Source organism: Arthrobacter sp. JB02-1C (assembly GCF_057748045.1).
Map to the genome: position 1 here is coordinate 1,068,874 of NZ_CM173235.1, position 895,871 is coordinate 1,964,744.

The following is an 895,871-nucleotide window of genomic DNA, read 5'->3' on the forward strand; positions in this document are numbered from 1 at the left end:
GCGACGACCGCCAGCGGGTTTCCTCGCAGGGGTTCGGCGGAGAAGACATCGACCTGGCGAAAAGGACGACGGCGGGCGGCGGCGGCTTGTTGGCGGGTCACCGCAGCAGGCTATCACCGGCGCCCCCGGGGGCTGACTGCGCCGCCGGCGTCTGCCAGACTTCCCTCATGGCCGAAAACAAGACGCAAGCGACAGGTGCCTCCGTGGTGGACTTCCTCAACGCCGTCGGGCATCCGGTTCGGCGGCGGGACGGCCTCCGGCTTCTCGGGCTGATGGCTGAAAGCACGGGCCAGGAAGCGGAAATGTGGGGACCGACGATCGTGGGATTCGGCCGCTACCACTACCGCTACGAGACCGGTCGCGAGGGGGATGCGCCGGCGGTCGGCTTCTCGCCGCGCAAGGCCAGCATTTCGCTCTACGGGTTGAGCTCCAGCCCGGATTCGCCCGGGCTGCTGACCCGGCTGGGCAAGCACAGGACCGGCGCGGGATGCCTGTACATCAACAAGCTTGAGGACGTGGACGAGGATGTCCTCACCGAACTCATTCGACGCGGCTACCGGCACGTGACCACCGTGCTGCACCAGCCTTAATCGTCTCCGGCCGGCTGCACGCCGGTATGACGGCACGTCGGCATAACGACAGAAGGCCCCCGGAACCGGGTCCCAAAGGGATCCGGATCCGGGGGCCTCCCGGCAGTCAGTTGAAAAGACTGCCTGCGCTACTTGCGCTGCGTAGCGCCCCTAAAACCTCGCAAGCTCGGTTTCAGGGAACCCGGCGCTACTTGCTGGCGACGACGTCGAGTTCGATCACAGCAGCAACGTCGGCGTGGAGGCGGACGTTGGCCTGGTAGGAACCGGTCGACTTGATGTGAGCCGGCAGTTCAACCTTGCGCTTGTCGATGCGGCCGAGGCCGGCAGCCTCAACGGCGTCCGCGACGTCGGCCTGCTTGACGGTGCCGAACAGGCGTCCGGTCTCGCCAGCCTTGACGACGAGCTTGACCGGCTTGGCCTGCAGTGCAGCAGCCTGCTTCTGAGCGTCTTCCAAGGAAGCGTGCTCGCGGGCAACGCGGGCAGCCTTGATCGACTCAACCTGCTTCTCGCCACCCTTGGACCAGGTCAGGGCGAAGTTGCGGGGCAGCAGGAAGTTACGTGCGTAACCGTCCTTGACCTCGACAACGTCGCCAGCAGCACCGAGACCGGTGACTTCGTGGGTCAGAATGAGCTTTGCCATGTTAGTTAATCCCTTCCTTAGCCGCGGCCAGCGCCGGAGTAAGGCAGCAGAGCAACTTCGCGGGCGTTCTTGATTGCCTGTGCGATCTTGCGCTGTTCCTGCACCGTGACGCCGGTGACGCGACGGGCGCGGATCTTTCCGCGGTCGGAGATGAACTTGCGCAGCAATGCTACGTCCTTGTAGTCGATGACGGTGATGTCAGCGGCCTTCAAGGGGTTGGACTTTGGTTTGGGCTTACGGAGTTCAGCCTTAGCCATCGTGGAGCTCCTATTCGATGGAGCCCGTGGATGTCGATCCACGGGATGGTGGTGATCCGCGCCGCTTCACGCGCTGCTGCCGGAGGCTGCCGCGCGGGTCCCGACGTCGGACCTTAGATGTTGTTTAGAAGGGAGGTTCGGCGTCGGGGCCGTTGCCCCAGCCGCCGCCTGCATTGCTGACCCCGGGCGTCGCCCAGGGGTCATCCTGCTGCTGTGCGGGCTGGTTGCCGCCGCCCCAGCTTCCGCCGGAGTTGCCGCCCTGGCTTGCACCAGAGTTGCCACCGAAACCGCCGCTGTTGCCGCCGCCGAAGCCGCCCTGACCACCCTGACCGCCGGAGCGCTGGGTGCGGTTGACCTTGGCGTTGGCGTAGCGCAGGCTGGGGCCGATTTCGTCGACTTCCAGCTCGATAACGGTGCGCTTCTCGCCTTCCTTGGTTTCGTAGGAACGGCTCTTCAGCCGGCCGGAAACGATCACGCGCATGCCCTTGGTGAGGGACTCGGCGACGTTTTCGGCTGCTTCGCGCCATACCGAAGCGCGGAGGAACAGGGTTTCCCCGTCCTTCCACTCATTGGACTGGCGGTCGAAGGTGCGGGGCGTAGAAGCGATGGTGAAGTTCGCTACTGCCGAACCTGACGGTGTGAACCTCAGTTCGGGATCATTGGTGAGATTACCGATGACCGTAATAGTGGTTTCGCCTGCCATCTACTGCCTCCTTGTTCGTTCCTGCGGATTTAAAAGAATGAGGGGTGGAGCTGATTACTCAGCAACAACCTTCTGCTCTTCGGGGCGGGTGATCTTGGTGCGCATGATCGTCTCGTTGAGACCCAGCTGGCGGTCAAGTTCCTTGGCAGTAGCCGGCGCGGCGGTGAAGTTGACCACAGCGTAGATGCCTTCGGACTTCTTCTGGATCTCGTAAGCAAGCCGGCGACGGCCCCAGATGTCAACCTTTTCGATGGTGCCACCATCGGTGGTGATGACATTCAGGAACTTCTGAAGCGACGGCTCAACGGCACGCTCTTCGACCTCGGGGTCGATGATTACCATCAATTCGTAAGGACGCATATGTGAACCCACCTCCTTTGGGCTAAGCGGTTACGGCATTTCCGTAACAGGAGGTTCATTTGCGGTGCTTGTGCCGGCCGTTCCCCCGGAACGGAGGCAGGGCACAGCACAGACTTCAATAGCTTAGTGTATCCGGGCCGGTTTCAGCGACTTTCGCCCAGCCTAGACGGCAACGCCGGGCAGGGAAACCGCCTCCCGCGGCGTTGTGGATAAACGCCGGGACGGGGCGGCGGGGCGGGGGCGCGGGTCCGGGGCCGTGCCGCTGCCGGGTGGCCGGGACTGCGGGCGGGATCCTTAGGCGGTGGCCCGGAAGAAGACCTCGACGGCCCGGGCCAGCCGGTGCGGGTCCTCGACCCCGCACAATTCGCGGGCCGAATGCATCGAAAGCAGCGGGACGCCCACGTCCACGGTCCTGATCCCGAGCCTGGTGGCGGTCAGCGGTCCGATCGTCGAGCCGCAGGGCATTACATTGTTGGAGACAAATTCCTGGTAGGGGACCTCGGCGTCGGAGCAGAGCCTGGCCCAGAGGGCTGCTCCGGTGGCGTCCGTGGCGTAGCGCTGGTTGGCGTTGATCTTCAGCAGCGGTCCGCCGTTGAGCACCGGCCGGTTGGCCGGGTCGTGGCGCTCGGCATAGTTAGGGTGCACGGCGTGGCCGGCGTCGGCGGAAACGCAGAACGACCCCGCAAGGGCCTGCCGGCGCTGGCTCGCGGTGGCGCCGAGGCCATCCGAGATGCGGACCAGAATGTCTTCGAGGACCGGCCCGCAGGCACCCGACCGGGAGGCGGAGCCGATTTCCTCGTGATCGAAGGCGGCCAGGACGGCGATCGGGCCGCCGGCCGGGACCGTCCCGGCGGCGTGCGCGATAAGCGCGGTGAGCCCGGCGTGGGTGGCGGAGAGGTTGTCCAGCCGGCCGGAGGCAAAGAACTCATCCTTGGCCCCGAAGACTGCCGGCGGCTGGGTGTCAGCCACGACAATGTCGTACCCGCCGATCTGTGCGGGATCGACGTCGGCGTCCGCAACCCGCCCGGCGAGCAGACCCAGCAGGTCGGCCGCGGCGGGGTCGCCAAGGCCGAAGACCGGGTTCATGTGCTGCTGCTTGTCCAGGACCAGGCCCTCGTTGACGGCACGGTCCAGATGGATGGCCAGCTGCGGGAAGCGCAGCAGCGGCCCGGTGGCGGTCAGGTGCTGGCTGCCGTCCAGCATCACCAGCCGGCCGGCCAGTTGCAGCTCGCGGTCCAGCCAGGAGTTGAGCAGCGGGCCGCCGTAGACTTCGACGCCGGCCTGCAGCCAGCCGAATTTGCCGGTGGTGGGCCTGGGCTTCAGCTTGAACGACGGTGAGTCGGTGTGCGCGCCGAGGATGTTGAAGCCGGTGGTGGGTCCGGCTCCCTCCGGGGTGACCCAGGCGATCAGGGCGCCGTCGCGGATCACGTAAAACTTGCCGGTGGCGCCCGCGCTGCCGGCGCCGGTCCCGTTCCAGGGCTGCAGTTCGTCGAGGCCGGTGAACCCGGCCGCGACCAGGCGCCTGGCCGCGTCATGGACGGCGTGGAAGCTCGACGGGGAGGCGCTGACATATGCGCCGAGGTCCTGGATGTGGTCTGCGGCTGTGGCGGAAGGCATGGCTCTGAGTCTAGCGCCGGGGCTACAGCGTGGAGTCCGGCCCCCGGCCATGCCCTCCGCCGGCCCGCAGAACTGGACATGCCCACTTTGCGGACGCAGGAATGGACATGTCCCCTGCAGCCCCCGGACACGTCCTCCCTTGGCGGCCACGAGTGGACATATTGGCATCAAGTCCATCGCTGGTCGTCAGCGTCGGGCATGTCCGGCGGTGCGGGTGCGCGGGTAGATGCCGCGCGGCGGTGCGGGTGCGCGGTGCGGGTGCGCGGTGGCGGTGCGGGTGCGGGTGCGGACGCAGGAATGGACATGTCCCCTGCAGCCCCGGGACACGTCCTCCCTTGGCTGCGACGAGTGGACATATTGGCATCATGTCCATCGCTGGTCGTCAGCGTCGGGCATGTCCGGCGGTGCGGGCGCGGGTAGAGGCTGCGCGGCGGTGCGGCTGCGGTGGAGGTGCGGGTGCGCGGCGCGCGGTGCGGGCGCGGCGGTGCGGGCGCAGGAATGGACATGTCCCCTCCAGCCCCCGGACACGTCCTCCCTTGGCGGCCACGAGTGGACATATTGGCATCATGTCCATCGCTGGTCGTCAGCGTCGGGCATGTCCGGCGGTGCGGGCGCGCGGTGCGGACGCAGGAATGGACATGTCCCCTGCAGCCCCCGGACACGTCCTCCTCCCTTGGCTGCGACGAGTGGACATATTGGCATCAAGTCCATCGCTGGTCGTCAGCGTCGGGCATGTCCGGCGGTGCGGGCGCGCGGTGGCGGTGCGGGCGCGCGGGGGCGGTGCGGGGCGCATGTCCGGCGGTCAGTAGTCGGGGTTACTGGGCACCACAAGGCCGGTTTCGTAGGCGTACACCACGGCCTGCACCCGGTCGCGGAGGTGGAGCTTGTTCAGGATGCGCCGGACGTGGGTCTTGACGGTCGCCTCGGAAAGAAAGTACCGGTGCGCGATTTCCGCGTTGGACAGGCCCTCGGAGATGGCCTCCAGCATCTCGGTTTCACGCGGGGTGAGCTCCTCCAGCAGGGGGTCCCGGCCGGCCCCGGCGCCGGAAAGCGGCCGGGGACCGGCACCGGCGGCCGCCGCGGCCCGGCTGCCGCGCACGTACGTCTCCAGGAGCCGCTGCGTGATGCGCGGGGCCACGACGGCGTCACCGCCGGCCACCACCCGGACGGCGCTGACCAGTTCATCGGGGGCGACGTCCTTGAGCAGGAAGGCCGAGGCGCCTGCCTGCAGACCCGCGAAGGCGTACTCGTCGAGGTCGAACGTGGTCAGAATGATGATCCGGGCCGCCGATCCGGAGGACGTGATGGCCCGGGTCGCTTCAATCCCGTCAAGGATGGGCATCCGCACGTCCATCAGCACGACGTCGGGCTCCAGCTCCGCGGTGCGCCGCACGGCTTCGGTCCCCTCGGACGCCTCGCCGACGACGCACAGGTCCGGTTCGCCCTCGAGGATCAGCCGGAAACCCATCCGGAGCAGGGGCTGGTCGTCAACCAGCAGGACACGGATCGCTCCGGTCGGACTCATCGGTTCTCCTTCTCTGCGGTGCAGTGCAGCACCGCGTACACGCGCCAGCCGCCGTTCGGTGCGGGCCCCGCCTCCACGTCGCCGGCATAGATCCGGGTGCGTTCCCGCATGCCCTGCACCCCCTGGCCTGTGCCCAGCGGTCCTGTGCCCAGCGGCCCTGTGCCCAGCGGTCCTGTGGGCTCGAGGCTGCCTTTGCCGTCGTCGAGCACTTCGACGGTGACGAGGCCGCCCCGGTGGGAAATCTTTACGTCCACCCGGCCCAGCGACCGGCCGTAGCGGAGCACGTTGGTGAGCGATTCCTGCACGATCCGGTACACCGTCAGCAGGAAGGTGGTGTCCTCCGGGAGGGCAGGTCCGGTGTGGGAATAATGCAGCGGCAGACCCGCTGCGCGGAAGCCTGCGAGCAGCTTGGCCAGATCCTCGGCCGCGACGAGCGGCTCACGGGGAGCCGGCGCGTTTGCCGAGTCGTCGCGCAGCACGCCGAGCACCCGGCGCATGTCCGCCAGCGCGGTCCGGCCGGTGCGGGACAGTTCCCCGAGCACTTCCGCGGCCCGGGCCGGGTCCTTGTCCAGGACGACGGCGGCCCCGTCGGACAGGCTGACCATCACGGTGAGCGAGTGGGCAACGACGTCGTGCATCTCGCGTGCGATCCGGTTCCGTTCCGTCACGGATCCGAGCTGGGCTGTCGTCGAGGCCCACGCCGCGATTTCCTGCTCGTGTTCCCGCCGCTGCCGCACGGAGATGCCGATGCCGGCGGCGATCACGTTGGAGAGGGAGACGCCCAGCCCAGCGGCGATGCTCGCGACCAACTGGAAATCGGCCGGGTTGCTGGCGCCCAGCTGCGGAAGCCGGTCGTCCAGCGGGCTGGCCGCCAGCAGTGAGTACAACAGCGCCAGCGGCGCGGTCGACGCCACCAGGGCGGCCAGAGTGAAGCGGCGCGGGCGGGCGACGCCGACTGCGTAGAGCGCAAACCACAGCCCCGCGGAGGCGTTGGAACCCCACGGGTGCAGCGCCGCAACACCGAGTTCGAGGGCGGCCACGACGGCCAGCACCGAGACGGGACGGGACCGGCGGAAGAACAGCCCCGCTGCGACCGCGGCGAGCAGGAACACCACCGGCCAGGTGCCGACCTGCACCGACTCCACCGCCGGCGAAGCGACCAGGAGCAGGTAACAGAGCACCACCAGGACGTCCATGACCCGGGGGTGGTCGTAGAGGAAGCGGCGGAGCCGGCCTCGGCGCCGGGCCGTAATTTCGGCGAAGGACGCGCCGGCCTGACCGGCCGGCGCGTCCGCCAGGAGCACTGCTTCACTCATGCCTTGAGCCTAGATGGTTGCGGCTAGACGTCCCGCTTCTTGAGCAGGATGCCGGCCAGGAGCACCGGGATGACGACCCATGCCCCGAGGACCAGTGCTGCCTGCCAGACTTCCAGGGAGTCCTTGAGATGCTCGACGGCAGTCAGCGGCTGCACGGTGTTGCCGGGTAGGTACTTCTTGGCTTCCCTGAAGAAATCGCCGGGGATCAGCTCGAACACGATCGGCAGGACGAAGAACAACCCCACCAGGGCCATGATGGCGCCCGCCGAGTTGCGGATCAGCCCGCCCAGCGCCATGCCGATGGCGGCCACCGCGGCAACGTAGAGACTGTTGACCAGCAGGAGCTTGACCGACTGGGAGCTGGCCAGATCGAGGGGGAGGCCGTAGTTGTCCAGGATAGGCAAGGCAACCAGGCCCGCGATGTATACCGAGACGGCGGTGAGGACAAACGCGGCTACCACGACCACGAGAAGTTTCGCAGCAAACGCGGGTGTCCGCTTCGGCACGGCCGCGAACGTGGAGCGGGCCATTCCCGTGCTGAACTCGGAACTCATGAGCAGCACGCCGAGGGAGCCCAGGATCAGCTGCGCGAACGCGATGCCGGACGTAGGCGTGCTGACGGCCAGTTCGCCGCCCTGCGCGGCGAAGGCCGCGGCGGCGCCCGGATCCGTCTCCGCGGCGCGGGCGAACTGTCCCGTTCCCCAGGCCGAGAGGGCGCCGAAGCCCACCATGACCAGAACCGTGCAACCGAGCAGGATCAGGGTGGACAGCAGGCTACGGAATTTGATGAATTCGGAGTTGAGGACCCGCAGGAAGCTCGGGCCGGGGCCCTGGCTGAGTCCCTCACCGGTGCGGCTGTCAGCGGTGCCGGCGTGCGCGCCGCGGCGGGACGGAGTGGGTTCGAGAGTAGTTGAGCTCATGGCCTAGTTGCCTCCGGACTGGACAGGTGCCGGGGCGCCCGTGGTGATCAGCGAGTGGTATTCGACCTCATCCTTGGTCAGCTCCATATAGGCCTCCTCCAGGCTGGCGCGGAGCGGGGTGAGTTCGTAAATCATGATGTGGTTGTCGAGGGCGGTACGGGCGATCTGCCGCGGGTCCAGCCCGGTGACCTCGAGGAGTTCGTTCTCCGGGGCTTCAACCGAGACGTTGGCGCCCGCCAACAGGCGCATCAGCTGGTCCGGCTGGTCGGTGCGGACCCTGGTCCGGCCCTGTCCGTTGCCGCTGATGATGTCCTGGATGGGGGCGTCCGCGATGATGCGGCCGCGTCCGATCACGATCAGGTGGTCCGCGGTGACCGCCATTTCACTCATCAGGTGGCTGGAAAGGAAGACCGTGCGGCCTTCGGAGGCCAGGTATTTGACCAGGTTGCGGACCCAGACCACGCCCTCCGGGTCCAGGCCGTTCACCGGCTCGTCCAGGATCACTGTCTGCGGGTCGCCGAGCAGCGCCGCGGCGATGCCCAGCCGCTGGCCCATGCCCAGGGAGAAGCCGCCGACCTTTTTCCGTGCCACCTCGGCGAGGCCGGTCATCTCGATGACCTCGTGCACGCGCTTCTTCGGAATTCCGTGGGTCGCCGCCATGGCGAGCAGGTGGTTGTACGCCGACCGGCTCGTGTGGACGGCCTTCGCGTCCAGCAGCGCCCCGACGTCGCGCAGCGGTGCGTGATGCCGTGCGAACGGCACACCGTTGACCGTGACCGAGCCCGACGTCGGACGGTCCAGTCCCATGATCATCCGCATCGTGGTGGACTTGCCGGCCCCGTTCGGGCCCAGGAAGCCGGTGACCCGGCCGGCTTCGACGGTAAAATTGACTCCGGCGACGGCGGTCTTGTCGCCGTACACCTTGGTCAGGCCTCGTGCTTCGATCATGGAAGCGTTCCTTTGCGTTGCGTGTGGTTGTTTACGCCCCACGCTACCGGCGCCCTCCGAGGATTTCGCCGTACTCAGGGATGATTCAGGGCCGGCTCAGGGTAGTCCATGGGGATGATGACCGGGATGACCCGGTCAGTCCCGCGGCTGGGGGGTGTAGTACACCAGTGCCCGGCGCTTAATCGAGAACTCCACGGCACGGACCCCGGGCATGACTTCGCCGTCAACTGCCAGCACCATGGAGGAGTTTCCCGGTTCCACCCGTACGCGGGTGGCCTCGCTCAGGTGGGTGATGCCCGAGGTTGCCACGGTTCCGGTCAGCACCGACCACAGCAGCCGCAGGCGTGCGAAGGACTCATCCGCGGTGATCATCCGCAGGTCCAGGACACCGTCGTCCAGCACGGGCCGGACCAGGGGTGCGTGGTCACGGGGGTAGTAGCGGCCCCGTCCGACGTAGAGGATCCACAGCTTGTGCCGCACTCCGTCCACCACCAGGCTGGTGGGGGTGCCGGCGGCGAAGGTGCGGAACATGGCGATGACCCCGGCCAGCGGTTTGCCCAACGCGGGCTGGAGGTGCTCCCGGCGCCGCACCAGATTGGGGTAAAGGCCGATGCTGGCGGTGTTCAGCATCGTCAGTTCCAGCTGCTCCGGGTTTTCCGGCAGTCCCCGCTCCACCAGCACGCACCCGATGTCCGCGCGCGCTGCCTGCCCCTCGGACGCGGCATCGACGGCGGCCTGCAGGTTGGGCGTCCCGGCGTCGCGGGCGAAGTGGTTCAGGGTTCCGCCCGGCAGGACCAGCAGCGGCAGGTCGCGGGCGACGGCGGCCGCGGCGGCCGCTCCTACCGTGCCGTCGCCGCCCCAGACCCCCAGGGCCACGACTCCGGAGCGGGACGCCACCGCTGCGACTTCGGTCTCGACGTCATCGTCATGGCCGATTTCCTTTATATACGCCTTGGGGAATACCTTTTGCAGGGCCGCCGCCGTCTCTTCGGCATAGGAACCGCCAAGGGTGTTGACCGCGATCCCGAGTCCCTCGCCGTCGGGCAGTGCTGCTGCCTGGACCGGAGTGCGCTGGACGGCGGGGAACGGCGGCCGGACCGGCCACCACTTCCGGGTCGCCAGGGCTGCGCCGGCGCCGAGGGCGGAGCCCAGCACGACGTCCGAGGGCCAGTGCGCCCCGGTGTGCACCCGGGAATAGGCCACCCCGGCGGCGACGGGCGCCAGTGCAGCGCCCAGCACCGGGCGGACCAGCCCGACGCCCAGGGCGAAGGCGGCGGCCGAGGCGGAATGGCCCGAGGGCATGGACGAACTTGTGGGCTGGGGATTGACAAAGCGGAAGACCGGCAGGTGCTCGGGCAGCGGGCGCGCCCGCGGCAACAGCGACTTGAAGACCAGGTTGGTCGCGGCCGACGCCACACCTTGGGCCAATACGCCATGCAGCGCAGCCCGCCTGGTCTTGCCGGGGAAAGCAGCCATCACCGCAGCCAGGCCGAGCCAGAGTTTTCCCTGGTTGGCAGCGGCGGAGAGCCGGCGAAAGAAGTCGTCGTGGCTTCCGCCGGGGAACCGGGAGACTGACCTGACGATGCTGCGGTCCAGTTTCTCCAGCCGGCCGGGTGCTTTTCTCAGCATGCTGCGCATTGGACAACCCTACTGTGGCGCGGCGCCCCGCTGTGCCACCGGAGCCCATGCCGAGCCGGTCCACCGCGGGAGCAGGACCGCAGGCGGTTACTTGCGGGAGGCTTCGTTAGCTTCGTTCGGGTGGGCCTGTCCAGGGCGCAGCGGCCTCGCGGCTCCGGCCAGCAACAGCGCCCCCAGGATCGGCAACCCGATCGCCAGCAGAGCCAACCGGATGCCGGTCAGGTCACCGAGGTAGCCCAGCAGTGGCGGCCCGGCCAGGAACGCGATGTACCCCACCGTTGAGACCACGGATACCCGCGCCGCGGCATGCCGGGGATCGTCGGCCGCGGCGGACATGCCCATCGGGAACGCGAGGGCGGCCCCGACGCCCCACAGTGCGGCGCCGGCGGTGGCGACCCAAAGGTTGCCGGCCAGGACAAAGAGCGCCAGCCCGACGGCGGCGGCAGCCATGCTGGCCCGCAGCACGGCCACGCGGCCGTAGGCGTCGATCGCGCGGCCGCCGAAGAACCGCATGGCGGTCATGGCCAGCACGAAGGCTGCGAACAACAGCGCGCCGGTGGACTGCTCGGCACCCAGTCCGTCCACGGCAGCCTTGGCGATCCAGTCGTTGCCGGCGCCTTCGGTCAGCGTTGCGCCCAGGACGACGACGCCGATCAGCAGCGTCCGGCCGTCCCGCCACGCCGAGGCTGCGCGGGGCGCGGTGCCAGCACCGGCTGTCGGTGCTGGCGCCGGGGCGTGCGGCAGGAAGTAGCGGGGGGCGGTCAGCGTCGCCCCGACCACCACCGCAGCGATGACCAGCAGATGCAGCGGAAGGCCAACGCCGAGCTCGGAGAGGCCGGCGCCGACCAGCGCGCCAACAAAGGCGCCGCCGCTGAACCCCGCGTGGAACTTCGGCATGACCGTCCGGCCGAGCTTGTGCTCAACATCTGCGCCCTCGATATTTTGTGAGACGTCCCAGAGTCCGATGCCGATGCCGAAGAAAAAGAGCGATACCGCAGTACCCGGGATGGAAACGGCGCTGAGGGACAGGGCGATGCCCACACCGGCGGCGGCCGCCAGCAGGCCGGCGGCACGGACCGTGTTGCCGGTGCCGAGCCGGCCGACCACGCGGCCCGCCGTCGGCAGTGCAATCAGGGAACCCACCGCGACGCAGAGCAGCAGCGTGCCCATCTGACCCGACGAGATGTCCAGCGTTTGGGTCACTGCGGGAATCCGTGCGGCCCAGCTGGCAAAAACCAGCCCGTTGACGGCGAAAACCAGGAACGTGGCGACGGCGGCCGCGTTCAGCTCGGCGTCGCGGGCATGGGCCGGACGGCGGGGGTGGGAAGCCATGCCTTCCACTCTATCGGCGGGGCATGGCTTACCGGACCCGCTCCACCCGCTTTTCGTCCCACACCGGTTCTGCCGATTCGTAGACCTTCCCGTCGGAGCCGAAGACCAGGAAACGGTCGAAGGTCCGGGCAAACCAGCGGTCGTGGGTAACCGCCAGCACCGTGCCTTCGAAGTGGTCGATGGCCTTCTCCAGAGCCTCGGCGGAGTGCAGGTCCAGGTTGTCCGTCGGTTCGTCCAGGAGCAGCAGCGTTGCGCCGGAGAGCTGGAGCAGCAGGATCTGGAACCTGGCCTGCTGGCCGCCGGACAAGGATTCGTACTTCTGCTCCGACTGGCCGGCCAGGCCGTAGCCGTCCAGTGCCCCGGCGGCGGCTTCGCGGCCGAGCCCGGACCGGTGCTCGTCGCCGCGGTGCAGGATTTCCAGCAGGGTCTTGCCCAGCAGGTCGGGCCGGACGTGGGTCTGGGCGAAGAAACCGGGACGGATCCGGGCGCCGAGTTTCACGGTGCCCTCGTGCGGGACTTCGGCGATCTCGACAAGCGGCTGCGGCGAGGGCCCCTCCCCGAGCTTGCGAGGGGTGGGAGCCGCAGGCAGCGCGGATACGGGCAGGTGCTCCCGTTCCGGGTCGGTCCCGCCGGTGGCGAGCAGCCGCAGGAAGTGGCTCTTGCCGGACCCGTTGGAACCGAGGACGCCGACGCGGTCGCCGAACCAGACCTCGGTGGAGAAGGGCTTCATCAGTCCGGTCAGCTCAAGTTTTTCCGCGACGATGGCCCGCTTGGCGGTGCGGCCGCCCTTGAGCCGCATCTGGACGTTTTGTTCGATCGGCAGCGCCTCGGGCGGCCCGGCCTCGAGGAACTTCGCCAGCCGGGTCTGCGCCGCGTGGTACCGGTTGGCCATGTCGGAACGGAACGCGGCCTTGTTCTTGTACATGTTGACGAGTTCCTTGAGCTTGACGTGCTCCTCGTCCCAACGCTTGCGGAGCTCCTCGAAGCGGGCGTTGCGGTCCGCGCGGGCGTCCACGTAGGAGCCGAAGCCGCCGCCGTGGATCCACGCACCGGCGCCGTTGATGCCCGGCTCCAGGGTGACGATGCGGCCGGCGGCGTTGTTCAGCAGTTCGCGGTCGTGGCTGATGAACAGCACGGTCTTTTTGGATTCGTTCAGTTTGGCCTCGAGCCAGCGCTTGCCGGGGACGTCCAGGTAGTTGTCCGGTTCGTCGAGCAGCAGCAGTTCGTCGGGTCCGGCGAACAGCGCCTCCAGCACCAGCCGTTTTTGCTCGCCGCCGGACAGGCTCGACGCCGGCCGGTGCTGTGCCCGGTCGAAGGGCAGGCCGAGGGCGGCCATGCAGACTTCGTCCCAGACCGTCTCGACGTCGTAGCCGCCGGCGTCTCCCCAGTCCACGATCGCCTGCGCATAGGCCATCTGGGTGGGCTCGTCGTCGTGCTCGATCATGGCCAGCTCCGACTCGTCGACGGCCCGGGCGGCGGCCGCCAGGGCCGGCGGCGCTGCGGAGACCAGCAGGTCCCGGACCGTCGATTCGTCCCGGACCTGGCCGACAAACTGGCGCATGATGCCCATGTTGCCGGAGCGGCCCACCACGCCCTCATCGGGGACGAGGTCGCCGGAGATGATCCGGAACAGCGTGGTCTTGCCCGTCCCGTTCGGTCCGATCAGCGCCGTCTTGGTGCCGTCGGGGACCTTGAACGTCACCCCGTTGAGCAGCTGGGTGCCGTCGGAGAGGAAGTAGTCAATGCCGGAAACGTCAATATGGGCCACCGGGCAATCCTCCCATGACCGGCCCCGCGGCCGGGCCGCGGGCCGGCCCGCGGAACGCCTGCCTCAGCCGGCGGCGGTGAGGAACTCCTTGAGCAGCGGCCCGGACGTGGTGGCGCCCAGGCCGCCGTCCTCGACGAACACGGCCACCGCGAGGTCACCGTGCACGGCGACGATCCATGCATGGGTCTTGGGCGGATCTTCCTTGCCGAACTCCGCCGTCCCGGTTTTGGCGCCCACGGGCGCGCCGGGCACGGAGGCGAGGAAACCGGCGTGCCCGGAGGTCACCACGGCACGCATCATGTCCGCCAGAGAGGCCGCTTCCGCGGCCGTCAGGGGCGTGCCGGCAGACTTCGCGGGCGCGGGGGCCGACGACGACGGTTCCGCGGTCGGTCCGGCCGTCGGGGTGGCGCTTCCCGCCGCCGCGGCGTTGGGATTGAGCACCAGGCTGGGGGAGACGGGAGCGCCCTTGGCCACCGAGCCGGCCATGACGGCCGCCGCCAGCGGGGACATCAGCACCTTGCCCTGACCGATCATCGACGCCGCATGGTCGGTTCCGGTCGCCTCAGCCGGGACGGAGCCGAGGAAGGCGGCGGCGCCCAGGCCCGGCGCGTCCACGGCGACGCCCAGGGACGTGGCGGCGGCTTCCTGTTGGGCCTGGCTGACCTGGTCCCGGGCATTGATGAACGCGGTATTGCAGGAATGCGCGAAGGCATCCCGCAGCGTCACGGAGCCCAGCGACGACGCCGGATAGCCCTCGGCGTTCTTGAAGGTCCTGCCATCGACGGTGAGGGTGGCCGGGCAGTCCACCTTGGAATCCGGAGTCATGCCGTTGCGGAGCATGGCCAGCGAATCGACGATTTTGAAGATGGAACCCGGGGCATACTGGCCGAGCATGGCCGTGTCATACCCGTTGCTTCCCGGGCCGGACGCGGCGGCCAGCACGGCGCCGCTGGAGGGCCGAAGGGCGACGATAGCGGACGCCGGGCCGACTTTGGTCAGGACGTCCTCGGCGAGCTGCTGCAGCTTGGGGTCCAGCGTCGTCTTCAGGGCGGCGCCGGCCTTCATGGGTTCCTGGAAGAGGACGCGGCGGCCGCTGTTGGGCTGCGCCTTGCGTTGTTCTGCGGTGAGGCCTGCCGTCTGGGCAAAGATCTGGACCCCGTCAGTGCCCCGCAGCTGGGCGTCGTACTGCTGCTGCAGGCCGCCCGTGCCGGTGACATCACCGCTGGTGAGGGCGCCTGCCGACTTTTCGATCTGTTCGGCGCTGGCCTCCGTCACGGTGCCCAGGAGGGCGCGGGCGAAGGTGCGGGTTGGGGCGAGCGGGAGGCTGTCCGCGATGGCCCGGCCGCCAGGTACCGCCGCGATCTGTTCGTCTGTGACGGTCCGGCCGTCCTGCCGGAGCGTGATCGCTGCGACGAACGCTGCGGGGCCGGCGGCCTGGACCTGCCGGGTGTATTCGGCCGGATCGACGCCGACCAGCTGTGCCAGCTTGGTGGCGGAGGCGGCGGGGTCCGCCGGACCCAGCCGCGGCTTGTCGATGCCGACGTGGACTACGGGGCGGTAGGTGACGAGTTTCGCGTCGCCTGCCCCCAGGATGTCGGCCCGTTGCGGAGACTCCGACGATGTCCCGAGGACTTCGGTGTCGGCCAGGGTCGGCACCAGAGTGGCCGGGTTCCACGCCGTCAGCCACTTGTCGCCGGACTTTTTCAGCCGGGCGGTGGTGGTGTAGGTCCACTCGGCGCCGCCGATTTTCCAGCGGTAGTTCAGCGGGACGGTGGCGGTGTCCGACTCCAGCGTCAGGTCACCGCTTTCCACTGCCGGTTTGGCCGGGTCCAGTCCCTTGAACACGGCCCGGAGCTGCTCGTTCGCCGCGGCGGAGTCCTTGTTCTCGAAGGCAATGGCGCCGACGTCGAGTGACGCGACCCCTGCAGCGAGCCGCTTCGCGGCCTCCTGCGCTCCGGTGCGGCCGTCGTCACAGCCCACCAGGGAGGCGCCGAGAATTAGGCCCACCAGGCCGAGCGAGAGTTTTTGGATTTTCCGCATTTGCGTCATTATGCCCTGTGCCTCGGACTTCCCCGTGTCATGGCTGCCAGCGCGGCAAAAAAATCTGCCGCCGCGCTGCCGCCCGGGCGGGAGGCTATGGGGCCAGCGCCGGCAACGGCAGGCCGAATATGTCTCGAAGGGCATGTTTGGCCGCGAGGAAACCCGGCATCCCCGTGACCCCCGGTCCCGGCGGCGTCGAGGACGAACACAGGTACACGCCGGGAAGCGGAGTGCGCCATGGCACCGGGGAAAGCACCGGCCGCCTCAGCAGGCCGCGCAGGTCCATCGCCCCGGCGCTGAAATCGCCGCCCACGTAGTTCTCGTTATAGTCGGCGAGCTGTTGGGCCGTGGTCACCCTGTAGCCCACGACCACGTCCCGGAAGCCGGGGGCAAAGCGCTCCAGCTGCGAGATGACGGCACCGGACATGTCCACCGTTGAACCTGCCGGGACGTGGCAGTAGGTCCACAGGATGTGCCGGCCGGACGGGGCGCGTTCCGGGTCGAAGCGGGAAGGCTGCGAGACCAGGACGTACGGGTGGGTGGGGTGCCGGCCCGAGGCGACCAGGCGCTCTGATTCGGCGACCTCGGCCCGGCTGCCGCCGGCGTGCACCGTGCCGGCGTCCTTCAGTTCCGGGGCAGCCCACGGCACCGGTGCAGAGAGGATGAAGTCGACCTTGCAGGCGCCGTTGCCGAAGCGGAACGACTCGAGGGCGTGTCGGTACCGGGCAGGAAGGCGGCCCTCGGTGATCCGCAGCAGCGCCGGCGGAGCGACGTCCAGCAGGGTGGCCCGGACCGGCGGAAGTTCCCGCAACGACCCGATCCGGGTACCGGTTTCCACCACCCCGCCGTGCGCCTCGAGGTCAGCAGTCATGGCGGCGGCGATTGCCGCCGAGCCACCGACGGGAATGGGCCAGCCGCCCGCGTGGCCCAGGGCGCTCAAGAGCAGGCCGGCCGCCGCGGCGGGCAGCGTCGGAAGGGGGGCGACGGCGTGCGCCGCGACTCCGGTGAGAAGGGCGGGGGCCAGTTCCTCCCGGAACCTGGTGTTCCACGCGACAGTGCCCTGTTCCAGCGTCCGCAGCCCGAATGCGGCAGCCGCCAGCGGATGCCGCGGCACCCGCAGCAACTGGTGCAGCGCCACATCGGCAACACCGTCGAGGTGGTCCAGCAGGGGCGTCATGAGCCGGCGGTAGGCTGCCCCGTCGCGCCCCAGGGCGGCGGCGGTCTGCTCCAGCGAGCGGTAGCCCAGCGCTGCACGGCCGCCGTCGAGGGGTGCGCCGTGCGAGAGTTCCGGCACCTCAAGCCGGATGCGTCGCGAAAGCCCGAAAGCGCGGAAGAAGGGTGAGGCCAGCGCCATCGGGTGCACGGCGGAGCATACGTCGTGGAAATGGCCGGGCTCGATCAGTTCCGCCGTTCGCAGTCCGCCGCCCACAGAATCCGCTGCCTCGTAGACGTGGACCGCCAGCCCGGAACGGGCCAGCGTCACCGCCGCGGCCAATCCATTCGGCCCGGAACCAACCACGGCGACATCAGGCATCGGAATCAGCTGTCTCCGGGAGCCGCACGCCGCGGCAGCACGGACGCGGCGGGACGGCGCATATCAAGCCGAAGCCAATCCGGGGCGCCGTCGAACGGGCCGCCGTGCGGATCGTCCACCCCGTGCCGGCGGACGACGTCGTAGGCCGGGTCGTAGATGTCCCACACCACGCGCATCATCAGATATGCGGTGGCCAGCATGTGCGCCACCACCGCGAGGACGTAGTACAGCATGTCAATATTGTGCTGGGTGGGGCCACCGCTGGTCACCTGGCCAAGATACATCCAGATTGCGGCCCAGTGCAGTCCTTCGATGGCCTGCCAGACCAGGAAGTCCCGCCAGCGTGGCCGCGCCAGGGCCAGGAGCGGAACCAGCCAGATCACGAACTGCGGCGAGTAAACCTTGTTGGTGAGGATGAAGGCCGCCACGATCAGGAACACCAGCTGGGCCAGCCGCGGCCGGCGCGGCGCGGCGAGTGCCACCACCGCAATCAGTACGCAGGCCGCCAGGAACACGTTCAGGGCCAGGGCGTTAATGTCCTCCGCGTCCAGGGCGGTCCAGCCCAGCCGGCCTGCCACCAGGTTGTAGGCGAACCACGGCGAGCTGTAGCCCGCCGGCCGCGACTCGGTGAACTGGTAAAAATACTTCCAGCCGGCCGGGTCCCCCGCGGCAGCCGGCAGGTTCACGGCCAGCCAGGTCAGCGCTGCGGCGACAGCGGTGACCAGGAAGGCGCGGAACTTTCCGCTGCGGAGGGCCAGCAGCAGGACGGCGCCGAGAATCAGCACAGGGTAGAGCTTCGTGGCGGTGCCAAGGCCGATGAAGAGGCCAGCGAGGAGCAACTTGTTCCGGGAAAAGAAGTACATGCCCAGCGCCAGCAACCCGACGGCCCACATGTCCCAGTTAATGAAGCCGGCGAGCACGATGCCCGGAGCAAGTGCCACCATGGCGCCGTCCCAGGCACGGCGCCGCGCAGTCCGGGCCGTGGCCAGCACGGTGATGATCCAGACCGCTGCGATGAGCGTGGCGTTGACGTCGAAGTAGGCGAGCACCCGGGAGCTGCTGATGCCCTCGCCCGGCACCAGCAGGGCGGTCGCTCCGGCAATGAATCCCATCAGCACGGGGTACTCGAAGTAGCTGCCTTCAGTAACGAAGGGGAAAGCGCCGTCGCCGAGGCCCCGGTTCTTGAACAGTTCCGGGAAGTCCGAATAGCAGGTCGCATAGAACTGGGAGGGCGATTCCCACCCGTTGACGCGGCAGTAGCCTTTCACCACTATCCCCAGCAGCGCGGCGACGACGGTGAGCAGGATGAGCACGCGTTCGACGGTGAAGAGGCCGGGGGAGACGATCCCCGGGGCAGTCCGGCGGCCCAGCGGGCCGCCGATCAGTTCGGTGAAATTGCGCAGCAGCTGGTCACTGCGGCTGGGGACTACCAGTCGCGTGCGGTTGCGGCGGTTCGGCCGCATCGTCTGCTGCATGCCTTGAGCTTACCGGCGCCCGGGCCGCCCGCCGGTACCCCGGGATCCATGGTGCATGCCGTTAAAAGGGGGGAGCCCACGCGCTGCCGCGTGGGCTCCCGGGGGAGTTGTTCCGTCGGGTGTCATCAGTTCCTCCTGGTGGGTCGGCGGTCGAGGCAGCCAAAGCGCGCCGCTCAGCGGATGAGGCCCATCTGATGCATCGTCAGGAAGATGTCTTCGCGTCGTTGCGCAAGCAGTTGGGCATTGAACTGGGTCTTCTCCCTGCGGGTTGGCCTGGGGTTGAAGACCAGGGCGTTCTGAAGCCGTCGGATCATGGTGGTCACCTCCTTTGAGGGTGGTTTTCGCGTGTAAAACTAGTCCCGGGGCCGCACGGCGGCGGCTGGGAATGTCAGCGGGCAATTGGGCAGGGCTAATAAAGGCAATTGGGCACGGAAAATAAGCCCAATAGACCCGGGGATAAAATGCGAATCGGGCATGGAAAAGGTGTAAGGCAATTAGCCTGGGTGCAGAAGGATGTCCCCGGATGACGCGGTGCAGCCCATCAGGAAGCGTGGTTCCGAATTAGGGGCTCGCACACGCCGGCGCGCAGCCGCATGCTCCGCGGAGTTTTTGACATTGCCGGGCAGGCTGTCCCTGGCGGGAAGGCCTGCCACTGGTCCGCTCCGGCGTTAGGCCGGTGGGAAGAAAATCAGCAGGCGGTCAGCCCGCCCTGAGGGCGCGCGGCAATGGCAGAGGCCGGGGCGGCGGCGGTGTTGTTGTACATCCATCCGCTAGTCAAAGTATTCATTTTCCCAACCTCCTTTTCATTTCTGCCGCGGCTTCGGCTGACTGGCCGGGCGACGGGCGCCTCGACCCCGGCGAGTCGCTCTGGGGTCAGGAATAAAAATACACCAAACATGTGGGCGGTGGCTAGTAAATGTTAAGAATTCACGGAAAAAATTATGCGGCGGAAATTAGAGGCCCCAGCGGACCACTGCCGGAGTCTTTTTATCCCAGCCGAGGGTGCAGACTTTCGCCGTCCCCAGTACGAAATGCCGGCCCTCGCTGGCGTCCAGCCCGAGCCAGCGGGCGGTGAGGATGCGGGAGAAATGCCCATGGGCCACGATCAGGACGTTGTCCAGTCCGGATTCGAGGACTCTGGCGACGATCTTGTCTGCCCGGGCGGCAACGTCGTCGAGGGCTTCGCCGTTGGGCACGCCGTGCGTCCAGATGAGGTAGTCGGGGTTGTCCTTGCGGATCAGGTCCGAGCTGATGCCTTCGTAGTCGCCGTAATCCCATTCCACCGCGAGTGGTTCCAGCCGGGCATCCGGGAATCCTGCCAGCTCGGCCGTCCGGCGCGCACGGCGCAGCGGTGAGGTCAGCACGAGGTCGAAGTCGACGGCGTCGAGCACCTTGCGCGCCTCCACTGCCTGCTGTTCGCCTTCCACCGTCAGGGGCAGGTCGGTGAGGCCGGTGTATTGCCCGCTCTTGGACCATTCGGTTTCGCCGTGCCGCAGGATCCAAAGCTGGGGGCGGGGGCGGTTCGAAGCTGGGATCACTTAGGGCTCCTCTGTTGGGGACGGGTCGGCTGCTGGGGACTGGTCGACGGCGGCAGCTTCCGGCTGCGCCTTCCACCATTCGTACAGCCTGGCTTCGGCGAGTGCCGGTGCCAGCGGACCATGTTCCATGCGTTCTTCCAGCAGGAACTTGTAGGCCCGGCCCACCACCGGGCCCGGCCGCAGACCAAGCAGGGCCATGATCTGGCCGCCGTCGAGGTCAGGGCGGACGGCGTCGAGCGATTCCTGCTCGCGGAGCGCTGCAATACGGGCCTCGAGGTCGTCGTAGGCGAAGGCGAGCCGCTCCGCTTTGCGCTGGTTGCGGGTGGTGACGTCCGACCGGGTCAGCCGGTGCAGGCGTTCCAGCAGCGGACCGGCGTCGGTTACGTACCGGCGGACCGCCGAATCGCTCCATCCGGCCTCGCCATAGCCATAGAAGCGCATGTGCAGTTCCACCAGTCTGGCCACGGCCTTGATGGTGTCGTTGTCAAAGCGCAATGCCTTCATCCGCTTTGCGGTCAGCTTGGAGCCCACCATGTCGTGGTGCCGGAAGCTGACGGCCCCGCCGGCCTCGAAGCGGCGGGTGGCAGGCTTGCCGACGTCGTGCATGAGGGCAGCGAAACGCAGCACGAAGTCCGGGCCGGGTACGGGGCCTCCGGGACCGGACTCCAGCGCCGTCGCCTGTTCCAGGACCTGCAGTGAGTGCTGGTAGACATCCTTGTGCCGGTGGTGTTCGTCCGACTCGAGCCGCAGCGCCGAAACCTCGGGCAGCACGAAGTCGGCCAGTCCGGTCTCCACCAGCAGGTCCACGCCGGTCCGGGGCTGCGCGGCACAGATGAGCTTGACCAGTTCATCCCGCACCCGTTCGGCGGAGATGATCTTGATGCGCTCCGCCATGCTGGTCATGGCCCGATGGACGTCGGGATGCACGCTCACGCCCAGCTGGGCCGCAAAGCGGGCGGCCCGCATCATCCGCAGCGGATCATCGGAGAAGGAGTCTTCGGGTGCGCCGGGCGTGGCCAGTGTTGAGGAATGCAGGTCCCGCACGCCGCCGAACGGATCCACCAGTTCCAGGGAGGGCAACCGCAGCGCCATGGCATTGATGGTGAAGTCGCGCCGCAGCAGGTCGTCGGTGAGCGACGAGCCGAACGCAACCACCGGCTTGCGGGACTCGGGATCGTAGGCTTCGGCGCGGTACGTGGTGATCTCAATCTGAAAGCCGGCCTTGCGCATCCCGATCGTGCCGAAGGCGCGCCCGATCTCCCAGAAGGTGTCCGCCCATTTCTTGATCAGCGCCACCGTCTGATCCGGCGACGCATCGGTGGTGAAGTCAAGGTCCAGCGACGGCCGCCCCAGGAAAAGGTCCCGCACCGGTCCGCCGACCAGCGAAAGCTCATGACCGGCGTCGACAAAGCGCTGCCCAAGCTCAAGAACCACCGGGTCAACCTTGAAATCGACGGTGTGGGTTTCAGTCTGCTGATGTGGGTGCGCCATAGTCTCTTAAGCTTGTCAGAAATCCCGGCCAGCACCACACCGCTCATGGTTCGGGATCCGCTGGCTCCCGCGGCGGCGAAGGCTGTCGGCAGCGGCGCCGTTTTTCGGCCGGCCACTTTCCCGTCATGTTTAGGTCATCAAGTCCGGGCAAGTGTCGTTAGAGTGGACTTTATGGCCCATCCCGTACCGAGTGCTCCCGGCAGGAGGACGAACGCACCGTTGCCATCGGCAATCGGTGCCAATGTCGCGCCGGCGCAGCACCCGGCGCCGGCATCGCTGCCCACCGTGGAAGAAATCTCCGCCGGCGGCGTCGTGGTGGATACCTCCGATGCCGAGTTGCGGGTCGCCATCATTGCCCGCCTCAACCGCGGCGGCCGGCTGGAGTGGTGCCTGCCCAAGGGCCATCCGGAGGGCAAGGAAAGCAATGAAGAAGCAGCAGTCCGTGAAATCGCGGAGGAAACCGGGATCGAAGGCAAAATCCTGGCGCCGCTGGGCAGCATTGACTACTGGTTTACCGTCAGCGGGCACCGGGTCCACAAGACCGTGCACCACTACCTGTTGCAGGCGACCGGCGGCGAACTGACCATCGAGAACGATCCGGACCAGGAGGCGGTGGACGTCGCCTGGGTGCCGATCCACGAACTGGCCCGCAAGCTTTCCTTCCCGAATGAACGCCGGATCGCCGACCTGGCCCGGGAAGTCCTGCCCGAACACCGCTGAGAGGCACACCCGAGGATGCGAGCAACTACCGGTCCGGGTGAGACGATAAAGACAATGTCTGCAGCCACACCTTCCCCAGAAAAGCCCGCCCCGCCCGGGGCCGCTGCCGCCCCGGCGACTGCCTCCGGGGAGGCCCGTTCCAGCGCCGTGATGGCCGCCGGAACGCTGGTCTCGCGTTTCCTGGGCTTTGGGAAGACCTGGATGCTGGCCGCCACCCTGGGCCTTGGCTCCACCGTTACCGACACGTTCATCAACGCCAACAACCTGCCAAACCTGATCTTCCTGCTGGTGGCCGGCGGCGTCTTCAACGCCGTCCTGGTGCCGCAGATCATCAAGGCCAGCAAGGCTCCGGACCGCGGCGCGGACTACATCAGCCGGCTCCTGACGCTCGCCGTGGTGGTGCTGCTATCGCTGACCGTAGTAGTCACCCTGGCTGCCCCCTGGGTGATCGAGCTGACCACGCAGGGGTATTCGCCGCAGCAGAAGTCGCTGGCCGTGTCCTTTGCCTTCTGGTGCCTGCCGCAGATCTTCTTCTACGGCCTGTACGCCTTGCTGACCCAGATCCTGAACGCCAACGGCGCCTTCGGACCCGCCATGTGGGCGCCGATCCTAAACAACATCGTGGCGATCGCCGGCCTCGGCATGTTCGTCATCATCCTGGGCGTCAATGACCCCGGCAACCCGCACACGCTCGATAACTGGAGCTCCTTCCAGACCTTCCTGGTCGCAGGCTTCTCGACCATCGGCGTCGTGGCGCAGACCGCTATCCTGCTGGTGCCGGTCTTCCGGCTGCGGCTGGGCCTGCGGCCACGGTTCGGCTGGCGCGGCGTGGGCCTGGGACAGGCCGCGCGGTTGAGCGTGTGGACGCTGGCCACGGCAGCCGTCGGCCAACTGGCATTCCTGTACGTGATGCGCATCGCCACCATCCCGGGCGCCGAACGCCTCAGGCTCGAAGCTGCGGGCGATGACGCCGCGGCGTCCACCCTGCCCGGCAACGCCGTCCTTGAAGTGGCCAGCCAGCTCTACCTGCTGCCGCACTCGATCATTGCCCTTTCGCTGGCCACCGTCCTCTTCAACCGGATGACCCGGGCGTCCCAGGACGGGAACCGGGCGGAATTGCGGCGGGCGCTCTCGCACGGGCTGCGGACCATGGCCGTGGCCACGGTTTTCGGGGCCTTGGCGCTGTTCGCGCTGGCCGGACCGCTGGGCATGTTCTTTTCCGGCGGACACCGGCAGGACGGTGCCATGCTGGCCCAGACGCTGACCATCCTGGCCCTCAGCACGCCGTTCATGAGTGCGAATTTCATGATGTCCCGGGTGTTCTACGCCAACGAGGACGCCCGTACCCCGTTCTACATCCAGCTGGTGCTGGCCCTCGTCAACGTGGTGGCGGCGTTCCTGATCCAGTTCCTGCCCTTTGACCAGATCATCTTCGCCATCGCACTGCTATACACCGGCGGCAACATCCTTTCCGTGATGGTGAGTGCCTTCTTCCTCCGCCGGCTGCTTGGACATCTTGACGGCCCGCGGGTGGCCAGCTCCTATATCCGTATGGGCTACGCTGCCCTGGGCTCGGCGGTGGCCGGTGCCGGTGGCCTCTGGCTGATGGGCAGCTACCAGGCCGACGGCTTCGCCTGGAGCAGCCGGCCGGCCGCACTGGTGACGATAGCCGTCGTCGGGCCGGTCATGCTTGCCGTTTACCTGGTCCTGCTGAAGGCGCTGCGGGTCACGGAACTCCGCGACCTGGCCCAGCCGCTGCTGGGCCGGCTGCGGCGGACGGCGGCCGCCGAACCGGACCGCGCCACCACCTCGCTGGATACCGGCATCATTCCCAGGATTTCCGGGGAGTTCGACGCCGCCTCATTCCGCGCCGGGCCGGAGCTGCGCCGCGAGGACGGTGCGGGGTGGGGGACCGGCGGCGGTTACCTCCCCGAGGAGGAGGTGCCCAACACCGCGCAAGGCAGCCAGGGCCGGGCCGAAATTCCGCTGCCGGGCCGCCGCACCTATCAGGGCGAAGCCGGGCACAACCCGTACTTCCCGTTCGGGCGGCGGAAGAAAAAATAATTCCGGCTGGTCCGCCGGTTGCCGGATCACCCGGCGTGGACAGCGCATCAGTTAGGATCGAAGACTAACGAGGGCAGTTGCAGACCTGAGGTCAACCGGCTTTACCGGGGGCCCCGCAATGACCGTTGAAGTCGTTGATGCCAGCAGCTCCCGGACAGTCTAGGAGGAACCCGTGTCCCACCCGATCGATGTCGGATCAGTACTTGGCGGCCGTTACAAGGTCACCGCCACGGTGCTGACCTCGCATGACCAGGATCTGGTGCTGGACGGAGTGGACCAGGTACTCAACCGTCCGGTGAGCATCCTCGTTGCCGGCCCGGGGAATACCGACCAGGTGGCGCAAAGTGCGCGCGAGGTAGCGACCGGAGAGCGTCCCGGCCACGTCCAGATTCTCGACCTGGGGGTCAGCGACGCTGCAACCTACCTCGTCACCAACCACACCTCAGCCGCGGACCTGCTCGACCTGGCGGTCAGCTCCAACCCGCCGTACGTGGAACCGTTTTTCACCGACACGCTGGGCAGCGAACTCTTCGGTCAGCCGCGCTCGACCGAACCCGAGACCTACGACGGCCTCTACGCCGACGAGGAAGTCGACGCCGGGTACATCACCTACAGCGACCACGAGCGGCAGTCGGGGCAACGCCCCGCGTCACCGCCGGTCCCGCCGCAGCACGTGCCGGCGCCGCCGGCCGCAGCTCCGTCGACCCCCGAGCGTGGAGCTGCTGGCCGTGGAGCAGCCGGAGCCACCGCGGCCGGTACCGCGGGGGCTGCTGCCGCCGCAGTGGGTTCCGCCGCTTCCCGGCCGCCCAAGACCGCGCCGCAGCAGGCAGCTCCCCAGTCTGCGGCAGCTCCGTCCCCGCAGGCGGCTAAGAGTGACGGGCAGCCGAAGGTGTCCCTCTGGAAGAACGACGACTATGACGACGCCGTACCCGATGAACGGACGGCGACGCTCGCGGCAGCAGGCAGCGCCAACCGCGCCCCCGGCAGCTTCCCGGCCTCCGCGAAACAAAGCGTGCCGGAAGAGAGCTACGACGAATACGACGGCGAGGAAGAAGCCGACGACGAGCCGCAGCGCGAACCCCGCTCCGCCCGGTGGCTCGTCGGCGCCCTGCTTGCTGCCGTCCTGGTAATCGGCCTGATCTTTGCCGTTACGAACCTCGGCGGCCTCTTCAAGCCCAGTACGCCGGAGGCAGTGAAGACCTCACAGCAGCCTAAGAGCGCGCCAGCGCCCTCGGCTACGCCGTCCGCCAGCCCGAGCGTCCCTGCAGTTCCGCCCGCCATCGAATCGGTCACCCGCCAGGGCAACTTTGACTTTGCCGCCACCTACGACGGCGATCTGGTCAAGACATTCGACGGCAACGCCGCCAGCTACTGGTCTGACATGGAGTTTGCCACCGATACCTGGGGCGGCTTCGCCAATGAAGGCGTCCCGCTGGTCGTGAAGTTGAAGGCTCCGGCCCAGATTTCATCGGTGGCCCTGAGCCAGCTTGGCGGCTCGGGCGGCAGTATCAGCGTGTTCACCAATGACCGTCCCTCCCTGGACGGCGCTAAGCCGGTGGGTAACAACAGCTTTACCTCACCCGAACTCACCATGCCGCTCCAGGAGCCGGTCACGGCGCAGTATGTGATCGTGACTATCAAGACGCTGCCCAAACTCGCGGCCCCCAAGACACGCTACGGATATGGGCTCAGGCTGGCCGAGATCAAGGTCCAGTAAGGTCCGGGAGGCCGCCTCAACGGCCTCCCGGGGTCGGCAACCGTCTGCGGCGGACCGAAGACGCGGTCCGGCGGTGGGTGTTCTCTGCGCTGGAATATTCAGCATCAAGTATCAGTTGTGCCATGTGTCCGGGCAACCGGGCTGCGTATTCGACAAAGGAAGAGGTTCACCGTTCAGTGAGCACCGCAGAAAACACCACGTCAGAACTGCGTGATGTCATTATCGTCGGCTCCGGTCCCGCGGGCTACACCGCTGCTGTGTACACGGCCCGCGCCAACCTGAAGCCTTTGCTTTTGGCCGGATCCGTGACCGCCGGCGGTGAACTGATGAACACCACCGACGTCGAGAATTTCCCCGGCTTCCCCGACGGGATCATGGGCCCGGACCTGATGGAGAATTTCGAGAAGCAGGCCGCGCGCTTTGGCACCGACATCCAGTTTGAGGACGTCACCGAACTGGACCTCGAAGGGGACATCAAGACCGTCACCATCGCCACCGGTGAAACGTTCCGGGCACGGGCCGTCATTCTGTCCACCGGATCGGCCTACCGCGAGCTCGGTCTGCCGAACGAGAAGCGGCTGTCCGGTCACGGCGTGAGCTGGTGTGCAACCTGCGACGGTTTCTTCTTCAAGGACCAGGATATCGCCGTTATCGGCGGCGGCGATTCGGCCATGGAGGAGGCCTTGTTCCTCACCAAGTTCGCCAGGTCCGTGACCGTCGTGCACCGGCGGGACACCCTGCGGGCCTCGAAAATCATGGCGGACCGCGCCCTGGCAAACGAGAAGATCAACTTCGTCTGGAACAGCGGCGTGGAGGACGTTCTTGGCGGCGACAAGGTCACCGGACTGAGGTTGAAGAACCTCCTGGACGGTACCGAAACCGAACTCGCCGTTACCGGCGTCTTCGTGGCGATCGGCAACGATCCCCGAACCGACCTCGTCAAGGGCAAGCTGGACCTTACCCCTGAGGGGACTATCGCGGTTGAAGGCCGCACCTCCAAGACCAGCGTCGCCGGCGTCTTCGCCGCCGGAGACGTCATCGACCCGACGTACCGCCAGGCGATCACCGCCTCGGGTTCGGGTTGCGTGGCTGCCCTCGACGTCGAACACTACCTGGCCGGCCTCCCCGCCTGATCAGGGCGGGACACACCTTAGAGAGAGAAAAGGTTATGAGCAACGCAAAAGATGTAACGGATGCCAGTTTCAGCACCGACGTACTGGGCGCTGACAAGCCTGTCATTGTGGACTTCTGGGCCGAATGGTGCGGTCCGTGCCGCAAGCTCGGTCCGATCCTGGACGAGATCTCGGTCGAGTACGGTGAAAAGGTTAACGTCGTCAAGGTCAACGTTGACGACAACCCGGGGATTGCCGCCGAATACGGTATTACCTCGATTCCTGCCGTCTACCTTTTCCAGGGTGGCGAAGTAAAGAATACCGTCATTGGCGCACGGCCCAAGCAGTTCTTCGAAAAGGAATTCGCAGACGTCCTGTCCTAGCCAGGAGAAGTTTTCCGGCTGGCGCTAGCCTGCGCTCCGGCATGACGGCGGCCCTCCGCGAGGGCCGCCGTTTTGTTGTCTCTGCAGGCTGTCGCTGCAGCTCCGTGGGGGAGTACACGGTCGCAAAGTAGTGAGCGGAGATCCAGCGGAGATCCGCCATACGGTCCGTGTTCTCATAAACAAGCCAATTGGATTGATTGATGAGGCGCCTTTTCGTGGTCGGCTCTGGAGGGTCCTCGTTGCCGGTAGAGCGCCTGCATGGGCAGAGCATGGGCCGATGTGCTGCCCGTCATGCGTCAACAATCAGTCCGAACCACCCAGCCAGCCTTGTTGGGAAGTCCGGCAGTTCAAGAGTCCTGCGTGGGCGTTCGGCGTGAGCGTTCGGCCTGCGTGCTGCTGCTTCGCATGCTGAAATGGCTGGGGCCGAAGGCACTGAAGCTGTGACAAGCACATGGTTCCGGCTTCCTTCCGAATTGTCGGCCGGCTGGGAATCGCAAGACGTGGGCAGCGGCCGGGCTGAAGACCGCCTGAAGGAGACGCGCGGTGCATTAGGGAGCATACGTATTGGCGCTCCCATAGTTCCGTACATCCTGCTGCACACGGCCAAGGGTTTTGTTTCACGTGAAACGCTCCGGCGGCGGCAAGACGCCACGCAAGCCTCGATGCTACCTCCGGCGAACCGCAGTTGCCGCTTTGGGCGGTCGGACGGCCGCTTTCCTGAATCCAGGCGCCAAGCCCAAATCCGCAGGTCGCTTGTTTCACGTGAAACAAGCGGGCACAAAGGAGTGCCTTTACGGGCAGGGGCGAAGCAACCAGCTGGAGCGGGGGGAGTTGCATGGGTGGTCCGTCCCGAGCGACGTAGTCAAGCCTTCGCGGCTCGCCTCACGCCCCCGGGTACATTCCTGGGCAGCGCGTGCTCCACGCCCGCAATACGGTAGCTAACGCCAACGCCTCAGAGCTCCTTGTTTCACGTGAAACATGACGGCAGCGGGGTATCCGCGCTAACCACACACGGCCCATCCAGGGGTCCGCCACCCGCAGTACCAGCGGATCGGGGTCGGCGGTCGGCGTGCACTGACAAGCGACGGAAACGCGATCCACACCATCCCATGACATCAGAACCACAAGCGAAGGTGCATTTTGAGCACTCGGGTGGTAGCAGCAAGCCAACTAAGCGATAGCAGCATAGTGAATGCCACGTTGACACGGACAGCACACAGGACCGCGGCGAGACGGCCCGTGGTCCCGCCTGCGCGCCTGCCGCAGGCCCGCCTGCCCGCCTGCCCGCCTGCCCGCCTGCCCATCTGCCCGGAAAAGCTACCGTCTGTGTACTCTCAGTCGTTGTACTGAAGCGTCGCCGGCCACCAGGTCGTTTCACGTGAAACCATCAGTGCCCTCGGCCGGGACGATGCAGCGCCTGCAGCACTGCCAGGTTGCCCATTGCACACCAGACCTATCGCGCCATCAGCTCAACCGAATCCGTCCGCTTTCGCGCGACTCGATGGGCAAACGAGCAGCAAAAACGGCACCCATCCAACCAAAATGTCGAACAAGGGTGCTCGAAGGGATGCACCGCTGTCGGGACCGAGCCCTACACTTCCTGCGGCTCGGCCTGAACGCACCACAGCCTTCCAGCTTCCCGGCCCCACGGCTCCACGGCTCCACGGCTCCACGGCTCCACGGCTCCACGGCTGAGGATAGATGCATGGAGCTCCGCAGGCGCACCACGCACAGGCTGGCCTTCACGGGGCGTCGGTGTCGCCATGGCACACGCCACGAGGTGCGCCATGGCAACGGCGGGCAGGCGCACACGGGTGAAGCCATCGCGTCGTGTCCAGACAGAAGCCGATCGTCCGCATCGGCGCCGAGGAGCAACCGGAGACCGCCGACAGTCCGGTAGCTTCCCTGGGTACGGGACGTGACCGGTGGGCGCTGCCCACACTGTGGCTGAACCTTGCGCCCGTCAGGCCTTCACCCGCGCCGGACACGAAGCCAATCCGGCCTACGTGACTACGCCTTTCATAGCCGGTGCCAACCCTCTCCGCCCGATCGGGCTGCCGATTGCTGGGGCTGTTCAGCCCTCCGTAAGCGGCGGCCTGGGCCGACGGGCAGGCCCCGTGCGGTTTACGCGAATCGTCGAGCGTACCTGTCGAAACTTCGATCGTTGGCAACATCCGGCACTGCCAAGAGATCGGCTGCCCGCCCTGATCGCGGACGGAACTCGGGACGTGATTGAACCGCGGCGCCTCGCCGTCATCTGCCTGACCGCTTGGGGAGGACTGCCGGCGCCGTCTTGTTCAGATTCCGGCGAGCGGTTACCCACAGCGTTATCCACAGGCCCGCTCGAAGTTGTGCACAGCTTAATCCACAGTGCCGCACAGAGCGATTTATTGTGCCGGCAGTTAGATGCACCGGTGCGACGTCGCGTGAACCAGCGCGGCGGACGGAAGTTGACCATCGCGGGACGAGGTCAGTCGAGGCTGCTTTGCCTGCTCGGCTTGGTTAAATTAACCGGAAATTGTAGATTTTCCACGCCTGCGCTGTATGCCGCGCCCTGTACTGGGGCGCACCTCCGCTTGTTTCACGTGAAACGCGTGTGAAGAACCTGATGCTCACGGCGCCGACAAATGCATAGATTCGGGTCCCGCTGTCCCTCCTTCGTGGAAACGGTGGATGAATGAGCAGCACGGGACTAAGTAATCCCCAAAGTTATCCACAGGTATATCCACCGACGATTTCAGGCGTGCGACACCCGCGAGTGCCAGCTACAAAGTCCTTGGAATCGGCTTGTCGGGGCAACGCGATGGGTGCCGTGATGGATGCAAGGCGGGGAGTAGTACCCAGGCCGATTGCCGCAAACCTCCGAACCAGGGTCTTCCGTTTCGCCGGAGCATTCCGACACGAGCCCCACATGCAGCACGAATGGCAGACTCGGACCAGCCGCGGGGGCAGTCATCCCACTCGCGCCACCATGACGAATCCGGCTATATCTCGGCGCGCCAACGCACCTTAGGGCCAGGGGTCTGCAGCTGCAGCAACCAGCATGCCCACCATGAAACGCTCCGATGCCAAAAGCAGGAAGCTCAGTGACCCGGGACCATGGCTGGGCTGCAGCGCCGGGTCGGCTGGGCACCGAGTGAACAGGAGCCCGCACGGGGGCCCTTGCCGGCGCGCGGCTCGAGACCCGGCATGACTCCAGGGGAGTCTTCCTGCTGGCTTCGCCGGCAGGAACGACCAGGGGCAGACGTGCATCCTGACCCCACACAGCGGTACTGCCGGCTGCGGGGGAGACTCGGGCTGGGCAGTAGCCGGGGCAGAGGGCAGTGCAGTCGCAGTCGTCGCAGTCGGAGTAGCAGTAGCAGTAGCGGTGGCCGTGGCCCTGGCCCTGGCCCTGGCTAGAACACATCGTGTCGTCCGTGTGGTGTCATCTGTGCCCCGCATCGCTGCGTGGGACAAGGCTGACGCCTAGACACGAAGCCCGGGCGGGGAACAGCTTCTTCCTTCTGCGTCGCCGCTGTCTGGCCCCTACTGCTTCGCGCGGCGGGCAGCTCAGGGGCGCATGCGTTCTGAGCGGGCCTCGGGGACCGCTTCGGCCAGTGTGGCTGGCTGCGTTCCAGTCGCGGAGAGGAGGCACGAGCCACTGCAGCTACACGGAAGAACCGTTGGTACCCGGTATAAATGTGGGCAATAGAGACCGGGGGAGCACTGGATCTCCCTGCAGCGCACGGTGACTCCAGTCCGGCCCCTCGTCGTTTGTGGTGGGAAAACGCCTGAAAACAGCTGCAGGCGTTTTCATAGCGGCCACCTGATTCCTCCGGTGATTGCCGGGACGCAGCCACCCGAGCAACCCGCACGGCGATGCTCAAGGGGTAGGGGCGTTTCGTTTCACGTGAAACCGCACTGCGCAGGCCCGCAGCCCGTTCGCCAGCCAAACGTAGCAGACGCTTCGGAGACGTCCCATTCGTCGGCGCAGTCACCCAGGACCGAAGGAGGGAAGCGCTTGAGCGCTAGGGCGGGTACAGCACGGGCGTTTCACGTGAAACTGCTCTGGTTCGATCAGTGCGGCCGAGGCCCGGGGGTAATAGAACCGCGCCCGGCGTGCTCCACAGGGCCTGCACTCCGCAGGCCGCTGCACTCGGCCGCATCCGCGCTCCTAGGGTGAGCCGACCCTCTACGGCCGCCTGCATCACGTCTGAACGAATTCTTGGTGTCTTGCGCACCGCGTTAGTGCGGCGCGCCGACGTGTGCTCGGGTACCGTTTGTCCGACGCATACCCATCGGCATTCCACATCGAAAACCCGGGTGTGCAGCGTAAACGACTGGCCGCGCGGTTTCACGTGAAACATTCCTGGCATCGCAACGCTGGCATGCGCGTGAGCGGGTTGAACCCAACTACGAGAAGGCTTCGGCGCGGTGGACCTTCGGCGGGCCACGGACATGGTCCGCTGATCGAATGGTCGGACCTCTTTTGATGGGGGGAGGTCATACTCGGTGGGATGATGCGGCAAAATGGGCCAACGCTGCCGGACACGTGCCGCATTCTCGTAAACCCTGGGATGGGCTCATAGTCAGCTGGTCCTGCCGGCCTCGCCGTACGGGCAGCAGCCAAAACGTACCAGCGGGGTTGCCCGGCGGCGTTTGATGGCCCCACGGGCCGCTTCCGCCGGTCCCAACGCCAGTAGGCACCAGGGTGGGCAACCAAGCTCGCGCCGACCGCAGGTCCAGCGGCTGCATTGGCTGGCGCCGCTCACACGGCCGGGGGGAGCTGAAGGAACAGGAATGGGCCCGTTTCACGTGAAACGGGCCCATTCCTATAAGGGGAAATCGGCAGTTAGCTGGGGCTTCCCGGCGTTAGAACCTCCATGATGCGGTTGAGGTCCTCGACGCTGGCGAATTCAATGCTGACCCGCCCCTTGCGGGCACCGAGAGAAATCTTAACGTTGGTGTCCAACCTGTCCGAGAGGGACGATGCCAGGTAATCAAGCCGCTCGTGCCGCGCTCCGGGGCGAGGAATATTGTTCTTTGTCGGTGAGGCGGGGCTCTGATACAGCGTCACGGCTTCCTCGGTCGCCCTGACCGACATTCCTTCGGCGACGATCTTCTGCGCCATTCGTTCCATGGCGGCAGCGTCCGGCAACGCGAGCAGCGCACGCGCATGCCCTGCGGAAATCACGCCAGCCCCTACCCGGCGTTGTACCAGCGGCGGCAGCTTCAACAGCCGCAACGTGTTGGACACCTGGGGCCGCGACCGGCCGATCCGGTCGGCGAGTTGCTCGTGGGTGGTTCCGAAGTCCTCGAGGAGCTGCTGGTACGCGGCCGCCTCTTCAAGCGGATTGAGCTGGCTTCGGTGGAGGTTCTCCAACAGGGCATCGCGGAGCAGGTCATCATCGGTGGTGTCGCGGACAATCGCGGGGATGGTCTCGAGCCCGGCCGCCTGCACCGCTCGCCAGCGGCGTTCACCCATGACGAGCTCGTAGGGTTCGCCACCTTCTTCGGTTGAAGTCCGCACCACAATTGGCTGCAGGACTCCGATTTCCCGAACGGAGTGAACAAGCTCCGCCATGTCGTCCTCATCGAAGACTGACCGGGGCTGCTTGCGGTTTGGATGAATGTCCGTGACCGCGATTTCAGCAAAGCGGACACCAGGAACCTCTACCAGGTCGATTCCATTGTCCACGGCAATATTATCCGCAGCAGTATCGTTTACCCCCGGCTTGCGCTCGGGCGTGGAGCCGATCTCCGCTGCGTCGCGGGAACCGTTCCCTGACGTGGGAGTTTTTCGCGCAGGGCTCCTCTTGGCAGCTGGGCGCGCAGATTCAGCCGGAGCATCATCCGTGCCAGGTCCGGACTCCGCCACAGCATTTGTTGCCGCCGAGGCGGAAGTCCCGGTAGCTGACTCAGGGCTGGAAGACGCTGTCTTCTCTGCCTGTGGCGCCGCCTTCTCTGCCTGCGGCTGCTGAGCCTGAAGTTCGTCCGATACAAGCGACTCTTCCGTCAGCGCCGCATCCGGGGTCCGTTTCCTGGCTTCGGGAAAGAAGAGATCGACGGGCCGGGACGGGGCAGCACCATTACCGGACCCACTGGCCGAGGCGGAACTTGGAATGAGTGCGCCAAGTCCACGGCCGAGGCCGCGTCGCTTATCGCTCATAGATAAATCCCTCCATCGGAAGATCCCGGGGTGCTCCGGCTCTGGCTAGTGCAAATTTGTTGAGAAGATTCTAACGTTCAGCAATTTCCGCTGCGGCTTCCAGGTAGGAAAGGGCGCCGCTAGAGGAAGGGTCATACGTCATCACCGTCTGCTGGTAGCTCGGCGCCTCGGAGATGCGCACCGATCGCGGGACCACGGCGCCCAGCACCTGCTCGGGGAAGTGTTCCCGTACCTCGGCAGCAACCTGCGCCGCGAGGTTGGTCCGGCCGTCGTACATAGTCAAAAGAATCGTGGAGACCACCAGGTCAGCGTTCAGGTGCTTCTGGATCATCTCGATGTTTTTCAGCAGCTGACTCAACCCCTCCAGCGCATAATATTCACACTGAATCGGGATCAGGACCTCACTGGCCGCGCAAAAGGCATTCACCGTGAGGAGGCCCAGGCTGGGCGGGCAGTCGATAAAAATGTAGTCGAGCCGCTCTTCGCCGTTTTTCGCCCGTTCCTTGGCGTAGACGTCAATCGCCCGCCGCAGCCGCTGCTCACGCGCCACCAGGCTGACAAGTTCGATTTCTGCGCCGGCCAAGTGGATGGTGGCCGGAGCACAGATCAGTTTGTCGATATCCGGACATGCTGCCACCACGTCCTGCAGCGGAATATCGTTGATGAGGACGTCGTAGATACTGTCAACCTCGGCGTGATGCTCGATTCCCAGCGCCGTGGACGCGTTCCCTTGAGGATCGATGTCGATGACGAGGACATTCAGGCCGGCAGACGCCAGGGCGGCAGCGATGTTCACCGTTGTGGTTGTTTTTCCCACCCCGCCCTTTTGATTTGAGACGGTGAAGATGCGGGTCTTTTCCGGCTTCGGCAGTTCCCGTCCCAGCAACCGCTCGCGGCGCTTGTTTTCGTGGGCCAGTTCGCGGGCGATAGGACTCGAATCATCGATGGAATCCAACACGTTGCTGATCGAAGCGGTCGTGGTTTCACGTGAAACGCTAGCGGTAACGGTTGATCCAGCAACCGCCGCCGTTTTTTTCGCCGACATGTCGTGAGCGATAGCGGGTGCTGAAAACGCCCGCGCCGACCCCAGGGACACAAACGGGGGAATCCGTTGTGTGGAGGCTTCGCTACTGCTCACTGGACACTCTCACTCTCATTCGGCTTCTGCTGCCGGTTACTAGCCTAACCTCTACCCCTCGATCTCTGAGGGCACCGGGCTGGTGCTAGGCGATCTTTCGCGGCTTGTTCACAACGATACGGACCACGGTAGTTGGTTCGTCGAGGAGGTCCTCACCGACCACCACGACAGAAGTTGCCACGCCTCCAAGTTTGCGGATCACCTTGGCGGCCTTTTCGACTTCTTCTCCGGCGCTTCGACCCTTGATGGCAACGACTTCCCCCTGCCCGCCGAGGAGCGGAATGGTCAGGCCGGCCAGATTGGAGAGTGCGGAAACCGCGCGGGCCGTGACCACGTCGGCGTTGACTTGGCCGACGGCGAGTTCCGCGCGCGTGCGCAGCACGGCAACGTTGTTCAGCCCCAGATCATCCACAACCTCCTGCAACCAGATCACCCTGCGTTCCAGCGGCTCGATCAGGGTCAGTTCCAGGTCAGGACGCGCTATAGCCAGGCAAAGTCCGGGAAGCCCGGCCCCGCTGCCGACGTCGGCAACATGGCTATCGCTGGCGATTTCGCGCTCGATAATGGCGCAGTTCAGGACGTGCCTGCTCCACAGCCGGGGGACTTCGCGTGGCCCGATCAGGCCGCGCTCCGTGCCGGACGTGGCAAGGTGTTCGACATAGCGTTTAGCCAGGTCCAGTCGGTCACCAAAGATTGCTTCGGCGGCCGCAAGCTCGGCCGCAGTCATTTCCACCATTCAGCTGTCCGCGGTTCAGTCGGCGGAGACGACGATGTGCCGTTCGGCACCTTCGCCTTCGGACTCGCTGACGAACCCGAGGTCAGCGACGGCGTCGTGGACGATCTTACGTTCGTAGGCGCTCATGGGTGCCAATGCGACGGGACCGCCGGAGGCTTTGACCGTCGCGATGGCGTCCTCGGCAATTCGGTGCAAGTCGCCGGCGCGGTCGGCACGGTAACCATTGATGTCCAGCACCAGGCGGGAGCGGCTTTCCGTGGCGGAGAGCACCGCCAGCCGGGTCAATTCCTGGAGCGCCTCGAGGACTTCCCCGTCGCGGCCGACCAGGCTTTCCAGCCCGGCACCCTCATCTTCGGCAACGATGGAAATGTAGGTGCGTCCGCTGCGGACCTCGATGTCGATGTCGCCGTCGATGTCGGCGATGTCGAGGAGCTCCTCAAGGTAGTCGGCCGCCACATCGCCTTCCTCCTCCAACCGGCTCGCGGCGGCACCCTTGCCGGCGTCCGGAGCGGAATCAGCAGCGTCGTCGCGACCGGATCCGGTCCCCTCGGAAAGAACGTCGTCCTTGACGTCCTCCTCGACGGTATCGGCGGAAATAGCGTGTTCGGTGCTCTCGGCAGACATTACTTCCTCTTCCTGTTCTTGCGCTGGGGCTGGACCCGCTGGTTCTTCGTAGCCACCGCTGCTGCGGCGGCGGCGGCGTCAGCCTCGGCGTCGGCCTTCTTGGCGCCCGACAAGGGCAGGGCAGGCAGGCCGCGGGCGGCACGGCGTTCGGCAAGGGCCTTGGCAGCGGGCGAGCCCGGCGTCGGCATCCGGCGGATAACAAAGAACTGCTGCGCCATGGTCCACAGGTTGGTGGTGGTCCAGTAGATCAGGACGCCGATGGGGAAGTTGATGCCACCAACGCCGAAGACGAGCGGCAGTACGTAAAGCATCATTTTCTGCTGGCGCATGAAGGGGCTGGCCATGGCCTCTTCGGACATGTTCTTCGCCATGATTTGCTTCTGGGTGATGAATTGCGAGGCCGTCATGGCCAGGATCATCACGATGCTGAGGACGACCACTGCGGGATTGGTGGCACCGCCGTGCAGCAGCGCCGCCGAAAGCGGGGCACCGAAGATGCTGGAGGCGTCGAACTCGACCACCTGTTCGTGGCTCATGGCCCCGATGCCGGCGCCCTGGTCCTTGGCGGCAGAGATGCCGGAGAGCACCTGGAACAGCGCGAAGAAGAACGGCATCTGGATCAGCATCGGCAAGCAGGCAGAGAACGGGTTGGTGCCGTGCTTCTTGTACATGGCCATCTGTTCCTGGGCCATGGCCTGGCGGGACAGCTGGTCGGTCTTTCCCTTGTACTTTGCCTGGAGCTTCTTCAGGTCCGGCTGCAACAGCTGCATGCCGCGCTGCGCCTTGATCTGCTTGACGAAGACGGGGATCAGGGCTGCGCGGATCACGAGCACGAGTCCGATGATGGACAGCGTCCAGGTCCAGCCGCTCGCGGCGGGCATCCCGATCGAGCTCAGGCCGTCGTGGAATCCAACCATGATGATGGACACCAGCCACTTGAACGGGGCCATTATTGTTCCAAGAAAGTCCATACGATATCCCTATTCGTTAGGCCGCAAAACGGCCTTCTCCATCAGACTGAGCAGCCAGGTACTTGTCCGGGTTATTCAGCACAACAATCGTGGGGGTGCGGCCTTCGGGCCACTCCCGGTGACCGGCGGGGACGTGGTCCACACCGCCGGAATTCCATGGGTGGCAGCGGGCCAGGCGACGGACCGCGAGCCAGCTTCCCTTCACGGCGCCGTGCACCGTGATGGCTTCCAGCGCGTACGCGGAACAGCTGGGGAAGAAGCGACATACCTGCCCGTACAGCGGGGAGATAACCTTGCGGTACGCGACCAGCAAGAGGATGAGGAGATTGCGCGGCAGCTCCCAGACGGCCCGGCCGCTCCACGCTGCTGCGGCTTTCACGCGTACACGGACGGGGACGACGGCGGCAGTCGAGTTATGCACGCGGGGTCCCTTCCTGTGTCGTTTCGTTAAAAACTCTAGAAGCGGCCTGGGGGAGGCGGCTGCCCAATCGTTTCAGCGTGGTGTCTAATGCGGCGTCATAGTCCGCCAACAGATCGGCCCAACCGGCAGCAGCCGAGGCGGGCAATGCCCGGACCACGATCGCGAACCCGTTGGGATATCTCTGCAGCGACAAGGCACCGGCTTCTCTTAGTCTCCTCTTAACGAGGTTCCTGACAACAGCGTTCCCAACGCTCTTGGAAACGATGAAACCGATCCGGCTTGGTTCACCGGCAGCGAGAGCTGCCGTATATAACACTAAGTTCCGGCGTCCATTGCGGACGCCGGAACGTACAGTTGTTGAAAAATCGGTAGGGGTCCTCAGACGGTTCCGGGTGGCTAGCACCGTTCTACTCGCACAGGGATGGTGACCGACGAGTCAGTTATTAGGCCGACAGCTCGGTGCGGCCCTTGCCACGGCGGGCTGCCAGGATGGCGCGGCCGGCACGGGTACGCATACGAAGGCGGAAGCCGTGCTTCTTGGCTCGACGGCGGTTATTCGGCTGAAAAGTCCGCTTGCTCACGTTAGTTACTCCAGTGGATCAAAGGGGCGCCCACCCGAACAGTAAGGGGAAGAACTGGCCGACGCTAAGTTTTGTATGTGCCGCTTCCCTCGACTCGCACAACGCAGGCGTCGGGAGAGTTTCAATGAGGCGAAAAGCGTACACAAAGGACTTCACAACGTTAGGGGAGAAGCGGCCCCAGAGTCAAACCGGGAGCCATCCCCAGGCCTTTCCCCAGCTGTGGCTAACTCCGCCTCCCGCCTGTGGATGAAGTACGTCACGGACCCCCAAATCGAACTACAACAGTGTGATTATCCACAGGCCAGATGCCAGCTATCTTCTGGTCATTTCATCACCTAGAGTGTCCCAGTAGCCGATTATCCACGGACTGTGCACAACCCTGTGGATGAAGCCGGGACCAGGACCCTGGTTCGGGCGGAGGGCTGGAGGCAACGCAGGCAAGCAAGGTTTGAGGAACTAATTGATGACGGTAGACGAAGCCAACCACGCGAATACCGTCGGAAGTTCCTGGCGGCGGGTTGTCAGCCTGCTGGAGAAGGACCACCGGGTCTCACCCCGGCAGCGTGGTTTTGTCATCCTGGCCCAGGCGCAGGGCCTGATCGGTTCGACCCTGCTGGTGGCCGTCCCCAACGAGCTCACCCGTGAGGTCCTCCAGACCCAGGTCAAGGAAGCCCTCGACGATGCCCTGCGGGACGTCTTTTCCGACGAAATCCGCTGCGCAATCGACGTCGACACCGATTTGGTGCCCCTGCACGTGGAATCCGAATCCACCGCCGAGCTGTCCCTGGTTGCCGACTCCATGGTGGAGCTCAAGCCGCAGCCGATGCTGCCGAGCACCTCCCACGAATTCGGTCGACTCAACCCGAAGTACGTCTTTGACACCTTCGTCATCGGGTCTTCCAACCGCTTCGCCCACGCCGCGGCAGTCGCCGTCGCCGAAGCACCCGCCAAGGCCTACAACCCCCTCTTCATCTACGGTGATTCCGGCCTCGGCAAGACCCACCTGCTGCACGCCATCGGGCACTACGCCCGCCGGCTCTACAGCGGCATCCGCGTCCGCTACGTGAACTCGGAAGAGTTCACCAACGACTTCATCAACTCGATCCGCGACGACGAGGGCACCAGCTTCAAAACCACCTACCGCAATGTCGATGTCCTGCTGATCGACGACATCCAGTTTCTGGCCGGCAAGGACCGGACGCTGGAAGAGTTCTTCCACACTTTCAACGCCCTGCACAACAACAACAAGCAGGTCGTCATCACCTCCGACCAGCCGCCGAAGTTGCTTGCCGGATTCGAAGACCGCATGAAGTCACGCTTCGAGTGGGGTCTCCTGACCGATATCCAGCCGCCGGAACTGGAGACCCGCATCGCGATCTTGCGCAAAAAAGCGCTCAGTGAGGGCCTCTCCGCCCCGGACGACGCCTTGGAATACATCGCATCGAAGATCTCCAGCAACATCCGGGAACTCGAGGGTGCCCTGATCCGGGTAACGGCGTTCGCCAGCCTGAACCGGCAGCCCGTGGACGTCGCCCTGGCCGAAATGGTGCTCAAGGACCTGATCACGGACGACGGCGCCCAGGAGATCACCTCGGCCCAGATCCTCACGCAGACGGCAGACTACTTCAAACTCAGCATGGAAGAGCTCTGCAGCAAGTCCCGTACCCGCACCCTGGTTACCGCCCGCCAGATCGCCATGTACCTGTGCCGTGAACTGACCGACATGTCGTTGCCCAAGATCGGGCAGGAGCTCGGCGGCCGCGACCACACCACCGTGATCCACGCCGACCGGAAGATCCGCGAGCTGATGGCAGAGCGGCGCGTGATCTACAACCAGGTCACCGAACTGACCAACCGGATCAAGCAGCAGCAGCGCAATTCCTGAGCTGATTCCTGTCCTGACCGGCCGCGCTCTCCTACCTTATTAACAGGCGCCTGTGGACAACCCTGTGGATAGTTAAGGGGACAACCACGGTTAATGGGCTTAAAACCCTTAAGCCGCCTGTGGATTGCCGGCAGGGCCCAAAAAGTTGTCCCCATCCACACCCTGTTTAAAACCTGGCCACCCACAATCCGTGAACAGGGCTCAACCCCGGATCGGCGGCGCCAAACGGAGTTATCCACAGTTTCCACAGCAGTTATTAACACTACTAATCCCAATTAAATGAAAATCCCTCAAACAACAACTTCCGTTCGCCCCTTCGCCACTGGCCCACACCGGGCCAAAACCGGCCGGCCGACGCCTTGCAGAACCACATGGTTGTAACCCCGGGGATGGGAGAACGCCGTTCTTGGGGCTAAGCTGTCTGCAGTACGTCCGCCCCGGACACCGCCTTGTCATTCGGACCCCAAAAACGGGAGCCAGCGACAGAAGCCGGGGCTGGCCACCAACCTCATCGGCACGTCCGGCAGCATGTTCGGGAACGCCGTGGACCAGTGATGAATAGCGAACTCAGCAGCAATGAAAGGCGGCACCCTTCCGTGAAGTTCAGAGTCGAACGGGACGTCCTGGCCGAAGCCGTGACCTGGACCGCCCGGTCGTTGTCTCCGCGGCCGCCTGTCCCGGTCCTGTCCGGACTGCTCCTCAAAGCCGAGGCCGGCACCGTCAGCCTGTCGAGCTTTGACTACGAGACCTCGGCGCGGCTTGAGATCCCCGCCGACATCAGCACCGAGGGCACCATCCTGGTTTCCGGGCGGTTGCTTGCGGACATTTGCCGCAGCCTTCCATCCGCACCCGTCGACATCGAAACCGACGGCAACAAGGTGACGCTCAGCTGCCGCCGAAGCAGCTTCCACCTGGCCACCATGCCCGAGGCCGAATACCCGCCGCTGCCTGCCCTTCCCCCCATCAGCGGAACAGTGCCGGGAGACTCCTTTGCGCAGGCTGTTTCACAGGTGATTATCGCGGCCAGCAAGGACGACACCCTGCCCATCCTCACCGGGGTGCGGATGGAAATCGAAGATGACCTGATCACCCTGCTGGCAACCGACCGCTACCGCCTGGCCATGCGGGAAGTACCGTGGAAACCAGCAACCCCCGGTGTTTCCACCAGCGCACTGGTCAAGGCCAAAACCCTCAACGAGGTGGCAAAGACCCTTGGAGGCAGCGGCGACATCAACCTCGCCCTGGCGGATGACGACAGCCGGCTGATCGGCTTCGAGAGCGGCGGGCGCACCACCACCTCGCTCCTGGTTGACGGTGACTACCCGAAAATCCGCTCACTTTTCCCCGAGTCAACGCCGATCCATGCCACCGTGCAGACCCAGGAACTGGTCGACGCTGTCCGTCGCGTCTCACTGGTCGCAGAACGCAACACCCCGGTCCGGCTCGCCTTCACCCAGGGGCAGCTGAACCTGGACGCAGGTACGGGTGAGGACGCCCAGGCCTCGGAAGAACTTGAGGCCAACCTGACCGGCGACGACATCACGGTTGCCTTCAACCCGCACTACCTCATCGAGGGCCTGAGCGTGATCGAGACCAAATTCGTCCGCTTCTCCTTCACCACGGCACCCAAACCGGCGATGATTACCGCCCAGCAGGACGCCGACGGAGAAGACCAGGGTGACTACCGGTACCTCGTCATGCCGGTCCGACTGCCCAACTAACCCAGTCGCACGCACCCAAACCACCAGCGCAGAAAAGAGTTCATCCCGTGCACATCGGACTGATCGGCCTTGGAAAAATGGGTTTCAACATGCGTGAACGGATGCGCAAAGGGGGGCTCCAGGTCACCGGATTCGACCGAAACCCGGACGTTACCGACGTCGCCAGCATTGATGAGCTGATCGCAGCCGTCCCGGCGCCGCGGCTGATCTGGGTTATGGTCCCCGCAGGGGAGATCACCAGCGCCGTGATCGGCGAACTGGGCAGCAAGCTCGACGCCGGTGACCTCGTCATTGACGGCGGCAACTCGCGCTTTACCGAAGACCAGAAGCATGCAGCGGCGCTGGCTGAAAAGGGCATCCGTTTCGCAGACTGCGGTGTCTCGGGCGGCGTGTGGGGCCTGCAGAACGGCTACGGGTTGATGGCCGGCGGTGAGCCGGCCGATATTGAGCGCGCCCTGCCGGTCTTCGACGCACTCCGGCCGGAGGGCGACCGGGCGGACAGCTTCGTGCACGTCGGCGGCGCGGGCGCCGGACACTACGCCAAGATGGTGCACAACGGCATCGAATACGGTCTGATGCAGGCCTACGCGGAAGGCTACGAACTCCTCGCGGCCAAGGACATCGTTACCGACCTGCCGGGCACCTTCCGCGCCTGGCAGAAGGGCACGGTCGTGCGTTCGTGGTTGCTTGACCTGATGGTCAAGGCACTCGACGAGGATCCGGGACTCGAATCCATCGACGACTACGTCGAGGATTCCGGCGAGGGACGTTGGACCGTCGAAGAAGCGATTGCCAACGCGGTGCCGGCACCCGCCATCACCGCTGCGCTGTTTGCGCGGTTCTCCTCCCGGGAAGACAGTTCACCGGCCATGAAGATGGTTTCCGCCCTGCGGCACCAATTCGGCGGACACGCCACCCGCGCGGCCAAGTAGTTCCTGGGATCCTGAAGCCGGCGTGTATCTCGAACAACTTTCGCTGACGGACTTCCGCAGCTATGCCCAGGTCGACCTTGCGCTGACACCGGGCGTGACAGTGCTCGTCGGGTCCAATGGCATCGGTAAAACGAACCTGATGGAAGCCATCGGCTACCTTGCGACGCTCAGTTCCCACCGTGTCAGTTCGGACGGACCCCTGCTGCGGTTCGGGACCGAACGGGCCCTGATCCGGGCCAAGCTGGTCCGGGGCCAGCAGTCCACCGTGTTGGAACTGGAAATTAACGGCGGCCGGGCCAACCGCGGCCGCATCAACCGCAGCAACCCGGTCCGGGCCAGGGACATCCTTGGCATCTGCCAGACCGTGCTCTTCGCCCCGGAAGATCTGGCCCTCGTGAAGGGGGATCCGTCCAACCGCCGCCGGTTCCTGGACGAGCTGCTGGTCAGCCTGGTTCCACGGCACGCCGCAACGCGCAGCGACTACGACCGCGTCCTCAAACAACGCAATGCACTGCTGAAATCCGGGCGGGCCGGCAAGTTCACCGCAGGCCATGAAGCGACCCTCGACGTGTGGGACCAGCATATGGCCCGGGCCGGCGCGGAACTCCTGCACGCGCGCCTCGAACTGGTCGAACGGCTGCTGCCCCATCTGGCGAACGCTTACCGCCAGTTAACCGACGGGTCCAAGCCAGCCGGAGCGGTGTATCGTTCCAGCCTGCAGGGGCTGCTTGAGGACGACGGCGAAGCATCCGGCGGCGGTCCGGGCGACGGTGCGGAGGACCTGCGCAGCCTGGACGTGCCCGAACTGACGGACCGCTACGTGCGGGCCTTCGCCGCGTCGCGGCGCAAAGAGCTTGAGCGCGGCATCTCCCTGGTCGGCCCGCACCGGGACGAACTTGAATTGGTCCTGGGGCCGGCACCGGCCAAGGGGTACGCCTCGCACGGCGAAACCTGGTCCATGTGCCTGGCCCTGCGGTTGGCCTCCTACTACGTCATGCTGGACGATACGAGGACCGGAGGGTCCGCGCCCATCCTCATTCTGGACGACGTTTTTGCCGAGCTGGACGTGCACCGGCGGCGTAAACTGGCGGCAATAGTATCCGGTGCCGAACAGGTGCTGGTAACCGCTGCCGTCGACGACGACATTCCGGCGGAGCTGTCCGGGCGGCGGGTGCGGGTCATTCCGGGAGGAATTGATGAGCCGGGGAACCCATGAATAAGGACACCGACGGCGGCCTGCAGCCGGGCCGTGATCCGGACGATATCGATGCCGCGCAGGCGGCCCTGAACCGGATGCGCGATGCGGCCGCCGCGCGCGGCGAAATCCGCCGCAAGGCCCCGCCGCGCCCCGGCTCCGCCGGCAAGAAACCTGCCCGCGGATCCGGGACGCGGGGCTTCAGCCAGTTTCACGGCTCCGGGCGGGATCCCCTGGGGCTCGGCAAAGTCGTGGGACGGCTTGTAGCCGAGCGGGGCTGGAGTTCGCCGGTCGCGGTAGGGTCCGTCATGGCGCAGTGGCCAGCCCTTGTGGGCCCTGAGATATCCGCCCACTGCACGCCCGAGAGCTTCACCGACACCACCTTGCACGTGCGCTGCGATTCGACGGCCTGGGCCACCCAGCTGCGCCTGTTGAGCCTGAGCCTGCTGGAAAAATTCCGGAGTGAACTTGGCGACGGTGTTGTCACCAGCATCCAGGTGCTCGGCCCGGCGGCGCCCAGCTGGCGGAAGGGCTTGCGGACCGTGAATGGACGCGGTCCCCGGGACACCTACGGATAGTGCCCAAAGGGCCGCGCCGGTCCTGGACCTGTTGCACTTCTTCCAAAAGCATTGAAAAAACCGCAAGTGCCGTGTAGGACGCTCCGAGGCCCCGGATCGGTATAGGAACCCAGCAGGAGCACCCCTGGAGCATCAGAGGCGGAGTCAGCGGCCTCCCAGCGGCACTTTGCCTCATGTTCCGGGCCGCCAAATGCGGGGTTCAGCCCTATAACACGGTAGAATCAATATAGATAACTGGGCGCCGGTGAAACGTCGACTGAGTCCGTTTCCGACGCGATTTTTGTGTGCGGAGATCGACTCTCGCGAGTGATGCTGCCAGCGCCATCAGTGACGTGCCTGTTGGCGGAAACCGTTCCTCTCCGGATACGGCGACGGCCGGCCTTCAACGAAGTAGAGGAGTCGAAAGCGCCTGTGGCTACCGACAATACAGATTTCCCGGCAGCGGACCTAACAGTGGAGGACGGCGCGGTGGACGCACCCGCCGCGAGCCCGACCCCGCGTGAATACGGTGCCAGCGACATCACGGTGCTTGAGGGCCTCGAAGCTGTCCGAAAACGACCCGGTATGTATATCGGCTCCACGGGCCCCCGCGGCTTGCACCACCTGGTTTACGAGGTAGTGGACAACTCAGTCGATGAGGCCCTGGCCGGATACTGCACGCATATCGAGATTGTGCTGCAGGCCGACGGCGGCGTCAAGGTGGTCGACAACGGTCGCGGCATCCCGGTGGACCTGCACCCGACGGAGCACAAACCCACGGTGGAAGTGGTCATGACCATCCTGCACGCCGGCGGAAAGTTTGGCGGCGGCGGCTATGCGGTTTCCGGCGGCCTGCACGGCGTCGGTATCTCCGTGGTCAATGCGCTTTCCTCCCGGGTCGAGACCGAGGTACGCCGGCAGGGACACGTCTGGCGGATGTCCTTTGCCGACGGCGGCAAGCCCCAGGGCGGCCTGGTTGAGGGCGAAGCGACCACCGAAACCGGTACCACGCAGACGTTCTATCCGGACCCCACCATCTTTGAGTCGACGGAGTTCGATTTTGAAACGCTCCGGGCCCGCTTCCAGCAGATGGCCTTCCTGAACAAGGGACTGCGCATCACGCTGACCGACGAACGCCGCGCAGCGGCGGAACCGTCCGAGGACAGCGACCTTGACCTCGACGCCGTCGAGACTGAAGGGGAGGTCCCCGCAGACTTCCACACGGTGGTGTACCAGTACGATAACGGGCTGCTGGACTACGTGAAGCACCTGAACTCGGGCAAGAAGGTCGAGGTTGTCCACGAGGACGTCATCGCCTTCGAGACCGAAGACAAAGAACGGCGCATCGCCCTCGAAGTGGCGATGCAGTGGACCAACGCCTACTCCGAGAGCGTCCACACCTACGCCAACACCATCAACACCCATGAGGGTGGAACGCACGAAGAAGGTTTCCGTGCTGCGATGACGTCGCTCATCAACCGCTATGCGCGGGAGAAGGGCATCATCAAGGAAAAGGATGACAACCTCACCGGGGATGACATCCGCGAGGGCCTGACCGCCGTGATTTCGGTAAAGCTCGCAGACCCGCAGTTTGAGGGCCAGACCAAAACGAAACTCGGCAACTCCGAGGTCAAGGGCTTCGTCCAGCGGGTGGTGACGGACGGCCTGGGCGACTGGCTGGAACGCAACCCCAACCCGGCCCGCGATGTTATCCGAAAGGCGATTTCCGCGGCGCAGGCCCGGATGGCTGCCCGCAAGGCGCGCGATAATGCGCGCAGGAAGAGCCCGCTGGAGTCCTTCGGCATGCCCGGCAAGCTCTCCGACTGCTCCTCCAAGGACCCGCAGAAGTGTGAGGTCTACATCGTGGAGGGTGACTCGGCCGGTGGTTCTGCCAAGCGTGGCCGTAATCCCGAGACCCAAGCGATCCTCCCGCTGCGTGGCAAGATCCTCAACGTCGAACGGGCCCGCCTGGACAAGGCGCTGGGCAACGCTGAGGTCCAGTCGATGATCACGGCGTTCGGCACCGGCATCGGCGAGGACTTCGACATGGCCAAGCTCCGGTACCACAAGATTGTCCTGATGGCCGATGCGGACGTGGACGGCCAGCACATCACCACCCTGCTGATGACCTTGCTGTTCCGCTACATGCGGCCGCTGATCGAGAACGGCTACGTGTACCTGGCGCAACCCCCGCTGTACCGGATCAAGTGGTCCAATGCCCCGCATGACTATGTTTACAGCGACCGCGAACGTGACGCGAAGCTGGTTGCGGGACAGGCCGCTGGCCGCCGCATCCCGAAGGACAACGGCATCCAGCGGTACAAGGGTCTGGGCGAAATGGACTACACGGAGCTCTGGGATACCACCATGGATCCGGACCACCGCACGCTCCTGCAGGTGACCATGGACGACGCCTTGGCCGCCGACCAAGTCTTCTCCACCCTCATGGGTGAGGACGTGGAATCCCGCCGAAACTTCATTCAGCAGAACGCCAAGGACGTCCGGTTCCTCGATATCTAGCGCCTTCGCAAAATATTCTCGAACCGGTATATACCTGAAACGGAAAATAGATAATGAGTGACGAAACACCTGAAGTTCCCGCCGACAACGGCACGGAACCCGTGCTCGAAGGCGAAGTGCTGGACACCGACGTGCTGACCGACCGGGTAGAGCAGGTCGACCTGCAGACGGAGATGCAGCGCTCCTACCTCGACTACGCGATGGCCGTGATCGTGGGCCGCGCCCTTCCGGACGTCCGTGACGGGCTCAAGCCGGTGCACCGCCGCGTCCTCTACGCCATGTTCGACGGCGGCTACCGCCCGGAACGGTCATTCAACAAGTGCGCCCGCGTGGTCGGCGAGGTCATGGGCCAGTACCACCCGCACGGCGACACCGCCATCTACGATGCGCTGGTCCGTCTCATCCAGGACTGGACGATGCGCTACCCCCTGGCACTGGGCCAGGGGAACTTCGGTTCACCGGGCAACGACGGTGCCGCCGCCCCGCGGTACACCGAGACCAAGATGGCCCAACTGGCCATGGAAATGGTCCGGGATATTGACGAGGAAACCGTCGACTTCCAGGACAACTACGACGGCAAGAACCAGGAACCGACGATCCTTCCGGCGCGGTTCCCGAACCTGCTGGTGAACGGCTCCTCGGGCATCGCCGTCGGGATGGCCACCAACATTCCGCCGCATAACCTCCGCGAGGTTGCCGACGGAGTCCAGTGGTATCTGGCCAACCCCACCGCCAGCCGCGAAGAACTGCTCGAAGAGCTGATGCTGCGGATTAAGGGACCCGACTTCCCGACCGGTGCCACGATCCTCGGCCGCAAGGGCATCGAGGACGCGTACCGCACCGGCCGTGGCTCCATCACCATGCGCGCCGTGGTCAACGTCGAGGAACTTCAGGGCCGGACCTGCCTGGTGGTGACCGAACTGCCGTACCAGGCCAACCCGGACAACCTGGCCATCAAGATCGCCGAACTGGTCAAGGACGGCAAGATCTCCGGCATCGCCGACCTCCGTGACGAGACCTCCGGCCGCACCGGCCAGCGCCTCGTGATCGTGCTCAAGCGCGACGCCGTCGCCAAGGTGGTGCTGAACAACCTCTACAAGCACACCCAGCTGCAGGACAATTTCCCGGCCAACATGCTGGCCATCGTCGACGGCGTGCCGCGCACCCTGAGCCTCGATGCCTTCATCCGGCACTGGGTCACGCACCAGATGGACGTCATCGCCCGGCGGACGCGCTACCGCCTGCGCAGGGCAGAGGAGGAAGCGCACATCCTGCGTGCCCTCCTGAAGGCACTCGATGCCCTGGATGAGGTCATCGCCCTGATCCGCGCCTCCAACACAACGGAGGCGGCCCGCGACGGCCTGATCGAGCTGCTGGCCATCGATGAGCTGCAGGCCAAGGCCATCCTGGACATGCAGCTCCGCCGGCTCGCTGCCCTGGAACGCCAGAAGATCCAGGACCGCCACGCCGAGCTCGAAGCGCTGATCGCGGAGTACACCTCGATCCTGGCGTCCGAGGAACGCCAGCGCGAGATCATCAGCACCGAACTTGCCGAGATTGTCGCCAAGCACGGCGATGACCGGCGGACCAAGATCCTGATGGGCTACGACGGCGACATGTCCATCGAGGACCTGATCCCCGAAGAGGAAATGGTGGTCACGATTACCCGTGGCGGCTACGTCAAGCGCACCCGCAGCGACAACTACCGCTCGCAGCAGCGCGGCGGCAAGGGTATCAAGGGCGCCCAGCTGCGCGGGGACGACGTCGTGGAGCACTTCTTTGTCACCACGACGCACCACTGGCTGTTGTTCTTTACCAACCTGGGCAGGGTCTACCGGGCCAAGGCCTACGAACTGGTCGAGGCAGCACGCGACGCGAAGGGCCAGCACGTCGCGAACCTGCTGGCATTCCAGCCGGACGAGCGTATTGCCCAGGTGCTGGATCTGCGCGACTACCAGCACGCTCCCTACCTGGTCCTCGCCACCAAGCGCGGCCTGGTCAAGAAGACCCGACTGGAGGACTACGACACCAACCGGTCTGCCGGCGTGATCGCCATCAACCTTCGCGACAACGATGAGCTCGTCTCGGCGCAACTGGTGTCCGACACCGACGATCTCATGCTGGTTTCGCGCCGGGGCCAGTCGATCCGCTTCACCGCCACCGACGAGGCGCTGCGCCCGATGGGCCGGGCCACGTCCGGCGTGACCGGCATGAAGTTCCGCGAGGACGACGAACTGCTGGCGGCCGATGTCGTCACGGATGGATCGTTCGTCTTCATCGTGACCGAGGGCGGCTACGCGAAGCGCACCGCGGTCGAGGAATACCGCCAGCAGGGCCGTGGCGGACTGGGTATCAAAGTGGGCAAATACCAGGAGGAACGCGGCCACCTCGCCGGCGCGCTGATCGTGCAGGAAGAAGACGAGGTCCTGGTCGTGATGGAGGGCGGCAAGGTGGTGCGTTCCTCGGTAAGCGGTGTGCCCGCCAAGGGGCGCGACACCATGGGTGTCATCTTTGCCAAGCCGGACAAGAACGACCGGATCATCGCCGTTGCCCGGAACACCGAACGCGGTCTCGAAGGCGAGGAAACGGCCGCGGAAAACGACGCCGAAAATCCAGCCGAAGGGCAGGATGACGTAACGTTGGCTGGAGCTAACGGATCACAAGAGGGGTCCGGAGAGACAGAATCAGTACCGGCCCCGGAGTCAGATGAGTCATCGGACAATGCCGAGCTGGACGAAGACAACACCGGAGGTAACGCGTGAGTAATTCCGACTCATATCCCAAGTCGAGCAGCGGCCCCGGCGGCGCGCGGCAGCCGGCCGCAGCGCCGCGGGTAAACGCACCCTCCCGGCCCCAGCAGCGCCCCGGCGTCGCCACCTCCGGCCAGCGCCCTGCGATGCCGGGCCAGCGGCCCGCAACGGCCGGCACGCGGCCTGCCGCGCCCGGCCAGCGCCCAGCCCAGCCTGGTTTGGTCAAGCCGGCGCCCAAGGCGAAGGTCCGCCGGGCACGGCTGCTGGTCAGCAAAGTGGAACCCTGGTCTGTGCTCAAGATGGCGTTCCTGCTCTCCGTGGCACTGGGCATCGTCACCGTCGTCGCCGCGATCGTGCTGTGGACCGTCCTGGACCTGACCGGCATCTTCGACCAGGTGGACGGACTGCTCGGCACCCTGGCCGGAACCGAGAGCGGCGGATTCGAACTGAAGAAGGTTGCCTCGCTGGGGCAGGTTGCCTCCTTCGCGGTCATCATCGCTGTGATCAACGTCGTCCTGCTGACGGCGCTCTCCATGCTGTCCGCCGTGCTGTACAACATCGCCGCGACCCTCGTCGGCGGCATCGGAGTGACCCTTACCGATGACTAAGGCCCGTGTCTTGCCCCGGAATTCCGGGGAAAGCCCCTCGATTTGAGATCGGGCCGGGATGTGCTGTAAAGTCATATCTCGGCCCGATGAGGCATCGGGGCGTATAGCTCAGGCGGTTAGAGCGCTTCGCTGATAACGAAGAGGTCCCAGGTTCAAGTCCTGGTACGCCCACGGAACCTGTACTGGTTCTTGTAAGGGCCGGATGATTCCGGACCGGAACGGGGGTGCATGTGAAGAAGTTGCTGGTAGTCGCAGCCACGATCGCAGGCGTCCTGGTCTACAGGAAAGTACAGGAGTCCGAGGCCCGGAAAGCAGTTTGGAGCAAGGCAACCGACACGGTTGATTAGCCCGGTTCCCGGACCGGAAAGCCACTATCGGCTCGACGGCACCGGGGTATGATGGACGGGTTGCTTCTTATGGGGGCATGGCGCAATTGGTAGCGCACCTGCTTTGCAAGCAGGGGGTTCGGGGTTCGAGTCCCCGTGCCTCCACCATAGGAAAGAGGTCCCGGCCAGCGGAAACGCTGGCCGGGACCTCTTGCGTTGCCGGACCAGAAGCCCGCCGAATCTCCGCCGGCCGCACACTACTGTGGAAGCGTGAACTTTATCCTCGCCGCCCTGGGCGTGCTTGGCGTCGCCTCCTCCGGGCCGCTGATCGCCGCCACCCTGGGCGCCACCACGGTCAGCGCCCTTGCCATTGCCTTCTGGCGCAACGCGATCGGCGCGGTCGTTATGGCGGGCCCGGTGCTGGTGCGCCAGCCGCGCCAGTTCGGCAGGGTCACGCGCAGCGAGTTCGGGTGGTCCCTCGTGGCAGCACTGGCGTTGGCGTTTCATTTCGCCTGCTTCATCACCTCCCTGCAGCTGACATCGGTGGCGGCTGCGACCGCGCTGGTCTGCCTGCAGTCCGGCTGGATCGCTGTCTTTCAGCTGTTCCGTGGCGTCCGGCACCCCTGGCAGGTCCTTGCGGGCCTGGGTCTCGCCTTCGGTGGGGTCGTGGCGATCACGGGCTTCGACATGGGCAGTTCGTCCGAGGCCTTGGCCGGAGACCTCCTGGCGGTCGCCGGCGGTGTCCTGGCAGGCGCCTACACCCTGGCCGGTGGCAAGGCGCGCCAGAGCATGGGTACGGGCGTGTACACCACGCTTTGCTACGGCATGTGCGCCGTCGTGGTGGCCGGCCTGGCACTGGCCAGCGGGCAGCCACTGACCGGCTTTGATGCCGCCGGCTGGCTGGGCATCGTGGCCGTCACGGTGGCCGCCCAACTCGTAGGCCACACGGCCTTCAACCACCTGCTGGCAACCATGAGCCCGCTGGTGGTTTCGATGATCATCCTGCTGGAGATCCCTGGCGCGGCGTTGCTGGCGGCGGCGTTCCTGGCGGAGACCCTGCCGGCCGGCACGTACGCCGGTCTGGGGATGATCCTGGTGGGACTGGCCGTGGTCGTGCTGGGACAGCGGCGCGGCCGCGCCAACCGGCGCGATGCCGCCCGGCTGGCAGAGCTCGGCGCAGACTAGGCCGGTGGCGTCCTACTGGCCGCCGCGGCGGGCCGGCTGGGCGGTGTTGACGGTGTGGATGGCCCGCAGCAGCTTGGCGGGGAAGTAGACCGAGAAGAAAACCACCATGGGCGCCTTCAGGGCCATCTTCTTGACGTTGTGCGCCTTGTACGTCCGGTCAAAACGGGTGACGTAGTAACGGTAGTCCCGGGGTGAATCCTCAAGCCGGCGGGCCGACATGCCGGACACCATCTGCGGCCAGTACTGGATCCGGAGATCGTGGTCCGCGAGGTGCAGGGACAGATCGATGTCCTCATGCATCTCGTCCTTCTCGTCCCTGCAGGTCTCCAGCCGGATCGCCTCCCAGGCCGAGCGCCGCAGGGCCATATTCGAGCCGAAGAGGAAGTGGTACTGGTGTTTGGCGAGCTTGAGCATCAATTGGCGCATCTTGTCGTCGGCCTTCAGCCCGAAACGTCGCATCGGCATGTCGTAGTAGACGACCGGACCGGTGGCGGCATGCACCGAGGGATCAGCGAAAGCCTTCTGGACCTGCTCCACCCAATCCGGCTCAAGGACAGAGTCAGCGTCGATCCGGCCAAGGATGTCACCGGTGGCGTGGTCGAGCCCGTAGTTGCGCGTGGGGATAAGGCCCTGGTCCTGGCTCTGGCTGAGCAGGACGATGCGGCTTTCGGGGTACTCCAACTGCATCTGCCGGACGAAGGTCGCGGTGCGGTCCCTGGACTTGTTGTCCACCACGATGATCTCGTGGGCCGGAACGGATTGGTAGACGGCGGCGATCAGGCACTGCCGAATGACGCTTTCCTCGTTGTATGCCGGAATGACAATGGAAACCGCCGGCGTCGGCGCGGCGTCGTCTAGGGCATCCGTAGCGGATTTATCGGGTGACATCACCCCAAATTTAGCACTAGGGCTGGACCTTGGAGTCGTCGACGGGCGCAGCCGGCAGGCTGGCTGAGACCAAAGGAGGGACCCCGCCGGTGCTGGGGTCCCTCCTCGGGCTGTTCACCATGACGACCGGCGCGTTCGCCGACCGCTGGCGGGGCTACTTGGTCTTGTCTTCGCCCTTCAGCACGGCGGCGGTGTCTGCAGCGGCGGTCTTGTCGGCACCGTCAGCCTTCGTCGAGTCGGCTTCCTCGGCCACGTGCTTGGACGCCGTCGCGGTCTGGTCCTCGGCCGCGACCGTAGCAGTCCCGGTGCCAGCGGCTTCCGTCGCCGGGCCGTTCGCGTCGTTCACGGTGGCGGCCGGCACCGGGGCCGGGGTCGCCGGCGTCACGGGAGCCGGCGTTTTCCACGGGTCCTCGACCGGTTTGGAGGCCCGCCAGGCAGCGACGCCGGCGGCTGCGGCCGCAGCGATGACGCCGAAAATCAGGAAGCCGCGGTGCTTGGGCTTCTGCGGCTGGGCGATCTTTCCGGTGACGGTGCGGCTGGCTTCGGCGGCCGCGGCATTGACCTGCTTGCTGGCGGACTGCACCTGCTCCTGGAGGTTGCGGATCACGCCGGAGTCAACCAGCCGCTGCGCCACGGCGTCGACGTGGGCCGGTGCGCCTTCCAAGGTGCGGTGCACGGCCTCGGAAGCCAGACCGATCTGGTCGGAGAGCTTGGGCAGGTAATCGGCGACCACCCGGTCCCGGGCGTTGGCGATCACCGGGGTGGCCTTGTCCAGCGCGTCGTGCAGCCGGGGGGTGGCACTGTCGACAGCGTCGTGGAGTTTCGGGGCCAGTTGTGCGAGGCCGTCCTGCAGCCGCGGGGTCACCGTTGCCACGCCGTCGGCCAGATTGTGGGCCGCGGACTTCAGGCCCTCCTGGATCTTGGGGGAAGCGGTGTCCAGGCCCTGTTGCAGGCGCGGAACCGCCCAGTCAACAGCGGCCTCCACCCGGGGGGTAGCCCAGTCCTTGGCATTTTCTACTGCGCTGCTGACTGAGTTCTCCAAGTCGCGGGCAATACGATCCGTTTTCTTCACAACTACCTCCCGATTAATGTGACGGTTCTGCAGTTAGCCTACGTGTCCGGGACCTCACCGGCTATTCTTCGCCCGGATTTCCGCCTGATTTCACCCAGCGCGGAACTGACCGCGGGGCCCTGTGCCGGGGTCCCCCGCGTGGAAGAATAGGGCCCATGACTGCCATCGCAACCGCAAAAGCAACCATCCACACAAGCCTCGGCGACATTGTCGTCAACCTCTTCGGCAACCACGCGCCGAAGACCGTGAAGAACTTTGTCGGCCTGGCCACCGGCGAGCAGGCCTGGACCCACCCGGAAAGCGGTGAGGACAAGACCGGCACCCCGCTGTACAACGGCACCATCTTCCACCGCATCATCAAGGACTTTATGGTCCAGGCGGGCGACCCGCTGGGCCGCGGTACCGGCGGCCCGGGTTACAAGTTCGACGACGAGATCCACCCGGAACTGACGTTCAACGAGCCCTACAAGCTGGCCATGGCCAACGCCGGTATCCAGATGGGCCGCGGCACCAACGGATCGCAGTTCTTCATCACCACCATCCCGACCGGGTGGCTGCAGGGCAAGCACAGCATCTTCGGTGAGGTAGCGGACGAGGAATCCAAGAAGGTCGTAGACGCGATCGAGGGCGTCCGCACCGGCATGGGTGACCGTCCGGTCGAGGACGTTGTCATCAACAGCATTGACGTCGAGCAGCTCTAGCTCCTGCCATGAGCTACGGAATTCCGGCGGCAGAGCCGTCCGCGCAGATCCCGGTGTGCCCCCGGCACCCCGACCGGCCCGCCTATGTGCGGTGCCAGCGTTGCGGGCGCCCTGCGTGCCCGGACTGCCAGCGGGCGGCCGCCGTCGGATTCCAATGTGTTGACTGCGTCAACGAAACCAAACGCACGACGCCGGGCGTCCGCTCGGCTTACGGCGGCGCCGTTGCCGCCGGGAAGCCTCTGGTGACCCTCGGGATCATCGCCGCCTGTGCCCTGGTGTACGTGCTGCAGTGGATCGTCCCCGGCCGCGCCGTGGAGCAATACTTCGCTTTCGCATCCGTGTACGCCGCTCCCCAATTTGGCGAATTCGAACCCTGGCGCATGGTCACCTCGGCGTTCCTGCACTCGCAGGACTTCATTCTCCACATCGTGCTGAACATGTACATGCTGTGGATCTTCGGACAGGCACTGGAACCGCTGCTCGGGCGCCTCCGCTTCCTGGCCGTCTACCTGCTGTCGGCCGTGGGGGGCTCCGTAGGTTATCTCCTCCTGACGCCCATCCTCCCCCCTTACGGTGTTGAGGGCGCTTCCGGGGCGATCTTCGGCCTCTTCGGCGCGATGCTGGTGGTTCAGCGCCACCGCGGCGGGGATACCAGGCAACTCTGGGTCCTCATCGCCATCAACGGCGTGATCGGGTTCGTCGTGCCGCAAATCGCCTGGCAGGCACACCTTGGCGGCCTCATCACCGGCGCGCTCTGCGCCGCCGTCATCGCCTACGTTCCGCGCGGAGCACGCCGCGGCATCCTCCAGGCTGCAGGGCTCGCGGCGGTCCTGTGCCTGCTGGTCGCGGCCACCGCGCTGCGCGTCGCCGCAACAGCCCTGCCCGCCTAGGCAGCCTGCCCTTCCCGCCTAGGCACCTTGCCCTTCCCCGCCGGTGCATAGGGCTTCCCTCCGCGATGGCGTCAACCGTCGTGCGCACAGGACCACGGCGACCATGACCCCTACACCGCCGCCATGATCCACTGCGGCGACGTCCGGTCGGCCGGGATTTCGGTCAAAAAGAGTTATCCACAGGGTTTATCCACACTGTTGGTAACTTACATCCCTGTAGTTCATCAACGCTTGCCGGATCTGGGCGCCCCACCGGGCAAGTTCTGCAGATTCGGCCGTGCGTTCTCCACATTTGTGGATAACCCTGTGAGCGCTGCCTGTGGTTAAGTGGACAACCGCAGGTCCAGCTACCGGCCGGAGAATGCTGAAGACGGAGCCCGCGCGGCGCCAGGGGCGGTATGGCCCGCTCTCCTACGCTTTCTTACACAGGTTTATGCACAGCGTTAATAACTTGACGCTCCCACTTTCCAGTGGAAAATCGCCGTCAGCGCACCGGCGCACTCCCTCGATGGGTGGGCTGCCACCGACTTTTCCCCAGCTGTGGATAAGTTGTGGGTAGCGGGGTTGTTGTTAAGTGGATAACCGCCCTGCCCCGGACAAACCCGGGGTCTTTGGGCGGAGAACAGGGGTCACCGTTGCCATTTTCGGAGGACCCGCCCCCCGCGACGCCGAACGTCGGGAGGCGGACACAGTTATCCACAGGTAATCCACACTGTTAATAACTCACACCGGTGTAATCCGGGCAGCGCCGCTACCTCACGTGGTTCCGCACGGCCCCGGGCGGCGGACCGCTTGCCGGTCCCGGCTGCGGACAGCGGGGTGCTTCGTCAACACCCTGTGGATAACCGACGCCGTTTTATGCACAGCTGGGGGTCGGTCACTACGCCCGCCAGACGCCCGAGCTGCCGCGGCGGTGGCTGTCCAGCAGATGGGTGTCGACCATCCCGATGGCCTCCATCAGGGCGTACATGGTGGTAGGCCCAACAAAAACGAAGCCGCGCTTCCGCAGGCCCTTGGAGAGGGCGATCGATTCCGGCGAGGTCGTGGGGATTTGCGCCAGGGATGTCGGGTGCGGGGTGGCCTCCGGTTGGAAGCCCCAGACGAAATCCGCGAGTCCGCCGTCGTCCCTGAGCTTTATGGTGGCCCGTGCGTTGGTTATGGCCGCGCGGACCTTCAACCGGTTGCGCACAATGCCGGCGTCCTGCAGCAGGCGTTCGACGTCGTCCTCCCCGAAGGCAGCGACGGTGTCGGGATCGAAGCCTGCGAAGGCGGCGCGGAAGGCGGGCCGCTTGCGCAATATGGTGGCCCACGAGAGCCCCGCCTGGAACGCCTCGAGGCTGATGCGCTCGTACAGACCCTGTTCGTCCCGGACCGGCAACCCCCACTCCTGGTCGTAGTAGTCGCGCAACAGGGGGTCGGTGGCGGCCCAGGCCGGACGGGCGAGTCCGTCCTCACCGATGATGCAGCCGCTGGCGTCCGGTGTCATCTACATCCTTTGCTGGAGGGGGTTTCCAAGCATTATCGCCTGTCCCGGCTGTGGCCCGGCTTAACGCAGCAGGCCGGCACACGGGGTGCCGGCCTGCTGCGGAGTGGGGTGGATCTGGATCAGGAACGCCACCGGGTCGTCATCAGGAAACCAACGATGGCGATGCCGAAGCCGGCGACGATGTTCCACGAAGCCCAGTCCTTGACCGGAAGGGTGCCCTCACTGATGTAAAAAGTAATGATCCAGAGCAACCCGATGATCATCAGGCCGAACATCACCGGCTTGAACCAGACGGCGTTGGGCTTGTGGGCCTGCGTCGCAGAGGTCTGCTGCGCCGCTGACGCAGTCCTCTTTCGCGGCTTCGACTCGGGCACGGGTCCTCCTTGGCGGGCTGGATGCAAGGCGGCTGGGCCGGCTTGATATCCTGCAGGAAGAAGGAACAGCCGGTGGTCAACGCGCGCTTGGTCAAGTTGTTGAATCCTGATTCCAGCCAATTCTAGCTGTAGTTCGGAGCACGCCGGTGCCTCCGCAAAGCCCCGGAAGGAGAACCAGGTTGCGGCAGGAGAAAACGGAACCCGCAGCGGCCCGCGCCCGGCCCGGCGGTGCCCCAACCTCCCGTGCCCTGCACGTTGCCGGGGAATTGTTGCTCACTGCCGGGGTGGTCCTGCTGCTGTTCGTCGCCTGGCAATTGTGGTGGACCAACCTCGACGCCGACGCCCGGCAGCGAGAAGCCGTAAGGGAATTCGCCCGCGGCTCCGGCGCCCCGGGCGGGACGCAGCACGCCGTGCAGGCTGCAGCCGGCGCTCCTGCCGTCGGCGTCGAGCCTTCCCCCGGAAGCACCATCGGCGTCGTCTACGTGCCGCGCTTCGGCGCCGCCTACGCCCGGCCTCTCGTTCAGGGCACCTCTCCGGCGGTCCTGGACTCACTCGGATTGGGACACTACCCAGGAACCGCCATGCCGGGCGCGGCCGGGAACTTTGCGCTGGCGGGCCACCGGCAGACCCACGGCGCCGTCCTGGACAATATTGATGCACTGGTTCCCGGCGACAAGATCTACGTGCAGACCAGGGACGGCTACTACACGTACGGCTACCGCAACAGCCAGACGGTCCTGCCCACCGCGACCGAGGTGCTGCTGCCGGTCCCAACCCGTCCCGCCGCCGAGCCCCGCGAGCGGTACCTCACCATGACCAGCTGCAATCCCCGCTTTGGCTCGCAGGAACGCATCATCGCCTACTCCCTGCTGGAGGGCTGGCAACCGGCAGCCGCGGGTCCCCCGGCCGAGATAGCGGCCCGGGTGGCGCGCACCATGGAAGGCGGGTAGGCCATGTACGGATGGCTTTTCCGCCAACTGCCCGGCCCGTTGTGGCTGCGCGTTGCGACGGCATTGGTCCTGCTGGCCGGCGTGCTGGTATTGATGGTTCAGTTCCTCTTCCCCTGGATGGCGCAATTCAGCCCGTTCACAGACTCGACGATTGGCACGGCACGGCACCCATGAGCACAACCAAGATCCTCGTCGTAGACAACTACGACAGCTTTGTCTACACCCTGGTCGGCTACCTCCAGGAGCTCGGGGCGGAAACTACGGTGGTCCGCAACGACGACGTCACCCTCGCCGAGGCTGTCGAGCTGGCCGAAGCACGGGACGGAATCCTGGTCTCCCCCGGACCTGGCACCCCGGCAGAAGCCGGCATCTGCATCGATCTGATCAAGTGGTGCGGCAGCCACAACAAACCGATGCTGGGAGTTTGCCTCGGACACCAGGCGTTGGCCGAGGCCTACGGCGGCCAGGTCACCCACGCCCCGGAACTGATGCACGGCAAGACATCCCTGGTCGACCACCACGGGACCAGCGTCTTCGCCGGACTGCCCTCCCCTGTCACCGCGACGCGCTACCACTCGCTGGCTGCGGTCCGGGAAAGTATCCCGGCGGAGCTGGAAATCACCGCGGAGACCGGAAGCGGCATCGTGATGGGCCTGCAACACCGGACAGCACCCCTGTGCGGCGTGCAGTTCCACCCGGAATCGGTGTTGACCGAGGGCGGGTACCAGATGCTCGGCAACTGGCTCGAGTCCCTGGGGATGACCGGGGCCGCCGCACGGGCGGCGGTGCTGAGCCCACTCATTCAGCAGTAGGCAGCAGTACTCCCGGCCGGCTACCGGTCGCGGGTCTTACTCGGCGACGGCGACGGGGACGGGGACGGCGTGGCGGTCGGCGATGGCGGCGGCGGGGGCGGAGGGGCCTTGGCCACGGTCACCGTAATGGTCTTGCCCTGTTCGACGGCGGCGTCGGCCGGGTCGCTCTGCCCTGTGACCTTCCCCGCCTCCACCTGGGAGTTCTCGACTTCGGTGAAGTTGGGTGTCAGGCCGGCATTTTTCAGTGCAGCCTCGGCTTCTGCCTGCGGCAGGCCGACCAGCTGCGGCATCGTCACCTTGCCCGTGGAGACGACGATTTCCACCGCACTGCCCACGGGTACTTTCTGACCGGGCGCCGGGTTGGTCGTGATGACGATCCCGGACGGTACCGTGGGGCTGTTGCTCAGGGTTGTCTTGGGGTTCGCGGTCAGGCCGGTTCGCCGGAGCACATCCCGGGCGTCGGCCTCCGTCCGGCCCGCCAGATCGTCGGGAATCGTGATCACGCTGGGACCGTCGGAGATGTTGAGCATGATGTCCGAATTGCGTTCCAACGAGCTGCCGGCGGCCGGGACAGTACCGACCGCGATTCCCTTTGGGACCGTCTCGTGCTGGACGCGACGGAGCTGGGGCTTGAAGCCGGCGTTGTACAGCTTCTGCAACGCCTCGGATTCGGTCAGTGAGGTCACGGGCGGGACATCCACCTTGGCGACCGGTGCGGGTGGCTGGTTGACCATGTTGTAAAGCCACAGCCCGCCCCCCGCCAACACCAGCAGGGTGAAGATCACCAGTGTGGCGATCCAGGTGCGGCGCCGGGACTTCTGCCGCCCGCTCGGTTCGCGCTCGGCGGGGAGGCTCAGGCCGAGGCTTCCGGTATCCGCGACCGCGCTGCTGCCGAACGCCGCGGTAAGGGCGCCGGTTTCCAGTTCGTTGTCCGGCTGGAACCGGTTGACCGGCGGCTCGTCGAGGAACTTGGCACCGGTCAGGGCGAAGGCAGCCGTAGGGGGCGTGTGCCCTGACATCGGGACAGTGTTGTTGGGGTCGGTGGCGGCTTCGGAGGCCGGCAGCAGTGGAACGGATACCCCGCTGCGCGCCGCGCGGAGGGCACGCCGGAAGGCGGCGGCGTCCTGAAAGCGGTCGGCGCGGTTTTTTTGCAGCGCTTTGGCCAGGACGCCGTCCAGCGCGGCAGAGACTTCCGGGTTAAGGCTGCTGGCGGGGTCCGGAATCTCGCGCACGTGCTGGTATGCGACGGAGACCGGGCTGTCGCCGATAAAGGGCGGTCGTCCGGTCAGCATCTCGTAGAGCAGGCAGCCGGCCGAATAGAGGTCGCTGCGGGCGTCCACCGTCTCGCCCCGTGCCTGCTCCGGCGACAGGTACTGCGCAGTGCCCACCACTGCCTGGGTCTGGGTCATCGTGGCCGACGAATCCGCCATGGCCCGGGCGATCCCAAAGTCCATCACTTTAACGCTGTTGGCATCCGGGCAGAACATCACGTTGGCGGGCTTGATGTCCCGGTGCACGATCCCTGCACGGTGGCTGTAATCAAGGGCGGAGAGCACACCAAGGGTGAAATCGATCGCCTCATCGATGCTGACTTCCTTGGCCCGCACCAGATCCCGGATGGTCCTGCCCGAGACGAACTCCATCACGATGTACGGGACGCGGACGCTGTCGTCGTGGTCGCCCGGGACCGCGTGGTCCCCGGTGTCGTAGACGGCAACAATCGACGGATGGTTCAGGGCGGCGACGGCCTGCGCCTCGCGTTTGAACCTGGCTTGGAATTGTGGGTCGCGCGCCAGATCCGGACGCAGCAGCTTGATCGCCACCGTCCGCCCCAGCCGGGTGTCGAGGCCGCGGAAGACGTCCGCCATGCCGCCGCGACCGATCAGCTCACCCAGCTCATAGCGCCCGCTGAGGACACGGCGCTGCCCCGTAGGGCTATTGTCCTCCCGGTGCGAAGGAGTGCGGGGTGAAGAAGACACAGTTGCCTACTTGCCGGGGCTGCTGGAGCTGCTGGAGCTGGTGGCGCTCGGTGCGGAGGAAGGTGCTGCGGACAGGTGGTAGATGACAATGGAGCCCGCCGAAACCTGCTGGCCGGACGGCGGGTCCGAGCTCACGAAAGTCCCGGCCTGCTGGTTCTTCCGGCCTTCCACCGCGTCACCCTTCTGCCAGCGGAGCCCCGCACCCTGGATGGCCTGCTGCACGGCGCTTTCGCTGGCACCCTGCTCCAGGGGCGGGATGGCAACCATCTTGGGGCCCTTGGAGTAGGTCACCGTGATGGTGGTGCCCGGCTGGACGGGGCCGCTGGGGTCGATCTCGGTGACCGTCCCTGGCGCGGCGTTGTCAAACACTTCGGAGCCCGTGACGCCGAGTCCCAGTCCAATCAGCTTACTGCGAACATCCCTGTACTGCTGACCCAGATACTCCTCAGGAATCAGATTGATGGCGGCCGGCGTGGACTGGGTAGGCGTCGCCGAACTGCTGGTCGCGCTGGGAGTCGGGGTGTTCGACGTCGGGGGCGCCGACGTCGTGGTGCTGGCCTTGGTACTGGAGCTGGTTGCGGGGGACGACGGGAAGAGGATCCCGGCCTGCGACAGGATGACCCCCACGAGGGCAAACAACACCAGCAGGATCAAGGCGACCAACGGCCAGGTCCACGGGCTGCGGCCCCGGCGCCGCTGCGGCTCCTCCGTTTCATACCCGTCATCGTCGGGGTCTTCCTCCGGGACCCAGGTGCGTTCGGCTGCCAGGGCGTCTGCGCGAGAGAGCGCGTTCCGTGCGCCGTAACCGCTGGCAGCGGCAGCTCCGGCTGCCATGCCGGCGGCTGCACCGGCACCGGCAGCACCGAGCACGGGCAACGCCGACGTCGACTTGTCCTCCGCCGCGCTGGCGCCGATGACGCTGGTCGATGCGGTGGGCACGTCGACGGGTGCGGTGATCGGGCCGGTGGGCGCCTCGAAGAGCAGCATGCCGGGGACGGCCGCCTGGGCTGCCGGAATATCGCCGTTGCGGATGGCCTCGGCCGCCTCGGCCAGCTTGATCGCGTTGGCCGGGCGGTTCTTGGGGTCCTTGGCCAGCATCGACATCAGCAGGGCCCGGACCGGCTTGGGCAGCGTATCCGGCAACGGCGGCGGTGCATCGTTGACCTGGGCCAGCGCGATGGCGATCTGTGATTCACCCGAGAACGGGCGGTGCCCGGTCAGGCATTCGTAGCCGATCACACCGAGCGAGTAGATGTCCGAAGCGCCGGTAGCGGTCTGCCCGGTCGCCTGCTCCGGAGCCAGGTACTGGGCGGTGCCCATCACCTGTCCGGTCTGGGTCAGCGGCACCTGGTCCGCCAACCGGGCAATCCCGAAGTCCGTGACCTTGACCCGGCCCTCCGGCGTGATCAGCAGGTTGCCCGGTTTGATGTCACGGTGCACCAGTCCCTGCGCGTGCGCGACCGACAAGGCACGGGCGGTCTGCGAAATGATCGACAGCGTCCGGTCCGGGGAAAGTACCTGCTCATGCTCGATGATGCTGCTGAGCGGCTGACCGGGCACCAGTTCCATCACGAGGTAGGCGGAACCTTCCTCCTCGCCGTAGTCAAAGACGTTGGCGATGCCCACGTGGTTCAGCAGGGCGGTGTGCCTCGCCTCCGCCCGGAAGCGCTGCAGGAACCCGGGGTCGCCGGTGTATTCCTCCTTGAGGACCTTGATGGCGACGATCCGGCCGAGGATCAGGTCCTTGGCCTTCCAGACTTCCCCCATCCCGCCGATCGCAATGCGTGTGGTCAGCTGGAATCTGCCGCCGAGGGTGATTCCCGATGTAGGCCTCACTTATTCAACACCGCCTCAAAAATCTTCTTCGCGTTCGGACTGGTTAGCTGTGCACCGGTGGTGATGTCCACGTCTTGCATGACAATCGTGACAGCCACCTGCGGGTCGTTGGCCGGGGCGAACCCGGTAAACCATGAATTGTTCAGGCCAGTGCCGAGCTCCGCCGTTCCGGTCTTGCCGGCCACCGCAACATTGGGCACGGCAGCGCCGCGGGCAATGCCGTCGCTGACCACGCTGGTCATCCACTCGGTGATCTGGCGGGAAATGTCCGGGCTCGTCGAGGTCCGGAGGGTCTCCGGCTTCGGCTCGTTGATGATCCGCAGATCGGGTGAGCGCAGGGTCTTGATCAGGTTGGGCTTCATCTGGATCCCGCCGTTGGCAATCGCGGAGGTCATCTGGTTGATCTGCAGCGGCGTGGCCCTGACATCGCGCTGGCCGATGGCGGACTGCGCCAGGCCCGCGGCGTCCAGGGGCTCACTGGGGAAAAAGCTCTTGGCGGACTCGAGTTTGAGCTGGTCGCCGAAGTCCTGGCCGAAGCCGAATTTGGCGGCCTGGTCACCGATCGCCTTCTGGCCCAGGTCAAGGGCGATGCTGGCGAACGGGGTGTTGCAGGACTGCTGCAGCGCGAAGGCGAAGGTGGCCGTGTCCCGGGTGTAGCAGTTGCCGCCGGCATAGTTGGGCAGCTTGTACTGGATGCCAGGGAACGGCAGTTCGGCCGGGTTGGGCAGCACGCTGTCCTTGTTGTATTTCCCGGAACCCAGGGCGGCCGCCGTGTCGATGATCTTAAAGACCGAGCCGGGGGCCAGCAGGGCGCCCGTCGGGCCGCTGACCGACTGGTTCAGGTTGATGCCGGGGATCTTGTTCAGTGCGGTGATGTTGGCCGCCTCGGCGTCGGCGTCCTGGGTGGCCACCAGATTGGGGTCATACGACGGCTTGGACACCATGGCCAGGATCGCGCCCGTCTTGGGGTTGCTGACCACGATGGAGCCGCGCTGACCTTCCGGGATCAGGTCGTAGGCGAGCTTTTGGATTTTCGGATCCAGGGTCAGCTCCACCGAGGCGCCCTTGGGCTGGTTGCCCAGGAACAACTGGCCCACCCGGTCAAGGAAAAGCTGGTCGGAGCTGCCCGCCAACTCCTCGTTCATGGCCAGTTCCATGCCCGTGAGGCCGTAGTTTTTGGAGAAGTACCCGGTGATTCCCGCGTAAAGCTCCGGCTGCGTGTAGGTCCGCTGGAACTGGCAGCTCTCCGTGGCCGGGACGGACTGCGCGACGGGCGTGCCGCCGACGATGATGGCGCCACGGTCGTTGCAGTAGTTCTGGATCAGGGTGCGGGTGTTCCAGGCGTTGGCCTTGAGTTCGTCCGCGCCGACTACCTGTACGTAGCTCAGCGCGCCGAAGATCAGCGCAAACATCGCGATCGCGGCGAGCCAGGAATTGCGAACGGCCTGGTTCACAGGTGTTTCACCGCCTCAGTGGGAGCGTCGGTATCGGCGCTGGTGCGGCCAGGGGTGGCGGCTGGTTTCGGTGGAAGGACCGGAGCCGCTTCCCGAACCGTGGGATCCCCGCCCGGCGGGAGCGGGGTGGTGTCCACCGGTCCGCGGGCGGTGTGCGAGATCATCAGTAGCAGGCCGACGATGATCCAGTTCGCCAGCAGCGACGAGCCGCCGGCGGCGAGGAACGGCGTCGTCAATCCGGTCAGCGGGATCAGGCGGGTGACGCCGCCGATTACCACAAAGCACTGCAGCGCGATGGCGAAAGACAGCCCGGTCGCCAGCAGCTTCCCGAAGGCATCGCGGGTGCCCAGCGCCGCCCGGAAGCCGCGGGTGAAGAGCAACAGGTACATCAGCACGATGGCGAAAATGCCGATCAGGCCGAGCTCTTCGCCGAAGGAGGCGATGATCATGTCGCTGTTGGCGAAGGGGACCAGGTTGGGGCGGCCCTGACCCAGGCCGGTTCCGACCAGGCCGCCGTTGGCCATGCCGAACAGCCCCTCGACAATCTGCCGGCTGCCGCCGAACGCGCGCCCGTAGACCTCGGGCGTGAACGCGTTAATCCAGCCGTCAATCCGCAGCGCCACGTGCGAGAACACCTTGGAGGCGACGAAGCCGCCGGCGGCCATCAGGACCACGCCGATAATCACCCAGCTGATCCGGCTCGTGGCGACGTAGATCATCACGAGGAAAAGCCCGAAAAACAGGATGGACGTGCCAAGGTCGCGCTGGAAGATCAGCACGCCGATGCTGACCAGCCAGGCCGCGATCATCGGGCCGAGGTCCTTGAACCGCGGGAACTGCACGGGGCCGATCTTGCGGCCCGCGAGCAGGATCAGGTCGCGGTTGGAGGACAGGTACCCTGCGAAGAAGATCGCCAGGGTGACCTTGGCCAGTTCGCCGGGCTGGAAAGTCATCGATCCGAGCTTGATCCAGACGCTGGCGCCCAGGACTTCACCTGCCGAGACTCCCGGAACCAGCGGCAGGATCAGCAGCACCGCGCTGGCGGCCAGGGAGATGTAGGTGAAGCGGCGCAGGATCCGGTGGTCCTTGAGGAACCAGATCACCGCGATCGAGACGGCCATCGCAACCAGCGTCCAGCGGAGCTGGTTGTTTCCGGTGTCCTCACCGACGCGGTCGAGGCGGTGGATCATGGCCAGGCCGAGGCCATTGAGGGCCACCACCAGGGGAAGTATTACCGGGTCGGCATATTTCGCCCGGATCCGGAGCACCACGTGGAAAGCAAGCGCCGCCGCGGCCAGCAGGCCCGACTGGAACCAGAAGTCGGTATCAAACGCCTTCTGCCGGTCCACGCCCACCAAGGCCTGGGCACCAATGCCCACGGCAAGGGCGAGGACCAGCAGCACCAGTTCGGCGTTACGGCGGGGCTTGGGAACGGTACCGATGGCTGTCACTTTCCCCCCTCACAGGCCGTCGACGACGGCGAGGCGGAGGGGGCGGGCGACGTCGGTGCCGGCGCCTTGGCACCCGCGCCGGGACTCGCGCTTGGCGTCGGGCTCTTGCTCGGCCCGGCGCTCGGTGACGGGCTCAGGCATTCGTCTGCCGGGGCCGTGGTGCCGGTGCGCTCAAGGTTCTTGACGATCCGCTGGGCATCGTAGAGGTCCCGCGCGGGGACGGTCTGGCGTACCCGCTGCTGCGAGAATTCGGGCAAATCGGACATCCGGATATTGGTCACCGTTTCGAGGGTGGACAGGGGAATGGGACCCAGGCGCTGCGAGACGCCGTTGAAAATGGCGACGTGCTGGTCCTGCTCCCCGATGTAGTAGCGGGTCTGGGTCCACGCGTAACCGAGCCAGAGGCCAATCCCGAGCAGGGCCGCGATGGTCGCTGCGATCGAGATGGTAAGCCAGGGCCGGCGCTTAACCGGGGGCTTGAGTTCTTCGGCATCGTCCCTGGCTTGGTCCGCCTTATGCGTCAGCACAGTGGCGGCGCGGCGGGCCACCGTGCGGCCGGCGATCGACGGAATCGAGCCTGACGCCGCAGCCGCGGCTGCGGCGCCCACCAGTTCATGCGGGCGGGTCGAAAGTTCCTCGCGCAGAACCTCGGCCGAGAGATGTTCGCCCAGGTGCGGGTCGGTGGAGGGCTCAGGTTCCTGCGCCGCGGGTGTCGCCGGCTGGCCGGTGTCGTTACCCGAAGCTGCACCGGTGGCAGGGGTCGTTCCCGGTGCGGCGGAGTCGGAGTCGGAGGAGGTGCCGGCATAGGTGCTGCCGGACGGCGGGGTGTCCCCGGCGGCGGACGAGGCCGGGGCCTTCGCGGTGACTGGCGCGGGCGGGGCAACGCTGGCCGGCGGCACGACCTCGACGGCGGCCGTGTTCACGTCGTCGGGGGTCTGTTCAGCGATATCGACCATGACAACCGTGACGTTGTCCGGTGCGCCGGCTTCGAGGGTGAGATCCACGAGTGTTTCGGCGCACTCCCGCAGATCTTTGGTTTCCCGGACGGTGCGTTCCACCACGTGCCCGGCCACATAATTGAGGCCGTCGGAACACAGCAGCCAGCGTTCGCCGGGTTCGACGTCGAGGACGTCGAGGTCCAGTTCGGGGCTGGCGTCGACGTCGCCCAGGACGCGCATCAGGACGTTCTTGTGCGGATGCGTTTCGGCTTCCTCCGGACGCAGCCTGCCCTCGTCGATGAGCCGCTGAACGAAGGTATGGTCCACGCTGACCTGCTCAAACGTTCCGTTGCGGAGCCGATAGGCGCGCGAATCACCAATGTGGGCGAAGTGCAGCTTGCCGCCGGCCAGGAGCAGGGAAGTAACGGTCGTCCCCATCCCGGCCAGTTTCGGGTTCATGTGGACCAGTTCGGAGAGCAGCGAATTGGCGGTTTGGATCTCGTCGGCCAGGACGGTGTCTGCCTCGCCGGCGTCGTAATCGTCGCGGTCGAGGTGGAGCATGTCCAGCACCGTGGCCGCCGATGCGACGTCGCCGCCGGCATGGCCGCCCATGCCGTCCGCGACGACGGCAAGGTGACGGCCCACATACGCCGAGTCGTCGTTCTTCGAGCGGATGCGGCCGACGTCGGAACGAGCGGCGTAGTGCATGATCAGCGGCCGCTTTCGGGCAGCTGCTGCCTTGTCTGCGGAATTCCCGGGGGCAGCCATGGCTACGGCCTCAATTCAATGACCGTCTTGCCGATTCTCACGGGGACTCCCAGCTCCACCGGAAGTGCCCGGGTCAGCTGCTGATCGGCCAGGAAGGTGCCGTTGGTCGAACCGAGATCCTCGATGAACCAGCGGCTGCCCTGCGGGAAGAGCCGGGCATGCCGGCCGGAGGCATAGTCGTCTTCCAGCACCAGGGTGGCTTCCTGCGCGCGGCCCAGCAGGATGGGGCTGGCGGCCAGCGGAAGAGTGGTGCCCTTCAGCGGTCCCTCGGTGACGACGAGCTGCCGGGCGTGCTGCTTCACCGGCGCGGGAGCCGGTTCGGCCAACGCCGGATTCCGGCGAACCTGGCGTGCGGTGGGAGCGCCGGCGGCGGCCTTGCGGCCAATCATAAGATCGCGGCGCATGGCCGAGACGATGCTGAAAATGAGCACCCAGAGCAGGATCAGGAATCCGAAACGCAGGGCGGTGATCGTCAGTTCACTCACGGGCGGCCACCCAGGGTGGCGGGCAGAAGGCGGAAGATAATTTTGGTCCGTCCCATCGTGATCGTGGCACCGTCGGCTAGTTCCGAACTGCCCACGACCTTGTGACCGTTGACGTAGCTGCCGTTCGTCGAACCTAAATCAATGGCGTGTGCGGTCCCCTGGCCGGTCTGGATCTCCAGGTGCCGGCGGGACACGCCAGTGTCATCGATGAGGATGTCCGCCTCGGAGGAGCGGCCCAGCACAACAGAGGGGGCGTTGAGCGAATACCGCTGGCCGTCAATGTCCAGGACCGGTTGCAGGCGCGCAGGCTGGCGCGTCGGAGCGGCAGGCATCGCGTTCGCGGCGCCGGCCGGTGACGGGGCGCCGCCGGACTTCTCGGTCCGTGAGGTGATTTCAAAGTCGCCGGCGCGCCGGTCCTCGTCGCGCCGGAAGCTGATCCGCACGGGACCCTGCAGCGTGTAGCCCTGGCTGCGGACGTGGTTGATGACGACGTCGCACAGTTCTTCGGCGAGGGGCGTGCCCCATTCCTGCGCGCGTTGGAAATCGTCCCCGCTGAGCAGGACGTCGAAGACGTTGGGGGCCAGGGTGCGGCCGGCGGCGATGGTGAGCGCTTTGTTGTCCACTTCGCGGCGGAGGTGGCTGGCGATCTCGACCGGCTCAACCTGGGCGCGGGAACCGGTGGAGAAGACTCCGCGGACGGCCTTTTCGATACCGCGCTCGACTTTGTCCAGCAAGCCCATGGTCCTTCTCCTTTCCTGACGGCTGCGGGGCAGCGTGTGTTCGGGAACTCGGTTTCCAGCAATCGCGGGAGTCCGCCGTAATCGGGCACTCCTAGATCCGATACTACTGGGCAAGGCTGGGAATGGCCTTAATGAGACCCGCGGCCCGGGCGGCGCCAAGGGCCGCTGCACGGCTCTGACCTGCATGGACATTGCCCGGGCACCGGTGACGGCAAAGGCTGCGCCTGGCAGTTGATCGGGAACCGGAGTCGGGTCCGGGCGCAGCCCGGTGCTGCGCGTTTGGGCCGGCCGAGGGCCCTGACGGCCGCGTGGAAGTGCCGATTGGTGTTTTCCCGCTGTTGTCCGTTATGCTTGATCTCGCTGCTTTTACGAGGTTGGCGGGCCGGAATCCGGGCCCCAACTTGGTGAAAGAAGTTGCGCGCGAGTGGCGGAACGGCAGACGCGCTGGCTTCAGGTGCCAGTGTCCGAAAGGGCGTGGGGGTTCAAATCCCCCCTCGCGCACGCATCAGAACCCCGGGAAATCATCGATTTCCCGGGGTTCTTTTTTGTCTCCGGAGGGTCGCCGCAGCGGCCTGTTCCTGTGCTCTGTACTCTAGGTCCGGCGGCGTGCCCACGTACGCCACTGCGGGCAAGCCAGCCCCCTGACCTGGAGGAACCCTTGACGACAGACCGCCCTATCGAGGTGTCCGGGGCCAGCCGGCGCCGGCGCAGCAAACTGGCGGCCCTGGCCGCTGCCGGCCTGGCCTGCGTCGTCGCCGTTTCCGGCTGGACGGGCCCGTCGGCTGCCGCCGCGTTCGTCGGCGGAACCGTCAGTCCCGTCCCGGCGGCGACCGGCTGGCTGCACACCGATGGCGGCACGATCCGCGACTCCAACAACAATCCCTACATCATAAAAGCGACGTCATGGTTTGGACTGGAGACCCCCGACTGCGTCCCGCATGGACTCTGGGGAACCCTGACCATCGACGAAGCCCTCGCTAACATCAAGTCGATGGGCTTCAACACGGTCCGGCTGCCCTATTCCAACCAGTGCCTCGATGCAACCTCCATCAAGGGCAGCGTGAATTACTGGGCGAACCGCGCGTACAACCTGGAGGGCAAGCGGCCGCTCGATGTGCTGGACACCGTGGTAGCCCGGGCCAAGGCCAATGGCCTGCAGGTCATCCTGGACCGGCACCGTCCGTCCTCTGCCGACCAGTCAGCCCTCTGGTACACCCCGGCGGTCCCGGAGTCGAAGTGGCTTTCCGACTGGAAATTCCTGGCCGCCCGGTACAAGAATGACCCGACGGTGGTGGGGGCGGACCTGCACAACGAACCTGCCGGCGCGGCGACCTGGGGCGGAAAGGCCGCGACCGACTGGCACGCGGCAGCCACCCGCGGCGGCAATGCCGTGCTGGCCGCCAACCCCAACCTGCTGATCCTCGTCGAGGGCATCGAAAACCAGGCCTCCGCCGGTGCCACCTGGTGGGGCGGCGGCCTCGCCGACGTCGGCGCCAAACCGGTAATCCTCGACACGCCCCATCGCGTGGTCTACTCCCCGCACGACTATCCGTCCTCGCTCTTCGCGCAAAAGTGGTTCAGTGACCCTGCCTATCCGGCCAATCTGCCGGCGGTCTGGGACCGGAACTGGGGCTACCTGCAGAAGCAGGGGATCGCGCCGGTCCTGCTCGGCGAATTCGGATCCGCCCTGGCGACAGCTTCCGACCAGGCCTGGATGAAGACGATTGTGCAGTACCTGAAAACCAACGGCATGTCCTACGCCTACTGGTCCTTCAACCCGAACTCCGGTGTCACCGGCGGGCTGGTGAAGAGTGACTGGCGGACCCCGGAGCTGGAAAAGCTCGCCGCCTTGGCCCCCATTCTGACGGCCGCCCCGGGGACCACCGTTCCCCAACCGGCGCCCACCGCCACGCCGGTGCCGACCGCGACGCCGGCCCCGACCGCGACGCCGACGGCCGCACCAAAACCCACGGGGACGCCGACCGCGACGCCGACCGCGACGCCGACCGCGACGCCGACCGCGACGCCGACCGCGACGCCGGCACCGACCGCTGCTCCGCTGCCCGCCGGGGATCCGGCGGTCAGCGCGCTGTGGCGGCTCACCAGTTCCTGGAACGGCGGCTACGTCGCCAGCATCGACGTCACCGCGCTGCGGGCCGTCCCGACCTGGTCGGTCACGTGGCAGGATCCGAATGTCACGTCAATCGCCAACGCGTGGGGAGTAAAGTGCAGCGTCGTTCCAAAAACGTCCGTGACCTGCACCGGGTCTGACTGGACAACCAAGCTCGTCGCCGGGCAGAAAGCCACAGTGGGACTCCAGGTGAACTCACTGGCACCCCCCGTGAACCCGGTGCTGACGGCCCGATAATGCCGCCGGCTGGCTAACTGGTGCCGGTCAGCCGGTCACCCGGCGGCTCAGCGCGCTCCCTGAGCAGGCACACCAGGCCCGCAGCCACCGCGGACGCTGCGGCCAGGGCGAAGAGTCCCGGTATCACGCTGCCGGCCTGCTCCGTGATGAGGCCAAATCCGAACGGAGCCACGAAGCCGCCGAGGTTTCCGAGCGAATTGACCACGGCGATGGCGGGGGCCAGAGCCGCCGGATGCAGCGCCGACTGGGGAATCGTCCAGAACAACGGTGAAGCGCTTTTGAAGCCCATGGCCGCGACCGCAAGGAAGACCAGGGCCACAGCGGGGGAAGCCACGGCGGCCGCGAGGGTCCCCGCGGCCGCGACCAGGAGCGCGGCCACCAGCAAGGGCCGTTTGGAGGCCGCCTTATCCTGCCACTTGGCCGCGAAGTACATGGCGATCACCGCGCAGACCCAGGGAATGGCCGAGAGGAAACCGACGCTCAGGTCCGTGGTGCCGGGGATCCGTTTGATGATGCTTGGCAGCCAGAACGTGTTGGCATAGATGGACAGCTGGATGGAAAAGTAGATCCCGCACAACAGGAGGATCTGGCGGTTCCACAACATCTTCCACCGGCCAACAGCGGCTCCGGCGCCGGGATGCCGCGCGTCCTCGTCCGCCAAGGTTGTGAGCAAAGCGCTCTTCTCCGTACCGGTCAGCCACTTGGCGTCCTGGACCCTGGCATCAAGCAGGAAGAAGACGACGCACCCCACCACCACCGAGAGCAGGCCCTCGACGCCGAAGAGCCATTGCCAGCCGCGGAAGCCAAGGACGCCGTTCAGGCTGAGCAAAACCCCGGCCAGCGGTCCGGAGAGTGCGGCGGCAACCGACGAACCGGCAATGAAGATTGCGGTGGCCTTCCCGCGCTGGCCGGCAGGTACCCAGCGGGCAAGATAAAAGATGACGGCCGGGAAGAACCCGGCTTCCGCTGCGCCCAGCAGGAACCGGAGCAGGTAAAACATCGTCTCGTCGCGGACTCCTGCCATCCCAAAGGAAACGGCGCCCCAGCTGATCATGATGCGGGTCAGCCAGGCCTTGGCGCCGTATTTCTCCATCAGCAGGTTGCTCGGAAGTTCGAAGATGGCGTACGCGACGAAGAACAGTCCGGCGCCCAAACCGTAGGCGGCAGCGCCGATACCGGCGTCAGCTGCCAAGTGTTCCTGGGCGTAGCCGATGTTTGACCGGTTCAGCTGGTTGCAGATGAGCATGACCAGCAGGACCGGAAGGACCCGCCGGAAAAACTTCTTCGCCGCCGAAGCCGCCGCCGAAACCGGATCCGTGGCGGGGGTGTCGTCCGTGACGGCGGTGTCTGCAGACAGCATGGGGCGGGTCCTCTGAATCGGCGGAAAGGCGCGCAGCGCGCAGCCAGCCTACCGCGTGGGGCGGAGCCGCCGTCGTGAGTTCGCGAGGTGGCTGCGCATCGCCGCTGACGACGACGACGCGTCACCGTCCGCAATCGCGGCGTAGATGGATTCGTGCTCGTGCACCACGTGTTCGAAGCTCTCAGGCTCAAGCTGTTCGCTGCCGGCCATCAGGCGGGTCCGCGGCATGGCGATCATGGTTTGGCCCAGGGAAGTCAGGCAATCCGTGTAAAACGGGTTGCCCGATGCGGCGGCGACTGCCAGGTGGAACTCGTAGTCGGATTTCATCGCATGCGCCGGATGGGCCGCGCTGGCGGTGAAGTCCTTCAGGGTCTTGAGCAGCGCCCCAAGCTGCCGGTCCGTCCGGTTGCGGGCGGCGAGGGCGGCAGCCTCTGCCTCGATCCCGATCCGGAAATCGAGGAGATGCAGCCGGTCGTCCAGGCTGGTCACCGCCCGGCCAGCGGGACCTGGGTTGCCCGGAGGCGGGGTCAGCGCGAAGCTGCCCCGCCCCCGTTCCGTTTGCACCAGCCCCTCGGCCTGGAGCCGTGTCAGCGCTGCCCGGACGACCGTGCGGCTGACCCCGAACTCGTTGATCAGGGTGTTCTCACTGGGCAGCTTTCCGCCGGGCTGGATCTCGCCGTCGACGATCCGCGTCCGTAGCTCAGCGGCGAGGTCAGCAGTCAGGTTCCGGCTCATGGGTCCAAGGTTACTGTCCGAACTCTGCAGTTTCGGTGGTCCAGGCCCGGGCCTGGTCGCTCAGGGACACCCCGAGCCCGGGGCGGTCCGGGACAATCATGCGCCCGTCTTTGGTCTCGAGCCGTTCGTTGAACAGCGGATCGAGCCAATCAAAGTGCTCCACCCAGGGTTCGCGCGGGTAGGCCGCCGCAAGGTGGAGGTGGATTTCCATCGCAAAGTGCGGGGCCAGTCCGAGTCCCCGCTCGTCCGCCAGCGCCGCGAGGCGGAGGAACTGGGTGATGCCGCCGACGCGCGGCGCGTCCGGCTGGATGATGTCGCAACCGTTGGCGCTGATGAGACCCTTGTGTTCGGCGACCGAGGCGAGCATTTCGCCGGTGGCGATGGGTGTGTCGAGGACCTGGGCCAGGTGGGCGTGCCCTTCGAAGTCGTAGGCATCGAGCGGTTCTTCGATCCAGATGAGATTGAATTCCTCGAGTTGGCGGCCCATCCGCAGGGCCGTGGCACGGTCCCACTGCTGGTTGGCGTCCACCATGAGGGGCACATCCCAGCCGATGTGCTCCCGCACGCCGGTAACACGCCGCAGGTCCTCGCTTGAGTCAGGCAACCCCACCTTGATCTTGATGCCGCCGATACCCTCTTCCACCGACTGCGTTGCGCGGGCCTTGACCTCGTCGAGCGAGGCATTCAGGAAGCCGCCCGAGGTGTTGTAGGTCTGCACTGAGTCGCGGTAGGAGCCCAGGAGCTTGGCCAGCGGAAGACCTGCCCGCTTGGCCTTGAGGTCATAAAGGGCGATGTCGATCGCGGCGAGGGCCTGCGTGGCCACTCCCGAGCGGCCCACCGAGGCGCCGGCCCAGAGCAGCTTGGTGTAGAGCCTGCCAATGTCATTCGGGTCCTCGCCGATGATGCCCTGGGCGACCTCTTTCGCGTGGGCGTACTGGGCAGGTCCGCCGGCCCGTTTGGAATAGCTGAAGCCAAGACCGCTGTGGCCCTGCTCCGTGGTGATCTCGGCGAAAAGGAAGACCACCTCGGTCATCGGCTTCTGCCGTCCGGTGAAGACCTTGGCATCGCTGATGGGGACGGCCAGCGGGAGCCGGGCAGTGGACAGTTTCACGTGGCGGATCAGGTCGACGGTGCTCATGGGTCTCCTTGGGTGCAGTGGCGTCAACTCAACATACAAGTAGCAGACTTGTATTACAAGTAGCTCAGCCGATAAGCCACGCGACCGCCAGCAGCGACCCCACGCTGAGGATCGTGGTGCAGAGAATGACGTCCCTTGCCACTGTTACCCCGCGGCCGTACGGGGAGGCGAAGAGAAAGACGTTTTGGGCCGTGGGAAGCGCCCCCATGATCACACTCGCCAGCAGGTGCTGACCCTCCAGCCCGAAGACAAACCTGCCCAGCACCCAGACGACCAGTGGCATGCCGGCGACCTTCAGGAACGTGGCCACCAGTGTTTCGCCGCGGCCGCTGCCCTGCTGCAGCGGGGCCCGGCCCGCCAGCGACAGGCCGAACGCGAGCAGAACCATGGGAACGGCCGCGCCGGCGAGCATGTCGACAGGTTTGTGCAGCAGCTCAGGAACACTCCAGCCGGTCAGCGCGACGACCGCGCCGAGGCCGGAAGCGATGATCATGGGATTGGTGAAGGGCTGGAGCAGGAGCTTCTGCCAGGAGATCCTGGACCCGGAGGCAAGCCCGAGGACCGTCAGGTAGAAGGGCGCCAGCACCAGGATCTGGACCAGCAGCACCGGCGCAACATGCTGGGCCGTACCCACCGCATAGAGCGAGACAGGAATGCCAATGTTGTTGGCGTTCGCGTAGCTGCTGGCCATCGCCCCGACGGCGGTTTCCGCGGCAGGCCGCCGAAAGAACAAGAAACTGGCGAGCCAGTAGAGCAGCCCCACTACCGCCGCGGAGAGCAGGGCGAGCGGCGCGTCCGTTCCGAGCGCCGCCCGGATGTCGCTGCCGGCCACCACCGTGAAGAGCAACGCCGGGTTGGTGATGTAGAAGGCCGTCCGGGTGAGGGCCCCCTGCACCTCGGGGCCCAGCACCCGCAGCCGCGCGGCGAGATACCCCACGGCAATGACGGCGGAGACGATCAGGATTCCGGAGACCACTCCGCCCACACATGTGCCCTTCTATATACGTCTAGATACGTGAAACGCTGCCGGACACTGACGTCCTCACCGGACTGTATCTAATGTCCTCACCGGACTAGGCACGGGCGCTTCGGGTCGAAGGACCAGCCGTCGATGTAGTACTGCATGCCGATGCTATCGTCACGGGCGTCAAGACCGTGCTTGAGGTACAACTCGTGCGCGGCGTCCAGGGCGTTGCGGTCCAGTTCGATGCCGAGGCCCGGCGCGTCCGGAACCTCGATGGCGCCGTCCTTGATCTGCAGCGGATTCTTCGTCAACCCCTGGCCGTCCTGCCAGATCCAGTGCGTGTCCAGGGCAGTGATTTCGCCCGGGGCCGCGGCGCCGGTCTGGGTGAACATGGCCAGTGAAATGTCGAAGTGGTTGTTGGAATGCGATCCCCAGGTGAGCCCGAACTCATGGCACATCTGCGCCACCCGGACCGAGCCGTGCATGGTCCAGAAGTGTGGGTCTGCCAGCGGAATATCAACAGCATTGCTCCGGATGGCGTGTGACATCTCCCGCCAGTCGGTGGCGATCATGTTCGTGGCCGTCCTCAGCCCGGTGGCACGGCGGAACTCGGCCATGACCTCGCGTCCGGAGAAACGGCCCTCGGCGCCACAGGGATCTTCCGCGTAGGCCACCACGCCCTGCATGCGCTTGCCCAGGGCGATGGCTTCCTCCAGCAGCCAGCCGCCGTTCGGGTCCAGGGTAATCCGGGCCTCGGGGAACCGCCGGGCGAGGGCGGTAACGACGTCAACTTCTTCGCCGCCGGACAAAACGCCGCCCTTGAGCTTGAAATCCTGGAAGCCGTAGCGTTCCTGGGCCGCCTCGGCCAGAGCCACCACGGCGTCCGGGGTCATCGCTTCCTGGCGCCGCAGCTGCTCCCAGCGGTCCGACGGCGCCTCCTCTGCCAGGTACGGCAGGTCCGTCCTGTTCGGGTCGCCAATAAAGAACAGATAGCCGAGCATCGGCACGGAGGAACGCTGCTGCCCGTCACCGAGAAGCTCGGCCACGGGGACGCCCAGGAACTGGCCGTGCAGGTCCAGCAGAGCTGACTCCACCGCGGTGACGGCGTGCACCGTGGTGCGCAGGTCAAAGGTCTGCTGGCCCCGGCCGCCGGCGTCCCGGTCGGCGAACGCGGCAGCGACGTCCCGGAGCAGAGAACGGTAGCGGGCTACCGGTTTGCCCGTGATCAGGGCGCCGGCCTCCTCGATCGTGGTGCGGATCTTCTCGCCGCCGGGAACTTCGCCCAGCCCCGTCCGGCCATCGGAGTCAGTCACCACAACGACGTTGCGGGTGAAGAACGGGCCGTGGGCGCCGCTGAGGTTCATCAGCATGCTGTCGTGACCGGCCACCGGGACCACTTCCACCCTGGCAATGCTGGGCCGGGCGGTCATGCCTGCACCCCGGCCGGCTCGGAAGCCGCCGCGTTTTCCACGGTGCCGTCGATCCGGCGGTTCAGTCGCCAGGGATTTTCATCCTGCAGGGCCGTTGGCAGCAACTCCTTCGGGAGGTTCTGGTAGGCAACCGGCCGGAGGAAGCGGTTGATCGCCAGCGAGCCCACGGAGGTGGTCCGGGTGTCCGAGGTGGCGGGGAACGGTCCGCCATGCACCATGGCGTGGCCCACCTCGACGCCGGTCGGCCAGCCGTTGACGATGATGCGGCCCACCTTCTGCTCGAGCACCGGCACGAGGCTCGCCGCCGTCGCATAATCTTCCTCGGTCAGCTGCAGGGAAGCGGTGAGCTGCCCCTCCAGCCGCTGCGTTGCCTCGATCAGCTCAGCCACGGTGGAGTACCGGATCACGAGGCTCGCGGCGCCGAAAATCTCCGCATGCAGCACGTGGTTCGACACGAAATCGCCGATGCCGGTGCCGAAGATGGCCGGCGCCGGGGCGTTCTCGGTGGCCCCGGAGCCACCGCGTCCGACCAGGCTGACGTTATCGGCCGCGGCAAGGGCATTGGCGCCGGCCTGCCACGAGTCCGCGATGCCCGCGGTCAGCATTGTCTGGCCGGCACACGCGGACACTGCCCGGCCGACGGCGGCCGCCAGCCGGTCTCCATCCGCGCCGGCCGGGGCAAACAGCAGCCCGGGAGAGGTGCAGAGCTGGCCGGAGCTGCCCGTGACGGCGGCGACGTACTGCTGGGCCAGCAGATCGACGTCGCCCCGCAACGCGCCGGGGAAGACGAACACCGGGTTGAGCGAGGACATCTCGGCATAGACCGGGATCGGCTCCGGGCGCGCGGCGGCTGTCCGCATCAGGGCGATGCCGGCCGCCTGCGAACCGGTGAATCCCACGGCTTTGATGGCGGGATCCGCGACCAGCGCCTGGCCGATGCTGCTGCCCGGTCCATAGACCAGCGAGAAGACGCCGGGGTGCAGCCCAAAGTCCTTGACCGCCTTCACGATGGCCTGGCCAACCATTTCGCCGGTGCCCGGATGCGCGTTGTGGGCCTTGAAGACCACGGGGCAACCCGCGGCCAGGGCCGAGGCAGTATCGCCGCCTGCAGTGGAGAACGCCAGGGGAAAATTGCTGGCACCAAAGACGGCCACCGGCCCCAGCGGAATCTGCCGCTGGCGGATGTCGACCCGGGGGGCCGGCGTGCGCTCAGGCAACGCCGGATCAATCCTGACCCCGCGGAAGTCACCCTGCCCGACGACGCCGGCAAAGAGCCGGAGCTGGTTGGCGGTGCGCGTCCGTTCACCCTGCAGCCGGGCGGCGGGCAGCCCGCTCTCCAGTCCTGCACGGACAATCAGTTCGTCGCCGAGGCCTTCGATGTTCTCCGCGATGGCCTCCAGGAAGCCGGCGTGGGTTTCTGGGTCCAGGGTGCTGAAGGAGGGGTATGCGGCGGCAGCGGCGGCCGTGGCTTCCTTCAGTTGGTCGTTAGTGATCAGCGAGTAGGCCGGGTCGAGCTGCTCGTTGGTCGCGGGGTTGAAGCCGTAGGCAGCCTTGCCGTTGCCGGCGACCGGCCGGCCGGCGATCAGGGAATGTCCGGTAAGTCTCATGGGATGCTCCTAGGAAACGGTGGCGATGAGTGCTTTGAGGTCGGCCAGGTCCTGCGGTGCCAGGCTCTGAAGCGGCGGCCGGACGCCGCCGGCCGAGCGGCCGATCGCGTCGAGGCCGCCCTTGACGATGGAGACCGAGTACCCCTTCACCCGGTCGCGGATGTCCAGGTACGGGATCACAAAGTCGTTGAGCTTCTTGTTGACGGCCACGCGGTCATGGTTGCGGACGTCCTGGTAGAAATCGAGCGCGAATTGCGGAACGAAGTTGTACATGGCGCTGGAATAGGTGCTCATGCCCAGCTGCAGGAGCGGGAGCGCGAAGGTCTCCGCGGTGGGGAGTCCGCCCAGATAGAACAGCCGGTCGCCGAGTTTGGCGTAGACCCGGGCATCATGCTCCAGATCGCCCACACCGTCCTTGAATCCGATCAGGTTCTCGTGGCGGTCTGCAAGGGCTGCCACCGTGGTGTCCTTGTAGATGGCGTTGGCCCGGTTGTAGATGATCACGCCCAGCGAGGTGGCGCTGCAGACCGCACTGACGTGTTCGATCAGGCCGTCCTGGTCCGCTTCGGTCAGGTACGGCGGCAGCAGCAGGATACCTTCCGCGCCGGCCGCTTCGGCTGCGCGGGCGTTTTCGATGGCCTGGGCGGTGGAGCCTCCGGCGGAGGCGAGGACGGGCACGATGCCGCCGATTTCCTCGACCGCGGCACGGACCACTCGGGCGGACTCCGCCGGGGTCAGGGAGAACCCCTCGCCCGTCCCGCCGGCGGCAAAGAGCCCTCCGACGGGGAAGCTCGCCTGCCAGGCGAGGTGTTTGCGGTAGTTCTCCTCGTCAAATTGAAGCTGTGCGTCGAACGACGTCACCGGAAACGAAAGCAAGCCATCTTTGAGTGCGTCGGCAAGTTCCTGGGGTGCGTATTTAGCCACGATGTGGGTCCTCCATGTCGGCGCCGCAACAGCGCGGCAGATGTTGTCCGTTACCCACAGCGTAGGGACGCCAACGATGCCTGTCTAAGTGCATTTTTGAATGAATTGATACCGTCCCGGCATCAACCCCGTCCGTGGTGAGGCTCGGGGTGCTGGTCACTCTTCGCGGAATTCCAGGGACGCCAGGATGCGCGCCAGGGCAGGGTTGGTGATGTGGCGGTTCCAGATGGCGTGCAGTTCGACCGGGTCGTCCACGCTGCTGGCCAGCGGCAGGAACTGTACGCCCTGGACGCCGAGGAGTGTCGCCGAGTGCGGCACGAACGCCACGCCCCGCTTGGCCGCGACCAGCGAGACCATGGTGAGGATCTGGCTCACCGTGTGCACCACGTCGTTGTGGCGGATCGGAAACAGCCGGACCACGAGGTCGTAGAAATACCGTGCCTCGGTGGGAGAGTGCATGATCAGGGGGAGCCCGGTCAGGTCCGCCTCGGTTACCGCCCTGCCCAGTCCGGCCAGCGGGTGGCCTTCCGGCACAGCCACCACCATCGCCTCGCGGTACAGCAGATGGGAATCGAACACCGTGTTGTCGAAGGGCGGCCGGGCCAGGCCCAGATCCAGTTCGCCGGTTTGCAGCCCGTTGATCTGCTCGCCGGTGACCAGTTCGTGCAGGTCGATATCGACGTCGGGCAGCGAGGTGGCAACTTCTTCCAGCAGCGGGCCCAGGATGCTGAACCCGCTCGCCGCCGTGAAGCCGATCCGGAGCAGTCCGGAGCGGCCGGAGGCAATCCGCCGCGCGGTCACCGGCGCCCGGTCGGCCAGGGCCATGAGGCGGCGTGCCTCCGCCAGGAAGGCGTGGCCCGCGGCGGTCAGCTGGACTTTCCTGTTGTCGCGTTCGAGCAGTTCGGCGCCCACCGCCTTTTCCAACTTCTGGATCTGCCGGCTCAGCGGGGGCTGGGTCATGTTGAGGCGCTGGGCGGCGCGCCCGAAGTGCAGTTCCTCGGCCACCGCGATGAATCCGGTGAGCTGGTCAAAAGTAAACATAAGTCCGTCCGGGTATCAATCGATGCATATTTGGGCTTAGACATGCATCATAACCGCTCCCTACACTCGACCTAGCCAACCGGGTGACCCGGTTCACACCACCATCGCGGGCCCAACGCCCTGCAGTGCAACGAGGAGTCCCAATGACGTACTTCCCCAAACGCCGCACTATGCTCACGGCGGCATCAGCCATCACGCTCCTGGCCTTGACGGCCTGCGGCAACGTCGCCGGCGGTTCCACCGCCAACTCGGCCAAGTTTCCGAACGGTCCGGTCAACCTGTCCGTGGGCCAGGCGCCGGGCGGAAGCACCGACCTGATTGCCCGGGCCATCTCCGAAGGCGCCTCCAAGAGCCTGGGCGCCCCGATGCCGGTGGTCAACAAGCCGGGTGCCAACGGCGCCCTGGCCACCAAGGAAGTGGCGGGCAAGCCCGCGGACGGACAAAACCTGGTGCTGATCAACGCCTCGCTGATCACGATCACCCCGCTGGCCGTCAGCAAGGACGAAGCCGTCAACATCGATGACTTCGACATTGTTGCCGGACTTTCCCAGGACGATTACGTGCTCGTGGCCAGCCCGGCGTCGGGCTTCAAGAGCATCAAGGACGTCATCGGCGCCGGTCGCAACGTGACCTTTGGGACCGCCGGGGTGGGCACGGGCAGCCAGCTGGCGCAGGCCGTGCTCTTCAAGCAGGCCCAGGTCAAGGGCACCGACGTACCCTTCGACAGCGGCAAGCCCGCGCTGACGGCGGTCCTGGGCAACCAGGTGGAAATGGCCACGGTCCAGCTCGGCGAGGCCATGTCCCAGATCCAGGCCGGCAAGGTGGTTCCCCTCCTGGTGTTCTCCGAGGAGCGGAACTCGTTCCTTCCGGACACCCCCACCGCGAAGGAATCCGGGTATGACGTTCCGGTGGCCCAGTACCGCGCCATCGCTGCGCCCAAGGGCACGCCGAAGGAAGTCAAGGACAAGCTGCTCACGGCCGTCCAGGAGACCTTCAAGTCGGACGCGTACAAGGACTTCAACAAGAAGAACCTGCTGACCCCCAAGGAAATCTCCGGCGCGGAAGTAGTGACCCAGTGGAAGGACTACGCCGCCAAGTACAAGGCGCTGGTGGAGAAGTACGACATCAGCCTCAGCGGCAAGAAGTAACTGCCTTGAAAGAAACGTCTGTAGTGGCCGCCGGAGGGGACGCCGCAAGTGCTGTTCCCTCCGGCGGGGCCGGCCCGGAAGCCCCGGCTCCGGAGGAGGTCCTGGAGGACCTCACTCCCGAACAGCTGGCGGCGCAGTGGGAGGAGGAAAAGCCTCCCGCCGCGGGTGCCCTGGCCAATGCGGCTTCCTCCCTGGTGGTCCTTGGCGTCGGCCTCGGCGCCGTCTTCCTCTCCCTCGCCATGGGGCTGGGCACCCCGGCCGCGCCGGAACCCGGATTGTGGCCGTTCCTGATCAGCTGCGTCATGGTGCTGCTGGCCCTGTTCCAGCTGGTCGTGGGCCGGCACAACCGGGACGCGGAGAAGTTCACCAGGATGTCGACGGCGCCGGTCACCGGCCTGGTGACGCTCGCTGCCATGGTTGCCGTGATGCCGCTCATCGGCTTTGAACTGCCGTCCCTGGTTCTCTGCATCATCTGGATGAAATTCCTGGGCGGCGAAACCTGGCGCTCCACCCTGCTGGTCAGCGCGATCGTCGTCGCCGCCTTCTACGGCATCTTTGTCGCAGCGCTCGGCACCTCCATTCCCCATCTCTTCTAGGAGAACCCCGTGGATTTTCTGAATCCCGTACTCAACGGATTCGTGGTTGTCCTGGAGCCGACCAACCTCCTGTACTGCCTGATCGGCGTCGTCATCGGCATGCTGATCGGGGTGCTGCCCGGCCTCGGCCCGGCGGCCACCATCGCGATCCTGCTTCCCCTGACCTACAACGTCGAGCCGGTCACGGCCATCATCATGCTGGCCGGCATCTTCTACGGTGCCCAGTACGGCGGCACCATCACCTCGGTGCTGCTGCGCCTGCCCGGTGAGGCCTCCTCGGTGGTCACGGTCTTCGACGGCTACCAGATGGCCAAGCAAGGCAAGGCCGGCACCGCGCTGGGCCTGGCTGCCATCGGTTCCTTCATCGGCGGCACTGCCTCGATCATCGGCCTGACCTTCCTCGCGCCCATCGTGGCAAGTTTCGCCCTGGACTTCGGACCGGCCGAATACTCGGCCCTGGCCCTGCTGGGCATCCTGCTTGTCGCCACCATCAGCAACGGCGCCAAGACCAAGGCCCTCATCGCGGCGGCGGTCGGACTGCTGCTGGCCACTGTCGGCCGGGACGTCTTCACCGGCGAAAGCCGCTTCACTTTCGGCAGCCTGAACCTCGCCGACGGCATCGACTTCGTGCCGATCGCCATGGGCCTGTTCGGCCTCGGCGAGATCCTCTACAACCTCGAGGAACGGCACCGCGCTGCCAAGGCCCCGTCGAAGGTGACCAACGTGTGGCCGTCGAAGGCGGACCTGAAGCAGGCCTCCGGCGCCATCACCCGCGGCTCCCTGGTGGGCTTCTTCCTGGGCATCCTTCCCGGCGGCGGCGCGACCATCGCCTCCATGGCCTCCTACGCGATGGAGAAGAAGCGGGCCAAGCAGCCCGAACGTTTCGGCAAGGGCGCGCCGGAAGGCGTCGCCGGACCGGAAACGGCGAACAACGCCGCCGCTACCTCATCCTTCATCCCGCTGCTGACCCTCGGGATCCCGGCCAACGCGACCATGGCGCTGATGTTTGGTGCGCTGCTGATCCAGGGCGTCACCCCCGGTCCGCAGCTGGTGGAGCAGCACCCGGACCTGTTCTGGGGCGTGGTGAACTCGATGTACATCGGCAACATCCTGCTGCTGATCATGAGCCTGCCGCTGGTGGGACTGTTCGTAAAGATCCTCCGCGTGCGGGCCGCGATCCTGGCGCCCGTCACGGCGCTGATCACCCTGCTGGGTGCCTACACCATCAACAACAGCATGTTCGATGTGACGCTCGTGGTGGTGTTCGGCGTTGTCGGCTACCTGATGAAGAAGTTCGGCTTCGAGCCCGGTCCGCTGGTGTTGGCCTTCGTTCTGGGTTCGCTGCTCGAGAGCTCCCTGCGCCGGTCCCTGCTGGTATTCGGCGGCGATCCGATGGGCTTCTTCAGCCGCCCGATTTCGGCCACGCTGCTGATTGCCTTCGTCCTGGTGGCCGTGCTGCCCGGCGTCCGGCCGCTGCTGGCCAAGCGCCGGACCGCCGTCGCCGGCGCGGATGCCGGGGTCAACAACGAAACCACCATCAAGGAGAAGGTATGAGCATCATTGTCGGTTTTGTCCCCACCCCGGCCGGCGAGGCCGCGCTGACTGCAGGCATCGCCGAAGCGACGCTCCGGAAGCTCGACCTGTTCATCGTGAACTCCGCGCGCGAAGGGGCCCTGGTGGATAAGTCGGTCGCCACTTCGGCGGTGTTGGAGCAGGCGGGCCGGCGCGCCACGGACGCCGGGGTTAAGGCAACGGTGATCCAGCCGCCTTACCTTCACGACCTGGCCGACGAATTCCTCGATGTTGCCCGCGAGCTGAACGCGTCGCTGATCGTCATCGGCCTCCGGCAGCGGTCCCAGGTGGGCAAGTTCATCCTGGGCAGCCACGCCCAGCGGATCCTGATGCAGGCCGACCGGCCGGTTCTGGCCGTCAAGGCAGCCGGAGCGAAGCCCTAAAACCCGCCGTCCCCGGCCGGTCCGCAGCTCCGGATCCGGACCGGGGACCGGCTGTGGCTCTCTTCGCCTTAGGCCTATTCCGCGTCCGGCCGGTCTTCGGCGGGCACCTCAGGGGCGGGCACCCCGCCGATGTCGGGGTCTTCCTCCTGGTTGAAATTGGTTCCGTCCTCGGAGGAGGTCAGGGAGATGCCGTCGCCAGAGACGGGAATGGTTCCGTCCGGGCCGGCCCCGCCGGCCGCGGCATTCTCCGCGTTCCCGGACTCGGGGCTACTTTCGCGCTCTTTCATGGCCATTCCTTCCAACTGCCGGCGATACGCCGCCGTGAGGAGCTCCGCTCGCCCCGTCGCCTGACGGCCCGGGTGAGCGGCTATGACACGTTCCAGACTAATCCTTTCGTCGCTGCGGTCCTCTGCCATTTGCCGGTCACGTCCCGCAGAACGTCCGGTAGGGGGAGCCGGTGGGGCCGGCTGCAGCGTAACGCTCCAAGCCGGGCCGTTCATCAAAGGGCATGGACACGGCTGCCAGGAGCGTCCCCAGCGGCCCAAGGTCATCCCCGGCGGCCGCGGCCAGGGCCTCCTCGACCAGATGGTTGCGGGGTATGTACACGGGGTTGACCCGCTTCATCGTGCCGGCGTCGGGGGCCAGCGCCCGCCAGCGCGCGGCCCAAGCGTCGAACGCCGCCACATCGGAAACCATGCCCCGCGCGTGGTCGGGTTGGCCGCCGGCGGCCGTCGCCAGGCTCCGGAAGAACGAGGTGTAGTCGAGGTGTTCGGCTTGCAGGAGTGCCAGCAGCTCATCGACGAGCGGCGAGACGACGGCGTCCTCGACGTCGTCGCGCAGTCCAATTTTCGCGCGCATGCCGGCCGACCAGGCAGCACTGTACTGGTGCCGGAATCCTTCGAGGGCTTCCTCCGCCAGGGCGACCGCGGTGCCCTGGTCCTCATGGAGGAGCGGCAGGAGTGTCTCAGCGAACCGGGCCAGGTTCCACTCCGCCGCCAACGGCTGGTTGCGGTACGCGTACCGGCCGGCCTCGTCAATCGAACTGTAGGAGGCCGCCGCGTCGAAGGCGTCCATGAACGCGCACGGGCCGTAGTCGATGGTCTCCCCGGAGATGGTCATGTTGTCGGTATTCATCACGCCGTGGACGAACCCGACAAGCATCCATCGGGCCAGCAGCGATGCCTGGGCGGCGATCACGGCGTCGAGCAGGGCCAGATAGCGGTTCCCGGAATGCTCCGCCGCGGGGTGGTGCCGCCTGATCGCGTAGTCGCCGAGCCTGCGCAGGAGGCCGGCGTCGCCGGTGGCGGCGGCGAACTGGAAGCTGCCGACGCGGAGGTGGCTGCTGGCGACCCGGGTGAGGACGGCTCCGGGTAAAAGAGTCTCACGCTGGACCGGTCGCCCTGTCGCCACAACGGCGAGTGAGCGCGTAGTGGGGATGCCGAGGGCATGCATGCCCTCGCTCACAATGTATTCGCGCAGCATGGGGCCAACCGCTGCCAGGCCGTCGCCTCCGCGGGCAAAGGGGGTACGGCCGGAACCCTTGAGGTGGATATCGCGAAGCTCCCCGTCCGCATGGGCGAGCTCCCCGAGCAGCAGTGCCCGGCCATCTCCGAGCCGGGGGGAGTACCAGCCGAACTGGTGGCCGGCGTATGCCTGTGCCACCGGGGTGGCCTCGGGCGGCACTGCCGTTCCGGTGAGCAGGCCCAGTCCCGCCGGGCTACGGAGGAGGCCGGGATCCAGGCCGAGGTCGACGGCGAGGGGTTCGTTGAGCACCAGCAGCTGCGGTTTGGGGACCGGTTCGGCGCGCCACGGAATGGCCATTTCCGTGAACTCCCGGGCGAAACGGCGATGGAACGGCAGGGTGGAAAGCGTGGTGTCGCCCATCCCTTAACACTATCCGCGCAGTGCCCCGAAGCCGGCAATGAGGGCTTCCAGGCCGAGGCTGAAGGCTACATCGGCCTGCTCCGCATAGCCGCCTTCTCCCAGGCTTTCGACGGCGGCGGAGAAGTTCGGCGTCGTGGCTGCCATGCTGCCGGCGGCAAAGATATCCGCCGGGGCATTGACATCGTAGGCGGAGCCGAAGATGAAGGATTCCAGGGCCACAATGGCCGGAACGATTCGTTCCGGCGGGAAGCCGGCCCGGCGCAAGCCTGCGCTGACCGCCTCGTACATGGCCAGGGTCTTGGGCGCGTCCGCGACCGGAAGCAGCGCGATCACAGGGATGAGCGGGGTGTGCCGGGCGAAAACGGCGCGGTAGCTCCACGCCCAGTCGCGCACGGCCCGGTCCCATGGCTCGATCTCGAAGGCTGCGACGTCCACCAGCGAGGTCAGGTGGTCCTGAATGAGTACCAGCACCTCCCGTTTGGAGGACACATGGTTGTAAAGGGCAGACGGCGCCACGTTCAGGGAGCGGGCAAGGGCGGCCATGGTGAAGGAGTCGTAGCCGCCTTTGTGCACCAGCTGCAGGGCCGCAGAGGTGATGCCGTCCTGGTCAAGCACGGCAGCGGCGGGCCGGCCCGCGCGCCGCCGGGAAGAGGCATCATGGCGGCGCGGGTCGGCAGTGGTGCTGGTTGTTGCCGGCATGGGGGGCCTTTCTCACGGGCTGTCCCCATGGATTATTCCACTCCGAGCAGTAATCCCGGGGCTCTTCCCTCCCGGCCGGGTAACCGCTATAGTCATCCGAAATGAATGGCATTCATTTAGTGGCGCGCATCACTGGTGCGCCAGGGAAAGGACATCATGCTGGAATTTGACCGGGACGTCGTCATCGTTGGAGCGGGGCCGGCGGGCCTCACCGCGGCCCGCGAGCTGCAGAAGGCGGGCCTCAGCGTCGCAGTGCTGGAGGCGCGGGACCGCGTCGGCGGCAGGACCTGGACGGACACGATCGACGGGGCCATGCTGGAGATCGGCGGCCAGTGGGTCTCGCCGGACCAGACAGCGTTGCTCGAGCTTCTCGAGGAACTCGGACTGCAGACCTACAGCCGCTACCGCGAGGGAAAGTCCGTCTACGTTGGTGCCGACGGCAAGCGGCGGCTGTACTCCGGCGACTCCTTCCCGGTCGATGCTGCCACCGCCGCTGAGATGGACAAGTTGACGGCGCTGCTGGACTCGCTGGCGGCCGAAATCGGCGCCACCGCGCCTTGGTCGCACCCCAAGGCGCGTGAGCTGGATACCGTCTCCTTCCACCACTGGCTGCGCCAGAACTCGGCCGATGAGGAAGCCTGCAACAACATCGGCCTCTTCATCGCGGGCGGCATGCTGACCAAGCCCGCGCACGCCTTCTCCGCCCTGCAGGCGGTCCTCATGGCAGCCTCGGCAGGTTCCTTCACCCACCTCACGGACGAGGATTTCATCCTGGATAAGCGTGTCGTCGGCGGGATGCAGCAGGTCTCGCTGCTGCAGGCGGCGGAACTCGGCGACGACGTCGTGCTCTCCAGCCCGGTGCGCAGCATTTCCTGGGCGGGCGGCGCCGACCGGGGGGAGCGCGGAGCTGCTGCCCCCGGCCAGGTGAGAGTGGTCTCCGACCGGGCCACCGTGAAGGCCCGCTTCGTCATCATGGCAGTGCCGCCAAACCTCTACTCCAGGGTCTCCTTCGACCCGCCGCTGCCGAGGCGGCAACACCAGATGCACCAGCATCAGTCCCTCGGCCTGGTGATCAAGGTGCACGCCGTCTACGGCACGCCGTTCTGGCGCGAGGATGGCCTCTCCGGAACTTGTTTCGGCGCCGACGCACTGGTTCAGGAGGTCTACGACAACACCAACCACGAGGACCCCCGCGGCACCCTGGTGGGCTTCGTCTCCGACGAAAAAGCCGACGCCCTGTTCGAGCTCAGCGCCGAGGCCAGACGCAGCGCCATCCTGGAGTCCATCGCCGGATTCCTGGGCGAAAAAGCCCTGTCGCCGGAGGTCTACTACGAGTCCGACTGGGGCTCCGAGGAGTGGACCCGCGGCGCGTATGCGGCCAGTTACGACCTCGGCGGCCTGCACCGCTACGGCAAGGACCAGCTCGCCCCGGTGGGACCGATCCACTGGGCCTCGTCCGACCTTGCGGCCGAGGGGTACCAGCACGTGGACGGGGCAGTACGGATGGGACGCCAGGCGGCAGCCAGGATCGTGGCCGCCGCCGACCGCGCCCCGGCCGCCTAGTCCGCCGATTCCATATCACCAACCGTCAACACGACAGTAGAGAGGCCGGCCAGATGCGTTATGTAGTGGGGTATACCGCCAATGCGAGGGGCCGCGACGCCCTGAACCTGGCCGTCTCGCTGGCCCGCGGCCACGGAGCGGCCCTGCACGTGGTGATGGCCATCCCCGAGGCAGGAGTCTTCAACGCGGCCCACGCGCCCGCGGCAGGGTATGACAGCTACCTGCACGCGCAGGCGGCGGAGTGGCTCGAGGAGGCATCAGCGATGGTCCCGGGGGACGTGCCGGTCCAGGTCCACGTCCGCAGCGGTCAATCCGATGCCCAGACCCTGATCGCGGCCTGCGACGAAGTCGACGCGGACATGCTGATCATCGGTGCCTCCAGCGCCGGCCTCTTTAAACGTTTCACGGTGGGCTCCGTGGCCGGGGCTCTGCTGCACGCCGCTACCGTCCCCCTGGCGCTGGCTCCCAACGGCTACCACCGCCAGAACGCCCTGACCAGGCTCAGTTGCGGGCTGGGGGGCCGGCCGGGCGCGGAGGGGCTGCTCGGTGTCGCCGTCGCCATGGCCGCGCACCGTGAAGTGCCGCTGCGCGTGGTCTCGCTGCTCACCCTCGACGGCGATCCGGCCGCCGATGCCGCCCGCGACTACGCCGCGGAACGCGTCGCGGCCGTCCTGCCGGAACGCCCGGCTGGACACCAGGGGTCGGCCCCGGCGGACAAGACCGACGTCGTGGTCGCGCAAGGCAACAGCATCGAAGAGGCGGTGGATCGGCTGGACTGGGAAGACGGGGAGGTGCTGCTGATCGGATCGAGCCGCCTGGCCCGAAGCAACTCGATTTTCATGGGAAGCACGGCAAACCGCATCCTGCGTGCCCTGCCGGTGCCCATGATCGTGGTCCCAAGCGACTACGAATTTGCGGAAACAGACCATTCAGCGTCGAATGACTCCTCTCGAGAGGCACAAGCATGAGCACTGACCAGGCGGTCCCCACGGCCGGCACCCAGCAGCAGCACGGATTGAGCGAGAAAGGATTGAAGGCCGGATCGGTGGGGCTGATCGGGGCCGTCGTCATCGGCGTCTCCTGCATCGCACCGGCCTACACCCTCACTGCAGCTCTTGGCCCCACCGTCTCCGAGGTGGGCGTCCACCTGCCGGCCATCTTCCTGGTCGGCTTCATCCCGATGCTGCTGGTGGCCTTCGGTTACCGGGAGCTGAATAACGCCATGCCCGACGCCGGCACGTCCTTCACCTGGGCGTCCCGCGCGTTCGGACCCTGGATCGGCTGGATGGGCGGCTGGGGGCTGGTCGCGGCGACCATCATCGTGCTGTCCAACCTGGCCGCCGTCGCCGTCGACTTCTTCTACCTCATGCTGGCCCAACTGTTTGGCAATCCTGAACTGGCTGACCTGACCGCCAACCTGCCGCTGAACATCGGCACCACTCTGGTGTTCATCGCCCTGGCGTGCTGGATCTCCTACCGCGGGATGGAGACCACCAAGACCCTCCAATACATCCTCGTCGGCTTCCAGCTGCTGGTCCTGGGCTGGTTCGCCGTCGCCGCGTTCAGCCACGTGGCGAATGGAACGGCGTTCGACGCCACCGCCATCGCGCCGGACTGGTTCAACCCCTTCGCGGTGGAGTCCTTCTCCGCCTTCGCGGCGGGCGTCTCGCTGTCCATCTTCATCTACTGGGGCTGGGACGTCACCCTCACCATGAACGAGGAGACCAAGAACCCGGAGAAGACCCCGGGCCGCGCGGCCACCGTCACCGTGCTGGTGATCGTGGTCATCTACATGACAGTTGCCCTGGCCACCCTCGCCTTCGCCGGCGTCGGCACCGAAGGGCTCGGGGCGGGCAACCCGGAAAACCAAGGCAGCATCTTTGCCGTGCTGGCCGGCCCGGTGATGGGCCCGTTCGCGATCCTCATGTCGCTGGCCATTTTGAGCAGCTCCGCCGCGTCGTTGCAGTCCACCTTTGTGTCGCCGGCGCGGACGCTGCTGTCCATGGGCCACTACCGGGCGCTGTCCCCCAAATTCGGCAAGATCAGCCCAACCTACAAGTCTCCGAGCTATGCCACCGTCGCCGCCGCGATTGCCGCCGCAGGCTTCTACGTCGTAACGCGGACGCTGTCCGAAAACGCCCTGTGGGACACGATTACGGCGCTCGGCATGATGATCTGCTTCTACTACGGGATCACGGCCCTGGCCTGCGTATGGTTCTTCCGGTCGCAGGCCTTCACCGGTGCGCACTCCTTCTTCTTCAAGTTCCTGGCCCCGCTGCTGGGTGGCGTGATCCTGCTGGTGATGTTCGTCAAGACCGCCTACGACTCGATGGACCCGGGATATGGCTCCGGCTCCTCGGTGGGTGGCCTGGGCCTCGTGTTCATCCTGGGTATGGGCGTGATCCTGCTCGGTGTCGTGATCATGCTCGTCATGGTAAAACTGCGGCCGGAGTTCTTCCAGGGCAAGGTACTGTCCCGCGGGCAGTGAACAGCTGCCCGCGAGGGCAACTGATGGCAACTTCTTGACCCTTGGTAGCCCCAGCCGACTCAATGGGGCTACCGAGGGGGCTCCCAGCTTTGCACCGCCTCCTCTGTCCGATCAAAGGAGATTTGAGACATGCAAAGACGCCTCCCCAAGAGGGTTTCCGGAGCGCTTTACGCGGGAATGGCAGCAGTCCTGGCCCTGGGCTTCACGGTCCCCCCGGCCGCTGCTTCTGACCAGCGGCCCTGGATGAACAAGGCCCTGCCGGCCGAACAACGTTCCGATCTGCTGATCGGGGCGATGAGCCTTGACCAGAAGATCCAGCAGATCGCCATGAAGCCGGTGGCGAACACCAACCTGCCCGGCTGTGACTTTTCCGCCCAGGGACGGCACGTCGAAGGAATTCCGGAGTTGGCCATCCCCACGCTCCGGATGACCAACGGCCCGTTCGGCGGCGGCGACTGTGCGGTGGCGCCGACGTCGACGGGGCTGACCAGCGCCCTCACCGTCGCCTCCTCTTTCGACCCGGCAGTTTCGACGGCCTGGGGCGACATCATCGGCGAGGAAACCCGTGCCAGCGGACACAACGTGCTGCTGACCCCGGGCATCAACCTCGGCCGGGTCGCCAACGCCGGGCGCAATTTTGAGTACTTCGGCGAAGATCCCTACCTTGCCGGAGTCATGGCGGTGGCGCAGGTCAATGCGGTCCAGTCCCACGGCGTGCAGTCCGTTGCCAAGCACTTCGCGGCCAATGAACAGGAAACCGGCCGGAACACGATGGATACGATCGTGGACGACCGGACCATGCATGAGCTGTACCTGCTGCCGTTCGAGATGGCCATCCAGGAAGCCAACCTGGCGTCGGTGATGTGCTCCTACCCGCACCTGAACGGTGTCTATGCCTGCGAGAACTCCGAACTGCTCACGGACTGGCTGCGTGAGGATTTGGGCTTCAAGGGCTACGTCATGTCCGACCGCGGCGCGACCCACAGCACGGCGCCAGCCATCAAGGCTGGCCTCGATCTCGAGTTCGCCAGCCCGCGCTGGTTCACGCCCGCGCTGATCCACCAGGCGCTGGATCAGGGTGCGCTGGCCGTCTCCGACCTTGACCAGCAGCTGCGCCGGCGCTTTACCGTGATGTTCCAGCTGGGGCAGTTCGACGATCCGATCAACAGCCTGCAGCCGATCAACTTTGCCGCCAACGGCAAGCGGATCCAGGGCATCGGCGAACAGGGCAGCGTGCTGCTCAAGAACGACCACCGCGCCCTGCCGTTGCAGGCCGGGTCGCTCAAGTCGGTCGCCCTGATCGGGTCCCCGACGTTTGCCGGCGCAGCGAAGTTCAACTCGCAGGGTCCGTCGAACGCCATCGTCGTGACCTCGCCCTACACCGTGACACCGGAACAGGGTCTGAACAACGCCCTGCGCTCGAAGGGCTCGAGCGCGACCGTGACCTACAACAACGCCAGCAACGTCACCGAAGCCGCAGCGCTGGCCGCGAAGTCCGACGTCGCCGTCGTTATGGTGGGGGATATCTCCCGTGAGGGCGTCGACCGGTCCTCGCTGGCGTTGCCGGTGACCGACGGCGTCGACCAGGACGCCCTGGTGGCAGCCGTTGCCGCCGCCAACCCGAACACCGTCGTCGTCCTGAAAAACGGCGGCCCGGTGCTGCTTCCCTGGCTGGACAAGGTGCCGGCGGTGCTGGAGGCGTGGTACCCCGGACAGGAGGATGGCAACATCGTCGCCAATCTCCTGCTGGGCATCGATAACCCGTCCGGCAAGCTGCCCATCACCTTCCCGGCCAAGGAGCGGGAAGGGGCCACTGCCACGCAGGCGCAGTGGCCCGGCATCGACCCCGACGGGGCCGGCCCGCTGCCGCTGACCGCGACGTACAGCGAGGGCCTCAACATGGGCTACCGCTGGTACGACGCGAACAAGGCCAAGCCGACGTTCGCCTTCGGGCACGGACTCTCGTACACGGACTTCAAAATCTCGAAGCTGGTGGTCACCCCGAAAACCACGGACGGCACCAAGGCCATTTCCGTGTCGTTCTTCGTGGAAAATGTGGGTAGCGTCGCCGGCGCCGAAGTAGGCCAGGTCTACCTCGGGCTTCCGTCCTCGGCGAATCAGCCACCAAAGCGCCTGGTCGGATTTGAGAAGGTGTCGTTGAACCCGGGACAGAAGCAGCGGGTCACGGTCACGATCGACCCGAAGGCACCCAACCACCCCCTGTCCGTCTGGGACGAGGCCGCCGACGCGTGGTCCACGCCGAGCGGCGAGTACACCGTGTACGTCGGCAATTCCTCCGACAACGCGAACCTGCAGGACACCATCACGATCCGCACCCCGGGTCAGAAGTAGGTAACGCAGTTACCGCGTCCAGGGCCGTTCGTGCTTACGCGCCGACAGGGACGTAATATTCGTCAAAACCATTTACATTACTGGCAACCGATTGCATGATCCTGTCAACCGAATGACACTCGACGCTGAGATCAGGGGTTGGTTAGCCGTGGCGACCATCTACGACGTTGCACGGGCGGCGGCGGTGTCCGCCTCGACCGTTTCGCGGGCCTTTGCCCGGCCCGGGAGGGTCAGCCTGCACACCGCTCAGCGCGTCTTCGCCGCTGCCGCCGAGGTCGGCTACCGGCCCGCCAACGGCACCGGAGCCCGGCCCGCGGCTGCGGTGAAGACCTCACTGCTCGCACTGGTCATAGCGGACATCCGCAACCCGGTCTATGCCGAAATCGTCCACGGTGCCGAAACTGCCGCCGCAGCGAACGGCTACGTCCTGCTGCTGGTGCATACCCAGGAATCCGAGCTGAGGGAGCGCCGGGCGCTGGAACGGCTGATGCCTTCCGTGGACGGGATCATCCTCTCGAGTTCCCGGATGTCGGATCTGGGCATCCGCATGGTTGCCAAGCAGAAGCCCACCATTGTGATGAACCGCGCCGTTTCCGACGCCGCCAGCGTGGTTTCGGACATTCCCCGCGGTATCCGTCGGGCGGCCGAACACCTCAGCGGGCTCGGGCACAGCAGCATTACCTACCTGGCCGGCCCGGAAGCCTCCTGGGCGGACGGCATGCGCTGGCAGGCCCTTCGCGAAGCGGCCAACGAGCTGAATCTGCAGGTCCACCGCACCGGTCCGGGGCTGCCGAGCGTGGAAGGCGGCGAGGAGCAGGCCCGCAGCTGGGTGCGGCACCGGAGCACGGCGGCGATCGCCTACAACGACCAGATGGCCATGGGCTTCATGCGCGGCCTGCTCCAGCGCGGCATCCGGGTCCCCGAGGACGTCAGCATCGTCGGCTTCGACAACAGCTACGGGTCCGGGCTCGTGACCCCCGGCCTGACCACGGTTGAGTCGCCCTCCTACGCGCTCGGTTCGGCCGCGGTCGGCAACCTGCTGGCACTGGCCCGCGGCGCGCGGTTTGAAGCGCACGGCGCTCTGGTCTTGCCGACCCGGCTGGTCGTGCGGGGTTCCACCGGCGCTGCTCCCGCGGCCCGGGGACGGCGAAGCGGTGGCCGGCGCGGTCCCGCAGCGCGGCTGGCACGCTCTTGAAAACTAAGCAGCCTTATCAATAGGCTGGCGTGAGGAGGATGTTCCTCCGCAGACCAGGGACGAGGTGAGCACATGTCGGACGCACAGGACATCGGCAAGATAACGGAGATCATCAACCACTCGCGGATCGGAATGATGACCACGATCAATGAGCAGGGTGCGCTGGTGAGCAGGCCGCTGGCCGTCCAGGATGTTCAGGACGACGGCGACCTGTGGTTCTTCACCTCCTCGGACACATCCCAGGTGGCACACATCCGGGCCAATCCCGCGGTCAACGTGTCCTTCGGCAAGGGTACCGAATGGGTGTCGGTGGCCGGCACGGCGGCCGTGGTGACGGACCGGCAGCAGATCCGCGACCGGTGGAACCAGGCGGTCGAAGCGTGGTTCCCGGACGGCCCGGACACCCCGGAGGTGGTGTTGCTGCGCGTCGACTCGGATTCGGCCGAATACTGGACCAGCCCGGGGGGAACGGCCGCGACGGTGCTGCAGTGGGTGAAATCGAAGGTCACGAACAGCCGGATGAGCGTCGGCGAAAGCGGCACGGTGGAGCTGTAAGCCCCCGCCGGCGGGTGCTCAGCCGGGGCCGGCCCCGGTTCCGCCGCTCAGCCGACCGGCTGCCGCAGCGCCCCGGCGGCCCCTTCCGCGTCTGCGAGGGCACGTTCGAGACGGTCGACGGCGGCACTGTAGCCGGTCCCGGCCGGGCCCCCGGTTCCGCTGCCCGCCTGTTCGGCCGCCCTCATCGCCTTGAGCAGCGCCGCCGTTTCCGGCTGGGCGGGGTCGCTCATGGCTGGGAAGTCGATGCAGAGCCCGGGGTCGAGTTCGTAACGCTGCCACCTCTTGAGGGCCGCGGCATGACGCAACGCGGCGGCCGTATCGCTGGCGGCCACTTCCCGTGCTGCGCGGCGCGACGCCTGCCGGCGCAGCAGTTCCGGCGCGCAGACGTAGCCGCCGGCCGCCGTCGTGAGGGCAACGACCGCCAGGGCCAACCCGGCCGCCGGCGAGGCCAGGGACGGCACCAGCACCGCGGGGACGAGTACGGCAAGACCCGCGAACCCGTCCCAGAACACGGCGTCGGGCAATCCGCCGTCGGCGGCCCGGTGCTTGCGGACCAGGTAGCCGGACCAGGCAGCGGCGGCCGCGACGAACAAGGCCACGGCCAGGAACTGATCCAGGCCGAAAGCACCAAATCCTGACGGCGACGGCATCTTCCACCTCCCGCGGACAGCGACCAGGGCGCGCTGCTCCGCTGGTTCCATTGGAATCCCTCGGCAGCCGCCCGTCAATGGCCGGTTCCCGTCCCGGTCCGGCACGGCGTAGCCTAGGGCCCATGCGATTGAAAATGTGCAGCATCCATGTCAAGGACCCCGCCGCCGCCCACGAGTTCTATACCGGAATCCTGGGGTTCGACACCCTGATGGCCCTGCCCGAGCACAACCTGTACATCATCAAGGACCCGGAGGGCGCCAGCTCGGTGGGGCTGCTGCTGGAACCCAGCGACAACCCGATCGGCGCCGATTACATGAACGCCTGCCACGATGCAGGGTTGCCCGCGATTGTGTTCGGCGTGCCGGACGTGCGGGCCGAATACGACCGACTGACTGCCAAGGGCGTCATCTTCCAAGCCGAGCCGTCCGAGGGGCCCGGTGGGATCTCGGCGGTGCTCGACGACGGCTGCGGGAACTTCGTCCAGCTGCACCAAGACTGAGCCGGACCGTCCCGTCGAGGCGTACGGCGTCGGAGCTTCCCACTAAGCTCGATCTGTGATTACCGGTGAAATAAAGTCCCAAGTCGACAAGGTCTGGAATACGTTCTGGAGCGGTGGCATCTCCAACCCGCTGGAGGTCATCGAGCAGATCACCTATCTGCTCTTCCTCAAGAGGCTGGACGAGCGCCACACACTGCAGGAGAAGAGGGCCAATCTCTTGGGCCAGCCGATGGAGGATGCCGTTTTCCCCGCCGGGAACGACCCGATGGGCCGGCCGTACGCGGATCTTCGCTGGAGCCGCTTCAAGAACTTCGCCAAGGACGAGATGTTCACCGTGTTCTCGGAGTCCGTCTTCCCCTTCCTGCGCAACGAACTGCCCAAGCTGGCCAACGGCGAGGAATCCACCTACAGCCACCACATGAGGGAAGCCCAGTTCAAGATCCCCAACGCCGGCGTTCTGCAGCAGGTCGTGGATGTCATTGACGGCATCAACATGGACGGCCGGGATACCAAGGGCGATCTGTACGAGTACATGCTGTCCAAACTGGCATCGGCGGGCACCAACGGGCAGTTCCGCACGCCGCGACACATAATCGACCTCATGGTGGACATGACTGCGCCCAAGCCGCTGGAAGCCATCTGCGATCCGGCGTCCGGCACGTGCGGCTTCCTGGTCCAGGCGGGGGAACACCTGCGCAAGAACCATCCGAACCTGCTGACCAACGCAGAGTCGAACAAGTTCTTCCACAATGATCAGTTCCATGGCTTCGACTTCGACAACACCATGCTCCGGATCGGCTCCATGAACATGCTGCTGCATGGCGTGGAGAACCCGGACATCGCCTACCGGGATTCCCTGGCTGACCTGCACGGCAGCGAGGAAGAGAAGTACGACGTCATCCTCGCGAACCCACCGTTCGCCGGCAGCCTGGACTATGACAACGTGGCCAAGGACCTGCTGGCCTTGGTCAAGACCAAGAAGACTGAGCTACTGTTCCTGGCGCTGTTCATCCGCCTCCTGAAGAACGGCGGCCGTGCCGCGGTGGTTGTCCCCGACGGCGTGCTGTTCGGTTCCAGCAAGGCGCACAAGGAACTGCGCAAGCTGATCGTGGAGGGCCACAAGCTCGACGCCGTGGTCAAGCTCCCGTCCGGCGTGTTCAAGCCCTACGCCGGGGTGTCCACCGCCATCCTGTTTTTCACCAAGACCAATTCCGGCGGAACGGACAACGTCTGGTTCTACGACGTCCGCTCGGACGGCTTCTCGCTGGATGACAAGCGCACCCCGCTCGGCTCCTCCGACCTCCCCGACGTCCTCACCCGCTGGAAGGACCGCACGACGACGGAGCTCACCCGGGCGCGGACGGACCAGTCGTTCTGCGTGCCGCTGTCGGAGATTGCGGAGAACGATTACGACTTGTCGCTGAACCGGTACCGGGAGATCGAGTACGCCGAGGTCGACCATGCAGCTCCGGAGGAAATTCTTGCTGCCCTGGATGAGCTTGAAGGCGAGATTATCCAAGGAATGGCGGAGCTGCGGGAGCTGCTGAAGTGAGGACCCTTCCATTCGATGATGTCTTCAAAGACAGGACCGCCGGGAACACCAAGCTCCAGACGCGTGACTACAAGAATTGTGGTGAGTTCCCGATCATTGACCAGGGAATTCAGGAGGTTGCTGGCTACACGGATGACAGGACCGCCCTCGCCTCCGTTGAGTTGCCCGTTATCGTCTTTGGCGATCACACTCGCGCACTAAAGTACAGGGATCGTCCATTCGTTGTTGGAGCCGATGGAACAAAGGTCCTCTCCCCGCGCCGAGATGCCGATGCCCGATTCCTTTTCCACTACTTGCGATCAGTTGACATTCCTTCTGCGGGTTACAGTCGCCACTACAAATTCCTGAAAGCCATCACAATCCCGTTTCCACCGATCGACGAGCAGCGTCGAATCGCGGCGATCCTGGACAACGCCGACGAGCTCCGCACCAAGCGCCGCCAAGCCCTCGCCCACCTCGACACGCTCGCCCAGTCGATCTTCCACCCCATGTTCGGCAACTACCTGACGGCCACCAATGCTAGCGTCGGTGAGTTGGGGACGGTTCAGTTGGGCCGGCAACGTGCTCCCAAATACCAGACCGGCAAGTACACCCGCCCGTATATGCGGGTAGCTAACGTCAAGTTGAACTCTCTCGACCTCGACGATGTTTTGGACATGGACTTCGATCCGAAAGATTTTGAAGCTTACCGGCTCAACTACGGCGATATCTTGCTGAATGAAGGGCAAAGTACAGAGCTCGTTGGGCGCCCAGCCATGTGGCGGAACGAAATCGAAGACTGCTGCTTCCAGAACACACTCGTCCGCTACGTTGCGGACCCGGAACGGATCGTTCCTGAATTCGCCCTCGCTACATTCCTTTACTACTTCGGGCGCGGTGAATTTGCCAAGATAAGCAGCAAGACCTCCAGCATCGCCCACCTGGGCGCGGGGCGCTTCGCCCGTATGCCTATGCCCGCACCGCCCCTTGAACTTCAACAGACCTTCGCAACCCGCGCCGCCGCCGTCGAACGCTTGAAGGAAACCCACCGCAAGCACCTGGCCGAACTGGACGTCCTCTTCGCATCGCTCCAGCACCGTGCGTTCAAAGGAGAACTGTGATGACCGAAGCTCCTGAGCAGGACGGCATCCCCAAGTGGCACGGGTTCATGACGCCAATCCTTCGCGTCCTATCCGATGGACAAGCTCGCACCCGGACGGAGCTCACTAAGCAGGCGATGGACGTTCTTGGCCTGCCTGAGGAACTGCGTGCGGTTCGGCTGGGTTCCGGAGGCCTCAAGGCAAAAGGGCGTGTGGGCTGGGCAATCTCTCACCTCATCGCTGCCACCGCCCTAGCCCGACCAGATAACGCTCTCTATGTCATTACGGATGTTGGACAACAACTCCTTACGAGATACCCCGAAGGGTTGGCGCAGGCGCAGTTGCGCGAAGTGGAGGCCTACCGTCGGCATCAGGCAGAGGTGCGGGCCGCGCGTCGCGAGACATCTCCGTCGCCGGAGATCGAAATCCTGGACGAAGACGCCGACCCGACTGACGTCATTGAAGCTGCCATCGATCGAATTCACGCAGAAACGGGGTCGGCCCTGCTGAGCCGCATCCTCGGCAGCTCGCCTGACTTCTTTGAGCACGCGGTCGTGGATCTGCTGTTGAAGATCGGCTACGGGGGAGCGGAGCAGCGTGGCCGTCGCATCGGGGGCTCCGGCGATGGCGGGGTCGACGGAGTCATCGACCAGGATGCGCTTGGTCTTGACCGCGTCTACATCCAAGCCAAGCGGTACAGCGCGGAGAACACCGTCGGCAGGGAAGCCATTCAAGCCTTCGTTGGCGCTCTTCATGGCGTCTCCGCGTCCAAGGGCGTGTTCATCACCACCAGCCGGTTTTCGCAAGGTGCCAAAGACTACGCGGCCAACATCCCGACCCGCACGATTCTGATCGACAGTACGCGCCTGGTGAACCTCATGATCAAGTACCGCGTGGGCGTTCAGGTGAAACAGAGCTATGACGTGGTGGAGCTGGACGAGGACTTCTTCGGATAGCGGATGGATGATCTGAGTGATTTCGTTGATCTGAGCCGCTGGACTCCGTACCAGGACGAGCCTGCTGGTGAGAACGAGAAGACGTGGTTCCGGGATGAAGAGGGGGGACTGTGGATTTTCAAGCGGAACCGTCCGCACCGAAGTCCCAACGAGCACGCGACCGAGTTCATTGCCAGCCAAATTGCCCGGCTGCTGGGAGTGCCGACGGCCACAGTCAAGCTGGCAACGTTGGGAGACAACATCGGGTGCGTGTCCAAAGATGTTAAGTCCGGCCCACGAAACCAGTTGGATGCAGGTTCGTTGTTTATCGCGGAGATCGTCCCCGATTTTGATCCCAGAGACCGCGCGGCCCGAGGGCATTCTCTCCGGAACATCGCGTCGGTCTTGGCAGCGGTGGCCCCACCCCTTGGGCACGAAGAAACGGGCCTGACTGCAACCGGATGGTTCGCCGGCTTTCTCGTCCTGGACGCGCTCATCGGAAACCAGGACCGGCACAGCGAGAACTGGAGCATCGAAATAACCCCGGACGGGACCTACCATCTTGCGCCGTCGTACGATCACGCAACCAGCCTTGGTATTGTTCAAAGGAATCCGGAAAAACTGAATCGGCTGGTAAACGATCCGGGAGCCGTCCGAAACTTTGCCGCTAAGGCAGTCGGCGGTCGGTTTGAAGGACTGGCTAAGGTGGCGCTCGTCGATGTTGCTTCGCAATTTTGCGTGGATGCGGGACCCGCTGTCGCCTCCCATTGGGCATCCGCAATAGCGGGACTGGATATGGGTGCCACCGCCGAAATCGTGGCCAAAGGTAGAATGTCTTCCCCAAGCGATAAGTTGGCACTGGAACTTATTCGCATCAACAAGGAAAGGCTCGTGACATGTCTTCGCTCGTGACCGATCCTCGTCCCGTCGCTGTACAGAATGGAGACGCCGCCCTCCTCGTGGCCTGGCAGCATCCGGAGACGCGACGGTACCGCCTCTTGGGGCGTGCAGTTGCCTCAGAAGACGGCTATCACTTCGAGTACTTTGCATCCATGCAGTCCAAGCCCGATTTTCGTCCGATTCCCGGGTTCTCGAATCCGCACAAGACGTACACGTCGAAAGTACTGTTTCCGCTCTTGTCTGGGCGCATCATGAGCGCCAGCCGACCTGACCGCCCCGAGTGGCTGCAGCGGCTTGAGCTACCCGAAGATGCGGCTCCGTTCGAAATCCTTGGGCACTCCTTCGGAAAGCGGGTTGCTGACACCTACGAGTTTTTCGAGGAGCCCGAAATTGACCTGCTCCAGGGAAGCCTGACGTTTGTCGTACCCGTCCATGGGCTGCGGTACATGACATCTGCGGCTCAGGAGTACGTCGATCGATCGCTCACGAAGGGAGACCGCTTGGACGCTGTCGCTGAACCCCAGAACGCGGCCGACTCCCGCGCGGTTGGACTATGGTCCGGTGGCCACAAGATCGGGTTTGTCCCTGCTCCTGTACTGGACTACGTAGGCATGCTCGGAAAGTCCGGAACGTACTCGGCCCGCGTCGTGCGCCGGAATCCGAAATCGGAGGGCTCCCACACTCGAGTGGTAGCGCAACTGGTGTGGCGCCAGGAGTTCTGACCCGCCCGGAAACTGAGAGCTCAGCCCTACTACGGAGAATGCCTGCCGCCGTACGGCAACAAATGCTATAGTCGCCGTACGACGACAGGAGCCGAAATGTACACGGTCCGTGAGGCCGGACCTCTGGTCCGCGAACTCCGCGAGGAGCGCGGCCTGACACAGGCCGAACTGGCCCGCCGCGCAAACGTGTCGCGGAGCTTCGTCATCGATCTCGAGTCCGGCAAGGCCACCGTGGAGACGTCAAAATTCATGGATGTATTTCAGGCCTTGGGGTTCGAGATGGCCATACGCGACCGGGAGACCGGCAACGTCCGGTGGTGAATGGCTGCAGCCGGATGGGACGTGAACTGTCCCGCCTGCATGATTGACTGGATCAGGAACGTCAGAGACCAACGATGGGGGCCCAAGCCGTGGGGGCAGGCAACAGCAATTTCGGGTTCATGCTGGCCGATTGGCCGGAGCTGGCACAACATGCCCGGCGCGCCGAGCAATTCGCCCGGATCGACCCCCGCGCCTCCATGTTCTACTCCCGGTACACCGCCGAACGCCTGGTGGAGTGGCTGTACAAGGTGGAGCCCGCATTGGCCCTGCCCTACAAAGACGATCTCAACGCGCTCCTCAACGAACCTGCGTTCAAGAACCTGGTCGGCGGCGTCATCGGCAGCAAATTCACCATCATCCGCAAAGCCGGAAACAACGCGGTCCACAACCCGGTCAACCCCACAATCATGGGCGCTGAACTGGTCCTCAAAGAGCTGCACCACGTCTGCTACTGGCTTGCCCGAAACTACGGCAAGAACGGCAGCCAGCTGCCGCCGTCGCTAACGTTCGACGCCGGCCTCCTGGCCCCGGCACCCAAAGCGGCGGTCCCGCAGCAGTCCCCGGTCCAGCTTCAGCAGCTGGAAGCGGAGCTCAAGGCCAAAGACGAAGCCCTGGCGACTGCTGCCGCGGCGAACGAGGACCTCGCAGCGCAGCTGCTGGAACTCCAAGCACAGATCGCCGCCGCCAAGAAGCAGAACCAGGCTGTCCCGGACGATCACGACTACGACGAAGCGCTGACCCGCAAACACCTCATCGATCTGGATCTCAACGAGGCCGGCTGGCCACTCAGCAACCCCGAAGACCGCGAGTTCCCGGTGGACACCATGCCCACCGCATCGGGGGCACTCACCGGCACGGGATTCATTGACTACGTTCTGTGGGGCGACGACGGTTTGCCATTGGCCGTGGTCGAGGCCAAGCGCACCACCAAGGACCCGCACGTCGGCAAACAGCAGGCCAAGCTGTATGCCGACTGCCTGGAACGCCGCTACGGCCGCCGTCCGGTCATCTACTACACCTCAGGTTATGAGACGTGGATCTGGGACGACTCGATGTATCCCGAACGCAGGATCCAGGGATTCCACACCAAGGACCAGCTCCAACTTCTGGTGGACCGCCGGAGCAGTCGGAAACCGCTGGCCGAACAGGCCATCGACAACACGATCGTCGAGCGCGCCTACCAGCACAACGCCATCCGCGCCGTGACCGAAGCCTATGAGAACCAGCACGAGCGCAAGGCGCTCGTGGTGATGGCGACCGGCACCGGAAAGACGCGCACCGTCGTCGCGCTGGCCAAACTGCTGCAGGAGGCCAACTGGGCCAAGCGGGTGCTGTTCCTCGCTGACCGCACTGCGCTGGTCAGGCAGGCGGCCAACGCGTTCAAGACCCACCTGCCCGGTTCCGGTCCGGTCATCCTCGGCTCGGGTGAGGAGGCTGACAGCCGCATCCACGTCGCCACCTACCCGACCATGATGAACCTCCTCAACAAGACCGCGGGAACGCTGGGCCAGCGGCGTTTCGGCATCGGACACTACGACCTTATTGTCATCGACGAGGCGCACCGCTCCGTCTACCAGAAGTACCGGGCGATCTTCGAGTACTTCGACTCCCTGCTGATCGGCCTCACCGCCACGCCCCAGTCTGAAGTGGACCGCAACACCTACAGCCTCTTCGGCATCGAGGACAACGTTCCCACCTTCGCGTACGGCTTGAACGACGCTATCGACGCCGGCTTCCTGGTGCCGCCGCGGGTGGTGCCGGTTCCGCTCAAGTTCCCCTATGAGGGCATCCGTTACGACGACCTGAGCGACGCCGAAAAGGAACAATGGGACGTACTCGAGTGGAATGAGGACGGCGAGATTCCCGACGTCGTTGATCCCGCCGTCGTGAACTCCTGGCTTTTCAACACCGACACCGTGGACAAGGCACTCGAAGTGCTGATGACCCACGGGCATAAGGTGGCCGGCGGGGACCGGCTGGGTAAGACAATTATTTTTGCCAAGAACAACCAGCACGCCGAGTTCATCGCCAAACGCTTCGACCACCACTATCCGCAGTTCAAAGGCCACTTTGCCCGCGCGGTCACCTATCAGGTCAATTACGCCCAGACCCTCATTGACGATTTCTCGAAGAGCGACAGCAGCCCGCATATCGCGATCTCGGTGGACATGCTGGACACTGGCGTCGACGTCCCCGAGGCCGTAAACCTTGTGTTCTTCAAGATGGTCCGGTCCAAAACCAAGTTCTGGCAGATGGTTGGCCGCGGCACGCGTTTGTGTCCGGACCTGTTCGGCCCGGGCCAGGACAAACAGGACTTTCTAATCTTTGATCTGTGCCGTAACGCCGAGTACTTCAACGCCGGGATGCCCGGGAACGAAGGCACGGTGGCAAAGTCGCTGGCCGAAATCACCTTCGCCACCCGGGCCAAAATCCTGCGAGCGGCCGCAGATCTGTCTTGGGCTCCGGCCATCGACTACGTGGAAGGGCTCCGATCATCGCTCCGGCACACCATCGACAGGCTTCCGCGCGACAACTTTCTGGTGAAACCCGCCCGGCAATGGGTGGACCGGTTTGCCGAAGACCAAACCTGGGCCGGTCTTGCCGGTGACGACTTCGATGCCCTGGAACACGACCTGGCCCGCCTCGCCAGCATTGGTGCTCTCCCCGACACCGAAGAGGCCAAACGCTTCGACTGCACCATGTACCAGGCGCAACTGGCCGCCCTGACGGACCCGGCAAGTCTGGCCAGTTTCCGGCGGAAGATCCAGTCCGTGGCAGCAGCCCTGCAGGACCAGCCCAACGTTCCGGCCATCGCCGCGAAAATGGTCCTGCTCGAGACCGTTCTAGACGACGGCGAGTGGGACTCGGCGTCCCCGGAATGGCTGGAGTCCATCCGCGTCCAACTGCGGGACCTGGTGCACCTGATCGAGAAGCGCAAGCGCAAGGTGGTGTACACCAACTTCCAGGACGAGCTCGGAGAACTTGAGGAGATTGAGCTGGCCGGAGCCAGCACCGGCTTCATGGACTTCAGCCGGTACCGGGACAAAACGCGGCTATACCTGGCCGACTATCAGGACCACACCACCATCCAGCGGCTGAGACGGAACCGGCAGCTGACCGACCAGGACCTCGCGGAGCTGGGCCGCATTTTGGCCGAAAGCGGTGTGGGCACCCCCGTGGACCTGGAGCGGGCAGGAACGGAGGGGCTGGGCCTGTTCGTGCGCTCACTCGTGGGCCTTGACCGGGATGCCGTGGAAGAGGCCCTCGCGGAGTTCATTTCTGACACCGCACTCACCGCATCGCAGCTGGACTTCCTCCAGCTCCTGGTCAACCAGCTCACCGAGAACGGCGTGGTCAGGCCCGATGCGCTGTTCAAATCGCCCTATAGCGAGCTGGCCCCCAGCGGGCCCGACGAGCTCTTCGGCGAGGAGCGCGCAGTCCGGCTCATCCGCACGCTCCGGGCGATCGAAAGCAGCGCCCGTGTGGGTTGAGCCGGCCGCTATCAGCCCCTACTCGCCTTCGCGGCGCCCGACCGGGTGCTCGTCGCCGATGTGCCCGCTTGCGCTGGCGTCCAGGACCCGCTGGACGAACGCGCCGTACTCCTCCATGTAGTGCCGCAGGAAGTCCGCCGTGGAAGCGTCGCTGACCTCGCCGTCGTCGCCGTAAATTTCCGGGACGAAGCGGATGTAGGCCTCCGGGGCGTTGAGCTGCGGCGCATCCAGGAAGCTCAGGACCGCGCGGAACGAGGCCTGCATCACGGCCGTGCCGATGCCGCCGGGGGAGGCGCCGATGATGCCGGTGGGTTTGCGGGCGAAGGAGTTGGTTCCCCACGGCCGGGACGCCCAGTCGATGGCGTTCTTCAAAGCCCCGGGAATGGAGCGGTTGTATTCGGGCGAAACGAACAGGATGCCATCGCTGGCAGCAACCGCGTCCTTGAGTGCCTGGGCCTCGGGCGGGTACGCGGCGTCATAGTCCTGGCTGTAGAGGGGCAGGCCGCGGATGGGGATCTCGGTGAATTCCAGCTCCGGCGGCGCCAGCCGGATCAACGCCTTGGAGAGCGTGCGGTTGATGGACGTGCTGGACAGGCTTCCGACAAAGTAGCCGATCTTGTGCGTGGGCATAGCGGTGGTCCTTCCCGATACGCCGCCGGCGTGCAGGACCGTGCGGCCCGGCATCGGGAACCGGCGGCTGGCGACACCTTCGGAGCATAGCCCCGCGGCCGGACGGGGTACAGGGGGGCCGCCGAGGCTACTCTGCCTTGGCGCGGGCCTTCTTGGCGTCCTTCTTCGCGGCTTCATCCTTGACCCGCTGCGCCTCAGCGCGGACCGCGGCATGGGTCGCGCGCTCGGCGACCAGCCAGGCCGGAGGAGCCTGCAGCAACGCGGTGATCTCCGCCGTCGTGAGTGCTTCCTCGACGCCGCCGCGGGCCAAGCCGCCGATGGAAACGTTCAGTTTCTGGGCGACCACGGGGCGGGGGTGCGGGCCGGTGCGGCGCAGTTCGGCAAGCCACTCCGGCGGGTTGGCCTGCAGCTCGGCAAAATCAGCGCGGGTGATGACCGAATCCTGGAACTCCTGGGGTGTTGCGGGCAGGTAGATGCCGAGCTTCTTGGCAACGGTGGCCGGCTTCATGGACTGGGAGTTTGCACTGGTCATACTTCAAGGGTATCCGGCGGGATGCGCACGGGTCACCAAGTGGTGCGGCCGGGTCCGCTGCCGAGGGCACTGGCGGTACTGTAAACGTGTGTCCGCCGAAGAAGAAGCAACCCCGCCCCGCGACGAAGAGGTACCCGCGGCGCGGGAACTGCGGTTCGCGTACGTCCCCGGGGTCACGCCTGGAAAATGGATCCGCCGCTGGGAAGAGCGGATGCCCGGCATACCGCTGCACTCGTTCATGTCCGACGACGGCGCCCAGCTTGCGGTGCTGCGCGACGGTTCCGCTGACCTCAGTTTCGTGCGGCTGCCGGTGGAGAGCGAGGGCCTGAACCTCATCCCGCTCTACGAAGAGCAGCCTGTGGTGGTGGCGCCGAAGGGACACGAAATCTCGGTTTTCGAGGAGGTGGCGCTGGCCGACCTGGCTGCCGAGACCTTCCTGGACGTCGCTGCCCTGGGCGGACCCGCGGCGGCGCTGCAGGTGGTCGCCGCCGGCGCCGGCCTGGTGGTGCTGCCGATGTCGGTGGCCCGGCACTTTAACGTCAAGGACACCGTGGCCCGGAAACTGACCGGCGCTCCGGCCACCAGGATCGGCTTGGCCTGGCCGGGCGGCCCCACCGATGGGGTGATCGAGGAGTTCATCGGGATTGTCCGCGGCCGGACTGCCGCGAGCTCCCGGCAGCCGTCGGCGCAGCAGGAGAAGCCCAAACGCGAGCCGAAACCCGACCGCCGGGGCCCTGCCGTGAAGAAGCCCAAGGTCGCCCAGCGCTACGCGCCCAACCCGGACAAGGGCCGCGGTAAGGGCTCCCGCAAAAAGGGAAAGCGCTAACCAGTTCCCCGACTGGCTCGCAATAGTTGTCGTTTTGCGGGCCGAAAACGACAACAACTGCCAGCTAGATGGGATGCCCCGCTACTTGGTGCAGGCGTCCTGAAGCGCCTTGACGGAGTCGGCCGGCACCCGGTCACCCGAATCCGCGATCTTCTTCAGCGGTGCGGTGATCTCCTCGGGCAACCCGGCGGTCTGCGCGCCGGAGACGAGCCCGCCCAGGGCCTGCTTGTCCGAGGCGCTGACCAGTCCGTCCGCCACGAGGGAACACGCCTGCTTCTTGAGTTCGCTGCCGGCTGCCGTTGCGATCTGCGAGGCGCCGGTGTGGGCGGCCTCTTCGGCCGCCTGCTGCACCTGGCCGCAACCGGTAAGCGTGAGCATCAGGAATACGGCGCACAGGGAGGCGGCGGCGACGCGTCGTTTCATGCTTTCAGCCTAACAACCTGTTGCGGCTGATCCCGGCGAGGCGGCCCGGACGGCCGCGGACGCGCAACCCGCGGAGCCAAGGCGCGAGGCGGAGAAAACAGCCCCAGCGGTGGTTCCAACTCAGATAAAGCGCTGGCATCGCATTCTCCGCCGCTTACCCGCCGTGGACGGCGCTTTGCCTCGCTTCCGATCGGTCCAGGTAAGCCAGCAGGAGCTCCGCCGCGCGCTCCGGGTCGCCGGCTTCCAGCGCGGCGCAGATCTGTTCGTTGTCGTCGAGGTAGCCGCGGTAGAACTGTGCGTCAACGGTGGCCTTGTGGAAGAACAGCCGCATTTCGGCCAGTACCTGGGACATGATCGCGTCCAGCCGGGGGCTCCCGGCCAGCGCGACGACCGCGCGGTGGAAGTGCTGGTTCGCCGTGCCCAGGGCCTCCTCGTCCTCGGCGGCCGCCGCCGCCTTGCCCTCCTCGACCGCGGCGCGGACTGCCGCCACCTGCTCCCGGCCACCCCCGCCGCGCAGTGCCGCGACTTCGATGGCACGCCGCACCGTATAGACATCGTGGATGTCGCCCGGCGCCAGGCTGGCCACGAAGACGCCGCGGTTGGGATGCCGGACCACCAGCCGCTCCGCGGCGAGTTCGGCGAAGGCTTCGCGAACGGTGTTGCGTGAGACGCCCAGGTCCGCCGCAATCGTCGACTCGGTCAGCCGGGTGCCCGCCAGCAACAATCCATCGGCCAGCTGCAGGCGGAGTTCGGCCGCGACCCGGTCCGCCACGGACGGGACGGCGACGCGAAGCCGCGCGGCGGCCGCGAGGGCGCGGGGGGCGGCGCTCGAAGTCGTCATAGTGCCGAATCTACACGATTGTCCCCGGAAAGAATCGTCGGATTGTTGAACAATCGAAGGGGATGGTGCATCCTAAGAAGAGGCCAAGCACCGAGACGGGGATCACAGATGACAAGCGCCGGACGGAACAGCATCGACCTGAACAGCGACGTCGGCGAGTCGTTCGGGCGCTGGAGCCTCGGCGACGACACGGCGATGTTCCGCTCCGTGTCCAGCGCCAACGTGGCCTGCGGGTTCCACGCCGGGGACTCCACCGGCATCCGGTCGACCTGCCGCGATGCGGTTGCAGCCGGCGTCACGATTGGCGCCCACGTCGGCTACCGTGACTTGGCGGGCTTCGGGCGGCGCTTCCTCGACATTGAGCCGAACGACCTGGCCAATGACGTCGTCTATCAGATCGGCGCCCTGCAGGCGCTTGCCGCTGCAGAGGGCGGCCGCGTCGCCTACGTCAAACCGCACGGCGGCCTGTACAACACGATCGTCGCGCACACCGCGCAGGCAACGGCTGTCGTAGAGGCGGTGAAGTCCGTGGACCCGGACCTGCCGATCCTCGGCCTTCCGGGTTCTGAGGTGCTCCGCCTGGCGGAGGCTGCCGGGCTGCGTGCGGTCACCGAGGCCTTCGCGGACCGCGCCTACAACCCGGACGGCACGCTGGTTTCCCGGACGCTTCCGGGGGCTGTCCTACATGACATCGACGACGTCACCGAGCACGTCCTCCGGATCGTCTCGGACTCCGCCGTCCGCACCATTGACGGCTCGGTCCGGAAAATCCGGGCCGAGAGCATCTGCGTTCACGGCGACTCGCCGGGAGCCGTGGCTATGGCCGCCGCGGTCCGCGGCGCGCTCAGCGCGGCCGGCATCAGCACAGCGTCGTTTCTCTGATCCGCCACCGCTAATCCGCTCATCGTCCCGGCACGACCAACCGACAACCGGCAGCACGCGCAACTGGAAGGCAATCATGAGCACACCGCAGCAGGCGGCTCCGGCCGCTGGCAGGAGGAAGCTGCCGCCCGGCGCCCTCAAGGCTTACATCGCGAGTCTCACCGGCACCTCACTGGAGTACTACGACTTCGCCATCTACTCCGTCGCCTCCGCCCTGGTGTTCCCCAAGGTCTTCTTTCCCGGCAACGACGACGTCGTGGGGCTCCTATTGTCCTTCTCAACGTTTGCGGTGGGTTATCTCGCGCGTCCCATCGGCGGGGTAATTTTCGGCCGGCTGGGGGACAGAATCGGCCGCAAGCACGTCCTCGTAGTCACACTGCTGCTGATCGGGATCGCGACGGTGCTCATCGGAGCGCTGCCCGGATACGCGGTCATCGGTGTGGCCGCTCCCGTCATCCTCGTGTTCCTCCGCCTGGCGCAGGGTATCGGCGTGGGCGGTGAATGGGGCGGGGCCGTCCTGCTTTCGAGCGAATTCGGCGACCCCAAACGGCGGGGTTTCTGGTCCTCCGCGGCGCAGATCGGTCCCCCCGCCGGTAACCTGATGGCCAACGGCGTCCTGGCCGTACTTGCCGCGACGCTCAGCAATGCGGACTTCCTCTCCTGGGGCTGGCGGGTAGCGTTCCTCGCCTCCGCCTTCCTCGTGGGCTTCGGCCTGCTGATCAGGCTGCGGCTTGAGGAAACACCCGTGTTCAAGGCCATCCTGGCCCACGGCGAGGCACCCAAGGCACCTATCAAAGAGGTCTTAACCAAGGAACCACGTGCCCTCGTGGCAGCAGCCCTGTCCCGCGTCGGCCCGGACGTGCTGTACTCCCTGCTGACCGTCTTCATGGCCGTCTATGCCACCAAGGAACTGGGGATGAGCACCAGCAACATCCTCAGCGCCATCCTGATCGGATCCGCGTTCCAGCTGATCCTGATCCCCGCCGCAGGTGCCCTCACGGACCGGGTCAACCGCCGCCTCCTGTACGGTATTGCCGCCGTCGGAACGGCCATCTATACCCCGCTGTTCTTCCTCATGATCCAGGGCAGGTCGGTCTTCATGCTGACCGTCGGCATCGTGATAGGGCTAGCCTTCCATGCCTTCATGTACGGCCCGCAGGCCGCCTACATCACCGAGCAGTTCCCGGCCAGGCTGCGCTACGCCGGCAGCTCGCTTGCCTACACCCTGGCCGGCGTGATCGGCGGCGCCGTCGCCCCGCTGATCTTCACGGCACTGTATGCGGCGTCCGGCAGCTGGGTCCTGATCGCGGTCTACCTCGCGGTGGCCTCGATCGTGACAGTGATAGGGCTGGCGGTCGGGCGCAACCCGCAGACTGAGGAAGAAGAGCGGTTGCTGCAGAGTGCCCGTGCGTGAGCGGCGCGGACCTCTGGAAACGGCGGCCATGACGGAGAAACCAATGGCAGCGCTAACCCGACCGGCCATCCACAAAGTCCGTTCGGTGCGGCCAGTAGGCACCCGCGCGGTGCTCGCTGAACTCCCCGGCACCCGGGACGTGCTTGCCCTGCAGGCCCTGCTCCGCGAGCGGCCGTTGCCCGGGCAACTTGATGTCCTGGCCGCCGCAGAAACCGTGCTGGTCACCGCCGACTCGCCGGCTGCCGCGCACCGGATCGCAGCGCAGCTGCTGGAACTCGATCTCACCGCCACCGTGCAGGGCGCCGGCGGCCTGGTGGTCGTCGACACCGTGTACGACGGCGAGGACCTCGCCGAAGTAGCGGCGCTGACCGGCCTGGGCGTGGACGGCGTGATTGCCGCCCATTCCAGCCAGCGCTGGACCGTGGCCTTCGCCGGGTTCGCTCCGGGCTTCGGCTACCTGGTGGGGGAGAACGACGTTCTCAACGTGCCCCGCCGGAATTCACCGCGCACCGCCGTGCCTGCCGGATCCGTGGCGCTGGCCGGAAACTACTCGGCGGTGTACCCCCGCCGTTCCCCCGGCGGCTGGCAGTTGATCGGCCACACGGGCGCCCGGATGTGGGATCTGGACCGCGAGCAGCCCGCCCTTGCTGCCCCCGGCCACACCATCCAGTTCCGTCCGGTCCGGGAATCGGTGGCACTTGCCCCGGAACCGCGGGCGCAGCCTCCTGCCCCGGAGCGGACCTCCGGGCTCCGGATTGTCTCGCCCGGCCCGCAAAGCCTGATCCAGGACTTAGGCCGCCACGGCCACTCCGGGCTCGGCGTCACGGCTTCCGGGGCGCTGGACCGCGCCTCGCTGCGCCGCGCCAACCGCCTCGTCGGGAACGCGCCGTCGGCCGCGGCGATCGAGACCGTGGCGGGCGGCCTTACGGTACAGGCTGTCGGGGACCACATCGTGGCCGTGGCCGGCGCGGCGTCGCAGCTGACCGTTGCCTCGCCGGCCGGTCCGGAGGCAGAGTCCCTCCGCCGCACCGTGCCCGTGGCCGCCCCCTTTGCCCTGCTCGACGGCGAAACGCTGAACGTTGGGGCCTCGGAACGAGGCTTCCGGAGCTACCTCGCGGTCCGGGGTGGCGTGGACGTTGCCCCCGTCCTCGGCAGTCGGTCCACCGACACGATGTCCGGCATCGGCCCGGCACCGCTGGCCGCCGGCCAGCTCCTGGCCGCCGGCGACGACTTCGAGTCCGGCGTCGTCGGGCCCCCAGAACTGCAGCCGGAATTCCCCGGCACCGGGGTGACAGTGCTCGACGTCGTGCCCGGCCCGCGTGCGGACTGGTTCGACCGGGCGGCGCTGGATTCCCTCACCAGCCAGCCGTGGCAGGTGGCAGCGCAGTCCAATCGGGTGGGCATGCGCCTGCTTGGAACGCCCCTGGACCGCAGCCGTGAGGGGGAGCTGGCCAGCGAGGGGACCGTGGCCGGTGCGCTGCAGGTCCCGCCCGAGGGCCTGCCGGTATTGTTCCTGGCCGACCATCCGGTCACCGGCGGCTACCCGGTGATCGCCGTCGTCGTCGACGAACAACTGGACCGCGCCGCGCAGGTCCCGATCGGTGGCACCGTCCGCTTCCGCTGGGCGGAGAGCCGGGTCCGCGATGACGCCCGGCCGGACTCCGGGGGCCCCGCGACGCCGCCTCGGACTTAGGAGCATGTCCAACTACGCGGCTTGCGAAAAGAGTTCAGCTACCCAACGTGTCCTGCGAGTGCGGCGTCTGCACCGGCGGAGGGCAGATCGGCCCTAGCGGCCGGGCGGCAGGTCCGGCACCATCGCCGGTATCAACCCGTTCGGAAAAGGAGGCGATCGACGTGTCCGTCTATACCCTTGGAATCTGGCTGGTCCACCCCGGCCGCGAAAATGACTTCGTGCAGGCCTGGCGCGACTTTGCGAGGAAGACGCAGGAGGACTACCCCAACGCGAAGGCGGTGTTGATGCACGACCATGAGGTCGGGAACCGCTTCGTCAGCACCGGCCCGTGGGAATCGCTGGAGCAGATTGAGCAGTGGCGGGCCTCAGCCGCGTTCACCCAGGGGGTGGCGGCCATGCGGGAAATGCTGGAGCATTTCGAATCACGCACCCTCGACGAGGCAGCCAGCATCGGCTGAGGCGTCTCCGGTCGCCGTCGTCGGCCGGTCAGTCCGCCGGGAGACTGCCGGCCGCTAATGCCTCCAGCACCGCCGGCAGCAGCCTGCCCTCGCGGCCCCAGATCGGGTCGAAGACTTCGACGTACCAGGATTCGGCCAGCACCAGTGCCAGCGAGTCGTTGGCTTCGGCTGCCCAGTCCTTGAGCTGGTCCGCCTCGATCGGGCTTTCGCTGGTCCCCAGCACGGTAACGATTTCGCCGTCCTGGACGGTCACAGGAATTGAGGCCCGGCTCATTTCCCCCGGAGCATGGCCAACAGCCACGTATTCCGTCCGCGACGAGAGTTCCAGCAGCCGTGCAGCCGACTCGGGGGTGCAGAACCCCGTCACGTACGCGCGCTGGGCGCCGTCGGTCTCACGGAGCCCGGGTTGTGACTCCTTGGTGAAAAGTCCGTTCCGGTTGAGCGCTGCGAGCTCGGCGGCGATCGGCGTCGTCTCCCCGTCAATGGCGGGGGTGAACGTGCCCGGCTGGTACTGGCTCTTTCCCTCCAGCCAGCGGGCGGTCAGTTCGCCGGCGGCCGGGATCGTCGACGCCTGCCGCCAGAGCTGCCGGTCCGCCAGCAGCCTGCCGAAGCTGTCGCGTTCCGTCGTGTACTGGTCGTCCATAAGTGCTGTCCCCTTTATTCGCGCCGGAATGCTGCCGGAGCAGCGCCGCGACGACGACGATTTCCGCGGCGCCGTCCTCAACTTCATACTCGTGACTCGGGGTCACCAGGGCAAGACCCGGCCCGGCGCCGCCTGCCGCGGCGGGCCAGCTTCCGGCAAGCCGCAGCAGCGGAGCCTCCGGCCAACTCACCGGCTGCGGCAATAGCCACTTCCCGGTACCGGTGCCGCCGCGTTCGGCGAGAACGACGCCGTCCGCCGGGCCTCCGCTGGCGGTCTATCGAGCCAGATATTGTTCGTGCTGCCGGTGCGCTTCGGCGACCTGCGCGCGGATGGCGTCCACGTCCTTGGCCTTGTTGCGGAATTTCGGCTGCATCTGTTCGATCTGCCGTTCTTCGTTCCGCAGGGCGCTATAGATCCGCTCCCGCTCGGCCGGGTCCGCGGTGTACTCAAGGTCGAGGTAGCTGACAGCGTGCCGGCGGGCATTGTTGATGGCGGTCTGGGCTTTGCCGGCCTTGCTCAGCAGCGACGCCAGGACGGTGACAACCAGCACGCCGATGATGACGGTCAAGGACAGGCCGGTGGTGATTTCAAAGACCGGAACCGGCTGGCCATCGTTGATGAACGGCAGGTTGTTCTCGTGCAGGGCGTGCAGGATCAGCTTGACGCCGATGAAGGCCAGGATTGCGGCAAGGCCGTAGGAAAGATAGATCAACCGGTCCAGCAGGCCGTCGATCAGGAAATACAGCTGGCGCAGGCCCATCAGCGAGAACGCCGTGGCGGTAAAGACTACGTAAACGTTCTGGGTCAGGCCGAAGATGGCGGGAATTGAATCCAGGGCAAACAGGACGTCGGTACCGCCGATGGCCACCATGACCAGCAGCATCGGGGTCAGCACCTTTTTGCCGTTCTCGATGGTGAACAGCTTGTCGCCGTCGTAGTGATCGCTGGTGTGGAAGAACCGGCGCGCCAGCCGGATCAGGAAGTTGTCCGCCTCCCCGCCGCCGGTATCGGGTTTGAGCAGGTTGCCTGCCGTGATCAGCAGGATCAGGCCGAAGGCGTAGAAGACCCAGGCGAAGGAGTTGATCAGGGCCGCGCCCAGGAAGATGAAGCCGGTCCGGGCGATCAGGGAGAAGATGATGCCGAACAGCAGCACCTTTTGCTGGTCCTCGCGGGGAACGCGGAAACTGGCGATGATGATCAGGAAGACAAACAGGTTGTCGACCGAAAGTGCCTTTTCCGTGATGTATCCGGCAAAATATTCCGAGCCCATGGCCGGCCCGCCGTAGATCAGAACGAGGATGCCGAAGAGGATCGCGATACCCACATAGAGGGCGGACCAGGCGGCAGCTTCCTTGAGCGTGGGGACGTGGGCCTTGCGGATGTGGAAGAAGTAGTCAAAGGCCAGCAGGGCCAGGATCACCGCAATGGTGATGCCCCAAATGAGCGGAGAAACAGTCAAGGTATTCCAGCTTTCGTAAGATGGTCAGCGGAGAACTGCATAAGTCTCTCCGCCTGCCATCCGGCTGGCCGCCGAACCCGGCGAGGCAGCGGTGCCTGGCGTGCTGACGGGTGCGGCGCTTAGGAATACTCCCTTAGGCGCTGCCCAGTCTACCCGGGACCGTGGCGTGCTCCGAATCCGTGACCGTCGCCAAGGGTCGTCCGGGCTTAGCCTTCGCGCAGCGGCCGGCGGGCCAGCCAGGCCGCCACGATCGCGCCGGACACGTTGTGCCAGAGCGAGAAAACTGCCGACGGCAGCGCGGCCAGAGCGCTGAAATGCGCCGTGGCGAGGGTTGCCGCCAGGCCCGAGTTCTGCATGCCCACCTCGAAGGCCAGGGCGCGGCGGGCCTTGTCATCCAGCCGACCCAGCTTGCCCGCGAGGTAGCCCAGGCCGAGGCCGAAGCCGTTGTGCAGCACCACCGCGAGGAACACGATCCCGCCCGCGGCGACGATCTTGTTGGCACTACCGGCGACGACGATCGCCACGATCAGCGAAATGACCACCGCGGATGCCCACGGCAACGCCGGAAGCACCCGGGCGACGAGCCTTTTCAGGAAGAGTCGGGCCAGCAGGCCAGCGATCACCGGCAGCAGTACCGTCTTGACGATGTCCAGCACCATGCCGGCAGCATCGATCTGCAGGTAGGACCCGGCCAGGAACAGCACCAGCAGGGGTGTGACCAGCGGAGCAATCAGCGTGGACACGGAGGCCACCGCCACCGAGAGGGCCACGTCACCCTTCGCCAGGAACGCCATCACGTTCGAAGCGGTGCCGGACGGGGCGCAGCCGACGAGGATCAGCCCGACAGCGAGCTCGGGCTCGAGGTGAAGTGCCTGGGCAATCAGCCAGCCGGCGCCGGGCATGATGACGTAGTGTGCCACGATCCCGAGCACGACGGCCCATGGACGCTTGGCCACGGAGGCGAAATCCGGCGGAGTCAGGGTCAGGCCCATGCAGAACATGATGATCCCCAGCAGGTATGGCACGCTCGGGGCCAGTGGCTTGAAGGCGCCCGGTAGGAGGAAACCCGCGATTCTGCAGATTTGGTTGCCTCAAGCATCCAAACATGGTGCCACCGCTGCGGCCGGCGCAGCGACTTTATGACCGGAGGGCACGTGACTGTGTCAACAGGCCGTGATTGTCAACAGGCCAGCTTCAACGTGAAGGCTTCCGCTGCCCGACCCCGGATCTCCACGCCGCTGGCCCGCTAGGTCGCGGGCTTCGAGTCCTTCCCGTCGAGCCACAAGATATCCGACTGGTCACTGTGCGCCCCGGTGGTCCCGACGTGCTTGCTGCTGATGCCCGGTCCCTGCCGGATAACGTGCACCAGCGCCATGCCGTGGCCGCGGCCCAGCCCGTAGTCGGCCTTCAGCCAGTCGAGGATTTCTCCGGCCGTCACGGCGGTTCCGCCGAAGCCTTTCTCGCGGGCGATGTCGAGGAGTTGCCGCGGGGTGAGGCCGGTCTTGTCTTCGATGGTGTCGAGGTACGCCTGGAACGACATCCGTGGATTCCTTTCAGCGGTGCGGGCTCCGGGCCACTCTATGGACCGGTTTCCGTTACCGCCAGACCCCTACGGCCCTAAACCGGGCCGGAATTGCGCGGTGTCCTTCAGCAGGACGGCGGGAAAGACTACGCTCGGGGCTATGGCGCAAACGTGGGAACCGGGGCAACCGGGGGTGCTTCGCCTGCCTTCCGGGCGGCTCATCCGCGGGCGCGGTCTCTGGGCGCCGTTTCCTTCCGGACCGGAGCCGGAGTTTGCGCTGTATCTGCTGGGCAGCCGGCCGCGGCCCGTGGCCTGGGAGTCCCGCTGGGTCCGCTGGCGGGATCTGCGGGTGCCCGCCAGCGATGTTGAGGCGCTCGACGCGTTCCGTGAGGCCCTGCAGCGTGCGGAAGAGGAACGGGTTGAAGTGGCGTGTTGGGGCGGCCGGGGGCGCACGGGGACCGCCCTTGCCTGCATCGCGGTCCTGGACGGCGTCCCGGCGGCGGAAGCCGTTGATTTCGTCCGGAGGCATTACCGGCGGGGGGCGGTGGAAACTCCGTGGCAGCGGAGTTACGTGACCCGGTTCCCTATCCCGGGGTGAGGCGGTAGCGCTCGATCTGCTTGAGCCGGCGCTGCAGGCTGTCACGCCGCGGGTGCGGTACCGCATCGGCCGGTTCTGCGGTGAGATCGATGTGGGCGGTGCCGTATTGCCACAGCAGCAGGTCGTCCAGCAGCCGGTCCGGGCCGGGGGAGTAGCGGTGGTCCAGGGCCTTGCGCACCTCGGTGATCCGGTTGGCACTGAGCAGCCCGGCGAGCTGCACGGTCTGGTTCAGGCCATGCGCGGCCATCAGTTCGGCGGCCCAGCCCCAGTCGTCATCGACCTTCCGGTCCACGTGCGGCAGCAAGGTGCGCCAGACGTCCCGGATCCGGTTGGGCGTAAGCTGCGCGGCGCCTTCGCCGTCCATGTCCCAGTAGCTGCGCACCTCCTCGTAGCGTTGGTGCAGGTCGGCGAACGCACCTTCCACGGTTTCCAGCATGGCCGCCGTGGCGGTGAACTGACGGTCGAAGTGCGGAGTCCAGGCCCGCGGGTCCTCGGCCTTGAACCGGATGTCATGCTCGATTTCGCTCCACGCGTGGGCGAACACCGTCCGGATCTGGCATTCGAAGAAGTAACTGCCGTTGGGCTGCGCCTCCGGGTTGAAGACCTGCTGGTATTCCTTCACCGCCTCGTTCTGGATGGTCCGCAGGATCAGGTGCCGGCTTGAGTAGCCGTACGTCCCGGACTCGATCGAACCGATGTCCTTCTCACGGTCGCCGCGGCAGTCGAAGAGCTGGCGTTGGCGCTTAATCAGGTTGGCTACCACTGCGTTCTCGGCCGGAAGCTTGGTAATGACGCGGATTCCGACCATGTCATTGAGCGTGCGGAACGGGTCCGGGAACTTCAGCACCCGCGGTCCGCCCGGTTCCAGCGGCTCCTCCGTGCGCGAGATCTTCTCCCGGAAAGACTCCACCGTCTTGGTTCGGCCGGTCACGAACAGCGGGGTGACCTCGGTGCCCTTGAGCATGCCCCGCAGCGTCAGCAGTACCTCGCGCGTGACCAGCTTCAGGGCAGGGCGTACCCGCTCGTAGAGATCCACGTTGTCCTGCACGGATTCGCGCAGTGCGGGGTCCAGGCGCTCCCAGTTGCTAGCCATGCGCCTAGCATACGGCGCCGGCCGGACAGCCAGCTTCCGCGGCGCCGCGCGGCACCCAAGGTAGGCTCTGCACATGGCTGATCTGCGGCGTCGGGCGTCGGGCGTAGGGCGCTGCAGCGGCGGTGGCACCGGGGGCGGTCACCGTCCGTTCACCGGGGCCCCGAGGAGGACACAGTGAAGCGGCAGAAGTACCACTACGGCGAGGATCCCAGCCAGTGGGGGGAACTCTTCCTCCCGGACGCGCCCAGGCCCACGGGTGTGGCCGTGGTGATTCACGGCGGCTACTGGCGCTCACAGTACGGCGCCGAACTCGGCGAACCCCTGGCCAGGGACCTGGCCGCGCACGGTGTGGCCGCCTGGAACCTGGAATACCGCCGCGCCGGCAACGGCGGCGGCTGGCCCTACACCTTCGCCGACGTCCTGGCCGGGATCGACAAGCTTCGCGACGTCGCCGGTGAACACGATCTTGGCTTGGACCGGGTAGTCGCGCTGGGCCACTCCGCCGGCGGACACCTGGCAGTCTGGGCAGCAGGCCGGAGCCGGCTCGGCCAGCTCGGCGCTCCCGAGGCGGACCGCCAGCTGGAACGCAAGAACGGCAGCGCCGCCGTGCACCTTACCGGTGTGGTCAGCCAATCGGGGGTGCTGAACCTCGCCGAGGCCGAACGGCTGGACCTGAGCAACGGAGCCGTCAGCAACTTCCTGGGCGGCTCGTCCAATAAATACCCGAAGCGGCATAAATTTGCGGATCCGATGAGTGCCGCCCCGTTGCGGGTGCCGGTGTACGCAGTGCACACCACGGAGGACGACACCGTGCCGCTGAGCCAGTCCGAGGCCTACGCCGCGGCGGCTAAGGCGGGCGGGGCGCCGGTCCAGTTCCTGAAGCTCCCCGGCGACCACTTCGCCCTGATCGACCCGAAGGCGCCGGCCTACCGGAAGTGCCGCGAACTGGTCCAGCAACTGTTGGGATGACCCGGGAGCGCCGGCCCGGCAGCGCGTAGACTGGCAACCGGTGCGCCGGGAAGTCTGGTCGGCATGATTTCGTCGACCCCTTTTGAGGACTTCAGCATGAGCAGCACCCCGCCAGCCAAACCCGCCCACCGTAAGTCCCGCCGTACGCCCCGCGGTACGTCCCGTCCGACCATCCTGGCCCGCGGGAGCTATGCCGAGGCGCTGCGGATCGGCGAAATCCTGCGCAAGGAAACGGTCGGCGGCATCCTGCTCGTGGTGGCCGCCGCCGCCGCGCTGATCTGGGCCAACTCCGCGGCTGCGGAGAGCTATTTCGCCCTTCGCGACTACAGCATCGGCTACGCGCCCTGGCATTTGGACCTGAGCCTGGGGGCCTGGGCTGCGGACGGACTGCTTGCGATCTTTTTCTTCCTGGTTGGCCTGGAGCTGAAACGGGAGTTCGTCGCCGGAGACCTGCGGAAACCCAGCACGTCGGTGGTCCCGGTCGCAGCGGCGGCGGGCGGTGTCCTGCTCCCGGCGGTGATTTACGCCGTCGTGAACCTCGGCAGCCCGGAGACCGGTCAGGGCTGGGCCATCCCGACCGCCACGGACATTGCGTTCACCGTCGCCGTCCTGTCGATCATCGGCTCCCACCTGCCCAGCGCGTTGCGGATCTTCCTGCTCACCCTGGCCGTGGTGGATGACCTGATCGCCATCACCATCATCGCCGTCTTCTACTCCGGCGAACTGCAGCCGGCACCGCTCCTGCTGGCCCTGGTGCCGCTGGGCATTTACGCCTACCTGGCGCACCGGCACCGCCGCTTCTTCGGGCTGAAGGCACCTGCGGCCTGGCTCATCCTGCTTCCCCTGGGCGCGGCCACCTGGGCCCTGGTGCACGCGTCCGGCATCCACGCGACCGTTGCCGGCGTCCTGCTGGGCTTTGCCGTCCCGGTGCTGCGGTCCCGCGCGAGCGGCGGCCCGGAAGCCGGGCCGGGGCTCGCGGAAATCTTCGAACACCGCTTCCGGCCCATCTCCGCCGGCTTTGCCGTCCCGGTGTTCGCCTTTTTCTCGGCCGGCGTTGCGGTGGGCGGCTGGTCCGGGCTGGGACAGGCGCTGGTGGACCCGGTGGCCATGGGCATCATCCTGGCCCTGGTGCTGGGAAAGCCGGCCGGCATCCTCGGCACCACCTGGCTGCTGACCAAGCTGACCCGGGCGCGGCTGGACAGCTCCTTTAAATGGGTGGACATCTTCGGTGTTTCCATTCTGGCGGGAATCGGCTTCACCGTCTCGCTGCTCGTCGCGGAGCTCAGCTTCGGCCAGGGCAGCCTGCACGAGGCCCACGCCAAGGTGGGTATTCTGGCCGCTTCCTTGCTCGCTGCCGTGCTCGCCACCGTGGTGTTGCGGACCCGGAACCGGCAGTACCGGCGGGCGGAGGAAGCGGAGCAGCGCGATTCGAACCAGGGCGCCGGGACGGGGTAAACGCAGGGCGCCGGGCCGCGTTCTCTGGCAGAGTATGGGCATGCTCACAGTCATAGGTGAGGCGCTGGTGGATGTGGTCCAGCGGCCCTCGGGAATCCAGGTCCACGTTGGCGGCAGCCCCCTGAATGTGGCGGTGGGGCTGGCCCGGCTGGATCACCCGGTGCAGTTCATCAGCCGCTACGGCCGGGACGCCTACGGCGACTCGGTCGCGGCGTACCTGTTGGCCAGTTCGGTGCTGCTTCCGGTGGCCCCGGACGCGCTGGCAACATCGGTTGCCAACGCCCTGATCGACGACGACGGCGCCGCCAGCTACACCTTTGACCTCGCCTGGGAGCTGCCCGGCCTCACCGACCGGCTTCCGTTCATGCTGCAGGGCAGCACCCTGCTCCACACCGGGTCGATCGCCACCGCACTCCAGCCGGGCGCGGCGGAGGTGCTGGCCGCCGTCGAACATGCCCATCCTGCGGCCACGATCAGCTTCGATCCCAACTGCCGGCCCAGCATCGTCGCCGACGCCGGCTACGCCCGCGGGCAGGCCGAGAGATTCGTGGTCCTCGCGGATGTGGTCAAGGCCTCGGACGAGGACCTGGCGTGGCTGTACCCGGGTGTGGACCCGCTGGAGTCCGCCCGCCGCTGGCTCACCCTTGGTGGTTCCGAGGGCCCGGCGATGGTGGTGGTGACCCGCGGCGCGGCCGGTCCCTGGGCCGTCAATGCCGCGGGGGAGGTGCACGTCCCGGCACCGCGCGTGACGGTGGCGGACACCGTCGGCGCCGGCGACTCCTTCATGGCCGCGCTGCTGTCCGGCGTCGTGGACCGGGGCCTGGATGGAGCGCAAAACCGGCAGGACCTGCGGGAGCTGTCCGCCGAAACCCTGCGCGAACTCATCTCGCACGCCGCCGCGGCAGCCGCGGTGACGGTCTCGCGGGCAGGGGCGAACCCGCCCACCCGGGCCGAGCTGAACCGGGCCCGACCCTGAATTCCCGCCGTTTCGACGGTTCCCTGCGCCCACGACGTCCCCGCGCGTCGAACCCGCAGGGAACCATCGAAATGGCGCCGGCGCAGCCCACGTAGACTGGCAGCATGCGGCTGGTAGCAAGTGATATTGACGGAACGATCCTGGGCCACGACGGCAAAATCAGCGACCGGACCGTGCGGGCATTCCATGCCTGCCGCGATGCCGGAGTGGATCTCGTCTTTGTCACCGGACGCCCGCCGCGCTGGCTGCACCCGCTGCAGGACCAGTTGGGCCACACCGGAACCGTTATCTGCTCCAACGGCGCTGTCGTCTGGGACCTGGAAGCCGACCGCCTCATCTCCGCCCGCGCCCTGGGGCTTGAAGCCGTCTTCGAAGCCCGCCGGATCATTCAGCAGCTGCACCCCTCGGCGCTGTTCGCCGCGGAAACGCTCACCGGATTCCACCTGGAGCCCGGGTTCCTGGGCACCGGATCCAGCGCCGTGCTCGCCGAGATCACGCCGGCACCGTTGCGGGAGACGCTCACCCCGTCCGACGCCGTCGTCAAGTTCCTGGCGCTGGTGCGGGAAGGGACGGCCGACGACTTCCTGGCCGAAGTGTCGCCCGCCGTCGCCCACCTGGCGGCCGCGACGCATTCCGCCCCCAACCTGGCCATGCTCGAACTCTCCCTGCCGGACGTGAACAAAGCCGTGACCCTGGCCGAGTACGCAGCCTCCCTCGGGGTCCAGGCTCGGGACGTGGTGGCCTTCGGGGACATGCCCAACGACATCGAAATGCTGCGCTGGGCCGGGCAGGGGTACGCCATGGCCAGCGGCCACCTCGAGGCGATCCGTGCCGCCGGCCGGCAGGCGCCGCGCTTCGACGACGACGGCGTCGCCCAGGTCCTCGAAGCAAAACTCGCCGAGCTGGGCGCCCGGCTCGCCTGACCGCCCCGGCCCGCTGGCCTTTCGGGGCAGCCCTCGTCACGGGATTACCAGCTGGCGGACAACTGGCGTTCACCTTGGCCTCCTACGCTGGAAACTCCGAGCGGATCCATTGACTGAGGCGGGGCAACCATGGCCAGGAGCGGTAACAGACACACTGACGAGCAGCCGCTCCGGCGGGTAGCGCCGGATGCGCATTGGCAAGGCCTGCGCCAGGGCGACCGGGTGCGGGTTCGCCTGGCGCCAGGTTACGAAACCAGCGGATTCGTGGACGCCCTCACCCCGGACCACACCACCGTCTGGGTCGATCTCGACGGCGCCGGCCGCACGCTGCTGCACTGCAGCGACGGCGTCGAGATCCTGCCGCCGCACTCCTGAGTAAGGCGGTCCGGCTCCGGTACGCTTCAGGAGTGACCGCCCCGCACCCCTTCCTTGCAGCCGGAACCCCCGGCCGCCCCGTGGCGATGGCCCACCGCGGCTTCGCGCCCGACGGCGCCGAGAATTCCATGGCCGCCTTCCGCGACGCCGTCGCCCTGGGTTACCGGTACCTGGAAACAGACGTGCACACCACGGCCGACGGCGCCCTGCTGCTCTTCCACGACGACAGCCTGGACCGGGTCACTGACGGCAGCGGCCGGATAGCCCAACTGCCAGCCGCGGAGGTTGCGCGGGCCAGGATCGCCGGCACCGAACCGATTCCGCGGCTGGCGGAGCTCGTGGCGGAGTTCCCGGATGTCCGGCTCAACCTGGACATCAAGGACTGGAACTCGGTGGACACCCTGGCGGCGGCGATCGAGGAGTATGGCCTGCACGACCGGGTCCTGGTCGCCAGCTTCTCGGACCGGCGGCGCCGGGCGGTCCTGCGCCGGCTGAGCCGACCCGCCGCCAGCTCCGCAGGGATGGTGTCCAACGCCCTGTTCGTGCTCCTCGGGCCGCTGCTCCCGGCACCCCTGCTGCGCCTCGCCACCGCCCGGGCGCTGCGCGGTGTGCAGGCGCTGCAGGTGCCGGTCCGTTACGGACCGGTGCAGGTGGTGACCGCCGGTTTTGTCCGCCGCGCGCACCGCCACGGCCTGCACGTCCACGTTTGGACCATCAACGCTTCCGACGAGATGCGCCGGCTGCTGGATCTCGGCGTCGACGGAATCGTCACCGACCGCGCTGACCTCCTGAAGACGGTCCTGCAGGAGCGCGGTCAGTGGGAGTCCTAGGCTGGGTGCCCGGCCGCCGGTCGGGACACCGGCATCCGTCCAGAGCAGGGCAATAGTCCAGAGCAGGGCAATAGTCCAGCGCAGGGCATTAGTCCAGAGGCCGGCTAGCTGCTGAGCTCCACCATGAGGGGCGGAAGTTCGTCGCACAGTTCGCGGGCCAGGTAGCCAAGGCCGCCCAGCCGGCTGGCCAGCCGGTCGCCGGCGGCTGCGTGCAGGTGCGAGCCCCAGCAGGCGGCCTGCGCGTCGGTGGTCCCGCGCGCCCGGAGGCCAGCGATTGCACCGGCCAGCACGTCGCCGCTGCCGGAGGTACCCAGGCCACTGTGGCCGGTGGTGATCTCCCAGACTTTCCCGCCGGGCTCCGCGATCAGTCCCTGGCAGCTCACCACGGCCCGGTAGGTCTCCGCCAGCTCGGGCACGTCGCGGCGGAGATCCTCGAGTTCGCGGCCCAGCAGGATGCCGCCTTCGGTGGTGTTCGGTGTCAGGATGAGCCGGCCGGCCCAGGGCTCCAACTCCTCGGCCAGCTCCGGCAGGCAGCCCAGCGCATACGCGTCGAGAATGATGGCGGGCGGGGCCTTGCGGCTGCTGCGGCCGGCAGGCAGCAGGGCCCGCAGGAGGGCCAGTGTCTCGTCCTTATCGTCCAGCCCCGGCCCGATCAGAATCGCGTCCGCGGAGCCCAGCTCGTCGGCCAACAGCGACGCCGCTGAGCCCTTAACCGATCCGTGTGGCGTTTCCGGCAGGCCCAGGACCCCGGATTCGGGCAATCCGACGGCCAGCTGCACCGCCGTCGACTCCGCGACCGCCAACGTCAGCCGCCCGGCCCCCGAGCGCAGCGCGGCCACGCCGGCCAGCAGGGCGGCGCCAGGGGTCTTTCGCGCACCACCGACCACCAGCACGGAGCCGCGGTCATCCTTGCCAGCGCCGCCACCGGGCAACGGCCAGCCGCGCAGCAGCGTGGGGGTCAGCTGCGCCGGGGCCGGCGGTTCAGCGCGGCCGGACATCCGCGTCGCCTGCGTGTTCGGTGACGGGCACACCCTGCCCCGCCAGGTGATCGGCCTGGTTGAAGCTCTCCAGCTCCCAGCCGCCGGCACCGCCTGACCGTGTAAAGCGGCTGACCGAGGCGTTCAGCACGCTGGTGGTGGCGGCGATGTCCAGCAGTTCGGATTCCGTCAGGCCCTGCAGGATGTACCGGAACAGCAGGATGAGGGCGTCATGGCAGACCAGCAGCACATCCTCGCCCGGGTGCTCCTGGTCCAGATCTGCCAGCAGGGAACGCAGCCGAAGGACCACGTCGGCCCATGATTCGCCGCCGGGCGGCCGGTAGTAAAACTTCCCCAGCCAGCGCCGGCGCTCGGCTTCCTGCGGCAGCCGCGCTTCCACCCCGGCGGCGGTCAGCATGTCCAGGATGCCGAGTTCGCGGTCGCGGAGCCGTTCATCCAGCCGGATCCGATCCGTCCAGCCGGCCGTCCGGAGCGCCAGCTCAGCAGTCTGCCGGGCCCGGGCGTAGGGGGATGACCAGACAACGCCGCGGCCCCGTTCCGGAACGGCGGCCAGCAGCTTGCCCAGCGCCGCCGCCTGCTCCCGCCCGGTGCCGGAGAGCCCGACGTCGGCGTCCCGCGCCGGCACGTCGATGGCCTGCGCCCCCGTCTCCCGGGCCAGCGTGGCGGCCACGTTGCCTTCGCTTTCGCCATGCCGCACCAGGACAAGCCCCGTGATGCCGTGCCGGCCCCCGCCGGCCCGTCCGTTACTGCCCACCGTTACCTCCTGTGCCCGCTCCGGAGCGGGCCGACTCTGCTCCGGCCGTCCACGGGAGAGTCCCGGCGGCCCGGAAAGGCCCACGTTACTACCGTTCACCGGCGCTGTCGCGGTGCGGAAACGTCGGACCCGGCTGGCAGGATGGAGCCATGCGTATCCTGATCGCCCCGGACAAATTCAAAGGTTCCCTCACCGCCGCGGAGGCCGCCGCCGCCATCGCCGAGGGCGCCCTCCGCGTCTATCCCGACGCCCAGGCCGTGCAGTTTCCCGTGGCTGACGGCGGCGAGGGGACGCTGGAAGCCGCCGTCGCTGCCGGCTATGAGGAGCGCCTCAACGCCGTTGTCGGACCGATCCTGGCCCCAATCGGCGCGGCCTGGGCCATCCGGCGCGATGCCTTCGGAGGTGCAACCGCCGTGATCGAGACGGCGCAGGCTTCCGGGTTGGCGCACATGGAACCCACACCGCAGAACGCGTTGCGTGCCCACAGCTACGGCTGCGGGCAGCTGATCGCGGCCGCCCTGGAGGCCGGTGCCACCGAAATTGTGCTGGGCGTGGGCGGTTCCGCCATGAGCGACGGCGGCAGTGGCGCCCTGCGTGCACTCGGCCTGAAGCCGCTGGATTCCGCCGGGAACGTAGTGCCCCTGGGCGGCGGCTCGCTCGGGGACGTCGTCGCCGTCGACGTCGCCGGACTGGACCCGAGGCTGGCAGCGGTGAAGTTCCGGATCGCGGTTGACGTGCAGAACCCGCTGTACGGCCCGGACGGCGCGGCCCACGTGTTTGGCCCGCAGAAGGGGGCCGACGCGGAGGCCGTTGAGGTGCTCGACGCCGGGCTGCGCAACTGGGCGTCGGTGCTGCGCCAGGCCACCGGGCGCGACGTCGACGTGCCCGGTGCCGGCGCCGCCGGCGGCTTCCCGGCGGCGTTCCTGGCTTTCAGCAGCGCGTCCCTGGAAGGCGGATTTGAGCTGGTGGCCGGGCTGACCGGGCTGGCCGCACAGCTGGCGGACGCGGATCTGGTCATCACCGGGGAGGGGTCGCTGGACGCGCAGTCCTTGACCGGGAAGGCTCCGGTTGCATTGGCGCGGGCAGCCAAGGACCTCGGCATCCCGGTGATCATGGTCGCCGGCCGAATCCTGATCAGCCCCGAGGACCTGGCCCGTGACGGGGTGGTGGCGGCCGCCCAGCTCCTGGACGTGGCACCCAGCCCAGCCGACGCCGTCGCCCACGCGGCGAAATACCTTGCCTGGGCCACCAGCCAGGTCCTGGAAGGGGCCTGACAGCGGCGCTAGGCGCCGGTGTCGTAATGCGACTCGGCTACCGGCTTGGACTCCGGCGAGCCCTTTTCGCGCAGGTACACCGAGGCTCCCACGAGCACCGCGACGGCGAGGAACTCGCTCTGCCAGTTCTGGAACGACTCAAACCAGAACCGGCTGGTTGCAAAATAGCCCAGCACGCTGACCGGCGGCTGGCCGTGGGCCAACTGCTCTTCACTGTAATCCCGGCTGCCGCCCACCGCGTGCAGTGTCACCGACAGCAGGAACAGCAGCAGGAAAAGGATCGAGAGCGAGTGCGAGTAGAGCTTCAGCACCCAGCCGCCCCGGCGGACCGGCCACGGCATGCCGGCCTTGATCGTGGCAGTGCCGGGGTCCTCATCCTGGGGAAACTTCTCATCAATCGGTTTGGATTCGGAGGAACCGCGCTGGAAGAGGAATACCGTCAGGATGACGTACATGCCCATCTGCAAAAACTCGGACTCCCAGTTCTCGAAGGTCGCCTCTAGGAACGCCCCGGTGCCCAGGTATTCGAGGATGCTGACGGCGGCCTGGTCGTGGGCGACCTGGTCCTCGCTGTAGTCGGCTGCTCCGCTGACCACCATGCCGCCGAAGAAGACGACAAACAGGCCGATGTTGGCCAGGAGCAGTCCTCGATCTTTAGCCCATTTCCGCATCTTTTGCTCCTGACGTTCCGTGAATGCCGTGCTGTGCTGTTCCAGTCAAAATTCAGCCCCGTCCCGTCTGGCGCCGCAGCCGGCCCGGAATGACCACGAGCAGGATGAGAAGGATGGCGAGCAAGGCGCCGCCAGCGGTAAGCCCGGCCGCCCGGCCGGCCACAACATCGAAGACCAGGGCGGAAGTTCCCACGGTCAGCAGGGCGATACCCGTCAGCGCAATTTTCGCAATCCGGTCCGCGCTGGCGACGAGCGTGGCTTTGAGCCCCTGTCGGAAGAGCCTGCGGTGCGCGCTGACGGGCAGCAGGATTAACGCCGTAGTTACCGCCGCGAGGACGACGTTGGCGAGGTAGAGGCCCAGTTGAAACGGGTCCAGCTTCTCGAAGCGGGCCTGGAACGGAAGAGTCAGCAGGAAGCCGGCCAGGAGTTGCACGCCGGTCTGAAGCACGCGGAGTTCCTGAAGGAGTTCGCCCCAGTTGCGGTCCATCTTCTCGTCGAAGGTCTCGTGGCGGCCCGCATCCCGGTCCGGGCTGTGCGGTGTCTCCGCGTTAGGCATCGCCCCTCCTCGCTCCGTTCAGGTCATTACTAAGCTTACTGAGGATTTTCCGGTACGGTGGAAGCACAGGTAAACCGACACGTATGGGTAGGTGTATCAGTGAGTGACGCGCAGCAACAGGATCAACCCACGGACCCGCGGGCCGGCTACCACAGGTGCCACGGCTCCTACATCTCGGGCGCGGTGCTTCCCGTGACCGGCGGCAAGGGCCTCTGACCCCGTCCGCCCAGACCTGCCCAGCCAGTTTCGACCAGATTCGACCGGTCAGATCCGACCGGCCAAGCGCCGGATAGCAAGGAGGAATGACATGACCCAGGAAAATCAGCAGGGGCGTCCCGTTGAGGAAGAAGCGGGCGGCTACGGTACTCCGACGGCGGAACAGGAAATGCCCGGCGGAGACGGCAAGTCCTCAGCCCAGCCGCGGGACGAGGAAGCTTTTGACGCGGCCGGGCTCAACCAGGACAGCTCCGACGGCGAGACGTTCCCGGCCGGAACGCCGGACCTGAGCCAGTTCGGCGCCGAAGACCAAGACAGTGCAGGAGAACCCGGAGCTGGACGCTTCGGAGGAACGGAGGAACAAATGAACGCTGAAATCGACAGCACGGATGCCGGATTTGAACAGGGCAACGAGGCCGCGGCCGAAAAGGGCGGCGCCGTGCCTTCTTCCGAAGCGGAGATGGACGATGCTAACACCGAGGAGCCGGAGCCGGGCCGTCCGTTCTCCTCCGAGGCGGGCCAGGACGCGGCCGGCCTCCCCGACGGTTCGGGCACCGATCTGCCGGAAGAGAAGTCACCCAAGGACAAGGACCGCAGCGACTCGGATTCGTTCGACGCCGGCTAGGCCGGAAGGTTAAACCCGAGCCACGGACCTTACGAAGGCTCCCCGGCGCCGCATGGCGGCGGGGAGCCTTCGCCGTGTTCCCGCTCAGCGAGGCTAAGGCAGGCTCTGGCCGCCGGGGCCCTGCAGGCAGTGGCGGCGGTTAGCGGCGCTTCTTGGGGGTGCGCCTGGCCGCGGCGTTGACAGCGTCCCTGGCCGCTGCGACGGGTGTTGCTTCACCAGTCTCCGGTTCCGCCACGGTCCCGCGGGCTTTCGCGATGGCCTTCATGCCGTGATAAATCGCCAGGGCTGCCGCGGAGCCCAAGGCGATGCCGGTGAACTTGAGGTCGCCAATGGTCCAGGTGTAGTCGGCGATGCCGATGATCAAGGCCACGGCTGCAGTGGTGAGGTTGATCGGGTTCGAAAAATTGACCTTGTTCTGCACCCAGATTTTCACGCCCAGGACCCCGATCATGCCGTAAAGCATGGTGGCGGCGCCGCCGAGAACTCCGGCCGGCACGGTCGCGATCAGTTCGCCGAATTTCGGCGAGAAGCTCAGGACGATGGCGAACAGGCCCGCCACCCAGTAGGCCGCCGTCGAATAGACCTTGGTGGCGGCCATGACGCCGATGTTCTCGGCGTAGGTCGTGGTGCCGGAACCGCCACCAAAACCGGCCAGAACGGTGGCGGCGCCGTCCGCCAGCAGCGCGCGGCCGGAGACGCCGTCGAGGTTCTGCCCCGTCATGGCGGACACAGACTTCACGTGGCCGATGTTCTCCGCCACCAGCACCAGGACTACCGGCACGAACAGGCCGACGACGCCGAGGTGGAATTCGGGGGTCTGGAAGTGCGGCAGACCCACCCAGGCTGCGGCGTCGACTTTGGCAAAGTTGACCTCGCCCCGGATTACAGCGACCACGTACCCCACGACGACGCCGACCAGGATGCTCAGGCGGCCCAGGATGCCGCGGAAGAAGACGCTGACCACGATGATCACCACGAGCGTGGCGAGTGCGGTAATAGGGGCGGCGTCGAAGTTGTTCTTAGCGGCCGGGGCCAGGTTCAGGCCGATCAGCCCGACGATCGCACCGGTGACGATCGGCGGCATGAGCCGGTTGATCCAGCCGGCGCCGAACTTCTGCACGACGGCGCCGATAATTGCGAGGCCGACGCCGGCCAGCACCACCCCGCCCAGCGCGCCGGGAATCCCGTACTGCTGCTGCGAGGCCGTGATCGGGGCGATGAAGGCAAACGAGGAGCCAAGGTAGCTCGGAACGCGGCCCTTGGTGATCACCAGGAACAGCAGGGTGCCGATGCCGGAGAAGAACAGGGTGGTGGCCGGGGGCATGCCGGTGATGATCGGGACCAGGAAGGTGGCGCCGAACATCGCGACCACGTGCTGCATGCCCACGCCGATGGTCAGGGGCCACGCGAGCCGCTCATCGGGCCGGACCACCTCGCCGGGACGGACGGATTTGCCGTTTCCATGGATCTTCCATGTGGTGCCGAGCATGCTCATTGCAGCGGGCCTTTCAAGAATGTATGGCGGGGCCGGGAAGGAAATCTTCCGGTGCCACTTTACCGCCGGTAGCGCGGCATCCGGCGCCGCGCAGGCGCCCCGTGGGCGCAACGGCGCTGTACCGTGGAATCCAATGACTATTTCGAAGCTCCTCGCGGCGTACGACCAGCAGCTGCGAACCGACGCGGAGACTCCCAGTGCGATCGCCGTCGAGCGGCTGGGGCCCCTGCGGCTGGTGACGTTCGCGGGCGGCCGCGGGTTCGTGACCTATCAAGACCTGGCGGGAGCGGGTGCGGCTACGATCGCGGGCTGGGTGGCCGAGACCCTGGCCTTCTATCGTGCGGATCCGGCGATCGAGCGGGTCGAGTGGGAGACACGCGGACATGACCAGGCGCCGGGACTCCACGAGGCGCTGCTGGCAAACGGGTTTGAGCCGGATGAGACCGAGTCCGTGATGATCGGGGCCGCCAGCGCGGTGGATGGGCCGCTGGACCTCCCGCCCGGGGTGACGCTCCGGCGTGTGACGGAAGCAGCGGACATCCGCGCCATGACCGCCATGCAGGACGAAGTCTTCGGCAGTCCCGCCTCCGAGGGCAACGCGGAAGCAATCCTGCGCCGGATGGCACTCGATGACGGGATGCAGCTTTGGGCGGCAGAACACAACGGTTCGATCATTAGCGCTGGTCGCCTTGAGCCGGTGCCCAATTCTGACTTCGCGGGCATTTGGGGCGGGGCCACCCGCCAGGAATGGCGCGGCCGGGGGATTTACCGGGCCGTCACTGCGGCGCGGGCCCGGGCAGCGTTATCACTGGGAAAGGAACTCATCCACAGCGATTCCACCGAGTATTCAAGACCCATCCTGGAACGTCAGGGGTTCACCCGGGTGTCGACGACGACGCCGTACCGCTGGCGCCGCTAGCGATCGTCGCGCGTCTGAAACTCTTCGTCGAGCTCATAGTGCCGGAACTCCGTCTCCGGGTTCGGCTCGCCCTCCGCTACAACCTCATAATCGAGCTGGCGCTGGATCTGGCTATCAAGGACCTGCAGTTGCTGATCTGCGACGCCGCCCAGGTCCTCCGGGAAGGCATCCTCCGGGGTGAGATGCAGTTTCTCGTTCACTATGCCCTCCGGGCCGCCATGTCGGGGCTTCCACGCCGACTTCGAATGCTTCATTCTACAGGCGGCTGCAGGAAATGGCTCCCGGTCGAGCCTGACCCGCGGCGGACCGGCGGGCGGTCCGAGGGTCGGGCAAACCGGCCCTCCAAAATGGGGTGCATGCCATCTACACTGATGGCATGCACCCCCTGATATCGATCGGGTTGGTATTTTTGTCGGCGTTGCTCTGGATCGCATTTTGCCTCCTGATGCTGTCGAGGGTTAACGCCGCGGAGCGCCGGGCCCTGAGGCGGGCCCGGAAGGAAGAGCGTATGAGGAACCGCCGGAGCGCCCGCGGGGTATCCCCGGGTAGTCGGTTCCAGGCCCGCCGGCATCGCCTGAAGGTATCCAGAAATCGGCGCGCTGTCACCCGGCACTCGTTGGGGTAGTCCCGGCTGGCGGCCGGAGCGGGGCGCAGCTCAGCGCACGCTCACCGGCCTGGAGGCCGCCTAAGCCCCTGGCACCCTGCGCCGGGTGCCGCGCCGCGAGCAGGGAGAGTTATACGGGATGGTTCGCATCTCCGTGCGAATCCGGGTCCTGTTCCGCGCCGTAGTCGGTGGTGGATGCCAGACCGCCTACCTGTTGCCCGGCGTTGGTTTGGCCCGGGCTGAAGCCGTCCTGTCCGGAGGCTTCGGCGTCTTCCACAGCGGGCGCTACGTCGTCCCGAAGGTGCTTATCGGCAGGCAAGCCATCCGTTGGCCGCGTTTCGTGATCGCTCATGTTTTCAGGGAAGCACTGCAGCGGCAAAGCTGCAACGCCTCGTGCTCCCTGCCACGCAAGGGTCCCGCCTGCTGATAACCCGCCAAGGGGCCCAGAAGATCACGCGCTTTCCCACCACGATCGCAACAACACCTGAAATATAAGGCTGCTAGCTGCATCAGCCGGCACTCAGAACTTAAGCAGCTGACTTTCGGTTGCACCGTTCTTGTAAGTCATGTCAACGGGCACTCCGTTATCCGGCGCATTCTGGAATTCGGGGCCAGGCAACAAGAATGCGAATTGACCGCTCGAGAGGGCCGCGATCACTTTTCCTAGGCTTCGTTGGTGTAGATGATCGCCGCTACGCCGGTTCCGACGCGACCTGAGGCAAGACAGATGGGCTTATTGCCGATGTCTCCGGAAAGCTTCGACCCTGTCGGGGGTTCTCGATGGATGACTCATACCTCTTACCTGTGCAGCACTTGTTGCAGGTGGTCGGACAATTCTGTATTGCCGCTTCAATCGGGGGCACCCTGGTCGAAGTCTGTTTCGTTTCTGAGGTGAAGACGGCGGGCTGCTCCCTCTGGGCCCTGGACCCCGTCGCTGCGGGGTTCAGGGTGGGGTTGCCCGCAAATCGTGGACAGTTGGTCAGGCGGCTTGTGCCGGCTGAGGTTTTGTTGTGGTGAGGAATCGTTCGTGTTCCACGGGTGCGGTGTAGCCGAGTGCTGAATGGAGCCGGGCACGGTTGTAGAACTCCTCGATCCAGCGGCCGGTCGCGCGGATTGCCTCGTGTCTGGTTGCCCAGCGGCGGCGGTCGTAGAACTCGGTCTTGAGAGTGGACCAGAATGATTCCTGCATGGCGTTATCCCAGCAGACCCCGGTGCGTCCGACGGATTGGCGGATGCCCAGGCCGGCGCAGACGTCGTTGAGCTGGGTGGAAGTGAATTGGGTGCCGCGATCGGCGTGGAACACGACCCCCTCCGGGCCTCCGCCGCGCAGGATGTGGGCCATGCGGAGCGCGCGTTCGACCAGGCTGGCCGTCTGGGTCGAGTCCATCGCCCAGCCGATCACCCGCCGCGAGCAGCCGTCCCTGACCGCACACAAATACAGCCACCCCTCGCCGGTGCGAAGATACGTGATGTCCGAGATCCACACTGCGTCCAGGGTCCCTGTATCCCACTTCCTTGCCACCAGATCCGGGATCGAATGGACCCGGGCCTCACCGATCGGCGCTACCGGCCGGAACCGCCGCGGAGAGATCCCTTCCAGGCTTTGCCGGCGCAGGGACGCGGCCACGGTCTTCCGGTCAACACCGGCCCCGTTGCGGGCCAGTTCGGCGTGGATCCGCCCCGCCCCGTAGGTCCCGTACGACCTCGTGTGAGCGTCCCGGACCCTCACATCCAGCTTCGCTCGCTCCGCACTCCGCGCCGAGGGCTCTGACCGGGAACGTCGAAGCCAGGCGTAGAACCCGGACCGGGAAACCCGCAAAAGCCGGGCCATACGCTGGACGGGATAGTTAGCCTTCTCAGCCTCCATCAACTCGAAACATTCCGATTCTGCTGCTTGGAGGCGAAGAAGGCTGCGGCTTTTCCCAGGAACTCGTTGTCCATCCTCAACTGCGCGTTTTCCCGGCGCAAACGCTCCAGCTCCGATTTGTCCGTCTCGGCCGCGGCGAATTCCTCCGGGGCCGCCAGCCGGGCCCGCTCCTGCGCAACCCACCGGCCCAGTAACTGCTCTCCCAGCCCGAGTTCCCTGGCCACCGGCGCGATCGCTCTGTCGGTATCAATAACGAGCCGCGCCGCCTCCCGTCGATACTCCGGAGTGAATTTACGTCTTGTCGTGCTCACAAGAACACCTTCCCGCAGAATCCGAGGATCCCGCTACTTCAGGTGTCCACCAACAGAGGTTAACCCCAGCTCTCCCAGACCGAGCTCCCTGGCCACCGGCGCGATCGCTCTGTCGGTATCAATAACGAGCCGCGCCGCCTCCCGTCGATACTCCGGAGTGAATTTACGTCTTGTCGTGCTCACAAGAACACCTTCCCGCAGAATCCGAGGATCCCGCTACTTCAGGTGTCCACCAACAGAGGTTAACCCCACCCTAGGCGGAACCGTCACCCTGTGGTGGGGCGCCAATTGCTCTGTGGGCCCCGTCAGCGGCGACAACGCGCTCTAAGGAGACCCAAAAGCCCGGCGGCAGTAATTCTGACCGCCGGGCTTTTACTTGCCAAGAAGTTCTGAAGCAAACCAGTTTTCGAACGCGTCGCGGTCGCCGACAAGATCCGCGGAGACAGCGTACAGCCCGGGGGTCAGTTTCCACCCTGACTTCTCATCAACAGGAAGCACCGCGAAGGCTACACTCCTGAATGCCTCTCGATCCTCGCGCCGTAGCAACATTTTCACCATTTTCATGGCCAATGGGGGCCGGAAATCGGGGGATAGCGCATTGCGCCAACTGGCACTCCTGTCGACTTGTCCGGCATGCCAAGACCTGGCGTCATCAAGTACCTTCTCCGCATATTCCTTCAACTCCGGCAAAGCATTCAAAGGGGAAACATAGTCAATCGGCGCATTGGAACCACGGAAAGATGCATCGGCCAGACGCACAAGTTCTTTCCACCACTGCAGCCATTGTCCTTCCATCCCTGAAACACCGGCACTTGGAGCGGCATAGTCCTGAATTGGCGCAGGGCTCAGACGCGGAATTGGAACTGATCTGTCAACGGTCAGATCCATCGCATCGCGAACAAATAAGGCGACAACCAGCGGCTCGTACTCGGAGAATACGACATTCTGCCTTATCGATGAGTGCGGCGTCACGGTGCGACTGTACCGCTGTTAAGGCCGCATGAAAACAGCCATCCGCGGCCTCATCCCCGCATTAGCCATAGTGGCATTCCTCGTCGGCGTCCAGGGTGCAAGGACCAACTGCGGGTGGAACGCGACCGTCAGCTCGCTGGTGTTGGTCAACACCTACCGGCGCTCCGATGCCGGGTGAGCTGAGGAACATCGATAAGATCGGGCTCTCCAAAGGCCGCGAAGTAGTGGATCGAGGAGCACTCCCGATGACGATGCAGGTCGCCCGAGGCTCCGGTCATCACCGAGCCAGGTACAGGCACGCGACATGTACCGGGGCTCGATCCTAGACAAGGCGGCCGTCATTTGCTCCGACTCTGCGCGTGGAGCTTGCGCCCGGCCTCGCGCAGTTGCCCCTTGGGCGAGACGTAGCGGGTCTGGCGGGTAGCCGCAGCCCTTCCAGCTCCTTGTCCGAAACATCTGAACGACCTGATCAGAAGCCTACCCAGACATATCCGCCCGATTTTTCGGGAGTACTACGACGACCCCCACTACGGCTCCAAGGGCCTGATCGTGATGGGCATCCTGCAGTCCTGGTCACAGGGCGTCGAACTGTGGGGCGAGGCGAACATGCGCAAAATCTGGTCAGCCGCGAACGTCAAGGTCTACGGCGGCGGCGTCGCTGAAGAAGGTTTCCTCCGGGCACTCTCGGACCTGATCGGGGACTACAGCTACACCAACGTCTCCGTCTCCTCCGGCAAGTCCGGCTCCAGCCGCTCCCGCCAGGAGGGCAAGGAACGCATCTTCGACGTCTCCAACCTCGCGGAGCTGGACCGCGGCCGCGCCGTGGTCCTCGCCTCCGGTGCACCCGCCACACTGGTCCGGACCATGCCCTGGTACACCGGCCGGCACAAGGACGCCGTGGAGGCGTCCATCAAGAAGTACAGCCCCCGCCCGGAGGAACCGCACGCCGTCCTGGTGCCCTCCGCTCCGGTCGCTAATCCCTGGGTCACCGGGTAAGGAAGCAACCAGCCATGGCAGATGATTTCGGACTATTCGACACGGACACCCCCGCCCCCAACCCCGGCGCCGGCGAAGACGGGAAACCGGAGAAGGTGCCGGAGCTCGTCTACGGCACGGCCGAAGAGTTCCTTCACGAGCAGCTGCTGCCGACCTACGTCCGCAGCGTCACCGGGAAGACCGCGAAGTGGTGCATCGAGTGGTATTTCCACCCCGAAGCCGTCTCCCGCGTTGTGTTAGCGGCCATGAAAGACTGCCCATAGCGGCTGAGCGGCACTGCCGCTCCGTGCCCGTCGAAAATTGCGCGCGGGTCACTCTTGGCTTGTGGCTATGTCTGGGCTGGAGGCGAATGATGGATAGTGTCCGTCACGGTAATCGCCGGATCCGCCTTGGTGCTTTTGCCCGTCCCATAGCGTGGTGAGAAGGGCCTCCACGGGAACCGTGGAATGTTGCCTCGAGCACGAGTAATAGATTCCTGATTTATCCCTGTCCTTCCCTTGGCGGACGCTCTGGATTCGAGCCAAAGGAGGAGCATCGTGGATGTTGTGCATGAACGTGCGGTCGGCATCGACATATCTAAACGGGACGCAAAGGTTTGTGTCCGTGTGCCAGCCAAGCGTCAGGGGCAGTTCACCTCGACGGTCACGACATGGGGTTCGACGACGAACGAGATTCTAAAACTGAGTCAGTTCATCGCGGAAACCCAGGCAACGGTTGTCGTGATGGAAGCAACGAGCGATTACTGGAAGCCCTTCTTCTATCTCATGGAGGAGTCGCTGCCGGTGATGCTGGTCAATGCCAAGCACGCCAGGAACATCCCGGGCAGGAAAACGGACGTCTCTGATGCGACCTGGCTGGCCCAACTCGCGGCCCATGGCCTGCTGCGGGCATCGTTTGTCCCCCCTCCACCGATCCGTGAGCTACGGGACCTTACGCGAGCCCGGGCACTAGCCGTAGGCGACCGAACACGCGAAGTTCTACGACTCGAGAAGATGCTGGAAAGCTCTGGAATCAAGCTCTCCGGGACAGTCGCAAGCCTCACTGGAGTGTCGTCCCGGGCGATGCTGGACGCATTGATTCGGGGCGAGCGGGACCCTCTGATTCTCGCGCAATTTGCGCAGCGGCGGATGAGATCCAAGATCCCTGAACTTGTCGAAGCGCTCACGGGACGGTTCAGTGAACATCACGGGTTCTTAGCAAAGCTCTATCTGGATGAGATCGACACTCACACGCGGACAGTTGATGCGCTCACCGAAAGGATCGAGTCGGCTATCAAGCCTTTTGAATCCGCGCGTGAAGCCCTTGTCACGATCCCGGGCGTCTCGACTTTGGTTGCTGACGTAATTATCGCCGAAACCGGAGCCGACATGGCTGTCTTCTCCGATGCCGGTCACTTGGCGTCCTGGGCAGGAGTATGTCCCAGCGCGCACGAGTCCGCCGGTCGAATTAAGTCGTCCAAGACACTGCCAGGAAACAAATATCTTAAGGCGGCACTGGGCATCGCTGCTTTGGCTGCTTCTCACCATCGGAGCAGCTACCTGGCGGTAAAGTACAGGCGAATCGCTGCACGACGGGGACCGGTCAAGGCTGTCGTCGCCATAGAACATACCCTTCTGAACGCAATCTGGAACATGCTCAGCAATGGCCAGTGTTATGTGGACCTGGGCGCCGACTACGAAGCTCGATCAAATCCGGGAGCAGTGAAGGCTCGCGCACTAAAGCAGCTCCGAGAACTCGGCTACGAGGTCACCCTCACTTCTTCGATGCGGACCGCATCATCTTAATTTTCGTAATAGGCGGCCACGAAAGTGCCCACTGACGGCCAGTAGAACTGCCCGACGGTGGCCATGAGATCTGCCCACTTCCTTACTGAACCGACCGCGTCTTAAGCGGTGGGGGCCTCTCCCTGGGGTTTGATGACGGTGTCTAAGCGCACCAAAAGCGAACCAGGAAGAGGCCCTGTATGAAGTCTGACGGAGAAATCATGGAAATTCTTGCTGCCTACGATCTGACCGGATCGTTGCGCGCCACCGCGGAGCTCACGGGCTGCTCGCACCACACCGTTGCCAAACACGTCGCTGCCAGGGACGCTGGCCGGCCGATCGGGGAACCCGCGGCCCGGGGCCGGGTCACGGACGCGTTTCTGCCCAAGATCGAGGAATGGATCGAAGGATCCAAGGGCCGGATCCGGGCGGACAAGGCCCACGAGAAGGCTCCTCGCCCTGGGCTATACGGGGTCGGAACGCTCCACCCGCCGCGCGATCGCGCAGGTCAAAGCGGCGTGGCGGCTCGGCCATACCCGGGTCCACCGTCCCTGGATCACCGAGCCGGGGATTGTGGTTGCAGTACGACTTCGGCGACGGGCCCCGGATTGGCGGGGTGAAGACCATCCTGTTTGTGGCGTGGCTGGCGTTCTCCCGGTTCCGGATCGTGATCCCGCTCAAAGACCGGACCGCGCCGAGCGTGTTTGCTGCCCTGGACCGGTGCTTCCGCATCCTGGGCGGGGCACCAACGTATGTGCTCACCGACAACGAGAAGACCGTCACCACCGCCCATGTCGCCGGGGTCCCGATCAGGAACCAACAGACCCTGGACTTCGCCCGGCACTACGGTGTCACGAGGCCCTAATGCGGTCCCTGAAGATGCCTCACGCCCGGGCGCTGGCACCGGAGCTGATCGCGACAGCCCGCGCGCAGCGGTGGGAACCGGTCGAGGTCATCAAGGCCCTCTTCGCCGAGGAATCCGCCGGGCGGGCCCGGTCCATGCTCGCCTCCCGCCGCAAGGCCGCGGGCTTCCCGACCGGGAAAACCTTCGATGCCTGGGACCCGGCCGTGTCCTCCATCCCGGCCCCGACCCAGCAGGCGCTGCGGACCCTGGAATGGATCAGCCGGCGGGAGAACCTGGTCGTCTGCGGACCCTCCGGCACCGGCAAGACGTTCTTCCTCGAAGCCCTCGGCCAACAGGCCGTGGAAGCCGGGATGCGCGTGGCGTGGTTCCGGCTCGAGGACCTCGGCGTCCTGATCCGAGCGCACCGCACCGACGACAGCGTCACCCGGGCCGTGACCAGGATCCTGCGCGCCGAACTCGTGGTCATCGATGACATCGGCCTGTTGCCGGTGGCCACGGACGCCGCCGAAGGCCTCTACCGGGTCGTGGACGCCGCCTACGAAAAACGGTCAGTCGCGATCAGCTCCAACCTCCACCCGGCCGGATTCGATGAGCTCATGCCCAAGACGCTCGCCACCGCCACCGTTGACCGGCTGCTGCACCACGCCCACGTCTGCCAGACCAGCGGCGATTCCGTCCGCCTCACCCAAGCCCTCGCAGGAAAAGGAGTAACCCGACTGAACTAACCAAACCAAACGATGGCCAACCCCGCCGAACAAATCAGTGGGCAGATCTGTTGGCCATCACCGGGCAGTTCTACTGGCCACCAGCGGGCACATCAACTGGCCGCCCGTGGGCAGAAACTACTGGCCATTGACAGTTGCGGCCTTGTGGCGTTCCTGGGAGCACCTGCGCCTCGATCCGGCCACCGGGATGAGCGTCTGGTGGCGGGATCACGCGGACCACCACATGGGCGCCCTGTTGAACCCACAGGGGCCGTTCTACAACTGCGACATGAAGGAGCATCGCGACCCCGACCATCTGGAACCCAGGATGGCACCACCTGGCTGGTTCCCAGATGTCCGCGACTGAACCGGACTCGTCGTCCAACGTTGTGCTAGTACTTACGTCTGTTCTGTATTCATCTGAAGGGACGCGCCCTAAGCACGTTGCAGATCCCGACGTGACCCAGCCGCTGAGTAGGCTTTCAAGAAAGCGCAGCCTCCGTGTTCACATCAAGATGACCACCGAGCGGTTCCCCCAAAGATGCTCTCGATCTCCGTAAACCGCCAAGACGGCGGAGTAATAGTGATGCCCACCTGCAGAACTGGGGCGTCATCATCTCGTCGCAACTGGTGGTTCCTGAGACCGGAGGGTGTCTTCCTGACGAAGGAACCTATGTCAAGACACGTGCGGATAACAGGCCCAAACTTCACTATCACCGCTCCGGGATGTCGTCCCAGTCGGCCCGGCATGAAAAAAACTCACGAGCTACGCCGAAACGGGGACGCGATCGTGGTGTGGCGTATCGACCGGCTCGGCCGATGATTGCTCGATGTCCTGAATGCCGTCAACGGGGCTTCGGGACAAGGAGGTCACGGTCCGATCGGTCGCCGACGGATTTGACCCGGAAATAACCACCGGCTGGCTGATGTTGATTGTGCTCTCCACCTTGGCCGAGTACGAGCGGGAGCCAATCGTGGAGCGGGTGAATGCCGGGATCGCCGTAGCCGGTGCTGTTGGACGTCCATCGAACAACCCAGAAGTGACGGCCGAAAAGCTGAGGATCGCGGCCAATGCCCGCGCCGAAGGCAAAACAGCGCAGCAAGCCGCCGAAACTCGTCGGATGGAGCCGAGCTACGCTGTACCGGGCAATGCAGGCAAACCGGCCAAACCCGCTCTGACCCTAAAGCAGTGTATAAACCGCCAGCACCTGAGTTGTTGGTCAGGCACGCCGCGCATCCCCGCGTGCTCGCACGGGCAGGTCACTGCCGCGCGATGAACGGCCCTGCTACTGCGATGCGCCGCTACCTGCCCGGAGTCGTCGATCATGCACAGCGATTACAAATGCCGGGCGGGGGGTCGTACGTCCGGCTCAGGGTCGGGGAGCCACCGGCACCAAGGTCGCGGTACCCGTCGGATGACCCGGTCCTTTTGGACCTGCGGGCGAGTCGAAAGCGGCTCTGGCCCGCGAATTCGGCATCAGCCAGAAACCGTGTACCAATTACATCCGAAACCCCGCCCACGAAACCAAACTTGGCGGCTCACGGCACCCTCAGGAGGACCGGGCCCTTTGGCATGTCCGGAGCCTAGTACCAGGGGTTTTGATTGTCAGTGGCGATGCGGGCGACTCACCGTTGGTCGACATCGGGACCCAGGACTCGCCAACGGCCAGGCGCATCAAACGGGTGGTGCGGAATTCAGCGGAGAGGGCCTAAATGATTCATCTGACGAGATACGCAGTATCCTGGCGGATTCAGGGCCATCGGGTGTGGAAATCAGCAGGCCCACACTGCTCCCCGTTTGTGGCCCAACGTTGGACCAGTTTCCGTCCAGAAAATAGCGCGATAGGGACCATCGGCAAGTTTCGCAGGCCATGGGATCGCTGATGTTGCATGACCAAAGCTCGGCCGTATTTGGGCCGTATTTGGGCCGTTTTGGCCCCCACAGACGAGCGACACGCGCTCAGTTCTCGGTCGCGCGGCAGATCACAAGTGATTCATGCGTATGACTTGTCCGTCATCACACGTGACCGCTCCCTAACTGAGGACGCGGCGATCGCCCGCCGTAGACGTGTGGCAAGTGAGACTGCCATGTCAGTAGTTCAACCTGATACTGCGGCAGGGTGTCCGTTCAGGAAGTGGCTGCTGCAGATGACAGCGGTCGTACCGGTTTGTCACACGGACTTAGGCTGAAGCCTGCGGGCTGGAGCACTGGTTCCAGCTGCAAATAACTGGGGCCCCTCGCCTATTGACATGCCTATTCCCCGAGGCAAATGATCAGGCTGTGCCCGCTGGGGGCGCATTCGTTGCTCAATGGGGAGCACATCATATTGGGGGCGCAGCATGGCTGCTTTAGGGTCTCTTCTGTCCGGATTCGTTCTTTCCACCGTGGTGTTGACGGGCCTCGCAGCGCCCTCACATGCGGCGACGACGGCCCCCGCAGGCGTCCAGCCGCCGGACCGAATACTTTCATCGGTGGAACATCGGGCTTCGGCGCGTGTGTCCCGGCCGTTGTCGGTCCAAGCTCTGGGAATGTCGCCCATGGTGCTGCCGCCGGCGTCCGGGCCTGACGGGATCAATTCCGGTATGCGGTCCGCGGCGGCGATGGTGACCCGGCACCTGACGGACATGACGGCTCTCGCCTGGAATCCGACGAACGGGAATGTGCTCCTGACCGGACAGCTCCTGCACGTCAAGGGCGCGGGCCGGGACCTTGGTATCGGGTGGAGGTACAACTCGCTCAACGACGCCCGCCCAACCCTCTCGGTCGGGGCCAAGGAAGCCGCGGTCACGGTCGGCGCAGACAGTTCGGTGGTCTACACCGCCCCCGACGGAGGCACCTACAAGTTCGTCCCGGCGGGGCCAGGGGCATGGACGATGCCGCCGGGGTTGAACGCCACCATCACCACCTTCACGGCCAACGCGGTGACGATCCGTTTCAACGACACCGGGTTCAGCAACGAATACCAACTCGCTGGTTCTACGTTCCGGCTCGCTTACCAGAACGATCAGAATCCGACGGCGCCCAACAGGATCACTTACACCTACAACGCCGCCGGGCAACTCACTACGATCAACGACACGATTGGGGGCCGGCCCGTCACCTTCTTCTACAACGATCCGAACAACGCCGAGCAGCCCTCCCAGATTCACGATGACGCGCTGTCGCGGAACATTTACTTCGAGTACTCCGGCCCCGGCGGGGCGATGTCGAAGATCACCGACGCGACCGGCGCGGTCATGTCGTTGGGCTACGGGTCAGGCGGCCAGATCACGACGATCACCGACGACGCAGGAACGGTTGCTACCATCGCCTACAGGTTAATGGGGCTGGCCCAGATAACTTACGCCACGGGAAAACCGACCCAGAGCGTGTGGCAGTACTCGCTGGCGTCCGGGATGGTGGACGGGAGGGTGGGTTCGGTGACAGACCCGAACTCAAACCGCACCCTCTACCGGTCCTTCGCTCCGAACCAGGTCTCAGAGACCACCGATCCCTTCGGGTACCACAACACCTTCACCGTCGACGCCCACGACAACGTTACTTCCGCGGTCGCGGCGATGGGCAACACCACCACGTACGCCTACAACGCCAACAACTCCCTCACAAAGATCACGAACCCGGCAGGAGGAACCGCGGGGGCCGAAACGACCTTCGCCTACCCGTCCAACACCGGTAACCCGCTCTCGAACTACCAGCCCACCTCTTCGGTGAGCAGCGAGAACCAGACCACCGGGTACAGCTACGACGCGAACACCAACAACCGTTTCCAGACCACAACCCCCGGAGCCAGCGGCGGCGCCGGAGGGACGCCGAAGCTGAACTACCAGGGCGACGCCGCCGGAACCAGTTGCGGGGCGAAGAAGGGCCAGGTCTGCAAGTCCACTGACGGCAACGGCAACGTCACCAGCTACACCTACGGTGCCCTGGGCATGCCCACCAAGATCACCTACCCTGCACCGCTGGGCGACGTGACGAATGTGTACGACGACGCGTCCCGGCTGATCACCTCCACCGACGGAAAGGGCCAGGTCACTCACTATGACTACGACGACAACGACAGGCTCATTCAGATTGATAAAGGCATCAACTGCGCCACCAAGTGCGTCTCGTACACCTATGACACGCGCGGAAACCTGACCCAAAGCCAGGACGACACCGGGAACACCAATTTCACCTATGACGCGCAAAACCGGCCGACGTCAAAGACCATCGGCGGGACCACAACCTCTGTCACCTATGACGGCGCCTCGAACGTACTGACCTTCGTCGATCCGACCGGGACTGTGAAGTACGCCTACGACATTGCGGACCGACTCGTGACCCTGGCCGAGCCGGGCGGGTCGTGCCCGGCGACCCCGGCGTTCCCGAACTCCACCAAATGCACCGGCTTCGGTTATGACAACAACAACAGGCGCACGTCTACCAGCTACCCGAACGGGGTGAAGAACACCACCGTGTACGACGGCGCCGGCCGAATCACGTCTGTGACCGCGACCAATACCAGCTCTGCGGTCCTGGCGAAGAGGGCCTACACCTTCACCACAAACGGGACCAAAGACGGGGCGCTCCGCAAGACGATGACCACCGAGACCGGGGCCATCACCACCTACGGCTACGATCCGGTCAACCGGCTCACCTCCGCCGTCACCGGCGGCACCACCGAGACCTGGGCGTACGACAAGAACGGCAACCGGACGCTCGACACCAAGACCGGCACGGCCAACGTCTACAGTTCCTACAACGCCGCCGACCAGCTCTGCTGGTCGGGAGCCAGCGCCGGGACCTGTGCAGCGCCGCCGTCCGGTGCAACCACCTACAGCTACGATGCGAACGGCAACACCACCGTTGCCGGGGCCACCACACAGTCGTACAACATCTTCGACCAATTCACGTCCAACACCAGCGGCGGCGTGACCACCAGCTACACCTACTCTGGGCCACGCAACGAATGAACGCCTCACCGCCGGCGGGACCTCCTTCCTCAACGGCTCCCTGGGCATCAGCCGGCAAACCACCGCCGGCGCGACCACCTCGTTTATCCGGGACCCGCAGGGTAGCCTCATCAGCATGCGCACCAGCACAGGGGCGAGCTTTTACTACACGATGGACGCGCTTGGCTCGACCATCCTGCTGACTGACAGTGCGCAGGCCAAGGCGGCGACCTACGCCTACGACTCCTGGGGACTCACCACGGCCAGCACAGGCGCCCAGGCTGCCACCAACCCGTGGACCTACGCCGGCGGCTACAACGACACCGCGAGCAACCGCATCAAATTCGGCGCACGCTACTACAACCCCTACCGCGGCCGCTTCACCCAGGTCGACCCCTCCGGACAAGAACAAAACCGCTACGCCTACGTGGGGTGCAACCCGATAAACGCCACCGACCCGACGGGGCTGATGTCAGTTGAATGCTTCACCGGAAGCGTACTCACCTCTGCAGCCTTGGGTGCTGGCTCCAATGCCGTACGGGGCGCGATCGTAGGCGGCATTGCCGGATCAGGGGCGTTCGGTGTTGGTGCTGTCGCAGGGATCGCTTTAGGAGCAGCGTCCGGGTTTATTTTCGGGGGCCTCTGGGGTGCGTTTGAAGGTGCCCTCGCGAGCTTCATCAACTGCTGACGATTCAGTCGCACATAGCGAAGGGGAGAGACGATGACGTCAAATGGTAGGGCCGGTCGCAACGGAATCAAGCTGATGTCGAGGTGGATGCTCTACTCGACACCCGTTCTCGTTCTAATCCTCCTTGTCCTCGGGCGATGGATTGGCTGGGGGTACGCAGTGGTCATCGTGCTTCCGCTTATTTTGGCCATCGATGTCCCTCTGGCTCTTGCAATGAAGAAGAGACGAGGTGATATGGGCTGACTTCCCCCTCCGCCCGGGGCCAGCAACGATTTTGAAATCTCGGGGAGAGCCTCACGAGGACGCTCAGAAGAACCACGTGACCGCAGCACGGAGGAAGATATGAGCCAACCAGGCACCAGCCACCAGCGCCCATTGTTCGAACGCTGTGAAATCTGGCAGTCGCCTCTAACCGTCACTGACTTGGTGGCATCGGTGTCCAATGGCGTCAGCTCGGGGCAGAGTATTCGCTCGGGGGAAAACTGGGTGGAGATCCGCATGGGCTCGGCCGGGCAGTACCGCATTTGGGGCGAACTATTCCCGTGGGGACGCAAGAGTGTCCCGGTCATGCTTCGAATAGAGGCTGAGGCGACCACGCACGGGTCGAAAGTGCATGCCCATGCCCAAGATTGGTTCGGCACGAGGATATCAGACCGTGCCTTCTTCGGCGCAGAAAAGTCGTTCCGGGCCGCGATCGCCGTGCTTATGAAGACGGCGGAGGAAAGTGCGAGAGTCTCCTCCAAAGGCCCCGGCCCCGATAATCCCGTTCCTGAGTAAACCAAATACCCGGATATGGGGGGATAGGACTCGTGACCTTGACGAGGGGCCAGTCAACTATGGGCACTCAGCGTAATCCTCGACCCCCGCCGTCGGATAGAAGTAGGAAAGGACCAGGGAAGTATCAATGTCGATGCCACCTATGGCCCCCGAGGGGGTGGGGAATCCGCAGTTCCCTGGTGCTCAGAACGACGATGACTCTGACTATGCGCCGGCGATTCGGTATCAGGCCCAGCGCATCATTGGCCGCGTCTTGGATGAGTGCCCCGAGGACGACACTGCAGTCCTGGTCCAGTTACGGTCCTTCGTGGAGGAATTCCCGTCGCAGCCCGAACTGGCCCTCGCCTGGCATCTTCTTGCCTCGCGCCAGGGCTTGCAGACGGGCCTAGGCCGGCCGCGGTGAATGTGGACAATCCGCGGTGCCATGACTGAAGTCTCGGGGACGCTGCCTCGGTGAGGCCATGCTGTGGGTCAAAAGCGTTTTCGATCGAGGCCGTCCCCCCGATGTTGGTCTTCCTGCCGCCGTCGTCGAGTTCGCCGACAATGCACAGGATAGACTTTCGAAGTTGAGCGGCTAGTCATGCCCTGTTTTGGTATTGGGGTCGCAGATGGCCACGGTCCCCGGAAGGATCTGTGCAGAACTTATTTGACCGAGTCGCCTCGCTCGTCAACCTGCTCTGGCGAGAAGTCACCAAATTTGGATTGGTGGGCGGTGTGGGCTGGGCCATCGACAACGGCATCTATACGGTTCTGTGGCACGGCGCGATGGCTGACAGCACCATTAAGGCGCGGGTCGTCTCCACCACGTCGCCACTCTCTTCTCGTGGTTTGCTAACCGATATTGGACGTTCAGACACAGACGTTCGGATCGTCCTTGGAAAGAGTTCACTCTCTTCATAGCGATGAACGCCATAGGACTCGGGATCACGGTGCTGTGCCAAGTGGTCTCGCGGTATGTCTTGGGCTTCCAGTCGTTTACTGCTGACTTCGTTTCGGGCGGAGTGATCGGACTCATCCTGGGTACGATATTCCGCTTCCTGGCATACCGGTTCTTTGTGTTCAACGAGGAGCTTGACGAAGAGTTTCCACAAGATCGGCCGGCTTTAGCTGAGCGCTAGCTCCGTCTTAGTCGCCTTTCCAGCCCGAATTGTGCCCGACGCGACGTTCCCTATCGTGACGGGCACAATTCCTAGCTGAGGACCTTAGCAGCCACCGATGTAGTATGCGTTGGTCGGGCGATCGAGGGATGAGGACCCCGGATCCAGATACGTGATGCCTGGGCCCACACATTTAGTGCGGTTCCAAAACGGATAGTCGACTTGGATCATCACGTTGTTACTACCGCAATGGTTGTAGTAGGGACTGTTGTACGGTCCCGGATCCGTAAAGCAGTACCTTCTTCATTTTCATATCATTCCTATCGTCGATGATCCGAATAGGCATGAAAGAGACAAAACCCCCAAGATTGCTTGGCGCTGCCCCAGACTTGCCGGGGGTAGGCTAACCAACAATTTTTTAAAGGCCAGTCATACGCGTATGTCACCAAATCGCCGCTGATTGCCTGGGCCGAAGTTTGAGTCGGTGACCGCCACCTTCTGCCTGCGAGCTCACCATGAGAACGATCGAAAGTCATAAGTTGCGGGTAAATTCGACATGGTGACCCACCTCGCAGTCGAAGTTTTCCGGCTTACCGCCTAGTCTGGATTGAGGAGAATGGGGGTGCTATGAGGGACTCTGCGAAACTAGCTGTGACTGCTTTGGTGATGCTGAGCATGGCATCGTGCGCCAAGATGCCTACGTCAGCGCCCAGTTCGATGTCCGAGTCCGCCACTGCAGCGACTCCGGCGCCATCACCCGAAGTTGTGCTCAGCGCAGGGGGTAAAAAGGCGGTGGTCTACTCCGGAACGCCCGGAGGTCAGGAATACCGGACGCGCCTAGTCGGTGAGTTGAAGTCCGACGGCGCCGGTTGTCTCACGTTGCTTGCTGCGGATGGGGATGCGAGGACCCTCGTCTTTCCCCCCGGGACCAAATTCAGAGATGAGTCTGTTGTCCTTCCGGACGGATCTTCTGCAACCGAGGGAAGTCAGCTAGCTGTGGACGGAGCTGTGATTCCGGCAGACGAACGCATGAGTATTTGCCTGAACTACGCCAGGCTGTTCTCGGTTACCGCAACAGTTCAAAATCGGTAGAGCAGGGGAAACCTCACATCGGCTACCCACGGGGATAGACTCGACTCGATTCCACACGAAATGGAGTAGAGATGACAGTGACCACAAGTTCCCGCACGTATAACGGCTTTGCCATCGCGGCTGCCATCCTGGCAGTTTTAGCGGCGGTCAGCATGTTCTTAGTCAGCATCCCCGGTCTCGCAATTTTTGCGGTCGGCGCCGGCCACGTTGCGGTGAATCAAATTGCGAGGAAGGGTGAACGAGGCCGACGCTTGGCGGCTATGGCTTTGGCGGTTGGCTATGCAATAGGTCTATGGTCAATTTTCGTCGCTGCGCAGGTTGCTTTTAATTAGCGTTCCCAAGGCCGCGGCGTTTACTTCCCACTCAGGGTTGCGTTACATCACACCTGTCGGTAGCCTAAGTTTTAGTTTTCAATGATGAAAATTTAATCGAAGCATTATCTTTTGGGGGGAAGATTGAAGTTTTTCAAACGTGCTGTGCTTGCATGCGCAGTATCAGGTCTCATGTGCGCCTCGACTCTCGGGGTCGCTGCCAATGCCACCGCCGCTCCGGAGGCGAATAGCTCGATCTCTGACGCCGCAAGACAACTGTCCGAAAAGTACAAGGACACGGGAATTTTCGTTGTCGATGGCGCCGACGAAGCCGCCGGCGATGCCACGTTTTACGCCCTTCCGGACAACGCAAAGGGTGCTCTTATAATTACGCCTGCAGTCGCGAAAGAAAAAGGCCTCAAGGGTGGAAAAGTAGCCAAGGGTGAAGAATCCCGCGTTTTCGAAGCGGTCGCCGGCCCCGCTACGTCGACAGATGTCCAGCCAATGAGTTCTTACACCACGTCGTTCTGGGCTCCAATTGGGGGAGGCTGGAGCAATTCAATCCAGCGGAGGGCCGTCCATAACCACCCGACATCCAAGTACTACTACTGGGACGTCGACCCGATCGCCAGTGGTACGGTGTGCACCCAGGGAACGGGGTGGTACACCGGATATAACGGTGGGTCCTTTGGCCTCTGGAAGAATTGGTACGGCCTCGGCTGCGGAACCAGTGGCGCAGGCGTCTACGTCCCCTGGGATAACGTCATGGCATACCCCGAGTTTATGGCTAAGAGCATGCAGGTCTACTGGGGGGTCCCTGGCGCCTTCGAATAACTAAAAATCGACAGGATGAGAGGCCTCGTGCAGACGTGGCCTCTCATTTTGTTTGCGCCGGGCTGATCTCGTCAGTTCGGGGCATGCCCCGAACGACGCCGTACTGGTTTTGGCCCTGCACATCCGGCTGCGGCTCTTCACCCGGTGGCTGCATAGGATCACCCTCACCCTCCTCCTGGTTGGACTGGTCGCGATGGGGATCGCCCCGTTCTACGCCCCCGACCTTTTGACCGCACCGCCTACCGCGCCAACGTCCAACCCGCTTGGCGAAGGCCTGAGCAGAGACGTAGTCACGCCAGCCATATTCGCCCTGGAAATGGCCGCCCTGTTGATCGTTGTGGGCCTCGTTGAGCTCGCACTGCTCCGCCACCGAAGGCGGGCCTGAGCAACCGAGCCCGCTGATCTGGGCTCTCAGGGCACATGCCGCCGAATAATGCCGGTCGGCATCAGCAGCTTCCGTTCCAGGGCCCCGTACGGCAAGAGCCTCCGGAACAGGTGTTCCGGAGGTCGTCCAGGTCGTGCGTACCGGGTTCTACTCTGCCGGAGGGGCAACAAGGGGAGCAAAAGAGCAGAAGCACATCGTCTCCGCGTTGCCGTCTTGACCGCAGCTTTACGTAATCACGGATATCGGCTTTATTGGGTGGGATGCGGGGTGTGATCGGGGGATTGATCTCAGGCGGGTTTTCGTGGGACGATGAAGCATGACTGCAGTGACAGGGGCCCGCGGCGGCCTGAAGGCGCACCAGAATTCCATCCGGCTGCCCGACGATGTGCTGGTCCGGGATCTGCGGGACCTGCTGGGGGCGAAACTGGTCGCCTACATCGGATCCGTGAAGGAAACCCGGGCCGTCCGGCAGTGGGCCGACGGGGAGCGGAAACCGTCCGCTGACGTGATGCACCGGTTGCGGACCGCCTACCATGTGGCGGCCCTGCTTGCGGAGCGGGATTCCCGGGCCGTGGTGCAGGCCTGGTTCCAGGGCATGAATCCGCAGCTGGATGATGTCCCGCCGGCGCGGCTGCTCCGGGAAGGCCAGCTGGACGATGCCGGCCCGCAGGTGCTGGCCGCCGCGCGCGCGTTCGCGGCCGCAGGCTGACCGGGTGGCTTCTGCAGAACTGACCGCGGCCGCGGCCGCCGGCAGGGTCTGGCGCGTCGGATTCCGCCCGGAACCATGGGCCTGGAGCGGCTGGGAATGGGCCACCGACGGACGGTTCCCGGGCCGGTGGGATGACCTGCACGGCAACTTCCGCACCATCTACGCCGGCTCTTCGTTGCTGGCATGCCTGCTTGAGGTTCTGGCGCATTTCCGCAGGGATGCACGGCTGAGCCTGGAGCTGGACGAGATCCTCGAGGACGACGAGGATAAGGTCCTGCACCCCACGATCGCCCCGGGGCAGGTCCCCAGGGGTGGCTCGAAGTGCGGACGGCGGCGTCCGCCGAGCTGTCCGGGCGGTACTGCGCGGTGACCGCCTCGGGCAGTGTCGCGGCCCTGTACCCGCACTTCATCGGTCTGGCCCTAAGCCTGGGTCTGGCTGACTGTGACGCTGCGGCGCTGAAGGACGCCCGGCCCCGGCGCCTGACCCAGGCCGTCGCCGCGTGGCTCTACGAGATGACAGACGTCGATGGCGTCACTTTTGCCTCCCGTCACGGTGATGATCTCCAGCTCTGGGCCATTTTCGAGCGTCCGGGCGATCCACCTGTCACGCCGAAAGTACACGATGTGAGGGTTGAAGAGTCACTGCACCACGACAGCCTGGAAATCAGCACCGCCTTCGGCATCCTTGGGCTGCAATGGGAGACCGTTTAAGCTCTCTTCTTCATCCCGAGACCAAGGGAAGGGCACCGGAGCTCGCCTGCGGTACCGCCGAAGAGTTCCTCCACGAACAGCTGCTGCCCCCCAATCTCCGCAGCGTCACGGGAAAGTCCGCGAAGTGGTGCATCCAGTGGTACTTTCACCCGGAAGCTGTCTAACGGGCGGCTACGATGTGGCGGTCCTGGGAGCACCTGCGCCTCGCCCCCGCCACCGGCATGAGCGTCCGGTGGCGGGGGACCACGAAGACCACCACTTGCGAGTCCTCCTGGACCCCCCAAGGAACTCTATTCAACTGCGACATGAAGGAACACCGCGAACCGGACTACCTCGAACCCAAGAAAGCACCCGTTGGATGGTTTCGGGACGCCCGCTCTCAGAGCGCCTGAACAACAATCCACCTGAAGAAAGACATCCGAGTAGTGAACCAAAAACCACCCTCGACCGTCGAGGCTCAAACCTCTTCGCAGTCCTACGCTCTCCCCAACCCCCAATCCAAGCCCCCGCTCGACATCAAGAAGCCTTGGATCGACGGCGATCGTCTGGACAAAGCAACACTCGAATATCAAGCGCTGAAATTCCCTCCGACCGAGGATGACCTAAATGCATTTGCGGCAATCGAAGATCCCAAGGGACGGATAGTTGTTCTGGCACGACTCCGGATGTTGGAAAAAGAAGTAAACCTTAAGACACTGCCAGTAGTCGCCGCGCTCGTTACGGTGGCTGCCGCAGTGATCGGGCTCAGCCTGGCAGCTACAAAAGCCGAACAGCCCTACGTCTACGGTGCTTACCTCAACGGGATTATCGCTTTCGTCGCAGTTGCTGGCGTGATCCTTCTTTTCAGTATCAGGAACCATACGCATAAGGAAGCTTGCCTGGCGGCATGGACGGAAGCTTTTGAGGACACGCACTCTCTTCAGACAAAGCTCGAAGAAGAGCAGAGGAGGGCTGACTCCGAAGCCGCACGTGCTGCGGCGCTAGCCGACGGAGCTACGCCCACTGTTGCCCGGCCTGCGTGGGTTCAAAAAATTTTCGGCTGAGGGCCGATTGAGACAAAGGGGGCACCGGCCGGTGCCCCCTTGTTGCGCTATCGGGCAGGTCCGCTCTTGGCGCGTTCGGCGCCCGCGGCTGCCCCTGTGCGGGTCTTCCTTGCCTTCGCCGCTGCCTTGCCCATGGCGACGGCTGCGCGGGGGTGTGTGCCCTCGCTGCGTTCCGCGGCGGCGCGCCCACGGACCTGGGTTTCGTTAGCTCCGGTTCCTGCCAGTGACGCGGCGAAAGCCTCGTGGCTCTCGGCCGAGCCGTAGCCGGTAGCGGACGTGCTTTCCATTTTGAGCCCCTGGTCTTTGAGCCGGTTGCTGTGGTTGCCGGTGACGCGGTTCTCGATCTCGCGGCCGACGCTTTCCATGCGGGCGAAGAGTTCTTTTTCGGCTTGCTCGTACCGCTGCTCCACGGGCGCCCGTTCGGACCCTGTGAAGCCTCCCTCTGCCAGGAGTTTGGCTTCGTGCATGTCCTTGGCTGCCTGGACGAACGCGGGATCCTCGAAGTGTGAATCTGCGGCGCCGTTGACGTTCGAGGTGGTTTCTTTGCGCAGCTGGTCGATGTCGGGACCGTTGATGCCGTCTTTGCCAATGAGGAACAGGCGTTCCTGCACGGTGGCATCCGCGGCCGCCACTGCTGCAGGCGTCTTCGCAGTGTGCGCGGTCTGCAATGCCTGGGCAAGTTCGGGGTTGGCCAGATACTCCACGGGCACCTGGTGGCGTTCCATTTCCGGGGCCAGTGTCGCGGCCTGGGCGCGGAGTTCTTCGGCGCGGGCGGCGGCGAGCAGGCCCATGGCCTTCTCGTGTTCCGCCGCCGCTGTGCGCGTCTCTTCCTGACTGCGCTCCACTGCCCGCCGATACTGTCCCGACCGCGGGCCCCGGAGCCACTGCTGGAACCCTCGGCGGATGCCTCACGCCCGGGCCGCTGCCGACGCCACCCGCTGGCCACACCGCAGGCCACGCCTCCCGCGTCTGTGGCAGATGTCACTGCTCCCGGCGGGAAGCTCCCGTCCGCTGTGGCCGTTGAACTGTGGGACAGGATTATCGCCCGGCCGAGAAAGCAACCGGACCGGCTGCTCGATACGCAGCCCGGCCAGCCGCCGAGTACCAGCCGGGCAAGCTAGCGAGAGGTACGCGAATGACGATCGCCCACGAAGAAGCAGTAATCGACGCCGCAGCGGTGGATGCCATCTTTGCCGAGGCGCGAACCGCGAACGCCTTCACCGGCGAGGTCACGGACGAGCAGGCCCGTGCCATCTATGAGCTGACAAAGTTTGGCCCGACCGCGTTCAACTCGCAGCCGCTGCGCGTCACCTACGTGCGTTCGGCCGAGGCGCGCGCGACGCTGGTCGATGCCATGTCGAAGGGAAACCAGGCTAAAACCGCCTCCGCACCGCTGGTCGCAGTCCTCAGCGTCGACACTGCCTGGCACGAGCAGTGGGACGAGTTCCTGCCCGGGTTCAACCGGCCGAAGGCCATGTACGACGCTGCCCCGGACCTCACCGCGTCGACCGGAAACGACAACGCCCACCTCCAGGCCGGGTACTTCATCCTCGCCGTCCGCTCGCTGGGCCTTTCGGCCGGCCCCATGACGGGTGCGGACTTTGCGAAGATCGATTCCGCGTTTTTCCCCGACGGCAGCCGGAAGAGCTTCCTGGTGGTCAACATCGGTCAGGCCGCGGCGGACGCCTGGGGCGACCCCAAGCCGAAGTTCGCCTACGAGGACGTCGTCACCACCATCTGAGGACGTCCCTTCCCGCCCCCGGTGGCAGAGTGGATCCATGCGGAACCTGATCGTGGTCGCCTTCCTGGAGCCCGTCGCGGAGGGAACGGAGTTCCCCCGCGACGGCTGGCCGCTGCACATCACCTTGGTGAAGTTCGACGTCGTCGACCCCCCGGCGTCCGACAACGGCGACGCCCTGGTGGCCCGGGTGGCGCAACTCATCGAGGTGCCCGTCCATGCGGTCCTGGGGGCCACGGTCACCGTGGGTAGCGAGGCCGGCTTCGGCCGCGGCGGCAGCATCCCGGTAAGCCTGATCCGTCCCGACCCCGCGCTTCAACGCCTCCACGAATCCTTGGTTGGCGCGGTGACGGCACTCCCGGCCCGGGTTGCCACGCCGGCTTACACCTTGGCCGGCTACCGGCCGCACGTCTCGCACCGCGGAGCGAGGGGGCCCCGCGAGGGCGAGCACCTGCTGCTGGACCGGATCGCACTGGTGGACATGGCGCCCGACGGCGGCCATGCCACCCGCCGCGTGCTGCGGCTCTGGCAGGCACCGGCCGAGCCGGCCTCTTGATTCCTTGCCAAGGTGCCATACTTGGGTTCCAATTGAGATTCCGACGCCGACGGAACCGGGGTAACTGGGTGCTTGCTGGGGGAGCCACACGATGACGCTCGACACCTCGACCCTGCGTGTGGCCCTGGCCGTGGTCACCTTGACCCTGCTGTGTCTGTTCTACTTCATCACCTACCGGAGGACCCGCTCGTCCTACAGCGGTTGGTGGTGCTCCGCCCTGCTGCTCTTTCTCATCGGATCCGCGTCCTATCTGCTGGACGGTACCCCGCACCAAGGCTGGGCGAATCCGTTGGGGAACACCTTGCTGGTTGGCGGCGCCGGAGCGATGTGGGCCGGCGCTCGATCGCTCCGGCGGAAGGTCCCCACCCTTTGGTCCCTGCTGGCAGGGCCGGTGGTGACCGGCGTGGTCTCCGTCTTGGACCACCCGGCGACCAACAGCTGGGCCGGCGGCGCGGTCCTGCTGGGCATGATGGGGTTGATGCTCGGGCTCTCCTCGCGTGAACTCTTCAGGCTTGACGTTGATTACTCCCGGGTGCACCGGCCCCTCGCCTACGGGTCGGCGCTGTTGGCTATCTACTACCTCGGCCGGCTTACCGTCTTTCTCCTCGGCGGTCCGGATGGGCCGGTCTTCACCACCTACTTCGGCTCGGTGGTGACCACGCTGCTCACGGCCGTGATCCTGGTGCTCGCGTCCTTCACCATGGCCGAAGTGAGCAACGAACAACTGACCCGGGACCTGCGCGACCGGGCCACGCTCGACGGGCTCACCGGGCTGCTGAACCGCGCCGCGTTTCTTGATCTGGCCGAGAACGAACTGCGCCGGCTGAGTGGCGCACGGACCACTGCCTGCCTAGTCCTGGCGGACCTGGACCACTTCAAGGCCGTCAATGACAAATACGGGCACGCGGCCGGGGACGCCGCGCTGCAGGCATTCGCCGCCGCGTGCGCCGCGTCGGTCCGGTCGACCGACCTGGTGGGGCGCTACGGCGGCGAGGAGTTCGTCCTACTCCTTCCCGGCGTCAGCCCGGAACGAGCCGGCGAGATGGCCGCCACCATCAGCCGCCGGCTGCACGAGTCACAGCCGCACGTGGAGGCGAAGCTTCCCACCGTGAGCTACGGGATCGCGTCGACCGGCCCCGGCCGGGTCGACCTGACTGCCCTGATCGCCTCGGCCGACGCCGCCCTTTACCGTGCCAAGAAACTTGGCAGGGACCGGGCGGTGCTGGCAGCCGGCCTCCGCGAAGACCAGACCGCCTAAGCGTCGAGGATCGGCCCGCCGAGGCGCGGGACTGCGACTAGGAAATAACCCCGTCCACCAGGGCCTTGGCTTCGGCCTGGACCTGCTTCAGGTGGTCCGCGCCCTTGAAGGACTCGGCATAGATTTTGTAGACGTCCTCGGTGCCGGAAGGCCGGGCCGCGAACCAGGCGTTCTCGGTGACTACCTTGAGGCCGCCGATCGCCGCACCGTTGCCGGGCGCCTCGGTCAGCTTGGCGGTGATGGTCTCACCGGCAAGCTCCGTTGCCGTGACATCCGACGGCGACAGCTTGCCCAGGGCGGCCTTCTGCTCCCGCGTGGCTGCGGCGTCGATCCGGGCGTAAACCGGGTCGCCAAACTGGTCGGTGAGCCCCTTGTACAGCTGCGACGGCGACTTGCCGGTCACCGCGGTGATCTCCGAGGCCAGGAGTGCCAGCAGGATGCCGTCCTTGTCCGTGGTCCAGACGCTGCCGTCCATCTTGTTAAAGGAAGCACCGGCAGATTCCTCACCGCCGAAGGCGCCCTCACCGGAGAGCAAGCCCGGAACGAACCACTTGAAGCCGACGGGTACTTCCACGAGCTTCCGGCCGAGGCTCTCGGCCACCCGGTCAATGATCGAGGAGGACACCAGGGTCTTGCCGATCACTGACTGCGGGTTCCAGCCGGACCGGTTCCGGTACAGATAGTCGATCGCCACGGCGAGGTAGTGGTTCGGGTTCATCAGGCCGCCGTCTGGGGTGACGATGCCGTGCCGGTCGGCGTCGGCGTCGTTGCCGGTGGCGATGTCGAAGGCTGCGGACCCGTCCGCGGCGGTGGCCATCCGGTTGATCAGCGAGGCCATGGCCGACGGCGAGGAGCAGTCCATTCGGATCTTTTCGTCCCAGTCCAGGGTCATGAAGGCCCATTGCGGGTCCACCGTCGGGTTCACCACGGTGAGGTCGAGGTGGTGGCGCTCAGCGATCTCGCCCCAGTAGTCGACGGACGCCCCGCCCATCGGGTCGGCTCCGATGCGGACCCCGGCATCCCGGATCGCATTCAGATCCAGTACCGAGGGCAGGTCATCGACGTAGCTGGACAGGAAGTCGAACTTTCCGGTGGTGCCGGCGGACATCGCGTCCGCGATCGGCATCCGTTTGACGCCGCGCAGCCCGTTCTCGAGGAGTTCGTTGGCACGATTGGCGATCCAGCCCGTGGCATCGGTGTCTGCCGGGCCGCCGTGCGGGGGGTTGTACTTGAAGCCGCCGTCACCGGGCGGATTATGGCTCGGGGTCACCACGATCCCGTCCGCCTGCGCTGCGCCGGCGGGGGAGTTGTTGTTGTGGGTGAGGATGGCATGGCTGAGGGCCGGCGTGGGCGTGTAGCCGTGCCGGGCGTCGATCAGTACGTTGACGCCATTGGCGGCCAGGACCTCGAGGGCGGAATTCTGTGCCGGTTCGCTCAGCGCGTGCGTGTCCTTGGCGAGGTACAGCGGACCCGTGATGCCCTGCCCGGCGCGGTACTCCACGATCGCCTGCGTGATGGCAAGGATGTGCGGTTCGTTGAAGGATGCCTTCAGGCTGGAACCCCGGTGGCCGGAGGTCCCGAACACCACCCGCTGGCCCGGATCACCCAGGTCCGGTGAAACATCGTAGTACGCGTCCAGGAGCGCAGTAAGGTCGACAAGGTCTTGGGGTTGGGCAACTTTGCCCGCGCGGCTAGCCATGGCACCAGCATGCCAGACGGGCGGGGCCGGCAACATGCTTTGGCCCGAATCCGGCGGCTGTGACGTGGCACGGCGGTAGGCTGGGCGCAGCGACGTCGAAGGGGATCCATGTCCGAGCAGACCAGGTACGGGTACAACGAACACCGTGCCTCCGGCGTCGTCCCGCCAATGCCGCGGACGCCGCCGCAAACGGCGCGGCCGCCGCTTCGCCGGGCACGCGGCAGCCACGGCGCGGCCGCCGCTCCCGGGGCGCTCAGCATCGCGAGCCTGTGCTGCGGCATCGCGTCCCTCATCGGCTTCGGATTCTTCCTGCTCCCGCAACTGGCCGCCGTCGTCCTCGGCCACCTGGCGTTGAACCGGGCGTCCGCCGGCAGGGGTGCGGCCATGGCGGGCCTGGTCCTGGGCTACACCGCGCTGGCGATCACCGTGCTGGTGGTCCTCACCCTCGGCGTCGCCTTCTCGAAGGCGGATTTCATCTCCCGCTAGCCCTGGCGGCCCGGATCTACACTGGCTCCATGAGCAACCTCGAAACTGCCCCCGAAGAAGTCGTCTGCGCCGGCGAGAAAGTCTTCGGAGCCGCGGAGGTCCTGGAGCCGCGGAAAGTGCCCCTCGGCGGAATCCGGGCCATGGATGTTCGGCGGACGCTGCCGCAGAAGCGGCGCAGCCTCATCGGAGCCTGGTGCTTCCTGGATCACTACGGACCCGACCTGGTATCCGATTCCGGCGGTATGAATGTGCCCCGCCACCCCCACACCGGCCTGGCAACTGTCAGTTGGCTGTTCTCCGGCAGGATCGACCACCTTGACTCGGCCGGGCACGCCGCCGTCGTGCGCCCGGGCGAGGTTAATTTGATGATCGCGGGCCGGGGCATCTCGCATCAGGAGTTCTCGACGCCGGACACCAGGATCCTGCACGGAGCCCAGCTCTGGTTCGCCCTCCCGGATGCCACCAGGCACATGCCCCCGGCCTTCGAGCATTACACTCCGGAGCCGGTCCGCGGGGAAGGCACGGAACTGCGTGTCTTCCTTGGCTCACTGGCGGGCTCCACGTCCCCGGTGAACACCTATACGCCCGCCCTGCTGGGGGCCGAGGCGATTCTGCGCCCGGGTGCCCGGCTGGAGCTGGCACTCGACCCCGCCTTCGAGCACGGCATCCTGCTGGACACCGGCGACCTGATGCTCGACGGCGACCGGGTGCCGGTGGACCATCTGGTGTACCTGCCCACGGGACGGTCAGCCCTGGTGCTGGAAGCCGGCGAGAACCCTGTCCGGGTGCTGGTTATCGGCGGCGAGCCGCTCGGCGAGCAGATCGTCATGTGGTGGAACTTCATCGGGCGGACGCACGCGGAGGTGGCTGCCTACCGGGACGCCTGGCAGGCGGAGATCGGTGCCGAGGCGGGTTCGCCACCCGAAGGCGGAGCTTATCCGGACGGGACCCCGTACCCCCGGTTTGGCCATTATCCGGACAACACGCCGGACCCGCTGCCCGCGCCCGTCCTGCCGAACGTGCAACTGCGTCCGCGCGGCTGAGAACCCAGGAGAACCGTGGCCAACGGATCCACCATCACCGTGCGCCCGAACGATGCCCGGCACCGGGCTGACCGGCTGCCGGCCGCGTAGCCGTCGGCCTTACGGGACCTCCGGCCCTACGGGACCTCCGGCCCTACGGGACCTCCGCCCCTACGGGACCTCCGAGAGCAGCCGCCGGACCGCGTCGTCAACAGCGGCCCGGAAACCCGGGTGGTCTGCGGTCTCCGCGGGAAAAATTTCCCGGACGGCCAGCAGCCGCCCGGCGAGCCCGCCCTCGGGGCCGGCCGCGGCTTCCCGCAGGGCGTCGGCCAGCGGATCGTCCAAAACCAGCGGACGGCCGCCGACGTCGCGGCCGCGGTAAACGAACACCATCCAGGCTGCAACCAGCAGGGCGGCGGAAGAAGGGACTTCCCCTGCGGCCAGCCGGTCAGCAACCGTCCCGAGGATCCTGACCGGCAGCTTCTGGGACCCGTCCATGGCGACCTGGACCGTGGTGTGGCCGAGGTTCGGGTTGGCGAACCGGTCCAGGATCGACTCGCCGTAGTCCGCCAGGTCCAGGCCCGGTGGGGCCGCCAGGGTGGGGATCACGTCCTCGCGCTGCAGCCGGCGGGCCTCCTCGGCCAGGCCGTCCGAGGTCACCGCCTCGGCGATGGTCCGGTATCCGCGGAGCGCTCCAAGGTACGCCAGCAGCGAGTGGGTCGCGTTGAGCATCCGCAGTTTGGCGACTTCGTAGGGGCCGACGTCGGCGGTCAGGACAGCGCCCGCGCGCTCCCAGGCCGGCCGGGGACCGGGGAAGTTGTCTTCAATGACCCACTGGCCGAACGGCTCGGCCACCACAAGCCCTTCATCCCGGAGGCCCAGGATCCGTTCCGCCTCCCGGCGGTTCGCGTCTGTCGCCGCCGGGACGATCCGGTCCACCATGGTCGAGGGGAAGGTGACAGCGGTGTGGAGCCAGTCCAGCATCCGGTCCACCCCGGCCGCTTCCGCCAGGCCAAGGACAAGCCCGCGGGTGACGCCGCCGTTCGAGGCCAGGTTGTCGCAGCACACCACCGCGAACGGCGCCCCGGAGTCCGCCCAGCGCCGGGCCAGTCCGCGCACCAGCAACCCCAGCGGAGTGTGGGCCGGTCCGGCGAAGGACCTGCCGGCCAGCTCGGCCTTGAGCGCGTCGACGTCGGCAGCGACCCCGGCGTGGCTGAGGTCCAGGGCGCCCTCAACGGTTCGCGGGTATCCCTTTTCGGTGATGGTCAGGGAGGCAAGATGCACTGAGCCGGCGGCCAGCGTCCGGAGCACTTCCTCGGAATCGGTGCCGGGGAACGCGGCGCCGCGGAGCGAGCCGACGACCCGCAGCGACGTGGCGTCCCGGGCCTTGGTCAGCACCGAATAGAGGCCGTCCTGTGGTCCGAGCTGTTCCGCCACCCGCGCGGACCTGCCCGTGACGCCGAGGATCCCCCAACGGGTATCGCCCGCGGCCGCGGCCGCATCCTCGGTGTAGACCGCCTGGTGGGCGCGGTGGAACGCACCGACGCCGAAGTGGACCATCCCGGTGCTCAGGGCGCCAGGGTCGACGGCGGGGCCGGTGACACCCTGGCGCCCCGCCGCCGCGGCCACGGTGGCCCGGGACAGGCGGTCGGTGATGGTGGTGGCGGACATGGTGGCCTTTCAGTTGGTCGTACGGTGGGCGGCGCCCGGCGTCAGTCGGTTTCTTCGCGGACCTGGGACACGAGCTGGGTCGGGTTGACGTACCGGAGGGCCACCACGAGCAGCACCATCATCATGAGCATGTAGACCACGGCCATGGCGTCCACGGACTGCTGGGCGCGGATGCCGGCGCCGGTCATGGCCGTGAACAAGGCCACCACCAGGGTGTTCGAGGTTGAATCCGAGGTCAGGAAGGTCAGCTCGAACATGCCGACGGTGCGGACCAGGACCAGGACCGCGGCGGCCAGGATTCCGGGGATCAGCAGCGGCGCCAGGATCTTGGTGAAGAGCCGCAGCATGTTGGCCCCGCACATCCGCGCGGCTGATTCGATCGATGGATTGATTTGTTCGATGAACGGGGTCATGGTCAGGATGACGAACGGAATCGAGGGGACCAGGTTGGCCAGGATGACGCCGGTCAGGCCTGGCGCCAGGTGGTAATAGGTCAGCAGGGTCGCGAGCGGGATGCCGTAGGTGATCGGCGGCATCATGATGGGCAGCAGGAAGACGAGCATCAGGATGCTCTTGCCCGGGAAGTTGCGCCGGGCCAGCACGTAGGAGGCCGGCGCCCCGATCAGGACGGAGATGCCGACGACGGCGACGGCGACCGTCAGGGTGGTGCCGACGACCTGGCCGAGGTCGTATTCCTTCCACGCGGTGGCGTACCAGTTGGGGGTGTAGCCGGAAGGCAGCCAGGTGTCGAACCATTCCTTGGCGAAGGAGTTGACCACCACGGAGGAGACGACGCCGAGGAGCAGCAGCAGGAACACCGCCATGCTGCCCCAGATCAGGAAGGTGCCCGGAGACGCGGCGAGGGCGCGTTTGCTGCGCTGCGGTGCCGCGCCGGACTTTGGTTTCAGTGCCAGACTCATCAGCCCTTACCTCCGGTGGATCCTTTATACATGCGGGAGCGCCAGATCAGCACCAGGACGATGACGATCAGTTCCACGACGCCCATGACGATTGCGGCGGCGGAGGCGAGCGGGTAGTCGAACTGCTGGCCCCAGGCGTTGTAGGCCACGTAGGCGATGACCCGGGTGGAGCCGGACGGGTCGCCCACGAGGATGGCGGACGGGAAGACGCTGAAGGCCAGGACGAAGGTCAGGCAGAACGTGATGGCCAGTCCCGGCGCGAGCAGCGGAAGGGTGATCCGGCGGAAGCGCTGCTTCCAGTCCGCGCCCAGGGTACGGGCGGCCGATTCAAGCGACGGGTCGATGCCGGAGAGGTAGGACAGGATCAGCAGGAACGCGAACGGAAAACCCGAGATGATCAGCGACCACAGCACACCCCAGTAGTTCTGGACCAGCTGCAGCGGCTCGAAGCCGAGGACCCCCAGGAACCGGTTCAGCCAGCCGCGCTGGCCGAAAAAGTTCAGCAGGCCCTCGGCCGTGAGGACGGTGCCGAGCGTGATCGGGATGACCAGGACGGTGGTCAGAGCCCGTTTGCCGCGGAACTTCCCGCGCATCTTGTAGGCGAGCGGAACCGAGACCAGCACATTCAGCAGCGCCGCCGGCAGGGCCAGCTGCAGCGTCACCCAGATGGAGTCCAGGCCCCGGACCGACGGGTCCGTGAAGAACTTCACGTAGGCGCCGAACGGGCCGCCGGTCTTGGGCTGGAAGGACAGGCCCAGACCGTAGACGAACGGGTAGACGAACAGCACCAGGGCGAACAGAAACGCGGGGAGCAGCAGGAGCAGGAGTTTGTCGATGCCGCGCTCGGCCAGCCGGTGTGACAGGGCCGGCCGGCTCCCGGGCCGCTGTTCCGCCCGGGGCGGCCGCTGCCCGGTCACTGTCACGACGCCACCCCCTCTAGCTGGGGTGCCGGGTCCGGGGCCGACGCCAGCTCGGCCGGGAAGACCAGCACCCGGTCCTGCGACGCCGTGAGCGTGACCCGCTGGCCGGGTTCGACGTGCCGGGCCGTGCGCACGTGCAGCGGCTTCCCGGCGTCGGACCGGGCTTCGACAGCGAATTCGCGGCCCTGGTACTCGACGACTTCGACCGTCGCATCAATGCTGGCCAGGCCGGCCGGGGCGGTTCCCGCCGGTGCGATGTCGAAGTCCTCCGGGCGCAGGCCGACCTTCACGGCGTCGCCGGCGCGCAGCTGCTCCTTCGTGGAACCGGTAAGGGTGGTGCCGAGCACGGACACCGTCACGGCCCCGCCCTGCACCCGTTCCACCACCCCCTCCAGCAGGTTGCGGTACCCCATGAAGTCCGCAACGTGCCAGTTGACGGGATGTTCGTGCAGCTCCTGGGGCGTGCCGACCTGCTGCACCTCGCCGAGACGAAGCACCACGAGCCGGTCCGCCAGGGACAGGGCCTCCTCCTGGTCGTGCGTGACGTACAGGGTGGTGAGCCCCAGGGACTGGTGCAGCCGGCGGATCTCGGTGCGCATTTCCAGCCGCAGTTTGGCGTCCAGGTTGGACAGCGGCTCATCCATCAGGACCAGCGGCGGCCGCAGCACGACGGCGCGGGCGATCGCCACGCGCTGCTGCTGGCCGCCGGACATCTGGCCCGGGAGTTTGGACGCGTGCGGGCCGAGCTGGACGAGCTCGATCGCCTCGGCCACCCGCTTCTTGATTTCCGCCTTTGGCACGTTCCGCATTTCCAGGCCGAAGGCGATGTTCTTTGCCACGCTGAGATGCGGGAAAAGCGCATAGTTCTGGAAGACCATGCCAAAGCCCCGCTTCTCGGGCGGGAGGCGGTCGATCTGCTTCCCGTCCATCAGGATGCGTCCGCCGGTCAGCGGCAGCAGCCCGGCAAGGCAGTTCAGGGCCGTCGACTTCCCGCAGCCCGAGGGGCCGAGCAGCGCAATGAACTCACCGCTGCGGATCGAGAGGTTGAGGTCCCGCAGCGCGTTCTGGCCGCCGAACGAGCGAGCCACATTTTCGAGCTCGAGGGTCTCAAAACTCGTGGCGTGGATGCTCATTTCTTCTGCTCGACCTTTCCGGTTGCCACCTGCGTATCCCAGGTGTCGAATGCCTTCACCAGGGCGGCCGCGTCAATCGGGGTTGCCTTGGGGTTGTCCTTGATCAGGGCGTCGTATTCGGGCCGGCCGAACTTCGCGATCACGTCCTTGCTGGCCTGCGGGGCCAGGTCAACGCTGACGTCCTTGACGGCCGGGCCGGGGTAGAAGTAGCCGGTGTCAAACGTCTTGGCCTGCTGCTCCGGGGTCAGCGCGTACTGCAGCACCTGCAGGATGGCCGCCATCTTGTCCGACGAGACACCCTTGGGGACCGCCGCGTACTGCGCGTCCGTGACCCAGGTAAAGCCCTTCAGCGCCGTGGTCTTGAAGTTTTCCGGTACCTGGCCCAGGGCGCGGGGGTTGATATCCCAGCCCGTGGTGGTCATGGCCATGTCCCAGGTGCCGTTCTTCAGGTTGTTCATGGTCACGCCGGTACCGGTCGGGTAGGACGTGATGGTCTGGTTCAGCTGCTTGAGGTAATCCCAGGTCTTGCTCCAGCCTTTGACCGGGTCCTTGGGGTCCGAGTCGCCCAGGATGTACGGCAGGCCCATCAGGAAGGTACGGCCCGGGCCGGAGTTGGCCGGCCGGGCGTAGCCGAAGCGGCCCGGGTGGTCCTTGGCCCAGGCCAGCAGCTCCTCGGCAGTCTTCGGCGGGTTCGGGACCTTGTCCGGGTTGTATTCGAGCAGCGGCCCCGACGGGTAGTAGGTCACGGCAACGGCCTGGTCCTCGGCCAGCTTCTGCATTGCCGCGGCCGGTTCCTGGTAGTTGGCCATATTGCCGAGCCGGTCCTTGTAGTCCTTGGCCACCGGGGCGAACAGGCCCTCGCTGATGCCTGCGGCAAGGCCGTCGGTGCCGGTCAGGACGAGGTCGATCTTCAGGTTCCCGGCCTGCTGCTGGGCCTTGACCTTGCCCGCCATGTCGGGGGCGCCGGCGGTTTCCCAGGTGACGGACGAAATGATGTCCGGGTGGTCCTTCGTAAACTGGTCGAAGATGGCGCCGGTCAGCTGCTTGTTGCCTGCGACGTCGAGGATGTTCAGCGTGACTGCCTTGGAGGGCTTGTCCGGAACGCTGCCCGCGGAGAGTGTCGCGGAGGATGCGTTGTCGCTGCCGGGAGCGCCACACGCGGTGACCAGCAGTCCGGCGGCGCCGAGGGTTGCAGCCCACTGGACTCTTCTAGATGCTCGCATGGAATTTCCTTTCATTGCGGCCGGCAACGTCGCCGGACGGAGACTCGCGGATAAGGGAAGGAACTACGGAGGTGGACTGTCGGACAACAATTTCGATCGGAAGGGGTTCGGCCGGCCGCGGCACGCCGCGGGGGTCCAGGCTTTCGATCAGCCGGTCGACGGCGGAACTGCCGACCCGGCGCAAAGGGGCCCGCACCGTGGTCAGTGCGGGGGAGACGAGGGTCGCGGCGTTGATGTCATCGATGCCGACCACGCTCAGCTCGTCCGGGACGTTGATGCCGCGGGCGTGGAGCCGCGCAACGATGCCCAGAGCCATCAGGTCGTTATAGGCCACCACCGCGGTGAGGCCCGCGGCGACGGCAAGATCGGCGACGGGCTGGCCGCCGCCGAAAACCGGCGCGAATGACCCCAGCGAGGTGACCTCCAGCCCGGGCAGCCCCGGCAGCGCCTGCTCGACACCGAGCCGCCGCTGCTGGTCAGACCAGGACCCCACGGGGCCGCCGGCATAGCCGACCTTGCGGTGGCCCAGGGCGTGCAGGTGCTCAAGGGCCTGCCGGATAATTTCCTGGTCATTGATCGTGATGTCCCGGAGGCCCTCCAGCCGGCGGTTGACCAGCAGGACGGGGATCCCGCCGATCAGCGCGGACAGGTCCGCGTCTGACATCCGGGAGGAGCACAGGATGAGACCGTCCACCTGCGGCTTAAGCTTGTTCACCAGTTCCCGCTCCACGTGGCTGTCCTCGTCGGAGTCGGCGACGAAGACCGAGTACCCGGCGGCCAGGGCCCTGGCCTGCACGCCCTTGGTCACCGAGGCAAAATACGGGTTTTCCAGGTCCGGGACAACGAGTCCCAGCGTTCCCTTCCGGCCGGTGGACAGTCCGCGGGCGGAGTTGTTCGGGGCATACCCCAGCTCACGGGCCTTCTCGACGACCTGCTGGCGGGTGCGCGGGGCAACCAGATCCGAGGCGGACAGTGCGCGCGACACGGTCGACGGCGAGACGCCCAGGGCTTTCGCCACGTCCCGGACCGTGATGGATCCTTTCATGTCAGCTATCCCTAACGTCGTCGTCAGTTCGCAGTTTGTGCGGTCCGTCACATCCTGCAACCGATTTCATTGATCTGTCAACAGGTAACCAAAAGATTTCCTTTCTGCTCCGTGGCTGCCCCGGATAATCCCGGGAAGATATTGGATTTCCCGTTGCTTTATTCCGCACCCGGAGGCATATTGGACATAGTTCAACGGCTGAATTATGTTGCATTTTGTTTCAAAGGAGAGGCAAATTCATGACTAACTCCACGGCGTGGGCACTCGACCCGGACCGGGCCCTTCCCGCAGATCCGGCAACCCGGAGTATCGCCAGGGAGCTCTACGGCGCCGTCGCAGATCTGCCGATCGTGTCCATGCACGGCCACGTCGAGGCCGAGGTCTTCGTGGACAACGAGTTCTTCGGGAACCCGGCGGAACTCCTGGTGGTCCCGGACCACTACCTAGTCCGGATGCTGGTCTCCCAGGGCTACACGCCGGCTGAACTGGGCGTGGCGGGCCGGCACGGCACCGCCCCGGTGGAGCAGGACGCCCGCCGGATCTGGCGCCGGTTCTGCGAGAACTGGAAGCTGTTCCGCGGCACCCCCACCCGGTACTGGCTGGAACACGAACTCGCGGTGGTCTTTGAGACCCCGGTGCAGCCCTCCGCCGACAACGCTGACGAGCTTTTCGACCGGCTTGCCGGGTTGCTGCAGACCGAGGCTTTCCGTCCGCGGTCAATTCTGGAGCGCTTCAACGTTGAAATCCTCGCCACGACGGATTCGGCCCTGTCCGACCTGTCCGCGCACCGTAAGCTCAGCGACACGCTCGGTCCCGGCCGGATCGTTCCGACCTTCCGCCCGGATTCGCTGCTGCACGTGGACCACGGCCGGTGGCAGGACGAAATCCGGGTGCTCTCCGAAATCTCCGGGGTGGAGGCAGCTGACTACGGCAGCTACCTGGCCGCGCTGCGGCAACGGCGGGACGCCTTCGTTGCCGCGGGCGCCCGCGCGACGGACCACGGGCACCTGCTGGCGGACACGACCCCGCTGCCGGCGTCGGAAGCGCAGCGCATTTTTGCCGCCGCCCTGCGTGGCGAGGTCACCGCTGCGGAAGCCCAGGCCTTCGCGGGAAACATGCTGTACGAGATGGCCCGGATGTCCGTCGAGGACGGCCTGGTGATGCAGCTTCACCCCGGGGTGCTCCGCAACCATTGCCAGGGCATTTACGACTCCTACGGGCCGGACAAGGGTTTCGACATTCCGGTCAGCGTGGAGTTCACCCGGTCACTGCGGCCGCTGCTGGACAGTTTCGGCATGAACAAGGACTTCCGCTTTATCGCCTTTACGACCGATGAGACGGTCTATTCCCGCGAACTCGCACCGCTCGCCGGCTGCTATCCCGCCATGAAGCTCGGCGCGCCCTGGTGGTTCCTGGACAGCCCCGAGCAGATGCGCAGGTTCCGTGAGTCCGCCGTCGAAACGGCCGGGTTCTACAACACCAGCGGCTTCGTCGACGACACCCGCGCGCTGGCCTCCATCCCGGCCCGGCACGACCTGTCCCGGCGGATCGACGCCGGCTACCTGGCCCGGCTCGTCGCTGAGGGCCGGCTCGGCCTCGCGGAAGCCACGGAAACCGCCGTCGACCTGGCCTACAACCTGCCCTTGCAGTCGTACGCTGCCCGGAGCTAGGACCGGAAGGATCCCTTGATGACGCACGATTCAGCCGGGGCCCCGTTCGAGGGCGCCATCCTGCTGCTGGCCGCCGGCGACGACGTCGGTGTCGCGACCCGCGATCTGGCCTCCGGCAGCACGCTCACCGGGGCCGCGGACAGCGGCCCGGACGGCGGCCCGGACGGTGCCGGCGCCGGCGCGGAGCTCAGCATCCGCGCCGGCATCCCACAGGGCCATAAGGTCGCGCTCCGGGCCGTCCCCGCCGGCTCCCCGGTGCACAAATACGGACAATCGATCGGCCGGGCTCTGACCGACATCCACCCCGGCGACCACGTGCACACCCATAACCTGGGGATGGACGAGGTGCAGCAGGACTACGAGTTCGGGACGGCCAGGATCGCCCCGGCGCCGCCCGCGGGTCCCCGGCCCACGTTCCAGGGCTACCGCCGGGCTTCCGGCAAGGTCGGGACCCGCAACTACGTGGGCATCCTGACCTCCGTCAACTGCTCGGCGAGCACGGCCCGGATGATTGCCGACCAGTTCCGCGGCAGCGCGCTGGATGCCTACCCGAACGTCGACGGCGTCTTCGCCCTGACCCACGGCAGCGGCTGCGGCATGGTCCTGGGAAGCGCCGGCGCCGACGTCCTGGTCCGCACGCTCCGCGGCTACGCCGGCCACCCGAACTTCGCCGGGTTGCTGGTCCTGGGCCTGGGCTGCGAGATGCTGCAGACCGATCGGTTCCTGGACCCGGCCATGGCGCCGGAGCTGATCGAGCGGCTGACCATCCAGGACTCCGGCGGGGTCCGCTCCACGGTCAAGGCGGGGGTGGCGCTGATCGAAGGCATGCTGCCGGCCATCAACGCCCTGCAGCGCGAGCCGGTGGACGTCTCCGAGCTGGTCCTGGGCCTGAACTGCGGCGGATCGGACGGCTACTCCGGGATCACGGCCAATCCGGCCCTCGGTGTCGCCTCGGACCTGCTGGTCGCGTACGGCGGAACGTCGGCGCTGGCCGAAACACCGGAGGTCTTCGGGGCCGAGCACCTCCTGACCCGGCGGGCCGTCACGCCCGAGGTCGGGCAACGGCTGCTGGGGCAACTCGACTGGTGGCAGGAGTATGCCAGCGCGGGCGGCGGCAGCCTGGACAACAATCCGTCGCCGGGCAACAAGGCCGGCGGGCTGACGACCATCCTGGAGAAGTCCCTCGGAGCCGTCGCCAAGGCCGGCCAGGCGGAACTGTCCGCCGTCTACGCCTATGCCGAGCCGATGACCGCCCAGGGGCTCGTGTTCATGGATACCCCCGGCTATGATCCGGTGTCCGTGACCGGGCTGGTGGCAGGCGGGGCCAACGTGGTGTGCTTCACCACCGGCCGCGGCTCGGTGTTCGGCTGCAAACCGGTGCCCAGCATCAAGCTGGGCACCAACACCGAGCTCTACAACCGGATGCCCGAGGACCTGGACCTGAACTGCGGGGTGATCGTCGACGGCGGGGCGACAGTGCAGGAGATGGGGGAGCGGATCTTTGCCCGGATCCTGGCCGTGGCCTCGGGGGAACAGACAGTCAGCGAGGAACTCGATCTTGGACAGGAAGAATTTGTGCCATGGCAACTGGGAACCGTGACATGAGCGGCGGAACGCTTACGGCCGGACGCGCCGCGCCAAGTGAGATTCTTCGCGCCAATCCGGTGGTGGCAGTGCTCCGTGCCCGCCACGCCCGGGAGTACGCCCCCGTGATCGCCGCCCTGGCGGCCGGCGGGGTCCGTTCCATCGAACTGACGCTCAGCACCGCCGGTGTCTTTGAACTCCTGCCCGGGCTGATCCGGGACTTCGGTGACCAGGTGGAGATCGGCGTCGGAACCATCACGACGACGGCGGAAGCCCGCCGCGCCCTCGACGCCGGCAGCCGCTTCCTGGTGACGCCGGTGATGGATACCGCCATCGTCTCCGCCGCCGTCGAGGCCGGCACCCCCGTGTACCCGGGCGGACTGACGCCCACCGAGCTGCTGGCGGGTTGGCGGGCCGGCGCCACCGCGGTCAAGGTCTTTCCCGCTTCCACCGTCGGTCCCGGCTATCTTGGCCAGCTGCGGGGCCCGTTCCCGGAGCTCCAGGCCATCCCGTCCGGCGGGGTCGCCATCGAGGACGCCCCGGCCTGGATCGCGGCCGGGGCGCTGGCGGTCAGCCTGGGCGGCCCGCTCCTTGGCGATGCCTTCACGGGCGGCGACCTCGGCGAGCTGACCGGGCGGGCGGAACGGGTCAGCCGCCTCGTGGCCGACGCGCTGGCCGCCCGGAGCGCCGGGTGAGGCCCGGGCCGGACGCGGCCGGGACAGCTGCGCCCGTGCCGCCGGCGGCCAGCGAGGTCGTCACGCTCGGTGAGACGATGGCGCTGATGAAGGCCGCCACCCCGGGGCCGCTGGCGTTTACGGAGTCGCTGCGGCTGGGCATCGGCGGGGCAGAAAGCAACGTGGCGATCGCGCTGCGCCGGCTCGGCACCTCGGTGACCTGGGTGGGGCGGGTGGGGGCGGACAGCCTCGGAGACCTGGTCCTGCGCGAGCTGCTGGCCGAGGGGCTGGACGTCGAATGCCACCGGGACGTCCAGGCACCGACCGGGCTGATGATCAAGGAACGGCGCACCAACGAGACGGCCAGGGTCTGGTACTACCGCTCCGGCAGCGCAGGGTCGCAGCTGGCCCCGGAGCACGTGCCGGCCGCGAAGATCGCCGCCGCCCGCGTACTGCACATCACCGGTATCACCCCGGCCCTGTCCGATTCTGCCGCCGCAGCCATCCAGTACGCCGTCGACTGCGCCCAGCAGGCGGGCACCGTCGTGTCCCTTGACCTGAACTACCGGGCCGCACTGTGGTCCACGGCGGAGGCGGCAACGGTGCTGCGGGCGCTGGTCCGGCAGGCCGACGTCGTCTTCGCCGGCGACGACGAGGCGGCGATCGTGGTGGGCGCCGCCGACGATCCCCTGGAGCTGGCGCGGCGGCTCGCCGCGCTGGGCCCGGCGCAGGCGGTAATCAAGTTGGGCGTCCGGGGCTGCGCGGCGGTGGTGGACGGCCGGGAGTACCGCCAGGACGCGGTACCCGTCCGCGCCGTGGACACCGTCGGGGCGGGAGACGCGTTTGTTGGCGGCTACCTGGCCGAACTGCTCGCCGGACAACCCGTGGAGGCGCGGCTGCTGACCGCCGTGCGGACCGGGGCCTACGCGTGCCTGGTGTCCGGGGACTGGGAGGGGATGCCGCGGCGTTCCGAACTCGCCCTGCTCGACGCCGTCGAGCCCGTGATGCGCTGATCGCCGGCAGCTAGTCCGGCAACCCGTCCGTCAGCGCGGCCACGAGCCGCTGCGCCTGTGCCTCAAGCCAGTCGCGCCGGCGCAGGATGAGGCCGCCAACGCCCTCGTCCCACATCCGCGCCCACCCGCCGCCCAGGGTAGCCGCCCGGTGCCGCATCCGCTCGTGGCTGCGTTCCGCGGCGGCAATGCCCAGGGCGGGGACACGGCGTCGTTCCGCCCGGTCCCAGCCGTAGGCGTCGGCGAAGGCCCGGAGCCGCCGGGCGGGATCAAGGCCCTCCCAGCCGGGCCACAGGTCAGCGGGATCCCGCAGCGGCACCCAGTGCATGGCGGCATTGAGGGAGTCCTCGAGCGCCGTGGCGGGTCCGGCCAGGTCGAAGTCCACCAGGCCGGCGGCGAGCCCGCCGCGCACCACCACATTTTGCGGGGTGACGTCCAGATGGCAGATGAGCGGGACGTCCGCTCCGGCGTGAGCGTCCGGCCGCCCGGCCGGTTCCGGCCCGCGGGGGACACCGCGCGGCGGGAACGGGTGCACCGTGGGGACATAGCCTGCGGAGGCGTGATGGAGGCGTCGGACCAGGCGCGCCACGGAAGCCAGGAGCTCCTCGGATTGCACCCAGGTCTCGGGCACCGCGGCGGCGCAGCGGCCCGGGACGAAACTGAGTACGTCCCGGCCCGCCGAATCCCTGCCGAGGTACCGCGGCGCAGCGTCGAAGCCGTGGTCCTCCAGCCAGTCGAGGTAGCCCGCCACGGCCAGGCTCTGCGGCTGGTGCGGGCGGCGGATGGTGTCCCCGATCCGCACCACCCCGGCAGTGACATCGCCCGCCGGCATGGGTTCGACGTCGGACGCCGCGCCGGGAGCGGGGACGTAGACGCGCGCCTCAGGCGGCGGGCGGTGCAGGGGGCTCATTCAGCTCAGCGTACGCCGGCCATCAGCTTCTTGATCGCGGGCGACGCTGCCAGCAGGCCAACCGCCAGCACCATCGCGATGCCGCCGACGCCGATGAAGTACGGCAGTTCGTCCTTGGGGTTGTACAGCCCCGCGAGGACACCGGCCAGGGTCGTGCCCAGCGAGACCGACAGGAAGAACAGCGCCACCATCTGCGTGTGGAACGCCTGGGGTGCCAGCTTGGTGGTCACGGACAGGCCGATGGGGGACAGGAACAGTTCCGCCAGGGTGAACAGGAACAGGATCCCGACCAGCGCCAGGAGCGGGGTCTTGCCCTCGCCGGCAAGCGGGATGAAGGCCAGGAAGGCGAGCCCCATCACGAAGAGGCCCACGGAGAACTTCACGGCGGAGCCGGGCTGCTTGTGCCCCAGCCGGGTCCACAGGGCGGCCATCACGCCGGCGAAGATGATGATGAACACCGGGTTGATCGACTGGACCCAGGCGGCCGGCATTTCCCAGCCGAACAGGTTCCGGTCCAGCTTTTCCTGCGAGTAGACGGCAATGAAGGTGAACTGCTGCTGGAACAGCGCCCAGAAGGCGGCGGAGGCGATGTACAGCGGGATGAACGCGGTGACCCGGCCGCGCTCGACGGCGTTGACCTTCTTGCTGCTGAAGATCAGCACGAAGTACAGCACGGACGCGCCGATCGCGGCGTAGGCCATGGTCATGGCCAGGTTGCCTGCGTTGACCGCACCGGTGGCAAGCACCACGGCGATGACCGCGGCGATAACCAGGAAGATCAGGCCGTACCTGGTGCGTTCCGCCGCCGGCAGCGGATTCGGCACCCGGTGGGCTTCCGCGGGGAGCTTCTTACGGCCCAGGGCGTAGATGAATAGGCCCACGCCCATGCCGACGGCGGCCGCGGCGAAGCCCCAGTGGAATCCCTGGCTTGCCTGCAGCCAGCCGGTGACCAGCGGACCGATCAGGCCACCGACGTTGATGCCCATGTAGAAGATGGAGAACCCGGCGTCGCGGCGGTCGTCCTTTTCGCCGTACAGGGTCCCCACCAGGGCCGTCGCGTTGGCTTTCAGGCCGCCGGAACCGACCCCTACCAGGACCAGACCGGTGATCAGCCCGGGGATGCCGGGGATCAGGGCCAGCGCGAGGTGGCCTGCCATGATCATCACGGCGGCACCGAAGAGGACCCGCTCGGAACCGAAGAGCCGGTCCGCGAGCCAGGCGCCGAGGATGGTGGAGAGGTACACGCCGCCGCCATAGGCGCCGACCAGGCTGGCGGCCAGGGCCTTGTTGATTTCCAGGCCACCCTCGGCGGCCGTGAAGTACATGTAGTAGAGCAGGATGCCCTGCATTCCGTAGAAGGAGAAGCGCTCCCACATTTCCACGGAGAAGAGGTTGGCCAGCATCTTAGGGTGGCCGAAAAACGAGGTGTCGCCCGGCGTTGTAGCGGGGGGATTTGGTAGTTGGGCGGTGCTCATTTACTTAATGCTGACACCGGGGGCGCAGATTGTCACATTCACGAGGCGCCGGGGCAAGTCACGGATACAGTGTTTCGTCCCGGTCCGGCGGCCCTGCCGACGGCGCCCTGCCGCTAGTCGGCGTCGAACATGATGACCTGGCGCACCGCCTTTCCGTCCGCCAGCTGGTCCATCGCCTGATTGATGTCCGTCAGTGCAATCCGGGACGTGATCAGCTCCTCGACCGGAAGCTTCCCGTCCCGCCAGAGCTGGGCATACTTGGGGATGTCCCGGGCCGGCACGGCGGAGCCCAGGTAGCTGCCCACGATCGTGCGGGCCTCGGCCGTGATGGTCAGCGGCGAGAGCTGGGCGCGCGCCTCGGGCGAGGGCAGCCCGGCGGTGATGGTGGTGCCGCCGACGTCGGTGGCGGCGAACGCGGTCTCAAAGGCACGGGCGCTGCCGGCGCACTCGACGACGAACTTCGCCTTGACGCCTTGCTCCCCGAGCTGCTGCGGGGTGTAGGTCTCGTGCGCCCCGAGCCTGCGGGCGTGCTCGAGTTTCTCCTCGAGGGTGTCCACCGCCACGATCCGGGAGATCCCCTGCGAGACCGCGGTGATCAACGCGGCCATGCCGACGCCGCCGAGCCCGACGATCATGATGCTGTCCTCGGGCCGGGGGTTCGCGGCATTCAGGACGGCGCCGCCCCCGGTGAGCACCGCGCAGCCGAGGACGGCGGCGACGTCCGGCGGGATGTCGTCGCCGACCGGCACCGCGGAGGCCCGGTCCACGACGGCGTGGCTGGAGAAGCCGGACACGCCCAGGTGGTGGAAAACCCTTTGGCCGCCGCGGCTCAGATGCAGCGATCCGTGCAGCAGGGTGCCCTCACCGTTGCTTTTTGAGCCGGCCGTGCACGGGAGCCTGCCGTCCGCAGCGCAGTTGGCGCATTCCTCACAGCGCGGCAAAAAGGACATGACCACCCGCTGTCCGGGCTGCAGGTCGTCCACCTCGGCGCCGACCTCCACGACCCGCCCCGCGGCCTCGTGGCCCAGCAGCATCGGCACCGGGCGGACCCGGTTCCCGTCCACGACGCTGAGGTCGGAGTGGCAGATGCCGGCAGCTTCGAGGCGGACCAGGATCTCCGTCGGTCCCGGACCGGTGAGTTCAAGCTCCGCGATGCTGATGGGTTTGGATTCCGCGAACGGGCGGGGGCGGCCGATTTCTTCAAGCACTGCACCGGTGATCTTCATAGATCCCTCTCATCTTGGGTAGCGCGTGTGGCACCAGTAAACCGCACCCGGCCCCGGCCGGGAAATCCCCAGGGCGGGCGCTAGAAACCCAGCTGTGCGGCGACCTGCAGCAGCAGTGCCTCGGACCCCATCGGGCCGATCAGCTGAATGCCCATCGGCAGCCCGGCACCCGGCGCTCCGCCGGTCCAGTGGACCGGGATGCTGATGGCCGGCAGGCCGCACACGTTGACCAGCGAGGACCAGGGCGCAAACTGGCACTGCTTGCGGTAGTCGTCGTCGGCGTCGCCCGGCCACTCGGCCGCCGGCCAGTAGCCGCCCCCGTGGGCGGCGCCGGTGAACCAGCCCACCGGCCGGGCGGTCTGGGCCAGGGCCGGGCTCAGGATCAGGTCCCAGTCGGCGTATTGGGCGAGGGTGTCACGGCTGAACGTGCGCAGGAAGCGGAGGGACTCCTCCAGCGTTGCCGCGCTGCGCAGCCTGGCCCGGTGCCTGAACGTGCGGGTCAGCGGGGTCAGGCGGGCTTCGCGGTGCGGGGCGATGCGGGCGCTGCCGATGCCGGCGGTCCACGCCGTGGTGAACGCGCCGGGATAGCGGTTGTCGTAACGGATCTCCGCCTCCCCGGTCCGGTGGCCTGCGGCCCGCAGCATGCTGATGCCCGTGTGCAGGGCATCGAGTGCTTCGGGGTCCGGATCGCACGGAAACGCTGACCGCCAGGGGCTGTCCAGGCTGACGCCGATCCGCAGCCGGGGTGGATCCTGGCCTGCCAGCGTGAGGTAGTCGCCCGGGCCGGCGGATCCTCCGGACCGCGGATGCTGCCCTGGCGGGACCAGGGCATCCAGCAGCAGGGCCGCGTCGGCGGCGGTCCGGGCCAGCGGCCCGGCGACCACCAGCCTGCCCGCGTCGCCCGTGCTTTCCCCGGCCGGGATCAGGCCGCGGCCCGGCTTCAGGCCCACCAGCCCGCAGGCGGCGGCGGGAATCCGGATGGAGCCGCCACCATCGGATCCCGGGGCAAAGGGCAACAGCCGGGCAGCGACCGCGGCTGCGCTGCCGCCGGAGGATCCGCCGGAGCCGCGGCTGAGCGCGTAGGGGTTGCGCGACGGCGGAGCGATCAGGTTCTCGCTGTAGGCCGTCAGGCCGAATTCCGGGACCTGGGTCTTGCCGAGCGAGACGACCCCGGCACCCTTCAAGACGGCTGCCAGGGCACCGTCGGCCGGTGCAGGCTTGTGGTCAAGGGCGGCGCTGCCGTGGGTGGTCACGACGCCGGCGACGTCGGTCAGGTCCTTGAAGGCGACCGGCATGCCGTGCAGCGCCGGGAGGGGCTCGCTGTCAGCGCTGGCGTGGCGCCGGTCCGCGGCGCCGGCGTCCGCGAGGGCCTGTCCGGCGGTAACCGTAATGAAGGCACCCAGGCGCGGGTTCTGGTCCACGATGCGCTCCAGGAAGTGCGCCGCGGCCTCACGGGCGGAGATCTCGCCAGAGTGCAGGGCGTCACGGAGGGCAACGGCGGACAACTCATGGATCTCAGCCAAAGCAGCCTGCCCTCGTTGCCTCACTGGTCATCAACGGTCCTTCTCCTCCGCAATCCTTCTCCCCGGTGCGTGCAGCTGGACATGCCCATTCTTGGTGCCTGTGAGGGGACATGCCCAGTCTTGGTGCTTGTGAGGGGACATGCCCAGTCTTGGCGCTTGTGAGGGGACATGCCCAGTCTTGGCGGCCGCGGGTGGGCATACGGGCGAAGTGTCCACTCCAGGCGGCGCCCAATCAGCATGTCCGGTGCCGACGGCTGGGCATGTCCCGTGCTTGCGTGCACGGAGGGGCATGTCCCACTGCGGGTGTGGCGGGGCGCGGGAGGGGGCAGGTCAGTCCGTGCAGTTGCCATCGGCCTCCTTCGCGGTCCCCAGAAGCGTAACCTGCCGCGTGCGTGGGCGTTCCGGGGCCCGCTGGGGATACGCTGGTCAAAGATCTGGTGTACGCGGAAAGGACGACCATGAGCGATATTGACACCGTGACCGTGTCCGAGATCCCCGAGGCGGCTCGGATCCTGGACGTGCGGGAAGACTACGAGTGGGCGGCCGGGCACGCTGAACGGGCAGTGCACATCCCGCTGGATCAGCTCCCGGGGCGGCTCGACGAACTGGACCCGGACGAAGACCTCTACGTCATTTGCCGCACCGGCGGCCGCTCTTTCCGGGCCGCGCAGTGGCTGGTCGGCAACGGCTACACCGCTCTGAACGTCGCCGGCGGCATGGACCAGTGGCTGGAGAACGGCCTTCCCTTGGTCTCCGACAACGGGCTGAAGCCCGTCATCCTGTAAACGAAGGACCACCCTATGCCCGCCTCCCCCGGCGTCACTTACACCTTCCTCGGCCCTGAGGGCACATTCACCGAGGCGGCGCTCCTGCAGGTGCCCGGCGCGGCGGAGGCCCTCCGCGTCCCGGCGTCGAACGTCAATGCCGCGCTGGACAAGGTGCGCGACGGTTCCGCGGACGCGGCCATGGTTCCGATCGAAAACTCGGTGGAGGGCGGCGTCACGGCCACCCTCGATGCGATCGCCACCGGGCAGGAGCTCCGGATACTTCGCGAGGCCCTTGTGCCGATCAGCTTTGTCCTGGTGGCCCGGCCGGGCGTCCAGCTCAAAGACGTCCGCCGGATCTCCACCCACGGGCACGCCTGGGCGCAATGCAGGTTGTGGGTCGACAAGCATATTCCGAATGCCGAATATATCCCTGGATCCTCCACGGCGGCCGCTGCCATGGGCTTGCTGGAGGACGAGGGGCGTTACGACGCCGCGATCTGCGCGCCGATCGTTGCCGCCGCGCAGCCCGGACTCACGGTGCTGGCCGAGAACATCGGCGACAACCCGGGGGCCGTGACGCGCTTCGTGCTGGTGGGGCGGCCCGGCGTCCTGCCGGAACCCACCGGGGCGGACAAGACCACCGTGGTGGTTCCGCTGCCCGAGGACCGGCCGGGCGCACTGATGGAAATCCTGGACCAGTTCGCCACCCGGGGTGTGAACCTGAGCCGGATCGAGTCCAGGCCAACAGGCCAGTACCTGGGCCACTACTTCTTCAGCATCGACGCCGACGGGCATGTGGGGGACGCCAGGGTGGCCGACGCGTTGGCCGGCCTGCACCGGATCAGCCCCGCCACGCGCTTCCTCGGCTCGTACAGCCGCGCGGACGGGCAGCGGACCGACGTGGCCCCCCATACCTCTGACCAGGCATTCCGCGCGGCCCATGCCTGGGTCAAAGACATACTGGCCGGTGCATCTGTAGTGCAGGAATATACCGCAGGGGCTTCGCCCACAGCGTAGACAAATGCCACACCGTGCACTTCCGCCCCCCGGCAACTGTGCCTATGCTTGCCTGATCCACATTGGGGTAGTCCTCTACCGGAGGGAGCGGGTCATGTCAGGCACCAGCACAGAAAATGACGGCCAGGGAATGATCGTCAATCCCAAGCCGACCGCCGAAAACCAGGACTGGGACGGCGATGATGCGGACCGGGCGGACCGCCTGCGCTTCGAAGAGGAGCAGGCCATGATCCGTGAGCAATCCGAGGCGAGGGCCGCCAAGGCGGCCGCCGAGGCCAAGAACGCCGCCGACGCCAAGACCGGAACCGGCGGTGCAGCGCCCGAGGCCACCAAGGAAGCCAGCTAGGCCGCGGCCGGCCCGCTCCGCGGCCGGCCTCGCTCTCCCGGCGGCCTAGTTCTGAGCTGCGTGGCCGGTGGCGCCGGTCGTCAGCGGATCGCTGCCGGTGGACCCTTCCTTCACGCGGACCAGGAGCGATCCGGGGGCCACCTGCACGGCCACCCTCGTGGCCTCACCCGACGGGTCGCCGTCGACTTGGGTCGGCATCGGTTCGGCGCACCGGATCACAATTTCGCCGGAACGGTAGTAGGTCATCACCGGCAGGGTCCGTTTGTGCTTGAGCACGATCTTCCAGTACATCGCGAGCCAGCCGATGGCGCTGCGCGGGCTCATCACCACCACGTCCAGCATGCCGTCGTCGATCATTGCCTGCGGAATGAAGTCGATACCGCCGGGAATCAGGCCGCAGTTGGCGAAGAGGACGCTGCGGATCTTCCGTGACTGCTCCGGCTGCCCGTCGAGCGCGATGGCAACGCGCTTGCGGCGGCCCGGAAGGTGCCGCACCCCGGCCTCTGTGTACGCGAGCCAGCCGACGGCCTTCTTGAGCCCGTCGTTCGTGTCGCCCACCACCTCGGCATCCAGGCCGATGCCGGCGATTACCAGGAAGGCATACTCAGCGGATTCCCCCGTGAGGGCGTTCTCAATCTGCATCCGGGCCGTATCAATGAACCGCTGGTGGCCAAAAAGCGCCGTTTCCACACAGCCGCGCAAATCCCCGATGTCGAGGTGGATATTGCGCGCCAGCAGGTTGCCCGTGCCCAGCGGAAGGAGGCCCATGGCGATGTCCGTGTGGGCGAGGACGTCGGCCACCACCCGGACGGTGCCGTCGCCGCCGCCCGCCAGGACGACGTCGGCGCCGTACTCCACGGCCGCCCGGGCCTGCGAAAAGCCCGGGTCCTCGGCAGTGGTCTCAAAGAACCGGGGGGCCTCCCAGCCGGCCGCCAGGCAGGCGCCCTCAATCAGGACGCGGGCCTCCGCAGACCTGGCCTTGATCGGGTTCAGCACCACCGCGACCTTTTGCCGGGCCAGGCCTGGTTTGTGGGTCTGCTCCCGGACGGCGCTGCGCACATGCTTGGCCTTCAGGCGGCGCACACCCCACCAGCTGGAGACGGCAAACACCAAGGCCCCAGCGATGATGAGGTAGAGCAGCAAGTCGCGCATATTGGTCCAACACTATCCCGGGGGTGCGGCGCGGCAGGACTGCCGGGAGGCGGCCCCGCGATTCGATACTCTTATCTGGTGATCGACGTACGAGACCTCAGCGACAATCCGGACAAGTTCCGGGCCAGCCAGCGCGCCCGCGGCGCCGACGAGTCTGTGGTGGACGCGATCATCGCTGCCGATTCAGCCCGCCGCGCGGCGCTGATCCGCTTCGAAAACCTGCGGGCCGAGCAGAATGCCTTCGGCAAGAAGGTGGCGCAGGCCAAGGGCGAGGAAAAGCAGGCGCTGCTCGCCGAGGTCAAGACGCTCGCCGCCTCGGTCAAGGAAGCTTCCGCCGCGGCCGACGTGGCGCAGTCCGCGCACGAGGAACTCCTGCGCGGAATTCCCAACCTCATCGAGGACGGTGTTCCCGCCGGCGGCGAGGAAGACTACGTGGTGGTCAAGACGGTCGGGACGCCGCGCGAATTCACCGACTTCGAACCGCGGGACCACCTCGAAATCGGCGAACTGCTGGGCGCGATCGACATGGAGCGGGGGGCTAAGGTCTCCGGATCACGCTTCTACTTCCTGCGCGGCGTCGGCGCCCGGTTGGAGATGGCGCTGCTCCAAATGGCGATGGACCAGGCCATCGAGGCCGGCTTCGTGCCGATGATCACCCCCACGCTGGTCCGGCCGGAAACCATGCAGGGCACCGGTTTCGATGTCAAGCACGACGCCGAGATCTACCGCCTCGCGGACGACGACCTCTACCTGGTGGGAACCTCCGAGGTGGCACTTGCCGGATACCACGCGGATGAGATCCTGGACCTCAGCGCCGGGCCGATCCGCTACGCCGGACAGAGCTCCTGCTACCGGCGCGAGGCCGGTTCGCATGGCAAGGACACCCGCGGCATCATCCGGGTCCACCAGTTCAACAAGGTGGAGATGTTTATCTACACCACGGTCGAGGAAGCTGCGGGCGAACACGCCCGGCTGCTGGCCTGGGAAGAGGAGATGCTGGCCAAATGCGAGCTGCCCTACCGCGTGATCGACACCGCTGCGGGGGACCTCGGAACCTCGGCAGCCCGGAAATTCGACTGCGAAGCGTGGGTGCCCACCCAGGGCGCCTACCGTGAGCTGACCTCGACGTCGAACTGCACCACCTTCCAGGCGCGCCGGCTCAACATCCGCGAACGGGTCCTGGCCGAGGACGGGTCCTCCAAGGGCACCCGGGCCGTCGCCACCCTCAACGGCACCCTGGCCACCACGCGCTGGATCGTTGCCATCCTGGAGCACCACCAGAACCCGGACGGATCGGTCAACGTCCCCGCGGCGCTGCAGAAGTACCTTGGCGGCATGACAGTGCTCCCGGTCCTTTAAGGCTCCCGGTCCGCTAAGGCCGGCAGTTGTTCACCCAGGCTTCACCCGCCGCTGTGGTGCGCGTCCTAGCGGGTGTCCGCCGGGTCTGCTCTACTTGTTAGATGACTACATTGACTGAAGCCTCAGTCGCTGGCAACGATGACCAGCGGGAAGCAAACCAAAAACTGATGATCGCCCTCGACGTCGACGGGACCCTCGTCGACCACGACGGGCACATGTCCGCCCCGGTGCGGGACGCTGCCCGGGCGGTGGTGGCCGCCGGGCACGAGGTAATGATCGCGACCGGCCGCTCGCTCAACGCAACGCTGCCCATCATCGAGCGTCTCGGCATCGAAAACGGTTACGCCGTGTGCTCCAACGGCGGCGTCACCCTGCGGCTGGACTCCGGCCTGGCGGACGGCTACGAGGTGCTCCACAGGGCCACGTTCGACCCGGGTCCCGCCCTCCGCGCCCTCCGCAAGCGGTTGCCATCCGCGAGGTACGCGCTGGAGGATGCGGCCGGCAATTTCCTCTCCACGGAACGCTTCCAGGACGCCAGTTTCGGCGTCGAAGCAGTCGGTGTCGACTTCCAGACCATGCTCGACGCCACCGCCGTCCGGGTCGTGGTGTTCAGTTCGGAGAACACCCCGGAGGAGTTCGACGCCGCGATCCGCCACATCGGCCTGGCCGGGGTGACCTACTCCGTGGGCTGGACGGCGTGGCTGGACATCGCGGCCGCCGGCGTGACCAAGGCCAGCGCCCTCGAGGTGCTGCGCGGACGGCTCGACATCGAGGCGCACCGCACGGTGGCCATCGGTGACGGCCGCAATGACATCGAGATGCTCACCTGGGCCGGCCGCGGCGTGGCAATGGGCCAGGCTCCCGCCGAGGTGCTCGCCGCGGCGGACGAGGTCACGCACTCGGTGTACGACGACGGCGCAGCCCACGTGCTCCGCAGCCTGCTGGGTTAGGCGCCCTCGGCCGGGGCGGCTAGCGGACGTCCAGGATCAGGCCGAGCAGGCGGGCAGCCGCCGGCCGGGCGGCGTGCTCCTCGTTCCACTGGGCCCGGGCTACCGCCTTGCTCACCGCCTGGGTGGTGATGCCGAGTTCCTCCGCGACCGCCTTCTGCTGGCCGCGGACGCCGGGGGTCAGCAGGTCCAGCACCCGCCATTCCGCGGCACTGCGGTCCCGGACTATGTGGCCCAGCAGCCGCAGCACAGCCTCCGCTTCCGCCGCGAGGTCCGCGACCGGGCCCTCCACCGCCACCGGGATCCGTTCCTTGCTGTTGTGCAGCCGGTCCACGGCCCGCCGGGCATACACCAGTCCGTGGCCGGAAGCATCCTTGATCTGGTTCGGCAGCGGCTCATTGACCGGGCCGACGCCGATCCCGACATACCAGGCACCCGTACGCAACGCGATGAGCGCCGCCTCGACCGTCTGCCGCGGACAGTCCAGGATCCCCTGCACCTCGTCCTCCACCGAGCGGTCGAAATCGAGGCGCGCCGGAATGTGCCGCAGGTCCTTGAGGAGCTGCGGCACCCTGTCGCCGTCGCGCCGGCTGTCGGTTTGATTGATGGTCAGCGTGAACATACTGGATGCCACACTACAGCGTGGCAAACGGCTGGCAAGTAACCGGTGTCCATCCCGTAACAGACCCGCGAAAGCTGCCGGACGGCACGCCGCGGACCCTTGTATCCGGCGCCCGGAGATGTTGCGATGGGAGCAGATGCCGCCGCCCGGCGGCCCGGACGGAAGCGGAGCTCCACGTGATTGATGGCTTGGATGATTCGACCCGGCAGCGGCCCGGCGGCAGCGCCGGACAGGCCACCGCCTCGGAGCTTGACCTGGTGGACCGGTGGTGGCGGGCCGCGAACTACCTTTCCGTGGGCCAGATCTACTTGCGGTCCAACCCGCTGCTGCGCGACCCGCTGACTGCCGGCGATACCAAGGCCCGGCTCCTGGGCCACTGGGGAACCACGCCCGGACTGAATTTCGTCTATTCGCACCTGAACCGCGTTATTCGCCGGGACGGCCAGCAGATGCTCTTCGTTGCCGGGCCCGGGCACGGCGGCCCGGCTGTGGTGGCCAACGCCTGGCTGGAGGGAACCTATTCGGAGATCTACAGCAACGTCGGGCCCGACGCCGACGGCCTGGCCGAGTTGTTCCGGCAGTTCTCCTACCCCGGCGGCATCCCCAGCCACGCCGCTCCGGAAACCCCCGGTTCGATCAACGAAGGCGGCGAACTGGGCTACTCGCTGGCGCACGCGTACGGCACGGTCTTCGATAATCCCGGGCTGATCACCGCCGTCGTGATCGGCGACGGCGAAGCCGAGACGGGGCCGCTGGCGGCGAGCTGGCACTCGCACAACTTCCTCAACCCGGTCTCAGACGGGGCCGTGCTGCCCATCCTGCACCTGAACGGCTACAAGATCGCCAATCCGACCATCCTGGCGCGGATGCCGGAGGAGCAGCTGGAGCAGCTGCTCCGCGGCTACGGGCACAAACCGCACTTCGTGACCGTCTCGGATCCGACGGACACCGCGGCCGCGCACCGTGACTTCGCGGCCGCGCTGGACGGCTGCCTGGCAGAAATCCGCGCGATCCAGGCCGAACGCCGGGCCGGCGGATCCGCCGGCGGATCCGCCGGCGGCGACACCGGAACCGACACCGCGGCGGTCTGGCCCATGATCGTGCTGCGCTCGCCCAAGGGCTGGACGGGCCCCAAAACCGTCGACGGACTGCCGGTGGAAGGCACCTGGCGCAGCCACCAGGTGCCGCTGCCCGAGGTGCGGACCAACCCCGACCATCTGGCCCAACTGGAGCGCTGGATGGAGTCCTACGGCCCCGGTGAACTGTTCGACGTAGAGGGCAGGCTCCGCCCGGAAGTGGCAGCCAACGGCCCCGACGGCGAACTGCGGATGAGCGGCACCCCCTACGCCAACGGCGGCGTCCTGCTGCGGGACCTCAAACTGCCCAGTTACGACAAGCAGGCGGTGGAGGTCGCCGCGCCGGGCCAGCAGAAGGTCAGCGCCATGATCACGCTCGGCTCCTGGCTGCGGGACGTGATCGCGCTTAACCCGGAGACGTTCCGGCTCTTCGGCCCGGACGAGACCGCCTCCAACCGGCTGCAGAACGTCTACGAGGTCACGGACAAGGTCTGGCAATACCGGCTCGAGGCGGTGGACGAGCACCTGGCACGTGCCGGCCGCGTGATGGAAGTGCTCAGTGAGCACCTGTGCCAGGGCTGGCTCGAGGGTTACCTGCTGACCGGCCGGCACGGGGTCTTCAGCTGCTACGAGGCGTTCATCCACATTGTCGATTCGATGTTTAACCAGCACGCCAAGTGGCTGAAGGTGCACCGCCAGCTGGCCTGGCGGCAGCCTATCGGCTCGCTTAACTATGTGCTCTCCTCACACGTCTGGCAGCAGGACCACAACGGGTTTTCACACCAGGACCCCGGGTTCATCGACCATGCGGTGAACAAGAAAGCCGAGGTCATCCGGGTCTACCTGCCGCCGGATGCCAACACCCTGCTCTCCGTGATGGAGCACTGCCTCCGCTCGCGGGACTACGTGAACATCGTGGTCAGCGGCAAGCAGCCCTCACCCACCTGGCTGGGGCCGCGGGACGCGGCGCATCACTGCCAGCGCGGTCTTGGCGTCTGGGAGTTCGCCGGCTCCGAGGTCCCGGGCGAGGCGCCCGACGTCGTCCTGGCCTGCGCGGGCGACGTCCCCACCGTGGAGACCGTCGCAGCGGCCGAATTGCTCAAGACTGGCGCGCCGGGGCTGAAAATCCGGGTGGTGAACGTCGTGGACCTGATGCGGCTGCAGGACGCTGCCGAGCACCCGCACGGCCTCACGTCACGGGACTTCGACTCCATCTTCACGGCGGACAAGCCGATCATCTTCGCCTACCACGGCTATCCCGCCCTGATCCACCGGCTCACGTACCGCCGCACCAACCATGCAGGCCTGCACGTGCGCGGTTACAAGGAGGAAGGAACCACCACGACGCCGTTCGACATGGCCCTGCTGAACCAGATCGACCGCTACCAGCTGGCCATCGACGCGATCGACCGGGTGCCGGGGCTCGCCGAACGGCACTCGCTGCTGCGCCAGTCGCTGCAGGACCAGCGGATCCGGGCGCACAACTACACCCGTGCCTTCGGTGAGGACGCCCCGGAAATCAGCGGCTGGGTCCTCCGGCTCGTCTAGGCCTGCGCTGCCGGGCGGGCCCCGCTGAGCGCCTCGAGGCCGCCGACCGGCAGGTGGATCCAGCCCTCGGACCGCGCCGCCCGGGCATCGCCCGGTTCCGGGCGCAGCGTGCTGCCGAGCGCCACAGCCCGGGCGCTCAGGGCGGCGACGACGGCGTCGAACAGGTCATCGGAGCCGGTCAACGCGTGCTGGTGCCCGGCGAGGTCCAGCCACGGCGCCGCCCGCTGCAGCCCGCCCAGGAGGGCTGCCAGCCGCTGGGATTCCGGAACACCGCGGCCCTTGTAGCCGCGGGCCACCAGCCCCCAGGACTTCAGCGACGCTGCCGGGTAGACCTCGGCGAGCCGGCCGCTGCCGTCCCGGGGCTGCGCCCCGTGCTGCCGGGCAATTTTGGCCTGGATCACGGCGCAGCGCATTGCCGGGTGGGCCAACCGGTCCGCGGACACGCTGAGCGGGATCAGCCCGGTACGGGCGGTGACGAAGCGGTCCGTGTCGCGGTAGGCCAGCAGCCGGCGGCCGGCAATGCCGTCATGGTCCAGGACCGGATGCGCCGCACCGGCCAGGTGGCCGGCCAGGAAGGGCAGGAAGGCGTCCGGCCACCCCACGGGACAGTCAATCCCGGTCATCGCACTCTGGCCGAAGAGCCGGACGATCTCCTCATCCTCGACGCCGAGGGACAGCCCGGCCAGCCGGGCGGCGCCGTCCTGCCACTCGATCACCGCTACCGCCGTTTTCCTGGCGGCAGCGGCCAGATCGACGCCGAGGGTCTTCACGAGGGACGGCCGGCCAGAACTGACGCGTCCGGGCTGCCGTCTGCCCCGGAGCCGGCCCGTTCCCGGGACGCCCCGGTCTGGGCCGGCCGGCAGCGGAGCACGCCGGGGATTCCGCGGCCGTCCACGCCCTGACCGGCGGCGAAGCGTGCCCACATGGCGCGCAGTGCCCTGCCATTCGCGTCGATTTCGTCCCAGCCGGCACCGGCCACCAGGCCGGCGCCCGCCCAGGTCTTCCGGCCGCCGAAGAGCAGCGGCAGGTCTACCGTGTGGGCGGCGCCATAGACGTTTCCGCGGGCGTGCCACGTCAGCAGGTAGCGGTGCGCCGTGCCGCCGGCACTGGCATGACGCCGGGCGAACCGCCTTGCTGACCTGCCGTACACCGCTTCGGTCACGGCCCAGTTGACCGCCCTGACCGCGGCGGCGCCCACCAGCGGGATCCTCGCCAGCCGGGCGATCGCGGGATTGCGTGGCAGGAACATCCGCGCTTCCTCCGCGGTGTGGCCGATGAGCACCTCGATGTCGGGGGCTGTGGCGTTCCAGGCGGCTTCGATCGCGTCTTCCGGCGGCAGCGGGGCGTGCCCGTACTGGGTGCCGAACGGCATGGCCGCGATCAGCCCGAATTTCCGTGCTGCCTGGGACACGTGCCGCTCGAGTTCCACGACTTCCATGGCCGGGGTATCAGCGGTGACGGTTTCGGCCGCGGCGCCCATGGCGGCGCTCATCTGGTCCCGGCCCCGGGTGATGCCCAGCGGCGCGCTCTGGATGATGGCGCGCCGGAACAGCGCGGGCGCCTCCGGCAACGCCATCAGGTGCGCCACGGCGTCGCCGCCGGCGGACTGGCCGAAGGCTGTGACATTATCCGGATCACCGCCGAAGGCGCCGATGTTGCGCCGCACCCAGCGGAAGGCTTCGAGCTGGTCCAGCAGGCCGAGGTTGGCCGGGCGGCCGGTGCCGGCGGCCAGGTAGCCGAACAGCCCCAGCCGGTAGGTCACCGACACCACGATCACGCGGTTCTCCGCCACCAGGGATTTCGGGTCGAAGATCGCAAGGTCCCCGGAGCCGGAGGTATAGGAGCCGCCGTGCAGCCAGACCATGACCGGGACCCGTTCGTCGGCGCCGAGGTCGGCCGGCAGCGTGATGGAGAGCCGCTGGCAATCCTCGCTGCCGGGAAGCTCTCCGTACCGGGTGCCCAGGATGGCATCCAGGAACGGGACCGGGGCCTGCGGACAGGCGGGGGAGAGGGACGTGGCAGCGAAGACCGCGGTCCGGTCCGGCACGCCGACCGGGGGCCGGAACCGGTCCGCGGTGGCGTACGGGATACCCGTGGCCCGCAGGACGCCGCCGTCGCGCCACCCGGTGACCGGTCCGCTGGGTGGGGTAAACGTGGGCTCAGCAGTCATGATGCCACGATTCCACAGCTTCCTGACCCCCGGCTGGCAGCGGCAGCCGCGCCGGCGTCGGAGGCTTGCGAACTAGTGCGTGTGCGGGACGAAGCGCTTGATCGATGCCTCAAGTTCGGCTTCGGCGGCGGCGCGGTCGCCCCAGCCCTCGGCCTTGACCCACTTGCCCGGCTCCAGATCCTTGTAGCGGGTGAAGAAGTGCTCGATCTCCCTGATCAGGAATTCGCTGACATCACTGATTTCGTTGATGTGGTCGAACCGCGCATCGGCCGGCACGCAGAGCACCTTGGCGTCGCCGCCGCCGTCGTCGGTCATGTTGAAGACGCCGATCGGGCGGGCCTCGACGATCACGCCGGGGTGCAGGTCGAAGTCCTGCAGCAGCACCAGGGCGTCCAGCGGATCGCCGTCCTCGCCCAGGGTGTTCTCGAAGAAACCGTAGTGCGTGGGGTACTGCATGGAGGTGAACAGGACGCGGTCCAGGCGGACGCGGCCGGTCTCATGGTCGACTTCGTACTTGACGCGCGATCCCTTGGGGATCTCGATGGTCACGTCATGCTTCATGGAATGCTCCTCGGCGGATTTTCAGGGGGTGCGCGGCACTGGAAACGCCCGGAAAAGCCGTGCCGGTGCCGCCGACTATTATTGAGGATATAGCGACAGGCCCTGGTTTCAGGAACTAGTGGGGACATTTCGGGACTAAGGACCAGCAGCAGCATGACACGCACTCAAGGCCGCGACGGCGGCACGGCCGGGCCGCTGCGGGGGGTCCGCCGCCTGGTGCCGCTGCTGCTGGCACTCTTGGTCTGTGCGCTCGCCGTCCCCGCCGGCATCGCTGTCATTCCGGGCTTCGTCGGCCCGGACCGGCGGCCGGACCCGGCTGCCGCGGGTCCCTGGCAGCAGGTTCCCGCCACCCTGAGTACCGCCGCCGGCGACCGGGCCATGCGGCCGCTCAGCAGCGCCGCGCCGGTGCCCGACGCCGCCGCCCTCGCCACCCAGCTCAACGCCACCCTTAAGGCCGACGGCGCCGGCTCCTTCACCGGGGTGGTGCAGGACGCTGTCACCGGCGCTGTCCTCTTCGACCGGTCCGGCGACGAGCTCCGCGCCCCCGCCTCGAACATCAAGCTGCTGACCGCCGCCGCCGCGCTGCGCACCCTCGGGCCCGACCGGCGCTTCAGCACCCGGGTCCTGGCCGGCCCGACCCCCGGCACTGTGGTCCTAACCGCCGGCGGCGACGTGCTGCTGGGCGCGGGGGAGTCGGCCCCTGATGCGGTCCTGGGCCATGCCGGCCTCGGCAGTTTGGCGCAGGCGACCGTCCGGGCGCTGCGGCAGGACGGCGTGGCCGGGCCGGTAAGCGTGCTTCTGGACGACTCGCTTTTCACCGGGCCGGCCCTTAGCCCCGCGTGGAGCCCGGAGGATGTCGCCGCCGGCGAAATAGCCCCGGTCTTTCCGCTGGCGCTGAACTCGGCCCGGTTCGACGCCGCCGTCACCGCCGGACCGCGTCCCCAGGACGCCGCGATGACCGCGGCCGAGACCTTCGCGGCCGCACTCGCCACGGCCGGCGCCGATGCCGGGCTCACCGTTGTCCCGGGCGCGGCCCGGACAGCCGCGCCGCCGAAGGTCCTGGACGGGCCCGGCGGAATCCAGGCCGGCCGGGTGCTCGCCGCCGTCGAATCCGCCACCGTAGGCCAACAGGTGGACCTGCTGCTGCGCAGCTCGGACAACTACCTCACCGAGGTCATCGGCCGGATGGTGGCCGCGGCGGGCGGGAAGCCGGCCAGCAACGACGGCGCCGTGGCAGCCGTGCTCGAACAACTCCGGGAACTGGACATTCCCACGGCCACGCTGCGGGCCGCCGACCTGGCCGGCCTGACCCTGGACAACCACGTTTCGGCGCGGCAGCTCTCGGCCGTGGTCCGCGAAATGACCAGCGGCACCGACCTGCGGCTGCGGTCCGCACTGGCAGGCTTCCCCGTGGCCGGCCTGACCGGCACGCTCGGCAGCCGGTACACGGACACCAGCACCGTCCGCGGCGCGGGTCTGGTCCGCGCCAAGACCGGAACGCTGAACACGGTGATCGCGCTCAGCGGGTACGTGGTGGACGCCGACGGCCGGCTGCTGGTCTTCTCCTTCATCGGTAACGGGCTGACACCGGGCGCGGCCGGAAACCGGACCGCGCTGGACCGGGCGGCGTCGGTCCTGGCCGCCTGTGGCTGCCGCTGAGGTGGCGCGCCGTTTCGACGGTTCCCTGCGCAGTCGATGGTGCCAAGCGTCTACCCCGCAGGGAACCGTCTAAACGGCGGGAAGCGGCCGAATTTCAGAGCGCTCTGCGTCCACGTGTGATCTGATGGGACCATGGAGTCCACTTCGCGAGCGACGTCAGCCCAGGCCCTGATCAACTGGGAGCTGGCGGCCTCCACGGCCGCCCGCCTTACCCCGGCCGGTCCGTCGCTGGGATCCTCCGAGATCGGCGCCGCCGTCGAGAACCTCCGCCTGATGGCGGACATCTCCGTGCCGCACGTGCACGACATCACCGGCCTTGAGGCAGCCCGCGACCTCCGCGATTCGGACGTCCTGGTGGTTGACCGGGCCACCTGGGCGAAGGCGAACACGCAGGGCTTTGCCGTGATGCTTCAGCCGGCCATCGAAAAGATGCTCGAGGGCCGCCGCGGAAGCATGAGTCCCGCTGCCGCAAGCGTCGGCGGGGCCGTCACGGGCAGCCAGCTTGGTGCCATCCTGGCGTTCCTGTCCAGCAAGGTCCTGGGGCAGTACGACCCGTTCTCCGCCCTCGCCGAAAAATCCACGGCCTCGGCGGCCGGCCGGCTGCTCCTGGTGGCGCCGAACATCATCTCGGTGGAGCGCGAACTCAACGTCACCCCTGAGGACTTCCGGCTCTGGGTCTGCCTGCACGAACAGACCCACCGCGTGCAGTTCGCCGCCGCACCCTGGCTGCGGCACCACATGCTGGACCAGATCGAGGACCTCAGCGAGCACCTGCTCGGCAACGTCGACTCGATCCTGGAACGCGCCGCGGCGGCCGCCAAGGCGCTCAAGAACCGTTCCGCCCCCGGCGCCGCCCCCGGCCGCGGCGCCATCCTGGACCTCCTCCAGGACCCCGCGGAGCGTGCGGCCATCTCGCACCTCACGGCCGTCATGAGTCTGCTGGAAGGCCACGCCAACGTGGTCATGGACGCTGTGGACGCCAGCATCGTCCCCTCGGTCAAGACCATCCGGCAGCGGTTCAACGCCCGCGGCGAGGACCGCGGCGCCGTCGAGAAGTTCATCCGCAGCCTGCTCGGCCTGGACGCGAAGATGCGGCAATACAGCGACGGCGCCAAGTTTGTCCGCGAAGTGGTGGCCGCCGCCGGCATGGCAGGCTTCAACCGGGTCTGGGACTCTGCCGACCACCTGCCGACCGAGCCCGAAATCCACGACTCGAAGCTGTGGCTCGAACGGATGGGGCTCTAGTCCCCGTGCCAGTCGCTCAGCACCTGCCCGCCGCGACGGCCGGACGCGTGCCCGCCGCGACGGCCGGACGCGTGCCCGCCGCAACCGGGCGCGTGACGGCAACTTCCGCCGGGCGCCGCCGGCCGGGCCGGCTCGCGCCTGTGGTCGGCAAGGCCCGCAAAATGCTGCAGGAAGCCCTCGCGGGCGCCGGCTATCCGGAGCGGGTCCTGGTGGCCTGCAGCGGCGGACCCGACTCGCTGGCCCTTGCCGCCGCGGCCGCCTACTTCGCCCGCCGCGGCCACGTGGACGGCCGCCCGGTTTCGGTGGGCGCCGTCGTGGTGGACCACCAGCTGCAGCCGGGCTCCGCGGCGGTGGCCGCGGCGGCGGCCGCCACCTTGCGGGAGCTGGGGCTGGATCCCGTCCAGATCCGGACGGTCGAGGTCGCCGCCGCCGGCATGGGTCCCGAAGCGGCCGCCCGGGACGCGCGGCACGCCGCCCTCGAGGCCGCTGCCGGGGACACCGGCGCCGGCGCCATCCTGCTGGGGCACACGCTGGACGACCAGGCCGAGCAGGTGCTGCTGGGCCTGGCGCGTGGCTCCGGGACCCGCTCGCTGGCCGGGATGCGTCCCGTCCGGGGCCGCCTGCTCCGTCCGTTCCTGGGCCTGCGCCGGGCCGAAACCCTGGAAATCTGCGCCGTTGAGGAGCTGGACCCGTGGCACGACCCAAGCAACCTCGACCCCGCTTTTGCCCGGTCCCGGGCCCGGGCCGAAGTGCTGCCGCTGCTGGAGGACAAGCTTGGCCCCGGCGTCGCCGAAGCGCTGGCCCGGACGGCGTCCATCCTGCAGCTCGACGCCGACTACCTTGAGGGTGTGGCCAACGACACGTACCTGCGGCTGCGGGAGTTTTCCGGCGCGGAAGTCAGCCTGCCCGAGGCGGCGCTGGCCGACCTGGCCCCGGCGCTCAGGTTCCGGGTGATCGCCAAGGCCGCCGCCGACGTCGGCGGCCAACAGCCCGGATACCAGCGCCTGCGGGCCGCCGAAGCGCTGCTTCGCCGGCAGGGATCCGCCGGGCCGGTGGAGCTGCCCGGCGGGGTGAGCGTCTACCGGCTCTCCCTTGCGCAGTTGCAGGCAGCCGCCCGGTCCGCGGCGGAGCCGTCCGTGGCCGGAGTGCCCCGCGGCGCCGTGCGCTGTGGGAAGCTTGTATTTCGGCTTCAAAAACCGTCCCAAGAATAGTCGCACCCGCATCTACACAGGAGCCTTTGGTGGATTCAAACGACGTCCAGGCAGACCTCAAGCACGTTCTCTACTCCAGGGAGCAGATCCAGTCCCGGATCACCGAGCTCGCCGCCCAGATCGACAAGGACTATGAGGGCCGCGATCTGCTGATCGTCGGTGTACTCAAGGGTGCGGTCATGGTCATGGCGGACCTGGCCCGGGCGCTGCACAGCCACGTTTCGATGGACTGGATGGCGGTTTCCTCCTACGGCTCGGGCACCCAGTCCTCCGGCGTGGTCCGCATCCTGAAGGACCTCGACACCGACCTGATGGGCAAGGACGTCCTGATCGTCGAAGACATCATCGACTCTGGCCTCACGCTCTCCTGGCTGAAGACCAACCTGGAGTCCCGCGGGACCGCCTCGGTGGAGATCTGCACCGCCTTCCGCAAGCCGACCGCGGCGAAGGTCCAGATCGACGTCAAATACGTCGGCTACGACATCCCGAACGAATTCGTCGTCGGCTACGGCCTGGACTACGCCGAAAAGTACCGCAACCTCGACTTCGTCGGTACCCTGGCGCCGCACGTCTACGAGTAGGCCCTCCGCTACGCCCACAGGGAACTTTTAGGCGTGGCCGTGCGTGAGTTTAGTGCGACGGTGTATAGCTAGAACCCGACGCAGCAGCCACGCGCGCGCAGATCGTCCGCCGTGCAGCACTACCAGGAGGGACGGGGCCAGCCCCCGATCAGATGAAAGCAAAGAGTTTCTTCAAAGGCCCCGGCATCTGGATTGTCGTCGTCATCGGCATGCTCCTGCTGGCCTTTGCCACCCTTGCCCCGGGCGGCTCGAGCCGCATCGACACGGACAAGGGCCTCGCGCTGCTGACCGGCGGCGGCAAGGTTGAGCAGGCCAAGATTTTCGATGCCGAGAACCGGGTGGACCTGGTCCTGAAGGACAATTTGCAGATCGACGGCCAGGACAAGGGCAAGAACGTCCAGTTCTACTTCGTCAACGCCCGCGCCGCTGACGTCGTCAAGGCAGTGACGGACTCGAAGCCGCCGAGCGGCTTCACCGACCAGCCGGTCGAAAGCAACTGGTTCTCCGGCCTGTTCTCCCTGCTGATCCCCGTGCTGCTGCTGGGCGTGCTCTTCTGGTTCCTGCTTTCCCGGATGCAGGGCGGCGGCTCCAAGGTCATGCAGTTCGGCAAGTCCAAGGCCAAGATGGTCAACAAGGACATGCCGCAGGTGACGTTCAGCGACGTCGCCGGCGCCGACGAGGCCGTCGAGGAACTGCAGGAGATCAAGGAATTCCTGCAGGAACCCGCCAAATTCCAGGCCGTGGGCGCCAAGATCCCCAAGGGTGTGCTGCTGTACGGCCCTCCCGGTACCGGCAAGACCCTGCTGGCCCGCGCCGTGGCCGGCGAGGCCGGGGTACCGTTCTTCTCCATCTCCGGTTCGGACTTCGTCGAGATGTTCGTCGGCGTCGGCGCGTCCCGGGTCCGGGACCTGTTCGAGCAGGCCAAGCAGAATTCGCCCGCGATCATTTTCGTCGATGAGATCGACGCCGTCGGCCGGCACCGCGGCGCCGGAATCGGCGGCGGCAACGACGAACGCGAACAGACGCTGAACCAGCTGCTGGTCGAAATGGACGGCTTCGACGTCAAGACCAACGTCATCCTGATCGCCGCCACCAACCGCCCGGACGTCCTCGACCCGGCCCTGCTCCGCCCGGGCCGCTTCGACCGCCAGATCTCCGTCGAGGCGCCGGACCTGATCGGCCGCGACCAGATCCTGAAGGTCCACGCCAAGGGCAAGCCGATGGCTCCCGGCGTCGACCTGAAGGCCGTCGCGAAGAAAACCCCCGGCTACACCGGCGCGGACCTCGCGAACGTGCTGAACGAAGCGGCCCTGCTGACCGCCCGCTCCAACGCGAACCTGATCGACGACCGGGCCCTCGACGAGGCAATCGACCGCGTCATGGCGGGTCCGCAGAAACGCAGCCGGGTCATGAAGGAACACGAGCGCAAGGTCACCGCGTACCACGAAGGCGGCCACGCCCTGGTGGCGGCGGCGCTGCGCAACTCGGCCCCGGTCACCAAGATCACCATCCTGCCCCGCGGCCGCGCCCTCGGGTACACCATGGTGGTTCCGGAAAACGACAAGTATTCCGTGACCCGCAATGAGCTGCTGGACCAGATGGCCTACGCGATGGGCGGCCGGGTGGCGGAGGAACTCGTCTTCCATGACCCGTCCACCGGCGCGTCCAACGACATCGACAAGGCCACCGGGATTGCCCGCAAGATGGTGACCGAATTCGGCATGAGTGAGCGCGTCGGCGCCGTCCGGCTGGGCCAGGGCGGCGGGGAGCCCTTCCTGGGCCGGGACGCCGGCCACGAACGCAACTACTCGGACCAGATTGCCTACGTGGTGGACGAGGAAGTGCGCCGCCTGATCGAGGGCGCGCACGACGAGGCCTACGCGATCCTGACGGAGAACCGCGACGTCCTGGACCAACTGGCGCTTGAACTGCTCGAACGCGAGACCCTGAACCAGGCCGAAATCGCGGAAGTCTTCGTGAACATCCGCAAACGCGACTTCCGCGAGATCTGGCTCTCCAAGGAAAGCCGGCCCATCCAGGCCGTCGGTCCGGTGGAGTCCCGCCGGGAGAAGGCCGAGCGCGTAGCCCAGGAGGAAGCCAAGGAGGCCCGGCTCGAGGAGCCGCTTGACGCGCTCCCGCCGCACGCCCAGGGCGTCCCCGGACAGGAGCCGTTCCAGGGCGGGGTAACCGACCCGGGAACCGACGGCCATCCCGGCTAGGCTTCTGCTGTGACTTCTTATCTCGACGACGACGACGTTCCCGCCACCGCCGGCTCCTCCACCATGGGTGAGGCGGCGGTGGCACCCGGCCAGCACGCCGCAGCGGTGGACCGTCCGCGGATCCAGGCCGCGGTCCGCGAAATCCTGCTTGCGATCGGCGAGGACCCGGACCGCAGCGGCCTGCTGGACACCCCGAAGCGGGTGGCGAAAGCCTACGCGGAGATGTTCGCCGGACTGCACCACGACCCGGCCGAAATCCTCGGCACCACCTTCGACCTGGACCATGAGGAACTGGTCCTGGTTAAGGACATCCCGTTTTACTCCACCTGCGAGCACCACCTGGTGCCGTTCCACGGGGTAGCCCATGTCGGCTACATCCCCTCGCACGACGGCAAGGTCACCGGACTGAGCAAGCTGGCGCGCCTGGTGGACCTCTACGCCCGCCGCCCGCAGGTGCAGGAACGCCTCACCACCCAGATCGTCGAGGCCCTTGTCACACACCTCAAGCCGCGCGGCGCGATCGTCGTGGTCGAATGCGAGCACCTCTGCATGTCCATGCGCGGCATCCGCAAACCCGGCGCCAAAACCGTCACCAGCGCGGTCCGCGGGCAACTGCATGACCCGGCCACCCGCGCCGAAGCCATGAGCCTCATCCTCGGAAGGTAAGAAAACACAATGGATTCCCTCGCGGCCGCCCCCGGAACCGGGCCCGCCACCTCCCCGTTGCCCGTGCTGCGCAAGCCGCGCCCGGCCGCGAGCTTCACGGACCTGCCCACCGACCGGACGCTGGTGATGGGGATCCTAAACGTCACCCCCGATTCGTTCAGCGACGGCGGCCGGCACGCGACGACGGATACCGCCGTCGCCGCCGGCCTGCGGATGTACTACGCGGGGGCTGACATCGTCGACGTCGGCGGCGAATCCACCCGCCCCGGTGCCGCCGAGGTCAGCGTCGAGGAAGAGCAGCGCCGGGTCCTGCCCGTGATCGAGGCGCTGGTCAAGGCCGGCGCGCTGGTCAGCGTCGACACCACGCACGCCGCCACCGCCGAGGCCGCACTGGCCGCCGGCGCCGCCATCATCAACGACGTCTCCGGGTTGACTGTTGAACCGGAAATGATCGAACTGGTGGGCCGGAGCAAGGCACCCTACATCCTGACGCACCGCCGCGGGGATGCCGGCACGATGGATGCGCTGGCCGTGTACGGCAACGTCGCGCAGGACGTCGCCGCCGAGCTTGCCGAGGTCCGGGACCGGCTGTACGCCGCCGGCGCCACCGAAGACCAGATCATCCTGGACCCGGGCCTGGGCTTCGCCAAGAATGAGGCGCAGAACTGGGAACTGCTGCAAAACATCGATGTGCTCCAGGCCCTCGGACACAAGGTGCTGGTCGCCGGCTCGCGGAAGCGCTTCCTGGGCAGCCTCCTGACCGCCGCCGGCAAGGCCGCGCCGCCGACGGAGCGTGACGCCGCCACCGCCGCCATCACCGCAATCAGCGCCTACCGCGGCGCCTGGGCGGTGCGCGTCCACGACGTCGGTGCCAGCCTCGACGCCGTCAAGGTTGCTGCCCGGATCGCTCCGCCCCGCCGGGCCGCCGCAGCGGCCGGCACCGCCGCGCCCGCCCCGGCCGGCGACCGCTGAACCGGCACCAGATGGACCGGATCACGCTAAGCGGCGTCACCGCCGTCGGGCACCACGGCGTCTTCGACTTCGAACGCCGGGACGGCCAGCCCTTCGTCGTTGACGCCGTGCTGCACCTGGACTTCACGGCGGCCGCCGCCAGCGACGACGTGCTGGACACCGCGCACTACGGTGAGGTGGCCGCATGCATCCGCGGCTGGATCACCGGCACGCCGCTGAACCTGATCGAGGCCCTCGCGGTGCGGATCGCCGACGACGTGCTGCGCCGCTTCCCGGTGGCCGCCGTGGACATCACCGTGCACAAACCGCAGGCCCCGATCGAGGTCGATTTCGGTGACGTGTCCGTCAGCGTGCACCGGGAACAGCCATGAGCCCGCAGCCCGCGCCCTACACCCGCGCCGTGATCGCCCTGGGCAGCAACCTGGGCGCACGCAACGACACGCTGACCGCCGCCGTCGCCGACCTCGTCGACCCGCCCGAGGTGCGGCTGCTGGCCATCTCGCCGATCGTCCAGACCAAGGCCGTCGGCGGGCCGCCGGACCAGCCGGATTTCCTGAACATGGTGATCGCCGTGGAAACCTCGCTCTCCCCGGGCGAGCTGCTGCGGCACTGCCAGGCGGTGGAACAAAAGCACCTGCGCGTCCGGGAGGTGCGCTGGGGCCCGCGCACGCTCGACGTCGACATCATCACCTACGGCGACCTGGTCAGCTCGGACCCGACGCTGACCCTGCCGCATCCGCGCGCCGCGGAACGGGCCTTCGTGCTGTACCCGTGGTCCCTGATCGAGCCGGCGGCACGGCTGAACGGTGAACGTGTGGGCGAACTGGCCGCCCGGGCCGCTGACTTTCCCGACCTCGCCCCGTTCGACGGCTTCGAGGATCCCAACGGCGTGGCCGGGGCGGTGGAGGCGCCGTGAAGCTCACCAGCCCGCTCCTGCTGCTCGTGATCTGCGTCGGGCTTGCCGCCGCCGGCTGGTCCGCGACGCTGCTGGCCGCCCGCTACAGCCTTGCCACTCCGGTCCTGCCGCTGACCGGCCTGATCACCATGGGCGTGATCGTGGCGCTCACCCTGATCCTTGGCATCAGGGTCCTGCGCTGGCGGAACGGGACCAAGAAGAAGATGCTCAACCCGATCCTGGCCGCCTGGACCCTGGTCCTCGCCCAGGCCTGCGCCTACACGGGCAGCATGTTGCTGGGCTGGCACGCGGGGATCTTCCTGGACCAGCTGCGGCTCTGGAACCTCCGCAGCGGCCAGGCGATCACCGGGGAGACGCTGGCCATGGCCGGCGGCGGCCTCGTCATGGTCGTGGTGGGCCTGCTGGTCGAACGGTTCTGCCGGATCCCGCCGGAGGACGGCAACCCCGACGGCAGCACCGGGCTGCGCGGAAACCGGGGCAAACCCGAGGCTGAAGGCGAATATGCGTACCGAAGCGATTGACCCGCCGGGCGTTGACTGGCTGCGCGTCTCGCCACGCTACGTTCCCGTGCGGCTGGCCGGCTGGGCGCTGGGCAACCTGATCGTCTTCGCCGTCCTGTCCCTCCCGCTCGTGCTGGTCCTGAACGGGGTGTGGAGCTGGCCGCCGCGCTGGCTGGCCGCCGCCGTGCCCGCCGCGGCCCTCGTGCTGGCGCTCTGGCGGCTGGCCCTGATACCGCGCCAGGTCCGCTCCATCGGTTACGCCGAACGCGAGGATGACCTGTTGATCCGCCGCGGCATCTTCTTCCAGCGCACCCTGGTGGTGCCCTACGGACGGATGCAGTACGTGGACATCGGGGCCGGACCGGTGGAACGCGCCCTGGGCCTGTGCACGGTCAAGCTGCACACCGCAGCGGCCGGCACCAGCGCACAGATCCCGGGGCTGCCCGCTGCGGAGGGGGCGCGGCTCCGCGAGCAGCTCGCCGCCCGCGGCGAGGCCCGTCTGGCCGGGCTTTGACCGCCCCGGGGTCCTGGCGGCGGGTGCATCCGGCGTCGCCGTTCGTACGGGGCTGGCTGGCGATTGCCGCCGTCATGTTCTTCTTCGGCCGGGATACCTTCGAGCGCCTCCTCCGCGGCGGGCCGCTCTTCGACGAACGGTTCGCCGAGCGGGCGCCGTGGTTGCTGACCGGCGGCGGTGCCGTGCTGCTGCTTATCGTGCTCGGCTACGTCCTCAGCTGGTACTTCACCCGCTACCAGGTGGCCGGGGGCTACGTCCGGGTCAACACCGGTGTCCTGTTCAAGCAGCAACGCCAGGCGAGGCTGGACCGGGTCCAGGCCATCGACGTCGTGCAACCGCTGCTGGCCCGCATCTTCGGCCTCGCGGAGCTCAGGTTCGACGTTGCCGACGCCGGCAAGGCCGCGGTGCACCTGGCCTACCTGCCGATCGCCGAGGCGCAGGCGCTCCGCACCCTGATTCTCACGGAGGCCGCCGGCGGACGCCGGCAGCCCCACGAACAGGGCTCCCACGAACAGGGCGCCCACGAACAGGGCTCCCACGAAGCCGGCCAGCCGGAAGCTGCCGGCGGGCCGTCGCCGGCAGCGGCAGCACCGGAACGCATCGTCCTGACCGTGCCGCTGGCGCGGCTGGTGGGGTCGCTGGTGTTGAGCGAGCAGAGCGCGGGCATCATCCTCGGCGCCGCAGCGTCGGTGTGGCTTTCTGCGGTTACGGAGAACCGCGGCTTTTACCTGTACCTGATCCCGGCCGGCCTGGGCGTGCTTGCCGCGTACTGGAACACCTTCACGAAGGGCTACAACTTCACCGCCGCCATCTCCCCGGACGGCATCCGGCTGCGCTACGGATTGCTGGACACCCAGGCGCAGACGCTGCCGCCGGGGCGCGTCCAGGCGCTGCGCGTCAGCCAGCCGCCGCTCTGGCGGATCCTCGGCTGGTACCGGATGCAGGTGAATGTGGCCGGTTACGGAACGGAAGGCAGCCAGGGCCACGCCTCCTCGCGCACCACCCTGCTGCCGGTCGGGACACTGCCCGAGGTGCTGCAAATGCTGTCGCTGATCCTGCCCGACCCCGGCACCCCGGACCCGGTGGGCACCTTCACGGCCGGGCTCACCGGCCTTGCCCCTGCCACGCGTCCGGCCGCGCCTCCCGCAGGACGTCCGGCGGACGACGGCGGTTTTGTCACCACACCGCGGCGCGCCCGCCTGCTCGCTCCGCTGGGGTGGCGGCGGAACGGCTTCACCGCCACCGACACGGCGCTGCTGATCCGCTCCGGGCGCTGGTGGCGGCACCTCGTGCTGGTACCGCACCAGCGCACCCAGTCGATGGCGCTACAGCAGGGCCCGCTCGCGCGGCGGTTCGGCGTCGTTGACCTGGTGCTGCACACCACCCCCGGCCCGGTGGCACCCCGGCTGATCCAGGCAGGCCTGGACGAGGGCCGCGCGCTGCTCGACGCCCAGGCGGCCCGCGCCCGAACCGCCCGCCGGGAGCAACACAGCGAACACTGGCTCGACCGGGCCCGGCGCACCCCAGAACCCGCACCACAGGAAGGGCCACACCATGCCTAAACCGGGACGCCTCGGCGTCGGAATCATTGGAGCCGGCAAGGTCGGTGCCGTCCTGGGGGCGGCACTGCGCGCGGCCGAGCACGCCGTGGTGGGCGTCGCCGCCGTCTCGGACGCGAGCCGCGAGCGGGCCGAGACCCTGCTGCCCGGTGTCCCCATTCTTGAGGTGCAGGAAATCGTGGAACGCGCCGAACTGGTGCTGCTGGCGGTCCCGGACGACGCCCTCGGCCCGCTGGTCCAGGGCCTGGCCAAGCTCGGCGCCTGGCAACCGGGCCAACTGGTGGCCCACACGTCCGGGCGCTTCGGCGTCGGCATCCTGCACCCGGTCCGCGCCGCCGGGGCCATCCCGCTGGCGCTGCACCCGGCCATGACGTTCACCGGGATGAGCCTGGACCTGACCCGGCTGCTGGACTGCAGCTTCGGCGTGACCGCCGATCCGGCCATGCTGCCGATCGCGCAGGCCCTGGTGGTGGAGATGGGCGCCGAGCCGGTTGCCATCGCCGAGGGCGACCGGCCGCTGTACCACGCGGCGCTGGCCCACGGCTCGAACCATCTGGTCACGCTCGTGGCGCAGGCGTCCGAGTTGCTGCGCGAGGTGGGTGTGGAGGCCCCCGAGAGCGTGCTGGGACCCTTGTTGCGCGCCAGCCTGGAGAATGCCCTGGCCTCGGGCGAAGCGGCGCTCACCGGGCCGGTGGTCCGCGGCGACGTCGGCACTGTGGAGGCGCACTCCGAAGCCCTGCGCGAACTCGACGGCGGTTCCGGCGGCGATATTCTGGAGGCGTACCTGGCCATGGCCCGGGCAACGGCCCGGCGCGCGGGCAGCCGCGGGCAATTGAAGCCGGAGCAAGTCAAGGGCATCCGCCGGGCGCTTGAGGCGCCCGGCACTGACGGCCCGATTCCTGAGGAAGGACCCTGAGATGGCAATCCAGCTCGTCACCACCGCTGCCCAGCTCCGCACTGAAAGCGCCCGCCTGCTCACCAAAAAACGCGGCCGCTCGCAGGCGTTGGTCCCCACCATGGGCGCATTGCATGACGGACATGCCCGGCTGGCCCGCACCGCCGTGGAGCAGAACGACGTTGTGGTGGCCAGTATCTTCGTGAACCCCCTGCAATTCGACGAGGCGGCAGATTTGGAGCGCTACCCGCGGACCCTCGACGCGGACCTGGCCCGGCTGGAAGCCGAGGGCGTTGACCTGGCCTTCGCGCCGGCGGTGGCAGAGGTGTACCCCGGCGGGGAACCCGCGGTGCGGATCACCGCAGGGCCGCTGGCGGAAAAGTGGGAGGGCGCCTCCCGGCCCGGACACTTCGACGGCGCCCTGACGGTGGTGGCAAAGCTGCTCCACTACGGCCTGCCGGGGCTGGGGGAGGCCTCCTACCGGGCCTACTTCGGGCAGAAGGACGCGCAGCAGTTGGTCCTGGTCCGGCGGATGGTGGCGGACCTGAACTTCCCGGTGGAGATCGTGGCCGTTCCGATCGTGCGCTCCGAGGACGGGCTGGCGCTTTCCAGCCGCAACCGTTTCCTCTCCGCCGGGGAGCGGGAGGCGGCCCTGGTCTTGTCCCGGGCGCTGCGGCTGGTTGAGGACCGGGCCAACGCGCACGAACCGCTGGACCTGGACTCGGCGCGGGCGCTGGTGAAGTCCCAGCCGCTCGTGGGGCTGGACTATTTCGAAGTCGTGGACCCCCGCACCCTCGAACCGCTCGCGGAGAACTGCCGGGAAACCCCGTTCCGCGGCGAGGGGCTGGTGCTGATCGCCGCGAAAGTCGGCCCGGTGCGGCTGATCGACAACGTCCCGCTGGACTCATAGTCCCACCCTGCGCCGGGCCGGGGGGATCTGCGGGGCCGGATCGGGGGAGGCGGGAATGACCCGGCGGCGCGTAGGGTTAACGGGTGGGCGACGCTGAAGCGCCGGAACCCACCCCAAGTCCCTGAGGGAAAACCATGGCCACAGACATCTCGCCAAGCGCCCACCCCGGCCCGGCCCGGACCGCCGTCGAACCCGCTGCGGCCGCGCCGGAGAAGCTGAGCCGCGAGTCCGTCACCATCATCGCCACCCTGCTGGTGGCTACCTTCGTGGTGATCCTCAACGAGACCATCATGAACGTCGCGCTGCAGCGGCTGATGGTCGCCCTGCGGGTCGACGCACCTACCGTGCAATGGCTGTCCACCGGCTTCATGCTCACCATGGCCGTTATCATTCCGACGACCGGGTTCATCCTGCAGCGGCTCTCCACCCGGGCGGTCTTCATGCTGGCCATGGGGCTGTTCTCCGGCGGCACGCTGCTGGCCGCCCTCGCCCCGGGCTTCGAGGTCCTCCTGCTGGCCCGGATCGTCCAAGCCGGCGGCACCGCCATCATGCTGCCGCTGCTGATGACCACCATCCTGACCCTGGTACCGCTGTCCCGCCGGGGCGCCGTGATGGGCAACGTCAGCATTGCGATCTCGGTGGCCCCGGCGATGGGACCGACGGTCTCCGGCCTGATCCTGCAGCACTTTTCCTGGCGTTTCATGTTCGTGTTCGTCCTTCCGATCGCGCTGCTGGCCTTCGCGATCGGTGCCCGCTTTCTGCGGAACATCGGCGAAAACGAGAAGACCCGGCTCGATGCGCTCTCGGTACTGCTCACCGTTCCCGCCTTCGGCGGCGTCGTCTACGGCCTGAGCCAGATCGGCGGCAACGGCGGCCCCGCCGGCCCCGCGGTCGCAGCGCTCGCCGTCGGCGTGGTGGCCATGCTGGCCTTCGTGCTGCGCCAGCTCCGGCTGCAGAAGGCCGAGGCGCCGCTGCTGGACCTGCGCGCCTTCAATTACCGGATGTTCACGGTCTCCGTGCTGCTGCTCGTGGTCGCGATGATCGCCCTGTTCGGCGCGGTGATCCTGCTGCCGCTCTACCTGCAGGAAATCCGCGGCCTCCAGTCGCTCGAAACCGGGCTGGTCCTCCTGCCCGGCGGCCTCGCGATGGGGCTGCTCGGCCCGGTCATCGGGCGGCTGTTCGACCGGGTGGGCCCGCTGCCGCTGACGGTGACCGGCTCGATCCTTATGGTGCTCGCGCTGTGGCAGTTCTCCGGGCTGGACAGCCAGAGCCCGGTCGGCTGGATCATCGGGCTGCACGTCTCGCTCAGCCTGGGCCTTGCCCTGCTCTTTACCCCCGCGTTCACCACCGGGCTGAATCCGTTGCCGCCCCACCTTTACTCGCACGGGTCGGCCATCCTGAGCACCCTGCAGCAGGTCGCCGGCGCGGCCGGCACCGCCCTGCTGGTCTCGATCTTCGCGGTGGTCTCGGCCGGCTCGGGCGTCGTCGCGGGCATGCACGCCGCATTCCTGACCGCAGCCGCGATTGCGCTGGCCGCCGTCGTGCTGTCCGTGCTGATGCGCAGGACCGACGGCGCGGCGGGGCCGGCCGCGCACTGACCCGCGGCTTGCCGGGCCGGCCGCGCCCGGGCCGGATAATCTGTGCCCGAAACCTCATCCACGGCCAGAGCCCGAGGCGAGGCAACCGCATACTTTCTCCCACCACGGCGCGACAGCGGCTCTGGACCGCTAGCCGGAGAAGAAGTCGCTGAGTTCGGAGATCAGCTTGTCCGGTGCCTTGTTCACGCCGTCGTGGCCCATGCCGGGGAGGATCCGGTAGCTGGAGCCGGACAGCACGTCGTGAATCTGGCCGCAGGCGACGCCGAAGTAGGCCGGGCTCTTCTCGCCGACGATGATGAGCGTTTCCAGCGGCAGCTCAAGGAACGGCTCCGCCGGCATGTCCGCCGCGATAATCGCTTTGATTTCCCGGACGCCGGTCTGCATGAGCTCCCGGAGCTGCTTGCCCACGGGCGTGCCGGCGGTGAGCTTGTTCGCCAGGGTCAGCATGGACAACGGCATCCGGGACAACGCGCTGCCGGTCTCAAGGCCGCGGACCAGCACGGCGAGGGCGCGGTCGTCATCGCCCGCCGCGGTCAGGCGCTCATATTCCGGGGTCCACTCGGCGGTGACGCTGCCGTTCACCGAAACGGCCGGGTCGTACACGGCCAGCCGCTCCACCGGCAGGGTGCGGGCGGCGTGCAGCGCGACCGCGCCGCCGAAGCTGTGCCCGAAGACGTCGGTGCTGGCGGTGTGCTTCATCACGGTGTCAAGGTCCCGGATATCGACGTCGAGCGTGTAGTCCTCCGGCTGCGGCGAGGACGAGCCGCGCCCCCGCCGGTTAAAGCTGTGCACCGGCCTGCCCAGCGCGGCGCTGAGCTTCTGCGCGAAGCGGGTGTAGTCGGCGGCCGTCACCATCGAGGCGGGCACGACGACGACGCCGGAACCCGCCGCGGCCAGCTCAGCACCCGTGCTGAAAAGCTCAAGGGTTGCGCCGTCGGGGGTCCTGATGTTCTCGCGGGTCATGCTTCGAGCCTAGCTGAGGCGCCCGGAACCACACAGCGGGCGCAGTCAGCCGCCCAGCCGGCCGCCGGAGGCCTCAAGGTAGCAGGAGCCGCACAGCGACTCGTACCAGGCGTCCTGCCCGTCGATGGCCACCTGCTCACCGTCGAACACGACCTCGTCGCCGATCCGCCGGGTGTTGAAGATCGCCTTGCGCCCGCACCGGCAGATGGTCTTGAGTTCCTCGAGGGTGTGCGCGATCTCGAGCAGCCGGAGCGACCCCGGGAACGCGCGGGTGCGGAAGTCGGAGCGGATGCCGTAGGCCAGCACCGGCACGTTGTCCAGGACTGCAATCCGGAATAGGTCGTCCACCTGCTCCGGCTCGAGGAACTGGGCTTCGTCGACCAACAGGCAGGCCACCGGCGGCGCGTCGACATGCTGCAGCAGGGCATCGGGGTCGTCCCCGTGGGCATGCGCCGAGAACAGCTCACGCACGGACGCGCCGGCGGGAATCAGGAAGTCCACGTCGCGGGTCATCCCCAGCCGGGATACGACGCCGGCATCGCCTTTGGTGTCGATGTCCGGTTTGGCCAGCAGCACCCGCTGGCCGCGCTCCTCGTAGTTGAACGCCGCCTGCAGCAGGCCCGTCGACTTGCCGGAGTTCATCGCGCCGTAGCGGAAGTAGAGCTTGGCCAAGGGGGTCCTTTCGACATCTGTCGGACCCGATTCTAGCGCCGGCGCTGGTGCCAGGGCTCAGCGGCGCAGCCGCAGCCGCCGACGGACACCGGGCCGGGCGCGCCCGCTGCTGCCCAGCAGGAACCTCGCCGCGATCAGCGCCAGCCTGCGGTTGCCGGGACGGATCGGGCCCTCGTGCAGCTGCCCCGGCACCACGGCGAACTCGATCGAGGGGACCGCCGCGGCCAGCTGCCGGCCCGTCTCGGCGAAGTACCCCGGGCTCCAGCCGCCGGTCAGCATCAGGGTGGGGGTGCTCAGGGCGGCGAAATCCTCGAGCTCGGCGTCGGCGGCAAGCACCGCGCGCATCTCGGCGACGGCCGTGGGCAGCAGTTCCCTCATCTGTGCGCCGAGGGAGGTCCGGGCCGAGAGGATGCTGAGCATCCGCAGCGCCCCGAGCGGCAGCTTGGACACCGGTCCGGCCGTTTCCAGCCCCTGGACCAGCAGCGCCCAGGCATCGTCCAGTTCGCCGGCGGCGACCGAGCGTTCCAGCTCGGGCCGCCAGCGGCTGGTGAGGTTCCCGGCCAGGGACACGGCGGCGTCGTACGTCACCAGCCGGCGGATCGGCACCGTGCGGGCGGCCTGCAGCGCCACGAAACCGCCATAGCTGTGCGCCACCACGTCCGTGGAACCGGTCTGGCGGAGCACCGCGGCCAGGTCGGCCACCTCCGTCGCCGCCGAGTAGTCCGGCGGCTGCGGCGAGGAACCCGCGCGGCCGCGGCGGTTATAGCAGTGCACCGGGCGGCCCAGCAGCCGGCTCAGGTTCCGCGCGAATGACCGGTACAGGGCATCAGTGATCAACGTCCCATGCACCACGACGACGCCGCCCGCCGCCTCGCCCGCCGCCTCGCCCGCCGCCTCGCCCGCGGCGTCGCCGGGCCCGCCGGCCGGCTGCCCGGCTGGCGGCTCCGCCAGCTGCCCTGCCGCCGTCGCCGCGGCCGTTTCCGCGGACGGCCGGAAGGTGTGCAGCTCAAGGTGCCCCGCGCCGTCGTCCGTTCGAATCGTCCACGTCTCCATAGCTGCGAGTCTATTCCCGCACCCTCGGCACCGGCGGCGGCACAAACCCCGGTAAACTTGGGGATTGTGACTTCCCAAAACTCCTCCGCCCCGAATACCGCCGCCGAGCACTCCGACGCCAGTGAGCAGACGCTGGTCCGCATGGAGAAGCGCGCCAAGCTGATGGAGCGCGGCGTCGAGGCCTACCCGGTGGGGGTCGAACGCACGCATTCGCTGACCGAAATCCGCGAAAAATATGCCCACCTTGAGGCGGACGAGACCACCGGCGACATCGTCGGGGTGACCGGCCGCATCGTCTTTATCCGCAACACGGGCAAGCTGTGCTTCGCCACCCTGCAGGAAGGCGGCCGCGACGGCAAGGCCGTGCGGCTGCAGGTCATGCTCAGCCTGGCCAACGTCGGCGAGGAAGCGCTCGCGGACTGGAAGGCCCTGGTTGACCTCGGCGACCACGTGTTCATCAAGGGTGAGGTCATCTCCTCCCGCCGGGGCGAGCTCTCCGTCATGGCGGACTCGTGGTCCATGGCGTCCAAGGCACTGCGCCCGCTGCCGGTGCTGCACGCCGGGCTGAACGAGGAAACCCGCGTCCGCCAGCGGTACGTGGACCTGATCGTCCGCGACGAGGCGCGCGAAATGGTGTACACCCGGGCCGCGATCACCCGGTCCATCCGCGAAACCCTGCACCGGCAGGGCTACGTCGAGGTGGAAACGCCGATGCTGCAGCTGGTACACGGCGGCGCGACGGCACGCCCGTTTGAGACCCACATGAACGCCTTCGACCAGAAGATGACGCTGCGAATCGCCACCGAGCTGTACCTCAAGCGCACAGTGGTGGGCGGCATCGACCGGGTCTACGACATGGGCCGCGTCTTCCGCAACGAGGGCGTCGACTCCACCCACAGCCCCGAGTTCACCACCTTGGAGAGCTACGAGGCGTGGGCGGACCAGTTCGTCATGGCGGACCGCATCAAGGAAATCATCCTCGACGCCGCGGACGCCGTCGGCGTCGGACGCGTGCTGCAGACCGAGGCCGGAGAGATCAACCTCGACGGCGACTGGGCCTGGCTGGCCGTCTACCCGGGCCTGTCCGACTTCGTCGGCCAGGAAATCACCCCGGAGACGCCGGCCGCCGAGCTGCTGGCCCTTGCCGCCAAGCATGACGTCAAGGTCGACGCCGGCTGGGATGCGGAGAAGCTTGTCGTGGAGCTCTTCGGCGAACTGGTCGAACCGACGCTGCTCAACCCCACTTTCGTTTACAACTACCCGCCCTCGGCGCAGCCGCTGGCACGCCAGCACCGCGAGGACGACCGGCTGATCGAAGCGTGGGACCTAATCATTGGCGGCATGGAGCGGGGCACCGCGTTCTCCGAGCTGATCGATCCGGTGATCCAGCGCGAACGCCTCACCGAGCAGTCCCGCCGCTCGGCTGCCGGCGACGTCGAAGCCATGCAGCTGGACGAGGACTTCCTCCGCGCCCTCGAATACGGCGCCCCGCCGATGGGCGGCATCGGCCTCGGCATCGACCGGCTGGTCATGCTCTTCACCGGTGCCGGCATCCGCGAAACCATCCTCTTCCCCCTGCTGAAGCCCGAAGGACACTGACCATGGATTACATTGCCGTCCTGCTCCCGTCCGTGGTGGTCGGACTCATTTTCTGGTTCGCCATGAAGGCGATTTTCAATGCGGATAAATCCGAGCGCCGCGCCGAGGCGCGCGCCCAGGCGGAGGCAGCCGCGTCCGCCAAGGGGCAACGCCCTGCCCCGGCGGACGACCATTTCCCCGAGCAGCGCTAATGGCCGGCCCTATTCCTTCCTGTGAATTGTCTTGGAAGGTCATTCGTGCTTTGACTCAAGGCCATTAAAGGATGGATACTTTCTACAGATACATCCCGCTTTTCTAAATTCCCATCCATTTGAAAAGAGAACCTTTATGGCACAGAAAGTCAAAATCATCCTCGTCGATGATCTGGATGGGGGATCCGCTGACGAAACCGTCCGCTTCGGCCTGGACGGCGTCAGTTATGAAATTGACCTGTCATCCGGCAACGCTTCGGAACTCCGCACGGCACTTGAGCGGTATGTCGGCCATGCGCGTAAAACATCAAGCGGCCGGGCAACCCGGACTAAAGCGTCTGCCGGCCGTAATCAGGACTCTGCGCAGATCCGCCAGTGGGCCCGGGACAACGGCTATGCGGTAAACAGCCGCGGCCGTATCCAGGCCGAAATTCAGGAAGCCTACCAGCAGGCTAATTCGTAGCACGGCTGCCCGCGGTCCGGAACACCGGGGCCGCAGCAAACCGACGAAGCCCCCGGCACCTGGCGGGGGCTTCGTCGTGCCGGGGGTTCGGGGCTGTCCGGGTTCGGGGCTGTCCGGCGTTCCAGCCCAGTTGCCCGCCGCGCGGCCACCCGCGGGCGACGGACACGCCGTGTTCCGCCCCCGCGGGCAGCAGTAACCGGGCTGGAGCGCACTCCGGGCCGGGCCGTGGGTCCTCCCGGTTTCCCCTGTGGCGAACAAGCCACCAATCTGCAACTCCGGCACGTAGCATCAAAGTACGTCGTAGCTAGGAGTGTGGCGAAATGTTTGAGCGATTTACGGACCGTGCCCGTCGCGTAGTTGTGCTTGCCCAAGAAGAGGCACGCATGCTGAACCACAATTACATCGGTACCGAGCACATCCTCTTGGGTCTGATCCACGAGGGTGAAGGTGTTGCTGCCAAAGCCCTGGAGTCCTTGAGCATCTCGCTCGACGGCGTGCGCGAGCAGGTACAGGAGATCATCGGCCAGGGCCAGCAGGCGCCCTCCGGCCACATCCCCTTCACGCCGCGTGCCAAGAAGGTGCTGGAACTCTCGCTGCGCGAAGCCCTCCAGCTGGGCCACAACTACATCGGCACGGAGCACATCCTGCTGGGCCTCATCCGCGAGGGTGAAGGCGTGGCAGCCCAGGTGCTGGTCAAGCTCGGTGCTGACCTGAACCGTGTCCGCCAGCAGGTCATCCAGCTGCTCTCCGGCTACCAGGGCAAGGAAACGTCCGGCGCCGGCGTCGGACCCGGCCAGGCTGAAGGCACCCCCGCCGGCTCGGTCGTCCTCGACCAGTTCGGCCGGAACCTGACCCAGGCCGCCCGGGAAAACAAGCTTGACCCGGTGATCGGGCGCGAGCAGGAGATGGAACGCGTCATGCAGGTCCTCTCCCGCCGCACCAAGAACAACCCGGTGCTGATCGGCGAACCCGGCGTCGGCAAGACCGCCGTCGTGGAGGGCCTGGCCCAGGCGATCGTCCGCGGGGACGTGCCGGAGACCATCAAGGACAAGCAGCTGTACACCCTGGACCTCGGGTCCCTGGTGGCCGGTTCCCGCTACCGCGGTGACTTCGAAGAGCGGCTGAAAAAGGTCCTTAAGGAGATCCGTACCCGCGGCGACATCATCCTGTTCATCGACGAGATCCACACCCTGGTGGGTGCCGGTGCCGCCGAGGGCGCGATCGATGCGGCCTCGATCCTGAAGCCCATGCTGGCCCGCGGTGAGCTGCAGACCATCGGCGCCACCACGCTGGACGAGTACCGCAAGCACATCGAGAAGGACGCCGCCCTGGAGCGCCGGTTCCAGCCGATCCAGGTCAAGGAGCCTTCGGTCGCGGACGCGATCGAGATCCTCAAGGGCCTGCGGGACCGCTACGAGGCGCACCACCGCGTCACCATCACCGACGGCGCCCTCGCCTCGGCCGCCAGCCTCTCCGAGCGCTACATCTCGGACCGCTTCCTGCCGGACAAGGCGATCGACCTGATTGATGAAGCCGGCGCCCGCTTGCGGATCCGCCGGATGACGGCCCCGCCGGAGCTGAAGATCATGGACGAGAAGATCTCGGCGATGAAGCTTGAGAAGGAATCCGCGATCGACGCGCAGGACTTCGAAGGTGCCGCCGCGCTGCGCGACAAGGAGCAGAAGCTCATTACTGAGCGCGCCGAGAAGGAACGCCAGTGGAAGACCGGCGGCATGGACGACATCTCCGAGGTGGATGAGGACCTCATCGCCGAGGTGCTGGCGAATTCCACCGGCATTCCGGTCTTCAAGCTGACCGAGGAAGAATCCTCGCGCCTGCTGAAGATGGAAGACGAACTGCACCGGCGCGTGGTGGGCCAGAACGAGGCCATCAAGGCCCTGTCCCAGGCGATCCGCCGCACCCGTGCCGGCCTGAAGGACCCGAAGCGTCCGGGCGGCTCGTTCATCTTCGCCGGCCCCACCGGCGTCGGCAAGACCGAGCTGGCCAAGGCCCTGGCGGAGTTCCTGTTCGGCGACGAGGACGCGCTGATCACCCTCGACATGTCCGAGTACTCCGAGAAGCACACCGTCTCGCGGCTCTTCGGTGCCCCTCCGGGCTACGTCGGCTACGAGGAGGGCGGCCAGCTGACCGAGAAGGTCCGGCGTCGTCCGTTCTCCGTGGTGCTGTTCGACGAGGTGGAGAAGGCGCACGCCGATCTCTTCAACTCGCTGCTGCAGATCCTCGAAGACGGCCGCCTGACCGACTCCCAGGGCCGCGTGGTGGACTTCAAGAACACCGTGATCATCATGACCACGAACCTCGGCACCCGGGATATTTCCAAGAGCGTCGCCACCGGCTTCCAGTCGGGCACGGACACGCAGACTGGCTACAACCGGATGCGGGCCCGGGTGACGGAGGAGCTCAAGCAGCACTTCCGGCCGGAGTTCCTGAACCGTGTCGACGACGTGGTGGTGTTCCCGCAGCTGACCCAGGAAGAGATCATCGAGATCGTGGACCTGTTCGTCTCGCGGCTGGAGAAGCGCCTGAAGGACAAGGACATGGGCATCGAGCTCACGACCGCGGCCAAGGTGCTCCTGGCCACCCGTGGCTACGACCCGGCGATGGGCGCCCGGCCGCTGCGCCGCACCATTCAGCGCGAGATCGAGGACCAGCTCTCCGAGAAGATCCTGTTCGGCGAACTGCACTCCGGCGACATCGTGGTGGTGGACGTCGAAGGCGAGGGCGACACGGCCAAGTTCACCTTCGCAGGCAACTCCAAGCCCCGGATCCCGGAGATCGCGCCCAGCGTCTAACCGGACACAGGCTCTAATGACGACGGCGCCGGCCGCTTCCCTCGGGAGGCGGCCGGCGCCGTCGTCGTGTACCGGATCAGGCGCTCACCGTGATCCATTCGCCGTCGATCGCGGCCGTGAGCCTGGCCAGCGGGGCCCGCGCGGGTCCATTGAGCACGCTGCCGTCGGCACCCTTGAACGCGGAACCGTGGCAGGGGCAGTGGAAGTCGGCGCCGTCCGGGGCCACCGGGCAGCCGGCGTGCGTGCAGGTCGCGTCGTAGGCCAGCACCGTCTTCTCATCGGCCCGGAAGATCACCACGGTCTTGTCGTTGACCTTCCCGGTGGCCGTGCTGCCCACCGCCACCTCGCTGAGTTTGCCGACCCGGACCGGCGCACCGGTCGGGGCGGCCGGCGCGGCCGCGGCAGTGGACGCCGGCGCTTGGACCGGCGCCACCGAGCAGCCGGCGAGGGTCAGGGCGCCGCAACCCGCGGCGCCGGCGCCGAGCAGAACGGACCGGCGGGACAGAGGCTTCTCAGGAGTCATCCCTCCATCATGCCAACTCAGGGACGCCTTCACTGACGGCATAGCCGGCGCTGGCCGGCACCCCCCGCGGTTCGGCGGCACGTCCCGGGGCGCGAGCCGCCGGGCCGGATCGAACTGCAGTGAAAAACAAGTAGTCGATACTCGTTTGAAAAAATCGACGAAGCCCTATGCTGGGGCCGTACATCGCGCCAGCCCAGCCGGCGGGCGACTTTGCTGAAGGGGGCAGAGGATGGAGCCATTATGGGGGGACGGGTTTTTGTCCGGGCAGCGGGTGCTGGTTGTCGCCCCGCACGCCGATGACGAAACCTACGGTTGCGCCGGGACGATAGCAAGGATCAAATCTCTAGGTGGCGACGCCTACGTGCTTTTGGGGTCCGTAGGCGGCATCCAGCATTATGGCGCCGCCCGCAACGGGGAAATGATGCACCTGGTCAGCGCCCAGACCCGGCTGAAGGAATTTGGCATGGTGATGGAACTCCTGAAGGTCGATGACTGGGAAGTGTTGTTCGCCGAGGAATCCGTGCATATGGCACTGGATACCCTGCCACGCCGTGACCTCGTCAGACTGATCGAACGCGAGGCCCGCCTTTCGGTGGAGAACATCCAGCCCACCATGCTGCTCATCCCCGCGATGAGCTACAACCAGGACCATGAAGCGCTTTTCCGCGCCTGCATGACGGCCGCACGGCCCGGGCTGCGTGAAGAGCGACACTTCATACCCTTGGTTCTCAGCTATGACAACACCAGCCTGTTCTGGTCCCCGGACCACGAACGCTTCCACCCCAACCTTTACATCGACATCAGCAACTTCCTGGATCTGAAACTCAAGGCGCTCCGTACCCACGCCTCCCAGGTTCGAGGGCCCCTCTACCACGGAAGCCCCGAGGGCCTGGAACTGCAGAGCCGGCTTCGGGGCCGGGAAATCTCCGTCGAATCCGCCGAAGGTTTCTTTGTCCACCGGGCGGTGTTCTGATGGTGCTGGTCTCGGTTCACCAGCCCAACTTCATGCCATGGCAAGAACTTATGGCCAAAGTCCTGGCGAGCGACGTTTACGTCGCATACGACAGCGTCCAATTCACCAGGCAGGAATTCCACGCCCGCCAGCTCTTCCGCACCCGGGGCGGAAAACCCGAGTGGCTGACAGTGCCCGTGGTCAGCACCGGAGCCCGGCAGGTCCTCAACGCGGTCCGGCTCGTCCCCGAACCAGGGTGGCGCCGGAAGCACCTTGATTTCCTCGAGACCAATTACTCCCAGGCTCCCTATTTTGGCGAAGTTTTCCCCCTGTTCCAGTCGGTTTACGACCGCCGGTGGGAGATGCTCGTGGACCATAACCTGGACTTGCTTGAACAGTTCTGCCGGTATCTCGGCTCCGGGGTCAAAATCATCCGGGCCACCGACCTGCCGCACACCGGAACCCGCGAAGAGCGGCTGCTGGATCTCGTCCGCTACGCCGGCGGCGACGCGCACCTCACCAGCACCACTGCCACCCACTTCATCGACTGGACGGGCTTCGATGAAGCCGGAATACCCGTCTATCTCCAGGTTTTCGATCACCCCGTCTACGCGCAGGGCCAATTACCGTTCCTGCCCAACCTTGCTGCCGCAGACCTGCTTTTCCACACCGGCAGGGCCGGGGCCGAGATCCTCGCCGCCTCCTCCCGCGCTGGGCCGCGAAACGCTGCGGTGCCGGGACCACAGGCGGCCGCCAGCCGCTGATTTTACCGGGCGGGGCTCGTCCACACCGCCGACCTCCACGTGCCGCCGAGCGGCCCCACTCTGAAACTACCGTTTCACTCTGAGTGAAAAGGGTGTGATCCGGGGCACTGACAGTGTTGAATCGGGGGCATGGTTACCACCGACCCGCAGCCCCTGGGCGAACAGCCCGAGACCCCGTTCCACGACCTGGACCACTATCTGGCAATCCCGAGGGTCAGCGGGCTGGCGCTCAGCCCCGACGGCGGGAGGCTGGTCACCACGGTGGCCACGCTCAACGACAAGGGCACCGAATACCGCACCGCACTGTGGGAACTGGACCCCGAGGGCAGGCAGCAGGCACGCCGGATCACCCGCAGCGCCAAGGGTGAGGCGGGGGCGGTGTTCGCGGCGGACGGCAGCCTCTACTTCACCTCCGCGCGCCCGGACCCGGAAACTCCCGACGCGGACCCCGTCAACGCCTTGTGGTTGCTTCCGGCCGGCGGCGGCGAGGCCCGCGTGGTGCTCTCCCGGGCTGGTGGCCTCAGCTGCCTGATGGCGGCCAGGGACGCGGACGCCTTGTTCGTCACGGCCTCGGTCCTGGCCGGGTCCACCGACGAGGACGACGACGCGGACCGCCGGAAGTCCCGCCAGGACACCAAGGTGGCGGCCATCCTGCACAGCGGCTACCCGGTGCGCTACTGGGACGCGGATTTGGGCCCGCCCAGCCGCGGCTGTTCGCCGTCGAGCCCGGCGCCGAGCCGGAACCCGGGAAGCCGGTGACGGTGGACGCGGTGCCGCCGGTCAAGCTGCGCAACCTGACCCCCGACGCCGGGAACGGCCTTCGCGAAGCCGAAACCGTGGTCAGCCCGGACGGGAAGACCCTCTACAGCAGCTTTACCAGGCCGCTCGCCAACGCTGACTCACGCACCTTGCTGGTGGCCGTGGACGTGGCCACCGGTACGCGCCGCGTCCTGCTCGACACCGAGGGAATGAGCTACTTCCCCGGACCGGTCAGCCCGGACGGCCGGCTGCTGGCGGTGCTGAGCGAGTCCGACACCACCCCGGAGCAGGCACCCCGGATGGGACTGCACCTGCTGGACCTCGCGGCCGATGCCGCCGCGGAGCTGACCCCGCTCGCGGCGGACTGGGACCGCTGGCCGCGCCCTGCCGCCTGGCTGCCGGACGGCTCGGCCCTGCTGGTGACCGCCGACGACGACGGGGCGTCACCGCTGTTCCGGATCAACCTCCCCGGAGCGGACGGAACGCCGGGCGGCCCCGTCCGGATCACCGCGGACGCCGCGGCGTACACCGACGTGGCCGTGGCACCGGACGGCCGCAGCGCCTACGCACTCCGCAGCTCCTACGAATTCCCGCCCGAGGCGGTGCGGATCGACCTGGCCGACGGCGCCGTGACCCGGCTGCCGGCACCGGCGGAACGGCCCGCCTGCCGCGGCACACTCGAGCGGGTGGAGACCACGTCGGTAAGCGGCCACCGAGTCCCCGGCTACCTTGCCCTGCCCGAGGGGACTTCGGCCGGCAACCCGGCGCCGTTGCTGCTCTGGATCCACGGCGGTCCGCTGGGCTCCTGGAACGCGTGGACCTGGCGCTGGAACCCGTGGCTCCTGGTCGCCAGGGGCTACGCGGTGCTGCTCCCGGACCCGGCCCTGTCGACCGGCTACGGCCAGGAGCACATCCAGCGCGGCTGGGGCGAATGGGGCGACGCCCCGTACCGGGACCTGATGGCCATCACGGACGCTGTCGCCTCCCGCCCGGACATCGACGAGACCCGCACCGCAGCCATGGGCGGCTCGTTCGGCGGCTACATGGCGAACTGGGTCGCCGGGCACACCGACCGGTTCAAGGCGATCGTGACCCACGCCAGCCTTTGGGCCCTGGACCAGTTCGGCCCGACCACCGACGCCGCGCAGTACTGGCTCAAGGAAATGACGGCCGAGATGGCGGCCCGCAACTCCCCGCACCTGCACGTGGAAAACATCCGCACACCCATGCTGGTGATCCACGGTGACAAGGACTACCGCGTGCCGATCGGCGAGGGGCTGCGGCTCTGGTACGAGCTGCTCTCCAAATCGGAGCTGGCCGCGGACGAGAACGGCGAAACCGAGCACCGGTTCCTCTACTTCCCGGACGAGAACCACTGGATCCTGCAGCCGCAGCACGCCAAAATCTGGTACGGCGTGGTGGAGCACTTCCTGGCCCGGAACCTGCTGGACAAGGACCTGCCCGTCCCCGCGGGGCTGGGCCTCTGACCAGCGCAGGTGCCGGCGCGGGCGGGGCAGCAACCGGGCCGCGCCGTAGGATTGGGCTGTGACTGAGACGATCCGCATCCGCCCTGCCCGCACCGGCGACGTCGCCGACATCAAGGCCCTGGTGGCGCCCCTGGCCGAGCAGCGGATCCTGATGGCCAAGGAAACCGTGGCGTACTACGAGAGCCTGCAGGAGTTCCGGATTGCCGAGAACAGCGACGGCGGGATCATTGGCTGCGGGGCGCTGCACGTGATGTGGGAAGACCTCGCCGAGGTGCGCACCCTGGCCACCGCCGACGACTGGCGCGGCGTCGGCGTGGGCCACCTGCTGGTGGAGCGGCTCCTCGACGACGCCCGGGCGCTGGGGATTTCCCGGGTCTTTTGCCTGACCTTCGAGGTGGAGTTCTTCGCAAAGCATGGCTTCGAGGTGATGGCGGACCAGTCCGCGGTGGACCCCGTGGTGTACTCCGAGCTGCTGCGCTCGCACGACGAGGGCGTCGCCGAGTTCCTGGACCTCGCACGCGTCAAACCCAACACCCTGGGCAACACCCGGATGATCCGGGCCCTGTAGCGGCCCTGTAGCGGTGCTGTAGCGGCGCTGCCGGGCTGGTAGTAGGGTCTAGCCATTAGCGAGGACACCATCCAGGGAGCGCCGCCGTGAAAAAACTTATCAATGATCCCAGAGCCGTGGTCGACGAGTCGGTGGAGGGTTTCGGGCTGGCCCACGCCGACCTGGTGACCGTCCACCCGGACCCCAAATTCATCGTCCGCAAGGACGCCCCGGTGGCCGGCAAGGTGGGCATGGTCTCCGGCGGCGGCAGCGGCCACGAACCCCTGCACGGCGGCTACGTCGGCATGGGAATGCTCGACGCCGCCGTGCCGGGGGCGGTGTTCACCTCGCCCACCCCGGACCAGATCCTGCCGGCGACGCTCGCGGTGAACTCCGGCGCCGGCGTCGTACACATCGTGAAGAACTACACCGGCGACGTGCTGAACTTTGAAACCGCCGCCGAACTGGCGCAGGCCGAAGGAGTGGAGGTCCGTACGGTGCTCGTCAACGACGACGTCGCCGTCCAGGACTCGCTCTACACCGCGGGCCGCCGCGGCGTGGGCGGGACTGTCCTGGTCGAGAAGATCGCCGGGGCCGCCGCCGAACGTGGCGACAGCCTGGACGCCGTGGCGGCGCTCGGTGACCGCGTCAACCAGAACGTCCGCAGCATGGGCGTGGCCCTGACCGCATGCACCGTCCCGCACGCCGGGGTGCCCAGCTTTGACCTCGAGGACAACGAGATTGAGATCGGCATCGGCATCCACGGCGAGCCGGGACGGCACCGGATCCCGCTGGAAGGCGCCGACGGCATCACGGACCGGCTGTTGGACCCGGTGGTCAGCGACCTTGGCCTTGCCTCCGGTGACCGGGTCCTGCTGTTCGTCAACGGCATGGGCGGCACCCCCCAAAGCGAGCTGTACATCGTGTACCGCCGCGCGGCGCAGCGGCTCGCGGACCAGGGCGTCACCGTGGCGCGCTCGCTGGTGGGCAACTACATCACCTCCCTCGAGATGCAGGGCTGCTCCATCACCGTCCTGCGCCTCGACGATGAAATGACCGAACTCTGGGACGCGCCGGTCCACACGGCGGCGCTCCGCTGGGGCGTGTGAAGGTGGGGCTGGACGTCAACTGGGCGGTGCGGTGGCTGACGCTGTCCGCCGAAGCCATGGCCGAACACCGGGTGGAGCTGATCGACCTCGACCGTCCGATCGGCGACTCAGACCACGGCGAGAACATGGACCGCGGCTTCAAGGCGGTGCTGGCCAAGCTCGGCGAAACGCCGCCGGACACTGCCGCGGCAGCGCTAAAACTGACAGCCATGACGCTGATGTCGAAGGTGGGCGGCGCCGCCGGTCCGCTGTACGGCACGGCCTTCCTGCGGGCTTCCACCGCCCTGGGTGACGCCGCCGACGTCGACGCCGCCGCCCTGGCCGGCGCCCTGCAGGCAGCGCGGGACGGCATTGTGGCCCGGGGCAAGGCCGAATCCGGGGATAAGACGATGGTGGACGCCTGGACTCCCGCCGTTGAGGCGGCCACCGCGGCTGCTGGCGGCGGCGACGTGCGCAAGGTCCTGGCGGAAGCGGCCACGGCCGCGGAAGCCGGGGCAGTGGCCACCGACCCGATGCTCGCCCGCAAGGGCCGGGCCAGCTACCTGGGGGAGCGGAGCATCGGCCACCGCGACCCCGGCGCCGTTTCCAGCGCCCTGATCCTGCGCGCCGCGGCCCTGGCGGCGGGATGACCGTCGGACTCGTCGTCGTCTCGCACAGCGAAAAGATCGCCGACGGCGCCGCGGAACTCGCCGGCCAGATGGCACCGGACGTGCTGATCGTTCCCGCCGGCGGCACCGACGACGGCCGGATCGGAACCAGCCTGGAGAAAATCATGGCCGCGCTGGAACAAGCCGCCGGCGGCGACGGCGTCGTGGTCCTGACCGACCTCGGCTCCGCGGTCATGACAGCCGAATCTGCGGTGGAGTTTGCGGCCGACCCCGCAGCCGTGCACCTGGCCGACGCGCCGCTCGTCGAGGGGCTCGTCGCCGCCGCCGTCGCCGCGCAGGCAGGCGCGGACGCCGGGGCGGTGAAGTCGGCGGCAGAAGCCGTGTACCGGCCGCCGGACCACCCGCACGGCCCGGACCACGAGCGCCGGCAGCCGCCGGACGCGCAGGGGGACTTCGAACTCATTAACCAGGCCGGGATGCACGCGCGGCCGGCCGCGAAGATCGCAGGCGGCCTTGCGGGGATGGACGCCGAGGTCAGCATCAACGGCGTCGACGGGGCCTCCATGACGGAACTGATGATGCTCGGTGCCGGCAAGGGCACGGTGCTGCACGTCGAGGCCAGCGGACCCGACGCGGCCAGGGCCGTGGACTACCTCGGCGGCCTGATCCGGGCGGGCTTCGGCGAGGCGTAGCGGCTCAGCCGGGCAGCCGCAACCCGGCCGGGTGCATTTCGGCCAGTCCGTCAGTGAGCAGGCCCTCCACCGCACGGTCCAGCTGTTCGGGCGCCGTGTTCAGCCGGTGCAGCGCCGCGAGCGGCACCCCGACCCCCGGCACCCCGATCCTCGCGGCCCCGATCCCCGGCACCCCGATCCCCGCGGCCCCGCTCCCCGCGGCCCCGCTCCCCGCGGCCCCGAGGCCCAGGTCCGCCGGGGCACGTTCGAACAGCTCCCGGGGCACGGGCGACTCTGCCGCGCGCAGGACGGCCAGGACGGCCCCACGAACCTGCCGGTCCGTGCCGTGCCAGGCCTGCCCCTTGGGTGTGTAGGTGGGCGGTGGCTCGCCGGCCGCCAGCCAGGCGCAGGAGCCGCGGACCGGGCAGGCGCCGCACTTGGGGGCCCGGGCGGTGCAGACCAGCGCGCCGAGTTCCATCACGGCGGCGTTCCAGCGGACCGACGCCGCGTCGTCGTCCGGCAGCAGCTGTGCGGCGAGCCGGGTCTCGCCGGCGGTCAGAGCCGGAGCCGGCAGTGCAGCGCCGAGGAACAGCCGGGCATGGACCCGGCGGATATTGGTGTCCACCACCGTCTCCCGGCGGCCGAAAGCGAACGCCGCGACGGCGGCCGCGGTGTAGCTGCCGACGCCGGGCAGCTCCAGCAGCGCGGCGTAACTGTCCGGTACCCGGCCACGGTGCTCACTGACGATGGCGACGGCGGCAGCGTGCAGCCGCAGGGCCCGGCGGGGGTAACCCAGCCGGCCCCAGGAACGGACCGCTTCGCCGGCCGGCTCGGCTGCCAGGCCCGCCGGCGTCGGCCACCGGTGCAGCCATTGCTCCCAGACGGGAAGCACCCGCACCACCGGGGTCTGTTGCAGCATGATTTCGCTGACCAGGACACCCCAGGCCGAGCAGTCCGCGGCCCGCCACGGCAGGTCCCGGGCCGTTTCGCCAAACCAGGAATCCAGGGCGGCGTGCAGCCGGGCGAGGGGAACGGCGGGGGTCCCCGCCGGGGTCACCGCCGGGGCGGAGACAAGGGCGGAGACGAGGGCGCTGGAGCCGGGGCCGGCAAGGCGTGCAGGGGTATCGACGAAGGCATTGATCCGACCAGCTTAATAGAGATGCGTGCCATAGTGCGGATGGCGGCGTGGTGGGACGCCATATCCGGCCGCGGTCCTTAGCCTAGAAGAATGGTCAGGCAAGGCAACTCAGGAACGCGCGGCACGGGGCCGGGTGCGTCCGCCAGGGGTAAGACCAGCCGCGGACCTGCCAAAAGACCCGTCAGCGCCGTTTACCGCCGCCGCCGGCTTTTCGCCGCGGCCATCCTGCTGTTGGTGCTGGCCCTCGCGGTGGGCGGTTTCGCGGCGATCTCCGGGGCCATGAACGGCGGGGAGCCGGCGCCGACCGGCGGCGCGTCACCGCAGCAGGAACGGTCCGGCGGTACGCAGGCCAGCGCTCCGGCCAGTCCTTCTGCAGATCCATCCCCGTCTGAATCGGGGGCGGCGCCGGGCGCGGGCAGCGGCTGCGATGCGAAGCTGCTGACGGTCACCGCCGCCACCGACAAACCTGCCTACGCGGCGGGGGAGAATCCGTTGCTCACCCTTAAGGTCACCAACGGCAACCGGGTCCCCTGCGAGGTCAACATCGGCACGTCGCAGATGGAGTACCTGGTCACCAGCGGCGCTGACCGGATCTTCTCATCCACGGACTGCCAGGCGGAAAGCAGTGACCTGGTGAAGACCATTGCCCCCGGCCGGAGTGAAACGGCGAACTTCCCCTGGACCCGCAACCGGACGGCACAGGGATGCACCGCGATTGCCGCCAAGCCCGCCGCCGGAACGTATGTTTTCACCGCCCGGCTGGGGAACAAGACCAGCCCCAAGGCGGTCTTCGAGCTCGGCTGACCCCCCTCGGCTAACCCCGTCGACTGCTCCGTAGGTGCCCTTTTGAGCGCCGAAAAGGGCGTCTACGGAGCAACGGACGAGGTTTGGGCGCGGCTTTTAGAGGAACCGGTCCAGCAGACTCGCCTCGGCCATCCGGCTCAGGCCCTCCCGGACCGTCCGGGCGCGCTGGTCGCCGATGCCGTCCACGGTCATCAGGTCATCGATCGTGGCGGCCATCAGGAACTGCAGGCCGCCGAAGTGGTCCACCAGGCGGTCCGCGACTGCCCTGGGAACCGCCTTCAGGCCGGAAAGCAGCCGGTAGCCGCGTGGCTGCACGACGGCGTCGAGGTTCGCCTCGCCGCCGGCGAAGCCTACGATGCCGGCGATCTTGCCCAGGTCGATGAGTTCGGTCGGCCCCAGGCTCACGAGGGCCTTGACGGCCTTGTCGATGTCGCCGGCTGACGCGCTCGGTCCCGAGTAGTCACGGATGATCACGTCGCTGCCCGGTCCGCGGCCCACGGTCAGTTCATCGAGCTGGAGCGAGAGCAGCCGCCCGTCTTCGCCCAACTCCAGCACGTACTGGGAAATCTCCTCCGAGATGCGCCGCACCATCTCCTGGCGCTGCAGGGTCACCGCCACGTCCCGGACGGTCACCATCGCCTCGATTTCCAGGGCCGACAGCGAGCTGGTCACCTGGTCCAGCCTCGACCTGTACCGCTCCAGCGTGGCCAGGGCCTGGTTGGCGCGGGCCAGGACCTTCTCGGAACCCTCGAGGACGTGGCGCAGGCCGTTGACGTAGAGCGCGATGATCTGCATCGACTGGCTCACCGAAATGACCGGGACGCCGGTCTGGATGGCGACGCGTTCGGCGGTCCGGTGCCGGGTGCCGGTCTCCTGGGTTTCGATGCTGGAATCGGGCACCAGTTGGACGCCGGCCCGCAGGATGTTGCTCGCATCCTTGTCGCAGACGATCGCACCGTCCATCTTGGCCAGTTCCCGCAGCCGGGTCGGCGAAAAGTCGATCCCGATTTCGAAGCCGCCTGAGCAGATGGATTCGATGGTCCGGTCGATGCCCAGCACGATCAGCGCGCCGGTCCGGCCGCGGAGGATGCGTTCCAGGCCATCCCGCAGGGCCGTCCCCGGTGCCACCCTGGCCAGCGTCGCCTTGAGTGCATCTTCGGGGCTCCGAGCCATGGGGTTTCCCTTCAAAGGTGCGGGCCGTGCCCGCAAGTACGCCGGTTTCATCGTTCGCCGGCAAGAACAAAAGTGCCCGGTTTCCCGTATGCACCATCATAGAGGCACGGGCGGCCGCTTTCCGCACGGACAAGCCCCAAAGTGCACCATTTCCTGCTCGCCGCGGCGCCGGAAAAACGGCCGCCCCCGTGCCGGCCGGGCCCCCGCTTTTGAGCACCCGCGACGGCGGCAACCCGGCCGGACCGGCGGCTGCGATAAACTTGGTCCGGGTGTACCGCGGGCTCTCCGCGCCGAGACCCGTCCCAAGCCGCAGCGAAAGTAGCACCGTGTCCCAAGAAGTCCACAGCCTCGCCAGAATCCACGAGATTCACCAGCAGGCAGCCCGGCGGCGGACCTTCGCAGTGATCTCCCACCCAGACGCCGGCAAGTCCACGCTCACCGAGGCCCTTGCGCTGCATGCCAAGGTGATCGGCACCGCCGGCGCGTCCAGCGGCAAGGCCAACCGCAAGGAAACCGTTTCCGACTGGATGCAGATGGAAAAGGACCGCGGCATTTCGATCAGCTCCGCGGCGCTCCAGTTCGCCTACCGCGACACCGTGATCAACCTGCTGGACACCCCGGGCCACGCCGACTTTTCCGAGGACACCTACCGTGTGTTGGCCGCCGTGGACTGCGCCGTAATGCTGGTGGACGCCGCGAAGGGCCTGGAAACCCAGACCATGAAGCTTTTCGAGGTGTGCAAGCAGCGGAACCTGCCGATCATCACCGTGATCAACAAGTGGGACCGGCCCGGCCTGGATGCCCTGGCCCTGATGGATGAGATCACCGAACGGACCGGACTGCTGCCGATGCCGCTGACCTGGGCGGTCGGCATTTCCGGCGATTTCCGCGGCGTCTGGGACCTGCGCAACGACCGTTTCGCCCGGTTCCAGCGCAACAACGCCGGCGCCAACATCGCGCTGACCGAATATTTCACGCCCGAAGAGGCCGCCCAGAGCCAGGGGGCGGACTGGTCCAACGCCGTGGACGAGGCCGGACTCGTGATCGAGTCCAACCTCGAGTTCGACGTCGAGGCCTTCCATGCGGGCAAGGCGACGCCGATCCTGTTCAGCTCCGCCGCGCTGAACTTCGGGGTCAAGGAGATCCTCGACGCGCTCGTTGATTTCGCGCCGCCCGCGGCGCCGCGGCCCGACGTCGACGGCGCCCCCCGGCCGGTCGATGCGCCGTTCTCCGGCTTCGTCTTCAAAGTCCAGGCCGGCATGAACAAGGCCCACCGCGACCACGTGGCCTTCATCCGGGTCTGCTCGGGAGTCTTCGAGCGCGGCATGGTGGTGACCCAGAGCCGGACCGGGAAGTCCTTCGCAACGAAATATGCCCAGCAGGTGTTCGGCCGTGAACGCGAAGTGATCGACGAGGCCTTCCCCGGCGACGTCGTGGGCCTGGTGAACGCGTCCTCGCTGCGCGTCGGAGACAGCCTGTTCCTGGACCAGCCGGTGGAGTTCCCGGCCATCCCGCTGTTCGCCCCCGAGCACTTCCAGGTGGCGCGCTCCAAAGACCCCAGCCGGTTCAAGCAGTTCCGCCGCGGCATCGAGCAGCTCGAGCACGAAGGCGTCATCCAGGTCTTGCGCTCCGACATCCGCGGCGACCAGGCCCCGGTGCTGGCCGCCGTCGGCCCGATGCAGTTCGAGGTGGTCGAAGACCGGATGGCCCACGACTTCAGCGCCCCGATGCGGCTCGAACGGCTGCCCTACTCGCTGGCACGGCTCACGACGGCGGACGCCATGCCGGTGCTGGCCAACGTGACCGGCGCCGAGGTGCTGCTGCGCTCCGACGGCGAATACCTGGCCCTGTTCAACGACGTCTGGGCCCTGCGCCGGATCGAGAAGAACCACCCGGACCTGACCCTGGTGCCGATCGGCACCCACAACCCGGCCAAGTAGCCGCCACGGCGCCCCGCTGCGCCCGGAGTTTCCGGCCGCGGCGTCTTCCTGAATCCGCATTCCGCGGTACCATAAGTAACCTTGCTAACTTCGCGGGCGCTGGCCGGGCAGGCCGGCTTGAGGATTGCTCCGCCTGTTCTGTCGGCGGACCCGTACCGAGGAACACGAAAACCCGTTGACGATATCTGTGGAACCCGGCCTTCTGCTCAGCGGACGGTACCGGATCGCGTCCCTCATTGGCAGGGGAAGCCAATCAACCGTTTACCGCGCAAGCGACGAGTTGCTGCAGCGCGAGGTGGCGGTCAAACTGTTCCGCAACGATGCGGAGGATCTTGAGCGCGCCCGCCGGCAAAGCCAGGAAGTCCGGATCGTCGCAGGGATGAGCCACCACGCCCTGGTGACGCTGTTCGACGCCGGCGCCGACCTGAGCAACCCTGATTCCCGGCTCAGCTACCTCGTGATGGAACTGGTGCGCGGACAAGACCTGCGCCGCCGGACCATTCAGGGCCCGCTCTCCGCCGCGCACATGGCCCACATCGGCCATGACCTGGCGGACGGCCTGTCCTATATCCACCATCGCGGGATCGTTCACCGGGACATTAAGCCCGCGAACATTTTGCTGGTGGATTACAGCAATGACGACCGCCGGCCCCGGGCCAAACTTACCGATTTCGGCGTGGCGGCCATCCTGGGGCAGGACCGTTCCGACCACGACGGCGGCACCTCCGGGACGCCCGCCTACCTGAGCCCCGAGCAGGCAGGCGGCGAACCTGCCGGCTCCGCCAGCGACATCTACTCGCTCGGGCTCGTGCTGCTTGAGGGCCTGACCGGAAAGATGGCCTATCCGGGGGCGCCGATCCAGTCCGCCGTTGCGCGGCTGCTGCATGACCCCCAGATTCCGGAGGAACTGGCCCCCATGTGGGTGGCTTTGCTGTCCTCCATGCTGGCCCGCGACCCGGCCGCCAGGCCGGAGGCCCGGGAAGTTTCCCTCGCCCTGCGCCAGGAAGTGATCAACAGCTCGGCGCGGCACCGGCAGCCCAGTGCACCGGCGGCATCGGCCAACGACGAGGACGGCCGGATGCGTGCCGTCGAACGCTACCGGATTCTGGACACCCCCGCGGACGGCGCGTTCGACCGGATCGCGGCGCTCGCGGCCCGGGTTTTTTCGGTGCCGGTGGCGATCGTCAGCGTGGTGGACCATGACCGGATCTGGTTCAAGGCACACCACGGCACCGATGTCACCCAGATCGGCAGGGACCCGGGGCTGTGCGCCTCGGCAATCCTGCAGGACGGTCCCTGGATCGTCGAGGACGCAGCCAGGGACGCACGCACGCTTTCCAACCCGCTCGTCGCCGGCGATTTCGGCCTGCAGTTCTACGCCGGGGTTCCGCTGCGCACCCCGGACGGCTACAACCTGGGCACGTTCTGCATCCTGGACCGGGAACCGCGCGAATTCAGTCCGGAAGATACCCGGACGCTAGAGGACCTCGCGGCGATCGTCATGAACGACCTGGAAATGCGGCTGCAGAGCCGGGAAGCCGTCGGCGGCTAGCGCCGGCTACGAACCGGCCTTCGCCAGCGGCGGCAGCTAAGGACGGACCTCGTTGGATCCCTGCCCGGGCAAAGCAAGGTCGGCGATGTTAAACTGACGGCTTCGCGGAGCAAGGAGGAGACTGGTCCATGACACAAGCGGACAGCCAGTGGACACCGGAGGACCATGGGTGGGTCCGGGAGAACCTTCGGGAGGCGATCGACCATCTGGTGGAGATGGGGTACATCGTGCGCGGCGGGCAGGGCGAAGACCCCGAGCTCATCGATCCCGGCGGTTCTGCGGTGGAGACGTGGCGGGAGGACTACCCGTACGAGGAACGGATGTCCCGGGAGGAGTACGAGCTGGAGAAGTACCGGCTGCAGGTTGAGCTGCTGAAGTTCCAGTATTGGGGCCAGGACAATGACCTTCGGCACGTGATCGTTTTCGAGGGCCGGGACGCCGCCGGCAAAGGCGGGACGATCAAGCGCTTCACCGAGCACCTGAATCCCCGGACGGCCCGTGCCGTGGCATTGAACAAGCCGTCGGACCGTGAACAAGGCCAGTGGTATTTCCAGCGCTACATCCAGCACCTGCCCACGTCCGGGGAGATCGTAATGTTCGATCGCTCCTGGTACAACCGGGCGAACGTCGAGCGGGTCATGGGTTTCTGCACCGATGAGGAGTACTCCACGTTCATGGACCAGGCGCCGATGTTCGAGAAGATGCTGGTGGACTCCGGGATCCACCTGACCAAACTTTGGTTCTCGGTCACCCGCCGCGAGCAGCGCACCCGCTTCGCGATCCGCCAGATCGACCCGGTGCGGCGCTGGAAGCTTTCCCCCATGGACCTCGCCTCCCTGGACCGGTGGGAGGACTACACAGAAGCCAAGGAAGCGACGTTCCTGCGCACCGACACGGACCAGTCTCCGTGGATCACCATCAGGTCCAATGACAAGAAGCGGGGGCGGATTAACGCCATGCGCTTCTTCCTCAACCAGTTCGACTACGCGGACAAGGACACCTCGGTGGTCTACGAGGCGGACCCGCTGATCGTCCGCCGCGGACGCGACGCCGGCGGCGACTAAAAATCCAAGGTCGGCTCTGGGCTGTTCAGCCGGGGTGAAGCCGCGCCCGGGCTAGCGCCTGCCGGCGCGCAGCGCCAGCTCCAGCTCGAACCGCGCCGTCGGGTCCTCGAGGGCATCGCCGAACAGTTCGCGCAGCTGCGCCGCCCGGTAGCCCACGGTCTGCGGATGGATGCCCAGTTCGGCGGCCACCGGTGCGCGCTGGCCCCAGTGGCGCAACCAGGAGAGCAGGGTTTCGGCGAGCCGCTCGCGCTGGGCCGGGCGGAGTGCCTCCAGCGGTGCCAGGCGGCGGTTCGCGAGCTCGGCGATGGCCGAGGGTTCGGCGCCGAGGATTACGGCCGCGAGGTGTTCGTCCGCCCAGATGGGCGGGTCTTCCGGGTTGTCCCGGACCGGCAGGACGGAGGCGGCGAGGACGGCCAGCCGCAGCGACTCGGGGACCTTTTCCCAGCTCCCGGCCGGCCCCACGGAAGCGCCGCGGCCCCGGAGCGCTTTTTCGAGCTCCCTGCGCGCTGCCTTGGATTTGCGCGCCGGGACCAGCGCCACGGCGTCGGTCTCGCGTTCGATCACCAGGGTGCCGGGCCCCAGCCCCAGGCGGAGCCCGGCAGCCCGGTCCACCGGCAGCGTGACAACGGACATCCGCTGCGGCAGGGACCAATCGGCCATGGCGGCACTTTGACGCAGCGCCGCCTCGTCAGCTTGGCCCAGGAGCAGCAGATCCAGCAGTTCGGTGCGCCGCCGGTCCACGGCCCCGGCACGTTCGGACTGCTCAAAGGCGTAAGCCTCGGCGCTGACCGCGGACAGCTCGTCGATGTACGCCAGAATCGATTCGCCCAGGTCCACCACCACGTTCTGGCCCAGATGGTGTTCGACCGAGACCTTGGACATTTCCCGGAAGGTGACGCGGGCGCCCATCCGGTAGGCGCTCAGCAGCGCGTCCATGCTCCGGCCCTGACGGAACTCGCCGCTGCCGAGTCCTGCCACGAGTTCGCGGCTCTCCGCCGAAAGCGCCGGCAGCGAGGTGCCGGGAAGCTGCAGGAACCGGTCCAGGGCCGTCGCCACGCCGCGCCGGAGCCCCCGCCCGAAACGGCCTTCGATCGGCCGCGCGTAGGCAGGAACCAACTGGGGGACGGCGCCGATGATGGCCTCGACAATGCCGGGCATGGTCGGCCGCAGCATGTCGCTGACCTCCTTGGGCAACGCCAGCCAGGGCGGATCATAAGCGGGGGAGCCGGGGGTGGCAGCGGGTGAAGTATCCATGGCGGCAATCCAAAACTGTTGTGCGGAGATAGTTTTCTAGGATCGATCGTATGCCTTGGGTGAAGAATTATGACCCATGCTGACATAGGATGGAATCATGATCCGGCTCCGTAAGCTGGCGCGCGCCGCATCTCTATTGACCACCCCGCTGGCTCCAGAAGACATTCTGTCGCTGTTCAACCCCGTGTTCTCCGCCCGCCAGTTGCGCGGCGTGGTCACCCGGGTGGTCCCGGAAACGGCCGACTCCGCCACCATTTTTTTCCGTCCCGGCCGAGGCTGGCAGGCACACCGCGCCGGCCAGTGGGCCCGCATCGGCGTCGAACTCGACGGCGTCCGTCATTGGCGGTCCTACTCGCTCAGCGCACCCGCCGGTGACGATCCCGCCATCACCGTCACCGACATGGGCGCCGTTTCCGGAACCCTGGTCCGCACCACCAAGCCCGGTGACGTGCTCTTCCTGGCTCCCCCGCAGGGCGACTTCGTCCTGCCGGAGCGCCCCCGCCCGTTGCTCATGCTCACCGCGGGCAGCGGCATTACGCCGGTGATGTCGATGATCCGCACGCTCGTCCCGCACCGCCCGGACGCCGACGTCGTGCTGATCCACACAGTGCGCTCCGCCGCGGACGCGATCTTCCGCGAGGAACTGGCCGAACTTGCCGACCAGTTCCCTAACTTCACCGTCACCCACTGGGTTAGCGGGGAGCGGGGGCGGCTGGACTTCGGCAGCGCCGACGCGCTGGACCGGCTGTGCCCGGACTGGCGCACCCGCGCCGCCTACGCCTGCGGTCCCACGGCTTTCCTGGACGACGCCGAAGCGCTTTGGGAAGCCGAGGAAGCGGCGGGTCCGGGTACTCCGGCCGGGACCCTGACTATCGAACGGTTCAGCACAAGCCTGGCCGGCGGTGAAGGGCACGACGGCGGTCTGGTCACCTTCGAGGCCTCGGACCGTGAAGTCGACGCCGACGGCGATACGTCCCTGCTCGACGTCGGTGAAGACGCCGGCGTCCTGATGCCCAGCGGGTGCCGGATGGGCATCTGCCACAGCTGCCTCATCCCGCTCCGGGCCGGGCAGGTCCGCGACCTGCGCACGGGCGAAGTCCTTGGCGAGCCCGGCCAACTAATCCAGACGTGTGTCACGGCAGCCGCCGGGCCCGTTAACCTCGACCTCTGAGGAGAACCCACCAGATGACCACCCTTGCAGACAAGCCCGACCTCGCGGAAGCCGAGAGCCAGACCACCGCTGCCCCGGCCGCGAAGAAGCGCACCCGCGCGCTGGCCGAAACGGGCAGCCCGTTGGTCCGGCCCCCCGCGGCAGCACACCTGTCCGACGAGCAGGTCGCCGAGTTGGGCCGCGAGCTTGACGCCATCAAGGACGAGGTCCTGGCCAAGCGCGGCGCCACCGATGCGGCGTACATCCGCAGGGTGATCAAGGTCCAGCGCGGCCTGGAGCTCACCGGGCGCGCCACCCTTCTAGTGAGCAAGCACAAAGCCGCCTGGGTCGCCGGCACGGCGATGCTTAGCTTCGCCAAGATCCTCGAAAACATGGAGCTGGGCCACAACATCCTGCACGGCCAGTGGGACTGGATGCGCGACCCGGACATCCACTCCACCACCTGGGACTGGGACTTCGTTACGCCGGCACGCTCCTGGCAGCACACCCACAACGACCTGCACCACCGCTGGACGAACGTCATCGGCAAGGACAACGACATCGGGTATAACCTGCTGCGGATGGACCCGGCGCAGGAATGGAAGCCCGTCAACCTGGGCAACCCGCTCTACAACGCACTGCTCGCGCCGACCTTCGAGTGGGGCATCGCGATCTATGACCTTGAGCTCAACGAGTTCAAGGAAGGCAAGAAGTCCAAGGAAGCCCTGGTCAGGGACCTGAAGGCGCTTGGCCGCAAGGCCCTCAAACAGTTCACCAAGGACTACGCCGCCACCCCCGCCGTCGCCATGCTCACCGGCTCCGGCAAGCAGGCGCTCTACGGCACGCTGACGGCCAACGCGGTCCGCAACGTCTGGGCCCACGCGGTGATCTTCTGCGGCCATTTCCCGAACGGGGCGGACACCTTCACCGAGGAAATGGTGGACGGCGAGACCCGCGGTGACTGGTACGTGCGCCAGATGATCGGCTCGGCCAACATCTCAGGGTCGAAGTTCATGCACCTGATGTCCGGCAACCTCTCACACCAGATCGAGCACCACCTCTTCCCGGACCTGCCCTCCAACCGGTACGCCGAAGTGGCCGTCAAGGTGCAGGACGTCTGCCGGCGGTACGGCCTGCCCTACAACACCGGCCCGATCTGGAAGCAGGTCGGCTCCACCTGGGCCAAGATCTTCCGGCTGGCCCTGCCGCCGAAGAAGGCCTAAGCGCCAAGTCGGCCTGAGGCCGGAGCCGAGCGAGGAACGGGGCGCCTGCCAATGCGGCGGGCGCCCCGTTCCGCTCGGAGCGTCGTACGCTCCAGCCCAGTTACCTTGGCGGCGGGACCGGTCCGGCCGGGCAAGACCCGGAAGCCTGGTGCCGGCACCGGTGAGGAAGCCGGGGCAACTGGGCTGGAACGTCCGGCTGCAGCACCGGAGGACGCGGGCCGCCCGGCCGCCCGGCCCTCGGGACCGGTCCGGCCGGGCAGCCGTCAGCTGACGAGCAGGCTCAAAGCTTCCGTGAGGTGGCTGACCTCCCGGACCGAGAAGCCGGCCGGAACCGGACCCGGGCCGTTCGGGCTCGCGGGGACTACCGCGTGGGTGAACCCCAGCCGGTGGGCCTCATGGATCCGCTGGTTGATGCCGGGTACCGGGCGCACTTCGCCGGCCAGGCCCACCTCGCCGAACGCGATCAGGCGCTGCGGCAGCGGTTTCCGGGCCTTCGCGGAGGCCACGGCCAACGCCACGGCCAGGTCCGTGGCGGGCTCGCTGAGCTTCACGCCGCCGACCGTCGCCACATAGGAATCGTCCTTCTGCAGCTGGCAGCCGGCACGCTGCTGCAGCACGGCCAGCAGCATCGCGACCCGGGAACCGTCCAGGCCGCTGGTCGCCCGGCGCGGCTGCGCGTTGGCGCTTTCGGCCAGCAGGGACTGCACCTCGGCCAGCAGCGGCCGGCGGCCCTCCAGCGTCACCGTGATGCAGGTGCCGGAGACCGGTTCCTTGGTACGCGAAACGAAGAGGCCGCTGGGATCGGCCAGGCCCACGATGCCGTCTTCGTTCAGGTCGAAGCAGCCCACGTCGTCGGTGGGTCCGTACCGGTTCTTGACCGCGCGCAGCAGCCGCAGCCGGGAATGGCGTTCGCCCTCGAACTGGCACACCACGTCCACCAGGTGTTCGAGCAGCCGGGGACCGGCGATGGACCCGTCCTTGGTCACGTGCCCCACCAGCAGGGTCGTCATGTTCCGGCGCTTGGCCGCGGCGATCAGGGAGGCCGCAACTTCGCGGACCTGGGAGACACCGCCGGCGCTGCCTTCGACGTCGGCGCTGCTCAGGGTCTGGACCGAGTCCACCACCAGCAGCCGTGGTTCCAGTTTCTCCACCTGGCCCAGCGCCTGCCCGAGGTCCGTCTCGGCCGACAGGTACAGGGACTCGGCGACGGCGTCGATCCGGTCCGCGCGCAGCTTAACCTGGGCCGCCGACTCCTCGCCCGTGACATAGAGGACATCCTGGGCGGTGCGGGCGAACTTGGCGGCAACGTCAAGCAGCAGGGTCGACTTGCCCACCCCGGGTTCGCCGGCAAGCAGGATCACTGCGCCGGGGACCAGCCCGCCGCCGAGCACGCGGTCCAGCTCGTCCACGCCGGTCGGCAGGAACGCGGCGGTGGTGGCGTCCACGTCGGCGATCCGGCGGGCCGGCTCCAGCACCGTGGCCGCCGCCGTCGTCCGCGCCACGGCGCCGCCGGTTTCCTCGACCGTGCCCCAGGCCTGGCATTCCCCGCACCGGCCCACCCACTTGGCCGTGGTCCAGCCGCATTCCGCGCACTTATAGCCCGGTGCCTTGGCGGCCCGGGAAGTCTTTGTAGCCATTGCTCCACCCTATCGGCGGGCCGCGACTTTCCCGCCCGGCCCCGGGCGTTCCCGAAGGGCGGATGCTGCCCGATGCCCTTGACCCGCCGGCAGGTTCCGATCATGCTGGGTTCCTGCCTTTGCTACCCGACCGGAAGGCCGACGATGTCCGTACAAGCCCACCCTGCCCGCCGCCGGCGGATCCGAACCCTGTTCACCGTGGCGGCAGCGGCGCTCCTGACGTTTGCAGCGGTGCCGGCCCAGGCGGCCCCAACCCCTGCTCCCGGCAACGACGTCTCCTGGCCGCAATGCGGCAAGCCGCTGCCGAAAGGCCAGTCGTTCGGCGTCGTCGGCGTGAACAACGGACTGGCCAACACCACGAACCCGTGCCTGGCTACCCAGCTGACCTGGGCCGGGACATCCACCGGCGGAACCGGCCAGCCGCTGGTCGCGCTTTACGTCAACACCGGCAACCCCGGTGCTGCCGGGTCCTGGTGGCCCACCAGCAACACCTACGGCGGAACCGCGGTGGCGAATCCGTACGGGGACTGCACCGCCGGATCCTACGGCCCAGCCTGCTCCTACATGTACGGGTACGCGAAGGCCTCCGACGACGCCACCCTGCGGGGGATCAACAACCCGGCGTCCTACCTGTGGTGGCTCGATGTGGAGACCGGCAACAGCTGGTCCGCAGACACCCTGGCGAACCGTGCCGACCTGGAGGGGATGGCGGCCTACTTCACCAGCATCGGTGCCCGGACCGGCCTCTATTCCACCCGGACCCAGTGGGACCAGATCGCGGGAACGGTCCCGTCCTCCAGCAACCTCTACCGGCTGCCGAGCTGGCTCGCGGCAGCGCGGTCCCTCGCCGCGGCGAAGCGGATGTGCGGCGACACCCCGCTGACCGCCGGCGGCCGGGTCACGCTGACCCAGTATGTCTCCGGAGGCTTCGACTACGACTACTCCTGCCTGTAGCGGCGCCGGGCCCGGCGGGAGGCCTGTGGCCCGGCGGGCGGCGCCAGCCCTTACAGCGAGGGCAACATGGCGCGGGCTTCGTCATGGTCCATGCCGGTGGCCTCCAGCAGGTCCACCATGAGCGGACGGAACAGCATGACCACGGTTTCGCCCTCAAGCCGCTGCACGTCCAGCAGGCGCGGGTGCAGCCGGCCCGCTGTCTCGCTCAGTTCCACCTTGGCGGTGCGCAGGTGCGCACGCCGCACGCCGTCGTGCACCTCGGCCAGGCCCAGGCCCAGCTCGTCGACGGCAGCCGCCGTCTCCTGCAGAACCTCCGCAAGGTTCTCGGTGGCCTCGTCCGAGAGCGCGGCGTGGTTGATCGCGCTGGTCAGCCGGCGTGCGAACACGCGGCCGTTGCGCAGCGCGAGGTCGATGTAGTCCACCGACTCTGCCAGCTGGTCCAGCTCGTCGCGGTACCGCCGGTACGCCGGGGCCAGGGTGGCCACCTCCCCGGATGAGCGGAGCGTCTGGCGCATCGCGTCCACCATCGGCTGGCAGTTGCGGCCGCGGATCAACGCATGCCAGGCCTGGGTCGAATCGCTGTGGGTCAGGGCCGAGGCGCACTCCCGCAGCACTTCCGCCAGCTCGTGGAGCAGCTTCTTGACGTCGTTGCGGGGTTCGCGGCGCGGGTCCTTGGGAATCAGGAAGGTTACCGCCAGGGCGAAGACGCCGCCCACCACCGCATCGATGCTCCGGGTGAACGGGCCGCCGGCGGGCGCCGGCAACAGGACGACCAGAAGCGACTGCAGCCCCAGCTGCGTGGTGAAAATGGTTCCGCTGTCCAGGAAGCGGGCCAGCAGGATCGAGAACAGAAGCACGACGGCGGCCTGCCAGATCCCGGCGCCCAGCCAGTGCAGCAGCAAGTCGCCCACCACAATGCCGAGCGTGCAGCCGAGGCCCACCTCCACCACCCGCCGCAGCCGCGGATCCCGGGAGAAGCCCAGCGCGATCAGCGAGGAGGTGGCGGCGAACAGCGGCCCGGTGTGGCCGAGGACGGACTCGGCGAAGGCGTAGGCCCCCACCGCACAGGCCGTCATCTGCACGGCCGGCAGCAGCGATTTCCGGCTGCGGATGAATCCGGTCCGGGCCCGGCCGCGCAGGAATCGTGCGCTTGCGGTGAATCCAGTAGCGGAGGCCATGCTGACCAGTCTATTTGTAGACCACGGGCCGCTGAACTGAGCGGCCCGCCCCTTACGACTGTGACGCAGCTAACGCAACAGCAACCCGTGGGTTGTCGGGCGATGGCCGGATATCGTTAACCTTGCGTTCACCTTGGACCACAATTCCCGTCACTTGGCACGCCTAACTTCGATGAAGGTACAAACCGTATCCATCGTCTTTCTGTTCGGACGTCTCCGGTCCGGCACGCATCTGAATAACCCTGGAAGGGGTACATCTAGTGAAGGCATCACGCTTCGGCCGCAACTCGGCCATCGCTGTTATCGCAGCCGGCGCTCTCGCGCTGACCGCCTGCGGTTCCGACAACGCCACCAACACCGCGCAGTCGGCAGCACCGTCCTCCACGACCAAGGTCACCGGCACGCTGACCGGCATCGGCTCCTCCGCGCAGGGCGCGGCCATGGACGTGTGGAAGACCAACTTTGCTTCCGCCAACCAGGGCGCCAACGTGCAGTACTCCCCGGACGGCTCCGGCGCCGGCCGCAAGGCGATCATCGACGGATCCGCCCAGTTCGCCGGCTCCGACGCCTACCTGAAAGACGAAGAGATGACGGCCGCGCAGGCCAAGTGCGGCCCCGACGGCGCGCTTAACATCCCGGTCTACATCTCCCCGATCGCGGTGGCCTTCAACCTGCCCGATACCAAGGAACTCAAGCTCGACGCCGCCACCGTCGCCAAGATCTTCCGCGGCCAGATCGCCACCTGGAACGACCCGGCAATCGCCGCACTGAACCCCGACGTCAAGCTCCCCGACCTCAAGGTCACCCCGGTGAACCGCTCGGATGACTCCGGCACCACCACCAACTTCACCGACTACCTTGCCGCGGCTGCGCCCGAGGTCTGGACCGACAAGTCCTCCGGCATCTGGCCCGCATCCCTGAAGGGCGAGAACGCCAAGGGCACCTCCGGCGTCGTCAAGACCGTCACCGACACCCCCGGCGCCGTGACCTACGCCGATGACTCCGCCGTAAGCGGCAAGCTGGGCATCGCCCAGATCAAGGTCGGCGGCGCCTTCACCAAGATCTCCGCCGACGCCGCCGCCAAGGCCGTCGACGCCGGCAAGCCGGTCGAGGGCCGCAACGCCAACGACCTCTCCATCAAGCTGGACCGCAAGACCACCATCGAGGGCGCCTACCCGATCGTGCTCGTTTCCTTCCACGTCGTCTGCACCACCTACGACAGCAAGGAGACCGCCGACCTCGTCAAGGCCTTTGAAAGCTACGTAGTTTCCGACGCCGGCCAGAAGGCCGCCGCCGAGGCCGCCAAGTCCGCGCCGCTGTCCAAGACCCTGCAGGACAAGGCTCTGAAGTCGATCGAATCCATCAAGGCCAAGTCCTAGGGATCCGCATCAGCACAAGGCATAGTGGAAACACCAGCCTGACCGAGGTTCCCTGTTCCGAAAAGGCGGTTACTGACCGCCCGCCGGGGCAGGGAACCTAGGCGTTTGTCCGAAGTACCCAAGATTCGCCGCTAGAGCCCGGAGAGATCCGCCCGGCCGCCGGTGCATATCGAAGCTAAAGGATCGTGAAGTGACCACCACCTCCCTGACGAAGTCCCGGAGCGCAGGCCGCGCCGGAGATAAAGTCTTCTCCGGAGCCACCCTGGCCGCAGGGTGCCTGATCCTTGCAGTGCTCTTCGGTGTCGCGCTCTTCCTTGTCATCCAGTCGATCCCCGCCCTCGTGGCATCGCCGGACAAAATCCAGGGCGGCGAGGGCTTCTTCGCCTACATCTGGCCGATCGTCGTCGGCACCCTGATCGCGGCGGTGATCGCCCTGGTGATCGCCACCCCGATCGCGATCGGCGTCGCGCTCTTCATCTCACACTTCGCGCCGCGCGGACTGGCCTCGGGCCTTGGCTACGTCATCGACCTGCTCGCCGCCATCCCCTCGGTGGTTTACGGCGCCTGGGGTGCCGCGTTCCTGGCCAAGGAAATCTCCCCGGTCTACAACTGGCTGGCCGCCAACATGGGCTGGCTGCCGATCTTCCAGGGGCCCGCCTCGGCCACCGGCAAGACCATCCTGACCGCGGGAATCGTGCTCGCCGTGATGGTGCTGCCGATCATCACCTCGCTCTCACGCGAAATCTTCCTGCAGACCCCCAAGCTGCACGAGGAAGCCGCCCTCGCCCTCGGCGCCACCCGCTGGGAAATGATCCGGATGGCCGTGCTGCCGTTCGGCCGTGCCGGCATCGTCAGCGCCGTGATGCTGGGCCTGGGCCGCGCCCTCGGCGAGACCATGGCCGTCGCCCTGGTGCTGTCCTCCGGCGCCCTCACGGCAAGCCTGATCCAGTCCGGCAACCAGACGATCGCAGCCGAAATTGCCCTGAACTTCCCTGAGGCTGGCGGCCTGAAGGTCAGCACGCTGATCGCCGCCGGCCTGGTGCTGTTCATCATCACGCTCGGCGTGAACATGATTGCCCGGTGGATCATCACCCGGCACAAAGAATTCTCGGGAGCCAACTAAATGACCTCCACCCTGACCCCGGTCCGCAAACGCTCGGCCCTGACCAAGGGCCAGCTGCCCAAGGCCGCCCCGTACATCGTCCTGGCGCTTGCCCTGGTCATCGGCGCCGCCGTCCTGGCCCTGATCGGCTTCAACGCCTTCGGCTGGGGCGTCCTCAGCGCCGTCCTGTTCGCGGCCGGCCTGGTCGGCTGGAGCGCAGCCGTGGAAGGCTCCCGCAAAGCCAAGGACAAGCTGGCGACCTGCCTGGTGGTCGGCGCCTTCCTGATCGCCCTGCTGCCGCTGATCTCGGTGATCTGGACGGTGCTGGTCAAGGGCCTGCCCGGCCTGCTCGACCCAGGTTTCCTGGGCACCTCGATGAACGGGGTGACCGGCGCGTTCGACAACAAGAGCGTCGAAGAAGGCGCCCCCGTGATGGGCGGCATCTACCATGCGCTGGTAGGCACCGTGCAGATCACCCTGCTTGCCACCATCATCTCCGTCCCGGTCGGCCTGCTGACCGCGATCTACCTGGTCGAGTACGGCGAAGACCGCGCACTGGCCCGGGCCATCACGTTCTTCGTCGACGTCATGACCGGCATCCCCTCGATCGTGGCCGGCCTGTTCGCTGCCGCGTTCTTCTTCGCCGTCGTCGGCCCCGGCACCAAAACCGGAGCCGTCGCCGCCGTCGCGCTGTCCGTCCTGATGATCCCGGTGGTGGTCCGCTCCAGCGAGGAAATGCTCAAGATCGTTCCCAACGAACTCCGCGAAGCCGCCTACGCCCTCGGCGTGCGGAAGTGGCGGACCATCCTCAAGGTCGTCATCCCGACGGCGGTCTCCGGCATCGCGTCCGGGGTGACCCTCGCGATCGCCCGGGTGATTGGCGAGACCGCCCCGATCCTGGTCACCGCAGGCTTCGCGACCTCCATCAACAACAACGTGTTCGGCGGCTGGATGGCATCGCTGCCGACCTTTATTTACACCCAGATCCTCAACCCGACCTCGCCGTCAAACCCGGAACCCTCCGACCAGCGTGCCTGGGGAGCGGCGCTGGTGCTCATCATCCTCGTGATGCTGCTCAACCTGGGTGCCCGCCTCGTGGCGCGCATCTTCGCCCCGAAGGCCGGCCGCTAGGCCGCCGGCATCCGGACCCATCTCCACAAACTGAAGGAACAGCATGTCTAAGCGCATCGACGTCAAAGACCTGAACGTCTACTACAGCAAATTCCTGGCCGTCGAGGACGTCAACATCAGCATCGACCCCAAGTCGGTGACCGCCTTCATCGGCCCGTCGGGCTGCGGCAAGTCGACCTTCCTGCGCACCCTGAACCGGATGCACGAGGTCATTCCCGGCGCCCGCGTGGAGGGCGAGGTGCTGCTCGACGGCGACAACCTGTACGGTCCCGGCGTCGACCCGGTGACGGTCCGTTCGCAGATCGGCATGGTGTTCCAGCGGCCCAACCCGTTCCCCACCATGTCCATCCGGGACAACGTGCTGGCCGGCGTGAAGCTGAACAACCAGAAGATCTCCAAGGGCGAGGCCGATGCCCTGGTGGAGCGGTCGCTGCGCGGCGCAAACCTCTGGAACGAGGTAAAGGACCGCCTGGCCAAGCCCGGCTCGGGCCTGTCCGGCGGCCAGCAGCAGCGCCTCTGCATTGCGCGCGCCATTGCCGTGGAACCCCAGGTAATCCTGATGGATGAGCCCTGCTCCGCACTGGACCCGATTTCCACGCTCGCCATTGAGGACCTCATCAACGAGCTCAAGGACGAATACACCGTGGTGATCGTGACCCACAACATGCAGCAGGCGGCCCGGGTCTCGGACAAGACCGCATTCTTCAACATCGCCGGCACCGGCAAACCCGGCAAGCTGATCGAGTACGGCGAGACCCACACCATCTTCAGCAACCCGACCGTCAAAGCCACCGAGGACTACGTCTCCGGCCGCTTCGGGTAAGGAACAACCGGCGGAGGTCAGTTCCCGGCGAGGGGGGACAGGGCTAGTTCCAGCACGAACGCCGCGGCGGCCGTCACGAGCGGTGTCAGCGTCCAGAACGCGAGGATCCTGAGCACAACCCGCCGGTTGGCCCCCGGGTGGCTCTGGTTGGTGCCCGCCCCCAGCACGGCCGACGTCACCGTGTGGGTGGTGGAGATTGGCCAGTGCAGGCCGATCGCGCCCAACAACAGGAGGGCACTGCTGACCAGCTGGGCGACGAAGCCGCGCAACGGGTCTATCCGGATCATCCGGTAGCCGATGGTGTACGCGATCCGCCAGCCGCCGGCCAGGGTGCCGGCGGTGAGCATGGAGGCGGTCAGCAGGGCCACCCACACGGGGGTGGAGTCGCCGGCCGGGAAGCCCGCGGCCAGCATCGCCAGGATCAGCACGGCACTCGTGCGCTGGCCATCCTGCAGCCCGTGGCCAAAGGCGACGGCCCCGGCTGCGATGGCTTGGGAGAGCCTGGATCTGGTGTTGACCACGTTCGGCGGCGTGTAGCGCGCGGCCCAGGTGGCGGGCCAGACCAGCAGGTACGCGCCCGCGAAGGCGATGGCGGGCGAGAGCAGCAGGGGCAGTACCACCTGGAACAGCAGGGAGTGGTCCACCCCATCGACCGCGTTGCCGCCGACCGCGACGCTGGCAAGGGCGCCGCCTGCGAGGCCGCCCACCAGCGCGTGCGTCGAGGACGAGGGGATACCGCGCCACCACGTGTAGACACCCCAGAGCACCGCGCTCAGCAGGCCGGCGATCAGGATGGTCAGTCCGTTGCTGCCGGCGGGCAGGACCACCCAGGTCCGGCTCACCGCCAGCGCCAGACCCGCGCTGAGTCCGGCGCCGATGAAGTTGAACAGTCCGGCCAGCAGGACGGCGACCGTCGGGGTCAGGGCCCGTGTCCGGACAGCGAGGGCCACGGCCGATGAAGCGTCCCGAAAGCCGTTGAGAAAGGCAAAGGCCCCGGCGAAGACGACCACCAGGGCGAAGAAACCGAGGGTCACCTCACGATTCCTTGACGATGATGCTGCCCACGTGGGTGGCCACCCGCCGCATATCCTTGGTCACGTCAACCAGTTGGTCGGCGACGTCGCGGTGCCGGGCGTACTGCGCTGACTTCATGTCCTTGAGCATGTCCGCCACCCAGACCCGGTGGGTGCGTTCCGCCCGCTTGGTAAGACGCAGGACGTCAATCCAGTAGTCCTCCAGGTCGTCGAGGTTGTTCAACTGGCGCATCGCATCAAAGGTCAGTTCGGCCTGCCGGCTGATGATTTCGAGCTGTTCGGCGGCGCGCTTGGGCAGGCGTTCCAGCTTGTAGAGGAAGACCAGATCGGCCGCCGCGTCCAGTTTCTCCATGGCCTCGTTGAGGTAGCGCGACAGGGCGTACATGTCCTCGCGCGGCAGCGGGTTCAGGAAGCTGGTCCGCATGTGGGTCAACAGTGCGAAGTGCAGTTCGCCGGACTTCGCCTCATGGTTGTGCATGTCTTCGACGAGGCGCACGTGTTCGGCGGCGGGCGCGCCCAGGATCTCGGCGAACGTCCCCGTTCCCAGGGTGATCTGATGGGCCATCTGGGACAGCAGGTTCAGGCCAGTGGGTTCCTGGGGAAAAAGGCGCAGCTTCACGTGGGGTTACCGGTCTCCGGACGAGGCGTACACGGGTCAAATCTGCCGGCCCTGGACTGTGACAATGACCCGCGCATGTGGATTACTTTACCGTCACGGGCCGGAGGCCGGGTTTCCGGAGGCCGGGACACCAGAGGCGGATGCCAGACGGCGGCATGAAGATGGTGCCGAACCGGATACGCCTCTCGGCGGTAGGCCGCTCTAGGCGGCTAATTGTTGAAGCCCGGGGGTTTCGCGGTTCGGCACCGCTTTTAGTTTTCTACGCCGGGCGGACCAAGTCAACATTGACACTCGCGCACCGTCGTGCGTCTTGACAGCACCGGAGGGCCGCGGTAATTATGCCCGCTTTCCGGCCGCCGCGGCTCAGTCCAGCTCACCCAGCCGCCACGCATTGGCGGCGTGCTCAAGGTCCTCCGCGGTCTTCACCAGGAGATGTGAATTGCGGGTTAGTTTGCTGGCGTGGTTGGCGTTGCTGTGCTCGGCGCTGTCCGCGAGCGTCGCCTGGCCCAGCGCCACCACCCGGCAGAACGCCGCCGAGCGCTCGAGAGCGACGTCGAAATCGCCGTCGAATGCCCCGGAGAGGATGGCATCAGCCATCGTCTTCATTTCCTCTGCTCCGGGCGGTTCGGCGGCGCCGGCCACCACGTGGGAAACCTGCGCGGTGTCCTTGCCGGCCCGGAAGTAGACCGAGATCCGTTCGGGATCCCGGATCGCCACGGCGCGGAGGGCGTAGAGCCGCCAGAGGGCGCCGGGGAGGGAACGCGCCGGGCTCTCCGCCCACATTTCGGCGATGGCATCGAGGCCCTGTTCATCCGCGAGCTTGACCAGCCGCCGGGTGATCTTGGGGTCGTCGCTGTCACGGCCGCGGCGTACCAGCGCCTGCGCAGCGAGGTGTGCGGCTTCCGAGACCCGCGCCGGATCGGCGCCGCCGGCGAACGGTTCGAAGTCGAGCGGCGCGAAGGGCTTCGGCTTGTGGTGTCGGTGCGGTCCCGGGCTGCTGACTCCTGCTTGCTCGTTCATGCCACCACGCTACTCCTGTGTATTCCGGGAATCGAGGATGCGCGTTGACTCACAAATAACCTCCGCGTAGCCGGATACGTTGCCTCAGGAGAAAACCTCCGGCAGGGGCGGGCTGGGGCGGAGATCCTTGAGGGATGGGATTGACGATGGGTGAGCGCAAGGCGGTGACGAAGCATTTGGCTGAGTCTTACCGGGCCGGTGACCGTGCCAGGAAGGGGCGGATCCTGGATGAACTGGTCGAGTTGACCGGCTGGCATCGGGACCATGCGCGGGCGGTCTTGCGGCATGCGCTCGATCCGCCGCGGCCACGGCCGGTCAGGCCCGGGCGCGCCCCGGTGTACGGGGCGGACCTGCAGGCCGGGCTCGTGGTGTGCTGGGCTGTGTTGCGGGGGCCGGCGGGCAAGCTGCTGGCACCGATGCTGCCCGATCTCGTCCCGATGCTGCGGGCTGAGAAGGCCCTGGACATCACCGACGCGCAGGCGGCGCTGCTGTCCCGGATGAGCGCGGCGACCATCGACCGGCGGCTGGCGGGCCAGCGGGCGAAACTGCTGCCCCACGGCCGGTCCCATACCAAGCCCGGATCGCTGCTGAAGTCCCAGATCCCGGTCCGGACCTGGGCCCAGTGGGACGGCGCGGTGCCGGGTTTCGTGGAAATCGATCTGGTCGGCCACGACGGAGCGAACAGTTCCGGCCAGTTCTGCTTCACCCTCACGGTCACGGATATCGCGACCGGCTGGACCGTGAACCGGTCCGTGCCGAACAAGGCGCAGAAGCACGTCTTCGCAGCCCTGCAGCATGTCCTGGCGGTCTTCCCGTTTCCCGTGGCCGGGATCGATTCGGACAACGGCAGCGAGTTCATCAACAACGAGCTCTTCGAGTTCTGCCTGCAGCAGCGCATCACCTTCACCCGGTCCCGTCCGGGCAACAAGAACGACGGCGCGCACGTGGAGCAGAAGAACTGGTCCCGGGTCCGTGAGCTGGTCGGCTACCTCCGCTATGACACCGCCGCGGAACTGGATCTGCTCAACCAGATCTGGGAGCTGGACCGGATCTTCACCAACTACCTGCTGCCCCAGCAAAAACTCATCGCCAAGGTCCGCCACGGAGCCAAAGTCAGCAAAACCCATGACCGGGCAGCCACCCCGCACCGGCGCGCAGCCGCCCACCCGGCCCTGTCACGGATGCCCGTGATCCGGATGAACGCCCAGTACAAGAAGATCCGCCCCGCCGCCCTCTCCCGGCAGATCCTGGCCCTCACCGGCCGGCTCGAAACCCTCGCTACCGCCAAACAACCGGCCCCGATCAAACCCGCCGTGAACGAACGATGGAACCACCGCGACAACCGGAGGTTTTCATCTGAGGCAACGACTGCACCTTCCCGGAGGTATTGACATGAGGCAACAGGGGATGGTCCCGGCTGCCGGGAGGACACCGGAGTGCCGCCGGGACGGCTGCGGGGAGCCGGTCGACGCCGGCGTGTCGGGCCGGGTGAAAAAGCCTGCCCGGGTCTGGGGTACAGTGTTAACGTTCAGAAATGGACTGGGCCGATGTGCCCGTCTGACGGAGGAATTCTCTGCCGTTGACGGTGTCGGCTGGGGCCTTTAGCTCAGTTGGTAGAGCATCGGACTTTTAATCCGTGGGTCGTGGGTTCGATCCCCACAGGGCCCACTCTTTTAGCGAAGAGTGGAGAAACCCCGGCTTCCTGGCAACAGGAGGCCGGGGTTTTCTTGCGTCCGGGGGCCCGACGCCGGGAACGCCAAGAAAAAGCACGACGGCCTAGTAATCAGCCGGGCTAGGATTGCCGGATGAACTCGGACCCGGCGGCTGCCTCAGGATACTGGTACGGGCCGGAGGGCCGGCTCGATCCGTCCGCCGCCATTCTCCAGGCGCTCCGGAACTATCGCGCGGCCGAGGTCGCCCTGCGGCGGTCCACCCGCGACTCCATGGGCATGGGCGAGACGGACCTGCTCGCCCTGCGGTATCTGCTGGGTGCCCAGTCGGCCGGGGAGCAGGTGGGACCCAAGGATCTCAGCCGCACCCTGGGGATCACCACGGCTTCCACCACGTCGCTGATCGACCGACTGGTGGGCAGTGGGCACGTCCGCCGCGAGCCGCACCCGACGGACCGCCGATCGTTGGTGATTGTGCCCACCGCCGGCACGGACTCCGAGGTGCGTGCCACGCTGGGGGAGATGCACCGCCGGATGCTCTCGGTGGCCGAGGGGCTGACTCCGGACGAAAGCCGGGTGATCCTGCGGTTCCTGCAGCGAATGACCGAGGCCCTGGGCGAGCCGGAACAGCACGGCTGAGTCCGCCTGCGGCCCCCTCCGGAAAACCCGCGGCATGATCAGCGCACTTCAACTAGCTAGTTGGCCTAGTGATATGTATGCTTACTAAGTCGTATGTATGCTTACTAATTGACCTGAAATCTTGCTCGTGGAGGAGTCGTGGCTGAATTGTTGACGATCGCCGGAACACCGAAGGCCGGTGCGACCGCACCGGCCGCGCACGAGCTGTCGGCACAGCTGGACGCCCCGGCGTCGGGGTGGCCCTTTGACCCCACAGCGCAGGCGCCCAGTCACTGCGGGATCCCGATGGAGTGGACCGCGCCGGTCTTGGAGGCGATGGCCGTCTACTCCTTCGATGCGGGCCAGAACGCGGCCGACCTGCCCCCGGTCTGGCGCTGCTCGTGCGGATTCCAGCTCGACGGCAACGTCCAACCCTCCAACGCGCTGGCCACGCTTTCGTGAGCGCCGGCACCCTGGCCGCAGTCCCTTCCAGTGCAGTCCCTTCCAGTGCGGTCCCGCCTGCGGCAGGCGCAGCGGAGCAGGCGACGCTGACCGCTTCGGCCCCCCGCCAGGCGGGCCTCACTGCTACGGTCCTGTCCTTGCCCGACGGACCCGGTGCGAGGTTCAAGGTGCATGAGCTGCTGGGCAGGGGAGCCACCGCCACGGTGTTCCGCGGTACTGACCTGCTCGATGACCGCCCGGTCGCCATCAAGGTGGCCGAGGGCCCGCGCGAAAAGGATGCCAGCCGGATCCACGCCGAGGCCCGGGTACTCGCCGGGCTGGACCACCCTGCGGTGGTCCGCTTCATCGCCGCCGGCACGGTCCCGGCCGGCGGCCTGTGGGCCGGGAGGCCGTTCCTGGTTGAAGAATTTGCTTACGGCGGAAGCCTCGCGGAGCGGATCCGCAAGGGTGCCTCGGCTCCGCCCGAGGTGGCGGGCTGGGCGGCCGCTGCCCTCTCCGGCCTCGCGCATGTGCACGAGCGGGGCTTGGTGCACCGCGACATCAAACCGGCGAACATCTTGCTGAGTGAACTCCGGCGGTGCTCCGTGCGGCTGGCCGACTTCGGCATCGCAACTCCGGCCGGCACTGCCCCGGAGCCGGGTGAATCCTCCGGCACGGTGCACTATATGAGCCCCGAGCAGGCTTCAGGATTGCCGCTCCAGGCGGCAACGGACGTCTACGCCCTGGGGCTGGTGCTGCTCGAATGCCTGACCGGTGAAAAGGCGTACCCCGGCACCCCGGTGGAGTCGCTTGTGGCGCGCACGCTGCGGAGCCCTGAGGTTCCCGGCGGGCTGGGGGCGGGCTGGGTTGCGCTGCTCAAGGCGATGACGGCAATGGATCCGAAGGACCGGCCGAGCGCTGCTGCTGCCCGGAAGCTGGCCGCGAGGCTGGCGACGGGCCGAGACCATCCGGGGCTCCGCCTGGTCGGTTAGCCCACGGCGGCCCGGCCACAGCCCGGCGCCCTGGGACACAAACCCGGCGCCTGGTAAACCCGGTGCCGGCCCCGTCGCTTGGATAGCATGGGATTTCCAGCATCCCGACGCCGGCGGGTCCGTCGGAAAGGGCAACGACCATGCAGCCTTCCGCGCCATCTCCTCGCGCCTCATCGCGGGCACAGCTGATTGACCGGCTGCGGCGCGCCGGCTGCGTGTTCGCCGAGGACGAGGCGGCGCTCCTCCTCGCGGCCGCCTCCAATGCTGCGGAGCTCGAGGTCTTGGTCCGTCAACGCGTCTCCGGACTGCCGCTGGAGCACGTCCTCGGCTGGGCGGAATTTTGCGGTCAGCGCCTCGCCGTGGTGCCCGGGGTGTTCGTGCCGCGCCGTCGTACCGAGTACCTGGTCCGCAGGGCGGTGCGGATCCTCAGGGCGCGTGAGCCGCAACCGCAGCCGGTCGTGGTTGACCTTTGTTGCGGCTCCGGCGCGGTTGGCGCCGCGCTTGCGGCACTGGCCGGGCCGCTGGAGCTGCACGCTGCCGACGTCGATGCCGCGGCGGCCGACTGCGCGCGCCGCAACGTGGCAAAGGCGGGGGGAGAGGTTCATCTGGGCGACCTGTACGATGCGCTGCCGCGCCGGCTCCTGGGCCGGGTGGATCTGCTGGCGGTCAACGCCCCCTATGTGCCGTCGGGAATGATTGCGACGATGCCGCCGGAGGCGCGTCTGCACGAGCCGCTGGCTTCCCTGGACGGCGGGCCCGACGGCTTGGCCTTGCAGCGGCGGGTAGCCGCCTCGGCGCCGCTATGGCTGGCACCGGGCGGCTACCTCCTCATGGAAACGAGCCCCCGGCAGGCCGGGGAGACACTACGGATCCTCGCCGAGAGCGGTCTTCCCGGCCGCGTGTTCCGCTCCCGCAAGCGCGGGGCCACGGTGGCCGTTGGCCGGAGCCCGCCCGCCGGCGGGCTCCCTTGCTGAGCCGGCGGTGCCCGCTCCGGTCAGTGCTTGTCCGGGTCGACCTTGGTGGCGGGACCGGCCGGGGTAGCGCCACCCTCGTCTGACCAGTCCTGCCCGACCTCATCATTCAGGGCAGGATCGGATGCCAGGTCGGCAATCACGCCCCCGTCGGCGTCGGTGGTGGAGTCCTGGGGCGCTTTCGGGCCGCCGGACGTGCCCAGATTTGCCGTCTCGGGGTGGGTGCTGTGTGCGGGCACCGCACCCGCAGCCGGAGAACCGCCGGCCTCCGGGGATGCCGGGGTGTCCGTCGCGGATCCGGCAGTTGCATGGTTCCGGTGGACCGCGGAACCGATCACAGTTCCCGCCCGGCGCGCGGCCTCGGTCAGCTGGCTGGAAACCTCCGGAGCCTTGTCTTTAACCACTTCCGTAGCGGCGGCCACCTTGTCCTGGACAGGCTGGCTGTCCCAAAAGCCGGCCGCCCTGGTCTTTAGTTTTTCGTACGCTGCCCGCCCTGAACGGGATCCGAGGACGAAGCCTGCCGCGAGACCGGTGCCGAAAAGAAATTTGCCTTTCATGCTGTTCTCCTTCTCTTGCTGCTTTGGATGTCGGAGCGGAAAAATGTGGTCCGATGCCAAAAGCCGGTCCCGGGAAACCCCCGGAACCGGCCTTAGACAGGTTCGGCTTTAGCGGGCCGAACGCTTGGTGATCATGCCGTAAATCAGGAGGACAATGATCGCGCCGACGATGGCCAGCAGCCACGTCGTCAGCGAGAAGAACTCCTGCAGTCCGGTGCCGAAGAGCAAGCCGCCAATCCAGCCGCCCAGGAGGGCGCCCACGACGCCGAGCAGCAGGGTGATGAAAATGCCACCGCCCTGACGTCCCGGCAGGATTGCCTTAGCAATTGCACCAGCAATAAGACCCAGAATCAGAAATGCGAAAAAACCCATGGTGTTGGCCCTTCTCTTTCATTGAGGAGACACCCGGGTTGCCGGGTGCGCTTCATCCTTCTGCCTAGATACTAATCATGCTTACTATCAAAATGCCACTTGAGACGCGCGAAAGTCGAGAAAAATGCGACAGTTCACGAAGAATTTGCCGCCGTACGGGCAGTAATTAGCGCTCCCCGTGCGGGGCCAAGGGGCGTGGGCAGGGTAAACGAAGCGCGAGCGGGACAGGAGCCTGGGGCAGGGCCGGCGGCCCAGGCGCCCGGGGCTCCTCCGGCGTCAGCGCTCCAGCCGGAACCCGAGCTTTATCGTCACCTGCCAGTCGACTACCTGGCCGTTCTCGAGGTGACCGCGGATCTCCTTGACTTCGAACCAGTCGAGGTTCCGCAGCGTCTTGGCGGCTTCGGAGACGCCGTTGCGGACGGCGGCGTCCACGCCGTCGGTTGAGGTGCCGACAATTTCAGAAATGCTGTACGTGTGGTTAGGCACATTCGCTCCTCGGGATGGTCGGATGTCTTCAGGGCCGGCTGGAGGCCGTCCGGACAGGCTAGCGGAGAGGTCCCGGCCGCACTAGGGCCACAACGCATCAGGCCGGTGCAGCGCCGCCGGACGAGCCGTGCACCGGCCCTGCTTCGGGCCGCTTGGCGGCCGGCGGAAGGTCTCCGCCGCGGGGCCGGACCCGCTGAATCATCCACGGCAGCAGGTAGTGGGTTGCCCAGGCCAGGTCGCCGGCCCGTGTCTGCCGCCAGCTTCCGGCCGGCAGCGGCTTGGGTTGCAGCGGTTTCAGGCTGTGCGGAACCTGCAGCGTGTCTAGCACCATCGCCGCAATGAGTTGGTGGCCGAGCGGAGAGAAATGCAGGCGGTCCGGGGCCCACATCCGGGGGTCGCCCAACTGGCGGAGCGCCCAGAGGTCCGCGATGACGCCGTGATGCCGGACCGCGATGGTCCGGATGTTTTCGTTGAAGACGGCCACCTTGCCGCGGATGTGCCCAAAAAGCGGTGTCTCGCCCCAGTCCGGGCCGGTAAAAAGCACCACCAGCGCGCCGGTGGCGGAAAGCGCCGCCACCGCCTCGTCCAGGCCTGCCGCCAACCGGTCCGGATCGCGCCGGTGGAATACCAGGTCGTTGCCGCCTGCTGACAGCGTGACCAGGTCCGGCTTCAGGGCGATCGCGTGCGCAAGTTGCTGGTCGACGATCTGTTGCAGCACCAAGCCGCTGATGGCCAGGTTGGCATAGGAGAAGTCGGGGCGGGCTACGCTGAATTCCTCGGCAATGCGGTCCGCCCAGCCCCTCATGCCGCCCGGGCTGAGCGGGGCCGGGTCGCCGAGTCCCGCGGTGAACGAGTCGCCCAGCGCCACATAGCGCGACCACGGCACCGGCCGCCCGGCGGGGGGTCCGCCGCGGGAGATGGCCGGGTGGGTAAAGCTGGCCGGGTTCACCTTTCCAGCAATACGCCGCGGCCGGCCGCGCCGGTAGGTACTAATGTCCCGTTTCCGGCGGGATCCGGTTCTTGCGTTGGCTTGCGAAGCACCGGCCGACGCCGCCGCGCACCGTGCGCAGCCGTCGCCCGGACGGAGCCGGACGACCATTGCAACGCCCGCCGTTAAGTGCCAATGTCGAACCATGACGGAGAACGCGGTAGAAACCGGCGACGCATTCGGCACGGACGTCGCCACCACCCGCAACGATGCGCTGCACCGCTACGAGTTGCACGTCGGCGGCCAGCTTGCCGTCCAGGTGCGCTATATCGACCGGCCCGGGCATGTCGACTTCGTCCATACCGAGACGGCCGCGGCATTCCAAGGCAAAGGGTTGGCCGGGGTGCTGGTGCACTTCGCGCTGGACGACGTCGTGGCGTCGGGGAAGCGGATCATCCCGAACTGCCCCTACGTCTATCGCTATCTTCGCAAGCACGACTCCTATGGCCAGTGTGTCGACTGGCCGGAGCAGGAGCCGCCCGAAGCCTGACCGCTTGTGAGCCCGGCAACTATTCCGTATGGTTTAGCTAGAGTTATGCAGTTGGCTCACGGACTAGTTTTTGGAGTACAAGTGAACCACAAACTGCGTGTGCTTGTTCGGGTGGACATTGATCCCGCACATGTGACTCTCGAAGTCACCGGCTGTCTCACTCAGGCCAATTACCCCGCGTTGCTGCACATCATGCGGCGTGCAAGCCGTCTCGCAGCCGGCGCGGATGTCAGCATCGACCTCCACGGCGCCTCCCACCTCGACCCGGAGATTCTGCTTTATCTCCGGAATGTCGAAACCACGCAGGCCGAGAGCTTCCGGCTGCGCCTCCAGGAACCCGCCGAGCTTCCGATCTGCCTGCTCCATGTCGGGTCAAACGGAGCGGTCCTTGCCGGCCTGGCAGGTGAGCTCCCGGCAGCGGTCAACGGCCAGTTGCCCGCGGATACCGACGACATCGGCGGCGAGGACGCTCCGCCCGCCGACGCTGCCGGCGATGACGCCGGCACGTCCGAGCTGATCGACGGACTGGCGCTCTCCGAGTACTTCGAGGGGTCGCTGGACCCGGCCGCCACCGTGCAGGCGCTCTCCGACGCCGCGCTGGGCCAACTGGCCGACGCCCTGTACCGTCACCTGGACACCCCCAGTCCCTCCTTCGGCGCCCACACCTGGTACGAGCTGGCGGCCGATGAACTGCAGCACCGCTACCGGGCAGCGGAGGGTCCCGCGCAGGACGAACTCGCAGCAGGTCCGGCCCTGGCCTGAGACCACGGACCCGGCGCTAGGCTGTCCCCATGAACACGCCTGCTGCGGCTGCCCCGCCGGCCGACCAGACCGCCTTGATCACCGGCGCCACCGCGGGCCTCGGGGCAGAATTCGCCCGCCAGCTTGCCGAACAGGGATATGCCGTAATTCTCGTGGCGCGCGACACGGCCCGCCTGCAGGCGGCGGCGGCCGAACTGGAGCGGCTCTACTCGGTCAGGACCGAGGTGCTGGCCGCGGACCTGACGGACGACGGCGACGTGGCAGCCGTCGTCGAACGGCTCAGCGAGCCGGCGCGGCCAGTGGAAATCCTGGTCAACAATGCGGGCATGGGGCTGTTGCACTCCTTCACGGATAACGACATTGCCCAGGAAAAACAGCACCTCAAACTCCACGTCGAGACGGCGATGGTGTTGACGCACGCCGCCCTGCAGGGGATGCTGCGGCGGCGGTCCGGGCGGGTGGTCAACGTGGCCTCCGTGGCGGCGTTCCTGCCGCGCGGTACCTACTCGGCCGCAAAGTCGTGGCTGCTCAGCTTCAGCCGTTGGGCCAACCTTGCCTACGCCGGGCAAGGGGTGAAAGTGACAGCGGTCTGCCCAGGGCTGACGCACACCGAATTCCACGACCGGATGGGAATGGACAAAGGCGTCGCCCCGGCCTGGATGTGGTTGCGGGCGGAGCAGGTGGTCCGCGAAGGGCTGGCGGCGAACGCCAAGGGCAAGGCTTTCGTCATTCCGAGCCGGCGTTACAAAGTCCTCATCGCGGCGGCCCGGGTGCTGCCCTTCCGCCTTGTCGCCGGGCCGCCAAGGCGCCCCAAGTAGGGGCCGGCCCGGAACCGCCGAAGGCCCGCCCCGCGTTTCCTCGGGGGAAGCGCGGGACGGGCCTTTACGGGGCGGGGCGGACTGGCCATTAGGGGGCGGGCGCCGGAGTGCCGGGCCGGATTTAGGCCTGGTCCGGATTTAGGCCCGGTCCGGATTTAGGCCCGGGCCGGAACCTTACCGGCGTCGCCGTCATTCAGCTCGGCGGTCATGGGCATGTCCATGAGCTCCAGGTCGATCAGCGGGTTCTCGTCCTGGGTTGCCACCAGTTCCCGGGCCTCGGCCTGCGTGTCCACGCTCGGCATCGAGCCGGGCAGCGGCATCTTGGCCGATTCCTTGAGGAAGTAGATCGCCACGGCACCGATCGCGGAGGTGGCCATCAGGTAGTAGGCGGGCATCATGTCGTCGCCGGTGGCTGAAATGAGTGCTGCCACAATGAACGGCGTGGTGCCGCCGAAGATGGCTACCGAGAAGTTGTACGCAATGCCCATCGCACCGTAACGGCTGGCCGTCGGGAACTGGGCCGGCAGCGCGGACGCCAGGTTGGCGACATAGAACGTGACCGGGAACGCGATCAGGCCGAGGCCCACCAGCGTGGACCAGATCTCACCGATGCCGATCAGCATGAAGGCCGGGGCGGCGAGGACCACCGTGCTCAGGGCACCGATCCACAGCACCGGGCGGCGGCCGATCCGGTCGGACAGCTTGCCGGTCAGCGGAATGCAGAAGCTCATGACGACGAGCACGGGGATGGTCAGAAGCGTGCCGTGTACCGGGTCGTAGCCCTTGGATTCGGTGAGGTACGTCGGCATGTAGGACGTCAGGGCGTAGCCGGCGGTGTTGGCCGCGGCCACGAGGATCATCGCGACGATAATGGAACGCCAGTAGGCCTTGACGATGCCGACCGGGCCCTTGGAAGCGGCGGAGTCGGCGGCGGCGGCATCCTTGGCGACACCTTCCTGGGCGTCCAGGGTGGCCTGGAACTGCGGGGATTCCTCGATCTTGCTGCGGAAGTACACGGCGATCACGCCCAGCGGACCGGCCACCAGGAACGGGATCCGCCAGCCCCACTGCTCCATCGCGTCCTGGCCGAGGGTCAGCTGCAGCGCCGAGACCAGTGCGGCGCCGATCGCGAAGCCGAGGTAGCTGCCCATGTCGAGGAAGCTGGCGAAGAATCCGCGCCGCTTGTCCGGGGCGTACTCGCTCACGAAGGTGGTTGCCCCGGCGTATTCGCCGCCGGTGGAGAAGCCCTGGACGAGCTTGAACAAGACCAGCAGGACCGCGGCCCAGATGCCGATCTGGGCATAGCCCGGCAGCAGGCCAACGGCAAAGGTGCTGGCCGCCATGATCATGAGGGTTGCCGCGAGGACCTTCTGCCGGCCGACCTTGTCCCCGAGCCAGCCGAACACCACGCCGCCGAGGGGGCGGGCGATGAACGTCGCGGCGAAGGTGCCAAGCAGGAAGAGGGTCTGGACCGTCTTGTCGGCCTCGGGCAGGAAGACCGGTCCCATGGTGGTGATCAGGTAGCCGAACACGCCGACGTCGTACCACTCCATGGTGTTGCCAACGATGGTGCCGCCGAGGGCTTTCTTAAGCATGGGCTGGTCAACAACGTTGACATCGGATTCACGGAGCCGACGACGCCGCAGCTTGGTTTTCTTGGCGCCGCGGGGGGCGCCCTGGTTGGTTCCGCCGGCGCTGTAAACGCCTGCGGAAGAGTCGGTCGTGCTTCGGTCTTTGGGCATTTGCGCAACTCCTGTGGAGGTCATTTGCTTATGACGTGTAGCTGCCCCGCTCCGGGCAGGCCTTCAATTTTACGTGGTTTTTGTGGATTTTCCGATTTCGGTGCCGTATCATGCCTGTTTTTCCGGCCGAATCGGGGCGAAACCGGCTGGCTGTTTTGGCCGGTTTTGCCGCATGGTTACAGGGAAGTGGCCATGGTCCCGGTGCAGGCACCAAAATTTTTTCCGGCGCGAGCGTTTGGCGGGCCGATTTAGGCCCGAAGCGGCCCGCTACAGACAACTTTCCGGAGCCGATTTACCATGAGGGGACACTTCGTTTCACCACCATCGGCACCGTGGAAGATCGGCACCGTGGAAAATCGGCACAGCGGAAAGGAAGAGTCATGGCGGAACATCACCCCGGAGACGAAATCGAGCCGGAGGTTGCCAGCCACCTGGCCGCACACATGGACGAGGCCCCCGGCCCGGAACCTGCACGCAACCCGCCGCCCGCGGCTGCCGAGGGCCGGCAGTGGCCGGACGGCAGCGGCAAGCACCGCCACCCTAAGGAACACGATGCCACGCACGGCCGGGCTGACCGCGAAGCAGCCGTCAACGCGGTTCACCGCACCCGCAGGCCGGGCGTCCCGCATTCGTCCTAGGCGGCGGGGTCACTGGGGAGCGGACATGTCCGGCAGCTGCCGCCGAGGTGCTGAGCTGTGGGCCTGAAGCTCGAGTCGGTGCTAGGGCAGGTCCGGCCGCCCGGTGGTGGAGGCCCGCTCCATGAGGGTGCTGGCGAGGGTCAGCTGCGGCTCGGCCAGCACTCCGCCGGTCATCAGTTCCTTCAAGGCCCGGCCGGCCTGTTCCCCAAGCGCCCCGGCGGGCAAGTGCACGCTGGTCAGGGGCGGGCTGCTGGTTGCCGAGTAGGGGAGGTCGTCGAATCCCGCCACCGCCAGCCGGCCCGGGACGGCCACGCCGGCGACCCGCGCCTCCTGCAGCACGCCGTACGCGTGCGTGTCCGTGCAGCACACGACGGCGGTGATCCCGGCGTCGCGCCAGGCAGGCCAGAAGCGCTCGAACGCGGCAGCAGCCGCGCCGACGTCGATGGGGGTGCAGGCGACGGCGTCATCGGGGACGTCGATGCCGTGCACCGCGGCCTGGGCGAGGAAGGCTTCCCGCCGCACCCGGAACGTGGCCGTTCCGCTGGTGCTGTCGAGATAGGCCACCTTGCGGTGCCCCAGCGCCGCCAGGTGGCCGGCGAGTTCGCGCGCGCCGTGGCCGACGTCGAGGTTGACCGACGGCGCATAGGCCTCGACGCCGGGAGCGTCCAGCAGCACCACGGGCGCCGTGCTGTGCAGGCGCTCCAGGAAGGCCGCGTCGGGGGCGTCCACCAGCAGCCCGGCCGGCCGCAGCGACAGCAGGGCACGGACCTCCGCGCTGCTCGGCAGCCGCCCGGGGTCACTGACGGCCAGGAGCAGCTGGTAGTCCGTCCCCAGGGCGCTGCGGACCCCTGCGATCACCTTGGCGAAGAAGGGGTTGGCGATATCGGGAGCTGCCAGAATCACCAGGTTGCTGCCACCGCGGGCCAGGGAACTGCCGATACCGTCCACGACGTAGCCGAGCTCGTCGATCGCCTGGCTCACCCGGGCGGCTTTGTCCGCCGAGACGCGGCCCTCCGTCTTGCCGTTGGCCACCAGGGACACGGTGGCAATGGAAACGCCGGCCCGGGCCGCCACCATGGCCGCTGTGACCCGCACGCCGGAAGCCCTGCCGCCGGAAGCCGCGCCGCCGGAAGCCGCTGGCGTGCCGTCGTCCGCGGCGCGGGGGACGGGGGATGAGCTGTTGTCGGACCGCATGAGTCGATGCTATCCGTCCCGCGCCGTTCCGTGCAGGAAGCGGCATCAAGCGTTTGACGCCTATGTCGTTAAGCGTTTGACGTCCGGCCGCCGCGGTGCCACACTTTTTCTATCTGACTCTGCCCGTCCCGAGTAGAGGCCCCAAAGACGTGGAGTAATCATGACTGTCCCATCCGGCCCGCCGCGCAAGATCATCCTCGACTGCGATCCCGGCCACGATGACGCCGTCGCCCTCCTGCTGGCGCACGGCAACCCGAACATCGACCTGCTGGCCGTGACAACTGTGGTCGGCAATCAGACACTGGAAAAGGTCACCCGCAATGCCCTGTCCGTGGGCACCATCGCCGGCATCACCGGTGTCCCCTTCGCCGCGGGCTGCGACCGTCCGCTGGTCCGGACCATCGAAACCGCCCCGGACATCCACGGCGACTCCGGCATGGACGGCCCCGACCAGCCCGAATCAACGATCACGCTGGACCCGCGCCACGCCGTGGACCTGATCATCGAGACCATCATGGCGCACGAACCGGGCACGGTGACCCTGGTTCCCACCGCGGGCCTGACCAACATCGCCATGGCGGCGCGCAAGGAACCCCGGATTGTCGAACGCGTCCGGGAAGTTGTCCTCATGGGCGGCGGCTACCACGTGGGCAACTGGAGCGCCGTGGCCGAATTCAACATCATCATCGATCCCGAAGCCGCCCACATCGTGTTCAACGAAAAGTGGCCGGTGGTCATGGTCGGGCTGGACCTGACCCACCAGGCGCTCGCCACCCCCGAGGTGGTCGCCCAGATCGAGGCTGTGGGCACCAAGCCGGCCAAGTTCGTGATGGAACTGATGGAGTTCTTCACCAAGACCTACAAGGACGCGCAGGGCTTCGACTATCCGCCGGTGCACGACCCCTGCGCAGTCGCCTACGTGATCGACCCGACCGTCATGACCACCCGCAAGGTTCCGGTCGACATCGAACTCACCGGCACGCTCACCCTGGGCATGACCGTGGCGGACTTCCGGGCCCCGGCCCCCGACGACTGCCACACGTCGGTGGCGGTGGACCTGGACCACGCCAAGTTCTGGAACCTGGTCACCGACGCCCTCGTGCGCATTGGAGAGGTGGAGCTGTGAGCAAGTCCCTGACCGGCACCACGACCGGCACCGCAAATGTCGCCGCCCTGATGACGGCCCTGCTGGCCGCCTGCGTGGCGTTCCAGCTCAATGCCTCCATGCTGAGCCCGGCCCTGGTCACCATGGGCCGCGAGCTCAACGCGGACCAGGCCGTGATCGGGCTGTCCCAGACCTCGTTCTTCACCGCCGCCGCGTTGTTCTCGCTCTTCCTGCCCCGGCTGAGCGACATCGTTGGGCGCAAGCGGATCCTCGTCATCATGATGGTGCTGATGGCCGCCGGCTCCGTGGTTTCCGCCCTGGCGCCGGACGTGACCTGGCTCTTCGTCGGCCGCATCATCCAGGGCGTCAGTGGCCCCACGGTCCCGCTGTGCCTGATCATGCTGCGTTCGGCGGTCAGCGAGCCGAGGAAATACGGTGTGCTGATGGGCCTGATCACAGCGGTCAACGGCGGCATTGCCGGCGTCGACTCGTTTGTGGGCGGTTTCTTCGCCGAGCACTACGGCTTCCGCAGCATCTTCTGGCTGATGGTCGGCCTGGGCGTCATCGCCACGGTCCTGATCGTCTGGCTGGCCGGCGAAAGCAAGCCCGGCGCGGGCACCAGGATGGACTGGGCCGGCGTGTTCTTCATCGTCGTGGCCGTGGGCGCCCTGCTGACAGCGCTCAACCAGGGCTCCGCGCTGCTGGCGGGCTTCTCCGCGGCAACACTGGGCTGGGCGGTGGGCCTGGCCGTAGTCGCCGCCGTGGCCTTCGCGCTGTTCTGGGCCACGGAAAAGCGTTCCACGCACCCCATGGTGGAGGTGGCGCACCTGCGCCAGCGCGCCACCTGGGCGCCGCTGCTGACCACCACGCTGACCATGACCGGAATCTTCGCCGTCATCAACGGCATTGTTCCCGCGTTCGTGCAGGCCGCGGACCCCGGCTTCGGGATCGGCGCCACCGAGATGTCGCTGCTGATCCTGACCCCGTACGCCCTGCTGGGCTGGGTCTTCGGTCCGATCAGCGGCCGGCTGGCCCCCGTCCTCGGCTACACCAAGGTGCTGCGGATCGGCATGGTGGGCTCGCTCGTGGCACTGGCCATCATCGCCTTCTTCGGGCTGCACAACCTGGGCCTGATGATCGCCGGGACCGTCCTGCTCGGCATCATGTACGCCGGCACCGTGAACATCATGCTCAACGGACTGGGCGTGGTGCTCTCACCCAAGGGCAACCCGGGGTTCCTGCCGGGCATGAACGCCGGTGCCTTTAACCTCGGCGCCGGGTTGAGCTTCCTGGTGCTGCCGGCCGTGCTGGCGGCAGCCGCCCCGGTGGGCGGTGCGGGCTCCTACCTGGTCACCGTTGTCGTGGCCCTGGTGCTCACGGCGCTGGCACTGGGCGCCTCGATGCTGATCCCGAAGCCGGTCGAGGCCGAGGTGGCGCACTGACCATGGACACAGCTGCTGATGCCAAGACGCCGCGGATCGTGGTGGTGGGTTCGCTGAACGCGGACCTCACGATCTACACCGAGCGGCTGCCGCTGCCCGGCGAAACCCTGCACGGCAACGGTTTCGCCGTGAACCCGGGCGGCAAGAGCGCCAACCAGGCCGTGGCCGCCGCCCGGCTGGGCGGTTCGGTCGCACTGATCGGCGCCGTGGGCCGGGATGCGAACGGCGCCATGCTGCTGGCCTCCACGGCCGGGGCGGGCGTGGACGTCACGCGCGTCCGGGAAGCGGATGAACCCACCGGCGTCGCGGTGATTTCAGTGGACGCCGCGGGCGAGAATTCCATCATCATCGCCGCCGGCGCCAACGGGACGCTGCAACCGGCGGATCTGGACCTGGCCGCCTTCGAAGGGGCCGCCGTCGTGGGCTTGTGCCTTGAAGTGCCGCTGCAGACCGTGCAGGCCGCGGCGCAGGCCGGGCGCGACGCCGGCGCCCGGGTGCTGCTGAACCTCTCGCCGTATGCGCCGATCCCGGACGCCCTGGCCCGGCTCACCGACGTGCTGCTGGTGAACGCCCACGAGGCTTCCGAGTTTCTTGACGGCTTCCAGATGCCTTCCCCGGAGGCTCCGGAAGCCGAGTGGGAACCGGCCGTGGCGGCGTTTGCGGCGCACGGCCTCGCGCAGGTGCTGGTGACGCTCGGTTCGCAGGGTTCCGTGGTGCTGGATTCGGCAGCCGCCGCCCCGGTGGTCCGGATTGCGCCCACCCGGGTGGACGCCGTGGACACCACCGGTGCCGGCGACGCGTTCACCGGCGCCGTGGCAGCGCGGCTCGCGGCCGGGGATTCCCTGGTGGACGCTGCCCGCTACGCCTCCGTCGCAGCGGCCATGGCGGCCACCCGCAAGGGCACCCAGACGGCCTACCCGACGGCGGCAGAGGTCAGCGACTTCCGGTAGCTCCGGCAGCCTTCCGGTGAGGGTCCGCCGCGGCGGACCCTCAGCCGTGCTCGGCGACGACGTCCGCCGGGGACTTGTCCAGCCGCCAGCCGCGCCAGACCGGATGGCGGAGCTTTCCGCTGCCGGTCCATTCACCGAACGTGACCTCGCCCACCAGCCGCGCCGACACCCAGCGGGCGTCCGAGGCGTCCTCGGCCGGCACGTCCGCGAACGGCGAGGTCTTGCGGGGGATGGCATCGAGCTGCTGGCGCAGTTCCTGGAGCTCGCGGGTGCTGAAGCCGCTGCCCACCCGGCCGACGTAGCGCAGCTTCGAACCCTCCGGAATGCCCAGCAGCAGCGAACCGACCGAGTCCCGGCGCCCGCCGTTGCCCGGCCGCCAGCCGCCGACCACCACCTCCTGGGTCTTTTCGAACTTGAGCTTGAGCCAGGACCGGCTTCGCTGCCCGACGTAGCGCCCGTCGATGCGCTTGGCCATCACGCCCTCGAGCCCCAGTTCCTGGGCGCTTTCCAGGAGGTGGCCGATGTCCGCATCGATCACCCCGGACAGGTCCACCGGACAGGGCGGGCGCGGTCCGCGGGAACGGTAGAACGCTTCGAGCCGCTCGCGCCGCTGCGCCAGCGGGCGCCGCCGGAGGTCCTCACCGCCGTCGGCCAGCAGGTCGAAGAGCATCAGGCGCACCGGCGTGGCCGCCCGTGCCCGCGCCACATCGGCGGCCTTGGTGAGCTTCATCCGCCCCTGCAGCAGCCCGAAGTCGGGCCGCCCGGAGGGGCCGACGGCGACGATCTCGCCGTCGGCCGCGAAGTCCTGCGGCGGCCAGCAGGAGCGGTCCGTGAGTTCCGGGTAGCTGGCGGACATGTCCTTGCCGTTCCGGCTGACCAGCCTGATCCGGTCCGCGTCGCCGAGCACCAGGGCCCGGACGCCGTCCCATTTCAGCTCGAACTGCCAGTCCTTGCCTGCCAGGTCCGCCCGGCTGCCGGCGCTGGCCAGCATCGGTGCGAGCCCCGCCGGCTCCGGAGCCGACGCCCCGGCGCCGGCCGCCGGACCGGGTGGGTTGCCGGCCGGCGCCCGTTCCGGCGCTGCCGCGGCCCGGGCGGTCCGGGGGTCAGCAGGTTCAGGCCGGGGGTCAGCAGGTTCGGGCCGGTCCGCAGACGGGCCCGCAGGCTCGGGCGGGTCCATCAGATGGATGAGCCATTGGTCGTTGGCCTGCCCGGTGTGGATCAGCGCGAACCGCCGCACACCGTCCAGTCCGCCGCCGTCCCTGCCGGTCAGGGTGGCGATGACTTCCTTGCCGGCGACCCATTTCTCGCACTCGTAGAAGCCGCTGTCCCAGATGCTGACGGTGCCGGCGCCGTACTGGCCCTTGGGGATGGTGCCCTCGAATTGGGCGTAGTCCATCGGGTGGTCTTCGGTTTGGACCGCCAGGTGGTTCTTGGCCTTGGACGTCGGGACGCCCTTGGGCAGTGCCCAGGACACCAGCACACCGTCCCGCTCGAGGCGGAAGTCGTAGTGCAGCCGGCTCGCGTGGTGTTCCTGGATGACGAAACTCTCCCGGCGTGTGCCGCCGTCGTTCCCGCTCAGGTGCTGCTCCGCGGTGAAAGGTTCCGGGGTGGCGGAGGCGTTCCGTTTGGTCCGGTAGGCCCTCAGCCGGGGGTCGGAGTCGCCGCCGTCGTTGGCGCCGTCCGCGTCGGCAGCGGGGTGCCGGGCGCCGCCGGAAATGACGGCAAAGGGGTCCGTGCCCTCCTCCACCCGCTGGATGACCTCCCGGTAGTCGAGCTGGTGCAGCGCCGGGGAGCCCAGCTCGGCCCAGGTGCGCGGGGCGGCCACGGTGGGCCGGAGCCGGCCGCGCAACGAGTAGGGCACGATGGTAGTTTTGGCGGCGTTGTTCTGGCTCCAGTCCACCAACACCTTGCCGGTGCGCAGCGTCTTCTTCATGTCGCTGACCGCCAGGTCCGGGTGGTCCGCCTCGAGCGCCCGGGCCAGCTCGTGGGCGAACTCCGAGACCTGGTCCGAGCTCTGGGTGCCGTCCAGTGCCGCATAGAGGTGGATGCCCTTGCTGCCGCTGGTCACGGGCACGGGCTCCAGGCCCACGTCCTGCAGGATGCCGCGGGCGAGGATGGCCACCTCCACGCACTCGGCCAGGCCCGCGCCGTCGCCGGGGTCCAGATCGAGCACCAGCCGGTCCGGCGGCAGGGCGTTGCCGTGCGAATCCACCCGCCACTGCGGCACGTGGATCTCCAGGGCCGCAATTTGGGCCAGCCAGGTGAGCGTGGCCGGATCGTTGACCAGCGGGTACTGGATGGTCCGCTCCTTGTGGGTAATGGCGGCGCGCGGCACCCACCCCGGCGTGGAGTGATCGAGGTTCTTCTGGAAGAACATTTCGCCCGGCGCCCCGGCGGTCCCCACGCCGTGGACCCAGCGCTTCCGGGTCGCCGGCCGGCCGGCGCTCGCGGGAATCAGCACCGGCGCCACCGCGGCGTAGTAGGCGATGACATCGGCCTTGGTGGTCCCGGTCTCCGGGTACATCACCTTGTCCAGGTTGGTCAGGACCAGCTCCCGGCCGTCCACCCGGACCCGTGCCTTACTCTCTGCCAAAACACTTCACCTCCGCGCGGCTCTGGTGTTCACTTGAGCCATGAGAGCCATCTGGAAAGGTGCGATAGCCTTCGGCCTGGTCAACGTCCCGGTCAAGGTCTACAGCGCCACCGAGGACCACGACATCAGCCTGCATCAGGTCCATAACGCCGACGGCGGCCGCATCCGCTACCAGCGGCGCTGCGAGATCTGCGGCAAAATCGTCGACTACGAGGACATCGACAAGGCCTACGAGGACGACGGCCGGACGGTGGTCCTCAGCCGCGACGAGCTTAAATCGATCCCCGCGGAGAACAGCCACGAGATCGAGGTGGTGCAGTTTGTGCCCGCTGAGCAGCTCGACCCGATGATGTTCGAGAAGAGCTACTACCTCGAGCCGGATGCCAAGTCGCCGAAAGCCTATGTGCTGCTGCGCCGGGCGCTGGAGGACACCGACCGGGTGGCGGTGGTCCAGTTCGCGCTGCGGGATAAAACCCGGCTGGGGGCGCTGCGGATCCGCGGCGACGTCCTGGTGCTGCAGGGACTGCTGTGGGCGGACGAGGTGCGGGAGGCGAGCTTCCCCGCACTGGAAACCAGCGTGCGGATCTCCAGCCAGGAGCGCGACATGTCGGCGGCCCTGGTGGAGTCCATGGCGGCCGACTTCGATCCGGGGCAGTTCACGGACGACTACCAGCTGCAGCTGCGGCAACTGATCGACGCGAAGATCGAGCAGGGCGAGTCGTTGGACACCGAGGAGACGTTCGGAGCGCCCGCGGCGGAAGCGGGAACCGGAGAGGTCATCGACCTGATGGATGCGCTCAAGCGCAGCATCGAGCGCAAGCGCGGTGCCGCAGCCGGCGAGGGCAGTGGGTCGGGCGCCGCCAAGAGCGCTCCGAAGACCGCTCCGAAGGGCGCGGCGAAGTCCGCTCCGAAGGGCGGGGCAAAGCCGGCGGCCAAGGCTTCCACCGCCAGGACTTCCGCTGCCAAGACCACGGCCACGAAGGCTTCCGCTGCCAAGAATTCCACCACCAGGACTTCCGCTGCCGAGACCACGGCCGGCAAGGACTCGGCACCCAAGGCCCGTGCGGCCAAGGAAACCGCGGCGTCCACGGGCCCGAAACCGGCCGCCGCAAATGCTGCTCCCTCGAAGCAGGCGCGGAAGGGCGCCTGAGCCCGCATCCTGACCGGGTGCCCCCCGATTCGATGCCAGCGGTCCCGCCGTCATCGGCTCAGGAGTTTCGCAGCGCGGAGATCAGTTCGCTTTTCTTCTTGGCTGAGAAGCCCTTGAGGCCGATCTCTTTTGCCTTGGCCTTCAGCTGCGTCACTGTCCAGTCCTCGTACGTCCCGGACTTGCCGCCCTTGTGGCCCACCGACGAGCGGCCGCGCTTGGCAGCGGCGTTCGAGATGCGGGCCGCCTTCTGCCGCGAAGCGCCGTCCTCAAGCAACGCTTCATAGAGCTCGGGATCCTTGATACTCGGACTGTCCGATCCGCGGGGCGTCCCTTTCTTCTCCGGCACGGCTAGCGTGCTCCTGCGGCAAGGTTTGCCCGCCGGTCGACGGCGCTGACTTCGGGGCCCTGCTGGGCGTATGCCACGGGTGGTCTCCTTGCTGCCGGGACTACGATCGCACGGCAACCGGGAGGTGCCGAGGTGTCAAAACTATCGGCGCCCGCGCACGGTGACAAGCATTCACATGACGGCAGCCTGGTGTCGTACTTGGGCCGGGGCTGGGTCGGGCCGGGCTGCGGGGGACCTGCTGAGGGCTGCACCACGGGACATGCCCTCCGGGTCGTCCTGCCACTGGGCATAGTATCCATATGTCCCCTCGCTGCGGCCTGGACTGGGCATGTTCCAACGGGCTGGCCGCGAAAACTGGGCATGTCCCCTCGCTGCGGCCTGGGCTGGGCATGTGCCACCGGGCTGGACGCGAAAACTGGGCATGTCCCCTCGCTGCGGCCTGGGCTGGGCATGTGCCACCGGGCTGGACGCGAAAACTGGGCATGTCCCCTCGCTGCGGCCTGGACTGGGCAGGTCCCACCGGGCTGGCCGCGAAAACTGGGCATGTCCCCTCGCTGCGGCCTGGGCTGGGCATGTCCCACCGGGCCGGCGGAGCGAACCGGGCCTTAATCAGGGAAGGCCGCGCAGCACGCCCAGGGCATGTGGGACCAGCCGGTGGCAATGGTCAAAGCCAGCGCGGAACGGGCCTAGGAACGCAGCCGGCCCGCCACCCGCAAAAGCGGGTAGCGGGCCGGCTGGCGCGGAGGGCGGGGCTATTCGGCGTCGTGGTCCGTCTCGAGGATCTGCACGAGGCGGTCCAGGGCGGCGTCGGCGCCGTCCCCCTCGGCACGCAGCACCACCACCTCACCGTGGGACGCGCCCAGGCTCATCAGCGACAGGATGCTGGCGGCGTCCATGGCCTCGTCTTCGGGTTCGCCCAGCCGGGCGATGGTGATCTCGAGGTTGTCGAACTCGCCTGCAGCCTCGGCGAAAATGGCGGCCGGACGGGCGTGGAGCCCCACGCGGCTGGCGATGGTGGCGTTACGTTCGGTCATTTCTGCTCCTTGGATTCAGCTTTGGGATGATCAGCTTGGGAAGGTCCGTCGAGGATCGGCTCAGACAGTTACGGGCACCGGTTCAACCGTATCAACGGTCTTCTTGACTGCCCAGCGCTTCAGCGCGATGACCGAGAGCGCGGTAACGACGGTGCCGACCGCAATGGCCACGATGAACATCACGAAGTTGTCGATCGCGAAGAAGACGAAGACCCCGCCGTGCGGAGCTTTCGACCCGACGCCGGCCGCCATCGAAATGGCCCCGGTGACGGCGCCGCCGAGCATGCTGGCGGGGATGACGCGCAGCGGGTCGGCGGCAGCGAACGGGATGGCGCCTTCGGAGATGAAGGACGCACCCAGCAGCCAGGCGGCCTTGCCGTTCTCCTGCTCGGCCAGGCTGAACAGTTTCTTGTTCAGCACCGTCGAGGCCAGGGCCATGGCCAGCGGCGGAACCATGCCCGCGGCCATCACGGCGGCCATGATCTCCCACGGTGCCGGGTTGTCCACGGAGGCTGCGCCGAGGCCGGCGACGGCGAAGGCGTACGCGACCTTGTTAACCGGTCCGCCGAGGTCGAAGCACATCATCAGGCCCAGGATGATGCCGAGGGCGATCGCGCCGGCGCCGGTCAGCCCGGACAGGAAGGAGCTGAGGCCCGCCGTGATGCCGGCGATCAGCCGGCCGAAGATCAGGAACATCAGCCCGGAGGCAACCAGGGAGGCCAACAGCGGGATGATGACGACCGGCATCAGGCCGCGCAGCCAGCGCGCCACCTGCAGCCGGCCAATCACGTGCGCGATGTAACCGGCGAGCAGGCCGCCGACGATGCCACCGAGGAAGCCGGCGCCCATGAACCCGGCGACTGCGCCGGCGACGAAGCCCGGCGCGATGCCCGGCCGGTCGGCGATCGCGTAGGCGATGTAGCCGGCCAGGGCCGGCACCAGGAAGCCGAGCGAGAGCGCGCCGATCTTGAACAGCACGGCGCCGAGGTAGGCGCCGAACGGACCCCACGCGTTGTCTGGATACTGCGTCGGCAGGTTGAAAATACTGTTGTCGACCACGATGGCGTCCGCGTACTTGGTGATCAGGTAGCCGCCCATCAGGAAGCCGAGCGCGATCAGCAGACCGCCGCCGGCCACGAACGGGATCATGTAGCTGACACCGGTGAGCAGGGCCTTCTTCAGCTTCGTGCCGATGTGCTCGCCCTTTTCCTCGGCCTCGTGCTCCGCCTGCTCCTCGGCGCCGAAGTGCGGCACGCGCCGGGCGTGCGGATTGTCAGCCGCGGCGAGGGCCTCCTGGACCATCTTGTCCGGCTCGTCGATGCCGCGCTTGACCGGGGCATTGATGACGGGCTTGCCGGCGAACCGCTCCTTGCCGCGGACATCGACGTCGACCGCGAAAATCACGGCGTCCGCCGCGGCGATCACGGCCGGGTCAAGGGCCTTGGCGCCGGAGGAGCCCTGGGTTTCAACCTGCAGGTCGACGCCGACCTCCTTGGCTGCCGCAACCAGCGAGTCGGCGGCCATGTAGGTGTGCGCGATGCCGGTGGGGCAGGCCGTGACAGCGACGAGCCGCTTGGCCCGCGGTGCGCCGGTGTCCGCCGGGGCGGAGTCCGCCGTGCCGGCTGCTGCCGCCGGTGCGGCTGCACTGGCGCCGGCCGCGGGCTTGTCCGCCAGGGCGCCGTCCACGAGTTCCACAACCTCGGCCGGCGTGGCGGCAGCCCGGAGCCCGGCGGTGAAGTCCTTCTTGATCAGCGACCTGGCCAGTTTGGAGAGCAGTTTAAGGTGTTCCTGGTCGGCGCCTTCGGGGGCGGCAATGAAGAAGACCAGGTCCGCCGGCCCGTCCTTGGCGCCGAAGTCCACCGGCTGCGAGAGCCGCGCCATGGCCAGCGTCGGTTCCAGGACCGCCGTCGAGCGGCAATGCGGGATGGCGATGCCGCCTGGGACGCCGGTAGCGGTCTTCGACTCGCGGGCGAAGGCGTCGGCGAAGAGCCCCTCGACTTCGGTGGCACGCCCGTTGGCCGCAACTCTGCCCGCAAGATGCCGGATCACGTCTTCGGGGGAAGTCCCTAGATTCTGGTCGAGCTCGACCAGTTCGGTAGTAATGAGCTGGGTCACTGTCAATCCTTCTTCAGGGCCGTGAGAGTAACGGCATCGGGGGTGGTTTGGTGGACTGCCGGAACGGTGGAACCAGGCAGCGAAGCAGCGGCGGCACCATGGGCCACCGCCTGACGAAGGCACTCGGCCGGGGCGGCGCCCTGGCCGGAGGCGAGCAGGTAGCCGGCCAGCGAGGAATCGCCCGCGCCCACCGTGCTGACCGCTTTGACCGGCGGATGCGTGGCGAGCCACGCGCCGTCGGCCGTGACAAGGACCGCTCCCTTCGAACCGAGGGTGGCCAGTACCGCGCCCACTCCGGAACGCACGACGGCGGCGGCGGCCGCCGCGGCAGCCCCCGGATCTGCCTCGAGTTCCTCAGGGGACTTGTCCGTGGCGAATCCGGCTGCGGCAGCCAGTTCCACCAGTTCCTCGGCGTTGGGTTTGATCAGGTCCGGTTTCCCCGACGGGTCCCCGGCGATTGCCGCGGCGAGCGGTTCGCCGGAGGAGTCGACGGCGATCCGCGGCACCTCGACGCCGTCGTCGTGCTGACTCCGCAGCCGCCGGGTGATGGTGGCGTAGAAGTCGGCCGGGACCCCGGGCGGGAGCGATCCGGCCAGGACCACCCAGCTGGCGCCGCGGGCGGAGTCGAGCAGCAGGCCGATCAGGGCTTCCTGCTGCTCGGCGTCCAAAACCGGGCCGGGCTCGTTGATCTTGGTGGTAACGCCGCCGGGTTCGGTCAGGGCCACATTGCTGCGCAGCGCGACGCCGATGGGGAGGGAGGTAAACGGCACGTCAGTGTCCCGCAGGCCGGCGAGGACCGGGTCGGCGTCGCCGCCGGGCAGGACTGCGAGCGTTTTCAGGCCGGAGGCGACGAGTGCGCGGGAGACGTTCACGCCCTTGCCGCCGGATTCCTGGCGGACGGAGACGGCGCGCTGGACTTCGCCGCGGAGCAGCGGGCCAGGCAGCGCCACGGTGCGGTCCAGGCTGGGGTTGGCGGTGAGCGTGACGATCATGCGAGCACCACCTCCACGCCCGCGTCTGCAAGGGCCGCGGCGAGTTCCGGGCTGGGATTCGAGTCTGTGATCACGGTGTCCAGATCTTTCAAGGAGGCGAACTGGACCAGCGTTTCGGCGTCCAGTTTGGAGGAATCAGCCAGCACCACAATGCGGCGCGCTGAATGGACGAAGGCGGCCTTCACAGCCGCTTCTTCAGGATCGGGAGTGCTCAGCCCGAAGGCTGCGGAGATGCCGTTGGTGCCGATGAACGCGATGTCCGGCCGGATCCGCCGGGCCGCTTCCACGGTGGACTGGCCGACCGCTGCCTGGGTCAGGCCGCGGACCTTGCCGCCGAGGAAGTGCAGGGCGATGCCCGGTTCGCCGGAGAGCCTGGCCGCAATGGGCAGCGCGTGCGTAATGACCACGAGTTCGACGTCGGCACCCGCCCCGTTGCCTTGTGTCCCGTTTGCGTGCGCGCCGGGTTTCCCGTTTCCCGGAGCCCCGGGGCCCGCTGTCCGGGCGGCGAGCAGTTCCGCGAGCGCCTCGGTGCTGGAACCGGCGTCGATCAGGATGCTGCCGGCCAGGCCCCGCGGGATGAGGGCGAGGGCTGCCTCGGCAATCCGGGTCTTCTCGGACTTCCGTTGCACCGTGCGTTCCAGGATGCTCTCTTCGGTGGTGCTGAAACGCTCCGGCGAAACCGCGCCGCCGTGGACCCGGCGGACAGTGCCGGCGGTCTCGAGGGCCGCGAGGTCGCGCCGGACCGTCTCGGTGGTGATGCTGAAGCGCTCCGCGAGGTCCGTGACGCTGGCCCGGCCGCTGGCGGCGACGAGCTCCACGATTAGCTGCTGGCGTTCCTCGGCGAACACGTGCCCTCCATTGCGTCGGTTGGTTCCGGTGGTGCGGGTATCTATTGCGGGCCTCCATTTCGGAGCGGCGGAGGCGGTGACCCCCATCACATGAAGTGGAATTGATTGACTTTATCTTTGTTCTTGTGGCTTTGTCAATGAAAAAACAACAAGAACGCAGAAACGGGTTGAGCGCGGGTTCTCTCCGGGGGTGCCGCTGCGGGGGACATGTCCAGTGGTAGGCCCAGGGAATGAGCGTTTTGGGTATATGCCCACTGGGTACCGCCGGCGCTGGGCATGTCCGGCGGTTGCCGCGGCTGGTCCGGGGTGGCTGGCGATCTCTCGGAGGGTGCTGCCCGGAGGGTGCGGGGGGCATGTCCAGTGGTAGGCGCAGGGAATGAGCGTTTTGGGTATATGCCCACTGGGTACCACGGGCGCTGGGCATGTCCGGTGGTTACCGCGGCCGGTCCGGGGTGGCTGGCGATCTCTCGGAGGGTGCTGCCCGGAGGGTGCGGGGACATGTCCAGTCGTAGGGGCAAGGACTGGGCACGTTGGGTGTATGTCCACGGGTCGCCGCCGGCGCTGGGCATGTGCGGTGGTGCCGCGGCTGGTCCGGGGTGGCTGGTGATCTCTCGGGGGTGCTGCCGGAGGGTGCTGCTCGGAGGGTGCTGCTCGGAGGGTGCTGCGGGGGACATGTCCAGTCGTAGGGGCAAGGACTGGGCACCATGGGTATATGTCCACGGGTCGCCGCCGGCGCTGGGCATGTGCGGTGGCAAGAGGGAAGGCGACAGCTTAAACGGCCGACGCCGGGCCCGGCCGCAATGGTCGGGCCCGGCGTCCGGGTCAGCTGGTGGGGCATCGCTGCCCCGGGGGGATCAAATGCCGGCGTCACGGCTTTCGTTCCGGGTGATGGTCTCGCCGGTGTTCGGATCGACCACGGAGCGGCTTTCGCTGACCCGGCGGCTGCGGCCGGGGGAGGCGAGGATCAGCGAAGCAACCAATCCGATCACGCCCACCACCATCAGGATGTAGCCGATCATGGTCTGGTCGACGTTGGGGATCAACCCGGGTGCAATCGCCCAAGCCAGGATGGCGCCCAGGGCGATCAGGAAGATGGAGGAACCGATTCTCATGTCTTGCTCCTTGTGTGTCCGGTGGGACGGATAGGTATTGCTAAGCATGCTGTCCACCGTCACGCTACAGCGAGGTATATGTCGTTTCAACCATTCCGGTACCGGCTGGCCGTAAATTTGTGCCGATCCGCCGCTTTTCGCGCGGGTTTCGGACCATGGCGGCGTTTTCAGCCCCGCGCGGCCCGGATCCGGGGTGCGCCGGTCCGGAACCGCAGCGAAAAGCCGGTCCCGCTCCGGCCGGCTGGCTAGGCTGAGGTCATGGAGACTGTCCTGTGGTCAAAGCCCGAGGCTGAGCGAGCCGGTACGCCGCTGCTGGTGCTGCTTCACGGCTACGGCAGGGACGAGACCCGGATGGCGCGTTTGTTCGACAGTCTTCCCTCCGAGTTCACCTGCGCTGCGCTCCGGGGGCCGAAGGTGATTGGCGACGGCTACGGCTGGTTTGTCCTGGATTACTTCCTCACCCACGATTTCGCCGACGTCATTACTGCCACGAATGCCGTGTTCGCGTGGATCGAGGGGGTCAGGGGCCGGCACAGCAGCGTCACCCTGCTCGGCTATTCGCAGGGCATGGCCATGGCGAGCACCCTGTTGCGGCTCCGTCCTGCGGCGTTCCGGGCGGTGGTGGGCCTGTCCGGCTTCGTGCTGGACAACGAACTGCTGGCCATGAGCGAATCCTTTGACACGGAGCCTCCGTTCTTTTGGGGGCGGGACAAGCAGGACCTCGTGATCAATGACGCCGCCACGGCCCACACCGCCGAGTGGCTGGAACGGAACACGCAACTGACCGCGCGCAGCTACCCCGGCATGGGACATTCCATTTCCGCTGCCGAACTCGTGGACGTCAGTGCCTTCCTGCGGCACTACGTCCTGCGCTGAGCGGCCCGTGCGGCTCCCCTTGCGGGCCGGTTTTGTAAGCGCTTACACTTTTAGTTGGCCAAATGTGATCGGCCCACTACTGCAGGGGGAAGAAAGGTCCAGGCACGTGTTGCATGGCTAACGCTCCGCCCGCGATAAACCAATTCCACGCCGCCGCTCCCGCGGTGGCAGCATTGCCGGCCCGCACCCGGTGCGCACCCCACCGTCGACGCCGACAGCCGCCCCCGGAGAGGCCGGGCGACGCCGGCCTGACTCGCCCTGCCGCCGCCTCCGCAGGGGTACTGCATCCTGCCGTAGGGCCGGCACGGGGGCGCCAACTTCCACTGCCGCTGCGGGTCCGCGCCGCCGACAGGACTGCCGAACCGCGTCCGCGCCAGCTCAGACTGCAATCGCACCCGGCCCGCAACTGCACGCGCCCCGGCGCCGCCCAAGCCCGCGCTTCCCGGCGCCGCCCAAGCTCAGCCTTCCCGGCGCCGCCCAGCCATCGTCTTCCACGCCAATCGTCTGAAGGGACACACGATCCATGACTGCAACCTCCAACGATGCCCCCGGCACGCTGCTTGCCGGCGCCGCAGCCATCCTTTTTGACCTTGATGGCGTCCTGACCCCCACCGCGGTAGTGCATGAACGCGCCTGGCAGGAGCTCTTCGACGGGTTCCTTAAGGCGGTGCCCGAGGCGCCGGGCTACCGCGAAAGCGACTACTTCGACCATATCGACGGCAAGCCGCGGTTCGACGGTGTCCGCGACTTCCTGGCCTCCCGGAACATCACGCTGCCGGAGGGCCCCATCGACGACGATCCTGCCCAGGACACGGTCCATGGTCTGGGCAACCGCAAGAACAAAGTGTTTAACGACATCGTCGCGGCCGGCGGCGTGAAGCCCTACGAAGGTTCCCTGCGGTTCGTCGAAGCGGCGCTTAAGCACGGGCTGAAGCTGGCCGTCGTCTCATCGTCCCGCAACGCCGTACCGGTGCTGAAGGCAGCAGGACTCTCGGACTACTTTCCGGTGGTGGTGGACGGCCTTGTGGCCGCCGCCGAAGGGTTGCCCGGCAAACCAAGCCCGGCAACCTATCAGTACGCCGCCCGCCTGCTGGGAGTTCCCAGCGAGGAGTGCGTCGTCGTTGAAGACGCCGTCTCCGGTGTCCAGGCCGGAAGCGCGGGGAGCTTCCACTCGGTCATCGGCGTGGACCGCGGCGCGGGCCGCGCGACCCTCCTGGACGCCGGTGCCACCACCGTGGTCAGTGACTTGGACGAGCTGCTCTAACCGGCGCCGCTCCGCTGCCCACCCCGCACAAACCCTCACCGCCAAAGGACCCCAACCATGGCTCTCATCACCTCGGACCGTGCCAGGTTCCCCAACGATCCCTGGCAGCTCGTGGAAACCGTCCATCTCCCCGGCAACGCCGGTACCCTTGAAACCCTCTTCAGCCTCGGCAACGGACACCTCGGCATCCGCGGCGCGCACTGGGCTGCCGCCGATGCCGACCTGCCCGGCAGTTTCATCAACGGCTTCCACGAGACGTGGGACATCAAGCACGCCGAAAACGCCTTCGGCTTCGCCCGCACCGGCCAACGCATCCTCTACATTCCGGACGCCAACAACTTCGTCGTGGTGATCGACGGCGAGACGCTCAGCCTGGCCGAGTCCACGGTGCTGGACTACCGGCGGAGCGTGGACTTCTCCACCGGCGTCTACGAGTGCCGGATCGTCTGGCAGTGCAAGTCAGGTGCCACCGTCACCACCACGGAACGCCGGGCGGTGGGCTACCAGGCGCGCGGCGTCCTGGGGATCTCGCTGGAGCTCGCGGCCGACTGTGACATCTCGGCCGACGTGACTTCGTCCGTGCTGAACCGGCAGGACCAGCCGTCCTCCGACCATTCGGCGCACGACCCGCGCCGCGCCGGCCGGCACGCCGGACGCGTGCTGCTCCCGGTGCGGCTCGACGGCGGTGACGGCTCGCTCCGGCTGTCCTGGGAGGTGGCGGAATCCAAGCAGCGGCTCGGGATGGCCGTGGATCACTGGACCTCCGCAGGGGTCCAGCCGTTTGACACTCTTATCAACCAGGACGAGAGCCGCGTCCGCTACGTCCTTGCGGTTGGCGCGTCCGCACCGTTCGTGCTGGAGAAGAGCGTCAGCTATGCCGTGGGCCGGGCTCCCGACGAGGACCTTGCCGACACCGCCGAGGCCGCCCTGCTGCCGGTGGCAGCTATTTTCGACCAAAGCCGGGCGCACTACCGTGACTACTGGACCACCAACGACGTCGTGGTGGGCGGCCAGGCTGAACTGCAGCAGGCCATCCGCTGGAATCTCTTCCAGCTGGCGCAGGCCACCGCGTGCGCGGACGTCGCCGGCATCCCGGCCAAGGGCGTGACCGGCTCGGGCTACGACGGGCATTACTTCTGGGACCAGGAGGTGTATCTGCTGCCCTACCTGACCTACACCAGCCCCCACAACGCACGCCAGGTCCTCGAATTCCGGCACGCGCTGCTGCCCGAGGCCAGGGTCCGCGCCAAGGAACTCAGCGTGGACGGGGCGCTGTTTCCATGGCGCACCATCAATGGGCTGGAGGCGAGTGCCTACTACGCGGCAGGCACAGCCCAGTTCCATATCGCCGCCGCGATCGCGTTCGCCACGAACCGTTACGGCTGGGCCACCGGGGACACCGAGTTCCAGGAAAGCCTCGGCGCCGATCTGCTGATCGAGACCGCCCGGATGTGGGCCTCGCTGGGCTTCTTCGGCAAGGACGGCTCGTTCCACATCCACGGCGTCACCGGCCCGGACGAGTACACCGCCGTCGTCAATGACAACCTGTACACCAACGTCATGGCCCGCTTTAATCTGCGCGCGGCCGCGGCGCTGGAGCACCCCGGCATCGACGACGCCGAGCGGGAAGTGTGGACCCAGGCGGCCAACCGGATGCATGTGCCCTTCGACGATGACCTTGAGGTCTACTGCCAGGACAACGACTTCATGACCCTTGAACCGTGGGACTGGACCACGCCGCGGTCCAAGTACCCGTTGCTGCTGAACTTCCACCCGCTGGTGATCTACCGGCACCAGGTCCTCAAGCAAGCCGACACGGTCCTGGCGATGTTCCTCCAATGGCAGGATTTCACCGCCGTGGAGAAACGCCGGGCCTTCGACTTCTACGACCCGATCACCACCGGCGACTCCACCCTGTCCGCCTGCGTACAGGGCATCATGGCCGCCGAAGTGGGCCATCACCAGGCCGCCATAGACCACTTCATCCATGCCCTGTACATCGACCTTGACGACACCCACGGCAACACCATCGACGGCGTCCACATCGCCTCCGCCGGCGGCGTCTGGAGCTCCCTCGTCAGCGGCTTCGCCGGGCTCCGGGACCAGGGCGAAGTGACGTACTTCGATCCGCGGCTGCCGCACGACTGGGACACGCTGGAATTCCACCTGCTGATCCGCCGCGGCCTGCTGCACGTCAAGCTGGACCACGACTCGCTCCGCCTGGCCTACCAGGGTGCTGCGCCGCTCGAGGTCAACGTGCGCGGCCAACGCTGCACTGTGGGCAGTGAGCCGCTCGACCTGCCGCTGCCTCCTGTCGTCGGCCTGCCGCCCACCGTGTTCCCGGACGGGCCGCCGACGTCGTCCATTCCGGTGGTGCGCGCGGGCAGGTAGACCTGCGGGCGCCGGGTGCCCCGCCGAATCCCGCGCCGGCGGCGGGTGGCAGGCATACTGTGAACATGAAATTCACCACGACGATCCAAGGCAGCGGCACCAAGGCGGGCATCGAGGTGCCCGAGGACATCGTCAAGGCACTCGATGCCGGCCGGCGGCCCCCGGTGGTGGTGACCATTAACGGGCACGGCTACCGCAGCAGCATCGCGGTGATGGGCGGCAAGAACATGGTGGGGGTCAGTGCGGCCAACCGTGAACTGACCGGGACCTCGGCCGGCGACACCGTGGACGTTGACATCGTTGTGGACACGCAGCCGCGGACCATCGAGGTTCCCGAGGACCTCGCCGCCGCCCTGGACGCGGAGCCGCCGGCAAAGGCCTTCTATGCGACGTTGAACTACAGCAGCCAGCGCCGGTACGTCGAACCGCTGGCCGGAGCCAAAACGGAAGAAACCCGCGCCCGCCGGATCGCCAAGATCGTCAGCGACCTCAAGGCCGGCAAAAAGTAGCCTGGCCGCCGACTGGCCGGCGTTCCCGCCCGGTTACTGGCGCCGCCGTGGCGCCGCGGGGGCAGCCTCAGCGCCAAACCAGTGGTTCGGCCGGCCTGCTCCGGCCCGCAGCGGAAGTAACTGGGCCGGAACGTCCGCCAAGCGCCGGGGCCGCAGCAGCGCCCCGTGGCCTAGTGTTGCCCGTGCCCTAGTGTTAAGGGCGTGACGACGTTCAGCACCCTACGGCTCACGGAGAGGCGATGATGGCCAAGCGCACCAACCCGGCGATGAAGATTGCCCAAAAAACCGCCCACAACGCAATGTTCGATGCCAGTGGCAAACCCAAGCCCGGCGTCCACACCATGCTCCTGCGCGCCGTCGAGATCCAGCGCCCGCTGGTCCTGGCCAACCTGCGCCGGCTGCAGCGCAAGCATCCGCACGCCACCGCGGCGCAACTGGCCGCCATCCTGGAACGCAACTACCTGGCCGCGGTCACCGGGGGCGGGGCCCTCGTTGGCGGCTCCGCGGTCATCCCCGGCGTCGGGACCGTGGCCGCCCTGGGACTCTCGGCCGCCGCGACGGTGGGTTTCCTGGAAGCGACCGCCCTGTACGCCACCTCGCTCGCGGAACTTCACGGCGTCCGGCTGGTCGACCCGGAGAAGGCCAGCACCCTCGTCATGGCCATCATGCTCGGCGAGGAAGGCACCGCCCTGCTCAGTTCGCTAAGCGGCCAGGCCGCAGGGCAGGGCGCGGGACCCACCCAGGCCTGGGGGTCCTTGTTCGCGCGCCGGAGCCCGATGATAGGTTTCGGCTCGGTGCGGCAGCGGATCCAGCAGGCCTTCCTCCGCAATCTGCTCAAACGCCAGGGCACTGCCCTCCTCGGCCGGGCGCTGCCCTTCGGCGTGGGCGCCGTGGTGGGCGGAGTCGGCAACAGGATCATGGGCCGCGCCGTCGTCGCAAACGCCAAGGAGGCCTTCGGCGCGATGCCGGAGACGATCCCCGGTGAGCTGATGCCGGGCACCGGTGCCGAGACCGGCCCGGCGGACCGCTCCCTCCCGGCTCCGGCCGAGGACCCCGTACCGAAAGGCAGTACCCGTGGACCTGAACGCTGATCTGGGGGAGTCCTTCGGCTCCTGGACCATGGGCGATGACGCCGCGATGTTCCCGCTCGTCACCAGCGCCAGCGTGGCCTGCGGCATGCACGGCGGTGACCCGGTGACCATGCTCGACACCTGCCGGGCGGCGTACGACCTCGACGTCCGGGTCGGTGCGCATCTGGGCTACCCCGACCTGACCGGCTTCGGGCTGCGCGCCATGGACATGACCTTCGATGACCTCTTCGGAGCCGTGCTCTACCAGTTGGGGGCGCTCGACGGCGTCGCTCACGCGGTGGGCGCCTCGGTGGACTTCGTGAAGGTCCACGGCGGCCTTTACGACCGCACGGTGCACGACGCGGAACAGGCCTCCGCCGTGGTGGCCGCCATCCAGGCGTACGACCCGGGGCTGCCGCTCCTGGGCCTGGAGGGATCCGTCCTGATCAGGACCGCCCGCGAGTCCGGCCAGCCCGTCTTCCATGAAGCCTTCGCGGACCGGGCCTACCTGCCGGACGGCACCCTGGTGCCCCGGCTGGACCAGGAATCGGTGATCGAAGACCCGGACGAGATCGTCGAACGGGCGCTCCGGCTGGTACTCAAGGGCGAAGCCCTGGCCGTTGACGGAACCGTCGTCCGGCTCACCCCCCACTCCCTCTGCCTGCACGGGGACACCCCGGGCGCGGTAGCGGCGGCCGTCAAGGTCCGCGCGGCACTGGAGCAGGCGGGCGTCGAACTGGAGTCCTTCGCCTAGGCACAGCAACCAGCGTCGGCGGGCACAGCTGGGACACTCTGGGCACTCTCGTCACGGCAATTCACTTCTGACTCGAAGGCTTCGCCGCGGGGAACCACCCAAATCGCGCGCCTGCCCAGTGCCATAGGGCCCTATCGGGAGCCGGAATCCGGCACCTAGCTTGGGGGCATGACTGCCGGAGGCTCCGCGGGGTTGGACGGACCCGCCTCGGACGCGATGTTGAAGCTGGGCCGATTTTTCACGAAATGGGACCAGACCGAGGACGGCAGGGCGGTGTTCCGGGAAGGCGGCCGCAAGGGCGACATCTTCTACCGGGACCGCTGGAGCCACGACAAGGTGGTCCGGTCCACGCACGGGGTGAACTGCACCGGTTCCTGCTCCTGGAAGGTGTACGTCAAGGACGGCATCATCACCTGGGAATCCCAGCAGACCGACTACCCTTCCGTGGGCCCGGACAGCCCGGAATACGAGCCGCGGGGCTGCCCCCGCGGCGCGGCCTTCTCCTGGTACACCTATTCGCCCACCCGGGTCAGGTTCCCGTACGCCCGCGGTGTGCTCGTGGAGATGTACCGGGAGGCCAAAGCCCGGCTGGGTGACCCGGTGCTGGCCTTCGCCGAAATTGCGGCCGACCCGGAGAAACGCCGCCGGTACCAGCAGGCCCGCGGCAAGGGCGGCCTGGTCCGCGTCTCCTGGAAGGAGGCGATCGAGATCGCCGCCGCCGCGCACGTCAACACGATCAAGACCTACGGGCCGGACCGCTGCGCCGGGTTCTCACCGATCCCCGCGATGTCGATGGTCTCGCACGCGGTAGGGACACGTTTCATCCAGCTGATCGGCGGGGTGATGACGTCCTTCTACGACTGGTACGCGGACCTGCCGGTGGCCAGCCCGCAGGTCTTCGGCGACCAGACGGACGTCCCGGAATCCGGCGACTGGTGGGACGCGCGCTACCTGATGATGTGGGGCTCCAATGTTCCCGTGACCCGGACCCCGGATGCGCACTGGATGGCCGAGGTGCGGTACCGGGGCACCAAGGTGGTCACGGTCAGCCCGGACTACGCGGACAACACCAAGTTCGCCGACGAATGGCTGCCCGCCCAGGCGGGCACCGACGCCGCGCTCGCCATGGCGATGGGCCACGTCATGCTGAAGGAATTCTTCGTGGACCGCGAGGTCCCGTTCTTCACGGACTATGTGAAGCAGTACACGGACCTGCCGTTCCTGGTCCGGCTGGAACGGCGCGACGACGGCGCCCTCACCCCGGGGAAGTTCCTCACCGCCCAGGACCTCCCGGCCGAGTCCCTGGCCGAGGACGCGGCCTTCCGCACCGTGCTGTACGACAAGGTGGCCGGCCGGCCCGGGGTCCCCAATGGCTCGATGGGGTTCCGGTACTCCGCCAGCGGCGAGGGCAAATGGAACCTGGACCTCGAAGGAATCGAACCGGCCCTGTCGCTGCGCGAGGTCTCCGAAGACAGCGCGGAAATCCTGCTTCCCTGCTTCGAGGACGCCGGGGGCGCCGGCAGCGTGCTGCGCCGCGGCGTGCCCGTCCTCGAGGTGGAAGGCCAACTGGTCACGACCGTGTTCGACCTGATGCTGGCCCAGTACGGTGTGGGCCGCGACGGGCTGCCGGGGGACTGGGCCGCCGGCTACGACGACGCGGCGACCCCCTACACCCCGGCCTGGCAGGAGGAGATCACCTCCGTCCCGGCGCAGGCCTGCATCCGGGTGGCCCGCGAGTTTGCCCGCAACGCCGAACAGTCCAAGGGCCGATCCATGATCATCATGGGTGCCGGCATCTGTCAGTGGTTCCACGGCGACGCCACCTACCGGGCCGTACTGGCCCTGGTGATGCTGACCGGCTGCATGGGCCGCAACGGCGGCGGCTGGGCACACTACGTCGGCCAGGAAAAGACGCGTCCCGCCACCGGCTGGGTGTCGCTGGCGAACGCCCTGGACTGGGCGCGGCCGCCGCGGACCATGATCGGCACCGGCTACTGGTACATGCACACGGACCAGTGGCGGCAGGACGGCTACTCCGCGGACGCGCTGAAGTCACCGCTCTCCACCGGCGCCCTGGACGGCATGCACACCGCGGACGCGATGGCCCAGTCCGCGCGGCTCGGCTGGATGCCGTTCTACCCGCAGTTTGACCGGAATCCGCTGGACCTCGCCGATGAGGCGGAGGCCGCCGTCGCCGCCGGCACCGCATCCGACACACCGAGCTTCATCGCGGACGCCCTGAAGAACCGCACCCTGAACCCGGCGATCGAAGACGTGGACGCCCCGGAAAACTGGCCGCGGACCCTCGTGCTGTGGCGCTCCAACCTGTTCGGCTCCTCGGCCAAGGGCAACGAGTACTTCCTGCGGAACCTGCTGGGAACCCACAACAACGTCCTGGGCAAGGACCACGCCGAAGGCCTCAAGCCCCGGGACGTGAAATGGCACGAGCAGGCGCCCGAGGGGAAGCTGGACCTCCTCGTCTCCGCCGACTTCCGGATGACCTCCACCACGCTGCTCTCCGACGTGGTGTTCCCGGCAGCCACCTGGTACGAAAAGCACGACCTGTCCTCCACCGACATGCACCCCTTCGTGCACGCCTTCACTCCGGCGATCGACCCGCCCTGGGAAACCAAGACGGACTTCGATACCTTCCACCTGCTGGCCCAGGAGTTCTCCCGGATGGCGAAAACCCACCTGGGCGTCCGCCGGGACCTGGTCAGCGTGCCGCTGCAGCACGATACCCCCGGCCAGCTCGCCCAGCCCGGCGGCGTTGTCCGGGACTGGCGGGACGCGGCCATTCCCGCCGTCCCGGGGCAGAACATGCCCATTTTCTCCGTGGTGGAGCGGGACTACACCGCCATCGCGGACAAGCTGGCCGCCGTCGGGCCGCTGGCCGACAAACTGGGCTTCACGGTCAAGAACGTCACCTACAAACTCGCCGGACCGCTGCAGCGGCTCAGCCGCTCCAACGGCGTGATGCTCGGCGGCGCCGCCGACGGCCGGCCTGCCATTGATACCGACGCGAAAATGGCCGAAGCCATCCTGGCCTTTTCCGGCACCACCAACGGCGCCCTGTCCGTGCAGGGCTTCAAGGATCTGGAGGTCCGCACCGGGAAGAAACTCGCGGACCTCTCCGAGGGATCCGAGGAAAAGTTCATCACGTTCGCCCAGACCCAGGCCGGCCCGGTGCCGGTGATCACCTCACCGGAGTGGTCCGGCTCGGAGACCGGCGGCCGGCGCTACGCCCCGTTCACCATCAACATCGAACGGCTCAAGCCCTTCCACACCCTGACCGGGCGGATGCACTTCTTCCTGGACCACGACTGGATGATCGACATCGGCGAGGCCCTGCCGATCTACCGGCCGCCGCTGGACATGCACCGGCTCTTCGGCGAACCCAAACTCGGCCGGGACGGCGCCATGGAGGTGGTGGTCCGCTACCTGACGCCGCACTCCAAGTGGTCCATCCACTCCGAATACCAGGACAACCTGCTCATGCTCTCGCTCTCCCGCGGCGGCCCGACCGTCTGGATGAGCCCGGCCGACGCGGCCGCCATCGAGGTCAAGGACAACGACTGGGTGGAATGCGTCAACATCAACGGCGTCTTGGTGGCGCGGGCGATCGTCAGCCACCGGATGCCGGCCGGCGTGGTCTACGTCCACCACGCGCAGGAACGCACCATCGACGTGCCCAAGTCCGAGGCCACCGGACGGCGCGGCGGCATCCACAACTCCGTCACCCGGCTGCTGGTCAAACCCTCGCACCTGATCGGCGGTTACGCCCAGTTGGCCTACGCGTTCAACTACCTTGGCCCCACCGGAAACCAGCGCGACATGGTGGCCACCGTCCGCCGTCGTTCCCAGGAGGTGCAGTACTGATGCGTGTCATGGCTCAAATGGGCATGGTCATGAATCTGGACAAATGCATCGGCTGCCACACCTGTTCGGTGACCTGCAAGCAGGCCTGGACCAACCGTGCGGGCACCGAATACGTCTGGTTCAACAACGTCGAAACCCGCCCCGGGCAGGGGTACCCGCGCCGGTACGAAGACCAGGAGCGGTGGCGCGGCGGCTGGGAGCTGAACAAGCGCGGCAAGCTGGTGCTCAAGGCCGGCGGACGGGTCAAGAAACTCTTCGGGATCTTCGCCAGCCCGGTGCAGCCCGAACTCAAGGACTACTACGAGCCCTGGACCTACGACTACAAGACCCTCGTGGACGCGCCGCTGGGCGATGACTTCCCGGTGGCCCGGCCCAAGTCCCTGATCACCGGGGAGGACACCAAGATCACCTGGTCCGCGAACTGGGACGACGACCTGGGCGGCGCCACGGAGCACGGGCACCTGGACCCGGTCGTGGAAAAAATCCGGCGCGACTCCGAGGACAAGATCAAGTTCGCCTACGAGCAAACGTTCATGTTCTACCTGCCGCGGATCTGCGAGCACTGCCTGAACCCCTCCTGCATGGCCTCCTGCCCGTCCGGCGCGATCTACAAGCGGGTGGAGGACGGGATTGTGCTGGTGGACCAGGACCGGTGCCGCGGCTGGCGGCAGTGCGTCACCGGCTGCCCGTACAAGAAAATCTACTTCAACCACAAGACCGGCAAGGCCGAGAAATGCACCTTCTGCTACCCGCGGGTGGAGGTCGGACTCCCGACGGTCTGCTCGGAGACCTGCGTCGGGCGGCTGCGCTACCTGGGGTTGTTCCTGTACGACGCCGACGCCGTCACCGCGGCGGCCGCGGTCACGGACCCGCAGGAGCTCTACGACGCCCAGATGGATGTCCTGCTGGATCCCAACGACCCCGCCGTGCAGGCGGACGCCCGGGCCCAGGGGATCCCGGAGGACTGGATCGACGCGGCCCGGGGCTCGCCGGTCTACGCCCTGGCCAAGGTCTACAAGGTGGCGCTGCCGCTGCACCCCGAATACCGTACCATGCCGATGGTCTGGTACGTCCCGCCGCTCTCCCCGGTGGTGGACCTGCTGCGCGACCAGGGGCACGACGGCGAGGACGCCGGCAACCTGTTCGGCGCCATCGACGCGCTGCGGATCCCGGTGGAATACCTGGCCGAGCTTTTCACCGCCGGGGACACGGACCGGGTCACCGCCGTGCTGCGGAAACTCGCGGCCATGCGGTCCTTCATGCGCGGCATCAGCCTGGGCAACGATCCCGATGACTCGATCCCGGAAGCCGTGGGGATGGACAGCCAGACCATGTACGAGATGTACCGGCTGATGGCGATCGCCAAGTACGAGGAACGCTACGTGATTCCCAAGGCGCACGTGGAGCAGGCCCATGATCTGGAAGAGATGGGCTGCTCGCTGGACTTCGACGGCGGCCCCGGCATGCAGGACTCCTCCCCGTTCGGCGAGGCCAGCGGCCGGCCGGTCCCGGTGGCGGTGGAAACCTTCCACGCCCTCCGCGACCGGCAGACCACGGACGAGATGGGCTCCGGTTCCGGCCTCCACGGCCGGGTCAACCTGCTGAACTGGGACGGCCGCGGGGCGCCGCCCGGGCTCTTCCCGGGGCGGACCCCCGGTGGCGAACCGGGAACTCTCGCAGCGCCGGACCCCGGCTCTCCGGCGGAGGACCAGCCGTGAGCCGGCGCGAGCAGGTGGTCTACCTCGCCGCAGCCTGGTGCCTGTCCTACCCGGACGAGGAACTGGCCGGCAGGGTGCCACTCATGCGGGCCGCGCTCGCCGAGTTTCCCGGCGCCGGGGAGGCCTTCGCCGGGGTGCTGGAGGTGCTGGAATCCCGGCCGCTGATGGAGAACCAGGCCCGCTACGTGCGCGAGTTCGACCTCGGCAAGCGGCACGCCCTGCATCTGTCCTACTGGACCGACGGGGACACCCGGCGCCGCGGCGAAGTGCTGGGCAACTTCAAAAACACCTACCGGCAAAGCGACATCTTGGTGGACACCCACGGCGAACTGCCGGACTACCTTCCGATGGTGCTCGAATACGCCGCCCTGGTGGACCTCGCGGCCGGCCGCGGCCTGCTGCGCCGGTACCGTGCCAGCCTGGAGATGCTCCGCTTCGGCCTGCTCCGGGACACGCTCCCGCACGCCAGCATCCTGCAGGCCATCTGTGCCACCCTGCCCGGGAAATCGCCCGCGGACGAGCAGGCCGTGATGCGGATGGCCGGCTACGGGCCCCCCACCGAAGCGGTGGGCCTGGACCCGTATGATCCCCGCCTGCTGCCCGTGAAGGGGGCCTGAGAATGCTGGCACTCGAAGCCGCGGCCGGGTCCGCCGTCGAACTCTCCGCCCTGGACATTGTGCTCTGGGGCGTGCTGCCCTATGTCATGGTCGTCGTGCTGGTGGGCGGCCTCATCTGGCGCTACAAATATGACCAGTTCGGCTGGACCACCCGGTCCTCCCAGCTCTACGAGTCCAGGCTGCTCCGGATCGCCTCGCCGCTGTTCCACTTCGGGCTGCTCGCCGTGATCGCCGGGCACTTCTTCGGCCTCGTCATTCCGATGGCCTGGACCCAGGCGGCGGGCATGAGCCAGGAGTTCTACCACTTCAACGCCCTGTTGGTGGGCGGGATCGCGGGGGTGGGGACCCTCGGCGGGATCCTCCTGCTGATCTACCGCCGCCGCACCACCGGACCGGTCTTCATGGCCACCACCAAGAACGACAAAACCATGTACGTGGTGCTGACGGCCGCCATCGTGTTCGGGCTGTGGACCACCCTGGCGAGCGTTTTCGAGGGCGAGCACGGGCACAACTACCGCGAGACCGTGGCCCCGTGGTTCCGCTCGCTGTTTGTCTTCCAGCCGGATATCACGGCGATGGCGGCGGCCCCGTTCTCGTTCCACCTGCACACCCTGGTGGGCATGGCGCTGTTCGTGATCTGGCCGTTTACCCGCCTGGTCCACGCCTTCACCGCCCCGCTCCATTACCTCTTCCGGCCCTACATCGTGTACCGCTCCCGGGACCGTGACCGGCCTGTCGCCGGGCGCGGTTCCAAAGCCGGGGCAGGCGCCGCGGCGGCGCGGCCGTCCGCCGCCGCGGCCCGCCGCGGCTGGTCCGCCGTCGGCACCCGCGACCGTGACACCCGCAACCGCTGACCGCAACCGCTGACCTGAACCTGCTGACCTGAGTTGCCGAATCGAGAGGAGACCCCCGTGGCCGGAGCAGTGCCCCCGCCCGCACTCGCCCGGGGCGGCCGGATGCGCAACCTGGTGCTCGCCACCGGCGCCTCGGTGGCCGCGTTTTGGGCATGGAACTCGGTGGCCACCCTGGGGGCGTTCTACACCCAGAATCTGCACCTCAACGCTGCCACCACAGGCATCCTCGTCGCGATGCCGGTCTTCGTCGGCTCGCTGGGAAGGATCGTCGTCGGCGCCCTGACGGACAGGTACGGCGGACGGGCCCTGTTCAGCTTCGTCCTGCTGGCGGCCATCGTCCCGATCCTGCTGGTGGCCGTCGGCGGCACCATCCGCTCCTTCGCGCTCGTGCTGGGCGCCGGCCTGCTCCTGGGTGTTGCCGGAACGGTCTTCGCCGTCGGCATCCCGTTCGTCAGTGCTTGGTTCGAACCTTCACGGCGCGGCTTCGCCACCGGGGTCTTCGGCGCCGGAATGGGCGGCACCGCCCTCGCCGCCTTCCTGAACCCCCGCCTGGTCGCCTGGATCGGCTACTTCCCCACGCACCTGCTGATCGCCGGCGTCCTGGCCGTCATGGCCGCGCTGGTGTGGTTCCTGATGAAGGAAGCCCCGGGCTGGAGCCGCAACAACGCCCCGGTCCTGCCCAAGCTGCTCGACGCCGCGAAAACCCCGGTGACCTGGAAGATGTGTTTCCTCTACGCCGTCGTCTTCGGCGGCTTCGTGTCCTTTGCGACCTACCTGCCCACCTACCTCCGGGACGTCTACAGCTTCGATCCCAGCGCCGCCGGCGCCCGCACGGCAGGCTTCGCCCTGGCCGCCGTGCTGGCCCGGCCGGTGGGCGGCGTCCTCGCGGACCGGTTCGGCCCTAAACCCGTGGTGGTGGTCTCGCTCGCCGGCGTCGCCGTGCTCGCCTGGCTGGTGAACCTGCAGCCCGACGGCGATGTGCCCGCCGGCCTGACGTTTGTCGCCATGGCGGCGGCACTGGGCCTGGGCACCGGCGGCGTCTTCGCCTGGGTCGGGGTGCTCGCCCCGCCCGGCAAGGTCGGCAGCATCAGCGGGGTGGTCAGCGCCGCCGGCGGCCTCGGCGGCTACTTCCCGCCACTGGTCATGGGCGCCACCTACGACGCCGCGACCCACAGCTATTCGATCGGGTTGCTGCTCCTTGTGGTCACCGCGGTGGTGGCGCTCGCCTATACGGTGGTCGCCCTGCACGGCCGCAGACGGGCCACGGTGGCGGCCGCCTGACGGGCCAGCTGGGGCGCCGCGGGACTAGGTACCCAGGAGCCGCCGTTCGTGGGCGAAGGCCACCAACTGGAGCCTGCTGCCGAGTTCCAGCTTGTCCAGCACGCTGCGCAGGTGGGTTTTGACGGTGGCTTCGGAGACGAACAGGCTCCCCGCCATTTCGCCATTGCTGAGGCCCTTGGCGGCGAGGAGGAAAACCTCCCGTTCCCGCACGGACAGCACGTTGAGCACGGAGAGGTCCGGGCCCGCCGCGGGCACGCTGCGGGCAGCGTGCTCGAAGAGGGAATGGATGGACCCGGGCGCGATGACGGAGTACCCGGAGTGCACCGTCCGGATCGCGGCCAGCAGGAATTCCGGTTCCGCGCTCTTGAGCAGGTATCCGCTGGCTCCCGCCTGCACGGCCTGCACCACGGCCTGGTCCCTGTTGAACGTGGTGAGCGCGATAATCCTGGGCTTGTCCGTTCCGGCCGCCGTCGCGTGCTGCACGATCTGCCGGGTCGCTTCGACGCCGTCCATGGCCGGCATCCGCAGGTCCATCAGCATGACGTCCGGTCGCCGTTCAAAGGCCAGGGCCACGGCCTCACTCCCGTCACCGGCTTCCCCTGCGAGTTCCAAATCGTCCTGGCTCTCGAGCAACATGCGGATACCGGCCCGGAATAAGGGCTGGTCATCCACCAGCGCCACGGTGATGCGCGCCCCGGCATCAGCCACGGTGGCCTGCATCCGGCGAGGCGGCCGCCGGCACGGAAACCGCACCGAAGGCATCGCCGCTGTCAGCGTCGGCTGTCCCGTCAACTGCGCTGCCTGCCAGGGTTCCGTAGGGAAGGAAGACCGTCACCCGGAAGTGTTCGCCATCGGGGCCAGCCGTCAGCCAGCCGCCCGCGAGATGGGCTCGTTCACGCATGCCGGGCAGTCCCCGCCCGGCTCGCGGAGAAGCCGGACCTGCGGCTTCCTCCTTGGCCGCCGGAACAAGGGCCGAGGCGAGGTGAAGCGTCAAGCCCGGCCCGCTCCAGTCATAGTGGAGCCGCACATCCGTGCCGCGGCCGCCATGTTTTAGCGCATTAGTCAGGCACTCCTGGATGATCCGGAAGACGGCCAACTGCTGTCCGGGCGAGAGGTCCACGGGGGATCCGGACTCGCTTGTCCGGACTTTGAGGCTGCCGCGCTGCATCCCCTCGATGAGCGCGGGAATGTCCCTAAGCAAGGGCTGCGGGGTCGCCATGCCGTCTTCGCGAACCCCCTCGATCACACGCTGGGCATCCACCAGGGCGCTGCGCGCCGACCGGGCGATGGTGTCCAGGGATGTGAGCACAGCATTGGGCTGGTCCTTGCTCAGATACCGGGCCCCGTCCGCCTGGGCGGCGATGACGGCAAGCGAGTGGGCGAGGACGTCATGCAGGTCGCGGGCAATGCGTGTCCGTTCCTGCTCCACGATCAGGTCGATCTCGGCCTCCCTGAGGCTGCTCTGCGCCAGTTCACGGGACCGGAACAGGCTGCCCCGTTCCTGAAAGAGGGCCAGCAGGAGACCGGCCGCGGCGCAGGCCCCGGCGATCAGCAGGAGGAGGGCGAATAGCTGCCAGCCATAGTCCTGCAGCCTCCAGCGGTCGCCGGCATAGGCCGGGGGAAACCAGCCGACGCCGTCGCCGTACCTCCAGGACAGCATAAGGAAGCTCATAAGGGCGGCGGCGAGCACGTTGGTTGCCGCCGCGACGTAGCGCAGCCGTCGCGGGGCGGTCCACATGATGAATCCAAGAGCGACGAACGAGCCCAGATAGATGGCCCAGTGGGTGGAGTGCATCGGCGGCAGGGCGTGGGTCAGTTGACCGGCAAGCAGCGCAGCCGTGAATGCCAGCGAAACGACGGGCCGCCAGGCAGCCGTCGCGACCGCCAGCGTCATCAGTACCAGCGGCCAGTTCCCTGACCATGACAGCCAGGACCCGCCCATCCGTCCGGCCTCGCCCACACACCACAGGGAGAAAAAGACGACGGCGGCGGCGGGGGCGGCCCAGCGCCGCCCGAAACTCAGAGCAGATTCCATGCCAGTCACCATAAGCACCCCCGACCCCGCCTGAGCCCCAAATCGCGGCATTCTCCACCCAAAAGCCAGCTGATTCAGTCTTTTGGGCCAGTCCAAGGGCACGCCGCGGTGGGTCGGGACGCAACAACTGGTTGGCGGTCAGAGCGTTTTCAGGGTGAAGAGCGAGTCGCCGTGTACCTCGTCCAGGTCCACTCTGCCGGTTTCGCTGAATCCAAGTTTTGCCAGCACACGGCGTGACGGCACGTTCCAGTCACGGACGGTGGCCCAAATGCGACTGTAGCCGGACGCTTCGGCCAGTTGCAGGACGGCCCAGGCAGCTTCAGTCGCCAACCCCTGACCCCAGACCTTTCGAAGGAACTCGAACGCAAGTTCGGGCTCCCCGTCCTGGCCGTGCCGGTTGGGAATCAGCCCGCAGTAACCGATGAACTGCCCGGAACTCTTCTGCTCCGCAGCGAGCAGCCCCGGGAAGGGATGCGCCGCCTCACGACGGATCCCGTCGGCGATCTCGTCCAGGGTGGGGTGGCCGTCGGGACCGATTCGTCGATGCGGCGGGACACGAGGATCCCGCTCGGTCCAGAGCTGGCGCTGAACCGCGGCGTCGGACACGCGCCATGGCCTCAGCCGCAGCCGCACGGTTTCGAGGACGGCGTCCTGGTGGGGTGCCCGTGCCGGGTCCATCCGGGTCAGCCGAAGACCAGGCTGGCCACGGTGAAGATGGCGAGTCCGGCGAGGGCGCCCACCACGGTGCCGTTGATCCGGATGAACTGCAGGTCCTTGCCGACCTGGAGTTCGATCTTCTGCGAGGTCTCCTCGGCGTCCCAGCGGGCCACGGTGTCCGTGATGACGCCGGCGATGTCCGAACGGTAGTTGCTCACGAGGTACCCGGCGGCGTCGCCGATCCAGGTGTTGACCTTGCCGGCCAGCTCGGGGTCGACCACCAGCCGGGTACCGAAGTCGTGCACGGCAGCCTTGAACCGCACCGTCAGTTCGCTGTGCGGGTCGTCGACGGCGGCGAGCAGCGCCGCCTTGACGGTGCCCCAGGTGCGGGAGGCGAGTTCACGGACCTCCGGGTCACCGAGGACCTGGGCCTTGATCCCCTCGGCGCGGGCAATCATGACCGGATCGTGCTGCAGGTCCAGAGCAAGCTCCTTGAGGTACTTGTCGATCGACAGCCGGACCTGGTGCTGCGGATCGGATTGCACGGCCCGGGTAAACTTCAGGATCTCCACGTACACCTTGTCGCCCACCAGCCCGTCCACGAAGGTGGGAACCCAGGTGGGGGAGCGGTCCGTGACCAGCCGGTTGACGGTCTCATGGTTGTCCCGCACCCAGTCCACGGCGCGGTCCACCAGCAGGTCGACGAGCGCGTGGTGGTGGCCGTCGTCGAACACGCGCTGGGCGAGCCGGCCCACCGGCGGTCCCCACGGCGGGGCGACCAGGTGCCGCCGGACCATGCCCTCGATGACCGCCTGGACGTCGTCGTCGTTCAACACGGTGAACGCACCGCGGATGACGGCGGCGCCTTCCTTGGCCACCCGTTCGGCGCCGCCGGGGCCGGAGAGCCAGCTGCCGACCTTCCGGGCGACGTCCACGCTGGCCAGCTTCTCCTTAACCACCTGTTCGGAGAGGAAGTTGGTCTCCACGAACTCACCCAGGGACGCACCGATCTGGTCCTTCCGCCGCGGAATGATCGCGGTGTGCGGGATCTTCAGGCCCATCGGGTACTTGAACAGGGCGGTCACCGCGAACCAGTCGGCCAGGGCGCCCACCATGCCGCCCTCGGCGGCGGCGCGGACATACTCGAGCCACGGGTACTGCTTCTGCAGAGCAAAGGCCACGATGAAGATGAGCGCCATGCCGATCAGCAGCGACACGGCCAGCAGCTTCATTTTCCGCAGTGCCGCGGCCTTGTCCGCGTCAGCGGCGGAAAGCCGGTGTTCGGCGCCGGACGCAGGGACGGCGGGACGGACGGGTTGCTCAGTGTTCACCTGCATGTGCCCAGCCTAGCCCCGCATCTGCGCCCGGCGTCCGCTAACGTGTCAGCATGACCACCGAGGAGTCCGCAGCGGCCCGCCCGCTCGTCTACGCCCACCGCGGGTCCAGTGCAACCTTCGCCGAACACACCCGTGCCGCCTACCTGCAGGCGATCGCCGACGGCGCCGACGGCGTCGAGTGCGACGTCCATCTGACCCGCGACCAGCACGCGGTGCTGCTTCACGACGCCAACCTGGACCGTACTTCGGACGGGACCGGGCCGGTGGCGGACCGCACCCTTGAGGAGCTGCGGCGGCTGGACTTCAGTTCCTGGAAGGGTGCCCGGATTCCGGAGGACTACGGTGCCCGCTCCGAGCAGTTCCTGACCCTCCCCGAACTGCTGGACATCCTGCGCCTGGCCGGCCGCGAGATCGGACTCGCGATCGAACTGAAACACCCGAGCCCCTACCAGCTCAAGCTGGAAGACCGGGTTCTGGCGGTCCTGCAGGCCGAGGGCTGGGACCGCAGCACCTCGATGCTGGACAACATCCGGGTCTCCTTCATGAGCTTCAGCCCCGACTCGGTCAAGCATCTGCTGCAGTCCGTGCCGGCGGCGGCGGTCTGCCAGCTCGTGGACGACGTCGACGTGGAGGAGATCCGCGAGGAGCTGGGCCTCGGTCCCTTCACCGGCGGAGCCCTGGCCAACGTCCTGAAGGCGGCGCAGACCGAAGGGGAACGTATCCTCGACGACGGCGAAACCGGGCTCGCGGGTCCCGGCATCGACTACGTCCGCGGCCACACGGAAACTGTCCGGCGCTGGCTCGCGGCAGGCCGGCGCTTCCGGGTATGGACGGTGGACGCCGCCGACGACGTCGCGCTCTGCCGGGAACTGGGCATCCAGGAACTCACGACCAACCGGCCCGCCGAGGTCCGCTCCCAGCTACTCGCGTCACTCTAGGCTCAGCGTGGAGTGACGCCGGCGCGCCGGTGCGGACAAAGCGAGTAAAAGGCAGGTAGTCGGCCCGCACTCCTGTCCTCGGGATCACCCGTGCCGCCCCCGAACGGCCCTCCTAGCATGGGTTAAGGGCTCCGGTTGGCGGAGTCCGCAGGAAGGCCCCCGGGAGGAACAATGCGCTGGTTGAGCGGTCCACAGTACAAGTCTCCACGCCAGGTCAGCGCCACGCCGGGCCGGACCGTGCGGCCGCGGCCGGGAGGGACCACACGGTGGGGATCGGCCGTGAGTATCCTGCTGTTGACCGCGGCCTCCCTGACAGGCATGGCCCTGCCCGCGCACGCAGCACCCGCAACGATCGTGAGCCTGACCTTTGACGACGGCAACGCCGACCAGCTCGCCGCCGCGCAGGTGCTTAAAGCCCATGGACTGGCGGGCACTTTCTACATCACCACCGGCTGGATCGGCTCGGCCGGGTACCTGACCCAGGCAAACCTGCACACGTTGGCGAGCGACGGAAATGAGATCGGCGGCCACACGGTCACCCATCCGGACCTGACCACGCTCAGCCCCTCGGCGGCCGCCGCGGAGGTCTGCAACGGCAAGGCAACCCTGGAGAACTGGGGCTTCCAGGTGCATGACTTTGCCTACCCGTTCGCTGCCGAGAACGCCGCCGCCCAGACCGCAGTACGGAACTGCGGCTTCGCCAGCGCCCGCGGCCTGGGCGACATCACTTCGCCCGCGAGCTGTGCCGGATGTCCCTTCGCGGAGAGCCTGCCGCCGGAAAACCCGATGGTTACCAAGGCCCCGGACGAAGCCGACAGCACCTGGACGCTTAAGAACCTTGAGGACCTGGTGACCCACGCCGAGTCCACCGGCGGCTGGCTCCAGCTGACGTTCCATCACATCGCCGTCGGCACCGACCCGACCCTGACCGTCAGCCCCACGCTGTTCAGCAGCTTCGTTGACTGGCTCGCGGCGCGGACGGCCAACGGTTCGACGTCGGTCCGGACGGTCGCCCAGGCGTTGGGGCAGTCCACCGCCTCGGCGCCCGCACCGGCGACCGCGCGGCAGCTGTCGCGGACGCCGTAACCCGGCCGGCCTGGGCGCTACGGCCTACGGCGCCAGGTCCCGCCGTCGCCAGCCGAGGTAACCCAGCGCGGCGAGTGCGGCCGCGACGGCGGTCAGCGCCAGCAGCGCGGGTGCCGCGTCCGGACCGACCGGCAGCAGCGGCGTGTGCCGGAACGGTGAGAGGTCCATGAGCCAGCCCGGAGCATTCCACAGCACACCGAATTCCCCGAGTGCCACGAAGGCGAGCAGCACGCCCCAGACCGCGCCCGAGAGCCTGGGCGCCCAGCCGAACACGGCTAGGGCAATGCCGGCCAGGACCCAGGCGGCAGGAATCTGGGCAAGGGACGCCAGCGTGGCCCGGCCGACCAGGCCAGCGTCCTGGACGGCGAAGGCGGCGCCCACCCCGATCGACACCCCGCTCAGTACCAACAGCACCGCCACCCCGGCCAGCGCAAACACGAAGTGGCTGCTCGCCCAGCGGCCGCGGGTGGTGGCCGTCGCCAGCAGCGCCTCGGTGTGGCCGCCGGTTTCCTCGCCGCGCAGGTGGTTCGCCGCTGCCACGCCATAGACCGCGGCGAGCAGTCCCATCACGCTGATCTCTGCGGACAAGAAGGCGTCCCGCAGGGCGTCGGCGCCACCCAACAGCCTGATCAAGTCCTGGGCGTTGGCCGAACTGAGCATGTCTGCGACGTTGCCGACCAGGGAACCGACCACGGTGCCGAAGACCACGAATGCCACCGCCCACGCCAGCCAGACCCGGTACTGCAGATGCACGGCCAGGGACCAGACCCCGGTCAGTGACCCCACGGCCGGGCCGGGCCGTTCCCCGCGCAGCCCGGCGCCAAGGTCCCTGCGGCTGCGGAGCACGAACGCCGCGGGGATCAGGACGAGGCACAGCGCCAGTGGCAGAACCAGCACCCACCAGCGGTCCCCGGCGAACGCCCGGATCTGCTGGTTCCAGCCGATCGGCGAAAGCCAGGAGAGCGCCGACGGTCCCGGCTCGGCGAGGTCGCCGACCGCGCGCAGTCCGTAGCTGACGGCTATGACCCCGATGCCGAGACCGGTCGCGGTGCGGGCACTCGTGCTCAATTGGGCGGCGACTCCCGCCACCGAGCAAAAGGCCATCCCGGTGACGGCCCAGCCCAGGCCGAAGGCAAGCGACCCGGCAACCGGCAGGCCGCCGCCGGCCAGGGCCGCGGCGGACAGCAGGCCCACGGCCAGGCTGGCGGCAAAGCCGATGCCGAGCGCGGCGGCCAGCGGGGCGTCGCGGCCCAGCCGGCCACCGCCAAGCAGCTCAAGCCTGCCGCTTTCCTCGTCGGCCCGGGTGTGCCGGATGACGAGGATCACCATCAGGATGGCGAGGACCGCAGTCATGAACGCGGTGTACTTGATCAGGGAGAGGGCGCCCAGCGACGCCGGATCGTAGATGCGGCCAAACATCGCCACGATCGAGGCGGTGGCGTTCAGCGCGGTGGCCGCCTCGACGCGGCTCCGCTCATCCGGGTACAGCTGCGCCCCGGCAGCCGCCGTCGAATATGCAACGGCCGCAAAGCCCAGCACCCACAGGGGCAGCATCCACCGGTCCCGCCGCAGCCCCAGCCGGACCAGCTGCCAGGTCCCGGCGAGCGTCTCAGGCATTGCCGGACCCCGCTGGGCCGGGCCCCGCTGGGCCAGGCCCCGATGGGCCGGGCCCCGCTGGGCCGGACGCGGCGACCTGGGCGGGGAGCCCGGCCCCGCGGACCGGGACATCGGCGCCGTCGCCGGTGCCGTAGTGCCGCAGGAACAGGTCCTCCAACGTCGGCGGCTGGCTGGTCAGCCCCCGCAGCCCGGCGGCTGCCAGGAACTGCAGGAACGGACCCAGGCCGGCCGGGTCCACCTGGGCGCTGATCCGCCGGCCGGCGACGACGACGTCGTGCACGCCGGGCAACAGCTCCAGCCCCGGCGGCACCGCTTCGACGTCGGCGGAGACGGAGGTGCGGGTCAGGTGCCTTAACTGTTCCAGCGGGCCGCTCTCCACCACCCGGCCGGCCCGGATGATGCTGACCCGGTCGGACAGCGCCTCGGCCTCGCTCAGGATGTGGCTGCTCAACAGCACCGTCCGTCCCTCGGCCCGGAGCTCCCGGACGCAGCCGCGGAAGGCGTCTTCCATCAGCGGGTCCAGCCCGCTGGTGGGTTCGTCCAGCAGGAATAACTCGGCATCCGTGGCCAGCGCCGCGACCAGCGCGACCTTCTGCCGGTTGCCCTTGGAATAGGTGCGGGCCTTCTTGGATGGATCAAGTTCGAAGAGTGCAAGCAGCCGGTCCCGACGGGCGCGGTCCTGTCCGCCCTGCAGCTTGCCGAGCAGCTCGATCACCTCACCGCCGGTCAAGTTGGGCCAGAGCGAGACGTCACCTGGAACGTACGCCAGGCGCCGGTGCAGTTTGGCGACGTCGCGCCACGGATCCAAGCCGAGCACCCGGAGCGACCCTTCGTTGGCGCGCAGCATGCCCAGCAACAGCCGCAACGTCGTCGACTTGCCGGCCCCGTTGGGTCCGAGGAACCCATGCACCTCGCCGGCGGCCACCTGGAAGTTCAGGCCGTTGAGGGCCGTCACCGTTCCGAAGCGCTTGACCACCCCGGACATCTCCACTACATTGCTCATGCTCAACACGGTACTCCCGGCCGGCCGCGACGGTACCCCTGCGGAAGGTCACCTTCTCCGCTACTGTCCGGGCAGGCCATATGACGGGCCGGGTTATCGGCCCGGCCGGCGCTGTGGTTGCATGGTGGCATGCCTTTTCGCTGGTCCCCCCGGGCAACCCGGACCCATTCCGCGGCGCCCCTGACCGGGCCGCTGCAGGCCAGTGCCGCGCTCATCGCCTGGGCCCGGAGCCTGGCCAGGCCCGCTCGGAAGCGCGAGTGCCGGTGCGGCTGATGCAGTCCCCGGCAGTGCGCGTAGGAATCTCCATCAGCATCGCGACCGGCCTTTACGGGGTGTCGTTCGGTGCCCTGTCGGTGGCCTCCGGGCTGGACTTCTGGCAGACGATGGCACTGAGCCTGCTGCTGTTCAGCGGCGGCTCGCAGTTTGCCTTCATCGGGGTCGTCGCCGGCGGCGGCTCCGGCGTTGCCGCGATGAGCGCAGCCACCCTGCTGGGCATGCGCAACGGCATCTACGGCATGCAGCTGAACGCCCTGCTTCAGCCGCGCGGCTGGCGCCGGTTCGCGGCCGCGCATGTGACGATCGACGAATCCACTGCCACGAGCACCGGCCAAACCGACCCGGCAGAGCAGCGCCGCGGCTTCTGGACGGCGGGGATCGGCATCTTCGTGCTGTGGAATCTCTTCACGGCCGTCGGTGCGCTGGCCGGGGCCGCGCTCGGGGACCCGAAGCAGTGGGGGCTCGACGGTGCCGCCGTCGCGGCGTTCCTGGGGCTGCTGTGGCCACGGCTGAAAGGGCGGGAACCGGTTGCGATCGCCGTCGTCTGCGCTCTCGCCACCGTCCTGGCCGTCCCGTTCGTCCCGGCCGGCGTGCCGATCCTGGTCGCCGCGTTCGTCGCCGCGGTGGTGGGCTGGTTCAGCTCCGGCCGCAGCGATGAAGGCCTGGAGCCGGATCTGGATCCCTATCCGGAACAGCACCACGCCGGCCAGCGTCCCGGCGCCCGGGGGGAGGCCTGATGATGCTTTGGGGGTGGCTCCTGCTCTCCTGCGTGCTGGCCTACGCCTGGAAACTGGTGGGGTACCTGGTGCCCGCCAGCCTGCTGCGCAATCCCCGGATGTCCCGGATCGCGGGCACCATGACGATCGGCCTGTTGGCGTCGCTGACGGTGGTCAACACGGTAGCCTCCGGGCAGTCCTTGGCGCTGGACGCGCGGCTGGGCGCGCTGGCCGCGGCCGCCGTCGCGCTGGTCTTCCGGGCGCCCTTCCTGGTGGTGGTCCTGGCCGGCGCCGCAGCCGCGGCGGGCCTGCGGCTGCTCGGCTGGAACTGATCACCGGGGCGTGGCGGGCCGGCCCGCCACGCCCCGGTGATCAGCGGTACGTCGTTCCGTAGGTGGCCCCAAAGGAGACACCGAACGCGGTGCCGGACAGGTTGGCGGGCAGCGACGCCTGCGGTGGCAGCGGACGGTCGGGCCGTTCCGCGCGGATCGCATCCTCGAGCAGCGCGGCCGGCCGGCGCCAGGCGTCCGAGCCGGCCTCCATGGTGTCCACCACGCCGATCAGCATGGCCAGCAGCCGGATCATGTCGGTCATCGAGATGTCGCTGCGCAGGGTGCCCTGGCCCTGCCCCCGCCCCAGCAGCACGGCCACCGACTCGATCAGGTCACCCGTGATCCCGGTGAGGACACCACGCCGGCCGGCGACCGCACCGAGGAGGTTCGCCTCGTCGCTGGCCACCGCCATCAGGGCGTCAATCACCCGGAACAGCCCTTCCGCGGCGTCCTTGGCCGCCAGCGCTTCCTGCATCACGGGGTTGACCAGCAGTTTCAACTGCTGGTGCAGCGCCGCGAGGACCAGTTCTTCCTTGTCCGCAAAGTTCCGGAACAAGGTGGCCGGACCCACGCCCGCGGTGACGGCAATGGTCTGCAACGGAACTTCCGGACCGTACTGGCGGAAGCATTGACGCGCAGCGGCGATGATCTTATTCACGTTGCGTGCGGCATCCGCGCGGAGTGGCCTGCGGTCTGCTGCCCGGTTCATTTGCTCAGATTAGCAACGCGAAGGCCGGAGAATCCTGTTACCGGCGGGTACAGATTTTTGTGACGTGCCCGGAACGTCATCCGGGCACGGTGGCGGCGGAGCGGCGTGGCAGACTGGAGCCATGTTGCTTGCATTCTCAGTTGCACCGTCAGGGCGGCCCGCGGGTGCCGCCGCCGGTCCGGGAGCCGACGACGCGTCCGTCCACGACGCCGTGGCCGAAGCCGTCCGCATCGTGCGGGAATCCGGCCTGCCGAACCGCACCAGTTCGATGTTCACCGAGATCGAGGGGGAATGGGACGAGGTGTTCGACGTCGTGAAACGCGCCACCGAAGCCGTCGGGCGCTTCGGCAGCCGGGTCTCGCTCGTGATCAAGGCCGATATCCGCCCGGGCTACTCGGGTGAGATGACGGGCAAGCTGGAGCGCCTGGAAGCGGCCCTGGGCGATTAGCCCGCCCGGCCCTGGCGGCCCGGAGGGGCCGGCCCTACCGACCGGAGTCGCCGCCTGCCAGACTGGGCCACATGATCGAGCATCGGCCCACCTCCGGCTGGACGGCCGTCGAGGAGTACCTGTCCGCCGTCGTCGTTCACCCCGACGACTCGCTGCGGCGCGCGGTCGAGGCAGCTGTCGACGCCGGAATGCCGCCGATCGAAGTCGCGCCCAGCGCGGGGAAGCTGCTGAAGCTGCTGGTCAGGCTCTCGGGCGCCCGCCGCGTCCTTGAGATCGGCACGCTGGCCGGCTTCAGTACCATCTGGATGGCGCAGGGCCTGCCCGCGGGCGGCACGCTGCTGAGCTGCGAATTCCTGCCCCGGCACGCGGCGGTGGCCCGCGCCAACGTGGACCGGGCCGGACTGGGCCACCTGGTGGAGATCCGTGTCGGCGCGGCGCTCGATACGCTGCGCGCTCTGCAGGCCGACGGGGTCGAGCCCTTCGATTTCGTGTTCATCGACGCGGACAAGGAAAACAACCCGCAGTACCTGGACTGGGCCATCAGGCTGGGCCGGCCGGGCACCACGATCGTGATGGACAACGTGGTCTGGGAGGGGGCGGTCCTGGACCCCGGCCGGGACCCGGAGAACGCCCCTGGCATCGTCGCGGCGCTGCAGCAGATGGGCGAGGACCCGCGGCTCGATGCCACCGTGATCCAGACCGTGGGGTCGAAAGGCTGGGACGGGTTCGCTCTTGCCCTCGTGCGGTAGCGCGGGGGTGGGCCGGTGCGGTAGCGCGGGGGTGGGCCGGTGCGGTAGCGCGATAGCGGGGCCGGTGCGAGCGGGGCGATGGCGGCCTCCGGCCAAATGCTAAGTATGCTGAGATTCACCGGCGGCTGCCGCCCCCGGGACCGACAGCACCCGCGCGCAGCTCGCAAAGGACACCGACCAGGCTATGAACGCGACCCAAGACTCCAGCCCGCCCCAGGCCGTGCGGATCAGCTCCGCCGCAAGGGAGTCCGACGGCCTTGAGCCCGTACTGGCGGCCGCCGAGGCCGGAATCGGAGACGTCCCCGCCCTGCTGGCGCTTGCCAAAGAGGTCGGCGCCACGGCGCCCTGCCCCGGCGCCGGACAGACCGCCCAGCTCTGGGAACTCCTTGCCTCGGTCACCGCCGTCGACGTCGCGGCCGGCCGCATCCTGGAACCGCACCTCGACGCCGCCGCGATCCTCGCCCAGGCCCACGAGGAACCCCGGACAGGCACCGCCACGTTCGAGGGGACCTGGGGCGTCTTCGCCGCGGAGGCACCCGGCCTGCGGCTGACCGCCAGCGGCACGGACGGCGGGGTCGTCCTGAACGGCTCCAAGCCCTGGTGTTCCATCGCTGCGCAGCTGGACCACGCGGTGCTGACCGCCCATCTGGACGGCGGCGGCCGGGCGGCCTTCGCCGTCGACCTGCACTCCGCCGGGGTAACTTTCGCGGATCCCGGCTGGACCAGCCTCGGGCTGCGTGAAGTCCCCAGCGGCACCGTGCATTTCGATGCGGTCCCGGCTGTACCGCTGGGTAACGAGGGTTGGTACTACCGGCGCCCGGGCTTCGCGTGGGGCGGCATCGGCGTGGCCGCCTGCTGGCTGGGCGGAGCTGTGGCGGTGGCCCGCAGTTTCAAAGCCTCCCTGGCCGACGCTGCCGACCGGGGCCGGGACCCGGACCAGCTGGCGCTCGCGCACCTCGGCGAAATCGACCGGACACTGACCGGGCTGCTGCGCTACCTTGCCGGGACCGCAGCCAGGATCGACGCCGGGGAGCTCTCGGGGCCGGGCGCCTGGAGCGAGGCGCTGCGCGTCCGCGGCAACGTGGCCGCCGGCGTCGAACGCGTCCAGGCGCTGGTCAGCCAGAACCTCGGACCCGGGCCGCTGGCCTTCGACCGGCGCTACGGCAAGCGGATGGCAGACCTTTCGCTGTATGTCCGCCAGCATCACGCCATGCGCGACGACGCGCAGCTCGGCGCCCTTACGTTCCGAGGGGACCACCCATGGTGAGCTTTACGCACCACGACGCCGGAACCAGCGAAAACGCCTGGGCACGCAGCGGAGCGGCCGCTCTCCCGGAGCTGCCGCTCGACGACGCTGAGCTGGCCGCCACGGCGTTCATCGTGCTGGCGGCCCATCCCGACGACGAGTCCCTCGGCGCCGGCGGCCTGCTGGCCCGGCTGCACGGACTCGGCGCCGAGGTGCGGGTGCTGCTGTGCTCCGCCGGCGAGGCCTCGCACCCGGACTCGTCCACGACCACGCCCAGGCAGCTGGCCGCGCTCCGGTTGCAGGAGTTCTCCGCTGCGCTGGAGGGCCTGTTCCCCGGTGCGGCCTGGCGGTACCTTCGCCTGCCGGACGGCAAGCTGGCGGACCATCGGGAGCAGATCCGCGCCGCAATCCGCGAAACTGCGGCCCACAGCGGCCTGCCCGCCGGGCCCGTGGTCCTGGTGGCCCCGTACCGGAACGACGGGCACCCCGACCATGAAACCCTCGGAACCGTGGCGGCGGAAACGGCCGCTGCGTCCGGCTACGGACTGCTCGAATACCCCATCTGGTACTGGCTCTGGGCCGACCCTGCGGGCCCCGCCTGGCAGTCGTGGCTCCGCGTCCCGCTGACCCCGAAGCAGCAGCGGGCCAAGGCGCAGGCGATGGCCGCCCACGCCTCGCAGGTCCAGGCACTCTCCGGCCAGCCAGGCGACGAAGTGCTGCTCCCGCCGTCGTTCCTGACGCATTTTTCCCGCAGCTGGGAGACCTTTGCCTGGCAGTCACCGGCCACCCCGCAGGGGTCCGGGCCGGGCCATGCGGCGGCGGAGGCGGAGGCCATCTTCGATGCGGTCCACACCGACGCCGAGGACCCCTGGCAGTACGCCACCAGCTGGTATGAACAACGCAAGCGTGCCCTGACGCTGGCGGTCCTGCCGGAACGGCGCTACGCCGCGGCCCTGGAGGTCGGCTGCTCGATCGGCGTCCTCAGCGCCGAGCTCGCCGAACGCTGCGGCACCTTCCTCGGAGTCGACGCAAGCAGCGCCGCCCTGGCCCGCGCCGCACACCGGCTGGAGCATCTATCCGGCGCGCACACCCGCCAGCTCACGGTGCCGCAGGACTGGCCCGCCGGCAGCTTTGACCTGATCGTGGTGTCGGAGGTGGGCTATTTCCTGGCGCCGGACGAACTGGCGGCCCTGTTCGACCGGGTGCAAGCCTCGCTCCGGCCCGGCGGGACTTTGGTGCTGTGCCACTGGCGCCATCCCATCGACGGCTGGGAGCTCGACGGCGACACCGTGCACGCCGCCGCGCGGCAGCAGCTGCGCTGGCCCGATGCCGGGCTGTACCGGGAGCGCGATTTCGTCCTGGAAGTCTTCCGGGCCCCGGGGCCGGACACGTGAGCGGGCAGGTGGACCGGTCCGGCCCCGCGCAGGGGTCCGCACCGCGTCCCGGCATCACCGTCGTGGCCGTGGTCCTGCCGGCGCACAATGAGGAACAGCACCTGGACCGCGCGTTGCAGGCGGTCCGGCGGGCGGCCGATGAGCTTCAGCGGGCACGGCCCGGGGTGCAGGTGCGGGTGCTGGTGGTCCTGGACAGCTGCACCGACCGTTCCGCCGGCATCGCCGCCGGATATGCCGACGCCGACCCGCGGTTCAGCACGCTCGAGGTCCGGCATCGCAGCGCCGGTGCCAGCCGGGCCGCCGGGATCCGCGCCGCCGTCCTGGGTCAGCGGCGCCGTGGTCCGGGGGAGGCCGCGCCGCGTTCCGGTCCGCCGCCGTGGCCGGGGCGGATTTGGCTCGCCAACACGGATGCCGACTCGCGGGTTCCAGCGCGCTGGCTGGTCCGGCAGCTCGAATTCGCCGAGGCCGGTGCGGACGCGGTCCTTGGTTCGGTTGAGCCCGACCCGGCGGACCTGGACCCGGAACTGCTGCGCCGCTGGTTGGACCGGCACCCGTTCGAGGAGAACCACCCGCATGTCTACGGCGCAAACTTCGGGGTGCGGGCGTCCGCCTACCTCGCCGCCGGCGGGTTCTCCCACCAGGAAGCGCACGAGGACCGAACCCTGGTTGAGGATCTCCGCGGCCTGGCCTTCACGGTCGTGGCCACGGACAGCATCCGGGTGCTCACCTCCGGCCGGACGCAAGCGCGGGCACCGCACGGCTTTGCGGCCTACCTGCGGGCCCTGAGCCCGGTGCAACCAGCCCGCAGTTAACGTCGTTGCGGGCCAATGACAGCCATGGCGAGCTAGCCGGGCGGGGCCACGCGGATGACGGCGGCCCCGGTCACCCGGTCCTCGGCCAGGTCCCGCAGGGCCCGATCCGCCGCCTCGAAGGGGTAGGCCGTGGTGGTGGGCCGGAGCGGGATCTCGGCGGCCAGCCGGAGGAACTCTTCGCCGTCGGCCCGCGTGTTCGCCGTGACGCTGCGGAGCTGGCGCTCCTGGAACAGGTCGGTGGCGTAGTGCAGGGCCGGCACGTCGCTGAGGTGGATGCCGGCGACGGCGAGGGTCCCGCCGCGGTCCAGCGCCCGCAGCGCCGGCGGCACCAGGCCGCCGGCCGGCGCGAACAGGATGGCCGCATCGAGTGGCTCCGGGGGCTCGGCATCGGCCGCCCCCGCATACGTCGCACCCAGGTCCACGGCGAGGCGCCTGGCCTCCGCGGAACGCGTCATGACGTACACCCGGGCGCCCTGGTACAGCGCGAGCTGGGCGGCCAGGTGCGCGGAGGCGCCGAAGCCGTAGATGCCCAGCCGCCCGCCGACCGGCAGTTCGGCGCGGAGCAGGGCGCGGTAGCCGATGATGCCGGCACACAGCAGCGGGGCCGCTTCCTCATCCCGGAAGGTCTCCGGGATCCGGTAGGCGAAGTCTTCGGCGACCGTGATCAGCTCCGCATAGCCGCCGTCGCGGTCCCAGCCGGTGAAGGTGGGGGAGAGGCACAGGTTTTCCTGGCCCCGGAGGCAGAACCGGCACGACCCGCAGGTACCGCCGAGCCAGGCCACCCCCACCCGCTCACCGGTGCGGAACCGGGCCGCGCCCGGTCCGGCGCCGACCACGTCGCCGACCACCTCATGGCCGGGAATGACGTCGGCGCGATGAGGGGCCAGGTCGCCTTCGGCCAGGTGCAGGTCGGTGCGGCACACGCCGCAGACCCGCACCCGGACCAGGACTTCGCCCGGCCCCGGGACCGGATCGCGGCGCTCGCCGGGGACCAGCGGGCCGGTCGCTATCGGCCCGGGCTGCGCGACCCACCAGGCCCGCACCGGGCTCGCCTTTCCTGGCCGCCGGCCGCCGGCCTGGCTGCGGGAGCCGACATGGGGTCCTCCCTGGTTGGCAGACGCCCGCCCCCTCCGGCGGTGCGTCCTCCTCAGTACAGACCGTGCCGGTCGGGGCAGCTAGGGGCTTTGGTCCCCCGCACCCTTGCGCGGCTGGTCCTGGCCGCGGTGCTGTTCCCTCAGTTCCCGGCCACGGCGGACGTCCTCTTCTTCCCGGGCCTGCAGCTTGTCGCTCTGCTTCGTGTCGCGCGGCGGCAGCTGGATGGTCTCCTCCGCCGCGATGCCGGCCTGGAGTTGCCGGCCGCGCTCGGTTTCGGCGTCGAACTCGGCACCGAACAGCAGCGACATGTTCAGGATCCACAGCCAGAGCAGCGCAATGATGACGCCGCCGATCGCGCCGTAGGTCTTGTTGTAGCTGTTGGAGTTGGCCACGTAAAGGCCGAAGGCCACGGAGGCCAGCAGGAACACGACGACGGCAATCGCCGAGCCCATGCTCATCCAGCGGAATTTGGGCTGCTTGACGTTGGGGGTGGCGTAGTAGAGCACCGCGATCGCAACGATGACCAGCACCAGCATCACCGGCCACTTGGCGATGTTCCAGACCGCCAGGAAGGCGTCTCCGAGTCCGATGAGCCCGCCGACGGACTGGGCCACCGGGCCGCTGAGCACCAGCATCGTGGCGAGCGCCACCACGATCAGCAGGTTGACGACCGTCACGGCGAGCATGGTGCCGCGGAGCTTGATGAAGGGCCGCCCCTCATCGACTTCGTACACGCGGTTCATGGCCCGGCCGAACGCACCGACGTACCCGGACGCGGACCACAGCGCGGTCAGGAGGCCAAGGATGAAGGTGAATCCGGCAGCGGAGGAGCCGGTCAGCTCCTCGACGACCGGGCGCAGCGTTGTCACCGTATCGCCAGGCGCAAAACCCTGGATGATGTCGAGCAGGGCGGAGGTGGTCTTCTGGGCATCGCCGAAGAGCCCGAGCAGGGAAACCAGCGCCAGCATCGCCGGGAATATCGACAGGACCGAGTAGTACGTCAACGCCGCGGCGAGATCGGGGCACTGGTCCTTGGAGAACTCACGGAGCGTCTTCTTGGCGATGTACTTCCAGGAGGGCTTGGTGACGTCCCTGGGGCCATGGGGCTTGCGCGGGTCGTCGGGGGCGGGCGCCGTGCGGGCCTTGGCGGTGCTGCTGTCTGCGGTCTCGGCGTCGTCCACCGGGCCGGTTTCCGCGTTGGTGAGGTTCTTGGCCATCGGAATCTTCTTTCCTGGTTAAGCGCAGCGGCCGGCTGCCCAGCGCGTCAGCGAGGGCAACCGGCCGTCTTCCGGTCGGGCTAGGCCTGCTGGACGTTGTCCTTGGCGTCGGCAGCACGGTCCTTGACGTCGGCGACCGCCGCCTGGCCCTCGCCCTTGACGTTCTGGGCGGCGTCGGTGGCCGTGGCCTTGACGTTCTCCATGGCTTCCTGGGCCGGCTCCTTCAGGCCTTCGGCCACGTGCTGGGCGGCCTGGCTCAGCTCCGTCGTCAGCGGTTCCGCGGCCGACTTAAGGGCGTCCGCCGCCTCCCGCTCCTTCTGGCTGGCGGGGATCAGCGAGGACACCAGCAGGCCGGCGCCGAAGGCGATGAGCCCGGCGGCCAGCGGGTTGCCCTGCGTCTTGGCCATGGCCTGGTGCGGCGCATCGGCGACGGCGGAGCCGGCATCGCTCAGGTGCGAAGCGGCGCTGCCGCCGGTGGCGTGCATGTTGCCGCTGGTGTGGTCGGCTGCTCCCATGACTTTCTCCTTCACTCCGAAGACGGCGTCCTTGACCTTGTCGGTTTGGCGCTGGACGATGTGCGACGGGGTTACCTTGTCGGCCACGGCATCGACATTCGTGCCGAGCCGGGCGCGGGTTGCTTCAATGTCGGCGCGGATGGCATCCGGGTTTTCACTCATTGTGTTTTCCTCGCTCTAGTGGCTGGGCTTGAGGGTGGGGGGAATTTCCTGGATGGTGGCGGCGGTCTGGGGCATGCCCTTGATCGCTTTGAGTTCCTTGCGGCCCATCGAGGCCAGGATGGCACCGATGATGGCCCAGATGACTGCGACAATCACGGCGGACCAGCCCAACCCGATCAGGGTCCCCAATCCCCACCACAGCGCCAGGGAAAGGAACAATAGGACGAAGTGGCCTGCGACGCCGGCCCCGGCGAGCATGCCGCTGCCCTTGCCGGCCCGGCTGGTGGTCTGCTTCAGTTCGGCCTTCGCGAGCTCCACTTCCTGACGCATCAGGGTGGACATGTCCCGTGTCACCTCGCCGAGCAAGTCACCCAGGGAGTTGGTTTCCGCCTTGACGTGGGCCTCCGGGGGAGGCGTCGGGGAGCCCATGGGCATTTCGCTGCTCATGGACGGCCTCCGTCGAACGGATCCTTACGGTCGGGGTCGACGGCCGGATCGATGCGGTAGGGATCGGCCGCCAGCGGGTCAGCCGCCCATTCGCCGGCCTGCGTCCCGGAGCCCTCGAGCGGGTTCGGCGGGTACGTGTCGGCAAGGCCCGCCGTCGTCGTCTCCGGGTAGGTGACCGGCGGCGGGGGGACCGCGACGCCGGAGTCGGGAACCCGGGTGACGGGCGGAACCTGCTGGCCGCCTACCCCGGTGGAGGTGCCGGTGGTTGCGGTGTCCGGTGCGCCGGCACTCAGGCTCCGGCTGAGGCGGCCGGCGAGGATGCCCGCGCCCGCCGCAGCGAGCAGGAACGTTCCCGGGCGCTGCCGGGCGAAGGACTTCACTTCGTTGAGCAGCGATCCGGGGTCGCGGTTCTCCAGCCAGGTGGCAACGGACCTGGACCGCTCGGCGGCCTGGCGGATCAGGTCCGTGGCCACGCCGGGCTGTTCCGAAGCGTCAGCCATCGAGTGGAGTTCGCTGGAGATGGAGTGCAGGCCCTGGGCGGCTTTCTGCTGCTGCGTGCCGGCCTGCTCCGTGAGATCTGTCCGTGCCTGGTACAGCAGGTCCTTGGCGTTGCTCTTGACCTCGCCGGCCACGTTGGCCGCCTCGGTCTTCGCCGTCTGAGCAACATTCTGCGCCGAGTCGGCGGCCTGCCGGCTTACTTCACCGGCCTCGCCCTTCGCGGCGTCGGTCTTGCCGGACGTCCCGGTGGAAGTGGGCGGGAAGGTCGAGGGCTGCCGCAGTTCGGGCTCGCCTTCGGCCAGCCCGGGGGTGCCGTAGGTGTTGTCCTGGGGCCATTGGTTCTCTGTCATCGTCGCTCTCTTTCCTTGTAGATCTGACGGTAGATCTGGCGCCGGCGGACGAACCGCCGCACCGAACTCGAATAGTAAGCATGATTACTATCGAATAGTAAGCACGCTGTGTAATGGATTACAAGCAGATCCCGAAAATCCCCGGCCCGTGCGGCCCGCTAGGGTTGAGCCATGGGCAAAGCGGTGCACGACTGATGGCGAAGCGGGGCAGGGATTCCGGTCGCAACGCCGGAACCCCGACGCCGGGAGTGGTGCAGGTGCCGAAGGGCAGCCGTCCGGCGGGGCCAGCGGCGGGCGTGTATTACATCGACACCGGCGACTGCGAGCTGATCCCGGACCAGGACAATTCCACCGGCTGGCTGCTCCGGATCAACGGTGTGATGAGCTCGCACATCGACCTGGCCGACCCGCTGCACCTTGACTTCGAGTACATGCGCTGGATTGCCGCGCTGGTCGAATCGCACTGGAGCCCGGCGGGGCGGCCCCGGCTGCGCGCCCTGCATCTTGGCGGCGGAGCATGCTCACTGGCGCGTTACTTCCACGCCGTCTATCCGGAGGCCCGCCAGGTGGTGGTGGAGCTGGACGGCAAGCTCGCCGAATACGTCCGCGGCTGGTTCGACCTGCCCAAGGCGCCGCTGCTGCGCCTGCGGGTCGGGGAGGCCCGCGCAGTGACCGAAAGCCTCACCCCGCAAACACGGGACCTGATCATCCGGGACGTCTTCGCGGGGGCAGTCACGCCGCAGCCCCTCACCACCATGGAATTCACCGGGCATGCCAAACGGGTGCTGGCCCCGGACGGAATCTACCTGGTGAATTCCGGTGACGCGCCGGACCTGGCCAGCGCCCGGGAGGACGCCGCCACCATCGCCGCCGCGTTCGCGCACACCCTGATCATCGCCGACCCGGCCATGCTCAAGGGCCGGCGCTACGGCAACATGATCATCGCCGGCAGTGACGCCCCCCTCGGCGGCGACGCCGGTTTGGCGCGGCGGCTGCTGGGCGGCGCCGTGCCGGCCCACATCTGGGACGACGCCAAGGTCCGCTCCTTCGCCGCCGGCGCCGCCGTCCGCCGCGATCCAGCCGGCGCCACCGGCCCTCCAGCAGGCGAGCCGGCGGGCGGCCCGGCCGCCGGCCCGCCCGCAACGGCTGCTCCGTAACTGCCGTTTCGAGCCGGATGCGCCTAGGGAGCAGCCGCTGCGCTGCCGCCGCGGCCCAGGAGCATGTCGCGGTGGGCCAGCGTTTCCTGCCGCAGGGCGTTGACGACGGCGGCCACCGCGGGCCGCCGCATCGAGTCGGGCCGCAGCACCATCCAGTAGGGCAGCAGTTCGGCGAACTGCTCCGGCAGCACCCTGACCAGGTCCGGGTGCCGGTCGGCGGCGAAGCAGGGCAGGAAGCCGATGCCGGCACCGGCCCGGGTGGCCTCAACGTGGACAAACACGTTGGTGGAGCTCAGCCCGTCCCGCATGGCCGGAACCAGCCGGCGGGGGGCGTCCAGGTCGTCCACCTGAAGCATCGAGTCGACAAAGTAGACCAGGGGGTGCTCCTCCAGCTCATCGGCCGAGGACGGTGTGCCGTACTCGGCCAGGTAGCTGCGCGAGGCATACATGCCCAGCATGTACTCGCCGAGCTGTGCCGCCTCGGCCCGGTGGACCTGTGGCTCGCCCACCACCACCTCGATGTCCAGCCCGGACCGCTGTTGCAGCGCCCGCCGGGTTACCGTAATGATCTCGACGCTGAGCCCGGGATGTTGCCGCCGCAGGCTGGCCACCGCCGGGGCAGCGATGTAGGCGCTGAAGCCGTCGGTGGCTGTCATGCGCACGACGCCGGTGACCGGGTCCGGTGTCCGGCCCGCCCGTTTCAGGGAGCCCACCGCGCTTTCCACCTGCTCGGCGACGGCGACGGCCGCGGCGCCGAGCTCGGTCAGTTCCCAGCCGCCCGCCGCCCGGGATAACACCCGGCCGCCGAGGGCCTTTTCCAGCGCGGCGATCCGGCGCGAGACGGTGGTGTGGTTCAAGCCCAGGGTCTGGGCCGCCGTCGTAAACCGGGCCGAGCGGGACACTGCCAGCAGCACCAGCAGATCATCGGGGTTCGCATTCATATCTGCAATTCTGCACATGGCCGGTGCCGGTTTGGCCATTGAACCGCGGCCGACGTGCAGCAATACTCGGAAAAGCTCATTTTCAGTGCGAGTGCCACGCGCGGACCGTGTCCTGCCGATCCCGGCGGCACGGCGGCGCCGCGGCACCTGGCGCTGATGGCATGAATTTTTGAAGGAAGGCTGCGTCATGGAAAATTCGCTCAACGGCCGCAAGGCACTGGTCACCGGCGGGGCGGGCGGCATCGGTGCAGCCAGTGTCCGGGCCCTCGCCGCCAGGGGCGCGACGGTGGTGGTTGCCGACGTCGACGGTGAGGCGGCGACCGCGCTCGCCACGGAGGTCGGGGGCAGTGCCTGGGCCGTCAACCTGCTCGACGTCGAGGCGCTGCAGACGCTCAGCCTGGATTGCGACATCCTGGTCAACAACGCCGGGATCCAGCGGATCAGCCCCATCGAGGAGTTTGATCCGGCCGACTTCCGCCGGATCATCACCCTCATGCTCGAGGCGCCGTTCCTGCTGATCCGCGCCGCCCTGCCGCATATGTATGCCAACGGGTTCGGCCGGATCATCAATTTGTCCTCGGTCCATGGACTGCGCGCGTCGCCCTTCAAGAGCGCATACGTGTCGGCCAAGCACGGCCTGGAAGGCCTGAGCAAGGCGACGGCGTTGGAGGGCGGCCCGCACGGCGTCACGTCCAACTGCGTCAACCCCGGATACGTCCGCACCCCGCTGGTCGAGTCGCAGATTGCGGACCAGGCCAAGGTGCACGGCATCCCCGAAGCGGAGGTGCTGGCCAAAATCATGCTGACCGAGGCGGCCATCAAGCGGCTCGTCGAACCGGAAGAAGTCGCGTCGCTGGTGGCCTGGCTCGCCTCGGACGACGCCGGCATGGTCACCGGCGCCAGCTACACCATGGACGGCGGCTGGTCCGCCCGCTAGGTGCTTGGCGCGGGACGACCGCTCAGGCGCTGCCGCTGACCCGCCGGCGCTTCGGTCCCGGCGGTCTCGTCGCCGGGTGGCGCCGCTAGGCTGAAGGCATGCGCAAGGATTTCAGCCCGGCGGAAATGACCTCGGCGGAGTTCTACCGGCTGTTGACCGCGGTTATCGTCCCGCGGCCGATCGCATGGGTGTCCAGCACGTCTGCAAAGGGTGTGGACAACCTCGCTCCGCACTCCTTCTATACGGTCGCGTCGGTGACGCCGCCGATCATCCAGTTCACCTCGGTGGGCCGGAAGGACACGCTGCGGAGCATCAACGAGCGCGGGGAGTTCGTGGTCAACCTCGCACCGGCCGATTTTCTGGCCGAGGTCAACGCAACAGGGACCAACTTCCCGCCGGAGGTCAGCGAGTTCGACGCCGCCGGCCTCACCCGGGAGCCCGGGCTGACGGTCAGTGTGCCCCGGGTGGCGCAGTCTCCGGTCGCCCTCGAATGCCGGTTGCATTCAACCCTTGCCATGGGTGACTGTGTCCTGGTATTCGGCGAGGTCACCCACGCCGCCGTTTCCGCGCAGGTCCTGGAGGGCAGCCATCCGCGGATTGAGCTGCTTGGACCACTGGCGCGGCTCGGCCGGGACGAGTGGGGCCGCCTTGGGCCGGTCGAAGAACTCCGCCGGATCCGGAAGGCCGACTGGCCGGGGGACTTCCGCCGCAGGGATGCAGGCGGGCCGCCGCGCCCGTAAGGGCCGCCGTCGTCGTGCCTCGAAAGCGGCTGGCTGGCGGCGTCTATTCGGGATACCGGAGAGTGCGGTAGTCATAGAAGACCAGCGTGCCGGCCGGCGTCCCGGGGACGCGCAGTCCAACGTGCGGTGCCCGGATAACCTCGATCCTTCCTTCCCGCCGCCCGTGAAACGGGTCGTCGCCCACGACCACCTGGCCAATCCGGAAGGTGACCCGGGGCTCCAGCAGGCGGTGGGCGGCCTGCCCGAGCGCCCGGAGTACGCGGCGGCGGGGCCGAGGGCGGGCTCGTTGTGCTGAGGGAATGCCCATCGGACTGCTCCTTGCCTGCTCACGAAACACAGCCGCGGGGACCGGCACTACCTGGCGGGACTTCAGGCTTGCCGTCTGAGCTCCGGTACCCCGTCCTGCCACTGTAGGAACAGAACCCCATGAATCACACGAGTAACAAATACCTCACCGTCACCATCGGCTACTTGGTCGCCACAGGCGGCGTCGGGCACCGGCGGCGCAGATTCCGCCAGTGAAGCGCGACGGCGAGCACCAGCAACGGCACATGGATCGCCGGGAGGTTGTGGGCAAACCACTTCGGCAGGTAGATGTCCGTTACTGAGCCACTGGCCGCGCCCAGGCGTTCCGCCACCGCCGTCAGCGGGCAGTGGAAGCCGTTGCCGGCGAAAACCGCGGTTTCGGTAAGGACGACGGCTCCGGCCATTGCGGCTTTCCGGTCCGAGCGGCCCCGGAGGCCGGCATAGAGGACGTAGACCATCGCGGCCTCGATCGTGAACCAGGCGAAAGTGTGGAGCGTCCTGATCGTGACAAGTTTTACCCCTACCGGGTCCCGCACTGGTCCTCCGCTTCGCAGTTCCCCGCACCGCTCCTGCGGCTTGGTCCAGCGAACCACCCCTCCGGGGTCCGCGGCTAGGGGCGATGGGCCCGCGCTGTAGCAGGCAGCTTGCCCGGTATCCCAGATGCGGGGCGGACGGCGTGTGAGCTACCGGCGGTGGCCGGGCGCATGCTTAAGTACGGGATCCAAGACATACTTATGAAAGCCGGAGAGGAAAGCATGCCTGCCGTCACCAGCAACGTTGAATCAGGGACTGCCCCTGACAGCCCGCCGAAGCCGACTGCGGCCAGGGTCGGGTCCAAGGTGCCCGCCGCCGAAAATACGTTGCGGATCCTGAAACTGCTCGCGTCCAAGCGCGGGCCGATGGCGGCGTCGACCATTGCCGCCTCGCTCGGCCTGCCCCGCTCCAGCGTCTACCATCTGCTGGGGGTCATGGAGGCCAACGGCTTTGTCCTGCACCTGCACGAGGAGCAGCGGTACGGGCTGGGCATCAGCGCCTTCGAGTTGAGCTCGGCCTACTCCCGGCAGGAACCGCTGTCCCGCCTCGGCCGGCCGCTGCTGGCCTCGCTGGTGGACGCAATCGGCGAGAGCGCACACCTGGCCGTGCTGCACGGGCGGGACGTGCTGTACATCGTGGAGGAACGGGCCAAGAACCGCCCGTCACTGGTGACCGACGTCGGCGTCCGGCTGCCCAGCCACCTCACCGCCAGCGGCCGCGCCATCCTCGCGGCGCTGCCCAAATCCCAGGTCCGCGCGCTGTACCCGAATGCCGCCGCCTTCACCGCCCGGCACGAGATGGAAGGCGCGATCATGAAGTACTCCGCCCTGTCCTCGCACCTGGACCAGGTGAGGCAGCGCGGTTATGCCACCGAACACGGCGAAGTCACGCCCGGGTTCGGTTCCATCGCCGCCGTGGTGACGGACCACGCGGGCTGGCCCACGGCGGCGGTGGCGGTGACGTTCCTGGAAGACAAACTGCCGGCCGAGCAGTGGCCGGTCCTGGCCGCACGGATCACGAAGACGGCGGACGACCTCTCGCTCCGGATCCACGGCCGCCCCGGCCCGGCCGGCCCGCAGCAGCCGTCGTTTTGAGTCCGCCAAACGGCACCACCTGAGGGCCGGCTGGGTCTGGCATCCCGGACAGCTGCGGCAGCAACGCCCTTTTGGCGCGGCAGCGGAGGGGCTTTAGTTAAGCAAGGCCCGCACCACCGAAGCGGCCCGTTAACGAAGGAGCCCCCATGGCACCCGCCGACTTCAGCACCGGTGCCCGCCCGGTCAAGGCAGCCCGCGGCACGACGCTCACCGCCAAGAGCTGGCAGACCGAAGCGCCGCTGCGCATGCTGATGAACAACCTGGACCCCGAGGTCGCGGAACGCCCGGATGAGCTGGTGGTCTACGGCGGCACCGGCCGCGCCGTCCGGTCCTGGGCCGCGTTCGACGCGATCACCCGGACCCTGGAAACCATGGAGGCGGACGAGACCCTTCTGGTTCAGTCCGGCAAACCGGTCGGCGTCTTCCGCACCAACGAATGGGCCCCGCGCGTGCTGCTGGCCAACTCCAACCTGGTCGGCGACTGGGCGACCTGGCCCGAATTCCGCCGGCTCGAGGCCGAGGGCCTGATGATGTACGGCCAGATGACCGCCGGCTCCTGGATCTACATCGGCACCCAGGGCATCCTGCAGGGCACCTTCGAGACCTTCGCCGCGATCGCCCGCAAACTCACCGGCAACGACGACGGCACCCTGGCCGGCACCCTGACCCTCACCGGCGGCTGCGGCGGCATGGGCGGTGCGCAGCCGCTCGCCGTCACGCTGAACGACGGCGCCTGCCTGATCGTCGACGTCGACGAGACCCGGCTCCGCCGCCGCGCCGGCAAGCGCTACCTGGATGAGGTGGAGACCGACCTCGACGCGGCCATCGCCAAGGTGCTCAAAGCCAAGGAGGAACGCCGCGGCTGGTCCGTGGGCTACGTCGGCAACGCCGCGGAGGTCTTCCCGGAGATCCTGCGCCGCCACACCGCCGGCGAACTCACGGTCGACATCGTCACGGACCAGACCTCCGCGCACGATCCGCTGAGCTACCTGCCCGAGGGCATCTCCGTGGCCGAGTGGCACCGTGAGGCAGAAGCTGATCCGGAGGGTTTCACCAAGAAGGCGCAGGCCTCCATGGCCAGGCAGGTCCAGGCCATGGTCGAGTTCCAGGACGCCGGCGCCGAGGTCTTCGACTACGGCAACTCCATCCGCGACGAGGCGCGCAAGGGCGGCTACGGCCGGGCCTTCGAATTCCCCGGTTTCGTCCCGGCCTACATCCGGCCGCTGTTCTGCGAGGGGCTCGGTCCGTTCCGCTGGGTGGCCTTGTCCGGTGACCCCGAGGACATCCGCGTCACCGATGCAGCCATCAAGGACCTCTTCCCGGAGAACAAACACCTGCACCGCTGGCTCGATGCCGCCGCCGAACGCGTCGAATTCGAGGGCCTGCCGGCCCGGATCTGCTGGCTCGGCTACGGCGACCGTGCCAAAGCCGGTCTGCTGTTCAACCGGCTCGTGGCGGAGGGCAAGGTCCAGGCGCCCATCGTGATCGGCCGGGACCACCTCGACTCCGGCTCCGTCGCTTCGCCGTACCGCGAAACCGAGGCGATGGCCGACGGCTCGGACGCGATCGCCGACTGGCCGCTGCTCAACGCGCTGCTCAACACCGCCTCCGGCGCCACCTGGGTCTCGATTCACCACGGCGGCGGCGTAGGGATCGGCCGCTCCATCCACGCCGGTCAGGTCTCCGTCGCCGACGGCACCGACCTCGCCGCGCAGAAACTCGAACGCCTGCTCACCAACGACCCCGGCATGGGCGTCATCCGCCACGCCGACGCCGGGTATGACCGGGCCGTCGAGGTCGCCGCGGAGCGCGGGGTCCGGATCCCGATGTCCGAGTCCCGCTAACCAAGCCCGCAAATCCCCGTCGATTGCTCCGTAAACGCCGTTTTGAGCCTTCAGAAGGGCCGTTACGGAGCAATCGATCCCCACGAGCCCCCTCAGGGAACCCTGCTCGCGTGGCCCCAGAGAAGTAGGAATCATGACCGTCACCACGTACTCACCGCTCACCGTCACCCTCGGCTCCAGCGGCGTCACCCCCGAGGACGTCGTCGCCGTCGCCCGCCACGACGCCCAGGTGACCGTTGACCAGGACGCCCTCGACGCCGTCGCCAAGGTCCGCGCCCACATCGACGACCTCGCGCACAGTGAGGTGCCGGCCTACGGCATCTCCACCGGCTTCGGCGCCCTGGCGAACCGGCACATCCCCGCCGAACTCCGCACCCAGCTGCAGAAGTCCCTCATCCGTAGCCACGCTGCCGGCATGGGGCCCGCCGTGGAGCGCGAGGTGGTCCGGGGCATCATGTTCCTGCGCGCCAAGACCCTGGCCTCCGGGCGTACCGGCGTCCGGCCCGTGGTCCTGCAGACCATGGTGGATCTGCTCAACGCCGGCATCACGCCCGTGGTCCGTGAGTTCGGCTCGCTGGGCTGCTCCGGGGACCTCGCGCCGCTCTCGCACTGCGCCCTGGTGCTGATGGGCGAAGGGGAGGCGGAAGGGCCCGACGGCGTCCGCTACGGTGGCCGCGGCGAACCGCCGGTGGCAGAACTCCTCGCCGCGCACGGGATCGTGCCGGTCACCCTGGCGGAGAAGGAGGGCCTGGCGCTCGTCAACGGCACCGAAGGCATGCTGGGGATGCTGCTGATGGCCATCGCGGACCTCCGGCTGTTGCTCACGACGGCGGACATCACCGCCGCGCTCAGCGTGGAGGCGCTGCTCGGCACGGACCAGGTGTTCCGGCCGGAGCTGCACGGCGCGCTCCGGCCGCACCCGGGCCAGGCGGCCGCGGCGGAGAACATGCTCCGCGTGCTGTCCAACTCCGCGATCGTAGCCTCGCACCGGATCAACGACACCAAGGTTCAGGACGCCTACTCGCTGCGCTGCGCCCCGCAGGTGGCCGGCGCGGTCCGCGACACCGTCGACCACGCCGCCCTGGTCGCCTCCCGCGAACTGGCCGCCGCGATCGACAATCCGGTGGTCCTGCCGGATGGCAGGGTCAGTTCCAACGGCAATTTCCACGGCGCCCCGGTGGCCTACGTCCTGGACTTCCTCGCGATCGCGGTCGCGGACCTGAGCTCCATCGCCGAACGCAGGACCGACCGGATGCTGGATCCGGCCCGCTCACACGGGCTGCCGGCCTTCCTGGCCGCAGACCCGGGCGTGGACTCGGGCCTGATGATCGCGCAGTACACCCAGGCCGGCCTCGTCTCCGACAACAAGCGGCTGGCCGTACCGGCGTCGGTGGATTCCATCCCGAGCTCCGCGATGCAGGAGGACCACGTCTCGATGGGCTGGCACGCAGCGCGGAAACTGCGGCGCGCGGTGGAGAACCTGCGCCGGGTGCTGGCGATCGAACTCGTGGCCGCGGGCCGGGCCCTGGACATCCGCACGCAGCACTCCGGCGGCGAACTCACCCCGGGACCGGCCGGCGCGGCGGTCGTCGCGGCGCTGCGCACCGTCGTGGACGGGCCGGGAACGGACCGCTTCCTGTCGCCGGAACTGGAGGCAGCGGACCGTCTGGTGGCCACGGGTGAGATCCGGCTCGCGGCCGAATCCGCCGTCGGCCTGCTCGCCTGACGGCCGCCCGGACGGTACTGGACCCCGGGAACGCAAAGGGCCGGTGAGGGAATCCCCTTACCGGCCCGCGGCGCCTGCCGGCTCGTGCGCTAGGCGGCCATAACCTCGTGGGTCTCACCGAATGGCACGGTCTCGTCCAGTGCCACGGTGTACTGGCCGGGTTCGTGGCGGGTAACCCGGATACCGCAGCGGCGGTCCTGGACGGCCGAGGCGATCAGGGTGTTGACGGCGCTTTCGAGGCCGTGGTGGACTTCCTGGGCGCTGGCAAACGAGAGCTTGATCGACGTGGCCTCGGAAGCCCCGGCGGTCATAGTGTGTGTGTTCATTAACAGGTCTTTCGTAGAATCCGGCCATTTGGCCGCCCTCTATTCTAGTCTGTCCGGCGCGCCTTCCCGGACGCGGATCCGGAGTGTGCCTATCACGGCATGGGAAACGGGTATAAGAATGGGGGGATGCTCGAACCGTCCAGTGTTGTCTTCACCGCGGCCGGGATCGCCGTGTTTATCGCGGCGGTGCTGCCCAAGCTGCTGCGCAACGCGCCCCTCTCGATGCCCATGGTCTTTCTGGGCGCCGGCATGCTGACCTTCACCCTGATGCCCGAGCTGCCGGACCCGGACCCGCTGCAACACGGGGACTTCGTCACCCACCTGACCGAGGTGTGCGTCATCATCTCGCTGATGGGGGCCGGACTGGCGCTGGACCGTCCTCCCGGCCTGCGGCGGTGGTCCACGACGTGGCGGATGCTCGGCCTGGCCATGCCGCTGTGCATCCTGGGGCTGACCCTGCTGGGGCTCTGGTTCCTGGGCCTTGGGCTCGGGGCCGCACTGCTGGTCGCGTCCGCCCTCGCCCCCACCGACCCGGTGCTGGCCTCCGAAGTGCAGGTGGGGGAACCGGCCGACGAGGAAGCGGGCACGGAACGGGAGGATGAGATCCGCTTTACGCTCACCTCCGAGGCCGGCCTGAATGATGGCCTCGCCTTCCCCTTTGTCTACCTCGCGATCGCCATCAGCTCGGTCGGGGCGGCGCCGTCCGGCTGGCTGGCGCACTGGCTCGCGGTGGACGTCCTGTGGCGCATCGGCGTCGGCGTGCTGCTGGGACTGGCGATGGGGAAGCTGCTTGGCAGGCTGTTCTTCTCCGCCCGGCACGAGAGCATCCGGCTGTCCAACCACTCCGAGGGATTCGTGGCGCTGGCGGCCACCTTCCTGGCCTACGGGGTGACGCAGCTGGCGGGCGGCTACGGGTTCGTCGCGGTCTTCGTCTGCGCCGTAACGATCCGCGCGGCCGAGCGCACGCATGGCTTTCACCGGGTGCTGCATTCGTACGTGGAACAACTGGAGCGGCTGATGACGGTGGTCATCCTCGTCCTGTTGGGCGGAGCGATCGCCCGCGGCCTGCTGGCCGGGATCGGCTGGGCCGAGGTGCTGGTGGCGCTGGCCTTCCTGCTGCTGGTACGCCCGCTGGCGGGGTGGTTCGGGCTCGCGCGGGGCAAGACCGGGCCCCGGGAGCGCGGCGCGATCGCGTTCTTCGGGATCCGCGGCATCGGCTCGCTCTACTATCTTGCGTTCGCCCTCGGCCAGGGCCACTTCGGCGACCAGGCCCACGAACTCTGGGCACTCGTGGGACTCGTCGTCGCCCTGTCGATCGTGCTGCACGGCGCCACGACGGCGCCGGTGATGAACCGGCTGGACCGGCTGCGGCAGCGCCGTGCGTTGGAGCAGCACGGCGATGAGGGCCAGGCGCCGCTGACCGCGATCTGACCGCCGCCAGCTCCGGCCCGCCAGTACGCGGGCCCGGCCCGGCGGCCCCGCCCGGCAGTACGCGGGCTACCGCAGCAGGGTGCTGATCAGCCGGGCCGCCACCTTGGCGGTGCGGCCGTCGACGTCGAACGCCGGGTTCAGTTCCGCGACGTCCAGCAGCAGCAGCTTCCCGCTCGCGGCCAGCTGGCGGCAAACGGCGCTGATCACCGGCAGCGGAACGCCGTAGGCGGCCGGCGCACTCACCCCGGGAGCCACCGACGCCGGCAGCACGTCCAGGTCGATGGTCAGGTACAGCGCATCCAGCCGGGCCAGGAACGCCGCCACGAAATCCCGCACGGTGTCGGCGGCGCAGTCCTCATCCAGCAGGTACTCCACCCCCAGTTCCGTGGCAGTCCGGAACAGTGCCGGCGTGTTGTTGGGCTCGGAGATCCCGACGACGGCGTACTGCAGTTTTCGACCCGCGGCGGCTTCCGCCCGGGCCATCTGCAGGAAAGGGGTGCCGGAACTGGGCAGCGGCTCGTCACGGAGATCGAAGTGCGCGTCCAGGTTCAGGACGCCGACGCGCAGCCCGTCACGGACCCGCGCGGAACCGGCCAGCCCCAGGTAGCTGGCAAACGCAGTCTCGTGGCCGCCGCCCAGAACCACCGGCAGCGCACCGGCATCCAGCAGCCCCGCGACAGCCCGCCCGGCCCGGGCCTGCCCGTCCTCCAGCGCATCCCCGGCCACGGTGACGTCGCCGGCGTCGTGGACTTCACGGTCCAGGTGGAAGGCGAGCGGTCCCAGTGCGGCACGAAGCGCTGCCGGGGCGTCCGCGGCCCCGGTGCGGCCCTTGTTGCGGCGCACCCCGGCGTCGCAGCCGAAACCCAGGATCACCGCGGGCCGGCGGCCGCCGGCCGGAACGGGCGGCAACGGCAGCGGGCAGGGACTGACCGCCTGCCACCAGCGGCGGTGCTCGGCGCCGTCGCCGTCGAACCGCCCGGTCCAGGGCTTCGGCGGGCTGTCGACGGTGCGGTCGGTGCTGGGCATACCCAAGCTCACCGCAGCGCCGGGCGGAACACCAGCGGCACCGCCGTCGGCGTGTCCGAAATCCCGGACGCCGCTCTGAATTTAGCGCCGAGCTGGCAGCTCACGGCAATGCCGGCGAACAACACTGCCGCGATCTGCCAGCTCGGCGGACCTGCACGGGGCCGGGGCCTACTTCAGGCCCAGCGCGGCCTCAATCGGGCCGATCCCGAAGAACAGCAGGAACGCGGCCGCCACGGCCCACATCAGCGGGTGCACCTCGCGGGCACGGCCCTGGAAGAGCCGGATCAGCGCGAAGGAGATGAACCCGGCGCCGAGGCCGTTGGCGATCGAGTAGGTGAACGGCATCAGGGCGAAGGTCAGGAACGCCGGGATCGCGATGCCCCAGTCCTGCCAGTCGATCTTGCCGACCTGGGAGACCATCATGAAGCCGACGACGACGAGGGCCGGCGCCACCGCCTCGAACGGGACCAGGTTGATCAGCGGGGTGAAGAACATGGCGACCAGCAGCAGCAGGCCGGTGACGACCGAGGCCAGGCCGGTCCGGGCGCCTTCGCCGATGCCGGCGCCGGACTCGACGAAGATCTGGTTGGAGGAGACCGACGAGCCGCCGCCGGCGATGGCGCCGATCGCGTCGATCTGGAGCACGCGGTCCACGTTGGGGATGTTGCCGTCCTTGTCGATGGTGCCTGCCTCGGTGGCGAGTCCCACCATGGTGCCCATGGCGTCGAAGAAGATGCTGAGCAGGATCACGAAGACCAGCAGCGCGGCGGCAACCACACCGAGGTGCTCAAAGGCGCCGAACGGGTTGGCCTTGCCGATCAGGGACAGGTCCGGTGCGGCCCATTCGGAGAACTGCGGGGCCACCAGGGACCAGCCCTGCGGGTTGAACGGCTTGCCCGGCTGGACACTGGGACCGATGTGCAGGGTGAGCTCGAGGATCACGGACAGCGCCGTCGAAGTGATGATGCCGATCAGGATGGCGCCCTTGACCTTGCGGACCACCAGGGCGATGGTCAGGACCAGACCGAAGACGAAGACCAGGGTGGGCCAGCCCAGGAGCTTGCCGTCGAAGCCCAGCCCCACCGGTACGGTGGTGCCGGCGACGTCGGGGATGCGGCGCACGAAGCCGGCGTTGACCAGACCGATCAGCGCAATGAACAGGCCGATCCCGACGACGATGGCGGTCTTCAGCCCGTCCGGGACGGCCCTGAACACCGCGGTACGGAAACCGGTCAGCACCAGGATCAGCATGGTCACACCGGAGAGCATGATCAGGCCCATCATGTCCGGCCAGGTCAGGCCGGGGTTGGTGGCCACGGTAACGGCGGCGAAGGCGTTCACGCCCAGGCCGGTGGCCAGCGCGAAGGGGTGCTTGGCCCAGGCCCCCATCAGGATGGTGAGGATACCGGCGACGAAGGCGGTGGCGGCGGCAACGGCCGGGAAGCCGAGGGTGGCGCCGGAGGAATCGGGGCCGCCCAGGATCAGCGGGTTCAGCACCACGATGTAGCTCATTGCGAAGAAGGTCGCGAACCCGCCCCGGATCTCGCGGGAAAAGTTCGATCCCCGCTCGGAAATCTTAAAATACCGGTCGAGTGCAGAGCCCTGCTTAAGCATTGGTCCTCCGGGAGGGAAAAGGGGTGTTAGGTAGATCTTATTAGGCGTGACGGCGCCCACCCGCCAAACTCGCCTAGTCTGTAAGGAAGCCAACACTAGGAGCCTGCAGCGATGCGCATCATCAGAAAACTTCCGGGCGCCCTGCTGGGCCTGATCGCGATCGCATCAGTGCTGCTAGGGACAGCCCTGCTGGGCGCCGGGCCGGCCGCCGCGCACGACACGGTGGAGTCGACCAGCCCGGCGGCGAATGCGACGGTACCGACGCCGCCGCAGAAGGTTTCGCTCACCGTCACCAACCGCCCGTTGGTCCTCGGCACCCAGATCAAGGTCGCCGATGCTTCGGGCGTGGACTGGGCCGACGGCGCGGCGCAGGTGGTGGACAATGTGGTCTCACAGCCGCTGCGCACCGGGGCGCCGCGCGGCTCCTACACGGTGCAATGGCGCGTAGTCAGCGCCGACGGACACCCGATCGAAGGCACCTTCAGCTTCACCGCCAGCGCGGCCGCCGCAGGGGCCCCGGCGGCGTCCGGCGCTGCGCCCGGCTCGGAGTCCGTGCCCACGCTGGGCACCGCCGCCCCCGGCACCACCGTCACCCCGGCGGCTGCGCCGGACGCGTCCCAGCCGTTTCCGTGGAGCATCGTGGTTTTTGTGGCGGTGGCCGTGGGCATCCTGGTGGCGCTGGGCCTGATGGCGAAGCGCCGGCTTAGCGAGGGCGACGGCGGCGACGCCGACGGCGGCGACGAAGCCGACGTCGACGAAGCCGGGGTCGACAGCCCCGACAGCCCGGGCACGGTGGACGGCAGTCCCGAGGTCCGGTCGCCCGGGGCGGACGCCTAGGCCGGCAGGGCTAAAGGGCCGGGCAGCAGGGAAGGCGTCCCGTCGGGGTAGACCTTGGCCGAAATCGCCTGGCCTACCAGTTTCGCCTGGCGGAGCACTTCCTTGGGCGTGGGAGTGATGAGCTCGCCGACGCCCACCAGGTACATGCCGAGCGCGTGCATGGCCGCAACCAGGTTGCGGCCGGTCGCTACCCCCAGGTCCGCCAGCATCCGGCGCAGCTGGCTGTGGGCGCACCGGGTGAGGACCAGGTGGTCGGCGTACAGGATCCCGCCGGGGGTGCTGACGGCCCACTGCTGCGCCGGCCGCCCGGATTCGTGGACGCCCGCAGCGCCGGCGGGGTGGTCCGCGTCCAGGTGGTCCAACTGCAGGGCCCGGACGTTGTTGCGGACATCAAGATTGTGGTTGCTGGCGTAGTTGCGCAGATGCCGGAGGATCTCGTTGCGCTCCCTCAGGGTGGCCGCATCGGCAGCGTCACAGCGCTGCAGCGAGGAGGTGTTGGCAGGGTTCCCGGCGCCGAGCAGATCCAGGCCGTCCACCACAATGGAGCCGACGCCCCGGCGCTGCAGTTCGCTCGCCACCGCCAGCCCGGACAGGCCCGTGCCAATGACCAGGGTGTTGGTCCGTTCGATTCCGCCATAAACAGGCATGCTCGACACTGCGGGTCCTTTCTCCGATGGTGCGGTCCGGACAAGCTGCCCGGGACGCTGTTCCGAGGCCCGCCTGCCGTCCTCCGCAAGCGGCGAATCTGAAAGACGAGTCTCGGTTCAGCAACGTCTCAGAGGATACCCAACATTGCTGGTACTGGATAGGGGCAGGAGGGCCGGTATATTTCCACGTTTGAGGGAGAGCGCCGGAGCCGTAGAGTTCTGGCAGAATAGCCGCAACACGGCCAGCGACCCGAGGAGGCGGACCCCATGGCCCGAGAACAGGAGCATCCGGATCCGGCCGGGGACGCACGCGAGCAGCCCGCCCATCGGGGAATCGTGGTCGGAGTGGACGGGTCCGAGCACAGCCACTGCGCCGTGGTCTGGGCCGCGCGCGAAGCCGAGCGCCGGCACAGTCCGCTGCACCTCGTGACCGCCTACTCCGTTCCGGTGTTTGCCGCTTCCGGGCTGGACGGCGGCTACGCCACGGTGGACGACTCGGTGATCCGGGAGGGCGCCGAAGCGATCCTGCAGCAGGCCCTGGACAAGGTATCCGGCTACAACATCGACGTCGACGCCTCGGTGGAGAACGGCGACGCTTCCGGCGTGCTGCTGGAACTGAGCGCCGAGGCCGAGCTGCTCGTGTTCGGTACCCGCGGCCGGGGCGGCTTCGTCGGCCGGCTCCTCGGCTCGGTCAGCAGTGCCCTGCCCGCCCACGCCAAATGCCCCACCGTCACCGTGCCCTTGATCTGCGGCGACCGGCTGGGGGAGACCACCCAGGACAAGCATGTCCGGGCCGAGCGGGAACGGACCGGGCACCAGCCGGTCGAAAACGTCGTGGTGGTCGGCGTGGACGGGTCGGAACAGGCCCGGGTCGCCGTGCTCGACGCGGCAGCCCAGGCGGAGCGGCTCTCCGCACCGCTGCGGCTGGTCTGCGCCGTTCCGGAATACAGCGGCTCACTGGCCTGGGTTCCGGCGCCGATGGACCGGCAGGCGCTCTTCGCCGATATCCGGACGCAGCTCGACGCCGGGGTGGCATGGCTGAAGAGCCACTATCCCAGCCTCGAGGTCCAGACCCAGCTCGTTGACGGCTCCCCGGTGGACATCCTGGTCGAGGCGAGCCGGCGCGTCGAACTCGTCGTGGTCGGCACCCGCGGCCGCGGCGGCTTCGCCGAGATGCTGCTTGGCTCCACCTCGGACGGCATCCTGCACCACGCCAAGGGCCCGGTCATGGTGATCCCGGACCGTGACGATCCGCGGCTGGCCGACCGGCCCCGCTTCGGCCCGATGTCCGGCGACTCCTAAGCCGAACCCGGACCCGGCAGCTTCAGTGTCGAACGGAGGACCGCCAGGTGCAGCAGCAACCTCCGGGTGAGCCCGGCGAGCAACTCCGCCGGGAACCGCACGCGGCACCTCCGCTGGTGCTCGGCCTGGACTCGCTGGCGGCAGCGCTGCTGCCTGTCGTCGGCGGCAAGGCGGCCAACCTCGGCGAACTGCTGCGAGCCGGACTGCCCGTGCCGCCCGGTTTCTGCCTCACCACGGCGGCCTACCGGCAGGCCACCGGGACCGCCGGGCTTGGGGACCTCCACGCCGAGCTGGCTGCCACCGCCCCGGCGGACCTTGACGGTCTTGCCGCGCTGGCCGCGGCGGCGCGGACCCGGGTCCTGGCCGCGGACGTTCCGGCCGAGATCGCCGACGCTGTCCGCACGGCGTACCGGACCCTGGGTGACGACGTGCCCGTCGCTGTCAGGTCCTCCGCGACAGCAGAGGACCTGCCGTTCGCGAGTTTTGCCGGCCAGCAGGACACCATCCTGAACGTCGTGGGAGCCGACGCGGTGCTCGCCGCCGTGCGGCGCTGCTGGGCGTCGCTGTGGACCGACCGGGCGGTCAGCTACCGCGCCGCCCAGGGGATCAGCCCCTCGGACGTGGCCCTCGCCGTCGTGGTCCAGCAGATGGTGGACGCCACCGTTGCCGGTGTCCTGTTTACCGCGAATCCGGTGACCGGGCGGCGGCACGAGGCCGTGATCGACGCCAGCCCCGGGCTCGGCGAGGCGGTGGTTTCCGGCGTGGTGAACCCGGATCATTTCGTCGTCGACAGCCGCACCGGGCAGGTGCTGGAACGGCGGATCGGCAGCAAGGAGCTGGCCGTCCGCACGCTGCCGGGCGGGGGAACCGAACGCACGGCCCTGCCCGACGCCGGCGTGCAGCCCTGCATCGACGACGCCGGCCTGCGGGTGCTGGAGCGGCTGGGCCGGCGTGCGGAGGCGCACTTCGGTGCGCCGCAGGACCTGGAATGGGCCATCGACGACGCCGGAACCGCCTGGCTGACGCAGTCCCGGCCCATCACCACGCTCTTCCCGGTGCCGGAACGGCGGAACCCCGACGGCACCCGGGTTTATCTGTGCCTCAGCCTGGCCCAGGGCCTGACCCGCCCGCTGACCCCGATGGGCCTGGCCGGATTCCGCCTGATCGCCTCGTCGGTGGCCAGCGCCGCGCAGTTCGAGGTTCCCGCCCCGCACGCGGGCCCCTCGCCCTACGCCGCGGCCGGCCAGCGGATCTTTTTCGACCTGACCACGGTACTGCGCAGCGCTGTCGGCCGCGCGATCGTGCCCCGCGTCTTCGATGTGATGGAAGCCCGCTCCGCGACCGTGCTGCGCCAGCTCTTCACCGACCCCCGGTTTTCGGTCACCAGCAGGTCGCCGTGGCCGCTGTTGCGGCACGTGGTGCCGGTGGCCGTACGGGGCGGAGTCCCGGGATCGCTGCTGCGCGCCGTGGTCCGGCCGGAGGCAGCGCTGGGCCGGGCGGAGGCAACCGGTGCGCGGTTCCGCGCCGCCCTCACCGTACCCGCCGGAGCCAGCGGGGTGCAGCGGCTGGATCACGTGGAGCGGATCCTCGGCCGGGAGCTCTTCGCCGTGGTGCCCCGCATCCTGCCGCTGCCGGCCCTGGGCTTCGCGCTGCTGGCGGCGGTCGGCCGGCTGCTGGGGCCGGGCGCAGCGCAGGGTGCCCTGCAGCCGGTGCTGCGGGGGCTGCCGAACAACGTCACCACCGAGATGGATCTGGCACTCTGGCGGCTCGCATCGACGATCCGGGCCGACGCCGCAGCGGCTGCTGTGTTTTCCGGCGCGGCGGACGCCACGGGCAGTGCCGGGACGGACGGGGCGGGGACGGACGGGGCCGGCACGGACGGCCCCGGCGCCGCCGAGCTGGGCCGGCGTTACCGCGCCGGGACGCTGCCCGGCGTCGTGCAGTCCGGCGTTGCCGGGTTCCTGGCCCGCTACGGCCACCGGGCGGTCGCCGAGATCGATCTGGGGATGCCCCGCTGGTCCGAGGACCCGACCCACCTCTTCGGCGTCCTGGCCAACTACCTCCGGCTCGAGGATCCCGGCCAGGCACCGGACCTGCAGTTCGGCCGGGCGGCCCAGGCTGCCGAGGACCAGGTGGACCGGCTGGCCGAGGGGCAGCGAGGCCGGCTGCGTGCGGCGCTGGTCCGGGCCGCGCTGCGCCGCACCAGGATGTTTGCCGGGCTGCGGGAGCTGCCGAAGTACCACCTCGTGGAGGGCCTGGCCGCAGCCCGGGCGCAGCTGCAGGCCGTCGGCGCGGAGCTGGCTGCCGCCGGCCGGATCGACCAGGCAGCGGACATCTTCTTCCTGGAGCTGCTCGAGGCCCGCGCCGGCCTCAACGGGACTGACCTGCACCGGCTTGTGACGCAGCGCCGGCAGGACTACGAGAGCGAACTCGGCCGCCGGCACATCCCCCGGGTGCTGCTCTCGGACGGGACCGAGCCGGAGGCCTTGCGGCCCGGCGGTGGCGGCGCTGCGGACGGCGTGCTGACCGGCAGCCCCGCGTCGGCCGGAACGGTCACCGCCGCCGCACGGGTCATCCTCGAGCCGGAAGGGGCGCGGCTGGAACCGGGCGAGATTCTGGTGGCACCTTCCACGGATCCCGGCTGGACGCCGCTGTTCCTGACAGCCGGCGGACTGGTGATGGAAATGGGCGGCCCCAACTCGCACGGCGCCGTCGTCGCCCGGGAATACGGGATTCCTGCAGTCGTCGGCGTCCCGGATGCCACCTCCCTGCTCACCACCGGGCAGGTCATCACGGTCGACGGCGGAGCCGGCACCGTGGCCGCCGGCCCGCCGGGCCCTCCGCAGCCGGGCTCATGAGCGCCCTGGAGGGCCCGCAGACACCCCCGGCCGCCGCCGATGACCCGTGGCTGCCCGACTGGCTGGTCAGCCGTCCGCTCACCGCCGGCTGGGTCTGGGCGGCATTCTGGGCGGCGCTGATCGTTGCGGACGATTACTTCGACGTCGCGGGATGGTCCTGGTACGTCCTGGTCGGGATGGCCGCGCTGCCCACCCTGCTGGCCACCATCGCCGTGCTGCAGGCCACGCCCCGCCGGTATCTCAAGCCGACGAAGGACTCGGTGCTGGGGCACTTCTTTGTCCGGTTCCTGGCCCTGACGGCCGCGTTCCTCGTCTGGGGCGTCTCCGTGGTGATGAGCGCCTCGATCTCCACCACCATCCAGTCCGTCGTCAACGCGTCCGAGCGGGAAGTCACCGCCCTGGGATTCAACCTGCTCCTCGCCGCGGTACCGCTCGTCGTGACCGTACTGTGGCTTGCCTTCATCGCCCGCTGCGCCTGGTTCCTGCGCCGCATCCGCGGCTGGAAACAGGACCCGCCGGGCGCGCGGGTGCCGGCGAAGTTCCTGCGCGGCAGGCCGCGGCTGAGGAGGGTCGTCGTGGGGCTGGCCCATCCCGGGCTGCTCCTGGTGGCCGGACTCGGAACGTCCGTGCTGGCGCTTCTGCTCGGAGCCGTGGAACTGACGCTGACCGTGCTTACGTAGCCGCGGCGGCCCCGTGGCCAAACCGGTCCCGATCTGTGCCCGGGAGGAGATGAAGCCGGGCCGTTCCAAGCGTAGTGTTGAAGCATGAGCTGCGATGTTGGAGCGCGGTCGCAATGACCCGTCCTTGGCTGCGATGGCTGCCGGCCGTAACGGTTCCCGCCGTGATCGCGGCCGGGGTACTAACGGGTTCCCTTCCGGCCGGCGCGGGGGATCCGTTGCCGGCGAAATCACCGGAGCAGGTGCTCCAGCTGATCGCCCAGCACCGCAACAGCTCCTACTCGGGGACGCTGGAACAAGCGTCCAGCCTCGGGTTGCCGGAACTGCCGACGACCGGCCCCGGTGCATCCTCCGGGAACAGCGCGTGGTTGGAGCTTCTTACCGGGCCGCACACCGCACGGGTTTTCCGTGACGGGCCGGACAATGCACGGGTCCAGGTCATGGACCGCCTCGCCGAGCGCGACGTGATCCGGCACGGCAACGATGTCTGGTTCTACAACTCCAAAGACAACACGGCAGCCCACGCCGCCCTCCCGTCCGGATCCGCCGAGCGTCACGCGCCGGCGCAGAAAGCCCTGCCCGCTCCCGACACCCTGGCCGAGGAACTCCTGGCCAAGCTGGACCAGAACGCCGAGCTGACTGTCGGCTCCGACGTGAAGGTCGCCGGGCGCGCTGCCTACCAGCTCGTCCTCACGCCAAGGTCCACGGTCACCCTGCTGCAGTCGGTTGAGATTTCCGTCGATGGTCAGACCGGGATGCCGCTCGGCGTCGAGCTGACGGCCCGCGGCCAGTCCGCTCCGGCGTTCCAGGTTGCGTTCACCCAGCTCTCCCTCGAAGCGCCGGACCCCGCCATCTTCCGGTTCACTCCTCCTGCCGGTGCCGCCGTCAAGGAACTGCCCGTCCCGGAGCACCAGGGCCCCCGCGCAACCGAACGCCAGCAGGCGAAAGACAGCCGGCACAAGGTCAGCGGAACCGGATGGGAATCGGTCATCGAGCTTCCGGCGGGCACGTGGGCCAAGGCCGCCGGCCAGGAAAAGGGCCAGCAGCCGGGCCAGGATCCGGGCCGGGCGCCGGGCGAACAGCCGGGTGGCTCCGCCGCTTCGTTGCTGGCGCAGGCGACCGTCCCGGTGGCCGGCGGCAGGCTGCTCTCCACCGCCCTGGTGAACGTGCTCATCCTTGACGACGGCCGCGTTTTCGCCGGCTCCGTCCCGCTCGACCGGCTCCAAGCCGCGGCCTCCGCCGGGTGACCGCCGTCGCCCCGCCCGCCGAGCTGAGCATTGAAACGCGCGGCCTGAGCAAGCGCTTCGGGCGGCAACTGGCGGTCGACGGCGTCGACCTGGCGGTCCCGAAAGGTTCCGTCTTCGGATTCCTGGGCCCCAACGGCTCCGGCAAAACCACGACGATCCGGATCATGCTGGGCCTCGCTGCCGCCTCCAGCGGTTCGGTGCGCGTCCTCGGCCAGGAGATGCCCCGCCAGTTGCGCACCGTCCTGCCGCGGGTCGGTGCGCTGGTGGAAGGGCCTGCCTTCTATCCGTTCCTGTCCGGCGCGGCGAACCTGCTGCGCCTGGATGCTGCGGATCCCGAAGCGCCGGCGCGGACGCGGCGGGAACGGGTCGGGACGGCGCTGGACCGGGTGGGCCTCTCGCACGCGGCGGATAAGAAGGTCCGGGCTTATTCGCTGGGCATGAAGCAGCGGCTGGGCATCGCCAACGCCCTGCTCGGCCCGCGGGACCTACTGGTGCTGGACGAGCCGACCAACGGCCTGGATCCGCAGGGTACCCGCGAGGTACGCCACCTGGTGCGCTCGCTCGCCGCGGACGGTGCCACCGTCTTCGTCTCCAGCCACCTGCTCGCCGAGGTGGAGCAGATCTGCACCCACGCGGCCATCATGAGTGCCGGGCGCCTGGTGGCTCAGGGCGCCCTGGCGGACCTGCGCCAAGCAGGGCGGGCCAGGTTCCGGCTGCTGACCCCCGACCCCGGCGACGCTGCCCGCGTGTTGACCGGCCTGGGCTTAACGGCCGACGGCGGCGCGGCGCAGGGTGGCGGAAGCCCTGCCGGCCGCGGCGCGGCGCCGACCGTCGGGAGCAGGGATGCCGGCGAGTTGCTGTACGCGCTGCCGGCCAGCGATGGCGCGGAAGCTCCTGCCCCTGAAGCGGTGGTGGCGGCGCTGGTCGCGGGCGGTGTCCGGGTCCGTGGCTTCGCCCTGGAGCAGGGCAGCCTGGAGGACCGGTTCGTGGAATTGACCGGGGAGGGCTTCGACGTTGCCCGCTGATCAGCAGACCCCGCCGCCGGATCACGGCACCGCGGACAGCCCGGACCGGGCCTGGGTCCGGGGCTGGGCGGCCGGGTTCCGGCTGCTCGGTTCCGAACTGGGCGTGCTGTTCCGCCGCCGTCGGACCTGGGCCATGCTGCTGGCGCTGGCTGCCATCCCGGTGCTGATAGCGGTGGCCGTGCGGCTCTCCTCCGCCGTACCGCCCGGCCGGGGGCCGGCCTTCCTGGACCGGATCAGCCAAAATGGATTGTTTGTCGGTGTCACTGCCATGCTGGTGGCCGTTCCGCTGTTCCTGCCGCTGACGGTCGGGGTGGTGGCCGGGGATACCCTTGCGGGCGAGGCCGGGCTGGGCACCCTGCGGTATCTGCTGGCGGCCCCGGCGGGCCGGGGCCGGCTGGTGCTGGTGAAGTACCTTGGCGCCGTCGTTTTCGCCGTGGCCGCGCCGCTGACGGTGGCGCTGGTGGGAGCGGGCATCGGCGCGCTGCTGTTCCCGGTGGGGCCTGTGACCTTGCTGTCGGGGGACGCGATCGGCGCGGCCGATGCGGTGGGGAGGCTGCTGCTGATCGCCGCCTACCTCGCGCTCTCCCTGGCCGGGCTTTCGGCCATCGGGCTGTTCATGTCCAGCCTGACCGACGTGCCGGTCGGTGCGATGGCGGCCACGGTCGTGCTCGCCGTCGTCGCCCAGATCGCTGACGCGCTGCCGCAACTGGACTGGCTGCACCCCTGGCTGTTCAGCCACCGCTGGCTCGACTTCGCCGACCTGTTACGCCAGCCGATTGCCTGGGACTCGTTCGGCGCCAACGCCCTCCTGCAGGCCGGTTACGTGGCCGTCTTCGGCGCGCTCGCCTACGCCAGGTTCTCGACCAAGGACGTGCTCTCCTAGGGCCCCCGCCTGCGGCCGGTCAGGCGTGCTGGTGGGCCTCGTGCTCCGCGTGGCTCGCCGGTTCCAGTTGGAAGGTGCAGTGCTCGGTGTCGAAGTGCGCGCCGAGGCAGGTGACCAGTTTGTCCAGCACCCGGTCCGAGCCGCGGGCATCCAGCACGGCGTCTTCCACCACCACGTGTGCGGAGAAAACCGGGACCCCGGAGGTGATGGTCCAGATGTGGATGTCGTGGACCGATACCACGCCAGCGACCGAGAGGATGTGCTCGCGGATCATCGGGACGTCCACGCCCTTCGGAGTGGCTTCGAGGAGGACATCGACGACGTCGCGGAGCAGATGCCAGGCCCGGGGCAGGATCATCAGGGCGATCACGATCGAGGCGAAGGTATCCGCGGCCTGGTACCCGGTGGCCATGATGACGACGGCGGCAACGATCACCGCGAAGGAGCCCAGCAGGTCGCCGAGCACCTCCAGGTACGCGCCGCGCACGTTCAGGCTTTCCTTCTGCGCCCCGCGCAGGATCAGCAGCGAGACGAGGTTGGCCGCCGCGCCGAGGACGGCAGCGAAGAGCATGACGCCGGTCTGCACTTCGGGCGCGGCGCCGAGCCGGCGGATCGCCTCCGTGAAGATGACCACGGAGATGACGATCAGGACCAGCGCGTTGGCCAGCGCGGCGAGCACCTCGGCGCGCTGGTAGCCGTAGGTGCGCTGGTCGTTGGCCGGCCGGGTGGCTATCCAGGCCGCCAGCAGCGCGATGGACACCCCGGCCGCATCGGAGAGCATGTGTCCGGCGTCGGCCAGCAGCGCCAGCGACCCTGAGACCACGGCGCCCGCCACCTGCACCAGCACCACAGCAAGGGTGATGGCCAGCACGGCGACCAGGCGCTTGCGGTGCCGCGCTGTCGCCGTGCCGCCGGCCGGTAGGCCGTGCGAATGGCCGTGGTCATGTCCCATACTGCCAAGGCTAGCCGCAGAGGCCCGGCTAGCCCCAGCCGAGCTCGTGCAGCCGTGCGTCGCTGATGCCGAAGTGGTGCGCAACCTCGTGCACCACGGTGACCGTCACTTCCTCGACTACTTCCTCCCGGGTGGCGCAGAGGTCCAGGATGGGGCGGCGGTAGATGGTGATCCGGTCCGGCAGGGAGCCGGCATCCCACCAGGAGTCGCGTTCGGTCAGCGGTACGCCCTCGTAGAGTCCCAGCAGGACGGTGTCCGGGTCCTCGCCGGGCTGCGGCGTGTAGTCGTCCTCAATGAAAACGGCCACGTTGTTCATGGTTCTGGCCAGGTCCGGCGGGATCTGGTCCAGAGCGTCGTCCACCGCGGCTTCGAACTCGTCCTCGGACATCGGGAACGGCGGGGCACCGCCGGTGCCGTCGTCGTCGGGCACGATGGGAAGGCCTGGTGGCAGCGAAGGGGGCATAACTGAAGCCTATGCCTCCGGCTGCAGCGCGGGCGTGGCCCGGCGGCGGGAACCGCGCCGGGTCAGCGCCACACCGGCGAGGCAGATGACGCCGCCAACCAGGCCCCAGGCGGTGGGGATCTCGCCGAGCACCAGCCAGGAGATCAGGATGGTGGTTCCGGGCACCAGGTAGGTTGTGGCGGCGAGCCGGCCCGCGTCGATCAGGGAGAGCGCGTACGCCCAGGTGGTGAAGGCGATCGCGGTGGGAAACACGCCGAGGTAGGCCAGGCCCAGCGTCGCGGACAGCGGGGCGGCCTGCAGTTCTCCGATGAGTTGGCCGCTGAAGGGCAGGCAGCACACCGCGCCCACCAGAATGCCGAACCAGGTGGCCTGCGCGGCGGGGATCTTCCGGAGCACCGGCTTCTGGATGATGACGCTGACCGCCGCCAGTGCCGCGGCGAGCAGGCAAAGCAGGACGCCGGCCACGTCCGCCGTCGACCGCTGGCCGGAACCGAGGGCGATGACTGCCACGCCCCCGAAGGCGACCAGGCTGCCGATGATCAGCCAGCGCGGGAACCCTTCCTTCAGGACGAGCCCTGCCATCACCGCCACCAGGATGGGGTTGACGTTGATCAGCAGGGCAGCCGTGCCGGCGTCGAGCAGGTGTTCGGCGGCATTGAGCGCAACGTTGTACCCGCCGAACCACATCACGCCGTACGCGAGGATGGGCCACCACTCGCGGCCCCGGGGAAACGGCGCGGAGCGGCGGAACTGCGGCAGCACCACGAGGCCGAGGACGACGGCGGCGACGGCGAGCCGCCCCAGGGTCAGGGATCCGGGGGAGAAGCTGGGACCGACGGCGCGGATGCCAACGAACGCGGAGGCCCAGAGGACCACGGTGACGACGACGGCGGCGATCCCCAGTCCGCTGATTTGCCCGGGCCGGCGGGGTTCCCCGGGGACGGCCGGCGGGGCGGCGTGCGGCACGGGACGCGGCGGGTACCCGGCGGTGCTGTCCGGCGGGGTGTTGTCATGCTGCGGGGAGCCGGTCTCGGCGGTTGTGGCCATGGTGCCAATTTAGCTGCTGTGGCGGGATGCTGGCTGGCGGATATCGGTCAGGTCTCATCGAGTTCCTGCCAGGTTCAGCGCCGGGTGTTCCCAACACCTTCACCGAAGCACGCGTGCCGCCGCCTGGACAGCCTCCGCAACAACGCTGAGGGCCGCTGAGTCGCGCCGCCATTGCTGCCAGTAGAGGGTGACATCCACCTGCGCCCCGGGAGCGAGTGTCTGCAGCGTCCCGGCCCCGAGGTCCTCGGTGATTTCGATTTCGGGCATCATTCCCCAACCCATGCTGCGGCGGATCGCATCGCCAAACTCCTGGGCGGCCGGCACGTAGTGGCGCGGCGCTCGGCTGGGTGAGCGGCTGAAACGGCGCAGCCAGCGGTCCTGCAGGTCGTCCTTGCGGTCAAAGACCAGCACCGGGGCCTTGGAAAGCGCCGCCGCGGTGACGCCGGACCCAAACCAGCGGCGGGAGAAATCCGGGGCGCAAACGGGCAGGTAGCGCATGGTGCCGAGCCGGCGGGAGGAACATCCCGGTACTGGCGCAGCCGTCACCGTGATTGCCGCGGCCGCGGCGCCCGCCCGCAGGAGGTCCAGGGAGTGCTCCTGGTCCTCGCGGAGGATCTCCAACTGGACGCTCTCGCCGACGGCTGCCAGGCCGGCCAGGGCCCAGGTGTGCAAGGAATCGCTGTTGATCACCAGCGTCAGGCGCGTCCGCCCGTGGACGTCCGCCGGCTGTAGCTCTTCGGCGAGGTCTGCCGAGAGCAGTTCCAATTGCCGGGCAAAGCGCACCACGGCCTGGCCGGACTCCGTGAGCTCTACCGGCCGCGCCCGGGTCAGCACCGGACGGCCGACGGCGGACTCAAGCGCGCGGATCCGCTGGCTGACCGCCGAGGGCGTCACGGATAACTGGGCTGCTGCGGCGTCGAAGCTTCCGTGCGTGACGATTGCCGCCAGCGTCCGGGCCTGCTCGGGGGAAATGTCAACCATTAGCTCAGCTTATCTGCACGAAGAATCTTTAACTGGTTTCATCTTGGGCGGGGACCTACCGTGGGAGGGTGATTCTTCCCCTGTTCTCAGGCCTCTCCACCGGGCTGTCGCTCATTGTGGCCATCGGGGCGCAAAACGCCTTTGTCCTTCGCCAAGGCATCCGGCGCTCGCACGTGGCCATGGTGGTGGCGGTCTGCGCGGTGTCGGATCTGCTGCTGATCGTGTTGGGCGTCGCGGGCATCGGCGTCCTCCTGGACCGGGCACCCGCCGCGCTCGTGGTGATCCGGTGGGCCGGGGCGGCCTTCCTCCTCGCCTATGGAGCGCTCGCGGCCCGGCGTGCCGTCCGCGGGGAACAGTTGGAGGACGTGGCGGACAAGCCGGCCGTCAGCAGGGCGGCCGTATTGGGGACCTGCCTGGCCTTCACCTGGCTGAACCCGCACGTGTACTTGGACACGGTGCTGCTGCTTGGGTCCCTGGCCGCCGCCCAGGGTGAGTCCGGGCGCTGGTGGTTCGCTGCGGGGGCTGGCCTTGGAAGCATTGCCTGGTTCACCGCCCTCGGCGCGGGGGCGCGGTTCCTGACGTCCCTGTTCCGGCGCCGGACGGCGTGGCGGGTGCTCGACGCCGGAATCGCCGTCGTGATGTTGACGTTGGCCGTGCTGCTGGTCGCCTGATCGCTGCGCCGACCCTGCCGGTCGGCCCCGGGCCCTGCGCCGGCCCCGGATCGCGGGCCGGCCGGCCCTTGCCCGTTCGATGTGGCGGGTTCACGATTGCCGGTATGACAGCATCCCCGGCTTCGGCCCGCGAACGAAAGCGTGCAGCCATCGGCACGGCCGTCTTTGCGATCGTCCCTGCAACGGCCGCCGGCGTGGTGCCGTGGCTGTTGACCCGCTGGGAGGTGGAGGCCCCGGTCCCGGGTGGCATGCCTGCGCAGCTCACGGGCGCCGTACTGATCGGCGCGGGCGCGGCGGTGATCGCGAACTCCTTTGTCCACTTCGCCGTCGAGGGCATCGGGACCCCTGCGCCGTTTGCCCCTCCCGCGCGGCTGGTGGTTGGCGGGCTCTACCGGTACGTGCGGAACCCGATGTACGTGTCGATCGCCGCGGCCGTCGCCGGACAGGGACTCCTGCTGGGTCAGCCGAAGCTCTTCGCGGCACTGGGCCTCGGCGCAATCCCGGTGGTGGCCTTCGTCCGGCTGCACGAGGAGCCGGCCCTGACCCGGAAATTCGGTGCGGCCTACGACGAGTACCGCCGTAACGTTCCGCGCTGGCTGCCTCGGCTCACGCCATGGCAGGCCCAGGGGGCGGAGTCGTCCCGGGGCTAGGCCGTCCCGCTACCGGCCGCGGCCGGACCACTCCAGCAGCCGGTCGAGCGGCCAGGTGGTGATGATCCGCTCCGGTGGCACGCCGTTTCGCGCGGCCCGCTCCGCACCGTACTGCAGGAAGTCGAGCTGGCCGGGGGCGTGCGCGTCGCTGTCGATACTGAAGAGGCAGCCCGCGTCGAGGGCCACCTGGATCAGCTCGTCCGGCGGGTCCTGGCGCTCCGGCCGGGCGTTGATCTCGACGGCGACGCCGTGTTCCGCGCACGCCGCAAACACCTGTATCGCGTCGAACTCCGACGGCGGACGCGTCCCCCGTGACCCGTTCAGCAGCCGCCCGGTGCAGTGGCCGAGGATGCGGGTGTGCGGGTCTTCGATGCCGCCCAGCATCCGCCGGGTCATGGTCCGGCTGTCCGCCCGAAGCTTCGAGTGCACGCTTGCCACCACCAGGTCCAGGCGGTCCAGCAGGTCGGGCGCCTGGTCCAGCTTGCCGTCCTCCAGGATGTCGACCTCGATGCCGGCGAGCAGCCGGGTTCGCGGGCGGCCGTCGTCGGGCTGCGACGACTCAATCCCGGGAAGCAGGTCAAGTTGTTGCTGGAGCCGCTCGGCACTGAGCCCGTTGGCGATCTTCAGCGTGGGGGAGTGGTCCGTCAAGGCCAGATATTCGCGCCCCAGCGTCCGCGCCGCGTCCAGCATGGCGTCGATCGGGGAACCGCCGTCGGACCAGTTGCTGTGCGTGTGCAGGTCGCCGCGGAGCTGCGCCGCCAGCTCGTGGCCGCCCTCCGCAAGCGGACCTGCGCCGCGTTCCCGCAGGCCGGCAAGGTAGTCCGGGACGGCGCCATCCACAGCCTGCGCGATCACCTCAAAGGTCCGGTCACCGATTCCCTTCATCCGCTTCAGCCGGCCGTCCCGTCGCCGCGCCGCGAGTTCCTCGGGCGGGAGCCCGGCAATCGCATCGGCTGCCTTGCGGAAGGCTTGGACCTTGAAGGTGGTGGCGCGCTCGCGTTCGAGCCAGAAGGCGATCTCATTGAGGGCAGCGGTGGCGTCCATCTGACCATCATCCACTTGGCTGTACCGGGCTTGTCCAGAGGCAGTTCCGGTTTGGGGAAAAGGATTTTGGAGAATCCGAAAGTAGGCCCTACACTTTTATAGGTCCAGTTCGGAGGAACCTGAAGGGACGAAAACGGAAGGCTTCGGCCCTTAATTTTTGCCTTGTAACAGTGGTTTTACCGGATGGCGTCCTGGCCCCCATCGTCTAGCGGCCTAGGACACCGCCCTTTCACGGCGGCGGCACGGGTTCGAATCCCGTTGGGGGTACGCAAGGAACTGGTCAGGCCGGGTGAAAAAGTCTGGTAGGCTAGAGTCCTTGAAAAAACGCGGTAGCGATACCGCGGACAGCAAGAAACAGCAGTAAAAGCAAGGCCCTGTAGCGCAGTTGGTTAGCGCGCCGCCCTGTCACGGCGGAGGTCGCGGGTTCAAGTCCCGTCAGGGTCGCTCTGATTGCCAGAAGAAATTCCGGCCGTCATGGTGACACGTCACCTAGGCTCTGTAGCTCAGTTGGTAGAGCGTTCGACTGAAAATCGAAAGGTCACCGGATCGACGCCGGTCGGAGCCACCAGCTAGAACCCCGCAGTTCCCAGTGTTTACACCGGGACTGCGGGGTTTTTTCGTTTGGCCATCACCGTGAGAGATTCTCCTGGATCAGGCTAGCGACGTCTCCTTCTGATGCGCACCTCTGGTGGCCTCTTGGATGGGCCATCGGCGCAGCTGCCCCCAATGACGACAGCTGCGCCGATGGCCAGCCAGATCCCAGCCCGATGCCGTCAGCTGATCAGGTCGTCTGCGATATCTAGGACTTCGTCCAGGATGGAGAGCCCGGTCCGAGCGTCCTGCACCGAGGTGTTGCACGGGGGAACCACATGGATGCGGTTGAAGTTGGCGAATGGCAGAAGGCCGCGGGACTTGCACTCGGCGACAAGCTGGTTCATTTCCGGGCTTGAACTGCCATAGGCCGCCATTGGCTCGCGGGTCTCCCGGTTCTTGACCAGTTCGATGGCCCAAAAGACCCCTGTTCCGCGCACCTCTCCCACGGACGTGTGGTTGTCCGCGAAGCCGGCGAGGGCCGGTCCGATCACGGTCTTTCCAAGCCGGGCCGCGTGCTGAACGGTCTGTTCGTCCTCCATGGCGTTGATGGTGGCCACCGCGGCCGCCGTGGCCAGCGGGTGGCCGGAGTAGGTCAGGCCACCGGGGTAGACGCGCTGACCGAACGTGGCCGCGATTTCGGGGCTGATGGCGACGCCGCCCAGCGGGACATAGCCGGAATTTACCCCTTTGGCGAAGGTGAGCAGGTCCGGAACGACGTCAAAGTGCTCGATGGCAAACCACTTGCCGGTCCGTCCGAAGCCGGACATGACCTCGTCGGCGATCAGGATGATGCCGTGCCTGGTGCAGAGCTCCCGCACGCCCTGCAGGTAGCCGGGCGGGGGCATGTAGATCCCGGCGGTCCCCGGAATCGATTCAAGGATCAGCGCCGCGATGGTGGACGGGCCTTCAAAGCTGACCAGTTGCTCCAGATGTTCCAGGGCGCGCTGGCTTTCCTCTTCCTCCGTCGTGGAATGGAACGCGGTGCGGTAGAGGTAGGGCGGGAAGAAGTGGACGGTGCCGGTGCTGGCCGTGTCGCTGGCCCAGCGGCGCGGGTCCCCGGTGAGGTTCACGGCGAGCTGGGTGCCACCATGGTAGGAGCGGTAGGCCGAGAGGACCTTGTGGCGGCCGGTGTGGAGCCGTGCCATGCGGACGGCGTGCTCATTGGCGTCCGCGCCGCCGTTGGTGAAGAAGATCTTGTCCAGTTCCCCGGGGGTTCGCTCCGCGATCAGCCGGGCCGCTTCGGAGCGGGCGTCGTTGACGTAGCTCGGGGCGATGGTGCACAGTTTGGCGGCTTGGGCAGCGATCGCAGCGACGACGGCGGGGTGCTGGTGGCCGATGTTGGTGTTGACCAACTGCGAGGAGAAGTCCAGATACTTGTTGCCGTCGCCGTCCCAGACGTGGGATCCCTGCGCAGCTGTGATGACCATCGGGTCCAGGAGGTCCTGGGCGGACCAGGAGTGGAAGACGTGCTTGCGGTCCAGATCGTAGGCCCGGCGCGCTGCCTCGGGATCGTGCTGGAGCGGCAGGACGCCGCTGTCAATCGTGGAAGTCATGTTGTGTCCCTTTCTGGTGTGGGGCCGGTCAGGCGTTCTGCGGGAAACCGAGGTTGATGCCACCGTGGCTGGGGTCCAGCCACCGGGAGGTCACGGCCTTGCCCCTGGTGAAGAACCCCACGCCTTCGGTGCCGTGGGCATGGGTGTCGCCGAAGAGCGAGTTCTTCCAGCCGCCAAAGGAGTAGTAGGCCATGGGGACCGGGACGGGGACGTTAATGCCGACCATGCCCACTTCCACTTCGTTCTCGAAGCGGCGGGCCGCACCGCCGTCGTTGGTGAAGATGGCGGTGCCGTTGCCGTAGGGGTTGGTGTTGATTAGCTCCAGCGCCTGCTCGTAGCTGTCAACCCGGACTACGGACAGTACAGGTCCGAAGATCTCGTCCTGGTAGATGGACATGTCCGGAGTGACGTTGTCGAAGAGCGTGGGGCCGACGAAGAAGCCGTCCCCTTCGGAGTCGGGGGCGACGTCGCGTCCGTCGACCACCAGGGTGGCACCGGCGGCCTCGCCGGCGTCGACGTAGCCTGCGACCTTGTCGCGGTGGACTGCCGTGACGAGCGGGCCCATATCGCAGCCCCGCAGGCCGTCGCCCGTCCGGAGCGACCGCGTACGCTCCTCAATTTTCGCCACGAGCTCGTCGGCTATGCCGCCCACGGCGAGGAGCGCGGAGATGGCCATGCACCGCTCGCCCGCCGAACCGAACCCGGCGTTCACCGCGGCGTCGGCGGCCAGGTCGAGATCGGCGTCGGGCAGGACAATCATGTGGTTCTTGGCGCCGCCGAGGGCCTGCACGCGCTTCCCGTTAGCGGTTGCGGTCTGGTATACGTACTTGGCGATAGGCGTCGATCCGACGAAGGAGACGGCCTTGATGTCCGGATCACTGAGGAGCGCGTCGACAGCCACTTTGTCCCCGTGCAGGACGTTGAAGACACCGTCCGGCAGGCCGGCTTCCTTCCAGAGCTCGGCCATCCAGTTGATGGCCGTGGGGTCCTTTTCGCTGGGCTTGATCACGACCGTGTTGCCGGCGGCGATGGCGAGTGGAAAGAACCACATGGGTACCATGGCCGGGAAATTGAAGGGGCTGATGATGGCGACCGGTCCGAGTGCCTGCCGGATCGAGTGGACATCCACGTTGGTGGACGCGTTCTCCGTGTAGCTGCCCTTGAGCAGGTGCGGGATGCCGCAGGCGAATTCCACAACCTCCTGCCCCCGGGTCACTTCGCCGAGGGCGTCGTCGAGGACCTTGCCATGCTCGGAGGTGATGATGGCGGCGAGCTCGCCCTTGCGGGCATTGAGCAGTTCGCGGAACGAGAAGAGGATCTGTGTGCGGCGGGCAATGGATGTGTCCCGCCAGGCGGGGAACGCGGCTTTGGCCGCCGCGACGGCGGCGCGGCCCTCTTCCTGGGTGGCCAGGGAAACCTGGCCGGTGACCTTGCCGGTCGCCGGGTTCGTCACGGGGGCAGAACGGCTGCCGGCCGGAACGTAGCTGCCGTTGATCCAGTGCTCAATGACGTTCAAGTAATACTCCTTGTGGGGGACGGGCGGTGTCGTGCGTCCAGTCTGTCCGGCCCGGAGTTCCACCATAAGAGCAGGGGTGTAAAGAGAATCGAGATGTGCTTTACACTTTGTCAATGTTGCCCACCGTCCGTTCCATCCTGGGCCTTCCCGTGCTCCACGACGCAGGTCCGCACATCCTCGGCGGAGCTGAGGCGCTGGATCGCCCTGTCCGCTGGGTCCATGTCAGCGAAGTGCTCGATATTTCCGGGCTGCTCTCCGGCGGCGAACTGGTGCTCACCACCGGTCTGGAACTGGAGAAGACGCCGGCTCGCACGGCCTCGTTCATCCGTTCCCTGGAGGAGGCGGGAGCCGCCGGCGTGATCGTGGAGATCGTCGGCAACCGAAGCCGCAGCATGGACGCCCTGCGCGCGGCCGCACTGGACGCGGCGCTGCCTGTGATCGTCGTCGAACGGCGGGTGCGCTTCGTGCAGATTACGGAGACTGTGCACCGGATGATCGTGGCCGAGCAGTTGGAGCGCGTCGAACGGGCGCGGGACGTCCACGAAGCCTTCACCGTGCTGAGCCTGGAAAGCGCCGGGACGGATCAGGTCGTGGAACGGGCGGCCGCCATGATCGGTGCTCCGGTGGTTCTGGAGGACCTTTCGCACCTTGTCCTCGCATATTCGGCCCGCAAGCTCCAGACCACCGAGCTCCTCGATGACTGGGAACGGAGGTCGCGGACCACACCGTCCGCGTCCGGGACAACCCGGAGCGGGCCGGAGGCCTGGCTGCAAACGCCGGTGGGCGTGCGACGGCAACTCTGGGGGCGGCTCGTGGTCCCGGTGCCGCTCGAGGACGACGACGCCGCGTCCATGGTGCTGGAGCGCGCGGCGCAGACGCTCGCCATCAACCGGCTGGCCGAGGGGGACCGGCGCGAGTTGAGCCACCAGGCGCAGGCGGGGCTTCTCAACGACCTGCGCCAGCCCCGCGGGTTGAGCGAGGCCGAAGCGCAGATGCGTGCCGCCGCGCTTGGCCTCAGGCGCTCGCCATACTATGTGCCGGTGGTGTTCAGGAGCGGCGCAGACAGTACCGGCGCCCCGCCGGGCCAGCAGGGGACCGGCGGAGACCCGCTCGCCGGCCAGCAGGAGGAACGCTTCCTGCTCGAACAGCTCGCCCGTGCCCTCAAGTCCGCGTCGGGCACCGCACTGACTGCGAGTATCCGCTCAGGCTCGGTCGGCATGATCCTGGCAGTCCCGGCCAAGCAACTCGAAGACCCGATGCTGCACCGCCTCGCCGGCGCCCTCGCCGGGGACATTCTCCCGTCCGGCCCTTCCCTGACCGGCTTCCGGCCCCCCGGCCACGCGGAGGTGGCGTGGAGCATCGGCGTCGGCCGTCTCCGCGGTTCACTGCTGGAAGCGGCGGCGGGCATCGACGAGGCCTCCCACGTCGCCGAAACGGCAGCGACCCTGCCGGGGGGCCGCAAGCCGTTCTACCGGGCGACCGACGTCCGGCTGCGGGGGCTGCTGGCCCTGCTGCGCAAAGACCCCCGCGTGCAGCAGTTCGTCGAGTCCGAGCTGGCCGGTGTCCTGCACGCCGAAGCCCGGGGCGCGGAAGGCTACGTTGAGCTGCTGGGGCAGTACCTCGAGTCCGGCGGCAATAAGGCCGCCCTCGCCCGGAAGGGCTACCTCAGCCGGCCGACCCTCTACGCCCGTCTGGGCCGGCTGGAGGAGCTTCTCGCCGTCGACCTCGACGACGCCGAGTCGAGGACCTCGTTGCACGTCGCGCTCATGTTGTACCGGCTGCGGACACTGTAACCATGCGGATCCCCCAGAATGCGAGCGTTGACGAATGACGAAGCCCTTTACCCTGACCCAGCTTCGGTATTTTGCGGTGGTAGCAGAGCTCGAAAACATGACGGCCGCAGCCCAGCGGCTGCTGGTCACCCAATCCACCCTCTCCACCGCGATGGCCCAGCTTGAAGCGAGCCTGGCCACGCAGTTATTTGTGCGGCTGCGAACCCGTGGCCTGCGGCTGACACCATCCGGCCGGCAGCTGGCCCGAGACATCAAGGTGTTGCTCGAACATGCCGATTCCCTGTACGAGTCGGCCCGGGGGCTTGCGACGAGCCTGGTTGGCGAGCTCAAAGTCGGCGTCTTTTCACCGCTGGCACCGTTCAGGCTGCCGGCGATTCTTCAGACCTTCCAGGGCCAGCATCCGGGAGTCGAAGTCTCCTTCCTCGAAGCTGACCTGGCGAGCCTGCAGGCCGCCCTGCTTGAAGGGCAGTGCGATGTGGCGCTGATGTACGGCCTCGGTTTAGGCCGGGGGTTTACCAGCACCGTGCTGGAACGGGTGCCGCCGCATGTGCTGGTCCACGCCGAGCACCCCGCGGCGTCCAGCCCTGAGCGGAGCATCGCGCTGAAGGATCTCGACGGCGAACCCGCGGTGGTGCTGGACCTGCCGCACAGCCGCGAATACTACGAGCAGCTCTACGCCAGCGCCGGGGTGACACCGAACGTGCGGCACCGATTCGCCGGCTATGAAACTGTCCGGTCCTTTGTCGCGAAGGGCCACGGGTACGCGATGCTCAACCAGCGGCTCCACAGCGACCTGACGTACTCCGGGGGGCGGGTTGTGGCGCTCACCCTGACCGACGATTTCCCCCCGATCGAAGTGATGCTGGTCCGGCCGGAGGGTGTCACACCCACCCGCCGGGCGCTCGCCTTCGAACAGACGTGCGTCCGACTTTATGGCGCGGCTCGGCACTAGCCGGACCACCGGGCCGGCAAATCAACAATTTCACATCGAGAGAATCGATCGATTCGTCAAAAACTATCAATTGGACAGATGTGAAGCGGATCACACACAGTTGCTGCAGTGCGGTGATGCCGGAATCCTTCCAGCGCATAAATCCCCGCCGCGACGCCTAGGCCGAATCCTTGAGCTTGAACGCGACGCTGATCAGAGGAGAATCAATGGTTCCGATTCACGGCCCATATGTCCGCGATGTATTCGGACCGGGGCACGCCGGCAACACCGCTGCAACAACGGCCGATTTCATTTCCCGGGGCCGTAACCTGGCACAGGGCTTCGGAAACATGGCACCCCTAGCGTGGCTGTCATGACGATCAACGACGCTAAGCACCAGCCGCCGCTCTCCGGGGCCGCGCTGACCGCAATTGCCCAGGAGCAGGCCTCCGCCCCCGAAACCTTCCGCGTCACCAAGATGCAGAAGCGGGTTCTGCTCGGGGGCAGCGTCGGCCAGTTCATCGAGTTCTACGACTTCACTCTTTACGGCCTCACCGCCGTCATCTTCTCTCAGCTGTTCTTCCCGGGCAGCAATCCCGTCACCGCCATGCTGGCGACTTTCGCGACCTTCGGCGTTGCATTCGTTGTCCGCCCCATTGGCGGGTTGTTCTTTGGCGCCCTCGGTGACCGGATCGGCCGACGCCAGGTCCTAACGATCACCCTGATCGCCATCGGCGGCGCAACCGCATTGATGGGGCTGCTTCCGACCTACGCTCAGATTGGCGCCTGGGCGCCCGTTCTGTTGGTCCTCTGCCGGCTCATCCAGGGATTTTCTGCCGGCGGTGAATCTGTGGGAGCGCCGTCGTTTGTCTTCGAGCATGCACCCGTCAAGAGCCGAGGGCTCTGGCTCAACATCACCATCGCCGCCACCGCGTTGCCATCAGTTGTAGCCGGAACGATGATCCTCATCCTCAGCCAGTCCATGCCGAACGAGGCCTTCACAGCGTGGGGCTGGCGCCTGCCGTTCCTTCTGGCCCTGCCGCTGGCCCTCTTCGGCGTTTGGATCCGCAGACGCACAGTGGAAAGCGACGTGTTCACCGAGGCCAAGGCGGCCCAGACCAAAGAATTCAGCCCGGTCCGGGAGGCCTTCCGCGAAAACCGGCTCCGCATGGTGCAGGTCATCTTCGTTATGGGCCTCACCGCGATGGGCTTCTACTTCCTCTCGGCCTATTTCGTGTCCTATGTACAAACCACCGGACACCTGAGCCGCGAACAATCGCTCCTGGCCAATGCGGCAGCCATGGCCCTCTACGCTGTCCTGCTTCCCGTGGGTGGCCGGCTCAGCGACCGGTTTGGCCGTAAACCGATGCTCATTGCAGGCTCCGCCGCGTTGGCACTGTTCTCCGTGCCAAGCTTCATGCTCGTGACGAGCGGCAGCCTGCTTCTCGCACTCCTGGGTCAGGCACTCTTTGTGGCCGCGCTCTGCATCTACGGCGGCGGCTGCTACACCTTCTTCGTCGAAATCTTCACCACCCGGACCCGCTTCACCTCCGCGGCCATCAGCTATAACGGCGCCTATGCGCTCTTCGGCGGCACCGCACCGTTCATCGGCACGGCCCTCGTCGGCGGCACCGGCGTGCCCCACGCCCCGGGCTTTTACATGGCGGCCGCCGCCCTCGTTGTGCTCCTCCTGGTGCTTTTCACCAGGGTTCCCGAAACCCGCGGGCGCATGGGCTAAACCGCAGCCTGTTCCCCGCCACCGCATCACACAAAGGACTTCCCGTGAACTCAGCAGCTTTCCTCCAAGACTTCCACCATGTCGCGACCATCGGTGCCACCTCCCACAGCGGCGTGGACCGCCAGGCTGCCACCGCGGAGGACGCGCAGACGCGCGACTGGTTCTCTACGTGGGTGCACGACGCCGGATGGGAACTTCGGGTGGACGGAATCGGCAACATGTTCGGGCTGCTGGAGTGGACACCGGGAGCGCCGTATGTGCTCATCGGCTCGCACCTGGACAGCCAGCCGCTTGGCGGCCGATTCGACGGGGCATATGGTGTCATCGCCGCGATGCACGCGGCCCGGCGGCTTGAGGCTGAAGTCGCGGAGGGTGGCGCGGCGCCCCGGTTCAACCTGGCGGTCGTGAACTGGTTCAACGAGGAGGGCGGGCGCTTCGCACCGAGCATTATGGGAAGCTCCGTCTTCGCCGGCCTGCTGTCGCGGGAACGCATGCTGGACGTCGCCGACCTCCAGGGCGTCACCGTCCGCGACGCGCTGGACGCCATCGGCTACCTCGGCGCAGCCGAGGGACCCGAGGTAGCCAGCTACGCCGAAATCCACATCGAGCAGGGCCGGATCCTGGAACGGGAGGGGACCACGATCGGCCTGGTCGACAGCAGTTGGTATACGCAGAAGCTGGACATCGAAGTGCTGGGCGAACAGTCGCACACCGGAGCCACCGCAATGGCAGACCGGCACGACGCCTTGGTTGCCGCGTCCAAGATCATCCTCATGGTCCATGACGTCACCGAGGATTTCGCGGAGGAGGCCCTCGTCTCATCCGTGGGCCAGCTGACCCTCGAACCGAACTCACCCATCGTCGTGGCGCGCAGAGTGCATCTGGTCGCAGACCTCCGCTCGGGTGATCCGGACATCGTCAAGGCAGCCCGCGCCAAGCTCATCGCGGACATCGACGCACTGGCCCGCACGCACGACATCAAAGTAAACGTCAAGGACTTTGACATCCGGCCCATCCGCCGCTTCCCCGAGGCCGGCTTGGAGCTCGCAGCCAAAGTGGCCGCCGACCTGGGCCTCTCCTCGCGGCGGATCCAGACCATGGCGGGCCACGATTCTGTTGCCATGAACACCGTGGCGCCCTCCGTCATGCTTTTCATCCCCAGTGTGGACGGTGTATCCCACTGTGAGCGCGAATTCACCACCGACGACGACATGGTGACCGGGGTGGACATGCTCACCGGGGTCGCCCGCCAGCTCGTCCGCGGGGCACTTGCCGAATCCTCCACCCTGACGGCGGCGGTTGTGGCATGACGGAACTGCACTACCTCGACGCCACGACGGCACTGAGGCTCTTCCGGACCAGGGAGCTATCACCCGTCGAACTGCTGGAAGCGGTGGCCGCGAGGGCGGAAGCTGTCAACGGGGGCATCAATGCCCTGACGGAAACCCTGTTCGAGGACGCGTTCCCTGCCGCCCGGCAGGCTGCCACCAGCTACGCCCGCGGCCGCAACCTGACGCCGCTGCTCGGGTTGCCGGTGGCGGCCAAGGAGAAACACGGGCTCAAAGGCCGCACACTCTCGCAGGGGCTCATCGCGCGGAAGGGGGATCGAGCCGAGGCAGACCACCCTGTCATCGAACGAATCCGACGTGCCGGCGGAATCATTCACGCACGCACCACAACGCCGGAATACAGTTGCGCCACGGTCACCCACAGCCCCTTGTGGGGCGTCACCCGCAACCCCTGGAATCCGCGGTACTCCCCGGGCGGCTCCTCGGGTGGTTCCGGGGCGGCCCTGGCCGCCGGACTGGCGCCGCTCGCCACGGCCTCCGACATCGCCGGCTCCACCCGGCTCCCGGCATCCTTCACGGGCACTGTCGGATACAAGGCGCCCTACGGACGGATTCCTGGCCTGGCGCCGCTATCCGCTGACCACTACCGCGGGGACGGCCCCATGGCACGGACCGTGGCGGACACGGCACTGCTGGCAAACGTCATGGCCGGACGGCATCCGGGGGACCACGCGTCACTTGACGGCGGACTGGCGCTTTCCGTGCCGAATGCCGGGGCGGAGGCGGTGGCCGGCCTGCGGATCGCGCTGTGCGTCCAGTTGGGGAATTACCCGGTCGCCGCGGACGTGGAGGCCAATACGAGAGCCGTGGCGTCCGCGCTCCGCTCCGGGGGCGCTGTCGTGGAGGAGATCCTCCTGCCCTGGAAAACGGAGGACATCAGCCGGACGATGTTTACGCATTTCGGCTACCTTCTGGGCCCGGCCATGGAAGACGAGACCGCAGATGCACCCGGGCTTCTTGCTGACTACACCCGGCGTTTTATGGCCGATGCGCGCAAGGCGGCCAGCGAGAACCGATTCCTGGACGGCATACGGGCCGAAACCCGGATCCAGGCCGAGCTTGCCGCCGCGATGGCCGGCTTCGACGCCCTGATCTGCCCGGCATCCGCCGTGGCTGCCCTGGACGCCGACGGCATGTACCTTGACGGGATCGAGGCCGGGGGCGGTGTGCGCCTTGGCCACTACTGGCAGGGGCACATGACGGCTCCGTTCAACATCGCCAACCGCTGCCCGGTACTCGCTGTGCCAAGCGGCATGGCAGACTGCGGTATCCCGACCGGGGTCCAGATCGTGGGCCATCCGTTCGACGACGCGACCGTTTTTGCGGTTGGCGCTGCCGTGGAGGAACTGCGTCCATGGGCGGCGCGCCACCCCAGCCTCCTTGGCAATCCGGAGGCGTCCTACTTGGGGTCGACCACGGCGCCCAGCGCCTGAAGGCCCGTCGACCCCTCGTCGTCCAGGTACTGCTCGAAATAGGACGCGATTGCATTGCGCGCGGAATCGCCGGCTGCGGCGCTATTGCCCTCCGCGATTGCGGCAAAGATGGCCCGGTCCCGTGCCAGTGAATCCTGCATGGCCCGGCTCTTGTTCGAGGCGCGGTCCATCCGGTCGTCCATGAGCTTGAGGATGGAGCCGGAAACCGCCTGGCCGCAGATCTGCAGCAGGGCGTTGTGGCTGGCGGCCCAAATGCTCGTGTGAAAGTCGAGATCGGCACGGTTGAAGCTGTCCGAGCCGTTCGCAACCTCGGCTTCCATCCGTCCAATCGCCTCGCGCATCGCACTGAGCTGCTCGGGGGTGTGGAGCGCGGCCGCGAGCTGGCAGGCCGAGCTTTCCAGCACGATGCGGAACTGGACAAGCTCCGAGAGTGAAAGTGACGCGACGCGGGCCATCGTGGTGAACGACCGGGACAGTGTCTCGGGCGAGGGTGCCAGAACCTCCGGTCCGCCTCGGCCGCCATGCTTGGAGGCGATCAGTCCCTGGGCTTGAAGAACACGGAGGGCCTCCCGGATTGTCGGTCGGCTAACGGAGAACTGCACCATGAGCTCGCGTTCACTGGCGAGCCGCTGGCCAGGTTTAATATCGCCGGCGACGATGGCCTGTTCTATCTGTTCCACGACCCGCTCGTAAGTCAGGACCGCAACGACAGGTGTGAATGTGACGTCGTTCATTTCAAATCCTTCGGCAGAGCCACCTCGGGTGCTGGCTTGGGGAAAGCATACGGCTCGCCCGGACCCAATTTGCGTATTTAACTCGTTAACATCATTCACTGGTCAGACCAGTAAACGAGTAGTAGGGTCGATCTAGTTTCATGTTAGGCAAGTCACACCAGTCTTTCCACCGCAGATACTGCCAAAGCTGAAGGAGTGCCCCTGTGCGCAGTTCGAAGCGTTTCAAAACGGCCGCCGCCGTCCTTGCGGCGGCCTCTCTGTCCCTGACGGCCTGTTCCGCAGGCTCCAGCGCCGGGTCGCCGAACAAGGCTGAGATGAAGACCGCGCTCACGGTTGCGCTGACTGGCGAGCCCAGCAACCTGGATTTCACTAAGACGGCCGGCGCCGCAATCCCGCAGGCGCTGATGGCGAACGTATACGAAGGCCTCGTAAAGATCGACCAGGAAGGCAAGATTCAACCGTCGCTGGCCGAGTCGTGGACGTTGAGCGAGGACCGCAAGAGCTACACCTTCAAGCTGCGCAAAGGTGTGAAATTCTCGAACGGAGAGGCCTTTACGGCTGAGGACGTCAAGTTCAGCTTGGAACGGGTCAAATCCTCGTGGGTCTCCAGCCTCAAGAAGAAGATGGACGTTGTGGACGCCGTCAACGTCGTCAGCGACACGGAGGTGACGGTAGTGCTGAGCAGGCCCAGCAACGCCTGGCTCTTCGATCTTGGGACGCCGGTGGGCGCCATGTTTGATCCCTCGGGAGTGGCAGACCTGGCCAACACTGCCATCGGGACCGGCCCGTTCACGATCGAGTCGTGGAAACGGGGAGAAGCGATCAAGATGGCCGCCAGGGAGGGTTACTGGGGGGCCGCTCCGAAGCTTAAGACAGTTACCCTGCGCTACTTCGCCGACGCCACGGCCACCACCAATGCGTTGCGCTCGGGCGACGTCGATGTCGTATACAACATGCAGGCCCCCGAGCTACTTCCCACTTTCAAACAGGACAAGTCCTTCCAGATCCTGGAGGGCACGTCCAACGGCAAGGTGGAGCTCACCATGAACAACAAGGTGGCACCGTTCAATGACGTGCGAGTCCGCCAAGCTGTCATGTACGCCATCGACCGAAAAGCCGTCCTTGATACCGCTTGGAGCGGATACGGCACGTTGCTGGGTGCCCCGGTCCCGCCGACCGACCCGTACTACGAGGATCACAACGGCGCGTACCCCTATGATCCGGCCAAGGCCAAGCAGTTGCTCAAGGATGCGGGTGCTGAAAATCTGAAGATCACATTCACAGTCCCCACCCGGCCCTACGCCAATGCGGTCTCCCAGATTGTTGTGTCACAGCTGGCCGATGTTGGGATCAACGCCAAGATCGAGACAGCGGAATTCCCCGCTGTGTGGCTCGACAAGGTCTTCACCAAGCACGAATACCAGATGTCGGTGGTGTTGGCGGTTGAAAGCCGGGATCTGCTGACCGTCTTCAACAACCCGGACTACTACATCGGCTATGACAATTCCAAGATCAAGGACGTCGCCGCAGCGGCGGACGCAGCGGATCAGGCCGGATATGTGGCCGGCATGAAACAGGTGGTCCGCACGATCACCGAGGACGCCCCCGCCAATGTCCTCTTCCTTTTCCCGAACCTGATTGTGGCCAAGGCAGATGTGACGGGCATCCCTGCCAATTCAGTCACCGAGGCACTGGATCTAACCGCAACCGGCTGGAAGTAAAAGGCCAGAACGTCCGCACCACGAGGTAGAGCTCTAGAAAGGGGGCCGGGATGGTCGTACGGCTGTTAGTTAACCTGAGCAGGTTCATCGTGACCTTCTTTGTGGCCACGGCGGCAGTATTCCTGCTCATGCGCGCCATCCCGGGAGACCCCGCGCAGATCGCCCTCGGCGTCAATGCCTCGCCCGAGCTTCTCGAGGAGACACGAAGGCAGCTAGGCACCGACAGGCCCTTGCCTGTCCAGTACATCGACTGGGTTACGGGCCTGCCGCAAGGCAACTTCGGCGTCTCCCTCGTTACCAGGCAAGATATCAGTCCGATGATCGCGGACCGCGTGCAGGTCAGCCTGATCCTCGTAATGCTGTCCATGATCGTGGCCCTGCTCATCGCGATTCCGTTCGGCACTCTGGCCGCTGTGCGTCACCGCCAACCAAGCGGTGTCATCATCAGCGGAATGAGCCAGCTGGGTGTTGCCATCCCGGGCTTCCTGGCTGGCATACTTCTCGTCGTCGTATTCGCCGTCGGGCTGGGTTGGCTCCCGTCAAACGGCTGGACCCCACCCGGCGAGGACTTTGGGGACTTCCTGCGTCGCCTCGTCCTTCCCGTTGCGGCGCTGGCTTCCGTGCAGGGAGCAATCCTGACCCGGTATGTACGGTCCGCCGTGCTGGAAGTCATGAGCGAGGACTATCTGCGCACGGCCCGGGCCAAGGGCCTTGGCCCGTTGGAGTCCCTGGTGCGCCACGGCCTTCGCAACGCCTCCATTCCGGTTTTGACCGTGACAAGCGTGCAATTGGCTGCGCTAATCGTCGGGGCCGTCGTCGTGGAACGCGTTTTCGTCATTCCCGGCCTGGGCTCCATGCTGCTGGACGCTGTAGGCAATCGTGACATGCTCACCGTTCAATCGGTTGTCATGGTGCTGGTGGCGATCACACTCATCATCAACCTTGTGGTCGATCTGCTCTATACAGTCCTTGACCCGCGAATTCGGAAGAAGGCTTAATGTCCAAGTTCACCGACTTTGCATCGCCGCCCGGCGAGTTCGATGCCGCCGTCAGACGCCCCCTACGGAAGCCCTCCGCCACTCTGGCCGTAGGCGCGGCGATAGTGGTCATTGTCGTGCTTGCCGCACTGATTTCCCTGTTCTGGACCCCATACGATCCGGTCAAAGCCTTTCCCACAGAGCGGCTGCAAGGCTCGAGCGGCCCGCACCTGATGGGTACTGACAGGTTCGGTCGCGACGTCTTCTCGGGCATTCTCTTCGGCGCTCGAATCACCCTCATGGTGGGACTCATCTCCGTGGGAATCGCCGTGCTGGTCGGCACACCGCTGGGTATCCTCGCCGGAATGCGCGGCGGCGCGACGGAGGAGGTTACGATGCGAGGGGCCGACATCCTGCTGGCCTTTCCAGCACTGTTGCTTGCTATCATGTTCGGCGCCGTCTTCGGTGCGAGCACGACGACGGCGATGGTCGCGATTGGCATCGGCTCGATCCCTGGCTTCGCCAGAGTGGCCCGCAGCGGCACCCTCCAGGTGATGAGCACCGAGTACGTCCTCGCGGCCAGGGCTTCAAGCCAAAGTGCCTTCCGCATCGCCCGACGCCATGTGCTCCCCAACATCGCGGGCATGGTTGTGGTGCAATGCTCGGTAACCTTTGCTCTCGCCGTCCTGGCCGAGGCCGCGCTCTCTTTCCTCGGTCTCGGCACACCACCCCCGGTGCCATCCTGGGGGCGCATGTTGCAGGAATCGCAGCAGTTTCTGGGCACTTTCCCGATGCTTGTTGTCTGGCCGGGCGCCGCGATTGCGGTCGCCGTACTCGGATTCAACCTGCTGGGCGACGGCCTGCGGGACCGCTTTGACCCGAAGCTGAATGGAGAGCGGTAAGCGTGCCCAACTCGAAACAACTAGATACCGGACCGCTTCTGCAGGTGAGCGGACTTAATATCACCACCAAGGACCTTTCCCTGGTGCAGGACTTCAACCTCACCATGGACCGCGGCGAGCGGGTAGGGCTTATCGGAGAATCAGGTTCCGGCAAGTCCATGACCACCACGGCCCTCATGGGGCTGCTGCCACCGGGCGTTAATGCAACTGGCTCCATCCGGCTCGCCGGGCGCGAGGAGGACCTGGTCACCGCCACGGACCGGCAGATGTGCCGGATCCGCGGGAACGACATGACGATGGTCTTTCAGGAGCCGCTCACGGCCCTGAATCCACTGATGAAGGTCGGCCCTCAAGTCGCCGAGGTCATGCTTAAGCACAAGACCGTGTCCGGTCGCCGCGAGGCCCGGGAAAAGGCGGTGCAGCTGCTCGCCAGCGTGAAGTTGCCGGACCCCGCCGAGGCGGCCAAGGCCTATCCCCACCAGCTCTCCGGCGGTCAGCGCCAACGCGTGATGCTGGCCATGGCACTTGCCAACGACCCCGGGCTGCTGCTTTGCGATGAGCCGACGACCGCCCTAGATGTCACGGTCCAACGGCAGGTGCTGGATCTGATTCTTGAATCTGTGCAGCAGCGCGGCACTGGCTTGCTATTCATCACCCACGATCTGTCCGTTGTTGCCAACGTCTGTGACCGGGTACTGGTCATGAACCGTGGCATCGTGGTGGAGGAGGGCTCCACTGAGGAGGTCTTTACCCGCCCCCAGCACCCCTACACGCGCGGGCTGCTCGCGGCGTCGGACCTGGACGCCTCTGATGAGAATGGACGGCTGTTCACGGTATCGTCGGCCGCGGCCTACGTTCCGCCGACCATCCAGGACGTACTGTCCACGGTTCCGCCGAGCGTATTGCGGCTCAAGGCCTCCACCACGACGGCCGAGCCTGCGGCCGAGGAGCCAGGGACCGGCGGGGAACCAGCGCTTTCTGGGAGCGCGAAGGCGGCTATCGAGCCCATGATCAGCGTCAAGAATCTGGTACGCAATTACGAGCGCGGCCGGACGTCCCTGTTCAAAAAGCCCGGTGAGGTGAAAGCGCTGCGTAGCATTTCCTTTGACGTGCAGGCGGGACAGCGTTTCGGGGTAGTCGGGGAGTCCGGCTCCGGCAAATCCACCTTGCTCAGAATCCTGGCCGGGCTGGACCAGCCGAGCGCAGGCAGTGTCCGCGTGGCCGGAAACGAAGTAGCGGGGGCCCGCGAGAACCAGCTCATCGGGCTGCGCCGCGAGCTCCAGATAGTGTTTCAGGATCCCATGGGGTCGCTCAACCCCCGGATGCGAGTTGAAGACATCATCGCGGAGCCGCTGCTGGCCCCGGGCAAACGTGTCGACGGCGCACTCCAGCGCAGACTCGTGCGGGAAATGCTCGCGGCAGTCGACTTGCCGGCCAATGCAGCGGAGAGGTTTCCCCATCAGTTCTCCGGCGGTCAGCGCCAGCGAATCTCGATCGCACGCGCGCTGATCTGCAAACCCCGGGTACTTGTCGCGGACGAACCCGTGAGCGCTCTGGACGTCTCTGTCCGCGCCCAAGTGCTGAACCTGCTCTCCGATCTGGTGGATCAGTACCAACTGACCCTGGTCTTTGTCTCCCACGACCTGGGCGTGGTCCGGCACATCTGCGACAACGTGGTGGTCATGCAGTCCGGGGAGATTGTGGAAACCGGCAGCACCGAACAGATCTACGAGCGGCCGCAGCACGATTACACCCGGACGCTGGTTGGTGCAACCATGTCCCTGCGAGCTGAAATGGCGGCCCGTGAAGCCGCCTTGCTTCACTAGATATTCCAGCACTGGCCGGGCTGATCCGCAGCAAACACCGCGCCGCGAACGACGTAAAGGAACCTACCATGGCCGCCACGCTTTCCACCGAAATCCATTTGCTCAGCGCCCGCGAACTCGGTGCGGCCTATGCGGCCAAAGATCTTTCTCCCGTGGAAGTCTGCACCGCAGTGATAAGCCGAATTGAGGAGCGGGAGCCGGTACTCAATGCCCTCTACGTGTTCAATCCTGAGGAAGCGCTGCGTGATGCACGGGCAAGCGAACATCGCTGGAGCGCGGGCCGCCCCCTGAGCCCGCTGGATGGCGTTCCCTCCACCGTCAAGGAAAATGTTGCCCGCGTAGGGGTGCCAATGCCCAGCGGCACCGCCCTGCCCGGTCCGCGTGTGCCAACCGCTAATGCGCCGATCACGGACCGCATTATTGAAAGTGGCGGCGTCATCATGGGTTCCACCACCATGCCTGACTGGGGCATGCTTTCCTCTGGCGTGTCGAGCCTGCACGGGGTGACACGCAGCGCCTGGAACCCTGCTTGGACGACCGGCGGCTCCAGTGCCGGCGCCGGCGCGGCCGCCGCGGCGGGATATGGCCCGCTGCACGTCGGAACGGATATCGGCGGGTCCATCCGGCTGCCCGGAACCTGGCAGGGTCTGGCCACCATTAAGCCCAGCGCCGGCCTGGTACCACTGGACACCCCATACGTCGGCCGGGCCGCAGGACCAATGGCCCGTACTGCAGCCGACGCTGCGCTCTTCATGAGCGTGCTGGCCCGGCCCGACATCCGCGATTATACGGCTCGCCCATATCCCCCGATGGAGTGGCTGGCCCCTGACGACGGGGTTGCCGGGGCCGCTATCAAGGGCATGAAAGTTGCCGTTCAGACCCAAGCCGGGGCGGGCTCCGACGCGGACCCAGAAGTTCTGGCGGCAGTGGAAGCCGTTGCGGAGGTCTTCGCCCTCGCCGGTGCGTCGGTTACCCGTCTGGGCCCGTTCATCAACCAGGAAATGCTCGACGGCCTCGACAACTTCTGGCGAACCCGTTCCTGGGCGGATTACAGCGCCCTTCCGCCAGATCATCAGGAATTGGTGCTGCCTTACATAGTCCGGTGGTGCTCCCGTGGGGCCAGCTTCGATGGCGCTGCGACCATACGGCACTTCAACTGCATCGACCAGATGCAGAAGGCGACCATCGGCGCCACAGCAGCGTTCGACGTCGTGCTCTCTCCCGTAGCGCCGATGGCAGCTTTCGCCGCCGAGCAACCCATGCCGGTCGACGATCCGGACAGCACTATGGCGCACATCGCCTTCACCGTGCCGTTCAATATGTCGGGGCAGCCCGCCGCCACGGTGAACTGCGGCTTCACCTCCGACGGGCGCCCGATCGGGGTGCAGATGGCGGGCCCGGTGGGTGCAGATGCCCAGATCCTGCGCGCCGCGGCGTGGTATGAATCCGTGCGCCCGGCTTCAGCTGTGCCGATCTGGGCGGCGCTGGACTAGCCGGTTGCAGTAGACGGCGCGCCGAAGGATGCCAGCGCGGCAAGGGCCGCACGGTCATCTTCTTCGAGCAGGTCGCCGTAGTATTCGAAGAGGCTGCTGCGCGCGAGATACTCCGCGCGGTGCGCGTCTCGATCGCGGATCGCGGCGAAGACGTCCGCGTGATGGGACAGAGTGCGCAACATTAGTTCGTCGTCGTCGCCACTGCCGCGGATGGAACTTTCGATGAGCGTTTCTATGGAGTCCCGGACCGCCCCGGCGGAAACCTTGATCATGGCATTGCCGCTGGCCCACGCCACCACGTCATGGAAATCGAGGTCAGCCCGGCTAAATTGGTGCCGTCCCAGGGCCATGCTGTGGCGCATTCGGGCCATGGCCTTTTCCAGCTTGAGCAGATCGGCCTCGCTGCGGCGCGAGGCAGCCAGCGAATTGGCGGCAGACTCAAGCGTCATTCGGTAAATAAGCAAATCGGCCAGGCTGCTGCTGGATGAGACCGTCAGCCGGGTCATGAGTTTGCTGAGCGGGGCCGCGGTAGGAGCCAGGATGACCGCCCCGCGCGGGTCGCCGGGCCGGGAGGCGATGAGCCCGCCACTTTCCAACACGCGCATGGCCTCCCGCACCGAGGACCGTCCCACCTCAAAACGCGTGACCAACTCCCGTTCGCCGGGAAGTCGGTCGCCAGCCTTCAGCTCGCCGCGTAGTACTGCCTGTTCAATGTGATCGACGACCGCTTCGAAGGCACGTTTAGCGCGCGGTACAGCTGGAATAGCATCGGCCATGGTCTCTCCCCCTTAGCTGGTGCGCACAATCTCCTAGTGACATTCTAGAAGGTGGTTCCCCGGCTGCGATCATCCGTGCCGGCCCGCGGGCGGCCGGACCCGTCCGGCTACGCGCCGGGCGGATCGAAACGGCCATCGATGGCGGTCCAGCCGCCGTCGACCGTGAGAACCGAACCGGTGACGAAGCTGGAGGCGCCGGAGGCGAGGTAGACAACGGCGCCGGCCAATTCCTCGGGCCGGGACCAGCGGCCCAATGCGCTCTTGCTCGCGTAGGCGTCATACCATTCTGAGTTGTTCTTGATCTGGGCTGTCAGCGGAGTCTCAACGACCCCTGGGGAAATGGCATTTATGCGCACACCGGACCGGCCATACTCGGCTGCGGCGGTCCGCAGGAGCTGTACCAGACCGGCTTTGGTGGCTGCGTAGGCGCCCTGTCCCGGTTCCACGGTGACGGCGCGGATGGAGGCAAACCCGATGATGCTGCCGCCGCCGTTTGCGGCCATCGCGGGGGCAAATGACTGGATGACGCTGAATGAGGCCCGCAAGTTCAGATTCACTACGCGGTCAAACTCTTCCAGCGTGTAGTCCGCGATGCGCTTGCGGACATTAGTTGCCGCGGTGAAAACGAGCGCGGCGATATCACCGAACTGCAGTGCCGCCGCGCGCACGGCCTCATGGTCCAGCACGTCCAGGGTGATGGCGCTGGCGCCGTCCCCGATCATGGCCGCGGTCTCGGCCGCTGTCGTGCTGTCGCGGTCCGCGCAGATGACGGCTGCGCCGTGCGCGCCGAGCGCCAGCGCGGACTCTCGGCCGATGCCGCTGCCGCTGCCGATTACCATAACGCGGCGTCCATCAAGGTGGAAAAGCTGACTGTAGTCCAAGGCGCGGCTCTCTTCGCTGAGTTGGGTCAATTGGGACTCGCACCGTCGGCAAACCGTGTCGGCGGCCTGCCACGGCGGCTACGGGCGGATCATGGCCATTCGGGTCACGGTGAACTCCTCAATGGCGAAGCGCGGACCCTCACGGCCAATGCCTGAGTCCTTCACGCCGCCGTACGGCATGATGTCCGAGCGGAAGCCGGGGATCTCGTTGACCACGACGCCGCCGACGTCCAGCTGGTTGATAGCGTCGAACGCCAACTCAAGGGACTTGGTGTAGATGGCGGCCTGAAGCCCGTAGCGGGATCTGTTGACCTGCTCGATTGCGGACGCCACGTCGGGCACGCGCCGAAGGCAGACCACGGGGCCGAAAACTTCTTCGCACCAAAGCTCCGCGTCGTCGGGGAGTTCGGCTATCACGGTGGGGGCGATGCTGCGCCCGATGAGGATGCCGCCACTGAGCAGGCGCGCCCCGCCGGCGACGGCGTCGTCTATCCAGCCTGTAATCCGGCGGGAGGACGTTTCGTTGATGACGGGGGCGACACGGGTTCCTTCCTCCCGGGGGTCGCCGACGCGCACTTCTCCCAGCCGGGCCAGCAGTGCCTGCTCAAACTCTTCAGCGATGGTTTCAACCAGGACCACGCGCTGCACTGAGATGCACGCCTGGCCGTTGGCGTAGAAACCGCCGCGGATCACCGCATCGACGGCGTCAGCAATTACTGCGTCGTCGGCGACGATGAGAGCGGCATTGGAACCGAGCTCCAAAACGGTCTTGCGCGGTGCGGCATCGCGGGCTATCTGGTGGCCCACAGCGGCGGAGCCGGTAAATGAGACGACCGCCGTGCGCGGATCGGCGACGAGGCTGGCCCCCACCTCGACGCCGCCAGTGACAAGCTGCACCGCGGCGGCGGACACTCCGTGGGCGGTCAGGACCCCGCGTATCAGGTCCACGGCCCAGAGCGAGGCCAGCGGCGTGTTCGGGGCAGGCTTGATGATGATCGGGCAGCCAGCGGCGAGCGCGGGAGCCAGCTTGTGGCTCGCGAGCAGCAGCGGGTAGTTGAAGCCCGTGACGCCGACGACGACTCCGGCCGGCCGGCGCGTCCAGAAGCCAAACATGCCCTCGCCGAGCGGTTGCAGATCCAGCGAGACGGTTTCACCGTGTGTGTGTGCGACCTCCTCCGCGCTGGCGGCCCAGGTGGTCAGCGCCCTTGCCAGCTCCGTGTTGCAGTCGACGCGCGGCTTGCCGGTTTCCAGGATCAGCAGGTCGATGAGCTCGGGGCCGTGAGTGGCCAAGGCATCGTGGATCGCCAGCAGGAGGGCACGCCGGGCGCCGGTGCTCAACGCCGCCACTTCGCCCCGCACTGCATCGGCTGCATCCATGGCGCGCCGCGCGTGATCGACATTGCCCACGGGGGCATCCGCCACCAGGGAACCGTCATAAGGGAAAACGACCTTCTGATAGTCCGTGCAGGCGGCCCATTCATTGCCGATTGGGAGGCCGGTCGGATAGGGGGCCGTGAAGGTGGACATGGTGCCCGCTTCCCGCCGCGAGCGGCTGCTTGGTGGTCTGACCAGTAACAAACTTAGACTAGACATGGCCGGGGCTCGCGGTCAACGATTCGGACGAAAATTTGCCCGGAAGGGCCTATATTCTGGGCCACTATTGACAATCGGGGATGTTGAGCGGCAAAGTCTCAAGCACTAAACAGAACGGGATCCCAATTGATTGGGGTGTCCATTTACTGTCCGGATCGGAGGACACCACCGGTGTCGGCCGGAGCGCAATCGGTGAGCACGAAGGGAAAGGGGCTATGCAGATGGTCCAGTCGGCGCCCTGGCGAAGTGCCGTGCCGCTCGTCGAGGAAACGGCCGCCTTGCTGCGGGAGCGCATCTTCGAAGGTCGCTACACGCCGGGCGCGCGGCTACCCCAGGCGGAGCTCTCAGCAGAGCTCAGCCTGAGCCGTACACCTCTGCGGGAGGCCCTGCGATTGCTGGAAGAACAGGGGCTGGTCCATACCGACGCCCGCGGCGGAGCCCGAGTGGCGACGATGGGGCCAGAGGAGTTGCTTGCCGCCCTGGAATTTCGCGAGGCTGTGGAGGGACTGGCCGCCCGGCTCGCCTGCGCTCGCTTTGCCGCTCTACGTCGGGGCTCGTCGGCTGAGCCGCTCGCCTTGGTAGAGCTGCGCGAACTTGCCGACGCGGAGACCCGGGAACTGCTGCCAGGACGGGAGAGGCGCTTCGCGCAGCTCAGTGGAAGATTCCATGAGGGCCTGTTGCGGGCCTCGGGCAACGGCTTCGTGCAGCGGCAGAGCGGTCTCATCCGCCTGACCGAACAACTCTTCAGGTCGCCGCTGCTCTCAACACCTGGCGCCGTGGCCGCCGCCCATGCGGGGCATGCCGCCCTCGTCGTCGCGCTGGAACTTGGAAACGCGGACGACGCCGAACAGTTGGCCCGCACCCGACTGCGCGCCGCTGCAGCCCTGATCCGCCAGGGCATGACCTCATCCAAATCATCAGATCCAGGAGCCCCATGAGTCCCCACAAGATAGCCGTCATCCGCGGAGACGGAATCGGTCCGGAGGTAATCGAGGCCTCGCTGAAGGTCCTTGACGCAGCCGAATCGACCTTTGGTTTCAGCACCGAACGGATGGAAGTGGATGCCGGTGCCACGCACTACCTGCGCACCTCAGAACTGTGGACCCCCGAGCTGGAGCTGCGGCTTCGCGGCCAGGACGCAATCCTCTTCGGCGCGATGGGGGACCCTGCGGTGCCCCCAGGAATTTTGGAACGGGGTTTCATTCTGGAGATGCGCCGGACTTTCCAACAGGCGGTAAACCTGAGGCCTGTGAAGCTCTATCCAGGCGTCAAGACGCCCATCTCCGGGCTCACGCCCGAACGATGCGACATGATTATCGTGCGGGAAAATACCGAAGGCGCCTACGTGGGTCGGGGCTCCACAGTCCATGCCGGGACGCCTTACGCCGTGGCCGTGCAGGAGTCAGTCAATACGCGGGTCGGCGTGGAGCGGGTGGTGGACTTTTCCTTCCGGCTCGCCCAGAGACGACGAGGTAAGTTAACTCTCTGCCACAAGACAAACATTCTGGTCGAAGCCGGCAGGCTCTGGCAGGATACGGCCATCGATCTCAGCAAGCGGTATCCCGACGTCGAGCTGGACTATGTACACGTGGATGCCATGTGCTTCCACCTTCCACTCTCACCCGAACGCTTCGACGTCGTCGTGACCGACAATCTGTTTGGCGACATCATCACGGACCTCGGCGCCGTCGTTCAGGGCGGCCTTGGCGTTGCCTCGAGCGCGAACCTGAATCTGGATGGGTCCGCGCCCAGCATGTTCGAGGCCATTCACGGGTCCGCCCCTGATATTGCCGGTAGGGGATGGGCCAACCCGATCGGCTCCATCCTCTCCACTGCCTTAATGTTGGCACATCTTGGAGAGGCTGCAGCAGCCCTCGCTATCGAGGCCGCCGCCGTCCACGTGCTGGCCCAGCTCCCCGCACCCTCCGGCCCGGGGATGGGACGTTCCACGTCGGAATTGGGTCTGGAGATAGCGGCACTTGTGGGCGCCAAGGGATCCGTGCCAGCAGTGCCTGGGCGGTCCCTCATGTCTGACTTGGCAGGAATTCGAAATTGGAACGTCCCTCGTTTTGCTCGGGGTACCTCATCGGAGCGTCAGGCGCCCGAATTGCACTTCACGCCACTAACGGACTGAAAGCCAGGGTTTCTGGTCGCGCGGACGTCGCGTTTGGCGCCGGGAGCGGCGATAGCGAAGCGCTTCTGCTGTCCCGCGACTCACATTCCCGCGGCCGGCGCTCCTGCCGGCATTCCTGTGAGTATTCCGCAACGGCGAGACGAGTAAGGCGCTGCCCTGCCACCCTGCGGCCATAAGGCCAGGGCTTCCGTCTTGCCAATGACATAGATGAGTGTAAATATTCATGCATGTCTATGTCTTTGGAGCTGACCCCGGTACAGACGCTCGCCTGCTGTTCCCCGCTGGCCCGGGAGCCCTTGTCCGAGAACGAGGCGGCACGGATCGCTCCGCTGTTGAAGGCGCTGGCCGATCCGGTCCGGTTGCGGCTGATGTCCCTGGTCGCCTCGCACGAGGGTGGCGAGGCGTGCGTCTGCGACCTGAATGATGCCTTTGACCTGTCCCAGCCCACGATCAGCCACCACCTGAAGCTCTTGCACGAGGTCGGTTTGCTGGACCGGGAGAAGCGCGGTGTCTGGGTCTACTACCGTGCGCGAACGGAGGCGCTGCAGAACCTGGCGGCCCTGATCGGGGGACAGGGGCAGTGAGCCAACTGGCACGCCGGGCGATGGCCGAGTTCATTGGCACCGCGTTCCTGGTCATGGCCGTCGTCGGCTCAGGTGTTATGGCCTCGCGGCTGTCCCCGGACGACGTCGGGCTGCAGCTGTTGCAGAACAGCCTCGCCACCGGCGCTGCACTGGTGGCACTGATCTTGGCTTTGCAGCCGGTCTCGGCATCCTTCAATCCTGTCGTGACCCTGGTCGAGAAGGCCCTGGGCATGCTCGACACCAGGACTGCCTTGGGCCTGATCGCAAGCCAGATCTTTGGCGGACTGGCCGGTAGCGTGCTGGCGCACCTGATGTTCGGCCTGGGCGCGGTGACGTTCTCCACTCATGAGCGCACCGGGACCGGTATGTGGCTTGGGGAGGCCATTGCCACGGTCGGGCTGCTGCTCATCGTGTTCGGTGCGGTCCGCTCCGGCAGGGCGGACCGGGTGGCGTTCGCCGTCGGCGGCTACATCACCGCTGCTTACTGGTTCACGAGCTCCACCAGCTTCGCCAACCCCGCCGTGACGATCGCCCGGACCATCACGGACACGTTCGCCGGGATCGCACCGTCATCGGCTCCGGGTTTCATCTTCGCCCAGCTGGTCGGCGGCGCCGCCGGCTTCTTCCTGATCCGCTTCCTCTACCCAACCCTCATTGCTTCCGCGGACCTCGCGGCTGATCGAAAGGTGCTCTCATGAGCCAAAAACCCTCCGTCCTGTTTGTCTGCGTCCACAACGCCGGGCGCTCCCAGATGGCCGCCGCGTTCCTCACCACCCTCGGCAGGGGGGCCATCGAGGTCCGCTCCGCCGGGTCGCAGCCGGCGGAGCAGGTCAACCCGGCCGCCGTGGAGGCCATGGCCGAGGTCGGCATCGACATGTCCGCCGAGATCCCCAAAGTCCTCACCAGCGAGGCCGTGAAGGACTCCGACGTCGTGATCACCATGGGCTGCGGCGACGAGTGCCCCTACTTCCCGGGTAAACGCTACGAGGACTGGGTCCTGGAAGATCCGGCCGGCAAGGGCGTCGACTCCGTCCGGCCCATCCGGGACGAGATCAGGACCCGAGTGGAGGCCCTGATTGCCTCGCTGCTCCCGGCCAAGGCATAACCGCGCCCGCCGACGATGACTGAAATGAGGACAGCAATGGCATCGGTGGAATCCCTGCCGGTTGTGGTGATCGGCGCCGGGCCCGTCGGCCTGGCCGCGGCAGCGCACCTGCTCGAACGCGGGCTGGAGCCGCTTGTCCTCGAAGCGGGCTCCACGGTCGGTGCCGCCGTCAGGGCGTGGGGCCACGTCCGGGTGTTCTCCAGCTGGCAGTACAACCTCGACGCCGCCGCCGTCAGGTTGCTCGAACGCGCCGGCTGGGAAGCGCCCCGCCCGACCGCACTGCCCTACGGAAACCAGATCGTCGCCGACTACCTCGAGCCCCTGGCGGCAACACCCGAACTCAGGGGCAGGATCCGCACGGGGTCCCGGGTCATTGCAGTCACCCGGCAGGGCATGGACAAGGGCCGTAGCCTGGGCCGCGACCAGACCCCATTCCTGCTGCGGATCCGGCACGCCAACGGCGACATTGTTGAACTCGTGGCCCGGGCCGTCATCGACGCCTCCGGCACCTGGACCGCCCCGGCACCTGTTGGTTCATCCGGGCTGGTTGCCCCCGGAGAAGCCGAAGCGCGGGCCGCCGGGCTGATCACCGGCCCGTTGCCCGACGTATCCGACGACGGGTTCGCCGGCCGCCGCACCCTGGTCATCGGCTCCGGCCATTCCGCCGCCAACATGGTCCTGGACCTGGCCCGCCTCGCCCGGGCCAACCCCGGAACCGAAGTTCTCTGGGCAATCCGCGCCGACACCCCGTCCCGCGCCTACGGTGGCGGGGCCGCAGACCAACTGCCCGCGCGCGGCCAGCTCGGCTCCCGCCTGCGTACCGCCGTCGACACTGGAGCCGTCCGGCTCCTGACCAGCTTCCACACCACCCACATCGAAACCCACATCGAAACCGGCGGCAAAACAGTCTCGGTCCGGGCCAGTGACGGCCGCAGCGTCGAGGTTGACCGGGTCATCCCCGCCACCGGGTTCCGCCCGGACCTGGCCATCCTTTCGGAGCTTCGGCTGGACCTTGATCCCGCCGTCGATGCGCCCAAGGCCCTGGGCCCGCTGATCGATCCGGACGTCCACAGCTGCGGCACCGTCCCGGCGCACGGCGCCAGGATCCTTGCCCAGCCGGAGAAAGACTTCTATCTGGCCGGCATGAAGTCCTACGGCCGGGCGCCCACCTTCCTCATGGCTACCGGCTACGAACAGGTCCGCTCCATCGCAGCCGCCCTGGCCGGAGACACCGAAGCCGCAGACGCCGTCGAACTCGAACTCCCCGAAACCGGTGCCTGCTCGACTGTCATCCCCAACGACCCCGCGGAGCAATCCTGCTGCGGAACTCCTGCATGAGCAAACAGGAGAACTTATCGCCAGCGGATCCCGTGCGCGCTGACCTGCTTTGGATCGCCGCTGACTTCAGCAGCATCGTCTCTGGCGCCTCGGCCCTCGAGCTCGACCGCCCGTCTAACGGGACGCGTTGGACGAACCGGCAGCTGCTCTTCCACATGGTCCTTGGGCAGAACATCACGCTTTCGGCCATACCGCTCCTCGGCCTGTTCTCCCGCCTGCCCCCAGCTGCGTCACGCAACTGGGGCCGGCTGCTCGAGTCATGCGCTAAACCCTATAACTGGGTCAACTGGGCGGGCAGCGCAGCGGCCGGCCAAGTCCTCACACCGCGCAGCATGCTGCGGATGATGGACCGGAACACTCGGACAATCGTGACCTGGTATGACCGTGCAGATGGGGAAGCGCTCGGGCGGGGCATGACGATGCCGCCCTCCTGGGATCCGTACTTCGCTCCGTGGATGAGTCGACGGGACATTCTCCGCTGGGCACCGAGGCACTACCGCCACCACCGGGCACAGCTGACCCTGACAAACCTCCGGCCCTGAGAACTGTCCTTAAAAAGCACGTCGCCGTCAACGACTCGCCGGGTGGACCGACTCCTGGAGCTGTGCCCGGGCAGCCGTACGACGATGTCGTCGCACCGGGGCGGTGTTTAGTCTGTGGTATTTTTGCTGTCGGCTCCGGCCTCTCCCGAGCCGTTTCGCCCGTGGTCGCCTGTCCCGCCGTGCGCCCGGGCAGAGCTGCCGGCCGGTCCGCGAGGACTTATCTTCTCGAATGAGGAACTTCATTGCCCACACCAATCAGCACTGGCGCTGCCCGTGGCGGGCGGAAGATAAGGCTGCCGCTGGATGGCGTTCTTGAATTCCTTCCGCTCCCATCGTTCTTCCGACGCCTGGGGGAGCGCGGGCAGGTTGTTATCTGCCAGCTGCCCTTATCTGTGACCCTCATTCTGGTGATCGCACTGACGGCTGGGTTCAGCCCTTCCACCATGGAAGGAAGCCTGTTTCAGCTGACCGTTCTCGCGCATGCGGTCCTGCTCGTCCTGTGCGCTGTCATGCCATGGGAAAAGTTACCTGACGGCAGCTACGCCGTCATCCCCGTCATGGACTGCGTGGTTCTGGGCTTTGGCCGGGAGGCCGACCCGGTCGTTCTCAGCGTCCTGGGGCTGCTCGCCGTGTTTCCTGTCATCTGGCTCTCGGTCACCCGGTCTTGGGGCTTCGTCGTCTTGGCTGCCCTGGCCGCAACGATGAGCGCTGGACTACCGCCCCTGATCGTTGGCACAACAATCGGCTCATCGACCTTGATCCGAATGGTCATCTTTCCCGTCATCATGGCGGCCATCGCGACGACGGCCCACCTCGCCGGCGTCGGACTCCGGAAGCAGCGGGCAACCCTCGAACGCAAAGACGTGGAACTGGAGGGGCTGCTTCGTGAAAGCCAGCGCCAGCGTCTGGCGGAACTGGACGCCGCAGCGAAGCTGAAGCGAAGCGACGAACGTTTCAGGCTTACGTTCGAGCATGCTCCGATCGGGGTGGCACTGGTGAGCCTGCATCCGGACACAGTTGGCCAGATACTCCGGGCAAACCGTGCCTTTGGTCTCCTTCTGGGTCGGCGGGCCCGGGACCTCACCGGGTCCAGCATCCTCGGCTTTACCGCTCCGGAGGATTCGTCGGTGGCGGAAGGACGGCTGGCTCAAGCACTTTTCGGCGCTGTCTCCGAGTACGCGGAGTCGCGCCGCCTTGTGCACGCTGACGGGCATATCGTGTGGACCTCGATGACCAGCGCAGTGGTGCGTGACGACGACGGGATGCCGTCATACCTCGTCGCGCAGTACCAGGACATCACAGCACGGCGCGAAGCAGAAGAACTTTTGCAGCGCCAGGCCTTGCACGATGGGCTGACCGGGCTGCCAAACAGGGTGCTGGTCATGGACCGGATCAGGCAGGCGCTGGCCCGGGCCCATCGGCAGGAAACCAGGGTTGGCCTGTTCTTTCTCGACGTGGACCGGCTCAAGGCCGTCAACGATACGTTGGGGCATGCGGCCGGGGATGCCCTGATCACCGAAGTGTCTAGGCGCCTGGCCCGGGCCAGCAGGGCCGGCGACACGGTGGCGCGGTTGGGCGGCGACGAATTCGTGGTCCTGTGCGAGGACCTCCCGGATGTCCAGACCGCCGAACTGCTGGCCCGGAGGCTGCTGGACGAACTTACTCCGCCGCAAGAGATTCGGGGGGAGCGCCTCGTGGTGTCTGCCAGCTTGGGAATAGCTGTGTCAGCAGACCAAACGAGCCCGGACGAACTACTCCGTGACGCGGATACGGCTATGTACCATGCCAAGGCCGCCGGCGGCGGAGGCTACGAAGTGTTTAGCGAGACGATGCGCGACGATCTCGAATACGGTCTTCGTACCGAAAAGGAACTCCGCGTGGCGCTGGAAGAGGACCAACTAAGACTCTTCTTCCAGCCAGTCTTTTCCCTTGCCGAGGACCAACTCGTCGCCGTCGAAGCGCTCGTGCGGTGGGAGCACCCCGCCCGGGGGCTCCTCGCCCCTGCCGAGTTTCTAGGCATCGCGGAAAAGAGCGGCCTCATCGTTCAGATCGGGCAATGGATGGTGCGCCAGGCGTGCGCTGAATTGTCCCGATGGCAACGCACCAGCCCCCAGAGTTCGCCGGCCCAGGTGGCCGTGAATCTCAGTCCCCTCGAACTCGCGCAACCGGACCTCATGGACATTGTCAGGGATGCCCTTTTCCGGTCCGGTCTCGCGCCACAGGCACTCTGCGTGGAAATCACCGAGTCAGCGCTGCTCGATGCCAATAGCGCCAACCTCGCCATCGTCCGGGAGCTCCGGTCACTGGGAGTGGACATAGCGCTGGATGACTTCGGAACAGGCTACTCCTCCCTCACGCACCTCAAAACCTTCCCGGTGAACGTCATCAAAATAGACCGGTCATTCGTCGCCGGCCTAGGCACCGACGCCGAGGACACAGCCATCGTAGGAGCAGTCATCGCCCTCGCGAAGGCCCTTGGGCTGTCCACCATCGCAGAAGGCGTAGAAACTCAAGCGCAGCGCGACCACCTGGAAAGCCTGGGCTGCAGCTGCGTCCAGGGCAACTTCTACTCGCGCCCGCTTCCGCCCAGGGACTGCATCAAGACCTTGGGCAAGGGCCGCCTTCCCCAACGACTGGGGGCTTTCGTCCCTTCTCTGTCCGGCCCTCGGGAGCGTGGACTGGGATAGTTCGACCGGAGCGCCACCAAATTCGAGGAAGCGACTTTCCTGAAGCAGATGACCTCCTCCTCCTTCTCGCGACGGCAGGCTATGGGACCGATGAAGCAGCTTGGAAATGCCTTTTCGAAACGTGAATACGGGCCGCGTCCACCGGCAGCTGTCCATCCTGCTGCCGCGCGCTACGAGGGTTGCCGGTACCGGGTGAAGACCATTGTTGGAACTGTCATCGCCAGCGCCTTCGCACTGCTGAGCATGGCAGCCCCGGCGCAGGCCGGCTCAGGACATGGACGCGGTGACTTGTGGGTCAGCGGCGGCGGGCTCGACAGTTCCGGGAGCGGGGTGCAAGTGCACATCGGTTACAGCTGCGACGAGGGCCAGAACGCCGGCGTGGGGCTCTTCCTTACCCAAACCGGTGACCACGACGACTCCGCGCCCATCTTTGGAGGAGCCGGATCCGGGCAGCGGGCCTGCACGGGCGAGCCGGAGTCGGTGACTCTGATCATCCGGCCCGGAAGCGGCCGGTTCAATCCCGGCCGTGCCGACGCAACAGTGTCCCTCATTATCAGCGGCCCCGGGACCGCGAACAAGACCGAGCAACTGACAGAGAACATCCGACTGGGGTGCTGGTAACAGCTGCCCTGCGGGCATCCGTTGCTTGCGGTAATCCAGGTTCGCGTACCCGGTCCGCACGGCGGCTTAAGCCGGTCAGGCCCTCAACCCTGCTGGACGGGGCCCCGGATGATGCGTCGCTGCGTTGCGGCGGCGATGGCTGCCGTGCGGTTCTCCACCCCGAGTTTGCCGTAAATGTGCACGAGGTGGGTCTTCACGGTTGCCTCGGAAACATAGATCTGTTTGGCGATGGCCCGGTTGGAGAGCCCAGTGGCCAGCAATTCCAGCAGCTGGATTTCGCGCGGGGTGAGCGTGGGCGCGGGATTGTTAATTCGTCCCATGAGCAGGGCCGCGGCTCTCGGTGCCAGTGCCGTCTGGCCGGCGGCGGCGGCCATGACGGCCTGATGAATTTGCTCAGGAGGGGCGTCCTTGAGCATGTAACCGCTGGCTCCAGCTTCCACCGCGGCCAGGATGTCAGCGTCCGTGTCATACGTGGTCAGGATCAGGACCGGCGGAGGATCCTCCAGCAGCTTGATCCGCGATGTGGCAGTGACGCCGTCCATTCCCGCGCCCATTTGCAGATCCATGAGCACGACGTCGACCCGCTCGCCCAGAGCGCGCAGACGGTCCAGTTCCTTGAGTGCTGCGTCGCCGTCGGCCGCTTCCGCTGCCACCGAGATACCCTCGAAGGCGGTCAGCAGCGCCCTCAGACCGGCCCTGACAACGGGATGGTCATCCACGAGCAAAATGCGGATGCCGGTCACGGGTCTTTTCTCCCGGCGGTCTCCCCCAAGGGCAGGCGGACGGCCACTACTGTCCCCTCGCCGGGGGATGATTCCAAGGTGAGCGAACCATCGAGCGCGCTGACCCTGCGCTGCAACGACCGGATCCCGTAGCCGCTCCCGTCCGTGCGTGCCGCCGTCCGCGCTGCCGCGGCGGCGGGATCAAAGCCGACACCGTCATCATAAATGTCCAAGGTGACCTCGCTGCCCAGAAATGCGATCGTCACCACAGCGTTGCCGGCCCTGGCGTGGTCCCTGACGTTGGCGAGGCTGGCCTGGGCGGCCCGGAGCAGGGTCACCCGGTACTGTTGCGGCAGCTCTACGGGGTCACCGTCAAGTTCGAACCTGCATCGCAGCCCCAGGCCACGGGCGGCGGCGCTGGTTTCGGTGCTCTCGCAGAGCCGGCGCAGACTCTCGATCAGGGAAGCTCCCTGCAGCTGCGGGGACGACAGTCCGCGCACGAAACTCCGGGCCTCTGCCAGGTTCTCGGCCGCGGTCTGCTGAACCAGCGCAAAGCGTACAGCGGCGGTGGCGGTGTCTCCGTCCGCGAGCGACTTTTCTGCCGCGCGGGCGACCAGAACGATGCTCGAGAAGCCTTGGGCGAGGGTGTCGTGGATTTCCCGGGCCAGTCTTTCGCGCTCGGCCAGGACGCCGGCATGGTGCTGGGACGCGGCCAGCTCCGCACGGGTCCGGCGGAGTTCATCGGCTGCGCGGCGCTGGTGCTCGGCTTCCCGGTAGAGCGCCAGATAGGCAAGTCCGGTCACGACAGCGAAGGCAGCACCGAACAGCGGGCCAATGACGACGGCCGGCTGTGGGACCGGGAGCCCGCTGGCGGTCCATTGGGCGGCAATGACCGCCGCCGTCATCAACGCGATCGTCAGCAGCGCAATCCGGCGCGGCAGCAGGTGCAGGTGGAGGAAGAAGAGGGGAAACACCAGCCAGGCAAAATCGGCGCTCCCGGCGAGCAGGAGGAACCACAGCGCGGTGATGATTCCCAGCCACAGGAGGCCGTAGCGGCGGGGGTCGAATCCCGTGCCGTCCGCGGCGAAACGCTTTTCCAGGATCGTGCCGGTGAGATACACGCCGGCCAGGACAACCGCGGCCCCGGCATAGACATACCGCAGGGGGCCCGCCCCGCCGGCGAGCAGCCTCAGGACGCCCACTGCCAGCAAGGCAGCAAAACCAACGTGCAGGCAGACCCTGAGGACGCGAAGGATCGTGACCGAGGGCTGCGGGGTATCGAGGTCGCCGGGCAGGCCCGCGTCCGGTCCTAAGGGACTATCGCCGGCTGGAGCGGAACGAGGGTCTGTGGCGGGCATTGGATCAGCTTATGCGCCGCCGGTCCGGTGCGGATCAACCAAAAGGTTGACCCGGGAATCAACCATGCGTCGACCCCAGATCAACCATCTGCCCGATGGCGCGCACCCATGCCGGCGGGAGAGTGGATATAGGAGCTTTTCCGGCCACCGAATCACCCACTGAAAGAAGAGAACCGTGTTTCTTGCTATCCGCGACATCCGCTTTGCCAAGGGCAGGTTCGCCCTGATGGGCGGCGTCGTCGCCCTGATCACCCTGCTGCTCGTCATGCTCTCGGGACTGACGGCCGGGCTGGGGGACCAATCGACCTCGGCCATTGACAAACTCGGCACAATCAACGCCAGCGGAGTCCCGGTCAAAGCGGTGGACAGCATCGCCTTCGGCGCCCCCGGCACCAACGAACCCAAGGCCTCCTTCACCGAAAGCGAAGTCACCGCCGCGCAGCTCGACAGCTGGAGGAACCGCGCCGGCGTCCAGGACGCAGAGGCCCTGGGCATCAGCCAGACCCGCTTCCAGGCCGTCGCCGGGGACACCGGAGCCGGTACCGGCACCACCAACGTCGCCGTGTTCGGCGTCGCACCCGAGGGCCGGCTCGCACCGTCCCGGGTCACCGCGGACACCGTCGTCATCGGAAAGACCGTCGCCAGGGCCCTTTCCCTGAACGCCGGCGACAAAGCCACCGTCGGAGGCGCCGAACTGACCGTCAGCGCCGTCGTCGAGGACCAGTGGTACTCCCACACCAGCGTCGTCTGGACAGCCCTTCCAACCTGGTCGAAGCTGGCCCACCTGAGCGACCCGGAACAGCTGGGAACCGTCGCCGCCATCACCTACAAAGACGGCGCCGCCGTTGACGAAGCCGCCGCCAACACCGCAGCGCACACCGTCAGCGCTTCGCGGACCGGGTCCTTCCAGGCCCTCGGCTCCTACAAGAGCGAGAACGGATCCCTGACCCTGATGCAGGCCTTCCTCTACGGCATCTCCGCCCTGGTCATCGTCGCCTTCCTGACCGTCTGGACCGTCCAGCGGACCCGCGACATCGCAGTCCTCAAGGCCATGGGTGCCTCCGGCAGCTATGTCCTGCGCGACGCCATCACCCAGGCCGCCATCGTCCTGTTCGCAGGCGCCGGGCTCGGCGGCGGAATCGGCATCCTCGGCGGCTTCTTCGCAGCGAAAGCAGCGCCTTTCCTGGTCACCCCGGCAACGACACTGCTGCCGATCCTGGGAATCATCGCCCTCGGCCTGGCCGGCGCGGCCCTGGCCGTCCGACGCGTCACCAAAGTCGACGCCCTGATCGCCCTCGGCGGCAACTAAGCCCTCCCGCGGACCGGCCCCGCCCCCTCCATCCTCCCCGCGCACATCCACAAAGGAAGTACCAGCATGTCCTCCACCCCCAGCCCCCTGAACCTCGTCAACGTCAGCCTCGAATACCCGGACGGCGACGGAACCATCAAAGCCCTGGACACCGTGAATCTCACCGTCCAGGCCGGCCAGATGATCTCCCTCGTCGGCCCCTCCGGTTCCGGTAAATCCAGCCTCCTGGCCGCCGCCGCCACCCTGGTCCGCCCCACCCACGGCCTGGTGCTCATCGACGGCGTCGACGCGACCGGGCTCGGCGACAAAGAACTGACCGCGCTGCGCCGGGAAAAGATCGGCATCATCTTCCAACAGCCGAACCTGCTCGCCTCCCTGACCGCCGCAGAACAGCTCATCATCGGTGACCACCTGCGCGGAAAATCCGTCAGCGCCGCCCGCGCCAAAGCCGCGGAACTGCTCGACGTCGTCGGACTCTCCACCTGCGCGGACAAACGGCCGCACCAACTCTCCGGCGGCCAGCGCCAGCGGGTCAACATCGCCCGCGCCCTGATGGGAGATCCCAAAGTACTGCTCGTGGACGAACCAACCGCGGCCCTGGACCACGAACGCAGCGACTCCATCGTCCGGCTCCTGCGCCGCATCACCGACGAATTCCTGGTCGCCACCGTCATGGTCACGCACGACACCGAATTCGTCCCGCTGACCGACTCGGTCGCCACCATGCGCGACGGAAAACTCACCGCCGCCGCGCCCACCAACGCCTAACGGCCGACGCGGCCACCGGCTTGCCACTTCCCCGGCACCGGCCAGGACCCGCCGCCGTCCCCGTCCTACCCGCGCTCCTCGTTGCCGGTGCCAGGGGTCCCGCCGGCTCCGCGATCCGGGCGCCCGCCGCGGCGGTGCGGACGGAGGCGGTCCGGAAGGATCCTGGCGGGCGACCACGGGTCGGAGCCGGGCAGGATCCAGCCACGCCAACGGGCGAGCAGGCACAGCCCCATTCCCACGACCAGCCCGGCCAGGGAACCGGCGGTCCGGTGGCCGGCGTAAAACAGGAGGACCATGGTCCCGCTGGCCGCGGCCGCGCAGCTGGCGTAGAGCGTGTTTCCGCCCAGGACCGCGGGCACCTGACGCAGCACCACATCCCGGGTGGCGCCGCCGCCGACGGCGGTGATGGTGCCCAGCAGCACCGCGGGCAACCAGCCCAGCCCGACGCCGAGCGTCTTCTCCGCACCGGCGGCCGCCCAGCATCCCAGCGCCAGGGCATCCAGTACCGGCCAGACCCGGTCCCAGACACGACCCTCCACCCGTATCACGAAGGCCAGGGCTGCGCCGGCGAAGGCGGTGGACAGGTAGGCGTAATCCGTCAACGCCACCGGCGGGCCATGCTGCAGCAGGGTGTCCCGGATTATCCCACCGCCCAGGCCCGAGAGCACGGAGAGAACGGCGAAGCCGACCGGGTCAAGCTTCTCCCGGCGGGCGATCACCCCGCCCAGGACGGCGTTGGCGAACACCCCCGCCAGGTCCAGCACCCGGAAGAGGTCCGAGACCGGAAAACTTTCCACGACTGCCTGCCTCTCCGGGGGCGGCGTGTCCCTGACCGCTGCGGTGGCCGCCAGTCCGGACGCTACCACCGGCGTCGACACGGTGCCACCGCCGGAGGATCATGAATCCATGAGCGCGTTGGTGCTGATCTGTGATGGTGTCTTCGACGGCCATTCCGCGGACCCGGGAGGCCGGACCGAAATTGCTGTCCGCGACGGCGTGATCGCCGCGATGGGGCGGTCCGTGGACCGGCCCGACGATGCCGAGGTGGTCGATCTGACCGGGCATACGGTCTGCCCGGGTTTCATCGACACCCACGTGCACCTGACCATGGACGCCGCCGGGCTGGCCCGGCAGACCCTGGGATCCACAGCCACCAAGGCGCTCGCCGGCCTCGGCCTGGCGCTGAAATACCTGGACTACGGCTTCACAACATTGCGGGACCTGGGCACCATGGATCCGGAATTCCCGACCGTGGACCTGCGCAACGCGCTGGCCGCCGGTATCGTCCGGGGCCCGCGGCTGGTGGTCGCCGGGCACGTGCTCAGCGCAACGGGCGGCCACGGCGACATGAGCGGCTTCTACCCCTCCCGCTGGGAGCTGCCCGTTTCCGCGGTGGCCGACGGGGTGGAACGGGTCCGGCAGCTGGTCCGGCGCGAGGCGGCCCACGGCAGCGACTGGATCAAGACCGCCAACGCCGGCGGCTACTTCAGCGCGGGCGACGATCCGGCCCGCACCACCTGGTTCGACGACGAGATGGAGGCCCTGTGCTCGACCGCGGCCCTGCTGGGTCTTCCCGTCGCAGTGCATACCGGCGGCGCCGCGGCGTGCAAGCAGGCCGTCCGGGCCGGGGCGCGAAGCCTTGAGCACGCCTACCTGATCGACGAGGAGGGCGTCGAGCTTGCCCTTCGGGCCGGGGTGTTCATCGTGCCGACGATGCAGATGACCCAGGAGGACCTGGCGCAGCTGGCGGCCGGAACGCTGCCGGACCAGGCGGTGTGGAAGTTCCGCCGCGACAGCGGCCAGATCCTGGAATCCCAGCGCCTGGTTGCTGCCAGCGACGTCAAGGTCGCGTATGGCACGGACTGCGGCATGTTCGACTTCGACCACGGCATCCTCGAGTTCCAGGCCATGGTCAACGCCGGCATCAGCCCGGCGAGGGCACTGCGTGCCGCGACATCCACGGCCGCAGAACTTCTGGGCCGGACCGACATCGGGGTGCTCAGGCCTGGCGCCTGCGCCGACATTGTGGCCATGCCCGGGAACCCGCTGGAGGACATCGCAGCCACGGCCCGGGTGGACTTCGTCATGCGCGCCGGCCGGGTCCACCGCCGCTCCGGCGACAGCAGCAGCCTCGGGCGCTGACCCCGACGGCCCAGCCGACGGCGGAAACAGCCGCCGATCCGCCCCGCCGTCGCCCCCAAGGACTAGGGTGGTGTCAAAGAGAAGGGGGAGTGCCTGATGGAGTACCAAAATTCTCAGCCGGGACTTGAGACTGCGATGCCGGCCCGGATGCCGGCCCCGGTGCCGGCCGCCACCGGCCGGACAGTCATTTCGGAGACGGCGGTCGCCAAGGTGGCAGGCATCGCCGCCCGCGCGGTCCCGGGCGTGTACTCCCTGGGCACCGGGTCATCCCGGGCCCTGGGCGCCATCCGTGAAGCCGTCGGCAGTTCCGAACACGCGGCCGGGGTGCGTGCCGAGGTCGGTGAGACCCAGGTGGCTGTGGACATCGCACTGGTAGCGGTCTACGGCACGCCGCTGCACCCGCTGGCCGACCAGATCCGCGCCGCCGTTTACGCCGCGGTGGAGGAACTCGTCGGACTCCAGGTCATCGAAGTCAACATTGAAATCCACGACGTTTTCGTCCCAGGGCCGCCCAAACCGGCTGCCGCCGTCGAATCCCGGCCCGTAAGGGAGGCGCTCCAGTGAACCTCACCGTCGTCGGGATGGCCGCCGGTGCTTTCCTGGCCTTTATGTCCTTCGCCTTCGGGGCCTGGGGATTCCTCGGATCCCTGATCTTCATGGCCATCGGTGCCCTGCTGGGCCGGGCGGCCGAAGGGAAACTGGACCTCCGCAGCGTCCTCGACGCCATCACCGGCCGGCGTTCCTCCTCATGAGCGTCGCCGCCGGGCGCCTGCTGGCCGGACACAACCGGATCAGCACGCAGGCCCTCACCAGCGTGGCCCGGGCGGCCGCCGGGGAGGCGCTGGGCGTCCCCGCGCAGGACATTCGGGCCGACTGGGCCGACGACGACGGGCTGCTGGCACTGTCCCTCGTCGCGCCGATCGCCGTGCCGTCACTGAACTCCGTGCTCCGTAACCCCGCCCGCGTGGCAGCATTCGGCGGCACGATCTGGGACCGGACCGTGGCTGCGAAGGCAGCCATTCTGCACCGCGTGACGGAGCTCAGCGGTGCCCAGCTGAGCCGGGTGGACATCCGCATCAGCGGGGCCAGCGTTAGCGACGGAGGGCGGGTACGGTGAGCCACGCTGCCGAACGGCACCACCACGGCGAGGCCGCATCCCGGGACGCCGGGCAGCACCCGCACGGGCCCGGTGCCAGCACCATCTCCCCCGGCACCGGCACCGGCACCGGCACCGGCACCGGCACCGGTCCGGCGGCTGGCGGCAGCGTGGGGATGGAGAAAATCCTCGCGCGCGAGACGACCGCATCCCGGGCTGCCGCGGCCGTCGTCGCCGCAGTGCTGGCCATCGTGGTCTGTGGCTACGCCCTGCTTGAAACCGCGGTGCGGGCCGTCGGACAGCCGCCCTGGCTGATCGACCCGCAAACCGCCGCGGAGCGGCTGATTGCACTGCCCTCGGGAATCGCCCCGCTCCTGCTCGGGGTCATCGGTGCTGTGCTGATGGCGGCCGGACTGTTCTTTTTCCTCAGCGCGGTGCTGCCCGGCCGCCGCGCCCGGCACGTACTCGGCGACCCGCGCGCGGCCGTCGTGGTCGACGACGAAGTCATTGCCTCCGCCCTGGCAAGGCGCGCCCGGCTCGCGGCCAACGTCGCCCAGGAACAGGTGATGGTGGTGGTGTCACAGCGCCAAGTACTGGTCAACATCCGGCCCACCTCCGGGGTGCCGCTGCGGGAGGCCGATGTCCAGGCGGCCGTCGAGGCCGAACTCCACGACATGTCGCCGACACCCATGCCGCTGGTACGCATCAACCTGGCCTCATCCGGGGTGATCGGCGCGTGAACGGCACCCCCAGAACCCTCAATCGCATCCTGCTCGGGATCCTCGGCGTGAAGCTCTTGGTTATTGGTGCCCTGCTGCTCCTGCTGGCCACCGTGCCGGCAGTCGGAGTGTGGTGGCGTGCCTGGTCCGCGGAGATCTGGACGGGACTCCGCGGCCTCTTTGAGCGCACGCGGTTCCCCGGGCAGTCCGAGAGCTGGCTCTGGATCGTGATAGTGCTGCTGCTGGCGGTGGTCATCGCGCTCATGGTGGCGTGGCTGGCCCAGCAGGGCAAGGGCCGCGCGAACCTGCTCGTCGCCGAGGACGACGCCGGCGAAGTCCCCGGCAGCGTCCGGATCGGCGGCGGCGTGGCCGAGCAGGCGCTCAGGGCCGCGCTGGCCGACCGGCCGGACCTGGCCGGCGCCACCGTGGCGACGTACGAGTTCCGCGGCGAACCGGCGCTCCGGATCCGGGTCCAACCGCGCCAGGGCGTTGCGCCGCACACGCTGGCCGGCGAAGTGTCAGCTCTGGTCCGGGCACTCGACGCTGTCATCGGAAAACGCACGCCGGTGCTGATCCACATAAGTTCCGGCGCGCGGTCCCGGTTCGGCCGCGCCGAACGAGTCCGCTGACCCGGCGCCTGCCGGCGTGCCCCTCGGCGCGCGCCCGACGCCCCGACCCTCTGTGCCGAACCCCCTGCGAAACGCTGGCCCCACCGGTCACAGGTCTCTGGCGCGGCATTCCCCGGGCATTTCCGCGCGGCAGCGAGCGCGGCGGCGTCGCCGGTTTTGGCGAAGAGCTTTGATGTAAACGCTTGCATTCCCGCAGGCCTGATCGCTAGTGTGATGGTCACCACACCAACTGCACCACCGGTCACCCCCGGTACTCAGCGAGGAGCACCTGTATGAAAACCCCTAAGTATCTACTTCCCGTGGCCGCCGCCGGTGTCCTGGCCCTTTCCCTGTCCGCGTGCGGCGGTGGCGGCGGCGGTGGCGGCAGCACGGCCGGTGGCGGCGGCGGTGACGCCGGGGCCAACCTGGATGGCAGGGGCCCCATCACGTATGTCCAGGGCAAGGACAACAGCAACGTGGTCCGTCCGCTGGTGGAGAAGTGGAACGCGGCGCACCCGAACGAGAAGGTGACGTTCAAGGAGCAGACCGACCAGGCCGATCAGCAGCACGACGACCTCGTCCAGCACTTCCAGGCCAAGCAGTCCGACTACGACGTCGTCGATGTGGACGTGGTGTGGACGGCAGAGTTCGCCGCCAAGGGCTGGCTGCAGCCCCTCAAGGACAAGATGGCCATCGATACGAGCGCCATGCTCAAGCCGACCGTGGACAGCGCCACCTACAAGGGAACCCTGTACGCGGCGCCGCAGACCTCCGACGGCGGATTCCTGTACTACCGCAAGGACCTCGTTCCCAACGCCCCCAAGACCTGGGACGAGATGATGGGCATGTGCTCCATCGCCAAGACCAACAACATCGGCTGCTACGCCGGCCAGTTTTCGAAGTACGAAGGCCTTACCGTCAACGCCTCCGAGGCGATCAACTCCGCCGGCGGCTCCGTGCTGGACAAGGACGGCAAGCCGAGCCTGAACACGGACGAGGCCAAGGCCGGCCTCGGGAACCTGGCGAAGGCCTACGCGGACGGCAACATCCCCAAGGAGGCCATCACCTTCAAGGAAGAGGAAAGCCGCCAGGCCTTCCAGGACGGCAAGCTGCTGTTCCTGCGCAACTGGCCCTACGCCTACAACCTCATCACCACTGAAGGCTCCTCCAAGGTGAAGGACAAGCTGGGCCTGGCCCCGCTGCCGGGCAAATCCGGCCCCGGTGCCTCCTCCCTGGGCGGCCACAACGCCGCGGTGAGCGTCTACTCCAAGAACAAGGCCACCTCCCTTGATTTCCTGAAGTTCCTGACCTCGGAGGAATCCGAGAAGTTCTACGCCACGCAGGGGTCCCTCGCCCCGGTGCTGGGCAAGCTCTACGACGACAAGGACCTGGTCGCCAAGCTTCCCTACCTGCCGGTGCTGAAGACCTCGATCGAGAACGCCGTCCCGCGTCCGGTGACTCCGTTCTACCCGGCCGTCACCAAGGCCATCCAGGACAACGCATACTCGGCCATCAAGGGCGAGAAAGCAGTGGACGCAGCGCTGTCCGACATGCAGAAGTCCATCGAAACCCAGTCAAAGTAGTCCAACATGGCAACTGAATTGGGCCCGACGCCGGTCAAGAAGCCGGCGTCGGGCGGGACCGAGCTTCACCACGCTCCCAAGGGGGTGGGGGAGGACAACGTCATCGCGAGCCAGGGCAAATGGGCGTCGTGGCTGCTGGCCCCCACCATCATCGCGCTGGCCGTCGTCATCGTTTACCCGATCGTCAGCGCCATCGTGATGTCCTTCCAGGCCGACGCAGGCCTGGACCCCGCCACCGGGCTCTTCACCGAAGGCGGCCCGGCGGGCTTCTCCAACTACGTCAACTGGATTGCCCAGCAGTGCGCGTCCGCCGGCGGCGGCACCGTCCCCTGCCCGCCCGGCACGCTGGGATCCCAGTTCTGGTCCGCCACGGCCACGACCTTTTTCTTCACCATCGTGACGGTTTCGCTGGAGACCGTGCTCGGCTTCTGGATGGCGGTCATCATGGCACGCACCTTCCGGGGCCGCAGCCTGGTCCGCGCCGCCGTCCTGGTGCCGTGGGCCATCCCCACCGCTGTCACGGCCAAACTGTGGCTGTTCATTTTCGCGTTCGAGGGCATCGCCAACAAGCTTTTCAATGCCTCCATCCTTTGGACCGGCAGTGAGTGGCCGGCCAAGTGGGCCGTCATCATTGCCGACGTCTGGAAGACCACGCCCTTCATGGCGCTGCTGATCCTGGCCGGCCTCCAGATGATTCCCGCGGAGGTGTACGAGGCAGCCAAGGTTGACGGCGCCTCGGCCTGGCAGCGCTTCCGGATGATCACCCTGCCGTTGGTCAAACCGGCGCTCATGGTGGCCATCCTCTTCCGCACCCTGGACGCCCTGCGCATGTTCGACCTGCCCTACATCCTCACCGGCGGGGCGAACAACACCACCACGCTCTCCATCCTGGTAATCAACCAGATCAGGCAGGGCTTCAACGTGGCGGCGGCGCTGTCCACCATCACGTTCATCATCATTTTCCTGGTCGCTTTCATCTTCGTGCGCTTCCTCGGCGCCAACGTGGTGGAGCAGCAGACCGGCGCAAGTAAGGGGAAGAAATGACCGCCGCCGCGACCGAGCTGCGCGCGCAGCAGGACCGGGGACGCAAGAGCGCCCAGAACCGGGAGAAATGGGCGCAGGGACGCACCTACCTCAGCGCTGCCGTGATTCTCATCTGGTGCCTTGCACCTGCCTACTGGATGGTGGTGACGGCGTTCCGTGATGTCGGCTTCACCTACGACACCTCGATCCTGCCCACCCACGTGACGCTGGACAACTTCAAGACCGCCTTCGACACCTCCTTCGGAAACCACTTCGGCCAGGCCCTCCTGAACAGCGTGTTCATCGGCGTCGTGGTCACCGCGGTGTCGCTGCTGATCGGCGTGTTCGCCGCCTACGCGCTGGCGCGGTTGAACTTCCGCTTCAAGTTCCTGGTGCTGGGCTTCATCCTGGGCGCCTCGATGTTCCCCGGCGTTGCCCTCATCACCCCGCTGTTCCAGCTGTTCACCAATATCGGCTGGATGGGAACGTACCAGGCCCTGATCATCCCGAACATTTCGTTCGTGCTGCCCCTGACCGTCTACACCATGACCTCGTTCTTCCGCGAGATGCCGTGGGAGCTGGAGGAATCAGCCCGGGTGGACGGCTGCACGCAGGGTCAGGCCTTCCGGAAGGTGATCATGCCGCTGGCCGCGCCGGCCATCTTTACGACGGCCATCCTGGCGTTCATCTCCTCGTGGAACGAATTCCTGATCGCCAGCCAGCTCTCCAGCGACAGGACCCAGCCGGTCACGGTCGCCATTGCGAGCTTCGCCGGCGCCCAGCCCAACCAGATCCCCTACACGGCCATTATGGCGGCCGGGACCATCGTGACCATTCCGCTGGTGATCCTGGTGCTCGTCTTCCAGCGCAAGATCGTGGCGGGCCTGACAGCGGGTGCGGTCAAGTGAGCGCGTCGTGAAGTGCGGGTCATGACTGCCGGGCAAACCCCGGGTGAGATCCGCAAGCAGCACCGGCGGGTCCGCTCGGGCGAGGACTTCGACATCATCATTGGGTTTTTGGGTTTTTGGGCAGTGGTCCTGCTGGCGGTCACCGTCTGGATGGAGGTGACAGCCCAGCCGGCGCTCGGCTGGGCTCTTGGGCTGCTGGCCACGCTGCTGGCGCTGTACGGAATGGTTCGGCTCCGGCGTCGCCTGCCCGGCCGGACCGGCACCCGGAGGCGCTGACCGGAGGCGCGGGCGTAACGAACGGCGCCGGGACGGGGCGGACAGTAGGATGAAGCGTCGCCGCGGGCGGCGTGCCGGCCGCGCTTCCGCGGGCGGCCGATAAGGGGACACGGTGGCACGGACAACTGATAGGGCGCAGCGCGGCGGCCATTCCGGCGTCAGCATCGAAGACGTGGCGGCCGCGGCGGGCGTTTCCACCGCCACCGTTTCCCGGGCCGTCCGGGGCCTGCCCCGGGTCTCGCCGGCCACACGGGAGAAAATCCTCGACGTGGCCGAGGCCCTCGGCTACGTCGCCTCCTCGTCCGCCTCCGGCCTGGCCACCGGCCGCACCCGGACCATCGGGGTGCTGGCCCCGTTCGTCAGCCGCTGGTTCTTCTCCAAAGCCATCGAAGGCGCGGACCGGGAACTCCACGGCCGCCAGTACAACCTATCCTTGTTCAACCTGGGCGGGCACGGCAGCCCCCGTGAGCGGCTGTTCAGCAAGACGATGGTCTACAAGCAGATCGATGCGCTGCTGGTGCTGTGCATGGCCCTCACCCGCCAGGAACTGGCCCACCTGCACAAGATCGACATTCCGCTGGTGGTGGTCGGCGGCCACGTTGAGGGCTGCGCCTACATCGGAATCGACGACTACGACGCTGCCTCCACCGCGGTGCGCCACCTGATCGACCTGGGCCACCGCGACATCGCGCTGCTGCACGGCGACGACGAGACGGACCTGAACTTCGATGTGCCCCGGGTGCGGATCAAGGCGTTCCAGGATGTCATGGCCGAGGCCGCGCTGGAGGTCCGGCCGGAATGGGACCAGTGGGGGGATTTCACCGTCCGCAGCGGGCAGCAGGCATTCCAGCGGCTGTGGAGCCTGCCCGGTGCGAAGCCCACGGCGATCTTCTGCGCGTCCGACGAGATGGCCCTGGGCGTTCTCTTCGAGGCCGCCCGGGCGGGTGTCCGGATTCCCGAGGAGCTGTCGGTGGTGGGGATCGACGACCACGAATTCGCCGCCGCTGCCGGACTGACCACGGTGGCGCAGCGCCCGGACCAGCAGGCGGAGCTGCGCACCAAGATGCTGCTCGACGAGCTTGACGGGATTGCCGGCGCGGTGCGCTCCTCGGTGGCCCCGCACCGGTTGATCGTTCGGAGCACGACGGCGCCGCCGCGGCTTCCGTTGCGACTGGCCTAGGAGGCGCGGGCCAGCTGCCGGATGGGGATCCAGCGCGAGGCCAGACGCCGGTAGGCGGCGGCAGCTCCGGTCATGTCGCCCTCGGCGAGGCACTCGATGCCCAGCCGTACGTCCAGTGGTGAATCGTCCGGGTACACCTTGTCCGCCACCGCGCCGTAATCCAGCTCCACGACCGAGTCCGGGTGGAACAGCTCCAGCCATTCGGTGAGCTGGGTCAGGTCATCGAGCATGTCGATGTCCGGGGCGGCCAGGGCAAGATGGGCGACGGCGTGCCGGACCCGGGCGAGCGCGGCGGCAATGGTTGCCCGGATGCGAACCGTGACGATCCTTCCGGCGGACTCCACCACGTCGGTGGGGTCTGATTCCTGGAAGAGGCAGAACCAGCTGAACGGAATCCCCCAGGTCGAGGCCCGGGTGTGGACGCGGCGGACGCCCTCGCGGGCCTTGACCTGGTCGATGCGTTCCTGGTGCCGGTCGCGTTGCTCCTCGGGGATCAGGAGCTGTGCCAGCGGGCCGTGGATGCCCTCCATCAGGGCGTTGGCTGCCAGTCCGGCCCGAAGGACCAGCTGGCTGGGGCAGTACAGCAGTCTGGCCGGAACCACGCTCCCCGGCTCGGCGTCGTCCCCGGCGGGGCCCGCCGGTCCGTCAGCAGAGCCGCTGACGGACAGTGTCCGCACCAGGTCTGTCTGGCCGGTGGGAAAGGGGTCCCCGCCGGGCCGGGTGATGCGGCCCAGCGACGCCAGCAGTTCGGCGTTCTCCACTGCGGCCCGGGACTCCGACCGGGCGCCGGCGGTGCGCAGGCCCTCCTGCTGTTCGGCGGGGAAGGCTTCCAGCGGTTCATACACCCGCAGCGTCGAGGAGAACGGCAAGCCGGCCTGGCCCTGATACAGGTTCCCCGTCATCGTTGCCCTGCGTTTCCCCGGCGGGCGTCCATCAGCCGGCCAGCTCCACGATCACGGGCGCGTGGTCGGAGGCGCCCTTGCCCTTGCGTTCCTCGCGGTCGATCGAGGCCCCGGTCACCCGGGCGGCCAGCGCGGGGGAGGCGAGGACGAAGTCGATCCGCATCCCTTCCTTCTTGGGGAACCGGAGCTGGGTGTAGTCCCAGTAGGTGTACACCCCGGGGCCCGGCGTGTACGGCCGGACCACATCGGTGTAGCCGGCGTCTTCGAAAGCGTGGAACGCCGCGCGTTCCGGTTCGCTGACGTGGGTCATTTTCTGGGCGCGGAACAAGTCGATGTCCCACACGTCCTCGTCCCGCGGTGCGATGTTCCAGTCGCCCATCAGCGCCACCTGCGCCCCGGGGTCCGCCTGGATCAAGCCTTCCGCGTGCGACCGGAGCGAGTCCAACCATTTGAGCTTGTAGGGCATGTGCTCGTCATCGAGCGAGCGGCCGTTGGGGACGTACAGGCTCCAGATCCGGACCCCGCCGCAGGTCGCGGCGATCGCGCGGGCCTCCTGGACCTCGTCCTTGCCGTTCTTTCCGAACATGGGCTGGTCCATGAAGGTGCGTTCGACGTCGTCGAGTCCCACCCGGGAGGCGATGGCCACGCCGTTCCACTGGCTCAGGCCGAAGTGCGCGACCTCGTAGCCCATCCGCTCGAACAGTTCCCAGGGAAAGTTGTCGTCCTTGCATTTCGTTTCCTGGATGGCCAGGACATCACAGTCGGTGCGTTGAAGCCAGGCCTCGACACGGTCGGCACGGGCACGGAGCGAATTCACATTCCAGGTAGCAATCTTCACAGTTCCTAACTTACCGAACTTGGCCGCGCGGGGCTGCCGCCCCTGGGTCCGGCATTCGACTGCCCTCTACGGCCGAAAAAGCCACGACAAGACCACGGGCATTATTTGATTCCCGGAACGGCGAGTCGGAACGGGAGCGGAGATCTGAGAGCAAAACATCGGTTACGCTAAGCATGCTTAGTATGTGGGTGGAACATTTTCGTCTTCACCCCATGACCGAACGCCAGATGGCATCAACAGCCACCTGGCGGCAACCAATACGAGGAGAGTCTCATGTTGCTTTGGATAGCTATCGTTATCGCCGCCCTTTGGCTGCTCGGCCTGCTGGCGAACATCGGCGGAGGACTGATTCACATTCTTTTGGTAGTCGCCGTGATCGCCCTGATCGTCCACCTGGTCCGGGGCCGGTCCCGCGTTTGAAACCGCGGCGCATAGAACAGGAAGCCCGCCTCATTGAGGCGGGCTTCCTATTCTGCTGAAGGGGCAGTCAAGGCACTGATGTCACGATCAGTGGGTAAAGCCGGACGCGAGGCCCTCCCTGAGCAAGGCCTCCGCCGTGGCCGGTACCTGGCGGCGGGCTCTGGAGATTAGTAGGAAGTCCGAGTATATTCGGGGGCAGAGATGATCTAGGTCACATGCAAAGGAGCATTCCACCATGGTTCGTGAGCTTTCCCATTACGTCGGCGGCCAGCACGTGGAGGGCACGTCGGGGCGCTTCAGTGACGTCTACGACCCGTGCACCGGTGAAGTCCAGGCCAGGCTTCCGCTGGCCAGCGCCGAGGAAGTCCGCAACGTGATTGCCAACGCCGAGAAAGGCCAGCTGGAATGGGCTGCGATGAACCCGCAGCGCCGCGGCCGGATCCTGCTGAAGTTTGTGGATTTGGTCAACCAGAACATGGACGAGCTCGCCACCCTGCTGTCCTCCGAGCACGGCAAGACCTTCCTGGACGCCAAGGGCGACATCCAGCGCGGCATCGAGGTGGTGGAGTTTTCGGCCGGAGCCCCGCACCTGCTCAAGGGCGAATTTTCCGACAGCGCCGGCACCGGCGTCGATGTCCACTCGATGCGGCAGCCGCTCGGCGTCGTTGCCGGCATCACGCCGTTCAACTTCCCGGCCATGATTCCGCTGTGGAAGTCCGGGCCGGCCCTGGCCGCGGGCAACTCCTTCATCCTCAAGCCCTCGGAGCGGGACCCCTCGGTGCCGCTGCGGCTGGCCGAACTGTTCACCGAGGCAGGCCTGCCCGACGGGGTGTTCAACGTGGTCAACGGCGACAAGGAAGCCGTGGACGCGCTGCTGGAAGACCCCCGCGTCCAGGCCATCGGCTTCGTCGGTTCCACCCCGATCGCGCAGTACATCTACGCCACCGCAGCCGCGCACGGCAAGCGCGCCCAGTGCTTCGGCGGAGCCAAGAACCACATGGTGATCATGCCGGACGCGGACCTGGACATGGCCGCGGACGCCCTGATCGGCGCCGGCTTCGGCTCGGCCGGTGAACGCTGCATGGCCATCTCGGTCGCCGTCCCGGTGGGCCAGCAGACCGCCGACGCGCTCGTGGCAAAGCTGCAGGACCGCATCGCCGGGCTCAAGGTCGGCCCCAGCCTCGCCAAGGATTCGGACTTCGGCCCCGTCGTAGCCGCCTCCGCCAAGGAACGGATCGAGGGCTACATCGCCTCCGGCGTCGAGGAAGGCGCCAGCCTCGTCACGGACGGCCGCGGCATCACGGTGGAGGGCTACGACGGCGGCTTCTGGGTCGGTCCGACGCTGTTCGACAACGTCACCAAGGACATGAAGATCTACAAGGAAGAGATTTTCGGCCCGGTCCTCAGCGTGCTCCGCGCAGCCGACTATGACGAGGCCCTCCGGCTCTGCAGCGAGCACGAATTCGGCAACGGCGTGGCCATCTTCACCCGCGACGGCGACGCCGCCCGCGACTTCGCCAGCCGCGTCCAGGTTGGCATGGTGGGGATCAACGTGCCCATCCCGGTGCCGATCGCCTACTACACCTTCGGCGGCTGGAAGGCCTCGGGCTTCGGTGACCTGAACCAGCACGGCGCCGACGCCTTCCGCTTCTACACCAAGACCAAGACGGTCACCAGCCGCTGGCCCTCCGGCATCCGCCAGGGCGCCAGCTTCGTGATGCCGGAAGGCAGCTGATGGCGGTCCGGCCCGCCGAAATGGCAGCCGACGCGCCCGCAGAAGTCCTGTTTGAGCGGCGCGGCCGGCTCGGCGTGGTCACTCTGAACCGGCCCAAAGCCGTCAACGCGCTCACCGCGGGGATGGCGGCAGCAATGCTGGAGCGGCTCACGCTGTGGGCCGCCGACGACGACGTCGCCGCAGTGCTGGTCCGCGGCGCCGGCGACCGGGGTCTCTGCGCGGGCGGTGACATCGTGGCCATCTACCGCGACATGCTCGGCGGCGGCGGTGACGCCACGGCAGACTTCTGGGCGGTGGAGTACCGGCTGAACCTGCTGATTTCGCAGTACCCCAAACCGTATGTCGCGCTCATGGACGGACTGGTGCTCGGCGGCGGAGTGGGAATTTCCGCGCACGGCTCGGTCCGGGTCGTGACCGAGCGCACCCGGATGGGCATGCCCGAGACCACGATCGGGTTCGTCCCCGACGTGGGCGGGACTCTGCTGCTGTCCCGGGCGCCGGGCGAAACCGGCACCCACGCGGCCCTGACCGGCGCGCACCTGAGCGGAGCCGATGCGTTGTTCCTGGGGCTCGCGGACAGCTTTGTCCGGTCCGAGCAGCTGGCGGACCTGGCGGAGGCCCTGGAAACCGAGCCGGTGGACGCCGCCGTGGCCCGTTTCGCCCAGGCCGCGCCGGACTCCGCCCTCGCCGCACAGCAGGACTGGATTGACGCCTGCTACAGCGCCGATCAGGCGGAGGAGATCCTGCGCCGGCTGCGGGCGTTCGGCCAGCAGGGCGAAGCCTGGGCGCCCGACGCCGCCGACGCCGCAGCCACCATCGAGGCGAAGTCCCCGACGGCGGTCAAGGTGGCGCTGGCCTCGCTGCGCCGCGCCCGCGGGCTGGACCTGGCCGGAGCCCTGCAACAGGAATACCGCGTGGGTCTGCGCTTCCTGGCGGGCCCCGACTTCCGGGAAGGGATCCGCGCGCAGGTAGTGGATAAGGACCGCACCCCGCACTGGCGCCCGGCCAGCCTGGCGGAGGTCAGCAACGACGACGTCGAGGCGTACTTCGCGCCGCTGGGCAGCCGCGAACTGCGGCTTACCCCGCAGGAGACGAACGCAGCGGCCGACGCAGCGACAGGCGCATCGGGGAACCCAGCGCCGACCAAGGAGAAGAACCATGTCTGAGACCCCTGCGCCCGGCACTTCGGTGCCCCTGACCGGCACCATCGCGTTCCTCGGCCTGGGCCACATGGGCGGTCCGATGGCCGTCAACCTGGTCAAGGCCGGCTATACGGTGGCCGGCTTCGACGTGGTGCCGGCGGCCCTGGACGCGGCGCGGGCGCACGGAATCACCACTGTACAGACGGCCGAGGAGGCCGTGGCGGGGGCGGCCGTCGTGCTCACCATGCTGCCCAGCGGCAAGCACCTGCTCGACGCCTACCGCGGCACCGCCAGCGAACCGGGCCTGCTGGCCGTCGCGGCGCCGGGGACGATGTTCCTGGACTGCTCGACCATCAATGTGGACGAAGCCCGTGAGGCCGCGGCCCTGGCGGTCGAGGCGGGCCACCGGGCCGTGGACGCGCCGGTGTCCGGCGGCGTGGTCGGCGCCGAGGCGGGAACCCTGACGTTCATGGTGGGGGCCTCGGCCGAGGACTTCGAGGCCGTCAGGCCGCTGCTCGAAGTCATGGGCAAGCGCGTGGTTCACTGCGGTGGCCACGGTGCGGGCCAGGCGGCCAAGGTCTGCAACAACATGATCCTGGGCGTCTCGATGATCGCTGTCAGCGAGGCGTTCGTGCTCGGCGAAAGGCTCGGGCTGACGCACCAGGCCCTCTTCGACGTCGCCTCGGCCGCCTCCGGGCAGTGCTGGGCGCTGACCACCAACTGCCCGGTTCCCGGGCCGGTTCCGACCAGCCCGGCCAACCGCGACTACCAGCCGGGCTTCGCCGGCGCCCTGATGGCCAAAGACCTCAAGCTGGCGCTCAACGCCCTCGAAAGCACCGGCGTCGCCGCCCGGCTGGGGCCCCTGGCCGCCGAAATCTACGAGACGTTTGCCGCGGAAGGTGGTGCCGGCCGGGACTTCTCCGGCATCATCACCGACATCCGGGACAAATCCGAACAGCAGCCGAAGGGACAGGCATGACCGAGTACGCAAACATCCTGCTGGAGCGCCGCGGCCGGGTGGGCATCGTGACGCTCAACCGGCCCGAGGCATTAAATGCCCTGAACAAGGCCACCATGGAAGAACTGGTGGCGGCCGTGACCGCCATGGACGCCGACCCCGAGGTCGGCGCCGTCGTGCTAACCGGCTCGGCCAAAGCGTTCGCCGCCGGCGCGGACATCAAGGAGATGCAGTCCAAGGGCTACATGGAGATGTATGCCGCCGACTGGTTCCGCGGCTGGGAGGACTTCACCCGGCTGCGCATCCCGGTGGTGGCAGCGGTCTCCGGGTTTGCGCTCGGCGGCGGCTGCGAGCTGGCAATGATGTGCGACTTCATCATCGCCGGGGACAACGCGAAGTTCGGCCAGCCCGAAATCAACCTCGGTGTGCTGCCCGGCATGGGCGGGTCGCAGCGGTTGACCCGGGCGGTGGGCAAGGCCAAAGCCATGGACATGATCCTCACCGGCCGGTTCATCGACGCCGCGGAGGCCGAACGTTCCGGGCTGGTGTCCCGCGTGGTCCCGGCCGCCGACGTCGTGGCGGAAGCCGTGAAGGCAGCCGAGGTCATCGCCGCCAAGTCCAAGCCGGTGGCGATGGTGGCCAAGGAGGCGGTCAACGCCGCCTTCGAAACCGGGCTGGCCCAGGGCGTGCTGTTTGAACGCCGGGTGTTCCACTCACTGTTCGCCACCGAGGATCAGAAGGAAGGGATGGCCGCGTTCAGCGAAAAGCGGCAGCCAGACTTCACCCACCGGTAGGAACGCCCGCCGGGCCGCCGCCGCGGCACGGTTCCTGGGCGGTTCCGGGAAGGAGGCAGCGGTGAATTCCGGATTCCTGGGAGTAGGCGCGTCCCCGGCGGAGGCAGCGGCCATGGTTCCCGGTGACGGGCTGGTCCCCGCCCCGGATGTGGTCATGGACCGCGGCTTCGACCTGCCGGCACCGCCCGAAGCGGTCTGGCCGTGGCTGGTCCAGCTCGGCAAGCAGCGCTCCGGCTGGTACCTTCCCCGCCGCGTCGAGGCGCTGATCCCGGTACGGCGGCGGGCCCTCCGCCACCTGGACCCTGACCTGCAGGACCTCCGCGCCGGAGACGTCATTGCCGACTGGGGCGGGCCGGGCGCGACCTTTGAGCTCGTCAGGGTCGACCCGCCGCGGGCCCTGGTGCACCGCTCGCAGCGCGGCCGCCTCGCGATCAGCTGGGCCATCATGCTCCGGCCGGCGGCCGGCAGCGGGACCCGGGTGCACCTCCGGCTCCGCCTCGCGGGCGTCAAACGGCGCCGGCTGCTGGAAATCGGGGGCGGCCTGTTCGACCTCCTGACCATCGCCGGACTGGCAGCCGGGCTGCGGGAAAGGCTCCGCGGTGACCCCGTGCCCCCTTCTAGGCCACCGGAACCTCCCATCGCCCGGCCTTAACCCGGCCGCCGTTCCGGCGTTAAATTCGCGGCAGCCGGCGCCGCGCACAGAGCACGGCATCGTGGACCGTGACGGGCACGCCGTCGGCGCCGGTGACGGTGCGTGGACGGGCTGCGGACGCCATGATCTCCCAGTCGAGCGGATCCAGCTCCGCGGCAAGCTGTTCGGCCGTGAAGAGCAGCCCGGCGGACGATGGCCGGCGCACACTGGTTTCCAGGTCCGACGGGTGATGGCCCACGATCAGCAGCGTCCCGCCGGGAGCCACGGCCGCCGCCAGCCGCCGGTATACCGTGTCCCGGTGCGGCGGCGGCAGGTGCAGGAACTGGGCGGAGACCAGGTCGAACGGGCCGCCGGGGACCGGTGACGCGCTAAGGTCCAGGTGCAGCCAGGTGATCCGTGCGGCCGTTTCCGGGTCATCGTCGACGGCGGCCGCTGCCCGCGCCAGGGCAACGGTGGAGATGTCCACTGCGGTGACCCGCCAGCCGCGGCGCGCGAGCCAGATGGCGTCGGCACCTTCGCCGGCCCCAACATCCAGTGCGGAGCCGGGAACGAGGTCCGCCGCCTCGGCCACCAGCTGGGGGTTGGGTTGTCCGCTCCACACGGCCTGGTGCTCCCCGCGCTCGCGGTACCGTTCGTCCCAGAATGCTTCGTCAAATTCCATCCGGATCTCCTTGAGGCAGACGTGAGTGTGGCCGGTCAGCCGGCTGGAATGCCGATCAGGCCGATGATCAGGGCCATCACCGTGAGGGTTACCAGTTCGTGGGCGCAGTTCAGGACGGTCAGCCCGGCGGGGCGGCCTTCAAAGGCGTCGTGGGTGATGAAGCGGGCGGCGGTAAAGCCGGCCCACAGGATCAGGGCGGTAACCAGCGTGTTGGCCAGGAAGTTTCCGCCGTAAAAGTGCTGGGAGATGGCGGCGGCGCCGGCCAGCACCCAGGCGCTGACGAAACTGACCACCAAGGTGAGGAGGATGGGTTTAATGGCATCCCTGGCTTCCCCGCTCGGCGTCACCTTGGCCACGCGCATCCAGTAGTTGCCGAACACCTTGGGCGTGTACCAGGCGGAGCCGACCACCATGCTGGACAGCATCGCCAGCAGGACGGCCCAGATGTTGATCTCCGGAATCATTGTGCAGTTCTCCTCCGCTTGAGGCGGCCAGGGCGGCGGCCCGCCTTCGAAGTGTACGGCTCAGCCGCTGAAGTCCCCGGCATTGCGCCGGAAGTCGCCCAGGATCCGGATCAGCTGGTCCACGTCCGGTCCGTCGAATCCGGACCGGCCGAAGACCTCCGAGTTGAGCACCGCCGTCGCCCGCTTGGCGAGGGTGCGTCCCTCCGAGGTGAGCTCGATCAGGGTGGTCCGGCCGTCGGTGGGATGCGGGGACCGGCGCACCAGCCCGGCCTCCTGCAGCCGGTCGACGGCGTTGGTTACGGAGGTGGGATGCACCTGCAGCAGCGCGCTGGCCTTGTTCATCGGCAGCGCGCCGCTCCGGGCGAAACTGAGCAGGGCCAGCAGTTCGTAGCGCGCGAACGTCAGACCGAACGGCCGGAGGGCAGATTCGATCCGGGCCAGCAGGATCTGCTGGGTCCGCATGATGGCCGTGATGGCGGCCATCGGGGCAGCGACGTCGGCCCAGCCGTGCCGCTCCCAGTTCAGCCGGGCGTCGGCGATCGGATCACGCGGCAGCGGCGCGCCCATGCCTAGCCTTGGCCTCTCAAGCCGGGGAAATCGGTCTCGGAGTACTCGATGCCGAGACCCTCCGGTACCCGGCCCGGCCCGTGGCGCAGTTCCTCGCTGTGCCGCAGTTCCACGCGCCGGATCTTGCCGGAGATGGTCTTGGGCAGCTCGGCGAATTCGAGGCGCCGGATCCGTTTGAACGGTGCCAGGTGTTCGCGGCAGTAACGCAGGATGTCCTCGGCCAGCTCCGGTCCCGGCTCGTGGCCGGCGGCCAGGACAATGAACGCTTTGGGCACGGAGAGCTTGAGCGGGTCCGGCGACGGGACGACGGCGGCCTCGGCCACGGCCGGGTGTTCGATCAGGACGCTTTCGAGCTCGAACGGGGAGAGCCGGTAGTCGGAGGATTTGAACACGTCGTCGCCGCGGCCCACATAGGTGATGATGCCGCGTTCGTCCCGGCTCGCCATGTCCCCGGTGTGGTAATACCCGTCGCGGAAGGCATCCGCGGTCTTCTCCGGATCCCCGTAGTAGGCCTTCATCAGACCGACGGGCCGCGGGTCGAGGCGCAGGCAGAGTTCGCCGTCGTCGGACTCGGCGCCGGTGGCCGGATCGACCAGGACCACGTCGTAGCCCGGCAGGGGCCTGCCCATGGCGCCGATCTTGATCGGCTGGCCGGGGGTGTTGGCGATCTGGACGGTGGACTCGGTCTGGCCAAAACCGTCGCGGATGGTCTGGCCCCAGGCGCGGTTGACCTGGTCGATCACCTCGGCGTTCAGTGGTTCGCCGGCGGAGACCACTTTGGTGGGCGGGTGCTTGAGCAGGGTCAGGTCGGCCTGGATCAGCATCCGCCAGACGGTCGGCGGAGCGCAGAAACTCGTGACGCGCTCGCGGTCCATCTGCTCCATCAGCGCCCTCGCGTCGAAACGGTCGTAGTTGTAGATGAACACGCAGGCCTCGGCGATCCACGGCGTGAACACGTTGGACCAGGCGTGTTTGGCCCAGCCGGGGGAGGCGACGTTCAGGTGCACGTCGCCGGGTTCCATCCCGATCCAGAACATCGTGGACAGGTGTCCAACCGGGTAGGAGGTATGCGTGTGTTCAACGAGCTTCGCCTTCGATGTGGTGCCGGAGGTGAAGTAGAGCAACAGGGTTTCATCCGCCAGGGTGGGCCCCTCCGGTGTGAAGTCCGCCGCCGCACCGGCCGCTTCGGCATACTGCAGGGCCGCACCGGGAGCCCCGGCACCGGAACCGCCGTCGCCGATCTCAATCAGGGTATAGGCGCCCGGAACGGCGTCGAATTTCGCGAGGTTGGAACTGCCGACGGCGGCCCAGCTGGCACCGCCCCGCTCCACCCGGTCCTGCAGGTCAGCCGGTCCCATCAGGGTGGTGGTCGGGATCATCACGATGCCGAGCTTGATGCCGGCCAGCATCAGCTCCCAGAGCTCGACCTGGTTGCCGAGCATGATGATCATCCGGTCGCCGCGGCGGACGCCCTGGCTGCGGAGCCAGTTGGCCACCTGTGCCGAACGCGCGGAAAGGTCCCTGAAGCTGCGCCGCGTGGCCGTGCCGTCCTGTTCCACAATCACCAGGGCGGGCCGGTCAGCCCTGGCGGGGTCGGCCGCGAGCTGGTCGAACCAGTCCAGGGCGAAGTTGAACTCCCGGAAACGCGGCCATTCAAATTCCTGGCGGGCCGCGGCGTAATCCTCGCGCAGGGCCAGCAGCCGGTCCCGCGCGGCGCGGAACTCCTCAGTGACGGTCATGGTGCACCTTTCGGGTCCGGCCGGCCGGGGCCCTGGGCGGGTCCCTCCGGCCTAGTGATCCACATCACTGTGCAATATACTAGGACATCCAAGGGTTTGGAAGAGCCGATGCTGCCGCCCGACGCGGCGCAGGACGAAGGGATGCATGCCCGTGCAGACACCAGGAAACGCCGCCGGACAGACCGCCAGCACCGCCGGCCCAGGCAGTGCCGCCGCCGACGCCGGCCGGAGCGGGAGCCTTGAACACGAGGTCCCCGCAGGCCCGTTACCGGGGCCGGCGACGCCGCCGTTCCCGGATGCGGACCTGATGTACATAGTGGACCTGCTGCCCGCGGAGGAGCGGGCCCGCTACCAGGAAATCCGGGAGTTCCTGCAGACCAGGATCCGGGCGGCGTCGATCGACTACTGGAACCGCGAGGAGTTTCCCTTCGGCCTGCTCTCGGAGCTGGGAAAGCAGGGCCTCGGAGGGCTGCAGACGGACGGGACCTCCAAGCTCTTCAAGGGGCTGATGTACGTCGAGGTGGCCCGCGCCGACGTCTCGCTCTCGGCCCTGGTGGGGATCCACAATGAACTGATCGTCGGCATGATCGATGAACTCGGTTCAGAGGAGCAAAAGGCCCGCTGGCTCCCGGGGCTGTGCTCGTTCACCCAGCTCGGGGCGTTCGCGTTGACCGAGCCCGAGCACGGCTCGGACATCGCCGGCGGGCTGGCCACCACCGCGCGGCTGGATAACGGTGAGTGGGTGATCAGCGGCGCCAAGCGCTGGATCGGTGCGGGCACCATCGCCGATTTCGCCCTGGTCTGGGCCCGCGACGTCGCCGACCAGCAGATCAAGGGCTTCATCGTCGAAACCGACCGCCCCGGTTACACCGCCACCAAGATTTCGAACAAGATCGGCCTGCGCATCATGCAGAATGCCGACATCGTCCTGGATGAGGTGCGGATTCCTGCCTCCAACCTGCTGCCCGGCGCGACAGACTTCTCCCGGGCCAACGAACTGCTGCGCGACTCGCGTGCCTGGGTGGGCTGGCAGGGAGCCGGCATCCAACTGGCCGCCTTCGATATAGCCCGTGCCTATGCGCTGGAGCGGCGGCAGTTCGGCAAGGAACTGGCGCGCTTCCAGCTGGTCCAGCAGCAGCTGGCAGAAATCCTCGGCAACGCGACGGCATCACTGGCGCTGATGGCCCAGCTGGCACGGGTCCAGCAGGAAGGAAAGCTGGAAATGGTGCAGGCCGCCATGGCCAAGTCCACCACGACCAGGCTGGCCCGCGCCTCCGTGGCAATGGGACGCTCGCTGCTGGGCGGCAACGGAATCAGCACCGACTACGAGATGGGCAAGCTCTTTGGCGATGCCGAAATCCTGTACACCTATGAGGGCAGCTACGAGATCAATTCGTTGATCGTGGCCCGCGCGGTGACCGGCAAGTCCGCCTTCGTCTAGCCGTCAGGGCACGCGGACGATCTGTGACTCGGATGGAAGCTCAACACCTGTCGGAGTCTCAAACGCGATGGGCATGCCCCTCGCACGGGACCATTGAATGCTGTCGGTGACCTGCACATGGACATGTGGTTGAGTACTGTTTCCTGAGTTTCCACACTGACCGATTGTCTGCCCGCTCTTGACCGCTTCACCGGCCTCGACGCAGACGGAGCCCTTGCGCAAGTGGGCAATCAGCACGAACGGCCCGTGCTCAGCCAGGGCGATGACGACATGATTGCCAGCTATGGCGGCTGCCCCGCGCTGGATACGCTGCGGCTGCCCCGCCATGTAGGCGAGCAGCGTCAGTTGCGACCGTCGAGCTTCGTGATCGTCTTCGCCGTCATGAGCGACGACGACGCTGCCGGTAGCAGGTGCCATGACGTCGGCACCGAATCCGACGAAGCTGTCGGGTCGTTCCGTGGCTACAGCCGCCCTCCAGTTCCAGGCAGCGGACCGCCCGCGAAAATCCACCGGAATGAAGTCGATGGCGAAGGTGGTCCCCATCAGGTCCGTCCCATGACTTGGCACCCGCCGCGCGGGGCTATTCCGCGCACGGAAGCTGCCCGCGAGCGGGTACTGGAGCACGATCGGACCGTGCTCGTTCGGTAGCGGGGTCACGCGATCATTCTCCTGCTTGCACTCAACCAAAACTAGGCCACACCGGCCCGTAAGCGTCGGTCGTCCACCGGATGCGCCGCCGCTGGCTTTTCGGCGCTCGTCGAATCCGCCTCAGGGCAGGAAACGGTAGCCGATCCCGGCCTCCGTGAGCAGGTGCCGCGGAGCTGCGGCATCCGGCTCCAGCTTGCGGCGCAGCTGGGCCATGTACACGCGGAGGTAGTTGGTTTCCTTCGCGTAGGCCGGGCCCCAGACCTCGGACAGCAGCTGCTGCTGGGTGATGAGCTTCTCCGGGCTGCGCACCAGGACTTCCAGCATTTTCCATTCCGTCGGGGTGAGCCGGACATCCTCCCCGTCACGGGTGACCCGGCGCAGGCCGAGGTCGACGGTGAAGGTATCGGTGGTGACGAGCGGAGCGTCGGCGGCCTCGGCGCTGCGGCGCAGGAGCGCCCGGAGCCGGGCCAGCAGTTCATCCAGCCCGAACGGCTTTGTGATGTAGTCATCAGCGCCGGCATCCAGGGCCTGGACCTTGTCTGCCGAGCCGTGCCGCGCCGACAGGACCAGCACCGGCACCGGGCTCCAGCCGCGCAGCGTTGCCAGCACCGCGGTGCCGTCCATGTCCGGCAGGCCCAGGTCCAAAATAACCAGCGCCGGCGGGGTCCGGGCGGCAGCCTGCAGGGCCGTGCGGCCGTCCTCGGCGACGGTGACCTCGTAACCGTGGGCCCGCAGCGTGATCTGGAGGGCTCGCAACAGGTAAGGGTCGTCGTCGACCACCAGAACCGCGGTCATGGCGTGTCCGTCGGGGAGGAGAGGACCGGCGGCGCGTGCCGGCGGCCGACCATGACGGACTGCGGCTCCAGCGGGGCCTGTGCGTGCTTCGTCCGGACGGGGGACCCTTCGGAAAGCGGCAGGCAGACCACCATGGTCAACCCGCCGCCGGGGGTTGCTTCCGCGTTGAGCCGGCCGCCCATCGCCTCGGTGAAGCCCTTCGCGACGGCCAGGCCCAGCCCGACACCTGCACCGTTAGAGTCCACGAGCCGTTGGAAGGGCCGGAACATCTCCACTACTTTCTCCGCCGGGACACCGCTGCCGTGGTCGATGATCCGCATTTCGCCCGCGGGCCGGCCGTTCACCGCGGTTGGGCTCAGTCCGTCGGTGCCGCCGGTGAGGACGACATCTGAATCGGGGGCGTATTTGATCGCGTTTTCGACGATGTTGGCGATCACCCGTTCCAGCAGGCCCGGGTCCGCGTCGACCTCCGGCAGGTTGGCGGCTAGTTCGATCCGGACCCGGTCCGGGCTCGTGCCGTGCAGGGCGCTGCTGGCCACGTCGTACCAGCGCACCGGCCGGAGCAGGGGCTGGACCGCCTCGGACGTGATCCGGGACATGTCCAGCAGGTTGGCCACCAGGGCGTCCAGACGGTCCGAGCAGGCCTCGATGGTTTCCAGCAGGGCCTGCTCTTCGTCCCTGGAGTACCGGACGTCCGCCTGCCGCAGGGCGCCGACGGCCAGCTTGATGCCGGCCAGCGGGGTGCGCAGATCGTGCGAGACGGCCCGGAGCAGTGAGGTCCGCATGGTGTTGACCTCCGCGAGGCGGCGGACCTGGCTGCGGCTGGCCAGCAGTTGCTGGTTCTCCAGCTGGGCGAGCAGGTGCACGCCAAAAACGCTGAGCAGGCGGCGGTCGCTCGCGGGCAACACCCGGCCGGTGAGAACCAGCCGGGTGGCAGCGTTGATTTGTTCCACGTTGTCCACGCGTTCAGCGCCGCCGCCGCTTTCACCGTCGCCGTTTTCACCGTCGCCGTCGCCGGGGCCGGCGCGGGCGGGCCGGCCGCCGCCGTCGGGAGCGCCGCTCCGGGCGAAGCTGCCGACGCCGGCGAGCAGCCGCCAGCCCGGGGCACCGTCGGCCGTCCCGGACCCGGTGGCCCCGGCACGCTGTCCTGTTTCGCCGGTCGGCCCCGCGGCGTCGTCGGCCCCGGTGAGCCCGAACAGCGCAGCGCCGCGCACCCGGAAGACATCCATTGCCTGGTTCAGCAGCCCGGTGAGGGTGTCCTCGGCCCCGACCGCGCCGCGTGAGAGTTCGGCCAGGGTGGTGGCTTCGGCCCGGGCCCGGCTGGCCTCCTTGGAGCGCCGGGCGGACAGGTCCACGACGACCGCGACGGCGGCGGACACGCCGACGAAGACCAGCAGGGCGAGCACATTCTGCGCATCGCTGATGGCCAGATTGCCCACCGGCGGCGTGGAAAAGTAGTTCACCAGCAGGCTGCTCCACAGGGCCGCGAGGATTGCCGGCCAGAGTCCGCCGACCAGGGCCACGGCAACCGAACCGGTCAGCTGGACCAGCATGGAGGTAGCCAGGTTCTTATCCGGGTTGGACTGCAGCACCACCTGCAGCATTACCGGCAGCAGCACGGCCAGGCCGAAGCCAACGCCTACCCGCAGCCGTCCCAGGTCCCGTTGCCGGCCCTGGCGCCCGCGCCCGGGTGCCCCTACCTGCGGGACCAGGTGGACATCCAGCCCGGCCGCACCGCGCAGCACCCTTGCACTGGTGCCGCCGCCGCGCAGCCCGGCCAGCAGGCGGGCAGCGCCGCCGCGGGCCGGGACGCCCAGAACCAGCTGCGACGCCTGCGCGCTGCGGGCAAAGTCGAGGAGGGCGGCGGCAGGTTCCTCTCCGGTGACCAGGTGGTAGCTGCCGCCGAGGTCCTGGACCAGCTGCCGCTGCGCCTCAAGGGCGCGCGGCGACTCGGCGGCGACTCCTCCGGCGCCCCGAACGTGGACGGCCAGCAGGTTGATGCCGCTGATGCGGTTCAGCAAGCGGGCGGCGCGGCGGATCAGGACTTCGCCCTCCGGCCCGCCGGGCAGGCCCACCACAATGCGCTCACGGACCGGCAGGCCGACGTCGGCGCGGCCGTCCGCACCGGCGGTCGCCAGGTCCTCGTCCACCCGGTCGGCGAGCCAGAGCAGGGCAAGCTCGCGCAGCGCGGCCAGGTTTCCGGGACGGAAGGAGTGGGACAGTGCGGCGTCAACCCGGTCCGCCGGCACAATCTTGCCGGCGGCGAGCCGCTGCCGGAGGAGGTCGGGGGAGAGATCAACCAGCTGGAGCTGGTCCGCGCGCCGGACCACCGCGTCCGGCACGGTCTCAGCGGGGCGGTCCCCGGTAATCGCGGTGACCGCGTCGGCCAGGGAGGCGAGCTGTCGGATGTCCAGGGCGGACAGGACGTCGATTCCCGCTGCCACCAGCTCCTCGATGTCCTGCCAGCGGTACCGGTTCCGGCTGCCGGGGACGTTGGCATGGGCGTACTCATCCACGATCGCGGTGCCCGGAGACCGGCGAAGCACCGCGTCCAGGTCGAGCTCCTCGACGAGAACCCGGCCAACCGGCGTGCGCCTGGTCCCGATCGCTTGCAGGCCCGCGAACAGCTCGCGGGTGTCGCGGCGGCCGCGGTCGCGAGCCAAGGCGATCACCACGTCCTCGCCCGCGTTCTTCAGCCGGTGGCCCTCGTGGAGCAGGGCGTACGTCTTGCCGACGCCTGGTGCGGCCCCGAGAAAGATGCGCAACGTTCCACGTGCCATGCAGTCATTCTTCCATTGCCGTCCGGGTATGGCGGGGCGCCTGCCGTCAAGGATTCGTCAAGATCCCCGTCCCAGCGGCGGTCTGGCGCCCAGCCGCTGCTAGCTTCACATCAGAGGCAGAGTGCGCACCCGCCCGACCACGAAGTGGTGCCCACCGGGAAGGCTGAGATGACAACCCTGAGCAGACCACCAGCCGATCCGTCGGCGCAGCGACCAGGCCGCAAGGCGGCCCTGCGGAAGTGGCTGCTGGTGGGGCTGCAGGACAGCAAGGGCACGCACCAGGGCCCCGGCGGCGTGCCGGATGTGCACGAGAAAAAGCACAGCTGGTGGCAAGTGATGTGCCTGACCGGCGTCGACTATTTCTCCACGTTGGGTTACCAGCCGGCCATCGCCGCGCTCGCGGCCGGGGTGATTTCCCCGCTCGCAACACTGGTACTGGTGGCCATCACGCTGCTGGGAGCGCTTCCGGTCTACCGCCGGGTCGCCGGTGAGAGCCACCGCGGCGAGGGCTCCATCGCCATGCTCGAACGCCTGCTGCCGCGGTGGGGAGGAAAGCTGTTCGTGCTGGTCCTGCTCGGCTTCGCCGCGACCGACTTCATGATCACCATCACGCTGTCGGCAGCGGACGCCACGGCCCACCTGGTGCAGAACCCGATCGCGCCGGCATGGCTGCAAGGCCAAAACGTGGTGGTCACGCTGCTCCTGCTGGCCCTCCTCGGCGCGGTGTTCCTCCGGGGCTTCAAGGAGGCCATCGGTGTGGCCGTGGTGATTGTGGGGCTTTACCTGGGCCTGAACGTCGTGGTGGTTGTCTCCGCGCTGGGACAGGTGCTGACCCATCCGCTTGCCGTCGGCAACTGGTGGCAGGCCGTATCGAGCGCACACGGAAACCCGCTGCTGGCCGTGGGCTTCGCGCTCGTGGTCTTCCCGAAGCTTGCGCTGGGTCTCTCCGGCTTTGAAACCGGCGTGGCAGTGATGCCCCAAATCAAGGGCCGGCTAGACGACTCCGCAGAGTACCCCGCCGGCAGGATCGCCGGGGCCCGCAGGCTGCTGACCACCTCCGCCGCGATCATGAGCGTTTTCCTGATTCTGAGCAGTTTCACCACCGTGGTGCTGATCCCGGAGCAGGAGTTCCAGCCGGGCGGACAGGCCAACGGGCGGGCCCTGGCCTTCCTCGCCCACCAACAGCTGGGCGTGGGCTTCGGCACCGTGTATGACCTTTCGACCATCGCGATCCTCTGGTTCGCCGGGGCCTCCGCGATGGCGGGACTGCTCAACCTCGTGCCCCGCTACCTGCCCCGTTACGGTATGGCCCCGGCCTGGGCCAAGGCGGTACGTCCGCTGGTCCTGGTCTTCCTCCTCATCGGATTCCTGATCACCTGGCTCTTTGACGCCGACGTCGACGCCCAGGGCGGCGCTTACGCCACCGGCGTGCTGGTGCTGATGACGTCGGCCGCAGTGGCGGTCGCGCTGTCGGCCCGCCGCAAGCGGCAACGTAAACGCACTGTTGGCTTCGGGGTCATTGCCGTCGTCTTCATCTACACCACGGTGGCGAACATCATCGAACGGCCCGAGGGAATCCGGATCGCATCGGTCTTTATCCTCGGCATCGTTGTGATCTCCCTGCTGTCGCGGGCCGGGCGCTCCTTCCAGCTGCACGCCACGCAGGTGCACCTGGACCGCCAGGCCCTGGAATTCATGTCCGATGAGATCGACGGCCCGCTCCGGCTGATCGCCCACGAACCGCTCCGCCTCAGCGCCGAGGCGTACCAGCAGAAGCTGGAATCGGCGATCGAGGTCAGCCACTTGCCACTTGATTACCGGGCCTTGTTCCTTGAGGTCAGCGTCGACGATTCTTCCGACTTCGAGACGGAACTGGAGGTACGCGGCATCACCCGGCACGGCTACCGGATCCTGGCGGTCCAAGGCCCGGTAGTGGCCAACACGATCGCCTCCGTGTTGCTGCATATCCGGGACGTCACCGGGCTGATGCCCCACATTTATTTCCGCTGGACCGAGGGAAACCCGGTTACCAACCTGCTGCGCTTCCTGGCGTTCGGCGAGGGTGAGATCGCTCCGGTCACGCGGGAGGTACTGCGCGAAGCGGAACCGGATGTCACCCGGCGGCCCTGGGTCCACGTCGGCTGAGCCGCCGCAGAATCCCGTGCCTGCCGCATGTGCCTGGTCCCGGGCGCGGCTGGCGTGTGCCCGGAGGCCCCAAAAGCCCAACAGCCTCCCCGGACGATTCCGGGGAGGCTGCTGTGTCTTCTAGGAAAAGGTTCCGGCGGGGCCGGGCTTTCCTGAAAGCTTAGAGCGGGCGGATGTTCTCGGCCTGCGGGCCCTTCGGGCCCTGGGTGACGTCGAACTCAACCTTCTGGTTCTCGTCGAGCGAGCGGTAGCCGCTGCTGGCGATTGCCGAGTAGTGGGCGAAAACGTCGGCGGACCCGTCATCCGGGGCAATGAAGCCAAAACCCTTTTCGGCGTTGAACCATTTAACTGTGCCTGTAGCCATGCTTTATCCTTCTGAAACGCTGCTGATCTCCGGCGGCCACGGAGGCCAACGGCTGCGGAGACATTCGTCCGCTGTCCCCAACGTACGGGGCCGGACGCCCGGGTGCAAGGGTTTGGCCGCCGGAGTTCGTCCGGTGACCCCGGACCGGGGGCGGTGGAATCCGCTCCCGGACCTCAGCCGGACACGATGCGGACCGTGCCGGCTGCGCCGTCGACCGTGACCACCTGGCCGGTCTGCAGCCGGGAAGTCGCGTCAGGCACCCCCACCACGGCGGGGATACCGTATTCACGCGCCACCACCGCGCCGTGCGAGATCACCCCGCCCATCTCCATGACCAGGGCGGCAGCAGTCATGAACAGCGGCGTCCAGCCCGGGTCCGTCGACGGCGCCACCAGGATCTCACCGGGCTCCAGCCGGGCGCCCACCGGATCGAGGATCACCCGGACCGTCCCCGTGGCGGTCCCGGCCGACGCCGCCGTCCCGGCCAGGTCCGCGGACGGCGTCTGCCGGGCCATCAGGGCCGCCTCCACGTCGGTCCCGTCGGAAAGCAGCACACGTGGGATGTGCCGGCGCCGCAGTTCGGCGTCGTACACCCGCCGGCGTGCCGCCACCAGGTCCTGCAGGTTCGCTCCGCGCAGGCCCACGCGGGTTTCGTCGAAAACCAGGAAAAACACATCGTCCGCCGCCGCGAGCGCCCCAGAGCGCACCAGTTCGGTGCCCACCAGGAGCAGTTGACGGCGGACCTCGGCCAGGACCTTGATGATATGGAACTTGGGCAACTCGCGCAGCCCGGACAGTTCCCGGACCTCCCGCAGGGCGAGCCGGAGCAGCCGGGCACGCCACGTGCCGCGGGCGGCAGCCCGTTCGACCAGGTTCCGGATTCTCTCCTCGGCGTGCTCGGCAGCCCCGCGGAACTGCCGATCCGGGGCCTGCAACGGGTCCTCGACGCGCAGATAGTTTGAAATCATCCCAAGGATGTGGTCCGGCTCATCCGACCAGCGCGGCATGCCCAGGTCAATTTCGGCGACGGCGCGGTGGCCGTAACGGGCAAGGAAGTCCCGCACCCCCTGCTGCGCCGTGGCCGGCAGCGTGCCGTCCCGGTAGGCGGCAGCCAGCCGGCCCGGGTCCTGGGCCAGGAACGCTTCCCGGGCGGCCGGATCCGTTCCGACCCTCACGGACAGCTGCCAGAGCAACAGGTCCATCTCCGTGGTGACATTGTGCGGCAGGCCGCGCAGCACCGCCTCCAGCTCGCGGGGTTCAGCGATGCCGCGGAGCAGCCTGCGGGCCAGGGCGAGCATGATGTAGCCGGCAGCGGGGCCCGGAAGGGTGGCCCGGATCAGCCCGCCGACGTTCCGGTCCACGAGGTGCTCGGCGTGGTCGAGCCGTTGCGTGGCAGTGGCCGGTTCGGCCAGCACCAGCGCCCGCGCCAGGCGGTCTTCGTAGGCGTCTGCCCGGCGCAATGCCCGGGCCGGCCGGAGCGCAGCGCTGATCACGGCCGGAATCAGGCCCAGGGTCTCGCCGAGCCCGGCGCCAGCGTTCCTTCGAGCCCGGGGACCGCGCCGGCGCCGGAGGGCCAGGGGCTCGGACAGAGCCTGGCCAGGCGGTCGCTTGGCGGCGAGCCGTGGATCAGCCAGCAGCGCGGGAAGGACCGCCGCCGATCTTCCGTCGGCGAGCGGGAGGACCCGTTGCAGGTAACGCCGGCCCCAGCGGCTTTGCAGCGACGAGGTCAGGTCCACGAACATCCGCAACCCGGGGTTGAAGTAGCGCCAGGTTCCCCTTTGCTCGCCCATCTTCGCGAAGGCCGTGAGACCCATCGGGGTGATCGGCCGGGTCAGGCCTTGCAGCAGGGTGCCGCACAGGTAGACCCTGATGCCGCCCGGGTCCCCGCCGGCCGGTCCCGGCGCGGCCGGGTCGGAGGCGAGCAGGTCATCCAGCGGGTACAACGTCGTGATGGGGCGGGACTGGGTCAGCCAGGCTTTTCCGGCGCCGTCGAAGACCCACTCCACGTCCTGCGGGGCGCCGAAGAGCTCCTGGACGTCGGCGCCCAGCCGGGTGAGTTCGGTGATTTGGGCGTCGTCCAGGCTCCAGGTGCGTGCCGGATCGTCCCCGGGGCCGCGGCGCAGGACCTTGGCGGTGGCGGTGTCCACGGTGAACTGGTCGGGGTTGACGGAGCCGGAGACCACGGCCTGGCCGGGCCCGGGGCTGGCGTTGATTACGGTCTCGGTCCGTGTGCCGGTGACCGGGTTCGCGGTAAACATGACCCCCGCGGCGGAGGCGTCGACCATGACCTGGACGACGACGGCGAGCCCCGCCTCCCGGTGGTCGATCCCGTTGGCGATCCGGTAGGCCACGGCGCGGTCGTTCCACAGCGAAGCCCAGCACCGCCTGACCGCGTGAATAACCGCCTCCGCGCCCGAAACGCCGAGGTAGGAGTCCTGCTGGCCGGCGAAACTGGCGAAGGGCAGGTCCTCGGCGGTGGCCGAAGAGCGCACTGCCACCGCCGGCTCCACCCCCAAACCGGCGTAGCCGCTCCGCACGGCCGCCTCAACTTCGGGCGGAACCGCCGCGGACTCGACCAGGGCCCGGGCGCGGCCCGCCGCCTGGGCGATGCCGGCCGCTTCCGGTCCGCCCTGCGTCGCGGCTGCCTCCGGTGCTGCGGTGCCGGGGACGCGGTCCAGGTGTTCCACCAGCGCCGCGAGCCCGGGCGGTGCGGCCAGCCGGTAGGCGTCCGTGGTGAGGCAGAAGCCCCGGGGCGCCGGAAAGCCCGCCGCGGCCAGCTTGCCGAGGTTGAGGGCTTTGCCGCCCACCTGGTCCAGCGGTGCCGCGCCTGTGTGGCGAAGATCGACGATCAGATCCCGGGCTGCCCCGCCGGCCACGGGCAACCCTGCCGGCTCGACGTGCATGGCGTCCGCCTACGCGGCCGGCTGGTGTTCGGTGACCTGCATAAACCTGGCCATGACGGCTCCTCGGAGGCTGCGGGTGCTGATGCGCCTCACGGTAGACCCGCCGTCCCGGCTGTGCAAGGCCTCGCCGGGAGCCAGCCTCCGGGCGCCGGTCAGGGCGTCAGCAGCACCTTGATGGCGCGCCGTTCGTCCATCGCCCGGTACGCCTCGGGCGCCTCCTCGAGCGGCATGACGACGTCGAACACCCGGCCCGGGTTGATGGTGCCGTCGAGCACGTCGGCGAGCAACTCCGGGATGTAGGTCCGCGCCGGAGCCATCCCGCCGCCAATCGAGATGTTCGTATCGAACAGGTAGCGCAGCGGAACCTCGCCACCGCCGGTCGGCACGCCCACAAAGCCGAGCGCTCCTCCCGGACGGACGCTGTGCAGCGCCTGGTCCATGGATTCCTTGGTGCCGACACATTCGAGTACGGAGTCGGCAAGCACCCCGCCGAGCAGTTCCCGGACCTTCGCGATGCCGTCCTCGCCGCGCTCTGCCACGATGTCCGTGGCCCCGAACTCCTTGGCGATGGCCTGCCGGTCCGCATGCCGGGACATGGCAATGATGCGCTCGGCGCCGAGGCGTTTGGCGGCGAGCACGCCGCAGAGGCCGACGGCGCCGTCGCCGACCACGACGACCGTCCTGCCCGGGCCGGCTTTCGCGGCGAGGGCTGCGTGGTGGCCTGTGGCCATGACATCGGAGAGCGTGAGCAGGCTGGCGCGGAGTGCGTCGTCGGGCTCGGTGACGCCGGGGACCTTGACGAGCGTCGATTCGGCCAGCGGCACCCGGACGGCCTGGCCCTGGCCGCCGTCGACCGGCAGGCCGGCATCGTCCTTGCCGCCCCAGCCGGCCAGGTGGTCGCAGGCGACGGTGACGCCGTTGAGGCACTGCGGGCAATGTCCGCAGCTGACCACGAACGGCGCGATCACCAGGTCGCCGACGGCCAGCTCCGTCACCGCGTCACCGACGCTCTCGACCAGGCCGATGAATTCGTGCCCGATCGCGGTGGGCCTGCGGGTGGGACGCACCCCGCGGTACGGCCAGAGATCGGAGCCGCAGACGCAGGCGGCGGTGACCTTCACGACCGCGTCCGTGGGCTGCCGGACGGTGGGGTAGTCGCGGTCCTCAACCCGGATGTCACCGGGACCGTGGATGATGGTGGCGCGCATGGGGGCTCCTCGTCGGGTGGTGGTTGGGCTCGCATCGAGTGTAGACCCACGCACCGCGCCCGCTCAGCCGGGTGGGCCCTTAGACGGCTTCGAGGACGCTGACGTAGTTGGCGATACCGACGCCGCCCATGTTCTGCACCGCGGCCCGGCGCGGGGCGGCCAGCTGCATGTCCCCGGCGGTCCCGGTGAGCTGCATGGCCGCGATGACGTGCTGGGACACGCCGGTGGCGCCGACCGGATGGCCCTTGGCCTTGAGCCCGCCGGAGACGTTGATCGGCAGTTTGCCGTCCTTGAACACCCAGCCTTCCTGCAGCGCACGGGCGCCCTGGCCCGGCCCGGTCAGGCCGATGACCTCGTACATCAGCAGCTCGGCGATCGTGAAGCAGTCGTGGACCTCGGCGAAGTCCAGGTCCTCCAGCCCGACGCCGGCCATGCCCAGGGCCCGCTGCCAGGAGGCGCGGGTTGCCGCGAAGGCCGTGGGATCCCGCCGGTCGGCGGGGAAGAAGTCGTTCGCCTGGCCGAATCCGGCGAGCCGGACCGGCGCGGTGGCGCCGCCGGTGGGGGCGACGCTCAGCACGACCGCGGCCGCGCCGTCGGACACGGGGGAGCAGTCGGTGCGGCGCAACGGATCGGCGACCATGGGGTTCTTGTCCGAGACGGTCCGGCAGAACTCCTCGCCAAGGTCCTTGCGGAGCTGGGCGTACGGGTTGTCCACGCCGTTGCGGTGGTTCTTCGCCGCGATCGTGCCCAGCACGTCGGAGACGGGCCCGTAGCGTTTCTCGTAGTGCTTGGCCACGTCCGCGAAGAGCCCGGTGAAGCCGGTGGTGGACGGCTTGCCGGCCATGTCATAGTCAGCGCCGAGCAGCGCGGCGCCGACCACGTCGGCGCCGGCCTGGGTCATTTTTTCCGCCCCGATCACCAGGACCGTCTTCGCGGTTCCGGCCAGCAGCGACTTGGTGCCCTGCTGGAAGGCGGCCGAACCCGAGGCGCAGGCGTTCTCCACCCGGGTCGACGGCACATTGGCGAGCTGCTCCGAGACCTGCAGAGCCAGCGAGGACGGGAATGCCAGCGGCATCATGCCGGAGTTGAACTGGCCGAGGTAGATTTCGTCGATCTGGCCGGCTTCGATCCCGGCGTTGCCGATCGCCTCGGTGGCGACCTGGACGATCAGGGACTCGAGCGTCTCGTCGGTGAGCTTGCCGAAGCGGCTGTGGCCCCAGCCGGTGAGGAGGACGTCTTTGCCAAACTGGTCTTTGAGGCTCATGCCGTGGCTCCTTCCAAGGCGGGGGCTGCGTCGTCTTCCAGTTCGACGTCGAACTCCGCCTCGGTCTTCTCGCGGATCTCCTCCACCGTGACGCCGGGGGCGAGACGGGTCAGCGTGAGCCGGCGGGCGCCGCCTGCTTCTTCGTTCTTCACCAAGTCAAAGACCGCGAGGTCGCTGATGATCCGGTCCACGCAGCTGAGCCCGGTGAGCGGCAGGGTGCACTCGGTGACGATCTTGGCGGTGCCGTCCTTGGCGTTGTGCTCCGTGAGGACCACGACGCGCGGGGTGCCGGCGACGAGGTCCATCGCGCCGCCCATGCCCTTGACCATCTTGCCCGGGATGGTCCAGTTGGCCAGGTCGCCGTTGCCGGAGACCTGCATGGCGCCGAGGATGGCGACCTTGACGTGGCCGCCGCGGATCATGCCGAAGGAGGTGGCGGAGTCGAAGATGCTCCCGCCGGGCAGCACGGTGACGGTCTGCTTGCCGGCGTTGATCAGGTCCGCGTCCTCCTCGCCTTCGTAGGGGAACGGGCCCATGCCGAGCAGTCCGTTCTCGCTCTGCAGCACCACACGGACGCCGTCGCGCAGGTTGTTGGCGACCAGCGTGGGGATGCCGATGCCGAGGTTGACGTAGTCGCCGTCGTTGAGTTCTTCGGCCGCAATGGCGGCCATTTCATTCCGGGTCCAAGCCATGGTGATTCTCCTAAAAGAGGGTGGGGTGGGCGGCGTTCCGGCCGGGTTAGGCGCCGGCGGCGGCGCCTGCCGTTTGGGCTGCCTCCGCCCGGGGCCGGACGGTGCGCTGTTCGATGTCCTTGATCCGGTCGCTGGCCTGCACCAGGCGCTGGACGAAGACCCCGGGGGTAATGATGTGGTTGGGGTCCAGTTCGCCGGGCTCGACGATGACCTCCGCCTCGGCGACAGTGACCGCACCGGCCATAGCGACGATGGGGTTGAAGTTCTGGGCGGTGTAGCGGTAAATCAGGTTCCCGTCGGTGTCCGCGGTGTGCGCGTGGACCAGGGCGACGTCGGCGGTGATGGCGCGCTCCTGGACGTACGTTTCGCCGTCGAATTCCGCCAGCGGCTTGCCTTCGGCGACCAGGGTGCCGACGCCGGTCTTGGTGTAGAAAGCGGGGATTCCGGCGCCGCCGGCGCGGAGCCGCTCGGCGAGGGTGCCCTGCGGGGTGAACTCGACGTCGAGCTTCCCGGCCAGGTACTGCTCGGCGAAGAGCTTGTTTTCGCCGACGTAGGAGGCGATGACCTTGCGGACCTGGCCCGCCTCGATCAGCACGCCGAGGCCCTTGCCGTCGACGCCCATGTTGTTCGAGACGACGGTGAGGTCCTTGACGCCGGAATCCCGCACCGCCTCGATCAGATCCGCGGGAATTCCGCTCAGGCCAAACCCGCCGACGGCGAGGGTCATTCCGTCCCGCAGGACGTCCTGCAGCGCGGCGGCCGCATCGGATTTCAGCTTTGACATGGTGCATCTCCTCATTGAGCATCCGTCGTTATCCACGTTGTGGACTCTGTCTCTGATGCTGGAGCCTACGGGCCGTCAAAGCCACCTGTCAACGGCTGAATTCTGCAATTTTCAGCCGGTTTTTACAGTGTGGACGCTAAGCTGGTGCCTGTCCACATTGTGGATGAATAGCGGTTATTTAACCAAGGAGCAGGATGAATACGTCGCCGGTCCAGGGCGCCCAGGTGGTCAGCCGCGTCGCGGCGCTGCTGCGGATCGTCAGCCGGAAGCCCGGAGGCTCGGCCTTGGCCGAGCTGGTCCGGGAATCCGGACTCACCAGGCCCACTGCGCACCGTCTGCTGAGCTCGCTCGCTGCAGAGGGCTTGCTGGACCAGGACCCGCACAGTGGCAACTGGGTGCTGGGGCCGGAAGTGTTGCTGATGGGATCGGTGGCGTCGGCACGCTTTCCGCTGGAGGACATTGCCCGGCCCAGCCTGCGACGGCTGGCGGAGGAGACCGGGGAGAGTGCGTTCTTTTCGATCCGCCGCGGCGCCGAAACCGTGTGCCTGCTCCGGGAGGAGGGCAGCTTTCCGGTGCGCTCCTTCGTGCTCCATGAAGGTGTCCGCTTCCCGCTCGGCGTTGCCTCGGCCGGAACAGCGATCATGGCGTTCCTGCCGGCGGAGGAGCAGGAGGAGCTGCTGGCCGGCTGGACTGGCCACGCCGGCACGTTCGCCGCCGGTCACCCCGAGGCGCTGGTCCGGGCCAACCTGGAGGCCACACGGCAGGCCGGCTTTTCGGTCAACCCGGGTCTCGTGCTGGAGGGGAGTTGGGGGATGGGCGCCGCCGTCTTCGACCGGCGCGGCCGGCCGGCCTGGGCGCTGTCCCTCACCGGGATCGAGCCGCGGTTCCGGGCGGACCGCCGCGACTTCCTGGGCCGGCTGCTGATGGAAGAAGCACACCGCATCTCCGGGCAGCTTCAGGGCAAGTAGCCGGGAAATCTCGACAAACCCGAGGGGGCGGAGCACGATGATAACTGCAGCCCAAGGGCTGCATGCGCTGAGACCGCACCGCACTTCTTGTCCGGGTGGCGTGTCCGGCCCAAGCCTACTTCCAGCCTTGACACTGGGGGACCCGGAGCCGAAGCAGAGAACGGCGGACGCAGTCCAGACCGGAGCGCGCCGACGCCGCAACAGGCGGTGTCCCGCGCACATGCTGGCAGTTGCCCGGCTGTTTCCCCCCAGCTAAATAAAGGAATGAGTCTCATGACTCCTCTAGCAGAATCCCACCACGCGCGGTCCTTGCTGCGTGTCCTCATCACGTTCACCGCCGCCCTGGTGCTGCCGGTGGCCGTCAGCGGCGCCGTTGCCGCCGATGGCGGAAAATCAACCCGGACGTGGACCGTGCAGGTCGGGTCCGAATCATCGGACCAGGCCATCCAAGGCATGGCATTCCTGCCCGAAAACATCTACGTCAACGTGGGCGACAGGGTCACCTGGCGGGCCAACTCCGCGGAAATCCATACCGTGACGTTCCTCGCCGAGGGCCAGTCGTTGGAATCCACGCAGCCGTTCAACCCCGCGCTGCCTGCCAACATCTCCCAACTCGGCGGAAAGGACTATGACGGTCACTCCTATTACAACTCCGGCATCCTGACCAACGTCTCCGACAGCGGCTTCAAACAGGTCAGGAAATACACCTTGGGCTTCCCGAACGCAGGGGATTTTGTTTATTACTGCCTGGTCCACGGCATGGCCATGAAAGGCACCGTCCATGTCCGGGCTGCGGGAACCGACTACCCCTACAGCCAGTCGCAGTACGACCACCAGACGGAGAAGCAGGAACGAGCCATCCTGCGGGACGGGCACCGGCAGTGGGACATGGCCCGCGCTAAGGCCGACGCTCACACGGTAGTCGTCGGAACCGACAACGCAACCGCCATGGTGATGCGCTTCGTCCACCAAAAGATCGAGGTCCGCGTCGGGGAGACGGTGACGTTCACCAACAACGGCATGGGTGCCCCGCATACCGTCACTTTCGGAACGGAACCGGCCAATGTCTTCGCCCCGCTGGGTGACCGGACCCACTTCAGCGGCGGAGACCTGAACTCGGGAATCATCCCACCGCGGGGAAGCTACACCGTGACCTTCATGAAGGCCGGCGAGTTTGATTACATTTGCGCCCTGCACGACTACATGGGCATGGTGGGAACGGTGGAAGTGCGCGAGTAAGGGGCGCTACTGCTTCCACCAGGTGTCGAAAATGGTGACCGGGACGGTGCGCTTGTGCCGGGTCACGAGGTACTTCCGCTCGATCAGTTCGGCCGCCCCCTCGGGGATGTTCCGGCCCTCGAGGTAATCGTCGATGGTGTCGTAGCTCAGGCCGAGTTCGTCCTCGTCCGTGCGGCCTGGCTGGCCGTCCAGCAGGTCCGCCGTCGGGACTTTTTCCCAGATCCGGGCGGGCGCGCCGAGCTCGGCCAGCAGGGCCCGGTTCTGGCGCTTGTTCAGGCCGAACAGCGGGAGGATGTCCGCGCCGCCGTCGCCGTACTTGGTAAAGAAGCCGGTTACGGATTCGGCGCCGTGGTCCGTGCCGATCACCAGGTAGTTGTGCTCCCCGGCCAGGGCATACTGCGCAATCATGCGGGTGCGGGCCTTCGTGTTGCCCTTGTGGAAATCGGAGATGCCGTTGCCGACGGTTTTTTCGAACTCCTCCTCGAACCCGTCCACCGCGGCGGAGATGTTGAAGGTCCACTCCGTCTTGGCCCTGATGAAGTCCAGCGCCGCCTGGGCGTCCTCCTCATCGCGCTGCACGCCGTACGGGAGCCGGACCGCCACGAAATTGGCTTCCACTCCCTCGGCGTCGAGCTCCTCGACGGCGAGCTGCGCCAGCCGGCCCGCCAGAGAGGAATCCAGGCCGCCGGAGATGCCCAGGACGAAGCCCTTCGTGTGGCTGGCGCGCAGGTAGTCCTTGAGGAAGGCGACCCGCCGGCGGACCTCCGCTGCAGGGTCGATCCGGGGCAGCACGCCCATTTCCTCGATGATCTTTGCCTGGAGTTCGCGCATGCCCTCAGCCTAGCCAGCCCTGTCAATCGCGCTCAACTGTTGGGGCCCTCCCGCCAGGGCCCGGAGCGGCGTAGCGTGGCGGCATGGAGAAGACCGGTTGCGTGGTGGTGGGCGGCGGCCCTGCCGGCATGATGCTCGGGCTGCTGCTGGCCAGGGCAGGGGTACGGGTGACGGTGCTGGAGAAGCACCCTGACTTCCTGCGGGATTTCCGCGGCGACACGGTGCACGCCTCGACGGTCCGGCTGATTGACGAACTCGGGCTGGGCCGGGAGTTCCGCCAGCTGCCGCAAAGCCGCCTCAAGAATGTCGTTCTTCCCGTTCCCGGCGGGCCGCCGGTGACCCTGGGTGACTTTGACGCCCTCCCGGCGCCGTACAACTACGTGGCGATGATGCCGCAGTGGGACTTCCTGAACCTGCTGGCCGGCGCGGCGGCGGAGGAACCAGGGTTCACGCTGCTCATGAGCCACACCGCCACCGGACTGATCCGTGACGGAGGCCGGGTCCAGGGTGTGCGCTTCCGCAGGCCGGACGGCGGGCAGGACGAACTCCTTGCGGACCTGGTGGTGGCCACGGACGGGCGTCATTCGGTCCTCCGCGCCGCCGCCGGACTGGCGCCGAAGGAGTTCCCGGTGCCCTTCGACACCTGGTGGTTCCGGTTGCCCCGGTTTCCCGAGGAAGCCGGGGAGGTCGGCGGCCTGGTCCCGGCCTTCGCGCCAGGGGAGGCGCTGGTGGCCCTGTTCCGCAACGACTACTACCAGATGGGCTACCTCGCTCCCAAAGACGCCGGGGCCAGGATCCGGGCGGAGGGCGTCGAGGGCTTCCGACGGCGGATCGCCGGGCTCCGTCCCGACCTCGCCGACAGGGTGGATGCGATTCGTTCGCTGGACCACCTGCACTGGCTCGACGTGCGCCTGGACCGGCTGGGCTCCTGGCACATCAACGGGCTGCTCTGCATCGGCGACGCCGCGCATGCGATGTCACCGGCCGGCGGCGTCGGCATCAATCTGGCCATCCAGGATGCCGTGGCGGCCGCCGAACTCCTCGCCCCCGCACTGCTCCGCGGCCGGGTCACGACGGCGGACCTCGCGGCAGTGGAACGCCGGCGCCGGCCCCCGACGATCATTGTGCAGACCGCCCAGCGGCTCATGCACCGGGTGGTCTTCGGGCCGGTCATGGCCGGGAAGAGGACCAGGTTTCCGGCCGCGGCAATGTTCATCGCGCGGCGGATCCCTGCTGTCCGGCGGATCGCGCCACGGTTCATCGCGTTCGGGCCAAGGCCGGAGCATGCGCCGGCGTTCGCGCGCCGGGCCGAAGCCGAGCCCGGGCGGGACTAGTCCCGGACGGTCGGCGTGGGCGCGATCCGCTGGGCGCGCCGCCCGCTCGACGCCGGCCGGGGCAGCGGATCACGGTCTGGCCGTGCCACTAAACTGGGAGCCATGACTGCCACCCGTGACTTTGCGGCCGACGCTGCCGCCGCCCGTGCCCGCCTCCTGGAACTGATCAAGGAGCTCGCCGTCGTCCGCGGCAAGGTCACCCTCTCCAGTGGCGCGGAGGCCGACTACTACATCGACCTGCGCCGCATCACGCTGCACCACGAGGCGTCCAGACTCGTGGGCCAGGTCATGCTGTCGCTGATGGACGACGCCGGGATCGACTTTGACTGCGCCGGCGGCCTCACGATGGGCGCGGACCCGGTGGGCACCGCCGTCATGCACGCTGCCGTGGAGGCGGGCCGTCCGGTGGACGCATTCGTCGTCCGGAAGGCGCAGAAGTCCTACGGCATGGGCCGACAGGTTGAGGGCCCCGCCGTCGAAGGCCGGAAGGTGCTGGTCCTGGAAGACACCTCCACCACGGGCGGGTCCGCGCTGACCGCGGTGGAAGGGGTGCGTAAAGCCGGTGGAAATGTGGTGGCGGTGGCGGTCATCGTGGACCGTGACACCGGTGCGAAGGAGAAAATCGAAGCAGAAGCCGGCGTGCCCTACCTGTTCGCCTTCGGCAAGGACGAACTTGGCCTGAACTAGCGCTTCGCTGCGGAGGAGCCGTGTAGACGGCGCTGTGGGGGTGACTTATTATCTTCTCTGAAGTACTTGGCCGGCACCTCTGTGCCCCTAGGTGGAGAGATGCACCCTATGTTCCAGCCCCAGGACTACCCGAGCCCGGCGGACCTCAGCACCGTCGACCGGGTCCAGAATCTGATTCTCGACAGCGTGGACTTTGAAGATTTCCTTAACGAATTGGCCCGCTTTTCGGCCCACCAGGTAGCCGGCGAAGGCGACGATGCGCTGTGCGGGATCACCCTGCTGCGGGACCGCAAAGCCGCCACCATCGGCTGGAGCAGCGACTCCGCCCGAGAGGTGGACGAGATCCAGTACCGGCTGGCGCAGGGGCCGTGCCTGACGGCGGCCCAGGAGGAGCGCGAGGTCTACGTCCCCGATCTCTTCGAGGAAGACCGCTGGGGCCCCGACTACGCCAACGCCGTGGCCGCGCACGGGTTGCGCTCGGTCCTGTCCGTCCCGTTCCAACTCCAGGGCGAAGCGCAGGCGGCGATGAACCTGTACTCGGACGTTCCGCGCAAGTTCGACGGCGAGGTGGCCGCCCGGGCGCGGGACTACACCCGGCAGATCTCCCAGGCCCTCCGGATGGCGGTGCGCTTCTCGCTGCACACCGACAGCGCCACCAACCTGCGTGCAACGCTGGAGTCCCGCACGGTGATCGACATGGCCATCGGTATCGTCATGGCGCAGAACCGCTGCAGCCAGGAAACGGCCGTGCGTATCCTCACGGACGCGTCGAGCAACGGCAACGTGAAACTGCGCGACGTCGCCACCTCGCTGGTCGAGTCCGTAGGCGGGGCGGTGACCAGGACGCACTTCCAGGAACCGGAGCGTCAAGCCACCGGATAATCCGGCGACCCTGTTGCCTCATGTCAACACCTCCGGCTACGCGGAGGTTATTTGTGAGTCAACGCGGTGACCCTGTTGCCTCATGTCAATACCTCCGGGAAGGTGCAGTCGTTGCCTCAGATGAAAACCTCCGGTTGTCGCGGTGGTTCCATCGTTCGTTCACGGCGGGTTTGATCGGGGCCGGTTGTTTGGCGGTAGCGAGGGTTTCGAGCCGGCCGGTGAGGGCCAGGATCTGCCGGGAGAGGGCGGCGGGGCGGATCTTCTTGTACTGGGCGTTCATCCGGATCACGGGCATCCGTGACAGGGCCGGGTGGGCGGCTGCGCGCCGGTGCGGGGTGGCTGCCCGGTCATGGGTTTTGCTGACTTTGGCTCCGTGGCGGACCTTGGCGATGAGTTTTTGCTGGGGCAGCAGGTAGTTGGTGAAGATCCGGTCCAGCTCCCAGATCTGGTTGAGCAGATCCAGTTCCGCGGCGGTGTCATAGCGGAGGTAGCCGACCAGCTCACGGACCCGGGACCAGTTCTTCTGCTCCACGTGCGCGCCGTCGTTCTTGTTGCCCGGACGGGACCGGGTGAAGGTGATGCGCTGCTGCAGGCAGAACTCGAAGAGCTCGTTGTTGATGAACTCGCTGCCGTTGTCCGAATCGATCCCGGCCACGGGAAACGGGAAGACCGCCAGGACATGCTGCAGGGCTGCGAAGACGTGCTTCTGCGCCTTGTTCGGCACGGACCGGTTCACGGTCCAGCCGGTCGCGATATCCGTGACCGTGAGGGTGAAGCAGAACTGGCCGGAACTGTTCGCTCCGTCGTGGCCGACCAGATCGATTTCCACGAAACCCGGCACCGCGCCGTCCCACTGGGCCCAGGTCCGGACCGGGATCTGGGACTTCAGCAGCGATCCGGGCTTGGTATGGGACCGGCCGTGGGGCAGCAGTTTCGCCCGCTGGCCCGCCAGCCGCCGGTCGATGGTCGCCGCGCTCATCCGGGACAGCAGCGCCGCCTGCGCGTCGGTGATGTCCAGGGCCTTCTCAGCCCGCAGCATCGGGACGAGATCGGGCAGCATCGGTGCCAGCAGCTTGCCCGCCGGCCCCCGCAACACAGCCCAGCACACCACGAGCCCGGCCTGCAGGTCCGCCCCGTACACCGGGGCGCGCCCGGGCCTGACCGGCCGTGGCCGCGGCGGATCGAGCGCATGCCGCAAGACCGCCCGCGCATGGTCCCGATGCCAGCCGGTCAACTCGACCAGTTCATCCAGGATCCGCCCCTTCCTGGCACGGTCACCGGCCCGGTAAGACTCAGCCAAATGCTTCGTCACCGCCTTGCGCTCACCCATCGTCAATCCCATCCCTCAAGGATCTCCGCCCCAGCCCGCCCCTGCCGGAGGTTTTCTCCTGAGGCAACGTATCCGGCTACGCGGAGGTTATTTGTGAGTCAACGCGGTGACTTGTGCCGGCCCGACCCTGCGGGCTACGCTGAGGACTGGTTGAGCCGTCGGCCATAGACACTTTCTTTGGAGTACCTATGGACCAGTCTCTTAACGCCCACGTTAAACTCGACGTCGCCCTGGACGTCATCCGGATCGACATCCGCGGCAGCCTCAGCCAGGACACCCGCCCGGCCCTGATAGAGCTGATCCAGCGCATCCGCCGCGGCGGCATCAGCGCCCATATCCGCGTCGAATTGGCCCACGCCCAGTTCGTGGAGTCCAGCGCCCTGGCCGGATTGCGCAACGATCTCAACGCCATCGGCAACCCGGACCAGTTTGAGGTTGCCGGGGCGCCCCGCGCGGCCGGAGTATCACTGGAGCTGCAGATGCTGGCCGAGGAATTCGGCAGGGTTCTCCAGCCGCTGGACCTTCCCGCCGAGCTCATGGCCTCGGCCGGCTCACAGGGGACCCAGCCGCTGGCCGGCTACTCCTACGACGAATTGCTGGCTGCCAGCGACACGGTCTTCAGCAAGCTGGACGATCCTGCCAGCGGCGCGCCGTCGGACCTCCTGGCCACATATGAAGACCTCAGCCTGGAGATCAGCCGGCGCGAACGCGGCCGTGAGACCGAGCCTGCCTAGCCGCTCCGGCCGGGCCACGCGCTGTCTGCCGCCCTCCCCGCGCTGTTTCCGCCGACAGGCTTTTCGCTGACGGACGTCTCGCTGCGCGGGTTTTCGCTGCACGCAGACCACTGGCTACGGTAGAGGTGTGCCGCCTGACACGGAAGCGAACGACCGGCGCGGGCCAGGGGACGCTGAGGCCCGTGTGCTTCGGCACGCCGCCGTACTTGAACGGCTCTCCCGGCGCAACTTCCTGATCGGTGCGGGTGCCGCGTCCGTCCTCGCCGCCGACATGCTGCTGACCCGGCGCGTGCAGACCGAACGGCGGGTTAACAAGATCCTCGAAGTCCCCGACGACGTCGCCGAACGCTACTTCCCGCGCGCCAGCTGGATCCTCTTCCCGGGATACAAGACCAGCTGGGAAGAGGGACAGTGGATCCTGAACTCGTTGCGCGGAACGTTGAACAAACGCGGCCAGCTGGCCGCCGTCGGGTATTCCAACGTGGGCCTGGACATCGACAAGATCGTCATTGCCGTCATCGAACATGTCCGGGCACACCAGCTCGACACCCTCTACTTCTACGGCCACAGCTTCGGCGGAATGGTGGCCGTGCAGGTGGCCGCCCGGCTGCTTGAGCTGCACGGTGTCCCCGTCGCGTTCATCCTGCTCGACTCCAGCCCTGCCAGCCGGTATGACGTCCTGGACCAGAGCTGGTTCGAAGGCGTGGTGTTTCTCTACGAAAGCGGCTTCCGGTTCCCCAGCGTGCTGCGCGGCGGCTACGAACTCGGCGAGCGGGTGCTCAACAAGCACGAACGCACCTGGGGGCAGATCCTGGACCAGACCTGGGAACAGCTCTCGCCGATCGCCCCGTCCAGCGTGCTGATCCAGACCGAGTCGGCCTACATCTACCACTTCGACCCGAACCGGTTCGTCGGAAAGCTCGGAGCCGCGAAGATGGCGTTCATCGGCAACCCCGCGGACCAAACGGTGAGCTACGAGACGGCCCGGGACACCTGGATGCTCCGCTTCAAGGACAACATGGTCTCGGATTCGCTCCGCACGGACGGGGCCAGGCCGCCGCACGCCAGTCCGCAGTGGAACCCGTTCGTCTACCGGCCGCTGATCGAAACGCTCCAGAGCGACTTCCTGCCGCTGCCCTCCGGCGGCGGGAAGAAGACCGCGTTCTAGCCCTCCGCCCCGGGAGCGACTAGACCTGGTTCAACAGATCGGCCACCGAATTCAGCACCTGGTTTGGCCGGAACGGGTAGGACGAGATGTCGTTCCGGTGGGTGATGCCGCTGAGCACCAGCACGGTGTGCAGGCCCGCTTCCATGCCGGCAATGATGTCGGTGTCCATCCGGTCCCCGATCATGGCGGTCGTCTCGGAGTGCGCGTCGATCCGGTTCATTGCGGAGCGGAACATCATCGGGTTGGGTTTGCCGACAATGTACGGCTCCCGGCCCGTCGCCTTGGTGATCAGCGCCGCGATCGCACCGGTGGCCGGCGTCGGGCCGTCCTTGGAGGGGCCGGTGGCGTCCGGATTGGTGGCGATGAACCGGGCGCCGCCCAAAATCAGGCGGATGGCCGCGGTGATCGCTTCGAAGGAGTAGGTCCTGGTCTCGCCGAGCACCACGAAGTCGGGGTCCTGGTCGGTGAGGATGAAGCCTGCCTCGTGCAACGCCGTCGTCAGCCCGGCCTCGCCGATCGTGTAGGCGCGGTTGCCGGATTCGTAGCCGTGCACCTGGTCCTTGAGGAATTGGGCGGTGGCCAGGGCCGACGTCCAGATGTTCTCCTCCGGGATTTCCAGCCCGGACCCCCGAAGCCGGGCGGCCAGGTCCCGCGGGGTGAAGATCGAATTGTTGGTCAGGACCAGGAACCGTTTGGAGGTGTCCACCCAGCGCTGGATCAGGTCCGCGGCGCCGGGGACAGGCTGGTTCTCGTGGACCAGCACGCCGTCCATGTCCGTGAGCCAGCACTCGATCTCCTGGCCGCTGCGGTAGATCGACGACGGCCGTCGATCGTCGTCCGGGTCTGCCTGGTTCGCCCCGTGGTTCTGGTATTGCTCCGCCATGGTGTCCTCCGCCGCTAGTGCCGCCGATAGTGTCCCGCTTCCGAACCCAGTCTAATGTTGAGTCGTGACCGACCCCGAGACTCCCGCCGAAGCACCCGGACCCGAGACTCCCGCCGGGGTTACAACCGGGCCGGAGAACGCAGACGGCCCGGAGGACGCACGCGCGGAGGTCGGCGTTGGGCCGTGGCCCGGGCCGTGGCCGGAGGGCGACCACTGGGACCCGGACCTGCTCGCGGACGGCGACCGGCGCAACGTCCTCGACAAGTACCGCTACTGGAAGCACGAGGCGATCGTCGCGGAACTCGATTCGCGGCGGCACAACTTCCACATCGCGATCGAAAACTGGCAGCACGACATGAATATCGGCACCGTCGTGCGCAGCGCCAACGCGTTCCTGGCCAAGGAAGTCCACATCATCGGTCGACGCCGGTGGAACCGCCGCGGGGCCATGGTCACCGACCGCTACCAGCATGTCCGCCACCACCCCACCGTGGATGACTTCGTCACGTGGGCGCAAGGGGAGGGCCTGGCGATCATCGGCATCGACATCTTCCCGGACTCCGTGCCGCTGGAGACCTTCGAACTGCCCCGGGACTGCGTCCTGGTGTTTGGCCAGGAGGGGCCCGGCCTGACCCCGGAGGTCCACGAGGCGGCCGTAGCGACCCTTTCGATCGAACAGTTCGGCTCCACCCGCTCCATCAACGCCGCCTCCGCCGCCGCGATCGCGATGCACGCCTGGATCCGCCGGCACGTCTTCGACCAGCGGGTCTAGCCGTAAGTGCTGGTTCCGGTCTGCTAGTCCGTCCGCGCGAGATGGCACGTGGCGGCAGTGTTTTCGGAAAACACTGCCGCCACGTGCCATCTCGGTGCGGCGACTGCCCCGCCCCTGTGGATAACCCGGGCGGAAGCTGCGCGGAACAGCAAGAATGAGCCCATGCGTCGGGCGCCTCTTCCCCCACACCTCACCACCGGATCCTTCTCGCTGAGAGCGGCGGACAAGGCCGGCGTCACTCGGACCCGGACTCGCGCCAGCGATCTAGTCACAGTGTCGCGCGGCATCCGGATGCCGCTGGCATCCGCCGCCGCCGGCCCCGCGGCCCTGCGCGCCTACACGGAGCTCGACGACGACTCCATCCTCGCGCTCAGCTCGGCCGCCCGCCTCTGGCAAGCCCCGCTGCCGCCCTGGCAGGGTGAAGACTGGCGTATCCACCTTGCCCGCCGCCGGGGATCCAGCATGCCGCGCAGGGCCAACGTTGTGGGGCATCTTCTGACGCTCCTGCCGGATGAAGTGGTCGAGCTCGGCGGCGTCCGGCTCACCTCGCCGGCCCGGACATTTCTAGATCTCGCCAGGATTCTGCAGGCGAATGAACTTGTGGCCGTGGCCGATTCCCTGGTCTGCGAACACGGGCCGGAGCATCCCTTTCCGCGCCGGGCACTCTGCAGCATCGCGGACCTGAGGGAGATGGTTGCCCGGCACCAGGGTGCCCGCGGTGTCCGCAAAGCCAGGGCCGCCGTCGAACTTGCCCGGGTGGGCGCCGATTCGGCGCCGGAAACTCAGATGCGGCTGGCCCTGCTGAACGCGGGGTTGCCCGAGCCGGTGCTCAACCACGTGGTGTGGGGCGATGTCGCACGGGGTGGCGGCGCGGGGCCAGTCCTCTGGCCTGACGCGGCGTACCCGCGGTGGCGGCTCGCCCTGCAGTATGAGGGGGCGCACCACAACGGGGAGGAGCAGTACTTGAGGGACATCCGACGAGCCGACACCGCAGCGCGCGCCGGCTGGCGGGAACTCAGAATCTCCCGCCTGGACCTGGCCGGAAACCGTCCCGCCGTCGTCGGAAAAGTCCGGGCAGCGCTGGAGGGTCGGGGCTGGCGACCGAGATGACACGTCGTGGCAGTGTTTTCCGGAAACACTGCCGCGAAGTGCCACCTCGGCGAAGGGGCGGAGGTGAAGGAAACGATGCGGCCAACCGAGGAATGGCTAGGATGGTGCGTAGCCGACGAGGTTTACTCCAGAGTCAACCCAGCCCGCAGACGAAATTCACTTTAGGAGTCAGCATGCCCATTGCAACCCCAGAGATCTACTCCGAGATGATCGACCGCGCAAAGACGGGCGGCTTCGCGTTTCCGGCCGTCAATGTCACCTCCTCCCAGACCCTGAACGCTGCCCTGCGCGGCTTCGCCGAGGCCGAATCGGACGGGATCGTCCAGGTGTCCACCGGCGGCGCCGCGTACTGGTCCGGTGCCTCTACCAAGGACATGGTGGCAGGCTCCCTGGGCTTCGCCGCTTTTGCCCGCGAGGTCGCGAAGAACTACGGCGTGAACATCGCCCTGCACACGGACCACTGCCCCAAGGACAAGCTGGACGGCTTCGTCCTGCCGCTGCTGGCCGCCTCCGAGGCCGAGGTCAAGGCGGGCCGCAACCCGCTCTTCAACTCGCACATGTGGGACGGCTCGGCCGAGACCCTGCAGGAGAACCTCAAGATCGCCCGTGACCTGCTGGCGCGCACCGCAGCCGCCAAGATGATCCTCGAAGTCGAGATCGGCACCGTCGGCGGCGAGGAAGACGGCGTCGAGAACGCCATCAACGAGAAGCTGTACACCACCGTCGAGGATGCCCTCGCCACGATCGACGCCCTCGGCACGGGCGAGAACGGCCGCTACATCACCGCCCTGACCTTCGGCAACGTGCACGGCGTGTACAAGCCCGGCGGCGTCAAGTTGCGCCCGGAAATCCTCAAGGACATCCAGGCGCAGGTGGGCGCCAAAATCGGCAAGGCGAACCCGTTCGACCTGGTCTTCCACGGCGGCTCCGGTTCCTCCGAGAAAGAAATCGCCGACGCCGTCTCCTACGGCGTGATCAAGATGAACATCGACACCGACACCCAGTACGCCTACACCCGCGCGGTAGCGGACCACATGTTCCGCAACTACGACGGTGTCCTGAAGGTCGACGGCGAGGTGGGCAGCAAGAAGCTGTACGACCCGCGCGTCTGGGGCGCCTCCGCCGAGGCCGGCCTGGCCGCCCGCGTGGTCGAGGCGGCGCAGCAGCTGGGCTCGACCGGAAAGACCTTCTAGCCGTGTCGGATGAGTTCCGCAAGAACCTGATGGGCCCCGAGCCCACGCTGCTGCCCGCCGAAACCGAGGTCCAGGCCGGCCTGGACGCCGGCCAGGAGGCGCTGGACCTGGTGGAGAAGCACCCGACGTCCTCGCTGCTCTGGGCCGTGCTGGCCGAGGAAGCGTGGGCCGAGGGCCGCACCATCGACTCCTACGCCTACTCACGGGTGGGATACCACCGCGGCCTGGATTCGCTGCGCCGCAACGGGTGGCGCGGCGCCGGCCCGATCCCCTGGGAACACGAGCCCAACCGCGGCTTCCTGCGCGCGCTGTACTCGCTGGGCCGTGCCTCCGCGGCGATCGGTGAGGCGGAGGAACCGGAACGGATCGAAAAGTTCCTCAAGGACTCGGATCCCACGGCCAAGGGGGCCATCGAAGCAGGCCGCTGACCGCCCCTGGTTTACGCAACGACAGCTCGAAACGTCGACGGCGGCCGGTCACCTTCTGCAGAAGGTAGCCGGCCGCCGTCGTTGGGTTACGCCGCCGCTAGCTGGCTTTGGCGAGTCCCGTGCGGGCCATCGCGTCCGCGTAGACGACGCGCATTTCTTCCAGGTACTGTTCCTGCCGCGCCGGGGTGCCGGCGAACGCGCGGCCGCTGAGCGAGCGGACCTTGTAGGTCTTCAGGCCGCGGCGCCAGATCATCGGCACCTCGGTCTTGAGCAGCAGGTTCGCCAGCCGGTTGGCTTCGGTTCCGTGCGCCACGATCACCGAGGCGCGCGGGACCAGGGCCAGGAACTTGAGCAACGGCTTGAGGCCGGCCGAGATCTGGTCCGGCGTGAACTTGCCGTTGGGCTCCCCGGGCACGTGCCACGGGTGGACGTTCCAGGGCATGACAAACTCGGGGCGGAGGCCCAGTTTCCACTGGATGCCGAGCATCCGGGTGACCGCTTCGTCGTCGCCGGGGGTGATGAAGCCGGACGGGTCGGCGGTGCCGATGTTCGAGTGCAGGCTGATAATCCGGCATTCATCAATGTCGTGCCCGGGATCCACGTAGGGGACTGTGGTGCCAGCTTTGGCCGCCTGCAGGGTATCGCACAACTCGTTTACCGGCGCCACACTGGCTTCGTAACGGCGGCTGAGGAGCTGTTCGTGGAAATTTTCTGTGGCCAGGGCTGTCATGTATTGCTGGGTCTCCTGCGGGTTTGGTCAAGCTGCCGCATCGCTCGCGGGCACGCCAAAAGAAGGCGCGCTACGGCCGGTGTGGTTGAAAATGTGGTGTGGACCGATGCGTGGTCGGCCGTTACCAGTCTATCAAGCCCTGCGTCCGGCGAACCCCGGGGATATCTTCGCGCCGGTGCCCGCGCCGGTGCCCGCGCCGGTTACCAGAGCCGCCTGGTGGCCCGGCGTGCCCCTTCGCCCAGCGCCTCAAGCTTGGCGACGGCGATCTGCGGGTGGACCCGGCCGCCGAGCCCGCAGTCCGTGGAAGCGATCACGTTTTCCCGGCCCACCAGTTCGGCGAAACGGACAATCCGGTCCGCGACCAGGTCAGGGTGCTCCACGACATTGGTGGCGTGGGAGACCACGCCCGGAATGATCGACTTGCCCTCGGGAAGCTTGGTGTCCTGCCAGACCCGCCATTCGTGTTCGTGCCGGACGTTGGCCGCCTCGAAGGAGTAGGCCCCGGCGTTGATCTGCAGTACGGAGCCGAGGATGTCCGCGAACGGGATGTCCGTGGTGTGCGGTCCGTGCCAGGAACCCCAGCAGACATGCAGCCGGATCTGGTCCTGCGGCAGGTCGCGCAGGGCCCAGTTGGTCGCCTCCACGCGGAGTTGGATGAACTTCAGGTAGTCGGCCAGGCTCGGCTCCGGGTTGATTTGGTCCCAGCTCTCGGCCAGCGACGGGTCATCGAGCTGGACGGTCAGTCCGGCGGCGATGATGGCCTGGTATTCCTCGCGCATGGCGTCGGCGCAGGCGTAGAGCAGTTCCTCATCGTTTTTGTAGTACTCGTTGGCCACCCGGGCGCAGGAAGCGGGAGAGAGGGACGCGATGAACCCTTCGGCGAGGCCCGCCGCGGCCAGGCCGGCTTTGAGGTTGGCAATGTCAGAGGCCACCAGGTCCTGGCCGGTGTAGGTCAGCGGCCCGGCGATCTTGGGCTGGGTGACACTCCTGCGGTGGGAAAGGATCCCGGAGGTGGGGTCGTTGTAGGCGTCGCCGAACTTCTGCCGGTCGCGGCGGTCCGGAAAGGAGGTCAGGACGATGTGCCCGGGTGAGGAACGATGCACCTGGGAGTCGGACCAGCGGTCCACCTCGGTCGGTTCCAGGCCGCCGAGCCGGGAGAAGGAGTAGTTCCACCAGGCGCCGTAGTCCACCTGGCTGGACATGGCGTGGCCGTATTCGCCGTCGTTCGCAATGTCGATCCCCAGGTCCTTCTGGCGCTGCACCACGTCCACCACGGACGTCTCCAGCAGATCCAGGAACTCGGGGGTGACGCCGTCTTTTTCTTTGGCCTCGTTCGCCGCGATCAGCTCCGGGGTGCGCGGCAACGAGCCGGCATGGGTGACGCGGATGTGGTCGGTGTTCTGGGGCATGGCGCGGTTTCCTTCCATCGGTCCTGGCAGTAGCACCGTGGAGTCACCGCACCGCCGGAGGCAGGCCATGACCGGCCGGTTGCTGCGGCGTCAACGGTCCAGGTCCCTCGGCCGCTCGGGATGGTCAGTCCCAGTTAATTGCAGGGACCGGCGAGTGGCAAATAGCCGCCGGATTGTGTCGCGGCGATGCTCAGCGCGTTAACCGGCGCCCGGTGATGACGGCGGCCGCCGCCAGGACCGAGCACACCGCCATGGACACCGCCATCGGGGTGGCGCTGTGCTGCCCGGCCACGCCGGTCAGCGGGGAAACGAGGCCGCCGAGGAGGAACTGGACGAGCCCGAGGACCGCGGAGCCCGCCCCGGCCCGGCCGGGAACGCGGCCCTGCGCCAGCGCCGTGGCGTTGCCCATGATGAAGCCGAGACAGGACTGGGTGAGGAACAGGTGCAGCAGCGTGGTCCAGCCGGTGACGCCCGCCAGGACCAGCAGCAGCCCCGCGAGATTCACCGCGCACATCACCACGATGGCAGTCCGCAGGAGCACGGCAGGCTCCACCCGGTCCACCAACCTGGTGTTGACCAGCGCGCCGATGATCATGCCGCAGGCATTGACCGCGAAGATGACCGAGTAGCCCAGGGCGGAGAAGCCGAGCACGTTCTGCACCACAAAGGAAGACGCCGAAATGTAGGAGAACAGGGTGCCGAAGCTGAAACCGAACGCCAGCGCGTAGGCCATGAAGGAGGGGGTGCCCAGCACGGATCGGGACGCCTCAGCCACGGCCTTGAGGCCGCCGCGGCGTCGGCGGTGCGGCGGCAGGGTTTCCGGGACCACCAGCACAGAGCAGGCCAGCATCAGCCCGCCGAAGCCGGTCAACACCCAGAAGACTGCCTGCCATGGGGCCACGGTAGCGATCACCCCGCCGAGCAGGGGCGCGACGACCGGCGCCAGGGAGGTGATGGTTGCCATCATCGAATACAGCTTCGCGGCAGCCCGGCCGGCGGCCAGGTCCGAGACGACGGCCCGGGCGATCACCACGCCGGCGGCCCCGGCCACACCCTGGAGTGCGCGCAGGGCCAGGACCAGTTCGATGCTGGGTGCCAGCGCGATCGCCACCGAACTGAGCAGGAAGAGCGCATTGCCGGCCACCATCAACCGGTGCCGTCCGAGCACGTCCGAAATGGGCCCGAGCAGGAACTGGCCTACCGCCATCCCCACCATGTACGTGGTCAGGGTCAGCTGCACCGCGGAGGTCGGTGTCCGGAAGAATGCCGCCATCCCCGGCATGGAGGCGAGGTACATATCTGTCGCCATCGGGCTGACGGCGCTGAGGATCCCCAGCGCCACGACGAGCAGGAGCCGGTCCTTTCCGCCCCGGAGGTTCAGGCGGGACCGGAACTGGTCCTTGTCGTGGGGCGAATCCATGGAATTTTCTCTCAGCTGCGGTCCGGACAGTGGTCTCAAAACCCTAATTGAACACCAGCGCAGGTCCGCAGGCTAAACTTGGGTGGTAAGAGCCCCGGACTCTGGCGTTGATGGTACAGATCGTAGTGGTACCGCGCACAGCGGCAGAGTCGGGGCATTCTCATGAACGGTGTTGAGCTGCGGTGACCGCCCGGTGGAACTGACCGGTGGATCACAGCAGTCCGGCCCGAACGAATGGGGGAGGATCCCATGCCAGCAATCGTGATCGTCGGAGCCCAGTGGGGCGACGAAGGCAAAGGTAAAGCCACCGACCTGCTCGGCGGCCGAGTCGACTATGTGGTCAAGCCGAACGGCGGCAACAACGCCGGGCACACCGTCGTCGTGGGCGGTGAGAAGTATGAGCTGAAGCTCCTTCCGGCCGGCATCCTGAGCCCGAATGCGGTCCCGGTGATCGGCAACGGCTGCGTGGTGAACCTCGAGGCCCTGTTCCAGGAGATCGACGGCCTCGAGGCCCGCGGCGCGGACACCTCGAAGCTGCGCGTCTCCGCCAACGCCCACCTCGTGGCGCCTTACCACCAGGTGCTGGACAAGGTGACCGAACGCTTCCTCGGCAGCCGCGCGATCGGCACCACAGGCCGCGGCATCGGCCCGGCCTACATGGACAAGGTGGCCCGCCTCGGCATCCGGGTCCAGGACGTCTTCGACGCCTCCATCCTGCGGCAGAAGGTCGAAGGCTCGCTGCGGCAGAAGAACGAACTGCTGGTGAAGGTCTACAACCGCCGCGACATCGAGGTGGACGAGATCGTGGACTACTTCCTGTCCTTCGCCGAACGCCTCCGCCCGCTGGTTATCGACAGCACCTTTGTGCTGAACAAGGCGCTGGACGAGGGCAAGGTGGTCCTGATGGAAGGCGGCCAGGCCACGTTCCTGGACGTCGACCACGGCACCTACCCGTTCGTGACGTCCTCCAACCCGACCGCCGGCGGCGCCTGCGTGGGCTCGGGCATCGGCCCCACCCGGATTTCCCGTTCAATCGGCATCATCAAGGCCTACACCACCCGCGTCGGGGCCGGCCCGTTCCCCACCGAACTGTTCGACGAGATGGGCGTGTACCTGCAGAAGACCGGCGGCGAGTTCGGCGTCAACACCGGCCGCCCGCGCCGCTGCGGCTGGTACGACGCCGTGCTGGCGCGGCATGCCTCCCGGGTGAACGGCTTCACGGACTACTTCGTCACCAAGCTGGACGTGCTCACCGGGATCGAGCAGATCCCGGTCTGCGTCGCGTACGACGTCGACGGCGTCCGGCACGACGAGATGCCGATGACCCAGACCGAGTTCCACCACGCGAAGCCGATTTTCGAATACTTCGAAGGCTGGACCGAGGACATCACCGGTGCCCGCACCCTGGCCGACCTGCCGGAAAACGCGCGCAACTACGTCCTGGCACTCGAGAAGCTCTCCGGCACCCGGTTCTCCGCGATCGGCGTCGGCCCGGACCGCGACCAGACGATCGTGATCAACGACCTGATCAACGACTAGGGCCGGCTCCCGCTACCCACTACTCTTAACCCCCGACGACGGCGGCGGCCCACCTTGCGAGGTGGGGCGCCGCCGTCGTTTAAGCGCCGCTGTCTCCCGCCGGCTGGCTGCGGGGAAAAGAAAAAAAGAAATTTCCGGTTCCGGCGTAACCTTTCGCGTTCCCCGGGCGATTACCCCTGTGTAAGCGCCGCCCGGAACCGGGTTCCCCCACCAGCACCGGCCGGCCGCTTCAGGGAAAGATCCCGGGCGCCTGCCCCATCGGGCGCCGACGGGACCTCGACTGCAAGTGCGGGCCGGCGCCTGCCCCCATCAGGCGCCGGCCGGCCTTCAACCAACCAAAGGATGTTCGTTTTTCATGAAGAGTGTTAGCAAAACCACCAAGATTGCTGTCGGCGCCGCCATTCTCGCGGTCGGAGGATTCTCCGGGATCGGCCTGGCCAACGCGGCCCAGGTTTCCAACACCCAGCAGGCCGAAGTGAACCACGCTACGCCCGCCACCCCGGCCGTTCCCGCGACGCCTGCTGTCCCGGCGACACCGAAGCTCCCCGCCGTCCCTGCCGTGCCGGCCACCCCCGCCGTTCCCGCCGCGCCGGCTACCCCCGGCCTCGACGGCTCCGCCAAGGGAGCAGCCAACGTCAAGGGCGCCGGCGCCGCGGCTGAGGGCACCGTTGCTGCCGACGCGGATGGCGTCACCGTCGACGGTGCGGCCAACGCCAAGGGCGCCGCCCAGGCCAAGGCCCACGCCGGCGTTACCGTCGCCGTTCCGGGCGTCAAGGGCGTCCCGGCGGTACCCGCCGTTCCGGCCCAGCCGTCGGTCGAGCTGCCCAAGCTCGACAAGTAAGCACACCGCCTCCCTGCGGAGGTGACGGGGTGCGGCCGCTAGACTTAGCGGCCGCACCCCCTGCAGTAAACGGAAGGACGCCCCTTGGCAGACCCGCTGAGCGATGACGAGCTGTCAGCAGCTCTCGCCGGCGACCCGTCAGGATTCAGCGCCGTCTACACCGCGCTCGCGCCGGCGGTGCTTGGTTACTTCCGCGCGAAGGGCGTTGACGATGCCGAAGCCCTGACCCAGGACGTCTTTGTTGATGTGCTGCCGAAACTGGAGCGAATTACCGGCGGCTACCAGGGCCTGCGGACTTTTATCTTTTCGGTCGCCCACGCCCGTCTGGTCGACCACTACCGGCGTTCCGAGCGGACGCCCTACTTCGCCGAATATGACCCCCTCAATGACGCGCGGTACGCCGCGTCCGCCGAGGACGAAGCCCTGGGCGCCCTCGGCGGCCTGTCCCACACGCTTTCGGCGCTCAATGACGAGCAGCGGGAAGTCCTGGTCCTGCGGATCGTCGCGGACCTCTCCATCGATCAGGTTGCCGGAATCCTGGGCAAGACGCCCGGCGCCGTCAAGCAGCTTCAGCGACGCGGACTCAACGTCCTGCGTGAGCTGGTAACCGAAAAGGACCACGCAGCATCATGACCGGCACGCCCACACCCCAGCAGGATGCCCGCATCCAGGCGATGCTTCACGACTCCGGCCTTGAATCTTCCGTCGAGCTCCGCGGAACGCTCGAGCAGCTCCTGGCCCTGGTGCCGGACCAGGCCCCGGCCCCCCGCGCCGACCTTGCAGCGCTGCTCGCTTCCGGCTCAACCCCCGCCGCGGACCGGACGCACGTCGTAACCCTGCCGGCCGGCGTCAGCAGCCTGGCCGACCGCCGCCGCGGCCACCGCCGCCGGCTGGCCCTGGTCGGTGGAGCCGTGGTCGGTGCGATGAGCCTGGGCGCCGGGGCCGTCGCGGCCGCCAACCCGGATCTCCGCGACCAGGTGGGCCACACCATCGGCGTCATCTTCCAGTCGCCGCAGCCCGCCCCCGCGCCGCAGCCGGCGGTGCCCGCCCCGGCGCCGGCGTCGCCGGACACGGTTCCGGCCGTTCCCGTGGTGCCGTCGACCGGCCCCGCCCACCCGCCGCCCAACGCCTCGACCGCTCCGGCCGCGCCGCCGTCGTCCGCGGTCACCGGCCGGACCCCCGCGCACCCGACGCCCGCCCCGCCCGCGGTGGGGCGCGGCGGCGTCCTGCCCACGCCCCCGCAGCGGCCCGTCGTACCAGGGCTGCCGGGCCAGCGCGGCAAGGGCATTCCGGCCACCCCGCTGCCGACGGTTCCCGCGATCCCGGAACTTCCGAGCGCTTTGCCCGGCTCCTAGCCGGCCAGCCCCGGCACCACACACCTCCCCTCACGCCCGCGGCTTAACCCAGTCAGCTCGCAGCTGATGTCGTTCTGAACGGTCAAAACGACATCAGCTGCGAGCTGGTTTGGGGCGGCCGGGGACCTAGGCGAGGACCTGGCGCCTGGCCGAAATCACCCCGGTGTCGAAGCCAGCCAAGTGCAGGCCGCCGTGGAAGCGGGCGTGCTCGATCTTCACGCAGCGGTCCATCACGACGTCGAGCCCGGCGGCCTCGGCTTCCTTGGCCACGTCCTCATGCCAGGAGCCCAGCTGCAGCCAGAGCGTCTTGGCCCCGACGGCGATAGCCTCCTCCAGCACACCGGGCAGGTCGTCATGTTTGCGGAAGACATCGACGATGTCCGGGCTCTCCGGCAGGTCGGCCAGCGACGCGTAGGTCGGCTGGCCCAGGATCTCCTTGACCACCGGGTTCACGAAGTACACCGTGTACCGGGTGGAGGACAGCAGGTACGTCGCCACGAAGTAGCTGGCCCGGGACGGTTTGTCCGAGGCGCCCACAATCGCGATCGACTTCGCCTGCCGGAGCAGGGTCAGCCGCTCCGGCGCGGACGGCCCGGTCCAGGTACGCTCTTCAACAGTCATCAGTTCGCTCCGATCGTGCAGGCTACAGCCTCTGATGCGCCGCGGGCGGATACATCGGCGGCCTGCTCTGTCGCCGCGTCCAGCGCCTGGTCCAGGTCCCAGAGGATGTCTTCGATGTCCTCCAGGCCCACGGAAATCCGGACCAGGTCTTCGGGGACGCCGGCGGCGTCGAGCTGTTCCGGGCTGAGCTGCTGGTGCGTGGTGGACCCGGGGTGGATGACGAGGGTCCGGGAGTCGCCGACGTTGGCCAGGTGCGAGGCCAGCTGCAGGGACTCGATGAACTTTTGTCCCGCGGCCCGGCCGCCCTTCACGCCGAAGGAGAACACTGAACCGGGGCCCTGCGGCAGATACTTCTGCGCCCGTTCGAAATGCGGGTGCGAGGGCAGGCCCGAGTAGTTGACGTAGGCCACGCGTTCGTCCGCTTCGAGCCATTCGGCGACGGCCTGGGCGTTCGTCAGGTGCTCGTCCAGGCGCTGTGCGAGGGTCTCGACCCCCTGCAGCAGCTGGAACGCCGACTGCGGGGACAACGCCGGGCCGATGTCGCGCAGCTGCTCGCAGCGCAGCTTGGTGAGGAAGCCGTACTCGCCGAAGTTCCCCCACCAGGAGACGTTGCCGTAGGAGGCGACCGGCTCGGTCATGGTCGGGAAGTTGCCGTTGCCCCAGTTGAACCGGCCGCTCTCGACGATCACGCCGCCCAGGGTGGTGCCATGGCCGCCCAGGAACTTGGTGGCGGAATGGATGACGATGTCCGCCCCGTGTTCGATGGGCCGCACCAGGTAGGGGGTGCTCAGGGTGGCGTCCACGACCAGCGGAATGCCGGCGTCGCGGGCCACCTTTGCCAGCCCCTCGAGGTCCTGGACTTCCGAGGACGGGTTGGCCACCACCTCGACGAAGATCGCCTTGGTGTTGTCCTGGACCGCGGCGGCGTAGTCCGCCGGGTCGGTGCCGGCGACGAAGGTGGTGTCCACGCCGAAGCGCCGCAGCGTGACGTCCAGCTGGGTTACCGTGCCGCCGTAGAGCTGGGAGGCCGCGACGATGTGGTCGCCGGACTGAGTGAGCGCGGCGAACGTGATGAACTCGGCGGCCATGCCCGAGGACGTGGCCACCGCGCCGATCCCGCCCTCGAGCGAGGCGATGCGCTCTTCGAACGCGGCCACCGTGGGGTTGCCGATCCGGGAGTAGATGTTGCCGTACTTCTGCAGCGCGAAGAGGTTCGCGGCGTCCTGGGTGTCTTTGAACACGAAGGACGTGGTCTGGTAGATCGGCACGGCGCGGGCGCCGTGTTCGGCGTCGGGGGTGCCGCCGGCGTGCAGCGCGCGGGTGCGGAATCCAAACTTGCGGTCAGCCATTACGCGCTCACCAGCCCGGTGGTTGCGCTGGCCGAAGCCACCGGGGTGCCGGACAGGTCCAATTCGGTGCCGTGTTTACGTGCCAGGTCGGCCTCCAGCTCGCGGACGATCGGCAGGATGTCCTTGCCGAACGCGGCAACCTCCTCCTGGAAATGCAGGTAGCAGGTCAGCAGCAGGTTCACGCCGATCTTCTTGTACTCCACGATCCGTTCAGCGATCTGCTCGGGGGTGCCGATCAGCTGGGTCTTGAAGCCGTCGTTGTACTGGATCAGATCCTCGAAACTGGAGTCGGCCCACATGCCCTTGCCGTCATTGGTGGAGGCCCCGGCCTCCTGGACGGCGGCGCGGAAGCCTTCGACGGCAGGCTTGTGGGCCTTCGCCACGATTTCACGGAGGGTTTCCCGGGCTTCCTTTTCGGAGTCGCGGGCAATGACGAAGCCGTTGAGGCCAAACTTCGGGGCGGCCAGGGCGCCCTCGGTGCCCCGGCGAGCCTCGGCTGCGGAGGCGACGACGCCGGCGATGTTCTCCTTGAAGCCCTCCAGGTCCTTGCCGTTGGAGAAGTACCAGTCCGCCACCCGGCCGGCGGTGGCCTGCGCCGCGGTGGAGTTGCCGCCGAAGAAGATTTCCGGGTGTGCCCGGCCCGGCACGTCCACCGGGGCCGGCTGCAGCGTGAAGTCGGTGATGTTGTAGTACTTGCCGGACTGGCTGTAGTCCTGCTCGGTCCACAGGCCGCGGAGGACGCGGATGAACTCCTCGGTCCGGACGTAGCGCTCGTCGTGGTCGAGCCACTCGAGGCCAAAGTTCTCGAATTCCGCCTTGAGCCAGCCGGAAACGATGTTCACTGCGGCCCGGCCGTTGGAGATGTGGTCCGCGGTGATGATGAATTTTGCCAGCACCCCGGGGTGCCACATGCCCGGGTGCACGGCCGAGATCACCTTGAGCCGTTCGGTCGCGGCCAGCAGCGCCAGGCTGAACGAGGTGGCTTCATGCTGCTTGTCGGCGCCGTAGGAGGCTGCGTACCGGGTCTGGGTCAGGGCGTATTCGAAGCCCGCGTCCTCGGCGATCCGGGCCAGTTTCTTGTTGTAGTCGAAGTCCCAGCCGGTGCGCTGCTCGATGGTGGAGACCACCAGGCCGCCGGAAACGTTCGGGACCCAATAGGCGAACTTGAGCGGTTCGGACAGGCGAGCGACGTCACTGATGTCAGTCATGAGTGTTCCTTACTTCTGGGTGTTTCGGGACCGCAGGACATCCTGGATGTCCGCGATGGATGGTTCGTTCTGGAGCGAGGTGGTGTCCCCGAGTTCGGTTCCTTCGAACAGCTGGGTCAGCAGCCGTCGCATGATCTTGCCGCTGCGCGTCTTCGGCACATCAGGAACGACGACGACGTCGCGCGGCTTAGCAATCGGCCCGATCTTGTCGGCGACCCAAGCCCGCAAATCGGCGGTAATTTCCTCCGTAGCCGCGCATCGCGCGAGCGAGGAACGAGCGAGTGTGTCTAAGCGGCGGGAGGGAATTACTGCCGATTCGCGAAGGACCACGAACGCGACGATGGCGTGCCCGGTCTTGGGGTCCGCGACGGGGCAGACGCCGGCCTCCACCACGTCCGGATGCGAGACCAGGGCGGACTCGATTTCGATCGTCGAGAGCAGGTGGCCGGAGACGTTGAGGGTGTCATCGACCCGGCCGAGGATCCAGATGTCGCCGTCGTCGTCGTACTTTGCCCCGTCGCCGGCGAGGAACCAGCCCTGGGCCGCGTATTGCCGCCAGTACGAATCGAAGTACCGCCGCGGGTTGCCCCAGACGGTCCGGGCGATGGCCGGGCCGGGGGAGTCCACCACGATGAAACCCTGGACGCCGGGCGGAACGGTGTTGCCGGCCTCGTCCACGATCCGGGTGCCGACGCCGGGCAGCGGCCGGGCCGCGCAGCCGGGCTTGAACTCGGTGTCGGTCGGGGCGGGGGACAGGATGGTGGCGCCGGTTTCGGACTGCCACCAGGTGTCCACCACGGGGGCGGTGCCGGCGCCGACGTTGTCGCGGAACCAGCGCCACGCCTCCGGGTTGACGGCCTCGCCGACGGTGCCGAGCAGGCGGATGGAGGAAAGGTCGTAGCGGTCCGGGACGCCGTCCGGGAACCAGCCCATCAGCGAGCGGACCAGGGTGGGCGCGGTGTAGTACTGCGTGACCCGGTAGCGTTCGATGATTTCGAAGTGCCGGCCCGGGTGCGGGGTGTTGGGGGTGCCCTCGAAGATCACCTGGGTGGCGCCGTTGGAGAGCGGTCCGTACAGCTCGTAGGTGTGCGCGGTGACCCAGGCCAGGTCGGCCGTGCACCAGTGGACGTCCTGGTCCCGGAGGGCCGGGTCCGGGTTGCTGAAGAGGTGCTCGAAACTCCACGAAGCCTGCGTCAGGTACCCGCCGGACGTGTGCACCAGGCCCTTGGGCTTGCCGGTGGTGCCGGAGGTGTACATGATGAACAGCGGTGTCTCGGCGTCGAACGCCTCCGGTTGGTGGACGGCGGACGCCTGCCCGACGGCGTCGTGCCACCACACATCTCGGCCGGCGGTCATCGGCACGGTGCCCAGCTCCCCGGCCGGGGTGGTGCGGTTCACCACCAGCACATGCTCGACGGCGTTGTCCCCGGCGACGGCGGCGTCCGCGTTGCCCTTGACCGGGACTGCTACGCCGCGGCGGAACTGGCCGTCCGTGGTCACAAGCAGCTTGGCGCCGGTGTCCTCGACCCGGAACCTGAGTGCCTCCGCGGAGAAGCCGCCGAACACGAGGGAGTGGATGGCGCCGATCCTCGCCACCGCCAGCGTGATGATGACCGTTTCGGGGATCACCGGCAGGTAGATGACCACCCGGTCGCCCTTGCCAATGCCGAGGCCGAGCAGGGCGTTGGCTGCCTTGGAGACCTCGCGCTGCAGGTCTGCGTAGGTGATGGTGCGGCGGTCGCCCGGTTCGCCCTCAAAGTGCAGGGCGACCCTGTTCCCGCGTCCCGCCGCTACATGGCGGTCAACGCAGTTGTAGGCAACATTCAGTTTGCCGCCCTCGAACCAGCTGATCTGCGGGCCCGTGCCGGCGTCGACGTCGGCCGGGACGCGGCGGTAGGCGGTGTGCCACGGCTTGCCGGTGTTGCCTGCCCCGGAACTGCTGCCGGGATGCTCGGCCCAGTCCAGGCGGAGCGCTGCCTGTTCCCAGAACGCGATGCGCTCGGCTTCTGTCTGCGGAATCCGCACGGCCGGGTCCGTCAGTGTTACGCCCATCGTTTTACCGCCCATTTCTCGGCCAGGCCCAGCAGGGCGTCAGTGATTTTGCCGATCACGGCGAGCAGCACGATGGCCAGCAGGAGCCGGTCGGTGCGGCCGTTGTTCTGGGAATCGGTCAGCAGGAAGCCGAGCCCCATCGAGGAGGCGATGAGTTCGGCCGCCACCAGGAAGAGCCAGGCCTGGGCCAGCGCCAGCCGGAGCCCGGAAAAGACCGCCGGCACCACCGCCGGGAGCTGGACCGTGGTCAGCAGCTTGACGCCCTTGAGGCCGAAGGCGCGGGCGGCTTCGACCAGGTTCCGGTCCACGTGGCGCAACGCCAGTGAAACGGTGGTGAACACCGGGAAGAACGCGCCGATCAGGATCAGCGTGACCTTCGAGTCCTCGCCGATCTTCATCCACAGAATCAGCAGTGGAACCCACGCCAGGGACGGCACCGCGCGGAGGGCGCCGATGGTGGGGGCGAGCAGCGCGTCAGCGAACCGGGACAGGCCCACCAAGGATCCAAGCGCCAGCCCCAAGGCGGCGCCGGCGGCGAAGCCGATCAGCACGCGCTGGGTGGAAATCGCGATGTGCAGCCCGAGTTGACCGCGTTGGAGCAGGTCCAGGCCCGCCTCCAGCACCATGGCCGGCGGGGGAAGCTGCACCACGCTGAACAACCCGGCGGCCGTGGACAGCTGCCAGACGGCCAGCACCGCCGCCGGAATGATCAATCCAAAGAGCAGACGCGCCCAGCCGTGGGCCAGGATCCCGGCGGGGGACCATCCGTTCGCCGGAGAGCCGGCTCCGCCCTTGACGGGGGAGTTCGGCTGGGCGGCGTCTGCCGGAGTTGCGGGGACGGCTGCAGCGCGCCCGTCCGCAACATTGTTGCCGGTGAGGTAAGGATTTCCGAGGTGCGCCATCAGGAATCCTTGATGGCGGAGGCGTCCGCCTTCTTCACCAGCGAGTCATCGAGAAGGGAGGCGACGGCGTCGTCGATCTGCTTCTGCGTCTGGACGTCGCCGGTCTCCACGAAGGTCGGACCGATCTTCGCGAGGACCTTGCGCTGCGCTTCGCCCGGCGCAGGGTTGACGTTGAGGTTGCTGCGCTCCAAGACCACGGTCTTCGCAACCGCGAGGTCCAGCCCGGCGGCGTCGGCGAGGATCTGCGCGGTCTCCGCCGGGTTGGCCGCAGCCCAGGCGCGGGCCTTCTCATAGGCGTTGACGACTGCCTGCGCCTGCTTCGGCTTGTCCTTCAGAAAGGATTCCGTGGCGTTCAGGAAACCGTAGGTGTTGAACGAGAGGTTCCGGTAGAAGAGCTTGGCGCCCTTCTGCTCAGCCCCGGCCATGATCGGGTCCAGCCCGGACCAGGCCTCCACCGAGCCGTTCTCCAGTGCGGTGCGGCCGTCCGCGTGCTGCAGGTTCTGCACGGTGACGTCCTTGGCCGACAGCCCGGCCTCGGTCAGCGACTGGAGCAGGAAGAAGTACGGGTCGGTGCCCTTCGTCGCGGCCACCGACTTGCCCTTGAGGTCCGCCACGGTGTTGATGCCGGAACCGGCCTTGGTGACCAGGGCCGCCCATTCGGGCTGGGAGTAGATGTCGATGGTCTTGATCGGGGAACCGTTGGCCTTGGCCAGGAGTGCCGCCGAACCGGCCGTGGACCCGATGTCGATGGCACCGGACCGCAGGGCCTCGTTGGCCTTGTTGGAGCCGGCGGACTGGACCCATTTGACGGTGACGCCCTGGTCCTTCAGCGACGCCTCGAGCCAGCCCTTTTTCTTGATCACGAGGCTCAGCGGGTTGTAGGTGGCGAAGTCGATGTTCAGGGTGCCGCCGGCCGCGGCACCGCTCGCGGCCGGCTGTCCGCCTGAGCCCTCGCCCGCGACGCAGCCGGTGAGCGTGAGGGCGGCGGCCACGGCCACGGCGGTGAGGACGGAGCGGCGGGTTGCGGGGCGGGAGTTGGTGCGGGCGAGAGCCATGGAAGTTCCTTTGAACACGGTACGGAGGTAAAAGAAGGTAGGGCGGACTGCGGGCGCGGTGGTTGCGGCAACGTCCGGAGGGCGGCGGCAGCGGCGCTTAGTGGCCGCCGACGCCGAGGCTCGCCAGGAGCGAGGCCCGCATTCGGGCGAGTTCGGCGGACGCCCGGTCCCGGGGCCGGTCGCCCGGAACCACGACGGTGCGCACGATGGTGGCGCCGGCGGTTTCGGCGCCGGCGGCGGTGGCGGCGGCGGGTCCGGCCGGTTCCGCTGCGGGCTGGTCCGCGTCCTGGCCGAGGACGATGATGCGGTCGGCCAGTTGCAGCGCCTCGTCGACGTCGTGGGTCACCAGCAGGACGGTGGTGGGTTCGGCCCGGTGCACCTCCAGGAGCAGGTCCTGCATCTTGATCCGGGTCAGGGCGTCCAGCGCGCCGAAAGGTTCGTCGAGCAGCAGGACGCCCGGGTTGCGGGCCAGGGCGCGGGCCAGCGAAGCGCGCTGGGCCATGCCGCCGGAGACCTCGCGCGGCCGGTGCTTGGCGAAGTCCTGCAGACCCACCAGTTCGAGGAGCCGGGCCACCTTGGCCTTGCCCTCCCGGGCGCTCGCTCCGGTGGGCAGTCCGATCGCGATGTTGGCCTGCAAGGTGTGCCACGGCAGCAGCCGCGGCTCCTGGAAAGCGAAGGCGCAACGCGGGTCCACGCCCTGGACAGCTACGCCGTCAATCGCCACGCTTCCGGCGCTCGGGGCATCGAGGCCGGCGGCAGCGCGCAGCAGGGTCGACTTTCCGCAGCCGGACGCACCGAGGATCGCCAGGACTTCGCCGGCGCGGACGTCAAAGTCGACGTCGCGCAGGACGGTGTGGGCGTCGGCGCCGGAGCCAAAGGATCGGCGCAGGCCGCGGAAGGCCACCGGAAGGGCGGAAGAGGCGGTGGCCCTGCCGGCGGCGGAGTCCGTGGACGCGGCAGTGGAGAAGGGGGACAGGACAGCAGTCATAGGAGCACTCCATCGGTCCTGGCAGTAGCACCCTACGGAACCGAGCCTCCGGTCCGGGTGGTCAGTCCGGCCGTTCCCGTGGCTCGTTGCCTTGATATCGGCGGACTCCCGGGCGGAGTTCCGACGACCAGGGTTGCTGCGGCTTCATTGATCCAGGTCTCTCGGCCGCTCGGGATGGTCACTACCCACTAAAACGGAAATGCCGGTTTCGCTCAAGTTTGCCGCGTAATATTCGGACACCTGGCTTTCCGGCGGGGGTTGCCGGTCAATAGTTCGGCGCGGCCACGGGGCCGCCAGTCGGTCGCCGGCCTCCCCGCCGCGCCAGCCGCAGGCCTCCCCGGTGCGCGGGCCCGCGCCCCGGCCGGTGGACGTAGGCTGGGCAGATGAACCACGTGAACGATCCGGCAGTCATCGAACGGCTTCTGCGCAGCAGGGGCAGGTGGGCGATTGTGGGCCTGAGCACCAACGAGTGGCGCGCCGCCTATGACACGTCGCTGTTCATCCGTGACCTGCTGGGCATGGAAATCATTCCGGTGAATCTTCCCGGCGATCCGGTCCACGGCGAGCAGGGGTATGCACGGTTGGCGGACATCCCGGCGGAGCGGCCGCTCGACGTCGTGGATTGCTTCGTCAACTCTCAGCGGGTGGGGGACGTCGTGGATCAGGCGATAGCGGCCGGCGCGAAAGCGGTCTGGCTGCAGTTGGGCGTGATTGATGAGGCAGCGGCGGAGCGGGCCAAGGCCGCCGGCCTGGATGTCGTCATGAATGCCTGCCCGGCGCGCGAAGCGCCCCGCCTCGGCCTCTGACCGGACCGGCCTCTGACCAGACACGCCGCCGATCAGACCGGCCTCTGACCCTGCTCCGGCCGGCCGCTGCCGCCGTGCTTAGCTCCGGGCGAGCTGCGGGTAGTGACGCTCGGTCACGTCCGGGTGCGCCCGCATCCTGCCCTTGAGCATGTTCAGCCCGAAGGAGGCCAGCATCGGGTTGCTGGGATCATCCGAAAGCCCGCGCGCCTGCGCCTTCAGCTCGGGCGGCAGCGGCACCGGGTCAATCACCGCATCCAGCCGCGGCGACCAGAAGAACGGCACGGAATAGCGGTCCACGCCCGGCGGCGGCGCCTTGACCCGGTGAATGGTCGCGGCGAGGTAACCCTCGGTGGCGACCTCCAGCATCTCGCCGAGGTTTACCACCAACGCTCCCGGGATCGGCTGCACGGTGGCCCACTCGGTCGTCCCCGGCGGCAGCACCTCAAGGCCGCCCACTTCGTCCTGAAGCAGGAGGGTGACAAAGCCGTAGTCGGCGTGTGATCCGACGCCCTGGTCACCGGCGGCTTCCACCACCCCGCCGACGTAGTGCACCAGCTTGCCCATCCAGGCCGGCTCGTCGCCGAACGGGGCGTCGAAGTGGTCCTCCGGCAAGCCGATGGAAACCGCGATGCCGCGGAGCAGTTCCATCCCGACGCCGGACATCAGCTCTGCCCAGTTCATCGCGGCCGGCCTGAGCTCCGGCATGGCCTGGTCCGGCCAGAGGTTGGGGCCCTGCAGCAGCCAGTACGGCTGGTCCGCGGGGTAGTCGTTGACGGGTTCGCGTTCGGGCGAGTAATCAATCTGCTCCCGCGCATCGGCCCTGCCCTGGGTGATTTCGGTCCCCATCCGGGTGTAGCCGCGGAAATGCCGGGAGAGCCGGTTGTCCAGTTTCATCCGCTCCTCAAGCGGGAGCCCGAAGAATCGCCGGAGCAAGCCCAGCAGCTCCTCGGCCTGCCCCGGCGCGGCGCCGTAGCCGGTGATTTGGAAAAATCCAACGTTGTGTGCAGCGTTCCGCAGCTGGTCGATAAATTCCGGACTGAAGGAACCGTCGGGAAGGCGCGCGGTGCTCAGATCCAGAACGGGAATGGTCGCCGGTTGGTGTGACATATTCGCAGGCTAGCACCGCCCCGGCGGCCGGGGGGAGGCCGTGTTGAGCCGGGTTTCGTTGCTTTACGGCATGTGACGGGGGGCTTCCCAGACGGGGTGCGCCCGTGCAAGATTCGTCGGGTAACCATCCCGAGCGGCTGAGAGATCTGGCTCTGTGACGCCGCAGCAACCCGTGGGTGGTGGCAGGGACAATCTTCGGGAGCGCCGCCACGGAGCGGTCTGGAATGTGCTGCTGAACGCGGTGTCCACGCATAGCCCCGCCATTATGCGGACAGGATCGTGGGGGACGTCGAGGTGAACGGGAGAACACCCGAAGGGCTGCGCATCACTGGCGACATCCGCACCGCCCCCTAGACGGACCGTCGCCGGGTGGCCTTGTTGTTCTGCTAATCTGCGCGTGGCCACTTTCTCAAACCTGGGACCGAACATGTGTGAGCACCACCCCAAACCGCATCAGACACCGCTTCCGACACCGCTGCCGCGCAGGGCCGCACTGGGGTTTCTGGGCGCCTCGCTGGCGGGGCTGCTGGGGGCGTGCGCAAATCCGGTCAGCCCGGCGTCGTCGCCGGTTGGGACGGCGCCTGGGACGGCGCCGGGGCCGGCCGTGCCGCAGGGAACGCCGGCGGGCGGGCCAGGGGCAGCCACGGCGGTGCCCGCCCCACCTGCGCATGCCGTCCGGTCGCGGAGCCAGCAGGTGCCGGAGCTCCCCGAGGGCAACCCCACCCGCCGCGGCCGGGCCCGCTACACGCCGGACTTCAAGCTGCCTCCCGTGCAGAACGGACTGGCCCCGGTGCTCACGCGGATTGTGACAAAGCACCCGGTCGTGTTCCTGACCATCGACGACGGCGTCACGAAGACACCCGAGATGGTGCGGCTGATGGCGGACTACGACTACCCGGCGTCGATTTTCCTGACCCGCAACTTCGTCCAGGACGCGCCGGACTTCTTCAAGCAGTTCGCCGCCCAGGGCAGCCTGGTGGAGAACCACACGGTCAGCCACAACATCAACATGGTCAGCCAACTCGGCTACCAGCAGCAGCTCAACGAAATCACCGGCATGCAGGACTACGCCCAGCAGCAGTTTGGCCGCCGTCCCACCCTGTTCAGGCCGCCCGGAGGCGCCTACTCCACGACTATGCGGCAGGCCGTGGCGGCCGCCGGCCTGAAAGCGGTGGTCACCTGGGAAGCCAAGGCCAACGCCGGCCGCATGGACTACCAGTACGGCAACGCCCTGCGCCCCGGCGACATTGTGCTGATGCACTTCCGGCCCGAGTTCGCCGCCGACCTGGCGGCCTTCCGGGCCGCCCAGCTTGCCGCCGGGCTGGAAGTGGTGCTGCTGGAGGACTTCCTGGGCGTGGCCTGACCCGGCCGGTTGTCCTCCTTCGCGCGGGGATTCCAGCGCTTGCCCTAGCCGCCCGGACCCCGGCTACTTAGACTATCTAGGTGTGGGACGAAGTTCGGCGCACGGACAGCTTGACCTCCTGCTTGTTGGCTCGCTCAGTGCGGGCGAGGCACACGGCTACGCACTCATCGCACGTATTCACGAGCGCAGCGGCGCCCGCCTCGAGCTCCAGGAGGGCTCGGTATACCCCGCGCTGCACAAACTCGAGGCGGCAGGCTGCGTCGCCAGTCGCTGGGCGGATGTCGCCGGTGGCCGCCGGCGCGTCTATGCGCTCACCAAGGCCGGGCGCTCCGAGCTGGCCCGCAGGGCGGAGGAATGGAAAGGCTTTTCCGTGGCCGTGCAGGGCGTTCTAGGGACGACGTGATGAGCGCAGAGAATGGTGCCGGCACCGAAAAGGGTCCCATCGACGCGTATCTGGACGAACTTTTCGTGGCCGCGCACGACGGCGATCCCACCGCCGCGCGACGGCTCCTCGCCGAGACCGAGACGCACCTGCGCGAATGCGCCGCCCGGCTCCGCGGCCAGGGCCTCGACGCCGGTGACGCGGAGCGCGAGGCCGTCCGCCGCTTCGGCCCGGTGGGCACGGTGACGCAGGTCCTGCGTCCGTCACTTCGCGACGTCGCCCGGCTTCCGTTGCGTGCCTTCGTGCGCCCCGTGGTTGGCCTCGCGGCGGTCGGCGCGATCGCCGTCGGCGTGAGCGGCGCCATATCGGAGTTGTTCGGCCGGATCTGGGGTGCGGGTTTCGTTGCCGGCGACCTGCCCGGCGTCGCCTACACGGCCGCCAGGTGCGCGGTGCTCCAGGCCCCTTACCCTGGTCTGGACTGTGCCCGGGCCGCCGCCGAGCATCATTGGGGTGAGGTGGTGGAATACCGCGTGGTCCTTGGGATGCTGGGCCTGGTTCTCCTGCTCGTGTGGCGGCTCCTGCCCCGTGAAGCCGCGCTGCCGCCGGGCCTCGCACCCGCGCTCGCGGCCGTGGCCTTCCTGCTCGCCGCCGCAGGGGCTGGCTTCCAGGCCCTCAACGCTGCCGTCCAGGGCTGGTCCGGCACAGGCGCGGGGCTGAGCGCCGTCGTCGTCGCCCTGCCCCTCGCCGTCGTCTTCGCTGCAGCCGCCCTGCGCCGGATGCGCGTAAGGCCCGGTTCATAACACCGCCCATTGACGGCCTATCTGGGCGCAAACCCTCTCAATTGGGTCCTCATCTCGGGCTAGCCGCGTGCGCGGGTGTCCGGCAGGACGCCACGCTCACTCGGGTGCAGTGAGGCTGACGATATGGGCCGCCACTGCCCATCCGGTGGCCGTGTAGCTTCCCACCTGCTGCGGGTCGAGGACCGTGTACAGGGTGTCCGCGCCGTGCACGTAGGCCTCGTCGGCAAGCGCCGCCAGAACTGCCGATTCGTATCCCTTCCCGGGGCCCGGCGCTTCGGTCTTCAGATTGCCGATGAAGGCCAGACCGTCCTCGATCCTGATGCGGCCGCTGGCGACCGGATGGTCGAAAACGGATACTTCCACGAGGTCGTAAAGCTCCAGGGGTGCCTGGGCAAGTTCGGCGTTCTCGGGCAGTTCGGGCGCAGAGTTCAGCACGTCCGTGGGGGCGGTGAGCAACACGGCGTCGCCCACGGGAGTCAGGCCCTGGGTGGCGGCGTAGCTCAGGGCAGCGCCGGGCTCGCCGGTGACCAGCGTTAGGACCGCTCCGGGGTGCTGCCGGACGGTCTCCGCCGCACGGTCCGCGCCGGCGCCGGGCCAGCCGAGGATGTACTCCGGATGGGCGTGTTCCACCGCCGCCGCGGTGATCACTCCGGAGTCCTTCGGTGCTGAGGTTTGCCCGCGCACGGCGGCCCAGGCGGCGGCCCAGAGGGGGAGGGTGTCCTGCCAGTCAGCCATGATTTCGTTCTCCTTTGGATCGCTACTTTGAGGATACGGGCGAACCGGCCGGCAGGGACCGGTCCCGGCCGCAAGTGCGCGCCAGTGTCAGGGCAGTGGTGACGATCAGTGCCAGCATGACCAGGCCGAACATCACCACGGCCGAAACGAGCGCCACAGTTTGCAGGACCAGCCCCAGCAGCACAACCGGCAGGGCCATGCCCACGTAGCCGACCAGGAACAGTCCTGCCAGCGCCTCGCCGCGGGTCTCCGGGGCGGAGACGGAGATGACGGTGCCGATCGCAGACTTGAACGTCACACCTACCCCGGACCCGGCAACGATTCCGCCGGCGACCAGCAGCGGCAACGACGAGGCGGCAATGGACACGGTGACCAGAACCAGACCGGAGCCCAGCAGGACCAGGCCGACGACGAACTGCGTGGTCCGAGCCCAGCGGGAGGACAGGACCTGGAACGCCGCCGAGGAGGCAAAGACCACGAAGGCGACGGCGCCGGCCACCACGTGCGAGGTGATGCCCAGCTGCTTGGCCACGAAGGAGGGCGCCAGGGAGGTGAAGAAGCCGAACATGGCGAAGCCGACGAAGGCCATCATGGCCGCCGCCACATACTGTCCGCGTGCGGCGCGGGGGACGACGACGCGCTGCGGCCGGTAGACCCAGGTTTCGTCGACGTTGTTGACGGTCTCGGGGACGGTCACGATCAGCAACAGCCCGGCGAGCAGCAGGAACGCGAACACCACGTACGGAGTGTAGAGCGGCATCGGCACGTACTCGGCGAGGAAGCCGGTGACGAGCGGGCCCAGGCCCAGTCCGCCGATATTGGCGGCGGTGGAGATGACCTCCGCGCGCCGGGACCCGGCGCCGGGGCGTGCCGCACTGTGCAGTTCGGTCATATGGGCGGTGGCCGTTGCTGTTAACATGCCGATGCCGAGACCGGAAATGAACCGGGCCAGCACCAGGCCGGGCAGGTCCGGCCAGACCAGGAAGATCAGCGCCGCGACGACGTTGAGCAGCACGGCCGGGGCGATCACCCGGCGGCGCCCGAACCTGTCCGAAATGTGCCCGGCCAGGAACAGGCTCACCACCACACCCACGGCGTAGGCGGCGAAGATGACGGTGATGGTGAAGGCACTGAACCCACCCCGCTGCTGGTAGAGCACGTACAGCGGTGCCGGCGCGGCGGCGAACGCCATGGTGATCATGAAGACGAACGTGACGATCCAGAACCCGCGTCCATGCCGGCGCCGGTGCGCCTGGCGGGATGAATCGGCACGGAGGGAGGGGGAGGTTGAAGTCTGCGTCATTGCTTCAGTATTGGCTCCCGTTTTACATCGCGTCCAACGTTTATTGACGCTAATTACCATCGTCATCGGCGATAATAACGTTCATGCAGCTTTTTCAGGTTGAGTACTTCATCGCGGTGGCCGAGGCGCTGAGCTTTACCCGGGGAGCCCAGCGGGTCAATATTGTCCAGTCCGCCGTGTCTGCGGGGATCCGCCAGCTCGAACGCGAGCTGGGCGCTGACCTGTTCATCCGCCAGGGCCGCAGTATCCGCCTTACGCCCGCGGGGGAGGCCTTCCTCCCCCGCGCCCGTGCCATCCTGGCCGACGTGCTGGCCGCGCGGGACGCCGTCGACGCCGTCCGCGGGACGGTGCGCGGGACGGTGGCCCTGGGCACCCTGGCCCATGCCGGTTCCATCGACGTGCTGCAAATCCTCCGGACGGTCCGGCGCGACTATCCGGGCATCGTCATCAAGCTGCGCCAGACCGTCCAGGGAACCCGGACCAGCCTGGCCGATGTCCGGTCCGGAGCGCTGGACCTGGCCCTGGTGTCCGTGCCCGAAGAGGCTGCCTCCGGCCTCGAGCTGTACCCCCTGCACACCGAAGGAATCGTCTTTGCCTGCCCGGAATCCCACCCCCTGGCCGGCCGGAAACGCGTGAGTCTGGCCGAGATCGCCGAGGAGTCCTTCATTGACTTTCCCGAGGGCTGGGGCAACCGCACCACAGTGGACGCCGCCTTCGCCGCATCGGGGCTAAGCCGCACGATCCACACCGAAGTGGTGTCCTTCACCATGGCCATCGAGCTGATCCGGGAGGGTCTGGGGGTTGCCTTCCTGCCCGAGTCGGCACTGCAGCACGGCCAGGGCGCGGGCATCCGGGCGATCCACACGCCGCTCGTATGGCGCATCCAACTGGCCCGCTCCGCCGGCCGTCAGCCCACGGCCGCCGAACAGGTCGTCATCGGCGAATGCCGCCACCCAACCGGGGCTCGCCGGAAATAGCTTGCATCCTTGGCCGCCCCCGGGCGGCGCCTTTGTCAAGCCCGTCCCGCGGCATCCCGGCTTTTTCGGCTTTCCCGCTGCTGCGGGTGAGGGCTAGGATCATGCCGATGCCTGCCAAGGAGGAGACCATGGCGGAGCCGCCATAAGAGATGAACGGCAGCGGAACACCGATGACCGGCAGCAAGCCACTGACCATGGCGATGTTGATGATGGCCTGTCCGATGATCCATGTCAGGACACTGCAGGAGAGGACGCGGGCGAAAGTATCCTCGGCCCGGGGGATCGACTTGACGACGGCGACGGCCAGGACGGCGAACAGGCCGAGAACCATCAGGGTGCCGGCGAGGCCGAGTTCCTCGCCCAGAACAGTGAAGATGAAGTCGTTGTGGGCTTCGGGGATCCAGTTCCACTTCTGGCGGCTCTGCCCCAGACCAACACCGAACCAGCCCCCGGAAGCCAACGCGTACGTACCGTTCAAGGCTTGGTAACCGAGTCCTTGGGAATCTTCCTCGGAGGCCGCGCCAAGCCAGGAGGATATCCTGCCCATGCGGTTGCCGCTGGTCGCCGCCAGCACGACTGCAGCTACGGCAGACGTGGCGGCCGCGACCCCAAAGACCTTCATCGATACGCCGCCGTAGAACATGGTGGCCGCAAGGATGAGCATGAGGATCATGGCGGTGCCCAGATCGTGGCCCAGGGCCACGAGGCCCACAATGACCGCTCCCACCGGCAGCAAAGGGATGACCGCGTGCTTCCACTGGCCCAGTAATTTCTCCTTACGGGACAGCACGGAAGCGGCCCAGACGATGAACGCGAGTTTGGCGAACTCCGAGGGTTGAGCGGTGAACCCGGCCACGTACAGCCAGTTTCGGTTGCCGTTGACGGTGAGGCCCAGGGGCGTGAAGACGAGGCCCAGGGACACGACGGCGGCGATGAGCATGGGCCACGCCAGTTTCCGAATGTAAATGACCGGCAGCCTTTCCAGCATCAACATGATGAGAATGCCAGCGATGGTCCACATTCCCTGTTTCAGGGGAAGGTCATAGGGATTGACCCCGGAGGCAACGGACTCGACCGACGAGGCGGAAGCGACTTCGACCAGGCCGACCGCTGCGAGCGTCAGAACGACGGCCAGGATGACGGGCCGCTGCCGGCCGGCGGATTGGTCCGTCAGCCAATTCCAGGTACGGCCCGGTGATCGCCGGGGAAGGTTCCGGCGCCGCAGCGGTTTCTTCGTGGTTGTGGTCATCTCTTCGCTCCGTGGCTTCCGTTCTGGTGTGCACGCACCGATCATCGTATGGACGGGGGTATCCGAAGAGGCTACGTCCGTCTGCGGTCTCGACGGCCGAGCACCGGGGTCCGATGCCGTGTCGAAAGGACGACTACGGCGAAGGGTGAGCCGGCCGGATGCCGTCGGCGCTTGTTCGGCCCCCCCGTGAGGCGGGAATCGCGCATTGTGTGTGCCGCTGCCACGATGCGTCGGGCAAGGATGGTGCATTGGTCCTCGGTAAGCGAGCCGGCACTGGTCGCGGCGGTACCGCGTTCGGAGTCGTGCGCGGTGCTCATGGCGGCCTGCAGGTCCAGTTGCAGGGCGTAGACGTCCGCGGGCAGGTCGGGGCTGATGTTCACCTCATCGCCGAGGTGGCTGCGGACATACGCTTCGGCAAGTCGTTGTTGGATATGTCCGGCTCCAGTTGCGAGGGTCTCGACCGCCTTCTCGAACAGGTCCGCGATGTCGTCGGTGCTTTCGGTGTCCGGGTTCATGCGGTCTTTCCTGTCGTTTGTCCGGCCATGGCGGCGTCGGGGTGGGTGGGGAGGAGGATCCGGTCGGAGTCCGCGTCGTATTCATAGAGCTCGCCGTAGCGGCCCCAGTCGATGGCGGTGTCCAGTTGGGCCCGCGCGTCGGCGTCGCTGAAGTTCCGGCGGAGATCTGCGAGGATTGTTTCGGAGCGGATGGCGCCGTTCTCGCTGCGGCGCAGGATCCTGACGATGTTGCGCACCAGGGGGGCCTGTTCCACTGCGAGGGTCGCGAACTGTTCCTTCGCGCGCAGCAGGTCTGCGGCGGCGTAGCGGCGGCCCTGTTCACTCAAGTGCAGCCGGCCACCCCGGGGGTAAGCGAGTTTGAGCATCTGTGCGGCATCCACCAGGGGCAGCAGGTCATCGAGTTCGTAACGCAGCTCGTCGGCGATCTCGGCCAAGCCCTCATTGCCGCCGCGTGCGGCGAGGAGTTCGAGGAGGCCGCCGAGCTCGCCGGTGCTGGCAGGCGGCAGGGCGGTGTCGAATTCGGTACCTTCAGCGCCGAACGGTGAGAGGCTTTGCGCGGCCGTTAGCGGTTGGCGGGCGCCGCTGGGTTGGCCGGTGAGGATGCTGTAGACCTCGTCGACGAGGGCCTCGAATGCGGCACTGCGGCGGTCCCGGGGCTGCGGCAATGTGATGGCAAGTTCTGCTTTAATCCGTCCGGGGTTGGAGTCCAGGACGATGACCCGGTCCGCGAGCTGGATGGCTTCTTCGATGTTGTGGGTGACGATCAGGGCGCTGCGGGTAGGGATGTCGCCTTCGCTCCACAGGCGCAGGAGTTCCCCGCGGAGGTTTTCGCTGGTGAGTACGTCCAGTGCCGAGAAGGGTTCGTCCATCAGCAGCGCGTCGGGTTCGACCACGAGGGCGCGGGCGAACCCGACGCGCTGGCGCATGCCGCCGGAGAGTTCCTTGGGATAGGCGCTTTCGAAGCCGTCCAGGCCGATCAGATCAATCGCACGGAGGGCGCGTTCGCGGCGGTCCGCGGCCGGGACGGCGCGGGCTTCCAGACCGAGCTCGACGTTTTCCTGCACGGTCAGCCACGGCAGCAGCGCGAAGGACTGGAAGACCATGGCCACGCCTGGGTTCGCGCCGTTCAGGATGGTCCCCTTGTACTTCACGGTCCCATCGCTGGGGGCGGTGAGCCCGGCGATGCAGCGCAGCAGGGTCGATTTACCTGATCCGCTGCGGCCCAGCAGCGCCACGATTTCCCCCTCGTGCAGGGTCAGGGTCACGCCGTCAAGGACGGTCAGGAAGCCGCCCTCGGTCGCGAATGTCATCCCGACGTTCTCCACGGTGATCAGTTCGGTGCCGGCGGTGGTGGGTGTGGTGGTCATGGGTCCCTCCTGGGAGCTGACGGGGCGGTAATAGCCTGCGGGCGGGGTTGGTCTCAGAGGGAGAATCGGGCTTCGGCCAGCCGGTACAGGCGGCGCCAGAAGAGCCGGTTGAGGCCGACAACGAAGACGGACATGACGATTACCCCGACCAGGACCCGGCCCATGTCCCCGGAGCCGGTGGCTTCTGCGATGTAGGAGCCCAGGCCGGTCGCGGTGAGGGTCTGGTGGTTGTAGACGACTATCTCGGCCACGATAGAGGCGTTCCAGGCGCCCCCGGCGGCGGTGATACCGCCTGTGACGTAGGAGGGGAAGATGGCCGGGAGGATCAGGCGCCGCCAGCGCTGCCACCGGGTCACGCCGAAGCTGTCCATCACTTGGCGCAGGTCGGTGGGTATCGCGCTGGCGCCGGCGATGACGTTGAACAGGATGTACCACTGGGCGCCCAGGGACATCAACGCGATCCCGCCGACATCCAGGCTGATATTGGCCGCGACGAAGAACGCGATGATGAAAGGGAAGAGGAAGTTCGCCGGGAAACTGGCCAGCAGCTGCACGACGGGTTGGGCCAGACGGCTGACCCGGGGATTCATCCCGACCCACACCCCCACCGGAACCCATACAAAGGTCGCAACCGCCACGACGACGATGACCCGGGCGAAGGTGAGGGCGCCGAGGGCCAAGGCCTCCTCGAAAGCGTCCAGACCGACACCGTCGTGAAGGAACACCAGAGCATGCCAGACACCGAAGAGCACGGCCGCGCTCACGACGAGAACGAAGACAATGTCCCCGCCGCGGCGGACCAGGACCCGCGTGTGCAGGGGGTGTTCTGCCAGCCCGAACGGACGGGTTAGCGTGTCAAGGGCCCGCCCGGCCGGTGCGGTTGCCCGGGCGAAGGCGTGCGGCAGGCTTGAGCGGCGGAGCGTGTCCAGGACCAGGCTGCGCGGCTTCTCGGCGGCTGCAGTGTCTTCCTGCCGGAACTTTTCTGCCCACGCCACCAGGGGGCGCCAGAACAGAAAGTTGGTTCCCAGGACCATGATCGCCATGGCAAGTATCGCCCACCAGACCCGGCCCAGCTGGCCCTGCTGGACGGCCGCGGCCACATAGGCGCCGACGCCCGGCAGGGCGTAGTCCTGGTTGTTCACCGAGATGGCCTCGGCGGCGGCGAGGAAGAACCATCCGCCACCGAAGCTCATCATCCCGTTCCACACCAGCGGGATCATCCCGGCCGGCACGTCCAGCTTCCAGAACCGCTGCCACTTGGTCAGCCGCATCAGCCGTGCCGCCTCATCGAGTTCCTGTGGCTGGCTGATCAGGGCGTAGTAGAACGCGAACGCCATGTTCCAGGCCTGGGAGGTGAAGATCGCGAAGACCGCCGCGCATTCCAGTCCGAGCATCGAGTGCGGGAACAAGGCAATGAACCCCGTGACGGTCACGGACAGGAAGCCCAGGATCGGCACGGACTGCAGGATGTCCAGGACCGGAAGCAGCACCTTCTCCGCGCGCGGGATCCGGGCCGCGGCCGGGGCGAAAACAAAAGTAAACACGATGCTCGCCCCAAGCGCGACGAACATCCGCAGCAGGGACCGGGCCGCGTAATACGGCAGCTCGGCCGGGTCCGTCGAGACCTGGGCCGGTGCCGAACCGACGTCAAACGGGGCATTCAACGACGGGCCCAGACGCACCAGCAGGAACAGCAGTACCAGCAGGGCGCCGCCGACGAGAAGGTCAACCCAGCGCAGGGCGGGCCAGCGCAGCACACCGGTACTGGGAAAGGAACGAAACAAGGACATGATGGTCTCCGCACGGGACAGCGCCGGCGGGCCGGGACCTCACCGGTTCAGGCAGGGGAGGTTCATCCGTCGGCGGGAAGAGAGGAAGCAGGTTGAGGGGAACACGTGTCTATGCGGTCCGGGTTTCACACCCTCACCTCCCTCCGCTCGCTCCTGCGGCAACGGGCCGCAGGTAACCATCAGTTACCGTCACGGCGCAACAAGGAGAACGGTCCCCGGCTCACCGGCGGGACCTGAAACACCTCCTCGTCAGAGCTTTGGCACTGCACGGCGTGATCCCTTCCCGGCTCAACGCCGACGGGAAGCCACTTGGGGTCACCCCTTAATCCGGGGAGACCTGTCCTGACCGGGAGTGTCTTTCGACAGGAAGGGTCAGTGGCCTGTGTCCATGCAGAAGCCTCACCGAACAAGGTGTTGCGACGCTCCTGACCATAACCGCCGGCACTCACGCCGGTCAACTTCGTCGGCCGGTCCCTAATGGAACATTAACGGTGCCCGGAGATCTCACCCGGACCGGGTCCGCACCCGGGGCGAAGAACCGGCTGCGCTATCGATCGCCGGCACGGATTGCCGGCTTGAGCACTGCCCGGCCTTCGACGACGAGATCGCTGGTGACGGGGCAAACTCGAGCAAGCCTGCGTATGCTCGCAGCATGGACGCAGCAGCACTCCGCCGGATCTGCCTGGGCTTTCCAGGTGCCTTCGAGGACTACCCGTTTGGCCCGGAAACAGCTGTTTTCAAGGTGCGCTCCGCCGTGCCCGGAGGAGCCAGACACGAGGCGAAGGTATTCGCCCTGTCCGCGCTGGATGCTGTGACCTTGGTCGTGAGCTTGAAATGCGAGCCTGCCCTGGCCGAGCAGTTGCGTGCGGCGCACCCGGAAATTACCGCCGCCTGGCACCTGAACAAGCGGCACTGGAACGGGGTCCGGCTGGATGGCTCACTGCCCGATTCCATGCTCCGGGACATGGTCGAAGACTCCTACGACCTGGTGGTTGCGACCTTGAGCCGCCGGCAGCAGGAGCAATTGGGCTGGGCCCGGCTGGCCCGCGGAAACCCGCAACCGTGAGCCGGCCCAGGATCGCCGGCGGCGAGCTGAACTATGCCGGCATTGGCGCCACCGAAACCGGTATCCCGCCGGCGGGCAGTGAGTGGCTCGTCCGGCAGGCCCGCCTGGGCGAGGGGGAAGCGGCCTACCGCCGCGCCGTGCGGGGGCTGCTGACGTGGGAACTGCACCGGCGTGCCGGGCTGCGGGTCCGGGCGGAGTCCGGCGTCGTGGCCTCGGGAACACGCGTGGTGAGCGGCTTCGGCGTCGGTCCGTTCCGGATCAACGCCCCCTGCGAGGTGGTGTGGGTGCACCGTCCCGTCCCCGGCGGCGGCCCGCAGTCCGCAGGATTCGGCTACGGAACGCTGCCCGGCCACCCCGTCCGCGGCGAGGAATCCTTCGAGATTTCACTCGACCCGCACGGGGCCGTGCTGATCACGGTGACGGCCTTCGGCGGCCCGGCCAACCGGTTCTACGCAGCCGGCGGCGCCGTCACGGCCTGGGCGCCGCGGCTGGTCACTTCCCGATACCTTAGGAGTGCACAAGAACTGGCCGCAGGTGTGAACTGAGCAGGAGCAGATCAATGCTGACGCAACAGACCCTTGACCTTCTATGGGACTTCGAAAATCCCGCCCAGTCGGAGGAACGCTTCCGCGCCGCCTGTGCGGACCCGTCCTACGACGCCGACGAGCGGGCCGAGCTTGCCACCCAGCTGGGCCGGGCCATCGGACTGCAGGGCCGGTACGAGGAAGCAGACGTGCTGCTGGACTCGATCGACGGGGAGGAACCGACCGTGGCCGTGCGGGTGCTGTTGGAGCGTGGCCGGCTGCTGAACTCCGGCGGCCACGCGCAGATGGCGGTCCCGCTGTTTGAACAGGCCGCCGAACTCGCCGACCACCTCAGCGAAGAATTCCTCGCCGTGGACGCCCTGCACATGCTGGCGATCGCTGACAGTGCGCACACCGAAATCTGGACCAGGAGCGCCCTGGAATACGCGTCCACAGTGCATGACCTGCGAACCAAGCGGTGGATGGTGGCGCTGCACAACAACCTCGGCCGGACCCTGCACGACGCGGGGCGGTGCGCCGAGGCGATGGTCGAATTCCAACTGGCCGAACAGTGGGCGGAAAGGGTGGGCACCCCACAGCAGCAGGAAGCGGCCCGGACCGCCCTCGCCAGCTGCTGACGGGGCCCGCGCCGCACGGCAGGTCAGCTGCGAGAATGGACAGACTGAAACACCCAGACAGAAAGGCGCAGCCGTGATCTTCATCGTCGTCAAATTCAAGGTCAAGCCCGACTGGTCCGAGCGGTGGCTCGGCCTGGTAGAGGACTTCACCGCCGCCACCCGGCAGGAGCCCGGCAACCTGTGGTTCGAGTGGTCCCGCAGTGTGGAGGACCCCAACGAATTCGTCCTGGTCGAAGCCTTCAAGGACGACGCCGCCGGCGACCACGTCAACAGCAGCCATTTCAAGCAGGCCATGACCGATCTGCGGCAGGCACTCGTCGAAACGCCGTGGATCATCAGCCGCCAGCTCGACGGCGAGGGTTGGGACAGGATGGGCGAACTCGCCATCTGAGCCCGTATCGATACAGTGGGGCCATGTGGATCGGCTGGATCGAATGCGACGTGCTCCTGGGTGACGTTCACAGCCTGAAGGAGAAGCGGTCCCTGATCCGGCCGGTCCTGGCCGAACTCAGGCGCCGCTTCGACGTTTCCGTCACCGAGGCGGCCTACCACGACCAGTACCGGCGCACGGTGATCGGTGCCGGGCTGGTGTCAGCGGACCGGGCACACCTGATCGAGGTGCTGGCCGCCGTCGAACGCTTCGTCGCCGCGCGGCCGGAAGTCGAGCTGCTGAGCGCCCGGCAGCGCGAAATCCGCAGCGACGACTAAGCCCCCCGTCGATTGCTCCGATAACGCCCTTTTGACGCCTCAATACGGCACTTTCGGAGCAACGGATTCGGCCTGTGGATAAGATCAGCGGCTCTTTTGCGGTTCTGTTCTGATGTAGCCATGAAGACCGCCCGACCGCTGCCGGAGGATTTCCAAGAACGTCCCTTCACCGTTGTTGAAGCTGTGGGGGCCGGAGTGTCGCGCAAGCGGCTCCGACACCGCTCCCTGGCAACGCTTGGCAGGGGGATTCGTTCCGCAGGCCCGACGCCGGAGCTTCCATTGCTCCTGCGGGTCCGGCCATTCATTGAGGTCAACGAGCGATGCGCCGCGTCGCACCTCACCGCGGCGGAACTTGGTCTGCTTCCGGCGCGGCGCCAGAAGGAGGGCCCGCAGATGTACCACGTCATCAGACCCGAGGGCGCAGCCCATCTCAACCGGCCACATGTCATCGTGCACCGGATGAAGCTTTACGACGACGAAATTACGCTCCTGGACGGGGTTCCCGTCACCACCCCGGAGCGGACCTGGCTGGATCTAGCCGAAATGCTCACCGTCGATGAACTCATCGTGGTCGGTGATAGTTGCGTCCGGGAGCCCCGGCGTTCGCTGGAGGGACGGGACGTGCCGCTCTGCAGCATCGGGGACCTGCAGCGGATGATCGACCGGCACAAAGGGAAGCGCGGAATTCGGAAGGCCAGGGAAGCGATCACACTCATCCGGGTCGGCTCGGATTCTCCGCAGGAGTCCCTGCTGAGACTTGGCATCGTCCGGGCCGGCCTTCCGGAACCGGAATTGAATGTGCCGATCGTCGACGACGACGGCGCCCGGCACCACGAACCCGACCTCTCCTACCGGAAGTACCGGATCGGGATCGAGTACGAGGGCGAGCACCACGGAGACGGGGCCCAGGTTGTCCGGGACATTGCCCGGTCCGAGCGGTACGCGGCGCTCGGCTGGACCGAGGTCCGGATATCCAAACGCCACATGCACGGTGACGCCAAAGCCGCGGTGGCCAAAGTCCGGACTGCATTGGTCCAGGCCGGCTGGCGCCCGGCCCGATAACCATCGAGTGCTCTGTAGCGGCCGTTTTGAGCGTTCAAAAGGGCCGTTACGGAGCACTCGACGGGGCGCCAGGTGAGGCTACACCGGAAGCGTCAGCCGAAGTACTTCGGCAGCGTCGCCTCGTGCGCTTCGCGGAGGGCGTCCAGGTGCATCGTCTCGACGCCGCTGATCTCGAGCGTGCCGCTCTCGGCATCCACCACCCCGATCCGGGTGTGGGCGAAGCCGCGGGCGGTGCACATGTCCTTGAACCGGATCTCCTCGGAGCGGGGCACGGCCACGATGGCGCGGGCCTGGGACTCCGAGAACAGCGCGGTGAACAGGTCAACGCCGTCGCGGTCCAGGACGTCCTGCAGCGCGATCCGGGCGCCGGTGCCGTAGCGCAGCGCAGACTCCACCAGGGCCGCCGCGAGGCCGCCTTCGGACAGGTCGTGGGCCGAATCGATCATGCCGTCACGCGAGGCGTTGATCAGGATTTCACCCAGCGCGCGCTCGGCGGCGAGGTCAACCTTCGGCGGCAGTCCGCCCAGGTGGCCGCGCAGCTTGGCCCACTCGGACCCGTCCAGTTCAGCCGCGGTCGTGCCCAGCAGGTAGATGGCCTGGCCGTCCTCCCGCCAGCCCGACGGCGTACGGCGGGCGACGTCGTCGAGCTTGCCCAGCACGGCAACCACGGGGGAGGGGTGAATCGGGACGGTTCCGGTCTGGTTGTAGAGCGAGACGTTGCCGCCGGTGACCGGGATCCCTAGCACCCTGCAGGCGTCGGAGAGGCCGCGGATGGCTTCGGCAAGCTGCCACATGACGTCCGGATCCTCGGGGGAGCCGAAGTTCAGGCAGTCGCTGACGGCCATCGGCACGGCGCCCGAGGTGGACACGTTGCGGTAGGCCTCGGCGAGTGCCAGCTGCGCGCCGTGGTACGGGTCAAGGTAGGCGTACCGCCCGTTCGCGTCGGTGGCCAGGGCGACGCCCAGGCCGGTTTCCTCGTCCACCCGCACCACGCCGGCGTCGTCCGGGAACGCCATGGCGGTGTTGCCGCCGACGTAGCGGTCGTACTGGTTGGTGATCCAGGCCTTGCTGCACATGTTCGGGGACGCGACGAGTTCGGTGACCGCTGCGGCCAGCTCAGCGGGCGCGGACGGACGGCCGGCATCCTGCACGGAGCCGGTAAAGGCGTCGGCCTGGACGGCGTCCTGCCAGCCGGGCCGGGCGTAGGGCCGGTCATAGACCGGCCCGTCATGGGCCACCGTGCGGGGGTCGACGTCGACGATCACTTCGCCGTCCCAGGTGATGACCAGGCGCCCGGTGTCGGTCACCTCGCCCAGCCAGGAGTATTCCACGGCCCACTTGTCCATGACCGCCTCGAAAGCGGCGACGTTCTCCGGGGTCACCACGGCCATCATGCGTTCCTGTGACTCGGACATCAGGATCTCGCCCGGCGTGAGCGTCGGGTCGCGCAGCAGGACTGAGGTCAATTCAACCTCCATGCCGCCGTCGCCGTTGGAGGCGAGCTCGGAGGTGGCGCAGGAGATGCCGGCCGCGCCGAGGTCCTGGATGCCCTCCACCAGGGAGCCCTTGAACAGTTCCAGGCAGCACTCGATCAGGACCTTTTCGGCGAACGGGTCGCCCACCTGTACCGCCGGGCGCTTCGAGGGCTTGGTCTCATCGAACGATTCCGAGGCCAGCACGGAGGCGCCCCCGATCCCGTCGCCGCCGGTGCGGGCGCCGAACAGCACCACTTTGTTGCCCTTGCCGGAGGCGTTGGCGAGCCGGATGTCCTCGTGCCGCATGACGCCGACAGCGAGGGCGTTGACCAGCGGGTTGCCCTGGTAGACGGAGTCGAAGACCATTTCGCCGCCGATGTTCGGCAGGCCCAGGGAGTTGCCGTAGCCGCCGATGCCGGCGACGGCGCCGTGCATGACCCGGGCGGTGTCCGGGTGGTCGATGGCGCCGAAGCGGAGCGGATCCATCACGGCCACGGGCCGGGCGCCCATCGAGATGATGTCGCGGACAATCCCGCCGATGCCGGTCGCGGCACCCTGGTACGGCTCAACGTACGACGGCGAGTTGTGCGACTCGATCTTGAACGTCACGGCCCAGCCGTCGCCCAGGTTGGTGACGCCGGCGTTCTCGCCGATGCCCACCAGCATGTCCTTCTTCATCTCCTCGGTGACCTTTTCGCCGAACTGGCGCAGGTGGTTTTTGGAGGACTTGTAGGAGCAGTGCTCGCTCCACATCACCGAGTACATGGCGAGCTCGGCGCCGGTCGGGCGGCGGCCCAGGACCTTGACGACGTCGTCGAATTCGTTCTGTTTCAGGCCCAGTTCGGCCCACGGCAGCTGGGTGTCCGGAGTCTTAGCGGCGTTCGCGACCGTGTCGATGTTGAATTTCTTGGTGGTTTCCGTGGTCACTTGGCGCCTCCCACAATCTTGTTCAGGACGGAGGTGAAGAACGCGAGCCCGTCGGTGTCCGAGCCGCCGGTTCCGGCTGGGCCGGAAAGGACGGGTTCGGGGCCGAAGCCAGCCTCGGTGGCGTGTTCGGGGTGCGGCATGAGGCCCACCACGTTGCCCCCGGGATTCGAGATGCCGGCGATGCCGCGGCGGGAGCCGTTCGGGTTCCAGCCGACGTAGCGGAACACCACCCGGCCTTCGGCCTCCAGCGCGTCGAGGGTTTTCTCGTCCGCGATGTACTGGCCGTCCTGGTTCTTCAGCGGAACGGTGATTTCCTGGCCGGCCGCGTAGTCGCCGGTCCAGTCGGTGGTGTTGTTCTCCACCCGCAGGACCTGGTCCCGGCAGAGGAACTTCAGGTGGTCGTTCTTAATCATCGAGCCCGGCAGCAGGTGCGACTCGGTGAGGATCTGGAAGCCGTTGCAGATGCCCAGCACCGGCAGCTTCGCCGCGGAGTTGGCCGCGTCGATCACCTTGGCCATCAGCGGGGCGAAGCGGGAGATCGCGCCGGCCCGGAGGTAGTCGCCGTAGGAAAAGCCGCCGGGGATGATCACGGCGTCGACGTCGCCAAGGGTCGTGTCGGCGTGCCAGAGTGCCACCGGGGTGCCGCCGGCGAGGCGGACGGCGCGGGCGGCGTCCCGGTCATCCAGGGTGCCGGGGAAGGTGACGACGCCGATCTTCGCACCAGCGAGCTGGCGGGCGTCGGGCGCGTCGGCGGTGGTCCCGCCGATCAGGGGGAGTTCAGTCATGTCAGGCCTCGACGACCTCGACGTTGACGACGTCCTCGATCACCGGGTTCGAAAGCAGGGTTTCGGCGGCGTTGCGCGCCTGGGCGAGGATCTCCTCGGTCACCTCGCCGTCCACTGTCAGCTCGAAGCGCTTGCCCTGGCGGACAGAGCTGAAGGCGGTGAAGCCCAGACGGGGCAGTGCACCCACGATGGCCTTCCCCTGCGGGTCAAGAATCTCGGGCTTGGGCATGACGTCGACAACGATCCGGGGCATCCGGCAACTCCTGTGCATGAGCATTGGGTAAGGGCGCAGCGGAGTAGTGCCGTCTCACGCCGATCCGCTGTGTGAAGTAGACAGGGTGGTCCGGGCGCTCCGCGAGCTTGCATGCCCATTCTACCGGGCGCCGAGCGCCGGGGCGTATTCGGGGCGGCCAGGGGCAGCAGGGACCGGCTATGGCCTCCGCCGGGCGCGCTCAGTAGGATGTGCGCATGGCTGAGAAACCGAGATCCGTGTTGCTTCCCGTGGTTGCCGCGGCTGTCTTTGCGGGTCTGGGCCGCATGGTGCTGCAGAAGATCAGGGCGGACCGCGCCGCGAAGGCCAGCAGCAACGTTGCCGGTCCGCTGGACGACAAGACCCGGGCCTGGATCAGCGAGGTGGTCCGCACGCCCCGCCAGTAGCGCGCCCCCGGACGCATCCTGACCCAAGCCGGGACGGCCACGCCGTCCCGGCTTTGCCATGGCCAAAAACGGACCCCGCTTGTCGAGCTCTTTGACAAAGTTTGGTAAGGGACGTGTGGCCTATGTCATATTCGGCTCTCAGTCTGTACTGTATGACTCGGCTGGTAGACGCGCGGGCACGAGACTCAGCTCCTGTTCCCCGGCCTGTTTCCGCCGTCGCCCCCGGCAAGGGCGCCGGGACCGTTCCTTCTGAAAGGTTCAAATCACTCGTGAAATCACCAGGAAAGAGCTTCCTTCGAAGCGGGGGACTCCGGAGGGCAGTGGCACTGACCCTGGGCTTACCGGTTCTCCTCGCCACCGTCGCCATCACGCCAGCCACCGCAGCACCGGGTTCCACCGTCACCGAAGTGGCCCAGAAAAACACCGACCCCGCCAGCTACCCTGACGGACGCTATATCGTGCTCCTCGCCGAGCAGCCGGCCGCCACCTATGAGGGCTCCGCCGCCGATCTTCCGGCCACGAAGCCCGCAAAGGGCAAAAAACTCGACACCAACAAGGCCGAGGTCAAGAAGTACCGGGCGCACCTGGAAAAGAAGCAGGCAGACGTCGCCGGCCGGCAGAACGTCAAGATGCAGCGCCAGTACTCCGCGGCGGTCAACGGCTTCAGTGCCACCCTGACCACGGACCAGGCCGTCAAGCTCGCGAAGGATCCGGGCGTGCTGGTGGTCGCCCCCGACACCGAGAACACCCCCGACTACTCCAGCACCGATTTCCTCAAGCTCAGCGGTCCCAACGGCACCTGGAACAGCAAATTCGGCGGCCAGGACGGGGCCGGCAAGGGTGTCGTTGTCGGCGTCATTGACACGGGCTACACCCCGGACAGCGCCTTCTTCGCCGGCGAGCCGGTCAAACCGCTGGTCGGCCAGCCCGTCGTCGGCGTCCCGTACCGCACCCCGGACGGCAAGATCGCCATGCTGAAGGCCGACGGCGACACCTTCACCGGAGAGTGCCAGAAGGGCACCGGAACCGGCGCGGCCTTCGACGGGTCCGCCTGCAACTCCAAGGTCCTCAGCGCACACTACTTCGCCGACGACTTCCTGCGCTACGTCCCCGAGGACGAACGCGCCCCGGAGGAGCAGCTCTCCCCGGTCGACGTCGCCAGCCATGGCACGCACACGGCGAGCACCGCCGCCGGCAACGCGAACGTCGAAACGTTCGTCGACGGCCGGAGCTTCGGCCTCACCAGCGGCATCGCACCCGCCGCCAAGCTCTCGATCTACAAGGTGTGCTGGGAGGATACCGATCCGAACACCGGCGGCTGCTACAGCTCCTCCTCGGTGGCCGCTGTGGAGCAGGCCATCGCGGACGGCGTGGACGTCCTGAACTACTCGATCTCCGGATCCGCCACGTCCGTGGTTGACCCGGTCTCGGTGGCGTTCCTGAACGCCGCCGCCACCGGCATCTTCGTGGCCGCCTCGGCCGGCAACTCCGGTCCGACGGCCAGCACGGTGAACCACGGCGCGCCGTGGGTCACCACGGTCGCTGCCAGCAGCTTCTCCCAGGAGCTCCAGGGCACCATCGAGTTTGCCGACGGCAGCAAGTACCGCGGCGCCAGCATCATGAACCGCGAGGTCAAGGACGCCGGTGTCGTGCTCGCTGCCAATGCGGCTGCCGCCAACGCACCGTCCTCGCCCGCGCTCTGTGGACCGAACACCTTGGACCCGGCGAAGGTCGCCGGCAAGGTCGTCGTCTGCGACCGCGGAGTCGTTGACCGCGTCGCCAAGAGCGCCGAGGTCGCCCGCGGTGGCGGCGTGGGCATGATCCTGGTCAACCTGACCAACTCCTCGCTGGACACCGACCAGCACTCCGTACCGACGGTCCACGTCAACCCGCCGGCCACGCAGGCCATTAAGGACAAGGTCGCAGCCACCCCGGGCATCAAGGTCTCCCTGGTCAACAAGGACACCACCGGCCTGCCGCTGGAGGCCCAGCCGCAGATCGCCGGCTTTTCCTCCCGCGGCCCGCTGCTCGCCACCGGCTCAGACCTGCTGAAGCCCGATGTTGCCGCTCCCGGCGTTGCCGTGCTGGCCGGCGTCTCGCCGATCGGCTCCGACGGGGCCAAGTTCGGCTTCATGTCCGGCACCTCGATGGCGGCCCCGCACGTTGCCGGCTTCGGTGCGCTGCTGCTGGGCAAGAACCCGGGCTGGTCACCGGCCACGGTGAAGTCCGCCATGATGACCACCGCCTCCGACGTCAAACTCGCTGACGGCTCCAAAGACACCGACGTCCACGCTACCGGCGCGGGCGAGGTCGATCCGGCCCGCATGGTCGACCCCGGCCTCGTCTACGACGCCGGCACCGAGGACTACCTGAAGTTCATCCAGGGCACCGGCGTCGACCTGGGCCTGAAGTCCAGCACCAAGGCCCGGGACATGAACGTTCCCTCCTTCGCGCTTGGCAACCTCACCGGCAAAATCGAGGTGACCCGCACGGTGACCGCACTGACTCCCGGTGTCTACAAGGTCTCCGCCAACGTCCCGGGCATCAAGGTAAGCGTCGCTCCGGCCGCGCTGAACTTCAAGGCAGCGGGCGAACAGCGCACCTTCAAGGTCACCTTCGAAAACCAGGGTGCGGTGCTTGGCAAGTTCGCCATGGGCTCGCTGACCTGGGAGGCCGCCGGCAAGACCGTCGCTTCGCCGATTTCGGTCCGGCCGCAGGCTGTCGTGGCGCCGAAGGATGTCACTTTCACAACCCAGTCGGCGAACGGCTCCGGCGATATCACGGTGGTGTCCGGGACCAACGGTTCGACCAGCATGACGCTGGACGGACTCTCCAAGGCGGACTCCTCCGCCGTGGAGCTGGTGCCGGGTCCGTTCACGGGCCGGGCCGACGCCTCGACGTTCGTCAAGAGCGTACAGGTCCCGGCAGGAGTGCCGCTGGCGAAGTTCTCGGTGCTGTCCTCTGACCCGAACGCGGACTTCGACATGTGGGTCGTCACGCCCAGGGGCGTCGAACAGGTGGCAACCTCATCGTCGAGCGAGTCGCTGTCCATCCCGAACCCGGCCGCAGGCCAGTACACGATCTACGCGAATCTGTACTCCAGCCCGGGCGGCAAGGCAACCAAGGCGTCCGTCGAGGCGGCCGTGCTGGGCGCCAACGTGGGGAACGCGACGCTCTCGCCGAACCCGTTGAAGCTGACCAACGGCAAGGCCGGCAAGGTCACGCTGAAATGGACCGGGCTGGCCGCCGGCTCCTACATTGGCCGGGTGACCTTCGCCGGCGCGAGTGAGCCGACCTTCGTCAACGTCGTGGTGACCCCGGCCGGAACCGCCGCCGTTGCCCCGCCCGCGGAGGACCAGGCCAAAAACGCAGGCCCGGGTGACGAAGCCGGTACCGGCGACGCGGCGGCGCTCGAACAGGGCGCCAAGGTGAAGAAGGAGCAGGCGAAGGTCGTGAGCCCGGCCGTGGCGCCGGCCCCGAACAACGCCATCTAGCACCCTTGAGCTAAAACGGCAGTGGCCGGCGGGACACCCCGCCGGCCACTGCCGTTTTCGTGCCCCGGCCGGGCCGCCGGTTTCAGGCCGCGCCGGTCGACCCCGCTGTGCCGCCCAGCAGTGGCGCCATGGACCGCCAGCGCGCGATCTCGCACCCGTCCGTGCGGCTGAACCGGGTATGCACCTCGCGGCCACGGAAGTGCCCGGTCACCACTGCAACCTGCGGGCCCCCGTATTGCTGGGTACAAAGCCTCGGCGGTCCGGGCTGGGGAAAGAACGTCTCCTCGCCGTGCAACTGAAGGGCTTCAAGCGCTGCGGCGGGATCCGGCAGGGTGGACCCGGCGGTGGACCCGGCGGCGTCGGCGACCAGACGGAAACTGTACTCCGGACCTCCGGGCGCTTCCGTAAGCCGGATGGTGAGGTCGACGTCGGGCCGGTGGTCCGATCCGTCCGTTCCCTGGGGTGCGGTCATGGCCGTCCTTCCTTTGGCGCAGCGGCAGGGCCGCCGGCGGACGCCAGCAGCGGAGAGAGGGCCTGAAGCAGCCGGCCGCGCAACTCCTGCGACTCGGCGCTGAAGGCCCGCTGCTGCTCCACGTAGTCGGCCTTGCCATCGGGGGTCTCGATCCGGATCGGGGGATAGCCCCACTGGCTCAGCTCGTACGGGGACGCGCGCATGTCCATCGCGCGGATCCGCCAGGAGAGTTCGAAGCAGTCCATGACGAGCTCACCGGGCAGCGCCGGTGCGAGCTTGTAGGCCCACTTATACAGGTCCATGTTGGCGTGCAGGCAGCCCGGCTGTTCCATAGTCCGCTGGTTCTCCCGGCTGGGTTCCAGCGTGTTCAGCGGGACGGCATCCGGGGTGTAGAAACGGAACGCGTCGAAGTGCGAGCAGCGGATGCGGTTCTGCTCCACCACCCGGTCTGTCTGCTCGGGGCCCAACCGCAGCTGCAGGTACTCGTGGCGCCGTTCAAACTTATCCTGGCGGTAGACCATCGCCCATTCGTGCAGCCCGAAGCAGCCGAACTGTGCCGGCCGGGCCGCCGTCCCGGCCAGGATGATGCCGGCGAACTGGACCGCGTCGCGCCGCTCCGCGAGGAAGCGGGCGACGTCGACGGTCACCGCGTCGGTTCCCGGCGGCAGCCCGGCGGCGGCCAGTTCGCCGTCGTCGGGCACGCGGTAGTACTTCCAGTCGGAACGCGCGGCCGCCGCACGCCCGGACAGCACGACGCCGGCCCCGGGGTGCCAGCGCAGCAGCTGGCCGGGCTTCTGCGTGTAGTAGGTGAAGAGGAAGTCCTCCACCGGGTGCTTGCGGCCGGCAGAGCGGCGGGCGAGGTAGGGGTCCGAGTAGGTCCGGACGCGCTGCTGGTGGGCGGCCTCGCGCCGCTGCCAGTCGTCCTGCCGGAGATGCTGCAGTTTAGACAGCCCCGTTTGTTGAGCCGAGGACATCCTTGGCCGCCTCCCACCTGGCGATTTCACACCCGTCGCGCAGGCTGAATTTGGCGTCCACCCCGATCCCGTCCACCGAGCCGGTGACCTGCGCCTCGGCAGGCCCGCCCATCTGCTGGGTGCAGGCCTGGTTGGCGGGCCGCGGGGCGGGGCTGAGCAGGGCGGCATTGTTCTTCAGCGCGGTGCAAGCAGCGGCCGCGGCGGGGTGCTTGCTTTCTGCGGCCGGGAGGCCGTTCCGGCACACCAGCGTGTAGTTGACGGCCTGGGCGCCGGGGGCGGGCTTGATCGCGATGGCCAGCTCGGCGTTGCCCTGGCCGGGACCCGCCGTCGGGGCGGCGGCGGAGGGTGACGGTGCCGGGACAGTGGTCTGGGCGTCGGCCGACGGGGTGCCGGCGGACGGGGTGGCTGGTCCGGGCGTCGCGGAGGCGGTGGCCGATTGCGTGGCGGTCCCAGGGCCTGATCCGGGACCCGGGGAACAGGCCGCCAGGCCGGTCGCCGCCATCAGGGCGAGCATGGCAGGAAGCAGGATCTTGCGCATGGACGGTTCTCCTTGGTTTCCCTCATTCTAGTGCCGGCCGGCTCCGGTGCCGCTCGATTCTAGTGCCGGGCGCGGGCGGCAGCAGGGGCCGGCTCGTGGGACGGCGCGCCGGGCACGGGTGCGTCCATCACCCCGGTGGCGGCGATGAGCCGCATCATCGAGGTGTGCAGCTCGGCTACCTCCGCCCGGGTCAGGCCAAGCCGGGCCATCATGGTGCCGGGCACCGCTGTGGCCTGCTGCCGGAGTGCCGTGCCGGCCGGGGTTAACCGGATGGCAAGGCTGCGCTCATCGCCCTCTGCCCGTTGCCGGGTGATGAAGCCGGCCGCCTCCAGGCGCCGCAGCAGCGGGGAGATGGTGGCGGGGTCCTGGGCGAGGGCGGCGCTGATGTCCCGCACGGAACGCGGGCTCGATTCCCAGAGGCAGAGCATGACCAGGTACTGCGGGTGGGTGAGTCCCAGCGCGTCGAGGACCGGTTTGTAAGCGCCCACCACACTGCGTGAGGCGACGGTCAGGGCAAAGCACAGCTGGTGCTCCAGCAGGAGGTCGTCGGCCACGGGTGCGGTTCCGGCGGCAGTAGACATCCGGTCCTCCTCAGATAGTTAGGGCGTTAATCATTAGCGTACACTGGCAGTACGAACGGTTCGAAGGAGTAGGTAGCGATGTCCAAGGAAAACGCCGTCCAGCGGTTTATGCGGGCGACCGGCAAGCTGCGGGTCATCATCGGCCCGGCCAGCCGCACCTCACTCGGACACGAGATGACCGAACAGAACCGCCAGCTGCTGGCCCAGCGCGAAGCCGAGGCCCAGCAGTGGGAGACCCTCCGGCGGCCGGACGGCAGCACTTACGTGGTCCCGCGCAATCCTGAGGACAAGTCCCTGCGCTAAGCCGGACACTGCCCATGCCTTTTACTGCCGCGGGGCGTAAAATGGGGGCACCGGCGCGGAACGCGCGCCGTCGTTGCGCCGCTTGACCTGCCAGCAGGAAGGGGGTGGAAATGTGGCACATGCACTGAGGATCGCCACGCTGCGTCAGCACCTGCACCCGTCGTCCTGGGCATGGTTCCTGTTCGGGCCGGCTTCGAGGGGGGACTACGCCTCGCCGGTGGTGCACTCACACGATGATTACGAGCGGGCGTCCGAGTCCGAGCTGGCCGGTTTTGAAGTGGAAACCGACTCGCAGGGTCATCACTACGCCGTCCGCCGGGAAGACCTTCCAAAGGAGCAGGTCTGACCGAGCGGAAGCGTGCCAGGCAAACGTCCGGAAACAGGAAAAGGGAGCGGCAGCGCCGCTCCCTTTTCTGCCTGCTTTTCTGGCTGCCGTTCCGGCCGGGCGTTCGCTGCCCGGCATGCAGGGTTGGGCGTTAGCGGCCGGTGTGCAGCGTTGGGCGTTTGCGGCCGGTGTGCAGGGTTGAGCGTTAGCGGCCGGTGCCGCCGTAGACCGTTGCCTCATCCTCGCTGTCCAGGCCGAACGCCTTGTGAATGGCGCGGACGGCGTCGTCGAGCAGGTCGGCGTGGGTGACGACCGAGATGCGGATTTCCGAGGTGGAGATCATGTTGATGTTGATCCCGGCCTCCGAGAGCGCCGCGAAGAACCGTGCGGAGACGCCCGGGTGCGACCGCATGCCGGCACCGATCAGGGAGAGCTTGCCGATCTTTTCGTTGTATTCGATATTTTCGAAGCCGATCTCGGCTTGTGCTGCGCGAAGGGCATCCAGGGCGTCGGCACCTTCGACGATCGGCAGGGTGAAGGAGATGTCCGTCCGCCCGGTGCCGTGGGTGGAGACGTTCTGCACGATCATGTCGATGTTGGAGTGCGAGTCCGCGATGACCTTGAAAATGGCGGCGGCCTTGCCGGGGATGTCGGGAACGCCGACCACGGTGACCTTGGCTTCGGAACGGTCGTGCGCAACGCCGGAGATGATTGGCTGCTCCAAGGCAACTCCCTCTTGAATGGTGATCGGGTCGTCGGCGCTGGGCAGGACCCAGGTGCCTTCGTGGGTGGTGAACGATGAGCGGACATGCAGCGGCACTCCGAAGCGGCGGGCGTATTCCACACAGCGCAGGTGCAGGATCTTGGCGCCGGACGCGGCGAGTTCGAGCATTTCCTCGCTGGAGATCCGGTCGATCTTCCGCGCCGAGGCTACCACCCGGGGATCGGCGGTGTAGATCCCGTCGACATCGGTGAAGATCTCGCAGACGTCGGCGGTCAGGGCGGCCGCCAGGGCCACCGCCGTGGTGTCTGAGCCACCTCGCCCCAGCGTGGTGATCTCATGCGTGGTCCGGCTCATACCCTGGAATCCGGCGACGATGGCGATGTGCCCCTTGTCCAGGGCGGTCCGGATCCGGTGCGGGTCGACGTCGATAATCCGGGCTTTGCCATGGATGCCATCGGTGATCATGCCGGCCTGGGATCCGGTGAAGGACTGCGCCGAGGCGCCGTACTTGTTGATGGCCATGGCCAGCAGGGCCATCGAGATCCGCTCCCCGGCGGAAAGGAGCATGTCCATTTCCCGGGCGGGGGCCGAGTCGGTCACCTGGGCGGCGAGGTCCAGGAGTTCGTCGGTGGTGTCACCCATGGCCGACACCACAACAACCACCTCGTCGCCGGCGTTGTGCGCGTCGACCACGCGCCGGGCCACCCGCTTAATGCCTTCCGCGTCCGCCACGGAGGAACCGCCGAACTTTTTCACCACCAGGTGCTTGGTGGGGGGCGGAACGGCAGCCAGCCCTTGCGGCTGCGGTCCGGGGCGGACTTCGGTAGTGGGCAAACTCATGCGCGCACCCTCACTGGATCATCGGGGTTCTGGGCGAAGCCATCAAACGGCGCAACCAAACGGCGCGACGGCAACTTCTCAGCCAAGTTTATCGCCGCCCGGTGCCGCGCGTTGAATTGTGACCGAAAGCCCGTCCGGGCTCGGCGGACATGTCCATCCTTTGGCGCCAGGCGTGGGCATGCTCGTTGGCTCGGCGGGCATGTCCATCCTTTGGCGCCAGGCGTGGGCATATTGCCATTATGTCCACTCTTGATCGGGCCCGATGGGCATGCCCAGCCGACGCCGCCTTGGGAGCAGCTCAGGTCAGGGCGTTGCGGCGGCCCTCGAAGGCCCGTCCCAGGGTGACTTCGTCGGCGTATTCAAGGTCCCCGCCGACCGGGAGGCCCGATGCGAGCCGGGTCACGGTAATCCCGATCGACTTCAGCATCCGGGCGAGGTAGGTTGCGGTGGCCTCGCCTTCGAGGTTGGGGTCGGTCGCGATGATGATCTCTTGGATGGCACCGTCATTGAGCCGGGTGAGCAGCTCGCGGATCCGCAGCTGCTCCGGGCCGATCCCGGCGATCGGGTTGATGGCCCCGCCGAGCACGTGGTACCGGCCGCGGAACGAACGTGTCCGTTCCACAGCCAGGACGTCCTTGGACTCTTCCACCACGCAGATGACCGCTGGGTCGCGGCGCGGATCCCGGCAGATGTTGCACAGTTCCTGCTCGGTGACGTTTCCGCAGACGGTGCAGAACTTCACCCGTTCCTTGACCGTAGTGATGGCTTCAACCAGGCGCTTCATATCCTGAGGGTCTGCCTCGAGGATATGGAAGGCGAGCCGCTGCGCGGACTTGGGCCCCACGCCGGGAAGGCGTCCAAGCTCGTCGATCAGCTCCTGGACTGCACCTTCGTACACAATTTCCTCGTTCGTTTGGGGGAGCGGCGGCCGGGCAGGCCGCCGGGAGGGCTAGAAGCGGGGCGCCAGAGGGCTTCCGTGCAAGGACCGCTCTTCGAGCAGCTTTCCGCCCAGAATACGTTCGACGGCGGCGCGGCCGAAGACGCCGGATTCCTCGATGGTCTCGTCGTCGGCGCTGGGGATGTCCTGTTCGTAGCTGGTGGCGACAGCGGCGCGGGCCGGTGCCTTGGCTCGTCCGGCTTCGGCCTCCGGGCTGTTGGACAGTCGCTGATAGAGACTCTGGCGGCCCGAGGCCGCGGGGGCGGGCGCAACCGTCGGGGCGGGTGCAACGGGGGCAACGGCCGCCGCAGCCGTGGCCCCGGCGGCGCTGGACGGAGCCGGCGGGGCCGAGGGCGCGCGGTCGGCGAGTGCCACAGCGTGCCCTGGTCCGCCGCCGGCACGGACAGCGCTGGCCGGGTCAGGAACTTGGGCGGCGGCAGGTTCGTAGCGCGGGGGCGCGGACTGCGGGCTGTCGGTGGGCGCCGGAGCGGAATCCCGGCCCACGTTCAGTTCCATTCCAACGGTCCAGACGCCGGGGGACTGCTCGACGGCGCGGGCCCAGGGGTCCGCTGCCGGATCTCCAGCAGGGGGCGCCAGAGTGACGGTGGCTGTTCCCACGGCCTTGGCCGCTCCGGTCCGGTCCGGCTGTGCGCGCGGCGCCGGTGCCGCAGCCGAAGCCGGCGCTTCGGACATTGCCCTGGTAGTGGGCGGCTCTGCGGGGGCCCAGTCCAGGGGCGGCTCTTCGTCCAGGGGCGGAGCGTCCTCGTCCCGCGGCGCGCCCCAATCGTCGTCGGGGTAGGAGTAGGAGGCGCTCGCGTCACCACCCGGGACCTCCGCTGCCCCGGCGGCGCCCCGCGGGGTGTTTACCAAGGGAGCCGCGGCGGCCGGGACCCGTGACGGGGCCGGCTCTTGGAGGGCTGGACCGGCGGCGGACGGGACCCGTGACGGGGTCTCCTGCTGGGCGGCGGGACCGACCGTGGCGGGCGTGGCGGCGGGCGCGTGGGCCGCACCGTTCGCAGGTGCGTCAGTGGCTTGGATTGCTGCCGGCCGGGCCGGTGCCAGTCCCCAGGCGACATCGGCCGACGTGGCCGGGGCCTCCCGGCTAGCGGGTGCTTTTGGGTTTGGTTCAGAGCTCGCTGGACTGTTGGCGCCGCCGGCTACAGCCGTGATCTGGCAATCGATCCCGATCGTCTTATGGATCGCCTGCCGCAGGTTCTCTGCGTGGTCGGCGCGGCCGAAAGCTCCCGCCAGCCCTGGCGTGGTGAAGGACAACGTGAGGACCTGACCCTCGAAGTGACCCACCTGCGCGTTGGGCTCGACGAGCGCCCAGGTGCTGCGCTTGATCTTGGTCAGCGTCTGCAGGATTTCGGGCCAGGCACGCCGGAGCACTTCGACGTCGGCGCCGGCGGCCGGGGCGGGGCCCGGCGCGGAAGCCGGTGCCGGGCGGCCGCCGGCCGAACGGTCGGCGGCCGTGACGGGCGGTGCAGCGGCGGCAGCAGACGTCTCGGCCGGTGCCGGTGCCGGCCGGGAGGCGCCGTTGCCGGACACGCCGTCCTCGACCGGCCAATCGTTGGTGCTGACCCGAGGGGGTGTCAGCACCGGACGCGCCTCCTGCTGTTCCTGCTGTTCCTGCGGTTTTGTGGCGGCAGGTGCCGCTGCGGGGAAGCCGGTGCCGGCACTCTGCCGGCCGGAGTCGGACTCCGATGACCGGTCCGTCGCCGCCCGGGCGGGTACCGGCGGCTGGCCCGTCGGGGTGGGGACAGGCGCCGGCGCGGCCGCGGGTGTCGCTGCGGGGGCGGCGACCCCGGCGGCCGGTGCGGCCTGCGAGGTTACCGGGGCTCCGACGTCGTTCCCGGCGTAGTTCAGGCGCCGCTCCACCCGGTCGATACGGGCTGCAATGCCGCGTTCGGTCTGCTCCGCACTCGGCAGCAGGATCCGGGCGCAGAGCAGTTCCAGATGCAGCCGGGGTGAGGTCGCCCCGGTCATCTCGGTAAGTGCCGTGTTGGTAATGTCCGCGGCGCGGGACAGTTCGGCGGCGCCGAGGTTGTTGGCCTGGGTGTGCATCCGGGCGATCTGGTCTGCGGGCATGCCGCGGAGGATCGATTGGGCGCTCTCCGGCATGGCCTGGACGATGATCAGATCGCGGAAGCGTTCGAGCAGGTCTTCGACGAAGCGGCGGGGGTCGTGCCCGGTCTGGATGACACGGTCCACGGCGCGGAAGACGGTGGCCGCGTCGGACGCGGCAACGGCCTCGACGACATCGTCCAGCAGGGAGGCGTGCGTGTAGCCGAGCAGTGCGACGGCAAGTTCGTAGTCCAAACCGTTCGGGCCGGCCCCGGCCATGAGCTGGTCCAGCACGGAGAGCGAGTCGCGGACGGAGCCGCCGCCCGCGCGGATCACGAGCGAGAGCACCCCGGGCGCCACTGGGACGTTCTCCTGCTGGCAGAGCAGTTCGAGGTACGCCATCAGCGGCTCGGGCGGGACCAGCCGGAAGGGGTAATGGTGCGTGCGGGACCGGATAGTGCCGATCACCTTGTCCGGCTCAGTGGTGGCGAAGATGAACTTGATGTGCTCCGGCGGTTCCTCGACGATCTTCAGCAGGGCGTTGAACCCGGCCGACGTGACCATGTGCGCCTCGTCGATGATGAAGATTTTGTAGCGGTCCCTGACCGGGGCGTAGGTGGCGCGTTCGCGCAGGTCGCGGGCGTCATCGACACCGCCGTGGCTGGCGGCGTCGATCTCGATCACGTCGAGCGAGCCGGCCCCGCCGCGGGCCAGTTCAACGCAGCTGGGGCAGACTCCGCAGGGGGTGTCGGTGGGGCCTTCGGCGCAGTTCAGGCAGCGCGCCAGGATCCGGGCGGAGGTGGTTTTGCCGCAGCCGCGGGGGCCGGAAAACAGGTAGGCATGGTTGACGCGGTTCTTCCGCAGGGCCGTCATCAGCGGCTCGGTGACGTGTTCCTGCCCGATGACGTCCGCGAACGAATCGGGACGGTATCGACGGTAAAGGGCGGTAGTAACAGTCACAGCTAAACCCTACCAATCGGCACAGACATTAAAGACCCCCCATGCACCCGCCAGAGCCCATTTACCCTTGCTACCTTCCGGTCCTGGGGGAGTTCAACAGGATGACGCCACATGAGGGGCCGTCGACAAGCTTACCCGACGATCCGGCCCGGCTCGAATCGGGCCATTCCCTGTGGGACATGCCCGTCCGTCAGGCCGAGGAATGGACATATAGGGACTATGTCCGGTGCTCGCGCCGGCCACGGGGCATGTCCTGATGGCCTGTGGGACATGCCCGTTCGCCAGGCCCAGGGCTGGATATGTCCAGAGCTCACGCCGAACACGGGGCATGTCCGCCGGGCGGGGGGCATGCCCGTCCGTCAGGCCGAGGAGTGGACATATAGGGATTATGTCCGGTGCTCGCGCCGCCCACGGGGCATGTCCCGCCGGACCGGGGAGGTGGGCCCGGCCGGCGGTGAATTGGGCGAAGGCGGGATGTTCAGGTAGTCTAGTGTCTGCTTTTGATTCAAAAGCTACTGGAGAATTCGCCTAGCGGCCTATGGCGCACGCCTGGAACGCGTGTTGGGTTAACGCCCTCGGGGGTTCAAATCCCCCATTCTCCGCGTTTTGGCCCCGGTCCTGCAGGACCGGGGCCTTTTTGCATTCGGACCAGCTTGCCCGTCACGCGGGGGCTCCGGCGGACCCAACTACCCCCGCCTACGCGTTCCAGTCCCGTCTCAGGCGTAGCCCAGCCGACGGAGCCGTTCCCGCGCGGCGAGCTCACTGGGTCCCACCCTGCCGAGGGCAAGATGCACGACGCCGAGAGTGACCCTCGTCGCCGTTCTCACCGGAAGCGGGACGGGACCCAGCCGGGCGGTGCGCAGTCCCAGCATGTCCCGGTACCTGGGCTCCAGACTGGCCACCGCGGCAGCAAACAGCACGCGGTAACCGGGCCGCAGGACCGGGTGCAGCGGGGGATGGCGGATGAAAGCGACCGTCTCGGTGACCAGGGCGCCGCCGCTGAGGTCGCCGTCGTCGTACCAGCGGTCCAACTGGCGGCGCATCTCCGCTTCGCTGAGCGGTGGCGACTCCACTCCCATCAGGGCGCCCGCCTGCGCCCATTGCCGCACATAGGCGTCCGGGCCGCCGGGAATCGGCCGGCCCCAGATCTTGTGCGAGGACAAGAACGCGTCGGTGAAGGCGATGTGCACCCAGCGCAGCAGTTCCGGGTCGTTCGCTGCGTAGGGCCGGACGACGCCGTGCCCGTCCCGGTATTCTCCCCGCACGGATTCGTGCAGGCGCAGGACCCAACTGGACGCGGACCGGGCCGCGTCCTGCGACCCGTAGGTCACGGTGAAGATCCACCGGATGGTTCGCGCGAGCCTGCCCAGCGGATCTTCCTGGAAACGGGAGTGGTCGTGGACTCCCGCCAGGGCGCCCGGATGGAGCGCCTGCATGAGGAGCGCCCGGATGCCTGCAACGATGGTCGGCATGCCGCCGTGCACCGCCCAGACGGCGGAGCCTGGCAGGTGGTAGCCCGCGTCCTCTCCGTCCGCGAGGTGGCCCACCCATTCCGGCACTGCATCCCGTGTGCCGGTGAAGGTCTGCTTGAGTTCGGCCTGCCATTCCCTGAGGACATTGCGCATACTCCTATTCTTACCCGGGGCCACCTGAGGGCCTACGTGCTTTTCGCGGAAGCCCTACTGGGATGCCACCCCAGTCGTTGAATGGTGCCCCGGAATGCCGGGAATCCGCGGAAAATCAAGGATTCTCGAGGTTCCCAGACCCGAATGATTGTGTTCCCATAAGAGGGTGAGTCCGTCGAGATTGGGGTCTGGCGGACAGAGCCAAGCGCAGGAGTCACGTCGTGGGAAAACACTGGGGAAACTCAACGAGTGAGCAGTCCAAAAATTCAGGGGTGATTGTCCGGTCCGTTGCGGCGGCCGCGGGCGTGGCCTTGGCGGTGATGGTCTTCGGTGCCCCGGCCCCGGGCCGCCCCGCTGCGCCCGAACCGCCGCAGCAGCCGGCTGCCGGTTCGGTGGGCCCGGGCCTCCTCGACGCAGGAACCAACGCGCCCGCCGATTCCGGGAGTCCGGCGGCAGTTGATCCCGGGGCGCTGACCGCAGACCGGCGCGCATCCGTTTCCTTCGCCCGCACCACGGTGCAGACGGTGTCCAAAGACGGCAAGACTGAACTGCGCGTGGCATCGTCCGGGCTGCAACGCCCGGCCAAGGGATTCCTGATGGCTCCGCTGGAATCCCTGATGGAGACATCGCCGTTCGGGCTGCGGGTCAGCCCGCTGACCGGCACGGCAGGGGAATTCCACTGGGGCCAGGACTTCGCAGCCGCCTGCGGCACCCGGGTGTATTCGGCCGACGCCGGCGTGGTGCGCGCCGTCGGCTGGCACCCGTGGGGCGGCGGCAACCGGGTGGAGATCGACCATGGCAACGGCCTGATCACCACCTACAACCATCTGGAAGGCATCGCCGTGAAGAAGGGTGATTCGGTGGGGGTGGACGAGGTCATTGCGAAAGTGGGCACCACCGGTTCTTCCACCGGCTGCCACCTGCACTTCGAGACCATCCTTAACGGATCGCACACCAACCCGCTTGATTGGACCTTCCTGCCCACCCGGCAGGTGGACCAGCTCGATAACCTCCAGATGACCAGTTATGCACCGGGCTCCAGCACCACCGGCAGTTCGGCATCGGACTGGGCGGTCCCGGTCACCGGGGACCCGGTCCGTGAGGTGATCGGCGGGGCGCAGGAGACGCGGGCCCCCGCGGTGGCCGCCGCCAAGCCGGCACCGGCCGCCAGCGCCACGCCGACACCGAGCGCCAGCGCCACGCCAACGCCGAGCGCCACACCGACGAAACCGGCCGCCAGCGCCACGCCGACACCGAGCGCCACGTCGACGCCGAGCACACCGGCACCGACGCCGAGCACCCCGGCAAAAACTTCCACACCGACGAAGAGCGCCCCGCCGGCGCCGCCCGCCAGCATCAGTCTGACGCCGACGCCGACGCCGACAAAGACGGTTGCGCCCACCGCCACCGCCGCACCAACCCAGGCAACGCCCAGCGTCACGCCGACCGCGGTTCCGCCCGCCGGCGCTCCCACCGCGCAGGCCCCGGTGCCGGCGCCCGTCGTATTGCCTCCGACGGCCACCCCCGCACCGGCTCCCAAGACGACAGCAGCACCGCAAGAGACGGCGGCTACCAGGCAGAAAGTGACGCCGTCGCCGTCATCGGCGCCGACCACCGCCGCACCCTGATCCGAAGCCCAGCGCGGGGACCCATACGGCCGGCTTCTGGCCACGAACCACCGGGTGCAACAACCCGCACCCGAGCTCGAGGAGACCTGCCCGTGACGTCCCTGCATGCAATCCCGCTGACCCTCAATGACGGCACCGAAACGAGCTTTGGCCGGTTCCGGGGCGAGGTGGTGCTGGTGGTGAACGTGGCCTCCCAGTGCGGATTCACAACCCAATACGCCGGGCTCGAGGCTCTACACCACAAGTTCCGGGACCGCGGTTTCACGGTCCTGGGTGTGCCGTGCAACCAGTTCGCGGGGCAGGAACCGGGAACCGACGTCGAGATCGCGGAGTTTTGTGAGCGTAATTTCGGCGTGACGTTCCCGCTGACCATCAAGTCCAACGTCCGCGGCCGAAAGCAACACCCGCTCTACGGCCAACTGACCCGCTTCAAGAACGGACCGCTGCCCGGACTCGTGAAATGGAACTTCGAAAAGTTCCTGGTGAGCCGCAACGGCGTGACAGTGGCCCGGTTCGCGCCCACTGTCGAACCGGACGCGCCGGAGATCATTGCAGCGATCCGGCAGGCGTTGACCTGAGCTTCCCCGGGATAGCAAGGGTGCAACGGCCCCTATCCCTCGTCAGCCTTCCGTCCTAGACTGGCGGCACCCTCCGACATTCCGGGCCTACCCGCGTCGCCAACGCGTCCACCTGCGGGCAAAGCAGCCTGCGCGGGCCCGGCAGAGGGTGCATCAGAACACTTCATGAATCACAACTGGGCACTCAACATTGGGGTCCGTGACACCAGGAGGAAAGTGATGACAGGAAACAAGGCCGTTGCCTACAAGGGGCCAGGAAAAGTCGAACTGATCGACATCGACTATCCCACCTTCGAACTCAAGGATGGCCCCGGGGTCAACCCCGCCAACGTCGGGCGACAAGTGCGCCACGGCGTCATCCTGAAAACCGTTGCGACGAACATTTGCGGCTCGGACCAGCACATGGTCCGCGGCCGCACCACCGCCCCCGCCGACCTGGTGCTCGGCCATGAGATCACCGGCGAGGTCGTCGAAGTCGGCCCAGACGTCGAGTTCATCAAAGTGGGGGACATCTGTTCGGTCCCCTTCAACATCGCCTGCGGCCGCTGCCGGAACTGCAAGGAACGCAAGACCGGCATCTGCCTCAACGTCAACCCGGACCGGCCCGGCAGCGCCTACGGGTACGTGGACATGGGCGGCTGGGTCGGCGGCCAGGCCAACTACGTCCTGGTGCCGTACGCCGACTGGAACCTGCTGAAGTTCCCGGACAAGGACCAGGCCCTGGAGAAAATCATGGACCTGACCATGCTCTCGGACATCTTCCCGACCGGCTTCCATGGAGCCGTGACGGCGGGCGTCGGCGTGGGATCCACTGTCTACGTCGCGGGCGCCGGGCCGGTGGGCCTCGCGGCCGCAACAAGCGCCCAGCTGCTGGGCGCCGCCGTGGTGATTGTCGGCGACATGAACGAAGAACGGCTGAAGCAGGCCCGCAGCTTCGGGTGCGAGACGGTGGACCTGTCCCAGGGCGGCCCGGCGGAGCAGATTGAGCAGATCCTGGGCGTTCCGGAGGTCGACTGCGCCGTCGATGCTGTCGGCTTCGAGGCGAAGGGGCACGGCCACGACGCCAAGGAAGCACCGGCCACGGTGCTTAACTCGCTGATGGAGATCACCGCCGCCGGCGGTGCGCTGGGCATCCCCGGCCTGTACGTCACCGGCGATCCGGGCGGCGTGGACGAAGCAGCCAAGAAGGGGGCGCTGTCGCTGAGCCTTGGCACCGGCTGGGCCAAGTCGCTGAGCTTCACCACCGGGCAGTGTCCGGTGATGAAGTACAACCGGGGACTCATGATGGCCATCCTGCACGACAGGGTCAGCATTGCTAAGAACGTCAATGCGAAGTCGATCCCGCTCGAGGACGCACCGAAGGGTTACGCCGAGTTCGACGCAGGCGCGGCCACGAAGTACGTGCTTAACCCGAACGGCTACCTGAGCTAGCGGGGACCCGCCGAGTAGTCCACTATCCGGCGGGCACAGCAGGCCCACGCAGGGGCAGGTATGTGCCCGCCGGACCACCCGGTTATTGCCCCGCTTTAAACCTGCCTACGCGGGTTTGCACATTGCTGGCCAAATCTCTGGTTGGATGGGTGTTACTGAGAGGGAAGCTGGGGGCCACCGCCCCCACCCAACCAGGAAGGTAGCAATGGAGCCCATCGAGGCCGAGCATCCCCGGCCGCGTCATTTCCTACTCCACCTGAGCGATCCGCACCTGCTGGGCGGAAACGAGCAGCTGCACGGCATGGTGGATAGTGCGGCCCGGCTCAGGCAGCTCTTCGACGAGGTCCTCGCCTCCGGCGCACGGCCGGAAGCCGTGCTGTTCACCGGGGACCTCGCAGACCGCGGCGAAGCGGCGGCGTACGCGACGCTGCGGGCCATCGTGGAACCAGCCTGTAAGGCCATGGGCGCCAAAATTATCTGGGCCATGGGCAACCACGACAACCGCGCCAATTTCCGGTCCGGCCTGCTGGACCAGGCTGCCGACGACGCCCCGGTGGACCGCAGCTACTTCGTCAACGGCCTGCGGATCATCACCCTGGACACCACGGTGCCGGGCTTCCACCACGGCGAGTTGAGCCCCGAGCAGCTGGACTGGCTGGCCGCCGAGCTGTCCACTCCGGCGCCGGACGGCACCATCCTGGCCCTGCACCACCCGCCCGTTCCCTCCGTGCTGGACCTGGCCGTGCTGGTGGAACTCCGCGGCCAGCCCGCGCTCGCGGGCGTGCTGCGCAACTCCGATGTGCGGGCCATCCTGGGCGGGCATCTGCACTATTCCACGACGGCCACGTTTGCCGGCATTCCGGTGTCGGTTGCCGCAGCCAGCTGCTATACCCAGGACCTGAACGTCCCGGTCGGCGGAAGCCGCGGCAGGGACGCCGGCCAGTCATTCAACCTGGTCCACGTCTATGAGCACACGATCGTGCACTCGGTGGTCCCGCTCGGCGAGACGCTGCCCCCGGTAGGGGAGTTCGTCACGGCGGAGGAGACGCGGCGGCGCCTCGCGGCCGCGGGCATCCACATCCCCGGTCGTGCCCGGCCGGAGGATCCGGCCAGGGCCGCCGAGCACGGCAGGATCGCCACCCGGAACTAGCTGCCGCGCCGCACCGGGCCGCGCCGGACAGCGCCGGGTGGCGCAGCGCCGGCCGCTACTTCTCCCAGGGCGCCTTGATGGGGAAGTACTTCTCCAGGAAGTCCGTCACGAGCTCGGCGCGTTCCTCGGCTCCGACCTCGGGAAAGCTCCCGTCGTTCAGGCAGAAGAAGTCCATGTTCCGCTTGGACAGCAGCTTGGGCAGATAGTTCAGGCCGGCCCGGAGCGTGGTATCCACGTAGCGCACCTTGGCCGCCGTCTGGGTGACGGCCCGGCCGGTCAGCAGGGCGTAGTAGTGGTAGAACGAATTCGTCACCGAGATGTTGTCCGCTGCCCGGAAGGTGCTGGCCGCGGTCTTGGCGAACTCGGCGGGAAACTCCTGCTCCATGGTGGCCACCACGGAGCGCCGCAACGGGGCTGCCGCATGTTCCAGATGGCGCGTGGTAATCCGGCCGAACCGGTCCCAGAGCAGCTTGCGGTTGACCCTGGCCGCGTTTTCGAAGCCGCTCCGTTCGGCGTCGTTGTCGCCCAGACCAATGCGGGTCTCCGCCTCGATGAACTTGGTGATGCCACCGGGAGTGAAGAACATGTCCGGACTTACGGCACGGCCGAAAAACATGTCGTCATTGGAATAAAGGAAGTGCTCCGACAAGCCCTCAATGTGGTGCAGCTGGCTCTCCACGGCCTGGGAGTTATGGGTGGGCAGCACGGACGGGTCGGCGAAAAACTCCTCGCTGCGCACGATCGTCACGCTCGGGTGGTCCGCAAGCCAGGACGGGGCGGGGGAATCGGTCGCAATGAAGATGCGGCGGATCCACGGCGCAAACATGTAGACGGAGCGCAGCGCATACTTCAGCTCGTTGATCTGGCGGAACCGCGCCTCATGGTCATCGCCCTCGCCGACGACGACGCCGGCCATCCGGGCACGCCGGGCTGCCACGTACTCCGGCGAGCTCCCGTCCACCCAGGAAAACACCAGATCGATGTCAAAGCTGATGTCGCTGGCATGGTCCGCGAACATGTTCTCAATCGTGGGCCAGGTGTGGCCGTAGCGTTCCACCGTGCCGCGGACGGCGTCCTGCGCCAGCATGGTCCGCCTGGTCAGTGAGTTCTCGATCGGCAGGATCAGCTGGTCGCCGTCAAAGCTCCAGAGCTCCACCTGGACGCCGGCGGAGGCGCCGAACTCGAGACCGCCCTTGGGCTCAACCCGCGGCCGATACAGCCGGAAGATCCTGCCCTGCCGGTTGGGGGACAGCTCGCCGTCGGCCACCAGGACGGACGACTTTTTCTTCGCGTCCACGGTCATGGAGTAGAACGGCTCGTCCCGGCAGGCCTGGACCAGCGCGGCGCGGAGCGCCCGCCGGTTCTTCCAGTCCACCGCGATGACGGGGCGGTCATTGTTGCCTCGAACCAGGAGGTAATCCAGTTTTGCTTCGGCCAGCACGGCGCGCAGGAAAAGGAGGTCTTCCACCATGGCCTGGTACGGCGTTCGGTTCTCATTGATCAGCGCAAATCTGCCGTGCCGGCGCACCACATCGGGGCGCGTTCGGAGCCGGGCAACAGCGGCCGGCGAAGTGACCTCCGCGTGGTCCGGGGTCTCTTCCCCGGCCTGGCTGCCGTAGTAAATCTCGTCCTGGATCAATGCTTCTGTAATGTCGGTTCTCCGGGGTGTGAAGGTGCGTGGATTGATACTTGCATGATAACGTGCGGCGCAAAACGGCCCCGCGGAAGGCGCTCAGCCCGCCAGTTCCGCACGCCAGTGGTGGATAAATGCTGCCCCGGCGTCCTCGTGGATCACGTCCGCGCCCAGCCCCAGGTCGGCGGCGGTCAGGATCCCGTACGGCTTGACCGGGACGCCGTCGGCGGGGCGGACGTCAACGTGCTGGACCGGGTGCTCGTGGTGGTGCAGCCAATCCGCCATGGCGTAGTCCGTGCGCGAGTCGCCCACTGTCCGCCAGGCCCGGGGAGTGATGCCCTGGGCGGCTAGCAGTTCAACGGCCCGGCTCGCCCCCAGGTCCTTGCCCAGCCGGACGGATTCAATGTCGGTGGAGATGATGGTGGGGTCCACCCGGTAATCGATCTGGTCGTCGCTGTTGGGAGCATGCCGGTCCAGCCGCACCACACCCAAACCGTGGCGGGCCATCAGGTCCATCGCATCGGCGTCGAACAGCGCCTGCTCCTCGCGGTAGTCCGCGTTGGCCACGGCCACATGCTGCTCCACGGACACCATGGCCCGCTTGGTCTCGTCGAAGAACATGTGGGCGGCGTAATCCTCGGCGACGAGCCGGCGGATGTCATCGCCGAAGGCCCGGGGAACGGCCAGGTCATGGTCCACGTGGACCGGTCCCGCTCCGCCGGCCGTGTAGCTGAACCACACGGCGCCCTTCTCGCAGATGGCATGGATCACCAGCCCGGCCGGCATGCCGGCGTCGATCATTGGCTCCATCACCTGCTCACGGATAAAGGTGTCGGATCGGCCGGTGTTGAAGATGACCGGAATCCCGGCCGCCGCCAGCGCCACCAGGTCCGCGATGATGCCGGGCTGGACGGTCCGGGTCACCGGGCTGGCCACGGGACCGTCGACGTCGAGCAGCAGGGCCAGCGGCGGAGCGGCGGGCGGCGTGGAGAAGGGCGCGGGTGCTGTCATGGCTCTATTCTCTCAGCCGGGGCGGGACTTCGGGCGGGATGACAAATGGTCACCGTTTGGCCACAACCTGCGGCGCCGCAGCCCCGTTGATTCCCCTCGCCCGGGAACTTCCATAGGCTTGCAGAGTGATCTTCAAAGCTGTGGGCGAGGGACGCCCGTACCCCGACCATGGTTTCACCACGCCCAAGGACTGGGCGGCGCTGCCGCCGCGGCCGGTGCGCCTGGACGAACTCGTGACGACCAAGCGGACCCTCGACCTGGAGGCGCTGCTGGCCGAGGACTCCACGTTCTTCGGCGACCTTTTCCCGCACGTGGTGGAGTTCCGCGGCGTGCTGTATCTCGAAGACGGGTTGCACCGTGCAGTCCGCACCGCACTGCACCAGCGCACCGCGATCCACGCCCGCGTGCTGGTGATCAATGGCTAGGCGGCCCCAGGACCCGAACACCCTGCACGGGCACCACATCGTCACCGGCTCGGATCTGCGGGCCGCGTTTGTGGAACAGGGCGAGCATGAGGATCCGTCGCGGACCCGGCGACGCATCGTCCATGGTGTCGTCCTGGTGCTCCTGATCGCACTGCTGGCCGGCGCCGTCGTGGTGGCCCTGGCCATCATGAACGGCCAGATCAAGATCCCGACGGCGGAGCGGAGCGAGGCCGCGGCGCCGCTCTGTCCGGCTACCTCGTTTGACTACACGCCGCCGGAAAAAATCAAACTGAACGTCTACAACTCCACCGGCCGGCCGGGGCTGGCGAAATCGGTGGCGGACCAGCTCCAGGCCCGCAAGTTCGTGGTCGGCGCGGTGGGTAACACCCAGACCGGGTACCGCGGCGTCGCCTTGGTGGTTTCCGGCGCCGCCGGGCAGTCCGCGGCGTTCAGCGTCCAACGCAACCTGCCGGGTTCGGACTACGTCCAGGACGGGCGCAACGATCCGAGCGTCGACGTCATTCTCACCGCGGACTTCAAGGATTTGGCCAAACCGGAACTCGTGGACCAGACGCCGGGCCAGCTCAGTTGCCCCCGGGAAACCCGCCGGGCCGTGGACAATCCCACCGAGCCCGTGGTGCCGACGGTGGTTCCGGTCAGTCCCAACCCCTAGGCGTTGAGGCGCAGCGGACGGTCTTCCTCGTCGAACCTGGCACCCGCCCCCAGCTCGATGAACCTGACGGTCCGGGCGATCCGGGCTTCGGTCTCCGGGTCCGGGCCTGCCCCGTCGCCCCGGGCCGCGCTTGCCGAAAGCGTCCCGTGGATCAGCTGGGCCAGCTGGCTGATGTCCGCCGCGGGGAGGTAGCCCTGCGCCATCCCGTCGCGCAGGATGTCCTGCAGCAGCAGGCTGAGCTCGCCAACATGGTCGGCCAGCTTCGCGAACGACGCCGGGGAGAGGACGGCTCCCATGGCGGGGCCGGGCGGCAGATGGCGCCGGCTCAAGTCCGCCACCTGCGCGCGCACGTAGAGGGCCAGACGGTCCACCGGGTTCTCCAGCGCGGCGAGGGCCTCGCGCAGTTCGACCAGGAAACGCTCGGTTTCATCCAGCGCGTAGGCGATCAGGAGTTCTTCGATGTCCGCGTAGTAGTTGTAGACGGCGGTGCGGCCAATCCGGGCGTGCCTGGCGACGTCTGTCATGGTCAAGCCCGGCAGCCCGTGCGTGAAGAGCAACTCGCCGAAGGCGGTCAGGATCCGGCGCTGGGTCTCCGCGCGTTGGGCGGCGTTGCTGGCGGCCGAAATCCTGGGCATAGAGACACCTTAGCGCGATCTGTCAGTAAAACCCGTTCATCCGGCGGGCAGCAATTTTGGCCGGGAACCCTGCGGCGGGGCTTGTGGCCGGAGCGCCGGCGGGGCGATAGTCGAGGGTAGCAAGGTTAAGCAGTAGCTTTTTGACAGGCCGGCAAGGTTGGCTCAGTGGCCCGCCACCCGTGATGGAGGACAGGCATGCGGATAGGAATGATTGCTGCACCCTGGATTCCCGTCCCGCCAGCGGGTTACGGGGGGACCGAGCGGGTTATCGACACCCTTGCCCGGGGCTTCATGGCTGCGGGACACGACGTGCTCCTGGCGGCCGCCTCGGACAGCGGCTGTCCCGTCGAGCTGGTTCCGGCCATGCTTCCGTCCAGGCCCGACGACGTCGGGTTCACGCTCTCCGAGCTAAGCCACGTCATCAGGGCGTACCAGGCGCTGCAGGACATGGACATCATCCACGACCACACCCTGGCAGGGCCGCTGATCGGGCGGAACTGGACCAGCGCCCCGATCGTGACGACCATCCACGGCCCGCTGACCCCGGAATCCGCCGACCTTTACCGTGCCATGGCCGCCAGCACGGCCATTGTCGCGATCTCGCGGGACCAGACCTCCCATGAGCCGGACGTTCCGGTGACCCGCGTCATCCATCACGGCATCGACGTCGGGTCCGTGCCGGTCGGTTCCGGGGATGGCGGGTACGTCTGCTTCGTGGGGAGGATGTGCGCGGACAAGGGCGTGATGGAGGCCATCCAGATCGCCCGTGCGGCCGGCGTTCCGATGCGCTTCGCGGCCAAAATGCGCGAACCGCAGGAGATCGAGTACTTCCGTTCGGTGATCGAGCCCCAGCTTGGCGCCAACGAGGAATTTCTTGGCGAGCTGGGCGACGCGGACAAATACGCGCTCATGGGCGGGGCGATGGCGTTCCTGAACCCCAGCCAATGGGCCGAGCCGTTCGGCCTCGTGATGATCGAGGCGCTTGCCACCGGCACCCCCGTGGTGGGGACTCCCATCGGCTCGGCGCCGGAAATCGTGATCCACGGCAAGACCGGCTTCCTGGGCCCCACCGAGGAATTGCCTGCCATGGTTCCTGCCGCTGCGAGGCTGAACCGGGCCTACTGCCGGGACCGTGCGTTGAAGCTGTTCAGCACGGAACGGATGGTGCAGGAGCATCTGGAGCTGTTCGCCCGGCTGATCGAAGAGGCAGGTCAGGCAGGGGTTCCGCAGAGGGGCTCCGTGCAGCAGAATCGAACCCGGGGAGCCGTCACCCGGGCAGCGTGGCAGAGCCAGGTCGCTACTGGGCAACCGTGAGGGAGGGCCGCATCCATGACCGCGTGGAATGCCGACACTGAAGCCGAGATCGCCGGAGCCGATGCCGTCACCCTGGTGAACGGGTCCTCGTTCTGCATCTCCGCCGTCAGCGGGGACATCAGCCCCGACGGCGGGACCAGCGGAGCGTTCTATCGCGATACCCGGGTGGTGTCGCAGTGGATGCTGCGCATCAACGGTGCGCTGCGGGAAGCGTTGGTGGCGCAACGGCCGGACTCCTTCGAAGGGACGTTTGTCGGCCGGGCGATGTGGCCCGGCGGCCGGTTCGACAGCCCGCTGGTGGTCCGGCAGGAACGGTTCATCGGGCCCGGCCTGCGGGACGACATCACCTTGGAAAACTACTCCGGGGAACCCATTGAGTGCGACATCGAACTGCTGGCGGATGCGGACCAGGCGGATCTCTTCGATGTCAAGGGCGGCCGGGCGTCCGGTGCCGACTCGGTGGAACGGACGGTGACCGGCGAGGGGCTGCGGATCGAGGCAATCCGTCACGGCCAGCGGCGCGGTTCCGTCATCCGCGCGGCCGGCGCCGTCATCAGCGAGGAGGGCCTGCGGTTCCGGCCCACCATCCCCGCGCGCGGAAAATGGTCCGCCACCGTCATCGTCGTGCCGCTGATCAACGGGGAGCCGCCGCAGGATCCCTTCACCGAGACCGGGCTTCCGCGCCACCGTGCCGGCATCCGGCGGCGCCTGGCGTGGGAGGAGAACGGTCCGCGGATCTCCGTTGCGGATCACGAGGTCGAAGCCACCCTGCAGCGCAGCCAAAATGACCTGGGGGCGCTCCGGATCTTCAGCGCAGACCATCCCGACCGTGCGGCGGTGGCCGCGGGGGCCCCCTGGTTCATGGCGCTGTTCGGCCGCGATTCGCTGCTGTCCTCCTATATGGCGCTGTTGATCGACCCCACGCTGGCGACCGGGACCCTGCAGACCCTGGCCGGTATGCAGGGGTCGAAGGTGGACCCGGCATCCGAGGAAGAGCCCGGCCGCATCCCGCATGAGGTGCGGCTCGGCGTCGCCGCCGGACTTTCCCTCGGCGGAACCGCCTACTACGGCACCGCGGACGCCACGCCGCTGTTTGTCAGCGTGCTCGGTGAATTGAGCCGCTGGGGCCTTTCCTCCGACGTCCTCGAGTCGTTGATGCCCAACGCGGACCGCGCCCTGGCGTGGATCGAGAACTACGGCGACCGGGACGGCGACGGCTTCGTCGAGTACCTGCGTCCCAACCCGCACGGGCTGCTTAACCAGGGCTGGAAGGACTCCTGGGACGGCATCAACTTTGCGGACGGCCGGATGGCGGAGCCGCCCACGGCCCTGTGCGAGGTCCAGGCGTACGTCTTCGCCGCCTACACCGCGCGCGCCCTGCTGGCGCGCGAGGCCGGGGACTCCGCGACCGAGCATCACTGGGCCGAGCGGGCGGCCGCACTGAAGGAGTCGTTCAACAAGACCTTCTGGCTGCCCGACAAGGGGTATTTCGCCATCGCGCTGGACAAGGACAAGAACCCTGTGGACGCCTGCACGTCCAACATGGGCCACTGCCTGTGGACCGGAATCGTCGACGAGGACAAGGCCCCGGCAGTGGTGGAACGGCTCATGTCCCCGCAGATGTTCACCGGCTGGGGTATCCGGACGCTCGCCTCGGACATGGGGGCGTACAACCCGGTCAGCTACCACAACGGATCGGTGTGGCCGCACGACACGGTCCTGGTGGCGACAGGGCTGGTGCGCTATGGCTTCGTCGATGAAGCACAGCGGGTCGCCCGGGGCCTGCTCGACGCCGCGGGGCACTTCGACGGCCAGCTGCCGGAGCTGTTCTGCGGCTTCGACCGTTCCGAGTTCCACGGCCCGGTGCCGTATCCGACCGCGTGTTCACCGCAGGCGTGGGCCGCGGCGACACCGGTGCAGCTGGCCCGCATCCTGCTCAGGTTCGACCCCGACTTCACCCGCAACGTGGTCCACCTGGCGCCCATCATGCCGGAAGAATTCGGGGCGTTCCGCGCGGAGAACGTCCGGCTGGGGGACGCGCGCGTCACGCTCAGCGCAACCGGCAGGGAGGGCAGCATCGACGGCGTCCCGGCCGGACTGAAGCTGCTCCAGGAACCCCGGCCGCCGCTGGACGAGCGGCTGGGCGGCCAGGCTGGCGACTAGCCGGCCGCGGGCGCCCGCACCCCCGGGAAATACCTGCACCGATGCAATTTTGCAGTGATGCAAAGATGTGCAAAAATCCTTTCAGACCACAATCCCTTGACCGGCCCGCCCGCACCCTCCCCACGACTAAAGCAGTTGCCATGGGCAACCGCAACGCGGCCGGCACCCGGATCGTCCCGCGCAGTTTCCTCCGCAGACTAAGGACCCAAATGACGACCCACGCAGTCCCCGCCCCGGGACAGCCCGAAGAGAAGCAGCACATCGTCCTGCTGTTCGTCGGGCTGATGCTCTCGATGCTCCTCGCGTCGCTGAACCAGACCGTACTCAGCACGGCGCTGCCCACCATCGTGGGTGAACTCCATGGTGTGAACGACATGCTGTGGGTCATCACCGCGTTCATCCTCGCCTCCACCGTCACGATGCCGATCTACGGCAAGCTCGGCGACCTGATGGGACGCAAAGCGCTCCTGATGGCAGCCATCCTGTTGTTCATGGCCGGTTCCGTCGTCGGCGCCCTGGCGAACGACATGGGCATGCTGATTGTCGCGCGCGTCATCCAGGGCCTGGGCGGCGGCGGACTGATGATCCTGTCGCAGGCGGTGATTGCCGACGTCGTCCCCGCCCGGGAGCGCGGCAAGTACATGGGCATGATGGGCGGCGTCTTCGCGATCGCCTCGGTCGCCGGGCCGCTGCTGGGCGGCTGGTTCACCGAGGGGCCGGGTTGGCGCTGGGTGTTCTGGATCAACATCCCGCTGGGCCTGCTGGCGCTCGCCGGCGCGGTCTTTTTCCTCAAGCTGCCCAAGCACGCCGGCCGGCCGCGGCTGGACCTGGGCGGCATGGCGCTGCTGGCCGTCGCCACCACCTGCCTCGTGCTGTTCGCGACCTGGGGCGGCAGCAAGTACCAGTGGAGCGACCCGATCATCCTGGGGCTGATTGCCGGAGCCGTCGTCAGCGCCGCCGCATTCGTGCTCGTGGAGAACCGGACCGCGGAGCCCATCATTCCGCTGCACCTGTTCAAGGACCTCAACTTCAACCTCGCCACGATCGCCGGCCTGCTGATCGGCGTGGCCATGTTCGGCGCGATCGGTTACCTGCCGACCTATCTGCAGATGGCCTTCGGCGTGAACGCGACCGAGTCCGGCCTGCTGATGATCCCGATGATGGGCGCCCTGCTGGTGGCCTCGGTGGTGTCCGGCCAGCTGGTCAGCCGCACCGGCCGCTATAAATGGATGCCGATTGTGGGTGGCGTCCTGGTGGCCGGGGCCCTGCTGCTGCTCTCCACCCTGCAGCCGGCCGCGCCGCTGTGGGAAATCTGCGCCCACCTCGCGGTGATGGGCCTGGGCCTGGGCCTGAGCATGCAGATCATGGTGCTGATCGTGCAGAACTCGTTCCCGCTGCGCGAAGTGGGGACCGCGACGGCGTCGAACAACTTCTTCCGCCAGATCGGCGCCACGCTCGGTTCCGCCGTCGTCGGCAGCCTGTTCGCCAGCCGGCTGGCCGAACTTCTGGTCCAGCGGCTCCCGGCCGCCGCGCTGGGTGGCGGCGCGTCCGGCGGGTCGAACTCCCTGACCCCCGCCGTCGTCGGCAAGCTGCCGGCCCCGCTCAAGGAGGCCATCGTCTCCTCCTACAATGACGCACTGACGCCGATCTTCATCTGGATGGTTCCGCTGGCCCTGGTTGCCGCCGCACTGATGTGCTTCGTCAAGGAGAAGCCGCTGGCGACCAGCGTCGAGCACGACGTGCTGTCCGAGTCCATTGCGGAGGGCAACATCTTGATCACCGCGGACGACGACGACCTGGCCGCCGGCGCCGCCGCCCCGGCGGGCGGCACGCGCCGGTAGCCCGGGGCGCCTAAACCGAGCAGCCGTCCGGGCCGCAGGCGCCGCCGTCCGCGGCGTCCGGCCCGGCGTCGACCATCACCAGCGGATGGCTCTCCTGCCACGCCTGGTCCAGTGCCGCGCCGAACGTTTCGGCCGGCTGGGCACCGGAGATGCCGTACTTGCGGTCAATGACGAAGAACGGGACGCCGCTGATGCCCAGGGCGCGCGCCTCGGCAATGTCATGCCGGACGTCGTCGGCGTACTTTTCCGCGCTGAACAGCTCCTCCAGCTCCGCGGCGTCGATCGCCAGGTCGCGTCCGAGTGCGGTGAGGTATTCGCGGCTGCCGATATCCCGTCCGTGTTCGAAGTGGTCACTCAGCAGCCGTTCCTTGGCCTCGGCCTGCTTCCCGTGCGCGGCCGCGAGGTGGATCAGCCGGTGCGCGGTAAAGCTGTTGGCCACCACCACGGCGTCAAAGCGGTAGCCGAGCCCCTCCCCGCGGCCCTGCGCCGCGACGTGGTCGAACATGGCCGCGACCTGGTCGGGAGCCATGCCCTTGCGGGTGCTCAGATAGTCCAGTTCGGTGCCGTCGTAGTGGTCCGGCAGGGTGGGGTCCAGCTGGAAGCTTCGCCATTGCACCTCCACGGCGTCACGGTGCGGGAACGCCGCGAGGGCGGTTTCAAAGCGGCGCTTGCCGATGTAGCACCAGGGGCAGGCAACGTCGGACCAGATCTCTATCTTCATGCTGTGGGCAACGCCCCCGGGACCGGTGGCATTCCCGGGAGCAAGCCGGCGGACCAAACCGCCCGGGTGCCCGGTGGGGCCTAGGCGGAGGCGCCCGGTGGGGCCTAGACGATATGAAGTGTGGTGGTTGCCTGACGTAGGACTGGAACCTCGGGTTCAAAGAGGTTCGTGGGTTGCCAGTCAGGCCACTGTTCCGCGCCGAAGCGCGGGGGGTGTGGACTGGTAGAGCCACATTTGAACGTCTGGAGGTTCCAGCCATGAATAAGCGTACTTATGTCGGTTTGGATGTCCATGCGCGCAGCGTGAAGGGCTGCGCGATTAACCATGAAACGGGCGAGATCCTGAGGCAGAGCCTGGCCGCCAGCGATGCCGGGATCGCCGAGTGGGTTTCCGGATTGCCGGGGCCGGTCCTCGTTGTTTATGAGGCAGGCCCAACCGGATTCGGTTTGGCCCGGCTGTTGGTCGATGCAGGGGTCGAGTGCCTTGTGGCTGCGCCCTCGAAGCTTCAAAGGCCGTCCGGGGACCGGGTGAAGACCGACGCGCGCGATGCCGAGCATCTGGCCCGGTTGGCACTGCTCGGACAGATTACGCCCGTGCGGGTTCCTGGCCGAGCGGATGAAGCGGCGCGTGATCTGGTGCGCGCCCGCGAGGACGTCCGTGCGGACCTGATGAGGGCCAGGCACCGGATCTCGAAGCTGCTGCTCCGCCACGGGCTGGTGTATTCCGGCGGCCATGCCTGGACCGGCGCCCACCACACCTGGCTGCACCGGCAACGATTTGACGATCCGGCCCTGCAGGCCGCCTACGAGGCAAGCCTGGAGACCGCGGAACTGACGCTGGACCGCAGAAACCGTCTGGACTCCAAGATCACCGAGCTGGCGGCAACCGACCGGTATGCCCCGGTGGTGCGGGCCCTGATGTGTCTGCGCGGCATCTCGGTGCTCACCGCCGTCGGCCTCGCAGTGGAAATCGGTGACTGGAACCGCTTCACCGGCAACACCATCGGCGCCTATCTGGGCCTGGTTCCCTCGGAACATTCCTCCGGCGCTTCCCGGTCCCAAGGCGGGATCACCAAGACCGGCAACACCCATGCCCGCCGCCTGCTGGTCGAGGCCGCCTGGCACCACCGCCGGCCCTACACTCACGTCAGCCAAGAGATGCGTTCCCGCTGGGACATCGCGGATGAAGCGTCCCGGGTCCGCGGCCATCAGGGCAACCACCGGCTGCACCGCAAGTGGGAGCAGTTCGAGGCCCGGCACAAACGCCGGGTCATCGCGAACGTCGCCGTAGCCCGGGAACTGGCTGGCTGGTGCTGGTCCCTCGCCGCCCCGATCCAACAGGAACAGCCATGGACGGATGAATAGACGTGTGCCGTTCCCGACCCGGCCTGGATGGCTCGGCAGCGTGGAGGAGACCCGCGATACACCTATGGACAACCGGCCAATCACCCGGTGACGCCCGACATTGCTAGACCAGCGGCACCCCTCCAGCCGAACACCTCGTCCTGCGGTAACCAACCCGCGCATATCAGCATGACAGCGCCTCACGTCGATCACGACGCGCCAGCCAACCGGAGACCACGCAGGGAACGGACACAAAAGAGCGGTCCAGGACAAACCAGCCCTGGACCGCTCACCCTTGCCCTCTTGACAAGGAACGCCTACATATCAGGTGTATTGACCACGGACGTTAGGAACACCGGCGTGGTTGGGTGACAAAAAGAAGACCTCCGAGTGGAGTTGGGCTTGTCGAGAGTCCAGTTCACAAGGAGGTCTTCAATGTCCCATGCTAACGCGATCCTCACGCCTAAGGGCAGGCTCCGGCTGGCCAGATGCATCGTTGATGACGGATGGCCGCTGCGGCGGGCGGCTGAACGGTTCCAGGTCTCGGTCACGACCGCATCGCGGTGGGCCGGCCGCTACCGCGACCATGGTGAGGCCGGCATGCAGGATGCCTCGAGTAGGCCCCGAACCTCGCCGCGACGGACCTGCCCCCGGCGGGAACGGCGGATCATTGCGATCAGAGTCAACCGCCGGTGGGGCCCGGCGCGGATCGGTTACCTGCTGGGGATCCACCCGTCCACCGTGCACCGGGTGCTCTCGAGGTTCGGGCTGGCCAGGCTGTCCTGGCTGGACCGTGCCACCGGCCGGGTGATCCGCCGCTACGAGCACGAGGGCCCCGGGGACCTGGTCCACGTGGACATCAAGAAGCTCGGGCGGATCCCGGACGGAGGCGGTCACCGGAGCGTGGGCAGGGCCGCTGGCAGGCGGAACAAGACCGGCACGGCGGCGAACCGGAGACCTGGCTACGCGTTCTTGCACAACGCCGTTGATGACCATTCCCGGCTGGCCTATACCGAGATCCTGGCCGATGAAAAGAAGGAAACCGCGGCCGGGTTCTGGGAACGCGCCAACGCCTACTTCGAGTCCTGCGGGATTACCGTGAAACGGGTCTTGACGGACAACGGCTCCTGCTACCGCTCCTACGCGTTCAAAGACGCCCTGGGTGCGGATATCACGCACAAACGGACCCGCCCCTACCGTCCGCAGACCAACGGCAAAGTCGAGCGCTACAACCGCACCATGCTGGACGAGTGGGCCTACGCCAAACCCTACGGATCAGAATCAGAGCGTGTTGCCGCTTTCAGCGATTGGCTCCATCACTACAATCATCACCGAGGCCACACTTCACTCAAGGGTCAACCACCCGCCAGCCGCGTCACCAACCTCTCAGGTCAATACACCTGATATGTAGGCGTTCCTTGTCAAGAGGGCAAGGGTGAGCGGTCCAGGGCTGGTTTGTCCTGGACCGCTCTTTTGTGTCCGTTCCCTGCGTGGTCTCCGGTTGGCTGGCGCGTCGTGATCGACGTGAGGCGCTGTCATGCTGATATGCGCGGGTTGGTTACCGCAGGACGAGGTGTTCGGCTGGAGGGGTGCCGCTGGTCTAGCAATGTCGGGCGTCACCGGGTGATTGGCCGGTTGTCCATAGGTGTATCGCGGGTCTCCTCCACGCTGCCGAGCCATCCAGGCCGGGTCGGGAACGGCACACGTCTATTCATCCGTCCATGGCTGTTCCTGTTGGATCGGGGCGGCGAGGGACCAGCACCAGCCAGCCAGTTCCCGGGCTACGGCGACGTTCGCGATGACCCGGCGTTTGTGCCGGGCCTCGAACTGCTCCCACTTGCGGTGCAGCCGGTGGTTGCCCTGATGGCCGCGGACCCGGGACGCTTCATCCGCGATGTCCCAGCGGGAACGCATCTCTTGGCTGACGTGAGTGTAGGGCCGGCGGTGGTGCCAGGCGGCCTCGACCAGCAGGCGGCGGGCATGGGTGTTGCCGGTCTTGGTGATCCCGCCTTGGGACCGGGAAGCGCCGGAGGAATGTTCCGAGGGAACCAGGCCCAGATAGGCGCCGATGGTGTTGCCGGTGAAGCGGTTCCAGTCACCGATTTCCACTGCGAGGCCGACGGCGGTGAGCACCGAGATGCCGCGCAGACACATCAGGGCCCGCACCACCGGGGCATACCGGTCGGTTGCCGCCAGCTCGGTGATCTTGGAGTCCAGACGGTTTCTGCGGTCCAGCGTCAGTTCCGCGGTCTCCAGGCTTGCCTCGTAGGCGGCCTGCAGGGCCGGATCGTCAAATCGTTGCCGGTGCAGCCAGGTGTGGTGGGCGCCGGTCCAGGCATGGCCGCCGGAATACACCAGCCCGTGGCGGAGCAGCAGCTTCGAGATCCGGTGCCTGGCCCTCATCAGGTCCGCACGGACGTCCTCGCGGGCGCGCACCAGATCACGCGCCGCTTCATCCGCTCGGCCAGGAACCCGCACGGGCGTAATCTGTCCGAGCAGTGCCAACCGGGCCAGATGCTCGGCATCGCGCGCGTCGGTCTTCACCCGGTCCCCGGACGGCCTTTGAAGCTTCGAGGGCGCAGCCACAAGGCACTCGACCCCTGCATCGACCAACAGCCGGGCCAAACCGAATCCGGTTGGGCCTGCCTCATAAACAACGAGGACCGGCCCCGGCAATCCGGAAACCCACTCGGCGATCCCGGCATCGCTGGCGGCCAGGCTCTGCCTCAGGATCTCGCCCGTTTCATGGTTAATCGCGCAGCCCTTCACGCTGCGCGCATGGACATCCAAACCGACATAAGTACGCTTATTCATGGCTGGAACCTCCAGACGTTCAAATGTGGCTCTACCAGTCCACACCCCCCGCGCTTCGGCGCGGAACAGTGGCCTGACTGGCAACCCACGAACCTCTTTGAACCCGAGGTTCCAGTCCTACGTCAGGCAACCACCACACTTCATATCGTCTAGGCGGAGATGGAACGCGCCATCACGAAGTCATGTTCCACCGTGGTGCCCAGCCGGAACGTCTTGGTGCCGACCCTGCGGAATCCAGACTTTTCGTAGAACCTGATGGCGCGGGCGTTTTGGTTGTTCACCCCGAGCCAGAGGGTACCCGCACCCGCCTCCGCGGCGGAGGCGACGCTGGCCTGCATCAGTTCGGCCGCGGCGCCGAGTCCGTGGTGGTCCGGGTGGACGTAGCATTTGCTGAGCTCCAGGCCCGGTCTGCCGCCCAGGGCCGCGGCCACGTCGGGGTCCTCGGTCGGGCGGCCCAGCAGGAGGCTGTAGCCGCGGAGCCCGCCGTCGGCGTCAATGACCAGGACCGTGACGTCCGGGTCGGCGAGATACTCGTGGAACCTGGCCTCGCTGAGCGTGCCGGCCAGGTGCGCAGCAACGTCCTCCGGGCGGGAGCCCGGCGGACAGGCCAGCGGAAAGGTGACGGCCGCCAGTTCGGCCAGTGCACCGGCGTCCTCTGCGGTGGCCTTCCGGATGTGGTGCGTCATGCCCCAAACTTTAGTCGCCGGGACACAGCCGGGCCCCTTCGTGAACGGTTGGCCGTCATGAACGGCTGACCGTGATGTTCGGACGGGCGCCATGTACGGACGGGCGCGATGTTCGGACGGGCGCGGCGGCGTGATAGCAATGGGACTGATGAAAACATACTTCTGCCCGGTTATCCGGTCCCGGACCGCATCCCGGGCCGCGTCTTGGACCGCGTCCCGGGCCGAACAGTGAGCGCCGCGGCAAGGATCCCGCGCGCCGGGCTCCTGATGCTCGCGATCGGGCTGATCGCGCTCAACATGCGGGGTCCGTTCGTCGCGGTGGCGCCGGTGGTGGGGGAGTTGCACCGGGACCTCGGTTTTTCGCCGGTGGAGATAGGCTACCTGACCGGCATCCCGGTGCTTTGTTTCGCCCTTGCCGCGCCGGTGGCCTCGCTGGCGGCCCGGAGACTGGGGCCGGAGTTCGCGATCACGCTGACCCTCCTGGGCGTGCTGCTCGGCGTGCTGGTCCGCTCGTCCGGCGGCGGAGCGCTGGTGATGCTTGGCACCGTGATCCTGGGCGTGGCCATCACCCTCGGCAACATTGTCGTCCCGCTGATTATCCGCCGTGATTTCAGCCCGGCCCGGCAGGGCGCAGCCATGGGCACCTACACAGCCACCCTCAACGTCGGGTCCTTCGTCACGTCGATGATCACGGCTCCGCTGGCGGAGTGGCTGGGCTGGCGGCCGGCCATCGCGGCGTGTGCCGTTTTTGCCGTAGCGGCGGCAGCCATCTGGATTCCCGCCGTCGGCCGGAAGTCGGTCCGGCCCGAGGCAATCCCGGGCGCCGACCCCAGCCGGGTGGCGGCCGCCCCGGCATCCCGCTGGATTACCGTGGCGCTGACCGTCGGTTTCGCCGGCCAGTCGTTCGCCTACTACGGCGTCACGGCGTGGCTGCCGAGCATCCTCGCCGATGAACTGGGCCTGGCACCCGCGGCCGCCGGCGCCGGGTCATCCCTGTTCCAGATCATGGCGATCGCTGGCAGCCTGGGCGTCCCGCTCGCCGCACGTTTCGCCAGCACGACGACGGTTGCCCTCGTCCTCGGCGCGCTGTGGCTGGCGGTGCCGCTGGGTCTCCTGCTGGCGCCGCAGCTCTGGTGGCTGTGGTCCTCCATCGGCGGGGCGGCCCAGGGCGGCGGTATCACCCTGATCTTCCTCGCCATCATCAGGCTGGCCCGCGATCAGGCCTCCGCAGGGAAAATGTCCGCCGTCGTCCAGGGGGCCGGCTATTGCTTCGGCGCGGCCGCACCGACGCTGCTGGGCTACGTGCACAGTACGTCGGACTCCTGGACCGGGCCGCTGCTGATGACTCTGGGGGCCGCAGTCATGTTCATCGTGGGTTGTGCACTGTCGATGCGGCACGTTCCGAAGCCGCACTAGCAAGGGTTTCCGTCGCCGGGCCGCCGCCCCGGATTTCGGGGGGCCTGTTGCGAAGGGCGTGGCGGCCCGGCAAACGGAATTCTGGAAGTCCCGGGTCCGGCCGCCGGGAGCGGCGACCGGACCCGGGAAGGCCTGCTGGGCCCCGGGCAGCTAGACGGCGAGCAGGCCGGCGTCGTCGCAGATCGCCGTATCGGCGCCGCCGCGGGCTTCGTGCAGGAAGCGGTCGTACGCCGGCAGCGTCAGGAAGGCGGGGAACTCGTTGCCGAGCGTGACCTCCTCGAAGATGTCCCGGGCATCGGCGAACCGGTCGCCCTCGAAGCGCTCCAGCCGGGCGAATTCCTCGTCCAGCAGCTCGTCCACCCATTCGCGCGTGATGACTTCGCCGGTGTCCGTGATGGCGCGGGAGAAGATCCACTGCCATAGCTGCGAGCGGGAGATCTCCGCGGTGGCGGCGTCCTCCATCAGGTTGTGGATGGCCACCGCGCCGTTGCCGCGCAGCCAGGACTCGATGTACCGGATCCCGACCTCGATGTTGTTCCGCACACCCTGCTCGGTGATGGTGCCCGTGGTGGAGGACAGGTCGATCAGCGCGCGGTCATCCGGGGTGACGTCCTCCCGGAGCCGGTCCAGCTGGTTCGGGCGGTCGCCGAGGACGCCGTCGAACACCTCGCGGCACACCGGCACCAGGTCCGGGTGCGCCACCCAGGAGCCATCGAAGCCGTCGCCGGCCTCGCGGGTCTTGTCGGCACGGACCTTCTCAAAGGCCGCGGAGTTCGCCGCCTCGTCCTTCCGGTTGGGCACCGCCGCGGCCATCCCTCCGATCGCCATGGCGCCGCGCTTGTGGCAGGCCCGCACCAGCTGTTCGGTGTAGGCGCGCATGAACGGCTGGGTCATGGTGACCTGGCCGCGGTCCGGCAGGACGAACCGCGGGCCGCGGGTGCGGAAGTTCTTGATCAGCGAGAAGATGTAATCCCAGCGGCCGGCGTTCAGGCCGGCGGCGTGGTCCTTGAGTTCGTAGAGGATCTCCTCCATTTCGAACGCGGCGGTGATGGTTTCGATCAGCACGGTGGCGCGGATGGTGCCCTGCGGGATGCCCAGCAGGTCCTGGGCCTGGACGAAGATGTCGTTCCACAGCCGGGCCTCGAGGTGGCTCTCAATCTTGGGCAGGTAGAAGTACGGACCCTTGCCCTGGGCGATCAGGCGGCGCGCGTTGCGGAAGAAATACAGCCCGAAGTCCACGATGCCGCCGGCCACCGGGGTGCCGTCAATGAGCATGTGCTTCTCCGGGAGGTGCCAGCCGCGGGGCCGGACCACGATGGTGGGCAGCTCCTCGGCGGCGCGCAGCTTGTACTCCTTGCCTTCCGGGGTGCTGAAGTCGATCCGCCGTTCCAACGCGTCGGTCAGGTTCAGCTGGCCCTGGATAACGTTGCGCCACGACGGGGTGGAGGCGTCCTCCATATCAGCGAGCCAGACCTTCGCGCCGGAGTTCAGCGCATTGATGGTCATCTTCTTATCCACGGGTCCGGTGATCTCGACGCGGCGGTCTTCCAGACCCGGCGCCGGGGGAGCGACGCGCCACTCCGGGTCGTTGCGGATCGACTCGGTCTCGGCCAGGAACCGCGGATCCTGGCCCTTGCTGATCTGCTGCCGACGCTCCTGCCGCGCCCGCAACAGCTCCTGCCGGCGCTCCGCCGTCGCACGGTGCAGTGCGGCGACGAACTCCAGGGCGTCCGGAGTAAGTACCTCGCCCTGCCGGCAAATCGGCTGGGCAGTCAACGTAACCCCGTTGATAGTGAAGTTGTCAGTGAAGCTGTTCATGGGACTTTGCTCCTTGAATGTCCGCCATTGCCCTATCACTTTTGGTCTCCAAGTGAGGCCGATGGGGACCAAAAGTGATAGAGCAACGGGCGGGAAAGACGGGGGGTTTAGTGGAACTGGCCTTCTTCGGTGGATCCCACCAGGGCCAAAGTGGACGCGTTCGGGTTGAGCGCGGTGGCGATGTCGTCGAAGTAGCCGGTGCCGACTTCGCGTTGGTGCTTGGTGGCGGTGTAGCCGCGGGCTTCGGAGGCGAACTCTTTTTCCTGAAGCTCAACGTACGCGCTCATGCCTTCCCGGGCATAACCGTGGGCGAGATCGAACATCGAGTAGTTCAGGGCGTGGAAGCCGGCCAGGGTGATGAACTGGAAGGTGAAGCCCATGGCGCCGAGTTCGCGCTGGAACTTCGCGATCGTGCCGTCATCGAGGTGCTTGCGCCAGTTGAACGACGGCGAGCAGTTGTAGGAGAGCATCTGGTCCGGGAACTCGGCCTTGACCGATTCGGCGAACTTCCGGGCCAGTTCCAGGTCCGGGGTGCCGGTCTCCATCCAGATCAGGTCGGAGTACGGGGCGTAGGCCTTGGCCCGGGCGATGCAGGGTTCGATGCCGTTGCGGACCTTGTAGAAGCCCTCCGGCGTGCGGACCGGCTGGCCGCCTTCGCGGAGGATGAATTCCTGGTCCCGGGGGTCGACGTCGGAGGTGATCAGGGTGGCTGCCTCGGCGTCGGTGCGGGCGATGATGACCGACGGCGTGCCGGCGACGTCGGCGGCCAGGCGGGCCGCGTTCAGCGTGCGGACGTGCTGCTGGGTGGGGATCAGGACTTTGCCGCCGAGGTGGCCGCACTTCTTTTCCGAGGCGAGCTGGTCCTCCCAGTGCACACCCGCGGCGCCGGCCTGGATCATGGACTTCATCAGTTCGTAGGCGTTCAGGGGGCCGCCGAAACCGGCCTCTGCGTCGGCCACGATTGGGACCATCCAGTCCTCGACCGTCTGGATGCCTTCGGCGAACTCGATCTGGTCCGCCCGGAGCAGGGCATTGTTGATCCGGCGGACTACCGTAGGGACGGAGTTGGCCGGGTACAGCGACTGGTCCGGGTAGGTGTGGCCGGAGTTGTTGGCGTCGGCGGCGACCTGCCAGCCGGAGAGGTAGATGGCGCGCAGCCCGGCCTTGACCTGCTGCACGGCCTGGTTGCCGGTCAGGGCGCCGAGGGCGTGAGTGTACTGGCCTTCCTTGTGCTCCTCGGTGAGCTGCTTCCAGAGCTTCTCGGAACCGCGGCGGGCCAGCGTGTGTTCCTCGGAGACCCGGCCGCGGAGGCGGACGACGTCGGACGCCGAGTAATCCCGGGTGACGCCTTCCCAGCGCGGGTCGGCAGCCCACTCGAGCTCCAGGGCTGCGGCCTGGGCAGTTGCCGTGTCCGGCGTGGCCGGCTGCTGGTTGGGCTCAGATGCTGCGGTCATTGCTGATCTCCTCTGACGGCCGGCCGGGGGACCGCCTCTTCGCGGGGTCCCGCCGGTGTGATCCGGGGCGGTGAATCTTTCTGTGAGATCTACTTTTCTGCAGATCTGAAGGGCTTTCTAGACCAAAACTCTGGAAAGAAACGCACTTCTTCCCGTATTCTCAAGAAATGCATCCAAGCAGCTGGAATCGCCAGTCCGTAGCCGCCGCGGTCCCCGCCGAGCCCGAGGTGGACGTCATCAGTTTGGGACGGCGGGTCCGGCATCTGCGCAAGGCGGCGGGCCTGACGCTCGATGACCTGAGTGCCGCCGTCGGGACCGCTCCCAGCCAGCTGAGCCTGATCGAAAACGGCAAACGCGAACCCAAACTCGGCCTGCTCCAGCAGCTCGCTACGGCTCTTGGGGTCAGCATCGATGAGCTGCTCGGAGCGGAGCCGCCGAACCGCCGTGCGGCCCTGGAAATCGAGCTGGAACGGTACCAGCGCAGCCCCCTCTACGAATCGCTGCAGCTGCCCAAAATCCGCATCAGCTCGCGGCTGCCGATGGATGTGCTGGAGTCCATGGTGGGGCTGCAGCACGAGCTGGAGCGCCGGCTCAACGAACAGGTCGCGACCCCGGAGGAAGCCCGGCGCGCCAACGGTGAACTGCGTGCCATGATGCGGGAGCGCAACAACTACTTTCCGGAGTACGAGGTGGAGGCGCAGAAGGTGCTGGCCTCGGTGGGCCACACCTCCGGCCCGCTGTCCCACCATGTCATCGCGGACATCGCCGGGCACCTGGGGTTCAGCCTGCACCACGTCAGCGATCTGCCGCATTCCACCCGTTCGGTGACGGACCTGAAGAACCGCCGAATTTATCTGACCCAGAACGCCCGGAGCGACCATGACCCGCGTTCGGTGCTGCTGCAGGCCCTGGGCCACTACGTCCTGGGCCACCAGACGCCCACCAACTACGGGGACTTCCTGATGCAGCGGGTGGCCACGAATTACTTCGCCGCCGCACTGCTGCTGCCGGAGCAGGCCACCGTGGAGTTCCTGCAGCGGGCCAAGCAGGCCAAGGAAATTGCGGTGGAGGATATCCGGGATGCGTTCGCGGTGTCCTACGAGACCGCGGCGCACCGCTTCACCAACCTCGCCACGGAGCATCTGGACCTGCGCACGCACTTCCAGAAGACGCACAAGAGCGGCATCATTTACAAGGCCTACGAGAACGACGGCGTGACGTTCCCGCAGGACCACACGGGCGCCATTGAGGGCCAGTTCTCCTGCCGGAACTGGACCTCCCGGGTCGTGTTCGACGTGCCGGACAAGTTCAGCGCCTACAACCAGTACACCGACACGCCGGCCGGGACCTACTGGTGCACGGCGCGGACCGAGCGTTCCGCGAACGGGGAGTTCTCCCTCTCGGTGGGGGTGCCCTACGCCCAGGTGAAGTGGTTCCGCGGCCGCGACACCACCGAGCGGTCCAAGTCCACCTGCCCGGACGAGAGTTGCTGCAAGCGCCCGCCCGCCGCCCTGGCCTCGGAGTGGGCCGGCAACGCCTGGCCCTCGGCCCGCGCCCACTCACACCTGCTCGCGGCGATGCCCCCGGGCGCCTTCCCCGGCGTGGACGAGACCGAGGTCTATTCCTTCCTGCAGGCGCACTCCGGGAGCTGACCCGCCCTCAGGTTCTGCGGCTTGGCGCACGACGCCCCCGCAGTTTTCGTCGGGTGTTGCGTGACGCTCACGCACTGTTGCGGGGGACCTGATGACCGTTGTCGGCTCGATTGTGGGGCCGCCCTGCGGCGAAAAATTTCTCATTGAGTACTCCGTGGTAGAGGACGTCATGCAAAATCTGGTGGCTTTCGTCGGTGCCGGTCCAGCGGCCGGTGTCCTTCAGGAAGTGCATGTATGCAAAAAGAGAGGCACAGAAAATGGATGCAATTTCGGCATCGTGCTCATTGAGCGCGTCCACGAATTCAGCGATCAGACCGGAGTCCAATGCGGTCACTGCGGCGCCGCCAGAGATTTCGGCGTAGATCGGGAAGAACCTGGTCAGTTGCTCCAGAACGGGAACAACGTCTGGCAAGATCCCGTACTCCCGGTGCCAATGCACAAATGCGATCAGGGGATCCTGTTCCTGGTCGCCTTGGTGCGACGCAGCGGGAGCTGGTCCGGGGGCGCGTTTCCCGGTCCCGCGCCTGCTGGGGCTTCGATCTGTCGGCTGACGACGTGGTTTTTCGGCCAAAATCAATCCTCACTCTGGGTTGTGGCAAGACTCGGACCATCTACCAAAACGCTATGAGGTGGGAACGCGGGGCCTCAAGTACAGGCAGCGGTATGTGGAAAAACCGGGCCGCACAGGGCCGCCTCCCGTACGCCGACACCCGGAAGTCTGGGCCCCCGCCACGCCCGGAAGACTATATTGGCCAGTGTCAGCTCATCGATCCATCTCGCGGGAGCGTGCACTCATGGCCAAGGAACTTGCCACCCAGCTCGTCGAACAACTCCAGGCTGCCGGCGTGCAGCGGATCTACGGGATTGTCGGCGACAGCCTGAACCCGATCGTTGACGCCGTCCGTAAAACCGGCGGCGCCGCGAAAGGCGGGATCGACTGGATCCACGTCCGGCACGAGGAAGCTGCCGCCTTCGCTGCCTCGGCCGAGGCCCAGCTCACCGGCCGGCTCGCGGTCTGTGCCGGATCCTGCGGCCCGGGCAACCTGCACCTGATCAACGGGCTCTACGACGCCAACCGCTCCGGCGCCCCCGTGCTGGCCATCGCCTCGCATATTCCGAGCAAGCAGATCGGCAGCAGCTTCTTCCAGGAGACGCATCCGGACCGGCTGTTCAACGAGTGCTCGGTCTACTCCGAGCTGATCAGCACGGCGGAACAGGCACCGCGGGTGATGCACAGCGCCATCCAGCACGCCGTGGCACTGCGCGGGGTCGCCGTCGTCACCCTGCCCGGCGATATCGCCGGGGTCGAGGCGACCGCCGCCACGCCCGCGCCGGCCGCCTTCCGCCCCGCGGTGCTGGTGCCGGACCCGGCCAGTGTGCGGGAGTTGGCCGACGCCATCAACGCCGCCGGGAAGGTGGCCATCTTCGCCGGGGCCGGCGTCGAAGGCGCACACGACGAGGTGATTGCGCTGGCAGAGCTGGTTTCCGCGCCGATCGGGCACTCGCTGCGTGGCAAGGACTTCATGCAGTACGACAATCCCTACGACATCGGCATGACCGGGCTGCTGGGGTACGGGGCGGCGGCGGAGGGAATCGAGGACGCGGACCTGCTGATCCTGCTGGGCACCGATTTTCCCTACGACCAGTTCCTCCCCGGGACCCGGACCGCGCAGGTGGACCGCGCCGCCGAAAACCTGGGCCGGCGGACCGACGTCGACGTCGCGGTGCACGGCGACGTGCTTCCCACGCTCGCGGCGCTGATGCCGATGCTGAAGCCGAAGAAGAGCCGCCGCTTCCTCGACGCGATGCTGAAAAAGCACGACCGCCTGATGAACAAGGCCGTCGGCGCGTACACCCGGCGGGTGGAGAAAACCGAGCCGATCCACCCCGAATACGCGGCCTCGCTGCTGGACCAGATCGCCGCGGAGGACGCAATCTTCACCGCGGACACCGGCATGTGCAACGTCTGGACGGCCCGGTATATCAACCCGCTGGGCACCCGGCGGCTGATCGGGTCGTACCTCCACGGCTCCATGGCCAACGCGTTGCCCCAGGCAATCGGCGCCCAGCTGGCCTACCCGGGGCGGCAGGTGATTTCGGTGTCCGGCGACGGCGGCCTGTCCATGCTGCTGGGCGAGCTGATCACCGTCGCGGCGCACCGGCTGCCGGTGAAGGTGGTGGTCTTCAACAACTCGACCCTGGGCATGGTGAAGCTCGAGATGCTGGTCGACGGCCTGCCGGACTTCGGCGTGGACGTGCCTGACGCGAACTACGCCGAGGTGGCCAGGGCGCTGGGGTTCCACGCCGTCCGGGTCACCGACCCGGCCCGCATCGGGGCCGCCTACCGCGAGGCTTTTGAGTATCCCGGACCGGCCCTGGTGGAGCTCATTACCGATCCGCAGGCCCTGTCCCTACCGCCGAAGATCAAGGGCGCGCAGGTCCTGGGCTTCGCTACCGCCATGTCCAAGGTGGTGCTGAACCGGGGCGCCGGCGAGGCCGTCAGCATGGCCCGCAGCAACCTGCGCAACATCCCCCGGCGCTGACGGGCCCTCGCGGGGGCCCTCGCGGGGGCCCGCCGCCAAGGACCCGTGGCCCGCCGTTTCGACGGTTCCGTGCGGGTTCGACGTCGGGAAGCATCGAGTGGGCGGGGAACCGTCGAACTGGCCACGGGTCAGCACGGGTCAGCACGGCCCGCCGGCTTACGGCGTCCGGCCCCGCCGTTCTGCGGCCAGGGTCGCGGCCACTTTCCCGATGAGCTCGTAAGGGGCGGGCTTGCCCAGCGGAAACCTCAGCGTGCTTTTCGCGGCGCGGTACGGGGCGAGGTCCGCGCTCAGGGACTCGTCGCCGTCGGGTACCGGATAGACGGAGATGTGATGCGCCCAGCCCGCGAAATACACCACGTATTTGCCGTCGATCGTGATTGTGGGGATGCCGTAACTCATCGTCTCGCCTGATCCGGGCACCGCGGCGTGACAGCGCCGCCGAATCTCCTGCAGCATCTCCCGAACGTCGACAGGAAATGAGGCGATATAGTCCTCGACAGACTCAAAGTGCTGTGCCATTGCCGTCGCTTCCGACGATGCTCCCTGTTGATCGCTTGCCTGGGCTAGCGGGGTCCGCCCTGCCAGAGGGCGTCGAACGGTGCGCCCGAGGCTACCCGGTTCCGGATCCCCGCGGTGACGAACTCCTTGGCCGTCCGCGCGGCGTCCAGCGGCGTCGCGCCCTTGGCCAGCTCGGCGGTCACCGCGGCGGCCAGCGAGCAGCCGGCGCCGGAGACCGCCACCTCGCCCACCTTGGGGGCGGAGAGGACCTCCAGCGTGTCGCCGTCGTAGAAGACGTCGACGGCGTCGGGCCCGGACAGGCGCACGCCGCCCTTCGCCAACACCGCAGCGCCGCTAAGTTCGTGGATGCGGACCGCCGCGGCCTTGAGGGAGTCGACGTCGGTAATGGCAAGTCCGGAGAGCGATTCGGCCTCGAAATGGTTCGGCGTGACGAAGGTGGCCAGCGGCAGGATCTGGGTTTTGAGCGCCTGGTCGGTGTCCAGGGCGTGGCCCGGCTCCTGGCCTTTGCAGATCAGCACCGGATCCAGCACCACATGGCGGAAGCCGGCCTCGGCCAGCGCCGACGCCACCGTGGAGATCGTTGCCGGGCTGCCGAGCATGCCGATCTTGACCGTGTCCAGCACCGACGGTGCGCCGGACGCGGCGCCGTACGCCGCCGTCGTCGCCTCCAGCTGGTCGGCGATGACCTGCTGGTCCACCGGCACGAAGCGGTGGTTCCAGTTGTCCTTCGGATCGAAGGAGACAATGCAGGTCAGGTTGGCGATGCCGAAAACACCCAGTTCCTGGAAGGTCTTCAGGTCCGCCTGCGCGCCGGCGCCGCCGGTGGCCTCAGACCCGGCGATGGTCAGGGCGACGGCGGGATAGGCGCTCGCGTCGGAGGTGATGTTGTCCACGGCGTAAGAAGTCATGGTCCCATCCTGCCATCCGGAGAAAATCCTCCGCATCGTGCTGATGAGCAAGATGACCACAACCCGAGTGTTCGTGGGCTCGGCGCTAACAGTTCGTGGGCCCGGCTCGGGCCCGGGCCCGGCGCTAACGGTGTTACGCGGCGAGCCCGAGCTCGGCGGTGATCTCTGCGACGCGGGCCCGCTGTGGTGCCGTCAGTCCCTGGAGGGGAAGCGGCAGGCAGGACTCCGAAGCCAGCCCGAACTGTTCGGCGATGGCGGCGACCACGCGGATGCTCCCGAACTCGGCAAACACCTGCCACAGCGGCGTCAGCCGTTCGGACTCGGCGGACGCGTCCGCGGTCCGGCCCGCCAGCGCGGCCCTGGTGATCCGCTGCGCCGGGGCGGGCAGTGTGCCGGCGACGACCGAGTACCAGGCGTCACAGCCTGCGGCCAGTCCGCCGGCGGCCTTGGCATCGCCGGAAACACCGATGGTTACGTGCCCGGGGACGGCCGCCCGGATTTCCCTGACCCGTCGCGCTGCCTGCTCCGGTTCGTCCGGCACCCCGGGGATCTTGATGGAGGCGATGCCGGGCAGTTCGGCGATGCGTCCGTAGAGTTCCGTGCTGAAGCTGAAACGGGTGGTTCCGGGGTTGTCGTAGACGATCACCGGCAGTGGCGAGTTCCCGGTGACGGTTCGGAAAAGCTCGTACACGTCGTCGGCGGTGAGGGGCTGGTAGGTCATCGGGGCCAGCAGGAGACCGGAGGCGCCCGCCTGTTCGGCCGCGTCGGCGTTCGCAAGGACCTCGGAGGTCCGCAGCGCCCCCACGCCGACGAACACCGGGACCGTGCCGGCATGTTCGACGGCGAGCCGGGCGACGCGGGCTCGTTCGGCGCCGCTCAGATACGCGTAGGAGCCGGTTGACCCCAGCGCAGTGATGGAGTCGACCTGCGCGGCGGCCAGCCGCTCGACCAGGCGCCCGAAGGCGCGCTCGTCGACGGCGTCGTGGTGCAGGGGCGTCAGGGGAAAGGCACTCAGGCCGGTGAACACGGTGCGGCCTCCTTGCTCCGTTGGTCCGCGGCTGTGCCGCCTGCGGCGCGTTGACTGCCCGACGGCGGACGCCGACTCCCGCCGCGTTGGGCGGCGGCGCCGGCGAGGACCACCAGCGTGATCCCGGCGAACTGCGCGGGGGAGGGTCGCTGGTGCAGTACGAGCAGCCCGAGCAATACGCCGATGGCGGGCTCAAGGGCCATCAGGGTGCCGAACGCCGTCGGTGCCATCCGGCGCAGGGCGAGCATTTCCAGTGCGAAGGGCAGCACGGGCAGCAGCAGCGCCAGCCCCGCCGCGGCGCCCACGACGCCGGGCGTAAGATGGCCGGCGGCCTGCGGGATGCCCACGACGGCGGCCGTGACCGCGGCGACCGGTACCGTCAGCGAAAGCGTTCCGATGCCCGTGAAGCGGCCACCGATGCGCTGAGTGAGCACGATGTACGCGGCCCAGGCCAGTGCCGCGAGGGCCGCGAAGCCCACCCCGGCGGGGTTGAACCCGCTGAGCCAGGGCTCGGTGAGCAGGACGACGCCGAGCAGGGCCAGTGCCGGCCAGATAAGTGCGCGCTTGTTGTGGCTGCGGACCGCGGCGACGCTCAGCGGTCCCAGGAACTCGATGGCCACCGCGGTTCCGAGCGGGATGTGCTCGATAGCGGCGAGGAACGTGATCGACATCAGGCCGGTCGCGACGCCCAGGGCCAGCAGCGTCGGCACGTCCCGGCGTCGAATGCTGCGCAGCGGCGGCCGGACAAAGGCCAGCAGGATCAGGGCCCCCAGGCTGAGGCGGAGCCAGGCGGTACCGGCCGCGCCAACTGCCGGAATCAGTTCCAGGGACAGGGCGGACCCCAGCTGGACCGACAGCATGGCCGCGACGGCCAGCCCCCAGGGCGGCACTGGGCCGGGGGAGGGAAAGGCCTTCATCATGCCTGGCAAAGTCTGTCCAGCTTAGACATTGGATACCTCCGCATGGTGCCCGGTCCCCACGCCCGGCTCAAAAACAGCAAGGGTGAACTTCGCCGGGGCCGTACCCGGGTTGGCATAGGAGTGCGGCACGTCGCCCGGGAACGTCAGGGCATCGCCGGCGGCCAGGACGACGGACTGCCCCTCGACCTGGACTTCGACAGTCCCCTGCCGGACCTGCAACAGCTCCTTGGTGCCCGCCGTGTGGGCCTCGCTTGCATGCCGTTCGCCCGAAACCATGGTCCAGTCCCACAGCTCGACCACGTCCGGAGGCCGGGTTCCGGCCACCAGCACTCCACGGCCGCCCGCCGCACCGCTCCACAGGGCGGCGCCCTCGCCGCTGCGCGTGACCTTCACCGGCTTGGCCTGGGGCGGCTCCACCAGCGCCGGGAGCCCCACCCCCAGGGCGTCGCTGATCCGCAGCAGCGTTCCCACACTGGGATTCGCGGCACCCTGTTCCACGTTGACGACCATCCGGCGGCTTACCCCCGCAGACTCCGCCAGCTGGTCGAGCGTCCAGCCGCGCGACTGCCGCTCCTGCCTGACGCGGGCCCCGATCGCCAGCGCCAACGTTGTAGTCCCCTCATCCATCATGTTCCGCCTCATCCATAAGTGCATCATACTGCACTTCAAGTGCACTGCTTTGGGCCCACGGCGGAGTGGCCCGGCACGGGTGCGAGAATGGAACGGTCCCCGGCGCGCGCCGCCGGGGTCCCAGTGCTAATACAGCCGGCCGCCCGGGCCTTCGACAAATTCTCCGGGCCGTCGAGCGAACCACTACGAACGGAACACCCTTGACTTCTACCAAGACCCTGCCGGCTTCAGCTCCGCCGAAGTTCGCCTCGATCGGATCGCCCTACTTCGGCATCATGATGGCCGTGATGGCCGTGGTGCTGATCCTGTCCAATATCGGCGCATCCAAGGGGGTCGAGATCGGGCCGGTCGTCACCGACGGCGGCTTCTTCCTCTTCCCGCTGGCTTACATCCTGGGTGACGTCATCAGTGAGGTGTACGGCTTCAGGGTGGCGCGCCGGGCCATCCTGACGTCCTTCGCGCTGTCCGTGTTCGCGTCCCTTTGCTACTGGGTCATCATCGCGTTGCCGGGCTTCACCGACGACTACGGCGTGGCCAAGCAGTCCGCCCTGGAAACGGCCCTCGGCCCGGTGCCGCAGATCGTGCTGGCCTCGCTGCTGGCTTTCCTCGCCGGCCAGACGATCAATTCCTGGATCCTGGTGAAGATGAAGGCCCGCTCCGGGGAGAAATCCCTGTGGGCGCGGTTGATGGGGTCCTCCGGCGTCGGCGAGTTCGTTGACACCCTGATCTTCTGCAGCATCGCGGCCACGGTCATCGGCATCACTGACTTCGCCATGTTCGTGAACTACGTGGTGGTGGGCTTCGTCTACAAGACCCTCGTGGAGTACCTGTTCGTCCCGCTGACGTCCCTCGTCATCCGCTGGATCAAGAAGCGCGAACCCAGCTACGGACTGTAGGCCGGGCCCGCACCCTCAGGACCGCCCGCACCCGCCGCACCCTCAGGACCGCCATTTCGACGGTTCCCCGCCTGTTCGACGTTGGGCACCGTCTAGCCAGCAGGGAACCGTCGAAACGGGGAGGCACCGGCCGCCGTTCCTTGGTTCAAGGCCCGCAAGACCCGGTACTTGAACTCGACCTCGTTTAACAGGTCTTTCCATTCGACCCGGAGGACGGTCCAGCCCTGTTCCATGAGCGCCCTCTCGCGCTGCCGCTCGGCGAACAGGACCTCGGCAGTGGGCCGGTACTCGAAGTACTTGGTCCGCCCGTCGAATTCGAGGGCGACCCGGCGCTCTGGCCAGGCAAAGTCCAGCCGGTGTTCCCCCAGCGGACTGCGGACAACGTACTGCGGCTCCGGCGGAGTGATCCCGAGCCGGTGCAGCAGTTCCCTCGTGAGGCTCTCCCCGGCCGACTCCGAGCGCGGATCGGCAAGTTCGAGGGCCCTGCGCAGCGCGACCACGCCGTTGCGGCCGGCGAGGTCGGAACACCGGGCGCGGAGCAGGCGAAGGTCTGCCCCCATACGAACGGCGTGATCGACCAGGATCACGGCTTGTTGCACGGTGAACATCAGGCAGCAGTCAACTATCGTGCGTTCCAGCGACGTGCAGGGGAGTCCGTCCACGAAGCAGATCTCGCTGCTGCCCAGGCGGCGGGTGTGGGCCACGACATCCCGTCCGTGCGAGATCCCGGACGGGCAGCCTTCCTGGGTAAGGTGCACGCGGTCATCCACCTTCCACAGCTGCAGGCAATGGAGGCTGGCACCCGAGACGTGGCTGTAGACGAACCCTCCTGCCGACGTCGTAAGCGTCCCGAGTGAATGTGCGGAAATCAGCTGCCGACGCCGGGCGGCGGCTCAGGCCGCGCCACCACTCCCCGCGGGCGTAGCAGCCACGGCGCAGCCGGACGAGGGTTGTGCCGTGGACCAGCCGAGCGATCGCGCGGTCATTGAGTCCGGAAGCCAGGAGCTGGTCGGTGCGCCAGAGATTCGAGCCGGCCGGCAGTTTGGAGGACATGGAACCAGCCTCACCCGCATACGCCGCGCCGCCGAGACGTCCGTGCGGGTATGTGGACACCGCCCCGCATCGACGGTTCCCCGCGGTATCGACGGTTCCCGCCGTCTACCCCGCAGGGAACCGTCGAAACGGCGCGAGCGAGCCCCGGTCAGGCCTTGAGCGTGCCGTCGAGCAGTTCGCGCAGTTCGCGGAAGTGGCGCTCGGTGGCTTCAGGATGGAATGCGGAGGTGTCCGCCATCGAATAGCCATGCGAAGCGCCCGGGTAGATCTCGTTGGTGGCCTCGAGGCCGGCGGCGGCCAGCGCCTCGCCCAGGCGTTCGACGGCGGCGGGGTCCATGCTGCGGTCGTGGTCGGCGTGGCCGAACACGAACCGGGCACGGGCCTTGCCCAGTCCCAGGTGGGGGCTGTCGGCGTCGCCGGTGGCGAGTCCGCCGCCGTGGAAGCCGCCGCAGGCGGCAACGGCGTCCGGCCGCGCGGTCGCCGTGCGCAGGGCCAGCCGGGCGCCCATGCAGTAGCCGAACACGCCGACCGGGCCGGGGGCCACGCCGTCGAGCCTCCGGAGGGCGTCCAGCCAGGCGTCGATGTCCGGCAGGACCTTGTCAGTGGTGAGGCGTCCGACCCGCGGGAACGCGGCCCTGCCTGCGGCCTCGCGCCCTTCCGGGCTGGTCATGTCCGTTGCGGGCGCCAGTGCGGCTGCCGTTCCCTCCCGGTAGAACACGTTGGGGGCCAGCACGACGTAGCCCCAGTCGGCGACGCGCTGCGCCATGTCCTGGATGCGGGGGCGAAGGCCGAAGGCATCCATGTAGAGGATGACGCCGGGAAAAGGTCCCGTGCCGGCGGAGGGGCGGGCCACCAGGGCCTCGGCGGTGCCGGCCGCGGCGGGGATTTCGATCAGCATCCGGCCAGACTACAGGAGCGGGATGGGAGGCTGTCCGTCACAGTTTCGCACTGGCCGGGGCCCTGTTCGACGGCGGTGCCTGCCCGGGGCGCTGCCCGTTGCGCCGCGGCGCCGCGGCGTGCCAATTTCTTGGCGATCGTGACCCGTTGGCAGGAGGTGAGACCCATGAATGCAGGAACCACTCTGGGCGCTCCCCGCCACCCACGATCGCGGTTGAACTAGCCGCCACCGGGAGCGCCGCCCACCACATGTGTGAAAGGCGACTCCAATGAACACAACGCATCCTTCAACTGATCCCACCTCAACCAACCCCACGACGGCGCCCAGTGACGTCCCGCCGGCCGGGCAGCAGCGGCCGCAGGGCCACGCCGCCGTGCCGACACCGGTGGCGGGCGGCCGGGCGCTGGTCCTCGGCGGTGGCGGATCGACGGGCAACGCCTGGCTGATCGGCGTCGTCGCGGGCCTGTCAGACGCCGGGCTGGACGTCACCGCAGCCGATTTGACCATTGGGACGTCGGCCGGTGCAACCGCCGCTGCGCAGTTCGCCGGCGCGCGCCCGGCCGTGCTGCTGGCCGAGATCCCGGGCGCTGCCGCGCCGGACCGGACCGTTCCGGCGGGAGCCCGCCGCGGAGGTGCCCGGAACAGGCCGGTCACCGACCACCTTGACCGGATCCGCGCCATCATCGCTTCCGCCCGGGACGCCGCCGACATGCGCCGCAGGATGGGCGCCGCGGCGCTCGCGCTGGACTCCGCATCGGACGGTTCCTGGCCGGAACAGTGGCGCGCCACGGTGGCCGCGCGGCTGCCCAGCCAGCAATGGCCGCAACGACCGCTGCTGATCACCGCGGTCGATGCCCGCAGCGGTGACCCGGTGGTGTTCGACGCCGACAGCGGGGTCGACCTGGCGGACGCCGTCGCCGCCAGTTGTTCCAGCGGCCGCCCGTACCCGATCGGCGGCAAGCAGTACATCGACGGCGGCTACCGGCGCAACGAAAACGCCGACCTGGCCGCCGGCTCCGGGCGCGTTCTGGTGCTGTCACCCTTCGGCGGCCGGACACTGCATCCGCTGGGCTGGGGCATGCACCTTGCGGCGCAGGTGGACGAACTACGGTCCGGCGGCAGCAGGGTCGAGACAATCGTCCCGGACAGCAGTGCCGAGCACTTGTTTGGCCAGTGCGATGAATCCGTCGCTGCGCCCGGCAGCTGCCGAGGCCGGACAGGACCAGGGCCGTGCGCTCGCGGCCCGGCTCGCCGACTTCTGGCGCTGAAACCCAGGGCGCTGATCCCCGGGGCGCTGAAACCGGTGCCGGGGCTACGTGTAGTAGCGGCCCAGCGTCTCGGCCTTGAAGTCGAAGAAGGTGCCCGCCTCGATCGCGAGGCGGGCGTCGTCGACCATCTTCACCACGAAGCGCTCGTTGTGGATCGAGATCAGCGTGGCGGAGAGCATTTCCTTGGCCTTGAAGAGGTGGTGGATGTAGGCGCGCGAGTAGTTCCGGCAGGCATAGCAGTCGCAGCCCTCCTGCAGGGGACCGAAATCGCGCTTGTACTTGGCGCCCGACAGGTTGTACCTGCCGGTGGGGTGGTAAAAGGCAGAGTTGCGGGCCACGCGGGTCGGCGAGACGCAGTCGAAGGTATCGGCGCCGTTCTCGATCGCGGTGAAGATGTCGTCCGGTTCGGAGATGCCGAGCAGGTGCCGCGGCTTGTTCTCCGGCAACTCTTCGTTGCACCAGCGCACGATGGTGCCGAGGTTCTCCTTCTCCAACGCCCCGCCGATGCCGAAGCCGTCGAAGTTCATGGCTCCAAGATCACGGCAGGCCTTGCGCCGCAGATCCTCGTACTGGGCGCCCTGGATGACACCGAAAAGCGCCTGGTAGGGCTTCCCGGCGCGCTCGGCGGTGAGCCGGAAATGCTCCGTGAGGCAGCGTTCCGCCCAGCGCCGGGTGCGCTCGAGGGACTCCTCCTGGTAGCCGCGGGAGTTCTGCAGCGTGGTCAGCTCGTCGAAGGCAAACATGATGTCGGCGCCGATCTGGTGCTGGACGTTCATCGAGATTTCGGGGCTGAAGCGGTGCCGGTCCCCGTTGAGGTGGCTCTTGAACCACACGCCGTCCTCGTCCACATGGGCCAGGCGTTCCTTGCCGGGGGCGACGGCGTCGTCCGGGACGGCGGTGTCCGCAACCGGCGCAGTTTTCATGTCAATGACCTTCTTGAACCCGGAGCCCAGGCTCATCACCTGGAAACCACCGGAATCCGTGAACGTGGGACCGGCCCAGTTCATGAAGGCGCCCAGTCCGCCGGCCTCGTCCAGGATGTCCGCCCCGGGCTGCAGGTACAGGTGGTACGCGTTCGCCAGCACGGCCTGCGCACCAAAGTCGGCGACGGCTTCAGGCAGCACGGCTTTCACGGTGGCTTTGGTCCCGACGGCGATGAACGCAGGGGTTTGGATGTCACCATGCGGCGTGGAAATGGTGCCGGTGCGGCCCAGGAACTCGCCGCCGTTTTCCGCTACCTGCCGGTCCGACGGCGCGCAGGTTTCGCTCAGGCGTTTGCCCAGGTGGAAGGAAAAGTCGGACTGACGGGCAGGATGGGGCTCCGACGGGGCGGGACGCGGTTCTGCTGCTGCTTCGGGATTCGCTGGCACCGTTCAAGTCTGCCAGCTAACCCGCGGGAAGCCTCAGTGCAGTGGCTCCGATGTGGGGTAGTTCTCAGCGCGCCAGCGGTCCCAGTAGCCCCGGATGGTCTCCAGCTGGTGCGCCCCGAGGTCATAGGTGGAGATGATCGCCAGCGAACCGCCGTCGGGCCGGAGATCCGGAACGGCCGGCTGATCGGCCACGATCACCAGCCCGTCACCGTGCTCCGCGTAGCTGCGCACGGTGAGTCCGACCTGGTGGTTGCTCCGGAACCAGACCCTGCCGGCGATCTCCTCGCCGGTGGCGAGGGTGAGGGCATAGTCGTCGCCGGGGCCGGGACGTCGGCGACACCCAGCTTCTCGATCGCCGAGCCCTGGCTGCCCGGTACGGACAGGAAAATGGTCCGGCGTTGGCTGTTCGGGTGCCGTTCGAGGGCGAAGCGGAGCTGATGCAGGAACGTCAACCAGCCCTGGGTGACGTCCTCGTCCCACGCCGCCCACTCCGAGTTGTGGTCGACGGCGGCGCGGGTGACGCTGACCTCCGTGCCGCCCGGGACCGGCCTGAGGGTAAAAATGTCGCCGTCGTTGACCACCAGTGAGGTGTGGTCCGCGCCTTCAATGACGTCGGGGCTGAAATAGATCGCGTCGATCTCGGCGGCCAGGTCGTCCGCCTCCCAGCCGTGCCACTGGGCCACCTTCGCGGGTTCACGCAGCATCGTCCAGACCTGCTGCGCGTCGGAGTTGATCACCACGCTCAGATTGTTCGTCATGGGGGTGAATCTACAACGCCACGCCGTGCCCGGGTAGGGCCTGGCCTGCGCGGACGGGGAGCCGGTCGGTCGGCCGGCGGGTCAGCCGGCGGCGCACCCCCGGCGGTTCAGGCGCGGACAGAGTCGAGTTCGTTGCCGATCCGGCGCTCCAGTTCGGGCACGCCCAGGGTCTGCGATCCACCGTGGGCGCGCAGGAAGAGCAAGGCTTCGAGCCGCAGCAGGCGCCATTCCCGTTCCGCATCCGGATTGGAGTTGTCGATGGCGCGGAAGATTTCCTTGTCGTACAGGTTGGGCTCGTTAAGTGAGCGCTGCCGAACTTTGGCGTTGATCCGCGCCTTGAACGGGTCCGTCTCCATCGCATCGGGTGCCCGCAGGAACTTTTCGTACACCGCGGCGCGCGCGGTTTCGCCCCGCTGCCGGCAGATGTAGCTGGCCAGCGCCAGGGCGGCCTCCACGGAGGACCACCGGCCCGGGTTCCCGTCGAAGGGCAGTACGGTGAGCAGGTCCGCCACCGCGAGGGCGTTGTCCGCGTCCTTGAGCACGACAAAAAGCTCGTGGGCCAGGTCGCTGAGGTCCTTCAGGCAGCTGCCTGATTTGGTGTTGATGCCTTTGGTGAGCCGGTCACTGAGCAACAGCACACCGAGCGCGTCCGGGTGAGCCTCGGCCGCGGCCTCCACGACCGACTCCGGGGTCAGCTCGGACACGGGAATCAACGCGAGCTCCGCCTCGGTCGGGCCGCTCGCGAGCGGCGGGGCCACCGGCTGCGGAGGGACAACGACGGCGGCCGCTGCGCCGGGTTCGCCGCCGGCCTGGCCGCCCGCCGGAACGCCGGCCTGGCCGCCGGAGGCGGGTTGGACCAGTTGCAGGGCAGGTCCGCCGTCGTCCCCCTCGGCACCGCTGATGCGGGCGCCGTCGTCCGCACCGTTGAGGCGGCCGCCGTCGCGGTTCTCGTCGCTGTCCGCGGTCGGGGAGCCGGCGACGGTATCCGCAGCCGTGTCCTGGACCTGGACCACCGATCCGGCGGCGATCCGCAAGACGCCGCCGCCGGTCAGGGTGGCGCGGACGATCGCGGGGGAGCCGAAATCGTCGTTGTCGACGTCCACGTGTTGGATCTCCGCCGCGCGGGTGGCGTCGGGCAGGAGCAGCAGATCCCCGGTCTGCAGAGATCCCGCCGGCCGTTCGCTGTACGTCAGTGAGGCTGTGGGGTGGGTCATCTGGAGTCCTTAAATTCTTCTTTGGTCCGCTCAACAGTCTACAAAGAGGCCGAGCCGGGTCGGGGAGGCGGGCGCGGCCGGCCTGCCCCCGCGGTCCCGGCCGAAGGAACCGCCGCGGTCCCGGCCGGGGGAAGCCGCCTAGTTGCCCGCCTAGTTGCCTACGCCGGCAAACGCCAGGGCCTGCCGGATCAAAGCCCCGCGGCCGCCGCTGAACTCCAGCTGCACGTCCGAACCCATCACCTCGGCCGGCGTCATCCAGGTCAGTTCCAACGCGTCCTGCCGGGGCGTGCATTCGCCCGTGACCGGGATGATGTAGGCCAGTGCGACGGCGTGCTGCCGGTCGTCGGTGAATCCCGTGTGCGACGGCGAGGGGAAGTATTCGGCCACCGTGAACGGGACCGGGCTGATCGGCAGCTGGGGGAACGCCATCGGACCCAGGTCCTTTTCCATGTGGCGCAGCAAGGCGGCGCGGATCGTCTCGCGGTAGAGCACCCGGCCGGAGACCAGGGAGCGGATCATGGTGCCGTCCTCGTCGGCCTGCAGCAGCGTACCGACTTCGTTCACAAACCCGAGCGGGTCCAGCCGGACCGGCACCGCTTCGACATAGACCATGGGAAGCCGGCCGCGGGCCTCAAACAAGTCGTCGTCAGAAAGCCAGCCGGGATTAGGGTCGGGAGTGCGAACAGTCATGGTTAAGTTCTACCCCATCCGAGTTCCGCCGGTCCTGCCGGTCCCCGCGACCCGACTCAACGTGCGGCCGGGGCGGCCGAGATCCAGAGGGTACGGGGACAGTCCGCCCGAAGGCCGGCATCCGGGGAGCCGACGCGCAGCAGCGGGACAGGTCCCGCGCCAACCGGCTCGGTGCTGTGACCGGCCGCGGCGAGCCGCTGTCGCAGCGCCTCGAGATCGCCGTCGTACTCGAAGCCGAGCCCCGCATCTGCGGTTCCGGTCCGGGCGCCGACCATCAGGACGCCGCCGTTCTTCGCCGTGAACGACTCCGTCGGGTCCGACGCCGTTTCGCCCTCCGGCTCCGCTTCGCCGGCTGCTCCGGCTGCGCCGGGCATGGCGGCGGCCCCGGGCGCGGGGCGCGGGCGCGCGCCGACATCGCGGAGCGTCCTGGCGGCGGCCGCCGGATCCTCGGCGAACCACACGGCAACCACCGCCAGGCCCGGCTGTTGGGCCCCGGCTGCCGCGGCATTGCCGGTTGCGGGACCGGCCTCCGCGGGGGCAGCGGCGAGGTCGGCGAGGAATGTGAAGCCGCCAGGGGCGGTGACCCGGCAGGACGTCCCGTGGGCCACCTCGACAACTTCGGCGATCGTTCCGCCGGCCGGCCCGCTTCCCGCCGTTCCGGCCTCGTTGGTGCGGCGGGCAAATTCCGCCAGATCACCGACCTCGACGCCGAGGACTGTGGTGCCGTCCGCGGCCGATCCTGCCTCGGCCGCGTGCAGCGCCAGGCGGCCCGCGCCGGCGTCGAACTCCCGCCAGGTGGCGTCGTCGACAGTTTTGACCAGGCCCAGGTCGGTCAGCAGACGGTCCCACTGGTCCAGGCGCGAGGTGAAATGAACGGGGCGGACACGCAGCATGGCTAACTCCCTGGCGGTTCGGGGCTGGGAGCACAATGGTGCCATGGCTGCTGAGCTAATGGAACTGCTGGTGAAGGATGCTGCGCAATGGCGGGCGTGGCTCGAGGCGCATCACGCCGAAAGCCCCGGTGTGTGGCTGGTGCTGCACAAGAAGGGCGGCGCCGTCACTGAGCTGGACTATGAGGCCGCCCTGGAGGAAGCACTGTGCTTTGGCTGGATAGATGGGCAGGGCAGGCGCCGTGATGCGGAAAGCTCCTTCCAGCGGATGACCCGGCGGGGCGCCAAGAGCGTCTGGTCGGCGCGGAATGTGGACCGCATTGCGAAACTGGAGGCGGCGGGCCGAATGACCCCGGCCGGGCGTGCCGCCGTCGAAAGCGCCAAGGCGGACGGCCGCTGGGAGGCTGCCTACGCCGGGCAGGCCGCGGCCGAGGTTCCGGCCGACCTGGCCGCGGCCATCGCCGCCGAACCGCGGGCGCAGGCCATGTTTGAGGTCCTGAGCGCGGTGAACCGGTATGCCCTGATCTACCGGACCAACTCGGTCAAACAAGCCTCCACCCGGCAGCGCAAGATTGCCGGTTTTGTGGACATGCTGGCCCGGCACGAGACGCCCTACCCGCAGGCCCGGCGGCCCGGTCCGGCGGCCACCCCGCCCGCGGATCCGCCAGCCGACTCCCAGTAACCGTCCCGGAAGCAGACAGCCGGGTCTGGCATTATTGCCCAATGCAGATCCTCGTCCCCCGACCCTCCGGCGACGCCCTGCCCGGCCCCGGGTCCCAACGCAGACTGTTCTTTGCTGCGGCGGGGCTGTTGGTGGCTGGCGAAGCGGTGTTCTGGTTGATGCTGGCAGCGGTCCAGACGAACTCCGGACCCGCACTGCTTGACGGGGGCGTGCACGCGGCGCTGGTGGATGGCCGCACGGCCCCTGCGACGGCGATTCTGGCGGCGGTCAGCGCGGTCACCACACCGACGGTACTGACGCTGATTGCCGCGCTGGTCGCGCTTGGCTGGGCGGTGCGTAAACGGGAAATCTGGCGCCCGGCGCTGCTGCTGGGGGCCGTGCTCACCACGTTCGCGCTGTCCACATTCATCAACCACCAGGTATCACGCGGCCGGCCATCCGCAGCCGACATCCTGGGCGGCCAGGAGGATGCCCTGTCCTTCCCGTCGGGCCACACGTTCGGGGCCGGGGTCTTCCTGCTGGTGCTGGTGTACCTGCTGCTGGGCCGCGACGGCGCCCGCACGGCCAGGCGTTCCACCGCCGTGCTCTCGTTTGCCGCTGCCGCAGCAGGGACAGTGCTGGTGGGGTTCAGCCGGCTCTATCTGGGCTACCACTGGCTGACCGACGTCATCGCCTCGCTTGGCCTGGCTGTCGCTGTCACCGGCGCCGCGGTGCTGGCGGACGGACTGCGGTCCGCGCGCGGTGCGGCCGCGGCAGAGGACGGTGCGACGCCGGCGCCCTCGGCGGTGGCGGCGCCGGCGGGAACGGGCCCCACGGCACCTCCGGCCTGACGGGTCCCGGCCCTCAATTGCTTGCCCGCGACCGGCCGGCTGCGCTACCGTGCGGACGGGGCGGCAACTGCGGGCAGTTGAGGTTGTCCGTTTTGCGGATCGCCGCGCCAACCTGACCGCCAGCTAAGGAGCCCGATGTCACTCGTCCGCGTACATAACTTTTCTGTCTCCCTCGACGGCTTCGGTACGGGCGAGGGGCAGCGGCTCGAGGCGCCGTTCGGACACGCCGGGACGCGCCTGATGGAGTGGGCGTTCCCCACGCGTACCTTCCAGCAGATGGGATTCCGGGGCGAGGATGAGGGATCCCGCGGAATCGACGAAACTTTCGCCAGCGGCTGGGCCGCCGGCATCGGCGTCGAGATCATGGGCCGCAACAAGTTCGGACCTCAGCGGGGCCCGTGGGCCGATGAGGAGTGGCAGGGCTGGTGGGGCGACAACCCGCCCTTCCACACCCCGGTGATCGTCCTCACCCACCACCCGCGTCCGACCCTGACCATGGACGGCGGCACCACCTTCCACTTCATGGACGCCGAACCGGGCGATGCCCTCGAACAGGCGCGCGCCCTTGCGGGCGGCCTCGACGTGCGGATCGGCGGCGGTGTCAGCACCGTCCGCCAGTTTCTCGAGGCCGACCTGATCGACCAAATGCACATTGCCCTGGTCCCGATCGTTCTGGGCCGCGGTGAACGGCTGTGGGACAGCCTCGAAGGACTCGAGGAGCGCTTCCGCATCGAGGCAGCGCCCTCACCCAGCGGGATCACCCACTTGACCTTCTCGCGGCACACCCGGTCCGCCTAGCGCCGGGCCGCCTAACGCCGGCCCGCCTAACGTCAGCCGGCAGTTCCGGCGGAACCGTCCTCCATCGGGAAGGCCACGGCCTCACCCACCACGCGCAGGGTCAGTTCGGTGCCCGGCCGGGCGATGGACGCGTTCCAGTGCCGGATGGTGATGATCTCGCCGCCACCCGGGTACCGGTGGTCGGGCACGGCCCCCTCGGCGAGGACCGGAGGGATCGGCAGCTGCAGCCGGACGGTGGTTTCCGGGCCGAAGTAGTCCGTGTCCACCACGGTGCCGCGGATCGGCCCGTCCTCGGCGATCCGGATCTGCTCGGGCCGCAGCATGATCTGCACGCGGCCCTGCGCGGGCGGGCGCCGGACCGGGATGCCGCCCAGCGAGCAGGTCGCCAGCGAACCCTCCATCCAGGCGTCGAGGATGACCGCGTCGCCGAGGAACTCCGCGGTGGCCCGGTCCGCCGGGCGGGTGTAGACCACGAACGGGTTGCCGATCTGGGCGAGCTTGCCGCCGCGCATCACGGCCACCTGGTCCGCGAAGGACAGTGCCTCGGCCTGGTCGTGGGTGACCAGGATGGTGGTTACGCCGGCGTCGTGGAGCACTTTGCCGACGGTGCGGCGCGTGGCGACGCGGAGCCCGGCGTCGAGCGCGGAGAACGGTTCGTCCAGCAGCATCAATTCCGGCTCGCGGGCCAGGGCGCGCGCGAGGGCCACACGCTGCTGCTGGCCGCCGGAGAGCTGGTGGGGCCGCCGCTTGGCCATGGCCGGGTCCAGCGCAACCATCTCCAGCAGTTCGGCCACCCGCGACTTGGCGCCGCGGTGGCCGCCGGGGAGTTTGCCGGCGTCGAGCCCGAAGGCGATGTTCTGGCCGACTGTCAGGTGCGGGAACAGGGCGCCGTCCTGGGCCACATAGCCGACCTGCCGCTTGTGCGCCGGGACCCAGAGCCCGTCGCCTGCGACCTTCTTCCCGTTCAGCGCGATGCTGCCGGTGTCCGGGTGCTCGAAGCCGGCGATCAGCCGGAGCAGGGTGGTCTTTCCCGACCCGGAGGGCCCTACGATCGCGGTGGTTCCGCCCTTGGCGACGGCCAGGTTGACGCCTTTGAGGACGGCCTGGGTACCGAAGTTCTTGGTCACCGCGTCGATGTTCAGGTGGCTGTTGGTGCTGGGCGCGACGGAGGCCGCGATCCGGGGTGCCGGAAGCCGGGAGGGATGTTGTTCGGTCACTGACCCGCTGCTTTCTTGGACTGCTGGAAGAGGAGATAGGTCATCGGCGCCGAGATCAGGATCATCAGCAGGGCGTAGGGTGCCGCGCCGGCGTAGTCGATCTCGCTGCTCTTGCTCCAGAACTCGGTGGCCAGGGTGCGTGTCCCGTTCGGTGAGAGCAGCAGGGTGGCCGTCAACTCATTGACGATCCCGAGGAACACCAGCGCCGCGCCGCCTGCGGCGGCGGGTGCGGTGAGCCGTAGGGTGACCCGGATGAAGGCCAGCAACGGAGGTTTGCCGAGGGCCTGCGCGGCCTCGTCGAGTTCCTTGGGAGCCTGCGAGAGCCCGGACCTGATGTTGACCAGCGCCCGGGGCAGGAAGAGCAAAATGTATGCGGCCACCAGCAGGCCGGTGGTCTGGTACAGCGCCGGCACCATCCGGATACTGACCGTCACGAAGGCCAGGCCGACGACGATCCCGGGCAGGGAACTGGTGACGTAGTTGGAGAGTTCCAGCAGCTTGCTGAACGAACTGGGCCGGCGCACGGCGAGGTAGGCCATCGGAAAAGCGACCACGGTCGTCGCCGCGGCCCCGGCCAGGCCGTAACCGAGGGTCTGCAGCAGCGCCGGGAGGAACTCGCCGGCCGCCCAGATGTCGGCTCCGCCGGCATAAATCCAGCGCAGCACGAAGGTCAACGGCAGCCCGAAGGCCAGCGCGGTGAGGGCGAGCAGCGACAGCTGGGCCGGCCATTGGTAGGCGTGCAGCGGCAGCCGGAGCGCGCGGGCCTGGGCGCCGGAGCCCACCCGGGCGTACCGGGCCGTGCCGCGGCCGCGGGCCTCCACCACGAGCAGGATCAGGCAGAAGAACACCAGCACGCTGGCCAGCATGTTTCCGGCCGTCCCGTTGAAGGTGGACTGGTACTGGACCATGATCGCCGTGGTGAAGGTGTCGAAGCGGATCATCGCGAAGGCGCCGTACTCGGCGAGCAGGTGCAGCGAAACCAGCAGCGCGCCGCCGGTCATCGCGATCCGCAACTGCGGCAGCACCACGCGGAAGAAGGCGCGCCAGGCGCCGAGGCCCAGCGAGGCGGCGGACTGCTCGATCGCCGGATCCAACCGGCTCAGCGTGGCCGCCGCAGGGATATAGACGAGCGGGAAGTAGGACAGCGTCGCGATCAGCACCCCGGACCAGAGCCCGCCCAGGGACGGAATCGCGGAAACCCAGCCGTAGCTGTTGACGAAGGCCGGGATGGCCAGCGGGGCGGCCAGCAGCACGGCCCACCACTTGTGGCCCTTGAGGTCGGTGCGCTCCACCAGCCATGCACCGCCCACGCCCAGGACCAGGCACAGCGGAACGGTGATCAGCATCAGCAGCACGGTGTTGAGCAGCAGCTCACCCACCCGGGGCCGGACGATCAGGCTGACCGCGGTGTCCCAGCCGGTGGCAACCGTCATGAAGGCGACGTAGCCGAGCGGGACCAGCGAAAACAGGGCGATCAGGACGGCCAGGATGGCCACCACTGAGACGCCGAAAGGCGGGCGGGGGCGTGTGCCCCGGCCCGCGGCCGTCGTGCTCCCGGTGGTGCCGGAAGCCGCCAGTGTTTTGGTCACTGCCTAGAGCAGCCCTGCCTGGGTCATCAGTTCGGTGACCTTGGCAGAGTTGAGCTTGGCAGGGTCGACCTTGGGTGCCTGCAGGTCCGTCAGCGGAACCAGCTTGTCATTGGAAGGCACGTTGGAACCGACGGCGTACTCGAACGAGGTTCCCTTCTGCAGCACCTCCTGGCCCTTCTTCCCGGTGATGAACTTCAGGAAGGCCTGGGCCGCTGCCGCGTTCTTCGAGGACTTCAGCACGCCGCCCCCGGAAACCGAGACGAACGCCCCGGGGTCCTGGTTCTTGAAGTAGTACGGCGTGACGTTCTTGGAGTTCTCGCCCGTCTTCGCCTGGTCGCCGTAGTAGTAGTAGTGGTAGATCAGGGCGGCGTCCACCTCGCCGGCGTTCACGGCCTTCATGGCCGCGCTGTTGCCCTTATAGGGCTTGAAGTTCTCCTTCATGCCCTTCAGCCACGCCTGGGCGGAGGCCTCACCCTTGAGCTCGAGCAGCGCCGAGATGATCGCCTGGAAGTCCGCGCCGGACGGGGAAGCGGCCCACTTGCCCTTCCACTCCGGGTTGGCCAGGTCAAGCATCGACTTGGGCAGCTTGTCGGCGCTGACCTTGTTCTTGTCGTACACGAGGACGGTGGAGCGGGCGGCGATGCCGGTCCACTTGTTGGTGGAGGGGCGGAAGTCGGCGGGTACCTGGTCGACCGTGGCCTTGTCCACGTCCGCGAAGAGGCCGGCGTTTTCAACCTGGGCCATGGCGGGGGAGTTCTCGGTCAGGAAGACATCGGCGGGGGAGGCCGCCCCTTCCTGGACGATCTGGTTGGACATCTCCGTGTCCGAGCCTTGGCGCACGGTGACCTTGATGCCGGTTTCCGCCGTAAAAGCGTCCACCCATTCTTTGGTCAGGCTGTCGTGCTGGGCGTTGTAGACGGTAATTTCGCCGGTCGGCTTTCCGTCGGCGGCGGTGCTGCCGCCGGAAGCCGGGGTCCCGGAGCCACAGGCTGCGAGGCCGAGTGCTGCAGTCGCGGCGAGGGCAATGCCAGCCAGCGCGTTCGTGCGGATCTTCATCAGGCTACTTTCTGCAAGGAAAAGGTCGTCGGTGCCCGGCCCCCCGTGAGTCAAGGAGTTAGGGCATGCTCACTACGCAAAACTGTAGGTTAGCCAAACCTAAGCATCCAAGCCGAAAGCGGCTTAAGTGAGCAGGATCACACGAATTAGGACACTCGCGTGTGACTTAATTCGACGCCTGCGAGTCCGGGGCCGCCGCAGGGTCCTGTTCCCCCGGCACTGCCGCCGCGGCATCCGCTGTTTCGGGGCCGGTTTGGGCCGTATCGACGACGGCGGGCAGCTTGCCGGCCGTATCGACGACGGCGGGCAGCTTGCCCGCGATGGAGGCGGCAGCCTCCAGGACCATCCAGCCCTGCAGCTGGGTGGACAGGTCGACGATGGAGCCGGCCGGGTAGGTCCGGCGGGCCGGGAGCTCGGGACGGGACGAAAAGATCAGCCGGGTGCCCTTCCACGCCAGCGGCTCCTGCGCTCCCACCACCCGGCGCCCCTCCCAGAACGCTTCGGCGGTGTCGGTGACCAGCAGCGCCGCGGTCGCCCGGGTTTCCGCGCTGAGCCGCTCGTCGGCGGCCGCGAGGGCCAGGTAGCGGACCAGGATGCCGGTGAACAGGCCGCCGTCGCCGGTTCCCTCGGAACGAAGCACGGTGGTCTTGCGCCCCAGCAGCGGGGCCGGGACGGTCAGCCCGGCGGCAATGGCCGCGACCAGGGCGGCGGCGCGTTCCAGGTTCGGGGCACCGCCCAGGGTCAGCAGGGCACCCAGGACCGGTCCCTGGTTGTACGTGTAGATGGCCTCCTCAAGGAAGGTCCCGCCCTCGGGTGCGGCACGCACACCGTCCCGGTACAAGCCCTGCTCCGGGTCGTAGAGCGTGGCGTCCAGCCAGTCGAGCAGTGCCTGCGCCCTGGCCGTTTCTCCGGTCCGGGCAAAGTACAACGCGACCGGCCCGGTGGCCGCCGTGTTCTTGAAGTCCCGTTTTGTGTTCCAGAAGGTGCCGCCGCCCAGGTCCTCGGTCGAGGCCGCGTGGAACTGGAGGGTGAGTGTCTTCAGGATCCGTGCGTTCCGGTGCCGGCCGGAGGTTTTGCGGGAATCTTCGGCCAGCTTCGCCAGCCGCGCGGTGGCCAGGGCAAGCCACGCCATGTCGTCGTAGTAGTTGTTGACGACGGTCAGCAAATTCCGCAGCCGGATGCCGGTGAGCAGCCGGGAGGCGAGCCGTCCGGCGCTGGGCAGGTTGTCGCCGTCGAACTTTGCCGGCGTGTGGCCCCCGCCGCCGAGTTCGCGGCGCCCGGTGTCCACCAGGCAGTCCAGGTAATGCGCCTGCCACCAGTAGTGCCACGGCCGGGTCAGGTCCTTGAACCCGGCGGCCGGGCGGGCGACAGCGGCGAGGTGGGTGTTCGGGAGGAAGAAGAGCCGCTGGCCGAACAGCCGGGTCACCGAACGTGCGGCCTCATCGGCACGAAAGGCCCAGTTCGGGACGGGGGAATGGGCAGCTGCTGCGGTCATGGTCACAGCCTACTGGCGGAGGCCGCTGCGGCCCGGAATCCGGGCCCCGGGGTGCGCAATGTCCGCATTCCAGTTAACATGCACTAACTAATGCTCCCGAGGGGTGGTGCGCGCGCGTCCACGGCCGGAGGAAGGTTCCACATCAAGGAGGATGCATGGACGTCTTGGGTACTGTCGCACTGGTCACCGGCGGCGCCTCCGGGCTGGGGGCCGCGACGGCCCGCCGGCTCTTCGGCGCCGGCGCCTCCGTGGTGCTGGTCGACCTGCCGGGCCCGGCAGGGGCGGCGTTTGCCGCCGAGCTGAACGGACAGCAGCGTCCGGACGGCGCGGCGCGCGACGCAGTGGCGCCGGCCCGGGCAGTCTTCGTCCCCGCGGACGTCACCAACGAGGAGCAGGTGCAGGCCGCCGTCGCCGCGGCCACGGAACTCGGGCCGTTGCGGATCGTGGTGAACTGCGCCGGCGTCGGCACCCCGGGAAAGGTCCTGGGCCGCGACGGCGTGCTCCCGCTGGAGGCCTTCAGCCGGGTCATCCAGATCAACCTGGTCGGAACCTTCAACGTCATCCGGCTGGCCGCCGCCGCGATGGCCGGCACCGAGCCTGCGGCGACGGAACTGGGCGGACCGGAGCGCGGGGTCATCATCAACACCGCCTCGGTGGCCGCCTTCGACGGACAGATCGGCCAACCGGCCTACGCCGCCTCCAAGGGCGCTGTCGCCGCGATGACGCTGCCGATTGCCCGGGAGCTGGCCCGCTCGCTGATCCGGGTGGTCACGATCGCGCCCGGAATTTTCGAAACACCCATGATGGCGGGACTGCCGCAGGAGGCCCAGGATTCGCTGGGGCAGCAGGTCCCGCACCCGTCCCGGTTGGGCCGGCCGGCGGAGTACGCGAACCTGGTCGCGCACATCGTGGACAACGCGATGCTCAACGGAGAGACCATCCGGCTCGACGGCGCCATCCGGATGGGACCGAAGTGACCGCTCCGGCGGCCGGCCTGCCCGCCGCCGACTTCTTCGACTTCGAGGCGCTGCTCAGCGACGGGGAACAGGCGAAGCTGGCCGAGCTCCGGGAGTTCCTGGCCGCCGAGGTGGCGCCGTTCGCGGCCCAGTGGTGGAACGATGCTGAATTCCCGGCGCACATCCTGCCCCGGCTGGCGGCACTGCAGCTCAGCGCCCCGGCGCAGCACGGTTACAGCAACCTCTTCGCCGGCCTCGTCATCGCCGAGATGACCCGGGCGGACACGTCGCTGGCGACGTTCTTCCTGGTCCACCACGACCTCTTCGTGGAATCCCTGTACGGCTTCGGTTCCCCGGAACAGCGGGACCGCTTGCTGGCGGACGCCGAGCAGCTGCGGATCACCGGGGCTTTTGCGCTGACCGAGCCGCTGCACGGCTCCGACGTTGCCGGCGGCATGGAAACCACGGCGCGCCGGGTCCGGGGCGCCGGCGCGCCGGACCACTGGGTGCTCAACGGCGCGAAGCGCTGGATCGGCAACGGCACCTTTTGCGACTACCTGCTGGTTTGGGCACGGGATGCGGACGACGGTGCGATCCGCGGCTTCATTGTCGACGCCACCCTGCCCGGCGTGGCCCGCAGCAGGATTGAAAACAAAATTGCGCTGCGCACCGTGCAGAACGCCGACATTGTGTTCACCGACGTGGCCGTGGCCGAAGCGGACCGGTTCGCCGGAATCGACAGCTTCGAGGACACCAACGAACTGCTGCGCGGCTCGCGGATGATGGTCGCCTGGCAGGGCGTCGGGCAGCAGCTGGCCGCGTTCGACGTCGCCCGGCAGTACGTCCTCGAACGCCAGCAGTTCGGCCGCCCACTGGCCGCGTTCCAGCTGGTCCAGCAGCAGCTGGTGGGGATGCTTGGCAACGCGGTGGCCAGCATGGGCATGATGGCCCGGCTGGCGCAGTTGCAGGACCGGGGCGGCGCGGAGATGCCGCAGGTGGCGCTCGCGAAGTCTTACGTCAGCGCCCGGATGCGCGAGACCGTGGCGGCCGGCCGGTCCCTGCTGGGCGGCAACGGGATCGTCACCGACTTCGCGATGGCCAAAATCTTCGCCGACGCGGAGGCGATCTACACGTACGAGGGATCGTATGAGATCAACACGTTGATAGCGGGCCGCGCGGTGACCGGCATGTCGGCGATCGTCTAGGCCTCCGACGCCGGGAAGGGCCGCTTTTCGCCGGCCTCGATCCGGTAGTCCAGGCTGTTGTTTTTCACCGGCATGGGGCAGGTGCCGTACGGGGTGAAGGCGCTGGGGTAGTTGATGGCGCGGTTGAAATCCAGCACCACGCTGCGGTTTCCGAGGGAGTCCTGGCGCGGCCGCGCCGTTGAGACCTTGCGCCATTCGTCCGTCGAATCCCCGTTGGTCTCGTCGTGGAACGTCACGGTCAGGGCGCCGAGCTTTTCCTCCTCGGCCTGCAGCCGGCACTCGTGGGTCTGCCCGGGCAGCCGGAAGACGAGCTCGCCGACCGAACGGTGCACCCCGTCAACCAGCGGGTTGGCGGTCCCGATCGGTACGTCCACCGGTTCCGGGTACGGCGTGAACCGGGCCTCCAGCACCAGGTCGGGCCGGTAGTCGAAGGTGGGCACCCCGTCGAAGCCGGTCAACACGGGCGAGGCCGAGTCCCGGGTCCGGATGGCATACTTGTCGGCCCGCACGGCGAGCTCCACGACCACCTGCCGGCCCTCCGGCCCTCCGAACTGCACCCACATCAGGGACTCCTCATCGGCCAGGACCGCGCTGATGGTCCCGTCGACCGGCTCGCCGGTGTCCACCAGCGTCAGCCCGTCGGCCGCGGCAGCGGTGAGGAACGCCGTCGTGCCGTCAGTGGACCACAGCCCGGGAACCAGGTCGAGGGCGGACGGCCGGTCGGCCAGCCACTGGAAGGACGTCAAGGTGAGCCAGCCGTGCCTGACCGCCAGGGCCTCGTTGCGGTGTTTCCGGAAGCGCTGCCAGCGGGCAAGCTGCGCCGCGGGATCGGACTGCAGGCTGTTCATGGTTCCTCCCAAACGGTGACGTGTCGCCAAACATACAACCGCAGCCCGGCAGCGCGAATTCCTGCCCGGCCATTGCTGGCGGCAGGACCGGCTGGTACCGTCGGGCACACGCGCGGGCCGGGGTGCCGGACGCAGTCCCAGGCCGCGGGAAACCGGAGGCAACACCATGAAGATTGCAGTTTTCGGTACCGGAATGGTTGGCCCCACGCTTGCCGCCGCCTTCGCCGGGCTGGGCCATGACGTCGCCGTCGGCACCAGGGACCCGCAGGCGACGCTGGCCAGGACCGAGCCCGGGCCGATGGGCGGGACGCCGTTCCCGCAATGGCACGCGGAGCACGCCGGGATCGCCGTCGCCACCTACGCCGAGGCTGCTGCCTGGGGCGGGGTGATCGTGAACGCCACCAACGGCGGCGCCTCGCTGGCGGCGCTGACCGCTGCCGGAGCCGAAAACCTCGGCGGCAAGGTGCTGATTGACGTCGCGAACCCGCTGGACGCCTCCCGCGGGATGCCGCCGTCGCTGAACCCGGTCAACACCGACAGCCTCGCGGAGCAGATCCAGCGGGCCTTCCCGGAGGCGCGGGTGGTGAAAACGCTGAACACGATGAACGCCCGGCTGATGGTGGAGCCGGCGAGCGTGGCCGGCGGCGACCACTCGGTGTTCCTCTCCGGCAACGACGGGGCCGCCAAGACCATGGTGGCGGGCCTGCTGGCTGAACTGGGGCACCGCGACGTCATCGATCTGGGCGACATCACCACGGCCCGCGGTCCGGAAATGCTGCTGCCGATCTGGCTGCGGCTCTGGGCCGCCTTCGGCAACGCGGACTTCAATTTCAAGATTGCCCGCTGAGCCGCCGGCCGGATCGGCCAGCATCCGGGACGGGTTTTCGGCGGCCCGGGTTCCCGGCGCGACGGCGGGCCGGGTAACATCCGAGGGGTACCAGTAACCCGGCTCACAGTATCCAGTGCAGTGTACGAGCCCCGTCTCACCGCGAAAGATTTGTTTTCCATGGCTGACGCTGCAGTGCCTTCCGGTCCTGATCTTGCCTCCGAACTGCGTGCCGATGTCCGCAGGGTCTCCACCCTCCTCGGCGAATCACTGGTCCGCCAGCACGGTCCCGAACTTCTCGCCTCGGTGGAACAGGTCCGGCTGCTGACCAAGGAATCCAAGGAGGCCGCCCGGGGCGGCGCCGACGCCACCGGCCCGTGGAGTTCGTACGACGTCGTCGCCCAGGTCCGAGAGCTGCTGGGCTCGCTGCCGCTGGAACAGGCGACCGACCTGGTCCGGGCCTTCGCGTTCTACTTCCATCTGGCCAACGCCGCCGAGCAGGTCCACCGGGTCCGCGGACTGCGTACCCGGAACGAAAAGGACGGCTGGCTGGCGAAGGCCGTGCAGGACATCGTGGAGCAGGCCGGCCCGGCAGAGCTGCAGCAGGTCGTGGATGAGCTGGACGTGCGGCCGGTCTTCACCGCGCACCCGACCGAGGCTTCCCGGCGGTCCGTGCTGGACAAGATCCGCCGGCTCTCCGACGTGCTCGCCGAGCCCACCCGGGAAGGCACCTCGGCGCGCCGCCGCCAGGACCGGCAGCTGGCCGAGGTGATCGACCAGATGTGGCAGACCGACGAGCTGCGCCAGGTCCGGCCCACCCCGGTGGATGAGGCGCGGAACGCGATCTACTACCTCACCGGGATCCTCACCGATGCCATGCCGGAGATGCTCTCGGACCTGTCCGACCTCCTCGGCCAGCACGGCGTCACCCTCCCCGCCGCCAAGGCGCCGCTCCGGTTCGGCTCGTGGATCGGCGGGGACCGGGACGGCAACCCCAACGTCACGGCGGCCGTGACCCGCGAAATCCTGCAGCTGCAGAACCAGCGCGCGGTGCGGATCGGGGTCGGCCTGATCGACGGGCTCATTTCCATTCTGTCGAACTCCACGGCGCTGGCGGCCGCCGACCGGGCCCTGCTGGATTCGATCGACGTGGATCTGCGCATGCTCCCCGGGCTGGACCCCCGCGTCCTGGAGCTCAACGCGCAGGAGCCGTACCGGCTCAAGCTCACCTGCATAAAGGCCAAGCTGCTCAACACCGGCCGCCGGATCGCCGCCGGCTCGGCCCACGAACCGGGACGCGACTACGCCGCCACCGCCGAGCTCCTGGCCGAGCTGGGCCTGCTGGAGGCGTCCCTGCGGAACCACGCGGCAGGCCTCGCCGCCGACGGCGCCCTGGCCCGGGCCCGGCGTGCGATCGCCGCCTTCGGCCTGCACCTGGCCACGCTGGACATCCGCGAACACGCCGCCCGGCACCATGACGCCGTCGGGCAGCTGATGGACCGGCTCGGCGGCCCCGGCGTCCGGTACGCCGAGCTGAGCCGGGCCGAGCGGCTGGAGGTGCTCGGCGCGGAGCTTGCCTCCCGCCGGCCGCTCTCCGGCCACCCGATTAAGCTCGACGGCGCGGCGGACGGCACGTACGACGTCTTCCGCGAGATCCGCCGGGCCCTGCGCAGCTACGGCCCCGACGTGATCGAAACGTACATTGTCTCGATGACCCGCGGCGCGGATGATGTCCTGGCCGCCGCGGTGCTGGCCCGCGAGGCCGGTCTGGTAAATCTCCACGGCGCGGCTCCCTACGCCCGGATCGGCTTCGCTCCGCTGCTGGAAACGGTGGAGGAACTGCGTGCTTCCGCCGAGATTATGGACGGACTGCTCTCCGACGCCTCCTACCGTGAGCTGGTCCGGCTGCGCGGGGACGTGCAGGAAATCATGCTCGGCTATTCGGACTCGAACAAAGAGTCCGGGGTGATGACCAGCCAGTGGGAGATTTACAAGACCCAGCGCAAACTGCGCGACGTGGCCGCCAAGCACGGCGTCCGGGTGCGCCTTTTCCACGGCCGCGGCGGTTCCGTGGGGCGCGGCGGCGGCCCGACGTACGACGCGATCCTTGCCCAGCCCAACGGCGTGCTCGAGGGCGAGATCAAATTCACCGAACAGGGCGAAGTAATTTCGGACAAGTACTCGCTGCCGGAACTGGCGCGCGAAAACCTCGAACTGTCCCTCGCGGCCGTGCTGCAGGGTTCCGCGCTGCACCGCGCGCCGCGCACCTCGGAGGACCAGCGGCTCCGCTACGACCACGTCATGGAGGCCGTTTCCGACGCGGCGTTCGCCCGGTACCGGACGCTGATCGAAGATCCGGACCTGCCCGCCTACTTCCAGGCGTCCACCCCGGTGGAGCAGCTCGCCTCGCTGAACATCGGCTCCAGGCCGTCCAAGCGCCCGGATTCGGGTGAGGGGCTCGAAGGCCTTCGGGCCATTCCGTGGGTGTTCGGCTGGACCCAGTCGCGGCAGATCGTGCCCGGCTGGTTCGGCGTGGGCTCCGGGCTGCGGGCCGCCCGGGAGGCAGGCCACACCGCCCAGCTCAAGGAGATGATGGACGGCTGGCACTTCTTCCGTTCCGTGCTTTCCAACGTCGAGATGACCCTGGCCAAGACAGACATGGACATCGCCGGCTATTACGTTTCCACCCTGGTCCCGGCCGGGCTGCACCACGTTTTCCATGCCATCCGCGCGGAGTTCGAACTGACCGTCGCAGAGGTGCAGGCCCTCACCGGGGAGGACCTGCTGCTCGACGCCCAGCCCACGCTCAAACGCTCCCTGGAAATCCGGGACCAGTACCTGGACCCCATCAGCTACCTGCAGGTCGAGCTGCTGCGCCGCGTCCGCGCCGAGCAGGCGGCGGCGAAGGCCGCGGGGGCGGCGGGGAAGGCCGCGGGGGCGGCGGGGAAGGCCGCGGGGGACGGCAAGCCCGACGCCGGCATCGACGAACGGCTCCAACGCGCCATGCTGATCACCATCAACGGCGTCGCCGCCGGGCTGCGCAACACCGGCTAGGAAGAGCCGGCCGCTCGCCTAGGCTTGAACCCATGCCGTCGTTCCAGACCAGATTGAAAATCACCGGCCTCAAGCCCGGAAACCCGCCCGAAGCGGTCATGGCTGCCGCCATCGAGGCGCTGGAAACCCGGCACCACGTGGAAGCGAACCAGCTTGAGCTTGCCGGCGGGGTCCCACAACTGAACCTGCGTTTCCTGGTCGATGCCACCGCCTACGCCGCCGAGAACAGCCAGGCGCGGGAATCGGCAGCCATGATGCGTGACGCCGTCGAGCGGGTGGCGGTGACCGGCAGTCTCGTGGTGCTGCGCCGGAACCGGGGCCGCTGGGCGCCCGTCTAACTGCGGCGCGGGAACAGCGCCGCTAGAAGTCCAGCTCCTCGTCCGGATCGACCGGAGCCGCGACCGGGGAGCTGTTGCCCCGTCGGCGCGAAACCACCACCCCCACGGCGGCGCCGATGGCCAGGCCGACCCCGACGCCGATCAGCGAACTCGCCCAGAACGGCAGCCGCGTGGTGGACCCGGTGACGTAGCCGAGGGCAACCGACCAAGCCGCCCAAAGAGCCCCGCCCAGGGCCGCGCACAGGCTGAAACCGCGCGTGGACACGTTGGCAATCCCGGCCGCCGCCGTGGTTGCCAGCCGGCCGCCGGGGACGAATCGGATCCCGATGATGCCGCCGTACGTGGACGAGCGCCCGGCCCTGGCGATGGCCAGGTGCACGCCGCTGTGGAACCTGCGGCCCCAGCTCCAGCGGTCGAGGACGTGGCTGAGTCGGCGCTTGAACAGCTGGAACACCACCAGGTCCCCGAGCCAGGAGGCAACAGCGGCGATCAGGGCCACCAGGAAAATGTTGGCCCGGCCGTCAGCGGACAGGGCACCGCCGGTAATGACCAGCATTTCCGAGGGGACCGGCGGGAAGATGGCGTCGGCAAAGACCGCGGGGAGGATCCAGAAATAGATCGCGGCTCCCCAGGTGTCCGCATTGGCCAGGTCCATGGGCACAAGTTACCCCATCCGCGGCGATGCCGTGCCGTACCTGCGTCAGTTCGTCAGCGGGGCCTCGGACAGTTCGAGCCGGCTCCGGTACTCCACCGGGTTGCCGGAGATGGGATCCACGAACCGGATGCCCCGGGCCAGCAACTGCAGCGGCCGGGCGTAGTCGTCCGGAGCCTTGTCCAGCAGCTTCGGGTAGAAGGCATCGTTCACGATTCCAAGGCCCAGCGACGCCATGTGCACCCGCAGTTGGTGGGTCTTTCCAGAGTGCGGCTCCAGCCGGTACAGTGCGCGGGCCGGAGCCGTGCCGCCGGCCGCTGCACCGCTGGCCGCTGCACCGCTGGCGGGTCCGGTGCCGGCCGGCCCGGCGAAGGTGCGCAGCCGTTCGATCCGGGTCTCCGTGTTGGCCTCGCCGTCGATGACCTCCGCGAGCAGGTAGCTGCGGGACTTGGTCATCCGGTTCCGCACCACGACGGGGAAGTCGACGGCCGCGTGGCCGGCTGCCGGTTCCGCGGCTGACACACACTCATATTCCTTCTGGACCTGCCGCTTTTCGAAAAGCACCTGGTACTTCCCGCGGGTTGCCGGATTGGTGGAGAAGAGCAGAATCCCGGCCGTCATGCGGTCCAGGCGGTGCATGGGGATCAGGTCCGGCAGTTCCAGTTGGTTCCGGAGCCGCACCAGCGCCGACTCCTGGATGTAGGTGCCGCCGGGAGTAGTGGGCAGGAAGTGCGGCTTGTCCACGACCAGAAGATGATCGTCCTGGTGCAGGATGTTCAGCTCTACCGGGATCCGGGTCTCCGGCGGGAGCGAGCGGTAGTACCAGATAAAGGTATGGCGCCGCAGCGGAGTAGTGCGATCCAGCGGAACGCCGGCCTCGCCGACGATCTCCCCAGCGTCGAAGCGGTCCTCGATTCCCTGCGGGTCAAGGTGCCCCCAGCGGTGCATCATGTAGTCCATCGCCGTGTCCCACGGGCCCTCGTCCGGCAGCCGCAGGCGGGTGGCGTTCACGCCGTCGCGCACGGGCAGGGGAGATTGCATCACCGCCCTATTCTACGGCGGGCCCGGTCCCGCCCCCGCCTGCCCGCGTCCCCGCCCGGCGCCGCCCCGCGCCCCGCCCCGCGCCGCCCACCCACCCGACCCGCCCCGCGCCGCCCACCCGCCGTTTCGACGGTTCCCCGCCCACCAGACGTTTCCAAGCGTCGAACCGGCAGGGAACCGTCGAACCGGCAGGACACCGTCGGAGCGACCGACGAGAAAAAAGTTCTTGACAATAAAAACTGTCGGTGCCCAGACTGAAAGCATGGTTGAGATCGAAGTGATTGCGGACCCCGCTGCGGCTGAGGCTTCGCTGGACCCGATCCGGACCAGGATCCTGCGCGACCTGGCCGAGCCGGCGTCCGCCACCGGGCTGGCCGGAAAACTGGGGCTGCCCCGGCAGCAGGTGAACTATCATCTCAAGGCCCTCGAGCGGCACGGGCTGGTCGAACTCGTCGAGGAGCGGCGCCGCGGCAACGTCACCGAACGCATCCTGCGGGCCACCGCGTCCTCGTACCTGATCTCCCCCTCTGCGCTGGCCTCCGTGGCGCCCGACCCCAACCGCTTCTCGGACCGGTTCTCGGCGTTCTGGCTTTTGGCGCTCGCCGGCCGGATGGTCCAGGAGCTGGGCCAGCTGATCGCCGGCGCAGCCGCGGCCAGGAAGCAGCTCGCCACCTTCGCCATTGACGGCGAGATAACTTTCCGTTCTGCCGCGGACCGGGCGGCCTTCGCGGAAGACCTGGGACTCGCCGTCGCCCGGCTCGTGGACAAGTACCACGACGGCGGTGCCGCCGGAAGGGCGCACGACGACGGCGGGACGTCCAGCGGGACGTCCGGCGGGGCGTCCGGCGTGGCCGCCGGCCGAAACGCTGCGGCCACCTCGGGCGCGGGGCGCAGGCACCGGCTCGTCGTCGCCCTCCACCCCACCCTCAAGATCCCAGCCAACACAGCAAAGCCGAAGGACCAGGACCATGACTGAGCAGCGCCTATTCGAGATCATTTACGACACGGACCTGCCCGGGACGCCGGAACGCGTCTGGGAAGCCGTCACCGCAGGTACCCCGGCCTGGATGTTTCCCACCGACCAGTGGCCGGCGACCAGGACCGTGGAGGAACGCCCGGTGCACCTGGTGACCAGGATGGAAGGCCCGGACGGCTGGTTCAACCAGCTGGAACACGTGCTGGAACCGCTTGACCACGGCCGCTCCCGACTGCACTACGTGCACAGCGGCATCTTTACCGACAACTGGGACGAGCAGTACGACGGCGCCAGCAGGCACACGGCCTTCTACCTACACACCCTGGGCCAGTATCTCGAGTACTTTGACGGCAGGCCGGTCGTCTTCACCGACATTCAGGCCCCTGCGGCGTCGCAATCCCCGGACGGTTTTGACCGGCTGAAGGCCTCCCTCGGCGTGGCCGGCGCGGCGCAGGGAGACGCGGTGGAGCTCGACGTCGACGGCGTCGGAACCCTTTCCGGCCAGCTGGACTTCGTCAATGAGCACTTTCTCGGGCTGCGCACGGCGGACGCGCTGTACCGCTTCTTCGGGCGCAACGCGTTCGGGGCGCCGGTGGGGATGACGGTGCACGACTTCAGCGGCCGCGGGGACACCGACGCGACGGCGGCGGCATGGGGTGCCTTCTTCGGCAAGCTCTACGCCTAAGCACGCCCCAACCCACGTTGCGCCGTCGTAGTCGGTCTCCCGCGTCCACGCCCCAGCCCACGCTGGGCCGTTTCGACGGTTCCCTGCGTACTCGATGGTTCCAAGCGTCGAGTGCGCAGGGAACCGTCGAAACGGGCGGCGATGCCGAGGGGACGCGAGGGGACGCTGCGTGGGACGCGGCGGGGGCTGCGGCAGGGAAGTGCGGGGGACTGATCAGGCGATGGCGGCGGCGGGCGGGGCAGGAAGGCTCCGGCGCAGCTGCGGGGCACCGTCCAGCCTGTCCTGGGCTGCGCGCAGGGCCAACACCGCGGTTTCCAGCTGCTCCGGCGGCAGGGTGAAGGGAACGCGTAGGTAGTGTTCAAAGGCGCCCCCGTTGCCGAACCTTGGGCCCGCGGCCAACCGGATGCCGAAGTCCGGCGCGAGCGCGGCAAGCCCGGTGCTGATCGGCCCCGGAAGGCGGCACCAGACCGAAAGGCCGCCGCCGGGGCGCTCCGGTTCCCAGCCGGGAAGGTGCCTGCCGAGCAAGTCCAACAGCACATCACGGTTTTCGCGCAGCGCCGCAAGCCGATCCGGCAGTGGTTCGGCGAGGTCGTTGACCAGGTGCGCGGCGGCGAGCTGCTCGACCACCGGGCCACCCAGGTCCAGGGTGGTGCGGGCGGCAGCGAAGCGCCGGATCAGCGGCTCGCTGGCACGGATCCAGCCCGTCCGGAGCCCCGCCCAGTGCGACTTGCTGAGCGATCCGAGGGACACCACCGCCGGGCTGAACACGGCCATCGGCGTCGAGGGCGCGCCGTCGAGGTTCAGCTCCCGCAGCGTCTCGTCCACGACCAGCACGGTGCCGGCTGCAGCTGCCGCCCTGACAAGGCGGCGCCGCTGGGAATCGGGCAGCAGCCGGCCGGTGGGGTTGTGGAAGTCCGGCACCACGTAGGCCATCGCGGGCCGCTGCTGCGCCAGCACGGCCGCCATTGCCTCAAGGTCCCAGCCTGGCTGCGCGCGGCCTGGCTGCGCGCGGCCGGTCTGGCCGCGGCCGGTCCCGCCAGGCCCGCCGGGAGCAGCCGCGGGCATGGCGACCGTCACCAGGCGGCAGCCCGCGGCCCGGATCGCGTCGAGGGCGTTCGGATAGCTCGGGTGTTCCACGAGGACCTTTTCGGAGCGTCCGGCGAGCGTGCGGAGCACGATATTCAGGGCGTGCTGCGCCCCGGAGGTGACCAGGATCTGCGCGGCCGTGGTGGGCGCGCCGGCCGCCATGTAGCGGGCCGCGATCGCCTCCCGGAGTGGCTCGACGCCCAGCGCGTCGTAACCGAAGCCGGGCAGCAGGGCGGGCAATTCCGTGAGCGCGGCGGCGAAGGCGCGGTGCACCACCTCGCCGCTTGCCGGCAGTGAGGCGTAGGCCAGGTCGAGCACGCCGTCCGGAACCGCAAGCCCGGGAGCGCCGCTGAGCCGGGGGCCGTCCTTGCGCCGGCTGAGCTTCGGGCCGTGGCCGGGGATGCAGCTGCGGCTCCGGCTGCCCTGGCCGCTGCTGAGAAAGCCCTGTTCGCGCAGCAGGGAGTAGGCTGCGGTCACCGTGGTGCGGCTGAGGCCAAGCGCCGCCGCCAGCGACCGCTCACTGGGCATCGCCATGTCCAGTGCCACGCGCCCGTCGAGGATGAGCAGGCGCACGACGTCGGCCAACTCGCGGTAGGCGGGCGAAGCGCCGACGTTCCAGCCGCCCAGCAGCCGCACCAGGGCGATCGGGCTCAGGGAACCGGGCATAAAGCCAGTATTTCAAACTGGCTATGGATTACAAGGCCAGCAGTCGGGGAGGATGGTGGTCATGATGACGCGTCGCCTTCTCCAGCTCCTGATCGGCCTGGCCCTTTACGGGGTCTCGCTGGCCATGGTTATCCGGGCTAGCCTCGGCACGGCGCCGTGGGACGTCTTCCACCAGGGCCTCGCGGGCAGGACCGGGTTCAGCCTGGGCACCGTGGTGATTGGCGTCAGCTTCCTGGTCCTGCTGCTTTGGATCCCGCTCCGGCAGTGGCCCGGGATCGGCACCTTGTGCAACGCCGTGCTGGTGGGGGTGTTTGCCGACGTCGGACTGGCACTGATCCCGCGTTTCGAGCACCTGGGCGGCCAGATCGGGCTCCTGATCGGCGCGGTCCTGCTCAACGGCGTGGCCTCGGCGATGTATATCGGGGCGCGGCTCGGGCCGGGGGCCCGCGACGGGCTGATGACCGGGCTGTCGCGGCTGACCGGCTGGCCGGTGCGGGCCACCAGGACCAGCATCGAGGTGGTGGTGCTGGCCGCCGGCTGGCTGCTGGGCGGCTCGGTGGGCGTGGGGACCGTGCTGTACGCGCTCGCCATTGGCCCGTTGGTGCAGCTGATGCTGCCGCACTTCACCGTCCCAGAGCGAGCGGGTGCAGAGGCCGCCGCCGTTCCGCAGCAGCAGGTTCCGCAGCAGCAGGTTCCGCAGCAGCAGGTTCCACAGCAGCCGGGGGACGGCAGTTGGACCGTGGCCGGGACGTCCGCAACGGAAGCGGATGTGGCCGGTACGTCCGCGCCGGCGTCGTAAATTCCGCAGGCGGAACCGGCCGTCGTCCTCGGCCGGAACGGGGGACCGGCCGCCTGCCAGCAGCGCGCGGGCCGGTCAGGTCTGCGGCGTCGCACCGGGCGGCGTAGTACCCTGCGGCGTCGCACCGGGCGGCGGCTGGCACCGCGGGCAAAAGTAGATGTCGCGCTCTTCGGCGCCGCCTTCCTTGCCCAGAACCCCGCGCCGGATCGGCGTGCCGCATTTGAGGCAGGGCTGGTGTTCGCGCCGGTACACCCAATAGCCGGGTCTGCCTGCGCTCCGGCCCACCGGGACGCCGCTGGCGTTCAGCACGGTGGTCCGGCGTCCGGCGCCCAGGTTGGCGGTCAGCAGGACTTTCGCGTCGGTCAGCATCGCCGAAAGATCAGGGACGGCGGACACCGGCGACGCGGGATGGACGCCGGAGAGGAAGCACGCTTCGCAGCGATAGATGTTGCCGATCCCGGCCAGGTTGCGCTGGTCCAGGAGGGCGACGCCGATGGCGGCCTCGGGTGCCGCGAAGAGCCTCCGCTCCGCCTCGGCCATGTCCCAGTCCGGCCCGAGCAGGTCCGGACCGAGGTGCCCGACGACGGATGCCTCTTCGGCGGTGGGGATGACCTCCAGCAGGCCGAGGGAGAATCCGACAGCGTCGGCGGAGGCGGTGCGGAGCACGCAGCGAGCGGTGAAACCAGGCCTGCGCCAGCGGCCGCCGGGAGGATAGATCTGCCAGCTGCCTTCCATCTTCAGGTGCGAGTGGATGGTCAGCCGGTCTTTCGGCGTGGGCCCTGCGACGCGCATCAGCAGGTGCTTGCCGCGGGGAACCACTTCCCTGACAGTCCAGCCGGCGAGCTTGAGGGTGGCGAAGCGGGGCACCCTGAAGTCCGAAGCCGTCAGTTCCTTGCCGGCCAGGGCGGCGTGCAGCTGGGCTGCGGCGCGGAAGACCGAGTCGCCCTCAGGCACGGATCCTCAGTCCTTTCGGGGTGGAGTAGGCGCCGGCCTGGGCCAGCGCCGCGGCCACGGGCGTGTCCAGGATGGCGTGCCCGTTGACCTTTTCCATGATCAGCTTGTCGACGGCGCCCCGGGTCACCACACCCACGAGCGCGCTTCCGGCGGCGGCCAGGACGGCGGTGTCTGTGCTGAAGGTAAGCAGCGTCTTGCCGCCGCGTTCGACGTAGAGGACCAGGGCGCCGTCGACCAGCACCACCAGCGCCCCGGCCTTTCGTCCCGGCCGGTGGCCGGTGCCGGCGTCCTGATCAAGTGCCGGCCACGGCAGGGCGGCGCCGTATGGGTTCGCGGGATCGGTGGCGGCGAGGGCCAGCGCCGCGGGCTCGGCCGTAGCGAGCTGGGCGTCCTCGACGTAGGACCGCAGCCGGTCCACGGTGGCCGGGACCGCGAACTGGGCGGCGCCGAGGTGTTCGATGAAGTAGCCGCGGCGGCAGCGGCCGGCTTCCTCAAGCCGGGCCAGCACCTTGTACATCAGGCCGAAGCCGCCCAGGATGTTTTCGGCCATGACCGAGCCGCGGGTGATCACGCCGTAGCGGTCCAGCAGGAGCTCGGCGGTGGCGCGGGCGTGGATTGTGGCGTCGAGTTCGGGCGCCGGCAGCGCCGACCAGCGCCCGGCAGCCAGCGGCGGGGTGGCGGCGGCGCCGGAAGCGGAGCCGTAGCGGCCGCCGCCGAGCCCGGCGGAGCCGAGCGGGCCGGTGCCGTGGGCCCGGCCCAGCCGGCTGAGCCGCGGTGCGCGGGCCCGCGGCGCCCGCCCTACCTGCCGGTGCGCCGTGTGGCCGCCGGCGATCAGGGAACGGACCGGGGCGAAGGTGTCGCCGGTGATCCGGCCGGCCCAGGCCAGGTCCCACAGCGCGGACACCACCTCCTGGTCGCTGAGCACAGTGTCCATGCCCCCGGCGACCTCCGTGAGTTGCCGGAAGAAGTAGCCACCGCCGTTGTTCTGCAGGTGGTCCAGGAGCCGCTGCTGCGCGTCGCCGGGTTCAAAATCCGGGGCGGGGTTCAAGGTGAGCTCGGCGGAGTTGGCCAGATGCAGGCTGATCCAGCCGTCGTTGCCGGGCAGCGAGCCGGCTCCGGACCAGAGGATCTCTCCGGCGGCCATGAGTTCGTCGAGCATGGCCGGCTGGTAGTTGGACACCCGGCTGGCCAGCACCAGCGGTTCCCAGGCGGAAGCCGGGATCGGCACGCCGGAGAGCTGGTCAACGGCGGTGACGATGCCGTCCAGGCCGCGCAGCGCGGACTGCCCGCGGCTGCCTGGTGTGCGCACATTTTGCCAGGCTGGCAGGAAGCGGCCGTAGGCGGAGCCGTCGACGGGTTCGACTTCGGCGCGGAGCGCGGCAAGGGATCGGCGGCGGAGCTTTCGGAGCACCTCGGCGTCGCACCATTCGCTCATTGACGCCGGGACCAGGGCCGGGGCCGGCGTCGCGGGCGGGGCCGCCGGGGCCGCCGGGACCCCGGGTTCGGTCCCGGCGCTGCCCGCCGAACCGTCCGGCGCGGGACCGTGCGGCCGGAACTCGCCCTCGACGACGCGGCCGTCCGCGGCCAGCCGCTTCAGCGCGGTGCCGACGACGGCGACGCCGAGTCCCAGCCGGGCGGCGCCCTCGGCAGCGGTGAACGGGCCGTGGGTGCGGGCGTAGCGCGAGACCAGGTCGCCGAGGGGGTCCGCGACGGGTTCGATAAACGCCAGCGGCACGCCCATGGGCAGCGGTACACCGAGGGCGTCTCGCAGCCTGGCGGCGTCCTCCACCGCCGCATACCGTTCGACGCCGCCGATGTTGACCTTGATCGCGCGGTTGGCGCGCTGCAGCACTGCCAGATGGGCCGCGGCGTCAGGGGCCCCGGGCGCCCCCTCCTCGGCCGCCAGCCGGGCCGCGACTTCGTCCGGGCTGAGCGGACCGAGCAGACGCAGCAGGTCCGCCACGCCTTCCAGGCCACGCATCTTCCGGTCCGGCGCCAGGCGTTGCAGTTCCAGTTCGGTGGCTTCGATGACCTTCGCATCAAGCAGTTCGCGCAACTCCACCCGGCCCAGCAACTCGTTGAGCAGGGTTGAATCCAGGGCCAGCGCTGCGGCCCTACGCTCGGCCAGCGGCGAATCGCCCTCGTAGAGGAACTGGGCCACGTAGCCGAACAGCAGGGACTTGGCGAACGGCGAGGGCTGTTGCGTGGTGGTCTCCAGGATCCGCAGTTCGCGCCGTTCAATGGCGGCGGCGATGTCCTTCAGGGCGGGCAGGTCGTAGACGTCCTGCAGGCACTCGCGCACCGTTTCGAGCACGATCGGGAAGGCAGGGTATTTCCGGGCGACGTCCAGCAGTTGGGCCGAGCGCTGGCGCTGCTGCCAGAGTGGCTGCCGTTTTCCCGGTGTCTGCCGGGGCAGGAGCAGTGCCCGCGCCGCGCATTCCCGGAAGCGCGAGGCGAATAGTGCGCTGCCGCCGACTTCCGCGGTCACGATCTGTTCCAGTTCCCCGGGCTCGAACAGGAACAGGTCCGCGCCCGGCGGCTCATCCTCCATCATCGGCACCCGCAGTACGATGCCGTCGTCGGCGGCCATCGCGGAGCCGTCCAGTCCGTAGCGCTGCTGCAGCCGCTGCCCGACGGCCAGCGCCCAGGGCGCGTGCACCGGCATGCCGAAGGGGCTGTGCAGCACCACCCGCCAGTCACCGAGCTCGTCATGGAACCGTTCCACCACGAGCGTGGTGTCGCTGGGTACCACCTCGGTGGCGAGCTTTTGCTCGGCCAGGTACTGGATCAGGTTGTTGGCGGCGAAGTCGTCCAGGCCGGTGGCCTTGCAGCGTTCGGTGGCGGGGCCGACGTCGGAGGCCGAGAGTTCGCGCATGAAGGCACCGAGGGCGCGGCCCAGGTCCACCGGACGGCCCAGCGAGTCGCCTTTCCAGAACGGCAGCTTGCCGGGCTGGCCGAATGCCGGGGAGACCAGGACCCGGTCGTGGGTGATGTCCTCGATCTTCCAGCTGGTCGCGCCGAGGGCGAAGATGTCCCCGACCCGGGATTCGTACACCATCTCCTCGTCGAGCTCACCCACCCGGCGGCCGCCCTTGGCCGTGGACTTGGCACCGGATGAAGCCTCACCGGAGCCGCCGCTGCCCGCGCCCTCCACCTCGGTACCGATAATGAAGACGCCGAACATGCCGCGGTCCGGGATGGTGCCGCCGGAGATGACGGCCAGCCGCTGCGCGCCGGGGCGCCCCTCGATGGTGCCGGCGTTGCGGTCCCAGACGATCCGTGGCCGCAGTTCGGCGAATTCGTCGGAGGGGTAGCGCCCGGCCAGCAGGTCCAGAGTGGCCTCGAACGCGGAGCGGGGGAGTGAGGCAAAGGGCGCGGAGCGGCGGACGGTGGCGAACCATTCCTCGACGTCGATCGCCTCGAGCGCGGTCGCGGCGACGGTCTGCTGGGCAAGGATGTCCAGCGGGTTGGCCGGGACGTAGAGCCGCTCGATCTTGCCGTCCAGCATGCGCTCGACGGTGATGGCCGTGTGGACAAGGTCCGCCCGGTGTTTGGGGAAGAGCACGCCCTGGGAGATCTCGCCGACCTGGTGGCCCGCGCGGCCCACCCGTTGCAGCCCGCTGGCCACCGAGGGGGGCGACTCGACCTGCACCACCAGGTCCACGGCACCCATGTCGATGCCCAGCTCCAGCGAGGACGTGGCGACCACGCAGCGCAGCCGCCCGGATTTCAGGTCGTCTTCGATCATGGCGCGCTGGTCCTTGGAGACGGAGCCGTGGTGCGCCCGGGCCAGCACCGGGTCGGCGCCGGCGGTGCTTCCGGCCTGGGCCATCATGTGCGCGGGCGTGGAGGTTGACGCCGGAGGACCGGCCGCCCTAGCCGGCGCGGCAGCCGATTCCTCCCAGCCGCCGCCTGCAGCTACCAGCTGGCGTTCGGCGTAAATCTCGTTGAGCCGCGCGGTGAGCCGTTCGGCGAGCCGGCGGGAGTTCGCGAACACGATGGTGGACTGGTTGGCCAGCACCAGGTCGACGATCTTCTCCTCGACGTGCGGCCAGATCGACGCGTGCGGCTGCAGGCCCGACGCCGGTCCCGAGTCGAAGGCTCCGGCCGCGCCCTGCAGATCGGACATGTCCTCGACCGGGACGGAAACCGTCAGGTCCCAGGTCTTCTTGGACGGCGGCGCCACGATCTCCACCGGCGCGGAGCCGGCCAGGAACTGCGCCACGAGTTCCTTCGGCTCGACGGTGGCTGACAGCCCGATCCGCTGGGCTGGTTTGGGCAGCAGCGCATCGAGGCGTTCCAGCGAGACCGCGAGGTGCGCGCCGCGCTTGGTGCCGGCGACGGCGTGGACCTCATCAATGATGATGGTGTCCACCTCGTCCAGGGTCTCCCGCGCCTTCGAGGTGAGCATCAGGAACAGTGACTCCGGGGTGGTGATCAGGATGTCCGGCGGGTGGCTCAGCAGCGAGCGGCGCTCCGAGGCCGGGGTGTCCCCGGAGCGGACGCCCACGTTGATCAGCGGGGCGGGCAGCCCGAGCCGTTTGGCGGTCTGGGTGATGCCGATCAGCGGAGCGCGGAGGTTGCGTTCGACGTCGACGCCCAGCGCCTTCAGCGGGGAGATGTACAGCACCCGGGTTTTCCGCTTCGGGCCCTTCCGCCGGCCGTTCCGGGTGCCGGTTGCCACGGCCGGCAGGCCCGGCAGTTCCTCGGGGTCCCCGGGCGTCAGGGCCAGGAGCCGGTCGAGGGCCCACAGGAAGGCGGCCAGGGTCTTGCCGGAGCCGGTGGGAGCAACGACGAGGGCATGCGAGCCGGAGGAAATGGCCTGCCAGGCGCCGTCCTGCGCCGGGGTAGGCGTGGAGAAGGCACCCAGGAACCATTCCCGGGTCGGACGGCTGAACCGGTCCATGGCCCCGGCCGCGAGTGCTCCGCCGGCGTGCTCCTGCCCCTTCATTCCTCCATCATGCCCTACGGCACTGACAGTATCCGGCGGCGCCGAGGGCCGGGGCTGGGCGCACAGCCAGGCGTACAGCTAGGCCGCCTTGAATGCCCCGATGGTCAGCAGGTTGATGCCCGGCTCCGTGCAGGCATCCTTGGTGTCGGCGATGAACAGCGACGCCCTGTCGTCCGGCGGGTAGATGCGGAAGCCCGCGGCCGGGGTGCGGGTGCAGCCCTGGTAGTTGCCTGCCTGCGTGTAACGCAGGGTTGCAGTTCCGGCCTTGCCCGGGGCAAGCAGCACATCGGAAACCGGGGTGGAATCGTCGCGCGTCGCAGGAGCGCCGATCGGATCACCGGTGGCACCGGTGGTGAGGGACACCCCGGCGAAGCCCTTCAGCAGGCACGGTTCGGAGCCGGAGTTCGTCAGGATCAGTTGCATGTAGACGCTGCCGGCCGCTCCGCCGCCCGTCGAGTCAAGCGACGCGGTGAGGTTGGCGGCCTCGCACCGCGAAGGGCCGGCGGAAGGGCCGGCCGCGGGAGCCGAAGCGGGGGTGGACGAGGCGCCGGCGGAGGCCGTCTGGGAGGGGCTCGCGGACCCGGACGCGGTAGCAGCGGCCGACGGCGGCGTGGATGACGGGGCATTCGCGGCGCCCTGGCTTGGGCCGCAGCCGCTGAGCAGCAGCGCAGCCGCGGCCGCCGCCGTCACCGTAGTAATTACCAACCTGTGTTTCATCTGCTGAGGCCTCATGGCTCAACTTTCATGTTTCGCGGCTGGCTTAGTCAACGACGCCACGACGGCGGAGCCGGATTGATGCCCGGATTGTAATTTCCGGGCATCAACCGTCGGCTACTTCGAAGGAGCTGGCCTGCGGCTCCGGAGCAGCGCGAGGCCGCCCAGGACCAGGCCGCCGACGCCGGCAACAAGGGCCGCCCAGCTGCGCGCCTGGCCGCCGTCGTCCGCGGAGGCCGGCGCGGCGGCGGACGCGGCGCCGGACACCGCGTGGTCGCCGTGGTCGGCGGCGGCAGCCGCCGCGGTGACCGTCAGGGACGGTGCCGGCGACTTCAGCGCGTGCGCATCCTGCCCGTCCGCCGGGAGCTGCGACCAATCGGTCTGCCCCTGCTCGCAGCTCTGCAGGGTCGGGAAGTACAGGGTCTTGCCCGCGGCGTCCGGGAGCTTCACCGACAGCACCAGGACGTCCCGGAGCTCGGGGCTGAGCGGCGCCTTGGCGGTGTAGACGATCTGGCTGGTCCGCTTGGTGATCGCCGAGCCGTCAGCGAGTTTCTTCGGTTCCGGGAGCTGCTCCGTGACCTTGGCGGCCGTCCAGTTCGCGTTCACGGTGGGCTGGGCGTCGTTCAGCTCGGACGGCAGCGTGATGGTGACCCTGGTGGTGGCGGATTCCTCGCAGCCGTGCGGAATGGCGAAGCTCAGCAGGGCGGAGGAATTGGCGGCGGTGTTGTCCGGTGCGACGCCGACGTGGGCGGAAGCGGCGCTGATGCCTGCAAGCAGCAGGGCGGCGGTGCCGGCGGCCGCTGCGGTGGCGGAGATGGCGCGGCGAAGGACGGGGTGGTGCTTGATGGCGGGCATGGTTAAGGCCTTTCGGGCGTGCGCGCGGCACGGCGGCGCGCAAAGGTGGGGGAGGCGCGGCGGGCCCCGGTGGTGCGGGGCTGGCCACGGCCCGGAAAATTAGGAGCAGACGACGGCGGCGGGCGGCCCGCGGTGGCAATCGCGCCTGAGGTTGCGCCAGGGCAGCGGGGCTGCGGGCCGGGAGGGCGCGGACAGGACCGGGCGGACGGCCGGGGATGGCCGCGCCGCGGCCGGGAGCTGTGCCAGCGGCCGGAGCCAGGCAGCGAGCGTCCACAGGGCCTCTTCACCCTTGGCCAGGAGCAGGGCGCAGGCCAGCGTCGCCAGGGTGTGGCCGGCTAGCATTCCCACGGCCACGCCGGAATCGAGTTCGTGCAGCCGGAGGTGGAGCTCATGGGCGGAGACCGGGGGCGGGAGCGCGGCGTGGTGCGCCTGCACGGCCGCCCCGGCGTTGCCGCCGGGAGCCCCGGTCACGCTGAAAGCGGTGAAGGCCTCGTGCAGCACCATCTGGCCGGTTCCGAGCAGTGCCGTCATCGCCGGAAGGCGCAGCCGCAGCCGGGTGGCAGTGGTGGAAACCAGCCCGGTGAAGGCCAGGAACGCGAGCAGGACACCGGGTGGCGGGAGTTCCCCGCCGGCTATGACGTGCGCCGTTGCGGCAAGGGTCAGGATGGTCGCCGCGACCAGGGCCGAACGCAGTGCATGGAAAGGAATCCGGGCAGGCGCTGGGCGCACGGGGGACTCCTTTCGCCGGGCAGCGGACGCGGGGGGCCCGGCGGCCGGGATGGCTGCGGGCGGTCCCTCGATTCTAGCCGTGGTGGCCCTCTTCGGCCCGAAGCGGTAACCGGCGCCCGAGGCTAGCCCGGCTTGTGCCGCAGGAACTGGTCCACCCGGCGGAAGAACTCGTCGGGATCGGCCGCGGCGCCCTGCGGGAGCGCCCGCGCGGGGGCATCGACGGGAGCCAAGCCCTGGTTCACGGCGGCCTTGGACGCCCGCAGCGAAGCCTGTGACATGTGGCCCCACAGCTCGGCCAGCCGGGCCACTTCGGCGTCGCCGGTGCCGTCCGGAACCACCGTGGTTACCAGACCCAAAGCCTCGGCCTCCGGTCCGGCAAGCAGCCTCCCGCCGTACAGCAGGTCCTTGGTCCGGGACGGGCCGATCCGTGCGGATAACCGGTTGGCGAACGTGGGTGGAATGAGCATGCCGAGGCGGGCGATGGGCATGCCGATTTTCGCGCTCGACTCCAGGATCTGCAGGTCGCAGGCCAGTGCCAGCTGGCAGCCCGCGCCGGTGGCCACGCCCTGCACCAGGGCGACGGTGGGGACGGGGACGGCCTCCACCGCCTGGAGGCCAGCCTCGATCGCGGCGAACCCGGCGCTGACGTCCGCGCCGGTGGCGCCCTGCCATTCGCGCAGGTCTGAGCCGGAGCAGAAGGTGCTGCCGCGGCCGCGGATAATGACGGCACGCACGGAGGGACCGGCGGCCAGGTCCCGGGCCGTGGCTTCCAGTGCCTGCCATTGCGCGGAGTTGAGGGCATTGAACCGCTCGCCGGTCCCCACCGTCAGGACGGCCACGCCGGCGTCGGAAGCGAGGCGGCTAACGTCCATGGTGGGCTGCGTCGCCGGGCGTCACGCAACGGCTCCGCTGGAACGCAGCGCCTCGATCCGGTCGGCGCCGTAGCCCAGTTCGGCGAGGATTTGATCCGTTTCCTGGCCGAGCGTTGGCGGCGCCGTCCGGACCGACGGCGGAGTCCTGGTGAGCCGGACGGGACAGCCGACAACCTTCATCGGGCCGGCACTGGGGTGGACGAGGTCGGCGACCATGTTCCGGGCGAGGACCTGGGGGTCCTGTACGGCCTGGTCGACGGTCTGGATCGGTCCCGCCGGGACGCCGGCTGCATCCAGCGCCGCCACCCACTCGCCTGTGCTGCGGGTCCGCATGATGCCCTCGAGCAGCGGAATCAGCGTCTCCCGCAGCGCTACCCGGGAGGGGTTGCCGGCAAAGCGCTCGTCGTCGGCCAGGTCCTGCCGGCCGATGGCGGCGGCGTACCGGCGCCAGAGGCTGTCATTCCCGACGGCGACCATCACGAATCCGTCCGCCGTGGGGAACACCTGGTAGGGGGCGATGGTGGGATGCGCGGAGCCGTACCGTTTGGGGATCTCACCGCTGGCGAAGTAGCCGCTCGAGACGTAGGTCAGCAACGACACCGAGCCATCCAGCAGACTGATGTCGACCCACTGGCCCGCACCGGTCCGTTGCTTTTCGTGCAGGGCAGCGAGGATGCCGATGGTGGCCCACAGGCCGGCGACGAGGTCGGCGCTGCTGACGCCGACCCGGACGGGAGGTCCGTCCGCTTCGCCGGTGACGCTCATGATCCCCGAACGGGCCTGGGCGATCGCGTCGTAGCCGGCGCCGGACGCCTCGGGGCCAGTCTGGCCGTAGCCGCTGATGGAGGCATACACGAGGCCCGGATTTGCCGCGGCCAGCTCCGCATAACCCAGCCCAAGCCGCTCCGCGGTTCCCGGCCGGAAGTTTTCGACCACGACGTCGGCCCGGCGCGCCAGTTGCTGGACGACGTGCCGGCCCTCCGCCGTTTTTAGGTCGACGGCAAGGCTGCGCTTGTTCCGGTTCACTGCCAGGAAGTACGCGGCCTCGCCGCCCTGGAACGGCGGCCCCCACTGCCGGGTGTCATCGCCGGTGCCGGGTTGTTCGACCTTGATGACGTCGGCGCCGAGATCCGCGAGCGTCATGGTGGCGAAGGGACCGGAAAGGATCCGGGACAGGTCCAGCACCAGCAGGTCGCCGAGCGCGGGATCCGCCGGCTCTGTGCCGTGCTGGCTCATACCACGCCGGTCGCTGTTTCCGGCGCATGGACCGGAACGGTCGAGCGTTTCGGCAGCAGCACCAGCGCGAGCATGCTGATGGCGCAGCAGATGATGATGTAAATGGAGATGGACGTCGAGTCGGAGGTCGCCTGCAGCAGGGCCGCAGCGATCAGCGGCGCGGGGCCACCGGCCACCACGCTGGCGAGCTGGTAGCCCATGCCTGCGCCGGTGTAACGGATATCGGCGTCGAAACTCTCGGCAATCAGGGCGGCCTGCGGGCCGTACTGGATGTCGTGGAGCATCAGGCTGAGGACCACCGCGATTCCCACCAGCAGCCCGTCGCGGGTGTTGAGCAGGCCGAAGTAGGGGAAGGCGAATGCCGCGGTCAGCACAATGCCGATCCCGTACACCCGCCGCCTGCCGAACTTGTCCGAGAGCCGGCCAAACACCGGGATGCTGATCAGGCCCAGGGAAGCGGCAATCAGGGTGTCGTCCAGGATTGCATTGCTGTTGAGTTTGAGCTGCTTGACCGTGTAGGTAAGGACGAAGGTGATGAAGAGGTAGAACGGCGCCTGTTCCGACGTCCGGACCAGGGCGGTCAGCAGGACCTCCTTGGGCTGGCGCTTGAAGACCTCGACCAGGGGGTTCTTCACCACCCGGTCCGCCAGCCGGACCGCCTCGAACTCGGGGCTTTCGATCACCCGCAGCCGGACGAAGAGGCCGACGCCGACCAGCAGGATGCTGATGATGAACGGGATCCGCCAGCCGTAGGCGACGAAGCCTTCGGTGCCCGTCATGCCGGAGGTGATCCGGACGACGCCGGTGGAGAGGACAAGCCCGATCGGCACGCCCATCTGCGGCCAGCTCGCGGACAGGCCGCGCCGCTCGACGTGGCCCCACTCCATGCTCAGCAGGACCGAGCCGCCCCATTCGCCGCCGACGCCGATGCCCTGGATGATGCGCAGCACCACCAGGAGGATAGGCGCGGCGATGCCGATGCTTTGATAGGTCGGCAGCAGGCCGATCAGGACCGTGCCGAAGGCCATCAGGAACAACGTCGCCATCAGCGTCGTCTTGCGGCCGATCCGGTCGCCAAAGTGCCCGAAGATGGCCGCGCCGACGGGGCGGGCCACGAAGCCGACGAACTGGGTGGCGAAGGCCGCCAGGACGCCGGCGAAGGCGTTTTGTCCGGGGAAGAACAGCTGCGGAAACACCAGGGCCGCCGCCGTACCGTAAAGGAAAAAGTCGTACCACTCGATGGTGGTCCCGACCACGCTTGCCATGGTGGCGCGCCGTACTGCCTGCGCCCGGGTCACTTCCTGAACGTTCATGTTCACTCCGTTGTTCCGACCAGTTGGGGCACGGCACCCCGGTGGGATTGGCCGCCAGGGGCCGGAGGGCGGCGGGTCGCTCCCGGCACCCCTGGGACAGTGTCCGGAGAACCCACATTGTGGTTTCACAACCCATAGTGCGGACCTACTCTGGATGTGTCAACGGTTTATTGCCCCGGCACCCCACCGCGCCGGGAGGCGGGAACCGGACCACGGGAAGAAGGGCACGGCAGGTGGCAGACGGCAAGAGAACGGTGAAGGACCAGGGCGCCGGGAGGACCCCCGTGCTGGTGCTGCGCAAGGTCAGTGACATCCTGGACTGTTTCTCCATCGACGACCCGGAGCCTACCCTGCAGCAGATCGCCCGCACCACGGGCTTGCCGGCCAGCACGTGCCAGCGTTTGGTCCAGAACATGGTGCACGAAGGCTTCCTGGACCGCGACGGGGACCGCTACCGGATCGGCATGCGGATGGTCCAGTGGGCGGCGCCCGGCACGCTCGGGCTGGACCTGGTCCGGCTGGTCCGGCCCGTGCTGCAGGAACTCCGCGACGCCACCGGGGAAACGGCGTGCCTGTACCTGCGGGACGGCGCACACCGCACCGTGGTGGCGGTCGCCGAAACCCGGCACGTGGTCATGCGGCCGTTCGTGGTGGGCCAGGTCATGCCCATCCATGCGGGGGCGCCCGGCAAAATTTTTCTGACCTTCGACCCCGGCGCCCGGGAAGCGCTGCGCGGCTCCGATCTCACCCGGTTTACACCCGCCACCCCGGTCAGCTGGGCCCAGCTCGACGAGCAGGCCGAAGAGGCCCGCCGGCAAGGCTATTTCGCGGCCTTCGGTGAACGCAACAGCGACGTAGGATCGATCAGCGCGCCCGTGTTCCGGTATGACGGTGAACTTGCCGCGGCCCTGGGGGTGGGTTTTCCCATCCAGCGGGTGGGCAGTGCCGACGTGCCGCGGCTCGGGCCGCTGGTCGCGGCGGCCGGCCGGAAGGCCAGCGCCGCGCTGGGGTACCGGGGTCCCGCGCCGGTGTGAGAACCCGCGCCGCGGGGCAGGAACGGACCCTGCCCCGCGGCGCTGCGGGGTGCCTGTCAGCTAAGGGTCATGGCCTCCGGTGCTTTGGCCGGTCCGCCCGCCAGGCGGAGCCAGGTGTCCACGACGGTGTCCGGGTTCAGGGACACCGAATCGATGCCTTCGCCGACCAGCCATTCGGCGAAGTCGGGGTGGTCGCTGGGACCCTGGCCGCAGATGCCGACGTACTTGCCGCGCGCCTTGCAGGCCTTGATCGCCATGCTCAGGAGCTTTTTGACCGCGGGGTCGCGTTCGTCGAAGCCGGCGGCGACGACCGCGGAGTCGCGGTCCAGGCCGAGGGTCAGCTGGGTCATGTCGTTGGAGCCGATGGAGAACCCGTCGAAGTGGTCCAGGAATTCGTCGGCCAGGAGGGCGTTGGAGGGCAGCTCGCACATCATGACAACCTCGAGCCCGTTCTCGCCCCGGCGCAGCCCGTTTTCGGCGAGCAGGTCGATGACGCCCCGGCCCTCCCCGACGGTGCGCACGAACGGGATCATGAGTTTGACGTTGGTCAGGCCCATCTCGTTGCGGACGAAGGACATCGCCTCGCACTCGAGGTCGAAGCAGTCCCGGAACGAGGGCTCCAGGTAGCGGGAGGCGCCGCGGAAGCCGAGCATCGGGTTCTCTTCGTGCGGCTCGTAGGCGGGTCCGCCGAGCAGGTTGGCGTACTCGTTGGACTTGAAGTCGGACATCCGGACAATCACCGGCTCCGGCGCGAACGCGGCGGCGATCGTGGCCACGCCTTCGGCCAGGCGCTTGACGTAAAAGTCCCGGGGGCTCTGGTACGCGGCAATCCGCTCGCGGATTTCCGCGGCCACCTCGGCCGGCTGCTCGTCCAGGTTCAGCAGCGCCTTGGGGTGGATGCCGATCTGGCGGTTGATGATGAATTCCAGCCGGGCGAGGCCCACGCCGTGGTTGGGCAGCTGGGCGAACGTGAAGGCCTGCTCGGGCGTGCCGACGTTCATCATGACCTTGACCGGCGCCTCGGGCAGCTGGGTGATCTCGGTTTCTTCGACGTTGAAGTCCAGGATTCCCTCGTAGATGTACCCGGTTTCCCCGTCGGCGCAGGAAACGGTCACCTCGAGTCCGTCGCTGAGGACATCGGTGGCGTTGCCGGTACCGACCACGGCCGGGATGCCCAGTTCGCGGGCGATGATGGCCGCGTGGCAGGTGCGGCCGCCCCGGTTGGTCACAATGGCGGAGGCCCGCTTCATGATCGGTTCCCAGTCCGGGTCGGTCATGTCCGCGACCAGGACGTCCCCGGTCTTGAAGGCGGCCATCTGGTCGATCGAACTCAGGACGCGGACGCTGCCGGCGCCGATCCGCTGGCCGATCGCGCGGCCCTCGACGAGCACCGGGCCGGAACCGTTCAGGCGGAACCGGCTCAGGCTGCCGGAGGTCCGGCGGGACTGCACCGTCTCGGGCCGGGCCTGCAGGATGTACAGCTTGCCGTCGATCCCGTCCTTGCCCCACTCGATGTCCATCGGACGGCCGTAATGGTTTTCGATGGCGACGGCGTGCCGGGCGAGCTGCTCGACGTCGTCGTCCGTCAGGCTGAAACGGTTCCGCAGGGCAGCCTCCACCGGAACGAAGTCGATGGTGCGGCCGATTTCCCGGTTCTCCGTGTAGGTCATCTGCAGCGCCTTCTCACCGAGTCCGCGCTTGAGGATGGCGGGACGGCCCGCCTCGAGTGCCGGCTTGTAGACGTAGAACTCGTCCGGGTTGACGGCGCCCTGCACCACGGCCTCGCCGAGGCCGTAGGAGGAGGTCACGAAGACGGCGTTGTGGAACCCGGATTCGGTGTCCATCGTGAACATCACGCCGGAGGCGCCGACGTCGGAGCGGACCATGCGCTGGATGCCGGCGGACAGTGCCACCTCCGCGTGTTCGAACTTGTGGTGCACCCGGTACGCGATGGCCCGGTCGTTGTAGAGCGAGGCGAACACGTCCTTGATGGCCATCAGGATGTTCTCGATGCCGCGGACATTGAGGAAGGTCTCCTGTTGCCCGGCGAAGGAGGCGTCGGGCAGGTCTTCGGCGGTGGCGCTGGAGCGCACGGCCCAGGAGAGGTCCTCGGTGCCGCCGTGCTTGTCGACCAGTTGCTGGTACGCCGCGCGGATCTGCGCTTCGAAGTCGGGCCGGAAGGGCGTGTCACGGATCAGGGTCCGGATCTCCTGGCCGGCTGCTGCCAGGGCCGTGACGTCATCGGTGTCGAGGCCGGCAAGCCGGTCCACGATGGTCTGGTCCAGTCCGGAATCGGCCAGGAAGTTGCGGTACGCGTCGGCCGTGGTGGCGAAGCCATCCGGGACCTGGACACCGGCGGAGGTCAGATTCTGCACCATCTCGCCGAGGGAAGCGTTTTTGCCGCCTACCCGGTCCAGGTCATTGAGCCCGAGTTCCGAAAACCACAGGATTTCTGTCGTCATGATTACTGCTCCTTTGCAGAGTGCTTGCGCGCAGCGGTGCCCGCCTTCCCGCGTTGCCGCGGGCCGTTGGGCACCAGTGCTTTTACAGTGACAGGTCGGGTGCGTTCTTTTCCACTTGAGCGGCAGGCCGCCGGCCTTGTGAATTTTTTCCCTAATGCTTGAGGTGCATCTGTTGCAGGATGGTGGCAGCCATCTCCTCGACCGAAACGCTGGCCGAATTCAGGTACGGAATCCCGTGCGATACGTATAAACGCTCCGCACTGCGCAGTTCGAACCCGCATTGCCGCAGCGACGCGTAGGGTGAGCCGCGGCGGCGCTCGGTACGGACCTGGCTCAGGCGCAGGGGGTTGGTGGTCAGGCCGAAGCATTTCGAAATAAAAGGCCGCAGCGGCCGGGGCAGGCCCTCCTTCTCGAAGTCCTCGTCGACGAGCGGAAAGTTGGCGGCGAAGATGCCGTGCTGCAGTGCGAGGTACATGGTGGTGGGGGTCTTGCCGCAGCGGGAGGGGGCCACCAGGATCACCTGGGCCTTTTCCAGCGCCCGCAGGCTTTGCCCGTCGTCGTGCTCCATGGCGTACTCGACGGCGGCCATCCGGGACTGGTAGCGCGCCGCGTTGCCCAGACCGTGTGCTCGGCCCGGCTCCCCGCTGGCCTGGGTGCCCAGGGCACTTTCCAGCACGCCGACGTGCGGCCCGATCAGATCCACCACGATCCCCTTGCACTGGGCGAGGGTCTGGCGGATGTCGGTGGTGACGGCGGTGGAGAAAACAATCGGACGCAGCCCGGTCGCCGCCAGTCCGTCGATCACCTTCACCACCGCCCGCGCCTGCTCGATCGTCATGATGAACGGGACGGTGACCCGGTCAAAGTCGTTCTCGGAAAACTGCGTGAGCAGGGTGTTCCCAAGCGTTTCCGCGGTGATGCCCGTACTGTCCGAAAGGAAGTACACCGGGCGGGGATCGTCAATGGTCATGAACGCATTGTGCACCACGAAGGGCCGCCGGTTCATTCGTGACGGAGGGGACATTTTTGTTGACACATCACCAAACCGCGCCTAAGATGATTGAAACATCAACTATCCTGAACGGTGAGGCGCCATGTCCTGGTTCAAAATCTTTTCCCGCAAGCCCAAGAGTGGCCGCTCCGCTGCGGCAGCAGCGCCCGGCCTGACTGCCCCGGCCGCGCAGGCGGAGCTGGCCGCGGAGCCGGCGGCCGATCCCGCGGTGCGGAACGCGCGGCCCCGGATTGCGGTCATTACCGGCGCCAGCCGCCCGGGCAGCGTCAACAAGGCCGTCGCGGAATGGGTCCTGGCCCAGGCTGCCGGCCGGGCGGATGCCGAGTTCGAGCTGGTGGACATTGCAGACTTCGACCTTCCGCTGCTCGATGAGGCCACTCCGGCGGCCTACCAGAACTACCAGAACCCGGCCACCAAGGCCTGGTCCGCCAGGATCGCGGAGTTCGACGGCTTCGTTTTCGTGGTGCACGAGTACAACCACACGGCCGGCCCGGTCCTCACCAACGCCTTGTCGTTCCTGAACGCGGAATTCAACAACAAGGCTGCCGGCTTCGTGTCCTACGGGTCGATGGGCGGCGCCCGCGCCGTCGAGCACCTGCGCGAAACCCTGTCCGAACTGCAGGTTGCCCATGTGCGCAACCAGGTCATGTTCTCCCTGTTTGAGGACTTTGAGAACTTCTCGGTCTTCACGCCGACCGAGCAGAACGCGGGCACCCTCGCCCCGATGCTCGACCAGCTGGTCTCCTGGGCCAGGGGCTTCGCCGCCATCCGCTAAACCGCCGCGGCTAAGCCGCGCTGCTAGACCGAGCCACCCCTTCCCCGACCAGCGTCGGGGGAGGGGTGGCTTCGCTGTGCCGGGTGCATCCAGGTGCATCCGGAAGTTCCCGACGGCGGCGTGTGGCCGCGTGCGTTCGTTGCGGGGCAGTTCTTCCTTCCTGCTTGCCGCTGCTTGCCCCTGTTTGCCCCTGCTCGACCGACTCCCCGCCGGGGAGGCCCGGGTTCCGGGGTGCGGACCGCGACAGGGGCCTGGGCCGGGACGCAGGAAAGGCCCCCCGGATAGCCGGGGAGCCTTTCGTGTTGGTGCGGGAGTTGGCTTAGGCGCTCGCGACGGCCAGCTGCTCGGCGCGCACGGCCTCCATGGCGCGGGCCCAGACGGTGAGCTGGTCCACCATCGGTGCCAGGGTGCCGGCGTTCTGCTCGGTAGGCTTGAAGACGGAGAAGTTCTCGAAGTCGGTGAAGAGAGAGAACATGACCTGGTTGCGAACGTGGGCAATCTGCAGCTCGGAGAGGACGCCGCGCAGGTGCTCGACGGCGCGGGCGCCGCCCATGGAGCCGTAGGAAACAAAGCCGGCGGCCTTGTTATTGAACTCGGCGTTCAGGTAGGACAGTGCGTTGAGCAGGACAGCACCGGCGGTGTGGTTGTACTCGTGGGCCACGAAGATGAAGCCGTCGAATTCGCTGATCTTGGCAGACCAGGCCTTGGTGTGGTCATTCTGGTAGTTCTGGTACGCGGCGGGGTAGGCCTCGTCCAGCAGGGGGAGGTTGAAGTCCGCAATGTCTACCAGTTCGAAGTCGGCGTCGGTGCGGTCGGCGACCTGGGCGAGAACCCACTCGGCGACGGACTTGTTGACGCTGCCCGGACGGCTGGCGCCGGTGACGATCGCAATCTTGGTCATGCTGTGTCCCCTTAGGAAGGAAAGTTGTTGACGTGTCACTGATTATGTTGACACATCAACAACACTACGTCAAACTTGAACTATCAACTAATGGAGAGTGGCGGCAGTGGAGAACACGCGATGGCTGGACGAGCGCGAATTGGAAGTTTGGCGCCGATTCGTTGAGGCGACCGGGCTGCTGACCGCCGCCATGGACCGGCAGTTGCTGCGGGAGTCGCAGCTCTCCGGGGCCGAATATGCCGTACTGGCCCCGCTTTCGGAACATGCCGACGGCGTGGTCCGGGCCCGGGATCTGGGGAACCTCCTGGGCTGGGACCGCAGCCGGCTGTCCCACCTGCTCAAGCGGATGGAAGCCCGTGGCCTGCTGGAGCGAAAAGACTGCTCCGCCGATGCCCGCGGCCTGGACGTGAAGATTACCCCCGAAGGCCGGGCGGCCATCGAGCAGGCGGCCCCGGGCCACCTGGAATTCGTCCGCACCCACTTCTTCGACCTGCTCTCCGGCGATGAACAGGCTGCCGTGGCTTCGCTCAGCAGAAAGATCACGGCTATGCTGCAGCCGGACTGTGACTAGACGATATGAAGTGTGGTGGTTGCCTGACGTAGGACTGGAACCTCGGGTTCAAAGAGGTTCGTGGGTTGCCAGTCAGGCCACTGTTCCGCGCCGAAGCGCGGGGGGTGTGGACTGGTAGAGCCACATTTGAACGTCTGGAGGTTCCAGCCATGAATAAGCGTACTTATGTCGGTTTGGATGTCCATGCGCGCAGCGTGAAGGGCTGCGCGATTAACCATGAAACGGGCGAGATCCTGAGGCAGAGCCTGGCCGCCAGCGATGCCGGGATCGCCGAGTGGGTTTCCGGATTGCCGGGGCCGGTCCTCGTTGTTTATGAGGCAGGCCCAACCGGATTCGGTTTGGCCCGGCTGTTGGTCGATGCAGGGGTCGAGTGCCTTGTGGCTGCGCCCTCGAAGCTTCAAAGGCCGTCCGGGGACCGGGTGAAGACCGACGCGCGCGATGCCGAGCATCTGGCCCGGTTGGCACTGCTCGGACAGATTACGCCCGTGCGGGTTCCTGGCCGAGCGGATGAAGCGGCGCGTGATCTGGTGCGCGCCCGCGAGGACGTCCGTGCGGACCTGATGAGGGCCAGGCACCGGATCTCGAAGCTGCTGCTCCGCCACGGGCTGGTGTATTCCGGCGGCCATGCCTGGACCGGCGCCCACCACACCTGGCTGCACCGGCAACGATTTGACGATCCGGCCCTGCAGGCCGCCTACGAGGCAAGCCTGGAGACCGCGGAACTGACGCTGGACCGCAGAAACCGTCTGGACTCCAAGATCACCGAGCTGGCGGCAACCGACCGGTATGCCCCGGTGGTGCGGGCCCTGATGTGTCTGCGCGGCATCTCGGTGCTCACCGCCGTCGGCCTCGCAGTGGAAATCGGTGACTGGAACCGCTTCACCGGCAACACCATCGGCGCCTATCTGGGCCTGGTTCCCTCGGAACATTCCTCCGGCGCTTCCCGGTCCCAAGGCGGGATCACCAAGACCGGCAACACCCATGCCCGCCGCCTGCTGGTCGAGGCCGCCTGGCACCACCGCCGGCCCTACACTCACGTCAGCCAAGAGATGCGTTCCCGCTGGGACATCGCGGATGAAGCGTCCCGGGTCCGCGGCCATCAGGGCAACCACCGGCTGCACCGCAAGTGGGAGCAGTTCGAGGCCCGGCACAAACGCCGGGTCATCGCGAACGTCGCCGTAGCCCGGGAACTGGCTGGCTGGTGCTGGTCCCTCGCCGCCCCGATCCAACAGGAACAGCCATGGACGGATGAATAGACGTGTGCCGTTCCCGACCCGGCCTGGATGGCTCGGCAGCGTGGAGGAGACCCGCGATACACCTATGGACAACCGGCCAATCACCCGGTGACGCCCGACATTGCTAGACCAGCGGCACCCCTCCAGCCGAACACCTCGTCCTGCGGTAACCAACCCGCGCATATCAGCATGACAGCGCCTCACGTCGATCACGACGCGCCAGCCAACCGGAGACCACGCAGGGAACGGACACAAAAGAGCGGTCCAGGACAAACCAGCCCTGGACCGCTCACCCTTGCCCTCTTGACAAGGAACGCCTACATATCAGGGTGTAGTCGTCCCGGCGCCCGGTCACTCTGCGGGCCCAGTCACTCTGCGGCGCCGAAGCGCCGGAACGAGGCGGCCTGCTGGGCGAGCCGCCGCATGGCCAGCAGGACGGGCTCCATCAGCAGCGTTCCCAGTACGACGTGCCGCATCGTGGCCTCCGGCGAGTCGGTGGGGACGCTTTCGACGTCGGCCTCGGCAATGTCCTGCATGGCCAAGGCGTAGCGGTCCAGGAGCGCCTGCGGGGGTGCGAAGCCGGCGGCTGACAGCCCCTGTAGGGCCACCACCAGGGCCGCCTGGGTGTTGCGGTCGCACTCCGCTGCACCCCAGCCCCACCGGTCCAGGAGCTCCTGGGCCGCGGCGAGGTCTACGTCGGCCGGCGCCGGCCGGGTGACTGCCTGATGCGCGATGCCAAGAAAATCGTGGCCCGATTCCGGCGGGGTTTCCATGGCCAGCAGCACCTCGTGGGTGGCGCTGATGCTCAGCCCCGCGGTGCCCGTGAGGGCCCGGATGAGGTTCAGCCGGCGCACATGAGTCTCGTCGTAGCGCGCCTGGGTCGCGGCGGTCAGTTCGCCCTCGTGCAGCAGGCCTTCGCGCAGGTAGTACTTAATGGTCGCAACCGGAACCCCGGTGGCGGCCGCGAGCTGTGAAATACGCAAAAGATTCTCCTTGACTTAGATAGTGGCACTCCCCAATATTGGTGAGTAACGGTATCCAGTTAGGAGAAGCATATGGCGCGGATCAACTCCGGGCGTTACACGCACCGGCACCATGAGGGCTTAGTGGTCTTTCTGATCGGGATGCGGATCAACCGTCCGTGGCGGCCGGATCAGTGGCTGCCCGTCTTCCTTGCGATGCCGCGCATGCTGGCGGAGCTCTCCCGCGAGCCGTCGTCGGGGCTGCTGGGCTACCGGATGGCCATCGGTCCCGGCGGCCCGGTCATCATGCAGTACTGGGACTCGGCCGAGAAGCTCTACGCCTACGCCGCGCAGCCAGAGGCTGAACACCGGCCGGCGTGGTCCGCGTTCAACCGCCGCGCACGCAAGGCGCCCAACGCCGTCGGGATCTGGCATGAGACCTTCCAGACCGGCCGCACCGAGAGCATGTACGTTTCGATGCCGACCGTTGGGCTCGCCCAGGCAACCGGGCTGGTGCCGGTGGGGCCTGGGAGTCACGCCCAGGACCGGTTGTCACACCCCGGCTGACCGCGTGCCCCGGTCCGGGGGCCTACGCTGGGTGGGTGCTCGACTACACGCTGAAGCAGTTGCAGTATTTCGTCGCCATTGCGGACCATGGTTCGATTTCGGCTGCTGCTGCCGCCACCCACATTTCCCAGGCGGCCATGTCGCAGGCCCTTACCGAGCTGGAACGGATCGTGGGCTCCCAGCTGGTGGTCCGCCACCGTGCGCGCGGTGTTGTCCTGACCGCCGTGGGGTCGCACTTTTTGCGTGATGCCAAGGCCCTGGTCCGGCACGCCGAGGAGGTGCAGGGCCGGGTGCTGGAGCGGCAGGACCGCCTGGTGGGCCCGTTGGTCATCGGCTGCTACAGCGGCCTGTCGGCTTTTTGGCTGCCCGAGATTGGCCACGGCTTCATGAAGCCCAATCCCGGTCTTGAGGTGACGTTGATTGAGGGCGACGGCGGTGAGCTCCAGGAACGCATGCTGGACGGCTTCCTCGACGCCGTGTTAACGCACACCCGGCATCTGGTCCCGCGGGTGGCGTGGACCCCGGTGATGGCGGGCGTGCCGTATGTCCTCGTGTCTCAGGAGCACTGGGCCGCGGGGCGCAAAAGCATCCGGCTGGCTGAACTGGCCGACGACGATTTCGTCTCCCTGGACATGCCCTCGGTCCGCGAAAACCAGTTGGCCAATCTGCGCGAGTCCGGGCTGGATCCGAAAATTGTTTGGAAATCCAGCAGCCTGGAAGCGGTGCGGGGGATGGTGGCCAAGGGCCTCGGGTACACGGTCCTGGTCCAGCGGCCGCCCGTTGACCTGAGCTACGACGCTCTCCCGCTGTCCGTCCTTGCCATCGAAGACGAGGTGGGCCGCAGCGATATCTGTGTGGCGTACATGGAGTCCGACCGGCAGAGCCTGCGCCTGCGGGCCTTCATCGACTTCTGCGTCACGACCGGTCGGAACAAGGAACGGGAGCCGGTCGGCCGCGGCGGCTGACCGGCTCCCGCACCGGGGGGCTGCGGGACTAGATCTGGTCCGCCGTGAGGTCCTGGTCCTTGCCTTCCTTGACGGTGAGCAGGCACAGTCCGGCCAGGACGAAGGTCCCTGCCCAGACGACGCCCGTCAGCCACAATGATCCACCGGTCGCGAGCACCAGGGCGCTGACGATCATCGGGGTGAAGCCGGCTCCCAGAGTCGAGGAGAGCTGGTAGACCAGCGAAGCGCCGGTGTACCGGATGCGGGTGGGAAAGAGCTCGGCCGAAAACGCGCCGAAGGGGCCGAAGATGGCTGCCTGGATGATGCCGTTAGCAATGAAGAGCGCCAGCGCAAAGAGCCACAACTCGCCGAGTTCCAGCATCCACATGATGGGCAGCGCCATCAGTGCGCCGGCAGCGATCCCGGCAAACATCACCGGCCGGCGTCCCAGCCGGTCCGAGTGGCGCGCAGCGAACCAGATCCCCACGACGGTCAGCGCCGCACCGACCGCCTTGACGTTCAGGACGGCGGTGCGGTCCATGCCCGCACTGTCGACCACGAAGGAGATGGCCCAGACCGTCATGAGTCCCTGCACCGTGTAGGAGCTCATGCCAACCAGCGTGCCCTTGATGACGCTGATCGGGTACCGGGTGATGACCTCCAGGATGGGGATCTTTTTCTCCTTGGCCTTGTTCTCCAGGGCCAGGAAGAGAGGGGACTCGGAGACCTTGAGCCGGATGACCAGGCCAATCGCGATCAGGACGATGCTGATGAGGAAGGGGATTCGCCAGCCCCAGCTCAGGAACTGATTGTTCGGCAGGACGGAGACGGCGGAGACGGCGAGCGTGGCCAGGACCGCGCCTGCGGGGCCGCCCATGTTGGCGAAGCTCGCCGCGAAGCCGCGGCGTTCCTTGGGGGCGTGCTCCAGCGCCATGAGCATGGCGCCGCCCCACTCGCCGCCAACCGCCAGGCCCTGCACCACGCGCAGCACGATCAGGGCGACGGGGGCGAGCATGCCGATTTGGGCGGTGGTGGGGAGCAGCCCGATCAAGGTCGTGGCGATGCCCATCATGAGCATCGACGCGATCAGGACGCCCTTGCGGCCCAGCTTGTCTCCGAAGTGGCCGAAAACGATGCCGCCAATGGGGCGGGCCAGGTAGCCCACGGCCAGCGTGGCGAACGAGGCGAAGATGGCTACGGCCGGATCGAGGTTGGTGAAGAAGACCTTGTTGAAGACCAGCGAGGCGGCCGTGGCGTAGAGGATGAAGTCGTAGAACTCGATCGCACTGCCGATGAAGGAGGACGCGAGGATCCGCCGCATCTGGGGCGTGTTGAAACCGGTCTCGGTGATGTTCGCCGGGGCCGCTTCGGTCCCGGCAGGGGCAACTGCTGATGTTTTCATAGGGAGGGTGCCATTTCCGCTTCAGTGTCGGGAACCTCAAGGGCTTCATTGCCGCCGAGGGTGGAGAAAGAGATCACGTCCAAGTCGTCCGGGACGTAGAACTCGCCGGCAAACTCGTTGGCGTGGGAAAGCCAGACGGAGGTGGGGGTGGTTCCGGGAACCAGGTGGTGGAGGGCCAGCCGGGAGGCTCCCGCCTTGCTGGCCAGGGCGGCTGCATCCTTGGCCGAGGTGTGCGACCGGCGGTGGTGGTCCATGGAGGCCTGTGCCTCTTCTGTCGCCGTTCCGCCGTAGGTGCGGGAAACCCACTCGAAGTCGATGGCCTCGTGGAGCAGCAGGTCTGTTCCGCGGGCGAGCCGCACCAAGTTCTCACACGGGGCGGTGTCCCCGGAAATGGTGACGGATCCTTCCGCGGTATCGAAGCGGAAGGCGAAGGCAGGCGCGACCGGAGGGTGCTCCACCAGTGTTGCCGTCACGCTCACCAGTTCATCCCGGTAAATCTCAAACGGCTCCATGCCTGCGGGGGTCGGGTTGTCATTGGGGTCATAACCGATCCCGCCGGGCAGCTCGATATCGGAGGCTGCGAAGCGGTCCAGCGGCGAGGGCCGCAACGCGTCGATCACCCTGTCGTTAAGGTCGGCACCATAGGCGCGCATGAGGTGCTCGAACATCGCTTTCGTGCCCGGCGTCGGCTGCTCCGGGAAGAGCGGCTTCGGGGGGACCACCGCGCGCGGCGACACCGGCGGCAAGGCGCCGCGGTCGCCGGGCCCGATAATCCGAACCGGTTCCTGGTCCGGGCGCAGGGTGAAAAGCCCGAAGATGGCCAAACTTGCCAGGTCAATGCAGTGGTCCGAGTGCAGATGGGTGAGGAAGATTCCGCGCAGGTTCCCGGCCGAGTATCCGGCCTTCATCAGCTGGTTCCCTACGCCGGTGCCCGCGTCCACGAGATAGACCGCATCACCGACGACGACGGCGGTGGCTATCCCCGCGCGCCGGCCGGCGTTGACGCCGGTCCACCAGCGGGGCCCGCCGGCGGTGCCCAGGGTGACGACATGGGGGTTCAGGGAAGTGCTGCTCACAATGACCTTTCAAGTACGCCTCCGTCAACGTGACGTGAGTCTCAGGAAGCCACTCTTCCGGGAAACAAAAGCGTTGTAAAACTGTTTAAAGCAAGCATTCACCTCGGTTTTACCGGTGAAGGGATGAATTCGTGAAGCCGCCGGAGGCTGGCATAGCATGAGCGAAAACCCCGCGATCAGGAGAGCGATGACCGAGCAGGAGCAAGGACGCGGCTGGTTGGCCCGCAAGGTGCTGCCCGGCGGCAAGGAACCTGATCCGAGGTTTACGCTGGCCAATGAGCGCACCTTCCTGGCGTGGATCCGCACGTCTTTAGCTTTTCTGGCCGGTGGTCTCGCGCTGGAAGCATTCGCCATCGAGGCCTTCCCCGAGTCCTTGCGCAAAGTGCTGGCCGTCCTCTTGACGGCTATCGGGATGCTGGTCGCTGCAGGCGCGGCGGTGCGGTGGGTCTCGGTGGAGCAGAGCATGCGGCATGGCCGGCCGCTCCCGCTGCCCATTGTGGTGCCGCTTCTTGGCCTGGGCATTGCCGTGGCCGCCGCCGTCGTGATTAGCCTGATCGTGCTGAACTGATGCCGACGCAGGCCCTTCAGCCGGGCCATCAGGACCCGGGGCTGCAGCCAGAGCGGACCCTGCTCTCCTGGGGGCGGACCGCCATGGCGCTCTTCGTTGCCGCCCTGGTTTTCCTCCGCTGGCTGCCGCACTACGGTGTCAGCATTCTCATTCTGGTCGCAGCGGCTGCGGCCACCGCGGGCGGCATCTATGCCACCCAGCGCAGCCGGTATTCCGTGCGCGTTCACGGCATCGCGGCCGAACGGTTCCACCCGGACGTCAGCGCGGTGTTCTGGACCAGCGGTTCCGTCCTGCTGCTGGGCGTCCTGGCCCTGGGCATCCTGCTCAGCTCCTGAGGGGCCGAGGGCTTGGTCCGGGGAACGACAGCCCAAGAACGGAACCGGGAGCGGGCGGTGCAGGAAGGCGCAACCATCGTCACCGGACGCTGACTTTGATGCCGGCGACCGCACCCGTCCATGGGCCGGAGGGCGCGGGGCGCAGCAACACCGCACCCAGGTATCCCTCCCGCAGCTCGACGGTCTGTGTGTGGACCGCAGAGCAGTCGACCTCCACTGACGTGTGCGCCGTGCCGCCGCCGGGGAGGCGCTGTTCGAGATAGACCTGTGCGTGCTCAATCCCGACGCAGGCCCCGGTGAGGATGTGCGGCCCTGCTTTCTGCACGGTTGCATAATCCGAGAATCCTTTGCCTGGGCCGTCAGCCGGGCCAGTGGCCGAGAGCACCAGCTCACCCGGAGCCTCCGCCAGGAGTCGCTCCAGTTCGACGTAGTTGCGCTTCTCCAGGACCAGCACATCCGGGGCCTTCTCGATCCGTGCCGCGGGGCCAGGAACACCGGTTCCGGTCACAGTGGTGACTGGCTGGTCGGCAGGGCCCTCCTCATAGGTGCAGGCCGACAGTACGGCGGCGACCACCATGCCGGCGAGCACGGCAGGATAACGGGCAGGCATGATTCCCCCACGACCAGGCATGCGCTGAGTCTACGGAACCCCGACCGGAAGGCAAGCTGTTCCGTTATGCCTGACGACCCGTCCAGCCAGCCGATGGCATCACGGTTCTCTCGGGCGGACAGACATTGTGATCGACAAGCATGCGGCCGGGGCCGAATAATGAGAAGTGGGCCGGGCACTGGCCTCCCATCGCACGTGTTCGGCTGTCTATCTCGTCTGGGGCTCCTGTTCCTCAGGCTGTGATCGTCCAGGCAACGAAAGGGGCGGGTAGCAATGGGAAGCCTTCCAGTGGGGATTATCGAGTGGCTGTGTTGGATCATCGCCATCGGCTGCGCCGGTGTGGCGATGATCCGGGCGGGCGTTGTTTCGGCCGGACCAGGTCCCGGCATACGAGAGAAAAGCGGCCTGATCGCCGCTCTCTGGATCATCTGCGCTTTTTCTGCCGTAACGGGATTCGTCCTCGCAGCCGCCGCCGTCCGGGCAGGGGGCAGCTGACAGTCCGCTCCTGGGGTTGCCGGCTACCTATCCGGAGCCTGGCCAGACTCGATGGCATGGGCAACGCTGTGAGGGATGCCTATTCGCGCAGGGCGGTGGAATACGTCGAACGCTTCGCATCAATGGCTACTGTCCACCCTTCGGATTATCAATTGGTGGCGGCCTGGGCGGATGGTATCGAGGGCGCCGTGCTCGACGCGGGGTGCGGGCCGGGCCAGTGGACGAACTTGATCAACGAAGCCGGGATTCCTGTCCTCGGAGTTGACCTGGTTCCCGAGTTTATTGTGCACGCCCGCCGCACCTATCCCGGGATCCCGTTCCAGTCAGGCAGTCTTGACGCCCTCGACGTCGGCACCGGGACAATTGGGGGAGTCCTCGCCTGGTACTCGCTGATCCACCATGAGCCAGCCACGATCCGCACGCCTCTCCGCGAGCTCCGTCGGGTCCTCAGGCCCGGCGGCGCCCTGTTGATCGGCTTCTTCGAGGGCCCGGTCATCGAAAAGTTCGACCATGCGGTTGTCCCTGCATATCAATGGCCAGTGAAGGATCTCTCCATCGAGCTGGTAGCCGCGGGATTCGAGGTGTTCGAGTCGCACGCCAGGACGACCGCCGGCCAGCGGTCTCACGGCGCAATTTTCGCCCGCACGTAGTGAAGCTCGAGATGAAGAACGGGCGAGCTTTAGTTCCCGGGCTGGGCGCCGCGCCGGGAAAGCTGCGTGCCGAGTCCTGAGAGCAGAATGCTGAGTCCCTCGTCGAGTTCCGCCGCGCCGTCATAGTCGGCGAGGACCGGGGCGAGGGAGCGGAGCCGGGGAAACTCTTTTGGCGGCAGTCGGTGCAGCCCAAGGCGGAGAACCGCTTCGTGCTCATCCGGATCCACAACGTATTCCTGGAGCTCGTTGAGGATGTGGCCGTAGAGGAAGCCGTAGTACGCGCGGTAAACGTGGAGTGCGTCGCCCGGGGCGAATCCGGCGTCGATCAGCAGCGACAGGATTTGTTCCAGCGGACGCAGGGTTCCAAGGGGCCGGAGGCCCAGGGGTGTCGACAAGGGGCGGGTCACGAGCAGGGACACGACGTTGGGGTGCCGGAGCGCCAGGAGCCGCAGGTCGTGGGCGATGTGGCGGAGCTGGGCCTGCCAGTCCGGATCGTCGGGGAAGATCGTCAGCTCGTTCAGGACCAGCTCCGAGACGCCATCCAGCAAGGCTGCCCGGTTTTCGGCGTAGCGGTACAGGCTCATCGGGTCGCGGCCCAGTTCCTGCCCCAATCGGCGCATCGTAAGCGCGTCGAGCCCCTCCTCGTCAACGAGGGCAAGCGCCGCTGACAACACGAGCTCCCGGCTCAGCTTCTTCTTGCCGGCACGCCCGGCGGACGTAGTCGCTTCGGGTGGCATGTGGTCCGATCTGCAGTATCGAGGGTCGCTTCCAAGAAAGTAAGGAAGCTTGCTTATTCCGTAGTCTACGCCTAAAGTCTACGTCGTAGAGAAGTTGTTATTCCGCTATCAAATGCGGACCCTGCAACTCCGCTTGCTTCACCGCCCCGTGCAGGGCTTTGAGGCTTTAGTCGCTGTAGCCACACGGCGGCGCCATTGCACCCATCGGAACGAGCCAACCATGGCACATTCGCACTTCGACCAGTTCCTGCAGGAAGCCACCGTCCAGGATCCCGATTCCCTTGATCCCTTGGGACGGGACTGCCTCTACGGCCTCTACACCAGTTGGTGCTTCATCTCGCAGGCCGATCCGCAACCCGAGGACGTCTTCTGGGCGGTTATGAAAGAGAAACAAGTCCACCCCCAACGCACGGGGCTCCGGATCAAGGGACCTGCGGCGGCGGACTATCTGCTGGCCAGCTACCCGGGCCTTGTTTGATGGAAATTTCCGCTCCTGCCTACACCTACGTGCCGCGGGACGCGCACCAGCCCCAGGGCCGCCGTCCGTGGTGCGCCACCTGCCGCACCGACCGGCACCTGCTCGTGGCGCCCGTGACCACGCTCAATGCGCAGCAGGAAACACTGGCCGCGGCCATCAGCTGCACGGCGTGCGGCGGCTCACGGGTCGTTGCGACCACTGCTGCGTTCCTCGCCGCAATCCAGGGAGGCAATCCAGGCGGTGGCGACGTCGTGCACCTGGACGCCGGCTACATGCACTGCGGCGAACCCATGGTGCCGCCGGATACAGAGCGGGTGAGCGCCCACACGGTGATTTCTACCGAGCCTGGACCCGCAGACTTCCTGTCGGTCTATCTTCAGACCCGCGTCATGCGCTGCCGCTGCGGCTTCCAAATGGAAATACCGAGTTGAGCAGGCCAGCCCCGTTCGCCCACACCAAGGAAGCCATCGTGACCCAGCAGCATGACACCGACGCCCCCATCGAACTGCCCAGCCTGAACGACTTGGATTTGTCGCCAAACGGTCTCGCTGACGCCCCCGCGGCCCAGGTCGACGCCAGCAGCCTTGTCTACGTCGGCAACAGCTAAACAACGGCAGGCCCAGACGCCCAGCCGTGGCAAAGCAAAGGCCCCTGCTTCCCTTGTAGACAGAGGGAAGCAGGGGCCTCGCTATTTGGCGGTGACGGTGGGAATGGAAACCATTACGGATGCCAGGTGCGGTCGGGGTGTTGCCTCAAGAAACCCGTAAACTCAGCGATTTTGGCCGCTTTGCTCACAGAGACTCACGGATGCTCACAGGTACTCCTGCCGCAGCGCCGTGGCCTCCCCCCCCAACGGAGGCCTGTGTAGGCAAGGAAAAGTACAAGGTCGGGGTGCCGCGATGTGAGTGCCAGCGCCTCGAACTGGGAATGCGACAGGAACACCTCATCGGGGATTGGCTTCTTTTTGATCGTGAGGTCGCGCGCCGGGTTTTTCGTGATTCTGTTGCCTTCGACGGCGTGGTCGAGGACGCCAGCTAGGAGGTCGCGGACCCGGGCAACGGTCGTGTGAGATCGCTTCTCGCCAAGTTCATTCAGCCATGCCTGTACGTCGCGCTTGGTGATTGCCCCGACCGCGCAGCTACCACCGCAAACGCGGTCAACGCGCCCTCGGACGGCTGACACCCATCGAGTTTGAGACAATAAAAAACGCGGCCTCAGCCGCGTAGAAATTATCAACCCCAGCTGTCAACCAAACCTTCTGCTGTTCAGCCAGGGGGGCTGCAAATTCTGCCGGGAGGGCAGGCGGCGCCTCAACGTAACGGCGGCAGCGCGTGGCCTTCTTCGGTGCGGCTTTGCGCAGCAGCGAGGGGAAGACCTGGAAGATCCGCTCGTCGAAGGCCCGCTCGAAGCCGCACAGTGCGGATTGTCTGCGGGCGCATATCGGGCTTGTTGCGGCGGGTGAACCGTCCGGTCAGCACATGCCACTTGGGCTCCGTGCCCCGGAACGGTCCCTCGTGGAAGCCCATGCGGAGTCGCCAGATGTTGGCACCGGCTTTGGCCAGTTCAAGCTAAATCCCGGTCAAGCAAACGCTCATGCAGGTGATCGACTGGGCGGCCGTGGTCCGCGAACAACGTTGTCGGGGATGTCATCCAAAAGACGATGCCTTGGCCACTCCGGCCGTACTCCATGGCGATCTCCTTCAAGCTTTTCAATAGAGGGCGGACTCTCCTCGGAGCCTCACTGCCGGTTGAAGGTTCCAACAGGAATCCCGGGTACAGGTTCTCGCCGCGATACCGGAGCCCGAAGTCTGGCAAATCCGTGGCGTCCCCTTGTCCGAGGATGGTCTGGGCTTGACTCTCCGTGAGAAGCCCGAACGCTTGACCGATCTGCTTCACCACGTTGATCTTGGCCTGAACAGACCGGGCCAGTTGAGGCGAGGCGTCGCGGTCCACGCTCTCCAACGCGCGGAACAACGCTGCCCTAGTTTCTGCAGCACGCGACTGCGCATCCTCAGGACTGCCGAGCTCACGACCGTTGCTGGCCGCCGTCGGCGCAGGATCCAACCGGTAACGCGCATGTGCATTCCAGCCTGGGCAGACACTTCTATTCGCGGGTCGACACCGCTGCGCTCCCCGTTAGACGCTCAGGAAAGCCGCATGTCCGCGACGCCTCCAGGGCGCTGGCATGACGGCGGGGTCATAGGTCCGGAATTCCGGGGTGCCAGCGGATGCTTATGACCATGGTTAGAAGAGTTCCGGCCGCATCGAGAAGACCTACACGCCGAGGACCGGTCTCCGTTGACGGCGCCGGGACGGTGCCCGGCGGTAAAGTGCTGCAGCTGAGCGGGGAGAGGTGTGCCCCACCCTCCAGCTTCTCGTGGGCAGCTGGGTCGTCCAGGGACGGCCAGTCAGCAGCGCTGAGTTCATGAACATCACTTACTGGGACCACCACCGTCAGATCCTCGAGTCACCCGATGGGCGCAAGCTGAGCAAGAATCCCGAGGAAAGGGACCATGCCATCGGACAGCGCCTCGCACCGATCATGGCAACTTTTGGGCATGCGACTGCGCAGGACGGGCGGTCGCTCAGTCTTGCCCACGCAGCGGTCTCGGGATTGACCGGAGCAAGCCTCCACGTGCCGGTGCTACGGATTCCGTTAGCTGCCGTTCAGACCTGGTGGGCCACTTCGTCGGTGATCGATGTTAACCGCAGCTTTGGCGGCGGAGTCGGCGTCGGTGTCGGTTTCGCTTTCTAGCCAGTCAGCCTGGCTTAGACAGCGACTTCGAATCGTCGGCGTCCCGGGTCCCCCGTTCAGGCTTTGGCGTAGTCGGCGAATCCCTGCCAGTCGATTACGACACAAGGTTCGTCCCCGAGCACCCAGGCGTCATGTCCTGGCGCCATGGTGGCGAAATCACCTGGCCCATACTCCATTTCCTCGCCGTCGTCCATGACGACCTTCATTCGTCCGGAAACGAAATACCCCATGTGGGAGGCCTGGCAGCTTTCCGTTTTGGCGATTGGTTTTACATGCTCGGACCAGCGCCAGCCAGGAAGGAATGTGGCCCGCCCCACGGCACCTTCTTCCAGGTTGACGAGTTGAAGCTGGCCCTTACCGCCTTCGAAAGGACGTGTCTCCTCAGGCGAATCGAGGCTTTTGCGAACTAAGCTTGGCATCGTGACCTCCTATGGCCGGTGCTGCTTGTTGTTGTGAGTTTGATTCCGGCTGCTGCTCTCCGGCGAGGGCGCCAGCCGGGCCGGGCCCTCCCTGGGAGAGACCCATTTGGATGACTTGATCGTATTGCTCCAAGGTGGCACCGCTGAATTCCAGATGACTGCGACAGCCATGACTTTCTCTTTGCGGGCCGCGAGGCAACGCCGCGAAACTGGTTGATACAGCACGGTCTACGCTCACCAAACGGGTCCGTCAATCCATTGCCGGTACGGGCGTGGTACCGAAAACCGCCGACGCTGATAATAGCTACCGTCTTGATCCTGCGGAGCCCTGTGCTGGAGAACCTGGCCTGTGGCCGCATGGCCTCCCCTATTGGGGACCGCGGGCCCCCGTCCAGACGACTTTTCAACAGCTGGTGCAGCGTCCGCTCAGTGACGTGAAGCCCCTGGGCTGTTTCGGACCCCTCGGAGATGATGAATGCATCGAGCTGAGGGGGGCGAGGGAATGTCTGCTGCGGATATAGAAGCCAGAGCGTCCAGGAAGGAAGTCATTCGACGAATACACGACGATATCCTTGCGGCCGAACTCCGGGTTGCCTTGGACGAGGTCCGGGGACGACAGACGCCGGAGGCGGTGGTGCGACTGGCACAGCTAACGCCCCCGAAGCCGCCGTCACCCTTCGTCACGTTGAGAACGGCGGACGGGAAGCTCCGCAGGGATCCTGAGGCTCGGAGAAAATTATCCCTCCACGTGCGCCGCAATATTTTGGCGGCGCAGTTGCGGGTGGCCTTGGACAAGGAACGGGGCCGGGTGACTCCTGAAGCCGTGACGAGGCTGGCCCAGATGGAGCTTCCATCCCTAAGGTGAAGGATTTCGGGCCGCCGCGGAGCTAATGCACGTGCATTGGCATACCGTTCCGGCGGCGGTCCTCGAAAAATGCACCAAAAATGCACCACGAAGGTCCTTGGAATGCAGAAAACCCCCGGTTTTCCGGGGGTTTTCTTTGGCGGTGACGGTGGGATTTGAACCCACGTTGGCTTTGACACCAAACAACATTTCGAGTGTTGCACCTTCGGCCGCTCGGACACGTCACCAACCTGACTAGGGTACCGGAGCGAGGCGCCGAACCCCAAAACGGGACCGGAAAAGTGCCGCAGCAGCGCCCTCCGCCGCAGGGCCGCACCCCCGCCCCCAACAGCACCGACTCGGCCCCCGTCCGGCCCGGCAACTTCCCCCCGTCCGCCGGCGGCACTAGATTCGTAAGCAAGATGAGCAACGCGAACCAGCTACAGGCACCCACCACAGCAACCGCATACTGGACCGTCGGCCCGGAGAAGGGCGAACTCCGGCGCGAGGACCTGTCCGTGCCCGGGCCCGGCGAGGCCCTGGTCCGGGCCCTCTACTCCGGGATCAGCAAAGGCACCGAAATCGTGGTGCACAACGCCCGCGTGCCCGAATGCGTTGCCGAGGAAATGGCGGCACCGCACCAGGAAGGCAGCTTCCCGTCGCCGGTGAAGTTCGGCTACCTCTCGGTCGGCGTCGTCGATGACGGTCCGGCGGACCTGCTGGGCAAGACCGTCTTCTGCCTGCACCCGCACCAGGACCGCTACATCGTCCCGGTCGAATCCCTCACCGTGGTCCCGGACGGCGTTCCGGCCCGCCGCGCCGTCCTGACCGGCACCGTGGAAACCGCCGTCAACGCGCTCTGGGAGGCAGGTCCCCGGCTCGGCGACCGGGTGGCCGTGATCGGCGCCGGGCTGGTCGGCGGCATGGTCGCCCAACTCCTCGGCACCTTCCCGCTGGGCCGGCTGCAGCTGATCGACGTCGACCCCGCCAAGCGCGCCTTCGCCGAGACCCTCGGCGTCGACTTCAGTCATCCCGACGACGCGCTGCCGGACTGCGACATCGTGATCCACTGCTCCGCCTCCCAGTCGGGCCTGGAACGCGCCCTGCAGCTGGTCGGTGACGAGGGCGAAATCATCGAGATGTCCTGGTACGCGGACCGCAACGTCACCCTGCCGCTCGGCGAGGACTTCCACGCGCGGCGGCTGTCCATCCGCGCCAGCCAGGTGGGCGTCGTCGCCCGCGCCCGCCGGCACCGCCGGACCACCGCCGACCGGCTCAACCTTGCGGTCTCGCTGCTCCGCGACCCGGTCTTCGACACCTTCCTCACGGGCGCCTCACCCTTCAGCGAGCTGCCCGACGTCGTCCAGCGCCTCTCCGACGGGAGCCTGGACGCGCTGTGCCACGTCATCGAATACTCCGAAGATCCCGCCGCCACACCAGAAAGCACGAGGTAATCAGTGTTTAGCCTGACCGTCCGCCGGAATTTCATGATCGCCCACAGCCTGCCGCGCCCCGCCTTCGGCCCCGCACAGGGTCTGCACGGGGCCACCTTCGTCGCAGAGGTGACCTTCCGCCGTCGGGCGCTGAACCAGGACTCGATCGTGCTGGACATCGGTGAAGCAGGGGAGATCCTCGACGGCGTCGTGGCGGGCCTGAACTACAAAAACCTCGACGAGCACCCGGACTTCGCCGGAAAGCTCAGCACCACCGAAGCGCTGGCCCAGTACGTCGCAGACGCCGTGGCCGCAAAGATCCGCGGCGGCCAGGACGGGCAGGCGCTCGCCGGGATCGACGTCACGCTGCGGGAGACCCCGGACGCCTGGGCCAGCTACTCACTCGAGTTCGACGCCGCCTGACCACCGATGGACGTCACCGCCCTGCGCCTGGTGCTGCCCGGGAACGTCCGCCACAACTCGGGCGGGAACGCCTATAACGCCGCCCTGCTCCGCGCCGTCGCAGGCCTGGGCGTCGCCGCGGAAGCGTGCGCGGTCGACGGCGACTGGCCGGTCGGCAGTGCCGAGGACCGGCGGCGGCTGCGCCTGGTGCTCACCGCACCCGCCGCAGGCCAGGTCACGCTGGTGGACAGCCTCGTCGCCTGCGGGGCGCCCGAGGAACTCGAGGCAGCCGCTGCCGCGGGAGCGCCGGCCTGGATCCTGCTGCACATGCCCCTGGCCGAACACCCCGAACGCGAACGCCGTGCCCTGCAGGCCGCGGCCGGCGTGATCTGCATCAGCGACACGGCCGCTGCCGACCTGCGGGAACGGCACCGCAGGGACCGCACCGGGGGCACCGGTGCCTCCGGCGGCCCCGGTGCCCCCGGCGGCAGGCGCGGGCTCGGCGGGCTGGACCGGATCGGGATAGCCCGCCCCGGAACCGAGCGCGCCGCCGTCGCCGCCGGCTCCGAGCCGCCGCACCTGCTGGCTCTCGCCGCGCTGCTGCCCAACAAAGACCAGCTCCTGCTCCTGCGGGCGTTGTCGCGGCTGACCGATCTGGCCTGGACGGCAACCCTGGCCGGCTCGGACACGGCCGGTCCCGCCTACGCCGCCCTGCTCCGGCACGAGACGGGCCGCCTTGGCCTCACGGAGCGCGTCACGCTGCCGGGCGAGCTGCGCGGAGCCGGGCTGGCGGCGCAATGGTCGGCCACGGACCTGAGCCTGCTGATCTCCCGGGCCGAAACGTACGGCCTGGTGGTCACCGAATCGCTCGCCCACGGAGTACCCGTCGTCGTCCGGCGGGGCACCGGGGCCGTGGAAGCGCTGGGCGCCGGAACCGCAAGTCCAGCCGGAACCGCAGGCGGGACAGCGGACCTGCCGGGCGCCGTCGTCCGCCTTGACGAGGACCCGGCACCGCTGGCGGCCCTGCTGCGCCGCTGGCTCACCGAACCGGCACTGCGCGCCCGGTGGCGGGGCGCAGCGCGGGCGGCGCGGGAGCAGCTCCCCGGCTGGGACGCCACAGCGCGGTCCGTGCTGGCGATCCTCGCCCCCGACTGACGCGGGTGCCGGTGTGGGACCACAACGGCACCGAAATGCGAGCTCCTTGGCGGACGGAGGGGGGAGAATGTCCCCATGACGACCCAGCCTGTAGCCGTGCACCTGCCGCCCGCCGCGAGCCTCACCCCGGAGCGGCTCCGCGCCTGGTCCTGGCACCGGCAAGGCCTGGACGGCTCACTCACCGGCCGCACCGCCGAAGAGGTCCTGGCCCGGGCCGGCTGGGCCCGGTCCGTCGGCGGCGCCAACCCGTACCTGACGCTCTTCGCCCGCGCCGGCATCCGCCGCCCGCAGGTGGACGCGGACGTCCTGGCCCAGCGGATCCTGGAACTCCCGACGGCGCGCGGCTGCACCTACGTGCTGGGCCGGGACGACTTCGCCTGGGCCCTCCGGCTGGGACAGGCCGCCGCGGAGGCCGGCTTCCGGGTCCTCGGCCGGCTCGGCGTGGACCGCGGCGAAATCGCGCTGCTCGAGGAACAGGTGCTGCACACCCTCACCGAAGCCGGCGCCCCGCTGGACCCGCGGCAACTGAAGGACGAACTGGGTGAGTCGGTGCGCAGCCTCGGCGAGGAAGGCAAGAAGAAGGGCGCCGCCACCACGCTGCCCACCGCACTTGGCATCCTGCAGTCGGCCGGGCGGATCCGGCGCGTCCCCGTCGGCGGCCGGCTGGACCAGCAGCGCTACGCCTACGAGGCCTGGGAGCTGGCGCCCAGCGGGCTCAGCGACGCGGAAATCCAGGCCGAACTGGTCCGGCGCTACCTGGGCTGGACCGGCGGCGCCACCTTCAAACAGTCGCAATGGTTCACCGGCTTCACCGCCGCGCAAAGCAAGGCAGCGCTGGCGGCCGTGGGCGCCGTCGAAGTGCCCACCGCAGCCGCCGGCGAAGCGCCGCTCTGGATGCTGCCGGACGACGTCGAGCAGTTGGCCGCCTTCGAGCCGCCGGCGGAGGAGCAGATCCAGCTGCTCGCCGGCAGCGATTCGCTGGTGCTGCTGCGCCGGAACGCGGCCGACCTGCTCGCCGGGGAGGACCGGGGCAAGCCGGCGCTGGGCTCCCTCGCGCTGCAGGCAGACCTGCCGGACCACCCCATTCTGGACCGCGGCCGGATCATCGGCCTGTGGCAGTATGACCCGGCCCGGGAACGGATCGCTGCCTGGCTGTTCGGTGCCTCCACCCCGGCCATCAGGGCGCGGATCGCGGACGTGGAGGCATGGATCACCGAAGACCTCGGCGACTTCCGCGCCTTCAGCCTGGATTCGCCGGCGTCGCGGCAGAAGCGGATCGATGCGCTGGACGGCTCCACGACGGCGACCGCCGAGCGCTGACCCGGTCCCCGCGGCCCTTCAGCATCCTTCAGGCGCGGTGGCCGGCGAAGAAATCCCGCAGCAGGTCGCCGCACTCGGCTTCCCGGACCCCCGCGTACACCTCCACCCAGTGGTTCAGCCGGCGCTCGCGGAGGACGTCGAACACCGAGCCCGCGGCCCCGGCCTTCTCGTCCCAGGCGCCGAAGACCACCCGCGGGATCCGGGCCAGCACGACGGCGCCGGCGCACATCGCGCACGGCTCCAGCGTCACGACCAGCGTGCAGTCCGCCAGCCGCCAGCCGTCATGGTCCAGGCCTGCGGTGGCGCGGGTACCCCGTAGTCGTGCGGCCGCCTCCCGGATGGCCACCATCTCCGCGTGCGCCGTCGGGTCCCCGAGTGCCTCCCGTTCGTTACGCCCGGTGCCAAGCACCGAACCGTCCGGTCCGATCACGACGGCGCCGATCGGCACATCCGCAGTGGCCAGCGCCCGGCGGGCTTCGGCGAGGGCAAGGCCCATCCATTCCGCATGGCGTGGCTCCGGGGTGGTCATGGCTCAATGATAGTTTCGACGCTATGCATCCTCAGTACGCTGTGTACCGGGGCCGGATGCAGGAGGAAGTCAGGAGACGCCAGTGACGACGAAGACCGAGAGTTGGCTGACGCGGCGCTGGGGCAAGTGGGTGGTGCCCTACGCCGCGTTGTGGATCACGATGCTGATCGGCGGCGTCGTGGTGGTGGTGCTGGCGCTGCTTAGCGCCGAAGTCTACGACAACGTGGTGGACTCCGCCGGCCTGGCGAACCTGGACAAACCCACGCTGGCGTTCATGGAGCAGCTGCGCAGCCCCGGCCTGGACGCGTTCGTCACCGGTTTCACCAACATCGGCGGCGGGATCGGGATGCCCATCCTGGCCAGCATCCTCACGGCGTGGCTGATCTGGACTTCACGGACCTGGCGGCCGCTGATCCTGGTCGGCGGTGCCGCAGCGGTATCGGTCACCGCCACCGCCGTGGGCAAGAAGCTGATCGGCCGGACCCGGCCCGACCACGCCGACGCGGTGCCTCCCTACGAGAACTCGCCGTCCTTCCCCAGCGGCCACACCCTGAACACCACCGTGGTGATCGGGCTGGTGGTCTACCTCGCCTGCCTGCAGGTGCAACGGACCCTGGCCAGGGTTGGCCTCATCACCGCCGGGGCGCTGTTCATCTTTGCGATGGGCATGAGCCGGGTCTTCCTGGGACACCACTGGATGACCGACGTGATCATCGGCTGGGTGCTGGGCCTGGCCTGGGTGGGGATCGTGATCCTGGCCCACCGGTTGTTCCATGTCCTCCGGCACCGGGAACATGCAGGCGCCCCGCCGACGTTCGACAACGACGCGCACCCGGACGACGGCGCCGCGGGCGGCCGGGACGCCGAAGCGGCCGACGCCGATACCCGCGGTCCGGCGGGCGGGCCGCCGATGTCCGGATGATAGTTTTGACCCATGCGCACTCTCGTTGTGGACCACCCGCTGGTCGCCCATAAGCTCACCGTTCTGCGGGACAAGAACACCCCGTCGCCGGTCTTCCGGCACCTCACCGAGGAGCTCGTCACCCTCCTGGCCTATGAGGCGACCCGGGACGTCCGCACCGAGCCGGTCACCATCGAGACGCCGGTCAGCACGACGGTGGGCACGGCCTTCACCAAGCCCACCCCGCTGGTGGTTCCCATCCTGCGGGCCGGGCTCGGGATGCTGGAGGGTATGACCAAGCTGGTCCCCACCGCCGAGGTGGGCTTCCTGGGCATGGCCCGCGACGAAGAGACCTTGGACATCATCACGTACGCGGAGCGCCTGCCCGAAGACCTGACCGACCGCCAGGTCTTCGTCCTGGACCCGATGCTCGCAACCGGCGGCACCTTGCGTGAGGCAATCAAGTTCCTCTTCAAACGCGGCGCCTCCGACGTCACCTGCATCTGCCTGCTCGCCGCGCCGGAGGGCCTGGCCAAGCTGGAAGAGGAACTCGCGGACGCCAATGTCACCATTGTGCTGGCCTCGATTGACGAGAAGCTCAACGAAAAGTCCTACATTGTGCCCGGCCTGGGCGACGCCGGCGACCGGCTTTACGGCATCGCCGTCTAGCACCCGCTGCGGGGTTCCGGCGGGCGGTAACCCGGGCTAGCCTGTGCCCATGGACTGGAAACTTGAACTCGTGATTGTCCCCGTGTCCGATGTGGACCGCGCCAAGGATTTCTATGTCAACAAGGTCGGGTTCAACGCCGACTACGATGAGCGGCCCTCCGAGAGCATCCGGTTCGTCCAGCTGACCCCGCCGGGTTCCGGGTGCTCGATCGCGATCGGCGAAGGGCTCGGCGACGCAGCGCCCGGCACCGCTCCCAGCCTGCAGCTGGTGGTGGACAACATCGAGGCCGCGCACCGGCAGCTCAAGGACAACGGCGTGGACGTCAGCGACATCGACGTCCAGGACTGGGGCCACTTCCTCTACTTCGCCGATCCGGACGGCAACAAGTGGGCGGTCCAGTACATCCCCGGCCGCGCCGGCGGCTAACGGGCAGTGCCCGGCGGGGGCGTTCCGTGCCAGCGGCTGCGGCTCAGTACCAGTTGTTGGCGTAGTGGAAGTTCAGTGCACCGCAGGGGGAGCCGTACCGCTCCTGGACGTACTGCAGGCCCCAGTTGATCTGGGTCCGGTAGTTGGTCAGGTAGTCCGCGCCGGCGCTGGCCATTTTTTCGGCCGGCAGTGACTGGACCACGCCGTAGGCGCCGCTGCTGGAGTTGGTGGCTGTGGTCAGCCAATCCGATTCCTTGGTCCACAGCTTCAGCAGACACTGCATCTCGCCGGCAGCCCAGCCGTGGGCGGGCAGCTGCGCCTCGGCGTAGGCCTGGGCGCCTGCGGGGTCGTCGACGGCGACCGGTGCCGCCGCTGCGGCAGGAGCCGGTTCCGCGGCGGGTGTCGGTGCCACGGCAGCGGGGGCCGGGGGAGCGGGCGCCGCGGCGGCCGGGGTCTCTGCGGGCTTGATCTGGGAAGCCTGCGCCTCGATGCTGAGCGGCGAGGGGGACGCAGGAGTGGTGCTGGCCAGCCGTTCGAAGTCCAGCTGCTGCAGGGACACTTCCTTTGACGCATCGGCGGGCCGGGCTGCCGTGCCCGAGGCCTGGCCGGCGGCGCCGGCGCCCAGCAGGGCGGCCATCGTGGCGGCTATGAAGACGGCGCGCCTGCCTCTGGAAGGGGCGGTACCGGTGCGGGTCCGCTTGCCGTGCGCCGCGGGGCGGGACCCTGCCGGGCGTGGTGCCGGCTTGGCGCGGTGCCGCGCGGAGTCCCCGTCCGACGCCTGTTTAGCGCCTCCCGGGCGCAGTTGTGCCTTAAATTCAGTCATGATCGCCTCTCAACGCTTCGGAGCTAGCTGTTGGGTTCGGAACAAAGATCCGGCCGCATGGAATCTGGGCATGGCGGCTTAACCCACGGGGTGCATGGATGCAGAAGGTCCCGGAACTCGGGGTCCCCGTCTCTGCCTGGTCCAGCGGAATCCGGGAAGCGGCAGAGTGTGGCGTAGGCCCGGATGTGCGGCCAAATTGACGGGCGCACCTTGAAACGGTATCGGACTTTCAGGCAGAAGTCACATTTAGGTAACGAATAGTCGGCGGTCGGCGCGGCGGTTTGCCACCCCGGCGTGGGGCATCGGGCATCCGCGGTGGGCCCGTCCGAGGGCCTGCAGGGGCGCCCGGGCGGCGGGTGGCGGCTAGTGCACCCGAAGGTGTCCCGGCTGGTCCGCCTGCAGCCTACCGGTGCCGGTGAGATCGATGTGCCGGTGGTAGATCCGGCCCTTTTTCGCCTTCCCCGACGTGCCGCTGCCACCCGAGGCGATAATGCCGAAGATCCAGATCACGATCAGCACATACTGCTGCAGGCAGACCCACGCCATGCGGAAAGGACCCGGCCAACCGCCGTCGGCGTTCCGGACGAACGCGCTCCCTGCGGCCAGGCACCCCAGGGTTCGGCCTGCGAAACATGCCATCCCGTAGACCAGCGAACCGCCGATCCACGCGCCGATTGCCGCCAGGACAGGCAGGGACCCGCCGGATGACCTGCCGGCGGTCAGGAAGTACGCGGCGGCGGCAACTGCAGCCAGCACAACGACGTCAACCCCAAAGACGCCCAGCACCTTTCCCGGGCCCGCCAGCAGGATCGGATCGCCGTTGTCGAGGCGGGCAACGTACTTTTCTGCTTCTGCTTCTGTCATGTTCATGCACCCTCAAGGGGACCAACGGCGGATACTTTGGCCAGCGAGCGCAGTTGGGCCGCGTCGGCGCCATGGATTCCAGTCAAGAGTTCCCCCGAATAAGTTTGTGTGGGCCGAAGTAGCCACCTTAGTTTATGTGGGGCCGGCCCCCGCCGCGATGGGGAGAGGTAGGTACCCGCGGGTCAAGCGTGCGAAGTTGGTTGCGGCCGGTCAGCGTGTGGTCAGGATCTGCGCGGAAGTCCGCGCACAAGCGGTGCTTTGCCCAGGGCTGTGCGCTCGACACTCTCAACCAAACGGATATCCAACTGCGTCCCCACCACGCCCGATGATGTGAGGGCGGCGGCCAGTTCGGAGCGGAGACGGTCGACTGAGACGTCTTTCGCCAGGCCCGCAAGGAGCACGCGCAGCGCGGAGGGTTTCTGGATGACCTGCCACCCCGCGACGGTGGCCTCGTCCAGGACGTTGTGAAATACATTCGGGTGGACACTGACGGGCCCCTGCCGTCCTGGTAAGAGCAGGATGTCCTCCACTCGCCCCTCCACCGTCTTCAACAAAGCGAATGACCGGCCGCACGGACAGCCCCGTCCGCCGAGTCCTACCCGGTCGGACATTTCATAGCGAATGAGCGGAAGCGTTCTTGAGAACAGGACCGTCACCAGCAACCTGGTGCCGACGGTCCCGACCGGGACCGGCGCCCCGGCCTGGTCGACGGGTTCAACGATCACCAGATCCTCATACACGTGACTGCTCCGGAAAGAACACGGGGACGCGATGCCTGCAGTCTCAGTGGCCGCGTAGACATCGAACGGCCGGCTGCCCCACGCGGCTTCCATTTCAGCCGCCGCCTGAGCGCTGAGCACCTCGGACGCAGACATCACAGCCTCGGGCGCGATGGCCAGCCTGCCCGCGCGCTGTTCGGCGGCCAGGGGCCGCAGGGCCGAGGCATAGCCGACCAGGCTTCGGGGCTGGAAGCCGTGAGGGCCGCGACCGTTTCTGCCATGGGGGCGGTCACGTCGAGGCGGAGGGTCGGGACCATGCTGGAGCGCAGGGAAGCCCCGACGACGGCGGACTGGTGCGTCTGTACACGGGAGCTCACCACCGCCACTTTCAGGGGTCGGCCAAGGCCGACGGAAATTCCCGCCCAGTCATTGGCGCGGGCGTATGAGGCCAGGACGGTGCCCCATTCGGACCGGTCCCAGATGAAGGTTCCACGGCGGCCGGTCGTGCCCGCTGTTGCGGCAGCCCACCATCGCCCTTTCCACGGGATGCCCGGGTCCCCGCCCGTTTCGCTCAACGCCTGCAAATGGTCCTCCACATCCGCAAGTCTCAGCCGGGGCACAGTGACGGCCTGATCGAAGTCCGCCATCAGCTCCGCCTTGGTCACCACCGGCAAACTGCTCCAGCGGCGCATCCAACAGACCCGCGTGATGCCTTCGATAGAACGCTGAACCCGAGTAGGCGACCCGGCGCAGTTCCCCTAAAGCCTTTTCCTGGTGGTCGGCAATCTGGCCGGCATCCCACTTGTCCCTGCTGCGCCAGGCAAGCCGCAGGCCCAACAGGCGGGATAACAGTGCGATGTCCATGGGCGCGATGTCCTTGGGGCTAGTTCACCGTGAGCTGGGTGTACATGCCGGCGGCGTAATGGCCCGGGAGGTTGCAGACCAGTTCATAGCGCCCCGGCGGCAGGGTGACGGTGACCCAGCCCGACCCGCCGGGCAGGATTCCTTGTCCGGCGCCGTCGGCGCAGGTGCTGGACGGTTCCCCGAGGCTGCCGGACTCATCGATTTTGGCGTCCCCGCCGATCGGGCGGCCGCCGGGGAGCTGGTTGTCAGGAAGGGGAAGGATGACCAGTTCATGGCTGATGGTGCCCCCGTTGGTGACCAGGAAAGACACCATGCCGTGTGCCACGGCGCTTCGGTCTGCCGTCATCCGCATGGCGCCGTCCATCATCCCGTAGCCATTGGGTCGGCGCATCATGGGTCCGCCCATGTTGGTCAGCGAAACGTTGACGACCGGCCCGGGAAGAGCAGGGGCCACGCACCGGGACCGGGACGTAAAGCCTGCGCCGCCGTGAGGCAGCACAGTGCCCACGATGGCGACCGCCGCGAGGGACAGTACGGTCAGAAGGATCACGGCTGCGATCCCGAGAATGACCTGCCCGCGGCGCGAAGGGGTTTTCATTCCTGGCGCCTGAGCGCCGCCCGCCTGGCGGTAAACTCCTGTTCGTCGATTTCCCCGCGGGCGAAGCGCTCATTGAGAATACGCTCGGCGCCCTCGTGCGGCGGCCGCGGCGCGGCCGGACCTTCACCCGGATGGGGACGCCGGAGCAGGAGCACAACGACGGTCACCACTCCGCCCCAGAAGATCAGCATCATCAGAGCCATGGCCACCCATGCGCCGATGCCCCAGCCATTCCCGTCCCAGCCATCCATCATGGTCAGACCTCCTCTTCTGAAGCTAAGTTCGCGCCGCCTCTCGGAACAGGGCATAACGCCCCGGCGGACGCCCAGGCTGTAGCCTTAACCTGTCTAACGCCCGACACTGCCATCCGGAGGGAGAATGCCATGACCGCAGCTTTTATGAGCCATGCCGCAGCCGCCCTTCGCCGAGCATTCCTGCTGATGGGCCTGCTGGCCATCGTGGCCGGATTCCTGGGCATGCACATCATGACCGGAATGCATGGCTCTCATGCCATGACTGCGGTGACAGCCTCAACGGAACCTGCGGGGGCGTCCGCACGAACGGCAGTCAGCCTCCCATCTCATCCCGCCGTCCACGCCCTGCAGGCCGGCACAACGGCCCGCACCGCCATGGTTCCGCACCCACCAACCACAGCGGAGCCCTCGGTGACGGGCAACAGCACAGCGGTTTCGCCGTCGGCGTCGTGCGTGTGCCAATCGAGCTGCACCTACGCAGCGTCGATGCACTCGGCCTGTGTGCCCTCGGCGGCCGTGAGCCCCCTGGCCGCGCCCCCGCCAGGGGTAGCACCCACGTCACTGCACACCCCGGAAACCCGCGCAGACGGCAGTCTCCGGGCCTACTCCTATCTCCCCGCGAGTCCTTCGCCGGGCGATCTCTCCATCAGCCGGACGTAAGACGGGGTCCCGCCGTGTCGTTTCCGGCGCCCCACTTACCCGATACGCCCCCCGTTCTTCCCGCGGCGCGGGCGTGTCATCCGCAGGCGTGCCACAACGCCGACTTGATGATTGAAGGACTTAACACCGTGAAGAAAACCCTGACCGTTTCCGCCCTCGGCATCGCCGCCGCCATCGCCCTGGCCGGCTGCGCCGGCACCTCCGGAAGCACACCCACCAGCACCATGCCAGGCATGGGCAGCGGCGGCATGGGCATGGCATCCAGCTCGGCCCCCGCCACCGCGGACCACAACGCTGCAGACACCATGTTCACCCAGGGGATGATCCCCCACCACGCCCAGGCCGTGGAAATGAGCGACATGATGCTCAAAAAACAGGGCATGGACGCGCGGATCACCACGCTCGCGACCAAGATCAGAGACGCCCAGGCACCCGAAATCGAGAAGATGACTGGCTGGCTCAAGACCTGGAACGAACCCACCCAGATGCCGGCCGGCCATGGCATGGGCGACGGGATGATGGGTCACGAGGACCTCAAGAGGCTCGACGCCGCCGAGGGAACCGCAGCTGCCAAGCTGTTCCTGACCCAGATGATCGCCCACCACGAGGGCGCCGTGATGATGGCCAAGACCGAAATCAGCCAAGGGAAGAACCCGGACGCCATCCAGCTGGGCAAGTCGATCGTGACGTCCCAGGAAACTGAGATCCAGGAAATGAAGGCCCTGCTGGCAAGCCTCTAACCTGCAACCGGGCCCCGGTCCCTGCAGGGACCGGGGCCGTCCCCCTCGTTACTCACCACCCCTGGAGCTCACCTTGATTCACCTCTCCCACCGCCGCGCCCGGCCGCGGCTGCCGTCACGGCCGCCGGGCTCATCGTGTCCCTGGCCGCCTGTACCCCGGCCACCACCAGCCCCGCATCGCTGGCCCCCGCGAAGAGCGCCTCGGGGCTTCCCGGCAGCCACGTCCACGGCATGGCCATCGACGACCAGACCGGGCAGATCCTCCTCGCCACGCACGAGGGGCTGTTCGACATCTCCCGTACCCCAGCCGCACGAATCGGCCCGAGCAATGACCTGATGGGCTTCACCACGGTTCACGACGACGGGATCTTTTACGCCTCGGGGCATCCCGGACAAGGCTCGCCGCTGCCCAACCCGCTGGGACTGATCAGGTCCGGCGACGGCGGCAAGACCTGGGAGCCGCTCTCCCGGCAACGCGAGTCTGATTTCCATGCGCTGACGACGACGAAAAGGGGCATCGTGGGCTTCGACGGAACGCTGATGACCAGCCGCGATGGGCAAAACTGGACTACCGTAACCGCGGGGTTCACCCCGGCCGTGCTGGCCGGACACCCCCACGGCGACACGGTGCTGGCAACAACACCGCAAGGCCTGCAACGATCGACGGACGCCGGAACCACCTGGACGTTGAACAGAGCCGCCCCGATCATGCAATACGCCGCATTCGCCAGCACCAACGACGTCGTCGGCGTCCAACCCGACGGTAACGTCCACGTGTCCGCAGACGGCGGGGCCACGTGGTCCCCGAAGGGACGCATCAGCGAGGGGGTCCAGGCAATCGCAGCAGTCAAGAAACCTGACGGCACGCTCCGGATCTGGGCAGCCACGGACACCCGGGTCGAAACGTCGGCCGACGGCGGCGCCACCTTCACCCCCTACCAACCCGGATGACCCGGTGAGCGGGCCCCGCGGGGCGGGGGCCGCTGGGGGTGCCCGTGCCTGCGGCAGCGGGCTAAGCCACGCCCGGGGCGGCGGGGAGCCGGACGGCGAACTCGGTGCGGCCCGGCCGCGAGGTGACCTCCACGGTTCCTCCGTGCGCCTCCACGATGGACTGGACAATGGACAGGCCCAGGCCGCTGGTGCCCTCCGCAGTCGGTTCCGCCGTTGGCGTGAGCACCGAGGCCGGCCGATCCCCGCGGCCGTCTGCCGGGTTGGTGCGGGCGGCGTCTGCGCGCGCAAAGCGGGCAAAGACCCGGCCGATGAACTCCGGGGCGATGCCGGCGCCGTCGTCCGTCACGGTGATCACCGCGCTGCCGTCGGCCGACCGGGTCACCCCGGTCACCACCCTTGTCCCGGGATCCGTGTGTTTGCGGGCATTGGACAGCAGGTTTGCCAGCACCTGATGCAGCTGGGCGGCGTCCCCGCGAACGACGACGGGTTCGTCCGGCAGTTCCAGCTGCCAGATGCGGTCCGGCGCCATGACCTTTTCGTCGCTGACCGTTTCGACGGCCAGTTGGGTGAGATCGACGTCGGTGAGCTTAAGCGGCTGTCCCTCGTCGAGGCGCGCCAGCAGCAGCAGGTCCTCCACCAGCGTGGTCATCCGCTCGGACTGGCTTTGCACCCGGGCCAGCGACTTCTCGCCGTCGGGCGTGAAATCCTCTGTCATCCGCATCAGCTCCGTATAGCCGCGGATCGCGGTGAGCGGAGTGCGGAGTTCGTGCGAGGCGTCGGCGACAAACTGGCGGACCTTCATCTCGCTCTCCTGCCGCGCCTCCAAGGCGCTGGAGACGTTGTCCAGCATCTGGTTCAGCGCGTAGCCCACGCTGCCCACCTCTGTGCCCGGATGCGATGCCGACGCCGGGACCCGCACCCCGAGGGCCACCTCGCCGGCGTCCAGCGGAAGCTGTGAAACCTTCGTGGCCACCTCCGAGAGTTGCTCCAGCGGCTTCATCGTCCGCCGGATCACGGCCGTCCCGGCGAGGCCGATCAGCACCAGGCCGCCCGCGGACACCACCGCCAGGGTCCACACCAGCGACGCCAGGGTGTTTTCCTTCTCCGCCAGCGGAAGGCCGGTAATGATGGTATCCCCGTCGGGGGTGTGCACCGCCGTCAGCCGGTAGGCCCCGGCAGACAAACTGCGGTCGACCGGCACGCCGTTGGGCGTGAGCGCCAGGAGCACGGCGTCGTCATCGGGGGAGAGGCTCTTCCGGGTGGCGTCGCCGGCCAGGAAGCCCGCGTTGCTCACGGTGCCGTTGGCAATCCTGGCGTTGAGGGTCCCGACGCCCTGCCCGCGGGCCTCGAGCGGGTCGGGGCGGCCCTCACCGCTGCCCGGCGTCGGGCGGCCGAATTCGCTGGCACGATGGGACGCCTGGTCCAGCTGGGCGTCAAGCTGACGGGTGAGGAAGAGGTCCATCGAGGCGTAGCTGAATACCCCTACGGCGCCGCAGATGGCCACCAGCAGCGCCATTGCGACGAGCACCAGCCGGGTGCGCAAATGCCAGGTGGACGGGTTCCGCCAGTCGCGTCCATGGGAGCGCGCCACGCCGGAAAGGGTGGGCACGGGTCAATCCGCCGGTTTCAGGACATAGCCCGCGCCGCGCACAGTGTGGATCATGGGGGCGTGCTTGGCATCGATTTTCTTGCGCAGATAGGAGATGTAGAGTTCCACGATGTTCGCCTGCCCGCCGAAGTCGTAGTCCCAGACGCGGTCCAGGATCTGCGCCTTGCTGATCACCCGCTTGGGGTTTTCCATCAGATAGCGCAGCAACTCGAATTGCGTGGCCGTCAGGTGCAACTCCTCACCGGCCCGGGTGACGTCCCGGGTATCGACATTAAGCACCAGGTCACCCACCACGAGTTCGGCCGTGTCCATCGCGGCTACCCCGGAACGCTGGACCAGCCGGTGCAGCCGCAGCAGGACCTCCTCCATGCTGAAAGGCTTCGTGACATAGTCATCGCCACCGGCCGCCAGCCCGGTAATCCGGTCCTGCACGGCATCCTTGGCCGTCAGGAAGAGCGCCGGGACCTCCGGCGCAAAGGCGCGGATCCTGCCGAGGAGTTCGACGCCGTCGAACCCGGGGAGCATGACGTCCAGCACCAGGACGTCGGGACGGAAGTCTTTGGCCAGCCGCACCGCTTCGGGCCCGTCCGCCGCCACCGCTACGGACCAGCCCGCCATCCGCAGGCCCATGCTCATCAGTTCGGACAGGCTGGGCTCGTCGTCCACCACCAGCGCCCGGATCGGGGAGCCGTCCGGATGGGTCAGCTGCGGAAGGTTATTGGTCGTGGAGTGCGAGGTGGCCATGGGATGAGTGTCCGATCTGCCGTTGAGGTGCAGCTTTGGGGACCCTGTGCGGCACCTGTGAATCCCAGACTACCCAGCTGGATGCACGGCGGGGAGCGTGCGTGTTGACTGGCGGCAGCTGCCCTGGGCGTCCGGCGCTCGCCCCGCCGCGGCCGCCCCGCCTGCGGGTCGGGCCGCCCGGTCGAACGGCCGCGGCAGCGTGACCACAGGGTGGACAGTCCCTCCCGTGGAACTTGCGATCTGCGATTTCGTCGTTTCGAATCACATCGAATAATACGAACTAAAACGCGCGACCATTAGAATAATATTCGTCGAAACGGGCCTTGCCGCGCGGCGGACGCGATCGATGTTCGGGTTTGGGCATTCGGGCAGAATTGTGATTTGCGCTACAATCCCGTCTTTTGTCTCACCATGCGGACTTTAGGACCCTTTGTTACTTGCGAGTTTTCATTGTTACGTTGCACACTTCAATTGTGAACAAGGACTCAACAGCACCTGCAGCCGCAGTTTTCTGGATCAGCGCACCAGCTGGTACCGAGATGCGCTGTTGTCGAATGCACGCCTAACTTCTCCACCCCAGAACGTTTCTAGGCATTCGCCCCAGCCCAGCGTAGGGCGCCCCTCCCCGGGTTCCGATGCGGGGAAATCAGCATTCGTGCCGCGATGACGGCCATTCACATTGAGGTAAGCATTCCATGTCAGTTGCATCCGGATACGTCCACATCTCAGTCCGCAACGCCAATAAGGCCGGCCAGGCCTCCGGACTCCGGCAAGGCTTCGGCGGCCGTTCGGGCATGAGCTCCGCCGGGACCGGCTTCCCTGCCCCCGGCTACGAAGTGCAGGGCTACAACCCGAGCTCCTATGGCCAGCTGCGTGCCGTCCCAACTCCGGAGGCTGCGCCGGTCACCGCCCCCACGCCCGTGATCGCTCCGGGCGGCAGCCACGTCCGGGCCGTGCAAAGCGACAACGTAGCCCGTGGGTTCGTTCTTTACATGGGCATCGACGAGGAGACCGCAGCGGCCGCCGGGACCTCGATTGCCAAGCTGGCGCAGGACATCCGGGCGTACGCGCAGTCGCTCGTGGCCGGCGCCGAAAGCTATGCCGCCGTCGCCCTCGCGCCCGCTTCCGCCCCGGGTTCCGCCCTCGACGTCGTCCGGTCAACGTTCGGCGATCCGACTGCGGGGGCCCGCCAGCGGACGGACAACGCGCGGTTGCAGCAGCCGCAGGATCCGCGCCCGTCCGGTGTGCTGATCGACCTCGCCCGCCGTGAGGTCGCGCTCGACGGCGAATCGCTGAACCTGACGTTCAAGGAATTCGAGCTGCTGAACTACCTCGTGGAAAACGGCACCCGCACGGTCGGCCGCGACGAGCTGCTCGAGAGCCTGTGGCGAAATGCCGAGGAGGTCCCCAACGAGCGCACCATCGACGTCCACATCCGGCGCCTGCGCTCGAAGCTGGGCCGGCTAGCCAACACCGTCCGCACCGTGCGCGGCCAGGGTTACCGGTTCTATGAGCACCCGGAGGTCGTGGTCTGGGCCGCTCCGGAGTACTCCATCTAGCTTTTCCCGCCGCGAAAGCGTCCGTTCCTTATTGGGGGCGGGCGCTTTCGCGTTCGCGGCTTGAGTCAGGCTGCCGCCGTCCGCGTCACTGCCGGGCAGCGTCGGTTGCGGGCTCAGGCCGGGCTAGGCTTGGGGGATGAGCGACCACCACATCAAACGCCTGGTGCTCATGCGGCACGCCAAGGCGGACTGGCCGGGCGGAGTCGCCGATCATGAACGGCCGCTCGAAGCACGCGGCCACCGGGAGGCCCCCCTGGCCGGAAGGTGGCTGCTTAAGCACGGCGTCGTTCCCGACTTCATCCTGTGCTCCAGTGCCCTGCGTACCCGGCAGACCTGCACCTGGGTGTGCAGCGAACTGGGCGACAAGGCCCCGACGCCGAAACTTGAGGACGGCCTCTACGCGGCCTCGGCCCTGCAAATGCTCGCGGTCATCAACCACGTTCCGGATACGGTCACCACTCTCATGGTGATCTCCCACCTGCCCGGGGTGCAGGATCTGGCGATGCATCTTGCCTCCCGCGACTCCAACCATGACGCCTACATGGACGCCGCCACCCGCTATCCCACCAGCGCCCTGACGGTCCTCGAGACGGAGAAGTCGTGGGCCGAGCTCGACGGCCAGGATGCGCGGCTGACCCGCTTCAAGGTGCCGCGAGCGAAGTAGTTACCGGGCGGATTCATGGCCAGCCCGCTGATTGTGTTGTTTACTGATGCTGTTATTGCTTTTACTGATGGCGTTTTCTTGGCGACCGAAGGAAATGGTGGATCATTGTGGATTCAGGACAGCTCGTAGCGATCATCGTCGGCATCGTGGTAGTGCTCGCGATCATTGCCGTGGCAATCTATTTCAGCCGCAAGCGCAAAACCGCCGCGGACCGCAACAAGGCGGCGGAGATGCGGGAAAAGGCCGAAGCCGACCAGCTGGCCGCAAGGGACCACGAAGCGAAGGCCGCCCGGGCGGCCGCCGACGCCAAGGCCGCCGAGGTCGAAGCCGAACGCCTCCGGATGCAGGCCCGCGGCACGCAGCAGGAAGCGGAGACGGTCCGCGCCGGCGCCGAGGAGCAGTTCCGCAAAGCGGATGATGTGGACCCGGACGTGGTGACGGCCGAACGCGGTGCGGACCAGGGCCGTGACGCGCTTCCCCAGGAGGAGCTGCGGCGGGACCGCAGCGACCGGGACCGCGGCAACCCGGATGGCGTTGCAGGAAGCAGTGAGGCCGGCGGAATCCGCGAGGAGAGGCTGACCGAGCGGCGCGACTCCGACGACACGCACGAGGACCGCCCGCGCAACCTGTAAGCCGCGTCCTGCCGGGTCAGCGCCGGGTGGGCGCCTTGGGCGTGGGCCGAGCGGTCGTGGGCCGGGCCGCCGACGTCCGGGGTGCCGGAGTCCGCTGGGCTGGGGTCCGGGGTGCCGGAGTCCGCTGGGCTGGGGTCCGGGGTGCCGGAGTCCGCTGGGCTGACGCCCTCGGAGCCGGCGTGCGGCCGGCAGCCGGACGTGCGGCGGACCGGCCGGCGGGCTTGCGTGCCGCGGGCCGGCCGCTGCCGGACTGTGGCCGGCGGGCTGCCTGGCCGCGCGGCACCGGACCTCGGCCGGGCAGCACCGTGCCGGCCAGCAGCAGGAGCAGCGTCAGCGCTCCGGCGGCAGCCGAAAGATAGAAATACAGGTCGGGATATCTGGCATCCACGCGTGCGGACAGCGCTTCCGGGTCCGTCGTGAAGGCCAGGCCCCACTGCCGCAGGAAGGCAATGCCGAAGGCGATGAAAAGGGCGGTGCCAATTCCGCTCGCCAGCAGGGTCTTGTGCCGCCGTCGGCTCACCACCTCGGCCACGCAGGCCACATACGCGAGGGCGGAGGCGCCGAGGCACCAGAGCCCCACGGTCTCATGCAGTGTGACGGCGGCGAGCACGAACAAGGCCAGCGCCGCCAGGGACGCTCCGATGGCAGTCTTGCCGCTGTTACCCATGTGGCGCATGGGACTAATCATCCCCGAGCGCGGCTATTTCGTGACGTAGCCACGCATGATGGCCATGATTGCGGCCACGCTTTGGGCCCTGGTGCGCTCCGGGTGGTAGGCCTTGCGGTCCAGGCCCACGACAAAGCACGCGCCGAAGATTGCTGTCTCGAGGCTGCCCTGCGAGAGCCCGTGGTCCACCGGGTAGCGTGCTGCGACGGCCTCGATCGCGGCGCCGATCACCCCCAGGAGGCGGCCGCGGAGCTCAACGAAGGTCTCCTGCCACTCGCTGGGTGTCCGCCAGTTCTCACTCACCCACAGCACGGCGAACGAAGGGTACTCGGCCATGAAATCCATCGCCTGGCCGACCATTTCATCCATGGCCTCGAGCGGATCAGCGGACTCATCCCTGGCGCTCAGCAGCCGGGTCATCAGAATGTCCACGCCGTGCCGCAGCAGTTGTGCAATCAGATCCGATTTGCTGCCGAAGTTGTAGTAGACAGTTCCCTTGGAGACCCCGGCGGCCGCGGCGATTTCATCCACCGTCACGCCGGCGGCCCCGCGCTCGCCGATCAGTTCCATGGAGGCGTCGAACACTTTTTGCTTGGTTGCGTTGGTCCGGCCGGGCCGCAGCTTCTTCGCGCCCCCGGCCTGGGGCCCGCTGGCGGTGGTGCTCATACTGCGATCTCCGGCTTCAGGGTTTTGAGGGTCCAGAACTTGTGCTTCCGGACGGCGACGGCGGACATAGCCAGTCCCAGCAAAGTGTAGCCAACCAGCCCCAGCATGGTGGGCAGGATCCCGGCCAGGTCGGCACCGTAGATGAGGTGGCGCATGCCGCTGACCACGTATCCCATCGGCAGCAGCTGATGAACCACGTGCAACGGGGCCGGAGTGGTCTGCCAGGGAAAGGTGCCGCCGGAGGAAACCAGCTGCAGTACCAGCAGGATCAGCACCAGCAGCTTGCCCGGCGAACCCAACAGCGCCACCACGCCCTGGATGATCGCGCTGAACGCCATGGCGGCGGCGAGCATCAGAACCCACATCAGCACCGGGTGTGCCGGAGCCAGGCCCAGTGCGGTGTCCACCACGACGGTCAGCAGGCTGGCCTGTACCGCGGCGACCGTCAGGAAGGGCAGCCAGCCGCCGACGGCGATTTTCCAGGTCGGGGCGTTGGAGGCCAGGGCCCGTTGGGTCACCGGCCGCATCGCCTGGACCAGCATGAAGATGCCGATCCACAGGGACAGGGCAAGGAAGAAGGGGGCGAGCCCGGCGCCATACGAGCCCGCCTTGGCCTGGGACACGTTGCTGACAGCCACCGGGTCCGCCATTACCTTGGCCACGCTGTTCTTCTGCGCGTCGTCGGGGTTCGGCACCTGGCCGGCGCCCTTGGCCAGCTCGTCGGCGAGCGTACCGGCGCCCGCGGCCGCGGTCCCGGCGCCGCTCTCCAACTGGGCCGCGCCGTCGTCGAGCTGCTGGGCGCCGTGGGCGAATTGCTCCGTGCCGGCCAGGGCCGCCTGTTCGCCGCCGGCCAGTTCAGCGGCGCCGGCGGAAAGGTTGTCCGCACCGGAGGATGCCTGTCCGACGGCGTCAGCCAGGGCCGGGGCCGTGGCGGACAGCCGCGCTGCGCCTGCACTGACCGCAGCCGACCCCTCCGCGAGCTGCTGCACCTGCGCGGCGGCCCCCTGGAGTGCCGCTGCCCCTCCGGCGGGCGCCGCTGGGACGGCCGCGTCGTAGTCGGCCATGATCGCATCGGCCTGCTGCTGGTTGATCACTCCGGCGGCCAGCAGCCGTTGGTTGGAAGCCGCGACCCGTCCGCGTTGCGCCTGCGCGGCAGATCGGTCTGCTGCAGCCAGCTGCCCCGTCATGCCCTGCAGCCGGGTGTTCAACGCGGCATTGCCGGCCGCGACCTGCGCGGCACCGTCGGCGAGGCGCTGGGCGTCCGCGGGGAGCGTGGCCGTCTTGTCTTTGAGCTGGCCTAGTCCGGCGGCTAGTTTCCCGGCCCCGCTGTTCAGCGCGCCGGCACCGTTCGCGAGCTTGCGCTGGCCGGTGACCAGTTCGCCGGCCCCGCGGGTGAGTTCGGAGGTTCCCCGGTGCAGGGAAGCCGCGCCCTCATGCAGCGATGCCACGCCGCCTGCCAGGTCCCGGGCGCCGTCGGCGGCTTTGAGCATCTGGGAGTGGATGGTGCCAAAACCGGTGAGGAGCTGGTTGGCTGTCTCCTCGCCGACCTCCTTGGCCACGGTGGAGTGCACGGCGGTGGTGAGCTTGTCCACGATCGTGCCGAGCAGGTAGTTGTTGGCGTCGTTGGTGGTGACGTTCAGCATGGCCTGGTTGGCGGCATCGAAGTGCCCGGGGGAGGCCAGATTGGCGGAGAAGTCGCGCGGGATTTTCAAGGCGAACGAGTACTTGCCGCTGCTGACGCCCGCGTCCGCCTCCTCCGCCGTGGGGACGCTCTGCCAGTTAAAGATGTGGCCCTGCAGCAGGCTGTCAGCGACCTTGCTGCCTGCCTCCAGCCTGCTGCCGTCGGCTGCCGTGGCGCCGGTGTCCTCAACCACCAGGGCGGCATCGATCTGGTTCAATTTGCCGTACGGATCCCAGTTGGCATAGAGGTACACGGCTCCGTAGAGCAACGGCACCAGGGCCAGCGCCACAATGGTCAGCTTCGGCAGGAGTCCGCCGGTCATGCGCTTGAGTTCGGAGCGGGCCAGCCGCAGGACAGTCATCGGGCATCCTCGGTTTCGGGATCGAGCCTGAATGCGGCCGCGGGTTCCGTGGCCGGATCTGCCGGGGACGCAGGCGCCCGGTCGGGACCCGGGTCCGGTGCTTCAGGCGCCTGCACGGCGTTGCCGGCCCAGGCGACCGGTCCGGTCCAGTCCGGCGGGACGGCAGCGACGGTGGCGACGACGGCGAGTGGGCGGCCGCCGTCGTACGCCAGCTCGCAGAGCCGCGCCAGCCAGTCGGCGGGGTAGCCGCTGTGGCGGTCGGGGGAGTCGACCACCAGCAGATCGGTGTGTGGATCCGTGAGGGCCAGCGCGGTCAGGAGTTCGAGCCGCCGGTCCGCCGGCAGGTCTTCTACTTGGCTGTCCGCGATGTCCTCGAACCGGTTAACTTTGAGCCAGGGCCCGCTCAGCAGGGCTCCCCGAAAGCGGCGGGGGATCAAGGCAAGGTCTTCGGTGACCAGGTCGTGCACGCTCAGGTGCTGTTCGGGTTCGTTCACCCCGGGGGCGTCCACCACGGCGCTGGCAGCGCGAAGCTGCTTGATCCGCGTGCTCTGGTCCCACGCGACGGTGCCGCCGGTGGGACGCATCCGGCCGCTGAGGGCGAGGGCCAGTGCCGTCCGCTGGTCCTGGCGCGGACCGGTGACGAGCAGAAGCCCGCCGCGGCCCACCTGCAACGAGGTGGCCGGGAGCAGGGGGCCGCGCCGGCCCTGTACGTGAAGCTGTTGAACGCGGAGCAAGGATGCCTTTCGCAGAAATGGTCTGCTTCAAGGCTAACTGAACTGACCGGTCAGTTCAAATAGAACGGCTAGAGGCCGTATTCCTCCAGCAGCCGCAGCCACACCTCGCTGATCGTGGGATAGGACGGGACGGCGTGCCACAGCCGGTCCAGCGGTACTTCGCCGACCACCGCAATCGTGGCGGCGTGGAGCAGTTCGGACACGTCCGGCCCGGCAAAGGTCGCACCGAGCAGCACTTTCCGGTCCTCGTCGACCACCAGCTGGGCCCACCCCTTGTAGTGCTCGGAGTGCAGCGCGGAACCTGCCACCTGGATGGGCAGTTCGACGGCGGAGGCCCGGTAGCCGTCCTTTTCGGCCTGGGCCAGGCTGCGGCCCACGGTGGCCAGCTCCGGGTCGGTGAAGACAACGTTCGGCACGGCATGCTCGTTGGCGGTGTGGGCGTACCGGCTCCAGGGCGCGGGCTCGCCGGTCAGTGCACCACGGGCGCGGGCGGCAATCGCATCGCCCGTGGCCCGTGCCTCGTACTTGCCCTGATGGGTCAGCAGCACCGTGCCCGCGGCATCGCCGACTGCATAGAGCCAGGGGGAGTCGTCGTTCTCGGCGGCGCCCAGGACGAGGCCGCTCGCGTCGGTCCCGAGCCGCAGCGGCTTCCCGCCGTCGGCGGCCAGGCCCGCGTGCTCCAATCCGAGGTTGTCCACCGCCGGGCGCCGCCCGGTGGCGACCAGCAGCTTGTCGACGGTCAGCTGCCCGCCGTCTTCAAAGCTGAGCGTCAGCGACTTGTCCGCGTTTTCCTGCACACTTCGGGTGGCCGTGTGCAGGTGGACTTCGACGCCGTCGGCGCGGAGCCCCGCCCGCACCAGATCTGCGGCCGGCGCCGGGAAAGCGCCCAGGAGCTTTCCGCGGGCGACCAGCGACACGGACGCACCAAGCCGGGCGAACGCCTGCGCCAGTTCCGTGCCGGCCACGCCGCCGCCCAGCACGCCGAGCCGCTGCGGAACTTCCTGGGCCGAGGTGGCCTCCCGGGTCGTCCAGAACTCGACGCCGTCAAGGCCCTCCACGGGCGCGACGCTCGGTCGTGACCCGGTAGCCACCACGACGGCGTGGCGCGCCGAAAGCCGGTAAGTGTTGCCGTCCCGCCCGGCCGCCTCGACGCGGCGCATGCCGGTGATCCGACCGCGGCCCCGGATGAGCTCGATGCCGGTGTCCTCCACCCACTTGACCTGGCTGTCGTCCTGCCAGTTGGACGTGAAGGCATCCCGCCGCTTAAGCACGGCGGCCGCATCCAGTACGCCGGTGACGGCTTCGGCGGCGCCCGGGACGGTCTGGGCCCCGTGCAGTGCGGTGCCGGGCCGGAGCAGGGCCTTGGAGGGCATGCAGGCCCAGTAGGAGCATTCGCCGCCTACAAGTTCGGCTTCCACGAGGGCCGCGGTGAGGCCGCCCTGGACGACGCGGCCGGCTACATTTTCGCCTACTGCGCCGGCGCCGATCACTATGACATCGAAGTCTCGATCAATCTGGGGGCTCATGGCACCAGCCTAACCCTGCGGCAAACCGGCCCTGGGAGCCGTTGGGGAGCCGTTGTGGCGCGGGGCCGCGGCCGAAAAAGCCGGGAAAACAAAAGATCCGCACCGGTGGCCGGTGCGGATCTTCTGTGTTGCAGCTCTCTTACTCGCTGTGCGCCCAAAGGGATTCGAACCCCTGACCTTCTGTTCCGTAGACAGACGCTCTATCCAGCTGAGCTATGGGCGCATTCGCGGCTCTGGGAGAACTACTCGCTCCCCGAACCTCGAATTACTTTACGCGAAACGTGGGCCCAGTGCCAAATCGCGGAAGCTGTAATCTGCCCGACTAGACCGGTCTACGTGACCTTAATCACAATATACGTGTCGAGCGGACGAACGAAACCTTGAGTTTCCGCGGATTTAAGCTGGCGGCGACGTGGTCAGCCTGGCTTTGGGCCCGGAAAAGAGTCCGTTCCGACACCTAGCATTTAGGACAGACCACTGAACCCGACGAAGGGAACCATAATGGGCGATCTGGCGCGACTGCCGCTGCTTGAGCAAGCACCCACCACGCATGCTGGCCTGCTGGCATGGGTAGAAGAGGTAGCCGAACTGACCCAGCCCGACCGGATTCACTGGGTGGACGGATCGGAAGAGGAAAACACGCGGCTCACGGACGAGCTGGTCGCGGCCGGGACCTTGACCCGACTGAACGAAAAGCTGTTTCCGAACTCCTTCGCCGCGTTCTCGGACCCCGCCGATGTGGCCCGGGTCGAAGAGCAGACCTTCATCTGCTCCGAGAACGAACGCGATGCCGGCTTCACCAACAACTGGATGGCCCCGGCGGAGATGAAGGACAAGCTGCGCGGCCTGTTCAGCGGCTCCATGCGCGGCCGCACCATGTACGTCATCCCGTTTGTCATGGGCCACCTCGACGCCGAAGACCCCAAGTTCGGGGTGGAAATTACGGACAGCGCCTACGTTGTCGCGTCCATGCGGATCATGGCCACCATCGGCCGCGAGGTGCTCGACAAGATCACGGCCACCGACGCCTTCTTCGTTCCCGCGCTGCACTCCCTCGGCGCGCCGCTGGCTCCCGGCCAGGCCGACGTCCCCTGGCCCTGCAATCCGGACAAGTGGATCGTGCACTTCCCCGAGGAGCGTTCCATCTGGTCCTTTGGGTCCGGCTACGGCGGCAACGCCCTGCTGGGCAAGAAGTGCTACGCACTCCGGATCGCCTCGGTCATGGCCCGGGACGAGGGCTGGCTGGCCGAGCACATGCTCATCCTCAAGCTCACGTCACCGGAGAAGAAGAACTACTACATCTCCGCAGCCTTCCCCTCCGCCTGCGGCAAGACCAACCTTGCCCTGCTCGACCCCACGATCGAGGGCTGGAACGTTGAAACCCTGGGTGACGACATCACCTGGATGCGGATCGGCAAGGAAGGCGAGCTGCGCGCCACCAACCCGGAAGCCGGCCTCTTCGGCGTCGCCCCGGGCACCGGCTGGGGCACCAACCCCAACGCCATGCGGGCGATCGCCAAGGGCCACAGCATCTTCACGAACGTGGCCCTCACCGACGACGGCGGCGTGTGGTGGGAAGGCATGACCGACGAGGCCCCCGCGCACCTGACCGACTGGCAGGGCAACGACTGGACCCCGGCGTCGGAGACGCCGGCCGCGCACCCGAACTCCCGCTTCTGCACGCCGATCTCGCAGGTCGACATGCTCGCCGAGGAGTACTACAGCCCGGAAGGCGTAGAGCTGTCCGCGATCCTGTTCGGCGGCCGTCGCAAGACCACGGTCCCGCTGGTGACCGAGGCGCGCAGCTGGACCAACGGCATCTTCATGGGGTCGACGCTCTCCTCGGAGACCACGGCCGCGGCCGCCGGCCAAGTGGGTGTGCTCCGCCGCGATCCGATGGCCATGCTGCCCTTCATCGGCTACGACGCCGGCGACTACCTCAAGCACTGGATCAGCGTTTCCGGTAAGGCCAACCCTGAGCGGCTGCCGCGCATCTTCCTGGTCAACTGGTTCCGCCGCACGGCCGACGGCGGCTTCGCCTGGCCGGGCTTCGGCGACAATGCCCGCGTGCTCAAGTGGGCCATCGAGCGGATCGAGGGCAAGGCGGACGCCATCGAGACCCCGATCGGTTTCGTGCCGGCCGGGCACTCGCTGGACCTCGCCGGCCTGGACCTGACCCACGCCCACGTGGAGGACGCCGTCCGCGTGGACCGCGAGGAATGGGACGCTGAGCTGGCATCGATCGAGGAGTGGTACGCGAAGTTTGGCGACTCCCTGCCGGACGCGCTGCGCTCCGAGCTGGACACCTTGAAGGAACGGATGGCCGCACACTAGCGACCGATCCAAACGACGGCGGCCCCGCACCTTGCGAAAGGTGCGGGGCCGCCGTCGTTGTCTCATCGATTGCTCCGCAAGTGCCCTTTTGACCCCTGATAGGGGCTCCTGCGGAGCAATCGATGCCCAGGTCAGTTGGCGAGCCAGATGTCCGGGCCGAAGACCTCGTAGTGGATCTTGGTGGCCGGAATGCCGGCACTGATCGCTTCATTGCGGATGTTCTTCATGAACGGCAGCGGGCCGCACAGGTAGAGCGAGGCGTTGGCGGGCAGGTCCACGTCCCGAAGGCTCATGAACCCCTCCTTGGCGCCCGGCGTCGGCTGCTCCAGCCACAGCTGGAGTTCGGCGCTGTCGAGCCGTTCGACGTCGTCGGTCATCTGGGAGCGGAGGGCCCAGCTTTCCAGGGTGCTTTCAGCATGCAGAACCAGCACCTGGCGGTCGGAGCCGGTCCGGGCCAGGGAGCGCAGAATCGACGCCGACGGGGTGCAGCCGATCCCGGCCGAGGCAAGGACCACCGGGCCGTCGTTGTCCTTCAGCGTGATCTCGCCATAGGGGTTGGAAATCTCGAGGACGTCGCCGACCTCGACGTCGTTGTGCAGCACCGGGGACACCTCGCCGCCGTCGTCCAGCTTGGTGGTGAAGCTCCGGCTGGTGCCGGCGTCGCCGGAGAGCGAGTACTGGCGGACCTGGCGGAGCCCGTCCGGAAGGGTTACCTTGACGCTGACATACTGGCCCGGCAGCGCCGCGGTGACGGGGGTGTCGTCCGCCGGTTCCAGCACGAACGTCATGGACCCGGTCCCGGCCGGGGTCTTGGCAGCGACCTTCCACGGGCTCCACATTTTGCCGTTGGCCTGCGCCGCGTAGAGGCCCTTTTCGAGCTTGATCAAGGCATCGGCCATCAGCCAGTAGACCTCGGTCCAGGCCTCCGCGATCTCGGGGGTGATGACCTCGGCCAGATCGTCGGCGATGGCGGCAAAGAGGTGTTCGTAGACCACCTGGTACTGCGGTTCGGTGATTCCGAGTGAGGCGTGGCGGTGCGCGATGCGGGCCAGCACGGTTTCTGGGAGGGTCCCCGGGTTGTTGACGAGGTGGCTGGCGAAAGCGGCGATGCTCCCGGCCAGGGCCTGCTGCTGGTTGCCCGAGCGCTGGTTGGCGCGGCTGAACAGGCCGTCCAGCAGTTCCGGGTGGGCCGCGAAAAGGCGGGCGTAGAACTTGGGCGTAATCTCGCCGATCCGGGATCCGACCAGCGGCAGGGTGGCCTCGATGACGGGGAAGGACTTGTCCGAGAGCATTTGCTGACTCCTGAGCTAGAGGCCCGGTGTCTTCAGCCGGACCGTTCCGAAATACCAGCATTTGAAATGCGAGTATTTATGCCTTAGTTCTACACGCCGTAGAAATGTGGTGCAAATCGGTTTCCGGGCCGGCCGGACCGCAGGCGGTGCGCCGGCCGCCCACTACAGGCCGGGGCGCAGGCCGATCGCCTGAAAGACGGGGTTCATCTGCCGTGGACTGGGCAGGGACGCGATCACCATGTCATCAAGCTCGCGGTAAAAGGCCTCGCGGGCGCGGCCGAGGGCCCCCCGGAGCCGGCACTCGGTGATCAGCGGGCAGTTGCCGGCTGCCGCGACGCAGTCAGCGGGATCGGCGCGGGTGTCCAGGGCGCGCAACAGCTGGCCCACAGTCGCGCCGCGGCCGGCACTGCTAAGCCGGGAGCCGCCGTTGCGGCCGCGTTCGACGTCGATCAGGCCCAGTTCGCGGAGCCTGGCCATGGCCTTGCTGACGTGGTTGTAGGGGGTTCCCACGGCCTCGGCAATGCTCCGGGTGGTGAGCAGGGCGTCGGCCGGGGCGGCCGCGAGGACCATCATGGCGCGCAGGCTCACGTCGGCGAAGGCATTGATCTTCATTGCACGCTCTGGTCTAGTCCACCCAGACGGCCGGTTCGTTGGTGTCGGCGGAGAGCTCGCCGAACTCCAGCTCGTTGCTGGCCGGGTCCGGGCCGTAGGGCAGGACGGCTGCGAAGACAGAGCCGTCCCGGTGTTCGGCGGCCACGTGGATGGCGTCCGATCCTTCGTCGAGCAGGGTGATGTCGCAGACGATGGCGGCAGCGCGAAACTCGTCCCGGTGCTGGCGGAGCAGTTCGGTGAGGTCGCCGATCATGCCGTCGGCGTCGAAGTCTTCATCGCTGCCCTCTGCGGCGTCGGCGGGCGTGACGGCCACTAGGCGGACCTCGCCGTCGTTCTCCACCACGAGGGCGAACGGCAGGAAGCCGCCGTTGCGTTCGAGCTGTTCCTGGGCGGCGCCCACTCCGGTGCCGAGCAGGTTTTCCAGGTCGGTGGCGCTGCTGTCCGGGACCGTACCCCGCCAGGAGTCGCCGGCAGGGTCGGTCGGCTGAAGGACGCCGGGGTCGGCTGAATCGGCCATGCCGATCAGCCCCGGACCACGGCCAGGACCCGGTCGCGGATCCGTTCCATGGTGGCGCGGTCCGTGCCCTCGACGTTCAGGCGCAGGAAGGGCTCGGTGTTGGACGGGCGGAGGTTGAACCAGTAGCTTCCGTCCGCCGCGATGAAGGTGCTTCCGTCGAGATGGTCCACCGAGACGTCGTCGGCCTGGAAGTCGAGGCGGACGCGCTCCACTGCAGCGGCCTTGTCCTCGATCTCGGAGTTGATCTCGCCGGAGGAATGGTAGGGCTCGTACTCCCGGGCCAGTGCGGACAGCGGCCCGTCCTGCTCGCCGAGGGCTGCCAGGACGTGCATGGCGGCAAGCATGCCGGTATCGGCGTTCCAGAAGTCACGGAAGTAGAAGTGGGCAGAGTGCTCTCCGCCGAAGACCGCGCCCTCGGCCGCCATCTCGGCCTTGATGAAGGAGTGCCCCACCCGGGTGCGGACTGCGCGTCCACCGTCGTGGGCCACCAGTTCAGGGACGGCCCGCGAGGTCAGGAGGTTGTGGATGATCGTCGGGGTGTCCTCACCGTTGGCCCTGGCGCGGGCGATTTCCCGGCGTGCGACCATGGCGGTGACGGCGGACGGCGAGACCGGCTCTCCCTTTTCGTCGATCACGAAGCAGCGGTCCGCGTCGCCGTCGAAGGCCAGGCCGATGTCCGCGCCGTGCTCGACGACAGCGGCCTGCAGGTCCCGGAGGTTTTCCGGTTCCAGCGGGTTGGCCGGGTGGTTCGGGAAGGACCCGTCGAGTTCGAAGTACAGCGGGATGATCTCCAGCGGCAATTTCGGCAGCAAGGTGTCGCCGAGGACGGCCGGGGTGGTCATGCCGGCCATGCCGTTGCCGGCATCGACCACGACCTTGAGCGGACGGGACCCGCGGAGGTCGACGAGGCCGCGAAGGTACCGGGAGTAGTCCTTGAGTACGTCGCGGACGCTGATCAGGCCGCGGGTGCCGTGGGCGGGGATGGTGCCGGCGTTGAGGTAGTCCTCGGCCTGCGACTGGATCTCCTTCAGGCCGGTTTCCGAGGAGATCGGCACGGCGCCCGCCTTGGCCATCTTGATGCCGTTGTACTCGGCCGGGTTGTGGCTGGCGGTGAAGGTGGCGCCGGCTGCGTCCAGGGCGCCACAGGCGTAATACAGCTCATCGGTCGAGATCAGGTCGAGCAGCTGCACGTTGGCGCCCCGGGTGGCGGCGCCGCCGGCGAACGCCCGGCTGAATTCGGGGGAGGAGGGGCGCATGTCGCCGCCCACCAGCACAGTCTGTCCGGCCAGCCCCAGGACATCGACGAAAGCAGCGCCCACGGCCTCGACGATTTCCGCCGTGATCGATTCGCCCACAATGCCGCGCACATCGTAGGCCTTGAAGGAAGCCGAGAGGTCATAGGTCTTTGTCTGGTTGCTAGTCACCGGACCATCTTACGTGGACGCGGCGCCGCAGCAGGGGAGCCGTCCGGCCAGGTGGAGTGCGGTTCTGCACATACACGGCCGCCCGCTTCGCGGCTGTCGGAGCGGGCTGGGATACTAAAGCAATGGCCTTAAACCAGAACGCTGCAGTCATTTCCGCTTCCGACTCCCGCCCGGGCACGGACGGCGCCGCTGACTTTGCCGGGGCCGGGGCTCCGCCGTCCGGGACACGTGAACAGGCCCAGACGGTGCTGCGCGAGCTGGTCGGCCACCCGGCCGCGGAATTCCACGAGGGCCAGTTTGAGGCCATCGAGGCCCTGGTCGACGGCGGCCGGCGCGCCCTGGTGGTGCAGCGCACCGGCTGGGGGAAATCCGCTGTGTACTTCGTCGCTTCGCTATTGCTCCGCCGCCGCGGTGCCGGCCCGACCCTGATCGTCTCGCCGCTCCTGGCCCTGATGCGGGACCAGGTGGCCGCCGCCGCCAGGGCCGGTGTCCGCGCGGTCGCGATCAACTCGGCCAACCAGCTGGAGTGGGACACCGTCCGTGAGCAGCTCGCCGCCGACGAGGTGGACGTGCTGCTGGTCTCCCCGGAACGGCTGACCAACCCGTCCTTCCGGGAAAACCAGCTGCCGGTGCTGGTCCGCCGCACCGGGCTGCTCGTGATCGATGAAGCCCACTGCATCTCGGACTGGGGCCATGACTTCCGGCCGGACTACCGGCGGATTGCGGACCTGATCACCCAGCTGCCGGAGACTGTGCCGGTCCTCGCCACCACTGCCACGGCCAATTCAAGGGTGGTGCACGACATTGAGGAACAGCTCGGCGAAGGGGTCCTGACCATCCGCGGGGCCCTGGGCCGCGAGTCGCTGCGGCTGGGCGTGCTGCGGCTGCCCGACTCCCGGGAGCGGCTGGGCTGGCTGCTGACGCATTTGAAGGACCTGCCCGGCAGCGGCATCATCTACACGCTCACCGTTTCCGCAGCCGAGGACACCGCCCGGCTCCTCGCCGAGGCCGGCCACGAGGTGCTGGCCTACACCGGCCGGACCGACCCTGCGGACCGGGAACGTGCCGAGCAACTGCTCAAGGACAACCAGGTGAAGGCCCTCGTCGCCACCTCGGCCCTGGGCATGGGCTTTGACAAGCCGGACCTCGGCTTCGTGGTCCACCTTGGGGCGCCGTCGTCCCCTGTGGCCTACTACCAGCAGGTCGGTCGCGCCGGCCGCGGGGCCGCGAACGCTGACGTGCTGCTGCTGCCCGGTTCGGAGGACCGGGACATCTGGCAGTACTTTGCCACGGCCTCGATGCCCTCTGAGGAAAAGGCTTCCGCCGTGCTGTCCGCCCTTGCGGAGGCCGGCAGCGCCGTCTCCACGGTGGCGCTCGAAGCGCGGGTTGACCTGCGCCGGACGCCGCTGGAACTGCTGCTCAAGGTGCTGGCAGTGGACGGCGCCGTCGAACGCGTCGGCGGCGGCTGGCGTTCCACCGGCCGTCCCTGGACCTACGACGCCGAACGGTACCGGCGGATCGCCGAGGCCCGGGTGGACGAGCAGGATTCCATGGTGATCTACCAGGATACCGCGGGCTGCCGGATGGAGTACCTCACCTCGGTCCTGGACGATGAAACGGCCCGGGCCTGCGGCCGCTGCGACAACTGCGCGGGCCGGTGGTTCCCCGCGGACATCGCCGCCGACGCCACCGAAGCGGCGGGTGCCACCCTGAGCCGGGCCGGGATGGTGCTGGAGCCGCGGCTGCAGTGGCCCAGCGGCATGGACCGGCTCGGCGTGAATGTCAAGGGCAAGATCAAGGCCGAGGAAAGCCTCGCCGAGGGCCGCGTGCTGGCCCGGCTGACGGACCTCGGCTGGGGCGGCGCCCTGCGGGAAACCTTCGCATCCGGCGCCCCGGACCGGGCGGTGGACCCGGGGATGCTCCGGGCCTGCGTGCAGGTCCTGCGGGAGTGGAGCACGGGAGACGCGCGCACCCCGGGCTGGAGTGGAGCGGGCCGGCCGGCCGCAATCATCAGCGTCCCGTCCCGCGGCAAGCCGGAACTGGTGGACTCGCTGGCGCGTGGCATCTCCGAGATTGGCCGCATCCCGTACCTGGGCCAGCTGCAGCTCGCCCACGGCGGGCCCACCGGCAGCCGCGGCGGCAACAGCGCCTACCGGCTCGCCGGGGTTTGGGAGCGGCTGGTGGTCGGCCCCGAGCTGGCCGCCGCGCTCGGCGGCATCGAGGGCCGCAGCGTCATGCTGATCGACGACCTGGTGGACAGCCGCTGGACCGTGACCGTCGCCGGGCGCGCCCTCCGGCTGGCCGGTGCCGGGGCGGTGCTGCCGCTCGTGCTCGGCCAGGCGGGGTAGGAAACGCAAAAGGCCCCGGTCCAAAGGACCGGGGCCAAACGCGGAGACGGGGGGATTTGAACCCCATCCATTTGTGCGTCTTTTGTGCCCATCCTGCCGCGCCAATAAAGGGAAGTAGGCCGATTTGGGCCGGAATATCGAAACCGCAGAAACCGGACAATCGGGGATGATTCGACTGTGCATCCCCCCAATGGGGGGATCGTTTCGAGGCTGTCGGCGCGCTCGGCTAGGATGACATTTCATCACTCAATCAGGGGGACTCTTTGAAGCGGACCATTCTCACTCTCGCCGCGGTTGCGGCACTCTCGCTCACCGCATGCTCGGCGCCGGCCAACCAGCCCGCGGCGGGGCCCGACGTCACCGGGGTAGCTTCTACGCCGACGCCCACGCCGACGACTGTCACGGTGGATGTGACGACATCGAAGGCGGCGAAGACGGCGGACGGCATTGACGTCGGGTTCGTTGGGGCGCGCATTGCCGCGCAGTCGGAAATTGCGAGCGACCCGAAACCCGACATGGTGCCCGTCGTCTTGCAGTTCAAGTATCAGAACGCCGGAACCGCGGCCGTGCCACTCAAAGCCGTCCCGTTCACTGTTTACTACGGGGCAGACAAGTACGAGGCGACACAGCCGAGCGTGTACCAAGGCGGGACCACTCGGACCGTGATGCCGAAGCAGATAGCCCCCGGTTCCTCAGTGGACGTGACCGACACGTACTGGGCGCCGGCTGGATCGAAGGTGACCGTCGAGATCTGGCCTAGTGAGTCCGCGCCAGCCGATGCCCTGCCTGTGGTCTTCTCTGGGATCACCGCCAGGTAGCCAGCCTCACCACCAGTGCCCCTCGTCGCATCAGCGGCGGGGGGCTTTGTCGTGCCCGTAGCTCGCCGCCGCTGCCTGCGCCTCCATCACCGCGCCGTTGCTGGTGTCATGGTCGAATCGTCGCGGCGTCATCCGGGAGCAAAAAGAAATGTTGCGTAACATGCTAGGTCTAGCGCGTCTGTCAAGAGCTAAAATGCCAACTTGCATTTCTTGGCCGATTCGACGCCACGCCCGTCCAGCGCCAAACCGGCCGCAGCGCCCGCCATTACGGCACCGCCGGAGCGGACCGGGTCAGCAACGACGAAACGCCCCGCCATCCCGATGAAAGGATGGCGGGGCGGTTTGCTATTCGGTGCGGCGTTCGCGGGTGTCGTTGACCGGGGAGGGGCCGGGAGTCGCCGCACGCACCTGGTCCTGATATGCCACGGCCGCATCCCATGCGGTTAGCCTGTGGGCGGCCGGGTAGACGGGCGCCTTGGCGGAGCCGAGGACGGCGCGGGTGAGCCAGTCGGGCAGGCGGGGTTCGGCCCAGCGCCAGAGCGCGTACCAGGCGCCGATGATCACGGCGGTGATGATGGGCAGGGCGATGTCGGCGAGGCCGGCCAGATCCTGTTCGAGCGGAGCGAGGACCGGCGCGACGCCGATCAGCCAGGCGATCACACTGCCCCACAGAGCCGGGACAACGGTCCGCAGGATGGATGTCAGCAGCATCTACTTACCTCCCTCGTTGTTGATTGCTGCCGCACCCCGGGTGAGGCTATCGGCGATGGCCTGGCTGATCTGCTGGGCGATCTGCTTCGGGTCGATGGCCAGCTGGGTGCCGCTGGCCTTGGCAGACCCTGCGTTCTGGACGCCGTGGTCGAACCAGCTGATCACCGATGCCAGGTCGGTCTCGCCCGTCTGGCCGGGGCCCTGCCGCTTGAACTTGGTGAACAGGACGCCCGCGGCCGCAGCCTCCGCCGTGCGCCGGATGATCCCCTCGGTGCGCCCCGACTCGGCCCCGAGGGACCAGGCCAGGGTGTTGGTCTTGTTCGGGTCGCCACCTTCCCGGACGACCTGCTTGTTGACGACCGCTTTCGCGATCTTCTCGATGTCTTCGTCTGTAAGTGCCATGTCGTCCTCCAGTGGTGTGATGGTGCCTTGGGGTGTGATGGTGCCGAGGTCTTCGGGCCATTCGGTGAGGTATCGGTCGGGGTTGACCCGCCCCAGCATGGGGCTGTTCAGCGAATACCCGGGCGGGACAGCCTCGATGTGCAAGTGCGCACCCGTCGTCGCATAGCCGCTGTTGCCCGAGTAGGCGATGAGCTGGCCCTTGCGGACCCAGTCGCCGCGCTTGACCAGGAACCGGGACAGGTGGGCGTAGACGAAGGACGGCGCGTTTGCTCCGCAGTTGAGCACGAGGATGTTGCCGCCCATGTCCAGCAGCCACAGCAGGTTGTCGCTGTAGGTGTTGTCGAACTGCCCGGCCCAGTCGATGTAACCGTCCCCGGCCGCGTGCACTGGGGTGCCGATCGGGGCGGCTTCGTCGTTGCCGGAGTGCGGCCCGTAGATCGTGGCGTTCTCGCCGAAGTTCTGGGACCGCCACGAGGCGCCCCGCTTGAATGGTTTGCAGTAGGTGGCCATCAGTTTCCTAGTCCTGTTCGGGCGGGGGTTTCTTGAGGGTTGGCCAGGGCCGGAGTTCCTGGTCGGGGACGCCGTGTTCGGTGCAGTCGCGGCGGAGCTGGGAGGCGTATTCCTCGGTGAGTCGCCGGTTGTGGGCTTCGAGGTCGGCCCGGGCGCGTTCCCGTTCGGCGTCGGCCCACGCCTCGTTACGCTGCTCTTTCATGCCCATGTTCCGTATCCGCTGCCGTCCGGCGGTGCCGTTGAAGTATTTGACGGCGCCGTTGACGATCACGACCAGCGCGCCGCTGCTGCCGAGGATGCCGAACATCGCCGCGAGCAGCTGGACGTAATGGGGTTCTGCTGCCTGGTCCATAAGCGTTCCTACCGTTCAGGATCGAAGGCGTAGCGCCTGGTGATCACGAGCCGGGCCGCGAAGGCGAGGATGGAGAAGGCGACGAAGCAGAGGGTCGCGGCGCGGAGGCTCTGCTGTGAGACCGGCAGCGCGACGACGACCGCGCCGTAAATGGCCATCGCGAACATGCAGAGGATCGTCCCGGCCCGCTCGAGGAACCAGGCGCCCTGCAGCGCCGTCGCTGTCCCGATCCCGCCGCCGGCGACCAGCATCACAGCCCAGACGACGAGGAGGGTCTGCCCGATGGTCCCCTGGACCGCACGCGGCGGGTCCAACGCTACGAGCAGCCCGAGGATGAACACAGCCAGGTAGATCAGGAAGTAGATCACCGAGAGGGCGCGGGGCTCTTGCACGCGGAGCCACAGGCGCCGCAGCAGCGCCCTCACGCCTTGCCGCCGAACATTTTGGCGGCCACGAGCGCCCATTTCGTGCCAACCACATACTTGATGTCGTCGTCGAGGACGTCGGCGGTGTCGATGGTGCCGTTGAGGTAGGTGACCTTCGCCGCGATGGGCGGGTGGGTCGCCGCGAAGGCGGTCATCATGTCGAGGGGCTGGAGCGGGTTCTCCAGCACCCAGTCGGTGAGCTTCAAACCCTCGACCGATTGGTCCGCCGGTTTGGCTTCGTAGTTGTACTGGGCTTGGACGGTCATGGCCGCGGCGACGCGCCAGACGAGCTCCTGGCTGTCGCGGGCCCTGGCGTATTTGAGCAGGTCAAGGTCGGGCATGGTGCCTCCTATTTGGTGTAGTTGATCCGGACCACCGGGCGTTGCGCGATGCCGTAGGTCTCGTAGGTGCTGTCGCCTTCGAGGGTGAGGCCGCGGTAGGTGCCGGACTTGAAATTGGCCCAGTGCTGGGACGGGATGTCGATCCACCTCGCGCCGGGCCGCGGCCAGTTCGCAGAGGTGACCACGATGCCGTTGGAACTGAACGTCGCCGGGATCGCCTGGTGCGGGTGCAGCCCGATCCTGGCGGTGCCGCCGGCGTTGTAGTACCACGAGTCGAAGTAGAAATAGACGCGGATCCAGTTGATGGTTGCCCCGGCGAGGTCGGCGGTCATGTCCGGGATCAGCGCTATCGACTTCGTGTTGCCTATGCCGGCCGGGGAGAGTCCCTGGATCATGCGCCCGTCGGTCGGCCAGTCATATTTGGTGTTGTTCCCCTGGTAGTTTTGCGACGTCCAGGCCGGGTATTCCTTCTCATACGTGTTCTTCGCCGGCGGCGGGGTGCCGGTCCCGTCGAGCCACACACCTGTTCCGGAGAGGTTCTGGATGCTGCCGATGTCCTCCACGATGAGCGAGGCCCGGGCATCCGCTGCTGCCGACAACCAGCTGTTCGTTGAGCCTGGGTATCCGGACCACCAAACCAGGAAAGAAACCGTCCTCTCCGCCGGCCCCGACGTGTACGAAAACGTGTCGGACAACATGGCCGATTTGAGGTCGCCATCGATCATTGCGTTCGCCAGCGTCGTCTTATTCGTCATGTCCGCGATCGCGTCGAACCGGTAGGACAGCCCGAGGGTCACCTTGGAGTTGGCGCCCATCTTGGCCCGGATCGCGCTGGTGCTGATCCTGTACACCCGGTTGATTTTCAGCTTGGTCTCCAGCCGCAGGTACGGCACGCCACTGCCGCCACCCACTGCCGGCTGGGCTGCATCCGTGGTGCGGAACACCCCGTCCACGAAACCCTGCGGCATCCGGTCCAGCAGAGTCTGCAACTCAGTGCCCTTGTAATAAAGCGACTCGTTCGCGTTGAGCTGCCGGCCGGAGATGCTGCCGTCCTGGGACATCGACGAGGCGAGCTCGCCGTTCGCCTTAATGATGGACAGATAGTCGTCCGTCGCGCTGACGCCCATCCGGACGACTTCCGACACGTTCCCGGAGGCGTCCGTGGCAAACACCTTGAACCCCGCCGGGGACATCTCGGCCCGGGTGCCGTTCTCCAGGCCGGCGATGATCTTAGAGGCCAACACCAGCACAGACTCGAACTTCTTGGCGGTGACTCCGCCATCCACGATCAGCGCCGAGTCCACTACCTGGCGCAGCGACACGCTACCTGCCACCAGGTATTGCGGCCCCACCGTCCCACCGGACAGCCGGATTTCCGGCAGCAGGTTGTAGGCGTTGGCCGGGATGGTGAACTCGCTCACCACGGTAGAGTCCCCAGCGCTGAAGTTCACAGTGCTCTTAGGCACCGTGATGGTCGCCGAGCCGTCCTTGGTGCGGGCGGTCACTCGTATGTCGCCACCACCGCGGACACCCCGGAGGGTTGCCGAGAAGCGCCACACCTGCCCGGGCTCCACCACGATCCAGTCCTTCACTGTGGCCGCAGACTGGGTGACGCCCAGCGGTCGGAAATACTGGTTGTTGGTGCTGGTTGTCGTGAGCACCAGGTCGCCGCTGGCCGCGTCTGAGGTAACGGTCATGCTCGAGTTGGTGTTCCGCAGCGCAGTCATCGCCGGGTCCATAAACAGCGGGTCCGGGATCACGTTCTGCGGCGAACCGATCAGCACCTCCGTGGCGAGGATCTTGCTGGCCGCCAGCTTGCGGGTGTAGATGGCCTGCGCCACCGCGGTGTCCATTGTGGCGGCGTCGGTGACGAACAGGTTCTTGATGTCCGCCCGCTGGAACGCAGCCGTGCGGGAGGCGATGTGCTGCGAGACGACGTCGGGCAGCACCGACTGCCCAGCGACGACGAGGGAGCCGACATCGAGGGACGCGATAGCTTGGTAGCCGACTTTCTGCGACTTCCACGCGCTCCCGTCCCACGCCCATTCGCCGATGACGACCGCCCACGTGTTGTCTGCGTACTGCCACCAAATATCGCCGACGGTTTTCCCGGTCCCGGACGGGGCCTTGGTGTCCCGATAGACGGCCGTCTTGCCGTTCGCGCTGGCCAGTGCCAGGTCCGCCGTGCCCTGCGCCGCGCCCGCCGCCGCCTGCGCCGCAGTTGCCGCCGCCTGCGCAGCGGCCGCCGCAGCCGCAGCGTCCTTCGCTGCCTTGTCCGTGATTTCGGCCCAAGCGTTGCCCAGCCACCGCTTCGGGGTGTTCGCTCCGCCCGTCGTATCAATCCAGAGAGTCGTGGACTTCTGGTAGCTGCTGGCCGGGGTGCCGGACTGGATCAGGGTGTCGGCCTTCGCGTCAATCAGCGCCGGGGCACCGTAGGACGTTATCTCCTCGTTGGTCGCGGGCCGGACGTTCAGCCAGTCAACAACAACGTCCTTAATGGCCATTGGTCCGAAGCCGCCAAGGGCGTAGTTTACAAACAGGTAGCCGCCCATAGCGGTCCAGGTGCCAACGGCGGTGGCCGGACGGCGCAGCGTCTTGGTGACGGTGTACCACTTGCCGACAATGGGGTCCGGGATTTCAGCGGCGAGCGGCATGGAGGCCGTGTTGCCGCCGGTCATTCCCGTCCAGTCGAGCCTGACGCCCATCCCCGAGAGGGTGGCGCCTGATACCAGCTGGAAGGTGATTTCCACGGTCCAGTACTCAAGGTTGGGCGCCCCTGAGAAGAAGCCGGCAACGCCTGACATGCGAAGGTCCAGCCCGCGGTTGGTGGTGGTGTCCGTGCAGTTGAACCGTGCCGCGAATGGCCCGCGCCGGAACAGTGAGGTTTCCTTGGTCGGGCCTGTCCCGTAGACGTTGTAAGCTGCGGGGGCCGCCCCGGTCCAGGTATCGAATGACGGGTTTTGAGTGTACGCCTGCGCAGTGAGCGCCAGCGAATATGCATCATCCCGGGCAGTGTCCGCCTTGGTCTGGGCGTCCGATGCTGCGGCCGTAATGGCGGCGGCTTTGGCAGCGTCAGCTTTGGTTGTGGCGTCGGCCTTCGCGTCCGCGAGGGCCTTGTCCGCCTTCGCCTTGGCGTCCGCTGCGGCGTTCGCTTCGGCTTGCTCTTTCTTCGCCGTGGCGTCCAGTGCGGCGGCGGCAATGGCGGCCGCCTTCGCTGCGTCGGCTTTCGATGTGGCGTCCGCCTTAGCCGCGGCCAGGGTGGTAGCGGACGCGCCGGAGTCCTGGGCGTCAGCATAGGTTTTCGCTGCCGCGAGGGCCGCAGTCTGCGCCGCGTCAGCCTTGGCCTTGGCATCGGCCGCAGCCGCGACCGCCGCATTCGCTTCGGCCTGCTCTTTCTTCAGGGTCGCATCAGCGGCCGCGGCAGCTATAGCTGCCGCCTTGGCGGCGTCCACCTGGGACGGCACAGCGGCGACCTTGCCGAAGACGTCATCCAGCCGGGCCGCGTCCGTGTCAAGCCTGGCCTTCGCCGCCGTCAGATCAGCCTCCGCCTGTGCAAGCTTCTGATCCCGCACAGCGGCAGCAGCGTCCAGCTCCAGGCGTGCCGCCGCCAGCTTCGCCTCCACCGCCGCCCGAGCCGCAGCTTCCGCCGCGAGGGCCTCGTCGTAGCGGCGCTGCGCCTCCGCGAGATTAGACTCCGCCTCGGCTTTGTTCTCAGCGACCCGGACGGACGTCTTCGTGCTCGCGCCCCACAACGCACCGGTTCCGCGCTCCGCGAGGCGGGCCTTCTCCTCCCTGTCGCGCTTCGCGTCAGTCGGGGAAAACGGGCGGGGAATCAGTGAGTTGTCCACTATGCTCCGATCTTTGCCAAAACTGGCTTGTAAACCCCCGTTTCCGGGGTGAGGGACCAGCCCACGACGGGCCAGACTTCTTCGAGGTCAAGGGAGGGGCAGTGAATGATCGCTTTGGCGGTGTCGCCCAGGGTGAGGTCGCCGAGGCGGGTGAAGTCTTCGCCCTCGCCCGGGTTCCGGGCCGTCAGGGTCAGTACCCGCTGCCCGCCGAACAGCTGGGCGGCGACAGCTTTGGCGTGGGAGTCGATCGTTTGTTGCCGGGTGACGCTGGAGAAGGATCGGCGCTCCTCCAGCCGGGGCCAGCCGGCCGCCTCCCGGACCGTGTCAATCACCGGGGCGGACACCAGCCGCACGTCATCCTCGTTAGCGTCACCGACAGCCCGCACATGGGTTGCGGCGTCGCCCTCGCCCCACGGTTCGGACAACTCAAAGTCGGTGATGTTCTGCCCGAGCTCGAACACCTGCGCCGGGTTCGGGTCCCGGTTCCCGAGGAACGGGTAGCCGGTCCGGGCGATCTTCCGCACGAACGAATGCGCGTCGTCGCCCCACACCACGTCAATGGTCCAGCTGAAACCGTCCTGCACGGCGGCCAGCTCGTTCACCCGGTCATAGACGCGGGCGTTATCGTCGTCCTTGTACTCCCGGTCCCGGAGCACACCTGACGGCGGGCAGTCGTACTCCAAACCGATCGCAGCCCCGGCCACACCCACCAGCCACCGGAAAATCTCGGAGGTCTGATCGGCCTGGACGAAGACCTTGTCCGGGACGTACCGGCGGATCAGGTACGCCTCGAGCGTCCGGCACGGGTAGCGCGGCTGCGGCGCCAGTGTGCGGGGCCGGTCCTGCGGGATGCCATGCCACAGGATCCGGTCCTGCTCGTCCACGACCAGGATCAGCGACCGCCACGGCAACACCGCCTGCTCCCACGTATCCGAAACCAGCTCACCCCGGGAATCAAACAGGGGCAGTGACAGGGTCCCGTCCCCGTACTGTTGCAACGCCCGGGTCAGGTCCCCCTCAATGCTGAACGGCAACTCATCCAGGACGTCCCCGGTGACGAGCTCGCAGACTTTGAAACGCAGCATGACTAACCTTTCCGGGCATGGGAAAGGCGGCCACCGGATGCGGCGACCGCCTTGCTTTGGTCCAACGATGGTTCCGGGCGCGCCGACAGTAGGCTGAGGGCGTCAACAATGCAGCGCTGATCTACCAGCGCGCCCGGAAGAAATGAGAGAAAAATGAGCCAACGCCTCGGAGGGAACACTCCATTTGTCATGACCCAAGCCGCCACGCCTATTGCCTTCGCCGCAGCGGAGTTTTTCAACACGACAGATGCGCGGCTCACGGAGGGTGGCGATGGCCTGAAAGGATTTGCTGCGACAACACAGGACAACTTCCCCAGACTGCTGCGGGCAATCGCCGACCTTGAACTTGAGGTAGAGGAACTCAAGCGCTCAAGATGACAGCCCGCCAAACTTGGCGGCACTGATCGACCCATCGACCGTCACGCGGGTACCGCCGAGTTTGGATAGGTCAAGGTTCGCTATTTGCGTGTGAACCACGACCTTGCGCGGCTCTGCATCTTCGTTCTCGCCCGCTGAGCATGGGAGAAGCTGGACAGTGGCGCCGTCGTCATATGCGCCCCACACGGTGGTGCCGCTGTCCAGTTCCAGCTTGTAGCCCGCCTCCGTGTGCTGGATCGCTTCCAGAGACGCGATGATCTTGGCGTGCCCCCTCTTGCCGATCCGCTGATACTGGACCTTTCGGCCCAGGTGTTGGCGCACGAGCTCCGCCGGGGTGACGATGATCGCCGGGTTGTTTGTTGCTTCAGGCATGGTTTTTATCTCCTTTAGGGTGAATGACATTGAATGCGCCGGCTCACACTTCAGCACGGTGGTCTAGCCTTTCCGGGCGATCCTGATCCAGTGCCGCGCCGTGACCGTATCCGGGATGAGGAAGTTGAAGTTGAGTTTGCCGCCGGCCGCGAGCGTGATGTTGTTCGCCGACACGGACACATCCCCGACCGCGGCGAAGTTCGTCACCCCGTAATGAACCTGCGCGAGGCCCACCCCGTCGTCGGATACCCTCAGGAAACCGGTCGTCGCCTTGGGCGTGACGCCGTCCGTGTTGTAGAACCGGATCGTCCACGTCACGTCGTACAGGCCCTCGTCACTGACCTGAACCTGGTTGTTCACCGGGAACGTGAACCGGTCCTGGTTATTCGACTTCGACCCCACGACCGCGGCGAGCATCTGCGCCCCGCTGCCGGGCCCCCACAACGAGTTAGGCGTGGACGCGCTGGACTGGGACAGGACAATGTCAAGGTTCGTCCGCGCATCCACCCGGCCCCACACGCTGCCGTCACAGCGGACAATCGCGCCACCCTGGTCCAGCCGGGACGCGAGCTGCCCGGCGAACTTCGGGACCGTCGCCAAGTCGGCGGCATCCCGCACCGGAATCGGGGCGCCCTCCGCCGACGTGTACGGGCGCTGGTCCGTGACCACCGGGTTCCCCGCGCCGGACTTCGGCACATCCACATACGCCAGCGTGATCGACGGGGACGACGGTGCGGCCGGGTAGCCGCCACCCGACGCCGCCGTCGCCGACGGGGTGCCCGCAATCACCCGGAACTGGGCTTTCCGCCCGGCGCCGCCGCCATTGTCCGGGTCCAGCACTTCCAGGACGACACGGTCCCGGCGCGGGTTCGTGACGTCCGCCGGGGCAAGCGCGTCAATCGTCGCGGTCGCCGCCGCCCCCGTCAGGTACGCGCCCTTCCCCGTGCCGATAGCGCAGCCGCCCGGGTTGATCCGCACATTCGTACCGGACAAGGTCACGGTCAGCGCCCGGACATCCAGCACGCCCGTCCGGGACACGTCCGCCGTCGCACCACCAGCGAGCAGGAACCCAATGTCCCGGCGGAGCTCCTCCGAATCGTAGGAAGGGCCAACCCCGCCGGGCGCGTTAATCCAGGTCGGGTCAAGGGCATCGAGCGGCATGGTAAAACCTCCGGCATTGATGGGCGGGTACGCTCAAGGACGCGCACCAACCACTCAAGAAAGACATGACAAATGAATGATTTGAAACTTGTTCTGTGGAGAATCCCCGGCTCAGACGTCCCGGGCCGCCCGGGTGAAGTCCGTGTCCTGGACATCGACTTCGCCGCCAGCCCACCGGAGCTGCTCGGTCACCTCGCCGACGGCTGGGAAATCGTGAACCACACCATCAGCGGAGTCGAAGGTGACCTGCTGCTCTCACTGTTCCTGCGCAAGACCGTCGTCGTACCAGACGACACCGCAGGGCTCTAACCGGCCACGCCGCACCGCCCCGATCAACAGCGTCTTTCCCGCTGCGGTCGGGGCGGTGAGCTTCCCCCGCGTCACGGTGCCCAAGAGAATCGGCTCTGACATCACTACCTCCAGGCGTCAGACCACTGCGCCGTCATCCGGGCTGTGGCGTTGTAAGTGGTTGCGTTGAATTTCAGTTCGGTCCCGGCCGTGGGCGTGATCCAGCCGCCAGAGAGGGTGTTGCGCCGGTTCACGCCGTTCAGCTTCACCGTCTTCCGGTCCAGATCAACCTCAAGGGTTTGCCCGGACCCGACCGTCAGGGCGAAGGACATCCGCTGCCCATCCGCGGTCGTGATCGACGGGTTCACCGCGTTAGCGATCAGCACCTTCACCGGCGGAGTCGCGTCCCCGACATTCGTGACCACCACCGACCCGGAAACCGTGTCCGCCGCGACCTGGAACGGCGCCTGCAACGGGAACTGAAGTCCGCCAGTCGTGACCGGCAGACTGGTGGTGGCGCTGTAGGTGTACGGGGCTGACCCGTCACCGGAGAAGATGCGCGCATCAGGCGACACCAGCTGCAGAGAGATATCAACGTGATAGTCGCTGATCTGCTTGACGGAAGGCTTGCCCTCCTGCTTCACCATCCGGTGCTTCAGTACACCGCAATCCATCAGGACCAGCGGCGCCAACGTCCGCACAGGGATGATCGACTTGAACGCGTCCCGGGCCCGGATGCTTGCAGGCCGGTTCGGCGCCAACAGCCGCGCCTTCAATACGAGCGGCTGCGGCTCAAGGAACGTCTCACCAACCCACCCGCCGTCCGCGTAATCGTTCTGGGTCACACCGCCGGACGTTCCGGCCGGATCATCCCACCCCTCAACGTCCTTCACCAGCCAACGCACGCCGGCCGGGTCGGCCCCTGAAAGGTCAAAACCGTTCAGGGACCAACCGATGCCATGATCGAGCCGCATCAGACTCCTTCCAGCTGCCGTGCCAGCGCAACAGCCCTGGCCCGATCCGATGACATGTCCGGGATGATGATTTGCCGGGCGCTCTTCACTGCCTCGGTGAGACGGTCGAGCGCGTCAGCCTGGTACCCGCCGGATTGTGTTGCGATCCGGTGAACATCCGCCCACTGCTGCGGGTTGAGAATCGCCTCAGGTTTCCCGGTGCGGTTCACAACCTGCGAGATCCCCGGCGGCAGGATCCCGCCAAGGTCGTACAGCGCCGGATCGCCAGCCGCCGAACCCTTGCCGCCGCCCGTGATGGCGTCCGAAATGCTGTTGAACACCTTCTTGCCGACACCGATAGCAAGGTCAGCGATCATGCCCGCGGCCGGGAACGCTTCCCGGAACTTCGCCAGCAGCCCGTCGATGATCCCGGCCAACGGGTTGAACCCGCCACCGGACGGAACGCCAGCACCCGACAACACGCTGTAAGGGTTGATGTCGTTCGGCCAGCCACCCGCGAACGTGCCGAAGTGCAGGTGCGGTCCGGAGCTGATGCCCGTGTTACCGGAGCGTCCGATCTCCTGCCCGGCGCGCACCATGTCACCGACCCGAACAGCCATGCTGGACAGGTGAGCGAACCACGACTGGATGCCCGAGCCGCCATCAATGTGGACCTCGTTGCCGCCCCATACACCCGGGGCTTGGACGCCGGGCCCTGACCAGGACACGCGCCCGTTCTCCGTGGCAAACACTGGCGTCCCGACGCCAGCAGCGAAGTCAACGCCCTTGTGGATCCGGTTGTAACCCTGCGTCTCGATGAGCTGCTTCAAAGGGTTGACGATGCCGCCCTTAGCGAAGCCTTCACCGAACAGGGCCCGCGCCTCCGACGCTTTCCGGCCCATGATCGCGGCCTTATTCATCGCGTACAGGCGCGCCCGCTCGTACGGGTCCTGCATGACCTCGGAAACCAGCACGCCCTCACCACGGCGCATCGGCACGAGCTGGTCGTCACCATTCCGCCACGACGACTGTCCGGGCAGGATGCCGCCGCGGGCGAACCCGGAACCAGCCTTCAGCCAGTCAGGGACGGCGACATCCGGGAGAGTGCTAATCCCGGGAAGGATGCCGGCGATCTTGTTGAAGGTTCCGATCAGGCCCTCGTTGATGACTTTTTCCACAACGAACCGGACGGGTGTTTTGGCGACCTCCATCAAGCCGTTCCAAAACTTCTTGACGTTATCCACGCCAGTCTGGAAGGCGTTCGGAATCGTCTCCGTAATGGTCTTAGAGATGATGTCGAACACGGGCTTGATGACGTTCTCCCAAACCCACTTGATCGTGGACCCGATACCATCAAACACGGGCTTGATCGAGTTGCTGTACAGCCAGTTCAGTGCGTTCGGAATGACCACCGTGAACATGTTCACCCAGGCATCGAACATCGGCTTCAGGACCACGAGCCAAACCCAGTTCGCGACCTGGCCGATCTTGTCGAACACAGGCTTGAACACGTTGTCATGGAGCCAGTTCAACGCCGCGGGGATAACGACCGTGAAGACGTTCACCCAGGCGTCGAACGTCGGCTTGAGGACGTTCTCCCACAGCCAAGTGGCAGCCTGGCCGATAGCATCGAACACCGGCTTGATGATCGTGTCATACAGCCATGTGAACGCCGCGGAGAACACGTCACGAATGAAACCGACCGCGCCGTTGAAGATGCCGACCGCGAAATTCCACCAATCCGAAATCGTTGAACCAATCGCGCCGAACGCCTCAACAACCCGGTCCCACAAGAACTTGATGTACGGGACAATGATGTATTTGACGACCGAGGCGATGAGCTGGCCGATGCCACGGAAGAACAGGTAAAAGCCGCCGACGATCACGCCGATAGAATCGAAGACCGGCTTGATCGTGGACTCGTAGAACGCCGTGAAGACGTCGCCAACCCACTTGACCGCCGCGGCGATCCCATCGAACACGGGCTTGATGATCGACTCGTAAACCCACTTGATAGCCGCCGCAATCCCATCAAAGACCGGCTTAATAATGTCCGTGTACAGCCAGTTGAAGAAGTCACCAACCGACTTGACCGCCTGATCCCACAACGGGACCGCAGTGTTGGTAAACCAATCCACGACCGCGCCGATGGCATCCTGGATCCACTGGAAGACCGAGCCGACGACATCGCCGACCCAGCGCATGGCAGCGTCAACACCGTCCTTGAACCAACCAATGTTGTTGTACGCCAGGACGAACGCGCCCACGAGCAGCGCAATCCCGCCAATGATCCAACCGACGGGGCCCATAGCGATCAACCAGCCAGCCGCGATCTTCACCGCGTTGGCAGTAGCCTGAGCGGCCATTAGGACCCAGCCAGCGATCATGACGGTAACCGCCCATGAGTGAGTGAACGCGGCCTTGACGGCGCTACCCTTCGCCATCGCCCACGCAACCTTCTGCTGCGCAGCGGACTTGATCGCCTCCACGCCGAGCGCCACAAAATGCGGGATTAGGGAAAGGATGATGAGGCCGGAGACTACGGCGATCGGCTCCTTGAACTCCCATATCTTCTTGACCACGTCGCCCAAGACAGAGATGGATTTCTCAAACGCGTCGCGGACGCCTGCGCCCGCCTTCACCCAGCCCTCAAGCTGCCCTGTGAACTGGTCGCGGGTCGCTGAATCCATCGACAGCCCGGCAGCGAACTGCTCGACAGCGTCCTTGACTACGATGAACCCGTCGCGGACGCGGAGTAGGAAGTCGACCGGCTTAGAGTCCTCAGCCCACCCGAACGCCTCCGCAAGTTTCCCGGTGTAATCGCCCTTGACGATGAGGTCGAACAAGCCTTGCGCGCCGTCGATTGCCTTACCAAGAAACTCTCCGATCTTGGCGCCGGCAACCTTAGCGCCCTCTTCCATCGGCTTTAGCCAGTTGATCGCGCCGGCGAAGAACTGCTGAATCCTTGGGTACACGCCCGAGAGGAGCGAGGCGCCGATACGGCCTACTGCCGCGATTGTGTTTTTGTAGGCACCTTGGAGCGTTTCGCCAGACTTCAGCGCCGCGCCACCCAGGCCCTTGTTCATGGCGGACTCGAACGCCTTGAAGTCAACCTTGCCCTTACTCACCATGTCCGAAGCAGCCTCGGCGGTTACGCCGTAGTGCTTAGCCAGGAACTGCAACACCGGGATGCCACGCGACTGAAGCTGCATCAAGTCGTCGCCCTGCAACTTGCCACGCGCCGCGACAGAGCCGAAGATCGCGCCGACATCAGTCATTGACGCGCCCGCGATAGTCGCCGTGTCGGCAACGGTCTTCAGGACGCCCTCAAGCTCCTTGCCAGGCTTGATGCCCGCTGCCACTGCCGAAGCTGACACCGTGGCGGCTTCGTCAAGCCCGAACGCGGTCCCCTTGACCGACGCCATTGCATCGTTCATGATCTGCGTTACCGACTCCGCAGAGTGGCCCAGGCCTGCGAGCTTGGCTTTCGCCTCCTCAATTGCTTGGAGCCTGCCGAACCCTTTGAAGAGCGCCGTCCCGAATGCACCGCCAACCGACAAGCCGCCCGCAATACCGGCAGCCTTCATCGCGCCGCCCATGAAGCCGGTAATCGCGCCGGTCATCTTGCTACCGAAGCCCTTGCCAGCATTGTTACCGGCAGACTCGCCCACGCCGTCAAGCTCACGCCCAACGGTCTGCTGAAGACCGCGGAAGCTCGGGCGGATGAGTATGTCCGCTACGCCGATAGTGGGCATGTGGGCCTCCTGCTAGATGTCGTCGGCACCAAAGCCGAACTGGCCGACGAAAGCTTCGGCCCAGCTACGTTCCGCGGACGCTATGGCGCGGTCTATCTCGGTGTACGGGGCGGGGAATGGTTTCTCTTCGCCAGGTTTCCCACCAGCTGCAGCAATCGACACGGCGCGGAGTCCCTTGATGGCGTGGAGGATTTCGCGGAGCATCGTGGCGGTCAGGTCAAACTCTGAAATCCTTGGTGACCACGACTCAGCGTCGTCGTCAGTTTTTGCTAGCCGCAACTCCGCCAAATGCGCGGCCGTTTCTGGGTCGTTCGCTATCGCCTCGTTGAGCCTGCAAGCGGTGGGCAGGTTGTCGATTAGTTCGAGCAACCCGACCCACCGCTTACCCGCGTACCATTCCGCCAAATCCACGCCGCACTCATGAGCGAGGTCGTAGCGGATTTGCGGACGGTAACGGCGGATCAGTTCTTCGAGGCGGAATCTTCCCCCGGTGTGCCCACGGTCTGCTGGTAGTAGTTCATTACCCGCTCAATGAGCGCGCCGTGAACACGAAGCGGAAGCTTGGCGGCCTTGTATGCCGCGAAGTCTTCCTTGGACAGCCACTTCTCCATGGCGCCGAAGTCCGATGTCGCCGACTTCAGATCGGCGAGCATCAGCTCAGCCTCATCGGCGGGCATGTCGAAGATGTCCGGGAACGTGACGCGCTTGGAGTTCTTCAACGCCAGCACGAACGGTTCCGGCTTGGCAACCTCGGCCTCAAGATCGGACAGGGACAGTGTTACGTTCGGCTTATCAACAGCCATGGTGTTACCTCCGGGTGAGAGATGGGTGGGTTTGGTTACTTGGTGGACCTGGGAGCGTCAGCCTTCACGGCGCCAGCTTCGCGTACATCGGCGGTGCGGGCCGCCTGCTCGGTGTAGCCGTCGCGGCGAAGTTCAGCAGCTTCGGTGGCTACGGCGGTTTCGACGGTGTGGCTGCCGTCCTTGGAAATGAAGCGGGGCATGGTGGCTCCTAGCAATGGTTCGGGTGATTGTGAAAACGGTGCGCGCCGCCACCCGGAGAACGACGCGCACCGCGATTAGGGGGTTACGGCGCCTGGGTGAAACCGAGCGCCGTCTTGTTCTTCACGGCACCAGTGCCGCCGATGTAGTGCTTCACCGGGACGCCGATCACAGCATCCGTGAACACGTCAAACGTCAGCGGCTGCTGCACCGCGTCGCCCGTGCCCCACTTCTGGGAATCCGTCGCGGCGAGCTTTACCGAGCCGTAGCCACGGCCAAGGATCCAGTTGTCAGCAGCGGGGCCGTCGGAGCCGATGACCAGGAGCCGGTACTCCTGACCGACAGGCAGGTCCGGCTCGTCAAACACGATCTCGCCATTAGCCGCGGCCTGCTTCACGGCGGTAAGGTCCGTGCCGTAGGTCAGTTCGAGCATGTGCTTCCGGCCGGTTTCCAACGGCGTGAACTTGACCGTGCGGGCCACCGAATCAATGTCGGAACGAACCGGCCCGGCGTAACCGAGGCCTGAAACGTCCGTCTTCGACACGTCACGGCCGAACTCGTACCCGTCCGGGGTGACGATTCCGATAGGGAGGAACCCGGCAGCCTTCAAGTCGACCAGTTGCCCGCCGGCCATAAACAGCGTGGTCGGCAGCGGGACAGTGGTCGGTGCCAGGAAAGCGACGGCCTTCTGGATTTTGCGGATCAGGTTCCGGTTGTCCGAATCCTGCTGAATAGTGGCAAAAGTAGGCATGCGAATAAACCCCTTTCAAGGGCTCAGAGTTAGTTAGATCCCCGAACGGGGTTTAGAGCGGCCGTGACGTTACGAAGAACGTGGCTACGGCCTTGTTGAGCGTGTCGGACTGGAACGGAATGTCCTTGGGCACCTGGCCGCTGTCCGTGGTGATCGAATCTATGAAGCCGTGATCGGTTTCGATGTCCGTCCCGCAGATCAGCGCACGAATCGACTCAAGCGTGTTCACGGCGGCAGTACCGGGCGCATAGCACTCAAGCGTCACCCGGTCTACGCGATCCACGAACCCTTCGGACCCGTCTCCGGTGTAGACCAGAACAATCGGCCACAGGTCTTCATTGCTGAATGCGTCCGCTGGCAGGTGCCACACTGACCGGATAGGCGGCCCACCATGGGATGTGCCGTCGATCAGATCATCAATGCATGCCCGAACATCAGGGAAAACGAGTGCGTCAATCATCGGCCCCTCGCTTCCATCGACCGGGCAACACGCAACAGGATCGCGTCGCGGGTGTCCTTCCAATCCGGCCGGGACTCGCGCACCACAGCACCGGCCCGGCGCTCGTTCGCCCAACCAGCCGTGACAGTCGTGTTGGATGCCGAGTATTCGCCACGGCCCACCGCCTGAGCGTTGCCCGCCAGACGCTGCGCCGCCGCGAGGGACGCTGCGCCGACAGCTGCGGACGCGCCCAGGTCCCGCAGGCCGGAATCGTCGGCCATGTACGACCGCGAGCCTGGGACCTTACGGAGCGCCATCAGGCCGCCACCAAAGCGACTTCCCAGCCGAGAGGCCACTCGCCCGGGCGCCCGTCCACAGACCAAGTACCAGCCATGCGTTGGCCGACAGGAACCCGGATCCGGTCAGCGGGCAGGAACCGGAACGGCGCGTCGCTCCTGTCCGGGTCGCGGTACAGGACGGCCTTCGAATCGACGACGTCGGAGCGGTCCAACGGGTCAGCAGTCGCCCGCGGGCCAACGATGCAATCCGTCACCGGGATCTCTGTCGCCGGAAGCGGGTTGCCCTTCGCGTCACGGCCGCCACCGCGGAGCACCACAACATCAGTGCGCCACGACTTCGGAAACCTCGAAACAATGCCCACATCAGCCCCCCGGGTGAATGGTCCATGCCTGCTTACGCGGCCTGGACTTGCTCAGCAGCCGTTTGTCCGCGGCCGACAGGTAGACACTCCCGTCGGCGTTGTGCACCTTGCCGCCCATCGAGAACGGGCCCGTGCCGACCTGGAAGGTTTCGAGCCCGGCGGTCGGATCATCCTCGCTAACGTCCAACGCACGTTTGACCATGCGGCAGACAACCAGCTTCGGAATGTCCGGATCCATGCCGCCGTCCGCGACAGCCACGGCGATGCGCTGGTCGACGTCCGGGTAGTTGCCCCGAACCTCGATAGACGCCTCGTGCAGTTTCTGGGTGGCGTCGGCCTCATCCTCGGCCGGCAGACCTGACCAATGCTTTTTCAGGTCGGCCAGCGTCGCGTAGTCGGCGGCCATCAGGTCCTACTTCCGGGAACGGCCGCGGCGTGCCGTGGCAGGCGCGGTGAAGTCGGGCTGATCATCAGCGGCGGGAGGGGTGGGATCATCCTCGCCGTCGCTCTCAGCGTCTTCGTCGTCTCCCGCGGCATCGTCGTCCGAGCCGTCGTCGCCGTCGGCTTCGGGATCAGCGTCGGCCTCGTCGGCAGGATTCTGCTCTTCGTCGGAGTCCGGGTCGGGGAAGAGGCAATGCTCGCCCACACGGCCCTCGGCCCAACTCGGAAGGTCCTCGCCCGGCGCCAGGGTGACCAGCTCGCCAGCCTCGCCCCAGAGTGACACGTGAGTGCTCAAAGTGCGTGACATTCATTCTCCTTTTGTCAGACCGGAAGGCGGCGGGCATTGCTGCCCGCCGCCGACTGGGTTACAGGACGGTGGCGGCCAGCGTCAGGTTGGTGTTCGCCGGCACGGGCAGGGCGATGGCGGAAGCCTTGGTCCACAGACCAACCGGGTCCTTGTCCGAGTAGGAACCCACCACGACGCCCGGCGCCTCGGTGGCGTCGATGCCGTAGTCGGAGTCCAGCGCCTCGGCCGTGACACCCCACAGGGTTTCGCCGAGCTTCCGATCCGCCGGCGGCAGGAAGAGCACCTTGGCCGGGTCGATGATCGACTTCGCCGTGCCGTCATCGCCCTCCACCTGCGCCTCGTAAGTGCTCAGGGGCGGGAGGCCGAACGACTGCAGCAGCGCGTTGATCGCGTCGATCGTGACGATCTGCTGAGTCGAACCGGCGGGCAGCGTCATGGCCCGGATGGCCGCGTTGCGCATCAGCGAGGACTGAACATCCTGGCTGGTCAGCGTCGCCCCGGGGCGGACGCCGTTGGTGGCGACGTAGACCTTCTGCCACGCAAGCAGGTCGTCGATCGGGTTGGACCCGTCAACGTTCCACTTCGTGGCCGCGGTCTGCGTGTGCGTCGCCTTCCGGCCGAAGTCCGCCTCGAGGGTCAGGCCGTTCTCGGAGAGAGTGACCTTGCCCTCCGTCAGTGCCTGCCCGCGGGCGACCTCGACGCGTGCGTGAATGCTCCGGGCCAGGTCGACGGCGTCGTTCAGGATCGCGTCCACGATGCCCGAATCGAGCTTCCGCATCTTCAGCCGGTCGTACTCGGACAGGCGGCGCTTCTCCGAGATCGGGGGCAGTTCGCCACTGATCCGGTCAATGCCGCGGCGGCCGGAGATCGGGGACTCGGTGTCCCATGCCCGGTATTTGGCGACGCGGGCGAGACCGCCGCCGCCAACCGTTGCGCGGAAGTCGATGTCGTCGGTCTCCACGTCCGGCAGGAATGCGGACAGCCCGAAGGCGTTCTGCGGCAGATCGGCCAGTGCTTCCCGGACGTATCCGGTGAGCTCCGTGGGAGTGATGTACTCGCTGGAAAGAACAAGTGCCATGGTGCGCCTCCTTAGGCGAAGATGATCCGGCCAGCGGCAGATGCCTTGCCAGCGGCGTCGACGGATACGGGCAGCTTGGCGGCAATGACGCGACCATGCTCAAGCAGTGCGGCGCCGACCGGCGTCGCGGGATCGGCCGGGGCCGACACCGGGGTGAACAGGAAACCGGCCAGCGGCTTCGTGGTCGCCCACAGCCCGTACTTGCCGTTGCCGAGCTTCTGCAGGGGCAGGCCCGACTTCAGGAAGCCGCCCGGGTAGTGGTCGGCCTTGGTGAACGTCGAAACGTCCAGTGTGATGCTCTGCGCGGCGTTGGTGCCGTGCGCAGATCCAAGCCAAGACTGATCGTCCTGACCGAAAGACGCCCGCTTGATAGCGATGTCCATGGTCCCTCCTAAGGGGAAAGTAGGTTTACTTCTTCTTGTTGCGGCTTGCGTACAGGTCGCGGCCGGCGGCGATGGAACCGCCGGCAGGGTTGTTTTCGCCGGTGCGCTTACCGGATCCGGGGACCGGATCTGGCTTCGGAGCTTTCCCTTCGGCGCGGGCGTAGAGCTCGGAGATCTTCTTGGCCGAGGCAAGGTAGCTGGCCTCGTCGGTCCCGGTCACCAAGTCTTGGTATTCCTTCGGCACGGGGTGTTCCGCGAGTGCAGCGAGACGCGCGTTGGTGGCCTTGAGCTTCGCGTTCTCGGCTGCCTGATCGTCTCGTTCCTTCTGGGCGCGCTGAATGTCGGACAGCTTGGCGTCCTCAGCGGCCTGCAGCTTTGCCTCCGCGGCGTCGGCGCGGGCCTTCTCTGTAGCCCGAGCATCGCGCTCGACCTGCAGGGCAGCCTTGCCGGCGTCACCCAGCTGCGACTCGTCCGGAACTACCGGGGCAGCGACTGGGGGAACAACGGCCGGGGCGACTGGAATAACGGGAGCCGCGGGATCGACTTCCATGACGGCGTCGCCGAAGGTCTTCCGGTGGAACGCCATCAGCGCAGTGAGTCCGCCTGGGGCGGTGATGTCAATGCCGTGGGGGAACTGCTTTTTCAATGGGAAAGCTCCTTCTTGAGTGCCGCATCGCACGGCGAAAAACCCTGCCCGCATCGCACGGAAGGGAACCTAGTGAGAATGGACGCCGTCGGTGACGTGGTCCGGGAACTCGCGGCGGAAGGCCGCGGCGATTTCTTTCATGTCGCCGGAACCGGCCGCGTCACGGGCAACCGAGTACATGTCGTAGAAGTCGTCGGGGAGGTAGCCGTCTGGGTAGTCGTCGCCGGGGCGCAGTGGCACCGCCTGGCAGTCGCAGAGTCCGTGGTAGGTCTCGCCGTCGGCCCTTGTCTTCGCCGACTTCTCCGAGATGTAGACCGCGTCGCGGGAGGCGAGGATCAAGCACCACGAACACGTCTTCGCGCCTGCCGGCACCCGGGCCCAGAACGCGCCCTCACGGTCGGCGTTCCAGGCGATCGTGTCACGGCCGTGCTGCTTCACGTACTTGTCCGTCGCCGTCAGCAGGCCACCGAGCATCCCGGCGGCCTCCGGCGTCCACAACTGCTTCGCGAGGTACCTAACCTTCGACTCAACCCGATCAGCCGTGACCGACGCCGCGGCCGGGGCAGCCACCCGGAAACGACCGGCCGCCCCCGACGCAGCCCGCAACTCCTCATACCAGTCCATGGCCAGCACCTCGGCAACCTGCCCGTACTGGCCGACGAGCACGGGCAGGAACTCCAGCAGAGCGTTCCGCGCCGCCTCCGGTTTCGACAGGTCAAGCGCAGCGAAGAAGGCGGCCAACTCGCCCGCCACAAGCCCCGAAAGCTCCGACGTCGCCGACCGGTACCGCTCAATCGATGCGCGCTCAACCACCGGCAGCATCCTCACGGATCGTGATCGGGTTGCCCGGGATGAACTTCACCCCATCAAGCCCGACCTGCGCCGCGGCCGAACCGGCCTCGACACCGGCACGCCGCAGCGTACCGAGCGCCGTAGCCTTCGCGGACAGGATCTGCGCCTGCTTCAACTGCTCGTCCGCCGGCGACGCCTCAGCGTCGCTGAACACCGGAGCCGGAGACGACTTCGCCGCGGCCAGCAGAGTGTCCAGTCGGTTGCCGCCAGCCACCCGGTTCCGGTACGTGTTCATCCGCTCAATCTGGCCCTTGTCCAAGCCGTACACCTCCATAGCAACCTCAGGGTCGCCGTCCGGGAAGGTCTCCGTGAACTTCAGCCCGGCGTCAGCCTGGGCGGCCTTCGACGCGGTGCCCGGGTCCATGAAGTGCGCCCTCAAACCGCGCAGCTCCTTCTCCATCCCCGGAGTCCATTCGCCGTGCCGCACAGCAAGCACGTTGCGGGCCAGGTCGATGCGGGACATGCCGATGCTCGGGAGCTCCGCCTCGACCACGGAGACAAGGTCCGACTCATTGGCCCGGATCGCATCCGCAGACGACGGGTTGTCGTGGATGATGCCGAGGTAGCCGACCGGGATCGAGGTCTCACTGGATACCATGAGGCCGATCGTTCGGAGCATGTCGCCGTGCGGCTGCATGGTCGCCTGCGCCAGCTGCTGCAGCGTCGGCTTGACCAGGTCGCCGGTCTCTTCGTCCCGTGTCGCCGGGAGCGCCCACACGCCGCCGATGAGAGCGTCCAGCGGAGAGATGCGCTTGCCGTTGGCGTCGGTGAAGTGCTCTTCCTCAGCACCCAGCAGTGCACGCTGCGGCCCCGAGTAGAACTCAGCGTTGACTTCCTGCCGGAGCAAGGTCCGCACAGCCATGTCGGTGTAGCCCATGAGCGGGCGGCTGATCCGGGAATAGCCAAACGGCCGGTCCAAAGCCCGGCCCCAGACATACGGGGTGCAGGTGACGCGGCCCGCGACGCCGACATAGCGTTCCGTGACCGTCCATGCCTTGTTGATGTACTGGACGCGGAGGGTCTCGCCCGGCAGGTAAAGGAGGGCTTCCCACCGGCCAACAAGCTCGAGCGCCATCGTGACACGGTTCGTGCGGGCGTCGATCTCCGCCGTCGCCTCGAGGGCGGTGCGCGCCGCGACGATGACGTCCGACTCGCCCCTGCCCGTGTCGCCCGGGGTGACGAAAACGAACGACACCGAATGCTGCAGCGACGCCTCAATGGCCATGCGCTCCACCGCGGCGAAATGGTTGTCCCCGAAAACCTCCTCGAGGTCATCCAGCATCGACGACGCCCGGCCCAGCGTGAAACCATCCGGCCGGATGCGGCGGGCAGGGACCTTCACGGCCTTACTCGCCCAGCCGATCGCCACCTGGAAGTCCTGCATGTGGGGCGGGATCGAAAAGCCGATCTTATCCAAGCGCTTCTTCGAGTCGTGATACGACGTCCGCAGCCGGTTCCGCTCAGCCTTCCGGCGGATCACCGTCAACATCCGAGTGAACGCTGCAGTCTCCAACTCACTCAAGGGGCGAACCAACACCTGACCAGCCAAGCGGGCCACCTCCTAAAAAACGATTGCGCCGCGAACCTTCTTCTCAGAAGCCTTCGGGATTCGGCGTGCGAACTTCATCGCGCCATAGTGGGCGCAGGTCACGGCCACCGTAGGGGCCAGATCAACGTCGAGGCTTGTTCGGTTCCACTTGAACGAGCCAGGGCGGTTCTTTATCGGGTCCTGCGTGGTGTGCTTGATGGAGTGGTCGAGGTGTTCCTGGCCGAAGTGCGTGATAGCCGGATGCTTCTCCACAGCCTCGTGCAGCCCCGCGCAGGCCTGCGTGTACTCGTGCGCGCCGAGGATGAAGACCTTCATCTTCTTTCGCTTCAGGTGAGCTTCCAGCAGGTCCCGGGCTGGAGAGTATGCGTCGATGACCACCGGGATGCGGCGCTTACACCGCTCCCACAACCAGTCCACCAGCGCCGACGTGCCAGCCTCATCAAAGGGAGCGTCAGCCGCCAGCTCGAGGTGAATGTCATCGCCCTCACCGAAAGTGGAGACGCCGATCGACACCTTCGTCCGCTCCGGATTCATGTCGACGCCGTAGGACGCGACCTGCCACTCAGGATCCGGGTCGTCGATGGCAAGGTCATCCCACTTCGCTGCCGTGAACGCCAGCTTGCCAGCCGCCTTGGGCGTGGGCCACATGTTGAGCCGCTCGCGCGCGAACGACCGCGGGGAAAATCTGTGATGCTCAGTCTCGACCGTCCGGAGCTTGATGCGGCCGCCTAGCGCCGGGTTAGCCTCAGCCCAATTCTTCCGGTCAGCCGTGAACACCCGGAGCTCGGCCTCGGACATCTTGTCGACGTCACCGGCGGGCGAGTGCTCAACCCATGCCGAGCGCTTGTCAGCCCCCGTAACCGCGGCGTTACGCACGCGGACGAAAGGCTCACCACGTTCCTCCAAGTCCTTTGGAGGAGTGCCCATGTAGATCGTGATCGGATCACCGGACGGGGCCGCCGAGGTCGTCGGCTCCAACGCCTCCTGCTCGTCCTCCTCGTACTCCTGGCCCTCATCAACCACGAGCACATCGAACGAGCTACCGCGGCCGGCGCCGCCCGTACGGGCGCCAAGCTCGATAAGGCCGCCAGTGTGCAGCTCGATGGCTTCCTGGCCGTTGGTCTTGCGGATCTCCTTGACCAAAGCGTTGAGCTCGGGGAACTTGGCGTGAGGGTCGTTGACCTTCGTGCCGAAGAAGTGCATGAGGCGCTTGAACGCCTTGCGCGCCGAGCTCAGGAGGTGCGAGGTGTGCAGGATCTTCATGTGGAGCGCCACCATCAGGTAGAGCTCGACGACCTCCAGCGCGCCGTTCTTGCCGTTCTGCCGGGGAACACTCAGGCCCCAAGTTGAGGCCACCCAGCCGGCATCATCCGTCCGGAGCCACGCCCGCACGACCTCCGCCTGCCAAGGATCCGGAACGTAGCCGTAACCCTCAACGAGCTCCAGCGCGTTCTCTGCATGATGCATGCTGTAGCCACGCGGCGAAGGTGCCGTGTTGAAGCGTGCGACCTGCGAACCGATCAGCACGCCGCACCACCTAGCCGTTCAGTTTCTTAGCCAACCTCTGCAGCGGGGAGACATTGTCTGGCAGGTCGGCGGGTACTGGCACCGGTGGGGCCGCGGCCTTTGAATCGGCGGGGGAGAGCTTCGTCAGGATGTTGGCGAACGCCGTCGCCTGCTGCCTGGCCTCCGCCAGCACCGCGTTGAACTTGACCTCCACGTTGATGTTCACGGAGCCGTCATCGTCGACTTCGCGATCCAGGACCCGGAACTGCATCAGGTTCAGGACGCCCTTCCCCTGAATTACGTTGTCCAGCTCGTCCAGGCGGTCAGCCGTGCGAGCAGCCTCAAGCACCAGCGCATTCCGCGGGACGTCAGCGGTGGACATCGCCAGCCATATAGCTTGGCCGCGCTCGCCGAGACCTGCTGGAACGTCCACAATGGCCTCCTACAGGGTCAGCTTGTTTCCCGTCACCGCGATGTAGCGGCCGGCAGAGTAGAACTCGATGTTGCGGCCGTCGCGGATCCGGCGGCCGGGGCCCTCGGGAGCTTCGACGAAGACGTGGACACCTTCGCCGGACTGGGAAACCTCGGCGAAGATGATCGGCTGGGAAATCTCGGCGATAGCCTCCAGCACCCAGCCGGCGAGCTTGCCGTCAACGAAACAATGGTCGAAATCCCAGCACCCAACACCGTCGCCAAGAACAAAGCCCAGCCCGACGCCGGCCGACGACTTCGAGACGTGCTCGTAAGACGCCCAGGTGCGCGACTTTGTGGACGAGGCGTAACGACCAGCGCCAGTCAGCGGAACCTTGTTAGCGTCCCGACGCACCCAGCGCCGGCGGCTAGTCATGGCCTCCGGAAACGCCGGTGCGCGCTTCGCAGCCCGGTGCGCGTACACCCTGCACTTCGACGTGCAGAACTTCGCGCCCTCCCGGGGGAGGTGCATTGGTCCTCCGCAGTACCCGCACGTGGTCGATGACATGCCTCAAGTCTACCAAGTTGTAACGGATAAACCGAGTAAACATAAGGGTTTCAGCGAAGTATTGAAATGGGGCCGCGCCGCCCACGAGAGCAAATCTGACGGGGGTCAAAAAGCCCTACAAGCAAGCGGCGCGGCGGTCACAGAGGCGGTGAGCGCCGGAGAGAAGGAGCCAGCGGCCGAGCGTGAGGCACTCGGGGGGATATTTTTCGCTATGCCTGGGGGGCGAGGCGCGGGGGCAGGGGGAGGGTCATACCCCCACCCCCCGGGTTATGGGGTCTGGGATAAGGAAAAGCCTTATCTGGGGGCGCCGGCAGTCACCATTTCCGGCTGGTTTTGAGGGGTTTGGCCTTCAAAACGGTCGCGGTTTTGGGTGCTGGCCTGTTGCCTTTGGACTGGTTGCATTTTCGGCAACAGATTTTGAGGTTTTCGAGCTTGTCTTGGCCGCCGTTGGCATGGGCTTGGACGTGGTCGGGCTCGGCGCTTGCCGGCGTCCTACTGGTGACGTAGTCGAGGGCGACGCCGCAGTAGGGGCAGCGGTCAACACCTTGGGCCTGGGCGAGGTGCAGTGCGCGCTTGCGGACTTTCTTCCACTGCGACGTGCCGGTGCGTGATGTGGCCATCAAGGGTCGAGGTAGTCGTCGGGGTCGTTGGTGCCGCCCCCCGCTGCGAGCCATTCGGCTTGGATCTCTGTGAGCCCGATGGATGAGTGCATGGCGCCGCGGACTTCGTGGAAGTATCCGGTGACGTTGTCAGATGCGGGCCGGCCAAGGTTGATGAAGGCTGCCGTGAGGACGTAGTCGGTGACTACCCTGCTTGGCCCAGTCTCGTCGGTGAGGTGCTCTTGCAGGGCGGCCTCTAGCTTGGCCTTGGTTTGTTCGCTCATGCCGGCCTCCTGGAAGTCTGTGGTTGGGTCCGGTCTCGGTGTTTGCCGGCATGAGTTCTTGGCCGCGTTTCGCCCGGTTCCTAGTGGCGGTCGCCGGGGTACGTTGGGACGGCTCCCGCATCTGCCCGCTCGCATAGATGTTTGGCCGGGGTGGGGAGCTGTCAGTGGGGACGGCCCGGCTCGAACGGGTCTGCATTGCCACGACGGTTACCCGTCGCCATCTTGGCGTCTCCTGCCGGGTGAAGAGTCCGGCGGTCTTACTCATGGGAGCGGCACAGGGGCCGCCGTGGGGATGTCCGGATTCGAACCGGCGTTACAGCGAGTGTGGCCATTGCCTCTTGGGCGGGACTCGATCCCTGCTACTCGCCGGCGTGCTAGGCCTCTGCACTACATCCCCGGCGCCGACCGTTTGGGGGTTGGTCGGCGCCAGCCTTTGGGCACTAAAAAAGCCGGTCGCGTTGGCGATCCGGCTTGGTGGGGAAACACTTCTTCCCTCGATCTGACACACTATCTGATTTTGGCGTTTGCGGCGACTTTATCCGGCCCGCGTGTCGTGCCATGCGCGCAGTACTTCGTGCGGGTGGTAGGTGGGTTGTGGGTGTTGATCGACTGCCCGGAGTTTGCCGCGGCGCGCCCAGTTTCGGATGTCCATGCTGGTGACGACGATTCCGGCCTGCTTGCGTAGCCAGGGGAGGAGTTCGCGGGTTGGCATGGGTGGCGCTATGCCTTGCACTCGGGCCTTGATGGCGGCGTGGTTGACGTGTTCGGCTTCTGGCCCACTGACCAGGAGCTCCGCTTTGGTGACCCAGTCTTGGATGAGCCATGCGAGGCCCGCGGCGCGTGAGTCGTGGGCGTAGTCTTTGGCGCTTCTGCCGACGCTCCGGAGGTTCTGTTGCAGTTGGAGGGCGTCGAGGTTGATGGGTGCGGCGGATCCGGGTTTGGAGCCACCACCGCCGCCACCTCCTGCTGGCCGGACGTTGTCGAGCTTGGCGATGGTGACGTTGAGTTCGGTGACCATCACCGGGACTTTGTCGAGCCAGGCTTGTAGGTCGCGGACGCATGATGTGCAGAGGTAGGTGCTGCTGTGGTTGCGGCAGTCTTGGGTGGTGCATTCAAGGCTCACCGGCGTCCTCCGGTTTCGAGTTTCTGGATTTGCATGCGGAACCCGGTGGTGACTTTGACGGGTGTCCTTGGGTCGATTTCGTGGTTGAGTGCGTCTTGTGCGAACGCCCAGATGTCGCCGACGGTCATGCCGGTTTTCTTGTCCTCGGCGACGCGTTCGACCCTGACTGAGATGTTGCTGTTGGTGGTCATGGCTGCTCCTGGATGATGGCTATGAGGCGCTTCCCGTCGACGGTCCCGGCGGCGGCGAGTGCCCGGTTCATGACGTCCCCCAGCTCGGCGACGATGTTCCGGGATGAGTGGAGGTCTGCGGAGCCGATGACGCCGTACTCGTCCCACTCGGACGCGACCTCGGTGGTTCTGCTGTTGATGTGGATCTTGATTTCGATGCTGGCCATTTAGGTCTCCTTGGCGTGGTCGATGGTGATCATGACGCCGGGGTTGCCGTGGTAGGTCTTGGCGGCGGTGAAGCTGACGATGCGGGCGTCGTCGGTGATGACGCCGGGGATGGTGGCCTTGGTCTTTCGGTTCTTGGTGGTGCTGAGGGAGTCGAAGGCTGCCCTGGTGAGCTTGTCGAGGTCGGGTTTGACGGCGGGCAGTGACCAGCGGGGCTTCTTGGGCGGGGCGATCTGGAATACGAGGTGCACGGTGATGGGCCCGTCGAGCGGCGGACCTGAGTGTTTGGCCGTGGTCGCGGCCCGGATCTTGAGCCGCCATTCCCGGAGCTTCGGGGTGACGCCGACGATCCGGCCGCGGTAGTTGTTGACCGATCCTTGCGGGACGGGCGTGCCAGGCACGAATACGTGGATCACTCTTGACCTCGTTCCCACATGGCGCGGGTGAGGAGCGCTTCCTGCCATTGATCGAGAGTCCATCCCAGGCTGGACAACAACGGCGCGAATGATTCCCTCATCGCCGTTTCGAAAGCGTTTCCGAAGTGACCGAAGCCTTTCTCGTGCCGCTGCTGCTGTTCGGTGGCGCGGAACTGGTCGGGGTGGGTGGCGTGCACGTCGCAGGGCGCGCAGGTGTACACCCAGCGGGCTTTGCCTTCTTTGCGGATCATGGGGTCTCCTTATGGCAGGTGCATGGGCAATCGGTCATGAGCCGTACGGCACCGACCTGGGCCATTTCGACGGTTTGGCAGGTAAAGCCGAAGCAGATGCCATTGGCAGCGTGCTTGTCCCGGCATTCGTCGAAGTCGTGGGCGTAGCCGAGGTGGTCGTGGAAGTCGTTCTCGACGGCCTCTTCGAAGTCCAAAGCCCCGGCCATCAGCTCGGCATAGGCTTCGGCGGGGTCCTTGCCTTCGCTGACTTCCTGGAGTGCTCGGTAGACCGACCCGGGTTCGAGCATCTCGCTCATGGGGTCTCCTGTGGTTGGTGTTCGGCGAGTACGAGTTCGTGCGGGTAGAACCACACGGGGCCGGCGTCGAGCCCGCGGACGTGGTACTGGCCCCAGTGCTCGTCTTGGACGGTGCCGACGAGGTCGAACCAGCGGCACGGGGCGGCGATGACCCGGACGGGGTCGCCGATGCGGAACTTCACTTGCGTAGCTCCGCGAGGTTGCGGGTGAGGTCAAGGGATGCGCGGCGGAGCGCGCCGGTCTGCTTCGATCCGTAGCTGTAGTCGAAGAGGGACGGGCCGGGCGCGGGGCGTGGGCTGTCAACTCCGAGGCGTGCCCGCGTGTCGTGCCAGTCATCGCGCTGCCGTGCTTCGACATCGAGCTGGGTAAGGGCTTCGTCGGCGGCCGTGATGAACCGTCGCGCCTCGGTGATGGATGCTTCGATCTTGTTCCTGGTCATGCTCATGGTTCGTCTCCTTGAATGAGAGAAGCCGCCCCGGTTGGGACGGCTTCAGGTGTTTCGGTTTGATGGTCTGGGTCTTTTGGAACGGGAACGAGTGCGCCGGTAAAGTCTCGCCATCGGCGCCCGAACTGGTGCGCCATGCGGAATAGCCCAAGCCGCTGCGCCCAGGTCAGGCCTGGCAGGTCCGTTGACGAGTAGTAGCCGTTCGCGACCCATTCGCTCGCGCCGCCGTAATAGCCTTCGAAGTAGTAGTCATCGGCGGCGTTGATGTGCTTGCGGAATATGTTGCAGTGCGCGCATGCCTTGATCGTGAAGAAGTCGCCTTCCCAGCTGCCGGCGGTCGGGTGATAGGTCTCGCCGGGTTCGATGATCCGGCCGCACTCTTCGCAGTTGTGCGGCTTGCGGGCCTTGAGTGCCTTGGTGCTCGCGAAGTTCATGCTTCCTCGCTTTCTGGTTCGTGGTGTTTGCCGATGCGGTCGGCGGGTCGGATGCCGGCTTTGACGTCGGCGTGGCAGGAGCGGCAGGTGTTGGCGTCTTGGCCGATGTGGTCTTCGCAGGGTGGCGGCTTGGGCGGTGTCCAGTCGGCCGCTCCCGTCGTGGTCCAGTGCTTGCCTTCGCGTGGGTAGATGTCCGGGGTGCGGTACTGGTGGGCGCCGTCAGTGCCGCGGGCGGTTGCGTACATGGCTAGGGCCCGGAGCGCGTGTTCGAAGTCGCGGCCCGGGAAGCCGGCCCCGGCGTTGACGTCGGCGAGCATCTTCCCCGGGTTGTTCTTCGTCCAGTCCGGGCGCATGGCCAGCATGCATGCGGTCAGCCTTTGACCTTCCTGGGCGGTGAGCTTGAAGCCCAATTTGATTCTCCTTTCGGCGGCGGACGTCAAAAGCGGCCGCCATCACCTACGTGACGATCGCCGCTTGAATTAGCCCAACTTCTTTAGAACTGGCCCACCCCGAAAGGTGAGTATTAAGTACTTGGTCTTGGTCTTGGTCTTGGACGATTTGAGGAACGGCGTCCGGAACGCTGTTGGAACGCCGTTCCGCATGCGTTCCCTACTTGTTCTTGCTCCGCCCTTCGATAAACTTCGCTTTGCGTTCCGCGGCCTTCTCTTTGGCGGCTAGAACCTGTTCCTTGGTGCGCTGGTATTCGTCCCATGACAGGAATTGGTAGTCGTCGCCATCAGCGGCCCAGAACCCGGCCTTGATGAGCTTGGCGGCGAGTTGCTTGCCCCGGGGCCACGACTCTACAAACCAGAGCGGCACGGCCCCGTCCGTGAGGTAGTCGGTGCAGTAGGTCCCTGCGAGGGTCCAGAGGCCGATGGCTTCAAGCCCTGCCGCCCTGGATTTCGGGTGGGAGTGCATCTTGTCGTCGGCGTTGAACCATGCCATCGGTTACTCCTTTCTGAGTTGGTAGAGCCCGCCGTAGCCATTGGGGCGCGGGTACTGGATGACGGATCCGGACAGCCATGGTGTTTCGCCGGGCGCGTAGTGGGGCTCGGTGATGCCCTTGGCGGCCATGTCGGCGCACTGACCATCCCCGGCCGTGGCGTGCTCGTCGGCCAGCCTTGCCAGAACCTCTGGCTTGAGGCTGTGGCCCCAGTTGGATCGGCAGAACGGGCAGATGATCCGCGGTGGGCTGAGGGTCGGCGCACCTCCCAGCAGGTCGAGTACGTCCAGCTGGCCGGGGAGCACGTCGCTCATGCTGCTACTAGCGATTCGGCGACGATGCTGGCGAGGTCCCGGGCGGCCGGCGGAGTGACAGCGTTCCCAGCCTGTAGGGTCCGCTCCTTCATGGTGCCGAGGATGGTGTAGTCCTTCGGGAAATCCATGCCCCACATCTGTTCGTGGGGCTGGATCATCCGCAGGAGGGCGTCGTCGATTAGTGGGTCCGTGTACTCGACGAGCGTGTGGTGATTCCCGCCCCCCGTGATCGTGTCCAGCGGCTTGTCCAGGGTCTTGGCGATGCCGTGGTTGCGAAGCGGAACAATGAGTGCGTGACGATCCCGACCGGTGAAGGTTGAGAATGGGACGTCGGTGCCGCGGGATCCGCCCTGCCCGTAGTACTCGATCAGGAAGTTGTCCGATCCGTGGTTGACGCGCATCCCGTCGATCACCCGCGCCATAGTCTTGGGCGCCAGCGGCTTTGGCCGGTCGCCTATGCGCTTGCCCGTCAGTGTCCAGTCGATGGCGTCGGCCGCCGGTCGTACCTTCGGTTCAAGGATCGCGTTGCGGCATTCTGAGCGAGGGCACCTGTAGTGGTACTGGCTCTTGTACTTGCCAACGATCCGGGTAGGGTCTTTGAACGTCTGGACGGCCTGCACGCGGCCGTGTTTTTCACAGTCTGCGTAAGGCCGGAGCCGGTCGAAGTCGGGCGCTTTGTTCCCCTTGCGCCAGAACACGATGTAGACGCGGTCCCTGGACTGTGGGGCGCCGGGCCCGAACGCCTGGGCGTGCATGGAGTTGAGGCTGATGATCTTGTGCTCGTAGCCGAGGTCTCCCATGGACTGCAGCCAGCCGCGGAACGGCCGCCATGCCGTGACCTCGACGACGTTCTCGGTCATGATCGCCTCGTACTGGTGGACCTCGGCGAAGCGGGGCACGTCGTACATGGTGGCCCGGGACCGCTGCGCGGCTTCGTCTGGGAGGCCGTCGGTGAAGAGTGAGTCCTGGCCGTCCCACTGCTCACGCTTGACGCCCTTGGCCACCGTGAAGTTCGTGCACTCCGGGGATGCCCAGAGCAGGTTCGTCCGAGGCGTGTACTCCGGCCGGATGTGTGCAATGTCGGCGCAAGCATGGTCCGTGTCGGGGTGGTTGTACCCGTGGGTTTCGATGGCGCGATCCCAGTGGTTCAGGGCGAGCTTCACGTGAAGACCCGGAACCTGCATGATGCCGGTGCTGGATCCGCCGGCGCCGCAGAAAAAGTCACTAACGGTCAGGCTCATGGCTCCTCCTTTCTAGTGGTGGTAGTTGCGTGGCCGGAGTGGTTCGGCGGGTACTTCGATGAGGACGATGTGGTGGTGTCCGCCAGAGCCTTGGATGTGCCGGCCGTCGGTGATGCAGGCGCGGGGCGTGCCGGTGATGGTGGCGTGGTGGCGGCGGGCGACGTCGGGGAGGTCGCCCAGGGCTTGGAGGATGAGTTCCTGGTCGGTGGTCGCTGTGCCGGCGCCGTCGACGATGGGCCAGATGGCGCGGAAGGTGTGCGTCGGGGTGGTGGGTGGTGCCGGTTTCTTTCGGGGGCTCATCGTCGGCCCTTTCGTTCGCGGGTGATGTTGCGGATGGCGGTTTCGCCCGTGGGGTCGCGGATGGTGCGGGTGGCCCGGTGGTTGGCGTCGTCCTGGGCCTGCGCTTCGATGTGGTGCTGGCAGGTGTGCCGGGATAGGCAGATGCCGTGCGGGCCTTTGCAGAGGGCGCAGCAGGGGTCGGCGGTCATGCGGCTTCGGCGTCTGGCCGGGCTGTGATGTGGCGTTCGATCATGTCGACGTCGAACTGGGTCCAGTGCACATCGCCCTCGATGGCGGATACGTAAACGACGGGCGCGGCGGTGTAGCCGAGGGCCTTGATGAAGTCGAGGGCTGCATCGTCCGTGGTGACGTCGACCTTCGTAAAGTGGATGTCGTGCTTCCGGAGCTTCCGCTCGGTGGCGTCGCACTGGACGCAATGCTTCTTGCCGTAGAGGACGACGGCGACACCTTCGCGGGTCTGGATGTCTTGTGCGTGGTTCATGGGTTTCCTTCGGGGTGTGAGCGGCGCCCGGCCGGGGGAGTGGCCGGGCGCCGCGGGGAGCGGGGGAGCTTGCTAGTTGGTGAAGTAGCTGAAGCCGACGCGGGTGGTGTCGGCCGCCGGGTCGTAGTCGGCTGTCACGGCGCGCAGCGCTTCGCCGAGGTTGTTCGGGCCTTTGACCTCGCCGATGATGTGGGTGCAGTCGCCGGGGTAGGTGGCGAAGCGGACGGGTGCTGTTGCGGTGCTCATGGTGTTCCTTTGCTTTTGGGCATGAAAAAAGCCGCTCGGTGGCGGCTTGGTGATTGGTGGTGCGGTTGGGTTAGCCCCATCCGCCTTGGCTTGCCTGCGCCTGGTTGCCCCAGCCGCCTTGGTCGGCGGGGGTGCCGCCCCAGCCTTGGTCGGTGGTGGCCGCGGGCGCGTCGTTGGCGGCGTATGCCTGCCCGTGGAAGGTGAGGTCCTTGCCGATGGACTCGACGCGGATCTCATCCACGGAACGCTTTTCGCCTTCCTTGGTCTCGTATTCGCGGGTGACGAGTTCGCCATAGACGATGACGTTGTCGGACTTCTTGAGCAGGTTGGCGATGTTCTGGGCGCGCGTGAGCTTGCCTTGGTCCCAGGCGGCGCATCGCCAGAACTTCGTGGGCTGGTCTTTCCACTCGTTCGTCTGCTTGTCGAACTTCTGGGCGCGCACAGCGACGGTGAAGTTGGTGACCGCGGATCCTGACTGCGCGTACCTGAGTTCCGGGTCTGCGGTCAGGCGGCCCTTGACGGTGAGATAGGTTTCCTGACTCATGCCCGCACCGCCCCGTCATCGATGATGATTCCGCGGCCGTCGCCGTCACCGACCATTTCGATCCACACCTGGTAGTCGTTCTCCCGGGCGATGGCTTCCACGAGCGCGAGGTTGTCGGAGTCGAGGAGCGACCCGTCAGCGATGCGGATGACCCGGAGCTTGGGGTTGAGCGCGATGGCCATGGCGAGCGAGACGCGCAGCTGCTCCGCGCCGGATGCCTGCTTGAACGGGACGCCCTGGTAGGTCACTCCGGACTCGTCGAAGCCGAGACCATCGATTGGGAAGGTCGCCGCTTCGAGGCCCGCGGCCTTCTGAGCGTCGATCTCCTTGATCCCTTCGGCGAGGGACTCGGCCTCTTGCTGCGCGATGGCCAGGTCGGCGCGGACCTGCTCGCCGGCCTTGTGGCGGCGGACGGCGGCATTGATCTCTTCGGCGCCGTCGACCTTGGCTTCGATGGCTTCGAGGTCGACCGGGTCAGGAGCATTGGCTGAGTAGTCCGATGCTTCGTCTAGCGCGACCTGGGCTTCAGCGAGTTCAGCGGTGAGCCGATCCACCTTGGCCTGCCACGCCGTTACTGCGCGCTCGGCTGCAGCGATCTTCTCGTTGAGCGCCTGGCCTTCGCGGTACGCGCTGACGAGGTCCTTGACGCTGACCTCTTCGGCGGGCAGGTCGGCTGGCCGGCTGCTGTATTCGGCGGCGCGGGCGGTGAGTTCCTTGACCTTGCGGTTGGCGTCGGTGCGCTGTTCGAACAGGTCTTTGCGCTCGGCGGCGAGTTTGCCGAGGTCGAAGGGCAGGTCGACAAGGCCCAGCAGCGTGGAGAGCTGGTCCTTGTCGGACAGTTGCGTGAAGGCGAGCGGGTCGAGGGAGAGCTTGCCGAGCAGGTCGTCGAGCTTCGCCTGGCCTTTCGGGTACACGGCGCCGTCGGGGGACTTGACCGTGAGGGTGGACCCGGAGGCGGTGAAGCGGCGGGTGACGATCAGGTCTTCGGTTTCGAGGACGATCTGGGCTTTGTCTTCACCCTCCCGGATCGGCTTGGGCGTGGTCTTGGCGTTCACGCCGCCGAGGGCCGCGGTGATGCTGTCGAGGATGGACGTTTTGCCCTGCCCGTTCTTGCCGGCCACGATGACGAGGTTGCCGTCCGGGTCCGGGGCGATCTCCACGGCCTTCAGCCTTTTGTAGTTCGTGGATTCGAGGCGGATTATTTTGCTCATGTGGTGGGTTCCTTTGAAGTGGTCGTGACGTGGATGGCGGGGCTGTGGCGGGTCACTGCTTGCCGCCCTGCAGGTCAAACTCGGGGATGATGCCCTCAGGCTTGATGACGACGCGGGTGTGGTAGACGGACACGTCGACGGACTCCATCTGCGTTGAAACCCAGGCGACGTCGGTGGCCTGCCCGATGTAGTGCTTGCGGTACTCGTTCGGGCCCTGCTTGCACGTCACGATGAGGTCGCCGGAGCGTTCGATGGAGCAGCGGCCTTCGACGTAGAACAGGTACTCGTTGGTGCGGGTGTTTACGCCGATGATCTTGCGCTGGACCTCGAACTGGTCGGCGGCCTTGGACAGGTTGTCGGATGCAACCTTCGCGTCCGAATCGCAAGCCCCCGCGGTGAGCAGGATTGACGCGGCAATGACGGCGCCGATGATTGCGGGATTCTTCTTCATGTTCAGGATTCCTTTGCCTGGCTGCGGATGTAGGTGAGGGTGGCGTCGTCGGCGCCGGATGCTTTGGCGTCGTCCCACATGGCCCGGAGTGATGCCGGGTCGCCACCGGCAGCGTCCGCGAGGTCATGCCAGTTCAGTGGTGTCGGTGCGGTTCCGGCCTCCGGTTCAGCCGGGGGCGCGGGCTCGGCGGCCATTGCGGTCAGCGCCTGGATGCCAGCAGCAACCCGGGGCGCGGGACGTTCTCCTAGGTCCCGCAGGTCGTCGGCCTCTTCCACGGAGTAGGCCATGCCAAGAAGGACATCCGGGAAGACGGTTCGGCAGGCCTCGGTGGCGGCCTTGGCGGAGAGCATGGCGATCGGGTCCGTCTGGTACTTCGGGTTGGACTTGGTGTAGCCCGCCTTGGTGGCCCGCTGGATCGTCCAGGTGAACTCTTCCCAGTCCGCTTCGCCCTTGCGACGGACAGCCCATGTAGAGGTCGTCTCTGTCGCTTCGACGCGCTTCGCTTCGTGGCCCCGAGCGAGCACGAGGGCAACCATGGTCTTGGCGTACATGGAAGGCTGGCCGTGGACGGGGAAGATGTTTTGGACTGCTTGCATGGGGTCCATGCCCACTGACTTCCCGGCGAGGATGACCGCCGCAGCGTCGGCGGCTACTTCAGCCTCCGTCTTCCACGTGTCCTTGTTCTTCTTCAGTAGGGATTGCGGAAGGAAGCTGGACGCGGCGAGGGCCTTACCGAGTGCGTGAGCGGCGGTGAGTTCGGCCGCCCATTCGGTCAGCTGGATCACGGCGTCGGTCTGGGGGAGTGCGGGCAGCGCCTGCGTCTGCTGGGTGGCTAGTTCGTTGCTCATGCGGTTAGTTCCTCAATTTCTCGTGCGACCCAGTAGGGGAGCCGGATGGGTTCGTTGGATTCGTAGCCGGGCCAGGTGTCGGCGGCCAGGCATTCGCGGTAGATGGTTTTGGCGTGGTCGTTGAGTGCGCGGCCGGCGGCGAGCGCGTTGTCGTCGAGCTGGACAACGGACACGAGGTAGGGCGGCGACTTTTCGACGAGAACGAAGATGAACGGCAGCGTCTCACCGGTGGCGATGCGGACGCCCTCGGTGTAGTGGTCGGCGGACTGGTGGTAGCCGAGCTTGTAGGCTGTGCGCCCGAACTCGCGGGGGTCGGCGTTGATCGTGGTCTTGAGGTCCACGAGGAGGCCGGGCTTCCATGCGTCCGGGCGGCACTTGAGCATTTGGCCGTCCTCTTCCCAGAAGACGGACTGTTCGGCGCGATGGTCGGTGAATGCGGCCCGGGCGAGGGGGTGCGCCATGACGGAGTCCCGCATGGCCTTGACCTGCAACCACTCCGCGGTCTTGAGCGGAATCTTGCCGTCTTTCACCGCGGCGTCCGCGGGCTCGGTCCAAACCTTGCCGCGCTTAGCCTCGACGTCGATCACCACTACCCCGGATTCGTCGTCCTCCAGGATGAGGCTGTGAGCGACGGTGCCGAGGTCGTAGATGTCCTTGTGGACAGGATGCTCGGACTCCCACTTCCAATGCGCCGGGGTGCGGGTCGCGAGGGTCTTCAGGCTGGTCGAGCCGAGCGCCGAGTCTCGGTGGTAGGTCTCGTTCGGAATGGCATCGTAAATGCCGGGGGAGTACCCCATGTTTTCTCCCATGAAAAAAGGACCATCTCAGGTCCTTGCGGTTGGTTGCGGTTCCCCATGCAGGGGGCAGTCGGGGTTGGTCGGTCGTGGCCGTCGCGGGTCGTACACGGAGCGCGGGCAGGTGCACCCTACAGGCCGCAACGGGCGCTCATCCTTCATCCCGCACAGCAGCGGCGCGGGCACGGAGCCAGGTCTCGGTCGTCTTGGCTTCGGCTGAATAGGCGCCGTAGCGGACGATGTCTGCCAGTTCGTATTCCCGGCTGTCGGCCATGTTCTGCATCGTCTTGAATAGCGTGTCGGAGCGCTCGGCCCGTTCGTCCGCCGCTTCTTCGAGCGCCACGGCTCCTGCTTCCTTGACCGACCCGCACCCCGCAACGGTCAGGGCGTCGGCCTGGTGGGCGGTGAAGTCTCCGCCCAGTACCCTGCCGAACCACCCGCAGATGCAGTGGTCATGCAGCGTGCGCTCCTTGTGGTTCGGCTGGTGCGCCGCGAGCACTTCCGCCATCCCGCTCATGCCGGGTCCTGCTTTGCGGCGATGGCTTGGCGCCGCCTGCGGTCCTGTCGGCGGTGCTTCATCTTGACGGCCACGAGGTAACAGAGCCCTGGCGCCATGCCGGAGAACAGGCCAACCCACATCTGAGCTGTCATCACGCCCCCTCCGTTGCGGTGAGCGCGGCAATGGTCGTGCACGGCCAGGTCTCGCCATCCTCGTTGCAGTAGTACTGCCCTGGAACCGCCGTCCCCTTATAGTGCAACTGCTCCGCCCGTTCGATCCGCGCCTGTTGTTCCCGCACGAGGGCGAGGAGGTAGGGGACATCGTTTGCTGATTCCGTCAGCCGGTGAAGCTGTCGAATGGTGCCCGCATCAGTGGAGAGCGCTAGTTGCGCGAGGTCGTAGCGTGACCGTATGGCGTCGAGTGGGTCCCCGTCGCCGCCTGCCAGGGTGATTAGGTGCTCGTCGTAGCTGGTCATGGTTTCCTCTCGATACGGGTGTTGACGAAGGACAGCGTGTCGCCCCAGCAGTCGCTGCACAGGCTGACTTCGCTCCACACGTTGGACGCAACGGTCTCGGCGGATGTGACGGCCTTCTCCCAGGTGTTCATGCGGAGATAGTTGAACCTGATCCGCCACGTGTCCCGGTAGACCTTCCCGAAGACGCGGGACAGTCCGGGGCGTGGGAAGTCTCGTTCGATGCCGGCGCCGCACCGGTGGCATGGCTCGCGGGTGCTCATTGTGTTCCTTCCTGGTGGGCGGTCAGCCCGGGGGTTTCGGGGGTGGGCCGGTTGGCCAGTTCGAGCAGCACGTCCGCATGGCACGGCTTGTCCAGCGGGCACCAGCACGCGAGGTCTTTGCCGCGCAACCGCTTGATGTCGAAGCCGAAGTCATGCCACATCGGCACTGTGTACCGCTTGAAAAGACTGACGACGTTCTCGGCGCTGGCGCCACCGCGGCAATAGAACGTGGCAGTGCCGTCTGGGAGCGAAAAGCCTGCCTCCCCGACCCGGAAGGGGTTGCCCCACTTCGATCCGCGGCCGACATACACGGCGCCCTCCGGCATCCGCCAGCCCCTGGTCCGCTTCCGCTGGACACGCACCGGGCTCACGCCCGTACCCGCCATGCGCGGTGGCGGCCGGGGACGAGCTGCTCACCGAAGAAGCATGCGAGGCGGCGGCGGAACGTCCAACGCGCCGCCCTCACCGGGCCGCCTTCGGTTTGTGCAGGATGGTCACTGGCAGGAAGTTGTCAGGGTGCGTGCTCCCGGACCGGGCGCCGCGATGCCAATGCCCGTCCTCCCAGCGCTGGAACGAGATCGCCTGACCGTGATTCGAGGTGTAGACGTCGGAGAGTACGACCGAGCCATTGGGCAGATCGTCCAGCTCTTCCTCGGTGGTGATGGTGCTGGCCGCCGCTGCTTCTTTTGCAGCGACACGGTCGGCTGCCCCGATAGCACGCTTGGCGATCTTGTCGGTGTCCCAGTCGCGACCATAGGCGCGGGCGATAACGCGGGCGGCCGCATCCACGCGGGCGCTCATGCGACGCACTCCAGCTTCGCGGCGCGGTACTCGGCGGTGAGGGATTCAAGTCGGGCCCTGGCGGCCGCGGCGTCGCTCGTGGCCTGGGCGGCGTCAGCGTCGGCCCGCTCCGACGCGACCTTCGCGAGACGGACCTGCCGGTACAGCTTCGCCGCCGCCAACTCAGGGACCGGCGGGCGGGTGGTTTCGGGGGTGGTGGTCATGCGGTCCTTCTCTCAGCGGTCGCCAAAAGCTGGCGAAGATTGTTAGTGATGACGGCGGCTGCGGTGGCCAGTAGCCATGCGTCGTGCTCGAGCGGCTTGCCAGAGAGCGACGCGGCGCGGGACACGAGGGCTGCGGTGCGTGCGTCAGCGGAGGCGATGGCCTTGGCTGTTGCGGCCCGGTCAATCACGCCCGTACCTCCGCTCAAGCCGGGACTCTTCCCACTGGCCCTCCGCGTAGGCGTCAGCCTGGTCCTGTGCGATCGCGGCCAGACACTCCATGCACTCGTCGCAGTCGCCGTTCTCGCACTGCTCGACGTCGTCGGGCGGGAGCATGTTCTCGTAGGCCCGCTGCGCGGACTCAAAACCCGGGATGTGGCTCATGCTGTCCTCCTATAGGGGTATTCGCGCCGCAACGCTGCAGCTTCCCGCTCGCGGCGGGCACGCAAATAGTGATCGAGGGTTTGCTGGTTCTGTTCGACCGTGGCGCGGCCGGAAACGCTCGGCGTCGATCGGGCATAGCAGGTCATGCACCTGCCGCCGTAGCGGGCAATCGTGTCCGGGAAGTCGCTCAGCTTTGAGCGGGCCGGCCGGGTCGGTCGCTGGCAACCGCTGCACGGAATGATCTTCGGGTCGCTCACCACTGCCCCCTCTGCCAGTCTTCGGCAGCCTCGGCCGCCAACCGGTCATCCTCGATGGCCTCCAAGGCGGCCAGGTTCCGGTCGTGGGCGATGGCCCGAGGGATCATGATGGAGCCGCCGAAGACCGTGGCGACGAACACGAGGAAGAAGAACCAGCTCACGCCGTCACCTCCGGGGTGATGTAGCCGCGGCGAACCAACAGCTTGAACAGGGGGTCAACGCCGGACGGCAGGACCTTGGAAGAGTACGAAACCCCGGACGCACCAGAGTTCCGCTCAAAGCTTGTCGCCTTCACCTCGAACCAGTGCGCGAACTCCTGATACGGGCGCCGGTCACCCTGAATCACCTTCGCCGCGCGCAACCAGTCGAACAACGTCTGCCGGCCGACCTTGAACATGTTGGCGACGGCACCGATACTCAATGACCCGTCAGCCTCGATGAACTTCTCGAACGCCTCAGCCTTCGGAGTCAGCTCCTTGACCCGCGACTCCGCAGCGTTCGCCCGATCCGACTCCTCAAGAATCGCCAGGGCAAGGGTGCGCGGATCAATCGCGTTCAAATCCAGCGGCGCGTGACCATAGCTGCCCGTCTTGCGGATCGCAGGGAGAACCTCGTGCGTGATCCACCGCTTGAACGCCTTCGCCCCGTCGAGCTGGCTGCCCATCGTGGCAACGTAGAGGCCGGGCTCGCTGATGACGGTCATTTCCTGATCGCCGCCAAGGGTGTGCAGAAGTCGCACCCCCTTGTCCTCGTCATCCAGACGCCGGGTCATCGCTGCCGTTGCGCTGTACTCGAGGATGCGGGCGACGTCGGCGGCAACGAACCAAGGCTCGCCGTCGACAAGTACCGTCCGGACTTCCTGATTGCCGTAGTTGAAGAGTTGTAGAGTGGTCATTGCTACTCCTTGTTTTGGGTACGAAAAAGGCACCCGTCGTGCGTGGCGGGTGCCTTGCTTATGAGGGTCGGTTGGATATGGACTGGGCGGTCGTGATCGGGGCAGCGACGTTGCTCGTTGTTCTCTGGCAAGAGCTACGGCACTATCTGATGCGAGGCCATGTTGAGTGGCTTGGAGAAATGCGAGAGGTCGCTGGCGGGTGGCAAGTGAGAATCACGAACTACGGGGCCGAACCGGCCCGCGAGGTGCTAATCAACTTCGAAGACGCTGACCACCATGGCGCGCAGTACATGCTCATCCCCGCTGGTGGTAGCGAGGTGATTTCCATTCCCACGGCCGGTCAGGATCCGTGGGCGACAATCCTGTTCCGCTCCCCACATCACCGGAATCGGGCCTTGATGACGTGGGTTCCGCTCCGAACAGACGCTCAGGCGATGGCAGACTACCGGAAACAACGGATGTGGTCCTGGCGTCAATCCCTAGCCGCGCGCAAACGGCACGGAAAAGCAGTCGGTCCCGGCGCACAATTGACAGCCTCTCTACCCAGAGAGCTAAGGAAAATAGCCAAAATGACAGAGCGGCTTGCCAGGCGAACTCAAAAGATTTCAGAGCAACAACGGCAGTGAATACGAACGGCAGCCAGTAGGAACACCAGCTCGGGCGGCGAAGATAGACGCTCACGCGGCCACCGCCACTCGTCGGGCTGCGTTCTCGGCGTTGATGTTGCGGATCGCCAGCATCGGAGTCGGGTCGTTGTACGTGATGGTGCTGTAGAACTCCAGCATCTCGGCGTCGGTAGGCTCATTGGTCAAAGCATCGAACCGGCGCTTGGCGAGCTTGGCGACCTTCTTGATGGTGGAACGCTCGTGGCCAGCGAGGTCTTCGCGGACCCGGTTTTCCCAGAATGCGAGGGTGAAAGATGGCATGGCAATTAGACCTATCTCCGAGGGACGAACCCAAGGGTGAGGTTTGGAAAGGGTGGGGTAGTGCCCTGAGGCGGGCGAGGTGGTGCTGGGCCTGGTTAGGCGGATAGCTTGCGGAGTGCTGCGGCGATGCGGTCTTTGTCGTATCCACCTTGCTGGTGTCCGGCGACGATCTGTGCGATTTCGTCCTGCTGGTCTGGTGAGAACCTGTAGAGCCTGCCGATGCGATCGCATGGCCATTCGCCGGTCTGTGCTTTGCGGCGTACCGTGTCGTCTCCGATCCGGTACTTTGCCGCCATGTCCTGGGTTGTCGCGTAGGACTCTGAACGGCGGGCCATGGTTACGCCGCGTTCCGGCGGCCGAGGATGTCCAGGGGGAGGATGTCGGCGAGCGTGAGGCCGAGGGCTTCGGCGATGGAGCCGAGCTCGCGGAGAGTGAAGTCTCCGCCTCCGTTGATCTTGCGGTCGAAGGTAGTCATGGGGATGCCGGCTTTGCGGGCTGTGGCTGCCTTGGTGGTTTCCTGCTGGACGATCCCGAGGAGGATGTTGCGGCTTGTGGCTGTAATGACAGCGCTGTTATTTGTTTCCATACGGAAACCATAGTTCCCGATCGGGAACCAAGTCAACCCATCGACTAAGTATCGCGTGTCGCGTAAGCAAGTAGTGCGTTCGGCAATGTCGAGTACACAGTGGGAAGGTTGCTGATTGTTAACTTCCCCATATGGGAGTTACTGTATCCGTATGGGAACTTATGGACACGACATTCAGTCCGCGCTGGCCGTTCAAATCAAGGTTGAACTGGCGGAGCGAGGCTGGAAGCAGCCGGACCTGGCGGAACGCTCAGGCATACCGCGGACGACGCTCCACCGCTACCTCAACGGCGACCGGGACATACCACTCCCAGCCTTCGCGGAAATCGCCGGCGCGCTGAACATGTCCGCATACGACCTCGTGGCCCGCGCCGAAGGGCGGCTAAAGGCGGATAACGTCCAGTAGTTTCATCCCATGAAGCGCGGCGAGCGCCCCGGCCTCTTTGACGGTCATGGGGCGCTCGCCCTTTTTTATTGCCAGGACGGCGGTCGAGCCCAGCCCCCACGCCTCAGCGAGCGCCTCTGTAGGCGTGTCTCGGGCCAGTGTGGCGACGTGCTCAAACTTCATTGTCAATCCCCAAAATTCGAAAGTATGTTCGGATGAAGAGAGCCTATCGGAGGCGCCTGACAGTTGCCTACATGGCGTTGCTGGACGTCACCTGAGCGTCTTCATACGGGCAAATCTAGCGCATATGTGGCTGTCGTCCGAACCGCTGGCCGGGTTGCATTTGTCGCGCATATGGGAAGACAATGCCCATATGAAGCGTTTGCGCAGGTCAGACGCAGGTTTAGCGCATGGAGGGCTAATATGTCGGGTGTGCCATCAGGAACAGAGCCGGAGCCCGGCGCATTCGCCCGCGCCGTCAGCGACGAGGTGAGGCTAGCCATGACCAGGCACCGGACCAGTGCAGCCCAGGTGGCCGTCGCAATCGGACGTTCGCCGAGCTACATGTCCAAGCGGATGCGCAACGAGGCCAGCCTTACGGCCAACGATGTCGAGAGGATCTGCACCGTGATAGGGGAGGACCTCCTGGATCTCGTCACCCGAGCGGCTCGCTCCGTGCGGACCTGAGACGACAAAAGAGCCCCCGCCGTATTGGCGGGGGCTCATCTGCTTTGCGGGGCTCACGGGCAGATCTGCTACCTATGCTCCGATTGCCCCGGTTAGCGCGGTTTCGACCATCGCGGCGGCGCGGAAGTGAGCGTCGGGGACGAGGTGGCCGTACGTCTTCGTGGTCGTGATGATGGACTCATGCCCGAGCCGGTTGGCGAGCTCGTACAGGTTCATGCCGCCTGCGATCATCATTGAGGCATGGGAGTGCCTGATGTCATGGATCCGGGGTCGTCGCTCCAGCCCGAGGTCCGCAGCCTTGATCGCGGCGTACCATTCATCGAGCCATTGACGGTGCTGCGGGTAGACGGTGGTAGTGGGCGAGACGGTGAATATCGGCTTGCCTTGTGGCGCCGATTCGACGCGCTCCCGGATGGCTTCAACGGTGGACGGTGCGAGGGCAACGGTACGCCGCGCCTTCTTCGTCTTCGGCGCACCCACGGCCCACCCGTCTTCCATCTCCTGGTAAGCCTTCATGATGCGCACAGAGGGCGTCGTGGCGTCCAGCTGGAAGTCTGTACGGGTCAGGGCCGTAGCCTCGCCTAGACGCAGCCCTGAGCCGATCAGGAGCCGCCACATGGGGCGGTGCCATTCGTCGGCGTGGTCGATGATGGCGTTGACCTGTTCCATGGTGAGGAACATGGCTTTATCTTCGGTGGCGTCATCTTTGGGGAGTAGCCGGCCGTTGCATGGGTTGTCGGGGCGTAGTCGGCGGCGGACGGCTGAGTTCATGGATGCGTGAACGAACCCGTGCACGTTCGCGACGGTCTTGGGCGAGCATCCCTTTTTGGTCATTGCTTTGATCCAGCGGATTAGGTCGTCTTCGGTGATCTGATCCACGGGCAGATGGCCGATGCCGGCGAAGTGGTTCTTGATGTAGCCGCGGTATCGCTTGACGGTGTATTCGCGGACGTTGATGAGCCGTTCGATATGGCCGTTGGCTACTTCCTCGAATGAGGGGGACCGGGACACTTGCCGGAGTAACGCGGTTTGGGCTGCTTGGGTGTCGTGCTTGACGGCTTCAAGCAGGCCCTTCCATTGGGCGGCGGCTATCTCGGTCGGCAGTGTTTGCCGGTGCCGCTCGCCTTTGTCGTACCACTCGACACGGTAGCTCGTGATCTTCCCGGCCGCGTTCTTCCGCGCCTCAATCGTCGCCATTACGCTGCCCCGATGGCTCGCACCACGGCGCGAGCGGCGTGTTCATTCCAGGGGACTTGTATTTCATGGGTGCCGCACTCGCAGCACCAGCCGGTGTCGTGGTCGTAGCACGTAAGGGCGCCTTGGCGGTGTTCCCGCAGCACCTGCGCCGCCGCCTCTACCGCAGCTTCCGGGATCATTTCCCGTCCCCGATCCGTTCGACACTGTACGCGCCGTTTGCGCGGGCTACAGCGTTGAGCGCGTCAAACATCGTGGTGTGGCCCTTGAAGAACAAGTCCAGCGCGGCCCCGATGTCGTGCATGGCTTTCTCTGCTGCGGTCATCCCGTCCCCCTCTAAAAATGGTTCCGGGGGTTCGTGCGGGGTTTCCGCGAATCGGATGAATCCCCTAGAACTCGCCGGGACCGGCGGTTTAATGACCTGACTTTAACAGGTCTTGGGGGGATTTTCTCGGCTTGTGGGGGGATGCCCGCCAACTTCCTTGAGTTGGCGGGCTCCCACGGGCGGAGACGGGGGGATTTGAACCCCCGGTGGAGTTGTGCCCCACACTTCATTAGCAGTGAAGCCCATTCGGCCGCTCTGGCACGTCTCCAATTGCTATTCCTAGCCCACCAAGGATACGCAGAAGGGGCCACGCAGTGCAAAACGGCCGGCCCCGGACTCCGCCGGGCCTGCCGGGGCCGGTGCGGGCGAGCCGCGCAGGCGCGAAACGGCCCCGGCAGCGGTGCCAGGCCGTGCTGTCCGCGGGCCTGTCAGGCACTCCGCCCGGCCAGGGCGCGCCAGAGGAAATGCTGGCTCCGGCTCTGCAGCGCCGCGGCCTGCCGGTTGTCCGAGGCCCCCGCGTGGCCTCCCTCGAGCGACTCGTGGAACCAGACGTTGGGGATGCCCATGGCCTGCATCCGGGCGGCCATTTTGCGGGCCTGCACCGGACCGACGCGGTCGTCCGAGGTGGCCGTCCAGATGAAGGTTTCCGGGTACTCGATGCCGTCCCGGAGCAGGTGGTAGGGGGAGAAGGTCCGGATGAAGTCCCACTGTTCGGGCACGTCCGGATCGCCGTACTCGGCAATCCAGGAGTAGCCGGCGGACAGCTTGGTGTACCGGCGCATGTCCAGCAGCGGAACTCCGCAGGAGACCGCGCCGAAGAGTTCCGGGTACCGGGTCAGCATGTTGCCCACCAGCAGGCCGCCGTTGGAGCCGCCCACGCAGCCGAGCCGCTCGCGGGACGTCACGCCGCGGGAAATCAGGTCCTGCGCGACGGCCGCGAAATCCTCGTAGGCGCGGTGCCGCCGGTCCTGCAGCGCGGCCCGGTGCCAGGACGGGCCGTACTCGCCGCCGCCGCGGATGTTGGCGACGACGTAGACCCCGCCGCGGCTGTGCGGCGCCGCGCCGTCCGCGGCGTCGGCGGCGTCCGTGCGGCGCTCCAGCCAGGCCCGGCCGATGGCCCCGCTGTACGCCGGGGTCCGGGAGATCTCGAACCCGCCGTAGCCGGAGAGCTGGGTGGGGTTATGCCCGTCAAGGACCAGGTCCCGGGCGGCCACCTGGAAATAGGGGACCCTTGTGCCGTCCTTCGACACGGCGAAATGCTGCTGGACCTCGTAGGAACCCTCATCAAAGAACGACGGCGCCGTGCGGATGACCTCGTGCGTGCTGACCACGTGGTCCCCGCCGGCACGCGCCAGCCGGCCGCGGGTCAAGGTGCTGGGCGTGGTGAAGCCGGTGGCAACGAGCCAGAAGTCGTTTCCGGAGCTCGCGCCGTCGTCCGAACCGGCGTCCGAACGGGCGCCTTCCTGGCCCTCGGCGTCGTCGTCGGCTTCGTCATCGACGGCGAATGCCGAGACATCGTGCAGCGGCGGGCAGGCGTCCAGCACGCTGGCTGCCCAGGCGGCCTCGGCGCCGGGCCGCTGGGGGTCCAGGACCCGGATTTCGGAGGAAACGTCGCGCAGCAGGTTCAGCAGCAGGAAGTCCCGGGTCCAGCTCCACGACTGCAGCGAGGTGTGCTCATCCGGGGTGAAGAGCACAGACAGCTCCCGGCTGCCGGCCAGGAAGTCCTCGAATCCCGCGGCGAGCAGGGAGCCGGCCGGGTAGCTGGTGCCGTCCACCGTCCACTCGCGCTGCGGGCGGAACAGGAGCCACTCCCGGTGCGAGCTGAGGTTGACATCGTCCGGCACATCAAGCTCGATCCACTGGCCGTCCCGCAGGACTGAGGTCCGCTTCTCAAAGAAGCTGATCCAGTCCACCGCAAAGGTCCGTTCAAAGCCCGGGGTGGAGTCGTGCGCCAGGAGCGCCATCATGTGCTCTTCCGGGATTTCGAAGATCCGCTCGGCCGAGGCCAGGGATTCCCCGCGCCGCAGCACCACCCCGGTGCGGGCGTACGAGGAGGTGGTCCGCGGAAGCCCGGCGGCCGTGCTCGCAACCAGCAGCGTGTCCGCGTCCAGCCAGGAAGCGTTGCCCTTGGCGGTCGGAAGATCGAATCCGCCCGCGGCCGGGTCGACGAAGCTGCGGGTTTCGACGTCGAACTCGCGGTAGCGGTTCGCATCACCGCCGTCGGGGGAGAGGGCAACGAGGGCGAGCCGGTGCGGCTGGCCGGCCGCGGGGCGCAGGAAAACGGCACCGTGAAACACCCATTCCTCGCCTTCAGCAGCGGCGAGGGCATCGACGTCGAGCAGGATCTCCCACTCGGGCGAGCCCGCCCGGTAGCTGTCCCAGTCCGTGCGCCGCCAGAGGCCCTTCGGATTCGCGCGGTCCTTCCAGAAGTTGTAGTACCACTCGCCGTGCTTGCCGACCATGGCGATCCGGTCGGTGGAATCCAGCACCTCAAGGATCCGGCCCTCGAGCTCAACGTAGTCGGCGTCTTCCAACAGTTCCTCGGTGCGGGCGTTTTGCTCCCGGACCCACGCAAGTTGTTCCTCGCCGTAGATGTCCTCCAGCCAGATATTCTCGTCGACCGGTTCGGGGGCGGTGCCCGTATTCGGTCCGGAGGCGCCGGTGGACGCGGGCGGTTGCGCAGCTGTGGTGGTCGTCATTGGCTCATCCAAGCAACTGTGATGCCAGGCAAGCAAGTCAAGCCGCGCCCGCCAGTCCGGACCCCTGCCCGTCAGCGGATACGCTGGATGCCGTGGTCACCTCGCGAAGCATCCGGACGGCACTCATTGGCGCCGGTCCCCGGGGCACCAGTGTGCTGGAGCGGCTGCTCGCCAACTGGGCCGCGGCGGCGCCCGGTGCCACGCTGCATCTCGATGTGGTCGACCCTTACCCTGCGGGCCCGGGCCACGTCTGGCAAACCGACCAATCACGGCTGTACCTGATGAACACCCAGTCCTTCTATCCAACGCTTGTCCCGGACGTCCCGGACCTGGCGCGGCCGCTGGCCGGCCAGACGTTTGACCAGTGGCGGGAGCTGCAGCGGCAGAGCCCGCAGCAGGAACTGACCTCACCCGAACGCAGGGAACTGTCCGGTCTCGGTTCCGCGGATTTTCCGAGCCGCGCGCTGTACGGCCGCTATCTCAGGTCCACGCTCGAGGCCCTGCTGGCAAGGCTGCCCGACGGGGTTACCGTTGACTTCCACCAGAGCACCGCGACGGCGGTCCACCCTGTTGCCGGGGCTGCGGGCCGCGGATTCGACGTCACCCTCGAGAACGGGACCGTGCTCGCCGTGCAGACCGTCGTGCTGGCGCTGGGCCACGTCGAATCGCGGCTCAACCCCGAACAACGCGACCTGAAACTTGCCGCGGACGACCTCGGGCTCACCTACTTTCCGCCGGCGGCCCCGGCCGACGTCGATTGGTCCCGGATCCCGGCAGTCCGGCCGGTGCTGGTGCGTGGCATGGGCTTGAACTTCTTCGACGCGATGGGCCAGCTGACCGAGGGCCGCGGCGGCAAATTCCTGCCGCCGGCGGACGGGGCGCCCCTGACCTACCTGCCCTCGGGCCGGGAGCCGTTCATCATCGCCGCCTCTCGGCGCGGCACCCCGTATCGCGCCAAGGCCGCGCTGTCCCGCTACTACCCGGCGGCGGTCAGTCTTCGGTACTTCACCGAAGCGGCACTGGCGAAGTTTGCGGCCGCCGGAATCGTGCCGAGTTTCGACCACGACCTCTGGCCGCTCCTGCACCGCGACGCCGTGTGGGCCTACTACTCAACCCTGGCCCGAACCCGGCCGGACGCCGTCGGAAGCGACCCGGCCGCCTTCCTGGGCAGCCTCGAAGAAGCCCTGCAGCCGCACGCCCACTCCGCCGCCAAATGGGAAGCTGCCGCCCGCGCGGTGATTGTCGCGTCCGTCCGCCCGGCCCACCGGCTGGACCTGCTGGGCCTTGCGGCCCCGCTGGCCGGGCGCCACTTCGGCTCGGGCGCGGAGCTGGACGCCGCCGTCGTGGAGTACCTCCTGGATGATGCGCGGCGTTCCGCGCTTGGCGAGGATGACCCGGTGAAGATGGCGATCGGCGCCCTGCATCACGGCCGGGCGGTGTTGAAGACGGCAGTGGTCGACGGCGGCATCACCGACGAATCGTGGGTTGCGGGCCTCCGTGGCTGGTTCGAGTCCTTCGTGGAGGGGCTCGCCAGCGGGCCGCCTGCCCTCCGCGCCGAGCAGCTCGCCGCACTGGTCCGGGCCGGGGTGGTCAGCTTTGCCGGGCCCGATCCCAAATTCGGCGTCGACCGGAAGGCCGGTGTCTTCACGGTTGCCTCACCCTGGGTGGCCGGGCGCGGCCAGGGCGCTGCCAACCGGCTGGAGGCTGAGGTCATGGTCGAAGCGTTGGCGCCGGCCAACCGGGTTGCGGTGAACGCCTCCCCGCTGCTGGAACAACTGCTCGCCGACGGCCTGGTCCGGCCACGCCTCATGATGAGCGCGGAGGGAACGCCCGTGCAGGCCTCGGGCCTGGACGTCGTTCCGCACCCCTACCGTCCGCTCGGGGCAAGCGGCGCAATCACCGAGGGGCTCTACGTCCTGGGCCTGCAGCTTTCCGCAGCGCAGTGGGGCACCGCGATTGCCGCCGAGGCCCGGCCGGCGACGGGCCCGGTCTACCGCAGCGGCCAGCGCACGCTCCGCGACGCAGACGAGATCGCCCGTTCCATCCTCGGCCGTTAGGGCCAACAACGCCGGTGACGCGCCAACCAAAAATGGGCATGCCTCCGTCCGGGCCGGGCCGGGCGGAGGGCATATGGGCCATATGTCCATCCCTGGGATCTTAGGGAGGGCATGCGCAGTGCTGGAGTCCGCTACCGGGGCGCGTCGGGGTGGATGCTGCGGGTCTCGGATCGCTTGTTCCGGTTCCGGATCCAGTCCGAGGGGTGCAGCTTGGGCAGGATCTTCGCCACGGCCAAGGCCGCGTACATGACGGTGTTGATCGCGACAAAGGTGGCGAGGATGGCGAACCATTGTGTCTGGAGCAGGGCTTCTGGGAACAGGATTCCCGCGGGGACGCTGACGGTGGTGATGCTCATGAACGCTCAGCTCCTGTCGTTTCCTGGACACGGACGTGCTGGACGTGCTTCCAGCTGGCCTTCCGGCCCAGCGAAATATCGGCGACGCCCTTGAGGTAGACGACGTTGAGGAACATATCGAAAAACAGTTCCGGGAGCAGCGTGAGCGCGAGGAGCCGGGCCCGCCAGCCGCCCCGCCATACCGTGGCGACCCGTTCAATCATGAACAGGGCGCCCAGCCCCAGCCAGAACGGGAACCAGATCCAGACATCGAGCGAAAACACCATCAGGAAGATCAGCAGCAGGTAGGAGCCCAGGGCGATCACCCCGTAGCCGATTCCCAGCTGCTGCGCCCAGTAGCGCAGCGTCGGCGCAGTGATGCCGTAGGCGCCGATATTCTCGAGCGCCCCGCGCTGCCAGCGCAGCCGCTGCGACCACAGGGTGCGCCAGCCCGGCATCAGTTCGGTCACCACCGTGCACTGCGCCGGCGAGATCATCAGCGCGCCGAGGGACTTCAGGGCGATCGTCAGCTCGTTGTCTTCGGTCAGCGCGGCCGTGTCATAGACATCGCCCGGGGTGCCGGGAATCGAGGTTCCGCGCGCCGCCGCCACCGTCCGCAGGGCCCTGGAGCGGAACATCGATGCGGTGCCGGTCAGCACGAACACCCGGCCGCGCCGGCGTCCAATTTCCCGGCTGTAGCGCAGGTATTCGTTCCGCTGGAACTGGCCGATCAGTCCGTGGCCCTCTTCGCCGTAGAACAGGCCGCCAACGGCCATCAGTGCGCGGTCGTTGATGAACCGCTCCACCGCCGCGGCCAGGAAACCGTCGTCGAGCCGGGTGTCCGCGTCCATGACCATTACGACGTCGTTGTCACCGAGGCCCGGCAGCAGTTGCTGGAGGACCTGGTTGAGGGCGCCGGCCTTCTTCTTGGTGTTCCGCACCGATTCAATGACCTCGACGCCGGCCTGGCGGGCCAGGGCCACCGTGTCATCCGTGCAGTTGTCGGCCACCACGATCACTCGGTCCGGCCGGCGGGACTGCTCGAGCAGGGAAGCGATGGTCTGGGGCAGGGAAGCTTCCTCGTTGTGGGCGGGGATGAGTACCGTGACCGTGACGGGGCCGGCGTAGTCGCCGTGCGTCGCCGCCATCACCACACGCGGGGCCAGCGGGCCGGTGCTGGGGTCCAGGGAACGCCGCGAGCGGTTGGCGATCCGTCGGTCCAGTCCGGCGATGGCGGCGGCCAGCAGCAGCGCCAGGGCGACGGCGGCCAGGAGCACGCGCAGCGGCGGCGCGTCCGTGTTGTACAGGATGTTCCAGAAGCCGAGGAACAGGCCCTGGGCAGGAGTGTCGCTCAGACCCGGGCCTCCGGCGGCGACCGCGAACCAGAGCAGCGCCGCGGCGCCCCCGGCTGTCAGGGCGATCAGGATACCGACGGCCCGTTGAAACTTACCGTTGCGCATGGCCGCATGCTACCAGCGTCACAGGAACACCACCTGTCACGGGAATAACGGCGGCGTTCCGACGCTTGGTGCGCGCCGAACGCTCGAGAACGCCACATGCCCTCCGTCCGGGCCGGGCGGTGGACATATAGGCAATATGTCCACCGCTGCGGCCCGGAGGAGGGCATGCTCAGCGGGTCAGGGCCTGGAGATCAGCCCTTCGGGTCAGGGCCGGGAAATCAGCCCTTCAGGCAGTGCCGGTAGGCCGACATCTGGCTGCCGTAGTTGGCCTGGCCGACGACGTCCGACGGCCGGCTCGGCTTGACCGGCGGAACGCACTTCGGCGGGACCGGTACGGTGGCGCCGACCTTGACCTCGGTCTTGACCACGGTGCCCGACTCGGCGGCGGTGAGCACCAGGGTGCCCGTCCCGGCGGCGGCGCCCGCGGGCACCTTCACCTCCACCGTTGCCGCACCGGCAGCGACCGGCACGGTGCCGAGCGGGGTGACAACGCCCGCAGCATCCCTGAACTCGGCCAGCAGTGCGGTGTTGGCCGGGCTGCCCAGCGAGGTGAGGTCAAGCTTGGAAACCGCCAGGGTGATGGCGTCGCCGCTCTTGACCTCGGCCGCGGTGGTGTTGACGACGGCCACCGAGCGGCGGGCGAAGTCCGGCGAGACCGGGTTGTGGGTCTGCAGGTACTTGATCCACGCGTCACGGTCCACCAGCCCGGAATCCTTGGTGCCGGTCCCGGAGGTGAAGATCCGGAAGTTGTCGCCGCCGGTGGCAAGGAAGCTGAACGTGCCGATCCGGTAGGACTTCGCCGGGTCGATCAGGGCACCGTTGACGCGGATCGCGGTGATCCGGTCACCCGCGGGGCGGGCGGCGTCGTAGGTGTAGTTGACGTTCTTGGACAGGCCCAGCTGCTGGTAGGCGCGGCTGGGGACCGTGCCGTCCGGGTTGGTCTGCCACTGCTGTTCCAGCAGGGTCTTGAACTGGGCGCCCGTGAGCGAGGTGGTCCACAGGTTGTTCACGAACGGCAGGACCGCATTGGCCTCGGCGTACGTGATGGTGCCGTCGGGCGCGTAGTACAGCTCGTTGCGCAGTCCGCCGGGGTTGACGACGCCGATCTCGGCGGCTCCCAGCTCGGGTGCCCTGAGTGCGTCCACGAGCGAGTCGGCCACGAGGTTGCCCAGCGTGGATTCGCTCGAACGGTCATCACGCACGGCGGGGGACCCGGCGAACGCGGTGGTGATATCCGCTGTGACCTTGCCGACCGGCTGGTTGCCGATCACGGCGGCCTCGGCAATCGCCTTGTCCACGATGGCCTTGACCGCGGCGACCCGCGGGTAGGCGGCGACCAGGTCGGCCGCAGGATCGGTGCTGCGCTTGACGTTGGCCGCCTTGTAGCCGGTGACGGACATGGTCTTGGTGTCAATCGTCAGCTGGATCTGTCCGATGAACTCGCCGTAGTTGCCGGTCTGGACAATCGGGCGGGTCTTGCCCTCGACGCCGGGGATCGGTGCGTCCCACGCGTACTGCTTGTGCGTGTGGCCGTTGAAGATCGCGGCGACGTCGGGCGTGACTTCGTTGACCATCTTGGCGAAGGGGCCGCCGGCGGCGACTTCCTGTGCCAGGGTGGCCCCCTCGGGGGCGCCGGACCCGGCGCCGTCGTGGTTCTCCACGATGATCACGTCGGCGAGCTTATCTGCCTTGATCTTCGCGGCGACGCGGTTGATGGCGTCGACGGGGTCGCCGAATTCGAGGTCCGCGATGCCGGCCGGGGTGACCAGCGACGGAACTTCCTGGGTCACGGTGCCGATCACGGCCACCTTAATCCCGTTCATCTCCAGCACGGTGTATTCGGGCAGAACCGGTTCGGTGGTGCCCTTCTTGTAGACGTTGGCGGCCAGGTACGGGAACTTTGCGTTGGACCCGCCGGCGATGACGCGGTCACGCAGATCGGCCCAGCCGCCGTCGAACTCGTGGTTGCCCACGGCCGAGGTCCGCAGCTCCAGTGCGTTCAGCACGTCGATGGTCGGCTGGTCCTTGGCCACAGCCGAGGCGAACAGCGACGCGCCGATGTTGTCACCGGCGGAGAGGAAGGCAGTGGCGCCGGGGGCCGCAGCGGCCCGGAGCTTCTCGATGGTTCCGGCGAACTGCACGGTGTTGGAATCGATCCGGCCGTGGAAGTCGTTGATGCCCAGGAAGTTCAGGTCCACACTTGCCGGGACGGCAGGGGCGGCCTTCAGGTCCAGGCCCACCACCACCGGGTCGTGGTCGCTGGCGCGGAACTGGTTCGGCGCGTAGTAGTCCGTGACGTTGTTGTTGTACCGGCTGTACTCCAGCGCCACGGATTCGACCGAGTTGATGTTCCAGATGTCCGCGCCGGTGACGACGGCGTTGGCCGCGGGCGAGGCGAGGATGTGGTCCAGCGAGCCCACCAGGCCACCGAAGAGGTAGGAATGCTTGGCGGTACCGTCAGCGTTCTTGGCCTTTTCGTCCTGGTTCACGTACCCCGCGCCGGTGAGGACGTTGATCGGGTCCTCCTTGGCGTAGGCGTTGAAGTCGCCGATCAGGAACACCTTGTCGGTGCCCTTGGCCTTCTGCAATTCGTCGGCGAACGCCAGCAGGGACTTGGCCTGCGCGGTGCGGGCAAGGTTTGAATTGCCCTGGCCCTTGTCGGTGTCATCCGGCGTCGCCGCGGAGCCCTTGGACTTGAAGTGGTTCGCGATCGCGATGAACTTCTTGTCATCGGCGGCCCCCACAGGCTTGAAGACCTGGGCCAGCGGCTTGCGGGCACTGGCGAAGGCCGTGGTGTCGTTGTGGATGATGGACTCGCCCACCGGCTCCGCCGCGGCCTTCTTGTAGATAAAGGCGGTGCGGATCATGTCCTCGTCGGCCAGCGGGGGAGCGTTCGCGGGGGTCCGGACGTAGTCCCAGATGCCGGGCGTGGCGATGTTCAGGGCGTCAACCAGCGTGGCGAGGGCGTAGTCGCGGTTCTTGCCGAACTGGGCCGAGTTCTCGACCTCCATCAGGGTCACGACGTCGGCGCCAGACTTGGAGATGGCGGCAACGATCTTGTCCTGCTGGCGTTTGAGGTTCGCCGCGTTGGCCGCGCCGCGGACGTTGCAGCCGCCGCTGACGGTGATCGGGTTGCCCGCGCGGTCCGTGTAGAACTTGCAGCCGGAGACCTGGTCGCCGGTGGTCGGGAAGTAGTTCAGCACGTTGAACGAGGCAAGTTTGAGGCTGCCGCCCACGGCGGCCGGGGCCTCGGTGCGGGTGGCGCCGAAGCCGGCCGGCTGGACCGTGTCCGCGTTGGCGGCGGTCAGCTGGGTCAGCGGCTGGAACTTCCAGGAGTTGTTCGCGTAGCTGAGCACCACGTTGGTCTTGAACGTGACCGGCGAGCCGACCCGGACAGGATCCTGCGTGGTCAGGTACGGCAGGGTCTGCGCCTTGGTGCCGGCGTCCTTGAGGAAGTTAGTGCTGGCGCCGTCGTCGAGCTTGATGCCGCGCGCTGCGTTGGCCTCGACGGTGGCGGTGTACTCGGCGGACCCGTAGGCGCCGACGGCGGTGGGCTGTGCCAGCGGGGTGGTGCCGCCGGCCAGGCCGATCTCGCCGTACTGGTTGAGTGAGTAGTTGTCGGCGACCGTGACCGGCCCCTGCGGCGTCAGCAGCATGCCCTCGAGGGATTCGCGGAAGGCCTCATCGGCCGGGAGCGCGAAGCCGGTGGGCTTGACCTCCGGGGCGGCCTCGGTCAGCTTGGTGACTCCGGCGGCGCCGGCGACGTTGAGCTGGGTCATGCCGTAGTACTCGTCGACGTCGCCGGTGACCTCGAGGTAGTCACCGATCCGGACCGAGCCGACGGCGGACGGTGCGTAGACGAAGATGGCGTCCGACGCCGTGTGGTTGGCCGGGGTGAGGTCCCCGCCAGTGCCGGGAGTCTGCAGGTAGAAGCCGGCAAAACCACCGGTGGGGAAGGCTGCGGTGACCTTGCCCCGGGTGGTGACGGACGAACCCTTCAGCGGGCTGGCCGGGCCGGTGCCCTGGATCTCGGCGATGGTCTTCAATGCCGGCGGCGTTCCGGGCCCTGGATCAACCGGGCCGGGATCGGCGACGCCGTTGAGGGCCTTCGGCGTGATGGTCGCGTTCAGCGTGAAGTCGGCGGAGTTGTCGTTGCTGTCGGTACCGCCGCTGCGGTTCAGGCTCTTGACGTCAGAGTTGCCCGAGGGCGCCTTGGCGGCCTGGGTTTCGAAGGTGTTGGAGCTGCCGTATCCCAGCAGATCCGCGACGTTGGCAGGCTCGACGACGGAGCCGGTGGCCAGCGGGTTCAGGGTCGCGGACTGCTTGGCCAGGACGATCGTGCCGGTGCTTCCGGACGGGTTGAACCCGGCGGCGGTCGCGTCGGCGGCCGGCAGATCCAGTCCGGCGGCGCCGTTGCTGCCGCCCTGCAGCAGGTAGTAGCCCTTCGCCGCGATGGTGCCGGAGAGGGCCGCGGTGCTGCTCGGGGTGCCGGTGCCCGTGCCGGAGCGGTACTGGATGGACCAGCCCTCCAGGGAGACCGGGGCGTCGGAGCCGTTGTACAGCTCGACGAACTTGTTCTTGTAGGCTGCGCCGGCGCTGCCGCCGCTGAGGTAGACCTCGTTGATGATGACCGGCGAAGTTCCGGCCGCTGCCGGTGAGACCTCCAGTGCGGCGGCGGGCAAAGCTGTCAGCGGGGCTGCAATGAGCCCCGCGGACAGCGCTGTGCCCAGCGCCGTTTTCCAATATGTGATTTTCATCCGCTCTAACTCTCATTAGGGTGCCCGGGTAAGGGCTGGGTGCGATGTCCGGGTTGTGGCCCACGGACGGGCCGGCCTGCTCCTGGTCAAGCAGAGTCCGGCTCAGCAAAACAGGGATGAATGAACGCAAAGTGAATTTCCTGCGCATTCAGCGACGCGGCCCCCAGCGGAACGCATCGCAGCCGGCGCGGAACCCCAACAGGGCGGCCCCGGCGACGGTGTCGGTAGTGCATTCTTGTCACCCGGTCATTTCCCTTGACACGGGCAGTCAAAAGAATACCGGCCACAATCCGCTTGGAAAGCGGGTGGCCGGTATTCTTTATCGCAGTTTTTCCAAAGCTTCTATAAAGAGCCCAGTTTTAGGGGGCCGCGGTGGCGGAACCGTCCTGTGCCGTCTCGGCGACGATCTTGAACATGGCACCGGTGGGGTCGGTCAGGGTGGCGAGCCGTCCGAACGGGGTGTCCTCGGGCGCGTGGATGACAGCCGCGCCAAGCTCCACCGCACGGGCGGCAGTGGCGTCGGCGTCCTGGACAGCGAAGTAGACCTGCCAGTGGGCGGGCACCTCCTCGGGGAGGTAGCCGGAGGCGTCCACGATCCCTGCCTTGGCTGCTGGACCGACGCCGAGCGTGGTGTAGCGGAACTCCGGTGTGTCGCTCATGACATCCGTTTCCCAGCCGAACACATCCTGGTAGAACTTCACCGCCGCCTGGTAGTCCTTGGCGTGCAGTTCGTGCCACGCCGGGGCGCCGGCTTCGGCAGCCAACTCGAACCCCTTCATTTCGCGCGGCTGCCAGACGCCTACCGAAGCACCTGTGGCGTCGGCAAACATTGCCATCTTGCCCTGCTCCGGAACATCCATCGGTCCCATGTAGACCTGGCCGCCGTGGGCCTTGACTGCCTCCGCCGTCGCGTCGGCGTCATCCGCCCGCAGGTACGTGCTCCAGACGTCCGGGAAGCCGGCCTGCTCCGGCATCTTCTGCATGATCCCCGCCACGGACTTCCCGTTCTTCGATGCCATGATGTAGCCGCCGTAGGTCTCCTGGTCGCCGGCCTCAAAGGTCCAGCCGAAGAGATCGCCGTAAAACGCCTTCGCCTTCTCCGGGTCCGAAGTCATGAGGTCGATCCAGCACGGCGCGCCGGGGGTGATGTCAGGGGTAGGCATGGGGTCTCCTGGTTTTCGCGGCAGCGGTCTTGCATCCGAGGATGGCCGCCGCCTTCCGATGGGTAGGTCAGACAAGAGAGACACTAGGCCGGGGCCCAGACAGTTTCAATGGACGGCGTTCAAGGGGCCGGCGGGATCCGCGGCACCCGGCCAGGTGACAAGCATCCTTGACATGCGACGACGAGGTCCGCACACTGATCTCATGACTAGCAAACTTGACAACCAAGACCGCAGCAACGGCGACCGTACCCGGGCGCGCGCCTATAACCTCGAGTTCTGGCCGGGCATCGCGGCCTACGCGGTGGTGCTCACCGGAGTCTTACTATGGGGGGACCTTCATGGCGAAAGCCCCTGGCGTTTCGTGTGGGCGGTGCTCCCGGTCATCCCCGGACTCTGGATTGTGCGCGCCGTCCTCCGCCACGTCCGGCGAAGCGACGACTACCAGCGGCTCCTCATGCTGCGCGGACTGGCCGGCGGCTTCGCCGTGGCGATGATCGCCTCCGTGACCCTGGCATTCCTGGAAATCGCAGGACTCCAGATTCCCGGCACCGGGTGGGTCATCTACGGGGCAGGAATGCTGGGGTGGGTCTTCACCGGAGCGTTCGTGGGTAGGCGATGAACAACCACCTCAGGACACTGCGCGAGGGGCGGGGCTGGACCCAGGGAGCGCTCGCCGACCACCTCGGTGTTTCCCGGCAGACAGTGAATGCGCTCGAAACCGGCCGCTACGACCCCGCACTGCCGCTGGCTTTTCGTATCGCGCGGCTGTTCGGCCAGCCCATCGAGGCGATCTTCATCGCACCCGAAGAACCCGAAGAACCCGGCGCCCCTGCCCGCAGCTGACCGGGCGGCGGGCCTGGTAGGGGCGGACGCTTCGGTCAGCCCTGGTTGAAGCGGACCGTGTTGCCTGAAGGGTCCCGGAAGGCGCAGTCACGCGGTCCCCAGGGCTGCACGATGGGTTCCTGGAGGACCTCGCCGCCGCCTGCACGAACCGCCTCGAACGTGGCATCCAAATCGTCGGTACGGAAAACGATGATGGGCAGGACCCCCTTGGTCAGCAGCTGCTGGAGGGCGTCGCCGTCGTCCTTTGACCGGCCGGCGTGCGGGGGCGAAAGCACGATCTCAAGGTCGGGCTGGGCCCGGCTGCCGAGGGTAACCCAGCGGTGCCCGTCCGAGCCGACGTCGTTGCGCACCTCCAGACCGAGCAGGTCGCGGTAAAACGCGAGCGATTCGTCCAGGTCGTTGACGGTGATTTGTGCGTACTGAAGTGAAATGTTCATGCTTCAAACGCTACGGTGCGGGGGCTGGCGACGCTTCTTCAATCCTGCTCGGTTTTCGCGGCAGCCGGGTGCGCTGCCTCGCCACGCAGGTCGGCATCGCCTTCACGGCGTGGTGCTCACAGTTCCGGTAGGCGCTCGGCGTCATTCCGACGATCTCGGTAAACCGGGCGCTGAACGATCCCAGCGAGGTACAGCCGACTTCCATGCAGGCGTCGGTGACGCTGGTACCGGCCCGCAGCAGGGCCATGGCCCGCTCGATCCGCCGTGTCATCAGGTAGTTGTACGGCGTCTCACCGTAGGCGGCCTTGAATTGCCGGGAAAAGTGCGCGGGAGACATCAGGGCTCCGGCGGCCATCGCCGGCACGTCGAGCGGTTGGGCGTAGGCGCGGTCAATCAGGTCCCGCGCGCGGCGCAGGTTGGCAAGGTTGGCCAGCTCCTGCGGTGTCATGTCGAAATTGTAGCGCCGATCCGGGAACACCGGCCGGCTCGCCCGGCTGCAGGTTCGGCTAGCGCAGATCGGGCTGCACCGCGGCCCGGACCATCCTCAGCTCGGGCAGGGTGTGCCACTCCGGTGGGAGCACAGCGCGTTTCACCTCGGCCCGAAAACCGTGCTTCTGATAGAAGGCACGGGCCCGCGGATTGTCCTCAAGGACCCAAAGGTAGGCGGCCGAGTCGGCCAGGGCGGCGGCCAGCAGGGCGGCGCCGAGTCCGGTCCCGTAACTGCGGCTCAGCGTGTAGGTGGCGTACAGCTCCAGTTCCTGGGGTCGATCCTCGTCACGCCCCGGTCCCGCGTCGGCGAACCCAACGATTTCGTCGTCTGGATCCAGGGCGATGCCGGAAGGGCGGAAGGAACGAGCGAGGCCGGCCAAACCAATCTTTCGATTGGCCCAGCCGGCCTCAGAGCCGCGCATAGGCGGCGCACCCGCGGAAGGTAAGAGATTCGAACTCTTGGTACGGGGTTACCGCACACTGGTTTTCAAGACCAGCTCCATCGGCCGCTCGGACAACCTTCCCTAACGAGTAGTGTTCCATAGACCGGTCAGCCGCCACAAAAATTCGGCGGCGCTCGCGGACCGCGCAGGTTCGAGGTCCTAGTCTGGAACAGGGCGTTGCCGACACGGGATATCGCCAGCGCGCCGCACGCGGGAAAGTAAGGATCGGGAGTTCTCCATGAAGGCTGTCTATATCTCTGAGCCGGGCGGACCGGAAGTCCTGGAGCTTCGCGAAGTTCCAGAACCCGTGCCGGGTCCCGGCGAGGTACTGATCGATGTGGTCGCTGCCGGCCTGAACAGGGCCGACGTGCACCAGCGCCGCGGGTTCTACCCGCCGCCCCCGGGTTCCTCCGAGATCCCCGGCCTTGAGGTGTCCGGGCGGATCGCAGGCTTCGGGTCTGGAGTCACCAAGCCGTTCTCCGTCGGTGACAAAGTCGTGGCGCTGCTGGCCGGCGGCGGGTACGCCCAGCAGGTGGCAGTGCCGGCCGGTCAGGTCTTGCGGGTCCCCGACGGCGTGGACCTCGTCACGGCGGCGTCGCTGCCGGAGGTCGCAGCAACCGTCTACTCGAACCTGGTCATGACCGCCCAACTCCAGCCGGGGGAGACCGTCCTCATCCATGGGGCGACGGGCGGCATCGGCACCATGGCCATCCAGCTGGCCAAGGCCCTTGGCGCGCGGGTTGCCGCCACTGCCGGCACGGCGGAGAAGGTGGGCACCGCCAAGGCTTTCCTCGGCGCGGACATTGCCATCAACTATGCCGAGGAAGACTTTCCGGAGAGCCTCCGTGCCCAAAACGGCGGCAAGGGCGCGGACGTGATCCTCGACGTCGTCGGTGCCAAGTACCTCGGGAAGAACGTGGACGCCCTGGCCGACTACGGGCGGCTGGTGGTGATCGGCCTGCAGGGCGGGGCGCAGGCGGAACTCGACCTCGGAGTGCTGCTGCGCAAACGCGCGGCGATCATCGCCACCTCGCTTCGCCCCCGCCCCGCGGAGGAAAAAGCGGTGATCATGGCCGCCGTCCGCGATGCCGTATGGCCATTGTTGGCTGACGGCCGCATCCACCCGCTCGTTGCCAAGACTTTCCCGCTGGACCAAGTCCAGGCCGCTCACCGCTACTTCGATTCGGGCGAGCATGTGGGCAAGGTTTTGCTCGTCACCTAGCCCGTGTGACGAATCACATACGTCTTTTGGCATATTTCGGTCCCAGCCAGCCGCACACCGGGCTATGGTGATTCCATACGCGGTATACACGCGTCTTGGGGCGCGTGTATGCCGTCGTGCTGTACCCTCTGGAGCATCATGTCTATCCGCCACAGCCTTCTCGCGCTGCTGCAGGACCGCCCCCGCTACGGGTACCAGCTTCGGATCGAATTCCAGGAGCGCACCGGATCCACCTGGCCCCTCAACATCGGGCAGGTCTACACCACCCTCGAACGACTCGACCGCGATGGCCTGGTGCAAAAAGACGGGGCCGACGGCGACGGGCACGTCATCTACAGCATCACCCCTGCGGGCCGGGCGGAGGTCCGGGACTGGTTCCGCGCCCCGGTATCCCGCGCCAGTCCGCCGCGCAACGAACTCGCCATTAAGCTGGCGCTTGCGCTGACGCTGCCCGGGGCAGACGTGGGCGCGCTGATCCAGGCGCAGCGCGCCGTGTCCATCCGCGCGCTGCAGGAACACACCAAATCCCGCCGGGAGTCGGCCGTGAGCCCGCGCGCAGCCGACATGGCGAAGCTCCTGGTCCTGGACTCGCTGATCTTCCAGACCGAGGCGGAGGTCCGCTGGCTGGACCTCTGCGAAGCGCGGCTGATGCAGCTGGCCGGCCCCGGCTGACCCCGGCGCACCCCACCCCGCCCGCCTGACCCCGCCACACCGCTCGTCGCGCCCTTCACGCCGCTCGTCGAGTGGCCCGGTGCCGTACGCGCCGGCCGGCGCCGGGACCGCGGCCGCCGTTGATAAGGTGCCATGGGACAGATCTGCCTGCTGATCTGTCGGACGGGTTTTTCAAGGAGGAAAACAAACATGGGCACAACGCCAGAGGGCGGGTCAACGACCGCGCTACTCGATGATGGCATTACGCCGGTTCCGGGGCTCCCGCCCACGGCGATCGACGCGTCCGTCAACGACGCCGAAGAGCGCAAATGGACGCCCGGCAAGATCGCCCTCTGGGTGGCTATCGCACTGCTGGGCGGCGTCGCCTGGTTCATGCTCGCGATCGTGCGCGGTGAGACGGTTAACGCGATCTGGTTCGTGTTCGCCTCGGTCTGCACCTACCTGATCGGCTACCGGTTCTATTCCAAGGTGATCGAGCGGTACATCGTCAAGCCGAACGACCGCCGCGCCACCCCGGCCGAGTACAAGGCCGACGGCAAGGACTACGTCCGCACCGACCGCAACGTCCTGTTCGGCCACCACTTCGCCGCCATTGCCGGCGCCGGCCCGCTGGTGGGGCCGGTCATCGCGGCCCAGATGGGTTACCTTCCCGGCACCATCTGGATCATCATCGGCGTCGTCCTGGCCGGTGCGGTCCAGGACTACCTGGTCCTGTTCTTCTCCATGCGCCGCGGCGGCCGTTCCCTGGGCCAGATGGCGCGCGAGGAGCTCGGCGTCATCGGTGGCACCGCAGCCCTGATCGCGACCCTCCTCATCATGGTGATCATCGTCGCGATCCTGGCCCTCGTCGTCGTGAACGCGCTGGGCGACAGCCCGTGGGGCGTCTTCTCGGTCGGCATGACCATCCCGATCGCGCTGTTCATGGGCGTCTACCTTCGCTATCTCCGGCCCGGAAAAGTCATGGAGGTCTCCATCATCGGCTTTGTGCTGCTGATGGCGGCCATCATCGGCGGCGGGGCAGTCGCGAGCACCGACTGGGGCTCCGCGTTCTTCCACCTGGACAAGGTCACCATCGCCTGGGGCCTGATCATCTACGGCTTCGTCGCGGCAATCCTGCCCGTCTGGCTGCTGCTCGCCCCGCGTGACTACCTCTCCACCTTCATGAAGATCGGTGTGATCGTGATGCTGGCCCTGGCCATCATCGTGGTCCGGCCCGAGATCACCGTTCCGGCGTTCAGCGAATTCGCCTCCCGCGACAACGGCCCGGTCTTCTCCGGCGCCGTGTTCCCCTTCCTGTTCGTGACCATCGCCTGCGGCGCCTTGTCCGGATTCCACGCCCTGATTTCCTCGGGCACGACGCCGAAGCTGATCGAGAAGGAGCGTCAGACCCGCTTCATCGGCTACGGCGGCATGCTGATGGAGTCCTTCGTTGCGATCATGGCGCTCGTCGCCGCGATCTCGATCGACCGCGGCATCTACTTCGCGATGAACGCCCCGGTTGCCCTGACCGGCGGGACCGTGGAGACGGCGGCGCAGTGGGTCAACAGCCTGGGCCTGGCCGGTGTCAACATCAGCCCTGATCTCCTCGCCCAGACCGCCAAGGACGTCGGCGAGCCGAGCATCGTTTCCCGCTCCGGCGGCGCCCCGACCCTCGCCGTGGGCCTCGCGCACATCATGCAGCAGTTCATCGGCGGCACCGCGATGATGGGCTTCTGGTACCACTTCGCCATCATGTTCGAAGCGCTCTTCATCCTGACCGCTGTCGACGCCGGCACCCGGGTGGCCCGCTTCATGCTGCAGGACTCGATCGGCAACTTCGCTCCGAAGTTCAAGGACCACTCGTGGCGACCCGGGGCGTGGCTCGCCACCGCCGTCATGGTCGCCGCGTGGGGCGCCGTGCTGCTGATGGGTGTGACCGACCCGCTGGGCGGCATCAATACGCTGTTCCCGCTGTTCGGCATCGCCAACCAGCTGCTCGCTGCCATTGCCCTGTCCGTGGTGCTTGCCATCGTGGCCAAGCGGGGCAGTTTCAAGTACCTCTGGATCGTGGCGCTGCCGCTGGCCTTCGCTGCGGTCGTCACCATCAGCGCGAGCTTCTACAAGATCTTCTCGCCCGTTCCTGCCGTCGGGTACTTCGCCAACAATGCGGCGTTTGCCAAGGCTCTTGCGGATGGGAAGACCTCCTTCGGCACGGCCAAGACGCAGGCCGCGATGGAAGCCGTGGTCCGCAACACGATGATCCAGGGCTGGCTCTCGGTCATTTTCGTGGTGCTGAGCATCATCGTCATCGTCACGGCACTGATCGCCGCGGCGAAGGCGTTCCGTAATGCTTCCGCCGGTATCGTCAACGTCGAGTTCGAGGATCCGGCGCTGCCGTCGCGGGTCTTTGCGCCGGCCGGGCTGATCCCCACCGCAGCGGAGCGCGAGCTGGACGCGGAATGGAAGAAGCTGCCCGCCGAGCAGCGCCTCGAACACTCCGCCGGGCATTGAGGTGCTGCCGTGAACGCGCTGCTGGCAGGGTTCCGGGGATTCGCCGAGTACTTTGGCGGCGTCCTGGGTGCCGACGCCTACAAGAAGTACCTGGAGCATCACGGCTCCTCCGGCCATGCCGGTCCGCCGATGTCTGAGCGGGACTTCTGGCGGGACCGCACGGATCGCCAGGACAGCAATCCGCAGAGCCGCTGCTGCTAGTCAGGAGCCGCGAGGCCAGGCTGCGGTAGCGCGGCTGGCCGCGGTCGGGGCGCTGCCGGGAACATCAGTTTCCGGCAGCGCCCCGCCTTTTCCCCGGAGCCGGAACCGGGCGTCATCCGCCGCCGTCGGTGGCCCGCGCGCGTGAGAGTATGAAGCCATGAGCGACCCGATCGATACCCAGTCCGGCAATGACGCACCGATGGTGGGCACCCCAGTGGCAGGGCCCCCGACGGCGGCACCCTCGGATCCCCGCGGCCAGGACCAACACCCCCGGGGCGGCCGCCTCCAGGACCTGGTCGACGAACCCGCGAAGGTGATGCGGATCGGCACCATGCTGAAGCAGCTTCTGGATGAGGTAAAGGCGGCACCGCTCGACGCCGCGGCCCGGGCCAGGCTGGCCGAGATCCATGAACGCTCGATCAAGGAGCTCGAAGACGGGCTGGCGCCGGAGCTGGTCCAGGAACTCGAACGCATCCACCTGCCGTTCCCGGAGGACGGCGCACCCTCAGACGCCGAACTCCGGATCGCCCAGGCCCAGCTGGTCGGCTGGCTCGAGGGGCTGTTCCACGGCATCCAGACCGCCATCGCGGCCCAGCATTCCGTCCGGGAACACGCCGCCGCGCAGCTGCAGCTCCGGCAGTTGCCCCCCGGCACGATGATTGCGCCCGGCGTCGTCATCGGCGAGAACGGCGAACCCCAACGCGCCGCCGAGCCGCAGCGAGGGGCGGATCCGGCGCAGCCGGCCGACCCGGACCATGGTCCCGGCCAGTACCTCTAGGCGAACCTTGGGATTCTTCAGTGCCGCGCGGCAGGGACGCAGGGACGACGTCGAACTCGGCAGAGGCCTGTGGCGTCGCGCCCATGACCGGTTCATCCGCGGCCTCGACCGCTACCACCAGGTCCTCGAGGGAGTCGAGGATGAGGACCTCTACGCCGAACTGGTGGAGATCGCCAACGACCTGGCCGCGCTGGCCGGTCGCGTGCGGCTGATTTGCATGGAGGCGCAGCGCCGCTCGCCAAGCGACGGCCTTGACATTCCCGGGGCGCTGGCGGGCGTGCACCGATCGCTCTCGACCGCGGGCAACTCACTGGCGATGACCGCGGAAGCGGCAGCGATGCTCCGCCTCGCCGTCGGTCCGGTGCCGGTGGGCGCCGCCTCCGTGCGCCGCAGAGCCAGCACCGTCGTCGAACACATCGACGACGCGGAGCGCCAGTTGGCCGAGGCGGCACCCCGCGACTGACCCCTGGTCCGCTGCCGCGCGAAGGGCAGGGGCCCAGGGTTAAGCGCCTAGCTTAGCTTCGCCGCAATCACTCGCGTGCCGTGCCATCCGTTGGCAGGATGGACGGATGACTTTTACTCCTGAATTGACATTCAATGACGGCCACACGATCCCCCAGCTTGGCTACGGGGTCTGGCGGGTAGCGGACGACGTTGCCGAGAAGGTGGTCGGCCAAGCCTTTGCTGCGGGCTTCCGCCACATCGACACCGCCGCAATCTACGGAAACGAAGCCGGGGTGGGCCGTGCTGTCGCCAGCTCCGGACTCAAGCCGGAGGAAATCTTCATCACCACCAAGCTGTGGAATGCCGACCAGGGCTACGAGAGCGCCCTGGCTGCATTTGAAGAATCCATGGCGCGCCTGGGCCTCGAGACGCTGGACCTGTACCTGATCCACTGGATGCAGCCCAAGCAGGACAAGTACGTGGACAGCTGGAAAGCGCTGGTGGAGCTCCAAAAGCAGGGCCGCGTCAAGACGATCGGCGTCTCCAACTTCACCAAGGAGGGGCTGCAGCGGCTGATCGACGAAACCGGGGTGGTGCCCGCCATCCATCAAATCGAGCTGCACCCGTACTTCAGCCAGACCGAATTGCGCGAATTCAACGCCTCCCACGGCATCCTCACGGAGGCCTGGTCCCCGCTTGGCCAGGGTGGCGAACTACTGGAAGACCCGGTCATTGCCGACATCGCAGCGAAGCACAACGCCACGCCCGCACAGATTGTCATTGCCTGGCACCTGGCCGTCGGCAACGTGGTCATTCCAAAATCGGTGACCGAGTCACGGATCAGCGAAAACTTTGCCGCCCTGGACGTCAGCCTTGACGACGCAGACGTCCAGGCCATCAATGGACTGGACCGCAGCGCCGGGGGTGCCGGCAGAATCGGCGCGGATCCGGCTGTTTCCGACTTCGCCTAGGCGGCTGCGCGCCCTTCCCGCGGGACCACGGCGTCGATCACGGCCCAGCCGTGTTCGTCGCGGACCTGGCGGCTGGCGAAGCGTTCCGCCTCGATGGCCTGGTCGAAGGTCTCGCTGCGGACCCGTCCGCAGTCGGTGTCCAGGTAAGTGACTTCCCAGTGATCCTGTTGCTGTTCCATGGTTAAAAGTCTGCAACCGACCTCTGACAGTAGCGGGTCAGCCCCCCGGCGTGTTGCCGAGCCGCAGCACCCGTTCGCGGGCCAGGTCCTCCCGGCGGCGGTCCCTGTCGGCGGCGCGGACCGCCTGCTGGGCCGCGGCCGCAGCTAGCTCGCGGCGCCTGCGGGCCTGCCGCAGCTCGGTCTCTGCCCTGGCCAGCTCCAGCTTCAACCGCGCCGACTCTTCGGTCAAGGCGGTGGCAGCGTCCTCGGCGGTGCTGAGTTCCTGGGCCGCGGCGTCGGCCTCTTCGGTGCTGGACCGGGCCGCTTCGGCCGCTTCCGCCAGGGCCGACAGTGCCCGGGTCCTGGCCGAGGGGCTGGGAGCGGGGCGGTTCGCCCGCACAGACCGCAGCCGGGGCTGCCCTGCCGGTGGGGCAGCCGGCGGGGGAGCTTCCGCCGACGCCCCCGCGGCGGACGGCGGCCCGGGAACGTCCGGAAGGGCCACTGCCCCGGCGAGGTCCACAACATCGACGCCATCGGCAGAAAGGGCCCGGAGCAGTCGCCCGCTGCGGACCGCCGCGGCGGCGCCCTCGTCGGCCGTAGCCGCACGCAACGTCTGCTCTATTTCGTTCGCGATCGCGGTGCTGATTTTGCGGCCCTGCTCCTCCGCGGTGGCGCGTGCCGTCCCGACTGTGCCGGCCAGCAGCGTCCGCCGCTGCCGGGCCAGGCCGCGGAGAGCGCCGGCGTCGAGCGCGGACTGTGCCTCGCGCATGGCCCGCCCCAGCTGCTCCAGTTCGCGCAGGGTCTCTGGCCGCCGCCAGGCAAGCATATTGACGGCCCAGGCGCTGACCGAGGGCTTGGGCAGTGACCGCACCGCTGCCGCCTGGGCACGGAGCTCCGGTGTGGCGGTACCGCTGGCGGCCAGTTCCTTTGCCGCGGCACCGCGGGCTCCGACGAACGCGTCGAGGGGCAACGCATAAACACGCGCCGCGATGCCCGCCAGCTCATCGGTTGCCATGCAAGAATCATAGAAGCTCCGGCGGCTCATGCCGGGGGGCGCGCAGCGCACGTCCACGGCAGGAGAGCCCCGTGATTGAAATTGCCGGCCTCCCGGCCCATATCCTGTTGGTCCACGCCGTGGTGGTGCTCGGTCCGATCGCAGGCCTTGCGGCCCTTGTCTACGCGCTGGCGCCGCGCTGGCGCACCTACCTGGCCTGGCCGCTGGGCGGGCTGGCACTCGTGCTGGTCCCGGTTGCCCTCGTGACCGCTCAGGCAGGGGAGCAGTTGGAGAAATCCCTGCCGGCCACCCCGATGATCAAGGCTCACGCACAGCAGGGGGATCTGCTGAAGTTCGTCTCGGTGATCTTCTTCGCGCTTGTCGCGGCGATGCTTGCCGTGAGCTTCGAACCCATCAGCCGACGCCTCGGCGTCCTCGGTTCCGTGCGGGAAAACCGGGTCCTGCGGCTGGTCCTGCTGGTGGCGGGAGCGCTGTCCGGCGTCTTCTTTATCTACCAGAGCATCCTCGCCGGCCATTCCGGCGCTTTCGCCGTCTGGGGCCGGTAGCCCAGGCTGCTTGCGTTATGGCCGGCGAGGGTCCGGGTCAAGCGCCGCCAGCGCGGCGCCGGTCACGGCCCCGTAGGCCAAATGCGGGACGAGGTCGCTGATCCAGTCGGTACGGGACCAGGTGCGTGGATCGGTGATGCCGAGGACGGTCATGGGGCCGTTGCTGCCGGCCAGAGCCAGCGCGGCGGCGGTGGCGGAAGTGAGCACCGGCCCGGGGCGGAATCCGGCGGCGCGGGCCAGTCCCAGCGCCGCGCCGACGCCGATGCCCACCAGGAGGCCGCTCAGGGCTCCCAGCCCGGTGACGCGGTTCGTCCGTTCCTCTTCGTTTCCGGGAACGGTCACGCCGGCGACGGCTGCCAGCTTTTGCACGGTGTCCTCAGGCGTGCTGCTGGCGCCGCGTGCGCGCCAGACCATGTCCAGGTACGTGACCGTGTTCAGGGCAGTGGTGCCGGCCGCGCCGGCCGCGGCTCCCGCGGCGACAGTCCGCAAAACCCGCATGTCGGTGTCCTTGCTCATCAGAATCCCCGTCTCCTTGCCCGGGCGGCTCCGGATGGAACAGTCCTTGCTGGACGTATCATGCTCCGGCATCGCGCCCTGGGCAAGGGGCGCTCGGCGGGATGACGCCGGCGCGGCCGGGCCCTGACCACGCGTCGCCAGGGGGCCATTGCCGCAACCAGCTCTTTGTTCTATAACTAATAGAGTAAAGAGGGGTGGGAGTGGTGATCCTCAGCGTTGATCTAGCCAGTGAGGTGCCGATCTACCAACAGCTCCGTGACCGGATTACCGAGGCAATCGCGGCGGGGGTGCTGGCGGAGGGCAGTTCGCTTCCGTCCACCCGGGCGCTGGCCGCGGACTTTGGCATCAACTTCCACACGGTGAATAAGGCCTACGACCTCCTGCGCAAGCAAGGCCTCATCCGCCTCAACCGCAAGACCGGCGCGGTGGTGACTGCCTCGGCGGTGCCGTCGCCGTTCCGGGCCGAGTGGGCCGCGCGGGCGCGGACTTTGCTGGCCGAGGCAGTGGCCGTGGGCGTGCCGCCCGATGAGGTTCTCGCCACCTGCCGGTCCCTGCTCGATTCATTTAACGAAACACCGTCAGAGGACACGCCATGATTGCCACGATCGTCCTGATCTCCGGCTTACTGATGCTCGTCGTCGTGCTCGCATTGGTGTTGCCCTCCATCAACAGCCCGACCGTCCCCTTCGGGGTGCGGGTGCCGGCCGGGCATGCGGATGAGCCCGCCGTCCTCCGGCAAACCCGCCTGTACCGTCGGCGGATGCTTTTCGCGGGGGTTGGTGCGGCGGCCGCCGGTGCAGTCACCTACGGCCTGACGGGCCATGCGTTCCTGCTGCCGCTGGCCGTTCTGGTGCTTGTTGGCCTTTGGTACGGCTGCTTCTTCCTGGCCCACCACGAGATTCAGGCCGCCAAGACGGCCGGGGGATGGTTCGACGGCGTGCGGCCCGGGATCGCCGTGGACACGGAACTACGGACCGACCCGCCGGCCTTTCCTTGGCTTTGGCTGGCCCCCGCGCTGATCATCACGGTCGCCACCGTAGTGATCGGTGTGGTCAGCTACCCGTCCATGCCCGCGACGCTCGTGGTGCACTACGGCGCGGGCGGCGTTCCCGACCGGCTGGCGCTGAAGTCGTTTGGCGCCGCGTTCTCGCTGGTGTTCGTGCAGGTCGGTATGACCGCGCTGCTGGTCGGCATCGCGGTGGGCATTCACCGCAGCCGCCCTGACCTGGACCCGGCGCATCCCCTGGGGTCCTCGCACTGGCACCGCCGATACATGACTCTGGGGATCAAGGCCCTGCTCGGGCTCGTGGCGATGATCGACCTCGGAATGCTGGTTTCGTCCCTGCTGATGTGGACGGGAACCGTGACGCGGTGGGCGCCGCTGGTGGTCGGGCTTCCGATTTTAGCGGCCGTCGTTGCGAGCGTCGTCGTCCTGGCCCGCAACAACCGGGAGCCGGACTCCGGCGAGCAGGACACGGGCCTGACGCACCGCGACGACGACAAGAATTGGCGCGGCGGTCTTATTTACGTCAACCGGGACGACCCCACGCTGATGGTCCCGCGCCGATTCGGCCTGGGGTGGGCACTCAATTTCGGCAACCCGACGGCGGCCATGATTCTGGCCGGCGTGCTTGCCGTGATTGGCCTCGTGGTGGTTCTCCGCTTGGGTGGCTGATGGGCCACGAACGGCGTCGACCCACGGTGGAGAGGGACTGTCCCGCGGGGTCGGGCGCTCTAGGAGGACCCGGTTGTGTCCGTCTCCGGGAGCATCTGGTTGGCGATCAGGTCGACGCGGTCGGCTGCGGTTAGCCGGTCGTCGTTCTGGATCGCCGCTACGTCACGGCCATCGACTTGGGCGTCGCGCGACGCCTGGCGGCCGGGTTCCTCTGTCGGTGCGTGGTGCTCCTTCTTGTGACGCGCCTCATCCAGATGGTGTTCCAGCTTCTCCTCCGCTTCCCGCCGTCGTTGCCCCACGGTGCGGATCTGTTGGGTAGTCGGCGCGGTATGGGCATGCTGGTGCAGCCCATGCTCCTGCGCGGCGCCGTCGTTCTTCTCACTCATAGAGGCATCGTCCCACGCGGATTACGGGCCGGGAAGACCCCCGGGTGTGGCGGGTCTACGCTGGTGGGATGGAGTACCTGAGGGCCGCTCTGTCCTTGGGTATCGCTGCAAAAGGCCTTTCCCTGGCTGGGGTGGCGATGCTGGTTTTCGGACACGGCGGCTGGTTTGCGGCCGGCTTGGCGCTCGTCTTCGTCGCTGTTCTGCTCGGGGCATGGTCAATGGTGGTGGCGCGCGGGGTGCGCTCGCCGGAAGGGCCGGCCCGGCCCGCACCGTTCGGCGGGCTGCGCCGAAAAGAGAAAGGTTCCGACAAGGAGCCGGACGCCTGACGTCGCCGGGAGTCGTGCCGGCAGGACTGCTTAGGGTTCGTACCGGGCGTACCCGGTGCTGCCCGGGCGTTCCTTTCCGTGCCCGGCGTCCACGTGCCCGGCGTCCACGCGTCCGGCGTCGCAGACGGGAGTGTGCTTTATTGCGGCGTCTCGCAGCAGGGACCAGAAGACGGCTGCTTCCTCGGGCATGTCATGCTGCAGAACATGCTGCCTGACGAGCGTCGCAGCCCATTGCTGAACGAGGTCGTGATGGAAGATAAATTCCTCCAGTGCCGCGGCGTCGGGAAGGGCCAGAGCAGCCGGGGCCGACTGCCGGGGCAGGGCGTCTATGGCGGCAAGCACGGATTCCAGGGTGCGGCGCGTTGACTCGGGGGCGCGGGTCTGCGGCGGCAGCGTGCCGACGTCCTTCGCCCGGGCAATGTCCCGGCGCAGCAGGTTCGTAAAGTCGGCCCAGCAGCGGGCAGTGGCCGGTGGGACAACCAGCGCCCCGCATTCCCGCGTGGTCAGCGCGTCTGAGTAGAACACATAACTGGCGCGGCCGGCGAGTTTCGCCGCGTACATTGCTGCGTCGGCTTCTGCCAGGAGCCTGCCAGGATCGCTGCGGGACGAACCGACGGCGATCCCGATACTCGCCGTCACGCAGAGCCGTATCCCGCCCAGGTCCAGCGGCTCGGCCACCGCGTCCAGGACCCGCCGCGCCACGGCCGCGCCCCGTTCCCGCCCCGAGCGCGGCAGCACCAGCGTGAATTCATCCCCGCCGGTACGGGCCGCGGTGTCACCTGTCCGGATGCAGGATTCCAATTTCCGGGCAATCCCGACCAGTACCGCGTCGCCGGCGGCATGGCCGTGCGAGTCGTTCACGGGTTTGAAGCCGTCTATGTCGACGGCGAGGACGAGGATGGGTTCATCCGTGACGGATGCGTCCTGCAGCCGCTGCTGGAGCAGCGTGCGGTTGGCCAGCCCAGTCAGCGGGTCGTGCTGGGCAAGGGCGGCGAGCCGGTCGAGGAGGATGCGTTCTTCGGTCCGGGCGCGTTCGTGGATGGTCCAGTGCATGACGCTGGTGAAGCACGCAGCAAGGAACAGTCCGATGTGGACGAGAGCCTGGAGGGCAGGGCTCTGCCAGGGATCGGCGTAGGCGGCCAGTTCCTGAAGTGCCAGCACGACCAGGACGACATGGTGCACGAGCACGGTGCCGACGGCAGCAGCCATCGGCGCCCAGTCCTCATAGAGGGCAACGACCGGGATCAGGATGAAGAAAAGGAAATGGGCCTCGGCCGCGCCGGTAACTTCCTCCGCCCCTATCGCGGCGGCCATGAGTCCCGCCGCCGCGATCGACGAACGTATCCGGTGGGGGAGTGGGGACTTCGAAGCGACGGCCGCCATAGCAGCCGGGGCGCCGGCGGCGATGAGAATCGAAGCGGTCGGATACCCGCGGAAGAGGGCAATAACGCCGACGGCGGCGGACAAGACGAGCAAGGCCCAGACGATCTTTTGGTGCCGGAGCCTCCGTGCGTTTGCCGGGAGCAGAGAGCCTCGGGGGATCAGTCCGCTGGTCGACCGGAACCAGCGCTGGAGAGGCGGCAACCTTCCGACGGCGCCGCGGTACGGTGACCTCACTGTGGCTTTCCCCCCCAACGGTGGCTGGTCCGTCGAAACGAATCCTAACCGATCGCACCGACAAATCCGCAGGTCAGAGGCTTCGGGTCCGTAGCCATTGCGCTGGTCAGTGGACCGGGAGGCATATTCTGGTTGAGTAACCGATATCACGATGACGACCATGGGGGCAGCTGATGATTGAACACACGGGGGCAGCTGATGATTGAACAGAAGTCGTCCTTGCCCCGCTACGCCCTACGCGATGACGGAATCTTCCTGCGCCTGGAATGGGCGCCCGGGGTCACGATCGAAGCTGAAGACGTCCACTCGACCATCGCCGCCGTCACTGCAGCATCCCCTCAAGGGAAGCGGCCGTTACTCGTGCATGTCGGACCGGTGGAGCGAATCAGCCCGGAAGCCAAGAAGTTGCTCATCGATGACACCTGCTCCGCTCGCACCGCCGTCGTAGGCGTGGATAACGTGGGCCGGGTGATCACTGCCTTCAACGGCCAGTCCGCAACACCCAGCAGGTACTTTGCGACGGCGGCCGACGCGATCGCGTGGCTCACGGAGGACATCCATGCAGATGACGTCTCCGCCAGCAGTTAGGCCCTTCACTGAGAATGGCATTATTGCGTGACCAATAAGCACTCGCCCTGGAGTCCGGGCTTAGTCACAACATGATCATTGGTGTGACGGGCGATTTGCGGGCCTTGAGCTAACAACCGACATCCCCGGACACGGCCAAGGACAGACCGGCGGGCGGCCTATAAAGATCAACCTCGAGGTCATCCGGTGCCGTGCGACCGCCCAACGCGATCACATCCACAACGGGCAGTGCTCGAATGGTTGGAGCCGGGAAAGTCCCAAGGCGCCGAGCACGCCGGGCCAGTACCCACCATGCCCGGCGTGCCGGCCTTCGATCCGGTCGATCTGCAAATCACTGACGCCTGGGGAACCGATTATGACTTCGTGTCCGGCCAGGTATCTGGAGATGGGACAGAATGGGGTGCATCCCGGACTTACGTCCCGGAACCGCCAAGACAAGCTAAAGTCCTGAGCCTGTTTCTTTACGCTGCGCGGTTCGCCCACGGGCAAGAGCTGCAAAATCCAAATTGCCTAAAGTGGCCCTGGCTCGAACACCAGGGTGGTCGCCCGTAGCTTCGATCGTGGGCCGGGTCGCCGAAGGCATGATATGCCACGGAGATCACCAGGCTCGGCCACGGCGAAGGCTACGCAATCGCGCACATCTTCCGGGATGCCGCAAACGAACGAAGCCGGCGCTCAACAGCGGGAGGCACGAAAACGAGAAGCGAGTGAAGCCCCGGACCACCGATGCACGGAGTTACCAGCGTGCCGGCTACCACTGCTCCAGGCCGATGCTGCCGGCGAGCTGTACGGTCTTATCCGGCGACCCGGGGTCGCTGACAAAGAGCGAAACCGTTGCGGTCGCACAGCCGGGCCTGAAGTGACCGTCCACGGCTGTGATGGTCAGAGTTGTTTGCTCGGTCTTGCCCGTACACGGGCGCAGTCCTGACCCGGCGCCCGCAGAAACCGCCGGGCCACCGTCCGCTGACTGCGTCAGGAAAATACCGACGCCGGCCTTCTGGCCTTCCTTGCACCGGTAACTGACGCGCACCTGCACCTCGGTGCCGGCACCGTTCAACTGCCCGTCCCCGATCCGCAGGACTTTTGGTGCCTCGCCCGTGTAAGCCTGGGCCGGGAAACCAACGGCGAGCAGCACGGAGGCGCAGGCCATAGCTACCCCGGCCAACGTCATCAGCCGGACCACCGGCCCGTACCGAGCTCTCAGCAGCTCCGTTCCAAACAGCTTCATCGGTCCCTTTCCTCTCCGGACCGTGTGACGCCGGAGTTTCAGTTCAGTCGAGACGGGCCTCCAGACCCGGGGCTGGGGTGCGGCTTCCCGCACCCCAGCCCGAGCTTGCCCGACGTTCCTCAGCAGCGCCTCGTTACCACCGGATGGTCCTCTGGTGGCTGTTGTCGCTCTTGTGGTGGTCCTTGTTGTCGCTCCGGTGGTCGTTCTTGCTGTCGTCCCTCTTGCTGTCATCGCCCTTGTTGTGCCGGTGTCCGCTATGGTCCCACCAGCCGTCCTTGTCGTGCCGGCAGCCGTCGTTGCCCGTCCAGGACCCGTTGTTGTCGTTGTCGTCGCGCCACTTGCCGTCATCGTCCCGCCAGCCCCAGCCGTCGGAGTTGTCGTGCCACCGGCTCTCGCTGTCCCACCAGCCCTTGGAGGCCTCGTGCTTATTGCTCGTCTCGCGCTCCTGGTGCTTGCTCTGGAATGACGACTGATTCCACGAGCTGGTCGAGGTGGAGGCGCTGGCCGGCATGGCGGCAGCTCCAAGGCCCAGTGCGGCCGTTGCGGCAGTCGTGGCGATGATGCGGAGAGTCTTGTTCATGTACCTGATCCTTTGAAGAAGGCCATATCCCTGATGCCCGGGGCCCGAAGAGCCACGCCAAAGAAAGGCCGTGGTTTACCGGCGGGCACCGGAAGATATGTGTTTGATTGCCATTGGTAGGTCGCCGGGATCTTTGCCGGCTTTAGCGGTCCGTGTCTACAGGACCCTGGTTGCCCCGGAAGTGGTTGCCCGGAGGAACCACTACAGTTCACGCCCTCGCGGGAACCCGCAATAGGGACCTAAGTCCCGAGTAGGTCACCAGACTTCCGGCGCGGCAGTAGGCCAGCGGAGGCTTGGTGGCCGATGCTTGGCTTTCGGTGGACCGCCCGTAGCCTCGGCTCAAGTCCGGTCCTGGGGGAACGAGAAGAGTCTGCGGCGTTGTGATGCTCGTTGGAATGCTCGCTGCCGGCGTCCTGGCCGGCTGCACCTATGAGGACGAGGGCGGCCCGCGGCCAGCCAGCTCAGCCGGGAGAGCGGCCGCCATGCTGTCGAAGAGCCCGGACCTGTTGGCCGTGGAGACGCGAAACTATGCTGAGCTGGATCAGCACCTGGCCGGCGCGGCCAGGCCGGTGCTTCTGGCCGTCTCCGGTCCGGCCTGGCGACCGACCACCCAGGGACGGCCAGCGCCGCGTCGAGGCCCCCACCGAAGAATGCGTCCCGGACCTGCCAGACGCTTGTCGTCGTGGCCGTCTTTGAGCCCGAGGAGGGCGACGTTGCCGTCGGTGGTGATAAGAGCGAGCTCCCTTCCACCCGTCGGGTGGGTTTCGTCCACCAGAAGCGGGGTCTGCAAGTACCTGGCATGGGCTGCCGGGGTAGGGCACGGGTTCCCGTCGATAAAGACGTGGAGGTGGCCGCGCGAAGTCACGAACTCGGCGAACCGCTCCGGCGTCCAGCCGGGCGGGCTTTACCGGTGAGCCGTCCTGCGGTGGAACAAGTCGGCTCACCGGTCCCTCCGGCACTTCACGCAGAGGACGGTGCGCAGGTGATGGACGACGTCCACGAGGTCCTTCTGGGCAGTAGGGTCATAGTGCCTGTGAGTCAGGCTGCTTTCAGGGATTCAGAGGCCAGGTAGGCGGTGGCACTCTTCAGGATGACATTGGCACGCTGAACTTCGGTCAGCTGCCGCCGCAGGAAACGATGGTCACTTGGGGATCAACATCCGCTTCGCTCGCGGGAGGCTCCGTCACGATAGGCGCGTCCTCTGTCGCGGATGCGCTGAGTACGGCGACCAATATCTCCAACGCGGAGTCACCGGACGGCGAAGCCGCCGCCTGTGGGGCTGCTGCATCCGTGACCGCCTGCGCTTCGCCGGGTTCGGCGCCTGCCTTCTTGACCCAGTTGTGGATGGTGATGTTCGAAATTTCCATGGTCCTGCCCACAGCCATCATCGCAGCATAGTTTGTATCGTGCGGCTGTTCTCGCCGTGGGCCCGGTAAAGCTTGACGGCCCCGGTTTTGAATCCGTCTGAATGTTCGGGGGGTTTTGTCCGAGTCCAATCGATGCTCTCAGCCATGACTTGGCGGGCCGAGCTTGAGCCCCGAATGAAAGAGAAGAAACCCCTGACCTGTGGATTTGCCGAGATAATGCATTTAGTGAAGCAGTGGGCCTTTAGATCTCGGGTAAGGCAGTTGGATTGACTGGGCTATCCTCGGGGCGGGGTTTGAGCCATGTGGTCAGCCAGAAATTCGGCGTCCGCGCCGACACCTGAGAGCAGCCCCGACTTGAAGGTGTGCATCCAGTGCAGCCCGAGGAAGTACAGCCCGTCGACTGGGGTGACGCCGTGCTGTTGGATGGGCCGGCCGCGCTCGTCGAACACCGGGATCTTGACCCAGCCGAAATCGTAGGCGTAGCCGGTTGCCCAGATGATCGTGTTGATGTCTTCCCTGGTGAGATTCAGCGAGTGGACCTCCCTCACGGCGGGAAGGTGGATGGGTTCTTCCGGCTCTTCCTCGGCGAGATCGTATTCGGTTCCCTTGCTGATAAATTGGCGCGCTGCCGACAGGAAGTCGCTGTATGCCTTGTCGGCCTCATCGAGGACCTGGTTCGCATTGGCCTGCGCAGTGAGATTCCCGCCAGATGCGCCGACGACTCGGCCGATCACCTTGACGCCGTCCCCGGCGAGTTGCCGAACATTGACGTCGTATCCGCCGTTCACGCCGGTGACGACCGTCGAAGGTGGGTATTGACGCGAGGGGAAGCTGTCGATTGTCTGCGCGAAGCGGCCTAGAACCTCCAGCCAAAAGTAGATGTCCTTGCCCCTGAAGCGTCTCGGTGCGCGCCGGTGCCGGCTCACCGACATGTACACGCGGCGCCCGGCATGTAGCAGCTCCTCGGCGATCTGACAGCCCGAGGCGCCGCTGCCCACCACCAGCACGGCGCCTCCGGGCAACGCCTCCGGGGAGTGGTATTGCGTGGGGTCGAGCAGAAGTACCGATGGTGAGACGTCATGCGCCAGCTGGGGGACGCGGGGAAGCTGGAACGGTCCGGTTGCGATCACCACGCGGCGTGCGTGGATGGAACCTTCGGCCAGGAATACGTCGAAGCCGTCACCTGTGCCGTGTTCAGCGAGGGCGCGGACTTCAGTGTTCTCGCGCACGGGAGCCCCTGTGCTGATGGCGTAGTGCTCGATCAGACGAAGAATTTCGCTGTGATGCGCGAAACCGTCGGGATCATTTCCCGCGTATGTGTAGCCCGGTAGTTGGAGCGTCCAGTTCGGGAACTGAAAGCGCAGGGAGTCCCATCTTTCGGTACGCCAGCGTTCACCGGTTCGGTGACGCTCCAGGACGATGTGCTCGCGCCCGTGTTGCTGCAGGACGTTACTCATCGCGAGCCCGGTCTGGCCGCCCCCGATGACAACGACGTCGTGATGCTCGCGCATAGTCAGCTTCCCAAAGTGGTGACACGTCCATTTTATCGGCCGCGGTGTGCAGCCGGGAGAGGGCGATCCTATTCTCCTAGAATCCCGAGCCAAAGTTGGCCGGAAGGCATTCGTCCTCTTGAGCGCCCACCGACAATACAGCCGAACTTGATACGCAGAGGTGCCAGTAAATGGGTTGATATACGTCGTAGTCACCTCTTCAGGGCGACCACGGTGTAGGTAATGATGAAGGAAATGGTGGCCACGGCCAAGATGAAGCGCGTGGCGTCCTGTGTGTAAATCTCCAGGTACGGGCAGTAAGTCGGGGTGACAGCCAAGGGGCGTTGCGGCCGATCAAGTCATCGAACCGTGCCTAGGCAACGAGCTTTGCGTGGGCTTTGTCCGCGCGGATCCCAGTTTTTCATGGCCGCTAACACTATGGCTCGCTCGGCACCAGACATGTCGTCGCACTTCCCCACTTCAAAGACGCTGTGACGTCTAACGCCTACCGCCTATCGGAGCCGTATCCGACGGCGTACCGAACTCTACGTGAGCTTACGTGATGCCTCAGATGCACACGCCCGAATGAAGCGACGTCCCGCTTCGGGTGAACGGAGGCGGCGTGATCTCTGTGGTCGAGGTGACGAAAAAGTGACGGAGTCGCTGGGAATGACCTGCAACGCAGGGAATGCATAAGTCAAGCTCGCTGTCAAGGAAAACGACAGAACCCCCGGAAATCGCTGATTTCCGGGGGTTCTTCTCGAGCTTCCTGCCAGAATCGAACTGGCGACCTTCTCATTACGAGTGAGACGCTCTACCAACTGAGCTAAGGAAGCAACCGCATGAAGCCCGGTGAACGGGGCGGTTCATGCAAGAGTCAACTGTAATCGAGTCCCGGCGCCCGGGTCAAAATGAGGCCGGGAGAGGCAAGGGGATCAGCAAACGGTGTTGTCGGCAGGGGTCTTACCGTCCACCAAGTAGCCGTCCACGGCGTTCCCGATGCAACTGTTCGAGCGCCCGTAGGCGGTGTGGCCCTGGCCCTTCCACGTCAGCAGCGACGCGGTGCCGAGCTGTTTGCGCAGCGCACCGGCCCACTCGACCGGCGTCGCCGGGTCCCCGGTGGTGCCAATCACCACCACGTCCGCGGAACCCTTGTACTCCGCCGGCGCGGGGGTGCGGACATTCTTGTACGGCCAGTCCCGGCAGCTGGTGCCGCCATAGGCGAAGTAATAGCCCAGGGTGGGGGACAGCTGGCGCAGCCGCTGCTCCTCGGCGCGCATGGCTGCGGGGTCGGCGGACATCGGGTAGTCCAGGCAGTTGATGGCGTTGAACGCGAACGTCGAATTCGCCGAGTAGGTTCCGTTCGGTTCCCGGTCGGCGCCGAAGTCGGAGAGCCGCAGCATCGGAGTGACGTCGCCCTTGACGGCGCTGGCCAGGGCCTGGGTCAACAACGGCCAGTTGTCGTCGTTGTAGAACGGCAGGATGAAGCCGCTGACGAACATGGAGGCGTTCACCACCCTGCCGTCCTTGGCGGTCATCGGCTTGTCTTCCACGGCAGCGATCAGGTCCTGGATCTGCCTGATGGCCTGGTCCGGGGTTCCGCTGAAGGGGCAGTCGCTGCCCTGCAGGCACTTGGCCACGTATGCCCGGATCGCCTTCTCGAAGGCCTTCGCCTGGCCGCTCGTCAGCTCCTCGTAGCTCAGCGAGGGGTCCAGTGCGCCGTCCAGGACCATCCGGCCCACGTTGTCCGGGAACAGCGAAGCGTAGGTCGAGCCCAGGAAGGTGCCGTACGAGTAGCCCAGGTAGTTGAGCTTCGCATCGTTGAGGACGCCGCGGAGGACGTCGAGGTCCTTCGCCGCGCTGACCGTGTCGATGTGGCCCAGGACGGGGCCGGTCTTTTCGGCGCACTGGGCCGCGATGGCCTTGTTGTCCGCGAAAGCCTCGGCCAGGCCGGCGTCGGTGTCCAGCTTGTAAATCTTGGCCCGGTTCGCGTCGCGTTCCTGGTCGGTGAGGCAGGTCACCGGCGCGGAACGCTTCACCCCACGCGGGTCGAAGCCCACGACGTCGTAGTTGCTGCGGACCTTTTCGGAGATGTTCGAGGAGCCGGCGTCCCTGACGAAGTCGTAGCCGGAGCCGCCCGGACCGCCGGGGTTGACCAGCAGGCTGCCCTTCTTGTTGCCGCCCTTGGCCGCCAGCTTGAGGGCTGCCAGTTCGATCGTGGCTCCATCGGGCTTGCTGTAGTCCACCGGGACTTTGACCTTGGCGCACTGGAAATCGCCCTCGCAGCGCGCCCAGTTGAGCTGCTGGGAATAGAAAGTGCGCAACTCGGCGGGTGCCGCAGCGGCGATCGACGGGTCGGGCTGGGCCTGACCGTTCTTGGCGCCACCGTCGCCCGAGCCGAACATCGTGCAGGAGGAGAGCACCAGGGCAAGCGCCAGGCCGAGCGCCAGGGCGGCCGCCCGCACCGCGCCCGTCACGGATCGGCGGCCTGCGGGCCGTGGTGGTGCTGGCATCATGCGGTTCTCCTCGGGATCTAAAACTGTGCGGATCAATGGGTGGCCGACGGCTGTCAGACCAGGCTGGTGGCCATCGACTCTATGGCCAGCAGCGGTGCGACGTTGGTGGTCGTGATCCGGGCACGGGCCTTGTTGATGGCATCCATGCGGGCAAGGGTCACAGCCGCCGTGGAATGTCCGGCGAATTCCTGCAGCTCACTTCGCAACTCAATGTTGACCAACTCCACGGCGTTGCCCAGCTGGATGATCAGCACATCCCGGTAGAAGGACAGCAGGTCGGTCAACGTCCGGTCAAGGGAGTCAGTGATGGACCGCTTGGCGCGCCGTTTCTGGTCGTCTTCGAGCTGTTTGACCTGGCCGCGCATCGCGGCGGGCAGTGGCCCGCTTTCCGGGGCGCCCAGGGTGGCGAGCAGCGCGGCCTTCTCGGCGGCGTCACGTTCGTCGTTGGAGCTGTTGGCTTCCTCGGTGGCAATTTTGACCAGCTTGTCCGCCATCATCACAGCCGCAGTCACACCCCGCAGGTGCAGCGGGAACCGTACGGTTTCGAGCCGGCGTTGGCGGGCCTCGGGGTCGCGTGCCAGCCGACGGGCAACGCCGACGTGGCTTTGGGCCGCCCGGGCTGCGCTTTCGGCGAGGCCGGGGTCGACGCCGTCGCGCTTGACCAACAACGCCGCGACGTCGGCGGCCGGTGGAAGCCGCAGCGCCACCGGGCGGCAGCGGGACCGGATCGTCACCAGCACGTCCGCGGGGGACGGGGCACACAGCATCCAGATGGTGCGCGGCGTGGGTTCCTCAATGGCTTTGAGCAGCACGTTGGTGGTGCGCTCCGCCATGCGGTCCGCGTCCTCGACGACGATGATGCGCCAGCGGGCCGATGCGGGACGGTTGCCCGCGGTCGAAACCAGCTCGCGGGCCTCATCGATGGTGATGGTGACCTTTTCGGTCCTGACGAACGTCACGTCCGAGTGGGTCTCGCCGACGATGGTCTGGCAGGCCGCGCACTCGCCGCAACCCCGCCGGGAGACGTCGTCCTGGTCGCAGTTAAGCGCGGCGGCGAACGCCTTGGCGGCGTTGGACCGGCCGGAGCCGGGCGGGCCGGTAAACAACCACGCATGCGTGAGCCCGTCACCCTCGGCGGCCTGACGCAACTGCTCGACGACGGCGGGCTGGCCCTGGAGGTCGTCCCAGACACTCATGCCGAACTGCCCTGGCGCAGCGCCAGCAGCGCTTCGACCCGTTCCAGGATCCTTCCGGCCAGTTCCGGTACCGGCAGGTGCGCGGCCAGGACCAGGTACTTCTCCGGCCGGGCCGCGGCCAGTGCCAGGAACGTGGTGCGGATCAGGGCATGGAACTCGTCGGCCTCGGATTCGAGCCGGTCTTCTGCTGCTGCGCCCGCGGTCCGCCGCCGGCGGCCGTCGGCGGGGTCGACGTCGAGCAGTACGGTGAGGTCCGGTTGCAGACCGGAGGTGGCCCAGTCGCTGATCTGCCGGACCATCTCCGTGCCGAGACCGCGGCCGGCCCCCTGATACGCCACCGACGAGTCGATGTACCGGTCGCTCAGCACCACCTCGCCGCGCTCCAGCGCGGGTCGGATCACCTGGGCGGCGAGGGCGGCGCGGGAAGCGGCGAAGATCAAGGCCTCGGTCCGGGCGTCAATGTGGCCGTGGCCGTGGTCCAGCACCAGGGAGCGCAGCTTCTCGCCGATCGGCGTGCCGCCCGGCTCCCTGGTCCGCAGCACGGTCAGCCCGCGGAACTCGAGCGCCCCGGCAAGCTCCGCAGCCTGGGTTGACTTGCCGGCGCCGTCACCGCCTTCAAAGGCAATGAACAGTCCGGGGAACGCTCCGGGATTCTCGGTACTCACTGCTCTAGCCTACCGATAATGACGGACACGAGGGGCCCGGGCCGTCATGGCGTCGGGGCCGCCGCGGCGCCGAAGTACCCTGTGACCATGAGTCTTCCCGAAGAACAGGCCGCCGCGCTCTCAGCGGAAACCCTCGTGGTGGCCGCCGGCCGTCCGCCGCGTGACCGTGACGCACCGGTCAACCCGCCGATCGTGCTTTCCTCCACGTATTTCGGCACCGGGCCGCTGGGCCCCGGCGACCGCGGTTACGGCCGCTACTCGAACCCCACCTGGGACCCGTTCGCACAGGCACTGGCGCAGCTGGAGGGCGCCGCGCTGCCGGGTCTGCTGTACGCGTCCGGACTCGCCGCCGTCAGCTCCGCCCTTTCCCTGGTCCCGGCGCAGGGGGTACTGGTGATGCCGTCGCACAGCTACGCCGGCTCGCTGGTCATGGCGACGGAACTGGCGCAGAAGGGTGCGCTCGAACTGCGCACGGTGGACATCGCGGACACCGCTGCGGTGCTGGCGCAGCTGGCCCCCGCCGGCGGAAAGCCCGCCGACATGTTGTGGCTGGAAAGCCCCACCAACCCGATGCTCGGCGTCGCGGACATCCGCGCCCTGACAGCGGCGGCACACTCCGCCGGCGCCCTGGTGGTTACGGACAACACCTTCTCCACCCCGCTGGTCCAGCAGCCGCTCAGCCTGGGCTCGGACCTTGTCCTGCACTCGGTCACCAAATACCTCTCCGGACACTCCGACGTCGTACTCGGCGCCCTGGTAACTTCCGACGACGAGTTGCACGCCCGGCTGCTGCATCACCGGACCATCCACGGGGGCATCGCGGGTCCCTTCGAGGCGTGGCTGGCGCTGCGCGGGCTGCGCACCCTCGCCCTCCGGATTGAGCGCTCGCAGGCCTCGGCGGCGGTGCTGGCGCAACGGCTCAGCGTGCACCCGCGCGTTGGCCGCATCCGCTACCCGGGGCTCGCCTCGGATCCGGGCCACGAGCGGGCCAAAGCGCAGATGAAAGGTTTTGGGTCGGTGCTGTGCATCGAGATGGCACCGCTGGAGGCAGCCGGGCTGACCGGCGCGGACGCCGCCGACCGGATGATCCGGGCGCTGCAGCTGTGGCTGCCCGCGACCTCCCTGGGCGGGGTGGAATCGTTGATTGAGCGCAGGCGCCGGCACACCGCCGAACCGCTCAGCGTACCCGAGAACCTGGTCCGGCTCAGCGTCGGCATTGAACATGTCGAGGACCTGTGGGCCGACTTGGAACAGGCGTTGGCCACGCTGGACGCCTAAGGCCGCCCCGGGCGGCTAGGCTGGGGGGATGGACGGAAGAACCCTCGTTGTTTTCGCCGATTTCGGCGTGAGCGTCGTCATCTTGCTCATTTCCCTTGGCCTGGAGATCTGGGCGTTCCTCGACTGCCTGCGCCACAAGGCCAACGCTTTTGAAGCGGTCTCCAAGCGGACCAAGACCTTCTGGCTTGCCCTCACCGGCGTTGCCCTGGCCATCGGGGCGTTGGCCGTCCTGACCTACCGCGGCGGCAGCCCCGTCAACGCCCTCGGACTCTTCGGCCTCGCCGCCGTCACGGCCGCCTCCGTCTACCTCGCCGACGTCCGTCCCGCAGTGAAGGACGCCGGCCGCGGCGGAAGCAGGAACATGGGCCCCTACGGTCCCTGGTAGTCCCCGCCGGCCCACCGCCGGCCCACGGCCAGCGTCAGGCAGGCGCTACGGCGTCCCAGTCCACCGTGATTTCACCCAGCCGCCAGCGCGCCGGACCGTCCTGCACCGGCCAGCCGCCGGCACGCAGGATCCGGCACATGGCCACCCAGCGCTGCCGGTTTCCGAAGGAGGCCAGCGGCGCAGCTTCCAGCCAGCCCTGGTCGAGCGCCTGCAGGTAACCATGGATCTTCTCGCCGGGCACGTTCCGGTGGATCAGGGCCTTCGGCAGCCGTTCCGCGATTTCCGAGGGGAGCGCGAACCCGCCGAAGCGCAAGGAGAGCGAAAGACTCAGGGGCCGCGCGCCGTCGAGCGCCACCCATGTCACCCGGCGGCCAATTTCGTCACAGGTACCGTCGATGAACAGCCCGCCGGGAGCCAGCCGGTCCTGCACCAGGCGCCACACTGCGGGGACGTCGGCCTCCTCGTATTGCCGGAGCACGTTGAATGCCCGGACCAGCACCGGCCGGCCCGGCACCGGGAGCTCGAAGCCGCCCAGTTGGAAGCTCAGCCCGGGGCGTTCCAGGGCCTGGGCCAGCCGGACACGTTCCGGCTCGATTTCAATCCCAACGACGCGCACGCCGGGGCGCACGGCGCTCAGCCGCTCGAAGAGTTCGACGGCGGTAGCCGGCGAGGCGCCATAGCCCAGGTCCACCACCAGCGGATCCGCCGCGTTGCGCAGCCGCCACGCCTGTGGCCCGGCCAGCCAGCGGTCGACCCGGCGCATCCGGTTGGGGTTGGTCGTTCCCCGGGTCACGTTGCCCACCGGTCGCGCGGCCCCGGAGCCGCCACCCAAGCCGCCCGGAGCCCGGGGGGACTGCACCCGCTTCGCCTTCTGCACCACCTAGCCACCCTATCCGCCCGCCGGCACTGTCCCCGGCGCTGCCCGCTCCGGAGCCCGGGGGCGGTGCCGCTGTAACGCCGGGCACAGGAACAGGCGCTCGGTTAGGATGAAAAGCATGACTTACAAGCTGATTCTGCTGCGCCACGGCCACAGCGAATGGAACGCCAAGAACCTGTTCACCGGCTGGGTGGACGTCGACCTGAACGATCAGGGACGTGCCGAAGCGGTGCGCGGCGGCGAGTTGCTGGTCGAGAACGACGCCCTTCCGGACATCGTCTACACCTCGCGGCTGAAGCGGGCCATCAACACCGCAAACCTGACGCTGGAGAAGGCCGACCGGGGCTGGATCGACGTCAAGCGCGACTGGCGGCTCAACGAACGGCATTACGGTGCGCTGCAGGGCAAGGACAAGGCCCAGACCCTGGCCGAATACGGCGAGGAGCAGTTCATGACCTGGCGCCGGTCCTACGACACCCCGCCGCCGCCGCTCGCCGATGACTCCGAGTTCTCCCAGGTGGGGGACCCGCGCTACGCGGACCTCGGCGACGCGATGCCGCGCACCGAGTGCCTCAAAGACGTCCTGATCCGGCTGCTGCCGTACTGGGAATCCGAGATCAAGGAAGACCTCAAGGCCGGAAAGACCGTGCTGGTCACCGCGCACGGCAACTCGCTGCGGGCGCTGGTCAAGCACCTTGACGGCATCAGCGACGCGGATATCGCCGGGCTGAACATCCCCACCGGCATCCCGCTTGTCTACGAACTGGACGAGGACTTCAAGCCGCTGAACCCGGGCGGCACCTACCTCGACCCCGAGGCCGCCGCCGAGTCGATCAAGGCAGTGGCCAACCAGGGCAAGAAGTAACGCTCCCGCCCCTGGTACGACGACGGCGGCCGGTCACCTCCGAGGTGACCGGCCGCCGTTGGGCTGTCTGCTCCCGGAGGAGCAGGCAGCGTCAGCTGTGTTCGTTGCTGTTCGGCTGCCAGGCGCCGGTGACCAGGTAGGTGACCTTCTGCGTGACGGAAACTCCGTGGTCCGCGAAGCGTTCGAAGTAGCGGCTCGCCAGGGCCACGTCCACCGTGGTGGCGGCGGACTCGGACCAGTCGCTGCGCGCGATCGCCTTGAAGACGCTCAGGTGCAGGTCGTTGATGACTGTGTTGGCTTTGAGGATGTCGCGGGCCACCTCAAGGTCGCGGGTCTCCAGCAGGACGGTCAGCTTCTCTGCGATCTCCAGGTCATGCTTCGCGAAGCTCCGGAAGGTCTCCTGCAGCGACTCCGGGATGACGTTGGCCGGGTAGCGGAGCCGGGCGAGCTGGGCGATGTGCCGTGCGAGGTCGCCCATTCGCTCCAGCGAGGCGCTCATCCGCAGCGAACCCACGATCATCCGCAGGTCACTGGCGACCGGGCCCTGCAGGGCGAGGATGTCGATGGCGCGCTCATCGAGGCTGTTCTGCAGGAAGTCGATCCGCGCGTCCGCCGCAATGACGTCCTCGGCGAGGTCGATATCGGCGCCCTGGAATGCCGTCGTCGCCTTCTCGAAGGCCTCGCTGACCAACTTCGAGATTTCGATAAGCTGCTCACCAACCTGGGTGAGCTCTTCCTGAAAAACCTTGCGCACGGGTGCGTCCTTTCCTTGGAAACGTCACCGGGACACCGCAGTGGCCGGCCCGTTTCGATTCACCGTTGCGGCGTTCAACCTGCCACCCTTCCATTCTCCGGTGAACTGTTACGCCTCAATAGGTGAACGTTAGCTGAACCGGCGCTGCAATCGCACCCGTGGAGATTTCCGGCGGGCCGCAGCGCATAAGCTGGAGCCGTGGATCCAATGCTCATCGGCGTGATCGCGGGGCTGGTCGGCCTGTCGCTCGGCATCTTTGGTGTGCTCGCCTTTCGCGTCAGCGAACAGCAGCGCACGCTCAGCAACGTCGAAACCGACGATCCCTCCCTGCCCGACGGCGCCGCGGAGGTTCTGGCCGTCGTCGGCCGGGCCTTCGTCGTCGTGGACGCCGTCGACGGCGTGGTGCGCGCCAGCCCGGCGGCCTACGCGTACGGACTGGTCCGCGGTCACACGGTGGTACATCAGCAACTGCTGGAGATGACCGCCAAAGTGCGCCGCGACGGCGTGATCCTGGAAAAACAGCTCGAGCTGCCCCGCGGGCCGCTGGGCCAGGGGACCATTGTGGTGCAGGTCCGCGCGGCCGTGCTCGGCGAGGAATACATCCTGCTCCTGGCCGACGACCGCACCGAGATCACCCGCACCGAGGAGATCCGTAACGACTTCGTGGCCAACGTCTCGCATGAGCTGAAGACCCCCGTCGGCGCCATTTCGCTGCTGGCCGAGGCGCTGGAGGCCTCACCCGACGACGAGGAGGCAGTCCGCCGGTTCGCCAGGCGCATGCACAAGGAATCCACCCGGCTGGCCGCCTTGGTGCAGGACATCATTGAGCTGTCCAGGCTGCAGGGCGCGAACGTCGCGCAGCAGGCGCATCCAGTGGACATCAACACGGTGGTCGCCGAGGCTGTGGACCGGTCCCAGCTCCCCGCCGAGAGCAAGAACATCGAGATTGTGGTGGGCGGTCGGGCCGACGCCATGGTGTACGGCGAGAAGGACCTGCTGGTCACGGCGCTGCGCAACCTGATCGACAACGCCATCCGCTATTCCCCGGAGAACACCCGCGTAGGCGTTGGGGTGCGGGCCAGGGACGGCCTGGTGGCCGTCTCCGTGACGGACCAGGGGGAGGGGCTCAGCCCCGAGGACCAGGAGCGCGTCTTCGAACGCTTCTACCGGGTGGACGCCGCCCGGTCCCGCCACACCGGCGGCACCGGACTTGGCCTGAGCATCGTCAAGCACGTGATGGCGAACCACGGCGGCGAGGTCACGCTGTGGTCACAGCCCGGCCAGGGCTCCACCTTCACCATCCGCCTTCCGGAAATGGAGGGCCAGGACCAACCTGCGGCGGACCCCCGACGGACCCCGCCCAACGCACGACCAGAACGACGTGACGCCACCGGCGTCCATGAGCAAGGAGCTAGCGCTTGAGCCGGATTCTTATTGTCGAGGACGAGGAATCGTTCAGTGACCCCCTCTCCTATCTGCTGGGCAAGGAAGGGTTCGAGGTGGAGGTCGTGGACAACGGCCTCGACGCCATCACCGAGTTTGACCGCAATGGCGCAGACCTGGTCCTGCTGGACCTGCAGCTCCCCGGGCAATCGGGCACGGAGGTGTGCCGCCAGCTGCGTCAGCGGTCCTCCGTGCCGGTAATCATGCTGACCGCCAAGGACGCGGAGATTGACAAGGTGGTGGGCCTGGAGCTGGGCGCCGACGACTACGTGACCAAGCCCTACTCCTCCAGGGAGCTGGTGGCCCGGGTGCGGGCAGTGCTGCGCCGGCACGGTGAACCGGAGGAGCTCGTGTCCAGCACCGTCCAGGCCGGTCCGGTCCGGATGGACATTGAGCGGCACGTGGTCAGCGTCAAGGGCGAGCAGGTGTCGCTGCCGCTGAAGGAATTCGAGCTGCTGGAGATGCTGCTGCGCAACTCCGGCCGGGTGCTCACCCGCGGCCAGCTGATCGACCGGGTCTGGGGCTCGGACTACGTGGGCGACACGAAGACCCTGGACGTGCACGTCAAGCGGCTCCGCAGCAAAGTTGAGCCGGACCCGTCCGCGCCGCGGTACCTGATCACGGTCCGCGGCCTGGGGTACAAGTTCGAACCCTAGCCGGGGCGAGAACGCGGAAACATAAAGGAGAGGCACCCGTGCAGGGTGCCTCTCCTTTTCTGTGCCGCGAATTATGTGCCGCCAAGCGGCGCTGACGCTAGCGGCTGCTGCTCGGCGAGGGGGCCGGGGACGCGGCCGCCGTCGTGGACGACGAAGCGCCGGGACTCGCCGTACCGGAAGCGGTGCCCGAACTCGTGGGCTCGGGGGTGGGCAGGTACTGCTTGTACTCCGTGATCGTGCCGTCCAGGACCGGCATCTTGAACTTGGCCTCTGTGTTGTTGGCGTCCTCGCGGATGGTCACCTCGACGACGGATCCGGGCTTGCCGCCGGTGGAGCTCAGCACCGCGGAGTCGGAGCTGTCGTTGAGCAGCGTGTAGGAGTTCTTCTTGACCGGCACCTGGGTCTGGGAGCCGTTGGCGCCGTTAATGGTCAGCTTCACGTCCTTCGACGAGGTGTTGTACACGGCGCCGATAACCCGGCCCGGCTTGCCCTGTCCATCGGAGACGATCATCATGTTGCGGAGCTCCAGCGGGCCGAGTTCCGTGCGGGTCCCGTCCGATGCCGAGTACTGCTCTGAGGTCTGCTGAGGGTTGATGTAGCCGCAACCGGTTACGGACAGCAGGCCGATGCCAAGAGCAGCCGTTGCTAATGCCAGCTTGCCGCGCCGGCCCCGGGTCATCGCAGTGAAACGCACGTCACGCACTCCTTGAGAGTCTTGAACCATTATTCAGGCCCTAGCCTATCGGCAATAGACGTCAAACGCGGACTCGGGCGCGTAGATAACGGCGCACGCACCCGAAGCGCAACGGGGCCGGCCAGGGCTTCACCCGGGTGTCGCACAGGTGTCCGCCCCGGGGCCCCGGCAGCCGTTTGCGGCGCGAACCGGAAACCCTAGGCAGGGTGGGGCGAATGCACTATTGTTCGGGTTCGTCAAGGGGTTTGGAGGACCGATTCAGGGCATTTTCCGCGGAATTACGCGGTTTTGGGACCTATTCCATGCCAGTCGTATGCCTTAATCGTGATAAACTGATACGCGGGAAAGGGGAATGTCCACATGGTTTTTGAGGTCGGCGAGACAGTAGTTTACCCTCACCACGGTGCAGCAAAAATTGAAGAAATCAAGATGCGCACTGTCAAGGGCGAAGAGAAGATGTATCTCAAGCTCAAGGTGGCTCAGGGTGATCTGACCATTGAAGTTCCAGCAGAGAACGTTGACCTTGTTGGGGTCCGGGACGTAGTGGGCAAGGAAGGCCTGGAGCACGTGTTTGACGTGCTGCGGGCCGAGTTCACTGAAGAGCCTACCAACTGGTCACGTCGTTACAAGGCGAACCTGGAGAAGCTTGCATCCGGTGATGTTATCAAGGTGGCAGAGGTCGTCCGCGACCTGTGGCGCCGCGACCATGACCGGGGTCTCTCCGCAGGAGAGAAGCGCATGCTGGCCAAGGCCCGCCAGATTCTGATCTCAGAACTGGCGCTGGCCGAAAAGACCGATGAAGAGAAGGCTGCAAGCGTTCTCGATGAGGTCCTGGCTTCCTAGCTCAGAATCGAACCCCGGTGGCGAAACGGCCACCGGGGCTTCTTTTTGCCCGGAACCGGCTCCGCGCGGGGGCCGGGACGTAGTCTTGTCCGCATGAGTACTGCATCCACAGCACGCCCCACCGCGGTCATCCTCGTCGCCGCCGGATCAGGCCAACGCCTCGGCTACGGCATGCCGAAGGCCAAGGTTCCTTTGGGCGGTGACAGCATCCTGACCCATGCCCTGCGGGGCGTGGCCGCTGCGGGCATCGCCCGGCAAATCTGCGTTGCCATCCCGCCGGGGGACCAGGAACTCCGGGCCCAGTGCGAGGCCTTCGCAGCCGAACTGCGCGCCGACCGCGCCCGGGCCGCCGCGCCCGAGGACGGCGAACCGCTGCCCGCGCTCAACATCGTCGACGGCGGTGCCAGCCGTGCGGACTCGGTGCGGGCAGCACTCTCAACCCTGATGCCCGGAACTCTGTCCGTGCTGGTTCACGACGCGGCCCGCGCACTCACCCCCGAATCGGTATTCCACCGGGTCGCCGCCGCACTCGCGGCCGGCGCGGTCGCCGTTATCCCCGTGATACCGGTGGTGGACACCGTCAAAACGGTGGACCCGACCCAGGGCCCCGACGCCGAGATCGCACCGGAGATGGTAACCGGCACTGCACCGCGCGAAATGCTGCGCGCGGTGCAGACGCCCCAGGGTTTCGACGCCGAGACCCTGGTGCGCGCCCACGAGGCCGCCGCAACGTTCGACGCCGCCCAGCACGCGGCGGTCACCGACGATGCCATGCTGGTGGAACTGCTCGGCGTGCCGGTCCACGCCGTACGCGGGGCCAGCCAGTCGCTGAAGATCACCACCCCGCTGGATCTGATTCTCGCCGAAGGGCTCCTGGAAGGCCCGCTGGGCGCGCGCTGGGTGGAGGGCTGACCGATGGACGCGGAAAACTCCGAACCGCACCGGCTGCCGATCCCTCGAACCGGCATCGGCATCGACGTCCATGCCTACGCGCCGGCGGACGCTCCGCAGCCGCTGTGGCTCGGCGGCCTGTTCTGGGACGGCGAGCGGGGACTCGCCGGCCACTCCGACGGCGACCCGGTGGCCCACGCCGCCGCCGACGCCTTGTTCTCCGCCTGCGGGCTCGGGGACCTCGGCACACACTTCGGCACCGACCGCCCCGAATATGCCGGGGCCTCGGGCGTCACGCTGCTGGCCGAGGCGGCCAGGATCGTCCGCGCCGGGGGCTTCGAGATCGGTAACATCGCCGTGCAGTTCGTCGCCAACCGTCCCAAGTTCGGTCCGCGCCGGGAGGAATCACAGCGGGTGCTCAGTGCGGCTGCCGGCGCGGCCGTCAGCGTCTCCGCCACCACCAGTGACGGGCTGGGCTTCACCGGACGCGGCGAAGGCATCGCGGCGACGGCCACGGCACTGGTGTATCCGGCCCGCTGATTCCCGCGACCCGGCCCGCCGCGCCGATCGGGCCTACTGTTAAGGGACAACCCCTCCGGACCTTCAGGAGACCTCCCGTGAAAAAGCTGCTTCCCGCCGTCGTCCTTGCCGCCGGAGCACTGCTCGCCGGGTGCGCCGGCCCCGCGGGCCAGCCGGCCAGCACTGCGCCGCGGATGAGCGTGGACGAAACTTGCAAATTCCTCAACACCGATACGTTCGTGCCCCAAGGAAGCGACAAGGAAAAGGCCGCCCAGATCAGCCAGCACTACCAGGACGTCGCGAACAAGGTAGCCCCGGAGGTCGCGGAGCCCATCCAGCAAATGTCGGACATCATGAAGCAGGTGGCCGCGAGCTCCACCGGCACCCAGACCCCGGACCAGCTCACCCAGCTCAGGCAGCAGCTGGACAAGATCGGCCAGCACTGCAAGTAGGACCGCAGGTTCGGCCGCCGGCAATCGGCTAATCTGGACCGGTGACCCTGCGCTTTTACGACACCGCCTCCGCCGAAGTCCGCGACTTCGTCCCCCTCGTTCCAGGCAACGTGAGCCTGTACTACTGTGGCGCCACGGTGCAGGGCATGCCGCACGTCGGGCACATCCGCTCCGCAATCGCCTTCGACCAGCTCACCCGCTGGCTGGAATACCGCGGCTTCCGGGTCACGGTGGTCCGCAACGTCACCGACATCGACGACAAAATCCTGGCGAAGTCGGCCGAATCCTTCGCCGCGGACTTCGAGGACGAGCCGGGAACGGTGCGGAACGAGGAATGGTGGGCGCTGGCCTACCGTTATGAGCAGGAATTCCTCAAGGCCTACGACACCCTGGGCGTGTCCCGGCCAACGTACGAACCGCGCGCAACCGGCCACATCCCGGAGATGCACGCCCTCATTCAGCAGTTGGTCGACCGTGGCCACGCCTACCCGGCGCTGGACGGCTCCGGTGATGTCTACTTCGACGTCCGCTCCTGGTCCAAATACGGGTCCCTGACGCGCCAGAACATCGACGATATGCAGGGCGCAGCCGACGCCGACCCGCGCGGGAAGAAGGACCCCCGCGACTTCGCGCTCTGGAAGGGGCACAAGGACGGGGAACCGACGACGGCGAGCTGGGACTCCCCGTGGGGCGCCGGACGGCCCGGCTGGCATCTGGAATGCTCCGCGATGGCCGGCAAATACCTGGGCACCGAGTTCGATATCCACGGCGGCGGACTTGACCTGCGTTTCCCGCACCACGAGAACGAAATGGCGCAGTCGCAGGCGGCCGGCCAGGGCTTCGCGAACTTCTGGATGCACAACGGCATGGTCACCTACGCCGGCGAGAAGATGTCCAAGTCGATCGGCAATACGGTCAGCCCGGCGCAAATGCTCGAGCTCGCATCGCCGCGGGTGGTCCGGTACTACCTCGGGCAGGCGCAGTACCGCTCGGTGCTTGACTACCGCCCCACGTCGCTGGCGGAGGCCACCGCCGCCGTCGAACGCATTGACGGCTTTATCAGCCGGGCGGTCCGGGCACTTTCCGAGGGCGAAACCTACGGCTTCTTCACCTACGGGAAAGTCCCGGAGGCCTTCGAACGTGCCATGGACGATGACCTGAATGTGCCGCAGGCCCTGGCGGTGGTCCACGAAACGGTCCGGTCCGGCAACACCGCGCTGACCGAGGGACGCCTGGAGGATGCGCGGCAGGCCCTGCACGATGTGCATGACATGCTGCGCGTGCTCGGGCTCAATGACGTCGCCTCCGGTCCCGGCGCGGACTCGCGCGAATCGGCTGCGCTCAACGTCCTGGTGGAGGCCCAGCTCGCCGCCCGGGCGCAGGCCCGCGCCAATAAGGACTGGGCCGCTTCGGACGCCATCCGGGACACCCTCGCCGCCGCCGGCGTGGTCGTTGAGGACGGCGCGGACGGTGCCAGCTGGAGCCTGAAGCGCGACTAAGTTGTTTTGGGCCGTCGCAGGCCACCGGAGCCTGCGCCGACCCCGCCGTCGAGGATTTAACGCCGGTCAGTAGACTGGAGTTCAGACTTATCCACGAATCGCGTAATTAAAAGGGTGAAACTCATGGCCAACAACGGTCGCCGCTCGGTCAAATTGAAGAAGGGCCCCACCGTCGGGACCGGAGGCCACGGCCGCAAGGCCCTGGAAGGCAAGGGGCCCACGCCCAAGGCGGAAGACCGCCCCTACCACAAGGCGCATAAGAACAAGCAGCTCGCCGACCGTTCAGCAGCCAAACGCCCGGGCACCCGGGCCGGCAACACCGGCGCCCGCTCGGGTCCCAAGGGCCGCGCCACCGAGGAAGTGGTCACCGGCCGCAACTCCGTGGTCGAAGCCCTTCGTGCCGGCATCCCTGCCAAGGCCCTGCACGTCGCGATCCGCATCGAGATGGACGACCGCGTGAAGGAGTCCCTCAAGCTTGCGGCCGAACGCGGCATCCCGCTGCTGGAAACGGGCAAACCCGAGCTGGACCGGATGACGGACGATGCCATCCACCAGGGCCTCGTGCTGCAGATTCCGCCGTACCAATACCAGGACGCCTACGAGCTGGCCGAGGAGACCCTCGAAAGCTGGAAGAAGGGCCACGTCGCCAACGCGCCGCTCTTCGTCGCGCTCGACGGGATCACCGACCCGCGCAACCTCGGTGCAATCATCCGCTCCGTGTCCGCGTTCAGCGGCCACGGCGTGGTCGTCCCGGAACGCCGCTCCGTGGGCGTCACCGCCTCGGCGTGGAAGACCAGTGCCGGTGCCGCCGTGCGCGTACCGGTGGCCCGCGCGGCCAACCTCAACAGCACGCTGAAGGCCTTCAAGAACATGGGCATCTACGTGCTGGGCCTGGACGGCGACGGCGACGTCTCGCTGCCGGACCTCACCCTGGCCACCGAGCCGGTGTGCCTCGTGGTCGGGTCCGAAGGCAAGGGCTTGAGCCGACTGGTCCGCGAAAACTGCGACCAGATCGTCTCCATCCCGATCGACTCGGCGATGGAATCGCTCAACGCCTCGATGGCTGTGGGCATCTCGCTCTACGAGATCTCCCGCCAGCGCGCCGCCAAGTAACCTTTTCCGTGGCCGGGCTCCGCCGCAAGCGGATCTTTGCCGTCGCTTAGCGGTCAGCCCCTCCCCAAACTTCGCAAGCTCAGTTCGGGGCCCTCGGGGCTGTCCTTCCTCCCGGCGCTTTGTTCGGCCGCGGGCGGCCTCGCTCCGCTCTGGTCGGCGATGCGCTCCTTGCAAAGATCCGCTTGCGGCGACGTGCCTCTCGCCCCTTTGATTCGGGGCGTCGGCTAGAACTTCCGGCGGTTGGCCAGTACCGGCAGCTTGGCGCGGGCGTCGTCGACGACGGCGGGGTCCAGATCCGCGAACAGGAGGCCCGGGGCGCCGTCGAGTTCCTGCAGGACCTCGCCGAACGGTGAGACGACGGCGGAGTGCCCCACGCCGGTGGGAGCGGAGCCGCTGACCTCGAGGCCCTGGCTGGCGGGATCGCCCTGCCCGCAGGCCAGGACGAACGTGGTCGAGTCCACGGCGCGGGCCCGGGAGAGCAGCTTCCACTGCTCCACCTTGCCCGGGCCGGCACCCCAGGAGGCGCACACGATGTTCACCTGGGCCCCGCGGTCGGCATTTTCGGTGAACAGGTCCGGAAAGCGCACGTCATAGCAGGTGGTGAGCCCGAAGGTGACCCCGTCGACCACGAACGTCACCGGGCCGTCGCCGGCGTCCACGGTGTCCGACTCCGCGAAGCCGAAGGCGTCGTAGAGATGGATCTTGTCATAGCGGGCCTCAACGCCGGGGCCCGTCACCAGGAGGGTGTTGCGGACCTTGGACGTGCCGGCCGACGACTGCCCCGGAGTGAACATGCCGGCAACAATGACGATGCCCTCCTTTGCGGCGACCGCGCGGACGCTGGAAGCCCAAGCGCCGTCGACAGGCTCCGCGATGTCCAGCAGCGAATTGCCGAAAGCGCGCATCGTCGCTTCCGGGAAGACAACCAGGTCGGCACCGCCTGCCTTCGCCTGCCGGGCGTAGTCCCGGACCAGCTCCAGGTTCCGCTCCGGCTCGCGGCCGGTGATGATCTGAGCAAGTGCAATGCGCACAATAACCTCCAAGTCAGGGCCTGCTCCAAGTATGCCCGCCCTTGAACCTCCGTGCCCGCCTGCACTCCTGTCCGCCTGGCGGGAGTGCGGACGAGCATCCATTTGTCACCCCCGGCTAAGCTTGATGCGATGGTCAACCCGCAGATAGATCCCGCCACCACCGCGGATGCCTCGCGGCCTTTTCCGCTGGGCGTGAGCGTCCCCCGGGCCGGTTCCGAAACAATCGATGACCCGCTCGGCGCGTTCGCGAACGTCGCGGTGTACGCCCCCGGCGTGGCCGGCCTGGACGTCGTGTACCGGGCGCCCGGCGACGAGTGGCAGCTGAAGACCCTCCCCAACGTCACGGATGGCGTCCACCACGGAATCGTCGAGGGGATGCCTGCCGGGTCGCGGTACGGCCTGCGCCCCTCCCCGCAGTCCGAGGCACTTCCGGTCCCGGTGCCCACCCGGGACTTCGACGCCGACGACGGTCAGCCGCTGCTGTTGGATCCCTACGGCCGCGGCGTGGACGAACGCGGCGATTTCATTACCAACGTCCGGATGGCCGGCGCTTTCGACTGGGGAGCGGACCAGGCACCGCACACCGCGTGGCGCAACACCATCATCTACGAAGCCCACGTCCGCGGCCAGACCATGCTGCACCCGGACATTCCGGAACACCTCCAAGGCACGTACGCCGGCATGGCGCACCCGGCCATGGTGGAACACCTCCTTGCGCTCGGCGTCACCGCCGTCCAGCTCCTTCCCGTCCATTTCCATGTGGACGAGCCGCACCTGCAGGACCTGGGGCTGACCAATTACTGGGGCTACAACACTGCGGCATTCTTCGCCCCGCACCCGGGCTACGCCACCCAGGCGGCCCGGGACGCCGGCCCCCAGGCGGTGCAGGATGAATTCAAGGGGATGGTCAAGCTTCTGCATGCCGCCGGCCTCGAGGTGATTCTCGACGTCGTCTACAACCACACCGCCGAAGGCGGCCCGGACGGCCCCACGCTGAGCTTCCGCGGCCTCGGCGAGCTGCAGTACTACCGCCACGACGGCCACGGCACGTACGTGGACACGACCGGCTGCGGCAACAGCCTTAATTTCGGCGAGCCCCGGGTGGTGCAGCTGGTGCTGGACTCGCTGCGTTATTGGGTGAATGAATTCCACATCGACGGGTTCCGCTTCGACCTGGCCGTCACCCTGTGCCGCAACGCGGACAACGACTTCGACCCGCGGCACCCGTTCCTGGTGGCGATCGCCGCGGACCCGGTGCTGTCCGGCACCAAGCTGATCGCCGAACCGTGGGACGTCGGCTACGGCGGCTGGCAGACCGGCCGGTTTCCGGCCGGCTGGGTGGACTGGAACGACCACTTCCGCGACGCGGTGCGGACGTTCTGGCTGGCTGACCGGGCCGCGATCGACGCCGGCGGCCAGGGCGGTTCAGTGGCCCGGCTCGCCGACGCGCTGTCCGGTTCCGCGAGCCTGTTCGCGGCGTCCGGGCGCACGCGGCTCGCCTCCGTCAATTTTGTTGCCGCCCACGACGGCTTCACGCTCGCTGACCTGGTCTCCTACGACCGGAAGCACAATGAAGCCAACGGCGAGCAGAACCGCGACGGACATGGCGACAACCGCAGCTACAACCATGGTTTTGAGGGACCCACCGAAGACGAGGCCGTCCTGGCCCACCGCGCACAGAGCAGCCGAAACCTGATGGCTGCCCTGATGGTGTCCCAGGGCGTCCCGATGATCAGTGCCGGTGACGAAATCGGCCGCAGCCAGCAGGGCAACAACAACGCCTACTGCCAGGACAACCCCATCACCTGGATCGACTGGACCAGCACGCCGCAGTCCCACGCGATGCTGCGCAGCACCAAGCGCGTGATCCGGTTGCGCAAGGAGTTCCTCGCCGGACAGCCGCACGATTACCCGGCCCGGGACCAGCAGTCTTATTTCCACTGGTTCGACGCCGACGGCGAGGCCATGTCGGAGGAACGCTGGCACGACCCCGGCCAGCGGGTGGTGCAGCTCCTGCTCGGATCCGACGGCGGCCAGATGACCGGCCTGGTGGTCGTCAATGGGGGTGCCCATGACGTGAAAGTCACGCTTCCGCCGATTCCTGCCGGCGTCGGCGCCCCCAACCGGCTGTACGAACTCCGGCTGACCACTTCCGAGCTGCACGACCGGCGCCAAGGCGTCCGGGTTTCGTCCGGCGAGCGTGACGTCATCCAGGCGAACAGCATCAGCATCTATCGGGTCTGACGTCCTGGCACCAGGCAAGGGAGCGCGGATGAAGATGAGCCGGCTAACAGCCCTGCTCGCCCTACTGCTGGGGCTGGTGGTGCTGGCTTTTGTTTTGCTCGGCCCCCCGCTGCCCGGAACTGCCCCGCCGGAGGCAGGCCGGGCCAGCACCGCCCAGGGCGCGTGGACATCCACGCCGCCGGATGCCGGAGTCGTCAACCCCTCCCGGCTTGCCGAGATTAAGGCGACGGAGCTGCCAGCCGAGGCTCGCCGGACCTTGGCCCTGATCGCGAAGGGTGGCCCGTACCCGTACGCCCGGGACAACGTCCCGTTCGGAAATTTCGAACGAATACTGCCGCAACGATCGTCCGGGTACTACCGGGAATTCACCGTGGTGACGCCGGGGGAGTCGGACCGGGGCGCGCGCCGGATCGTAGTGGGCCAGGGCGGCGACAAGTACTACACGGCCGACCATTACGCCTCATTCAAATTCATCGCCGAAGGCAAATAGGAACCCATGAAGATCTTTTCTGCTGACACCTGGACCCTCGAGGAGCTACTGGCCCAGATGCACGACGCCGGCCGCCGTCCCGTTCTGGTCCCTGCCGCAGACTCCACGAAGGGCGTCCTGCAAGCTTTCGGGGACGCGTTGGACTTCCCCGAGCACTACGGCGTGAACCTTGACGCCCTCAACGATTCGCTGCACGACTTCGCCGACACCGCCGCGGAGGACGACGAGCCGCCCGTCACCCTGATCTGGCAGGTGTCCGCCGGCTTCCGGGCCGGCCGCGCATTCGGCGTCATCTGCGAAATCCTGCAGGACGCCGAACGATACGCCGGCAACGACCTCGCCGTCATCGCCGTCTGCTTCTAACGGCAAGAGGGCCCCAGCGCCGTCGAAAGCGGGCCCGGGAACAGCTCAGGCGTTGACGATCAGGCCCAGTTCGGCCTTGGACGCCAGTCCCTCATGCTTGGGCAGCACCCGCACGGTGTAGCCGAACGACCCGGACCGGTCGATCACCAGGGTGCCGCTGAACAGGTAGCGGCCTTTCCCCAGATCCTCCACGGACTGCAGCTCGGCCACCGTGACGTTGGTCAGCTCGTCGCTGTCCTCGGCGCGGCCGTACGCCACCTCCACCGCCACGTCCTTCGGCGTGAGGCTGTGCAGCGCCACATAGGCATTCACCTGCAGGAAATCGCCGATCTGGGGATCCTCGGAAACGCCCACCGAATCGACATGTTCCACCTGGATCTGCGGCCACGCTGCCCGGACGGTCGATGACCAGGCCGCGAGAGCCTTGGCCTCGGCGAAGCCGTGGGCCGTCGCATGCCGGCCGGAGATGGCGGCCGGCCGGTACAGGACGTTGACGTAATCCTTAAGCATCCGTTCCGCGGAGACGGCCGGGCCCAGGTGCGCCAGGGTGTGCTTGATCATCGAGACCCAGTGCGTTGGAACTTCCTGCGGCCCGGGTTCGGACGGACCAGCCGCGCCGGCACCGGCTGAAACCGTCAGCCCGTAGAACCTCGGTGCCACCTGGGTCTCCAGCAGCTCGTACAGCGCCGCCGCTTCGATGTCGTCGCGTTCCTCCGGGGACGCGTCGTTGTTCGCGGTGGGAATCGCCCAGCCGTTCTCGCCGTCGTACATCTCGTCCCACCAGCCATCCAGCACGGAGAGGTTCAACGAGCCGTTCAGCGCTGCCTTCATGCCGGACGTGCCGCACGCCTCCAGCGGGCGGAGCGGGTTGTTGAGCCAGACGTCGCAGCCGGGGAAAAGGGTCCGGGCCATCGCAATGTCGTAGTTGGGCAGGAACGCGATCCGGTGCCGAACCTCCGGGTCGTCGGTGAAGCGGACCAGGTCCTGGATCATCTTCTTGCCGGCATCGTCCGCGGGGTGTGACTTGCCAGCGATGACCAGTTGGATCGGGTGGGTCTTGTGCAGCAGCAACGCCTTGAGCCGCGCAGGGTCCCGCAGCATCAGGGTCAGGCGCTTGTACGTCGGCACCCGGCGGGCAAACCCGATGGTCAGGATGTCCGGGTCCAGCACGGCATCGGTCCAGGCCAGCTCCGCGTCGGCGGCCCCGCGCGCCTTCCAGGCCGCCCGCAGCCGCCGGCGGACATCCTCCACCAGCGAGACCCGCATTTCGCGGCGCAGCGCCCATACCGCTTCGTCACTGACGTTGTAGGCCAGGTCCCAGCGGCCCTGCGTTTCCGCGTCGGACCCGAACTGTTGGCGGGCCAGCTTCGCGACCCGGGGATCAACCCAGGTCGGCACGTGCACCCCGTTCGTGACGGAGGTGATGGGCACCTCCGCGTGGTCAAATCCGGGCCAGAGTGCAGAGAACATGCCGCGCGAGACGACGCCGTGCAGCTTGGCGACCCCGTTGGCGCGCTGCGCCAGGCGCAGCCCCATCACGGCCATGTTGAAGACGAAGGGATTTCCGTCGGTGAAGTCCTCCCGGCCCAGGTCCAGGATCTTCGCGACCGGCACATCGGGCGCCAGTCCGGCCGCGAAGAAGTGCTCGATCTGGGCGGTTTCAAAGCGGTCGATGCCGGCCGGGACCGGGGTGTGCGTGGTGAACACCGTGGAGGCACGGCCCGCGGTCAGGGCCTCGTCCCAGCTGAGCGGGGCGTCGCCGGACATCAGCTCCTGGATGCGCTCGACGCCGAGGAACCCGGCGTGGCCTTCGTTGGTGTGGAAGACCTCGGGCGCCGGCGCCCCGGTCAGCCGCTGGAAGGCGCGCAAGGCTTTGACGCCGCCCATGCCCAGCAGCAGTTCCTGCTGGAGCCGGTGGTCGCCGCCGCCGCCGTAGAGGCGGTCCGTGATGCCGCGGGCGGCGTCGTCGTTGCCGGCGACGTTGGAATCGAGCAACAGCAACGGGACACGCCCGACGTCGGCCCGCCACACGTGCGCCAGCAGCCGCCGGCCGTTGGGCAGCGGAAGCGCGATCTGGATGGGCCTGCCGTTGCCGTCCGCCGAATTTTCGCGCAGCAGGGTCAGCGGCAGCCCGTCGGGGTCCAAAACCGGATAGGTTTCCTGTTGCCAGGCGTCGCGGGAGAGCGACTGCTTGAAATAGCCCGCCTGGTAGAGCAGGCCGACGCCGATCAGCGGGACGCCGAGGTCCGAAGCAGCCTTCAGGTGGTCGCCGGCCAGGATTCCCAGGCCGCCGGAGTACTGCGGAAGAACTTCGGTGATGCCGAACTCGGGGGAAAAGTAGGCGATGCAGCGCGGCGCGTCTTCGCCCAGGCTCTGGTACCAGCGGGGCTGCTCCAGGTACTGGTCCAGGTCCGCCGCGGCGGCATGGACCCGCTGAACCACGTCCTGGTCCGCGGCGAGGCCCTGTAGCTCCTCGCGGCTGACCAGGCCCAGGAAGGTCACCGGATCCTGCTCGCTTTCGGCCCAGACCGCGGGGTTAAGTTGCTCGAAGAGCTCCCTGGTCGGCAGGTGCCAGGACCAGCGGAGGTTGGTGGCGAGCCGTGCCAGGGGCCGGATCGATTCGGGAAGAACGGTTCGGACAGTAAATCTACGGATAGCCTTCACCAGCGAAACACTAACGGAGAACCAGGAGCCCCGGAACCGCATCGGGTTTCTTTCCGGTAAATGTCGGGTGGCCTTCCGGATTCGTCCAAAAAAAGTTAGCACCCTTAGCAATCTCCGCGATTTGTAGATAACGTCGAGGCTGTGACGACTAACTCGCGAAGCAGTGCCATGTCCAAGCAAAAGCCGAAGAGCCTGATAACCGACGGGCTCAAATTCGGCAGGTTTCCGATCACCGACGTGCAGCCAGCGGTCGAGAACGGCAGGTTCCCCGCCAAGGCAATTGTCGGCGAGGGCATCGTGGTCGGTGCCACCGCTTTCCGCGAAGGCCACGACCTGCTCGGGGTTTCCGCGGTGCTGCTCGACCCCCGCGGAAAAGAGCGCCAGCGGGTCCGGCTGGCGCCACCGCGCGGTGACCGCGGCGCGGGCACCGACCGCTGGGAGGGGCTGCTGACCCCCTCGGCCACCGGCCGCTGGTCTTTCGTGATCGAGGCCTGGCACGACCGCTACGGCACCTGGCACCACAACGCGGAGGTGAAGATCGCGGCGGGCATCGACGTGGACCTCATGCTCGCCGAGGGCGCCGCCCTGCTGACCGAGGCGTCCGAGGATGCCAGCCGCCCCTCCGCCGACCGCCGGACGCTGCGGATCGCCGTCGTGGACCTGTCGGACGCGTCCAAGACCCCGGAAGAACGGCTGGCCGCCGGCTTCAGCGCCGACGTCGCGGCCGTCATCGACCGGCAGCCGATCCGCGAACTGGTAACGGTCTCCGAGCCGTACCCGCTGTTGGTGGAGCGTGAGCTCGCCGGCCGCGGCGCCTGGTATGAATTCTTCCCGCGCTCCGAGGGTGCCGTGCGCAACCACGAAACCGGTGAATGGACCTCCGGGACGTTCCGCACCGCTGCCCGCCGGCTGGACGCCGTCGCCGCGATGGGATTCGACATCGTGTACCTGCCGCCGATCCATCCGATCGGGACGCAGCACCGCAAGGGGCCGAACAACACCCTGCTGGCCGGCCCGCACGACCCCGGATCACCCTGGGCGATCGGCGCAAAGGAGGGCGGCCATGACGCCATCCACCCGGACCTGGGGACGTTCGAGGACTTCGACGCATTCGTGGCCCGCGCCGGCGAACTGGGCCTGGAGGTGGCCCTGGACCTGGCCCTGCAGGCGGCGCCCGACCACCCCTGGGTGCAAAGCCACCCCGAATGGTTCACCACCAGGGTTGACGGCAGCATTGCCTACGCCGAGAACCCGCCCAAGAAGTACCAGGACATCTTCCCGCTGAACTTCGACAACGACCCGGCCGGGCTGTCCAACGAAATCCTGCGGATTGTCCTGCTCTGGATCAGCCATGGGGTCAAGATCTTCCGCGTCGACAACCCGCACACCAAACCGGTGTGGTTCTGGGAATGGCTCATTGCCAAGGTCAACAAGAAACATCCCGACGTCGTTTTCCTCGCCGAGGCGTTCACCCGCCCGGCCATGATGCACGCACTGGGCCGGGCAGGGTTCCAGCAGTCCTACACCTACTTCACCTGGCGCAACACCAAGACCGAGTTGGAGGAATACTTCCAGGAGGTCAGCCACGAATCTCCGGCGTATTTCCGGCCCAACTTCTTCGTCAACACCCCGGACATCCTCACGGAGTACCTGCAGTTCGGCGGACCGGCTGCGTTCAGGATCCGTGCAACGCTCGCCGCCACCGCCAGCCCGAGCTGGGGCGTCTACGCCGGGTTCGAGCTCTACGAGCACGTGGCCCGGCCCGGGGCCGAGGAGTACATCGATAACGAAAAGTTCGAGTACAAGGCCCGCGACTGGGACGCCGCGGCGGAATCCGGCCGGACCCTGGCGCCGTACCTGACCCGCCTCAACGCCATCCGGCGCGCCCACCCCGCCCTCGGGGATCTGCAGAACCTGACCCTGCACACCAGCACCGACGACGCCACGATCGTCTACTCCAAGCACAAGGCCCTTCCCGACGGCACCAAGGACACCCTGATCGTCGTCGTCAACGTCGATCCGCACAGCACCCGGGAAAGCACCGTCGCCCTGGACCTCGCGGCCCTGGAGCTGGAACCGGAGGACCTGACCCACAACGGCGGCTTCACGGTCGATGACCTGCTCAGCGGCGAAAGCTGGGAATGGGGTGAATACAACTACGTCCGCCTTGACGCCCATGTTGAACCCGCCCACATCCTGAGCATCCGGAGGTCTCGCCCGTGAGTTTCAGCCCGAGCAATCCCAGCCAGTTCACCCCGAAGGCGTCGTTCGAACTGAACGCGCCCGGCCTTCAACACGACCCCCTCTGGTACCGCAAGGCCGTCTTCTACGAGGTCCTGGTCCGCGGCTTCGCGGACGGAAACGGGGACGGGTCCGGCGACTTCCACGGCCTGATCGAAAAGCTGGACTACCTGCAATGGCTCGGCGTCGACTGCCTCTGGCTGCCGCCGTTCTTCCAGTCCCCGCTGCGCGACGGCGGCTATGACATCTCGGACTACAACTCCGTGCTGGACGAATTCGGCACCATCAGCGATTTCAAGCGCCTCGTGGCCGAAGCCCACGCCCGCGGCGTCCGCGTCATCATCGACCTCCCGCTGAACCACACCTCGGACCAGCACCCGTGGTTCCAGGAATCGCGCAAGGACCCCGAGGGCCCGTTCGGAGATTTCTACGTCTGGAGTGACACCGACGAGAAGTACCAGGACGCCCGGATCATCTTCGTGGACACTGAAGAGTCCAACTGGACCTTCGACCCGATCCGCCGGCAGTTCTTCTGGCACCGGTTCTTCAGCCACCAGCCGGACCTGAACTTCGAAAACCCCAAGGTCATCGACGCGCTCTTCGACGTCGTGCGGTTCTGGCTCGACCAGGGCATCGACGGTTTCCGCGCGGACGCCATCCCTTACCTCTTCGAGGAGGAAGGCACCAACTGCGAGAACCTGCCGGCCACCCACGAGTTCCTGCGCCAGCTGCGCCGGATGGTCGACGAAAGCTACCCGGGCCGCGTCATCATCGCCGAGGCCAACCAGCCGCCGGCGGAGGTGGTGGAGTACTTCGGCACCGAAGAGGAGCCCGAATGCCACATGGCGTTCCACTTCCCGATCATGCCGCGGCTGTACTACGCGCTGCGGGACCAGAAGGCCGCGCCCATCATCGAGACGATGCAGGATACCCCGGACATTCCCGAGGGCGCCCAGTGGGGGACCTTCCTGCGCAACCACGACGAACTGACCCTGGAAATGGTCACCGCCGATGAGCGCGCCGCGATGCTGGGCTGGTATGCCCCGGACCCGCGGATGCGGGCCAACATCGGAATCCGACGCCGGCTCGCGCCGCTGCTGGACAACTCCCGCTCCGAGATCGAACTCATCAACGCTTTGCTGCTCTCGCTGCCGGGCAGCCCGTTCCTGTATTACGGTGACGAGATCGGCATGGGCGACAACATCTGGCTCGAAGACCGGGACGCGGTCCGCACCCCGATGCAATGGAACCCGGACCGCAACGCCGGATTCTCAAACGCCGACCCGGGCAAGCTGTACCTCCCGGTCATCCAGTCGCTGGTTTACAACTACAGCATGGCCAACGTCGAGGCCGAGGCGGCCCACTCCGGCTCGCTGCTGCGCTGGACCCGGCAGATCCTCAGCGTGCGCAAAAACCACCCGGCTTTCGGGCTCGGCTCGTTCCAGCACGTGGAGGCGGACCACGACGTCGTCCTGGCCTACCTGCGCAAGCTGCCGGCCGGAAACCCCGCCGGCGAGGACCCCGAAACCATCCTGTGCGCCTTCAACCTCTCCCAGCACCCCGTCGCCACCACGCTCAAGCTGCCGCAATACGCCGGCCGCGGGCTCCGCGACGTCTTCGGCGGCCAGCCGTTCCCTGCCATCGGGGACGACGGGATGCTGACGCTCACGCTGGGAAGCCACGATTTCTTCTGGCTGAGGGTCAGGTCGGCGGCCTCGAACCCGGCCTCACCCCACACCCAGGCGATGCCGATCCTTTCCATCGAAGGCTGACATGACCCTGTCCCTGTCCCCAGCGCTGGATGTCCTGCTCCGCTCCTGGCTGCCCCGCCAGCGGTGGTTCCCCGTCAAGAGCGCCACCTTCGACTACGTGCCGGTGGGAAGGGTGGACCTCGCCGCGCTCTCGGCGGACGGTGCCGCCCTCGAGGTCCTGCTCCTCGCGGTGACCTATCCGACCGCAGAGGGGAGCCGCACCGACGTCGTGCAGGTCCCCTTGAGTGTGCGCCCGCAGCCGCGCCCCGGCGCGGACGCCGCGCTGCTCGGCGAGGTCCCGGCAGGCCGGCCGGAGGCATCCCGCTGGGTGTACGACGGCGTCCACGACCCCGCCTTCATCGCCGCCTGGCTGGACCTGATGCGGGCCCGCACGAGCACCGGCGACGGTGCCGCCGGCCACCTGGTGGAATCGGACTACCCGTTGCCCCGCGCCACCGGCACGGTCAAGGTCCTCTCCGGGGAGCAATCCAATACCTCGGTGATTGTGGACGACGGCCGGTCAGCCGCGATCCTCAAATTCTTCCGCGTGCTCTCAGCCGGCCAGAATCCCGAGGTCGAGATCGGCGCCGCACTGACCGCCGCGCGCACCGCGGAAGTCCCAGCCACCCTCGGCTGGGTCACCGGCAGCTGGAACGGCCCGAACGCTGCACCTGACCAGCGCGCCAGCGGAGAACTCGCCGTGGCCCACGAATTCCTCGCCGACGGCCGGGATGCCTGGCGCCTGGCGGTGGACGCCGCCAGCACCGGCACGGATTTCACCGCCGAGGCGCACGCCCTGGGTCACGCGACGGCCACGGTGCACCGGAGGTTGGCCGAGGCGCTGGGGACTTCCGCCGAGACCGTCCCGGGCGGCGACATCGCCCCAGGCGTCGCCCGGCGGGTCCGGCAGTCCTGGACCGAAGCCCGCGCCGCCGTCGGACCCTACGACGCCGAACTGGAGGCTCTCCTGGCCCGGCTCGAAGGGACAAGTCCGGGGCCGCTGCAACGGATCCACGGGGACCTGCACCTCGGGCAGATCCTGCAGGTCCCCGGCGGCGCGCAAACGCCGGAGCGCTGGGCCATCCTGGACTTCGAGGGCGAGCCGCTGCGGCCCATCTCCGAACGCAACTTTCCCGACGTGCCCCTTCGTGACGTCGTGGGCATGCTGCGCTCGTTCGACTACGCCGCGGGCGCTGCAGTCCGTGAATACGGCAACGCCGTCGTCCCGGCAGGCTGGGTGGATGACTGCGCCGGGGCGTTCCTGGCCGGCTACGCCGAAGTCACCCCGGGCGCCATCGACCGCGGTTCAGCCCTGTTCGTGGCATTGTGGCTGGACAAGGCTCTTTATGAAGTTGTGTACGAACTACGGAACAGACCGGACTGGCTCGCCATCCCGGTGAACGCATCCCGTCGTCTCCTCGGCAGTACAGGTGCCGGCGTGTCCGCCGGCACCGAAGCGGAAGGTAACAATATGACAGGCTCAGCACGTACCGATCGACCCGGTGTCCCGATGCCCGTGGACGCGGAGACCCTCGCACGGGTTGCCGCCGGTGAGCACCACGCGCCGCATTCCGTCCTCGGCGCGCACCTCGACGACTACGGGCACGTCACCATCCGCACCGTGAAGCACCTCGCGGAAGCCGTTTCCGTCGTGACCGCGACCGGCAGCCACCCGATGACGCACGAGTCCGGCGGCGTGTGGGTGGCTGTGCTGGACCCCGCGGAGGAAGGCCACGTCCCGGACTACCGCCTCGAAGTCACCTACGAGGGCGAAGAACCCCAGCAGGCCGACGAGCCCTACCGTTACCTTCCGACCGTGGGCGAAGTGGATCTGCACCTGATCGGCGAAGGCCGGCACGAGCGTCTCTGGGATGTTCTCGGCGCCCACGTCCAGCACTACAAGTCGGCCCTGGGCGACGTCGACGGCGTGTCCTTCGCCGTGTGGGCTCCCAATGCCCAGGCCGTACGCGTCAAGGGCGACTTTAACGGGTGGGACGGCCGGGAGTTCTCGATGCGCTCCCTGGGCTCCTCGGGGGTTTGGGAACTGTTCATCCCAGGCGTTTTAGCAGGGGCGTGCTACAAGTTCGAGATCAAGACACAGCAGGGTTACTGGGTCGAGAAGGCCGACCCGCTGGCGTTCGGCACGGAGGTGCCGCCACTGACGGCATCACGCGTCGTTGAGCCCTCGTACGTGTTCAAGGACGCCGAGTGGATGGAGGCCCGGGCTTCCCGGGATCCGCACAACGCCGCCATGAGTGTCTACGAGGTCCACCTCGGCTCCTGGCGGGTGGGACTTGACTACCGCCAACTGGCCAAGGAACTGGTCGAGTACGTCAAATGGCTCGGCTTCACGCACGTGGAATTCATGCCCGTAGCGGAACACCCTTTCGGCGGCTCGTGGGGCTACCAGGTCACGTCCTACTTCGCGCCGACAGCGCGCTTCGGGCACCCGGACGAGTTCCGGTACCTCGTGGACGAACTGCACCAGGCCGGTATCGGCGTGCTGCTGGACTGGGTTCCCGCGCACTTCCCCAAGGACGAGTGGGCGCTGGCGCGTTTCGACGGCGGCCCTCTCTACGAACACTCCGACCCGAACCTGGGCGAACACCCGGACTGGGGCACCCTGATCTTCGACTTCGGCCGGCGGGAGGTCCGCAACTTCCTGGTGGCCAACGCCTTGTACTGGCTGGAGGAATTCCATATCGACGGGTTGCGGGTCGACGCGGTGGCCTCAATGCTCTACCTGGACTATTCCCGCCAGGAAGGCCAGTGGCAGCCGAACCGCTTCGGCGGCCGCGAGAACCTCGAGGCGATCTCCTTCCTGCAGGAAGTCAATGCCACCGTCTACCGCAAGAACCCCGGTGCCGTGATGATCGCCGAAGAGTCCACCGCCTTTCCGGGCGTCACCGCGCCGACAAGCCAGGGCGGGCTCGGCTTCGGGATCAAGTGGAACATGGGCTGGATGCACGACTCGCTCAAGTACATGGCCGAGGACCCCTACAACCGTAAGTGGCACCACGGCACGCTCACCTTCTCCATGGTGTACGCCTATACCGAGAACTTCCTGCTGCCGATCAGCCATGACGAGGTAGTGCATGGCAAGGGCTCGATGCTCCGCAAGATGCCGGGCGACCGGTGGCAGCAGCTCGCCAACCTGCGTGCCTTCCTGGGCTACCAGTGGGCGCACCCGGGCAAGCAGCTGATTTTCATGGGTACCGAGTTCGGGCAGGAAGCGGAATGGTCCGAGCAGTACGGCCTGGACTGGTGGCTGGCCGACATTCCGGCGCACCGCGGTCTGCAGCTCCTGACCAAGGACCTGAACGAGCTCTACAGTTCCACCCCGGCCCTCTATGAACGGGACAACCACCCGGACGGGTTCGAATGGATCAACGGCGGTGACGCGGACCGGAACGTCCTGACGTTCATCCGTCGGGACGCCGCCGGCACCCCGCTGGTCTGCGCGCTGAACTTCTCCGGCGCGCCGCACCATGACTTCGTCCTTGGGGTGCCCGCCGCCGGTTCGTGGCAGGAGGTCCTGAACACGGACGCGGCAGCCTACGGGGGATCCGGCGTCCTCAACGAGGGAACCCTGACGGCGTCCGGCGACGGCGCCGACGGGCAGCCCGCCAGCCTGAAGGTGTCCCTGCCGCCGTTGGCCGCGGCCTACTTCAAGCTGATCGACTAGGCTCCGGCGGCGGCGGCCGCCACCGTCGGTGTCCGGCCGCGTGGGGATGGCCCGGAGATGGGCTTTTGTCAGTCGGCCCCGATGGTGGTACAGTTTATTTCCGCGCCGCTCCCCGGAGTTGATCCGCTAAGACAACCAAGAGCCTCTGCCGAGGCCGGGTTTGAAACGCTGATTTGACTCGGGCGAAGCGAGCGGGTAAGTTTGAAAAGTTGCTCCGGAGCGATCCTGGACCGTTGGGTTTGGGTGGTGTCGGGTGTGTCTGTTGTTTGAGAACTCAATAGTGTGCCAAGTTTGTTGATACCAATTGTTTTATTGATTGGTTGTTTTGGCTGTGTTGTCCACCCAGTGGATGGCATGGTTTTTACAGCTGGTTTCAAATTTTGTGCATTGTGTGCATCCCGTTTTCCCGGGGGCGCATGGTGTGTCTGTTTTACTTCAACGGAGAGTTTGATCCTGGCTCAGGATGAACGCTGGCGGCGTGCTTAACACATGCAAGTCGAACGATGATCTCCAGCTTGCTGGGGGGATTAGTGGCGAACGGGTGAGTAACACGTGAGTAACCTGCCCTTAACTCTGGGATAAGCCTGGGAAACTGGGTCTAATACCGGATATGACTCCTCATCGCATGGTGGGGGGTGGAAAGCTTTTTGTGGTTTTGGATGGACTCGCGGCCTATCAGCTTGTTGGTGAGGTAATGGCTCACCAAGGCGACGACGGGTAGCCGGCCTGAGAGGGTGACCGGCCACACTGGGACTGAGACACGGCCCAGACTCCTACGGGAGGCAGCAGTGGGGAATATTGCACAATGGGCGGAAGCCTGATGCAGCGACGCCGCGTGAGGGATGACGGCCTTCGGGTTGTAAACCTCTTTCAGTAGGGAAGAAGCGTAAGTGACGGTACCTGCAGAAGAAGCGCCGGCTAACTACGTGCCAGCAGCCGCGGTAATACGTAGGGCGCAAGCGTTATCCGGAATTATTGGGCGTAAAGAGCTCGTAGGCGGTTTGTCGCGTCTGCCGTGAAAGTCCGGGGCTCAACTCCGGATCTGCGGTGGGTACGGGCAGACTAGAGTGATGTAGGGGAGACTGGAATTCCTGGTGTAGCGGTGAAATGCGCAGATATCAGGAGGAACACCGATGGCGAAGGCAGGTCTCTGGGCATTAACTGACGCTGAGGAGCGAAAGCATGGGGAGCGAACAGGATTAGATACCCTGGTAGTCCATGCCGTAAACGTTGGGCACTAGGTGTGGGGGACATTCCACGTTTTCCGCGCCGTAGCTAACGCATTAAGTGCCCCGCCTGGGGAGTACGGCCGCAAGGCTAAAACTCAAAGGAATTGACGGGGGCCCGCACAAGCGGCGGAGCATGCGGATTAATTCGATGCAACGCGAAGAACCTTACCAAGGCTTGACATGAACCGGAAAGACCTGGAAACAGGTTCCCCACTTGTGGCCGGTTTACAGGTGGTGCATGGTTGTCGTCAGCTCGTGTCGTGAGATGTTGGGTTAAGTCCCGCAACGAGCGCAACCCTCGTTCCATGTTGCCAGCGCGTTATGGCGGGGACTCATGGGAGACTGCCGGGGTCAACTCGGAGGAAGGTGGGGACGACGTCAAATCATCATGCCCCTTATGTCTTGGGCTTCACGCATGCTACAATGGCCGGTACAAAGGGTTGCGATACTGTGAGGTGGAGCTAATCCCAAAAAGCCGGTCTCAGTTCGGATTGGGGTCTGCAACTCGACCCCATGAAGTCGGAGTCGCTAGTAATCGCAGATCAGCAACGCTGCGGTGAATACGTTCCCGGGCCTTGTACACACCGCCCGTCAAGTCACGAAAGTTGGTAACACCCGAAGCCGGTGGCCTAACCCCTTGTGGGAGGGAGCTGTCGAAGGTGGGACTGGCGATTGGGACTAAGTCGTAACAAGGTAGCCGTACCGGAAGGTGCGGCTGGATCACCTCCTTTCTAAGGAGCACCTACAACAACCACGCCAGGCGTTATGTCTGTGTGGTGGTGTTGTCAGGAGTAGGCCCGTTGCGCAGGCGATTGTTCTGCGGCGGGTGCTCACGGGTGGAATATCAACAAATAGCGGCCGCTGGTTTTCTGCCGGCACCCAGTACGGTCACTTGTTCCCTTCGGGGGGCGGGTTGTCCTGGAACGGTGCGGGGAGGGGATGGGCGGTTTAGTGTTTGGCACACTGTTGGGTCCTGAGGCAACAGGACCATGGCATGGGCGGGGTTTTCCTTTCGGGGGAGGCCTGGTTGGTGCTGTGGGGCTGGTTTGTTTCTGGTTTCCTGGCTGCATCGATCACGCGCGTTGACGTGGGTGGGGTGTGTGGTACGGGGTTGTTGTTTGAGAACTACATAGTGGACGCGAGCATCTTTTATAAGAAGCAATTTCCAAGAATATGAACCTGGATCTGGTTCCATGCCCTTGTGGGTGTGGGGTTGGTTTCGTGGTTCTCTCGTGAATTACTCCTTGATCTTTTGTGGTCAAGTTTTTAAGAGCACACGGTGGATGCCTTGGCATTAGGAGCCGAAGAAGGACGTAGGAATCTGCGATAAGCCTGGGGGAGTCGATAACCGGACTGTGATCCCAGGGTGTCCGAATGGGGAAACCCCGCCAGGGGCGCGAGTTACCTGGTGACCCGCATCTGAACACATAGGGTGCGTGGGGGGAACGCGGGGAAGTGAAACATCTCAGTACCCGCAGGAAGAGAAAACAATAGTGATTCCGTTAGTAGTGGCGAGCGAACGCGGATCAGGCTAAACCGTTCCATGTGTGATAGCCGGCGGGCGTTGCATGGTCGGGGTTGTGGGACTTTCCGTTCTGTCTCTGCCGGGACAGTGGGGTGTGTTGCATGGGCATAGGTGAGCGGTCTTGAAAGGCCGGCCAGAGAGGGTGTGAGCCCCGTAACCGAAATGCTGTCATGCCGCCTGGGAGGTATCCCGAGTAGCACGGGGCCCGAGAAATCCCGTGTGAATCTGTCAGGACCACCTGATAAGCCTAAATACTCCCTAATGACCGATAGCGGACCAGTACCGTGAGGGAAAGGTGAAAAGTACCCCGGGAGGGGAGTGAAACAGTACCTGAAACCGTGTGCTTACAATCCGTCGGAGCCATCATAGCTTGCTGTGTTGTGGTGACGGCGTGCCTTTTGAAGAATGAGCCTGCGAGTTAGTGTTACGTCGCGAGGTTAACCCGTGTGGGGAAGCCGTAGCGAAAGCGAGTCTGAACAGGGCGTTGCAGTGGCGTGATCTAGACCCGAAGCGAAGTGATCTACCCATGGCCAGGTTGAAGCGACGGTAAGACGTCGTGGAGGACCGAACCCACTTCAGTTGAAAATGGAGGGGATGAGCTGTGGGTAGGGGTGAAAGGCCAATCAAACTTCGTGATAGCTGGTTCTCCCCGAAATGCATTTAGGTGCAGCGTTGCGTGTTTCTTACCGGAGGTAGAGCTACTGGATGGCTAATGGGCCCTACAAGGTTACTGACGTCAGCCAAACTCCGAATGCCGGTAAGTGAGAGCGCAGCAGTGAGACTGTGGGGGATAAGCTTCATAGTCGAGAGGGAAACAGCCCAGACCACCAACTAAGGCCCCTAAGCGTGTGCTAAGTGGGAAAGGATGTGGAGTTGCGAAGACAACCAGGAGGTTGGCTTAGAAGCAGCCATCCTTAAAAGAGTGCGTAATAGCTCACTGGTCAAGTGATTCCGCGCCGACAATGTAGCGGGGCTCAAGTACACCGCCGAAGTTGTGGCATTCAGATTTTTGCTAAGCCCTTGTGGTTCAGGCGTCTGGATGGGTAGGGGAGCGTCGTGTGGGCGGTGAAGTCGCGGTGTAAACCAGCGGTGGAGCCTACACGAGTGAGAATGCAGGCATGAGTAGCGAAAGACGGGTGAGAAACCCGTCCGCCGAATGATCAAGGGTTCCAGGGTCAAGCTAATCTGCCCTGGGTAAGTCGGGACCTAAGGCGAGGCCGACAGGCGTAGTCGATGGACAACGGGTTGATATTCCCGTACCGGCGAAAAACCGCCCATGTTGAACGGGGGATACTAACCGCCCGAAGCCTGCCCGAGCGCCCTTGTGGTGTGAGGGTTTTGGTGGAGCGCGGGACCTGATCCCGGGAGGCAAGCGTATTAACAGGTGTGACGCAGGAAGGTAGCCGGGCCGGGCGATGGTTGCCCCGGTCTAAGGATGTAGGGCGAACGGTAGGCAAATCCGCCGTTCATGATGCCTGAGACCCGATGGGACCCCCGTATGGGGGGATCCGGTGATCCTATGCTGCCGAGAAAAGCATCGACGCGAGGTTTTAGCCGCCCGTACCCCAAACCGACACAGGTGATCAGGTAGAGAATACTAAGGCGATCGAGAGAATTATGGTTAAGGAACTCGGCAAAATGCCCCCGTAACTTCGGGAGAAGGGGGGCCCCTACCGTGATGGACACTTGCTGTCCGGAGCGTGGCGGGGCCGCAGAGACCAGGGGGAAGCGACTGTTTACTAAAAACACAGGTCCGTGCGAAGTCGCAAGACGATGTATACGGACTGACTCCTGCCCGGTGCTGGAAGGTTAAGAGGACCGGTTAGCCGCAAGGCGAAGCTGAGAATTTAAGCCCCAGTAAACGGCGGTGGTAACTATAACCATCCTAAGGTAGCGAAATTCCTTGTCGGGTAAGTTCCGACCTGCACGAATGGAGTAACGACTTCCCCGCTGTCTCAACCATAAACTCGGCGAAATTGCAGTACGAGTAAAGATGCTCGTTACGCGCAGCAGGACGGAAAGACCCCGAGACCTTTACTATAGTTTGGTATTGGTGTTCGGAGTGGCTTGTGTAGGATAGGTGGGAGACGTGGAAGCCCGGACGCCAGTCCGGGTGGAGTCATCGTTGAAATACCACTCTGGTCACTTTGGACATCTAACTTCGGCCCGTAATCCGGGTCAGGGACAGTGCCTGATGGGTAGTTTAACTGGGGCGGTTGCCTCCTAAAAAGTAACGGAGGCGCCCAAAGGTTCCCTCAGCCTGGTTGGCAATCAGGTGTCGAGTGTAAGTGCACAAGGGAGCTTGACTGTGAGAGAGACATCTCGAGCAGGGACGAAAGTCGGGACTAGTGATCCGGCGGTACATTGTGGAATGGCCGTCGCTCAACGGATAAAAGGTACCTCGGGGATAACAGGCTGATCTTGCCCAAGAGTCCATATCGACGGCATGGTTTGGCACCTCGATGTCGGCTCGTCGCATCCTGGGGCTGGAGTAGGTCCCAAGGGTTGGGCTGTTCGCCCATTAAAGCGGTACGCGAGCTGGGTTTAGAACGTCGTGAGACAGTTCGGTCCCTATCCGCTGCGCGCGCAGGAAATTTGAGAAGGGCTGTCCTTAGTACGAGAGGACCGGGACGGACGAACCTCTGGTGTGTCAGTTGTACTGCCAAGTGCACCGCTGATTAGCTACGTTCGGATGGGATAACCGCTGAAAGCATCTAAGCGGGAAGCTCGCTTCGAGATGAGATTTCCATACACCTTGTGTGTGAGAGGCCCCCAGCCAGACCACTGGGTTGATAGGCCGGATGTGGAAGCGAGGACTAACGACTCGTGAAGCTGACCGGTACTAATAGGCCGATAACTTACACCACACACCACCCGGGGCAAACGGGTTCAAAAGCGTTTGCCACCAACGGGCGGTACAAAGAAACAAGACTGCTTGCGTCCACTATGTGGTTCCCAAACAACAAACCCAACACCAGGGCACGTTGCAGGAACCAACAACTACATAACAACACCACATGTTGTAACCCACAGATTTCCCACCACCACCCCCCCAGGGGCCGGAACGGTGCGGAGCACGAGTTACGGCGGTCATAGCGTGGGGGAAACGCCCGGTCCCATCCCGAACCCGGAAGCTAAGACCCACAGCGCCGATGGTACTGCACCCGGGAGGGTGTGGGAGAGTAGGTCACCGCCGGACACTAATTAGGTCGAGAGCCTCCAACCACCAGGTTGGAGGCTCTCCCCCTTTAACCACCCGACCCGCTCGCGGACAAGGGGCCTTGTAGAGTTGATGCCCATGGACAACCTCTTCAGCCATGCAGCCGCAGCGCCTGGCGCCGAACCTTCGGCGGACCTGGAACCCGTGGTGTGCACCGTCCTCGTTCCCGGTCCTGTCGCCAGGGCATTCGTGGGATTCACCGAGCACACCCACCTCTGGTGGCCGCTTGCGGAATACAGCGTCTACGGCGCCGGGTCTTATGTGGAGTTCGAGGAGAACCTCATCGTGGAAACCGCGGACGATGGCAGGACCGCCATCTGGGGCACCATCGATGACTGGCAGCCACCGCTGTCCTTCCACGCCAGCTGGCACCCCGGCGCGCAGGCCCTCTGGTCCACCGAGCTGCGCGTTGCCTTTCGTGCCGTCGAAGACGGGACCGAGTTGCGGCTCGTGCAGAGCGGCTGGGAAGGTGCCCAGGACCCGGCCGGAACCCGTAACGAGAGCGAGGCACGCTGGCCCGGCGTACTGCAGCGGTTCGTCCGCTTCATGGGAGGCGCCGGCGCCTGAAAGCGGACCGCGCCGAACACGCTACCGGCCCTCGAGTAAACGCGGACCTCGCGCCCTAGACTGAAGGCCGGATGACGCCCCCGACCAAGGAGAAGAAGGCTGTGCGGAGCATCGTGAAGGAACTGACCTCGGCCCTGGGCGCGGACAAGGTCGCAGTGGATGCCGCGACCCTGGCGGCGTGCGCAGTGGACCGGGCGCCGGTGCTGGACTACCAGCTCCCGCTGGCCGTGGTCCTGGCCGACTCCCTCGCGGATGTACAAGCCACTGTCCGGGCCTGCGCCGCCCGCCGGGTAGCACTGGTGACCCGCGGAGCCGGCACCGGCCTGTCCGGCGGCGCGCACGCGAGCGAAGGGTGCGTGGTGCTCAGCCTGGAACGGATGAACCGCATCCTGGCCCTCAACCCCGATGACGAGACCGCCGTCGTCGAGCCCGGGGTCATCAACGCGGAACTGAACGCGGCGGCTGCACCGCACGGACTGATGTACGCCCCGGACCCGGCCAGCTACAAGATCTCCACCATCGGCGGCAATGTCGCCACCAATGCGGGCGGCCTGCGCTGCGCAAAGTACGGGGTCACCCGCGATTCCGTGCTGGCGCTCGACGTCGTCCTGGCGGACGGTACCCTGATTCACACCGGGCACCAGACCTTCAAAGGGGTGGCCGGCTACGATCTCACCGGGCTGTTCGTGGGGTCCGAAGGTACTCTGGGAATCGTGGTGGGGATCACCGTCCGGCTGCGGTACCTCCCGTGTGAGGTCCACACCATCGCGGCGTTCTACCCCGATTTCCGCGGCGCGGCCGCCGGCGTCCTCGCTGTCGGCCGGGCACGCATCCAGCCGGCCATCATGGAACTGCTCGACGGCGGCTCCCTCGCCCAGCTGGACGACGTCCACGGCTCGGATCTCACCGCCCGGGGCGGCTCCTTGCTGCTGATCCAGACTGACGGCTACGGTGCGGCCGCCGAAGCGGCGGCGCTTCGTCCGGTGCTGGCCGCGGGCGGGGCAACAGTGACGATGGAGGCGAATGCCGAAGCCGAACTGCTGGTGGAGCTTCGCCGCAACAGCCGCGGCGTAGAAGTGGACGACGAGTACCGGGTGGGCGAGGACGTTGCCGTGCCCCGCTCACGGCTGGTGGACTATGTTGCCGAGCTGGAGGCGACGGCGGCGAAGTTTGCTGTGCAGCTCAAGGTGGTGGCGCATGCCGGCGACGGCAATCTCCATCCCACGTTCTGGGTGGACCGGGCCGAAGCCGGCGCGACTGAAGCCGGCGCGACCGAAGCAGGCGCCGAAGCCGGCGGGGTGCCGGCCGCCGTCGAACGTCTTGCAGCGGCGCTGGACGAATCCGTCACCGTCGCCCTGGCGATGGGCGGGACCATCACCGGCGAGCATGGTGTGGGCCAGTACAAGCTGCGCTGGCTGGGACTGGAACAGAAGGAGCCGGTGCGCGAACTGCAGCACCGGATCAAGGAACTGTTCGACCCGGCCGGCATCCTGAACCCCGGAAAGGCGATTTAGCCCGCGCCCGGCCCCGGCCCCACCGGTTCAGTCGTCGGAGTCCGGGTACTCGTCGTCGGCGCCGTAACGGGATTCCTCGGTCTCTACTTCCAGGATCTTGAGCAGCTCGGTGTCCGGGTTGAGCATGATCGCGGCCTCATCCCGCCGGTGCCGCAGTTCGGAGTCGATGTAGGACTGCACGGCCTCGGCCAGCGGGATATACCGGTTCTCTTTTTGCGACATGTACCAGCGGTGCTCCAGAATTTCGTGCACGGCCTCCGCCGGCTCCAGCTTCCCGGAGAGGTCGCGGGGGATCGCTCTGACGATCGGTTCGAAGATCTGGCTCAACCACAGGTGTGCGCTGTACTCCTCGTCCATTCCGGGGTTGTTGTCTGCCCGGAAGGTGTCCATGTCGTTCAGCAGCCGCCGTGCCTGGTTTTCCTGTACATCGAGGCCGGTGAGCCGCAGCAACCGGCGCTGATGGTGCCCGGCGTCCACGACTTTGGGCTGAAGCTGGATGGTGGAACCGTTTTGCGTGGTCTTGATGGCGTATTCCTCCACATCGAAGCCCAGCTCGTTCAGCCGCCGGATCCGCGCGGTGACCCGCCAGCGCTCCCCGATCTCGAAGGATTCCTTCTCGGTCAGCTCCGCCCAGAGCCGCCGGTAGCTCTCCATGATGAGCTCACTGGTGGCGACGGGGTCCACCTTGTCCTCGATCAGGCCGCCGTCCAACAGGTCCATCAGTTCGCCGGCGATGTTGACCCGGGCGATTTCAAGATCGTATTCCCGCTGGCCGGTGGACAGGTCCGGATACAGCTCACCCGTTTCGGCGTCCACGAGGTAGGCGGCGAAGGCGCCGGCGTCGCGGCGGAACAAGGTGTTGGAGAGGGAGACGTCGCCCCAGTAGAAACCGATCAGGTGCAGGCGGACCAGCAGCAGGGCCTGCGCGTCGATCAGCCGGGTCAACGTGTCCTTGCGGAGCATCTGGGAGAACAGGGCCCGGTACGGCATGGAGAACTTCAGGTGCCGGGTGACCAGCACCGGGTTCAGCGGCCTGCCGTCGGGGGTGGTGCGCCCGGTAATGACCGCCACCGGCTCCACGCAGGGGACATCCAACCGGGCCAGTTTGCGCAGCATGTGATACTCGTGGCGGGCAATGTGTTCGGAGGTTTCCTTGATGGCGATCACCGACCCGCCCAGATGGGCGAAGCGCACAATGTGGCGCGAAATGCCGCGGGGGAGCGCCGCGAGGTACTCCGCGGGCCAGTCCTCCAGCGCGGTATGCCACGGCAGGTCCAGCAGTTCGGGCTCGGTGGCGGCGGCCGTGATGCTCAGCGAACTCGCGACACGCCTTTCGTCATTGCTTGCGGCCGCGTAGCGGGGCAGCTTGCCGATCTGTGCGTAATCCGTGGGTTCATCATGCCACTGGGCGCCGTTCTCCTCCGTCACGCGGTTTTCCTCGCTCATGTGGCAATTCTCCCGTACATGGGCGGACGCGCCTAACGTCTGCCGGCTACCGGGCGCTTAAACCACGACGGCGGCCCTCCCGTGGGAAGACCGCCGCAGCTTGGCAGCTTGGCCGGTTAGGGGCCCGGTGCCGGTGGGGACTAGTCGCCCAGGCGCAGGCCCGTCTTGGTGTCGAACAGGTGCACGTGGCCCGACTGCGGGCGGACCCAGATGGATTCGCCCTTCATCGGGGGGCGGCGGCCGTCGACGCGGGCCACGATGTCGTGGCTCTTGCCGTCGAGCGTGGTGTGGCCGTAGACGTAAGCGTCCGCGCCGAGCTCTTCGACGACGTCGACCTCCACCTGGAGGCCCTCGCCTTGGGGGGCGTTCTCCAGGTCTTCGGGACGTGAGCCGACGGTGACGGTGGAGCCGGAGGCGTCCTCGAGGACGTCACGCGGGACCGGGTAGACGGTGCCGCCGAACTGCACGCCGCCGTCGACGACCGGGAGTTCGAGCAGGTTCATGGCGGGGGAGCCGATGAAGCCGGCGACGAAGACGTTCTTCGGCTTGTCGTAGAGGTTGCGGGGGGTGTCCACCTGCATCAGCAGGCCGTCCTTGAGGACGGCGACGCGGTCGCCCATGGTCATGGCCTCGACCTGGTCGTGGGTGACGTAGACCGTGGTGACACCGAGGCGGCGGGTCAGGGAGGCGATCTGCGTGCGGGTCTGCACGCGGAGCTTGGCGTCCAGGTTGGACAGCGGCTCATCCATCAGGAAGACCTGCGGGTTGCGCACGATGGCGCGGCCCATGGCGACGCGCTGGCGCTGGCCGCCGGAAAGCGCCTTCGGCTTGCGGTCCAGGTAGGGCTCGAGGTCCAGGAGTTTGGCGGCCTCGCGGACGCGCTCGGCACGTTCTTCCTTGCTGACGCCGGCGATCTTGAGCGCGAAGCCCATGTTGTCCGCCACGGTCATGTGCGGGTACAGCGCGTAGTTCTGGAACACCATGGCGATGTCGCGGTCTTTGGGCGGAAGGTCGGTGACGTCGCGGTCACCGATCAGGATCCGGCCGGAGTTCACATCTTCGAGGCCCGCGAGCATGCGGAGCGAGGTGGACTTGCCGCAGCCGGAGGGCCCAACGAGGACCAGGAACTCGCCGTCGGCGATTTCGATGTTGAGCTTGTCAACAGCGGGCTTCTCTGTGCCCGGATACAGACGCGTAGCGTTGTCAAAAGTAACTGTAGCCACAGTTCTCAATCCCTTCACCGGCAGGTACGTGCCGGACGATCCGTAGTGAATGGTTCTTTTTATTCAGTTGTGGATGCGCATGCTCCCCGGCCGAAGCCGAGGAGCATCCAGTGACGCCGCACGGTAGTTGTGCGCCGCATCACATACAGAGTATGTCAGATCATCGGTAAAGGGACTAAAACGTCAGGAGGCTCACAAGTGATATTGCCGACGCGTCCCTTCCGGCGGCTCCGGCCGGCCGCTCCGGACGGCTAGGCCCGGCCGGTTAGGCCCGGACGGCTGTGGACCGTGCACGCAGCAGGGCCTCCAGCAGCTCGGCGACGTGCGCCGGTGCCTCCACCCGGAATTCGGCCTGGGTGAAGTCCAGCCCCACCTTGACGCCGAGGTCCCCGGGAACGAGGCTGCCAAGCGCGTCCTCGTCCGTGGTGTCGTCGCCGGCGAAAACCACCGCGGTGGCCGCGGCGGCCTGCCGCAGGAAGGCAATGCCTTCCCCCTTGGAGGCGTGGACCACCGAGGTTTCCAGCACCCGGTTTCCGGTCTTGAGGTGGACGCCCGGAGTGTCCTTCAGCGCCGCCCTGGCGGCGGCAACCGCGTCCTCGGCGACGTCGTCGGCCGCCAGCCTGGTGTGCAGCACGACGCCGGCAGGCTTGTCCTCGAGGAGTGTCCCGGGGGCGACATGCACGATCTCGTCCAGGATCCGGCGCACGTCGGCCAGCAGCTCCCGCTGCGCGTCTTCCAGCACCAGTTCGGCCGAGCCGGGGCCCATCCAGACCTCCGCGCCGTGGCTGCCGATCAGCAGGGTCTTCTCGGGAGGCGAGGCGACGGCCCGGAGGCTGTCCAAGGCCCGGCCGGAGATGAGGGCCGTCGTCGTGCGCGGGAGGTCCGCGAGGGCGGCGAAGGCGGCCGCCGACCGGGGCAGTGCACGGGCGTCGGCCGCGTGGTCGACCAGGGGCGCCATGGTGCCGTCAAAGTCCATCGCCACCAGCAGCTGCTCCGTGCCGGCGACGCGGTGGACGGCCGCCAGCAGTTCGGGGGAGAGCGAGAGCTTGTTCCCGGTGGGGCCGGCTTCAGGAGTCATCGCGGACCACCTTTTCCTGGAGCGCGCTGAGGAAATCGGCGGACCAGAGGTCGACGTCGTGGTCCAGGATCTGCTTGCGCATCGCCCGCATCCGGCGGGCTGCCTCGGCCGGCTTCATGTTGACTGCGCGCATGATGGTGTCTTTGAGCCCGTCGATGTCGTGCGGATTCATCAGCAGGGCCTGTTTGAGCTGGTCCGCGGCTCCCGCGAATTCGCTGAGCACGAGGGCGCCGTCGTTATTTGTCCGCGCGGTGACGTATTCCTTGGCCACCAGGTTCATGCCATCCCGCAGGGCGGTGACCAGCATGACGTCGGCCGCCAGGTACAGGGCGACCATTTCCTCGATCGGGTAGCTGTGGTGCAGGTAGCGTACGGCGGTGTTTTGCATGGTGTCGTAGGTGCCGTTGATGTGGCCGACGGTGCCCTCGACCTCCTCGCGCAGCAGGCGGTACTGTTCGACCCGCTCCCGGCTGGGGCTGGCGACCTGGATCAGCGAGGCGTCCTCCACGGTGACCTTGCCGTCCTCCAGGAGTTCCTCGTAGGCCTTGAGCCGGTGCCGGATGCCCTTGGTGTAGTCCAGCCGGTCGACGCCCAGCAGGATGGTCTTGGGATTGCCGAGGTCACGGCGGATCTGCTTGGCCTTCTCGATGATCTCCGGTTTCCGCGCCAGTTCGCTGATCTGCTTGACGTCGATGGAGATGGGGAAGGCCTGGGCGCGGGCGATGTGGGTGGTTTGACCGTCGGCGCCCTTGACGTGCACCTGCTGCTGCTTGACGCTGGCGCCGAGGAAGCGGCGGGCGGACCGCATGAAGTTGCCTGCGTCGCTGCTGCGCTGGAAGCCCACCAGGTCAGCGCCGAGGAGGCCGTCGATGATGGCGCGGCGCCAGGGCAGCTGGGCAAAAATCTCCGGCGGCGGGAAGGGAATGTGGTTGAAGAACCCGATCTTCAGGTCCGGGCGCGCCTCGCGGAGCATTTTGGGTACGAGCTGGAGTTGGTAGTCCTGCACCCAGATCGTGGCCCCCTGGGCCGCGTGGCGGACGACGGCGTCGGCGAACCTTTTGTTGACCCTGCGGTAGGTGTCCCACCAGGCTCGGTGGAATTCCGGCGGGGCGATCACGTCGTGGTAGAGCGGCCACAGGGTGGCGTTGGAGAAGCCCTCGTAGTAGAGCTCGACGTCGCGGGCGCTGAGCTGGACCGGAACCAGGTCGATGCCGCGGTTGCTGAAAAGGTCCAGTTGTTCGTCCGGGGCACCGTGCCAGCCGACCCAGGCGCCGTCCGTCTTCGTCATCATGGGCGCCAGCGCGGTCACCAGGCCGCCGGGGGAGCGGCGCCAGCCGTCTTCACAGCCGGGTTCATCGGGGGCGCACCGGTCAACCGGCAGGCGGTTGGAAACGACCATGAAGTCGAAGGCAGGCGTGGACTCCGGGGCATCCGGGCGGTTTTCCGGTGCGGGCTCCCCGCCGGGTTCCGGCTCGGTCCGCTCCTGGACGGTCTGCTCGGCGCTTTTATTGGCGGACGCGTCGGCGCGCGCGTCGGCGTGCTCGGTTGCTTGCATTGGTGCCCCCTGGGATCGCATGTGGCTCCCCCCAGCCTAGCCGGGCGGAATCTTCCGGGCTATTCGACCGTTGGCCATGCTGAAGAAACTTGAAACCGCAAGCTCCCGGGTTTCTCCCCTAAAATGGTGGATGTGCCACCAAGTGGAGCATCCCAGGCCGATCAACACGAGGAATCGATGAGCCCCGCAAATGAACCCCGACAGTCCAAGGCAGACCGCACTGCCGCGGCGCGTGAGAAAGCCCGTCAAATCCGCGAGGCGCAGCTGAAGAAGGACAAGCGCAACAAGCTGCTGATCGGCTGGGGCATTGTGGTTGCCGTGGTCGCCATCATCGCAATCGTGGCGCTGGTGGTCACCTCCAACATCAAGAACAACGCGCCCATCGCGGATTCCGGTCCGACGCCGGCAAACGGGAATGTCCACGGCGGTGTCACCCTGCTGGCCAACACCGACGTGGCGAAGTCGGCCGCGGGCAGCGTCAACGTTGCAGACGTGCCCTCTCCGGCCGCCACGCCGCCGGCGACGGTGACTGCGCCCGGCGCCGAGGCTGAGGCGGGCAAGCCCGTCAAGGTGGTCCTCTACGTGGACTTCATCTGCCCGGTGTGCAAGGACTTCGAAGCGAAGTACAACCAGACCCTCACGTCACTGCGCAACGCAGGCAAGATCACCGTTGAGTACCGGGCGCTGGGTTTCCTGGACAGCCGCTCCACCACCAACTACTCCTCCCGTGCCGCCAACGCCGCCGCGTGCGTAGTGAACGAATCCCCGGAAAGGTACGCCGCATTTGTTGACGCGCTGTTCGCCAAGCAGCCGGCCGAGGGCAGCGCCGGCCTCTCCGACAACGACCTGAAGAAGCTCGCCACGGACACGGGCGCCAAGAACATCGACCAGTGCGTGGACAGCAAGACGTACCGGCCGTACGTGAAGCACACGACCCAGGAGGCCGCGTCCATCGGCGTGACCGGAACGCCGACCGTCTTTGTCGAGGGCAAGCAGTGGGGCAAGGGTGACAGCGCCCAGACCCCGTTTGACCAGTTCCTGCAGGCCGCAGTGGACGCCAAGAAGTAACCAAACGCACCGACGCAGCCCGGCCCCGGAAATGTCCGGGGCCGGGCTGCTTGCCTGTCCGTCATTGTCCGCGCGTGCTAGCGGAATTTTTTACCGTCAGGCCCCGCGTGGGCTACCCTTATCTAGCGCCCGGCGTCCGGCCCTCTTTCAGGGCACCGACGACGGCGGATTGCCTCCTTAGCTCAGTTGGCCAGAGCACCGCTCTTGTAAAGCGGGGGTCGTCGGTTCGAATCCGACAGGGGGCCCCACGAACCCCTCCGTTCGGGCGATCTTGCCCGGGGCGGAGGGGTTTTGTGTGCAAAAACGGAGCACAGCAGGCTTACAACACGTTTACCGGTCGTCATTCAGCCGCGCTGACGCCACCTGTCGCCGCGTTGGCCGCAGAGACGTCAAGATGCAGACAAGCAGCAGGCCCTTGGGCCCGCCTCCATGTCCTCCATGTCGGCCAGGCGCTGGCTTGGCGTCCGCGGACCGGGCACCGGCGCAACCGCACCGGAAACCGACGACAGGATTGTCAAAACGTCCCCGGAATGAGGGCCGCCCGTGAGTTTCAGGCGGATGCGACGAAGGCGTTGACACAAAGCCTTCTCTGCGGGTGCACTTCCCTTCGCCGCGGGCAGCCGGCCATTGTCGTCGTGAAAAGCGGCGACAGCCTTCGCAGCGTCAACATCCGCTGTCTGCGGGCGGGATTCCAGAGCGCGGGGGATCGACCGGAGTTTCATCTCATACTCGGGGAGCATGTTTTCAGCACGGGACTGCATTCACTGGACGTTGAGCCAGTTCGCGATGCGGTACTCCGTGGCGTCAGCGGAACGGCGGTTCGGCAGCCTCCTGTGCTCCCGGACTCAATCCTGCAAGTCAGCGAACCCGCGGCTCCAGCGGTCCTCCAACGGGATGACGTTCGCGACGGCGGCTTCGGCCCTGAGCTTTCGGGCGTTCAGCTTAGCGTCCAGCCGCGTCCTGACGATGGCCGCCTCGGCTTCGGTCACGCCCTCCGGCACGGCGAGGAGCAGCGCGGCGGCAGCCGCAGTGAGACGGCCCCCAGGGCGTAGCTGCGCAAGGTGTGAAAGCGGACGAGAAAGGAAGCGTCTTCCGGGTCGATGGACGGCCGCGGCCGCCGTCCGTGCGCATCCACCCAGGCTTTGAATTCGGCCTGGCGCCACGAGAGTTGCCGGGGCGTGAGCAGTCCGTCCACCGTCAGTATTTTTTGGACGTAGGCGCCAGTCAGGAGGCCGGATTTGTGGCGCATGCGCTGGTCGGCGCCCAGTCATAAATGCGGAGTTCACGCTCGTCGGAATCCTTGGTGCGCCGCGGCATGCTGCCTCGAGTGTCGAGCCAGTCCTGCAGTTCAGCGAAGCGGGCCGCCCACCGGTCGTCCAGACTGATGATCCGCTCCGAGTGGGGGACCTGGGGGCGCGGGGTGTCACAGCCAATCGGAAACATGCTGCCCCCGGCGGGCGCGGCTGCGCGCCACCTGGTACATCGCACTGGCATTCTTCCCGACGCGGATCCAATAGACCGCGCCAGTGACGGTGATGCCGACGGCCAGACCGTAGGCCGGGCCCTGGATGAACCAGTAGAAGGCTGCCGGAAGGATCGCCCAGAGGACGCCGCGGAACAAGTCGCGGCCACTGTGCTTCATCGAGCGTTTGAATGCTTCTTTTACCGTCATGCCGGCACCTGCGTCACGTTTTCCCATGAGCTGAGGATAAGCCGCCGCTCGACTGGCGGTGGCGGGCGGCGCGCCCGCGGAGGTCAGCGAGAAATTCCTCCATGCACCCCATGTGTGCGGATGCGCGATCCGTGCTCCCCGGAGCCGCGAACCATACGCTCGGTTCAGGTTTGCGCCTGTCAGACCCGGAAAATCACCATGCTGAAGAACGAGGCAAGCAGGCAGATCAGCGTCGCCGCGAAGGCGGGGAGGAAGAGCCAGAACCACGCTGTGTCAAGCGGCGCCAGATGAAAGGCACCAAAGAGGATATTGCCGACGGCAAACGTGATGACTCCGGCTGCCAAGATGCAGCCCCCTGCGAGCATGACTCGGCATGCCTGTTCACGTCGCCGGTCGCGCGTTTCTAGGAACCTCTCGTGGTAGCCGATGCCGTAGTCGGTGCTGTTGCTTATGACTTGTCTCCACGGTGATCGGTGCGGTGCAGGTGTTCCTGCTCCAAACCTGATGCGTGCGGAGTCGGCCCGCCCGCTCACCGCAGCTACGGAAAGCCGGGGCATGAGCCCGTAAATCAGAATAGGCAGCTCGTTGTTCTGATTTCCGTTGCCAAATCAGAACAACGCGTCCATAGGGGCCGGCGCCAGGCGGCTGCGGCCAGCTCGGCCGGCGCCCCGGGGGCTGGTGGCTGTCGAGTAAAGGCCCGATTCCGGAGCGGAGCCTGGCCCCCGGCCGGGACTTATTTGCGGCCCTTGATGGTGAACGTGTCGGTCGCGGACTTAAGGCCGGCCTCGCCACCCATCTTCCACTGCCCGCCGTCCTGCTCCATCGAGTAGGCGAGCATGATCTGCCGTTCCACGGTTCCGCCCTCCTGGCAGTGAGTCACAGTGTTCACACGGCCATCGAACACCGGAAGGACGGTGCCGTACGGATTGGCTGTGCGCAGTTGCAAGCCGCCGAGGGTCATCTCGTAGGGCTTTTCCTTGGAAGCGGTGCATTTCTGGCCTTCGTTGTTCTCCAACTCCCAGTTCTTCGTCTCAGGGTCGTAGGAGGTCAGCGCGTATCCCGCCTCTTTCGCCCAGGAGTCACGCATGTTCGCCCAGGCGTTAGGCATGATTAGCGGCTTGAGGGCCGGGGCGATGTTCTTGTCGAACTCGTCCAGGGTGTACTTGAACCCGTACTTGGTGTACTCCGGGTGGTCCTGCGCCACGACCTGGAGGACCTTGTAGCCGGCCTCGGTCAGTGGGCCCAACTGGCTCGCCGGCACCAATTCGGTGAAGTCGGGAGCAACGGCAGGTGTCACTTTTTTGCTCTCCGCCAGGTAATCCTGTTTTTCATGAGCCGGCGGTGTGAACGTTTTGCGGGCCTCGGCCTCTCCTGAGCTGGCGCAAGCGGACAGCGTCAGCGCTATTGATGCCAGGAGCGCGGGAAGAGCGACGGCGCGCTTGCCGCGGAAAGTCTTAGTCAATGGTCCCCCTGTTGAGAAATTCAGATGGTCGCGCGAGTCAAAACCCTTTTAGTCTAGGGGTCGATGGCGGTGGCTCATGGCATGTGTACGGAGGCCGCGGCTGCCGTCCCCAACGGGTCATGCGTCCTCCGGTATCTTGTCTTTGCATCGGCCGCAGTAGTCCGTCTTTCCGCAGTGCCCGTTGTCCACCCTGCTCCCCACGCGGCGCTCCCGCGTGCCTCCGGGATGCGGAGCGAAACCGCCGTCATCGAAGACCTCACCGCAGGAATCGCAGGTGAGGGCGACAAAGCGGTAGGCGGTCAGGGCGCCAGCGCCTTCAGCGCCGCCTTGAGCTTGCCGGACCCGCCAAACCGCTGGGTCTCGGTCGTGACCAAGGTCAGCCGGCCGTAAGTATCGGTGACGATCCGGACGGAGCGGCGCTGCCCTTCTTGAACTGGTCGACGCTTGCGTGGCGAAACGCCAAACCATCACTTCCTCCGCAGGCCGGAAGACCGGTGGTTAGCGAGGAAGCCTCGATCTCAGAAACGACCTCGGCAAGGCCCAGCGGCGGGCCAGGCGCAGCGCTTCCTTGGCGCCCCTCAGCGCCGCTGCGTCGACCGGTACCCCTCCCTGAACCGCATGACCGTGCGCCGGCGCATATTTGTGGTGTCGGCGTCGGACGAGCGGTCCAGTGCTTGCCGCTCGAAGCCGTGGACGAACTTCTGGCCGGCCTTGAGGTCGTGCGCCAGGACGTACTGGGTGGGTGCCTCGCTGCCGCGGCACGGGTTCTTCCGGTTCAGGCCGCAGCCGGGATGTCCCAGGCGCTTGATGTCCGCTCATCGGCGACCCCCGCCAGGTAGCCTTCCCGCCAGACCGGGGCTAGGGCTCCGGACGTGGGGGAGAGGGCCTGGCGCCACTGGGCTAGGAACCCAGTCAGTGACGCGCTGACGGCCGCAGTGGCGAGGATGAGGGTGCTGGTCTCCATGGTCGTCAGGCGTACGCAGCCTGCAGTCGTTCTCCCCGGACATGCAAAAGACGGGCCCGGGAAAAACCGGACCGGCCCTTCATGCGGTGCCCAGCCGACGTCCTCGGCCCGTGCCTGCTCAGCGAGGAGACGCGCCTTATTGCCGGCGCCCTGGTCGACCAGCGAGGCGAGGGCGTAGCCGTACTCGGCGACGTCGAATCTTCCGTCCGCCAGACTCTGCATCATCACCCGGAGAGGGTGGAACATGGCGACCTCGAACCGGATCTCATCGGCGATCTCAGCGGCCATTTCCGGGTCATGTCCGGCCGTCGACGCCTTCTCCAGCCGGTCCAGTGATGCCAAAGCGAACCTGGCCGCCTCGGTGACCTCCTCGGCCGGGAACTTCTCGACGGCCATCAGGCATCCTCCTCGACCTGGGCCGCGGAGGACTCGTCGATGACCTCATCTCGTTCGTGCCGGACGATCAGCTGGTTCTGCGACATGTTGCGTTCGACTTCGCTTGCCGGCGGGGTCCGTTTCCTCCGCAGGGGAGGGGCTAATGAAGTCCGTCGCGATCGGTCGTGGGGGTTGCCGAACCAGTACTCCGCGGCTTCGGGCCCAGTAAGTGGCTATGGGAGGAATGGGCCTACGCGAGGGCCTATCGCTCAGAGACTGAACGCCAAGCCTGTTACTGGGACTTCATCGACCGCTAGAATCACCACAGGCGCCACACCGCTCTCAAAGGGGCTGCACCCGCCAGCCGGGTTAGGACATTTACTTGGCCAGAGCGGCGGCGTGCCGCTCGAGGATGTCCTGCCTTACGCGCCCTCTGGGGTTCACGTCGACGCCGTTTTCCAGAACCTAGGCGCGGGCACCCTTCGGTGAGGGTCCACCTGGAACCTCGAACCTGGGCGGCCCGGCGTGCCTTTGCCGTTCCGCGGGAAGCCTTACGGGCGGCACCCACGTATTTCTCAAGGGCCCCACGCAATTCGTCTGCGTTTCGGTCGCTGAGGTCGATCGAGTATTCGGTATTGTCAAGGGCGAAATGAACGAATTGGGACGCTTCGGTCCCGTCAAGATCATCTTCCAAGAGTATCTGACTTCGTTGTGCCCTTGCTCGAGGCTATCACCGGAATATGGCCTGATCCGGCCCCGTTTGTGACAGCCTCGGAAACTGCGCATGTGATAAGAAGCTCCCCTGAGAAGCAACCCATTCCTTAGCGATCGGGTGCATGAAGAGAAACTGGTCCAAATGCCGTACCCCGAACTCGCGCAGTCCTTCCCATCAAGAATGGGTGTCCCCACCATGGCGCCCTGGGACGGGATCCCCGCTGAATTCTCGCCGCCGATAACCGCGCCGGCACCCCCTGCGCGGCGGAGGCCGGCGGCGTGGACGTTCGTCTGGCTCGCCGTGTTCAGCGCCATGGGAGGGTTCATGGCCCTCCTGCAGGAGTCCGGGATCTTGTGGGTGTGCATCGGACTGCTTCCGGTCGTGATCTCCTTCCTGCGGAAACCCAAGGCTCCCCCTCTGGCCACGGACCTCCTGCCCCTGGAGGTGCTGACGGCACGCTCGCATGGAGAACCCGGGCGCGGGCTGTCGGAGGACGTATTCGGTGAGAAGGCCGCGCTGGGGGCCGAAGGGGAGGCGAGGACGGCGCGTCTCCTCGAGGCGACCGTCCTGCCAGCCCTCCCCTCGGCCCGGCTCATCAACGGGTTGAGATGGCCCGGCACCGGGTCCTCCGACATGGATCACGCCGTCATTGCCGGCAACAGGATCGCCATCGTCGACTCCAAGCTATGGGCCGACGGGAGATACACGTGGGACAACGAGCGGTTGACGCGCGACGGCGCGGAACTGGAACCGTTCAAGCTCATCGCAGCGATCAAGACCCTGCGGAAGAGGTTCCCGGAATACAGGATCGAGGGCTGGGTGGTTCTTCACACCCGGAACGGCGCCCAGGACAGGCCGACCATTTCCCGGACCAAGTTCCCATGGCATGGCGGCAACGGTGTCGCGGTGGTGTCCGCCGCCGAACTTCCCGAGTCCGTCCACTCTTTCCTCTCGGGTGGCCCGCAGGTGCACGTCGTTGACGTCAGCCTCCTGAAGCGCTTCCTGGCAGGCATGGTCTGAAAACAGCCGTCCGTGCCGGAACGGGCATAGAAACAAGAGAACCCGCTTCCGCCCGAAAGGCATCATGACACCCCCACCCCTTACGAAGATCTTCTCGCCGACGTCCTGGAAAACGGCACGCCGCGCAGCGACCGGACCGGAACCGGCACGATCGACGTTTTCGGACGACAGATCCGCTTTACCTGGGCCAGGTTTCCCGCTCATCACCCGGGCAATCCGCCTCGACACCCTGGACCAGGCCAACTGCTGGTGGACCGGCTCGGAAACCAGCGCACGATGACGGACATGAAGCAGGGCTACCTGGAGAACTTGTGGCTGGAAAGCACCCCGCTCGTCAAAGCCATCCGCACCCTGCGGGGAGACACTGGCCAGTAGGAGCATCACAAACCACCGAGGAAAAGAGGGACACCATGACGCTCAAGCAGCGCCTGAAAGAAGACGTCGTCGCCCACATGAAGTCCGGCGACAAGACCGCGCTGACCACCGTCCGGAACGTGTTGGGCGAGATCAGCACCCGCGAGAAGTCCGGCAAAACCCCGGTCGGACTCGACGACGCCCAGGTGACGTCACTGCTGCAGAAAGAAGCAGCCAAGCGCCGCGACACCGCCCGCATCTACACCGAAGCCGACCGCGCCGGGGCGGAAATTGCTGAAGCTGAGGTCATCGAGGCGTACCTGCCCAAGGCGCTCACCCGCCTCGAAGTCGCAACGATCGTCGATGAGACTATCGCTGCCCTGAAGGCGGACGGTCAGGAGCTGTCCATGCGGTCCATCGGTGCCGTGATGAAGCCGGTCACCGCCAAGGTGGCCGGACGTTTCGACGGCAAGACGGTCAGCGAGATCGTTCGCGGCCGCCTGGGTCAGGGCTGACGGAACTCAAGACACCTGTCCCGATCGAGTTCGTCAACTTCGGTATCGCGGGTGGACCCAAGTGCCGGCTCATCTGCAAGCACCACCCGGACAACGGCTACCGGACCAAGAACCCCTGGGGCCGTTCCATCTTTGTCGAGGAGGCGGGAAAAGACTGCCCGTGCCCCGTCAACGACCTGCTCGTCACCTGCATCCCGGACGACCTGACGGATGAGCCGTTCGGCGGCCGCCACTTCGTGAAGGGATGCCGGCCGAGATCGAGCCGGAACCCGTAACGGTTCACCTCACGGTCCAGCATCAGCCCTAACCAGTCAGCGCACGGAGCCCCCGTGAAGCGCGGCCACGCGTCGCAATTCAATGACCAACAGCGTAGAAGCTATGCTCAAAATTCACTGCACATCATCTGGGGGAATCATCAAAACGCAACGCACGAAACGCATGGCTGGGGTCGTGGGACTCCTTGCCGCGCTGGCCCTCACGGCTTCCGGCTGCACCTTCGGAAACAAAGCGGACAATGCGCACATCGCTCCGTCCCCGGAGGCCACGCCCAAGGTCAAGCTCTCCACGCTTCCGGTCCGCTACGACCAGGACGCTGAGGGGTGGAACAGCATGGACGGCGAAGTGGACTTCAAGTGGAGTGTGGCCGACAAGGCGTCCATGGAGAAGAACGGCAAGGCCATCCTCCGGGTTCTGATCGAAGACCACCCCGAGTACACCGTGGAGGGCTTCAAGCCCACCCCTGAAATCTGGAAGAACGAGGTCGCGCCGAAGCTGAAACCCCTCACCCTCAGCTCCGCATGGCCGACGTTCACCACGTCCTGGACCAAAGAAGTCCCCAGCGAGAATGGGAAGATCAAGGAAGGTGACCCGGCGCCGTTCACTCCGAACGTGGTCCTCACCAACCATCCCGAGATTCTGAACGGCGACGCCTACCCTGATTACGACGTCATCCGCACGTGGAAATCCAGGTCCGGCGAGCAGTGCTCTATCTCGGATCACCCGTACGAAATCGAGGGCAGGGGAATCTCCGTCACCACTCGGCCCGAAGGAAACAGCTTCGCCTCCGCTTACCCGCTCCTCAGTGGACAGTATGAGGTCACTGTCCACTGCAAGGAGGGCGGCCAGCTGAGGTCCGTGCTGTCGACCACCATCCAGCTGAAGAAGGAAAACGGCGAGTGGGTCATGAGCGGTGCGAACACGTTCAACGGCTCTAGCCTCGGACCTGCTGACAAGATCGAAAAGTAGCCCGACGGTCCACTAGGGCCGGCCGCACAGCGGAAACACGGAGAGCCCGCACCGATCAACGGTGCGGGCTCCCTTTTGGTTGGCTACTTGCCGGACGTCGGCGGGAGGACGTTAGGGCGGGTGTACTCGACGGCATCGTCGAAGACGGCGAAGTCGCCGAGCGGGTTGTTGGCCATCGTGGCCTGGATGGCTTCGCCGTCATCCGAGACGATCTTCGTCCAGAGCCCCTCGGCGTTGGCGACGACCTTCGCCATCGTCCCGGGTTCGAAGCGGTCCGGCCAGTCCGCGGGATCCTCCCCGGTCATGATTTCGAAGTCTTCGGGTGTCAGTCTGATGCCTGGGATCATGGACGATATGTGTGCGGACGTGCCCCTGCAGGTCTCCGCGGGGCGGTGTTGTTTGGCGCCACCTGGACTATGTTGGATCCAATTGACCACCGATGCGGGAGGCCACATGGGTTTCGCTGAGGACCTTGCACGGGCACAACAGGAGAACGCCGAGGCCGAGGCCGAGAGCCGACCTCGGAGCGACCCGCTCCAGGGGTTCCATCGGCTAGTGGCAGACTTCAGCCAGGACGCCTACGAGGCTGTCGGTTTCCTGGTTGAAGCGAACGTTCCCAGCAGGAAAGTCCTCACCACCACTCCCTCCGCCGATGACAACGTCCGGCTTTTCGAACATTTCCGGCGCGGCTGGTACTTACCCGTTGGGCTGTGCCTCTTCGACGACGGCAAATGGCAGGTCGGAGCAAGCCTGGTTTTGAGGGATCTTGAGCGTCCTGCCGCCAGCATGCGCTCTCACGGCTCGATCGTACGCAAGGCTCAGGACTGGGACGTCATGGGCAAGCTCGGCGTGGCCCCGGGCGAAAGCGTCATTGAAATCTTCGAACATGACCTGGGACGGCTGCCCAAGCCGTCAGACGGCCCCTACACCGAGGACCGGAGTCAGCACCTGTGGCTGGACATTGATCCCGGAGACCCGGATGGGAGGGCGACTTGGGTTCCCCTCCGGGAGGCCTTGGTGCACGGAGTGTCTGACCTCGTCGCGGGCAGCACAGCTGAGCATATGCGGCTCGTGCGGATCGGGCAGCGCTAAGCACGAGCCGTCCGGGAACCGAGGGGCCCTCACGGCCCCGCAAAGCAGACAAAAAGGCCCCGCCCCGTTGGACGGTTCGGGGCTTTCGTTGGCTCCGCGAGGTCAGAAGCGGAACGACCAGGCTCCTGTGCCGGCGAGCCGGTACGTGGACGCGGACGCCTTCGCGGTGAACGCCACCGTCTTTCCGTTCACGGCTTTGTAGGTCCCCGCGGGGACCAGTTTGCCGTCGACGTAGAACGCGACACCCGTCTGCCTGGGAATCGTGTACCGGGCGGTGGCGCTGTTCATGGCAGGCTTCACTGGGGTGACCGCCTTGCGGAAGTCACCGGTCCAGCTTGAGCTGCCGGAGAGCTTGTATCCCGCCGCGGTCTTCACGGTGACAGCGACCAGCCGGCCGTTAGCTTTGAAGGTGCCGGACGCCACCGTGTTGCCGTCAACCGAGTAGATCAGTCCGGTCCTGGCCGGGATCGTGTAGGTGCCGGCGGCGGGGTTGAAGGCCGGTGCCACGGCAGCTACGGCCAGGGGCGCCAGGTCGTAGGTCCAGGCGGCGGTGCCGGTGAGGGAGTAGCCGGCCGCGGCCTTTGCCGTGATGGTGACCTTGGTGTTGCGGGGGTACGTCCCGGCGGTCTTCACGGCGCCGTTGACCAGGTAGGTCACGCCGGTCTTGGCGGGGATCGTGTACGTGGCTTTGGCCCGGTCGAAGGTGGGGGCGGCCGCCGCGACCCGGACCACCGCCGGCGGCGTGAAGTCATACGACCAGGAACTGGTCCCCGTCACAAAGTAGGGCGCGTTGCCTTTGGCGGTGAGGGTGACGTTGGAATTGGCTGCGTAGGTGCCGCCGGTCTTTACGACAGCGTTTACCACGTAGGTGATCAGTGAATCGTAGGGGATGGTGTAGGTCGCTTTGGCCCGGTTGAATGCCGGTGCGGTGGCGGTGACGGCGTAGCTCGAGAGGTCGTAGTTCCAGGTCGGCTTGGTCGTCAGGACGTATCCGTCCACTCCCTTGGCTGTGATGGTGAGCGTGGCGCTGCTCGGGGTGTAAGTGCCGGCACGCTTGACCGCGCCCGCGACCAGGTAGGCAACCCCGGTCTGGGCGGGGATGGTGTAGGTCCCCCTGCTCCAGTCGAAGTCCGGTTCGGCGGCCGTAACCAGCTTGCCGGAGCTGGTCGGGAGCGCCGGCAGTCCCTTGAAAAAATCGCGGGGGCTGTTGTAGGACTCTGCCGGGACGGCGTCAGCCGGATAGCTGAAGTGGTTGGCGGTCGCGTAGATGCTCCCGGCCTGGGAACTGAGTCCGATGCCCATGTAGGTGTCGGTCGGCCTGGACATGTTCGCGTTATGGCCGGGCGAGCCGATCCAACCGTTGACCAGGTCCTGGCCTCCCGTGTAGCCCATGGCGATGTTTTCGGACGCCGAGAACCATCCGGCCGGCGCACCCGAAACGTAGTCGCTGTTATGCACGAAGCTGCGCGTCGCCGCCATCTTGTTGCTCCACTGTTGCGAGACGGCGGCGATGCCGGCGTTGAACTTCAGGGGAGCCAGGTGCTTGGTTGCCCGAAAGGCGTTGATCGCGTCGAAGGTCTCGATGATCATTTGGCGGCGGCTTTCCGGAAAGAGATCCAGAGCCGCGGCCGACGCCGCTCGTGTGACCGCTGGCGCGGACGCTGCAGTGGCGGCGCAGACAGGCCCGGCCACGAGTGCGGCCGTGAGCAGCGAGGCCCCCAAGGTTTTGCTGATGTTCAATTTTCCCCCAATGAAGTTGCCGGCAGCGATTTGCCGGTCCGCAGTGGATCCTACGTTGTCGCTGGTCAGGCGGGGAAACCGCCTGGTTGGTGTGATGCGCAGGCTGGCTCTAATCCGGGCACGAAAGCGGGCTGCTCCGCACACATGAGGGCCATGACCAAGAAGAAGACCCAGCCCGCCCCGATCCGCCCCGAGCTCGTCGAGCCTCTAACCGAGATCATCCGCGACCGCGGGAACGTCATCGCCGCGGGCAGAGCTACCTGACGGCCCGGCAAAGAGCCCGGCGGCCCCAACGGACGGCCGGGCTTCGTCGTTTCCGGTCAGGCCCCTTCGGTGAGATCCACGGCGGCGGCATTCCTTTTCACGGATTCGATCCCGTGCATCGCGCTGGCCTTCGTCTTGTAGCTCTCCGGGGAGGCGATCGTTTCACCGTTGCCGGCCTTGAGGCGGAACCGGCATCCGCCGGACTTGTCCTTGTAGACCTCATACTTGCCTGCCATGATGCCCCTTTCGATCGGTGAAAGAACCGCCGGTCTATTGCCGGTGGCCACACACTACCCGAGTCAGGGCTTCTGGCCAGCAAGGACTTTCCTGGCCGCGTCACCGCGGGCGCCGGTGCAGTTCTTCGTGCGGTAAACGCTGCCGCTGATGTCGGCGCCCATCGCCGAGGCCATGCAGTCCGCCAGCTGCTCCACCCCTTGGGGAAGGCTGCCATAGATGGCGTTCATACGTTTGTTCAACTGGTCGAAGTCGGAGGCGTACAGCTTGTACGAGATGATGTGGGCGCATTCGTGCAATGACACGAACTGGAGGCTCTTTTGGTCGGTGATGCCGGTCGCCAGCTGGATCTGGTAGCTCGGGTAGCGGGCGTAACTGGTCCCGGGGCCCTTCAGGGTGATGACCTGCTTCGGGCAGTAGCGCTTCATGTAGTCGTAGGAAGCTTTCGTGTAGCCGGTGTATCGGGCGGGATCCACATGCTCGATAGCCGACGTGCTGGAGGTCCACGCCTGCTCCTGGACGCTGGCATCGATCGTGACCCGGTACTTGCGGGTTACGGTTCCGATTGTCAGCGGGGTCTTCATGGTCGCCTGGTAACCGCTGGACTTCTTGAAGGAGAGCTCCTGCAGAGTGACCCACTTGTCGCCCCTGAGCTCCTGGAAGCGTCCGGTGCGGTCCGAGAGCGCATTGTCCAGCCGGTAGGTCTGGGACCACTGCGTTCCCGCCGCGACCCGGCCCTCCGCGGTGCCGAACGGCTTCATGCCGTACTCAAAGTAGTTGATCGGCATAGACACGGACGTCGGCTGCCGCTTGTAGGAGAGTGTCCTCGTCGGCGACGTTGCGACCGTCTTGCCTGCGCTGATCAGCAGCGCCCTGAACGGCGCCGACCCTTCAGCCGGAAAGGTGTAGGCAAGGAACTGGGCCCACGGTTCGTTTGGCGCCAGCGCCGGAGACGTCCACACGGTCTTCCAGACGCCGGCGTCCTGCCGCTGGAGCGCAATGGTCGTTCCCTTGAGTCCGGAGCCCAGGCCGGAGAACCCTACGGTCTTTGCCGGGGCACTCGGGGAACCGTACTCACCGAAGTCGATTTTCGGTGTGGCCGACCCTGTCCCCGGCTGGGACCACACCGTCCAGTTCCCGCCCCAGGCGATCTCGACGCCGTTCTTCAACGCCACTGCCTGAAGCCGGACGAAGCCGGCGACCTTGACGTTGTATGGTGCGATGACCGTGTAGGTGGCCGTGGCGGCAGGCGCCGGAGCGGTCCATGCCGACTCTTTGCCGTCGGCTGTGATCTTCACCCGGGCCGTGAGGCCGATGCCATTCGTCATCGTGACAGCCGCGACGTTTCCGGCACCCGGCTCCAGCTCGATGGCCGGTTCCTTGGCTGCCTCTGTCGTCAGAACCGGCCGCGGGTCATTGGCGGCCAGGGCAGGGCTGGCCGGCACCAGTATTCCGGCAGAGACTGCCAGCACGGCGGCGGCTGCCAGTGCCCTGCGCATGACGCGCGGGCGGCTAGGCCCGCCGGAAAGTGTTCTGTTCTTCAACGTCCCCCACTTGAATAACAAATCGCAGGGGATCGGGCCGCCGGCGTCCGGCAGGTGATTTTTCCCCCGTCGCTGACTCTAGCCGCGAAGCGGGAGTCTTGTCTCTCTTTTCCGGACGATGACAGCGCCGACGGGATAGCCTGCCCTTCCAAGCCAAAAGGCCGGTTCGCCCCGGCTGCCTCCCTCTAGGCATGACTGGATGCATCCAACTCCCATCGGAGAGCGAGAAACGTGAGCACACCAACGACGGCCGTCCTCTCGGCAGGCGCCATTGCATATGGGTACCCCCGGACCCGAGGTGATCCGCGAAGCGGCCGCATTGCTGAACGACTCCTTGGGTGACGGGTTTCGGCGTGGCTGACTTGGCCGAGGTCGCCTCCGCAGGCAGCGGGATCCTGGTTAGGGCGCGCGATCAGCATGACCGGCTGCTCGGTGCCGCCACCGCTAGGATCCTCACCCCGTCGGCTGCCGCCGAACTGCACAATAAGCTTCCGGATGCGGACCGGGCCGCACTGGTTGGCCACCGGATAGGGGAACTCAAATCCGCTGCCGGCATCCCCGCAGCCCGCGGCCGCGGCGTCGGCGCCCAGATGCTCCAGGCCAGCCTGGCGTTCCTGAAAGCCGGCGGGTGCCGCCACGCCATCACGGCCTCCTGGGTCTCGGCCGACGCCGGCCATTCTTCCCTGGGGCTCCTGGACCGGGCCGGGTTCACCCGCCTGGCGGCGATCCCGGGCTACTGGGCCGATGAACAGTCCGACGCCTGCTCCGAGTGCCCCGACTGCGGTGGCCGCTGTCGGTGCACCGCACTCATCATGATCCTGGACCTTGCGGCATGAGCGCCGGCCCTGTCACGGTCGGCCTGGTCGGCTGCGCCTCGCAGAAGCTGCGCCGGCCGGCGCCCGCCCGCGAACTGTACGTCTCCCAGCTGTTCAAGAAGGCCTCCGCCTACGCCGAGGCCACCTGCGACCGCTGGTACATCCTGTCCGCCAAGCACGGCCTGGTCCACCCGGACACAGTCCTGGAGCCCTACGACATGAAGCTCGGCACGCTGCTCGGACCCCCGATCAAACACTCGGCGGCCGTGGTTCGGAACCAGCTGGCCGACGAGATCGCCGGAGTCGAGAGCCCCAGGCTTATTGCGCTGTGCGGCGGGCAGTACCTCACCGCACTCGAGGGCAGCAAGTGGACGTACGAAACCCCGATGCAGGGGATGGGCATCGGCCAGCAGCTGGTGTGGCTGACCGGGCATCTCAAAAGCTTCAGCGCGGAAGCGTGGAGAGGCCGGCCGCCCTCAGTCTCGGGGATTCCGCTTCAGGGCGCGGCGCGCGGCCCGTACCGCCAGGACGATGAACAGCGCGACGAACGCGACCGGCTGCAGCGCCAGTGGGTTCCACCCCTCAAGCCTCATCGGGGCGCTGTTCCAGCCTGGAGCGCCTGCAGGTCTGCCGCCAGGGCCTCCATCGCGAGAGTGGGTTCCTCCGGCTCACCCCCGGTAGCGCCGTAGCTGGTTCCGAACCACTTGTGCCAGACGGCGGCGACGACCTCGGGCGTGAGTGCCGGCGGCTATCAGCGCGGAGAGGTCTTCCATCTCCGGGTTGTACTCATCCCCGGGAGCCCCGTGGGGGAGAACTCCGAGCAGGTCGTGGGCGTTGAGCCGCTCGGTGATGGCGCTGCGCAGACGGGCGTGGTCCCGGATGGTGGGGCTCATGGCGGGCCAGGACGGCGACGGCCCCGGAGAAGTCGTGTTCGTGCGCTTTGCCGAGACTTTCGGCTATCCGTACGGCACGACCCCGGTCTCTGGCGGCGACAACTGGGATGCCCTGTGTGGGACGACATGGAATCGGTGGTCCTGCTGAGCCATGCTGAAGCTGATGAGCGGGCCGAGGCCGAGGAGCAGGCGAGACTCCAGCGGGCCATCGGCAGGTACCGCGAAGTGGTCAGGCAGCAGGACGAAGAGGCCGCAAAAAGCCGCCCTCTTGGCAAAGCCTTTCGGCAGCCTCCGCCTGGCTCTTCGGCGGTTCTGGGGCTGACATGGTGCCCAAGGTCGCTACGGCCTGGCCCGGCTAGCCGATGCCCATGAGGACGAGGGTGCCCCGGCACCCGTCGGGGTTCGTGCAGTGGACGTAACCGCCCTCGGGGAACTGCCCGTCAGGGTAGTCCTCGCGGGCCTCGGCCATGGAGGAGTATTCCTTGCCGTCCACCGTGGCGCAGTTCCCGCAGGTGTCCTCGTCAATGAGTTCGCTGGCGAAGATGTCTGTGAAGCCCTCCTTGGGGTCTGCGTCGGCTGCATTCTCCACCGGCATCTCGGCTGCAGGCGCTGACGTCGCGCTCCTGAAGTCATGCAGTCGTTCCCAGATGCCCATTGCCGCCCCGTTCGCTGTGTGGCCCCGCTCAGAGGGCCGGCCCGGTCGATCCTATCCGCCCCGGGCTGTGAGGGGAGGCGCCCATGCCGCACAGATAGAAGATGTTGGTGGGCGCGTAGTCGGCGTATACAGGCCGGCAGCGCGCAGGACGGCCGCAGGCCCAGGCCAGCAGCATACGCCCCGCCGTCGAGACTCGCTAAGTGTCGAGTCAGGAGAGCGGCAACACGGAACGACACGTTTACGACACGCTTTGAACGGGAACGGCAGGGAACGTCCGGGTACGATGTCGACATCAATAGACTCAACATTGCTGTTCGGAGGCCACTTCAGGGCACCACCGGGAACACCCGGGGTACCCCGCCGCGATAAGAGCGGGCGTCGGTTCGAATCCGACAGGGGGCTCCACAAACCGAGGCCTCCCGGTTGCTGCCCCGTTCCGGGGTACGTAGATCCGGGGACTAATCTGGTGACTGGGGCGGTGCGGCCCGGCGTACAGCCGGCCCGCTGCCCAACGCGCTCGAGCCGAGGACGGGAGCAGCCCACGTGATGACATCGGCCGCAGAGGGAGTGGGCTTCCGCTCCCGGCGGGGTCCCATCCTGATCGCCCTGATGCTCTCGACGGGACTGGTCGCCATCGATGCGACCATTGTCGCGACGGCGGTGCCCTCGATCGTCAACGACGTAGGCGGCTTCGCGTCGTTTCCTTGGCTCTTCTCCGCCTATCTGCTGGCGCAGGCGGTCTCCGTGCCCGTCTATGCGAAACTCTCCGATGTGCTGGGACGGAAGCCGATCATTCTGTTCGGTATCGGCCTCTTCCTGCTCGGCTCGGTCCTCTGCGGGCTGGCATGGAGCATGCCTGCGCTGATTGCGTTCCGCGTGTTGCAGGGTTTGGGCGCCGGGGCGGTGCAGCCCGTGGCGATCACGATCGTGGGCGACATTTATACCCTTGCCGAGCGGTCCAAGGTGCAGGGCTACCTCGCGGGCGTCTGGGCGGTTTCCTCCGTGGTCGGCCCGACCCTCGGCGGAGTGTTCTCCTCGCTTGGCATCTGGCGCGGCATCTTCTTCGTCAATGTCCCGCTGTGCGTCCTGGCCGGATGGATGCTGATCCGGACCCTCCACGAGCAGGTCGAACGCGCAGCACACAAGATCGACTACCTCGGCGCCGGACTACTCACAGCCGCGCTCAGCCTGCTGCTCCTGGGCGCACTCGAAGGCGGCCAGGCCTGGGCGTGGGGATCGCCGGTCAGTATCGCCGTGTTCGCTGCGGGGGCCGTCCTGTGCGCCGCCTTCGTCCTCGCGGAGCGGCACGCGGCCGAGCCCATCCTGCCGGCATGGGTCGTGTCCAGGCGACTGCTGGCGACGACGGCGATGGTGTCCTTCAGCGTGGGCGCGGTCATCCTTGGCCTCACCTCCTATGTGCCCACGTTCCTCGAAGGAGCCCTCGCGGCCTCTCCGATCGCGGCCGGACTCGCCTTGGCGGCCTTGACCATTGGCTGGCCTATCAGCGCGTCTCAGTCGGGCCGGTTCTACCTGCGCATCGGGTTCCGGAACACCGCACTGATCGGCGTCACCATCGCGGTCCTCGGCGCCGCGCTCCTGGCCGCCACGGCACCCTCGCCCAGTATCCAACTGGTCGCGCTGGCCTGCTTCATCGTCGGGCTGGGGCTGGGGCTGGTCGCCACCCCGTGCCTGATCGCAGCCCAGTCCAGCGTGGAATGGCACGAACGCGGGGTCGTCACCGGCACCAATCTTTTCGCGCGCTCGATCGGCAGTTCGCTCGGCGTCGCCGTCTTCGGCGCGATTGCCAACGCCATCTACGCGGGCACCCCCGGCGGAGAAAGCAATCCGCACACCATCGTGGCCGCCTCCGGAGCGGTCTTCCTGGCGGTTCTCGTCAGTGCTGTGCTCATCGCTGCCGCCGTGATTGCCATGCCGCTCACCGGAGGCGCCCCCGCAGGCCAGGTACCGGCGGCCGGTTCAGCGCCCGGTTCCGCCGGGGCCAAGCCGCAAGGGCCGGGGTAGGCCAGGGCCGGAGGCTCCTGCGCTAGCTGTCCTCCGCGAACAGTTCGGCCACGTACCCCAGTTGGCGGACCCAGTGGCGTTCCTGGCCGCCTTCGTGGTTGTTGAAGCGGTAGATCTCCAACGATTTCGCCGGGCCAGGTCGCCGTCCACCCGTCGCGCCGGCGCCGTAGGCGTTGTACGCGGCGAAGACCGTCGAGGGCGGGCAGATGTCGTCCATCAGCGCGACGGAGAACAGCGCCGGGGCAGTTGCCCTGCGGCCGAGATGCACGCCGTCGAAGTAATTCAGGACAGCCAAGACCGGCTCGTAACGGTCGCGGTGCCGGGAGAGGAAGCCGGCGACTTCGGTGTATGGTCCCCGTGGAGCCATGTCGACGGCGCGGGGGAAGTCCAGGAGGAAGGGGACGTCCGCGAGGGTCGCCTGGATGCCGTGCAGGCGGCCCACGGCCAGTCCCGCTGCGGCGATGGCCAGGCCGCCTCCCTGGCTCACTCCGGCCAGCACGACTTTGGCGGCGTCGACCTGCGGGTGGCTCTGCGCGGCCTCGATGGCTCGGAAAGCGTCCACGAAAACCCGTCGGTAGTAGTAGTCCTCCCGGGCGGCAATGCCGCGCGTCATCAGCCCCGCGTACGCCACGTCGCCGGCGGAGGGGTGCGGATCCGCGGTCGCGCCCACGGTGCCGCCGTAACCCTGGCCGCGCGTGTCCATGATGAAGTGCGCGTAGCCGGCCTGCGCCCACCGGGTATCCTGCCGGACCAGGCCGCGGCCGCCGGAATAGCCGACGTACTGCACGACCACCGGCAGTGTGCGCGCACGTGCCGAGTGGGCGGGCAGGTGCAGCCAGCCCTTGATCCGGGCTCCGCCGAACCCCGAAAAGGCCACGTCGTAGCTGTCAATAACAGCCAGCCGGTTTTCCACCTTGGTGAACACCACATCGAGTGGAAGGGCCCGGGCCTCGGTTATGGTCTGCTGCCAAAAGTCGTCGAAGTCGTCCGGTTCGACGGCGGCCGAGCCGTACGTCTGCAATTGGTCCAGCGGCAGGTCAAAGAGGGGCATCATGCTCTTCCGGTCGGAACTGGCTGTTGCTATGTGATCCTACGTCCCCTTTTCCGCGTGAAGGGAACGTGGACAGCGGGTATGTCGAGCTGGCCGTCGAGGTCTTCGCGATGCTCGCGGACGCGACCCGCGTGCGGCTGATCCTTGCGCTGCGGGACGGCGAAATGTCAGTCAATGAACTGGCGGAGATGGTGGGTAAACCGCAGTCCGCGGTGTCCCAGCATTTGGCCAAAATGCGGATGGGCAGGATGGTTTCCACCCGGCAGGAAGGCACTCGGGTCTACTACCGGTTGGCCAATGAGCACGCCCGCCAACTCGTGGTCGATGCGATCTTCCAGGCCCAGCATTCACTCGGCGGCACGCCAGCACACCACCGCTCCATAACGAGGACAGGCCCAGCATGAAGAACGCCGACGACGGCCTCCGGGTCACGACGCACCCCAACTGACGGACGGCCCCGGTCATCACGGGCACAGCCATGACCACGACCACGGCCACGGCCACGAGCACAGCCATGACCACGACCACGGCCATGACCACAGCCACGGCCATGAGCACCCTGGCGGTCTCAAGGGCTTCTTGTATGGCCTTTTTTGTCCCGCACAGCCATGATGCGGCGGACTCGGTGGACGAGGCCATGGAAAGCTCGGCCAAGGGCATCCGGGCGCTGAAAATTTCCCTGGCCGTGCTGGCGGTGACTGCGCTGTTACAGGCGGTGGTGTTCCTGTTCAGCGGGTCCGTCGCTTTGCTGGCCGATACAATCCACAACTTCTCCGATGCCTTGACCGCCGTGCCATTGTGGGTGGCATTCATCTTGAGCCGCCGGGCGGCCACGCGGACCTACAACTATGGGTTCGGCCGGGCAGAAGACCTCGCCGGCCTGTTTATCGTCGCTATGGTGGCCCTGTCCGCCGTCGTCGCGGCGGTCGAATCCGTCATCCGCATCTTCCAGCCGCAGCCTCTGCACAACCTGGGCTGGGTCCTGGCGGCCGGTCTGATCGGTTGCGCCGGCAACGAGATCGTTGCGGTCTACCGGATCAGGGTCGGCAGGGAAATCGGTTCCGCCGCGCTGGTAGCCGATGGGGAACGGTCCGGGACATCGGTCGCCGCCTCCTGGACGGCGTTGATCCCACCCTGCTGGCACGCGCAGAGGCGGCCATTGCGCCGGTAGCACCGGACGAGTCAACGGTCCGCCTACGGTGGAGCGGGCACCGCCTGCAGGTCGAGGTGAGCGCGCCGGCCGACCCGCACTGGTCCATGGCGCAGCTGGCGAACGTGAACCGCCGGATCGAGGAGGCAGTGCGCGCCGAGATCCGCAACGTCGGAACGGTGCTCGTCGTCGCCCGCCCGTGGGCGTGCCGGCTGCTGCCGGTCCGCACGCTTGGTTCAACGCACCTCTGAGGGATTGAGTTTTACCCTGCGCAGCAGCTGGGCGTTCAGGGCCACGACGATCGTGGACGCCGACATCAGCACGGCACCGGCCGCCGGGGACAGCACGACGCCGGCAAACGCGAGGACACCGGCGGCCAGCGGTACGGAAATGACGTTGTAGCCGGTGGCCCAGACCAGGTTCTGCCACATTTTGTGGTAGCTGGCCCGGGAGAGCTCCAGCATCGAGAGCACCGCCCGCGGATCGTTTCCGGCCAGGACCACACCCGCCGATTCCATCGCCACATCGGTGCCGGCTCCGATCGCGATGCCGACCTCGGCGCGGGCCAGCGCGGGGGAGTCGTTCACGCCGTCCCCGACCATGGCGACCTTCAGCCCGCGGGACTGAAGTTCGGCGACCTTCTTGTCCTTGTCCGCTGGGAGTACTTCGGCGAACACCTCGTCAATGTCCAGGTCGTGGGCAACTGCCTGAGCGACCTGGCGGGCGTCACCGGTGACCATGGCGACCTGCAGCCCCCGATTCTGCAGCGCCGCGACGGCCTGCCGGGACTCGGGCCGGATGCTGTCTTCGAGACTGACCGCCCCGAGGACATGGTTTCCGTCCATGACGTGCAGCACGGCAGCACCCCGGTCCATCCAGCCGCGGGTCGAGCGGCCCAACGTTTCGGGCTCGGTTGCGCCGAGTTCGCGCAGCAGGGCCGGGCCGCCGACATGGACCGTGCGGTTCCCAATCTCGGCTCGAACACCGCGCCCGGTCAGCGAGCTGAAGCCGGTGGCCTGCGGAATCGCCAGGTTACGTTCCCGCGCCGCCCGGACGATGGCCCGGGCAACAGGATGCTCGCTGTCGGCCTCGGCCGCAGCCGCGAGGGCGAGTAGCTCATCGGCGTCTATGCCGGGAACTGTCGCGACGTCCTTGAGGTCCGGCGCGCCGGTGGTGAGCGTTCCGGTCTTATCGAACAGGACGACGTCGATGGTCCGCATCCGCTCCAGGGCCATCCGGTTTTTGATCAGCACGCCGGCCTTGGCCGCCTGCTCGGTAGAAATGGCGATCACCAGGGGAATGGCAAGGCCCAAGGCGTGCGGGCACGCGATGACCAGCACCGTGACGGTGCGCGTGACAGCCTCAGGGACACTGCCCATCAGGGTCCACGCGATGAAGGTCAGGACACCTGCGCCGGCGGCGAAGTAGAACAGGAAGGCTGCGGCCCGGTCGGCCAGGGCCTGGGCCTTGGACGACGAGGCCTGCGCTTCGGCGACCAGGCGCTGGATCCCGGCCAGGGCAGTGTTGTCTCCGACCGCGGTGACGCGGACGCGGACGCTGTTGTCGGTTGCGACGGTGCCGGCGACCACTGCGTCCCCGGTACGTCGGAGAACCGTTTTGGATTCTCCGGTGATCATCGACTCGTCAACCTCGGCCTGGCCCTCCACCACGGTGCCGTCCGCCGGCATTCTGGCGCCGGAACGGACCAGGACGGTGTCACCCTCGCGGAGTTCGGCAACCGGGACGGTTTCGGTGCCGGCGTCGGTGACGCGTTCGGCCTCGTCCGGAAGGAGCGCGGCGAGGGCATCAAGGGCACCCTGGGCCGAGCCGAGGGCGCGCATCTCGATCCAGTGCCCCAGCAGCATGATCGCCACCAGCAGGGCCAGCTCCCACCAGAAATCCAAATCGAACCCGCCGATGCCCAGGGTCGTCACCCAGGACGCGGCGAACGCCACGGTGATAGCCATGGCGATCAGCAGCATCATCCCCGGCTGCCGGGCTTTCAATTCAGACCAGCCGCCGGTCAGGAACGGCTGTCCACCGTACAGGAAGATCACCGTGCCCAGCACCGGGGGGATCAAGGACGAGCCGGGGAACATTGGCGCCATGTAGCCAAGGAGATGCCCGACCATGGGGCTGAAATAAACCACCGGGAGGGACAGGGCCAAGGTCAGCCAGAACCTGTTTTTGAACATCGCCGTGCTGTGCCCGGCATGTTGGCCGTGGGTATGCACGGCGTGGTCATCCTGCCCGCCGTGAGCCCCGTGTACCCCGTGGTCGCTGTGCGGGCTCCGGGTAGCCGTGGCGCTCGCAGGCCCAGGCCGGGAGGGAGCGGACGGGCTGCCCGGTGCGCCGGGGGAGGCGTGGCCGCCGGTATGGCCGTCGTGGCCACCGTGATGGTGCGTGTGGTCTTCCATGAATTCCTCCTCAAGAGGGAAGCCCGTGTCGGGGCGGGGAAGTGAAGGGCTGGGAGTCAGTTGCTGGCCAGCGTGTAGCCGGCGGCAGCGAGGGCCGCGCCCACTGTGGCGCTGTCGGCCTTGCCGGCCACGAGCAGCCGGGAACGACCGCCGGGAATGAGCTGCACGGAGGCGGCCTCCACGCCGTCGAGCGCCGCTACGGCCTTCTCGACTGCCTGTACGCAATGCCCGCAGGTCAGGCCCTCGACGCCGAACTCGACGTCCGGGCTGGCGGCTGTGGACGTGGGTTCAGGGGCTGCGGTCGAGCAGCAGCTGCAACCCGCGGCCGATGAAATAAGGGGCAGTTGGGTACGGGGCTCAGTTCCACACATATCAGTTTCCATTCCTGCGTAAACGATCAATGGGTGCTGTGGTTGAACGGCTGTGTGAGCGGGTTCCAGATCACCCGCCGGGACATACCACGTCACTGACAACACCACGAGTATACCCCTAGGGGGTATCAAGTCAAGCCAGGCCGGCTGGCGGCTGCCGGGCGGTATCTCAGGGTTGCTCGCTGGGTCCCATGATCCGCAGGACCGGACGGCCGTTGACGTCTTCGAGGGGGAAGTAGACCCGGTGGGTTGCCGGGTCGACGGCGACGGTATGGGCGTGGTTGGCAAGCTTGGCCGATGCCACCGGGACGAGGCTGCGGCCCCGCTCTTCGAAGACACCCACGGTGCCGTCTTCCGCGGCGAGATAGAGCCGGTGCAGGCCGGCGTCGAAGGCCAGCACGTCGGGGGTGTCGCCGGTGTCCAGCTGCGCGGTGGCCTGCCTGGTGCGAAGGTCCAGGACCAGCAGCCTGGCGTTGCCTTCGCAGCCGATAAAGGCCAACTGCTGGATCCCGTCGAGGGAGAGGCCGTGGTTCCCGTCGCATCCGTCGACCTTGATCCGGTCGGTGATGGTGTCGGTGGCGGGGTCAATGACGAGCAGTTCGCTGCGGCTTTGCCCGTTGACGAAGACCTTGCCGGAGGCGGGGTCGTAGATGACGTTCCCGGTTTCGCCGCCCACGTCGATCGGCGGCTGGTCCTTGCCGCTTGCGAGGTTGATGACGGTCAGGGCGTGGTCGTGTTCGTTGGAGACGTAGGCCTTGCCGTGGACCGGGTCGTAGGCGATCCCGTCCGGGAGGTTTCCGGACTTTACGCGGCCGGTTTCCTTCAGGGTGTCTGTGTCGATGATGGCAACCTCGTTGGTCCCGGAGGCCGCGGCCAGAAGTGTGTGCCGGTCGGGGGCCACGGCCACGCCATGGACCGAAGCGGTGCCGGGGACGGTTCCGGCCACGGTGGACGTGACGAGGTCAACGGCCACGACCGTGCCGTCTCCCAGGTGCGCGAGGTAGAGCCGTTGGGCGCTCGGGTCGAGGGACTGGTAATCGAACCGTGTCGCCCCGCCGGGCAGTGCCAGGTCCTGCAGCAGTCTCAGCGGCAGGGCCGGGCCTTCCGTCGGACCGGGCCCTGAGCAGCCCGAGAGCACCAGGGCGATGAGGGTGGCCAGGGCCGTGGTGGTGAAGGTCCTGACCGAACTGACGCGGAACGACATGAGCGGCTCCTCTGCCTCTATCATCGCAAGAATCGCTGCGGAGAGCGACGCCGGGCCGCACCTCCGCATCACTTGTAACCGTCGTTACAATGATGAGTGTGACTGCAAGAATTGAATGGTTGTTGGTGTTGGTCCAGGTCCCGGCCCAGCCGTCCCGGCATCGCGTTTCGGTCTGGCGCCAACTGCGCAAGACCGGGGCCGTGCCGGTTTCTCCCGGCCTGTGGACAGTGCCGGCGGGGCCGGCGTTCGAGCCGGGAATCGAACGCGCGCGGGAACTGTGCCGCGCAGGGAACGGTACATTCGCCGTCGTCGGGGCCACCCCGCGGGACGCCGCCTCGGCCGAGCTGTTCAGGAACCTGTTCCGGGATGCCCGTGCCGAGGCATGGGTGGAGTTCATCGCCGACTGTGGAAAGTTCGAAGCGGAAATCGCCAAGGAGACCGCGAAAGAAAAGTTCACTTTCGCTGAACTTGAAGAGGAAGAGCAAAGTCTGGACCGGCTGCGGCGCTGGCACCGCGAATTGAAGAAACGCGACGTTCTGGAGCTTTCCGAGGCCCAGGACGCCGACCGGCGGCTGCGCGCCTGCGCCGGGGCCCTCGCCGGGTTCGCAGAGCAGGTCTACGGTACGGTCCACGGCCTATCCGGTGACGCTGATGACGCCGTCGCCGAGGGCGCGCGACCGGCGCCGTTGGCGGGCGGGGTGGCGCAATGAGGAGGAAGCGGACCGCCGGGATGGCCTCGGCCCCGAAGGCGGTGGCCGGGGAGAGCGTCCCGGCGCTTCGGGTTCTCGCCCCGCTGTATGGCGCCGGCTTTACCACCGCCTTCGGCGCCCACAGCATCGCAGCAGGTTTGGGTGTGGAGGGCCAGAGTCTTGGCCTGAGCCTGCTGACCTTCGGCATCCTCCTGGCCGTCTATGACATCGCGGAGGTCATCCTGAAGCCCGTCTTCGGGTCATTGAGCGACAGGATCGGCGTAAAGCCCGTGATCGTCGGCGGCCTCATCGCCTTCAGCGCCGCCTCCCTCGCTGGCGTCTTTGCCGCCGGGCCGCTGATGCTGGCTATCGCCCGGCTGGGCCAGGGCGCCGCGGCTTCAGCGTTTTCGCCCGCTTCCTCGGCCGCCGTTGCCAGACTTGCCGGCCCGGCCGCCGCGGGGCGCTACTTTGGCCGGTACGGGTCATGGAAGGGAGTGGGCTACGTTCTCGGCCCGCTGCTGGGCGCGGTGCTGATTGGCGCCGGCGGTTTTCCCGCACTATTCATCACCCTGGCGCTGTGCTCGGCAGCGGCGGCCGTGTGGACGTGGGCCGCCCTGCCCACGCTGCCGGTGCTTCCCCGTCCCCGGTACACCGTGGTTGATCTCCTGCGCCAAAGCACCGAGCGTGGGTTCTTGGTCCCCACCATGGTGCTCGCCGGAGCCACGGGAGCACTGGGGGTCGCCGTCGGTTTCCTGCCGCTCCTGGGCAACGCGCTGGAGCTGCCACTGGTGGTGAGCATGGGAGCCGTCGCCGTCCTGGCCCTGTCATCGACGCTGACCCAGCCACTCGTGGGCAAGCTTCGGGATGAAAACCGGCTGGCTCCGCGGCTGGGAATGTCCTCCGCGCTAGTGCTTATCGCGGCCGGCTTCCTCATCCTGGCACTGGCGCCGCTGCCCATCACCCTGCTCCTTGCCGCAGCCCTCACTGGCACCGGCATCGGCATCGCTACGCCGCTGGGCTTTGCCTACCTCGCCGCGGCCACTCCGCCGGAACGGATGGGCCGGACCATGGGCACAGCCGAACTTGGCCGGGAAGTCGGCGATGCCGCCGGCCCGCTGATCGTCGGCGGCATCGCTTCCGCAGCCGGCATCGCCGTCGGTCTCGGCGCGCTGGCCGGGATCCTCGCCGCGGCGGCCGCCATTTGCTACGCCGCCCTGCGCATTTCCAGCACGCCAGGAGCGGGAACGGAGCCGGCCGGCTAGGAAGCGCGGCCGGTCACCAGTGTGTCTCCGCTGCCGGCGGCAACAATTCGGCAAAACGGGACAGAGGACGTCCCATCTCCGCTTAGGATGAGGAAACAAATTACGGCGTCCCGACACCCGGTCCAAGGAGATGACGTGACAATAGCACCGCAGGGGCTGTCGTCTGCCCGACACGGCGCCCACATCCGCTCCCACGCCCTCCAGGGCCGGATCATGGACCTCATTCTTGAGCAGGGACTGGACGTGGGGGACTCCCTCCCCACCGAAAGTGAGCTTTCGGCCGTCCTGGGCGTCGGCCGCAATACCGTGCGTGAGTCCCTGAAGGTCCTCCAGGCCCTCGGGGTGATCGAGATCCGTCACGGTTTCGGGACGTTCGTGGCACCCAACAACTTCAGCGCGCTGACCGACGGCCTGGTTTTCCGCGGCCGCCTGTCCCTACGGCACCACGGCGGGGAAGCCATGGAACTCGTCGACGTGCGGCAGGCCCTGGAGTCGGGCCTGATCGGCCCTGCCATTGACCTGGTGACCGACGAGCAGCTCAGCGACCTCCGTACGGTCATGGAGGCGATGGAAGCCGCGGCCGCCGCCGGCGAGCCGTTGGCCGAGCTCGACGCCGAATTCCACCGCAAGCTCTACGCGCCGCTGAACAATGAGCTGCTGATGAACCTGATGGACGTCTTCTGGAAGGTTTACCGGCACATCTGCCAGGCCCTCGGCGCCGCCCCGACGAACCCCGCAGACCAGGTCCGGATTCACTGGGAAATTTACGAAGCTGTTGCAAACAAGGACAAGACCGTGGCGGCACAACGCCTCCAGCGGCACTTCGACGGTATCCGCCAGAAGCTCAAGGACATGGCCGCCCTTTAGGCTACGTTCAGCCCTGCAATAACCGCCCGGCGCGCAGCACTGCGACCTTGCGGAAACCGGCGTCGACCGCAACCAGGTCGGCGCGCATCCCCGCCCGCAGGCTGCCGACCTCGGCCTCCAGCCCGAGCAGTTCCGCCGGAACTGCGCTCGCGGCGCGCACGGCGTCCGCAGGGCTCACCCCGGCGTCGATCGCCAGCCGGACAACGTCCAGCAGCGTGGCCGTGCCGCCCGCGAGGGCGCCGTCGCCTTGCAGCGTGGCGACCCCGTTCTGCACCACCACGGCCGAGGGCCCCAGCTGGTAGCCGCCATCCGGCAGCCCGGTTGCCGCCATCGAGTCAGTCACGAGCACCACGTTTGCGGCTCCGGCCAGTTCGAACACCATCAGGACAGTCTCCGGGTCCAGATGCACGCCGTCGGCGATAAGTTCCACGGCCACGGTCCCGGCCCGGGCCAGCCGGAGGCAGGCGGCCGCCGGGCCCGGGCTCCGGTGGTGCAGCGGCGGCATCCCATTGAACAGGTGGGTGACCGTCGGCCGCGCGCCACGCCCCAACCCGGCCGCCCCGGTGGTGCCAGGACCGCCGGCGGAGCGCAGCAGTCCGGCTGCTGCTGCCAGTGACGCCGCCGTGGTGTGCGCGTCCGCATCCGTGTGACCCAGCGACGGGATGACACCGTGGGCTGCGAGCACGCCCAGCAGTTCGTCGGCCCCGGGCAGTTCGGGGGCATAAGTCATCGTCCTGAGGGTCCCGCGGGCGGCGTCCAGCAGCTCGCCGAGTAAGTCCGGGTCGGGGCTCCGGAGCCACTCCGGGTCCTGCGCGCCGCAGCGGGTGTGCGACAGGAAGGGACCCTCGGCGTGGACTCCGGCGATAAGACCTTCGGCGGCGAGGGGCCGCAGGACGGCCAGGGCGGCCAGCAAGTCCGCCCTCGACGCCGTGACCAGGCTCGCCAGCAGGGTGGTGGTGCCGCTGCGGTGCAGGAAGTCGACCGCGGTCCGGCACGCCCTGCTGTCGCCGGTGGGGAAGTCACCGCCGGCTGCTCCGTGGCAATGCAGGTCGATCAGCCCTGGCACGATTGAACTTCCCGGCGGCAGCCGCAGTTCTTCCGCCGCGGGGAATTCCGCCGGGCGGTATCCGGACCGCGGCCCGGCATAGCTGATCCGCCCCCCGGCGACGGCCACCACCGCGTCGGCGTGCAGCCGGCCGTCGGTGATCATGGTGCCCGACAGGACATACGCCGCCGCCGTCGTTCCGCCGGGTTCCGGAGTCAGCATCCTGGTGCCTTTCAAAGGTCGCGGTGTGCCGGGGGAGGCGGCCGGCGCTCAGGAGAGCGCAGGGCTGCCGCAAACCAGCCGGTGATGGCGGCGGGACGCCCTACCGCCAGCATAGTTTGAGGCCGCATTGCGGCAGCACCGCCTGCCTCTGCTGCCCTCAGCCGAGCGGCACGCGCTCCCAGCCATGCGCGCGGGGTTCCCAGGTGAAGTTCGCCCGCTCCCGGTTCAGGAACGCATTGATGCCGATGGCCATATCCGGCCCATCCGTCATCGCCGCCCAGGCGTCCTCCCACTCCTCATCCAGGCGCGGATTATTGGAATCCGTCAGATTCACCAAGTGCTTCATCGAGTGGGTGGAGAAGCGGGAGCGGCTCAGCAGCGACTCCAGCAGCAGCCGGCACCGTTCCTCAAACTCGCCGTCAGGAACGACTTCGGCGACCAGGCCCAGGTCCTGGGCGCGGGCTGCCGTGAACTCCTGGCCGGTGAGGAGGATGAACTTGGCGTTGGCCGGACCGACCTGGTGCACCAGCCGCTCGATGCCGGCCCGGGGGTAGATGATGCCGATCTTGGACGGGGTGATGGCGAAGGCGGAACGCTGGCTTGCGACGATGAAATCGCAAGCCGAAGCAATTTGCCAGCCTCCGCCCATGCAGGCGCCGTCGACCAGCGCGACGGTCGGCTTGGCGACCGAAGCAATCGCCTGGTCGGCCATGCTCAACTGGTCCACCGCCGTGCTTTCCTGATCCCGGTCCAGGAGGACCGAGGACAGTTCGGTGATGGCGGCGCCTGCGCTGAACGTCTCGCCGGCGCCGCGAACGGCCACCACGGTGACGGCGGGGTCCGCATCCAGCCGCGGCATCAGTTCCTGGAGTTGCAGGCACATGGCCCGGGTGAGGGCATTGCGCTGCGCGGGGTTGTCGATTTCCACCAGCGCCAGCCCGCCGGAAACCGAGACGTTGATGCTGCCGGATGTCGTGCGCTTGCTCATGGTTGGGCTCCTGCCGTTTCGCGGTAGGTCTTCAGGTGACCGTTGGCCTCGAGGCGATCGATTTCGCTCTCGGAAAGGCCGATCTCCCTGAGGACGTCGGTACTGTGTTCCCCGAGAAGGGGAGGGGGCGAGACGATCTCGCTGCGCTCGCCGTCGACCGTCAGCGGGCCCCGGAGCAACGGCAGCGCGGAGCCGTCGTGCCGCCGGACCTGCCGGACCAGTCCGAGTGCGGCAACCTGCTCGGATGCCAGAGCTTGGGAGTAGTCGTAGATCGGGCCGCACGGGATGCCCGCCCGGCTGATCTCGGCGACCCACTCCGCAGCGGTTTTCGACGATAGTGCCGATTCCACCAGCTCCGTGAGCTGGTCCCTGTTCGCAGAACGGTCCTCGCCGCGCACGAACCGGGGATCCTCGACGGCCAGCGGAATACCGAGCAGCTCGCAGAATGCCCGCCATTGTCTGTCATTGCCCACCGCGATGGTGATGGATTCCGTGGCGGTGCGGAACATCCCGTACGGCGCGATGACGGGGTGGTTGTTCCCCTGCGGTGAAGGAGTCTCGCCCAGGCTGAGGGCCCGCTGGCCCTGAAATACCGAAAGGTTGAGCGCCGTCTCCAACAAGGACGTGGACACGTTGCTGACCGGGTGCCCCTGGCTCCGGCCGAGCAAGGCAGCGACGACACCAAAGGCGCAGACCATGCCTGAGGTGATGTCCACGATCGGGACGCCCACGCGATACTCTTCCCCGGGGCCCGCCCCTGTGACGGACATCAGGCCGGACATACCCTGGATCACCTGGTCCAGGCCGGCATCATCCTTCAGCGGGCCGGTATCGCCGAATCCCGTGACGGAGCCAACAACGAGCCCCGGGTTCAGCTCGTTGAGCCGCTCCGGGGTAAGCCCCATCTTCTCCAGGGTTCCGGGTTTGAAGTTCTCCACCAGGACATCTGCGCCGGTGATGAGCCGTGCGAGGACCTCCCGACCCTCTGGTGAGTAGAAATCGATGCATACCGAAGCCTTGTTGCGGTTCACGGCGTCGAAGTAGAGGCTGTGGCCGCCTTCGAACGGTGGCCACTGGCGGGCTGTGTCGCCGCCGTTCACGCTTTCGACTTTGATGACCTTCGCTCCCATATCGGCGAGCAGCGCCGTGCAATACGGACCTGCCAGTGCTCGGCTCAGGTCGATCACGGTAATTCCGTGGAGTGGCTTGGTCATGGGGACTCCCTTGTTCATGATGCCTGGAAGACAGTTTCAGTGTTGGTCACAAGCTGGCCGGGATGACGAGCGCCCCGACCAGCATGAGTGGCCCGACGGCGACCATTGACAGGCCCCAGCGGGTCAGCAGCCTGGCCATCCGGGGCCGTTCGTCCTCGTCCACGGTCGCGACGTACGTCGCGCCCACGGTGGAGAAGGGTGAGACATCCACGATGGAGGAGCAGACGCCGAGGGCCGCGATGACCGCCCAGCCCGCGATGTCGCCGGACGCTACCAGGGGCAGGGCCAGCGGCACCAGCGCCGCGAGCATCCCGGTGGTCGATGCGAAGGCGGAAACGAGTCCGCCGATGGCACAAATCACCAGCGCTGCGAGCAGCGGTGTGCCGGCACCTGCCGCGGCCTTGCCAAGCAGGGCAACGGCCCCCATGGCCTGAAGGACGCCGACGAAGGTGATGATTCCGCCAACCAGCAGGACAGTTGACCAGTCAATCTTGGACACGGCGGTTTTACCGGTGCTCGGGTCGCACAAAGTTAGGACGGAAGCGAAGGCGAAGCAGAGGATGCCGATATCAGGATTGCCACCGAGAACCGACATGACGATGACCGTCAGCACCAGGCCGGCCATGCACAGCACGGTGATCACCTGGTTGCGGTTCATCTTTTCGACCGGGGCCGGTGCCGCGGCCTCCGGTTCGTCGAGTACCTGAACGCCGTGGGCCACCACCCGCTGGCTGCGTGCGGCATTGCCGTCGCGCTCGAAGGGGTGCGACGGCGCCGGACGGCTGGTGCTGAAGCGGGGCAGCTCGCCAACGCCGTCGGAGGTACGGGTCTGCAGCAGCTTGAAGCCGCCAAAGAGTGCGTAGGCTGCGGCAACCAGCAACAGGTTTGCGCCCAGCGCCACGCTGAAGAGCACCAGCGGGTCCAGGTCGATGCCGGCGGCCCGCGCGGTCCCGTACGTCACGATGCCGAAAAGACTGGTGGGTGCAAACGCTCCGGCGCTGAGCCCGGAGCCCATCGCGATGCCCATGAGCACGCGGTCGATGTTGTACTTCTTCGCGAGCGGCATGCCGATGGGAGCCATCACGAGTCCGGCCAGCGGTGATCCCATGGCCGAAATTCCCGCGGTAAGGGCGAAGAATGCGATGGGAAGGAAGAAGGCGCGGTCCCCGACCTTGGCGATCGCGAGGCTGATGATGCGGTCGATGGTGCCGTTGGCCTGGGCAATTGCAAAAAAGTAGGTCACCCCCACCAGCAGGACAAGAATTCCGACGGGGAAGCCGGCCACCACTTTCTCGATGGTCATGCCGGCCATCCAGACACCCACTCCCGCGGCGGCGGCGAACATGAGCACGCCGATGTGCACTTTTCGCACGCTCGCTATCGCGAAGACCGCCACAAAGATGACTAGGGCTGCAATTTGAACACCCATAGGTTCTTACTCCAATCACACATCATCGGTTCACTGGTTGAACCATTGGTTCATTTCTGCAAGCTGGCTGTAATGTAGATCACGGATACGGGCAGGTCAACCACCCGTCAGAACCGAGGAGGGCCCGTGAGCACCCAGAGCGTCGTGACGGCCATGCGGGTTCTCGAGGCCGTCTCCGACAGCCAGCCTGCGGGGCTCTCCGACTTAAGCCGCGCCGTGGACGTGCCCAAAGCCACCGTGCTGCGGATGCTCCGGACGCTCGACGAACTGGGCTGGGTGACCCAGGCGGAGGGGCGGGACGGGAAATGGGTGCTGACCAACCATGCCTTCGCGGTGGCAAGCCGGGGAAGCAGCGGGTCCGCGATCCGGGACGCTGCCATGGGGCCGCTGAACGGGCTGCAGCTGGACACCACGGAGACAGTCCACCTGACCGTGCCGGACAAACGGTTCATGTTGGTCCTGGAGCGACTCGACACCCCGCACGTCCTTCGGGCGTTCCTGCCGCTGGGCTCACGGATTCCGATGCACGCCTCCGCCACTGGTATCGCGTACTTGGCCGCCTCCGAGGCGAGCGTCGTGGACGACTACCTGTCAGCCCCGTTGGATGCCGTTACGCCCCAAACCGTGGTGGATCCGGCCTCGCTGCGCCGGGTGATCGAAGAAACCAGGGACCGGGGCTACTCGATCAACGAGGAAGGGCTGAGCACCGGCATCACCTCCATCGGGGCGGCCTTCCTGGGGCCGGGGCAGACGGCGGCCGGTTCGATTTCGATTTCCGGTCCGTCAAGCCGCATTGTCCGGAACAAATTCGAGGGATACGGCGAGGCCGCCGAGAGTGCGGCCCGGGATATCAGCCGGGCGCTTCATGCTTACGCGCCGAAGGGCTACTGACCGTCCGAGGCCCAACCGTGGGAGATTCCTCCGCACGCAAAACCGGCCGCCAGGGACCCTGGTTCCGGCCGAAACTTCAGCTCGGGACTGTTGCGCCGACTCCGGGGGGAGTAGTTTGCACGAATGGACGATTCTTATCAGGTCATAGTGGTCGGCGGCGGTTTCGCGGGCATGACGGCCGCCAGGGAACTGGGCCGCAAGGGCGTCGAGGTGCTCCTCATCGACGCCAACAGCTACCACCAGTTCCAACCGTTGCTGTACCAGGTCGCAACCTCACAGATCGGGGTTTCCGCCATCGCCCGGCCGCTTCGGGCCGTGTTCCGGCGGCTCCGGCGGGTACGGGTGCTTACCGCGGACATCACATCGTTTGACGCGGCCAATCACTCGGTGACCACCGCCGACGGCGACACTTTCCGGGCGCAGATTCTGGTCCTTGCCGTGGGTGCCGTGCCGAACTTCTTCAACACCCCCGGCGCCGATGAGCATGCGTTCCCCCTGTATTCGGTGACCGACGCGACCCGCCTGGGACGCAAGCTAACCCAGCTGCTCGACCAGGCCGACGGCGAACCCGGCGGTTCCGTGGACGTCGTCGTCGTCGGAGGCGGACCCACCGGCGTGGAGACTGCCGGTGCCATGGCGGAAAACGTCAAATTCGTGGTGCCAAAGTACTACTCGACGGACCTCGCGGCGCGCTGCAGGGTTCATTTGGTGGACATGATCCCCACCGTGCTCAACGCGTTTTCGGCCAACCTGCAGGAGTACACCAAGAAGCGCCTCACGAAAATTGGGGTTCAGCTGCACCTGGGCGTCGGCGTGGCCGAAGTCCGGGCGGACGGGGTGACCCTTGAGGATGGCACCGTGATTCCCAGCCGCGCCGTGGTGTGGGCCGGCGGCCTGAAGGCCGGTGAGATTTTTTCCGGATCCGGACTGACCCAGGGCCGCGGCGGACGCATCGACGTCCGGCCCGACCTGACCGCCCCGGATGTCGAGGGCGTCTATGTCCTCGGGGATGCGGCCAACATGACCGACGCGACCGGGACTAAACTCCCGCAACTCGGCTCGGTGGCGCAGCAAGCCGGGAAGTGGGCCGCGCGCAACATCTATGCCGACCTTAACGGCGGAACCCGGAAGCCATTCCAGTATTTCGACAAGGGGTACATGGCGATGATCGGCCGGGGCGCCGCCGTCGCCGAGCTCGGGCGCAAGCGCATCCAGCTGCAAGGCCCGCTGGCCTTCGTGTCCTGGCTGCTGGTGCACCTGGCGCTGCTTTCCGGTGTCCAACAGAAGGCCCGGGCGCTCTTTTCCTGGCTCAACGGCTACATCACCCACAGCCCTGCGCAGGTCGTCGTCGGCCGGCCCGACTAACCGGCCCGGCCGACGGCGGGGACGCTACTGCTTGCGCTCTTCTGGCTTGCCCTCCTCGGACTTGCGCTCCTCGGACGGGCGGGACTGCTCCCGGATCCGCTGTTCTTCTTCGTATTCCCGCAGGTCATTGGCCTGGTCGCCGGCATCGCCGTGCCACTCCTCGCCGCTGACCTGACGCTCGAACTCCTGGCTGGGCTGGGGGTCCTCGAGGGCATCGACCTCTTCCTCGAACTTCTTTTGCTCCGATTGATCGCTCATTGGTCCGCCTTTCGGTTCGAGGGGCTCCCGTTGTCGGTGCCGGCAACCGGCCCCCGTTTCTCCAGCTTAGGTCCGACGGCAGGAACCTACCTACCCCACCCCCGGTCGCCGCTCAGCGTTGTCGGTTGCCTGGATGGTGCCCGTGGGTGTCACAATTCAAGGGCCGCCGCTGGCTGTCCTCCCGGAACGTCCGGGCGATCCCGTGGCCTTCACCGTGGCCCAGCCGCGAGATCTCGACGGCCTGGCCCGCCTTCAACACGCGGATCGTTTCACCCGTGCTCCGCTTGCCGAGGGTCAGGCTTTCGATGGAACTCAGGCACACATCCAGGAGGACGGTCGGCGCGGGCACGCCAGCCTGCACGACGAGCAGCCGCTGCCTGGTCAGGATGACATGCCCCTTGCGGCCGGCGAACGCCCCCAGGCCCACCGCACGGACGGCTTCATTACGGCTGAGCAGACCCGCGATATTTTGCGAGTCGGCACGGGCCAGAGGTGGCAGCCCGGCGCGCACCGCGGCCTGCGCCAGGCCGTGGTCGTACAGCGTTCCGGCCGGGAGGCGCTCTTCGATGGTGTGCAGGGCTTCACTCCGGAGCTCCCGGACATGGTCCGTCAACCACCGGATCTCGGTTCCACGCTCGGCCCGGGACAGGTAGCCGGTCAACTGGGCCGGCCGTCGTCGCCGGCGCAGGGAACCGGGCACGCTGACCCGAATTTCTGTTGGGCCGGGAAAAGTCGCCGCAAAACCGGCCATTTCGGCGGCCCGGCCCACGGTTTCCAGTGCGTTCTGGAATTCCGCGAGCAGTAGCCAGCGGACTGCCTCCGCCGCCGGTGCTGCAGGCTCCCCATCCTGCGCCTGCACCCCCTGTCCGCTGGTCCGGAGTACGTCGACGAGGGTCTCAAAGTCGGCCGGCCGGCCCAGCAGGTAGCCCTGCGCCCGCTCGCAGCCGAGGTGCCGCAGGGCGTCCAGCTCGTCGGCGATTTCCACGCCTTCGGCGATCACCCGAAGGCCCAGTCCGCAGCCCAGCCCGACGATCGCGCCAACAAACGGGCCCGAAGGCTCCTGCTCGTCGGTCAGCCGGTTGGTGAAGGACCTGTCGATTTTGACTTCGGTCACCGGCAGTCGATGCAGTTGGGCAAGGGACGAATAGCCGGTGCCGAAGTCATCGATGGAGATCTCGACGCCCAGCTCCCGCAGCTCCCTCAGGTTGTTTTCGTTGGCGGAATTCTGGCAGATGGCCTGTGACTCGGTGATTTCCAAGGTGAGGGCGGTGGCAGGGAACTCGGCGCCCGCCAGGGTGTCCCGGACCAACGCCGTAAATCCTGGGCTGCCAAGCTGGACTGCTGACACATTGACCGACATCTGGAGGGCGTGGCCCCGGGCGTGGAGGTCAGCGCCGGCCCGGCAGGCCGTTTCCAGCACGTGCGCGCCGACCTCCAGGATCAGCCGGCTGTCCTCGGCAAGCGGGATGAACTCAGACGGCGGGAGCAGCCCCAGTTCCGGGTGTTGCCACCGCACCAGCGCCTCGGCTCCGACCACGGCGTTCGTGGCCACGTCGATCTGGGGCTGGTACTGCACCCGGAGTTCACCCCGGAGGGCGGCCCCGCGCAGGTCCGATTCAAGGCGCAGGGCGCTTTCCCGGGTCAGGTCAGGAGCCGCTTGGCCCCGGGCGTGGGCCCTGCTCCGGTACATTTCGACGTCGGCTTGTTCAATCAGCCTGCGGGCCTGGTCCGAGAGCTCCACGCTCCCGTCCGGGACGTCCGCAGGGAGCCATCCGCTGGTGCTGGTCCCGATAGCGACCTCAACGAAAATCTTCCGGCCGTTGACCTCGATCCCCGGGGCAAGTCCTGCCCGGATACGGTCGGCCACGTGGTTGACGTCGGCGGGGTGCTCGACATCCGGTACGAGGACGACGAACTCGTCCCCGCTGTAGCGGGCCACGGTGTCGCCGCCGCGCACTGCGGCCTTGAGCTGCGCCGCGACGTGGCGGAGGGCGGTGTCCCCGGCGGCGTGGCCGAGGCTGTCGTTGATGCGCTTGAACCGGTTCACATCGCAGAACAACAGTCCGACTCGTCGGCCGCTCCGGCCCGCGACGGCCAGTGCTGCTTCCAGCCGGTCCTCCAGGAGTGCCCTGTTGGGCAGGCCGGTCAGCGGATCGTGCAGGGCCTGGTTGCGGGTCTCCTCCAGCAGCCGGGCATTGTCCAGGGCCACCGCAGCGAGGCCCGCCAAGCCGGTAAGGCGCTCCGTCAACACGCTGTCCAGCTGTCGGGGCGGCGGCTCCTCGGCCCAGCAGGCCACGACCAAACCCCTGAGCCCCTTGGCCGCAATGATGGGTGCGGCGACGAACGCGGAAGCGTCGAATTTGTCCAAGATCGCGTTGGCCCAGCTCGACCCCCTGCGGTCCACCAGCATGGGGGCGCCTCGGGCCATGAGCTCGCTCAGTTCCGGGCTGTCCTGCACGGTGGCCGCATGAACGGCGAATTTCTCCGCCATTTCGCCGAACCAGCCGCTCATGCCGGCCACCCGGACCTTGCCGGACCCTTCATCCCAGGCCATCACGCCGGAGCGGTCAGCGCCGGAGAGAGCCGGGATCGCATCGGCGATCGACTGCGCCACGGTTCCGATGGTCGATTGCTGCGTGAGGGTCTGTGCCAGTTGCAGCAGCAGCCGCGTCGTCATCCCGTTTTCCTGCGCTTCGAGCATCGAGCTGGCGATCTCGAGCAGCGCGGCGGCGTGCCCGGCATATGCGGCAAGGGTGTCGACGTCGCCGGAGGAGAACACCTTGCCGGGGCCGGCGACGGCGGCCAGGACGCCGTAGTGCTGTTGCCCCGAGGCGACGGGGGAGCTCAGCACGCTCAAACCAAGTCTGCTCCCGGCTTCCTCGTCGAGGCTAAGGCGGTCACCGTCCAGCGCGGAGGCAAGACCGGCGCCGGTTCCCCCGGCCTGGACGTGTGGTTTGCGGGCGGGCAGCCGTACTGCCAGCAGATGACCGGACGCGTGGAGCGCCTCTGCGGCCCGCGGTGCTACCCGGTCGAGCAGGTCCTGGATGGGTGCCTTGCTGACCAGGTCCGACGCGGCGCTTTCAAGGATCCGCAGCCGGTGTTCGGCAGACCCCGCGTTGCCTGCAGCGGGCGCTGGAGAAGCAGTTCTCGGAGCGGCTGGGGGCTGTGTCATGTATAGGTGTCTTTCTCAGCAAGGGCTCATTCGCCTGCGGGCTTGCTCCGTAGCTCCGCAGCTCCGTCGCGCCGGCCGTGGCGCGCGCCGGCCGTGGCGGCGGGGGAGGGAATGCGAAGGCGATGCAGGGGAAGGCCCGCGGTAGCGATGAGCGGCAGCCGGCCGCCGGCCGGGCGGTCCGGGGCGGCCGCGTTACAGGCTTGGTCCCTGCTGCAAGAGACCCAAGTGACGGTTGGTTTGTTGGTTGACGCTAGGCCCGGGCGACGGCTCAGAGGGATCAACCCGGGTTCGGGCTGGCGCTACCTAAGCGGGTGGTGGATCAGACGCACGGCGGAAACCTTTAGCTGTTCGGTAGCCCGGCTGACCGCGTGGGCCCCGTAGCTTTGCGTCTCCGGCTCGCACCGGATTTGCCCTTATCGACGAGCGGCTGCCCGGTCAGGGGTCAGTGTAACAGGATGCCGGAAGACGGCATGCATCATGCGTTGTGCGGCGCAGGGAGCCCTGGAGTGCCGTATGCCGGGGAAACGGTGCACGGGGACGCGCCCGGGGTTAGAGGGGTTAGAGATGCGCCCGGCACACTGCCTTGAAGGCGTCGATAGCGCGGTCCAAGGCCGCCGGGTCACCTGCCGCAACGGCTGCCAACTCGGTGGTGTAGGCGTGCTTCAGGATGCTGCCGGCCAGCAGCTTGACCACCTCGACGTGCTCCTGATCGTGCCCGGGTGGGACCTCCGCCGCACTCGGGCCGGCGGCCAGCCGCTCGGCGATCAGTGGTTCAACCAGTTGCTGCACCTCGGTGACGTGCTGCTTTAGCCGGGTGGTGAGTTCGGGGACGGCGTGGAGGACTTTGCGCATGCGCGCCCCGGTCATGCTGCCCAAGCCGGCGGCACGCATGGCTGCAGCCATCAGGTGGGCGGCGTCCCCCACCGGGCCGCGGTTACCGGCGCGGAAGTCGGCAACATCGTCCGCCGCCAACACGGTCTCGCGCAGGCCCAGGATGGCGTCTTCCTTGGTGGGAAAGTAGTTGAAAAAAGTGCGGCGGGAAATACCGGCCCGCTCGGCGATGGCCTCCACGGTGGCCGAGCCGAGCCCGCCCTCCAGCGCCGCTGCTGCGGCCGCCTCATGGATGGCGGTCCACGTCTCATCCTTCTGGCGCTCGCGGAGCGACGGTCCCTGTGTTGTCATGCCGCGTCCAGTCATGTGTCAATTTTATGCACCAGTGCATATTTTGCACAAACGCAAGCAGCAAGCAGCGGCCGGCCTTGACCGTCCCCGGCCTGGAGGCGGAGGGTGTCTGTATGAGTAACGTAGATGGACGGGCTGAGACTCCGGGGCGGCCGCCGGAGATTAAATCCACCGAGCTGCAGGAGACGCCGACGGCGGTGTTGCGGGAAACGGTGCGCATGGACTCGTTACGTGAGTTCTTCCACCGCGCCTATCCGGCGGTGCTGGCGGCGGTGCAGCAGCAGGGTACGCAGTTGGCCGGGCCGCCGTTCGCCCTGTACCGGGGTACGCCCTCTGACGTCGTCGATGTTGAGGCCGGCTTTCCGCTGGCCGCACCGTACCCGGGCGGGGGTGCTGGCGGCGTGTCGGCTGGCCTGCTTCCCGGTGGCCGGGCCCTCGAAGCGGTGCACCTTGGCCCGTACGACACGCTGCCCAACACCTACCGTGCGCTGACGGCCAGGATGGAGGCGGATGGCCTGACGCCGGGTGAGTCGATGTGGGAGTCCTACCTCACCGACCCTGCCGCGGACGCCGACCCCGCCGGTTGGAGAACGTTGGTCGTCTGGCCTCTGGCCTGAGCGGGTCCCCTGGCCTGAGCGTCCCCTGGCCTGAGCGGGTTCCCGGGGCGGCGCGGGCGGCTAGTCGGCGTCGATCTCGGCCAAAAGCTTCTTGGCGGCCTCCGCGATGTCGTCATGGCCATGCTGTGCCGCCCGGCTCTCGAGCGAGACGACGGCGCAGCGGTGGATTTTTTTGAAGTCGCCGAAGGGGAAAGTCACGCTGCCCTTGGTGCCTGACGAAGCGTCCGGATCTATGCCCAGGTGCCAGCTGGCGAACTCGGCGAAACCGCTTTTCTCAATGAACTTGTTTTCCTGTTCCGCGGACGGTGCGTGCTCGCTCCAGTCGTCGCGCGTATCGCGCTCCACCTTCCCGTCCTTGACGAGCTTGCGGGCGTGGGCGAGGGCCTTGGTGTTGAGTTTCGTAGCCATGATTTCCTCCGGATTCTCTTGGTCAGGCGGCGCGGATGTCGCGTTAAACACAGTATTCTTCAACTCCTAGCTTGATACCCTAAACTGCTTCACTGAGGTGCCTGAAATGGCGCAGCGCAGCAACGAAAGTGAACCCCGCTATGGCTACCGATTACGACGCCCCACGCAAGACAGAAGAAGAGTCTCCCGCTGAATCCTTGGAGGCACTTCAGGCGTCCCGTGGCGGCGCCCAGACCGCTGTTATCGATGTCGACGAGAACGACACCGCCGAAGGCATCGACCTTCCCGGCGCTGATCTTTCCGGCGAAGAACTGACGGTCATTGTTGTTCCCGAACAGTCGGACGAATTCACCTGCTCCTCCTGCTTCCTGGTCCGCCACCGGTCCCAGGTTGCCAAAGAGAAGAACGGCTTGAAGTACTGCCGCGACTGCGAAGGCTAATCAGCTTTCACCGCGGCCGCCCGCGTCACCGGGCTTGGTTCAAAAAACTCGATTTCTTCACGCAAAAGCGCCGGATACCTGCGGGGTCCGGCGCTTTGCCATACGAGGATGGTGCAGTGTTCGTGACCTTGCGGCTTCACGGTTAACGTTTTGACGCCGATGCGGCCGCAGACCTCGTCGACGGCGTCGCGAAATCCTACGCTTGAGGTGTCTCAGTTGATTTGAACGGGTCTGCTGACCCGAGGGGGCGGTCCGCGTGCATCGATTCCGTACGACGAAACTCTTTGTGTGGCTCACGGCCGTCCTCACAACGGCGGGGCTGGGGCTCCTCGCGCCGGGGCCTGCTGTAGCTGCTCCGTACTGCGGACTCGAGTGGGGCTCGCTGGCAAGGATCGAGGCCGGAATGAGCCAGGCCCAGGTGACCGGCGTCCGGACCGGACAGCACTACTGCTTCGATCGGCTCGTGATCGATGTGAGCGGGCCGGTGGCCGGATACAGCGTGCGCTATGTACCGCAGGTGGCTCAGGGCGGCTCGGGATTGCCGCTCGCTCTGCGCGGCCAGGCGTTCCTCCAGCTCACCGTCAACGCCCCCGCCTACGATGCGGGAGGCAAAGCGACCTACAACCCCAGCGACAAGGGCGAGCTGAGCGACGTCGGCGGATATCAGACGCTCCGGCAGGTGGCCTGGGCCGGCAGCTTCGAGGGTTACACCGGCTTGGGCGTCGGTGTCCGGGGGCGGCTGCCGTTCCGCGTCATGACGCTGGCTGGCCCGGGTTCAGGCTCCCGCCTGGTTCTTGACGTGGCCCACTACTGGTAACGCCCGCCTGGTGATGTCCGCCGGCGACGGCGAAAACTATCCCCTGCCGGGCGCCCAGTCGATGGCAAATGCGTGCCGCCAGTGGGCCTAGTCGCGTCATTGAATGTCAGTGCCTGCTCGTAGTCTTTGGGTATGGAAAGCAGCGTTGCTTTGAGCGCGGAGATCAGGGAAGCGGTGGCGGCCGTTGGCGCGTCCGCCGCTGCACTTGCGGCCTTGTTCGACGTCGCTAGCGACGCCGAACCTGAGTCCGACCCGTTGCATGCCGTGGCGGATGCCTGCTTGGACGGTTTAGCCGAGGTGGCCCGTGGCGAGGCCCGGTTGGCCGCACTGAAAGTGAGACTGGCTGCCGAGTACGTGCGGGCGGCCGAGTCGCTGGCGTCGCCGGCGGCCAGCCTGCAGGAACGAACCGCCCAGGAGATGGCTGTGGTGGCCGAGGTCGCGTGTGTCCTGACGGTCAGTGAAAGAAGCGCCGCGGCCCTGATTGTCGAGTCGCTGGCATTGACGACGGTGCTGCCGTTGACCCTGGCCGCGTTGCAGGACGGGTCGATGTCCTGGCAGCACGCCCGGATCATGGTCGATGAAACTGCGAATCTGGACCCCGCCGGTGCGGCCGCACTGGAGGCGCACTTCCTGGACCCTGCCGCGCCGGACCCGGCCCGCGGCTGTCCGGCGGGGGAGCTGGTGCCGGGCCGGTTCCGGGCGAAGGCGCGGACCTGGCGGGAGCGCCACCACCCGGTCAGTATCGAGGCCCGCCACAGCAAGTGCGCGGCGGACCGGCGGGTGGAGTTCATTCCGGACCGGGACGGCATGGCCTGGCTTAACGCCTACCTGCCCGCCGATACCGCCGCGGGGATCTGGGAACGGGCCACCGCCGCGGCGCGTGCTTTGCAGGGCCCGGCCGAGGCCCGGACCCTGACCCAGCTGCGCGCCGACGTCGCCGCCACCTGGCTCCTGACCGCCGGGATGCATGACGACACAGGTGCTGTCGGTGGTGTTCCGTCGCCGCGGGCGCAGGTCCTGGTCACCGTCCCGGCCCTGTCGCTGCTCGGTGCCACGGCAGAGCCGGCGATGCTGGACGGGTACGGTCCGATCCCGCCGTCGATGGCCCGGCGCCTGGTCGCGGACGGTACCGACTCGTTCTACCGGGTCCTGACCGACCCGCGGGACGGGGCGCCGTTGGAAATCGGGCGGACCAGCTACCGTGTCCCGAAGGCGTTGCGGCAGTGGCTGCGGCTCCGGGACGGCAAATGCTCGTTCCCGGGCTGCAACAACTCATCGCTGGATAACGACGCGGACCACCTGCTGGCCTGGGCCGACGGCGGCAGCACGGGGATCGGCAACCTCGGCCAGCCCTGCCGCAAACACCACCGGCTCAAACACCGCTCCGCGTGGACACCCACCGCCGCGACCAAGGACCACCCGCCCGGCTGGAACTCCCCGGCGGGCCGGCATTACCCCAGCGAACACCAAGACTGGGAACCACCGCACTGGGTGGACGCATTTACGAACCCGGACGACGGTGCAGACGACGGGCTGCCCCCGGATCCCGGACGCGATCCCGACGCGGAACTGCCCCCGGATCCCTTCCCGGACTGGCATGAATTCATCTCTGCACCGCCAATGCTTGCTGCGTAGCGGCTGGAGCGGCCAGGAGTCCCTAAAGTGCGCCGAGCTCCGCTCGAAGCGGGTACTCCTTGCCGTCAAGCACGAGCTGGGTGCAGCGCCGGCTGCTGGGGTTGAGCACGATGGGCGCCATCAAGTTCACGGTGGTTGAGGTGGGGGAGTGGTTGATGACGACCAGCACCTGCGGAGCTTCACCGGCGCCGAGTTCCAACGCTTCGAGTGCGGCGGCCGGGAGCGGGGGAGCGTAGCTCGGGACGAAGACCGCCGCGTCGGCCAAGAACAGGCGCACCGCCACTGGTTGCTCCGCTTCCAGCGCGAACAGGCCGGGAGCGCTGTCGATATTCCGCAGCGCGAAGTCGTGGACGTTCTCCAAGCCGGGCATGGGGGCAGTGAAGGTTACCGGCGTGCTGCTAAGGACCGAGTTCATCGCAGGAAGTCCATCAGCGTGGGCTGCAGGACCCGCGCGGTGGCGGCCAGGGCCACCTGGTAGTTGGTTTCCTGTAGCTTCAGCTCCATGATCACGCTGCCGAGGTCAGCTTTTTCTATCCCGGTCCGCTGGGCGTCCAAGGAAGCCTCCATTTCGGTGTTGACGTTGCCGGCACGTTCCAGCTGTGCCTGCCGTGTTCCAATTTCAGCACGGCCGTTGACGATGTTCTTAAAAGCGGTGTCGATGTCGGCTACCTGGGTTGAGGTGGGCGACGCTCCGCCCTTCAGTGCGGCGGCAAGCGACCGGACGGCTTCGAATACCGAGGTCGTCTTGAACTCGAAGATGGCGGCGCCGTCCGCATCGACCCGGACGGTTTCGGTGGCGCTGATGCGTCTTTCCACCGGGCTGATGCCCGCACCCTGATAGGTCGGAGGAATTGCTCCGCTGAAGGCTTCGACGGCGTCGGAGTTCCCGGCGAAGATGTTTCGGCCCAGGTGTTTGGAGTTCGCGATCGAGACCAGATCCTTGTTAAGGGAGTCGAGCTCGGCGGCAATCGCATCCTTGCCCGACTGGTTGAGCGAGCCGTTGCCGGCCAGGACGGTGAGGTCCTTGACCCGGTGCATGACGTTGGTGGCCTGCTCCAGCGCGGAGTCGGCGGCCGTGAGCCAGCTGTTGCCGTCGTCGATGTTCCGGCCGTACTGGGCGTTGGCGGCCTGGAGCGAGCGGGTGGCCAGCGACTGGGCCGTGGCGGCGGGATCGTCGGAAGGGCGGGAAATCTTGTCGAGGGAGGATGCCTTGTCCTGCAACTGGGCCAGCTTGGCCTGCTGGAACTGCAGGGTTCGCTGCGCATTCGCGCTCATGGTCAGGTTCGTTACCCGGTTCAGCATGGTTCTACCTTCCCACCAATCCGGTGCGGTTGATCAGGACGTCCAGCGCCTCGTCGACGGCGGTCATCACGCGGGCCGCTGCCTGGTAGGCGTGCTGGTTGGTGAGCAGGTTGACGTTTTCTTCGTCCAGGCTCACCGACGCCTGGGAGGCGCGGCTGGTCAGTGCGGAGACCTGGGCCGCCGAGGTAAGCGATTCGTGCTGCTGCGCGCCGCGGGACTGCACACCGATGGTGGTGACGATGCCGGACCAGACCTTGTCCGGTGAGCTCGCGCCGGTGCCAAGCTGGGAGATCTTGTCGGCGATGCTGGTATCGAGGGCGCCGGATTTCTCCGCTTTCAGGGCGATGCCGTTGATGTCCGTCGGACCTTTGATGCTGAGCGCGGCTGGACCGGTGCCGGTGGTAAAGAAGGGTTGGCCCATCGCCCCATTGGGAACCTGGCCATCCTTGTGGATGTCGTTGACGGCCGTGGCCAGCTCAGTCGCGAAGCTGTTGAACGACTCGGCGGCCGTGGCGATGACGCCACCCTGGCTTGCCGGAGCCAGCACGGAGAGCGCGCCGGCAATTTCACCGCCGTCGGGCCCTGCCGGGGTCTTAGTGTCCGCCCACTGCAGCTGCACGGTAGATCCGAGGACATCCCCGGATTGGTTGCCGGAGAGTTCGAGGCCTCGCACCGAGGTGCCCATCACGAGGGCGTTTCCGCCGACGTGAACGTCCACGGTGCCGTCGGCCTGTTCGCGGACGGTGCCGCCGGCCAGGCGAGAGATGGTCTCGGTGAGTTTGGCGCGGGCATCGATCAGCTCGTTGGCGGAGCCGCCGGCGGCGAGGGTCGAGCGGATGGTGGCGTTGTAGGCCGCGACCTGGCTGGCTGCGGCGTTGACGGCGACGACGGCGTCGCTGGCCTGGGCGCGAACGCTGCTCCATTGCGCCTGCAGGGCCTGGTAGCCGGAGGAAATCTTGTCCGTGACCGAGTTGGCGGCGTTCAGCAGGAGGCCCTTGGGCCCGTCCTCGTCCGGCTGCCTCGCGGCGCCTTGCCAGGCGGACCAGAAATGCTGCAGGGCGGTGGAGATGCCGTTGTCACCTGGCTCCTGCAGGATACCTTCGATGCCTTGCAGGGCCGAGGAACGAACGCTGGCGTAGCCTGCCTGCGCGCTGGTGGACCGGACGCTGCCATCCAGGAAGCTGTTGCCGAGCCGGGCGATGGCGTCTACCGAGACTCCCTGACCGGTCTGCAGCACGCCACCGCTGAAGATGCCGCGGGCCGGCGCGGCCAGTGCGGATTGTTCCACGCGCTGCCGGGTGTAGCCCTCTGTGGCGGCGTTGGCGATATTCTGACCGGCCACGTTCATGCCCTGCTGGGCTGCAGTCAGCCCGCGGTAGGCGGTATTCAGGGCGCCGAAGGTGCTCATGGTCGCTTCCTTAGAATTGCTGGTCGAAAATACGTGAACCGGCCGATTCGCCGGTCTTGCCCCGAGCATCGTAGGTGCCGGCCGCGGCCACGGGATTGAGATCCGCCAAGGACTCCTGCGTGGAACGAACCGCGGTGCGGAGATACTGCTCGTTGGAATCGCGCAGCTCCTTGATCAGGGCCGTTTGCCGGGTCAGGGCCGCGAGATGCGCCGTAAGAACTTCTGCCCACGCGCCTTCGGGTGCCGCAGCTGCGAGTTCACCGAGCGTCGCGTCGGTGGGCAGTCCCCACGTTTCGGCGACGACGGCGGCCTCGATAGTGCGCGCCAGGCTCGCCTGGGACAGGTGCCCCAGGACCTGTTCGACTTCGCGGGTGCCGTGCGGCAGCCAGCGGGACTTGCCGGAGGTGAGCAACAGCTGCTCTTCCTCGAGCTTGAACGTCAGAACGTCCAGAAGTTCACGCTCCCGCCACAGCAAGGCGGAAAGTTCGTGGATGGCCATAGTCCGGAGGGCTCCCTCAGGTGTGAATGGTGCGGTGACAGGGCATGCTGCCGAGGCGGGGAATCATCGTGCGGACAATGCAGCCTTCAGCAGGGTTCGTACAAACTATCGGCAGGGTTTGCGCACCGGTTAGCAGGAATAGGGCCGATAACTGGCGGAAATTTGGCCGGGGGCATGCCCTGAAAAGAATTTTGGATTTCTCCTTACCTGAGCAGTCCAGGTGGCGATAGCTACTCCTGAAGGCCCACGGATGGGCCATCGCTTACAGTCCCAACTCACGGAGGAAATACCATGGGCTTCGTTATCAACAACAACCTCGCGGCGAACAACTCGTACCGCAACCTCAACGCCACGCAGACCGACCTCTCCAAGTCCTTGGAGAAGCTGTCCACCGGCCTGCGCATTAACCGCGCCGGCGATGACGCAGCAGGCCTCTCCATCTCCGAGGGCCTGAAGGCACAGGTTACCGGTTCGGCTCAGGCCGCCCGTAACGCTCAGGACGGCATCTCGGTTATCCAGACCACCGAAGGTGCCTTGACCGAGGTTCACTCGATCCTGCAGCGCATGCGTGACCTCGCTGTGCAGGGTTCCAGCGAAACGAATAACGCTGAGGCCCGTGGCGCAATTGAAAAGGAAGCGCTTGAGCTCGGCAAGGAGCTGAATCGTGTTTCGGAAGCAACGAACTTCAACGGGATCGACCTCCTGAAGGGTAACTCCCTGGCTATCCAGGTTGGTACCGGTTCCAACGTTGCCAAAGACGTTATCTCGCTTGCGCTGGGCAACGTCGAAGGCACCACGGGGGTCAATGACGGCACAACCGTGCTGTCTGATGCAGGCGGCGCAACCGGGTTCAAATTGGACACGGCAGCCAACCGCACGCTGACCATCGATGCTATCGACGCTGCCATCAAGAACGTCTCCGCTCAGCGAGCAGATCTGGGTGCAACGCAAAACCGTCTCGAGCACACGATCAAGTCCCTCAACATCGCCGGTGAGAACCTGCAGGCCGCTCAGTCCCGCATCGCCGACGTCGACATGGCTCAGGAAATGGTCAAGTTCACCAAGGCCAACATCCTGTCCCAGGCCGGCACCGCAATGCTGGCCCAGGCCAACCAGTCCAGCCAGGGCGTTCTTTCGCTTCTGCGCTAGGCCTGACCCGGCAGACCGCCAGTTCAAGCAGTAGGACTGTAGGGCTGCCACCCTGATCGGACGAAGAGACACCCCCGATCAACACGCTGCGGAAGGGCCGGACGATGCCAAAATCATCGTCCGGCCCTTACGTGCAACACCGCAACGCCTAAAGCAGCAGCAGGAACGCGTTCACTAAGACTTGGAGAGGCAGCAATGGGGATCTCACTCGACGGATTGGCCAGTGGGCTGGACACTACCGCCCTCATCGGCTCCATCATGCAGGTGGAGGCCATTCCCCAGACGCTGCTTAAGAACAAGTCCGCCGACATCCAGTCCATGGTCTCGGCGCTGCAGGGGCTCAACAGCAAGGTCGCCGCCCTAGCTACCCAGGCCACCGCCGCAGCGAAGCCCGGCGCCCTGGACCTCTATGCCGCTACCTCGAGCAGCGACAAAGTAGCCGTGACCACCACCGCGGCCGCCAAGGCCGGTTCCCTCGATTTTCAGGTCACGAAACTGGCCCAAACCCAAGTCACGGTAACGCCGAAGGTGAATGCCGTGGTGGGCTGGCCCTACACCACCATGACGATTAGGAGCGGCGGCGTCGACTACACGATCGAGCCGCTGGGCAGCAACCTCGACGATGTCGTGTCAGCCGTCAACGCCAAGGGGGCGGGAGTCACCGCCACCAAGGTGGACGTCGGCAACGGGGACTTCCGGCTCCAATTCACCGCAACAAAGTCCGGCGAAGCCGGCAAGTTCACGGTCACCGGTCCGGCGGACCCGTTCACGGATGTGACAGTTGCGCAGGACGCCGAACTGGTGCTTTGGCCAACAAATCCGGCCGTACAAACCACCATAAAATCATCGACGAACACCTTCACGAGCCTCCTGCCCGGCGTCTCCATCACGGCTAAGGAAGTCAGCGCCGCCCCGGTGACCCTCACGGTGGCCCGCGACGACGCGGGCATCACGAAGCTCGCCTCGGACCTCGTCACCGGCGTCAACGGCATCTTCTCCTACGTGTCTGCCAGGACAGCGGTCAGCACCACCACCGGCACCAGCGGCGCCAAGACCTCCGCCGGCATCTTCGCCGGCGACAGCACGGTCCGCTCCATCAACCAGAACATCCTCTCCGCCGCGTCGCTGCCGGTCGGCACCCCGCCGCGGTCGCCGTCGGAAGTCGGCATCAGCATCACCAAGACCGGCACCATGGAGTTCGACGCCACCAAGTTCGGCGCCGCCCTCGCCGCCGACCCTGCCGGCACGGCAGCCAAGGTCCAGGAGCTCGCCGGCCGCATCGCTGCCGCATCCACCGCGGCGTCCGACAAGTACGACGGGACGCTGACCAAAACGATCACCGGCCAGCAGTCCGAAGTCCGCGACCTTGCCGGCAGGATCAGCGACTGGGACACCCGGCTCGCCTCACGCCAGGCCACCCTCAAGAGCACGTACTCGGCCCTGGAAGTGGCGCTGAGCAATATGAAGGCCCAACAGTCCTGGCTCACCTCGCAGCTTGCCGGCCTGTCCAGCGGAAGTAACAAGTAATGACCTACGGAAATAGCTACGGCGGCTACGGCAACGGAGGCGGCTCCGGACATACCGCCCAGCGCAACCAGTACCTCGCCGACTCGGTCCTCTCCGCCCCACCGGCGCGGCTGCTCACCATGCTCTACGACCGGCTCCTCCTGGACCTGGGCCGCGCCGAGGCCGCTCAACAGAGCGCCAACTGGCCGGTCGCCTCCGAGAACCTGCTGCACGGCCAGGCCATCATCGCCGAGCTGATTTCCTCGCTCAAGACGGACGCCTGGGACGGCGCGGACGGCCTGCTGGGCCTCTACAACTACGCCTTCACCGCCCTGGTCAACGCCAACATCCAGCGCGACGCCGCCCTCACCCGGGAAGCCATCGAACTGCTGGAGCCGCTGCGCCAGGCCTGGCATGACGCCGCCGCGGCCATCCCCGCGGCGCGGCCGACGTCGTCCGCGGCACCCGCGGCACCCGCGGCACCCGCGGCAGCCCCGACGTCGTCCGCGTTCGCCGGCGCCGGCGCCTGGGCGACCCAGCCCGCAGCCGGCGGGAGCCTCGGTTTTGGCTGAGCAGGTCTGGGAGGAGTACCCGAACGAGCCGGACCCGGCGGCCGAGGACCCGGCACTTACCGCCTGGTCCCGAGTGCTGGACCTCCTGGAGTTGGCGGTCGACGCCGCGGAACGGACGTTGAAGGATCCGCTGGGCCCCCTGTCAGCCCCGGCGCAGCCGGTGGCGGCCCTGCCGGTAGAGCGCTGGTCCCCGCCATCGATCAACGCACAGGTGCCTCCCGCTGCCCGGCGACGTGCGTTGGCGCTGTCCGCGGCGCAGGATCGCGTGGCCCGGCGGCTCGAAGCCGCCAAACACGACGTGGCCCGGCAACTGCATGCCGTGAACTCGGTGCCCGGCGTGGGGACGCCGTCGGCAGCGGTCTACCTCGATGTGAACGGCTGACCCAGCACCAGGCAGGGCTGCCGCAAAACTACCCAGTAAATCTTTCGCATATTTCGCTAACGCGGCGCTGACCAGTGCCGATAGCAAAAGTTGGAGCACGGATCGCTCATTTACCGGCCACGGATCGGCCACCCCCCAATTCCCCAGGCAGGACCCTGTGCTCGAATCCGTGACTTCCACAGCCCTGGCCAGCGCCATGGACGGGCTGGCCCTGCGCCAACGCGCCATCGCGAACAACATCGCGAACGTCAACACGCCGAACTACCACGCCCAGCGGGTCAGCTTCGAGTCCGCCCTCGCCGCCTCGGTACAGTCCGGGGACGGCCACACCCAGGCCACGACCGCCCGGTCGCTCGAACCCACCCAGCTGAACGGCAACAACGTCAACCTGGACACCGAGACCCTGTCCAACATTGACACCGTGCTGCGCTTCCAGTTCGCGGCCCGCGCCATCGGCGGGGAATTCACCGCCGTCCGCGCTGCCATGAGGACCAACTAATGACCTTCGACGCCATCGGCATTGCGGGCTCCGCGCTGACCGTGCACCGCAAGTGGCTCGACGCCGTCTCCGACAACCTTGCCAACATGAACAACGCCTCGGCCACGTCCGGGCCGGCGTTCCGGGCCAAATACGTCGAGGCCACCGCCGGAACGGATGACACCGGCGTGTACGTCAAGAGCACCCAGCTGGGCGACGCCACCGGCCGGATCGTCTACCAGCCGGACCACCCCCTGGCCGACGCCGACGGAAACGTGAAATACCCGGACATCGACATGGCCGAGCAGATGGGCGCCCTCATCATCGCCCAGCGCGGCTACCAGGCCAACGCCCAGGTGGTCGACCGTGCCCGCGAGACCTACGTCGCCGCCCTTGAGATTGGAAGATCCTGATGCCCGTTTCCCCGATCGCACCCGTCCAGGGCGTCGTCCCCACCGACTACCTTTCCGGCGTCGGCTCCGTGCCCGGCACAGACGGCTCCGGCTTCGCTTCCTCCCTGACCGGTGCGGTGGACAACCTGCAGCAGCTGCAGTCGACGTCCAAGCAGCTTGCCGTCTCCGCCGTGACAGGCAACCTGGACGACATCCACAACGCCACCATCGCGGCGAGCCGGGCGCAGATCACGCTTGAACTCGTCGCCACCGTCCGCAACAAGGGCGTTGACGCGTTCAACGAGATCATGAGGATGCAGGCCTGATGCCTCCGCAGATTAATGTCTTCTTCCAGCGCCTCGGCGGCGGACTCAAGGGCTTCACCACCGGCCAGCGCACCCTCGCCGTGATCGGCGCTGCCCTGCTGGTGGTCGGCATCGTGGCGCTCTCCGCCTGGCTGTCCAAGCCGACCCTGACGCCGCTGTTCTCCGGCCTGAAGAACACCGACGCGAACGGCATCGTGGAGCAGCTGCGCAAGGACAACATCCCCTACGAGCTCAGCGACGGCGGCGCCACCATCCTGGTGCCGCAGGAGAAGGTCTACGACGAGCGGCTCAAGGCCGCCGCCGCCGGGCTGCCCAGCGCCGCCGCCACCGGATACTCGCTGCTGGACAAAATGGGCGTTACCTCCTCGGAGTTCCAGCAGTCCGTCACTTACAAGCGCGCCCTCGAAGGCGAGCTCGCCAGCACCATCGGCGCGATGGAAGGCGTGAAGGCCGCCGCCGTCCGGCTCGCGATCCCGGAAAAGACCGTTTTCGTGTCGAAAACGCCCGACACCACGGCCTCCGTGTTCATCGAGACCGCCCCCGGGGTGACCCTCTCCGGCGACAAGGTCCAGGCGATCGTGCACCTGACCTCCGCCGCAATTGAGAACCTCAAGCCCGCGAACGTCTCCGTGGTCGACTCCCAGGGCAACGTGTTGTCCACGGTCGGCGGCGGAGCGGCAGGATCGTCCTCCAAGCAGGCCACCGACTACCAGCAGCGCACCGGCGACGCCGTCCGCGCCGTCCTGGACCGCGTGGTGGGCCCCGGCAACTCCACCGTCGCCGTCGCCGCAGACGTCACGGGTGAGTCCGCGCAGCAGAAAAGCGAGACGTTCTCCAACACTCCCGGCGCGCTGCCGCTGAGCGAATCCTCCAAGTCGGAAAAGTACGCCGGCACCGGGGGAGGGGCCGCGGGTGTCCTCGGCCCGGACAACATCGCCGTTCCCGGCAACACCAGCGGCAACGGCAACTTCGACTCCACGACGGCCACCAAGAACAACGCCGTCAACAAGGTCACCGAGGACCGGGTGATCCCGCCGGGCGCCATCAAGCGCCAGACCATCTCGGTGGCTGTCAGCCAGTCCGCCGCGGGTGGACTGAACCTGGGCTCGCTCACCGCGCTCGTCACCTCCGCCGCCGGAGTGGACAAGGCCCGGGGCGACGTCGTCACCGTCGAAGTGATCCCCTTCAGCACCGCCGCCGCGGACCAGGCCAACGCCTCCCTCGACGCCGCCAAGGCCGAGATCGAAGCGCAAAAGCAGGCAGCGTTCTTCGCGACCTTGGTCACCGCCGGCAGCATCCTGCTGGGCCTGCTGATCCTGGCCCTGATCGTGATCGTCATCCTGCGCCGCCGGCAGAAGCGCGAACCCGTGGACCTCGGGGAGCGGCTGGACCTGCTGCCCCCGCTGCCCGCCGTCACCGCCATCGACCCCGCCCCCGCGACGTCGGCCATCCCGCTGACCGCTCTGCCGCTGCAACCGCTGCCGGCCCCGCCTCTGGAGGTCCTCGAAGCCGAGCGCCGGATGCAGGAGATCGACCAGATGGTCGCCGCCAACCCGGAGAAGGCGGCGGACTACCTCCGCGGCCTGATGGATGACAGGCAACCGGTATGAAACTTGCCGAATCGACCCTGACCGGCACCCAGCGCGCCGCCGTCGTGCTGATGCAGATGAGCCCGGCCAACGCCGCGCTGGTGATGGCCCAGCTCAATGACAGCGAGGCGGAGGAAATCGCCGCCGAGATCGTCCGGCTGCGCAAGGTGGACCCCGAGGTCGCCGAGCAGATCATGAAGGACTTCCACGAGGCTGCCCTCAGCAGCCCGCGGCAGGCACGAGGCGGGCGCGAGCTTGCCGAAGGCCTGCTCGAAGCCTCTTTCGGTTCGGAACGGGCAGCTGGTCTGATGAACCGGCTGACCGTGAACATGGCCGGCAAATCGTTCGAGTTCCTCGAAGACATCGAACCGGTGCAGATCCTCGCCTTGATCGACGGCGAATTGCCGCAGACCATCGCCCTGGTCCTGGCCCACCTCAGCCCGCGCAAGGCCTCCGCCGTGATGTCCGGACTGCCCGGATCGCTGCGGGCCGACGTCGCCCTCAGTATCGCCACGATGGGCTCCGGCGCCCCCGAGGCGATTGGCATCGTCGCGGACACGCTGAAACTGCGCGGCGGTGCCGCCGTGTCCCAGCAGGCTTCCAAGGTGGTGGGCGGCATCGCGCCGCTGCTCGAAATCATCAACCGGACCGACGCCGGCACCGAACGCTCCGTGCTGGACGGCCTGGACCTGCTCGACCCGGACCTCGCCGTGGAGATCCGGGCCCAGATGGTGACCTTCGATGACATCGTCAAACTCGAACGCCGGGACGTGCAGCTGGTCCTCCGCGGCCTGGACGCCTCGGTCCTGGCTGTTGCCATGAAGGGCGCTACGGAGCCGGTCCTGGAAACCATCACCACCAACGTCTCCGGCCGCAACCTCGAGATCCTCGAATCCGAGATGGCGGCCCTGGGTCCGCTGCGCGCCTCACAGATCGAGGAGGCGCGGGCCGCCGTCGTCCGCTCCATCCGCGAGCTCGAAGCAGAGGGTGCCATCACCATCCAGCGCGGGGACGAAGAAGACTATGTTTACTGACGGGGGACCGGGCGTCGGGGGAACCGCCGCCGCCCCGGCCAGGATCGTCTTCCCGTCGCTTCGCTCCAGCGGGCCGGCCAACGAACAAGCCGGCTACACCGAGGGCCACGCCGCCGGCTACGCCGCAGGGGTCCGCGCCGCCGCCAAGGAGCAGCGGCGCTGGCGCGACCGGATGGCCGCCGAGCAGGCTGCAGCCCTGGCCTCCGGCCAGCAGGACCTGGACCGCGCCGTCCGCGCCCTGGCCGTGGCCCGGACCGACTTCGCGCACCGCAACGTCCAGGCCCTGCAGGACGCCGAGGAGGTTCTGGCCCGCACCGCGCTGGAACTCGCCGAGGCCATCCTGGGTTACGAACTGGCCGAGGGAACCCGTACCGCCCGCGCCGCCCTGGACCGCGCCCTGACCGGCAACGACGCCGCCACCGTGCTCGCCATCCGGCTGCACCCCGCGGACATCGACGTGCTCGAAAAGGAAGGCCAGGACCGCCCGGCCGGGTTGCCGCTGCTGCCGGATCCGTCCCTGCAGCGCGGCGACGCCAAAGTGGAATACCAGCAGGGCTGGCTCGATGCCAGCCTCGGCAGCGCCCTGGCCCGGGCCAAGGCGGCCCTGCTTGGGGACCAGCAATGGACGTCCGACGGTGCCGCCGAACCCTCCGGCGTGCAGCCATGATCGCCCCCTGGCGCCCCAAAGGGGACGACTTTGCCGCAGCCCTGGCCGCAGCCGGGCCACAGCGCGTTGGCGTCGTCACCTCCGTGATGGGCTTGGGCCTGGAAGTTTCCGGCCTGGACTGTGCGCTTGGTGACCTGGTCACCGTGGGGGAGGACCCCGGGCTCGACGCCGAAGTGGTGGCCGCCCTCGACGGCGCCGTGCGCTGCATGCCGCTGGGACGCCTCGCCGGGGTCGCCGCCGGCGACCCGGTCCGCGCCAAGGGCGGCACCGTGCTGGTCCCCACCGGCGCCGGACTCTTCGGCCGTGTCCTCGACGGCCTCGGCCGGCCGATTGACGGTAAAGGACCATTGGTCAGCGGCCCCAGGGTGCCGATCGACAACGAGGCGCCGAATGCGATGAAACGCGCCCGGATCGCCACCCCGTTGCAGACCGGCGTCCGGGTGCTGGATACCATGACCACCCTGGGCAAAGGCCAGCGGATGGGGCTCTTCGCTGGTTCGGGCGTCGGCAAGTCGTCCCTGCTGTCCATGATCGCCCGCGGCACCGACGCCGAAGTCTCCGTGATCGCCCTCGTCGGGGAGCGCGGCCGTGAGGTCCGCGAATTCCTTGAAGACGACCTCGGCCCCGCCGGCCTGGCCAGGTCGGTCGTCGTCGTCGCCACCTCCGATGAACCCGCGCTGATGCGGATGCGCGCCGCCTTCACCGCCACCCGGATTGCCGAATCGTTCCGGGACCTGGGCCAAGACGTGGTCCTGATGATGGATTCGCTGACCCGCGTGGCCATGGCCCAGCGCGAGATCGGCCTCTCTGCCGGTGAGCCGCCCGCCACCCGGGGCTACCCGCCGTCGACGTTTTCCGTGCTCGCCCGGCTGCTGGAACGCGCCGGTACCGCCCAGACCGGGTCGGTGACCGGCATCTACACGGTCCTGGTGGACGGCGACGACCACAACGAACCCATCGCCGACGCCGCCCGGTCCATCCTCGACGGCCACGTCGTGCTGGACCGGAATCTCGCCGTGACCGGGCACTTCCCTTCGGTGGACGTGCTCGGGTCCATCTCGCGGGTAGCCTCCAAGGTCAACGCACGCGCCCACCTTGACGCGGCCTCCGCGCTGCGACGTGTCCTCGCGGCCCGCAAGGGCGCGCAGGACCTGATCGACGTCGGCGCCTACCAGCAGGGGACCAACCCGCTGGTGGACGCCGCCCTGGCGCATGCGGAAGCCATCAGCGGGTTCCTGCAGCAGCCAATGGACGAATCCACCCCCCACCCCGAGTCCTGGCGCCAGCTGGACCACCTCACGTCAATCCTGGGAGCCGCGGCATGAGCCGGCAATTTTCGCTGGCGGGGCTGTTGCGCCTCCGCCAAATCCAGCAGGACCAGGCCGCCACCGGGCTTGCCCGAGCCCGGTCGCGGTCCACTTCGGTGCGGGCCCGGGAAGCGTCGGCACGACGCCAGCTGGCCAACGGTGACGAGCCGATCGACGGTACGGCTTCGCTGCGCGCCGTCGCCGCGTCCCGGTCCGCGTCCCACAGCATGCTCGCCGACCTGCAAAACCTCAGCCGGCTGGCGGAGGCCGACGAGGCTGCGGCGCGCGAGGAATTCATCGCCGCCCGCACCCGCTCCGTCGGCCTGGAAAAACTGGAGGCCCGGCACCACGCCGAGGTCAGCACCGCCGAACTGCGCACCGAACAGTCCGCGCTGGACGAGATCGCCTCCACCATGTGGCACCGGGACGAACAGCAGGTCCGCTCATGAGCATGACCGAGGCCCTGGGCCGGATGCAGGGCATCCAGTCGATGATTGCCGAGCTGACGCGTACCACCAGCCCGGCCGAGACCAATGCCGCCGCGCTGAAGTCCGCCGCCGCTGCCTCGCTCGCCACCGGAACCGGTGCCGGCGAGGCCGGCTCCTTTACCGACGCGCTCACCGCTGCCCTCGGCGGAAACGGTCTCTCCGCCGGGACGGACCTGTCGTCGCTGACCGGGTCTTCCCTGAAAGGACTGGGCCTTGGCGGTACCACCGGACTCGGCGCGCTCACCGGGCTGGCTGCTCCGGGTTCCGCCAAGGCGCCGGGGCCGGCCGGCTCCGCTACGGGTACCGACGTTGTCGCGATGGCCAAGAAATACATTGGCGTGCCCTACGTGTGGGGCGGCACCAACCCTGCCACCGGGATGGACTGCTCCGGCTTCACCCAGCGCGTCTTCAAGGACCTCGGCATCGAGCTGCCCCGCGTGGTCAGCGACCAGATGAAACAGGGCACCCCGGTGGCGTCCCTCGCCCAGGCCAAGCCCGGTGACCTGCTCATCAGCTTCGGCGGCAACCACATCTCCATCTACCTGGGCAACGGCAAAGCGATCGATGCGCCGGTGCCGGGCAAGACCATCCAGATCCGCGACGCCTGGGAGCAGCAGTCCAACCTGACCTCCATCCGGCGGATCGTCCCGGCAGGAGGCTCCTGATGAAGGGCATGGCTTCGATGGACCTGGCAACCGCGCTGGCCCCCGCGCTGGCCCGCGGCGCCAACCAGGGCATCCGTTCCCGTTCCGAGGCCGGCGCGTCCAACGCCGGCGACTTTGGGTCCGCGCTGAAAGACGCCGTCAGCAACAACGCCGGGAGCAACAACACCGCCTCGGCCTCGCCGGGCTCGCCGACGCAGGCGCCGGCTTCCGCCTCGCCGGGCTCGGGCGACGCAGCTGCGAACCGAATGCGGACAACGGCCGACGCCGCCACCCCGGACGTCGTGGCCGCCCTAGACAGGAACCCCGCAACGACTCCACCCGCGTTTCCCGGCACGGAGATCCGGAGCACGGAGATCCGGGGAACAGAGGTCCGGGCCGCGGAGGCCTTGGGGGCCGACAGTGCCGCGGCGCTTACCGATGCCGGCATGGTGGCGACCGCGGCGCTTAACGATGCCGGCGTCGTGCCTGTCGCGGTCCAGGCCGCGGCCACAGCAGGGAATGGCGCGGCCCCGGCAGCAGCCCAGGTTCCGCCGGGCGTGCCCACCGGAAATCAGCCGGCCGGGAATCAGCCCGTGGCCACCCCTGCGCAGCCGGTGTCCGATCCGCGGCTGGTACCTCAGGCGGGCTCCACGGGGTTCCCGGCCGGGATCCTCGGGTCGACGCCGGCGCAGGCAGTGTCCGGCGGTGCCGTCGTGGCCGCAGAACTGCCAGCGACTGCTCCCGCGCTGGCGTCACAGGGCGCCCCCGCTTCGGGTGCTGCCGCCGGACCCGCAGCAGCCGGACAAGACGTTGGCGGACAGGGCCTCGGGAACCCGGGCAGCGGAGGCCACGACTTTGACGGTCAGGGCATCGGGGGCCAGACTGGCCTGGCAACGCCGGGCCCAAGTGCCGCCGCTGCGGCGCCTACCTTCCCCGCACAGGCCATGCCGGCTGCACCGACGCCGGCCCCTGGCCCGACTGCGGCTGCACCGACGCCGTCCCCTGGCCCGACTGCGGCCGCGCCGACGCCGTCCCCTGGCCCGACTGCGGCCGCGCCGACTGCGACCGCGCCGACGGCGACCCCTCCGGCAGGGGCTGCATCAGCGCCCACGACTCCGACCCTGACGGTACCGGGCCTGGACCCCGCCGTCGTAACCGGTCCCGGGGTTTCCGGCAAGCGGCAGGCAGGCGCCGCGGACGGGCTCCCGTCCATGCCCGGGTCCGGGGGCACTGCCCCCGCAGACGGACTGGCCGGGGCAGCGGCGCTGGGCGCCCCGCAACCGGCCGGGCCGGCCAGCACCACGGCGGCGGCCCCTCAGGCTGCCACCCCGGCTCCGGCTCCGCAGACCGCACTCCAGCCGCAGCTGGCTAAGCCGCTCTTTACCCTTGCCGGGGCACCGCACGGGCAGCACGTCATGATCTTGAAAGTGACACCCGAGGACCTCGGCCCGCTCACGGTGCAGGCGCATATCGACGCTGCCGGGGTGCGGATCGAACTGTTCGCGCCGGGCGATTCCGGCCGCGAGGCGCTCCGGAGCGTCCTGCCCGACCTGCGGAAAGAATTGGCGGATTCCGGCTTCGGGGCAAGCCTCGACGTCTCGGACCACGGCGCTCCCGACGGCGGCCAGGAAGCCGGCCGGGACGGCGGCTCGCAGGCGGGCAACGGCGCAGGCTCCGACGCCGGCAACCGAAGCGGACCCGACCCGCGTTCCGGCCACCGCTGGGACGCTTTGGCGGACCAGGCATCGCTCCGCACCGCCAGGATCCTGAACGGCCCCCAAACCACCCTCGACATTCTCGTCTGACACGAAGGAACCCGACCTATGACTATCCAGCCCATCGTCCCGCAGCCGGTCACGGCCACGGGGACGACGCAGCAGGCTGCTGCCGTCCGGGCGCCCGTGCAGTCCATGGACGCGAACGTGTTCATGACCCTTCTCGTGGCGCAGCTCAAGAACCAGAACCCGAGCGCCCCGATGGACACCAACCAGATGATGGCCCAGACCATCCAGCTGTCCATGATGGAAAAGATGACCGAACTGACTACCAACAGCACCGAGGGCTTCTCGCTTCAGATGCGCTCGGCTGCGGCCCAGCTAGTCGGTCACTCCGTCGGCTACACCCTGGCAGACGGCACCACTGGCAGCGGCATCGCCAGCTCCGTTTCGTATTCCGGAACCGTCCCGACCGTCAAGGTCGGCGACCTCTCCGTCCCCCTCGACTCCATCACCGGCCTGACCGCGCCGGCCGCCTCCTGACCCGCTTCCTCCCGTAGAAAGGCAGTTCCCATGCTCCGCTCGCTGTATTCCGGAATCTCCGGCCTCCGCGCCCACCAGACCATGCTCGACGTCACCGGCAACAACATCGCCAACGTCAACACCGCCGGCTTCAAGGCGTCCTCGACCCAGTTCCAGGACACCCTCTCGCAGATGACCCAGGGTGCCTCCGCGCCGCAGGGGGAAACCGGCGGCAGCAACCCGGCGCAGATCGGCCTCGGCGTCCGGGTCGCCGGTGTCAGCACCAACTTCGCCCAGGGCTCCTCGCAGAGCACGGGCCGCGCCACGGACATGATGATCTTCGGCGACGGCTTCTTCGTCACCAACAAGGGCGGGCAGCAGCTCTTCACCCGCGCCGGATCCATGACGTTCGACGCCGCCAGCCAGCTGGTCAGCCCCGACGGCGGCATCCTGCAGGGCTGGACCGCCGACGCGACCGGCAAGGTCAACCAGACCGGCGCCATCGGTGACATCACGCTTAGCCCCAACACGATGATCGCGACCCCCACGACGAAGGTCACGCTGGATGGCAACCTGCCCGCAGGTGCTCTCGCGACCGACCCCCCTTTGGACCGTGTCGTCAAGGTGTACGACGGGCTGGGTGCACCCCGCGATATCTCGCTGAGCTTTGCCCGGAACGTGAACGGCACTGCCTGGGACGTGACGGCCAAAGACGGGGCCACAACGTCAGTGACCAAACTGACCCCCGGTATCGGGGGAAAACTGGTGGCCACCCCTGCCCTCGCCGTCAACGGGATCGACATCGACCTTTCCCAGGTTTCCGGCTACGCCGGCATGAGTTCCCTCACCGTGGCCGGACAGAACGGTTCGGCCGCCGGCAAGCTGGAGTCCTTCACCCTCGGCAACGACGGTTCGCTCATCGGGTCCTTTAGCAATGGGGTGAAGCAGGTCCTGGCCAAGATCGCGCTGGCCAAGTTCACCAACCCGGCGGGCCTGGAGAAGGCCGGCGGCTCGTCCTATGTCGCCACCGCCAACTCCGGCAATGTCCAGCTGGGCTCTGCCGGCGAGCCGGGCATCGGTACCCTGGCCGGCGGCTCGCTGGAAATGTCCAACGTGGACCTGTCCCAGGAGTTCACCAACCTGATCGTCGCCCAGCGCGGCTTCCAGGCCAACGCCCGCATCATCACCACCTCGGACGAGGTCCTGCAGGAACTCGGCAACCTGAAGCGCTAGCAGGCAGCCGCCCGCATGCCGCCGGCGTTGCCGCCGAAGTTGCCCTATCACTCATGGCTGGTAAGAGCCGCGCAAAGCAGCCATGAGTGATAGGGCAAACGCGGGACCGGGCAGCTCAGCGGGTGCGGAGGGCGAAGCTGACCTTCCGCACCGCGGCCCTGAAGTCGTTGGCGAGATCGTCGGCGTTGAACTTGAAATACCGCCATCCCGCAGCATTAAACACCTCGTCCCGGCGGTTGTCCCGGGACTGCTGTTCGCGCGTACGGTGATGCGCGCCGTCGTACTGGATGGCGACGCGCTGTTTGCGGTACCCGAGGTCCGCGGGCGGGGAAGATGGATCCTCGGGCACCAGCCTTAGTTGCAGCTCCGGTTCCGGCAGCCCGGCGGCAATGAGCGCCAGCCGGAGGAAAGTCTCCGGTGCGGAGTCGGCGCCGGGGCGGATCAGTTCTACGGCCTGCCGGGCTTTCACGATCCCTTGAAACTTCGGGTGACGCTTGAGCATGGTCCGCAGGTCCTCGCGCGTCGCCCAGGGCTCGCTTCGGACCTCCAGACCCGGCCGGGGCTGCCGCACCAACTGGTCGCCGATGGCCACGAGATGTTCCAGTGGCAGGATGCGGGCGAGATCCAGCCAGGTCCGGGCCGGGGTGGAAATCATCATGCCATCCAGCGAAGCCACCTCCTCCGGGAAGACCAGCACAGTGTGCCCCACCACGCCCTCCCGGCGGACCGGCGGGAGCGCCTTCGGCTTGCTGAGATGTAACTGCCTGCACTCGCCAAACCAAACCGGAAGCCATAGACCGTGAATAACCGCTGCGGTCAGGTGCGAGATCCAGCCGCCCGGCGTCGCGGCGGAGAGTGCCCGCGCCAGGGCCCTCATCTCAAAGTCCCAGGCGTCGGGGAGGTAAAGCAACCGGCCTGCCGGCGCGAGGTCGGAGGCACGAAGCCGGGCCCTGCTCAGACTGGCAGCCCTCGCCTCGTGCACGGTGAACGGAGCGGCCGCTAAGTGGGAGGGCAGGGGTGCCGGAGCTCGCATGCGGAACATTGTTGCCGTAAACGCCCGATGCTGCCGAGGTTATCCACACCTGCCCGTTGCGCTATCACTTATGGCTGCCAAACCGGGGGCAAAGCAGCCATGAGTGATAGCGCAACGCCAGGGGCGGGGCCGGGGTGGGGGAGGGGTGGGTGACGGCGGTAGGACGTGAGCGGCGCCGCACCACCGGGCCAAACCTAACGAAAGCGCAGCCGCGGCCGACAGTAGGGAGTGAACACTTTCCTCCCTCCCGGCCGCAAGGCCGGGAGCCCCCAGAGCAGAATCGGCCCATGATCGTCGTCACACGCCTTAACGGAACGCGCTTCGCGGTCAATCCGGACCTGATCGAACGGATTCACGAGAGTCCGGACACCCACCTGGTCACGCTCGACGGCGCCACCTATGTGGTGCTGGAGAGCCTGGCGGAGGTGGTCGAACTGATTGCCGATTACCGCGCCTACGTGCTGAGCAAGGCACGGGACCTGCCCGCCGTCACCGGTTATCCCCTGAGCCTGGTTCCCTCGACCGGCCCGGACGACGACGCCGGCTCCTCCGCACCTGAACTACCAAGGAAGTAAGCCATGGATCCCGCAACAATCATTGGATTACTCCTGGCCTTCGGGTCCGTCATCGCCATGGTGCTCATCGAAGGCGGCAGCATCACCAGCCTGCTGCTGCCCGGGCCCATGATCCTGGTGTTTGGCGCCACGCTGGCTATCGGCCTCGCCGGGAACACGCTCAAAGACGCCATCCAGGCCTTCAAGGCCCTGCCCGGGATGTTCATCGGGAAAACCGCGAAGCCGCAGGAAAGCATCGACCAGATGGTCCGCTTCGCCGAAAAGGCGCGCGCCGAGGGGCTGCTCTCGCTCGAGGAGGAAGCCGCCAGCGTCAAGGACCCTTTCCTGGCCCGCGCCCTGCAGAACATCGCCGACGGCACCGACGCCGAGGACCTCCGCATGCAGATGGAGGACGAGATCGACACGAAGGCGCGCACCGACCACTCCAACTCCAAATTCTTCGCCACCCTCGGCGGCTACGCCCCCACCGTGGGCATCGTCGGAACCGTGGTGTCCCTGACCCACGTGCTGGAAAACCTGTCCAAACCGGACGAGCTCGGGCACATGATCGCCGCCGCCTTCGTGGCCACCCTCTGGGGCCTGCTGTCCGCCAACTTCATCTGGCTGCCCTTCAGCGGCCGCCTCGCCCGGCTGTCCGAACTTGACCTCGAACGCCGGACCCTCCTGATGGAGGGAATGCTGGCGGTGCAGGCCGGTGCGCAGCCGCTGCTGCTGGCCGAACGGCTGCGTTCCATGGTTCCGGAGCACCAGCTCAAGAGCTCCGGCCGCGGCAAGGCTGACGGCAAGGACGCGGAGAACCTGGACAAGGCCGCGTGAGCTCCCGGCGGCGTCCGCGGAAAAAACCCGAAGCGCATCACGTCGACGAACGCTGGATGGCTTCCTACATGGACATGGTCACGGTGCTGATGTGCCTGTTCATCGTCCTCTACGCGATGTCCACCGTGGACGCGAACAAGTTTGAGAAGCTGCGTAACTCCCTGGCCACCGGGTTCGGTGCCGTCGCCTCCGAGACCGTGGACACCGCGTCCGGGACGGTGGTCCCGCCCGAACTGGTGAACAAGGATCTCGAGGCGTTCGCGGCGACCCAGGCTGCCGGTGAGACCTCCTCGCAGGCATCCCTGGCCGAAGCCCTGAAGGAAGTGGACCGCCTCAAGGAGCTCGAAGCGAAGATGAAGGCCGGCCTGACAGCAGCCGGGCTCACCGACAACGTCGAGTTCCAGATTGACCAGCGCGGCCTGACCGTCAAGCTCGTCGGCTCCCAAACGTTCTTCGAAGCGGACCGGCCGGAGCTCACCACCCGGGCCACCCAGGTGCTGCGCGTCATCTCGCCGATCCTCGGCCCGGCGGCCCTGGAGATCATGGTCGAAGGCCACGCTGCCAACGGCGTCACCGCCTACCCGTCCACCTGGGAGCTGTCCTCGGCCCGTGCGGTCAACGTCCTGCGTTTCATGGTGGACCGCGGCGGGATCCACCAGGGCAGCATCGGGGCCGTCGCTTTCGGTTCGGCCCGCCAGGTCAACGACGATTCGACGCCGGAGCTGATGGAACTCAACCGCCGGGTGGACATCGTGGTCATCTCGGATAAACCCGAAGTGGTCCGGGCCCTGATTCCGCAGGCGCTGAAACTCAGCAAGAAGTAAACAGGCGGGCCGGCCGCACCTGGCCGGCCGAGCGTCTGACCCGGGATGCCGGGTGCAGCTTGGCGGATGCCCCGCATTTTGCCTCCGACGGATCGCTTACCGCGCCGGTTCCGTTGCCGATAGTGGCAACCGTGAGTGTTTTGGATGAGCGGGAAGTGGTACGGGAGCGGGCCGTCAGTGTCTATGACTTTCGCCGTCCCGCGACGCTGGCCAGGGAGCACAGCAGAGTCCTTGAGCTCGCTTTCGAAACGTTTGCGCGGCAGTGGGGAACCCAGCTGACGGCCAAGGTCCGGGTCAAGTCGGTGGTCCGGCTCGAAGACGTGGGCATGCAGAGCTACGACGAGTACGCCGCGTCGCTGCCGGCCGTGACGGCGATGGTGCTTTGCGCCATCGAAGGCCACGACTCCAAGCTGGTGGTGCAGTTCCCGGCCCCCTCCGCGCTTGGCTGGATCAACCGGATGCTCGGCGCCTCGAACGACTCGGCCATGCCGGACCGGAAATTCACCCAAATCGAGCAGGCCCTGGTCAAGGGACTCATGGACGAGGCCCTGGAGGACCTCGGCTACTCGCTGGGACCGCTGCTGAGCGAAACCATCAGGGTGGACACCGTCCAGTACAACTCCCAGTTCGCGCAGGCCGCCGCGCCGAGCGAACTGATGATCGTCGCCTCTTTCACGATCAACGTCGGCGACATCGGCGCGCCGGCCACCCTCGCCGTGCCGGCCGCCCTGCTTCTGGGCCGGCTGAAGAAAGTCAACCCCACCGACAACCGCGGCGACGCCGCCGCCCGCGTCAGCTCGCAGCTCGAGCGCGTCCCGGTGGAGCTCTCGGTCCGGCTCTCCACTTCCTACGTCACCCCCAGCCAGGTGCTCGGCCTCGCGGTCGGGGACGTCCTGACCCTCCCGCACCTGGAAAACCGGCCCTTTGACCTCACCCTGGACGGCACGAGGCTGGCCACCGCAGCCCCGGCCCGCAACGGGTCCCGGGCCGCCGCTGTCATTGTCACCATCGAGGAGAACAACTAATGAGCATGACCCTGACCAAGCATGAATCGTCGGCGGAACGGCTCGTTGAGGAGCTGCCGAGCCCGGTAGCCCTGAAGGTGGTTGCCCTGGTTCCGGCCCGCGCCGCAGCCGGCTACGCCCGGCAGGCAGTCACCGCGACGTTCGTCGGCTCCGTCACCGCGGACCTGGCGCTGATGCTGATCGACCGCACCTTCCTCGACGAGGCAGCCGGCGGCATGGCCGGCGGCCAGCTCGGCGTCGTCTCCGTCACCGACGTGCTTCGACCCGCCATGGAGGCCGCCAGCTCCGTGTTCGGCGCCGGCGTGCTCTCCGACCTGCGCGAATCCGACGCCTCCGGCCTGCTCACCGACCCGGACACCGCCATCTTCGAGCTCTCCGACGGCACCAGCCCTGCCGCCTGGTTCGCCGTCCGGCTGCGTGAGCACAGCAGCGGACAGGACCGGGGGGGAGACCTCTTCGCCGGCGACACCGTGGCGGGCCGGCTGGGCCGCATCAACAACATCGAAATGGCGCTGACTGTCGAGATCGGCCGCACCCGCATGTCCGTCCGCGATGTCCTCTCCCTCGAACCTGGCAAGATCATCGAACTGGACCGCTCCGCCGGCGCCCCGGCCGACGTCCTGCTCAACGGACGGCTGATCGCCCACGGCGAAGTCGTCGTCCTGGACCAGGACTACGCGGTCCGGATCACCCGGATCCTCGACGTGGCCGAGGGGCTCAGCTGAATGGACTCGCTGATCCTCGGGCTGCGGGTAGCCGTAGCCCTGGGCGCGGTGCTTGGCTTGATCTGGTTGCTCCAACGCCGTCTCGGCAAAAGCACGGGACGACGCCGGGCTGACGCTGCCCTGAGCATCGTCAGCCGCCAAAGCGTCGGGCAGCGGGCCTCCGTGGTCGTCGTCGACGCCGCCGGCCAGCGCTTCCTGCTCGGCGTCACCGACCACGCCGTCAACGTCCTGCACACCGGGGACATCCCGGCGGAACCCGAGGAAGACCCGGTCCCGGAGGCCCGCCGCGGCGCGGCCGGCGCCTTCGCCCAGATCCTCGCCGTGACCGGGGCCGGAACTGCGGCCGACGCCGGAACCGCCACCGACGCCGGAACCGCCACCGGCGCCGGAACCCCCGCCGACGCAGGAACCGCCAGTGCAACCCCCACCGGAACCGGCGATGCAACCGGCGCTCCGGGTGTGCCGGTGGCGCGCCGCCGCTCCGTCCACCGTGATTCCCGCACCCGGACTTCGCCGGGCCGCGGCAGCACGCCGGCCGCCGCCCACCCCCCGCTGCACGGGTCCATCCTGTCCGGTTCCACCTGGAAGCAGGCAGCCGCTGCTCTCAGGAGCGGACGCCGCAATTGATCCGCCCCCTCGCACTCCGCCGCACCAGGGTCCTGGCGCTCGGCCTGGCCGCCGTGCTCCTGGCCCTGCTGTTGCTCTGGCTCAGCGCCTCCGCCGGCCACGCGGCGCCCGTCCCGCCGGTTCCGCCCACCCCGCCGGCCAGCCCGGACAACGGCAGCGTCAACATTGAGATCAACGGCATGGACGGGAAGCCCTCCACGGCGGTCCTGACCCTGATCGGGATCACGCTGCTCTCCGTGGCGCCCGCCCTGCTGCTGATGATGACCTCGTTCACCAAGATCTTCGTCGTGCTGGCGATGACCCGCAACGCGCTGTCGCTGCCCTCGATCCCGCCCAACCAGGTGTTGGCGGGCCTGGCCCTGTTCCTGTCGATCTTCGTCATGTGGCCGGTCATCAACGAGATGAACACGATCGGTGTGCAGCCCTACCTGAACGGCACCCTCGATTTCAACGGTGCACTCAGTGCCGGCTCCGGGCCGCTGCAGCACTTCATGCTGGCGCACACCCGCGAAGAGGACATCGCGCTGATGACACGCGCGGCCGGGATGGAAAACCCCGCCACGCCCGAGGCGGTGCCGCTGCAGACCCTGATCCCGGCCTTCATGATCTCCGAGCTCCGCGCCGCCTTCATCATCGGTTTCGTCATCTTCATCCCGTTCCTGGTGATCGACCTGGTCGTGTCCGCGTCGCTGATGTCCATGGGCATGATGATGCTCCCGCCGGTCATGATCTCGCTGCCGTTCAAGATCCTGCTGTTCGTCCTCGTGGACGGCTGGGGCCTGATCATCACTTCGCTGATCCAGAGCTACGCGGGTACGGGGTGAACGCCAACGCCGTCCTGGACATCTGCCTCCAGGCCATGATGGTCGCAGCGAAGCTCGCGGCGCCGGTGCTGGTGACGGCGCTGGTGGTGGGCCTGGCCATTTCATTGCTGCAGTCCATCACCCAGCTTCAGGAAGCCACCCTGTCCTTCGTGCCGAAGCTCGCCGCCGTGGCCGTGGCCCTGCTGGTCTGCGGGCACTGGATGATCTCCGAGATGGTGGCGTTCACCAACGACCTTTTCGCCAAGATCCCGTCGCTGCTCGGAGGCCTGTGAGGTGGGCATCCCGATCGACCAGACCTGGCTGGAGGTGCTTCTGCTGGCCACCGTCCGGATGACCGCGTTCCTGATCGTCGCACCGCCTTTCGCGCACCAGGCGTTCCCCGGCCGGATCAAGGCCATGCTGGGCGTCGGCCTTGGCCTGGCCGTCTCGCAACGGCTTGCCGGCGGCTACGTTGCCCGGGACACGGCCGGGTTCCTCACCGGGGTGGTCCTGGAACTGGTCACCGGCCTGGTCCTGGGCTTCCTGGTACTGCTGGTTTTCGCCGCGGTCCAGTCCGCCGGCAGCCTGATCGACCTCTTCAGCGGTTTCCAGATGGCGCAGGGCTTCGACCCGCAGATGATGGTGAACGGCGCGCAGTTCACCCGGCTGCTGCAGATGGCCGCCCTGGCGCTGCTGTTTTCCTCGGACGGCTACCAGCTCGTTCTTGCCGGCCTGACCGGCAGCTTCACCGCGCTTCCGCTGGCCGGCGGCCTTGACCTCGCCCAGCCGGTCCAAGCCATGACGTCCGCCGTCACCGGCATGTTCCTCGCCGCCGTGCAGATCGCCGGCCCCTTGCTGGTGGTGCTGTTCCTCGCCGACGTCGGCCTCGGGCTGCTGACCCGCGTGGCCCCGGCGCTGAACGCCTTCACCCTGGGCTTCCCACTGAAGATCCTGCTGACCCTGATGCTGGCCGGGTTCCTCTTCCTTGCCCTGCCGAGGATCGTCTCCACCCTCGCCGGGCAGGCAGCCAAGACAGTGCTGGGGGTGGGCTGATGTCGGACTCACAGGAAAAGACCGAACAGGCCACCGACAAACGCATGCGGGAGGTCCGCTCGAAGGGCCAGCTGTCCCGCTCGCAGGACCTCACCGCGTGGCTCGCGGTCGGCGCCGCCGCCGTGATGATCCCGGCCACGGTGGACCGCGCGGCCAGCGCCGCCACGGACCAGGTGTTCAGCGTCAAGGGCATCATGGCCCAACCGGACCCGGCCAAGGCAGTCAAGGCCCTGGAAAACGGTCTCGGCTCGGTGGCCGGGACGCTGAGCCCGCTGCTGATCGTGGTGCTGATCGTGGTGCTGGTCGGCTCGGCACTGCAGGGCGGCATCCACCTGAAAAAGTTCCGTGTCGACTTCGCACATTTCAACCTGATCAGCGGCCTGAAACGGGTGTTCGGCACACAGGCAGTCTGGGGCGGGGTCAAGGCGCTGCTTAAGGCCAGCGTCGTCGGCCTTGTCCTCTATTTCGTCGTGCAGGGCCTGATCCCGGTGCTGCTCACCGCAGGCGGGCTCCCGGTCTCCGGTGTGGTCGCGGCCGCGGGCGGCGGGATCGCCTCGCTGGTCCAGTTCGCCGTGTTCGCCGGGATCGCGCTGGCCGCGGTGGACTTCTTCGTGGTGATGCGCCGGAACCGCAAAAAGACCCGGATGTCCAAGAAGGAAGTCCGGGACGAGAACAAAAGCAGCGACGGCGACCCGTTGATCCGCTCCCAGCGCCGCGCGCGCCAGCTGGCGATGAGCCGGAACCGGATGATCGCCGCGATCGGCGACGCCGACGTCGTCCTCGTCAACCCCACGCACGTCGCCGTCGCACTCAAATACGAGCCGGGAAAGTCCGCACCTCGGGTGGTGGCCAAGGGCGCCGGCCATGTCGCGACGCGGATCAGGCAGGAAGCCGAGGCCAAGAGCGTCCCGATGGTCCAGGACATCCCGCTCGCCCGGGCGCTGCACGGTGCCTGCGAACTGGGGCAGGAGATCCCGGTGGACTTCTACCACGCCGTCGCCGGGGTGCTGGCGTTCGTGATCTCGCTCAAGGCCCGAGGCGCGGGCGCCGGGTTGCACCGCATGGCCGGGGCCGGCCGATGAACCGCACTCAAACCAGCGTCTGTGAAAGGACCGCATCATGAACAACAGGCTTGCCCGGTTGGCCGTGCCGATCGGCATTGTGGGCATCGTGATGCTGCTGGTGGTGCCGCTGCCGGCGCCACTGCTCGACTTCCTGATCGTCTGCAACATCCTGCTGGCGCTGCTCGTGCTGCTGACCAGCATGTTCGTCAAGAAGCCGCTGGACTTCTCGGTGTTCCCGTCGCTGCTGCTGGTAGCCACGCTGTTCCGGCTGGGTCTGAACGTGGCCTCCACCCGGCTGGTGCTCGGCCAGGGGTACGCCGGCCAGGTCATTGACGCCTTCGGCAAGGTGACTGTGGGCGGCTCCATGATCATCGGCGCCGTCGTGTTCCTGATCCTGGTGGTGATCCAGTTCGTCGTCGTCACCAAGGGCGCCGAACGTGTCGCCGAGGTGGGCGCGCGGTTCACCCTGGACGCCATGCCCGGCAAGCAGATGGCGATCGACGCGGACCTGAACGCGGGCCTGATCACTGACACGCAGGCCAGGGAACGGCGCGCAGAGGTCTCGGCCGAGGCCGACTTCTACGGCGCGATGGACGGCGCCTCCAAATTCGTCAAGGGCGACGCGATCGCCGGCATCATCATTATCATCATCAACTTTGTCGGCGGCATCGCCATCGGCATGCTGCAGCGCGGCCTGGACATCGGCGACGCGCTCAACACTTACGGGCTGCTGACCATGGGCGACGGGCTGGTCACGCAGATCCCCGCCCTCCTGATGGCCGTCTCCACCGGCATGATCGTGACCCGGTCCAACGCGGAAGCGGACATGGGCCGCACCGCGTCCACCCAGCTGCTGCAGTCGCCCAACGCGCTGGTGATCGCCGGCGTCGCCGCTATCGCCATGGCGCTCATTCCGGGCATGCCGCCCATCCCGTTCATCCTGGTTGGCGCCGCCCTGATCCTGGCGTCCCGGCGCACCGCCGCAGGCCAGCGGCAGGAGGCCAAGACCCGGGACGCCGAGGCCGCGGCTTTGAGCTCCCCGGAGCTGGACCCGAACGAGAAGCTGCTTGAGGACATGCGGATCCATCCGGTTGAGATCCTCCTCGCACCGGACCTCGTGGACATGGTCTCGGGCGCGTCGGACGACCTGCTGGCCAGGGTCCGGTCGCTGCGGCACAAGATTGCCATGGAGCTCGGGTTGGTCATCCCGCCGGTCCGCACCAGGGACAGCGTGGACCTCCCGCCGGCCACCTACGCCATCCGGATCGCCGGGGTCGAATCCGGCCGGGGCACCGCCCCGGCGGGCCAGATGCTCGCCCTGGGCGACTCGCTGGACTCGCTGCCCGGCACGGCGATGGTCGAACCCGTCTTCGGCCTCGCCGGCAAATGGATCCCGGCCGAGATGCGGCACAACGCCGAAATGACCGGGGCCACGGTGATCGACCGGGTCTCGGTGCTGGTCACACACCTGTCCTCCATCGTCACCGCGAACGCCGCACGGCTGCTCTCCCGCGAAGACGTACGGGTGCTCACCGAAGGGGTCCGCAAGCAAAGCCCCTCCGCCGTCGACGAGCTCACCCCGGCACTGCTGTCGCTGGCCGAGCTGCAGCGCGTCCTCCAGGGCCTGCTCGACGAACAGGTCCCCATCAACGACCTGGCCCGCATCTACGAGGCGCTCACCCTCCGGGCCAAGGTCTCCACCGACCCCGAATCCCTCGTGGAGGCCGCACGCCAGGCACTGGGGCCGGCGCTGACCGCCAAGTTCATGGACGGGCCAATACTGAACGTGATCATGATTGACCCGCTGCTGGAGCAATCCATGCTCGAGGACATGAGACCGGCCGAGGGAGGCAGCCAGATCGTCATGAGCCAGGACCGGCTCGACGCCGTGCTCCGTTCGATGCGCAACGCCCTGGACTCGGCCGCCGCCGCCAACCGGCAGGCCGTCCTGGTTTGCGCCCCGGCCCTGCGCCCCGCCATCCACCGGCTGATCGGAGGGCAGCCCGGTTCCGTGCCGGTGCTCTCCTACCGTGAGGTCACCTCCGCCAATGTCCGCATCGAAACTGTAGGAGTCGTACGCCATGCCGAACCGCTATCGGCTTAAGGGAGCCTCGCTGGAGGAAATCCGCAGCAAGGCCGAACTCCAGTACGGCCCGGCGGCCCGCATCGTTTCCGCCGAGCGGGTCAGCAGCCCCGGGATCGCCGGGCTTTTCGCCGCGAGCCGCTACGAAGCCATCATCGAGCTGCAGCCCCGGCACGACGTCGTCACCGGCGAGGTGATCCCGGATGCGGACATTCTCGCCGAAGGGCAAATCGTGGAGCCCCCGGCAGCCGGCGCGCCCCGCGCTGCCGCCCAACCTGCCTCCCGACCTGCCTCCCGACCTGCCGCCGTTCCGGGTCCGACGCCGGGGCCGACGCCGGGCGACAGGCGTCTTGTCGCCGTTCCCGGCCACGAACTGCAGGGGGACGCGATTGCCGCACTGCTGGCTGAAGCCGACGCCGCGGAGCTGACCCTGCACCGGGAAGCCACTCCCGGTCTTTCCACCGAGTCGCCCGGCTTCGCCGAACTGCTGGACCAGCTCGGATCCGGCCTCCGCAATCCGGCGGCACCGGCGGCACCGGCGACACCGGCGGCACAGCCGGCCCAGCCGGCGCAGCCGGCGCCCGCACCCGTCCCGGCGTCGGCGGCTTCCCGGCTAGGTTCGCCGACGCGCGCCAGCGTCCCGGTCCCGCTGGGCGGCACGGGGGACCTGGTGGTGCTGGTGGGCCTCGGCGACGATGCGCTGGACCTGGCGTTGGCCATGTCCATGGCCGCGGGGGGAGCGGATGTGCGGACGGCGGGGGAGTTGAGCGCGTACGGCCACCTGCACCTGGACGGCCGCCAAAGCGCGACCGCGGCCCGGGCCCGCGCCGTGGAAACCGAGCAGACGGTGCTGGCCGCCTTCGGCCTGGGAAAGGGACGCTACACTGCGGCCCGGCTGCAGGCCATCGCGGCCCTCGCAGCGGACCAGCTCTGGGTGGTGGTTGACGCCGGACGCAAGCATGAGGACACGGCCCGCTGGGTCGGCCTGCTCCGGACCCGGCTGGATGTGGCCGCCGTAGCCGTTGTGGGCGCGGCAGATACCGCCAGCCCCGAAACCGTGGAAGCGCTGGGCCTGCCCGTGGGGTGGATCGACGACCGGCCGGCAACCCTGCTGGCGCCGTGGACCGCCGGGCACGGCAGCGAAGGGTAGATTGAAGGAATGCTGGTACTTACACGCAAGCCGGGTGAACAGATCATGATCGGCGACGGGATCGTCATCACTGTTCTGGAAGGCCGCGGCGACGGCGTCCGGATCGGCATTGAGGCCCCCCGCGGCGTGCCGATCCAGCGGCGCGAGGTTATCGAGGCAATTGCTGCGGCAAACCTGGCGGCAGCCGAAGCCGGCGCAGACGCCGGCCCCGGCACCGAGGACGCGCTGCGCGGCATGCTTCCGCCGGCAGCCCGGCTCGCCGACTAAGGCCGCTGCACCGGGAACGGCCGGGCCGTGCCAGCAGCGGCACCGTTCACCGCGACTCGCCCGGCAGGCCAGGCTCGCCGGGCAGGCCCGACTCGCCCGGCAGGCCCGACTCGCCGGGGTCGCCAAGGTACGGGGTCATCAAAGACTGCGTGGCGCGGTGCGTGATCGCCAGCGCCCGGTCGATGTTTCCTTCAAGCGCCAGCTGTTCGAGCTTCCCGGCCGGCTCATCCGGCGCCGGCGGCAGTTGCAGGCGGCGCAGCTCGGCTTCATTGGCCCGGGCAGCGGCACCGAGCCTGGACATCAGCTCACGCAGGCCGGCCAGGTGTTCCTGCAGGACGTCGGGCCAGGAACCGGGCGGCGCGGCGGCAGCCAGTTCCGCCAGGGTTGCCTGCGCGGGCAGGCCCCATTCAGCCGCGACGGTCGCGGATTCGACGGTGCGCGCCAGGGTCTCGAAGCCCAGCCGGTCCAGGACGGATTCCACCTCGGACGCGGTGAAGGCCACCCAGTGGACGTTGCCGGCGGCCACATGCAGTCGTTGGGTTTCCAGCCTGAACACGAGCAGCTCCAACTGCCGTCGTTCCTGCCACAACGCCGCCGAAAGATCCCCTGCACCCATGGGCCCCGTTCCCTTGCCAGCCGGGCCCAGAACGCGGCTTTCCGCATTTTCCGCCAAGCTTTTCCCCGAGGCTACACGCAGATTCAAAATCAGGTGATAGGTTTCGATCTGGGTGCTGCGCCCGGGGTCCAAAATACCGTCTCCCATGGGGGGGAGCACGGGATGGCCGGCCGGTGCAGCTCGCCGATTTTCGCAACTCCTGATCCGGTCTCATGGGGGGACACACTGTTGAATCGCGTGGAACGAAACGAGATGGTCACTCAGCACCTTCCGCTGGTGGGCTACCTCGTCTCAGATTTGTGCTCGAAGGCATCCCACCTCTCGCGCGATGACTTGGCGTCGGCCGGGGCCATTGCCCTGATTACCTCGGCCGATTCCTTTGACCCGGACCTCGGCGTGCCGTTCGGTGCGTACGCCCGCCGTCGTATTCTCGGCGCCTTTGCGGACGAGATGCGCGCCAGCGACTGGGCCACCCGTTCGGCCCGGCGCCGGATCAAAGAAACCATGTCGGTGCAGGAAACCCTGTCCGCTGCCCTCGGCCGCACTCCCTCGGTTGACGAGATCGCCTCCGCCTTGGGCGTGCAGCAGAGCGTCGTGGAAGCAGCCCTCGCGGATGCCTCACGCACCCTCACCCCCCTTGACGACGCCGTCGTCGACACCCTGGCCGCGGAGACCCTGTCTCCGGAGAACTCGGTGCTGGCGGACGAACGGCTCCAGTACCTGCGGGCGGCCGTGAAGTCGCTGCCGGACCGGATGCGCTACGTCGTTGAGGAAATCTACTTCGGCGGCCGGACGGTCAAGGACCTGGCCGCGGAACTCGGCTCCACGCACGCCGCCGTGTCGCAACAGCGCGCCGAAGCCATCCGCCTGATGCGCGACGGCCTCGCCGCGCACTACGCGGACGAGCCGGACCAGGGCTTCGAGCCGCAGTCGCGGATCACGCCCCGCCGCCGGAACGACTACCTCGCCCAGCTGTCAGAGGCCACGGCCGGAGGCATCACCCGGGCGATTTTCCCCAAGGGTCCCCTGCTCAACCAGGCGGTCTAGCGCGGCGGCCACACGTTTACTAAGGTCACTTAGTAAGCTGATCGTGAAATTCAGCCGCTGCCGTCGCGGCCGCATCTTTGCTGGGGTAGCGTCTGAGGCGTAACGCCGTATCAGCCGTTCCTATCAAGGAGGATGCATGAAAGCCACACCGACCCTGACGAACAACCTGCAGGCCGTGCTGGTGGACCTGATCGAACTCCACATCCAGGGCAAGCAGGCGCACTGGAACATCGTCGGCACCAACTTCCGCGACCTCCACCTGCAACTGGACGAGATCGTCGAAGCAGCGCGCGGATTCGCCGACGACACGGCGGAGCGGATGCGCTCCCTGCACGCCCTTCCGGACGGCCGCAGTTCAACCGTTTCCAAGTCCACCGCCCTCGCCGAGTTCCCTGCCGGGCTGATCAGCACGAAGGACGCGATCGACAAGATTGTCGCTGCCCTCGAAGCCGCCGTCGGCACCATGCGCAAGGTGCACGACGCAGTGGACGAGGAAGACCCCACCAGTGCCGACCTGCTGCATGAATTCATCGCCCGGCTCGAGCAGCTTGCCTGGATGGTGAACGCGGAAACCATGCGGCCCACGGCCAGCGTCACGGCCGCGGACACCAAAAAGTAACCGCGGAACGCTTCCGCGCCACAGCGTCCGACGCCGGATTCCCGGCGCCGGACGCTGCCGTTTGGGCGCGACGGACGCCGTGCGACGCCGCGGTTTGCAGAGACGCCGCCGACATAGGACAATGGAAGCTGTGACTACGGTCACGAGCAATTGAATATGCCTTTGATCTGCGGCGGGAGAGTCCTGCAAGTAGGTACAAGCAGGCGCCGTAGGAGCAAATCCTCCCCAGGAATCTCTCAGGCCCACGTACCGCCGCGGCAAGGCAACTCTGGAAAGCAGCCGGCCCGTCCACCCACGGTGCCGCGCTCACCGACGGTGCAAGCGGACGTTCGTCTGCGGAATCTCTCAGGTCCAATACAGAGCGGGGAGGAACCCGAATCAATGTGGCGTACCCTGCGCCGCCTTAGTTATGGAGTTCCTTGTGACTGTTACCTCAGCCTCCACGTCCTTTGTTGACCGGCACGTCGGTGCCCGCCGGCAGTCCGACGTCGACGCCATGTTGAAGGCTGTCGGCTACGACACCGTCGACGCGCTGGTGGACACTGCCGTCCCGAAAGACATCCGGCAGGACTCGCCGCTGGCACTTACCGAAGCCCTCAGCGAAGTCGAGGTCCTGGCGGAGCTGCGTAAGCTGGCGTCGAAGAACAAGACCGCCGTGCAGATGATCGGCCAGGGCTACTACGACACCGTTACCCCCGCCGTGATCCGCCGCAATATCCTCGAGGCACCGGCCTGGTACACCGCCTACACGCCGTACCAGCCGGAAATCTCACAGGGCCGGCTCGAGGCGCTGCTGAACTTCCAGACCATGGTCCAGGACCTGGTGGGCCTGCCGGTAGCCAACGCCTCGCTGCTGGACGAAGCCACCGCCGTCGCCGAGGCCGTGCTGATGATGCGCCGCGCCAACAAGAACAAGTCCGCGCACGACGGCAAGACCGTACTCGACGCCGACTGCCTCCCGCAGACCATCGCTATCGTCAAGGGCCGCGCCGAAGCCCTCGGCTTCGAGGTCGAGGTCGCTGACCTGTCCAAGGGCCTGCCCGAAGGGGCGATCAACGGCGTCGTGCTCCAGCAGCCGGGCGTGTCCGGCCGCGTGTTCGACCACTCCGCCGTAATCGCCGAGGCCAAGGAGCGCGGCGCGCTCGTCACGGTCGCCGCTGACCTGCTGGCCCTGACCCTGATCACCCCTCCGGGTGAGCAGGGCGCCGACATCGCCGTCGGCTCCACCCAGCGCTTCGGTGTGCCGCTGTTCTTCGGCGGCCCGCACGCCGCGTACATGGCCGTGGCCAAGGGCCTGGAACGCTCCATGCCGGGCCGGCTCGTCGGTGTTTCCAAGGACAACGCCGGGGTCCCCGCCTACCGCCTCGCCCTGCAGACCCGCGAGCAGCACATCCGCCGCGAGAAGGCGACCTCGAACATCTGCACCGCGCAGGCGCTGCTGGCCATCGTGTCCTCGTTCTACGCCGTCTACCACGGCCCGGACGGGCTCAAGGCCATCGCCGAGACCACGCACAGCCACGCGAAGACCATCGCTGCCTCCCTGCAGGCCGCCGGACTCAAGGTGCTGCACACGTCGTTCTTCGATACCGTGACTGTTTCCGTGCCGGGCAAGGCCGCGGACATCATCGCAGCGGCGGAAGCCAAGGGCATCAACCTGCGCTCCATCGACGCCGACACGGTGGGGATCTCCGCCGATGAAGCCACGACGGCGGCTATCGTCGCCGACGTCGTTGCCGCCTTTGGTGCCACGGTCGTTGATTCCGTGGAAGGCTTCGCGCTGGACGCCGCCGTCGAACGCACGTCCGACTACCTGCAGCACCCGGTCTTCAACACGCACCGCTCCGAAACCCAGCTGCTGCGCTACATCCGCCGGCTCTCGGACCGCGACCTCGCGCTGGACCGCACCATGATCCCGCTGGGCTCCTGCACCATGAAGCTGAACGCCACGGCCGAGATGGAATCCATGTCCTGGCCGGAGTTCGCCTCCATCCACCCGTTCGCCCCGGACTCCCAGACGGCGGGCTGGCGGGAACTGATCGAGGACCTCGAAGCGCAGCTGACCGAGATCACCGGCTACGACCAGGTCTCCATCCAGCCCAACGCCGGCTCCCAGGGCGAGCTCGCCGGACTGCTCGCCATCCGCGGCTACCACCACTCCCGCGGCGAAGCCCAGCGCAACGTCTGCCTGATCCCGGCCTCGGCGCACGGCACCAACGCGGCCTCCGCGGTCCTGGCCGGCATGAAGGTTGTCGTCGTGGCCACGGCCAGCGACGGCACCATCGACCACGCGGATCTGCAGGCCAAGATTGAGCAGCACAAGGATTCGCTGTCGGCCATCATGATCACCTACCCCTCGACGCACGGCGTCTACGACGCCGACGTCCGCGACGTGTGCGACTCGGTGCACGCCGCCGGCGGCCAGGTCTACGTTGACGGCGCGAACCTCAATGCCCTCGTCGGCCTGGCGCAGCCGGGCCAGTTCGGCGGCGACGTCTCGCACCTGAACCTGCACAAGACGTTCTGCATCCCGCACGGCGGCGGCGGACCCGGCGTCGGCCCGGTCGCAGCGAAGGCGCACCTGGCCCCGTTCATGCCGGGCAACGCGGCAGACCCGGCCAACGGCGCCGGCGGCACCCCGATCTCGGCGTCCCGTTACGGCTCCGCCGGCGTGCTGCCGATTTCCTGGGCGTACGTGAAGCTCATGGGCGGCGAGGGCCTGACCGAGGCCACCAAGTCCGCGCTGCTTGCGGCCAACTACGTCGCGGCCCGGCTGAACGACTCCTTCCCGGTCCTCTACACCGGCGAAGGCGGCCTCGTCGCACACGAATGCATTCTGGATCTGCGCGACCTGACCGCCAAGACCGGTGTGACCGCTGAAGATGTTGCCAAGCGCCTCATCGACTACGGCTTCCACGCCCCGACCCTGGCGTTCCCGGTCGCCGGCACCCTGATGGTCGAGCCCACGGAGTCCGAGGACCTGGCCGAGATCGACCGCTTCATCGAGGCGATGATCACCATCCGCCAGGAAATCGACCAGGTCGCGGCCGGCGACTTCACCCTGGCCGAATCGCCGCTGCGGAACGCACCGCACACCGCTGCCGCCGTCGTGAACTCCGACTGGACCCGCGATTACAGCCGCGAACAGGCCGTCTTCCCGGTCCACCACCTCAAGCAGGACAAGTACTTCCCGCCCGTGGGCCGGATCGACGGCGCCGCCGGTGACCGCAACCTAATCTGCTCCTGCCCGCCGCTTTCCGAGTTCGAAAACTAAGGATCCCGACATGACTGAGAAGTTCACCGCGCTTTACGAAGAGCACAAGAAACTCGGAGCCTCCTTCACCGACTTCGGCGGCTGGCAGATGCCGCTGAAGTACTCCTCCGAGCTGGCCGAACACCACGCCGTCCGCAACGCTGCCGGCCTGTTCGACCTCTCCCACATGGGCGAAGTCTGGGTCACCGGCCCGGACGCGGCAGCCTTCCTGGACTATGCCCTGGCCGGCAAGATCTCCGCGATGGCCGTCGGCAAGGCAAAGTACTCGCTGATCTGCAACGAGGACGGCGGCATCATCGACGACCTCATCACCTACCGCCGCCCCGCCGGCGCCGACGGCACCGACACCTTTTTGGTGGTGCCCAACGCCGGCAACGCCAAGGTCGTGGCCGCAGCGCTGGCCGAACGCGCCGGTTCCGGCCAGGAAGGCGGGTTCGACGTCACCGTCCGCGACGCCTCGGACGAGACCTCGCTGATCGCGGTCCAGGGACCGGCGGCCGAAGCCATCCTGCTCCGCCTGGTTCCTGCTGCCCAGCATGAGCTGGTCACCGGACTGAAGTACTACGCCGCCGTCGAGGTCCCCTTCCTGATCGGCGGCGCCAGCCACGAGCTGCTGCTGGCCCGCACCGGCTACACCGGCGAAGACGGCTTCGAGATCTTCGTCGCCAACGACGACGCCGTCGCCCTGTGGCAGGCCCTCGTCGCCATCGCGGACGACGGCGAGCTGACGCCGGCCGGCCTCGCATCGCGCGATTCACTGCGGCTCGAAGCCGGCATGCCGCTCTACGGGAACGAGCTGTCGCTGGAGCGTTCCCCGTTCGACGCCGGCCTGGGTCCGGTCGTGGCGCTCAAGTCCAAGGAAGGCGACTTCGTGGGCCGTTCAGCCCTCGAGGCTGCCAAGGAGGCCGGCTCCAAGCGCAAGCTCGTCGGGCTGAAGGGCCTCGGGCGCCGGGCGGGCCGCGGCGGCTACCCTGTTCTGAAGGACGGTGCCACCGTCGGCGAGGTGACCTCCGGTCAGCCCTCACCGACGCTGGGCTACCCTGTCGCGCTGGCCTACGTCGACGTGGAGTTCACCGAGCCCGGCACGAAACTGGACATCGATCTGCGCGGCAAGGCCGAGCCGTTCGAAGTTGTCGCCCTGCCGTTCTACAAACGCCAAAAGTAACCCGGCCCGGCGCCCGTCGCCGGCCCCCGCATCTTTCATCACCCACACTTTAAGGAAAAATCACATGGCAAAAGTTGCCGCTGAACTTCAGTACTCCGCCGAGCACGAATGGGTTGCCCGGGACTCCGGCGACGCCGGATCAAACTTGGTCTCCATCGGCATCTCGGCTGTCGCCACGGATGCCCTGGGCGACATCGTCTACGTCGACCTGCCCGAGGTCGGCTCGACGGTGACCGCCGGGGAAACCTGCGGCGAGGTGGAGTCGACGAAGTCCGTTTCGGATCTGTACTCGCCCGTCACCGGCGAGGTCACCGAGATCAACGACGCCGTGGTTGCTGATCCGGCGTTGATCAACTCCGATCCGTACGGCGCGGGCTGGCTGTTCAAGGTCGCCGCCGATTCGGAGGGACCGCTGCTGTCCGCTGAGGAATACGCGTCCACGAACGGCGGCGAGCTGTGAGCGGCGCAGCCACCGGGACGCAGGCCGGGTTCGAGCAGGTCGTTTCGGCGTCCCTGGACGTCGACCTCTCGGCACTGGATCCGGAGATCGCGGAGCGGATCGACGCCGAGCTGGGCCGCCAGCGCGACGGCCTGGAGATGATCGCCTCGGAAAACCACACCGCGAAGGCCGTCATGCAGGCCCAGGGCTCGGTGCTGACCAACAAGTATGCCGAGGGCTACCCGGGCAAGCGCTACTACGGCGGCTGCGAGCATGTGGACGTGATCGAGCAGCTCGCGATCGACCGGGTGAAGGCACTCTTCGGCGCCGGGTTCGCCAACGTGCAGCCGCACTCCGGCGCACAGGCAAACGCGTCGGTGATGCACGCCCTGATCAAGCCCGGAGACACGATCATGGGCCTGAACCTGGCCCACGGCGGGCACCTGACCCACGGGATGCGGATCAATTTCTCCGGCAAGCTCTACAACGTGGTTCCGTACGGGGTCCGCGAGGACACCCACACGGTGGACATGGCCGAGGTCGAGCGCCTCGCCCAGGAACACAAGCCGGCCCTGATCGTCGCGGGTTGGTCCGCGTACGCCCGGCAGCTGGACTTCGCCGAGTTCCGCCGCATCGCCGACTCCGTTGGGGCCTACCTGATGGTGGACATGGCGCACTTCGCCGGCCTGGTCGCCGCCGGGCTGCACCCCTCCCCGGTCCCGCACGCCCACGTCGTGACCTCCACCACGCACAAGACCCTCGCCGGTCCGCGCGGCGGCATCATCCTCTCGAACGACGCCGATATTGCCAAGAAGATCAACTCGGCGGTGTTCCCGGGGCAGCAGGGCGGCCCGCTCGAACACGTCATCGCCGGGAAGGCGGTCGCGTTCAAGATCGCGGCCTCGCCCGAGTTCGCCGAACGCCAGGAGCGGGTGCTGGCCGGTGCCCGGATCCTCGCGGACCGTCTGGCGGAGCCGGACGTCACGGCCAAGGGGATCTCCGTGGTTTCCGGCGGCACCGACGTGCACCTGGTCCTCGTGGACCTGCGCAACTGTGAGCTGAACGGCCAGGAAGCAGAGGACCGGCTCGCTGCGATCGACATCACCGTCAACCGCAATGCCGTCCCGTTCGACCCGCGGCCGCCGATGGTCACCTCGGGACTGCGGATCGGCACCCCGGCCCTGGCCACCCGCGGTTTCGGTGAGGCAGCGTTCGCCGAGGTCGCGGACATCATCGCCGAAGCCCTGACCGCCGACGCCGGCGCGGACCTCTCCGGGCTCCGGTCCCGGGTCCAGGCCCTCGCCGCCGCCCACCCGCTCTACCCGTCGGTCGCCAACCTGGCCTAATTGGCCTTCGTCGCCCAACCGTCAGGTGTGGCTGGCTCCGGGGCCGGCGGACCGGACTTTTCACGCGTGCTCGCTCGTTCCTCGCTTAGACGCACGCTTTCGAAAAGCCCGGCTCCGCCGCCCCTCGAGGGCCGCTCACCGGAGCGGGCGATTGAGGACCAGGCGTCCCATCGCGCCATCCAAGAAGTGTTTAGTTAGGATTAAGTAATGGCTGTTGGCGTCTTTGATCTTTTTTCCATCGGGATCGGACCTTCGAGTTCGCACACGGTCGGTCCGATGCGGGCCGCGGCCGTGTTCGCCGAGGAACTCACCGCGTCCGGGGACCTGGAGAAGGTCGCTGGCCTGCGGGTGGATCTGTACGGCTCGCTCGCCGCGACCGGGCATGGCCACGGCACCATGACCGCGATCCTGCTCGGGCTGGAGGGCTTCCACCCGGAGAAGATCCTGCCGGCAGAGGTCGAAGAGCGGCTGGCGGCCATCGCCGAGACGCACACCCTGCAGCTGGCCGGTTCCGTGCCGCTGCCCTACGGGGTACAGGACATGGTGCTGCGGCCCCTGACGATCCTGCCCCGCCACACCAACGGCATGACCTTCACCGTGTCCGACGCCGACGGCGGTGTCCTGCACCAGGCCACCTTCTTCTCCGTGGGCGGCGGTTTCATCGTCCGGGAGGGCGAGGAGGACGCCGCGCAGCAGGAACTGGACGAATCCAAGCAGGAACTGCCGCTGCCGTTCCGGACCGCCGCGGAGCTCCTGGTGCACTGCCAGTCCCAGGGACTGTCCGTCAGCGACGTCATGCGGATCAACGAAGAAGAGAGCCGTACACCGGAAGAGATCCGGGCGGGGCTGCTGCACATCTACGCCGTGATGGAAGAGTGCGTGGCCGTCAGCCTCCAGCGTGAAGGGCTGCTGCCCGGCGGCCTGAAGGTCCGCCGTCGGGCCCCTGACTGGCATGAGCGGCTGCTGAAGGAAACCATCGGCGAGGACCCCGACTACCTTGACCCGAAATACTGGCAGGAATGGGTCAACCTGATCGCCCTGGCCGTGAACGAGGAGAACGCCTCCGGCGGACGCGTGGTCACCGCACCCACCAACGGCGCCGCCGGGATCATCCCCGCAGTGCTCTTCTACGCCCTGCACTTCGCCCCCGGCATGGACAAAGCAACCCAGGAAGACCGCGACGAGGTAGTGGTCAAGTTCCTGTTGGCCGCCGGCGCCGTGGGCGTGCTCTACAAGGAGCAGGCGTCCATCTCCGGCGCCGAGGTCGGCTGCCAGGGCGAGGTCGGCTCGGCGTCGTCGATGGCGGCCGCCGGGCTGGCCGAGGTGATGGGCGGGACCCCGCAACAGGTCGAGAACGCGGCCGAGATCGCGATGGAACACAACCTGGGCCTGACCTGCGACCCGATCGGCGGTCTCGTGCAGATCCCCTGCATCGAACGCAACGCCATCGCCGCGGCCAAAGCCATCAACGCCGCCAAGATGGCCCTCTGGGGCGACGGTTCACACCGGGTCTCCCTCGACGAAGTCATCATCACGATGCGCGAAACCGGTAAAGACATGTCCTCCAAATACAAGGAAACCGCGATGGGCGGCCTCGCCGTCAACGTGGTCGAGTGCTGACCGGGTCCTAGTTGTTCAACGCCGCCCACAGGTTCAGCGATGCGGCGAACACGATCCAGGACAGGTACGGCAGCATGAGCAGGCCCGCCGTCCGGCTGATCGGGCCGAAACGCAGCACCGTCGCCCCGACCGCCACCGCCAGGGCCACGATGATCACGAAGCCGAGCCAGAGCGCGGCGGTGCCCAGCGCCGGGAACAGGCCAAAGAACACCGGGGACCACAGCAGGTTCAACCCCAGCTGGAGGGCGTACGCGGTCATGGCACCGCGCCAGCCGGGCGCCCGGCTGCGCCAGACCAGCCAGGCCGCGACGGCCATCGCCAGGTAAAGGAACGTCCACACCGGCCCGAAGACCCAGTTCGGCGGCGACCACGGAGCCTTGTCCGCGGCGGAGTACCAGCCGCCGACGTTAGCGGCGGTGGCCAGCCCACCCAGCACGGCCACCAGGACCGACGCGCCCAGCAGGACAAGCAACCCCAGGACCTCCCGGCCCGGGTTGCCAGCACCGCCCAGACGCACTGAGGGGCGGGCAGCGGAGGGTTCAGGCTGGGCTTGCATACCTCCAGCCTAGCCAGCGCGCGGACCGCCGGCCGCACCACCGCGCGGAACGTCCGCCGTCGGCCGATAGACTTGGGGCTGCATGCCAGCATGCCGCCGAAGCTCGTCCGCGAAGATTGGATACCGCACCCTTGCGAGAATTCACCGCCCGCTTTGCCTCCGCCGAAGAGGTCGCCGACTGGGACGCCCACGTCACCGCGAACCCCAACGGCGGGAACCTCTTGCAGTCCGAGGCGTTCGCCGCGGTGAAACAAAACTTCGGCTGGAAACCGCTGCACCTGGTGTACGAGGCATCCGACTACACGAGCTACAACCTGGTCCTGGAGAAATCGTTCCCCCTCCTGGGCAAGCTCTGGTATCTGATCAAGGGCCCCGACGTTGCTTCCGTGCAGGACATCCCCGGTATCGCGGCGGCCAACGCCGACTTCGTCAAACGCGCCCGGCTCGGGGTATTCGCGATCAAGATCGAGCCGGACATCGTCCTGTCCGACGACGCCCGGCAAGTCATCGAGGGCGCCGGGCTGGTCAAGACCCACAACCTGCAGCCGAACGACTCGACCGCGCTGCTGGACATCTCGCCGGACGAAAACCAGCTGCTCCGGAACCTGCATTCGCGCGGCCGCAACGCGGTCCGCCGTGCCATCCGGGAGGGCGTCGAGGTCCAGAACGCCGAACCGACGGAAGAGAACTTCCGGGCCATGTATGCGTTGATGACCACCACGGTCGAGGCCAAGTCCCAGGTCCGGGTGCGCGAGTACGAGTACTACCGCCAGTTCTGGTCCAACTTCCTGGCCCGCGGCCAGGGACGGCTGCTGTTCGTCTACGAAAACGGTGTGCCCTCGGTCGGCGCGTTTGTGATCAACTACGGCCGGAAGGGTACCTACAAGGACGGCGGTTCCCTGCAGAAGCGCGGCCAGTACGGCGATTCGCACCTGGTGCAGTGGACGGCCATGAACCAGCTCAAGGAACTGGGCTGCACCGAGTACGACCTGTGTGGCACGCCGCCCAGCGACCAGCTGAAGGACACGTCCAACCCGTTCCACGGCCTGGGCCTGTTCAAGACCAGTTTCAGCAAGACCGTCACGGACTTCGTGGGCTGCTACGACCAGGTCCTTAGCCCGTTGAAGTACAAGCTGTGGATGGCCGCCGGGGAACGCGCCGCACGCCAGCTGTACACGCGGCGCACCGGCCAGCAGTTCTACTAAGACGTCCGCCAGCTCAACCGAGGAGGCCGGGAATGACCAAACCACCCGACGGCCGCCGCAAGCCGCCCACCGACGGCCTGCCCCGGACCGAACCCCTGTCGCCCACGCAGGTGCGCCAAAACGTCGCCGCAAAACGCATGCTCCGCCGGCTGGTCCAGGGCGAGAACCCGCCGACGGCGCCGCTTAGCATCGTGGACCGGCTTGCGGGGAGCCCGTACGCCAACCCGATGATCCAGGTCGGCGGCGTGGATACCTCCGCGCGGAAAACCATCGACTTCGCCCTGAAGCTGGCTGAATCCATGTTCCGCTACGGGGCCGGTGCGCTGGAAGTGGAAACCAGCATCATCGCCATCACCGCCGCGCTCGGGCTGAAAAACATCGAGGTGGATATCACCAACCAGTCGGTCGCGATCAACTACGCGCCGAGGGACCAGACCCCCATTTCACTGCTTCGGGTGGTGCGGTCCTGGACCAACAATTATGCGGGCCTTGCGCAGGTCCATCAGCTGGTCACAGACATCGTGGCCGGGGGAATGGGACGTGAGGAAGCGGCCCGCCGGCTGCATGAGATCACGCGCAGCTCCAAGCCGTTTCCGCGCTGGATGGTCACGGTGGCGTTCGGGGTCTTCTCCGCGGTCTTCGTCGGTGTGCTCGGCGGCGGCGTCGCGGCGTCCCTCGTCGCGTTCCTCTCCAACCTGCTGATCAGCCTGCTGGCCCGGCAGCTGGGCCGCTGGCGCACGCCCGACTTCTTCATCACCGCGTCCTGTTCCTTCGTGGTGACGTTGATTGCGCTGCTGCTCTGGCGCTTCGGCAGCCCGGCGGGAATCCAGATCGCCCCCGCCATCGTCGTGGTCGGCGGCATCCTGCTGCTCCTGCCCACGGGACGGCTGGTGTCGTCGGTGCAGGATGCCATCAACGGGTTCCCGGTGACGGCTGCCGGCCGCTTCCTGTCCACCATGCTCACCTTCGGTGCCCTGGTCTCCGGCATCGCTGTCGCCTTTGTCGTCGGCTCGATGACCGGGATGCAGGCCATCGACGTCACCGAAACATTCCCACCAAAGTATCCTTTGGGTGTCCTGGTCGGCCTGGTCGCCGTTGCCGTCGTCGCGATCGGCGTCACGGAGCAGACCTCACCCAAGTTGCTGCTGCCGACGGCGGCGGTCGGCGTGGTCGGGCATCTGGTGCTGATCGGTGGCACCGCCGTCGGCATCGGTCCGCGCTTTGCCCCTGCCCTGGCCGCGGTGGTCATCGGGCTGCTGGCACGGGTCGTGGCGTTGCGGATGGGTGCCCCGCAGCTGGTGGTTGCGGTGCCGGCGGCACTGATTCTGCTGCCTGGCCTCACTATATTCCGGTCAATGTATGTTTTGACGATAGAGGAGTCGGAGATCCTGGTGGGTGCCGGCGGGATGCTCAACGCTGCGGCCATTGTGCTGGGTGTCGCGGCCGGCATCGTCCTTGGCGACACGTTGGCCCGGCCGCTCACGCGCAGCCTGGCCAGCAACGAGCGGCGCCGGGCCAGGCGTCGCTAGCGTCGCTCATGGCTAGCGGCGGGCCCGGCAGCGTCCAGCCCGGCAGCGGCCGGCGAAGAACCTGAGCTAGATCTTGCCGATGGGGAGCTTCTTTTCGGCCTGGAAGTCGTCCTCCACCCGGCCCTGCGCCCAGTAGCCGGAGAGCGACACCTGCCGGCGCTCCAGGCCGCGTTCGGCGAAGAACACCTCCCGCAGGCCCTTCATCGAGCCGCGCTCCCCGTGCGCGAAGACCTGCACCCGGCCGGCGGGCCAGTCGGCAGCCCGGACCGCGTCCACCAGCAGCCCGGCGCCGCCCGCCGGGGCGCCCCCGCGCCGGAGCCAGCGCAGTTCGAGGCCCGCAGGCGCGTTCAGGGCCAGGATGTCGGCGTCGCCGTCGACCTCCAGGAAGGCGAGGCCGCGGGCGTGACTGGGCAGGGTTTCGATGGCTGCGCTGATCGCCGGAAGGGCGGACTCGTCGCCGGCGAACAAGTGCCAGTCCGCCTCGGGGTCAGGGTTGTACCCGCCCCCCGGGCCGGTGAAGATGAGCTGGTCGCCGGCCTGCGCGGCGTCTGCCCACGGCCCGGCGAGACCCTCGTCGCCGTGGATCACGAAGTCGATGGCGAGTTCGGCCGCCGCTTCATCGACCCAGCGCACCGTGTAGGTGCGGGTATGCGGCCACTGTTCGCGCGGCATTGTTTCCCGGATGACAGTTAGGTCCAGGGGCTCCGGATAGGCCACCCCGGGCTGCGGGAAGACGAGTTTGACGTAACGGTCCACGTAGCCGTTGTTGACGTAGCGGGCGAACCCGGGACCGCCCGCCACGATCCGGACCATATGCGGCGAGAGCTGCTCGCGGCGCAGGACCGTGAGGTTGGTCTGGGGCCGGGCAGGCCGGTCGGGCGCGCTGGCGGCGGGGACTGAAGTCATGCGGCTAAGCCTAGCCAAGATCCGGCTCACGGCACCGCCGGCAACTCCCAGTCCACGGTTCCGCCGCCCTGGCCGGCGAGCAGCTCATTGGCACGGCTGAAGGGCCGGGAACCGAAAAAGCCGCGTGCGGCCGAGAGCGGACTCGGATGCGCGCTGATGATCACCGCTGTGGAGCCCAGCAGGGGCAGCACTCCGGCGGCGTCCTTGCCCCAGAGGACCGCCACCAGCGGCACCGGTCCGGTGCCGTCCCGCCGGCCCGCGACCGCCCGGATAGCCGCCGCCGTGACGGCTTCCCAGCCCCGGGTGCGATGCGACCCGGCGGCGCCGGCGCGGACGCTGAGCACCCTGTTCAGCAGCAGAACCCCCTGCTCCGACCAGCTGCCGAGGTCACCGTGCACGCGTGCCGGGATGCCCAGGTCCGCCTGGAGTTCCTTGTAAATATTGGCGAGGCTGCGCGGAATGGGCCGGGTGCGGCCATCCACCGCGAAGGACAGCCCGACGGCGTGCCCCGGCGTCGGGTAGGGGTCCTGCCCGACGATAAGCACCCGCACTGCCGCGAGCGGCTGCCGGAACGCCCGCAGCAGCTTCGAGGGAGCCGGCAGCACCTCGTACCCGGCCGCCTCCTCAGCGGCAAGAAACTCCAGCACCGCGCGGAGTTGCGGCTCCACCGGAACCAGCGCCGCGGCCCAGTCCGGGGCCACCAGGTCTTCCAGCGGCAGCCGCGCCAGGTCGGAAAAGCGCAGCGTTTCGGCGGGAGCGAGTTCGAAGAGCGCCTCGGGATCAGACGGAGTAGACACCGTCACATTGTTGCAGTTCCGGGGACTGCCCGGCCGGGCGCCCAAATGACAAGGTTGTTATTCACCCGTAACATGTGTGGAGACCGATCGGACCGAGCCCAGGAGTGTGTCGTGGCGGAAGCAGCACCGGAATACCGTCCGGGGGACCAAGCCGGACCGGCGCCGGCCTCCGCGGGCTCCGCGCTGAGCGACCGGGAGCAGCAAATGCTCGCCTTGGAGCGGCAGTGGTGGAAGTACGCCGGCGCCAAGGAACAGGCCATCCGCGAGCTCTTCGATTTGTCGGCGACGCACTACTATCAGATCCTCAACGCCCTGATCGACACCGAAGCCGCGCTGGCGCACGATCCTATGCTGGTCAAGCGATTGCGTAGACTACGTACGTCACGCCAACGTGCCCGCACCGCACGGCGCCTCGGATCCGACGCCTAACACGCGGAAATCCGGCCCGATCCGCGGAAACAGTCGGGTGCTCGGGGCGGGCCACCAGCCACACATCAGCAAGGACGTCGTTTTACCATGACCAAGTACGCTCGGGATGAATTCGATCGGGTCCCGGAGACCTCCACCCGCCAGGGTGTCCACCGGACGGTCTCCGCGCCGCGGGCCCGCCGCCTCGCTCCCATTCTTTCGGTGGGCGCCGTGGCTCTCGTGATCGGGCTGGTCGCCTTTCTGCTCCTGCCCAAGCTGGGGTTCGGGCCGGCCGGAGGCTCGACGATGACCGCCGACCAGGCGAGCAACAACGCCGCGGCCTCGGCAGCGGCGACAAGCCCGGCCGCGAGCCCCGCCCCCTCCGCCGGCGGCGATTCAACCGCCAGCGCCGCCCCCGCCGCACCCGCTCCCTCGAATGCGCCGTCGGCAACGCCGAGCGCTGCGGTGGACAAGACACAGCAGGTGGCCGTGTACAACGGCACGACGACCGCGGGACTGGCGGGCCGGGTAGGCTCAATCGTTACGTCGGCCGGGTGGGTGGCGGGCCCCCTCGGCAACTGGGGCGGCCCTCCGCAGCAGTCGTCGGCGGTCTTCTACAACGGGCCGGCGCAGAAAGCGAACGCCGAAGCGCTGGGTTCCCTGCTCGGGATCGGCACCCTCGTCGATTCGGCGGAGTTCGCCACCCCGCTGGCCGTCGTGCTGGGACCCGACTACAGGTAAGCTCCGGCCGCGCGCGCCACGGTTACGCCTGCATAACGTTCCGTCCGGACCGGGGCCGCAGCCGGCGCCCGGCCGCGGTGCTGTGCTTACAGTGGCTGCGGACTCGTTGCACAACCGCGGCGCACACTGACGTGAGCCGCCCGGAAGCTAGCTGGAAGCGTGGAAAACATGGCACTGGGGACCGTCAAATGGTTCAACGCTGAGAAGGGCTACGGCTTCATCACCGTCGACAGCTCGGGTGATGACGTCTTTGTCCACTGGTCCGCCATCGCCGGCGAGGGCTACCGTGCCCTCGCCGAGGGACAGCGGGTCGAGCTGGAAATCGGCGAGGGCGAAAAGGGCCCGCAGGCCGAGAGCGTCCGGCCAGCCTAGTGGCGCGTAGTGCTGCCGACCCTGCCGTGAGAAAAGCCGGCCGCCCGAACGGCGGCCACCGGCTCGGCGTTGCCGCGGCCGCCGGGATCGCGGCTGTGCTCGTCCTGGCTGCCTGCACGGGTCCTGCCGGCAACGCCCGGCTCTCCGACGTGGAGGCGAGCGGCGACGGGACGCTGCGCATCGGCCTCATCCTGGACAACACCGGCAAGCAGGGCTTCCTGAACGCCGCCCAGCTGGCGGCGGCACGGCTCGCGGTCAAGGACATCAACGCTGCCGGCGGCCACAAGGGCAAGCCCGTCGAACTACTCCCGGAGTCGGTCGGCACGGATACCAAGGCGCAGGCCAGGGACCTGGTGGCGGCGAAGGCGGACGTCGTGATCGGACCCACCGACTCCAGCCGCGCCGCAGACGCTATCGACGTGCTGGCGGGAGCCCGGATCCCCATCATTTCCCCGGCCAACACGGCGCCGGGCCTGAGCCACTACAAGAGCGGCGGGTACTACTTCCGCACCATCGCCGCCGACGTGGCGCAGGCGCCGGTACTCGTCAAACTGGCCAAAGACGGCGGCGCCAAGACCATCGCCGTCGTGCACGAGGAGGGCAGTTACGGCAAGGAGGTTTCCGTTGCCGTCGCCCAGGCCGCAACGGCCGCCGGCGTGGGTACCTCCCTCGACGCCGAATTCCAGCCCGGCCACGCCCAAAAGGCGGCGGCTGCGGCCACGGCCGCAGCACCGGACGCCGTCGTGCTGGTGGCCCGCGAAGGGGCGCAGGGCGCGATCGCCGAACTGAACAACGCAGGGTTGGCGGGCAAAAAGCTCATCCTCAGCGACGGTGCCGTGAACCAGTATGGCTCCGGCCTGGGCTCCAGGGCGCTGGACGGCGCCCGCGGTGTCCTTCCCGGCACGTTTCCCTCGGCGTACTTCCAGGCCGAACTGGTCGCCGTCGACCCGGGCCTGAAGGATATGACGTTTGCGGCCGAGACGTACGACGCCGTCAACCTCGCCGCCCTTGCTGCCGCCGCCGCGGAGGACGACGCCGGGACCTCCATCGCGGCCCGGCTCATCGCCGTCTCCGGCGGCACCGCCGGTGCCGCGGGCGGCGCATCCGGTGAGGCGGCGCCGTGCAAGAGCTACCAGGACTGTGTGACGGCGCTGCGCGCCGGGAAACGACCCGATTACGACGGACAGTCAGGTCCCATCGGTTTCGACCGGAACGGCGACATCACCGCTGCGGCCTACATGGTCTACAGCTACGGCGCGGACAACACCGCCAAGATCACCGGCGCCGAAACGGCCCACAGCGCCGGCAGCTGATCGCTGACAGCGAAGGGCAGCCCCCAGGGGCGGTCCCGCGGACAAACACTGCTTGCACTCTCCCCGGGGGAGTGCTAATTATTGAGTTAGCACTCCCGCGCATTGACTGCTAATGCGACGCCCGGTTCGGCCGCGGCACGCAACGGCGGGCATGCCGGGAGCGAAGAAACACCTGGCTGGGGTGAGGTCCCCGTTCGGCGGCGTACAGAGGCTGCCGAACTGGAACCGTCCGTCGCGGGCACCACAACCAAGGTTCATTCTTAACGACTGTCCCGAAAGGACTACTGCCGTTATGGCCAAGATCATTGCATTTGATGAAGAGGCACGCCGCGGTCTTGAGCGGGGCCTGAACATCCTCGCCGACGCCGTCAAGGTCACCCTCGGCCCGCGTGGACGCAACGTTGTCCTCGAAAAGAAGTGGGGCGCCCCCACGATCACCAACGATGGTGTGTCCATCGCCAAGGAGATCGAGCTGGACGACCCGTACGAGAAGATCGGCGCCGAGCTGGTCAAGGAAGTTGCCAAGAAGACGGACGACGTCGCCGGCGACGGTACCACCACCGCCACCGTGCTGGCCCAGGCCCTGGTCAAGGAAGGCCTGCGCAACGTCGCGGCCGGCGCTGACCCGCTGTCCCTCAAGCGCGGCATCGAGAAGGCCGTCGAAGCGGTCACCCGCGAACTCCTGGCCTCCGCCAAGGAAATCGAAACCAAGGAAGAGATCGCCGCCACCGCGTCCATCTCCGCCGGGGACAACGAAATTGGCGCCCTGATTGCCGAAGCCCTGGACAAGGTCGGCAAGGAAGGCGTCATCACCGTCGAGGAGTCCAACACCTTCGGCCTCGAGCTGGAGCTCACCGAGGGTATGCGCTTCGACAAGGGCTACATCTCGGCCTACTTCGTCACCGACGCAGAGCGCCAGGAAACGGTCCTCGAGGACCCGTACATCCTGATCGTCAACTCCAAGATCTCCAACGTCAAGGAACTGGTTGCTGTCCTCGAAAAGGTCATGCAGTCGAACAAGCCGCTGCTGATCATCGCCGAGGACATCGAGGGCGAGGCCCTGGCCACCCTGATCGTCAACAAGATCCGCGGCACCTTCAAGTCCGTCGCCGTCAAGGCCCCGGGCTTCGGTGACCGCCGCAAGGCCCAGCTGGCCGACATCGCCATCCTCACCGGCGGCCAGGTCATCTCCGAGGAAGTCGGCCTCAAGCTTGAGACTGCCGGCCTCGAACTGCTGGGCAAGGCCCGCAAGGTCGTTGTCACCAAGGACGAGACCACCATCGTCGAAGGCGCCGGCGACGCTGACCAGATCGCCGGCCGCGTGTCCCAGATCCGTGCCGAGATCGAGAACTCCGATTCGGACTACGACCGCGAGAAGCTGCAGGAGCGCCTGGCCAAGCTGGCCGGCGGCGTTGCAGTCATCAAGGCCGGTGCCGCGACCGAGGTTGAGCTCAAGGAACGCAAGCACCGCATTGAGGACGCCGTCCGCAACGCGAAGGCTGCTGTCGAAGAAGGCATCGTCGCCGGCGGTGGCGTGGCCCTGATCCAGGCCGGCGCCAAGGCGTTCGCCAACCTGCAGCTCGAAGGTGACGAAGCAACCGGTGCGAACATCGTCCGCGTTGCCATCGACGCCCCGCTGAAGCAGATTGCCTTCAACGCCGGCATGGAGCCGGGCGTTGTGGTCGACAAGGTCCGCGGCCTGCCCGCCGGCCACGGCCTGAACGCTGCAACGGGCGAGTACGTCGACCTGCTGGCAGCGGGCGTCAACGACCCGGTCAAGGTGACGCGCTCCGCCCTGCAGAACGCGGCCTCCATCGCCGGCCTGTTCCTGACCACCGAGGCCGTCGTGGCCGACAAGCCCGAGAAGGCCGGTGCCCCGATGGGCGGCGGCGACGACATGGGCGGCATGGGCGGCATGGGCGGTTTCTAACCACCCGGCCACCCGGCCCTCACGAGCCGGCCGGCAGGGGTTCATCCCCGGTACGGCAAGGTACGACGGCGGCGGTCCCACCTCTGGTGGGGCCGCCGCCGGCGTTAAGCCGCCGGCGCACCCGGGCCGCGGTGTCTGGCAGGATGGTGCAGTGACGATTACTGCAGCGGCCGACGGTTCGGCCTTAGGAAATCCCGGTCCGGCCGGGTGGGCCTGGTACGTGAACGACCGATGCTGGCGGGCCGGGGGATGGCCGCACGGAACCAACAACCAGGGCGAACTGATGGCGGTGCTGGACCTCTTCCGGGCCACGGCGCACCTTCCCGAGGAGGACCTGCACATTCTGTGCGACAGCCAGTACGTCATCAACTCGGTCACCAAGTGGATGCCGGGCTGGAAGCGGAAGGGCTGGCGGAAGTCGGACGGCAAACCCGTGCTCAACGTCGAGCTGCTCAAGGAGATCGACCAGGCGCTCAGCGGGCGCAGGTACACCTTCGAATGGGTCCGCGGGCACGCCGGCCACGAGCTGAATGAAGCGGCAGACGAACGCGCCAGGGCCGCCGCCGGCGCCTACCAGCAGGGCGTCGCCCCCCGGCAGGGCCCCGGCTTCGTGCGCGCCGGAGACGCCGCCCCCGCCAGTGCGCCTGCCCCCGCCACCGTGCCGGGCGGGTCCCGGCAGGAACCCTCCGCCGCGCAACCCCTCGCCGCACAGCCCGCCGCCGCACAGCCCTCCGGCGCGCCCCGGGGTGCGGCCGCACCGACCCTGTTTGGCTCGTCCGGCGGCGACGGCGAACCTGACCTGTTCAGCGAACTCTTGGACGAGCCCGGCGTTGCCGACCCGGGGCTGGACCCCGAGTCGATCGTGGAGTCTTTGGAGCGGGAGCTGCTGCTGCCCGAAACCCGCGCGGACGTGGGACGGACGGGTGTCCTGCTGCACCCAGGGTTCACCGAAATCGGCAGCTCGGGGCGGCTCTGGACCCGCGACGAGACGATGATGGCGCTGGCGGACGATCCCGGTCGCCGGACCGACTTCGAACTCCTGGCAGCCGAGCGCCTCAGTGAAGGTTCCGTCCTGCTGACCTACCGCAGCCATGCCCTAACCGGGACGGTGCTGCGCAGTTCGCTTTGGGTCCTTGACGGCGCACAGTGGCGGCTACGGTTCCATCAGGGCACCCCGGAGGCCTAGCCCCGCTGCAGGGGCGGGCTCGCGCGCCGTCGCAGCATCCCCGCCGGAGCGCACAATGGCAGGATCCCAACCGGAGTGCCCTGCTTCCGACGCCCGATGGTCCGCGGCAGCTAGCTGAATCGCTGGGCATTGTTCAGCTCGGTCTGGGCGTAATTGGCAGCCGCCGAGTTGAGGGCGAGATTGATCGAGGCGAGGGAGGCCTCGACTTTTCCCTGGGTCAGCGCCCACTCGGCCAGCAGGGCCTGAAAGTTGGTGGCGGCCGAACCACGCCAGCTGCCCTGGAGCTCGTCCAGTCCGCGCCGCATGGCCTGCACGTCGGTGCTGATCCGTTCCACGGTGGCGCGGACACTGGCGGACTTGAGTTGAAGCTGTTCGGTGTCGACGGAAATGATGCTCATGGGGCGGCCTTTCGGAGCTGACGGCGTGCCGGGGATCCGGACTCTCCGGACCGCTTCGAGCCTAGGCAGCCGGCCAGCCGGGCCCCAGCGGGCAGGCGCTGTATGTGGAAAACCGCTAGACGCGCGGCGCGCCGCCCCGGGCGACGTGGTTGGCTGCCGCCTGCTCCGCCGCAGGGCCGGCCTGTTCCGGGGCCGCCTCGCCGGGGGCCGCCTGTTCCGGAACCGCCTCGCCGGTGTCCGCCACTGGCTCCCCTTCGGCCAGGAACGGCAGACTGACCACCAGGGTGGCCCCGCCGCCGTCGGTCTGCTGGAGCCGCACGGTGCCCGCATGCGAGCCGACGATGGCAGCCACGATCGCCAGGCCCAGGCCGCTGCCGCCGGTTTCCCGGGTGCGGGAGGTGTCCGCGCGGTAGAAGCGCTCAAAGATCCGGGTTGCCTCATCCTCGGGCACACCCGGCCCGTGGTCCCGCACTTCGACTACGGAGCGGAGTGCGCCGGACTCATCGCTCCGCACCCCGACGGCAAGCTCGATCGGGCTGCCGTCCGGCGTGTACCGCAGCGCGTTGCCGACCAGGTTGCCGATGACCTGGCGCAGCTTCGCCTCGTCGCCCATCACCGGCGCGGGGGCCGCCGCCGCGGTGTCGAGACCGCATAGCGAAACTACCCTGCTACGGTCGCCGGCCCGGGTGTCCACCACTGCGTCGTGGGCCAGCAGCAGCAGATCCACGGGCCGGCGCTCCAGCGGGCGCTGCTCGTCGATCCGGGCCAGCAGCAGCAGGTCCTCCACCATGGCCCCCATCCGCTGCGCCTCACTCTCAATCCGCCCCATGGCGGTGGCCACATCCTCGGGGGTGGCGAGGGCACCGTGCCGGTACAGCTCGGAGAAACCGCGAATGGTGACCAGCGGCGTGCGGAGTTCGTGGGACGCGTCCGCGGCGAAGCGGCGCATCCTGGCCTCGGAGGCCATCCTCGCGGCGAAGGCAGACTCGATGTGCGCCAGCATGGCGTTCAGCGACCGGCTCAGCCGGCCGACCTCGGTGTCGGGGTTTTCGACCTCGACGCGCCGGGACAGGTCGCCCGCGGCGATGGCGGCTGCGGTCTTTTCCACGCGTGCCAGCGGCCGGAACGAGCGGGTCACGGTCCAGGTGGCGATGAAGAAGGCCAGCACCAGGGTCAACAGCCCCACACCGACCACGACGAGGGTGGCGTGTTCCACTACAGCGTCCACGGGGTAGAGCGGCAGGCCGATCACCACGACCAGGTCGTGCCGGTTGCTGTCCACGACGTTGACCGCCACTACCCGCCAGTTCCGTCCGTCGGTGCCGCGGACCTGGAATGGAACCTCGCCGCGGGCGCGCGCCTCGTCCGGGCTGATGCTGCTGATTGCCGGGCGGGAGGTCTTGCTGCCGCCAAAGACAATGGCCGGCTGGCCGGGACCGAACAGGGTCAGCGAATAGTCGGTCGGGACGTTCGGGCTCTGCTCCTGCAGTTGGCTGAACGACTGCTGCTGGTGGGCGGTTTCGACGGCGGCCTTCAGCTTGTCGTCAACCTGGCCCTGGAGGTAGCTGTGCACCAGCGCGAGCGTTCCGGCGCCCGTGGCGGTGAGGGCCACGAGCATCAACGCCATCATGATGGCGACCAGTTGCGACCGGAGCGACGCCGCCTTCCAACGTTTGAGCAAGGGTCAGCGCTTTTCGGCCGTCCGCAGCACGTAGCCGACGCCCCGCTTGGTCTGGATCAGGGCGGGGGCCTCGGGGTCGATGTCGACCTTGCGCCGGAGGTAGGAGATGTAGGACTCCACGATCGAGGCGTCGCCGTTGAAGTCGTACTCCCAGACGTGGTCCAGGATCTGGGCTTTGGAGAGGACCCGGTTCGGGTTGAGCATCAGGTAGCGCAACAGCTTGAACTCGGTGGGGGACAGTTCGATCACGGTGCCGCCGCGGCGCACCTCGTGGGCGTCGTCGTCGAGCTGAAGGTCATCGACCCGGATGACGGCGTCATCATCATGCAGGGGCTGGGTGCGGCGCAGTACGGCGCGGATACGGGCCACCACCTCGTCGAGGCTGAACGGTTTGGTGACGTAGTCGTCGCCGCCGACCGTGAGGCCAGTGACCTTGTCCTCGGTGTCGTCCTTGGCGGTCAGGAACAGCACCGGGAAATGCTTGCCCGCCGCGCGCAGCCGGCGGGTGACGGTGAACCCGTCCATATCCGGCAGCATGACGTCCAGGACGGCGAGGTCCGGGGCGTGCAGTTCGGCGGCCGCGAGGGCGTCGCGCCCGGTGCCGGCCGACACCACCTCGAACCCGGCGAAGCGCAGCGAGGTAGAGAGCAGCTCGCGGATGTTGGGTTCATCATCAACGACAAGCAGCTTGGCTTCGGGACCGTTCTTTTTCATGATTCCCATCATGCTCCCAGACACTGGGTGTTTTCTGGGAGGCGGATGTGTGTTTCGTGGGGGCCAGCTAGCCGGTGGCGCCCACGTCCTTCGCGTCCATGATCCGGTAGGCGTAGCCCTGCTCGGCGAGGAAGCGCTGGCGTTTCGCGGCGAAGTCCTGGTCCAGGGTGTCCCGGGCCACGAGCGAGTAGAAACGGGCAGCCCGGCCGTCCTGCTTGGGCCGCAGCAGCCGTCCCAGCCGTTGCGCTTCCTCCTGGCGCGAGCCGAAGGAGCCGGAGACCTGGATCGCCACCGAGGCTTCGGGCAGGTCGATGGAGAAGTTGGCGACCTTGGACACGACAAGGGTCTGCATCTCGCCGGCGCGGAACGCGTCGAACAGCCGCTGGCGTTCCTTGACCGAGGTGTCACCCTTGATCACCGGCGCCTGCAGGCGCTCGCCGATCTCGTCCAGCTGGTCGATGTACTGTCCGATCACCAGCAACTGTTCGCCGGCGTGTTCGGCTACCAGCCGCTCCACGATTCCGGTCTTGGTTTCGGAGGTGGCGCAGAGCCGGTATTTGTCCGCGTCCTCGGCCATCGCGTAGGCCACCCGTTCGTCCCGCGGCAGGTCCACCCGGACCTCCACGCAGTCGGCCGGGGCGATGTACCCCTGCGCCTCGATGTCCTTCCAGGGCGCGTCGTAGCGCTTGGGCCCGATCAGGCTGAAAACCTCGCCCTCGCGGCCGTCCTCGCGGACCAGGGTGGCGGTCAGGCCCAGCCGGCGGCGGGCCTGCAGGTCCGCGGTCATCCGGAAGATCGGGGCCGGCAGCAGGTGCACCTCGTCGTAGATGATCAGGCCCCAGTCGTTGCCGTCCACCAGCTCCAGGTGCGGGTACAGGCCGCCGCGCTTGGTGGTGAGCACCTGGTAGGTGGCGATCGTCACCGGGCGGACTTCCTTGACCGAGCCGGAGTATTCGCCGATCTCCTCGGCCGTCAGCGAGGTCCGCTTGAGCAGCTCGTCCTTCCACTGCCGCGCGGACACCGTGTTGGTCACCAGGATCAGCGTGGTGGTGGAACTGGTGGCCATCGCGGCGGCGCCCACCAGGGTCTTGCCGGCGCCGCAGGGGAGGACGACGACGCCGCTGCCGCCGGCCCAGAAGTTCTCGGTCGCCAGCTGCTGGTAGGGCCGGAGCTTCCAGCCCGTTTCGTTGAGCATGATCGGGTGCGGGGTGCCGTCGACGTAGCCGGCGAAGTCTTCCGCGGGCCAGCCGATCTTCAACAGCAGCTGCTTGAGCTGGCCGCGCTGGGAGGAATGCACGACGACGGTTTCGGCGTCGATCCGCGGCCCCAGCAGCGGGGCGATCTTCTTGGCCCGGCTGACCTCTTCGAGCACGGGGTAGTCGGAGGTGCGCATGACCAGCCCGTGCTGCGGGTCCTTCTCCAGCCGCAGCCGGCCGTAGCGGGACATGGTCTCCTCCACGTCGATCAGCAGCGAGTGCGGAACGGGGAACCGGGAGTACTTCAGCAGCGTATCGAGCACCTGCTCGGCGTCGAGGCCGGCGGCCCGGGCGTTCCACAGTCCCAGCGGCGTCAGGCGGTAGCTGTGGATGTGTTCCGGGGCGCGCTCCAGTTCGGCGAACGCCGCGATCGCGTGGCGCGCCTCGGTGGCCAGCTCATGGTCCACTTCGAGCAGGATGGTTTTGTCGCTCTGGACGATCAGCGGTCCGTCACTCACTGGAGCAGTTCCTCCGTGGCCTCAACATCAATAATCCGGTGGATGGACAGGACGCGTTCGGTTTCCTTCGCCGGGTCAAACACCCGGACCCGGCCCCCTGTCACAGCCACCGGAACAACGGTTTCGCGGCTGGCATTCCCGAGGCTGTCCACCACGTTCATCACCACCCGCTGCTTGAGCCGGATGGCCTTCTGCAAGGTCTCCAGGCCCAGCTGCGTGGCGGCCTCGCCGCCCGCCGGCGCCGCGGTGCCGGTCGCTGCGGTGCCGGCGGGTGCGCCGGCCGGTCCCTTGCCATCGCGCAACACCGCGAGCTGCGCGTCGACGTCGGCGTCCGCCGGTGCGCTGCGCGGGGCGCTGTAGACGGGCCGCGCGGTTCCCGGCGCCGGGATGCCGCGCCGCAGCCGGACGACGGCGGAGCCGGACTCCTCCAGCGCCGGGGACAGGCCGAGGCCGCGCAGCACCTGGGCGGCCTCGCGCGGGGCCGCAGCCGAGACCAGGACTGTGGGGGCGAGCCGGACCAGGTTCAGGCCCGAAGCGGCGGCGGTGTTGAGCAGTTCCAGCAGGGCGGTCTCATCTTCGCTCTGGATGAAGCTCGCCGCCGGTCCCACCCGCAGCCGGGCATGCCGCGCAGCCGTGTCCTCGATCAGGTACTCCAGGGGCTGCGGCACGGCGGTGGCCGAATGCTCCCGCAGGAACTCCAGCAGGGTTCGGGCATCGTGGCCGGCGTCCAGCGCGCGGCGGACCGACGCGACGGAGAAGCGGTAGATGGTGGCGGGCCCCTGGCCCTCGGCATCCGCCATGGCGAGGAGTTTTTCGCTCAGCTCCGGGTCCAGGTAGCCGGGGGCGACGGCGGTCAGGTCCGCCTGCAGCAGCACGTGGTTCAGCGCGGCCGGCAGGTGTTCGCCCAGGATGGCGAGGGCCTCGTCGGGCTGCTCCAGGGCAATCGCTGCCCCGATCTGGCTCAGGGCGCCGGAGCCGACCAGCCCCAGCATCTCGGCTTCGGCAAGGACGCCGCGGATCAGCGAACTGAACCGCCGGGCCATCCGCGGCTGCGCCCAGTCGGCGCGCTCCAGCACGGCACCGGCGTCCAGCACCGGGGCCTCACCGTCACCCGCGCCGGCCTCCCGGGTGAGTTCGGCCAGGATTTCCAGGATGCGTTTCCGCACCACCGGGGCGTCCGGCCGCTGGGCTTCGGCGGAGAGGGCGTTGATGGCGGTGCCGGCCAGGCCCCGGTGCGGCTGGGCCGTCGGGACCCCGTTCACCGGCTGCCCCACCAGGGACGGGACCCGTTCGCTGGCCAGCCAGGCATTGACCAGCCACAGCCACTGTTCCTGCCGGGGCAGTGCAGGCCACTCCAACTGCGGCGCCGGAACCCAGGCGGAGCTGTCCACATCGAGCCGGAGCAGCCCGGCGAGGCCACAGAGCTCGGCGAGCACACCGGCGTCGGGCAGACCGATCCGCAGCGCGTCCGCGAGCCGCTTCATTTCGCGCACGCCCACACCGCCGCTGCGCAAGGTGACCAGCGGCTGCTCCCCGACGGTGTGGAGCAGTTCGCCCACCAGCCTCAGCGTCTCGGCGATGGCCCCGAGGGCCGCGTTGCGGCGCAGCGACGCGCTGGTCGTGCCCAACCGCGGTACCGGCGGGGTCAGCGCGAAATGCTCGATGACGAAGCCGCCGCGGAGCGCAAGCCCCACGCTGTGCGGAAGCTCCACATGGGCGGCATCCAGCGGGACGAGGAGCCCGCGGGCCAGCAGCCAGTCGACCGGGCCGACGTCCGGGCCTTCGTGCAGCACGGAAGCCCGCCGTTGTGCCTGCGGGACGGCGCCCATGGCCCAGTTGCCGAACCGGGCGAGCAGCGCCGCCGTACGGTCCGGTGCCGACGCCAGCAGCCGCTGCAACGCCTCCGGCGAGGCGGTCCAGTGCTGCAGGGACAGCGCCGCCTCCATCGGGGTGGCGGCAGCGGCGATGTCGGCGCCGCCTTCACGCAGCTCGCCGACCAGCTGCACGACGCGCTGCGCGAAGGCAGGCTGCAGCCGGACGAGTTCGGTGTAGCTGCGTCCCAGCCCCGCGGGGTAGATGCCGACGACGTCCTTGAGGCTGCCCACCGGAAGGTAGTGCCGCTGGCGTCCTGCGGCCGCGCCGGCGCCATGTGGGGGGTCCGCCCGGTGCACCAGGGCCAGCTCCTGGAGGGAGTGGAGCAGCCGTTCCAGCGCGGTGAGGGTGGCGCCGTTGATCAGCCGCTTCAGCGTTGCGGCCGAGGCGCTGTGCCCCGTGTCGGTATTCGTGCACAAGTGCAGTGTCTCGAGGACCTGCATTTCGGGGCGGTTAAGCCGTTCCAGCGCGCGCTGCACGCTCACACGGCCGCTGGCCCGGGCGGCGAGGGCGGCAAAGTCGGGCACCGGCGGGGCTATCAGATCCGGCCGGGCAGCGAAGAGGGCCCGCAACGAGTCGTCGCTGCGGGCCTGCAGTTCCTTGCTCAGCGCGCGGATAAGGGACATCAGTCCAACGTTACCGCTCGCCGTGTTCCCGCGTCCGGCGCCGGGCAGCGACGGCGCCGGCCACCAGGGCGAGCATCAGCAGGAAGGCCACCGGCAGTCCGTAGAGAGCTGTGGAGGTGATCCACGCCGGCGCCACGGAATGATTAAGGGCCATCACCATGACAACGCCGACGGCGGCAAGGGAGAGCACGGCGGCAGCGGCCGCCAGGATCAGGAGGGGCTGCCTGAAGCGCTGTGGTGTCATGCAGGCAACGCTAACAGGCGGGCTCTGCCCCGCGCCTCAAACCGCCAAATTAGCCAAGGCAGGATAACCTTGGAGGAACAGACCATCACGGTCCGGGCAGTCACTCCCTGAACCCGCATAACCATGCGGATGCGGTGACCGTCGGCCGCGTCCCAGCAGAACGAAGAAGGTTGATTACGTGCCCACCGGCAAGGTCAAGTGGTATGACAAGGAAAAAGGCTTCGGATTCCTCGCGGGCGAGGACGGCCAGGAGGTCTTCCTGCCCAAGTCTGCGCTTCCGGAAGGCATCACGGAGCTGAAGGCAGGCACCCGGGTGGAGTTCGGAGTGGCCGACGGCCGCAAGGGTGCCCAGGCCCTGGGCCTGCGGGTGCTGGACAAGACGCCGTCGATTGCCAAGGCCAAACGGCCCAGTGCGAAGGACCTTGCGCCGCTGGTGCAGGACCTCGTCAGCGTGCTGGACAACCTTTCCGGAACGCTGTCCGCCGGCAAGTACCCGGAGGGCAACAAGGCGAAAGCCATCGCCACCGCGCTGCGCAAGGTCGCCGACGAGCTGGACGCGTAAGGCGCCGTCATGACTACGGAATCCGGACAGAACGCCGCCGTGCCAGCCGCGGGCGCCAAGGCAGGCTCCAAGCCCCGCTACGGTGTCCCCGTCTGGCGTACCGGCAAACCGGATGCCTTCCTGGCCGCCTCCGTGGACGTGGCCCGTGCCGCCGTGGAAGGGATCGCTCCCGCAGAACAGATCGGCCGGCACCTGGCCGCCAAGAGCGAGGGTGACCGTTTGGTCACGCACCTTTTCGAGTCCCGGCTGCCCGGCTACGGCGGCTGGCAGTGGTACGCCGTCCTGACCCGGAACTCGCGCTCGAAGACCGTCACCGTGGATGAACTGGGCCTGCTGCCCTCCGACGATTCCATCCTGGCCCCGGAATGGGTTCCGTGGGCCGAGCGGGTGCGGCCGGAGGACGCCCAGCAGGAGGACGCCCAGCAGGGTGCCGCGGACGCGGCACCGGCCGAGGACGCCCCCCAGGAGGACGACGACGCCGCGGACGCCGCCGCCGCCGCCGACGCCGCCGACGCCGCGGCAGACAAGGCTGTTTGAGGCGACGGAAGGCTTGCTGACAGCGACGCTCCTACGGGGGGAGGCCCGGAGATGAGATCCACCTTCCAGTCGCTTGGCGTCCTGAACTACCGGATCTGGTTCATCGGCGCCCTGGTTTCCAATATCGGAACCTGGATGCAGCGTACCGCGCAGGACTGGCTGGTTTTTGACCACCTGACCCGCCAGGATGCCGGGGCCATGGGCGTGACCATGGCCCTGCAGCTCGGCCCGCAGCTCTTTCTCGCTCCCGTGGCCGGACTGGTTGCCGACCGCTTCAACCGCAAGACACTGCTGATCCTGACGCAGTCCGGGATGGCCCTGCTCAGCGCCGCCCTCGGACTGCTGGTGTTGTCCGGGGCGGCGCAGCTCTGGCACGTGTACATTTTTGCCCTGCTGCTGGGTATCGTTTCGGCCCTGGATGCACCGGTCCGGCAGACGTTCGTCTCGGAACTCGTGCGCGACGATTACCTGCCCAACGCCGTCGCCCTGAACAGCGCGTCCTTCAACGTGGCCCGGATGATTGGCCCCGCCGTCGCCGGCGTGCTCACGGTGGCGATCGGGCCCGGCTGGGTCTTCCTGGTCAACACGCTGACGTTCCTGGCCCTGCTGTTAAGCCTGGCCAAGATTCCCACCGCCTCCCTGCGGCAACTCCCCAAGGCCGCCGCGGGCAAGGGCCGGATCCGGGAGGGCCTGCGCTACGTGCGCTTCCGGCCGGACATCGTGGTGGTTCTGGTGGCGGTGTTCATCGTCGGGACCCTCGGGCTGAACTTCGTCCTGTTCATCGCGGCCATGGTCGGCACCGAGTTTGGCCTCGACGCCAGCGCCTTCGGCCTGATGAACTCGATTATGGCCATCGGTTCGCTGACCGGGGCACTGCTCTCTGCCGGCCGCGGGAAGCCGCGGATGCGGGTGATTTTCGGGGCCGCCGGCGCCTTCGGCGTAACCGCCGGCCTGGCCGCGCTGGCGCCCGACTATTTCTGGTTCGGGGTGGCGCTGATGCCCGTCGGCCTGTTCGCGATCACCATGATGACCAGCGCCAACGGCTACGTCCAGACCACCACGGACCCGGTCATGCGCGGCAGGGTGATGGCGCTGTACATGGCGATTTTCATGGGCGGAACCCCCATCGGCGCCCCGCTGGTGGGCTGGGTCGCGAACGTCGCAGGACCGCGCTGGTCGATGGGGGTCGCCGCCGTCGCCGGGCTGGCCGCGGCGCTGATCGGGATGATCTGGATTGCCCGGGCGCAGCACCTCCGGATCAGCTTCAACCGCCGGGCCAGGGGGCTGCGGTACTTCCGGGTCGCCCCGGCGGACGGCGCCGGCCGGGCGGAGAGCCCGGACAACGCCGTCGACCGCTGACCGGCCGCGAGGGCGCCGACAGCTACTGCCGGAGTTCCTCCACCACGAAGTCGATGCACTCGAGCAGGGCCGAGACGTCATCGGGGTCGATCGCCACAAAGGTGGCGATCCGCAGCTGGTTGCGGCCCAGCTTGCGGTACGGCTCGGTGTCCACCACACCGTTGGCCCGCAGGACCTTGGCGATGGCTGAGGCGTCGACCGAATCGTCGAAGTCGATGGTCGCGATCACGTTGGACCGGTCCTCGGCCCTGGCGACGAACGGCGTGGCGTACGCCGACGCTTCCGCCCAGCGGTAGATGCGTCCGGCCGAATCGGCGGTGCGCGCGGCCGCGAAATCAAGGCCGCCGCTGGCGTTGAGCCAGCGCACCTGTGCCTCCAGGGTGACCAGGGTAGCCAGCGCCGGCGTGTTGTACGTCTGGTTCAGCCGTGAGTTCTCGATCGCTGTCTGCAGGTCCAGGAAGTCCGGGATCCAGCGTCCGCTGTCCTTGACCCGGGCGGCGCGCTCCAGCGCCGCCGGAGAAAACAGGCCCAGCCACAGGCCGCCGTCGGACGCGAAATTCTTTTGCGGCGCGAAGTAGTACACGTCGGCTTCGGCGACGTCGACGTCCAGCCCGCCCGCCGCGGAGGTAGCGTCGACCAGCACCAGGGCGCCCTCGTCCGCCCCCGCCACCCGCTTGACCGGGGCGGCGACGCCGGTGGAGGTCTCGTTCTGCGGCCAGGCATAGGCGTCGACGCCGGCTTCGGCCCGGGCCTCGGGGCGCGTCCCCGGCTCGGCCTTAATGATTGAGGAATCGGCCAGGAACGGCGCCTTGTTCGTGGCCGAGGCGAACTTCGAACCGAACTCGCCAAACGACAGGTGCTGCGCCTTGTTCTCGACGAGGCCGAAGCTGGCGACGTCCCAGAACGCCGTGGAGCCGCCCACGCCCAGGATGACCTCATAGCCGTCCGGGGCCCGGAAGAAATCGGCCAGGCCGCTGCGGACGGACCCCACCAGGTTCTTCACCGGCGCCTGCCGGTGTGAAGTCCCCAACAGCGTGCCCGACGCCGCGCGGAGAGCCTCGATCTGTTCCGGCCGGACCTTGGACGGGCCGGCGCCGAACCGTCCGTCGCGCGGCAGCAGGTTTGCGGGAATGGTAATGCTGGTGTCGCTCACTGGGGCTCCAATTGTGGCTGGGTGCGTGGCGGGCTCGGACGGATCCCGGGCCGACTGCGGCAAGGACCCGGATTTATTCTGCCCGACGGGCCGGCCCGGCCGGGAAAAACGCCCGTCACAGTCCGGTCATTGAGACCACTCGGGCGCCGGCAGCCCTGCCGGCGGCACGACCGGGCGGGGAACGCCGGCCCGCACCGGCAGATTATCCGGACTAATTCAAAATAGGCTAGGCTGGCCGGTGACGCATGGCGGGCCACGCCCGGGCGCATTGGGTGCGCTGTACGGTGGGGAAACGCAAAGGACGGCGCTCGAGGAGCTGAGCTGAATGACGGATCTGATCGACACCACGGAGATGTATCTTCGGACGATTCTGGAACTCGAAGAAGAGAACATCGTCGCCCTCCGCGCCCGGATCGCCGAGCGGCTGCGGCATTCCGGCCCCACCGTGTCCCAGACGATCGGGCGGATGGAACGCGACGGCCTGGTGGTGGTGTCCGGCGACCGGCATCTGGAGTTGACGGCGCCGGGCCGTAAGCGGGCCATTGAAGTCATGCGCAAGCACCGCCTCGCCGAGCGGCTGCTTGCCGATGTCATCGGGCTCGACTGGGCCTATGTCCACGAGGAAGCGTGCCGCTGGGAACACGTGATGAGCGAACGGGTCGAACAGCGGATATTCGACATGCTGGACCACCCAACCGTGTCGCCCTACGGAAACCCGATCCCGGGCCTGGCCGACCTCGGCGGGCTGCCTGCGGCGGCCTCGGAGGGCGTGCTGAGCCTGCTCGACGCCATGTCCGGCTACGGCGCGGATTCCCGGGTGACGGTGAACCGCCTGGCGGAGCCGATCCAGGTCGAGCCGGAACTGCTGGTCCAGCTGGACGAAGGCGGCATCCGTCCGGGCGCCAGGGTGTCGCTGGAGCGGGTGGGGGAGTACATCTCGGTGCGCGTGGCGGACATTGAAGGCGCCCTGGAGCTGCCGCCGGAAGTGGCGGCCCATGTGTTCGTGACGCTGGGCTAGTCCGGCGAAGGACCTCCCCGCCGGAGCGGCGGACACGTTGTCCACATACAGATAACGGATTTATTACCGCCGGGCTTAATCGCCTATAGTTGAGCACTAGCACCGATACTAAAGCGTTACCGGATCCGAAGCCGAGCTCTGCCAGCGGATCAGTCAACGAGTCACCTTTCTGGCAGAGGCGGGGGAACCACTCACGGCCGATCTTGCATCGGCCTCGGGGTGAAGTCCGCTAGCGGCAAGCAACTCCACGAACAACCCCTCCCTGGTTGGCCGTGTCCGGATGCTTGCACCGGCGGACCGGGTCTTTGATCTCTCTGACCCGAATCCGACAGCTAACTTCGCAGGCTATCCAGAGAGGAACCGTTCTTGACCATGCAGACTGTCAGGGGCCGCCGCCGTGCGACCGGTCCCGCTCCGGAGCCGCGCCCGGCCGACGTCGTCCACGCCGAGCGCCCGCGGGACCCGCGCCGGGATGAGCGCCGCGGCCGCCGCAGCCCGCTTCGGCAGGTTGCGGACTTTGCCAGCGCCAGCGGCATCGGCCAGAAGGCCGGCATTGCCCTTGCCTCCACCGGCCTGGCCCTCACCGTAGCCGTCCCGGCCACCGGCCCCGTGCTGACGGCCGAAGACAGCCGGACCGGCGCGGTGGCCGCGGCCGCGCAGCCCGAGGTCCGGGCCGCTGCCGCGCAGATCGACTTCAACCGCACCGCCGTCACCACCAAGGGCGACCCGGAGGGCAAACTCAAGCAGCTGCTGGGTGCGCAGTCCGCCGGCAGCATCACCCGGGCTGCCTCCGCCGGCAGCCTCGGGGCGCCGCTGGACAATATGGTCACCGCGTCGGCCTTCGGCTACCGGGTCAGCCCCATCACGGGCGCAGTCGGGGAGTTCCACCGCGGCCAGGACTATGCCGCACAGTGCGGCACCGCCGTGCACGCCGCTGCCAGCGGCACCGTAACCTTCACCGGGTGGCACCCCTACGGGGGCGGCAACCGGGTGGTGATCGACCATGGCAACGGCCTGGAGACCACCTACAACCACTTGTCGTCATCCAGCGTGCGGGTGGGCCAGCAGGTCTCCCGCGGCGACGTGGTGGCGATGAGCGGAACCACCGGCGCCTCCACCGGCTGCCACCTCCACTTTGAGGTGATGGTCAACGGGGAAGTCGTTGACCCGCTCGGCTGGCTTTAAGCCAACCTGAGGGATGACTCGCATTTGTTTGACACGCCGTGATCTGAATGTGACATTGAGTCCCAACTGTTGTACCGTATGAAGCACGCCAACTCCTCCGGAGTTGGCGCTCTTGAGTGGATTGCCTAACTCTGCCACCGCTCAAGGTCCGTTCGCATGACATCGTCTGGCAGGGGCGGGGGAACCAATTTTGGTCTTCGCAAGAAGGCCTTGGGGTTAAGTCGCAAAGCTTCCCAGGAAGCAGCGCGGCCGGGTGACTCCCATCCGAATCCGACAGCTCACCTCGTAGGCATTGGGAGAGGCTACTTTCGTGTCTTCACGCCACAATGCTGCGCGTTCGCGCGCCAGCGACGCTCAATTGAGTCCGCTGAACTCCATGCTCCGTGCTGCCCTTGCCGGCGCCCGGACTGGTTCGCACACCGCAGTTCCCGCTTTTGGCGCGTCTTCGCAGTACACCCTTCGCTAAAGAAACCCGTTTCGGGGGCGATCCGGCGTACCCCCAAGATGCCGGAGCGTCCTCAGTCCCGCCTGCAACAGCGCGGACAAAGGATCACGAAAGAGAGAACTTAATGACTACTCGTGCAACCATTGCACGGCACCGCGCGGAGGTCACCAAGACCAACTCGCTGGCTGTCATTGCCAAGGCCGTCGGCGAAAACGCCGGTGGCATGGGCCGCCAGGCCGCCGTCATCGCCGCAGCCTCGGGCCTGGTGCTGACCAGCGGTATCGCCGCCAACGCTGCCGAAACCAACGTGCAGCGCGAATCGACGTCCGCGTCCGCCCTCGAAGTACAGTCCACCACCGCGCCGGCAACCATCTCGGCCGCCTCCAGCATCGCGATCACCTACGAGAAGCCGGCCGTCCATACTGCCGCTGCTCCGGTCGTTCAGGTTGCCGAGGCCGCCAAGCCCGCCATCACGGTCCAGGACTCCACCGGCACCGCCGCGACCGCCACCGCCTCCACCGGCACCGCGACGGCCTCCCTGGCCGCCTCCGAGGCACCCCGTGCCGTCAGCGGCATGGGCGCCACGATTGCCGCAGCTGCGTACGCGCAGATCGGCGTCTCCCAGGACTGCACCATGCTGGCCACCAACGCGCTCGCCGCGGCAGGCATCAACTACCACGGCTGGCCGGCAGGTTACCTGTCCCTCGGCCGCACGGTGAGCGCAGCGGAGGCCCAGCCGGGTGACCTCGCCTACTACCAGAACGGCGGCGTGGGCATGGCCCACATCGCTGTGTACGTCGGCAACGGCATGGCCGTACACGGCGGCTGGAACGGCGGCACCACCGCGCTGTACAGCGTCAACGTGGGCTCGGGCCCGGTCTTCATCCGCGTCGGCGGCTAAGCACCTTCCACGACGCAGGCCGGCATCAGCCGGCCGGCACCTTGCAAGAGACCCCTGCCCTGCGGCGGGGGTCTTTTGCGTTCCCCGGTGGTGGTCCGGGCGCGACGCGCGACGTTGTCGTGAAAAGAAAATTCGGTAATCCGGTCTTGGGTGTTTACGCTTGTGGTGTCGATCCATAGCCCGACCATGCAGAGGGCAGCCGGCCCTCGTGCCCCTGGCGGGTGCGGCCGTGAAGAGGTATGCGGATGCGCACTCTCGTTCTGAATGCTGGATATGAACCGCTGGCGGTAGTCACCTTCCGCCGGGCGCTGGTGCTTGTGCTGACCGGGAAGGCCAGCGTGGTGGCCGAAGGGGACGACCCGGTGGTAGGGCCGCAGGACATCCTGGGCCGCCCCTCGGTGATCCTGCTGAACCGGTACATCAGGCCGCGCTACAACACCCTCACGGCGGTCAGCCGGCGCGGAGTGCTGCGACGGGACAACCACCGCTGCGCCTACTGCGGCAAGGCTGCCCACACCATCGACCACGTCCAGCCCAAGTCCCGGGGCGGCGCGGATTCCTGGGAAAACCTCGTGGCCGCGTGCCTGCGCTGCAACAACGCCAAGGGGGACCATACCCCGGCCGAGATGGGCTGGAAGCTCGGCTTCGCCCCCGGGCCGCCGAAGGGCCGCACCTGGCAAATCAAGGAACTCGAAAAGCCCACGCCTGCCTGGGACCCATTCCTGCTGCCCGAATCGGCGCACTGAACCGCCGCTGTCTGGTCCGACGTCGACGCCGTGCCGCGGCGGCTAGGCTGGGCGGGTGGAATACGACGCCGTCATCCTTGCCGGTGGCAGGTCCTCCCGGCTCGGAGGCTCGCCCAAGGCCCAGCTGACGTTCGACGGCGCCACCCTGCTGTCCCGGGCGCTCCGGGCAGCGGAGGGAGCCCGCCGGACGGCAGTCGTCGGCCCGGATCCGGGGGACCTTCCGCCAGGCGCGCAGGCCTGCCGCGAAGACCCGCCATTTGCCGGCCCCGCCGCCGCGATTGCTGCCGGCCTGGCGGCGCTGGCCGGCCCCGGGCCCGGTGCGCCGGCCGGCCGCCCCGCCGCGCTGACCCTCGTCCTGGCCTGTGATATGCCACGGGTCGGCGCTGCGGTCGCCGCCCTGCTCCGCGCGGTGTCCGACGCTCCGCAACCGGCCCTCGACGGGGTGGTGGCAGTCTCGCCGGATGGGCGCGTCCAGCCGCTGGCGGGTCTTTATAGCACAGCTGCGCTAGTACATGCCGTGGCGGAAGCAGCCGGCCGCAACAGCCTCAATGGCGGCTCCGTCTTCGCCCTCCTTGCTAGGCTGGAGCTGCGGGAGATTCCAGTTCCGGCGGGCTCAACGGCTGACGTGGATACCTGGGGCGACGCCTTGGCGTTGGGCGTGTCCGGCGCCGGCGGGTCCGGGACAACGACAGCGAATTCGACGTGGGAGGCACAGAGTGAAAAGCCAGGATGAGACGCTCGAGGACTGGTGCCGCGCGCTGCTCCAGGCCCTGGAGTTGGAAGACGTTGAGATCGACATCAACGAGGTGCTGGGGCTGGCCGGGGTAGCGGCCCATTCGATCGTGCGCCCCGCCGCGCCGCTGACCACCTTCGTGGCCGGCTTTGCCGCCGGCCTCGCCGCGGGTTCCGGCCAGGCGACCGACAGTGTTTCCATGCAGGCAGCCATGGGCGTGGCCCGGAAGCTCGCCAAGGAATACGCCGCCTCCGAGGCTTCCGGGGCATGACGCCGGACGGCGACACGGACGCCGACGGTGAAGGCAGCGGCGGGCCACCCGAGGACGATGCCGCGGCACCGCCGCACCGGCACCTCGTGCACAGCTGGCAGGAAGCACGGCAGCTGGCCTTCGACTGCGCCACACCCATCCCGCCCGCGCCTGTTCCGCTGCGGGACGCCCTGGGACGGACGCTTGCGGCCGATCTAAGCGCCCTGCACGACATGCCGCACTACGCCTCCTCCGCGATGGACGGGTGGGCCACCAACGGCAGCGGACCGTGGATCCTCGCCGAGCCCGGACAACGGCTGGCCCCGCATCAGGCCAGCCCGATCGTCACCGGCGGACTCCTGCCTCCGGGGGCCAGGTCCGTGCTGCGCAGTGAGAACGGCGTCATTGCCCCGGACGAGGATGGCCTGCCGGTCCTCAAGCTCGGTGCCGGTGCCAGGCCGGGGGAGCCCCGGAGCGGTGAACATGTCCGCCCGGCCGGAGAGGAAGCGGCGGCGGGACAGGTGCTGATCAGCGCCGGCGCCGTGCTCAACCCGGCGCACCTGGCCCTGGCCGCGCTGGCCGGACACGACAGCCTGCCCGTCCTCGGCAAACCCGTGGTCCGCCTGGTGCTGACCGGCGCCGAAGTCGTCAGCGCCGGCCTCCCGAGGCCCGGCGAAGTGCGTGACACCTTCGGCCCGCAACTGGCCGCCGTGGTGGGCATGCTCGGCGGAGTCAGCGCCGGGGAGGCCAGAATCGGCGACAGCGATGCCGAGTGGCTCGCCGCCCTTGAAGACGTCGAGCTCCCGGCGGAGGCCCCCGGAACGCTTCCCGTGGACTCGAGCAGGCAACCGGCGATGCAGCCGGCCGACGTCGTCATCACCACCGGCGGGACCGGCCGCTCCGGGACGGACCACTTGCGGCGGACCGTGGCCGCGCTGGGCGGCCGGCTGCTGATCGACGGGATCGCCATGCGTCCGGGCCACCCCGCCGTGCTGGCGGAGCTCCCGGACGGGCGCTTCATCCTCGGGCTGCCGGGTAACCCGCTGGCGGCCATGATGGCACTGTCGACCCTCGGCGGCCCCCTGCTGGCGGCGCTGGGCCACGGCACCCTTCCGCCGGTGACCGACGTGCCGTGCGGAACCTCGATCGATCCAGACCCGGGCCGGACCCGGCTGATGCCGTTCCGGATGCTGTACGGCATGGCCTCGCCGGCGCAGCACACCGGCCCGGGCATGATGCGTGGTCTGGCCGCAGCCGACGGCGTCCTGGTGGTGCCGCCGCACGGGGTGCAGCTGGGTGAGCCCGTGCCGGCTTTCCCGCTTCCATGGGGCGCTGCCCTCCCGGACCCCGCGGCCGCGAAACCGCCGGCCAAGCCGGCCGCCAAGCGGGCCTCCCGGAAGCCGGCCGCGGACGGACCAGTGGACTGGAGCGGCCTGCTTGGCTGAGCGGCGGGCGGAGTCCATGATGGAGACGGGGGAGAACCGGGCGCCGCTAACCGTGCCCGGACGCATGTTGATGAGGAGTCTCCGATGGGCCGCGTGACGCAGCGCCGCAAAATCCACAAATTCGTCCTGGATGGCTCGCCGCAGGCCCTGGAGTTCCCGGTCCGGCACCGCGAGGACGTCCTGGCGGTCGAGGAACCGCTTGAGATCCGGCTGGGCAGCCTGTCCTTCTCCGTCACGATGCGCACCCCGGGCAACGACTTCGACCTCGTCGCCGGCTTCCTGGTGTCCGAAGGCGTCATCTGGGCGCCGGAGCAACTCGTCTCGCTGCGCTTCTGCGCGGGCGAGGACGAGGACGGCGTCCAGACGTTCAACGTGGTGGAGGCACAGCTCCGCCCCGACGTCGCGCGTCCGGAGACCGGGCGCAATGTCTTTACCTCCAGTTCCTGCGGCATCTGCGGCACAGACTCGATCGAGGCGGTGCGCAAATCCTCGCACTTCAGCCCCGCGACGGATCCACTGACCGTGCCGGCGGCGACCCTGGCCTCGCTGCCGGACCGGCTCCGGGAAGCCCAGGCGGTCTTCGACGTCACCGGCGGCGTGCACGCCGCCGGCCTGTTCCGGATCGCCGACGACGGGTCCGCGGAACTGCTCTGCCTGCGCGAGGACGTGGGGCGGCACAACGCGGTGGACAAGGTGGTGGGCTGGGCGCTGCGGGAAGGCCTGCTGCCGCTGAGCGGAACCGTGCTCCAGGTCTCCGGCCGGGCCTCCTTCGAACTGGTGCAGAAGGCCGCGCTGGCCGGGATCCCCGTCCTCGCGGCCGTCAGCGCCCCTTCCAGCCTGGCCGTGGAGCTTGCCGAAGCCAGCGGGATGACGCTGGCAGGATTCAGCCGGGGCAGTTCGCTGAACGTCTACGCCGGTCACGGGCGCATCCACCTGCCGGCTGCGCGGGAACGGGATGCATTGGCATAAGCGCGGCGGGGCACGTAGATTTTCATCCATCGACTGGATCCACGGCCCGAACCCCGCGTCGCCACACCGGCGACCGCGCTAAGGAGCACCTTGCACGACGACCGCCGTCTCACTGAACTCCGGCTGGACCGCTTCCTGCGCGAACGCATCCTCCCCGCGGTGTACCCGCGCACCGTCCCGCTGACGCTCAGCAGCTGGGTCGCTCCGGGCGAACCGGTCCCGGCGTCCGAGGCACTGCAGCAGGACTTCGGACCCCAGGAACCAGGGGCGCCGTGGGGGAGCCCCTGGAGCACCATGTGGCTTCGTCTGCAGGGCGAAGTACCCGCGTCCTGGGGCAGCGACCCGGACACCGCCGTCGAAATCCTCGTGGACCTGGGCTTCGGCACCGACCTCCCCGGCTTTCAATGTGAAGGTACGGCCTGGCGGCCGGACGGAACCGTCATCAAGGCGGTCTCGCCGCGGAACCAGTACATTCCCCTGAAGCTCCTGGGCGGCGGCCTGGCCGTGGACTTTTACGTCGAAGCGGCGGCCAATCCTGACCTGTCGCAGGGCTGGACCTTCGCCGCCACCCCCTACGGTGACCGGGCCACTGCCGGGGCGGCCCCGCAGTACCGGCTGGGCCCGATCGTCATTGCCGAGCTCAACCGGACGGTCTGGGAATTGCAGCAGGACGTCGGCACGCTCCGCGGGCTCATGCACGAGCTGCCGATGGAGCTGCCCCGGCGCCACGAAATCCTGCGCGCCTTCGAAGCCATGCTCGACGCCATGGACCCGGACGACGTCCCCGGTACGGCGGGCGCCGGCCGTGCCGCGCTCGCCGAGGTGCTGGCCCGGCCCGCCTACGCCTCGGCGCACCAGCTGGTCGCGACCGGCCACGCGCACATCGATTCCGCCTGGCTCTGGCCGGTCAGGGAAACCATCCGGAAATGCGCACGGACGTTCTCCAACGCCGTTGCCCTGATGGACGACGATCCCGACTTCGTGTTTTCGTGCTCCTCGGCCCAGCAGTTCGCCTGGATGAAGGAGTTCTATCCGGAGTTGTTCGGCCGGATCCGGGAGAAGGTCGAGGCCGGGCAGTTCGTCCCGGTGGGCGGCATGTGGGTTGAAGCGGACAGCAACATGCCCGGCGGCGAGGCCATGGCCCGCCAGTTCCTCGAAGGCAAGGCCTTCTTCCTGGCCGAATTCGGCGTCGAGTGCCGGGAAGCCTGGCTGCCGGACAGCTTCGGCTATTCCGGCGCCATGCCGCAGATCGTCAAGGCCGCCGGCAGCCGCTGGTTCCTGACCCAGAAGATCTCCTGGAACCAGGTCAACCGGATGCCGCACCACACCTTCGCCTGGGAAGGGATCGACGGCACCCGGATCTTCACCCACTTCCCGCCGGTGGACAGCTACAGCGCCGAGATCAACGGCCGGGAGCTCGCCCACGCGGAGCGCAACTACCGGGACCACGGCCGCGGTTCCATGTCGCTGCTGCCGTTTGGCTACGGCGACGGCGGCGGCGGCCCCACCCGCGAAATGCTGGCGGCGGCCCGCCGGACCGCGGACCTGGAAGGATCGCCCAGGGTGCGGCTGGGCGCCGCTGCCGAGTTCTTTGCCGCCGCCGAGCAGGAGTACCAGGGGCTCCCGGTGTGGGTCGGTGAGCTGTACCTGGAGCTGCACCGGGGCACCTACACCAGCCAGGCCAACACCAAGCGCGGCAACCGGCGCAGCGAGCACCTGCTGCGGGAAGCGGAGCTGTGGTGCACCACGGCGGCGGTCCGTGCCGGGGCACGCTATCCGGCCGCTGAGCTCAAACGGCTCTGGCAGCTGGTGCTGCTGCAGCAGTTCCACGACATCCTGCCGGGCAGTTCGATCGCCTGGGTGCACCAGGACGCGGAACGGAACTACGGAGCCGTCGCCGCCCGGCTTGAAGCGATCATTGCCGAGGCCGCCGGCGCCATGCTGGGGGAAGGCGAGCAGGAATTCCTGCTCAACGCCGCCCCGCACGCGCGCCGCGGTGTGCCGGCCCTGGCTGCCGCCGCCCCGGTCCTCGCGGCAGCGCCCGTGCAGTGCACCGCGGCCGACGGCGGCTACGTGCTGGACAACGGACTCATCCGGGCCGTGGTCAACGCCGACGGGCTGCTGGTGTCACTGCAGGACCATGGCAGCGGCCGGGAAGCCATCGCGCCGGGCGAGTTCGGCAACCTGCTCGAACTGCACCGGGACACCCCGAACGAGTGGGACGCCTGGGATATCGACGCCTTCTACCGGCGCAACGTCACGGCGCTGACCGAGGCCCGGTCGGTGACGCTGGAACGGTCCGGCGCGGCCGCGGCCGTCGTGGTGGAGCGGCTGGCAGGCACCTCGGCGGTGACCCAGCGGATCCTGCTGGAACCCGGCGCCGCGTCACTGGCAATTTCCACCGCCGTGGACTGGCAGGAACGCGAGAAGCTGCTCAAACTCGGCTTCCCCTTTGATGTCCGCGCGGACCGCTCGGCGGCGGAAACCCAGTTCGGCCACGTCTTCCGGGCCACCCACCTCAACACCTCGTGGGAGGCGGCGAAATTCGAAATCTGCGCGCACCGCTGGATCCACGTGGCTGAACCCGGGTACGGGGTGGCGGTCTCCAACGCGGCCAGTTACGGCCACGACGTCACCCGCACTGTCCGGGACGCCGACGGCGGCACCACCACCACGGTCCGTGTCTCGCTGTTGCGGGCACCGAAGTTCCCCGATCCACGTGCCGACCAGGGCCGGCACGAACTGACCGTAACCGTCCGGCCCGGTGCCGGCATCGCCGACGCCGTCGAGGAGGGGTACCGGACCAACCTTGCCCCGCGCACCGTCAGGGGCGCACACGGCGTGGAGGCGTTGTTTACCGTGTCCAACCCTGCCCTCGTCATCGAGGCGGTCAAACTCGCGGAGGATGGTTCGGGCGACGTGGTGGTGCGGCTGTACGAATCGCTCGGGGAGCGCTCCTCCGGGGTCCTGTCCGCGAACTTCGACGCTGCCGGGGTGCGGGCGGTGGATCTCCTCGAGCGCCCGGCCGACGCACCCGGGGTCAGCGTGCGGGGCGGCGGTGTGGAGCTGATCCTGCGGCCGTTCCAGTTGCTGACGTTGCGGTTCGCACGGTGACTGCGGACCGGGCCGGGAGCGCGCCGGCGTGTCCGCGAGAAGGCCGGCTTAAACAGGCTGAGTGGGAGCGGTCCAGCGGACCGCTACCACTCATCCCCCCAATGGCGTTGGACGTCGGCTGGCCTGTAACACTGAATCCCCATTCACGAGGCAAACCGGCGTTTTCACACATTCATGATTCTCTCACGCTCTAATGATTGTGTGAACGGAGGGGGCTAGATTTTGCGAAACGTTGCGGGAGCGTTACCTGCCGGCCGGGCTCGGCGGCCGGACCACCAGAAGGCGAGCAGCCCCAGCACGTAGCCCAGCACCGCCAGGTAGTTAACCAGCAGTCTCGCAGGGTCCCAGGGGGCCGGCGCGAAGGATGCCGGCACGCTCAGGACCGCGGCGATGGCACCGGCGAGGGTCAGAACAGCGCCGGCCCGGACGAACCGGGGCAGGCGCGTCCGCGCGGTGGCCAACAGCGGCGGTGCCAGGACCACCGAGACAAAGGCGGGGTAACTGCGCCCGGCGGCGGCATAGAACGGGGCCAGCGCGCCGTTCCGTCCCCCGTCGTCCCAGAGCGCCTCGAGCCCTGCCGACGAGCCCTCGGTGTCCATCAGCAGGAAGATGGCGGTCACCGCCAGGCAGGCCGCGGCCAGCCACCAGCGTCCCGCGGTGCCGGTGAGCAGCCGGCGCGCGTGGCCGGCGCCGAGCCCCTTCGCCAGGCGCAACCCCACCAGGAAAACCATCAGGAAGACGACTAGGCGCAGGAGCAGGTTGGTTAAGTTCCAGCCGCCCAGCGCCTGGTCGATTGCCCCGTAGGGCCCGGGGATGCTGAGCAGGCTGCACGCCGTGGCGAGGAACAGGATCCCAAAGACCGCGCGGTTGCGGCCCCGCAGCGCATCCGGGACACGCACCAGGCACGCAGAGCCGCAGACAATAAACGTCCCCCATTCAAGGGCGGCCATGGCGCGCTTTCCCGTGGCAGGGCCGCACGGCCAACGACTGCAGGACGTCGATCATCCCAGGTTCTCCCAGATCTTTTCTGCCTGCGCTTGTTCCAGTTCATGCCGCCGCAGCGTCCGGCCCAGCGCCTGCAACCGGTCCCCGGCCAGTAAGGCCAGTTCTCCGTCGGAAAGCCCAGCCAGGGCCTCCTGGCGGGCTCCGGGCGGCCAGCCCGCTTCGGCCTCCGCGATCAGCCCGGTGGCGACCAAGCCTCCGGTCAGGCCGACGCCGGCCGCGCGCGACGTTGCCACCGCCAGTTCGGGCGAGAGGCGGTTGGCCGTCAGCTGCGCGGAATAGTTCTGCGGCGCGACTCCGGTGGCGGCAGAAACCCGGTGCCGCAGTTCACCGTTGTCGATGGCATCCACCCAGTTCCGCACCGAGGTGGCATGCGGGGCCGGGCTCAGCCCAGGTGTTGCTGCCCCGCATGGATCGGCACGGGCGATGACGGCACGCAGCAGGTCCGTGGTCGCGATTTGGCTGACCAGTTCCGCCGGCGTCGGCGGCAACGCCGGATCCGCCAGCCCAGCGTAGTTCTGAAAGCCAGCCAGCCCGTCCAGCGGGTTCAAGCCAAGGGCCCGGCTGATGCTGACCAGCGTGGTCTCGGCGACCTTGCCGCGCACCAGTTGTTGGGCCAAAGTGGTGCGCTTGACGCCGGAGATCCGACAAATGTCGGCGGTACTCATCGCCGGCGCGACACTGTGTAGCCAGTGTTGAAACGCTTTGGCGGGAAGTGCCATCTGTGACTTTCTGCAGGCTGGGTGCAGGGTGGCCGGGCGGGCCGTGCTGCTACGCGGACGCCGGGGGAGAAATCCGACACCGCCCCCTACAGGCCATCATAAATCTTTCCGGCCGACGGGTTCGTGATCGGCCGCGGACTGGTTCTCCGGGGCAGCGCGGCGTTGTCGACCGGCACGCCGAGCGGCCACCTTCCCCAGCCAGATCAAGGCGAGGCCTCCGGTGAGGCCCAGCACGGCGGTGGAACTGATGAAGTACTGCAGGAAGGTCAGTGGCGGCGGCAGCAGCTCACCGAACGCCAGAATGATCATGGCGATTGCTCCCAGGGACAAGACGGCCGCACCCAGGCGGACCAGCCAGGGGAGGCGGGATCGGATGGAACCCAGCGTGGCGGGCAGGAGACACGCGGCGACGAATGCCGGGTAGAGCCGCCCGGCGGCGGTGTACAGCCTGATCAGCTGCCTGTTGGGCTCGCTTTGGTCCGGAAGCGACGCCATCCCCACCGAGGTTCCGGCGGTGTTGGCCATCAGGAACGGAATTACCGTGGCAGCGGCGACGATAGCCAGGGCTGCCAGCCCTACCGGGCCTAACAACAGCCACGCGGCCGGACCGTTGTCGAATCCCCGCGCGATCTTGTAGCCAGCCAGCAGGACCGTTCCGTAGATGACAAAGCGCAGCATGAGGTTGGCGTAGTTGCTCGAGCCCAGCCAGGAATCGATGACAGTGTAGCTGGGTCCGATGCTCAGCAGCATGGCGAAGGCCGCAAGCACGAAAATGCCAAACAACGAGCGGTTTTCACCGCGCCGTGCGGCCGGAGCCCGGAGCGCGACGAGCAGCACACAAACGAGCAGGGTGGAGCATTGCAGGACAAAAATCATCGGTGTGCCTTCAGTTCGTGGACCTCGTCCGCCGCCCCTGGCTCACTCTTGAAGGAGCCGGGCCCGCCGCCGATTTTACCCGCGGCGCAGATTGAACTATGCTAGTTGCTCGAACCCGCTGGTCCGTACACCCCCCAAGTCCGGACCGGCGGGTTCTTTCATGCCCGGCGCCAGGCCGGCGCGATGGAGCGGAATCGCAGCCCCGGCGGCCCTTCGAGCAGCCCTCTGTTGAGGGCCAGTTTCCGGCTGCGGTGAGAGGATGGACTAATGACTGCAACCCTTGTTGCCAAGGACCTTTCCGGCGGCCACGACCACCGCACCCTGTTTTCCAAACTCTCCCTGACCGTCGCCCCCGGCGACGTCGTCGGAGTGGTCGGCGCCAACGGTGCCGGCAAGTCCACCCTGCTGCGGCTGCTTGCCGGCGTCGACCAACCGCAGGACGGATCCGTCAGCCTGGCCCCGGCCGACGCGTTCGTCGGCTGGCTGCCCCAGGAACACGAACGCATCGAGGGCGAAAGCGTCGGCGGCTACATCGCGCGACGCACCGGTTGCACCGCGGCGACGGCTGCCATGGAAGCCTCCGCGGAAGCACTGGGAACCGGCGCACCGGGAACCGACGACGCCTACTCGCTCGCCTTCGACCGCTGGATGGCTTCCGGTGCCGCGGACCTGGAGGAACGGATTCCGCCGGTGCTCGCAGACCTCGGCCTGGACGTGGGAGCGGACGCCCCCATGACCGGGCTCTCCGGCGGCCAGGCCGCGCGGGTGGCCCTGGCCGCCCTGCTGCTGAGCCGGTTCGACGTCGTGCTCCTGGACGAGCCGACGAATGACCTCGACCTGGACGGGCTGGCCAGGCTGGAAGCCTTCGTGCGGGGCCTGCGCAGCGGCGTCGTACTGGTCTCCCACGACCGCGAATTCCTGTCCCGCTGCGTCACCACCGTGGTGGAACTGGACCTGGGGCAGAACGCCGTCGCGGTCTACGACGGCGGCTACGAGGCGTACCTGGAGGAACGCGCCGTCGCCCGCCGGCACGCCCGCGAACGCTACGAGGAGTTCGCCAACACCAAGGCGGACCTCGTCTCCCGGGCCCGGACGCAACGCGAATGGAGCTCCCAGGGCGTCCGCAACGCCATGAAGAAGAGCCCCGACAACGACAAGATCCGGCGTGCAGCGAACACCGAATCCTCCGAAAAGCAAGGCCAAAAGGTCCGGCAGATGGAATCGCGGATCGCCCGGCTCGAGGAAGTCGAAGAACCGCGGAAGGAATGGCAGCTGCAGTTCAGCATCGGTGCGGCTCCGCGGTCCAGCGCCGTTGTGGCCACCTTGCGGGACGCCGTCGTGCGGCAGGGCGGCTTCACCCTGGGGCCGGTGAACCTGCAGCTCAACGCCGGCGAAAGGATCGGCATCACCGGGCCGAACGGGGCCGGCAAATCCACACTGCTGCGCCTGCTGCTCGGAGTCCGGCGGCCGGACGCGGGTGACGCCTCGCTGGGCGCCTCGGTGGCCGTCGGGGAAATCGACCAGGCCCGCGGCCTGCTGGCCGGCCATCTGCAGCTCGCGGCCGCGGTCGAAGCCGTGCTCACGGAGCTGACCCCCGCGGAGATCCGAACCCTGCTGGCAAAGTTCGGCCTCAAGGCCGACCACACCGCCCGGACCGTCGATTCGCTTTCGCCCGGCGAGCGGACCCGGGCCGCGTTGGCGCTGCTGCAGGCGCGCGGGGTCAACCTGCTGGTCCTGGATGAGCCCACCAACCACCTGGACCTGCCCGCGATCGAACAGCTGGAGGCGGCACTGGAAAGCTACGACGGCGCGTTGCTGCTCGTCACCCACGACCGCCGGCTGCTGGAAAACGTGCGCCTTGACGTGCGCTGGAACGTTCTCGACGGCGTCGTTACCGAACAGCTGGCCGCCGGCGCCCCGAAAGGCAGCAACAAATGAGCATGGACCGGGTGGCCTGGAGCTCCCTCTACAACATCACCCGCGCGTCGGACCGGTCACGGCCGTTCTCCCGGGCCACGATCAAGCGGGTCTTCGGATTCGCCCGGCCGCACCGCGGGCAGCTGGTTGCCTTCGTGCTGCTGTCCATCGTGATGGCCGTGCTGGCGGTCGCGACGCCGGTGCTCGCCGGCCAGGTGGTGGACGCCATCATTGCGCACGCCGACGCGGCGAAGGTCGTGTGGCTGGCGGTGCTGATCGCGGTCGTGGCCGTGGCCGAGGCCGGGATCGGGCTGGTCACCCGCTGGCTCTCCTCGGTCATCGGCGAGGGTGTGATCGTGGACCTGCGCACCAAGGTCTTCGACCACGTTCAGAAAATGCCGATCGCGTTCTTCACCCGGACCCGGACCGGGGCACTGGTCAGCCGGCTGAACAATGACGTCATCGGCGCGCAATCGGCCTTCGCCGGCACCCTCTCGGGCGTCGTGAGCAATGTGGTGGCGCTGATCCTGACCCTGGCGGTGATGCTGAACAAGTCCTGGCTGGTGACGGTCCTGGCCGTGATCCTGCTGCCGATCTTCCTCATCCCGGCCCGCCGGATGGGCTCGCGGCTGGCCGACCTGCGCCGGGAGGCCGCGGAACACAACGCGGCGATGGGTACGCAGATGACGGAACGCTTTTCCGCCCCCGGCGCCACGCTGGTGAAGTTGTTCGGCCGTCCGGACGAGGAATCCCACGAATTCGCGCTCCGGGCCGGCCGGGTGCGGGACATCGGCGTCCGCACCGCCATGCTCCAGTTCACCTTTGTCACGGCCCTGACCCTGGTCTCCGCCCTGGCCCTCGCCCTGGTGTACGGGCTCGGCGGCTGGCTGGCCCTGGGCGGCCAGCTCGCCGCGGGCGACGTGGTCGTGCTGGCCCTGCTGCTCACCCGGCTCTACGCCCCACTGACCGCGCTTTCCAACGCGCGGGTCGAAATCATGAGCGCCCTCGTCAGCTTCGAGCGGGTCTTCGAAATCCTGGACCTCAAGCCGCTGATCCAGCAGAAGCCGGACGCGGTGCAGTCGCCGTCCGGGCCGCTGGCGGTGGAATTCGACGACGTCCGGTTCGCCTACCCGTCCGCGGACAAGGTCTCGCTCGCGTCGCTCGAGGACGTCGCCACCCTGGACACCCGCGGCGGCGAGGAGGTGCTGCACGGCATCAGCTTCCGGGTCGAACCCGGGCAGACGGTGGCCCTCGTCGGATCCTCCGGCGCCGGCAAGTCCACCATCGCGCAGTTGCTGGCCCGGCTGTACGACGTCGATTCCGGCGCGGTCCGCTTCGGCGGCGCAAAGCCGGGTACCGGGGTGGACGTCCGTGACCTGACCTTCGACTCGATGCGCGAAACCCTGGGCATGGTGACCCAGGACGGCCATCTGTTCCACGAAAGCATCGCCTCCAACCTCCGCCTGGCCCGCCCGGGCGCGAGCGAGGAGCTGATGTGGAACGTGCTGCGCCAGGCCAGGCTGGAAACCATGGTCCGGTCGTTGCCGGATGGCCTTAACACGGTGGTCGGGGAGCGCGGTTACCGGCTCTCGGGCGGCGAGCGCCAGCGGCTCACGATTGCCCGGCTGCTGATCGCGCAGCCGCGGGTCGTGATTCTGGACGAGGCCACGGCCGCGCTCGATTCCACCAATGAGGCTGCCGTGCAGGAGGCGCTGGGCGCCGCGCTGGAGGGCCGCACCGCCGTGGTGATCGCCCACCGGCTTTCCACCATCCGGGCCGCGGACGCGATTCTGGTGGTCGAGGGCGGCTCGATCGTGGAACGGGGTACCCACACCGAGCTGCTGGCCGCGGACGGCCGCTACGCCGAGCTGTACCGGACCCAGTTTGCCGAGGCCACCGCGGTTGCTGCCGAGGCGGTGCCGGAGCCCTAGTCCCGCCGCCCCACCCGTGCCGCGAGGAGCGGCAGCACATGGTCGGTGAGCAGCGGTGCCAGGTCCTCCGGCGCCGGGCCGGCCAGGTCCAGCCAGCGGACTTCGGCGATCTCGGCGGCGGCCCGCGCGCTCCACGTGCCCGGGGCGATGAACACCGTGGCCTCAATCTGCGTGGCCGCCTCGTTGGCGGCCTCGGCCAGCCAACTGCCCAGCGGCTCCAACTCGTCCGCGGCCACGGTCACTCCGACCTCCTCCGCAAGTTCGCGGGATGCCGCCTGCGCCGCGGATTCGCCCGGTTCGGGTTTGCCGCCGGGCTGCATGAACTTGTCGGTTCCGCGCTTGCGGACGGTCAGGAGCCGGCCGGCGGCGTCATAAACGCACACGGCGGAGACCACGATGTTGGCATTCGCGGGTGCGTCGGCGCGGCCTGCCCCGGGGGTGCGTCGCAGCACGGATTCGAGCAGCAGGTCCTTCGCCGGGCCGGTGACGTCCCAGCGGAAGCGGAAGGCGTCCGCCCCGAGTTTCGTGTACTCGACCCGGTAGGTGTCGGGGTCACACCAATGCCCGTCCCGGCCGTGCCGGGCGCCGAAGCCGATGCGGTGGAAGGGCCGGCCGTCCGGGAAGACCATGTCCATGGTCTCCGGTGTTGCCGCGGGCCGGAGCAGGTATTCCCGGCTGGCCGGTCCGGTGAAGCGCGTGCCGCCCGCCGGGTCCCACCGCACGGTGCCTTCTTCACGGTAGTGGAGGCCGCCGTCGTCCGTCGCGGTGAAGTGCACGACGCCGGTGAAGGTGCCGTGACTGCCTGCGGACCGGTCGGTCATGGTGCGGGTCACCGTCCAGGCGCCCAGCAGGTACCGGCGCAGGTCGAAGCCGGTTGCGCCGTCGTCGCCGGGGTCCGGCAGCAGGGGATCCAAGTGCCCTCGATTGGAATCGAACCAACGACACCGGCTTTAGGAGAGCCGTGCTCTATCCACTGAGCTACGAGGGCGGGCATGCAGGCGGGCGGCGGTTGGCCGGCCCGTCCGGACACGGATACCAGCATACAAGGTGAGCGCGCGTACTACGCTCTTGGCATGGCAGGCTCTTCGATAACCGACGCCCGGACACTCATTGATGTGCCGGACGTGGCGTCCACCCGGTTCTACCTCGGCGCGCTCGCCAAGTTGAGCGTGCTGCAGTATTTCGTCGCCGAAGCCGCGGTCATCGGTGCCTGGGCCGGCCGGGCGCCGTACAGCCGGCGCACCGGCCTGATCAGCGATCTTGGCGCCGTCGGATGCGGCAGTTTCGACGGCCGCGACGTGTGCTCGCCGGCGCACCTGCTGATGGACGCCTCGTTCGTGGTCCAGGGGATCGGCATGATCGTCGGCGCGGTGCTGCTGAGCTCGGCAGTCATCGGCGTGGCGGCCCGGGCCGGGGCGCGGCTCCGGGTGGCACCGGGACTGCGCTCGCCGTCGGCTGCCGCCCTGGTGGGCCGGGGCCTGAGCGCGGCCGCCGGTGCCGGCACGGTGGTGGTGGGCCTGGTGCCGGAAGACTTCGGCTCCATCTGGCACCTGGTGGGTGCCGTGACGTACTTTGCCGCGGGCGGGCTGGCGCTGCTGATTTTTGGCTGGCTGTGGCGCGGCCGGACGCCGCTGGCCTGGTTCATCCTGGCCGCCGGGGCCGTCTCCGTGGTAGCGCTCGCTGCCGGCGGGGTCACCGCTATGCGGGTACCCGAGCCCGGCACGCTGGAACGCCTGATGGCGTACCCCATCACCCTGGGCATGGCCGCGGTGGGCCTGGTGGTCGCCCAGCGGGTCCGGCAGGAGCGTGCGCGGCAGGGCAGGGCAGGGCGGCCGGACGCGCACGGCTGAACCCGAAGGCTGACCCCGAGGCCTGATGCCGAAGGCTGAACCCGAAGGCTGATGCCGGCGTCTGCTGCCGACGTCCGCTGTCGAGGTGGACCGGAGGTGGCGTGGAGGGCGGGGAGTCCTCCCCATCCCGTCGCACCGGCCGGCAGCGTAGGGTGGTCCGGGACTGGCCAGGGGGAAAATGTGGTGCAAAGTAACGTGGAACCGGCGCTCGACGTCGTGGCAATCAGCGGTCTCGCCTGGGCGGCTGCCGTGGACGCCGGCCTCCGGGCCCACGCGGCCCATCCCGGGGTGGATGTTGCCGCCTACGAACAGTCTGCCGGTGCCAAAGCCCTGGCGGCCCTGGAACCGGGGGACACTGCACGGCTGGAGGCTGAACTCCGGGCGGCCGGAATCACCGGCCCGGATGACCTGCTCGCGGAGCCTTGGCGGAGGTCTGTGCTGCTCGCGGTGACCGCCCCGGTTCGCGTCAGCGTCGTCGCGGCCACGGCGGACTGCTCCAGGCACACCGACCTTGCCCTGTCCGAAGGGCGCGGCCTGGCGGTCTCGTACCGGCGGCAGGCCCGCACTACCGCGGCAGGACAGGCGGTCATGGACGTGCAGGACGCCGTCGAACTGGTTCGCTTTGACGAGCCGGACGCCTGGGCGGCGGTGCGGCGGACGCTTCCTGACCTGGCCGAACTGCGGGCCAGTCCCGGCCCGGCCGGCTGGCTGGAGGGCGAACGGACCCTGATCAGCGGACCGGAACTGCTGAGCCTGCCCGACGCCGTCCTGCCGCCGGACGTGAAGACAGCCGTCCTGACCCCCCGTTGCCGCGTCCACCTCGAGGTCACCGCGGACCGCCCCGGGCCTACGGCGGCGTTTCACGCAGCGGACGTCTGGGCGCTCGCGGACGAGCTCTATGCGGTCCGCACCGCCGACGGCGGCCAGTCCCTGGTGCTGGTGCACGTGCCCTCCGGCGACCTCCTCCGCCAGCTGCAGTGGCGGCTGCTCGGTGCCCGTGAAGCCCTGGCCGGCACGTCAGCCCCGGTGGTGCGGGGATGAGCCTGCAGGGAATGGACATGGAGGCGGGGCGCCGGCTCAGCGCCGAACTCGCCCGCGCCGCGGACCGGCTCGCTGCCCTTGGCGCCGAGCTCACCCCCGCCATTGCCGCGGCGCCGTGGGAAGGCCGCGACGGGCAACGCTTCCGGGCCGACTGGGCGGACCACCGGCAGCGCCTGGTTGAGGCGGAAAGCGCACTCCGGACCGCCTCCAGCGCCGTACAGCGCAACCTGGAGGAGCAGTCTGCGGCCAGCCTGAGGGGCTCGGAGCCCACGGGCGCCGGAGGTGCGGCGGGCACGGCGGCCGGCTGGACCGACGTCGTCCGGGCAGCTGCATCAGGCGCCGTCCGGGCAGCCGCGACGGGGGCGGCCGCCTGGGCCTGGCTGCAGGACGCCGCGCCACTGCCGGTCCGGAACCTCCTCGACGCACAGGCCGACGTCGTCGGCCACGCCGGGCAGGTCGGCGCGATGGGCTGGCGTTGGCTGACGTCCGGGGAGCCGCCCTCGATCACCGAGCTCGCCGCGAACGACATCCTGCTCCGGGCGGGAGTGCTGTCCCTGGTCGCCACCACGCTGAGTGGCGGCCGGTACAACCCGCATCTGCTCGACGACGGCAGGCCGGTGGCGGGCAATCCACTGCCGGTCGGCGTCGGCGAACCTGCCGGCATCGACCCGAACAGCCGGCTGAACACGGCCGTACCTGCAAGCATCAGTGCGATCCTGCAGACCACCAACGCCGCCTATGGCGACCAAGGCAAACCCGGAACCCCCGATACGGCGGTCCGGATTACAGCAGTTCACAAACCGGGGGAGCCGGACGCCTATATCGTCAGTGTGCCGGGAACCACCCGCTGGGCCCCGGACGGTGCGGCCAACGCCACAGACTTGACCGGAAACCTGGAGCTGGCGGGCGGGAACCTCTCCACCGCGGCGCAGGCAGTGCGCCTCGCCATGGAGAACGCAGGGATTCCGGAGGCCGCCCCCGTCATGTTGTCCGGCCACTCCCAGGGCGGCATGATCGCAACCGCCCTGGCATCGGACCGGTCGTTCACGGCACGGTTCAACGTAACGAATGTGGTCACCTTCGGCTCCCCGGTCGATTCGGCACCGATTCCTGCCCGGATCGACGTCCTGGCGCTTCAGCATGCCGGTGACCCCGTCCCCAGGGTGGACCTTGGCGACCTGACCGTGGGTCCCGATGGAAGAGTTTCGGCCAGCCAGGACAACGCCGCCATCAAGGTCACCCTGCCGAACCCGGCGGTAGCGCCCGGATTCGGCGGCATCGGGTATCACGACGGCGGCGAGTACGTGAAGTCTGTCGCCGAGGTCGAGCAACGCGGCCCGATCGCCCAGTACGCTCAGAAGGAATCGACCCAGCGGTTCCTGACATCCGACCCCGGACAGGTCAGCGCGACCGTCTCGGGCATCTCCCGAAAACAATGAGTTGGGACCGCGTGCGCGTTACTGCCAGTCATGGCGGCGTCCGCAGGCGGCACACCGTAGTGGAAGCAGACCATGAACACGACAGCCTGGCCCCGCGCACTGATCACGCTCCTGCTGGCCTCCTGCCTGGCGGCCTTCCTGTCGGCTTGCGGGCTGGGCGGACCGTCGCAGGCGGGGCAGCTGGAATCCGCCCTCCAGCAGGCCGCGCTGTCCGTGCCCGGGGTCAGTTCCGCGGCGGCGGACGCCGCCGTCAATACCTCCGGAACCTTCCTTACCGTGAAACTGGTCGGCAACAGTGCGGACAAGGAGGTGCTGGCCGAAACGCTGCGGAAGGCCATGCCCGTCCTGCTCGACAGCATCGGGGACGTCCAGGGCGGCACCTTCGGGGTCGGCATCTTCTCTCCGGACGACGCCGTCCAGGCCGGACCCGGCGACCTCGGTTACAAGGGTTCGAGCTCACTGTCCAGCCTGCGGGAGTACTTCGCCCGATAGCCCGGCAGAGACGAACCGCCTTGGTGCCGGACACCGGGTGCGTCGCAGGAGTGTCCGATGTCTCATCGACGCGTAAGTGTGGACTATTATGAGGGCATTCGCCGGAAGCTTCCGGCGCCTCGTGCGGGAGTTGGCTCCGAAGCACGCCGAATTGCCGACTTTTAGCCATTGGGGACGAATGCCTGATCAGCTAGTTGTGCCAAGCTTCCCGGTCACTGCGTGCCGTGGCCGTGCAGGTGCCGCGTCGCCCCGCGGCGAAGACTGCCGGGCAGGGCTCTGATGACGGTCGAGGCACCGGTTGCGCCGGATGAACAAGCCCCGGAGGAAGCGCCACACGAGGTCGCCGCCCGCCTGGCCGTACCTGAGTCCGCCGAGGCGGGGCCGGTCATCGGCGTGCGCATGCTCGACGGCGGCATCCTTGAAGTTGCGGTGCCCCCGAACCGTGTGGTCGAGGGCCCCGAAGCCCGGGTCGCCGGTGCGGCGGTCCGGTCCCTGGCCGACGGCCGGCGGATGCCGGTCTTGATCATCATCTCCGGCGCGGTCGGCGTCAGCGTGGAAGCCCGCCAGGTTTACGTCGGGTCGATCGCCGCGTCGGCCTTCGCGATCGTGGGGGTTACTCCGGTCGACAGGGTGATCGCGCACTACCTCCTGCGTTCCAGGTCCGAAGCGATCCCGGCCGAGTTCTTTACTTCGCGCACGGATGCCCTCGATTGGTTAAGGCTTTTTACGAGTGAAAAGTGACGTTCCAGACCCACGCCTGCATACGCTCGTCGAGGGCATTGTCCGGATCGCCAGCGGCGACCTGAGCACGCGGATTCCGCACTCCGGTGCGCGCGACGACGTCGCGGCCGTCATCGCCGGCATCAACTTGATGGCCGATGACCTGCAGACCATCTACCAGGAGCTCGAAGAGCGGGTCGAGAGCCGGACGGCCATGCTCCGCGAGGCCCAGGTGGAGCTCGAACGGATGGCGCTGACCGATCCATTGACCCAGCTGGCCAACCGGACGGCGCTGAACGCGGTGCTGAGCCATGCGCTGGCGGAGACGACCCGCGGTGAGGCGCCGCCGGCGCTCCTGGTACTCGACCTGGACTCCTTCAAGGGCATCAATGACACGCTGGGGCACAGCGCGGGGGACGACGTCCTGCGGGTCATTGCCCGCCGGCTCCAGGACGCGGTCCGGACCACCGATACGGTCGCGCGGCTCGGCGGCGACGAGTTCGCTGTCATGCTGCCCAAATCCAACCTTGTACGTGCCCGGCGCGTGGCCAACAGGATCCTCAAGGCGGTGGGTGAAAGCCTGGAGCTCGGCGACCTGCGGATCACCTGTGGCACCAGCATTGGCGTGCGCGTCGCGGAGCCCGGCCAGTCGGCCGAGGACCTCGTGATGGAAGCCGACACCGCCATGTACGCGGCCAAGGCCCAGCCGCACAGCGGCATCAAGGTCTTTGAACCCGCGTTGCTGTACGCCCGGCGGCTGCAGAGCCTGATGGTCACGGAGATGCGCCACGCCATCCGGGAGGACCAGCTGACCCTGCATTACCAGCCCGTCGTGGAGCTGGCCACCGGCCGGGTCGAGGGCGTCGAAGCCCTGGTCCGCTGGAACCACCCGGAGCGCGGGCTGCTGATGCCGGACCAGTTCATCCCGCTGGCTGAAGAGACCGGGATGATCGTGGAGCTGGGCCATTGGGTCCTGCGCAACGCCGTCCGCCAGCTGCGTGACTGGCAGGACCGGCTCTCGGTGGACCCTGACTTTTCCGTGCGGGTCAACATCTCCACCACGGAACTGCAGAACCTGGAGCTCATCGAGCACGTCCAGGACATCCTTCGTGAAACCGGTGTCGAAGCCAGGAATCTCGTCATCGAACTGACCGAATCCACGGCGGTCACCGGCGGCGACGTGGACAAGTATTCCCTCAGCGGGTTGCGGCAGCTGGGCGTGCAGCTCGAAATCGATGACTTCGGCACGGGCTACTCGTCGATCAGCTACCTGCGGAAGCTTCCGGTCAATGTGGTCAAGATCGACCGCAGCCTGATCGACGGGCTGGGCACGGACGAGGACCAGAGCCGATTCGTCGAGGCCGTGCTACACCTGATCCACGCCTGCGGGCTCCGGGCCCTGGCGGAGGGCATCGAGACGCTCGAACAGGCCGAGGAACTGGTCCGCCTCGGCTGCGCCAGCGGTCAAGGCTACTACTTTGGCCGGCCCGCGCCTCCCGACGAGGTCGAAGACCTGATCGGACTGGGCAGGGTCCTCAGGCAGTAGGCAGCGCCTCGTCGGTCCGCTCTCTTGGGGCCACGCGTTGAGGGCCGCACGACGGCGGCACGCGAGGCCGCGTGCCGAGGCTTGGCTAGTGGCGGCATTGTTCCGGACAAAACAAAGGGCGGGAACCGGTAGTTACTCCGGTTCCCGCCCTTCGCGGTTGATGCTTTCCCTTAGTTCTTCTTGGGGGAGAAATCGGGCCAGTAGAACACGGCCGAGACTGAGCCTTGATCCGAAGCGTTACCGCTTGCAGACACAGCTGAAGCAGCAGAAAGGCCCGCTGCCGCCAAGGCGCCGGCGACGAGGAGGGTGGCAAGGGTCTTCTTCATTGAGGCTCCTGTTATTCGAGAGGCTGGTGTGACTGATGAGGTGGTGCTTTCCTAGTATAGGGGTAAGAGACACGCCGCAGGTAACGATTTAGGCGAAGGTTGGGCGTAACTGTGATATCTGCGCGTATTCTTGAGTCCTTGACAAGCCATCCACTTGCGTGTGCTGTCCGAGTTCCCGCTCGGGTGGCGGATAATCGAAGCATGCAACAACAATCAGTCTCGCCGGCTTATGCTGCGGCCGAGCTTCGGGCCCGGGAATACCGGGCCAACCACGACTTCTCCGAGGCAGCTAAGAGCGCGGGTGAGGCTGCTCAAATCGCGCTGACCGAGGGCGACCTCCAATCGTGGTGGGCGATGACATTCTTCCGGGCGGAGAGCTATTTGTCGGATGCTGACTTCGAACCTTGCGCAGAGGCAGCGTCCACGCTCCTCGAGGCGGGGCACCCGATCTCGACGCAGAAGCGGGCCCAGGTCCACATACTGATGTCGCATGCTTATCAGGGGTCGGGGCTGTTGGAGAGAGCGGCAGCCGAAGCGAAAGCCGCCATTGAACTTACGCGGGCCGAGTCGGACGTTGATCTCAGTGTCAAAGCCCGACAGGCCCTGATTGCCGCACTAGCGGACTCCGGCAAGCTTGCCGAAGCTTGGTCCGAAAGCCAAGAGCTTGCGGGCGTCATCTCGGACGAGGTGGATGAGCAACTGGCTGGGAAGACCTATTGGGTTGTAGGGAACGTGGCGTTTTTGTGCGACAAGTTGGATGACGGATTGAGGTACCACGAACTCGCTGCCACGACGTTTTCGCCAGCTAGGGACCTCAACATCTGGGCTAAATTCAACAAGGCATCGGCCGCTATGAGACTCGCCGCCAACATCGCCGATTCGGACACGCTGCGATGCATCGAACGAGCCGAGCTGGCCACTGACGTGATCGGTGGCAGTGACACTGATCTGCTACTTCTCCGCCGGAATAGGGCTCACTGGAGCTTCCTGGCCGGCGACGCGGAGTCCGCGGTGGCAATTCTCGAGGACATCCGCACCGCGACGACTGCTCCTCAGGTGCTTGGGGACGCGTGCTTCCTTCTCGGACGTGCCCAGATGGCACTGGGGGACGCGACAGCAGCGCGCAAGTCGTTGCGCGAGGCCGTGGTCCATTTCGAAAGCGCCGGCGCCCCGCACCGTTCCCAGCAGGCCCGAGAGTTTCTCGAGACCGAACTCGGCAAGGCGTCCCTGTGGTCCAGACTGCTCCGCGCCACGGGTCTCGCCCGTACCTAGCCTGTCCGGTCCGGACGGCACATGAACGTGCGCCGATCAATGGGCATGTCCGGCGGCGCTGCGTTAGCGGTGCGGACATGTCCTGTGTCGGGGCTGAGGAGTGGGCATATGGGGTATATGCCCGTTGTCTCGGCCGAGCGATGGGCATGTCCGGCCGCGCTGCGTTAGCCGTACGGACATGTCCGGTTCCGGCACAGAACAATGGGCATGTCCGGCCGCGCGCCGGAGATGTTCCGCGGCCCCTACGCCTTGGCCGGGGACTTCTTCCGGCCCAGGAGAACTGCCGCGACGCCGGCCACCAGGCTCAGGACCAGCAGGACCCAGCCTGCCACCGTGAGCCCGGATGCCAAGGCGACCTGGCCGCCGTCGAGCGTGGCCGCGGACATCATTGAGTCGATGACCGGGTTGGCCCACAGTCGGACACCCGCGAACAGCAGCGGAACAGCCCACAGGGCCCAGCGCAGGGGCTTCCGGGTGACGTTCGTGCCGATCAGCAGCAACCAGGTGAAGCCGAAAATCAACGGGAACAGCGTGCCGGCGGTCTTGTGCACGTAGTTCAACTGGCCGCGCGCGTCCGGGTCCATGGCCGAACGCAACCGTTCCACGAACCCCTGGTCGAAGCCTCCCACCAGCGAGTCGGGCATCGGAAGGCCGCCGCTTAGCTGCGTGAGCTGGTTCAGGGTCAGCAGGTGCAGGTACCAGAACAGGAAGAGGCTTGCCGCGACGCCGGCGATCAGGATCAGGTTGCTGTTGCTTTGCGCCTTCTGCGGCGTGCGGGTGGTGCTGGGGTTGATCACCGCGGGCAGGTGGTGCTGGGGAACGGCGGCGTTGGCGCCGTGCTTCTTAATCCGCTGCGCGGGTGTCTTGGCCATGGTTACATTATTGCCCGTCGCCTGCGCGGCCTCTGCCGGTCGGGGGCGGGTGGTGCCCGCGGGGACGTGCCTGTTCAGTGCTTTCCGGCGCCCGATAGGCTGAACGGGTGAGCGAACTCAGCAGCAATGAACTTGGCAGGCGCCGGCTTGGCCGGCACAGCGCCGCGGAACTCAGCCCCGACCTGGATGACTATCAGCTGGCCGAGGCCCTGGTGCGGGAGGCCGGCGACCTGGCGCTCCTGATGCGGCAGGCCGGGCTGGAGGGCCGGCAAAAGACGTCCGTCTCCGACGTCGTCACCGCCGCGGACCACGCCGCCGAGGCGTATGTCCTCGAACAGCTTCAGCGCTGCCGGCCCGAGGATGGCGTCCTGGGCGAAGAGGGCGCCGCGAAGCAGGGGAGCAGCGGCAGGACCTGGGTCATCGACCCGGTCGACGGCACCTACAACTTCTTGCACGGTTCCAGCTACTGGTGCTCCGCGATCGCCCTCAAGGACTCGTCCGGGGCCCTGCTGGGCGCCATCTTCCAGCCCGAGGAGGACAAGCTGTGGCTCGGCGGCAGCACCCGTAGCGCCACCCTGAACGGTGAACCGCTGACCGGGTTCCGGACCCGTGCAGCGGGCGGAGCGGGCCGGGCGGAGACACCCTTGGCGGAACTTGGTGCCGCGACCTACATTCATCCCAGCTGGCTCGCCGACCCCATGTGCGCCATGCCCTGGCATGCGGCCGCCACCGCGGCGGCGACCCTGCGCATGTTTGGCTCCGGCTCGTGCGACCTCGGCCGGGTGGCGGACGGCGAACTGGGCTGCTGGTTCCAACACAGCGCGCCGGAATGGGACTGGCTTCCCGGCGAGGCGATCGTACGCTCCGCCGGCGGGACCACCGACGTCGTGCGCGTCAACGGCCTTGAGTGGTTCCTGGCCGGCGGCTCGACGGCGGTGCGGCAGCTCCGCGCTGCGCTCCTGTCCGGTTCGGTCGGGTAGGTCTCGCCGGCCGAGCAGGTCGGGTCCAGGCCGCATCCGGGGAGCATGCCCATTTTTCGCGGCGCCCACGACGGGGCATGCCCATTGTTCGCGGCCGGCCGGCGGGACATGCTCATTCTTCAGCCCGGGGCCTGGACATCATGGGGTTATGCTCATCCCTCGTCCGCGCGATGGCGCATGCTCATTCTTGCGGCTCGGCCGGGGGACACCGTGAGTTATGCCCAGCCGTCACCCGCGCGGCGGGGCATGCTCATTGTTCGCGGTGCACGCGGCGGGACATGCTCATTCTTCAGCCCGGGGCCTGGACATCATGGGGTTATGCTCACCCCTCGCCCGCACGGCGGGGCATGTCCGGTGGGAATAGTGGGCGTGCCGGGCGCAGCAGGTCGGCCGGGCCACCCCCGACCCTGGCCGTCAGTGGCACCGCCTAGACTTGTTAACACCATGGATATGTTGTTTGACCCCTACGCCGACGGACCCTTCCGAGCTGCCGCCAACCCGGCCGCACCCGCCAAGGCGTCCGGAAACCCGGGGGCCGGGCGCAGCCTGCCGGACCTCGACTCCGCAGCGCGCTTCGCGGACGAGGGGCACACCGGGGGAACCGGACATGGCAACCACCCCGGCCATGAGGACCGCCACCACCAGCGGCTGCCCAACGCGGACGAGCTGCTGCAGGGACTGAACCCGCAGCAGGAGGAAGCCGTCAAACATGCCGGGAGCGCGCTGCTGATCGTGGCCGGCGCCGGATCCGGCAAGACCCGCGTGCTCAGCCACCGCATCGCCTACCTGATCGCCACCCGGCGCGCCCACCACGGCGAGATCCTGGCCATCACCTTCACCAACAAGGCCGCCGCGGAGATGCGCGAGCGGGTCGAGGCGCTGGTGGGCGGCCGGGCCAAGACCATGTGGGTTTCGACCTTCCACTCCTCCTGCGTCCGGATCCTGCGCCGCGAGGCCAAGAACGTCGGCCTGAACTCCAACTTCTCCATCTACGACTCCGCCGACTCGCTGCGCCTGATCACCTTGGTAGCCAAGACCCTGGATATCGACCCGAAGCGCTTCCCGCCCAAGGCAATCCAGCACAAGATCTCGGCCCTGAAGAATGAACTGATCGACGCGGACAGCTACGCCTCCAGCGCCAATCACAGTGACCCGTTCGAACAGGCGGTGGCCGAGGTCTTCAAGGGCTACACCCAACGGCTGCGGCAGGCCAACGCGATGGACTTCGATGACCTGATCGCCGAAACCGTCTACATGCTCCGGGCCTTCCCGGCGCTCGCGGACTCGTACCGGCGCCGCTTCCGGCACGTGCTGGTGGACGAATACCAGGACACCAACCACGCCCAGTACGCCCTGGTCAGGGAAATCGTCGGCGAGGGACCGGACGCGGCCGAACTGACCGTCGTCGGGGACTCGGACCAGTCCATCTACGCTTTCCGCGGCGCGGACATCCGCAACATCGTGGAGTTCGAGAAGGACTATCCGGACGCCCGCACCATCAAGCTCGAGCAAAACTACCGCTCCACCCAAACCATCCTCAGCGCCGCCAACTCGGTGATCTCGCGGAACCCCAACCGGCCCGAGAAGCGTCTCTGGACCGCCGAGGGCGACGGCGAAAAGATCGTCGGGTACGTCGGTGAAAACGAACACGACGAGGCGCAGTTCATCGCCAAGGAGATCGACCGGCTGCAGGACGAGGGCGACCTCCGGCCCGGCGACGTGGCCATCTTCTACCGGACCAACGCCCAGTCGAGGTCCATTGAAGACGTCCTGGTGCGCGTCGGGCTGCCCTACAAGGTGGTCGGCGGCACCCGGTTCTACGAGCGCAAGGAAATCAAGGACGCCCTCGCCTACCTGCGCGTGCTGGTCAACCCGGACGACGACGTCAACCTCCGCCGCATCCTGAACGAACCCAAGCGGGGCATCGGCGACCGGGCCGAGGGAGCACTGGCTGCCCTGGCGCAGCGGGAACGGACCTCCTTCATCGCCGCTGCCCGCCGCGCCGAGGAAGCACCCGGCATGGCCACCCGCTCGGTCAACGCCGTCGTGGGCTTCGTCAAGCTCCTCGATGACCTGGCCGAAGTGGCCGCCGGGTCCGGCGCGGCGGCAGCCCTCGAAGCGGTGCTGGAACAGACCGGCTACCTCGCCACGCTGCGCGCCAGCACCGACCCGCAGGACGAATCCCGGGTGGAGAACCTCGCCGAGCTCGTCGCCGTCGTGCGTGAATACGAACGGGACAATCCCGACGGCTCGCTCGGCGCGTTCCTGGAACAGGTCTCGCTCGTGGCCGACGCCGACCAGATCCCCGATGCGCCGGGAGACGAAGAGGACGCGGCGGCAGCCGTCGCCGAGGCGAAGCGGCTCGGCGTCGTCACCCTGATGACGCTGCACACCGCCAAAGGTCTCGAATTCCCGGTGGTGTTCCTGACCGGCATGGAGCACGGGCTGTTCCCGCACCAGCGCTCGGCCACGGACCCGAAGGAACTCGCGGAAGAGCGCCGGCTGGCCTACGTGGGGCTGACCCGGGCGCGGAAGCGGCTCTACCTGACCCGGTCCGAGGTCCGCAGCATGTGGGGCCAGAGCCAGTACAACCCGGCCAGCCAGTTCATCGAGGAGATCCCTGCCGAACTGGTCGACTGGAAGCGTGAAGGCACCTCCCGGCAGGCCGGCGGCTGGGGCGGCGGAGCCATTGGGTCCAGCCGCTACAGCGGGTCGTTCTGGGGAGCCGGCGCGGCCCGCGGCACGGGCGCGGACTCCTCGGCGGGCTTCAACGCCGATGTTCCCGCCGCCATCGCCCGGAACCGGGTGCAGCCGCAAAAGGAGATCGTCGCCGTCAGTGTGGGGGACAAGGTCAACCACACCAGCTTCGGCAACGGCACCGTGCTTGCCGTCGAAGGCGCCGGAGACAAGACGGTCGCCAAGGTGAAATTCGATGTCGGCGAGAAGCGGCTCCTGCTGCGGTACGCGCCGCTGACCAAGATCGTCGCCTGACCCGGGCCGCGCCGCACACGCCCGCGCGTCCGCCCGGGATAGGCAGCCGGCGGGCATAATGGGACCCATGCGACGAACAGCCCGGGGGATACTCGCCGCCGTCATTCTGCTGGCATCTTCCGGCTGTACCGTCACGCGGCAGGACCCGGACTACGTCCCGCCGGCTCCGCTGCCTGTGCTCGAACAGCTCCGGCAGGCGCCCCTGACCGACCCGGCCACGCTGGGCGCCGGCCAAGACGTGCTCAGCTTTGTCACGGCAGACCGCAACATCGTCTGTTCACTGACCTCGGCGCGGGGTGAGCACATCAACCTGCCCTACGAACTCAACGGCTACGGCGCCAGCGGCAACGGGAAGTTCGCAACCGTGCCGGTGGCACACTGCGAACTGGCCGTCTATCCCAAGCCCGCGGCCGCCGATATCCGGGACGACTGCGCCGGCACCGGCCTGGGCTACCTGGGCGGTACCGCCGTGCTGACGCCGGAGCGGGCCGTCTACGGCGAATGCCGTTCCGGCGTCACCGAGCAGGAAGCCGAAAACGGGCCCGGCGGGACCGGCGCCGGTCCGATCTCCCAGCTGCCGGTGCTCCCGGACGGGGCGAACATCGAGCGGAACGGGCTCCGGTGCTCCGCATACGACGGCGGCGTCGCCTGCGGAAACGTCTCCGGCGGGGTCGCCTTCTTCGTTGCCCGGGACCGTTACGAATTGGTTTCCGCTCCCGCGAAACCAGCTCCGCCGACCCCGCCGACGGCCCCAAAAACCCCGTAATCTCGCGGTTTTTCTACGCCGAATAGAATAGTGTCCTTACTCACATAAGAGGTAGTCTGGGTCGGGCTCGTCCTGAGGAAGGACTAGAGTTCGAGAGAGGAGCATTGCGCCTGTGGCTCGCTTCCCAGCCTGCCGCAGCGTGCGTTTATTCCGCAGCCCGGTAACCGCGAGTACGTGGGGTCCGGCTGTACAGAAACTACTTCGACGTAGAAGGACACTAAACCGTGGACCTGTTTGAATATCAGGCGCGCGATATGTTCGAGGCGCACGGTGTACCCGTGCTTGCTGGCATCGTGGCGCACACCCCTGAAGAAGCAAAGGCAGCTGCCGAGAAGATCGGCGGCGTAACTGTCGTCAAGGCACAGGTTAAGGTCGGTGGCCGCGGAAAGGCCGGCGGCGTTAAGGTCGCCAAGACCGCCGATGAGGCTCTGGAGTACACCACCGATATCCTCGGCATGGACATCAAGGGACACACCGTCAACAAGGTGATGATTGCCCAGGGTGCCGACATCGCCGAGGAATACTACTTCTCCGTCCTGCTGGACCGCGCCAACCGCAACTACCTGGCCATGTGCTCGGTGGAAGGCGGCATGGAAATCGAGCAGCTCGCCGTCGAGCGCCCCGACGCGCTGGCCAAGGTCGCCATCGACCCGGCTGTCGGCATCGACCAGGCCAAGGCCGACGAAATCGTCGCAGCAGCGGGCTTCGCCGAGGAACTGCGCGGCAAGGTCGCCGCCGTCATCCTCAAGCTCTGGGACGTGTTCAAGAAGGAAGACGCCACCCTCGTGGAGGTCAACCCGCTGGTCAAGACCGGCGCCGGTGACATCGTTGCCCTCGACGGCAAGGTCTCCCTCGACGAGAACGCAGGCTTCCGCCACGCCAAGCACTCCGCCCTTGAAGACAAGGACGCCGCCGACCCGCTTGAGGCCAAGGCCAAGGCGCAGGACCTCAACTACGTCAAGCTCGACGGCTCCGTCGGCATCATCGGTAACGGTGCCGGCCTGGTCATGTCCACGCTCGACGTCGTCGCGTACGCCGGCGAAAACCACGGCAACGTCAAGCCCGCCAACTTCCTGGACATCGGCGGCGGAGCCTCCGCCGAGGTCATGGCCGCAGGCCTCGACGTCATCCTCGGCGACGAGCAGGTCAAGTCCGTCTTCGTCAACGTCTTCGGCGGCATCACCGCCTGTGACGCGGTCGCCAAGGGCATCGTCGGCGCACTGGCCGAGCTGGGCTCCTCCGCGAACAAGCCGCTGGTCGTCCGCCTCGACGGCAACAACGTCGAGGAAGGCCGCCGCATCCTGGCCGAGGCCAACCACCCGCTGGTTACCCTGGCCGCCACCATGGACGAGGGCGCCGACAAGGCTGCCGAGCTCGCCAACGCAGCGAAGTAAAGGGACCGACTATGTCTATTTATCTGAACAAGGACTCCAAGGTCATCGTCCAGGGCATCACCGGCGGCGAAGGCACCAAGCACACCGCCCTCATGCTCAAGGCCGGCACGAACATCGTCGGCGGCGTCAACGCCCGTAAGGCCGGCACCACCGTCGTCCATGGCGACAACGAAATCACCGTCTTCGGCACCGTCAAGGAAGCCATGGCGGAAACCGGCGCAGACGTCTCCATCGTCTTCGTTCCGCCGGCCTTCACCAAGGACGCGGTCGTCGAAGCCATCGAGGCCGGCATCGGCCTGGTTGTCGTCATCACCGAAGGCGTGCCGGTCCAGGATTCCGCCGAGTTCTGGGCCCTGGCCCAGTCCAAGGTTGACGCCGACGGCAAGCAGGTCACCCGCATCATCGGGCCGAACTGCCCCGGCATCATCACCCCGGGCGAGGCCCTGGTCGGCATCACCCCGGCCAACATCACCGGCAAGGGCCCCATCGGCCTCGTCTCCAAGTCGGGCACCCTGACCTACCAGATGATGTACGAACTGCGTGACCTCGGTTTCTCCACCGCCATCGGCATCGGCGGCGACCCGGTCATCGGCACCACCCACATCGACGCCCTCGAGGCGTTCGAAGCGGATCCCGAAACCAAGGCGATCGTCATGATCGGCGAAATCGGCGGCGACGCCGAGGAACGGGCCGCGGACTACATCAAGGCCCACGTCACGAAGCCGGTCGTCGGCTACGTGGCCGGCTTCACCGCCCCGGAAGGCAAGACCATGGGCCACGCCGGTGCGATCGTGTCCGGTTCCGCCGGCACCGCCCAGGCCAAGAAGGAAGCCCTCGAGGCTGCCGGCGTCAAGGTCGGCAAGACGCCGTCCGAGACCGCCACCCTGCTGCGCGAGGTTTACGCGGCGCTCTAGGCGCCACAGCAACACCAGCAGCATCAAGCAACGCGAGGTCACTTCCGGCCCGTCCGTTTCATTGGGACGGGCCGGAAGTGACCCCGCGTTGCTTCGTTAAACGGCGCTCCCGGAGCTCCGGCGCATCGCCGGCCCTCAGACCCTGGTGCCGGCCAGGAGTTCCTCGAGTTGCTCATAGGCTTCGGCCAGTCCGCCTTCCATGCCGGACTGCGCCATGCCGTCCCGGGCTTCCATGCTCGGGTATACGGCGTGCGCGGTCAGCCTGGTGCGGCCGCCACCGAGATCTTGGAAAGTGAGGAACTCGATGCTGACCACGTCCGGGTAGCCGCCGTATTCGAACGTCTGGACGGCGAACTCGTTCTCCCGCACCGTGTGGAAGACGCCGCTGAACAGGTGGGCGACGCCGTCGGGCCCGGTGTGCGTGTAGCGGTAGCTGCCGCCGGTGCGGAAGTCGTAGTGGTCCACCTCCATGGTGAGCCGCCGCGGCCCGAGCCACTGGGCGACGAGGTCGGGGTCCTTGTGCGCGCGGAAGACGTCAGCCACGGGAAATTCGAACTCGCGCTCGATGTCGATGAAGGGTTTTCCGTCCGGGACGGTGAGTTTCAGGGCGTTGCTCATGATGAGTCCTTTGCCTGTGCGCCGCGTTCAGCGGCCTGGGATTGGAGCACGGCGTCGAGGCTGCGGAACTGCTCTTCGCGGACCAACCGGTACTGGTCAATCCAGGCGGTGAGTGCCTCCAGCCGTGCGGGGTTCAGGTGGACGGGCCGGCGCTGGGCGTCGCGGGTGCGCGTGACCAGCTCAGCCTGCTCGAGGACCTGAATATGCTTCGAGACCGCCTGTTTGGTGATCGCGAAGGGTTCCGCCAGTTCGTTGACCGTGGCCGGTCCCCGGCTCAGCCGGGCGATGATCCGGCGGCGGACGGGATCGGCCAGCGCCAGGAAGGCGGCGTCGAGGGTTGCGTCGTCGTCGGCCACGGGTCACACTCCAGAATCAGGCCGCTAGCGTTACCAACTCATTCAGCGTTACCAACCAAATCGTTGATCAACGTATCGGTTGATTACAGGCTACGCCTGGTGCCTACGGGCCGGCAAGGGGTGCCGCGTGGGGAGGTGGTGCTCCGGCGCGCCGGTTCGAGCGGCCCCGGCAGACGTCCACGAAAGCGCGGAACGGGGCGGCCCGTTCCCCGGCAGGGAGCTCGACGGCCTCCGGGTGCCACTGCACGGAGGCAACCCACCGGGACGGATCCTCCAGCGCCTCCACCGTGCCATCCGCTGCCCTGGCGGTCACCACGAGTCCTTCACCCAGCCGGGCCACCGCCTGGTGGTGTCCGGACGCGATCTTTACCCGCAGTGCCTGCCCCGGAACGCCTGCTGCCTGCCCCGAAAGGCCGCCTTCCGGTCCGTGGCTCGACTCGGGGGCCCGGTAAAGTCCGGCGACCTTCGAGCCCGCGGCGATCTCCACCTCATGCCAGGCCCAGGAGCCGGAGCCGGGCACTGGCGCGGCCAGCCGGTGCGGGACCGCGCCGGGCGCCATGTCCTGAAGCAGGGTGCCGCCATAGAGGACGTTCAGGAGCTGGTGCCCGCGGCAGATGCCCAGCACCGGCAGGCCGGCGTCGATGGCTTGCCGGGCCACGGCAAGATCCAGGCTGTCCTGCCGCTGGTTGACGTCGTAGCAGGACCCGCCCTCGGCTTCGCCGTAGAGCCCGGGATCAAGGTCGCCGCCGCCGGGCAGGACGACGCCGTCGAGGTCGTGAAGGCTTTCGTCACCGGTCAGCAGCCGCGGGTCGGCGCCGCCGTCGCGCAGCAACTCCACGATGTAACCGAACAGTGCGTTGGCCTTACCCACCCGTGGATCGGCGTCGGTCGAGGAACTGAGCCGGACCGGAATGCCGATGCTGGGCCGGCCGTTACCGGGCCCCGAGGGACTCTGCATGACTCATTTTGCCTCACCGTGTCCGGATTGTGGCGCAGGCTAGGATTACCGGATGAACGCTGCCCGCAGCCTCCACCCGAGCCCGCGGACCCTGGAAGTCGAAAGCCTGGACGGCTTCGACCGGCTCGTGGCCGGCGGGGCCAGGAGCATGCATGGCTGGCATCTCCAGTCCTTGGATCTGCGCGGCCGCCGGTCGGCCCTGGCGTCCCTTGATGCGCAGGGCGCGATCTTCCTCGGGTGCAGCTTCGACGACGGCGTCGAGGCATCCCTGCGCGGCCGCGGCGCCCTCATCTTCCCCAAACTGGCTACAGTGCCATTCGACCCCTACCGCGGCCACCTCTACACCCCGCAGGAGCTCTACGCCGGGATCGCGGAGACCCCTTACGAGGACACCCCGGACGCCCGGGTTTACCAGTGGAGCATCCGCCCGGGCCGGCGCCTCGACGCGACCCTTGCAGCCGCCCTGCACGACCACTCGATCGGCGACGCGCTGGAGGACCTGGTCCGCGGCGGGCTGGCTCCGGACCGCAACATCGTGGGCGTGATGGGCGGCCATGCCGAACGCCGCGGCGCCGAAGGTTTCGCCGACGCGGCCCTGCTGGGCCGGCGGCTGGCACGCAGCGGCCGGACCGTCGCCACCGGGGGAGGACCCGGCGCCATGGAGGCCGCCAACCTGGGCGCCTACCTCAGCGCCGCGGACGACGCCGATTTTCGGCGTGCGCTGGACGACCTCGCCGTCGTGCCGGGCTTCCGGCCCTCAGTCTCGGCGTGGGCGCGGGCCGCGGCCGCCGTCGTCGAACGCCATCCGGACGGTACGCCGTCGCTGGGCATCCCCACCTGGTTCTACGGCCATGAGCCGCCCAACTACTTCGCCACCCACATCGCGAAGTACTTCGCCAACGCCATCCGCGAGGCGATCCTGCTGCAGCTGTGCAACGGCGGGATCGTCTTCCTCCCAGGCTCCGGCGGCACCGTCCAGGAGATCTTCCAGGACGCCTGTGAAAACTACTACGGCTCCCCGGAAACCATCACGCCCATGGTCCTGCTGGGCAGGGAGCACTGGCTGGACCGGTTCCCGGCCTGGCCGTTGTTGCAGCGCCTCGCCGCGGGCCGGCCGATGGAGAACCGGATTTTCCTGGTGGACAGCGTCGACGAAGCCCTCGCCGTGCTGGAAGCCCAGCGGCGCTAGAGGTCCTTGCGGCAGACGGCGCGGCCCAGTTCGCGGAGCCCGTTGAGGTCGCCCGCGGCCAGCCCCTCGGGCGAGCCGATCTCCGGGTACATCAGCTGCGCGGGGTCATCGACGTGTTCGAGGCCCATGACGTGGCCGAGCTCGTGCAGGATCACTGCGGTCGCATAGGCGGGCCCGTCGGCGCGGCCCAGGCTTGCGGTGATCTGGGGTGCATCCAGTTCCAGGCTGCCGGTGACAAAGCTCTTGGGGCCGTCCCCGAAGCTAAAGTGCGTGCTGCCGCCGGTTCCGATCACCGGACCCTTGAGCTGCGGTGCCTGTTCCGGCGTGGTCCAGGCAATCAGCAGGGGTGCCCAGCGGTCGCCGTAGCGTCCGGGCTGGTACGGCGCCCGTGCCTGCGACGGTTCCTCCGCGCTTGGCCCGTCGGCGATGAACGTGATCCCGGTGGCCCGGGACACGGTCCGGATCGCAGCTTCGACGAGTTGGCTGCCGCCCGGCGGGGCCAGTGCCGCGTTGATCACGTAGTGCAGCGGCCGGCACGGAGAATAGCCCACCGGTCCGCCGTCGGGGTTGGTCGCCAGGAACTTGAACGAGGTGCTGGGGGAGGACCGCGCCGGGGGCTGGCCCAAGGGCCGGTCCTGCTCTTCGAACCCCGGACTCGGAGCGGCGTCCTGAGGGTTTTCGCCGGCAGGGCCGGGCTGCCCGTCCGGGACGCCCGCGTGCGGAGTGGCAGTGGCCCGGCCCGTGACCTGCGCGGTGGCCTGGGCGGTGGCCGGAGGCGTCGCCGGGTGCGTCCGGGGGCCGGCGTCGAACGCGAACAGCCCCACGAAGCGCGGATCACCGTAGACGAGGCCGGCCGTCAGGAACGCGGCCCCGGCGATCAGGATCACGGCGGCGAGGTTGCGGGCCAGCCGGAAGGCCCTGCGGGCACGGCTGCGCCGCGCGGAGCGGTCCCGGAGCCCGGGATCGTGCACTAACCGATCACCGCGCCGAAGGCCAGGCCAAGCAGGTAGGTGACGGCGGCGGCGCCCATGCCGATCGCAAGCTGGCGGAACCCGCGGCTGGTGGGGGAGGTGCCGGAGAGCAGCCCGACGACGCCGCCGGTCAGCAGCAGGGCGATGCCGACCAGGCCGGCCGACACCACAAGTGCGCCGACGCCGGTCATCCCGAGGACGAAGGGAATGATCGGGATGATGGCACCGGAGGCGAAGAAGCAGAAGCTGGACGCCGCCGCGCTCCAGGCGGTGCCGACGGCTTCGTGCTGGTCCTCGGTCTCGGGTATTTCGGGGCGCAGCGACAGGCTCGGGTCGCAGTCGCAGTCGAGCAGGCCCATCCGCTCGGCGACGCGGTGCTCCGCGGCCTCCCGGGACATGCCGCGGGCCAGGTAGACGAGCAGCAGCTCGTTGTGCTCGATGTCCAGCAGCGGCGCGGCGGACAGCGTGATCTGGGTGGGCCGGGTGGCGGCGAGCAGTTCACGCTGCGACCGCACCGAGATGAACTCGCCGGCTCCCATTGACAGCGCGCCGGCCAGCAGGCCGGCAACGCCGCTGAGCAGCACCACGGAACTGCCCACGCCGGAGGCGGCCATGCCCATGACGAGCGAGAGGTTGCTGACCAGTCCGTCGTTGGCACCGAACACGGCGGCACGGAAACTGCCGGCGAGGCGGTTGCGGCCCCGGGTCGCCAGCCCGCGGACCACTTCTTCGTGGATCTGCTCATCGGCGACCATCGCCGGGGTGGCGGAGGGGTCGTTGGCATAGGGCGAGCGGCTCTCCGCGCGCTGGGCCAGGGCCAGGACAAAGACGGAGCCGAAGTGCCGGGCCAGGAAGCCGAGGAACTGGCTCCGGAGCGAGGCGGGCCGCGGCCGGCCGGCCTGGTCGCCGAGCAACTGCAGCCAGTGCGCCTCGTGGCGTCCTTCGGCTTCGGCCAGCGCCAGCAGGATGTCGCGTTCCTCGCCGCTGCGGTTTTGGGCGAGGTCGCGGTAGACGCGGGCTTCGGCGCGCTCGTCCGCGAGGTACTGCCGCCAGCGCTTGATGTCCGCAGGGCTCGCCGCGGAGCCGGACTGGGCCGCAGGGTGGCCCTGGCCGGCCGCGGGATCCGGACGGTTGGGGTTATAGGGGAGGGGCTGGGACACGAAAACTCCTGAGCTGGACGGGGCGTCATAAGGCCCCATTGCCCGTCCAGACTACCGCGTAATTCCGCGGTTTTTCGGCTGGCATTCCTCAGCAGAAGGTTTAGGTGTGCCGTAAAAAAAGCCGCGGGCGGGGGCCGACAGCGGTGCTTCGGCAGGGCCCTTGACCCACGTTCTGCGCAGTGTTCGAATGAGGGCCAGGGCGGGTTCCGCGGCAGACCCGCCCGGCCGCGAGGCCGGCTACCGGCGCGAGGCCGGCTGCCGGCGCGGCTGGCACGTTACTGCCGGAGGCCGAGCGAACGGAGGTTGCATGATGGACAGAACGGGAGCGCAGCCGGACCATCCGGGCAGGGACGCCCTCGAGTCCGACCCGGCTTACGATTTCGCCGAGGATGCCCCGGTGGACGACGCGGACCTCGAGGATGACGAGGTGCTGGAGGAACCCGACGGGATCGTTCCCCTCGACGAGGCGGATTTCCTCGGCGACGAGAAGCCGGTCATCCCCCTCGACGCGGATGAGTTCCGCGAACCAGAGGCGGACGAGTAGGCTGCACGACCACCGCCAGCCAGCGGCTGCTTGCGGGCAACGCACGACGGCGGCGCCTCCCCGTGAAGGGAAGCCCCGCCGTCGGGCGTTACGGGTCAGTGGCTGAGTGCCGGTTCCTTGTCTTCGTCCGGGGTGGCGACGCCCGCCACTCGTTGCTGCCAGCCCTTCATCACCATCGGATCGGTGGGCTTGGTCAGCAATGACACGGCCACGTAGACCACCGCGGAGCCCAGCAGCCCGTAGTAGATCGGTTCGTTGGCTTAGATGCCGTCGAGCGGGACTTCGGCGTTGATCTCCAGGATGATCATGGTGCCGAGGGTGATCACGGAGCCCACAGCCATCGAGGCGGCAGCTGCCGCGCCGGTGCCGCGCTTCCATACTAGGCCGCCGAGGATGGCGACCAGCAGGCCGCCGACGAGGATGTCGTAGGCAATGGTGAGGGCTGCGACGACGTCCTTGGTGATGATGGCGACCAGGATGGCCACCACGCCGAGGCCCAGAACCCAGAGCCGGTTTGCCCTGACGTCGTGCTCCGGGTTGTCCGTATCCTCGGTGCTGACGCTCTTGCCGAACCAGCCGGCGACGAAGGGCAGGACGTCGGCGCGCGCCACCGTGGCGGCGGCGATCAGCGCCCCGGAGGCGGTGGACATCATGGCGGCGACGGCTGCGGCAAGTACCAGACCGCCGATTCCGATCGGCAGCAGGTTGGTGGCGACCTCCGCGTAGACGACGTCCTTGCCGAGGGCCTTGACATCGATGTTCGGCAGGGCCACGCGGGCGCCGAGACCGATCAGGGCGCCGGCAGCACCGTAGAGGATGCAGTAGACACCTGCGGTGGCGCCGCCCCAGCGGGCCACGGTGGGCGTCTTGGCGGTGAAGACGCGCTGCCAGATGTCCTGGCCGATCAGCAGCCCCAGGGTGTAAACGACGAAGTAGGTGATGATCGTCTGGATCCCGATGCCGTCGATCTGGAAGAAGGTGGCATCGACGCGGCTGCGGATCCCGTCCAGGCCGCCGGCGGCGTTGAGGGTGAACGGCAGCATCAGCAGGAAGATGCCCACCGTCTTGATCACAAACTGCACCTGGTCCGCCAGCGTGATGGACCACATGCCGCCGATGGTGGAGTAGACCAGCACGATGGCGCCGCCGACGGCGATGGCCAGCGCGCGGTCCCAGCCGAAGAGCACGACAAAGATGGTGGCGTAGGCGCCGGTGGAGGTAGCGCACAGCATCAGGGTGTAGGCGAGCATGACGATGCCGGAGGTCTGCGTGGCGCGGCTGCCGTACCGCAGGCTGAGCATCTGCGAGACCGTGTAGATCTTCAGCTTCTGGATGGTGCCGGCGAAGAGCAGGCTGAGCAGCAGCACACCCGCGCCGATCGCCACCACCAGCCACATGCCCGAGATGCCGAACTTGTAGCCGAGCCCCACGCCGCCCACGGTCGAGGCGCCGCCGAGGACCACCGCGGCCATGGTCCCGGTATAGAGGAACGGGCCGAGCCGGCGGCCGGCGACGAGGTAGTCGCTGTTGTTCTTGGTGCGGGACTTACCCCACCACCCGAATGCCAGCATGGCGACCAGATACACCACCACGATGGCGATGTTGACGAAACTTGCGTCCATTGAGGGCTCCTCGGAGCGGATCGGAAGCAGCAGGGGATGCCGGCCGCGGCTGCGCGGACGAAGTTTGGGCTGCTCGAGAGTGGATAGCGGGATGATTTCTGAGTACGCCACCGGATAAATTGCCTTTGGTGCAACACCTGTTGCCAAACACTAGGTTGTGACGGCGCTAACAGTCAAGACGCGATGTGACGGCGCCGCTTCCGGGCCGCCGCAGGACGTGTCCGGTTAGGATTGGCTCCAAGCTGGGGCCGCGCGGCCGGCCGTGAAAGGTTCCCAAATGAAGGCTCTACCCGTAGAACCGAGCAACGTACCGGTTGCCATCGGCTCCAGGATCCGTGCCGCCCGGCAGTCGCAGCGGCTCACCATCGAACAGGTCGCCGACGCCACCGGGCTGACCAAGGGTTTCCTCAGCCGGGTCGAGCGGGACCTCACCTCGCCCTCGGTCAGCTCGCTCGTCACGCTCTGCCAGGTCCTCTCCATCTCCATCGGCGACCTGTTTGCCGCCCCGGAAACCCACCTCACCAAGGCCGGCGAAGGCCCGCGCATCTCGCTTGGCGGCGAGGGGATCGTCGAACGGCTGCTGACCGCCCGCTCCGAGCGCCGGGTCCAGATCATCCAGGCCGTGATCGAGCCCCATGGACGCGGCGAGTCCGAGTTGTACGCCGTGGACTGCGACGTCGACGTCCTGCACGTGATCAAGGGCAGTATCCGGCTGGTCCTGACCAACGAGGAGTTCGAGCTGCACGCCGGGGACACCGTGACTTTCCCCGGCCGCGAGCCGCACACCTGGGTCAACCCCACCAACAGCCCGGTCGAGGTCCTCTGGGTCCTGGTCCCCGCAGCCGGCAGGTAGTTCGGGGGCGGGCTCGGGTCGGCCTGCGCGTTCCTGCCCAGTTACTCCGCCCATCCGCCGCCGGGACGCCGCCCCAACCCCGGAATGGCGCGGGCGGTGCAGGGCGGCAGGGGAAGTAACTGGGCTGGAGCGTCGGGCTCCGTCGGGGAACCGTGCCCTGGGCCGGGGAACCCTGGACTGCGCCGGTGGTCCCGGGAGATCGGGGGCGGATCAGCGGGTGGGCTGCGGCCCGCGCTGCAGCACCGCGCGGATCTCGGCGAGGACACGCTCCGGCTCGTACCAGATGTGCTCGGGCATGTACCGGAGCAGGGCGAAGCCGCTGAGCGTGGAGGCGTTGTTCCGGCCCAGGTCCCGGCGCAGGTCCGCCCGGTTGGAGTGGTAGGCGAAGCCGTCCACTTCCACGATGAGGAATCCTTCAAGCAGGAAGTCGACCCGGCCGATTCCCGGCAAGCGGACCTGGGCGTCGTAGCCGATGCCATGGGAGCGGAACAGGTGCTGGGCATCGACTTCGACGATGGACTCGGCCCGGAGATCGAGTTGCTGCAGGACCCGGCGCATCCGGCCGGAGCGGTCGGCTCCCAGCTGGTCCGTCAGCAGCTCCCTCGGAATGCCGTACAGCCGCAGGCCCGACGTCGCGACGGCCACCGAGGCGGGAGCCGGCAGGCAGCCAAGGGCGTGCAGCACCACGTCCTCGACTGCCGCCACCGGAAGCACCCCCGATGCCTCGAACCGGACAGTGCGGTGCCGGATGAAGCCGGTGCCATGGCCGTGGTTGCAGGCCAGGTGCGGTTCTGCCGGCGGCTCCCTGAGCCAAAGCCCGTAGTGGCCGGCCGCACTCGCGCAGCTGACCCGGGCGTTGTGCCGAAGGGCCGCCGCGAACTCGGGTTTGCAGCCCGGCAGGACAAAGATGCCTCGCCGCGGCTGCGGAACCGCCGCGGCCAGCCGGGCCAGGTCCGTCCGCGAGCAGCCCGCGGCCAGGAGTTGACCGGTTCGCGCGGCTCCGCCCAGCCCGGCGAGACAAGCCATGGCATCCATGGGACCACTTCACCGGTTCCGGACCAGGCCCGGCACCCGCTACCTCTGCTATCTGGACAACTGCCTGGATAACGCAGCGCCGCTTAGCCGCCCTGCCCTGCGCTCCTGCCCAGTTACCGCCGGCAACGCCCGGCCACGCCGACCCGCAGGCCCGGAAACCCGGGGGCGGACCAGGCCCGGCACCGTCCCGGGCCCAGGGTAACTGGGCAGGACCGCAGCAGCGGCGCGAAGCCCGGCGTCTTCGGTAAACATCTGATGCGCATCGAACAACTCCGAGTGTATGATGGCTGTCACACCCACCCGACAATCCCTGAAGGAGACCGCCACTCGTGGAAGAGCTGCGCATCGAAGCCAACGGCAACCTGGGCCCCATCGATTCCTCCCGCATCCCGCGCTACGCCGGCGCCGCCACCTTTGCCCGGCTGCCGCGGCTGGACCGGGTGGCCCAGGCGGACGTCACGGTGGTCGGCGTGCCTTTCGATTCCGGCGTCTCCTACCGGCCCGGCGCGCGGTTCGGCGCCAACCACGTCCGGGAAGCGAGCCGGCTGCTACGGCCCTACAACCCGGCCTGGGACGTCAGCCCGTTCGAGAACATCCAGGTCGCCGACGCCGGGGACATGGCGGTCAACCCCTTCCACATCAACGAGGCCATCGAGTCCATCCAGCAGAACGCCCTGGACCTGACCGCCGCCGGCAGCAAGCTGTTGACCCTCGGTGGGGACCACACCATCGCCCTGCCCCTGCTGCGCGCCGCCGCCGAACGCGCCGGCCAGCCGGTGGCGATGCTTCACTTCGACGCGCACCTGGACACCTGGGACACCTACTTCGGCGCCGAATACACCCACGGCACCCCCTTCCGCCGAGCAGTCGAAGAAGGCATCCTCGACACCGAGGCGATCAGCCACATCGGCACCCGCGGCCCGCTCTACGGCAAAAAGGACCTCGACGACGACCACCGCTTCGGCTTCGGCATCGTCACCTCCGCCGACGTCTACTACCAGGGCGTCCTGGAGACCGTGGCCAAGGTCCGCGACCGGATCGGCAACCGCCCGCTCTACATCTCCGTCGACATCGACGTGCTGGACCCCGCGCACGCGCCCGGCACCGGCACCCCGGAAGCCGGCGGCATCACCAGCCGCGAGCTGCTGGAAATCATCCGTGGCCTCCGCGGCATGAACCTGGTGGGGGCCGACGTCGTCGAGGTCGCCCCGGCCTACGACCACGCGGACATCACCGGCGTGGCCGCCAGCCACGTCGCGTACGAACTCGTCACCCTGATGGCGGACCGCGCCGTCGACGGCGACCGGACGACGGCGGCCAGCGGCTACGAGGCGCAGGCCCTCGGCCGGGAAACCCGCCGGCCGGCCGGCTTCGCCGCCCCGGCAGCCCAGCCGGCCCAGGACCGGGCCGAAGCCGCGGAAGTGACCCAGTGACCGGGGTGCGGAACGGCGGCGACCTCGTCGTCGAAACCCTGGAAGCACTGGGCGCCAAGACCGTCTTCGGCATTCCCGGCCAGCATGCCCTCGGCCTGTTCGACGCGATGGGCCGCGGCAAGCTGCACTTCGTCTCCTCACGGGTGGAGAACAACTCGGCCTTCGCCGCCGACGGGTACTCCCGGGCCACCGGCGAAGTCGGCGTCCTCTTCCTCTCCACCGGTCCCGGCGCCCTGACCTCCCTGGCCGGGCTGCAGGAAGCGTATGCCACCGGCGTGCCCATGGTCGTGGTGGCCAGCCAGATCCCGCTCGACGGGCTCGGCGCGCGGCGCAAGGGCATGCTGCACCAGCTCGACGACCAGAAGGCCTCGGCCGCGAACGTCACCAAAAGCCAGCGGCTGATCCAGCACGCCTCCGGCATCCCCTCCGCCATCCAGGACGCCTGGACCGAGGCGATCTCCTCGCCGCAGGGCCCGGTGTGGATCGAAATCCCGCAGAATGTGTTGCTGGATCCGATCGTGGTTCCGCCGGTGGAAGACGCGCTCGCCGAAGCCGCCGACAACCCGCCCCGGGTCGAGCTGGTCCGCGAAGCCGTCAAGTGGCTCTCCGAAGCGAAGCGCCCTGCCATCATCGCCGGCGGCGGCACCCGGCGCGGCAAGGCCGAGAAGCCGCTGCTGTCCATCGCCGAAAAGCTCCGCGCTCCGGTGGTCTGCACCCCGGGCGGCAACGGCGCGTTCCCATGGAACCATGACCTGTCGCTGCAGTCCTGGATCGAGGACCAGCACACCACGGAACTGCTCGAGGACGCCGACGTCCTGATCGTCATCGGCTCCTCCCTCGGCGAAGTCACCTCCAATTACTTCACCTTCGAGCCCCGCGGCCGGATCATCCAGATCGACGCCGAACCGCGCGTGCTTGAATCCAACCGCCCGGGCCTGGGCATCCGGGCCGACGCCGGCCAGGCGCTCGCCGCCCTCGATGAGGCGCTGACCGACCCGCACGGCGAGCGTGCCGACTGGCACGGCAGCTCCCCGGAGGACCTGGTCGGGGAGACCCTGGCCATGGTCAAGGCACGGCTGGAATCCCAGGATCTTGGCAAGGAACTGCGGTTCATGGCGGACATCCGCGAGGCCGTCCCGTCGCAGATGCAGACGTTCTGGGACATGACCATCTCGGCCTACTGGGCCTGGAGCTGCTGGGACGCCCGCGACGGCCAGTTCCACTCCGCCCAGGGTGCCGGCGGGCTCGGCTTCGGCTTCCCGGCGGCGATCGGCGGCGCGGTCGGCCTGGAAACCATCGGCCAGGGCGGCGCGGCCGCGCGGGTGCTCGCGGTCTCCGGCGACGGCTCGGCGATGTACTCGATCGCGGAGCTGGCCACCGCCCGGCAGCACAACGTCCCGGTCACCTGGCTGATTGTCGACGACGGCGGTTACGGCATCCTGCGCGAATACATGGTCGGCGCGTTCGGCAAGGCCACGGCCACCGAACTGGCCCGCCCCGACTTCGTGAAGCTGGCCGAAGCGTTTGGCGTCCCGGCCGTCCGGGTCGCTCCGGAGAACGTGGGGGACGCGCTGAAGGCGTCCTTCGCGTCGGACGGGCCGAACGTCGTCGTCGTCGAAACCCTGCTCAAAATGTTCGCGCCCACCCACCTGGACCTCTGAGCGCAGCACCCCACGGCACACCAATCCCGCCAGGCCCCGCTTCCCCCCGGAAGCGGGGCCTGACGGCGTTTCCGGCCCCAGGCGGGGACCGTCCGCGGGCCCTGCTTAGTTTCCCAAAGTAACCAGTTTCCTGTATTGTTGCTTCGGGCAAGCAAGTAAGGGGCGTTCACTCATGACCGTTGCATCGACCACCGCAGCCAAGCTGGTCAACCAAATCTTCGACCTGCAACGTGCCGTCCGGTGCGTTGCCGCGGCAAACCTGCGCGGCGACGAAACCGGGGTGGCGCTGCAAGGCGTCCTCCGCTTTGTGGGGGAGGGCGAGACCCGGGCCACCCAGCTTGCTGAGCGACTCGGCGTCAGCGCCCCGGTGCTGAGCCGGCACCTGGCCGAGCTGGAAGGGCAGGGCTACGTGGTTCGCCGGCCGGATCCGGTCGACGGCAGGGCGCAGCTGATCGCCCTGTCTCCCGCCGGAGTGGCCAAGCTCCGTTCCATCGAGGAACTGCGCGCCAGCACCCTGCAGGGCTTACTGCTGGACTGGAGCGAAGACGACGTCGAAGAGACCGCGCTCACCCTAAAGAAAATCGCTGAATCCTTACGGACTGCAGCCCGGGCAAAGACGGCCGGATCCACTAACACAAGTACCTTTGTTGAGGAGTAAATCCATGGCCAGCCACGCTGCTGCCGCCGGGCCGTCCCCGGCCCCCACCCCGCACTCACATCCGGCGCCGCAGGTGGCCATGAGCCACCGCCAGATCATGGAGGCGCTGACCGGCCTGCTGGCCGCGTTCTTCACCGCCATCATCAGCAGCACCATCGTGGCTAACGCGCTGCCGACCATCATGTCGGAGCTCAAGGGCACCCAGACGGACTTCGCCTGGGTCATCACCGCGGCCCTGCTGGCCAACGCCGCCACCACCCCGATCTGGGGCAAGCTCGCGGACCTCTTTGACAAGAAGTTCCTGGTGCAGCTGAGCATTGTCATCTTCGTCGCCGGGTCCGTGATGGCGGGGTTCTCGCAGACCATCCCGTTCCTGCTCGCGGCCCGCGTCATCCAGGGCGTCGCGATGGGCGGCCTGACCGCGCTGGCCCAGGCGATCATGGGCTCCATGATCCCGCCGCGCGACCGCGGCAAGTACTCCGGCTACATGGGCGCCGTGATGGCCGTCGGCACTGCCGGCGGTCCGCTCCTGGGCGGCTTCATTGTGGACAGCCCGCTCGGCTGGCGCTGGACCTTCTTTGTCTGCGTGCCGCTGGCAATCGTCGCGCTGATCCTGCTGCAGATCACCCTGAAGCTGCCGCACGTCCGGCGCCCCGCAAGGATCGACTGGCTGGGCTCCATCCTGCTGACCTCCGGCGTCAGCCTGCTGCTGATCTGGGTCTCCTTCGCCGGCAACCCGGACTACTACGACTGGTGGTCCTGGCAGACGGTCGCGATGGTCGGCGGCGGCATCGTCCTGCTGGCGCTGCTGGTGGTCGTGGAATCCCGCGTCAGCCAGCCGATCATTCCGCTGAAGATCATCTCGGAGCGCACCACCGCCCTTTCCATCCTCGCCTCCGTCGCCGTCGGCGTCGGCATGTTCGGTTCCTCCGCGTTCCTGGGCCAGTACTTCCAGGTCGCCCGCGGTGCCACGCCGACCGAGGCGGGCCTGCTGACCCTGCCGATGATCGCCGGCAACCTCATCGGCTCGGTGCTGTCGGGGCAGCTGATCAGCCGGACCGGCAAGTGGAAGCGCTACCTGATCGCCGGCTCCATCCTGCTGATCGGCGGCCTCGGCCTGGCCGGCACCATTGACCACACCACCGAGCTCTGGCTGACCGGGATCTACACTGCGGTCCTGGGCCTGGGCCTGGGCCTGCTGATGCAGAACCTGGTGCTGGCCGTGCAGAACACCGTCCGGGCCACGGACATCGGTACCGCCAGCGCCTCGGTGGCGTTCTTCCGCTCGGTCGGCGGCGCCATCGGCGTGTCCGTCCTCGGCGCGGTGCTGGGCAACCGGGTCAAGGAACTGGCCACCAAGGGGCTGGCCGCCGCCGGCGTTCCCGTCACCGGCGGGTCGGGCGGGTCCAACATGGACCTGAAGGACCTGCCGCCGCAGATCCGCGACATCATGCGGGCCGCCTACGGGGACGCCACGGCGCAGATCTTCATGATCTCGGCGATCATCGGCATCGTGGCGCTGGTTGCCGTGCTGTTCATCAAGGAAAAGCCGTTGCGCCGCACCGTGGACCTCCAGCCGGAGGGCGGGGCAGCCGCCGCTGCGGCCGCGGCCGTCACCGGTTCGGGTGCCGACGTCGACGCCGGGGCTGCCGCCCACGCCGTGGCCGCCTCCGCCCCGGACGGCGCTGCTTCCCGCCCGGACGGCGCTGCTTCACGCAGTGCCGCCGCCCGCAGTGCCGCCGAGTCCGGCTTTGCCGCCACCGGCATCGTGGACCTGGACCGCGAGTTCCTCGAGGTCCTCACCCGGCAGCGGGCCAACGGCACGGCAACCCAGGGCGAAGCCAGGGCCGACCGTGAGGGGGCCCGGCTCCGCGCCAGGACCCTGGTGGCGGAGGCGCGAGCCGACCACACCGACGTCGTGCCCCTGCTGCTGCAGACCCAACGGCTGCTCGCCGAACAGCAAGTGCAGCTGGCAGACGCGCTGCGCGCCGTCCATGAGCAGGCCGCCGAACAGCGCGCCATCGCCGCCGAGCAGGCCCGGGTCAGCGAACAGCTGACCACCCTGCGCCGCCAGCTGGCCAAGGAGCGCAAGCTGCAGCGGGCCGCCGCCGACTACCTCGCCACCCACGGCCGGCACCGCGGCGAGTAAGCCACCGGCCAACCCGGGCAGCGGCCCCGCGACTCCCACCGTGGGAATCGCGGGGCCGCTTTTCACCCGGCGGCTGATTGCGTACAGTTGGACGGCTACGATTGTCGGCCCTGGTTGCTATTACTTTCCTGTCCGTCTTCTGCGATTTCCCTCCCTGCGTTTCATGAACCCCTGCTAAGGACCCGTGGGCATGCTTGTCACCCTCATACGGCGCTATTCCAAGCCGTACCTGCCGTATATCGCGGCCGTCATCGTTTTCCAGCTGGCCTCCACCATCGCGGCCCTTTACCTGCCCAGCCTCAACGCCCAGATCATCGATGAAGGCGTCTCCCGCGGCGACACCGACTACATCTGGCGCACCGGCGGGCTCATGCTCGGCGTCGCACTGGTCCAGGTGGTCACGGCGGTCGCCGGTGTCTACTTTGGCTCCAAGGCCGCGATGGCGTTCGGCCGGGACCTCCGCCGGGGTGTCTTCCGCAAGGTCAGCAGCTTCTCGGCCCGGGACGTCAACGTCTTTGGCGCGCCGACCCTGATCACCCGCGGCACCAACGACGTTCAGCAGGTCCAGATGCTGATGTTGATGGGGCTGAACTTCATGGTGGCCACCCCGATCATGTGCATCGGCGGCATCTTCATGGCGCTCCGCGAAGACCTCAACCTCTCCTGGCTGGTCTGGGTCTCCGTTCCCCTCCTGGTCGTGGTGGTCGGTTACCTGGTGGTCCGGCTGATGCCGCTCTTCCGCTCGATGCAGACCAAGATCGACCGGCTCAACGGCATCCTCCGGGAACAGATCATCGGCATCCGCGTCGTCCGGGCCTTCGTCCGGGAGCCGCATGAGACCGAGCGGTTCGGCGCCGCCAACAAGGACCTCACCGACGTCTCCCTGAAGATCGGCGCGCTGTTCGTGCTGATGTTCCCTGCCATCGGCATGATCCTCCACGTTTCCACCGCCGCCGTGCTGTGGTTCGGCGGCCAGCGGGTCGACGCCGGGGACATGCAGGTCGGTTCGCTCACGGCCTTCCTGCAGTACCTGCTGCAGATCCTGATGGCGGTCATGATGGGCACGTTCATGGCGATGATGATTCCCCGGGCCTCGGTCTGTGCCGACCGCATCGGCGAGGTGCTCGACGTCGAGCCCTCCATCCACGAGCCGCTCGCCCCCGTTGCTCCGGCGGCGAAGGCCGGCCGGGTCGAATTCCGCAACGTCTCCTTCGCCTATCCCGGGGCTGAGGCGCCCGTGCTCAGCGACATCAGCTTCACCGCCGAACCGGGCCAGACTGTGGCGATCATCGGCTCCACCGGATCCGGCAAAACCACGCTGCTGGCCCTGCTGCCGCGGCTCTTCGACGCCGGCTCGGGCGAGGTCCTGCTCGACGGCGTCCCGGTCACCGAGCTGGACCGCCGCGAAATCACCGACCGCGTCGCCATGGTCCCGCAGCGCCCGTACCTGTTCTCCGGCACGATCGAGCACAACCTGCGCTTCGGCAAGGCTTCAGCCACCGACGACGAGCTCTGGGATGCCCTCACCGTGGCGCAGGCCACCGACTTTGTCCGCGAGAAAAAGGGCGGCCTCGACGCCAGGATCGCGCAGGGCGGTACCAACGTCTCCGGCGGTCAGCGGCAGCGGCTGTGCATCGCCCGGGCCCTCGTCACCGAGCCCAAGGTCTTCCTGTTCGATGACTCCTTCTCCGCCCTGGACGTTGCCACCGACGCCCGGCTGCGGAAAGCGCTCAAGGCCAAGACCGCCGACGCCACGGTGATCATCGTGGGCCAGCGCGTCTCCACGATCGCGGACGCGGACCAGATCCTGGTCCTGGACAACGGCCGGATCGTGGACCGCGGGACCCATGAGGAACTGTTGGAAACATCGCCCACCTACCAGGAAATCGTCGAATCCCAGCTGACCGCGGAGGCAATCGCGTGAGCACCAACGAAAAGCTCAGCCCAGAAGCGCCCGTGACGGCGGGTTCGGCCCCGGCCACCGAGCCGGTTGAGGACGACTTCCACGAGGAGGAGTTCACCCCCGGCGAAGCCGACGGCGGCATGTTCGGCGTCCCGGCCAAGAAGGCGCAGCATTTCTGGCCCTCCGCCAAACGGCTGATGGGGCTGCTGAAACCAGAACGCGCCGGCATCGCCGTGGTGCTCGGGATGGTGGCCGTCGCCGTCGTCCTCAACGTGATCGCCCCGCGCATCCTCGGCCAGGCCATGGATGTCATCTTCGGCGGCGTCGTGGGCAAGCAGCTGCCCGCCGGCGCCAGCAAGGACCAGTTCATCGCCGGTCTGCGCGCGCAGGGCCAGGAAAACTTCGCGGACATGCTGGCCCGGATGGACGTCACGCCGGGCGTCGGCATCGACTTCCAGAAGCTCGCCTTCCTGATCAGCGTGGTGCTGGTGATGTACTTCGTCGCCAACATCTTCCTGTGGCTGCAGGGCTACGTGCTGAACGTGCTGGTCATGCGGGTGGTCCGGAGGCTGCGCGACGACACCGAGAGGAAGCTCAACCGGCTCCCGCTGAACTATTTCGACACGCGCCAGCGTGGCGATACCCTGTCCCGGGTCACGAACGACGTCGACAATATCCAGCAGGCGCTGCAGCAGGCCTTCGCGCAGCTGGTGAACTCCGCCCTGACGGTGCTGGGCATCGTGATCATGATGTTCATCGTGTCCTGGCAGCTGGCCCTGATCGCCCTGATCGCGCTGCCGCTCTCCGGGGTGGCGGCCGGCATCATCGGCGCCCGCAGCCAGAAGCTCTTCGCCGCGCAGTGGAAGAACACCGGCGACCTGAACGGCCAGATCGAGGAATCGTTCTCCGGCCACGACCTGGTCCGTGTCTTCGGCCGCGACGCCGACATGCTGGCCCGCTTCGACGAGCGCAACGAGGAACTGTACCGGGCCAGCTTCGGCGCCCAGTTCGTGTCCGGCATGATCATGCCGGTCATGCAGTTCGTCTCCTACCTCAGCTATGTGGGGATCGCCGTGGTCGGCGGCCTGCGGGTGGCCTCCGGTGGGATGAGCCTGGGCGACGCGACCGCGTTCATCCAGTACTCGCGCGAGTTCACCCAGCCGCTGGGGCAGATGGCCGGCATGGCCAACATGCTGCAGTCCGGCGTGGCCTCCGCGGAGCGGGTGTTCGAGTTCCTGGACGCGGACGAACAGGATGCCGAGACTGCCACCGAGCAGCTGCCGGCCAAGACCGACGGGCACGTCGAGTTCCGGCACGTCAGCTTCAGCTACAGCCCGGACAAGCCGCTGATCGAAGACCTGTCGTTCACCGCCGAGCCGGGGCACACCGTCGCAATTGTCGGGCCGACCGGCGCCGGGAAGACCACGCTGGTGAACCTGGTGATGCGCTTTTACGAGCTCAACGCCGGGAGCATCACCCTCGACGGCGTGGACATTACCCGGCTCAGCCGCGCCGAGCTGCGGTCCAAGGTCGGCATGGTGCTGCAGGACGCCTGGCTGTTCGGCGGCACGATTTACGAAAACATCCGCTACGGCAAGCTGGACGCCACCGAGGAGCAGATCATGGCCGCGGCCAAGGCCACCTTCGTGGACCGCTTCGTCCGGGCACTTCCGGACGGCTACGACACGGTCATCGACGAAGAGGGCAACAACGTCAGCGCCGGTGAGAAGCAGCTCATCACGATCGCGCGGGCCTTCGTGGCGAACCCCTCGCTGCTGATCCTGGACGAGGCCACCAGCTCCGTGGATACCCGTACCGAAGCCCTGGTCCAGAAGGCCATGGCCGCGCTGCGCACCGAACGCACCAGCTTCGTGATCGCGCACCGGCTCTCCACCATCCGGGACGCCGACACCATCCTGGTGATGGAAGCCGGCCGGATCGTCGAACAGGGGCGCCATGCGGACCTGCTTGAGCTGCGGGGAGCGTACTACCGGCTGTACATGTCCCAGTTCGCCGGCGAGGATGCCGAAACGGCCTTTTCCGAAAACAGGGCCGATGAGCCGACGGCGGTGCACAGCTGAGCGCCGCCGGCCACGTTCCCGAGTCCCGGCGCCTCGAGGTGCGGGTGCCGATGCGGTGGGGCGATATGGACGCCTACGGGCACATCAACAACGTGCAGATCGTCCGGATCCTGGAGGAAGCCCGGGTCGCGGCCTTCGGGCCGCCGCGCGGTGCCGGCCTGCCCGGGATCGAGCCCGAGGTGGCGTTGTTCAACGAGGTTCCGGCCGGGACCCTGGCGCTCGTGGTGGAGCACAAGATCCGCTACGTCCGGACCCTGGAATACCGCAACGTCCCGGCTGTCGTGCAGCTCTGGATCGGGGCGGTTAAGGGAGCCAGCTTCGATATCCACTACCTCGTGCAGGATCCCGTCACCGGTGAAGACTGCGTGACGGCGAGCAGCCACCTGGCCTTCGTGGACGAGGCGACCGGCCGGGTCCTGCGCCTGACGGCCGAACAAAAGGCCAAGCTGGCACCCTTCACGGCACCCCGCCACACGCACTAACCCGGCCGCCAAGCCAGCCTGCGCCCGCCGACCACCCGCGCGCCCGCCGCATCCCGGCGGCTCGTCGGCTGCGTCCTGCGTCCTGGCTAGCGTTCCAGCCCAGTTAGTCCGGCCGACACCACCGCCGCCACGCTGGTGGGCCGGCGTGTCGGGGCAGTCTGGAGTCCTCCGGCCGCAGTAACTGGGCTGGAGCGTCAGGAACCCGCGTACAGGTGGGGGAGCGGCCCGGCCCAACGTCCCTACCTGATGGTGAAGACTGGTTCTAGACTGAACAGGCAGCCGGGAAGTACAACGTGGACGAGGAGCACCGAGCATGGCCAAGCGCAGCAAAATGAAGGCACGGAAGAAGACCTGGAAGGAGCTCTCGCCACTGGCGAAGGTTGGTACCGTCATGGCGGCAGTCACCCAGATTTCATTGCTAGTCGCTGCCCAGCGCGACATCTCCCGCCGCCCGGCCGAAGAGATCCGCGGCAGCAAGGCGCTGTGGCGGGCTGCCACGCTGATCAACTTCGTCGGACCGGGGAGCTACTTCACCTTCGGCATCAAGCGCCTGCCTGCGCTTAAGTAGCCGCCGGCCCAGTAGCCGCCGAACCGGCGATATCCCCAGCCCGGGCCGCCCAAGTGGCGCACGTGCCGAGGCCCGGGCGCGCCCAGCAGGCCGACTTGCCGGCACCCAGCAGGCCCACCTGTCGGCACCCAGCGCGCCCCCCTGCCTGCGCCCGCCGGGCCCAAGCGCAAGCGCCCGCCGGGCCCAAGCGCAAGCGCCCGGCGGGGCCCGGCACCGCGCCCGCACCTACGCGCCACCCGGGAAACTACTGCCGGGTTGCTCCGGTCCTGCCTTGATGCGGGTGTTCAGCTTTAGCCTGTAAATTGAAGCTATGACCCCTGCCAAGAAGCCTGCCATGCACCGCGCCCTCGGCATCTCCAAGGAGATCGAAGATGCGGCGTGGTTTGTGCTCGGTCCGGGGTTGCTGGGCAAGGCCTCGCCGCTGGATGGCCGTACCCGCACCTGGTCGGTGCCGGCCGCCGCCGAGCTGCTGGAGCGGCTGGAACGAGGCGTCCCGGACGCCAAGGCGCCGATGATGACCAACCTCCGGGAGAACCTGGAAGGCGCGACCCGCGGGGCCAAGCAGCTGGCCGTCGAGCTCCTGTTCCTGCAGTCGCTGCCGCTGGCCCACGAAGTGAAGTCGCTCAAGGTCAAGCGCGCCAGGGTGGCCGAGGCAGCGTCCTGGCTGGAGCCGCCGCTGGAGCTCCCCGATGAACTGTATGCCGGCATGACCGACCACGGGGTCATCCGGGACCGCACCGCCGAATTCAACTGGACCATTTGGGACCACTTGAAGTGGCTGTGCCGCTTCGTCCAGCACGTGGCCCAGCGCCCGGCCGGCGTCGTCCAAGCTGCCGTGAAGGATCCGCTGGCCTTCCATGCCCTCACCGCCGGCACCCCCGAGGACCAGCCGGCCATCCGCCGCAGCATCGAGTTCCTGGTCTGGCCCAGCTACTTCGAACCGGTCGTGGCGGACGTCGAACGCCAGGAAATCCGGGATGCCTTCGCTTCCCTGGTCGGTGGCGCCCACGGGGACACCGACGAGGAAATCTCGGCCGACATCCACCGCATCCGCCTGCACCTCGATGAGCAGGCCGGCCAGCGGATCGACTGGTACTCGCGCCAGCTGGTCAGCCAGTGGCGTAAGGTCGGCGATCCCGGCCGCCGCGCCTGGCTGCTGCGCAGCCACCATGACAACGCTGAAGTGCTCGCGGCCTGGCAGGAGGGGGAAGCGGTGACGCTCGACGTCGAACATCTCCGCCTGCTCGATCCGGGCGTGACCGCCGGGGTGGTGCAGCACGCGGTGGACGAAGATTACAAGCACCTCAGTTACGTGGAGCGTGAGGACACCAAGGCGGCCGTCTTCGCGTTCCTGACGGTGATGAAGCCGGGCGACCTGGCGCTCTACCAGAGCTCAGGCACGGTCCGGGTCGGCGTGGTGCTGGGCGAACCGGAGCATCAGCAGGACAACCGCCGGCTGCACCGGAAGGTCCGCTGGTTCGATGAGGCTCACTCCATGGCGGACCTGCCCCGGCATGTGCAGCGGCAGCTGGCCAGCTCCGGCCAGATCGTCGACATCACCCGGGTGATCCAGGCCCTGGACACGTTGCTCCCGGCCGAAGCGGAAGCCGACGCCGGCGACGGCGCCGAGCCGGCCGCCGTCGTCGTGGCCGCCCCGGAAGGGTTCCGTCCGCTGACGGCGGAGTTCGCCGCGTCGCTGCACATGGATCTGGAGCCGTTGCAGGAAATTGCCGAACTGCTGGAGGAAAACCGGCAGCTGGTGCTCTACGGCCCGCCGGGCACCGGCAAGACCTACCTGGCCAAGCACCTCGCCGCCCAGCTGGCCGGCGATCCGAGCGAGGAACGGGTCAAACTGGTCCAGTTCCACCCCTCCTACGCCTATGAGGACTTCTTCGAGGGCTACCGTCCGGACAAGACCGACGAAGGCCAGGTGTCGTTCAAGCTGGTCGCCGGGCCGTTGCGCCGGCTCGCCGAGGAGGCCGCCAAGCCCGGCAACGAAAGCAAGCCGTACTTCCTGATCATCGATGAAATGAACCGGGCCAACCTCGCGAAGGTCTTCGGCGAGCTGTACTTCCTGCTGGAGTACCGGGACGACCGGATCTACCTGCAGTACAGCCCCACGGAACCGTTCTCGCTGCCGGACAACCTGTACATCATCGGCACCATGAACACCGCGGACCGTTCGATTGCGATGATGGACGCGGCCATCCGCCGCCGGTTCTCCTTCATTGAGCTGCACCCGAAGACCGAACCGGTAAAGGGCACGCTGTTGCGCTTCCTGCAGGCCCGCGGGCTGGACACCACCCCGGCGCTGCTGCTCGATGAGCTGAACAACGCCATTGACGAGTGGGACCGCGACCTCATGATCGGTCCGTCGTATTTCATGAAGAAGGCCGCCCAGACGCCCACCGGCCTGCGGCGGATCTGGAAATACGAGCTGATGCCGCTGCTCGAAGAGCATTACCACGGGCAGCTGAACCGGGCCCAGCTGGAGGAGCGGTTTGGGTTGGAGCAGCTCCTGGGCCGCCTTGCCCGGGTTTAGGACCGCCGCCGGCGGGGGCGTCCGCCACCTTGTGCTGGACGAGTTGTCCGGCGGAGTGGTGGAGCGGATCGACGCCGCCAGCGCCGCGTTCATCAACGGCAGCGGACTGGCGAAGGCCGCGCCGCTGGGGCTGGGGCTTTTCCGGATCGAACCCGTCGGCAAAGTCGGCTCGGTCCGCACCGCCACCGTGCAACTGGAGGTGCGGCCCAAGGAGCGGTTGGGCCTGAGCCGGCTGCTGTTCCTGCTCGGCTACACCGAGGATCAGGGTTTCCGGGATGACACCGTGGCCGCGGTGGAGGACGCCGACCTGTGGAATTCCCTGGCCGAATCCCTCGCGCAGCTTGCGGACCGGGCCCTGAGCCGCGGGGTGTTGCAGGGCTACCTGAACGTCGACGAGTCGCTCCGCACGGTCAAGGGGAGGATCCGGATTTCGGATCAGATCTCGCGCCGGCCGGGGATGCTGGTGCCGCTGGAGGTCTCCTACGACGAGTTCACCGAAGACATTCCGGAAAACCGGATCCTGCGGGCCGCCCTGGAGCGGATGTCGCAGGTTCCGGGGGTCCGGGCGGACGTGCTCAGCCGGTTGCGCCGGCTGAAGGGGAAGCTCGACGCCGTGACGCGCCTGCAGTCCGGCGCCCCACTGCCGCCGTGGCGCGCCAGCCGGATGAATCTCCGCTATCACGCGGCCCTGCGGCTCGCCGAAGTCATCCTGCGCAACGCCTCTGCCGAAGCCGGGGACGGCAAGCAACAGTCGGCGTCGTTTGTGGTGGACATGGCGAAGGTGTTCGAGGACTTTGTCGGGGTTGCGCTGCGCGAAGCGATGGCGGCCTACCCGGGGGAGATGCGGCTGCGGTACCGCTCGATGCTGAACGAGGCGGTCCGGGACTCCGACCGGATCATGGTCCAGCCGGGTGCCGTGCACCTGCTGGGCGGGCGGCCGGTGATGGTCTACGACGCCAAGTACACGGCCGCGTCCGACGCCGGTGCCTCGCTTTCCGGCGACCACTTCCGGATGCTGGCGTACTGCACGTCGCTGCGGGTCCCGACGGCCTGGCTGGTCTACGCCGGCGCGGGGGAGATCAAGCTGCGGCGGATCCTCAACACGGACATCGACGTGGTGGAATTCCCGCTGGACCTGTCCCTGCCACCGGCGGAAATCCTCGCGGCCGTCGCCGACCTGGCGCAGCAGTCATGGGGCGAAGTGGTGCGCCAGGCGACAGTCAGCCGCTAAAGCGCGCCGTCGCGACCGGAGTCAGGCCAGGTCGTCCCCGAGCGTGGTCGATACGGACAGCAGGTGGCTCAGCAACGCCTTTTCCGGCCGGCCGGGGTTCTTCGCCACGTGGTGCCGGAGCTGCTGCCGCACCGGAGCCCCTTCGGGCCTGGTGTCCAAGAGAATGGTGTCGATGATCGCTGACGCCTGAAGGCGCAGCGGTTCCATATCTCCCGGGTTTTCGGGGCGGCGAGTGGTGTGCGCGGTGCTGGTTCCGCCGGACAACATCAAGTGTGGCATTGCGCTTCTCCTGCGGAGTGAGTACCCCAGCGTACGGGTCAATAGAGTCCTAGTCCCCGAGTTTCGATCATAGACCAGGCGTACCCGTCTGTCTCGCCTGGGTGCGACGAGACCCTGCCGGATGCGCCGGCGATTTCTTTCCCGGTGGTGCCGAGGCTACCGGGTGACGGAGCGGGAATTGCGCAATGCGCGCTAAATGATGTGTCGCGGCGCGGCGCGGCTCAGTCCTGGTCGGCGAGGAAGGACTCGAGCCGCTGCTCCAAAGCGGAGCGGTCCTTCAGGCTGCATTCCCAGACGGTGAGCACTTTCCAGCCCGAGCTTTCGAGCAGGCGGCGTTGTTCGGCGTCGCGCGTCCGGGTGCGGGTCCGCTTCGCGTCCCAGAACTCGGCGTTGGACGTGGGGGCGTGCAGGCCGACGCGGCAGTCGTGGAAATGCCAGAAGCAACCGTTTACGAAAATCACTTTTCGACGGCTCGCGAAGACCAGGTCCGGATTTCCGGGAAGCCGGCCGCCGCGCGCCGTGCCGTGCAGCCGGTAACGATAACCCTTGGCGTGCAGCAACCGGCGGATCAGCAGCTCCGGCTTCGTGTCCTTGCCGCGGATCCGGGACATGTTCCAGCTCCGCCGCTCCGGGGTCAGACTGTCCGCCATGATTAAAAGTCTAGGCGGCCGCCGTTCTCTCCGTCGGGGGCGCCTAGATTTCGCGTTCCGGGTGCGTGCCGAACTGGAAATGGCGGCCGCTGACCGAGCTGGGGTCGATCTCGACGTAGAAATCCTTGAGGGTCGGTACCCACGGTTTGAGCCCCAGCGACTCTGCCGCCGCGACCTCTGCGGAGTGTTCCAAGATCCGGGCCTCGCCCCGGACGACGACGGACCACGCCTCCGCGGAGAGGATACCGTCGGTTTCGAAGAGAACCCTGGCATTGATGTTGAGTTCGGCCAGTTTACTCCCGGGCGCCGTCCGCAGGTACAGCTTCCGGCCGCTCACGGCGTAATTCACCGGAAAGATATCGGGTTCCCCGGCCACGCTGACGACGAGCCTGCCGTGCTGCGTTGCCTCAAGGAGCTTCCAGGATTGGTCATCGGACAGGGTGAGGATCGGGCTGTCATCCGTGTGTTCAAACATCATGCGCCCATTGTTCTATCCGGCGTAGAAATTTTCTAGGGCTTCGGCGCGTGGACTTCTCGAAACCGGGGCTTCTGCCGCGAAGAGACGGCTGTGGATAACTCTTACCGCGAACATGTGATGTCCGTTACCCTTAGGCATTGTTTGGATTCAGGCGTCGTGATTTTCCTATCGGGGGAGTAGCCGAACATGACATTCCGTATTCCAGCCTCCAGCCGACGGCGGCCGCGCCGATATCCTGCTGCAACCGCGCTGTTTACCGCGTCGGTGCTGGCGGCGACGGCCTGCACCGGCAGCCAGGCAGCGCCCGAGCCGCCACCAAGCAGTGCCCCACCCTCCGTTTCTGGAGCCGCCACGCCCACTCCGACGCCGACATCCACGGCGAGCTATAAGCCCGCGGACGCCAACGGCCGCGCGCAAAACGTCCCCGTCCCGGTGCTTCCCGAGGTCGCAAAGACGGAAACGAAGGAGGGCCTCGAAGCATTCGCCAAGTACTGGTTTCAACTCCTGAGCTACGGCTACGAGACCGGTGATACGTCAAGACTGTCGGCCGTTACTTCGGATACTTGTGAATTTTGCTCAAACATATTTAAGTCCCTGGAGGCGAACTACCGTGGCGAAACATGGCTGGCCGGAGGCCGGATTGACGCCCCGAGCATCAATGCAAACTTCGCGCCCGATGGGGATGGAAGTTACCAAGTGATTGTCCAGGTGCGGCAAGGGGTTATCACCTATCACAAGGTAGGCGGCTCTCAGCTTCGCCCGCCCACTCCACCGTCAGACACCGGAAATGTGTTGCTGAGTGCATTTACGGAGGGTGCGTGGCAAGTTACCGGGCTTCATCCCATCCGATGAAACCCCGTCGGGTTCGATCCAACATCCTCATGGCATTTGCCGTGATGCTTGTTTTCGCGTGTCTGAGCGCCACCGTCGTGAGCGCGGATGAAGGAGTCGATGCCGGCTTTGGCAACCAAGGCGTGCTCGTCGGAGGGTGGAGATTGGACCCAGGCTCTGGAAAGTTCATCCCATTGATTCCGGGGGCGCCGTCAACCGACCCCTATCAATACAAGTACGAACTTCAATGCCACCTCGGGGGAGGCGACTTCGACACCACCTGCTTGGCTTCCCTGGTGGATTGCAAGAACGGACCCGGTGGCAAGGATGGGATTCCGGTGGTCTGGCTGAAGGCCCCTGCCGGCGTGCCAAACCCCGTCTGGAGCTTCCATTCCGGACCAACGTGCCTGTTTGATCCAAGACCTGAAGATTTACTTCCGCGCATCGCCGCCATGATCCAAACCGAGTTCCAAAAGCTGCCCATCGCTGCGGGCCACATAACGGCTCAGCCAAGTCCTCACACCCTCCGCGGAGCCGAAACCAACTTTTTCGCCAACGCCGCCGAGCAGCAGTACGACATCAAGATCCTCGCCCAGGATGTTCATGTCAGTGCCAAACCAGTCCAGTACACGTGGGACTACGGCGACGGTACCTCGCTCGGCCCAACGGCGGCGGCCGGCGGACCGCTGCCTCAGGACCGTTGGGGCGAGAAGACGGCCACCAGCCACGTCTATACCCAAACCGGAGACTTCGCCGTGGTGCTGACCACCCACTTCCAAGGCACCTACGCCGTCAACGGTGGTCCGCCGTTGCCGATCCCGGGCCAGGGACAGTTCAGCGCCCCGCCTCAAAGCGTCAGTGTGTGGCGGTCAATCACCCGGAACTATGCGGACGACTGTCTGCGGAATCCCCAAGGAGCCGGCTGCCCCGGTGCGCCGGCTCCCGCCCGCTGATCCCGCCGTGATCCGAGTCTCAAGCGGAATAGGCGCCGATGCTGCAAAGTTCCCGCCAGTGAAGTTATTTCACTCCGAAAGGAACCGCGCATGCTGTTTTCCCCTATGACTCTCGGCCAGCTGGAACTCCCCAACCGTCTCGTGATGGCACCGCTCACCCGGGTCCGTTCCGGCAACGAAGGCGTGCCAGGGCCACTGGTGGTGGAGCACTACCGGCAGCGCGCCTCGCTCGGACTCATCGTCAGCGAAGGCGTCTATCCCAGCTTGGCCAGCCGCGGCTTCCCGGGACAACCGGGCATCGTCACCGAGGAGCAACTGGAGGGCTGGGCCAAGGTCACCGCCGCCGTGCACGAGGAAGGCGGCAGAATCTTCGCCCAGCTGATGCACGCGGGCCGTGTCACCCACGAGGACACCAACGGCGGCCACCAGGTCGTCGCACCGAGCGCCATCGCCATCGACGGTGAAACCCGCACCTACCAGGGCAAGAAGCCCTACCCGGTCCCGCACGCGCTGACGACCGACGAGCTGCCCGGCATCCGCGAGGAGTTTGTCCAGGCCGCCCGCAACGCCATCCAGGCCGGGTTCGACGGCGTTGAGCTTCACTCCGCCAACGGCTACCTGCTGCACGAATTCCTGACCCCGGCCGCCAACCAGCGCGACGACAACTACGGCGGCTCACCCGAAAACCGCGCGCGCTTCGTCATCGAAGTCACCCAGGCCGTCGTTGACGCTATCGGCGCCGACCGGGTGGGTATCCGGATCTCACCGGAGCACAACGTCCAAGGGGCCTTGGAGCTCGACGCCGCCGACGTCCGGGCAACCTACGGCCCGCTGGTTGACGCGCTGGCTCCGCTCAAGCTGGCGTACCTCAGCGTGCTGCACAAGGACCCCGCCGGTGAACTCGTCCAGGACCTGCGCGGGCGCTTTAACGGGACCTTCCTGCTGAACACCGGCTTCGGCGTCATCACTACCCGTGAAGAGGCAACCTCGCTCATCTCGGACAACCTGGCCGACGCCGTCGTCGTTGGCCGGCCAGCCATTGCAAACCCGGACCTGGTCCGCCGCTGGCGTGAAGGCTTGCCCGTCAATGAGCCGAACCCGAGCACCTTCTACAGCGCCGGTGCCGAGGGCTACACCGATTACCCGGCGTACCAGAGCTCGAACTAGGCGCCAGGGGCCCACGCCCCACGGCTTCCTGCGCCGTGGGACATGCCCTGCCCGTGTCATGAACAGTGGACAGAATGCCATCCTGTCCACTGTTCGCATTTAAGGATGGGCATGTCCCTAGGGCGGGGTTGGCAGGGGACGAGCATGTCCTGGGGGAAGGTCCAAGAAGGGGCATGCGCCATTGAAGCATGCAAAGAATGGGCATGTCCCTAGGGCGGGGGTGGCAGGGGACGAGCATGTCCTGGGGGAAGGTCCGAGAATGGGCATGCGCCAGGGAGACGTGCCAAGAATGGGCATGTTCCTAGGCGGGTGCCACCGACCGCTGGCACAGGCCGATGAAGGCCCCCAGCTGCTCCAGGGTTTCCGGACGCGCCGGCAGATAGTTGGTCAGTTCGGGCGACCGGACGATGACGGCGCGCCACTGCCCGCGCGACACTGCCACGTTGATCCGGTTGCGGGAGAGTAGGAATTCCATTCCGCGCGGCGCTTCAGCCACCGCTGAACACGCCATGGACACGATCACGACTGCCGCTTCCTGGCCCTGGAACTTGTCCACGGTCCCTACCCGCACCCCCGCAAACCCTGCCCGGTCCAGGGTGTCGCGAATGAGGTTGACCTGGGCGTTGTAGGCGGCCACCACCAAGAGGTCGTCGGGCTTGAGCGGGGCCGCCTCGCCGTCGTTGTGCCACCTTAGCCCCAAGTGGCGGCGTACCTGCCGGAGAACCTCGGCCGCTTCTTCCGGGGACGACGTCGTGTTGCCCGTATGCGGCACCATGACGGTCTCGATCCCGGCCGGCACCCCGTCCAGCCGGCGGAGGTCCGCGGCGGGTGCGGAATGCAGCCGCCCCTCGTATGACAACTCCGAGACCGCGAGGCACAGCTCCGAGTTCATCCGCCAGGTATCGGCCAAGAAGTAGCCGAGCTCCTCGGGCAGCGTCGCGTGGCCGGCGGAGATCCACCCCAGGGCCGATTCGTCGACCGGTTCGGGGTGCCGGCCCTGGCTGACCTGCGGCAGTTGCTGCGGGTCGCCGAGCAGCAACAGCCGGCTGCTCGCCTGGGCTACCGCGAGGGTGTTGGCCAGCGAGAACTGGCCAGCCTCGTCGATGACCAGCAGGTCCAGCGAACCGGCGGGAATGGTGGCTCCGGTCATGGTCCACGCGGTGCCGCCGATCAGCGCACCGCCGGGGGACCCGACCAGCGCCGTCACGTCTTTGGCAGTGCGCGCGGACCACTTCAACGGACGGTCGTGCTTGATGTCCTTGGCGACCAGCGCCGGGCTGACGCCGGCCTTCGTGATCGCGGTGGTGAGGAGGTTCTCCACCACTGCGTGTGACTGGCCAACGACGCCGACCTTCCAGCCCTGCGCCACCAACCGCGCAATGACGTGGGATCCCACATAGGTCTTCCCGGTTCCAGGCGGTCCCTGCACCGCAAGGTAGGAGTGGTCCAGGCCCAGGACCGCTGCCGTGATGGCATCCACGAACCGGTCCGGTCCGGCGCCGGGCCGTGGCAGCCGCGCCGAGTCTGCCAGCCTTGGCGGCAGCCGGCGGACCAGGTCCAAGGCGGGATGATGCGGGATCGAACCGGCCTGCAGGCCCTCCGCCACCGCGGCGGCGAGGCGTTCCAAGGCCTGCTCCAGGCTCTTGGTGGCGAGCGGCTGGTCCTCGGTCAATGCGATGGGGAGCTCCTGGTAGGGGGGAATGCCCCGGTGCAAGCGGTCCCGGATGACGACCGTGTCCTTGCCGTCCGTGTGGCCCAGCTCCAGCACCTCGGTGCCGAACCACCCGCTCCGGCCGGCACCCTCCTTGCCGGTGCCCGCCAAGCCGGCGGGAAGCGGCAGGTCGTACATCCGGAACCACTTGCTGCCCTCGCGCAGGTCCGACCCGGGACTTACCGTGCCGGTCAGCCTGACCCGCCGCTCCGGAAGCTTCCTGCCGTCCTGCTGCCAGTCGTCGAGAAGCTCTGCCGATTCGACGAGGAAAACATTGCGGTCCCGTTCGTGCGTGTCCGGACCCTGCTCGCACCGGTCGAAGTGCGCCCACCAAAAGGACTTGCGCTCCCGGCGATGGTAGCTGACGGCCGCAGCCAGCATCGACACCGCCTTCCGGTCGTCGGCGCCCAGGCTTGCGTCGGTCTCGGCCGCCGCCAGCAGCGCCCGCTCTGCCGGGCCGGGCGCCACGTCGCCCCGCAGCGCGTCGCGTTCCAAGGTCTCGGCGCCGGCAACACCGGCGCCAGGCCCAGGCATGTCGCCTCCCCCTCCGCCCCCGGGCCCAGAACCGCTGCCCGGCCCAGAACCGCTGCCCGGCCCGGAACCGTTGCCCGGCCCGCCTCCGCTGTCCGGCCCGGAACCGCCGCCGGACCCCGGGCCGCCCGGCTCGATGCCGAGTTCCCGCGCCCGTCGGAGCAGCCAGTCGCGAAGTTCCAGGGTGGAGAGGCAGTCGTATTCGTTGTAGTCGGAGATGCCGGCCAGGATCACCGCGGCCTCCTCGGTCCGGCCGGCGTCCCGCGCCTCGCAATAGTGTGCATACGCGACCACCGAGGCGCCGGCGTCCTTGACCTCGCCGGAGCGAAGGTTGGTGCCCATGTACAGCGGCTCAAGCTTCTTGATGCTGTAGGAGTTCTCGGAGATGCGGATGCTGTTTCGGACGGTCTGATAAAGGTCGACCAAAAGCCCCTCGCGGAGCCACTCGTCCACCGTGTCCTCGCCGGAAACGTGCTGCACCGAAAGCTTCCGCAGCGCGGTTTTCTCGTACGCGGCGTAGTGGTACACATGCATGTCCGGGTATTCTCGACGGCGTTTCTCCACGTAGTCGAGGAAGTCCAGGAACGCTTGTTTTTCGGCCGCGCGGTCGTGCGCCCAGAACGGCCGGAAGACGCCCGCTGCCCCGGGGCTGGCCGGCGCCTCGACCACGCCGAAAAGATACTCCAGCCCCCACACGCCGGTGCTGCTTTCCTGCCACAGCGGGTCGCCCTCGAAGTCGAAGAAGATATCGCCCTGGCTGGGCGGCGGCAGCTCGGCCAATGTGTTCCGGGGCAGGACGGCGTAGCGCAGCGTATGCTCCGCGCCTTCCTTGACGTACCGGACTTCTCCGTCCGCTTGGCCGACGCCGCTTTGCATCCGGGCCTGGTCCTGCAGGCGCAGCAGCGTCGGTGTCGGCTCAGCCAGGGTAGCCTCGGCGAACTCCTTTACGGTGCGGATGCCACTGTTGTGCAGGTTCTTGCGCTGTACCGAGTTCATCCGGGCCACCAGCAGCAGGTCATCGGTGGCTTTCACCTGTTCCTGGCAGTAGTCGCACCGGCCGCAGGCGCTGACCTCGTCGGTGCCCCAGCGGACCGTGCCGGGCTGGGCGATATGTGCCGCGGTCAGGGCAAGGAAGCGCTCACGCCGCTCGCGGAAGACCGGCAGGATTTCGGCGAGCTTGTGGTGGCTCCGGACATAGTCGTAGCCGCCGTCGGCCAAGGGCACGGTGGCGCCCAGGACCAGGGTGACCTTGGGGTCCACCGGGATGCCCGCCTTCAGTAACTGGTCGCCGTATGCCGCCAGCTGCAGGAGGGCGGTCACCTTGGCATGGCGCGCCAGCTTGGTGTCGAATACCGCATAGCTGCCGTCAGCCTGCCGGACCAAGAAGTCGGAGCGGCCGTGGAACTGGCCGTCGAAGAACGCGGCCTGGAAGACGACGTCGGCCCCCGCCCGCAGCGCCTCAATGGATTCGGCGTGCTTGGCCAGCAGGGAAGTGCGGTCCATCGCGGCCGCGGGCACCACGTCGTACACGCCCCGGCCCCGCGCCGGATCCCAGGGCCCGAAGTCCTCGACGAACGCGTCCAGGACCCTGCGCTCGTGGAGATCGCCCAGCACCGCCGCATGCTGCAGCATCTCGTCGGCGCCGAAGGTGGCCGCGGGGGAGCGTCCCAGCTTCTCGTCCAGCTTCCGGAGCAGCTGGTACTCGCAGCCCACCGCTACAACAAGGTCGCTGGCAGAGTAGACCAGGTCCGGCTCGGCGCCGGCTAGCTCCGCTTCCAGAAAAAACACTGTGCCCCCGATGGGTTGGTTTTGCTCGCTTGGTTTTGAGGCGCTCGTCCTGCTGTGTCTCTTCTGCCAAGCTACCAAAGCCCCCCGACACCGCAGGGCTAGCCGCTGTCGGGGGACCGGCGTAAGGTCGGACGCACCATGACCGAACAGCAACCCTATGAGCTGGTTAAGCGCTACCCCCACTTCGAGCTGCGCCGCTATCCCGCGTACGTGGTGGCCGAAATCCGCGTCAACGCGACGTTCGACCGCGCCGGGAACGCAGCCTTCCGGCACCTGTTCAATTACATCAGCGGCAGCAACACCGGCGGGCAAAAGTTGGCGATGACCGCCCCGGTCCTCCAAGGCACCCAGACACCCTCCGGCGGAACCCCGGACGGCCGGCGAACCGATGGCCCGCAGAAGCTGGCCATGACCGCTCCCGTGCTGCAAAGCGGCCCGCTGCCAGGAACCGCCGGGCCGGCCGACTTTAGAGTCGCCTTCGTGCTCCCGGCGGGGATCACGGCCGCGTCGGCGCCCGCCCCGACCAACCCCGACGTCGTGATCCGGGGCGTGCCCGGCTCTCTCGCCGCCGCGGTCCGTTTCTCGGGCAGCGGCACGGGAGCGGCCTTTGCACGGCGCAACAACGGACTTCAGGCGGCGCTGACCCTTGCCGGGCTTACCGCTGTGGGACCGCCGCGGTTTGCCCGCTTCGATCCGCCGTTCAAGCCATGGTTCCTGCGGCGCAACGAGGTGGTGCAGGATGTCCAGGAACCGGGGGCAGCCCCGGGAACGCCTGGCACCGGTTCAGCGTGAGCCGGGCTGAGCCAGCCGTGGGGCAAAATAGGTAGGTGAGCCAACACCCGCAACACCCCGCCGTGACCTCCCCGATCGAGACCAAGATCGCCGCCGAACTTGGCGTGAAATCCTGGCAGGTGAAGGCCGCAGTGGACCTGCTCGACGCCGGCTCCACCGTGCCGTTCATCGCCCGCTACCGCAAGGAAGCGACCGGGACGCTGGACGACACCCAATTGCGTACCCTCGAGGAGCGCCTGCGCTACCTCCGCGAACTCGAGGACCGGCGCCGGGCGGTGCTGGAGGCGATCACCGCCCAAGGTGCGCTCACCCCGGAACTGCAGGCCGCCGTCGTCGGCGCGGACACCAAGTCCCGGCTCGAAGACATCTACCTGCCGTTCAAGTCGAAGCGGCGTACCAAGGCCCAGATCGCCCGGGAAGCGGGGCTTGAGCCGTTGGCCGAGACCCTGCTGAAGCACCCGGACCGGGACCCCGAACGCGAGGCAGCCCGTTACCTGAACGCCGGGCACGCCATCACTGACGCCGCCGCGGCGCTCGCCGGTGCCCGGGCCATCCTGGTGGAGCGCGTCGCGCAGGACGCCGACCTGGCGGCCACGCTGCGGGACCGGCTGTGGACGCAGGGCCGGATGGTGTCCCGCGTCAAGAAGGGCAAGGAAGCCGAAGGGCAGAAGTTCAAGGACTATTTCGACTTCTCCCAGTCGCCGGCGGGGATGCCCTCACACCGGGTCCTGGCCCTGCTGCGTGGTGAAAAGGACGGTGTCCTGGAGCTGGATCTCAGCGAAGCGGATCCGGACGACGACGCCGCCCTGGCCGCCGCCCGCGGGCGCTACGAGGCCGCCGTGGCCCGGTTCCTCGGGGTCGCCGACCGCGGCCGGCCCGCCGACGCCTGGCTCCTGCAGACCGCCCAGCTGGCGTGGCGCTCGCGGGTGCTCGGCCGCCTCAGCGCGGACCTCCGCAGCCGGATGTTCGCCGCCGCCGAGGACGAGGCCGTCCGGGTGTTCGCCGCCAACCTGCGCGACGTGCTGCTGGCCGCGCCGGCCGGCAACCGAGCCACCCTGGGCCTGGATCCCGGACTCCGCACCGGTGTGAAAGTCGCCGTCGTGGACGGCACCGGCAAGGTGGTCGCCACCGATACGGTGTATCCGCACGCCCCGGCCCGGGAATGGGACGATGCGCTGCGCACGCTGACCGCCCTGGCCAGGAAGCACGGCGTTGAACTTGTGGCGATCGGCAACGGCACCGCGTCCCGGGAGACGGACAAGCTCGCGGCCGAGCTGATCAAACAGCTCGGCGAAACGAGCGGACAGACGGCGCAGAAAGTCGTCGTCTCCGAGGCCGGCGCCTCCGTCTACTCGGCGTCCGCGCTGGCCGCCGCCGAGCTGCCCGGCATGGACGTCTCGCTGCGCGGCGCGGTCTCGATCGCCCGCCGCCTGCAGGATCCGCTCGCGGAGCTGGTGAAGATCGAGCCGAAGTCGATCGGCGTCGGGCAGTACCAGCACGACGTGACGGCGGCCAAGCTGGACCGGAGCCTCGACGCAGTCGTCGAAGACTGCGTCAACGCCGTGGGAGTGGACGTCAACACGGCGTCGCCGGCGCTGTTGAGCCGGGTGGCCGGCGTCGGGCCGCTGCTGAGCGAGAACATTGTGGCGTACCGGAACGAGCACGGCCCCTTCAACAAGCGCAGCGAGCTGAAGAAGGTGGCGCGGCTGGGAGCCAAGGCCTTCGAGCAATGCGCCGGGTTCCTCCGGATTACCGGGGGAGCGGAACCGCTGGACGCTTCCAGCGTGCACCCCGAGGCGTACCCGGTGGCGCGGAAAATCAGGGCCGCCGCCGCCGTCGCCTCCGGTGCGGCCGTCGGTGCGGGTGCCGGGGCCGCCGGGGCCCTCGGTGCCGCGGCCGGTGCGGGTGCCGCGGCCGCCGGGGCCCGCGGTGCCGGCGCCGGCGGAAACCTGTCCGCGCTGGACCCGCGGGACTTCGTCGACGGAACCTTCGGACTGCCCACGGTCCAGGACATCATCGCCGAACTGGAAAAGCCGGGACGGGATCCGCGACCCGCCTTTGCCGCAGCCGCCTTCCGCGAGGGGATCGAGAAGATTTCCGACCTGCGGCCCGGCATGGTGCTCGAAGGAACCGTCACGAATGTGGCGGCCTTCGGCGCGTTCGTGGACGTCGGGGTGCACCAGGACGGGCTGGTGCACGTTTCCGCGCTGGCCAACCGGTTCGTCTCGGATCCCCGGGAGGTGGTCAAGTCCGGACAGGTCGTCCGTGTCAAGGTGCTGGAGGCGGACCCGGAACGCAAGCGGATCTCGCTGACCCTACGGCTCGACGACGATCCGGCGGCCAGCGGAGAACGCCCCGGCCGGGCCGAGCGCCCGGAACGCCCCGGCCGGGCCGAGCGTCCGGAACGCCCGGCGGTTCCGGGGGCGGCGGCGCGCAGAGGCGAACGCAAGGGCGCGCCGAAGTCTGGGCCCAAGACCGGCACCCACGCTGGCCCAGGGCCGGCGCCGGGGCCGGCGCCGGGGCCGGCGCCCACGGACACGGCGATGGCCGACGCGCTGCGGCGGGCGGGCCTCGGAAAGTAGCCAAAACCGTTTATCGCGGGAATCCTACCGCTCAGCGCAAGCCCTGGTACGTTTGCTGATGATCGGGATGATGATGGCCGAGGGCAACGTTTTGCACAAGGTGCCGTTGGCCTCTGGACTTGCAGACACTGACGTCGCGAACAACGGGAGCAACGATGGGCTGGCTGGACCGCGAACGAACGATAGCCCCGCCGGGGTTCAACCGGTGGCTGGTTCCGCCGGCGGCGCTTGCCGTCCACCTGTGCATCGGCCAGGCGTACGCCACCAGCGTCTACAAGACAGCCCTGGTCCGGCATTTCGGTGCCAGCCTGACCGAAGTTGGCGTGATCTTCTCGATCGCGATCGTGATGCTGGGGCTGTCGGCCGCGATCATGGGCACCTGGGTGGACCGGAACGGCCCGCGGATGGCGATGTTCACCTCGGCCATCTTCTGGGCCAGCGGCTTCCTGATCGGTGCGCTGGGCATCTTCACGCACCAGCTCTGGCTCGTCTACCTCGGCTATGGCGTCGTCGGCGGCATTGGCCTCGGCATCGGCTACATCTCGCCGGTGTCCACCCTGATCAAATGGTTCCCGGACCGGCCGGGCCTCGCCACGGGGATGGCGATCATGGGCTTTGGCGGCGGCGCCCTGATCGCCAGCCCGGTCTCCACCGCGCTGTTGAAGGTGTACGACCCGAACTCCGGCGCCAAGGGCTGGGTGGCCAGCGGTGATTCGGTCGGGAAGCTCTTCCTGACCCTCGCCGTCATCTACCTCGCGTACATGCTCTTCGGCGCCTTCACCATCAGGGTTCCCGCCGAGGGATGGCGCCCCGCAGGGTTCGACCCCGCGAAGGTCAAGGCCGCCAAACTGGTCACCACCGAGAACGTCTCCGCCAAGAACGCGGTCAAGACCCGGCAATTCTGGCTGGTGTGGATCGCGCTGTTCTGCAACGTCACCGCGGGCATCGGCATCCTGGAACAGGCGGCGCCGATGATCCAGGACTTCTTCCGCAAGTCCGACGGCGCCTCGCTGGTCAGCGCGGGCGTCGCCGCCGGGTTTGTCGGGCTGCTCTCGATCGGCAACATGGCCGGCCGCTTCGCTTGGTCAGCGACCTCCGATGTCACCGGCCGTAAGCGCATCTATATGGTTTACCTCGGCGTCGGCGCGGTGCTCTACATCGTGCTGGCATTCGCCGGGTCCACCACCACCATCCTCTACGTGGCCCTGGCGTTCCTGATCATTTCCTTCTACGGCGGCGGGTTCGCCACGGTGCCGGCGTACCTGCGGGACCTGTTTGGCACGTTCCAGGTCGGCGCGATCCACGGCCGGCTGCTGACCGCCTGGTCCGCCGCCGGCGTCGCAGGCCCGCTGATCGTCAACGGCATCCTGGACGCCCAGGGCAAGCCCGGACAATTGAATGCTGCGTCCTATCAGCCCGCACTGCTGACCATGGTGGCGCTGCTGATTATCGGGTTCGTGGCCAACCTGCTGGTCAAACCCGTTGACGCGCGATTCCACGAACCCAGCCCGGACCGCGAGCGGCCCGCCCAACCTGCCCATGGAGACCGCAAATGAGCACCGTGCACACCCCCGGCGCGCAACCGTCCGGAACGTCGTCCGCCGGCAGGCTGGCCATCGCCTGGGCCCTGGTCGGAGTTCCGCTGGCCTACGGGGTTTATGAGACCCTGACGCGCGTGGCGGCGCTGTTCGGCTGACTCGGTGGTCTTTTCCCTGCCCTCGCCGTTTACTACCCGTCCCACCCTGCAAGGCACGTTCGGCATGAGCGCGTCCACGCACTGGCTCGCCACCGCCGCTGCCCAGGCGGTGCTGGAAGGGGGTGGAAATGCGTTCGACGCCGTGACCGCCGGCGCGTTCGTGCTGCACGTCGTGGAGCCGCACCTTAACGGGCCGGGCGGTGACATGACCGGCGTCTTCGTGACTGCCGAGGACCCCGGCCGGCCCGTGGTGCTGATGGGCCAGGGGCCGGCGCCGGCGGGCGCCACCGTGGAGCACTTCCGGGCCGAAGGCCTGGACCTGGTTCCTGGTTCGGGGGCGCTGGCGGCCGCGGTCCCGGCCGCCGTCGACGCCTGGCTCCTGCTGTTGCGCGACCACGGCAGCTGGGAACTGGAGGCGGTGCTCGACTTTGCGCTGGGCTATGCGCGCGACGGTCACCCCCTGCTGGGCCGGGTCAGTGCCACGATCGCCGCGGTCGCGGAGCTGTTCGAGACGCACTGGCCCAGTTCCGCGCAGCTGTGGATGCCCGGCGGCAGGATCCCGGCCGAAGGCGAGCTGGTGCGCAACCCTGCCTATGCCCGGACCTTGGCCCGGCTCATCGACGCCGGCCGTGCGGGCGGTTCCCGGGAGGCGCGGATCGACTCGGCCCGGCGCGAGTGGCGTGAAGGCTTCGTCGCCGAGGCCATGGCCGCGTCGGTGCAGATCCCGCACCGGCACTCCTCCGGGACCGACCACCGGGGCGTGCTGTCGCTTGCGGACCTGGCCGGTTTCGAGTCGGGGTATGAACCTGCCGCCACGGTGGAGTTCCGCGGTCATGTCATCGCCAAAACCGGACCCTGGGGGCAAGGACCGGCACTGCTGCAGACCCTGGCGATTCTGTCCGGCTTCGAGGACCGCTGCCTCGACCCGTCCACCGAGCTGGGGGCGCACACCATTTTGGAGGCCCAGAAGCTGGCGCTCGCAGACCGCGAGGCCTACTACGGCGACACCGACGTGCCATTGGACTACCTGCTCTCGGAGGCATACTGCGCCAGCCGCCGGGCCCTGATTACCGGCCGCGCCTCGCACGACTTCCGGCCAGGCTCCGTGCCGGGCCGAGACCCCTTCCTGCCGCCGCTGCGGACCGAGGACAGCAGGCTTGGGTCGGCCGACAAAGGCCCGCGGGCGGGCGCGGCGGCCGCCGGCGTCGGGGAGCCAACAGTGGCACGGAGTGGGGAAACCCGCGGAGACACCTGCCATATCGACGTGGTGGACCGGTGGGGGAACATGGTCTCCGCCACCCCGTCCGGTGGCTGGCTACAGTCATCGCCGGCGATCCCGGAGCTCGGTTTCTGCCTTGGCACCCGGCTGCAAATGACCTGGCTGGAACCGGGGACACCATCGACGCTGACGCCGGGAAAGCGGCCCCGCACCACCCTGACACCCACACTCGTGCTCCGGGACGGGCAGGCGGTTACCGCGCTCGGTTCGCCCGGCGGCGACCAGCAGGACCAGTGGCAGTTGCCCTATCTGCTCCGGACAATCGTGGGCGGCTACTCGCCGCAGCAGGCCATCGACGCGCCCACGTTTCATACGACGTCGGTGCCCGGCTCGTTCTGGCCGCGGACTTGGGAACCCGGCGGCGCAGTAGTAGAGGACCGGCTCGGCGAAGACGTCATTGCCGGACTGGAGCGCCGCGGTCACGTTGTCACCCGGGCCGGCGATTGGGCCTTGGGGCGTCTCTCGGCCGTGGTCCGGGACCCTGCGACCGGAGTTTTACAGGCGGCAGCCAACCCCCGGGGCGCGCAGGGTTACGCGGCCGGACGCTAACTCATCGCCTCTGCAACTAGTTATCTCTGCGGTGCCGGGGCCGCCGGTTCCGGGCCTTAGGCTGTCGGTGCGCTACCCACCCCGGAGATGTAGGACGCCTGGCGCCGCGCGCGAGGAAGTACGTTCCGGCCGTCGCCAGCACCGGAGTGGCGAGGAAGACGATCAGTCCGGAAGTCCCGCTGGCCGCACCGCCGACTACCGTGTATCCCGTCAGCCCGATCCACCAGAAAAGTAGGGCGATGAAGCCACCCATGAGTGCCGCGTAACGCCGCACACGGGGGTGGCTGCTTGGCAAGGTTTCGGCGAATCCCTGGTACGGCATGATCGGCCTCCGTTGGCTGGTTCCGATGGCTGGTTCCGATGTCGTCCGTAGGAGCTATGACAGCACGGATCGGCTGTTTTGGGGAGGCCTTGGCTGACTTTGTCGGCAAAGGCGTCGCGCGAGGATTAGGTCCGTCGCTGCGGGGTTCAGGGTCTGAAGTAGTGGTTTCGTTGGGGGTGTTGGTTGGGGTCGAGGTGGGGTGGTGGGATGAACCAGGGGATGCCGGCGCGGGACCGGATGGTCCAGTGTTCTTTGTGGATCAGGTGGTGGTGGTGGGAGCAGAGCAGGACTCCGTTGTCGGCGGACGTGGGTCCGCCGCGGGACCAGTAGGTGATGTGGTGGGCTTCGCACCAGGGGGCGGGGATGGTGCAGCCGGGGAAGGCGCAGCCTTGGTCGCGGGCGGTGATGGCTTTGCGGAGGTGGGGTGGGAAGAGGCGGCTGGTGCGGCCGATGTCGAGGATCCGGCTGTCGGTGCCGAGCAGGACGGGGATGATGTCGGCGTCGCAGGCGATTTTGCGGATGGTGGCGGCGGTGATGGGTCCGGTGAAGGCCAGGGTTCCGGTGCCGGTGGAGCCGGGTCCGGGCCCGGTCCCGCGGTCGCGGTCACCGGTTGCGCCCGTTGTGCTGGTGCTGTGGTCGCGGTCGAGGCGGTCCAGGAGGTCGCGGTAGTCGATGGTGACCATGATCTGGGGCCGGAGGCCGCCGGTGGCGGGCAGTCCGCCGGAGGCCAGGGCGGCTTTGCAGGCACCGATCAGGCCGTCGAGGAGCCGCTGCGGCCGTGACCGCCAGTCCAGGGACCCGGCGACCGCGCCGACGGAGTCGTTCCCGCTGCCGCTGCTTCCGGCCGCCCCGCCCGACGCCCCACCCGACGCCCCGTCCGGTGACACCGTGCCGGCCCCGCCCGCTGCCCCACCCCCTGCCGCACCTGCGGCCCCGTCCGGGGCCGGGGTGGTGCGCGGGTTGGTGGCGGTGTTCATCACGGTCAGGAGGTGTTCGAATTGTTCGGTGGTGGCGAAGATTTCCAGGTGCTGGAGTCCGTGCCGGGGGCGGCGGAGGAATGCGCCCTGGCGTTGGCGGAGGGCCTCTTCGGCGGGTTCGGCGCCGTCCTGGTCGATGGCGTCGGTCCAGCGCCGGGCGATCCGGGCCAGGAAGTCGGGGTCGTGTTCGATGGCGGTGCGGGTCAGGGTGTGTTCCATCCGGGCACGGGTGTCCGGGTCGCAGAGCGGCCGGACGCGGTCCAGGGCCAGGGTGATGATGGTCGCGGACCGGGACGGGACGGTCCCGGCGGCGAGGGCCGCGGCGAGTTCCTCATGGGCTGGCGGCAGCGGTTCACCGGTGAACCCGGTGCGTGGCAGCACGGCCCGGGTCAGGGACAGGCGGCGGTGGGCCTCGGCGGCGGTGATCTGCAACCGGTCCCGCAGGAACTCCCCGGTCTTGCGGTAGCCGTCCCCGGCGGCCGGCAGCGCGTCCGGGGCTTCCTTCCGGGACCGGTCCACGGCTGCGGCCGCGACGACCTGCAGGTATTCCACGGCCCGGGAGATCTCCTCGACCCGGCCAGCGAACACGGCCGCGTCCGCGAAACCCAGCAACGCCGTCTCCGCGACCGCCGACGCCGACACCTCCCGCAACAACCCCAGCACGTCCTCCAGCGCCGGAACCTCACCCGGCCCACCGGCGGCACGAACCCCCGCCAGCGCCGGAACCCGGCCCGCATCACCGCCCGGCCCACCAGCCGGACGAACGATGAGAGCTGCACCGATTCCCATACCCTCAGTCTCCCAAGGGGGTGTGACATTCTTAGTCCCGCGCCATACCGGGCGGTTGCCAACGATCGTTGCAACAGAATCAATTTGAAGGTCCCGGTATCCCGGTGTGACCCACCGCCGACATCGCAACCGTAGCTATAACGGGTCCGAACCCGAGCGGTCGAAGCTAGACCATCTGTTGCTCAGGGGTGGTTAATTGTAGAGAGCGCTAATGGTGCGGGCTGATCCGTCCATCGTGAGGTGTCCGCCGTAGGGCAGAATCCATTGTGGACGGGTATGGCCGAAAGGGACCCCGACGCAGATGACGGCCTCGGGGTTGTACCGGGCGACCTCCTCGATCACGGCGTCTCGCTGGGCGACCCGCAGCCGGGAGCGTTCAGCGGGTTCCGGTCGGTATTCAAAATTGCTTGTTGGTGCCCTGGCGACGAGAACCCCGTGGACAGCGTTGAGGATGCCTCGCTCCCCGAGCGAGCGGATCCACCGTTTTACCCAATCGGCAGGTGGGATCAGCTCACTGGTTTCCAGCAGCAGGATGGAGCCGTGGAGATCATCGACCGGCGGCATTCGATCCGCCATCGCGAGCTGGTCGATGACCTCGAGGCAACCGCCCCAGGTGTGCCCCGACACTCGCCGTTTCGGCCCGGCCCATGCCCAGGGTTCGGTAGGCTCCCGTTCTCCGTATTCGACGAGGGCCTTGGGGTCTCGCCAGTCGTGGCCGAAGTCCTCGGATTCGCCTGGCTCTGTGATGGTGAGTTCACCTCCGGTTATTAGGGCGGCTTTTAAAGATGCGAGGTGGACTTCGTCAATGCCGGGACCGGGACCGAGATGAACCTGGGTGGAACCACCGTAGAAGCCGGCGATCCCGTGTGACCAGAGCCAGTTCAGCATGTTTGTGTTGTCGCTGTAACCGAGAAAAATCTTGGGGTCGGCGCGGGCTAGTTCGGCGTCCAGATGAGGGATGACAGTGATCTGGTCGTCGCCGCCGATGGTGGCAAGGATTGCCCGGATGCTTGGGTCACCGAATGCCGCGTTGAGATCAGCGGCACGGTCTTCAGCGGTGGCGCCGAGCTGACGTGTTGTCGGAAACTCCACGGGCACAAGACCCGTCGCCTCGGCAAACCGGTCCATGGCCTGCTCGTGAATTCCAGGCGCGAAACCGGGAGCAGCGAATGACGGTGACAGAATCGCCACCCGTTCGCCCTTGCGAAGTTTCGGTGCAGGCACGGTGGATCCCCAATTCTCCATCCCGCCATTGAAACACGGGGGCATCGTCGTCAGCTTCAGCCCTTGGCGGGACACATGCAGGCGACAGGGCCACTACAGTACCGTGGAGCAATGACGATCCACTTCGATGTGCGTCCCGCTGAGCCCGCAGACGCTCCACGCATGGCGAGAGTTCACGTGGACACCTGGCGCGAAACTTACCGAGGATTGATGAGCGACGCCACCCTGGACGATCCAGCGCTCGTGAGCTGGCGCGAACGATTCTGGCACTCAGCTCTGACGGATCTTAAGTACAGCGAAAACACCACCGCCGTCGCTACGCACGATGGCACTCTGATCGGTATCGCAATGTCAGGCCCATCCCTTGACGACGTTGACGAGGCACAGCAGCTGTACCTCCTCTACGCCTACGCCGCGTTCCATGGCTCGGGAGTAGGTTCGGCGCTCCTCAATGCAGTCATTGACTCCAACGCGCCTGCCGTGCTCTGGGTCGCCGACCCTAATCCACGCGCGCAATCCTTCTACCGAAAAAACGGATTCGT

Annotated in this window: 862 protein-coding genes, 16 tRNA genes, 3 rRNA genes, 1 other RNA gene, 11 pseudogenes and 7 riboswitches (2 of these 900 only partly in view); of the genes and pseudogenes, 469 read left to right on the plus strand and 424 right to left on the minus strand. The window is 67.5% G+C overall.

Annotated elements, in window-relative coordinates:
• Positions 1 to 101, minus strand: partial view of a PhzF family phenazine biosynthesis protein gene (locus AC3ANP_RS05005; protein ID WP_488332239.1) — the 5' portion only. Its footprint begins 760 nt before the window's first position; only the first 101 of its 861 coding nucleotides appear in the window; it begins with the start codon at positions 99 to 101; its stop codon lies beyond the left edge, outside the window.
• Between the two features lie 66 nt (positions 102 to 167).
• On the opposite strand from AC3ANP_RS05005, the gene AC3ANP_RS05010 reads away from it, so the two are divergent.
• Complete coding sequence (locus AC3ANP_RS05010; protein WP_488332240.1) at positions 168 to 590, plus strand: DUF1801 domain-containing protein; 423 nt, start codon at positions 168 to 170, stop codon at positions 588 to 590.
• Between the two features lie 187 nt (positions 591 to 777).
• Here the strand turns inward: AC3ANP_RS05010 and rplI are convergent, their stop codons facing one another.
• The 18 genes from rplI to AC3ANP_RS05100 form a co-directional block, all read right to left on the minus strand.
• Entirely contained in the window at positions 778 to 1,230 is a 453-nt protein-coding gene (rplI, locus tag AC3ANP_RS05015) for a 50S ribosomal protein L9 (RefSeq protein WP_488332241.1), read from the minus strand.
• Between the two features lie 17 nt (positions 1,231 to 1,247).
• On the minus strand, positions 1,248 to 1,487 hold the full coding sequence (gene rpsR, locus AC3ANP_RS05020; RefSeq protein ID WP_003800144.1) for a 30S ribosomal protein S18: 240 nt from the start codon (positions 1,485 to 1,487) through the stop codon (positions 1,248 to 1,250).
• Positions 1,488 to 1,611: 124 nt separating this feature from the next.
• A complete protein-coding gene (locus tag AC3ANP_RS05025) occupies positions 1,612 to 2,190 on the minus strand; it encodes a single-stranded DNA-binding protein (protein WP_488332242.1) in 579 nt (192 codons plus the stop codon).
• 54 nt (positions 2,191 to 2,244) lie between these two features.
• The gene (gene rpsF / locus AC3ANP_RS05030) at positions 2,245 to 2,550 is read right to left on the minus strand and encodes a 30S ribosomal protein S6 (RefSeq protein ID WP_488332243.1); all 306 of its coding nucleotides are present in this window, start codon (positions 2,548 to 2,550) and stop codon (positions 2,245 to 2,247) included.
• A gap of 294 nt (positions 2,551 to 2,844) precedes the next feature.
• Positions 2,845 to 4,167, minus strand: a complete 1,323-nt coding sequence (locus tag AC3ANP_RS05035) for a M18 family aminopeptidase (RefSeq protein WP_488332244.1) — start codon at positions 4,165 to 4,167, stop codon at positions 2,845 to 2,847.
• A gap of 802 nt (positions 4,168 to 4,969) precedes the next feature.
• Complete coding sequence (locus tag AC3ANP_RS05040) at positions 4,970 to 5,692, minus strand: response regulator (protein ID WP_488332245.1); 723 nt, start codon at positions 5,690 to 5,692, stop codon at positions 4,970 to 4,972.
• Entirely contained in the window at positions 5,689 to 7,008 is a 1,320-nt protein-coding gene (locus tag AC3ANP_RS05045; protein ID WP_488332246.1) for a sensor histidine kinase, read from the minus strand. Before AC3ANP_RS05045 ends, AC3ANP_RS05040 begins: the two co-directional genes overlap by 4 nt.
• Before the next feature lie 23 nt (positions 7,009 to 7,031).
• On the minus strand, positions 7,032 to 7,928 hold the full coding sequence (locus AC3ANP_RS05050; protein ID WP_488332247.1) for an ABC transporter permease: 897 nt from the start codon (positions 7,926 to 7,928) through the stop codon (positions 7,032 to 7,034).
• 3 nt (positions 7,929 to 7,931) lie between these two features.
• The gene (locus AC3ANP_RS05055; protein ID WP_488332248.1) at positions 7,932 to 8,876 is read right to left on the minus strand and encodes an ABC transporter ATP-binding protein; all 945 of its coding nucleotides are present in this window, start codon (positions 8,874 to 8,876) and stop codon (positions 7,932 to 7,934) included.
• 135 nt (positions 8,877 to 9,011) lie between these two features.
• Positions 9,012 to 10,514, minus strand: a complete 1,503-nt coding sequence (locus tag AC3ANP_RS05060) for a phosphatase PAP2 family protein (protein WP_488332249.1) — start codon at positions 10,512 to 10,514, stop codon at positions 9,012 to 9,014.
• Between the two features lie 87 nt (positions 10,515 to 10,601).
• Positions 10,602 to 11,846: an MFS transporter gene (locus AC3ANP_RS05065; protein WP_488332250.1), complete on the minus strand. Its 1,245-nt coding sequence runs from the start codon at positions 11,844 to 11,846 to the stop codon at positions 10,602 to 10,604.
• Between the two features lie 28 nt (positions 11,847 to 11,874).
• A complete protein-coding gene (locus tag AC3ANP_RS05070) occupies positions 11,875 to 13,614 on the minus strand; it encodes an ABC-F family ATP-binding cassette domain-containing protein (RefSeq protein ID WP_488332251.1) in 1,740 nt (579 codons plus the stop codon).
• Positions 13,615 to 13,677: 63 nt separating this feature from the next.
• Positions 13,678 to 15,654, minus strand: a complete 1,977-nt coding sequence (locus tag AC3ANP_RS05075; RefSeq protein ID WP_488332252.1) for a penicillin-binding transpeptidase domain-containing protein — start codon at positions 15,652 to 15,654, stop codon at positions 13,678 to 13,680.
• A gap of 94 nt (positions 15,655 to 15,748) precedes the next feature.
• Positions 15,749 to 17,188: a phytoene desaturase family protein gene (locus tag AC3ANP_RS05080; protein ID WP_488332253.1), complete on the minus strand. Its 1,440-nt coding sequence runs from the start codon at positions 17,186 to 17,188 to the stop codon at positions 15,749 to 15,751.
• Between the two features lie 5 nt (positions 17,189 to 17,193).
• Positions 17,194 to 18,663: a glycosyltransferase family 87 protein gene (locus tag AC3ANP_RS05085; RefSeq protein WP_488332254.1), complete on the minus strand. Its 1,470-nt coding sequence runs from the start codon at positions 18,661 to 18,663 to the stop codon at positions 17,194 to 17,196.
• A gap of 173 nt (positions 18,664 to 18,836) precedes the next feature.
• Entirely contained in the window at positions 18,837 to 18,977 is a 141-nt protein-coding gene (locus AC3ANP_RS05090) for a hypothetical protein (protein ID WP_488332255.1), read from the minus strand.
• Between the two features lie 639 nt (positions 18,978 to 19,616).
• Positions 19,617 to 20,201, minus strand: a complete 585-nt coding sequence (locus AC3ANP_RS05095; RefSeq protein WP_488332256.1) for a histidine phosphatase family protein — start codon at positions 20,199 to 20,201, stop codon at positions 19,617 to 19,619.
• Positions 20,202 to 21,692, minus strand: a complete 1,491-nt coding sequence (locus tag AC3ANP_RS05100; protein WP_488332257.1) for a CCA tRNA nucleotidyltransferase — start codon at positions 21,690 to 21,692, stop codon at positions 20,202 to 20,204.
• A gap of 219 nt (positions 21,693 to 21,911) precedes the next feature.
• Here AC3ANP_RS05100 and AC3ANP_RS05105 point away from each other — a divergent pair, with 219 nt between their 5' ends.
• From AC3ANP_RS05105 to trxA, 5 genes are all read left to right on the plus strand, one after another.
• The gene (locus tag AC3ANP_RS05105; protein ID WP_488332258.1) at positions 21,912 to 22,412 is read left to right on the plus strand and encodes an NUDIX hydrolase; all 501 of its coding nucleotides are present in this window, start codon (positions 21,912 to 21,914) and stop codon (positions 22,410 to 22,412) included.
• Positions 22,413 to 22,466: 54 nt separating this feature from the next.
• Complete coding sequence (murJ, locus tag AC3ANP_RS05110; RefSeq protein ID WP_488332259.1) at positions 22,467 to 24,476, plus strand: murein biosynthesis integral membrane protein MurJ; 2,010 nt, start codon at positions 22,467 to 22,469, stop codon at positions 24,474 to 24,476.
• 172 nt (positions 24,477 to 24,648) lie between these two features.
• A complete protein-coding gene (locus tag AC3ANP_RS05115) occupies positions 24,649 to 26,193 on the plus strand; it encodes an ABC transporter substrate-binding protein (RefSeq protein ID WP_488332260.1) in 1,545 nt (514 codons plus the stop codon).
• 176 nt (positions 26,194 to 26,369) lie between these two features.
• Entirely contained in the window at positions 26,370 to 27,326 is a 957-nt protein-coding gene (trxB, locus tag AC3ANP_RS05120; RefSeq protein ID WP_488332261.1) for a thioredoxin-disulfide reductase, read from the plus strand.
• A gap of 35 nt (positions 27,327 to 27,361) precedes the next feature.
• Positions 27,362 to 27,688, plus strand: coding sequence for a thioredoxin (gene trxA / locus AC3ANP_RS05125; protein WP_488332262.1), 327 nt, complete (start codon positions 27,362 to 27,364; stop codon positions 27,686 to 27,688).
• Between the two features lie 4,831 nt (positions 27,689 to 32,519).
• Here trxA and AC3ANP_RS05130 read toward each other — a convergent pair.
• The 8 genes from AC3ANP_RS05130 to rpmH form a co-directional block, all read right to left on the minus strand.
• The gene (locus AC3ANP_RS05130; protein ID WP_488332263.1) at positions 32,520 to 33,836 is read right to left on the minus strand and encodes a ParB/RepB/Spo0J family partition protein; all 1,317 of its coding nucleotides are present in this window, start codon (positions 33,834 to 33,836) and stop codon (positions 32,520 to 32,522) included.
• 70 nt (positions 33,837 to 33,906) lie between these two features.
• Positions 33,907 to 34,974, minus strand: a complete 1,068-nt coding sequence (locus tag AC3ANP_RS05135) for a ParA family protein (RefSeq protein WP_488332264.1) — start codon at positions 34,972 to 34,974, stop codon at positions 33,907 to 33,909.
• A gap of 85 nt (positions 34,975 to 35,059) precedes the next feature.
• Positions 35,060 to 35,710 (minus strand): 16S rRNA (guanine(527)-N(7))-methyltransferase RsmG, encoded by a 651-nt coding sequence (gene rsmG, locus AC3ANP_RS05140; RefSeq protein ID WP_488332265.1) that lies wholly within the window; start codon positions 35,708 to 35,710, stop codon positions 35,060 to 35,062.
• 15 nt (positions 35,711 to 35,725) lie between these two features.
• A complete protein-coding gene (locus tag AC3ANP_RS05145; protein WP_488332266.1) occupies positions 35,726 to 36,334 on the minus strand; it encodes a Jag family protein in 609 nt (202 codons plus the stop codon).
• A complete protein-coding gene (yidC, locus tag AC3ANP_RS05150) occupies positions 36,334 to 37,305 on the minus strand; it encodes a membrane protein insertase YidC (protein WP_488332267.1) in 972 nt (323 codons plus the stop codon). The genes AC3ANP_RS05145 and yidC overlap by 1 nt, the downstream gene beginning before the upstream one ends.
• Positions 37,306 to 37,321: 16 nt before the next feature.
• The gene (gene yidD, locus AC3ANP_RS05155; protein WP_488332268.1) at positions 37,322 to 37,726 is read right to left on the minus strand and encodes a membrane protein insertion efficiency factor YidD; all 405 of its coding nucleotides are present in this window, start codon (positions 37,724 to 37,726) and stop codon (positions 37,322 to 37,324) included.
• On the minus strand, positions 37,719 to 38,129 hold the full coding sequence (gene rnpA, locus AC3ANP_RS05160; protein ID WP_488332269.1) for a ribonuclease P protein component: 411 nt from the start codon (positions 38,127 to 38,129) through the stop codon (positions 37,719 to 37,721). Before rnpA ends, yidD begins: the two co-directional genes overlap by 8 nt.
• A 40-nt stretch (positions 38,130 to 38,169) precedes the next feature.
• Positions 38,170 to 38,307, minus strand: coding sequence for a 50S ribosomal protein L34 (gene rpmH, locus AC3ANP_RS05165; protein ID WP_003800212.1), 138 nt, complete (start codon positions 38,305 to 38,307; stop codon positions 38,170 to 38,172).
• A gap of 463 nt (positions 38,308 to 38,770) precedes the next feature.
• Here rpmH and dnaA point away from each other — a divergent pair, with 463 nt between their 5' ends.
• The 12 genes from dnaA to AC3ANP_RS05225 all read left to right on the plus strand — a co-directional run bounded on the left by dnaA (position 38,771) and on the right by AC3ANP_RS05225 (position 51,986).
• Positions 38,771 to 40,192 carry a chromosomal replication initiator protein DnaA gene (dnaA, locus tag AC3ANP_RS05170; protein ID WP_488332270.1) on the plus strand — a complete coding sequence of 474 codons (1,422 nt, stop codon included), beginning with the start codon at positions 38,771 to 38,773 and terminating at the stop codon, positions 40,190 to 40,192.
• A 596-nt stretch (positions 40,193 to 40,788) separates the two neighbouring features.
• Positions 40,789 to 41,913 (plus strand): DNA polymerase III subunit beta, encoded by a 1,125-nt coding sequence (dnaN, locus tag AC3ANP_RS05175; RefSeq protein WP_488332271.1) that lies wholly within the window; start codon positions 40,789 to 40,791, stop codon positions 41,911 to 41,913.
• A gap of 47 nt (positions 41,914 to 41,960) precedes the next feature.
• Positions 41,961 to 42,845 carry a phosphogluconate dehydrogenase (NAD(+)-dependent, decarboxylating) gene (gnd, locus tag AC3ANP_RS05180; protein WP_488332272.1) on the plus strand — a complete coding sequence of 295 codons (885 nt, stop codon included), beginning with the start codon at positions 41,961 to 41,963 and terminating at the stop codon, positions 42,843 to 42,845.
• A 22-nt stretch (positions 42,846 to 42,867) separates the two neighbouring features.
• Positions 42,868 to 44,061, plus strand: coding sequence for a DNA replication/repair protein RecF (gene recF, locus AC3ANP_RS05185; protein ID WP_488332273.1), 1,194 nt, complete (start codon positions 42,868 to 42,870; stop codon positions 44,059 to 44,061).
• Entirely contained in the window at positions 44,058 to 44,618 is a 561-nt protein-coding gene (locus AC3ANP_RS05190) for a DciA family protein (RefSeq protein ID WP_488332274.1), read from the plus strand. Before recF ends, AC3ANP_RS05190 begins: the two co-directional genes overlap by 4 nt.
• A 411-nt stretch (positions 44,619 to 45,029) precedes the next feature.
• Complete coding sequence (gene gyrB, locus AC3ANP_RS05195; RefSeq protein ID WP_488332275.1) at positions 45,030 to 47,117, plus strand: DNA topoisomerase (ATP-hydrolyzing) subunit B; 2,088 nt, start codon at positions 45,030 to 45,032, stop codon at positions 47,115 to 47,117.
• A gap of 53 nt (positions 47,118 to 47,170) precedes the next feature.
• Complete coding sequence (gene gyrA / locus AC3ANP_RS05200; RefSeq protein WP_488332276.1) at positions 47,171 to 49,879, plus strand: DNA gyrase subunit A; 2,709 nt, start codon at positions 47,171 to 47,173, stop codon at positions 49,877 to 49,879.
• Positions 49,876 to 50,475 carry a DUF3566 domain-containing protein gene (locus tag AC3ANP_RS05205; RefSeq protein ID WP_488332277.1) on the plus strand — a complete coding sequence of 200 codons (600 nt, stop codon included), beginning with the start codon at positions 49,876 to 49,878 and terminating at the stop codon, positions 50,473 to 50,475. The genes gyrA and AC3ANP_RS05205 overlap by 4 nt, the downstream gene beginning before the upstream one ends.
• Positions 50,476 to 50,572: 97 nt before the next feature.
• Positions 50,573 to 50,646, plus strand: a tRNA-Ile gene (locus tag AC3ANP_RS05210).
• 59 nt (positions 50,647 to 50,705) lie between these two features.
• Positions 50,706 to 50,822 (plus strand): DLW-39 family protein, encoded by a 117-nt coding sequence (locus AC3ANP_RS05215; RefSeq protein ID WP_488332278.1) that lies wholly within the window; start codon positions 50,706 to 50,708, stop codon positions 50,820 to 50,822.
• Between the two features lie 71 nt (positions 50,823 to 50,893).
• Positions 50,894 to 50,969 (plus strand) — tRNA-Ala (locus AC3ANP_RS05220).
• A 102-nt stretch (positions 50,970 to 51,071) separates the two neighbouring features.
• Positions 51,072 to 51,986 carry a DMT family transporter gene (locus AC3ANP_RS05225; protein ID WP_488332279.1) on the plus strand — a complete coding sequence of 305 codons (915 nt, stop codon included), beginning with the start codon at positions 51,072 to 51,074 and terminating at the stop codon, positions 51,984 to 51,986.
• 12 nt (positions 51,987 to 51,998) lie between these two features.
• On the opposite strand, the gene AC3ANP_RS05230 is transcribed toward AC3ANP_RS05225, so the two are convergent.
• Both AC3ANP_RS05230 and AC3ANP_RS05235 read right to left on the minus strand, forming a co-directional pair.
• Positions 51,999 to 52,874, minus strand: a complete 876-nt coding sequence (locus AC3ANP_RS05230; RefSeq protein WP_488332280.1) for a glycosyltransferase family 2 protein — start codon at positions 52,872 to 52,874, stop codon at positions 51,999 to 52,001.
• Between the two features lie 154 nt (positions 52,875 to 53,028).
• The gene (locus AC3ANP_RS05235) at positions 53,029 to 53,946 is read right to left on the minus strand and encodes a hypothetical protein (protein WP_488332281.1); all 918 of its coding nucleotides are present in this window, start codon (positions 53,944 to 53,946) and stop codon (positions 53,029 to 53,031) included.
• Positions 53,947 to 54,101: 155 nt separating this feature from the next.
• Here AC3ANP_RS05235 and AC3ANP_RS05240 point away from each other — a divergent pair, with 155 nt between their 5' ends.
• On the plus strand, positions 54,102 to 54,647 hold the full coding sequence (locus AC3ANP_RS05240) for a peptidylprolyl isomerase (protein WP_488332282.1): 546 nt from the start codon (positions 54,102 to 54,104) through the stop codon (positions 54,645 to 54,647).
• An 8-nt stretch (positions 54,648 to 54,655) separates the two neighbouring features.
• On the plus strand, positions 54,656 to 55,537 hold the full coding sequence (locus AC3ANP_RS05245) for a rhomboid family intramembrane serine protease (RefSeq protein WP_488332283.1): 882 nt from the start codon (positions 54,656 to 54,658) through the stop codon (positions 55,535 to 55,537).
• Positions 55,538 to 56,417: 880 nt separating this feature from the next.
• On the opposite strand, the gene AC3ANP_RS05250 is transcribed toward AC3ANP_RS05245, so the two are convergent.
• Together AC3ANP_RS05250 and AC3ANP_RS05255 are read right to left on the minus strand one after the other, a co-directional pair.
• Positions 56,418 to 57,023 (minus strand): DNA-3-methyladenine glycosylase I, encoded by a 606-nt coding sequence (locus tag AC3ANP_RS05250; RefSeq protein ID WP_488332284.1) that lies wholly within the window; start codon positions 57,021 to 57,023, stop codon positions 56,418 to 56,420.
• Between the two features lie 119 nt (positions 57,024 to 57,142).
• Positions 57,143 to 57,397 (minus strand): cell division protein CrgA, encoded by a 255-nt coding sequence (locus AC3ANP_RS05255; protein ID WP_488332285.1) that lies wholly within the window; start codon positions 57,395 to 57,397, stop codon positions 57,143 to 57,145.
• Between the two features lie 179 nt (positions 57,398 to 57,576).
• On the opposite strand from AC3ANP_RS05255, the gene AC3ANP_RS05260 reads away from it, so the two are divergent.
• From AC3ANP_RS05260 to AC3ANP_RS05270, 3 genes are read left to right on the plus strand one after another with little or no spacing between them, the layout of a single operon-like run.
• Positions 57,577 to 58,347, plus strand: a complete 771-nt coding sequence (locus tag AC3ANP_RS05260; protein ID WP_488332286.1) for a class E sortase — start codon at positions 57,577 to 57,579, stop codon at positions 58,345 to 58,347.
• Between the two features lie 3 nt (positions 58,348 to 58,350).
• The gene (locus AC3ANP_RS05265) at positions 58,351 to 58,521 is read left to right on the plus strand and encodes a hypothetical protein (protein ID WP_488332287.1); all 171 of its coding nucleotides are present in this window, start codon (positions 58,351 to 58,353) and stop codon (positions 58,519 to 58,521) included.
• Entirely contained in the window at positions 58,518 to 59,159 is a 642-nt protein-coding gene (locus AC3ANP_RS05270; protein ID WP_488332288.1) for an anthranilate synthase component II, read from the plus strand. The genes AC3ANP_RS05265 and AC3ANP_RS05270 overlap by 4 nt, the downstream gene beginning before the upstream one ends.
• Before the next feature lie 20 nt (positions 59,160 to 59,179).
• Here AC3ANP_RS05270 and pknB read toward each other — a convergent pair whose 3' ends face one another.
• From pknB to AC3ANP_RS05305, 7 genes are read right to left on the minus strand one after another with little or no spacing between them, the layout of a single operon-like run.
• A complete protein-coding gene (gene pknB / locus AC3ANP_RS05275) occupies positions 59,180 to 61,138 on the minus strand; it encodes a Stk1 family PASTA domain-containing Ser/Thr kinase (protein ID WP_488332289.1) in 1,959 nt (652 codons plus the stop codon).
• Positions 61,139 to 61,144: 6 nt separating this feature from the next.
• Positions 61,145 to 62,974 (minus strand): protein kinase domain-containing protein, encoded by a 1,830-nt coding sequence (locus tag AC3ANP_RS05280; RefSeq protein WP_488332290.1) that lies wholly within the window; start codon positions 62,972 to 62,974, stop codon positions 61,145 to 61,147.
• The gene (locus tag AC3ANP_RS05285; RefSeq protein ID WP_488332291.1) at positions 62,971 to 64,428 is read right to left on the minus strand and encodes a peptidoglycan D,D-transpeptidase FtsI family protein; all 1,458 of its coding nucleotides are present in this window, start codon (positions 64,426 to 64,428) and stop codon (positions 62,971 to 62,973) included. The genes AC3ANP_RS05280 and AC3ANP_RS05285 overlap by 4 nt, the downstream gene beginning before the upstream one ends.
• A complete protein-coding gene (locus AC3ANP_RS05290) occupies positions 64,425 to 65,879 on the minus strand; it encodes an FtsW/RodA/SpoVE family cell cycle protein (protein ID WP_488332292.1) in 1,455 nt (484 codons plus the stop codon). Before AC3ANP_RS05290 ends, AC3ANP_RS05285 begins: the two co-directional genes overlap by 4 nt.
• On the minus strand, positions 65,876 to 67,585 hold the full coding sequence (locus tag AC3ANP_RS05295; RefSeq protein WP_488332293.1) for a PP2C family protein-serine/threonine phosphatase: 1,710 nt from the start codon (positions 67,583 to 67,585) through the stop codon (positions 65,876 to 65,878). Before AC3ANP_RS05295 ends, AC3ANP_RS05290 begins: the two co-directional genes overlap by 4 nt.
• Positions 67,586 to 67,587: 2 nt before the next feature.
• The gene (locus AC3ANP_RS05300) at positions 67,588 to 68,070 is read right to left on the minus strand and encodes an FHA domain-containing protein FhaB/FipA (RefSeq protein ID WP_488332294.1); all 483 of its coding nucleotides are present in this window, start codon (positions 68,068 to 68,070) and stop codon (positions 67,588 to 67,590) included.
• Entirely contained in the window at positions 68,067 to 68,810 is a 744-nt protein-coding gene (locus tag AC3ANP_RS05305) for an FHA domain-containing protein (RefSeq protein WP_488332295.1), read from the minus strand. Before AC3ANP_RS05305 ends, AC3ANP_RS05300 begins: the two co-directional genes overlap by 4 nt.
• A 418-nt stretch (positions 68,811 to 69,228) precedes the next feature.
• Between AC3ANP_RS05305 and AC3ANP_RS05310 the strand changes: the two genes are divergently transcribed.
• Positions 69,229 to 69,311, plus strand: a tRNA-Leu gene (locus tag AC3ANP_RS05310).
• 157 nt (positions 69,312 to 69,468) lie between these two features.
• Positions 69,469 to 71,178: a cellulase family glycosylhydrolase gene (locus AC3ANP_RS05315; RefSeq protein WP_488332296.1), complete on the plus strand. Its 1,710-nt coding sequence runs from the start codon at positions 69,469 to 69,471 to the stop codon at positions 71,176 to 71,178.
• A 13-nt stretch (positions 71,179 to 71,191) separates the two neighbouring features.
• Here the strand turns inward: AC3ANP_RS05315 and AC3ANP_RS05320 are convergent, their stop codons facing one another.
• The 8 genes from AC3ANP_RS05320 to AC3ANP_RS05355 all read right to left on the minus strand — a co-directional run bounded on the left by AC3ANP_RS05320 (position 71,192) and on the right by AC3ANP_RS05355 (position 80,377).
• Complete coding sequence (locus tag AC3ANP_RS05320) at positions 71,192 to 72,538, minus strand: MFS transporter (RefSeq protein ID WP_488332297.1); 1,347 nt, start codon at positions 72,536 to 72,538, stop codon at positions 71,192 to 71,194.
• 48 nt (positions 72,539 to 72,586) lie between these two features.
• Positions 72,587 to 73,273, minus strand: coding sequence for a FadR/GntR family transcriptional regulator (locus tag AC3ANP_RS05325; RefSeq protein ID WP_488332298.1), 687 nt, complete (start codon positions 73,271 to 73,273; stop codon positions 72,587 to 72,589).
• 10 nt (positions 73,274 to 73,283) lie between these two features.
• Positions 73,284 to 74,411, minus strand: coding sequence for an L-talarate/galactarate dehydratase (locus AC3ANP_RS05330; protein WP_488332299.1), 1,128 nt, complete (start codon positions 74,409 to 74,411; stop codon positions 73,284 to 73,286).
• 64 nt (positions 74,412 to 74,475) lie between these two features.
• Positions 74,476 to 75,396, minus strand: coding sequence for an AEC family transporter (locus AC3ANP_RS05335; protein ID WP_488332300.1), 921 nt, complete (start codon positions 75,394 to 75,396; stop codon positions 74,476 to 74,478).
• Positions 75,397 to 75,476: 80 nt separating this feature from the next.
• Positions 75,477 to 76,805 carry an enolase C-terminal domain-like protein gene (locus AC3ANP_RS05340; protein ID WP_488332301.1) on the minus strand — a complete coding sequence of 443 codons (1,329 nt, stop codon included), beginning with the start codon at positions 76,803 to 76,805 and terminating at the stop codon, positions 75,477 to 75,479.
• The gene (locus AC3ANP_RS05345) at positions 76,802 to 78,412 is read right to left on the minus strand and encodes an aldehyde dehydrogenase (NADP(+)) (protein ID WP_488332302.1); all 1,611 of its coding nucleotides are present in this window, start codon (positions 78,410 to 78,412) and stop codon (positions 76,802 to 76,804) included. The genes AC3ANP_RS05340 and AC3ANP_RS05345 overlap by 4 nt, the downstream gene beginning before the upstream one ends.
• 9 nt (positions 78,413 to 78,421) lie before the next feature.
• Positions 78,422 to 79,336 (minus strand): 5-dehydro-4-deoxyglucarate dehydratase, encoded by a 915-nt coding sequence (gene kdgD / locus AC3ANP_RS05350; protein WP_488332303.1) that lies wholly within the window; start codon positions 79,334 to 79,336, stop codon positions 78,422 to 78,424.
• A gap of 156 nt (positions 79,337 to 79,492) precedes the next feature.
• Positions 79,493 to 80,377 carry a LysR family transcriptional regulator gene (locus tag AC3ANP_RS05355; protein WP_488332304.1) on the minus strand — a complete coding sequence of 295 codons (885 nt, stop codon included), beginning with the start codon at positions 80,375 to 80,377 and terminating at the stop codon, positions 79,493 to 79,495.
• A 143-nt stretch (positions 80,378 to 80,520) separates the two neighbouring features.
• Between AC3ANP_RS05355 and AC3ANP_RS05360 the strand changes: the two genes are divergently transcribed.
• The 4 genes from AC3ANP_RS05360 to AC3ANP_RS05375 are packed head-to-tail and all read left to right on the plus strand — an operon-like array spanning position 80,521 to position 84,076.
• On the plus strand, positions 80,521 to 81,525 hold the full coding sequence (locus tag AC3ANP_RS05360) for a Bug family tripartite tricarboxylate transporter substrate binding protein (RefSeq protein WP_488332305.1): 1,005 nt from the start codon (positions 80,521 to 80,523) through the stop codon (positions 81,523 to 81,525).
• Positions 81,526 to 81,530: 5 nt separating this feature from the next.
• Positions 81,531 to 82,121, plus strand: a complete 591-nt coding sequence (locus tag AC3ANP_RS05365) for a tripartite tricarboxylate transporter TctB family protein (protein ID WP_488332306.1) — start codon at positions 81,531 to 81,533, stop codon at positions 82,119 to 82,121.
• A 9-nt stretch (positions 82,122 to 82,130) separates the two neighbouring features.
• Positions 82,131 to 83,675: a tripartite tricarboxylate transporter permease gene (locus AC3ANP_RS05370; RefSeq protein WP_488332307.1), complete on the plus strand. Its 1,545-nt coding sequence runs from the start codon at positions 82,131 to 82,133 to the stop codon at positions 83,673 to 83,675.
• Complete coding sequence (locus AC3ANP_RS05375; RefSeq protein ID WP_488332308.1) at positions 83,672 to 84,076, plus strand: universal stress protein; 405 nt, start codon at positions 83,672 to 83,674, stop codon at positions 84,074 to 84,076. Before AC3ANP_RS05370 ends, AC3ANP_RS05375 begins: the two co-directional genes overlap by 4 nt.
• Before the next feature lie 74 nt (positions 84,077 to 84,150).
• On the opposite strand, the gene AC3ANP_RS05380 is transcribed toward AC3ANP_RS05375, so the two are convergent.
• The 3 genes from AC3ANP_RS05380 to AC3ANP_RS05390 all read right to left on the minus strand — a co-directional run bounded on the left by AC3ANP_RS05380 (position 84,151) and on the right by AC3ANP_RS05390 (position 86,659).
• Positions 84,151 to 84,363 (minus strand): hypothetical protein, encoded by a 213-nt coding sequence (locus AC3ANP_RS05380; RefSeq protein ID WP_488332309.1) that lies wholly within the window; start codon positions 84,361 to 84,363, stop codon positions 84,151 to 84,153.
• Positions 84,364 to 84,499: 136 nt separating this feature from the next.
• A complete protein-coding gene (locus AC3ANP_RS05385) occupies positions 84,500 to 85,960 on the minus strand; it encodes a protein adenylyltransferase SelO (protein ID WP_488332310.1) in 1,461 nt (486 codons plus the stop codon).
• Between the two features lie 9 nt (positions 85,961 to 85,969).
• Positions 85,970 to 86,659: a TetR/AcrR family transcriptional regulator gene (locus AC3ANP_RS05390; protein ID WP_488332311.1), complete on the minus strand. Its 690-nt coding sequence runs from the start codon at positions 86,657 to 86,659 to the stop codon at positions 85,970 to 85,972.
• Positions 86,660 to 86,815: 156 nt separating this feature from the next.
• Here AC3ANP_RS05390 and AC3ANP_RS05395 point away from each other — a divergent pair, with 156 nt between their 5' ends.
• From AC3ANP_RS05395 to AC3ANP_RS05420, 6 genes are all read left to right on the plus strand, one after another.
• Positions 86,816 to 88,222 carry a flavin monoamine oxidase family protein gene (locus tag AC3ANP_RS05395; RefSeq protein ID WP_488332312.1) on the plus strand — a complete coding sequence of 469 codons (1,407 nt, stop codon included), beginning with the start codon at positions 86,816 to 86,818 and terminating at the stop codon, positions 88,220 to 88,222.
• Between the two features lie 53 nt (positions 88,223 to 88,275).
• Complete coding sequence (locus AC3ANP_RS05400; protein ID WP_488332313.1) at positions 88,276 to 89,190, plus strand: universal stress protein; 915 nt, start codon at positions 88,276 to 88,278, stop codon at positions 89,188 to 89,190.
• Complete coding sequence (locus AC3ANP_RS05405; RefSeq protein ID WP_488332314.1) at positions 89,187 to 90,710, plus strand: APC family permease; 1,524 nt, start codon at positions 89,187 to 89,189, stop codon at positions 90,708 to 90,710. The genes AC3ANP_RS05400 and AC3ANP_RS05405 overlap by 4 nt, the downstream gene beginning before the upstream one ends.
• 129 nt (positions 90,711 to 90,839) lie before the next feature.
• Complete coding sequence (locus tag AC3ANP_RS05410) at positions 90,840 to 93,062, plus strand: beta-glucosidase (RefSeq protein ID WP_488332315.1); 2,223 nt, start codon at positions 90,840 to 90,842, stop codon at positions 93,060 to 93,062.
• A gap of 112 nt (positions 93,063 to 93,174) precedes the next feature.
• Positions 93,175 to 94,257, plus strand: coding sequence for a LacI family DNA-binding transcriptional regulator (locus AC3ANP_RS05415; protein WP_488332316.1), 1,083 nt, complete (start codon positions 93,175 to 93,177; stop codon positions 94,255 to 94,257).
• Positions 94,258 to 94,329: 72 nt separating this feature from the next.
• The gene (locus AC3ANP_RS05420; protein ID WP_488332317.1) at positions 94,330 to 94,812 is read left to right on the plus strand and encodes a pyridoxamine 5'-phosphate oxidase family protein; all 483 of its coding nucleotides are present in this window, start codon (positions 94,330 to 94,332) and stop codon (positions 94,810 to 94,812) included.
• Positions 94,813 to 94,859: 47 nt separating this feature from the next.
• Here the strand turns inward: AC3ANP_RS05420 and AC3ANP_RS05425 are convergent, their stop codons facing one another.
• A complete protein-coding gene (locus tag AC3ANP_RS05425) occupies positions 94,860 to 95,513 on the minus strand; it encodes a hypothetical protein (protein WP_488332318.1) in 654 nt (217 codons plus the stop codon).
• Between the two features lie 71 nt (positions 95,514 to 95,584).
• Between AC3ANP_RS05425 and AC3ANP_RS05430 the strand changes: the two genes are divergently transcribed.
• The 8 genes from AC3ANP_RS05430 to AC3ANP_RS05465 all read left to right on the plus strand — a co-directional run bounded on the left by AC3ANP_RS05430 (position 95,585) and on the right by AC3ANP_RS05465 (position 104,962).
• A complete protein-coding gene (locus tag AC3ANP_RS05430; RefSeq protein WP_488332319.1) occupies positions 95,585 to 95,962 on the plus strand; it encodes a VOC family protein in 378 nt (125 codons plus the stop codon).
• Between the two features lie 55 nt (positions 95,963 to 96,017).
• Entirely contained in the window at positions 96,018 to 97,514 is a 1,497-nt protein-coding gene (locus tag AC3ANP_RS05435) for a type I restriction-modification system subunit M (protein ID WP_488332320.1), read from the plus strand.
• Entirely contained in the window at positions 97,511 to 98,614 is a 1,104-nt protein-coding gene (locus tag AC3ANP_RS05440) for a restriction endonuclease subunit S (RefSeq protein ID WP_488332321.1), read from the plus strand. Before AC3ANP_RS05435 ends, AC3ANP_RS05440 begins: the two co-directional genes overlap by 4 nt.
• A complete protein-coding gene (locus tag AC3ANP_RS05445) occupies positions 98,614 to 99,549 on the plus strand; it encodes a restriction endonuclease (protein WP_488332322.1) in 936 nt (311 codons plus the stop codon). The genes AC3ANP_RS05440 and AC3ANP_RS05445 overlap by 1 nt, the downstream gene beginning before the upstream one ends.
• Before the next feature lie 3 nt (positions 99,550 to 99,552).
• Positions 99,553 to 100,440: a HipA domain-containing protein gene (locus AC3ANP_RS05450; protein WP_488332323.1), complete on the plus strand. Its 888-nt coding sequence runs from the start codon at positions 99,553 to 99,555 to the stop codon at positions 100,438 to 100,440.
• The gene (locus AC3ANP_RS05455) at positions 100,425 to 101,150 is read left to right on the plus strand and encodes an HIRAN domain-containing protein (RefSeq protein ID WP_488332324.1); all 726 of its coding nucleotides are present in this window, start codon (positions 100,425 to 100,427) and stop codon (positions 101,148 to 101,150) included. The genes AC3ANP_RS05450 and AC3ANP_RS05455 overlap by 16 nt, the downstream gene beginning before the upstream one ends.
• A 96-nt stretch (positions 101,151 to 101,246) precedes the next feature.
• Positions 101,247 to 101,471: a helix-turn-helix domain-containing protein gene (locus tag AC3ANP_RS05460; protein ID WP_488332325.1), complete on the plus strand. Its 225-nt coding sequence runs from the start codon at positions 101,247 to 101,249 to the stop codon at positions 101,469 to 101,471.
• Between the two features lie 74 nt (positions 101,472 to 101,545).
• A complete protein-coding gene (locus AC3ANP_RS05465; RefSeq protein ID WP_488332326.1) occupies positions 101,546 to 104,962 on the plus strand; it encodes a DEAD/DEAH box helicase family protein in 3,417 nt (1,138 codons plus the stop codon).
• 18 nt (positions 104,963 to 104,980) lie between these two features.
• On the opposite strand, the gene AC3ANP_RS05470 is transcribed toward AC3ANP_RS05465, so the two are convergent.
• Together AC3ANP_RS05470 and AC3ANP_RS05475 are read right to left on the minus strand one after the other, a co-directional pair.
• Positions 104,981 to 105,592: an NADPH-dependent FMN reductase gene (locus AC3ANP_RS05470; protein WP_488332327.1), complete on the minus strand. Its 612-nt coding sequence runs from the start codon at positions 105,590 to 105,592 to the stop codon at positions 104,981 to 104,983.
• Between the two features lie 127 nt (positions 105,593 to 105,719).
• Entirely contained in the window at positions 105,720 to 106,124 is a 405-nt protein-coding gene (locus AC3ANP_RS05475) for a DUF5997 family protein (RefSeq protein WP_488332328.1), read from the minus strand.
• 88 nt (positions 106,125 to 106,212) lie between these two features.
• On the opposite strand from AC3ANP_RS05475, the gene AC3ANP_RS05480 reads away from it, so the two are divergent.
• A complete protein-coding gene (locus AC3ANP_RS05480; RefSeq protein WP_488332329.1) occupies positions 106,213 to 106,950 on the plus strand; it encodes a LysR substrate-binding domain-containing protein in 738 nt (245 codons plus the stop codon).
• An 81-nt stretch (positions 106,951 to 107,031) separates the two neighbouring features.
• Here AC3ANP_RS05480 and AC3ANP_RS05485 read toward each other — a convergent pair whose 3' ends face one another.
• Together AC3ANP_RS05485 and AC3ANP_RS05490 are read right to left on the minus strand one after the other, a co-directional pair.
• The gene (locus tag AC3ANP_RS05485) at positions 107,032 to 107,373 is read right to left on the minus strand and encodes a hypothetical protein (RefSeq protein WP_488332330.1); all 342 of its coding nucleotides are present in this window, start codon (positions 107,371 to 107,373) and stop codon (positions 107,032 to 107,034) included.
• A gap of 154 nt (positions 107,374 to 107,527) precedes the next feature.
• Entirely contained in the window at positions 107,528 to 108,214 is a 687-nt protein-coding gene (locus tag AC3ANP_RS05490) for a GntR family transcriptional regulator (RefSeq protein ID WP_488332331.1), read from the minus strand.
• 108 nt (positions 108,215 to 108,322) lie between these two features.
• Here AC3ANP_RS05490 and AC3ANP_RS05495 point away from each other — a divergent pair, with 108 nt between their 5' ends.
• From AC3ANP_RS05495 to AC3ANP_RS05510, 4 genes are all read left to right on the plus strand, one after another.
• Positions 108,323 to 109,096 (plus strand): LamB/YcsF family protein, encoded by a 774-nt coding sequence (locus AC3ANP_RS05495; protein WP_488332332.1) that lies wholly within the window; start codon positions 108,323 to 108,325, stop codon positions 109,094 to 109,096.
• Between the two features lie 76 nt (positions 109,097 to 109,172).
• On the plus strand, positions 109,173 to 110,510 hold the full coding sequence (locus AC3ANP_RS05500; RefSeq protein ID WP_488332333.1) for an MFS transporter: 1,338 nt from the start codon (positions 109,173 to 109,175) through the stop codon (positions 110,508 to 110,510).
• Between the two features lie 43 nt (positions 110,511 to 110,553).
• A complete protein-coding gene (locus AC3ANP_RS05505) occupies positions 110,554 to 112,203 on the plus strand; it encodes a 5-oxoprolinase subunit B/C family protein (RefSeq protein WP_488332334.1) in 1,650 nt (549 codons plus the stop codon).
• Positions 112,204 to 112,364: 161 nt separating this feature from the next.
• Entirely contained in the window at positions 112,365 to 112,661 is a 297-nt protein-coding gene (locus tag AC3ANP_RS05510; protein ID WP_488332335.1) for an antibiotic biosynthesis monooxygenase family protein, read from the plus strand.
• Positions 112,662 to 112,689: 28 nt separating this feature from the next.
• Here the strand turns inward: AC3ANP_RS05510 and AC3ANP_RS05515 are convergent, their stop codons facing one another.
• The 4 genes and pseudogenes from AC3ANP_RS05515 to AC3ANP_RS05530 form a co-directional block, all read right to left on the minus strand.
• On the minus strand, positions 112,690 to 113,304 hold the full coding sequence (locus AC3ANP_RS05515) for a DUF6919 domain-containing protein (protein ID WP_488332336.1): 615 nt from the start codon (positions 113,302 to 113,304) through the stop codon (positions 112,690 to 112,692).
• 274 nt (positions 113,305 to 113,578) lie between these two features.
• Complete coding sequence (locus AC3ANP_RS05520) at positions 113,579 to 114,763, minus strand: TerC family protein (RefSeq protein WP_488332337.1); 1,185 nt, start codon at positions 114,761 to 114,763, stop codon at positions 113,579 to 113,581.
• A 206-nt stretch (positions 114,764 to 114,969) separates the two neighbouring features.
• A pseudogene (locus AC3ANP_RS05525) lies at positions 114,970 to 115,833 on the minus strand (bile acid:sodium symporter family protein); the annotation flags it as partial.
• A 176-nt stretch (positions 115,834 to 116,009) separates the two neighbouring features.
• Positions 116,010 to 116,303: a DUF4287 domain-containing protein gene (locus AC3ANP_RS05530; protein WP_488332338.1), complete on the minus strand. Its 294-nt coding sequence runs from the start codon at positions 116,301 to 116,303 to the stop codon at positions 116,010 to 116,012.
• A 142-nt stretch (positions 116,304 to 116,445) separates the two neighbouring features.
• Between AC3ANP_RS05530 and AC3ANP_RS05535 the strand changes: the two genes are divergently transcribed.
• Complete coding sequence (locus AC3ANP_RS05535; RefSeq protein WP_488332339.1) at positions 116,446 to 116,883, plus strand: protein-tyrosine phosphatase family protein; 438 nt, start codon at positions 116,446 to 116,448, stop codon at positions 116,881 to 116,883.
• Here the strand turns inward: AC3ANP_RS05535 and AC3ANP_RS05540 are convergent.
• Entirely contained in the window at positions 116,870 to 117,976 is a 1,107-nt protein-coding gene (locus AC3ANP_RS05540) for a GTP pyrophosphokinase (protein WP_488332340.1), read from the minus strand. The genes AC3ANP_RS05535 and AC3ANP_RS05540 overlap by 14 nt on opposite strands.
• 174 nt (positions 117,977 to 118,150) lie before the next feature.
• Between AC3ANP_RS05540 and AC3ANP_RS05545 the strand changes: the two genes are divergently transcribed.
• The 6 genes from AC3ANP_RS05545 to AC3ANP_RS05570 all read left to right on the plus strand — a co-directional run bounded on the left by AC3ANP_RS05545 (position 118,151) and on the right by AC3ANP_RS05570 (position 123,504).
• Positions 118,151 to 118,945, plus strand: coding sequence for an alpha/beta hydrolase fold domain-containing protein (locus AC3ANP_RS05545; RefSeq protein ID WP_488332341.1), 795 nt, complete (start codon positions 118,151 to 118,153; stop codon positions 118,943 to 118,945).
• A gap of 96 nt (positions 118,946 to 119,041) precedes the next feature.
• Positions 119,042 to 120,400 carry a Na+/H+ antiporter NhaA gene (gene nhaA / locus AC3ANP_RS05550; RefSeq protein WP_488332342.1) on the plus strand — a complete coding sequence of 453 codons (1,359 nt, stop codon included), beginning with the start codon at positions 119,042 to 119,044 and terminating at the stop codon, positions 120,398 to 120,400.
• Positions 120,401 to 120,440: 40 nt separating this feature from the next.
• A complete protein-coding gene (locus tag AC3ANP_RS05555; RefSeq protein WP_488332343.1) occupies positions 120,441 to 121,376 on the plus strand; it encodes a carbohydrate kinase family protein in 936 nt (311 codons plus the stop codon).
• Positions 121,377 to 121,480: 104 nt separating this feature from the next.
• Positions 121,481 to 122,299, plus strand: coding sequence for an HAD family hydrolase (locus AC3ANP_RS05560; protein WP_488332344.1), 819 nt, complete (start codon positions 121,481 to 121,483; stop codon positions 122,297 to 122,299).
• Between the two features lie 222 nt (positions 122,300 to 122,521).
• The gene (locus AC3ANP_RS05565; protein ID WP_488332345.1) at positions 122,522 to 122,674 is read left to right on the plus strand and encodes a hypothetical protein; all 153 of its coding nucleotides are present in this window, start codon (positions 122,522 to 122,524) and stop codon (positions 122,672 to 122,674) included.
• Between the two features lie 32 nt (positions 122,675 to 122,706).
• On the plus strand, positions 122,707 to 123,504 hold the full coding sequence (locus AC3ANP_RS05570; protein ID WP_488332346.1) for a glycerophosphodiester phosphodiesterase family protein: 798 nt from the start codon (positions 122,707 to 122,709) through the stop codon (positions 123,502 to 123,504).
• A 104-nt stretch (positions 123,505 to 123,608) separates the two neighbouring features.
• Here the strand turns inward: AC3ANP_RS05570 and AC3ANP_RS05575 are convergent, their stop codons facing one another.
• Together AC3ANP_RS05575 and AC3ANP_RS05580 are read right to left on the minus strand one after the other, a co-directional pair.
• Positions 123,609 to 124,502: an NAD(P)H-hydrate dehydratase gene (locus AC3ANP_RS05575; protein ID WP_488332347.1), complete on the minus strand. Its 894-nt coding sequence runs from the start codon at positions 124,500 to 124,502 to the stop codon at positions 123,609 to 123,611.
• Positions 124,486 to 125,256: a histidine phosphatase family protein gene (locus AC3ANP_RS05580; RefSeq protein WP_488332348.1), complete on the minus strand. Its 771-nt coding sequence runs from the start codon at positions 125,254 to 125,256 to the stop codon at positions 124,486 to 124,488. Before AC3ANP_RS05580 ends, AC3ANP_RS05575 begins: the two co-directional genes overlap by 17 nt.
• 149 nt (positions 125,257 to 125,405) lie before the next feature.
• On the opposite strand from AC3ANP_RS05580, the gene AC3ANP_RS05585 reads away from it, so the two are divergent.
• Positions 125,406 to 126,530 carry a glycerate kinase gene (locus AC3ANP_RS05585; protein ID WP_488332349.1) on the plus strand — a complete coding sequence of 375 codons (1,125 nt, stop codon included), beginning with the start codon at positions 125,406 to 125,408 and terminating at the stop codon, positions 126,528 to 126,530.
• Between the two features lie 8 nt (positions 126,531 to 126,538).
• Here AC3ANP_RS05585 and AC3ANP_RS05590 read toward each other — a convergent pair whose 3' ends face one another.
• Both AC3ANP_RS05590 and AC3ANP_RS05595 read right to left on the minus strand, forming a co-directional pair.
• On the minus strand, positions 126,539 to 127,201 hold the full coding sequence (locus AC3ANP_RS05590) for a DUF6766 family protein (RefSeq protein WP_488332350.1): 663 nt from the start codon (positions 127,199 to 127,201) through the stop codon (positions 126,539 to 126,541).
• 52 nt (positions 127,202 to 127,253) lie between these two features.
• Positions 127,254 to 127,757, minus strand: a complete 504-nt coding sequence (locus AC3ANP_RS05595; protein WP_488332351.1) for a DUF6328 family protein — start codon at positions 127,755 to 127,757, stop codon at positions 127,254 to 127,256.
• Positions 127,758 to 128,064: 307 nt separating this feature from the next.
• Between AC3ANP_RS05595 and AC3ANP_RS05600 the strand changes: the two genes are divergently transcribed.
• Positions 128,065 to 128,598: a hypothetical protein gene (locus tag AC3ANP_RS05600; protein ID WP_488332352.1), complete on the plus strand. Its 534-nt coding sequence runs from the start codon at positions 128,065 to 128,067 to the stop codon at positions 128,596 to 128,598.
• A gap of 139 nt (positions 128,599 to 128,737) precedes the next feature.
• On the opposite strand, the gene AC3ANP_RS05605 is transcribed toward AC3ANP_RS05600, so the two are convergent.
• Positions 128,738 to 130,093, minus strand: coding sequence for a uracil-xanthine permease family protein (locus AC3ANP_RS05605; RefSeq protein WP_488332353.1), 1,356 nt, complete (start codon positions 130,091 to 130,093; stop codon positions 128,738 to 128,740).
• Between the two features lie 133 nt (positions 130,094 to 130,226).
• Here AC3ANP_RS05605 and AC3ANP_RS05610 point away from each other — a divergent pair, with 133 nt between their 5' ends.
• The gene (locus AC3ANP_RS05610) at positions 130,227 to 131,012 is read left to right on the plus strand and encodes a GNAT family N-acetyltransferase (protein WP_488332354.1); all 786 of its coding nucleotides are present in this window, start codon (positions 130,227 to 130,229) and stop codon (positions 131,010 to 131,012) included.
• On the opposite strand, the gene AC3ANP_RS05615 is transcribed toward AC3ANP_RS05610, so the two are convergent.
• The 5 genes from AC3ANP_RS05615 to AC3ANP_RS05635 form a co-directional block, all read right to left on the minus strand.
• Entirely contained in the window at positions 131,009 to 131,212 is a 204-nt protein-coding gene (locus AC3ANP_RS05615) for a hypothetical protein (protein WP_488332355.1), read from the minus strand. The genes AC3ANP_RS05610 and AC3ANP_RS05615 overlap by 4 nt on opposite strands.
• A gap of 534 nt (positions 131,213 to 131,746) precedes the next feature.
• Entirely contained in the window at positions 131,747 to 131,968 is a 222-nt protein-coding gene (locus tag AC3ANP_RS05620) for a hypothetical protein (protein WP_488332356.1), read from the minus strand.
• A gap of 627 nt (positions 131,969 to 132,595) precedes the next feature.
• Positions 132,596 to 133,794, minus strand: a protein-coding gene (locus AC3ANP_RS05625; RefSeq protein WP_488332357.1) for an IS3 family transposase whose coding sequence is annotated in 2 segments (ribosomal slippage) — positions 132,596 to 133,527 and positions 133,527 to 133,794 — 1,200 coding nt in all. Because the reading frame shifts where the segments join, the coding sequence is not laid out codon by codon here.
• Positions 133,795 to 133,827: 33 nt separating this feature from the next.
• Positions 133,828 to 133,977, minus strand: coding sequence for a transposase (locus AC3ANP_RS05630; protein WP_488332358.1), 150 nt, complete (start codon positions 133,975 to 133,977; stop codon positions 133,828 to 133,830).
• Positions 133,978 to 134,166: 189 nt separating this feature from the next.
• Positions 134,167 to 134,766, minus strand: coding sequence for a hypothetical protein (locus tag AC3ANP_RS05635; protein WP_488332359.1), 600 nt, complete (start codon positions 134,764 to 134,766; stop codon positions 134,167 to 134,169).
• A gap of 28 nt (positions 134,767 to 134,794) precedes the next feature.
• On the opposite strand from AC3ANP_RS05635, the gene AC3ANP_RS05640 reads away from it, so the two are divergent.
• The 14 genes and pseudogenes from AC3ANP_RS05640 to AC3ANP_RS05705 all read left to right on the plus strand — a co-directional run.
• Complete coding sequence (locus AC3ANP_RS05640) at positions 134,795 to 134,944, plus strand: hypothetical protein (RefSeq protein WP_488332360.1); 150 nt, start codon at positions 134,795 to 134,797, stop codon at positions 134,942 to 134,944.
• 374 nt (positions 134,945 to 135,318) lie between these two features.
• Entirely contained in the window at positions 135,319 to 135,762 is a 444-nt protein-coding gene (locus tag AC3ANP_RS05645) for a TraM recognition domain-containing protein (RefSeq protein ID WP_488332979.1), read from the plus strand.
• Between the two features lie 14 nt (positions 135,763 to 135,776).
• The gene (locus AC3ANP_RS05650; protein ID WP_488332361.1) at positions 135,777 to 136,025 is read left to right on the plus strand and encodes a DUF4913 domain-containing protein; all 249 of its coding nucleotides are present in this window, start codon (positions 135,777 to 135,779) and stop codon (positions 136,023 to 136,025) included.
• A gap of 273 nt (positions 136,026 to 136,298) precedes the next feature.
• Complete coding sequence (locus AC3ANP_RS05655) at positions 136,299 to 137,546, plus strand: IS110 family RNA-guided transposase (protein WP_488331129.1); 1,248 nt, start codon at positions 136,299 to 136,301, stop codon at positions 137,544 to 137,546.
• Between the two features lie 179 nt (positions 137,547 to 137,725).
• Positions 137,726 to 138,378 (plus strand): annotated as a pseudogene (locus AC3ANP_RS05660) (DDE-type integrase/transposase/recombinase); the annotation flags it as partial.
• A gap of 11 nt (positions 138,379 to 138,389) precedes the next feature.
• Positions 138,390 to 139,115 (plus strand): IS21-like element helper ATPase IstB, encoded by a 726-nt coding sequence (istB, locus tag AC3ANP_RS05665; protein ID WP_488332362.1) that lies wholly within the window; start codon positions 138,390 to 138,392, stop codon positions 139,113 to 139,115.
• A gap of 133 nt (positions 139,116 to 139,248) precedes the next feature.
• A pseudogene (locus tag AC3ANP_RS05670) lies at positions 139,249 to 139,461 on the plus strand (DUF4913 domain-containing protein); the annotation flags it as partial.
• Positions 139,462 to 139,933: 472 nt separating this feature from the next.
• Complete coding sequence (locus AC3ANP_RS05675; RefSeq protein WP_488332363.1) at positions 139,934 to 140,371, plus strand: recombinase family protein; 438 nt, start codon at positions 139,934 to 139,936, stop codon at positions 140,369 to 140,371.
• A 1,252-nt stretch (positions 140,372 to 141,623) separates the two neighbouring features.
• Positions 141,624 to 144,047 (plus strand): RHS repeat-associated core domain-containing protein, encoded by a 2,424-nt coding sequence (locus AC3ANP_RS05680; protein ID WP_488332364.1) that lies wholly within the window; start codon positions 141,624 to 141,626, stop codon positions 144,045 to 144,047.
• A gap of 115 nt (positions 144,048 to 144,162) precedes the next feature.
• Complete coding sequence (locus AC3ANP_RS05685; protein ID WP_488332365.1) at positions 144,163 to 144,714, plus strand: RHS repeat-associated core domain-containing protein; 552 nt, start codon at positions 144,163 to 144,165, stop codon at positions 144,712 to 144,714.
• Positions 144,715 to 145,056: 342 nt separating this feature from the next.
• Positions 145,057 to 145,491, plus strand: coding sequence for a hypothetical protein (locus AC3ANP_RS05690; protein WP_488332366.1), 435 nt, complete (start codon positions 145,057 to 145,059; stop codon positions 145,489 to 145,491).
• Positions 145,492 to 145,618: 127 nt separating this feature from the next.
• Complete coding sequence (locus AC3ANP_RS05695; protein WP_488332367.1) at positions 145,619 to 145,894, plus strand: hypothetical protein; 276 nt, start codon at positions 145,619 to 145,621, stop codon at positions 145,892 to 145,894.
• Positions 145,895 to 146,124: 230 nt separating this feature from the next.
• Positions 146,125 to 146,391, plus strand: coding sequence for a hypothetical protein (locus AC3ANP_RS05700; protein ID WP_488332368.1), 267 nt, complete (start codon positions 146,125 to 146,127; stop codon positions 146,389 to 146,391).
• Positions 146,358 to 146,609 (plus strand): annotated as a pseudogene (locus AC3ANP_RS05705) (GtrA family protein); the annotation flags it as partial. The gene AC3ANP_RS05700 and the pseudogene AC3ANP_RS05705, both read left to right, overlap by 34 nt.
• A gap of 84 nt (positions 146,610 to 146,693) precedes the next feature.
• On the opposite strand, the gene AC3ANP_RS05710 reads toward AC3ANP_RS05705, so the two are convergent.
• Positions 146,694 to 146,819 carry a hypothetical protein gene (locus AC3ANP_RS05710; RefSeq protein WP_488332369.1) on the minus strand — a complete coding sequence of 42 codons (126 nt, stop codon included), beginning with the start codon at positions 146,817 to 146,819 and terminating at the stop codon, positions 146,694 to 146,696.
• A gap of 932 nt (positions 146,820 to 147,751) precedes the next feature.
• Between AC3ANP_RS05710 and AC3ANP_RS05715 the strand changes: the two genes are divergently transcribed.
• From AC3ANP_RS05715 to AC3ANP_RS05750, 8 genes are all read left to right on the plus strand, one after another.
• On the plus strand, positions 147,752 to 148,012 hold the full coding sequence (locus AC3ANP_RS05715; protein ID WP_488332370.1) for a hypothetical protein: 261 nt from the start codon (positions 147,752 to 147,754) through the stop codon (positions 148,010 to 148,012).
• A gap of 123 nt (positions 148,013 to 148,135) precedes the next feature.
• Entirely contained in the window at positions 148,136 to 148,825 is a 690-nt protein-coding gene (locus tag AC3ANP_RS05720; RefSeq protein WP_488332371.1) for a hypothetical protein, read from the plus strand.
• Between the two features lie 52 nt (positions 148,826 to 148,877).
• Entirely contained in the window at positions 148,878 to 149,210 is a 333-nt protein-coding gene (locus AC3ANP_RS05725) for a hypothetical protein (protein WP_488332372.1), read from the plus strand.
• A gap of 316 nt (positions 149,211 to 149,526) precedes the next feature.
• Positions 149,527 to 149,919: a hypothetical protein gene (locus AC3ANP_RS05730; protein ID WP_069952912.1), complete on the plus strand. Its 393-nt coding sequence runs from the start codon at positions 149,527 to 149,529 to the stop codon at positions 149,917 to 149,919.
• A gap of 4 nt (positions 149,920 to 149,923) precedes the next feature.
• Positions 149,924 to 150,289, plus strand: a complete 366-nt coding sequence (locus tag AC3ANP_RS05735; RefSeq protein ID WP_488332373.1) for an RES domain-containing protein — start codon at positions 149,924 to 149,926, stop codon at positions 150,287 to 150,289.
• A complete protein-coding gene (locus AC3ANP_RS05740) occupies positions 150,286 to 150,630 on the plus strand; it encodes a hypothetical protein (RefSeq protein ID WP_488332374.1) in 345 nt (114 codons plus the stop codon). Before AC3ANP_RS05735 ends, AC3ANP_RS05740 begins: the two co-directional genes overlap by 4 nt.
• A gap of 221 nt (positions 150,631 to 150,851) precedes the next feature.
• On the plus strand, positions 150,852 to 151,022 hold the full coding sequence (locus AC3ANP_RS05745; protein ID WP_488332980.1) for a hypothetical protein: 171 nt from the start codon (positions 150,852 to 150,854) through the stop codon (positions 151,020 to 151,022).
• Between the two features lie 33 nt (positions 151,023 to 151,055).
• A complete protein-coding gene (locus AC3ANP_RS05750; protein ID WP_488332375.1) occupies positions 151,056 to 151,673 on the plus strand; it encodes a hypothetical protein in 618 nt (205 codons plus the stop codon).
• A 47-nt stretch (positions 151,674 to 151,720) separates the two neighbouring features.
• Here the strand turns inward: AC3ANP_RS05750 and AC3ANP_RS05755 are convergent, their stop codons facing one another.
• Complete coding sequence (locus tag AC3ANP_RS05755) at positions 151,721 to 152,518, minus strand: hypothetical protein (protein WP_488332376.1); 798 nt, start codon at positions 152,516 to 152,518, stop codon at positions 151,721 to 151,723.
• 290 nt (positions 152,519 to 152,808) lie between these two features.
• Here AC3ANP_RS05755 and AC3ANP_RS05760 point away from each other — a divergent pair, with 290 nt between their 5' ends.
• The 3 genes from AC3ANP_RS05760 (at position 152,809) to AC3ANP_RS05770 (ending at position 155,225) form a co-directional block, all read left to right on the plus strand.
• Positions 152,809 to 153,414, plus strand: coding sequence for a malonic semialdehyde reductase (locus tag AC3ANP_RS05760; RefSeq protein ID WP_488332377.1), 606 nt, complete (start codon positions 152,809 to 152,811; stop codon positions 153,412 to 153,414).
• 37 nt (positions 153,415 to 153,451) lie between these two features.
• Entirely contained in the window at positions 153,452 to 153,967 is a 516-nt protein-coding gene (locus tag AC3ANP_RS05765; RefSeq protein ID WP_488332378.1) for a 2'-5' RNA ligase family protein, read from the plus strand.
• A 91-nt stretch (positions 153,968 to 154,058) separates the two neighbouring features.
• The gene (locus AC3ANP_RS05770; RefSeq protein WP_488332379.1) at positions 154,059 to 155,225 is read left to right on the plus strand and encodes a GGDEF domain-containing protein; all 1,167 of its coding nucleotides are present in this window, start codon (positions 154,059 to 154,061) and stop codon (positions 155,223 to 155,225) included.
• 37 nt (positions 155,226 to 155,262) lie between these two features.
• On the opposite strand, the gene pgm is transcribed toward AC3ANP_RS05770, so the two are convergent.
• Positions 155,263 to 156,924: a phosphoglucomutase (alpha-D-glucose-1,6-bisphosphate-dependent) gene (gene pgm, locus AC3ANP_RS05775; RefSeq protein WP_488332380.1), complete on the minus strand. Its 1,662-nt coding sequence runs from the start codon at positions 156,922 to 156,924 to the stop codon at positions 155,263 to 155,265.
• Between the two features lie 108 nt (positions 156,925 to 157,032).
• Here pgm and AC3ANP_RS05780 point away from each other — a divergent pair, with 108 nt between their 5' ends.
• Entirely contained in the window at positions 157,033 to 157,410 is a 378-nt protein-coding gene (locus AC3ANP_RS05780; RefSeq protein WP_488332381.1) for a DUF4190 domain-containing protein, read from the plus strand.
• Between the two features lie 29 nt (positions 157,411 to 157,439).
• Entirely contained in the window at positions 157,440 to 158,453 is a 1,014-nt protein-coding gene (locus tag AC3ANP_RS05785; protein WP_488332382.1) for a pirin family protein, read from the plus strand.
• A 150-nt stretch (positions 158,454 to 158,603) separates the two neighbouring features.
• Here AC3ANP_RS05785 and AC3ANP_RS05790 read toward each other — a convergent pair whose 3' ends face one another.
• The 6 genes from AC3ANP_RS05790 to AC3ANP_RS05815 are packed head-to-tail and all read right to left on the minus strand — an operon-like array spanning position 158,604 to position 165,344.
• Complete coding sequence (locus AC3ANP_RS05790; RefSeq protein ID WP_488332383.1) at positions 158,604 to 160,103, minus strand: mannitol dehydrogenase family protein; 1,500 nt, start codon at positions 160,101 to 160,103, stop codon at positions 158,604 to 158,606.
• 41 nt (positions 160,104 to 160,144) lie between these two features.
• The gene (locus tag AC3ANP_RS05795) at positions 160,145 to 161,023 is read right to left on the minus strand and encodes an ABC transporter permease (RefSeq protein ID WP_488332384.1); all 879 of its coding nucleotides are present in this window, start codon (positions 161,021 to 161,023) and stop codon (positions 160,145 to 160,147) included.
• Positions 161,023 to 161,946 (minus strand): ABC transporter permease, encoded by a 924-nt coding sequence (locus AC3ANP_RS05800; protein ID WP_488332385.1) that lies wholly within the window; start codon positions 161,944 to 161,946, stop codon positions 161,023 to 161,025. The genes AC3ANP_RS05795 and AC3ANP_RS05800 overlap by 1 nt, the downstream gene beginning before the upstream one ends.
• A complete protein-coding gene (locus AC3ANP_RS05805; RefSeq protein ID WP_488332386.1) occupies positions 161,943 to 163,076 on the minus strand; it encodes an ABC transporter ATP-binding protein in 1,134 nt (377 codons plus the stop codon). The genes AC3ANP_RS05800 and AC3ANP_RS05805 overlap by 4 nt, the downstream gene beginning before the upstream one ends.
• The gene (locus tag AC3ANP_RS05810) at positions 163,073 to 164,299 is read right to left on the minus strand and encodes an extracellular solute-binding protein (RefSeq protein ID WP_488332387.1); all 1,227 of its coding nucleotides are present in this window, start codon (positions 164,297 to 164,299) and stop codon (positions 163,073 to 163,075) included. Before AC3ANP_RS05810 ends, AC3ANP_RS05805 begins: the two co-directional genes overlap by 4 nt.
• Positions 164,286 to 165,344 carry a LacI family DNA-binding transcriptional regulator gene (locus tag AC3ANP_RS05815; protein ID WP_488332388.1) on the minus strand — a complete coding sequence of 353 codons (1,059 nt, stop codon included), beginning with the start codon at positions 165,342 to 165,344 and terminating at the stop codon, positions 164,286 to 164,288. Before AC3ANP_RS05815 ends, AC3ANP_RS05810 begins: the two co-directional genes overlap by 14 nt.
• Before the next feature lie 239 nt (positions 165,345 to 165,583).
• Here AC3ANP_RS05815 and uxaC point away from each other — a divergent pair, with 239 nt between their 5' ends.
• The 4 genes from uxaC to AC3ANP_RS05835 are packed head-to-tail and all read left to right on the plus strand — an operon-like array spanning position 165,584 to position 170,285.
• Positions 165,584 to 167,014, plus strand: a complete 1,431-nt coding sequence (uxaC, locus tag AC3ANP_RS05820; RefSeq protein WP_488332389.1) for a glucuronate isomerase — start codon at positions 165,584 to 165,586, stop codon at positions 167,012 to 167,014.
• A gap of 18 nt (positions 167,015 to 167,032) precedes the next feature.
• On the plus strand, positions 167,033 to 168,619 hold the full coding sequence (locus AC3ANP_RS05825; RefSeq protein ID WP_488332390.1) for a UxaA family hydrolase: 1,587 nt from the start codon (positions 167,033 to 167,035) through the stop codon (positions 168,617 to 168,619).
• Complete coding sequence (locus tag AC3ANP_RS05830) at positions 168,595 to 169,293, plus strand: bifunctional 4-hydroxy-2-oxoglutarate aldolase/2-dehydro-3-deoxy-phosphogluconate aldolase (protein ID WP_488332391.1); 699 nt, start codon at positions 168,595 to 168,597, stop codon at positions 169,291 to 169,293. The genes AC3ANP_RS05825 and AC3ANP_RS05830 overlap by 25 nt, the downstream gene beginning before the upstream one ends.
• Positions 169,290 to 170,285: a sugar kinase gene (locus AC3ANP_RS05835; protein WP_488332392.1), complete on the plus strand. Its 996-nt coding sequence runs from the start codon at positions 169,290 to 169,292 to the stop codon at positions 170,283 to 170,285. Before AC3ANP_RS05830 ends, AC3ANP_RS05835 begins: the two co-directional genes overlap by 4 nt.
• A gap of 10 nt (positions 170,286 to 170,295) precedes the next feature.
• On the opposite strand, the gene AC3ANP_RS05840 is transcribed toward AC3ANP_RS05835, so the two are convergent.
• From AC3ANP_RS05840 to AC3ANP_RS05855, 4 genes are all read right to left on the minus strand, one after another.
• Positions 170,296 to 171,192: a phosphotransferase gene (locus AC3ANP_RS05840; protein WP_488332393.1), complete on the minus strand. Its 897-nt coding sequence runs from the start codon at positions 171,190 to 171,192 to the stop codon at positions 170,296 to 170,298.
• A 5-nt stretch (positions 171,193 to 171,197) separates the two neighbouring features.
• The gene (locus tag AC3ANP_RS05845; protein ID WP_488332394.1) at positions 171,198 to 172,667 is read right to left on the minus strand and encodes a peptide MFS transporter; all 1,470 of its coding nucleotides are present in this window, start codon (positions 172,665 to 172,667) and stop codon (positions 171,198 to 171,200) included.
• A gap of 113 nt (positions 172,668 to 172,780) precedes the next feature.
• A complete protein-coding gene (locus tag AC3ANP_RS05850) occupies positions 172,781 to 173,893 on the minus strand; it encodes an alcohol dehydrogenase catalytic domain-containing protein (protein ID WP_488332395.1) in 1,113 nt (370 codons plus the stop codon).
• A gap of 80 nt (positions 173,894 to 173,973) precedes the next feature.
• Complete coding sequence (locus tag AC3ANP_RS05855; protein ID WP_488332396.1) at positions 173,974 to 175,416, minus strand: amidase; 1,443 nt, start codon at positions 175,414 to 175,416, stop codon at positions 173,974 to 173,976.
• Positions 175,417 to 175,874: 458 nt separating this feature from the next.
• Between AC3ANP_RS05855 and AC3ANP_RS05860 the strand changes: the two genes are divergently transcribed.
• The 3 genes from AC3ANP_RS05860 to AC3ANP_RS05870 all read left to right on the plus strand — a co-directional run bounded on the left by AC3ANP_RS05860 (position 175,875) and on the right by AC3ANP_RS05870 (position 177,546).
• The gene (locus tag AC3ANP_RS05860) at positions 175,875 to 176,201 is read left to right on the plus strand and encodes a rhodanese-like domain-containing protein (protein ID WP_488332397.1); all 327 of its coding nucleotides are present in this window, start codon (positions 175,875 to 175,877) and stop codon (positions 176,199 to 176,201) included.
• 15 nt (positions 176,202 to 176,216) lie between these two features.
• Positions 176,217 to 177,200, plus strand: coding sequence for a prephenate dehydratase (gene pheA / locus AC3ANP_RS05865; RefSeq protein ID WP_488332398.1), 984 nt, complete (start codon positions 176,217 to 176,219; stop codon positions 177,198 to 177,200).
• 94 nt (positions 177,201 to 177,294) lie between these two features.
• Positions 177,295 to 177,546, plus strand: a complete 252-nt coding sequence (locus AC3ANP_RS05870; protein WP_488332399.1) for a hypothetical protein — start codon at positions 177,295 to 177,297, stop codon at positions 177,544 to 177,546.
• 45 nt (positions 177,547 to 177,591) lie between these two features.
• Here AC3ANP_RS05870 and AC3ANP_RS05875 read toward each other — a convergent pair whose 3' ends face one another.
• A complete protein-coding gene (locus AC3ANP_RS05875; protein WP_488332400.1) occupies positions 177,592 to 178,698 on the minus strand; it encodes a diacylglycerol/lipid kinase family protein in 1,107 nt (368 codons plus the stop codon).
• Positions 178,699 to 178,776: 78 nt separating this feature from the next.
• On the opposite strand from AC3ANP_RS05875, the gene serS reads away from it, so the two are divergent.
• Both serS and AC3ANP_RS05885 read left to right on the plus strand, forming a co-directional pair.
• A complete protein-coding gene (gene serS, locus AC3ANP_RS05880) occupies positions 178,777 to 180,057 on the plus strand; it encodes a serine--tRNA ligase (RefSeq protein WP_488332401.1) in 1,281 nt (426 codons plus the stop codon).
• 101 nt (positions 180,058 to 180,158) lie between these two features.
• The gene (locus tag AC3ANP_RS05885; protein ID WP_488332402.1) at positions 180,159 to 181,007 is read left to right on the plus strand and encodes an HAD family hydrolase; all 849 of its coding nucleotides are present in this window, start codon (positions 180,159 to 180,161) and stop codon (positions 181,005 to 181,007) included.
• A gap of 19 nt (positions 181,008 to 181,026) precedes the next feature.
• On the opposite strand, the gene AC3ANP_RS05890 is transcribed toward AC3ANP_RS05885, so the two are convergent.
• The gene (locus AC3ANP_RS05890; protein ID WP_488332981.1) at positions 181,027 to 181,626 is read right to left on the minus strand and encodes a hypothetical protein; all 600 of its coding nucleotides are present in this window, start codon (positions 181,624 to 181,626) and stop codon (positions 181,027 to 181,029) included.
• A gap of 188 nt (positions 181,627 to 181,814) precedes the next feature.
• Here AC3ANP_RS05890 and AC3ANP_RS05895 point away from each other — a divergent pair, with 188 nt between their 5' ends.
• Positions 181,815 to 184,250, plus strand: coding sequence for a phosphoketolase family protein (locus AC3ANP_RS05895; RefSeq protein ID WP_488332403.1), 2,436 nt, complete (start codon positions 181,815 to 181,817; stop codon positions 184,248 to 184,250).
• Here the strand turns inward: AC3ANP_RS05895 and AC3ANP_RS05900 are convergent.
• The 3 genes from AC3ANP_RS05900 to AC3ANP_RS05910 all read right to left on the minus strand — a co-directional run bounded on the left by AC3ANP_RS05900 (position 184,247) and on the right by AC3ANP_RS05910 (position 186,981).
• Complete coding sequence (locus tag AC3ANP_RS05900; RefSeq protein WP_488332404.1) at positions 184,247 to 185,020, minus strand: DUF429 domain-containing protein; 774 nt, start codon at positions 185,018 to 185,020, stop codon at positions 184,247 to 184,249. The two genes, AC3ANP_RS05895 and AC3ANP_RS05900, sit on opposite strands and share 4 nt — an antisense overlap.
• Positions 185,017 to 186,420, minus strand: coding sequence for a carboxylesterase family protein (locus tag AC3ANP_RS05905; protein ID WP_488332405.1), 1,404 nt, complete (start codon positions 186,418 to 186,420; stop codon positions 185,017 to 185,019). Before AC3ANP_RS05905 ends, AC3ANP_RS05900 begins: the two co-directional genes overlap by 4 nt.
• A gap of 72 nt (positions 186,421 to 186,492) precedes the next feature.
• Positions 186,493 to 186,981: an inorganic diphosphatase gene (locus tag AC3ANP_RS05910; protein ID WP_488332406.1), complete on the minus strand. Its 489-nt coding sequence runs from the start codon at positions 186,979 to 186,981 to the stop codon at positions 186,493 to 186,495.
• Between the two features lie 153 nt (positions 186,982 to 187,134).
• Here AC3ANP_RS05910 and AC3ANP_RS05915 point away from each other — a divergent pair, with 153 nt between their 5' ends.
• From AC3ANP_RS05915 to AC3ANP_RS05985, 15 genes are all read left to right on the plus strand, one after another.
• Positions 187,135 to 188,640 (plus strand): D-alanyl-D-alanine carboxypeptidase/D-alanyl-D-alanine-endopeptidase, encoded by a 1,506-nt coding sequence (locus AC3ANP_RS05915; protein WP_488332407.1) that lies wholly within the window; start codon positions 187,135 to 187,137, stop codon positions 188,638 to 188,640.
• Between the two features lie 132 nt (positions 188,641 to 188,772).
• Positions 188,773 to 189,885, plus strand: coding sequence for a zinc-dependent metalloprotease (locus tag AC3ANP_RS05920; protein WP_488332408.1), 1,113 nt, complete (start codon positions 188,773 to 188,775; stop codon positions 189,883 to 189,885).
• Between the two features lie 161 nt (positions 189,886 to 190,046).
• Positions 190,047 to 191,096, plus strand: coding sequence for a tRNA lysidine(34) synthetase TilS (gene tilS, locus AC3ANP_RS05925; RefSeq protein WP_488332982.1), 1,050 nt, complete (start codon positions 190,047 to 190,049; stop codon positions 191,094 to 191,096).
• Positions 191,097 to 191,125: 29 nt separating this feature from the next.
• Complete coding sequence (gene hpt, locus AC3ANP_RS05930; protein ID WP_488332409.1) at positions 191,126 to 191,677, plus strand: hypoxanthine phosphoribosyltransferase; 552 nt, start codon at positions 191,126 to 191,128, stop codon at positions 191,675 to 191,677.
• 152 nt (positions 191,678 to 191,829) lie between these two features.
• Positions 191,830 to 193,896 carry an ATP-dependent zinc metalloprotease FtsH gene (ftsH, locus tag AC3ANP_RS05935; protein WP_488332410.1) on the plus strand — a complete coding sequence of 689 codons (2,067 nt, stop codon included), beginning with the start codon at positions 191,830 to 191,832 and terminating at the stop codon, positions 193,894 to 193,896.
• A 63-nt stretch (positions 193,897 to 193,959) separates the two neighbouring features.
• The gene (gene folE / locus AC3ANP_RS05940) at positions 193,960 to 194,562 is read left to right on the plus strand and encodes a GTP cyclohydrolase I FolE (RefSeq protein WP_488332983.1); all 603 of its coding nucleotides are present in this window, start codon (positions 193,960 to 193,962) and stop codon (positions 194,560 to 194,562) included.
• 9 nt (positions 194,563 to 194,571) lie between these two features.
• Positions 194,572 to 195,534, plus strand: a complete 963-nt coding sequence (gene folP, locus AC3ANP_RS05945; RefSeq protein WP_488332411.1) for a dihydropteroate synthase — start codon at positions 194,572 to 194,574, stop codon at positions 195,532 to 195,534.
• Between the two features lie 11 nt (positions 195,535 to 195,545).
• Complete coding sequence (folB, locus tag AC3ANP_RS05950) at positions 195,546 to 195,905, plus strand: dihydroneopterin aldolase (RefSeq protein WP_488332412.1); 360 nt, start codon at positions 195,546 to 195,548, stop codon at positions 195,903 to 195,905.
• Complete coding sequence (folK, locus tag AC3ANP_RS05955; protein WP_488332413.1) at positions 195,902 to 196,450, plus strand: 2-amino-4-hydroxy-6-hydroxymethyldihydropteridine diphosphokinase; 549 nt, start codon at positions 195,902 to 195,904, stop codon at positions 196,448 to 196,450. The genes folB and folK overlap by 4 nt, the downstream gene beginning before the upstream one ends.
• The gene (locus AC3ANP_RS05960) at positions 196,447 to 196,971 is read left to right on the plus strand and encodes a DUF3180 domain-containing protein (RefSeq protein ID WP_488332414.1); all 525 of its coding nucleotides are present in this window, start codon (positions 196,447 to 196,449) and stop codon (positions 196,969 to 196,971) included. The genes folK and AC3ANP_RS05960 overlap by 4 nt, the downstream gene beginning before the upstream one ends.
• Complete coding sequence (locus tag AC3ANP_RS05965) at positions 196,952 to 197,464, plus strand: PH domain-containing protein (protein WP_488332415.1); 513 nt, start codon at positions 196,952 to 196,954, stop codon at positions 197,462 to 197,464. The genes AC3ANP_RS05960 and AC3ANP_RS05965 overlap by 20 nt, the downstream gene beginning before the upstream one ends.
• Positions 197,461 to 199,026 (plus strand): PH domain-containing protein, encoded by a 1,566-nt coding sequence (locus AC3ANP_RS05970; protein WP_488332416.1) that lies wholly within the window; start codon positions 197,461 to 197,463, stop codon positions 199,024 to 199,026. Before AC3ANP_RS05965 ends, AC3ANP_RS05970 begins: the two co-directional genes overlap by 4 nt.
• The gene (locus AC3ANP_RS05975; protein ID WP_488332417.1) at positions 199,019 to 199,939 is read left to right on the plus strand and encodes a Rossmann-like and DUF2520 domain-containing protein; all 921 of its coding nucleotides are present in this window, start codon (positions 199,019 to 199,021) and stop codon (positions 199,937 to 199,939) included. Before AC3ANP_RS05970 ends, AC3ANP_RS05975 begins: the two co-directional genes overlap by 8 nt.
• A 1-nt stretch (position 199,940) precedes the next feature.
• Positions 199,941 to 200,828, plus strand: a complete 888-nt coding sequence (panC, locus tag AC3ANP_RS05980) for a pantoate--beta-alanine ligase (protein WP_488332418.1) — start codon at positions 199,941 to 199,943, stop codon at positions 200,826 to 200,828.
• A gap of 134 nt (positions 200,829 to 200,962) precedes the next feature.
• Positions 200,963 to 202,426: an MDR family MFS transporter gene (locus tag AC3ANP_RS05985; RefSeq protein WP_488332419.1), complete on the plus strand. Its 1,464-nt coding sequence runs from the start codon at positions 200,963 to 200,965 to the stop codon at positions 202,424 to 202,426.
• A gap of 129 nt (positions 202,427 to 202,555) precedes the next feature.
• Here AC3ANP_RS05985 and AC3ANP_RS05990 read toward each other — a convergent pair whose 3' ends face one another.
• The 3 genes from AC3ANP_RS05990 to AC3ANP_RS06000 are packed head-to-tail and all read right to left on the minus strand — an operon-like array spanning position 202,556 to position 205,114.
• Positions 202,556 to 203,389, minus strand: a complete 834-nt coding sequence (locus AC3ANP_RS05990; protein WP_488332420.1) for an alpha/beta fold hydrolase — start codon at positions 203,387 to 203,389, stop codon at positions 202,556 to 202,558.
• A gap of 45 nt (positions 203,390 to 203,434) precedes the next feature.
• On the minus strand, positions 203,435 to 204,061 hold the full coding sequence (locus tag AC3ANP_RS05995) for a thymidine kinase (protein WP_488332421.1): 627 nt from the start codon (positions 204,059 to 204,061) through the stop codon (positions 203,435 to 203,437).
• Positions 204,062 to 204,118: 57 nt separating this feature from the next.
• Positions 204,119 to 205,114, minus strand: coding sequence for an alpha/beta fold hydrolase (locus tag AC3ANP_RS06000; RefSeq protein WP_488332422.1), 996 nt, complete (start codon positions 205,112 to 205,114; stop codon positions 204,119 to 204,121).
• A 66-nt stretch (positions 205,115 to 205,180) separates the two neighbouring features.
• On the opposite strand from AC3ANP_RS06000, the gene lysS reads away from it, so the two are divergent.
• The 4 genes from lysS (at position 205,181) to AC3ANP_RS06020 (ending at position 210,180) form a co-directional block, all read left to right on the plus strand.
• A complete protein-coding gene (gene lysS, locus AC3ANP_RS06005) occupies positions 205,181 to 206,713 on the plus strand; it encodes a lysine--tRNA ligase (protein ID WP_488332423.1) in 1,533 nt (510 codons plus the stop codon).
• A gap of 2 nt (positions 206,714 to 206,715) precedes the next feature.
• Positions 206,716 to 206,904, plus strand: coding sequence for a hypothetical protein (locus AC3ANP_RS06010; RefSeq protein ID WP_488332424.1), 189 nt, complete (start codon positions 206,716 to 206,718; stop codon positions 206,902 to 206,904).
• Positions 206,905 to 207,040: 136 nt separating this feature from the next.
• Entirely contained in the window at positions 207,041 to 207,367 is a 327-nt protein-coding gene (locus AC3ANP_RS06015; protein WP_488332425.1) for a histone-like nucleoid-structuring protein Lsr2, read from the plus strand.
• A gap of 320 nt (positions 207,368 to 207,687) precedes the next feature.
• Positions 207,688 to 210,180: an ATP-dependent Clp protease ATP-binding subunit gene (locus tag AC3ANP_RS06020; RefSeq protein ID WP_488332426.1), complete on the plus strand. Its 2,493-nt coding sequence runs from the start codon at positions 207,688 to 207,690 to the stop codon at positions 210,178 to 210,180.
• A gap of 76 nt (positions 210,181 to 210,256) precedes the next feature.
• Here AC3ANP_RS06020 and AC3ANP_RS06025 read toward each other — a convergent pair whose 3' ends face one another.
• Positions 210,257 to 210,703 (minus strand): QcrA and Rieske domain-containing protein, encoded by a 447-nt coding sequence (locus AC3ANP_RS06025; RefSeq protein ID WP_488332427.1) that lies wholly within the window; start codon positions 210,701 to 210,703, stop codon positions 210,257 to 210,259.
• Between the two features lie 229 nt (positions 210,704 to 210,932).
• On the opposite strand from AC3ANP_RS06025, the gene AC3ANP_RS06030 reads away from it, so the two are divergent.
• The 7 genes and pseudogenes from AC3ANP_RS06030 (at position 210,933) to dhaM (ending at position 217,621) form a co-directional block, all read left to right on the plus strand.
• Positions 210,933 to 211,676, plus strand: coding sequence for a PIG-L deacetylase family protein (locus AC3ANP_RS06030; RefSeq protein ID WP_488332428.1), 744 nt, complete (start codon positions 210,933 to 210,935; stop codon positions 211,674 to 211,676).
• A gap of 32 nt (positions 211,677 to 211,708) precedes the next feature.
• Positions 211,709 to 212,419, plus strand: coding sequence for a WbqC family protein (locus tag AC3ANP_RS06035; RefSeq protein ID WP_488332429.1), 711 nt, complete (start codon positions 211,709 to 211,711; stop codon positions 212,417 to 212,419).
• A 129-nt stretch (positions 212,420 to 212,548) separates the two neighbouring features.
• Positions 212,549 to 214,665, plus strand: a pseudogene (locus AC3ANP_RS06040) (S9 family peptidase).
• A 58-nt stretch (positions 214,666 to 214,723) separates the two neighbouring features.
• Complete coding sequence (locus AC3ANP_RS06045) at positions 214,724 to 215,233, plus strand: amino-acid N-acetyltransferase (RefSeq protein WP_488332430.1); 510 nt, start codon at positions 214,724 to 214,726, stop codon at positions 215,231 to 215,233.
• Between the two features lie 86 nt (positions 215,234 to 215,319).
• Complete coding sequence (gene dhaK, locus AC3ANP_RS06050) at positions 215,320 to 216,321, plus strand: dihydroxyacetone kinase subunit DhaK (protein ID WP_488332431.1); 1,002 nt, start codon at positions 215,320 to 215,322, stop codon at positions 216,319 to 216,321.
• A gap of 2 nt (positions 216,322 to 216,323) precedes the next feature.
• Positions 216,324 to 216,950, plus strand: a complete 627-nt coding sequence (dhaL, locus tag AC3ANP_RS06055; protein ID WP_488332984.1) for a dihydroxyacetone kinase subunit DhaL — start codon at positions 216,324 to 216,326, stop codon at positions 216,948 to 216,950.
• On the plus strand, positions 216,947 to 217,621 hold the full coding sequence (gene dhaM, locus AC3ANP_RS06060) for a dihydroxyacetone kinase phosphoryl donor subunit DhaM (protein WP_488332432.1): 675 nt from the start codon (positions 216,947 to 216,949) through the stop codon (positions 217,619 to 217,621). The genes dhaL and dhaM overlap by 4 nt, the downstream gene beginning before the upstream one ends.
• Before the next feature lie 4 nt (positions 217,622 to 217,625).
• Here the strand turns inward: dhaM and AC3ANP_RS06065 are convergent, their stop codons facing one another.
• Complete coding sequence (locus tag AC3ANP_RS06065; RefSeq protein ID WP_488332985.1) at positions 217,626 to 218,519, minus strand: HhH-GPD family protein; 894 nt, start codon at positions 218,517 to 218,519, stop codon at positions 217,626 to 217,628.
• A 309-nt stretch (positions 218,520 to 218,828) separates the two neighbouring features.
• Between AC3ANP_RS06065 and AC3ANP_RS06070 the strand changes: the two genes are divergently transcribed.
• Entirely contained in the window at positions 218,829 to 219,542 is a 714-nt protein-coding gene (locus tag AC3ANP_RS06070) for a hypothetical protein (RefSeq protein ID WP_488332433.1), read from the plus strand.
• A gap of 96 nt (positions 219,543 to 219,638) precedes the next feature.
• Here AC3ANP_RS06070 and disA read toward each other — a convergent pair whose 3' ends face one another.
• Positions 219,639 to 220,715, minus strand: a complete 1,077-nt coding sequence (disA, locus tag AC3ANP_RS06075) for a DNA integrity scanning diadenylate cyclase DisA (protein WP_488332434.1) — start codon at positions 220,713 to 220,715, stop codon at positions 219,639 to 219,641.
• 326 nt (positions 220,716 to 221,041) lie between these two features.
• Between disA and AC3ANP_RS06080 the strand changes: the two genes are divergently transcribed.
• The 3 genes from AC3ANP_RS06080 (at position 221,042) to ppk2 (ending at position 225,271) form a co-directional block, all read left to right on the plus strand.
• On the plus strand, positions 221,042 to 222,655 hold the full coding sequence (locus AC3ANP_RS06080) for a peptide chain release factor 3 (protein WP_488332435.1): 1,614 nt from the start codon (positions 221,042 to 221,044) through the stop codon (positions 222,653 to 222,655).
• 187 nt (positions 222,656 to 222,842) lie between these two features.
• Positions 222,843 to 224,207 carry a protein kinase domain-containing protein gene (locus tag AC3ANP_RS06085; RefSeq protein WP_488332436.1) on the plus strand — a complete coding sequence of 455 codons (1,365 nt, stop codon included), beginning with the start codon at positions 222,843 to 222,845 and terminating at the stop codon, positions 224,205 to 224,207.
• A 128-nt stretch (positions 224,208 to 224,335) separates the two neighbouring features.
• Positions 224,336 to 225,271, plus strand: coding sequence for a polyphosphate kinase 2 (gene ppk2 / locus AC3ANP_RS06090; protein ID WP_488332437.1), 936 nt, complete (start codon positions 224,336 to 224,338; stop codon positions 225,269 to 225,271).
• A 51-nt stretch (positions 225,272 to 225,322) separates the two neighbouring features.
• Here the strand turns inward: ppk2 and AC3ANP_RS06095 are convergent, their stop codons facing one another.
• A complete protein-coding gene (locus tag AC3ANP_RS06095) occupies positions 225,323 to 226,525 on the minus strand; it encodes a PucR family transcriptional regulator (RefSeq protein ID WP_488332438.1) in 1,203 nt (400 codons plus the stop codon).
• Between the two features lie 97 nt (positions 226,526 to 226,622).
• Between AC3ANP_RS06095 and AC3ANP_RS06100 the strand changes: the two genes are divergently transcribed.
• Complete coding sequence (locus tag AC3ANP_RS06100) at positions 226,623 to 227,696, plus strand: ferredoxin reductase (RefSeq protein WP_488332439.1); 1,074 nt, start codon at positions 226,623 to 226,625, stop codon at positions 227,694 to 227,696.
• Positions 227,697 to 227,710: 14 nt separating this feature from the next.
• Positions 227,711 to 228,898 (plus strand): fatty acid desaturase family protein, encoded by a 1,188-nt coding sequence (locus AC3ANP_RS06105; protein WP_488332440.1) that lies wholly within the window; start codon positions 227,711 to 227,713, stop codon positions 228,896 to 228,898.
• A 263-nt stretch (positions 228,899 to 229,161) separates the two neighbouring features.
• Here the strand turns inward: AC3ANP_RS06105 and radA are convergent, their stop codons facing one another.
• Positions 229,162 to 230,535, minus strand: coding sequence for a DNA repair protein RadA (radA, locus tag AC3ANP_RS06110; protein WP_488332441.1), 1,374 nt, complete (start codon positions 230,533 to 230,535; stop codon positions 229,162 to 229,164).
• 144 nt (positions 230,536 to 230,679) lie between these two features.
• Between radA and AC3ANP_RS06115 the strand changes: the two genes are divergently transcribed.
• A complete protein-coding gene (locus AC3ANP_RS06115; protein ID WP_488332442.1) occupies positions 230,680 to 231,489 on the plus strand; it encodes a glycoside hydrolase family 25 domain-containing protein in 810 nt (269 codons plus the stop codon).
• A gap of 50 nt (positions 231,490 to 231,539) precedes the next feature.
• Here AC3ANP_RS06115 and AC3ANP_RS06120 read toward each other — a convergent pair whose 3' ends face one another.
• Complete coding sequence (locus tag AC3ANP_RS06120) at positions 231,540 to 232,667, minus strand: FUSC family protein (protein WP_488332443.1); 1,128 nt, start codon at positions 232,665 to 232,667, stop codon at positions 231,540 to 231,542.
• Positions 232,668 to 232,927: 260 nt separating this feature from the next.
• Between AC3ANP_RS06120 and pstS the strand changes: the two genes are divergently transcribed.
• The 4 genes from pstS (at position 232,928) to pstB (ending at position 237,102) form a co-directional block, all read left to right on the plus strand.
• Positions 232,928 to 234,046, plus strand: a complete 1,119-nt coding sequence (pstS, locus tag AC3ANP_RS06125) for a phosphate ABC transporter substrate-binding protein PstS (RefSeq protein WP_488332444.1) — start codon at positions 232,928 to 232,930, stop codon at positions 234,044 to 234,046.
• Positions 234,047 to 234,236: 190 nt separating this feature from the next.
• Positions 234,237 to 235,169: a phosphate ABC transporter permease subunit PstC gene (gene pstC / locus AC3ANP_RS06130; RefSeq protein WP_488332445.1), complete on the plus strand. Its 933-nt coding sequence runs from the start codon at positions 234,237 to 234,239 to the stop codon at positions 235,167 to 235,169.
• Positions 235,170 to 236,279 (plus strand): phosphate ABC transporter permease PstA, encoded by a 1,110-nt coding sequence (gene pstA / locus AC3ANP_RS06135; RefSeq protein ID WP_488332446.1) that lies wholly within the window; start codon positions 235,170 to 235,172, stop codon positions 236,277 to 236,279.
• A gap of 43 nt (positions 236,280 to 236,322) precedes the next feature.
• Complete coding sequence (pstB, locus tag AC3ANP_RS06140; RefSeq protein ID WP_488332447.1) at positions 236,323 to 237,102, plus strand: phosphate ABC transporter ATP-binding protein PstB; 780 nt, start codon at positions 236,323 to 236,325, stop codon at positions 237,100 to 237,102.
• 17 nt (positions 237,103 to 237,119) lie between these two features.
• On the opposite strand, the gene AC3ANP_RS06145 is transcribed toward pstB, so the two are convergent.
• The 3 genes from AC3ANP_RS06145 to AC3ANP_RS06155 form a co-directional block, all read right to left on the minus strand.
• Positions 237,120 to 238,136 (minus strand): inorganic phosphate transporter, encoded by a 1,017-nt coding sequence (locus tag AC3ANP_RS06145; RefSeq protein WP_488332448.1) that lies wholly within the window; start codon positions 238,134 to 238,136, stop codon positions 237,120 to 237,122.
• 1 nt (position 238,137) lies between these two features.
• Positions 238,138 to 238,755, minus strand: coding sequence for a DUF47 domain-containing protein (locus AC3ANP_RS06150; RefSeq protein ID WP_488332449.1), 618 nt, complete (start codon positions 238,753 to 238,755; stop codon positions 238,138 to 238,140).
• A gap of 363 nt (positions 238,756 to 239,118) precedes the next feature.
• Complete coding sequence (locus AC3ANP_RS06155) at positions 239,119 to 239,775, minus strand: hypothetical protein (protein WP_488332450.1); 657 nt, start codon at positions 239,773 to 239,775, stop codon at positions 239,119 to 239,121.
• 134 nt (positions 239,776 to 239,909) lie between these two features.
• Here AC3ANP_RS06155 and AC3ANP_RS06160 point away from each other — a divergent pair, with 134 nt between their 5' ends.
• From AC3ANP_RS06160 to AC3ANP_RS06185, 6 genes are all read left to right on the plus strand, one after another.
• Positions 239,910 to 241,166 (plus strand): integrase catalytic domain-containing protein, encoded by a 1,257-nt coding sequence (locus AC3ANP_RS06160; protein WP_488331162.1) that lies wholly within the window; start codon positions 239,910 to 239,912, stop codon positions 241,164 to 241,166.
• A gap of 204 nt (positions 241,167 to 241,370) precedes the next feature.
• Positions 241,371 to 241,443, plus strand: a tRNA-Lys gene (locus AC3ANP_RS06165).
• A gap of 137 nt (positions 241,444 to 241,580) precedes the next feature.
• A complete protein-coding gene (locus tag AC3ANP_RS06170) occupies positions 241,581 to 242,084 on the plus strand; it encodes a MarR family winged helix-turn-helix transcriptional regulator (RefSeq protein WP_488332451.1) in 504 nt (167 codons plus the stop codon).
• 138 nt (positions 242,085 to 242,222) lie between these two features.
• A complete protein-coding gene (locus AC3ANP_RS06175) occupies positions 242,223 to 242,525 on the plus strand; it encodes a hypothetical protein (protein ID WP_488332452.1) in 303 nt (100 codons plus the stop codon).
• A 137-nt stretch (positions 242,526 to 242,662) separates the two neighbouring features.
• Positions 242,663 to 243,496, plus strand: coding sequence for a serine/threonine-protein kinase (locus tag AC3ANP_RS06180; protein WP_488332453.1), 834 nt, complete (start codon positions 242,663 to 242,665; stop codon positions 243,494 to 243,496).
• A gap of 140 nt (positions 243,497 to 243,636) precedes the next feature.
• Positions 243,637 to 244,470, plus strand: coding sequence for a putative protein N(5)-glutamine methyltransferase (locus tag AC3ANP_RS06185; RefSeq protein ID WP_488332454.1), 834 nt, complete (start codon positions 243,637 to 243,639; stop codon positions 244,468 to 244,470).
• A 20-nt stretch (positions 244,471 to 244,490) separates the two neighbouring features.
• Here AC3ANP_RS06185 and AC3ANP_RS06190 read toward each other — a convergent pair whose 3' ends face one another.
• The 4 genes from AC3ANP_RS06190 to AC3ANP_RS06205 form a co-directional block, all read right to left on the minus strand.
• Positions 244,491 to 245,024: a hypothetical protein gene (locus AC3ANP_RS06190; RefSeq protein ID WP_488332455.1), complete on the minus strand. Its 534-nt coding sequence runs from the start codon at positions 245,022 to 245,024 to the stop codon at positions 244,491 to 244,493.
• A gap of 108 nt (positions 245,025 to 245,132) precedes the next feature.
• Complete coding sequence (locus AC3ANP_RS06195; protein ID WP_488332456.1) at positions 245,133 to 245,396, minus strand: GlsB/YeaQ/YmgE family stress response membrane protein; 264 nt, start codon at positions 245,394 to 245,396, stop codon at positions 245,133 to 245,135.
• A 276-nt stretch (positions 245,397 to 245,672) separates the two neighbouring features.
• Positions 245,673 to 245,882 carry a dodecin gene (locus AC3ANP_RS06200; RefSeq protein WP_488332457.1) on the minus strand — a complete coding sequence of 70 codons (210 nt, stop codon included), beginning with the start codon at positions 245,880 to 245,882 and terminating at the stop codon, positions 245,673 to 245,675.
• Positions 245,883 to 245,979: 97 nt separating this feature from the next.
• On the minus strand, positions 245,980 to 246,831 hold the full coding sequence (locus AC3ANP_RS06205) for an SGNH/GDSL hydrolase family protein (protein WP_488332458.1): 852 nt from the start codon (positions 246,829 to 246,831) through the stop codon (positions 245,980 to 245,982).
• A gap of 184 nt (positions 246,832 to 247,015) precedes the next feature.
• Here AC3ANP_RS06205 and AC3ANP_RS06210 point away from each other — a divergent pair, with 184 nt between their 5' ends.
• The 3 genes from AC3ANP_RS06210 (at position 247,016) to AC3ANP_RS06220 (ending at position 248,940) form a co-directional block, all read left to right on the plus strand.
• Positions 247,016 to 247,360 carry a GNAT family N-acetyltransferase gene (locus AC3ANP_RS06210; protein WP_488332459.1) on the plus strand — a complete coding sequence of 115 codons (345 nt, stop codon included), beginning with the start codon at positions 247,016 to 247,018 and terminating at the stop codon, positions 247,358 to 247,360.
• 81 nt (positions 247,361 to 247,441) lie between these two features.
• Complete coding sequence (locus AC3ANP_RS06215) at positions 247,442 to 248,122, plus strand: hypothetical protein (protein ID WP_488332460.1); 681 nt, start codon at positions 247,442 to 247,444, stop codon at positions 248,120 to 248,122.
• Positions 248,123 to 248,151: 29 nt separating this feature from the next.
• Complete coding sequence (locus tag AC3ANP_RS06220) at positions 248,152 to 248,940, plus strand: SDR family NAD(P)-dependent oxidoreductase (RefSeq protein WP_488332461.1); 789 nt, start codon at positions 248,152 to 248,154, stop codon at positions 248,938 to 248,940.
• Positions 248,941 to 249,095: 155 nt separating this feature from the next.
• On the opposite strand, the gene AC3ANP_RS06225 is transcribed toward AC3ANP_RS06220, so the two are convergent.
• Positions 249,096 to 250,682, minus strand: coding sequence for an MFS transporter (locus AC3ANP_RS06225; RefSeq protein ID WP_488332462.1), 1,587 nt, complete (start codon positions 250,680 to 250,682; stop codon positions 249,096 to 249,098).
• 380 nt (positions 250,683 to 251,062) lie between these two features.
• On the opposite strand from AC3ANP_RS06225, the gene AC3ANP_RS06230 reads away from it, so the two are divergent.
• The gene (locus AC3ANP_RS06230) at positions 251,063 to 251,320 is read left to right on the plus strand and encodes a hypothetical protein (protein WP_488332463.1); all 258 of its coding nucleotides are present in this window, start codon (positions 251,063 to 251,065) and stop codon (positions 251,318 to 251,320) included.
• Positions 251,321 to 251,401: 81 nt separating this feature from the next.
• Here the strand turns inward: AC3ANP_RS06230 and AC3ANP_RS06235 are convergent, their stop codons facing one another.
• Complete coding sequence (locus AC3ANP_RS06235) at positions 251,402 to 252,397, minus strand: LacI family DNA-binding transcriptional regulator (protein ID WP_488332986.1); 996 nt, start codon at positions 252,395 to 252,397, stop codon at positions 251,402 to 251,404.
• Positions 252,398 to 252,674: 277 nt separating this feature from the next.
• Between AC3ANP_RS06235 and uriH the strand changes: the two genes are divergently transcribed.
• Genes uriH through AC3ANP_RS06250 form a run of 3 tightly spaced genes read left to right on the plus strand, consistent with a single transcriptional unit; the run spans position 252,675 to position 256,011 of the window.
• The gene (gene uriH / locus AC3ANP_RS06240; RefSeq protein ID WP_488332464.1) at positions 252,675 to 253,640 is read left to right on the plus strand and encodes a uridine-preferring nucleoside hydrolase UriH; all 966 of its coding nucleotides are present in this window, start codon (positions 252,675 to 252,677) and stop codon (positions 253,638 to 253,640) included.
• A gap of 50 nt (positions 253,641 to 253,690) precedes the next feature.
• Positions 253,691 to 255,061 carry a uridine transporter UriT gene (uriT, locus tag AC3ANP_RS06245; RefSeq protein WP_488332987.1) on the plus strand — a complete coding sequence of 457 codons (1,371 nt, stop codon included), beginning with the start codon at positions 253,691 to 253,693 and terminating at the stop codon, positions 255,059 to 255,061.
• Between the two features lie 2 nt (positions 255,062 to 255,063).
• A complete protein-coding gene (locus tag AC3ANP_RS06250) occupies positions 255,064 to 256,011 on the plus strand; it encodes a ribokinase (RefSeq protein ID WP_488332465.1) in 948 nt (315 codons plus the stop codon).
• Between the two features lie 40 nt (positions 256,012 to 256,051).
• On the opposite strand, the gene AC3ANP_RS06255 is transcribed toward AC3ANP_RS06250, so the two are convergent.
• Positions 256,052 to 258,604 (minus strand): ATP-dependent DNA ligase, encoded by a 2,553-nt coding sequence (locus AC3ANP_RS06255; RefSeq protein WP_488332466.1) that lies wholly within the window; start codon positions 258,602 to 258,604, stop codon positions 256,052 to 256,054.
• A 40-nt stretch (positions 258,605 to 258,644) separates the two neighbouring features.
• Here AC3ANP_RS06255 and ku point away from each other — a divergent pair, with 40 nt between their 5' ends.
• On the plus strand, positions 258,645 to 259,754 hold the full coding sequence (ku, locus tag AC3ANP_RS06260; protein WP_488332467.1) for a non-homologous end joining protein Ku: 1,110 nt from the start codon (positions 258,645 to 258,647) through the stop codon (positions 259,752 to 259,754).
• Between the two features lie 58 nt (positions 259,755 to 259,812).
• Here the strand turns inward: ku and AC3ANP_RS06265 are convergent, their stop codons facing one another.
• The 6 genes from AC3ANP_RS06265 to AC3ANP_RS06290 all read right to left on the minus strand — a co-directional run bounded on the left by AC3ANP_RS06265 (position 259,813) and on the right by AC3ANP_RS06290 (position 266,201).
• A complete protein-coding gene (locus AC3ANP_RS06265) occupies positions 259,813 to 260,100 on the minus strand; it encodes a DUF7218 family protein (protein WP_488332468.1) in 288 nt (95 codons plus the stop codon).
• A 752-nt stretch (positions 260,101 to 260,852) separates the two neighbouring features.
• Positions 260,853 to 261,134, minus strand: a complete 282-nt coding sequence (locus AC3ANP_RS06270) for an HPr family phosphocarrier protein (RefSeq protein WP_488332469.1) — start codon at positions 261,132 to 261,134, stop codon at positions 260,853 to 260,855.
• Between the two features lie 60 nt (positions 261,135 to 261,194).
• Positions 261,195 to 263,249: a PTS fructose transporter subunit IIABC gene (locus tag AC3ANP_RS06275; protein WP_488332470.1), complete on the minus strand. Its 2,055-nt coding sequence runs from the start codon at positions 263,247 to 263,249 to the stop codon at positions 261,195 to 261,197.
• A 2-nt stretch (positions 263,250 to 263,251) separates the two neighbouring features.
• Positions 263,252 to 264,241, minus strand: a complete 990-nt coding sequence (locus tag AC3ANP_RS06280; protein ID WP_488332471.1) for a 1-phosphofructokinase family hexose kinase — start codon at positions 264,239 to 264,241, stop codon at positions 263,252 to 263,254.
• Positions 264,238 to 265,089 (minus strand): DeoR/GlpR family DNA-binding transcription regulator, encoded by an 852-nt coding sequence (locus tag AC3ANP_RS06285; protein WP_488332472.1) that lies wholly within the window; start codon positions 265,087 to 265,089, stop codon positions 264,238 to 264,240. Before AC3ANP_RS06285 ends, AC3ANP_RS06280 begins: the two co-directional genes overlap by 4 nt.
• Before the next feature lie 854 nt (positions 265,090 to 265,943).
• The gene (locus AC3ANP_RS06290; protein ID WP_488332473.1) at positions 265,944 to 266,201 is read right to left on the minus strand and encodes a DUF6458 family protein; all 258 of its coding nucleotides are present in this window, start codon (positions 266,199 to 266,201) and stop codon (positions 265,944 to 265,946) included.
• 258 nt (positions 266,202 to 266,459) lie between these two features.
• On the opposite strand from AC3ANP_RS06290, the gene AC3ANP_RS06295 reads away from it, so the two are divergent.
• From AC3ANP_RS06295 to AC3ANP_RS06345, 11 genes are all read left to right on the plus strand, one after another.
• Positions 266,460 to 267,077 carry an alpha/beta hydrolase gene (locus AC3ANP_RS06295; protein ID WP_488332474.1) on the plus strand — a complete coding sequence of 206 codons (618 nt, stop codon included), beginning with the start codon at positions 266,460 to 266,462 and terminating at the stop codon, positions 267,075 to 267,077.
• Positions 267,078 to 267,600: 523 nt separating this feature from the next.
• Positions 267,601 to 268,341, plus strand: a complete 741-nt coding sequence (locus AC3ANP_RS06300) for an HAD family hydrolase (protein ID WP_488332475.1) — start codon at positions 267,601 to 267,603, stop codon at positions 268,339 to 268,341.
• Positions 268,342 to 268,398: 57 nt separating this feature from the next.
• Complete coding sequence (locus tag AC3ANP_RS06305; RefSeq protein WP_488332476.1) at positions 268,399 to 270,732, plus strand: glycoside hydrolase family 65 protein; 2,334 nt, start codon at positions 268,399 to 268,401, stop codon at positions 270,730 to 270,732.
• Positions 270,733 to 270,797: 65 nt separating this feature from the next.
• Entirely contained in the window at positions 270,798 to 271,241 is a 444-nt protein-coding gene (locus AC3ANP_RS06310; RefSeq protein ID WP_488332477.1) for a YdeI/OmpD-associated family protein, read from the plus strand.
• 242 nt (positions 271,242 to 271,483) lie between these two features.
• Positions 271,484 to 272,332 (plus strand): hypothetical protein, encoded by an 849-nt coding sequence (locus AC3ANP_RS06315; RefSeq protein ID WP_488332988.1) that lies wholly within the window; start codon positions 271,484 to 271,486, stop codon positions 272,330 to 272,332.
• Positions 272,316 to 273,065: a LamB/YcsF family protein gene (locus AC3ANP_RS06320; protein ID WP_488332478.1), complete on the plus strand. Its 750-nt coding sequence runs from the start codon at positions 272,316 to 272,318 to the stop codon at positions 273,063 to 273,065. Before AC3ANP_RS06315 ends, AC3ANP_RS06320 begins: the two co-directional genes overlap by 17 nt.
• Before the next feature lie 168 nt (positions 273,066 to 273,233).
• Complete coding sequence (locus AC3ANP_RS06325) at positions 273,234 to 276,944, plus strand: nitrate reductase subunit alpha (RefSeq protein WP_488332479.1); 3,711 nt, start codon at positions 273,234 to 273,236, stop codon at positions 276,942 to 276,944.
• Positions 276,944 to 278,662, plus strand: a complete 1,719-nt coding sequence (gene narH / locus AC3ANP_RS06330) for a nitrate reductase subunit beta (RefSeq protein ID WP_488332480.1) — start codon at positions 276,944 to 276,946, stop codon at positions 278,660 to 278,662. The genes AC3ANP_RS06325 and narH overlap by 1 nt, the downstream gene beginning before the upstream one ends.
• Positions 278,659 to 279,279 (plus strand): nitrate reductase molybdenum cofactor assembly chaperone, encoded by a 621-nt coding sequence (gene narJ, locus AC3ANP_RS06335; protein WP_488332481.1) that lies wholly within the window; start codon positions 278,659 to 278,661, stop codon positions 279,277 to 279,279. The genes narH and narJ overlap by 4 nt, the downstream gene beginning before the upstream one ends.
• A gap of 2 nt (positions 279,280 to 279,281) precedes the next feature.
• Positions 279,282 to 280,133, plus strand: a complete 852-nt coding sequence (narI, locus tag AC3ANP_RS06340) for a respiratory nitrate reductase subunit gamma (RefSeq protein WP_488332482.1) — start codon at positions 279,282 to 279,284, stop codon at positions 280,131 to 280,133.
• A 57-nt stretch (positions 280,134 to 280,190) separates the two neighbouring features.
• Positions 280,191 to 281,414 (plus strand): MFS transporter, encoded by a 1,224-nt coding sequence (locus AC3ANP_RS06345; RefSeq protein ID WP_488332483.1) that lies wholly within the window; start codon positions 280,191 to 280,193, stop codon positions 281,412 to 281,414.
• 24 nt (positions 281,415 to 281,438) lie between these two features.
• Here the strand turns inward: AC3ANP_RS06345 and AC3ANP_RS06350 are convergent, their stop codons facing one another.
• The 4 genes from AC3ANP_RS06350 to AC3ANP_RS06365 all read right to left on the minus strand — a co-directional run bounded on the left by AC3ANP_RS06350 (position 281,439) and on the right by AC3ANP_RS06365 (position 285,443).
• Positions 281,439 to 282,134, minus strand: coding sequence for a response regulator (locus tag AC3ANP_RS06350; protein ID WP_488332484.1), 696 nt, complete (start codon positions 282,132 to 282,134; stop codon positions 281,439 to 281,441).
• Positions 282,115 to 283,449 (minus strand): sensor histidine kinase, encoded by a 1,335-nt coding sequence (locus tag AC3ANP_RS06355; protein WP_488332485.1) that lies wholly within the window; start codon positions 283,447 to 283,449, stop codon positions 282,115 to 282,117. Before AC3ANP_RS06355 ends, AC3ANP_RS06350 begins: the two co-directional genes overlap by 20 nt.
• A 138-nt stretch (positions 283,450 to 283,587) precedes the next feature.
• Positions 283,588 to 284,127 (minus strand): GNAT family N-acetyltransferase, encoded by a 540-nt coding sequence (locus tag AC3ANP_RS06360; protein ID WP_488332486.1) that lies wholly within the window; start codon positions 284,125 to 284,127, stop codon positions 283,588 to 283,590.
• A gap of 5 nt (positions 284,128 to 284,132) precedes the next feature.
• Entirely contained in the window at positions 284,133 to 285,443 is a 1,311-nt protein-coding gene (locus AC3ANP_RS06365; RefSeq protein WP_488332487.1) for a DUF445 domain-containing protein, read from the minus strand.
• Positions 285,444 to 285,493: 50 nt separating this feature from the next.
• On the opposite strand from AC3ANP_RS06365, the gene AC3ANP_RS06370 reads away from it, so the two are divergent.
• Positions 285,494 to 286,381, plus strand: a complete 888-nt coding sequence (locus AC3ANP_RS06370) for a glycerophosphodiester phosphodiesterase (RefSeq protein WP_488332488.1) — start codon at positions 285,494 to 285,496, stop codon at positions 286,379 to 286,381.
• Positions 286,382 to 286,660: 279 nt separating this feature from the next.
• Entirely contained in the window at positions 286,661 to 287,467 is an 807-nt protein-coding gene (locus tag AC3ANP_RS06375; protein ID WP_488332489.1) for a polysaccharide deacetylase family protein, read from the plus strand.
• A gap of 24 nt (positions 287,468 to 287,491) precedes the next feature.
• Here the strand turns inward: AC3ANP_RS06375 and AC3ANP_RS06380 are convergent, their stop codons facing one another.
• Together AC3ANP_RS06380 and AC3ANP_RS06385 are read right to left on the minus strand one after the other, a co-directional pair.
• Entirely contained in the window at positions 287,492 to 289,084 is a 1,593-nt protein-coding gene (locus tag AC3ANP_RS06380; protein WP_488332490.1) for an ABC transporter permease, read from the minus strand.
• A complete protein-coding gene (locus AC3ANP_RS06385; protein ID WP_488332491.1) occupies positions 289,077 to 290,087 on the minus strand; it encodes an ABC transporter ATP-binding protein in 1,011 nt (336 codons plus the stop codon). Before AC3ANP_RS06385 ends, AC3ANP_RS06380 begins: the two co-directional genes overlap by 8 nt.
• Positions 290,088 to 290,359: 272 nt before the next feature.
• On the opposite strand from AC3ANP_RS06385, the gene AC3ANP_RS06390 reads away from it, so the two are divergent.
• On the plus strand, positions 290,360 to 291,100 hold the full coding sequence (locus tag AC3ANP_RS06390; protein WP_488332492.1) for an AzlC family ABC transporter permease: 741 nt from the start codon (positions 290,360 to 290,362) through the stop codon (positions 291,098 to 291,100).
• Positions 291,100 to 291,411 carry an AzlD domain-containing protein gene (locus AC3ANP_RS06395; RefSeq protein WP_488332493.1) on the plus strand — a complete coding sequence of 104 codons (312 nt, stop codon included), beginning with the start codon at positions 291,100 to 291,102 and terminating at the stop codon, positions 291,409 to 291,411. Before AC3ANP_RS06390 ends, AC3ANP_RS06395 begins: the two co-directional genes overlap by 1 nt.
• Positions 291,412 to 291,451: 40 nt before the next feature.
• On the opposite strand, the gene AC3ANP_RS06400 is transcribed toward AC3ANP_RS06395, so the two are convergent.
• A complete protein-coding gene (locus AC3ANP_RS06400) occupies positions 291,452 to 292,120 on the minus strand; it encodes a TetR/AcrR family transcriptional regulator (RefSeq protein ID WP_488332494.1) in 669 nt (222 codons plus the stop codon).
• Positions 292,121 to 292,241: 121 nt separating this feature from the next.
• Between AC3ANP_RS06400 and AC3ANP_RS06405 the strand changes: the two genes are divergently transcribed.
• The 5 genes from AC3ANP_RS06405 (at position 292,242) to AC3ANP_RS06425 (ending at position 296,769) form a co-directional block, all read left to right on the plus strand.
• Positions 292,242 to 292,568, plus strand: coding sequence for a thiamine-binding protein (locus tag AC3ANP_RS06405; protein ID WP_488332495.1), 327 nt, complete (start codon positions 292,242 to 292,244; stop codon positions 292,566 to 292,568).
• Between the two features lie 71 nt (positions 292,569 to 292,639).
• Positions 292,640 to 293,317 (plus strand): O-methyltransferase, encoded by a 678-nt coding sequence (locus tag AC3ANP_RS06410; protein WP_488332496.1) that lies wholly within the window; start codon positions 292,640 to 292,642, stop codon positions 293,315 to 293,317.
• Positions 293,318 to 293,501: 184 nt separating this feature from the next.
• Positions 293,502 to 294,584 (plus strand): acyl-CoA dehydrogenase family protein, encoded by a 1,083-nt coding sequence (locus AC3ANP_RS06415; RefSeq protein WP_488332497.1) that lies wholly within the window; start codon positions 293,502 to 293,504, stop codon positions 294,582 to 294,584.
• Positions 294,578 to 295,957 (plus strand): PIG-L family deacetylase, encoded by a 1,380-nt coding sequence (locus AC3ANP_RS06420; RefSeq protein WP_488332498.1) that lies wholly within the window; start codon positions 294,578 to 294,580, stop codon positions 295,955 to 295,957. The genes AC3ANP_RS06415 and AC3ANP_RS06420 overlap by 7 nt, the downstream gene beginning before the upstream one ends.
• Positions 295,954 to 296,769, plus strand: a complete 816-nt coding sequence (locus AC3ANP_RS06425; RefSeq protein WP_488332499.1) for a glycosyltransferase family 2 protein — start codon at positions 295,954 to 295,956, stop codon at positions 296,767 to 296,769. The genes AC3ANP_RS06420 and AC3ANP_RS06425 overlap by 4 nt, the downstream gene beginning before the upstream one ends.
• Before the next feature lie 32 nt (positions 296,770 to 296,801).
• On the opposite strand, the gene AC3ANP_RS06430 is transcribed toward AC3ANP_RS06425, so the two are convergent.
• The 5 genes from AC3ANP_RS06430 to AC3ANP_RS06450 form a co-directional block, all read right to left on the minus strand.
• On the minus strand, positions 296,802 to 297,812 hold the full coding sequence (locus AC3ANP_RS06430) for a zinc-dependent alcohol dehydrogenase family protein (RefSeq protein ID WP_488332500.1): 1,011 nt from the start codon (positions 297,810 to 297,812) through the stop codon (positions 296,802 to 296,804).
• Between the two features lie 132 nt (positions 297,813 to 297,944).
• The gene (locus AC3ANP_RS06435) at positions 297,945 to 299,081 is read right to left on the minus strand and encodes a YihY/virulence factor BrkB family protein (RefSeq protein ID WP_488332501.1); all 1,137 of its coding nucleotides are present in this window, start codon (positions 299,079 to 299,081) and stop codon (positions 297,945 to 297,947) included.
• A gap of 80 nt (positions 299,082 to 299,161) precedes the next feature.
• Complete coding sequence (locus tag AC3ANP_RS06440; protein ID WP_488332502.1) at positions 299,162 to 299,758, minus strand: DUF3618 domain-containing protein; 597 nt, start codon at positions 299,756 to 299,758, stop codon at positions 299,162 to 299,164.
• 15 nt (positions 299,759 to 299,773) lie between these two features.
• Entirely contained in the window at positions 299,774 to 300,205 is a 432-nt protein-coding gene (locus tag AC3ANP_RS06445; protein WP_488332503.1) for a phage holin family protein, read from the minus strand.
• Positions 300,202 to 301,053, minus strand: a complete 852-nt coding sequence (locus tag AC3ANP_RS06450; protein WP_488332504.1) for a hypothetical protein — start codon at positions 301,051 to 301,053, stop codon at positions 300,202 to 300,204. Before AC3ANP_RS06450 ends, AC3ANP_RS06445 begins: the two co-directional genes overlap by 4 nt.
• Positions 301,054 to 301,247: 194 nt before the next feature.
• Between AC3ANP_RS06450 and AC3ANP_RS06455 the strand changes: the two genes are divergently transcribed.
• Complete coding sequence (locus AC3ANP_RS06455; RefSeq protein WP_488332505.1) at positions 301,248 to 302,210, plus strand: spermidine synthase; 963 nt, start codon at positions 301,248 to 301,250, stop codon at positions 302,208 to 302,210.
• A gap of 23 nt (positions 302,211 to 302,233) precedes the next feature.
• Here AC3ANP_RS06455 and AC3ANP_RS06460 read toward each other — a convergent pair whose 3' ends face one another.
• The gene (locus tag AC3ANP_RS06460; protein WP_488332506.1) at positions 302,234 to 303,151 is read right to left on the minus strand and encodes a LysR family transcriptional regulator; all 918 of its coding nucleotides are present in this window, start codon (positions 303,149 to 303,151) and stop codon (positions 302,234 to 302,236) included.
• Positions 303,152 to 303,338: 187 nt separating this feature from the next.
• Between AC3ANP_RS06460 and AC3ANP_RS06465 the strand changes: the two genes are divergently transcribed.
• Positions 303,339 to 304,088 (plus strand): 3-hydroxybutyrate dehydrogenase, encoded by a 750-nt coding sequence (locus AC3ANP_RS06465; protein WP_488332507.1) that lies wholly within the window; start codon positions 303,339 to 303,341, stop codon positions 304,086 to 304,088.
• A 98-nt stretch (positions 304,089 to 304,186) separates the two neighbouring features.
• Positions 304,187 to 304,828: a flavin reductase family protein gene (locus tag AC3ANP_RS06470; RefSeq protein WP_488332508.1), complete on the plus strand. Its 642-nt coding sequence runs from the start codon at positions 304,187 to 304,189 to the stop codon at positions 304,826 to 304,828.
• Between the two features lie 43 nt (positions 304,829 to 304,871).
• Here the strand turns inward: AC3ANP_RS06470 and AC3ANP_RS06475 are convergent, their stop codons facing one another.
• Together AC3ANP_RS06475 and AC3ANP_RS06480 are read right to left on the minus strand one after the other, a co-directional pair.
• Positions 304,872 to 305,135 carry a hypothetical protein gene (locus tag AC3ANP_RS06475; protein ID WP_488332509.1) on the minus strand — a complete coding sequence of 88 codons (264 nt, stop codon included), beginning with the start codon at positions 305,133 to 305,135 and terminating at the stop codon, positions 304,872 to 304,874.
• A 160-nt stretch (positions 305,136 to 305,295) separates the two neighbouring features.
• Positions 305,296 to 305,670 carry a hypothetical protein gene (locus tag AC3ANP_RS06480; protein WP_488332510.1) on the minus strand — a complete coding sequence of 125 codons (375 nt, stop codon included), beginning with the start codon at positions 305,668 to 305,670 and terminating at the stop codon, positions 305,296 to 305,298.
• 219 nt (positions 305,671 to 305,889) lie between these two features.
• Between AC3ANP_RS06480 and AC3ANP_RS06485 the strand changes: the two genes are divergently transcribed.
• From AC3ANP_RS06485 to hutH, 3 genes are all read left to right on the plus strand, one after another.
• Entirely contained in the window at positions 305,890 to 306,762 is an 873-nt protein-coding gene (locus AC3ANP_RS06485; RefSeq protein ID WP_488332511.1) for an IclR family transcriptional regulator, read from the plus strand.
• A gap of 146 nt (positions 306,763 to 306,908) precedes the next feature.
• Entirely contained in the window at positions 306,909 to 308,606 is a 1,698-nt protein-coding gene (hutU, locus tag AC3ANP_RS06490; protein WP_488332512.1) for a urocanate hydratase, read from the plus strand.
• Between the two features lie 133 nt (positions 308,607 to 308,739).
• Positions 308,740 to 310,332 carry a histidine ammonia-lyase gene (hutH, locus tag AC3ANP_RS06495; RefSeq protein WP_488332513.1) on the plus strand — a complete coding sequence of 531 codons (1,593 nt, stop codon included), beginning with the start codon at positions 308,740 to 308,742 and terminating at the stop codon, positions 310,330 to 310,332.
• A gap of 89 nt (positions 310,333 to 310,421) precedes the next feature.
• Here the strand turns inward: hutH and AC3ANP_RS06500 are convergent, their stop codons facing one another.
• Positions 310,422 to 310,658, minus strand: a complete 237-nt coding sequence (locus tag AC3ANP_RS06500) for a hypothetical protein (RefSeq protein WP_488332514.1) — start codon at positions 310,656 to 310,658, stop codon at positions 310,422 to 310,424.
• Positions 310,659 to 310,784: 126 nt separating this feature from the next.
• Here AC3ANP_RS06500 and AC3ANP_RS06505 point away from each other — a divergent pair, with 126 nt between their 5' ends.
• A complete protein-coding gene (locus tag AC3ANP_RS06505; RefSeq protein WP_488332515.1) occupies positions 310,785 to 312,089 on the plus strand; it encodes a cation:proton antiporter in 1,305 nt (434 codons plus the stop codon).
• A gap of 66 nt (positions 312,090 to 312,155) precedes the next feature.
• Here the strand turns inward: AC3ANP_RS06505 and hutG are convergent, their stop codons facing one another.
• Complete coding sequence (hutG, locus tag AC3ANP_RS06510; protein WP_488332516.1) at positions 312,156 to 313,115, minus strand: formimidoylglutamase; 960 nt, start codon at positions 313,113 to 313,115, stop codon at positions 312,156 to 312,158.
• 168 nt (positions 313,116 to 313,283) lie between these two features.
• Complete coding sequence (locus AC3ANP_RS06515) at positions 313,284 to 314,729, minus strand: NCS2 family permease (protein ID WP_488332517.1); 1,446 nt, start codon at positions 314,727 to 314,729, stop codon at positions 313,284 to 313,286.
• A gap of 111 nt (positions 314,730 to 314,840) precedes the next feature.
• Between AC3ANP_RS06515 and AC3ANP_RS06520 the strand changes: the two genes are divergently transcribed.
• Positions 314,841 to 315,566, plus strand: a complete 726-nt coding sequence (locus AC3ANP_RS06520) for a copper resistance CopC family protein (protein WP_488332518.1) — start codon at positions 314,841 to 314,843, stop codon at positions 315,564 to 315,566.
• On the opposite strand, the gene AC3ANP_RS06525 is transcribed toward AC3ANP_RS06520, so the two are convergent.
• Positions 315,563 to 316,213 (minus strand): FAD-binding protein, encoded by a 651-nt coding sequence (locus AC3ANP_RS06525; RefSeq protein WP_488332989.1) that lies wholly within the window; start codon positions 316,211 to 316,213, stop codon positions 315,563 to 315,565. The two genes, AC3ANP_RS06520 and AC3ANP_RS06525, sit on opposite strands and share 4 nt — an antisense overlap.
• A 267-nt stretch (positions 316,214 to 316,480) precedes the next feature.
• Between AC3ANP_RS06525 and AC3ANP_RS06530 the strand changes: the two genes are divergently transcribed.
• From AC3ANP_RS06530 to AC3ANP_RS06555, 6 genes are all read left to right on the plus strand, one after another.
• Positions 316,481 to 317,515, plus strand: coding sequence for a universal stress protein (locus AC3ANP_RS06530; RefSeq protein WP_488332519.1), 1,035 nt, complete (start codon positions 316,481 to 316,483; stop codon positions 317,513 to 317,515).
• 47 nt (positions 317,516 to 317,562) lie between these two features.
• On the plus strand, positions 317,563 to 320,373 hold the full coding sequence (locus AC3ANP_RS06535; RefSeq protein WP_488332520.1) for a PEP/pyruvate-binding domain-containing protein: 2,811 nt from the start codon (positions 317,563 to 317,565) through the stop codon (positions 320,371 to 320,373).
• Positions 320,370 to 321,053, plus strand: a complete 684-nt coding sequence (locus AC3ANP_RS06540) for a hypothetical protein (protein WP_488332521.1) — start codon at positions 320,370 to 320,372, stop codon at positions 321,051 to 321,053. The genes AC3ANP_RS06535 and AC3ANP_RS06540 overlap by 4 nt, the downstream gene beginning before the upstream one ends.
• 113 nt (positions 321,054 to 321,166) lie before the next feature.
• On the plus strand, positions 321,167 to 322,297 hold the full coding sequence (locus AC3ANP_RS06545; protein ID WP_488332522.1) for a LolA family protein: 1,131 nt from the start codon (positions 321,167 to 321,169) through the stop codon (positions 322,295 to 322,297).
• Positions 322,294 to 323,322, plus strand: a complete 1,029-nt coding sequence (locus AC3ANP_RS06550) for an ABC transporter ATP-binding protein (RefSeq protein WP_488332523.1) — start codon at positions 322,294 to 322,296, stop codon at positions 323,320 to 323,322. Before AC3ANP_RS06545 ends, AC3ANP_RS06550 begins: the two co-directional genes overlap by 4 nt.
• A gap of 133 nt (positions 323,323 to 323,455) precedes the next feature.
• Positions 323,456 to 324,205 carry an ABC transporter permease gene (locus tag AC3ANP_RS06555; protein ID WP_488332990.1) on the plus strand — a complete coding sequence of 250 codons (750 nt, stop codon included), beginning with the start codon at positions 323,456 to 323,458 and terminating at the stop codon, positions 324,203 to 324,205.
• 19 nt (positions 324,206 to 324,224) lie between these two features.
• Here AC3ANP_RS06555 and AC3ANP_RS06560 read toward each other — a convergent pair whose 3' ends face one another.
• The 4 genes from AC3ANP_RS06560 to AC3ANP_RS06575 all read right to left on the minus strand — a co-directional run bounded on the left by AC3ANP_RS06560 (position 324,225) and on the right by AC3ANP_RS06575 (position 327,648).
• Positions 324,225 to 325,157 carry a cation diffusion facilitator family transporter gene (locus tag AC3ANP_RS06560; RefSeq protein ID WP_488332524.1) on the minus strand — a complete coding sequence of 311 codons (933 nt, stop codon included), beginning with the start codon at positions 325,155 to 325,157 and terminating at the stop codon, positions 324,225 to 324,227.
• Between the two features lie 28 nt (positions 325,158 to 325,185).
• Entirely contained in the window at positions 325,186 to 325,620 is a 435-nt protein-coding gene (locus AC3ANP_RS06565) for a metallopeptidase family protein (RefSeq protein WP_488332525.1), read from the minus strand.
• Positions 325,621 to 325,629: 9 nt separating this feature from the next.
• Entirely contained in the window at positions 325,630 to 326,667 is a 1,038-nt protein-coding gene (locus AC3ANP_RS06570; RefSeq protein ID WP_488332526.1) for a DMT family transporter, read from the minus strand.
• 99 nt (positions 326,668 to 326,766) lie between these two features.
• Positions 326,767 to 327,648 carry an ArgP/LysG family DNA-binding transcriptional regulator gene (locus AC3ANP_RS06575; RefSeq protein WP_488332527.1) on the minus strand — a complete coding sequence of 294 codons (882 nt, stop codon included), beginning with the start codon at positions 327,646 to 327,648 and terminating at the stop codon, positions 326,767 to 326,769.
• Positions 327,649 to 327,716: 68 nt separating this feature from the next.
• Here AC3ANP_RS06575 and AC3ANP_RS06580 point away from each other — a divergent pair, with 68 nt between their 5' ends.
• Together AC3ANP_RS06580 and AC3ANP_RS06585 are read left to right on the plus strand one after the other, a co-directional pair.
• A complete protein-coding gene (locus tag AC3ANP_RS06580) occupies positions 327,717 to 328,319 on the plus strand; it encodes a LysE/ArgO family amino acid transporter (protein ID WP_488332528.1) in 603 nt (200 codons plus the stop codon).
• Between the two features lie 104 nt (positions 328,320 to 328,423).
• On the plus strand, positions 328,424 to 328,969 hold the full coding sequence (locus tag AC3ANP_RS06585; RefSeq protein WP_488332529.1) for a methyltransferase family protein: 546 nt from the start codon (positions 328,424 to 328,426) through the stop codon (positions 328,967 to 328,969).
• Positions 328,970 to 328,978: 9 nt separating this feature from the next.
• Here the strand turns inward: AC3ANP_RS06585 and AC3ANP_RS06590 are convergent, their stop codons facing one another.
• Complete coding sequence (locus AC3ANP_RS06590; RefSeq protein ID WP_488332530.1) at positions 328,979 to 330,013, minus strand: PHP domain-containing protein; 1,035 nt, start codon at positions 330,011 to 330,013, stop codon at positions 328,979 to 328,981.
• Positions 330,014 to 330,207: 194 nt separating this feature from the next.
• On the opposite strand from AC3ANP_RS06590, the gene AC3ANP_RS06595 reads away from it, so the two are divergent.
• The 3 genes from AC3ANP_RS06595 (at position 330,208) to AC3ANP_RS06605 (ending at position 330,581) form a co-directional block, all read left to right on the plus strand.
• Positions 330,208 to 330,280: transfer RNA gene (locus tag AC3ANP_RS06595), tRNA-Glu, on the plus strand.
• 103 nt (positions 330,281 to 330,383) lie between these two features.
• Positions 330,384 to 330,457, plus strand: a tRNA-Asp gene (locus AC3ANP_RS06600).
• A gap of 48 nt (positions 330,458 to 330,505) precedes the next feature.
• Positions 330,506 to 330,581: transfer RNA gene (locus AC3ANP_RS06605), tRNA-Phe, on the plus strand.
• Positions 330,582 to 330,786: 205 nt separating this feature from the next.
• Here AC3ANP_RS06605 and AC3ANP_RS06610 read toward each other — a convergent pair.
• Together AC3ANP_RS06610 and AC3ANP_RS06615 are read right to left on the minus strand one after the other, a co-directional pair.
• Positions 330,787 to 332,160 (minus strand): aminotransferase class III-fold pyridoxal phosphate-dependent enzyme, encoded by a 1,374-nt coding sequence (locus AC3ANP_RS06610; protein ID WP_488332531.1) that lies wholly within the window; start codon positions 332,158 to 332,160, stop codon positions 330,787 to 330,789.
• 28 nt (positions 332,161 to 332,188) lie between these two features.
• Positions 332,189 to 333,676, minus strand: coding sequence for a CoA-acylating methylmalonate-semialdehyde dehydrogenase (locus AC3ANP_RS06615; RefSeq protein WP_488332532.1), 1,488 nt, complete (start codon positions 333,674 to 333,676; stop codon positions 332,189 to 332,191).
• Between the two features lie 113 nt (positions 333,677 to 333,789).
• On the opposite strand from AC3ANP_RS06615, the gene AC3ANP_RS06620 reads away from it, so the two are divergent.
• The 5 genes from AC3ANP_RS06620 to AC3ANP_RS06640 all read left to right on the plus strand — a co-directional run bounded on the left by AC3ANP_RS06620 (position 333,790) and on the right by AC3ANP_RS06640 (position 340,920).
• Positions 333,790 to 335,469, plus strand: coding sequence for a PucR family transcriptional regulator (locus AC3ANP_RS06620; protein ID WP_488332533.1), 1,680 nt, complete (start codon positions 333,790 to 333,792; stop codon positions 335,467 to 335,469).
• Between the two features lie 34 nt (positions 335,470 to 335,503).
• Positions 335,504 to 336,421 (plus strand): LysR family transcriptional regulator, encoded by a 918-nt coding sequence (locus AC3ANP_RS06625; protein ID WP_488332534.1) that lies wholly within the window; start codon positions 335,504 to 335,506, stop codon positions 336,419 to 336,421.
• A gap of 352 nt (positions 336,422 to 336,773) precedes the next feature.
• Complete coding sequence (locus AC3ANP_RS06630) at positions 336,774 to 338,138, plus strand: MFS transporter (RefSeq protein WP_488332535.1); 1,365 nt, start codon at positions 336,774 to 336,776, stop codon at positions 338,136 to 338,138.
• Positions 338,139 to 338,182: 44 nt separating this feature from the next.
• Positions 338,183 to 339,448, plus strand: a complete 1,266-nt coding sequence (locus tag AC3ANP_RS06635; protein WP_488332536.1) for a M20 family metallo-hydrolase — start codon at positions 338,183 to 338,185, stop codon at positions 339,446 to 339,448.
• The gene (locus tag AC3ANP_RS06640; protein ID WP_488332537.1) at positions 339,445 to 340,920 is read left to right on the plus strand and encodes an amidase; all 1,476 of its coding nucleotides are present in this window, start codon (positions 339,445 to 339,447) and stop codon (positions 340,918 to 340,920) included. Before AC3ANP_RS06635 ends, AC3ANP_RS06640 begins: the two co-directional genes overlap by 4 nt.
• On the opposite strand, the gene AC3ANP_RS06645 is transcribed toward AC3ANP_RS06640, so the two are convergent.
• Positions 340,887 to 341,654, minus strand: a complete 768-nt coding sequence (locus tag AC3ANP_RS06645) for a FadR/GntR family transcriptional regulator (RefSeq protein ID WP_488332538.1) — start codon at positions 341,652 to 341,654, stop codon at positions 340,887 to 340,889. The genes AC3ANP_RS06640 and AC3ANP_RS06645 overlap by 34 nt on opposite strands.
• Positions 341,655 to 341,968: 314 nt before the next feature.
• Here AC3ANP_RS06645 and AC3ANP_RS06650 point away from each other — a divergent pair, with 314 nt between their 5' ends.
• From AC3ANP_RS06650 to AC3ANP_RS06670, 5 genes are all read left to right on the plus strand, one after another.
• A complete protein-coding gene (locus AC3ANP_RS06650) occupies positions 341,969 to 343,375 on the plus strand; it encodes an ABC transporter substrate-binding protein (RefSeq protein WP_488332539.1) in 1,407 nt (468 codons plus the stop codon).
• 50 nt (positions 343,376 to 343,425) lie between these two features.
• Complete coding sequence (locus AC3ANP_RS06655; RefSeq protein WP_488332540.1) at positions 343,426 to 344,373, plus strand: ABC transporter permease; 948 nt, start codon at positions 343,426 to 343,428, stop codon at positions 344,371 to 344,373.
• A complete protein-coding gene (locus AC3ANP_RS06660; protein ID WP_488332541.1) occupies positions 344,373 to 345,254 on the plus strand; it encodes an ABC transporter permease in 882 nt (293 codons plus the stop codon). The genes AC3ANP_RS06655 and AC3ANP_RS06660 overlap by 1 nt, the downstream gene beginning before the upstream one ends.
• A 44-nt stretch (positions 345,255 to 345,298) precedes the next feature.
• On the plus strand, positions 345,299 to 347,080 hold the full coding sequence (locus AC3ANP_RS06665; RefSeq protein WP_488332542.1) for a dipeptide ABC transporter ATP-binding protein: 1,782 nt from the start codon (positions 345,299 to 345,301) through the stop codon (positions 347,078 to 347,080).
• A gap of 68 nt (positions 347,081 to 347,148) precedes the next feature.
• On the plus strand, positions 347,149 to 348,573 hold the full coding sequence (locus AC3ANP_RS06670) for an amidase (RefSeq protein ID WP_488332543.1): 1,425 nt from the start codon (positions 347,149 to 347,151) through the stop codon (positions 348,571 to 348,573).
• On the opposite strand, the gene AC3ANP_RS06675 is transcribed toward AC3ANP_RS06670, so the two are convergent.
• The 3 genes from AC3ANP_RS06675 to AC3ANP_RS06685 all read right to left on the minus strand — a co-directional run bounded on the left by AC3ANP_RS06675 (position 348,570) and on the right by AC3ANP_RS06685 (position 351,757).
• Entirely contained in the window at positions 348,570 to 349,349 is a 780-nt protein-coding gene (locus AC3ANP_RS06675) for a FadR/GntR family transcriptional regulator (protein WP_488332544.1), read from the minus strand. The genes AC3ANP_RS06670 and AC3ANP_RS06675 overlap by 4 nt on opposite strands.
• Positions 349,350 to 349,456: 107 nt before the next feature.
• Positions 349,457 to 350,188, minus strand: coding sequence for an SDR family NAD(P)-dependent oxidoreductase (locus AC3ANP_RS06680; RefSeq protein WP_488332545.1), 732 nt, complete (start codon positions 350,186 to 350,188; stop codon positions 349,457 to 349,459).
• 120 nt (positions 350,189 to 350,308) lie between these two features.
• The gene (locus AC3ANP_RS06685) at positions 350,309 to 351,757 is read right to left on the minus strand and encodes an aldehyde dehydrogenase family protein (protein ID WP_488332546.1); all 1,449 of its coding nucleotides are present in this window, start codon (positions 351,755 to 351,757) and stop codon (positions 350,309 to 350,311) included.
• Between the two features lie 146 nt (positions 351,758 to 351,903).
• On the opposite strand from AC3ANP_RS06685, the gene AC3ANP_RS06690 reads away from it, so the two are divergent.
• The 9 genes from AC3ANP_RS06690 to AC3ANP_RS06730 all read left to right on the plus strand — a co-directional run bounded on the left by AC3ANP_RS06690 (position 351,904) and on the right by AC3ANP_RS06730 (position 360,834).
• A complete protein-coding gene (locus AC3ANP_RS06690; RefSeq protein ID WP_488332547.1) occupies positions 351,904 to 352,761 on the plus strand; it encodes a GntR family transcriptional regulator in 858 nt (285 codons plus the stop codon).
• Positions 352,758 to 353,957 (plus strand): 3-isopropylmalate dehydrogenase, encoded by a 1,200-nt coding sequence (locus AC3ANP_RS06695; RefSeq protein WP_488332548.1) that lies wholly within the window; start codon positions 352,758 to 352,760, stop codon positions 353,955 to 353,957. Before AC3ANP_RS06690 ends, AC3ANP_RS06695 begins: the two co-directional genes overlap by 4 nt.
• A 233-nt stretch (positions 353,958 to 354,190) precedes the next feature.
• A complete protein-coding gene (locus AC3ANP_RS06700) occupies positions 354,191 to 354,541 on the plus strand; it encodes a metalloregulator ArsR/SmtB family transcription factor (protein ID WP_488332991.1) in 351 nt (116 codons plus the stop codon).
• A complete protein-coding gene (locus AC3ANP_RS06705) occupies positions 354,538 to 355,239 on the plus strand; it encodes an aquaporin (protein WP_488332549.1) in 702 nt (233 codons plus the stop codon). Before AC3ANP_RS06700 ends, AC3ANP_RS06705 begins: the two co-directional genes overlap by 4 nt.
• Complete coding sequence (locus tag AC3ANP_RS06710) at positions 355,236 to 355,646, plus strand: arsenate reductase ArsC (protein ID WP_488332550.1); 411 nt, start codon at positions 355,236 to 355,238, stop codon at positions 355,644 to 355,646. Before AC3ANP_RS06705 ends, AC3ANP_RS06710 begins: the two co-directional genes overlap by 4 nt.
• A gap of 24 nt (positions 355,647 to 355,670) precedes the next feature.
• Positions 355,671 to 356,984 (plus strand): FAD-dependent oxidoreductase, encoded by a 1,314-nt coding sequence (locus AC3ANP_RS06715; protein ID WP_488332551.1) that lies wholly within the window; start codon positions 355,671 to 355,673, stop codon positions 356,982 to 356,984.
• Positions 356,981 to 357,526, plus strand: a complete 546-nt coding sequence (locus AC3ANP_RS06720) for a DinB family protein (RefSeq protein ID WP_488332552.1) — start codon at positions 356,981 to 356,983, stop codon at positions 357,524 to 357,526. The genes AC3ANP_RS06715 and AC3ANP_RS06720 overlap by 4 nt, the downstream gene beginning before the upstream one ends.
• Positions 357,527 to 357,768: 242 nt before the next feature.
• Positions 357,769 to 360,213: a putative bifunctional diguanylate cyclase/phosphodiesterase gene (locus AC3ANP_RS06725; protein WP_488332553.1), complete on the plus strand. Its 2,445-nt coding sequence runs from the start codon at positions 357,769 to 357,771 to the stop codon at positions 360,211 to 360,213.
• 192 nt (positions 360,214 to 360,405) lie between these two features.
• Positions 360,406 to 360,834, plus strand: a complete 429-nt coding sequence (locus tag AC3ANP_RS06730; RefSeq protein ID WP_488332554.1) for a hypothetical protein — start codon at positions 360,406 to 360,408, stop codon at positions 360,832 to 360,834.
• Positions 360,835 to 360,917: 83 nt separating this feature from the next.
• Here AC3ANP_RS06730 and AC3ANP_RS06735 read toward each other — a convergent pair whose 3' ends face one another.
• Together AC3ANP_RS06735 and AC3ANP_RS06740 are read right to left on the minus strand one after the other, a co-directional pair.
• Positions 360,918 to 361,577 (minus strand): response regulator transcription factor, encoded by a 660-nt coding sequence (locus tag AC3ANP_RS06735; protein WP_488332555.1) that lies wholly within the window; start codon positions 361,575 to 361,577, stop codon positions 360,918 to 360,920.
• Complete coding sequence (locus AC3ANP_RS06740; RefSeq protein ID WP_488332556.1) at positions 361,574 to 362,914, minus strand: sensor histidine kinase; 1,341 nt, start codon at positions 362,912 to 362,914, stop codon at positions 361,574 to 361,576. Before AC3ANP_RS06740 ends, AC3ANP_RS06735 begins: the two co-directional genes overlap by 4 nt.
• A 175-nt stretch (positions 362,915 to 363,089) precedes the next feature.
• On the opposite strand from AC3ANP_RS06740, the gene AC3ANP_RS06745 reads away from it, so the two are divergent.
• Positions 363,090 to 364,223: an ABC transporter permease gene (locus tag AC3ANP_RS06745; protein ID WP_488332557.1), complete on the plus strand. Its 1,134-nt coding sequence runs from the start codon at positions 363,090 to 363,092 to the stop codon at positions 364,221 to 364,223.
• Positions 364,224 to 364,289: 66 nt separating this feature from the next.
• Complete coding sequence (locus tag AC3ANP_RS06750) at positions 364,290 to 364,991, plus strand: ABC transporter ATP-binding protein (protein WP_488332558.1); 702 nt, start codon at positions 364,290 to 364,292, stop codon at positions 364,989 to 364,991.
• Positions 364,992 to 365,056: 65 nt separating this feature from the next.
• Here the strand turns inward: AC3ANP_RS06750 and AC3ANP_RS06755 are convergent, their stop codons facing one another.
• The gene (locus tag AC3ANP_RS06755) at positions 365,057 to 365,788 is read right to left on the minus strand and encodes a trimeric intracellular cation channel family protein (protein ID WP_488332559.1); all 732 of its coding nucleotides are present in this window, start codon (positions 365,786 to 365,788) and stop codon (positions 365,057 to 365,059) included.
• A gap of 109 nt (positions 365,789 to 365,897) precedes the next feature.
• Here AC3ANP_RS06755 and AC3ANP_RS06760 point away from each other — a divergent pair, with 109 nt between their 5' ends.
• The 11 genes from AC3ANP_RS06760 to AC3ANP_RS06810 all read left to right on the plus strand — a co-directional run bounded on the left by AC3ANP_RS06760 (position 365,898) and on the right by AC3ANP_RS06810 (position 374,526).
• The gene (locus tag AC3ANP_RS06760) at positions 365,898 to 367,133 is read left to right on the plus strand and encodes a metal-dependent hydrolase family protein (protein ID WP_488332560.1); all 1,236 of its coding nucleotides are present in this window, start codon (positions 365,898 to 365,900) and stop codon (positions 367,131 to 367,133) included.
• Positions 367,134 to 367,229: 96 nt separating this feature from the next.
• Positions 367,230 to 367,697 carry an Asp23/Gls24 family envelope stress response protein gene (locus tag AC3ANP_RS06765; RefSeq protein WP_488332561.1) on the plus strand — a complete coding sequence of 156 codons (468 nt, stop codon included), beginning with the start codon at positions 367,230 to 367,232 and terminating at the stop codon, positions 367,695 to 367,697.
• Positions 367,694 to 367,885, plus strand: coding sequence for a hypothetical protein (locus tag AC3ANP_RS06770; protein ID WP_488332562.1), 192 nt, complete (start codon positions 367,694 to 367,696; stop codon positions 367,883 to 367,885). Before AC3ANP_RS06765 ends, AC3ANP_RS06770 begins: the two co-directional genes overlap by 4 nt.
• Positions 367,882 to 368,250, plus strand: a complete 369-nt coding sequence (locus AC3ANP_RS06775; protein ID WP_488332563.1) for a hypothetical protein — start codon at positions 367,882 to 367,884, stop codon at positions 368,248 to 368,250. The genes AC3ANP_RS06770 and AC3ANP_RS06775 overlap by 4 nt, the downstream gene beginning before the upstream one ends.
• 155 nt (positions 368,251 to 368,405) lie before the next feature.
• Positions 368,406 to 368,969, plus strand: coding sequence for a hypothetical protein (locus AC3ANP_RS06780; protein WP_488332992.1), 564 nt, complete (start codon positions 368,406 to 368,408; stop codon positions 368,967 to 368,969).
• Complete coding sequence (locus AC3ANP_RS06785) at positions 368,966 to 369,577, plus strand: hypothetical protein (RefSeq protein ID WP_488332564.1); 612 nt, start codon at positions 368,966 to 368,968, stop codon at positions 369,575 to 369,577. Before AC3ANP_RS06780 ends, AC3ANP_RS06785 begins: the two co-directional genes overlap by 4 nt.
• Positions 369,578 to 369,849: 272 nt before the next feature.
• Positions 369,850 to 371,139, plus strand: coding sequence for an ABC transporter substrate-binding protein (locus AC3ANP_RS06790; protein WP_488332565.1), 1,290 nt, complete (start codon positions 369,850 to 369,852; stop codon positions 371,137 to 371,139).
• Positions 371,140 to 371,145: 6 nt separating this feature from the next.
• Positions 371,146 to 372,183: a carbohydrate ABC transporter permease gene (locus tag AC3ANP_RS06795; protein WP_488332566.1), complete on the plus strand. Its 1,038-nt coding sequence runs from the start codon at positions 371,146 to 371,148 to the stop codon at positions 372,181 to 372,183.
• Positions 372,180 to 373,070 (plus strand): carbohydrate ABC transporter permease, encoded by an 891-nt coding sequence (locus tag AC3ANP_RS06800; RefSeq protein WP_488332567.1) that lies wholly within the window; start codon positions 372,180 to 372,182, stop codon positions 373,068 to 373,070. Before AC3ANP_RS06795 ends, AC3ANP_RS06800 begins: the two co-directional genes overlap by 4 nt.
• Before the next feature lie 21 nt (positions 373,071 to 373,091).
• Positions 373,092 to 373,346: a hypothetical protein gene (locus AC3ANP_RS06805; protein ID WP_488332568.1), complete on the plus strand. Its 255-nt coding sequence runs from the start codon at positions 373,092 to 373,094 to the stop codon at positions 373,344 to 373,346.
• A gap of 112 nt (positions 373,347 to 373,458) precedes the next feature.
• Positions 373,459 to 374,526: a LacI family DNA-binding transcriptional regulator gene (locus AC3ANP_RS06810; RefSeq protein WP_488332569.1), complete on the plus strand. Its 1,068-nt coding sequence runs from the start codon at positions 373,459 to 373,461 to the stop codon at positions 374,524 to 374,526.
• Here AC3ANP_RS06810 and AC3ANP_RS06815 read toward each other — a convergent pair.
• Together AC3ANP_RS06815 and AC3ANP_RS06820 are read right to left on the minus strand one after the other, a co-directional pair.
• The gene (locus AC3ANP_RS06815; RefSeq protein ID WP_488332570.1) at positions 374,523 to 375,428 is read right to left on the minus strand and encodes a DUF8083 family protein; all 906 of its coding nucleotides are present in this window, start codon (positions 375,426 to 375,428) and stop codon (positions 374,523 to 374,525) included. The two genes, AC3ANP_RS06810 and AC3ANP_RS06815, sit on opposite strands and share 4 nt — an antisense overlap.
• A gap of 31 nt (positions 375,429 to 375,459) precedes the next feature.
• Positions 375,460 to 376,266 carry an exodeoxyribonuclease III gene (locus AC3ANP_RS06820; protein ID WP_488332571.1) on the minus strand — a complete coding sequence of 269 codons (807 nt, stop codon included), beginning with the start codon at positions 376,264 to 376,266 and terminating at the stop codon, positions 375,460 to 375,462.
• Positions 376,267 to 376,539: 273 nt separating this feature from the next.
• Between AC3ANP_RS06820 and AC3ANP_RS06825 the strand changes: the two genes are divergently transcribed.
• From AC3ANP_RS06825 to AC3ANP_RS06850, 6 genes are all read left to right on the plus strand, one after another.
• Positions 376,540 to 376,686, plus strand: coding sequence for a lmo0937 family membrane protein (locus AC3ANP_RS06825; protein ID WP_488332572.1), 147 nt, complete (start codon positions 376,540 to 376,542; stop codon positions 376,684 to 376,686).
• Between the two features lie 235 nt (positions 376,687 to 376,921).
• Positions 376,922 to 378,421, plus strand: a complete 1,500-nt coding sequence (locus AC3ANP_RS06830; protein WP_488332573.1) for a CoA-acylating methylmalonate-semialdehyde dehydrogenase — start codon at positions 376,922 to 376,924, stop codon at positions 378,419 to 378,421.
• Positions 378,421 to 379,587 carry an enoyl-CoA hydratase/isomerase family protein gene (locus AC3ANP_RS06835; protein WP_488332574.1) on the plus strand — a complete coding sequence of 389 codons (1,167 nt, stop codon included), beginning with the start codon at positions 378,421 to 378,423 and terminating at the stop codon, positions 379,585 to 379,587. Before AC3ANP_RS06830 ends, AC3ANP_RS06835 begins: the two co-directional genes overlap by 1 nt.
• Positions 379,580 to 380,542, plus strand: coding sequence for a 3-hydroxyisobutyrate dehydrogenase (mmsB, locus tag AC3ANP_RS06840; protein ID WP_488332575.1), 963 nt, complete (start codon positions 379,580 to 379,582; stop codon positions 380,540 to 380,542). Before AC3ANP_RS06835 ends, mmsB begins: the two co-directional genes overlap by 8 nt.
• A complete protein-coding gene (locus AC3ANP_RS06845; protein WP_488332576.1) occupies positions 380,539 to 381,315 on the plus strand; it encodes an enoyl-CoA hydratase in 777 nt (258 codons plus the stop codon). The genes mmsB and AC3ANP_RS06845 overlap by 4 nt, the downstream gene beginning before the upstream one ends.
• Before the next feature lie 61 nt (positions 381,316 to 381,376).
• Positions 381,377 to 381,967 (plus strand): hypothetical protein, encoded by a 591-nt coding sequence (locus tag AC3ANP_RS06850; RefSeq protein ID WP_488332577.1) that lies wholly within the window; start codon positions 381,377 to 381,379, stop codon positions 381,965 to 381,967.
• 19 nt (positions 381,968 to 381,986) lie between these two features.
• Here the strand turns inward: AC3ANP_RS06850 and AC3ANP_RS06855 are convergent, their stop codons facing one another.
• From AC3ANP_RS06855 to AC3ANP_RS06870, 4 genes are read right to left on the minus strand one after another with little or no spacing between them, the layout of a single operon-like run.
• Positions 381,987 to 382,628, minus strand: a complete 642-nt coding sequence (locus AC3ANP_RS06855; protein WP_488332578.1) for a class I SAM-dependent methyltransferase — start codon at positions 382,626 to 382,628, stop codon at positions 381,987 to 381,989.
• A 35-nt stretch (positions 382,629 to 382,663) separates the two neighbouring features.
• Positions 382,664 to 383,092, minus strand: coding sequence for a DUF1761 domain-containing protein (locus AC3ANP_RS06860; protein WP_488332579.1), 429 nt, complete (start codon positions 383,090 to 383,092; stop codon positions 382,664 to 382,666).
• 60 nt (positions 383,093 to 383,152) lie between these two features.
• A complete protein-coding gene (locus AC3ANP_RS06865; RefSeq protein ID WP_488332580.1) occupies positions 383,153 to 383,659 on the minus strand; it encodes a MarR family winged helix-turn-helix transcriptional regulator in 507 nt (168 codons plus the stop codon).
• Positions 383,660 to 383,661: 2 nt separating this feature from the next.
• A complete protein-coding gene (locus AC3ANP_RS06870; protein ID WP_488332581.1) occupies positions 383,662 to 385,398 on the minus strand; it encodes an AMP-binding protein in 1,737 nt (578 codons plus the stop codon).
• Between the two features lie 307 nt (positions 385,399 to 385,705).
• Between AC3ANP_RS06870 and AC3ANP_RS06875 the strand changes: the two genes are divergently transcribed.
• On the plus strand, positions 385,706 to 386,839 hold the full coding sequence (locus AC3ANP_RS06875; RefSeq protein ID WP_488332993.1) for an acyl-CoA dehydrogenase family protein: 1,134 nt from the start codon (positions 385,706 to 385,708) through the stop codon (positions 386,837 to 386,839).
• 3 nt (positions 386,840 to 386,842) lie between these two features.
• Here the strand turns inward: AC3ANP_RS06875 and AC3ANP_RS06880 are convergent, their stop codons facing one another.
• The 3 genes from AC3ANP_RS06880 to AC3ANP_RS06890 all read right to left on the minus strand — a co-directional run bounded on the left by AC3ANP_RS06880 (position 386,843) and on the right by AC3ANP_RS06890 (position 391,062).
• A complete protein-coding gene (locus tag AC3ANP_RS06880; RefSeq protein ID WP_488332582.1) occupies positions 386,843 to 387,382 on the minus strand; it encodes a M23 family metallopeptidase in 540 nt (179 codons plus the stop codon).
• 225 nt (positions 387,383 to 387,607) lie between these two features.
• Positions 387,608 to 388,282 carry a response regulator gene (locus AC3ANP_RS06885; protein WP_488332583.1) on the minus strand — a complete coding sequence of 225 codons (675 nt, stop codon included), beginning with the start codon at positions 388,280 to 388,282 and terminating at the stop codon, positions 387,608 to 387,610.
• Positions 388,279 to 391,062, minus strand: coding sequence for a DUF4118 domain-containing protein (locus AC3ANP_RS06890; RefSeq protein WP_488332584.1), 2,784 nt, complete (start codon positions 391,060 to 391,062; stop codon positions 388,279 to 388,281). The genes AC3ANP_RS06885 and AC3ANP_RS06890 overlap by 4 nt, the downstream gene beginning before the upstream one ends.
• A gap of 168 nt (positions 391,063 to 391,230) precedes the next feature.
• On the opposite strand from AC3ANP_RS06890, the gene AC3ANP_RS06895 reads away from it, so the two are divergent.
• The gene (locus AC3ANP_RS06895; RefSeq protein ID WP_488332585.1) at positions 391,231 to 393,207 is read left to right on the plus strand and encodes an APC family permease; all 1,977 of its coding nucleotides are present in this window, start codon (positions 391,231 to 391,233) and stop codon (positions 393,205 to 393,207) included.
• 160 nt (positions 393,208 to 393,367) lie between these two features.
• Here AC3ANP_RS06895 and AC3ANP_RS06900 read toward each other — a convergent pair whose 3' ends face one another.
• From AC3ANP_RS06900 to AC3ANP_RS06925, 6 genes are all read right to left on the minus strand, one after another.
• A complete protein-coding gene (locus AC3ANP_RS06900; protein WP_013599688.1) occupies positions 393,368 to 393,571 on the minus strand; it encodes a cold-shock protein in 204 nt (67 codons plus the stop codon).
• Positions 393,572 to 393,744: 173 nt separating this feature from the next.
• Complete coding sequence (locus AC3ANP_RS06905; RefSeq protein ID WP_488332586.1) at positions 393,745 to 396,474, minus strand: PEP/pyruvate-binding domain-containing protein; 2,730 nt, start codon at positions 396,472 to 396,474, stop codon at positions 393,745 to 393,747.
• Positions 396,475 to 396,626: 152 nt separating this feature from the next.
• Positions 396,627 to 397,682, minus strand: a complete 1,056-nt coding sequence (locus AC3ANP_RS06910; RefSeq protein ID WP_488332587.1) for a zinc-dependent alcohol dehydrogenase family protein — start codon at positions 397,680 to 397,682, stop codon at positions 396,627 to 396,629.
• 79 nt (positions 397,683 to 397,761) lie between these two features.
• Positions 397,762 to 398,946: an acetyl-CoA acetyltransferase gene (locus AC3ANP_RS06915; RefSeq protein WP_488332588.1), complete on the minus strand. Its 1,185-nt coding sequence runs from the start codon at positions 398,944 to 398,946 to the stop codon at positions 397,762 to 397,764.
• A complete protein-coding gene (locus AC3ANP_RS06920; protein ID WP_488332589.1) occupies positions 398,943 to 399,638 on the minus strand; it encodes a CoA transferase subunit B in 696 nt (231 codons plus the stop codon). The genes AC3ANP_RS06915 and AC3ANP_RS06920 overlap by 4 nt, the downstream gene beginning before the upstream one ends.
• A gap of 46 nt (positions 399,639 to 399,684) precedes the next feature.
• Entirely contained in the window at positions 399,685 to 400,422 is a 738-nt protein-coding gene (locus tag AC3ANP_RS06925; protein WP_488332590.1) for a CoA transferase subunit A, read from the minus strand.
• A gap of 194 nt (positions 400,423 to 400,616) precedes the next feature.
• Here AC3ANP_RS06925 and AC3ANP_RS06930 point away from each other — a divergent pair, with 194 nt between their 5' ends.
• On the plus strand, positions 400,617 to 401,390 hold the full coding sequence (locus tag AC3ANP_RS06930; RefSeq protein ID WP_488332591.1) for an IclR family transcriptional regulator: 774 nt from the start codon (positions 400,617 to 400,619) through the stop codon (positions 401,388 to 401,390).
• Between the two features lie 273 nt (positions 401,391 to 401,663).
• Complete coding sequence (locus AC3ANP_RS06935; protein ID WP_488332592.1) at positions 401,664 to 402,629, plus strand: plastocyanin/azurin family copper-binding protein; 966 nt, start codon at positions 401,664 to 401,666, stop codon at positions 402,627 to 402,629.
• A 6-nt stretch (positions 402,630 to 402,635) separates the two neighbouring features.
• Here the strand turns inward: AC3ANP_RS06935 and nadE are convergent, their stop codons facing one another.
• Entirely contained in the window at positions 402,636 to 403,460 is an 825-nt protein-coding gene (nadE, locus tag AC3ANP_RS06940) for an NAD(+) synthase (protein WP_488332593.1), read from the minus strand.
• Positions 403,461 to 403,543: 83 nt separating this feature from the next.
• Here nadE and AC3ANP_RS06945 point away from each other — a divergent pair, with 83 nt between their 5' ends.
• The 3 genes from AC3ANP_RS06945 (at position 403,544) to AC3ANP_RS06955 (ending at position 406,363) form a co-directional block, all read left to right on the plus strand.
• The gene (locus AC3ANP_RS06945) at positions 403,544 to 404,794 is read left to right on the plus strand and encodes an FAD-dependent oxidoreductase (protein WP_488332594.1); all 1,251 of its coding nucleotides are present in this window, start codon (positions 403,544 to 403,546) and stop codon (positions 404,792 to 404,794) included.
• Positions 404,795 to 404,896: 102 nt separating this feature from the next.
• Positions 404,897 to 405,481 carry an orotate phosphoribosyltransferase gene (gene pyrE, locus AC3ANP_RS06950; RefSeq protein WP_488332595.1) on the plus strand — a complete coding sequence of 195 codons (585 nt, stop codon included), beginning with the start codon at positions 404,897 to 404,899 and terminating at the stop codon, positions 405,479 to 405,481.
• A gap of 108 nt (positions 405,482 to 405,589) precedes the next feature.
• Positions 405,590 to 406,363: a GAF and ANTAR domain-containing protein gene (locus AC3ANP_RS06955; RefSeq protein ID WP_488332596.1), complete on the plus strand. Its 774-nt coding sequence runs from the start codon at positions 405,590 to 405,592 to the stop codon at positions 406,361 to 406,363.
• Between the two features lie 85 nt (positions 406,364 to 406,448).
• Here the strand turns inward: AC3ANP_RS06955 and AC3ANP_RS06960 are convergent, their stop codons facing one another.
• On the minus strand, positions 406,449 to 407,705 hold the full coding sequence (locus AC3ANP_RS06960) for an integrase catalytic domain-containing protein (protein ID WP_488331162.1): 1,257 nt from the start codon (positions 407,703 to 407,705) through the stop codon (positions 406,449 to 406,451).
• Between the two features lie 176 nt (positions 407,706 to 407,881).
• Here AC3ANP_RS06960 and AC3ANP_RS06965 point away from each other — a divergent pair, with 176 nt between their 5' ends.
• Positions 407,882 to 408,427, plus strand: coding sequence for a hypothetical protein (locus AC3ANP_RS06965; protein ID WP_488332597.1), 546 nt, complete (start codon positions 407,882 to 407,884; stop codon positions 408,425 to 408,427).
• Between the two features lie 127 nt (positions 408,428 to 408,554).
• The gene (locus AC3ANP_RS06970; protein WP_488332598.1) at positions 408,555 to 409,595 is read left to right on the plus strand and encodes a thioesterase domain-containing protein; all 1,041 of its coding nucleotides are present in this window, start codon (positions 408,555 to 408,557) and stop codon (positions 409,593 to 409,595) included.
• A gap of 19 nt (positions 409,596 to 409,614) precedes the next feature.
• Here the strand turns inward: AC3ANP_RS06970 and AC3ANP_RS06975 are convergent, their stop codons facing one another.
• Positions 409,615 to 410,478 carry an HAD-IIA family hydrolase gene (locus tag AC3ANP_RS06975; RefSeq protein ID WP_488332599.1) on the minus strand — a complete coding sequence of 288 codons (864 nt, stop codon included), beginning with the start codon at positions 410,476 to 410,478 and terminating at the stop codon, positions 409,615 to 409,617.
• Positions 410,479 to 410,542: 64 nt separating this feature from the next.
• Between AC3ANP_RS06975 and AC3ANP_RS06980 the strand changes: the two genes are divergently transcribed.
• The 4 genes from AC3ANP_RS06980 (at position 410,543) to AC3ANP_RS06995 (ending at position 413,981) form a co-directional block, all read left to right on the plus strand.
• Entirely contained in the window at positions 410,543 to 411,250 is a 708-nt protein-coding gene (locus tag AC3ANP_RS06980; RefSeq protein ID WP_488332600.1) for a TrmH family RNA methyltransferase, read from the plus strand.
• Positions 411,251 to 411,412: 162 nt separating this feature from the next.
• Positions 411,413 to 412,360, plus strand: a complete 948-nt coding sequence (locus AC3ANP_RS06985; RefSeq protein WP_488332601.1) for a hypothetical protein — start codon at positions 411,413 to 411,415, stop codon at positions 412,358 to 412,360.
• 173 nt (positions 412,361 to 412,533) lie between these two features.
• Entirely contained in the window at positions 412,534 to 413,553 is a 1,020-nt protein-coding gene (gene fbaA, locus AC3ANP_RS06990) for a class II fructose-bisphosphate aldolase (protein ID WP_488332602.1), read from the plus strand.
• 2 nt (positions 413,554 to 413,555) lie between these two features.
• Positions 413,556 to 413,981, plus strand: a complete 426-nt coding sequence (locus tag AC3ANP_RS06995; RefSeq protein ID WP_488332603.1) for a DUF3151 domain-containing protein — start codon at positions 413,556 to 413,558, stop codon at positions 413,979 to 413,981.
• Between the two features lie 97 nt (positions 413,982 to 414,078).
• Here the strand turns inward: AC3ANP_RS06995 and AC3ANP_RS07000 are convergent, their stop codons facing one another.
• The 3 genes from AC3ANP_RS07000 to AC3ANP_RS07010 form a co-directional block, all read right to left on the minus strand.
• Entirely contained in the window at positions 414,079 to 414,711 is a 633-nt protein-coding gene (locus AC3ANP_RS07000) for a uracil-DNA glycosylase family protein (protein ID WP_488332604.1), read from the minus strand.
• Positions 414,712 to 414,911: 200 nt separating this feature from the next.
• Positions 414,912 to 416,120: a cobalamin-independent methionine synthase II family protein gene (locus tag AC3ANP_RS07005; protein ID WP_488332605.1), complete on the minus strand. Its 1,209-nt coding sequence runs from the start codon at positions 416,118 to 416,120 to the stop codon at positions 414,912 to 414,914.
• Between the two features lie 11 nt (positions 416,121 to 416,131).
• A riboswitch (SAM riboswitch) is annotated at positions 416,132 to 416,247 on the minus strand.
• A 63-nt stretch (positions 416,248 to 416,310) separates the two neighbouring features.
• The gene (locus AC3ANP_RS07010) at positions 416,311 to 417,540 is read right to left on the minus strand and encodes a multidrug effflux MFS transporter (protein ID WP_488332606.1); all 1,230 of its coding nucleotides are present in this window, start codon (positions 417,538 to 417,540) and stop codon (positions 416,311 to 416,313) included.
• A 249-nt stretch (positions 417,541 to 417,789) separates the two neighbouring features.
• On the opposite strand from AC3ANP_RS07010, the gene AC3ANP_RS07015 reads away from it, so the two are divergent.
• The 4 genes from AC3ANP_RS07015 to AC3ANP_RS07030 all read left to right on the plus strand — a co-directional run bounded on the left by AC3ANP_RS07015 (position 417,790) and on the right by AC3ANP_RS07030 (position 421,275).
• Complete coding sequence (locus AC3ANP_RS07015; protein ID WP_488332607.1) at positions 417,790 to 419,079, plus strand: adenylosuccinate synthase; 1,290 nt, start codon at positions 417,790 to 417,792, stop codon at positions 419,077 to 419,079.
• Positions 419,080 to 419,434: 355 nt separating this feature from the next.
• Positions 419,435 to 419,920, plus strand: coding sequence for a hypothetical protein (locus AC3ANP_RS07020; protein ID WP_488332608.1), 486 nt, complete (start codon positions 419,435 to 419,437; stop codon positions 419,918 to 419,920).
• 84 nt (positions 419,921 to 420,004) lie between these two features.
• Positions 420,005 to 420,553, plus strand: a complete 549-nt coding sequence (locus tag AC3ANP_RS07025) for an RNA polymerase sigma factor (RefSeq protein ID WP_488332609.1) — start codon at positions 420,005 to 420,007, stop codon at positions 420,551 to 420,553.
• The gene (locus AC3ANP_RS07030; RefSeq protein ID WP_488332610.1) at positions 420,550 to 421,275 is read left to right on the plus strand and encodes a hypothetical protein; all 726 of its coding nucleotides are present in this window, start codon (positions 420,550 to 420,552) and stop codon (positions 421,273 to 421,275) included. The genes AC3ANP_RS07025 and AC3ANP_RS07030 overlap by 4 nt, the downstream gene beginning before the upstream one ends.
• Before the next feature lie 126 nt (positions 421,276 to 421,401).
• Here AC3ANP_RS07030 and AC3ANP_RS07035 read toward each other — a convergent pair whose 3' ends face one another.
• The 7 genes from AC3ANP_RS07035 to AC3ANP_RS07065 form a co-directional block, all read right to left on the minus strand.
• Positions 421,402 to 421,896: a CoA-binding protein gene (locus AC3ANP_RS07035; protein WP_488332611.1), complete on the minus strand. Its 495-nt coding sequence runs from the start codon at positions 421,894 to 421,896 to the stop codon at positions 421,402 to 421,404.
• Complete coding sequence (locus tag AC3ANP_RS07040) at positions 421,896 to 423,245, minus strand: O-acetylhomoserine aminocarboxypropyltransferase/cysteine synthase family protein (RefSeq protein ID WP_488332612.1); 1,350 nt, start codon at positions 423,243 to 423,245, stop codon at positions 421,896 to 421,898. The genes AC3ANP_RS07035 and AC3ANP_RS07040 overlap by 1 nt, the downstream gene beginning before the upstream one ends.
• The gene (sfnG, locus tag AC3ANP_RS07045) at positions 423,245 to 424,453 is read right to left on the minus strand and encodes a dimethylsulfone monooxygenase SfnG (RefSeq protein WP_488332613.1); all 1,209 of its coding nucleotides are present in this window, start codon (positions 424,451 to 424,453) and stop codon (positions 423,245 to 423,247) included. The genes AC3ANP_RS07040 and sfnG overlap by 1 nt, the downstream gene beginning before the upstream one ends.
• A gap of 9 nt (positions 424,454 to 424,462) precedes the next feature.
• Positions 424,463 to 426,505, minus strand: coding sequence for an acetate--CoA ligase (gene acs, locus AC3ANP_RS07050; protein WP_488332614.1), 2,043 nt, complete (start codon positions 426,503 to 426,505; stop codon positions 424,463 to 424,465).
• Positions 426,496 to 427,407 (minus strand): ABC transporter permease, encoded by a 912-nt coding sequence (locus tag AC3ANP_RS07055; protein ID WP_488332615.1) that lies wholly within the window; start codon positions 427,405 to 427,407, stop codon positions 426,496 to 426,498. Before AC3ANP_RS07055 ends, acs begins: the two co-directional genes overlap by 10 nt.
• Complete coding sequence (locus AC3ANP_RS07060) at positions 427,407 to 428,462, minus strand: aliphatic sulfonate ABC transporter substrate-binding protein (RefSeq protein WP_488332616.1); 1,056 nt, start codon at positions 428,460 to 428,462, stop codon at positions 427,407 to 427,409. The genes AC3ANP_RS07055 and AC3ANP_RS07060 overlap by 1 nt, the downstream gene beginning before the upstream one ends.
• Before the next feature lie 97 nt (positions 428,463 to 428,559).
• Positions 428,560 to 429,450 (minus strand): ABC transporter ATP-binding protein, encoded by an 891-nt coding sequence (locus AC3ANP_RS07065; RefSeq protein ID WP_488332617.1) that lies wholly within the window; start codon positions 429,448 to 429,450, stop codon positions 428,560 to 428,562.
• A 383-nt stretch (positions 429,451 to 429,833) separates the two neighbouring features.
• On the opposite strand from AC3ANP_RS07065, the gene AC3ANP_RS07070 reads away from it, so the two are divergent.
• A complete protein-coding gene (locus AC3ANP_RS07070) occupies positions 429,834 to 430,256 on the plus strand; it encodes a CoA-binding protein (RefSeq protein WP_488332618.1) in 423 nt (140 codons plus the stop codon).
• A 78-nt stretch (positions 430,257 to 430,334) separates the two neighbouring features.
• Here AC3ANP_RS07070 and AC3ANP_RS07075 read toward each other — a convergent pair whose 3' ends face one another.
• Entirely contained in the window at positions 430,335 to 431,363 is a 1,029-nt protein-coding gene (locus AC3ANP_RS07075; RefSeq protein WP_488332619.1) for an isopenicillin N synthase family dioxygenase, read from the minus strand.
• Positions 431,364 to 432,057: 694 nt separating this feature from the next.
• Here AC3ANP_RS07075 and AC3ANP_RS07080 point away from each other — a divergent pair.
• The 3 genes from AC3ANP_RS07080 to AC3ANP_RS07090 all read left to right on the plus strand — a co-directional run bounded on the left by AC3ANP_RS07080 (position 432,058) and on the right by AC3ANP_RS07090 (position 433,908).
• A complete protein-coding gene (locus tag AC3ANP_RS07080) occupies positions 432,058 to 432,726 on the plus strand; it encodes a polysaccharide deacetylase family protein (RefSeq protein ID WP_488332620.1) in 669 nt (222 codons plus the stop codon).
• Positions 432,727 to 432,808: 82 nt separating this feature from the next.
• On the plus strand, positions 432,809 to 433,129 hold the full coding sequence (locus AC3ANP_RS07085) for a PadR family transcriptional regulator (protein WP_488332621.1): 321 nt from the start codon (positions 432,809 to 432,811) through the stop codon (positions 433,127 to 433,129).
• Positions 433,129 to 433,908, plus strand: coding sequence for a hypothetical protein (locus AC3ANP_RS07090; protein ID WP_488332622.1), 780 nt, complete (start codon positions 433,129 to 433,131; stop codon positions 433,906 to 433,908). Before AC3ANP_RS07085 ends, AC3ANP_RS07090 begins: the two co-directional genes overlap by 1 nt.
• Positions 433,909 to 434,004: 96 nt before the next feature.
• Here AC3ANP_RS07090 and AC3ANP_RS07095 read toward each other — a convergent pair whose 3' ends face one another.
• Both AC3ANP_RS07095 and AC3ANP_RS07100 read right to left on the minus strand, forming a co-directional pair.
• The gene (locus tag AC3ANP_RS07095; protein WP_488332623.1) at positions 434,005 to 434,643 is read right to left on the minus strand and encodes a hypothetical protein; all 639 of its coding nucleotides are present in this window, start codon (positions 434,641 to 434,643) and stop codon (positions 434,005 to 434,007) included.
• Between the two features lie 22 nt (positions 434,644 to 434,665).
• Positions 434,666 to 435,946 (minus strand): MFS transporter, encoded by a 1,281-nt coding sequence (locus AC3ANP_RS07100; RefSeq protein WP_488332624.1) that lies wholly within the window; start codon positions 435,944 to 435,946, stop codon positions 434,666 to 434,668.
• Positions 435,947 to 436,029: 83 nt separating this feature from the next.
• Here AC3ANP_RS07100 and AC3ANP_RS07105 point away from each other — a divergent pair, with 83 nt between their 5' ends.
• A complete protein-coding gene (locus tag AC3ANP_RS07105) occupies positions 436,030 to 436,923 on the plus strand; it encodes a LysR family transcriptional regulator (RefSeq protein ID WP_488332625.1) in 894 nt (297 codons plus the stop codon).
• Here the strand turns inward: AC3ANP_RS07105 and ftsW are convergent.
• From ftsW to AC3ANP_RS07125, 4 genes are all read right to left on the minus strand, one after another.
• Positions 436,880 to 438,172, minus strand: a complete 1,293-nt coding sequence (gene ftsW, locus AC3ANP_RS07110; RefSeq protein ID WP_488332626.1) for a putative lipid II flippase FtsW — start codon at positions 438,170 to 438,172, stop codon at positions 436,880 to 436,882. The two genes, AC3ANP_RS07105 and ftsW, sit on opposite strands and share 44 nt — an antisense overlap.
• Positions 438,173 to 438,243: 71 nt before the next feature.
• The gene (locus AC3ANP_RS07115; protein ID WP_488332627.1) at positions 438,244 to 438,687 is read right to left on the minus strand and encodes a hypothetical protein; all 444 of its coding nucleotides are present in this window, start codon (positions 438,685 to 438,687) and stop codon (positions 438,244 to 438,246) included.
• Positions 438,684 to 440,054 (minus strand): ABC transporter ATP-binding protein, encoded by a 1,371-nt coding sequence (locus tag AC3ANP_RS07120; protein ID WP_488332628.1) that lies wholly within the window; start codon positions 440,052 to 440,054, stop codon positions 438,684 to 438,686. The genes AC3ANP_RS07115 and AC3ANP_RS07120 overlap by 4 nt, the downstream gene beginning before the upstream one ends.
• 53 nt (positions 440,055 to 440,107) lie before the next feature.
• Positions 440,108 to 441,844: an ABC transporter permease gene (locus tag AC3ANP_RS07125; RefSeq protein WP_488332629.1), complete on the minus strand. Its 1,737-nt coding sequence runs from the start codon at positions 441,842 to 441,844 to the stop codon at positions 440,108 to 440,110.
• A gap of 235 nt (positions 441,845 to 442,079) precedes the next feature.
• Positions 442,080 to 442,262, minus strand: a riboswitch (M-box (ykoK) riboswitch).
• A 234-nt stretch (positions 442,263 to 442,496) separates the two neighbouring features.
• On the opposite strand from AC3ANP_RS07125, the gene AC3ANP_RS07130 reads away from it, so the two are divergent.
• The 6 genes from AC3ANP_RS07130 (at position 442,497) to AC3ANP_RS07155 (ending at position 445,842) form a co-directional block, all read left to right on the plus strand.
• A complete protein-coding gene (locus AC3ANP_RS07130; protein WP_488332630.1) occupies positions 442,497 to 442,910 on the plus strand; it encodes an MmcQ/YjbR family DNA-binding protein in 414 nt (137 codons plus the stop codon).
• A complete protein-coding gene (locus AC3ANP_RS07135; protein ID WP_488332631.1) occupies positions 442,907 to 443,455 on the plus strand; it encodes a DUF1990 domain-containing protein in 549 nt (182 codons plus the stop codon). The genes AC3ANP_RS07130 and AC3ANP_RS07135 overlap by 4 nt, the downstream gene beginning before the upstream one ends.
• A gap of 14 nt (positions 443,456 to 443,469) precedes the next feature.
• Positions 443,470 to 444,072, plus strand: coding sequence for a hypothetical protein (locus AC3ANP_RS07140; protein WP_488332632.1), 603 nt, complete (start codon positions 443,470 to 443,472; stop codon positions 444,070 to 444,072).
• Between the two features lie 73 nt (positions 444,073 to 444,145).
• Complete coding sequence (locus tag AC3ANP_RS07145; RefSeq protein ID WP_488332633.1) at positions 444,146 to 444,463, plus strand: putative quinol monooxygenase; 318 nt, start codon at positions 444,146 to 444,148, stop codon at positions 444,461 to 444,463.
• Between the two features lie 23 nt (positions 444,464 to 444,486).
• Positions 444,487 to 444,780, plus strand: coding sequence for a DUF503 domain-containing protein (locus AC3ANP_RS07150; protein ID WP_488332634.1), 294 nt, complete (start codon positions 444,487 to 444,489; stop codon positions 444,778 to 444,780).
• Between the two features lie 120 nt (positions 444,781 to 444,900).
• Complete coding sequence (locus AC3ANP_RS07155) at positions 444,901 to 445,842, plus strand: type IV toxin-antitoxin system AbiEi family antitoxin (RefSeq protein ID WP_488332635.1); 942 nt, start codon at positions 444,901 to 444,903, stop codon at positions 445,840 to 445,842.
• 92 nt (positions 445,843 to 445,934) lie between these two features.
• Here AC3ANP_RS07155 and purL read toward each other — a convergent pair whose 3' ends face one another.
• The 3 genes from purL to purS are packed head-to-tail and all read right to left on the minus strand — an operon-like array spanning position 445,935 to position 449,282.
• Positions 445,935 to 448,244, minus strand: a complete 2,310-nt coding sequence (purL, locus tag AC3ANP_RS07160; RefSeq protein WP_488332636.1) for a phosphoribosylformylglycinamidine synthase subunit PurL — start codon at positions 448,242 to 448,244, stop codon at positions 445,935 to 445,937.
• Positions 448,241 to 449,029, minus strand: coding sequence for a phosphoribosylformylglycinamidine synthase subunit PurQ (gene purQ, locus AC3ANP_RS07165; RefSeq protein WP_488332637.1), 789 nt, complete (start codon positions 449,027 to 449,029; stop codon positions 448,241 to 448,243). The genes purL and purQ overlap by 4 nt, the downstream gene beginning before the upstream one ends.
• Before the next feature lies 1 nt (position 449,030).
• Entirely contained in the window at positions 449,031 to 449,282 is a 252-nt protein-coding gene (gene purS / locus AC3ANP_RS07170) for a phosphoribosylformylglycinamidine synthase subunit PurS (RefSeq protein WP_011690410.1), read from the minus strand.
• Positions 449,283 to 449,497: 215 nt separating this feature from the next.
• Here purS and AC3ANP_RS07175 point away from each other — a divergent pair, with 215 nt between their 5' ends.
• Together AC3ANP_RS07175 and AC3ANP_RS07180 are read left to right on the plus strand one after the other, a co-directional pair.
• The gene (locus AC3ANP_RS07175; RefSeq protein WP_488332638.1) at positions 449,498 to 449,686 is read left to right on the plus strand and encodes a hypothetical protein; all 189 of its coding nucleotides are present in this window, start codon (positions 449,498 to 449,500) and stop codon (positions 449,684 to 449,686) included.
• Positions 449,687 to 450,006: 320 nt separating this feature from the next.
• Entirely contained in the window at positions 450,007 to 453,180 is a 3,174-nt protein-coding gene (locus AC3ANP_RS07180; RefSeq protein ID WP_488332639.1) for a S8 family serine peptidase, read from the plus strand.
• A gap of 82 nt (positions 453,181 to 453,262) precedes the next feature.
• Here the strand turns inward: AC3ANP_RS07180 and AC3ANP_RS07185 are convergent, their stop codons facing one another.
• Genes AC3ANP_RS07185 through AC3ANP_RS07200 form a run of 4 tightly spaced genes read right to left on the minus strand, consistent with a single transcriptional unit; the run spans position 453,263 to position 455,745 of the window.
• Complete coding sequence (locus AC3ANP_RS07185; protein WP_488332640.1) at positions 453,263 to 453,652, minus strand: serine protease inhibitor; 390 nt, start codon at positions 453,650 to 453,652, stop codon at positions 453,263 to 453,265.
• Positions 453,649 to 454,626, minus strand: a complete 978-nt coding sequence (locus AC3ANP_RS07190) for a 3-methyladenine DNA glycosylase (RefSeq protein WP_488332641.1) — start codon at positions 454,624 to 454,626, stop codon at positions 453,649 to 453,651. Before AC3ANP_RS07190 ends, AC3ANP_RS07185 begins: the two co-directional genes overlap by 4 nt.
• A complete protein-coding gene (locus AC3ANP_RS07195; RefSeq protein WP_488332642.1) occupies positions 454,595 to 455,164 on the minus strand; it encodes a serine protease inhibitor in 570 nt (189 codons plus the stop codon). The genes AC3ANP_RS07190 and AC3ANP_RS07195 overlap by 32 nt, the downstream gene beginning before the upstream one ends.
• A 59-nt stretch (positions 455,165 to 455,223) precedes the next feature.
• Positions 455,224 to 455,745: a MarR family winged helix-turn-helix transcriptional regulator gene (locus tag AC3ANP_RS07200; protein ID WP_488332643.1), complete on the minus strand. Its 522-nt coding sequence runs from the start codon at positions 455,743 to 455,745 to the stop codon at positions 455,224 to 455,226.
• A 78-nt stretch (positions 455,746 to 455,823) separates the two neighbouring features.
• Between AC3ANP_RS07200 and AC3ANP_RS07205 the strand changes: the two genes are divergently transcribed.
• Both AC3ANP_RS07205 and AC3ANP_RS07210 read left to right on the plus strand, forming a co-directional pair.
• A complete protein-coding gene (locus tag AC3ANP_RS07205; protein WP_488332644.1) occupies positions 455,824 to 456,048 on the plus strand; it encodes a hypothetical protein in 225 nt (74 codons plus the stop codon).
• A gap of 130 nt (positions 456,049 to 456,178) precedes the next feature.
• Positions 456,179 to 456,394, plus strand: coding sequence for a hypothetical protein (locus tag AC3ANP_RS07210; RefSeq protein ID WP_488332994.1), 216 nt, complete (start codon positions 456,179 to 456,181; stop codon positions 456,392 to 456,394).
• Positions 456,395 to 456,578: 184 nt separating this feature from the next.
• Here the strand turns inward: AC3ANP_RS07210 and AC3ANP_RS07215 are convergent, their stop codons facing one another.
• From AC3ANP_RS07215 to ffs, 4 genes are all read right to left on the minus strand, one after another.
• Positions 456,579 to 457,937, minus strand: a complete 1,359-nt coding sequence (locus AC3ANP_RS07215; RefSeq protein ID WP_488332645.1) for an aspartate kinase — start codon at positions 457,935 to 457,937, stop codon at positions 456,579 to 456,581.
• A 298-nt stretch (positions 457,938 to 458,235) separates the two neighbouring features.
• Positions 458,236 to 458,835, minus strand: coding sequence for a recombination mediator RecR (gene recR / locus AC3ANP_RS07220; RefSeq protein ID WP_488332646.1), 600 nt, complete (start codon positions 458,833 to 458,835; stop codon positions 458,236 to 458,238).
• Positions 458,836 to 458,886: 51 nt separating this feature from the next.
• The gene (locus tag AC3ANP_RS07225) at positions 458,887 to 461,898 is read right to left on the minus strand and encodes a DNA polymerase III subunit gamma and tau (RefSeq protein ID WP_488332647.1); all 3,012 of its coding nucleotides are present in this window, start codon (positions 461,896 to 461,898) and stop codon (positions 458,887 to 458,889) included.
• Positions 461,899 to 461,925: 27 nt separating this feature from the next.
• Positions 461,926 to 462,022: signal recognition particle sRNA small type (ffs, locus tag AC3ANP_RS07230), an RNA gene on the minus strand.
• Between the two features lie 393 nt (positions 462,023 to 462,415).
• Between ffs and AC3ANP_RS07235 the strand changes: the two genes are divergently transcribed.
• Positions 462,416 to 462,500 (plus strand) — tRNA-Ser (locus AC3ANP_RS07235).
• 114 nt (positions 462,501 to 462,614) lie between these two features.
• Here the strand turns inward: AC3ANP_RS07235 and AC3ANP_RS07240 are convergent.
• Positions 462,615 to 463,523: an oxygenase MpaB family protein gene (locus AC3ANP_RS07240; RefSeq protein WP_488332648.1), complete on the minus strand. Its 909-nt coding sequence runs from the start codon at positions 463,521 to 463,523 to the stop codon at positions 462,615 to 462,617.
• Between the two features lie 272 nt (positions 463,524 to 463,795).
• Here AC3ANP_RS07240 and AC3ANP_RS07245 point away from each other — a divergent pair, with 272 nt between their 5' ends.
• The 4 genes from AC3ANP_RS07245 (at position 463,796) to AC3ANP_RS07260 (ending at position 468,310) form a co-directional block, all read left to right on the plus strand.
• The gene (locus tag AC3ANP_RS07245; protein ID WP_488332649.1) at positions 463,796 to 465,151 is read left to right on the plus strand and encodes a M23 family metallopeptidase; all 1,356 of its coding nucleotides are present in this window, start codon (positions 463,796 to 463,798) and stop codon (positions 465,149 to 465,151) included.
• 92 nt (positions 465,152 to 465,243) lie between these two features.
• The gene (locus tag AC3ANP_RS07250) at positions 465,244 to 465,729 is read left to right on the plus strand and encodes a glutathione peroxidase (RefSeq protein ID WP_488332650.1); all 486 of its coding nucleotides are present in this window, start codon (positions 465,244 to 465,246) and stop codon (positions 465,727 to 465,729) included.
• A gap of 219 nt (positions 465,730 to 465,948) precedes the next feature.
• Positions 465,949 to 467,160 (plus strand): formaldehyde dehydrogenase, glutathione-independent, encoded by a 1,212-nt coding sequence (gene fdhA, locus AC3ANP_RS07255; protein WP_488332651.1) that lies wholly within the window; start codon positions 465,949 to 465,951, stop codon positions 467,158 to 467,160.
• Positions 467,161 to 467,365: 205 nt separating this feature from the next.
• Entirely contained in the window at positions 467,366 to 468,310 is a 945-nt protein-coding gene (locus AC3ANP_RS07260; RefSeq protein WP_488332652.1) for a phosphodiesterase, read from the plus strand.
• 55 nt (positions 468,311 to 468,365) lie between these two features.
• On the opposite strand, the gene AC3ANP_RS07265 is transcribed toward AC3ANP_RS07260, so the two are convergent.
• Positions 468,366 to 469,949 (minus strand): stealth family protein, encoded by a 1,584-nt coding sequence (locus tag AC3ANP_RS07265; RefSeq protein ID WP_488332653.1) that lies wholly within the window; start codon positions 469,947 to 469,949, stop codon positions 468,366 to 468,368.
• A 93-nt stretch (positions 469,950 to 470,042) separates the two neighbouring features.
• Entirely contained in the window at positions 470,043 to 470,954 is a 912-nt protein-coding gene (locus tag AC3ANP_RS07270) for a hypothetical protein (RefSeq protein ID WP_488332654.1), read from the minus strand.
• Between the two features lie 125 nt (positions 470,955 to 471,079).
• Between AC3ANP_RS07270 and AC3ANP_RS07275 the strand changes: the two genes are divergently transcribed.
• Both AC3ANP_RS07275 and AC3ANP_RS07280 read left to right on the plus strand, forming a co-directional pair.
• Complete coding sequence (locus AC3ANP_RS07275) at positions 471,080 to 471,379, plus strand: type II toxin-antitoxin system VapB family antitoxin (protein WP_441399393.1); 300 nt, start codon at positions 471,080 to 471,082, stop codon at positions 471,377 to 471,379.
• Complete coding sequence (locus AC3ANP_RS07280) at positions 471,372 to 472,052, plus strand: LytR C-terminal domain-containing protein (RefSeq protein WP_488332655.1); 681 nt, start codon at positions 471,372 to 471,374, stop codon at positions 472,050 to 472,052. The genes AC3ANP_RS07275 and AC3ANP_RS07280 overlap by 8 nt, the downstream gene beginning before the upstream one ends.
• Here AC3ANP_RS07280 and AC3ANP_RS07285 read toward each other — a convergent pair.
• A complete protein-coding gene (locus tag AC3ANP_RS07285; protein ID WP_488332656.1) occupies positions 472,049 to 472,687 on the minus strand; it encodes a TetR/AcrR family transcriptional regulator in 639 nt (212 codons plus the stop codon). The two genes, AC3ANP_RS07280 and AC3ANP_RS07285, sit on opposite strands and share 4 nt — an antisense overlap.
• Before the next feature lie 195 nt (positions 472,688 to 472,882).
• On the opposite strand from AC3ANP_RS07285, the gene AC3ANP_RS07290 reads away from it, so the two are divergent.
• The 3 genes from AC3ANP_RS07290 to AC3ANP_RS07300 all read left to right on the plus strand — a co-directional run bounded on the left by AC3ANP_RS07290 (position 472,883) and on the right by AC3ANP_RS07300 (position 478,005).
• A complete protein-coding gene (locus AC3ANP_RS07290; RefSeq protein ID WP_488332657.1) occupies positions 472,883 to 474,001 on the plus strand; it encodes a glycosyltransferase family 4 protein in 1,119 nt (372 codons plus the stop codon).
• Positions 474,002 to 474,016: 15 nt separating this feature from the next.
• Entirely contained in the window at positions 474,017 to 476,164 is a 2,148-nt protein-coding gene (locus tag AC3ANP_RS07295) for an amylo-alpha-1,6-glucosidase (protein ID WP_488332658.1), read from the plus strand.
• Positions 476,165 to 476,373: 209 nt separating this feature from the next.
• Positions 476,374 to 478,005, plus strand: a complete 1,632-nt coding sequence (locus tag AC3ANP_RS07300; RefSeq protein WP_488332659.1) for an MDR family MFS transporter — start codon at positions 476,374 to 476,376, stop codon at positions 478,003 to 478,005.
• A 10-nt stretch (positions 478,006 to 478,015) separates the two neighbouring features.
• Here AC3ANP_RS07300 and AC3ANP_RS07305 read toward each other — a convergent pair whose 3' ends face one another.
• Positions 478,016 to 478,726, minus strand: coding sequence for a DsbA family oxidoreductase (locus AC3ANP_RS07305; protein ID WP_488332660.1), 711 nt, complete (start codon positions 478,724 to 478,726; stop codon positions 478,016 to 478,018).
• A 257-nt stretch (positions 478,727 to 478,983) separates the two neighbouring features.
• Here AC3ANP_RS07305 and AC3ANP_RS07310 point away from each other — a divergent pair, with 257 nt between their 5' ends.
• Together AC3ANP_RS07310 and AC3ANP_RS07315 are read left to right on the plus strand one after the other, a co-directional pair.
• Entirely contained in the window at positions 478,984 to 480,090 is a 1,107-nt protein-coding gene (locus tag AC3ANP_RS07310) for an IS110 family RNA-guided transposase (RefSeq protein WP_488332118.1), read from the plus strand.
• A gap of 414 nt (positions 480,091 to 480,504) precedes the next feature.
• Positions 480,505 to 481,473 (plus strand): IS481 family transposase, encoded by a 969-nt coding sequence (locus AC3ANP_RS07315; RefSeq protein WP_488330616.1) that lies wholly within the window; start codon positions 480,505 to 480,507, stop codon positions 481,471 to 481,473.
• Positions 481,474 to 481,776: 303 nt separating this feature from the next.
• Here AC3ANP_RS07315 and AC3ANP_RS07320 read toward each other — a convergent pair whose 3' ends face one another.
• Together AC3ANP_RS07320 and AC3ANP_RS07325 are read right to left on the minus strand one after the other, a co-directional pair.
• Positions 481,777 to 482,883 carry an IS110 family RNA-guided transposase gene (locus AC3ANP_RS07320; protein WP_488332118.1) on the minus strand — a complete coding sequence of 369 codons (1,107 nt, stop codon included), beginning with the start codon at positions 482,881 to 482,883 and terminating at the stop codon, positions 481,777 to 481,779.
• Positions 482,884 to 483,032: 149 nt separating this feature from the next.
• Positions 483,033 to 483,569 carry a GNAT family N-acetyltransferase gene (locus AC3ANP_RS07325; RefSeq protein ID WP_488332661.1) on the minus strand — a complete coding sequence of 179 codons (537 nt, stop codon included), beginning with the start codon at positions 483,567 to 483,569 and terminating at the stop codon, positions 483,033 to 483,035.
• 267 nt (positions 483,570 to 483,836) lie between these two features.
• On the opposite strand from AC3ANP_RS07325, the gene AC3ANP_RS07330 reads away from it, so the two are divergent.
• Positions 483,837 to 484,985, plus strand: coding sequence for an MFS transporter (locus AC3ANP_RS07330; RefSeq protein ID WP_488332995.1), 1,149 nt, complete (start codon positions 483,837 to 483,839; stop codon positions 484,983 to 484,985).
• A 150-nt stretch (positions 484,986 to 485,135) separates the two neighbouring features.
• Here AC3ANP_RS07330 and aceB read toward each other — a convergent pair whose 3' ends face one another.
• Both aceB and aceA read right to left on the minus strand, forming a co-directional pair.
• Positions 485,136 to 486,803 carry a malate synthase A gene (gene aceB / locus AC3ANP_RS07335; protein ID WP_488332662.1) on the minus strand — a complete coding sequence of 556 codons (1,668 nt, stop codon included), beginning with the start codon at positions 486,801 to 486,803 and terminating at the stop codon, positions 485,136 to 485,138.
• Between the two features lie 107 nt (positions 486,804 to 486,910).
• Positions 486,911 to 488,257, minus strand: coding sequence for an isocitrate lyase (gene aceA / locus AC3ANP_RS07340; protein ID WP_488332663.1), 1,347 nt, complete (start codon positions 488,255 to 488,257; stop codon positions 486,911 to 486,913).
• Between the two features lie 167 nt (positions 488,258 to 488,424).
• On the opposite strand from aceA, the gene AC3ANP_RS07345 reads away from it, so the two are divergent.
• On the plus strand, positions 488,425 to 489,909 hold the full coding sequence (locus tag AC3ANP_RS07345; RefSeq protein ID WP_488332664.1) for a helix-turn-helix domain-containing protein: 1,485 nt from the start codon (positions 488,425 to 488,427) through the stop codon (positions 489,907 to 489,909).
• Positions 489,910 to 489,976: 67 nt separating this feature from the next.
• Here AC3ANP_RS07345 and AC3ANP_RS07350 read toward each other — a convergent pair whose 3' ends face one another.
• Positions 489,977 to 490,321 (minus strand): hypothetical protein, encoded by a 345-nt coding sequence (locus tag AC3ANP_RS07350; RefSeq protein WP_488332665.1) that lies wholly within the window; start codon positions 490,319 to 490,321, stop codon positions 489,977 to 489,979.
• A 382-nt stretch (positions 490,322 to 490,703) separates the two neighbouring features.
• Between AC3ANP_RS07350 and AC3ANP_RS07355 the strand changes: the two genes are divergently transcribed.
• Positions 490,704 to 492,452, plus strand: a complete 1,749-nt coding sequence (locus AC3ANP_RS07355; protein WP_488332666.1) for a pyruvate dehydrogenase — start codon at positions 490,704 to 490,706, stop codon at positions 492,450 to 492,452.
• 156 nt (positions 492,453 to 492,608) lie between these two features.
• Here the strand turns inward: AC3ANP_RS07355 and AC3ANP_RS07360 are convergent, their stop codons facing one another.
• From AC3ANP_RS07360 to AC3ANP_RS07380, 5 genes are all read right to left on the minus strand, one after another.
• Positions 492,609 to 492,971: an iron chaperone gene (locus AC3ANP_RS07360; RefSeq protein WP_488332667.1), complete on the minus strand. Its 363-nt coding sequence runs from the start codon at positions 492,969 to 492,971 to the stop codon at positions 492,609 to 492,611.
• Between the two features lie 44 nt (positions 492,972 to 493,015).
• The gene (locus tag AC3ANP_RS07365; RefSeq protein ID WP_488332668.1) at positions 493,016 to 493,879 is read right to left on the minus strand and encodes a hydroxymethylpyrimidine/phosphomethylpyrimidine kinase; all 864 of its coding nucleotides are present in this window, start codon (positions 493,877 to 493,879) and stop codon (positions 493,016 to 493,018) included.
• Between the two features lie 133 nt (positions 493,880 to 494,012).
• On the minus strand, positions 494,013 to 494,906 hold the full coding sequence (locus tag AC3ANP_RS07370) for a dihydrodipicolinate synthase family protein (RefSeq protein ID WP_488332669.1): 894 nt from the start codon (positions 494,904 to 494,906) through the stop codon (positions 494,013 to 494,015).
• Positions 494,891 to 495,826, minus strand: coding sequence for an EamA family transporter (locus tag AC3ANP_RS07375; RefSeq protein ID WP_488332670.1), 936 nt, complete (start codon positions 495,824 to 495,826; stop codon positions 494,891 to 494,893). Before AC3ANP_RS07375 ends, AC3ANP_RS07370 begins: the two co-directional genes overlap by 16 nt.
• Positions 495,827 to 495,847: 21 nt before the next feature.
• A complete protein-coding gene (locus AC3ANP_RS07380; RefSeq protein ID WP_488332996.1) occupies positions 495,848 to 496,453 on the minus strand; it encodes a helix-turn-helix domain-containing protein in 606 nt (201 codons plus the stop codon).
• Positions 496,454 to 496,656: 203 nt separating this feature from the next.
• Between AC3ANP_RS07380 and AC3ANP_RS07385 the strand changes: the two genes are divergently transcribed.
• On the plus strand, positions 496,657 to 497,352 hold the full coding sequence (locus AC3ANP_RS07385) for a queuosine precursor transporter (RefSeq protein WP_488332671.1): 696 nt from the start codon (positions 496,657 to 496,659) through the stop codon (positions 497,350 to 497,352).
• A 92-nt stretch (positions 497,353 to 497,444) separates the two neighbouring features.
• Here AC3ANP_RS07385 and AC3ANP_RS07390 read toward each other — a convergent pair whose 3' ends face one another.
• Entirely contained in the window at positions 497,445 to 498,110 is a 666-nt protein-coding gene (locus AC3ANP_RS07390; RefSeq protein ID WP_488332672.1) for an endonuclease domain-containing protein, read from the minus strand.
• Positions 498,111 to 498,553: 443 nt separating this feature from the next.
• Entirely contained in the window at positions 498,554 to 499,303 is a 750-nt protein-coding gene (locus tag AC3ANP_RS07395; RefSeq protein ID WP_488332673.1) for a dienelactone hydrolase family protein, read from the minus strand.
• Positions 499,304 to 499,571: 268 nt separating this feature from the next.
• On the opposite strand from AC3ANP_RS07395, the pseudogene AC3ANP_RS07400 reads away from it, so the two are divergent.
• Positions 499,572 to 500,571 (plus strand): annotated as a pseudogene (locus tag AC3ANP_RS07400) (patatin-like phospholipase family protein).
• Between the two features lie 44 nt (positions 500,572 to 500,615).
• Here the strand turns inward: AC3ANP_RS07400 and tgt are convergent.
• The 5 genes and pseudogenes from tgt to AC3ANP_RS07425 form a co-directional block, all read right to left on the minus strand.
• Positions 500,616 to 501,941: a tRNA guanosine(34) transglycosylase Tgt gene (tgt, locus tag AC3ANP_RS07405; RefSeq protein ID WP_488332674.1), complete on the minus strand. Its 1,326-nt coding sequence runs from the start codon at positions 501,939 to 501,941 to the stop codon at positions 500,616 to 500,618.
• 33 nt (positions 501,942 to 501,974) lie between these two features.
• Positions 501,975 to 502,699: pseudogene (locus AC3ANP_RS07410) on the minus strand (SRPBCC family protein).
• A gap of 107 nt (positions 502,700 to 502,806) precedes the next feature.
• Positions 502,807 to 503,913: a DUF6707 family protein gene (locus AC3ANP_RS07415; RefSeq protein WP_488332675.1), complete on the minus strand. Its 1,107-nt coding sequence runs from the start codon at positions 503,911 to 503,913 to the stop codon at positions 502,807 to 502,809.
• A gap of 150 nt (positions 503,914 to 504,063) precedes the next feature.
• Entirely contained in the window at positions 504,064 to 504,603 is a 540-nt protein-coding gene (locus AC3ANP_RS07420; protein ID WP_488332676.1) for an NUDIX hydrolase family protein, read from the minus strand.
• A gap of 56 nt (positions 504,604 to 504,659) precedes the next feature.
• Complete coding sequence (locus AC3ANP_RS07425; RefSeq protein ID WP_488332677.1) at positions 504,660 to 505,496, minus strand: VOC family protein; 837 nt, start codon at positions 505,494 to 505,496, stop codon at positions 504,660 to 504,662.
• Positions 505,497 to 505,539: 43 nt separating this feature from the next.
• Here AC3ANP_RS07425 and AC3ANP_RS07430 point away from each other — a divergent pair, with 43 nt between their 5' ends.
• From AC3ANP_RS07430 to AC3ANP_RS07440, 3 genes are all read left to right on the plus strand, one after another.
• Positions 505,540 to 506,175, plus strand: coding sequence for a YdeI/OmpD-associated family protein (locus tag AC3ANP_RS07430; RefSeq protein WP_488332678.1), 636 nt, complete (start codon positions 505,540 to 505,542; stop codon positions 506,173 to 506,175).
• A gap of 41 nt (positions 506,176 to 506,216) precedes the next feature.
• Positions 506,217 to 507,005: a phosphatase PAP2 family protein gene (locus tag AC3ANP_RS07435; protein WP_488332679.1), complete on the plus strand. Its 789-nt coding sequence runs from the start codon at positions 506,217 to 506,219 to the stop codon at positions 507,003 to 507,005.
• Between the two features lie 135 nt (positions 507,006 to 507,140).
• The gene (locus tag AC3ANP_RS07440; RefSeq protein ID WP_488332680.1) at positions 507,141 to 507,803 is read left to right on the plus strand and encodes a dihydrofolate reductase family protein; all 663 of its coding nucleotides are present in this window, start codon (positions 507,141 to 507,143) and stop codon (positions 507,801 to 507,803) included.
• A 32-nt stretch (positions 507,804 to 507,835) separates the two neighbouring features.
• Here the strand turns inward: AC3ANP_RS07440 and AC3ANP_RS07445 are convergent, their stop codons facing one another.
• The 4 genes from AC3ANP_RS07445 to AC3ANP_RS07460 all read right to left on the minus strand — a co-directional run bounded on the left by AC3ANP_RS07445 (position 507,836) and on the right by AC3ANP_RS07460 (position 513,160).
• Positions 507,836 to 509,020 (minus strand): ABC transporter ATP-binding protein, encoded by a 1,185-nt coding sequence (locus tag AC3ANP_RS07445; protein ID WP_488332681.1) that lies wholly within the window; start codon positions 509,018 to 509,020, stop codon positions 507,836 to 507,838.
• The gene (locus AC3ANP_RS07450) at positions 509,017 to 510,609 is read right to left on the minus strand and encodes an ABC transporter permease (protein ID WP_488332682.1); all 1,593 of its coding nucleotides are present in this window, start codon (positions 510,607 to 510,609) and stop codon (positions 509,017 to 509,019) included. The genes AC3ANP_RS07445 and AC3ANP_RS07450 overlap by 4 nt, the downstream gene beginning before the upstream one ends.
• A gap of 3 nt (positions 510,610 to 510,612) precedes the next feature.
• Positions 510,613 to 511,665, minus strand: a complete 1,053-nt coding sequence (locus AC3ANP_RS07455) for an iron ABC transporter substrate-binding protein (RefSeq protein WP_488332683.1) — start codon at positions 511,663 to 511,665, stop codon at positions 510,613 to 510,615.
• A gap of 166 nt (positions 511,666 to 511,831) precedes the next feature.
• Positions 511,832 to 513,160, minus strand: coding sequence for a glycoside hydrolase family 76 protein (locus AC3ANP_RS07460; protein ID WP_488332684.1), 1,329 nt, complete (start codon positions 513,158 to 513,160; stop codon positions 511,832 to 511,834).
• Positions 513,161 to 513,315: 155 nt separating this feature from the next.
• Between AC3ANP_RS07460 and AC3ANP_RS07465 the strand changes: the two genes are divergently transcribed.
• Positions 513,316 to 514,137, plus strand: a complete 822-nt coding sequence (locus AC3ANP_RS07465) for an SDR family NAD(P)-dependent oxidoreductase (protein WP_488332685.1) — start codon at positions 513,316 to 513,318, stop codon at positions 514,135 to 514,137.
• Entirely contained in the window at positions 514,134 to 515,321 is a 1,188-nt protein-coding gene (locus AC3ANP_RS07470) for an acyl-CoA dehydrogenase family protein (RefSeq protein ID WP_488332686.1), read from the plus strand. Before AC3ANP_RS07465 ends, AC3ANP_RS07470 begins: the two co-directional genes overlap by 4 nt.
• Here AC3ANP_RS07470 and AC3ANP_RS07475 read toward each other — a convergent pair.
• Positions 515,318 to 516,169 carry a DUF1684 domain-containing protein gene (locus tag AC3ANP_RS07475; protein WP_488332687.1) on the minus strand — a complete coding sequence of 284 codons (852 nt, stop codon included), beginning with the start codon at positions 516,167 to 516,169 and terminating at the stop codon, positions 515,318 to 515,320. The two genes, AC3ANP_RS07470 and AC3ANP_RS07475, sit on opposite strands and share 4 nt — an antisense overlap.
• 166 nt (positions 516,170 to 516,335) lie before the next feature.
• Here AC3ANP_RS07475 and AC3ANP_RS07480 point away from each other — a divergent pair, with 166 nt between their 5' ends.
• The 3 genes from AC3ANP_RS07480 (at position 516,336) to AC3ANP_RS07490 (ending at position 520,387) form a co-directional block, all read left to right on the plus strand.
• Positions 516,336 to 517,016: an NADPH-dependent F420 reductase gene (locus AC3ANP_RS07480; protein WP_488332688.1), complete on the plus strand. Its 681-nt coding sequence runs from the start codon at positions 516,336 to 516,338 to the stop codon at positions 517,014 to 517,016.
• A 159-nt stretch (positions 517,017 to 517,175) separates the two neighbouring features.
• On the plus strand, positions 517,176 to 520,049 hold the full coding sequence (ppc, locus tag AC3ANP_RS07485; RefSeq protein WP_488332689.1) for a phosphoenolpyruvate carboxylase: 2,874 nt from the start codon (positions 517,176 to 517,178) through the stop codon (positions 520,047 to 520,049).
• Positions 520,050 to 520,081: 32 nt separating this feature from the next.
• The gene (locus AC3ANP_RS07490) at positions 520,082 to 520,387 is read left to right on the plus strand and encodes a hypothetical protein (protein WP_488332690.1); all 306 of its coding nucleotides are present in this window, start codon (positions 520,082 to 520,084) and stop codon (positions 520,385 to 520,387) included.
• A gap of 22 nt (positions 520,388 to 520,409) precedes the next feature.
• On the opposite strand, the gene AC3ANP_RS07495 is transcribed toward AC3ANP_RS07490, so the two are convergent.
• Together AC3ANP_RS07495 and AC3ANP_RS07500 are read right to left on the minus strand one after the other, a co-directional pair.
• The gene (locus AC3ANP_RS07495; RefSeq protein ID WP_488332691.1) at positions 520,410 to 521,042 is read right to left on the minus strand and encodes a DedA family protein; all 633 of its coding nucleotides are present in this window, start codon (positions 521,040 to 521,042) and stop codon (positions 520,410 to 520,412) included.
• A gap of 45 nt (positions 521,043 to 521,087) precedes the next feature.
• Positions 521,088 to 522,080, minus strand: coding sequence for a pseudouridine synthase (locus tag AC3ANP_RS07500; RefSeq protein ID WP_488332997.1), 993 nt, complete (start codon positions 522,078 to 522,080; stop codon positions 521,088 to 521,090).
• 262 nt (positions 522,081 to 522,342) lie between these two features.
• On the opposite strand from AC3ANP_RS07500, the gene AC3ANP_RS07505 reads away from it, so the two are divergent.
• Together AC3ANP_RS07505 and AC3ANP_RS07510 are read left to right on the plus strand one after the other, a co-directional pair.
• The gene (locus tag AC3ANP_RS07505) at positions 522,343 to 523,056 is read left to right on the plus strand and encodes an ArsR/SmtB family transcription factor (RefSeq protein ID WP_488332692.1); all 714 of its coding nucleotides are present in this window, start codon (positions 522,343 to 522,345) and stop codon (positions 523,054 to 523,056) included.
• Positions 523,049 to 523,741: an SRPBCC family protein gene (locus AC3ANP_RS07510; protein WP_488332693.1), complete on the plus strand. Its 693-nt coding sequence runs from the start codon at positions 523,049 to 523,051 to the stop codon at positions 523,739 to 523,741. Before AC3ANP_RS07505 ends, AC3ANP_RS07510 begins: the two co-directional genes overlap by 8 nt.
• 213 nt (positions 523,742 to 523,954) lie before the next feature.
• Here AC3ANP_RS07510 and yczR read toward each other — a convergent pair whose 3' ends face one another.
• Complete coding sequence (gene yczR / locus AC3ANP_RS07515; protein WP_488332694.1) at positions 523,955 to 525,493, minus strand: MocR-like transcription factor YczR; 1,539 nt, start codon at positions 525,491 to 525,493, stop codon at positions 523,955 to 523,957.
• Positions 525,494 to 525,554: 61 nt separating this feature from the next.
• Here yczR and yczE point away from each other — a divergent pair.
• Positions 525,555 to 526,163: pseudogene (gene yczE, locus AC3ANP_RS07520) on the plus strand (membrane protein YczE); the annotation flags it as partial.
• Positions 526,164 to 526,367: 204 nt separating this feature from the next.
• On the opposite strand, the gene AC3ANP_RS07525 reads toward yczE, so the two are convergent.
• From AC3ANP_RS07525 to AC3ANP_RS07560, 8 genes are all read right to left on the minus strand, one after another.
• Positions 526,368 to 527,246 carry an Fpg/Nei family DNA glycosylase gene (locus AC3ANP_RS07525; protein ID WP_488332695.1) on the minus strand — a complete coding sequence of 293 codons (879 nt, stop codon included), beginning with the start codon at positions 527,244 to 527,246 and terminating at the stop codon, positions 526,368 to 526,370.
• Positions 527,239 to 532,197 carry an ATP-dependent helicase gene (locus AC3ANP_RS07530; protein ID WP_488332696.1) on the minus strand — a complete coding sequence of 1,653 codons (4,959 nt, stop codon included), beginning with the start codon at positions 532,195 to 532,197 and terminating at the stop codon, positions 527,239 to 527,241. The genes AC3ANP_RS07525 and AC3ANP_RS07530 overlap by 8 nt, the downstream gene beginning before the upstream one ends.
• 78 nt (positions 532,198 to 532,275) lie before the next feature.
• A complete protein-coding gene (locus tag AC3ANP_RS07535; RefSeq protein ID WP_488332697.1) occupies positions 532,276 to 532,929 on the minus strand; it encodes a DUF4232 domain-containing protein in 654 nt (217 codons plus the stop codon).
• Positions 532,930 to 533,028: 99 nt separating this feature from the next.
• Positions 533,029 to 533,766 carry a YcnI family copper-binding membrane protein gene (locus AC3ANP_RS07540; RefSeq protein WP_488332698.1) on the minus strand — a complete coding sequence of 246 codons (738 nt, stop codon included), beginning with the start codon at positions 533,764 to 533,766 and terminating at the stop codon, positions 533,029 to 533,031.
• A 99-nt stretch (positions 533,767 to 533,865) separates the two neighbouring features.
• On the minus strand, positions 533,866 to 534,495 hold the full coding sequence (locus AC3ANP_RS07545) for a hypothetical protein (protein WP_488332699.1): 630 nt from the start codon (positions 534,493 to 534,495) through the stop codon (positions 533,866 to 533,868).
• 122 nt (positions 534,496 to 534,617) lie between these two features.
• Positions 534,618 to 535,367: an enoyl-CoA hydratase/isomerase family protein gene (locus AC3ANP_RS07550; RefSeq protein ID WP_488332700.1), complete on the minus strand. Its 750-nt coding sequence runs from the start codon at positions 535,365 to 535,367 to the stop codon at positions 534,618 to 534,620.
• A gap of 21 nt (positions 535,368 to 535,388) precedes the next feature.
• On the minus strand, positions 535,389 to 536,603 hold the full coding sequence (locus AC3ANP_RS07555; RefSeq protein ID WP_488332701.1) for a CaiB/BaiF CoA transferase family protein: 1,215 nt from the start codon (positions 536,601 to 536,603) through the stop codon (positions 535,389 to 535,391).
• Positions 536,600 to 537,916 carry an MFS transporter gene (locus tag AC3ANP_RS07560; RefSeq protein ID WP_488332702.1) on the minus strand — a complete coding sequence of 439 codons (1,317 nt, stop codon included), beginning with the start codon at positions 537,914 to 537,916 and terminating at the stop codon, positions 536,600 to 536,602. The genes AC3ANP_RS07555 and AC3ANP_RS07560 overlap by 4 nt, the downstream gene beginning before the upstream one ends.
• Positions 537,917 to 538,149: 233 nt before the next feature.
• On the opposite strand from AC3ANP_RS07560, the gene AC3ANP_RS07565 reads away from it, so the two are divergent.
• The gene (locus tag AC3ANP_RS07565; protein ID WP_488332703.1) at positions 538,150 to 538,950 is read left to right on the plus strand and encodes an IclR family transcriptional regulator; all 801 of its coding nucleotides are present in this window, start codon (positions 538,150 to 538,152) and stop codon (positions 538,948 to 538,950) included.
• Positions 538,951 to 539,006: 56 nt separating this feature from the next.
• Here the strand turns inward: AC3ANP_RS07565 and ppsA are convergent, their stop codons facing one another.
• Together ppsA and AC3ANP_RS07575 are read right to left on the minus strand one after the other, a co-directional pair.
• A complete protein-coding gene (gene ppsA, locus AC3ANP_RS07570) occupies positions 539,007 to 541,412 on the minus strand; it encodes a phosphoenolpyruvate synthase (RefSeq protein WP_488332704.1) in 2,406 nt (801 codons plus the stop codon).
• A gap of 151 nt (positions 541,413 to 541,563) precedes the next feature.
• Positions 541,564 to 542,382, minus strand: coding sequence for a pyruvate, water dikinase regulatory protein (locus AC3ANP_RS07575; RefSeq protein WP_488332705.1), 819 nt, complete (start codon positions 542,380 to 542,382; stop codon positions 541,564 to 541,566).
• Between the two features lie 124 nt (positions 542,383 to 542,506).
• Between AC3ANP_RS07575 and AC3ANP_RS07580 the strand changes: the two genes are divergently transcribed.
• Positions 542,507 to 543,199 (plus strand): NADPH-dependent FMN reductase, encoded by a 693-nt coding sequence (locus tag AC3ANP_RS07580; protein WP_488332706.1) that lies wholly within the window; start codon positions 542,507 to 542,509, stop codon positions 543,197 to 543,199.
• Positions 543,200 to 543,518: 319 nt separating this feature from the next.
• Here AC3ANP_RS07580 and AC3ANP_RS07585 read toward each other — a convergent pair whose 3' ends face one another.
• Positions 543,519 to 544,100 (minus strand): NADPH-dependent FMN reductase, encoded by a 582-nt coding sequence (locus AC3ANP_RS07585; protein WP_488332707.1) that lies wholly within the window; start codon positions 544,098 to 544,100, stop codon positions 543,519 to 543,521.
• A gap of 106 nt (positions 544,101 to 544,206) precedes the next feature.
• Here AC3ANP_RS07585 and AC3ANP_RS07590 point away from each other — a divergent pair, with 106 nt between their 5' ends.
• Together AC3ANP_RS07590 and AC3ANP_RS07595 are read left to right on the plus strand one after the other, a co-directional pair.
• Positions 544,207 to 544,671 carry a MarR family winged helix-turn-helix transcriptional regulator gene (locus AC3ANP_RS07590; protein WP_488332708.1) on the plus strand — a complete coding sequence of 155 codons (465 nt, stop codon included), beginning with the start codon at positions 544,207 to 544,209 and terminating at the stop codon, positions 544,669 to 544,671.
• A gap of 149 nt (positions 544,672 to 544,820) precedes the next feature.
• Positions 544,821 to 545,927: an IS110 family RNA-guided transposase gene (locus tag AC3ANP_RS07595; RefSeq protein WP_488332118.1), complete on the plus strand. Its 1,107-nt coding sequence runs from the start codon at positions 544,821 to 544,823 to the stop codon at positions 545,925 to 545,927.
• A 347-nt stretch (positions 545,928 to 546,274) separates the two neighbouring features.
• Here AC3ANP_RS07595 and AC3ANP_RS07600 read toward each other — a convergent pair whose 3' ends face one another.
• Complete coding sequence (locus AC3ANP_RS07600) at positions 546,275 to 546,889, minus strand: MerR family transcriptional regulator (RefSeq protein WP_488332709.1); 615 nt, start codon at positions 546,887 to 546,889, stop codon at positions 546,275 to 546,277.
• 72 nt (positions 546,890 to 546,961) lie between these two features.
• Here AC3ANP_RS07600 and AC3ANP_RS07605 point away from each other — a divergent pair, with 72 nt between their 5' ends.
• Both AC3ANP_RS07605 and AC3ANP_RS07610 read left to right on the plus strand, forming a co-directional pair.
• Positions 546,962 to 547,435 carry a DUF4188 domain-containing protein gene (locus AC3ANP_RS07605; protein WP_488332710.1) on the plus strand — a complete coding sequence of 158 codons (474 nt, stop codon included), beginning with the start codon at positions 546,962 to 546,964 and terminating at the stop codon, positions 547,433 to 547,435.
• A gap of 35 nt (positions 547,436 to 547,470) precedes the next feature.
• Positions 547,471 to 548,400, plus strand: coding sequence for a LysR family transcriptional regulator (locus tag AC3ANP_RS07610; RefSeq protein WP_488332711.1), 930 nt, complete (start codon positions 547,471 to 547,473; stop codon positions 548,398 to 548,400).
• Between the two features lie 28 nt (positions 548,401 to 548,428).
• Here AC3ANP_RS07610 and AC3ANP_RS07615 read toward each other — a convergent pair whose 3' ends face one another.
• Together AC3ANP_RS07615 and AC3ANP_RS07620 are read right to left on the minus strand one after the other, a co-directional pair.
• The gene (locus tag AC3ANP_RS07615; protein ID WP_488332712.1) at positions 548,429 to 549,781 is read right to left on the minus strand and encodes an MFS transporter; all 1,353 of its coding nucleotides are present in this window, start codon (positions 549,779 to 549,781) and stop codon (positions 548,429 to 548,431) included.
• Positions 549,778 to 550,857 (minus strand): MBL fold metallo-hydrolase, encoded by a 1,080-nt coding sequence (locus AC3ANP_RS07620; protein WP_488332713.1) that lies wholly within the window; start codon positions 550,855 to 550,857, stop codon positions 549,778 to 549,780. The genes AC3ANP_RS07615 and AC3ANP_RS07620 overlap by 4 nt, the downstream gene beginning before the upstream one ends.
• 157 nt (positions 550,858 to 551,014) lie before the next feature.
• Here AC3ANP_RS07620 and AC3ANP_RS07625 point away from each other — a divergent pair, with 157 nt between their 5' ends.
• Positions 551,015 to 551,425 (plus strand): YidH family protein, encoded by a 411-nt coding sequence (locus AC3ANP_RS07625; protein ID WP_488332714.1) that lies wholly within the window; start codon positions 551,015 to 551,017, stop codon positions 551,423 to 551,425.
• Positions 551,425 to 551,760 (plus strand): DUF202 domain-containing protein, encoded by a 336-nt coding sequence (locus AC3ANP_RS07630; RefSeq protein WP_488332715.1) that lies wholly within the window; start codon positions 551,425 to 551,427, stop codon positions 551,758 to 551,760. The genes AC3ANP_RS07625 and AC3ANP_RS07630 overlap by 1 nt, the downstream gene beginning before the upstream one ends.
• A gap of 79 nt (positions 551,761 to 551,839) precedes the next feature.
• Here the strand turns inward: AC3ANP_RS07630 and AC3ANP_RS07635 are convergent, their stop codons facing one another.
• The gene (locus AC3ANP_RS07635; protein WP_488332716.1) at positions 551,840 to 552,370 is read right to left on the minus strand and encodes a hypothetical protein; all 531 of its coding nucleotides are present in this window, start codon (positions 552,368 to 552,370) and stop codon (positions 551,840 to 551,842) included.
• Between the two features lie 551 nt (positions 552,371 to 552,921).
• On the opposite strand from AC3ANP_RS07635, the gene AC3ANP_RS07640 reads away from it, so the two are divergent.
• Positions 552,922 to 553,515 carry a class I SAM-dependent methyltransferase gene (locus AC3ANP_RS07640; RefSeq protein WP_488332717.1) on the plus strand — a complete coding sequence of 198 codons (594 nt, stop codon included), beginning with the start codon at positions 552,922 to 552,924 and terminating at the stop codon, positions 553,513 to 553,515.
• Positions 553,516 to 553,544: 29 nt separating this feature from the next.
• Here the strand turns inward: AC3ANP_RS07640 and AC3ANP_RS07645 are convergent, their stop codons facing one another.
• Positions 553,545 to 554,252, minus strand: coding sequence for a TetR/AcrR family transcriptional regulator C-terminal domain-containing protein (locus AC3ANP_RS07645; RefSeq protein ID WP_488332718.1), 708 nt, complete (start codon positions 554,250 to 554,252; stop codon positions 553,545 to 553,547).
• Between the two features lie 220 nt (positions 554,253 to 554,472).
• Here AC3ANP_RS07645 and AC3ANP_RS07650 point away from each other — a divergent pair, with 220 nt between their 5' ends.
• Genes AC3ANP_RS07650 through AC3ANP_RS07660 form a run of 3 tightly spaced genes read left to right on the plus strand, consistent with a single transcriptional unit; the run spans position 554,473 to position 555,337 of the window.
• A complete protein-coding gene (locus AC3ANP_RS07650; RefSeq protein WP_488332719.1) occupies positions 554,473 to 554,730 on the plus strand; it encodes a hypothetical protein in 258 nt (85 codons plus the stop codon).
• Positions 554,730 to 555,161, plus strand: a complete 432-nt coding sequence (locus tag AC3ANP_RS07655) for a hypothetical protein (RefSeq protein WP_488332720.1) — start codon at positions 554,730 to 554,732, stop codon at positions 555,159 to 555,161. The genes AC3ANP_RS07650 and AC3ANP_RS07655 overlap by 1 nt, the downstream gene beginning before the upstream one ends.
• Positions 555,158 to 555,337, plus strand: coding sequence for a hypothetical protein (locus tag AC3ANP_RS07660; RefSeq protein ID WP_488332721.1), 180 nt, complete (start codon positions 555,158 to 555,160; stop codon positions 555,335 to 555,337). The genes AC3ANP_RS07655 and AC3ANP_RS07660 overlap by 4 nt, the downstream gene beginning before the upstream one ends.
• A gap of 194 nt (positions 555,338 to 555,531) precedes the next feature.
• On the opposite strand, the gene AC3ANP_RS07665 is transcribed toward AC3ANP_RS07660, so the two are convergent.
• Both AC3ANP_RS07665 and AC3ANP_RS07670 read right to left on the minus strand, forming a co-directional pair.
• On the minus strand, positions 555,532 to 555,852 hold the full coding sequence (locus AC3ANP_RS07665) for a hypothetical protein (RefSeq protein WP_488332998.1): 321 nt from the start codon (positions 555,850 to 555,852) through the stop codon (positions 555,532 to 555,534).
• Between the two features lie 441 nt (positions 555,853 to 556,293).
• Positions 556,294 to 556,683 (minus strand): hypothetical protein, encoded by a 390-nt coding sequence (locus AC3ANP_RS07670; protein WP_488332722.1) that lies wholly within the window; start codon positions 556,681 to 556,683, stop codon positions 556,294 to 556,296.
• Between the two features lie 472 nt (positions 556,684 to 557,155).
• On the opposite strand from AC3ANP_RS07670, the gene AC3ANP_RS07675 reads away from it, so the two are divergent.
• The gene (locus AC3ANP_RS07675; RefSeq protein WP_488332723.1) at positions 557,156 to 557,485 is read left to right on the plus strand and encodes a hypothetical protein; all 330 of its coding nucleotides are present in this window, start codon (positions 557,156 to 557,158) and stop codon (positions 557,483 to 557,485) included.
• A 56-nt stretch (positions 557,486 to 557,541) separates the two neighbouring features.
• Here AC3ANP_RS07675 and AC3ANP_RS07680 read toward each other — a convergent pair whose 3' ends face one another.
• Positions 557,542 to 557,904, minus strand: a complete 363-nt coding sequence (locus AC3ANP_RS07680) for a cupin domain-containing protein (protein WP_488332724.1) — start codon at positions 557,902 to 557,904, stop codon at positions 557,542 to 557,544.
• Between the two features lie 502 nt (positions 557,905 to 558,406).
• Between AC3ANP_RS07680 and AC3ANP_RS07685 the strand changes: the two genes are divergently transcribed.
• Positions 558,407 to 558,769 (plus strand): hypothetical protein, encoded by a 363-nt coding sequence (locus AC3ANP_RS07685; protein ID WP_488332725.1) that lies wholly within the window; start codon positions 558,407 to 558,409, stop codon positions 558,767 to 558,769.
• 137 nt (positions 558,770 to 558,906) lie between these two features.
• Here AC3ANP_RS07685 and AC3ANP_RS07690 read toward each other — a convergent pair.
• Positions 558,907 to 558,996 (minus strand) — tRNA-Ser (locus AC3ANP_RS07690).
• A gap of 174 nt (positions 558,997 to 559,170) precedes the next feature.
• Here AC3ANP_RS07690 and AC3ANP_RS07695 point away from each other — a divergent pair.
• From AC3ANP_RS07695 to AC3ANP_RS07710, 4 genes are all read left to right on the plus strand, one after another.
• Positions 559,171 to 560,202 carry a zinc-dependent alcohol dehydrogenase gene (locus AC3ANP_RS07695; protein ID WP_488332726.1) on the plus strand — a complete coding sequence of 344 codons (1,032 nt, stop codon included), beginning with the start codon at positions 559,171 to 559,173 and terminating at the stop codon, positions 560,200 to 560,202.
• A 3-nt stretch (positions 560,203 to 560,205) separates the two neighbouring features.
• On the plus strand, positions 560,206 to 560,604 hold the full coding sequence (locus tag AC3ANP_RS07700; RefSeq protein WP_488332727.1) for a 6-pyruvoyl trahydropterin synthase family protein: 399 nt from the start codon (positions 560,206 to 560,208) through the stop codon (positions 560,602 to 560,604).
• Positions 560,605 to 560,610: 6 nt separating this feature from the next.
• Complete coding sequence (locus AC3ANP_RS07705) at positions 560,611 to 561,738, plus strand: glycosyltransferase (RefSeq protein ID WP_488332728.1); 1,128 nt, start codon at positions 560,611 to 560,613, stop codon at positions 561,736 to 561,738.
• Between the two features lie 75 nt (positions 561,739 to 561,813).
• A complete protein-coding gene (locus AC3ANP_RS07710; protein WP_488332729.1) occupies positions 561,814 to 563,058 on the plus strand; it encodes a DNA glycosylase AlkZ-like family protein in 1,245 nt (414 codons plus the stop codon).
• A 28-nt stretch (positions 563,059 to 563,086) separates the two neighbouring features.
• Here the strand turns inward: AC3ANP_RS07710 and AC3ANP_RS07715 are convergent, their stop codons facing one another.
• Positions 563,087 to 563,587: a nucleoside deaminase gene (locus tag AC3ANP_RS07715; protein WP_488332730.1), complete on the minus strand. Its 501-nt coding sequence runs from the start codon at positions 563,585 to 563,587 to the stop codon at positions 563,087 to 563,089.
• Between the two features lie 82 nt (positions 563,588 to 563,669).
• Here AC3ANP_RS07715 and AC3ANP_RS07720 point away from each other — a divergent pair, with 82 nt between their 5' ends.
• Genes AC3ANP_RS07720 through AC3ANP_RS07730 form a run of 3 tightly spaced genes read left to right on the plus strand, consistent with a single transcriptional unit; the run spans position 563,670 to position 565,584 of the window.
• A complete protein-coding gene (locus tag AC3ANP_RS07720) occupies positions 563,670 to 564,509 on the plus strand; it encodes a phosphatase PAP2 family protein (protein WP_488332731.1) in 840 nt (279 codons plus the stop codon).
• Between the two features lie 12 nt (positions 564,510 to 564,521).
• On the plus strand, positions 564,522 to 565,157 hold the full coding sequence (gene upp / locus AC3ANP_RS07725) for a uracil phosphoribosyltransferase (protein WP_488332732.1): 636 nt from the start codon (positions 564,522 to 564,524) through the stop codon (positions 565,155 to 565,157).
• Between the two features lie 49 nt (positions 565,158 to 565,206).
• Positions 565,207 to 565,584: a glyoxalase superfamily protein gene (locus tag AC3ANP_RS07730; protein WP_488332733.1), complete on the plus strand. Its 378-nt coding sequence runs from the start codon at positions 565,207 to 565,209 to the stop codon at positions 565,582 to 565,584.
• 43 nt (positions 565,585 to 565,627) lie between these two features.
• Here the strand turns inward: AC3ANP_RS07730 and AC3ANP_RS07735 are convergent, their stop codons facing one another.
• From AC3ANP_RS07735 to AC3ANP_RS07760, 6 genes are all read right to left on the minus strand, one after another.
• Positions 565,628 to 566,407, minus strand: a complete 780-nt coding sequence (locus tag AC3ANP_RS07735) for an aggregation-promoting factor C-terminal-like domain-containing protein (protein ID WP_488332734.1) — start codon at positions 566,405 to 566,407, stop codon at positions 565,628 to 565,630.
• Positions 566,408 to 566,770: 363 nt separating this feature from the next.
• Positions 566,771 to 567,271, minus strand: a complete 501-nt coding sequence (locus AC3ANP_RS07740; protein ID WP_488332735.1) for a hypothetical protein — start codon at positions 567,269 to 567,271, stop codon at positions 566,771 to 566,773.
• Between the two features lie 221 nt (positions 567,272 to 567,492).
• A complete protein-coding gene (locus tag AC3ANP_RS07745) occupies positions 567,493 to 568,146 on the minus strand; it encodes a phenylacetate--CoA ligase family protein (protein ID WP_488332736.1) in 654 nt (217 codons plus the stop codon).
• The gene (locus tag AC3ANP_RS07750; RefSeq protein WP_488332737.1) at positions 568,146 to 568,655 is read right to left on the minus strand and encodes a hypothetical protein; all 510 of its coding nucleotides are present in this window, start codon (positions 568,653 to 568,655) and stop codon (positions 568,146 to 568,148) included. The genes AC3ANP_RS07745 and AC3ANP_RS07750 overlap by 1 nt, the downstream gene beginning before the upstream one ends.
• 218 nt (positions 568,656 to 568,873) lie before the next feature.
• Complete coding sequence (locus AC3ANP_RS07755; RefSeq protein WP_488332738.1) at positions 568,874 to 569,452, minus strand: sulfocyanin-like copper-binding protein; 579 nt, start codon at positions 569,450 to 569,452, stop codon at positions 568,874 to 568,876.
• On the minus strand, positions 569,449 to 569,706 hold the full coding sequence (locus tag AC3ANP_RS07760; RefSeq protein WP_488332739.1) for an SHOCT domain-containing protein: 258 nt from the start codon (positions 569,704 to 569,706) through the stop codon (positions 569,449 to 569,451). The genes AC3ANP_RS07755 and AC3ANP_RS07760 overlap by 4 nt, the downstream gene beginning before the upstream one ends.
• Before the next feature lie 767 nt (positions 569,707 to 570,473).
• Between AC3ANP_RS07760 and AC3ANP_RS07765 the strand changes: the two genes are divergently transcribed.
• Positions 570,474 to 571,106, plus strand: a complete 633-nt coding sequence (locus tag AC3ANP_RS07765; RefSeq protein WP_488332740.1) for a DUF305 domain-containing protein — start codon at positions 570,474 to 570,476, stop codon at positions 571,104 to 571,106.
• 135 nt (positions 571,107 to 571,241) lie between these two features.
• Positions 571,242 to 572,057 carry a F510_1955 family glycosylhydrolase gene (locus tag AC3ANP_RS07770; protein WP_488332741.1) on the plus strand — a complete coding sequence of 272 codons (816 nt, stop codon included), beginning with the start codon at positions 571,242 to 571,244 and terminating at the stop codon, positions 572,055 to 572,057.
• Positions 572,058 to 572,118: 61 nt separating this feature from the next.
• Here AC3ANP_RS07770 and AC3ANP_RS07775 read toward each other — a convergent pair whose 3' ends face one another.
• On the minus strand, positions 572,119 to 573,666 hold the full coding sequence (locus AC3ANP_RS07775) for a HAMP domain-containing sensor histidine kinase (RefSeq protein ID WP_488332742.1): 1,548 nt from the start codon (positions 573,664 to 573,666) through the stop codon (positions 572,119 to 572,121).
• A 3-nt stretch (positions 573,667 to 573,669) separates the two neighbouring features.
• Positions 573,670 to 574,410: a response regulator transcription factor gene (locus AC3ANP_RS07780; protein WP_488332743.1), complete on the minus strand. Its 741-nt coding sequence runs from the start codon at positions 574,408 to 574,410 to the stop codon at positions 573,670 to 573,672.
• A 695-nt stretch (positions 574,411 to 575,105) separates the two neighbouring features.
• Here AC3ANP_RS07780 and AC3ANP_RS07785 point away from each other — a divergent pair.
• The 3 genes from AC3ANP_RS07785 (at position 575,106) to AC3ANP_RS07795 (ending at position 577,265) form a co-directional block, all read left to right on the plus strand.
• Positions 575,106 to 575,969, plus strand: a complete 864-nt coding sequence (locus tag AC3ANP_RS07785) for a winged helix-turn-helix domain-containing protein (RefSeq protein ID WP_488332744.1) — start codon at positions 575,106 to 575,108, stop codon at positions 575,967 to 575,969.
• Between the two features lie 136 nt (positions 575,970 to 576,105).
• Positions 576,106 to 576,633 (plus strand): SixA phosphatase family protein, encoded by a 528-nt coding sequence (locus AC3ANP_RS07790; RefSeq protein WP_488332745.1) that lies wholly within the window; start codon positions 576,106 to 576,108, stop codon positions 576,631 to 576,633.
• A 107-nt stretch (positions 576,634 to 576,740) separates the two neighbouring features.
• Entirely contained in the window at positions 576,741 to 577,265 is a 525-nt protein-coding gene (locus AC3ANP_RS07795) for a hypothetical protein (RefSeq protein WP_488332746.1), read from the plus strand.
• 16 nt (positions 577,266 to 577,281) lie between these two features.
• On the opposite strand, the gene AC3ANP_RS07800 is transcribed toward AC3ANP_RS07795, so the two are convergent.
• The 6 genes from AC3ANP_RS07800 to AC3ANP_RS07825 form a co-directional block, all read right to left on the minus strand.
• Complete coding sequence (locus AC3ANP_RS07800) at positions 577,282 to 577,941, minus strand: hypothetical protein (protein WP_488332747.1); 660 nt, start codon at positions 577,939 to 577,941, stop codon at positions 577,282 to 577,284.
• A gap of 24 nt (positions 577,942 to 577,965) precedes the next feature.
• Positions 577,966 to 578,598 carry a TetR/AcrR family transcriptional regulator gene (locus AC3ANP_RS07805; RefSeq protein WP_488332748.1) on the minus strand — a complete coding sequence of 211 codons (633 nt, stop codon included), beginning with the start codon at positions 578,596 to 578,598 and terminating at the stop codon, positions 577,966 to 577,968.
• Positions 578,595 to 580,640, minus strand: a complete 2,046-nt coding sequence (locus tag AC3ANP_RS07810) for a YhgE/Pip family protein (RefSeq protein WP_488332749.1) — start codon at positions 580,638 to 580,640, stop codon at positions 578,595 to 578,597. The genes AC3ANP_RS07805 and AC3ANP_RS07810 overlap by 4 nt, the downstream gene beginning before the upstream one ends.
• The gene (locus tag AC3ANP_RS07815) at positions 580,637 to 581,374 is read right to left on the minus strand and encodes an ABC transporter ATP-binding protein (RefSeq protein WP_488332750.1); all 738 of its coding nucleotides are present in this window, start codon (positions 581,372 to 581,374) and stop codon (positions 580,637 to 580,639) included. The genes AC3ANP_RS07810 and AC3ANP_RS07815 overlap by 4 nt, the downstream gene beginning before the upstream one ends.
• Positions 581,375 to 581,442: 68 nt before the next feature.
• Positions 581,443 to 582,900, minus strand: a complete 1,458-nt coding sequence (locus tag AC3ANP_RS07820) for a dihydrolipoyl dehydrogenase family protein (RefSeq protein ID WP_488332751.1) — start codon at positions 582,898 to 582,900, stop codon at positions 581,443 to 581,445.
• A 149-nt stretch (positions 582,901 to 583,049) separates the two neighbouring features.
• Positions 583,050 to 583,123 (minus strand) — tRNA-Arg (locus tag AC3ANP_RS07825).
• A 278-nt stretch (positions 583,124 to 583,401) separates the two neighbouring features.
• Between AC3ANP_RS07825 and AC3ANP_RS07830 the strand changes: the two genes are divergently transcribed.
• The gene (locus AC3ANP_RS07830) at positions 583,402 to 585,234 is read left to right on the plus strand and encodes a phosphoenolpyruvate carboxykinase (GTP) (RefSeq protein WP_488332752.1); all 1,833 of its coding nucleotides are present in this window, start codon (positions 583,402 to 583,404) and stop codon (positions 585,232 to 585,234) included.
• Between the two features lie 131 nt (positions 585,235 to 585,365).
• Here the strand turns inward: AC3ANP_RS07830 and AC3ANP_RS07835 are convergent, their stop codons facing one another.
• From AC3ANP_RS07835 to AC3ANP_RS07850, 4 genes are all read right to left on the minus strand, one after another.
• Positions 585,366 to 586,526, minus strand: a complete 1,161-nt coding sequence (locus tag AC3ANP_RS07835; protein ID WP_488332753.1) for a globin domain-containing protein — start codon at positions 586,524 to 586,526, stop codon at positions 585,366 to 585,368.
• Between the two features lie 162 nt (positions 586,527 to 586,688).
• Complete coding sequence (locus AC3ANP_RS07840) at positions 586,689 to 587,138, minus strand: RrF2 family transcriptional regulator (RefSeq protein ID WP_488332754.1); 450 nt, start codon at positions 587,136 to 587,138, stop codon at positions 586,689 to 586,691.
• A 13-nt stretch (positions 587,139 to 587,151) separates the two neighbouring features.
• Complete coding sequence (locus AC3ANP_RS07845; protein WP_488332755.1) at positions 587,152 to 587,655, minus strand: hypothetical protein; 504 nt, start codon at positions 587,653 to 587,655, stop codon at positions 587,152 to 587,154.
• A gap of 5 nt (positions 587,656 to 587,660) precedes the next feature.
• Entirely contained in the window at positions 587,661 to 589,079 is a 1,419-nt protein-coding gene (locus AC3ANP_RS07850; protein ID WP_488332756.1) for a phosphomannomutase/phosphoglucomutase, read from the minus strand.
• 122 nt (positions 589,080 to 589,201) lie between these two features.
• On the opposite strand from AC3ANP_RS07850, the gene AC3ANP_RS07855 reads away from it, so the two are divergent.
• Both AC3ANP_RS07855 and AC3ANP_RS07860 read left to right on the plus strand, forming a co-directional pair.
• On the plus strand, positions 589,202 to 591,427 hold the full coding sequence (locus AC3ANP_RS07855) for a RecQ family ATP-dependent DNA helicase (protein WP_488332757.1): 2,226 nt from the start codon (positions 589,202 to 589,204) through the stop codon (positions 591,425 to 591,427).
• Positions 591,428 to 591,690: 263 nt separating this feature from the next.
• Complete coding sequence (locus tag AC3ANP_RS07860; protein WP_488332758.1) at positions 591,691 to 592,245, plus strand: hypothetical protein; 555 nt, start codon at positions 591,691 to 591,693, stop codon at positions 592,243 to 592,245.
• A 345-nt stretch (positions 592,246 to 592,590) separates the two neighbouring features.
• On the opposite strand, the gene AC3ANP_RS07865 is transcribed toward AC3ANP_RS07860, so the two are convergent.
• Genes AC3ANP_RS07865 through AC3ANP_RS07895 form a run of 7 tightly spaced genes read right to left on the minus strand, consistent with a single transcriptional unit; the run spans position 592,591 to position 599,919 of the window.
• Complete coding sequence (locus AC3ANP_RS07865; protein ID WP_488332759.1) at positions 592,591 to 592,956, minus strand: hypothetical protein; 366 nt, start codon at positions 592,954 to 592,956, stop codon at positions 592,591 to 592,593.
• Positions 592,957 to 593,868: a M23 family metallopeptidase gene (locus AC3ANP_RS07870; RefSeq protein ID WP_488332760.1), complete on the minus strand. Its 912-nt coding sequence runs from the start codon at positions 593,866 to 593,868 to the stop codon at positions 592,957 to 592,959. It lies immediately after the preceding gene.
• Positions 593,869 to 593,875: 7 nt separating this feature from the next.
• Positions 593,876 to 594,220, minus strand: a complete 345-nt coding sequence (locus tag AC3ANP_RS07875) for a hypothetical protein (RefSeq protein ID WP_488332761.1) — start codon at positions 594,218 to 594,220, stop codon at positions 593,876 to 593,878.
• 8 nt (positions 594,221 to 594,228) lie between these two features.
• Positions 594,229 to 594,612 carry a hypothetical protein gene (locus AC3ANP_RS07880; RefSeq protein ID WP_488332762.1) on the minus strand — a complete coding sequence of 128 codons (384 nt, stop codon included), beginning with the start codon at positions 594,610 to 594,612 and terminating at the stop codon, positions 594,229 to 594,231.
• Between the two features lie 29 nt (positions 594,613 to 594,641).
• Positions 594,642 to 594,986 (minus strand): hypothetical protein, encoded by a 345-nt coding sequence (locus AC3ANP_RS07885; RefSeq protein WP_488332763.1) that lies wholly within the window; start codon positions 594,984 to 594,986, stop codon positions 594,642 to 594,644.
• Positions 594,987 to 594,994: 8 nt separating this feature from the next.
• Positions 594,995 to 598,834, minus strand: a complete 3,840-nt coding sequence (locus AC3ANP_RS07890; RefSeq protein ID WP_488332764.1) for a carbohydrate binding domain-containing protein — start codon at positions 598,832 to 598,834, stop codon at positions 594,995 to 594,997.
• Positions 598,834 to 599,919 carry a hypothetical protein gene (locus tag AC3ANP_RS07895; protein ID WP_488332765.1) on the minus strand — a complete coding sequence of 362 codons (1,086 nt, stop codon included), beginning with the start codon at positions 599,917 to 599,919 and terminating at the stop codon, positions 598,834 to 598,836. Before AC3ANP_RS07895 ends, AC3ANP_RS07890 begins: the two co-directional genes overlap by 1 nt.
• A gap of 153 nt (positions 599,920 to 600,072) precedes the next feature.
• On the opposite strand from AC3ANP_RS07895, the gene AC3ANP_RS07900 reads away from it, so the two are divergent.
• A complete protein-coding gene (locus tag AC3ANP_RS07900) occupies positions 600,073 to 600,297 on the plus strand; it encodes a hypothetical protein (protein ID WP_488332766.1) in 225 nt (74 codons plus the stop codon).
• On the opposite strand, the gene AC3ANP_RS07905 is transcribed toward AC3ANP_RS07900, so the two are convergent.
• A complete protein-coding gene (locus tag AC3ANP_RS07905; RefSeq protein ID WP_488332767.1) occupies positions 600,289 to 600,669 on the minus strand; it encodes a hypothetical protein in 381 nt (126 codons plus the stop codon). The genes AC3ANP_RS07900 and AC3ANP_RS07905 overlap by 9 nt on opposite strands.
• Positions 600,670 to 600,732: 63 nt before the next feature.
• Positions 600,733 to 601,830: a hypothetical protein gene (locus AC3ANP_RS07910; protein ID WP_488332768.1), complete on the minus strand. Its 1,098-nt coding sequence runs from the start codon at positions 601,828 to 601,830 to the stop codon at positions 600,733 to 600,735.
• Positions 601,831 to 601,902: 72 nt separating this feature from the next.
• Here AC3ANP_RS07910 and AC3ANP_RS07915 point away from each other — a divergent pair, with 72 nt between their 5' ends.
• A complete protein-coding gene (locus AC3ANP_RS07915) occupies positions 601,903 to 602,139 on the plus strand; it encodes a hypothetical protein (RefSeq protein WP_488332769.1) in 237 nt (78 codons plus the stop codon).
• 104 nt (positions 602,140 to 602,243) lie between these two features.
• Here AC3ANP_RS07915 and AC3ANP_RS07920 read toward each other — a convergent pair whose 3' ends face one another.
• From AC3ANP_RS07920 to AC3ANP_RS08210, 59 genes are all read right to left on the minus strand, one after another.
• The gene (locus AC3ANP_RS07920) at positions 602,244 to 603,092 is read right to left on the minus strand and encodes a phage distal tail protein (protein WP_488332770.1); all 849 of its coding nucleotides are present in this window, start codon (positions 603,090 to 603,092) and stop codon (positions 602,244 to 602,246) included.
• Positions 603,092 to 606,826 (minus strand): peptidoglycan DD-metalloendopeptidase family protein, encoded by a 3,735-nt coding sequence (locus tag AC3ANP_RS07925; protein ID WP_488332771.1) that lies wholly within the window; start codon positions 606,824 to 606,826, stop codon positions 603,092 to 603,094. Before AC3ANP_RS07925 ends, AC3ANP_RS07920 begins: the two co-directional genes overlap by 1 nt.
• Positions 606,827 to 606,838: 12 nt before the next feature.
• Positions 606,839 to 607,237, minus strand: coding sequence for a hypothetical protein (locus AC3ANP_RS07930; RefSeq protein ID WP_488332772.1), 399 nt, complete (start codon positions 607,235 to 607,237; stop codon positions 606,839 to 606,841).
• A 50-nt stretch (positions 607,238 to 607,287) separates the two neighbouring features.
• Positions 607,288 to 607,629 (minus strand): hypothetical protein, encoded by a 342-nt coding sequence (locus AC3ANP_RS07935; protein WP_488332773.1) that lies wholly within the window; start codon positions 607,627 to 607,629, stop codon positions 607,288 to 607,290.
• Between the two features lie 35 nt (positions 607,630 to 607,664).
• Positions 607,665 to 607,829, minus strand: coding sequence for a hypothetical protein (locus tag AC3ANP_RS07940; protein ID WP_488332774.1), 165 nt, complete (start codon positions 607,827 to 607,829; stop codon positions 607,665 to 607,667).
• An 83-nt stretch (positions 607,830 to 607,912) separates the two neighbouring features.
• On the minus strand, positions 607,913 to 608,578 hold the full coding sequence (locus tag AC3ANP_RS07945) for a hypothetical protein (RefSeq protein WP_488332775.1): 666 nt from the start codon (positions 608,576 to 608,578) through the stop codon (positions 607,913 to 607,915).
• A 52-nt stretch (positions 608,579 to 608,630) separates the two neighbouring features.
• Positions 608,631 to 609,038 (minus strand): hypothetical protein, encoded by a 408-nt coding sequence (locus tag AC3ANP_RS07950; RefSeq protein ID WP_488332776.1) that lies wholly within the window; start codon positions 609,036 to 609,038, stop codon positions 608,631 to 608,633.
• Positions 609,035 to 609,334 (minus strand): hypothetical protein, encoded by a 300-nt coding sequence (locus AC3ANP_RS07955; RefSeq protein ID WP_488332777.1) that lies wholly within the window; start codon positions 609,332 to 609,334, stop codon positions 609,035 to 609,037. The genes AC3ANP_RS07950 and AC3ANP_RS07955 overlap by 4 nt, the downstream gene beginning before the upstream one ends.
• On the minus strand, positions 609,334 to 609,678 hold the full coding sequence (locus AC3ANP_RS07960) for a hypothetical protein (RefSeq protein ID WP_488332778.1): 345 nt from the start codon (positions 609,676 to 609,678) through the stop codon (positions 609,334 to 609,336). Before AC3ANP_RS07960 ends, AC3ANP_RS07955 begins: the two co-directional genes overlap by 1 nt.
• Before the next feature lies 1 nt (position 609,679).
• The gene (locus AC3ANP_RS07965; protein ID WP_488332779.1) at positions 609,680 to 610,084 is read right to left on the minus strand and encodes a hypothetical protein; all 405 of its coding nucleotides are present in this window, start codon (positions 610,082 to 610,084) and stop codon (positions 609,680 to 609,682) included.
• A gap of 6 nt (positions 610,085 to 610,090) precedes the next feature.
• Positions 610,091 to 610,426 (minus strand): hypothetical protein, encoded by a 336-nt coding sequence (locus AC3ANP_RS07970; RefSeq protein WP_488332780.1) that lies wholly within the window; start codon positions 610,424 to 610,426, stop codon positions 610,091 to 610,093.
• 58 nt (positions 610,427 to 610,484) lie between these two features.
• Positions 610,485 to 611,504, minus strand: coding sequence for a major capsid protein (locus AC3ANP_RS07975; RefSeq protein ID WP_488332781.1), 1,020 nt, complete (start codon positions 611,502 to 611,504; stop codon positions 610,485 to 610,487).
• Positions 611,505 to 611,515: 11 nt separating this feature from the next.
• Positions 611,516 to 611,887 carry a head decoration protein gene (locus tag AC3ANP_RS07980; protein ID WP_488332782.1) on the minus strand — a complete coding sequence of 124 codons (372 nt, stop codon included), beginning with the start codon at positions 611,885 to 611,887 and terminating at the stop codon, positions 611,516 to 611,518.
• 25 nt (positions 611,888 to 611,912) lie between these two features.
• The gene (locus tag AC3ANP_RS07985; protein ID WP_488332783.1) at positions 611,913 to 612,533 is read right to left on the minus strand and encodes an FtsB/FtsL family cell division protein; all 621 of its coding nucleotides are present in this window, start codon (positions 612,531 to 612,533) and stop codon (positions 611,913 to 611,915) included.
• Between the two features lie 69 nt (positions 612,534 to 612,602).
• Positions 612,603 to 613,346 carry a VG15 protein gene (locus AC3ANP_RS07990; RefSeq protein WP_488332784.1) on the minus strand — a complete coding sequence of 248 codons (744 nt, stop codon included), beginning with the start codon at positions 613,344 to 613,346 and terminating at the stop codon, positions 612,603 to 612,605.
• Positions 613,339 to 614,907, minus strand: coding sequence for a hypothetical protein (locus tag AC3ANP_RS07995; RefSeq protein ID WP_488332785.1), 1,569 nt, complete (start codon positions 614,905 to 614,907; stop codon positions 613,339 to 613,341). The genes AC3ANP_RS07990 and AC3ANP_RS07995 overlap by 8 nt, the downstream gene beginning before the upstream one ends.
• A 39-nt stretch (positions 614,908 to 614,946) precedes the next feature.
• Positions 614,947 to 616,461 carry a hypothetical protein gene (locus AC3ANP_RS08000; protein WP_488332786.1) on the minus strand — a complete coding sequence of 505 codons (1,515 nt, stop codon included), beginning with the start codon at positions 616,459 to 616,461 and terminating at the stop codon, positions 614,947 to 614,949.
• Positions 616,462 to 616,471: 10 nt separating this feature from the next.
• The gene (locus tag AC3ANP_RS08005) at positions 616,472 to 616,873 is read right to left on the minus strand and encodes a hypothetical protein (RefSeq protein ID WP_488332787.1); all 402 of its coding nucleotides are present in this window, start codon (positions 616,871 to 616,873) and stop codon (positions 616,472 to 616,474) included.
• A gap of 9 nt (positions 616,874 to 616,882) precedes the next feature.
• The gene (locus AC3ANP_RS08010) at positions 616,883 to 617,419 is read right to left on the minus strand and encodes a hypothetical protein (protein WP_488332788.1); all 537 of its coding nucleotides are present in this window, start codon (positions 617,417 to 617,419) and stop codon (positions 616,883 to 616,885) included.
• 314 nt (positions 617,420 to 617,733) lie between these two features.
• Positions 617,734 to 618,039 (minus strand): HNH endonuclease, encoded by a 306-nt coding sequence (locus AC3ANP_RS08015; protein WP_488332999.1) that lies wholly within the window; start codon positions 618,037 to 618,039, stop codon positions 617,734 to 617,736.
• The gene (locus AC3ANP_RS08020; RefSeq protein ID WP_488332789.1) at positions 618,039 to 618,302 is read right to left on the minus strand and encodes a hypothetical protein; all 264 of its coding nucleotides are present in this window, start codon (positions 618,300 to 618,302) and stop codon (positions 618,039 to 618,041) included. The genes AC3ANP_RS08015 and AC3ANP_RS08020 overlap by 1 nt, the downstream gene beginning before the upstream one ends.
• 287 nt (positions 618,303 to 618,589) lie before the next feature.
• Positions 618,590 to 618,699: transfer RNA gene (locus tag AC3ANP_RS08025), tRNA-OTHER, on the minus strand.
• 138 nt (positions 618,700 to 618,837) lie between these two features.
• The gene (locus tag AC3ANP_RS08030; RefSeq protein WP_488332790.1) at positions 618,838 to 619,320 is read right to left on the minus strand and encodes a hypothetical protein; all 483 of its coding nucleotides are present in this window, start codon (positions 619,318 to 619,320) and stop codon (positions 618,838 to 618,840) included.
• Positions 619,321 to 619,421: 101 nt separating this feature from the next.
• Positions 619,422 to 619,616 carry a hypothetical protein gene (locus AC3ANP_RS08035; protein WP_488332791.1) on the minus strand — a complete coding sequence of 65 codons (195 nt, stop codon included), beginning with the start codon at positions 619,614 to 619,616 and terminating at the stop codon, positions 619,422 to 619,424.
• Positions 619,613 to 619,822: a hypothetical protein gene (locus tag AC3ANP_RS08040; protein ID WP_488332792.1), complete on the minus strand. Its 210-nt coding sequence runs from the start codon at positions 619,820 to 619,822 to the stop codon at positions 619,613 to 619,615. The genes AC3ANP_RS08035 and AC3ANP_RS08040 overlap by 4 nt, the downstream gene beginning before the upstream one ends.
• Positions 619,823 to 620,236 carry a RusA family crossover junction endodeoxyribonuclease gene (locus AC3ANP_RS08045; protein WP_488332793.1) on the minus strand — a complete coding sequence of 138 codons (414 nt, stop codon included), beginning with the start codon at positions 620,234 to 620,236 and terminating at the stop codon, positions 619,823 to 619,825. It abuts the gene before it with no gap.
• On the minus strand, positions 620,233 to 620,487 hold the full coding sequence (locus AC3ANP_RS08050) for a hypothetical protein (protein ID WP_488332794.1): 255 nt from the start codon (positions 620,485 to 620,487) through the stop codon (positions 620,233 to 620,235). The genes AC3ANP_RS08045 and AC3ANP_RS08050 overlap by 4 nt, the downstream gene beginning before the upstream one ends.
• Entirely contained in the window at positions 620,484 to 620,783 is a 300-nt protein-coding gene (locus AC3ANP_RS08055; RefSeq protein ID WP_488332795.1) for a hypothetical protein, read from the minus strand. The genes AC3ANP_RS08050 and AC3ANP_RS08055 overlap by 4 nt, the downstream gene beginning before the upstream one ends.
• Positions 620,780 to 620,965, minus strand: a complete 186-nt coding sequence (locus tag AC3ANP_RS08060; RefSeq protein WP_488332796.1) for a hypothetical protein — start codon at positions 620,963 to 620,965, stop codon at positions 620,780 to 620,782. The genes AC3ANP_RS08055 and AC3ANP_RS08060 overlap by 4 nt, the downstream gene beginning before the upstream one ends.
• Entirely contained in the window at positions 620,962 to 621,228 is a 267-nt protein-coding gene (locus AC3ANP_RS08065) for a hypothetical protein (protein WP_488332797.1), read from the minus strand. Before AC3ANP_RS08065 ends, AC3ANP_RS08060 begins: the two co-directional genes overlap by 4 nt.
• On the minus strand, positions 621,225 to 621,662 hold the full coding sequence (locus tag AC3ANP_RS08070) for a hypothetical protein (RefSeq protein WP_488332798.1): 438 nt from the start codon (positions 621,660 to 621,662) through the stop codon (positions 621,225 to 621,227). Before AC3ANP_RS08070 ends, AC3ANP_RS08065 begins: the two co-directional genes overlap by 4 nt.
• Complete coding sequence (locus AC3ANP_RS08075) at positions 621,659 to 622,072, minus strand: hypothetical protein (RefSeq protein WP_488332799.1); 414 nt, start codon at positions 622,070 to 622,072, stop codon at positions 621,659 to 621,661. The genes AC3ANP_RS08070 and AC3ANP_RS08075 overlap by 4 nt, the downstream gene beginning before the upstream one ends.
• Positions 622,073 to 622,271: 199 nt before the next feature.
• Complete coding sequence (locus tag AC3ANP_RS08080; protein ID WP_488332800.1) at positions 622,272 to 622,607, minus strand: hypothetical protein; 336 nt, start codon at positions 622,605 to 622,607, stop codon at positions 622,272 to 622,274.
• 3 nt (positions 622,608 to 622,610) lie between these two features.
• Positions 622,611 to 622,919: a hypothetical protein gene (locus AC3ANP_RS08085; protein ID WP_488332801.1), complete on the minus strand. Its 309-nt coding sequence runs from the start codon at positions 622,917 to 622,919 to the stop codon at positions 622,611 to 622,613.
• Positions 622,916 to 624,160, minus strand: a complete 1,245-nt coding sequence (locus AC3ANP_RS08090; protein ID WP_488332802.1) for a DNA cytosine methyltransferase — start codon at positions 624,158 to 624,160, stop codon at positions 622,916 to 622,918. The genes AC3ANP_RS08085 and AC3ANP_RS08090 overlap by 4 nt, the downstream gene beginning before the upstream one ends.
• Before the next feature lie 12 nt (positions 624,161 to 624,172).
• Positions 624,173 to 624,460, minus strand: coding sequence for a hypothetical protein (locus tag AC3ANP_RS08095; RefSeq protein ID WP_488332803.1), 288 nt, complete (start codon positions 624,458 to 624,460; stop codon positions 624,173 to 624,175).
• On the minus strand, positions 624,457 to 624,648 hold the full coding sequence (locus AC3ANP_RS08100) for a hypothetical protein (RefSeq protein ID WP_488332804.1): 192 nt from the start codon (positions 624,646 to 624,648) through the stop codon (positions 624,457 to 624,459). Before AC3ANP_RS08100 ends, AC3ANP_RS08095 begins: the two co-directional genes overlap by 4 nt.
• On the minus strand, positions 624,645 to 624,941 hold the full coding sequence (locus AC3ANP_RS08105) for a glutaredoxin family protein (protein ID WP_488332805.1): 297 nt from the start codon (positions 624,939 to 624,941) through the stop codon (positions 624,645 to 624,647). The genes AC3ANP_RS08100 and AC3ANP_RS08105 overlap by 4 nt, the downstream gene beginning before the upstream one ends.
• Before the next feature lie 72 nt (positions 624,942 to 625,013).
• Positions 625,014 to 625,187 (minus strand): hypothetical protein, encoded by a 174-nt coding sequence (locus AC3ANP_RS08110; RefSeq protein ID WP_488332806.1) that lies wholly within the window; start codon positions 625,185 to 625,187, stop codon positions 625,014 to 625,016.
• Between the two features lie 70 nt (positions 625,188 to 625,257).
• The gene (ssb, locus tag AC3ANP_RS08115) at positions 625,258 to 625,731 is read right to left on the minus strand and encodes a single-stranded DNA-binding protein (RefSeq protein ID WP_488332807.1); all 474 of its coding nucleotides are present in this window, start codon (positions 625,729 to 625,731) and stop codon (positions 625,258 to 625,260) included.
• On the minus strand, positions 625,728 to 626,942 hold the full coding sequence (locus tag AC3ANP_RS08120) for an AAA family ATPase (protein WP_488332808.1): 1,215 nt from the start codon (positions 626,940 to 626,942) through the stop codon (positions 625,728 to 625,730). Before AC3ANP_RS08120 ends, ssb begins: the two co-directional genes overlap by 4 nt.
• Positions 626,943 to 626,994: 52 nt before the next feature.
• Entirely contained in the window at positions 626,995 to 627,393 is a 399-nt protein-coding gene (locus tag AC3ANP_RS08125) for a beta-sandwich lipoprotein (RefSeq protein ID WP_488332809.1), read from the minus strand.
• A 2-nt stretch (positions 627,394 to 627,395) separates the two neighbouring features.
• Positions 627,396 to 628,241: a hypothetical protein gene (locus AC3ANP_RS08130; RefSeq protein WP_488332810.1), complete on the minus strand. Its 846-nt coding sequence runs from the start codon at positions 628,239 to 628,241 to the stop codon at positions 627,396 to 627,398.
• Positions 628,238 to 629,038 (minus strand): PD-(D/E)XK nuclease-like domain-containing protein, encoded by an 801-nt coding sequence (locus AC3ANP_RS08135; RefSeq protein ID WP_488332811.1) that lies wholly within the window; start codon positions 629,036 to 629,038, stop codon positions 628,238 to 628,240. Before AC3ANP_RS08135 ends, AC3ANP_RS08130 begins: the two co-directional genes overlap by 4 nt.
• A gap of 148 nt (positions 629,039 to 629,186) precedes the next feature.
• Positions 629,187 to 629,552: a hypothetical protein gene (locus AC3ANP_RS08140; protein WP_488332812.1), complete on the minus strand. Its 366-nt coding sequence runs from the start codon at positions 629,550 to 629,552 to the stop codon at positions 629,187 to 629,189.
• The gene (locus tag AC3ANP_RS08145; RefSeq protein WP_488332813.1) at positions 629,549 to 629,686 is read right to left on the minus strand and encodes a hypothetical protein; all 138 of its coding nucleotides are present in this window, start codon (positions 629,684 to 629,686) and stop codon (positions 629,549 to 629,551) included. The genes AC3ANP_RS08140 and AC3ANP_RS08145 overlap by 4 nt, the downstream gene beginning before the upstream one ends.
• Positions 629,686 to 630,009 (minus strand): hypothetical protein, encoded by a 324-nt coding sequence (locus tag AC3ANP_RS08150; protein ID WP_488332814.1) that lies wholly within the window; start codon positions 630,007 to 630,009, stop codon positions 629,686 to 629,688. Before AC3ANP_RS08150 ends, AC3ANP_RS08145 begins: the two co-directional genes overlap by 1 nt.
• A complete protein-coding gene (locus tag AC3ANP_RS08155) occupies positions 630,006 to 630,269 on the minus strand; it encodes a hypothetical protein (RefSeq protein WP_488332815.1) in 264 nt (87 codons plus the stop codon). The genes AC3ANP_RS08150 and AC3ANP_RS08155 overlap by 4 nt, the downstream gene beginning before the upstream one ends.
• A complete protein-coding gene (locus AC3ANP_RS08160; protein ID WP_488332816.1) occupies positions 630,266 to 630,640 on the minus strand; it encodes a DUF4326 domain-containing protein in 375 nt (124 codons plus the stop codon). Before AC3ANP_RS08160 ends, AC3ANP_RS08155 begins: the two co-directional genes overlap by 4 nt.
• 91 nt (positions 630,641 to 630,731) lie before the next feature.
• Positions 630,732 to 631,070 (minus strand): hypothetical protein, encoded by a 339-nt coding sequence (locus AC3ANP_RS08165; RefSeq protein ID WP_488332817.1) that lies wholly within the window; start codon positions 631,068 to 631,070, stop codon positions 630,732 to 630,734.
• The gene (locus AC3ANP_RS08170) at positions 631,067 to 631,273 is read right to left on the minus strand and encodes a hypothetical protein (protein ID WP_488332818.1); all 207 of its coding nucleotides are present in this window, start codon (positions 631,271 to 631,273) and stop codon (positions 631,067 to 631,069) included. The genes AC3ANP_RS08165 and AC3ANP_RS08170 overlap by 4 nt, the downstream gene beginning before the upstream one ends.
• Positions 631,270 to 631,479 (minus strand): hypothetical protein, encoded by a 210-nt coding sequence (locus AC3ANP_RS08175; protein WP_488332819.1) that lies wholly within the window; start codon positions 631,477 to 631,479, stop codon positions 631,270 to 631,272. Before AC3ANP_RS08175 ends, AC3ANP_RS08170 begins: the two co-directional genes overlap by 4 nt.
• Positions 631,454 to 631,654 (minus strand): hypothetical protein, encoded by a 201-nt coding sequence (locus AC3ANP_RS08180; RefSeq protein WP_488332820.1) that lies wholly within the window; start codon positions 631,652 to 631,654, stop codon positions 631,454 to 631,456. Before AC3ANP_RS08180 ends, AC3ANP_RS08175 begins: the two co-directional genes overlap by 26 nt.
• Positions 631,651 to 631,911: a hypothetical protein gene (locus AC3ANP_RS08185; protein WP_488332821.1), complete on the minus strand. Its 261-nt coding sequence runs from the start codon at positions 631,909 to 631,911 to the stop codon at positions 631,651 to 631,653. Before AC3ANP_RS08185 ends, AC3ANP_RS08180 begins: the two co-directional genes overlap by 4 nt.
• Complete coding sequence (locus tag AC3ANP_RS08190; RefSeq protein WP_488332822.1) at positions 631,908 to 632,072, minus strand: hypothetical protein; 165 nt, start codon at positions 632,070 to 632,072, stop codon at positions 631,908 to 631,910. The genes AC3ANP_RS08185 and AC3ANP_RS08190 overlap by 4 nt, the downstream gene beginning before the upstream one ends.
• A complete protein-coding gene (locus AC3ANP_RS08195; protein WP_488332823.1) occupies positions 632,069 to 632,806 on the minus strand; it encodes a BRO family protein in 738 nt (245 codons plus the stop codon). The genes AC3ANP_RS08190 and AC3ANP_RS08195 overlap by 4 nt, the downstream gene beginning before the upstream one ends.
• A gap of 677 nt (positions 632,807 to 633,483) precedes the next feature.
• Entirely contained in the window at positions 633,484 to 633,732 is a 249-nt protein-coding gene (locus AC3ANP_RS08200) for a hypothetical protein (protein ID WP_488332824.1), read from the minus strand.
• A gap of 95 nt (positions 633,733 to 633,827) precedes the next feature.
• Positions 633,828 to 634,028: a MerR family transcriptional regulator gene (locus AC3ANP_RS08205; RefSeq protein ID WP_488332825.1), complete on the minus strand. Its 201-nt coding sequence runs from the start codon at positions 634,026 to 634,028 to the stop codon at positions 633,828 to 633,830.
• A 41-nt stretch (positions 634,029 to 634,069) separates the two neighbouring features.
• Positions 634,070 to 634,318 carry a helix-turn-helix domain-containing protein gene (locus AC3ANP_RS08210; RefSeq protein WP_488332826.1) on the minus strand — a complete coding sequence of 83 codons (249 nt, stop codon included), beginning with the start codon at positions 634,316 to 634,318 and terminating at the stop codon, positions 634,070 to 634,072.
• Positions 634,319 to 634,469: 151 nt separating this feature from the next.
• Here AC3ANP_RS08210 and AC3ANP_RS08215 point away from each other — a divergent pair, with 151 nt between their 5' ends.
• On the plus strand, positions 634,470 to 634,724 hold the full coding sequence (locus AC3ANP_RS08215) for a helix-turn-helix domain-containing protein (protein WP_488332827.1): 255 nt from the start codon (positions 634,470 to 634,472) through the stop codon (positions 634,722 to 634,724).
• On the opposite strand, the gene AC3ANP_RS08220 is transcribed toward AC3ANP_RS08215, so the two are convergent.
• Complete coding sequence (locus AC3ANP_RS08220) at positions 634,701 to 634,886, minus strand: hypothetical protein (RefSeq protein WP_488332828.1); 186 nt, start codon at positions 634,884 to 634,886, stop codon at positions 634,701 to 634,703. The two genes, AC3ANP_RS08215 and AC3ANP_RS08220, sit on opposite strands and share 24 nt — an antisense overlap.
• Before the next feature lie 249 nt (positions 634,887 to 635,135).
• Here AC3ANP_RS08220 and AC3ANP_RS08225 point away from each other — a divergent pair, with 249 nt between their 5' ends.
• Positions 635,136 to 635,390 carry a helix-turn-helix domain-containing protein gene (locus tag AC3ANP_RS08225; protein WP_488332829.1) on the plus strand — a complete coding sequence of 85 codons (255 nt, stop codon included), beginning with the start codon at positions 635,136 to 635,138 and terminating at the stop codon, positions 635,388 to 635,390.
• A gap of 72 nt (positions 635,391 to 635,462) precedes the next feature.
• Here AC3ANP_RS08225 and AC3ANP_RS08230 read toward each other — a convergent pair whose 3' ends face one another.
• From AC3ANP_RS08230 to AC3ANP_RS08245, 4 genes are all read right to left on the minus strand, one after another.
• Positions 635,463 to 636,587, minus strand: coding sequence for a tyrosine-type recombinase/integrase (locus AC3ANP_RS08230; RefSeq protein WP_488332830.1), 1,125 nt, complete (start codon positions 636,585 to 636,587; stop codon positions 635,463 to 635,465).
• Between the two features lie 175 nt (positions 636,588 to 636,762).
• Positions 636,763 to 636,909: a hypothetical protein gene (locus AC3ANP_RS08235; protein ID WP_488332831.1), complete on the minus strand. Its 147-nt coding sequence runs from the start codon at positions 636,907 to 636,909 to the stop codon at positions 636,763 to 636,765.
• 180 nt (positions 636,910 to 637,089) lie between these two features.
• Positions 637,090 to 637,177, minus strand: a tRNA-Ser gene (locus AC3ANP_RS08240).
• Between the two features lie 160 nt (positions 637,178 to 637,337).
• On the minus strand, positions 637,338 to 639,608 hold the full coding sequence (locus AC3ANP_RS08245; protein WP_488332832.1) for a prolyl oligopeptidase family serine peptidase: 2,271 nt from the start codon (positions 639,606 to 639,608) through the stop codon (positions 637,338 to 637,340).
• Positions 639,609 to 639,700: 92 nt separating this feature from the next.
• Here AC3ANP_RS08245 and AC3ANP_RS08250 point away from each other — a divergent pair, with 92 nt between their 5' ends.
• On the plus strand, positions 639,701 to 641,665 hold the full coding sequence (locus AC3ANP_RS08250) for an FAD/NAD(P)-binding protein (RefSeq protein WP_488332833.1): 1,965 nt from the start codon (positions 639,701 to 639,703) through the stop codon (positions 641,663 to 641,665).
• A gap of 131 nt (positions 641,666 to 641,796) precedes the next feature.
• On the opposite strand, the gene AC3ANP_RS08255 is transcribed toward AC3ANP_RS08250, so the two are convergent.
• The 4 genes from AC3ANP_RS08255 to AC3ANP_RS08270 all read right to left on the minus strand — a co-directional run bounded on the left by AC3ANP_RS08255 (position 641,797) and on the right by AC3ANP_RS08270 (position 649,380).
• A complete protein-coding gene (locus AC3ANP_RS08255; RefSeq protein ID WP_488332834.1) occupies positions 641,797 to 642,021 on the minus strand; it encodes a hypothetical protein in 225 nt (74 codons plus the stop codon).
• A complete protein-coding gene (locus AC3ANP_RS08260) occupies positions 642,018 to 643,460 on the minus strand; it encodes a glycosyltransferase family 2 protein (protein WP_488332835.1) in 1,443 nt (480 codons plus the stop codon). The genes AC3ANP_RS08255 and AC3ANP_RS08260 overlap by 4 nt, the downstream gene beginning before the upstream one ends.
• A gap of 218 nt (positions 643,461 to 643,678) precedes the next feature.
• On the minus strand, positions 643,679 to 648,217 hold the full coding sequence (locus tag AC3ANP_RS08265) for an ExeM/NucH family extracellular endonuclease (protein WP_488332836.1): 4,539 nt from the start codon (positions 648,215 to 648,217) through the stop codon (positions 643,679 to 643,681).
• 359 nt (positions 648,218 to 648,576) lie between these two features.
• Complete coding sequence (locus AC3ANP_RS08270; protein ID WP_488332837.1) at positions 648,577 to 649,380, minus strand: VOC family protein; 804 nt, start codon at positions 649,378 to 649,380, stop codon at positions 648,577 to 648,579.
• Between the two features lie 202 nt (positions 649,381 to 649,582).
• Between AC3ANP_RS08270 and AC3ANP_RS08275 the strand changes: the two genes are divergently transcribed.
• Both AC3ANP_RS08275 and AC3ANP_RS08280 read left to right on the plus strand, forming a co-directional pair.
• Complete coding sequence (locus AC3ANP_RS08275; protein ID WP_488332838.1) at positions 649,583 to 649,999, plus strand: hypothetical protein; 417 nt, start codon at positions 649,583 to 649,585, stop codon at positions 649,997 to 649,999.
• On the plus strand, positions 649,996 to 650,223 hold the full coding sequence (locus AC3ANP_RS08280; RefSeq protein ID WP_488332839.1) for a helix-turn-helix transcriptional regulator: 228 nt from the start codon (positions 649,996 to 649,998) through the stop codon (positions 650,221 to 650,223). Before AC3ANP_RS08275 ends, AC3ANP_RS08280 begins: the two co-directional genes overlap by 4 nt.
• A 35-nt stretch (positions 650,224 to 650,258) precedes the next feature.
• Here AC3ANP_RS08280 and AC3ANP_RS08285 read toward each other — a convergent pair whose 3' ends face one another.
• The 4 genes from AC3ANP_RS08285 to AC3ANP_RS08300 all read right to left on the minus strand — a co-directional run bounded on the left by AC3ANP_RS08285 (position 650,259) and on the right by AC3ANP_RS08300 (position 651,673).
• Complete coding sequence (locus tag AC3ANP_RS08285) at positions 650,259 to 650,660, minus strand: VOC family protein (protein WP_488332840.1); 402 nt, start codon at positions 650,658 to 650,660, stop codon at positions 650,259 to 650,261.
• A 10-nt stretch (positions 650,661 to 650,670) separates the two neighbouring features.
• The gene (locus AC3ANP_RS08290; RefSeq protein WP_488332841.1) at positions 650,671 to 651,108 is read right to left on the minus strand and encodes a helix-turn-helix transcriptional regulator; all 438 of its coding nucleotides are present in this window, start codon (positions 651,106 to 651,108) and stop codon (positions 650,671 to 650,673) included.
• A gap of 58 nt (positions 651,109 to 651,166) precedes the next feature.
• On the minus strand, positions 651,167 to 651,571 hold the full coding sequence (locus tag AC3ANP_RS08295; RefSeq protein WP_488332842.1) for a GNAT family N-acetyltransferase: 405 nt from the start codon (positions 651,569 to 651,571) through the stop codon (positions 651,167 to 651,169).
• A 14-nt stretch (positions 651,572 to 651,585) separates the two neighbouring features.
• Positions 651,586 to 651,673: transfer RNA gene (locus AC3ANP_RS08300), tRNA-Ser, on the minus strand.
• 157 nt (positions 651,674 to 651,830) lie between these two features.
• On the opposite strand from AC3ANP_RS08300, the gene AC3ANP_RS08305 reads away from it, so the two are divergent.
• From AC3ANP_RS08305 to AC3ANP_RS08335, 7 genes are all read left to right on the plus strand, one after another.
• Positions 651,831 to 652,814: an NAD(P)H-quinone oxidoreductase gene (locus AC3ANP_RS08305; protein WP_488332843.1), complete on the plus strand. Its 984-nt coding sequence runs from the start codon at positions 651,831 to 651,833 to the stop codon at positions 652,812 to 652,814.
• 138 nt (positions 652,815 to 652,952) lie between these two features.
• Entirely contained in the window at positions 652,953 to 653,486 is a 534-nt protein-coding gene (locus AC3ANP_RS08310; RefSeq protein ID WP_488332844.1) for a PadR family transcriptional regulator, read from the plus strand.
• Positions 653,487 to 653,675: 189 nt separating this feature from the next.
• The gene (locus AC3ANP_RS08315; protein ID WP_488332845.1) at positions 653,676 to 655,976 is read left to right on the plus strand and encodes a carbon starvation CstA family protein; all 2,301 of its coding nucleotides are present in this window, start codon (positions 653,676 to 653,678) and stop codon (positions 655,974 to 655,976) included.
• A gap of 9 nt (positions 655,977 to 655,985) precedes the next feature.
• Complete coding sequence (locus AC3ANP_RS08320; RefSeq protein ID WP_488332846.1) at positions 655,986 to 656,177, plus strand: YbdD/YjiX family protein; 192 nt, start codon at positions 655,986 to 655,988, stop codon at positions 656,175 to 656,177.
• 157 nt (positions 656,178 to 656,334) lie between these two features.
• Positions 656,335 to 656,955, plus strand: a complete 621-nt coding sequence (locus tag AC3ANP_RS08325; RefSeq protein ID WP_488332847.1) for a bacterial proteasome activator family protein — start codon at positions 656,335 to 656,337, stop codon at positions 656,953 to 656,955.
• 7 nt (positions 656,956 to 656,962) lie between these two features.
• Entirely contained in the window at positions 656,963 to 657,418 is a 456-nt protein-coding gene (locus AC3ANP_RS08330; RefSeq protein ID WP_488332848.1) for a hypothetical protein, read from the plus strand.
• A gap of 106 nt (positions 657,419 to 657,524) precedes the next feature.
• Positions 657,525 to 658,370, plus strand: a complete 846-nt coding sequence (locus tag AC3ANP_RS08335; protein WP_488332849.1) for an aldo/keto reductase — start codon at positions 657,525 to 657,527, stop codon at positions 658,368 to 658,370.
• On the opposite strand, the gene AC3ANP_RS08340 is transcribed toward AC3ANP_RS08335, so the two are convergent.
• Positions 658,367 to 658,549 (minus strand): hypothetical protein, encoded by a 183-nt coding sequence (locus AC3ANP_RS08340; RefSeq protein ID WP_488332850.1) that lies wholly within the window; start codon positions 658,547 to 658,549, stop codon positions 658,367 to 658,369. The genes AC3ANP_RS08335 and AC3ANP_RS08340 overlap by 4 nt on opposite strands.
• Before the next feature lie 37 nt (positions 658,550 to 658,586).
• Positions 658,587 to 659,543 (minus strand): hypothetical protein, encoded by a 957-nt coding sequence (locus AC3ANP_RS08345; protein ID WP_488332851.1) that lies wholly within the window; start codon positions 659,541 to 659,543, stop codon positions 658,587 to 658,589.
• Positions 659,544 to 659,614: 71 nt separating this feature from the next.
• On the opposite strand from AC3ANP_RS08345, the gene AC3ANP_RS08350 reads away from it, so the two are divergent.
• Complete coding sequence (locus tag AC3ANP_RS08350) at positions 659,615 to 660,088, plus strand: hypothetical protein (protein WP_488332852.1); 474 nt, start codon at positions 659,615 to 659,617, stop codon at positions 660,086 to 660,088.
• A 15-nt stretch (positions 660,089 to 660,103) separates the two neighbouring features.
• Here AC3ANP_RS08350 and AC3ANP_RS08355 read toward each other — a convergent pair whose 3' ends face one another.
• Entirely contained in the window at positions 660,104 to 660,604 is a 501-nt protein-coding gene (locus AC3ANP_RS08355; protein WP_488332853.1) for a hypothetical protein, read from the minus strand.
• 200 nt (positions 660,605 to 660,804) lie between these two features.
• Between AC3ANP_RS08355 and AC3ANP_RS08360 the strand changes: the two genes are divergently transcribed.
• Positions 660,805 to 661,200, plus strand: coding sequence for a GntR family transcriptional regulator (locus AC3ANP_RS08360; protein ID WP_488332854.1), 396 nt, complete (start codon positions 660,805 to 660,807; stop codon positions 661,198 to 661,200).
• Positions 661,197 to 662,279: a DUF1648 domain-containing protein gene (locus tag AC3ANP_RS08365; protein ID WP_488332855.1), complete on the plus strand. Its 1,083-nt coding sequence runs from the start codon at positions 661,197 to 661,199 to the stop codon at positions 662,277 to 662,279. Before AC3ANP_RS08360 ends, AC3ANP_RS08365 begins: the two co-directional genes overlap by 4 nt.
• Positions 662,280 to 662,338: 59 nt before the next feature.
• Here AC3ANP_RS08365 and AC3ANP_RS08370 read toward each other — a convergent pair whose 3' ends face one another.
• The gene (locus AC3ANP_RS08370; protein ID WP_488332856.1) at positions 662,339 to 662,665 is read right to left on the minus strand and encodes a hypothetical protein; all 327 of its coding nucleotides are present in this window, start codon (positions 662,663 to 662,665) and stop codon (positions 662,339 to 662,341) included.
• 68 nt (positions 662,666 to 662,733) lie between these two features.
• On the opposite strand from AC3ANP_RS08370, the gene AC3ANP_RS08375 reads away from it, so the two are divergent.
• Positions 662,734 to 662,991, plus strand: coding sequence for a hypothetical protein (locus AC3ANP_RS08375; protein WP_488332857.1), 258 nt, complete (start codon positions 662,734 to 662,736; stop codon positions 662,989 to 662,991).
• 30 nt (positions 662,992 to 663,021) lie between these two features.
• On the opposite strand, the gene AC3ANP_RS08380 is transcribed toward AC3ANP_RS08375, so the two are convergent.
• Positions 663,022 to 664,467: a diguanylate cyclase domain-containing protein gene (locus AC3ANP_RS08380; protein ID WP_488332858.1), complete on the minus strand. Its 1,446-nt coding sequence runs from the start codon at positions 664,465 to 664,467 to the stop codon at positions 663,022 to 663,024.
• 339 nt (positions 664,468 to 664,806) lie between these two features.
• Here AC3ANP_RS08380 and AC3ANP_RS08385 point away from each other — a divergent pair, with 339 nt between their 5' ends.
• The gene (locus AC3ANP_RS08385) at positions 664,807 to 665,196 is read left to right on the plus strand and encodes a hypothetical protein (RefSeq protein ID WP_488332859.1); all 390 of its coding nucleotides are present in this window, start codon (positions 664,807 to 664,809) and stop codon (positions 665,194 to 665,196) included.
• A 751-nt stretch (positions 665,197 to 665,947) separates the two neighbouring features.
• Here AC3ANP_RS08385 and AC3ANP_RS08390 read toward each other — a convergent pair.
• From AC3ANP_RS08390 to tmk, 8 genes are all read right to left on the minus strand, one after another.
• Positions 665,948 to 666,424, minus strand: a complete 477-nt coding sequence (locus tag AC3ANP_RS08390) for a hypothetical protein (RefSeq protein ID WP_488332860.1) — start codon at positions 666,422 to 666,424, stop codon at positions 665,948 to 665,950.
• 133 nt (positions 666,425 to 666,557) lie between these two features.
• Positions 666,558 to 667,004, minus strand: a complete 447-nt coding sequence (locus AC3ANP_RS08395; RefSeq protein WP_488332861.1) for a hypothetical protein — start codon at positions 667,002 to 667,004, stop codon at positions 666,558 to 666,560.
• Between the two features lie 1,115 nt (positions 667,005 to 668,119).
• Entirely contained in the window at positions 668,120 to 668,371 is a 252-nt protein-coding gene (locus tag AC3ANP_RS08400; RefSeq protein WP_488332862.1) for a hypothetical protein, read from the minus strand.
• Positions 668,372 to 668,646: 275 nt separating this feature from the next.
• On the minus strand, positions 668,647 to 669,882 hold the full coding sequence (locus tag AC3ANP_RS08405; protein ID WP_488332863.1) for an FAD-dependent oxidoreductase: 1,236 nt from the start codon (positions 669,880 to 669,882) through the stop codon (positions 668,647 to 668,649).
• 742 nt (positions 669,883 to 670,624) lie between these two features.
• Positions 670,625 to 670,697, minus strand: a tRNA-Thr gene (locus tag AC3ANP_RS08410).
• 99 nt (positions 670,698 to 670,796) lie between these two features.
• On the minus strand, positions 670,797 to 672,374 hold the full coding sequence (locus AC3ANP_RS08415; protein WP_488333000.1) for an alpha/beta hydrolase: 1,578 nt from the start codon (positions 672,372 to 672,374) through the stop codon (positions 670,797 to 670,799).
• 56 nt (positions 672,375 to 672,430) lie between these two features.
• Positions 672,431 to 673,573: a DNA polymerase III subunit delta' gene (locus AC3ANP_RS08420; RefSeq protein ID WP_488332864.1), complete on the minus strand. Its 1,143-nt coding sequence runs from the start codon at positions 673,571 to 673,573 to the stop codon at positions 672,431 to 672,433.
• Entirely contained in the window at positions 673,570 to 674,238 is a 669-nt protein-coding gene (gene tmk, locus AC3ANP_RS08425; RefSeq protein ID WP_488332865.1) for a dTMP kinase, read from the minus strand. Before tmk ends, AC3ANP_RS08420 begins: the two co-directional genes overlap by 4 nt.
• A gap of 87 nt (positions 674,239 to 674,325) precedes the next feature.
• Between tmk and AC3ANP_RS08430 the strand changes: the two genes are divergently transcribed.
• The gene (locus AC3ANP_RS08430) at positions 674,326 to 675,516 is read left to right on the plus strand and encodes a trans-sulfuration enzyme family protein (protein ID WP_488332866.1); all 1,191 of its coding nucleotides are present in this window, start codon (positions 674,326 to 674,328) and stop codon (positions 675,514 to 675,516) included.
• 28 nt (positions 675,517 to 675,544) lie between these two features.
• Positions 675,545 to 675,901: a DUF2516 family protein gene (locus tag AC3ANP_RS08435; RefSeq protein WP_488332867.1), complete on the plus strand. Its 357-nt coding sequence runs from the start codon at positions 675,545 to 675,547 to the stop codon at positions 675,899 to 675,901.
• A 34-nt stretch (positions 675,902 to 675,935) separates the two neighbouring features.
• Here AC3ANP_RS08435 and AC3ANP_RS08440 read toward each other — a convergent pair whose 3' ends face one another.
• Positions 675,936 to 676,781, minus strand: coding sequence for a class I SAM-dependent methyltransferase (locus tag AC3ANP_RS08440; protein WP_488332868.1), 846 nt, complete (start codon positions 676,779 to 676,781; stop codon positions 675,936 to 675,938).
• Between the two features lie 115 nt (positions 676,782 to 676,896).
• Here AC3ANP_RS08440 and AC3ANP_RS08445 point away from each other — a divergent pair, with 115 nt between their 5' ends.
• A complete protein-coding gene (locus AC3ANP_RS08445; RefSeq protein WP_488332869.1) occupies positions 676,897 to 677,643 on the plus strand; it encodes a phosphoglyceromutase in 747 nt (248 codons plus the stop codon).
• Between the two features lie 91 nt (positions 677,644 to 677,734).
• Here the strand turns inward: AC3ANP_RS08445 and phoU are convergent, their stop codons facing one another.
• Positions 677,735 to 678,397, minus strand: coding sequence for a phosphate signaling complex protein PhoU (gene phoU, locus AC3ANP_RS08450; RefSeq protein ID WP_488332870.1), 663 nt, complete (start codon positions 678,395 to 678,397; stop codon positions 677,735 to 677,737).
• A gap of 207 nt (positions 678,398 to 678,604) precedes the next feature.
• Here phoU and AC3ANP_RS08455 point away from each other — a divergent pair, with 207 nt between their 5' ends.
• Both AC3ANP_RS08455 and AC3ANP_RS08460 read left to right on the plus strand, forming a co-directional pair.
• Positions 678,605 to 679,819 carry a sensor histidine kinase gene (locus AC3ANP_RS08455; RefSeq protein WP_488333001.1) on the plus strand — a complete coding sequence of 405 codons (1,215 nt, stop codon included), beginning with the start codon at positions 678,605 to 678,607 and terminating at the stop codon, positions 679,817 to 679,819.
• Positions 679,816 to 680,496: a response regulator gene (locus AC3ANP_RS08460; protein WP_354237218.1), complete on the plus strand. Its 681-nt coding sequence runs from the start codon at positions 679,816 to 679,818 to the stop codon at positions 680,494 to 680,496. Before AC3ANP_RS08455 ends, AC3ANP_RS08460 begins: the two co-directional genes overlap by 4 nt.
• 97 nt (positions 680,497 to 680,593) lie before the next feature.
• Here the strand turns inward: AC3ANP_RS08460 and AC3ANP_RS08465 are convergent, their stop codons facing one another.
• Positions 680,594 to 681,190: a hypothetical protein gene (locus AC3ANP_RS08465; RefSeq protein WP_488332871.1), complete on the minus strand. Its 597-nt coding sequence runs from the start codon at positions 681,188 to 681,190 to the stop codon at positions 680,594 to 680,596.
• Positions 681,191 to 681,550: 360 nt separating this feature from the next.
• Here AC3ANP_RS08465 and AC3ANP_RS08470 point away from each other — a divergent pair, with 360 nt between their 5' ends.
• The 6 genes from AC3ANP_RS08470 to rlmB all read left to right on the plus strand — a co-directional run bounded on the left by AC3ANP_RS08470 (position 681,551) and on the right by rlmB (position 686,507).
• Positions 681,551 to 682,033 (plus strand): CarD family transcriptional regulator, encoded by a 483-nt coding sequence (locus AC3ANP_RS08470; protein ID WP_026266570.1) that lies wholly within the window; start codon positions 681,551 to 681,553, stop codon positions 682,031 to 682,033.
• A 93-nt stretch (positions 682,034 to 682,126) separates the two neighbouring features.
• The gene (ispD, locus tag AC3ANP_RS08475; RefSeq protein ID WP_488332872.1) at positions 682,127 to 682,945 is read left to right on the plus strand and encodes a 2-C-methyl-D-erythritol 4-phosphate cytidylyltransferase; all 819 of its coding nucleotides are present in this window, start codon (positions 682,127 to 682,129) and stop codon (positions 682,943 to 682,945) included.
• A gap of 3 nt (positions 682,946 to 682,948) precedes the next feature.
• A complete protein-coding gene (gene ispF, locus AC3ANP_RS08480) occupies positions 682,949 to 683,464 on the plus strand; it encodes a 2-C-methyl-D-erythritol 2,4-cyclodiphosphate synthase (protein ID WP_488332873.1) in 516 nt (171 codons plus the stop codon).
• Between the two features lie 77 nt (positions 683,465 to 683,541).
• Positions 683,542 to 683,895, plus strand: a complete 354-nt coding sequence (locus AC3ANP_RS08485; RefSeq protein WP_488332874.1) for a hypothetical protein — start codon at positions 683,542 to 683,544, stop codon at positions 683,893 to 683,895.
• Between the two features lie 41 nt (positions 683,896 to 683,936).
• The gene (cysS, locus tag AC3ANP_RS08490) at positions 683,937 to 685,394 is read left to right on the plus strand and encodes a cysteine--tRNA ligase (protein WP_488332875.1); all 1,458 of its coding nucleotides are present in this window, start codon (positions 683,937 to 683,939) and stop codon (positions 685,392 to 685,394) included.
• Positions 685,395 to 685,517: 123 nt separating this feature from the next.
• On the plus strand, positions 685,518 to 686,507 hold the full coding sequence (gene rlmB / locus AC3ANP_RS08495) for a 23S rRNA (guanosine(2251)-2'-O)-methyltransferase RlmB (RefSeq protein ID WP_488332876.1): 990 nt from the start codon (positions 685,518 to 685,520) through the stop codon (positions 686,505 to 686,507).
• Between the two features lie 224 nt (positions 686,508 to 686,731).
• Here rlmB and AC3ANP_RS08500 read toward each other — a convergent pair whose 3' ends face one another.
• Positions 686,732 to 687,538 (minus strand): carbon-nitrogen hydrolase family protein, encoded by an 807-nt coding sequence (locus AC3ANP_RS08500; protein ID WP_488332877.1) that lies wholly within the window; start codon positions 687,536 to 687,538, stop codon positions 686,732 to 686,734.
• Between the two features lie 129 nt (positions 687,539 to 687,667).
• On the opposite strand from AC3ANP_RS08500, the gene glgX reads away from it, so the two are divergent.
• Genes glgX through AC3ANP_RS08515 form a run of 3 tightly spaced genes read left to right on the plus strand, consistent with a single transcriptional unit; the run spans position 687,668 to position 690,635 of the window.
• Positions 687,668 to 689,782 carry a glycogen debranching protein GlgX gene (glgX, locus tag AC3ANP_RS08505; RefSeq protein ID WP_488332878.1) on the plus strand — a complete coding sequence of 705 codons (2,115 nt, stop codon included), beginning with the start codon at positions 687,668 to 687,670 and terminating at the stop codon, positions 689,780 to 689,782.
• Between the two features lie 34 nt (positions 689,783 to 689,816).
• Complete coding sequence (locus tag AC3ANP_RS08510; RefSeq protein ID WP_488332879.1) at positions 689,817 to 690,272, plus strand: guanyl-specific ribonuclease; 456 nt, start codon at positions 689,817 to 689,819, stop codon at positions 690,270 to 690,272.
• A 6-nt stretch (positions 690,273 to 690,278) separates the two neighbouring features.
• Positions 690,279 to 690,635 carry a barstar family protein gene (locus tag AC3ANP_RS08515; RefSeq protein ID WP_488332880.1) on the plus strand — a complete coding sequence of 119 codons (357 nt, stop codon included), beginning with the start codon at positions 690,279 to 690,281 and terminating at the stop codon, positions 690,633 to 690,635.
• Positions 690,636 to 690,680: 45 nt separating this feature from the next.
• Here the strand turns inward: AC3ANP_RS08515 and glgP are convergent, their stop codons facing one another.
• Positions 690,681 to 693,299, minus strand: a complete 2,619-nt coding sequence (gene glgP / locus AC3ANP_RS08520) for an alpha-glucan family phosphorylase (protein WP_488332881.1) — start codon at positions 693,297 to 693,299, stop codon at positions 690,681 to 690,683.
• 168 nt (positions 693,300 to 693,467) lie between these two features.
• Here glgP and AC3ANP_RS08525 point away from each other — a divergent pair, with 168 nt between their 5' ends.
• The 8 genes from AC3ANP_RS08525 (at position 693,468) to AC3ANP_RS08560 (ending at position 709,031) form a co-directional block, all read left to right on the plus strand.
• Complete coding sequence (locus AC3ANP_RS08525) at positions 693,468 to 695,522, plus strand: alpha-1,4-glucan--maltose-1-phosphate maltosyltransferase (RefSeq protein WP_488332882.1); 2,055 nt, start codon at positions 693,468 to 693,470, stop codon at positions 695,520 to 695,522.
• Positions 695,519 to 697,312, plus strand: coding sequence for a maltose alpha-D-glucosyltransferase (gene treS / locus AC3ANP_RS08530; RefSeq protein ID WP_488332883.1), 1,794 nt, complete (start codon positions 695,519 to 695,521; stop codon positions 697,310 to 697,312). Before AC3ANP_RS08525 ends, treS begins: the two co-directional genes overlap by 4 nt.
• A 1-nt stretch (position 697,313) precedes the next feature.
• Positions 697,314 to 700,976 (plus strand): 1,4-alpha-glucan branching enzyme, encoded by a 3,663-nt coding sequence (locus AC3ANP_RS08535; protein WP_488332884.1) that lies wholly within the window; start codon positions 697,314 to 697,316, stop codon positions 700,974 to 700,976.
• Between the two features lie 435 nt (positions 700,977 to 701,411).
• Positions 701,412 to 702,936 (plus strand): 16S ribosomal RNA (locus AC3ANP_RS08540).
• Positions 702,937 to 703,461: 525 nt separating this feature from the next.
• Positions 703,462 to 706,597: ribosomal RNA gene (locus AC3ANP_RS08545) — 23S ribosomal RNA — on the plus strand.
• 215 nt (positions 706,598 to 706,812) lie between these two features.
• A 5S ribosomal RNA gene (rrf, locus tag AC3ANP_RS08550) occupies positions 706,813 to 706,929 on the plus strand.
• Together the 16S, 23S and 5S rRNA genes form the textbook arrangement of a ribosomal RNA operon.
• A 99-nt stretch (positions 706,930 to 707,028) precedes the next feature.
• Positions 707,029 to 707,517: an SRPBCC family protein gene (locus tag AC3ANP_RS08555; protein WP_488332885.1), complete on the plus strand. Its 489-nt coding sequence runs from the start codon at positions 707,029 to 707,031 to the stop codon at positions 707,515 to 707,517.
• Between the two features lie 71 nt (positions 707,518 to 707,588).
• Positions 707,589 to 709,031, plus strand: coding sequence for an FAD-binding oxidoreductase (locus AC3ANP_RS08560; protein WP_488332886.1), 1,443 nt, complete (start codon positions 707,589 to 707,591; stop codon positions 709,029 to 709,031).
• 27 nt (positions 709,032 to 709,058) lie between these two features.
• Here AC3ANP_RS08560 and AC3ANP_RS08565 read toward each other — a convergent pair whose 3' ends face one another.
• From AC3ANP_RS08565 to AC3ANP_RS08580, 4 genes are all read right to left on the minus strand, one after another.
• Complete coding sequence (locus AC3ANP_RS08565) at positions 709,059 to 710,459, minus strand: DUF4032 domain-containing protein (RefSeq protein WP_488333002.1); 1,401 nt, start codon at positions 710,457 to 710,459, stop codon at positions 709,059 to 709,061.
• A 158-nt stretch (positions 710,460 to 710,617) separates the two neighbouring features.
• The gene (locus tag AC3ANP_RS08570) at positions 710,618 to 711,700 is read right to left on the minus strand and encodes an ABC transporter ATP-binding protein (RefSeq protein WP_488332887.1); all 1,083 of its coding nucleotides are present in this window, start codon (positions 711,698 to 711,700) and stop codon (positions 710,618 to 710,620) included.
• 265 nt (positions 711,701 to 711,965) lie between these two features.
• Positions 711,966 to 712,778 (minus strand): trehalose-phosphatase, encoded by an 813-nt coding sequence (gene otsB, locus AC3ANP_RS08575; RefSeq protein ID WP_488332888.1) that lies wholly within the window; start codon positions 712,776 to 712,778, stop codon positions 711,966 to 711,968.
• The gene (locus tag AC3ANP_RS08580) at positions 712,768 to 714,177 is read right to left on the minus strand and encodes an alpha,alpha-trehalose-phosphate synthase (UDP-forming) (protein WP_488333003.1); all 1,410 of its coding nucleotides are present in this window, start codon (positions 714,175 to 714,177) and stop codon (positions 712,768 to 712,770) included. Before AC3ANP_RS08580 ends, otsB begins: the two co-directional genes overlap by 11 nt.
• Before the next feature lie 333 nt (positions 714,178 to 714,510).
• Between AC3ANP_RS08580 and AC3ANP_RS08585 the strand changes: the two genes are divergently transcribed.
• Together AC3ANP_RS08585 and AC3ANP_RS08590 are read left to right on the plus strand one after the other, a co-directional pair.
• Positions 714,511 to 715,401 (plus strand): DsbA family protein, encoded by an 891-nt coding sequence (locus AC3ANP_RS08585; RefSeq protein WP_488332889.1) that lies wholly within the window; start codon positions 714,511 to 714,513, stop codon positions 715,399 to 715,401.
• Positions 715,402 to 715,572: 171 nt separating this feature from the next.
• Positions 715,573 to 715,649, plus strand: a tRNA-Thr gene (locus tag AC3ANP_RS08590).
• A 597-nt stretch (positions 715,650 to 716,246) separates the two neighbouring features.
• Here the strand turns inward: AC3ANP_RS08590 and AC3ANP_RS08595 are convergent.
• From AC3ANP_RS08595 to AC3ANP_RS08610, 4 genes are all read right to left on the minus strand, one after another.
• Positions 716,247 to 716,390 carry a hypothetical protein gene (locus AC3ANP_RS08595; RefSeq protein WP_488332890.1) on the minus strand — a complete coding sequence of 48 codons (144 nt, stop codon included), beginning with the start codon at positions 716,388 to 716,390 and terminating at the stop codon, positions 716,247 to 716,249.
• Positions 716,391 to 716,824: 434 nt separating this feature from the next.
• Entirely contained in the window at positions 716,825 to 717,100 is a 276-nt protein-coding gene (locus AC3ANP_RS08600; RefSeq protein ID WP_488332891.1) for a hypothetical protein, read from the minus strand.
• Between the two features lie 152 nt (positions 717,101 to 717,252).
• Complete coding sequence (locus AC3ANP_RS08605) at positions 717,253 to 717,417, minus strand: hypothetical protein (protein ID WP_488332892.1); 165 nt, start codon at positions 717,415 to 717,417, stop codon at positions 717,253 to 717,255.
• A gap of 389 nt (positions 717,418 to 717,806) precedes the next feature.
• Entirely contained in the window at positions 717,807 to 718,535 is a 729-nt protein-coding gene (locus tag AC3ANP_RS08610; RefSeq protein WP_488332893.1) for a hypothetical protein, read from the minus strand.
• A gap of 225 nt (positions 718,536 to 718,760) precedes the next feature.
• Between AC3ANP_RS08610 and AC3ANP_RS08615 the strand changes: the two genes are divergently transcribed.
• On the plus strand, positions 718,761 to 718,925 hold the full coding sequence (locus AC3ANP_RS08615) for a hypothetical protein (protein ID WP_488332894.1): 165 nt from the start codon (positions 718,761 to 718,763) through the stop codon (positions 718,923 to 718,925).
• Positions 718,926 to 719,310: 385 nt separating this feature from the next.
• On the opposite strand, the gene AC3ANP_RS08620 is transcribed toward AC3ANP_RS08615, so the two are convergent.
• Complete coding sequence (locus AC3ANP_RS08620) at positions 719,311 to 719,895, minus strand: hypothetical protein (RefSeq protein WP_488332895.1); 585 nt, start codon at positions 719,893 to 719,895, stop codon at positions 719,311 to 719,313.
• A 298-nt stretch (positions 719,896 to 720,193) separates the two neighbouring features.
• The gene (locus AC3ANP_RS08625) at positions 720,194 to 720,568 is read right to left on the minus strand and encodes an Lsr2 dimerization domain-containing protein (RefSeq protein ID WP_488332896.1); all 375 of its coding nucleotides are present in this window, start codon (positions 720,566 to 720,568) and stop codon (positions 720,194 to 720,196) included.
• 162 nt (positions 720,569 to 720,730) lie between these two features.
• Here AC3ANP_RS08625 and AC3ANP_RS08630 point away from each other — a divergent pair, with 162 nt between their 5' ends.
• The 5 genes and pseudogenes from AC3ANP_RS08630 (at position 720,731) to AC3ANP_RS08650 (ending at position 723,723) form a co-directional block, all read left to right on the plus strand.
• The gene (locus tag AC3ANP_RS08630) at positions 720,731 to 721,609 is read left to right on the plus strand and encodes a nuclease-related domain-containing protein (RefSeq protein ID WP_488332897.1); all 879 of its coding nucleotides are present in this window, start codon (positions 720,731 to 720,733) and stop codon (positions 721,607 to 721,609) included.
• A 105-nt stretch (positions 721,610 to 721,714) separates the two neighbouring features.
• Positions 721,715 to 721,818 (plus strand): annotated as a pseudogene (locus tag AC3ANP_RS08635) (thymidylate synthase); the annotation flags it as partial.
• Positions 721,819 to 721,858: 40 nt separating this feature from the next.
• Positions 721,859 to 721,984, plus strand: a complete 126-nt coding sequence (locus AC3ANP_RS08640) for a hypothetical protein (protein WP_488332898.1) — start codon at positions 721,859 to 721,861, stop codon at positions 721,982 to 721,984.
• Between the two features lie 35 nt (positions 721,985 to 722,019).
• Positions 722,020 to 722,478 (plus strand): GatB/YqeY domain-containing protein, encoded by a 459-nt coding sequence (locus AC3ANP_RS08645; RefSeq protein ID WP_488332899.1) that lies wholly within the window; start codon positions 722,020 to 722,022, stop codon positions 722,476 to 722,478.
• A 450-nt stretch (positions 722,479 to 722,928) separates the two neighbouring features.
• The gene (locus AC3ANP_RS08650; RefSeq protein WP_488332900.1) at positions 722,929 to 723,723 is read left to right on the plus strand and encodes a hypothetical protein; all 795 of its coding nucleotides are present in this window, start codon (positions 722,929 to 722,931) and stop codon (positions 723,721 to 723,723) included.
• 83 nt (positions 723,724 to 723,806) lie between these two features.
• Here AC3ANP_RS08650 and AC3ANP_RS08655 read toward each other — a convergent pair whose 3' ends face one another.
• Complete coding sequence (locus tag AC3ANP_RS08655) at positions 723,807 to 724,070, minus strand: hypothetical protein (protein WP_488332901.1); 264 nt, start codon at positions 724,068 to 724,070, stop codon at positions 723,807 to 723,809.
• A gap of 208 nt (positions 724,071 to 724,278) precedes the next feature.
• Here AC3ANP_RS08655 and AC3ANP_RS08660 point away from each other — a divergent pair, with 208 nt between their 5' ends.
• Entirely contained in the window at positions 724,279 to 724,815 is a 537-nt protein-coding gene (locus tag AC3ANP_RS08660; RefSeq protein WP_488332902.1) for a hypothetical protein, read from the plus strand.
• A gap of 102 nt (positions 724,816 to 724,917) precedes the next feature.
• Here the strand turns inward: AC3ANP_RS08660 and AC3ANP_RS08665 are convergent, their stop codons facing one another.
• The 3 genes from AC3ANP_RS08665 to AC3ANP_RS08675 all read right to left on the minus strand — a co-directional run bounded on the left by AC3ANP_RS08665 (position 724,918) and on the right by AC3ANP_RS08675 (position 728,552).
• Complete coding sequence (locus AC3ANP_RS08665; protein WP_488332903.1) at positions 724,918 to 726,405, minus strand: CAP domain-containing protein; 1,488 nt, start codon at positions 726,403 to 726,405, stop codon at positions 724,918 to 724,920.
• Positions 726,406 to 726,875: 470 nt separating this feature from the next.
• Positions 726,876 to 727,055 carry a YegP family protein gene (locus tag AC3ANP_RS08670; RefSeq protein ID WP_488332904.1) on the minus strand — a complete coding sequence of 60 codons (180 nt, stop codon included), beginning with the start codon at positions 727,053 to 727,055 and terminating at the stop codon, positions 726,876 to 726,878.
• A 63-nt stretch (positions 727,056 to 727,118) separates the two neighbouring features.
• Positions 727,119 to 728,552, minus strand: a complete 1,434-nt coding sequence (locus AC3ANP_RS08675; protein ID WP_488332905.1) for a hypothetical protein — start codon at positions 728,550 to 728,552, stop codon at positions 727,119 to 727,121.
• A gap of 398 nt (positions 728,553 to 728,950) precedes the next feature.
• Between AC3ANP_RS08675 and AC3ANP_RS08680 the strand changes: the two genes are divergently transcribed.
• Positions 728,951 to 729,433, plus strand: coding sequence for a GNAT family N-acetyltransferase (locus tag AC3ANP_RS08680; RefSeq protein ID WP_488332906.1), 483 nt, complete (start codon positions 728,951 to 728,953; stop codon positions 729,431 to 729,433).
• On the plus strand, positions 729,430 to 730,101 hold the full coding sequence (locus AC3ANP_RS08685; RefSeq protein WP_488332907.1) for a DUF6884 domain-containing protein: 672 nt from the start codon (positions 729,430 to 729,432) through the stop codon (positions 730,099 to 730,101). Before AC3ANP_RS08680 ends, AC3ANP_RS08685 begins: the two co-directional genes overlap by 4 nt.
• Here the strand turns inward: AC3ANP_RS08685 and AC3ANP_RS08690 are convergent.
• Together AC3ANP_RS08690 and AC3ANP_RS08695 are read right to left on the minus strand one after the other, a co-directional pair.
• Entirely contained in the window at positions 730,081 to 730,305 is a 225-nt protein-coding gene (locus AC3ANP_RS08690; protein ID WP_488332908.1) for a hypothetical protein, read from the minus strand. The genes AC3ANP_RS08685 and AC3ANP_RS08690 overlap by 21 nt on opposite strands.
• 355 nt (positions 730,306 to 730,660) lie before the next feature.
• Positions 730,661 to 730,960, minus strand: a complete 300-nt coding sequence (locus AC3ANP_RS08695; protein WP_488332909.1) for a hypothetical protein — start codon at positions 730,958 to 730,960, stop codon at positions 730,661 to 730,663.
• A gap of 546 nt (positions 730,961 to 731,506) precedes the next feature.
• On the opposite strand from AC3ANP_RS08695, the gene AC3ANP_RS08700 reads away from it, so the two are divergent.
• Positions 731,507 to 732,982 (plus strand): MFS transporter, encoded by a 1,476-nt coding sequence (locus tag AC3ANP_RS08700; RefSeq protein WP_488332910.1) that lies wholly within the window; start codon positions 731,507 to 731,509, stop codon positions 732,980 to 732,982.
• Positions 732,983 to 733,004: 22 nt separating this feature from the next.
• Here the strand turns inward: AC3ANP_RS08700 and AC3ANP_RS08705 are convergent, their stop codons facing one another.
• On the minus strand, positions 733,005 to 734,033 hold the full coding sequence (locus tag AC3ANP_RS08705) for an acetylxylan esterase (RefSeq protein WP_488333004.1): 1,029 nt from the start codon (positions 734,031 to 734,033) through the stop codon (positions 733,005 to 733,007).
• 110 nt (positions 734,034 to 734,143) lie between these two features.
• Here AC3ANP_RS08705 and AC3ANP_RS08710 point away from each other — a divergent pair, with 110 nt between their 5' ends.
• From AC3ANP_RS08710 to AC3ANP_RS08720, 3 genes are all read left to right on the plus strand, one after another.
• The gene (locus tag AC3ANP_RS08710; protein ID WP_488333005.1) at positions 734,144 to 734,437 is read left to right on the plus strand and encodes an ArsR/SmtB family transcription factor; all 294 of its coding nucleotides are present in this window, start codon (positions 734,144 to 734,146) and stop codon (positions 734,435 to 734,437) included.
• A gap of 110 nt (positions 734,438 to 734,547) precedes the next feature.
• Complete coding sequence (locus AC3ANP_RS08715) at positions 734,548 to 735,204, plus strand: cation diffusion facilitator family transporter (RefSeq protein WP_488332911.1); 657 nt, start codon at positions 734,548 to 734,550, stop codon at positions 735,202 to 735,204.
• A 56-nt stretch (positions 735,205 to 735,260) separates the two neighbouring features.
• Positions 735,261 to 735,434 (plus strand): hypothetical protein, encoded by a 174-nt coding sequence (locus AC3ANP_RS08720; RefSeq protein ID WP_488332912.1) that lies wholly within the window; start codon positions 735,261 to 735,263, stop codon positions 735,432 to 735,434.
• Here the strand turns inward: AC3ANP_RS08720 and AC3ANP_RS08725 are convergent.
• The 3 genes from AC3ANP_RS08725 to AC3ANP_RS08735 form a co-directional block, all read right to left on the minus strand.
• A complete protein-coding gene (locus tag AC3ANP_RS08725; protein ID WP_488332913.1) occupies positions 735,420 to 737,600 on the minus strand; it encodes a copper-translocating P-type ATPase in 2,181 nt (726 codons plus the stop codon). The genes AC3ANP_RS08720 and AC3ANP_RS08725 overlap by 15 nt on opposite strands.
• A gap of 56 nt (positions 737,601 to 737,656) precedes the next feature.
• Complete coding sequence (locus AC3ANP_RS08730; protein ID WP_488332914.1) at positions 737,657 to 737,971, minus strand: cation transporter; 315 nt, start codon at positions 737,969 to 737,971, stop codon at positions 737,657 to 737,659.
• Positions 737,972 to 738,140: 169 nt separating this feature from the next.
• The gene (locus tag AC3ANP_RS08735) at positions 738,141 to 739,175 is read right to left on the minus strand and encodes a YncE family protein (protein ID WP_488332915.1); all 1,035 of its coding nucleotides are present in this window, start codon (positions 739,173 to 739,175) and stop codon (positions 738,141 to 738,143) included.
• Positions 739,176 to 739,267: 92 nt separating this feature from the next.
• Here AC3ANP_RS08735 and AC3ANP_RS08740 point away from each other — a divergent pair, with 92 nt between their 5' ends.
• The 3 genes from AC3ANP_RS08740 (at position 739,268) to AC3ANP_RS08750 (ending at position 741,993) form a co-directional block, all read left to right on the plus strand.
• Entirely contained in the window at positions 739,268 to 739,885 is a 618-nt protein-coding gene (locus AC3ANP_RS08740) for a Chromate resistance protein ChrB (protein ID WP_488333006.1), read from the plus strand.
• A gap of 20 nt (positions 739,886 to 739,905) precedes the next feature.
• Positions 739,906 to 741,126, plus strand: a complete 1,221-nt coding sequence (locus tag AC3ANP_RS08745) for an MFS transporter (RefSeq protein ID WP_488333007.1) — start codon at positions 739,906 to 739,908, stop codon at positions 741,124 to 741,126.
• Between the two features lie 141 nt (positions 741,127 to 741,267).
• A complete protein-coding gene (locus tag AC3ANP_RS08750; protein WP_488333008.1) occupies positions 741,268 to 741,993 on the plus strand; it encodes a FadR/GntR family transcriptional regulator in 726 nt (241 codons plus the stop codon).
• A 7-nt stretch (positions 741,994 to 742,000) separates the two neighbouring features.
• Here the strand turns inward: AC3ANP_RS08750 and AC3ANP_RS08755 are convergent, their stop codons facing one another.
• The 4 genes from AC3ANP_RS08755 to AC3ANP_RS08770 all read right to left on the minus strand — a co-directional run bounded on the left by AC3ANP_RS08755 (position 742,001) and on the right by AC3ANP_RS08770 (position 746,891).
• A complete protein-coding gene (locus AC3ANP_RS08755; RefSeq protein WP_488332916.1) occupies positions 742,001 to 743,260 on the minus strand; it encodes an N-acetylglucosamine-6-phosphate deacetylase in 1,260 nt (419 codons plus the stop codon).
• Positions 743,261 to 743,417: 157 nt separating this feature from the next.
• On the minus strand, positions 743,418 to 744,248 hold the full coding sequence (locus tag AC3ANP_RS08760; RefSeq protein WP_488332917.1) for an enoyl-CoA hydratase/isomerase family protein: 831 nt from the start codon (positions 744,246 to 744,248) through the stop codon (positions 743,418 to 743,420).
• Positions 744,245 to 745,462, minus strand: a complete 1,218-nt coding sequence (locus AC3ANP_RS08765) for a CaiB/BaiF CoA transferase family protein (protein WP_488332918.1) — start codon at positions 745,460 to 745,462, stop codon at positions 744,245 to 744,247. Before AC3ANP_RS08765 ends, AC3ANP_RS08760 begins: the two co-directional genes overlap by 4 nt.
• 46 nt (positions 745,463 to 745,508) lie before the next feature.
• The gene (locus tag AC3ANP_RS08770) at positions 745,509 to 746,891 is read right to left on the minus strand and encodes an SLC13 family permease (protein WP_488332919.1); all 1,383 of its coding nucleotides are present in this window, start codon (positions 746,889 to 746,891) and stop codon (positions 745,509 to 745,511) included.
• Positions 746,892 to 747,017: 126 nt separating this feature from the next.
• Here AC3ANP_RS08770 and AC3ANP_RS08775 point away from each other — a divergent pair, with 126 nt between their 5' ends.
• Positions 747,018 to 747,782: an IclR family transcriptional regulator gene (locus AC3ANP_RS08775; RefSeq protein WP_488332920.1), complete on the plus strand. Its 765-nt coding sequence runs from the start codon at positions 747,018 to 747,020 to the stop codon at positions 747,780 to 747,782.
• A gap of 123 nt (positions 747,783 to 747,905) precedes the next feature.
• Positions 747,906 to 749,147 (plus strand): NAD(P)/FAD-dependent oxidoreductase, encoded by a 1,242-nt coding sequence (locus tag AC3ANP_RS08780; protein WP_488332921.1) that lies wholly within the window; start codon positions 747,906 to 747,908, stop codon positions 749,145 to 749,147.
• A 24-nt stretch (positions 749,148 to 749,171) separates the two neighbouring features.
• Here AC3ANP_RS08780 and AC3ANP_RS08785 read toward each other — a convergent pair whose 3' ends face one another.
• The 3 genes from AC3ANP_RS08785 to AC3ANP_RS08795 all read right to left on the minus strand — a co-directional run bounded on the left by AC3ANP_RS08785 (position 749,172) and on the right by AC3ANP_RS08795 (position 753,774).
• Positions 749,172 to 749,405 carry a hypothetical protein gene (locus AC3ANP_RS08785; protein WP_488332922.1) on the minus strand — a complete coding sequence of 78 codons (234 nt, stop codon included), beginning with the start codon at positions 749,403 to 749,405 and terminating at the stop codon, positions 749,172 to 749,174.
• Between the two features lie 112 nt (positions 749,406 to 749,517).
• Complete coding sequence (locus AC3ANP_RS08790) at positions 749,518 to 752,577, minus strand: putative bifunctional diguanylate cyclase/phosphodiesterase (RefSeq protein WP_488332923.1); 3,060 nt, start codon at positions 752,575 to 752,577, stop codon at positions 749,518 to 749,520.
• A 347-nt stretch (positions 752,578 to 752,924) separates the two neighbouring features.
• Positions 752,925 to 752,999, minus strand: a riboswitch (cyclic di-GMP riboswitch).
• Between the two features lie 136 nt (positions 753,000 to 753,135).
• The gene (locus tag AC3ANP_RS08795; protein WP_488332924.1) at positions 753,136 to 753,774 is read right to left on the minus strand and encodes a TetR/AcrR family transcriptional regulator; all 639 of its coding nucleotides are present in this window, start codon (positions 753,772 to 753,774) and stop codon (positions 753,136 to 753,138) included.
• A gap of 98 nt (positions 753,775 to 753,872) precedes the next feature.
• On the opposite strand from AC3ANP_RS08795, the gene AC3ANP_RS08800 reads away from it, so the two are divergent.
• Positions 753,873 to 754,376, plus strand: coding sequence for a GyrI-like domain-containing protein (locus AC3ANP_RS08800; protein ID WP_488332925.1), 504 nt, complete (start codon positions 753,873 to 753,875; stop codon positions 754,374 to 754,376).
• A gap of 60 nt (positions 754,377 to 754,436) precedes the next feature.
• Here the strand turns inward: AC3ANP_RS08800 and AC3ANP_RS08805 are convergent, their stop codons facing one another.
• Entirely contained in the window at positions 754,437 to 754,784 is a 348-nt protein-coding gene (locus AC3ANP_RS08805; protein WP_488332926.1) for a hypothetical protein, read from the minus strand.
• Positions 754,785 to 754,924: 140 nt separating this feature from the next.
• Between AC3ANP_RS08805 and AC3ANP_RS08810 the strand changes: the two genes are divergently transcribed.
• The 3 genes from AC3ANP_RS08810 to AC3ANP_RS08820 all read left to right on the plus strand — a co-directional run bounded on the left by AC3ANP_RS08810 (position 754,925) and on the right by AC3ANP_RS08820 (position 757,676).
• Complete coding sequence (locus tag AC3ANP_RS08810) at positions 754,925 to 755,224, plus strand: DUF4193 domain-containing protein (RefSeq protein WP_488332927.1); 300 nt, start codon at positions 754,925 to 754,927, stop codon at positions 755,222 to 755,224.
• Between the two features lie 256 nt (positions 755,225 to 755,480).
• Positions 755,481 to 756,041 carry an AMIN-like domain-containing (lipo)protein gene (locus AC3ANP_RS08815; protein WP_488332928.1) on the plus strand — a complete coding sequence of 187 codons (561 nt, stop codon included), beginning with the start codon at positions 755,481 to 755,483 and terminating at the stop codon, positions 756,039 to 756,041.
• A 132-nt stretch (positions 756,042 to 756,173) separates the two neighbouring features.
• On the plus strand, positions 756,174 to 757,676 hold the full coding sequence (locus AC3ANP_RS08820; RefSeq protein ID WP_488332929.1) for an HNH endonuclease signature motif containing protein: 1,503 nt from the start codon (positions 756,174 to 756,176) through the stop codon (positions 757,674 to 757,676).
• A gap of 22 nt (positions 757,677 to 757,698) precedes the next feature.
• Here AC3ANP_RS08820 and fliW read toward each other — a convergent pair whose 3' ends face one another.
• Genes fliW through AC3ANP_RS08840 form a run of 4 tightly spaced genes read right to left on the minus strand, consistent with a single transcriptional unit; the run spans position 757,699 to position 760,885 of the window.
• A complete protein-coding gene (gene fliW / locus AC3ANP_RS08825) occupies positions 757,699 to 758,046 on the minus strand; it encodes a flagellar assembly protein FliW (RefSeq protein ID WP_488332930.1) in 348 nt (115 codons plus the stop codon).
• Positions 758,047 to 758,087: 41 nt separating this feature from the next.
• Positions 758,088 to 758,978: a flagellar hook-associated protein FlgL gene (flgL, locus tag AC3ANP_RS08830; protein WP_488332931.1), complete on the minus strand. Its 891-nt coding sequence runs from the start codon at positions 758,976 to 758,978 to the stop codon at positions 758,088 to 758,090.
• Positions 758,979 to 758,982: 4 nt separating this feature from the next.
• Positions 758,983 to 760,386: a flagellar hook-associated protein FlgK gene (gene flgK / locus AC3ANP_RS08835; protein WP_488332932.1), complete on the minus strand. Its 1,404-nt coding sequence runs from the start codon at positions 760,384 to 760,386 to the stop codon at positions 758,983 to 758,985.
• 10 nt (positions 760,387 to 760,396) lie between these two features.
• A complete protein-coding gene (locus tag AC3ANP_RS08840; protein WP_488332933.1) occupies positions 760,397 to 760,885 on the minus strand; it encodes a flagellar protein FlgN in 489 nt (162 codons plus the stop codon).
• Between the two features lie 291 nt (positions 760,886 to 761,176).
• Between AC3ANP_RS08840 and AC3ANP_RS08845 the strand changes: the two genes are divergently transcribed.
• The 16 genes from AC3ANP_RS08845 (at position 761,177) to AC3ANP_RS08920 (ending at position 774,889) form a co-directional block, all read left to right on the plus strand.
• Complete coding sequence (locus AC3ANP_RS08845; RefSeq protein WP_488332934.1) at positions 761,177 to 762,034, plus strand: flagellin N-terminal helical domain-containing protein; 858 nt, start codon at positions 761,177 to 761,179, stop codon at positions 762,032 to 762,034.
• A gap of 195 nt (positions 762,035 to 762,229) precedes the next feature.
• Entirely contained in the window at positions 762,230 to 763,561 is a 1,332-nt protein-coding gene (gene fliD / locus AC3ANP_RS08850; protein ID WP_488332935.1) for a flagellar filament capping protein FliD, read from the plus strand.
• Positions 763,561 to 764,112, plus strand: a complete 552-nt coding sequence (gene fliS, locus AC3ANP_RS08855; RefSeq protein ID WP_488332936.1) for a flagellar export chaperone FliS — start codon at positions 763,561 to 763,563, stop codon at positions 764,110 to 764,112. Before fliD ends, fliS begins: the two co-directional genes overlap by 1 nt.
• The gene (locus AC3ANP_RS08860) at positions 764,105 to 764,494 is read left to right on the plus strand and encodes a hypothetical protein (protein ID WP_488332937.1); all 390 of its coding nucleotides are present in this window, start codon (positions 764,105 to 764,107) and stop codon (positions 764,492 to 764,494) included. The genes fliS and AC3ANP_RS08860 overlap by 8 nt, the downstream gene beginning before the upstream one ends.
• 157 nt (positions 764,495 to 764,651) lie before the next feature.
• On the plus strand, positions 764,652 to 764,993 hold the full coding sequence (locus tag AC3ANP_RS08865; protein ID WP_488332938.1) for a flagellar basal body rod protein FlgB: 342 nt from the start codon (positions 764,652 to 764,654) through the stop codon (positions 764,991 to 764,993).
• Positions 764,993 to 765,385, plus strand: coding sequence for a flagellar basal body rod protein FlgC (locus AC3ANP_RS08870; RefSeq protein ID WP_488332939.1), 393 nt, complete (start codon positions 764,993 to 764,995; stop codon positions 765,383 to 765,385). The genes AC3ANP_RS08865 and AC3ANP_RS08870 overlap by 1 nt, the downstream gene beginning before the upstream one ends.
• The gene (gene fliE, locus AC3ANP_RS08875) at positions 765,385 to 765,690 is read left to right on the plus strand and encodes a flagellar hook-basal body complex protein FliE (protein ID WP_488332940.1); all 306 of its coding nucleotides are present in this window, start codon (positions 765,385 to 765,387) and stop codon (positions 765,688 to 765,690) included. Before AC3ANP_RS08870 ends, fliE begins: the two co-directional genes overlap by 1 nt.
• The gene (fliF, locus tag AC3ANP_RS08880; RefSeq protein WP_488332941.1) at positions 765,690 to 767,300 is read left to right on the plus strand and encodes a flagellar basal-body MS-ring/collar protein FliF; all 1,611 of its coding nucleotides are present in this window, start codon (positions 765,690 to 765,692) and stop codon (positions 767,298 to 767,300) included. Before fliE ends, fliF begins: the two co-directional genes overlap by 1 nt.
• Positions 767,297 to 768,313, plus strand: a complete 1,017-nt coding sequence (fliG, locus tag AC3ANP_RS08885) for a flagellar motor switch protein FliG (protein ID WP_488332942.1) — start codon at positions 767,297 to 767,299, stop codon at positions 768,311 to 768,313. Before fliF ends, fliG begins: the two co-directional genes overlap by 4 nt.
• On the plus strand, positions 768,303 to 768,980 hold the full coding sequence (locus tag AC3ANP_RS08890; protein WP_488332943.1) for a FliH/SctL family protein: 678 nt from the start codon (positions 768,303 to 768,305) through the stop codon (positions 768,978 to 768,980). Before fliG ends, AC3ANP_RS08890 begins: the two co-directional genes overlap by 11 nt.
• The gene (locus AC3ANP_RS08895) at positions 768,977 to 770,305 is read left to right on the plus strand and encodes a FliI/YscN family ATPase (protein ID WP_488332944.1); all 1,329 of its coding nucleotides are present in this window, start codon (positions 768,977 to 768,979) and stop codon (positions 770,303 to 770,305) included. Before AC3ANP_RS08890 ends, AC3ANP_RS08895 begins: the two co-directional genes overlap by 4 nt.
• On the plus strand, positions 770,302 to 770,736 hold the full coding sequence (locus AC3ANP_RS08900; protein WP_488332945.1) for a flagellar FliJ family protein: 435 nt from the start codon (positions 770,302 to 770,304) through the stop codon (positions 770,734 to 770,736). The genes AC3ANP_RS08895 and AC3ANP_RS08900 overlap by 4 nt, the downstream gene beginning before the upstream one ends.
• The gene (locus AC3ANP_RS08905; RefSeq protein WP_488332946.1) at positions 770,733 to 771,440 is read left to right on the plus strand and encodes a C40 family peptidase; all 708 of its coding nucleotides are present in this window, start codon (positions 770,733 to 770,735) and stop codon (positions 771,438 to 771,440) included. The genes AC3ANP_RS08900 and AC3ANP_RS08905 overlap by 4 nt, the downstream gene beginning before the upstream one ends.
• A complete protein-coding gene (locus tag AC3ANP_RS08910; RefSeq protein WP_488332947.1) occupies positions 771,440 to 773,224 on the plus strand; it encodes a flagellar hook-length control protein FliK in 1,785 nt (594 codons plus the stop codon). The genes AC3ANP_RS08905 and AC3ANP_RS08910 overlap by 1 nt, the downstream gene beginning before the upstream one ends.
• A gap of 18 nt (positions 773,225 to 773,242) precedes the next feature.
• Positions 773,243 to 773,677: a flagellar hook assembly protein FlgD gene (locus tag AC3ANP_RS08915; RefSeq protein WP_488332948.1), complete on the plus strand. Its 435-nt coding sequence runs from the start codon at positions 773,243 to 773,245 to the stop codon at positions 773,675 to 773,677.
• 30 nt (positions 773,678 to 773,707) lie between these two features.
• On the plus strand, positions 773,708 to 774,889 hold the full coding sequence (locus AC3ANP_RS08920; protein WP_488332949.1) for a flagellar hook protein FlgE: 1,182 nt from the start codon (positions 773,708 to 773,710) through the stop codon (positions 774,887 to 774,889).
• 115 nt (positions 774,890 to 775,004) lie between these two features.
• Here AC3ANP_RS08920 and AC3ANP_RS08925 read toward each other — a convergent pair whose 3' ends face one another.
• Positions 775,005 to 775,922: a DUF559 domain-containing protein gene (locus tag AC3ANP_RS08925; protein ID WP_488332950.1), complete on the minus strand. Its 918-nt coding sequence runs from the start codon at positions 775,920 to 775,922 to the stop codon at positions 775,005 to 775,007.
• Between the two features lie 287 nt (positions 775,923 to 776,209).
• Here AC3ANP_RS08925 and AC3ANP_RS08930 point away from each other — a divergent pair, with 287 nt between their 5' ends.
• From AC3ANP_RS08930 to AC3ANP_RS08990, 13 genes are all read left to right on the plus strand, one after another.
• A complete protein-coding gene (locus AC3ANP_RS08930; RefSeq protein ID WP_488332951.1) occupies positions 776,210 to 776,497 on the plus strand; it encodes a flagellar FlbD family protein in 288 nt (95 codons plus the stop codon).
• Between the two features lie 3 nt (positions 776,498 to 776,500).
• Positions 776,501 to 777,313, plus strand: a complete 813-nt coding sequence (locus tag AC3ANP_RS08935; protein ID WP_488332952.1) for a motility protein A — start codon at positions 776,501 to 776,503, stop codon at positions 777,311 to 777,313.
• A 56-nt stretch (positions 777,314 to 777,369) separates the two neighbouring features.
• Positions 777,370 to 778,137: an OmpA/MotB family protein gene (locus tag AC3ANP_RS08940; protein ID WP_488332953.1), complete on the plus strand. Its 768-nt coding sequence runs from the start codon at positions 777,370 to 777,372 to the stop codon at positions 778,135 to 778,137.
• A gap of 131 nt (positions 778,138 to 778,268) precedes the next feature.
• Entirely contained in the window at positions 778,269 to 779,162 is an 894-nt protein-coding gene (locus AC3ANP_RS08945; protein WP_488332954.1) for a flagellar motor switch protein FliM, read from the plus strand.
• Positions 779,162 to 779,887, plus strand: coding sequence for a flagellar motor switch protein FliN (fliN, locus tag AC3ANP_RS08950; RefSeq protein ID WP_488332955.1), 726 nt, complete (start codon positions 779,162 to 779,164; stop codon positions 779,885 to 779,887). The genes AC3ANP_RS08945 and fliN overlap by 1 nt, the downstream gene beginning before the upstream one ends.
• Positions 779,888 to 780,514: a flagellar biosynthetic protein FliO gene (gene fliO / locus AC3ANP_RS08955; RefSeq protein ID WP_488332956.1), complete on the plus strand. Its 627-nt coding sequence runs from the start codon at positions 779,888 to 779,890 to the stop codon at positions 780,512 to 780,514.
• Positions 780,511 to 781,338 carry a flagellar type III secretion system pore protein FliP gene (gene fliP, locus AC3ANP_RS08960; protein WP_488332957.1) on the plus strand — a complete coding sequence of 276 codons (828 nt, stop codon included), beginning with the start codon at positions 780,511 to 780,513 and terminating at the stop codon, positions 781,336 to 781,338. The genes fliO and fliP overlap by 4 nt, the downstream gene beginning before the upstream one ends.
• On the plus strand, positions 781,335 to 781,610 hold the full coding sequence (gene fliQ / locus AC3ANP_RS08965; RefSeq protein ID WP_488332958.1) for a flagellar biosynthesis protein FliQ: 276 nt from the start codon (positions 781,335 to 781,337) through the stop codon (positions 781,608 to 781,610). Before fliP ends, fliQ begins: the two co-directional genes overlap by 4 nt.
• Before the next feature lies 1 nt (position 781,611).
• Positions 781,612 to 782,370: a flagellar biosynthetic protein FliR gene (locus tag AC3ANP_RS08970; RefSeq protein WP_488332959.1), complete on the plus strand. Its 759-nt coding sequence runs from the start codon at positions 781,612 to 781,614 to the stop codon at positions 782,368 to 782,370.
• The gene (locus AC3ANP_RS08975; protein ID WP_488332960.1) at positions 782,370 to 783,452 is read left to right on the plus strand and encodes an EscU/YscU/HrcU family type III secretion system export apparatus switch protein; all 1,083 of its coding nucleotides are present in this window, start codon (positions 782,370 to 782,372) and stop codon (positions 783,450 to 783,452) included. Before AC3ANP_RS08970 ends, AC3ANP_RS08975 begins: the two co-directional genes overlap by 1 nt.
• A 37-nt stretch (positions 783,453 to 783,489) precedes the next feature.
• Complete coding sequence (locus AC3ANP_RS08980; protein WP_488332961.1) at positions 783,490 to 785,538, plus strand: flagellar biosynthesis protein FlhA; 2,049 nt, start codon at positions 783,490 to 783,492, stop codon at positions 785,536 to 785,538.
• The gene (locus AC3ANP_RS08985; RefSeq protein ID WP_488332962.1) at positions 785,516 to 786,667 is read left to right on the plus strand and encodes a hypothetical protein; all 1,152 of its coding nucleotides are present in this window, start codon (positions 785,516 to 785,518) and stop codon (positions 786,665 to 786,667) included. The genes AC3ANP_RS08980 and AC3ANP_RS08985 overlap by 23 nt, the downstream gene beginning before the upstream one ends.
• A gap of 9 nt (positions 786,668 to 786,676) precedes the next feature.
• Entirely contained in the window at positions 786,677 to 786,934 is a 258-nt protein-coding gene (locus AC3ANP_RS08990) for a carbon storage regulator (RefSeq protein ID WP_488332963.1), read from the plus strand.
• Between the two features lie 46 nt (positions 786,935 to 786,980).
• Here the strand turns inward: AC3ANP_RS08990 and AC3ANP_RS08995 are convergent, their stop codons facing one another.
• Complete coding sequence (locus tag AC3ANP_RS08995) at positions 786,981 to 787,550, minus strand: hypothetical protein (RefSeq protein WP_488332964.1); 570 nt, start codon at positions 787,548 to 787,550, stop codon at positions 786,981 to 786,983.
• Positions 787,551 to 787,802: 252 nt separating this feature from the next.
• Here AC3ANP_RS08995 and AC3ANP_RS09000 point away from each other — a divergent pair, with 252 nt between their 5' ends.
• The 7 genes from AC3ANP_RS09000 (at position 787,803) to AC3ANP_RS09030 (ending at position 797,057) form a co-directional block, all read left to right on the plus strand.
• Complete coding sequence (locus AC3ANP_RS09000; RefSeq protein ID WP_488332965.1) at positions 787,803 to 788,597, plus strand: sigma-70 family RNA polymerase sigma factor; 795 nt, start codon at positions 787,803 to 787,805, stop codon at positions 788,595 to 788,597.
• Positions 788,598 to 788,733: 136 nt separating this feature from the next.
• Complete coding sequence (locus AC3ANP_RS09005; protein ID WP_488332966.1) at positions 788,734 to 789,216, plus strand: Dps family protein; 483 nt, start codon at positions 788,734 to 788,736, stop codon at positions 789,214 to 789,216.
• 163 nt (positions 789,217 to 789,379) lie between these two features.
• Positions 789,380 to 789,478: riboswitch (glycine riboswitch) on the plus strand.
• 1 nt (position 789,479) lies between these two features.
• A riboswitch (glycine riboswitch) is annotated at positions 789,480 to 789,586 on the plus strand.
• A gap of 51 nt (positions 789,587 to 789,637) precedes the next feature.
• Positions 789,638 to 792,487 carry an aminomethyl-transferring glycine dehydrogenase gene (gene gcvP / locus AC3ANP_RS09010; protein ID WP_488332967.1) on the plus strand — a complete coding sequence of 950 codons (2,850 nt, stop codon included), beginning with the start codon at positions 789,638 to 789,640 and terminating at the stop codon, positions 792,485 to 792,487.
• Positions 792,488 to 792,497: 10 nt separating this feature from the next.
• Positions 792,498 to 793,652, plus strand: a complete 1,155-nt coding sequence (gene gcvT / locus AC3ANP_RS09015) for a glycine cleavage system aminomethyltransferase GcvT (protein WP_488329855.1) — start codon at positions 792,498 to 792,500, stop codon at positions 793,650 to 793,652.
• 64 nt (positions 793,653 to 793,716) lie between these two features.
• On the plus strand, positions 793,717 to 794,112 hold the full coding sequence (gene gcvH / locus AC3ANP_RS09020; RefSeq protein ID WP_488329856.1) for a glycine cleavage system protein GcvH: 396 nt from the start codon (positions 793,717 to 793,719) through the stop codon (positions 794,110 to 794,112).
• The gene (gene glyA, locus AC3ANP_RS09025; RefSeq protein ID WP_488329857.1) at positions 794,109 to 795,437 is read left to right on the plus strand and encodes a serine hydroxymethyltransferase; all 1,329 of its coding nucleotides are present in this window, start codon (positions 794,109 to 794,111) and stop codon (positions 795,435 to 795,437) included. Before gcvH ends, glyA begins: the two co-directional genes overlap by 4 nt.
• 207 nt (positions 795,438 to 795,644) lie before the next feature.
• Positions 795,645 to 797,057: an L-serine ammonia-lyase gene (locus AC3ANP_RS09030; protein WP_488329858.1), complete on the plus strand. Its 1,413-nt coding sequence runs from the start codon at positions 795,645 to 795,647 to the stop codon at positions 797,055 to 797,057.
• A 7-nt stretch (positions 797,058 to 797,064) separates the two neighbouring features.
• Here AC3ANP_RS09030 and AC3ANP_RS09035 read toward each other — a convergent pair whose 3' ends face one another.
• Positions 797,065 to 797,613: a TspO/MBR family protein gene (locus tag AC3ANP_RS09035; RefSeq protein ID WP_488329859.1), complete on the minus strand. Its 549-nt coding sequence runs from the start codon at positions 797,611 to 797,613 to the stop codon at positions 797,065 to 797,067.
• A 131-nt stretch (positions 797,614 to 797,744) separates the two neighbouring features.
• On the opposite strand from AC3ANP_RS09035, the gene AC3ANP_RS09040 reads away from it, so the two are divergent.
• Both AC3ANP_RS09040 and AC3ANP_RS09045 read left to right on the plus strand, forming a co-directional pair.
• Positions 797,745 to 798,818 (plus strand): lipid II:glycine glycyltransferase FemX, encoded by a 1,074-nt coding sequence (locus tag AC3ANP_RS09040; RefSeq protein ID WP_488329860.1) that lies wholly within the window; start codon positions 797,745 to 797,747, stop codon positions 798,816 to 798,818.
• 32 nt (positions 798,819 to 798,850) lie between these two features.
• Positions 798,851 to 800,347, plus strand: a complete 1,497-nt coding sequence (locus tag AC3ANP_RS09045) for a threonine/serine exporter family protein (RefSeq protein ID WP_488329861.1) — start codon at positions 798,851 to 798,853, stop codon at positions 800,345 to 800,347.
• Between the two features lie 66 nt (positions 800,348 to 800,413).
• Here the strand turns inward: AC3ANP_RS09045 and AC3ANP_RS09050 are convergent, their stop codons facing one another.
• Both AC3ANP_RS09050 and AC3ANP_RS09055 read right to left on the minus strand, forming a co-directional pair.
• The gene (locus AC3ANP_RS09050) at positions 800,414 to 801,253 is read right to left on the minus strand and encodes a siderophore-interacting protein (protein ID WP_488329862.1); all 840 of its coding nucleotides are present in this window, start codon (positions 801,251 to 801,253) and stop codon (positions 800,414 to 800,416) included.
• Positions 801,254 to 801,279: 26 nt separating this feature from the next.
• Positions 801,280 to 802,050, minus strand: coding sequence for a uracil-DNA glycosylase (locus AC3ANP_RS09055; RefSeq protein ID WP_488329863.1), 771 nt, complete (start codon positions 802,048 to 802,050; stop codon positions 801,280 to 801,282).
• Between the two features lie 111 nt (positions 802,051 to 802,161).
• Here AC3ANP_RS09055 and AC3ANP_RS09060 point away from each other — a divergent pair, with 111 nt between their 5' ends.
• From AC3ANP_RS09060 to AC3ANP_RS09085, 6 genes are all read left to right on the plus strand, one after another.
• Complete coding sequence (locus AC3ANP_RS09060; protein WP_488329864.1) at positions 802,162 to 802,479, plus strand: DUF3263 domain-containing protein; 318 nt, start codon at positions 802,162 to 802,164, stop codon at positions 802,477 to 802,479.
• Positions 802,480 to 802,566: 87 nt separating this feature from the next.
• Positions 802,567 to 803,199, plus strand: coding sequence for a LytR C-terminal domain-containing protein (locus AC3ANP_RS09065; RefSeq protein ID WP_488329865.1), 633 nt, complete (start codon positions 802,567 to 802,569; stop codon positions 803,197 to 803,199).
• 168 nt (positions 803,200 to 803,367) lie between these two features.
• Positions 803,368 to 803,571 carry a cold-shock protein gene (locus tag AC3ANP_RS09070; protein ID WP_488329866.1) on the plus strand — a complete coding sequence of 68 codons (204 nt, stop codon included), beginning with the start codon at positions 803,368 to 803,370 and terminating at the stop codon, positions 803,569 to 803,571.
• A gap of 26 nt (positions 803,572 to 803,597) precedes the next feature.
• Entirely contained in the window at positions 803,598 to 804,884 is a 1,287-nt protein-coding gene (locus tag AC3ANP_RS09075) for an ABC transporter substrate-binding protein (RefSeq protein WP_488329867.1), read from the plus strand.
• 292 nt (positions 804,885 to 805,176) lie between these two features.
• Positions 805,177 to 806,814, plus strand: coding sequence for a chaperonin GroEL (gene groL / locus AC3ANP_RS09080; protein ID WP_488329868.1), 1,638 nt, complete (start codon positions 805,177 to 805,179; stop codon positions 806,812 to 806,814).
• A 151-nt stretch (positions 806,815 to 806,965) separates the two neighbouring features.
• On the plus strand, positions 806,966 to 808,000 hold the full coding sequence (locus AC3ANP_RS09085; RefSeq protein ID WP_488329869.1) for an RNase H family protein: 1,035 nt from the start codon (positions 806,966 to 806,968) through the stop codon (positions 807,998 to 808,000).
• A 110-nt stretch (positions 808,001 to 808,110) separates the two neighbouring features.
• Here AC3ANP_RS09085 and AC3ANP_RS09090 read toward each other — a convergent pair whose 3' ends face one another.
• From AC3ANP_RS09090 to AC3ANP_RS09115, 6 genes are all read right to left on the minus strand, one after another.
• Positions 808,111 to 808,398 (minus strand): WXG100 family type VII secretion target, encoded by a 288-nt coding sequence (locus AC3ANP_RS09090; protein WP_488329870.1) that lies wholly within the window; start codon positions 808,396 to 808,398, stop codon positions 808,111 to 808,113.
• 115 nt (positions 808,399 to 808,513) lie between these two features.
• Positions 808,514 to 810,079 carry a sensor histidine kinase gene (locus AC3ANP_RS09095; protein WP_488329871.1) on the minus strand — a complete coding sequence of 522 codons (1,566 nt, stop codon included), beginning with the start codon at positions 810,077 to 810,079 and terminating at the stop codon, positions 808,514 to 808,516.
• A gap of 3 nt (positions 810,080 to 810,082) precedes the next feature.
• Positions 810,083 to 810,793, minus strand: coding sequence for a response regulator transcription factor (locus AC3ANP_RS09100; RefSeq protein ID WP_488329872.1), 711 nt, complete (start codon positions 810,791 to 810,793; stop codon positions 810,083 to 810,085).
• Between the two features lie 67 nt (positions 810,794 to 810,860).
• Positions 810,861 to 812,507, minus strand: a complete 1,647-nt coding sequence (locus tag AC3ANP_RS09105; protein ID WP_488329873.1) for a DNA repair helicase XPB — start codon at positions 812,505 to 812,507, stop codon at positions 810,861 to 810,863.
• On the minus strand, positions 812,504 to 815,005 hold the full coding sequence (locus AC3ANP_RS09110) for a helicase-associated domain-containing protein (protein ID WP_488329874.1): 2,502 nt from the start codon (positions 815,003 to 815,005) through the stop codon (positions 812,504 to 812,506). Before AC3ANP_RS09110 ends, AC3ANP_RS09105 begins: the two co-directional genes overlap by 4 nt.
• Positions 815,006 to 815,015: 10 nt before the next feature.
• Complete coding sequence (locus AC3ANP_RS09115; protein WP_488329875.1) at positions 815,016 to 815,249, minus strand: hypothetical protein; 234 nt, start codon at positions 815,247 to 815,249, stop codon at positions 815,016 to 815,018.
• 178 nt (positions 815,250 to 815,427) lie between these two features.
• Between AC3ANP_RS09115 and AC3ANP_RS09120 the strand changes: the two genes are divergently transcribed.
• The 3 genes from AC3ANP_RS09120 to AC3ANP_RS09130 are packed head-to-tail and all read left to right on the plus strand — an operon-like array spanning position 815,428 to position 817,707.
• On the plus strand, positions 815,428 to 815,811 hold the full coding sequence (locus AC3ANP_RS09120; protein ID WP_488329876.1) for a cold-shock protein: 384 nt from the start codon (positions 815,428 to 815,430) through the stop codon (positions 815,809 to 815,811).
• A 9-nt stretch (positions 815,812 to 815,820) separates the two neighbouring features.
• Positions 815,821 to 816,348, plus strand: a complete 528-nt coding sequence (locus AC3ANP_RS09125; protein ID WP_488329877.1) for a DUF3027 domain-containing protein — start codon at positions 815,821 to 815,823, stop codon at positions 816,346 to 816,348.
• Positions 816,349 to 816,399: 51 nt separating this feature from the next.
• Complete coding sequence (locus tag AC3ANP_RS09130) at positions 816,400 to 817,707, plus strand: MFS transporter (protein WP_488329878.1); 1,308 nt, start codon at positions 816,400 to 816,402, stop codon at positions 817,705 to 817,707.
• 22 nt (positions 817,708 to 817,729) lie between these two features.
• Here AC3ANP_RS09130 and serC read toward each other — a convergent pair whose 3' ends face one another.
• The gene (serC, locus tag AC3ANP_RS09135) at positions 817,730 to 818,860 is read right to left on the minus strand and encodes a phosphoserine transaminase (protein ID WP_488329879.1); all 1,131 of its coding nucleotides are present in this window, start codon (positions 818,858 to 818,860) and stop codon (positions 817,730 to 817,732) included.
• 325 nt (positions 818,861 to 819,185) lie between these two features.
• On the opposite strand from serC, the gene AC3ANP_RS09140 reads away from it, so the two are divergent.
• The 9 genes from AC3ANP_RS09140 to AC3ANP_RS09180 all read left to right on the plus strand — a co-directional run bounded on the left by AC3ANP_RS09140 (position 819,186) and on the right by AC3ANP_RS09180 (position 829,666).
• Positions 819,186 to 819,878 (plus strand): iron-dependent transcriptional repressor DtxR, encoded by a 693-nt coding sequence (locus AC3ANP_RS09140; protein WP_488329880.1) that lies wholly within the window; start codon positions 819,186 to 819,188, stop codon positions 819,876 to 819,878.
• Between the two features lie 149 nt (positions 819,879 to 820,027).
• A riboswitch (cyclic di-AMP (ydaO/yuaA leader) is annotated at positions 820,028 to 820,240 on the plus strand.
• 4 nt (positions 820,241 to 820,244) lie between these two features.
• Positions 820,245 to 821,063, plus strand: a complete 819-nt coding sequence (locus AC3ANP_RS09145) for a M23 family metallopeptidase (protein WP_488329881.1) — start codon at positions 820,245 to 820,247, stop codon at positions 821,061 to 821,063.
• A 147-nt stretch (positions 821,064 to 821,210) separates the two neighbouring features.
• Positions 821,211 to 821,369: riboswitch (cyclic di-AMP (ydaO/yuaA leader) on the plus strand.
• Between the two features lie 263 nt (positions 821,370 to 821,632).
• Positions 821,633 to 822,409 (plus strand): NlpC/P60 family protein, encoded by a 777-nt coding sequence (locus AC3ANP_RS09150; protein ID WP_488329882.1) that lies wholly within the window; start codon positions 821,633 to 821,635, stop codon positions 822,407 to 822,409.
• 245 nt (positions 822,410 to 822,654) lie between these two features.
• Entirely contained in the window at positions 822,655 to 823,155 is a 501-nt protein-coding gene (locus AC3ANP_RS09155; protein WP_488329883.1) for an HNH endonuclease, read from the plus strand.
• A gap of 55 nt (positions 823,156 to 823,210) precedes the next feature.
• Positions 823,211 to 823,888, plus strand: a complete 678-nt coding sequence (gene mobA / locus AC3ANP_RS09160) for a molybdenum cofactor guanylyltransferase (RefSeq protein ID WP_488329884.1) — start codon at positions 823,211 to 823,213, stop codon at positions 823,886 to 823,888.
• Positions 823,872 to 824,159 (plus strand): DUF6457 domain-containing protein, encoded by a 288-nt coding sequence (locus AC3ANP_RS09165; RefSeq protein WP_488329885.1) that lies wholly within the window; start codon positions 823,872 to 823,874, stop codon positions 824,157 to 824,159. The genes mobA and AC3ANP_RS09165 overlap by 17 nt, the downstream gene beginning before the upstream one ends.
• On the plus strand, positions 824,156 to 825,583 hold the full coding sequence (locus AC3ANP_RS09170; protein WP_488329886.1) for a molybdopterin molybdotransferase MoeA: 1,428 nt from the start codon (positions 824,156 to 824,158) through the stop codon (positions 825,581 to 825,583). The genes AC3ANP_RS09165 and AC3ANP_RS09170 overlap by 4 nt, the downstream gene beginning before the upstream one ends.
• Before the next feature lie 84 nt (positions 825,584 to 825,667).
• The gene (gene fdhD / locus AC3ANP_RS09175; RefSeq protein WP_488329887.1) at positions 825,668 to 826,552 is read left to right on the plus strand and encodes a formate dehydrogenase accessory sulfurtransferase FdhD; all 885 of its coding nucleotides are present in this window, start codon (positions 825,668 to 825,670) and stop codon (positions 826,550 to 826,552) included.
• Between the two features lie 90 nt (positions 826,553 to 826,642).
• The gene (locus AC3ANP_RS09180; RefSeq protein ID WP_488329888.1) at positions 826,643 to 829,666 is read left to right on the plus strand and encodes an alpha-mannosidase; all 3,024 of its coding nucleotides are present in this window, start codon (positions 826,643 to 826,645) and stop codon (positions 829,664 to 829,666) included.
• Positions 829,667 to 829,881: 215 nt separating this feature from the next.
• Here AC3ANP_RS09180 and AC3ANP_RS09185 read toward each other — a convergent pair whose 3' ends face one another.
• The 3 genes from AC3ANP_RS09185 to AC3ANP_RS09195 form a co-directional block, all read right to left on the minus strand.
• Complete coding sequence (locus tag AC3ANP_RS09185) at positions 829,882 to 830,616, minus strand: hypothetical protein (protein ID WP_488329889.1); 735 nt, start codon at positions 830,614 to 830,616, stop codon at positions 829,882 to 829,884.
• Between the two features lie 51 nt (positions 830,617 to 830,667).
• A complete protein-coding gene (locus tag AC3ANP_RS09190; protein ID WP_488329890.1) occupies positions 830,668 to 831,390 on the minus strand; it encodes a hypothetical protein in 723 nt (240 codons plus the stop codon).
• Between the two features lie 96 nt (positions 831,391 to 831,486).
• Complete coding sequence (locus tag AC3ANP_RS09195) at positions 831,487 to 832,266, minus strand: hypothetical protein (protein ID WP_488329891.1); 780 nt, start codon at positions 832,264 to 832,266, stop codon at positions 831,487 to 831,489.
• A gap of 267 nt (positions 832,267 to 832,533) precedes the next feature.
• On the opposite strand from AC3ANP_RS09195, the gene AC3ANP_RS09200 reads away from it, so the two are divergent.
• The gene (locus tag AC3ANP_RS09200; protein WP_488329892.1) at positions 832,534 to 834,204 is read left to right on the plus strand and encodes an ABC-F family ATP-binding cassette domain-containing protein; all 1,671 of its coding nucleotides are present in this window, start codon (positions 832,534 to 832,536) and stop codon (positions 834,202 to 834,204) included.
• Positions 834,201 to 836,114, plus strand: coding sequence for an ABC transporter ATP-binding protein (locus tag AC3ANP_RS09205; protein ID WP_488329893.1), 1,914 nt, complete (start codon positions 834,201 to 834,203; stop codon positions 836,112 to 836,114). The genes AC3ANP_RS09200 and AC3ANP_RS09205 overlap by 4 nt, the downstream gene beginning before the upstream one ends.
• Here AC3ANP_RS09205 and AC3ANP_RS09210 read toward each other — a convergent pair.
• From AC3ANP_RS09210 to AC3ANP_RS09220, 3 genes and pseudogenes are all read right to left on the minus strand, one after another.
• Positions 836,111 to 836,512, minus strand: coding sequence for an NUDIX hydrolase (locus tag AC3ANP_RS09210; protein WP_488333009.1), 402 nt, complete (start codon positions 836,510 to 836,512; stop codon positions 836,111 to 836,113). The genes AC3ANP_RS09205 and AC3ANP_RS09210 overlap by 4 nt on opposite strands.
• A 102-nt stretch (positions 836,513 to 836,614) precedes the next feature.
• Positions 836,615 to 836,935: pseudogene (locus AC3ANP_RS09215) on the minus strand (DUF6314 family protein); the annotation flags it as partial.
• A 94-nt stretch (positions 836,936 to 837,029) separates the two neighbouring features.
• Positions 837,030 to 837,102, minus strand: a tRNA-Arg gene (locus tag AC3ANP_RS09220).
• A gap of 85 nt (positions 837,103 to 837,187) precedes the next feature.
• Here AC3ANP_RS09220 and AC3ANP_RS09225 point away from each other — a divergent pair.
• The 6 genes from AC3ANP_RS09225 to AC3ANP_RS09250 all read left to right on the plus strand — a co-directional run bounded on the left by AC3ANP_RS09225 (position 837,188) and on the right by AC3ANP_RS09250 (position 843,202).
• Entirely contained in the window at positions 837,188 to 837,964 is a 777-nt protein-coding gene (locus AC3ANP_RS09225; protein ID WP_488329894.1) for a DUF998 domain-containing protein, read from the plus strand.
• Positions 837,965 to 838,144: 180 nt separating this feature from the next.
• Complete coding sequence (locus tag AC3ANP_RS09230; RefSeq protein WP_488329895.1) at positions 838,145 to 839,005, plus strand: hypothetical protein; 861 nt, start codon at positions 838,145 to 838,147, stop codon at positions 839,003 to 839,005.
• Positions 839,002 to 840,444 carry a PGAP1-like alpha/beta domain-containing protein gene (locus AC3ANP_RS09235; protein WP_488329896.1) on the plus strand — a complete coding sequence of 481 codons (1,443 nt, stop codon included), beginning with the start codon at positions 839,002 to 839,004 and terminating at the stop codon, positions 840,442 to 840,444. The genes AC3ANP_RS09230 and AC3ANP_RS09235 overlap by 4 nt, the downstream gene beginning before the upstream one ends.
• Positions 840,445 to 840,516: 72 nt before the next feature.
• Positions 840,517 to 840,936, plus strand: a complete 420-nt coding sequence (locus AC3ANP_RS09240) for a hypothetical protein (RefSeq protein ID WP_488329897.1) — start codon at positions 840,517 to 840,519, stop codon at positions 840,934 to 840,936.
• 279 nt (positions 840,937 to 841,215) lie between these two features.
• The gene (locus AC3ANP_RS09245) at positions 841,216 to 841,677 is read left to right on the plus strand and encodes a DUF7793 family protein (protein WP_488329898.1); all 462 of its coding nucleotides are present in this window, start codon (positions 841,216 to 841,218) and stop codon (positions 841,675 to 841,677) included.
• The gene (locus tag AC3ANP_RS09250) at positions 841,667 to 843,202 is read left to right on the plus strand and encodes a putative bifunctional diguanylate cyclase/phosphodiesterase (RefSeq protein ID WP_488329899.1); all 1,536 of its coding nucleotides are present in this window, start codon (positions 841,667 to 841,669) and stop codon (positions 843,200 to 843,202) included. The genes AC3ANP_RS09245 and AC3ANP_RS09250 overlap by 11 nt, the downstream gene beginning before the upstream one ends.
• Before the next feature lie 170 nt (positions 843,203 to 843,372).
• Here the strand turns inward: AC3ANP_RS09250 and AC3ANP_RS09255 are convergent, their stop codons facing one another.
• Positions 843,373 to 843,528, minus strand: coding sequence for a hypothetical protein (locus AC3ANP_RS09255; protein ID WP_488329900.1), 156 nt, complete (start codon positions 843,526 to 843,528; stop codon positions 843,373 to 843,375).
• A gap of 201 nt (positions 843,529 to 843,729) precedes the next feature.
• On the opposite strand from AC3ANP_RS09255, the gene AC3ANP_RS09260 reads away from it, so the two are divergent.
• A complete protein-coding gene (locus AC3ANP_RS09260; protein ID WP_488329901.1) occupies positions 843,730 to 844,800 on the plus strand; it encodes a hypothetical protein in 1,071 nt (356 codons plus the stop codon).
• A 242-nt stretch (positions 844,801 to 845,042) separates the two neighbouring features.
• On the opposite strand, the gene AC3ANP_RS09265 is transcribed toward AC3ANP_RS09260, so the two are convergent.
• Positions 845,043 to 845,672: a hypothetical protein gene (locus AC3ANP_RS09265; RefSeq protein WP_488329902.1), complete on the minus strand. Its 630-nt coding sequence runs from the start codon at positions 845,670 to 845,672 to the stop codon at positions 845,043 to 845,045.
• Positions 845,673 to 845,779: 107 nt separating this feature from the next.
• Between AC3ANP_RS09265 and AC3ANP_RS09270 the strand changes: the two genes are divergently transcribed.
• The 5 genes from AC3ANP_RS09270 to sucD all read left to right on the plus strand — a co-directional run bounded on the left by AC3ANP_RS09270 (position 845,780) and on the right by sucD (position 852,717).
• Positions 845,780 to 846,652, plus strand: a complete 873-nt coding sequence (locus AC3ANP_RS09270; protein ID WP_488329903.1) for an inositol monophosphatase family protein — start codon at positions 845,780 to 845,782, stop codon at positions 846,650 to 846,652.
• 444 nt (positions 846,653 to 847,096) lie between these two features.
• Positions 847,097 to 849,643, plus strand: a complete 2,547-nt coding sequence (pcrA, locus tag AC3ANP_RS09275; RefSeq protein ID WP_488329904.1) for a DNA helicase PcrA — start codon at positions 847,097 to 847,099, stop codon at positions 849,641 to 849,643.
• Between the two features lie 58 nt (positions 849,644 to 849,701).
• Positions 849,702 to 850,409, plus strand: coding sequence for a hypothetical protein (locus AC3ANP_RS09280; RefSeq protein WP_488329905.1), 708 nt, complete (start codon positions 849,702 to 849,704; stop codon positions 850,407 to 850,409).
• Between the two features lie 224 nt (positions 850,410 to 850,633).
• A complete protein-coding gene (gene sucC, locus AC3ANP_RS09285) occupies positions 850,634 to 851,803 on the plus strand; it encodes an ADP-forming succinate--CoA ligase subunit beta (RefSeq protein WP_488329906.1) in 1,170 nt (389 codons plus the stop codon).
• Positions 851,804 to 851,814: 11 nt separating this feature from the next.
• A complete protein-coding gene (gene sucD / locus AC3ANP_RS09290; protein ID WP_488329907.1) occupies positions 851,815 to 852,717 on the plus strand; it encodes a succinate--CoA ligase subunit alpha in 903 nt (300 codons plus the stop codon).
• A gap of 135 nt (positions 852,718 to 852,852) precedes the next feature.
• On the opposite strand, the gene AC3ANP_RS09295 is transcribed toward sucD, so the two are convergent.
• The 3 genes from AC3ANP_RS09295 to AC3ANP_RS09305 all read right to left on the minus strand — a co-directional run bounded on the left by AC3ANP_RS09295 (position 852,853) and on the right by AC3ANP_RS09305 (position 854,649).
• On the minus strand, positions 852,853 to 853,335 hold the full coding sequence (locus AC3ANP_RS09295) for an SRPBCC family protein (RefSeq protein ID WP_488329908.1): 483 nt from the start codon (positions 853,333 to 853,335) through the stop codon (positions 852,853 to 852,855).
• Positions 853,332 to 853,691 (minus strand): ArsR/SmtB family transcription factor, encoded by a 360-nt coding sequence (locus tag AC3ANP_RS09300; protein ID WP_488329909.1) that lies wholly within the window; start codon positions 853,689 to 853,691, stop codon positions 853,332 to 853,334. The genes AC3ANP_RS09295 and AC3ANP_RS09300 overlap by 4 nt, the downstream gene beginning before the upstream one ends.
• 103 nt (positions 853,692 to 853,794) lie before the next feature.
• Positions 853,795 to 854,649, minus strand: coding sequence for a gamma-glutamyl-gamma-aminobutyrate hydrolase family protein (locus AC3ANP_RS09305; RefSeq protein WP_488329910.1), 855 nt, complete (start codon positions 854,647 to 854,649; stop codon positions 853,795 to 853,797).
• Positions 854,650 to 854,701: 52 nt separating this feature from the next.
• On the opposite strand from AC3ANP_RS09305, the gene AC3ANP_RS09310 reads away from it, so the two are divergent.
• Positions 854,702 to 855,838, plus strand: a complete 1,137-nt coding sequence (locus tag AC3ANP_RS09310; protein ID WP_488329911.1) for an LOG family protein — start codon at positions 854,702 to 854,704, stop codon at positions 855,836 to 855,838.
• On the opposite strand, the gene AC3ANP_RS09315 is transcribed toward AC3ANP_RS09310, so the two are convergent.
• Together AC3ANP_RS09315 and AC3ANP_RS09320 are read right to left on the minus strand one after the other, a co-directional pair.
• Entirely contained in the window at positions 855,835 to 856,809 is a 975-nt protein-coding gene (locus tag AC3ANP_RS09315) for a matrixin family metalloprotease (RefSeq protein ID WP_488329912.1), read from the minus strand. The two genes, AC3ANP_RS09310 and AC3ANP_RS09315, sit on opposite strands and share 4 nt — an antisense overlap.
• Positions 856,809 to 857,969: a VIT1/CCC1 transporter family protein gene (locus AC3ANP_RS09320; RefSeq protein ID WP_488329913.1), complete on the minus strand. Its 1,161-nt coding sequence runs from the start codon at positions 857,967 to 857,969 to the stop codon at positions 856,809 to 856,811. The genes AC3ANP_RS09315 and AC3ANP_RS09320 overlap by 1 nt, the downstream gene beginning before the upstream one ends.
• 307 nt (positions 857,970 to 858,276) lie before the next feature.
• On the opposite strand from AC3ANP_RS09320, the gene AC3ANP_RS09325 reads away from it, so the two are divergent.
• A complete protein-coding gene (locus AC3ANP_RS09325; RefSeq protein ID WP_488329914.1) occupies positions 858,277 to 858,513 on the plus strand; it encodes a hypothetical protein in 237 nt (78 codons plus the stop codon).
• Positions 858,514 to 858,608: 95 nt separating this feature from the next.
• Here AC3ANP_RS09325 and AC3ANP_RS09330 read toward each other — a convergent pair.
• Positions 858,609 to 860,135: pseudogene (locus AC3ANP_RS09330) on the minus strand (sodium:solute symporter family protein).
• A gap of 277 nt (positions 860,136 to 860,412) precedes the next feature.
• Between AC3ANP_RS09330 and AC3ANP_RS09335 the strand changes: the two are divergent.
• On the plus strand, positions 860,413 to 860,988 hold the full coding sequence (locus AC3ANP_RS09335; RefSeq protein ID WP_488329915.1) for a helix-turn-helix domain-containing protein: 576 nt from the start codon (positions 860,413 to 860,415) through the stop codon (positions 860,986 to 860,988).
• A 210-nt stretch (positions 860,989 to 861,198) separates the two neighbouring features.
• On the opposite strand, the gene AC3ANP_RS09340 is transcribed toward AC3ANP_RS09335, so the two are convergent.
• Positions 861,199 to 862,023, minus strand: coding sequence for a DUF559 domain-containing protein (locus AC3ANP_RS09340; protein ID WP_488329916.1), 825 nt, complete (start codon positions 862,021 to 862,023; stop codon positions 861,199 to 861,201).
• A gap of 329 nt (positions 862,024 to 862,352) precedes the next feature.
• On the opposite strand from AC3ANP_RS09340, the gene speB reads away from it, so the two are divergent.
• The 10 genes from speB (at position 862,353) to AC3ANP_RS09390 (ending at position 876,731) form a co-directional block, all read left to right on the plus strand.
• Positions 862,353 to 863,456: an agmatinase gene (speB, locus tag AC3ANP_RS09345; RefSeq protein ID WP_488329917.1), complete on the plus strand. Its 1,104-nt coding sequence runs from the start codon at positions 862,353 to 862,355 to the stop codon at positions 863,454 to 863,456.
• Positions 863,453 to 865,117, plus strand: coding sequence for a thiamine pyrophosphate-binding protein (locus tag AC3ANP_RS09350; protein ID WP_488329918.1), 1,665 nt, complete (start codon positions 863,453 to 863,455; stop codon positions 865,115 to 865,117). The genes speB and AC3ANP_RS09350 overlap by 4 nt, the downstream gene beginning before the upstream one ends.
• Before the next feature lie 172 nt (positions 865,118 to 865,289).
• Positions 865,290 to 865,775 carry a MarR family winged helix-turn-helix transcriptional regulator gene (locus tag AC3ANP_RS09355; RefSeq protein WP_488329919.1) on the plus strand — a complete coding sequence of 162 codons (486 nt, stop codon included), beginning with the start codon at positions 865,290 to 865,292 and terminating at the stop codon, positions 865,773 to 865,775.
• A 79-nt stretch (positions 865,776 to 865,854) separates the two neighbouring features.
• Positions 865,855 to 867,924, plus strand: a complete 2,070-nt coding sequence (locus tag AC3ANP_RS09360) for an MFS transporter (protein ID WP_488333010.1) — start codon at positions 865,855 to 865,857, stop codon at positions 867,922 to 867,924.
• Between the two features lie 190 nt (positions 867,925 to 868,114).
• Positions 868,115 to 869,848, plus strand: coding sequence for an ABC transporter ATP-binding protein (locus AC3ANP_RS09365; protein ID WP_488329920.1), 1,734 nt, complete (start codon positions 868,115 to 868,117; stop codon positions 869,846 to 869,848).
• A gap of 119 nt (positions 869,849 to 869,967) precedes the next feature.
• Positions 869,968 to 871,908, plus strand: a complete 1,941-nt coding sequence (locus tag AC3ANP_RS09370) for an ABC transporter ATP-binding protein (protein ID WP_488333011.1) — start codon at positions 869,968 to 869,970, stop codon at positions 871,906 to 871,908.
• A 50-nt stretch (positions 871,909 to 871,958) separates the two neighbouring features.
• A complete protein-coding gene (locus AC3ANP_RS09375; RefSeq protein ID WP_488329921.1) occupies positions 871,959 to 872,390 on the plus strand; it encodes an acyl-CoA thioesterase in 432 nt (143 codons plus the stop codon).
• 313 nt (positions 872,391 to 872,703) lie between these two features.
• Positions 872,704 to 872,958 (plus strand): hypothetical protein, encoded by a 255-nt coding sequence (locus AC3ANP_RS09380; RefSeq protein ID WP_488329922.1) that lies wholly within the window; start codon positions 872,704 to 872,706, stop codon positions 872,956 to 872,958.
• A 310-nt stretch (positions 872,959 to 873,268) separates the two neighbouring features.
• Positions 873,269 to 875,500 (plus strand): McrB family protein, encoded by a 2,232-nt coding sequence (locus AC3ANP_RS09385; protein WP_488329923.1) that lies wholly within the window; start codon positions 873,269 to 873,271, stop codon positions 875,498 to 875,500.
• Positions 875,460 to 876,731 carry a 5-methylcytosine restriction system specificity protein McrC gene (locus AC3ANP_RS09390; RefSeq protein WP_488329924.1) on the plus strand — a complete coding sequence of 424 codons (1,272 nt, stop codon included), beginning with the start codon at positions 875,460 to 875,462 and terminating at the stop codon, positions 876,729 to 876,731. The genes AC3ANP_RS09385 and AC3ANP_RS09390 overlap by 41 nt, the downstream gene beginning before the upstream one ends.
• 21 nt (positions 876,732 to 876,752) lie before the next feature.
• Here the strand turns inward: AC3ANP_RS09390 and AC3ANP_RS09395 are convergent, their stop codons facing one another.
• The 3 genes from AC3ANP_RS09395 to AC3ANP_RS09405 form a co-directional block, all read right to left on the minus strand.
• Entirely contained in the window at positions 876,753 to 877,010 is a 258-nt protein-coding gene (locus tag AC3ANP_RS09395) for a hypothetical protein (RefSeq protein ID WP_488329925.1), read from the minus strand.
• Positions 877,011 to 877,231: 221 nt separating this feature from the next.
• Complete coding sequence (locus AC3ANP_RS09400) at positions 877,232 to 877,660, minus strand: very short patch repair endonuclease (protein ID WP_488329926.1); 429 nt, start codon at positions 877,658 to 877,660, stop codon at positions 877,232 to 877,234.
• A 43-nt stretch (positions 877,661 to 877,703) separates the two neighbouring features.
• A complete protein-coding gene (locus tag AC3ANP_RS09405; RefSeq protein ID WP_488329927.1) occupies positions 877,704 to 878,138 on the minus strand; it encodes a pyridoxamine 5'-phosphate oxidase family protein in 435 nt (144 codons plus the stop codon).
• A 186-nt stretch (positions 878,139 to 878,324) separates the two neighbouring features.
• Between AC3ANP_RS09405 and AC3ANP_RS09410 the strand changes: the two genes are divergently transcribed.
• From AC3ANP_RS09410 to AC3ANP_RS09420, 3 genes are all read left to right on the plus strand, one after another.
• Complete coding sequence (locus tag AC3ANP_RS09410) at positions 878,325 to 878,990, plus strand: DUF6318 family protein (protein WP_488329928.1); 666 nt, start codon at positions 878,325 to 878,327, stop codon at positions 878,988 to 878,990.
• Between the two features lie 29 nt (positions 878,991 to 879,019).
• The gene (locus AC3ANP_RS09415; RefSeq protein WP_488329929.1) at positions 879,020 to 879,922 is read left to right on the plus strand and encodes a PKD domain-containing protein; all 903 of its coding nucleotides are present in this window, start codon (positions 879,020 to 879,022) and stop codon (positions 879,920 to 879,922) included.
• A 90-nt stretch (positions 879,923 to 880,012) separates the two neighbouring features.
• Positions 880,013 to 881,089: an alkene reductase gene (locus tag AC3ANP_RS09420; RefSeq protein WP_488329930.1), complete on the plus strand. Its 1,077-nt coding sequence runs from the start codon at positions 880,013 to 880,015 to the stop codon at positions 881,087 to 881,089.
• A gap of 301 nt (positions 881,090 to 881,390) precedes the next feature.
• Here AC3ANP_RS09420 and AC3ANP_RS09425 read toward each other — a convergent pair whose 3' ends face one another.
• Positions 881,391 to 885,119, minus strand: coding sequence for a TM0106 family RecB-like putative nuclease (locus tag AC3ANP_RS09425; RefSeq protein WP_488329931.1), 3,729 nt, complete (start codon positions 885,117 to 885,119; stop codon positions 881,391 to 881,393).
• A gap of 138 nt (positions 885,120 to 885,257) precedes the next feature.
• On the opposite strand from AC3ANP_RS09425, the gene AC3ANP_RS09430 reads away from it, so the two are divergent.
• The 5 genes from AC3ANP_RS09430 to AC3ANP_RS09450 all read left to right on the plus strand — a co-directional run bounded on the left by AC3ANP_RS09430 (position 885,258) and on the right by AC3ANP_RS09450 (position 892,017).
• Positions 885,258 to 885,911, plus strand: coding sequence for an SOUL family heme-binding protein (locus AC3ANP_RS09430; RefSeq protein WP_488329932.1), 654 nt, complete (start codon positions 885,258 to 885,260; stop codon positions 885,909 to 885,911).
• A 35-nt stretch (positions 885,912 to 885,946) separates the two neighbouring features.
• Positions 885,947 to 888,493 carry a Tex family protein gene (locus AC3ANP_RS09435; RefSeq protein ID WP_488329933.1) on the plus strand — a complete coding sequence of 849 codons (2,547 nt, stop codon included), beginning with the start codon at positions 885,947 to 885,949 and terminating at the stop codon, positions 888,491 to 888,493.
• 155 nt (positions 888,494 to 888,648) lie between these two features.
• Entirely contained in the window at positions 888,649 to 890,049 is a 1,401-nt protein-coding gene (locus AC3ANP_RS09440) for an OFA family MFS transporter (RefSeq protein ID WP_488333012.1), read from the plus strand.
• On the plus strand, positions 890,046 to 890,189 hold the full coding sequence (locus tag AC3ANP_RS09445; RefSeq protein WP_488329934.1) for an MFS transporter small subunit: 144 nt from the start codon (positions 890,046 to 890,048) through the stop codon (positions 890,187 to 890,189). Before AC3ANP_RS09440 ends, AC3ANP_RS09445 begins: the two co-directional genes overlap by 4 nt.
• A gap of 64 nt (positions 890,190 to 890,253) precedes the next feature.
• Complete coding sequence (locus AC3ANP_RS09450; protein WP_488329935.1) at positions 890,254 to 892,017, plus strand: gamma-glutamyltransferase family protein; 1,764 nt, start codon at positions 890,254 to 890,256, stop codon at positions 892,015 to 892,017.
• Positions 892,018 to 892,485: 468 nt separating this feature from the next.
• Here the strand turns inward: AC3ANP_RS09450 and AC3ANP_RS09455 are convergent, their stop codons facing one another.
• Positions 892,486 to 894,105, minus strand: coding sequence for an HNH endonuclease signature motif containing protein (locus tag AC3ANP_RS09455; protein WP_488329936.1), 1,620 nt, complete (start codon positions 894,103 to 894,105; stop codon positions 892,486 to 892,488).
• A gap of 192 nt (positions 894,106 to 894,297) precedes the next feature.
• Positions 894,298 to 895,350, minus strand: coding sequence for a S66 family peptidase (locus AC3ANP_RS09460; RefSeq protein ID WP_488329937.1), 1,053 nt, complete (start codon positions 895,348 to 895,350; stop codon positions 894,298 to 894,300).
• A 90-nt stretch (positions 895,351 to 895,440) separates the two neighbouring features.
• Here AC3ANP_RS09460 and AC3ANP_RS09465 point away from each other — a divergent pair, with 90 nt between their 5' ends.
• Positions 895,441 to 895,871: the 5' portion of a GNAT family N-acetyltransferase gene (locus AC3ANP_RS09465; RefSeq protein ID WP_488329938.1), read on the plus strand. It continues 64 nt past the right edge of the window; 431 of the gene's 495 nt are visible here — the first part of the coding sequence; the start codon lies at positions 895,441 to 895,443; its stop codon lies off the right edge, out of view.

Coding starts and splice junctions, on each gene's coding strand:
- AC3ANP_RS05010 (WP_488332240.1), top strand. CDS start 168: ATGGCCGAAAACAAGACGCAAGCGACAGGTGCCTCCGTGGTGGACTTC.
- rplI (WP_488332241.1), bottom strand. CDS start 1,230: ATGGCAAAGCTCATTCTGACCCACGAAGTCACCGGTCTCGGTGCTGCT.
- rpsR (WP_003800144.1), bottom strand. CDS start 1,487: ATGGCTAAGGCTGAACTCCGTAAGCCCAAACCAAAGTCCAACCCCTTG.
- AC3ANP_RS05025 (WP_488332242.1), bottom strand. CDS start 2,190: ATGGCAGGCGAAACCACTATTACGGTCATCGGTAATCTCACCAATGAT.
- rpsF (WP_488332243.1), bottom strand. CDS start 2,550: ATGCGTCCTTACGAATTGATGGTAATCATCGACCCCGAGGTCGAAGAG.
- AC3ANP_RS05035 (WP_488332244.1), bottom strand. CDS start 4,167: ATGCCTTCCGCCACAGCCGCAGACCACATCCAGGACCTCGGCGCATAT.
- AC3ANP_RS05040 (WP_488332245.1), bottom strand. CDS start 5,692: ATGAGTCCGACCGGAGCGATCCGTGTCCTGCTGGTTGACGACCAGCCC.
- AC3ANP_RS05045 (WP_488332246.1), bottom strand. CDS start 7,008: ATGAGTGAAGCAGTGCTCCTGGCGGACGCGCCGGCCGGTCAGGCCGGC.
- AC3ANP_RS05050 (WP_488332247.1), bottom strand. CDS start 7,928: ATGAGCTCAACTACTCTCGAACCCACTCCGTCCCGCCGCGGCGCGCAC.
- AC3ANP_RS05055 (WP_488332248.1), bottom strand. CDS start 8,876: ATGATCGAAGCACGAGGCCTGACCAAGGTGTACGGCGACAAGACCGCC.
- AC3ANP_RS05060 (WP_488332249.1), bottom strand. CDS start 10,514: ATGCGCAGCATGCTGAGAAAAGCACCCGGCCGGCTGGAGAAACTGGAC.
- AC3ANP_RS05065 (WP_488332250.1), bottom strand. CDS start 11,846: ATGGCTTCCCACCCCCGCCGTCCGGCCCATGCCCGCGACGCCGAGCTG.
- AC3ANP_RS05075 (WP_488332252.1), bottom strand. CDS start 15,654: ATGCGGAAAATCCAAAAACTCTCGCTCGGCCTGGTGGGCCTAATTCTC.
- AC3ANP_RS05080 (WP_488332253.1), bottom strand. CDS start 17,188: ATGCCTGATGTCGCCGTGGTTGGTTCCGGGCCGAATGGATTGGCCGCG.
- AC3ANP_RS05085 (WP_488332254.1), bottom strand. CDS start 18,663: ATGCAGCAGACGATGCGGCCGAACCGCCGCAACCGCACGCGACTGGTA.
- AC3ANP_RS05090 (WP_488332255.1), bottom strand. CDS start 18,977: ATGATCCGACGGCTTCAGAACGCCCTGGTCTTCAACCCCAGGCCAACC.
- AC3ANP_RS05100 (WP_488332257.1), bottom strand. CDS start 21,692: ATGGCGCACCCACATCAGCAGACTGAAACCCACACCGTCGATTTCAAG.
- murJ (WP_488332259.1), top strand. CDS start 22,467: ATGTCTGCAGCCACACCTTCCCCAGAAAAGCCCGCCCCGCCCGGGGCC.
- trxA (WP_488332262.1), top strand. CDS start 27,362: ATGAGCAACGCAAAAGATGTAACGGATGCCAGTTTCAGCACCGACGTA.
- AC3ANP_RS05130 (WP_488332263.1), bottom strand. CDS start 33,836: ATGAGCGATAAGCGACGCGGCCTCGGCCGTGGACTTGGCGCACTCATT.
- rsmG (WP_488332265.1), bottom strand. CDS start 35,710: ATGGTGGAAATGACTGCGGCCGAGCTTGCGGCCGCCGAAGCAATCTTT.
- AC3ANP_RS05145 (WP_488332266.1), bottom strand. CDS start 36,334: ATGTCTGCCGAGAGCACCGAACACGCTATTTCCGCCGATACCGTCGAG.
- yidC (WP_488332267.1), bottom strand. CDS start 37,305: ATGGACTTTCTTGGAACAATAATGGCCCCGTTCAAGTGGCTGGTGTCC.
- dnaA (WP_488332270.1), top strand. CDS start 38,771: ATGACGGTAGACGAAGCCAACCACGCGAATACCGTCGGAAGTTCCTGG.
- AC3ANP_RS05190 (WP_488332274.1), top strand. CDS start 44,058: ATGAATAAGGACACCGACGGCGGCCTGCAGCCGGGCCGTGATCCGGAC.
- gyrA (WP_488332276.1), top strand. CDS start 47,171: ATGAGTGACGAAACACCTGAAGTTCCCGCCGACAACGGCACGGAACCC.
- AC3ANP_RS05230 (WP_488332280.1), bottom strand. CDS start 52,874: ATGTCACCCGATAAATCCGCTACGGATGCCCTAGACGACGCCGCGCCG.
- AC3ANP_RS05240 (WP_488332282.1), top strand. CDS start 54,102: ATGACTGCCATCGCAACCGCAAAAGCAACCATCCACACAAGCCTCGGC.
- AC3ANP_RS05245 (WP_488332283.1), top strand. CDS start 54,656: ATGAGCTACGGAATTCCGGCGGCAGAGCCGTCCGCGCAGATCCCGGTG.
- AC3ANP_RS05250 (WP_488332284.1), bottom strand. CDS start 57,023: ATGACACCGGACGCCAGCGGCTGCATCATCGGTGAGGACGGACTCGCC.
- AC3ANP_RS05265 (WP_488332287.1), top strand. CDS start 58,351: ATGTACGGATGGCTTTTCCGCCAACTGCCCGGCCCGTTGTGGCTGCGC.
- AC3ANP_RS05270 (WP_488332288.1), top strand. CDS start 58,518: ATGAGCACAACCAAGATCCTCGTCGTAGACAACTACGACAGCTTTGTC.
- AC3ANP_RS05295 (WP_488332293.1), bottom strand. CDS start 67,585: ATGGCTGCCCCCGGGAATTCCGCAGACAAGGCAGCAGCTGCCCGAAAG.
- AC3ANP_RS05305 (WP_488332295.1), bottom strand. CDS start 68,810: ATGGGCTTGCTGGACAAAGTCGAGCGCGGTATCGAAAAGGCCGTCCGC.
- AC3ANP_RS05320 (WP_488332297.1), bottom strand. CDS start 72,538: ATGCTGTCTGCAGACACCGCCGTCACGGACGACACCCCCGCCACGGAT.
- AC3ANP_RS05325 (WP_488332298.1), bottom strand. CDS start 73,273: ATGAGCCGGAACCTGACTGCTGACCTCGCCGCTGAGCTACGGACGCGG.
- AC3ANP_RS05330 (WP_488332299.1), bottom strand. CDS start 74,411: ATGAGCACCGTCGACCTGATCCGCCACGTGAAACTGTCCACTGCCCGG.
- AC3ANP_RS05340 (WP_488332301.1), bottom strand. CDS start 76,805: ATGACCGCCCGGCCCAGCATTGCCAGGGTGGAAGTGGTCCCGGTGGCC.
- AC3ANP_RS05345 (WP_488332302.1), bottom strand. CDS start 78,412: ATGAGACTTACCGGACATTCCCTGATCGCCGGCCGGCCGGTCGCCGGC.
- AC3ANP_RS05355 (WP_488332304.1), bottom strand. CDS start 80,377: ATGTTTACTTTTGACCAGCTCACCGGATTCATCGCGGTGGCCGAGGAA.
- AC3ANP_RS05360 (WP_488332305.1), top strand. CDS start 80,521: ATGACGTACTTCCCCAAACGCCGCACTATGCTCACGGCGGCATCAGCC.
- AC3ANP_RS05375 (WP_488332308.1), top strand. CDS start 83,672: ATGAGCATCATTGTCGGTTTTGTCCCCACCCCGGCCGGCGAGGCCGCG.
- AC3ANP_RS05380 (WP_488332309.1), bottom strand. CDS start 84,363: ATGAAAGAGCGCGAAAGTAGCCCCGAGTCCGGGAACGCGGAGAATGCC.
- AC3ANP_RS05385 (WP_488332310.1), bottom strand. CDS start 85,960: ATGGGCGACACCACGCTTTCCACCCTGCCGTTCCATCGCCGTTTCGCC.
- AC3ANP_RS05390 (WP_488332311.1), bottom strand. CDS start 86,659: ATGCCGGCAACAACCAGCACCACTGCCGACCCGCGCCGCCATGATGCC.
- AC3ANP_RS05395 (WP_488332312.1), top strand. CDS start 86,816: ATGCTGGAATTTGACCGGGACGTCGTCATCGTTGGAGCGGGGCCGGCG.
- AC3ANP_RS05400 (WP_488332313.1), top strand. CDS start 88,276: ATGCGTTATGTAGTGGGGTATACCGCCAATGCGAGGGGCCGCGACGCC.
- AC3ANP_RS05405 (WP_488332314.1), top strand. CDS start 89,187: ATGAGCACTGACCAGGCGGTCCCCACGGCCGGCACCCAGCAGCAGCAC.
- AC3ANP_RS05410 (WP_488332315.1), top strand. CDS start 90,840: ATGCAAAGACGCCTCCCCAAGAGGGTTTCCGGAGCGCTTTACGCGGGA.
- AC3ANP_RS05415 (WP_488332316.1), top strand. CDS start 93,175: ATGACACTCGACGCTGAGATCAGGGGTTGGTTAGCCGTGGCGACCATC.
- AC3ANP_RS05420 (WP_488332317.1), top strand. CDS start 94,330: ATGTCGGACGCACAGGACATCGGCAAGATAACGGAGATCATCAACCAC.
- AC3ANP_RS05425 (WP_488332318.1), bottom strand. CDS start 95,513: ATGGAACCAGCGGAGCAGCGCGCCCTGGTCGCTGTCCGCGGGAGGTGG.
- AC3ANP_RS05430 (WP_488332319.1), top strand. CDS start 95,585: ATGCGATTGAAAATGTGCAGCATCCATGTCAAGGACCCCGCCGCCGCC.
- AC3ANP_RS05445 (WP_488332322.1), top strand. CDS start 98,614: ATGACCGAAGCTCCTGAGCAGGACGGCATCCCCAAGTGGCACGGGTTC.
- AC3ANP_RS05450 (WP_488332323.1), top strand. CDS start 99,553: ATGGATGATCTGAGTGATTTCGTTGATCTGAGCCGCTGGACTCCGTAC.
- AC3ANP_RS05455 (WP_488332324.1), top strand. CDS start 100,425: ATGTCTTCGCTCGTGACCGATCCTCGTCCCGTCGCTGTACAGAATGGA.
- AC3ANP_RS05460 (WP_488332325.1), top strand. CDS start 101,247: ATGTACACGGTCCGTGAGGCCGGACCTCTGGTCCGCGAACTCCGCGAG.
- AC3ANP_RS05465 (WP_488332326.1), top strand. CDS start 101,546: ATGGGGGCCCAAGCCGTGGGGGCAGGCAACAGCAATTTCGGGTTCATG.
- AC3ANP_RS05470 (WP_488332327.1), bottom strand. CDS start 105,592: ATGCCCACGCACAAGATCGGCTACTTTGTCGGAAGCCTGTCCAGCACG.
- AC3ANP_RS05475 (WP_488332328.1), bottom strand. CDS start 106,124: ATGACCAGTGCAAACTCCCAGTCCATGAAGCCGGCCACCGTTGCCAAG.
- AC3ANP_RS05485 (WP_488332330.1), bottom strand. CDS start 107,373: ATGAAACGACGCGTCGCCGCCGCCTCCCTGTGCGCCGTATTCCTGATG.
- AC3ANP_RS05490 (WP_488332331.1), bottom strand. CDS start 108,214: ATGACGACTTCGAGCGCCGCCCCCCGCGCCCTCGCGGCCGCCGCGCGG.
- AC3ANP_RS05495 (WP_488332332.1), top strand. CDS start 108,323: ATGACAAGCGCCGGACGGAACAGCATCGACCTGAACAGCGACGTCGGC.
- AC3ANP_RS05500 (WP_488332333.1), top strand. CDS start 109,173: ATGAGCACACCGCAGCAGGCGGCTCCGGCCGCTGGCAGGAGGAAGCTG.
- AC3ANP_RS05505 (WP_488332334.1), top strand. CDS start 110,554: ATGGCAGCGCTAACCCGACCGGCCATCCACAAAGTCCGTTCGGTGCGG.
- AC3ANP_RS05515 (WP_488332336.1), bottom strand. CDS start 113,304: ATGGACGACCAGTACACGACGGAACGCGACAGCTTCGGCAGGCTGCTG.
- AC3ANP_RS05530 (WP_488332338.1), bottom strand. CDS start 116,303: ATGTCGTTCCAGGCGTACCTCGACACCATCGAAGACAAGACCGGCCTC.
- AC3ANP_RS05535 (WP_488332339.1), top strand. CDS start 116,446: ATGGCGCAAACGTGGGAACCGGGGCAACCGGGGGTGCTTCGCCTGCCT.
- AC3ANP_RS05540 (WP_488332340.1), bottom strand. CDS start 117,976: ATGGCTAGCAACTGGGAGCGCCTGGACCCCGCACTGCGCGAATCCGTG.
- nhaA (WP_488332342.1), top strand. CDS start 119,042: ATGAGCAGCACCCCGCCAGCCAAACCCGCCCACCGTAAGTCCCGCCGT.
- AC3ANP_RS05555 (WP_488332343.1), top strand. CDS start 120,441: ATGCTCACAGTCATAGGTGAGGCGCTGGTGGATGTGGTCCAGCGGCCC.
- AC3ANP_RS05560 (WP_488332344.1), top strand. CDS start 121,481: ATGCGGCTGGTAGCAAGTGATATTGACGGAACGATCCTGGGCCACGAC.
- AC3ANP_RS05575 (WP_488332347.1), bottom strand. CDS start 124,502: ATGTCCGGCCGCGCTGAACCGCCGGCCCCGGCGCAGCTGACCCCCACG.
- AC3ANP_RS05585 (WP_488332349.1), top strand. CDS start 125,406: ATGCGTATCCTGATCGCCCCGGACAAATTCAAAGGTTCCCTCACCGCC.
- AC3ANP_RS05590 (WP_488332350.1), bottom strand. CDS start 127,201: ATGCGGAAATGGGCTAAAGATCGAGGACTGCTCCTGGCCAACATCGGC.
- AC3ANP_RS05595 (WP_488332351.1), bottom strand. CDS start 127,757: ATGCCTAACGCGGAGACACCGCACAGCCCGGACCGGGATGCGGGCCGC.
- AC3ANP_RS05600 (WP_488332352.1), top strand. CDS start 128,065: ATGACCCAGGAAAATCAGCAGGGGCGTCCCGTTGAGGAAGAAGCGGGC.
- AC3ANP_RS05605 (WP_488332353.1), bottom strand. CDS start 130,093: ATGAGCATGCTCGGCACCACATGGAAGATCCATGGAAACGGCAAATCC.
- AC3ANP_RS05610 (WP_488332354.1), top strand. CDS start 130,227: ATGACTATTTCGAAGCTCCTCGCGGCGTACGACCAGCAGCTGCGAACC.
- AC3ANP_RS05620 (WP_488332356.1), bottom strand. CDS start 131,968: ATGAGCGATCACGAAACGCGGCCAACGGATGGCTTGCCTGCCGATAAG.
- AC3ANP_RS05640 (WP_488332360.1), top strand. CDS start 134,795: ATGAAAACAGCCATCCGCGGCCTCATCCCCGCATTAGCCATAGTGGCA.
- AC3ANP_RS05645 (WP_488332979.1), top strand. CDS start 135,319: ATGGGCATCCTGCAGTCCTGGTCACAGGGCGTCGAACTGTGGGGCGAG.
- AC3ANP_RS05650 (WP_488332361.1), top strand. CDS start 135,777: ATGGCAGATGATTTCGGACTATTCGACACGGACACCCCCGCCCCCAAC.
- istB (WP_488332362.1), top strand. CDS start 138,390: ATGCGGTCCCTGAAGATGCCTCACGCCCGGGCGCTGGCACCGGAGCTG.
- AC3ANP_RS05675 (WP_488332363.1), top strand. CDS start 139,934: ATGCCGTCAACGGGGCTTCGGGACAAGGAGGTCACGGTCCGATCGGTC.
- AC3ANP_RS05680 (WP_488332364.1), top strand. CDS start 141,624: ATGTCGCCCATGGTGCTGCCGCCGGCGTCCGGGCCTGACGGGATCAAT.
- AC3ANP_RS05685 (WP_488332365.1), top strand. CDS start 144,163: ATGCGCACCAGCACAGGGGCGAGCTTTTACTACACGATGGACGCGCTT.
- AC3ANP_RS05690 (WP_488332366.1), top strand. CDS start 145,057: ATGAGCCAACCAGGCACCAGCCACCAGCGCCCATTGTTCGAACGCTGT.
- AC3ANP_RS05695 (WP_488332367.1), top strand. CDS start 145,619: ATGTCGATGCCACCTATGGCCCCCGAGGGGGTGGGGAATCCGCAGTTC.
- AC3ANP_RS05710 (WP_488332369.1), bottom strand. CDS start 146,819: ATGATCCAAGTCGACTATCCGTTTTGGAACCGCACTAAATGTGTGGGC.
- AC3ANP_RS05715 (WP_488332370.1), top strand. CDS start 147,752: ATGACAGTGACCACAAGTTCCCGCACGTATAACGGCTTTGCCATCGCG.
- AC3ANP_RS05730 (WP_069952912.1), top strand. CDS start 149,527: ATGACTGCAGTGACAGGGGCCCGCGGCGGCCTGAAGGCGCACCAGAAT.
- AC3ANP_RS05745 (WP_488332980.1), top strand. CDS start 150,852: ATGAGCGTCCGGTGGCGGGGGACCACGAAGACCACCACTTGCGAGTCC.
- AC3ANP_RS05760 (WP_488332377.1), top strand. CDS start 152,809: ATGACGATCGCCCACGAAGAAGCAGTAATCGACGCCGCAGCGGTGGAT.
- AC3ANP_RS05765 (WP_488332378.1), top strand. CDS start 153,452: ATGCGGAACCTGATCGTGGTCGCCTTCCTGGAGCCCGTCGCGGAGGGA.
- AC3ANP_RS05770 (WP_488332379.1), top strand. CDS start 154,059: ATGACGCTCGACACCTCGACCCTGCGTGTGGCCCTGGCCGTGGTCACC.
- pgm (WP_488332380.1), bottom strand. CDS start 156,924: ATGGCTAGCCGCGCGGGCAAAGTTGCCCAACCCCAAGACCTTGTCGAC.
- AC3ANP_RS05780 (WP_488332381.1), top strand. CDS start 157,033: ATGTCCGAGCAGACCAGGTACGGGTACAACGAACACCGTGCCTCCGGC.
- AC3ANP_RS05785 (WP_488332382.1), top strand. CDS start 157,440: ATGAGCAACCTCGAAACTGCCCCCGAAGAAGTCGTCTGCGCCGGCGAG.
- AC3ANP_RS05790 (WP_488332383.1), bottom strand. CDS start 160,103: ATGTCCGCCACCACCATCACCGACCGCCTGTCCCGGGCCACCGTGGCC.
- AC3ANP_RS05795 (WP_488332384.1), bottom strand. CDS start 161,023: ATGAGTCTGGCACTGAAACCAAAGTCCGGCGCGGCACCGCAGCGCAGC.
- AC3ANP_RS05805 (WP_488332386.1), bottom strand. CDS start 163,076: ATGAGCATCCACGCCACGAGTTTTGAGACCCTCGAGCTCGAAAATGTG.
- AC3ANP_RS05810 (WP_488332387.1), bottom strand. CDS start 164,299: ATGCGAGCATCTAGAAGAGTCCAGTGGGCTGCAACCCTCGGCGCCGCC.
- AC3ANP_RS05815 (WP_488332388.1), bottom strand. CDS start 165,344: ATGAAAGGATCCATCACGGTCCGGGACGTGGCGAAAGCCCTGGGCGTC.
- uxaC (WP_488332389.1), top strand. CDS start 165,584: ATGACTAACTCCACGGCGTGGGCACTCGACCCGGACCGGGCCCTTCCC.
- AC3ANP_RS05825 (WP_488332390.1), top strand. CDS start 167,033: ATGACGCACGATTCAGCCGGGGCCCCGTTCGAGGGCGCCATCCTGCTG.
- AC3ANP_RS05830 (WP_488332391.1), top strand. CDS start 168,595: ATGGCAACTGGGAACCGTGACATGAGCGGCGGAACGCTTACGGCCGGA.
- AC3ANP_RS05840 (WP_488332393.1), bottom strand. CDS start 171,192: ATGAGCCCCCTGCACCGCCCGCCGCCTGAGGCGCGCGTCTACGTCCCC.
- AC3ANP_RS05845 (WP_488332394.1), bottom strand. CDS start 172,667: ATGAGCACCGCCCAACTACCAAATCCCCCCGCTACAACGCCGGGCGAC.
- AC3ANP_RS05850 (WP_488332395.1), bottom strand. CDS start 173,893: ATGAAGATCACCGGTGCAGTGCTTGAAGAAATCGGCCGCCCCCGCCCG.
- AC3ANP_RS05860 (WP_488332397.1), top strand. CDS start 175,875: ATGAGCGATATTGACACCGTGACCGTGTCCGAGATCCCCGAGGCGGCT.
- pheA (WP_488332398.1), top strand. CDS start 176,217: ATGCCCGCCTCCCCCGGCGTCACTTACACCTTCCTCGGCCCTGAGGGC.
- AC3ANP_RS05870 (WP_488332399.1), top strand. CDS start 177,295: ATGTCAGGCACCAGCACAGAAAATGACGGCCAGGGAATGATCGTCAAT.
- AC3ANP_RS05875 (WP_488332400.1), bottom strand. CDS start 178,698: ATGCGCGACTTGCTGCTCTACCTCATCATCGCTGGGGCCTTGGTGTTT.
- AC3ANP_RS05885 (WP_488332402.1), top strand. CDS start 180,159: ATGACTACATTGACTGAAGCCTCAGTCGCTGGCAACGATGACCAGCGG.
- AC3ANP_RS05890 (WP_488332981.1), bottom strand. CDS start 181,626: ATGTTCACGCTGACCATCAATCAAACCGACAGCCGGCGCGACGGCGAC.
- AC3ANP_RS05905 (WP_488332405.1), bottom strand. CDS start 186,420: ATGACTGCTGAGCCCACGTTTACCCCACCCAGCGGACCGGTCACCGGG.
- AC3ANP_RS05910 (WP_488332406.1), bottom strand. CDS start 186,981: ATGAAGCATGACGTGACCATCGAGATCCCCAAGGGATCGCGCGTCAAG.
- AC3ANP_RS05915 (WP_488332407.1), top strand. CDS start 187,135: ATGACACGCACTCAAGGCCGCGACGGCGGCACGGCCGGGCCGCTGCGG.
- AC3ANP_RS05920 (WP_488332408.1), top strand. CDS start 188,773: ATGGAGTCCACTTCGCGAGCGACGTCAGCCCAGGCCCTGATCAACTGG.
- tilS (WP_488332982.1), top strand. CDS start 190,047: ATGCTGCAGGAAGCCCTCGCGGGCGCCGGCTATCCGGAGCGGGTCCTG.
- ftsH (WP_488332410.1), top strand. CDS start 191,830: ATGAAAGCAAAGAGTTTCTTCAAAGGCCCCGGCATCTGGATTGTCGTC.
- folE (WP_488332983.1), top strand. CDS start 193,960: ATGGGTGAGGCGGCGGTGGCACCCGGCCAGCACGCCGCAGCGGTGGAC.
- folP (WP_488332411.1), top strand. CDS start 194,572: ATGGATTCCCTCGCGGCCGCCCCCGGAACCGGGCCCGCCACCTCCCCG.
- folB (WP_488332412.1), top strand. CDS start 195,546: ATGGACCGGATCACGCTAAGCGGCGTCACCGCCGTCGGGCACCACGGC.
- folK (WP_488332413.1), top strand. CDS start 195,902: ATGAGCCCGCAGCCCGCGCCCTACACCCGCGCCGTGATCGCCCTGGGC.
- AC3ANP_RS05965 (WP_488332415.1), top strand. CDS start 196,952: ATGCGTACCGAAGCGATTGACCCGCCGGGCGTTGACTGGCTGCGCGTC.
- AC3ANP_RS05975 (WP_488332417.1), top strand. CDS start 199,019: ATGCCTAAACCGGGACGCCTCGGCGTCGGAATCATTGGAGCCGGCAAG.
- panC (WP_488332418.1), top strand. CDS start 199,941: ATGGCAATCCAGCTCGTCACCACCGCTGCCCAGCTCCGCACTGAAAGC.
- AC3ANP_RS05985 (WP_488332419.1), top strand. CDS start 200,963: ATGGCCACAGACATCTCGCCAAGCGCCCACCCCGGCCCGGCCCGGACC.
- AC3ANP_RS05990 (WP_488332420.1), bottom strand. CDS start 203,389: ATGACCCGCGAGAACATCAGGACCCCCGACGGCGCAACCCTTGAGCTT.
- AC3ANP_RS06000 (WP_488332422.1), bottom strand. CDS start 205,114: ATGGAGACGTGGACGATTCGAACGGACGACGGCGCGGGGCACCTTGAG.
- AC3ANP_RS06010 (WP_488332424.1), top strand. CDS start 206,716: ATGGATTACATTGCCGTCCTGCTCCCGTCCGTGGTGGTCGGACTCATT.
- AC3ANP_RS06015 (WP_488332425.1), top strand. CDS start 207,041: ATGGCACAGAAAGTCAAAATCATCCTCGTCGATGATCTGGATGGGGGA.
- AC3ANP_RS06020 (WP_488332426.1), top strand. CDS start 207,688: ATGTTTGAGCGATTTACGGACCGTGCCCGTCGCGTAGTTGTGCTTGCC.
- AC3ANP_RS06025 (WP_488332427.1), bottom strand. CDS start 210,703: ATGACTCCTGAGAAGCCTCTGTCCCGCCGGTCCGTTCTGCTCGGCGCC.
- AC3ANP_RS06030 (WP_488332428.1), top strand. CDS start 210,933: ATGGAGCCATTATGGGGGGACGGGTTTTTGTCCGGGCAGCGGGTGCTG.
- AC3ANP_RS06035 (WP_488332429.1), top strand. CDS start 211,709: ATGCCATGGCAAGAACTTATGGCCAAAGTCCTGGCGAGCGACGTTTAC.
- dhaM (WP_488332432.1), top strand. CDS start 216,947: ATGACCGTCGGACTCGTCGTCGTCTCGCACAGCGAAAAGATCGCCGAC.
- AC3ANP_RS06065 (WP_488332985.1), bottom strand. CDS start 218,519: ATGCTGCAACAGACCCCGGTGGTGCGGGTGCTTCCCGTCTGGGAGCAA.
- AC3ANP_RS06070 (WP_488332433.1), top strand. CDS start 218,829: ATGGTCAGGCAAGGCAACTCAGGAACGCGCGGCACGGGGCCGGGTGCG.
- disA (WP_488332434.1), bottom strand. CDS start 220,715: ATGGCTCGGAGCCCCGAAGATGCACTCAAGGCGACGCTGGCCAGGGTG.
- ppk2 (WP_488332437.1), top strand. CDS start 224,336: ATGACACAAGCGGACAGCCAGTGGACACCGGAGGACCATGGGTGGGTC.
- AC3ANP_RS06095 (WP_488332438.1), bottom strand. CDS start 226,525: ATGGATACTTCACCCGCTGCCACCCCCGGCTCCCCCGCTTATGATCCG.
- AC3ANP_RS06100 (WP_488332439.1), top strand. CDS start 226,623: ATGATCCGGCTCCGTAAGCTGGCGCGCGCCGCATCTCTATTGACCACC.
- AC3ANP_RS06105 (WP_488332440.1), top strand. CDS start 227,711: ATGACCACCCTTGCAGACAAGCCCGACCTCGCGGAAGCCGAGAGCCAG.
- radA (WP_488332441.1), bottom strand. CDS start 230,535: ATGGCTACAAAGACTTCCCGGGCCGCCAAGGCACCGGGCTATAAGTGC.
- AC3ANP_RS06115 (WP_488332442.1), top strand. CDS start 230,680: ATGTCCGTACAAGCCCACCCTGCCCGCCGCCGGCGGATCCGAACCCTG.
- AC3ANP_RS06120 (WP_488332443.1), bottom strand. CDS start 232,667: ATGGCCTCCGCTACTGGATTCACCGCAAGCGCACGATTCCTGCGCGGC.
- pstA (WP_488332446.1), top strand. CDS start 235,170: ATGACCTCCACCCTGACCCCGGTCCGCAAACGCTCGGCCCTGACCAAG.
- pstB (WP_488332447.1), top strand. CDS start 236,323: ATGTCTAAGCGCATCGACGTCAAAGACCTGAACGTCTACTACAGCAAA.
- AC3ANP_RS06155 (WP_488332450.1), bottom strand. CDS start 239,775: ATGAACGAGCAAGCAGGAGTCAGCAGCCCGGGACCGCACCGACACCAC.
- AC3ANP_RS06160 (WP_488331162.1), top strand. CDS start 239,910: ATGGGATTGACGATGGGTGAGCGCAAGGCGGTGACGAAGCATTTGGCT.
- AC3ANP_RS06170 (WP_488332451.1), top strand. CDS start 241,581: ATGAACTCGGACCCGGCGGCTGCCTCAGGATACTGGTACGGGCCGGAG.
- AC3ANP_RS06185 (WP_488332454.1), top strand. CDS start 243,637: ATGCAGCCTTCCGCGCCATCTCCTCGCGCCTCATCGCGGGCACAGCTG.
- AC3ANP_RS06190 (WP_488332455.1), bottom strand. CDS start 245,024: ATGAAAGGCAAATTTCTTTTCGGCACCGGTCTCGCGGCAGGCTTCGTC.
- AC3ANP_RS06195 (WP_488332456.1), bottom strand. CDS start 245,396: ATGGGTTTTTTCGCATTTCTGATTCTGGGTCTTATTGCTGGTGCAATT.
- AC3ANP_RS06210 (WP_488332459.1), top strand. CDS start 247,016: ATGACGGAGAACGCGGTAGAAACCGGCGACGCATTCGGCACGGACGTC.
- AC3ANP_RS06220 (WP_488332461.1), top strand. CDS start 248,152: ATGAACACGCCTGCTGCGGCTGCCCCGCCGGCCGACCAGACCGCCTTG.
- AC3ANP_RS06225 (WP_488332462.1), bottom strand. CDS start 250,682: ATGCCCAAAGACCGAAGCACGACCGACTCTTCCGCAGGCGTTTACAGC.
- AC3ANP_RS06230 (WP_488332463.1), top strand. CDS start 251,063: ATGGCGGAACATCACCCCGGAGACGAAATCGAGCCGGAGGTTGCCAGC.
- AC3ANP_RS06235 (WP_488332986.1), bottom strand. CDS start 252,397: ATGGTGGCGGCCCGGGCCGGCGTTTCCATTGCCACCGTGTCCCTGGTG.
- uriH (WP_488332464.1), top strand. CDS start 252,675: ATGACTGTCCCATCCGGCCCGCCGCGCAAGATCATCCTCGACTGCGAT.
- uriT (WP_488332987.1), top strand. CDS start 253,691: ATGACGGCCCTGCTGGCCGCCTGCGTGGCGTTCCAGCTCAATGCCTCC.
- AC3ANP_RS06250 (WP_488332465.1), top strand. CDS start 255,064: ATGGACACAGCTGCTGATGCCAAGACGCCGCGGATCGTGGTGGTGGGT.
- ku (WP_488332467.1), top strand. CDS start 258,645: ATGAGAGCCATCTGGAAAGGTGCGATAGCCTTCGGCCTGGTCAACGTC.
- AC3ANP_RS06270 (WP_488332469.1), bottom strand. CDS start 261,134: ATGACCGAACGTAACGCCACCATCGCCAGCCGCGTGGGGCTCCACGCC.
- AC3ANP_RS06280 (WP_488332471.1), bottom strand. CDS start 264,241: ATGATCGTCACGCTCACCGCCAACCCCAGCCTGGACCGCACCGTGGCG.
- AC3ANP_RS06290 (WP_488332473.1), bottom strand. CDS start 266,201: ATGAGAATCGGTTCCTCCATCTTCCTGATCGCCCTGGGCGCCATCCTG.
- AC3ANP_RS06295 (WP_488332474.1), top strand. CDS start 266,460: ATGGAGACTGTCCTGTGGTCAAAGCCCGAGGCTGAGCGAGCCGGTACG.
- AC3ANP_RS06300 (WP_488332475.1), top strand. CDS start 267,601: ATGACTGCAACCTCCAACGATGCCCCCGGCACGCTGCTTGCCGGCGCC.
- AC3ANP_RS06305 (WP_488332476.1), top strand. CDS start 268,399: ATGGCTCTCATCACCTCGGACCGTGCCAGGTTCCCCAACGATCCCTGG.
- AC3ANP_RS06310 (WP_488332477.1), top strand. CDS start 270,798: ATGAAATTCACCACGACGATCCAAGGCAGCGGCACCAAGGCGGGCATC.
- AC3ANP_RS06315 (WP_488332988.1), top strand. CDS start 271,484: ATGGCCAAGCGCACCAACCCGGCGATGAAGATTGCCCAAAAAACCGCC.
- AC3ANP_RS06325 (WP_488332479.1), top strand. CDS start 273,234: ATGACTGCCGGAGGCTCCGCGGGGTTGGACGGACCCGCCTCGGACGCG.
- narH (WP_488332480.1), top strand. CDS start 276,944: ATGCGTGTCATGGCTCAAATGGGCATGGTCATGAATCTGGACAAATGC.
- narI (WP_488332482.1), top strand. CDS start 279,282: ATGCTGGCACTCGAAGCCGCGGCCGGGTCCGCCGTCGAACTCTCCGCC.
- AC3ANP_RS06350 (WP_488332484.1), bottom strand. CDS start 282,134: ATGCAGGCCACCGTGGCTGATGCCGGGGCGCGCATCACCGTGGCGCTG.
- AC3ANP_RS06355 (WP_488332485.1), bottom strand. CDS start 283,449: ATGGAATCTGCTCTGAGTTTCGGGCGGCGCTGGGCCGCCCCCGCCGCC.
- AC3ANP_RS06360 (WP_488332486.1), bottom strand. CDS start 284,127: ATGGACCCGGCACGGGCACCCCACCAGGACGCCGTCCTCGAAACCGTG.
- AC3ANP_RS06365 (WP_488332487.1), bottom strand. CDS start 285,443: ATGCAGGTGAACACTGAGCAACCCGTCCGTCCCGCCGTCCCTGCGTCC.
- AC3ANP_RS06370 (WP_488332488.1), top strand. CDS start 285,494: ATGACCACCGAGGAGTCCGCAGCGGCCCGCCCGCTCGTCTACGCCCAC.
- AC3ANP_RS06380 (WP_488332490.1), bottom strand. CDS start 289,084: ATGCCTGAGACGCTCGCCGGGACCTGGCAGCTGGTCCGGCTGGGGCTG.
- AC3ANP_RS06385 (WP_488332491.1), bottom strand. CDS start 290,087: ATGAGCAATGTAGTGGAGATGTCCGGGGTGGTCAAGCGCTTCGGAACG.
- AC3ANP_RS06390 (WP_488332492.1), top strand. CDS start 290,360: ATGCAGTCCCCGGCAGTGCGCGTAGGAATCTCCATCAGCATCGCGACC.
- AC3ANP_RS06395 (WP_488332493.1), top strand. CDS start 291,100: ATGATGCTTTGGGGGTGGCTCCTGCTCTCCTGCGTGCTGGCCTACGCC.
- AC3ANP_RS06400 (WP_488332494.1), bottom strand. CDS start 292,120: ATGAACCGGGCAGCAGACCGCAGGCCACTCCGCGCGGATGCCGCACGC.
- AC3ANP_RS06405 (WP_488332495.1), top strand. CDS start 292,242: ATGTTGCTTGCATTCTCAGTTGCACCGTCAGGGCGGCCCGCGGGTGCC.
- AC3ANP_RS06410 (WP_488332496.1), top strand. CDS start 292,640: ATGATCGAGCATCGGCCCACCTCCGGCTGGACGGCCGTCGAGGAGTAC.
- AC3ANP_RS06415 (WP_488332497.1), top strand. CDS start 293,502: ATGAACGCGACCCAAGACTCCAGCCCGCCCCAGGCCGTGCGGATCAGC.
- AC3ANP_RS06420 (WP_488332498.1), top strand. CDS start 294,578: ATGGTGAGCTTTACGCACCACGACGCCGGAACCAGCGAAAACGCCTGG.
- AC3ANP_RS06435 (WP_488332501.1), bottom strand. CDS start 299,081: ATGGCCAAGAACCTCACCAACGCGGAAACCGGCCCGGTGGACGACGCC.
- AC3ANP_RS06440 (WP_488332502.1), bottom strand. CDS start 299,758: ATGAGTGAAAACCCGGATGCCATCCGCGCCGACATTGAAGCAACCCGC.
- AC3ANP_RS06445 (WP_488332503.1), bottom strand. CDS start 300,205: ATGAGCAGCGAAATGCCCATGGGCTCCCCGACGCCTCCCCCGGAGGCC.
- AC3ANP_RS06450 (WP_488332504.1), bottom strand. CDS start 301,053: ATGACAGAGAACCAATGGCCCCAGGACAACACCTACGGCACCCCCGGG.
- AC3ANP_RS06455 (WP_488332505.1), top strand. CDS start 301,248: ATGGCGAAGCGGGGCAGGGATTCCGGTCGCAACGCCGGAACCCCGACG.
- AC3ANP_RS06460 (WP_488332506.1), bottom strand. CDS start 303,151: ATGAATGCGAACCCCGATGATCTGCTGGTGCTGCTGGCAGTGTCCCGC.
- AC3ANP_RS06465 (WP_488332507.1), top strand. CDS start 303,339: ATGGAAAATTCGCTCAACGGCCGCAAGGCACTGGTCACCGGCGGGGCG.
- AC3ANP_RS06470 (WP_488332508.1), top strand. CDS start 304,187: ATGCGCAAGGATTTCAGCCCGGCGGAAATGACCTCGGCGGAGTTCTAC.
- AC3ANP_RS06475 (WP_488332509.1), bottom strand. CDS start 305,135: ATGGGCATTCCCTCAGCACAACGAGCCCGCCCTCGGCCCCGCCGCCGC.
- AC3ANP_RS06485 (WP_488332511.1), top strand. CDS start 305,890: ATGCCTGCCGTCACCAGCAACGTTGAATCAGGGACTGCCCCTGACAGC.
- hutU (WP_488332512.1), top strand. CDS start 306,909: ATGGCACCCGCCGACTTCAGCACCGGTGCCCGCCCGGTCAAGGCAGCC.
- hutH (WP_488332513.1), top strand. CDS start 308,740: ATGACCGTCACCACGTACTCACCGCTCACCGTCACCCTCGGCTCCAGC.
- AC3ANP_RS06500 (WP_488332514.1), bottom strand. CDS start 310,658: ATGAACACACACACTATGACCGCCGGGGCTTCCGAGGCCACGTCGATC.
- AC3ANP_RS06505 (WP_488332515.1), top strand. CDS start 310,785: ATGCTCGAACCGTCCAGTGTTGTCTTCACCGCGGCCGGGATCGCCGTG.
- hutG (WP_488332516.1), bottom strand. CDS start 313,115: ATGCCCAGCACCGACCGCACCGTCGACAGCCCGCCGAAGCCCTGGACC.
- AC3ANP_RS06515 (WP_488332517.1), bottom strand. CDS start 314,729: ATGCTTAAGCAGGGCTCTGCACTCGACCGGTATTTTAAGATTTCCGAG.
- AC3ANP_RS06520 (WP_488332518.1), top strand. CDS start 314,841: ATGCGCATCATCAGAAAACTTCCGGGCGCCCTGCTGGGCCTGATCGCG.
- AC3ANP_RS06525 (WP_488332989.1), bottom strand. CDS start 316,213: ATGCCTGTTTATGGCGGAATCGAACGGACCAACACCCTGGTCATTGGC.
- AC3ANP_RS06530 (WP_488332519.1), top strand. CDS start 316,481: ATGGCCCGAGAACAGGAGCATCCGGATCCGGCCGGGGACGCACGCGAG.
- AC3ANP_RS06540 (WP_488332521.1), top strand. CDS start 320,370: ATGAGCGCCCTGGAGGGCCCGCAGACACCCCCGGCCGCCGCCGATGAC.
- AC3ANP_RS06545 (WP_488332522.1), top strand. CDS start 321,167: ATGACCCGTCCTTGGCTGCGATGGCTGCCGGCCGTAACGGTTCCCGCC.
- AC3ANP_RS06555 (WP_488332990.1), top strand. CDS start 323,456: ATGCTGCTGGCGCTGGCTGCCATCCCGGTGCTGATAGCGGTGGCCGTG.
- AC3ANP_RS06560 (WP_488332524.1), bottom strand. CDS start 325,157: ATGGGACATGACCACGGCCATTCGCACGGCCTACCGGCCGGCGGCACG.
- AC3ANP_RS06565 (WP_488332525.1), bottom strand. CDS start 325,620: ATGCCCCCTTCGCTGCCACCAGGCCTTCCCATCGTGCCCGACGACGAC.
- AC3ANP_RS06570 (WP_488332526.1), bottom strand. CDS start 326,667: ATGGCCACAACCGCCGAGACCGGCTCCCCGCAGCATGACAACACCCCG.
- AC3ANP_RS06575 (WP_488332527.1), bottom strand. CDS start 327,648: ATGGTTGACATTTCCCCCGAGCAGGCCCGGACGCTGGCGGCAATCGTC.
- AC3ANP_RS06585 (WP_488332529.1), top strand. CDS start 328,424: ATGACAGCATCCCCGGCTTCGGCCCGCGAACGAAAGCGTGCAGCCATC.
- AC3ANP_RS06590 (WP_488332530.1), bottom strand. CDS start 330,013: ATGGACGCCACCGCTGCCCTCAATGAGATCGCCTTCTGGCTCGAACGC.
- AC3ANP_RS06610 (WP_488332531.1), bottom strand. CDS start 332,160: ATGACTTCCACGATTGACAGCGGCGTCCTGCCGCTCCAGCACGATCCC.
- AC3ANP_RS06620 (WP_488332533.1), top strand. CDS start 333,790: ATGTTGCCCACCGTCCGTTCCATCCTGGGCCTTCCCGTGCTCCACGAC.
- AC3ANP_RS06625 (WP_488332534.1), top strand. CDS start 335,504: ATGACGAAGCCCTTTACCCTGACCCAGCTTCGGTATTTTGCGGTGGTA.
- AC3ANP_RS06630 (WP_488332535.1), top strand. CDS start 336,774: ATGACGATCAACGACGCTAAGCACCAGCCGCCGCTCTCCGGGGCCGCG.
- AC3ANP_RS06640 (WP_488332537.1), top strand. CDS start 339,445: ATGACGGAACTGCACTACCTCGACGCCACGACGGCACTGAGGCTCTTC.
- AC3ANP_RS06645 (WP_488332538.1), bottom strand. CDS start 341,654: ATGAACGACGTCACATTCACACCTGTCGTTGCGGTCCTGACTTACGAG.
- AC3ANP_RS06650 (WP_488332539.1), top strand. CDS start 341,969: ATGAAGACCGCGCTCACGGTTGCGCTGACTGGCGAGCCCAGCAACCTG.
- AC3ANP_RS06655 (WP_488332540.1), top strand. CDS start 343,426: ATGGTCGTACGGCTGTTAGTTAACCTGAGCAGGTTCATCGTGACCTTC.
- AC3ANP_RS06660 (WP_488332541.1), top strand. CDS start 344,373: ATGTCCAAGTTCACCGACTTTGCATCGCCGCCCGGCGAGTTCGATGCC.
- AC3ANP_RS06670 (WP_488332543.1), top strand. CDS start 347,149: ATGGCCGCCACGCTTTCCACCGAAATCCATTTGCTCAGCGCCCGCGAA.
- AC3ANP_RS06675 (WP_488332544.1), bottom strand. CDS start 349,349: ATGGCCGATGCTATTCCAGCTGTACCGCGCGCTAAACGTGCCTTCGAA.
- AC3ANP_RS06680 (WP_488332545.1), bottom strand. CDS start 350,188: ATGGTAATCGGCAGCGGCAGCGGCATCGGCCGAGAGTCCGCGCTGGCG.
- AC3ANP_RS06685 (WP_488332546.1), bottom strand. CDS start 351,757: ATGTCCACCTTCACGGCCCCCTATCCGACCGGCCTCCCAATCGGCAAT.
- AC3ANP_RS06690 (WP_488332547.1), top strand. CDS start 351,904: ATGTTGAGCGGCAAAGTCTCAAGCACTAAACAGAACGGGATCCCAATT.
- AC3ANP_RS06695 (WP_488332548.1), top strand. CDS start 352,758: ATGAGTCCCCACAAGATAGCCGTCATCCGCGGAGACGGAATCGGTCCG.
- AC3ANP_RS06700 (WP_488332991.1), top strand. CDS start 354,191: ATGTCTTTGGAGCTGACCCCGGTACAGACGCTCGCCTGCTGTTCCCCG.
- AC3ANP_RS06710 (WP_488332550.1), top strand. CDS start 355,236: ATGAGCCAAAAACCCTCCGTCCTGTTTGTCTGCGTCCACAACGCCGGG.
- AC3ANP_RS06715 (WP_488332551.1), top strand. CDS start 355,671: ATGAGGACAGCAATGGCATCGGTGGAATCCCTGCCGGTTGTGGTGATC.
- AC3ANP_RS06720 (WP_488332552.1), top strand. CDS start 356,981: ATGAGCAAACAGGAGAACTTATCGCCAGCGGATCCCGTGCGCGCTGAC.
- AC3ANP_RS06740 (WP_488332556.1), bottom strand. CDS start 362,914: ATGCCCGCCACAGACCCTCGTTCCGCTCCAGCCGGCGATAGTCCCTTA.
- AC3ANP_RS06750 (WP_488332558.1), top strand. CDS start 364,290: ATGTCCTCCACCCCCAGCCCCCTGAACCTCGTCAACGTCAGCCTCGAA.
- AC3ANP_RS06760 (WP_488332560.1), top strand. CDS start 365,898: ATGAGCGCGTTGGTGCTGATCTGTGATGGTGTCTTCGACGGCCATTCC.
- AC3ANP_RS06765 (WP_488332561.1), top strand. CDS start 367,230: ATGGAGTACCAAAATTCTCAGCCGGGACTTGAGACTGCGATGCCGGCC.
- AC3ANP_RS06775 (WP_488332563.1), top strand. CDS start 367,882: ATGAGCGTCGCCGCCGGGCGCCTGCTGGCCGGACACAACCGGATCAGC.
- AC3ANP_RS06780 (WP_488332992.1), top strand. CDS start 368,406: ATGGAGAAAATCCTCGCGCGCGAGACGACCGCATCCCGGGCTGCCGCG.
- AC3ANP_RS06790 (WP_488332565.1), top strand. CDS start 369,850: ATGAAAACCCCTAAGTATCTACTTCCCGTGGCCGCCGCCGGTGTCCTG.
- AC3ANP_RS06795 (WP_488332566.1), top strand. CDS start 371,146: ATGGCAACTGAATTGGGCCCGACGCCGGTCAAGAAGCCGGCGTCGGGC.
- AC3ANP_RS06800 (WP_488332567.1), top strand. CDS start 372,180: ATGACCGCCGCCGCGACCGAGCTGCGCGCGCAGCAGGACCGGGGACGC.
- AC3ANP_RS06805 (WP_488332568.1), top strand. CDS start 373,092: ATGACTGCCGGGCAAACCCCGGGTGAGATCCGCAAGCAGCACCGGCGG.
- AC3ANP_RS06815 (WP_488332570.1), bottom strand. CDS start 375,428: ATGACGGGGAACCTGTATCAGGGCCAGGCCGGCTTGCCGTTCTCCTCG.
- AC3ANP_RS06825 (WP_488332572.1), top strand. CDS start 376,540: ATGTTGCTTTGGATAGCTATCGTTATCGCCGCCCTTTGGCTGCTCGGC.
- AC3ANP_RS06830 (WP_488332573.1), top strand. CDS start 376,922: ATGGTTCGTGAGCTTTCCCATTACGTCGGCGGCCAGCACGTGGAGGGC.
- AC3ANP_RS06835 (WP_488332574.1), top strand. CDS start 378,421: ATGGCGGTCCGGCCCGCCGAAATGGCAGCCGACGCGCCCGCAGAAGTC.
- mmsB (WP_488332575.1), top strand. CDS start 379,580: ATGTCTGAGACCCCTGCGCCCGGCACTTCGGTGCCCCTGACCGGCACC.
- AC3ANP_RS06845 (WP_488332576.1), top strand. CDS start 380,539: ATGACCGAGTACGCAAACATCCTGCTGGAGCGCCGCGGCCGGGTGGGC.
- AC3ANP_RS06855 (WP_488332578.1), bottom strand. CDS start 382,628: ATGGAATTTGACGAAGCATTCTGGGACGAACGGTACCGCGAGCGCGGG.
- AC3ANP_RS06860 (WP_488332579.1), bottom strand. CDS start 383,092: ATGATTCCGGAGATCAACATCTGGGCCGTCCTGCTGGCGATGCTGTCC.
- AC3ANP_RS06865 (WP_488332580.1), bottom strand. CDS start 383,659: ATGGGCGCGCCGCTGCCGCGTGATCCGATCGCCGACGCCCGGCTGAAC.
- AC3ANP_RS06870 (WP_488332581.1), bottom strand. CDS start 385,398: ATGACCGTCACTGAGGAGTTCCGCGCCGCGCGGGACCGGCTGCTGGCC.
- AC3ANP_RS06875 (WP_488332993.1), top strand. CDS start 385,706: ATGTACATAGTGGACCTGCTGCCCGCGGAGGAGCGGGCCCGCTACCAG.
- AC3ANP_RS06880 (WP_488332582.1), bottom strand. CDS start 387,382: ATGGGGACCACCTTCGCCATCGACTTCATTCCGGTGGATTTTCGCGGG.
- AC3ANP_RS06885 (WP_488332583.1), bottom strand. CDS start 388,282: ATGACCGCGGTTCTGGTGGTCGACGACGACCCTTACCTGTTGCGAGCC.
- AC3ANP_RS06890 (WP_488332584.1), bottom strand. CDS start 391,062: ATGGCACGTGGAACGTTGCGCATCTTTCTCGGGGCCGCACCAGGCGTC.
- AC3ANP_RS06895 (WP_488332585.1), top strand. CDS start 391,231: ATGACAACCCTGAGCAGACCACCAGCCGATCCGTCGGCGCAGCGACCA.
- AC3ANP_RS06900 (WP_013599688.1), bottom strand. CDS start 393,571: ATGGCTACAGGCACAGTTAAATGGTTCAACGCCGAAAAGGGTTTTGGC.
- AC3ANP_RS06905 (WP_488332586.1), bottom strand. CDS start 396,474: ATGCACGTCGAGCCGGCAGGGTTGCCCGTGGCCGGCGGGGCAGCCCGG.
- AC3ANP_RS06910 (WP_488332587.1), bottom strand. CDS start 397,682: ATGCGCGCCACCATCATCCACGGTCCCGGTGACATCCGGGTTGAGGAC.
- AC3ANP_RS06915 (WP_488332588.1), bottom strand. CDS start 398,946: ATGAGCCTCAAAGACCAGTTTGGCAAAGACGTCCTCCTCACCGGCTGG.
- AC3ANP_RS06920 (WP_488332589.1), bottom strand. CDS start 399,638: ATGGCTTGGACCCGGAATGAAATGGCCGCCATTGCGGCCGAAGAACTC.
- AC3ANP_RS06925 (WP_488332590.1), bottom strand. CDS start 400,422: ATGTCAAAGCTGAAATCCGATGCGGCCGCCGCGCTGCAGGACGTCCTG.
- AC3ANP_RS06930 (WP_488332591.1), top strand. CDS start 400,617: ATGAATACGTCGCCGGTCCAGGGCGCCCAGGTGGTCAGCCGCGTCGCG.
- AC3ANP_RS06935 (WP_488332592.1), top strand. CDS start 401,664: ATGACTCCTCTAGCAGAATCCCACCACGCGCGGTCCTTGCTGCGTGTC.
- nadE (WP_488332593.1), bottom strand. CDS start 403,460: ATGCGCGAACTCCAGGCAAAGATCATCGAGGAAATGGGCGTGCTGCCC.
- AC3ANP_RS06945 (WP_488332594.1), top strand. CDS start 403,544: ATGGAGAAGACCGGTTGCGTGGTGGTGGGCGGCGGCCCTGCCGGCATG.
- pyrE (WP_488332595.1), top strand. CDS start 404,897: ATGACTGCCACCCGTGACTTTGCGGCCGACGCTGCCGCCGCCCGTGCC.
- AC3ANP_RS06955 (WP_488332596.1), top strand. CDS start 405,590: ATGTTCCAGCCCCAGGACTACCCGAGCCCGGCGGACCTCAGCACCGTC.
- AC3ANP_RS06960 (WP_488331162.1), bottom strand. CDS start 407,705: ATGGGATTGACGATGGGTGAGCGCAAGGCGGTGACGAAGCATTTGGCT.
- AC3ANP_RS06965 (WP_488332597.1), top strand. CDS start 407,882: ATGGACCAGTCTCTTAACGCCCACGTTAAACTCGACGTCGCCCTGGAC.
- AC3ANP_RS06975 (WP_488332599.1), bottom strand. CDS start 410,478: ATGGCGGAGCAATACCAGAACCACGGGGCGAACCAGGCAGACCCGGAC.
- AC3ANP_RS06985 (WP_488332601.1), top strand. CDS start 411,413: ATGCGTCGGGCGCCTCTTCCCCCACACCTCACCACCGGATCCTTCTCG.
- fbaA (WP_488332602.1), top strand. CDS start 412,534: ATGCCCATTGCAACCCCAGAGATCTACTCCGAGATGATCGACCGCGCA.
- AC3ANP_RS07000 (WP_488332604.1), bottom strand. CDS start 414,711: ATGACAGCCCTGGCCACAGAAAATTTCCACGAACAGCTCCTCAGCCGC.
- AC3ANP_RS07005 (WP_488332605.1), bottom strand. CDS start 416,120: ATGCCCCAGAACACCGACCACATCCGCGTCACCCATGCCGGCTCGTTG.
- AC3ANP_RS07010 (WP_488332606.1), bottom strand. CDS start 417,540: ATGGATTCGCCCCACGACAAGGACCAGTTCCGGTCCCGCCTGAACCTC.
- AC3ANP_RS07015 (WP_488332607.1), top strand. CDS start 417,790: ATGCCAGCAATCGTGATCGTCGGAGCCCAGTGGGGCGACGAAGGCAAA.
- AC3ANP_RS07020 (WP_488332608.1), top strand. CDS start 419,435: ATGAAGAGTGTTAGCAAAACCACCAAGATTGCTGTCGGCGCCGCCATT.
- AC3ANP_RS07030 (WP_488332610.1), top strand. CDS start 420,550: ATGACCGGCACGCCCACACCCCAGCAGGATGCCCGCATCCAGGCGATG.
- AC3ANP_RS07035 (WP_488332611.1), bottom strand. CDS start 421,896: ATGACTGTTGAAGAGCGTACCTGGACCGGGCCGTCCGCGCCGGAGCGG.
- AC3ANP_RS07040 (WP_488332612.1), bottom strand. CDS start 423,245: ATGGCTGACCGCAAGTTTGGATTCCGCACCCGCGCGCTGCACGCCGGC.
- sfnG (WP_488332613.1), bottom strand. CDS start 424,453: ATGACTGACATCAGTGACGTCGCTCGCCTGTCCGAACCGCTCAAGTTC.
- acs (WP_488332614.1), bottom strand. CDS start 426,505: ATGGGCGTAACACTGACGGACCCGGCCGTGCGGATTCCGCAGACAGAA.
- AC3ANP_RS07055 (WP_488332615.1), bottom strand. CDS start 427,407: ATGGCGCACCTCGGAAATCCTTACCTCACCGGCAACAATGTTGCGGAC.
- AC3ANP_RS07060 (WP_488332616.1), bottom strand. CDS start 428,462: ATGGCTCTCGCCCGCACCAACTCCCGCCCCGCAACCCGCCGCTCCGTC.
- AC3ANP_RS07065 (WP_488332617.1), bottom strand. CDS start 429,450: ATGACTGCTGTCCTGTCCCCCTTCTCCACTGCCGCGTCCACGGACTCC.
- AC3ANP_RS07070 (WP_488332618.1), top strand. CDS start 429,834: ATGAACCACGTGAACGATCCGGCAGTCATCGAACGGCTTCTGCGCAGC.
- AC3ANP_RS07075 (WP_488332619.1), bottom strand. CDS start 431,363: ATGTCACACCAACCGGCGACCATTCCCGTTCTGGATCTGAGCACCGCG.
- AC3ANP_RS07090 (WP_488332622.1), top strand. CDS start 433,129: ATGAGCGCAGAGAATGGTGCCGGCACCGAAAAGGGTCCCATCGACGCG.
- AC3ANP_RS07095 (WP_488332623.1), bottom strand. CDS start 434,643: ATGGCTGACTGGCAGGACACCCTCCCCCTCTGGGCCGCCGCCTGGGCC.
- AC3ANP_RS07100 (WP_488332624.1), bottom strand. CDS start 435,946: ATGACGCAGACTTCAACCTCCCCCTCCCTCCGTGCCGATTCATCCCGC.
- AC3ANP_RS07105 (WP_488332625.1), top strand. CDS start 436,030: ATGCAGCTTTTTCAGGTTGAGTACTTCATCGCGGTGGCCGAGGCGCTG.
- ftsW (WP_488332626.1), bottom strand. CDS start 438,172: ATGACCACAACCACGAAGAAACCGCTGCGGCGCCGGAACCTTCCCCGG.
- AC3ANP_RS07115 (WP_488332627.1), bottom strand. CDS start 438,687: ATGAACCCGGACACCGAAAGCACCGACGACATCGCGGACCTGTTCGAG.
- AC3ANP_RS07120 (WP_488332628.1), bottom strand. CDS start 440,054: ATGACCACCACACCCACCACCGCCGGCACCGAACTGATCACCGTGGAG.
- AC3ANP_RS07125 (WP_488332629.1), bottom strand. CDS start 441,844: ATGTCCTTGTTTCGTTCCTTTCCCAGTACCGGTGTGCTGCGCTGGCCC.
- AC3ANP_RS07130 (WP_488332630.1), top strand. CDS start 442,497: ATGGACGCAGCAGCACTCCGCCGGATCTGCCTGGGCTTTCCAGGTGCC.
- AC3ANP_RS07140 (WP_488332632.1), top strand. CDS start 443,470: ATGCTGACGCAACAGACCCTTGACCTTCTATGGGACTTCGAAAATCCC.
- AC3ANP_RS07150 (WP_488332634.1), top strand. CDS start 444,487: ATGTGGATCGGCTGGATCGAATGCGACGTGCTCCTGGGTGACGTTCAC.
- AC3ANP_RS07155 (WP_488332635.1), top strand. CDS start 444,901: ATGAAGACCGCCCGACCGCTGCCGGAGGATTTCCAAGAACGTCCCTTC.
- purQ (WP_488332637.1), bottom strand. CDS start 449,029: ATGACTGAACTCCCCCTGATCGGCGGGACCACCGCCGACGCGCCCGAC.
- purS (WP_011690410.1), bottom strand. CDS start 449,282: ATGCCCCGGATCGTTGTCGACGTCATGCCCAAGCCCGAGATTCTTGAC.
- AC3ANP_RS07175 (WP_488332638.1), top strand. CDS start 449,498: ATGGCTGAGAAACCGAGATCCGTGTTGCTTCCCGTGGTTGCCGCGGCT.
- AC3ANP_RS07185 (WP_488332640.1), bottom strand. CDS start 453,652: ATGACCGCACCCCAGGGAACGGACGGATCGGACCACCGGCCCGACGTC.
- AC3ANP_RS07190 (WP_488332641.1), bottom strand. CDS start 454,626: ATGTCCTCGGCTCAACAAACGGGGCTGTCTAAACTGCAGCATCTCCGG.
- AC3ANP_RS07195 (WP_488332642.1), bottom strand. CDS start 455,164: ATGCGCAAGATCCTGCTTCCTGCCATGCTCGCCCTGATGGCGGCGACC.
- AC3ANP_RS07200 (WP_488332643.1), bottom strand. CDS start 455,745: ATGTCTACTGCCGCCGGAACCGCACCCGTGGCCGACGACCTCCTGCTG.
- AC3ANP_RS07205 (WP_488332644.1), top strand. CDS start 455,824: ATGTCCAAGGAAAACGCCGTCCAGCGGTTTATGCGGGCGACCGGCAAG.
- AC3ANP_RS07215 (WP_488332645.1), bottom strand. CDS start 457,937: ATGAGTTTGCCCACTACCGAAGTCCGCCCCGGACCGCAGCCGCAAGGG.
- AC3ANP_RS07240 (WP_488332648.1), bottom strand. CDS start 463,523: ATGCGCAATGTCCTCAGGGAATGGCAGGCCGAACTCAAGCAGACCTTC.
- fdhA (WP_488332651.1), top strand. CDS start 465,949: ATGACAGGAAACAAGGCCGTTGCCTACAAGGGGCCAGGAAAAGTCGAA.
- AC3ANP_RS07260 (WP_488332652.1), top strand. CDS start 467,366: ATGGAGCCCATCGAGGCCGAGCATCCCCGGCCGCGTCATTTCCTACTC.
- AC3ANP_RS07270 (WP_488332654.1), bottom strand. CDS start 470,954: ATGACAGCACCCGCGCCCTTCTCCACGCCGCCCGCCGCTCCGCCGCTG.
- AC3ANP_RS07280 (WP_488332655.1), top strand. CDS start 471,372: ATGGCTAGGCGGCCCCAGGACCCGAACACCCTGCACGGGCACCACATC.
- AC3ANP_RS07285 (WP_488332656.1), bottom strand. CDS start 472,687: ATGCCCAGGATTTCGGCCGCCAGCAACGCCGCCCAACGCGCGGAGACC.
- AC3ANP_RS07290 (WP_488332657.1), top strand. CDS start 472,883: ATGCGGATAGGAATGATTGCTGCACCCTGGATTCCCGTCCCGCCAGCG.
- AC3ANP_RS07295 (WP_488332658.1), top strand. CDS start 474,017: ATGACCGCGTGGAATGCCGACACTGAAGCCGAGATCGCCGGAGCCGAT.
- AC3ANP_RS07300 (WP_488332659.1), top strand. CDS start 476,374: ATGACGACCCACGCAGTCCCCGCCCCGGGACAGCCCGAAGAGAAGCAG.
- AC3ANP_RS07305 (WP_488332660.1), bottom strand. CDS start 478,726: ATGAAGATAGAGATCTGGTCCGACGTTGCCTGCCCCTGGTGCTACATC.
- AC3ANP_RS07310 (WP_488332118.1), top strand. CDS start 478,984: ATGAATAAGCGTACTTATGTCGGTTTGGATGTCCATGCGCGCAGCGTG.
- AC3ANP_RS07315 (WP_488330616.1), top strand. CDS start 480,505: ATGTCCCATGCTAACGCGATCCTCACGCCTAAGGGCAGGCTCCGGCTG.
- AC3ANP_RS07320 (WP_488332118.1), bottom strand. CDS start 482,883: ATGAATAAGCGTACTTATGTCGGTTTGGATGTCCATGCGCGCAGCGTG.
- AC3ANP_RS07325 (WP_488332661.1), bottom strand. CDS start 483,569: ATGACGCACCACATCCGGAAGGCCACCGCAGAGGACGCCGGTGCACTG.
- AC3ANP_RS07330 (WP_488332995.1), top strand. CDS start 483,837: ATGCTCGCGATCGGGCTGATCGCGCTCAACATGCGGGGTCCGTTCGTC.
- aceB (WP_488332662.1), bottom strand. CDS start 486,803: ATGAACAGCTTCACTGACAACTTCACTATCAACGGGGTTACGTTGACT.
- aceA (WP_488332663.1), bottom strand. CDS start 488,257: ATGACCGCAGCATCTGAGCCCAACCAGCAGCCGGCCACGCCGGACACG.
- AC3ANP_RS07345 (WP_488332664.1), top strand. CDS start 488,425: ATGCATCCAAGCAGCTGGAATCGCCAGTCCGTAGCCGCCGCGGTCCCC.
- AC3ANP_RS07355 (WP_488332666.1), top strand. CDS start 490,704: ATGGCCAAGGAACTTGCCACCCAGCTCGTCGAACAACTCCAGGCTGCC.
- AC3ANP_RS07360 (WP_488332667.1), bottom strand. CDS start 492,971: ATGGCACAGCACTTTGAGTCTGTCGAGGACTATATCGCCTCATTTCCT.
- AC3ANP_RS07365 (WP_488332668.1), bottom strand. CDS start 493,879: ATGACTTCTTACGCCGTGGACAACATCACCTCCGACGCGAGCGCCTAT.
- AC3ANP_RS07375 (WP_488332670.1), bottom strand. CDS start 495,826: ATGATGAAGGCCTTTCCCTCCCCCGGCCCAGTGCCGCCCTGGGGGCTG.
- AC3ANP_RS07380 (WP_488332996.1), bottom strand. CDS start 496,453: ATGGATGAGGGGACTACAACGTTGGCGCTGGCGATCGGGGCCCGCGTC.
- AC3ANP_RS07395 (WP_488332673.1), bottom strand. CDS start 499,303: ATGCTGATCGAAATCCCCGCCGCGGCCGGCACCGCCGAGGCCCTGGTG.
- AC3ANP_RS07415 (WP_488332675.1), bottom strand. CDS start 503,913: ATGACCCACCCCACAGCCTCACTGACGTACAGCGAACGGCCGGCGGGA.
- AC3ANP_RS07420 (WP_488332676.1), bottom strand. CDS start 504,603: ATGACTGTTCGCACTCCCGACCCTAATCCCGGCTGGCTTTCTGACGAC.
- AC3ANP_RS07425 (WP_488332677.1), bottom strand. CDS start 505,496: ATGCTGCGTGTCCGCCCCGTTCATTTCACCTCGCGCCTGGACCAGTGG.
- AC3ANP_RS07430 (WP_488332678.1), top strand. CDS start 505,540: ATGGCTGCTGAGCTAATGGAACTGCTGGTGAAGGATGCTGCGCAATGG.
- AC3ANP_RS07435 (WP_488332679.1), top strand. CDS start 506,217: ATGCAGATCCTCGTCCCCCGACCCTCCGGCGACGCCCTGCCCGGCCCC.
- AC3ANP_RS07440 (WP_488332680.1), top strand. CDS start 507,141: ATGTCACTCGTCCGCGTACATAACTTTTCTGTCTCCCTCGACGGCTTC.
- AC3ANP_RS07455 (WP_488332683.1), bottom strand. CDS start 511,665: ATGAAGATCCGCACGAACGCGCTGGCTGGCATTGCCCTCGCCGCGACT.
- AC3ANP_RS07460 (WP_488332684.1), bottom strand. CDS start 513,160: ATGACCGCAGCAGCTGCCCATTCCCCCGTCCCGAACTGGGCCTTTCGT.
- AC3ANP_RS07465 (WP_488332685.1), top strand. CDS start 513,316: ATGGACGTCTTGGGTACTGTCGCACTGGTCACCGGCGGCGCCTCCGGG.
- AC3ANP_RS07475 (WP_488332687.1), bottom strand. CDS start 516,169: ATGAACAGCCTGCAGTCCGATCCCGCGGCGCAGCTTGCCCGCTGGCAG.
- AC3ANP_RS07480 (WP_488332688.1), top strand. CDS start 516,336: ATGAAGATTGCAGTTTTCGGTACCGGAATGGTTGGCCCCACGCTTGCC.
- ppc (WP_488332689.1), top strand. CDS start 517,176: ATGGCTGACGCTGCAGTGCCTTCCGGTCCTGATCTTGCCTCCGAACTG.
- AC3ANP_RS07490 (WP_488332690.1), top strand. CDS start 520,082: ATGCCGTCGTTCCAGACCAGATTGAAAATCACCGGCCTCAAGCCCGGA.
- AC3ANP_RS07495 (WP_488332691.1), bottom strand. CDS start 521,042: ATGGACCTGGCCAATGCGGACACCTGGGGAGCCGCGATCTATTTCTGG.
- AC3ANP_RS07500 (WP_488332997.1), bottom strand. CDS start 522,080: ATGCAATCTCCCCTGCCCGTGCGCGACGGCGTGAACGCCACCCGCCTG.
- AC3ANP_RS07505 (WP_488332692.1), top strand. CDS start 522,343: ATGGTTGAGATCGAAGTGATTGCGGACCCCGCTGCGGCTGAGGCTTCG.
- AC3ANP_RS07510 (WP_488332693.1), top strand. CDS start 523,049: ATGACTGAGCAGCGCCTATTCGAGATCATTTACGACACGGACCTGCCC.
- yczR (WP_488332694.1), bottom strand. CDS start 525,493: ATGCCCGGTTCCCTGAGCCCGATCGCCCTGGTGCGGCTGCTGGGCGGC.
- AC3ANP_RS07530 (WP_488332696.1), bottom strand. CDS start 532,197: ATGAAGGGGCAGGAGCACGCCGGCGGAGCACTCGCGGCCGGGGCCATG.
- AC3ANP_RS07535 (WP_488332697.1), bottom strand. CDS start 532,929: ATGAGGCCTCAGCAGATGAAACACAGGTTGGTAATTACTACGGTGACG.
- AC3ANP_RS07540 (WP_488332698.1), bottom strand. CDS start 533,766: ATGCCCGCCATCAAGCACCACCCCGTCCTTCGCCGCGCCATCTCCGCC.
- AC3ANP_RS07550 (WP_488332700.1), bottom strand. CDS start 535,367: ATGGACGTTAGCCGCCTCGCTTCCGACGCCGGCGTGGCCGTCCTGACG.
- AC3ANP_RS07555 (WP_488332701.1), bottom strand. CDS start 536,603: ATGAGCCAGCACGGCACAGAGCCGGCGGATCCCGCGCTCGGCGACCTG.
- AC3ANP_RS07560 (WP_488332702.1), bottom strand. CDS start 537,916: ATGAACGTTCAGGAAGTGACCCGGGCGCAGGCAGTACGGCGCGCCACC.
- ppsA (WP_488332704.1), bottom strand. CDS start 541,412: ATGACGACAGAAATCCTGTGGTTTTCGGAACTCGGGCTCAATGACCTG.
- AC3ANP_RS07575 (WP_488332705.1), bottom strand. CDS start 542,382: ATGACCATTGACGATCCCCGCCCGGTGTACTTCCTTTCGGACAGTACG.
- AC3ANP_RS07580 (WP_488332706.1), top strand. CDS start 542,507: ATGTCCTGGTTCAAAATCTTTTCCCGCAAGCCCAAGAGTGGCCGCTCC.
- AC3ANP_RS07585 (WP_488332707.1), bottom strand. CDS start 544,100: ATGACCAAGATTGCGATCGTCACCGGCGCCAGCCGTCCGGGCAGCGTC.
- AC3ANP_RS07595 (WP_488332118.1), top strand. CDS start 544,821: ATGAATAAGCGTACTTATGTCGGTTTGGATGTCCATGCGCGCAGCGTG.
- AC3ANP_RS07605 (WP_488332710.1), top strand. CDS start 546,962: ATGGCGCGGATCAACTCCGGGCGTTACACGCACCGGCACCATGAGGGC.
- AC3ANP_RS07615 (WP_488332712.1), bottom strand. CDS start 549,781: ATGAAAACATCAGCAGTTGCCCCTGCCGGGACCGAAGCGGCCCCGGCG.
- AC3ANP_RS07625 (WP_488332714.1), top strand. CDS start 551,015: ATGAGCGAAAACCCCGCGATCAGGAGAGCGATGACCGAGCAGGAGCAA.
- AC3ANP_RS07630 (WP_488332715.1), top strand. CDS start 551,425: ATGCCGACGCAGGCCCTTCAGCCGGGCCATCAGGACCCGGGGCTGCAG.
- AC3ANP_RS07635 (WP_488332716.1), bottom strand. CDS start 552,370: ATGCCTGCCCGTTATCCTGCCGTGCTCGCCGGCATGGTGGTCGCCGCC.
- AC3ANP_RS07640 (WP_488332717.1), top strand. CDS start 552,922: ATGGGCAACGCTGTGAGGGATGCCTATTCGCGCAGGGCGGTGGAATAC.
- AC3ANP_RS07645 (WP_488332718.1), bottom strand. CDS start 554,252: ATGCCACCCGAAGCGACTACGTCCGCCGGGCGTGCCGGCAAGAAGAAG.
- AC3ANP_RS07650 (WP_488332719.1), top strand. CDS start 554,473: ATGGCACATTCGCACTTCGACCAGTTCCTGCAGGAAGCCACCGTCCAG.
- AC3ANP_RS07655 (WP_488332720.1), top strand. CDS start 554,730: ATGGAAATTTCCGCTCCTGCCTACACCTACGTGCCGCGGGACGCGCAC.
- AC3ANP_RS07675 (WP_488332723.1), top strand. CDS start 557,156: ATGAACATCACTTACTGGGACCACCACCGTCAGATCCTCGAGTCACCC.
- AC3ANP_RS07680 (WP_488332724.1), bottom strand. CDS start 557,904: ATGCCAAGCTTAGTTCGCAAAAGCCTCGATTCGCCTGAGGAGACACGT.
- AC3ANP_RS07685 (WP_488332725.1), top strand. CDS start 558,407: ATGTCTGCTGCGGATATAGAAGCCAGAGCGTCCAGGAAGGAAGTCATT.
- AC3ANP_RS07695 (WP_488332726.1), top strand. CDS start 559,171: ATGAGCAACGCGAACCAGCTACAGGCACCCACCACAGCAACCGCATAC.
- AC3ANP_RS07705 (WP_488332728.1), top strand. CDS start 560,611: ATGGACGTCACCGCCCTGCGCCTGGTGCTGCCCGGGAACGTCCGCCAC.
- AC3ANP_RS07710 (WP_488332729.1), top strand. CDS start 561,814: ATGACGACCCAGCCTGTAGCCGTGCACCTGCCGCCCGCCGCGAGCCTC.
- AC3ANP_RS07715 (WP_488332730.1), bottom strand. CDS start 563,587: ATGACCACCCCGGAGCCACGCCATGCGGAATGGATGGGCCTTGCCCTC.
- upp (WP_488332732.1), top strand. CDS start 564,522: ATGCGCACTCTCGTTGTGGACCACCCGCTGGTCGCCCATAAGCTCACC.
- AC3ANP_RS07730 (WP_488332733.1), top strand. CDS start 565,207: ATGGACTGGAAACTTGAACTCGTGATTGTCCCCGTGTCCGATGTGGAC.
- AC3ANP_RS07735 (WP_488332734.1), bottom strand. CDS start 566,407: ATGACTGAATTTAAGGCACAACTGCGCCCGGGAGGCGCTAAACAGGCG.
- AC3ANP_RS07740 (WP_488332735.1), bottom strand. CDS start 567,271: ATGACAGAAGCAGAAGCAGAAAAGTACGTTGCCCGCCTCGACAACGGC.
- AC3ANP_RS07745 (WP_488332736.1), bottom strand. CDS start 568,146: ATGTCTGCGTCCGAGGTGCTCAGCGCTCAGGCGGCGGCTGAAATGGAA.
- AC3ANP_RS07755 (WP_488332738.1), bottom strand. CDS start 569,452: ATGAAAACCCCTTCGCGCCGCGGGCAGGTCATTCTCGGGATCGCAGCC.
- AC3ANP_RS07760 (WP_488332739.1), bottom strand. CDS start 569,706: ATGATGGATGGCTGGGACGGGAATGGCTGGGGCATCGGCGCATGGGTG.
- AC3ANP_RS07765 (WP_488332740.1), top strand. CDS start 570,474: ATGATTGAAGGACTTAACACCGTGAAGAAAACCCTGACCGTTTCCGCC.
- AC3ANP_RS07780 (WP_488332743.1), bottom strand. CDS start 574,410: ATGGCCACCTCGCACTCCACGACCAATAACCTTCCGCAGCTGACCCAT.
- AC3ANP_RS07785 (WP_488332744.1), top strand. CDS start 575,106: ATGTCAGTTGCATCCGGATACGTCCACATCTCAGTCCGCAACGCCAAT.
- AC3ANP_RS07790 (WP_488332745.1), top strand. CDS start 576,106: ATGAGCGACCACCACATCAAACGCCTGGTGCTCATGCGGCACGCCAAG.
- AC3ANP_RS07800 (WP_488332747.1), bottom strand. CDS start 577,941: ATGCGCCACATGGGTAACAGCGGCAAGACTGCCATCGGAGCGTCCCTG.
- AC3ANP_RS07805 (WP_488332748.1), bottom strand. CDS start 578,598: ATGAGCACCACCGCCAGCGGGCCCCAGGCCGGGGGCGCGAAGAAGCTG.
- AC3ANP_RS07810 (WP_488332749.1), bottom strand. CDS start 580,640: ATGACTGTCCTGCGGCTGGCCCGCTCCGAACTCAAGCGCATGACCGGC.
- AC3ANP_RS07820 (WP_488332751.1), bottom strand. CDS start 582,900: ATGAGCCCCCAGATTGATCGAGACTTCGATGTCATAGTGATCGGCGCC.
- AC3ANP_RS07830 (WP_488332752.1), top strand. CDS start 583,402: ATGGGCGATCTGGCGCGACTGCCGCTGCTTGAGCAAGCACCCACCACG.
- AC3ANP_RS07835 (WP_488332753.1), bottom strand. CDS start 586,526: ATGCTCTCGGACAAGTCCTTCCCCGTCATCGAGGCCACCCTGCCGCTG.
- AC3ANP_RS07840 (WP_488332754.1), bottom strand. CDS start 587,138: ATGAAGATCAATGCCTTCGCCGACGTGAGCCTGCGCGCCATGATGGTC.
- AC3ANP_RS07845 (WP_488332755.1), bottom strand. CDS start 587,655: ATGGCCGATTCAGCCGACCCCGGCGTCCTTCAGCCGACCGACCCTGCC.
- AC3ANP_RS07855 (WP_488332757.1), top strand. CDS start 589,202: ATGGCCTTAAACCAGAACGCTGCAGTCATTTCCGCTTCCGACTCCCGC.
- AC3ANP_RS07865 (WP_488332759.1), bottom strand. CDS start 592,956: ATGCTGCTGACATCCATCCTGCGGACCGTTGTCCCGGCTCTGTGGGGC.
- AC3ANP_RS07870 (WP_488332760.1), bottom strand. CDS start 593,868: ATGGCCACCTACTGCAAACCATTCAAGCGGGGCGCCTCGTGGCGGTCC.
- AC3ANP_RS07875 (WP_488332761.1), bottom strand. CDS start 594,220: ATGGACCAGGCAGCAGAACCCCATTACGTCCAGCTGCTCGCGGCGATG.
- AC3ANP_RS07885 (WP_488332763.1), bottom strand. CDS start 594,986: ATGCCCGACCTTGACCTGCTCAAATACGCCAGGGCCCGCGACAGCCAG.
- AC3ANP_RS07895 (WP_488332765.1), bottom strand. CDS start 599,919: ATGCTGCGTTTCAAAGTCTGCGAGCTCGTCACCGGGGACGTCCTGGAT.
- AC3ANP_RS07900 (WP_488332766.1), top strand. CDS start 600,073: ATGAGCCAACGCCTCGGAGGGAACACTCCATTTGTCATGACCCAAGCC.
- AC3ANP_RS07905 (WP_488332767.1), bottom strand. CDS start 600,669: ATGCCTGAAGCAACAAACAACCCGGCGATCATCGTCACCCCGGCGGAG.
- AC3ANP_RS07910 (WP_488332768.1), bottom strand. CDS start 601,830: ATGCCGCTCGATGCCCTTGACCCGACCTGGATTAACGCGCCCGGCGGG.
- AC3ANP_RS07915 (WP_488332769.1), top strand. CDS start 601,903: ATGAATGATTTGAAACTTGTTCTGTGGAGAATCCCCGGCTCAGACGTC.
- AC3ANP_RS07920 (WP_488332770.1), bottom strand. CDS start 603,092: ATGCGGCTCGATCATGGCATCGGTTGGTCCCTGAACGGTTTTGACCTT.
- AC3ANP_RS07925 (WP_488332771.1), bottom strand. CDS start 606,826: ATGCCCACTATCGGCGTAGCGGACATACTCATCCGCCCGAGCTTCCGC.
- AC3ANP_RS07935 (WP_488332773.1), bottom strand. CDS start 607,629: ATGGCTGTTGATAAGCCGAACGTAACACTGTCCCTGTCCGATCTTGAG.
- AC3ANP_RS07940 (WP_488332774.1), bottom strand. CDS start 607,829: ATGCCCCGCTTCATTTCCAAGGACGGCAGCCACACCGTCGAAACCGCC.
- AC3ANP_RS07945 (WP_488332775.1), bottom strand. CDS start 608,578: ATGCCTACTTTTGCCACTATTCAGCAGGATTCGGACAACCGGAACCTG.
- AC3ANP_RS07950 (WP_488332776.1), bottom strand. CDS start 609,038: ATGATTGACGCACTCGTTTTCCCTGATGTTCGGGCATGCATTGATGAT.
- AC3ANP_RS07955 (WP_488332777.1), bottom strand. CDS start 609,334: ATGGCGCTCCGTAAGGTCCCAGGCTCGCGGTCGTACATGGCCGACGAT.
- AC3ANP_RS07965 (WP_488332779.1), bottom strand. CDS start 610,084: ATGGCCGCCGACTACGCGACGCTGGCCGACCTGAAAAAGCATTGGTCA.
- AC3ANP_RS07970 (WP_488332780.1), bottom strand. CDS start 610,426: ATGTCACGCACTTTGAGCACTCACGTGTCACTCTGGGGCGAGGCTGGC.
- AC3ANP_RS07975 (WP_488332781.1), bottom strand. CDS start 611,504: ATGGCACTTGTTCTTTCCAGCGAGTACATCACTCCCACGGAGCTCACC.
- AC3ANP_RS07980 (WP_488332782.1), bottom strand. CDS start 611,887: ATGGACATCGCTATCAAGCGGGCGTCTTTCGGTCAGGACGATCAGTCT.
- AC3ANP_RS08010 (WP_488332788.1), bottom strand. CDS start 617,419: ATGTCATCGACCACGTGCGGGTACTGCGGAGGACCAATGCACCTCCCC.
- AC3ANP_RS08015 (WP_488332999.1), bottom strand. CDS start 618,039: ATGGCCACATCACGCACCGGCACGTCGCAGTGGAAGAAAGTCCGCAAG.
- AC3ANP_RS08020 (WP_488332789.1), bottom strand. CDS start 618,302: ATGAGCGAACAAACCAAGGCCAAGCTAGAGGCCGCCCTGCAAGAGCAC.
- AC3ANP_RS08030 (WP_488332790.1), bottom strand. CDS start 619,320: ATGGTCACCGAACTCAACGTCACCATCGCCAAGCTCGACAACGTCCGG.
- AC3ANP_RS08035 (WP_488332791.1), bottom strand. CDS start 619,616: ATGACCACCAACAGCAACATCTCAGTCAGGGTCGAACGCGTCGCCGAG.
- AC3ANP_RS08040 (WP_488332792.1), bottom strand. CDS start 619,822: ATGGCCAGCATCGAAATCAAGATCCACATCAACAGCAGAACCACCGAG.
- AC3ANP_RS08050 (WP_488332794.1), bottom strand. CDS start 620,487: ATGATCCGCAAAGAAGGCAAAGCCCGCTGGGTGTACACCTGCGCGCCC.
- AC3ANP_RS08055 (WP_488332795.1), bottom strand. CDS start 620,783: ATGAGCGAGATGCTCGAACCCGGGTCGGTCTACCGAGCACTCCAGGAA.
- AC3ANP_RS08065 (WP_488332797.1), bottom strand. CDS start 621,228: ATGAGCATGACCAGGAACAAGATCGAAGCATCCATCACCGAGGCGCGA.
- AC3ANP_RS08070 (WP_488332798.1), bottom strand. CDS start 621,662: ATGAACTTCGCGAGCACCAAGGCACTCAAGGCCCGCAAGCCGCACAAC.
- AC3ANP_RS08080 (WP_488332800.1), bottom strand. CDS start 622,607: ATGGCATGGTTCAACGCCGACGACAAGATGCACTCCCACCCGAAATCC.
- AC3ANP_RS08085 (WP_488332801.1), bottom strand. CDS start 622,919: ATGAGCGACGTGCTCCCCGGCCAGCTGGACGTACTCGACCTGCTGGGA.
- AC3ANP_RS08090 (WP_488332802.1), bottom strand. CDS start 624,160: ATGAGCCTGACCGTTAGTGACTTTTTCTGCGGCGCCGGCGGATCCAGC.
- AC3ANP_RS08095 (WP_488332803.1), bottom strand. CDS start 624,460: ATGAGCCCCCGAAAGAAACCGGCACCACCCACCACCCCGACGCACACC.
- AC3ANP_RS08100 (WP_488332804.1), bottom strand. CDS start 624,648: ATGACCGCCGACCCCTGCTGCGCCCTCTGCAAAGGCCCGCACGGCATC.
- AC3ANP_RS08105 (WP_488332805.1), bottom strand. CDS start 624,941: ATGAACCACGCACAAGACATCCAGACCCGCGAAGGTGTCGCCGTCGTC.
- AC3ANP_RS08110 (WP_488332806.1), bottom strand. CDS start 625,187: ATGAGCACCGCAACAGCACCCGTCCGCTTCGCCACCTACCCCGGCGAC.
- ssb (WP_488332807.1), bottom strand. CDS start 625,731: ATGAGTCAGGAAACCTATCTCACCGTCAAGGGCCGCCTGACCGCAGAC.
- AC3ANP_RS08120 (WP_488332808.1), bottom strand. CDS start 626,942: ATGAGCAAAATAATCCGCCTCGAATCCACGAACTACAAAAGGCTGAAG.
- AC3ANP_RS08125 (WP_488332809.1), bottom strand. CDS start 627,393: ATGAAGAAGAATCCCGCAATCATCGGCGCCGTCATTGCCGCGTCAATC.
- AC3ANP_RS08130 (WP_488332810.1), bottom strand. CDS start 628,241: ATGAGCAACGAACTAGCCACCCAGCAGACGCAGGCGCTGCCCGCACTC.
- AC3ANP_RS08135 (WP_488332811.1), bottom strand. CDS start 629,038: ATGGGGTACTCCCCCGGCATTTACGATGCCATTCCGAACGAGACCTAC.
- AC3ANP_RS08140 (WP_488332812.1), bottom strand. CDS start 629,552: ATGAGCGGGATGGCGGAAGTGCTCGCGGCGCACCAGCCGAACCACAAG.
- AC3ANP_RS08145 (WP_488332813.1), bottom strand. CDS start 629,686: ATGACAGCTCAGATGTGGGTTGGCCTGTTCTCCGGCATGGCGCCAGGG.
- AC3ANP_RS08150 (WP_488332814.1), bottom strand. CDS start 630,009: ATGACCAGCTACGACGAGCACCTAATCACCCTGGCAGGCGGCGACGGG.
- AC3ANP_RS08155 (WP_488332815.1), bottom strand. CDS start 630,269: ATGAGCACCCGCGAGCCATGCCACCGGTGCGGCGCCGGCATCGAACGA.
- AC3ANP_RS08165 (WP_488332817.1), bottom strand. CDS start 631,070: ATGAGCGCCCGCGTGGATGCGGCCGCCCGCGTTATCGCCCGCGCCTAT.
- AC3ANP_RS08170 (WP_488332818.1), bottom strand. CDS start 631,273: ATGACCACCACCCCCGAAACCACCCGCCCGCCGGTCCCTGAGTTGGCG.
- AC3ANP_RS08180 (WP_488332820.1), bottom strand. CDS start 631,654: ATGAGCCACATCCCGGGTTTTGAGTCCGCGCAGCGGGCCTACGAGAAC.
- AC3ANP_RS08195 (WP_488332823.1), bottom strand. CDS start 632,806: ATGACCACTCTACAACTCTTCAACTACGGCAATCAGGAAGTCCGGACG.
- AC3ANP_RS08200 (WP_488332824.1), bottom strand. CDS start 633,732: ATGCCATCTTTCACCCTCGCATTCTGGGAAAACCGGGTCCGCGAAGAC.
- AC3ANP_RS08205 (WP_488332825.1), bottom strand. CDS start 634,028: ATGGCGGCAAAGTACCGGATCGGAGACGACACGGTACGCCGCAAAGCA.
- AC3ANP_RS08210 (WP_488332826.1), bottom strand. CDS start 634,318: ATGGAAACAAATAACAGCGCTGTCATTACAGCCACAAGCCGCAACATC.
- AC3ANP_RS08215 (WP_488332827.1), top strand. CDS start 634,470: ATGGGAACTTATGGACACGACATTCAGTCCGCGCTGGCCGTTCAAATC.
- AC3ANP_RS08220 (WP_488332828.1), bottom strand. CDS start 634,886: ATGAAGTTTGAGCACGTCGCCACACTGGCCCGAGACACGCCTACAGAG.
- AC3ANP_RS08230 (WP_488332830.1), bottom strand. CDS start 636,587: ATGGCGACGATTGAGGCGCGGAAGAACGCGGCCGGGAAGATCACGAGC.
- AC3ANP_RS08235 (WP_488332831.1), bottom strand. CDS start 636,909: ATGACCGCAGCAGAGAAAGCCATGCACGACATCGGGGCCGCGCTGGAC.
- AC3ANP_RS08245 (WP_488332832.1), bottom strand. CDS start 639,608: ATGACGACCACCACAGCTGCGCAACCGCCCGCGTCCACCGGCGCCTCC.
- AC3ANP_RS08255 (WP_488332834.1), bottom strand. CDS start 642,021: ATGAGCATCACCACCGTCAGCGTCCCCGCGGGAATCCTGTTCCCAGAA.
- AC3ANP_RS08260 (WP_488332835.1), bottom strand. CDS start 643,460: ATGCGCAACGGTAAGTTTCAACGGGCCGTCGGTATCCTGATCGCCCTG.
- AC3ANP_RS08265 (WP_488332836.1), bottom strand. CDS start 648,217: ATGAAAATCACATATTGGAAAACGGCGCTGGGCACAGCGCTGTCCGCG.
- AC3ANP_RS08270 (WP_488332837.1), bottom strand. CDS start 649,380: ATGCCTACCCCTGACATCACCCCCGGCGCGCCGTGCTGGATCGACCTC.
- AC3ANP_RS08275 (WP_488332838.1), top strand. CDS start 649,583: ATGACTAGCAAACTTGACAACCAAGACCGCAGCAACGGCGACCGTACC.
- AC3ANP_RS08280 (WP_488332839.1), top strand. CDS start 649,996: ATGAACAACCACCTCAGGACACTGCGCGAGGGGCGGGGCTGGACCCAG.
- AC3ANP_RS08285 (WP_488332840.1), bottom strand. CDS start 650,660: ATGAACATTTCACTTCAGTACGCACAAATCACCGTCAACGACCTGGAC.
- AC3ANP_RS08290 (WP_488332841.1), bottom strand. CDS start 651,108: ATGACACCGCAGGAGCTGGCCAACCTTGCCAACCTGCGCCGCGCGCGG.
- AC3ANP_RS08295 (WP_488332842.1), bottom strand. CDS start 651,571: ATGCGCGGCTCTGAGGCCGGCTGGGCCAATCGAAAGATTGGTTTGGCC.
- AC3ANP_RS08305 (WP_488332843.1), top strand. CDS start 651,831: ATGAAGGCTGTCTATATCTCTGAGCCGGGCGGACCGGAAGTCCTGGAG.
- AC3ANP_RS08310 (WP_488332844.1), top strand. CDS start 652,953: ATGTCTATCCGCCACAGCCTTCTCGCGCTGCTGCAGGACCGCCCCCGC.
- AC3ANP_RS08315 (WP_488332845.1), top strand. CDS start 653,676: ATGGGCACAACGCCAGAGGGCGGGTCAACGACCGCGCTACTCGATGAT.
- AC3ANP_RS08325 (WP_488332847.1), top strand. CDS start 656,335: ATGAGCGACCCGATCGATACCCAGTCCGGCAATGACGCACCGATGGTG.
- AC3ANP_RS08335 (WP_488332849.1), top strand. CDS start 657,525: ATGACTTTTACTCCTGAATTGACATTCAATGACGGCCACACGATCCCC.
- AC3ANP_RS08340 (WP_488332850.1), bottom strand. CDS start 658,549: ATGGAACAGCAACAGGATCACTGGGAAGTCACTTACCTGGACACCGAC.
- AC3ANP_RS08345 (WP_488332851.1), bottom strand. CDS start 659,543: ATGGCAACCGATGAGCTGGCGGGCATCGCGGCGCGTGTTTATGCGTTG.
- AC3ANP_RS08355 (WP_488332853.1), bottom strand. CDS start 660,604: ATGAGCAAGGACACCGACATGCGGGTTTTGCGGACTGTCGCCGCGGGA.
- AC3ANP_RS08365 (WP_488332855.1), top strand. CDS start 661,197: ATGATTGCCACGATCGTCCTGATCTCCGGCTTACTGATGCTCGTCGTC.
- AC3ANP_RS08370 (WP_488332856.1), bottom strand. CDS start 662,665: ATGAGTGAGAAGAACGACGGCGCCGCGCAGGAGCATGGGCTGCACCAG.
- AC3ANP_RS08375 (WP_488332857.1), top strand. CDS start 662,734: ATGGAGTACCTGAGGGCCGCTCTGTCCTTGGGTATCGCTGCAAAAGGC.
- AC3ANP_RS08385 (WP_488332859.1), top strand. CDS start 664,807: ATGATTGAACAGAAGTCGTCCTTGCCCCGCTACGCCCTACGCGATGAC.
- AC3ANP_RS08390 (WP_488332860.1), bottom strand. CDS start 666,424: ATGAAGCTGTTTGGAACGGAGCTGCTGAGAGCTCGGTACGGGCCGGTG.
- AC3ANP_RS08395 (WP_488332861.1), bottom strand. CDS start 667,004: ATGAACAAGACTCTCCGCATCATCGCCACGACTGCCGCAACGGCCGCA.
- AC3ANP_RS08400 (WP_488332862.1), bottom strand. CDS start 668,371: ATGGAAATTTCGAACATCACCATCCACAACTGGGTCAAGAAGGCAGGC.
- AC3ANP_RS08405 (WP_488332863.1), bottom strand. CDS start 669,882: ATGCGCGAGCATCACGACGTCGTTGTCATCGGGGGCGGCCAGACCGGG.
- AC3ANP_RS08415 (WP_488333000.1), bottom strand. CDS start 672,374: ATGCCAGCACCACCACGGCCCGCAGGCCGCCGATCCGTGACGGGCGCG.
- AC3ANP_RS08420 (WP_488332864.1), bottom strand. CDS start 673,573: ATGAGTGTCTGGGACGACCTCCAGGGCCAGCCCGCCGTCGTCGAGCAG.
- AC3ANP_RS08430 (WP_488332866.1), top strand. CDS start 674,326: ATGAGTCTTCCCGAAGAACAGGCCGCCGCGCTCTCAGCGGAAACCCTC.
- AC3ANP_RS08435 (WP_488332867.1), top strand. CDS start 675,545: ATGGACGGAAGAACCCTCGTTGTTTTCGCCGATTTCGGCGTGAGCGTC.
- AC3ANP_RS08445 (WP_488332869.1), top strand. CDS start 676,897: ATGACTTACAAGCTGATTCTGCTGCGCCACGGCCACAGCGAATGGAAC.
- AC3ANP_RS08455 (WP_488333001.1), top strand. CDS start 678,605: ATGCTCATCGGCGTGATCGCGGGGCTGGTCGGCCTGTCGCTCGGCATC.
- AC3ANP_RS08470 (WP_026266570.1), top strand. CDS start 681,551: ATGGTTTTTGAGGTCGGCGAGACAGTAGTTTACCCTCACCACGGTGCA.
- ispD (WP_488332872.1), top strand. CDS start 682,127: ATGAGTACTGCATCCACAGCACGCCCCACCGCGGTCATCCTCGTCGCC.
- ispF (WP_488332873.1), top strand. CDS start 682,949: ATGGACGCGGAAAACTCCGAACCGCACCGGCTGCCGATCCCTCGAACC.
- rlmB (WP_488332876.1), top strand. CDS start 685,518: ATGGCCAACAACGGTCGCCGCTCGGTCAAATTGAAGAAGGGCCCCACC.
- glgX (WP_488332878.1), top strand. CDS start 687,668: ATGGTCAACCCGCAGATAGATCCCGCCACCACCGCGGATGCCTCGCGG.
- AC3ANP_RS08510 (WP_488332879.1), top strand. CDS start 689,817: ATGAGCCGGCTAACAGCCCTGCTCGCCCTACTGCTGGGGCTGGTGGTG.
- AC3ANP_RS08515 (WP_488332880.1), top strand. CDS start 690,279: ATGAAGATCTTTTCTGCTGACACCTGGACCCTCGAGGAGCTACTGGCC.
- AC3ANP_RS08525 (WP_488332882.1), top strand. CDS start 693,468: ATGTCCAAGCAAAAGCCGAAGAGCCTGATAACCGACGGGCTCAAATTC.
- AC3ANP_RS08535 (WP_488332884.1), top strand. CDS start 697,314: ATGACCCTGTCCCTGTCCCCAGCGCTGGATGTCCTGCTCCGCTCCTGG.
- AC3ANP_RS08555 (WP_488332885.1), top strand. CDS start 707,029: ATGGACAACCTCTTCAGCCATGCAGCCGCAGCGCCTGGCGCCGAACCT.
- AC3ANP_RS08560 (WP_488332886.1), top strand. CDS start 707,589: ATGACGCCCCCGACCAAGGAGAAGAAGGCTGTGCGGAGCATCGTGAAG.
- otsB (WP_488332888.1), bottom strand. CDS start 712,778: ATGACTCCTGAAGCCGGCCCCACCGGGAACAAGCTCTCGCTCTCCCCC.
- AC3ANP_RS08580 (WP_488333003.1), bottom strand. CDS start 714,177: ATGGTCGTTTCCAACCGCCTGCCGGTTGACCGGTGCGCCCCCGATGAA.
- AC3ANP_RS08585 (WP_488332889.1), top strand. CDS start 714,511: ATGAGCCCCGCAAATGAACCCCGACAGTCCAAGGCAGACCGCACTGCC.
- AC3ANP_RS08600 (WP_488332891.1), bottom strand. CDS start 717,100: ATGGGAAAACGTGACGCAGGTGCCGGCATGACGGTAAAAGAAGCATTC.
- AC3ANP_RS08615 (WP_488332894.1), top strand. CDS start 718,761: ATGCGGAGCGAAACCGCCGTCATCGAAGACCTCACCGCAGGAATCGCA.
- AC3ANP_RS08620 (WP_488332895.1), bottom strand. CDS start 719,895: ATGGCCGTCGAGAAGTTCCCGGCCGAGGAGGTCACCGAGGCGGCCAGG.
- AC3ANP_RS08630 (WP_488332897.1), top strand. CDS start 720,731: ATGCCGTACCCCGAACTCGCGCAGTCCTTCCCATCAAGAATGGGTGTC.
- AC3ANP_RS08645 (WP_488332899.1), top strand. CDS start 722,020: ATGACGCTCAAGCAGCGCCTGAAAGAAGACGTCGTCGCCCACATGAAG.
- AC3ANP_RS08655 (WP_488332901.1), bottom strand. CDS start 724,070: ATGATCCCAGGCATCAGACTGACACCCGAAGACTTCGAAATCATGACC.
- AC3ANP_RS08665 (WP_488332903.1), bottom strand. CDS start 726,405: ATGATCATCGAGACCTTCGACGCGATCAACGCCTTTCGGGCAACCAAG.
- AC3ANP_RS08670 (WP_488332904.1), bottom strand. CDS start 727,055: ATGGCAGGCAAGTATGAGGTCTACAAGGACAAGTCCGGCGGATGCCGG.
- AC3ANP_RS08675 (WP_488332905.1), bottom strand. CDS start 728,552: ATGCGCAGGGCACTGGCAGCCGCCGCCGTGCTGGCAGTCTCTGCCGGA.
- AC3ANP_RS08685 (WP_488332907.1), top strand. CDS start 729,430: ATGAGCGCCGGCCCTGTCACGGTCGGCCTGGTCGGCTGCGCCTCGCAG.
- AC3ANP_RS08690 (WP_488332908.1), bottom strand. CDS start 730,305: ATGAGCCCCACCATCCGGGACCACGCCCGTCTGCGCAGCGCCATCACC.
- AC3ANP_RS08695 (WP_488332909.1), bottom strand. CDS start 730,960: ATGGGCATCTGGGAACGACTGCATGACTTCAGGAGCGCGACGTCAGCG.
- AC3ANP_RS08700 (WP_488332910.1), top strand. CDS start 731,507: ATGACATCGGCCGCAGAGGGAGTGGGCTTCCGCTCCCGGCGGGGTCCC.
- AC3ANP_RS08705 (WP_488333004.1), bottom strand. CDS start 734,033: ATGCCCCTCTTTGACCTGCCGCTGGACCAATTGCAGACGTACGGCTCG.
- AC3ANP_RS08710 (WP_488333005.1), top strand. CDS start 734,144: ATGCTCGCGGACGCGACCCGCGTGCGGCTGATCCTTGCGCTGCGGGAC.
- AC3ANP_RS08715 (WP_488332911.1), top strand. CDS start 734,548: ATGACCACGACCACGGCCATGACCACAGCCACGGCCATGAGCACCCTG.
- AC3ANP_RS08725 (WP_488332913.1), bottom strand. CDS start 737,600: ATGGAAGACCACACGCACCATCACGGTGGCCACGACGGCCATACCGGC.
- AC3ANP_RS08730 (WP_488332914.1), bottom strand. CDS start 737,971: ATGTGTGGAACTGAGCCCCGTACCCAACTGCCCCTTATTTCATCGGCC.
- AC3ANP_RS08735 (WP_488332915.1), bottom strand. CDS start 739,175: ATGTCGTTCCGCGTCAGTTCGGTCAGGACCTTCACCACCACGGCCCTG.
- AC3ANP_RS08740 (WP_488333006.1), top strand. CDS start 739,268: ATGAGTGTGACTGCAAGAATTGAATGGTTGTTGGTGTTGGTCCAGGTC.
- AC3ANP_RS08745 (WP_488333007.1), top strand. CDS start 739,906: ATGGCCTCGGCCCCGAAGGCGGTGGCCGGGGAGAGCGTCCCGGCGCTT.
- AC3ANP_RS08755 (WP_488332916.1), bottom strand. CDS start 743,260: ATGCTGACTCCGGAACCCGGCGGAACGACGGCGGCGGCGTATGTCCTG.
- AC3ANP_RS08760 (WP_488332917.1), bottom strand. CDS start 744,248: ATGAGCAAGCGCACGACATCCGGCAGCATCAACGTCTCGGTTTCCGGC.
- AC3ANP_RS08765 (WP_488332918.1), bottom strand. CDS start 745,462: ATGACCAAGCCACTCCACGGAATTACCGTGATCGACCTGAGCCGAGCA.
- AC3ANP_RS08770 (WP_488332919.1), bottom strand. CDS start 746,891: ATGGGTGTTCAAATTGCAGCCCTAGTCATCTTTGTGGCGGTCTTCGCG.
- AC3ANP_RS08780 (WP_488332921.1), top strand. CDS start 747,906: ATGGACGATTCTTATCAGGTCATAGTGGTCGGCGGCGGTTTCGCGGGC.
- AC3ANP_RS08785 (WP_488332922.1), bottom strand. CDS start 749,405: ATGAGCGATCAATCGGAGCAAAAGAAGTTCGAGGAAGAGGTCGATGCC.
- AC3ANP_RS08790 (WP_488332923.1), bottom strand. CDS start 752,577: ATGACACAGCCCCCAGCCGCTCCGAGAACTGCTTCTCCAGCGCCCGCT.
- AC3ANP_RS08795 (WP_488332924.1), bottom strand. CDS start 753,774: ATGACTGGACGCGGCATGACAACACAGGGACCGTCGCTCCGCGAGCGC.
- AC3ANP_RS08800 (WP_488332925.1), top strand. CDS start 753,873: ATGAGTAACGTAGATGGACGGGCTGAGACTCCGGGGCGGCCGCCGGAG.
- AC3ANP_RS08805 (WP_488332926.1), bottom strand. CDS start 754,784: ATGGCTACGAAACTCAACACCAAGGCCCTCGCCCACGCCCGCAAGCTC.
- AC3ANP_RS08810 (WP_488332927.1), top strand. CDS start 754,925: ATGGCTACCGATTACGACGCCCCACGCAAGACAGAAGAAGAGTCTCCC.
- AC3ANP_RS08820 (WP_488332929.1), top strand. CDS start 756,174: ATGGAAAGCAGCGTTGCTTTGAGCGCGGAGATCAGGGAAGCGGTGGCG.
- fliW (WP_488332930.1), bottom strand. CDS start 758,046: ATGCCCGGCTTGGAGAACGTCCACGACTTCGCGCTGCGGAATATCGAC.
- flgL (WP_488332931.1), bottom strand. CDS start 758,978: ATGCTGAACCGGGTAACGAACCTGACCATGAGCGCGAATGCGCAGCGA.
- flgK (WP_488332932.1), bottom strand. CDS start 760,386: ATGAGCACCTTCGGCGCCCTGAATACCGCCTACCGCGGGCTGACTGCA.
- AC3ANP_RS08840 (WP_488332933.1), bottom strand. CDS start 760,885: ATGGCCATCCACGAACTTTCCGCCTTGCTGTGGCGGGAGCGTGAACTT.
- AC3ANP_RS08845 (WP_488332934.1), top strand. CDS start 761,177: ATGGGCTTCGTTATCAACAACAACCTCGCGGCGAACAACTCGTACCGC.
- fliD (WP_488332935.1), top strand. CDS start 762,230: ATGGGGATCTCACTCGACGGATTGGCCAGTGGGCTGGACACTACCGCC.
- fliS (WP_488332936.1), top strand. CDS start 763,561: ATGACCTACGGAAATAGCTACGGCGGCTACGGCAACGGAGGCGGCTCC.
- AC3ANP_RS08870 (WP_488332939.1), top strand. CDS start 764,993: ATGACCTTCGACGCCATCGGCATTGCGGGCTCCGCGCTGACCGTGCAC.
- fliE (WP_488332940.1), top strand. CDS start 765,385: ATGCCCGTTTCCCCGATCGCACCCGTCCAGGGCGTCGTCCCCACCGAC.
- fliF (WP_488332941.1), top strand. CDS start 765,690: ATGCCTCCGCAGATTAATGTCTTCTTCCAGCGCCTCGGCGGCGGACTC.
- fliG (WP_488332942.1), top strand. CDS start 767,297: ATGAAACTTGCCGAATCGACCCTGACCGGCACCCAGCGCGCCGCCGTC.
- AC3ANP_RS08890 (WP_488332943.1), top strand. CDS start 768,303: ATGTTTACTGACGGGGGACCGGGCGTCGGGGGAACCGCCGCCGCCCCG.
- AC3ANP_RS08895 (WP_488332944.1), top strand. CDS start 768,977: ATGATCGCCCCCTGGCGCCCCAAAGGGGACGACTTTGCCGCAGCCCTG.
- AC3ANP_RS08900 (WP_488332945.1), top strand. CDS start 770,302: ATGAGCCGGCAATTTTCGCTGGCGGGGCTGTTGCGCCTCCGCCAAATC.
- AC3ANP_RS08905 (WP_488332946.1), top strand. CDS start 770,733: ATGAGCATGACCGAGGCCCTGGGCCGGATGCAGGGCATCCAGTCGATG.
- AC3ANP_RS08910 (WP_488332947.1), top strand. CDS start 771,440: ATGAAGGGCATGGCTTCGATGGACCTGGCAACCGCGCTGGCCCCCGCG.
- AC3ANP_RS08915 (WP_488332948.1), top strand. CDS start 773,243: ATGACTATCCAGCCCATCGTCCCGCAGCCGGTCACGGCCACGGGGACG.
- AC3ANP_RS08920 (WP_488332949.1), top strand. CDS start 773,708: ATGCTCCGCTCGCTGTATTCCGGAATCTCCGGCCTCCGCGCCCACCAG.
- AC3ANP_RS08925 (WP_488332950.1), bottom strand. CDS start 775,922: ATGCGAGCTCCGGCACCCCTGCCCTCCCACTTAGCGGCCGCTCCGTTC.
- AC3ANP_RS08930 (WP_488332951.1), top strand. CDS start 776,210: ATGATCGTCGTCACACGCCTTAACGGAACGCGCTTCGCGGTCAATCCG.
- AC3ANP_RS08935 (WP_488332952.1), top strand. CDS start 776,501: ATGGATCCCGCAACAATCATTGGATTACTCCTGGCCTTCGGGTCCGTC.
- AC3ANP_RS08940 (WP_488332953.1), top strand. CDS start 777,370: ATGGCTTCCTACATGGACATGGTCACGGTGCTGATGTGCCTGTTCATC.
- fliN (WP_488332955.1), top strand. CDS start 779,162: ATGAGCATGACCCTGACCAAGCATGAATCGTCGGCGGAACGGCTCGTT.
- fliO (WP_488332956.1), top strand. CDS start 779,888: ATGGACTCGCTGATCCTCGGGCTGCGGGTAGCCGTAGCCCTGGGCGCG.
- AC3ANP_RS08975 (WP_488332960.1), top strand. CDS start 782,370: ATGTCGGACTCACAGGAAAAGACCGAACAGGCCACCGACAAACGCATG.
- AC3ANP_RS08980 (WP_488332961.1), top strand. CDS start 783,490: ATGAACAACAGGCTTGCCCGGTTGGCCGTGCCGATCGGCATTGTGGGC.
- AC3ANP_RS08985 (WP_488332962.1), top strand. CDS start 785,516: ATGCCGAACCGCTATCGGCTTAAGGGAGCCTCGCTGGAGGAAATCCGC.
- AC3ANP_RS08990 (WP_488332963.1), top strand. CDS start 786,677: ATGCTGGTACTTACACGCAAGCCGGGTGAACAGATCATGATCGGCGAC.
- AC3ANP_RS08995 (WP_488332964.1), bottom strand. CDS start 787,550: ATGGGTGCAGGGGATCTTTCGGCGGCGTTGTGGCAGGAACGACGGCAG.
- AC3ANP_RS09000 (WP_488332965.1), top strand. CDS start 787,803: ATGGTCACTCAGCACCTTCCGCTGGTGGGCTACCTCGTCTCAGATTTG.
- AC3ANP_RS09005 (WP_488332966.1), top strand. CDS start 788,734: ATGAAAGCCACACCGACCCTGACGAACAACCTGCAGGCCGTGCTGGTG.
- gcvT (WP_488329855.1), top strand. CDS start 792,498: ATGACTGAGAAGTTCACCGCGCTTTACGAAGAGCACAAGAAACTCGGA.
- gcvH (WP_488329856.1), top strand. CDS start 793,717: ATGGCAAAAGTTGCCGCTGAACTTCAGTACTCCGCCGAGCACGAATGG.
- AC3ANP_RS09030 (WP_488329858.1), top strand. CDS start 795,645: ATGGCTGTTGGCGTCTTTGATCTTTTTTCCATCGGGATCGGACCTTCG.
- AC3ANP_RS09035 (WP_488329859.1), bottom strand. CDS start 797,613: ATGCAAGCCCAGCCTGAACCCTCCGCTGCCCGCCCCTCAGTGCGTCTG.
- AC3ANP_RS09045 (WP_488329861.1), top strand. CDS start 798,851: ATGACCAAACCACCCGACGGCCGCCGCAAGCCGCCCACCGACGGCCTG.
- AC3ANP_RS09050 (WP_488329862.1), bottom strand. CDS start 801,253: ATGACTTCAGTCCCCGCCGCCAGCGCGCCCGACCGGCCTGCCCGGCCC.
- AC3ANP_RS09065 (WP_488329865.1), top strand. CDS start 802,567: ATGACCAAGTACGCTCGGGATGAATTCGATCGGGTCCCGGAGACCTCC.
- AC3ANP_RS09070 (WP_488329866.1), top strand. CDS start 803,368: ATGGCACTGGGGACCGTCAAATGGTTCAACGCTGAGAAGGGCTACGGC.
- groL (WP_488329868.1), top strand. CDS start 805,177: ATGGCCAAGATCATTGCATTTGATGAAGAGGCACGCCGCGGTCTTGAG.
- AC3ANP_RS09090 (WP_488329870.1), bottom strand. CDS start 808,398: ATGAGCATCATTTCCGTCGACACCGAACAGCTTCAACTCAAGTCCGCC.
- AC3ANP_RS09100 (WP_488329872.1), bottom strand. CDS start 810,793: ATGAAAAAGAACGGTCCCGAAGCCAAGCTGCTTGTCGTTGATGATGAA.
- AC3ANP_RS09110 (WP_488329874.1), bottom strand. CDS start 815,005: ATGTCCCTTATCCGCGCGCTGAGCAAGGAACTGCAGGCCCGCAGCGAC.
- AC3ANP_RS09115 (WP_488329875.1), bottom strand. CDS start 815,249: ATGACACCACAGCGCTTCAGGCAGCCCCTCCTGATCCTGGCGGCCGCT.
- AC3ANP_RS09125 (WP_488329877.1), top strand. CDS start 815,821: ATGACTACGGAATCCGGACAGAACGCCGCCGTGCCAGCCGCGGGCGCC.
- AC3ANP_RS09130 (WP_488329878.1), top strand. CDS start 816,400: ATGAGATCCACCTTCCAGTCGCTTGGCGTCCTGAACTACCGGATCTGG.
- AC3ANP_RS09140 (WP_488329880.1), top strand. CDS start 819,186: ATGACGGATCTGATCGACACCACGGAGATGTATCTTCGGACGATTCTG.
- AC3ANP_RS09150 (WP_488329882.1), top strand. CDS start 821,633: ATGACTACTCGTGCAACCATTGCACGGCACCGCGCGGAGGTCACCAAG.
- AC3ANP_RS09155 (WP_488329883.1), top strand. CDS start 822,655: ATGCGCACTCTCGTTCTGAATGCTGGATATGAACCGCTGGCGGTAGTC.
- AC3ANP_RS09170 (WP_488329886.1), top strand. CDS start 824,156: ATGACGCCGGACGGCGACACGGACGCCGACGGTGAAGGCAGCGGCGGG.
- fdhD (WP_488329887.1), top strand. CDS start 825,668: ATGGGCCGCGTGACGCAGCGCCGCAAAATCCACAAATTCGTCCTGGAT.
- AC3ANP_RS09185 (WP_488329889.1), bottom strand. CDS start 830,616: ATGGCCGCCCTTGAATGGGGGACGTTTATTGTCTGCGGCTCTGCGTGC.
- AC3ANP_RS09190 (WP_488329890.1), bottom strand. CDS start 831,390: ATGGCACTTCCCGCCAAAGCGTTTCAACACTGGCTACACAGTGTCGCG.
- AC3ANP_RS09195 (WP_488329891.1), bottom strand. CDS start 832,266: ATGATTTTTGTCCTGCAATGCTCCACCCTGCTCGTTTGTGTGCTGCTC.
- AC3ANP_RS09200 (WP_488329892.1), top strand. CDS start 832,534: ATGACTGCAACCCTTGTTGCCAAGGACCTTTCCGGCGGCCACGACCAC.
- AC3ANP_RS09205 (WP_488329893.1), top strand. CDS start 834,201: ATGAGCATGGACCGGGTGGCCTGGAGCTCCCTCTACAACATCACCCGC.
- AC3ANP_RS09225 (WP_488329894.1), top strand. CDS start 837,188: ATGGCAGGCTCTTCGATAACCGACGCCCGGACACTCATTGATGTGCCG.
- AC3ANP_RS09235 (WP_488329896.1), top strand. CDS start 839,002: ATGAGCCTGCAGGGAATGGACATGGAGGCGGGGCGCCGGCTCAGCGCC.
- AC3ANP_RS09240 (WP_488329897.1), top strand. CDS start 840,517: ATGAACACGACAGCCTGGCCCCGCGCACTGATCACGCTCCTGCTGGCC.
- AC3ANP_RS09245 (WP_488329898.1), top strand. CDS start 841,216: ATGACGGTCGAGGCACCGGTTGCGCCGGATGAACAAGCCCCGGAGGAA.
- AC3ANP_RS09255 (WP_488329900.1), bottom strand. CDS start 843,528: ATGAAGAAGACCCTTGCCACCCTCCTCGTCGCCGGCGCCTTGGCGGCA.
- AC3ANP_RS09260 (WP_488329901.1), top strand. CDS start 843,730: ATGCAACAACAATCAGTCTCGCCGGCTTATGCTGCGGCCGAGCTTCGG.
- AC3ANP_RS09265 (WP_488329902.1), bottom strand. CDS start 845,672: ATGGCCAAGACACCCGCGCAGCGGATTAAGAAGCACGGCGCCAACGCC.
- pcrA (WP_488329904.1), top strand. CDS start 847,097: ATGGATATGTTGTTTGACCCCTACGCCGACGGACCCTTCCGAGCTGCC.
- AC3ANP_RS09280 (WP_488329905.1), top strand. CDS start 849,702: ATGGGACCCATGCGACGAACAGCCCGGGGGATACTCGCCGCCGTCATT.
- sucD (WP_488329907.1), top strand. CDS start 851,815: ATGTCTATTTATCTGAACAAGGACTCCAAGGTCATCGTCCAGGGCATC.
- AC3ANP_RS09295 (WP_488329908.1), bottom strand. CDS start 853,335: ATGAGCAACGCCCTGAAACTCACCGTCCCGGACGGAAAACCCTTCATC.
- AC3ANP_RS09305 (WP_488329910.1), bottom strand. CDS start 854,649: ATGCAGAGTCCCTCGGGGCCCGGTAACGGCCGGCCCAGCATCGGCATT.
- AC3ANP_RS09310 (WP_488329911.1), top strand. CDS start 854,702: ATGAACGCTGCCCGCAGCCTCCACCCGAGCCCGCGGACCCTGGAAGTC.
- AC3ANP_RS09325 (WP_488329914.1), top strand. CDS start 858,277: ATGATGGACAGAACGGGAGCGCAGCCGGACCATCCGGGCAGGGACGCC.
- AC3ANP_RS09335 (WP_488329915.1), top strand. CDS start 860,413: ATGAAGGCTCTACCCGTAGAACCGAGCAACGTACCGGTTGCCATCGGC.
- AC3ANP_RS09340 (WP_488329916.1), bottom strand. CDS start 862,023: ATGGATGCCATGGCTTGTCTCGCCGGGCTGGGCGGAGCCGCGCGAACC.
- AC3ANP_RS09355 (WP_488329919.1), top strand. CDS start 865,290: ATGACCGTTGCATCGACCACCGCAGCCAAGCTGGTCAACCAAATCTTC.
- AC3ANP_RS09360 (WP_488333010.1), top strand. CDS start 865,855: ATGAGCCACCGCCAGATCATGGAGGCGCTGACCGGCCTGCTGGCCGCG.
- AC3ANP_RS09365 (WP_488329920.1), top strand. CDS start 868,115: ATGCTTGTCACCCTCATACGGCGCTATTCCAAGCCGTACCTGCCGTAT.
- AC3ANP_RS09370 (WP_488333011.1), top strand. CDS start 869,968: ATGTTCGGCGTCCCGGCCAAGAAGGCGCAGCATTTCTGGCCCTCCGCC.
- AC3ANP_RS09375 (WP_488329921.1), top strand. CDS start 871,959: ATGCGGTGGGGCGATATGGACGCCTACGGGCACATCAACAACGTGCAG.
- AC3ANP_RS09380 (WP_488329922.1), top strand. CDS start 872,704: ATGGCCAAGCGCAGCAAAATGAAGGCACGGAAGAAGACCTGGAAGGAG.
- AC3ANP_RS09385 (WP_488329923.1), top strand. CDS start 873,269: ATGACCCCTGCCAAGAAGCCTGCCATGCACCGCGCCCTCGGCATCTCC.
- AC3ANP_RS09395 (WP_488329925.1), bottom strand. CDS start 877,010: ATGCCACACTTGATGTTGTCCGGCGGAACCAGCACCGCGCACACCACT.
- AC3ANP_RS09400 (WP_488329926.1), bottom strand. CDS start 877,660: ATGGCGGACAGTCTGACCCCGGAGCGGCGGAGCTGGAACATGTCCCGG.
- AC3ANP_RS09405 (WP_488329927.1), bottom strand. CDS start 878,138: ATGATGTTTGAACACACGGATGACAGCCCGATCCTCACCCTGTCCGAT.
- AC3ANP_RS09410 (WP_488329928.1), top strand. CDS start 878,325: ATGACATTCCGTATTCCAGCCTCCAGCCGACGGCGGCCGCGCCGATAT.
- AC3ANP_RS09415 (WP_488329929.1), top strand. CDS start 879,020: ATGGCATTTGCCGTGATGCTTGTTTTCGCGTGTCTGAGCGCCACCGTC.
- AC3ANP_RS09420 (WP_488329930.1), top strand. CDS start 880,013: ATGCTGTTTTCCCCTATGACTCTCGGCCAGCTGGAACTCCCCAACCGT.
- AC3ANP_RS09430 (WP_488329932.1), top strand. CDS start 885,258: ATGACCGAACAGCAACCCTATGAGCTGGTTAAGCGCTACCCCCACTTC.
- AC3ANP_RS09440 (WP_488333012.1), top strand. CDS start 888,649: ATGGGCTGGCTGGACCGCGAACGAACGATAGCCCCGCCGGGGTTCAAC.
- AC3ANP_RS09445 (WP_488329934.1), top strand. CDS start 890,046: ATGAGCACCGTGCACACCCCCGGCGCGCAACCGTCCGGAACGTCGTCC.
- AC3ANP_RS09450 (WP_488329935.1), top strand. CDS start 890,254: ATGAGCGCGTCCACGCACTGGCTCGCCACCGCCGCTGCCCAGGCGGTG.
- AC3ANP_RS09455 (WP_488329936.1), bottom strand. CDS start 894,105: ATGGGAATCGGTGCAGCTCTCATCGTTCGTCCGGCTGGTGGGCCGGGC.
- AC3ANP_RS09460 (WP_488329937.1), bottom strand. CDS start 895,350: ATGGAGAATTGGGGATCCACCGTGCCTGCACCGAAACTTCGCAAGGGC.